Source organism: Vibrio splendidus, from assembly GCF_003345295.1.
Taxonomy (GTDB): domain Bacteria; phylum Pseudomonadota; class Gammaproteobacteria; order Enterobacterales; family Vibrionaceae; genus Vibrio; species Vibrio splendidus_K.
On the sequence record NZ_CP031055.1, the window covers coordinates 1,613,132 to 2,535,877 of the forward strand.

Here is a 922,746-nt window from a genome sequence, read left to right on the forward strand (position 1 = left end):
CGCATAACCGACGATACCGAAGCCTAGTTTTTCCAGTTCAGGCAACAAACCGGCGGACTCAAGATAAAGCTTGGCAACTTTTGAGCCTGGAGCAAATGACGTTTTTACCCATGGCTTACGAACTAATCCAAGCTGATTGGCTTTCTTAGCCAACAATGCTGCGGCGACTACGTTTCTTGGATTACTGGTGTTTGTACAAGAAGTGATTGCAGCAATAATCACAGCACCATCGGGCATCTGATCATCGCTGTACTGCTTAGCATGCTGCTCTCTCCAAGATGCTTGACTGATGCCTTGTTCAGCCAGCTTTCTGGTTGGCAAACGACGATGTGGATTGGATGGCCCTGCTAGATTGCGCTCAACCTTCGATAAATCAAACTCTAATACACGTTCGTATTGAGCAGAGTCTAGATCGTCAGCCCATAGCCCTGTTTGCTTGGCGTAGCGTTCGACTAGTTCAACCTGCTCAGGCTCTCGACCAGTGAGTTTCAGGTATTGTATGGTCTGCTCATCGATATAGAACATACCCGCTGTCGCACCGTACTCTGGCGTCATGTTGGAGATGGTTGCGCGGTCACCAATGGTCAGTGCACGAGCCCCTTCACCGAAGAACTCTAGATAACTGGAAACCACTTTTTCATTTCGAAGAAACTCGGTAATCGCGAGCACGATATCCGTTGCAGTGATCCCTTCTTGTCGTTGGCCAGTTAACTTAACCCCAACAATATCAGGTAGTCGCATCATAGAAGGACGACCGAGCATCACCGTCTCAGCTTCCAATCCACCAACACCAATCGCAATAACGCCCAGAGCATCAACGTGCGGTGTATGGCTATCGGTACCAACACAAGTATCAGGAAATGCGATGCCTTCTTTGGATTGAATCACTGGAGACATTTTCTCTAAGTTAATCTGGTGCATGATCCCGTTACCCGCAGGAATCACACTCACGTTTTTAAACGCGGTTTTACACCATTCAATAAAATGAAAACGGTCTTCGTTTCTGCGCTCTTCAATCGCGCGGTTTTTATCAAAGGCTTCGCTATCAAAGCCTGCGTGTTCCACTGCCAGAGAGTGATCAACAATCAGTTGGGTTTCAACAACGGGGTTCACCTTGGCAGGGTCTCCGCCTTGGTCGGCAATCGCGTCTCTTAATCCAGCCAAATCTACTAGGGCTGTTTGACCAAGAATGTCATGACATACCACGCGCGCAGGATACCAAGGAAAATCTAAGTCGCTCTTGCGTTCAATGATCTGTTTTAAGCTGTCTTCAAGGGTTTCAGGATCACAGCGTCTTACTAATTGCTCCGCCAATACTCTCGACGTATAAGGCAAGGTTTTATAACTGCCCGGAGATATCGCTTCTACCGCTTCGCAAGCATCGAAATACTCTAAATGGGTTCCGGGTAAAAGTTTTCGGTACTGATTTTTATCAAGGTACTGAGCTTGTTCAAGTTTTACATCAGACATACATCCACCATTATCTGTTAAATTCTATTCGTTGGTTCTCGAGGCCTTATCACAAGAAGAGAAAAGTCACCTCGATATATAAGTCGGCTCGATATAGAGGACTAACGTAGATGAATAGGCAGCCAGTCTTGATGCTCTGGGCCGGTGTAGTCTGCACTTGGACGAATGATGCGATTATTTTCTCTCTGTTCGAACACGTGCGCCGTCCAACCCGTAAGGCGGCTCATCACGAAGATCGGAGTAAATAATTTGGTTGGAATATCCATGAAGTGGTAGGCCGATGCGTGGAAAAAGTCCGCATTACAAAACAACCCTTTCTCGCGCTTCATTACCGCTTCAACACGTTCTGAAACGGCGTAAAGCTGTTTATCACCCACCTCTTGAGCTAGCTCTTTTGACCAACGCTTGATTAGAGCATTTCGTGGGTCGCTTTCACGATAAATGGCATGACCGAAGCCCATGATTTTGTCTTTGTTAGCAAGCATCTGCATGATGTTAGTTTCTGCTTCATCGGCGGTTTTCCAATCTTGGATCATTTCCATTGCCGCTTCATTCGCACCGCCATGTAAAGGACCTCTTAGTGTGCCAATTGCTGCTGTAACGCACGAATGAATATCTGACAGTGTTGATGCACAGACACGGGCAGCAAAAGTAGATGCGTTAAACTCATGCTCTGCGTAAAGCGTTAGCGAACAGTGCATTACCTGCTTATGCAGTTCACTCGGCGCTTTATCTGTTAGCATTTTCAAGAAGTAGCCACCCAGACAGGCTTCGCTTTGATCTTCAGTATCAATGCGCACGCCATCGTGGCTAAAGCGATACCAATAACAAATAATCGCAGGGAAAAGCGCAAGCATTCGTTCGGTCGCGAACAGTTGCTCAGAGAAGTCAGACTCTTGCTCTAGATTACCTAACATTGAACAACCCGTTCTCATCACATCCATTGGATGAGCGTCTGCTGGAATAAGCTCTAGTGCTGCTTTCAAAGGTTGAGGTAAGCCGCGCAAACCAACCAACAATGTTTTGTAATCGTCTAGCTCTTTTTCACTGGGTAAGTGACCTCTTAGTAGCAGATGCGCCACTTCTTCGAACTGAGCATGATTAGCAAGGTCGGTAATGTCATAGCCACGGTAAGTTAAACCCGTTCCTGACTGACCTACCGTACATAGCGCCGTGGTTCCCGCACTCTGACCACGTAGACCAGCACCACCGATTGCAGGTGCGCTGGCTGGTGCACTTTCTGTATTTGCGTTTTGTTGTTGATTTTCTGTTGAAGCCTTATCGACAGCTGCTTTATCACTCAAAGATACAGACATGGTGAACTCCTTTTCTGTGTTAGCCGCCTGCACTCTTTGGTGCTGCCTGTTTATATGTCCGATGATCTTTATCATCGGTACTGGATATGGCGACTAACCATTTCACGTTATTGGATTAAGTTGATTTTTGATTAATTGAAACTGGTTTACCCTTCACTTGAAAACAACTGATCAAGCTTATTTTCGTAGTCGTGGTAATTCAGGTGTTCGTAAAGCTCTTTACGGGTTTGCATTGAATCCAACAGAGCTTCTTGATTGCCTTCAACTAACAAGTGCTTGTAAACATTCTCCGCGGCTTTGTTCATCGCACGGAACGCACTCAATGGGTAAAGCACCATGTCGACACTTGATTGTGCTAACTCATTACAGTTGTAGAGTGGCGTTTGGCCGAACTCAGTGATGTTGGCCAAGATAGGCACATGCTTACCCGTTGCTGATTTCAGCGCCGCCGAGAACTTCACGTATTGATCGAGTTGATTCATCGCTTCAGGGAAGATCATGTCCGCACCCGCTTCAACACACGCAATAGCTCGCTCAATCGCACTGTCTATTCCTTCAACCGCCAATGCATCCGTACGAGCCATAATTACAAAGCTTTCGTCGGTTCTGGCATCGGTTGCCGCTTTCACTCTATCGACCATCTCTTGCTGGCTAACAATTGCTTTATTTGGACGGTGACCACAGCGTTTCTGAGCCACCTGATCTTCCATGTGAATTGCCGCTGCTCCCGCCTTTTCCATCGCGCGAATCGTACGTGCGATATTGAACGCGCCACCGAAACCCGTGTCGATATCCACCAGCAAGGGCAAATCACACGCATTGGTAATACGTTCAACATCCACCAACACATCGTTTAGTGTGGTGATGCCTAAATCAGGCAAACCATAAGACGCATTGGCGATACCTCCACCAGACAAATAAATGGCCTGATGACCCAAGTTCTTTGCCATCATCGCGCAATACGGATTCACCGTACCGACGATCTGCAATGGATCGTTGTCTTTCACAGCTTGGCGGAACTTTGCTCCTGCTGATAACTTCATAATGACGCTCCCTGTTAATTGTTTATTTCTAACTTTTATAACTACTGATGTTTAGCTCTCGCCAACGCAGATCCGCTGGCAAATATCAGTAGCCCGTTAATCAAGACCTTTGGATTGAATCTGTTGCTCTATAAGCAGTCGACTGCCCGAAATGTGTCTTCGCATTAGCATTTCCGCTAACTCTTCATCACGGTTACGAATCGCTTGTAGGATGTATTTGTGTTCATCAAGCGCCTCTTTTGGTCGAGACTGTGCTCTAGGCGATTGGTAGCGATACATTCGCAATAAGTGATAAAGCTCATCACACAACAGCGAAATGAGCTTGCTATTGCGGCTGGCTTTAATGATTCGATAATGGAAATCGAAATCCCCATGTTGGTGGAAGTAGGAAGAACCTTCGACTTCATCGATGTGCTTCGAATGTGTCGACAATAAGCCTTCAAGCCCAATCAACTCTTCTTGTGTGATGTGTCTCGCTGCTAATCGAGCCGCCATGCCTTCCAATGCCTCTCGCACTGCGTAAAGCTCTAATAATTTGTCTGCTGAAAAGGTAATAACTCGCGCGCCTACATGAGGAATGCGCTCAATAAGCCCTAGCCCTTCAACCCTCATTATCGCTTCACGTAATGGTCCTCGACTGACTTCGAAGCGTTTAGCCAGTTCAGGTTCCGAGATCTTACTGCCCGGAGGTAATTCACCGTTAACAATCGCCTCGACTAGGTATTCAGTCAGGCTTTCCGACTTGGTGTTTTCTTTGTCGCCAACACGAGTTTTCGTGTTTGCACTTAAGGTGAGATCTTTTATCGCAGTATTCATATTCACGCTGCTCACTTCTGATTGTTGAGCCTTAATTGTCAACAATTCCATAACATGAACATAAAATACACGATCAAATTGTCGACAATCAAGTGAATTGTCGACAATTTAGACTAAGGTAGTATTTTTATTAATCGGTAGAGAAGTAGTAAAACGAAGCCACAAAAGAAAATAAATAGATGTTATTCATTAAGTTAAATCGTGAGCAAGCTTCAAACCCTTACCCACCCCAAATTTGCTCGAAAACAATGTGTCGACAACTGACAGTCAACTTTCAGAGATAGTATTCATTTCTACTCATCAGCTATTTAGACCAAAAAAAAAGAGAAGCAATGATCGCCTCTCTTTATTATCCACAAGATTAACACTCTCAAAATTGGTTAATCACGAGACATCAACATAGTGCTTGCCAATAAAGACATTCCTATTAGCACTACCCCTAAGTTACCAATCTCACCAGCAAGCCCTAATCCCCCACCAATTAAACAGTAATACAACAACCCTAGAACCGCCCCGGCCGTGCCTGCTTGGTGCTTATAATTGACCAACGCCGTACTAAATATATTAGGACTTGCCATACCAAACCCTACAACCACAGCAGCCATTCCTAATAGAAACCAAAGGTTGTCTTGGTAAAAGTACACCTGAATAGCCCCAATAAAGCTGATTAACACCGCGATCTGAATGAGTCGTTGGGAACCCCATTCTTTTACTAGCAATCGTTTATTCATCGAGCTTCCTAAAACAGATGCTGCCGCTAATATCACGCCACTGTAACCAAATTCAATGGAACTTAAGCCAAACTGGCTGAACATAAATGGCGCTAAAGAATAATAGCTAAACATCATGACGTTAAAGCAAGCCACAAGAATCGCACTTTTCCAAATATCCCTATCTTTTAGCATTACCGTGAAAATACCAATAAAACTGACCGTTTTGGTGTCAGCAGGTTTCGTTTCGGGTAAAGAAAAGGCGGATACGATCAGCAATATAAAAGCCATGACAAGCAGTAAACTGAACACCACTAAGTGTCCAAAATATTCAGCAATCAATCCTCCTGACATTAAGCCAACAACAGGGCTGATTGATACTGCAACGATTGCTAACGAAAACACTTTCCCTAGCTCTTTGCCTTCATAGCTATCACGCAATATTGTTTGCCCAATAACTGAGCCTACCGCCGCCCCAAAAGCTGAAACAACCCGCGCAATCATGACCATATCAAATTGAGTTGCCGTTATGGCTAACAGGCAACCAACGCCATAAGTAAACAAACCACACAACATGGCTTTTTTGCGCCCAACAAGATCAGAAACTCGTCCCCAAAAAACAACACCCATAGCAAAAGCAATAAAGTAAATCGACAAGGTTTGACTAGCGCTTGCCATTGATACACCAAAATAATCAACTAAGTGCGGCAATACTGGGCTGTAGATAGTTTCAACAATTTGGGGGAACATCAGCAAAACGATGATCAGTCCCATATGGGGTTTTTTATTCATATTATTCTCTTCTAAAACTGGAATAAGAGAAGTATATGGATTTCATTTATGTTCAAATATCAACAGTAGGACAACAAACATCAAAATAAGGACAAATCATGTTGATCGATGACAACACACCTTTTTATGTTGATGGAATGCCCTATCCCTTTGTCGGCATTGCCGCCCAAGTCGGCAGGCACGATTCTGGTATGCATACACACAACCGTGCACAATTGTTATTTGCACCACATGGTTGCATCAGTATTACCCTCGACGGAATGCATTGTGTGTTGCCGCCCACCAAAGTTGCCTGGATACCCGCAGGAATTGAGCATTGTGCAACCATGACCAATGTCGTGGCCTATCGCTCGCTTTATTTTGATCCTCATCGTATTAAAAACTTGCCTGAAGAGTTAAGTATTCTTAACGTCACACCACTACTAAAGGAGTTGATCGAACGAATGGCTTTTTGGGATTGGGATAAACCTAGTGAAAAGCAACACAACACATTGGCGTTGTGTTGCGAGGAACTTTCTTACGCAGAAAGGAACGAGCTAACGCTGCCTTTACCCAAAGATAAACGATTAGCGTTGTGGTTAGAAAAAGTGAAACTAGGAACACAGTTACCTCAACCACTCAATGAAATGGCCAAGCATATTGGAGCAAGCAGCAAGACCGTTAGCCGATTATTCATCAAAGAAACGGGGATGCCTTACCAAGCTTGGCGTCAACAATGGCGGCTGTTAAGTGCCATTAAGCAATTGTCAGAAAAAAAGAGTGTCTCTGTGGTTGCCCACGAGTTAGAGTTCTCCAGTGACAGTGCGTTTATTCATTTCTTTAAGCAACACACCGGAGAAACCCCAACTCACTACATGAAGTGAGGTCAACAGCCATTCATGCTTTCTGGCAAAGTTAAGCAGCGACGCCTTCAACTACATATTTTGATAGGTCTATATGATCGATCTGTTCCGGTTTTAAATACGTTTCGGCATAACGGATATGTGTCCCGCTAGTTAGGAACAACCTAAACAGTTCTATATCGAGATGCTCGTCCAACGCCATTTTGTACATGATATCGACAGCAACACTAATCGGCTTCGCTTTCTTATACGGCCTATCCGCAGCGGTTAATGCCTCAAAAATATCGGAGATCACCAGAATACGTTCTGGAATTGAAAGATCGTCGCCAGTCAACTTCCTTGGATATCCTGTGCCTTTGAGTGTTTCGTGGTGCGTCGAAGCATAGCGAGGAACACGGCTTAGCTCTTTCGGGAATGGCAGATTCTCAAGCATCTTAATCGTGCCAAGCATATGCTCATTTATCTTGAATCGGTCTTCAGCAGTTAACGTACCACGTGCAATGCTCAGATTGTAGACTTCGCCTAAGTTGTATAGATGCTCCGGCACATCCATTTTGATTTGATGTTTCGGGTCAAACTCTAACGGCCTATCTCTTTTAACTATATGTTCAGGCTTATCACTTAACAGCAGCTCTGTCGCTGGCAAACTTGAACTCGATTCTCGATTCAAGGCTTCTATCGGTGATAGACCAAGTTGATCATCAAAGTTACGCATCCAAGTCGTCTCAGCTATCGAACGAATGCGAGCAACTTTGTCGTCACTCATGAACTCACCACCAACATTTGATATCGCGATAAAGGCAAAGTCATCTTGTAGCTGCTGTTTCGTTGCCGCAAGCTCATCGGCTATCAGTTGCGTTGATAGAGTACCTTCAAGTTGTTTTCTCAAAGCAGTGATTTCCGCATCACGCCAAAGTACTTCAAAACGAGTTCTCACCTCGTGGATTCGGTTGTAGTTCGCTTCTAGCTTCGTACCTTTATCGACGATGTGTTCCGGTGTCGTGATCTTGCCACAATCATGAAGCCAAGCCGCAATTCTAAACTCACGGCGTTCGTCATCATTTTTAAACTCAAAGTCTTTGAAGTGCTCAGATTGTGATTGTTCAGCCGCGTCAGCCAACATCAAGCCGAGTTCTGGTACACGATTACAATGCCCTGCCGTATAAGCGGACTTATCATCGATCGCTTGAGCGATGAGCTTGATAAACGACTCAACAAACGCCTCTTGCATCTGTTCATGTCGTTTAATCTCCATAGCCATATCTTTTACGGCAACAGATAATTCCCACACTTCTTTGATTCGAGTATCAAGAATTGTCACGTTGTCATAATCACGCAGCTTAACCTTATGAGTCTCTTCCTCTAATTGGCGAATTGGATGCACTATCGGCGCACCAAAAGCCCAAGCAATAGGCAACGTCAAACTCATCAGTAACACCGTTACACCAACAGAGGTTGCTAGACGTTTATTGACTGTACTGAAGACTTCAGATTCGGGAATCAATACCGCAAAATACTCAGAGTAGTGTTCGCCCGTGTCTATTTTCTTTAAATAGAGATGTTTGATCTCGCCATTCAACTCTACCCTTACCATACTGCCTTCAACCGTTGCTTCCTTAGTCAAATCATAAAGTTCAGTATAAGGAACCGTCGTATTCGTATTAAAGCCGGTATCATGCAGCCACTTTTTCGCTAAGGCATCAAGTTGTTCACCACTTAACTTGCTGATAGCTTGATCAATGATTGGGAGCAATTGTCTATGCTTGCTCTGCAGCACCAAATGGAATTGGTTTGAGTAGTTCTGTTTTAGATCTTCTAGAGTCCCATTGACAACAAGGCCTGGCTGGAAAAACCTATCTAATGCAAACGAGAGTACGGGTTCTGCTTCTAAGAAAGCAAAGTTCTCTTCGCTTTCAATTGAATTAAATGCAGACTCTAGGTTTTCAAATTCAACTAAATCAATGTTCGGAAAATCCTCTCTCAACTTAGGAATAATTGACCACCCAGATAAAATGGCAACTTTTTTACCTTCAAGCTCGGCATAATTAGTGACAACCTTCGCGCCGACCCTTGTCACGATAGAAAATGGCAATTCATAAATTGGAGTCGTGTATAGGCCATCTATGCCATTATTTTTATAATTTTGAACCGATTGCAAGCCATCAATACTTCCTTCTTGAAACTTACTGACAAGCTCGCCCCAAGAGAAACCGTTAACAAATTCAAACTTGATCCCTGTCATCTCACCAATCATTTTAAGAAGGTCTATCGCATAGCCGTTTGGTTTTCCCGCCACTGAAAAGTCCATCGGCCCCCAATCATTTTGATTAGACACTAACAGCGGAGGGGTATCGTTAACCAAGGCTTGCTGCTCAGACGATAGCATCAATGTTGGTACATCAAACTCCGATTCCTGATTGTTAACCTTGAGGTTAGACGCAATAATATTACCCGATTTCGAATATAAGAAAGACTCCACCTTACTGTCTTCTGCTAAGCCAAGCGCCGCACTTGATAGTTTGCTAGCCAAAGAAGACAACACAATATCAATACCAATCACATGTTGAACTTCAGATTCTATTTTTGAATCAAACGCTAAAGAATAAGTTTGCCCGGTAATTTGTAAATGCTGGAAAAGATATGGCTGAGTTTTTTCGACCGACTGAACATTAGCAGAAACATACCAAGGCCTGGTCGTTGGAAGGTAGTTGCTCTGCTCCGTAGTTGAGTTTCTTAGCGTAAACTCTTGGTCAAAATATTTCGTCGTACGGACGCGCTCCTCCCCTATATTATGAATCTCAACCACAACCCAACGGTCCGTTTGTTGTGCACCGATTTTTTCTCTAACGACAGGGGCAGATTCTAGATTAATAATTTGGAAGAAGTTTTCATTAGACGAGCCAATGTAAATACTATAAAAGAGAGGGTTATCTTTAATTGCTTCTGAAAGAATAGTACGCGACTCTTCTTTAGATATTTTGTTACTTATAGAACGTTTCACTGAAGAAAGTAAACGCGCGGTATTGGCTGCGTCAGAATCAACCGCGCCGATATAGTTACTCAGCTCTTGGGACACCATCGTCAACTTTGATAGGGTATTCTCAGTCGCCATTTTTTTACTGAAGTAATATTGCAGTGAAACCGCAACAACAGCGGTAAGAAATGTCGCGAGTAAAAACATTCCTCCAACAGTAAATCGTAACGAAATTTTTTTGTCTGTCATTATTCGATCCTTGAATAACCACTAGCTCAGAAATGTAACGTGCCAGCTATAATCATATTATTACAGTAGCACTGCACACCTAGCAACATATTATTCTATATATTAAAGAACGCCTCTCCATATCACTCTTTGTGTCGCAATAAGTACCCTCTTTAATGATACACAGCAGTATAAAGCGACCAGCAGTCAAAAAAATTGTTCACATAAACTCAAGAAAAACCTAGTTATTATTGCTGGAAGAGTCCTATAGCCACGCCTCCGTGAACTTTATGAACTTTATTCACCCAATGTTCTTTATCCTCAATATCGCCGCATTACAGACATTTCATTAACACACCGTTAACTTTAGCTTCATCTGCTAAGCAATATCCTACTCATCTGTTTAGTAGCTGGAAATAAAACATAAGTTTCTCTCCATTGAAGAGATCCCCTACATAAGGAACGTGAACCATGTTCAAGGCACTGAAACCTACTCTTGCGGCTTCTATTATCGCAGCAACCTTTTCTTTCAACACTTTTGCTGCTGACGTAGAAAAAATCCACTTCCTAATCCCTGGCGGCGCTGGTGGCGGTTGGGATATGACAGCTCGTGGTACGGGTGATGTATTAGTGAAATCAGACATCGTTGAAAATGTCTCTTTCCAAAACTTGTCTGGTGGCGGCGGCGGTAAAGCCATTGCACACCTAATCGAAACCGCTCAACGCCAAGAAGACACGCTGATGGTGAACTCAACGCCTATCGTTGTTCGTTCACTGACGGGGATCTTTCCTCAATCTTTCCGTGACCTAACTCCTGTCGCTGCAACCATTGCCGATTACGGTGCAATCGTGGCGTCTGCGGATTCGAAGTACGACACTTGGGAAGATGTAGTAAAAGAGTTCGAAACCAACCCACGTAAAGTGAAAATCGCAGGTGGTTCAGCTCGTGGCAGTATGGATCACCTTGTGGTAGCAGCGGCGTTCAAAGGCGAAGGTTTCGACGCTAAGAAAGTACGTTACATAGCCTACGATGCAGGCGGCAAAGCAATGGCAGCGCTACTGTCTGGCGAAACACAGCTTCTTTCTACTGGCCTTGGTGAAGTGCTAGAGATGTCTAAATCTGGCCAAGTGAAAGTGCTTGCTGTAACGGCACCAAAGCGTCTTGACGCTGCACCTAACATCCCAACACTGACTGAGTACGGCAACGAAACCGTATTCGCTAACTGGCGTGGTTTCTTTGCAGCACCGGGCACAAGCCAAGCGAAGATCGACGAATGGAATGTAGCGCTTGGCAAAATGTACAAAACCGATGAGTGGCAAGTGGTTCGTGACCGTAACGGTTGGATCGACAACTACAAAGCTGACAAAGATTTTTACGCCTTCCTAGAAGACCAAGAAAAACAGATGGGCGACCTAATGCGTGAGCTTGGTTTCTTGAAATAACCAACAACCATAGAGGGCCTATGTGCCCTCTTACTCTTTCCTTGTTTCGCCGTACATGAGTTAACTTCAAACTCCTTTGTTTATTCGTAGACGTATTACTAACACTTGTCGATTCGTTGTAAACGCAAGTGGCTGATAAACCAGTACCGTAATTCGCTTACCTTTGGTTAGTGATCCCAGACATTTCATTGACTCGCTCATGTACGGCTTTTTTACTTTTTATACCACCCCAAATGGAGTTGGATATGTCGGACTTACCAACCAAATTTCTGAGTAAGGAATCTTTGCTTTCGAAGGATCGCATCGGAGCCATGCTCTTTATGCTTGCGTGTTTATGCTATGGCTACCAAACCACGCTGATTCCTTTGTTCCCCGGTGACGAGTACGAACCCTTCACAGCAAGAACCTTACCTATCCTGCTAACGTTTATCGGCATTGGCCTTTCGTTGATCCTGCTTATAACCGGACAACCGGATAAAAAAGTTACATGCGACACTACGCCGCTGAACTGGAAACTGCTTATTGGCTTCTTGGTATTAATGGCTCTGTACGGTGTTGGACTGACTTATCTTGGCTTTGTTTTAGCAACCAGCTTCTTCTTACTTGCAGGCTTTTACCTACTGGGTGAGCGCCGCAAAGCTGTCTTATTTGGCGCGTCGTTTCCTTTCGTTATCGCGTTCTTTCTTTTATTAACTCAAGGCTTAGATATCTACCTAGAGCCTGGTTTAATCTTCACTCTTTGGTAGGGATAACATTATGTTAGACGGAATTTTACAAGGACTTTCGACCGCCGTGATGCCAATGAACATCATGATGGTAATTGTTGGCTGTTTTGTTGGTACCTTTATTGGAATGCTACCGGGACTCGGTCCAATTTCAGCAATCGCGTTGATGATCCCGATTACATACGGCCTAGATCCTTCTTCTGGCCTAATCTTGATGGCTGGTGTGTACTACGGCGCTGTATTTGGTGGCTCGACGTCATCAATCTTAATCAACGCTCCGGGTTGTTCTTCAACGGTAGTAACCGCATTCGATGGCTACCCGATGGCACAAAAAGGCCAAGCTGGTAAAGCGTTGGCACTCGCGGCTTACTCTTCTTTCACTGGCGGCACGCTTTCGGCAATAATGCTTTTGATTGCGGCTCCGGCTTTAGCAAGCGTCTCATTGAGCTTCCAGTCTTCAGACTACTTCGCATTGATGCTCTTAGGTTTATCGGCAGTAGCGGCGTTTGCGGGCCCAGGTCAGGTGATCAAGGCATGGATGATGACCATTCTTGGTTTGATGCTATCTACTGTTGGTATCGATAAAGGCGTCGGTGTTGAACGTTTCACTTTCGGCCTAACGGATTTGATGGATGGCTTTAGTTTCCTACTTCTTGCTATGGCAACCTTCGCTTTAGGTGAGACTTTAATGGGTATTTTGAAACCAGAGAAAGACACTAGCGGCGAAGAAAGCCAAAAGATGGCTGATATTGGTAGCATGAAAATTACCAAAGAAGAGTTCAAAGAAGTGGCGCCAGTTTCGATTCGCTCCTCTATTCTAGGTTTCTTTACGGGTGTTTTACCGGGCGCAGGTGCAACTATTGCGGCATTTCTAAGCTACGGTATGGAACGTAGCCTTGCGCCAAAAGACAAACAGAAAGAGTTTGGTAAAGGCAGTATTCGTGGTCTTGTTGCTCCTGAATCTGCAAACAACGCAGCTTCAAGTGGTTCATTCGTTCCGCTACTGACGCTTGGTATTCCCGGCTCTGGTACTACCGCAATCATGCTTGGCGCCCTAATCGCTTACGGTATTCAGCCGGGTCCTCGCTTGTTTGTTGAACACCCAGATGTATTTTGGTCAGTCATCATCTCGATGTACTTTGGTAACATCGTACTGGTTATCTTGAATCTGCCTTTAATCCCTTACATCTCTAAACTGCTCGCGGTACCAAGAACAGTACTACTGCCAATGATTATCTTCTTCTCAATCACAGGCGTGTACTTGGTGTCTTTCAACACGATGGATGTTTTTGTAATGCTCATTGTTGCGATGGTCGCGATTGCGCTGAGGTTAGCTAACTTCCCACTTGCCCCATTACTCCTAGGTTTTATCCTTGGTGGATTAATGGAAGAGAACCTACGACGTGCATTGATGATCAGCGATGGCGAGCTGAGCTTCCTATGGGAACGACCAATCACGATGACGTTCACTATTCTGGCTGTGCTGGTATTATCTAGCCCAATCTTAGTAAAACTATTTAGAAGCTTTAAATCGAAGCCAGTAGAAGTGTAAAACTCTACCAAATCAACTAAACATCAACGAAAGGAGCCATTGGCTCCTTTTTTCGTATCAGCACTTCAAAAAAACCGCAGCTCTAAGATGGTAGCAAACTCACAATCCGACTCCTGAAAAACACATATCCCTGATATTAATAACAAAATCAAGTAAGGTGATTCATCATTTAACGCATTGGATTCAAAACTATGGATTGGTTGATTCTATTCTTATCGGGAGTGATTGGCGGTGTGCTCAACTCAATTGCGGGTGGCGGTAGCTTCATCACCTTCCCTGCTCTTTTGTTCGCTGGAGTTCCACCAATTGCAGCCAACGCAACCAATACCTTTGCTTCATGCGCTGGCTACATTAGCGGAGCCTACGCTCTACGCCACGAAATTCAATCTGGTACTAAGCAGCTAAAACTGACCATTGGTTTGTGTATCATTGGCGGCGGCATTGGTGCATTTTTACTGCTGCACACACCAGAAGCGCTATTTACTCAATCCGTCCCTTGGTTGTTGCTGTTCGCCGCTCTGCTTTTTACCTTTGGTGGCACACTCAATAAATGGCTTAAGCAAGCAACAGCAAAACATAAGCATGCCACCAGCGCAGGGGTATTCTTTTCCGCTTTATTGCTTTTGGTCGTGTGTATCTATGGTGGTTACTTTAACGCAGGTTTGGGGATAGTAACGTTGAGTTACTTAGCTCTGGCTGGTTACACCAACATTAATGTAATGAATGGCATCAAATTGCTCGTGTCTGCGTGTGCATCACTCGCGGCAATCGTGTTCTTTGTTGTGAATGGTTCGATTGATTGGCCGTCAGGCATGGCAGTATTATTTGGTACATTGGTTGGTGGTTACTATTCAGCAAAAATCTCTCGCCGCATCCCACAACAATATGTTCGTACCACAGTGATCATCGCGAGCTTTTTGATCACCGCTTACTTTTTCTATGCTAATTAGACATTCGGTTTAATAAGGCTTGCAACTGGAAAGATAAAGCAAAAAGACTCCACCCTTCTCATACCGATTTCGCTATTTTATTGCTTATAAAATAACCAAGCCAAAATGTGTGAGGCGAGTCCTTCAATTAGCAAATTTGATAACAATTTAGACTGTTTTTTAGCCTTTATTTGACCAAAGGTGGGATAATTTTCCTGTCGAAAGTGAGACTTCATTAGGAGGCGTTATGAACATTAAACTCGGTCATGTCATGTCATCAAGTCGACTCATTTGCTTTGTCGCTTTTCTTGCTGCCACATTCGCATGGATCTTAAAAATGCCCGCTCTGTTTTCTGTGTCAGCGCTATTCTTGCTGATCAGCGCCATTGTTTATGTCGTTGACCTTTGGAAGAATCAAAGAAAGAACCGCGAAGCTTAAGACGAGCGATTAAGCGACACGCATTAAAAAAGGAGCGCTTAGGCTCCTTTTGTATTTTATGCTTATCGCTTTAGCTGATTAGGCTATTTCAACGGCTTTTCTAGCGACGCTTTTCTATTAGCGATAGCCTTACTTAGCGACGAAAATTACGACCGTTACCGCCGCGGCGCTCTTTAAATGCAGACGCTGCTTTAGCTTGTGATGCTAGAATCGATTCAACCGTCAATTCCATTGGCTCACGAGGTTCTAACCCGTGGCGGAACGTACGTGAACGCGGAGGCATTTGGTATTCAATATCAGATGCTTTAGGCATACGCTTGAAACGGTAAAGGTAGAAGTTTTCAACCTTCTCACGAGCCCATTCAGTCTTCTTCAGATATTTAACAGCACTTGCCACCGTTGGCTTAGTGTTAAAGCAGTTCATGCGCATTGCTGCATCCAAAATTTCCCAACCGTAATGATCCACTAATTCAGTGATCATAGTATCTAGCTTTAAGCCGTGCAGTGGGTTGTTTTGTTGCAGTTCGATTCTTTCGTCTTCAGTCATATCTTTACCTTTTCCAAGGCAGCTCACGGCCTTGAATATACTCTAGAACACCGTCATCACTGACCATATCTAGCTCAATCATTTGGGCATTACATCCATTGCCCTTATCTATGCCTTTATGATGGCATAAAGCATGCTCGTTATCCTATTTATCTTTCAATTTAATTTTAAAATGGTCACTTACTATCCTAATGTCGCGTGCAATACCGCCATGTACTCCCGATTATTGCCTCTCTTAGATTTCGACCAAATTCGTTCAAGTTAACAAAAACCATGATAGAAGCATGAAATATCCATAATTTAAGTAATGAATTATAAATTTATTAGAACGCAGTATTGCTAATTAACAGCACGATGCTATGTTAGAAGTGGTATAGAAACCTACAAATAACGATATTAAACAATGATATAATTATAAATAAAGGTTGGCTTTGACCATGTTTGACTACTCAAAAATCAGCAGAGTAGCCGCCCAAGATAAAGACATTATCGCCATCGTTGATGATCTCTTTCGGCTAGCTCGCGAACATTACCCCATTCTGTCTAGGCTCTCGGTTGTGCTATGCAACGAAAATAGAGCGTCGAATTACTTTGTTTCGGACACTCTGTGCCAAGAAGCCGAACATCGCTACGTTGAGCAAGAACTTACGCCAGAATCGGCTTTGTCGCGCATGGCTGAGTCTTTAGATACCCGGATCATCAACGACCTCACCACCATTAGCTCAACCAAACAAATATCTCACCTGCTCGATCTCGGTCATCAAAGCAGTTATACAACACCGATTCATCATCAAGAAAGTAATCTTGGGTTTGTATTTATCAATGCTTCATCAACAGGATTTTTTGCTAACCAAACTATTCAGTGTGATATCGCCTATCTCACTCAAGTCATCTCTAGCCTTTTCGTTCAGTGGTTTGAGCGCCAACGTCACTTTCAATCCTCTTTAGCGATAGCTTTAAACATGGGTCATGCTCGAGATCCAGAAACCAAAGAACACCTAATTCGTATGGGTAAATACAGTGAAAAAATTGCTCGCACTCTGTCGCACACCAAAAGAGAAATCACCCACCAATTCATTCATCGAATACGGTTGTATGCGCCCTTTCACGACATAGGAAAATATCGAATTCCAGATAAGGTGCTATTCAGTAGCGCGCGTTTCAACGAAGAAGAAAGAAACATCATGAACAATCACACCTTGTATGGCGAAGAGATGATTGATGACGTGGTTGCCCTTTCCCACCACAGCTCGATGTGCAGTGAAGAGATTCAATTCATTAAGAATATTGTGCGCCACCATCATGAACGGTTTGATGGCTCTGGATTACCTGATGCTTTGAGTAACACAGCGATACCACTCGAAGCTCGAATAGTGACATTAGCCGATGTATTCGATGCGCTGATGAGCAAAAGAGCTTATAAGCACGCGTGGACACTCGATGAAGTGATGGAATACATTGAAATGCAGAACGGTTCAATGTTCGACCCAGAGTGTGTTGTGGCTCTTAAACAGAACCTAGACGGCTTTATGGCAATTCGGGAGCAATACAATGACGATGCTCAGCCGCACTTAATGACAGCTTAAACTATGGCTTCTTTGTTATTCAAGCCTAAGTAAGAGAACGTAAACCAACAAAAAAGGATGCCACTGAGGCATCCTTTTGTTTTCTAGTTTGCAGCTGAAAGAACAAATTTGTTCTCTACTGATTCTAACTAACGATTATACGTCGTAAGTTGTAGAAGCAGTGTCGCCGCCTGTACCAGTCCAGTTTGTGTGGAAGAATTCACCACGTGGACGGTCAGTACGCTCGTAAGTGTGAGCACCGAAGTAGTCACGTTGAGCTTGTAGAAGGTTCGCTGGAAGACGAGCTGTTGTGTAGCCGTCTAGGAACGTTAGTGCAGAAGTCATACATGGCATTGGGATGCCTGATTCCATAGACTTAGCTGCAACTTTACGCCAAGCGCCCATGCAGTTGTCTAGGATGCCTTTGAAGTATGCATCTGAACCTAGGAATGCGATCTCTGGGTTCGCTTCATAAGCATCACGAATGTTGCCTAGGAATGCAGAACGGATGATACAACCGCCACGCCACATAAGTGCAACGTTACCGTAGTTTAGATCCCAGCCGTTTTCGTTCGACGCTTCACGCATTAGCATGAAACCTTGAGCGTAAGAGATGATCTTAGAAGCAAGTAGAGCCTGACGGATTGCATCAACCCACTCTTGCTTATCGCCTTCAACTGGAGCAACAGTCTTACCGAACAGTTTCTCAGCTTCAACACGTTGATCTTTAAGTGCAGATAGGCAACGAGAGAATACAGACTCAGTGATTAGAGTCAGTGGGATACCCATGTCTAGTGCGTTGATACCAGTCCATTTGCCTGTACCTTTTTGGCCAGCAGTGTCTAGGATTTTCTCAACTAGCGCTTCACCGTCTTCATCTTTGTAGCCAAGGATGTCAGCAGTGATTTCTACTAGGTAGCTGTCTAACTCAGTTTTGTTCCAGTCAGCAAATACAGCCTGCATTTCGTCGTGGTTCATACCTAGGCCATCTTTCATGAACTGGTATGCTTCAGTGATAAGCTGCATGTCACCGTATTCGATGCCATTGTGAACCATCTTAACGAAGTGACCAGCACCGTCGTTACCAACCCAATCACAACAAGGCTCACCTGCGTCAGTTTTCGCAGAGATACCTTGGAAGATAGGCTTAACCGCTTCCCAAGCTTCAGGAGAACCGCCTGGCATGATAGAAGGACCGAAACGAGCGCCTTCTTCACCACCAGAAACACCAGTACCGATGAAGTGGATGCCTTTCTCACGAAGAGCAGCAACACGACGGTTAGTGTCCGGGAAATTAGTGTTACCACCATCAATGATGATGTCGCCTTTGTCTAGAAGTGGTACAAGCTTGTCGATGAACGTATCTACAACGTCACCAGCACGAACCATAAGCATCACTTTACGTGGCGCTTCTAGCTTCTCAACTAGCTGTTCTAGAGAGTAAGCACCAACAATGTTAGTACCTTTAGCTGGGCCTTCTAGGAACTCGTCTACTTTCGCAGCAGTACGGTTGTGAGCCACAACTTTGAAGCCGTGGTCGTTCATGTTTAGGATAAGGTTCTGACCCATTACTGCTAGGCCAATTACACCGATATCACCTTTCATTATTTATATCTCCTTGCGGCTATTCGCACTTATGCGATAGCACTTGCTGCATTTGAATCTAGGAACCACTCTGTTTCGCCAGTTTTAGACTGGATTTTCGCTGCCGGGTAAGGCAGTTCTGAAGCAGGAGTTGTATGAATTTCTTTAACGATCTCGACTTTACCTGCGCCAAGCACTAGGTAGCTGATTCGTTTTGCTGCTTCTAAAACTTTCGCTGTTTTAGAAACACGGATCTGACCCGACTCTGGGTGAGAAGCTAATACAGATAGGTTCTCATCTTGGTAGTCAGTTACACCCGGGAATAGTGAAGCTGTGTGGCCGTCTGCGCCAACACCGAGCAGAATCCAATCGAATACAGGCGTGCCGTTTTCAGTTGGAATCACGTCTGCCATCTCTTTTGCGAAACGCTCTGCTTCTGCTTTAGGCTCATCTTCACCACGGATGCGGTGGATGTTCTCTGCCGGAAGGTTCACGTTCGAGAAAAGTAGCGCGTTCGCTTCGCCGAAGTTGCTTTCTGCATCGTCTGGTGCAACGCAACGTTCGTCGCCCCACCAGAAGTGAAGGTTATTCCATTGAATACCTTCCGCGTATGGAGCTTGGGCTAAAAGCTTGAAAAGCATTTTTGGCGTGCTGCCACCAGACAGTGAAATGTGAACAGGTTTGCCCTGCTCGCTGTATGCTTTCATTTCATTTGCTAGGTTTTCAACGACCAATTCTGGCGTTGCAAAGATCTTGTGGTTGATCATAGTTCGCAGTAATCCGTGTCTGTTAGGTTTTTACATGGGAAACGCCATGCGCGGCCATCACGTTGCAGAAGCTCATCCGCTTCTTGCGGGCCCCAAGTACCACAAGCATAGCCAAACAGTGCTTGAGGGTCTTGTTTAAAGTCTAAGATTGGTTGAACGTACTTCCAACACGCTTCTACTGCATCGGTACGTGCAAACAGAGTCGCATCACCGTTCAGTGCATCAAGAAGAAGACGCTCATAAGCCGTTAGCATTTGAGTTTCAGGCAAGTCAGAGTAAGAGAAGTTCATTTTCACTTCTTTTGCTTTGAAACCTGCACCTGGCTCTTTCAAACCGAAGCTCATCTGAATACCTTCATCCGGTTGGATACGGATAATCAGTTTGTTCTCTGGTGCATCTTGACCAAACACTGGGTGTGGCGTGTTCTTAAAGTGAATCACGATTTCAGTCACACGTGTTGGTAAGCGTTTACCCGTACGTACGTAGAAAGGAACCCCATTCCAACGCCAGTTGTTGATGTGTGCTTTAAGACCAATGTACGTTTCAGTACGAGAGTCATCTGCTACACCCGGCTCTTCACGGTAACCAGGCAAATGCTGACCACGAACGTCTGACGCTGTGTATTGACCTAATACTAAATCTTTACGTAAGTCGTCTTCTTCCAGTGGTTTCAGACACTGAAGCACTTTAACCACTTCGTCACGAATAGAATCTGCATTGATTTGAGCTGGTGGCTCCATGCCAACCATTGCTAATACTTGTAGCAAGTGGTTTTGGAACATGTCACGAACTGCGCCAGAACCGTCGTAGTACCCGCCACGCTCTTCAACGCCAAGGAACTCAGCACCTGTGATTTCAACGTATTCAATAAAGTTACGGTTCCACAGTGGTTCAAACATCGCGTTTGAGAAACGAAGCACTAGAAGGTTTTGTACCGTCTCTTTACCAAGATAATGGTCGATTCGGTAGATCTGGTGTTCTTGGAAGTGATGATGGATCTCTTCATCTAACGCTTGAGCTGATGCTAAGTCGTAACCAAATGGTTTCTCGATGATCAGACGACGCCAGCCGTTCTTTTCATCGTTCAGGCCATGCGCAGCAAGGTTTGCTGGAATCACACCGTATAGGCTTGGCGGGGTTGCCAAGTAGAACAATGTGTTATGGTTTTCGAATTGGTAGTCTTGCTCAAGCTTGTCTAGACGTTGTGCTAAACGAGCGTAGTCGTCTACATCTGAAGTGTTGATCGCTTGATAATGCAAATGTTCAATAAATGCATTCAGCGTCTCTGGCTCAGTTTTTTCCATTTCCTGAAGAGACTTCTTCAGCTTCTCACGGTAAGACTCATCGCTGTACTCAGTACGGCTCACTCCAAGAATCGCAAAGGATTTTGGTAGTTGATTGCTAGCATACAGGTGGTACAAAGCAGGAATTAACTTGCGGTAAGTTAGATCTCCCGATGCACCAAAAATAACGATGCTGCTGTTTTCAGGTATTACCATCATCTTTCCTATAAAAACAAGGTTTTTAGTATTCGCCAAAGGTATCAGCGACATACGAAAATAGATAATAGGTCTTGGCTATTAAATCAATAGCGAGTGCCTATTACACTTGAGAATGCGTTTGGTAAACGAGGGTGAAAGCTATCACCTCTATTCGGGACAGTATTGTCTATGAGTATTTGATTTACATCAACCACTGTGAAAGCAATCGATTAAATATTGACTCATTTCGAACAAATTCTAATCGATAGCTCAGTTAGCCGAGCCCGAGAGTGAAGCAAATCGGTATTCTCAAACATTGTAGTCAAGAAAGAACGGTATCTGGTCGGTGGAGTGAATAATAGGAAATGGAGAGAAAGGCAAAACCAGCCTATTCAACTGGCTTTATATTTATTTGACAGCATCGCGTTTGTCTTTGTGACTTGTTGTCGCTAAATCTATCTTCTAGCTTTGTTGTAGCAGCGTTCTGGGCGGCCTACTGACCCGTAATTTAAGTCAGCCACTAACTCGCCAGTCGTGATTAGAAATTCCAAATAGCGTCGAGCGGTGGTTCGACTCGCTCCAATCCGTTCACCTGCTTCATCTGCTGTAATATCAGCAATGTCGGCTTGTTGAAAAATGGCTCTAATTTTATCAAGCGTTACGCCATCAATTCCTTTGGGTAATGTTGACACTTTTCCTGAGTCCGCTTTCGCGTTGGCTTGCAGCATCTTATCGACCAAACCTTGGTTCAAATCAGACACACTTTCAAACTCTTGCAGCTGCGATTGATATTTTTTCAGCGCCGCTTCTAAGCGAGGAAACATCACAGGTTTCAGCAGATAGTCCACGACTCCACCGCGCATTGCCTGTTGCAAGGTATCGACGTCTCGCGCAGCAGTAATCAAAATCACATCACAACCCTGATTACTACCACGAACGTGGTTCAAAATATCAAGCCCGCATCCATCCGGCAGATACACATCCAACAAAACCAAGTCAGGCTTTAATATGTCTAATTGCATTAACGCTTCAGACTGCGTGGTCGCAATCCCCACCACATCAAAGCCACCCATCTGTTCTAAATAACGATGGTGTAGCTCTGCAATCGCAATATCATCTTCAATGACCATGACTCTCGTGATTGCGCTCATTTATGTTCTTCCTTTAACCATGCTTTTTCCGTCACGATGATCTTCACTCGATCACTTCGCGCTTAATTATTATTGTGCTTCTTTTGGCAGATAAACCGTCATTCGCGTACCAAAATCGTGGTTGTCGACCATTTCAAGCTGTCCTTGATATCGGTCTGCCAGTTGCTTTATTAAATACAAACCGACGCCGCGATTCTGTTTCGCTTTGCTTGATACGCCTTTTTCGGTGAGTGCTTTCGTCGCCAAGTCTTTCGGCAAACCACACCCTTTGTCTTCTACTTCTACGATAATTTCATTACCAAAATCACTGATTGAAACTTCAATAACTCGACGCGCTGGAGTAATTTGACCCTCTTGCTTAATAGCCGTCATAGTGGCATCAAACGCGTTATCTATCAGGTTGCCAAGAATCGTCACGACATCCTCTGCGTTTAACCAAGCGGGTAATGCCTCAAGCCTTGATCCCTCTTCGACTTTAAGCTCTAACCCAATCTCTCGAGCTCGTTCTGTTTTGCCTAAAAGCATGCCTGCAATAAGAGGGTCTTTCACCGTCTCTCTTAAGAATTCAATTAAGCTCTGGTAATGAGCGGTTTCTTGACCAATCAATTGTTGAACAGAGTCCAGCTCGCCCATTTGAATCAAGCCACTGATCGTATTGAGCTTGTTTTGATGTTCATGCGTTTGCGAACGAAGTAAGTCTGCATACTCTTTAGTTTGAGAAAGCTGATCGGTTAAATCGTTAATCTCATCTCGTAATCGGAAACTCGACACCGCACCAACCACTTCACCCGCCACTATAATTGGGCTGCGGTTGGCAATGATTCGCTTATTGTTCAGGTACAATTCAACATCATGATCAGTATCACCCGTTGATAACAGCTGCTCTAAGTCACTGCCCACCAACACATCTGATAGACGTTGCTGATTGAGTGCTTTATCTCGGTCTATAGACAAAATATCGCAAGCGCTTTTGTTTATTGAGCGCAAAATACCGTTCTTATCAATGCTCAAAATACCTTCTTTCACGGTACTCATAGTCACATCTAACTCGACATACAGTCGGCCGATCTCTTCGGGTTCAAAGCCTAAAATAGCGCGTTGAAAGCGACGAGACACATAGCTTGAAATCAAAGCGTTGACCGCAACCACCAACAACGCCATCACAATCAAAAAGGCTAAATAAGGTTCGATTCGGTCTTGTAACGAGTCCAACAAATAGCCAACCGACACCACGCCAATGACAGTGCCTTGTGGGTCTTTAACCGCGGATTTCCCACGGACAGAGAAGCCAAGTGATCCTTTGGCCGTCGACACATAAGATTCACCCAACACCAATGCTTTTTGGTTATCACCACCGCGCATTGGTTTACCAAGCCTGTCATCATAAGGGTGAATCAGGCGGATACCTTTATCATCTCCCACAACGATAAACGCCGCGCCAATGAGCTGGGTAAGGTTTCGAAATTTAACTTGAGTTTCTTCAGACAGAACGTAGGGAACGCCATTAGGGCCCATCGTTCCATTTTCTTGAATAATGCTGGTGACAAGTGGCGATTCAGACAGAAATTCAGCAACACCTAACGCTTTCAAACCCATCTCTTGCTCTTGAGATTGTTTGATATAATAAAAACCAGCCGCTGAAAGTATCAAAAGTTCAACAAGACCAGTGACCGTCATGATAATCAGCAGCCTTTTACGGAAGCTGATACTACTCCATTTCATATTCCACCGTCCCTAGTGTTAGATGAGCAATGTTAACACCAAGTTAATTAGATGACCTTTCGACGTACGTGAATTTGTGACAGTTACTCAACTAAATAATTGAGCAGATTATTAATTGATAATCCTTTACGTTATTCACCTCGATCAATCGTTCGCTTTTAGAACGGATTAACTTGAAAATCAAAATAAACGAATAAATATTGAGCTAGATCACTAAGCTTTTAGGTGTTTTTTAGGTTGTTTAAAATAAATACAATTATAATGGTTGCATATGAAGAAGTTTATTGTTGCCAAGCCATAAGTCATGATTTTCAGACTCAGTTTTAAATCGAAATTTCGGTTAACAAAAAGACAACAACTCTTCGCTCACTGGACGTATCTATAACGAAACGTTGCACGCTCGCCGCTAGGATTGTTGAACAAACAGGTTATCAACCTAACCTCATTCATACATCTCTATTCACACTATAGGCCAGCATGACAACTCAGAGGTGCCTGATAAAGCAGCGCCCAATAATAAAACATTGATGAGCAGGAAGTATCGATCAGTGGCAACCAGTGGCAACGTCCAATAGAAACAGGATTAAAAACATAACGTATAAACATTGTTGAAAAGGAAACCAGGCAATGAAACGCGATAATTTTGGAATTTGTCTTACTAAGACCATGCTGTTCAAACACTTGCAATCAACTTTTACTCACGTAAGAGCCTATGAGAAAGACGGTACCTCCCCTCTCGATCTCAAGGTATTGTTAGCGTTCCCGCAAATGTCGGGCAGAGATTTATTACAAACAATGCAAGGCTCAAGACAATTGGTGTGGCGCGCCGATCACCATTGTCCTAGCTTTAAATAAGCCACTTCATTTTGTAAAACACCTCTATACTGAACGAAAAGAGCACGCTTTGTCGTGCTCTTTTCGTTTCAGTGATCTTTGTTATTCACATCACGTATTTTATTACATTAACTTAACGAGTTATGCGTGTTTCTAATCATATGAGACAATCAACTCAAGACAAATGACTATCACCCTGTTAACATTAGAGTTAATACTCTAATTTGGTATTTAATGCAGATGACCAAACCAAAATTCCGTTACCTTGCGATCGCTAGTATGCTTCTCGGCACCATGACTTCGCCAGGCTATGCTACCCCGCTCACTTTTTCTGAAGCGTGGCAAATATTACAAGAGAACAATAACTCCCTTGCCGCTCAACAAGCGAATGTTGAGCGTTATCAGCACCTTCAGAACTCAACAAGTAGCCTCAACTTGCCTTCAATCACCTTAGGGGCTAACTACACGCACCTTGATAGTGACGTGACGATTAATGGCGAGCAATTCGGCGATAGCTTAAGTGGAGTAAAACCAGGATTTGCTCCCTTCTTAGCTCAATTAGGTGGTGTTACTTCGACTATCACTGAACAAGACATTTTCAGCTCTTCCATCCGTGCTATTTGGCCTATCTTTACCGGCGGACGAATTACCGCTGCGCAAACTGCTGCCGAAGGTAAAAGCGAAGAAGCGCAAAGCCAGTTGTTGATGGAAAGACAAGCTCGCTACGAAGACTTAAGTAAATATTACTTCTCGGTGATCTTAGCGGAAGATGTAGTCAAAACACGTCAAGCCGTTGAAGCAGGATTAACTCAACACCGTGATTTCGCTATCAAGCTTGAACAGCAAGGGCAAATTGCACGAGTAGAACGCCTGCAGGCGGATGCCTCTTTAGATAAAGCCGTTGTCGAGAGAACTAAAGCTCAAAACGATCTTAAGATTGCTCAATTAGCGCTGACTCAAATCCTTGGTCAGAGCCAAAGTGTAGAACCCTCAGAGCAACTGTTTATCAATAAGAGCCTGCCTCACATGGATGTGTTCATTGACCAAACACTCATGACCTACCCCGGCCTTAAGATTCTTGATGCAAAAGAGAAACAAGCAAGCAGCTTAATTAAAGCTGAGAAAGGTAAATACTACCCAGAGGTATACCTTTATGGTGACTACAGCCTGTATGAAGATGACTCTCTCGCCAGCGAAATGAAACCCGATTGGTTAGTTGGCATTGGTGTGAATGTGCCGCTACTTGACACTTCTGGCCGTTCAGACAAAGTAGCCGCCGCTCACAGTGCTGTCTCGCAGGTTCAATTCCTGAAGTCGCAAGCTAAGCAAGACTTAACCGTGTTGGTACAGAAGACTTACCTTGAAGCAAACCAAGCAATTGAAGAGGTTCAAGGCCTAAACTCAAGCTTGGCTTTGGCTCAAGAAAACCTATTGCTCCGTAAAAAAGCCTTCACTCAAGGACTCTCGAACTCGCTAGAAGTGGTTGATGCAGAGCTCTACTTTGCGAGCATCAAAACCCAGCAATCTGCTGCGCGATTCAAATACCTAATCTCTCTGAACAAGCTATTAGCGCTAACCAGCGAAATGAATGCTTACTCGAGTTACTTAACCTCTTCTGTTCCGTCTGATTTCGACTTAAAAGCAGACACCGATAGCCAGTCAAAAGGATAATTCATGAAACCTATTAAGCCCCTTCTTCTGTCTTTAGTTGGTATCGGCGTTATTGGCTGGGTCGGATACAGTTTTTACCAAGCTTATCAACCTCAACCTGTTAAGCTTCAAGGTCAAATCGATGCTCAGCAATACAGTATCTCATCGAAAGTACCTGGCAGAATTGATGAAATATTCGTGCGTAAAGGTGATTTGGTTGAAAAAGGCGAATTGATCTTTTCTCTTCTTAGCCCTGAGATTGACGCAAAGCTAGAACAAGCCAAAGCCGGTCAAAAAGCTGCTGGCGCATTAGCACAAGAAGCAGAGAATGGCGCGCGTACTCAACAGATCCAAGCTGCTAAAGACCAGTGGTTGAAAGCAAAAGCAGCAGCCGATCTCATGGACAAAACTTATCAACGTGTAAACAACCTTTACAACGATGGTGTGGTTGCCGAGCAAAAGCGTGATGAAGCCAAAACTCAATGGCAAGCGGCGAAGTACACCGAAAGCGCTGCGTTCCAAATGTACCAGTTAGCGCGAGAAGGTGCGCGTGACGAAACCAAAGTCGCGGCAGCTCAAAAAGCGTTAATGGCGGCAGGTGCGGTGGCGGAAGTTGAAGCTTACGCAAAAGACACGCAGATCCACAGTTGGTTTAATGGCGAAGTGTCTCAGGTGCTATTGAGCAGCGGTGAGCTCGCACCACAAGGTTTCCCTGTTGTGACTGTTATCGACACCAAGGATGCATGGGCAGTACTTAATGTGCGTGAAGATATGCTTAAGCATTTCGAGAAAGGCAGCCAGTTTGAGGCGTATCTACCGGCTCTGGATAAATCATTAACTTTCCAAGTAACTCACATTGCCGTAATGGGTGATTTCGCGACTTGGCGTTCAACAGACGCAGCACAAGGCTTCGACTTACGTACTTTTGAAGTAGAAGCGCACCCTGTTAATACTAGCGAAACACTGCGTATGGGCATGAGCCTTGTGGTTGAGCTTTAGGTGACGTATGTCTGCTAACTATCGATCTACAGGTTCGCAATCTAAAGGCTCACAATCTAGAGGCTCGCAATCAACTGAGCATCATAGAGCGAAGAATACCTTGCTTAGGCAGTGGGCGATTGTCCGCAAAGACAAATGGTTGTTGTCTTGCCTAACTTGGATCCCTTTGCTGCTTGCTGCTAGTATTTGGCTGATTTTTTCACAAGGGATCGCTCGAGACTTACCGGTTGCGGTTGTTGACTTGGAACACAGCCAAATTTCGCAACAGTTCACACGTCTTGTTGATGCATCACCAACGCTGCAAGTCACTCAGAAATACAGCTCAGCGAGTGAAGCGGCGAAAGCGATGATTGAACGTGATATCTACGGTTATGTTGTGATACCAAGGCATTTTGACCGAGACCTTCTGCTCGGTTTGAATCCGCAAGTGTCTGTGTTCTACAACAGCCAATTTATCTTGATAGGTAAGCTAGTGAATTCGGCGTTGTTGCAGGCTCAGGGGACTTTTAACGCGCAACTTGAGGTCGTTAAGCAGTTATCACACGGTGATACCACGGTGCAATCCGCATTAGGCCAAGCAGTAACAGTGCAAAGCCAGATCACGCCATTGTTCAACAAGAACACCAGTTATGCTCAGTTCTTGGTGTCTGCGGTTATTCCTGCACTATGGCAGATCATGATTGTGGTGGGCACGATATTGGTTTTGACGGCGAACGTTAGAGCACGTGGTCTTCATGCTTGGTTATCCAACGCCCCGATGAAATCACTAACATCAACACTAGCGCCCTACCTTGTCTTGTTTTTGATGTTTGGTATCGCGTTTAGCTTTTGGTTCTATGTCCTCTTAGACTGGCCGTTTAACGGCAGTTTTGTGGCACTGACTGTCGCCCAACTGCTTACCGTCATCAGTTGTATCATCATGGGTTGTTTATTTTTCTTCTTAACGCTTGATCCTGCAAGGGCGATGAGTTTCGCTGGCGCCTTTACAGCACCAAGCTTTGCGTTCATGGGGATTACCTTTCCAGTAACCGACATGAACACAGCAGCGCAAATCTGGAGAAGCTTATTGCCCGTGAGTCACTACATCGAAGTACAAACAGCACAATCAAGTTATGGCGCGAGCGCGGCACAGTCGCTTATCAGCCTCTCCTCAATGTTTTGGTATGCGATTCCTGCTTTCGTGGTGATGTTGTTGATTAAGAAACACTTGGCGCAATCGAATCTGTCTGCACAAACGGATCTAACAGCCCAAGCAGCCCTATCTGCAAAAGCAACACCTTCAACACCTTCAACACAGCAAGAGAAATCTGAACAATCAGCACCACAAGGAGTAAAACGATGAGCTTTACTCAACTGCTCAAGCAAGAACTCTTAGCGGTACTGCGTAACCCTGTTGTACTTCTTACGGTATTTGGTGGTGTGGTCTTCTATTCATTCTTGTATCCATTGCCTTACGCGCACCAAGTTCCTCAGCAGCTTAGAGCCTCGGTAGTAAACTTGGACAAGAGTCAAAGCAGCTACCAATTAGAACGAATGGTGGATGCCACCTCTCAAATCGAATTGGTACGTCGAGACTCCAGCATCGCAGATGCAAAACAAGCCGTACTTAACCAAGAGATCGGTGGGTTCCTCGTCATTCCAGAAGATTTCTATAAAGACCTGCTGCTCGGTAAGAGCCCGACGCTTTCTTACGCCGGCGATGCTTCTTACTTCTTAGTGTATGGAACCATTGTTGAAGGGCTTGCCAAGGCAGGTGGCACGTTAGCTGCACAAGTTAAGGTCAGTCACTTGTTAGTAGAAGGAGTGCCTTTAGAATCCGCAGCCAAAGGCTACAGCGCGTTTAGCTTGAACCTAAAACCAACGTTCAATAGCCGCATGGGATATATCGATTACGTGGTTCCAGCCGTCTTTGTGTTGATCCTGCAACAAACCTTAGCCATGGCTTCTGGTTTAGTTGGGGCAACCCAAAACGCTCAATCTACGTTTGGCTATTGGAGTAAGACCTCTCCGGCAAAACTAATGCTTGCTCGTTGTTGTACCTTAGTCGGCATTTATTACTTGTTGTCGATGTACTATTTCGGCGCGAGCTTTTCGATGTATGGAATAAATTTGCTCGCCTCAACGACACAGATTTTGACTTTACTGCTACCCTTCTTATTGGCCAGTTGTTTGATCGGGATTTTTATTGGTGAGCTAGTGCCAAGAAGAGAATTAGTCACGGTTGTGGTGTTAATCAGTTCAATGCCGCTGATCTTCTCTTCAGGTTTTATCTGGCCTGTTGAAATGATGCCTGAATGGTTAGTACTGCTGTCACAGTTATTCCCAAGCACACCAGCTATCCAAGGTTTCTTAGCGCTTAATCAGATGGGTGCATCTTGGCAAGAAGTGGCGTCTCAATGGACATTGCTATGGGGACAAGTCGCTTTATGGGGTTCGTTATTAGCACTTAAGCTTTACCACAAGTCGAGTAAACGTATCACTGGATCCGTGTAGCGCTAGTCTCTAAACGCTAAGCCTCATGTTCATCGTAAACCATTAAAAAGGCTCTGATAAAGGGCCTTTTTAATACCCTCTGGCCTGATTCCATCTTCAGCCATCAATTGTTTAAACACTTCACAAGCACATATCGAATATTCAAACTCGCCGACTTCCCTGTGATCCCCCCACTATAATTCACCTTAGCCCGTCGCTATAACAGCTACTGCATATGCCTTTTGCAACCTAAAAAGCACCGACTTATTCCAAAACAATGACAAAACCCGAACAATTGTAAATTTATTGTAAAAATTTCTTTGAGGGTATTATTTTTATGTATAGGATTATCAGTAGGGCTTGGTAGGCCGAATACCATAGTCTTATTAGTTCACATACCAAAAGGATATCCATACAAAGCAAGATCAGTACTTATATTTATTTCGTTTTTCGACCTAGCTACAGCCGTTTATGTTGCCGTTGAATGAAGTAGATAAATCACTGAGATGTAAAAAATCAAATAAAAAACAAACACAACAGCAGCAAACATAATTTAATAAAAAGACAGGGAAAACCATGAAAAACTTACGTGAATTATTTTTTGGGTTTATATTATTGTTTAGTTCCAGTGCATTTGCAGAAGAAGGATCATTTAGTCAAAGTATCAGTAACTTGAGCCAAAGTGTTGATGGTTTTTTCAATGACTACACAGGTTGGTTCGTTGGATTAATATTTAAAAGTGTTCCACTTGGTGAAGCAAACTTCCCGATTATTGTTGGCTGGCTATTGCTCGCTGCGATCATCTTTACTGTTTACTTTGGCTTTGTTCAATTTAAACGTGTCGGGATGGCAATAGACATTATTAAAGGTAAGTACACAGACCCTAACTCCAAACACGAAGGGGAAGTTTCTCACTTTCAAGCGTTAACAACCGCGCTTTCAGGAACTGTTGGGCTTGGTAATATTGCCGGTGTGGGTGCTGCACTCGCGATTGGTGGCCCTGGCGCGACATTCTGGATGATCTTGTGTGGTCTTCTGGGTATGGCGTCTAAGTTCTGTGAATGTACCTTAGGTGTGAAATACCGAACTATTCTACCTTCCGGTGTTGTTTCAGGTGGTCCAATGTACTACCTAAGCCAAGGCCTAAGCGAAAGAGGACTCGGTGGACTAGGTAAAGCCCTTGCAATTGGTTTTGCGTTAATGTGTATTTTAGGTGCGTTGGGCGGCGGTAACATGTTCCAAGCTAACCAAGCACATGCCATGTTAACTTACGCATTCGATGTACCGAGTGAATACGGTGTGATCACTGGCCTTGTACTCGCTGCTTTAGTTTTCTCTGTGATTGTTGGTGGTATGCCTTCTATCGCATCGGTAACGGAAAAAGTTGTTCCTTGGATGGCTGCTCTGTATATCGGTATGGCTCTGATTGTTATCGGTTCTAATCTTGATCAAGTTGGCCCTGCGTTCAGCGCAATCTTTACAGGTGCATTTACCGGTGAAGGTGTGGTTGGTGGATTCATTGGTGCCCTAATCCAAGGTCTAAAACGTGCAACATTCTCAAATGAAGCAGGTGTAGGTTCAGCAGCAATTGCTCACTCAGCAGTAAAAACAAAAGAACCAATCACTGAAGGTCTTGTATCACTACTAGAACCATTCGTTGATACGGTAATCATTTGTACAATGACGGCATTGGTAATCACTATCGCTGGCTTAAACGTAGGTCCATATGATGGAACAGGTTTAACGGGCGTAACGCTTACTGCTGCATCGTTTACTGAAACTGCAGAAGTGTTCAAATACACACTTGCTCTCGCGGTAATCATGTTTGCGTTCTCGACGATGATTTCTTGGTCGTACTACGGTCTTAAGGCTTGGACTTACCTATTTGGTGAAGGCAAAACAACGGAACTGATTTTCAAAGTGATGTTCTGTGTGTTTGTTGTTATTGGTGCGACGATTCAGTTTGGCGCGGTAATCGACTTCTCTGATGCAGCCATCTTTGCGATGTCTATCTTCAACATTCTTGGCCTGTACTTCCTAATGCCTGTTGTGAAGAAAGAACTGCAATCATTTGTTGCTCGTGTGAAATCAGGTGAAATCAAAACTTACGATAAATAACGTTTAGTAGAATGATGTTGATCTGATAACTAGTTTAGGTCTCATAACGATACAGTTCTAATAAACGAGACTGTTCTAAAAATTTTTGTAAGACCCTTTGCTTGAGAAAGCGAGAACAGGACTGCAACTTATCCAAATCCCTACTAGCTTTGCTTGTGGGGATTTTTATGCCTGAATGGTTGGGCTATTTACTATCCTCAATGCCCTGCTCACTCTTTTCGCCCTTTTCACTCTTTTCATCATCGTGCTCAACGTCGAAACGACGAACTAATTCTTCTACTTCGATCATCTCTTTTTGCGCTAGTGGCGAACGACAATCATCGAAACAATAAGCTATGGTGCAGTTCTCACAAAGGTACTCTGGCATCACTTCATCCCTTGTCGTCAAAGCAGCCAAATGCGAGCTAGCAATCGACTGCATGTTCATCCTGAACAATACTATTATGCAGCGACTCTGATCTGAAAATATGTATGCAAAGTCATTTAATAGACAACAAGTAACATATCATTGCGGATATACGTAACTATTCACAAATATCTAAGAAAACAATGAAAACACTCAAATAATCAATAATGAGAAAGCACCGGTTCTATGCTCCCGAGAAAACGCAAAACGCCCACATCACGTGTGTGATGTGGGCGTTTCAATATTTACTGTAAACTATCTTTGGGTTGATTAAAGCCTGTGGCTTATAGACCCATCTCTTCAGTGAGCGTTTTGATCTGCTTAAGATCCATGGTGTGGACTTCAATCATTTGTCTGATATCACTCAGACGAGAGTTAGCGTTATCCTGCTTCTCACACGCGTCAGATTTAGCATCCCATGATGTGCCATCTAAGAAAACGTCGCACGCCTCCTTCAGAGAACCAAGGTTCTGCTCAAGTTCATTTTTTTCTTTCTCAAGCTTTTCAAGTTCTTGAGAGATCTGTAATTCTTTTCGGAAAACTTCACGCGAACGCTCAAACAAGGTCGATTGCATATCAGCTTGACGATTAAGTTTCTGGTTGTCTTGCTGAGTTTGCTCTAACGTTTGCTTCTGTTCGTTTAGCTGCTGCTCTAATGAGTAGTTCGCTTTCTCCAAAACCGAAGACTGCTTCGCTAGGTCTTGGAGCTCTTTTTGATGTTCTTCTGTTTGTTTTACTAGAGCGGCTTCTACTTTTTCATCGATTTCGGTATCGACTTTTGCCACTTTAGTTTCAACGGATGTCATCAACTGTGTTTTGCTGTCATTCAGTTCTTGATAACGAGTTTCGAGTACCTGATAAGTGGACTCCCACTTCGAAGCCGTGATTGTAGAACCGATCAAGCCACCTAACGCCAAACCTATAACCGCAGCAATGCCGATATAAAGCTGACTGCGCTTATCGCGTTCTTCAATAACAACCACTTCATCTTGTTCGCTTTGTCCAGATTGCTGGTTCACTAGCGGGTACTCCCAAAAATTTGTTTAACGTTACACGGTCACTGATACTGATACTGATACTGATACTGATACTGATACTGATACTTTAAGCTCAGTTAAACCTATTACCCAAGCCAGAAGCACTTGAGCTTTGCTTACACGTTCGTCTTATCTACTCAAAGACAGGTTTAACGAGTTAACTCCGAAATCATCAAGCTCGCCGTATACAAAAGGAAGCTGCTAACGATAACGATCACTACCCCTTTTTGCAGTTTTTCGTTTGTCCGGTAACGAAACAGCACAAATGCCAAAGCCAATAAAAAAACAATCGCTATTAGTCGAGTCATAACTCCTCCTTGTTTCTCTATTTTATACCATTTAAATAAGCAAGTTACGTCAGAGACTCGTTGTTTGATCATTTAGTTGAACAACATTTAAGCAAACAGATATTTTGTAGCTGACATCACATTTTATATGATCTAGGATACGTCTACAGATTACCTAATTATTTAGGTAATTGTTCCGATGAAGACTGCAGGAGAGTGGTTTTTAACTAAATATTAACATTTAGTTAGATTGACCCGCCGAAGAAGTAAATCTTTCAGGTGCTTTATGCTGGAGAAATCCAGAAAAGTGAGGACTGTCGTTGGAGGAACCTCTGGAGAGAACCGTACTACTTTTTTTGTAGCAAGCGGTCGCCGAAGGAGCAAGCTTAGTGCCCGTTACTTATCTATAAGTGATTCGCTAAGTGAAACTCTCAGGCAAAAGGACAGAGGAGTGGAAAGCAACAGCCTTAATTAACAAAAGAATTCTATCTAGAAATCCGTCTGTATTAAGTAGTGCTATCGATCCCTGAGATCCGCACTGCCTTCCCTCTTCTCCTTAAATTTTATATTTATTAAGGGGAAACTATGAACCATCTACAAGCTACACTACAAACCATCAACCAATTCGTTTGGGGACCACCACTGCTTATTCTGCTAGTGGGAACGGGGATCTACTTTACTTTTCGCTTAGGCTTACTCCAGTTTAGACACCTCCCAACCGCACTAAAAATGGTGTTCACCAAAGACAAATCCGGTACGGGTGACGTATCGAGTTTCGCCGCTTTGTGTACAGCACTTTCAGCAACTATTGGTACAGGTAACATCGTTGGTGTAGCGACCGCAATTAAGATTGGTGGCCCTGGAGCCCTATTCTGGATGTGGCTTGCCGCTGTCTTTGGTATGGCGACCAAATACGCAGAATGTCTACTTGCCGTTAAATACCGCAGAACCGATAGCAATGGCGAAATGGTTGGCGGCCCAATGTACTACCTGCAATACGGTGTCGGCTCACGAATCTTAGCGGTAATGTTCGCTGTCTTCGCGTTAGGTGTTGCCTGCTTCGGTATTGGTACCTTCCCACAAGTCAACGCTATCTTAGACGCAACTCAAATTTCGTTTGGTGCTTCTCGTGAGATGTCTGCTGTCGTTCTTACGATATTGGTGGCAGTGGTAACCCTTGGTGGTATTCAATCTATCGCGAAGGTAGCAGGAAAAGTGGTTCCAACCATGGCAATTATGTACATCGTCGCGTGTTTGAGCGTGCTGGTTTCAAATGCCGACCAACTACTGAATGCCATTACCCTTGTGGTTACCTCTGCGTTTACCAACACCGCTGCAACCGGTGGTTTCTTTGGTGCAAGCATCATGCTTGCTATCCAATCAGGTATCGCTCGTGGTGTATTCTCGAACGAATCTGGTCTTGGTAGTGCGCCTATGGCAGCAGCAGCGGCTAAAACGGACTCGTGCGTGAAGCAAGGCCTTATCTCGATGACAGGTACCTTCTTTGACACCATCATCATCTGTACGATGACAGGCTTGGCGCTTATCTTAACGGGTGCTTGGCAAACCGACCTCTCTGGTGCTGCGATGACCACTCATGCATTCGCTGTGGGTTTAAACGCCGATACTCTAGGTCCAATGTTAGTTTCGATTGGCTTAATCTTCTTTGCGTTTACAACGATTTTAGGCTGGAACTACTATGGTGAGCGCTGTGTTGTTTTCTTACTAGGTACCAAAGCCGTACTACCTTACAAAATCATCTTCATTGCGTTGGTTGCCTCTGGTGCATTCCTAAAACTCGACATGATCTGGCTGATGGCTGATATCGTGAACGGCCTAATGGCTATTCCTAACCTAATCGGTCTTATCTTGTTACGCCACGTTGTCATCGAAGAAACAAAGCTATTCTTCAAACCTTTAACTTCTTCAAATGATTGTGAAGCCGTTAAAGCATAACTTGAATTGATTGAATACCAAGCCCGCAATAAATGCGGGCTTTTTTATTGATTCAACGCTTCAAATGACTACATTATTACTTGTCCTATATACCCAAAAATATAATAATATATTTATTCGGCGACTGTTCTAATTAAAATAATGAAAAGACTAATAAAAAGGTCACTAATAAAACCAACGCTTAATTAGATGTTACTTATATTTAACAGGTTGTGTCTAAATAGCGTCATTTTTATCATAAACGAATAAGAAACATTTTGTTTCAACCACACAAAAAAACACCATAATAAAATATGTGACTTTAATTCACATATGAGTCAGTTTATAGTCATCTACACTCTTGAGAGAATTATAATAAAAATAAAATGTTGGCTATATGATCAAATTTGACCCAATTAAAAACCGTATTTATAACGACGAACGTTCTATTAAAATAGGATATCGTGAGACTCGTGTTTTAGAGTTATTACTTAAAAAATCTCCCGAGATTGTGCGCAAACAAGATATTATTAGTTTCGCATGGGGAAGCGAATTCATTGGTGATACGTCACTAGCGAAATGTATCAGCTTACTTCGCCAAGGATTCGTTAAGCTCGGTATCAAAGAGACGCCAATCGTGACTGTGCCAAAGGTTGGTTACCGCCTTATCGATGGTTGTGTCTTGATCGAATCGCAGCCACAAAGTGGAGCCACTATACTTCTCACTCCAGTGAGCGACCACATATCACTAAGTCATACCAGTTCACTAAGTCATACCAGTTCACTAAGTCATAGCAGTTCATTAGGTAATCGCTGTTCACAAGGTCATGACAGTTCACAAGGTCAAAGCAGTATTGCGCTCTCTCTTGCAAGTAGCCATGAATCTGAATCTAAACAGACGACACCTGCTTATCAGCACGTCGGCTCATACCGAAATAGACTGTGTTACTTCACTACTGGATGTTTGCTGCTGGCATCCGCGTTATTGGCTTTCGCTAAAGTTAATGAGAGAAACCTCAGTGATATCAAGCCAGTTAACCGACTCAACGAGCAGTGGATTGGTCAAGTACAAGTTTTCCAAGATCCTGAAATGGCGATGACTCCTGAGCTAGAAAGCATCCTCTATCAGTATCAATGTGACTGTGTGGCGTACGTTAGCGAAGAGCCCGCCTATTCAGAACTCTCCGTACTCAACAAAGCAACACGCCAGTCTGTCAATATCTTTTACACGTCAACACAATTGGATCGAGCTAGCACCGAGCTGGCGCTATTCCTAGAGAGAGGCCAACTATGATGCCATTCGTTGCACTCATTTCCGCATTCGCTTTATTAGTTGGCATATGGAATATCCCTTCGCCCCAACCAAAAGAAGAGCATCGCTATCAACATAGCGTGGTGGACTTCATAATGGATGACAATGTATTACGTACCGATGGATTAACAAAAATAAGTAACAACGAAGTCCTGCACCTTATGTCAGTCCAGGACGACAACATGCCCAACCCGATTGTCCTGAGATTCAAAGGAAAAGCTAACCCTTCTCAATCATTTTTCTTTTCTATATCTGGTACCATCGACTTAGTCTCTGTACAAAAAATAAATAAAACAATGAATGACAGCCTATTGTCACCTTATCTTTTAATCAACAATGACCCATTAACGATAAAGATTGATATCTTAAGTTCAAATGATTTATTTGCCATAATAAAAACGTGTAATACAGGCCGAACACAACTTCTGGCTAAGCGATAATTAGGAACAGTTTTTCCACCAGCAACCGCAACTTTATTATCAAATGACGATCTTTGCCGATATTACACATAGAAAACGGATGGTTATTTTTATTCTTCTATCAGTAATACAATGGCGACTTGATCCTGACTTAAAGTGTTTCAATGTTAAAAAGGTCGCACATCAAGATATCCAATCTAGATTTAGACTCCTTATGGTTCAATAACCGCCTTAAAGTTACGAACATTGTGAATGGTTATATCTAGCTTTCTACTTAACCATTCACATCAAGCGTAACGAATTAACATCAAAGCGTTTTGACGTTTAAGCCCAAATAATAACACTCTATTTTTCTAAAAACGGTTTGAGCCCCATCAAATAATTTCCTTTAAGTTGCATACACTTTCACCCTAAAAATACATTCAACAATACAACTCAATGAATTTAAAGGGTAAATTAATTCAAGCCTTTTCAGTATCTATCTATTTATCAACATGAAAAAGTGAACTTGTCTTGTTAACTACACGGCACACAAAACATTATCAAAATAGAAAAATTACAAACGAGGGAATTGTTAATGATTAGTATAAACAGAAGTCTCTTAGCAACCGCAGTGTTGTCTGTTCTATCAACCGGTGTAAACGCAAAGGTTTACCCAGACCAAATAGTGTTTGACCAACTTGGTGAAGATGTATGTCGCTCTGGTTATCGTCCTTTAGACCGTTATGAAGCCGAAGAGCAGAAGAGTGCTTTGGTCGCTCGTATGGGCACTTGGCAGATTACCGGGTTAAAAGGAAACTGGGTAATCATGGGACCTGGTTATCATGGCGAAATTAAACAATCAAACAGCGGGTCGACGTTCTGTTATCCGAACAATGACCAATCTGAAATACCAAATTACTCTGCTAAAGCCGTCACAGAAGGCAGCGAGATAGACGTTGAATATGACTTAGTAAACAACCGCAATGATTTTGTACGCCCTCTTAGCTATCTAGCTCACAACCTAGGTTATGCATGGGTTGGCGGTAACAACAGTCAGTATGTTGGTGAGGACATGACCATTAACCGCTCGGGTGACTCTTGGGTGATACAAGGTAACAACAGTGGCTCTTGTGATGGTTATCGTTGTAACGAAAAGACTAAGATCACCGTCGATAACTTCACCTACACCGTTAACGACAATAATTTTTGGCACGGCGATGTCGTCGAGTCCGATCGTGAACTGGTTAAGACCGTTTATGCAACGGCAAGAAACAGAAGCGACATCGCGCAGCAAGTCGTTGTCGACCTAAAAGTCGATGAGTCTACAAATTGGTCGAAAACGAATAGCTATGGGTTCTCTGAAAGTGTTCAAACAGAGAATACATTCAAGTGGCCTTTGGTTGGCGAGACTAAGCTTACAATCAAGTTAGAAGCGAACCAGAGCTTTGCTGAAACCAATGGCAACTCCACTAGCGAGCAAGTAACACTGCAAGCTCGTCCTATGGTTCCAGCGAATTCGGAGCTGCCGATTCGAGTTGAGTTGTATCGTTCAACCATCTCTTATCCTTACCGATTCAACGCTGACATCAGTTACGATGTTGAATTTAACGGCTTCCTTCGTTGGGGTGGTAACGCATGGCACACCCACCCAGACAACCGCCCGTACAAAGCTCACACCTTCACTATGGGTCGCAGCAGCAATGAATCAGCCGATATTCGTTACCAATGGGATCACAGATACATTCCAGGCGAAACGAAATGGTGGGACTGGGGTTGGGCGATCAAAGAAGCCGGTTTATCAAGCATGCAGTACGCGACTGGAGGAAGCTTACGCCCATTCCACTCTTACGTATCTGGCGATTTTAACGCTGAATCTCAATTTGCAGGCACCATTGAAATTGGCCAAGCAACGCCAATTACCAACAGTGTTCGAAGCAAAAGAAGCGTCGATTCAGTCAACGAAACCACTGAGCGCATTGGCGATATCGAAGTTACCACCAACTTCAATGCAGATGAGTTGAGTGACTTAGGTTTCGAAGGCGCTGAGATGAACATTAGCGTTGTCGAATAACGCAGTAGCTCACATCTAACACTCGATTTACCAGTAACAAAAAAGCCCACGGCAGTGTTTAAATACAAACCTAACGTGGGCTTTCTTCGTTTTAATTCAATTGTGTAGAGCCTTTAGGACGACTCGCAATAACCTATACCCAAAACGGTTCAGATTATACTGGCTCTTCCATCAGAAGCTTAACACCCAGCCCCACCAGCACCATGCCCGTCACACCTTCCATCCACTTCATAAAGCTCGCGTTCTTAAGCAAGTTTTTAGCGGAGTTCAATGCCCCAGCCAAACTGCATTGCCACACCATCGCAATCATAAAGTGCACCGAAGCCATCACCATGGATTGCAATAAAGGCGATCCTTCAAGGTTTACGAATTGAGGCAGAAAAGCCAAATAGAAAACCGCCGTTTTCGGGTTCAGCACATTAGATAAGAAGCCTTCGCGTAGAGAGCGCTTGGCACTGTATGCTTGCTTAGCTTGCTCCCCGACCTGCATCCCGCCGCCATTTTTCATCAAAGCGCGTAGACTGCTTAAGCCAAGCCAAATCAGGTAAACCGCACCGACCATTTTAACGGCTTGAAATAGTTCAGCAGATTGAGCAAGAATAGCGGAGATCCCTACAGCTGAGAAAAAAGCATGCACATAAAGACCGCTACAAATACCAAAGCTGGTCATCACACCGTCAGATAAGCCCGAGCGGCTCGTATTGCGAATCACCAATGCCGTATCTAAGCCCGGCGTTAGCGTTAAAATAGTGATGGCAATTAGAAATGCCTCAAAGTTCAAAATATCCATATTATTGTCATTGTTGTTCAGCGATCTATCATCAATACCGTGTATCTGAACAATTCGCAAGCAACAATTGCCATCGGCTATACAAGTCACTGATTTTGTGCACAATGGAACAGTTTGATTTGTTAATAAATAGTAAATTCTAGGCATCGTACTGCCTCATGCTTTTATCGCTATATCTTCGACTACGAAGTACAGCGTCATTAAAAAGCAGAGCCATAATCAAAGTACATGAGAGATGAACCTTAAAGCTGACGCTGTCCTAAGGATCATTTAAAGAAACCAAATTAAGAGTAGTCAAATGAGCGCATTCAAAAAACTAGTCGAGCACTCTCAAAAATGTTCACGCTTTCAACACCTAGCCTCTATTTGTGGTTGGGACCAAGCTTCAATGATGCCTGCCGGTGGTAACCAAGCTCGTAGTGAAGCGATGGCCGAGCTTTCGGTTCATATTCACGGGTTGATGACGCAACCACAGCTTGGCGATTGGATTGCAGACGCTGAAAACGAAGCGCTAAATGGCGAGCAACAATCGTCTCTGCGTGAAATTAAACGCCAATGGCAACAAGCTAACCTACTTCCAGAAAAACTGGTTGAAGCGAAATCTCTAGCAGGTTCAAAATGTGAACATGCATGGCGAAGCCAACGTGGTAACAACGACTGGGTTGGGTTCGAAAAGAACTGGCGTGAAGTGGTTGAGCTATCTCGTGAAGAAGCGCAGATCCGCGCCGACGCAGCGAACCTAACGCCTTATGATGCGATGCTGGATATCTATGAACCGGGCACCAGCTCTGCTTCGCTTGATACCTTGTTTGCAGACGTTAAAACTTGGCTTCCAGGCTTGATTGATGAAGTGATCGAAAAACAGTCGAGCGAGCAATTTAATGCGCCATCTGGCACCTATTCAACCGAGAAACAGAAAGCACTGGGTTTAGAAGTCATGAAGCTGCTTCAGTTCGACTTCGAACACGGCCGATTGGATGAAAGTGTTCACCCATTCTGTGGCGGCGTACCTTCAGACGTGCGCATCACAACCCGATACGACGAAGCGGAATTCGTTCAAAGCTTAATGGGTATTGTGCATGAAACAGGACACGCACGTTACGAACAAGGCTTACCAAAGCACCTAGCAGGACAACCGGCGGGCGAAGCGCGCTCTATGGGTATCCACGAATCTCAATCTTTGTTCTTCGAGATGCAAGTCGGCCGCAGCGACCCGTTCATCGGGCACTTAGCAAACCTCGCTGGTCAGCAGTTCTCAGGCTCAGAGTTTGAGAAAGAGAACTTCCAGAAGATCTACACTCGCGTGAAGAAAGACTTCATCCGTGTCGACGCTGATGAGCTGACCTACCCTGCACACGTTATCTTGCGATACGAAATTGAGCGTGATTTGATCAACGGAAAGATCAAACACACCGATGTTCCTGAGCTTTGGAACACCAAGATGCAGTCATACCTTGGCTTAAGTACTCAAGGTAATTTCACCAACGGCTGTATGCAAGACATCCATTGGACAGACGGCGCATTCGGTTACTTCCCGTCGTACACACTAGGTGCGATGTACGCGGCTCAGTTCATGGCTTCAATGAAGAAAACGGTAGATGTGAACGCTGTAATTGAAAATGGCGACCTATCACCTATCTTCACTTGGTTAGAATCAAATATTTGGAGCAAAGGCAGCCTGCTTAACACCGATGACTTGGTGAAAGGCGCAACAGGCGAAACCTTGAACGCGCAGTACTTCAAAGACCACCTAAGAAGCCGTTACCTTTAGTGTTTTATTAAAGAGTTTTCGAACAAAGAAAACTAGGTAATAGACGAATAAAAAAGGCTGAGCAGATTATCTGGCTCAGCCTTTTTACTCTTCAGACCTAGATCATTTATCTCCCGTGAGCATGCTGAAGAAGGTCTGTCTCGACTCTGGTGTGTTGTCTCTATGAGTTTCGTATTTTACATGCGTGTTTGCATCGACTGCTTTTGATAGCTTGATGCTCCAAAGCGCTTTCATTTGGTTCGGTACAATTGAATATCGGACATCGATAATACGCAGATCGTCTGTTGGGTCCTGAGCAATATAACCATTCGAGAACCAGCGGAAACGTTCAATGTCTTTGGCTTGTTGAGAATCAAGGTCAAGCCAAGGTAAATCCCTGCCAACGCTCAGCTTAGCGATCGACTCTCCGGGATACGTGCTTACCGATGTACCAACCCGCACTGCGTCTACATGATAATGAGCCTCTGTTTCGTACACTACTTTCCAAACTAAGATGTTCGCAAAGCTCGGCTTAGCCTCTAATCGAATCGGCTGATGTTGTCTTTCTTCGGCTAATTGCCATCCAACTGCCTCTGCCCTGTCTCTCTGAATCATCCCTAATGTTGGATAGATTAGAGCCCAAGCAAATGCGACACGCGCTAACCAAGGCGCTCGTTTCAACGTTGCAAACACAAGTAAAATTAAGATGGGAAGCGTATAAACAGGATCGATGATTGATATGGTATTCCAAGCAAAACGCGCGTTGGTGAAAGGCCAAAGTAACTGCGTGCCATAAGTGGTACAAGCGTCTAACAGTGCATGAGTGCCGTAACCTAGAGTACAAAACAGCCAGCTTTGTTTGAAAGAAAGCCCGCGCCTTTTTGCAATGAGATGATGCAAAACCAAGGCACAGATCAAACTGCCAATGGGGATAAAGAAGAGTGAATGGGTAAATTGTCGATGAAACTCCAAAGCCAACAAAGGATCAGTCTGTGACTTAATCAGTGCATCTAAATCTGGAGCCAATCCAGAGAGTAGACCTAATACCCCAGCGACAACCAAGTTCTGTTTTTTGCTTGCCGACTGTGACAAAGAAGCGCCTAATACGCCCTGCGTTAAAGGATCCATAAACCACTCATTGATAGCATTCCGTTGAATCAAACAAGATACATTTAGCTATAGCAGTGAATCCCGTTAAACAACAAGATTTCATCAACATACTCATATACATAATCGTATAAATGTAGACTGGCAAACAAAAAAGAGCAGCCTCGTGACTGCTCTTTTTGTTTGAATTTAACGATAGTTCTTACTTCTATATCGCTTTATTAGCTTACAACTCTTCCCAATTTGTCAGATCGCACTTCCGATATGTCCAAAGATAATACGCACTCATAAAAACAGAATAAAATGCACCAGCGATGAATGATTCGTACAGCAAGTTTGAAAAGGTCACTCCCTCTCTCGATATACTTAACAGCGATATCAAAGGAAGGAAAAAGACAAAGAATTCGACAAAGCGCACCACTACATTTCGTCCAAAAGACACATAATAAGGCGGCCTTAACTTAAGTCCTGCCTTTCTTAACCATTGATGCAATGGCGGGTTGTAGTTCCATTTTAGAATTTTGGCGGCTTGGAGTTGCAAGAATGCCCTTTCAAGCTTTGTTTTATAACTCATGTTGGAGATTTCCCGCGGCATCATAAATTCCTTTGGGTAAGTGTTTGACCAAATTTAAAATATTTATAAAACAGGACAATTCTATTATGAGCCATGATGCATTAAAAGGCGTTAATGCGGCGATTGATGGACTCAGATCGCAATTAGACATTTACATGCGTTTTCTCGCACCTAAATGTCTAATTGATAAAGAAACTGAATCAGTTACAGGACACCGAGCGATCTTTGCTTAACGAGCAACCATGCTTGCTGCGATAACAACCAACAGTACTGAGAAGATTTTCTTAATCGTTGGAACCGGTAAATGGTTGGTTGCTTTTGCACCTAACGGAGCCGTAAACCAAGAAGTGCATACTATACCCAGCAACGCAGGTAGATAAACAAAACCAGCAAAACCGTCAGTTAGAGCAAAGTGGCTGCTGCCCGAACTGATATAGCCGATTGAACCAAATAACGCGATGACAATGCCACAAGCTGACGCACAACCGATGGCCTTTTTCATATCGACAGAGAAAAACGTCAACAGCGGAACCAGTAATGCACCACCACCAATGCCAATCATCGCAGACAAACCGCCCGTGATCGTTGTCAGGACGGTTAAGATGCCCTTATTTGGCAGTTTTCTTTCTTTAGGCGCGTCGTTTTTGCTGCTTAAGAACATCTTTATTGCGATAAGAACCACACTCACTGCAAACACAATACGAACAACTTTTTCTGGCAACAAAGCCGCCATAAAGCCACTAACCAATGCGCCAAGAGCAACCCCTAACATGATCCAAGGCGCCAGATCCCAAGGCACGTTTCCATTCTTGTGGTGAGCAAGTGCAGAAGAAGTTGAGGTGAACAGTATCGATGCCAACGAGGTAGCGATGGCCGCAACAACCACTTGATCCGCAGGTAGAATCTCTAAGTGAAGTAAAATGCTGCTTAGCACCGGAACAATGATCAGCCCTCCGCCAATCCCCAAAAGCCCGGCAAGAAAACCAACACCACTGCCTAATAATGCACAGTATAAAATCAACAACAGCAATTCACTCATTTCATCCATCTCTTAATTAAATTAATTGTCTTAAATAACGCACTATTAATGTGGTTATATTTCCATCAAGCTAATTAATATAACTGACACCGACTTAAACATTCAAACAGAATAGATCATGAATATTCCTCATGTTCAATGTGAAGTAATACCATTGTTAAAGGTGAACCTATCCACGTATAAAAACCTTAAGCGATTAACTTTATACGACAGTAATGCTACTAAGCATTAATTTCAGACAGCATAGCCTTCGATTCTTAATCTGGTCACAAGAAAAAAATAAAAGCCGTTTTAATACTAAAGACCGAGAGAATCAGAAAACAAATTGGGATACCAAATCAGCATGAATAAAGAATTTAATTTTACGATTAAGAGCATTAGCCTCGACGAAAACTACCAGCCTGCAGACAGCACGCGTATCACAACCAACTTTGCTAACCTGGCTAGAGGCGACAGCCGTCAAGCGAACTTACGTAATGCACTACAAATGATCGATAATAGTTTCAATGCGTTAGCACACTGGGACAACCCTAAGGGCGACCGTTACTCTGTTGAGCTTGAAATCATTTCTGTTGATATGGACATTGAAAGCAACGGTGAAGCATTCCCTTCAATTGAAGTGCTGAAAACCAATATTCTGGACCGTAAAACCAACGAACGTATTGAAGGTATTATCGGAAATAACTTTTCTTCCTATGTACGAGATTATGACTTTAGCGTACTTCTGTTGGATCATAATAAAGGCCAAGATAAATTCAGCATTCCAGAAGATTTTGGTGATTTACACGGCAAGCTTTTTAAATATTTCGTTAACTCTGAAGCATACAAAAATAACTTTAATAAACCACCTGTTATTTGCTTAAGTGTGTCAGATAATAAAACCTATTACCGCACTGAAAACCAACACCCAGTATTAGGTTTTGAATACCAACCGAACGAGTCTTCTTTAACTGAGCAATATTTTAAGAAGATGGGCTTACAGGTTCGTTATTTCATGCCGCCAAACAGTGTTGCACCTTTGGCTTTCTATTTCTTTGGTGATCTACTGAACGATTACTCGAACCTAGAGCTTATCAGCACCATCAGTACCATGGGCACGTTCCAGAAAATCTACCGACCTGAGATTTACAACGCGAACGCGGTTGCGGGCAACTGTTACCAACCAAATTTGAAAAACTTGGATCACTCGCTAACTCAAATCGTGTACGACCGCGAAGAACGAAGCCAGCTAGCTGTTGAACAAGGTAAGTTCGCAGAAGAAAACTTCATTAAGCCATATCAGTCGGTACTAGAAAACTGGTCTGCCAACTACGCGCTGTAATCGATCTACTTTACGCGCATTAGGAAACATACGACCCACTTTGGGAATCTAAGGACAGGCAGAATTATTATGAAAACATTATTACCGACTTCAACAGCAGGCAGCTTGCCCAAGCCGTCTTGGCTTGCACAACCAGAGACGCTTTGGTCTCCATGGAAGCTGGAAGGCGACGAGTTAACGGATGGCAAGCAGGACGCATTGCGTGTGTCTCTGCACGAGCAACAACAAGCAGGCATTGATATTGTGAGTGACGGCGAACAAACACGTCAGCACTTTGTAACGACCTTCATTGAACACTTGAATGGCGTTGATTTTGAAAAGCGTGAAACCGTTAAAATCCGTGACCGTTACGATGCAAGTGTACCGACAGTGGTTGGCCCAGTTTCTCGTCAGAAATCCGTTTTTGTCGAAGATGCGAAATTCTTACGTCAGCAAACTGACCAACCGATCAAATGGGCTCTGCCGGGGCCTATGACCATGATAGATACGCTTTACGATGCGCATTACCAAAGCCGTGAAAAGCTCGCGTGGGAATTTGCGAAGATCCTAAACGAAGAAGCGAAAGAACTTGAAGCTGCAGGCGTTGATATTATTCAGTTCGATGAACCTGCGTTTAACGTGTTTTTTGATGAAGTGAATGATTGGGGTATTGCTTGCTTGGAAAGAGCCATTGAAGGGCTTAAGTGCGAAACTGCAGTACATATTTGTTATGGCTACGGCATTAAAGCGAATACCGATTGGAAAAAGACGTTAGGCACAGAGTGGCGCCAATACGAAGAGGTATTTCCTAAGCTGCAGCAATCGAATATCGACATTATCTCTTTAGAGTGCCACAACTCTCATGTACCCCTTGAGCTACTTGAACTTGTTCGTGGTAAGAAAGTGATGGTCGGTGCGATTGATGTGGCTACCGACTCCATTGAAACACCGGAAGAAGTGGCTAGCACTCTTAGAGAAACACTTAAGTATGTTGATGCAGACAAACTCTACCCTTGTACTAACTGCGGCATGGCACCCCTGCCTCGCGAAATTGCCTCAGCGAAGCTTAATGCGCTCAGTGCTGGCGCAGAGATCGTTCGTAAAGAGCTTTCAGCGTAACGCTTTCCTAAAGAACAAAAGCCATCCCCTGAAGCCTAAGTATCATATCGATGCTTAGGCTTCCGTACTCTTCTCAACTTCCACTCTCTATTTATCTATTTATCTATTTATCTATTTATCTAAGAAGGTAGCCATCTTCTTCAAAGTGATTAGCGCCTTATCAAGCTCGTCTCTTTCAATGCTTTCAGCGCCACTTTCAGCCCATACTTCCTGTTTTTTATCTAATAGCGAATACGCTTCCTTGCCCTTTTCAGTCATGTTAACCAGCTTTGCTTTTTTGTGATTCGGGTTATCAAGCCAAGTTAGCAGGCCATCTTTCACCATGATGTCGGTAACACGCTGAGTCGCTTGTCTGCTTTGCCCCATAATACGAGCAATTTGAGAAACCGTGACCAGATCATCGGACTTCTCGATCGCACCCATCACCTTCCATCTGGCACTGCTTAACCCTAACTCTTCGGTTAATTTGTCACCCTCAGCATTCAATAGACCACTGACCTTAAAGATCTCTAGTGCGATCTTTGTGAAAACTTCTCCATTCGTATCCATAACACTCACTTTGACAACATGCTGTCATTAAATTAGACTTAAACCAAATTGACAACATGTTACCAAATTGAAGGCGCAAATGATATGAAACCAATAATCCACAAAACAGCGACATTAACAGCAACACTGTGTGTCGCGACATTCTTTACCAGCACATTGTTTGTAGAACTGTTTGGCACTTTGGAATCAGTGAAGCTAGTCAAGTCGATGATCGTTTTTCCGGGCTTGTTTATTCTTGTCCCAGCCATTGCGATCACTGGTGCGACCGGTGCAGCTATGGCAAAACAACGTAAAGGGAAAATAGTTGAGCGTAAGAGTAAACGCATGCCAATTATCGCGTTCAACGGGATCGTTATTTTGATTCCGGCCGCTTACTTTTTAAATCAGTGGGCAAGTTTAGGAGAGTTCGACTCAGTGTTTTATGGCGTTCAGGTTTTAGAACTGATAGCAGGCGCGACCAACCTAACACTGATGTCTTTGAATATCATGGACGGCAGAAAGTTTCGTCCTAAGAAGGCAACACAAAGCTAAGCTCATCGTATTTAAGCAAACAGATGAGCTTTATACGCGGCTGTTTACCAGGTTTTATCTAAGTCTTGAGCATATAAAGAGATCGCTCGTTGGTACTCTTTGATCGCTTCGCTATTCGTCGTGGAAACTAAAAGCTCAAGTAACAGCGATGTCGCCTCTTTATGGCGACCTAAATTGTACAAGCACATAGCGTAGAAAGGTTTCACTTCTATCGAGTCAGGATACTCAGCCATAGTCTGTTCGAAATAGCTTAAAGCCTCTGCATAGAGACCAAGGCTTCGATAAGTACTCGCCAAGCCGAACAATGCATCAAAACGCTCTACTGAAGAAAGCACGCCAGACAGAGACAGCACATAGTGATCAATCGCCTGTTGCTCTTTGCCTTGGTTGTCGTAAGACCACGCAATCTGTAAATGAGCTTTCGCCGCATAGTTTTCATCAGTGAGTAGCGTTGCCAGTAAGTCACGCGACGCTTGATACTTCTCTTCTTTTCGCAGTTCGATTGCTTGTTTGATAATGGTGTCCATAACTCTCCCTGACGCTTAAGCGCTGTACTATGCGTTCATTTCCTCGAACATCTGTTTATAAGACTGAGTTTGCAGTGCCGATTGAGTCAGCCCGAACTTACTGGCTAACAACTCAAGCTCACTTTTATACACAGACAACTTAGACTCATCATTCGTCATGATTGCAAACTCAGCAAAATCACCGATACCCGCAAGAGAATCGACCGTGATATGGAACTCTCCAACAAAGTAAATACTGCGAGTTTTCTGCGCTTTAAGAATCACTTTGTATCCCAAGTTCTCTAGCATGCTCTTGGCATTCGTCGCATCGGTTATATTTGTCGCTTCGCATCGATCAGGCTCAGGGCCTTTTACAATCCATAACTTGATGCCCGACGGCTCCATAGTACGAATACACAAGCTTTTGTTCTGAGCCTGTAAGCTTCTATCAGGGCTATCGAAATACCAATCGCATTCTAGGTTGTCTTGCAGCATTACTTCATGAGGAATTAGGTTCAAAGTTTCCAAGAACTCAGACTTAGAGCTAAGTCGATACTTCAGCTCAACCTCATATTTACCTTTGAAATGATCGTTAGTCATAGATTAGCTCGATGCAAAAAAGGCGATACTAGCACACGAACCGCATCCGAAATACAAACTGACGCACAACACAAACTAAAGCCGTGGAACTATGTTCGACACGCTAACACACGCTTCCATTCTTCTTGGCTCATTGCGCCTTTAGAAAGGTAAATATTGTGTTTCTGCATTGCACCTTTCGTGTATGAAAGTTTGATGAATGAGCCAATTTCCAACGGAAGAAAGCTGCGCTGTAAAGTCACATCACAAGCAGATCCATTTAAACGTACGTGACCGTTCGTGATTTCAAATGAGCTATCGCGAAGCTTCCACCACAACATTAGAATTTTTATTAGTGGAGGAACACAAATTATCAGCCCTATGGCTAGTAGCAATGAACGATCACCGTCTGATATCCAATAGACAAGACCTAATGCAATAACAATAAACAGCAACTCTGAAAATAAGTATTTAATAAAATTTAATTGGATACGACTGTCCATGATTTCTCTCGGTAATACAGCATGATGAAGATGTGAACAACTTAGTTGTTCAACGAAAAACTAACGTGATAGTAAATCACCAGTTACTTAGCACTATGCTCCTTTATGAAAGGAGTGATTTTTTCAAGTAATTGTTGTTGCTTCTCTTGAGCCTCTGTCATGCCAATCTGCGCTCCAAGCTTTGCTAACTCTGGCGATTTTTGTATCAGCTTTTGCCCAATTGGCGTGTCGTAGAACTCTATTATTTGGTTCATTTCCGTAACGGTAAACTGATTAGAATAGAGCTTTGCAATTTCGATACGCATTTTTACTCTATCAATATCATTTTCAAACCAATCTTTATAAATATCTTTTAGTTGGTCAGTTTCTTGAGAGTTAAGCTCAAGCTTACCCGCAAGCTGATTAACGATTGGCAACATGGCCTCGAAGCCACCTAACATTTGTTTGTCAACATCCATCGCCGTCAACAATTCTTGCGCAGTTTCAAACTCAACGGAAGTATTAGCTTGTGCAAATGTACAAATGAAAACTGACAAGACTAGACTAAACCCTTTAAACATGCTGATTCCTTTTATTTGATAGAATGCTATGGCGTATAGCGGTTATTAAGCAGACAGCGTCTGATTTATAATCCTAAGCTTTCTGTTCCGTTCTTTACGTCACTAATCTTACTTGAATTATTTTATAAATAACAAGAGGTTATATAACACCAATCCAACTTTATTGGAGATATGCAACATCGCACAAGATTTCACAAGTTTATTTACAAACAACTCAGTTCCGTTTTGATTGATACCTGCTCAAAATTCTGAAAACTGATAGAAATAACAATATGAAAACCCAAAGATATAATTATTGATAGATTTTAAATTTAACGAAATTAGCACATTAAATTCAAAAATTATTTACGATAAATAATAAAAATTAATCTCTTAAAATATTGTCATAACACATGATATTAGGTTGCTGAATATAGACTTACTATAAAGATGTGGGAGAAGATATTTAGATTAAAATCAGGAAAAAAGAGCCCACAACGTCAAGTAAGCTAGAAGATATCAACCATTCTAGGTACGTCGTTCAGCTTCACTGCACACGCTGAAAAATAGTCAGAGTTGATAGTGATATTTTTAGAACGTTAGTTATGTGTATCGCTGCCAGTTGTACTCCATTTGCCGAGCGACTACCGTGGCAAATTCTAAACCATAGCGCTCAGATATCAGATGTAAACTCATGTCGATGCCTGAAGAAATGCCTCCTGAAGTTGTGTACTTCTCCGACGTTACCCATCGTTTATCACTAACCACATTTAAATCAGGAAACTGTAATGCCAAATCGGAAATATCTTCCCAATGGGTAGTGACAGTTAACCCCTTAAGTAAGCCAGCTTTAGCCAATAAAAACACGCCAGTACAAACTGACACAATTTGTTCAGCATTTGGCTCAACGGATACCAACCAATCCAGTACATTCGACTTGTTCATCTCGTCAGTATGCACACCGCCAACTACCATTAACAAATCTATCTCTGGATGATTTTGTAACGAGTAGTCAGTCAGAACCTTAAGCCCACCACGGGCGACAACTGGCTCGGCGTGCTCAGAAACCATGAATACATTTAGATCTTCAGCACCTAAGCGCTTTGCCGTACTAAAAACTTCAAATGGGCCAGAGAAATCGAGAACTTCTGCTTGATTATAAATATATATACCGATGTTCATTGTACCTCCATGTACAAAATGATGAATATTTTGGCCTACCTTCGCATCTTATTTAACTAATTAACACACCTGTTTAAAAACTCGAACATGTAGATAATTGACTTGTTTACAGCTGCCTATTTTCAACTGCGATAGAAAGAAGATGTGCCTGTATAACAGAGATCGTGAACACGATTAACGGCACGACTATTGAAAATAACGAGACGAAAATTATAAAGCCAGACATAAACAACTTCTCAATGTAACCAGTGCTATGAGCCCAACCCGCAACGTGACCGTCTGCAAAAAGACCGAATGCACCATAATAATAAAATGCATAAATCACAGCAGACTTATGCCATGAACCTCGTTGAAGGTCATCTATTGTATAAATCGATGCGAAGCCAGCTAAAACAACGCCCAACCATAAGAACACAAAGTCGATCAGGTAAACTGACGCTGTGGCTAGATAGTCTCCTCGAGAAATTAGCCATACAATTCCAAACCCTATAGTAAGCGTAATGAACGCATTTTTAATTATTAACCATCTCATACTTTCCTCCTGGATTCAGTATGGATAGATGCCAATATAGGATTGTATGAAAACCCGATCTTTTCGAGCTGCCTCAATAAATTTGGGGAGAGGAGTCAACGTGCGTTAAAGTTAGTCGCAACTTCTTCATTATCTAACAAGTGCGGAACTGAAAATGCTATTAAGTGAGCTATCTTTAATGCTTACGTGATTGTGTGTGCTCTGCTGGCTATTGAGCCAACTACACTAAAACTTGGCGAGTGTTCCTGATGAAGTAATGCACCTGACGTTCAATTTTTAAATCGACCATCTCCGTTGGGCGACACCCATTTGGACATGCCATACGAGGTGTTGTGCCAAACAATCGGCAGATTAGTGGCCTTTCTTCATACACTTCGCACCCATTAGGCCCTAAATGCACACAGTTATATTCATCTAAGGCCGCTTCATGTTCCGCGTCAGATTTCATTGGTAATCGCGACATTTCTTCCGAGGAGGTCGTCACTGGCCCACAACAATCATGACAACCCTTAACGCATTCAAACGCTGGAATACTTTCGCGGAGGTATGCAATGATTTCTCTATTATTGTTCATCAATATCTTCTTCTCATGTAATGCGCGATCATTATAGAGCAATACATAATTCGCTAGAAGTTGAGAACTAACCTAAATCTAAGGCACCGCGGTCTGGCGAAGTCATCAGGACCACTACGTATGCAAATCGTCGGTACGTATGCAGAACGCAGAACGATAGTTACACCAAACCAATTTGGAACAAAAAACATCATGCATTAACTATCCGTTGGAATTATTCTTAAGCTCGCTTTCCAAACTTTACGGGTTCAATACCTTTATTTGTAGGTCTAACAACGACTGTATTGGCAATTAAATCATGCCAACCTTGTTTCTTTCCGCTAAACGCAATCCAAACAAAGCCAAAACACAGTGGAAGAATACTTACGTAATACGCAAGGTACCTTAAAATTGATTTGCCCGTAGAAAGCGCCTCTCCGGTCTCCGCATTCACAACTTGAAGCTTCAAAGCAATTTTTCCTGGAGTGCCTGATCGATAAACCCAGAATATAACCGTTGCGATAAAAGGGAACACCCAATTTAACAACATATCCCAACCGCCTAAGATGAACTCATCTGAATCAAAATAGTAGTCACCATATACCCAATACAATAAAGGCATAGTCACAAGCAAGAACAGGAAGGTATCAATCAACGCAGCTCCTAATCGCACCCAAAAGCCTGCATACTCTAATTGCTCATTGTCCATAAAATATCCTATTTGTTTTGTTTAAATCACATTGCAGCCGAGCGCTCTGTTGAATTGTGATTACGACTATCAACTAAAACGATTGGCACCCAAAGTAAAAATGCCAAACGTTGTGAATCTTACCAAATCAATGCCTAGCGCACAGATTATCGCTGCTTCATAAACGCCACAGCTAACCCAGAAGATACGAATGTAATACCTGCACCAATATTCAACCCTGATACTAACTTAGGCTTGTTCCTGAACCACTCTGACAATTGAGACGAGAAAACACCCATTAAGCTAAAGCCAACTGCCGTTAATAAAGCAAACCAAACGCCATAACCGATCATTTGAGTTGTCACTGACCCTAAACTTGGGTTTACAAATTGAGGTACAAAAGCAAGAACAAACATACCTGGCTTTGGATTAAGCGCGGCAGATAGAAAACCCGTAGAAAAGATGACTTTTAGAGGCTGTTTTTTCGCTGGTTCTAATGTGAACAAATTTCTCGTACGAAGCACTTTCACACCCAAGCAAATTAGGTAAGCTGCGCCAACGAGTTTGACAACGTAAAACGCTACTTCAGAAGTTTGAATGAGAAGGGTAAGCCCAAAGGTCGCGGCAACGACATGAAATAGAATACCCACCCCAGAAGACATACCTGACATTATTGCTGCCAATCGGCCTTGGCTTAAACCCCGACCTATAGCGAGCAAATTATCCGGCCCCGGAGAGATAACTAGCAGTAAACAAGCCAGCGTGTAAGTAACAAATATATCTAATGGAAACATAAAACCTCATTGTAGTATGGCTCTTAGTGCTAACGTCACGTTAGTTAGTGAGAGACACATCCACATCAACTGTTTCATCGTACACACAAAAATCGACTGAGACGTGAGCCCGTATTACGCAAGCACGACGAGTTAGCCTATTATGAATCAAGCCTCACTTCAAAACATATATATCGGCGTTAATGTGGTAAGTCCCTGTTAGATATTCACATCCGTCCACCAGACTTATTTTTACTCAATAGAGCAAGTACAATCTGCGAATCGCTCGCGTTAGCCGAAGGTCGCTTGTCATGTTTCCTCCGTGAAACTAACGATGAATAAAGATGCTGGTGATGTGACTGGCGTATTTGAGAAGCAAACCGGCTCAAATGGTGCTCTATAAACTCGATATCTGCGCGATAAAAATCATCAAGAGAAATAGCTTAGGGCTCTAGCCAATAGAAAGTTTGCTGTCTTTCTGCTTCGACCATTTTAGGCTCATCATTCTGAACCGTATTCAAAACCACATAATGAATCTCACCACCGACGTTATTCAGAGCTTGATGAGTGCCGAGCAGTTGTAAATCTTCAAGATCCGTTTCTTCCCACAACTCTCTAACTGCGGCTTAGCTACCGGAATCAACTGAACCTCCAGGGAATTCAAAAACCATACCTTGACCATGCCTAAACCTCGTAACAAAACGACCAACTGGAAGCAATACAACCAATCACTCATTAATCGCGGATCTCTGACCGTTTGGATTAGTGAAGAAGCGATAAGCGGGTGGGCGCAAAGCAAACATAATAAGCACGGGAGGCCACGTCGGTTCAGTGAGTTAACTATCACGACTGCGCTCATGGTGAAGCGAGCTTTTTCTATGCCACTGAGAGCGCTGCAAGGATTTATCGACTCGATATTTAGACTTGCCAATGTTCCATTAAGTTGTCCACATTACACCAGCATCAGTCGTAGAACCAAGCAGGTTGAGGTCTCATTTAAGACTAAAATGAGAGGAGCAATATATGCACCGAATGATTACGTCTTTCAAAGACAAACGCCTTCAGAAAGCTTCCTTCGGTGCATATAATTTCAAGCGACTGACATAAATGACTAGCGCAAGAAACTAACGTAAATGGCTAACGCAGACTAACGTAAGAAACTAGCGCAAGCGTCTCAACACAACCTGCTGGTCAAGCTCATTCTGATAGTCCGTGTAATCAAGCCCTTGATCAAATATGTACTCAGTGACAAGAGTGCGAATGCATTCAACTAACGTGCTTGCTTGCCAAGGCTTTTCAAAGTAACGGTCGATACCTGCTGCATTAATCGCATTGATGGTATCGGTGTGAGTGGCCTGCCCCGTAAGAAGAATTTTCTTTGTATTCGGAAAGCGGCTGTCATGGAACACGTCAGTGAGTAACTCCACACCCGTTTTCCCTGGCATCACATGATCAGACACGATGACGGTAATGTGTTCGCCTTCTGCGTCAAGTTCATCAATGAGATCAAGCACTTCTTGTGCTGATTCACAATCTTCAATATTCAGCCAACTCGCCAGCGGCTCTAAATCTTGTACCACTGCGCTCAGTACTTCTCTCTGGTCATCGACACAGATTAAATTAAGCTTCTCCATGTTCACCCTCTACTGGTAACTTGATTCTAAATACAGTTTTAGAAGCATCACTTTTCACAATGATGCTTCCGCCATAACCCGCCACAATCCGCTTAACTATTGATAAACCCAAGCCCAATCCAAACGATAAACCACCTTTTTTAGTGGTGAAGTTGGGCTGAAATACCTTTCTACGAGTCACCTCGTCTATCTCAGGGCCGTTATTTGTGATCGTAACTAATATTCTTTTCTTACTTAATCTGGTTTGAATTTCTATTGCAGCATCGTCTGAATTCGACATTGCATCACAAGCATTCTTTACAATGTTGACCCAAATCTGAACGAGCTCTGTTTTCGAGCCTTTAAAAGTCGGCAAATCTGCAGGGCTCAATCGCACAGATACTCTACGTAACTCACTTTGTAACAACGATAAGGCATGGTTAATAGAGTCATTAATATCAACCGCTTCTTCGGTGTCAATATCAACTCTGCCAAGTTGTTTAACCGATTTTACGATGCCGACGGTGTGTCTAGATGCCAAACGTAAATCATGTAAATCACAGCCCATCTGCCAAAAACGAATCGCTTCTTCTGGGTTTTTCAGCCAATGTTTTGAAATAACGTCTGTTGCAGATAAAGCGTCAATTGGAATCGCCTTTGCAAGAGAGCGAGCAATGTTTTTGTCTAAACCATATTTTCTTTCAAATTGTCGCCCACGTGTTCGTGCTTCTGACGACGACGTTTTCTGACCATGCATTAACCCAAAATCGAAAAATTGACTGGCTTCTGGATGCACTTCTTCAAGTAGATCCATGATGACCGTTTCAAGTCGGCCAGATTTACTATTTACTACACCAATAGCGTTGTTAAGCTCATGAGCAATCCCTGCAGCCAATTGACCCAAGGTTGTCATTTGCTCAGCAGTATGTAACTTCTCTAGCGCTTTTTGTTTCGCAATCGCTTCCTGTGTTGCACGGCGTTGACGACGCGACAACTCATTGACAATCACAGGTGTGAACTGTGCGGTAAGAGGGCCAAAGTTACGTTCATCTTCTGCAGGCGTGTCTTTATCGATCCACGCTAACTCAACATCGGTTTTAGCAACAACCGTTGAAGATGCTGTCCAATTACCTGAAAAGAAGCTATGAACGCCTATAAAAGCCCCACTACCCGCGCTAAAAACGCGTACTCGCGGTGCATTCGCTTCGGTATAAAACCCTTCCAGTTCTCCACTAAACACATAATATAAACGAGTGTTTAACGCTGATTGTTCAATAATGGTGTTACCGGCACGGCACGTCACCCGACGTTCTGTCTGATTAAAATAACGATCGATAAGTGCTTCTAGCTTTTGTTGATACACGTATCGTTATCCTATGTGACCAATTGAATGTAGCACCCACACCATAACAAAACTCAGTAGCACACCAACCACACCTAAAATAATACCGATTCTGGCCATTTGATTACTTTGCACATGACCAGTGGCATGAGCCAACGCATTCGGTGGCGTACTGATTGGCAACGACATACCTAATGAAGCGGCAAAAGTCACAACCAGAATTAACGTTAACTCACCGCCGAGTGGCGTGAGTGAAGCCATAGACGAACCTAATGCAGCCATAATTGGCATTAACAAGTTAGCCGTTGCGGTATGAGACATAAAGTTTGCCATTACCAAACACAAGAACGCTGCTCCGAACAACACCACATATGGTGAGTAAGCATCAAACGGTATGCTGTGTACCACGAGCCTTGCTAAGCCAGTTTTATCGAGAGCTAAACCAAGCGCAATACCACCTGATACAAGCCACAATACGTCCCAAGAAATTTTCTTCAGGTCTTCTTTATTGATGATCCCTGTAAGTGAGAACACAGCGACAGGAATCAGAGCGACGGTATAAGAGTTCATGCCATGGCTTGAGCCCATTAACCAAAGAATGATGGTTAGCGCAAAAGTGGCGTATACCGCAATGGCTTTGGGTGTTTTAAGGAATTTACCTTTGATGCTTAGCTCGATTTTCTTTTGGTCAGCTTTGTACATAAAGCCTATTAAAAACCACGCTAACGCCATCATAATAACGACAAACGGCACACCAAATGCCATCCATTCACCGAACGTAATTAGGTTGTCGCCAACTAAATATTTAAGTGCGATAGCGTTCGGGGGGGTACCGATCGGGGTACCAATTCCACCGATGTTAGCGGCAACAGGAATACAAAGCGCAAACGCTATACGTCCGGGGTCTTTCGGGCCAAACACAGCCAGTACCGGCGTTAAAATAGATAGCATCATTGCCGTTGTTGCCGTGTTAGACATAAACATCGAAAAGATACCAGTGATCAACATTAAACCGAGCATCACAAACTTTGGGTCTTGTCCAAATGGCTTCAATAATACACGGGCTAAGTTTACGTCTAATCGATACTTAGTGGCGGCCATCGCTAAGAAAAAACCGCCCAAAAACAGCATGATGATTGGGCTGGCGAATGTCGCCATTATGTCGCTGTATTTTAACAACTCACCAAAATGTTCCTGCCCATGCTCAAACCTTAAAAAGATCAGCCCTTTATCCGACAACATCAACAACTGCAGAACGATAATAACAACAGACGTCGCGTAAATCGGGATGGGCTCGAACACCCAGCACAATGCCGCTAATAAAAAAATCGCGATAACGCGTTGTTGAATAATCGTAAGACCTTCGAATGGAAACGCTGATAGCGGCATTACGAGGATAATGAAAGGAATTAAAATAGGGATAATGTATTTAATATAGGGGCGCATAGCACAAAAACTCTTCCTGAGATAACAACTACTTAGAAATTAGATTTACAGTTCTAATTTAGATCCGACAACGAATTATCGACCTCTTATCACTATCTCACTATCGGCTAGATCAATGATTACGTAATCACGATATCCCCTTTTTCGATTCTGTGCGCTACCTCTACGTTTGTATGTCATTTATTGTTGCAATTAAATTCCGAGAAACAAAAGGCAAGCGTTCGCCTTTGCGTGGGAGATCCGTGACATTTGACACCTGATTGGTTTTCAGAAGTAAAGAGCATAGCTGCATTATCGAGTAGCTCTTGTTCTCATGCCGCTGCATTAAAGCAGCATACGCAGCTGGGTATACCCCGTTTTCCAATATCCTGTGAATACGAAAATCCGTAAACTCTGGCGCTTGTAGCGTTGCAGACTACTCGCCTAAAACTTCAATCTCAGTTTGGTCTATCAGCTCACTCGTTTTAAGCCACACATTGTCGGTTGTGCCGAAATAATCGTTAAGGTGATTCGCAGCCAAATAAGTTTTTAAAGAATGAGCTTGATGAATGCTGGCACTGCTATAAAGTGCCTTTTCCAGTAATTGGTCACTTGTCATTTTTCCTCCTTGAAACGTGCTCCTTGACTCTATGATGAGAAATGGCGCCATGTGAGATGAAAACACAACCAAAAATGAATCATTGCCGCCATAGTCGTTTGTTATACGATTCTATGCATCCTACTTTTCGATGTGTTCTTCAGTTAGTAGCGGAATAATCTTGGGCTCCAGATCTTTACGTAAAGTTGCTGCATGAGAGAGCAGTTTCAAAGACATATTTTCAAAAATATCCAATTGTTCAAGACTTAAACACCTTGAACTTCTATTCCTTACCGGCTGAAGCATTTGAAAATTCCCGTAAGTATGGACACTAAACTTCATTTCAATAGCCTGAGAATCTGAATGTGCAATAAGCTGATTCCTGAGCTGGATTAAAAACTTATGTAAGGAAAGTTCGTCAGGTGATAGAACTTTTAATGCGGTATTAGGTAGATCAGGCACCCTAATTTGATTTCGAGAGTCATTTCCAGAAAATGGCTTACAATAAGATAAAATCATCGTATTAGTTAATGCAGAAAGAACAAGAGAATTGCCTTCGAAATCAGCGTAAAGTTTATTATTCTTAATATAGCTAACAATATCGTGAGCTTCTTTAAAGTCTGCAAATGAGATAGCAACTCGCTTGAATTGCCTAAACAAACCGTCACTTTTTCTATCCACAACAACCTCTAGTTTATTCGAATCGTATAACGAATGACATGGATTCCCCTACCGATGATCTGCCACACTTATGTGTTAGTAAAATTCATCGAAGGCACCATGTCTGAATATTCTTATTTCTACGGTACCGACCTAGCTAAAAGCCACTTTAGTCTTCAGCTGAAGACCCAAATGGTATGGTAACACTTCATAAGTCAGGAACCCGTTCTAAACTACTGACTGCAATAGTCAAATATGCCACTTCACTCAATTGAAACACCTTAAACACACAACTAAACCGAACAAAAAATGCGAACGTTTGTAAGTCCGTCTTAAGCGTTTATTATAACTAAATTCTGCGGATCACATTTGTTTTCATTATGAATTTAAGAAGTGAATATCGAATGATCCTTTCCATACCAATAAATGTCGGTGACCGCTTGATAGTTTTTTTCATATCTTTATCTTCCAATACTGGTGTTCCATGATGCACTTCTTCATTATTATTTAAATAGTCAACAGACATCCAGCCAGAAGGCGTTTTTCCTGCATGCACATACTTACTTCGTAAAGTATAAGCGGCTTTTAATCGTTGTTTGATATCAGATTTAGTTAACTTTTCAAAATCATGCTTCGACTCAGTTCTATCGAAAAACTCATCATCCAAACAGTCGATTAAAAATTTACAGAATGACTCTGAAATACCCATTAACTTTTTGCTAACTTTCTTATGAAGTTGTTCACCATCTTCACCTAGTTTTTTCAGTTTTTCTAGTAGTTGCTTACTACCCTCATCGAGTAGATCGTCAGTGTCATATTCAAAATATGAAGCCAATATTTCACCAGCAGTAATTAAGCTAAGAAAGGCAAGTTCAGGGTTTTCTTCGACTATACGAAGAGACTGAACATAAAAACGCCCTGCGTACCAAAAGGTCGACTGAGCGTCAACAGTATCCTCATCATGTTGAAATAAAACGTCTTGTATTAGATTTATGTTCTCAAGGTTTAACTCTATTTCATAATCAACTCTAGGCTTAGAACTGTTTATGGTAAGATTTTTGTTATGTATTTTATGATTTGAATTGAGATCCGGAAGGTAAGCCCATCCATGCTGTTGCAAAAGGCCATGAGAATCAAATACTTTCCCAAAAAGAACTGACAATGCAATGCAGAAGTTCTCTCCAATTTGGCTATAGTTAGGAATTACAATAGTGTCCTTTTTGTACTCCGGAGTTTCGACTGTCACCTCGATGTACTGCTTGTAAGTCCTTTCATCTTTTCTCGCCGACTTCACACCCAAATTTTCATTAACAACGACAGCTCTAAAAACATCATTTTCGTAATGACCAATAAAGTGAGACGGAGTTGAGATCAAAAGCTTTGTAATGTCTTTTCGGGGCATCGGAAGTGCCATATTTATTCCTTAGTTATAACGCCCAGCTAAGTAGCTGACAACGCTACCACTACACTTAAATTTACCACTTAAATCACTGAAACCAAACGGAGTTTAAAATGCCAAGCGTTGACAGTCTGCTTAAATGCTTGTAGCTGCCTACCGAAAGCTAAATGGCCCTAATCTCACAATTGACGTCGTCAAAGTCACTGGGTTGTAGTCTATTTCTAACCCCATAAACGAGAACGAGAGTGACTGGATAGTACCTTCATTTATCCCTGCCCCCTCTGAGTGTGTTAGATCTAAATCTTGGATTTGATCTTCAACTGGAGTACCCGCGCACCGAATAAACAACTTTATTTCTTGAGAAGGATTCAATCTTGCCGACTCGATACTCAACTCATTTTCGTTGTGTATCACTGTCATAGAAGTAGGAGATACCTCGAAATTTTCAATTGGTGCAGTTGTTTTCAGTCGCAGGATAATATTGTCCGTACCTTTATTACCACGACTTGTAACCGTAATAGCTACTGGAGAATGAGGCATATCAGAGATGAATGATTCAGGCACACCAAAATCTGAAAGTTGCGATACCTCATAAGTTAATTTTGCGACCTTACGTGTACTGAAGTGTGTATACATAGCCCAAAGTAGTGCTAGCGCAGCCACTACTGCGGAGCCAATTGAGACCATTGTTGCAGTATCCAATTCCAAGAACTATCTCCAAATAAACAGCTAAGTAAAAACAAGGGCATTCTAAAGTATAAGTTGCATATATGTCACTTCATGAATATATGTAAGACTTCCCGTTGGGGCAGCTAACGCCGCGTTAAGGTGTGAGCGGCGCTTGCCTATACTTTGAGCGAAGCGAAAACGGCAAGCGTTGCGAATCACTCTTAAATGCTTGTTAGGGTACTTTGATTGCTGATATATCTTCACTACCCCAGCCTTTTAAAACTTGTTCTTTGTAAATATTATTTTTCCTGCGATATATAATTTCAAAGAGCTCTCTTCCTGCGGCTGTCAGGTTACAATTTGAGAGTGAAAAGTATTTTTTATTTTCTGGCAAAGTCAGTTTGTATTTTTCATCGAAGTACTCTAATGAAAATGAACACAAGGGTATTCGATAACCATCCCATATGTTTATTTCAACTAATCCGCATGTTTGAAGAGTAACAAAATCACGAAACTCCAAAGCATCGATCCCCATAGAACCAATACCATCGTCATCTTTCTCTATTTGGGACAAGATCACCCATGATGACTCATGCTTCCACACATATTGGGCTAGATTTGAAAACAACTCCGCTTCATTTTTTTGCAGTGTTTTTAAAACTGATAATGTGCGAATAGAAAACGAGCCAGGTTCAGAGACTTCGCCAGCAAGAATCTTTGCCCATATCATTTGCATTGAGCTTCTACTAATATTCTGACAACTATCAAAAAAGTTTAGTAACCACTCTTCGTCTATCAGTTCTTCAGAAACTGAGTCTGGCAAGTTATCCAAAGACATTTCGATTATGGATTCAATGTTCTGCTGTCTAACAACTTCTTTATGGTTCAAGCGAGCTAAAGCTCTAGCTTCAATATCTGAAACCTCAACTCTAGCTTTTGCTTCTATAACCGATGCATCAGCATTTGCCTTTGCTATTTTTCGAATTTTCGTCGGTTCATATAATGTACCTATTGCACACTGAACAGATTCAATCAATTTGGTCACTGGCTGAGACAACTCGCCAAGACTAATTGCTGATATTTCATTTTTTGTCATAAATTCTCCTGTGCCCTCACGCCCTGTTAAGGTGTGAGCAACGCAATACCGAAGCTCCCGAATACCACCTTAAACACAAAACGCAACGCATAGCAAAAATGCCAAGCGTTGCGAATCACTCTTAAACAGATTATTAGGGCTCTAACCCGCGCTCAGAATAGGCCAACCATTATTTGCACGCCACATTTCTTCACCTAGTTTAAGCATAATTTTTTCGGATGCTTTTGAAGAGGTCTTTAACTCATTTTGTAGGTAGTAAAAGCTCCAATTATATTTATACAAACAACTATAGTTCGATAGGGCTAATGCTGCGGTACCTTTATGCCCAAACGTATGCTCACGAGCTCGATCTTTGAGCTTCTTGGCCATACCTGAATAGACTGGCGTGATCCCTAATTTTGAAATAATGAGTGGTGAATCAAATAGAGATCGAGCTCTTTGACCTAAATTATAGTTCTTACACTTTTTAGTCTCATCAGCTTCATTTGCATATGTCTTGGGAGGAGCCGGAAGACCTTTAAGGATTTCTAACGGTGTATCAGTAGCTAAGAAATACCAACCAGGCTTATTTGGTATTTCAGCATGCCAATCAGATTTATCTAAATCAATCTTAGCTTCAGTAAAATCTGAACTAATCAGATCCTGTAATTGTTTCATATTTGCCTCTGAGCCCTGACGCCCAATTAAGTAGCTGACAACGCTACCAATACACTTAAATTTGCCACCGAAATCACTTAGGCTCAACCAAGTTGAAAATGCCAAGCGTTGACAGTCTGCTTAAATTACTTGTTATGTGTTGGCTGCGCGCGATGCTAGCTGGTCATTGTATAGATTCACTGCATAGTCTGTAGCTTTCGAGACAAAATGATATCCCGCCATCGCCACCACTTGATATTGTGGACTATCGCTTTCAATACCGAATACTTTTAGTGCCGAGGGGTGAATAAGCTTTGAACTTAATTTATAGAAAAAATCATAGTCCTCTAGATAATCATGCTCATTAGCTAAATTCCGCATATTAAAAGGGCGAGTTATGACGTTTTCAAAAGGAAGAGTAGTCGTCTCTTCCTGAAAAACACTTAAAGCGCCTTCTGGTATGGTATAACCCACCGCTTTACACTTTTTCACAAATGCAGCGTTTAGATCGTCTCTGTCACCTGCTAACTGAGCATAAAACCTTTTTAATGAACCTTCATTTGAGTTGACTTCAAGCAGGATTAAGTACAATTCAAAAATGTTTCTGCTTGCGAGTGTTACTACCGAGTTATTATTTCGATTTCGAAGCCACAGATCGACTTCATTATTAATAGCCTTGAAAAGGTGAATATTTAGCAAAGACTCTTTAGTCAGAGACTCCACTTCCCCCATCGAGCCTTCTATATGCGTAAGATCCCTATGGCACTCTTCAAGCATACCAACAATTTTTTTCTTTCCGTTCAAACTCATACACCACTTTATCAAATATATCGAGATATCCCGAACCAACACATAACGCCTTGCTAAGCGGATAAAAATGGTTGGTTAAAATCGCGAAGCGATAACCGATTTTTTTTATTCCGTTTAAGCAACTTGTTAGTATTAAATGTGCACAGCGACCAAATAATTAAGATGCATTTTTTCCTTGTCGTAAGGAATATCGTATTCAGTAAATATAGTTTTGAATTGACTAATTACTCCGTGTATAAAATAGAACAATTCAACTTCTTCATTGCTAGGTAAAACTATCATGGCACTATTTTTTTTCTGTTCAGTACCTGGTATTTTATTGAAGTCGCCATCTAAGTCTACGTATTCTTCTTGTGCAGAAGCCACATTTGACACACTCCGAACACCATCACTTAAACGAAAGTGTTTAGATGTGTTTGCTATATCTCGACAATACTCTAGATATTCACTCTGATTGCATCTGATATGAAAAGCGTTTTTACCTGCACCATCTAGATTTAGGAAATCAATACACCAATCTCTTATCGAATGGCCTGTTACAACAAAATTAAAAAGGTGATCAAATTTACATTCGACGCTTTCTGCTATATGACACTTTCGCCCATCTCTTAATAATTTATACAACATGTCGCGTGGTTCAGAAAATCCATGCAAGATACTCATATTTATCCTTTAATACTAACAGCTATTAGACAGAGAAATTCTGTATTTAAATGCAGAGTTTTTCTGTCTAGTTTCTTATGTAGCTTATCTTAAGCGACTTACTTTATTCATAACAACAATTTATCGTTCTTAGTTTGTGATTGAACAAGAAAATGTAGATTTTTTCTGTCTAACAAGATCAAATGTAGAAAAGTTGAGTTCTGTACTTAGTGGTATTGTTAAAACAAGTTTACTATTGACAATAAAGACAGTATTTCCACTTCCAAAAATCTGGTTATGTACTAATTTATAATTAAGATTAAATCAGAAAAATATCGAGGTTAACTTAGATAAAGTTATTCTATAAATTCAAACAAACCGGATTTTAATAACCCCCTACCCTTCATATGTTTACGATAAATAATAAAATTGGATTTTATAAAAACAATTTGATCAATAAGAACCTTTGTAAACTTTGAATTACATACTCTAAAAATAAATCTCCCTGATAAACTTGTCATAGTTCCAAATGCTCTTCCAATCTTGATTCGCAACACATGGCATTAGCGTGTTGCATATAGACTTCCTATAAAGCCGTTGGGAAGAAGGAGTTTATATTAAAATCAGGAACGAAAAATGAACCAACAACGTCAACTAAGCTGGAAAATAGCAGCTATTCTAGGTACATCTTTTGGCTTTAATGCACACGCTGCAGAAATGGTCAGAGTCGATAACGATACACTGCTACAACAAAGCCTCGTCGCGCAGTCGAAGAGTGTTGCTCCACTAGAATTAGGTTTTTCTGAAGTTAAACGGGTGGTATTGCCCAATGGAAAAACGAAGGTCCGCTACCAACAAACTCACTTAGGTTTACCCGTCTTTGATACTTCGGTCGTGGCCACTCTCTCCAAGAACCAACCCACTCAGGTGTTCGGCTCCATGGCACAGGGGATCAGTGGAGACCTATCCAGCATCGCGCCAAAACTGAATCGAGAACAAGCGATTGAAGCTGCGATATCCTCTCATCGCACGTTTACCGTCGGCAAAAAGTCGATTGAAAATAAAAACGCGAAACTGATGGTGAGATTGGATGAGAACCAAGTCGCCCAAGTGGTGTATCTGGTCGATTTCTTTATCGCGTCCTCTATGCCAGAGCGCCCTTTCTACTTTATTGATGCCACGACTGGCGATGTGCTCCAAAAATGGAATGGGCTAAACCACGCTAAAGCATTAGGTACAGGCCCAGGTGGCAACCTCAAAACCACTCGATATGAATATGGTAGTGACTTCCCTAGCTTTCCCATCGACAAAACAGGCACAACTTGTACGTTAGAAAATGAATCAGTTAAGACAGTCGATTTGAGGAACGGAACGTCCGGCAGCGCAGCCTACAGCTACAACTGTGCCGACGGAACCAACTACACCGATCATAAATACATTAACGGGGCATACTCGCCTCTTAACGATGCGCACTACTTTGGTAATGTCGTATTCGATATGTACAAAGAGTGGATGAATACGTCGCCGTTAACTTTCCAGCTGACGATGCGAGTTCATTACAGCACGGATTATGAAAATGCCTTCTGGAATGGTACATCAATGACTTTTGGAGATGGCAAAAATACCTTTTACCCATTAGTCGATATCAACGTAAGCGCGCACGAAGTCAGCCACGGGTTCACCGAGCAAAACTCCGGTCTTGTGTACAGAAATATGTCAGGCGGTATGAATGAAGCCTTCTCAGACATTGCGGGCGAAGCGGCTGAATACTACTTGCGTGGCAATGTGGATTGGGTGGTCGGTAGCGATATATTCAAGTCTGAAGGTGGTTTGCGTTACTTTGATCAACCTTCAAAAGATGGTCGCTCGATTGATCATGTCTCTCAATACTACGATGGTTTGAACGTTCACTTATCTAGCGGTGTTTACAACCGCGCCTTTTACCTTTTAGCGAACAAATCGGGTTGGAATGTACGTAAGGGCTTTGAAATATTCACAGTCGCAAACCAACTGTATTGGACGGCAAATAGTACCTTTGATGCCGGTGCTTGTGGCGTAGCGAAAGCCGCAGCAGACATGGGTTATGTGGTTGCTGATGTTGAAGATGCTTTTAATACAGTAGGCGTTAATGCAAGTTGTGGTGTGACGCCTCCAACTGGCAATGTATTAACGAAAGGCACACCGATTGCGAACCTAAGCGGGAATCAATCTTCGGAAAGCTTCTACACGTTCACTGTTGATTCTGCATCAAGCGTGACGGTTTCAATGTCTGGCGGTTCAGGCGATGCAGACCTTTATGTGAAATCAGGAAGCAAGCCAACCACATCAAGTTACGACTGTCGCCCTTATCGTGCTGGAAACAATGAGCAGTGCAGTGTGAGCGCTCAGCCGGGTGTAACCTATCATGTGTTACTGCGCGGATACTCGAACTACTCAGGGCTAACATTACGTTTAGATTGAGTTAGAGCGAGCCTCTTAAACAAGTTATAAAACGAAGAACTAGCGGTTAACCGCGAAATAAAAACCTACTCACTTTGAGTAGGTTTTTTCGTGAAACACCAGTGTAGTTAATAATATTGTAAATTATTTACTGATACGTTTATTAATTTATAAATATCAAGGTTACTTAGGCATTGTTTTATAAAAACAGTTTAAATTGAGATCCTGTGCTGCACAACGAAACAAAAATAACTGACTAACTTTTAAACACATTCACGTTACTGATAGGTTAATTCTTATAGGGCAAATGCTCTATTAATGATAAAAATTAAAATAAGGATTATTTATGAGACCATCTATTTCTATCAGTATGGTGCTTGCAACGACAGTGGTTGGCTTCCAGTCTTTTGCGCAAAATATTGAGACAACTGATTCATTAGGTATTGCAGAAAGTAGCGCAGCGCAAAAGCAATCTTTGGCTTTACAAATCAGCGAGCGTTATTCCGATCTTGAGCTTTCCCTAAAGGCTCAAATCTCAGAAAAGAACTTATCCGCGCCTGTCGATAAATTGAGCTCTACTCAGCCCTACTCTGCATTTTCAAGCAGGATGCAGAAAGCGGACCTTGGTTATCGCAAAATGAAAGGGATCAACGAATTCAGCGACTCTGTGTTAGAAATTCGCATGGCTGATGAAGCGATGATTGAAGCCTGGAAAAACGGCGAAAGCCCATTATTTGCGTTTGAACCATCAGGTGATGATTCGAATTGGCAATACATTGAAGCGTATGACGTGTACGGACAGGTTCATGAACTCGATGTGTACCAAATGCCAGACGTCCCAGTATTTGTCGTCGATAGCAACGGTGCTGAAGAGCTCAAAGCAGGCTTAATGGCAATGCAGGCTGAAATGCAGAAACTGGGTACAACAACGCAAATTAATTCAGGCTCCAAAAACACAAGCAGCAACAGTGAAAGCCGTAGCACTAAGACACAAACATTTATTGGTAAGGCTACGCGCTCCATGGCTATGTCAGAACCTGAGCCGTTGAATACCACTCAGTTAAAAAAGATTCGTTTGGCTGTAGACCAAGAACCGTGGATCTCTGGAAAAGCTGAAATCTATGCCATTGTGACAGGGGTAGATTCAAGCCGCTTAGAGCCTCAAATAGATCTAGTAGAAATGCCTTATCTGGATTATGACAAACAGACGTACTACCCAAATCAAACCGTCATTTTCTGGCCTCGCTACCGTTGGGGCGCTGCAGATATGATCTTAATGGAGCACGATGATGGAACAGACTATAAAGCGCTAGCAAAACTCTTAGTTCAAGCCGCAGAAGAGATACTGAAGATGATTCCTGATCCAGAAGTTCAGGGTTACGCGATCATCCCTCAGATCACAGGCAAGATTATCGATGTGATTCCTGATGGTGTATTAGTGAATGATGATGACTTTGTGGACGTGTACTACACCTTAATGCAAAACACCTCTTATGTTGATCACCCAGGTGCCGGCGGAAATGCAGTAGCTTCGTTCGCCCCGGTGACTATCTCTCCTACAGAGTAGTTGGTACTTTCTTGATTAGGGCTTTCTCGGTTAGGGCTCTGCCACACAAGCCCTAACGCTTCGTTATTCGAGATGACTCAGCGTATATACCTCGTGTAAATAAACTTTAGGTATATACGCTTTTATCGCTTTAGGCTTTAGGGAGCATGCAGAGAGGACCAATTATAGAGAGTAATCAAACACGATGATGTCGTCTAACAGCGGACGAAATACATCTTTCAGCGCATCATGCTCTGGATGTGGAAGATAGTTCTGACGCCCCTTTTCATCCGTAAACGTCATTAAAACTGAATGGGTATAACCTTGGTTCTTATTCTCTGGGCTATCATTTAACCCCCACTCTACTGAAGTTACCCCGTCAACCTTGTTTGGCATCGCTTCAAACAGCATCTTTAGTTTTTGAACCTCTGAAGCCTCTGCGTTTTCTTTAAACTTAATCAGTAGAATATGACGAATCATTCCCGTTTCTTTTTGAGTCATTCCTAGTCCTTTTCGAATCGTTCGCTTACTGGCTTGTAATGCTTAACCAACACCTAATAGCGAACTAGAGTTAGAGTTAGAGTTAGAGTTAGAGTTAGAGTTAGAGAACAAAATGCCACACGTTACACAACATGCCAAGGCTAGATCACTAGGTTTTATAAAACACTCCAAATCCCAAAACAAAAAATGCTGCACCCGAGGGCGCAGCATTTCTTATGACAATGATAGTAAGGTTAATACATTAATCTCGGCGGCCATTCAACTGGATCGCTTGGTCTTGATCAACGTTCTTTTGGAATTTTATTCCACCATTAGCCGCTTCATTTCTTCCTTCAAGAGTAGGGTTAGACTCTACACGCTCTGCGTTTACCTGATTACCCTCGCTTCTTGTCATATCGATGGTTCCTGTATAAGTTCCATCAGCAGCAAAAGCAGTATTCATTGAGATAGCCATCAAGCCTAGTGCGATTAACTTTTTCATACATCACCTCTTATGATTTTTTAATATTATATTTGTTTGGTTGTTGAGTTTCTTTGTTGAAATAACTTTAACAACCGAATATCAGCTTTTCGAGGAAAACCAATATTTACTAAATGGAAACTCGTTGATAAATCAAAGAAATAGTTCACATCTTGACGTTGTGCTGTCTTAAAAGCTGGCAGTGATGATTATGATATTAGAGTCAGATGGTCTTTAGGCTTTCACTGCGCCAAAGATTAGCATCGTTATCATCTAAGCAATTCGGAGTGCTTGTGGACATCAATCTCGATATTCAGAATATCTTGGTCATCAAACGTATGTATGAGCTTCGTAATGTTGGCTTAGTTGCAGAATCGCTAGGAAAAACCCCAGGGGCGATCAGTAAGAACCTTTCGAAATTAAGAGTACAACTGGACGACCCACTGTTCATTCAAACCAAGCATGGGTTCGAACCAACGACATTTATTGAAAACAATATTGATAATTTTGAGCAGATACTAAGCAGTGTCGAGGCGATAAAGCATCAAGAGTTCTGCCCTGTATCTTATCAGGGAGATGTAAAAATCTACGCCAATACACTTTTTTGGGAGCGCTTTGGTTCTAAGCTTTACCTCACTCTGAGTAAAGGAGCCCCGCATGTTCGCTTCTCACTGGAGAGATGGAGCACTAATGTAAAAAACAGAATCATCGAGGGTGAAGACGCAATAGCCGTTCACTACTTTGATGAAAGCCTGCCGCAGTCCATTTCACAGAAAGAGATTGGAAAAGGAAAAGTCGTATTCTTTGTGAGAGAAGATCATAAAGCACAAAGCTTTAAATCGCTCGTCAACTATCCAATCATCTTATTTAAAACCCCGGGCTGGAATGACAATAAATACCCTATTCTCGATCGCCTTCGAAATATCGGATTTCATGTCGATCCAAAAGTGGAAGCCGATCACCCCGCAATGATCCACGATATTGTGCTGAAATCCGATTATTTTGGAATCACCCTAGATGGCAGTGTGCCAGAAGGGTGTCGCAGCATTGATTTACCAGAAAAGCTCACGATTGATGTGAGTTACGTGATGAGTTGCCGTCGTTCTCAGAAAGATGCTCCATTGAATCAGTGGTTATTCCAAATGTTGAAGTCGACCCTGAAAAACAAACAAGCGTAGCCTCAATCAATCCGCTCATGCTCAACCGCCCACGATTTCACTTCCAGACTTCCGCAAAAGAAAAGGCTCCCGGGGGAGCCTTTGATTATGTTTCTAGTGACTATTCGCTTATGTTTTTATTTTAAAATGCTTCTTCGAGCGTTTGTTCATTCTTTTTTTCTGTATGTTTTTCAACGGTTTCTACCTCTTTCAAGCGCGCTGTAAAGTGTCTTAACACAGGCGGTTCATAGGTAAAGTCGAGCCCTTTTACTTTCCCTGCATTCTCTTTTACTTTCTCGAATGCTTCGATGATGAAGTCCATGTGGGTTTGTGTGTACGTCGCTCTTGGAATAGTAAGACGCAATAGCTCCGCAGGGCATGGGTGCTGTTCACCTGTCGCTGGGTCGCGGCCTTGCAGCAATGAACCAATCTCAACCGCTCTAATACCTGCCACTTTGTACAGTTCGCACGCCAAAGCATGTGCGGGGAACTGACTAGCAGGAATGTGTGGAAGCAGTTTACCCGCATCGACAAATGCGGCATGACCGCCTGCTTGCTGACACACGATACCCATTGCTTCTAATCCATCAACGAGATATTGAACCTGGCCAATGCGGTACTCCAACCAATCTTGACGCATACCGTCGTATAGACCCACGGCTAAACGCTCCATCGCGCCACCTTCTAAGCCACCATAGGTTGGGAAGCCCTCTTGAACTACACACAGTGTTCGACACTCTGTGTACACATCCATGAAAGAATCGTCTTTGAAGCACAACAAGCCACCCATTTGCACCATCGCATCTTTCTTAGCAGACATAGCTAAGCCATCCGCGTATTTGTAAGACTTACGCGTGATTTGCTCGATTGTCCAATCTTGATAACCCGCTTCGCGCTGTTGAATGAAGAAGGCATTTTCAGCGTAGCGTGCAGAATCCATAATCACTGGAATATCGTACTTCTGAGCCACGTCATACACAGCTTTCAAGTTCGCGATTGATACTGGCTGTCCACCAGCCGAGTTACAGGTAATGGTACTCACGATGTAAGGAACGTTGGCAGCGCCCGCTTCTAAGATCGCTTCTTCCAGTTTCACAACGTCGAAGTTGCCTTTAAAGTCGGCATTCACTGAAGTATCGAACGCTTCTTTGGTGTAGACGTTTTTCGCTACACAACAGTTCACTTGAGTGTGACCTTGTGTTGTATCGAAGAAATAGTTAGACAGGGCGACCATTTTGCTGCGATCGAGTCCTTTCTCCATTTCACGCTTCTTGATAAGAACAGGAATGTAGATCTGCTCGGCTCCACGCCCTTGGTGTGTTGGAATCGTCAGTTGGTAACCAAAAATATCTTTCACTGCATTCGCCAACGCATAGTAACTTCGGCTACCACTGTAAGCTTCATCACCCATTAGCATCGCAGCTTGCATGCGTTGGGTGATAGAACCTGTACCACTGTCGGTCAGTAAGTCGATAAACACATCATCACTATCCAGTAAGAATGGGTTCATGCCCGCGTCAACAATGGCTTGCTCACGATATGCAGAGGTTGTTCTTTTTACTGGTTCTACAACGCGAATACGAAACGGTTCTGGTAGATGCTTGAAGTTTTCCATAATAGTACCTTTCAACAAATTCAGCCTAAACGGGAAAAGCCAAATTCATTATTTTTAAATGTCACGAGTCATCACCATTAATTTAATTTAACGCACGATCACTCTCGTAATAATTACGATGAAAAATTAACAGCTAGAAATAATTTATTTAATCAATAACGTATTGATTAGGATCCAATTAATAATAACGAATAGATAAGAACTTCATGCACAACAACACAAATAGCGGCCGCATGGGTTACGAAGCTTCTTAAAGACAAAATTAACAGGATTGGCAAAGCTCAAGGGCTCTGCTGGCGCGTGACGCCTAGAGGGTACTACTCTGAAGAAAGGTGAAACGAGAGCTGGTGATCTAAAGTATACCAAGCTAACAAGGTTAGCCATGTGGTTGATTGCCATTTCAGATACATGTTCACAATATATCCCTACGTTGAAATCAAGGTGATCCGAAATTTAAATATAGTGTAATTGTTTTATAAATACAGCGAAAGAAAGTATAAATGTGATCAATATTTAGAATGGCAATTAAATACCATAGCGTGTCATATAAACTGTGAATCCCATCAGTTTATATACTATTAAACTAGTTCGTTGAGTTACTTAATAATATCGAATCTCTTTTAAACTCAATACTTATCTAATAAGGGGCGAAGATGGTTGTTTTCTAAAAAGCTCTCATCTAATAAAGCCAAGCACTAAAACTCGCCGACCTAGAATAGCTAAGTTCTGATGAGCCTCAAGCCCCCCACCAGAACCGTATTCGCAGTGAATGACTTACTTCTTCTTAACCACTTGTTTAATCGCCATTTCAGCCAACTTCGGTGTCGCAGCTTTCAGTGCACTTGGTGCGACCTTCTTACCGGCCTTCACTACTTTGTTCAGTTGACCTTTAACCGACGTTCCCCGTTTCATTGCCTCCAAACGTTGGCGGTTTCTTTGCACATTATTAGCATCAGCTATGCCTTCGATTAGCATCTGCTTGAGTGCTTCTAAGCCAAAAATCGTCTTTTCTGGCGCAATAGCGAGCGGCAACACGATATCAGACTGCAGCAATATATGGTTGTATTCGAGTGCTTGAGCAATGATCTTTGCTTTGGCCGATGTTGGGTTCTCTAAATCATACGGAGGTTGCCACTCATCGACAGGCTTTAACCTATCTACTTGATTGACAACCGAGACAACTATCGGCTTCTTGCGTGAGATGTTTTTAGGATCGTCATAAAAAGCATCAAACTTGCCCTTCAATTGCTTATCCAGTTCACGAGCCGATTGATTGGCTTTAAGAACCCAAAGTACAACATCGGCTTGGGTCATCTCTTTAAGCATCAGAGCTTCGGTTTTGGCATTGCCATCCAGCCCTTGAAGATCAACCACTCGAACATCATTGTCATCGACAAACGCGTTGTATACGGTTGAAGTGTCGGTTGATGGCAATACATCCACCTCGGCAACGAGCTCCTGCTTGAGCGCATTAATCAGTGACGATTTACCTGAGCTTGTTTGCCCCACCAGCACAATTCTTACTGGCTCTAATTCTGGTGCAAAGCGTTGTTCATCTATTTCAGAAACATCAGACGCTCTTAATGCTTCATCTTCAATGCTGAATCGACCGCTATAGAGATCAATCGCTACCGCGGCCACCTCATCGAGTAAGGCTTGTTTCGCGGCGTATTGCATGTCATCCACCACGCCTTTGGTCATAGATGATGTCGCTTGCTCTCGACCTAAATCAGAAACAACTTTTAGCGGGTTCAAATACAGATTCTTAAGGTGATTGCCCCAGATAGCGGCTTTAACGATCTTCTGCCCTAGCTCACCGTACTTGTCATAGGCTTCGTAGCCCGCTTTGATATAGGAAACCTTAAGATACTCAATTCCCGGTATATGTTCCCGTACCACTAACTTGTATCGTCGGCTCACTTCTTCAAACAGCTTCAGCCCTTCAGGGATTGAAAAATCGAGTGATTTCTTATCAAACTTTTTGGCGACGAACTCAAGTACCTCTATACCGGTTTGGTCGAGATTACCCCACTCGATGTCGACCATTAATTGTTGTCGTACATGGTGTTTCGAGTCGTTCCAGATTGATAGCTCTGCTTGAGACCATTCATCGGACGCTTTGACCAACGCATCATTGATGTCTGAATTCTTGGGCGATGCTCCGGCTTCAGGTTGAACATCACTTTCATCATGTGAAGAAGAGTCGCTATAAGTTGATTTACGCGAAGAGCGGCTAGAAATGAATAAAGGAATCGTGAACACCAAGGTACTCACCGCAATGGCAATCGACATTTCCAATAGGTAGCCATATTTGATCGCCAAGAAAAGACCAAAGGCCATCATGATGATGCTAGGGAAGATGGCCGAAATCAGAGCAATGCCCCAACGTCCACTAGACAGAACCGCCAATAATCGAAATAGGTTTCTAATTTTCTTCATAGCCCGACGCCGCCTTACCTTTTTTCAGGGATTCTTTGTAAATCTTTTGCATCTCTTTCTCAGAGACTTCTTCGCCTTTGTTCTTATGATAGAAGTAAAAACAAGCCGCGCGACCTAAACCATAGCTGGTACCGAAACTCATGGCGGCGGCTGCAACCGCTCCGACCGTTTGACCATAAACCGGAATCAACTTTATCAGCTGTCGAGTGCCTAGCTTCATTCCGTATTGCAAAGCAAAGCTGCTTCCCAAAGTGCCTATCAACTCACTGAAGACTCTCTTGTTCCATTCGACCCCATATTGGTTCGCCAAACTGTGGAGCATTTTCGCTTGAATCGCAGGTACAGACACTAAGCCAACACCCGGAATCAGGTCGCTCGCCGCTGCGCTTCCCGCGTACCAAAGCACTTCGTTTTCGACTTGGTCAAAGTTGGCTTCTTCTTGAGTGGAATGCTCTTTGTCTACCACCATCATTCCAATAACAGGAAGGATGTTGGTCAGCTTTTCTAACAAAACGTCATAGTTGTAAACTGAGCCACTGTTATTACTCAAGTCATCCGTTTCGAAATCCACTGCTACTGACTCAAGCCCCTTACCCCAAGCCTTCTCTACTTGATTGATGTTGAACTGAATTTGTCTTGCGCGGTCTGTTTCATTGGAAGACAACACTGCAGTATGAACAAGCAACAAGTGTTTAATTTTCTTTTGCTTCTTAATCTGTTTCAGAGCTGTAAGTACGGCAGACTGTTCAGGCTCATCGGCTTTCATCACCACGACTAACGCATTACCCGCTTGGCCGATCTCTTCTAGATCCTCTTTAGGATCATAATCCGCCTCACCCAACCCTCTGGTATCGAGGAATCGCATTACCGGCTTAATTTGAGGAAACTCATACGACATTGCCGTCATAGTGCATGGAGCAAAGCCATTCCCCACTTCAATAGAGGAATCACCCGTGACCGCTTGAATAAACGATGACTTGCCCGCTCCCGTTTTGCCCAACAGCCACAGCGTCGGCAGATGCTGACGTTGGTATTCCTGAGCCTGTGTGAGGTCTGGATTCTTACTCGGATTGATGAAATCTTTTATTTGATCAAACATGGTTGGCTAACGCTCACTTAATCTTGAAATTCGGGGTGGTGACAACGCAATACTAGCTTATATAATCACAAATCCTATTAGACTTATGTTTGTTCAGTCGCACAGGTTTACAATACCTAAACACTTGTTTTTATGTGCACACTTATTTTGTCTACACGCTTTTTTATACGTGCGTGTATCACTATATTGATTCACGCATCGAATGAACAACAAACACAGAGAAGTAAAAGGTAAGTATGGAACAAATCTATTTGGCGGGCGGTTGCTTATGGGGTGTACAAGAATTTATCAAATACGTTCCGGGTGTCATCAGCACAGAAGCAGGCCGTGCGAATGGAAACTCCGCACAGACAAAAATCGATGCCGTAAAAAGTAATACAACGGAAAACGGTACATCAAATAATAGTGGCTATGATGGCTACGCGGAGTGTGTCCAGATAGAGTTTGACCCAAGCATCACTTCAGTAACCATTCTGATGGGACATCTGTTTGAGATCATCGACCCATACAGCGTCAATAAACAGGGCGTCGATGTGGGTGAGAAATATCGCACTGGTGTTTACAGCACTAATGCCCTGCACTTAACTGAAGCTGAGCGCTATATTACCTCTCGTGATGATGCAGACCGAATCGCTCTCGAGATCCTGCCATTGACCAGTTATGCCGCCAGTGATGATATCCACCAGCATCACCTTAGCCAGTTCCCTGAAGACCACCACTTGTGCAATATTCCTTGGGATCTGCTGCATAAGTATAAATAACAGTAGTCACGACGTAAGATTGAGATGGTCACGACGTAAGATCGATAAAGCCTCAACAGGCATTACCCGTTGAGGCTTTTTAAGTTTTAATGACCCAGACAGCTATCGTAAATTTGTTTGATAGCTCAAACCATTAAGCGTTTAGCATTTAGCAATAAGTTACTTAGTCGTATTCTCAAGCACGTAATCTGGACCCGCCGTTTCAGCCGTCACGACCGCAAGTTTAGACACGTCTGCACCTTCGCCTTGGTAAGCGTTAATGCCATTCTCAACCGTCATTTTTGGCAGCTCAACCGAGTAGCTCGAAATCTGCTCAGATGCTGTCACTTGGCCAACATATGTTTCATTGTCATACGTTGCACCCACTAACGGGTAATCTTCCGTTGCGCGAACACTGACAAACTCTGGAGACTCTGAATTGTCGACAACGTTATGATTAAACGCGATATCAACACCGGCATAAATCTTTTCAACTTCGGCATTATTGAACAGGCTCACACGGTGAGTTTGATTGCCATAGATAATGCCCCACTGTGTATCAACCAATGAGTTGTTCTCAATGGTGATGTTTTTAGGCGTCCACTGTTTGTTAAGCTCTTTGCCTTTAACCGACTGATCTAGCTCTTCGCCGTTTGCCACATCAATGATACCTGTATTAATCACAATACCACCACGTAGGTCAGCATTGCCTTCAATTACACCGTCACGTCCACGTGTATTCGCAATGTAGTTATTACGGATAACATGGTCTTCATCATAGATTCGAATACCACCAGTTAAGTTCTTTTTATTACCTAGAATAATGTTATTTTCAACACTACTTCCTTTACCATGACGCAAAGAAATCAAAGCAGAACTTTCAAAAATTGTATTACCAGAAATTGTGTTGCCACCCGACTTAACTGAGACAAGCTCGCGCTCGCCATCCATGTCGATCATCAAGTTATTCACGAATTTTGAATTGGAATCCCACTGAGAGGATTTTGAATCACCAATACGAAATGCTTCCCAGCTGTTGCCGTTGTAACGAATCGCTTCTTTGATGTCGAATTCATTAAACTGATTCGGTTTCTGATCCATGAAGATGTTATTAGCAATCAAGTGATTGTCTGCAGAATCATCTTTCTGTACACCAATCAACGTACCGCGCTTTTGTTTGCCTTCAAAGCGGTTGTTGATCACTTTGCCGTCTTTACCCCACAGAGAAACCCACAGGTATCTCGGGTATTCAGAACGACGCTCATCGGGTTGATATTCATAAGCGTGGTTAAAGTAGTAAAAGGTTGAATTTTGTAAAGTGTTGTTGTCACCCATCATTCGAACGCCGCCAAATCTTTCGTTTGGACCACCTTCGGTAAAGACCAAGCCATCTAGCGTGATGTCATCACCTTTAAGTTCAAACTGAACTAGGCCAGTTAACCATACAGAACCGGCTTGCTCTGCTTTAACGGTAATGTCATTCGCGGTAATAGTTATTTGACCTAAGTTCGCGTATTTACCGTTAGGAATAACAACTTCGTCGCCATCTTTTAGGTTTTCAAATTGTGCTTTAAGCGCGGCTACTTGCTCTTCTGATGCAACGTTTATTGTATTGCCATCCACCTCAGTTAAGCGGTCACTACTCAATAAGTAACTACGGTCGATTTCGCTGATCGAAGGTACCGCTTGTTCAGCCATGCTGACCACGGGAGCTGCTTTTTCTTGAGTCGTGCAGCCTGTCGCGAAAGCTAACGTAAACGCGCTAATAATGCTTACCGATAATAGTTTTTTGTTCATCGTACATCTCACATTAAAGTTTGGATTATAAAAATGACGACCACCCATTTAGGTGGCCGTGATGTTATTTAGGATGCGTATTAAATTAGCCTTCGGCTGGAGTCACTTCGTCTTGTTGCTCGACTTTGTCATCGACTGCTTTAACAAGTAACAGACCAACAGAGAACACAATCAAGCCACACAGAACGAATACCATGCGTCCCCACATTGGGTTTGGCAGTACAAACATAGTCATTACGCCCACACCCGCTACCGCGATAAGTGAACCCAACATACGACGTTGCTTGTTATCCAGTTTCTTCTGTTCATTACTTTCAGCAACTAATGGTGTCGCTAGGTTGTTGAAGAACTTGTCTACGTCTTTCTCACGGTGCGCCGGTAATGGCTTGTAGAACAGCGTTGAAAGAACAAAGAAGCCAGCAGTAAATATGATGTGACCGATAAGACCGATAGCCACTTTTAGGTCAGACCATTCACGGCCTGTCAGTTCATTCAGACCGAACCAGTTTTGGATCATGTCAGCAGTGATAACGAAACCAACGAAGTAAGAAACCACACCACCGACAACTAGCGTGCCCCAGCCTGCCCAATCCGGTGTTTTACGGATGAAGAAGCCACAAAATGCTGGAATTGTCATTGGGAAGCCGATCAACGCGCCCACGTACATCATGGTGTCGAAAAGGCTCAGACCTTTAAGCGAGTTGATGAACAGTGCAACCAAGATGATAGCGATGCCGAAGAAAGTAGACGTGAGTTTAGAAACGACCATTAGCTCTTTCTCTGTCGCTTTAGGGCGAAGAATCGGCTCGTAGAAGTTCTTAACAAAAATACCTGAGTTACGGTTTAGACCTGAATCCATTGAAGACATGGTTGCAGCGAACATCGCGGCAATCAGAAGGCCAACCATACCTGCTGGCATGTACTCTTGAACGAAGTAAAGGTATGCGAAATCAGCGGCTTTGCTGCCAGCTTCAGGGTAAGCGGCTGCTAAATCAACACCTTGACCAGCCATGAACCAAGAAGGCATGAACCAAATGATTGGACCAAGCGTCATCAGGATACAGGCAAGTAAAGCTGCTTTACGTGCGTTGTTTGAGTCTTTCGCTGCAAGATAGCGGTAAGAGTTCAGCATGTTGTTCGTGATGCTGAACTGCTTCAAGAAGATGAACACTGCCCAGATGCTGAAGATGCTTAGGTAATTAAGGTTATCACCCGTAATGAATGAATCGGTTGGGAAGTCATTGATGATTTGTGTAACGCCGCCACCGTGGTAGACCGCTACTACAGCACACGTTACGGTCACTGCCATAATGATAACCATCTGCATAAAGTCAGATGCGATTACTGCCCATGAGCCACCTGTTACTGACATTACCAATACAACCAAACCCGTTAGGATAATCGTTGTCGTCATGTCAAAGCCGAAGATACCCGATGCGATGATCGCAAGGCCGTTCAGCCAGATACCCGCAGAGATAACACTGTTTGGCATGCCCGACCAAGTAAACACTTGCTCATTAACCTTACCAAAACGCATACGAATCGCTTCAATAACCGTCACAACGCGCAGTTGGCGGAACTTCGGAGCGAAGTATAGGTAGTTCATCAAGTAACCAAATGCGTTAGCGATGAAGATAATCGCTACTGCAAAGCCATCAGTAAAGGCTTTACCTGCTGCACCAGTAAATGTCCACGCACTGAACTGGGTCATAAATGCGGTTGCACCTACCATCCACCACAGCATATTACCTCCCCCACGGAAGTAATCACTCGTCGTACTTGTAAACGTTCTGAACATCCACCCTATTGCAATTAAGAATAGGAAGTAGATGCCAACTATCAGGGTATTGAGTTCCATCTTGAGACCTTTTATTTATGTTTTTTTGTTAGGTTCACTATAGATAGATGACAAGCATATTTGTACTACAATAATCCAAATGCGTGACAGTGATCTTACAGTCCGAGACTCAATTAATCATACAAGTGATCGAGTTCAAAGTTGCACCGCCTGCGATCATAATTCCTCAAGTGAGTGCAGCCATCCGCACTAAATTTCGACAAAAACCCCAAAAAACATGAACTACCTCTCTAATAACCGAATAATTATCGACAAAAACCATCATTCGTCACGATCAAAGCTCGAAGGAAAGCAACAGAAATATCGCTAAATATAATTTATAAAAATGAATAACATCGATACATTTGTATTACAAATATAAATGAAAACTTGCTCTGAAAAGTTCCCTATATGCGTCCGTCATTAATGCAAATTTGAAAACCATTATTAGATACTGACAGTGGTTCTCGGAAGTGAAATGCTTTTAACACACCAGTTACACTTTCCCCTCGTCCATTAAAAAGGTGTCATTATGAAGAAATACGTTCCAATCTTAATTGCTCTTAGTACGGTATCTTCTATGAGCTATGCAGCCACCAGCGATGATGCTGTTGACTACTTACAAATGCGCAAAGGTGTGGCTTATCAAGTAAACCACTCAAAACCCTTTACTGGTCAATTTGAAGAGAAGTTCGATAACGGCCAAGTCGCGACCCAAGCTCAATTTGCCGATGGCCTAGAACTTGGGTTAGAAACCAACTGGTATCCGAATGGCCAAGTCGCTTCTAAAGTGAATTACGTTAAAGGTGAGCTGCAAGGTAAGGCCGAGACCTGGTATCCAAACGGACAGAAAAAAGCGGAGCTCAACTATAAAGACAATGAACTGTCGGGTGTTGCCTCTCGCTGGTATCCGAATGGCGAACAAAGCCTAACAGCCGAATACAGTGACGGGCAAAAAGACGGATTGGTAACGGACTACTACCCTAACGGTAATAAAGCTAGCCAAGCGAAGTTTGATGAAGGTGAAGTCGCGAACGGAAAACTTACTCGTTGGAATACTAACGGAGACAAGGTTGAAGAATTGACCTTTAAAGACCACAAAGTCACATCTAAACAGGTGTGGATGCCCACAGAAAGCTAAACCTCAAGAGCAGCTCTCACTGAGTTTGATATAGCTAAACGACTGCAGCGAATCCGTCTGCAATTAAGCAACAAGAGCAAGATACACGACAAGAGAAACGAACATTCATGTGACTAAGCGTGAATGTTCGTGGCTTTTTCACTTGCTCTTTTCTCTACCACTTCCCCTCATCACTTAGGTCCGACTATACCTCAATCTCTCGTTATTATTTACAGCACTCCATCTAGTGATAAAACAATCACCAATAGTCATTGAAAATAATAAATATTTAACTTGCGCATAACCTTTCCATAAAATACTGTAAGCAAACGTTTCCGTTGCGAGTCAGATCCCAGTTATCCGCTTGTAAGCTACTGATCACGCAAATAAGAGAAACGAGATTCCCAAATACGTTGTTGAGTCATATTGTTTTGCTTTGGTGCCTGCCTATGAAAATTAAAACCTCCCTTTTTAGCCTTGCTTGTTTATCCATTATTTCGTTATTGGTTGTCGTCTCATTCACTGAAATGGCAAACCTAAAGCTGATCAAACTTGAGAAAACCCTGATCGAGGTGAAATCGCTTGAAGTTTCGATGCTTCAACTAAATCGAACGGAACTAGAGTTTCTAATCAGTCACGACAAAGCCCTCAAGCCTGAATTCGCCAAAGAGTATTCACACTTTCAACAGTTGATGAATAGCTTCTCTGTTTTACTCAAAGAGTCAGACATTGCTGTACCAGAGTTAGACAAGCTGACACGAGAAGTAAAACAATACGACAAAGATTTTTCATTGATGGTAGACGCGATTGAACGCAACCCAACAAAGGTAAGTGAACTGAAATCAGAAATGAAAATGCTGTTTGAAGATATCATCTCGATATTTACCGACGTTGAAGGTCGTTTAGAACAACAGGTCGAATCGATTCAACAAACCATTACCACGTTTATTGTGAGTTCCGTAATCGCCATCACGGTATTGCTGATGGCCTTATCCTTTGGGATCTCATCACGTGTCGCTAAGAAGATAGCCTCGTTAAACGCAACCATGTTGCACGTATCCCAACAACGTGACTTTACCGTTAAAGCGGAAGACAGCGGTTCAGATGAAATTGCGGATATTGCCAAGTCATTTAACACCGTATTAGAAGATATTCGTCAACTTATTGGTCAAGTACAAGGGTCGATTCAAGAGCTCGGCAACATTTCGAACCAGTTGCAACACGACGGCATAGAAGTGGAAAGCGCTTTAAACAAGCAGCAACGACAAACAGAAAATATTGCGACCGCGATAAATCAAATGGGCAGCAATATCCAAAGTGTTGCGACCAATAGTGAAAATGCTTCAGCAAATGCACAAACCAGCTTCTCCACGGCAAATGATGGCCTGAACGATGTGGCCTTCACCAGAGACACAATCAATACGCTTTCAACTGACTTAGTGAGTGCGAGTGAAGAAGTGAATCGTCTTTCTGTGCACTCAGAAAAGATCAATACCGTACTAGAAGTGATTAAAGACATTGCTGAACAAACCAACCTACTCGCTTTGAACGCCGCTATTGAAGCAGCGCGCGCTGGAGAGCAAGGTCGTGGTTTTGCGGTCGTCGCCGATGAAGTGAGAACCTTGGCTGGCAGAACACAGCTTTCAACCGAAGAGATCTCAACCATTATTCAAGGGGTTCAAGATCAAACCCAAATGGTGGTTAACACGATTCAAAATTGTTGTGAAAAAGGTAACAGCAGTGTCGACTCTTGTGAGAAGGCACATTCAAGAATCACATCGGTTATCGCAGACATGGAAACCATTCTAAATAACAGTTTAGAAGTCTCCAATGCTATGAAGGAGCAAAGTGAAGTTACGTCAGAGATCATCGAAAACGTAGATGCCATTAAACAGCTGACACTGACAAATGTAACGAGCGCTTCAAAAAACGCCGCTTCTGCAACTTCAGTAGTAGAACAGACAAACTCACTTGAACGCGCTGTCATTAACCTAAAAGCCTAGCTCTTAAGCCGCGGCTTACACGCTTATTGCGCTTCAAACGACTCTCTACTCAAATTTCAGATAAAAAAACGCTCATGTTGCCTGTATCAACATGAGCGCAAGGGTAGATCTTCGACTACCGTCTCCTACCTTTCTAAACGAAAGCAGAAGTTATAATTAGAATAGTTGGGAGCAATAATCAAAATGCTTTCGCAAGCACTTCAACGATTTCTTCTTTGTCGCTAATAAGAACAACGGGTAACCATTCGAACCCTGTTCATTCCTATCAAGTTCATATCTATATAGCAGGCTATGTCACTGCCTTGCCTACTACATTTCAAATCATCTCTGGTCGAGCTCTATAACACCTAAAACAAATGCCTAGCGGTTTAAAGTATTTTGGCTTTTAGCCATTTTCCTTTCTAACCATTGAGCCTTTAAATCATTTTTACTTATCCGCTTCGCAGCGTCAGTTCATGCAATCAACACAGCAAAGTTATGTGTTGCTACAGAAAGTTAGTAAATAATAATGTATTACAAATAAAAATGACATCTAAAGATTCAATTTTTTGCTGTAGCGCACATTAATTGATGAACAAAACCCTTAAAAACCATTATCAACAGACAAATAAAACACTAAAAATCATAAGCTTACCTAGAAAAACCAACTTTGTAACCCTTTGTAAATAGTGGTTTTGTCTCCACAACACGATCCAATTCACAGATCATACACCTTCAAATCGTTAGCATATTTGTATTATTTAAATGCAAAACAAATTTGAAATGGCAAAGAAATCGTTTCAACAAAAAAATGCATTGAAGACAAGAACTACTCTATTTGGCTTGTAATTATGGCCAATACTCAACCTATAAATATGGAATTAATACCATGAATAAAACTAAAATCGTGATTGCGGTGGCATCTGTACTCGCTGCTGGCTCTGTATCTGCGGCGTCTTTCGATATGAGACACGAATACAAGAGTCATACAGATCAACACGCTACTCGTGTAAAACTGGGCGATAGCATTGGCAACTTCCTTGTAGATATCGAAGCGAAATTCAAGGGAGAAGACGGTAAATTCATGGAAGATTTGAAGAATAACGGTTGGGAGCTTGGTCTAAATTACCGTCATGTACTAAACGATAACTGGACAATGACTTACGGTATGCCAATTGAAGGTCGCGAATCTGGTGTTACGTACAAACCTCAAGTTCGTGCAACATATAAATTGGATAGCATTGACGGTTTAAGCCTAAGTGCACGTTACCGTTACGATATGAGACAAAATACTAGCACAACTGAGTACGAGCTCGACGGTAATGGTGACATTGTCGGTGTTGAGAAAAACATTGAAAACCAACGCCGCCATCGTCTAACGGCAAACGTTAACTACTCAATGGAAAACTGGCGCTTTGGTTTAGAAGGTAACTACTACAAAGCGGATGGATATGACATCTACGACAACGACGACACCAACTACGAGTTGAACGCAAGTATTCGCCACATGATGGGCCAATGGGCACCATATGTAGAGTTTGGTGATGTGAGCACTTCATCGACTAAAGCGACTCGTGAACTACGTAGCCGTGTTGGTCTAACTTACAGCTTCTAATCGATAGCTATATAAATAATCTAAGATAATTACTGTCCTAATTTTCTTAGACCTAAACAAAAGCCAGCTTAATCGCTGGCTTTTTTTCCTTTCAAATCGATTCGTTCAAATAAGAGCCGAGTACTTAACGCTCCTCACCCTAGTGGCTGATCCGATAGAGAAATGCAACGGTCACGTCATCGTTAGGCACAACTCTCTTTTGTTGAGCTAAAAACAATTCTGCAGTTGATACTGCATCAGCAAGCGCATTATGATTGTTGTATTCAGGAAGCCCGTATCTTTGGCGAGTGCCTGCTAGAGTCAAATCCACTTCTTGATGGTTGCTGATCGCTTTCTCCATACTCTTTTCGATACACAATGTGTCTAGCCAAAGCAAAGGAATCGCTCGTAAACCATAGCAACGAAGAAGATATTGGCTAATGAACCTCTCTTCTACCATGCACGCGTGCGCGACAATAATCTTGCCTTTCGCTGCTTCGAAGAACGTCAGCATCGCATCATGAATAGAAGCGCCCTCTTCCAACATTTGCGGCGTAATATGGTTGATCACAGCGGTTTCGGCGTTGATCTGCGAATCGTTATCCAGGTAAATATGCTTGGCGGACGCTAAGTCTATTCGCCCCTTGACCACATCGACCCAACCCATGGACAGAATCAGATCTTGTTCGCTGTCTAGACCCGTGGTCTCAAGATCCAACACGATATAGTCACTGTCTTTGGCCAAGTCCGCCATCTCTGGACACGGCTGTTCAACAAGATCGTGTAGTGCTTCAGGCAGTTTAACCGTGTTTAGGTATTGTTTTCGCTTGCGCTTGACTCGCTCAAGCGGATGAAAATAATTTAACAATGCTCTCATTAGCGCGCTCCGAAACGAATCTTCGCCGCCTCTTGGAGATCAGCAATGATCCTAAAGGCATCTTTCAAGTGCTTACGTTCAAAGCTACCAAAACTGTCTGGGTTGATGTTGTTGTCAGGCACATCCCCGTTCTTCAGCGCTTCAAGTTGATGACCAAATCGGAAAGAGAGAATGAACTGGTAAGCACCCAGAATGTTCTTAAATGCGTCATCGCTCAGCATGCCTTTTTCATTGGCAGCAGCGAAACGTTCATCAGTGGCTGACAAGTCGCACTCTACAGCAAGGCCATAAATACGCGCTAAATCAATAATCAAGTTGATGGCGTATTTCTTCACGTTCAAGGTTTTCTTGTTCTCACCCGATTTCTCTAACACCAAGCTGTTGAAGATACCCAAAGGTGGATTGGTATTGACCGCATCTTTCACGAGCGTACTTAGGAACTCACGGTTGCCGCGAATATTCGTATGCAGCTCATCACGAAGAATGCCTTCGAACTCACTGTTGCCATAAATAGTACGGATCTCTAGGAACACACTGATGTTGAGTAGGCGTTCGTACTCAGGGTTTGCGACCCATTTTTTATAGTAGTGCTTCCAAACATTGAGTGGCTGACACCATTTTGGCGTCGCTGCCATGAATTTACCTGGGCATAACGGGTAATCGCAGCTTGCCAACCCGTTGGTCACCATCATCGCTAAGTGTTTGAAGTAAATACGGTCACTGTCTGTCGCATCATCAGCCAGTACAATCGCACTGTCTTGATCCGACAGCATGTGAACTTCGTTACGCGCGTGTGAGCCAGCTACGATCCAAGAGAAATCACACGGTGGTGGGCCTAACTTATCAATCGCGATCTGAATCAATCGGCGGGTGTAGGCATCCATGATCATGGTCATTACCTTACCGACGGTTTCCGGTGCAACCTTGCCTTCCACCAGCGCTTCAAAAATAGCTTGTCGCTCTGGCGTAAACGAAGACATGGTTTTCACACTGCCCGCGTATTTGATTTTCTCGATTAAGAAGATCGCTTGGACACGGTGGTTTTGAACTAAGTGAGACGTGGTGAGGAGACCAACGACCTTATTCTCTTTCACGACGGGCAAGTTACGGATATTGAATTGCATCATTATAGATGCAGCATGCAGCACTAAATCATCCGGCTTCACTGTGAGTGGAGAGTGTGTCATTACCTCTGAGATCAGGCTATCAGTGCTGACACCGTGGGCGATCACTCGCTTAGTCATGTCTCGGTCGGTGATCAAACCAACAATGGTGTCACCTTCATAGATCACCGCACACGGTGAGCGTTGATGAAGCATTTCAACCGCAACCGACTGGATGGTTTGCTCAGACTTAACAATGGCCACCTGCCCGCTTGCTACTTCCTCGACTTTACGAATGAATAGGCCTTTCTCTTTATTTGACCACACCACATCCAATGCCGACTTTAAGCGAACCTGCGCCTGTGAAGCGAAGTGTTCTGCGCAACTTGGAAAGGCTTTGAAAAGCGTTTGAAGTGCCGAGTGTGGAATCACATAAAGTAAGGTGTTCTCAATTGCGATGGCTCTGTAGCCTTTCTCGTCGTTAACTTCAGAATCTAAGAATGTAAAACCGAACAAGTCTTCGCTACCTAGACGTGCGCGAAGCACACCGTCCGATTTTCGTTGCTCCATAGAGCCAGTTCGAATGATATAGAGCGACTTTTCCTTGCCCGATTCACACAGATCAACCACATCCCCTTTGCCGAGGTAAGTTATCTGAACATTAGAGGCAAGTTCACGCAGCGCTTCTTTAGGGATCTTATCGAAAGGGTCTATCTGACCGATAAACTGAAGAATATTTGGTAATAAAGACTGAGGCATAATCACACTCGCAATAATTTGATTAGTATTATTATATAACTAACGAGACTAGTTGCTAGTGGTTTTAACAAAACAGCAAAGAATAGGTTAAATATTGGACACTGGTCAGGTTTTCATCAAATTTAGATATAAAAAAAGCACGTATTAAACGTGCTTTCCTGGTGTACCTTTTAGTTCCAATAAACCAGTTCCAACAAAGATTCAAAGTAAAAATCTTTTTAAAACCATTAACTAGCGATTGGTAACCTGTGGTTCGTTTCTAGCAAGTGACTCGCTGATGCTTGACGCGCTTTATCACTGTTCCCCGCCATGATTGCTTCATAAATTTGGCGGTGTTCTTCAATGCAGGTACTTCCTTCTTCAGAAGAGTGAGAAATAAAGTTAACAAACATAGTCGTCAAGATATTGCCGAATGGTAAGTAAAAGTCGTTCCCTGTCGCGTTGAAGATTAGGCTATGGAACTTCATATCAATATCTAGCCAACGCTCTTTATCAAGAATCTCTTCGCTAGATATCTCCACCATTTTTTGGAAAATTTCTGATAGTTCAATTCGTTGTTCCGCAGTTGCAAATTTTGCGGCCAACGCACAAGCTTCAGGTTCGATGGCACGGCGCAAGCCTAAAAACTGATGGCAGAATTGGTCGGTGTCAGCTAAACCGTCCATCCATTCGATCAATTGTGGATCTAAGAAGTTCCAGAACGCGCGGTCAACAACACGAGTACCAATCTTAGGGCGAGATTCTAATAGGCCTTTTGAAGTAAGAAGCTTAACCGCTTCTCTTAATGCTGTTCTACTGATGCCAAATTGCTCACACAGAGCCATTTCACCAGGGATAATAGAACCTTGAGGCAAATTGCCCGACAAAATACCACGGGCGATTTCACGTGCAACTTGCACATGAAGGCTTCGCTTAGAGCCTGAAATAGAATTGAAATGACCAGCCATGTGTCTACTTACTTATTAGATATGTATTATTTAATTCGTACTATAACACCGATTAATATCTCTACCAACTCAGCATCATAATAACGTGAGGTCACGACCAATATAGGCTTGAGCATTATTTTGATAATCTTGTAAGTGTTAAGATCATCAAACAAAACAAATCCATTTATTCATACAAATAGTTCTTATTTACACATTTTTGTATGCGTGAACTCACAAAACCACTCTTACTCTCACTATTTATGTCGGTAATGATCAGTTTTTAGATGAACACTCTTGAATATAGCAAGTGTTATTGTATGATTTATTAACGCAAATAATCTACAATATAGGCGACTCTGATGTTTAACGATTTAAAAGGCAAACGCATTTTAATTACTGGCTCTACTGCTGGTATGGGCTTAGCTACTGCACGCATTTTTGCAAAGTACGGCGCAAAGATTGGCATCAATAGTCGTGCTTTCAGCCCAAAAGTCGATGACGTTCTTACCGAACTCACCGCATTGGGTGGCGATGTTGCGTTTTTTCCTGCAAACCTAATGGACACATTAGAGTGCGAAAGGTTAGTCAAAGAGTTCACCGACCATTTTGGCGGCATGGATGTGTTGATTAACAACGCAGGTGGCCTTGGTGGGCGTGCAAGTCTAGAAAATATCGATGACGAGTTTTATGAGCGAGTGATGAACCTAAATGTTCGATCCGCGCTGATGACAACTAAGTTCTCTATACCACACTTGCGTGCATCTGCTGCTCTATCGGGGCAAACATCGTGTGTGATTAGCACGGGCTCTATTGCCGCTCGCGAAGGCGGTGGTGTGGGTGCTGGTATCTATGCCGCATCTAAAGCGTGGTTACACGACATTCACCGCAATTGGGTGAAAGAGTTCGCGCAAGACAATATCCGTTTCAACATTGTTTCACCGGGCACGATCGACACCGCATTTCACGATGGCAAGAGCGACGATCTGAAAGCGACCATTGCTAACAATATTCCAATGGGACGCTTTGGCAATATTGATGAAGTTGCCCCTTCATTTGCTTTCTTTGCATCGCACGCTTGCAGCGGGTACATCACAGGGCAAATCCTAGATGTTAACGGCGGACAGATAACGCCCTAGCTAGCTGACTTATATAAACTCATTAAGTTATATAAAGTCGTTAAGATCGTCACACTAAATAAGGTCATCAGACCCAAGTAGATGAGGGAAAACCTCACACTATATTAGACGTATACACTGACACTAAGCGCCAGATTCGTCTGGCTTTTTTTGTTTTCAAAGTTTCAATTTCAGGTGGTTTAAATGTCAATATTTACATTGGTGGAAGATTCAAGCCGCCGAATTCATGTTCAAGTCGCGAGACAAATTGCTCGCAAAATCTTGTCTGGCGAGTTGAAAGAAAATCAGAAGTTACCTAGCGAGATGGAGCTGTGCGAGATCTTTGGAGTCAGCAGAACTGCCCTTCGAGAATCCACTAAGCTGCTTTCAGCAAAAGGGTTGATTGAATCAAAGCCTAAAGTGGGCACTCGTATCAAACCAAGAACGCAATGGCACTTTTTAGATCCGCAATTACTGTATTGGATCCAAGACTTAGAAGACACTAAACCCTTCTTATCTCAATTCTTAGGCTTAAGAAAAGCGATTGACCCAGAAGCATGTGCGCTTGCGGCATCTAACGCTACGGTAGAGCAACGCAAAGAGCTTTCGATTCTTTTCCAAAAGATGACTATCGCGGCAAACGGCTTTGATTATCAAGAGTGGACAACCAACGATCATCTGTTTCACCAAACGATTTTCTTATCGACGGGTAACCAGTTTTACATTCCGTTCGCGAACATTCTGTCGACGATTTTCAAACAATTTATCGACCACTCTGCCGAAGGCGGTCGTTTCTGTTTAGAAGAGCACAAAGCGATATACGACGCGATTATGTCAGGCAATGCGAATCAGGCTCGAATAGCCTCTCAAGCTTTACTTGATGATGAAAATCAAAAGCTGTCTAGGGTTGAATTAGCCATCGCATAACCAAGATTGACCAGACTGACTCGTGTATCCCAATACACGAGTCAGTCATGTTTTAGCACCCATTTTTAACCATCCATTACCGTAGTGTTTCATCTTTAAATGTTGAACTCGGGTCCTCTCAGAGAAAACTTACGGTTACACACATAAGGTGTTGTTTGTGTCTACACAATCGTATGTAAGGAAAAATTTCTCTCTCGCCTGGCCCCTAGCCCTAAACGGTATATTGATGCAGTCGATGTTGATGATCGATACACTGCTGGTTTCTCCTCTTGGTGAAATACCTTTGGCTGCCATGGGAATTGCGACGACTATGGTTGCCTTTGTACTCGGTATTCAAATGGCGCTGGCAAACGGCACTCAGCTAGTATTGAGCCGCGCCGTGGGTTCTGGCATCACCGCTTCATTATCCAAAGCGTTTTGGGCAGGTCTGTTCATCAACTTAGGTATCGCGACAATATTTTGGTTTCTGCTCACCTTTTTAGAACAGCCTCTAATTCAAGCCTTAACCGACGATAAAGCCCTTTACCTAGAAATTAGCCACTACCTTGATATCTCAAAGTATCTCGTCATTTTCACAGCATTAACGCAAGTGATTATCGCCCTATTTAATGCATTAGGAAGAACCAAAATACCGTTTAAAGGGTATTTGATTGAATTGCCGATCAACGCTGTACTTTCTTATGGACTCATTCACGGCTTTTCGAATTTCGAAGGTATTGGTGTTCAAGGCGCCGCGCTAGGCAGTGTTATTGCTATCACCCTTCGCCTTGTGTATCTGGTTCTTTGCGTGTATTTGAGCTCAGCAATTTCACTCAAATTAGACGCCCAGCGATCTGAGTTCATGACAAACGTTCGTCGTCACTTTATCGAGATATTCCCTGTCGCAGCAAATGTAACCATGCTATTGATTGGCGCAACGATTTATCAGTTACTGTATTCGCAACTTAACATCAACGCGTATGTTGCGATTACTTTAGTGATGCCTTGGATCAGGGCTGTCTCTCAATTTATTACTGCTTGGGCTCACTCTTCCGCGATTACTATCAGCCAAGCGATTGGCTCTAAAAAGATGGATGACCTAGTCAAAAATGTCGATACCAGTATTGATATTGCGGTTGTCATTTCTTTTGTGTGTGCAATCTTGTTCGCAGGATTAAGTCTGGTTATTGGTGACATTTACCCGAACTTGGATGAGTCTACCTATCAAGCATTGGCCGTTATCGCCCCACTCTACATCTTCTTACCGATTGTTCGTGGCTACAACACGGTTCATGGGAATGTATTAAGAGCCCTAGGAAAAACGACCGCAGTCTTCAAAATCAACTTTACTGGTCAATGGGTAATTTCAATTCCATTGTGTGCATTGATCATCTTTGGATTAGACGGTTCTATCTTTTGGGCGTTTGCTATCCAACCATTCGAAGAGATAGTTAAAGCTTTCCCATTCCGTCACTTGGCTCGTAAGTCTCTTAAAGAGTTTGATGCCGACAAAGCCAAAGAGTTGATGTATGACTAAACTCCGTATCTAATTGCCACCAGAGCTTTACTCGAACTTTCTAAAACAACCTTGTCTTTTGACAAGGTTGTTTTGTTTTAGCTGTACTTTTCATTGGTAGGCTTCAGGTACACCCTCTTTGATACCAAGGTCAAATTGTCACCAAGGTCACATTAATAGCAAGGCCATCTTAAAACTCATATAAAACAAAAAGACCACTCAACAATCGGTTAAGTGGTCTTCGATAATATTCCTTAAGGACTGCGTCTAGTTAGCTTATTGGTTATGCTATGTACTATTTACCATTCAACTTAAGTGCTGAGAAAGTCACACTGTTGTAATCGCCATTCTTTTTATCAACAGCGAAATCGCCAGTACCGCCACAACCAGGCCCCCATACAGGGTGAGAATCGCTCACGCTACATTGGCCGTATGCGCCCGCTTTGTAATAGAAATCATCTTCAGCATAACCCGTTGGTGAGTCAAGCTCATCAATACCCTTGCTCAGGTCGATTTCATACTTAACCGTATCGTGACGCTCTGTTTCAAACGTTAGGTACATCATGGTGCCTTTCACTTCCACTTTGTAGCTAAACTCTTCACCAAGAGCAATGCCCGCTTCACCCGGTTCTGCTGGGTTTTCCCAAGTGTTACCCCACACTGGATAAGCGATATCGGCACGGTTAGGATCTTTTTTCTCTAGGTTACGTTCATAGTTCCAGAATACTGAACCCATTTCTTGATCAGGAAACTTCTTATAGAAGATCTTTAGTGGTTCATTGCCGTGACCGTAACCGGTTCCTGCTTTGATTAACTCGTTGTGTTTTTTAGCATGAATCTGACCAACCACAACAGAATGCGCTGGGTATTTTTCTGGGTACTTTGCGTTAACTGAAACGTGATTCACTTTTAGTGTCGCTTCTAGTGTACCGCCAACCGCACTGTACTCGTTTGCTGATGGATGGCTCGACAGTGCCCACTGGTTTCCTTTATCAGCCGTATCGATAGAGAAGTCAGCGCCTCGTGGCATTTGTCGTAATTCAGAACGCGCATTCTTCGAATTTTTTGTCGTAATCGCTTGGTTTTGAACTTCAAATACAAGGTTACCGTCTTTATCAAGATGGAAGAAATCACTATGTGAGTAGCTCATCATGGCTACCCCCTCTATTTCATCAACACGACCATCTTCATTAATATCTGAAGGTATGGTTATTTTCCAATTATGCATATCGAATTTATCAGCAGGTACGGGGTAAGAAACACCGTTATTTGCGAAAGTAACCATTGGTACAGTCGCTAATAACGCCACTGCTAATATGTTTTTCTTAAACATGACTCATCCTTTATTGTTAAATAAGTACCAAGTTCTCTCAGCACAGAAAATACTTTGAACACTGATTCGCAATAACTATTTTCTTCAATTTAAATAGTCCAACCACAAAAACTATGGTTAACAGCTTGTTAAACACACTCAAATACAGCTCTTATCTTTTCGAACAAGATCTCTTGGATAAAGCAGCCACTCCTAACAACCAAGGTTGCCATCACCACCAAACCCCAAAGATAAATCGAATATTTGTCTTATTTTAACATTTTTAATTTCGTATATTCTCAAGCATTATAAATATGAGAAGCGAGTCATGCTCAACCTAATAAATAGGCGCAAAACTGGGACATTCATTACATTTAACTATATATTCACTCCATTATTCAGAACTTCTTGATAGATGTCACAGAAATACTAAGCGGTAATAAATACTATATTTGTCATACATTAATTCAATACCATTTATGGTATTAAATTGTGAGCCATGGGTATATTGGATGTATCCAAAATAAAAATAATAGTGAGACAAAGGTATGAACTCTGTTACAAAAATTGCTGCAATTGTTGCTACAACTCTTCTTGCAGGCACAGCGACTGGCGCAACTCTTGATTACCGTGCAGAACATAAGCATGAAGACGATAAATACGCGCATCGTATTAAAATTGGCGGAAGTACGAAAATAGCAGACGAGACAAAGCTATATTTTAGCGTTGAACAAAAGTTCGCTCCAAATGCAGAAGGCGATATATATAACCAATTGGAACGCGGAGATTCTGAGTTTGATTGGGGTGTTCGTTATGCGTTAGATGAAAAGTGGTATTTGCAGCCAGGTATGCCTATTACGTTCGGCGATGAAAAAACAACATTTAAACCACAGTTTCGTGTTGGGTATAAAGCTGACTTCGGCCTAACAACGGCTCTTCGTTACCGTCATGAATTCCAAAACTACACAGACAGTTCAAGCAGTTCTCTCACAAAAGTTAACGGCGACAAAATAGCATTAGCTGGTGAGACTGTTCAGCAAGGTAAATTTACATTGACTGGCGCTTATAAATTCCAAGACGAAGATTTAAAAAACCTTCAATTAAGTTATGAGGCGAACTACGTCAAAAGCTACGAAGATCAAGTCAAAGCGAATGGTGAAGATTGGGAATGGGATTTAGGTGTAAAAATCGGCTATAAATTCGATAACCTAAGACCTTATGTTGAATTTTGGACATCAGATTACGGCTCAGCGGAAGAGAATGAACGTCAGTTAAAAACACGCGTTGGTGTTACATACTCATTTTAAACATGGTGACTATCCATTCTTTAAAAAGGCTTATAAATTTATAAGCCTTTTTTATGGTTCATCGCGGCTTTCCGGGAAAAGTCGCCTTTATATTCAGTAAGTATTTGTTTTATATTCCTTTTTAGGCACTCCGCTATACGAGCTTAAAGCTCCAACCAAGATAGAGATTCTGTTTTTATGCCGCAGTTACGACACTTAATTCTTCGTGTTTAAACAGAAAGTTCAACAAGAACACCGAGCAACATGGTCTCTTTTACATGACGCCATTGATACTCATGAATAGCCTCGGCCTCGAGACCACAAAGGCACTTAGCCTCAGAGTTAGGTTTAAGAATCAGGGTAATAAGTGATGCTGTCTGATGAGACTTTATTATTTGAAAACCTTCCTAGAATGAAGGTAGGAAAATATGATTCGGCATGAAAACGGTCGTTTGTGTATGGTTTTTGTTTGGCGACTAAACCATATCAGTTACTGCCGTTTTTTTTTAGTTCCCGCTAATCCGCGATGAACCTTTTTTATTGACGAAGTATCCTAAAACCCAAAACTTGTAGAACGAAGCCTTAGGATTAAATAAAAGTAGTCCTATCGGTAATGAAAAAATGGCAGCTAATAATAGCTGCCATTTTAGTTGTAAATTCAACTTATTCATTATTCCTGATACTGATCGTGCGATACGTCTAGCTGGTAGAAAGTCGCTTGTGAGTAATCGTCTAGGTCGCCGCTGATGTTTTGGTTGTAAACACCGGCTTTGAAGTACATGTACTTGCCGCCTGCGTCGTAGCCGCTGTTGCTCATATCAACCACTTGTACAACATCGTCTTTGCCTTCACGCATTAAAGTAACTGTCATCGTGTTGCCTTTAACGTCAATGCGGTAGCTGAACACTTCGCCAAGTGCGATACCATCTTCACCTACTTCTGCCGTCATATCGCCCACGAGAGGGTAGAAGTCCTCTTTTGTTGCGTCTTGGCTTTCGTGTGCAAAGTAAACTGCGCCCGTAGCTTGGTTTGGCAATTTACGGTAGTACAAACGAATCGGCTCATCGTTTTGATCGTGAATCTGACCAATGATAAAGCGACCTACTTCATTCGCATTACCTGTCGTTGTTGCGTGGTCGATTTTCAACGTCGCTTCTAGAACGCCGTCGATACCAGCCGCCGACTCTAAGTCAGATTCAGGCGCGCTTGAAAATACCCAGTTGTTCTTGTTAACACCTTTAGTACTAATAGACTGATCACCACGACGCATCATTTCACGAAGCTCTGTACGCGCGTACTTAGTGTTTTTAGAGGTACGTACACCCTTCACATAAGCCTTGAATACTAGGCCGCCATCATCAGCGGTGTAGAAGATTTCAGGGTGTTGGTAACCGTTTGCAAGGTTCCACTCAGAAACGTCATCAGGTTTGCCATTTTTATCATGATCGAAAGGCTGAGATAGATACCAATGAGTCATATCAAAGTTTTCGCTAGGTGCATTACCTGCTAGAGGTGTATCAGGTAAGCTCGTTGGTAGAGGTAGCGCAGTGCGTGTTTCACATTTAACTGTTGTCTCACAAGGGTAAACCGCTGCTACACCGAAGTTACCAGAGCGTAGATCTTTGCGCGCATCTTTACGTGCTTTTTCTGCCGCTTTCATTTCAGCGATAATCACGGCTTCTGCTGCTACCACGTCTGAAGTGATGATATGGCTAGCAGGACATGCGTTAATGCTACAGTTAATCGCCGCTAATCCAGTCACACTGTTCCAACCGTTTTTGGTGTTACCGTGACCAACGTATCTTACGTAGCGTGCTTGCACTGCTGGCTCAAATTGGAAACGCTCTAGGCCGATCGCTTTACCTGAGCTTAGTTGGTTTTCTAGTACCGTTGTCCAGCTTTCGCCATCGACACTCACTTGAATATCAAATTTAGATTGGCGCTGATTACCTTTACTGAAAGATGCCTGAACCGCGTCAAACTCTTGTACTGAACCATAGTCTAGCGTTGCCCACTCGCCGTCACCCGCAGATGACCAACGTGTAGTTAGGTCTTGGTCAACGAGACGATCAGGTCCGTTACCATCATGGCTACTAGCGGTAACAGCAACTGGCGTCAGAAGCGCTTCACCAGTTTCTTTGTTATTTGGAAAATCAGCAGTAGGCGTGCTCGTGCTCGCACAACCAACCGCAAGTAGAATAGAAGAAGCGAGTAAAGTTTTTAGAGTAATTTGTTTCATATTTAATCCATTATTATAATACAAAGACAGCATTCGTAAGTGAAAGCTAAATCAGCAAACACGAGCTATAAGGCGATTCACCTATCAGTATTTGCGATAACATGAAAATATTACGTAATCTTATAATACAAATAAAACACTTCGTTGGATAAATGAGACTAGGAACACTTTCCGATTTTTCCATACTTTAACTGGATCACATTCCCTATTGATAAAAGACAATATATAAGAATTTAGAATGTGAAATGAGCTGGTAAGGGCAGAACAAGCGAGCTGTAATAGTGTATATTTGCATGGTTCGAGCAGAACATCTTATAGTTCGCCATTTTGAAGATTAGGTTTTCCGTCTCTTCATCTCATCCGCATAAAAATAATCACTGACATAACCATCGAAGTTACCACCTTTGACTTCAGAGGTTTTATTGCCCTCCTCTCCATTAGGATCAGACGCCTGAAGATCTGAGCTGGAAAGGATGTTTTGATACTTAGCAATATCATAAGGCGCAACAACACCATAAGAAGTACCTGGACTGGTGTTATCAGAAGAGTCATTGCTATCGCTTGAGCTGCTTCCACCGCAGCCGTATGTGAGCGAAGCGAGCGCAACGATGATGATTGGCTTATTCACATTTATCTCACTTATCCATAAGAGTAGAGTGATAATGCATATTTGTACTATTTTATGTCAATTATCTATTTATCAGAATGTGAGATGCGGAAAATGAAGTGAAATTAACGGATATTGCGTAGAATTAGATTCAAGAACAACGCAGAAAAGCCACTCTAAACTCGACAGTTAATGAGTGGCTCTCAGATCAACAACTAAACTTAGTATGTTGATTTTTAGATATAAATATTAGAAAGATTAAACCTTAAAGCTGCTCATCAACTCACTAACGCTACCGTTAAGTGTTTTGATTTCTGCTGATTCAGTCAACTGATCTTGGCTTAGCTTATTAAGTTCCTCAACAAAGCTTTCAATCTTATGCATGTTCTTAGCAATGCTCTGAATAAGGGCGTTTTGCTCAACAGATGAACCCGAAATGTCATTGTTGAAACGACTTACTGTTTCCATCTGCTCGGTTAGCTTCGCCAACATGTTTACCGCTTGAACCACTTGAGCGCGAGTCAGTTCACAGTTACTTTTGGTCAACTCAATCGATTTAACCAAACCATCTGATTTAGACTGCAAGCCAGATAACGCTTCATCAATTTCAGAGGTACTGATTTGCGTTCGGTTGGCTAACGCACGGACTTCATCAGCAACCACCGCGAAACCTCGACCATGTTCACCCGCTCTCGCCGCTTCAATTGACGCATTCAATGCCAGCAAATTAGTTTGTTCCGCAATCCCGCCAATCACAGACACGATAGACTGGATGCTCTGCGTTTCATTGGCCATTGAGCGAATATCATCAGAAGTGGTGCAGACTTGCTTCTCAAGATCACTGATATAGGTTTCCGTCACGGTGTTAATCTGTTTAGTCTCATCACTGAACACAGCCGCTTCTCTTGCTGCTTCTGCCGCGGACTGAGAACTCTTTTCTACTTCATTCGATGCTTCAGACAAGCCGTTAATCGCAGAGACCACTTGAACCGTTTCATCAGTATGAACTTGCAGTACGTCGCTGGTTTCTTTACAGCCTTCGCGAATACTCAGTACCTTGGTATCGAGATCCGAGTTCTTATATTTCACATCCTTAACCATCTCTTGTAAGCCGATAATGAACAAGTTGATGTCTTTGGCGATATGTCCTAAGTCATCATTCCCCTTCTCAGCAAGCCTTTGAGTCAGGTCTCCGTTACCTTGAGATAGGTCGTGGACGATTTTGCGTAGTGACACGATTGGGCGATAAAAACGATTTAGAAGCAAAATCATCAATATCACCGAGCCAAGCACACAAGCCACGATAAGGATGCGCGCACTCGACATCACGCCATTCAACTGATTGAGCGCGAGCTCAGGGTCAATACTAGAGATCATGAACCACTCTTTCTGGCTGCCAATATCCACTTTCTTGGCCATCAATATTCTCTGGTTACCATCAATCACACCCTCAATGAATTGATCAGGCTGTTCAATGGCACTGTTGAGTTTCATCTGCGTATCTGCGGAAGATATATTGCTTTGCGGAAGTACGTTTTCGATTGTTGAAGCGACCACCATGCCCTTCTCGTCGATGATAATGCCTTTGGCTTCGTAGATGCTGTCCAACTGTTCAAGTTGCGTTTCCAAATCGTCAAAACGTATGTCGGCCATGATGACGCGATCTTGGTATGAGTACGTCACACCAATCATAGGCACTTGAGTACTCTTAGTGAAAAACTGATCACTAAAAGATAAGCCTGATTTCAATTTCGCTTGTTGATACCAAGGTCGAGTGGTTGGATTGTACTTTTCTTTGATTCCAACACCGTTAGGGAAAGACTCTGACGGACGAGAAGTGTAAGAACGGCCGTCGTCAAAACCAACTACGATTTTATCAATGCCACCGAGCTTGGCTGCGTAATGCATAAGCGCTTCATTAGGCACTTGGTATGGGGATTTCATGAACTCTTGTGCGACAGAGTTTACGGTATCGATAGTGCGCTGAACGGTACTTTCTATTTGATTAATTTCTATCGTTAGCGAGTGGTCAATCTCGTTATAAATCGTTTGGTTTACCTGGTCTGCTGCTAAGTCAAGCGTAAACCAGTTCGTAAATGCCAACGCACTAGAACTGACGATCGCCACCATTAAAATCAATTTTCCTTTAAACCCTAGAGACAATTTTGAATTCATAAAACTCATCATCCATATCAACCTATGTCTATTATTTTCATCCGAATGAAATGGTCATTTTTTACATTTTCGAAGATACGGGAAGCGAAACTTGTTCATGCCGATCCATCGTCACAACCACTACTTTAATTAATATTGTATGTTTAATTAATGGAGCTTTCTGTGAGCGATATTGACATATTAAAACTGGCTAAAACCACCCTGTGACATAGGTATCATTTATGAGTCTTGGCTTTTAACGCGATTGGGAAAGAGCAAGTAAATCACGAAAAATGATCGAATTTCAAATAACCATCAAACAAATTCGCCGATAATACTTCTAATCAAATTATTGATGTCAATTTCGATTCGCTGACTAGAAAGTGAGCCTTAAGTCACATTCTCACTAACCAACCATTCACTAAAGGCATTCAACCTTTAGATTTATTTGTAATACAATAACCCCTAATGTATGGTATGCTTGAATCATAACTTAAGTTATTTCTGGATGCTTTTGTGCAATTCAAAGTGGTAATTGAAGCAACGCGCTTTAAGGTCATTGAACACGTTTAATGTAGAGACTGTCGGGGGATCTCGTTAATCGTTATTTTACTTGTCTTGTTCATTGGTTTTTCCAGACGGCTAGTCCGAATACGCCCACACAGTCACCAGCTGTGTGGGCTTTTTTTTGCTTTCTTTTCGGACCAGACATTCGAGCAGTGTTAAACCATCACCAGCAATCAGTTAAGTGCACTGGTTTAAGCTTGCGGGGAAAAGTGAGTGAACGAGTGGGTGCTAGAAGGCTTTGAATTTGCCGTTAGAAATAGGAATAAATATAGATATAGAAAAAATAGGAATTGAGGCAGTAGCAGAGTTAAACAGAGTTTTGATTAGGTGTAGCTGAGGGAATTGAAGTAGAAGTAGAAATAGAAGATTTTAAACAGGGAACAAAGGATTGGATATGGCAGATAAAAACGAACCTCGCTGAGGTATCGCCGCCCAGAAGACAAGCGATACCCTAGCGAGGTCGTACGTCGATTACTTCTCTAGTTTAGCGAAGTAGTCGAAGATTACTGGTACATCGTTGTTACCCATGCCGGCATCAACAGCAGCTTGTAGGCTTGTTGCAGTACCTTGAGCGATTAGAGACTCAGTACCTAGCTCTTCACAAAGTGCAAGGAAGTAACCAAGGTCTTTGTTAGCGTTAGCAACAGAGAAACCTAGCTTCTCTTCGCCGTCTACTGCGTAGAACTTACAGAATTGCATGAACGGAGAGTTAGATGGACCTGCAGACATGATATCAAACAGTTGTTGGCCATCAACACCAGCGCGTTGAGCAACAGCGAAAGCTTGAGACATAGTTGCAACAGTCGTCATGCCCATGAAGTTGTTTACAAGCTTAGTTACGTGACCAGAACCTAGAGCGCCTAGGTGGAATACGTTTTCGCCTTGCTCTTCAAGAACAGGTTTAACTTTGTTGAAAGTTTCCATGTCGCCAGCAGCCATGATGTTCAGAAGACCATCTTTAGCGTGTGCAGGAGTACGACCTAGAGGTGCGTCGATCATGCCCGCGCCTTTTTCAGCAAGAGCTGCGCCGATTTTCTTAGTAGAAGCAGGGATAGAAGTACCGAAGTCTACTAGTACTGCGCCTTCTTTGATGCCCGCAAGAACACCGTCTTCGCCGTATACGATTTTTTCAACAACAGCTGAAGTTGTAAGACAAAACTGAACAATGTCACTTGCCGCAGCGAGTTCTTTAGCAGAAGTGAATGCAGTCGCATTACCGCGGTCTGTAACGCGAGCAACAGCTTCAGCGCTTAGATCCATTACGTTTACGTGGTAGCCGCGCTTTTGCAGGTTTTCAACCATGTTGCCGCCCATAAGACCTAGGCCAATGAAACCGATTACAGGTTTAGTCATGTTCAAACTCCAAATATAGTATTGTATGATTATATGCTCATTATAATAACTACGTCTTTCTCGTTTCGCAATAGTTTTAGGGCATTGATTTGATGGTTAGACGCAAGTTGTGACGGGGGTTCACTTTACGAGAAAATATGGGGCACGCTTTGTACTTACAGGAACTATATGCCACCTAAAAAACCGTCTATTGATGAAATAACATACGTTAAATGTCATACGATTAGTAAGAACAAGCTACGCCTTTACCTATGTATAGTTCACTATTCCCTTACTCAGCCAGTGACGAAGGTAGTTCACGGTAAAACTGACTAAACCGCCGTGACGCTAACTAAACCGTTGTAAGACTGGGCTCAGTGCTTGAGTTACTTAAGACGGTGGTTTCCACCAGGCCAATCAAGTTTTCTTTCAACCTGATCGGTTTGCCACTTATCCAACTTATCCAACTTATCCAACTTATCCAACTTATCCAACTTATCCAACTTATCCAACTTATCCAACTTAACTAGCTAACTAACTAACTAACTAACTAGACAAACAAAAAACTCCGAGCTTTCACTCGGAGTTTTTAGTATCTAGCTTCTGTTACTTCAGCGGATTACAGTTCGATTGAAACCGTTTCACCGTCAACATTGAGTAGTAGCGTGTTGCCTTCAAGCTTATGAGACACTTCAACTTGCTCGCCTTCGTTCTTATTAGGAACGAGAAGCGTCAGGATGTTGTGCTCTTTCGATGGCTTGAATTCCACTTCAACGTGACGGTGGATTTCAAGATCTTTGAACTCGTATGGGTCAACTTCGCCGAAGCCTTCAACGTTCTTAACTGAAGTGATGTTATCAGCAGACTCGTTGATGAAGTTTACGCCTAGGTGTGCAACTTCGCCGCGGATAGTGAAAGACTTGTCTGCCACTTCATTTGCGAAAGTTGTGTGCATTAGCCAAGTCATGTCTTTCTCTTCAGAAAGCGTAGCCTTGTCTTGCATTACGAATACTTTACCTTGAACGAACCAAACTTTACGCTTGTAAGATTCGATTTCAGGAACGAAATACTTGTAAGATGCCGTTGCATCACCTTCAACCATCTTCACATCAGATTCTGTGTCGAAGTCAGAAATAGTGCCGCCCGATTCGATACAGAAACGATCTTGGTGGTTTTCGTAGCCTGTGTTCTTGTTCTCGCCGTACTGACCTTTACCGCCAAACAGTGGAAGGTTTTTAGAGAACGTTTGACGACGCCACTTAGTGTGCATGTCTACACCGAAACCACCGTAGTAACCTGTTACTGACGCTAGCGTTTCACCAAATGCGTGAAGCGTAAATGCGTTTTGGTCACCGTGAGAGTGGCTGATTGAGCCAAACGGAGAACATTTGAATACCATGTGAATATGGTTATCACGCTCAGTCATCTTGTTGTGGAATGCAGCCCAACCCGTGATTGGGAATACTTTCAACAGTGGATCATTCGATGGTGCTTTCTCTTCAGGAGCATCCCAAAGGAAGTTAAAACGAAGATCGTCGTAACCGAAGTCCCACCAACCAAAGTTGTAGAATTTAGTGTGTGCTTCAGTATCACGGCCTTTCAGTTGGTTGTAGTACCAAACGTACTCAGGCTTCTGGTTAACACCTGCGTAGTGCTTGATGTTGTAAGCCAGTTTTAGACCTGGGAAATCGCCGATTGAAGACTGGTCACAGAAGCTCGCGCGCTTAGAGTGAACAGGCATACAATAAAGCGGGAAGTCACCGGTGTTTTCATAGAATGTTTTGTTAAACATGTCTACGCCACAGTATGCTTTCAATAGATCGAATGCTTCGCCTAGGAATGCCGTTTGTGTGTTCCAGTAGTCTGGACCTTCAGCCCAACCGCCGTCTACACCGCCCCATGGTGGGTAGTGTACTGCGTAGTATTCTAGAGCGTAAGCGATGTACTCGCCTGCTTTCGGGTGATCGTGGTAAAGCGCGATACACGTTGGGATGATAGCAGAAGAGATAGAACGAACACCGTGGCTGTTTAGCGGGTTGTTTAATAGGTCAACCGTCACTTTCAGGTGGTGCATGATTTCGTCTAGACGCTCAATCAAAGCATCTTGAACTTGCTGACGTTCTTCATCTGTGAAGTAGCCGTGTAGCCAGTCGTAACCCCAAGCCATTGCAGCGATGACACGGAAAGCCGCTTCGTCGTTGTAGCCACGAGAAGTCACGCCTTCTGGATCGTACGTAGACAGTTTTAGAGTCCAAGCTTTTGCTTTAGCAATGAGCGCTTCGTCTTCTTTTACAACACCAGCAATCGCTAGGTTACGTGTCGCGTTCAGTGCCATTTGGCAATCAACGTACATTTGACGCCAATAAGGACGCCATAGAGAAGCTTTACCTACCGTCTCAGCTGGGTACGCTTGAGGCTCTTCAAAAGGCGCAGTCTCAAGAAACTTAACGGTAGAGTTGTTGTAGAAGTCATCAAACATGCAGTGAGCTTCATCAGCTTTCACTTTTGCTTTGAATTCTTCTAGCTGATCAGCTTGAACAAGAAGACGCGGACGTGCTTCGCTCAAGGTGTCTAGGAATGATAGGTCGAAGTCACGTGTTTGAACTTCGATAGGGAGTAGGTCTACAAGATTACCTGCTGAAGTATCATTCTCCAGCTTCATCTTCCTGATTGCATCAAGAGATTTTTGGTCGCTCATTCTAACTCACTTATTTTTCAAGTTGATTGAAAGGAATTAGCAACAATATACGTATTATTGTAGGACAATTGAATGTATTTCGATTCGATCGTACAATTTTTTACAGTTTTCGTGATTTAGGTCTGATGTTGTAAGCCAGGCGTGTTTACTCACTTCGCAAAACAAAAAATGCGACGCTCTTTCGAGTCGTCGCATTTTGTCTAAACGTTCGCTAGCTATTAGCTTTCAGTTACCGCTTTAGCTTGCTTGCCGCCGTCATCGACCGCTTTCACAAGTAGAACACCGACACCACCAACTATCACACCACATAAGATGAAGACTAGGCGTCCCCACATTGGGTTAGTCAGAAGAGCCATCAACATGATACCAACACCCGCTACCGCAATCAGTTTACCAAGCATTTGACGTTGTTTGTTATCCAACACTTTTTGCTCTGCCGATTCAGCTACTAATGGTGTATCTAAGTTGCCAAAGAACTTATCAACATCCGCTTGACGTTCTTTTGATAGAGGCTTGTAGAACATCGTAGATAGTACGAAGAAGCCACCAGTTAGCGTGATGTGAGCAATCAGACCAATCGCAACTTTAACATCAGACCATTCACGTCCTGTTAGAGTATCAAGACCAAACGCCGCTGCTACCATCTCTGCGTCGATAACAAAACCAACCACATAAGATACTATACCACCAACAACTAACGTACCCCAACCAGCCCAGTCCGGAGTCTTCTTGATGAAGAAACCAAGGAATGCAGGAATCGTCATAGGGAAGCCGATTAACGCACCTACGTACATCATCGTATCAAACAGGCTCAAACCTTTAAGCGAGTTGATGAACTGTGCGATAAGGATAATAGCGAAGCCAAATACCGCTGAAGTAATTTTAGATACGGTTACTAACTCTTTCTCAGATGCTTGACCTTTACGAACGATTGTTTCGTAGAAGTTCTTAACGAAGATACCTGAGTTACGGTTTAGACCAGAATCCATTGAAGACATTGTCGCTGCAAACATCGCGGCAACTAATAGACCAACCATACCTGCTGGCATGTACTCTTGTACAAAGTATAGGTAAGCAAAATCACCCGCTTTTTTACCTGCATTCGGGTAAGCCGCTGATAAATCAACACCTTGGCCTGCAATGAACCAAGAAGGCATGAACCAAATAAACACACCACACAACATCAACACACAAGCAAGCAGTGCGGCTTTCTTTGCATTCTTTGAGTCTTTAGCCGCTAGGTAACGGTAAGAGTTAAGCATGTTGTTAGTAATAGAGAACTGCTTAACGAAGATGAAGAATGCCCAAATCGTAAAGATGCTTAGGTAGTTGATGTTGTTGCCCCAAAGGAACGAACCACCATCTTGTACTGGGAAGTTGTTAACAATCTCACCAACACCACCACCTTGAACAACCGCTACAACCGCGCAAGTTACCGTTACCGCCATGATGATAACCATCTGCATGAAGTCAGATGCGATTACCGCCCATGAACCACCTGTTACCGACATCGCCAAGACCACTAAGCCAGTCACCCAGATAGTCATGTTCATGTCGAAACCGAAGATACCCGAAGCGATGATTGCTAATGCGTTTAACCACACACCCGCAGATACCACTGAGTTCGGCATTGAAGACCAAGTGAATACTTGTTCGTTGGTCGCACCAAAACGCATACGAATCGCTTCAATTACCGTAACAACGCGAAGTTGACGGAATTTCGGCGCGAAGTACGCGTAGTTCATGAAGTAACCAAATGCGTTGGCTACGAAGATGACCGCTACAGCGAAACCATCGTTATACGCTTTACCTGCTGCACCGGTGAATGTCCATGCACTAAACTGGGTCATAAAGGCGGTTGCACCAACCATCCACCACAACATGTTACCGCCCCCGCGGAAGTAGTCACTAGTAGTGCTTGTAAATGTTCTAAACATCCAACCTATCGCAATCAAGAATAGGAAATAAATGCCGACAATAATCGTGTTGAGTTCCATCGTGTATCCTTTGTCCGTTATAATTTGTTACGAGGACTATAGGAAATTCGACTCTTTATTTGTAGTACAATAATCCAAATAAGTGATGGTGATCTTATTTTGATTGATTAAGTTAATTATATATATGACATAGGATGGAATATGACTAATCCATTAAGCAAATTGTTAGGGTTTTAGGTAAAAACCCAAAAGATCAAACACTTAAAATAAATTTTACCTTAAAAACAATAACTTAAAACAAAAGTAAGACTTTGCACACTTATTAACAAATACAACCGAACACATATAAACATAAAGACCTAAAAAATAATAAAAGAGAATTTGAGACCAAATTCACATCATTCATCACACAATAAACCAGTGTTTTTTATCAAAATCGAGCGGGTAATATCATTAGAATTCAATTCAAACTTGTGTAGTGCTCTTATCTTTAGATCTAAATACAAATGGATGTGAAATCATCTCAATCGAATGATTATTTAGACCATTTCCTGATGAGTTAAGAGAGGGAGTTTAAGATGCTGTCTCTGAGAGTGATAAAGAAAGCGTGCAAAGATTAGGGGGTATTGAGCAACCTGAATAGCTTAAGAAATATGGGAAAATGATTGAACCAAAACAGTGCAACACACTTCTTAAAAACAAACAGATTAGTTCGCTTAAATGTTCGTATGTATCCCATGGTTTTATAGGATGCTCTGTTATCACGCCAAAATTTTCGCCCATATGAATTAATAGAATGATGACCATATGATGATGAGTTTATATCTAATGAATAAGCCAAAATAAGCTGGCGCTGAGTGCATTTATTTCCAGCTCAATAAAAGACCAGAATCACACTATTTCCGAAACAATACGGTTAAAACAAGATCGAAGTCTAGTTAGAAGACTTCCGGCTGTGATCGCTCCGCGCTTCCAAGCTTTCGTTAATTGAAGAATTATTGTCATACAATATTCTATATATCTAACCAGACATAAGGACATGTGGCATGCGCTCAATGAAAGATATCACTCAAGACGCTATCGATATCGTTAAACCCTCTATCGACAAGCTGTTTGAAAGAACCAATAGAAAAGAACTGCATATTGTCGTTATGAATCCGCACCTCAAGCCTTGGGAAGCCTCTTTTGAAGATGCCATTCTTTATGAAGAGTCTTTAGGAGCCCCTGATAACTGGACTATCAAGTTTGATCACCTTGCTCGTAAGAAAGCTCAGCAAGCATGGCGAGAATCGACAAGCAACCTAACACTTCATTCTCAACACCCATCTTCATTACGTGACGAAGACTTACTGTTTTATGGTTCGTTTGTTTACGGAAACGTGGTTGTTGCCTGCAGTGGCGTACAACAATGGTATGACATGCTGATCAGTGGCTGGATAGCGGTGGCTATTGAACAGCTAGCAATGCACGAATACCAAACAGAAAAAGCAGAAAACCCTACAAAAACATATCGCTAATAATTAGAAACAGAAGGAACTTACTATGAGTAAATTATTGAAATCCATCATGCTGGCAGCCGGCATACTTGTTTCTGCAACGTCGATTGCAGCAGACTACCCGAGCAAAAACATTCGCTTAGTTGTCCCATTTGGCGCAGGCGGCGGTACAGATGCCGTTGGCCGTACCCTTGCCAATAGTGCGAAAGACATTTTAGGACAAAATATTTCAATCATGAACCGTACGGGTGGTGCGGGCGCCGTTGGTATGAGCTTTGGAGCTCAGCAGCGTGCGGATGGTTACACATTAACAGTAGTAACACGTGAAATCGCTTCGCTTCCTCAAATGGGTTTGATGCGCCATACAGCAGACGATTTTAGACTCATTCGCTTAGTCAACTTAGACCCAGCAGTAGTGTTGGTTGCAGCAGATAGCCCATACAACACCATCAATGACCTAATCAAAGAAGCAAAAGAAAACCCAGGCAGCGTAAAATTTGCTTCAACCGCTGCGCCAAACTTCTACCTCATGTCTTTAGAAAAAGACCAAGGCATTAAATTAAACGCTATCCCTTACAACGGTGCGTCTGAAGCAATTCCTGCCGTATTAGGCCACCACACAGACGTAACCATGGTGACACCGGGTGAAGCTATCGCTCAACTTCGTTCAGGCCAACTAAAAGCATTAGGTGTCATGTCAGAAGAACGTATTCAGTACATTCCTGATGTTCCTACTTTGAAAGAACAAGGTATTGATGTTGTAACAGGTACATGGCGTGGTATTGGCGCTCCAAAAGATACGCCTGATGCGGTAATTGAGAAACTAGGTGCTGCATTTGATGAAGCAATGGCAAGTGAGGAGTTCAAATCTTTCATGGCGAAAGGTGCGATGACTATTCACAATCTTGATGATAAAGCATTCACTGCATTCGTTGCAGAAGATACAAAGTCACTTACTGAATTAATTCAATAATCTCAACTCATAGGCACAACGACAAGTTGTGCCTTTTTATCAGTTTGTATCTTTCCCTTGCTTTACTTTTTAGGGGTAAATTCTATGTCTAACGCCAACTTAAATCGAAATGTCGTCTTCCCTTCCATCATCATTATCCTTAGCGCAATTGCACTCGTGTTGATTACTCAGTTTGATCGTCCTATGTATCAAGATGCCAGTGTCGATGCAAAATTTTTTCCAATGATGATTGTAATTGCTCAAATTGCTATCTGCATTGTTCTCATCGTTCAACACAAACTTAAAGGTGTATCAGAACAACAAGAAGCGATGGTAAGTAAAATGTCCATCTTCGGCGTTGCCTTTCTTATCGGATACGCATTACTCATCAGTGTCGTTGGCTACCTTTACGCGAGTTTGATTGCATTTATGTTCTACCTCGTTTACTTCAAAGTTAAGAAGCCAATCTACTACGTTGTCGCCGTTGTTTTTGTTTTTGCGGTTTACTATTTGTTTGGCGAGGTGTTCTACATCGCGCTTCCTGAAGCAATGTGGTCATAGGAGGTCATAATGTTTGAATATCTAATTGATGGTCTCGCGACAGCTGTGAGCTTTGCTGTACTTCCTGTCCTTGTGTTTGGTGTGCTAGGTGGGGTTATTTTAGGTGCATTACCCGGCCTAACGGCGACAATGGGCGTTGCGATACTCCTTCCGTTTACCTTTGGCATGGAACCAACTTCAGCCCTTGTGATGTTAATCGGTGTGTACATTGGTGGTATTTACGGTGGTTCGATTGCCGCAATACTGCTTAAAACACCAGGGACACCAGCTTCGGCAGCAAGTGTACTCGACGGTCACACCATGGCTGTTAGAGGGCAAGCTGCCAGAGCATTAAGTATTTCTGCTGTGGCTTCATTTATTGGCGGATTATTAAGCACTATCGTTCTTATCGCAATTGCTCCCAAATTGGCGACGTTCGCACTGCGTTTTAATGCACCAGAATATTTTGCACTCGCTCTGTTTGGTTTAACTATTATTGCGAGTGTTTCTTCAAACAACATTTTCAAAGGATTATTAGCTGGCACGATTGGGTTGTTGGTTTCTACCGTTGGACTCGATCCAATCAGCAGCGTACCAAGATTTACTTTCGACATTATGGATCTCTACAGCGGAATCAATGTCATCCCTGTTTTGATCGGTTTGTTCGCTCTTTCTGAAGCGTTAAACCAACTAGAAAAGCTGTTCTCCGAAAAGAAAGTCGTTGCGCCGAAGTTTGACCATAAACTATTGAGCAAAGGCGACCTTAAAGAAATGCTACCAACCGCAATAAAAAGTGGTTTGATGGGAACAACCATCGGTTCTGTACCGGGGGCTGGTGCTGATATTTCGGCATTCGTTTGTTACAACGAAGCAAAACGCTCATCGAAAAATCCCGAAGAGTTTGGTAAAGGATCAGTTCGAGGTCTAGCAGCAGCCGAATCTGGAAACAACGGTGTAACGGGTGGTTCGTTAGTTCCATTGTTAACACTTGGCGTTCCGGGGGATGCTGTGGCAGCGGTTCTTCTTGGTGCACTTATAGTACAAGGACTAACACCAGGGCCTCTGCTGTTTGCCCAAAACCCCGAAGTGGTTTATGGCGTATTCAGCTCGATGTTGGTTGCTAACCTTGTGATGCTGGTAATTGGTTTACTGGGTATTCGTTTCTTCTGCCGCATCATTGAAGTACCCAAGATCATCATGATCCCAATTATTGTCTTCTTGTCGATCGTTGGTGCTTACGCGATTAACAACTCGATGTTTGATGTGGGTATTGCGATCGGTTTCGGTCTATTGGGCTTTATCTTAACTAAACTGGATATTCCGTCTTCGCCAATTCTGCTTGCGATAATTTTAGGTCCAATGGCAGAAACAAATCTGAGAAAATCACTGCTGATGTACGATGGCAGTTGGTCTTTCCTTTACGAGCGCCCTATTGCTCTTGCGTTTATCGTGTTGGCTATATTCTCTGTATACTCAACGTTAAAGATGAAGAAGAAGCAGAAGCAGAAACGAAAGCAAACTGAAGAACATCCATAATGAGCCGCTCGTTTAACCTATAACGTTCAAATAATTCAAAGCCAGAGACACGAGTCTCTGGCTTTTTTCGTACACAAAAAGCAATAATTTTCGTAAACGACAGACAACAAAAAAGGCATGCGCTTGGCATACCTTTTAAAGTCGTTTATCCGAACGTGAGATGGCTCAGGTTCGCTTTAAATCGTTTCTATTACGCAGTAGCCAAACGGTGGTTAGCATCTTGCAAGTGAGCTGCAGACACAACTCTCGCCTTGTCACTGTCACCGGCCATGATAGCTTCATAGATTCTACGGTGTTCATTGATGCATGTGCTTCCCTCTTCAGAAGAGTGCACAATGAAGTTAATGAACATGGTTGTCAGAATGTTGCCAAATGGCAAGTAGAAGTCGTTACCGGTCGCATTGAAGATCAAGCTATGGAAACGAGTATCAATGTCTGTCCAACGTTCTTGGTCAAACACTTCAGCTTCATCCACTTCGACCATCTTTTGGAAGATCTCTGAAAGCTCGATACGTTGTTCAGCCGTCGCAAATTTTGCCGCCAGTGCACACGCTTCAGGTTCAATCGCACGGCGAAGACCTAAGAACTGTGAACAGAATTGGTCTACGTCGGTTAGGCCGTCCATCCATTCAATCAGTTGAGGATCAAGGAAGTTCCAGTATGCGCGGTCAACTACACGAGTACCGATTTTCGGGCGGGACTCTAACAGACCTTTAGAGGTCAATAGTTTAACTGCTTCGCGAAGTGCCGTTCGGCTGATACCAAACTGTTCACACAACGCCATTTCACCAGGAATAATAGAACCTTGTGGCAGTTCGCCAGACAAGATTCCACGAGCGATTTCACGAGCTACTTGCACGTGCAGGCTGCGCTTCGAGCCCGAAATTGAATTAAAAGTGGTAACCATAAGTTCACTTATTTTATATGTTATGTTTATGTATTATTTAAGGATCACTATAACAGTATTTCAACCTACAGCCAATTGAGTAAAATCCAAACGAATCACAGGCTATTAATTTAGCTGCCTAATCAAACACTTAGAAAGTATCTAATTCTACTCTGCTAGAAACATTATGTTACACCATTCATAAATCCGTCATCAAAAAGCATCGGTTCTGTCATCCTCGATTCCTATACTTCCTTCCAACAAATCACTCAATTGGACTGACATAATGAAACCGACAAAAACAAATCTCACGCTTAAAAGCGCTATTACTGCTGCGCTGATTTTTTCTGGTTCTGCATTAGCGATGGATACGCGATACGAAGACCGCTCTGGTAACTTGGTCGCCGATGTACCCCAAGATGAATCACAATGGGTGGATCCAAACACGCTAATTTTTGCTTACACGCCAGTTGAAGATCCAGCAGTATACGCTGATGTGTGGAGCGAGTTTTTGAGCCACCTTGAAAAAACAACGGAAAAAACGGTTCGTTTCTTCCCTGTTCAAAATAACGCAGCTCAAATTGAAGCAATGCGTTCAGGTCGTCTGCATATCGCAGGTTTCAACACTGGTTCAACGCCACTAGCAGTTAACTGTGCTGGCTTTGCTCCATTCACAATGATGGCGGCTGAAGATGGCTCTTTCGGTTACGAAATGGAAATCATCACGCACCCAGGTTCAGGCATCGAAAAGGTTGAAGACCTAAAAGGCAAAAACCTAGCATTCACATCGCAAACGTCAAACTCTGGTTTCAAAGCCCCTTCTGCGATTCTGGATGCTGAATACCAGCTTCAACCTGAGCGTGATTTCAAACCAGCTTTCTCTGGCGCACACGACAACTCTATTTTGGGTGTGGCACACAAAGATTATGACGCAGCAGCCGTCGCTAACTCAGTATTGAACCGTATGCTTTCACGTGAAGTCGTGAAAGAAGGTCAAATCAAGAGCATCTACAAGTCACAAACCTTCCCAACAACGGCTTACGGCACAGCGCACAACCTAACACCAGAGCTTCAAGAGAAGATTCAAAAAGCGTTTTTCACTTTCGACTGGGAAGGCACCAAGCTTCAAGAAGAATTTGAGCGTAACGGTGAAGCGAAATTTGTTCCGATCACTTACCAAGAGCACTGGGAAGTGATCCGCACTATCGATACCGCGAATAAAGTGTCTTACACGTGTAGCTAAGTTCAACCGAACTAAAAGCCAATCACACATTGATAAAACTAACTGCAGGCTTATGCGCCTGCAGTTATTCACCACTCTCAGCGGTTTGCTTCCGATTTCTGCCTCAGGCGAACTGTTAGTATACCGTCCTTATAGGAATTCTATGTCTACTCTTACCCTTAAAGGGCTTACCAAGCACTACTCCAGTTCTGATAAAGCCCTGACCAACGTTAGCTTGTCGGTGAATGCCGGCGAAGTCGTTGGATTGATTGGCCCATCTGGTGCGGGTAAATCAACGCTGATTCGCTGTATTAACCGACTAACCGAGCCCACCAGCGGCGAAGTTATCTTCTCCAACACCAACCTTGAGACATTGTCTAAGCGACAACTGAGACATTCACGACGTGAAATTGGGATGATTTTCCAAGAGTACGCATTGATTGAGCGCTTAACGGTCATGGAAAATGTGCTTTCAGGGCGTTTAGGTTACGTAAACTTCTGGCAAAGCTTTACTCGTCGTTTCCCAGAATCGGATATCCAAGCCGCTTATGCGCTACTCGACCGCGTTGGTTTATTAGAGCACGCCAATAAAAGAGCCGATGCCCTATCAGGTGGACAGCGCCAACGTGTAGGTATTGCTCGCGCACTCGCTCAAAAACCGAAATTACTGTTGATTGATGAACCAACGGCCGCGCTGGACCCACGTACAGCGCGCCAGATCATGCGATTGATTAGCGAGATTTGTTCAGAACAACAACTCCCAGCCATCATCAATATTCACGATGTTCAGTTAGCTAAACAGTTTGTCGACCGTGTTGTCGGGCTAAATGCTGGCTGCGCGGTATTTGATGACAAACCAACTCTGCTTACCGAAGACGTGCTCACACAGATCTACGGTGAAGAGGATTGGAGCCAACAGGTAGAAGAAGAGGAAGATGACCTGATCATCACTCACCCTCATTTGTCTGAGGCAACAATATGACTCAGCCATATCCAAACCAAGCTCAGCATCATTCAAAGCTAGCTCAACAAAACCCCAAGTTAGATCAGAAATACCCGACACAGTGGACAAAGCCGCCACTGATATCTAATTCATGGTTGCGTTGGAGTTTGATCATCATCGTCGCGGTGTATTTATACCTTGCGACTCAATCGGTACACGTAAACTGGGCTCGAATCTACGAAGGCAGCGAACGCGGCTGGCAGTTCATTTTGGCTTTCATGAACCCAGATTTTGGCGGACGTTGGAACAACATCTCACAAGGTTTGATTGAGAGCTTAACCATGACGCTCACGTCAACCGTGGCAGGTGTCATTCTCTCAATCCCATTCGGATTAGGCGCAGCCAAAAATCTTGCCCCTACTCCCGTTTATCTATTCTGCCGTGCATTTATTTCGATCGCTCGTAGCTTACAAGAGATCATCGTTGCGATTCTGTGTGTGGCTCTGTTTGGCTTTGGTACGTTTGCGGGTTTTGTCACGCTGACATTCGCAACCATCGGCTTTCTCGCGAAATTGTTTGCCGATGAAATTGAAGCCATCGACCCAGCACCACTCACCGCAATGCGCGCAACTGGCGCAAGTTGGCTACAACAAGTGAACTATGCGATTCAAGCGCAGGTAATGCCACGCTTTATCGGGCTTTCGATGTACCGACTCGACATCAACTTTCGTGAGTCTGCTGTGATTGGCATTGTTGGCGCAGGGGGTATCGGCGCAACATTGAACACCGCCATGGACCGTTACGAATACAGCGCAGCGGCCGCTATTCTATTGATTATTATCGTGATCGTGATGTTGTGTGAGTACCTATCGACCATCATCCGCAAGCATGTGCAGTAAGGAACGACCAATGAGCACGCTAAATGACACCTCTACAAGCTCCATGAATCGTACCCAATGGCAGCGTTACGACAGTAAACAGAGCCTTATGCTTTGGCTTGGTTGGCTTTGCTTTGTTGCGCTAACGGTTTTTGCATGGCAAGTCATGAACAAAGACACGATTTGGTACTTTGTGACAGACTCACCGAATCAACTTGCTGATATCTCGTCACGTATGTGGCCACCAAGATGGAGCTATTTAGAGTCACTTTGGAGCCCTTTATGGGACACCATTAATATTGCAACACTTGGCACACTGTTAGGGATCGTACTGGCATTTCCAGTCGCGTTCTTAGCCGCACGCAACACAACGCCAAGCACAACGTTTATCAGGCCTATCGCACTGTTCATCATTGCGGCAAGTCGTTCAATCAACTCGCTAATTTGGGCACTCCTGTTAGTGGCTATCATCGGCCCTGGGTTACTGGCCGGTATTATCGCGATTGCGCTACGCTCGATTGGCTTCGTAGCTAAGTTGATGTACGAAGCGATTGAAGAAGTAAACGTAACGCAGATGTCAGCGATTCAATCGACGGGGGCATCCCCACTACAAGTGTTGAATTACGGCATTCTTCCGCAAGTAATGCCAAGTTTCATCGGCACGAGCTTGTTCCGTTGGGACATCAATATTCGAGAGTCTACCGTCTTAGGTTTGGTGGGCGCTGGCGGTATCGGCTTAAAACTGCAAGAGTCGATGGCGATGCTGGCATGGCCTCAAGTAACGGTGATTTTCTTTGCGATTTTAGTGACAGTAGTCTTCTCTGAATGGTTAGCAGCCAAAGCAAGAAAAGCCTTTATCTAATCAATGCATCATGGATGTCTATCAAAGCCTACTTGCAGAGTAGGCTTTTTTGTTCATGGACAAACGATAAGCAGGTTTCAAAATTAGAAACGTATTTCATTAGTGACAGTCCCTACCCCTTTGATCGTGACCGACACTTGATCTTTATCAGACAATGCATGCGTTCTCCCCGGCGTACCCATGAACACTAGGTCACCCGGTTTTAAGGTAAAATAGTGGCTCAAATAACTGACGACTTTGCGCGGCTTGTGGATCATAAACGAGGTGTTCTCTTGCTGAACAATATCACCGTTAACACGCGTTGTAAGTTCGACATTGTTATAATCAATGCCTTTCACAATAGTGTGACCAATCGGTCCAAACCCATCCGATGCCTTGGCTCGCAACCACTGCAAATCACTGTTCTGCCAACTTCTTTCCGTTATATCATTACCCACCGTGACACCGAAAATTGCATCTTCTGCATCTTCTTGACTGACTTTACTAATTTCTTTGCCAATCACGACCACGAGCTCACCTTCAAAATGCACATTCTGAGCATCAAAAGGGGCGTGAATGGTTTCACCCGATAAAATCAAAGAAGACGGCAGTTTCAAGAATAAAGGAGGCGGTAAATCAGGATGAGAAGCAGCATGACTCACGTAGTTCATACCAACGGCAAAGACTTTCTCTGGCTCAGTAGGAAGCAACAGTTCAACTGATTCAAGTGGAATCGAGGTTTTTTCAATTGAATATTTGCTAAAGATGTCACCATTGATTGGAAAAATAGCGTCTTTAACTAACTTTCCGTAGCTGTTTTTGTCTTGATAATGGTAACGCACGAATTGCTCTGTATTTACATTGTTTTGCGTGCTATCCGCAACAGCATAGGCGGAACAAGAAGCAGTAAGTATTATCGCCAACCCTTCAATTAACTTCATGATTTATCCTTAATTATTTCATTTCTAACACATACTGTAGCCTACACATCGACACCACATTGACTGTTATCAATTATTTAATACGTTCTCCTTCTCTGTTCACATTATTCCCTTTTCTACAGACATAAAAAAACCGAGCAACTCGCTATGAGTTACTCGGTTTGACTTATTCCCGATGTTTTCAGTCGTTGTTGGTTTCAACGAATGATTTTTCAATCACGACTGAATTTCAATGTGATGCTTCGTTCCCGCAAAGCACCACATCAATACATGCCATCGTTGAACAGCATGTATGTTAATCATTTACAGTTGAGCAAATGATCCTTCCCACGAGTATGTCTCACCCGCGAACTCAACAGTGTGAGTTGCTTGCTGCGTGTCTTCAGCTTGGTTTGAAATACCATAATGGTAAGTGTTGCCAGAAGTAGTCTGAATGCGAACAACAGTCCCGACACTGTTATGGCCCACAACAGATACTGATTTAACTAGACCACGAGCGCCTACAGAGGCTTCGATAGACTCGTTAAAGTAACCATGCGTTTCTAGTACAGAAGCAAACACGTGGTTTTGACCAGACTGACGTAAGATGAACGCAGGCTCACTCTTAAGGTTGAAGTCTGGATCGTTAGCACCAGTGCGAGCAAAAATCACTTCGCTGCCCGCATTCGCGCTGGTTACTAGGCTGTAGTAGCTGCTGTCATGTAGCCAGCTGACTAGAGAACCTTCTTCGTTCACTTTGCCTGAAGCAACGTTCCATAAGTGTTGGTAACCGTTGTCTTCACCTAATGGCTTAAGCGTTTTTTCCATGTTGTAATCGAAGTCAGTACGGATGATTTGACCAGAGTGGTGAACGGGCAAGTCGTACTGGTGCTCAGCGTCAGCTTCGATGCGGTATACATCGATAACTAGTGGCTTCTCGAACTCAGGAAGTTCAGCAAGAATCACGCTGCGTTGCATGTCGACGCCGGTGTAGTACTCAGAAATTGTGCCGCTCATGCCTTGTAGAGACTGGTCGTCTGCTACGAAGAAGTGCTTCTGACCAAACTTAGACTCAGCCAATGCTGTGTTGAAGTTGTTCTGCGTTTTCTGATCAACCGTTACTGTGTTGTGAGCAACCGTCTGCTTACAGTAAGACTTGTTCTCTGGAATATAACGACCGCCAAACTTAGGCTCAACGTTTACCCAGCGACCGAAGCCGTAATCGTGCAGTACTTCGTGGCCACGGTTGAATACGCTTAGGTGCAAGCCATCATAGTGACCGTGGTCTAGCGCAGAGTGGTACTGGTGATCAGAACCGTGTTGACCAAACCAGATCAACGCCATCGTATCGTCGTCTTTCTCGTCACGGTGACGAAGGATGCTTACGCCGCCTTTCTCGCCTGCAGGGCCGTCGGTTACAAACAGGCTACCCCAGTTGAATGCTTTGATGTCGTCTGCTGAATCAACCGCGTCAGACAATGTTTTACCTGAAGCATGAACCCAAACGTTTTGTTGGTGGTTAGCCATACCAAGCAGAGTTTCAGTCTGTTCGTAACGGTGGTAACACACAGACGTTGCCATGATAACGCCTTCATCGTTGATAGAGATTGTCTTCGATGAATCGTTCAGAGCTGGCAATGTACCGTCTGGGAATGCGGTTTTGAATACAGAGTAAGACGTTGTCTTGATCACTGAATCGTTGAATTCATAGATACCAACTTCAGGCTGACGACGTTCAATCGCTTCTGCGAACAGGTAGATTGGACGTAAAGAGAAACGGTGGTAGTAAGGACCTTCCATGTAGTAGCCGTCAGGCGAGAACAGTTGGTCAAGTTGCGCTAAGAAACCGCCGCTTACTTTGTCTAGTTTCAGGCCATATAGTGCTTTGTCTACAGATTCTTGGTCGTTGATCGCGTAACCACAGATACCTACTGCTGCCACTGCCCATAGGCCGTGGTTGTGTACGATATCGAAGTCGTGTGCGTAAGTCACAACGAACATTTCGATCATTTGCTTAAGAAGATCGTCTTCGATCAGGCGCTTTTGCTCTTCAGAAATAGTGTGGTAGATGCAGCTGTACGCGCAAGAAGCGTAAAGCATCCACATGTTCTCGTTCAACGTTTGGTGGAACAGCTTACCCGGAGGGTTAGAGTCACGGCTTACGTTGCTTTCAAGTGTTGGGTACACCGTCGCGTACGCTGTTAGCATATCAACGATGTAATCACGGTACTTTGTTTCCTCAGTGATAAGGAACAAACGACCTGCTAGATCCATGTGGATGTAGTTTTGCTTGTGGCGGTTGTGCTCGTAACCGCCGCCTTCACCGTGACCTGGTACTTCAATGCCAACTTCCGCCATGTAAGCGTCAGTTTGTTTAATGTCGCGAGTCAGTGCATTACCTAATAGGCTATCCTTGCCAAGTTCTTTACGAAGCTCTGCTGCTTCTTCAAAGTTAAGTAAAAGTGGTTGATAGCTCATTATTATTTCCCCTGCTCTGCTGTGCTTGCTAATTCTGGATTTAAAATTGTTTCTACTGAGTAGAAGCCTGTCCAGCTGTATACTTTGCCGTTCAGTTCTACTTTGTGTTCAGTGCTGTCAGTTGCGCCAAGTTGGTTGCTGATCATCACTGTCACGTTTGATTTCTCTGTGGTGATCTCAACTACCGAACCGACATTGGTGTGAGCCACAACATTGATGTTTTTAACTACACCACGTGCATTAACTGATTGCTCGAATTCTTCGTTGAAGTAACCGTGCGTTTCAACAACAGAAGCAAACAGTGTTGTTTCGCCTTTGCTACGTAGAATGAATGCAGGCTCTGAACGTAGGTTGAAACTTGGATCATTAGCGCCAGTGCGAGTAAAAATCACTTCAGCATTGTCGTTAGACGTTGCACCTAGCCACGTGTAGTAAGTGTTGTTTTGTAGCCAGCTTACAAGTGCTGTGCCCTTCACTTCACCGCTTGCCACGTTCCATAAGTGTTGGTAACCGAAATCGTCACCTAGAGTGTTCAGCTCTTTGTTTGCTTGGTATTCAAAGTTAGTGCGAACAATCTGACCTTGATATTGGTGTGAGTAGTCGTATTGATGTTCGCCTTCGCCGCCTTTCTCAGAATCTAAACGATAAAGGTCTAATAGTAGCGGAGATTCTAATTCTTCAAGGTTTAGCATGAACACGCTGCGTTGCATGTCAAAGCCTTGGTAGTGATCGTTAGCAAATGCACTCATTCCGTTGATTCGCTCGTCTTCTACTTTAAAGAAGTGAGGTAAACCGTGTACAGCGTCTGCACGTTCAACGTCAAAGTTGTTCTGACATTTTTCATCAATCGTGACTGCATTGTGAGCAATCGTTTGGCGAGCGTAAGATTTGTTTTCGTCTAGGTAACGGCCGCCGAATTTAGGCTCAACGTTAACCCAACGACAGAAGCCGTATTCACGTAGCACTTCTTGACCGCGGTTAAAGAAAGAAATGCCCAGCGTATCAAAGTTGCCGTGACCCATACCGTGTTGACCGTAGTTCATCACTAGCTGAGAAACGTCGCCTTTCTTATCCTGCATGCGGATAAAACCTTGTGCGCCGTTGTGACCTTGAGGGCCTTCGTTCAACTCAACACTTGGCCAGAAAGGCATGCCGATTTCTTTCTCAGCAGAAGCGGCTTCGTAGGCTTTAGATAACTCAAGACCACATGGATGCATCCATACTGCGTCTTGAATCTTCGCCATACCGAGAATGTTTTGGTCTACGCCGTTTTCAGAAGAGTAATGCTTGCTGTAAACACTGACGGCAACTTGAACACCCATGTCTGTGATACCCATAGTACGAGAAGCATCATTCAGAGCCGGGAACTCACCGTTCGGGTAAGCCGTCGCAAGCATCGCTTGTACTGTGTTGCCAATCACGCCGCCTTTGTAGTTGTAGATATCAACTTCAGGCATGTGGCGGTGAATCACTTCAGCGAACACACACGTTGGGCGAATCGCATAACGGTGGTAGTAAGGGCCTTCCATGTAGTAACCAGAAGGTGCAAACAGTTGAGAAACTTGCGCTAAGAAACCGCCAGTGTCGTTACGGTCGATGCCGTACACTGACATTTCAAGGTACTCACGCTTGCCTAAAGCAAGACCACAGATACCGACAGCGGCTACTGCCCAAATACCGTGGTTGTGAATGCGGTCGAAGTCGTGTGCGTATTTAACGGTGAACATTTCTAGCATTGGTTCGAAAATGCGAGACTCAATGTTGTCACGTTGTTCTTGTGTCAGTGTTGAAGCAACACAAGAGTAAGCTAAGCTTGAGAACATTAACCAGCAGTGTTCATTCAGAATTTGGTGGAACAAACGGCCGGTAGGGTTGGTGTTTTTCTGTACGTGGTAATCAAACGTTAGGTATTTGTCTGCGTACTCTTCTAGTAATTCTGTAACAAAGTCAGCGTACTTTTGCTCTTTAGTGATCAAGAACATGCGACCAGCTAGATTCATGTACGTGTAATTTTGCTTATGGCGGTTATGTTCGTAACCCCCTGCTTCACCGTGACCTGGAACATCAATAGGTAAACGCATGAATGCTTCTAGGTCTTTCGCGTTCGCTGCAATGGTTTTACCCATTAAGCTAGAACGGCCCACTTCAAGATGAAGCTGTTCGATTTCAGCTTCAGTCAACAATACTGGTTTAGTCGTCATATTCTTTGTCACCCTCAATAAAGAGTTTATCTGCTTAAACTTTGATTAAATTTTCAAACTCCATATAAAGTAATACAATATGAGCTTTAATTATACCTATTCGTCGCCAAATAATGAGTAGAGTCACATAATTAACCGTAAGCCATTGATGCAGTTAACTAATGCCAGATACCAAGCATTTCTTAAGTTGTTGATTCATTTACGCTATATAAAGTATCGCTTGATCAATATCACACAAACTTAGATATATTGTATTACAATTGAGCTCATTCCCTTATGATGGATGCAAGTTAAGTAACACTTAAAAGATTTAAACAGATTAGGAGATACACAATGAACTCTTTCTTTATCCTAGATGAAAACCCATGGGAAGAACTTGGTGGCGGCATTAAGCGTAAAATCGTTGCTTACACTGACGATCTTATGGCTGTACACCTATGTTTTGATAAGGGCGCGATTGGTCACCCTCATACTCACGAAATTCACGACCAAATCGGTTATGTTGTTCGTGGTAGCTTCGAAGCTGAAATCGACGGCGAGAAGAAAGTGCTTAAAGAAGGCGATGCTTACTTCGCTCGTAAACACATGATGCACGGTGCGGTTGCACTAGAACAAGACAGCATCCTTCTTGATATCTTCAACCCTGCGCGTGAAGATTTCCTAAAATAATAACTAGCGCAACCTCAGTTGCTAAGGTAAGCATATGAAATCATTAAACATCGCGGTCATTGGCGAGTGCATGGTTGAGCTACAAAAGAAACAAGACGGGCTTAAACAAAGTTTTGGTGGCGATACGCTGAATACTGCACTTTACTTGTCACGCTTAACAAAAGGGCAAGATATCCAAACAAGCTATGTAACCGCACTAGGCACTGACCCATTCAGCGTCGACATGTTGAAAAATTGGCAAGCTGAAGGTATCGATACAAGCTTAGTGGCTCAGCTCGATCACAAACAACCAGGGCTTTATTACATCGAGACCGATGAAACTGGTGAACGCAGCTTCCATTACTGGCGTAGTGATGCTGCAGCGAAGTTCATGTTTGATCAGGAAGACACGCCTGCTCTTCTTGATAAGCTGTTCTCTTTTGACGCGGTTTACTTAAGTGGTATTACGCTGGCAATCTTGACAGAAAATGGTCGCACGCAGCTATTCAACTTCTTAGACAAATTCAAAGCTCAAGGCGGCCAAGTATTCTTCGACAATAACTACCGTCCTAAACTTTGGGAAAGCCAACAAGAAGCGATTTCTTGGTACTTGAAAATGCTTAAGTACACAGATACGGCTCTGCTGACGTTTGATGATGAGCAAGAGCTATACGGCGACGAAAGCATTGAACAATGTATTACACGTACGTCTGAGTCTGGTGTGAAAGAGATCGTCATTAAACGTGGCGCGAAAGACTGCTTAGTGGTTGAAAGCCAAAGCGCTCAGTACGTTGCACCCAACCCTGTAGACAAAATCGCTGATACTACCGCAGCTGGCGACTCGTTCAGTGCAGGCTTCTTGGCCAAGCGCTTGAGCGGCGGTAGTGCTCGTGATGCTGCATTTGCAGGTCATATTGTGGCAGGAACCGTGATTCAGCATCCAGGTGCTATCATTCCTCTAGAAGCGACGCCTGATCTGTCTCTATAATTACGCACTTTAACTATTAATCAAGGGTTTGCTTAGTTGAAAGCAGGCCCACATTTGACGTGAGAAAGAATTCATGACGACATTAAATGAACAACTAGCAAACCTAAAAGTAATCCCTGTAATCGCTATCAACCGTGCTGAAGACGCTATCCCTCTAGGTAAAGCGTTGGTTGAAAACGGTATGCCATGTGCAGAAATCACACTGCGTACAGAATGTGCAATCGAAGCGATTCGCATCATGCGTAAAGAATTCCCAGACATGCTAATCGGTTCAGGTACGGTACTGACTAACGAGCAAGTTGACGCATCTATCGAAGCGGGCGTTGATTTCATCGTAAGCCCAGGTTTTAACCCACGTACTGTTCAATACTGTATCGACAAAGGTGTTGCAATCGTACCGGGTGTTAACAACCCAAGCTTAGTTGAGCAAGCAATGGAAATGGGCCTTCGCACGTTGAAGTTCTTCCCTGCTGAGCCTTCAGGCGGTACTGGTATGCTTAAAGCACTAACAGCAGTTTACCCTGTTAAATTCATGCCTACTGGTGGCGTAAGCTTGAAGAATGTTGATGAATACCTATCGATCCCTTCTGTTCTTGCGTGTGGCGGTACTTGGATGGTTCCAACTAACCTTATCGACGAAGGTAAGTGGGACGAACTAGGCAAGCTTGTTCGTGACGCAGTTGATCACGTTAACGCTTAATCTATTTTAGATTTGGTGATAAAGCCTCACTTCGGTGGGGCTTTTTGTTATCTGAGGTTTTTCAATAACTGGATTTTGTTATCTAGACCTTTTGGGTAACTGAAGTTTGATAGTTGATAGTTGATAGTTTGAAGCTGCTACCTGAAAAGCACAATGCTCAAACAAGTTAAGACCTCTACAATACATTTCCGTTTATCAGGCCATCCACCAGCTTTGTGACTGGTAATTTGTAATTTTGTGCATATGCTATTTCACTTCGCTAGAACGACTTACACGACCTGACAAACACTCTAAGCACTCACTTATGTAATCTAACTCACTCGACTCATATCGTATCTTGAGCCCTGTATCGACACATCCGCCCTTCTTAGTCAATAAGCATACAAAACTCTTTCATATGCTTAGAAATCGCCATGAAGCAATACAAGGCTTATGGTTGTGTTATCGCTAATCGAATATTAGTTATCGTTTACCGTATATGAGCTATTGGCTATTGAGTATTGAGTATGATTCTCGCTGTTGCCGACTCCAATTTCGAGCGGTTGGACAAACCAAGACCCTAAACAGCAGAACAGCAGAACAGCAGAACAGCAGAAAAATTGAGTGGATAAATCGCGTAGATAAATAGTACGGATAAATAATGAGCAATTCAGGGCGTGAAATAGAAAATAGCGACATAAAAACAATAAGCTACACTTAAATGCTAGAAACAATATTTTGCGATTTAGTACAGAGATTTAACGTGAATCCCGTCGCACAACCACGTTCAGTTGTAGCACATTTGTTACGGTTATAATTAAAATCTTATAAATAAGGTAAACTAAAGCCTCATTACTTATATTGTAATACATATAAACATTTAATCTTCAATTTACCTTGGATCTAGAGCAATTCATAAAAACAATTAAAGGCAATAAAAACAACAGGTTAATCCAACTTGTCGTGTGTACTAAAAAATCAATGCGACCTAGATCATACTAAAGGCATATTGTAGTACAAATAAACCTTTGGACGCGTTAATCTAAGCCCAGTTAATTATGATATTTAAAAGGCTGAAAAGATGACTATTGATACTTTTGTTGTTCTCGCCTACTTCTTCTTTTTAATCGCTATTGGTTGGATGTTCCGTAAGTTCACCACGTCGACTAGTGATTACTTCAGAGGGGGCGGCAAAATGTTGTGGTGGATGGTTGGTGCAACCGCCTTCATGACACAGTTTTCAGCATGGACGTTTACTGGAGCCGCAGGACGCGCATTCTCCGATGGTTTTGTTATTGTAATTCTGTTCTTAGCCAATGCATTTGGTTATTTCATGAACTACATGTACTTTGCCCCAAAGTTCCGTCAACTTCGTGTTGTAACCGCGATTGAAGCAATCAGACAGCGTTTTGGTAAAACTTCAGAGCAGTTCTTTACTTGGTTCGGTATGCCGGACAGCCTAATTTCTGCAGGTATTTGGCTAAATGGTCTAGCAATCTTTGTTGCTGCTGTATTTAATATCCCTATGGAAACCACCATCATCTTCACCGGTGCTGTGTTAGTCATCATGTCGGTAACTGGTGGGTCTTGGGCCGTTGTCGCATCTGACTTCATGCAAATGCTAGTTATCATGGCGGTTACGATCACTTGTGCGGTTGCTGCTTACTTCCACGGTGGTGGCATTACGAACATTGTTGATAATTTCCAAGGTGACTTCATGTTGGGGAATAACCTCAACTATGTAAGTGTATTCGTACTATGGGTTGTTTTCATCTTTGTGAAGCAGTTCGGTGTAATGAATAACAGTATCAATGCTTATCGTTACTTATGTGCTAAAGACAGTGAAAATGCGCGTAAAGCGGCAGGCTTAGCATGTATCCTAATGGTTGTTGGCCCTCTTATCTGGTTCCTACCACCTTGGTACGTAAGTGCATTCATGCCTGATTTCGCATTGGAGTACGCTTCAATGGGTGATAAAGCGGGTGATGCTGCTTACCTAGCATTCGTACAAAACGTAATGCCAGCAGGTATGGTTGGTCTATTAATGTCTGCGATGTTCGCTGCAACAATGTCTTCTATGGATTCAGGTTTGAACCGTAACGCTGGCATCTTTGTAATGAACTTCTATAGCCCTGTTCTTCGCAAGAATGCAGAGCAAAAAGAACTCGTGATTGTAAGTAAGCTAACGACAATTCTGATGGGTATAATCATTATCTCGATTGGCCTATACATTAACTCGTTACGTCACTTAAGCTTATTTGATATCGTAATGAACGTGGGTGCATTAATTGGCTTCCCAATGCTTATTCCAATCTTCCTAGGTATGATTATTCGTAAAACACCAGATTGGTCGGCTTGGACTACATTGATTGTCGGTGGTTTTGTTTCTTACATCTTTGGTATTTCTCTACAAGCAGAAGATATTGAACACCTATTTGGTTTAGAGCAACAATTGACTGGTCGTGAGTGGGCTGATCTTAAAGTTGGCTTAAGCTTAGCTGCACACGTAATCTTTACTGGTGGCTTCTTCTTAGCAACTCAATTCTTCTATAAACCTTTATCAACTGAGCGTGAGAAAGAAGTTGATACATTGTTTACTAACTGGAATACACCACTTGTTGCTGAAGGTGAAGAGCAACAAAACCTAGATACTAAACAGCGTTCAATGCTTGGTAAGCTTATCAGCACAGCAGGTTTCGGTATTCTAGCAATGGCTCTAATTCCAAACGAACCAACAGGACGCTTGTTGTTCTTACTATGTGGTTCGATGGTACTAACCGTTGGTATCCTACTGGTTAATGCATCTAAAGGTCCGGCTAAGATGAACAACGAGTCAGTTGCTAAGTAGCTAAAATAAACAGCTAACAAGTTAAACCAATAATGAAGCCCATGTTACTCATTCGAAAACATGGGCTTTTTGTTGCCTACGATTTATCAAAATAGAACTTAATACGTACATGCCTCTATTTTCAAGACTCTATGCAAATCCCCTAACCTTCCCTCGGTGTTCATCTTCTTGACAACCATTTCCAATGGTTTGATCTCTTTCTGCTTTTCTTTCTGTTACTTTTAACAACTAGACAAACACAACAGATAATTACAATGAAAAAAACATCACTATTACTTGCTTCCATTACTCTGGCACTTTCTGGTGTAGCACAAGCTGACCAGCTAGAAGATATTCAAAAGTCAGGCACACTTCGTGTCGGCACCACCGGCGACTACAAACCTTTTTCTTACTTCGACGGCAAAACCTACTCTGGTTATGATATTGACGTAGCTAAACATGTTGCAGAGCAGCTGGGCGTTGAATTACAGATTGTTCGTACCACATGGAAAGATCTACTGACCGATCTAAACAGCGATAAATACGACATCGCGATGGGCGGTATCACGCGTAAAATGCAGCGTCAGTTAAACGCAGAACAAACTCAAGGCTACATGACTTTTGGCAAGTGTTTCTTAGTTGCGAAAGGCAAAGCAGAACAATACAACAGCATTGAGAAAGTGAACCTTTCTTCTGTGCGTGTTGGCGTCAATATCGGTGGGACTAACGAGATTTTTGCGGATGCTAACTTGCAAGACGCGAGCTTTACACGTTACGAGAACAACCTAGACGTTCCGCAAGCCGTTGCGGAAGGTAAAGTTGATGTGATGGTGACAGAAACCCCTGAAGGTCTGTTCTATCAAGTGACTGATGAACGTCTTGAAGCTGCTCGCTGTGAAACACCGTTCACCAACAGCCAATTCGGTTATCTGATACCAAAAGGTGAACAACGTTTGTTGAACACGGTGAACTTCATTATGGATGAAATGAAATTGAAAGGCGTTGAAGAAGAGTTCCTAATCCACAACTCGCTAAAATAATCTTGTTGTGGTTTATACAGAGCAAAAAAATAGGCCAGCATTGCTGGCCTATTTCGTTTGGTTTTGTGGTTCGCCTTTAGTTTAATCGTTAGATTCTAATACCTAGGGCGCGTTAACCGTGAGTGATGACATTTTGTTGCACTAACGCATCCAAAATATCCGAAGGCATGGTGCCACTTAAGGTTAGCTGAGGAGCAAGGTCTTCAACCACAATCACTTGCTCTGTGGTGCCCAAACCATCAGGGTTGATCGTTAGTTCAATATCATCCCCTTCCACTTTCGCGTCTATCTGTTGTAGTAATGCAGACATGTCTGGAGATGTATTCTTCAACTCAGGTAATACTTCTCGTAGGTCGATTTGGTCTCCTTCAGACAGGCTGAAATCGGTAATGGTGTCTTCAACGCCATCTTCAATATTGAGCCATACAAACGAATCCATTCCATTACCACCGGTTAGGATATCGGAACCACCTCCACCAATGAGTGTATCGTTACCATCACCACCAATAAGGGTGTCATCCCCCGACCCACCTACAAGTCGGTCATTTCCAGTACCGCCAGTGAGGTTGGTATCAAAGTTACTCGCTAAAAGTTGCACATCGTCTGTTTCAGAAGACATATCGAGATCTATTGGATTGGCAACAATATTGAGATTCAGATCGATGTTTTGAGATATCGCAATATCGTTGTTGTCCGCCTCTTCAGATACCGCCTCAACTTTCAAGGTGTAATTACCCGGGGTTAACGGCTTGCCTAATGATGACTGCTCGACGAGTCTGAGACTATCGATCGCATCAGCCGTCGCTATCCAAGTATTACCCACCAGCGAAACCGTACCCACATCACTGGTTACATCAACACCATCCGGAACATCACTGATCTTCAACGTTAACTCTTCAGTAATGTCCGTCAATGCAGCGACAATTCCAACTAAAGCGACTCCACTATTAGCGACCACAGATGAGCTGGTCGTAATGTTTCTCACATAGTTAAATGCCGGATCAATAGACAAGGTTGGCGCATTAGCGACTGGTGTCACTGCGATATTATAAACCACTGGGGCAGTTTCAATCGCGATACCAGAAGGGTTACCGCTGTCTTTGGCGATGACTTCCAATCCAATGCTATTGGTTGGAGACAAGCTCGCATCAAGGTAGACACCATTTGGACTGGTTGGCGTATCAATCAGTGCATTTAGGTCACTCAGAGTACCGACTAAGATAACCGAACCAGTGTTGTTGCCGTTGACCATCACCGTCGTCACTGCCGGAAGTGATACGTTCAATGTACCGTAATCCACTGTCAGCGTGACGGTCATTAAGTCGTTAGAAAATGCATCCACATAATCTGGGTCACTAACATTGATACCACTCAATAGCTGACCAGCATCCTCGTCAACAATCGTAGTGACACTGTCACCATTAACAACAGGCGTATCGTTCACTCCGTCGACAATCGCGGTGATCTCTGCAGTATCCGTTAGGAAGTCATTAGCGCCGTTGGTTGTACCATCATCCTCGACGGTATAGGTGAACTTAACGTTACCGTTGTATTCATCAGCAACCGTAAATATCCAGTACGGGCCAGTAATCATAGCGTCATCAGCGCCGCCGACGTTCTCAAAGCGCTGTAACTGGCCTTGGCCTTCGTCGAGCACCAGATTGGTCACGGTAATCGTGTCGTTTTCCGGATCACTCGTTGCAGCAATTAAGTCTTCCTCTTTGATGATCAACTGACCTTCTTCAAGGATGTTTCCTAAGTCGATATCCGTTGCCACTGGTTGATCATTCACTTCCGTTACCACAACGCTAATTTCACCAGTATCTGTTAAGAAATCATCAGCGCCATTGGTTGTGCCATCGTCCTCAACGGTATAAGTGAACTTAACATCACCGCTGTATTCGTTGGCTGCGGTAAATACCCAGTACGGGCCAGCAATCGTAGCGTCATCAGCACCGCCCACGTTCTCAAAGCGCTGTAATTGGCCCTGACCTTGATCGAGCACCAAGCTGTTCACAGTAATCGTGTCGTTTTCCGGATCAGTGGTTGCTGAAATCAGGTCTTCCTCTTTGATGATCAACTGACCTTCTTCAAGCATGGTGCCCAAATCAATATCCGATGCCACTGGCTGGTCATTGACTTCAGTAACTAAAAGGCTAATTTCAGCATTATCAGTTAAGAAATCATCCACACCGTTGGTGGTACCGTCATCAATGATGTCGTAATTGAACTTCACATCGCCATTGAAATCATTGGCTGCAATGAATATCCAGAATGGCCCCGTAATCGCTGCGTCATCAGCACCGCCAGCATTTTCATAGCGTGTAAGCTGACCTTGCCCTTGAGTAAGAGTCACACCGGTTACTGTGAGATTATGGTTTTCTAGATCAGAACTGGCTGCAATCAAGTCACTTTCAACAATCACGATTTGACCGTCTTCCGCAATCGAGCCTAAATCTACATCAGTCGCCACAGGAGCGTCGTTCACTTCCGTCACCTTAATGGTGAACGTAGTTTGATTGGTTTGAGCGGTATTCGGATCACCCACGTCAATCAGACCGTTGTTGCCACCATCGTCAAGTGTTGCATTGATTGTGACTAAACCAGTCTGGTTGAGGTAATTCTGATCTGGATCGGGTTTGAATGTCACAGCCCCATTGGTCAACGCGGTATTGATGTCGGCCTCTTTACCGGTAATCACAAGCGAACCATCAGGCTGCAATACAAACGTCACGTCAGGAGAGCTGGTAAACTCAAACACACCCTGTGCACCCGGCAGTGTTTGGTCGACTTTAAACGTCAGTTCATACGGAGCATCTGGATTATCAAAGTTTGCGTCGACGTCGTAGATACTAAAGTTGTCGATGGCAACACTGATGTCTTCCGATGTTTCAATGTTGGTCACATTCACAAAGATCGGTTGATCGTTAATAGGATCAATCACCAGATCGACATCGAAGCTGGTTGGCGTACCTAAATATTCGGTGTTGTCAGCGTCAGTATCTACTGAACGTACCGTAATCTGCAGTGGACCATTGATACCCAGTACACTGCCTGTATCACTATTATGTTCTCCAGAATTGAATACGATCTTATCGAGCGACTGTGCAGGAACATCAAGTGTCCAAAGCTGCGTCGCCGGATCGTAGCTAGCCAATGTCGTGCCATCTGGATAGAAAATAGAAGCATCTTGAGGAACACCCGCCACTTCAACTCGAAGCGTTTCGGGCGCATTCTCGGTATACGTCCCGCTTCCTGTTGCAGACAATTCTTTGTCCAAAATAGTCGCATTGATTTCGATATCAATGTTTTGGCCTTCATTGCCTGTCACAGAATCGGTTGGGTTGGTATCAACATCATCACCAACAGGTACCACATGCAGTTTGAAGCTTGGCAAGTTTGCCGCCGCAGTAGGCACACCCAGCAACGATTCTTGAGTGAAGACTTCCACACCAAACTCAGCGGTACCACTGAAGTTTTTAGGCGGCAAGATCGAAATCTCACTTAAATCGAATGACAACCCCGAAGCTTGAGGCAGTTGAACACTCCACTCTCCATTACCATTATTTTTCACGGTATATGTCGAGCCTGCATCTGCACGCATTTGGAAGCCATCAGGGACATCTGTAAACTTAATCGACACAAACTGTTCTGAACCATCAAGGTCAGTCAGTGCAATCGATACAGGCCCTGTACCCGACAGAGAGATGAGCTGGTCTTCGTTGCCAGTAATCTCGATAACATCCGGATCGCTACCCGGTCCAGTGACAGACACGTCATCGACCACAGGAACGACTTCAAAGCTGACACTTGTAGAGAAAGTATCGGAGTCTGTTGCCGTACCCGCAGGAGAAGCAGGATCATTATAGGTTGCGGTATCTGTGACTGTACCGCTGACATTAACCTGCACTTGGTTAATATCATTACCCGTTGGGTAATTTTCGATTGCCCTAAAGAGCACGTTATCGAGTGCACCCGCTGCTATTTCAGCCTGATTAAACGTAACAGATGTGCCTAGTGAAGTACCCGTGTTGTCATAGAATGCACCTATAGAAGGGTCGTCCAACGTTAAAGTAATGGACGTAAACGCTTCTTGGCCGCCTTCGACGCCGGAAACCTGATCCGAAATGGTCGAATTGAAGTCGAGCTGAATATAGGTGTCTTCGTAACCCACCGGATCTTGCCCAGCTTGACCGTCGGTATCAACAGGATTAAAGGCATCATCAAGAGAACCCACGACATTCACCTCAATCGTTGGATCCGTCTCAGCATCTGGTGCGACTTTGATGATAACTTCAGTCACTAAAGTCTTCTCATCGCCAGATTGTAAATCTTTGGTCACTATGGTCAATGGCAACCTAAAGTCACCAGAGTAGTTTGGTGGCAGATTCAATAACAAACCCGATGAATCGACGGTTACGCCCTGTTCGACAGTCGTCTCGTAAACATATTTTCCGTTCACAAAGTCAACATCACTTGTTCCCGACAGGCTAATTGGGAATGATGTTGTAGCATCAATGACCAGAGTACCATCAATGATCACCGTCACTTGGTCAGTAGAATCATCGCGACCCGTCAAGCTCAAAATGCCGTTGAGTGCCGCGCCGAGATCAAGCTGAGTATCCTCAACGGCGTCGATAACACTGTCTGGCACAATCGCAATATCTGCAGCAACTTTGTCAGGTGCCGTCAGCACCTCAGGATAAGAAAGCGTTACCTCTCCGGTGCGTTGCACTTGGGCGGACGTTTCATTGTTAGCGTCACCAGGATCTGATACTAAAGTGAAAATTGTCATCTTGACATCATTGAAATCAGTAACGACATCATCCGCATCATTGGCAGGGGTGAAATCTAATCCATTGGGAGCACTGACGCTAAAGGCATCTTCATTGGTCACAACCCATCTGCCACCACCTTCGTAAGAGGCACCCGTTACTAAAAGTTGCCCTAAAATATCATCCGACAAAGCGCTTCCGTCAGTGTTAGTCAGCTGAACAATCACTTCGTCAACTTGCTCTTCTACTGTGCTTAAATCCGTTTCTTGGTATCGGACGACGTATTCACCGTCCCAGATTTCATCTCCATTAGTATCCGTCGTTTGGTTATCACTGTTGGTTGTAAATTTAATTACGCCATTAGCGTCAGCCGTAATCGTAGTCAGATCTCCAGAGCCATCTTCGTTTGAAACAACAATCTTGTTGTCGGCATCTCCAGGCTCAACGACAGGCCGCACGACAACATTAATCGTACCGGTGATCGTCGCCGTTACAATGCCTTGCCCAGGGTTTGAAGCATCGACATATTCATGATCTCGCTCTTCAATCATTACCACAGTATCGAGTGTAAAATCAGCACTGGAATCTTGAGCTGGCGTTATTTGAATAAAGTTATTATTCAGCGCGATCTGAGTAAACTCTTCAGCAGTTTGACCGCTCTTCGGAGTAATGGTTAAAGTGCCTGCTGCGGCATCGTAAACCCAAGTTACATCGCCATTAACCACAACACTTTCAACATCTGTCGGAATGTCACTGATGACAATAGAAGTGAAATGCTCATCATCATCAATATAGTCAGTACCCTCTGGGTGCCAGTCAATGTTGATCGCGGTATCTTCATCACCATTAGTAACCGTGTTGTACGTCGCAGAGGTATCGATTCTAGGTTCGACTAGCACTCGAATTTCCTGATCAAACGTAAGCGTGTGACCATCATTCTCAGTCACAATCACTTTACCTTGAATGTGAATATTCTCAGTTGAAGAGTCGACAGGTCTGATGCGAATGCCTGAGGTTTTACCTGCCTCAGTAATGTTCGCTTCGTAGATAGGTTTGGATAAGTCAGGGCTGCCACCCGGACCAGGTTCGTAGCCGACGAAGTTAAGGTCAATAATTGTACCGTCCCCATCTTCCAGAACAACGCCGTCAGGAATACCCGAGAGGATAACAGTTATGGACTCGGAACCGTCGTCAGGTAATGGTGTCGTACCTGTATCTGGTCTTCTCTCTCCCGACAACACAGTGAAATCAAGCTCAGCAAAGGTATCACCATTTTGGCTCTCTTGAATCGTGGTTTGAACACCAGATGTAGTGCCATCTGTAATTGCGGTCCAATCGGTACCATTGGTACCACCATAAGGAGTATCAGCAACACCTTTAACTTCTACGTTAACCGTTTTAGTACCTAGAATTTCTTCATCGACTTGCGCACCAGTAGAAAGATTCGCGGTATCTTTAACCACACCCGTGACATCGAAGGTGAAATCCACATTGCTGTGTTTGGTTGGAACAACTTCCACGTTAGCCAAATCGGAATACGCGATTTCTTGATAATCCACACCATTGATCGTGATGGTCGGAACGACTGTCGTGGTGCCTAAGAAGTAAAGCACTGCTCCTTCCGTAACATTACTGATGCGCACAAACAGTTCTTCAGAACTGTCAGAATCGACCGAACCTGTCATGGTGATGACTTCGTCTAACGTGAAAGCATCTTTATTGTCCAAAGGACCAATGTAATCAGGGTTATCGATGTTGTCTTCGTTGATCTGGATACGACTCACACTGAATTTACCCGGGTCGGCGTCAGCAGTGACATCAATAATGATATTTTGCTCTACAGAACGAGCCGTCGTCTTATCGTTTGCTCCACCGTTGGCTGCATCATCGTATGGGTTACGTGTCTCTTCAGTAATAGCTGTCGCTTTAAATTCAATTTGCCCAGAGAAGTTATCAATAGGGTTAACCACGGTGCTATTGATATCAGAAGATGTGATGATATAAACACCATTAACTGGTGTAAGCACTGTGCCATTTTGGTCAAGCAACTCAAACTTACCATCTCCCTGAACAACTTCGAGTTCATAGGTAATGGTTTCAGTGCGGCTGTTATCTTGTGATTCTGCGTTTAATTGCAGGGTAACGTTGTCTTCATCTTCGTTCACTTGATACTGATACGTGCTACTGGTGTCATCCCAAGTCGCAATGTCGGCAACCGCTTCAATTTCAATTCTAAAGTTTGAGTTTACGGTATGGTCTAGCGAACCATTATTATCAATTTCGAGCTCATAATTGATTCGAACCCCATTTTCACCAGAGCCGAAATTCTGGTCTGGGACAAAGTACAGGTTATTGATAGTCGCGATGGCGTCTGATGGTTGGTTCGTACTTGGAGCAAAGCTCTGCTGCATTTGAGGTGGACCAAACAAGATATCACCGTTTGGTTCTGCCACTAGTTTGTGATATTCCAAGCCATCAAAGTAATAGAACGTCCCTCTGTGATTGCCACTTTGGATCGTCAGTTGTCCGATGGACTCGTTGTTATCTTGGTCCTTCAGGTTAACCTGCAACGCAACTTGTGCAGGGGCATCAGGCAATCCACTTTGATTATCTTGGGTATTCTCTAAGTTTGGGACATCGCCCGTTGCGTAAGGGATTGTAGAGTCTCTACCCGCATCCTCAAACGTGGTCACCTTGAGCGAGATTGCTGAAGACTCTTCATCCGTAATCGTGATGTTCAAAGGCGTAGATGACGTATCCAAATCACCGTCTGTCGCAATAACATTTATCGAGAAATCGATGGTATCTCCATCATGATCGAGATAATTGGTAGCTCTAAATTCTATTTCGCCATTTGAGTTGATACGCAAAGTACCCAGCTGCCTTTCCTGAGTACCACCATTGCCATCATCAGTCTGCTCATAAACACGGATAGTTCGACGTCCACTTTGAACATTCAAGCCATCGCTAAAGCCAGTATTGTTACCTCGTTGGAAAACAATATCTGCACCATTATTTGAGATGCCCTCAATTCGACTCAGTACCGCGCCATCAGCCCCCTCATCCGTCGCATTAGCAAACATATCGACTTTAGAACCGCGGTAACCCTGGCCTTCGACACGAGTAATCGATTGTGTGGTTACCAATGGAATATCATCAGTGACCGTAATTTTTAGATCAATCGCATTCGATTGGTCTTGATCAAAATCTTCAGCAATGATTGAAAAATCAAGTTCGATGTTGTTTTCATCGGCACCATCAGGGTGTTTGAGAGGTTTAAACAGTTCAAACTGATAACTGTTGTTTGACGTATCAAAAATAATCTCGAAAACAGGCACTTGACCTGTATCAGTCTGAGCAACATAAGTAAACGTACTGCCAGATACAGAAACAGGCAGCCACTCTAAACTCTCTCCATCAGAGGTTAAGCCTGCAATCACTAAATTTTCATCAACCAGTTCATACTTCACAACGCCATCTGCACCTTCATCGACGGTGAACAGTCCATTGATAATGGTGTCTTCAGATTGATCTGAACCAATGCCAGTAAGATCGTCTTCATCGACAACGGTTTCACCGGTCGGCGCCGTCATCACAGGCACATCATCGAGCACCTCGATTGGCAATACATACTGATTAGAATCATCTCCGTCGCCATCAACCGCAACGACATCGAATGGAATCGTTAAGGTATTGGAATTCGGACTTGTTGGATGATTCAGCGGACCTAACAACGTAAACGTATAAGAGCCATCATTCGCTAACGCGAGCGTGAAGATAGGAGTCCCGCTTGTCGTCGTACCTTGGTAGGTCGTTGTGTTAGCCGCCCCTGTGATTTCTGTAATAGAAATCGCTTCAGTTCCAGAGGTCAATGTCGCTTCAAGCGCTGAGATATTACGCAGTTCGTAAACATCTACTAGGTCAGCACCTTCTGTCGTAACAAATGCACCTGTTGCTTGAGACACCACAGACCCGAGATCATCTTCATCAACAACAAATGTACTCCCAACAGTCGTATCAGTGATAGTTGGCGCATCATCGAGCACCTCGATTGGCAATACATATTGGTTAGAATCATCGCCATCACCATCAACGGCAACCACATCAAACGGTATGGTTAAGGTATCGAGGTTACTTGGTGTCGTAGCGTGATCGAGAGGGCCAAGCAAAGTGAACGTATAAGCACCGTCATCAGTCAGTACTAGTGTAAAAATTGGCGTTCCACTTGGATCAGTTGCCCCTTGGTAGGTCGTCGTGTTAGCAGCTCCAGTTATCTCAGTGATCTTAATACCTTCACCGCCCGACGATAACGTCGCTTCAAGAGCTGAGATATTACGCAGTTCGTAAACCTCTACTTGGTCTGCCCCTTCTGTGGTCACAAATGAGCCTGTCGCCTGAGCGACAACAGAGCCTAAATCGTCTTCATCAACGACAAATGTACTCGCAACCGTCGTATCAGTGATGCTTGGCACATCATCCGTTACTGTGATCTTGAGAGCGATCGTATTCGATTTGTCTTGGTCGGAATCTTCGGCCACGACAGAGAAGTTAAGGTCAATCGCGTTTTCACCCGCGCCATCAGGGTGCTTAAGTGGTTTAAACAATTCGAATTGATAGCTGTTATCCGAGGTATCGAAAATAATCTCGAATACTGCTTCATTACTCGTTGCAGTTTGAGCAACGTAAGTAAATGTTGTGCCGTTTTGTGAAACAGGCAGCCACTCTAAACTCTCTCCATCGGAGGTTAATCCTGCAATCGCTAAATTTTCATCAACCAATTCATACTTAACAACACCATCGGCACCTTCATCAATCGTGAACAATCCATTAATAATGGCATCTTCAGATTGATCTGAACCAACGCCAGTAAGGTCGTCTTCATCGACAACAGTTTCACCAGTCGGCGCCGTCATTACTGGCGCACCATCGAGTACTTCGATTGGCAATACGTATTGGTTAGAATCATCGCCATCACCATCAACGGCAACCACATCAAACGGTATGGTTAAGGTGTCGAGGTTACTTGGTGTCGTAGCGTGATCGAGAGGGCCAAGCAAAGTGAACGTATAAGCACCGTCATCAGTCAACACCAATGTGAAAATTGGCGTTCCGCTTGGGTCGGTTACCCCTTGGTAGGCAGTCGTGTTAGCAGCACCAGTAATTTCGGTGATCTTAATACCTTCACTGCCCGACGATAGCGTCGCTTCCAACGTTGAGATATTGCGCAGTTCGTAAGCCTCAGCTTGGTCTGCACCTTCTGTGGTAACAAACGAGCCTGTCGCCTGAGAGACGACAGAGTCTAAATCGTCTTCATCAACGACAAACGTACTCCCAACAATCGTATCAGTGATGGTTGGCACATCATCCGTCACTGTGATCTTCAGGTCGATCGCATTCGATTCATCTTGGTCGAAATCTTCTGCCACAACAGAGAAGTTAAGGTCAATCGCGTTTTCACCCGCGCCATCAGGGTGCTTAAGTGGTTTAAACAATTCGAATTGATAGCTGTTATTTGAGGTATCAAAAATAATTTCAAACACAGGCTGATTACTGGTTACCGTCTGTGCAACATAAGTGAAGGTCGTGCCACTCTGTGAAACAGGCAGCCACTCTAAGCTTTCTCCGTCGGAGGTTAATCCTGCAATCGCTAAATTTTCATCAACCAGTTCATACTTAACAACACCATCGGCACCTTCATCAATCGTGAATAATCCATTAATAATGGCATCTTCAGATTGATCTGAACCAACGCCAGTAAGATCGTCTTCATCGACAACGGTTTCACCAATCGGCGCCGTCATTACTGGCACATCATCGAGCACCTCGATTGGCAATACAAATTGGTTAGAATCATCACCGTCACCATCAACCGCAACGACATCGAATGGAATCGTTAAAGTATTGGAATTCGGACTTGTTGGATGATTTAGCGGACCTAACAACGTAAACGTATAAGAGCCATCATTCGCTAGCGCGAGCGTGAAGATAGGAGTCCCGCTTGTCGTCGTACCTTGATAGGTCGTTGTGTTAGTCGCCCCTGTGATTTCTGTAATAGAAATCGCTTCAGTTCCAGAGGTCAATGTCGCTTCAAGCGCTGAGATATTACGCAGTTCGTAAACTTCTACTAGGTCAGCACCTTCTGTCGTAACAAATGCACCTGTTGCTTGAGACACCACAGATCCAAGATCATCTTCATCAACAACAAATGTACTCCCAACAGTCGTATCAGTGATAGTTGGCGCATCATCGAGCACCTCGATTGGCAATACAAATTGGTTAGAATCATCACCATCACCATCAACGGCAACCACATCAAACGGTATGGTTAATGTATCAAGGTTACTTGGCGTCGTAGCGTGATTGAGAGGGCCAAGCAAAGTGAACGTATAAGCACCGTCATCAGTCAACACTAATGTGAAAATTGGCGTTCCACTTGGGTCGGTTACCCCTTGGTAGGCAGTCGTGTTAGCAGCACCAGTAATTTCGGTGATCTTAATACCTTCACTGCCCGACGATAGCGTCGCTTCCAGCGTTGAGATATTACGCAGTTCGTAAACCTCTACTTGGTCTGCACCTTCTGTGGTAACAAACGAGCCTATCGCCTGAGCGACAACAGAGTCTAAATCGTCTTCATCAACGACAAACGTACTCCCAACAATCGTATCAGTGATGGTTGGCACATCATCCGTTACTGTGATCTTCAGGTCGATCGTATTCGATTTATCTTGGTCGAAATCTTCTGCCACAACAGAGAAGTTAAGGTCAATCGCGTTTTCACCCGCGCCATCAGGGTGCTTAAGTGGTTTAAACAATTCGAATTGATAGCTGTTATTTGAGGTATCAAAAATAATTTCAAACACAGGCTGATTACTGGTTACCGTCTGTGCAACATAAGTGAAGGTCGTGCCACTCTGTGAAACAGGCAGCCACTCTAAGCTTTCTCCGTCGGAGGTTAATCCTGCAATCGCTAAATTTTCATCAACCAGTTCATACTTAACAACACCATCGGCACCTTCATCAATCGTGAATAATCCATTAATAATGGCATCTTCAGATTGATCTGAACCAACGCCAGTAAGGTCGTCTTCATCGACAACGGTTTCACCAGTCGGCGCCGTCATTACTGGCACATCATCGAGTACTTCGATTGGTAACACATACTGATTAGAATCATCACCGTCACCATCAACCGCAACGACATCGAATGGAATCGTTAAAGTATTGGAATTCGGACTTGTTGGATGATTTAGCGGACCTAACAACGTAAACGTATAAGAGCCATCATTCGCTAGCGCGAGCGTGAAGATAGGAGTCCCGCTTGTCGTCGTACCTTGATAGGTCGTTGTGTTAGTCGCCCCTGTGATTTCTGTAATAGAAATCGCTTCAGTTCCAGAGGTCAATGTCGCTTCAAGCGCTGAGATATTACGCAGTTCGTAAACATCTACTAGGTCAGCACCTTCTGTCGTAACAAATGCACCTGTTGCTTGAGACACCACAGACCCAAGATCATCTTCATCAACAACAAATGTACTCCCAACAGTCGTATCAGTGATAGTTGGCGCATCATCGAGCACCTCGATTGGCAATACATATTGGTTAGAATCATCGCCATCACCATCAACGGCAACCACATCAAACGGTATGGTTAAGGTGTCGAGGTTACTTGGTGTCGTAGCGTGCTCGAGAGGGCCAAGCAAAGTGAACGTATAAGCACCGTCATCAGTCAGTACTAGTGTAAAAATTGGCGTTCCACTTGGATCAGTTGCCCCTTGGTAGGTCGTCGTGTTAGCAGCTCCAGTTATCTCAGTGATCTTAATACCTTCACCGCCCGACGATAACGTCGCTTCAAGAGCTGAGATATTACGCAGTTCGTAAACCTCTACTTGGTCTGCCCCTTCTGTGGTCACAAATGAGCCTGTCGCCTGAGCGACAACAGAGTCTAAATCGTCTTCATCAACGACAAATGTACTCGCAGCCGTCGTATCAGTGATGCTTGGCACATCATCCGTTACTGTGATCTTGAGAGCGATCGTATTCGATTTGTCTTGGTCGAAATCTTCGGCCACGACAGAGAAGTTAAGGTCAATCGCGTTTTCACCCGCGCCATCAGGGTGCTTAAGTGGTTTAAACAATTCGAATTGATAGCTGTTATCCGAGGTATCGAAAATAATCTCGAACACCGCTTCATTACTCGTTGCTGTTTGAGCAACGTAAGTAAATGTTGTGCCGCTTTGTGAAACAGCTTGCCACTCTAAACTTTCTCCATCAGAGGTTAAGCCAGTCAGAACCAAATCTTCATCAACCAGTTCATACTTCACAACACCATCGGCGCCTTCATCAACCGTGAATAACCCATTAATAATGGTATCTTCAGATTGATCTGAACCAATGCCACTAAGATCGTCTTCATCGACAACCATTTCACCAGTCGGCACCGTCATTACTGGCGTACCATCGAGCACTTCGATTGGCAATACATATTGGTTAGAATCATCGCCATCACCATCAACGGCAACCACATCAAACGGTATTGTTAGTGTATCGAGGTTGCTCGGTGTCGTAACGTGATTGAGAGGCCCAAGCAAGGTAAAGGTGTAAGCACCATCATCAGTCAGCACTAATGTGAAGATTGGCGTTCCGCTCGGGTCAGTTGCGCCTTGGTAGGTGGTCGTGTTAGCAACACCTGTGATCTCAGTGATCTTAATACCTTCATTGCCCGACGATAGCGTCGCTTCTAGCGTTGAGATATTGCGTAGTTCGTAAACCTCAGCTTGGTCTGCACCTTCTGTGGTAACAAACGAGCCTGTCGCCTGAGCGACAACAGAGCCTAAATCATCTTCATCAACGACAAACGTACTAGCAACAGTCGTATCAGTGATGGTTGGCACATCATCCGTCACCGTGATCTTCAGATCGACCGCATTCGATTTATCTTGGTCGGAATCTTCAGCCACAACAGAGAAGTTAAGGTCAATCGCGTTTTCACCCGCACTATCAGGGTGCTTAAGTGGTTTAAACAATTCGAATTGATAACTATTATTTGAGGTATCAAAAATGATTTCAAACACAGGCTGATTACTGATTACCGTCTGTGCAACATAAGTGAAGGTCGTGCCACTCTGTGAAACATGCTGCCACTCTAAGCTTTCTCCATCGGAGGTTAAGCCTGCAATCGCTAAATTTTCATCAACCAATTCATACTTAACAACGCCATCGGCACCTTCATCAATCGTGAACAATCCATTAATAATGGCATCTTCAGATTGATCTGAACCAATGCCAGTAAGATCGTCTTCATCGACAACGGTTTCACCAGTAGGAGCTGTCATCACAGGTACATCATCTGTGACATTGACGAGAATCTCAGCGGCTTCTGGTGTACTCGAACCGCCAGATAGTGCAGAACGGTCTCCATCCGCATCAACGGCATAAATAGGCAGAGCAAAGGTCAACAACGCGTCTTCAGCGCCTTGGTGAGAAAGCTCTTCGTACAGAGTGAATTCATAGTTCCCCAATGACGGACTATCAACTTTAACGTCAAAGACCGTAATCCGAGAACCATTGACTTCAACATAGCCTTCGTAAGTTCTTACACCGTTAGTTTCATCAATAAGCTCAAGCAATACGGCTTCGCCATTAGACGTTAAAGAACCGCCAGTATTAAACTCCGTAGGTTCAAGCTCGTAATGATCGATGATGTCGCTTTCAAAAATATCGGCAGTGATACTTCCGCTACCCGCAACGGACGCGGTTCCCTCTTGAGAACCACCAACAATACCAGCTTCATCAACATCAATACTGTCAACATTGGTCACAACCGGGCTATCGCCATCAGTAATCTCAATGTTAATGGTATTAGTTACAACATCTTGGTCAAAGTCCGTCATCGTGATCGGCAGCGAAAAAGAGAGTGAGTCAGTACCGATCTGCTCTATCGGATTAAACTGCTCAAATTTATAGGTGCCATCGGTATCGAGAGAGATAGTGAGAACAACTTCACCTCGGCCTTGGATGGACAGAGTAATCGTTGTTCCATCATCAGAAAGTCTGGCAAGCGTGTTTTGATTATCACTGAGCAACCCATCAAACTGGTCCAGTGCACTTGCATCAAATACGACTGATTGAAGATTATCACTACCAATATTGGAGAACGTTCCTTCGATTGCCGCGCTGCTAGTTTCAACGTTAGTGATATTTACACTTTCAGTCGACGGATCTACCCCGTCAAACACTGAAACTTGTGCGTTAACGGGTGTTGCTAGCGGATTCCCAGCAGTGTCTTCACCTTGAATATCAAAGGTAATATCTATTTGATCGCCAGTATAGGAAACTTGGCCGCCACCGACAGACGGAACATGGTCAATCGGCTGAAAAATCGTTGTGGTTAGCGAAAGCTCAATGTTATTGCCAACACTGACGGCATCAATGTCGATGCGTAATACTTCGTCAGTACCTTGAACACCAACGATAGAATTTGATGCCAAATCATAAGTAAACGTGACAGGTTGACCGCTTGAGGTAATGTCGCTATTTAGCTCACTAAGCAGTGAAGCAAGGGATGAAGCTTCTGGAACAAAAGAGTCAGGTGCGAGCGCTAAGCTGCCAGCAATTATCGTCTCTGTAGATGTAATAGTTTGAGGGTAGGTATTGTCAGAAATGGAACCTTCAGTGAGCACTTCACTGATTGATTGACCGCCAGAAGAACGGGTTATCGATCGGAACTCTTCTCGAGGTTCTTCTATCACTTCGTCGTCTAGCCCGGAGGTTTCAAAGAAAGTTGTCGGTTGAGTTTGCGTATAGTTGTAATCGATGGTTACGAAGCCCGCATTTGCAGAACCCAGACCGCCACCAGCAGCCGTTGCCTCTAAGATTTGAGTTGGATCGGCACCACCTAAAATTGCGTCTTGGATAGCAGCAAGATCATCGTCGGTAAAGGTTCCGGCGTCCGTTTGCTCTGAATCGAAATTAACCTCACCGGCAATTGGCGCTTCTGCCCACACAGAATTTTCGTCAACACAGCCTACACAATTCTCTCCAACCGGAATCGAATCATTCTGAACGCCTAATACAACTTCAGATCCATTCGAGGTAATAACAATCTCGTTTTCACGAATAATATCTCCAGCTGAAATTTTTCGTGCGCTTCCGTCAGACTTAACCGCAATGACTTCTCCACTCACTGCTTCTACAACTGCAGCTTGGCGCGAAACTTCAATACCCATATATCCCCCGAGGTCACAAAATGCTGTATTGCCCAACATCGTGAAAATGATAGTAATAACGGTTTCAGGCTTAAATTATATTCAGAACTTATTCTCTTCATTAATAATCAATTACGTAGACTGATGTATGTGATGAGTCAGTTCCGTTTCGCCTGTTTTTTTTATAGTTTACTTAACCTTAAGCCTAGTCTTTCTTATCCGAAATGTCATGTCTGTGCGAAGTGACTTCTGTTCACAAATCTAAGCATTCACTTTAGTTTGTTCATGGACTAAGCAAAAGTTTATAGGGCGCTGATTTATATGCAACAAAATGCAAAAATTAATTACACCTCAAATTTTTATAAATATATACAGTAATAAAGTTGATAAATCATTAGGATTTATAGGCAATTAATAAGGTCGAGATATACCTAAACCCCAAAGAAGAACCAAATCCCATATTTGAGACAAGGTTCAGCACAAAGCTGATGAGAAACTGTTCAAACACCGTATATGGCGTCAATTACATATGCAACTATTGGAGTATTGAATGGGTATGCAGGGGCAATGAGTAGAAGTTGCAAATGGATATTTCGAGGTATCCCAAAAAAAGCCCACTAAGTTGAACCTTAGTGGGCTTTAAAATCAGTATATAGCGTTATGCTGTTAGCAATGACACACTATTATTTAGCGAGGCGGTTCGCCGTCCAAACGTAAAGCAGCTCGAGAGCAATCGTCGCACCAGCCAATGCTGTAATCTCGCTTTGGTCATACGCTGGAGAAACTTCTACAACGTCCATACCAACCATGTTGATGCCTTGTAGGCCACGGATGATTTTCAGCACTTTATCTGAATTCAAACCGCCGCATACTGGTGTGCCCGTACCCGGAGCAAAAGCAGGATCCAGACAATCGATATCAAACGTTAGGTAAACAGGCTTATCACCAACAATACCTTTCACTTGGGCAATGATATCGTCAACGCTCATGTCATTCGCTTGCATCGCGTTAATAACGTTAAAGCCGTGACCTTCCTGCTTGTACTCTGTGCGAATACCAATTTGCACTGAATGTTCAGGCGAAATTAAACCTTCATTTGGCGCATGGTAGAACATGGTACCGTGATCGTAACGACTGCCCTGACTGTACGTGTCAGTATGTGCATCGAAGTGAATCAGCGCCATCTCACCGTACTTCTTGCCGTATGCTCTTAGCAAAGGCAATGTAATGAAGTGATCGCCACCTAAACCTAACAATGTTTTACCACTGTTTAGAATCGCATCAGCAGCCGCTTCTAAACGTTGAGTTAAGTCTTCAGCATCACCGCAATCAAACACAAGATCGCCCGCATCAATCACCGAGGTATGTTCGAATACATTGAAGTCCCAAGGAAACTTTTTGCCTTCCCACGCCAAGTTTACTGACGCACGACGAATCGCATCTGGTCCCATGCGCGCGCCCGGACGACCCGACGTCGCCATATCTAAAGGCGCGCCCAACACAACCACATCAGCGTCGTTATCAATTGGGTTCTTTACCAATGGACGACGCATAAAAGTCATCGCGTTGGAGTACAGCGAGTAATCTGGTTTGGTAAATAGATCGTTCATTAAAAATCCTCAAGATAGGTGTAACCCATCAAGCCTTGCTCTAACTCTTCAAGTACGCTTTGTTGCTCTTGTGCTGTTACTTTCGCCGTGACCAAATCTTTGTAGTTCTGACGAATCAGATCCGTATCGATGTGAACATAACGCATCATGTCTTCAACCGTATCGCCTTCGTTGATGTAGTCGATATTCGCTTGACCACTTTCATCAACATTCACCACTACACTGTGGGTATCACCAAATAGGTTATGCATATCACCCAAGATCTCTTGGTATGCGCCTACTAAGAAAAAGCCCATCAGGTAGGGTTCATCAAGGTTCCACGCAGGAACTGGCAGCGTTGTTTCAATACCTTGACCATCAACGTACTGGTCAATCGTACCGTCAGAATCACAGGTGATGTCCAATACAACAGCACGACGTTCATCCGCATTGTCTAAACCACTTAGAGGCAATACAGGAAATACCTGATCGATACCCCAAGCATCTGGCAATGACTGGAACAAAGAGAAGTTCACGAAGAACTTATCTGCTAGACGCTCGCTCAACTCATCCAAAATAGGGCGGTGGTAACGGTTCTTAGTGCTCATTCGAGAGCTAAGTTCGTAGTTAATACGCAAAGACATCTGCTCTGCCCAAGCACGATGCTGAAGATTCAGCATACCTGTGGCAAATTGGTTGTGCGCCTCTGCGATATCGCTCTGCGTGTCGTTGTAGATCTCGATCAACGCTCGGTCATCATTACCCGCATCTAGCTCTAAGAAGTTCTTCCACATGTTGTTTAGCAACATTGGTGCGTCAGCTTCTGGAGCCGCCATGTCTTCTGGAGAGTAGCTCTCGGTACCAATAACATTGGTCACAAGCACAGCGTGGTGCGCAGTCAGTGAGCGACCAGATTCCGAAATAATCACAGGTTGTGGCTGATTGTAGAGCTTACAAATGTCCCCTACTGTCATCACAATATTGCGAGCGTACTCAAGCAAACCGTAATTCATTGAGTTTGAAGACTGGCTGCGTGTGCCGTCGTAATCCACCGCCAAGCCGCCACCGACATCGAGGTACTTCAATTGAGCACCGATATCGCGCAGTTCACAGTAGAAACGCGCCGCTTCGCTCACGCCATTTCGTACATCACGAATATTGGCCATTTGTGAGCCAAGATGGAAATGCACTAACTCTAGAACATCAAGTTGCTCTTCTGCTTTCAAGCGTTCAATAACAGTCAGCACTTGTGATGCAGACAAACCGAACTTCGACTTCTCACCACCACTTGCTTGCCATTTACCAGCGCCTTGAGAAGCAAGACGAATACGCAAACCTAAACGAGGTTTCACGCCAAGCGCTTTTGCTTCAGAAAGGACAAGATCAAGCTCTGACAACTTCTCTAAAACGATGAATACTTTGTGGCCTAGTTTTTCGCCAATAAGCGCAAGACGGATGTATTCTCTGTCTTTATACCCATTACATACGATCACTGAGCTCGCTTTTTGAGCCAGCGCCAATACCGCTAATAGTTCAGGCTTGCTACCCGCTTCTAGGCCCAATTGCTTCTGCTCTAATTGAGCTTGGCTCGCTAAGATCTCATCAACCACTTCTTTCTGCTGGTTCACCTTAATCGGATAAACAAGCAGGTAACGGTTGTCGTAATGATATTCGTCGATCGCTTGGTTAAATGCGTTACAGATATTGTGCACACGTTGATGCACGATTTGAGGAAAACGCACAAGAGCAGGCAAACCAATATTTCGCTGCTCTAACTGTTTTACGATCTGACTAAGCGGAACTTGATGACCGGTTTCGCTCGGTGAAACATACACCTCGCCGTTATCATCAATTCCATAAAAACCTTGGCTCCAGTGCTTTACATTATACTCAGCACGGATGCGTTCCAAATTAACCGAATTTTCCAATTCTAGAGACCTCACACTATAGGGCCATCGACAGAAGATACCTCATTGGAATAGCGAGGTATAACCCAACAAAAAACGTTCAAAAACGATTTGTTGGCTGCATTAACCGATATTATTAAGAGTGAGTCCAACCATTGATATTTGTGGTTACGATTACATTTTCTTATCGACGATCCGACTTAAAGTGACAGGTAAGGAATTACAAGGTTTTAGGCCAGAAAACAGGCTGAAGCGCATGAGATTTAAAGTACTTTCTAACAAAAAATCAGGTGAATAAAATGCCAAAGACACATAAAATTCTTGGCTATTCTGGTCAAGTTAAGTCAGGGTTGTGCCAAATATAACCGCTTCTCTACCACAACTCTCGCTATCACCGACATAGCTTGTATCCTGTTATCCATGCCTATTGATGAGTGCTAAATCATGTCTGAAATGTACACCACCTACGCTAAGCAATACGACTCGGCTGCCCGCGATAATATTTACAATGCCTTACTTGAGCGTCCATCAACGATAGCCTTGCTCGATAATGTAAAAGGTATGGATATTGTCGACCTAGGTTGTGGCTCTGGCATTTACGCGCAATGGTTTATTGACCAAGGCGCAAATAAAGTGACGTGTACCGATCTCTCTCAGAATATGGTCGACTTGGTGAACGGAAAACAAATCAAAAATGTTTCCGCTTACGCTCAAGATGCTGCTCTTGGTCTTCCGAATGAAAAAGACAACAGTGCCGATGTCATCGTGTGTCCGCTAGTCTTGCACTACATTGAAGATCTAAAACCCGTCTTTGATGATATTCATCGAGTCCTTAAGCCAGGTGGTTACATCGTCTTTTCAACACACCACCCTTTTGCTGACTTCGAATGCACGATTTCTGGCAATTACTACGAACGTGAATTCATTCAAGAAGAGTGGAACACGGTAGGCACACCCGTTAAAGTGAGCTTCTACCGCCGTTCTTTAACCGAACTTTGCCAAGCGGTTACTCATTCAGGCTTGCTGATTTCAAAAATCACGGAAGGCACTATCGATGAAAAAGCCAAAGAAATTTCTGAAGCGACATACGAGAGACTGTCAAAGAACGTTAACTTTATCTTTCTCCGTTGTGAAAAAGCCCCTGCGTAATCATTAAACGCTTATCTTGGTGCCTTTGATTCCGTCAAAGGCACTCGTTCTCTTCTTATCTTCTTATCTTCTTATCTTCTTACGATATCCATTATCACCCAACGTCTAAGTCACTTTTCTTCAATTTCCCTTCGAACAAACAACGTGCAACTGAACAAAAAATAAACTTTTCTCGCACATATCTTGTATTCGGTTCGATATTCTTGTAATTTTAACTGACCAACCAATCGGTCAGCTTCCGAATTTAGGGGATACTATGAGCCATAATCTAGACCTTGAACCAACCACGTCGAACACCAACGACATGGATCAAATATTCAACCGACAAAAAGATCACTACCGCAGTAATGTTAATCCAACGCTTGAACAGAGAAGAAAAGACCTCTCGGAATTAAAAGCGTTGCTAATGCGTTACCAAGGGCAATTGATTGATGCGGTGTCTGAAGATTATGGTCATCGCGCAAAACACGACAGCTTGATTGCTGATATCACCCCTTCTCTTCACCAAATTAATTACAGTGATAAGAACCTTAAGAAGTGGTTGAAGCCATCACGCCGCAAAGCCGGTTTGATGCTGACGCCAGCAAAGATCACGGTTCATTATCAGCCTGTGGGCGTTGTCGGCATCATTGTTCCTTGGAACTTTCCTATAATGCTCTCTTTAGGCCCTCTCATCACTGCGTTAGCTGCGGGCAACACTGCAATGCTCAAGATGTCCGAGTTTACTCCTGCGACCAACCGAGTTTTAAAAGCCATGCTGGCCGAAGGCTTTAGTGAAGATCAAGTCGCGATAATAGAAGGTGAAGCTGACGTTTCCGCGAAGTTTAGCCAGCTCCCGTTTGATCATATTCTATTCACAGGGTCGACCTCTGTGGGTAAGCACGTCATGAGAGCGGCAGCCGATAACTTAACGCCAGTAACTTTGGAGTTAGGCGGCAAGTCTCCAACGATTATTGCTCCCGACTTTGATGTGGCTGACGCCGTTGAACGCATCCTGTTTGCAAAAAGCTTAAACGCTGGCCAGATTTGTGTGGCGCCCGATTACATCTTATTGCCACGAGAAAAAGTCGATGCGTTCATCACAGCTTATAAGCAATACTGCAAAAAGCTGTATAAAGCAGGTATTGAGAGCAAATACTTAACTTCAGTGATCGATATGCGTCAATATAATCGTTTGAAGGGGATGATTACAGATGCTCAATCTAAAGGCGCAGTTGTTCACACCGTCACCGAACAAGCTCAAGACGATGTAAACCACAGAATGACGCCGCACCTTCTCACCGAAGTGAACGACGACATGGTCGCAATGCAAGAAGAGTTGTTTGGGCCCGTTCTGCCTATCGTGCCTTATGATTCTATTGAAGAAGCGATCAGCTACATCACAGCAAGAGAACGTCCACTTGCTCTGTACCTGATGAGCCATGATAAACAGACCCAAGACCAGTTCTTATCGAATACGCATTCTGGCGGTGTTTGTATTAACGACTCGTTAGTGCATGTGGCAGCAGAAGATGCGCCGTTCGGTGGCATTGGCCCTTCAGGCATGGGACACTACCATGGCATTGAAGGCTTTAAGACCTTTAGCCATGCCAAAACCGTTCTAAGTCGAGGCAAAATTAACTTCACCAAGTTAATGCACCCTCCTTACAACAACCCAATTAAAAAGATTCTGTTCAAAGTACTAAATAGATGATTACGAAAAGGCAAAAAATCCTAGATGCTGCGCTCCTGCTCTTCTCTCAACAAGGGCTAGAGGGCACATCTACCGGACAAATAGCGAAAACAGCAGGTGTAGCAAAAGCGACACTGTTTCACCACTTTGAGAATAAATCTCTATTGATTGACGAACTGTTTCGCGAGCTGAAGTTGGAGCTATTCTCTACCCTTCAACAACATACTGATATTGCTGAGCAGGATCTCTATCAAGCCTTTAAGTTCATGTGGATCACTGGGATTGAATGGGCACTAGAAAATCCGGTTGCGATGAAGTTCTTCACCAATGTTCATTTCGACCCAACAACTCAAACTCGAGAAGTGATCGTCTCGCAGATGTTCGCGTCGCTAGACGAGATCATTTTGAAAGGACAAGAGGACGGTGAATTGATGGCATTAGACATTAACCTTGTAAGGCACTTTATCCATAGCCACTTTCTGATTTGTGCAAACTGGTTGATTGAGCAAAACGAATCTCCACCAGAGCAAACATCGAAGTACATCAATGATAGCTTTGATATGTGTTGGCGAGCCGTCGGTGGGCAAATACAATAGAGCTTCCGCTCTCTAGATACTCTGCTATCAAGTCATTAAAGCATCACCACATTAATGAAAGCGTCACACAGGCGCTTTCATTATTTGAACATAATTTAATCACTTTAGCATATTGACTCAGAGCATGTTCTTTCAGTAACATCTCACCATCATTTCAAAAGAGAATAACGCCATAATGAAGTACTAACATCCTGACATCCGATTTATTTTTATAAAAATCATTTGGACACTCGGGGTTAGTGGGCGTTACTTCGTCATCTATTTCTTGAAAAATCAAGCTATTGAAGAGCAGTCAATTTAAGACCAACCTCTTTAAGATCAGCACCTTGAATAAAGAAAGCATTTCAGCAAGATAATCTCTATCTTTTGCTGTCATCCTACTTAAGTAACGTCTTGGGCGATCTAGACATAGAATCCCACGTAGGAATCTATGCAGAAAAGCGCCTCACCCCTTTTACTCGTTTACACGTAAAAGGAGGTATTTTTATGCCTACTATATTAGTCAATAATCTCTCATTCCAACTCGATACTGGTGAGTGGTTATTCAAAGACATCACCTTTAGTTTGAGCAGTCGCCTGACAGGCTTAGTCGGAAGAAATGGCGCTGGAAAGTCATTACTACTTTCGTTACTGGTCGGGAAAACACAACCCACATCAGGCAGTGTTTCGCGCCAAGGTTCGATCGGCTTTTACTCTCAGTTACCTTCAAAGCTATTAGATAGCACAACCAGCATTGCTGACTTCTTGGGGATCACCGAAAAGTTAGACGCATTACACGCCATAGAACAAGGCAGTTGCGAACTTCAGCACTTCAATATCGTTGGGGAGGATTGGGATTTACAAGCGAACACCAAGCAACTTTTAGCCACATTGAAAATAACCAGTGGGTTGACCACACCGTGCCATGCATTGAGCGGTGGACAACTCGCCCTTTTACAGCTTCATCGGTTATTCGTATCAAACCACGACATACTGATTCTCGACGAACCTTCAAACCATTTGGATAGCGATGGACGCAATTGGTTACTAGAGCAGTGCCAGTTATTTGAAGGTAAAGTGCTTGTCGTCAGTCACGATCGAAGCTTACTGAGACACATGGAAGGGATCTATCACCTCAATAGTTTGGGCATGCGCTTCTACAAAGGGAATTACGATGATTACTTCACGCAAATGTCGAGTCAAAGTGAAGCTCTGGACAAGCAGATAACGCATCATCAATCGGAGAAGAAACGACTCGAGCGCCAAGCTCAGATTAACAAGGAAAAAGCTCAGCAACGTGAGTCTCAAGGTAACCGACTTCGAAAATCGGGTAGCCAACCTAAGATATTATTGGATGCTATGAAAGATAAAGCAGGTCAAAGCCAAGCCGCGTCTGCGACAAGCCAAAGGAACCTCATTGACCAAAACCAACATAAACTTCAGTCGCTTAAAGAACTGAAGGAACGGCTGAAACCACAAGCTTTGTATCTACAGCAAAGTAATAGCAGTAAAAAGAGCTCTTTGTTAACCGTTGAGAACTGCCGCCTTGTTTACGGCTCTGGTGCGCCCATCAGTTTTTCTTTATCACAAGGGGAACGGTGTTATCTAACCGGTGCTAATGGGTGCGGAAAATCGACACTGTTAAAAGCCATTCACGGCCAACACTCGAACTATATCGGATCCATTAAGCGCTTAGGGGCGACCGTATACTTGGATCAACACTTTGGCCTGTTAGACACCAACGACACCATGTTCGATAGTTTGATGACACACAGCTTTGGGTTAACAGAAAGTGACGCACGAACCTTGCTCGCTGGAATTGGGTTAAGGCGAGACTCCGTATACCGAAAAGTGGCACATTTAAGTGGTGGTGAAAAAATGAAACTGGCGATGTTGATCGTTAGCCATAAGCAAGACACACCACTTCTATTACTTGATGAACCGGACAACCACCTAGACATCGACTCAAAGCAAATATTGGCGTCCGCTTTACGTGAATACCAAGGCGCATTTATCTTGGTGAGTCATGATGCTGATTTTGTTGAGGAGGTCGGCGTCAGCCAAAACCATATACGACTTTAACCTTCGTAGATTCGTTCACTTAGATTAGTTAAGCGAGCATCGTTCCGGTGCTCGCCTTTCTTGATTGAGACAAGTAAACTACGCGCCTCGAACATCTATTCATAAGGCTAAGGTTTGCATACTCTAGAACAATTAAAATCAGGGCAACTCAAAGGTATTAAGCGCTTAAAACTGTCAGAAGGTCTCACCGAATTTCCATTAGAGATCTTAGAACTCGCTGATTCTCTTGAGATTCTAGACCTATCAGGTAATCAACTGTCAGATTTACCTGAAGAGTTATCGCAACTGACCAACCTGCGTATTATCTTCGCGTCAAATAACCTGTTTACGCACCTTCCTGATGTTCTCGGTACCCTTCCTAAGCTTGAAATGGTTGGCTTCAAAACCAACCAAATCAAAAGCGTTAGCGAGCAATCTTTGCCAGCTCAGTTACGTTGGTTAATCCTGACAGACAATGCGATCGAGGTTCTCCCTCACTCTTTAGGTGAAAGACCACGCCTGCAAAAACTCGCATTAGCGGGTAACAAGATTCACGTTTTACCAGAAAGCATGGAAAACCTATCAAGCCTTGAGCTAGTTCGCCTATCTGCAAACCAACTGACTGAATTCCCAGAGTTCCTTATCAAGCTACCAAAACTGGCTTGGTTAGCCTTTGCGGGTAACCCGTTTTGTAAACATCCGAGCAGCTTAGATAGCGTGCCTGCCGTAAGCTCGCAATGCTACTCACTCAATCAAGTGCTGGGCCAAGGTGCGTCTGGTGTGATTTCTCATGCTAACTGGTTAAATGGTGACTTTGATTTCCCACAAGAAGTGGCGGTTAAAGTATTCAAAGGCGAAGTAACAAGCGACGGTTACCCACACGATGAACTCGAAGCGTGCCTTCAAGCTGGTCATCATAGCAATCTAGTGAAGTCTATCGCTCAAGTTGATGAAGAGAACTACCTAGCATTGGTGATGGAGCTTATCCCAAGCAGCTATTACAACCTAGGTTTGCCGCCTACTCTTGAAAGCTGTACTCGCGATACGTTCAACGAAGGCTTTGAGCTTTCAATTGCTCAGATCAATAGCATTACCGAGCAGATGATTGATGTGTTTGAACACCTTCATGCCAATAAAGTTTGTCATGGTGATCTATACGCACACAACACTTTAGTTAACGAGCAAGGTCAGATGATCTTTGGTGACTTCGGAGCGGCAACTATCTACGGCTACCTAACTGAAGAGCAGCAACAAGGTATTCGTCGAATTGAAGCACGTGCATTGAAGTACTTTATTGAAGACCTACTGACGGTTTGTGCAAAGCAAGATCAAGACAGCGAGCTTTATACTCGATTGGCGAACTTCAAAGCTTAATGGCTTAATAGCTTAATAGCGCGTTGATTGGAAGTAATCGGTCGAATTGAAAACAACAAAGCCAACATCACTGTTGGCTTTTTTATTCTTGGAACATCACTAATTCTAATGAGCAAGCAAGGTCGACTAAAAAGGATTAACGCTCAGCCTGCACCAATTTCAGATACGAATGCAGCTCACCATTTTTATATTCCACCGCAGAGTGAATATTAAGGTCAGCACGAGCCACAACAGCAAACTGGTATCGGTTTTCACCCTTCAGAATCTCGACATGTAACAAACCGTCTTTTAACTGCCACTGCCCTGTTGTTTCAAATCGATCGAACAAACGGTATTCAGTTAGAGAACCGTCAGCATTAAAGTGCACTTCAGTGATATAGCCGCTGGGGCAACTCTTCACCCACACTCGACTCTCGATATCACTGACAGTAAAGTCACGCTTTGTATCACGCCACGCTAGAAAGCCTTCACTGTCATGAAGATCAATGTCGAGATCAATTCGAGAAATCAACGGCAGCTCAGTTTGCTCACGACAATAAAGTTGAAGCAAAATTTGCTGAACTGTTCCGTTCAGTAATTCACTCATTATGACTTCCCTTTCTTATTGCTCAGCAGTTAAACACTGTAGTGATCAACAAATTTCATTTAAAGCGGGTTACACAAGCTCGTAAGAAACCACATACAGCTGAGAGATACCCGGATAGATATCTTGAATCACGTCTTTGAGTACTTGCAGCGTCATGTTCTCTTGCTGAGCATGGAATTCACCTAAGTCATCAAACAGGATTGGTTCAACACTGATGATCTTAAGGTTACAGAACACACGGCCTTGCTCTAGCGTCGATACTTCCACAACGCTACCTGGCTGGTAGTCGCGTTCAGATTCATCGCGAATAGTAATGGTCTTTTTGCCAGAAAGGATGTCAGTTTCAAAACGTTCGAAGAACGTCATAGTGGTTGGTGCGGTCATTTATCTCGGTCGCTTAACATTAGAGGTTATATAGATGTTTATATACCAGAATGCCTGTTCAAGCGAATAAAAATTAGATGCGAGATGCGAGATGCGAGATGCGAGATGCGAGATGCGAGAGAATATGGCAAAGACAAATTACAGGCAATAAAAAAGGAGAACCGAAGTTCTCCTTTTCTTAAACCTTTAAGCTAACTCTAAATTATAGAGATGCTTTCGCTTTTTCAACTAGAACAGCAAATGCTGCTTTGTCGAATACTGCGATGTCAGCAAGAATCTTACGGTCGATCTCGATAGATGCTTTCTTAAGGCCATTGATGAAACGGCTGTAAGATAGACCATTTTGACGAGATGCCGCATTGATACGTGCAATCCAAAGTTGACGGAATTGACGTTTCTTGTTGCGACGGTCACGGTAAGCGTATTGACCAGCTTTGGTAACTGCTTGGAAAGCTACGCGGTAAACACGTGAACGTGCTCCGTAGTAACCTTTAGCTTGTTTTAGAACTTTCTTATGACGTGCACGAGCTTGTACACCACGTTTTACGCGAGGCATTATGCTTCTCCTAAACTAAACGAATTTATAAACTAAAAAGAATTAAGCGTATGGCATCATACGTAGAACTGCAGCCACTTCACATTTTGGAAGGATTGAGTTCGGACGAAGCTGACGCTTGTTCTTAGTAGTACGCTTAGTCAGGATGTGACGTTTACCAGCGTGCTTAAACTTAATACCACCAGCAGTTTTCTGGAAACGCTTAGCAGCACCTTTGTTGGTTTTCATCTTAGGCATGATGAATAACTCCGCATTGTTGAGTTGTTAATAACATAGTAATTAGGGCGAATAAAACCCTACAGCCTATGGCTGCAAGGTTTAATTACTTGTAAAGCCGTTAATTACTTCTTTTTAGGGGCCAACACCATGATCATCTGGCGACCTTCAATTCTCGTTGGGAAAGATTCGACAACTGCAAATTCTTCAGTATCGATTTTCAAACGATTAAGAACGTCAACACCGATTTCTTGGTGAGCCATTTCGCGGCCACGGAAGCGAATTGTTACCTTCACTTTGTTGCCGTCTTCAAGGAAACCAGTCAGGTTGCGTAGTTTTACCTGATAGTCTCCAATATCAGTTCCAGGTCGGAATTTAATTTCCTTGATCTGAACCTGCTTTTGCTTTTTCTTCTGCTCTTTCGCAGCTTTGCTCTTCTCGAAGAGGAACTTACCGTAGTCCATCACACGACAAACTGGCGGCTCGGCGTTAGGGCTGATCTCTACGAGATCCATACCAGCTTCATTTGCAGCTTCCATCGCTTCAGCGATTGTTACTACACCAACAGCTTCGCCGTCTGCGCCAGTTAGACGCACTTCACGAACGCCACGAATGTCACCGTTTAAACGGTGCTGGTTTTGTTTGGCCGGTTGTTGGCCACGTCTTCCGCCTTTAATAGCTATTCCTCCAGATTGAGCTTACGGTTTGAAACCTCGGCTTGGATGTATGAAATAAAGTCATCCACTTTAAATTTACCAAGGTCCTTACCTTTACGTGTACGTACTGCAATTTCGCCGGCTTCCATTTCTTGGTCACCACACACAAGCATGAACGGTACACGTTTCAAAGTATGTTCGCGGATTTTAAAGCCAATCTTCTCATTTCTCAAGTCTGCTTTGACTCTAAATCCACTTTTTTGCAGTTTTTTCGCAATTTCTTGTACATATTCAGACTGTTTGTCTGTAATGCCCATAACAATTGCTTGTTCTGGCGCCAACCACGTTGGGAAGAAGCCAGCGTATTCTTCAATAAGAATACCGATGAAGCGTTCTAGTGAACCTAAAATCGCGCGGTGAATCATAACTGGCGTGTGACGCTCGTTATCTTCACCTACGTAAGTTGCACCTAAACGTTCTGGTAATGCAAAATCGAGCTGCACTGTACCACATTGCCATGCGCGGTCCAAACAATCATGCAAAGTAAATTCAATCTTAGGTCCGTAGAACGCACCCTCGCCTTCTTGAATCTCGTATGCAATCTCCATAGCCTCAAGCGCTTGCTTAAGATCGGCCTCTGCACGGTCCCACATTTCGTCTGAACCTACACGCTGTTCCGGACGAGTAGATAGCTTAACAACAATGCTATCGAAGCCGAAAGTTGTGTAAGTATCGTAAACCATTTCAATACAAGCTTTCACTTCTTGTTGAACTTGGTCTTCAGTACAGAATACGTGAGCATCATCTTGAGTGAAGCCACGAACACGCATAATGCCGTGAAGTGCGCCAGACGGCTCGTTACGGTGACATGAGCCGAACTCAGCCATACGTAGCGGAAGATCACGGTAAGATTTCAAACCTTGGTTGAAGATTTGAACGTGACCAGGACAGTTCATTGGCTTAATCGCGTATTCACGGTTCTCTGAAGAAGTCGTGAACATCGCTTCAGCGTACTTATCCCAGTGACCAGAACGTTCCCAAAGAACACGGTCCATCATTAATGGGCCTTTAACTTCTTGGTAATCGTACTCAGTCAGCTTCTGACGAATAAATACTTCTAGCTCACGGAAGATAGTCCAACCATTGTGATGCCAGAACACCATGCCTGGTGCTTCTTGCTGCATGTGGAATAGATCTAAGTGCTTACCGATTTTACGGTGATCACGCTTAGCCGCTTCTTCTAGGCGCACTAGGTGAGCCTTAAGCGCTTTCTTGTCGTGGAATGCAGTACCGTAGATACGTTGAAGCATCTTGTTGTCACTGTTACCACGCCAGTAAGCACCCGCTACGTTAAGTAACGTGAAGTGTTGGCAGAAGCCCATATGTGGAACGTGTGGACCACGACACATATCGATGTATTCTTCATGATGGTAAAGGCCTGGACGATCGTCTTTAGAAACGTTCTCATCCAAGATTTCGATTTTGTAAGTTTCGCCGCGAGCTTCGAATGCGTCACGCGCTTCCTGCCAGCTAACTTTCTTCTTAACAACCTGGTACTTGGTCTTCGCTAGCTCTTTCATACGCTTTTCAATCTTTTCTAGATCTTCTTGCGTTAGAGAGTGCTCAAGGTCGATATCGTAGTAGAAACCGTTATCGATGGTAGGACCGATCGCCATTTTCGCTTCTGGAAAAAGCTGCTTAATCGCGTGACCTAAAAGGTGAGCACAAGAGTGACGAACGATCTCAAGGCCATCAACTTCATCTTTAGCTGTGATGATTTCTAGGCTTGCATCGTTTTCGATAAGATCACAAGCATCAACACGCTCGCCGTCTACACGACCAGCAATGGTTGCTTTCGCAAGACCAGGGCCGATTGATAGGGCAACATCTAGAGTTGATACAGGGTTGTCAAATTGACGCTGACTACCGTCAGGAAGAGTAATAATTGGCATTATTTGTCCTTTACAGTGGTGTTGCACACCAAGCAACACATGAAAATTATTTAATATATTTAATTCAACAAGTTAGATAACTTGATGGGGATATATGTAAGAATTGGTACAAATTCAGGTACAAATACAGATGCACCCTCATTTATTCCAAAGGTATTGTAACGAATTAACATGAAATGACAATAATGTACTGGATAAGAGGTCGAGGAAAACCGTCATCTCTAAATGACAGTTTATTTTATGATCATTGGTCAAACGCATATGTACAATTTTTGCAGAAAAGCGCACTTCTAATTTTTCTTGGGGTCTCTCTAACTCCACAGTTAGAGCATAAACACGTATCTCCAAATGACTTACTTACACCTGATGCCGAGGCGAAACTACTGCTAATAGAGGAACTCCTTCTATTAGCACACGAATTTCGAGTTGATTGTTTATCAAAAGCTGAAGTGTTAAATGTTCTGTTTGTTTCGCGAAGACGCGAAAGCCTTAGCTCTTGTTCTTTTCTTTACCTTTCTCTTTCATCTTCAATGATGAGACGGATCTTCTCTTGAACTTCTTCATCTTGGATTTTTTTCAACCTAGCCAGCTCGGCTCTATTCTTTTTTTCGTCAGCTATATTTTGTTTCACATTGGCGAGTATAGCTTCAGTATCCACTGCATATATTTTTTTACTTAAATGGTCAAAATTGAGCTCTGAGAAATCAGCTAAGATGGAGTCCCACTTATACCCTATTGTCAAATCATCATTCTGGTGTGGTACTCGATAATGACAGCTTAAAAAAAGCCTCCCCTCTTGAAGAGACTTCTCTTTAGCTACGTCGTCAAATTCAAATGCATTAGCTCGATTCGCATAGCTAATATCTAAAGAAGTGAATTTTTCAGGGTCAAAATCAAGAAAAACCCACACTATATAAGTGTCATTTTCTCTATAGAAATCTTCACGCTTAATAATTACATCTAAAAACGTGGTCGAGATTTGAAGCTCGAAAACGACATTTTGATTACCAGCTTTATACACGGTGCTAATATCAGGACGACGCCACCGCTTAGCTACTCCAAAGCTATGCTTTTCTCTATATGTGGGCTCAATCGCAACCTCATCTTCAAAAAGAGTGTCTTTTCGTATTATTCCCGCGATAAGGTTTTTATGTTCTCGATGAGCTCGACTCTCTTTTTTTCCATTAAATTGCATTGCCAATAGTTCATCAACAGTAAATTGAGATGTAACTTTTATTGGACAATCTTCAGAGTTTTTGGGGTGAGCAAAATACTTTGTCCGATCAGTCGTTCCCCTCAATACTACAGGCTGGTAGCAGACATCACATAAAGCTATGGGGTTACTCTTCCGAGACTCTTCTATTCGTCGACGGAATTTAAAAAAATCATCGTCGTCACAATGGTCTAAATACTCATTTGCATCTAAATATTTATCATCTTCAGGCATAAAAACTGATTTCATATTGCGAACAGACATCGCAGCTCCTATAACCCCATAAATTTATATGCATTTATACACCCACTTGAGTGCAAGTGATAGTCACAAATCATACGTATGGTAAGTTATTAAGCGCTTTTCTTTATGACAAGATAGGATGTAATATGGTTGCATCTTGAACTGCCATTAATACGTTGATATGTCAGATAAAAATATATGCTCAGAATGTATTGGAAACACATACCTTCAAAATCAAATTGAAGAAAACAGTCACGAGTTATGTAGCTATTGTGAAGAGACACTTCCTTGCATGTATCTCGAAGAACTTGTAAGTGCTGTCAAAACGGTCCTAATACAACACTACGCTATAACGCCTTCCGAGCCTGAACCTTGGTTGTCTGCCTACATGAGAGATAAAGAGTACGATGGAGATGGGTGGTACCGTGATGGCATGAGTTTGTGTGACACAATTGATGAGCTATTATCCTGCCAAGAAGATTTGCTTTCTGATTTATGTGACGAACTAAATATCAACGAAATCTGCGAAATTCCAGGGTTTAACGAATATGATGACGAACCACACTTTGATATGTCGATTAATCGTGATCTTAACTGGGAAAGTCAGTGGCATGCTCTGGAGCAATCAATCAAAAATGAGAGTCGTTTTTTCAATCGTAGAGTTGAACAAACACTCAATGAAGTATTTGCTGGATTAGATAACTTAAAAACTAGGACTGGAAAACCAGTTATTGTACAAGCCGGACCACAAAGTAAATATATTAAAAGCTTATTCAGAGCTCGCGTCCACAGCAGTGTAAACTCATTAAAAAAAACCTTAGTCTCGCCGGAAACAGAACTTGGACCTCCTCCTGGTAGTTTAGCGAGCGCAGGACGAATGAACCCACGAGGTATTGCTGTATTTTATGGAGCTCTAGAGAAACAAACAGCAATTACAGAAGTTCGACCACACGTTGGTAGTTACGTCGTGGTTGGTAAATTTGATCTAATAAAACAACTTAGACTTGTAGATTTAACCGCGTTACGAGAAGTAGCGAGTGACAGTACAGAGCTGTTTGACCCAAAGACCTATCACTTACAACAACAAACGATCTTTTTAGAACTACTAAGTCAGAAAATCTCAAAGCCAATACACCCACATGAAGCCGAAATCGAATACATCACAACGCAAGTGATAGCTGAGTATCTATCAAAGTCATTCGACGGCTTAGTTTTCAGTTCTGCCCAGAAATCTGATCAACAAAACAACGTAGTATTATTCCACGCTTCATCTAGAGTAAAACCAATACCTACACAAGCAAATGACGAGGTTGACGTGCACCTATATGACTCGTTTCCGCCTGATCCGACAACCATGTCTCCTCAAGTCGTAACGTGGACAGATAAACCGCCTAAATCAAAAGATGCTTCGATAGAGAAAAAAGAGACCTTGAGCTTTAATTATAATACGAATCTAGATCATTTTTCAGATCCTCGCACACACACCCTTGAGCTTGATAAAGACAACCTTTTTGTTACTGAAATCCAAGGTATTGAGTATGAGTACCATTCAGCGAAGGTAGAGCATAGCTTCTATGAGAAAAGTCAGTTGGAGTTCTAATTCCAAACTTGATCAAAACTCTGTTAGGACTTTGTATTAAAAAAGGCGCCGTTCGGCGTAATGCCGATCAGTTAAGTAAAAATGATTGATTGAACGATCCTCCAAGAATGCCAAAATCCGAGTGTTTCTTTAACACTCGGATTTTTACGTTTCTTAGAGAAGCCCTTAACCAAGTCCATAACTTCTCTCCAGAACAGCTCTCAGGGTTATCAGTTCTGCTGTCCCCAGAACTCATCGAGCAGTGTCTCCAAGAACCTAGGGTAGCGACTATTCGAAAGCGCAGGTTACCGATGGAAATGATGGTTTGGAGTGTTTTAAGGATGTCCCTTTACCGTCATTTATCGATGGATAAAGTAGTCTCGCAACTTGATATTCTCCTACCGAGTAAGAAGCCAATTGTCGCACCTAGCGCTGTCATACCGGCACGTCAGCGACTTGGCTCCGACGTTATGGAAACCTTGTTCAATCACACTCAACGACTTTGGCACCGCAAAACTCCCCATCCCGACTGGCATGGTTTGACACTTCATGCTGTAGATGGTGTTGTGTGGAGAACACCAGATACTAAAAGTAATGATGAGTATTTTAGTAGAACAGGCAATAAAACAAAGATATCTGACTACCCTCAAGTGAGAATGGTCTGCCATATGGAGCTGACCAGTCATTTACTCAACAGCGCTTCATTCGACTCAGTATCTAAAGGTGAAGTTGACCTTACGATTCCCCTTATCGAACAATCTCCCTCAAACAGTTTAACTATTTTTGACAGCGGATTTTACGCCTTGGGCTTACTGCATAAATGGCAAACCAGTAGCGAGGAGAAACATTGGCTGATCCCATTAATAAAAGGGGCTCAATACACAGTGTTATCGAAGGTAGGCCGAGGACAAGATCTAGTTGAGCTCAAGCGATCACCTTAAGCTCAAAAGAAATGGGTTGATGCCCCCCAAAACTCTCCAAGCTTGTTTAATCACAAAAACGATTAGAGGAAAAGAAGCCCGACTATTAACGTCAATGATAGACACGATGAAATATCCAAGTGCAGACATCGCCGAACTTTATAGCCATCGTTGGAAAATAGAGTTGGGGTCTCGTGAGATGAAACAATACATGCTTCAGAACCAACTTACGTTAATAAGTAAAAAGCCAGAGTTAGTGAATCAAGAGCTTTGGGGAATGCTGGTTTCTTACAACCTACTGCGGTTCATGATGTGTCAAATGGCCTATCACCAGAAGTCAGTAATGTCTTATCAAATCAGTTTTAAACAAACTTCATTGTTCCTTGCTGGACAGCTTCAATTATTATCAGCAGTCGCACCAGGGCGAATCTCAGAAGTATTAAATTACATATTAGAGATGTCTGAAAGCTTTGTTTTAACAGAGAGACGAGAACGAAGTTATCCAAGAGCAGTAAAAAAGAGGCCTTGTCGCTATGCGACAAGGCCTCCAAGAAGACGCTAAATGATGCTTAACTTACAAGCGCTACACCGAGTAGGCGAGGTTTTCTAATATGGCGATAGTGCTTCATTCATAGGAAAATGCCAATGTAAATCAATCAAATGCATAATTTATTAGACGTTCATCACTATAATAATTGGCCATTAAGATAAAATCTGATATATAAAATACGAAAGAGCGAATGATAAAGTAAAAGCTAAACTATTGACCAATACCTAGCCCATCTCTTTTAAAAATCGCATATAATAGATGCCACACCTAAAATAACTCAGACCATTCATTAGTAGACTCATGATAAAATTAGCACACATTCATATTACGCAATATAAAAACCTAGCAAATTTGGACATTCCAATAAACGGAAGTTTTGACTGTAAACTATCAGATGATAATGAACTAACTATCAACATGCGTGAGAACACATCCACATACTATAATGGTACGTATTGTTCCGCTATTATAGGTAAAAACGGGGTAGGAAAAACAACCATACTTGATTTTGTCGAGAACTTCTTAATTAACTCACATGCAATCGGAATCATGATTTTCTTCCAAGAACAATGGGGCAAGTTTCACATTTTGGACCCTTATAATCTGATTAAGAACGTCAAGTCAAAGTATAAACACACAATATCAACAAACGCTAAGAAATTCGCTAGAGATTACTCACTAAACATCTTAAAAGTTAATAATTTATCTAACATAGAGAAAGTATTAACCCATCGAAAAGAAAATCGATCGGTGCTCATATCTAACAAATCGATATCTAGACTTAACAATGCAAGTAAAAAACAAAAATCTGAACATTTTCATAGGATTTCAGATTATTTGTACGGTAGCAACTCAATAGATAAAGTGGGGAAAAGTAAGATCGGGTATATGATCGAAGTGAAACAACCCACCATCTATGGTGTATTAAAGAAGCCACCATTTGAAAAACTATTCGAAACCTATAATGAAAATGAAGAAATAGAAAAATACAAATACCGTTTTAACAAAAGTAAAAAAAACGAAATAGGTCTAATTGAAAAACAGGATTTCCCTAGAGATAATAATGACCTATCAATTATTGATGTATGGAAAGAAAAAAGCACTTATGAATACCAGGGTATTCTAAATAACACCGAGCACCTATTTAATCATTTTTTAATACCTATAACATTGTTTACGATCGGTGAAAGTAATATCGAGAAATCAGCACATATACAACTTTCATCAATGGTTATAGAAGAATACATGACATCATTTGTTAAATTTGATGGACTACCTCATAACCATTACCCTCCTACTGAATTACTGAAAAACTCTTTCCGCTCGGCTATTGACAAAGCTCTTTCTTTTAATTTAATAAAAGAAGACAGAGGTTACGACATTCAACATAGTTTATACGAACTAACTATAAAACTAGACTCAATAATAGATATTACTCGTAACGAAAAATCATCAAACTTTTATATAACCTCTGATAACAAGATAGTTATATCTGATTATGAACATCTGACAAATGCAATAGAAGCCATAGAGTCACTACCTAAACAAATATCTTCTCACATTACATATGGGTGGGAAGGGATAAGTTCCGGAGAAATGGCAAAAATAAACATATTCTCAGAAATACATGCTCACATTAATAATAATTGCATCGATAACAGTATAATTATAATTGATGAAGCTGATTTGTATCTACATCCTGAATGGCAAAGAACTTTTTTATATGAATTGATATCGTTGGTCACTAAAAATTGTAAGCACAAAATGAATCAAATAATAATAACCACACATTCCCCTATTATTATTAGCGACTTCCTACCAAATGACATCGTATCTTTGGACAAAGACAGCAACGATAGTACATATGTGAAAAAATCATTAGGTTTTGGTACAAATATAAGTAATTTATTTATTGATGAGATGCACATCTCTTCAACTTTTGGTGAGCACTCCAGATTAACAATTGAAAAACTTTTGTCTAGGTTCGAATCAGATGAAATGCTAGATGGGGATGACTTTCTGATTAGTCAGATAGGAAACAAACACATGAGGGAGTATCTAAAGAGCAATGATTAAGTTTAATATACCTCATAACCCTAACTTTGTTAGAGCTTATAAAGTTGATGTAATAGAAAAAACTAAAGTTAAAATGTCTAAGTTTCTAACTATAGTCCCATCTGGCTATAAAAGAAAATTCAAAAAAGTATTCACTGAAGCATATATTGAAGAAATAATACTTTCCCCACCAGAAATGTTGATCGATAAGATAAATCACATTTACACAGAATTACCTGTTCTTTCTGACTATTACTACCCTGAGTTCATATTCAAAAATATAAGCATACCTAATGACATTGAAGATATTAAGGTTCAAAAGTCACAAGATCAAGCTAGAGTAATAGGCATCAAGGCTACAGCCCTATCAGAGCTCCGCTCTTTAAGAGGAACTTATAATACACCATTATTAAACCTGGCTATACACAAACTATCTAAATTAGAAGCCCCAAAGGATATTAGAGACTATCTTCAACGCATCTACAAATTCAAAAATGGAAATTATTCCTTAAATGAAAAAGAAAAGAAACAAAGACTAAGCTGGATTGAATGTTTTGGGGGTATATTTGATTATGATTCAATGTCCAGCAATTACGGTTTCACTATAACAGAAAATTTGGACATCCATGTTTGCCTATATTGTAATAATGAAAAGATTCAAATAATAAAGGGGAGAAAAAATGTCAGACCTGATTTAGACCATTTTTATCCTAAATCTAAATTCCCTTTTCTTTCAGTTAGTTTATCCAATCTGGTTCCTAGTGGTAACATTTGTAATCAAGATTTTAAAAAATCTAAAGACATGTTGAATCATGTCCATCCCTTTGTTCACGGAATTGACGATTCACGGCTCTTCAGGATAATTACCCCTGCGGGGCAACCCCTAAAAGAAGATAACGTTAAGATTCAAATCATTAAACAAAATCCCTATTTTGACAATAATATTGAAACGTTTGAATTGGAGAGTGTTTATAACTGCGATGACGAGCTTAAAACTTGGTTAGAGGCAACTTGCTCAAAATCTGAATTTTTGAGAAACATCAAAGGTAACTTTCAAAGAAACTTTAGAGAAGACAAGCAATATAAAATCTATGTTGATTTGACAAAAAAAGCTTACAAAGTAACGGCTCAGAAATTCAAAATCGATGCGATAAATCAATTTACTGGAAAAGACCTAGTTTTGCCCTAATTTTTCCTAGCCGCTTCAGCCCCCAAACGGGGGCATCAACAAACAAGCAAAGGTGTTGATGTAGGCCCCCAACTCCTACATCACACCATATGCCCTCTGGCCTAACTACCTTTCAAAAACAACCTTACAAGCTATGTACGAATTATGCCACCAGCAAAAGGAGTGGCCCAATGATCAGTTTCGCCGTCTATGCCGTTATTTGTGCAGTGTTTTATGTTTGTTATATGAAAAGTTCAATTAAGAAAGGAAATCAAAATGGCTAATTCAACGATAAACCTAGCAACACAACGCTTTTTCATCAGCGATAAAGAGGTTCGTGAAACTCTTGGTATTAGCCAACCTACTCTGTGGCGTTGGACTCTGTAGTGGTCAACAAATTCCGGACACTGACTTAAGCCGATTTTCGGCATTTACTGGCGACAGCCCATCATTTGCTTGGTGAGGCCGTTGCCGATTATAGTAACTCATCAGGTAATGGCTGATGTCTTTCTTAGCTTGAGCTTGTGTCAGGTAACCTGTTGCTGGTATCCACTCGGTTTTCAAGCTTCTAAATAGCCGCTCCATGGGAGCGTTGTCCCAACAATTACCACGACGACTCATGCTTTGAGTTATACGATATCGCCAAAGTCTTTGGCGATATTTACGGCTGCTATATTGGCAGCCTTGATCTGAATGGAACATCACGTTCTTCGGACATCCTCGTTGCTCCCAGGCCATCTCCAAAGCTTTAGATACTAATTCGGTATCGGGCTTATCGGATAAAGACCACCCCACAACGCGTCGGCTAAATAGATCAAGCACTACCGCTAAATAGGTCCACTTCGAACCTGACCAAATATAAGTAATATCGCCACACCAAACACGATTCGGAGTACTGACAGAAAACTCACGCTTCAGTAGATTTGGAATATCTAGCCTTTCTGCTTTTGCATGTCTATATCGATGCGAACCTGGCTGTTTACTCATTAAATCAGCTTCACGCATTATCTGGCGAACCTTGAATCGTCCGGCTTTTATGCCTTTTTCGCTCAGCATTGAGACAAGAGTACGACTGCCAGCAGAGCCTCGACTCATGTTGAAGAGTTCTTTAATTTGGCTAGCTAGACGAATGCGACTGGCATCCGGCTTGCGTTGCTTAAACTCGTAGTAACAAGACGAAGCTACGTTGAACAGTTCGCAAAGCATTTTGACCGATTCGTGCTCCCTCAACTTGTCTATTAACGAGAACGTTCGAGTTCGTCCGACATTAAGAGAGCGGTGGCTTTTTTTAATATGGATTTTTCTCGTTCTAGCCGGTTAATCCGGGCTTCTAACTCTTGGATTTTCTTTTGCTCAGGCGTGAGGGCTTTAGTCGTTGGAGTCATCCCTCCTCGCTCAACTTTGAGTTGGTCGACCCATCGCCGTAAAGCCGTTTCACCTACGCCCATAGAGTTAGCGGCTTCAGGTATGGAGTACCCTTGATCAAGAATCAAACTTGCAGCATCTATTTTGAACTCAGTAGAAAATGTACGTCGTTGTCGTTTTGTCATTGAACACCTCATTTATGGTGGAGACTTTACCACCTAATTTGGTGTCCGGGATCATTAGACCACTACACTCAAGAACTTGGCTTCCCAAAAGCGGTGAAAGGGATGAGAGGAAAACGCCCATACAAAGAGTTCATTGAATGGGCGAAAGAGCGCGGGATGATTTGAGGATTTAAAAAGGGAAGCTACGCTTCCCTTTTTTCTACTTAACTTGTTCGTTATAACCTTCAGGCACCCAACTGTATGGAATTAAAGCTTGCTCGCCTCGCCACTTGGGCGTAACAGTATGGGATTGAAACCACTCCTCATCAATATCAGCATGATCTGTGACGATAATTTGCAATGCAGGAGCGAGTTCCTGAGTGACTTTTGACAACCACCTAAACATATCAACTACCGCTTTTCTATCTTCATCTGCTTCAATTTCCGAAACTCTTCCTGAACTGGTAATGTCTGACGGAAAGAATACTTGCGTCGGTTGATCAAAGAAAATGAAATTGGGAACAGGTCTATCCTGAGTAATAAACCATTTTGCCAATGCTACATAAGTTACTAGATGATAACCGACCCAGTTTGCCCCGCTTCCCATTCTATTTAGCGGAGTTCTTCCATTAGGCGTTTCAGCTGTAACGGTTAATGTGGCAGGATCTAAACGAATAGGATATTGACTATGTTCAAGCCCTAAGTCCCTTGCCCAACGTGTCATATCCTCCGCAACATTACTCAATTGAGATTCTAACTTTAACTTCAGTTCACTAGGGTTCAACTTCGCTTCTAGCTCTTCAATTTTAGGTTCTAAGAGCCTAATCGAACTCTCAAACTGGCTAGTATCACTATCCCAGTTTAAACTTTCCAAATATAAAGACACTCGGCCTATAACTAATGCTTGTTTGTACTCTAAAGAACGCGCTGCTGCCAACTTACCTTTTTGTTTCATCAAGGTTTCAATTGCTTTTCTCACTCTCTTGATTTCTTTGGCTAAATTGACGTCTTCATTTCCAAGTTCGTTCAGAGCAATATTTAATTTGGGTTTTGTCCTATTTAGCCCTTCTAAATCCTTACTCAACTTTCTAGAATTGTCTTCAATTGCATTTTTTACGTGACCCAAACATTCTTGAAAGCTTACATTCCCAGAGTTAACTCTTGAAAATAGGTTGACGCTCTGGAGTCTTAAATATTGCTCGTTAAATTCATTATCAATAGTCTTCAGATTATCGTGATAGCTCGATATAGAATCAATTTTTGCTCTCGTAACTTTCTTTTTATCCCTCAGCTGCTCTAGTTCCAACTCGAGTTGCCTTAGAGGATCTTCGTTAAACTCTAAATGCTTACTGCTAGATGGTGAAATGTCTAAAAGACCTTTGAGTAAACTCACCAACTTTCCATCATCAACCTGAATATTGCTATCAGCTATTCTGCAACCAATCGCTTCAGCCAGAAAATTACGACCTTTACTCAACCCCTCACCTTTAAGTTGCTGAACCTCTTTCATTTTTTTCTTTAACCTAGTTTTCTCTCTTTTTAGTTTTCTTAACTTTTCTAAGTCATGTAGCCGATCTTCTCCAGATGCCCCCATAAAATATGGCAACGTATCCTTTATTGATTGCGGAATGAAAGGTTCAGCTTGTCGATGGAACAAAATCCTTTTCGAAGCTAATTCATCCTGAGCCTGAAATATATATGTTTTCGAATGCTTGAAAGAAATTGAGATACTAGAACGAGTATTACCTTCTGGAACTTCAGTGACATAGTCAGATATACCCATTTTTCTAGTCAAAAACTCTTGAACACCTGCAACATTTGTTGAAGGGTTAATTTCATCGTAGCTTAGAATAGCCAACTGCCTACCAACCCTAAGATCACATTTCGAGCTACTGCGAAACCCTGGCTCTGGAGCTTTTCGAGCGATATATACTTGGCAGTCCTTAAACTGAAATAGCACCGAATACCAAGATACAGTATCAGTAATAAGCCCATCGGCAACATTACATTCTGTTGACCCTAGGCAATAATCTATAATCTCAATTAGCTGAGATTTACCACGTTTAGAAGCACCAGTTAGAATGTTTAATGTCCCTAGGCTAAACGAGACATCATTTCTTTTCCGTTCTTTACTGTATACGCTGATAGTTTTTATTTGCATTTAAGGTCTAACTCCAAATTTTGTATATATCGTTACATCTGAATCAACTTGAGAAAGCCATTTCCCTAAATGCTTGGCTGCTCTAAGAGCCTCTTTCATATCGCTGCTCTTTGTAAATAGTGCAGGGCCCTTAGGGAGGTTATCTACCATCAACACGAAACAATTGTCTTCATCAATACTTATAGTTCCACTTAACACTAAGAACTCTATAGCGTCGATAACACTTGGGACATATCCTTTGACTAATTCGGGGACGAGAAAAAGGTAACCGTCATTTTCACCAACCCACTTATCTAATGATGTCGTCGTTGATTTAGGTAATCTAGTAGATAAGATTTGATTAACAGCCAGTGGGACTAATATAAAAGCCAAATTCGTACTAAAATTTCTTCCTGACGCGAATTTATATTCACGAATAGCTGAATAAAGTAAAAATCCGAGATAGGCTGAGTTGTATAGTGCTGCTTCTTCGTTAGATAAGTTAGATTGATTACTCATCGTCAGTTTTTACCCCTACATTATCTGAATTTTCGAACATCATGCATTCAAACTGAGGGTGCCAACCAATTTTTCTCTCATCTGATAACATATGATAAGAACCTCTAGCCACGAAATCAGCATTTAAATTTGAACGTATTTTGACTAGACCATCGCTCTGGCAGGCTTTATAAACACTTGCACCTTGGAACATTAATGTATCAGAGATATTAAACGACGTTATATTTCCGAAATGATTTTCCCACTCATCTGTAAGTCTAGCCTCATACCGCTTTAACTCACCTGGGAGTAACAAGCCCTGCCGATGCCAACTTGAGCGCTGCTTCCTGGCTTTAACACAGTTTTTAATGGCCGTTTTTATCGCAACATCATTAGCATTTATAAACTTCAATTGAGTTATATAGTCCTTACTTCTCTCACCCTCAAAAAATTCGTCGATATCCAATAATTCATAATCTATAGGGAGACTCGTCGGTGAATATTCTTTTCCAGTGTTTTCAATAAATGAAATCAAATCTGTTAACGCGATTGAATTAGCTCCATGCTGAGTCATTGCGTCTATGGCCCAAGTAAACCATTTACCTTCAACTCTAGATGTAAACTCGGCTATATGTTCTTTTGGAACACATAGTCTAAAATGCCTAGCAACCTTGTCTTTTACCTCTTGAATATCTGGAGCATTTGGTAATACATAGATTAGAGAGATCAACTTCATTTGATCAACGGGTTCCAATTCCAAAAATGCTTTATAAGCAACATCATTAGCTTTGTTACCTCCTAAACTAGCAATCTCATTCATTAGTTCAAATGCTTTGGTCTCATTTCTTAAACTAGGAGTTATTGACAGAACTTCTGCAAGGGAATCACTAGCAACAGTTTCCGTTGTTAATAACGTTAGAATGGGATACTCCACTACACTTGAAGACGTTGACATTACCTTTTCACACCAGACTCTTACAGTACCCCATATATCCGGGCTTTTATTCGTCAAGTTACCCGGGGAAATATGATATTTAGTTTGAATTAAATCAGTCGCATTCCCGTTTATTTCGGTAGAAATATCGTCAATGGTTTCAATAGTGATTGTACAATCATCGATATCAGGTAAATATTGCGCTTTCTGTAATCCGACTAGCAAAGCGTATCTAACTTGATATATGTAGCCTAATAGAGATGGTGTTGCATCAAACACACTCTTAGTCATTATGGTTAGCTCCTGAACTCTTCATTTGAATAATCCTTTGCCATTGATAGTAGGCATCTTTCTGCTCATCTAAGTAGTCGTAATCTAAATAGTGGCTTTCTACGCCACGGTGTACTTTATGGCCTAGCATGGTTTCAGCTACATGAAATGGAACCTCAATCGCTTCCCATATATTGCGAGCCGTTCTACGCATATCGTGATTAGTTGTTCTAAGAAAACCTGCCGCCTCTATCGCATCAGCTAACTTACGGCCAAACTCTACAGGTTGGTTTTCAGACATAGGTCTGTCGTCTTCCACTTTCACCGGTGGGAACATGATTTCAAGATTAGGATAAATGGCGAACTGATTTCGAATCACTTCTTCTGCCAATGGCGGAATTGCGCGTCGAATTGCCCCGCCCTGCTTTTTCCTGATCTTGTTGTTCTCTGCTGGTACTGTCCACACTAGTGCTTCTAAATCAAAGTCTTGCTTCTTCGCTAAGCGCAACTCATTACTACGATTGGCAAATATCATCATTAGGCGCAGGAAGTTTTTGTTGCTCTCATGCACACCTATGTCGTCAATAGCTTTCCATAGTGCTTTAACGCCAGCTTCTGTCTGCTTGCTCTTTTTGGTGTCTGTTGGTGCACCTACATCGGTTTTCTTTACTTCTGCAAGCATGTTGTATTTGAGTAAACCATGGCGAACGGCATAAGACAGCACTTGTTTAAAGCGCGACATGAGGTTTGCTGAATGCTTTGCACTCACGCGAATCTTAGCTTTTTGAAATACTGGCATGTAATCGGTCAGTTCTAGGTGTTTGGCTTGGCGTTGGCCTAAATATGGGCTGATGTCTGTTCTAAACATCTTCTCTAGTGCTTGCCACTGCTTGACGTTGTCTTTGCCGTGGTGTTCAACCCAATAGTCGATTAAGTCGTCTACGGTGCTGGGTAAGGCTTTGTCTGAAGGGTTGATGGCTGTTCTTGGGTCAATGCCTAAGATAACGAGCTCAGCTTTCTTTTCTCGCTCGCGCAATGCATCTCGCATCTTCATCGCTGGGTATTCACCAAGTTTCATTTTGATGGCTTTACCTAGGTAGGTTACGCGGTAAACCCAGGTCACTTTACCTTTCGGGCTCACACGCACGCCTAAGCCATCTCTATGGGTGACCTCGGGTTGCCCTTTGTAAGGCTTACCTTGTGTGGCTCTTAGCCAAGCATCTGTGATTGCCATTCATTTGCACCAAAAATATTTGGTACAAATCTCATATGAATGCAAGTGTATTCTAAGCAATATGAGCTAGTATCCAACAAATAGTTTGAATGACGTTTTTTTTGTTAAGCGTTTGTATTGAAAGGGTTCTATCAAGGGATATGAATGGTAAAGAGGAATTGCAATAAGAAGGGAGATTCACGTCTTGAGACACACCAAGCAGCACATGAAAATGTTTAATATATGTTTTTCAACCAACAAGTATGTTGATCGGAGATATATGCATAATAAAGATACCTACATAGAAGCAAATACAGATGCCCCATTTGTGAGTAGCCGAACATTGTAACGAAATTATATGAAATGACAATGTTAGTCCCACAGCGCCACAAAAACTACATAACTTAAATGTATCTTCTATATAGGACCTTCTAACACCCTAAGCTAACGTTCAATGATTGGTTCTTTGTCTTTATTTACAAACAAAAAAGCCGAACGGTTAAGTTCGGCTATAGAAATCGTACTGTCTTGTCTCTATTAATAGAAAAAGCGACTACTAACAGAAAGGGAACTATGCACTCATGATTCTTGAGACTGCGTTGCGAATATCTGAATCGGCGGCATTAGCAGGTAAGCTGAATGAGATGTATTGGTCGCCGCGGAAGCTCATTGAGCGGTCGATTTCTGCTAGGCAGTGAACCATTGAACCTTCAACAATGAATGACAGTTCTATCTCTTTTTTGTTCATGAAACCACCACTGCGAAATTCAATCTCTTGGTAACAGCCCGAACGAGAAGCAAAGCTGTTGCCTTTTAAGAAGCCCTTCTCTACGTCGGCTTTCACCATTGCCATACCCGATGCTTCGACACCTTGGATGATTTTAGCGACTGTTGGCAATGGGTGTACGGAGATGAAGTCGCGGTCTTTAGGATCAATCGCGAAGCCTATATCTAGGTTGGTTTCAACCCACACATGGCATTGGTTCATTTGTGCGTTCAACGCGGTGACTGGCGTTTCATCATTTAACTTAAGTCGGAATGGAACCAGTTTGGTTTCGCCCGGTTGGATAACGAAAGGCTCTACGGCTTGAATACGACCCAGTGAAAAGGTTTCGTAGCTGGTGCTGTCTTCTGTTTCTACTTTAACTTCTGTGTTGAGAACCAAGTTGATCAGGTCGATTTGTTGCTCAACGTCACCACCAACAATGTGAACATTGCCAGACAACTCTCCACCTTGGAAAACTTCAATATTATCTAAGACAGTATCAACCTTTGCTGCACCGATGCCCAACGAAGCCTTTAATTTCTTAAACATATTACTTCCCTTTCTAATTATCTGATTTACGGCTGGTTATTGCGTGACAATTTGCGACACTTGCCTCACAGAATCAAGCAATTTGCCCCATCTATGTTGAATAAGGTCACATTGCCCGAGGAAATGTTGAAATCGTGAATAAATCCGTTACTCTATTTGTATAGTCAAATAAGGTTTCATTATGTCGAAAGCACCGCTCTACCTTCAGATAAAACAGTTCATAGACGACAATATCACCAGTGGTCACTGGCCAGTGGGTTACCAGATAACCACAGAGCTAGAACTCACTGAACAGTTCAAAGTGAGTCGAATGACAGTGAATAAGGCCATTCGAGATCTGGTGTCTGAAGGTAAGCTAATCAGGAAACCAAGGCTGGGTACTTTTGTTTGTGAACCCGACGAAAAAGCACAATCTCCCCTGCTTGATATCAACAATATCGCGCAAGAGATCAAAGACCGAGGCCAAACGTATGCTAGCCAAGTTATCAAGCACAAGAGCATCAAGGCTGATGAAAGCACCGCCACACGGTTAGGTGTGATGATCAATGCCGAAGTATTCTATAGTGAAATCATCCACTTTGCTGACAAAGCACCGATTCAATTGGAAGCGCGTTGGGTGAACTCTCAAGCTGCTCCCAAATACCTAGAACAAGACTTTTCCACCTCGACACCCAACGAATACCTTTCAAAAAGCTGCCCGTTGAGTGCAATAGAGCACACGGTTGAAGCCATTATTCCTGACTCTCAAATCAGAGCGTCACTAAAGCTATCTGAATCAGAGCCTTGCCTTCTTTTGAATAGAAGAACATGGAGCAAAGAGCGCCTCATCAGCTTTGCATTGCTCTACCATCCTGGCTCTAAGTACAAATTAAGCTCCAAGATACTTCTAGATTAAAGAACATCATCCTGATCGCCGATCACATTTTTGCAACATCAACTTGATTCGGATCAGCGTTTAGCCTATTTATTTGTATATACATTTAATGTTTAGCAAAGATCTAGGTGATTATGAATTTGATCCTCAAAAACGCACGAGTGGTCTCCATGAGTTCGGGAGCCGATGGTTATCAGCCCTCTTCCCCTCAAAATATCGTTATCGAAAACGGTAAGATCGAGTCCATCTCTTGTTCAAACCACGAGGCACTTGCTTCTGAATTAGAACAACTGAGCATAGATAGCTCTGCGGATTACATCACCTACGATTGCAAGAACAAGCTAGTAACACCTGGGTTAATTGATTGCCATACTCATCTCGTATTTGCGGGTAATCGTGCCAACGAGTTTGAGCAACGTTTGAATGGTGTGTCTTACACCGACATCGCCAAGCAAGGCGGTGGCATTCTAGCGACAGTCACTGCAACACGCGCAGCACAAGAGTCTGAACTGGTTGAAATGGCGTTACCGAGACTCGATGGTCTGCTAAGAAGTGGCGTGACCAGTATCGAAGTAAAATCTGGTTATGGTTTAACACTTGAAGATGAGCTCAAGATGTTACGTGCAGCCAAAGCGTTAGAGAATCATCGCCGTATTAAGATCACCACCACTCTCCTTGCTGCCCATGCTATTCCACCAGAATATAAAGAGAAACCGGACAGCTATATCGATCTGGTTTGCCAAGAGATCATTCCTAAAGCTGCAGAACAAGGGCTCGCCGACGCGGTTGACGTGTTCTGCGAATCTATCGGCTTCAACCTAGAACAAACCGAACGTGTCTTTGCAGCAGCCAAAGCACACGGGCTCGCGATTAAAGGCCACACTGAACAACTTTCGAATATGGGTGGCAGTGCGCTTGCAGCAAAATACAGCGCACTCTCTGTTGACCATGTTGAATACCTTGATGAAATCGGAGTCAAAGCACTGGCGAAATCAGGCACAGTTGCCACTTTACTTCCCGGTGCTTTCTACTTCTTGAAAGAGACTCAACAACCGCCAGTAGCCCTACTTCGCGAACACAACATTCCAATGGCGATCGCGACCGACCTAAACCCCGGCACCTCTCCTTTTGCAGACCTAACGCTGATGATGAACATGAGCTGCACCTTATTTGGTACGACGCCTGAAGAAGCGCTACGCGGTGTAACTTGTCATGCCGCAGCTGCCATTGGCGAGTCACAAACCAAAGGCAAAATTGAAATTGGTTATGCCGCTGATTTGGCTATCTGGAATATCGAGCACCCTGCCGACTTAAGCTATCAAGTTGGTGTTCCTCATCTGTATAAACGCATTGTTAACGGCGAGGTGTGTCATGACTCAATCTAAGTCTAACGGCATCCGAGATAATGCAGCAACCACACATAACTTTGTATGGACTGGGCGTAATGATCTTGAAGATGGCGCACTCGGTACTCGCGTTCATCACATTACCAAACAAGTTCACAGTAGTGAGTTAAGTAACGAGCTTACTGATGGCGCTATCGCCTTAGTTGGCTTTGCCAGCGATGCTGGAGTTGCAAGAAACAAAGGACGCGTAGGCGCGAAACAAGCACCTAACCTAATTCGCCAAGCGTTGGCTAATATGGCTTGGCACAGTGACGCGCACATCGCGGATCTTGGTGATATCGAATGTAATGATGGCCAGCTCGAAGTCAGCCAAAAACAGTGTGCTTCAGTAATTACTAATGCTTTATCAACCAACAAAGTGATTACCCTTGGCGGTGGTCACGAGGTTGCTTGGGCGTCTTTCCAAGGACTTGCTGAGCATTTACACCAAACGGAACACCGACATAAAACTAAACACCTTCATAAAGATCAGTCAGAACGCAAACCTAAGATCGGCATCGTTAACTTTGATGCTCACTTTGATCTTCGTGAATTTGAAAGCAACATCGCCGACGTTAAACCCAGTTCAGGCACGCCTTTTAACCAGATCAGAGATTACTGCCACAAGCACCAATGGCCGTTCAAATACGCTTGCCTTGGCGTGAGTGCTGCCAGCAATACCAAAGCGCTGTTTAACAAAGCCGACCAACTGGGCGTTTGGTATGAACACGACCGAAACATGACCCAAGTTAACCAAGTCGCTCAACTGGTTAAGTTGCAAAAATTCATCGCTGAGTGTGATTACCTCTATCTCACTATCGACCTTGACGTATTCCCAGCGGCGACTGCGCCAGGTGTCAGTGCACCAGCAGCAAGAGGCGTGAGCTATGAAGCACTCGCGCCTTTTCTAGAACAGATTTTCAAACACAGTGAAAAACTCATTATCGCGGACATTGCAGAATACAACCCAGACTACGACATCGATGGCCAAACGGCGCGATTGGCGGCACGTTTGTGTTGGGATATAGCCAGTGCAATGGCCAACGACTAATCCAGCTATACCGATAACTACAACTACAACTACAACTACAACGATATAACGTGAAACAGAAGGAATTCCAAAATGACGGAACACCACAACAGTGACCCTCGTCTCGACACGACTCGCGAAATTCGCGCACCTCATGGCACCACTTTGCGCGCTAAATCTTGGTTAACAGAAGCACCACTGCGTATGCTGATGAACAACCTAGACCCTGATGTGGCAGAACACCCACATGCACTGGTTGTGTATGGCGGTATTGGTCGCGCTGCGCGCGATTGGAAATGTTATGACAAGATTGTCGAAGTATTAGAACGTTTAGAAGACGATCAAACGTTACTTGTTCAATCTGGTAAACCTGTAGGTGTGTTCCCAACTCACAAGAATGCACCTCGCGTACTGATTGCGAACTCTAACCTTGTTCCGCACTGGGCAAATTGGGAACACTTCAACGAGCTCGATAAAGAAGGCTTGATGATGTACGGCCAAATGACAGCAGGCAGCTGGATCTACATTGGCTCTCAAGGCATCGTTCAAGGTACTTATGAAACGTTTGTCGCTATCGCGAAGAAGCACTTCCAAGGCGAAGCAAACGGCAAGTGGGTTCTAACGGGTGGTCTTGGCGGTATGGGTGGTGCTCAACCTCTCGCGGCAACAATGGCAGGCTTCTCGATGATCGCTGTTGAATGTGATGAATCACGGATCGACTATCGCTTACGTACTGGTTATGTAGACAAAAAAGCCACCAGCATAGATGAAGCCATGGCAATGATTAAAGAATCAGACACGCCAATCTCTGTTGGCCTATTAGGCAACGCTGCTGATGTATTCCCAGAGTTAGTTGAACGCAATATCACCCCTGACGTAGTGACAGACCAAACCTCTGCCCACGATCCGCTGAACGGCTACTTGCCTCAAGGTTGGACGATGGAGAAAGCAGCACAAGAACGTTTAGTTGATGAAGCGAAAGTAGTGAAAGCCGCTAAACAATCTATGGCTATTCAAGTTCAAGCTATGCTGGATCTTCAGTACCGTGGTGCTGCGACTGTAGATTACGGTAATAACATTCGCCAAATGGCATTGGAAGAAGGTGTGGAGAATGCATTTGATTTCCCAGGTTTCGTTCCCGCATATATACGACCTTTATTTTGTGAAGGCGTCGGTCCGTTCCGTTGGGCTGCCCTTTCTGGCGACCCAGAAGACATCTACAAAACAGACCAAAAAGTAAAAGAACTGATTCCAGACAACCCACATTTGCACAACTGGTTAGATATGGCGCGTGAACGCATTCAGTTCCAAGGCTTACCAGCGCGTATCTGTTGGGTTGGCTTGAAAGATCGTGAACGTTTAGGCCAAGCATTCAATGAAATGGTTAAAAATGGCGAACTAAAAGCACCAGTTGTTATCGGTCGTGACCACCTAGATTCAGGTTCAGTGGCAAGCCCAAACCGTGAAACAGAAGGCATGATGGATGGCTCAGATGCCGTTTCAGATTGGCCTCTATTGAACGCTCTGCTGAATACTGCAGGCGGCGCAACATGGGTTTCTCTGCACCATGGTGGCGGCGTTGGCATGGGCTTCTCACAACACTCAGGTATGGTGATTTGTTGTGACGGCAGTGAAGATGCATCACAGCGTATTGCTCGTGTACTTCACAATGATCCGGCAACTGGCGTTATGCGTCATGCTGATGCGGGTTACGATATTGCCAAGCAGTGTGCTAAAGAGCAGAAGCTTGATTTACCTATGCTAAACGAAGAACTTCGTCGCCTTTAATGTCTGGAGAGAACATGTTGAATTTATTACTTAAACCAGGACTTCTAGGCCTGTCTGAGCTCCGTAAAATTAGTCGTAGCCCTGTTAACTTATCACTCGACCCAGCAGCGATTCCTGATATTGAAGCGAGCATGCACGTAGTCGAACAAGTGATTGCTGAAGATCGCACTGTTTATGGTATCAATACAGGTTTTGGCTTATTAGCGAATACCAAGATTGCGCCTGAAGATTTAGAAGTACTACAGAAAAGTATCGTGCTTTCTCACGCGGCGGGCATCGGCAAGTTCATGTCTGATGAAACTGTGCGTTTGATGATGGTGTTAAAGATTAACAGCTTGTCTCGTGGTTACTCGGGTATTCGCCTGAAAGTGATTAACGCTCTTATCGATCTAGTGAACGCGCAGGTTTACCCATGTGTTCCTCAAAAAGGCTCGGTTGGTGCGTCAGGAGATCTCGCTCCCCTAGCCCACATGAGTACAGTACTGCTAGGTGAAGGCCAAGCACGCCACAACGGTAAAATCATCACAGGCATAGAAGCTATGCAGATCGCAGGCTTAGAGCCTATTACGCTAGCTCCTAAAGAAGGTTTAGCGCTGTTGAACGGCACTCAGGCATCAACCGCCTTCGCATTAGAAGGTCTGTTCGCAGCCGAAGACTTGTTCGCATCTGCAACTGTATGTGGTGCAATGTCTGTTGAAGCCGCGCTGGGTAGCCGTCGTCCGTTTGATCCGCGTATTCATCGCGTTCGTGGTCACCGTGGCCAAATGGATGCAGCCCTTGCTTACCGCCATATACTTGATCAAAAGAGTGAGATTGGTGAATCACACACTTGTTGTGAAAAGGTTCAAGACCCTTATTCACTGCGTTGCCAGCCTCAAGTGATGGGGGCGTGTTTACAGCAGATTCGTAATTCAGCAGAAACCTTAAACATTGAAGCAAATGCCGTATCCGACAACCCGCTTGTTTTCGCTGACGATGGCGACATCATTTCGGGCGGTAACTTCCACGCAGAACCTGTCGCAATGGCAGCCGATAACCTTGCACTAGCGATAGCTGAAATCGGTAGCTTGTCAGAGCGAAGAATGGCTCTACTAATTGATAGCGCGCTAAGCAAACTACCGCCTTTCTTAGTCGACAACGGCGGCGTGAACTCTGGCTTTATGATTGCTCAAGTAACATCAGCAGCATTAGCAAGTGAGAACAAAACCTTAGCTCATCCGGCGTCAATAGACAGCCTACCTACTTCTGCAAACCAAGAAGACCACGTATCAATGGCCACTTTTGCCGCTCGTAGGCTTAGATACATGGCTGAAAACACCCGTGGGATATTGGCAGTAGAATATTTAGCAGCAGCACAAGGACTCGACTTCCGAGCGCCTGATCTATCTTCCCCTCGTGTGGAAGAAGCGAAACAAATTCTGCGTGAAAAAGTGAGCTTCTACGACAAAGACAGATATTTTGCTCCAGATATTGAGCAAGCTAACCTGTTACTCAAATTATCTGTTCATAACCACCTAATGCCAGAAGGCACTTTGTGTAGCTTTTAAAGCAAAAACATTCTGAACAACACCCATTAGAGTGTCATATAAGCAAGGGCTATCGATTAGCCCTTGTTGCATTGAGCCAAAGGCCATATCTCCCTTAAAATCGTCACATACCATCCAACGTATTAATCTAATTGACTGATATATAAGCAAAGTTAACTGGATAGACCATTAGAACGAAGTTAGTTAGCTATAATCCACCCCAGATTTGATGACTAATAGCGATACTATGTTTCTGACACCTTACTTTTCTACTGAAGACAATCAATTTCAATTCACTCGTGAACAGGCTAGCCACTTTGCTAAAAAAGTAGCCGCTGACTTCAACCCAATTCACGATGAAGACAACAAGCGCTTCTGCGTGCCTGGCGATCTTTTGTTTGCAGTACTTCTGCAAAAAGAAGGCATCAGCCAAAAAATGCGTTTTGATTTTTCAGGTATGGTGGGTAATGGTATTGCGCTTAGCGTTGACAACAAGTGTGAGAAAGAAAGCTCACTGGTTGACGAGAAAGGCAAAGAGTACCTACACATGTCTTGTGAAGGTGAAAAGAGCCACGATCAAGCATTCATCGAACACGTAGTAACAAACTACGTTAAGTTCTCTGGTATGAACTTCCCACACATCATGGTTCCTCTTATGGAAGAGCAACAAATGATGATCAACTGCCAACGTCCTCTAGTGATTTACGAGAGCATGGAAGTTGAATTTACTCGCCTAGACCTGTCTCACCCAGAAGTTGAATTCTCTGGTGCGACTTTTGATGTTGAAGGCAAGCGCGGCATCGTGACCCTGAACTTCGATTTCAAAGAAGACGGCGAAGTAGTCGGTAAAGGCGTGAAACGCATGGTAGCAAGTGGCCTTAAGCCATACGACCAAGCTTCTGTAGACGACCTAGTAAACCGCTTCAACGAGCGTAAAGAGATGTTTCTAGCTCAGTTCGCAGCTGCCGCTTAATCAGCATCCTTATTTACACATCTCGATGTAAATAAGCTCTAGAATAAGATCAATAAAGCCCAGCTTGACATCCTCAAGCTGGGCTTTTCTTTTTAGTACGTAACTATCGATTTAGGATATAGCTATCGAGCTATACTTTCACTGGTTATCTTTTAAGCTTTGGTGATGAAAATGATTTGCGTACAATCAAACCACCGAAAAGGACGAGTAACCAATGCCAAGCCAGTGAACCGCCGCTGCCACCAGAGCTTTTTGCGTTCTGCGTGCCCTCAGACTTAGATATCTTTATCTCATCGGTATACGCAAAGTTAGTGATCGTAACTCTGTCGCTCCCTGAAGAACCAGACGAATCTTTCACATATGTAATCATAAAGCTGTTGTCCGCATCTCTAACTAACGGTAAGTTCACCGAACCAGAAAACTCACCAGAGACACTATCAAATTTTTGACCATTACTATAAACCTCAACAAAGTCATAATCAGCTTCAGACGATGCAGTTAGGTCAAACGAAACCGTACCAGCAGGAATCCCCTCAACAATAAGCGCTGCAGATGTACCGTGGCTAATAGACGGTGAGGACAACGAATCACCTTCTGTAATCCAAGCTTGTGTGTTGTAAATGCCACTGTTAGGTACGCTGACATAAGAGTTTACAGTATTCGTTACAGATCTCGCCCCTATAACAGAAACCGTTGAAGTAACCGTGCCTACCAACAAGTCAGTGTCAACATTAATACCAAATTCATGTTCACCGATTGAGTTTAGGTTATAACTAACCACTACTTCACAGCTTTGCCCTGCAGTTAAAGTGCTACATCCATTGTCTGTTATAACAGTATCATTACCTGAAATTGGATAAACACGGTTTACTTGAATGTTTTGATCAGATTTATTTGTGAATTCAAAGGTATGTGAAATAGGTGCCAATAATCTTGCACCTAGCATCTCCACTTGACGGTAACTAAACCCTGCTTTCTGCTCATCAATCCAATCATCAAAGTGGCTAATATTGGTATAGACACCGTAAGCGTTAGCCTCTGCACATCCTTTACCCCAGCTCACAATACCCAGTTGTTCATACGTTCCATTAGTCGAGACAACAATTGGACCGCCACTGTCACCCTGACACGAGTCATAACCACCATCACTGTAACCCGCACAGAACGCGTCACTACCAATAGAAGAGTAGCCACTGTAAGGAACAGTGTTGCATTGGTACTGATTAACTAGGGGAACATTAACTTGATACAATTCACTCTTCGATGAATATCCATCTGACGCGTCCTGATCACCCCAGCCCATGACCGTTAGCATTTGGCCGTCATTCAGGTTACCGCGAACATAACCATCAACGAGATTAACCACAGACTCAGCTGGCTTTTCTGCTAGCTCAATAATGGCGATATCATTGCCTGTTGCTGCAGAGTTGTAATATTCATGTACATAAATATTATCAACAGCATATCTATGTTGTGCAGCTTGAGAGGCAGAAAGGTTTGATACGCCAATCACCACATCTAGATCTTCACGACCATTACCTTCCACACAGTGAGCGGCAGTTAATACATATCGCTCACCAATGAAGCTCGCACCACAAAACTGACCGTCATAAGCGTTCACGTTCCTTGAAACTAGCGCTGCCATAAATGGCCAATTACCTTGTGTTGCTTCTTCACCGTTTATAATTCGAGCTGAAACATCTGCCAACACCGACGTTGAAGACAGACTCACTACACAGACACCTAGCGACAACCATTTCGCCTGAACAATTTTCATTACCTAGCCTTTATTCATTTTAATAATGAAGCGCAGACTATTTTATAAAAAATGAATATGAAACCAAAACCACATTAATTTGTGATATAGATCAACCAAACGATAATAATTCTTATCTAATTACTTAATTGTATTTGAATCCACATCAGATCCAGCGTCTAACCTTTTGTTTGTAATCAACATATTCCGCACCGAACAATTGCTCTAGAGCGCGTTCTTCTGGCTTGATTTGGAACTGATTCATGTAGATTACGAATACAAAACTGAGTAAGACACTGAACAGGTTTTGGAAGAAGTAGCCAAAGCAAAATAGCAGGATAAACAACCCTAGATACATTGGATTTCGCGTATAGCCAAAGATTCCACTGTCCACCACTGCAGAAGCGGTTTCGACTTTGATCGGGTTAACGGTGGTTTTCTGTTTGCGAAACTCCCATATGCCTGAAATTCCAATCACACCACTCAATATAATCCCGACGCCTAGCACAACCATTCCATAAGGTAATGCCAGTGTCCCTTGGCTCAACTGCTGAGCGCAGAAGTATGATGCTGCGAACGCAATAATGAATAGTGCAACGGGTGGTACTTTTAATTCTAGAAATTTCATACTTTTCCTTATTAACATTCCTTTGTTAGTTTAGAAAAAAGCCCAGCAATTGCTGGGCTAAATGTATTAAAGAATTTTTGCTAGCGCCTGTAATGGGTGAGCAAGTTTCTCACCTTCAAAACGCTTCACTTGGCTACGGCAGGAATAACCCGTCACTAAGCAGCGATCTTTTGGTAAGTCCTGCATTTGAGGCTTCCAACTTAAACCGTATATATCCCTCGACATTTGCAACTTATCGACTTCGTGACCAAAGGTACCCGCCATACCACAACAGCCGACAGGAACGCTGGTTAACGCAGCGCCAAAATGTTTAAAGATAGCGCCCCACTCTTTTTCAGCGTTCGGCATTTTGGTTTTCTCAGTACAGTGAGCGAACAAGTACCACATCTCTTCACTTGCAGAGCGCGCTTCGAACTCACCCAACGATGGCATTAACCATTCATGCACGGTGAGCACATCAAAGTCGCCACGCTTGTCACCTAAGATCTCGACGTATTCATCGCGGTAACAAAGTACCAAAGCAGGATCCACACCGACTAAAGGAATACCAATATCAGCCACCAGCGATAAGAAATCAGAAGTCGATTTAGCCTCACGAGCAAAACGACTTAAGAAGCCTTTAATGTGCAGTGCTTTACCATTTGGCTTAAACGGCAGTAACACAGGTGTTTTGCCAAGCTTTTGAGCCAGAGTAACGAAGTCTTCAACTACTTCTGCATCATAAAAGCTAGTAAACGGGTCTTGAACGATAAGTACATGCTGTTTCTTCTGCTCAGAAGACAAGCCTTCTAAGTACTGTAAGTCGAAGAGTTGCAGTTCTTTACTCGCCAAACGATTTTTAAGTGTAGGCACCGACATCAGTGGTGCATCAACATAACCGACCGTTTTAGCCGTTGCGGTTTGTATCCACTTTTGACCCAATGCCGCGTTCACGACTTTCGGCGCTTTCGCCATCAGCGGCAGCATGGTTTCAATGTTGGCAACTAAATAGTCTTTTGCTGGGCGCTGATAACGCGAGTAATAGATGTTCAAGAATCGAGAACGGAAACTCGGCACATCGACTTTTATCGGACATTGGCTCGCACACGCTTTACACGCAAGACAACCGTTCATCGCTTCGTGAACTTCATGCGAGAAATCGTACTCATGGCGTTTGTTCATCGTATTGCGAACACGCTCAACCATGGTTTTAACCGGAGTATTGTCCTTTAGCGCTTCTTGCTCTAAATCGAGAATATCGACGCCTTGCTCAGTTAACTGACGAAGCCACTCTCTTACCAAGCCTGCGCGGCCTTTTGGTGAATGACGACGGTCTGCCGTGACTTTCATCGAAGGACACATTGGCGAGCTCGTATCGTAGTTGAAGCACAAGCCGTTACCATTACATTCCATGGCTTGTTTGAAGCTATCACGAACTTGTACGTCGATCTGACGGTCGTAGAAACCACGCTTGGTATCGGTCACTTTCACCAATTCCGCATCACTTTCTAATGGCGTACAGATCTTGCCTGGGTTCATCTTGTTGTGCGGGTCGAACGCTGCTTTAACGCGTCTTAATTCGGTAAACAGTTCCTCACCAAAGAAGTCAGGGCCATACTCAGAGCGGAAGCCTTTACCGTGCTCACCCCACATCAAGCCGCCGTATTTAGCCACCAACTTAACCACTTCATCAGAGACTTCGTGCATCAGTGCTTCTTGCATCGGGTCACACAGATCAAGTGCCGGACGAACGTGTAATACGCCCGCATCAACGTGACCAAACATGCCGTAGTTCAACTCTTTTGAATCGAGTAAGACTCTAAATTCAGAGATGAAATCGGCCAAGTTTTCCGGTGGTACACAAGTATCTTCAGCAAAAGCGACCGGCTTAGCTCGACCTTTCGCCGCACCTAACAGACCCACCGCTTTCTTACGCATGTTGTAGATTCGGCCAATGCTCGCTAAGTCGCTGCATACTTGGAAACCAATCACACCAGCTTCTTCGGTTTCAAGCATGCTTTCAAGTTGTGCCGTCAGTGCTTGAACTTGTTGTTCAACTTCCGCTTCATCTTGGCCTGCAAACTCAACCATGTTGATGCCAAGCATCTCTTTATTGGGAACATCCATAAGCAGGTCGCTCACGGTGTGCCAAACGATGTCTTGCTTCGCCAGGTTCAATACTCTTGAATCAACCGTTTCTACAGACAGCGCTTTCGCTTCTACCATGAACGGCGCATTGCGCAGCGCAGAATCGAACGTGTTGTATTTCACGTTAACCAGCGTTCGCGCTTTTGGAATCTTGGTTAGGTTTAACTTTGCTTCCGTAATGAAGGCTAATGAGCCCTCTGCACCACATAGGACGCGAGTCAAGTCGAAGCTGTCGTCTTGTTCGTTGATTGCGTTCTTTAGGTCGTAACCTGTTAAGAAGCGATTCAATGGTGGGAATTTATTAAGAATTTGAGCGCGCTTGTCTCGACAAACTGCCTCAGTAACCGCAAGGGCATGGTGAGCAAATTCACCCTCAGCTGGCAAGCCGTGTGATAAATCAGACTCTAGACACGAACCATCCGCGAACACCGCTTGTAGCGACAACACATGGTCGGACGTTTTCCCGTACTTCAACGACCCTTGGCCCGAAGCATCGGTATTGATCATGCCACCTAAGGTTGCTCGGTTACTGGTAGAAAGGTCTGGAGAGAAAAAGTAACCGTAGGGACGTACCGCATCATTCAATTGGTCTTTAACGACGCCAGACTGAACTCTTACCCAGCCCTCTTTCTCGTTAATCTCAAGAACCTTATTCATGTGTCGTGAAAGGTCAACCACGACACCTTTCGTCAACGATTGACCGTTGGTTCCGGTACCGCCACCACGAGGGGAAAAGGTCACACGTTCGTAAGCGGATTTAGCACCCACTTGACCGAGCAACACAACGTCTTGAGTTGTTTTAGGAAGGATGACCGCCTGCGGCAATTGCTGATAGACACTGTTATCAGTCGCCACAGCCAAACGGCTAGAATATTGAGATTCAATGTCGCCAGTAAAGCCCGCTGTTTTTAGTTCATCTAAAAAGCGTACGACTACTGGATCGACATCAGCATTAAGTTGAAGTCTTGGTAACATTTGCTTCCTGCCCCTACTTCGCTGATCCAATCAGCATTGGGTTATCTGAGATTTTTAATAATTTTCTTTGAATTTCGTCACTTTACTACTATTAAGATCATATAAAAAGGTGATCAAATCAGAATCTCAGTGCAAGAATGGAGAAATAGTCACTTTCGTCTTAATTCAGTCCAATATACTGAATAACATTTTGTTTAAGACATCTCCATGAGCACATCACAATGAAAAAAAACAAAACAGTCACAACTGAAGATATTCTTCTTAAGCTATGCCAATCAGTCTCAAGCGTACTCACTTCAGCGACGGCTTCTCAGGTGTCCTATTCAGCTATGGTTCAAAAGATCAACAAGACAAGTCTGAAGCCAGACTTTGGTTGTTTCGTCTTATTTGACGGTGGCTTTTCTGGTCTTGTTGTCATCAATTTTACGTCTAAAGCCGCGCTAGAGATCTATACCAATTACATGCGTAACATGGGCATGCCAGAAGATGAGCTGGCGGTACTGCACACTTCAGACGAAGTGGGCGATGTTTTAGGTGAGCTGATGAACCAGTTAGTTGGTGATTTCACCAATAAGATCCGTAAAGAACTGCAAACCAACATCACACAGAACCAACCGAAAATGCTGGCATTGAACAAGCAAGTAAACCTTTCTGTTGATACTAACCTAGATCGTCCACAAGCTCGCCGAGTGACCTTCTCGACTGCAAACAACAACATCTTCTATCTAGAGCTTGCAATGGATAAGACAGAATTCATCCAATTAGAAGAATTTGAGATCGCTGAAGACGAATGTCCAGACAGTATTCTTGAGGCTACTCAGAAAAAAATGCAGGAAGCGAATAAGCCCGCTCAAAGTTCAGGTAATGATTCGGCAGCCGATCTACTCGATGAACTTGGTATCTAGTTTGCTAATGCTCTAGTTAATCCGGAAAATCGTGTCACTAACGCCATCAATACGCTTGATGGCGTTTTTGTATGACCCAGAAGCCGCCTCTTCCATCCTTCATAATGGCTCACCGCGTAATAACAAATGACTTTTGACTTTGCTGTTACCTGCCAAAACATGTAAAATGTCGGACTTTTCAAAATTTGCGGTAATGATTAAGTAGTCGATGGATAAGAAAAAAGCCCTAAAGAAAATTGCCAAGTGCCTTGAGCTTGGAAATTCTGCGAACGTCAATGAAGCGGCCAATGCGATAAAAATGGCGCATAACTTGATGCTGAAATATGGTCTCGAGAAAGACGATATTGAATTTATCAAGATGGGAAAAACTCAGTCCAGTCATCTGTTACCTGCAAATATCAGCTCTACACTGCTGCGCGTTATTCGCGGTATTAACACCAAGTTTGGCGTAGAAGCGGTATTGCTGAACCACAAAGGCCTTAAGCGTGTGGAGTTCATTGGTGAAGCTGATCGAGCGATCTTTGCTGCCTTTGCTTTCGATATTATTTATCGCGAATTGAACGAGCATACGGGTCAATTCAGAAACAGCTTTGCAGGATCTGGTACCGGAACTCTCGAAGTCACTCGTCGTGTGAATTCTTACGTCTCTGGTTGGGTAGAAGGTGCGCTTGAAAAGTTGCCAATCATTACCCCGGACGACGAGTCAAACAACAAAATCAATAACTACATTGATAAAGAATTTGAAAATATTGACCGTGAAACCTTCAAACAACAACTCAGAGAAGCGATGAAAAACCTCACCGCTGACTATGAAGTTGGCTTGAAGAAAGGCCGTAAGCTTTCGGTAAACCGCCCTGTTGGCGGAACTCAAGCAGCTAAAAAAATCACCAAATCGTAGAGCATGCCATTTAGCTAAATCATAATGCTTGCTCTTTACATTTCCTCAGCACATTGTTAAAACCATCAATAATACTTATAGGACTATATGTTTGTCATTCGCAATCCATGCGTTTGACAGAAGTACATGATGGAGAAATACGTTGAAAAAAATCACACTAGCCCTAGCGCTTACTGTCGCTCTAACGGGTTGTCAGGCAACTCAACGCCAAAATGCTACAACAGGCGAATCTGAGACGAACTCTGCAACTCAAGGCGCTCTAATTGGTGCAATCGCTGGTGCCGTTGCTGGTGCTGCTACTGGTGACGATTCTAAAGATCGCCGTAAACGTGCACTCATCGGTGCTGCTGGTGGCGCCGCCGTTGGTGGTGGTATCGGTTACTATTTCGACCAACAAGAAGCTGCACTTCGTGAAGAACTCATGAACTCTGGTGTTCAAGTTGAACGCGTTGGTGAGAACCAGCTTCTACTTCGCCTAGAAAACGGCATTGGTTTTGGTTCTGGCTCTTACGCTTTAGAGTCTAGTATTCACAACACACTACGTGGTGTTGCTCGTATCTTAGTTGAATACCCAGACACTAGCCTAGTGATCGACGGTCACACTGACAGCACTGGCAGCGAGTCGTCTAACCAAATCCTTTCTGAGCGTCGTGCTGAATCTGTTCGTGCATTCTTGATCTCTCAAGACGTTGCTGCAGGTCGTGCCATTGCTCGTGGTAACGGTGAACGTTACCCTCTATGTGACAACAACACGTCTCAAGGTCGTGCTTGTAACCGTCGCGTAGAAATTCAAATCTTGCCGCTTAAGTAGCACGATTAAAGCCCAGTTACCTTTATCTATTGAATTAACCACTATATAGTTGCTTGTCAGTCGTATGGCTTATTTAAAGCGTTACGACTTAACACTCAGCCACATAACGTATTCATACTGATACATCGGCACTGGGCTTTTTTACGAGACTTATCTTTTGCTTATCCTATCCAACTTTCTGTCATCGTCATTTCTTAGGCCTCTATTTCTAGCCCTCATCTTTTCCACGATACAGTTGTCCATTCCACATTTCGTTCACGCGAAAAGCAGTGATGAATTTTCATTAAAGTCACAACCTCAAGACCCAATATCTCAATATCAACTCGCTCAAGCTTATGAATCGGGTGTCGACGTCCCTTTGAGCACCAGCGATGCATTTTATTGGTACTCGCAATCAGCGGATAACGGCAATACAAATGCGCAATTTAGGCTGGCTGAATTATATTTATCAGGGACAGGTGTAGAGCAAAGCAACAAGCTAGCTTTAGAATGGTTTATCAAATCAGCATTGCAAGGTAACAAACACGCCTCAGTTGAGGTCGCAAAGATCTATGAGTCCTCGCTTGAGAAAGATCTACTTCAACCATTAGATGAAGCGCAGTTATGGTATGAAGCAGCCTTAAAAGACAACCCTGATGCAGAAGGTGGTTACAATCGCGTTCTCGAAGCCCAATTCAACCAACAACGCGCCAAGCAAATCTCTTCGATTGAGAAGCTCAATGATGACGTCAATACTGAAACCAGTACAAGTCAGGCGCTGTCTGGTCAACAACGACCTAATCAAGGGCTATCAAGCTCATTCCCTTACGTTCAGCCCTATAATGGGCAAGCGGCAAGCTCTAACCTAACAAACTCTGACTATATGATCGGCTCAGTACTGGCCGTTTTAATTGCAATAGTGAGTATCAGCGCGACTCTGGTTGTATCGCGAAAGCAACAGATCCTGAAGTCTGGTGAGTTAAATCAGCAACAACAGACACTTGAAGCGCAGCTTAGCGCGAAAGACTTCACCATTAAGCAGCAAAAACGCCAACTTCAGACTATCTATAACGAACTGAAGAAGCAGAAAAACAACAAGAGTTTGAACAATTTTCAGGTAGCCTGTGCGCTATTTGGCTACACGCCTAGCTCAGTTCCGGACCAGAAAAGCATCAAGATACGATACAAACAATTGTCAAAGATCTACCATCCAGATGGTCACGGATGTGACGAAGAAATGAAACGTTTGAACAATGCGCTAAAAACCATTTTACAAAATGTTACAAAAGCGTAAACAACTACACATATTAAATTTTCAAGGTCGCAAAGATATCGATTTTATTAGTGTTGCAATCGATCCCCCTCTCAAAAACGGGTAACAAACTATTAACTAATGGGTCTTACTTGTGTCATAATTTGCGCCGAAAATACACCTGACTTAAACAGGTGAGGAGAGAATATGTTCACAATAGAAGGCGTTTGTGATTGGTGCAAAAAGCCAAGCCTAGTTAAAAAGCACGACTACCTAGATGGTAAGTGTCATCATGCATGTAATGAGTGCAATGATATTGCAACCATTGATGTTCGCCAGTTCAATATTGGTGAAATGGAAATGAGAGCAAAACTCTCCCAAGCGACATTGAGATAAGCAACACCGTTGAAATATAAGAAAGCGCCTAAGGCGCTTTTTTTGTGTCTGTGGTTTTAGATTTTATCTCTTCTCTTTTCTATCTTCTATCTTCTATCTTCTATCTTCTATCTTCTATCTTCTATACAGGTGTATACAGTACTTTTCTGTCAAAACCACGGTATACACCTGTATAAAGCTCACATTTTTTGAACTTATGAGACAAAGTAGCAAATTCATTCTAATTTAATTTGTCAAATAATTTCAATAATTTAACAACATAACACCTATAAGTTCAGACAAAATCGTCCAATAATCCCGCAAAAAACGCTTGATCTTATAAGCAACTAAAACTACTGTATACACATACAGCATGTATATAAGGACAGCAAAATGATTCAAGCACACGTTAAAGCCCAACACTCTAGCCCGCTAGTTCACTGCGCATTTACATCAGTTTCTCGTAAAAGCAAAAATTCAAACGAGGAAGCGTTATTTGCAAGAATGGCGTTGCTGTCCAACCAACATCAGTGGCTACTGTTTACGGCTCAAACACCGAGACCATCCGCTAAGCAGCTCAAGCAACATAATGTTTGCTGCGACCGAGTTATTCATATGAAAGCCTCTCATCAAATGACTGAGGTAGAAACCGTCGAGAAAGCCATTCGCTCTAAGAATGCGAGTGCGATTGTGGCAAGTGCATCGATTGATCAATTCAGTCAGCAATACCTAAGAACATTAGGAACGCGCTTTCAGTGTGAAGTGTTCTTTATGGATGCGAATTCAGAGCGCATTCACTAAGCCACCTTGCTTAATAACATGTTGGCTCAAAAACATGGCCCACAAACATAGTTTAATCGTTTAGCTAACAAACTTAAGTTAACTTAACTTAACTTAACCGCATAGCTCCAAAACACAGTCCAAATATACTGCCTTCCCCTGCCCTACGATTCACCTATTTTTTGGCGAATTGTTAGGCGGGGGTTTTTATTTAAACAATAGATTTAGCAATCGTTTGCTTTTTATCTGGAAGGAAATAGTAGATTGAGTATAATGCCCGTCTAATCATGTGCACACCGCACTTCTCTGTATGACGTTTGATAAAAGATAGGAATGTCTAAATGAGCCTTGCTGATCAAGTTCTTGCCGTAAATGATGACCTACCAATCCGTACTGACAAACCTGTCCACAGTGGCAAAGTTCGCTCAGTCTACTGGTTAACTGAAGAAGATAGTCAACGACTAATCAAAGAGAAAGGCTACGATGTAGCACCAGATGCACCTTTAGCAATCATGGTGATCAGTGACCGTATCTCTGCATTTGATTGTATCTGGCGTGGTGAAGGTAATCTTAAAGGTGTTCCAGGTAAGGGAGCGGCTCTGAATGCTATCTCTAACCACTGGTTCAAATTGTTTAAAGACAACGGACTTGCTGACAGTCATATTCTTGATATCCCTCACCCGTTTGTATGGATTGTACAAAAAGCTCGCCCAGTTATGATCGAAGCAATTTGTCGTCAATACATCACAGGTTCAATGTGGCGTGCATACGCAAACGGCGAACGTGAATTCTGTGGTATCGAAATGCCGGAAGGTCTCGAGAAAGACAAGAAGCTACCTGAGCTACTGATCACGCCTTCAACAAAAGGGATTTTGAAAGGTATCCCTGGTGTTCCAGAAGCTGACGATGTGAATATCTCGCGTAACAACATCGAAGATAACTTCGCAGCGTTCAACTTTACTCAAGCAAGTGACATTGCGCATTACGAAAAGCTGCTAAAAGAAGGCTTCAACGTTATCAGCCAAGCACTCGCGAAAGTCGACCAAACCTTTGTGGATACAAAGTTTGAATTTGGTTACGTCAACGATGCTCAAGGTAAAGAAAAGCTGATCTACATGGACGAAGTGGGTACTCCAGATTCATCTCGCATTTGGGATACTCAGGAATACAACAAAGGCAACATCGTTGAAAACTCTAAAGAGGGGTTCCGTCAGTTCTTGCTTAACTACTTTCCTGATGCAGACATCCTTTTGAACAAAGAACGCATGCCAGAACGTGAAGCATTAGCTCGTGACAATGAGCTGCCTCTTGATTCACTGATGTCTCTGTCTCGCACTTATCTTGATATCGCAGCGAAAATCACAGGTGCAGAGATCGTACTGAGCGAAAATCCTAAGCAAGAAATTATCGATGTACTGCGTGCTGACTATGGTCTAGTTGACTGATTGCATTCTAGAAAGCGAGTAAGCTCGTAAACACAAGTTCCAGATACTAAAAGGGCCTCATCATTATTGAGGCCCTTTTTACATGTGCGGTTTTAATATTATTTGAGCTCGCTTCTAAGCTCTAAGCTCTAAGCTCTAAGCTCTAAGCTCTAAGCAATACTGAGAGATTACAGCTTGATAGTAAACTCTTCTCCAGTATTCTCGGCAATCACTAAATGACTGCGCGTCTCGATGTACTCTATCTGCTCTTCTTCAAGAGAATATGGCATAACAACTTTGAGCTCATTGATCCCTTCCAGCCTAGCCAGCTTAAGTAAGGTAACAATGTTTGACTCATCACTTTTACGCGTCGACATTGATTTTAATGCCATCTGCCATAAACGATCTTCAGGGCTTGCTAGCTCTTTAATGCTATCTCGCCAGACGGTACTGAATACTGGCGCAATTGTGGTTAGTGCTTCCAGAAAAGTCCATTTTTTACTGCATGAGGCGCCAAGAAAGGTTGTGTAATCGAACTCTACACGCGTCTCTATCTGTTTATCCATGATGTCCCCCGACACTTTGACAACACAATATACTCAATATCTATCAACTCTTTCTTTATAGCAATAGGATATAGAAGAATAGTCTTTTATGACCTTTTGATTGGTTAAAAAGGCATATAAAAATCAATTTTGTAACAAAATAAGCACTGAATAATCATATATGCACCTATTTGATTAATATTTTAGAGATAAAACTTATCTATCTATTTTATATCAATTATCCGGCTCGCTTTTTTGTATTGAATACGCCAGCCAGACCATGTTGGCAGCTCCCAGCGTTTTGGTGATAACTTTCGGCTACCCGATTGATAGTGCACGTAAATCAGCTTTCGCGCGGGCAAGTATTCTACATCGAGTTGTAAGTCGGCAAGGCTCAGTGCAAACGGGTATTTTTCAGAGAACTCTGAATAGAGCCATTCTGGGATACCATCAAATGGAATGTCTGAATGTTCAAACATTTCTAGCTCGCTGACATCGGTAACCCCTAACACCTCAAGCTGTTGTATAAACCATAGTTCAAAGCTAAGTTGCTCGATCTCAGGAGTATATTTTGTTTGTTCATCGAGCCCAAGTTTTACATACAACTGCCAGTGTCTGATTTCTTGAGTACGATCCTTTGCAAAACCGGGCAGTTGGACGCCTTTTAACACAAGATCGACAATAGGCTTTAATGATAGTTGCCCTTCAGCCGCGACGAGCTTGGTCGTAATTGTACGGCCTGCGTACACCAAAGCCATTTCGGTAAAGACTCCATCATCATTTACTCTTGTTTCACCTTGCTCCCACTCTCCGAGTTCAGCTTCAATGATAAGATCAAGAGGAATAGGTGCCGTGACCGTCGCTAAGGTCAGTGTTTGCTTAACACCTCTTCCCGGCAAACTATGGGTATCAAGCACCAACATCGCTTGTGCATTGTCCGGGAAACGATTCTGACGGCCGAGTACTACCTCTAACACTCCATTGGCAAAGGCTTCTTTCCTCTTCAGCCGGCGCACAAACACCAGATCAGGATGCAAATTCACAATAGTCTTAAGCAGTTCAATACGTTGGAAACGTGACGCGACTTCTAACTGAGGAAGTTCAAACACCTCACGCATTTGCTTTGCCAGTCCTTGAGCTTCATTCAGTGCCTGTTGGTCGATTTCTAAATGCGGATAATCGCGACCACGAACAATCTGAATCAACAGGCTTAGATCACACCCTTCCTTTTCTTGCTGAGCCAGCGCTTCCAAATGTTCTGCATTGTTTGGTAATTGGTACAAGCGAGCAGGAACGGACAACGCCGCTGTGAGATCGACCATCGCTTCTTTTAATGCTTTGGTTTTGATTCGAGTAACAATATCGGCATACAAAGCATCAATCGGCAGCGGATACAGCTTTTTGCCATGCTCGGTAATTTTATGGTCGCTATTAATCGCCTCCATCGTCAGCAAGGTTTGAGTCGCGCTGTTTAATGACTTCTCAGGAATAGGATCAAGGAAGGACAAGCTCTCAAACGGAGCACCACAACATGCCGCGGCCAACATAGGTTCTGTCAGCTCTTCACGCTGCAATTCAGGTGGTGTGACTAACTCTAACGCCGCATGCTCGCCATATAGACGCACACAAATGCCATCCATCACCCTACCCGCGCGGCCAGCTCGTTGTTTGGCACTCGCTCGTGATATGGCTTTAAGCATCAGTGTGGTTCTTCCGTTTCGTTGAACGGTGCGTCTTTCTAATCCTGAATCTATCACCACGCCAATATCAGGTATGGTGAGGGAGGTTTCTGCAACGTTAGTAGCAAGGATGACCTTTCTCAGACTATTACCGTTAGCATGGATATCGGTATTACGACCAGATAACGCTAGATCTCGCTCTTTATCACTGACTAACGCATGTAATTTCACCACTTGGATATCTGGATTCTTCGCCAAGGCTTGTTCACATTGCACGATCTCTTTTTTACCCGGCAGGAAAACCAAGATATCGCCATGTGAAGCGATCAGTTGATGATTCACTTCTTCAGCAATGCGTTGCTCTAGATATCGAATATCGGGCAATGCTCTTGATTCATTCGCCCTGTGTTCAATAGCAACTTGATAAGTTCGGCCTTCACAGCTAATTCGATTCGCATCCAAGTAATGAGCAAGACGCTCCCCTTCAATGGTTGCTGACGTGATCACCAAGCGATGGCTTTCTTTTTGTTTGAGAATCGCCACCAGCAGATCAATGTCCCAGCGCCTCTCGTGAAACTCATCCACCACAATCACATCAAAACTGGCTAATCCATCTTCTGATAACCAACGCAGCGCGATACCGGGAGTCACAAACACAACGTTAGTTTGCTCGTTGTACTCCGACTCAAGCTTAATCGCATAGCCAACCTTGTCACCAATCTTCTCACCCGATTGCTGTGCCAGATATTTAGCCAATGACGTACACGCGATACGTCTTGGTTCCACCACCAGCACTCGTCCATGCTGAGAAGCCCAAAGTGGCAAACGTGTTGATTTACCCGATCCGGTTTCAGCTTCGACTACAAGGTGAGAATTGGCGATTTGCTCGTGGAATACGTTTTGATAAGAATCGATAGGAAGTAATGACATAAAAAGGAGGAGTCGCGAAAAAGTGTGAGCGAAGTATAACGAATTATGGCGCTAGAATTCGATAAGTGTGGGACATGGGTAAGAATATCATTTTGTTTGCAAAGATCGGAGGGAAACTATTTACAATTGAATAACTAAACCGTTATCATTTTTCGGTTACCCTTTCTCCCATATTAGGCATCCAATGAACAACGATAAACGCCCTCTATATATCCCTTATGCTGGTCCTGCTCTACTAAGTACCCCTCTTCTAAACAAAGGCAGCGCATTCTCTGCTGAAGAGCGCAGTTCTTTCAACCTTGAAGGCTTGTTACCGGAAACGACCGAAACAATCCAAGAGCAAGTAGGACGTGCATACAAGCAATATTGTAACTTCGAAAGTGATATGGATAAGCATATCTACCTTCGTAACATCCAAGACACTAATGAAACGCTTTTTTATCGTTTAGTTCAAAACCACATTTCTGAAATGATGCCTATCATTTACACGCCAACGGTTGGCGCAGCATGTGAGAACTTCTCAAATATTTACCGTCGTGGCCGTGGTCTGTTTATCTCATACCCGAACCGCGATCGTATCGATGACCTACTGAACAATGCGACAAACCACAACGTTAAAGTTATCGTGGTTACGGATGGTGAGCGTATTCTTGGTTTGGGAGACCAAGGTATCGGTGGCATGGGTATTCCAATTGGTAAGCTAGCACTGTACACAGCTTGTGGCGGTATCAGCCCAGCTTACATGCTACCAATCGTGCTCGATGTGGGTACAAACAACCCTCAACGTCTTGCAGACCCAATGTACATGGGCTGGCGTCACCCTCGTATCACAGGTGCGGATTACGATGCATTCGTTGAAGAGTTCATCCAAGCGGTTCAACGCCGTTGGCCTGATGCATTAGTTCAGTTCGAAGATTTCGCACAAAAGAACGCAATGCCACTGCTTGAGCGTTACAAAGATCGCCTCTGTTGTTTCAACGATGACATCCAAGGCACAGCAGCCGTAACGGTTGGTTCTCTACTTGCAGCATGTAAAGCAGCAAACAGCAAACTTTCAGATCAACGCATCACCTTCTTAGGTGCGGGTTCTGCAGGTTGTGGTATTGCCGAAGCTATCATTGCTCAAATGGTGTCTGAAGGTATCAGCGATGCACAAGCACGCTCTCAAGTTTACATGGTTGACCGTTGGGGTCTGCTACAGGAAGGCATGCAAAACCTGCTTGATTTCCAACAGCGTCTCGTTCAAACCAACGAAAACACCAAAGACTGGGAAAGCGACGGCACTGGTTTCTCTCTACTAGACGTCGTTCGCCACGCGAAACCAACAGTATTGGTTGGTGTATCTGGTGCTCCAGGTCTGTTCAGCAAAGAAGTCATCAAAGAGATGAACCTACACTGTGAACGCCCTATCGTGTTCCCACTGTCTAACCCAACAAGCCGTGTTGAAGCAACTCCAAACGACATTATTCGTTGGACTGATGGCCAAGCACTGGTTGCGACAGGTAGCCCATTTGAGCCAGTAACTCATAACGGCACCACTTACCCAATCGCTCAGTGTAACAACAGCTACATCTTCCCAGGTATTGGCCTTGGTGTATTGGCTGTGAATGCTTCACGTATCACTGATGAAATGCTGATGGAATCAAGCCGTGCGCTTGCTACGTGTTCTCCACTTGCTATCAATGGTTCAGGTGCGCTACTTCCACCATTGGAAGAGATTCACACCGTATCTAAGAAGATTGCTCTTGCCGTTGGTAAAAAAGCGATTGAGCAGGGTGTTGCACTAGAGATCACTGAAGAAGCTCTTCAACAAGCGATTGACCAGCACTTCTGGCAGCCGGTTTACCGTCGCTACAAGCGTACTGCATTCTAATAAAGCGTGCTGTACTTTGAATAAAGCGCACTGCGCTTGGAATAAAGAGCGTTAACTATACTCTTACAAGAGCCTCTGCAATTGCAGGGGCTTTTTTCTTTACACTGTCTTGTCTTTTTAACTGATTTTTCTCATTTTTATTTGGTATTATCGAGCACTCAAAAATTAATGCTCAGTCAAAGGACCATACCGAGAGTGAAATTTGATTCTCACATTTTCCGTAGCTACTTATCAAAAGCTTACAAAAAACTGCAAGGTTTTCTGTTTGGCGCTTTCCTCGTGTTCTTAGTTGGCAGCGCTGCGGTTATTGCGATCGATTATTGGGTTTCATGGCAAGCGGAAGATCGCATCATCTACAATATTGATGACGTGCCCGAGCTTGAGGTCGCGGTTGTGCTTGGCACAAGCAAATATCTGGGTAGAACACTCAACGACTATTATAAACACCGAATCGAAGCCGCGATTGAGCTGTTCGATCGTGAAAAAGTGGATCAATTTCTACTGAGTGGCGATAACGCTCATCGCTCTTACAATGAACCGTGGACGATGAAGCGCGACTTGTTGAAAGCGGGTGTCCCCGATGAACGCATCAATCTAGATTACGCGGGGTTCAGAACCTTAGACTCGATTGTTCGCGCCAAAAAGATATTCGATACTGATAATTTTCTGATCATCACTCAGAAATTCCACTGTGAAAGAGCGCTCTTCATCGCCAATTCTTACGATATTCATGCGCAGTGTTTGGCGGTTTCAGGACCAACCCACCATTCGGGAACCTCAATACGTTTACGTGAAGTGTTTGCGCGCACCAAAGCATTCCTTGATCTGTATATTATGGGGACAACGCCAAAGTTCCTTGGACCTAAAGAGCCAATTCAACCCAGTCCAAAACCGGAATTATTTCCGATTCCAAACCCTATTACTGACCCCACTGTAAACCCTGTTGTAGACCCTACAGCAAGCCCTATTTTAGAACCAGCAGAGACCGATGTGTAGAAAACTACACATTTTGAATTTGTTGCCTCACACTTCCCCATTGTTAAGCAAAAACACACCAACACTCCTTTATTAACTTGAGTAACATTCTTCCAACAAAGTCTGACCCTACATCAAGTCTATATACCTCGAAAATAATAAGCACGACTCAATGAAGTCGTGCACCAATAAAACGAGGATAACAAAAGGAGCGTCTTATGACGGCACTTGTTACTACACTGAAACACTGGTTGTTTACCCGCAACAGCATGATATTAATTGGTAATTTCACGTTATTTGCACTTTTGCTCAATACCCTGCCATTCGAAGCGCAAGTGAATACAGGTTTAAGTATTCTCGTGTTCGTTGCCATTCTATGGTTAACAGAAGCGATTCACGTCAGCATCACCGCTTTGCTCGTTCCCCTATTGGCTGTCTTGTTTGGTGTATTCAACACGCCCGCTGCGCTGGCTAACTTTTCGAACCCAATCATCTTCCTATTCATGGGTGGCTTCGCATTGGCAGCCGCTCTGAACAAGCAAGAGTTAGATAAAGCGATTGCTGACAAAGTACTGTTGATTGCAAAAGGCAGAATGTCGGTCGCCGTGTTCATGCTGTTCGGTGTGAGTGCGGGCTTATCAATGTGGATCTCAAACACAGCAACCACAGCAATGATGCTTCCTCTTGTTCTAGGCATCATGAACAAAGTCGACCAAAGTGAAGACCGTAACACCTACGTGTTTGTGCTACTAGGCATCGCTTACTGTGCATCGATTGGTGGCATCGCAACCTTAGTGGGTAGCCCACCAAACGCAATTGCTGCCGCAGAAGTCGGCTTGAGCTTCACAGAGTGGATGGCACTTGGCCTACCTATCTCAATGATCTTATTGCCAATCACGATGATTGTTTTATACGTGATGACTAAGCCCAAGCTCGACCATAAATTCGAGCTAGACCACGCTCCTGTAGAGTGGACGAACAGCAAAAAAATCACACTGTCTATCTTCCTTTTAACCGTAACGCTTTGGATATTCGGAAAACCAATTAACGCAATGATTGGCGGTTTCTCTAAATTTGATAGCTTGGTGGCGATTGGTGCCATTGTACTGCTTGGCGCTTCAAGAGCGGTTGAATGGAAAGATGTCGAGAAGACAACGGATTGGGGTGTACTTATCCTGTTCGGTGGCGGTATCTGTTTAAGTAACATTCTTAAAGCGACTGGAACCAGCGTATTCCTAGCACACTCACTAAGCGGATTTCTAGAAACAGCAGGCGTGCTTCTTACGATTCTAGCCGTGGTAGCGTTCGTGGTATTCCTAACGGAATTTGCGAGTAACACAGCGAGTGCAGCCTTACTTGTCCCTGTATTTGCAACCATTGCTGAAGCGCTGGGGATGTCGCCAGTTATCTTGTCTGCACTAATTGCGATTGCCGCATCTTGTGCCTTCATGCTACCAGTCGCGACACCACCTAATGCGATTGTATTTGGCTCTGGTCATATCAAACAAAAAGAAATGATGCGAGTCGGTATGGTGTTGAACCTAGTTTGTATCCTAGTGCTAACACTGTTCGCGTGGATCTTCTGGTAAGCAGCAAACACTTATAGAGAAAGCTTTATAGGCAAGTGCTTAGAAACACATATTTATAGGTAAATGCTTATAGATAAATGTTTACAGGAATGCCCCCAAAAAAGTCTGGTTGCAGCCTCCCCCGGCTCAACCAGTACAAAAATGCCCGCTCAGCTAACAAGATCCGTTTAACTAACAAGATCCGTTTAACTAACCAGATCAGTTTAACTAAATCAGCTAAACGGGCATCTAAAAACAAGAAACGCTTTTCCCTTTTGGTGGCCCCGCGCCACCTTTTTTGTGTCAGCTTGTCACCTTTTTTGTATCAACTTGCCACCAAGCACTCATTACCGTTCTAAGATCTGGCTCTCACGCCACACTTGGCACCAAACGCGTCCAACCTAACAGCAGCATAGAAGCACACATAACCCAAACGACAGTGGCTAAAGAAAGCGTCGATACCAAATTGTAGCGATAACTGAACACATAAACCGCGCCAAGATAAGCCGCGTACGGCACAAGCGAGAACAAGCCAAAGAGTGCCGTGGTACGTAGCTCCACCATGGTTTGTTCCGTGCCAACAATATAGTGAGCAATCAGAGCAAAGGTTGGAAACAACGGCACTAAGCCTGCGATGTAAAAGCTCTTACTTTTCGACAGCAGCGCAATCAACAAAACAGCCGCTGCACCAAGCAGACATTTAAAGAACAGTGAGATCATTTTTTATACGTTATCCAAGCAAATCAACAAAGGCTCTAGAGGGTAAACTCATATAGCGCCCATAAAAATGCCACACGTCACATATGCACATGTGGCTTATAAACTAACCAAAACAATTTTCAGATTAGTGACTCAAAATCACCTGATTTCGCCCTGAATGCTTCGCTTGATACAAGGCTTCATCAGCGCGAGCAATGGTCTCTGTCACCCGCTCTTGTTTCATCTCGGCAACACCAATACTGCAAGTGAGTGGATCGCCATGAACCCAAAGGTGCTGGCTGACTAAAAGTCGGATTTTCTCGGCCTTTCTTTGAGCTTCACCAGCGTCAGTCTCCGGGCAAAAAACAATAAACTCTTCACCGCCCCAGCGCACCAATTTGTCGGAAGCGCTGATCGAACTGCCGACCACCATGCTGAATTCTCGTAAAATATGATCACCCATTTGGTGTCCGTATTTATCGTTGACGCTCTTGAAGTAGTCGATATCGAGATACAACATACTCAGCTTTCCATGCCCCTGCTTTACCTGCTGAGACTGCATTTTTAGCCAATCACGAATCGCGTGTCGGTTGAGAATCCCAGTCAGTTCATCACGATGAGCCTTTTCTGAAAACTCAAAGTTTTGCTCTCTCAGTGCTCGATTGACGTTCTTTAAGTGATGATGCCTTTTCTCTGCGATGACCATACGCTTACGTGAACGGTGCAACTCTGAAAACAAGAACACGGTACCCGTACCTACCCAGACAAACAGCAGGATCATAAATAGGCTTTCACCCGTGATATACGTACCTTCAAATTCAATACTACGGATAACAATTCGATGTTGACCCAGTTTCGCACCAGACGCGGTAGCAAACTCGACCATATTCACGTTCGAATACTCAGGCGCTGAATGCTCTAGTGCAATCTCGTTATCCGCTAACCACCATGTCATTACTTGCAGGTTTTTGATCGGAATCTCAATCACACCACCATCCACGCCAGGAGAAAACTCCATCCCGTTGTACTTATGCGTGTACTCGTCATCAGGAACCGAATAAGCAGGATTATAATTACGCAGGTAAGTTCGCAAACGACCGCTAGAATCGGCCTCCGCATGGTAATCAATATTGACTCTAAAGGTGTGGTACTGAGAAAGGTCAAGGCCAGTGGTAATGTCTGGGTTGATACGAATCGATAGGCCGCAATAAGGCCACGGATACTCAGACTTTTTAAGCTCGCAATCGAGAATATACTGACCATTTTGATAAGATAACTGGGACGTACTGACACCCCTATCCACTTGATCGCTGGTCGCGATAAACTCATATTTATCCGGCGTAATTGCCGTTATCACACGATTTCCGCTCACACGGTAATACTGGACAATCGCCAGTGTCGTGATAACTAAAAAGATGACTATTTTATGGATCCACTTCACGTCTAAGCTTCCGGCTTAAGGTCCCTATAGTTGGGATTTCACGATAAAAAATAAGTTAGGTAAATTAGTGATCTTAATGCCAATAATTTACTAAAAAACGTTATATCACGCCTGAACAAAATGTCATACCATAATTTTGAGCGAGCGTTTACTCATCAATTATCCATCGCAAAAATCAAGTAATATTGCGTATTAAAACGGACTCTATTTGTTATACTCATCGCATAATCATCGTTAACCGTAACGCCTGCTTACAGAGCGACCGAGTCGACGAAATAATAATCAAAATACAACGAGTAATGTCATGTCTTTATTAGCAAAAGGAACACTCAAGAAAATGAGTGCTTCCCTTGATGGTGCGGTTACCTACCGCTTACCTGTAGGAGAAGAGTTTGTAGAGCTAAACCCTCTAATTGGTAAAACCATCAACCTTACCCACACAGGCAATATTTTTTGTTGTTCGTGTGGCAAGAAAACCAAGAAAAGCTACTCTCAAGGCCACTGCTTTGTGTGCATGAAAAAGCTAGCTAGCTGCGACATGTGCATCATGAGGCCCGAGACTTGCCACTACGATCAAGGCACTTGTCGCGAACCTCAATGGGGTGAAGAAAATTGCTTCGTCGATCACTTCGTTTACCTGTCGAACACATCAAGCCTTAAGGTAGGAATCACTCGCCATACACAGATTCCAACTCGCTGGATAGATCAAGGTGCCACTCAAGGCCTACCGATTTTGAAGGTAAAAACACGTCAGATCTCTGGCCTTATTGAAGTCGAATTAGCGAAGCACATTGCTGACAAAACTAACTGGCGCACACTGCTTAAAGGCGACGGCGACGATATGGAGTTGGTAGAGAAAGCAAAAGAGCTGCTACCACTGGTTGGAGATAAGATCCAAGAGATCAGAGCGAAGTTTGGTGACGATGCTATTGAGATTCTGAGCGAAAACATCACTTCCTTGAGCTACCCAGTTGAACAGCACCCAGTGAAAATTGTATCGCACAACTTTGATAAGAACCCTGAAGTGACGGGCGTACTTCAAGGCATTAAAGGTCAATACCTTATCCTAGATACTGGCGTGATTAACATCCGTAAATTTGGTTCTTACGAAGTGGAAGTGTCTGCCTAATTTATAGAACTTAAGCGTTTCTCATAGTGAGAAGCGTTCAGTTAATAGCCAAAAACTAAAATGCCCTCAAGTGATGACTTGAGGGCATTTTTCGTTGTAGATTCTATTCGTCTTTGGATGACGGTTTTAGACGTTAATGCGCAACCACTTCTCCGCACACGCAGTTCTTTCCATTCGCTTTGGCTCGATACAAAGATTGGTCTGTGAGGTTGACGAGTGCATCGATGGACACTTTTCCTTCGCAAGATCGACTGTCACTCACTCCGATACTCACACTCACATTAAAACGAATCTGTTCGCCCACTTTGAACTCGACCTGATTAAATTGCTGTCGGATCTGATCAGAAACTTCTCGCGAAACGTTAGGTGACGCATTGGGAATAAAGAGAATAAACTCTTCTCCACCCCAGCGGCCTGCCACACCACCCACTCTCTCAACATTACGTTTAGTAATGTTAGCCAATGCGCAAATAACCTCATCGCCCACCATATGCCCGTAAGCATCATTGATCGATTTGAAGTCATCGATATCAAGCAGCATACTGACGACATGAGTATCAGAGGCAATATGTTCCCTTAACCACTCATAAATCGCTCTGCGATTGAGTAAGTCAGTCATTTCATCGTAATTCGCTTGATGAACCAATTGCTTTTCCAACATCACTTTTTGAGTGACATCTTCGAGCACAACCTGAACAGCCGGCTGACCTCGCCAAGTAATCGCATTATCGTAAATATTGAAGAATCGATGAATGCCATCGAAACCAATGTTTTCAACCACAGTGCTGGTTCCCGACAACTCACCCGACACGATCGCTTGATAGTGCTTACTGATACCATCCGTATTCTGTTTTGGCACCAATGTAAGGATAGAGTCCAGCTTTAAAACTTGCTCTATGGAAGAACCACCCTGCATTTTAACCCACGATTGATTGACCATCAGCGGTTTGAACTCTCGGTGAACCAAGATGCCCTGCCCTGATTGCATGATCATATCGTGATACATCTTATCTTGTTCACGCACCGCATTTTGTAGCTGAATCGCAGGGGAAAGATCGATCACCGTGACTTGCAGTGCTGGCCGACCTTGCCACTCTGTCACATGGTCAATAGAGAATACTGTGAACTCTCGACCATTGCGATCAACATTAACATAGGTGTGAACCTGCGGATCGCGTTGACCACTGATCGTTTCAAGGTAATTTTGATAGGCTAAAACATGGTATTCTTCTGAGATTAGATCTAGGAAGCTATCTATATTAGTAAGTAGTTCTTCGGGTGATTGGTATCCATAGATGCGAGCATAATTAGCGTCAACACTAACTACATTCATATCTTGAATAGTTATTACACCGTACGTGGATTCGAAATTTATTGAAGACATTGCCAACTCCGCACTCTCGCTACACCCCACAAACTGGAGCATAACAACACATCCTGCCAACGCTTCCACACAATCTTTCACGCGTTAGGGGCATTAATATGGTATCTAGTATATCGTACTGCTACAGGCTTCTCTACAATTCTATCGCTAACACGAGTCACTAAAAGTAGACAAGTATCTCAATCCTATTACTCGCGTCAAAAAACAAAAAAAGATAACGTATATCTATGTAAGCATTAGCTTTTCTGTTTTCCGCTTTAAAGTCGGTAGCTAGAGCTAATCACGACTCTTTTCAAATCCGTTCGTTATTCACTTCTATCTTGTTGGCTGTTAGCTTGAAACCTTGTCGGTTATTCATTCCAATCCGAAAAGTAAGCGACTAAGAAGTCGATAGCCAACCTTGCTCTCTGTGGAAGAAAGCGACGGTTCTGGTATACGATCCAACTGCTGGTTCCTGCTCCCCAATATTCTTCTAGCACTGGAACGAGCTTTCCATTGTCAAGACCGCCATTGAAGCTGCTTTTGGGAAGATAAACAATGCCAAGCCCTTCTTCACAAGCTTTAAGTACCGCACTCGAGTTATTGCTTTTCCAACGCCCATGCACGCGCACCGCATTTAACGGTTTTCCGTCTTTCTCAAACAACCACTGATCACTGTTAGCAATAATACAGCTGTGTAACTTCAACTGTTCTGGCTGTGTTGGAGAACCGAATTGGTCGATGTAGTTCTGACTCGCGGCCGCTGCCATCGGGCGATCCACCAGCTTCCTTGCCACCAAACCCGAATCATCAAGTCGGCCATAACGAATCGCGAAATCAATACCATCTTCGATGAAGTTAACCATATTGGTATTGAAGTTCATTTCGATAGTCAGATCAGGATGGTCTTTCGCAAATTCCATCAGCGCCGCGGCAACATGATTTTCAGCAAACGCACCCGCAGCACTCACACGCAAAGTACCGCTCAGCTGAGCTTGTTGAGACGTGACTTGTTCATTCGCCTGTTGCAGCCCGATAACCAGATCTTTGCATTGCTGATAATAGGTATGCCCAGACTCGGTCAAGCTCACCATACGAGTTGAACGCGCCAACAACGCCACGCCTACCCTTTCTTCTAGTCTCGAGACTTGGCGGCTGACATGGCTGGTGCTGCAACCCAGCTGTTTTGCTGCCGCAGAAAAGCCGTGACACTCAGCTACCGCTACAAATTCATTAATACCTTCAAAGCTATCCATACTTCACCTGTTTACATCTAACGAGTTCACATCCGACTAATTCACACCCACTATTGCTATATAGCAATAATGTTTTGCCTACTCGGCATATTATCACTCAAATGGTTTACTACTAGTATTACAGGTAACGAAACAGCGGTATCTAAATCAAAACAACGACGCTGAAACCAAACAAACGTGCTCAAAGGAACGAATCATGAAAAAAATACTAATCCCAGTGACTAACCACGCAACATTAGGCGATACAGACCAAGCGAACGGTACTTACGCTCCAGAACTGACTCATGCATTGAAAGAGATCATTGCTGCGGGTTTTGAGTACGACATCGCGTCTATCAAGGGTGGTAAAGGCCCATTGTACGGAACCGATATTGAAGGTGATTCAGTAAACGCAGAGATCTTGGCTGACGATGACTTCCAGAACCGCATTAACAACACGATTCCTGTAAGCCAAGTAAACGTTGAAAGCTACGATGCTATCTTCTACCCAGGTGGATTCGGCCTACTTTCTGACTTAGCAACCGACGAGCAATTCGCAACGATTGCAGCTAAACATTATGAAGATGGTGGTGTGATTGCATCAGTATGTCACGGCCCAGCAGCACTGCTTCCGATTGTTCTAAGCAATGGCGAGAAGCTATTAAGCTCTAAATCGGTGACTGGCTTTACTCGTGAAGAAGAGATCGACTTTGGCACCATCAATGACATTCCATTCTTATTGGAAGAATCTCTTGCTCGTAGCGCAGCGCGTTTCAACAAGGTTCAACCTTGGCATGAGCTTGTAATTGTTGATGAGCGAGTGATTACCGGTCAGAACCCAACCAGTGCGCACGCAGTAGGTGCAGCCCTCGTTAAGCAGTTGTCTTAGTTAAATCAAGGGCTTTTTCGATTAGCGATTAGCGGCTTTAGTCTTAATAGACTTTGCTAAACAGATATAAGTTCATGAAACAAAAAGAGCATACTTCCTACTCAATATTCTTGAGAGAAGCATGCTCTTTTTTAATTTTGTCACCACTAAGGTGCTAGTGACTTCTTGCTAATTACTTCTGCTAGTGGCTTCGCAAGATCCCTTCGAGCACATTGAACAACAAGTCGATCTCTTCAATCGAGTTGTAATGCATACAACCAATACGCACCACGCCCTGCTCTTCAATACCCAACTGTTTCACCAAACCTAATGCGTAGAAATGTCCATTCCACACACAGATATTATGCTCACCCAACTTCTTAGCGATGAGCTCTGGAGAATGGTTTTCAAAGGTAACCGCAAACGTCGGGGTTCTTAGGTTCGAATCAAACTCGGTTTTCCCGTAAAGCTTTGCCCCTTCAAGGTCGGCCAAGCGTTTAAGGAAGTACTCACTGAGTTGGCTCTCGTGCTTGTTATACAGCACGTAGCTTTGCTCTAAACGAGAACGCAATGAATCGGCGGGATCGCCTAACTGCGCCAAGTAATCTACCGCCGCAATCACACCGGCAAGGCCTTCAAAGCTTTGTGTTCCTGTCTCAAATCGACCTGGGCCTATATTGGTTGCAGGCTCAACCTTGTAAGGCTTTAACGTGTGTAGCCATTGAGGCGCAACATAAGCAATGCCAACATGCGGGCCGAAGAACTTATACGCTGAACACGCTAAGAAATCACAATTCAGTTGCTGAACATCAATCAAGTGATGTGGCGCGTAATGCACAGCATCAACATAAACCTGCGCACCATGTTGATGTGCAAGCTCTATAACTTTCGCCATATCGACAATTGAGCCTGTCGTGTTCGAAGCAAACGTCACCGCGACAAGCTTGGTTTTCTCGTTAAGTAGCGATTCAAAATGCGCCATATCCAAACTGCAATCCGACTCGTCTACGCGAACTTGGCGAACAATCGCGCCTTTGTCGTCTGCCGCTTGCTGCCAGCTCGATACATTTGAGTAATGATCTAACGCCGTGACGATAACCTCATCGCCCTCTTTCCAATCGCGGCTGATCGCTCGGCTAAGTTGGAAGGTCAGCGATGTCATGTTCGCACCGAACACAACGTTGCCAGAAGACTCCGCATTAAGCAGTGCTTGCGCCGCTTCTCGCGCTTGCTGCATTAAGCCCGTGGTCTTTTGGCTAGAAAAATAGTGGCCGCCTAGGTTTGAATTGAAATGGCCTAGGTATTCGGTCATCGAAGCTAAAACATTCTCAGGCACCTGAGATCCACCCGGACCATCAAAAAAGGTCACAGGCTTGCCGTTATGATATTGGCCTAAAGCACTAAACTGTTGGCGTACATCATTAAGAGTGAAGGACATTGCGCGCATCCTTAGCTGTTAGAACAAACACATCCATATAGCCCATCTCATCGTGGTCTATGGTGCGAATCGGTTGTGCATTGTGCCAAAGCTTACTGTCTGCCAGCATCGCAACCTCGCCATCACCTAACACCTTTCTAAAAAATGGTGCTTCATGTGAGTCTTGATACAGCATGATTTCACCACCCACAATGTTATGTCGGTTCACACCGATTAAAGCGATGTGGTCAAAACCATCTTGGTGAACACCTTCTGGAGCAACTTGTGTCTCTTCAAAAATAGCGGCAATACGAATCTGATGGATTTCGATTTCTTGCCCGTCTTCAAGTCCGTTGGTTTCAATAAACAGTTCACACATTTCTTGCATGCCTTCACTGCCTAAAATATTCGCTTCAATCGGCTCGAACTGACGAACGACGTCACCTTGAAAGTGATTAATGTTTTCAGACTGAACAAAGTTATGTTTGTCTTGCTCAACGACTTGTCCATTACTGAATTGAACCACCGAGTATCTTCTCAATCGAAACTGGCCATCCGCATGCTCTGTGCTTGGTAGCTTAGAGAATGATGGTGACAACTCCTCAACTGCGTGGTTACTGAGGTGGGTAATATGTAGGGTATTTTCGTGAGCATGTAACATCATCGACTCCTTAATGATTGTTAATTTACTTTCGATATTTAACGTTTTGTTTACATAAAGGATACTTGAAGATCTTGCCAAATCAACATTAAACAATCATTTATCCCGTCAGATTTAATAATTCAGACACTAAATCTAATTTAAATTTAAAAGCAGTGTATAACACCAGAATAAAAGATGACCAACTCTTAAAACTAGCACACTCCACTAGCTAGTTATAAATCCCTACAAATTTAAATTTAACGATATTATAAACTAGCAAGCTATGTTTCATATTGTGTCAGCCCTCGCACTTCAATACGTCAGCCTCCTTGCATGAGTTCAGCCCTCACTCTCGCCATCATTCATTTCTATGCTTTTGCACAGCAAAATACGACCTACCTATCAGTTGCCAAGCTATTGATTATTTACACAACAAACTGAAATTGGTTAATTTATGAGTAAGCCAGAAACCAAACGCCTTTGCTTGCGCGTCTGGAACAGGTCGAGTTCGGGGGGAACTCGGCCGCACCAAATGGCTTAGTTCCTTTCAAGGCTAGTACTTCACTGAACTTTCAGTCACGAAAACGTTTGGCTCTATACGTTTATCAGTTACTTGTCTAATCGTTCAATTAAGTGACTCAATCGCTTTCATCATGTAAATTGCTTTACGGATATTTTGAGGCTCACTGGACAAAATGTAGAGATAATTCCAAAGAGCCGTCACGATCGACTTATTTGAACGACTTGTCATCCCATTTATCACCAAAATGCTCTTGTGCCGGTAGGGCTTCTTTTTCAATCGCAGCTTGATAGATTTACTGCAAGTCTGTACTTGTGGTCTTTCTATGGAAAGTATTCATTAAGTATCGCACTATGTATACGATACAGAGTCAGATTTAAGTTTTGAGATAAGTTGCAGTTATTGAAACCTACTCACCTCCATGATAGAAATAATTAGCCCACGTTTATTCAAAATAAATGTGCTGTGCTTGCCACTCTACTTTTTCAACATTATCAGACAAAAGATGCTTAGCTACAGTAAAAGCAAACTCAAAGCTTACGCCAAGACCTTTACCACTAATGAACTTTCCATCAACAACCACTTTCTTATCTTGGAAACAACCATCAGTAAATTTCTTTTCCAGTCCACCACCGGTCGTGTAGTTTCGTCCATTAAGAAGGTGATTAGCGGCTAGTACCTTAGCTCCAGATGAACATAACGCACATATGTATTTGTCTTTCTCTATATGATGCTTTAGAAAATCAATAACCATCGAATTTGCAGATAAGTTATCCGTTCCTTTAGGCCCTCCAGGCATCATAACTGCATCATAGAGAACATCTTTTTTGTCTTTTAGCGTATAATCCGCAGATATTCGTGTTTCAAAATAGGTTTTTAACGCCGTCGTTTCCATGCAAGAGAGCACATCAACTTTGATATCTAAGCGACGCATTATGTCGATAAAAACAATCGCTTCTCCCTCTTCAAAACCATCTGCAAGCAATACCCCTACGTGCTTTGTCATTTGATTATTTTCCATCTTCATTACCCATCACTAAAGAACAAGTTTCACGTACATTTTTAGCAATAATGTCCCAATCATGATTTCGAACCGCTTCAGTTGGAGCAATCCATGTACCACCACAAGCAATAACTTGAGGAATGGCTAAGTAACTAAGTAGATTATTTGGATTCACTCCACCCGTAGGCATGAGCTGAATATTTCCATAAGGTCCCGTTAATGACTTCAACATATTCAAACCGCCTGAAGCTTCTGCAGGGAAGAACTTTAATGCAGATAACCCCATCTCTAATGCTTGTTCTACTAAGCTTGGACTATTAACCCCTGGAATGATTTTAATATCATTATCTAAACAATATTGAACGGTATTTGGATTAAATCCTGGACTAACCACAAAATCAGCACCGGCTTCTGTTGCCAGCTGCGCTTGTTCTTTGGTTAATACGGTTCCTGCACATAACACTATATCTGGATACGCTTGACGAATACGACGAATTGACTCTTCTGCCGCTTCAGTTCTAAAGGTAATTTCAGCAGCAGGTAATCCATTTTCAACTAACACTTTAGCTAACGGCACTGCATCTTCTGCATTCTCAATTTGAATCACAGGCATAACACGAAGTGCTCTTAACGTTTCTATCCATAAATTATTTTTCATTAATCTGTCCCATATCTGTAATTAGTGTTTGTAAGTAGTCCATAGGAATAATGGCTCCTTTGTGCTGAATGACTTGAGATGCAAGGCGATTACCCCAAACGCAGCTTTCAGCCATGGACGCACCTTGACTGTATGCCGCAATATAAGCCGCATTAAATGAATCCCCAGCAGCTGTCGTATCAACAAGCTTATCGACTGACTCCCCATCAACATAGCCGGATTTTCCCTCAAGAGTTGACCACATCGCACCTTTAGCGCCGAGCTTCACGACCACATGCCCCACCCCTAGTGCATGCAGTCGATCCGCGACTTCTTTTTCTAGCATATTCGGTTTATCAAGGAGTAATTCTTCATCATCTCCTGTCACTAAAGCGATATCACTTAATCGGTATAAGTTATCTAACCAAAACTTTGCATCCAGATTATTTTTCCATAATCTTGGACGATAATTAGAATCCGTAATAATCGTTGCACCATGTTTTTTTAATGTCGCTAATACGTCGAATAAAACTTCACGGTCATGAGTCGGTAAAATAGCCAATGAAATACCAGATAAATAGATAATGTCTGTATCCATAATTTTGGCGATATTAGGCACAAATAAAAGGTGCTGACACATATACTTTGCAGCCGAATTGTCTCGCCAATAATGAAAACCACGTTCACCTTCATCATCAATATTTATGCTATATAGACCGGGGAGGCGCTCTTGATCTCGCAATACCAGCGAACAATCTATATTTTCTTTTTCCCACGCTTTTAGCATCAAGGAACTGTACTGATCTTGACCTAACACCGTTAGATAATAAGGGGAAACATGTGGAAGTAAGCGAGAGAGGTAAACCGCAGTATTAAGCGTATCACCACCAAAAGATTGAGTTTGTGTAGAGAACGCATTCCCACTGAGTTCAATCATGCATTCGCCAATAATGGCAATTTTCGTCTTTTTCATACAATAACCTAAAAAAAAGCCGCATTGATTCAATTAGAGGGTTTGATTAAATCAATGCGGCAAAACCATATAAGGCTAAAATGGAACAAAACTCGTATTACAGCTTCCCTTCACTGCCACACACTCGAATTTTATCTTGAACGACTTTTTTCATCGCTTCTTTACCCGGGATAATGTAATGACGAGGATCATTCGCCCCCGGGTTTTCGATAAAGTAAGATTTCACCGCATCTGAAAAAGCAATTTTTAGCTCTGTCGCCACATTTACTTTAGTAATACCTAATTCAATACAACGACGTACATCTTCATCGGGCACATCTGATGCACCATGTAATACTAAAGGTACGTCAGTTTTACCGCGAATAATTCCTAGTCGGTCAAAATCTAAACACGGTTTTTCTTTATACAATCCATGTGCGGTACCGATAGCAATAGCGAGGGAATCAATACCCGTCGCTTTAATAAATTCAACCGCTGCGTCTGGGTCTGTATACATTGCATCTTTTTCATCAACAATTAAATCGTCTTCCTGTCCACCTAAACGACCTAATTCAGCTTCTACTGAACAGTCCCAACGATGACAAAATTGAACTACTTTACGAACGAGATCGATGTTCTTATCAAAGCTTAAATGAGAACCATCAATCATTGCTGATTTAATCCCTGCTTCTACTTTTTTCTGAATATCAGAATACGATTCATGGTGATCTAAATGCAGTGCAATAGGCATGTGGTAACGTTTTGCGGCTTCTTTACAAATACCGATTAGGTAATCAGTTCCGGCATAAGAAAATGTTCCGGGAGTACCAGCAAGAATAACTGGTGTTTGCATTTCTGCAGCAGTTTCAACAACGACCTGAGCCGTTTCTAAATTATGGATATTAAATGCAGGAACGGCATAACCACCCAACTGCGCTTTGTGGAGCATTTCACGGGATGATACAAGAAACATAATAACCTCAAGTTAAATTCTTCGTTTACTTTCGTTGTAATATTATTCGAAAGAAAACATAAATAAGATGAGCAAGATCACAGAATGAAAAATTAACGAAAGCAAATGAAAGCAATTAGGTAAGATTAAATCCCATAATATGCGCAAAATGAACTTTCGAAACCTTTCATTGCTTGTTATATTAATCTTTATGCATAAAAAGCCCAAACAGCAGCCATGCTATTTGGGCTTAAATAAAACGAGAAATGATTTACATTACTGCGCGTCTTTAGCGTTAGCTTCAAGAAATACCATGACCTCTTCTCGCTCTAATGGATTTAACCCAGCACGAGGAAACATACTTTGGGTGGTCTGTACCATTTCAATTTAATAAAAATTTGAACTCTAAAAGAATGATTCCATTTTTGATGAGTAGCAAGTTACCCCTTTTCTTAATAAATTATTCTTTGGTCTGTTTGCCCGCCCAGTTATTTTCTCTGTTGTTTGTGCCCATCGAGATGGTGCAAGTAAGCGTCTACTAAGCGGAGATTGATCTTGAATATATTCATTTTTAAATATAGCTATCACTTCTTGAGTTTCATATAGACCCAGTATTTTCATATTAATAGCAGAAATATCTAACTCAAAATTTCCTTGCTCAATCGCTAGTGGTGCTTCTTCTGCTTGCCAAAGGTTAATTTTTTCGCCACAAAACAGAGCGATATTCAAGGCTCTTAATGACCATAAACTACTAGCCGGGCCACTGTAGTTATCAACTAAACGAACATCCTCATCAAACAGCCCTTGTGTGGGTAATCCTGCTTTTAACGCACCGTTACTAATAAAATATTTCAAGTTACAATGAAAAGCTCTTTTCGCTTCACCAATCGTTATCTTGTCGCTTTGTAGATCCACAGCCGCTAATAATGGAGCAGCAGCAGCTAAGCGATAACAGGCACTACGCCCAAAAAAAGGGAATCCTTCTTTACCAAAGAAATAACGATAATTGCCAACAAAATCAGATAATGCACTCTTTATAAAAGTAGAATCAAAATCAACATCTATTTGAGTAAACCAATACAAACTGTAATGAAAAGCCCACGCATTATAGTAGTCGTAATTTCCTTTTGCCCCATCACGAAACCACCCATCACCGACATAAAACTCTTTTACCCTTTCGTATTTGTCGTATTGGACTTCATCTTCACCAATTAACGCTTTCACTACGATTTGCACGGTAAGTACAAACAAGTGCCAATTATTATCAACGGTTTCACACTGATTAACCTGTTTAAACCAAGTTACGATTTGACACTTTTCATCGATTGAAAAACAATCCCAAACCCACTCTTTGCTCATCCATAGTGCCAGTGCTAAATCTGCACTTTCACATACTTTTTGATCACAATGGTGCAGCGTTCCCCAGTAGCCTTTATGTTGCGGGTTGGTGCCTGCTAAAAAGGCTTTACGTAAAATCTCAGGTACTAAAATGGGTTGTTGGTTCAATCCAGTAATAATCGTATTAACTTTCCCGTTAGCGTGTAACCATGCAGCTAATGTTGGTAACGTTCGACTTGTTCCTTCTAATGCATCAGTTCTGGCTGTTTGTTGACTTGGTCTTCCCGGATAATAAGCATGACTATGATCCCACACAGAATAATGTATAAAAGCTTCTGCAATATAGCTAACAATAGATTCACAGTGATATTTTAAATTGACTCTTTCATCCATAAATACGTTTTTTACATACTCATCATGTTGAGTATATAGTGATTTTTTATTTACAAGTCTGATGATATTTTCTTTCATCGATTTTAAATAGGTCAGCGCATTTGGATGCTCATAAGCAATTGTTGGGCGCTTCGTTTCTCTTATTTTCTTGGGCTGATACCGCAACGTTTGTGGTTCAATTTCTACCTTCATTATTTATTGTCCTTTCAAAACGAAAAAAGCCACAAAACACGGTGGTCATGTGGCTTAGAAAAAACGTTAACTTAGTCTTTTGCTGATTCAGTTAAGATTTGATAACGATCTTGGCCCCAAGCAACTGGTTTTGGTTTATCTTTAATCCAGTTATAGAAAGCATTTTTCATCTCTTTCACTTTTTCAGGGTATTTTTTGGCTAAATCAATCGACTCTGAAGGATCTTCTTTATCATTAAATAGCTTCACCTTATTTGAACCATCATCATAGAAATACAACGCCCAATCTTGATCACGAATCGCCCATGAGCCTTTAGACAGTTTTTCTAAATTTGGGTTATTCGGAATTGTATTGGTTTCATAGGTGATCCACTTCCAGTAGCCATACCAGAACGCATCATTTTCTTCACTGTAATGTTTCGCGCCAGGGCCTGCCCAATATAAGTATTGGTGAGGTGATGTTTCCGTCTTCCCTTCTAAAACAGGCATAATGTTTTTACCATCCACCTGGATATCTTCAGGAATATCAATGCCTGCCGCAGCTAGAGCCGTTGGTAAAATATCCAATGCTGAGATCAGTGAATCGCTTTCACCACCAGCTGGAATGTGTTTTGGCCAATAAGCGACAAATGGAACTCTGACACCACCGTTATACATTTGCCCTTTAAAGCCTTTATCCATTCCATTCATTGGCATTGGCGACTCATGAACGGCTCCGTTATCAGATAAGAAGAAGATGATGGTATTATCTAACTCTCCTTTCTTCTCTAAGTTATCCATGATAATGCCAAGACTTTCATCTGCTGCATTAATCGCCGCAAAATACTTGTCCGCCTCAACATTACCAGTATTAAATCTATCCATGTATTTTGCAGGAGATGCTTCTTCTAATGGAATATGAGGCACGCTAAATGCGAGGTTAACAAAGAAAGGTTTGTCACCACTTTCATCAATAAACTTCAGTGCTTGATCGGTTAAATTATGCGTTAAATAACCCGGAGCAGAGATATTTTTACCATTTTGCCAAATAGCTGGTGAATCCCATAAAGCGGCACCCGATGCGTAAAAACTGTATGAATAATCGAAACCACGATCTTCTGGTCCATAACCTTTTGGTGTTACTGTTATTTGATTATCATGGTAATCACGGGTGCGTTTATCTTCATCAACTAGATTCTTCCCAGCAATTTTAGCATTATGCCATTTACCAATCGTCGCCGTTCGGTAACCATTTTCTTGGAAAAGCGCTGGCAATAATTTGATATCTAAAGGGATACCCAATTTAGCATCATCATTACTGTATGTACCAAAACTGGTTGGATGACGGCCAGTAAAAATCCCTGCACGAGATGGACCACAAACAGGGTGTGCAACAAATGCGTTAGTCATTTTAACGCCATTCGCCGCCAGTTTTTCAACATTTGGCATTGCTCGTTGTGCGGCATCGATCATCTTATCCAAATCGCCCTGATACCGAACAGGTACAGGGCGTTTAGCTAACTCAGTTTTATCTAAACTGTCTAGGGCAAAATTAAGTTGGCCCGTACCTAAATCATCCATCACGACAAGTAGCACGTTAGGTTGATCAGGATTTTGATTTACAGCATAAGAAAGCGAAGGTGCTGCTACACAGGCAGCAGCGACTAGGCTTGCAATTACTGTCTTCTTCGATGAGGACAGGTTCATTTTTCACTCCTTGTTATTATTTTTAAATTTATATTGTTGCATTAGATCCGTAGGGTATTTTTGATAAGGGATACCGCGTCAATCGCCGTCCCACCTTGTTGTATGGCTTGCGACATTAAATGCATAGCAGGTGCGGTTTGCGTAAAAATTTGCTGATAGGATTCACAAAGGTAATTGTGTTTATGCTTTTCTCCATCAAGAGAAACAAGTCGGTGTTTAGGGCAGCCTCCATGACATAAACGATACACATCGCATGTCTCACATTGACTCGTTAATTTAAGAGATTTTGCGGTGCCAAACCTTTTTTGTTGTTTACTTGTCGCCATTTGAGCCAATGTCGTCTGCTCAATATTTCCTAATTTATTTACGGGATAAACATAGTGATCGCAAGAATAAACATCCCCATTAGCTTCAATTACCATCGCTTGTCCGCACTCTTTTGATTGAACACAGGTCGATGCAGGGTAACCCATCCAACTGCCTAAAATGCTGTCAAACATACGAATAAAAATGTGGCCTACATCTTCTTTAAGCCATTCATTAAATACTGACATCATGAACTGACCATAACCATGAGAAGGCACAGAGAAGTGTGCTAACTCTGCATTTTTCTGTGGAGAATAATGCCCCCTAGTTGGCTCTTGGCAATTCGCATTAACTTCAACAATTGGGATAAATTGCATATGAGTTGAACCGAGATCTTTTAATGCTAGATACGTTTCTTTACCGCGTTGCCAGTTTTGATCGTTAATCACCGTTAATGTATTAAATTCAACTTTGTACTCTTTTAATAATTCAAGTGCTCGCTTCACCCGCTCAAACGTAGGCTTACCATTAACTGAAATACGATATTTATCATGAACCTCAGCAATCCCATCAATAGAAACACCAAGTAAAAAATCATGTTGAGAAAAGAACTCAGCCCATTGACGATTAATGGCTACAGCATTGGTTTGAAAGCTATTAGCAATCGTTTTACCTTCAGCATACTGCTGCTGATATTTCACTGCATTTCGATAAAAATCTAAGCCTGCTAATGTTGGCTCACCACCCTGCCAAGAGAAATCGACCTCTTGCCCCTGATGTGAACGAATATAATCACGTACATAGCGTTTGAGCATTCCATTCGACATATTTTCACTTGGCTCAGATCTCGTCTTGTTCACTACGCCATCTTTTTCTAAATAGAAGCAGTAATCGCATTTCAAGTTGCAATGAAAACTGGTTGGTTTTGCCATCATATGAAAAGCAGCATGTTGTGCATTAGAAGCCATAACGATCCCTATCGAAAGTATTTGAAAGCAAGAGCAACAATACACGAAAGTAATTTAAGATTTAAAGATCGACATCACAAACAAACGAAAGAAAACAAAAATAAATAATTTGCGATATCGATCGATAAATAACCAGTTTATTTTCGTTAACCTACGAACGTAAAATATCGAAAGTTATTTTGCATCTTACAAATTAATCAATATTTAAAGGAAATCAACTATGTATATGATCAAAAAACATCGTTTGAATACGATTGCTCTCTCTATGTTATTTCTATTTACAGGGAGCACTTACGCTGAAAAAAATGCTGAGTCAGCACAATATTTAGCAAGTGATTTTGAACAAGTAAGAAGTAATTGGGCAGAAAACTATTTAGGAGATCCCACAACCACATTTGATCAAGCACTAAAAAATATGGTGACCAGTACCAACACTTCAGCTCAAAAGAACTGGGATAGCATGACAGCGCAACCAAACAGTTTAGGTGTATGGGATGACTTACCATTAATCGATAAAAGCGACACTTTAGGCCCTAATATACGTAGCTCTTACCAACGTTTATTTACCATGGCAAAAGCCTATAGTTTGCGTGATGGCAACTTAGAAAATAATCAATTAATGCTAAATGACATCATGACTGCCATGAACTACATAAATCAAAATTTTTACTTTGTTAATCAATTAGAATATGGAAATTGGTGGCAATGGGAGTTGGCAATTCCAAAAGATATTCATAACATTTTAGTACTACTTTTTGATGATATTAAAGACAATTACCAAACCATTATAACCAATCACCTTAATGCCACTCGCTATTTCACACCAGACCCAACCCACTTAGGAGTCAGTCCTGGTGCAGCTGAATCGACGAATCCTAACTATCGAGAATCAACTGGCGGTAACCGAACCGACAACGCTCAAGTTGTACTTATTCGTGGCATGCTTGAAAACAATAGTGAAGAAATCAGCCAAGCAATTGCGGCTCTGCCAGCGGTTATTGAATATGTTAGCGAAGGGGATGGCTATTACACTGATGGGTCATTCTTGCAGCATTCTGATATTGCTTATAACGGCACATATGGCAATGTATTACTTGGTGGTTTAGGCATTCAAATGAACGCAGTCGCAGGCTCACCTTGGAGTATGGATAGCCAAACCATTAGCGCCGTTTACAATATCATTAACCAATCGTATGAACCTTTACTGTATAAAGGAGCAATGATGGATATGGTTAATGGTCGCTCTATTTCTCGAAGTGCAGAACAAAATCATGATGTTGGATTAAATATTGTCAACTCTATGTTGTTCTATACCAATGGACCAGATAGCGATAAGAATAAACAACTGTCATCACTGATCAAAACCCAAATAACCGATGATACTTATCAAAACTTCTTTGATAAAATTTACTATGTATCCACTTATCAAGCTGCTCAACATATTGTCAATGACCCAGTGATTTCACTTAAAGCTCCTCTGATTGGTAACTTCAACTACCCTTCAATGGACCGTGTTGTGCACCGTCGAAATGATTGGGCTTTCGCTTTAGTGATGCACTCATATCGTATTGGTAACTACGAATGTATGAATGGTGAAAATCTTAAAGGTTGGTTCACTGGCGATGGTATGACTTATTTATATAATGACCAACTTGATCATTACACTGGATATTGGCCAACCGTAGATTCATCTCGCATACCAGGAACTACCGTTGATAATCAAATAATGACCGATTGTACTGGTGAGCGAGGAGGTAAGAATTTAAATACCAACATGCAATGGGTTGGTAGCACGGCACTAAACCAATACGGCATTGCTGGTATGCAATTTTATAATTGGAGTGACACACTAAGTGCCTATAAATCTTGGTTTATGTTTGATAATGAAGTCGTCATGCTTGGTTCTAACATTAAAGACCTAAGTAATGGAAATAACATAACTACGATTGAAAATAGAAAGCGCTTAGCAGATACGCAATTATTTATTGATGGTACAGAGCAAACAGCACTACCATATCAAGGAACACCAACCACTTTTAGTATTCGTAATGACACACTCGCTAGCAGTGATTTAAGCTACGTTATGTTAGCGCCTAAAACTATATCAATAAGCCAAAATGATATAGATGGTAATTGGAGTGATATTGGCAATAGCAAAGGTGATGTTTCAGACTCGTACTTAAAAGCGACACTGACTCAAGCTGATCAAGCAAATTACCAATACGCCCTACTTCCTAACCAAAGCAACGATGCTGTACAAAACTATGCTCAACATCCTGATGTCACTGTTCTACGTCAAGATGAACAAGCACACGCGGTACAAGAAAATACCTTAAATATCATTGCTGCAAATAATTGGAAAAATAGTCCCGTGGATATCACCGATACTATTACACTGAACTCAATGATGGGCTTTATGATTAAAGAAGAAAGTTCAAATACGTTCTCTGTTGCAGTTAGTGAACCAATTCAGACTATCGATAGCGTAAACTTTACCTTTGATAAACAAGATATTGTAATTAAAGAGGATATTGAAAACCGTGTGGTACTAAATGGCGCAACGATTACCATTAATACCTCTGGTTTACAGGGACAGTCTTATTCTTTCCAACTTACGACTCAAGATTAAGGTTTATACAATAAAAAAGCCGATCACATGATCGGCTTTTTTATTCAATATTTTGAGAAGCATTTATTCCGCTAACTTCACAACCTCTGTTGCTGCAAGCATGAAAGCGCCCGCGCCATAATCAATGTTATGCTCAAACTTAACGTCACGTGGATTGAAGGCTGGTAACTGTACCCAACCAATCATACCGTTATCGTGAATGCATTCGAGTAATGCTGTCCACGCTTTTTCGATGATAGGTAAGTAGGTTTCTTTATCTAACACTCCATTATTAACCCCCCATGCTAAACCATAACAAAACAGAGCGGTTGCACTGCTTTCTGGGGCAGGGAAATTTTCTGGCGCTAATAAGCTAGTACGCCAAAAACCATCGTCCTGTTGGTATTTAATGACCTCAGCCGCTAAATGCGTAAATAGAGTAATGTACTCGGAACGATTCATATAATCTTCTGGCATATTCGCTAAAATACGAGGAACAGAAGCTAATACCCACCCTATACCACGACTCCAGAAAACTTTATTACCATTTTCTTCTCGTAATTCTTCGCCATTTCCCGTTGGAATATAGCGATGATCACGATAATACAACCCTGTTTCTGTATCTAATAAATGCTCAGCTGAATCCCAAAAAGCGGTATTCATATAATCCAAGTATTTTGAGTTACCCGTCTGTTTTGATAACGCGGCAAATGCAGGTGGAGCCATAAACAATGAATCACACCACCACCAATCTTTGCGGCCTAGTTCTGGCTCATTAACCATAATATCAAACGCTTTAATGGTTGGTTCTAAAGCTTCAGGTTGATTAAATTCAGGATAGATATCAAGGTATGCTTGGCAACAAACATGGTCATCAGCAAAACGAGCATTAGGCCCTGTTCTAAACCCTGTATGTAAGGCATAATCTTTTACTCCATTTAAATATTCGGTATCACCTGTTGCTTTCCATGCAGCGGCGGTGCACGACCAAAATACTCCACGCTCCCAATCCGTGTCTTTGATAAAACGTGTTTTACCACTCCGTCTTATTACACTTCTTGTTTGGTTTTCAGCTTGGTAACGATAAACCAGTTTCATTGCCTGTAATACGTCTTGCTTTGTTCCTAATGCCATTTTACCGATCCTTCTGTATTACATTAACGAGCCAACCAGCCACCATCAACAGCAATTGTATAACCATTAATGTAATCACTTGCTGATGATGACAAGAAGATTGCTGGTCCTTCAAGATCAGAAGGTAATCCCCAACGATTTGCAGGGATACGCTCTAAAATAGCCGCATTTCGAGCTTCATCGGCGCGGAGGGCTGTTGTGTTATCTGTTGCCATATAACCCGGAGCAATCGCATTAACATTGATATTATACTCTGCAAGCTCAGTCGCCAATGCACGAGTTAACCCCATTACTGCTGATTTACTTGCGGTATAAGAAGGAACGCGGATACCACCTTGATACGACAACATCGAAGCAATATTGATGATCTTACCGCCATTTCCCTGCTTAACAAATTGCTTAGCCACTTTTTGAGAAAGGAAGAATAAAGTCTTTTGGTTAATATTAATCACGTCATCCCAATCTTGTTCTGAGAATTCGAGCAAATCTTCACGACGAATAATACCGGCATTATTAATTAAGATATTAACGTGCCCCATCACCTCGACCGCTTCAGCAACGAGCTCTTCTAATCCTTCTTGCTCCATCAGATTTGCAGTAATGTAATGAAATTTACGACCTAATGCTTTCACTTGCTCTTCTGTCTCTGGTGCTGCTTGGTGGCCAACACCTACAATATCTGCACCGGCTTTTGCTAACCCTAATGCCATACCCTGACCAAGACCTGTATTACACCCCGTTACTATGGCAACTTTGCCAGTTAAATCAAAAAGTTTCATGTTTATCCCTATTCTTTTGAGAATATGTTGCCAATGAACACCAGCAACATAACAATGTAATTAAAACGACTATTTAATATCAGTCATTGCTACGTGGTCCATATCATGGAAAGTTTGGTTTTCACCGACCATTCCCCAAATAAAGGTATATGATGAGGTTCCCACACCCGAGTGAATAGACCAACTAGGGCTAATTACTGCTTGCTCATTACGGATAACCATATGACGAGTCTCTAGTGGCTCTCCCATGTAATGAAAAACAATGTTGTCGTCTTTCATATCAAAATATAAGTACACTTCCATACGACGTTCATGGGTATGGCAAGGCATGGTATTCCATAGACTACCAGGGGCTAATTCTGTCATTCCCATTAATAACTGGCAGGTTGGTAATACCGCAGGATGTAGATATTTATAAATGGTTCGAACGTTACAGTTTTCTTGGTTACCCAATGTTTCAGGAGAGGCTTCTTCACGTGTAATTTTACGAGTTGGGTAAGCGTGATGCGCAGGGGCACAATTTAGATAAAAACGAGCCGGATCTTTCGGATCAATACTTTCAAAACTGATTTTCTTTGATCCCATCCCAACGTACATCGCTTCACGTGCAGCAATCTCAAAGGTTTCACCATCAACGGTAACTCGACCAGCTTTGCCTATATTAATGATGCCTAACTCACGGCGTTGCAAAAAGAAGTCAACACCAATTTCTTTTCCACCTTCAAATGGAACCGTTTCTGATGTTGGTACAACACCACCGACAATAATACGGTCGATATGGCTGTAAGTAAGCGTAATGTGGTTTTCTTGGAACATACCTTCAATAAGGAATTGCTCGCGTAGACCAGTTGTATCTAATTGTTTTGCATGGTCACTATGAATTGGTTGACGAATTTCCATTTTAAACCTCTAAACATTATCTTAATATTTTCATTTATATAAATGGCAAGGGTTAATAAACCCACTTGCCTTTCATCATTGTGTTTTGTACTTCAAAATTTTGATTAACGACGGTAAAACTTGCATCCATTTCGGCAGCGATGCTTCCTAAACGTTGATCTATTCCTAAGTATTTAGCAGGAACTGAAGTTGCCATTTGCACAGCTTCCCATTCAGGAACTCCGCTTAATTGAATCATATTCCTCAAAGCTTGATCCAAACTACACGTACTACCAGCAAGCGAACCACACTTTGTTCTTGCTTCACCATTAGTGACTGTGATGGTTTGAGCGCCAAGTTGATATTCACCGTCATCTAAACCACCAGCCCGCATACAATCCGTAATAAGTGCGATGTTTCGGTAGCCTTTCATTCGATAAGCGAGTTGCATCATGACTGGATGCACATGGATACCATCAGCAATAAGCTCAGCAAGCATGTCATGGTATAAAACCGCACCAGTACAACCAGGCTCTCGGTGGTGTAATCCGCGCATACCATTAAATAAATGTACACCACAATCAGCACCTAATTGATAAGCCTGTGTGACTTGTTCAAAAGTCGCATCTGTGTGCGCAATCGATATTTTTATCTGTCTGTCATGCAACCATTTAATGGCCTCCATCGCTCCATCAGCTTCTGGAGCAACAGCTACGCGTAATAAAGAGTTACCGCCAACAAGATGAAGCTCTTCTAGCTCTTGTTGCATTGGTGATTTTAAATAAGCACTCGGATGAGAGCCTTTATGAGTTTCTGTAAAATAGGGGCCCTCAAGAAAGCTACCTAATAGCTCTGCTCCGCATTCTTGTGGGTTTTGAACCCATGATTTAACGGCCTCAATTGCACTAACAATATTGTCCCAAGGTGCTGTTACAGTTGTGCCAACCCAAGCAACAACACCCGTTTGAAGCAAAGCGTCTGAAATCGTTTGTAATGCCTCTGGTGTTCCATCCATCACATCAGAACCAGCTCGACCGTGTATATGGATATCAATAAAGCCCGGCAGCAATGTTTTCCCTTTTAAAGGCAAGATTTCGCAGCCTTTAGGCTCACACTCTGTTATGGCTTCCACTTTCCCATCATTCACAATAACGTAATGATTTTCTTTAATACCATCAGAGACAAAGACCCTTTGTGGACATAAAGCGTAACGCATATTACAACCCATCTTCACATTCAAGTTCTGGTTCCATAAACAATTCAAGCTGTAATCGCATGTCTTGCATACATGAAGAACCAATCTCTAATAAGGTAACGACCAACTCTTTAACTGTCGTGTCGTCTCGCTCAAAAGCAGCATTAGCAATCATTGGTAAGTTCGCACCACCTATCAACTCAACGTTTTCTGTATCCATTAAAATGGTTAAAGCACGATTCGCAGGAGAACCACCTGGGATATCCGTTAAAAAAAGTACCCCTTCACCAGAATCAACACGTTTTGCCGCAGCTCGCAGTGCTTGTTCTAACTCATCGGTCGACATTGATTCAACAAAATCGACAAACTCCATTTGTTCTTGCTCGCCAGCAATTGCTTTTACTGCCGACTCAACCCCTGTTGCAAAATTAATATGACCTGAAACTACAATACCAATCATGATTTAATCCCTGTTACCAATGCGTTATATAATCTGTTGAAATTAAAGGGGGAAATCACTCCCCCCTTATACCGATTTCACTTATTTTCTTACAAAATACCTAGGTAATGGCCAACAACACCTGCCGCCAACGTTGAGAATATTAATACTGGTGGTTTCGCCCAAAAACCGGTTCCTTTCACCATTTTCAACATGAAGAAAACAAGAGCTAATGGCAAAATATTTGGCATGATTTTGTCAAATAGCGCAGTTTGTAACTCAACAACCTTCCCTCCAAGTTCAAGCGAAAGCGTGGTTTGAACTTTAATAAAGGAAGCGGATAATGCCCCAATAACAAAGATACCCATGATATTAGCGGCTTTGGCCAATTTCTCAGTCGCATCGCTCATGTTAACCATAGCGGCAGTGCCCGCTTTGTATCCCATAAACATCAAACCAAAATACACAAAGAAGTGCACAATTTGATATAGGAAGAAGAATACAAATGGCCCTGCAATTGAACCTTGCATTGCGATTGACGCACCTAATGCAAGCGTCAATGGCATAAGAGTCATGTGGTCTATTGCATCACCGATCCCACCCGTTGGTCCCATACCTGCTACTTTCATTACGTTAACAGTGGATGGCTTTTCTTTGTTCTCTTCCATTGCGATGGCAGTACCAAGCTGGAAAGTAAACAATTTTGGGCTAGCATTAAAAAATTGAAGATGGTTTTTTGTTGCTGTTGCTAAATCGCGCTTATTATTGCCATGTATTTTTTTCAACGCTGGGACAATTGAATAAGCAAAACCACCACCTTGCATTCGTTCAAAGTTAAAGTTGCCTTCCATGAACAAGCCACGAATGGCGCATTTCCATAAATCCTTTTTCGAAATAACTTTTCTAACTTCAGTATCTTGATATTCATCAATACCATCAACTAAGCTATTCGGATTCGCAACTTGCGTGCCTTGGTATTCATCAGCACCATCAATTAAAATTTCTGTTTTAGATACCATCTTCAAAATCCTCTGGCTCTTGATTTGAATTTCCATTTCCACTAAAGAAGTAATATAAGGCAGCAGCTGACGCACCTAAAATTGCCACGGCCATAATTGGTAGTTGTAAGTAAGTCGTCATTACAAATCCAATAAAGAACACACCTGCCACTTCTTTTGACCACATAATTTTCAGTAACATTGCAAAACCAATTGCAGGTACCATTTTCGCGCCAATACCTAAGCCTTCTAATAATGTTTTTGGTGCGTTGGCATCAATCCAAGCGGCACCATGCTCACCAAAGTAAACGGTAAGAAAGGCAACAACAGCGTAGAGCATTGACCGCATCGTAATGGTTGAAAGTAAAAGAAAATCTATGCCATTCGTATTTGCTTCTTCAGCATATTTATCTGCCTTACCCATAGTGAATGAGGTCATAGCAAAGAAACCAATGATCAGCATTTGCATGAGTACAGCGATAGGCATACCAACACCCATTGCCACTTCTGGTGATTGACCAGTCATAACTGCAAACGCGACAGCAGCTATCGTACCCATTGTTACATCTGGCGGCTGAGCTCCAGCATTAGGTACTAGACCTAACCATGCTAATTCCAGTGTTGCACCTGCGATTAAGCCAATTTGCATATCGCCCATAATTAGGCCAACAACTGGCCCTGTAATAAGTGGTCTATGGATATTCAGTGCGACATCGTATTTATCGATACCACAAAAGAATGCCCACACCGCCACTAAACTTGCTTCAAATAACATAAGTACCTACCTAGGCTGCTGTTTTTGCTAGTTCGAGAACGTTAATTGGTGTTTGATCAGGTGTATTTTGAATGGTACATGTCACCCCTTTATCCACCATTCTTTCAAACGCTAATATGTCGGTTTTATCAACTGAAACCGTTTTAGCTATTTGACGTTTTCCATCGTGATAATGCATGTTGCCGACATTACAATGTGTAATCGGAACACCGCCTTCAACTAAACGCGCAACGTCTGTTGGGTTATTACATAAGATGAAAATTTTCTGTTTCGGTGATGCTTTATGAATCACATCAATTGTTTTTTGGATTGAGAAGAAACGCACCGCATATTCTCCACCAGCAGATGCTTTCATTCCTGCTTGCATAAATGCAGCATTCGGTCCTTCAGCTGCGTCATCATTAGCTACAAGAATCAAATTAGCTTCAGAATGTTTTCCCCAAGTAATTCGAATTTGGCCATGAAGTAGACGCTCATCAATACGCGTCCAAACGATTTGTGGTCCTGTCATAAGAGTTCCCTGCTTTAATTTTTATTATTAAAAGTATGAATATTGACACCTTGAACAACCCGATTAACTTCACCTGTAGGGCACGGATTATCAGGGGTATTACCGAGTGCAACTGCACGATGGAATGCGTAAGCTTGAGCAAACAACATATAAGGAAACAGCAGTTCAACATCTGAAGCCTTTTCCATATCAGGTACACGAATGATGTTCTCATCAGCAATCACATCATTAAATTGAACGGTGATTGCAATGACTTTTTTAGCGATATTGTCACGACGTAATTCAGCTAATAAATCTAAATCGTATTGACGGGTATATGGGTCGTTTGAAATGAAAACAATAATCATGGTTTCATTATTAACGATAGATTTAGGGCCATGACGAAAGCCAAGCGGTGAATCGAAATAACCTACGACTTTACCTGCTGTAAGTTCTAATAACTTTAATGCAGACTCTTGAGCTAACCCTTTCAAACCACCGCTACCTAAATAAATAACCCTACTAAAATCATGGGAAGCAGTATCTCTGACATTGGAATTAATTTCTTTGATCAACTCCTCAGAACACTTACAAATGCTTTCGATTCCTTTCGATTTGTTACTTTTGTGCGTTAAAGCAGAAAAACAAGCTAATGTCATTGACGAGAAACTAGAGGTCATCGCGAATGACTTATCGTTTGTTTCTTCAGGCATCAATAAAACAAGTGCATTTTTCTCATGCTGAAACTGAGTAAACAACGCCCCTTCATCATTGCAGGTTAAGATCAGGTGATAACAATTAGATAAGCACTGGTTAGTCAGATTTACAGCAGCTACGCTTTCGGGGCTATTACCTGAACGGGCAAAAGAAACCAATAATGTTGGAATATCCTCTGCTAATACTTCTGCGGGGTTCGACACAATATCAGTTGTTGAAATATCCTCTACACGGCACTTCAATACACGAGATAATGTCGGAGCAATAGCTTGCCCTGCAAATGCAGAAGTACCCGCACCAGTTAATATAATTCTGCGTTCAGTATGAGTATCCCACCCCTCCATAAAAGCTGAGATCTCAACAATATTATCTCGAATTATTGAGTTAGTTTTTCTCCAGCTCATTGGTTGTTGTGTTATTTCTTTTGCTGTCCAAAAGCCGGAAAGCTGTTCTAATTCTGATACTGAGTAGCCAAGGTAATGGTTCATAATGCAATGCCTTCTTCTTTATTTTGTTTGCATGCCTTCGCATAACTACGAAGAGTTTGACGAATTTTGTCGAGTACTAATGCTTTCGGATCTGAACTTAATTGTCCTTCACGAACCGCATGAAATTGCGCAGATAAATGTTGGCTGAGTAAAGGAAGTGGGATACCACTACGGGATAAATTATTAAACAACGTTGTTTGTGCTTGATTAATATTTTCATCTGGCCAGTAATAACGAATTCGATCACTAAAGCTGTAGCTACGAGAAAAACGTTGTTGAGCTTCATTACCTTGATAATACGGTTGCCAATATTCTGGAGAGTCACACATTTCTTTTTCGATATGTTCACGTAGATCTGAACAATGTGCTTTAGGGATAAGTTGTTCTTCGATATCACATAAATTGTATAAGGCTTCGCGTAGAGCAAAAGTCAACGCTGGTCCTACTTTCAAAATAGCGAAATGATCTTTAACAAGGGATTGATAGGCTTTATCGGTTTGATAATCCGTTGAATGAGCTTCAAACACCATGTGATCAAAATCATTCACAACTTTACTCAGTTCGGTTGCGTCTTCAGGGCGGTAATCAATCACGCCAGTGTGGTCAAACTCAACACCAGGCTGCACAACTAACCCAACAACACGTTGCCAACATTCCGCAATGTCTGCTCTTTCAAATGCAAATAGGTGTGCTTGGATCGTTTTTCGAGCAGCTTCCGGAGAAGTAACTTGGAGGGTATCTAACTCTTCTGCAGCGCCTCCAGGAACAGGGACTTCAGTGCCAATAACATAAACAAGATCACTATGGCCAAAACATGTATTTGCAGTTTTTTCTGCAATTTTAGCTAATCTTGCTGCACGTTCGGCAACAATTTCATCAGAAAGAGGGCTTGGATCATCAGAACAAGACATGCTGCAATCAAGATGGATTTTTTTGAATCCAGCAGCAACATAAGCTGCAATGAGATCGTCAGCATTTATCATGGCTTCTTTAGCCGTTAGTTTTTGCCAGCGATTAGGTCCAAGATGATCGCCACCCAAGATAAGTTTATCCACTGGAAAATGAAGTGATTGAGCTAGCTCTAAAACGAAATCTCGAAAATCAGCTGGCTTCATACCTGTATAGCCACCAAATTGATCAACTTGATTAGAAGTTGCCTCAATTAATAGCAAGGAATCATCACTTAACGCTTGAGAAAGCGCCGCTTCAATAACAAGCGGGTGTGCAGAACAAACAGAATAAATACCATTTTGTTCACCCGCTTTATGACGCTGTACAAGGTGTTGAAAGGTGTTCATTTACTAACTCCATACTGTATCTAAATGCAGCTATGGAGTTAGTTAGGTTATTTATCTTTCTCTACAATAATAACTTCAACTTTCATTTCACGAAGACCTTGTAAATATTCTTCGGGAATATCAGAATCCGTTACTAAGATATCAATATTTCCAAACTCTCTAATCATATGGCAGCTGCGCTTACCAAATTTGGTAGAATCCGCAACAGCAATGACTTGTTCTGAAATATCACACATAAGTCGATTTAAACTTGCTTCTTGTTCGTTATGTGTGGTGATACCTGACCTCAAATCAAAACCATCAACCCCAAGAAAAACCTTATCAAAACGGTAATTCTTCAGGCTTGCCTCTGCTTGAGATCCAGAGAAAGAGAGAGCCTTCTTACGAAGAACTCCACCTGACATCAATACTTCTATACCAGAAGCTGATGCTAACTCCATAGCTACATCTAGACCATTAGTCATGACTACAGCTTGCTCTAACAACTTTAAGTTAGATGCAATTTCTCGCGTAGTCGTACCTGAATCCAGAATAACGGTGTCACCATTCTCTATCAGCTGCGCTGCTGCATACCCAATGGAGGATTTCGTTCCAATATTTTGATGGCGTTTTTCATGAACCGTAAGTTCTGCAATTACGCCAGTATTTGGAATCGCCGCCCCATGAGAACGAACAACATACCCATTCTTTTCTAAAAAGCTCAGATCACTGCGAATAGTGACACTAGAGACATCAAATCGTGCAGCAAGGTCCTCTACACGTGCTTTACCATCTTGGTTCACCACGTTTACGATTTCCATGCGCCTTTAGACAGCACTAATCATTTTTTCTCGTCTCCCTAAAACCAACGAAATCTCTTTCGTTTGATTTCGAATTAACCTTACACCTAAAAATTATTCCCACAATATGGAAGTATAAAACTTTTGATCTCTTTCACATTCTTTCGTTAATTTTCGCTTTGTTTTTATCTTACGTTAATTTTCGTATTTCTTCATATATTACTCTTTGAAAGTAAAAATACCAAATAAAACGCATAGTTAATGCGACTTGCCTTTCATTTATCTTTATATCTATGGAAAAAGAAAATCACCTTTGATTAAAACGCCATCATCACTCTTAATATTTGTGATCCCTAACACAGCAAGCCAACTTTCGATCATTTACGATCCGCAAGAATTCGAAAATAAATAACCAATAACGTAACCCTACAAAAATAGAATAAGAAAGGAGACATTATGTCTATTACTCGCCGTGACATTTTAAAAGGTGTCGCAGCAACAGGAGCGCTTGCAGCAACGTCTGCAATAACTGGTTGCCAAAAAAACACAGTGCAAGATCCGATGGGCAAACTAACTAGAAAAGTTAAGCGCCCGAATCTACTGATTATTTTTCCTGATGAAATGAGAGCTCAAGCTCTTGGTTTTATGAATCAAGATCCTTCTCTTACTCCTAATTTAAATAGATTTGCTAAACAAAGTTCAGTATTAAAACAAGCAGTTTCAAACTTTCCTTTATGTACTCCATTTAGAGGAATGTTAATGACAGGGCAATACCCATATCGCAATGGTATTCAAGGAAATAGTCATACAGCAACCCCTGGGATGTTTGGTGGGAAAGACTTTGGAATTGAGTTGAAAAAAAACCAATCAACATGGTCCGATATTCTAAGCAAAGAAGGTTATAGCATGGGCTATATCGGAAAGTGGCATTTAGATACTCCAGAAGCGCCTTTCGTTCCTAGCTACAACAACCCAATGGAAGGCCGTTATTGGAATGATTGGACAGCGCCAGATCGTCGCCATGGCTTTGATTTTTGGTATTCATACGGGACTTACGATAAACATTTAACACCAATGTATTGGACGAACGATACGCCTCGGGATAAACCACTTCGTATTAATCAATGGAGTCCTGAGCATGAAGCTGATATCGCTATTAACTACCTAAGAAATGAAAATGGTGAATATAGAGATAACACGAAACCTTTTACCCTTGTTGTTTCAATGAACCCTCCTCACTCTCCTTATGATCAAGTCCCTCAAAAATATCTTGATCGATTTAACAAGAGTTCAAGAGAGCTAAACTCTCGCCCAAATGTCATATGGGATAAAGAATACCTTGACGGTTATGGGCCTGAATATTTCAAAGAATACATGGCGATGGTCAATGGTGTAGATGAACAATTTGGTCGTATTGTCGACGAACTTGATGCTTTGAATCTTACCGAAGATACCTTGGTCGTTTTCTTCTCTGATCATGGTTGCTGTATGGGCTCTAATGGAAACCCAACTAAAAATGTTCACTATGAAGAAGCGATGCGAATTCCAATGATGTTCCGCTGGCCTGGGAAAATAACACCAAAATCAGACGATCTTCTTTTCTCAGCCCCTGATATCTACCCAACACTCTTCGGGTTAATGGGCATGAACGATCTAATCCCAGATACTGTAGAAGGTAATGATTTTTCAAAAACAATAAAAGGAGAAAGTGGCGACCAAAAACCCACCTCTCAGTTTTATACCTTTATGCCTTATGGCGGACAATCTTACGGTCGACGTGGTATCCGAAACGAAAAATACACGCTTATGATTGACAGAAAAATAGGTAAACCACTGACCTATGTTCTTCATGATAACCAAGCAGATCCGTATCAAATGAAAAACATCGCAGAGCAACAATCAGAGCTAATTACTCAATTAATTCAAGACGAACTTATGCCTTGGCTTGAGCATACAGGTGACCCTTGGCGCCCAACAGAAATACCTAAAAATACCGCTAATGCTTACACCTAATTAAATCAATATAAAAAATACATTCAAGATTTAGCAGTGAAACACTAATAATAAATAGGGAATATTATGAAACAATCTTACAAAATCATTATCGCTTCTGGTTTAGCCGTATTTGCGTCTCAAGCCTTAGCAAATGACTATAAAACAACTGTGGAATACCGTCATGAATATAAAGATGGTAATAACAAACATGCAGATAGAGTAAAAATGTTCTTAGATACAGGGAAGAATATTGGGTTTGAATTAGATGCAAGGTACAACAATAAAGACGAAGATCAGATGTTTGATGAGATGAGTATGAATGGCTCTGAACTCTCTATTTTCTATTACGATAAAATTGCGGAAAATACGACGGGATTAGTTGGTTCATCACTTGACTTTAATCCTGACGGTTTAGTTTATGTTCCTTATGTTCGTGTGAACCACTCTTTTGATAACGGTTTTAGAGTACAAGCACGTTATAAATGGAAACTTTGGGATTATTCACAAACTAATAAAGCAGGCGAAAGCTATACCTCTAAAATTCAAGAAGTAGATACTTGGCTTGGCTACAACACTGGTAAATGGGATTTTCAATATGAGTTCCAAATTTGGAATGAAATGACTGATGATGCAAAACCTCAATTTGATAACGAAAGCTATGACTATTTACACAATTTCCGCATCATGTATAGTTTTGTAAATCCGGATGGCACTAAATGGCGTCCATTTGTTGAGGTTGGTAACGTAAGACAAGACAGTTACAGCGATAATCGTCAAACTCGTTATCGTGTTGGCATAAAATACACATGGTAAACGCTAATTCGAGGTTATAATTAGATTTATAGGAGGAGACTGTATGGCCTCCTCCTCTTTGAGATTTTTGCATTTCCAATGCGTGCACAACTCATTAAATAAATGACATACCTCTTGGTTTAATGCCCATATACCTTCTGGCGACATACAATGATTAGTCGCGAAAATTTCACCGAAATGAACATTTTCAACTATATATGCAGTTCTGCTGACTACCTAAGCTATTAATAATCCAACATCCCTTGATGTACCTAAGTTCCTAAAAATAGCTTATGTTCTAACCTATAACGATTAATTACACTTCAGCCCTTGTTTAACCTTTTATTGCCTCCATATTTTCCATACAATCCTAAGCGATTATAAATAAAAACAATTTCAATTTCGGAGTCCTCATGAGCGACGTAAAGCACTGTAATTTATTGATTCTTGGTTCTGGCCCTGCTGGCTATACAGCTGCAGTTTACGCTGCTCGTGCAAACCTAAACCCAGTACTGGTTACCGGTATGCAGCAAGGTGGTCAGCTTACAACCACTACAGAAGTGGAAAACTGGCCCGGTGATGCTGAAGGTTTAACGGGTCCAGCTTTAATGGATCGCATGAAAGAGCACGCAGAGCGCTTTGAAACAGAGATCCTGTTCGACCACATTAACGAAGTAGACCTTTCAAACCGCCCTTTCCGTCTTAAAGGCGATTCAGGTGAGTACACGTGTGATGCGTTGATCATCTCAACGGGCGCATCAGCTAAGTACTTAGGTTTAGATTCTGAAGAAGCATTTAAAGGCCGTGGCGTTTCTGCTTGTGCAACGTGTGATGGTTTCTTCTACCGCAACCAGAAAGTGGCGGTTGTTGGTGGTGGTAACACCGCTGTTGAAGAAGCACTTTACCTATCTAACATCGCGTCTGAAGTTCACCTAGTTCACCGTCGTGACACGTTCCGCGCTGAAAAGATTCTAGTGAAACGTTTAATGGACAAAGTAGAGAACGGCAACATTGTTCTTCACACTGATCGCACGCTAGACGAAGTTCTAGGCGACGACATGGGCGTAACGGGCGTTCGTATTAAAGATACTCAGTCTGATAAGACAAAAGATATCGAAGTAATGGGCGCGTTCATTGCTATCGGTCACCAACCGAACACTGAAATCTTCAAAGGACAAGTTGATATGAAAGATGACTACATCATCGTTCAGTCCGGTCTTGAAGGTAACGCGACACAAACAAGCATCCCAGGCGTCTTCGCTGCGGGTGATGTAATGGACCACAACTACCGCCAAGCAATCACTTCTGCTGGCACAGGTTGTATGGCTGCACTGGATGCTGAACGCTTCCTAGATGGCCTTAACGATAAGTAAATCTGAGATTGCAGATTTGATTATCGAAGCCCTCGCACCAATAGATGCAGGGCGCCATCACATTTTGTTGTAAATCCCTAGAGCCCAGTGGTATATCCACTGGGCTTTCTTTTGTATACTAGCCGCCCTCAACAAATAATAATTATCATTAAGCCTTCATAATGGATAAGAAAAAACAACGCAGCTTGAACAAGTGGCTTAAGCAACAGAGTAAGTTAGCGAAACGCTGGCTTATGATTGCGATTAGCCTTGGCGTACTTTCAAGCGTGTTCTTAATTGCTCAAGCAGCTCTTCTCGCCTCTATTCTTCACCAGCTGATCATCGAAAATGTCGATAAATCTGAACTGGTTGGTCATTTCGCAGGCTTGGCATTATCGGTCGTTGGCCGTGCTGGCTGTACATGGGGACGTGAAATCGCAGGTTATCGCTGTGGTGAACAGATCCGTGTCTATATAAGGCAACTCATCCTTGATAAGTTACGCGAGTTAGGCCCTGCTTACATTAAAGGCAAACCTGCCGGTACGTGGGCAACGCTGTTGCTAGAACAAGTAGAAGACATGCAAGACTTCTTCTCTCGTTACCTGCCTCAGATGTCTTTGTCGGTAATGATTCCATTCATTATTTTGGTTGTGGTGTTCCCAGTAAACTGGGCAGCAGGACTGATCTTCTTGATTACTGCTCCACTGGTACCGATGTTCATGGCACTTGTGGGTATGAAAGCCGCCGATGCAAACCGTAAAAACTTCAAAGCACTGCAGCGTCTTTCTGGTCACTTTTACGACCGTTTGCAGTCCATGACGACTATCCGTCTATTTGACCGCACCAACGCTGAAACAGAGGTACTTAAAGGTGCATCTGAAGTGTTCAGAACGCGTACCATGGATGTGTTGAAAATCGCTTTCTTGTCTTCTGCGGTACTTGAGTTCTTCACGTCGATCTCTATCGCGATGACCGCGGTTTACTTTGGTTTCACCTACATTGGTGAGCTGAACTTCGGCCACTACGGTGCAGGTATTACGCTATTCGCTGGTTTGTTTATCCTTATCTTAGCGCCAGAGTTTTACCAACCTCTACGTGACTTAGGTACTTTCTACCACGCGAAGCAACAAGCGGTTGGCGCAGCCGAAAGTATTGTCGAGTTCCTAGAAACCGACATCACTAAGGTTAAATCAGGCAACACTCAACTCGATTCAGCTCAAGGCATCAATATTGAAGCTACCGACCTAAAAGTGTTAAGCCCTGAAGGTGTTCAATTAGTTGGTCCTATCTCGTTCGCACTGAACACTCGCCAATCGACTGCGTTAGTTGGCCCAAGTGGTGCGGGTAAAACAAGTTTGATCAATGCCATCCTTGGTTTCATGCCTTATGAAGGAAGCTTGAAAATCAATGGTATTGAATTGCGTGACCTCGACTTAACCTCTTGGCGTAAAACCATTAGCTGGGTTGGTCAAAACCCGTTACTACTGCACGGTAGCATTCGTGACAACGTCACTCTAGGTAAGCATGATATCGCTGACCAAGTTGTCGAGAATGCACTTGAGCAATCATTTGCTAGCGAATTTGTAAACGAGCACGGCTTGGATTACATGATTTCTGATCGCTCTGGCGGCCTGTCTGTTGGTCAATCTCAGCGTTTAGCTTTGGCTCGCGCAATGATTCAAGACGGTCAGTTCTGGTTATTAGATGAACCAACAGCCAGCCTAGATACTCGTAGCGAACAGTTAGTGATGAAAGGCATCAATAGCAACATTGAAAGCCGCACTGCCCTGCTTGTGACGCACCAACTCGCTCCTCTTAAATCAGTCGATAATATTCTGGTTATGCGCGATGGTGGTCTGGTTGAACAAGGTCATTACTCTCAGCTTTCGACTGCGGGTGGTTTGTTTGAAGAGATGCTGAACGCGAACTTAGCTCAACAAGATAATAAGGGTAATTTAGATGCGTGATTTACTGCCTTACCTGAAACTCTATAAAAAGCATTGGTTTGGCCTATCGCTAGGCATGCTATTGGCTTTTGCTACTCTGTCGGCTTCTATTGGCTTGTTAACGCTATCAGGCTGGTTCATTTCAGCTTCTGCGGTTGCTGGCCTTACGATTGCACGAGAAACCTTCAACTACATGCTGCCGGGCGGCGGTGTACGTGGTTTGGCAATGAGCCGTACTGCGGGTCGTTGGGGTGAACGTGTTGTCAGCCACAATGCCACATTCAAATTGTTAACTGATTTACGTATCTTCTTCTTTAAGAAGCTGGCTCCGCTGATCCCAGGTCGTATTTCGAACCTTCGTGATGCTGACCTTCTCAACCGTTTGGTTGCTGATGTAGACGCCATGGATCACGTGTACTTACGTTTAGTAAGCCCAGTGACGGTGGGTGTGTTCGGGATCTTCTTCCTGACTCTGTTCTTGATGTGGTTCGATAGCTCACTAGGTTTAATCTTAGGTTCTATCCTTCTGATCATGCTGTTGGTTTGGCCAATCTTGTTCTACAAATTGGGTAAACGTAACGGTGGTGAACTGACACAGAACAAAGCAGATCTTCGTGTAACGACGCTAGATTGGATTGAAGGCTACAGCGAACTGACCCTGTTTGGTGCTGAAGAGCGTTACCGTAATGCGATTCTAGAGACGCAACAGAAGCTGATGGCGAATCAGTTTGTGAATGCCAACCTAACCGGTATGGCGTCAGCAGCTCTGATGCTGTTCAACGGTTTGACGCTTGTTCTTATGCTTTGGCTTGCGGCTGACGGTGTAGGTGGTAATGCACCAGACCCGTTCATCGCGCTAATGGCATTCGCAACTATGGCAAGTTTTGAACTGCTGATGCCTATTGCAGGTGCGTTCCAGCATTTAGGTCAAACTCTGTCTTCTGCTCGTCGCTTGAACGAAGTGATTCTGTCAGAGCCTGAAGTTCAGTTTGCTGAAGAGAAGCTCGACATCAACAAGCCGCTGGATATTACGTTCTCAAACGTGACGTTCAACTACCCTGATTCTGAGCGCAGCGTTCTGAACGCTGTTGACCTAACGATTCCTGCGACTCACAAGGTTGCGATTGTTGGCCAAACGGGTTCGGGCAAATCGACTCTGATTCAGCTTCTGACTCGCTACTGGGATCCTAAAAAGGGCTACATCTCAATCGCGGGTATTGAACTGACGCAGTGGAACGAATCACAGCTTCGTGAATCAATCAGTGTAGTAAGCCAACGTGTCGACATTCTAAATGGTACCTTGCGTGACAACTTGTTGATTGCAAGACCAGAAGCGACCGATGATCACTTAGCCAATATCCTAAGAGATGTTGGCCTAGAAAAGCTGCTTGAGAATAACGCACTTGATAGCTGGTTAGGTGACGGTGGTCGTCAACTGTCTGGTGGTGAGAAGCGCCGTATTGGCATCGCACGTGCGATTCTTCATGATGCCCCTATCCTGCTTCTAGATGAGCCAACAGAAGGCTTAGATAAGCAAACAGAACACAGCATCATGACGCTGTTCGAGAAGCACTTTGAAGGCAAGACGGTTATCTTCATCACGCACCGTTTGATTGGTCTGGAATCGATGGATTCTATCGTTCTGATTGAACAAGGCGAGATTGTTGAGCACGGTTCTCATGAGAAGCTGTTAAACGAAGCAGGACGTTATTTCCAACTTCGTCAGGCAATCTAGCCTGCTTTCATAAGCACAGATAAATAGTTCAAAGCCCGAGTTTATACTCTAATGCCGATCGTTTAAGAAGACTTGAACGATCCTGCAGTTAGAAGATAATCCTCATCAACAATGTTGATGGGGATTTTTTATGCTTGAACAAGAATTAGCAATGGCACACGAGACCATTGAAGATGCCGATAATTATGAATCTGTCGTCGATGCTATTCAGATTGAGTGGATAGAACAAGCTCTTCTTGAAACAAATAAAGCGAGCATAAGACGACGCCGACTTCCCGCGCAGCAAGCTGTCTGGTTAGTTATTTGGATGGGGTTGCAACGCAACATGTCTATCAAAGAGGTATGTAGTTCATTAGACATTGCGCTTCAGCCTAAACCTGAAGATAGTTGGTCTCGTGTCGCACCTAGTGTCCTAACTGATTCACGTCGACGTCTAGATGAGAGCCCATTAGCAGCTCTATTTAACACAACGGTGAAGGCTTGGCACGGAGATATCCTTCAACAAGACAGAGACTTAGAACTTAATGTACTTGCTGTGGATGGAACAACATTTAGATGTCAAGATTCCCCAGAGAACGCTGAAGAATTTGGGTTCATCTCTAAAAAATTGAAACCTTACCCTCAACTTCGTTTAGTCGCTTTGATGTCAACAGAAACACGAATGATTATGGGGGCGGCTTTTGATGGTTGTCATGTCGGTGAAACGACCTTAGCTAAGCGCCTATTCAATGATATCCCCGCACACTCATTGACCTTACTTGATCGTTGTTATTTCTCGGCAGACCTTTTGTTGTCGTGGCAAGAGAGTGCGGAAAATACTCACTGGTTAATGCCTTCAAAACGTAAACTACGTTATGAAGTGTTGGAGAAATATGCGGAAAACGACATGCTCATTTCAATGCCTATCTCTCCTCAAGCTCAACGGCAGAATCCGAATTTACCCGCACGTTGGGAAGCCAGATTAGTCCTATATCAAGAGCCAAAAGGTGAGATAAAAGGTTTTATTACTTCACTTACAGACCCTAGCAAATACTCGCTAGAAAGCCTGCAGCGTGTTTATTGGCAACGCTGGGAGATTGAAGAGGGTTATGGTGAAATTAAACAGACTCAACTGCAAAGTCACGTCACTTTACGAAGTCGTTTTTCTGCCGGTGTGAAGCAAGAGCTTTGGGGCGTATTACTTGCCTATAACTTAGTGCGATTAGAGATGGTTAAGATAGCTTCAGAAGCCGGGGTTCGAGCGACTAGGGTAAGCTTTACTGCTGCAATTAACCTTATAGATGCTCAGTTACGTTGGTTAGCTTTAAGTCCAGACGGAACCCTACCAGTCAAACTTAAAAGGATGAGAGAAAGTCTGAGTCACTTCATTCTTCCAGATAAAAGAAAGGACCGAACGTTTCCACGTTCAGTCCTCTTTGTTCCAGCCAAATATCCGTTTAGGTTCAAGCAGTAATGCTTATCCGAACGGCATTAGAGTTTATACTCGGGCTTTTTTGTGTCTGTGATTCTCCTGAACTACACCCTTCTCCAATCAAACTTGGCCAGTCACTTACAATAAGTACTGACCTTGATGCAAATACCCAAACAGCTTAGAAACGACAAGCGAACGACCCTGCGATGGTTAAATTTATGGAGCAGTACTTCCCTACTCGTGCAGCGATTAAAGCGAAGTTTCCAGGTTACCCGAACAACTAGTTTGGATTCATAACTCTAACTAGCACGTACAAAAAAGCCGAATGTGATAATCACATTCGGCTTTTTGATAACATTCTCGCGAATTGATCGCTAGTACGCTTTTTTCTGTTCTATCGCTATTTGCTATTCGCTAAGAACTTAAAAATAAGCACTCTAATACTAAGAGCTTACAGCTTGAAGCGGCTAATTTCGCTTTCTAGCTCGTGAGACAGCTCAGAAAGTTGAGCGGCTTGCTCTGCAGCTTGGTGTGCTTCGTCTGCTAGCTCGTTAGATACGTCACGGATTCCCTCAGTGTTACGAGTAATCTCAGACGTTACTGATGCTTGCTCTTCTGCAGCAGAAGCAATCTGTGTCGCCATGTCACTAATGCGTTCAACAGCAGCATGGATTTGCGTTAAGCTTGCAGCCGCTGAGTTCGCGTCATCAACACTGGTTTCAGCAAGACTACGGCTATCGTTCATGATGCTAACCGCTTTGCCTGTTGTACCTTGTAGCAACTCAATAGTTTGTTGAATCTCTTGCGTTGAACCGTGTGTACGTTGGCTCAGAACTCGAACTTCATCCGCTACAACCGCGAAACCACGACCTTGTTCACCGGCACGTGCTGCTTCAATAGCCGCGTTAAGTGCAAGTAGGTTCGTTTGTTCTGCAATACCTTGAATGTTAGACAAGATAGCGTTGATGCTGTTGCCGTGCTCTTCAAGTTCTAGGATAACGTTAGTTGCGATTTGAACTTCTTGAGCAAGGTTTTGGATAGAGCTTTGAGTCTGTGTCACTTGACCAGTACCGTGCTCACAAGCGCCAACCGCTTCAGATGAGTTCTGTGCAGTGTGGTCAGCGTTACCCGCGATCTCTTGTGTTGCTGCAGCCATTTCGTTAACGGCTGTTGCTACCATGTTGATTTCGTCTTGTTGCATTTGGATACGAGCACTACGTTCTTCAGCTTGAGAAGCCGTTTGACGTGCTTGGTTGCCTAGCGCAGCAGATACTTCGCTTAGCTTGATCACCATGGTGTGCATGTTGCCTACAAAACGGTTGAAGTTTTCAGCAAGCTTACCAATTTCGTCATCGCTCTTAGGCTCAAGACGTTGAGTAAGGTCGCCCTCACCTGAAGCAATTTCTTCAAGTGCCGCTGAAACACGGTTCAAATCACGGAATAGGAAGCTCACTAACCAAGACACTAATACGATTACGATTAACGTAATAATGACCGCCGTTGTGATCAACTGAGTAAGTAGTGTTGAGTGGTTCGCTTCTTCTGTTGCTTTGTCCATCTGAACCGCGAAGATCCAGTTAGTGTTAGGCACCTTCGTGAAGTAAAGCAGCTTCTCAGCGCCACGTTCTTTGATGATCTCGATGCTACCCGTACGCACTGCGTTCTCGATAATTGGCATAGAGATGTCGTTTGAAAGCTGGCTTACCGGCTTCAGGCTCAGTGCTGAATCTGGGTGTGCGAGGAATGTGCCGTCAGAGGCATCAATTAGCATTGCGTAAGCATTGTCACCAACATCAAGGCTGATTACATCGTTCACTAGTTGGTCGATAAGTACGTCTGCACCCACTACACCAACAAGTTTGCCGTTATGACGCACAGGCTCGGCAATTGTTACTAGCAATGCTTTAGTGATCGCATCTTGGTAAGCCGTTGTGATGATTTGCTTACCTGCAGCGTTTGCTTCTTGGTACCAAGGACGTTGACGAGGATCGTAACCGGCGCGATTACGTTCAGGATGTGAACGGTACATTCCGCCTTCTGGAGTACCTAAAAAGATATCGTCAAAGCCACCCGCTACACGAGCTTGCTTAAGGAAAGGAACAACATCATCCTCTCGTGAAAAGTCATTAAATGCTGATGCGATATCGGTACGGATATCAATCCAGTTTTTAATACCTTCAGATGCTGCTTCTGATACGCTTTCAGCTCGTAGGTATACGCCATTACGAGTCTGTTCAAATAATTGGTTTGCTGACAACCAAGTCAACGCTGTAGCCATAACGACAACAGCAGATAGGCTAGCACCTATCAACTTCTGCTTTAGTGTTAGTTTCATGTCAAAGTTTCACGAGTGGTGGGAAATCTCGCGCATACTACCCAATATCAGTATTAAATTCGAGCGATTTCACAATTTAATATTGGAATATATTTTTATGTAAACCATGGCCTTAGCTTATGCCAATTCCTTGGCTTTTCGCCAAATTCACGGCGCTATTAAGTGTATGGTTATTAGAAAATATGTCAGCTTCAATACGGTAAAATAGGTATTGGAATAGATAGAAAAATAGATGTAAAAAAGGCAGGAGAGTTTCCTCACCTGCCTTCTTATTATTAAGCATTCGACCGTCTATAAATCGCGGTCAATTTTAGCTTTAAAGGTTAGCGTTTTTCTGTACGCATACCCATTAGCAAGCTCACACACATCAATAATAGAATGATGGTGAATGGCAATGCCGTCGATATTGCGCCCGCTTGTAGAGCCTGTACTGCTTCTGTACCGCCAACCCACAATAGAGCGACTGCAATCGCACCTTCAAGGAACGCCCAGAACACACGTTGAGGTACAGGCGTATCAACTTTACCACCTGCGGTGATGCTGTCGATTACTAGAGAGCCTGAGTCAGACGATGTAATGAAGAATACTAGAACTAAGATAACCGCAATGATTGATAGCAGCGTACCGAACGGTAGAGCATCAAACATTTGGAACATTGCCAGTGATACATCAGTCAAACCATCTTGACCAAGGATACCCACGTTATTCACGATTTGGTCAATCGCCATGCCACCAAATACTGACATCCAAATGATAGTAACAGTCGTTGGAACAATCAGAACAGCTGTGATGAACTCACGAACCGTACGACCTTTAGAAACACGCGCGATAAACATACCTACGAATGGTGACCATGAAATCCACCAAGCCCAGTAGAATACCGTCCAGCCGTGCATCCACGCTTCATCTTCACGACCATGAGGGTTACTCAAAGGAATGATGTTTTCAACGTATGCCATAAAGGTTGTTGGGATAGAACCTAAACTCACCGCATAGCCGATTAGAGCCACTAAGATAAGCAGTAGGAAAGCAACCAACATGTTGATGTTACTGATAACTTTAACGCCGCCATCAATACCGCGAAGCACTGACACGACCGCTAATAACGTTACTACGGTAATAACAACAACTTGTAACCCTAAGCCAGCCTCGATTCCGAAGACATGTTGAATACCACTTGCTGCTTGTTGTGCACCTAAGCCCAGCGACGTCGCCAAACCAAACAGCGTTGCAAGAACCGCCAGAATATCAACAATGTGACCAGCCCACCCCCACGCTCTATCACCCAAGATTGGGTAGAAAATAGAACGAATAGAAAGAGGCAATCCCTTGTTGTAAGAGAAAAACGCAAGTGACAGTGCTACTACGCCATAAATCGCCCAAGGGTGTAGACCCCAGTGATACATGGTTGCACCTAGCGCCAACTTAGCAGCTTCTGGTGTGTTTGGTTCAACACCTAACGGGGTTTCAAACCAACCCGTGAAGTAAGCAGCGGGTTCCGCCACACTCCAGAACATTAGGCCGATACCCATACCTGCGGCAAACAACATCGATAGCCAAGACATGAATGAGTAATCTGCCGTCGCATCAACACCACCAAGGCGGATTTTACCATACGGAGAAACAATTAAGCCTAAGCAGAAAACAACGAAAACATTACCCGACCAGATGAAAAGCCAATCAAACGAATTGATGATCTGGCCTTTAACGCCATCTAGTGCTGCCTTTGCTGAAGCGGTATCTGTAATCAGAATGCCGATCAGGAACAAAGCAATAAGTCCTGCACTGATACCAAATACTGGGTTATGAACATCAAAACCCCATTTTTGGACGTTATCTTGACCGACAGTGTAATCCGTACTGTCGATACTGTATTTATCTATACCTTTAGTCATTATCCCTCTCTACGGAATATTGATAGGGTCTGTTGACCTTACTATCCCTTACTTACTTGTGACTGAATCACAAACTCGAACACACGATCCAAGTAATACAAGCTGTTGTCACAATAATTCAAATACTTGGATGTCTGAAGTTTAGCAGGTTAACTTATTGTTTTCAGTAAACCAGAATCGGTTCGATGGGTTTTCATCCAATATTCACGTAATTACTCAAATTACTGACGAAAAAAAGGCCGAACAAGTCGGCCGTTATTTGAATAATACTTTTAACTCAAAGCATTTTGCTGCTTAACCAATTGATTTTCGGTACGCAAACCTAGCAATAAGCTTAGGCACATAAGCAATAATATGAACGCAAATGGTAGCGCCATTGATACCGTTCCAGCTTGCAGTGCTTGAATGGATTCCGTACCGCCAACCCACAATAGAACAGCTGCAATCGCACCGCCCATCAACGCCCAAAATACACGTTGAGGAACAGGGGCATCAACTTTACCGCCAGAAGTAATGCTGTCGATAACTAATGAGCCTGAATCTGACGAGGTGATGAAGAACACCATAATCAAACCAATCGATACTACAGAAAGCACAGAACTCATTGGCAGCGCATCATAAGTGTGGAATAGAGAAAGCGTAATATCTTGCAAACCATTCACGCCTATCTCACCCACCTTGTTCGCCACTTGATCAATCGCGATACCACCGAAAATAGCCATCCAGATGATGATTACTGTCGTTGGGATGAACAATACAGCGACGATGAATTCACGAATAGTACGACCTTTAGAGATACGCGCGATGAACATGCCTACGAATGGTGACCAAGACATCCACCAAGCCCAATAGAATACCGTCCAACCCTGCATCCAAGTTTCATCATCACGACCATGAGGATTACTTAGAGGAATAAAGTTTTCAATGTAGCCCATTAGCGCGGTTGGGATTGCTTTAATACCCGCCATACCACCAGCGATCGTTACGAAGATAAGCAAGCCCAAAGCAACCAACATGTTGATGTTACTTAAAACCTTCACGCCACCGTTAATACCGCGAACCACTGACATTGTTGCTAAGAAAGTGACCACTGCGATAACAATGAGCTGCATGCCAATACCACCATCGGTACCAAACACATGGTTAATACCACTGGTTGCTTGCTGTGCGCCTAGGCCAAGCGATGTTGCAAGGCCAAATAGCGTAGCCAGTACCGCGACGATATCAACGATATGTCCAAACCAACCCCAAGTTCTGTCACCGAGTAGCGGGTAAAAGATTGATCGAATAGAAAGCGGTAAGCCTTTATTGAAAGTGAAAAAAGCGAGGGCTAGAGCAACAACGGCGTAAATAGACCAACCGTGTAAACCCCAGTTATAAATAGTTGCGCCAAGCGCCAACTTAGCTGCTTCAGGAGAATAAGCTTCAACACCGAGTGGCGTTTCATACCAGCCCGTGAAGTAAGCTACTGGCTCAGCAACACCCCAGAACATCAAACCAATACCCATTCCTGCGGCGAATAACATCGACATCCAAGATAGGTTGGAGTGCTCTGCTTTGGCATCATTGCCACCAATACGTATCTTGCCATACGGAGAGACAATGAGGGCAAAACAGAAAATAACAAAGATGTTGGCTGCCCACATGAAGAAACCATCGAAGTTACCGATGACTTTCCATTTAATTCCATCAAGTGCTGATTTTGCGGTTTCAGGATCAGCGATCAAAAGTGCAACCAGGAAGATGATAATCGCTCCTGCACTGATTCCAAATACTGGGTTATGGACGTCAAAACCCCATTTCTGAACGTTATCTTGTCCTACTGTATAATCGGTATTTTCAATACTATACCTATCTTTTACAGGCTCCATGTTTCCTCTCTAATTTGTAGCGCACAGTTTGCAACATTGCATTCGGCGCTTAAATTTCGAAAAGAAGGATATCAACCTGTCGCAAAAATACTAAAAAAACCGCCAAAAATCAGGCATAAATTACAACTTTAGTAATTAAATTACACATTTAATGTAATTTAGCGTAAGATCACTCCACAAGCCCAGAATTAACAGCATATTTAGCTAGCTCTGCCGTAGAGTGAATATCCAGCTTATGCTTAATGTTTTGTCTATGAGTTTCGACGGTTCGATAACTGATATTCAGCGCCTTTGCGACCTCTTTACTGCTCTCCCCTTTCGCCACCAATTTCAACACTGCTTCTTCACGCCTGCTCAATGGATTCTTTACAGATTGCGTGGGAGTAATAGGCTGTGTGAACAAATTCTGTGTTACTTTTTCACAGAAATAGGTCGAACCTTGGTTCACCGTTTTAATCGCCTGTACCATCTTTTCCGCGGAAATCTCTTTCAACATATAGCCGACGGCACCCGACTGCATCACTTTCATGATGTATTCACGGTTGTTATGCATGGTCAGCATCAACACCTTGGCATCAGGGTCTTCTTCTTTAATCAGGTGGGTGGCGTCAATGCCATTCATTATAGGCATGCTGATATCCATCAACACCACATCAGGACGCAGAGTTTTAACTATTTCTACCGCTTCTAATCCATTACTGGCGGTACCTATCACACAAATATCTGGCTCGAGTTCCAATCTCGCCATAAAGCCATCCAATACCACTTGGTGATCGTCAGCGATCACAACTCGAATAACTTCACTCATTCATTAATCCCTCTAGTGTCAGTAACACTGTAATTTCTGTTCCGAGGCCAATCTCACTCATCAATTCAAAATCACCACCAATGAACTCCACTCGCTCTCTCATATTGCGCAGACCGATCCCTCGTTTTTCCATCGCTTTATAGGTGTTGAAACCGACACCGTTGTCTTGGATTAGAAGCTGTAACACGTTGCCAATTTGCTGCGCGATAACCGTTACTTTGGTCGCTTGTGCGTGTTTCTCTATGTTATTTAAGGACTCTTGCACCACTCGATATAAGGTCGTCGCAGCCTCTGATTTCAATTTTCCGGGCCGAGTACTAAACAAGGTTTCTACTTCTATGCCCGAGTGCGCCTGAAAATCTAACAGCAATGAAGACAGCGCCGCTTCTAAGCCAATATCATCCAGTGAGCTTGGACGAAGTTGATGGGAGATGTGCCTCACCTCTTCGATCGCTCGCATCAATGAATGCTGCGACTTATTCAAATGCGCTTTGAGGTCTTCATTTTGTAACTTATTACCAAGCAGTTCTAAGTGGCAACGACTCGATACTAATAATTGGTTAATACCGTCATGTAACTCACGCGCTAAATGCTTCTTCTCGTCCTCTTGAAACATCACCGTCTTATGCGCCAGTTCCTTCAGGTTATTATCTGCAATCCGATGTTCATGCATATTAATGGCTAAGGTCAGCACGATAATAACCGCCACGGTCACACTGAGAATCACCACAATGGAGAAGAAAGTGGTTTCAATATTCTTGTTGATCGCGGCCTGCATCGAAGCCACTTCTTGATGCACGTCTTCAATATACAAACCCGTGCCAATCATCCAATCCCAACGTTCCAACCAAGCGGCGTAACTCAGCTTAGAGACCACTTCCCCAGTCGAGGGCTTTTGCCACAAATACTGGTGGAATCCTCCTCCGGTTTGAGCCTCTCTTAGCAGTGCTTCTATCAGAAAATCACCATCTTCATCTTGTAATTGAAGCAGATTTTTCCCAATCAATTCCGGCTGTATTGGATGAACCAAATTGGTTCCATGGCGATCATATGCGAAGAAATAACCATCAGAGCCATATCTAAGTTTAGACAATATGGTTCGAACTTCTTTTTTGGCTTGGGCTTCTTGGATATTTGGATCGTTATAGATGTGCTCAATGGCGTCGAATGCGAGGTCGACCGTGTCTTTGAGGGCATTTTCACGCGACTTGATTAAGCTGTCTCTGAAGATCTCGACCTCTTTCGCACCCAACGTCTTGGTTTGGTGTAACGAGATCCAACTTATGCTCGCCGTGACCAGTAGCAACGGGAGTAGCGTCAGCAAAATCAGCTTAGCTTTTAGAGGCATTCCTTTCCCTCACAAAAAACGGCTTACTGAACATCAATAAGCCGTTTTACTTTAGCAATTTATAGATAGCCGTTGAAACATATCATTCACATTCTTGGCTTCACTCACATTCCATAGAAAGATGGGAAAGCGAGAAGTGATCCAAGTACGAGGATTTGAATCAGAATGAACGGCATCACGCCTCGGTAGATGTCCTTTGTGGTGACGCCTTTCGGTGCTACCCCTTTCAAATAGAACAAACTGAAGCCAAATGGCGGCGTTAAGAAGGAGGTTTGTAGGTTCATCGCGATAAGGATAGCGAACCAAGTCATGTTGATACCCATCAGTTCAGCAACAGGCGCAATGATCGGTACGATGATGAAACAGATTTCTACGAAGTCGATGAAGAAACCCAGAATCAAAATAACCAACATGGTAATGATCAAGAAGCCCCATTTTTCACCCGGCAACTGCAGCATCCACTCTTCAACTAGATAATCACCGCCAGTATAAGTGAACGCCATCGAGAATGCCGTCGCACCAAGCAAGATAGCAAAGACCATTGCCGTGACTTTCACCGTTTCTTTGGACGCTTCATACACCATCGACCAACTGAATTGACCGTACAACAAAGCAAGTACCATAGCACCCGCACCACCTAATGCAGCTGACTCTGTCGGCGTGGCAACACCCGCGAAGATAGAGCCCAATACGACAATGATCAGCGCGAGTGGCGGTACGATAGCTTTCAGTGCATTGATGACTTCTTGTTTACGACTAATTGAGTCATCACGTTCAATTGGTTGAGCCGCTTCTGGGTTAAGTTTTGCGTATATCAAGATATAAACGATATACGCGCCCACCAACATTACACCCGGCCAAATTGCCGCTTGGAACAAGTCGCCGACTGGCACACCCAATACATCACCCAATAAAATCAAGACGATGGATGGCGGAATGATTTGCCCTAAGGTACCAGACGCACAGATGGTGCCACAGGCTAAGCCTTTATCGTAGTTGTACTTGAGCATAACAGGCAGAGAGATAAGCCCCATTGCCACCACAGAAGCACCAACTACACCGGTTGATGCGGCAAGTAGCGAGCCCACCAGCACAGTCGAGATAGCAATACCACCACGAACTCCACCAAACAGTCGCCCCATTGACTCAAGTAATTGCTCAGCAAGCTTGGTCTTTTGTAGAACAAGCCCCATGAAAACGAACAATGGAACGGCCATCAGCACCGTATTTTCCATGATCGATTGAATTCGATATGGCATGAAGGCGAACATTTCGATGCCTTCAGCCCAAACACCAAAGATTAACGCGATACCACCAAAGGTGAACGCGACAGGGAAGCCAAGCAAAAGAGCAAACAAGGCTACGAAAAACATTACTATTCCAATCATGTTCAGCCTCTACTTATTCTTTGTATGAGTATTGTTTACATGCGTGTTAGTTGCATGGATAAGGTGCGGATTAAAAATCTTGTTCAGCGAATGCAGAATCAAACCAACACCACTGACTGCCATCAAGAAAAACGACAGTGGGATCATCGCTTTAATGATCCAACGATACGGCAAACCACCGGGATCGCCCGACGTTTCACCCAGGTTATAACTCTCTTTGGCCACATCGATACCAAACCAAGCCACCAGCAAACAGAAAGGAAGCAGGAAGACAACGGTACCTATTAGGTCAATAATGGCTTGTGCTTTAAAGCTCAGTTGCTCGTAAAAAACATCCACTCGTACGTGGCCACCCGCTTTGATGGCATAAGGAACACCTAACAAGAATACGGCTGAGAAAAGGTGCCATTCCATCTCTTGGAAGGCGATTGAGACATCATTGAAGGCATATCTCATGACAACGTCATACACAACGTTAGCGATAAGTAGAATAAACAACATACTGGAAAGCCATCCCAGTGCATCACCGATACGATTAAACAGGCGTTCAATATAAATTAGACTTCGCATTCCCGACTCCATGGAATTTGAAAAGACATCGCGTATTAGAGTTAGGGCAACTAAAACAAGTAGCGCTAACAAGATGCACGACGTAGAAAGGGTTCTTGGGATCTTGTTACAGGATTTATCCTGCTTAATTATTATGGTTAAAATGAACCCGCCGCTTAGTCACTCTTAGTTACCTAACAAGAACAGCTTTGGGTTCATTTAGCTTCAGTTCAACAACTGTCGATTATTTCGCTTGGCTATTTAAATAAGCTCTGTGTGAAATATCCGTCCATGAGCGCACTTGCTCTAGGTAGCTTGCTTGTGAAGCTTGGATCTCTTTTGCCAGTGCATCTTTCTCAGCATGTGCCGCAAGTAGGCGATCGTTCGCTTCTTTCAGTGCCGACATGACTTCTGGTGGGAAATCTTTAACTTGTACGTCTGGGTATTCTGTTTTCATTGAAACCCAGTTCTTGCCACTTTCGTGCGTTGCTTGTGTGTACATGTCGTAAGCCGCTGTACGCATTGCAACACGCAAGATTTCTTGTAGGTCTTCAGGAAGCTTGTTCCATGTACGTTTGTTCACTAGGAATTGAAGCTCTGAACCCGGCTCATGCCAACCTGTGTAGTAGTACGGCGCGATTTTGTGGAAACCCATACGCAAATCAAGTGATGGACCCACCCACTCTAGCGCATCGATTGTGCGACGCTCTAAAGACGTGTAAAGCTCACCAGGGGCAATGTTAGTCGGCTTAGCACCTAGTTCCGCAAGGATCTCACCGGCAAAGCCTGGGATTCGCATTTTCAGACCTTGTAGATCTTCAACGCTGTTGATCTCTTTTTGAAACCAACCACCCATCTGAATATCCGTGTTACCACCTGGGAACGACATTAGGTTGTGTGGAGAGTAAACCTGCTCCATCAATTCCATACCGCCACCGTGATAGAACCACGCGTATTGTTCTGCTGGCGTCATACCGAAAGGCATAGAAGTGAAGTAAAGAGTGTTTGGAACTTTACCTTTCCAGTAGTAAGAGCCTGAGTGACCCATGTCGTATTGACCAGACTTAACCATGTCAAAAACGCCAAGCGGTGCTTTGTGTTTGTTTGCTGAATCGATTCTGATTTGCAGTCGACCATTCGACATTTTCTCAGCCATCGCAGCCATGTTTTTGGTTGCATCACCGAAAACAGGGAAGTTTGGTCCCCATGTTTCAGCGAGCTTCAAGCGATAAACCTTATCAGCAGCTGTGGCGCCAGTTGCGACCAAAGCTAAACAAGCCGCTGCAGTAACCGCAACGTTTTTAAAAACTCGTGTGAGGGAGTTAGATATGAGACTCATGTTCACGTCCTTTTGTTGGATTAACACTCTTTCTGTGAGTATTTTTTATGGTTCAACATAAGAGTGCACCTTGATGAGGCAACTAGATATCAGGGAGAGCACGCACGACAGACCCACAAAAACTGCGTATTAGACCAAAGGATTACGTAGAACTACGTAGGAAATAATTGAGTTATGTCGGTTTTAAAGGACTTACTCTATTCATCAGGGGAATGCTTATTGATAAGTACCTAAGTATTAATAATTAAATACCGTTAACAATTGATTGCCATTTCATGATGAGGCTCTATTCACACCACAGATCAAATACGCACCTGAATGCATTCAATCCATGAAAATCAAGGTTTCACAGAATCAGACGCCCTACTTTGGTGCTTACTGATTCGAAACATCGGACACGCGAAAGACAGAGGAATAACGGAAGGGGTCAGCCGATTGGAAATAAGGCTTCTGGGGCTAGGTTCGAATGCTAGGTTTGAATATGAATATGAGTTTAGGGATTTAGGGGTTTGGGTTTGGGTTTGGGTTTGGGTTTGGGATTAACATGATCCGTCAGATACAAAAAAGCCTCGAAAATCGAGGCTTAAAAACTTAACGAAGCGAATGTAATCCCACAGGATTAGATAGCTTTGTAGATAACCTTGTTACCTGCAAGTTGCTCTTTCGCTACTAGGTTTTCTTCAAGAAGTTTTTTCAATGCGCCTGTTGCCCATGAAGCTGCTTTCGCGTCTTCTTGACCAGCTGCTAGGCCGATACCTTTAGGGTTAATGCCTTCAGCATTGCTAACAACGATGTCTAGAACTTGTTGTTGCTTAGGAGTCAGTGCTACTGCAACTTCTTTAGTTGCTGCTACTGCTTTCTCTACCGCTGGTTTTGCTGCTACAGTTTTTTCTGCTACAACTTTCTCTGCGACAGGCTTCGCTTTTTTCGGCGTTGCCACTGCTTTAACTACAGCCGCTTTAGTGCGTTTCTGCAGTTTAGCCTGCACCTTACGCTTATGAGCAAGTCTCATTGAATATTTCTCCAGTTCACTGCTCTTTTCGCAGTGGTGAAAATTTGAAGCGCGATTTATACCAAAAAACAGGAGCTATTTGTAGAGTGAAGCGCCGAAAGTCGACGAAAAATACCGATATTGTCTACTAACGTCTATTATTTAAACATCGACTTATCAATTCAGGGTCATATACACTGGTTATCCATCCAGACAAAAATATGAAAACTTGGTGTTGCCTATGGACACTCGTCACCTTACAAATTTCTCTTTGCCTTCGTTCACACGTTCGTACCGTATTCTGGCCGTTGTTTTAGGCTTCGTTTGCTTGATCGTTGCTCTGTACAGTGACAATCCAAAGTTACTGATCGTGGGTGCATTTTGCATTATTGCCCTACTCGGGACTGGCTATTATTTAATGTTGCGCAGCAGAGTGATGTTCACTCTCACACCGACTCATTTTCAGCAGCATTTTTATAAAGGTGGGTGGGTTTTAAAGTGGAGCAATATTGAAAAGATTGGCCTATGTACTTACGAACAAGATGGGTGGCATCAACCTCTCCCTTGGGTCGGCATTAAAATGAAAGATTACTCGCCCTACCTTGACTCTATTTGCCCCAAAATAACCTGCGAATTATTGCTGAGCCAGCGAGCACTTTTGTACTTGGGAGCGAAACAAGCGGGTAAAGAATCACACTTTGAAGATATGGTGCTCGACTCATCGCATTACCATGCACGTTGTACCGAAAACGGCTGTGTTGAATTGAGCCAATATAAAGAGTCAGAGACTATAGACGACGATAACATCAGTGATTACCAGCCACAGACTGCCCTTGATTCAACTAATGAATCGAACACTCAAAACGCGTTGATTAAAGACTATTCAGGATTACAGGCGATGCTTGCGAACAGGATGAAATATCAAAGAGGGTTTCACGGCTACGATATTTTCATATCAACCCATGATCTGAATATCAGTGGAGAGGAGTTTATTGGACTAGCTCGACGCTACTTGGCGGCTGCCGAGCGCTTTTCTGATTAAAAACAGACAAGTTTAGAAATAAACTCGCACGTAATAAAAAAGCTTAGCCTTAATACAAAAACTAAGCTTCATTTTCAATCAATCGCAACACGAGTAATCGGTCGGACAATCAAACACTTAATTAGTACAGAGGCATTTCATCCGCTACGAATGGGTTTGATGCGCGCTCACGGCCAAATGTCGATTCAGGGCCATGACCCGGAACGAATGTTACGTCGCTTCCTAGTGGCCAAAGCTTAGTCTTGATTGAAGCAATCAGCGTGTTGAAATCACCTTGAGGGAAATCCGTACGACCAATAGCACCGTTAAATAAAACATCACCAACAAACGCCATGCGCGCTTGCTCGCTGAACAGTACAACGTGACCTGGCGTATGACCCGGAGTATGAATCACATCAATCACTTGGTTACCAAAAGTCACTTTGTCGCCCTCTTCCAACCATGTGTTTGGTTCAAAGGCTTTGCACAGTGGGAAACCAAACATCTGGCTTTGATTCTCTAGACCTTGAAGCCAAAAGTTATCGGCTTTATGCGGGCCAACAATGTTCACGTTCAAGATCTCAGCAAGCGGTACAGTGCCACCCACATGGTCTAAGTGACCGTGCGTCAGGACCAAGTTCACCACTTTAACACCTAGCTCTTCAATGATCGCAGCCAGCTGTTGAACGTCACCGCCCGGATCGACAACGATGCCTTCCATTGTCTCATCACACCACACAATTGAGCAGTTTTGAGAGAAAGAGGTAACAGGAACAACTTGATACTTGAGAGACATATACAAACCTTAAAGGGCAAACTGAAATTTGGGCAAACTATGACATTGGATGTCTACTTTGACAAGTCCCTACCGTTTCGCTCTCAATTTAAGCTTAGCGCTACCAGCTGCGAACTGGGCCAGTATCGATATGGATAAAGTTGCTACGTGCATAATAACCCACACCACCCGCGTTCAGGCTTTTGGCTACGTCTCTTAATTCTTTTAAGTTAACGCCATCAATACGGAAATCGATCGCTTTACCCAGCATGTGGTAGCTCTTCTTGGCTACGCCACTCGACTTAGAACGCAATGCCTCATTGGTCGCTGGAGAGCGGTAGCCAGAGATGATCTGAACTTCTTTATGAATACCTAAGACATTTTGAATCTGAGTAATCTGATCAAACAGGTTCTTATCCATTGGGTGAATTTCATTACGGCGGAAATCGCGACATAGTTTGCTGAGGCGTGCCATCTCATCACCAACATAGTTAGTGCCATCGAAATAACAGGTCTCTAATCGTTCACCAGTGTGAAGATTGTTCATACTAATCGTTCTTGGTTGATCAGGGTATGAAGCAAAAGCGATAGAAGGAGTAATTGAGGCGACAACAGCGGTACCACCAGCGTAAGTCAGAAACTGACGGCGTGAAAATAAACTTTGAGACATACAGCAAAAAAACCAATTAGATCGAACGAAAAATGCACGATACATAATGGTAATTGCTGCGTCAACGTACAAAAACCGCCCAAAAGGTTAGTATTTGTAACCTTTGCACGGTTAGTTATTGATCCACATTATAATTTTATCAATAGAAGCTTGGTTGTCATTTTTTGGTCAAGATCACCCTTATTGGCTTCACTGATAATTAACCACCCTCTTTATCATATTGATAGATGTCACCACGATACTGAATGCCCCCTTCTTCAAACAACACGGTTTGATAGATGATATGCACGGGGATTCGCTTCTTGAGGCGAACCTTAGTATTAGGAGCAAGGTCACCATTCTGGTTCGGTACTTTCCTTACCTTGGTGGCAAACAACAACTCAGCCAATTCCTCTGCATGTTCGACACGTATGCAACCGGAGCTATAAGCGCGGAAGTCGTCATTAAACAGACCTTTACTTGGCGTATCGTGCAGATAGATCGCTCGCTTGTTAGGCGTATTGAACTTATACAAACCTAATGCATTGCGCGAGCCGGCCTGCTGGCGCATTCGATATGGGAAAGAATTGAAATTGATGGTCTGCCAATCGATCTCAGTGGTATCGACCGTCTCCATAGTGCGCCAACCGTCAATCACTTGGAAGTTGTGTGTATCTAGATAGCTTTCGTCCGCTTTCACCTTAGGCAAGATGTCTTTGACCATGATTTTCCATGGCACATTCCAAGTCGGGTTTAGGATGACCGAATCGAGGTTTATCTCTAAAAGTGGTGTTTTTCGCGATTTTCTGCCCACGACGACTTTGGACTCAAAGACCTCTTCGCCATCTTCCCAATACTTCATATCAAAACTAGGGACGTTAACGACGATAAGTGAGTCTCTGTCTCGTGGCCACAAACGAACACGTTCGGCATTCAAAGCCAATGAAGTCAATCGATCATCAAAGCTCATGTTGATCCATTTGATCGTATCTGGCCCGACGATCCCATCGTCTGTAAGGCCGTGCATGCGCTGAAAAGATTTAATCGCCGTTTGCAGATCTCGATCGAACTCGGGAAAATCGACCGCGATCATCGAGGTATCAACACCAACCAAAGCAATGCGCTCAACAAGAACCGTTTTGTCTGAAAGCTCGTCACCCAAGCGCTTCAAACCTTTCTGTCTATATCGTTCAATATTGAGTTCAGAGGCGGTTTCTAACACCGAATAGGTTGCTTTAAATTGGTCAAAATCCCCAACAGGCGGCGCGTAAGACAACACCATCTCCAATAAGTAATCATTGGCAACGCTGCTTTTTAATCTCATCAGAATATGCGGAGAAGGCGCAGGTAATTTGGAATGCAGCTTGCCCGAGAAGTACCACTCTTTACCGGCAAGCGGCGCATTTTCAACGTAGCTCAAGTAGTAGATAAAGGTATCGGTGAGTAATATGTCCAACTCTTGCCATTGAGCATGGGATTGATAGTGACGGATTTGCTTGAGTTGTCGCTCGAAGAGTGGTGCCATTTGAGCTTGTTCGAGAAGCGACAATTGAAATTCAAACGCTTTAACAAGTTCAGGGGAGTCCCATAGAATAGGCAGAGAGGAGTCTTGATAAATACTCTGGGTAAGCTCTGGATAAATCAACATAAAAGAGAGCTCTGAATCAGCCGGAATAAATCGGCTCTCGTCAGAACTCGTATAGCTCCATGCGTTCACAGAAACTAACACCAATAATCCACAGAAGTATTTCGCGAACATGCTTAACTCCATCACCAACCATCTCATAAGTATGGCAAAGAAATAGGAGTAAGCATGTTATTTTTAAGAGGCTTTATAAATCAGATTGAACTCCAATGATTATCCCACTGGACCGATGATTGCTGAGTTGATTTCTCATAAGGCTTGCTCTGGCTTACCACACTTCCCGCCCCAGAGCTTAGTCGAAACTCACCATCAAGCAGCACAGCACCAGAAGCATCAGATAATGCAGACAGTTCTACTAACTCTTTGGTTTCTTTAGACCAAATACCGTAGCAGTTGCCTCTTGGCGAAGTCGCAATAATCCAATCGTCTGACGCCGCAATACTGGCGATATAGTGATTGAACCTTGCCCATTGCTCTGGTTCCGCGTTCAGTGATTCAAACTGTCCACCTTTGGTATGCATCGCCAAAAGCGAAGGATACTCATCTGGTTCACCACGATATTGCTGACCACAAAGTACCGTTTCAGCACCATCATGGGCCAAGTGTCGAATGCTCAGCTTCTTATCCAACAATTCAACCTGATCAAGTAACACACCTTCAGGAGAAACATAACTCAAGCTCGGCTGCATCGAATCGAGGTTTTTCGGTGTTCTACCATCAGTATGAACGCCACCAACGCCGATCGCGAGGTTTCCATCCGGCATGATGATCACTTCATGAGGCCCAATACCAAAACCGCTGAACTCTTCGACCTTACGATAGCCTTGTGCGACATCGTAAACGCCAATCACACCTTGGCTGCTGTCCGTTTTCCCTTCAGTGGCATACAGTAACTTGCCGTCTAATGAGTAAACGCCATGACCGTAGAAGTGACGATTAGTCCCTTTCACGACCATTTTGATCTGCTGACCGTTTTTATAGTCAAACACCATAAAATAGTCACCAGGACGACGAGCAAAAACCACCGCATGTGATGAGGTTGGGCAAATCGCGACGCCATGACCACGATCTGGGATCGGCAGTTGACTCAATGGCATCCCATATTCATCAGCCACAACCGCTGAATATTGACCTCGCCCATTCAGCGCACAACCGATTAATTGAGGCTCACGAGATGAGCTCACAGCATCAGAGCGACTAGCACAGCCAAATGGAAGTACAGGAACAGCTGCACAACCCAGTGCAGCCTTGAGTAGCGTTCTTCGCGTAGTATCAGTCACCATCGGTAGCATTAAATCCTATTACCACGCCAAGCTCTATCGCCACTTCTTCATGAATGAGGTACTTCAAACGTTCTAGTTTGTTGTATTGAGTCAGCACATCTCGATAGCCCTCTTTGCTCTGCAGTAACTCGAACAAGCTTGAGTCTGTAGGCCAAGTATCTAGCGTCAATGTGAACTGGTCAGCAACACGGTCAGCAAGGTCGTTTAAGCCCTTCTCTCTCAACAAGCCGTCTAGGCCATTGCCATCGGCAAGGTACAAATTCTGCAGTGCTGCTACATTGGCTTTTAGTTGAGTCATCGAGGTTTGTGCACGCCATGATTCTGAGAAGTAAGGACGCGGATGACCAATTTTCGCCATCGGGCGACTCAGCTTTTTCATGCTGTAATCAAGTTGGTTGGTCAATAAAGCGATGTATTCAGACTCCCAGCGAGTATCGTCTAGCGCTAACCAAGGGTTAACCTGCCATGCCAGTGCAATCGAAGACGACTTAATCGCTAAGTTTTCAGTAATCGCTTGTGATGATTGGCAACCTAGCGCTTTGTCTTGAAGCAGTGGCGATTGCTCGTCATAAAGCGACCATTCCAACGCACCTAGCCCTTGAACGGTCACACTCTGCTGAGCAATTTCGTGCTGGGACCAAACTTTATCTTGCTGAGTCAGCTGGCGCATTTTTAGGCCTGTGGTGTTCTTTTTGTCTGGCCAGAATTGAACATTCCAGCTCTCTTCTAGTGCCGCTGTTGGGCCTCTTTCTTGGCCTTGTAGCGCCATCCAGCTGTTCATGGTGAGCTGCCACTGATTTTTCAATGCATCTAACTCAACATCATTGGTTTGGCAGTAACCCTGCATCAAGACTTCTAGCTCATTGGCTTGCTTGGCAAATAGGACGGCCGAATCAAACTCTTGTTGATAGACACTGCGACTGATGTGATCGGTCGTGTCTGCTTGATAAGACACACCGTTAACCTCAGATGAAGCGGCTTGCTCACCCGATGATTGGCAGCCTGCCATAATTAATACCGACAAAGGCATTAACAAAAATTTATGTGTCATGCTGTTACCTTACTTCCTAATTTTTCTTTTAATTATATGAGTTCATTAAATACGAAACGACCGCTGGCCTCGTATTCCTACAAGTTCAGCGGTGCTAAGTGGTTTGATAGCGGCTTTCTTAAGTCATTAGCCGTTAACTAAGCTGAATGCAACTCAGCCTATAACGAGTTTAAGAACGCCAATAGCGCTTCACGCTCGCTGCTACTAAGAGCTAAAACGTTTTGTTTCGCCATTTCTGCTTCACCACCATGCCAAAGCACAGCTTCCATAACGTTTCTTGCTCGGCCATCATGAAGCAGGAACGTATGACCATTCACTTCTTTGGTATAGCCTAATCCCCATAAAGGTGTTGTGCGCCATTCTTGGCCATTCGCAAGATACTCAGGACGGTTATCCGCTAAGCCTTCACCCATATCGTGCAGCAACATATCGGTATATGGGCTAATTAACTGCTTAGACAGTGATGGTAAACCTTCACGCTCTGCCGTGCGGAATTCAGCTTGGTGACAACTTTGACAACCAGCGTCTTTAAACAGCTTTTTACCCTGAACAACGACTGGATTGTCGACATTACGACGAATAGGCACGGCTAGATGCTGCGAATAAAACTCAACAAAATCTAGGATGTTATCGCTTACTTCTGGTTTGCCACCATTTGGAAAATCATCACAAGTTGATTGCGCTGATGTGCAGTTTTCATTCGGGAATAAGCGACTCGTTAAGCCCAAATCACCGTTAAACGCCGCCGCATTTTGTTGCATTAAGTTTGGCTGTCCAGCTTTCCAACCAAAACGGCCTAGAGCCATTTCGTTGGTTTGCACATCGAGAACATAGTTAGCTTTACCTGAAATACCTTGTTTGTCGGCCAATTGCTGATCAGCAAATCCAAGAATCGTTTCTTTTGAAATGCTCTCCAGCAGACCAAGACCAATCATTGGCGGCGCAACGCGCGCAGAAAACTCTGTTTTAGGGTGCATCTCGCCAAAAGCAAGATCAGTAATCTTTAGGGTTGGTTTACGCAGAGTCACGACTGTGCCGTCTTTGAATTCAACTGGAACATCTGTGTAGCTGATGTTCACTTTACCCTCTGGTTTCACACCTTGAAGCGCGAAATCTTGTAACTGGCCGCCGTAAGTCGGTTCTGGAATACCACCATCGCGAATGAAAGCTTGTCTCTGCTCTGGCGTTTCAGCTGGGATACTTAAGCGAACCAACATGGATACCGCGTTCTCATCGCCTTTTTCAGGCGCATGACCACGACCATCTTTAATATGGCAGTTTTGACAACCGTTGGTGTTGAATAATGGGCCTAACCCATCACGCGCATCGGTTGATGAGGGTGCAGGTACCCAAGGATTTCTAAAGAAGCTGTTACCGACACTGAAATCCAAGCGTTTGCTCATTGGTAGATTGGCTGCAGGAAGAGAAAAAGCATTCGCTCCCTCTTTCTTCACAGTCGTTTTACCACCAGAGTAAGTTTCATGGGCGTGTAATGGCGATAAGAAAAACAGTGCGGTTAATAGTGAGGCTGATAGATACGACTTCATACATTGCCTTGCTGTGTTTTTGATTTTAGTTTTTATTTGGGAGTAACTTTCATGAGTAACAAACAATTAAGGGCTCAATGAGAGCCCTTTATGATTTTCGTCACGGGTTCTTAGAACTCGTGATCAGCCGTGTCTGGGTTAAGGCTATCAATACCAATAACACCAGCGGCACGCTCGATTGCAGCGGTTTGAGACACTAGAGCAACAATTGTTTTGTTTACTAGTGCATTCCCCGCAGCGTTGTCAGCAGCAATTAGCTGATCGAAATGCTGGTTATTTTTTTCTGCAGAAACAACCAGCTGACCAACTTGTGCACGTGCTAGATCAAACTGCTTTTGAATCTCTTTCGCAGCTTGCTCATCTTTTTGCTCAACTAGGTCAAACAGGCTTGGACCTGAAAGCAGAGTGCCGTCTTCACGCTTATATAGACCCGTGTAAACGTTGTAGATGCCTTGCTCGTTGTAGTAGTGAGAGTTGTGCGTGTTATCAGAGAAACAGTCGTGCTCATCTTCAGTAGAGTTAGCTTCTAAAGCCACTTTCATACGCTCACCCGCCAATTCACCTAGAGACAGTGAACCCATGCCGAACAACATTTTACGTAGGCCGTTGTCGCTAGATTCAGAAAGAAGCTCTTGGCGGTAGTTGCCTTTCTCGCCTTCAGCCCACTGTTTTTCCATCCACTCTAGATCTTGGATAAGTAGTTCAGCTGATGCTTTTAGGTATGCGCCACGACGGTCACAGTTGCCGTTAGTACACTCAGCACCAACAACGAAATCAGTGTAAGCACGCTCACCTGCACCGCTGTTTGTGCCGTTTAAATCTTGACCCCAAAGTAGGAATTCAATCGCGTGGTAGCCAGATGCTACGTTTGCTTCAGAGCCACCGATCTCGTTGAGATCTGCAATTAGTTCTGGAGTAATGTTGGTTGCGTCTACCGTTGTCTGACCAATTTGGAAAGTTTTATTAGCAACGATGTTTGCGCTAGCGCCTTCGTTACCAAGCTCATATTGGTAATCAGTCGAAACGTAATCGATTAGGCCTTCATCAAGTGGCCATGCGTTCAATTGGCCTTCCCAATCGTCAACAACAACGTTACCAAAGCGGAATACTTCTGACTGTTGGTAAGGTACGCGAGACTCAAGCCAAGCTTGTTTTACTTGTTCGAAGTTGCCAGCAGAAGGAGAAGCTAAGAAGGTATCAATAGAAGAGTTCAACGCTTTTGCTGTAATTACTGAATCTGCAAACACGGCATGAGCAATATCTGCGTAATGTTCTACAACTTGATCTTGAGTTACTGCTGCGAAAGAAGAAGCAGAGGCAAAAAGGAGTGACGAAGTTACGGCTTTTGTCACTAAAGATTTAATAGTCATGAAGCGTCCTTGTTGAGCTTTAAATTATTATTCGTAGTAATAGTGCAAACCATTATCATTTGCACTACGGATTGGAATAATACAAACTTACAATTTTATTGCAAGATAAATACAAAAAAACCTCACATATGTGAGGTCTTTAAACATTTTTATGTTAAGCGCAACAAAGAGGCTAATCAGATATCCAGATTATGCTTACCGTGTGAGACTTTTGCCTTCAGGTAGCTTTCATTACCCGACTTAACATGAGCAGAGGTGTTCACCACTTCTTCAATCTCAATACCAAAAGATTTCAGCTCATTAATTTTCTTGGGGTTGTTAGTGACTAGGCGAATTTTTGTGGTTCCTAAAGCACGAAGCATTTCTGCCGCTTCAGTAAAATCACGCAAATCATCACCGAAACCTAGATGGTTATTGGCTTCGTAAGTGTTCATACCTTCACTTTGCAGGCGGTATGCATCGATTTTATTGTATAGACCAATACCACGACCTTCTTGGCGTAAGTAAAGAATCACTCCACCCGTCTCACCCATAATTCTAATGGTTTCGTCTAGCTGCTCACCACAGTCACAGCGAGAGGAATGGAAAACATCACCAGTCAGGCACTCAGAGTGCATACGAACAAGAGGTATGTCTTGTGTCTTGTCTGCTGATTTAAATATCACAGCAACATGCTCTTTATCTGTTTTCAATCCATGAAAAGACAGAAGTTCAGCATCAATACTGCTTGTTACCCCTACTTTGAAATCTATTCTGGCACGCACTTCCGCCATAGCTATACTCACTTGAAAATTCGATGTATTTAACAACACTACATTATATGTCTAGGCAATATTTTGTAGCTAACTATCTAATGATAGACACTATGAGGCTGTTAACAATTTTTTTCAAGGTCGACCATGCACTAATTGTTATATTATAACAATAATTTTTCAGGTAACAAAAAACCCCACATTGCGATGACCAACATGGGGTTATAAATTAATCAGTTGCGGCTAAGACTACAATTTTTTACAGAACGATCAACTTACTTGAGTTTGCTTCCAGATGACAAGCTGAACCCAAGCGTTCTCTAATTCGGTTAACTCTTCTTGAGTAAGTGTAGAAATGCTCGACTTTGCACTGTATTTTTCTGCCCATTTGTCAGATCGGACATGAGTATGGAACTCTTTCTTTAAATTTGAGATTACGTTATCCACAGATACATCCTTATATAACAGTGCTTAGCCTTTATAATCCTTTAATGTTACAAAATACAGGTCAATTGGTAAACAGTAATACATAATTTTTATGAGCTCTTTCTAACACTTTTTACTGATAAATATATAAATAAGAGGAATAATACGCTCGGAAGTAGCCAAAGTAATAAGTTTGAAACACTCATTGCTGGTTTATAGAGCACAAATTCACCGAACCTTTCCGTCATATATTGAGTAATTTCATTATTACTCTTCCCTGCTTTCACCATATTGAATACAACGAGGCGTAAGTCTTTTGCAATTGGAGAGTTCGACTCAATCAGGTTTTGATTCTGACATTGCGGGCAACGTAGGGTTTTTGCCAATGTAATAGCGCGCTGCTGCTGTTCTGGGTTTTCAAACTCAAACAGTTCAACTTGAATACTCGTGTCCTTATTACTGGCTGTAAACAGATCTTCTGCCAAAGTCGGAAAACTAATAACCATAAGCGTAGACAGCATAACGAGTGCTTGTATCAAAGGCTTCATCATCCATTCGCACCATCAAAATACATCGCAAGTTCTTTGCGCCAAACCGATTCATTAATCACGCCCAGTAACTTCTTAATGATTTGGCCGTCAGCATCGACTAAATACGTCTCAGGAGTACCGATTACACCGAGTTCTAACGCCAACTTCCCTTGAGGATCGCTGATCACAGTTGAGTACGGGTTGCCGTCGTTGGACAATACATTAAGCGCAGCACCGGGGTTATCTCGATAATTGAGACCAACAATTGGAATACCTTCCTTTTGTAGTTCGAGTAAAAAAGCGTGCTCGGTTTTACATATTCCGCACCATGAAGCCCATACATTGACCAGTTGGTAAGGATGTTGAGTGACATCAGCCAACGTAATTTCCTGTTTACTACTGATGCCTTCACTATTCGCTAACGCAGTAGATATGAATTCTGGAAATGCCCTTTTTTGCTCCGACACAATCGTCGATTGCTGTTTATTATTGAGCGCAAAGGCAAAGCCCAACACCACCATTAATGCCAAGATAATTAACGTGATGAGCTTGTTACGAACGCTGGTATGCATACTGTGACGCCTTAACGGTTTTCTTTTTACGATGAGTCAATGAGAGTAAAGCGCCAAGAATGGAAAACAACCCACCAAACCAGATCCAGCGTGCATACGCCTTGTACTGCACTCGAAATGCATAAGCGGTGGAATCGACTTTCTCGCCCATGGTGATATAAACATCGCCATGCCAGAACCACTTCATTGCAGGCTCACTCATGTTCATGACTCGAACTTGGTAGTGTCTTCTTTCTGGCGCGATGGTAAAGCTTTTATCGCCTGCATCTAAGTTTAGTATCGCCTTCTCTGCGGTAAAATTTGAGGCGACATAAAGCTCGGTATCACGATGAGAAAGCGTCCAATCCATGAACTCTACTTGTGTGCTAGGGCTTAGTTTATAGCTGCGCTCAAACGAGTGATAGCTATTCATTGCAGCGCCTACGGCGAGCACCGCAACCCCGACATGAGCAAAGGTCATCACCCAGACTTTGCGTTGGAACTTAGCGCCGCGCGTTACCGCCAAGCCATACACATGAGTGAGTAACACCCAAAATGCGAGTGACCATGTCATTAGTACCATCACTTGGGTCTGCTCGACTTGCAAAGCGTAACAGGCGAACCCTAGACCAATAGATACTAGAGCGATCAGCGTAATAACACCTTTAGTCGCTTGAGGTTTAATACTCAGCAAAGGGGCTAAGCCGACGACGGCCAACGCAAGCAAAGCCAAAGGTGCAATCAACAGATTAAAGTAAGGCGCACCTACCGATATGTTCCCCAACCCAAGCAGTTCAAATACCATTGGATAAAACGTACCAAACACCACAACAGCGGTCGCCAGTACAAAAATGAGCACCGCGACTAGGCTTAAAAAGCTCTTACTCGCGAAGCTGGTAATCGGGTTAGATTCAAAAGACTCTCCTCTAATGATAAGCAGAGAAAATGAGCTCACCAGTACCAATACTAATATAAGTAGCAGTGCGATACCTTTGGTTGGGTCAACGGCAAAAGCATGCACCGACGTTAATACGCCAGAACGAACAATAAAGGTGCCTAAGATACTCAAACAAAACGTAATGAAAGCAAGGCTGAGAGACCATTTCAAGAGCTGTTGTTTGCCCTTGGCAACGCCTAAGCTGTGCAGTAAAGCCGTTGAAGTAAGCCACGGTAACAAGCTTGCATTTTCAACAGGATCCCAGAACCACCAGCCGCCCCAGCCTAATTCGTAATACGCCCACCAAGAGCCAAGAATGATCCCTGCAGTTAAAAAGATCCAAGCGACTAGACACCAACTGCGACAATGAGCAACCCAATCAAATTCAATTGGATCAACCAGCAAAGCGGCAACTGCAAATGCCAGCACCACAGAAAAGCCGACATAGCCAAGGTAAAGTAATGGCGGGTGAAAGATCAGACCGACATCTTGCAACATTGGGTTAAGGTCACGCCCTTCTAGCGGCAAGATCGAGTTCATTTCAAACGGATTTGATGCGAATAACGTGAACCAAGCAAATATCGCGAGCAGTAGGTTCATCACCCACAGCACTCGGCTTTGGTATTCATTCGAATAGTGTTTTTGTAAGGCGATCACGCCAGACCAGACGCTGATCGTCAGCACCCAAAATAACAAGGAACCTTCATGGCCTGCCCATACGGCTGCGAGCTTAAAAAATGAGGGTAATTGAGTATTTGAATGCTCAGCGACATAGAGAATAGAGAAGTCATCACTGACAAAAGCATAGCCAAGCAATGCGACAGAAGTGAGAGAAAGCAATGCACTTGAAAGAGAGAAACTGCGGATTAAACCTATATTTTGCGTCCGTTTGTTTAGCATTTGATAAAACGAATGCACACCAATAATGCTACTGAGTACAGCAACCAACACTAAACTAAACAGCCCCAAAGAACCGACCATATCACCTCAATAAGGCTCCGCTTGAGCAGAGCCAATCTGAACACGCATCTCATGTTTATTTAAAGCATGTTCATTAATAAGCAGATATTCAGTATCTAACATCTGCTCACTAATAAACTTGAGCAAAATTAAGCTATCGTTAACTGCCCTGCATAAAGAACAAAAGTTCGTAGCATCAATACGCCCATTAGGCTTAGCGAAGTCACGGAGAAAATATACACCGAGCTATGGCGGATTGAGGTTGGTGTAACGGCATTCAGCAGCAACGGTAAAACCATACCGACACCGATGACACCATACCAGAACCAACTTGCCCAGAAGCCACTGCCAATTGCGTTCCATACTGCTTGTTCACTTTGACCACCAGCGAAGATAAGCCCAGTAAAGAAAGTAATAAGAACAAACAATTCAAACATCACGACTGGACGTTCGAATCCGTGGATCCATGAAATAGTCGGGCTATGAGGTGATTCTTTAAAGACCAGCACACCAAATAAAATACACGCCGCCGCTCCCGAAGATAAGCTCGAGAATAAGAACAAAATCGGCAGCACTGGGTTATTCAATAGTGGGAAGGTATTTAAAGCTGAAAGCAAGAATCCGGTATAAGCGGCAAGCATCAGAGCAAGAACAGCTAAGAATATTTCCAGAGCATTCTCAAACACTTCTAATTTGCCAATCCAATTACCGACAAAATCAAGTCGCCCTTTTAACCATGCTTGATCATTCAAGAACACGACTATTTGATCCCTAAATATAATGCCGATCCAAAGGAATAAGATCACCATATATACTTGGAATAAGATCACCCCCATCGACATCACAGACGTTGGATTATAGAAGATCATGATCTTCCAAAAGGATAACGGTTTTGTCAGGTGGAAAACCAAGATAAGCAGACCTGAAATGATCCCAAATGGCGCAAGAAAAGCCGTGGCCTTTAACACACCATTATGAGCAGGGTCGCCTTCAATGACCTTACGTTTTAGGTAAATGGAGATCATTACGGCACCGGCCGACATCCCCGCGAGAAATAGATAGATTGCTATAATCCAGTCCCATACCACCGTACCAGACTGAAAAGCTGCGTCCCATGCACTCATAATCAAATCTCCCCTTTTTGGTGTGGCACTTTATAGAGCTTTGGTTGAGTACCTAGATAAGCTTTATCTCTGTAAACCACCTCAGATTGAAGCACCTGGTTTATCTCACTCTTAGGGTCATTTAGATCGCCAAAGACCAGCGCATTGGTCGGGCAAGATTCGACACAAGCAGGCAACTTCCCTTGTGCTAGATTGGTATCACGACAGAAGTTACATTTATCTGCGGACTTGTTCTCTGGATGGAAAAAGCGCACTTGATATGGGCAAGCCAATAGACAATAACCACAACCGACACACTTCTCTTGATGAACGTCGACAATGCCGGTTTTTTCATCTTTGTAGGCCGCGCCTGTTGGGCAAACCATCACACAAGGTGCGTTATCACAATGTTGGCAAGAGTTACGAGTAAAACGGTAATCAACATTGGGATATTCGCCTTGGGGCTCACTCTTAATAATTTCTAAGCGCGATACACCTTCAGGTACTTTGTTTACTTCACGACATGCTTCAGTACAGGCGGTACAACCAATACAAGCGGTTTCGTCATGAATCATTCCATAACGTTTAGCGCCATCTTCTTGAACATTGGCTAGCGTCTTGCGACTTGTTACCGCCGCAGTTCCCGCTACACCTGTGGTAAAAATAACGGCACCAGCGCCTGCTAAAAAGTTTCTTCTTGAGCAGCTCATAGATTACTCCTCTTCTTTCTTCTGGTTGAAGTCTGAATGGCAATCCACACACAGCTTAATGGTTTGCTTCTTATCTAAGCCCAACACCTTTGCTTCAGTCGCATGAACATCATGGCAGTTTGAACACGTTAAGTTTTGCGCGTGAACATCGTGAGTCCAACTCGCCTCACGCAGATCATCAGGCTTGTGACAGTCGATACATTGGCTATTGGCATCTAAAATTAAGCTAGGGTCTAAGAAAACCTTCTCGGTTCCCGGTTGTGATTGAGCCTCACGATACTTCACCACTTTAGGTGCACCTTCACGGTGATCGGGGCTAATAGAACTATGACAGTCGGTACAATTTACTTCGCGGCCAAGCAAAGCGTGTGCACTTTCACCATGTGAACCCAATACCGTTTCTTTTGAATCTTTATGGCATTGAACACACTTGTAGTCTTTGTCGCGGATTAATTCGACTTCATGTCTTGTTGATTCTCCTACTGGCGTAACAGCAGGCTCAGCAACAGCATGAATGGAATAACCATAGAGGCAGAATGCTAGAAGGGATTTAAGCATTATGACTATGGCCAATTTAATATTGCCCATTTTATCCTTTCCTTATACCGGCATTATTTAACTCTCAACTAAATAATATTCCGGTTAAACAAAAGTACCCTTAAACGATATTATTACCGCTTAAATGATATCAATTCTTATTTTGGATAAGCCACAACGCTTTCTATAGTTAGAATATACCTCTAATTGGGTAATACGAAATTTGGATGGGTTAATCTGTGAACGCAATCACCCTATTTATACCATGGTCAATTTAGGTAATTGATTGTTATATATGATAATAATTCTCAATTAAATTTTAATAATACTGCACACCAATACCCCTTTAGGGGTATATAAACTTCAACGTGATTGAAGTCACTACCATTAATTGATCTAAGACAAGCTATATCCAACACGTAACAAAATGTGTTTGTTTATGAATTAATATAAACAGGAATTCTCCAGTTCTTAATTTGAATAGCAAACTCACAACGCTTGGTATAAGAATCAGTATATTGGAGATATCACTGTGAAAAAGCATTGGATACGTAATTCGGTCACAGCACTATTAATGGTTAGCGCATCACTAGCAAGCGCGACCAGTTTTGCTGCGTCTGAACAAAAAGAAATTGGCGATCCTCGTAACGACCAGTTCGAGCAAAACCACCCAGATCAATATCATTCATGGAGACAGACTTCAGAAAGCGAAGTTATTGAAGACGCACTAAAAGAAGATCCCAACATGGTTATCATGTGGGCTGGCTACGGCTTCGCAAAAGATTACAACAAGGCACGTGGTCACTTTTATGCGATTGACGATGTACGACAAACGCTTCGTACTGGCGGCCCAACAGACGAAAGCTCTGGTCCAATGCCAATGGCATGTTGGAGCTGTAAGAGCCCAGACGTAGCACGTGTTATTGAAGAACGTGGCGAAGATGGTTACTTCGAAGGTAAGTGGGCGCGTCTTGGCAACGAGATCATTAACCCTATTGGCTGTTCAGACTGTCACGATACCAAAAGCGAAGGCTTTAAAAATGGTGAACCAGCACTTAAGGTGACTCGTCCTTACGTTGAACGTGCATTTGAAACGATTGGTAAAAAGTTTGATGAGCAAAGTCGTTTAGACCAACAAGCTTCTGTTTGTGCTCAGTGCCACGTGGAATACTACTTCACAGGGCCAACCAAAGGCGTGAAATTCCCTTGGGACCAAGGTACAACCGTTGGCGACATGGAACGCTACTATGATGCAATCAACTTTAAAGATTGGACGCATAAAGTATCGAAAGCACCCATGCTGAAAGCACAACACCCAGGTTTCGAAACATGGCGCGAAGGCATCCACGGTAAGAACAAAGTCGTTTGTGCTGACTGTCATATGCCGAAAGTGACCAAAGAAGATGGCACCGTTTATACCGACCATAAAGTGGGTAACCCATTCGACCGCTTCGAAGATACGTGTGCAAACTGTCACACTCAATCGAAAGAAACCATGCGTAACATCGTTTCAAGCCGCAAAGCGCAAGTTCTGAACATGAAGCTGACTGCTGAGAAACAAATCGTAGCTGCTCACTTTGAAGCAGGCGCGGCATGGGAAGCGGGTGCGACAGAGCAAGAGATGGAGCCTATCCTACTGGATATCCGTCACGCTCAATGGCGTTGGGACTACGCTATCGCGTCTCACGGTATTCATATGCACGCACCTGAAATCGCTCTAGAAGTGCTAGGTACTGCCGTTGACCGCGCAGCCGATGCTCGTACTAAGATTGTTCGTCTACTGGCGAAGAAAGGCATCACCGATCCAATCGAGATTCCAGATATCTCGACAAAAGAAGCGGCTCAAAAAGCGCTTGGAATGGACATGGATAAGATGAACGCTGAGAAACAACACTTCTTAGACACGGTTGTTCCTAAATGGGAAGAGCAAGCTGAAAAGCGTGAAGCCAACTACGAATACTAGTTTCTTCAATTAGACCATTAAGTAAAAACCAGTCACACTATTGTTGTGTGGCTGGTTTTTTAGGTTTTGGGGAATACACATCAATATCGCCTCCCCGATCCGCTCGCCAATTCAAGGAATAAACAATGAAAAGCTTACTTTCGCTTTCGGCATTATGTATTGCACTATTCAGTTCAGGCGTTTACGCATCTGAACGTGCTGAGACTGGGTGGGAATTAATAGAGAAAGGCGCATTAGTGGTTGATGTCAGAACACCTGCAGAGTTCGAACAAGGGCATCTAGACAACGCCATCAACTACCCTCTTTCTGAAGTGGCTACTCACTTTGCTAAGATAGATAAAGACCAACCCATCGTATTGTATTGCCGCAGTGGCAATCGTTCAGGGCAAGCTTATCAATTCTTGCGCGCTCAAGGGTTTACTCAAATCCACAATGCAGGTGGGTTAATCGAAATGCAAGAAAGCCAATAGCTTGAGAGATTAATGGCTTTAGAGGCTAATCAGGAAGAACAGCCTATTGACCAAGCCTAGCGGATCATCTGTTTGGCTTGATTGATCGAATGAATAATTGAAACGCGATCAATGCCCTTTTGATTGGAATCGAGAATTTGAGTCCACGCATCGATCGCTTGTTGATAGCGCATACTAATGAAGTGATCGGTCGCAATCAGCATCAATGCCGTACGATCATTGGGATCAAGCTGCATGGAGTGATCCAGTAACGCATTCACGTCATCACTCATCGCTTGAGAACTAAGATAGTAAAGTGCCGTTGCTTTGGCTGCATAGAGGCCAGAAGGTGCTTGAGGATCTAAACGAATCGCATAGTCGTAACAGGTGAACGCTGCATCAAACTCCCCTTTCTGCATGTACACACCACCAAGCTTAAACCACAAATCGGATTGATTCGGGTCTTGCTCAAGGCTTTGCTGAAGTTCATCTTCGAAATCTGTTGCCGTGTAGTTATTATTATCATCCAAAGGCAGTTGAGGTATTTCTTGTTTCAGTTGAGACCAAACAAGCACACTCAAAGCCACAGCAGTAAGTGAAATCATCACATTGCCTTTTAGATGACTGCCATTGTTGTTCGCGGCAATAACGATCACAATCAAAAACAGGCTCATTAGTACCAACGCAACCAACAACCAGATATCCATTTCACACTCCTTTTTTATTCCCCTCTACTCTATCGTTTTCATCTCCTCGCTATATTGATCAAGGTTTAGCTATCGATATTTTGACGATCACAGTTCAACGATAAAGTCAGAGCAAGATCCACACATAGCAGGCAATAAAAAACCGAGCACTTAGGCTCGGTTTTTTCATTGGTAAGCTAAATTACTTAACGTAATCGAGATTACTCAGTGTCTTGCTCGCTATCACTTTCAGAGTCAGAAGCATCTGATGCTTGCTCTCCACTTGATTCAGAAACGACCGTTCCTTCTGCATTAACTGTTTCTGCGTTTACTGCGTCAGCATTTGCTTCTTCAGTTTCTTCGCCTTCAACAATCTCAGCTTCTTCTACTTCGTCGATACGTTGTAGACCTACAACATTCTCGTCTTCAGCAGTACGAATCAGTGTTACACCTTGAGTGTTACGACCAACTTGGCTCACTTCCGCTACGCGAGTACGTACTAATGTACCTGCGTCGGTGATCATCATCATTTCATCGCCTTCTTCAACCTGAACAGCACCAACAACTGGGCCATTACGATCAGAGACTTTGATAGATACTACACCTTGCGTTGCACGGCCTTTCGTTGGGTATTCAGCCAGCTCAGTACGCTTACCGTAACCGTTTTGAGTCACAGTTAGGATATCGCCTTCGTTTGAAGGAACAATCAGTGAAACCACTTGATCGTCTTCTGGAAGCTTCATACCACGAACACCAGAGGCAGTACGACCCATTGGGCGCACTTTGTCCTCGTTGAAGCGAACAACTTTGCCCGACTTCGAGAACAGCATGATGTCGCTATTACCATCAGTAATATCAACGCCAATCAGTGAATCATCGTCACGTAGGTTAACTGCGATTAAGCCGTTAGCACGTACGTTTGCAAATTGATCCAGTGATGTCTTCTTAACTGTACCGTCGCCTGTTGCCATGAAGATGAATTTCTCGTTAGAGAACTCAGAAACAGGCAGGATAGCCGTAATACGCTCACCTTCTTCTAGAGGAAGAATGTTAACGATAGGCTTACCACGAGCGGTGCGGCTTGCTTGAGGCAGTTGGTAAACTTTCAGGCGGTACGTTTTACCACGAGTAGAGAAACATAAGATGTTATCGTGAGTATTAGCAACAAGCAGACGCTCAATGTAATCCTCATCTTTCATCTTAGTTGCACTCTTACCTTTACCACCACGACGCTGAGCTTCGTAGTCGCTTAGGATTTGGTACTTAACGTAACCTGCGTTAGAAAGCGTTACTACAACGTCTTCTTGAGCGATTAGCTCTTCCATGTCGATGTCATGAACCGCTGCTGTGATTTCTGTACGACGCTCGTCGCCATAGATATCACGTACCGCTTCAAGTTCTTCACGGATCACTTCCATCAAACGCTCAGTGCTTGCAAGAATATGCATTAGCTCAGCGATCTCTTCTAGAAGTGCTTTGTACTCGTCTAGAATCTTCTCGTGCTCAAGGCCTGTTAGGCGGTGAAGACGAAGTTCTAGAATAGCTTGTGCTTGAGTTTCCGTTAGGAAGTATTGACCATCACGGATACCGTATTGGTCTTCAAGCCAATCTGGACGAGCTGCATCAGTACCAGCACGTTCAAGCATTGATGCAACGTTACCAAGATCCCAACCACGAGATACTAGACCAACTTTAGCTTCTGCTGGTGTTGGTGCGTTCTTGATCAGTTCAATGATTTCATCAATGTTTGCAAGCGCTAAAGATAGAGCTTCCAAGATATGTGCACGGTCGCGCGCTTTCTTCAATTCGAAGATAGTACGACGTGTCACAACTTCACGACGGTGATCAACAAAACACTTCAACATATCTTTAATGTTGAAAAGTTGTGGTTGGCCGTTGTTTAGGGCAACCATGTTGATGCCGAAAGTAGTTTGCAGTTGAGTTTGTGAGTAAAGGTTGTTTAGTACAACTTCACCGACAGCATCACGCTTACATTCAATAACAATACGCATACCATCTTTATCAGATTCGTCACGTAGTGCACTGATGCCTTCAACTTTCTTGTCTTTTACAAGTTCTGCAATCTTCTCGATCAGACGAGCTTTGTTCACTTGATACGGAATTTCAGTAACGATAATTGTTTCTTTACCGTTCTTTTCCATTTCAATGTTCGCGCGCGAGCGCATGTAAACTTTGCCACGACCAGTCTTATATGCATCAACAATGCCCTTACGGCCACTGATTAATGCTGCTGTCGGGAAGTCTGGACCCGGGATGTAGTCCATTAGCTCATCAATAGTGATGTCTTCATTATTGATAAATGCTAAACAGCCATCAACAACTTCGCCAAGGTTATGTGGCGGGATGTTGGTAGCCATACCTACTGCGATACCAGAAGCACCGTTAACCAATAGGTTTGGTATTTTTGTTGGTAAAACTGCTGGTATTTGCTCGGTTCCATCATAGTTAGGAACGAAGTCAACCGTATCTTTATCAAGATCCGTTAATAGCTCACCAGCTATTTTTGACATACGAACTTCGGTATAACGCATTGCCGCAGCTGAATCGCCGTCAACCGAACCAAAGTTACCTTGGCCATCGACTAACATATAGCGTAGTGAAAACGGCTGAGCCATACGAACAATTGACTCGTATACCGCACTATCACCGTGTGGGTGATATTTACCGATTACATCGCCTACTACACGAGCAGACTTTTTATATGCTTTGTTCCAATCATTACCTAGTACATTCATCGCGAACAAAACGCGGCGGTGTACTGGTTTTAGGCCATCACGCACATCTGGAAGGGCACGACCAACGATGACGGACATCGCGTAGTCTAGGTATGAACCTCTAAGCTCATCTTCAATATTTACGGGCGTGATCTCTTTCGCTAGATCGCTCATAGAGCCATTTTCCCTCTATAGTCAGATCGTATTTTTGAATACGTATAAGACCGAAAAATATAACACAAATTTACCTACGGAGGCATCACTTTCCCTCTCCTTTTACCATCTTGTGACCCTTGTAGCCAATCTATTGATGAGAAATTGCACCTCAGCGTCATATCTTGCTGAAACATGGTCACTTTACACCCAATAAACTAGCAAAATTGTAGATCTTCTGGTCAGCAGGAAAAGGCAAGTTATAATGCCTGCAATTTCATGGATGCATTATTTAACTTGGAAATGCCGATTATGACTAAATCACAGAACGTAGACCCAGCAGAAATCAAAAAATTCGAAGACATGGCGTCGCGCTGGTGGGATCTAGAAGGCGAGTTTAAGCCACTACATCAAATCAATCCGTTGCGCTTAAATTACGTGCTAGAGAAAACCGAAGGCCTTTTTGGTAAGAAAGTTCTCGATGTTGGCTGCGGCGGCGGTATTCTGGCTGAAAGCATGGCTGTAGAGGGTGCGGTAGTCACCGGACTAGATATGGGTAAAGAACCGCTCGAAGTCGCTCGTCTGCACGCATTAGAAACCGGCACCAAGCTCGATTACATCCAAAGCACCATTGAAGACCATGCAGAGCAAAACCCACACACTTACGATGTGGTGACGTGCATGGAAATGCTAGAGCACGTTCCTGACCCACAATCAGTTATCTCGGCTTGTTCAAAGTTGGTTAAACCAGGCGGTCATGTGTTCTTCTCAACATTGAACCGTAACTTTAAGTCGTACCTGTTCGCTATTGTTGGTGCAGAGAAGTTACTTAAGATAGTGCCAGAAGGTACTCACGACCACGAAAAGTTCATTCGCCCTGCTGAGCTTATCAAAATGGTTGATAACACTCCGCTTCAAGAACTAGGGATTACAGGACTGCACTATAACCCGTTAACGAACACCTACCGTTTAGGCCAAAAAGTCGATGTGAACTACATCGTTCACACTCAAAACTTGGGCTAAAAAATATCGGTAGCCCTACCGTAAAATATTTTGTAAAAAAGACGAATGAAAAGAGTTGCAATTACCATAAGTTTGCGACTTTTTTCAGTCTAAATTTCGTGCGCTAGCTTCCATTTTGACCACCTCGATTTAAATTTAATCGTCCAAAATCCATTGCCTATTTTGCCCAAAGATCAAGGGATTTTTTTTTATGGGCGTGCAAAAATAAAGCATCCTTAAAAGGCGACTTTTGTACAATCAAGTCACGTCTAACGTCATCAGTTAGTGGTCACTTACAGTTTTTTTTCAATCCACTACTTATCCACAAGCAACCCAATTTCTTTACCTTGAAAAATATCAGTTGTAGCACTATCTTGTAACCCAACAAACAAATGACCCCTATATGTTGTGTTTGAACTACAATATATGGGTAGACCAAGATCACAAAGCCGAAACGTAATTTACAAAAATTACACAGAAATACACAAAAACACGGCCTTGTTCAGTTTTGTTAGGGAAATTAAGCAGAATGAACCAACAACTTACTGTTACCAAGCGTAACGGGCGCAAAGAAACGATCGATTTAGAGAAAATCCATCGAGTGATCACATGGGCAGCTGAAGGCTTGCACAATGTTTCTGTATCACAAGTAGAATTGAAAGCTCACATTCAGTTTTACGATGGCATTACCACGACTGACATTCATGAGACAATCATCAAGTCAGCAGCGGATTTAATCTCTGAAGAGACTCCTGATTACCAATATCTAGCAGCACGTCTGTCAGTGTTCCATCTACGTAAAAAAGCGTACGGTGAATACGAGCCGCCTGCACTTTATGACCACGTTGCAAAACTGGTTGATATGGGTAAATACGATAGCCACCTAATGGAAGACTACACGAAAGCTGAGTTCGAAGAGCTTGACGCGTACATCGACCACAAGCGTGACTTAAACTTTTCTTACGCGGCGGTTAAGCAGCTTGAAGGTAAATACTTCGTGCAGAACCGTGTAACAAAAGAAATCTACGAGAGTGCTCAGTTCCTTTACATTTTAGTTGCTGCGTGTTTATTCGGTAAATACCCGAAATCGACTCGTCTTGACTACATCAAACGTTTTTACGACGCATCGTCTACGTTTAAGATTTCTCTACCTACACCAATTATGTCTGGTGTACGTACGCCTACTCGTCAATTCAGTTCATGTGTACTGATTGAGTGTGGTGACAGCCTTGATTCTATCAACGCAACAGCAAGCTCTATTGTTCGTTACGTATCTCAACGTGCTGGTATTGGTATCAACGCAGGTCGTATCCGTGCGCTTGGTTCTGAAATCCGTAATGGTGAAGCGTTCCACACTGGCTGTATCCCTTTCTACAAATACTTCCAAACAGCAGTAAAATGTTGTTCTCAAGGTGGTGTTCGTGGCGGCGCAGCAACAGTGTTCTACCCACTATGGCACGGTGAAGTTCAGTCTCTATTAGTACTGAAAAACAACCGCGGCGTTGAAGAGAACCGTGTTCGTCACATGGATTACGGCGTACAGCTGAACAAGCTTATGTACTCTCGCCTAGTTCAAGGTGGCAACATCAGCCTATTCTCTCCTTCAGACGTACCTGGCCTTTACGACGCGTTCTTCGAAAACCAAGAGCGTTTTGAAGCACTTTACGTGAAGTACGAAAACGATCCTTCAGTGAAGCGTGAAACGGTTAAAGCCGTTGAGCTATTCTCTCTGCTAATGCAAGAGCGTGCTTCTACTGGTCGTATCTACATTCAGAACGTTGACCACTGTAATACACACAGCCCGTTTGATTCTGAAGTAGCACCTGTTCGTCAATCGAACCTATGTCTAGAAATCGCGCTACCAACTAAGCCGCTTTCTAACGTAGAAGATGACGAAGGTGAGATTGCACTATGTACGCTTTCAGCGTTTAACCTAGGCGCAATCAACGAGCTAGACGATCTGGCTGAACTTTCTGAACTGGTTGTTCGTGCTCTAGATGCGCTACTTGATTACCAAGACTACCCGCTTCCAGCAGCACGTAAGTCGACAATGAACCGTCGTACTCTAGGTGTGGGTGTAATCAACTACGCATACTACCTTGCGAAGAATGGTGTTAAGTACTCTGATGGCAGCGCAAATGGCCTGACTCACCGTACTTTTGAAGCAATTCAATACCACTTGCTAAAAGCGTCTGTTGAACTAGCGAAAGAGCAAGGCCGTTGCCCATCTTTCCACGAGACCAACTACGCGAAAGGCCTACTGCCAATCGATACTTACAAAAAAGATATCGACTTAGTATGTGAAGAGCCACTGCACTACGATTGGGACACGCTACGTGAAGAGATCATGGAGCACGGCCTACGTAACTCTACACTGACAGCACTTATGCCTTCTGAGACTTCGTCTCAAATCTCGAACGCGACTAACGGTATCGAACCACCACGTGGTTACGTATCAGTTAAAGCATCGAAAGACGGCATCCTGAAGCAAGTAGTTCCTGATTTCCTAAATCTTAAAGAGAACTACGAGCTACTTTGGAACATTGGTACTAACGATGGTTACCTTCACTTAGTGGGTATCATGCAAAAATTCGTTGACCAAGCTATCTCTGCAAACACTAACTATGATCCAAGTGTTTACGACAGCGGTAAGGTACCAATGAAGCAGCTGCTTAAAGACTTGCTAACAGCGTACAAGTACGGTGTTAAGACGCTTTACTACCATAACACTCGTGATGGTGCTAAAGACGACCAAGGCGATGCAGTTCAAGTGCCGGAAGAAGATTGTGAAGGCGGCGGTTGTAAGATCTAAACCGCAATAAACATTAAGACCCCAGAGAAGTTATCTTCTCTGGGTTTAAAGCATTAACAGGGTCCGTTTTATTGCGGGTCTTTAAAGGATTTGAGGCATTTATGGCTTACAGTACTTTTTCTCAACAAAAAAATGACCAACTAAAAGAACCAATGTTCTTGGGTCAGTCGGTAAACGTTGCACGTTACGACCAACAGAAATTCGAAATCTTCGAAAAGTTGATCGAAAAGCAGCTTTCTTTCTTCTGGCGTCCAGAAGAAGTAGACGTGTCTAGCGACCGTATCGACTACAACAAGCTTCCTGAGCATGAAAAGCACATCTTCATCTCTAACCTGAAGTACCAAACACTTCTAGATTCAATCCAAGGCCGCAGCCCTAACGTTGCCCTACTTCCTTTGGTATCACTGCCAGAAGTTGAAACTTGGATTGAGACTTGGTCATTCTCTGAAACGATTCACTCTCGTTCATACACGCACATCATCCGTAACATCGTGAATGATCCAGGCGTAGTATTTGACGACATCGTTGAAAACGAAGAGATCCTAAAACGTGCGAAAGACATCGCGTTTTACTACGATGATTTGATCAAGCTGACGGCTGACTACCATCGCTACGGCGAAGGCAACCACAACATCAACGGCGAAGACGTTAAGATTTCACTTCACGACCTGAAGAAGAAGCTTTACGTATGTCTAATGTCTGTAAATGCACTGGAAGCGATTCGTTTCTACGTAAGTTTCGCATGTTCATTCGCATTCGCTGAGCGTGAGTTAATGGAAGGTAACGCGAAGATCATCAAGCTAATCGCTCGTGATGAAGCTCTTCACCTTACTGGTACACAGCACATGATCAACTTGCTACGTAATGGCCAAGATGACTTCGAATTCATGCAGATCGCTGAAGAGTGTAAGCAAGAGTGTTTCGACCTATTCAAAGAAGCGGCTGAGCAAGAAAAAGAGTGGGCAGAATACCTATTCAAAGATGGTTCTATGATTGGTCTAAACAAAGATATTCTTTGCCAATACGTTGAGTACATCACTAACATCCGTATGCAGGCTGTTGGTCTAGGTACTGCTTACCCAGAAGCAACGTCGAACCCAATTCCATGGATCAACGCTTGGTTGTCTTCAGATAACGTTCAAGTTGCTCCACAAGAAGCTGAAATCAGTTCTTACCTAGTTGGCCAAATCGACAACGAAGTAAAAGCTGACGACTTTGAAGGGTTTGAGCTGTAATGCCAACAATCAAAATCAACAAGCTGACTTCTATTGAATCTAACCCTTCAAATACTCTATTGGAAACAATGGAACAAGCAGGGTTAGAGCCAGAATACAACTGCCGAGATGGCCACTGTGGCGCTTGCCGCTGTACGTTGGATTCTGGTGAAGTCGAGTACGTTGGTTTTGCTATGGCTTACACACAAGCCAATGAAATTTTGCCATGCATCTGCAAAGCAAAAACTGAGTTATCGCTGAGTAACGTTATCCATAGAAGCAAGCAAAAACGCGCATAAGCCAACTGGCTTTAGGTCGCTTTGCTCGAATAACTTCAATAAGAACTAAAAAGGGTCCGCTTCCTCTAGGAATGCGGACCCTTTTCTATTTATGTCTTTAGGAATCTGAGACTACTCGCCTCTCACTCAACCAAAGCCTTTCTGCTAGCTCGCTGCCACAAAGCCAAACCAGACGTTTACTACTGAATAAGGTTCAAAGTCACTGAGCCAATGTAACAAGCGCTTCGGCACTCTCCGCAGCCGTTACACTTATCTTTGTCCACCGTAGGCAACTCCCCTGCTTCGATTTGAATCGCACTTGCTGAACAAGCGGTTTGGCACGCATTACAATCCATTTGCATGTAATTGTTACAGCTATCAGCAAAGCTAGGCTTCAAGTCAATATAAGGCGTGACCGTTGGATGAAGCGCGCCAGTCGGACACACTTCACTGCACTTGTTACACATAGAACAACTGTTGTAATCCAAATTCAGCAGCGCACTGCCCTCTAGCATCTCTATGACACTATTCGGACACGTATGCTCACATAGCCCACAACCGTCGCAAAGACGCTCAAACAGCACCTCATCGACCGCTTTTGGCGGCCTTGCATACGAGCGTTGTGACTTCTCTTCATAATTCGCGGCGGCTTTAACCGGTTTAGAAAGTCGAGTTAAGAAACCACGCCTATCTGAATTTATTTGTTCAGGCATTAATCGATATATAACTTTTTAGTAGCAACGTTTAAATTATATTCAGATGTTAATTGCTCAAGCCAATATATTACATCACTTGATAGCTTCTTATAAAAAGATAACTCTGATGCTGAATTAAATCTCTCTAAATAAACTGATGACCAAGTTAATAAATGAGACTCTAATAATTCACGAGATGAATCAATATTATTATTTTCTAACAAATACGCATGTGCGAGTAGCATTAAACCAAATTGGTCTTCTGGCTCTCTTAAGCCTGTATCTAACTCAATATGATTCAATTCTAAAAACTGTCGATATTCCACAGTCGATGCGCCAAACACAATACGGTCTTTATCGAGATAAACAGAGCCCCAAGGCGGTGCTGGCATGTCGCCAACGCCTTCAAACAGTCGACTAAACTCTGCAGCGAGCGCATCTTCCTGTTCGTTTTGGAGTGCCAGTAAACAATCTTCTGATAAAACTTGGCTCTCTACTAAGGCCTGAACAATATCTATTAACTGTTCTTTATTAGTTGCTTGATAAAATAATGAACCGAGCAATTTATGCGTATCAATAATCATTCTTATTTATACCGTAATTGGTTTAACTATAATTATATAAATAATACGATTGAATTCTTTGATCTATTTTATACATTCGATTCATAATATTTTAATTCCGATCTTATTTGATGCCAATCAATCAATAATTAGAAATAAAAACATAGAGGCTAAACTACCTATAAAGTGCTAGTCATCAATAACAATAGGCATCTTAGAATGACGAATAAGAAAGAATCTGGGGTAATGAATCTTACTCGAAGAGGCTTCATGAAAGCTTCTTCTGCGGTAGGTAGCGCAGCCGCACTCGCGGGCGGTATCGCTTTACCTTTCAAATCCAAACCAGTAGCGGCTGCGGTTGCTGAGAGTGTGGATGAGAAAATCGTATGGAGTGCATGTACTGTAAACTGTGGCTCTCGCTGCCCATTACGTATGCATGTGCAAAACGGTGAAATCAAATACGTAGAAACAGACAACACAGGTACTGACGAATACGGTCATCACCAAGTTCGTGCGTGTCTACGTGGTCGCTCTATGCGTCGCCGTGTTTACAACCCAGATCGCCTGAAATACCCAATGAAACGCGTGGGTAAACGTGGTGAAGGTAAGTTCAAGCGTATTAGCTGGGAAGAGGCTTACGATGAAGTCGCTGGCACCATGCAACGTCTTATCAAAGACTACGGTAACGACACCATCTACCTAAACTACGGTACAGGTACGCTGGGCGGTACGGTAACTAAGTCTTGGCCACCAGCACAAACGCTGATTGCTCGTCTAATGAACTTAAGTGGTGGTTACCTAAACCATTACGGTGACTACTCAACAGCGCAAATCGCGAAAGGCTTGAGCTACACCTACGGTGGTTGGGCAAACAACAACTCTTTCTCTGATCTAGAGAACACCAAGCTTAACATCCAATTTGGTAACAACCCTGCCGAGACACGCATGTCTGGCGGCGGTCTGATCCACCACTATGTAGAAAGCAAAAACAAATCGAACGCAAGAACGATCATCATCGACCCTCGCTACACCGATACTGCCGGTGGCCGTGAAGATCAATGGATCCCAATCCGTCCTTCTACAGATGCTGCATTGGTAGCGGGTCTTGCGCACGTAATGATCACTGAAGACCTTGTCGATCAACCGTTCCTAGACAAATACTGTGTCGGTTATGACGAGAAAACTCTGCCTGCATCGGCGCCTAAAAACAGCGACTACAAATCTTACATCCTAGGTTTAAGCGAAGATGGCGTAGAGAAGACACCAGAATGGGCTTCTAAGATCACCGGTATTCCCGTTGATACTATCGTCAAGCTTGGCCGTGAAATGGGCACAGCAAAACCGTGCGCAATCCACCAAGGCTGGGGCCTGCAACGTACTGCGAACGGTGAGCTAGCGTGTCGTGCAATCGCAATGCTGTCATTACTAACCGGTTCTGTGGGTGTGTCTGGCGGTTCAACAGGCGCTCGTGAAAGTGACATCAACATTCCGTTTGTTCGCTTCCCTACTGTGCCAAACCCAGTTGAAACTTCAATTTCAATGTTCATGTGGACAGACGCAATTTACCGTCACCATGAAATGACCGACATCACTGACGGTGTTCGCGGTGCAGAGCGCCTTAAGAACCCAATCAAGATGATCTGGAACTACGCAGGTAACTGCATCATCAACCAACACTCAGACATCAACAAGACTCACGTGATTCTTCAAGATGAAAGTGCATGTGAAATGATTGTCGTGGTTGATAACCATATGACTTCTTCAGCGAAATACGCCGATATCATCCTGCCAGACTTAACAACGTCTGAGCAAGACGACTGGTGTATGGATGGCAAAGCAGCGAATATGCCTTACTTCATCTACGCGCAGAAAGCGATCGAACCTCAGTTTGAAGCGAAATCTATCTACGAAATGTGCTCTCAGTTGGCTAAACGTATGGGCGTCGAAAAAGAGTTCACAGAAGGCCGAACTCAAGAGCAATGGATTGAGCATCTTTACGCTGAAACTCGTAAGAACGATCCAACACTGCCAACCTTCGAAGAGATGAAAGATCTAGGCATCTACAAACGTAGCTACGACCACCACTACATTGCTTACGAAGACTTCCGTAAAGATCCAGAAGCGAACCCACTGACCACACCAAGTGGCAAGATCGAGATCTACTCGGAGCAACTGGCTGATATCGCGAAGACTTGGAAGCTGAAAGAAGACGAAGTGATTCACCCACTTCCGATTTACGCGGATTCTTTTGAAGGCCATAACGATCCACTAGCAGAAAAATACCCACTTCAGCTAACCGGTTTCCACTACAAGGCTCGTACTCACTCGACTTACGGCAACGTTGCTGAAATCAAAGCAGCAGCACCTCAAGAGTTGTGGATCAACCCGATTGATGCTCAAGAGCGCGGTATTAAAAATGGCGACATGGTCAGTATTTTCAACGACCGTGGCGAAGTACACATTCCAGCGAAAGTGACACCTAGGATTCTTCCTCGAGTTGTCGCACTAGGCGAAGGTGCATGGTACGCACCAGATGGTCAGAAGATCGACCATGCAGGCTCTATTAACGTGCTGACGACTCAGCGCCCGAGCCCACTTGCTAAGGGTAACCCTCAGCATACAAACCTAGTTCAAATCAAAACGCTAAACAAAGCATAAGGTAGGTTGGAATGAAACAATACGGCTTTTACATTGATTCAAGTAAATGCACGGGTTGTAAAACCTGTCAGCTTGCTTGTAAAGATTATAACGATCTAGACATCAAAACGAACTACCGTCGCGTATACGAATACGCAGGTGGTGGCTTCACTCAAGATGGCGATACCTGGGTTCAGAAAGATGTCTTTTCTTACTACCTATCTATCGCTTGTAACCACTGTACTAACCCAGCGTGTGTGAAAGTGTGTCCTTCGGGCGCGATGCACAAACGTGATGAAGACGGTTTGGTTGTGGTTGATGAGAGCGTATGTATTGGTTGTCAGCACTGTAGCAATGCCTGTCCTTACGGCGCACCACAATACAATGCTAAGAAAGGTCACATGACTAAATGCGATGGTTGTTACCAACGTGTTTCTGAAGGCAAACAGCCTATCTGTGTTGAGTCTTGCCCACTTCGTGCATTGGAGTTTGGCGAAATCAATACACTTCGCGAGAAGTACGGCTCTGGTGCGGATGTGGCTCCACTGCCATCTTCAACAGAAACGCTACCGAACATCGTGATTAAGCTGAACAAAAACGCGAAGCCGACTGGCGATACCAGTGGTCACCTAGCAAACCCGAAGGAGGTGTAAGATGATTTTTCATGAGTGGTCTTTAATCTTCTTTACGGTGCTGGCGCAAACTGCGGTTGGTGGTTACTTACTGATTGGCGCACGTGCACTGATACTTGGTCATGACGAAGAGAAACTAAACAGCTACAAGGTTCCAATGTTCATTCTGTGGGCACTAATGGGTCTTGGTTTTATGTTCTCGACAACTCACCTAGGTTCTCCACTGCGCGCGTTTAATGCCTTTAACCAACTAGGTTCGGCTTGGCTGTCTAACGAAGTGTTCTTCGGTGCGGCATTCTTCGCTATCGGTGGCCTGCAATGGCTATTGTCTGTGCTTAAGAAAGGTGGCGTAGCTATCCAGAAAACACTGATGGTTGCCGCGATGGTGTTGGGCGTTATCTTCATGTACGCGATGATCAACGTATACATGATCAACACAGTACCGACGTGGGACAACATCTACACACCATTGAGCTTCATCATGACGATGGTTGTGGGTGGTTTACTGCTGTCTCAGTTCGTGATTGTATTCGCAAATGACAGTCGCTTTACTGTTGACCGTAACATCACCATGCTGGCTGTTATCGCAGTTGCTATCAGCTTGCTTGTGACCGTAGGAAAACTGAACCTAATCGGTGACATTCAAACTTCAGCGGCAAAAGCATCTGAGTTGGTTGACGGTTTAGGCAGCTATGTGATTCTTCAAGTTGCATTGTTGATGGCAAGCTTGTTGATTTGGATTCTACCTATGCTGAACAAAGCAAAAGTGAACCCAGTAAACCTTGGCTTAGCACTAGTATTGTTCTTGGTTTCAGAGTTAATCGGCCGTGGTTTGTTCTATAGTCTACATATGACAAGCGGTTTGTAATCAAGTTCTTAAAGACATGAGTTACGTGTAAACAACGCTGCTTGTTTGGTTATCTAGAAGGCTAGATAAACTAAAGGCCCAACACCTATTTAGATGTTGGGCCTTTTTATTGCGTTTTTAGTACAGACTTGGTTAGCTCGCCTAAATACTTACTTAATAATAGCCGCTGGAATAAACATGTCTTTCAATCGCTTAACCGAAGAGTAAGTACCAAACATCGGTTTGTTGTCTAGGTGTCTTCTCAGCATATCGGCGGCAACGGTCTTGATCACGTTACGTTGGTCTTCGCGTGAGTACTGACGATAAAATTCAAGCACCTGGCCCCATTCTCCCGCTTCGGTCGACAATGCAACGCTGAATGTGTTGCCTTCTAACTTGCCAGTCACCAAAGCTAGCTCAGTACCGCATTTCTCTCTTGTTGCGCCAGCCAGAGCAAAGGTTGCAGCTAATGGATCGCTCTTCTCAAGTTCACTCTCTTTTGGCTCAGCCATCACCCACGAATGCCCGAAGCAATCTTCAACCTGCTCATTCAATTGCAGCCACGCTGACAATGCGCCTTTGGTCGACACTTCAGACACCGATAACGTCTTCTTTTTCTCAGCCATTATGTGGCCAATATGATCAACCATAGGCTCATCAACACTGACGACATTACTTTCTAGCAGCTTGTAAACCATTTGCAGCAACTTAACGCGAGTTTCTAAGTCTGCCTTAGGACCAAACAGTTTGACCTCAATGAACGGCAGATAAGAACGGTAACCAAGCTCATAACCTTCAGGCAGCTTTAATTGGTCCAAAACATCAGAGATACCCGACTCAGACAAACCAAACGTAAACAGTCGACTGCATTCAGAGGCAACCACTTGAGGGTAAGTACGCGACAAATCAGGAATAATATCAAACGTGACCATGCGTTTGAATTCACTCGGGACACCCGGAGTGAAATAGAAAGTCGCATCGTTGATTTTCAGTTTGAAGCCGCAAGCCGTGCCCACAGGGTTATCGACAATCTCTGAACTCGCTGGCAACAAAGCTTGTTTAAGGTTGCTGTCCGGCATCGGCATACCACGTCCAGAAAACATCTCTTCCATACGAGTTAGCCATTCAGGGAACATGACGAGTTTCTGCTCTGAAGCCGTCGCAGCCGCAGCCGCACTCATATCATCAGTTGTCGGTCCTAAACCGCCATTAACGATAACCACATCATAGTTAAAACTCAGCATCAACAGTTCTTCAACTAGAGCATTCATTTGGTCACCCACAGTCGAACGTTTCGCTAGGGCAAAACCGTGCTGATAAAACTCAGCAGACATCCAAGCTGCGTTTGTGTCTACAATGTCCCCATGAAGAACTTCTTCACCAGTGCTTAACATTGCGATTTTCGTCATATTTCTATCCTTTGTAGTCATAAAAAGACACTGCATTATTTACAAACTGGTCTATGGTTGAGTTTGAGACATTTCACCTTTTCACAAATATTAATAATGTTAAATCTAAGGTTTTCTTAGGAAAAGCAATAAATTATTAGTTCCCTAAATCAGGCATTTAATAGATAATTGTGACTCTGATCAATTCTTAACTTCTCATGGAGACCCTTGTGGCCAAATCACCGTTACTAACGAAGGTTACTGCTGCATTTTCAATGCTAATGTCAGTTAACTCGGTTGCAAGCCAATACGACTTCGACCAACCAATCAACCTTTCTTACTCGGATGAATGTGCTCAAGATTACTGTGTTAATGAAAGCTTGTACACCTACAAGCCTAGCAAGAACTATGCACTAAGCGAATCAAGTGATCAGTACGATCTAACGATCGATAAGCAACCAATCTACCTTACTGTCAGCGATGGCAAAGATTGGGATTACTTAATGGGTCAAACCTACACCATTCTTGGCCTAAGTGTCGCAACCGTTGGTCTAATGACTCTTTTACCTGAAAGTATCACTAAGTGGGATGATGACCAACGTGATATCAGCGCACTGGGTAAAAAATGGAAAGATAACGTTTCCGAAGGCCCAGTATGGGATCGTGACGAACACTTCCTAAACTACGTGATGCACCCGTATTTCGGTGGTGTTTACTATACGGCAGCTCGACATGCTGGTTATGACGAGTTTGAGTCTTTCATGTACTCTTGGACAATGTCGACTTTCTTCTGGGAATACGGCGTAGAAGCGTTTGCTGAAGTACCTTCATGGCAAGATCTCTTCATCACACCTTTCTTTGGTGCCGTTGTCGGTGAAATGATGCTAGAAGCAGAACAAGACATCGTTGCTTCAGGTGGCGAAGTGATGGGCTCTCAAACCATGGGTAATGTGTCTCTATTCTTCCTAAACCCTGTTGGCCATATCCACTACTGGGTAAGTGATGCATGGGGTGGTGACGCGGAAGTTAATCTGAATACTAACCCTTGGTGGGATAACCAAGACGCAGCTCGATTCGCCTACGATGCTGGCGCACGATACGATTCTCAATTTGTTGGTATGAACTTTAAAGTAACGTTCTAAATCGTCTTTCAGTCTATGAATTTCAAGTTACTGCATTCCTAATAAAAGCGACAACTCTTCTAAAAAGCGGCTCTCTAGCCGCTTTTTTTGTGCCCTACTCTTCATTCTCTTTTTTTACATCACAGCTTAGTTTCAAAAATTGACATAGGTCAAACATTGTTCGATGTAACCTTCTACACTGAAATTAAAGAACTTTATCGCGTGATATCAAACATTTAATTAGTAACGAATCATTGAAACTTTGGGGGCTGATATGAACAGTACATTTATCGTAAACTTTATCGGAAAAGCATCACCAGCAACAATCAAACAACTTGCTGCTGTTACTCACGAAAACGACGGCAAATGGCTCATCAGTAAAGTTAATTTTATTGAAGACCAGGTCGCAGGCGTACTCAAGGTTCAACTTCCAGCCATCAACGAATCGATTGTGAAAGAGGCTTTCAGCGCCAATGCTGACTTGATCGTGCAGTTTGTTGATTCAGACCACACTCACAACGCACAAGATACAATCCATCACTTAAGGCTCGACTCTAACGACAGAGCAGGTATCGTCAACGAAGTGACACATGTATTAGACAGACAAGGGATCAGCATTCTCGATATGGACTGCCACCGTGTCTTCATCGCTGGCGGCGGTGGCGTTAGCTCAAGCCTATTTACTTCCAAGATTGCCGTTAAGCTGCCAATTGAAGTTCTGATTGATGATGTCGTCAACGAGTTAGAAACGCTCAGTGAAGATACTCGTGTGATGATTGAGAGTTAAGTTACCTACCCTCCCGACAATGGATTCGTTGTTGGGAGGCTAACTAATGAGAAATACACTTCACTTACATAACTTACAAAAATACGAATAAAAAGGATAGAAAAACATAACCTATACATATGAAACCAAGCATTTATATGAATTTATTGTTATCATAGATATCTTATATAATTTAGTAGCTTAGGTTGATACATGGAAAGAAAAAGGTCGAGTTGGCAACTCAATGCCATCTCAGTAATCCTTCTCACAACACTATTTAGCGGCTGTAAAAGCGGCCATGAAAATAATGACAGTGGAACAACAACGACAGGAACCAATACTGGTTCATCCTCTTCCCCGGTTACTGTTAGCCTCCCTAATAGTGTTTCATTTTCTGAACCACAATCAGGGTCAAAAACAGAGTCGATCACCGTTTCTCTTTCCGAAGCCTTAAGCCAAGATCTAACCTTGACGATCTCAACCAGTGACGTAACGACACGTTCCAGTGGTGCGTTCAAGAACTACGATGTTATCTCTAGCCAAAACGTCAAAATTGCGGCAGGAGCAACAAACGCAGATCTGCCATTAAACCTTGTGCACAATAATCTGTATGAAGGAAGCAAAACTCTTCATTATTCTATTAGTTCTGATAACGGTGCAAACTACATTCTTTCAAACGAACGAACTGTAGTCACCATCAATGACAGCGATACCCAACCTACAGTTAGCTTTAGTAATGACTTAAGTACCGTTGTAGAGGGCGATAGTATTATTCAACGAGCTGTTTTGAGTCATTACACCTCTCAAGATGTAACTCTCACTCTCACTCAAACTGGTATTGCCGCTCCTGAGGACTTTACTGTTGATATATCAGAGTTAACTCTCAAGTTACCAGCAGAGAGCGTCTCAACAAATATCACTTTTTCTGCCCGTGATGATAGCTTCGATGAAGGTGGCGAATCGGTAATCTACACAATAGCTTCCGTTGGTAACGCTACAATTGATTCAAGTAAAAGCACTCTCGCGTTCTATATTCCCGGACAGAAGAGTTTCAATGATACTGGTTATGTCACCTATTTTGATGGCACAGCTTACGACAGCGTCACTCCTCCAGCCTCGCACCCTAATCAAGATGCTGATTTTGGTTTAGATAAAACAGATGGAAGTGAACACGCTGATGGAGAGTATGGCTTCCGCTATACCAAAAGAGATGCGAATAGTAACCCGTTAATTTCAACAGCTTCTAGCTGGAGTTGTGTAAAAGACGAACATACAGGGTTGTACATTGAAACAAAGCAAGCCGCTCAATCGCTGCCTTCGACAAACGTCATCGAAGATTGGGTAAAAAAACACAAGCTAGATGCAAACGCAAACCCTTACCCTTGGGGAACTGAATCAAGCTCTTGGCGAAGTGCTTCATACACCTACACTTGGTACGATTCTGATGCGACCACCAATGGCGGTTATGCAGGGGCACCTAACGACCTGCTATATAGCGAAGGGCCTATATCTTCTCAATGCGCTTATCCCAATGACAAGCCTGGTAATCGCTACTGTAATACCAGTAGCTATATTAATGCCCTAAATAGTTATGCTATCTGCGGCATCACGGATTGGCGCCTGCCCTCTCCCATTGAAGCTCGTTCATTTATAAACTTTAATGTGGGTAACAAACCATCAGGACATGTGGATTACTTCCCTAACCTAGGCAGCAAGATCTTTACGAAGACAAGCTCAGTAAAACAAAATGGTAGCGCACGATGCGTTGATACTACTACGGGTGAGCTAGAGCTTTGTAATAAAAACATTTCAAGCTCAACGGGTATTGTCGCTGTGAGCGGAGGCTTAGACTAATGAAACTACATATATGTTTGGGGACACTGACCGCCCTACTGTGCAGCAACGCATTGGCACAAACGTGTGTAACGACACAGCCAGCATCTATTAAAGATGGGCGGTTAATTGACCGTAAAGATGGCACATTACTGGACGTAACCACTAATTTGCTGTGGTCTAAATGCAACTTAGGTGAAAGCTATAATTCTGTAAAAAATACGTGTGATGGAACCGCGTTTAAGTACAAAAGCTGGCAAGATGCACTTAATGCAACTAAAGATACAAAACTGACCACGATTGCTGGTCAAACGGGCTTTCGTTTGCCAAATATCAAAGAGCTCAGTTCAATCGTAGAGTATAGCTGTACTAAACCTGCCATTAACCTTGCACATTTCCCAACGACAACCAATGAGCCTTACTGGACGAATACTCCAGATGCACACAAAATTAACACAGCCTATGATGGTTTGATCATCGATTTCGAAGAGGCACTGGAAATCATAACCGATCCAAGTAACGCCCCTTCCCCTCTAATTCGATTAGTTAAAGAGTTTAAGTAATTGAAATTTAAGAGCAGAAATTAAAAAGAGCAGCTCATCGGCTGCTCTTTTTATTGTTCTGTACCGTCCTAAATATGGTTCTAACGCTATGATTCCGTTACTTAACCGACCATTGTGACAATGAGCGTTTAAAGTCTTCATAGCCAAACTCATTCAACTTTTGAATTTCGCCACTGCTGCGCTCACAATAGATTGATGGCATTTTTAGACCATTGAACCAGTTCAGTTTCACCATGGTGTAACCTGCACTGTCTAACAGGTGCAGCTTTTGACCAATCTTAAGTGGCTCGTCAAAGCTAGCTTCGCAGAACTGATCACCAGCCAAACATGAACACGAACCAATCACGTAGTCATGGCTGCCATTTTCAGACGCTTCCAATACCGATGCTGGCTCATTGTAAATAAGCGTATCAAGTCGGTGTGCTTCTGTAGCTGAATCGACAATCGCTGTTTTCTTCACGTTCTCAACAACATCAACCACTGTCACAACCAAGTCAGTTGTTTTAGTAATGATCGCTTCACCCGGTTCAAGGTACATCTGCACGCCGTGCTTTTCAGAGAAGGCTTTCAGCGCAAGGCCAAGTTTTTCGATGTCATAGCCAGGCCATGTGAAGAACACACCACCGCCCATGCTCACCCAGTCCAACTTATCTAAGTGCTCGCCAAACTGTTCTGAGATTGAATCAAGCAAACCGATAAAGGCATCGACGTCTTTGTTCTCGCAGTTCATGTGGAACATCACGCCATTAATCTCGTCGAAGATCTCAGGCTTAATGTGGTCAGCTTGCACACCCAAACGAGAGAATTGACGCGCAGGGTTTGCTAAGTCTTGTCCTGCGTAGCTCACGCCCGGATTTAGACGTAAACCCAGCGACGCTTTACCTTCAACAATATGACGGTAAGCAGCAAGTTGGCTTTGAGAGTTGAAGATCATCTTGTCGCAGATATCCGCAACTTCTCTCACGTCATCTTCGCTGTAACCCACACTGTAAGCGTGCGTTTCACCACCAAAGGTTTCGTAGCCAAGCTTCACTTCGTATGGGCCAGAGCTTGTCGTGCCATCGAGATAAGGTTTGATAATGTCAAACACCCCCCATGTCGAGAAACACTTGAGTGCCAATACCAACTTCACACCTGAAATCTCTTTCAGCTGTTTAGCTATCTCTAAATTCGCAATCAACTTCTCTTCGTTGATCATGAAATAAGGCGTTTTTAGTTCGTTGTTTTGCATGTTAATACCTTGCGGCCCTCGAGTTCACGAAGGCACATGATAATCGAACAAAGCCGACGCAACAGCATCGGCTTGTAATTATACGTTCTCGTCAATCATATGACTTTGAATGGAATTCGCAGAGCTTTGACCTTGTCGCTAGGACATCGTGCGGAGTTTACGAACGTAAATCAGCACGATGGATAACACGACAAGGGCAAAGAACCAGAAATTACTTCAAAGTATGGATCAGAGGCAGACCTTGCGTCGGCTCTAGCTCTTGAACGTGCCAATCTAGACCGATTTCAGGCATTGTTGCTAGGAACGGGTCTGGGTTTAACTGTTCCATGTTGAACACGCCTTTATCAGCCCATTCGCCACGGAAGAACTGAAGTGCAGCGGTAATTGCTGGAACACCTGTTGTGTAAGAGATCGCTTGGTGCTCTACGTCTTCGTAAGCCACTTCGTGGTCTGCGTTATTGTAGATGAATACGCTACGCTCTTTACCGTCTTTCTTACCTTGAACCCAAGTACCGATACACGTTAAACCTGTGTAACCCGGAGCTAGAGATGTTGGATCTGGTAGCAGCGCTTTAAGAACATGTAAGGGCTGAACCACAGTGCCGTCATGTAGCGTTAGCGGATCAGGGCTAAGAAGACCGATGTCACGCATGCAGTTGAAGTAGTTCAGGTATGCATCACCAAAGCCCATCCAAAATTCGATACGCTTAGCTGGGATGAACTCTTTCATTGAACGCACTTCATCGTGTGCCATTGAGTACACCTTGTGAGAGCCACAGTTAGGGAATTCAAACTCAAGCATACGAGAGTGACAAGGTACTTGTTTCCACTCTTCATTTTCCCAGTAGAAAGAATCGCCTTGGATCTCAAGCATGTTGGTTTCTGGGTCAAAGTTTGTCGCAAACTTCTTGCCGTGATCGCCAGCATTCACGTCCATCACGTCAATTGAGTCAATCTCATCGAACAAGTGCTTAACCGCGTACGCTGCAAAGATTGATACCACACCTGGATCGAAACCCGCGCCAAGAATACCTGTGATGCCCGCTTCAGCGAACTTCTCACGGTAGCCCCACTGCCAATCGTAAGCTTGTGGTACTTGTTGACCTTCAGAACATAGGTCAACCGCTACCGATGTATCTAGGTAAGAGACTTTAGATTGGTAACACGCTTCCATGATCGCCATGTTTACCCAAGGAGGACCAGCGTTGATAACTAGATCTGGCTTAACTTCTTTAATCAAAGCAACAAGCGCATCAACATCGTCAGCGTCTACTGAACGTGCTTCTAGTTTCTTAGTTGAATCTTTAAGGTTGTTTTTACCCTTGATAGATTCGATGATTTTTTCACACTTCGCGATTGTGCGAGAAGCGATCGTGATATCACCCAGTACTTCGTTATTTTGTGCTGCTTTATGTGCAACAACCCAACCGACGCCGCCTGCACCAATTTGTAGAATAGCCATAGTTTTAATTACCCTTGTTGTTCTGCTAGCTCAATAGCTAAAGTTTGAATTTTGTTAATTAGAGATTTGAAATCTGATGTCGTTAAGCACGGATTCAAGATAGTGAATTTCAGCGCACTTTTACCATCAACGACCGTTTCGCCAAGCACGGCAGCGCCACGAGTCAACGCCTCCAGTCTTAACGTCTGATTCAGTTTGTCTAAATCAAGAACACCGTTTGCTGACTGTCCATTACTAGGAACCGAACGGAACAGCACAGTCGAAAGAGACGGCTCAGCAAGCAGTTCAAAATCATCATGCTTCTGAATCAGATCGGCAACCTCAAGCGTCTGCTCTAGAAGGTGATCGTACATATCACCCAGTTGCTTTGGCCCAACGCTTTGCATAGTCATGAAGACTTTCAGTGCATCGAAACGCTTGGTGGTAGCGATAGACTTATCGACTAGATTTGGCAGCTCATCGTGCTCACGATTCAAGTAATCTGCGTGATGCAGCAGGTACTTAAAGTTCGCTTTGTCTTTGAGAAGCACAGCACCACAGCTGATTGTTTGGAAGAACAACTTGTGGAAATCAACGCTCACTGAGTCCGCTTTTTCGATGCCTTTCAGGCGAGCTTTATGACTACTTAAGATAAGCGCACCACCGTAAGCACTGTCGACATGGAACCAAAGATCTTGTTGGTTGGCGATGTCAGCTATCGCTTCCAGGTCATCAATAGCACCGTGATCGGTTGTACCCGCGGTACCGACAACAGCAAAAGGAATCAACCCTTGAGCTTTAAGCGCTTTCACTTCTGCGTCTAGCAAGTCTGGCTTGATAGTGCCGTTTGCATTGGTGTCAACACAACACACTGCCGCTTCGCCTAAACCCATTAAAGAGGCCGATTTTTGAACCGTGAAGTGAGATTTCTTTGAACATAAGATACGCAGTTTGCTCGCGTACTCTGGCAAACCTAACTTTTGGATTGAGTGGCCATCGTGCTTATCGGCAACCCAGTCTCTTGCTAGTAACAAGCCCATTAGGTTACTTTGCGTGCCGCCGCTGGTGAAAACACCGTCAGCTTGTGCGCCAAGTTGGTATTTGTCACACATCCAATCCACCACACGCTGCTCAACATAAGTCGCTGCAGATGCTTGGTCCCATGAATCCATCGATTGATTCAACGCCGCAATAATCGATTCCGCAGCAACAGAAGCCATAAGAGGAGGCGTGTGAAGGTGTGCAATACAGTCTGGGTGCTGTACAAAGATAGAGTTCGCTGCGACTAAGTCAGCCGTGCTGTCCACAACATCAACCAAAGCGTGTTGGTTGTTATCGAGATCGACAGCGTTGATAGCTGCTTCTAGCATTTTTGGATCTAAACCCGAATAAGGGGTTTCAACCTGTTCAAAAACCGCTTTCATCGCTTGAGTAGTTTGGTTCATCACGCTAGCAAATTCGTCGCTACCGCCTAAACCCGTCTGGATAAAATGCTTGTTCCATTCCTGATTTGATTCTTCGCTTTGTGTTTGGTCTTGTCGTAAACCACCACCCGCTGCGATGATCGCTTCTTCCATGACGCGCAATGCAAAGTCGATCTGCTCAAAAGAGATAATCATAGGTGGAAGGAAACGAATTACCGAACCATCACGACCACCCTTTTCGACCATCAAGCCGCGTTCTAACGCCGCTCGTTGAATCGCTAGGGTCAGTTCGCCGTCTGATTGCGGCTCGCCAAACTTGTTAAGCTCACCATTTGGTTGCTTGATCTCAGCGCCAAGCATCAAGCCTTTACCACGAACTTCAGCAATACAACTCACACGAGATTGAATCTTCTCGAGCCCATGACGTAAGTATTGGCCAGCAATGTTTGCGTGCTCAACTAAGCCATCTCGCTCGATGATTTCCAACGCTTTAGCGCCAGATACCATTGCCAACTGATTACCACGGAATGTGCCAGTGTGCTCACCCGCTTTCCAAGTATCGATGCTCTTATCGAATACAAGCAACGACATAGGCAGTCCACCACCAATCGCTTTAGACAAGCACAAGATATCAGGATTAACGCCTGACTCTTCAAACGCAAAGCGATGACCAGTTTTACCTACACCACACTGAATTTCATCAAAGATCAGTAGGATGCCGTGTTCATCACAGATGCGACGCAAGCCTTGTAGCCAAGATGCAGGAGCTGGAATCACACCGCCCTCACCTTGTACAGGCTCAACGATCATCGCAGCTGGTTTCATGATGCCAGATTCGTCATCATTCAACATACGTTCGATGTAACGAATGCTTGCGTTGGCACCTGCTTCACCACCAATGCCAAACGGGCAACGAAGGTTGTATGGGAAAGGCATGAAATGTACGTCAGACATTAAGCCGCTACGACGCTCTTTAGTGCCAAGGTTACCCATCATGCCCATGGTGCCGTTCGTCATGCCATGGTAAGCACCACGGAAAGCGAACATGGTGTTGCGACCTGTTGTTTGCTTGGCTAGCTTGATAGCCGCTTCCACAGCATCAGCGCCAGACGGGCCACAAAATTGAAGAACCGAGTTAGTTGAAAAATCTTGAGGGAGAAAAGCTTTAACTCGCTTGATAAACGTCTCTTTTGCTTGAGTCGTAATATCAAGTGTTTGGTATGGCAAACCTGAATCGAGTTGGTCTTTAAGTGCTTGGTTGATTTCAGGGTGGTTGTAACCCAAAGAAAGTGTACCGGCACCGGCTAAGCAATCGAGAAAGAGTTGGCCACGAGTATCTTCAACTAAAACACCACATGCTCTTTTTATAGCAATAGGTAGGCGTCTTGGGTATGAACGAACATCCGATTCATGCTGTTCTTGCTCAAGCAAAATAGCGTCGGGGGTTAGGTCGTAAGTTCCCTCAACGATAGGAACCATAGTTGAAAATGAATTTGCGATAGTATTAATATCGACTTCAAAGGCGGTAGTCATAAAAATCCCCTTGAATGTGTTCATACTCACCTCCATCAGACGCAATTGCACACCATCCCTCTATTGATTTAGAGAGAATTCATAGTGAAACACGCGTATTGTCTAGAAATGAGATATAGCTGTACGCTCGTATAAGTCAAATGACGAATACGAAATTAGGCCGTCTTAGGACAGCAAAAATTAGTTAGCGCTAGCTCAAGGTTCAGTAATGCTACTGTTTTGAAGAATTGGACATTTTTGCAGTATCGGACAGCTATGAAGAACTGGCCCTTTTGGAAATGCAGAGCTGATTAGCAATGTTGTTATTAGTGTATTCAATGTTGGGTTTCCCATTAGCATGGCGAATTGCGCCATAAGTATCCCGTCTATCAGCTAAAGGATTAGCCGATACCTACCCTACGTAATGTCCCAATCAGCAAGAATGGTCACTACGCGTATCCCCCAGAAGCTATCGCTGTTCTTTTTGAACATTGATCATTCCGAGATTGCGCGGGAAAGTAACATAAAGTGAAATGAACGATCAATAGTTTTCAATAATAGCTTGGTAAATAGCAGCAGTGATTCAAAAATTGCCGAAAATATCGTCAACTTATTTTTTAGTTAAGGAGATCCCCGGTTCGCTTGTTCCTCACGTCCGAGGATGACACACGGGTATACAAACGTTGCTAGTGAGGCTTTGAGATCTCAGCACCCTTTCGTCATACCCTAGTACGAGGAACGAGTTCATAGGGAATCTCGCTTTTAAAACGAAGTTAAAGGTATGAGAATTTGAGTATTTTATCGACCGTCTAGCCACGGGAGTCAAACAGGAAAAATGTGGGGTAATAAAATGTTGCACGGCAGAAACCAAAAAGCCCGAACATTTCTGTTCGGGCTTTTTAATTTGGAGCGATACATCGGGTTCGAACCGATGACCTCAACCTTGGCAAGGTTGCGCTCTACCAACTGAGCTAGTATCGCATTTGCTACATCCGTTAAGACGTAGACTTTAATAGATGGTGCCCCGGGCCGGACTTGAACCGGCACAGCGCGAACGCCGAGGGATTTTAAATCCCTTGTGTCTACCAATTCCACCACCAGGGCACGCAATTCTTTATTGCGATGCCGATTACTGAAAAGTAAAACACCATCTTAATGTCGAAGCCAATCAACATTACAAATTTTGGAGCGATACATCGGGTTCGAACCGATGACCTCAACCTTGGCAAGGTTGCGCTCTACCAACTGAGCTAGTATCGCATTTTCATTATTCTTCTTTCTAAAAAGAAAGAGATAATGGAGGCGCCTCCCGGAGTCGAACCGAGGTCCACGGATTTGCAATCCGCTGCATAGCCACTCTGCCAAGGCGCCTTAGTAACTCCAATCGAATCGCTTATTGCCATCCTCTTGGGTACGGGATGCATTCTACGGATTCGAGCGTTTGAGTCAATATTATTTTTGTATTTTTAATTCGTTTGAATAGATTTCATACGAAACAGGCTAAATAGCTGACTTTGTGTGCAAAGCACTTTGTGGACAGGCTATTCAAAGGAGATCTATATCACATTAGATATCCACTATTGATAACTTAACCTTAGGTTAAAGATCAAAAAAGCGAGCCTCAGCTCGCTTCTTCATCAATGGTGTTTTTCGTCTAACAAATCATCTTTGGCGGCCATCAAGTATTGCGCCATTGACCAGTAAGTAAGAACGGTTGCAACATAGAGTGCAATGTAACCTACCCATACCATCCAATCGTCGTATCTCCAGATAAGTACCCAAAGAGCGAACATCTGAGAAACGGTTTTGACTTTACCGACCCAAGATACCGCAACGCTTGCACGTTTACCGATTTCAGCCATCCATTCTCGAAGCGCTGAAATGATAATCTCACGAGCAATCATGGTCACCGCTGGAATAGTGATCCAAATCGAATGGTAATGCTCAGTCATCAAGATAAGAGCCGTCGCAACCAGCACTTTATCCGCTACAGGGTCAATAAAGGCACCGAAGCGAGACGTTTGCCCGAGCTTACGAGCCAGCATGCCATCTAGCCAGTCAGTAAAACCCGCTACCCAAAACACCATTGCAGCAGCAAAAGGAGCCCATTCATAAGGTAGGTAAAAAACAACAACGAATACTGGGATTAAAAATAGTCTCAGTAAGGACAAAATGTTAGGTATATTCAAACGCATATTATTAGGCTCTTATCAATTGCGCTTTAATGGTGCGGGATTTTTACTATTGTTTCAATGCTTGATAAATGTTTTCTGCCAAAGAATGACTAATGCCCGGCACTTTGGCTATTTCTTCGACAGTTGCACGCTTAAGTTCTTGTAAGCCACCCATATATTTCAACAAAGATTGACGACGTTTCGGTCCTACCCCTTCAATTCCTTCCAAAGCACTGGTTCGGCGAGTTTTACCACGTTTCGCTCTGTGCCCTGCTATCGCGTGATTATGACTTTCATCACGGATATGTTGGATAAGGTGCAACGCTGGTGCATCGCTTGGTAAGTTAAATTCCTCACCTTCAAGAGTCACTAAAGTTTCTAAACCCGGCTTACGGGTCACACCTTTCGCGATACCCATCATTCTTGGTCGGAATGGCCAATCACCCCAATATTGAGAAACAATCTCGTGAGCGCGATTCAGTTGCCCCTTACCACCGTCGATAAAGATGATGTCTGGGATCTTATCGACATCAAGTTGTTTGGAATACCGTTTCTCAAGGGCCTGAGCCATCGCCGCGTAATCATCACCTCCAGTAATACCGGTGATGTTGTAACGACGGTATTCCGGCTTAACAGGGCCTTCCTGATTGAACACCACACAAGACGCTATCGTACTTTCACCCATGGTATGACTGATATCGAAACATTCCATGCGCTTAATTGCATCCATCGACAACACTTCTTGAAGCTCTTTGAAGCGCTGATTGATGGTCATCTTATGATTAATCTTGGTAGTAATGGCCGTCAGTGCGTTGGTATTCGACAACTTAAGGTAACGACCACGAGTACCAGAAGGATTGGTATTGAAGTGAATCTTACGACCGGCAACTTCACACAAAGCTTCTTGAATCGGTGTGACATCTTCCATCAAGTCGGCATTAAGAATTAAACGCGTTGGGATGGTTCTTGCTTCATTATGCGCCAAATAATATTGGCTTAAAAAGCTCGAAAAGACCTCTTCTCGTACCGTATTGTTAGGAATTTTAGGGAAATGACTTCGACTACCCAAAACTTTGCCTTGGCGGATCATCAAGATATGGATACAAGCAACACCATTCTCTTGGGCAAATCCGAGGACGTCCATATCTTCCATAGAATCGTCAGATACGTATTGCTGTTCTTGTACACGTCGAATCGCTTGAATTTGATCGCGGAAAGCAGCGGCTTGCTCAAAACGAAGCTCTCGGCTTGCCTTGTCCATTTTGTCGATGAGTGTCTCAAGAACTAGCTTGTCTTTCCCTTGGAGGAATAAACGAACGTAGTCGATAAGCTCGCTGTACTCTTCATCAGAGATAATTGAGCTAACACAAGGCGCAGCACAACGACCAATCTGATACATCAAACACGGGCGCGTTCTGTTGGCATAAACCGTATCTTCACACTGACGAGCAGGAAAGATTTTCTGTATTAGGTGCAACGTCTCACGCACAGCGCCGGAATCAGGATAAGGACCAAAGTACTCTCCCTTTTTCTTCTTAGCACCACGATGCATCGACAAACGAGGATGTTTGTGACCGCTAATAAAAATATAGGGATACGACTTATCATCACGCAGAAGTACGTTGTATTTCGGTAGGTACTGCTTGATGTAGTTGTGCTCAAGGATAAGAGCTTCTGTTTCTGTATGCGTTACAGTGACATCGATTTTGTCGATATTGCTGACTAAAGCGCGCGTTTTTTCACTGTCGACTTTTTTACGGAAATAACTGGAAAGGCGTTTTTTGAGGTTCTTTGCTTTACCGACGTAGATAACAACAGCCTCGGCGTTATACATACGATAAACGCCGGGCTGTTCTGTTACTGTCTTGAGAAATGACACCGAGTCAAACAAGTTGGTCACTATACGATCTCAGTGTTAAAGGGTCTCAGTGTCTAACATTCCATGTCTAATCGCTAAATGCGTCAGCTCTACATCGCCACTGATATCCAATTTGCTGAACAAACGGTAGCGGTAACTGTTGACTGTTTTAGGACTTAGATTGAGTTGTTCTGAAATATCCGTCACTTTCTGACCTTTGGTAATCATCATCATGATTTGAAGTTCACGCTCAGATAAGTCTGCGAATGGATTTTCAGACGCAGGCGAGAATTGGCTCAAAGCCATCTGCTGCGCAATTTCTGGTGAAATGTATCTTTGGCCACTATTAACCACTCGAATTGCATTTACCATTTCATCCGGACCTGCCCCTTTAGTAAGGTAACCAGCAGCTCCAGCTTGCATCACTTTAGTTGGAAACGGATTTTCCGTATGAACAGTTAAAACGATGATTTTAACATCAGGGTTGAAACGCAAGATTTTCTTGGTTGCTTCTAAGCCACCAATACCAGGCATATTCATATCCATCAAAATAACGTCAGTATTATTAGTACGACACCATTTTGCAGCATCTTCACCGCTTTCAGCTTCCCCTGCTACGTTCATTCCACGGACGTCTTCAATAATACGTCGTATCCCTGTGCGAACCAGCTCGTGATCATCTACAAGGAAAACATTTATCAAACTTGTATCTCCACACTATTAATTGGCTCTGCAACCACTGTGTCATTTCATCTGTTTGAAACAATTGAACAAAGGAACAGTGGATCGCAGCATTGAGTACATCTTAACTTAATTACTAAAAAAAAGCTCTGTTGAATATGTGCTGAAACACGAACTTTAGCAAGTACTTATTAACAAATAAGCTAACTAAAACAACAAGCTTTTTCTAAAAATCAACCAGTTAAAACAACACCCAATAAAATTACACAAGATAAAGATATTTTCAATACCATTGAATAGCCATTCGCGACAATTTCACTTATTTGCTTATTGAGTCCCGTTATTTGCCTCTGTTAACTAGAATTTAGTTAGTATTTTGGTTGCCTATTGTGCGCAGAGAGCCGCTAGATGGTAGTATTCGATTCCCAATTTCAATAGGTTACTACATTGGATATTCAGCAAGGCTTTGTACTCACAAGACAAGCGAGAGACTTTTCAGGGCGTACCCAAATTGATTTGTGGTTAAGCTCTCCTCAAGGCCCAACTCTGCTGACGATTCAAAATGAAAAACCTGTATTTTTCGTCGCTCAATCTGATGTTGAAGAATGTCAGGCTATCGCAGCGAAAGAGTCGATCGATTGCCAATTCAAGTCTCTAGAACTAGCCACATTCGATCAAACTCCTCTCGCCGCATGTTACACCTCACTGTCGAGAAGTAGCTTTGGTTTAGCACAAGCCTTTCACAGCGAAGAGATTCAGACCTTTGAAAGCGATATTCGACTCGCCGATCGATATCTAATGGAACGCTTTATCAAAGGCAGCATTGAGTTCACTGGGACTGCCGTGCAAAAAAGTCAGCATCTTAGAGTCTCCAATGCAAAATGCAGAGCGGGCGATTACTTACCCAGTTTATCTGTGGTTTCACTTGATATTGAATGCTCAGAAAAAGGCGTGCTTTATTCCATTGGCTTAGACAGCCCGATGGACAGCCGAGTCATCATGGTCGGCGAACCACAAGAGGCTGACACAAACGTCCAATGGGTCCCTAATGAGAAAGCTCTACTCGAGGCGATGATTAGATGGTTTTCTGAATTTGACCCCGACATCATCATCGGATGGAATGTCATTGATTTCGATTTTAGGCTGCTGCACAAACGTTCAGAATGGAACGAAGTCAAGCTCAATATTGGTAGAGACAATCAACCAAGCTTTTTCCGTAGTTCTGCACAAAACCAGCAAGGCTTTATCACTATCCCAGGCCGCGTTGTGTTGGATGGCATTGACATGCTCAAGACAGCGACCTACCACTTCCGCTCTTGGTCTCTTGAATCGGTATCTCAAGAGCTACTCGGCGAAGGTAAAGACATCCATAACGTTCACGACCGCATGGATGAGATAAACCGGATGTTTAAGTTCGATAAGCCTTCGCTTGCCAAGTACAACCTTCAAGACTGCGTGCTAGTAAATCGCATCTTCGAACACACTCACCTACTCGATTTCGCGATTGAGCGCTCTCGATTAACCGGTGTCGAGCTGGATCGTGTTGGTGGCTCTGTTGCGGCTTTTACTAATTTATACATGCCTCAAATACACCGAGCAGGTTACGTCGCGCCTAATTTAGAGCCCGAGAACTGGATTGCCAGCCCCGGTGGCTACGTGATGGATTCCATTCCTAACCTATACGACTCGGTTTTGGTACTCGATTTTAAGAGCCTTTACCCATCGATCATTCGCTCTTTCTTAATTGACCCGATGGGGTTAATTGAAGGGTTAAAGTTAGAGTTAGGCTCTGAAGAAGACCAAGCAGTGGCAGGGTTTCGTGGCGGTCAGTTCCACCGCTCTAAGCACTTTCTACCAGAGATGATCGAAAACCTGTGGGCAGCACGTGACGTTGCAAAGAAGAACAACGAAAAAGCGTTCTCTCAAGCGATTAAGATCATCATGAACTCCTTCTATGGTGTGCTTGGCTCTTCTGGCTGTCGCTTCTTCGATACCCGTTTGGCCTCATCGATCACTATGCGTGGGCACGAGATCATGAAGCAAACCAAGGTTCTAATCGAGGATAAAGGTTATCAAGTAATTTACGGAGATACCGATTCAACCTTCGTATCGCTAAACGGCAGTTACGATCAACAAAAAGCAGATGAGATCGGGAACGCACTGGTCGCTTACATCAACGATTGGTGGACAAATCACTTAAAAGAAACCTACAACCTAACCTCAATACTCGAACTGGAATACGAAACTCACTATCGCAAGTTTCTAATGCCGACCATTAGAGGTTCAGAAACCGGCTCGAAGAAACGCTATGCAGGCTTGATCAATCAAGGCGACCAAGAGAAGATCATCTTTAAAGGGCTTGAAAGTGCGCGAACCGATTGGACACCTCTCGCGCAACAATTCCAACAAACCCTGTATGAGATGGTGTTTCACGACCAAGATCCAACGGACTATGTCAGACAGTTTGTCGATGAAACCGCTGCTGGTAAACACGATGATTTACTGGTGTACCAGAAGCGTTTGCGCCGCAAACTACACGAGTATCAAAAAAACATTCCGCCACAGGTTCGCGCAGCTCGTCTGGCCGATGAGATAAATGCCAAACTTGGTCGCCCGCTTCAATACCAAAACAAAGGGCGTATTGAATATTTGATTACACTGAGTGGCCCTGAGCCAAAGGAGTACTTGAAGAGTGGTATCGATTATCAGCATTACATCGACAAACAAATCAAACCGGTTGCAGAAGCTATCTTGCCCTTCATCGGTTTAGATTTTGAACGAGTCAGCGGGCAGCAGCTAGGTCTGTTCTAGATTGAACCCTCTTTTCTAGGCGACATTAGACTCGAGGTATCTATTAAAACTCGAGCCAGGCATCAACACGAAAAAAGCAGAGGAGTTCATAACTCGCTCTGCTTTTTCATATCAATGGATAGCTTACGAACCCCTACCCGATTCGAAACTCAGTTTTCTGATACTGCTTAACCAGCCACTCGCCAAAGCCATCAAGAATCCCTATCACCGAACGTTTAGGAATCGGTCTACCAGAAAGTAAAATGCCTAACCTTTGGATTTCGACGTCTTTATCTGGGTGATACTTCAAGAACTGTTGACCACACTCTATTGGGTCATCGAACCAATATTTGTCACGATACATCACCAAAGAGTAACTCGCTCGCAGTAGCTTTTTAGCAATGATCACCTGTGCTGCAACTTGTTGTTCTGGCGTTGTTGCTCGGGCGATCTTATTGCGATACACCGCTAACCAGTTTTCCGCATCCATATTCCAGTGCTTAGCGATTTCCCAACTTGTTTCAAAATCACCATAACAATCCGATAAATCTTCACCATGCACGCACACAGCTAAATGCTTGAGCATAAAGCCCCACGTGAATATGTTGTCGAAATCAACGATCTCGCTCACCAAGGTAGTTTTAATCGCCACTTGAGTGACCTGCGGGAAGCTCTTTTGAAAACGCCATTTGATGGTATTCAGCAGCGTGGTTCGTTGATCTGGGAAAGGACGATGGGTAACCACAACCACATCTAGATTCGAGCGACCGACGACGGCTTGTTTGCGTGCCACACTGCCATAAACATAGACACTGTGTAGATTGGATCCTAACCCACCTTTTAAAAAGGTAATCAGATCGTTAACCACAGGTTGGAATTCAGGTTGAAATGGCTGTGTTGGGTCAATAACAGGTAGCTGCATAGGTCGTTTCGGTAAATAAAATAATGATTTAACTGTCTCTCTATGATCGCTTAGGTGACTTTATGATTCAAGCTATTCCTATTTATAGCGTCTACGAGATATAATCACCGGATAGACCCAATAAGGACAAACACAAAATGCCTAGAGCAAGTGAGATTAAAAAAGGTTTTGCGATCAACGTTGATGGCAAAACAGTACTAGTAAAAGATATCGAAGTGACAACACCAGGTGGCCGTGGCGGTCAAAAGATTTACCGCTTCCGTGGTCACGATGTAGCAACTGGCGTTAAAACAGAAGTTCGCCACAAGGCTGACGAAATCGTTGAAACTATCGACGTAACTAAGCGTGCAGTGATGTTCTCTTACGTTGACGGCAACGAGTACATCTTCATGGATAACGAAGATTACTCACAGTTCATCTTCAACGGTGAAATGATCGAAGACGAACTGCTGTTCATCAACGAAGATACGCAAGGTATGTACGCGATTCTTATCGACGGTACTGCGGCGACTCTTGAACTACCAACTTCAGTTGAGCTAGTAATCGAAGAAACAGACCCTTCAATCAAAGGTGCATCTGCTTCAGCTCGTACTAAGCCAGCCCGTCTGTCTACAGGCCTTACTGTTCAAGTTCCTGAGTACATTGCAACTGGCGACAAAGTTGTTGTGAACACAGCTGAACGTAAATACATGAACCGCGCAAGCTAAGATATTTATTATGACCGAAGCTAACGACCTAATGTCTTACGACGACGCAATTGACACTGCATACGACATCTTTCTAGAGATGGCTCCTGATAACCTTGAACCAGCAGACGTGATCCTATTCACGGCTCAGTTTGAAGATCGTGGCGCTGCAGAGCTCGTTGAAACTGGTGACGATTGGGTTGAACATGTTGGCTTTGAAGTCGACAAAGAGATCTACGCTGAAGTACGCATTGGTCTTGTAAATGAAGCTGATGATGTCTTAGATGACGTATTCGCTCGTCTGCTGATCAGCCGTGACCCTGAACACAAGTTCTGTCACATCTTGTGGAAACGCGACTAGGCTCTTCTTAAATCAGCTCAGAGTATTGAGCTGATTTTTTTACGACTTCATAGCCTCATCACTTTACCAAACTGCAACTCTACAAAATTATGACCAAAGCAAAAACAGATACCCTATCCAAAGGCTACGCCTGTGTTGGATTAGTAAACCCCAAAACACCTGAAAATGTTGGCTCAGTAATGCGAGCGGCTGGTTGCTACGGAGCAAACTCTGTATTTTATACGGGCACCCGTTATGACCACGCTCGACAGTTTCATACCGACACCAAAGAAAAGCACCTTGAGCTACCATTAATTGGTGTTGAAGACCTGAAAGACATTATTCCAGTTGGCTGCGTACCAATCGCGGTTGATTTGATAGAAGGCGCTAAGCCTCTGCCTGATTATAAGCACCCACCTCGTGCTTTTTATATCTTCGGCCCTGAAGATGGGACTCTGAAAAAAGAGATCACGGATTTCTGTCGTGAAACCATCTACGTTCCGACCAATGGCTGCATGAACCTTGCTGCCGCGGTCAATGTTATTTTGTATGACCGCATGGCGAAGGGTGATAATTTTTCTAATCATTTGAAAGTAACCTAATACTAATCGTAGTCCATAGCTAGTCACCCTAGCTAGTGAAGCACTTCTACCTGGTTAATCGTTTCTACTTGGTAAGCACTTCCACATGATTTGAACTGCACCATGTTCAAGACGAAAAAAAACCTGCTAAGTTAGCAGGTTTTTTAGTATTCGAAACGTTGGATTAAGCTTTAAGCTTAAGAACTGTAGCAACTACTGGTGTAATTACTTACGTGATCTTGGCTTAGCCGGTTTAGCCGGGCGTCCGTTGTTCAATTTAGGCTTTTTGGTAGCCTGAGGTTTGCCATTGGTCGCTGGAGCACTACGACCTGAATCAGGTGTTGTAGTACCGCGAGTAGCAGGCTTCTTACGCTTAGTCTGGTTACTACGGCCTTTAGGAGCATTTGCACGCTCTTCGTGACGCTTAACAGCACGACGAATTTTCTGGCTACGAGAACGCTCACGCTTACGAGAAGTGTTTGCAGGATCAAGATCCAACAGTGTCTCTTTTTCTGGCTGAAGTTCAACAAGCTCACGCAAGTAGTTTACTTCTTGAAGATCTAGCTCTTTCCAACCGCCACGAGGCAGTTTCTTATCAAGGTAGATATCACCGTAACGTACACGCTTCAAGCGGCTTACTGTTGTTTCTTGTGATTCCCAAAGACGACGAACCTCACGGTTACGACCTTCGTTAATCGCTACGTAGAAAGTATGGTTCATACCTTCACCGCCAGCGTAAACCACGTCTTCGAAACGAGCCATACCATCTTCAAGTTGAACGCCACGAGTCACGTTTTTAACTTTTTGCTCAGTCACTTCACCAAACACACGTACTAGGTACTCACGCTCAACCTGACGGCTTGGGTGCATTAGGCGGTTTGCAAGTTCACCATCAGTAGTGAAAAGCAAAAGACCCGATGTGTTTGCATCAAGACGGCCAACTGAAATCCAACGAGAACCACGGATCTTAGGTAGACGATCGAAAACAGTACGGCGACCTTCAGGATCGTGACGAGTACAAAGCTCACCTTCAGGTTTGTAGTAAGCAAGTACACGACAAACCACTTCTTCAGAGGCCTTGCCTGTAATTGTGTGGCCATCGATACGGATCACTGAGTTCTCGTCTTCAAGACGCTCACCCAATTTCGCAACTTGACCGTTAACACTTACACGACCAGATTTGATTAAACCTTCTAGTTCACGACGAGAACCGTGACCAGCTCGCGCTAAAACCTTCTGTAATTTTTCGCTCATTTACTCTTTTCTACCTAATTGTCGTCTTCACAGACGTCGAATGAATTTTTCGCGACCAAATCGCGGTCGCGTATTATCGCAAATAACCTGCCAAAAAGCACTTGTTATTTACTCTGGCAGGTTTGCTGTTTCGTTACAGACTGTTAATCAGTAACGCTATTATTCAAACGGCGCTGGATCGCCGGCACCACGACGTAAAACAACGGCATCATCGTCACTGAAGTCAATAACCGTAGTCGGTTGCTCACCTAGATAGCCGCCATTCAAAATGACATCAACCGCATGCTCTAGGCTGTCGCGAATTTCTTCTGGATCCGATTCAGTTGTCTCGTTACCCGGAAGAATTAGAGACGTCGACATCAATGGCTCGCCCATTGCTTCCAACAGGTCAAGTGCAATCTTGTTGTCTGGTACACGAATACCAATCGTTTTACGTTTCGCGTTCATCAAACGCTTCGGCACTTCTTTGGTTGCTTTGAAGATAAACGTGTAAGCACCGGGCGTGTGCGCCTTAAGTAAACGGAAAGCAACGTTATCAACTCGTGCATACAGTGACAACTCAGAAAGATCACGGCATAACAAGGTGAAATTGTGCTTATCATCGATTCGACGAATTTTACAGATGCGTTCAAGTGCTTGTTTATTTTCAAGCTGACAGCCCAGCGCATAACCGGAATCTGTTGGATAAACCACCACACCACCACTACGAATAATCGCAACAGCTTGAGTAATTAAGCGCGCTTGTGGGTTATCTGGGTGTACATAAAAAAACTGGCTCATTGTTGATCCTCGTTATCGAATCTCTCGACTCTATCATCAGAAGGAGCTGGTTCACCTAAATACTGTCGTCAGTATCAGTTGGTGAAACCGTTTGAAACTCCCAATCTTTCCATACTTCTTCGACCCCAGAAGGTAGCCAGAGATTACGTCCAAGTTCCATCCACGGAGATGGATAATGGAAGTCACTGCCTTGGGAGGCTAATAGTTTGTATTGTATAGCATAATCCGCAAGTGTGCGTCTTTCTTGTTGTGCTTGCTGAGGTTGAGCCACTTCCATAGCGTCACCATTTGCTTCAACAAATGCAGCGAGCAGACGTTTAACCCACTTGGCTGTAAGTCCATATCGCGCAGGGTGAGCCAATACCGCTTGACCGCCAGCCGCATGAATAGCCGTTACAGCATCACTCATTGAGCACCATGTTGGCGGCACATAACCTGGATTGTTGCGCGTAAGAAACTTTTTAAACACTTGCTGCATGGTTTTCGCGTAGCCGTTGTCGACTAACCACTTCGCAAAGTGCGCTCGAGTAATTGGTGCATCACCAGCAATCAACTTAACTTCTTCCAAAACGCCTTCACGGGTCGCTTTCTCGAGTCGTTGAGCAATCATCTCAGCACGCCCAATACGATGAAGCTTTTGTTGTTCTATTAACGCTTTCAATTCTGGTGATTCAGGATCGACGTTTAACCCAACAATATGGATATCTTTGTTTTGCCAAACGGTTGAGATCTCGATGCCGTTAATCAACTGAATAGGAAGATTGTTATCAGCAATATAGCTGCGAGCTTCAGCAAGCCCATCAGTCGTATCATGATCTGTAATCGCTAACGCTTCGATGTTAAAGCCTAACGCTCGGTCAATCAGTTCAGGTGGAGTAAGTCGGCCATCTGAGGCTGTTGTATGACTATGTAGATCAATTCTCATATATTCTTTTTCATTGTTTTCAATTTTTATCGTTATATTTGTGTCAACGCACTTGACCTGCAAGCGCAAAACTAGTTAACTAGTACACAAATACGAAGTATCACATTTGATAGGTTCACTATGTTACAAGAATTTAACCAAAACCATAAAGATAAAGTTTTAGAACTTTCTTCAGTAGAAGCAAGTTCAGAGCTTAATTGGTGGCGCACTTGGACAAGTTCTTGGTGGGCCAACGTGTACTTCTAATTAAACAGTTTGTTTATAAAAAAGTTATCACTAAGCCCGCTTTCATAGCGGGCTTTTTAATTTGTCGAACATCTCACATTCAACTGACTAACAAATCAACGAATTGACCATATTCTAGATTGGGTGAAAGGTATCTTTATGCGACTATGTACGGCAGGAAATTTAAAGAATCATAAAGGAGGTCTTGTGAACAAGGCCATTGAAATCAAAAAGCTGGGAACCATTGAGGTCATCAATTCTTCCGTTCCTTACTCGCAAGATCCAACCAGTGTTTTTCATACTCTGTGTGAAAACAAAACAGACAGTCTGTTGTTGGAATCTGCTGAGATTGAATCTAAACAGAACCTGACAAGCCTACTCCTTATCGACTCTGCTGTTCGCATCGTATGTCGCGGACATGAAGTAACCTTTCAAGCGTTGACTCAAAATGGTCAAGCGCTAATCGAACACCTAGCTCAAAACGTTAAAACAGAGATCAAATCTGACCTTACCGCTAACGTTTTGACGCTGACTTTTGTCGAGCCAAGCAACGAATTAGATGAAGACTCACGTTTAAGAGAAGCTTCTTCATTCGATGCACTGCGTTTGGTTCAACACAGCTTTGAGCAAGACGCTGATAACAAGCACGCGTTATTCATGGCTGGCCTATTCGCTTACGACATCGTGGCGAACTTTGAACCGCTAGGCGATGCGGAAGCGACTAACAACTGCCCTGACTTTGTTTTCTACGTTGCTGAAACACTATTACGTTTCGACCACCAAGAGAACGAAGGCCTGCTTCACGCAAGCTTGTTCACTCAAGACGAAAGCATTAAGGCACAATTAACGGATCGTCTAGCTGATATTCAAACACAATGTCAGTCCTTGAAAGCGATTACCGAAGTAACTCCTTTAGACAACGTTGAAGCCGTACCAAGCGTTTCAGATGAAGATTTCTGCCAAACGGTTCGTGACTTAAAAGAGTACGTAGTTAAAGGCGATGTATTCCAAGTGGTACCTTCACGCCGCTTCACGCTACCTTGCCCTGCTCCGCTGGCGGCTTATAAAGAACTCAAGCAAAGTAACCCAAGCCCTTACATGTTCTACATGCAAGACGAGCTATTTACTCTGTTCGGTGCTTCTCCAGAAAGCGCGCTGAAATACGAAACCGAAACCAACCAAATCGAGATCTACCCAATTGCTGGTACTCGTCGTCGTGGTAAGCGCCCAAATGGCCAAATCGATTTCGACTTAGACAGCCGTATTGAACTTGAGCTGCGTACCGACAAGAAAGAAAACGCCGAGCACATGATGCTTGTCGATCTAGCGCGTAACGACGTGGCACGTATTGCGGAAGCTGGCACTCGCCACGTAGCAGACTTGCTGAAAGTTGATCGCTACAGCCATGTAATGCACTTGGTTTCTCGAGTTGTTGGTCAACTCCGTGAAGACTTAGATGCCCTGCACGCTTACCAAGCTTGTATGAACATGGGTACGCTAACGGGCGCACCAAAAATCCGCGCAATGCAGCTTATTCGTGACGTAGAAAAAACGCGTCGTGGTAGCTACGGTGGTGCAGTCGGTTATCTAACCGGTGAAGGGACTCTAGATACTTGTATCGTAATTCGTTCTGCTTACGTTGAAGATGGCGTTGCACAAGTACAAGCTGGCGCTGGGGTGGTATTCGATTCAGACCCACAAGCAGAAGCCGATGAAACTCGCGGCAAAGCTCAAGCGGTCATCTCAGCGATTCAAGCAGCTCATACTAAAAACCTAACAAATAAGAAGGAGTCGTAATCATGGCTGATATTGTATTCATCGATAACTTCGACTCGTTCACTTACAACCTTGTAGACCAATTTCGTTCATTAGGTCACAGCGTAAAGATTTACCGTAACAACATTCCTGCAAAAGTAGTTGAAGCTGCGATCAACGAACTAGACAACCCTGTTGCACTGCTTTCACCAGGCCCTGGCGCTCCAGCGGATGCGGGGTGCATGCCTGAGCTGATTCAGCTGCTAAAAGGCAAAGTGCCAATGATTGGTATTTGCTTAGGCCACCAAGCGATTGTTGAAGCCTACGGCGGCACCGTTGCAGGCGCTGGCGAAATCATTCATGGTAAGGTGTCGATGATGGAACACCAAAACCATGCGACTTATCAAGGCTTACCTTCGCCACTGGCTATCGCTCGCTACCACTCTTTAGTGGCAACGCATGTATCCGATAGCCTAACGGTGACCGCTGAAGTCGATGATTTGGTGATGTCTGTAGTTCAAGAACAAGACAAGGTTTGTGGATTCCAATTCCACCCTGAATCGATTATGACGACCTACGGTGCAACGCTTCTAGCGAACGCTATCGAATGGGCTCTTGAGAAACCTCTTCATCTAGAGAAAAGCTCTACTCTTGATAAAAAGACTAACTAGGAAACGATCATGGAACAGATTAATAAACTTTACGAACAACAGTCTCTTACTCAAGAAGAAAGCCAACAACTGTTTGATGTCATCATCAAGGGCGAACTAGACCCAATTTTGATGGCTTCTGCGCTTACTGCACTGAAAATCAAAGGCGAAACGCCGGATGAAATCGCTGGCGCAGCGAAAGCACTGCTTGCCAATGCAAACCCGTTCCCACGTCCTGATTACGATTTTGCAGACATCGTAGGTACAGGTGGCGACGGTCATGACACCATCAACATTTCTACAACTTCTGCATTTGTAGCAGCAGCGTGTGGTTTAAAAATAGCTAAGCACGGCAACCGCAGCGTATCGAGCAAATCAGGCTCTTCTGACTTACTGGATTCGTTCGGTATTAACCTAGCGATGACAGCAGAAGACACTCGTACGGCTGTCGACGAGCTTGGCGTTGCATTCCTATTTGCTCCGCAGTATCACGTCGGTGTACGTCACGCGATGCCTGTTCGTCAAACAATGAAAACACGCACTATCTTCAACATCCTTGGCCCACTGATTAACCCTGCTCGCCCTAACATCGAGTTAATGGGTGTTTACAGCAAAGAGCTCGTCCGCCCTATCGCGGAAACCATGCTGCAAATGGGCATGAAGCGTGCTGCCGTTGTGCATGGTAGTGGCCTTGATGAAGTGGCTATTCATGGCGAGACAATCGTTGCTGAAATTAAAGATGGCAAAATTCACGAGTACACAGTGACACCGTCAGACTTTGGCCTGAACACTCACCCTCTTGAAGCAATCAAGGGCGGCGAGCCAGAAGAGAACAAAGCCATCACAACCGATATCCTGACGGGTAAAGGCACAGATGCTCAAGTTGGCGCTGTGGCAGTCAACGTTGCTCTGCTGATGCGTCTATTTGGCCATGAAGATCTAAAAGCTAACGCACAACAAGCTATTGACGCGATGAACTCTGGCAAAGCGTACGAGCTTGTACAAAAACTTGCTGCACACGCCTAACGAACGACGAGTAGAGATAAAGAACATGACACAGACTACCGATAAACTGTCGACCCACGTTTCGATGAAAGAAGCAGAAATGGCAGAAGTATTAGCGAAAATCGTTCGTGACAAATACCAGTGGGTTGAAACGCGTAAGCAGACTCAGCCATTGGACGAGTTTAAAGCGGCCTTAACCGCAACAGACCGTAGCTTCTATGATGCACTAAGCGGCGAGCAAACAGTTTTCATCACGGAATGTAAGAAGGCATCTCCGTCAAAAGGTTTGATTCGCGACGAGTTTGATTTGGACTACATCGCATCGGTGTACAACAACCACGCAAATGCGATTTCAGTACTAACAGACGAGAAGTACTTCCAAGGTGATTTTGAGTTTTTGCCGAAGGTTCGTAGCATTGCTAAGCAACCTATTTTGTGTAAAGACTTCATGGTCGATAGCTACCAAGTTTACTTAGCTCGTCACTATTCAGCTGATGCAATCTTGCTGATGCTGTCGGTATTAGATGATGAAGAATACAAAGCGCTTGCTGAAGTCGCTCACTCACTCAACATGGGTGTACTAACCGAAGTCAGCAACGAAGAAGAACTTCATCGCGCTGTCGCTTTAAAAGCAAAAGTGATCGGTATTAATAACCGTAACCTACGTGACCTTTCGACTGATTTGAACCGTACCAAAGAGTTAGCTCCGCTGGTTCGCGAACTGGCTCCAGAAGCAGTCGTGATTTCAGAGTCTGGTATCTACACTCACCAACAAGTACGCGACCTTTCAACGTTTGCAGATGGCTTCCTAATCGGTAGCTCTCTAATGGCTGAAAAGAACCTAGAATTAGCGGTTCGTAAAGTAACACTGGGTGAAAACAAGGTGTGCGGTCTAACGCATTCAGATGACGCGGCGAAAGCGTATCAAGCGGGTGCAGTATTCGGTGGTTTGATTTTCGTTGAAGCGTCTAAGCGTCATGTGGATATCGAAGCAGCTCGTTTAACCATGAGCGGCGCACCTTTGAACTACGTAGGTGTATTCCAAAACCATAGCGTAGCAGATGTTGCAAAGACGGTTTCTGAACTTGGTTTGTTTGCGGTGCAACTGCACGGAGACGAGTCTCAAGCGTTTGTCGATGAGTTAAAACAATCACTGCCTGAAAACATTGAGATTTGGAAAGCCTATGGTGTTGCTTCTAGTACTGAAAACGGCACTGAAAATGCGCTGCCAGAATTACTGGAAAGCAACGTGACTCGTCATCTACTAGATACGAAGGTGGGTTCTCAAACTGGCGGTACAGGCCAAGCGTTTGATTGGAGCCTAATCAACAACCAAAGCGCAATCATGCTAGCGGGTGGTCTAAACCCAGAAAATGCTAACCAAGCGGCTAAGTTGGGTTGCTTAGGGTTAGACCTAAACTCTGGTGTTGAATCCGCTCCAGGTAAAAAAGACGCAGATAAACTCCAACGCGCCTTTGCTGCGATTCGTAATTACTAGTCTGGCTTCTAGAACTTAAATCTGGAACCCAGAGCTTAGAAACCAGAACTAGAATGCAGAATCTAAAAACTAATTTGTGAGCTTTGCCTTTGCGAAGTTCAAACAAGATTAAATGATTTGGTGTGACTGTACATCAATAGAATTAAAGGAATAACACAATGGCTAAACTCGATGCCTACTTTGGTGAATACGGTGGTCAATACGTACCGCAGATCTTAGTGCCAGCACTAGACCAACTAGAACAAGCATTTATCGATGCACAAGCAGATCCTGAGTTCCGCAGTGAATTCATGACACTTCTACAGGAATACGCAGGTCGCCCAACGGCACTAACGCTAACGCGTAACCTGACCAAAGGCACAAAAACCAAACTGTACCTAAAGCGTGAAGATCTCCTTCACGGCGGTGCTCACAAGACAAACCAAGTTCTTGGCCAAGCTCTGCTTGCAAAACGTATGGGTAAGCACGAGATCATTGCTGAAACGGGTGCGGGTCAACACGGTGTTGCAACGGCTCTCGCGTGTGCACTATTAGGTCTTAAGTGTCGTGTTTACATGGGTGCTAAAGACGTTGAACGCCAAAGCCCGAACGTATTCCGTATGAAACTAATGGGTGCAGAAGTTATCCCTGTACATTCAGGCTCTTCAACACTAAAAGATGCATGTAACGAAGCATTGCGTGATTGGTCTGCAACTTATGAAGACGCGCACTACCTACTGGGTACTGCGGCTGGTCCTCACCCATTCCCAACAATTGTTCGTGATTTCCAACGCATGATTGGTGAAGAAACGAAGAACCAAATCCTAGCTCGTGAAGGTCGCCTTCCTGATGCGGTTATCGCTTGTGTCGGCGGCGGTTCAAACGCTATCGGCATGTTCGCTGATTTCATTGAAGAAGAGTCTGTTCGCCTAATCGGTGTAGAGCCTGCTGGTAAAGGTATTGATACCGACCAACACGGCGCGCCGCTTAAGCACGGTAAAACCGGTATTTTCTTCGGCATGAAAGCGCCACTGATGCAAGATGAGAATGGCCAAGTAGAAGAGTCTTACTCTGTTTCTGCGGGTCTAGATTTCCCATCAGTTGGTCCTCAACACGCGCACCTAAATGCTATTGGCCGTGCTGAATACGACAACGTGACCGATGATGAAGCGCTTGAAGCGTTCCAATTGATTGCACGTAAAGAAGGTATTATCGCAGCACTAGAGTCATCTCATGCTGTGGCTCACGCTGTAAAAATGGCTCACGACGACCCAGAGAAAGAACAGCTATTAGTGGTTAACTTATCTGGTCGTGGTGACAAAGACATTTTCTCTGTACACGACATTCTTAAAGAGAAAGGAGCATTATAATGGATCGCTATCAATCACTCTTCACTCGCTTAGCTGAAAAGAATCAAGGCGCATTTGTACCATTTGTAACGGTTGGCGATCCTAACCCAGAGCAATCATTGAAGATCATGGAAACACTAGTGGAAGCCGGTGCTGACGCACTTGAACTTGGTATTCCATTCTCTGACCCACTGGCTGATGGTCCAACTATCCAAGGCGCAAACATTCGTGCTTTAGATTCTAAAGTAACGCCAGATGTGTGCTTCGATCTTATTGGTCAAATCCGTGCTAAATACCCAGAGCTACCAATCGGCCTACTGATGTACGCAAACCTGGTTTACGCACGTGGTATAGAAAATTTTTACGAACGCTGCGCAAAAGCAGGTATCGATTCAGTATTGATTGCTGATGTACCAACCAATGAAAGCGGTGAATTTGTTGCTGCAGCTGAAAAGTTTGGCGTTCACCCAATCTTTATTGCTCCACCAACTGCAAGCGATGAAACGCTTCAATCAGTTTCTGAGCTAGGTGGTGGCTACACTTACCTACTTTCTCGCTCAGGCGTAACAGGTGCTGAAACAAAAGCAAACATGCCAGTAACGGCACTGCTTGACCGCTTGAACAAGTTCGACGCGCCACCAGCACTGCTTGGTTTCGGCATCTCGGCTCCTGAACAAGTGAAAGAAGCGATTGTAGCTGGCGCTGCCGGTGCGATTTCTGGCTCAGCCGTTGTGAAAATCATTGAAAACAACGTTGAACAACCAGAAGCAATGCTTAAAGCACTTGCGGAGTTTGTTACGCCAATGAAAGCGGCTACGCAGAAATAATCACTGGTCATTAAATAGAAGCCAGTAATCATTGGTCATTAAATAGAACCTATGATTCAAAATATAAAAAGGCTCCACAACTGTGGAGCCTTTTTATTGCTCTTCATTTAAGCGAATTAGTCATCGGCTTTCATCGCTTTCTTAATTGCAGCCTCATTGAGCGTCGCTTTGATCGGATCGGTTATCTTCTCGACCAGATCGATGGGCATTGGGAATATGATTGTAGAAGTTCGCTCATTCGCTACTTCTGTTAGTGTTTGCATGTAACGCAGCTGAATCGCATTTGGCGCTTGATTAAGAACCTCTGCAGCCTCTTTCAGCTTGGTTGATGCTTCTAGTTCCCCTGTTGCATGGATCACCTTAGCTCGACGTGAACGTTCGGCTTCCGCTTGTTTAGCAAGGGCTCGCACCATACTGTCATCCAGATCAACATGCTTGATCTCGACATTGGCAATCTTGATCCCCCAGTTATCCGTGTGTTGATCCAGTATCGCTTGTAAGTCTCTATTTAACTCTTCTCGTTCAGACAGCAATTCATCCAACTCATGCTGTCCTAATACTGAACGCAGCGTTGTTTGTGACAGTTGACTGGTCGCTTCGAGGTAATTCTCTACGTTATTGATCGCCATCTTCGGATCGAGCACTCGAAAATAGACCACGGCATTCACCTTCACCGACACATTGTCCCGAGTGATCAAATCTTGTGTTGGAACATCCAACACGATAGTTCGTAGATCCACTCGCACAATTTGTTGGATGAAAGGAATGATGATAATTAACCCCGGCCCTTTAACACCGTAAAAGCGCCCAAGGAAAAACACGACTGCACGCTCGTACTCGCGCAGCACTTTGAACATGCTGGCTATCAACAAGATAACGAGCACAATGACAATACCTATAGTGTGTATAAACATAACCGCCCCCTAATAGTAACGATGGCTAAGCAATTAATAATTCAATAACGTTTGTTCTAGCATGCCGCGCTAGCTAGATTTCGATGATGTATCATCGGGCAGCGCCTCAACATCCAAAGATAGCCCCGTCAGCTTGGTCACTCTGATGATCTGCCCCACTTGCAATTCACTCGCACATTTGGCTTGCCAGATCTCACCTTCGACTAGCACGCGCCCCGCACCGGGGAAGCCGCTTATAACTTTGCCCGTGTCACCGACTACCGCTTCCATCCCCGTAGTCACTGGTTTGTTTCTCACTCGGACTAGCATTGATATTGTTACGACGATAAAGGCAACAGAGAACAAACTGATCCCGATAATTAGCGGCAATGCGATTTGATAACCTGGCACTTCAGTATCCATCAACATGATAGAACCGAGCGTAAACGCAGCGACGCCGCCCAAACCGAAGATGCCAAAACTGGGGCTAAAGGCCTCTGCGACCATCAAAGCAATTCCCAATAGAATTAAAGCAAGGCCCGCGTAGCTCACAGGCAGCATTTGTAAGGAGTACATCGCTAATAACAGACAGATACCGCCCAAAACACCCGGTAGCCCGACACCGGGGTTATAGAATTCGAGTAACAAACCGTAAATACCAATCAGCATCAAAATATATGCAACGTTCGGGTTCGTGATCACTGACAGCAAACTAAAGCGCCAGTCTTGTTCTCGCTCGACAAAAGCAACATCACTAAGTTGGACTTCCTGACTGACACCGTTGATTATGACGGTGCGTCCGTTACTCAGTTCAACCAATTGCTGAAGGTCGCTGGCAATAAAATCAATCACGTTATGAGTCAGTGCATTCTCAGAATCCAAACTCGCTGCCTCTCGCACCGCTTTTTCTGCCCACTCTTCATTACGATTATGTAACTTGGCCAAACTGACAATGTAAGCCGCTGCATCATTGATAACTTTCTTCTCCATCGCAGTGGTTGCTTTTACTTGATCTGAATTCTCCTGTTTCGTTTCGTCTTGCTCACTCGCTGACGTGTTGTCATCTTTATTAGCATCGTCCTGAGGAGATAACGGACTAGCAGGCGCTTTGCCACCACCGAGCGACACAGGAGTTGCTGCACCTAGATTAGTTCCGGGCGCCATGGAAGCAACGTGGCTGGCAAGTAAAATATAGGTTCCGGCGCTCGCTGCTCGTGAACCCGCAGGCCCAACCCAAGTTGCTATCGGAATCGGTGATGTGGTGATGGATCGAATAATGTCACGCATCGACGAATCTAACCCGCCAGGCGTGTTCATTTTCAAAATGATGAGCTTTGCTTGCTCATCGTAAGCTTGTTCTATTTCTCTAGTGAGGTAATCACTGGTCGCCGGACCTATCCCTCCGTTCACCTCAATCACCCAGACATCATCGGCCTGAGCGAACACAGAGCTGAACAGCAGAAGAAACGCAAACAAGTACTTCAATATAAAAGTCATAGCCCCTCTCCTTACAACTGAGATGCTAGATAGACGTTTTATTTAAAGCGCAGAGGTAACATCTTGGTAATAAATAGATACCTTAAGCATAGTTCAGGCTAAATTTCACACAACACGTACCTGTGGATTCACCCCAACATAAGCGTTCAAAAAACACTCGCAAATGAAATCAAAATGTTAACAAGACGTTTTCAATACCACCGCTTGTAAATCATTCACAAAATCTCCAGCGAAAAGGCTTTTATAAATTCAACAAATAACATCGCAATAAAAAACCAAGGCAAACGATTGCATTGTTGTGCAAAATCAACAAATGACATTAGACCACCAGTTTTTCAGAGACTTTCACCTCTGCTCATATTGATAAATGTAAAGGATACGTGTAAAACTCGTCGCGAAATATTAATCCAATGGTACATCGTACATTGGTGAGTAGTTCTGGGATTTTTATATTTAGTAGCACAGAGGTTATGGAAGTGTTAAAAGAAAAGAGTTTACTAAGCAACATCGGCGTTCAAGTCGTTATTGCAATGATCATAGGTACCGCTGTCGGTGCAATGATGGGTGACAGCGCAACAATGTTCGCTCCACTGGGCGCAATCTTCATCAATTTAATCAAGATGCTGGTTATTCCTCTAGTCGCAGTTGCCCTAATTTCAGGTGCTGCAGGTCTAGGTAATAGCTCATCGGCAGGTAAAGTTGGTGTGGTTACACTGGGTTACTTTGCACTAACGTCTGCACTTGCTGTAGCACTAGCGCTTGTAATGGGTGAAGTATTCGAACCGGGTCGTGGTATCGATGTTTCTGGCGTTGAAGGTATGTTCTCTTCTGAATACGCTGCGAAAGGCGAACTTCCAACGTTCTGGGCAACCATCACGGGCATGATCCCTACCAACGTTTTCCAATCACTGAACGAAGCTAACATTCTGCAAATTCTCGTTTTCTGCTTATTCTTCGGTATTGCGATTTCTAAACAAGCGAAAGAAAAACGTGACCCAATCATCAATGGCGTAAACGCGATTGTTGACTCTATGGTTTGGATGATCAACAAGGTTATGATCATTGCACCACTTGGCGTATTCGGCCTAATGGCAGAAGCAGTCGGTACATTCGGTTTTGGCGCACTTATGGTCGTGTTCAAGCTGTTCATTGTCTACATTGCTGCGATTCTTATCTTCGGCTTTGTGGCTTACCCACTGATGATTCAAATTTTCACTAAGACTTCAGCTAAGAAGTTCCTAGTGGCAATGAAGAAACCTCAAGCGGTTGCACTATCAACAGCCTCTTCAATGGCGACACTGCCAGTAACAATGGAAACGGTAGAGAAAGAACTTGGTGTTCGCAACTCTACGGCTTCATTCGTTCTGCCACTTGGTGCAACGATCAACATGTCTGGTAACGCAATTTACTACGGCCTAGTTGCTATCTTCTTCGCACAGCTGTTCAACATCGACCTGTCTATGGGCGCTTACGTTGCTATCATCGTAACGTCGACTCTAGGCGCAGTTGGTCAAGCAGGTGTTCCAGGTCCTTCTTTCCTAGTGGTTGCGGTTCTTCTAGCAGCTGGTATCCCTATCGAAGGTCTACCTCTGTTGTTCGCTCTAGACCGTATCTTCGACATGATCCGTACTGCTCTGAACATCACTGGTGATGCAGCATGTGCAGTAATCGTTGATTCTCTAATTGAAGACGAAGCGAAAGAAACTGAGCTACAAAAACAGCAAGCGTAATATTAAGCTTCAGTTTGATTGATAAATAAAACCGCCTTCATGAGGCGGTTTTTTATTAGGTAATGATCGATATTGATTCGGTAAATCTTACCCTTGTAAGGCTAATTGATTAGTCCAAACGCACGAGGCAGAGCCAAACTAATTTCAGGAATAAAAGTAATGGCCAACAGTGTTACGATCAATACGGCACAAAACGGCATGATACTTCTTATAACATTCTCAATCTTGGAGCCACTGACACTACAACCGACAAATAGCGCCGTACCAACGGGTGGCGTTGCAATGCCAATACATAAGTTGAAAATAATCATCATCGCAAAGTGAATTGGATGCATGCCCAAATGCTCAGCAATCGGCATAAAGATAGGGGTAAAGATTAATACGGCAGGCGTAAGATCCATAAACATACCCACAATCAGTAGGATCAGATTCATCAGAATAAAGATGATAATCGGATTATCTGAAATAGAGAGCATCCAATCGCTGATCATGGTTGGCAGACCGGTAAACGCCATTGCCCATGACATGATGGTTGAAGCACCAATCAAGAACAGCATAATGCCAGTAACCTGAACCGTTTCTCTACAAATTATCGAAAAGTGTGCCCATTTGAGGGTTCGGTAACAGAGTGACAGTATAAAAGAGTAAAGAACCGCTATACATGCTCCTTCTGTTGCAGTGAATATACCACCAATAATACCGCCAATAACAACAACAATAAGCCCTAAGCTTGGCGTTGCTTGCCAAACAATATTCAGCACATCTTTTGCTGTGAAGCCGTCATTCGCACTTGTTTTGTAGCCCTTCTTTTTAGCGATAAAATAGGCGACGACCATACAACTTAAACCCATTAAAATACCTGGGACATAACCTGCGATAAACAGCGCCGCTACGGATGTTCCACCCGATACCACTGAAAATACGATCAATGAATTACTCGGCGGTATTAGTAAGCCTGCCGGGCAAGATGCAACGTTTACTGCTGTTGCTAAGTTTTTATCATAACCATCTTTTTCTAATTCTGGGCCTAAGGTTTTACCAACCGCAGCTGCTGCTGCAACGGCTGATCCTGAAACGGCGCCAAACATCATATTGGCGAAGATGTTGACGTGAAAAAGTGAGCCAGGGATCCAACCAACCAAGAGCTTTGCAAGGTTGATAAGCCGACTCGCGATGCCACCCACATTCATTATATTCCCAGCAAGGATAAAGAAAGGGATGGCTAATAAACTGAAACTATCAATACCGGTAATAATTTTTTGACCCGCAGTAATACTGGCGACTTCAAACGGTAAGATGAAATACATGATCGTTAAAGATGACATGGCAATTGCAATCGCAATGGGCATGCTAATCGCGATCATAAATAAGAATAGGCCTAGCAGCCAAACACCAATGGACAAATCCATAATATAGAGTCCTTTTAAAACTTACTTTTTGTTGGGTTCACAAAAAAGATCAAACGTATTCATGACCAAATAGATGAGGATAATAACGGCTGAAATCGGCAATATTGAATAAACCGTCGACATCGGTAATTGCAGTGCTGGAGAGAGTTGTTGTGTGGTTCTTCCCATTAGGGCGATGCCACCTTGAAGCATTGCTAGAAATACAAATGCGCCAGAAATGATATTGATGAGTACATGTAATGCGATATGTGCTTTACCCTTAAGATAACCATCCAATAACGTTATTGCTAAGTGTCCTTTGATACCGAATAAGTAGCTTGCTCCTAATAAGCCAAGCCATACCATCGCATAACGAGCAAGTTCATCAGTCCAGTTACTTGGATCATTCAAAACATAACGACTAAAGACCTGCCAAGTGACAGTAACGACAAGTAACATTAGTGCAAAAGAAGAGACAAAAAGAATCAGCCTATCAAGTAGGTTTCTGAAAGTTGCTAACATGGTGTGATACCTCAAAAAATTTTGCCTTAGCAAAGCCAAGGCAAAATTATATTTTCACTAAGACTGATTAAAGAGCTTCAATTTTTTCAATGAATGGAGCTAGTTTTGGATCTTTTTTCGCCTCATCAATCATAGGTTTAACAGCTGCACGGAAAGGGGCTTTATCAACTTCAACAAACGTTACACCTTCTTTCATTCCTTTCTCTTTGTTCATGTCATCTGTTGCATCCCAGATTTTGATCTGCTCTTCAAGAGACTCAGCAGCAGCTTCTTTTAAGATCTTTTGCTCTTCTGCCGTTAATGAACCCCATTTGTATTCTGAAATGATGATCACGTCAGGTGTCATCATGTGCTGATCCATAGAGTAAAATTTGGCAACTTCACTGTGTTTCATTTCAACTAAGCTAGAAATATTATTTTCAGCACCGTCAATTACGCCTTGTTGCAGCGCCGTGTATACCTCATTGAAAGGTACAGGCGTTGCTTTACCACCTAATAGGTTAACCATTTCCATCATGGTTGGAGAACCCGGAACTCGAACTTTCATACCAGCGAGATCAGCCGGTGAGTTAATGGCTTTTTTAGCGTAGAAGCTACGTGTGCCTGAGTCATAGAACGTAAGACCGATGAAGCCTTTACCTTCACTTGAAAGCAACATCTCTTGTGCTGCTTCACTTCGCATGAACGTTCTCATATGTGGAACGTCACGAAATAAGAAAGGCAGTGCATTAACTTTAAACGTGGGTTCAAAAGATTCGGCTAGCCCACCGTTGATTTTAGCCATATCAATCGCGCCGGTAACAACTTGCTCAGCTTGATCACGTTCAGAGCCTAATTGACCGTTTGGAAAGATCTTAATCGTAAGGTCACCATTCGATTTTTCTTTCACTTTATCAGCCATGATCACCATGCCTTGGTGAGCTGCGCTTTCTAATGACATTGCATGCCCTAAGGTCAAAGTTTTTGCTTGAGCGCCAAATGCCATAAGAATTGAAGCCGCTGCAATCGTCAGTAGGTGTTTTTTCATGTTCTTCTCCAGAATCCATTTTGTAAGAGGTACAGTTTTTATATGCAACGCTACAGCTAAGTTTGAAATCTAACGTTCAATTGCATACCGCTCATAGCAGTAACGTTTCATTACAATATTCTTACCCTATGAATTTTGTATTACAATAATATGTGTATATTTTGTGAGCTAAGGTTTATCTATTGGCTTGTGAACCGAATTGATTGTGATACCAATCATATTTGGCATCAATTGGACCATTAAGTAGTCTAACTTCGGGTTTTTGGGAATTCCGATCACTTCCAACTGCTTTTAGAACAATCTGTTGGCAAAAAATATAATTGCATATTTGTGTTATTTTAAAACCTTGGAGCCATTTTTAGAGCACGAGCAAAGAAGGTCTTATCGATTGAAAAGCGAGTCGTCAACTGCGATTTCTGAGGTGGTAGAGGTGAGGTTTTAGGCTGAGCGTATGGAACAAGAGTGGATAAGCAGGGATAAAGACAACGGTGGGAATCTTACTAGGACGAATTGTTTGTAACAAAAATCCGAGAGCCTCACAGCCCTCGGATATTTTTGGTGGTCTAGTTTTTAGGCTTTAGACGAATTACAAATCAGCGCCATAAATATCAAACGTGAAGTACTTAGCGGCGATCTTGTCGTAAGTACCGTTCGCTCTGATCTCTTCAATCGCGGCATTGAATTGTTTCGCCAGTTTTGAATCCTGCTTTCTTAACGCTAGTGCCGTGCCTTCGCCAATGTAGGCTTTGTCGGTCACTGCTTTGCCTTTGAACTCAAAGCCCTCGCCTTCTTTCTTATCTAAGAAAGCTAATGACAGTTGATCTGAGTTGCCGAAGGTTAGATCTAGACGGCCGTTTTGCAGGTCCAGATAAACTTCATCTTGGCCGGTATAACGCTTAATGTTTGCCACATCGCCAAACTTGTCGGTTACGTAGCGATCGTGAATCGTACCTTGCTGAACACCGATGGTTTTACCTGCTAAGCCTGCCTCATCGACGCTGAACTCGGCGCTCTTAGCAGCAACAAACACGGCTGGTGTTTGGTAATACTTATCGGTGAACAAAATCTTGCGCTTACGCTCTTCGGTAATACGCATTGAAGCCATGATCACATCTGACTTTCTTGCCAGCAAACTTGGAATTAGCGAGTCCCAACTTTGTGAAACCCAAGTACAATCGAGTTTGGCTTGCTCACACAAGGCATCAGCTATCTCAATGTCAAACCCGACAGGCACACCATCACTGTTTTTGTAGTTGAATGGCGGATAGGTAAAGTCTGACGCCAAACGGATTTCTTTCGCCTGTACCGTTGTACCAAGTAAAGCGGCCGCACAAGCGAGTCCTAGTATTATCTTTTTCATCATTGCCATCCTAGATATGATTTTTATCGAGTTGAGATTGAGTTTCTTTATGTTGAGATTGTTGAACTTGTTTGCTTTGTTGATTCTTTTCTAATTCGGTTTGGTAACGTGTAAGTGACGTTATCACTTCTAGCATGCTCTCTTGGCTACCAATACTGATTCGTACACAGTTACGCAAAGCAGGTTCGTGGTTTTGATTCCTTGTCACAATGCCATCCTTCGCCAACACACTGAACACTTGATGCCCAGGTTTTTGACGCAGCAAAATAAAGTTCGTCGATGAAGGGTAAACAGACTCGATGAAATCAAACTGCGTTAACTCACAAGCAAACCAATTACGTAGTTCGACCAGCTTTTGTGTGGCGTCTTGCATCACTGAGACTCGTTCATCAGACAAAGCGTCTAACACGATTTGCGATGAGCAATCCGGCATCGGATAAGGTGGAATCAGCTTCGCAACATACTGCATCACATTTTGACTCGCTAAGATAAAGCCACATCGAACCGCAGCCAGTCCAAACGCCTTAGACAAGGTGCGAATCACTACCAAATGCGGATAACGCTCAATAAGGCCCACCGCTGACGTTTGTGGTTCAAACTCGATATACGCTTCATCGACTACCACTAGAGACTTTCCAATCGTGCCTTCCAGTACCTGAATCAAATCCGATTTAGGAATCACATTACCCGTTGGGTTGTTTGGTGAGCAAAGAAACACGATATTAGTCAACTTCGCTTTGTTCACGATATCAGCGACGTTCAGGCTGAAATCTTGCTGCAATGGAGAGTCCAAGGTATTAATCGCCAATGCATCAGCGCAAAACTCATACATCGCATACGTGGGTGAACAGATAAGTATGTTGTCGCTTGCCGGTTTACAGAATGTTCTGATCAGCAAATCAATCGCTTCATCGGCGCCACGAACGGCAACAGTCGCAGCATCAGTGCCACAGTAATCTTGGTAAGCCTTAGCAATATCTTGTGGTAAGAAGTCTGGGTATCGGTTGTGACTTACTTCTCCTTGAAACAGCGAGCTTTCCAATTCATTGGCGTTTAGCCAGACACGTCCATCACCGCCAATTCTTCTTGCTGATTGATAAGGTATTAATTTTTTTACAGCCTGAGGTACTAAACTATCGATAAAAGATGTCAAGAAGCTATCCCTTTCACAAAATCACAATGTCTTCACCACTGCCTTCATATTCAAAAAATGTGACTTATACACATATTGAATCACAAATGATGATTAAGTATTTACATTCAAACAGAACACTATTGATAAATGAATCGAAATAATCACATAATAGCCATGATAAAAAGTCATAGGTAAAGATATGAATCGCACACTTCCTTCAACTAAAACCTTGCTCGCGTTCTTGTCGACGGCAAGGCATCTCAACTTTACGCGAGCGGCACATGAGCTCAATGTTACGCAAGGTGCAGTAAGTCGTCAGATATTGTCGTTTGAAGAAAGCCTTGGCTGTGATCTCTTCTATCGCCATGCTCGAGGATTGTCTTTAACACCGAAAGGAGAAGAGCTGGTTCCTCTGATACAAGGAACGATTCATCAACTGCAATCGGCTCTCAATCAAGTCGCAAGTTCTCCCTCTAAGATCAAACTCAACGCCCCCAGCTGTATTACCTCTTGGCTGCTACCCAAGTTGATGTCTTTTCAGCAAGCCTACCCTGAAATTGATGTCGAGCTCACGTCGACCATCAAGCACGTTTTTGAACCAAGCTTTGACCCGTTTGACGCCGTAATCACCTATGGTAAGAAACCAAACCAACAATCGATTGTGAGCCAGTTATTATTCAACGAACAGCTGGCTCCGGTCTGCCAGGCGCAAAGCATTACTCAGAGCCATCTTGTAAATAGCGCTTCTACTATCATCAAGCCACACAAGCTCGCTCAATACACTTGGCTACACGCAAACAATGAGCAAAGTGATTGGCGACTATGGTTAGAACACATAGGAAGCCACGACCTTTCAAGTAAGAACAACCAACAATTCGCGACACTTGATCAAGCGATGAATGCAGCCATTCAAGGGTTTGGTATTGCCATAGGCGACATCACGCTAGCAAAACAAGATATTGATTTGGGCAGGTTGGTGAAAGTGAGTGAAGGCAGTGTCTTTTCTGGAAATGGTTACTTCTTGCTGCAGCCTAAGAATCGACAAAATACATCTTTATCTACACTTGTTGATTGGCTTGTCGATTAGCGGCAATCACCGTAGATAGAACCACACTATAAACGGCAGTAGAGCGTCATAATGAGAATTTCATCGTTCTCAAAATGAAACTATTTTATGTCTGTTACGTATTGGTTGTCAGAGAATAGAACGTACCTCGCCTTAACTATTTGAAAAGAAGTTCAATTCTATCTGGTAGGGAAAATGTTCCGTTCAACTAGAGAAAATGGCATTCGAATTGCTTTGTCATAGATAACCCAACCAATATACAGCAGGTTGCAACAGTTTCACTGCAGCTTGTCACGGAGGATAGGCTATGACCTTACAAAGACATACGTATTACGGCTTGATTCACCATGGAATTAAAACCTTATTAATGGACAGAATTGGCCACTTCACAGAGCGTGAATATCACGAATATCTCGACCTAACGACAGGCAAATCGACGTGTTTTGCCATGAGTGAGCAAGAGCTCGAAAACACCTTAGACAGCTTAAAGAGTGAAGGTTACCTTGAAGACATCAAGAAGCTGATACCTCGCTACCAAACCACATCAATGCGATAACGTTATCCAACTCGATGATGAAAAGATCCGACTAGATGGAATTAATTAGCACCCAATTGTCTCGGGCTATTTAGCATCGAGACAGTTTTCGTTAGACTGTCTGCAACTCAACTAACTGGACAGTCAGTGCCACATGAAGCAAATCCTTGATTTCATTCCTCTCATTATTTTCTTTGCGCTGTATAAGATGTATGACATCTACACGGCTACAGGTGCATTGATTGTTGCTTCCGCAGTACAAATCGTTTTGACATACGTCATCTACAAGAAAGTAGAGAAAATGCAGATCATCACATTTCTGATGGTTGCCGTATTTGGTGGCATGACCATTTTCTTGCACGATGACAACTTCATAAAATGGAAAGTAACCATCGTTTACGCCCTGTTTGCTATTGGCTTAACGGTAAGTCACATCATGGGTAAGTCTGCAATTAAAGGCATGCTGGGTAAAGAGATCACACTTCCTGAAGCGGTATGGAGCAAGATCAACTGGGCTTGGACTTTATTCTTTACTCTATGTGCCATTCTCAACGTTTACGTTGCTTTCAGCCTACCCTTGGATGTTTGGGTAAACTTCAAAGTGTTTGGCTTACTGATCGCTACTTTTGCATTTACCTTGCTAACGGGTGTCTACATCTACAAGCATCTACCAAAAGATCAGCATTTGCCAAAAGACCAGCAGAAAGAGTTAACGGATAAAAATACCGACGAGAAGTAACCCTAAGGGATGAGTCCTCATCCCCTTTTTGATACAATTATTATCAATATGCTATTTAACAGTGGCCAATGATACTCGTGATCATTGGCCACTGATTGTTTGTGTTCGGTGAATACGTTAAAAATACGAGCCCCGCAAACACATCTATTTAAATTTAAAACAATCAATACCATTAAGAGTACAACAATGACTATTCAATCAACTTTGAACCCGATTGGTTCTTTACTTCTTCGCACTTTGGCGATGCCTTCTGATACCAATGCAGCAGGCCAGATTTTCGGTGGTTGGATAATGTCTCAGCTCGACCTTGCTGGCGGGATACTGGCGAAAGAGATCTCTAACGGCAAGATAGTCACGGTTTCAGTATCGAGTATCGAGTTCAAACAACCAGTTTCAGTGGGTGATGTGGTATGTGTTTATGGTGACTGCACCAAGATTGGTCGTAGCTCGATGAATATCGACCTAGAAGTATGGGTTAAGCCGGTACTTGATCACGGCATCGGCGATCGTTACAAGGTATGTGGCGCGACATTCAACTACGTTGCTGTAGATGAAAGCGGTAAACCTCGCCCAATCAACAAATAGTCCTTCGACGACCCTATCGCACTTTAAGGTCTTTAGTCGTTTCGATTAAAAATGCTAAAGACCTTCTCACTCTGCCGCACCATTTCACAATTTCTTATCATTAGCTCTTCCAATACCCATTAGTTCGCGTAAATTAGCAAGATAGCGAATTTAAACGCCCTCAATTTAGTGAAGTAAAATAAGGATATCTCAATATGTGGTACGTGATTTTTTCTCAAGACGTCGAAAATTCATTAGAAAAACGCCTAAGTGTTCGCCCACAACATCTAGAACGCCTACAAACACTTCACGATGAAGGCCGCCTTTTGACAGCAGGTCCAATGCCAGCGATTGATTCAGATAACCCTGGTGAAGCGGGCTTCACAGGCTCTACTGTGATTGCTGAATTTAATTCTTTAGACGATGCACAGGCATGGGCAGACGCAGACCCGTACATTGCTGCTGGTGTGTACCAAAATGTGATTGTTAAACCATTCAAGAAAGTATTTTAACGTGAAAAAATGGATTATCGGCTCACTGGCTGCTGTTCTGCTTGCAGGCTGTAGCTCATCAAGTGAACAAGACAAACAAAGACAGCTAGAAATGATGGCGCAACATCGCGCTGGCGTTTTATCCGCAGGCTTGCCGATTGAGTATGGTCCGCTATCGGTCATGCGCGTGCTGGCAAAGAACACGGTTATCGAAATCATGATGATCTACAACCAAGATGCAAAAGGTGCTAAACCTTTAAACCAAGTTGTAGACATGAGTGTGAATAGCTACTGCACCAACTCTGAAGTAAGAGCAAACCTCGACATGGGCTTGGCTTACAACATCAAGATTCGCAACACTCGCGGACAACTGATCGTTGAGAAGCTGATCAGTAAAGAGACGTGTCAAAGTAGCAGCTAGTTTCTAGCTCGAAATTCGAACAAGTATAAAACCAGAAGGCCTCGCAAATGCGAGGCCTTTGTTGTGGTTCATCGTGGATTAACGGATCAATCAAAATCTTAGACTGAATTATACCTCAGCTGATTCCCACTCTTTACGCAGTGTCTTAGTCGCCGAAACTAAGTTAGTTAGTGCGGCTTCTGTCTCTGCCCAGTTACGAGTCTTTAATCCACAATCTGGGTTCGCCCACAAACGTTCTGCTGGGATTTTTTCTGCTGCTTTCTTAAGTAAATCAACAATCCACTCTTCAGAAGGAATGTTTGGTGAGTGAATGTCATAAACACCCGGTCCAATCGCATTTGGGTAGTTGAACTCCTCAAACGCTTTCAGTAGTTCCATGTTCGAACGAGAGGTTTCAATAGTGATCACATCGGCGTCCAGCGCCGCCACTGAATCAATGATCTCGTTGAACTCGCTGTAACACATGTGTGTGTGGATCTGAGTCTCAGGCTTGGCACTCGCTGCTGAAATCTTAAAAGCATCCACTGCCCACTCTAAATATTCGGCATGGTCACGCTTTTTCAGTGGTAAACCTTCGCGAATAGCAGGTTCATCGATTTGAATGATGTTGATGCCAGCATCTTGTAAATCCGACACCTCATCACGCAGTGCAAACGCCAGTTGGTTAGTGATCTCTTTGCGTGAGATGTCTTCACGTGGGAATGTCCAACACAAGATAGTAACAGGCCCTGTAAGCATGCCTTTCATCTGCTTTGAAGTCAGAGATTGGGCATAGGTCGACCATTCTACCGTCATTGGTTTTTCACGTTCGATATCCGCAACCACAATCGCAGGTTTTACGCAGCGAGAACCATAGCTTTGTACCCAACCAAATTTGGTGGTTTGGAAGCCGGCTAGGTTTTCTGCAAAGTATTCCACCATGTCATTGCGCTCGGCTTCACCGTGCACAAGTACATCCAAATCGAGTGCTTCTTGACGTTTGACTGCATCCGCAATGTGACCTTTTAGTGCGGTGGTGTATTCCGCTTCACTCAATTGACCGGTTCGGTAGGCGCTACGTTGAACGCGAATTTCACCGGTCTGTGGGAATGAACCAATGGTTGTGGTTGGTAACAGCGGTAAGCCGAGAACTTCAGACTGATGCGCCGCACGTTCTGCGTAAGGCGCACTTCGCTCAACTAACGCTTTAGTGATGGTATTGAGACGAGCTTGAACTTGCGGCTTGTTGACATGAGTCGCGCTCTTACGTGCAACGATAGGTTGGCTGTAAGTCTCACACGCCAAAATGGCATTTTGATCGCCATCTAACGCCGCACCTAATAAGCTCACCTCGGTAACTTTCTGTTTTGCAAAGGCAAACCAACTCTTCACTTCTTCGCTAAGCGTCTCTTCTAACTCAAGGTCAACCGGGCTATGCAGCAGTGAACATGAACTTGCGACCCATAGTTTATCGCCTAGCTTTTCTTTCACAGGTTGCAGTAACTCAAGCTGAGAAGCTAAGTCTGCTCGCCAAACATTGCGTCCATTGATTGCACCCGCAGAAAGTACCCAATCTTCCGGTAACTTATTCACCACTTCATCAAGTTGCTGCGGTGCGGCAGCCAAGTCGATGTGTAAGCCGTTGACGGGCAATTCCACGATCTTGCCTAACGTATCAGTCACAGAATCAAAGTAAGTGGTCAGCAATAGCTTCACATCGCCTTGAATCACTTGATAAGCCAGTTTGAATGAATCAGCCCACTTAGTCTCAAGTTCCAGAGATAGAATGGGCTCATCAATTTGCACCCACTCAACGCCCAACTTGGAGAGTTTTGCCAGAATCGCTTGGTAAGCAGTAAGCAAACGCGGCAACAAGGTTAAACGCTCAAAGCCCTCTTCCACTTCTTTACCTAGATATAAGTAAGACAGCGGGCCGAGAAGTACAGGCTTAACTTTGTGTCCTGCTTTTATCGCTTCACTCACTTCGTCAAACAATTGTGGCCAACTCACCTCAAACGAATCGTCTTTACTGAATTCAGGAACAATGTAGTGGTAATTGGTGTTGAACCACTTAGTCATGTCAGAAGCCGCCGAACTGTCTTTAGTGCCATCATTAGACGTATGCGTACCACCGCAGCAAGTAGACTGAACTTGAGACTGACCGCGACCTACACGGAACAAGCTATCCAGATCTGGGAAGGCTTTTTCATCTTCTGCTCCACCAGCATGACGTTTTGGCACATGACCTAGAAGTAGAGTCGTAGTTAGGACATGGTCGTACCATGCGAAGTCACCCGCAGTTGCAAAGCTTAGATTCGCATCAGCTTGTACATTCCAGTTACGATTTCTTAATTCGCTGCCGAGTTGCTTGAGCTCAGATTGATCGATTTCACCGCGCCAGTATTTCTCGAGCGTGAATTTAAGTTCGCGTTTTTCACCAATGCGTGGGTAGCCAAGAATATGCGTTGTTGTCGTCATGAGTCTGTTCCTTATTCGATAATTTTAATTTCCGGTCAGACTGCCTTTGATGATTTCACCTTCCCACAAAGGCGTCTGGATGGCTAAACTATCGCCCTAATCCGATCTATGGACAACATCCAAATATTCATCTTGTTTATTAATAATATTCATCTTGAATCATCCAAAGATGAACAGCTTAAATCCATCCGGACATCTAGACGTTTACAAAAGACCAAAAACACCGTAGGGTGATTATTAAGAAATATTGAATTGGCTTAGGGAATATGAGGAATACTCATGATAGAGCTTAAACACCTTCGAACATTGACCACCTTGAGAGACAGCGGATCGTTAACAGCCACTGCGACCTCTCTTCACCTGACTCAGTCGGCGCTTTCTCATCAATTAAAAGATCTTGAAGCGCGTATTGGCGGTCAGCTTTTCCTACGAAAAACTAGGCCAGTAAAATTCACCTCTGAGGGTGAGATCTTGCTTAAGCTTGCCGATGAAATACAGCCAAGAATAGCTAAAGCAGAGAACGAACTCGCAAGCCTGAAAGAGGATGTGAATGGCCGATTGCACATGGCGATCGAGTGTCACTCATGCTTCCAATGGCTAATGCCTGCTTTGAAGGAATACCAAGTTGCTTGGCCAAGCGTAACGCTAGATTTCTCGTCAGGGTTCGGGTTTGAGCCTCTACCGGCATTGATGGCTGGAGAACTCGATTTGGTGATCACCTCTGATATTCAACCGCGTTCGGAAGTCCATTACGAACCGCTTTTTGATTTCGAGATGCGCTTGATCACCGCGATCAATTCACCTTTGGCCGAAAAATCGAGCATTGATCCGCAAGATCTTAGCGATATCACTATGCTCACCTACCCGGTTCAAAAACAGCGTTTAGATGTCGTGAAGCACTTTTTGCAGCCAGCGGGTGTTGAACCTAAAAAATGGAAACAGGCAGACAACACACTAATGCTGGTTCAAATGGTGTCGGCAGGGCTCGGAGTTGCAGCTTTGCCTAACTGGGCAATCAGTGAATTTTCAAGACAAGGACTCATTGCCAGCAAACCATTAGGCAAAGGGCTTTCAAGAAGGTTGTTCGCAGCGGTAAGAAACTCAGAAAAAGACAAACGTTACCTGCAAGCTTTCTTTAGCACGGCAAGACAGCAAAGTAAGAGTCACCTAGATGGCATTGAGGTCGTTTAAGAGACTCGTTGTTGGGTTAGTTTATACCTGCATTGAACCTGATAGGCATGCGCCAGAAACAAAAAAGTCACAGATTATCTGTGACTTTTTTCTTTTAGCTTTAGTACCGACGATGGCGGTACTTGTTCATTCACGATACTAGCTCACTCTCGATAACTGGCTCACAATCGATAACTAACTCGCTATCAATAGAACATGCGCCAGTTTGCTGCTTATCTTGGATAAGACTTAAACTGGTTAGTTAATGGATCGTATTGATAGCCAAGCATATCAAGCTTACCTACAACACTTTCTATATCCATTTCATACATACTGATCAGCTCTTCAAAGCTATCGCATTCTAAGCGAAGTTTTTCATTCACGATTCCCAGCAAAATAATGCTATCGAAACCTTTGACGTTGCTTAAATCCATCCCGTACTCCTAACGAACACACCAACTAGATTTAAGTTTAGAACGCTTACCAACACCACGCTAAAAAACAGATCACACTTTTTCGATTCAACACCGAAAGGCTTGTGAGATCAGTAACCTTCTACATAGCCCAAACTGGCGTTAAACCAACAGCCGCCGCCAATAACATCAACAATGAAAGAGTCAGCTGAAGCTTTTCAGGGGTTTTGACAAACAGCAAATGCCAACACCAAACCACGATAGAAGAGATAAGCAAAGCAAAGCTAAACAACAAAGTTGAAATAACAGGTTCTAGTTGCGCTTCAGACAGTGAATAAACGTTAATCACGGTCGCCAACACCACCAACATGCCACTTAATACGCCCACAACAGGCAGAACACGGTGAAATGCTTGTAAGCGCGTTCTTGCGATAGTCAGGAGTAAATGTCCGAAAGAAGCACCCAGTAAAGCCACCAGCAACACAGTCGCAATAATATCGACTGGATTTACCTGTTCGCTTGCTTGGATAGCAACGTATGACAGCGCCAAACCACACGCAAGATACATCACCCAAATCGGGCCAGAATCACGTGTCTTTTTGGTTTGAACTTGAGAATAAAAGTAAAAGATAGCGAATACGATCAGAAACGCTTCAATTCTTAATGAAGCAACAGCAAGCCAAAGCACGCCAATAGCAGGTAACATCTTGTGAATACGGCCACGTTGACCTGGGCAAATATCACCCTTCACTAGGATTAAAGTTAAGATCAGTTGGGCTCCTAATAGCATGGGAGCAAATTGTACTAATAATGATTCGACCATTGTGGATCTACTTATTCAGACTTATTTTCGCGAATAATATCAAAAACTGCCCCGAACACTAATCAAAATCACAAATTAGCGACGTTATTCAAGGCTTCAACTATGCTGTTGTATGGTTATTTTGTCAGCATTATCTGCAAAATGGCGAAAGACATCAGAACTAACAGGGGCATGTTCTACTGGCTAGTCTAGGCTCATGCCGCTATAATTCCCGCCTCAAAAATCAGAGGTTGAAATATGTACAGCGATATCACTCCTATTCACGAACACAAAAAATACTGGGCCGAGTGCTACGGAACAGCACCCTTTTTGCCTACCAGTAGAAAGGAGATGGATGCTCTTGGATGGGATAGCTGTGACATTATTATTGTAACTGGTGACGCTTATGTCGATCACCCGAGCTTTGGTATGGCTATCATTGGCCGTTTGCTTGAAGCTCAAGGTTTCCGCGTGGGCATCATTGCCCAACCAAAGTGGGACAGTAAAGATGCCTTTATGGAACTGGGTAGACCTAACCTATTCTTCGGCATCACAGCGGGTAACATGGATTCCATGATCAACCGCTACACCTCTGATCGCAAATTACGTCACGACGATGCCTACACGCCAAACAATGAAGGTGGTAAGCGTCCTGACCGTGCAACTCTGATTTATTCTCAACGTTGTCGTGAAGCTTACAAAGGCACACCAATCGTTCTTGGTGGTATTGAAGCAAGCTTACGTCGCGTTGCGCACTACGACTACTGGTCTGATAAAGTTCGTCGCTCTGTATTGTTTGATGCAAAAGCAGACATTCTTCTTTTCGGCAACGCTGAGCGTGCACTGGTTGAAGTCGCACACCGCATTGCCGATGGCGAAGACATGTCTACGCTGACCAATATCCGCGGTACTGCTATCAACTTGCCTGCAGCGCCTGAAGGTTACAAAATTATTGATTCTTCTCGTATCGAAAAACCGAACAAAGCCTACGTTCCGGTTAACCCGTACGAAGTAGAAACGCAATGTGATACCAAGAAAGATGAAAAAGAAGAAGTAAAGGCGCAGCCAATTACTATTCGTCCTTCTCGTCACGATGCAAAAACAACCGCGGTTCGTATCCCTGGTTTCGAAAAGCTGAATAACGACCGTATTCTTTACGCTCACGCTAGCCGTATTCTGCACCTAGAGACTAACCCGTATTCAGGTCGTGCTCTTATTCAACGTCACGGTGACCGCGAGCTATGGGTAAACCAAGCACCAATCCCTCTTGCAACTGAAGAGATGGATTACGTGTTTGGCCTTGCGTACAAGCGTGTTCCTCACCCAATGTATGGCAAAGCGAAAATTCCGGCATACGACATGATCAAAACCTCGGTTAACATCATGCGTGGTTGTTTTGGTGGTTGTTCTTTCTGTTCAATCACAGAGCACGAAGGTCGTATCATTCAGAACCGTTCGAAAGAATCGATCTTGGATGAGATCGAAGACATTAAAGATAAAGTACCTGGCTTTACCGGTACCATTTCTGACTTGGGTGGCCCAACCGCGAACATGTATCGCCTAGGTTGTTCTGATCCTAAAGCTGAAATTAACTGTCGTCGTCCATCATGTGTGTTCCCTAAAATCTGTGAAAAACTGAACACAGACCACCAGCACACCATTGATCTTTACCGCTCAGCGAGAAAGGTTCCGGGCATCAAGAAAGTAATGATCGCATCAGGCGTTCGTTATGATCTTGCGATTGAGTCTCCAGAATACGTTCGTGAGCTTGTGACTCACCACGTTGGTGGTTACTTGAAGATTGCTCCAGAGCATACTGAAAAAGGTCCTCTGGATCTGATGATGAAACCGGGCATGGGCACTTACGATCGTTTCAAAGAGATGTTCGAGAAGTACAGTGCTGAAGCTGGTAAGAAACAGTACCTAATTCCTTACTTCATCTCTGCTCACCCGGGCACGGAAGATGAAGACATGCTTAACCTTGCGTTGTGGCTGAAAAAGCACAACTACGAGTGTGACCAAGTACAGAACTTCTACCCATCGCCAATGTGTAATGCGACGTCGATGTACTACTCAGAGACCAACCCTCTGAAGCGCGTGAAATACAAAAAACGTGAAGATGTTCCTGTGCCTAAAGGTGATCGTCAACGTCGTCTGCATAAAGCACTGCTTCGTTACCACGATCCAGAAAACTGGAAGATCATCCGTGAAGCACTGATCAGCATGGGCAAAAAGCATCTAATTGGTGACAAAGCGAACTGCTTAGTACCAGAAGAAGATTTTGAAGCTCAGACACCAGCACAGCGTCGTAAGTCTGGTCGTCACGGCTCGCAACGTTTTGCAACTAAGCACAGTAAAGCTCAACCGGGTCTTGGCGGCGAAAGCCCACGTAACCATTCTAAGCCTAGTGGCAATAAGCCTAAACCGGGTGGTAAGAAGCCAACAGGTAGCCAAAGCAACGGCAATCAGGGCAACGGGAAGCAGAACGGTAATGGTAATAAACCAGCGACTGGCTTCATCAAAAAAGCCCCTGCTAGCCAACAATCGCAAGGCAATGGCGGCGGAAATGGCAAGCCAAACCGCAGCAAAGCGGGCAATGGTCAAGGTGGTAAACCAGCAAGTAACGGAAAGAATCGCCAGCGCGCAACACAGCGTTAATATAGCGACCCCATTTACTTGGTTATCATAAAAATACAAAGCGCAGCTATTTAGCTGCGCTTTTTTGTGTCTGTTACTAATGAACGACCCAAAGGTTTCACTTGGTTATGTGATTACAAGGGATTCTAACGGGTGAAGACCCAATACTGGCTAAACAAATAGTTAGTGACCATGCCCACCAAGATACCAACGGCCATTGCGATAAATACAGCCCCAGTAAATGCAGGAAGTAATTCCGTCATCAGCTTAAAGCACAGCAAATTAGGTATCGCCGATATCGATGCGGAAAACATGAATTTTTGCCACTGAATAAACTTCTCTGACCAACTACCCTGCCCTTTGAAGTCAAAAGTTAGCACTCGATTACCAAACCACGTTATCGTTGCGGCTGCAATGAAAGATCCTATCCGTGCACTCATCAAAGGCAGCCCAACGGCATAATGCAGTAACGCAAAAACTAAGCAATCAACAACAAACCCACCAACCCCAACCACAGCAAATCGAACCACCTTGTGGTGGGACTGTAACCTCTGACTGTGCGTTTGAAGCTTATTGTTGAACATTCGTAACCCCGAGTTAACGCTGAACATCGCTGCCACTTTGAATATGACTCAACGATAGATTTGGCTTGATGCTTGAGCTATGACAGCTGAATAAAGCACGCTTTATCTTCACCGTTGGCTCTAGAATACACGTTAATGCGTTCTCTTTAATCTTGGTTTCCACTTCAGATCTTTTACCAATCAGGTAAAACTTATCAATGCCATCTAGCTGCTCGATATCGAGAAGTTTTTTCGCTTGACCATGACTGTAAAATTGCCCAGAGAATGGTCGTTTACCCACGTAAAAGCTTGGCGCAGAATCCGTAATCTGTTCGAAGATAATACGGTCACTTTTCTCGTTCGCCTTGCCGAGATTCAGGTAGACCATCGCAATCATTAGCAACACAGGTAGAACCAAAGCCACACTCGAGAACCACTTCTTATCTTTTTCCACTACGAGTATAGCAATCAACAAGCCAAGGGCCGGAATACCTGGTAGGACGTAAGCTGGGAGAATATTGCCCGCCATAGTGAAAAGAATCAGAGGTGAAATCAACCAACAGACAAGAAATGAAAACAAGCCGCGATTTTCAGTATTAATTTCTGCAATTTTCTTACGTCGAGCAAATGCCAATATAGGTAATACAATCGACCACGGCGCAGCCGCTTGAAGCCAAAACAGCCAGATCATGCCTCTTGCTTGATCATGGGCAGAACCGTATAAATCACCCTCCCAGCCACTCACAACAAAGCGCTTAAAGTGCTCGCCAACAATAAAGTAATCAATAAAGCCCGGTGTTGCCATTTCAGCCATGATGTACCAAGGCAAAGCAATCGCTAGCATCACACCCAAGCCAGACAACAATGGAAAGCGTTGCCAAAGCACTTTGAAAGCGCCAAAGAAGCCATGTTGTAATACTAACCAAGGGAAAACTGCGATACCCATGATCACAATCGCTACTGGCCCTTTTGCAAGCAAGCCTAGCGCTAAGCCAATGAAACCAACATAACCCCAAGATTGATTAGTCTTAGCACTGCCTTCACCTTTCCAACTCTCTCCTCCTAGCCAACACAAGTAGAAGCCTAACATGGCAATGGTCATCGCTAAGGTTAATGCTATGTCTGTCATCACAGCGCCCGCGGCAATAGAGAAAATACCGCATGTCGCCAACACTACCGCAGCAACCAACGCACTTTGCCCAGTTCGCTTCGCCATGTAAGCGGTTAACAAAATTGTCGCTACTCCCGCTAACCAGTGAGGTGCACGAACAGCAAACTCACTCAAACCAAACAGCTCAATACCAGCAGCACTCATCCATGTGAACAACGGTGGCTTGCCCCAAAAAGGAATGCCGTAATCAAACTGAGGTGTTAACCAATTGCCGGTTTCCACCATCAAGCGAGCCATTTCTCCGTAGCGCGCCTCCGTAGTATCCATTAACGGATAAGTCGCCAAAGATAGGAGTCTTAAAACCAGTGCAAAAGCCAACAAATACCATAGGTGCGTTCTGTTCAGGCTCATGCTGACTCCTCTAATTTGAAATGTGTTTTTAATGCAGGTGTATCGACGACCGACTGAATCAGATACAAAGGACGATTCTTGGTTTCAATGAAAATACGACCTATGTACTCTCCCATTAAACCAATACTCAGGAGTTGAATACCGCCAAGGGCAAGTTGCACGACCATCATTGACGGGTAGCCCGTGATAGGCTCGCCAAACATAATGGTTTTGAATACGATGAAGACGCCATACACAAAAGCAGTAAGCGCCACTAAACCACCAACGGCCGTCGCAATACGCAGAGGTCGGATAGAGAACGAGGTAATCCCATCCATCGCCAAACCGATTAACTTGAGGTAGTTCCACTTGGTCTCACCACAGAAGCGAGCATCACGCTTAAATTGGAGCGTCGCTTGTCGGAAACCCGGCCATGAAAAAATGCCTTTCATGTAGCGGTTACGTTCTGGAAGCTGATTGATATGGTCGACAACTTCTCGGCTTAACAGTCGGAAATCACCCACATTCTCAGGAACATCAATCTTCGCAGCCACATTCATTACTTTGTAAAAGCTCGCTGCTGAAAACTTCTTAAACCACGTTTCACCGTCGCGCTGGCTACGCTGCATATTGACGACGTCATAACCTTCGCGCCACTTGGCAATCATTTGCGGAATCAGCTCAGGTGGATCTTGTAAGTCAGCGTCTAGCAAAATCACCGCTTGTCCACGACAGTGCTCGAGGCCTGCGCTCATCGCTGATTCTTTGCCAAAATTACGGCTTAAACCGATAACAGAAATTGAGCTATTGATTGAAGTGAATGAGCTCACCAACTCCAAGCTGCTGTCTTTGCTACCGTCATCGACATAAACGATTTCACTCTTGATGGGCAAGCTATCAAGTACCTTGGTAAGGCGAGAGTGGAACTCTTCCAATACCTCTTGTTCATCGTAAAAAGGCACAATGATAGACAGAGAAACCGCAGGGTTGATCTGCGATGTAGATATCTTGGGGCGGCTTATATGAAGTTCAGACATAATACGTTCTTCTATTTTTTAATCTGAATCCAATCTACCCTCCCATAAGTGAAAGTTATGTTATTGACATATTTTTCACGCTCACTCAGGATAATGTTACCGTCTATTTCTGTATGAGAATCAAAATGAAACGAGTTCTATTAGTCGAAGATAACCGTGAAATCGCAGGTGTCTTGTTTGATTATTTTGAGTGTATTGGCATGGAACTCGATTATGCGGACAACGGCGAACTCGGCTTGCAACTCGCGTTAGAAAACTCATTTGATATCATCATATTGGATCTGATGTTGCCAAGAATGGACGGCCTCACGGTTTGTAATAAACTGCGAGACCAAGGCAACGCGACACCTATTTTGATGTTGACCGCGCTAGATAGCCGCGATGATATGTTGAAAGGGTTTGAGCATGGTGCCGATGACTATCTAACCAAACCTTTTGATTTGGATATTTTGGAAGCCAGAATGAACGCGCTTGTTCGTCGTTACCGAGGAAAAGTGGTTTCTTCTAAGCTTCAATTTGATGAACTCACCATTGATCAAAAAACCCGTAAAGCCTACCGTAAAGACAAACTGCTCGCACTTAACCCAACCACTTACACCATCCTTGAGATGCTGTGCCAAAAAGCACCTGAAGTAGTGACTCGTGAAGATATTTCCTACAAGCTATGGCAAGAAGACGAACCCAACAACGATGTGTTACGTAGCCATATCTATCAACTGCGTAATCAACTCGACAAGCCTTTTGACACCCCAATGCTGATTACCGTTCCTAAAGTTGGATTCCGTCTGGAGCCATCGAATTGATTTCAAATGTTCTGACAAGCACCAAAACCCTCACAGGCCGCCTAGCGCTTTTCTTTGGGTTGATGGCCGTGATTGTGTCTGCATTCGTCTATGTCGTTTTTGTTGCAGGGTTGTATATGTCGGAAGACCGGGTTGGCGAAAGACGCATCCTGATTGACCGAAACTATGCTGTCGAACTCTTTCAAGCTGGCGAGAGCGGCGCAATACGTATTGACGGTCTCACCATGGCGTACAATGACCTGTCATTTGTACCCAAAGAGTACATACCTTATATAGAAGGTAAGGATAACTTCCTTGGTGAAGTCGGCGACGAGCCGGAATCACGAATGATCTATGTGGGAGAGTACTCTCATGAAGGTAAAACTTACCCGATCATCCTTATGTCTGAGATAGATCGCGTCGAATTTGATACCTATGAATTGGTATACGCCATCTCGTTCGTATTGGTGCTACTATCCATTTTGATATTTAGCTTTGGTACCTTACTCTCTCGTCTTTCCAAACGACTTATTGAGCCTTTCAATTCCCTATCTGAGCAACTCAATTCGAACAAACTCGACCTAGGGGAGGAGTTTGATGTCAGTGAAGGTGCAGCTGTTGAGTTTCGTCAGTTAACAGACCAACTCAATCAATACCGTAGAGAAATCAATTCCTTGATCAAACGTGAACAGGCGTTTGCTCGTTATTCAAGTCATGAGTTAAGAACCCCACTAACGGTCGCTCGTGGTGCGAATAAATTGCTATTAAGAAGCGAAACAACGGAATTTCAATCTCGTCAGGTTGAGCGCATTGATGAAGCCATTATCCAGATGTCAGAAATGGTCGATGCCCTACTCGGTTTAGTTCGTTATGAAAGAAACAGTGACGATGTACCACTGCGTTTGTTTAGTCAGCAAGAGTTAGAAGCTATCGTTTCCAAGAATTCATTACAGGCGGATGAAAAGCAAGTCGAGATATCCTTACACATTCAATCAGAGCCGACCATTCAAGCCACCAGCGCGATCATGAATATGTTGGTCGGCAACTTATTGAGAAATGCCATTGCAGCGACCAATAGTGGTACTGTCACTGTTACCCTGTCCGAGCAGAGTATTGTGATTGAAGACCAAGGTGAAGGCCTTCAGGAACAATACAATCCGAATGGTCATGGATTAGGTTTATTGATTGTCGACGACTTGTGCCAACGCTTCCATTGGGACTTTGATTTGGTCAATCGTAACTCTGGAGGGTGCACTGCCAGAATCGCCTTTCAGACAGATTCACCCTCGCCCATACCAGAGCAAATATACTCGTAGTACTAAGTTCAATATCCAACGAAAACTTGATTTAGTTGGTTTACAGCGCTGACTAGCTACTAGATACTCGTTAGTCCAATTTGATTTTAAAATGCTGGCTTTTTAGTCAGCATTTTTACTAAGTGCGATGAAACTAAATAATAGCCCTGTAACTCAACATCAATTTAACGATCACACCTTTTTCTTAAAGCGTGACGATCAGCTGCACTCCCACTTTTGCGGCAATAAAGCCCGCAAATTCATGAAGCTGCTGGAAGACGATCACCCAGAAACTACAACATTGATCAGCTATGGTTCTGCGCAGGCTAACTCTCTGTTCTCACTCGCGGCACTGGCAAAGATCAAAGGTTGGACGCTTGAGTTCTACGTCGACCACCTTCCCCAGTGGCTACTAGAACGCCCAATAGGTAATTACCGTGGTGCAGTAGACCTTGGTGCGAAGGTAATTTCAGTCAAAGAGACAGGCTCTGAGCTTCATCCACAGGAGTATATTGAGCAAATAAGACAGCCAGATTCTCAGTGCATTGTATTGCCTGAAGGTGGACGCTCTCAGCTTTCTGAATACGGCGTGAAGCAACTGGCGATGGAAATACTTAGCTGGACGCGTTTCGAAAACAAGCACGATTTTGTAGTTGCACTGCCCGCAGGTACAGGTAGCACATCGCTGTATCTGCATAAGCACTTAAAGTTACACAACATCCCAGTACTCACCTGCGCTTGTGTTGGCGGCAGTGACTACCTCACACAACAATTTAATGAGCTTGGTGAGTCCGATCATCCACAAATACTACCGCTCAAAACCAAGCACCACTTTGGTAAGCTGTATCAACAGGACTATCAAACCTGGTTGGATCTACAAGAACAAACGGATATTGAATTCGACCTGCTCTACGACCCATTGATGTGGCAATGTTTAGAACGATGGCAAGATAACAACCCAACCAAAACCATTATCTATATCCATCAAGGTGGCATCTTGGGCAATGAGTCGATGTTGCCGCGCTATCAGCGAAAATATCCGGAGATGAGCATTAGCAAAACCAACGCATCTTGGTAGTTGTTTTCCTTTATTCCCCCAGTTTAGCTATTCAAGTTTTGGTAAGCTGAGAACATCACAAAACAGCCATCGCACTCCCTCTCGATGGCTATTCATCAGCAATAGCCACCTGCTCTCCCTGCCATACATTTCAAGTTAGAAACAGAAATCTGGCGAGAATCATCGCGTTATCTATACTTTCGATAGGAACATCAATTGTCATCGAAAGGAATCACGCATGCGAACAATCACTACGCTCGGCCTGTTTTCAGTTTTACTGCCCTTCTCTGCGATTTCAGGAGAAAACATCACTTACCAAGTCGATGGTATGGATTACGAAGGCTATTGGAGTGAGGCCAGTGACCAAGCGCCTTTGGTGCTGCTAATTCACGATTGGGATGGCTTAACTGATTACGAAAAGAAACGTTCTGAGATGCTCAACGAACTCGGTTACAACGTGTTCGCCATCGACCTATTTGGTAAAGGCATTCGCCCGACCGAAGTAAAAGACAAAAAACAACACACAGGCGAGTTGTATAAAGACAGAGAAAAAATGCGTGCACTACTTAATGCGGGAGCGATGGAAGCGAAAAGGCTTGGTGGTAACTTAGATAACAACGTGATGATGGGTTACTGTTTTGGTGGCGCAGCCGTTTTAGAAGCCGCTCGTGCGGGCATCCCATCGAAAGCTTATGTCACCTTCCATGGTGGTTTATCGACACCAAAAGGACAAGACTACTCTCAGACTAAAGCTCCGGTTGTCGTATTCCATGGCACAGCAGATTCTATGATTACAATGGAAGATTTTGGCAGCCTTGCCGCTCAACTGGAAACAACCAAGGTTCCGCATGAGATGATCACTTATAGTGGAGCGCCACATGCCTTTACCGTGTTCGGCTCAAACAACTACCAACAAGAAGCTGACCAAAAATCATGGGATAGATTTACCCATGTGCTAGAAACCACCACCAGATAATTTTCTCCTTCAGAACCCATAACCCCATTCTACAGCTTAAGAATGGGGTTACTTTCACCATCATTACATCATGTCGTTACAAATAACGATGAATACTCAAGTCATCAGTTTTGATATCACTACTTGAGCCGCTGACCACGCCTGCCAAGATCTTTCCTGATCCACACGCCATAGTCCAACCCAAGGTTCCGTGCCCCGTATTAGTAAACAAATTCTTGATTGGAGTTTTTCCGATAATAGGTGTGCCATCTGGCGTCATTGGTCTTAGTCCTGTCCAATACTCTGCCTTAGAAAAATCCCCGGCTTGAGGAAAGAGGTCTTTGATCACCATATCAATCGTGGCTTTACGTTTTTCAGGAATGAGATAATCAAAACCAGCAAGCTCTGCCGTACCCGCAATGCGAATGCGGTCATCAAAACGAGTCATCGCCACTTTGTAGGTTTCATCCATCACGGTAGAGGTCGGTGATTTATCAGCATTCACGATAGGCAATGTCAGCGAATACCCTTTGACTGGATAGACAGGAATAGACAGGTCTACTTGCTTCAACAGATCACGAGAATAACTGCCAGACGCGACTACGTAAGCGTCCGCTTTGAAGTCACCTTGAGTCGTGGTAATACTTTCAATGGTTTGATTCTGATGATTGAGCTTGACCACTTCAGTATCAAACACGAACCTAACACCGAGTTGCTTGGCTTTCTCAGTTAAGGTTAAACAGAATTGATGGCAATCACCGGTTTCATCATCTGGTAAATACAGGCCACCTACGAGCTTATCTTTCACGTCTGATAAACCAGGTTCGATGGATAGGCACCGCTCAACATCAAACAACGAGTGCTCAATTCCACTTTCTTTAAGCAGCTTCATATCTTGCTGAATGAAATCCAATTGCTTCTCGCTTCGAAACACTTGCAACGTCCCTTTCTGTCTGCCCTCATAAGCCAGTTCTTCACTGGTTCTCAGGTGAGTCAGACAATCACGACTGTAATTTGCGATTCTCAGCATGCGCGATTTATTCTGTCCGTATTTGGCTTCATTGCAGTTGGCGAGCATCTTAGACGCCCAAGAAACCAATTCAGGAGAAAGTGACGGTTTCACTTTTAATGGCGCATGTTCTTGGGTGAGCCACTTCATCGCTTTTAAAGGGATACCGGGGGCGGCCCATGGGGAGGAGTAGCCGTAAGAGATTTGGCCAGCATTAGCAAAACTGGTTTCCTTACCACTGCTATCTTGACGATCGATAACCGTCACCGAGTGACCTTCTTTCGCCAGGTACCAAGCACTGGTCAACCCAATAACACCGCTGCCAATTACAATAACTTCCATTCTCTTCCCCTAATACCTGACAAAGCTAAAACCTGTAGAACACAGCTGTGAGTCTAAAACTCGTTTCGTTAATGCTTTGTAACTTATTCCGCATATGTTGACTTAACAATAGAGATAGCGTTGACAAAAACTCAATTCTACTTAAAAACGAATTCGGCAGTTTGAAACTGTGATATTGGCGGTATTTGGGAACTTGGGAGGCGTCGCTAAATAAATCGATTAAGCCTAGATATTGTAAGCGTCATGACTCAAGAAAGTAGCATTTTCAAGTAAGAAATCTAACAAGGTTTCGGCCTGTAACGTAAGTGCGCGACCTTTCAAAGATTGAACCTTAACCGTCGCCTTCGATAGCATCTCCAACTCGGTCGCAACCACTTCGATCTGCCCTGACTTTATCTCATCGATCACGGTGAGTTTGGGCATAAAGGTTACGCCCAGCCCTGCTGAAACAAAGTTAGTCAGTGCGGTTACCGAATTGGTTTGAAGCTTTGGCTGCAAGGTAAGATGGGAAATTTGTTCGGCCTGCTTTACCAGCCTCCCCATGCCGGTCGAATTATCGATTAAGGCGAGAGAAGCGTCTTGAATATCTTGCATTACCACAGGCGATTTTTTCATCGTAAGGAAATGCCCTTTCGGAGCAATCAATTCGAGCGGATGGCTACGTTCAACGTGTGAGTGTAGTTTGGGGTGCGGTGCAGAAGCATAGGTAATCGCGAAATCGATCTGTTGATCTTCCAACATTTTTACGGCGTCCAATGCACCCGCAATCTCAATAGAAAGATTGATATCAGGATAACGAGTCATGAAGGTTTGCATCGGCTTTGACACCAAGTTGGTAATAAACCCTTCACCGATGGCAATGCTGACATTGCCTCCTTTGAGGTTTTTAAGCTTGGTTAGTCGAGCAAGCACTGCGGCCTCTCCACGAACAATGGAACGGTAGTAATTCAGCAGTTCATTACCCGCTTCAGTTAACAGTGATTGGCGGTTGTTGCGCTCCCATACTTTCATTTCCGCTTGCGCTTCTAACTGTGTCAGCATCCGACTCATTGCCGCAGGGTCAACGTTCATCATCTTAGATGCCTTACGCAATGACCCATACTTGGATAACGCGTTTAAATACTCAAGAGCACGGATATTAAAGTGGTGCATTCAACTTCCTTGTGATTAAACTGACACTGATTCAAGCGTCTCATAAAGTTGCTACGAACATGTATCCCAATTTATCAAGATCGTGTCTGCACTTACTAACTTGTGCACCGAGTCACTTCAAGCCTGCACATCAACCGTTGTACCGTTTGTTCTAGACACAGCACTAATTTTATCAAACTGATTTCAAGATACCCGGTATTGTCAGCAAACCGTTTAAGCACTGAGTACTAGGTTCGGTCGAATCAAGTCATAGACGCAAGCAAGTTCTCTGCTGAATTCAAACTGTTTGTTGATAATGCCGCCAGCCATATGAGAGTGCCCACCGCCAAAACCAATCCCTTTTTCATTAAGAGCTCTTCTAACTATCTTCGCGACATTGTTTTTTGAACACTCTGAACGGAGAGAGATAAAGGTTTTCTCTCTATTTCTAGCCGTGAGGACGACAATATCGAGCTCATCAACGCTCAGCAGGAAATCTCCTAATACGCCAAGCATATTTTTAGGGCACCCCTCAGGAAGTACAGCAAATGCTGCATTTTTTTCACGACGTAAGCTATCGAGCATTGAATAGAAAAGTTTTAATTCGTGAAACTCTACTTGATTACGACAAATTTTGTTAACCATATCATTGTTGGCCTTAGCCTGAAGATACAACAGTGCTTTTAGATCAGCAGTTCCTACCCCTCGGGTAAAATTTGCGGTATCAAAGCTCAAACCAACCAGTAGTGCTGTTGCGATATTCTGTGGCATCGGCAAAGAAAAATAGCGGTAATATTCAACCATAATGGTTGCAGTTGAACCGTAGTTTGAGCGTATATCGGAATACCATACAAAATCAGGCGCTTTCACTTGATGGTGATCTATCACTCCCACTTCTATCCCAGGAAAGTCGATAACATTTTTCTCACCAATACAACCATCAACAACAATAATCTTATCATCCGGTTGCAATTTTAAATCTTTTGGCTCGTAGATTGGGATATCTATCCAATCGATTAAGTTTCTGAGTGACACTCTATCGATGTAACCATGAAACGTAATAAACGGGCACAACCCTTTCTTTTTTAATAAATATGCCAGAGCGTATGCGGAAGAGATCGCATCATGGTCAGGGAAGTCATGAGCTTGGATAATGATTCTCTTATCACCCTTAAGCCGCTCTAGAAAGCTTTCGAACTTTAAATTTGCCATAATCCAACTGCTAATAAGGTTCTAGCTTCGTAAAAAGCTAGAACTGATGTGTTAATGATTAACTCTTATGAATTAAACGATATTCAGTGTTAGACAAAATAGCTTCTTCTAGAGCCCCTACACCTAACGTACTGTAACCATAGAAATTAGGCTTCGCATTCAAGCGTAAAGACTGTACGCTCTTTACGACATGTTCATCCATAGTCAGCGAGTCAACAACTTCAGAAAGCAATTTCCTATTGTTTTTTGTCAAAGGTGTAATGAATTCACTAGCGCCACTGATTGAAGAATATAAGTAGCCAAACTCACCGCCATTATTTTCTTCAATGTAATAATTGCCGGTTCTAGCGAACGACGCTCGAATTTCATTGACACTTTCAATGGCATTAAAAGGTTGGTTGAAAAACTCCGAACCACCTGCATGTTCTAATGTTTCAGGTGTAAAGCCTTCATCTGGAAATACAAGATAAGCAACAATTGCATTATCTCTAGTAATAGATGAAAGAATAAAGTTATCGTCTTTGTAGTACTTTATAACGTCATCGCCAGTTGAACGCTTGATATAAACGGGGGCACCAAATGTCTGATCTAATACTTCAGCTGATGAGCGGATGTACACTTTTTCAAGCTTTTTGTGTGACGGAATATCAGTCATTTGTGAAAGACCAAAATCAACCATCTTTTCGATTGCATCAAAACTATCGTTAAACCCACCCAAAGCAATTGAAACTACAGACAACAAACCAATAGTGCGCGCCAAGTTCCCTTTACTTTGAGCCTCTAACAACGACTCTTGGTTATCTTGGAGCTCTTTGAGCTCATCTTGAATTTCTTTTGGAACGTCTTTTTTTTGTTCTTCAGACATGATCAGCCTTTAATCTCGTCAATTGTATCCATCAATGCATCTTTACCGTCTTCAGCTCGTTCTTGCACTCGCTCAAAAGCCTCTGTATCCATTATATTTTTAATTTCATCGCTGTAATTAAGACCTAGGTAAATACCAATGACGATGAAAAATAAAGCAAAAATCTTAAACATTGTTACTCTCAACAACTCTAAAAAGGGATTAAAGCACACGCCTTACATGTGCTTGCTACAAGTCTTATTTGTATAGCGCGATACGGCTGTTCACTTTCTTCAAATAATTTTTTGTTTCATCGTATGGCAACTTCGCGACCAATTGGTTGTACACTTCTTCAGGAGTCATCTTATTGATCACTTTAGATGCTTTACCAATGCTAGTTGAGCGGTCTTTGTTAAACGCTCGGGCAACATTTCCCGCACCGGTGTTGTAAGCCGCAATCATGCAATACAAACGACTTTGATCATTCTCGATCTTACGTAAATATTTACTATTTAGGATGTCTAAATAAGCAGTACCAGTTTCAACATTGATGACGGGTTGATACAAATCTGAAGCCTTCATTGGCGCATCAATATTTCGAACTTGTTTATTTACATCATGCCCAGCGCTGGTCGGAACAACTTGCATAAGACCAAATGCCGGAACGTGGGATTTAGCATCTGGGCGAAAAGCTGATTCAGAATGCATGATTGCCATAATCAATGCTGCATCTATTTCCCAGTTCTTGCTTTCTTTCTCTGCGAGAGGTGTATATTTGCTCGCACGAGATTTCAAGCTATTCTCAGGAAGCTTCACTTTATAGCTGACCACCTTCTTAGACTGACTAGGAACAGATACTATGTCGGAAGTTGGTTTTGGCTTCACAACTTGAGTTTTAGGTGTAACCTTCACCAGTTTTTCAGCTACTTTCGGAGCTTCTTGTACTGGCGTTGACTCTACCTTTTCAACTTCTTTTGCTTTTTCAGCTACTAACGTCTCTGATTGACCAACCGCGATGCCATGTTTGGCTCGCATTTCGTTGTAGAGCTTAGTCTGAGCAGCAATACGCTCTTGTGCTTTAGTAAGCAGTGCTAGTTTCTTATTGTGAGCTCGCTGGTAGATGAACGCGTCAGGAATTCCGGTATCAGATTGAATCAATCGCTCCGCTTGAACATCAAGTTCATTCATTTGACTCTGCGTTTGTTCAATAACAAAGTTCTTTTCTTGTTGCTCTTTATCTAAAGAATACAAAACCGCATGGTCTTCCGCTTTCAGATTGGCTAGATCAACCGTTTTCCCCTCAACTTCAACAGGGATTTTTCTTACAAGCGCTTCTATCTCTTCAGGGCTACTGTCTTCATCAACTAAAACAGAAACCGTAGCGGTATTACTTTCATAATCCACTGCAGTCTTTACTTGGTCGTTTTGTGAATAATCGACCTGCTTTGTTTGAGAAGATACCTCTCCTTCACCCCAAGTTTTTATAAGGTCTGTACGGCGCTCATCAAGTTTATTGGTATATTCGTCACGCCATTGTTCATACTCATCCAAGTATGCATTTACATACGTATGAAATTCTTTAAGTTTTTCTTCTTGGGATTGGCTCGCTTTTACAACCGCATTATTAAGTTGTTGCTTTTGGCTATCTGACACTGCGTGTGTTGGAAAGCTAACAGCTGCTGATATTGCAATAGCCAGCCCTGTCGTGGTGATCGTTTTATACATAACTAACTCCGAGAGTGTATAGAAACAAAGGCCACTCTATAGGTGGCCTTTTTCACTTTAACTGATCGTCAAACAACGATTATTTTTTCAAAGAATCGAATACGGCAGCAAGATCTGCGGCTGCCTTTTCGTCGTTGAATTGATTCCAAAGAGCAGAATCTTCACCACCTACTTCGTCGATAATTTTATTCATATTTGCATCATAAGCAGCTTGGTCCATACCAACTAATACATAAAGACCGCCTGCAGGACTTGCTTGGCTTACCAATATTCGGCTATTTGTAAGTCTTTTACTCACTACCGATTTAGTAATGTTTTCAAATGCCTCTTGAACATTCTCAGTTACTAGCGTTACGCCTTCCCCAGCAGATGTTGAGACAGCACCGTCGGTAGCAGATTGAAATAGGTTACTCACATCTGTTTCAAATTCCGCGGCAAGGTTTACACGAGCATCATTCACAGCAATTTTGCGCATAACGCTCATACCTGCTGCGCTTTTCTTCGCATAACCTGTTGCACCAATCGCTACGTCTGTAGGAACCACATCACAGATCCAACCAGGGGCTTCGACAGTCGGCGCATCTGGGAACGTGCATGACGCAAAATTTTGAGCTTGCTCTAGTGTATTGTTGTTGCTTTGGCAGCCAACTAGAGCTGTAACTAGTGACGTTGCAATAATTAGTTTTTTCATATATTAAAAGCTATCCATAACGTTTTTTGTGTATCATTTTCAATTAGTAAATCTGCAAATGATCATTTGATATTTGATGCGTCAATCTTACCTGTAATGCATTTCTCTACTCTTTGTGACATTTCTGAATTAATCACAACTCAGTAGAAACTATAAAAATCAGTTAACCTGTTATGTTTAATAAACAATGTTTTTTAAACATAAAAAGTCCTATCAGACTAACGCTCAAAGCACTCTGATTTGGTATTCATTAAGTACATCAACTTTCGAGCGGTAGTTTGGCTGATGGGTACGTAACAAAGGCTCAATGTCTTGAACTAGATCACTTGCGTCACTAAGCGACCTTAACTGAATAACAATATTGCCACCCTGTTGACTTGATTTAATATCAGAAACCCCATTCATATCACCAATCAGACGGTAAAGTTGCCCCTGTTTGCCTGCGGCTTTCTGTGAAAAAATAAGTTCTCGAATAGGCCCACCACGACTTGCCATTATTTGCACCGACGATTGAAGTTCACGCTTTAGGGCAATTTGATTACCTTCAACAGCCAGGTGAACAGCTGCAAGTTCATTGAGCATGCCCGCTTTGTTCGGCAACGTCATGAAAGTCGGGTCGTTGTGCCAACTACCATAACGGTTGCCAGCACGATCGATTACGGTTGCCGATAGATCAAGCTGAAGACCAGAAGACGTCACTTTTTGGGTTTCTTGAACATCAAGAATGACACTAGATTGCGCCGGGTTCGAAGCAAGATCAAAGCCCATCTCTGCGAGTGCATTTGAAAATGTATTTTTTACGACTGGGAGATCTGCATCAACATAGATTGAAGGTTGGCCAAGGCTTTTTATCAATCTTGCTATTTTCGCTTCCATCTTCTGTCGTTCAACAAACACATCAAGCGTAACGGTTACAGAACCGTTAGGTTTTTCCTGATAAGAAATTTCATTCCAACTGGAAATCATGCCTTGAGGTTCCATCGAAAGTGATTGCATTGCGATTTCTTGCAAATCGAAATCATTACTGCTTTCTGTTCCTGACAGGGTATCGTAAGACTTTTGCATGTGACCAGAATGGACCATAGCGCCAAGTACCTGACTAATAGCGCGTTTGAAGGCGTCTTGTTCCGCCGCTTGCCTTGCACTCAATGCCAATTTGTTACTTTCGCGGCCTTCACCAACAACCACGACAGACATAACCGGTGAGTCATCCCATTCAATACCGTCGTCAATATTGGCAAACCCAGTATTAAGTTCTGGTGCTAGACGCACTGTTACACAAGTATCATCCCCTTGAATTTCAGGTGCACTGAAGTCGGCATTGATATCACCAGCAATAATGCTTGTTAGCAGTAAATCTCGGCTCTCTTGATCAAATTGTTCCTCAACTAGCGCACTATCTTCAGCTGAAAAAGAAACTGAGATTTTACCCTGCAAAAACAAGCGAAGATTATTTAAACCGTCAGCTTTTGCTGACTCAATGGCCATTGCCCCTCGACCATATGCACATCCATGCTCAATAAGAGCCAACGTAGGCTGACTCTTATCTAATTCCAGTGCAGGAACGGACATACATACAAATAGGGTACTAATGACAAAGCTTTTACTTAGCCTTTTGCCGCCCATGTACTGCGCTCCTTCATGAATTCCATAGGAACCCCAACACTTACAGCGAAAATGCGACGTTGACGATCAGGGCGATAAATCCCGTCTTCAGCAATGTCTTTCACTTCGTCGGCTATACTGCTGTCTTTCCAGCGAACAATCTTCCCTTGGGCACTTTGTTGACTTGGGTTAACAGTAGCAACACCAATAGGTTCAACAAAACCTGCGCTGTATTCAAATATAACCATGGTCTCATTAGGCAATACACCTGCGTTTTGGCCGCGGTCTAATGAAATTCGGTCGCCTTTAATACCCACAACCTGAGCGGTAGCCGGCATTTCTTTGAGCAAACGCGTTAACATAATATCGAAGCCGCGTGATGACATTTCATTAAGAACGGCATCAACATCTTTACCACTGGTGTAGTTAAAACCTCGATAATAATCGCCATTTGCTATCACTGTGGTGTAACTGTCTTTATCGCGTACATCGAAGTTAGAAACACGTATCTTACCGATATTCGGATAGCTCAATTTTTCACGTGTATATGGATCAATCACACCTGTCGTCATTTCCATTGACGTTTGGAACAAAGACTGGGTTGAACCGAACAACATGTCAGCTGTTTTGAGTACATCGACTTTCATAATGTAATCGGTAGACAACTTGCCGCGACTTCCTGCCTTTTTAGCTACGTTTACCGCGCCTTCGTCTATCAGAATTTCTTCCATCGCAGTGTTAACAGCATCGGTATCACGCGTCAAAATGCGGAAGCGGTTAACGCCTGCAAACTGGTTTTCTAAAGTATTCTCTAACGCTTTGGTTTGGAATTTACTGATGCTTGAGTGCATGGAATTAAAAACATCAGCAGATTTTCCCTGAAGATTTTCATTCACATCCGTTTTCACATCACCAAAATACAAACGAATTGTTTTTTTCGCGAGTGGACAACGAGTGTCTTTTTCTTCTGCTTCATAGGTACAGAATTGAAGACCTTGGGTATTGAAGTACGCTGGTACTTCAATATCCTCACTGCTAAATTCGTGTGCTGATTTGCCGATAACCAGCGATGAATTTCCCGCATTACTTTCGACAGAATACGTTTGGCTACCTTGGTTACTCTGACAACCCGTTAGTGTAATTGCAGCAGTAACTAAACCGGCAATTCGAGAAAATTTCATTATGATTTCACTTTGTCAGCAACAACTTTATCTAGGTTCTCAAGTTGTTCGATAGTGTTTTTATCCATAGAAATAAGTGAGTTGGCATCTAATGCAAGTAGCGAGCGAGCTTCCATCTCATGGTAAGCTTCAACTACGGGTACCGTTTCCTCTTCGCTTGCTTCACCTTCTTTCTCGCTTGAGACTGCTGCAAAAAAGCTATCCATTGCGCCACCCGCAGAATCATGCGCAAGTGCCGATGCATGTTGAGATGCAATGTAAGTTAGTTCAGCCGCTTGAACGGCGATATCTGCCGCCAGTTTTAAGTTTTTCTGGAAGATTTCGTCAGAGGCTTTTTTGTAAGCTTCTACTTGAGGGGTAATCATTTTATTTGTAGGTTTGCCTTCATCGAATTCGCTCATTGCAACACGAAGTTCTTCATCAGACTTATCCGCGTTTACTGCTAGGAAACCAGCAACATCACCATGTTTAGAAGCAAGAGTGCGGTAGTCGTTAAACACTGAACATTGGCGCTCTTGCAGCGACACCATTACTTTTGATGCTTTATCAACGGCGAATGATACAGGTGTGAACTCTGTACCTAGTTCTTTACAGTTCTGAGTAAGTTCCTTGCTTGTAGCTTCGCGGTCTACGGTTGCTGATTCCATACCTGGAATTGATGAACAACCAGCCATCACTGATACGACTAAACCTGCAAGGATTGTTTTCTTAAGCATTTTGAGAACCTTTAATTCAAGAGAGTATAAATAGAGTTTTTATTAAGAATTTTTGTTATTTTCGTATGAGCAGCATCAAGTGCTTTCTCTTTACTAGTCGAAGACTTTCCTATCTCCGATAAAACCTTTTGGCTAACCGCCACATTGGGATTTCTAGCTTCAAAGACTTGTAGTATTAGATCTTGCTTAGCAATGTAAGTGTTGTTTTTTTTGCCTTGTCTTACATTACCTTTGATATAAACAATGATGTCGCCTTGCGAAGTCGCTCCTATGTTTTGAGTGAGCAAAGCTTTCGTTTGTGTGGAATACATATCTGAAGTAGAACGGATAGAAACACTGAAATTTTGAATACGTTTAATTACATTTCTTTCGAGAACAAGTTGTGGTTCATAGAATTTTTTTGCAACATCATGATCTAACGATGACAACACTAATAGTGATTCTCTATTACTCTGCAATAAGGTATGAGCTTTGTTCGTGAATACAGCTCCTTTCCAGTCGCTTTCTTGGGAAGTTAAATATTGTTGAGCGATCTGGTGGTTCTTATCAATATCAATTGACAACTGATCAACCCACACATCCACGTCAACTCTAAATAGGTAGTTACACCCAGAAACATCACATTGTGATGTCATTACTTCCATATTTGAAATGCTGATAGGTACCGAAGTGATTTCAGATTTAGTACTGATTACTTGACCATATTTATCGTGAGTTCCAACCAATTCGCCGTTTTTTATTTCTGTTGTGGTTTCGGATATCATGGAGGTATTCTCAGATGCCTGCACAGTGCTATTTACCCGAAAAGCTAGATTTTCTTTCGCATCGATCGTTGCTTCTGATTTGTTTTTACCAATACCTTCTACTTCCCAATAAGATTGAGCGAAAACTGGGTTCGATAAGCAAAAGAAGCAACAAGTGATTAACAGTTTGAATGTAATATTATTTGTCTTCACGTGACGTCCACCAAAGTTTGTTGTCGCATGGTACAAAATTAGTTTTTTTCAATCAATCAGATATACATATGGTTGAAGTGAAGATATGTGCGTCATACTCATCACTTCAGGCAGAGAAAATGTGACATCAGTTCCAAGTGTCAACATTTCGACTCCTATATACCCCAATGCTTGAAGGGCTATTGCATGGTGATTCTGGATTAGAAGTCAAAATAATGACACCGTCAATTTACTAAATATATATAGGTTATATTGAGTTTTAATATTTATCATAATTGTGAGCTAATACCCGTTTTAAAGCATTTTCATATTGTTTTAATTATATATAGGTAGAGAAAATAATTGGTTTCTAATCTAATTCATTTAACCCTCCCCATATATATTGTGCAATATTTAGACTCCAACACTGATTTCTAACCTTGAAACTTTCTAATCATCAAGAAAAATAAGTTCGATAATCATACAAAAAATAGAGTTCACTTTGATGGGTTAAACTAAAAAGACATTATACTGATAGAGCTATCAATATAATTCGATAGGGCTTCTGAACTAACAGGAAATAGGTTAATATTTAATCTTAGATTAAATAAATATAACTTTAATAAGAAGATAATAAACCGTTAATAATTTAATCCTTGAATGCAATATGATGTCTTTGACATCATTGAACGAGCATTAATTACAAGTCGAATTTTAGACTAATTAACAGGGATTTAAATCAACGTACACTCTGTCAGTGGTTGGGGATATTACTTTAGGGTTGATGAGAAGATCAGTGAAGGAAGAAATATTATAAGGTACTACAAATGACCGGTGAAAAGTTAGTTCTATATAAATCCAACGAGTATTACCATGAGCGTTCACGTCTAAACAGCAATGGCTAGATGCCGTAGAAGAACTTGGCCAACTCGCTTTGAAAATTACAGCACTCAACTAGGTACAGCGCTTATCAAGCGCTACAAAAATAATAGAGTTAGATACACTTAGCAAAAACTAACAACAATAGTGTTTTGGTATGATATCTCTCAATTTAACCTGACCAACAACGTTCCATTGAACCTAGCATTATCAACAAATGCGGCAGGTTACAATATTAAATCACTAGTAGCTTACTCTATTGAGCAAACTACTAATCATCTAGTTTGTGAAGCAACGGCTTCACCTACATCCCAACAAAGAAACTGATCACTAGCGCGTTGATCAAATCAACAAAGAAACCACACACTAATGGCACCACAATGAACGCTTGTGGGCTTGCGCCATAGCGGTGGGTTACAGCTGTCATATTCACAATGGCTGTTGCGGTCGAGCCTAGAGTGATACCACCGAAGCCTGAACATATCACCACAGAATCGTAGTTTCTTCCCATCAAGTAATAAACGACAAAGATGGTAAACAACAGCGAAAGCAGGATCTGGATACTCATGACAACAGAAATATAGCCAAACAGTCCATCGAGATCCCAGATACGCAGCCCCATCAGGGCCATGGTCAAGAACATACCTAAGCAGATGTCAGAGATCATCGCTAAGCCTTTGCGGCCTTGGGCAATTTTCTCTTGTGTACGGCGCTTCTTGAACAATGCTCGACCAATATTTCCAATGAGGATACCGGCAATTAGGCAGCTTACGAATAACGGGAGTTTTAAGCCCATCGAATCGATAACTTCGCTCAGGCTGTAACCGAGCATCAATGTTAAGTTGAGAATCAACCACGCCCACAAGACACCGTAATGGCTCAATTCAGTGCGAGTTTCACTTTTTTGGTACGCACCAACTGTCACTTCTTCTTCATTGGATGGACTCACTTTGTGCTTGTTTAGTAGGTAGTTGGCAATTGGACCACCAATCACACACGCCGCTATCAAACCAACCGTATTTGACGCCACACCTAGCTCTAGCGCGTTAGCAATACCAAACTCTTCCACAAACATTGGCGCCCACGCTAACGTTGTACCTACGCCACCGATTAAGCTAACAGAGCCCGATAACAAACCAGCTTTAGGATCCATTCCAAAGCCAGAAGCTACAGCCATCCCGACCACGTTTTGCAGAACGATAAAGACGGCAGCAAGAAACAATAGAATGAACAACGGTCGCCCACCCTTAATCAGTGTCTTAATATCCGCTTGGAGTCCGATACCAGCAAAAAAGTAGAGAAGCAAAAAGTCTCTGACATCAAGGCTAAAGGTGATTTGGATTTCAAAAATATAGTAAAGCGCCGCTACGGTCGCAGCACAAACAAAGCCACCAATCACAGGCTCTGGTAGTGAATACTTTCTTAATACTTCAGATCGTTCAATCAAACCTTTACCGATAAACAGTAATGAAATCGCGATAGTAAAAGAGAGCATTGGAGAAACTAGGGTTTCTGTCATGGGGGAATGAATTCCTAATAGTTAAATTATTAATAATATTTCGTACTATTAATAATCTAGATTCATGCCAAAAGATCAAGCGTTTATCGATGATAAAAACACCAAATATGGTTCAATCTGCGACGGCATTAATAGAGGAAATAACTATAAAGGAATGATTAAAGGAACTGATACTAGGGATGGATGTAGATGAAGTGAAATATAGGGGCTCTAAAACGAGAAAACCCCAGCATTTCTGCTAGGGTTTTGAATAGTGGTGGAAGGATGGGGATTTGAACCCCAGATACGCTATAAACGTATACTCGCTTTCCAGGCGAGCGCCTTAAGCCACTCAGCCATCCTTCCACAAATTGTGTGTTAAGCTTGTCACTCAACGAGGCGCTACTTTATTGATTCTGCTTGCTTTGGTCAAGGGGCATTGTCAAAAAAAGTGCCTTTTTCAGTTTGTTCGATTACAAATTAACTCATTAGATCAAAAACAAACCAAATTTCATTCTTTCGCTGCACTTACGCTTGTTGCTTTTCTTATGCTTGTTGATAGTAGCCCGGAACTCGAAACCATTTACGGCACATATCTAAGAAGTAACCGTACAGCACGCCCATACCGCATGAGATCACAGCGTTACTGGTTACAGCCGTAACGATCTGGTCGCTTGAAGCACCAACCGCCAATAAAATACCGGCATACACAGGTGACTGGAACAACACGTAAGCTAAAAGGTCAGAAATATTCTTCATCAACGAACTTTGTGAAAGCTTTGCACCATTACGCAAGAACCAATCACGAAAAACACCATAAGGCCAAGCGATAGCAATGTTTACTGGGATAGATAACGTTCGAGAAGCGAGAGACTGCTCAAATGTCATACCAGAAATAAACACTTCTACGATCATGCCTGAAATAAAACAGAAAACGACCATAGCAAATGTATCCGCAGCTGCGTTTCGAATACAAAATGGACCACGAGACTTCATTGACGTTAAACCTAAAATATATCACTGCCTATTGAGTGAATTAGCAACATATAAACAAGGTGTATTTACACCCTACCAGATAATATCGCTATTAAACCATAAGATTAGCAGTCATACATTTCAAATTAGAAATCAAGTTGTAAATTAACAACCAAAAACCACTTAAAAAGCAGTCACTTTCACCAAAAAATCACACCAAGGTCAAATAATAGACAATTCGTTATTTACTTTCTGTAATTAAACAACATCTAGGCCATAGGTAAATTTACAGTAATGATATTGATGACATCTTGTGTAGGTGGTACTCCTAAAGAAACCTGCTCTAGCGCTTTATCGACTTGTTCAGTAAGTTCAGCGTTGTTCATAGGTTCAACGTGGACACGTAGGCTCTCTAGTGCAAATTGAATCAGTTCTAGGTTGTTGTCTTCTAGCGCCACATACAGCGTCACTAACAGCTCTTCGGTGTTATCTTTATTTCGCAGATCAGGTTTAGGCAGTGACTCACTTTTACTTTTCGAGTTGTGTTTTTTTACATCCTGGCTTTCGAGAGCATCCGCTTTTACTTCATGGTATTGGTAAAGCTTATTTGAATAGCGGAACAACGCGTCATCCAGTTCACGCTCATCAATCGGCTTAGCGATAATGTAGTCCACACCCGCCCCGAGCATACGTTCGCGAGTCTCTTTAAAGACATCAGCCGTACAACCAAATACCAGTACCGATGACACATCACCTATCAAAGCACGAATCGCAGTGGTTGATTCAACGCCATCCATCACAGGCATATGGTTATCCATGAGTACCAAATCAAAGCGCTCGGCAACCACTGCTTGTATTGCAAGTTCACCATTTTCGACGCTCTTACAGGTGAAACCTTTGCTGCTCATGAAGGTTTCAATGATCACCGTATTCGTTCGGTTATCCTCGACAATCAATACTTTTAAGCCTGAGTAGTCCAACTTCTTATGTGGCAAACTCTCTATCTCACCAGGCTGACATGGCTGAATCTTCAATCGAACATCAAAGCTCGTGCCTATCCCTTCTTCACTGGTAACGGTAATACTGCCATCCATCAATTGGGCAATTTTCTTCACTATCGCTAAGCCAAGGCCTGTACCGCCAAAACGTCTTGTGGTCGAAGACTCCGCTTGTTCAAATGGTTTAAAAATACGCTTTTGAGCTTCTTTAGAGATACCAATTCCGGTGTCGCGAACTCGAATACTAAGATAGATGTCACTCCCCTCTACGACTTCTTTCAGGTACACCTCGACAAAGCCTCTGGAAGTAAACTTCACCGCGTTGTTCAATAGATTAAACAAGATTTGTCGTAGACGTGCTTTATCTGAGAAGTACCAACGACCAGAAGGCACCTCAGAGTACACTTTGAATTGCAGCCCTTTCTCGGAAGAGAGTGTGTAGTAGACACTGTTGATACTGCCGATGATCGAATCGAGTGGGAAGCGAGTCTCATCAAGATCCAGCCTTCCCTGCTCGATCTTCGAAAAGTCTAAGATCTCGTTGAGTAAGGTCATCATGTGATCACCGGACTCATACAAACTCTTAAGATGCTTCTCTTGTTCAGAATTTAGAGGCGTTTTAAGCAGGATCTGAGCAGTACCTAATACCCCATTCATAGGGGTGCGAATTTCATGTGACAGGGTCGCAAGAAAAGCAGTTTTAGCATTGGTGGATGCCTGAGCTTTAACCTTTTCCGCTTCAAGATAAATGGTCTTTTCGTTGAAGGTTTTAATCAAATGACCGATTTCGTCATCACTTGAGTAGTCAACATCGATGATTTCGCCTGCTTTCGAGCTATCTACCTGTGCGGCAATCGTTGTAATTGGGCTAATCAAATAACGGTTCAATAAGTAGTAACCCGCCATCACACAAAGTAGTAATAGCGGAACAATACCGCCCTCAATACTCATCACCTGACGAAATACTTCGTCTGCTACACGTGACTTAGAATTAACCACATCCACTTGCCAACCGAAATCACCAAATTGATTGCTACTGATGTAGATCCCTTCAACGAGATTGAAGTTATGCGAAACCAACACTTGATTGATTTTATCTCTGAGCATAATGCCAAGATTGTATTCTTCGGCGTGGTTCTTGATAAAGCCTAGCAACTCTTCAAGCGAGAGATCCACCGTCGCAACGCCAGCAAAAATGCCGTCGTAATAATAAGGCGATGAAGCAGTAATCATTCGAACGTGTGTGTATGGGTCGATATACACATCGCTCCAAGAGATGGTTCCTTGGTTTTTGTTGACTACAGAGGTGTACCAATACTCTTCTTGATAAGGAACATTTTTAGGATTGTTGTAAGAAAACAGCTGATCAATTTTTCCATCGTCGGCTTTATTGAAAAAGTGGCTGTTAAGACGCTTTTTAGAGTCAAGCGCATAAGGTTCAGGCCAAATTCCGGCACTGACGATCGTATCGTCGCTCGCCGCCAACATCGACTTAAAGAGAGGAATAACATCATCAGTGTTGTGATGTGCTTGAGCAAAGCCAACTAGACTATCTACAAAGCCTTGAGAGCTGCTGAGTGGCTCTGTAATCAATGCGGATAAAAGTTGTGTACGCAAGTCGAGGTTTTGTTGTAATTTGGCGCGCACAGGGGATTCTACGACGTAATACGTCACACTACCGACAATGGCAATAAACATCGCAAGGTATAACCCAAGCGCTACCATACTTTTTTTCTTTAAAGACGACCGTATCTGCATAATTTTTTTATTGTTTTCTTTTCTGTTAAACCTAGTGTTTATCATCCATGACATCAAGCCTTTTTAGATTGAAGCTTGATTGGCACAAGTTCATTGGTACTATAAGCGCAAATATGTTCCCTTTTACGGTACCTCACTTTGACTTTACAAGATATTCTTGCGCTTCCAGAGTTGGAAGGAAAGCTAATCACAGAACACAAAACAATGGGCTTTGTCACTGCAATGGCAGCGGCACCTAATGTGTTAACCCCTCATGAGTGGCTGCCGTTCTTATGGGGTGGTGAAGAAGTCGCACCTTTTACGGATGGTGAGCAACTAGAGAGCTACATTGAAGTTATCATCACGCTTTGGAATAAAACACGTCCTGAGCTAATTGAAGGAACGTGGAGTTGGCCTGAAGCTTGCCAATTGGATGATGCAGAAGTGGTGAATACCGCTGCTCGCGATTTCTGTGAAGGCTTGCTTCAAGGATGGCAGATCGCCCGTGATGACTGGGAAACATTGATGCCTGAAGAGAGCGAAGACAACGCACTCGTGGGCGGCGTGTTACTTTCACTGAGTATGCTTTACGATCCAGAAACGTCAATTGCGACACTTGCAGAGCAAGGCATCGAAGGCCTAGAGCAATTTGAAGAGATCTTTAACGCTGTTCCTGTAATGCTTTGCGGATTAACGCAGCGTGGTATTGCACTGGCTGAAGCTCAATAAAAGTTAGCTTTATACTGACCCAAAAGGCCTCACAATGAGGCCTTTTTTCGTTTTTGGACGAGATTAAAATAGTAGCTCTAGAAGCCTTTCCAATCGAAGTCATCAATTCGCTCGTCGGCGATATAAAATAGTTTAGTACCGCTGCTGACAACTTGGTCTAGTTCTGGGTTAAGTTCAATACCACTCCCCGTATCAATCGCGATCAGCGTTGCTTTGTACTTCTCTTTAAACACAGAGAAAATAGGCGCGACGGTGACAGGCTCAGCATCTTCAGGGAAATACGTTGAATATTGTGTCATACCTCTTGTGGAGCTCAATAGCTCTTGATGAAGCGCACTTGAACCTGGGTCTACCGCAGCCTTTGCTAGCATCTCTGCACCCACAGCCGGAATACATTCAGAGTTTGGACAATGTTTGTGTAGCAGGTCGCTCAACGCTTCATCTTTAAAATAAACCAGTAAGTGAGCTTTCGGATTTCGGTTAGCACAGTAAAGTGCTGCAGACAGGGTAATGTCGTCTTCCGGGTTATCAATCAGGATGCAACTCGCAGACTCAATACCCGTTTTCTCCATCTCTTTGCCATCTGTGTAGCTGTTTACTTTGACGAAATTGATTTCGCCGGGTAACGGGTTTTCGATATCTGAACGAGTACATAATACGATTGGTCGCTTACCCGTTTCTTCGTGTTGCAGCATGCGGATGAGGTGAATAGTTCTTTGTTCATTCCATCCCAGCATCAAAATGTGGTTGTCCACTCTAACTCTCCTTTTTCCTAGCAAGCCTGCTCGCCAATATTCAACACCTTCGGTTGCAACCTTACCGAGCAAAGCTGCGAAAAGGCTCAGCCCACCGGGAATAACAAATAGGATTACAATCCATCGACCTGCATCCGTTGTCGGTGACAGATCTCCGTAACCAACGGTTGACGCTGTCACGACCAGATAATAGGCAAATGTTGTGATTGAGTTGGTTAAATCCGTTTCACCAGCGACGTACAGCATCGACCACGACAAGAATATGTAGCCTAGAAACGTAAACAGTAAGTTTTTGCCATTCAAAACAAAGATGTTTGCTTTGATCCAGCGTTTGAGTTGTAACCAGATTATCATTCGAGCCCCAATCTTAATCTCTTACTTACATGCTAGAAAAAATACGCGATATCAACAAGATATATCATCAGAAAAAGATACATAAGAACAACATTGATATCGATAGCCAATATTCAGATACAAAAAAACCAGCACTCGGCTGGTTTCTCTCTTGATGGTAAAGCAGAACAGTGATTAAGCTGGACTGCTTATATCATCACGACAACGAAATTAAGCGTTGCCTTTAACCTGTAGGTTAAGCTGTTCAGCGAAATCTAGCATGCGGTTCAGTGGGATAAGAGACTTAACACGTAGTTCGTCAGAAACGAAGATTTCGTGTTGCTCACCACCATGCTCAAGTGCATTTTCAATCGCTTCAAGGCCATTCATAGCCATCCAAGGACAATGTGCGCAGCTGCGACAAGTTGCACCAGCACCCGCAGTCGGCGCTTCAATCAGCTCTTTTTCAGGAACCAATTGCTGCATCTTAAAGAAGATACCTTTGTCTGTCGCGACAATCATCTGTGGATGAGGAAGCTCTTTCGCCTTCTTGATCAGTTGGCTTGTTGAGCCTACAGCATCAGCCAGTTCAACCACGCTTGCTGGTGATTCTGGGTGAACCAAAATAGCCGCTTCTGGGTAGACCGATTTCATTTTCTTCAAAGCATCAGCTGAGAATTCATCATGAACGATACACTCACCTTGCCAAAGCAACATGTCAGCGCCAGTTTGATTTGCAATGTAAGAACCTAGGTGGCGGTCTGGCCCCCAAATAATGGGTTTGCCTTCAGCGTCCAGGCTTTCAACGATTTCTAAAGCGATGCTCGACGTAACCACCCAGTCTGCACGAGCTTTAACCGCTGCAGAGGTGTTCGCGTATACAACCACGGTGTGGTCGGGGTGAGCATCACAAAATTCTGCAAATTTGTCAGCAGGACAACCCAGATCAAGTGAACATTCAGCTTCAAGCGTTGGCATTAAAATGCGTTTTTCAGGGGTAAGGATCTTTGCAGATTCACCCATAAAACGAACACCAGCGATAATCAAAGTGCTTGCTGAATGACGGTTACCAAACTTAGCCATTTCTAATGAATCGCCAACGAAACCACCAGTTTCTTCTGCCAGAGCCTGAATTTCAGGATCGGTGTAGTAGTGTGCAATTAGAACTGCATCTTTTTCTTGAAGTAGTTTTTTGATGTTTGCGATGTGGGCCTGTTTCTGAGCGTCGCTCAATGGAACTGGCTTAGGCGGAAACGGGTAAACTGTATCGATTTTATCTAGTATATGACTCATTGCTCTTGCTCTACGCAACTTCTTCCGAGGATTAGAGTATTCTACACAGGACAGCGATGAGGATCAAAAAGGATTGGTTGCAAGTAGTGACTAGCTAATACTTAAAACGCATAAACAAGGCGATGTGTTGGCAGCATAAAGAAGATAAGTAGACACAAAACGGGAGTGAACAGGTATAAAAAAGAGGTACCTGAGCACCCCTATTTTGTTTTACAAGTGGGTTTTAGCCACTTTAGCCGAAGCACTGTTTGGGTACTCGGTAACGACTTGTTGGTAATATTTCTTAGCTTGCGCCGCGTTGTTGTTGCGTGCAGCTATGTCACCAAGCTTAACCAGCGCATCTGCTCGCTTATTTGAGTCTTTGTATGACACAACAGCGGCAAAGCTCTTCACGGCTTCTTTATCTTGCTTCTTAGCAAAATAAAGCTGACCTAACCAGTAGTGTGAGTTAGGTGTGAAGGTTGAATCTGGGAAGTCTTTTTGAAACTTTTGAAATGCTGCGATAGCACCCGTATAGTCTCGTTGCTTTAGAATCATATCTACAGCATTTTGATAAGCGGTTTGCTCATCCACATCAGTACTGAACGTACCAGAAGCGTCTTTAGAGCCTTCGCTCACCGCTACTGCTACCGTTGCCGTTCCTGCTGCTTTCACCTCGCCTCTCACACGATCCAGTTCAATGAACAGTTCGCGTTGGCGCTCTAGCATTTGCTTCATATCGTAGCTGTTTCGTTCCAGCTCACCACGAAGTTCACTGATCTCCAGTGCCATGTCGTCGATTTGCTGTTGCATTTGAAGCTGAACGAGATTGCGATTTTGAAGCAGGCGCTCTAAACGCTCAATATCTGATTCGTTAGATGCAGACGCTGCTCGAGAGGAAGATGATGAATTGGTTGCGGTGCTATTGAGATCGGATACTGGAGCTGGTGCAGCGAACGTAGTGTTCGCTGCACTTGCCAGTAACGAAAGCAAAATGACTCGCTTTGTGTTACTGAACATGAGGCAATTCCTCAATTATATAGTCTACTAAAATTAGTAAACTAGTACTGCGCGACGGTTTTTAGCGTACACATCTTCAGATTGACCTAGAAGAAGTGGCTTCTCTTCACCGTAGCTTACGATAGAGATTTGGTCTGCTTGAACACCTAGAGCTTGTAGGTATTTCGCTACAGCTTGTGCACGACGCTCGCCAAGTGCGATGTTGTACTCAGGAGTACCGCGTTCGTCAGCGTGACCTTCGATAGTAACGTTCATGTCAACGTTGTTGCTTAGGTAAGCTGCGTGAGCTGCTAGAATTTCTTCATAGTCGCCAGCGATAGTAGAGTTATCGAATGCAAAGTAGATTGTTTGAGTTTCGCGTAGCGCTTGCTCTTTAAGCTCTTGCTCAGACAGTTGAGCGTTAGCATCAATTGGCGTTACAACAGTTGTGTCTACGTTGCCTTCTGAACCTGAAGTTGTTTGGTTGCTTTCAGTACCTGAAGTTGCAGATGTTGCTTCATCAGTTGAGCTACATGCCGTTACTGCCATCACTGGTAGTGCAATCATCAAGCCTTTAAGAACTTTGTTAAGTTGCATCTTTTTTTCCTTACGTTATCAAACTTAGTTTCTACAGCGACTAAGTGCTATAGATAGTTAATTGCCACAATAGTTAACACTATCAATAGCTAAAAGAATTTATCACTTCAACTAGAGGAACGGTGACCATGCAGGCGCTCTTACACGTCCGTTGGTTGCCGGTAATCTAGCTTTAAAACGGCCATCGATAGAAACCATCGATAGTACGTTAGTTTTGTTGTAAATAGAGCTATAGATAACCATACCTCCATTCGGTGCAATACTTGGAGATTCATCTAACAATGTCTTTGTTAGCACCTGAACCGCACCGGTTTCCAAATCTTGCTTAGCCAAGTTAAAACCTGAGTTGCTACGATTGACCATAATCAGGAATCGTCCGTCAGGGGTGATCTGGCCACCTAAGTTTTGGCTACCTTGCCAAGTAATACGAGAAGTCGAATTATTGGACAAATTTACATTATAAATCTGTGGTTTACCACCACGATCCGATGTGAAAATAAGAGACTTGCCATCTGGGTGCCAGAATGGTTCCGTGTTATTAGAACGGCCACGAGTAATTTGAGTCAGCTTACGGCTAGCAAGGTCAAGAGTGTACACCTGAAGGCTGCCTGTTTTCGACAATACCAATGCCAATGTCTTACCATCTGGCGAGAATCTTGGCGCACCATTATGACGAGGGTATGACGTTACTTTCTCACGCTCACCCGTGTAAATATTCATGATGAATATTTCAGCTTGGCCATTTTGGAAACTCACATAAGCAAGCTTTTTGCCGTCTGGTGACCATGCCGGTGACATTAGAGGTTGCTTAGAACGAAGTACCAAGCGCTCGTTAAAACCATCGTAGTCAGCAACACGAAGTTGGTATGGGTATTTATCTTTGTCGTTCACTACCACATAAGAAATACGAGTTAAGAACGCACCTTTCTCGCCAGTCAGTTCTTCATAAACTAAATCAGAAATACGGTGTGCATACTCTCTCAAGCGTTTACCAGGAACTGTCGCTTTCTTATTGAACAACACGTGGTCTTTAGAAAGTACCAGTTGGCCCTCATCACTTAACGCACGGCTTTGTCCTTTGGTCAGTTGACCACGAACAATGTCAATCAACTGGTAGTTGACTACATATTGCCCTTCAGCATTTTTAGTGATGCTACCTGTTAGCAGTGAATCAACGCCTAAGTTAGTCCAAGCATCAAAATCCACCTCACTTTCGCTGTAAGGCGTCTGTGGCATTTTGCTTGTTGCAACTGGGCTAAATTTACCACTGCGTTGTAAGTCAGAAGCAATAACCGCTGATACATCGTGTGGCAATGGCTCTGCGCCTTCCCAACGGAAAGGGACAATAGCGATAGGTCTTGCGGAGTTAATACCGTCTGTAATAACCAGCTCCAGTGCCGCGTGTGCAAACTGGCTGCTTGTAGCTATTAAGAAAACAAAACTCAGTAATAGTTTCTTTAACACAAGTTCGTCCTTTTACTCTGGTGATACAGTTAAGTTAATGTCTTTCAGTGATTTCACAATGTCTGGGTCTTTCGGCAACGGGTAAGATTGCACTTGCGCCACAGCACGCTTGGTTGCTGCACATAAACGGCTATCGCCATCTAAGATACTTAAGCTACCCAATATCGCGTTAGAGCCCGTTGGAATCAGCTTAAGGTTCACTCGACATGAGCGTCCTCTATAGCTGTCTTCTAACAACAGGTTCTGCTGAATCAGTTGGGTATAAATAGCACCGTAACGCTGTGCTTCATCACTAATAAACTGTTGTCTTGCTGAAGAGTTTTGAGTCGATTCAGTCTCCAGTCCAGCAAAGATGTCGTTCAATGCTGCTTCTTGCTGTTTACGCTCTTTTTCAGCTCTTGCTGCAGCTTCTTTTGCTTTGCGCGCTTTCTCCGCTGCGGCTGCCGCTTCTTTCTCTTTCGCTATACGTTGCTTTTCAGCACGTTCAGCGGCTTCTTTTTCTTTACGAGCTTTATCTGCAGCTTCTTTCGCGGCTTTCTCTTTTGCCACGCGTTCTTGTTCAGCTTTAGCAATCGCCACTTCTTTGGCTTTGCGCTCTTTTTCTGCTTTCACAACCGCTGCTTCTTTCAATTTACGATCAGCTTCTGCTTTAGCGGCTTTCTTTTGTTCTTGCTTTAAACGAGCCTCTTCAACTTTACGTTGTTTTTCATTCTCAACTCGACGCTTTTCAGCTTCGCGAGCGGCTTTCGCTTCTTTAGCCTGCTTTTCTTTCAGCTTTCGAATGTTCTCTTCTTCAGCTTTACGATTTTTTTCAAGTCGTTCGCTTTCACGTCTTAGTTTGTCTAGACGCTCTTGCTCTTTCTTACTCGCTGCTTCTCTTTGCTGGCGAATCTGTTGAGCTTGTTGGCGAACCAACTGAGGATCAATCACCACGGCTTGAACCATCTGCCCAGTAGGCTTTGGTTCCGACATCGTGAAATCCGCCCCCCAAATAAGCGCAACGAATAAGATGACGTGCAGCCCAAGAGAGATAAGAAGCGGTGATCTAAAATTATGGGATTTCTTATTATTCGCTTTCATGAATGCTACGGAGCTATTCCCTTATATCCGTTAGTAGGCCAACCTTTGGCACACCTGCACGGCTTAATTCATCAAGTAATAAAACCACTTCAGCGTAAGGCGTTGCGGCATCACCACCAACCGCCACTGGAGAGTTTGGCTTAAGAGACAGCTCGGCTTTCACTCGGACGATAATATCTTCCATCGATAAACCACGCTGTACTTCTTCGTTATTCACACTCAAACCAAGCTCACCGTCTTTGTTCACTTCAACGATAATAAAGCTCGCATTGTCGTCACCCAATAGATCTTGTGCAGACTGAGCCGTTGAAGCCTTAGGCAATTCAACGTCTACGCCTTGAGTAACGAATGGCGAAGTCACCATAAAAATAATCAGCAAAACAAGCATAACGTCGATGTAAGGTACAACGTTAATCTCTGCTGTCATTTTGCGTTTTTTAGGTTGGTATCCGGCCATCTATTATTCCCTGCCAGCCATCGCTTGACGGTGAAGAATACTGTGGAACTCTTCAGAGAAAGTCGCATAGTTGTGCTCTAGCTTACCGACTCGACTGCTAAAGCGGTTGTAAGCCATTACAGCTGGAATCGCCGCGAATAGGCCCATTGCTGTCGCGATCAGCGCCTCTGCAATACCAGGAGCAACCATTGCTAATGTCGCTTGCTTCACTTCACCTAATGCGATGAATGAGTGCATGATGCCCCAAACCGTACCAAATAGGCCGATGTATGGACTGATAGAACCAACGGTTGCTAAGAAAGGTAAGTTGGTTTCTAGCTCGTCTACTTCACGGGCAACCGCTACGCGCATTGCACGGCCAGTGCCTTCCATAATGAAGTCAGGAGATGTTGCATTCGATTTACGAAGGCGAGCAAACTCAGTAAAGCCTGCGTAGAAAATTTCTTCAGTACCAGAAAGCTCGTCTTTGCGCTTATTGCTCTCTTGGTACAGTTTTGCGAGATCAACGCCTGACCAGAACTTATCTTCAAATACGTCAGTTTGTTTAGAAGCTTGAGATAATACTTTACTTCTTTTTATGATCATTGCCCAAGAAACAACAGACATGCCCATAAGAATCAGCATGACCATCTTAACTAGTAAGCTAGCTTCTAAAATTAGGCCTAAGATTGAGATTTCAGCAGTCACTATTCGTTAGCTCCGTGAGAATAAATGTTGGCATTGCTTTGGGTTTCATTTTTTGATTATCGATACATGCTACCTTAACCATTGCTTTACACAATGCCTTGCCATCAGGATTTACGATCTCTTGACAGAAGACCAAGGTAGCTCGCTTCAACTCGTAAATATTTGTAATGACTTGTAAAGAATCATCAAGTCGCGCACCTTGAATAAAATCAATGTCCATATGTCGGACTACAAAACCGATATTTTGTTCTAACAAGACTTGCTGAGAGACGCCAATTGAGCGCAACATCTCAGTTCGAGCGCGTTCGAAAAACTTAAGATAGTTTGAATGGTATACAACACCACCTGCATCGGTGTCTTCGTAATACACTGTCACTGGCCACGTAAATGGCTTAGATATTCCCTGCAATTTGATACCACAGTCCAAAACGATAAAGATCTCACTATAACCTAACTCCTTATCATTAATAGTATATCGCTGTGAATTTTTTGATTTAATAGACGAAAAAAAAGGCCATCTGTATAAGATGACCTCTTTTTGGCTAAAAACCCAACAAGTATAAAGGTTCACGTCGTTATGAACCTAAATCTTCTGCCTTTTATAAAAGGCGCAACACAGTTAGGTAGAGCAAAATTGTGAGTGAAACGTATGGGCTAAACAGTAGCTGCCACATCCAAGCTCTAGGCTTAAACCCGATACCGTAAACCATGCTTGAGCACACTGCCCAAATAAACATTGGCCCGATGATCGCGTTAAAGCCACCGATGCTTGTCGCATACGCTTCAGGATCCCACATCACTAAACCAACATGCATGAAACCCAATACGAGGGATAAAGCTCTTAACAGAGTCTTATCCATTGGTTGATGCAGTTTAGCGATTTGCTCCGCGAGATTACTCACTGTCTTTATCCATCATTTCTGAATGCTCTAACCATAGAGCATTGATGATGCCGAATGCACATGCTAGAAGTACACCCAAAATCCATGCGAAATACCACATAAAATTTCTCCTAAGTTATTTAACTTCTAGCTTAGTAAGCTGAAACGTCGTTATCTTCGATGTGTTTCTTATCTAGACGACCGAACATTTTGTAGTATGTCCAAGTTGTGTAGCCAAGAATCACAGGAACCATTACCGCCGCAACTCCGGTCATAAGACCAAGCGTTAGCTCACTCGCTGTTGAATCCCACATAGTCAAACTATGGCTAGGGTTCAGGCTTGATGGCATTACGAATGGGAACATTGCAAAACCAGCCGTTAAAATAACACCAGCGTTAGATAGGCTTGAGAACAAGAATGCGAAACCACCACGCTCAAAGCGAGATGCAATCACAGCAAGCAGTGGCATTGCGACACCAAGGATCGGCGCAGCCCACATTGCTGGATACGTTTCGAAGTTTGTCATCCAAGCACCAACTTGAAGTGATACTTCTTTGTTTAGTGGGTTTGAATCAGCAAACGTGTCCATCGTGCTAGTGATTACGTAGCCTTCAATAGACTGAACCCAGAAGCCACCAATAATGAACAGAGCAATAGCAATTAGGCCCGTGATCTGAGCAACGTTACGAGCGCGGCTGTGCAGTTCTTCTGTTGTCTTCATTTGAAGCCATGTTGCACCTTGCATCACGAACAACATCAGAGCCAACACACCACAAAGCAATGCAAATGGGTTAAGCAGAGCAAAGAACGTACCATGGTACTTAGACATCATAAATTCGTTCAGATCAAATGGTACACCTTGTAGTAGGTTACCAAATGCCACACCGAAAATGATTGGTGGTACTGTGCCACTAAAGCAAAGTGCGTAGTCCCAAGTTTTACGCCATTTTGGATCTTCAATCTTAGAGCGGTAATCAAGAGCAAGTGGACGTAACCAAAGCGCTGCTAACGTCGCGTACATTGCGAAGTAGAAACCAGAGAAAGACGTCGCGTAAACCAGTGGCCATGCAGCAAACAATGCACCACCAGCAGTGATAAGCCAAACTTGGTTGCCATCCCAGTGAGGGGCAATCGTGTTTAGCATAATACGACGTTCAGTGTCGCTCTTACCGATAACAGGAGAAAGGGCTGCAACACCCATATCGAAGCCATCAGTTACGGCGAAACCAACCAGTAGAACACCGATCAATACCCACCAAATAAGTCGTAAGCTTTCGTAATCAAACATAATATTCCCTCACTTATACTTCGACTGAACGGCTAACTTTGTCTTCAACAGAGTTATCGTTTTGTTCGAAGTGGTAACGGCCTGTCTTTAAGCTACTTGGACCTTTACGTGCGAATTTCAGCATTAGGTAAACTTCAGCAATCAAGAACACTGTGTACAGTGCAAGAATCGCAAATAGAGAAGTCCAAAGCTGTTCAATAGTCAGTGCTGATGCAGCAACGTTAACCGGTAGGATTTCACCAACCGCCCATGGCTGACGACCAAACTCAGCAACGAACCAACCTGCTTCAATCGCAATCCAAGGTAGTGGGATTGAGAATAGCGCCGCTTTGAGTACCCATGGTTTCTGTTCGATCTTCTGACGACACGTTTGAACAAACGCCGCACCGAATACAAACAGCATGATGAAGCCACAAGCAACCATCAGACGGAATGACCAGAATAGAGGCCAAACTGTTGGGATAGAATCATCCGCAGCCATTTGGATTTGATCTTCTGTTGCATCAACAACGTCATCTGTGTAGCGCTTAAGAAGCAGACCGTAACCTAGGTCACCTTTCACTTCGTCGAACGCTGCGATGTTTTCTTCAGACTTGTCGCCTGAACGTAGCTTTTCAAGCAGCTCGTATGCGTACATACCAGTGCGGATACGATCAACGTGATCATCACGTAGGTCACGTAGGCCCGTTACTTCAGTATCAAGCGAACGCGTTGCGATGATGCCCATTACGTATGGGATTTTAATTGCGTAGTCAGTATTCATTGTTTCTTGGTTTGGAATACCAAAAACAGTAAATGCGGCTGGTGCTTCTTCAGTGTGCCACTCGGCTTCTACCGCAGCGAGCTTCACTTTTTGAACTTCGCCAAGCTCGTAGCCAGATTCATCACCTAGTACGATTACTGACAGGATCGCCGCCATACCGAAAGATGCTGCAATCGCAAAAGAGCGACGAGCAAAGGCAAGGTCACGACCTTTAAGAATGTAGTATGAACTGATACCAAGGATGAACATTGCACCCGTTGTGTAACCAGACGCCACTGTGTGTACAAATTTAACTTGTGCTACTGGGTTTAGTACAACTTCAGCGAAGCTCACCATTTCCATACGCATGGTTTCAAAGTTAAATTCTGCACCCACTGGGTTTTGCATCCAGCCGTTTGCTACCAAGATCCATAGCGCTGAGAAGTTAGAGCCAAGTGCTACTAACCACGTTACCGCTAAGTGCTGACGCTTTGACAATCTGTCCCAACCGAAGAAGAAAAGACCAACAAAAGTAGACTCTAGGAAGAATGCAACAAGCGCTTCAATAGCTAGCGGAGCACCGAAGATGTCTCCAACGTAGTGAGAATAGTAAGACCAGTTTGTACCAAACTGAAACTCCATGGTTAAGCCTGTCGCTACACCAAGAGCAAAGTTAATACCAAACAATTTACCCCAGAACTTGGTCATGTCCTTGTAAATTTGTTTGCCCGTCATTACATATACTGACTCCATAATGGCAAGAAGAAATGCCATACCTAAGGTCAGTGGAACAAATAGGAAGTGATACATCGCTGTAAATGCAAACTGCAATCGCGACAGATCAACAACATCAATCATGGTAACTCCTTTGTGTCGGCTGAATGACACTTGTGTGATTATTCACCGCAAAAATCCATGTTAAAACAATTTATGTAATTGTTATTACAAATTGAAATTTGTAGCAAAAACGTACCGTTATAGTTAGATTATTGTTAAGTATGAGCTAATATAGCTGGCGCTAATATTACTGGTAAAATCAGTATGTTTCAAAAGGTTTATAGGAGAAGTCTGCGTTGATTTGTATCAATTTTATTCAAGCAAATTAGAGTTATTTTTAAACAATCATGATTAAAATCACACCAATTTTAGCCTTGTTAATAACCGCGCATGATATCTGTGACAAAAGCTCAGCACCACCTCAACATACCAATTACAACTACCTATAAAGTATTAACAAAAGATATGACAGTTTATTTCATTTTTTGTTAGCCAAATCAAACTTGGAATCAAAGTTTCCATTTTTGAATTTCGATAATTCGCCTTTTTATCGATTTGCTCAAAGAGTTGTTATTCAATAAAAAGCAAAAAATCCCAGCGCTTATGCAACTGGGATCTTTAGAAATGAATACTTTAACGATTAGAAGGCTTATCTATTCCGAAATGTAAATACGCTCTGTCGGTCGCGATTCGACCTCTTGGTGTTCTTTGTAGATAACCTTGTTGTATCAAGTAAGGCTCTAACACATCTTCAATGGTGTCTCTCTCTTCACCAATCGCGGCAGCCATGTTGTCGATACCAACCGGACCACCACCAAACTTCTCCATGATCGCAAGCAGAAGCTTTCTATCCATGTAGTCAAAGCCTTTGGCGTCAACGTCCAGCATGTTAAGCGCTTTATCTGCAACGTCTGGGCAAATATGTCCATCGCCTTTCACTTCCGCATAGTCACGAACACGACGTAGTAAACGGTTAGCAATACGTGGTGTACCACGCGCACGGCGAGCAATTTCTAATGCACCTTCAGACTCCAGAGATAGGCCAAGGCAATCCGCGCTGCGTTGAACGATATTTTGAAGATCTTCTACTTTGTAATACTCAAGACGCTGGGTAATGCCGAAACGGTCACGTAACGGAGACGTCAGTGAGCCAGCGCGAGTGGTTGCGCCAATCAAAGTGAACGGAGGAAGATCAATTTTGATAGAACGTGCCGCAGGGCCTTCACCAATCATGATATCCAATTGGTAATCTTCCATTGCGGGATACAACACCTCTTCAACCACTGGGCTCAGACGGTGGATCTCATCAATGAACAGCACATCATTTTCTTCAAGGTTAGTCAGTAGCGCCGCAAGGTCACCGGCTTTCTCTAGAACAGGGCCTGAAGTGGTACGGATGCTCACATCCATTTCATTGGCAACAATGTTTGCCAACGTGGTTTTACCTAAACCGGGAGGGCCAAAAATCAACAGATGATCCAGAGCTTCATTTCGCATTTGAGCGGCTTGAATGAAAATCTCCATCTGGTTACGAACGTGGTCCTGACCTTGATAGTCGGCTAGCGCCTTTGGACGTATTGCACGGTCGATAACATCTTCATCTTTAAAGACCGGATTATCCGGTGCAATCAGGCGATCGGCTTCAATCATAAATTCTGTTATTCCTAACTCTGCGCACAGGCAAAGTGAATGAGTCTATTTTGTAGAACAAGTATATGAGGTATTAAACCATCGACTTCAGTGCTTCGCGAATCAATTGTTCGCTGGTCATGCCATCTTTAGCCACTTGAGCAACAACTTTAGAGGCTTGAGTCGGTTTATAACCCAACGCAAGTAGTGCGCTTACCGCTTCTTCTTCAGCATCGTGAACCGCTGGCATCGAGTCCATTGGCGCAGCATCCGTTGCAGGCGTAAACAGATCACCTGCGCCCCACCCTTTCAGGCGGTCTTTCATTTCAACGACAAGACGCTCTGCGGTTTTCTTACCCACACCCGGCAGTTTAACCAGCGTAGAGATATCTTCACGTTCAACACTCTGAACAAACTGGCTAGCGGTCATGCCTGAAAGTATGCCAAGACCTAGCTTAGGACCTACACCATTTGCTTTGATGACTTCACGGAACAGAGCACGCTCTTTTACCGTATTGAAACCATAAAGTAGCTGCGCATCTTCACGTACGACAAAGTGAGTGTAGATAATTGCCTCTTCGCCAACGTTTGGTAATTCATAAAAACAGCTCATTGGCATTTGTACTTCATAACCAACACCACTGACTTCGATTAGCAACTCTGGTGGCTGTTTTTCTATTAATGTACCGCGTAGGCGTCCGATCACAATTCACTCTCTTGATGGAATATTATTTGAGGGACAGAATATAAAAGAACTGGATGCTTATCCAGTTCTTTGTGTTTATTAAGGTGATTTATTTAAGCTTGCTTAGCTTGGGAAACCACACTATTCAGGCTTTCAACCAGTTCTTTTACCGAAGCAACATGGCCTGTTAATTCAGAACCATAATTGGCCACTAAACCCGATACAGATTTAGTTTCTGCCACACTCTGCGCCACCTCTGAACTCGCGAGATCGAGTTCTTTCAGAGAGCTCATCTGCATGGCCATGATATTGGTGAGCTGATTAACATCTGTTGAGATGGTTTGCACCTCTGATATGATGCCGTTCATCTCGCTCGCCGTGGTTTCGATGATTGCTCTGCCGTGTTCAACTTCTTCTTTGCTGCGGTCTAACAAAGTTCGAATCTCTATCGCAGAATGACTGCTTTTCGCCGATAGCTCTCTCACTTGATCGGCCACCACAGCAAAACCTCGTCCTTGTTCACCGGCTCGAGCGGCTTCTATTGCTGCGTTGAGTGCTAATAGGTTGGTTTGTTCGGCTACGGAAGTAATCAAATCGGCGACTTTCATGATCTCTTGATTACTTTGAATGATCTGGCTGATTGCACTGGTTGAGGCTTCTAGTGACTCAGAGCTCTTTTGCGCTTTGGTTCCAACCGCTTCACTGCGCTCTTTCAGTTCACCCACAAATGAATTGGATTCTTCGATACCTTGAGTCATTTGATGCAGCTGTTGGCTCATCTGTTCTGCTGCACTCGCCTGAGATTCACAATTGACATTCAACACTTCGACTTGAGCATGCAGGTCTTGCGACTGCTGATCTAAATGAACCGAAACACCTTGTAGACTCTCTGAATTCGAATTGGCTTGGTCGAGCACGATAGAGAGCCGACCTTCACTTTGCGTCGCTTGATTGGCAACGTGTTGGCTTTCTGAAATCGCATCCTCTGCCATTTCGATCGCCACCTCTTTCTGTTTCGCAGTAAATGCTTGGGCAATGCAGATCACCACCAGCGGCATAATCACACCAGACCAAGTTTCTAACACTACCGCATCAGGGGTTAGCTCAAGCTGGGGAAATGCAAATCCATTGAGATGTGCTGAGGTCATCACTAATGAAACACCGATAACCAGTCCACTCCACACCAAAGCCACAATTCGTGTTCCAGATAAGAAGAAAGCGACCACTAACAAAGGCACCCAATAAGCTTGAGTGGAAGCCACAACACCACCGCTTTGGTAAATGATGTTCAACGCGTGGACAGCCATGCCGACAAAACCAAAGTTAAGTGCAAGGCTCGGCTTACTCGTCACACGAAGTAGCAGTGCAGAGATCAGTTCGAATACGATAAGAAATACAGATGTAGCGATCAGAAGTTGCTCTTCGTGCTTAGTCCACTTGATTAAGCTATAGACGCCCACGAAGAATGCGATAAAAGTGAAGAGTAATAAGATATCGGCTTGTCTGACTTCGTTGTTACTCCACCCATTGCTTTTGGGTAGAAACAGCGCGCGCCACAGCTTGATTGGGTTCATCAGTGATCATCCTTGATTAACTTGTAAGACCTCCGACCAATGTTAATAACATGTTAAATGATACGCAATGTTATTATCTGGGTTATGTTCGAAAGATCTCATTTCATCAAGGATTTAGCGGCGTATTGTGTTGATATGAGCCAAACCGGCTGTAAGGCTCATCAATAGAATAAGTTTAAAAGGCAGAATATTAGGAACTAACAATAGAATGAGATTTAACGGTAACGCCCTTTTCTTGCTCCTGTTGCTTTACCTGCGAGTGCGACCAAGGTTTTATTGGTGTTAGCGTGAGTGATAGCTACGCCTAGAGCATCGGCTGCATCGGCTTGTGGCTTAGCGGGTAGTTTGAGCATACTCATCACCATATTCTGAACCATCGACTTATCAGCGCCACCGTTACCTGTCACCGCTTGTTTGATCAAACGAGCCGCATACTCATGTACAGGCAAATCAGCATTCACTGCTGCTACAATCGCACTGCCACGAGCTTGGCCAAGTTTAAGTGCTGAATCGGCATTCTTCGCCATGAACACTTGTTCGATCGCGAATACGTCAGGCTGAAACTGAGTAATGATCTCACTCACGCCTGCATAGATTTGCTTTAAGCGACCTGGCAATTCTTTTTCGGAAGTGCGAATACAACCACTACCTAAGTAATATAGATGACGACCATTTTGACGAATCACGCCATAGCCGGTAATACGAGAACCAGGGTCAATCCCTAAGATAATAGACATAACTTCAATACTGATTATTTATACATGCTTTATGAGCTTAGTATATCGAACGCAAAAAAAAATGCCCGTCAAATTAACGGGCATTTCGTTGTTCTGCGAAAGAAAAAGTTCTATCAAAAACTAAGTTTTGTTGAAAGCTTAAGTGCTATCTAAGACTTAAGCTCTATCGAAAACTCACTGCTTGATTAGAAAGTTGAGCTTAATCGTTTGATTAGTCTTCTTTCTTCGCTAAGTTAACAGCGATTGCTAGCTCTTCCAGTGATGCTGGGTTTGCTAGGCTTGGCGCGTCTGTTAACAGACATGCTGCAGCTGTTGTTTTCGGGAATGCGATAACGTCACGGATGTTCTCTGTACCACAAAGAAGCATTGCTAAACGGTCAAGACCGAATGCTAGACCTGCGTGTGGTGGCGTACCGTACTTAAGTGCTTCAAGTAGGAAACCGAACTTCTCTTGTTGCTCTTTAGCTTCAATACCTAAGATACCGAATACAGCCGTTTGCATTTCTGCGCTGTGAATACGTACAGAACCGCCGCCGACTTCGTAGCCGTTGATTACCATGTCGTAGGCATCAGAGTTAGCTGCTGCTGGGTTCGATTTTAGCTCTTCCGCATTCACACCAAGTGGTGATGTGAATGGGTGGTGCATAGCGTGAAGATTGCCTTCGCCATCTTCTTCGAACATTGGGAAATCAATAACCCAAAGTGGAGCCCACGCTTTCTTATCTGTTAGCTCTAGGTCATCTCCTAGCTTGATACGAAGTGCGCCCATTGCTTCAGCAACGATGTTCGCTTTATCTGCACCAAATAGGATGATATCGCCAGATTCAGCTTGAGTGCGCTCAAGAAGACCGTTGATCACGTCTTCGTTTAGGAACTTAGCAACTGGAGATTGGATACCTTCCATGCCAGCAGCACGGTCGTTAACCTTCATCCAAGCTAGACCTTTCGCGCCGTAGATACCTACATGCTCTGCGTAACCGTCGATTTGCTTACGAGTTAACTTAGCGCCACCTGGTACACGGATAACCGCTACGCGACCTTTTTCGTCGTTCGCAGGGCCAGAGAATACTTTGAACTCAACGTCTTTAACCAAGTCAGCAACGTCTACTAATTCTAGTGGGTTACGTAGGTCTGGCTTATCAGAACCGAAACGACGAATCGCTTCAGAGAAAGGCATTACTGGGAATTGGCCCAGTTCAACATCTAGAAGCTCTTTCCACATATCGTGAACTAGCTTCTCAGTGATGTTACGCACTTCTTGAGAAGACATGAACGATGTTTCGATATCGATTTGAGTAAATTCAGGCTGACGGTCAGCACGTAAATCTTCATCACGGAAACATTTAACGATTTGGTAGTAACGGTCAAAACCAGACATCATCAGCAATTGTTTGAACAGCTGAGGAGATTGAGGAAGTGCGTAGAAGCTACCTTTGTGAACACGGCTTGGTACTAGGTAATCACGAGCGCCTTCAGGTGTCGCTTTCGTTAGTACTGGTGTTTCGATGTCTAGGAATAGGTTCTCATCTAGGAAACGACGAACGAAGCTAGAAGCACGTGCACGAAGCTTGATACGATCGCTCATTTCTGGACGACGAAGATCGATGTAACGGTACTTAAGACGCTGCTCTTCAGAGTTCGTTTGGTTGAAGTCTAGTGGAAGCGCTTCTGAACGGTTGATGATCTCTAGGCCAGTTGCGTAAAGCTCAACTTCACCCGTCGCCATATCTTTATTTACTTGGCTGTCAGGACGAACACGTACTTCACCAGTAAATTTGATACAGAATTCATTACGCAGTTGGTTAGCGATCGGGAAGATATCTTTCATATCTGGATCGACAACAACCTGAACGACGCCTTCACGATCTCGCATATCGATAAAGATAAGACCGCCTAAATCACGGCGACGGTTTACCCAGCCGCACAATTCTACAGTTTGTCCCGCCAGGGACTTGTTCAGGTTACCACAGTAATGGGTACGCATAATGAATTTCCCAATCTCTTAATTATTTACTAGTTTCCAAGCTGTCAGTGGTCATTCCACATAACAGAGCAAAGGAACATTTATACGCGGAAACTCGTTTAAAATCGACCTTCCACATTCGAATTTATTGTGTTTTATCTGGCTTTGCTGCTTTTTAGCCCATCAAGTGCGCAAAGATTCATCAAAACCGAAAAAATTGCGCTAATTATATCTCGAAAGTACCTTAATCAGCAAAACTCTCGTAAAGTAGATTTTCGTTTCAAACCAAAAACTTTTTGTAATGACTGATCGCTTTATGAATAACGGTGTAATAGATGGATGCTAGTGTAATAACAACTGAAACTTTACCTCTAAGACTTGGATTAACAATGTGGTCTCATTCTGAGTGGCAAAGTCAGTTCTATGGTAAGGGAACAAAACCTGCTGAACGCTTAGAGAAGTACACCCAAGTTTTTCATACCGTTGAAGGCAACACGACTTTCTATGCGACACCCAGTATCTCAACGGTCAATAACTGGAAAGCCGCAAGTCACGATGATTTCAAGTTTACTTTTAAGCTGCCTAAGTTCATCACCCACCAGCAGCACTTAAAACATTGCCAAGCCGAACTCAAAGAATTTCTGCTCACCATGTCGCCCCTGCATAGGCGCATTGGTCAGTGGACGATTCAATTGCCCCATAGCTTCGAACCCAGCATGCTCCCTGCCCTGCAAAAATTTTGTACCTTGTTTCCAAAAGACATGCAGCTCGGCGTTGAAGTTCGTCACCTTGGCTTCTTTGATAAAGGCGATGCCGAAAAACGTTTCAATCATTGGCTAATAGAAGAAGGGATCAATCGCATCATCATGGATAGTCGCCCTGTTTTCTCCGCACCACCAACCACAGAAGCGGTGATCGACGCACATCAAAAGAAACCACGTGTTCCGGTTCATGCCATTGCGACGGCAAACAATCCGATGGTTCGCTTTATTGGACATCCAGATCAGGAACCCAATCTCGCTTTCTTTAAACCTTGGTTCGCGAAATTACCGACTTGGTTAAATGAAGGCAAACAACCTTATTTGATGATTCACACCCCAGACAATAATCACGCCCCTGAGTTGGCGATTGCTATCTATAAGCAATTACAGACGCAAGTTGCTGAACACACACAGATAACCTTGCCTAATTTGGCGGAGTTTCCTGCTCAAAAAGGTGACCATCAAATCTCGATGTTTTGATAGTAAACAACCACTAACACGCGTTCACTTTCATCAATCTCAGTTTTCGTGACAGCCGCGCTTTTTTTACGTAAAATACGTCCCCTTTTATTTGGTATGAATTTTGTGCCAATTACGCTGACTGTCGAGAGAAAATGCCATGAGCAACACAGACAATATCTTTTCCGCTCCTATTGATAAAATTGGTGATTTCACCTTTGATGCAAGGGTTGCTGAAGTATTTCCGGATATGATTCAACGCTCGGTGCCTGGCTATAGCAATATCATCTCTGCAATCGGCATGCTGGCTGAGCGCTTTGTAAAGCCACATTCAAATATTTATGACCTAGGCTGCTCTCTTGGCGCGGCGACACTTTCTATGCGTCGCCATATTCAGCAAGAAGGCTGCACCATTTTCGCTGTTGATAATTCACAAGCGATGGTTGAACGCTGTAAGTTGCACGTTAATGCTTACCGCAGTGACACGCCAGTAGAAGTCATTGAAGCCGACATCCGTGAAGTAGAAATTAAAGACGCCTCTGTTGTTGTTCTTAACTTTACGCTGCAATTTCTGTCTCCCGACGACCGATACGCTCTGCTTGAGAGAATTTATGCAGGCTTGCGCCCGGGCGGGATCTTAATTCTGTCAGAAAAATACGTATTCGAAGATGAAAGTTCAAATGAACTGCTTATCGATCTGCACCATGATTTCAAACGTGCCAATGGATACAGTGAGCTTGAAGTAAGCCAAAAACGCAGTGCAATCGAAAACGTGATGCGTCCAGACTCGATCCCTGTCCACAAGGAACGCTTTGATAAGATTGGCTTCTCAAGCAGCGAAGTCTGGTTCCAATGCTTCAACTTTGGTTCAATGTTCGCGATTAAATAGCGCACATACCCAGTCAGCTCGAACTAAAACGTCATCCTCAAGAGCGAGGAACGAGCGAGTTGGGGATCTCTATCAAGTACGATAAACCGAGATTCCCTATCATGTTCGTCCCTCACTGTAGGGAATGACAAATTTAATTTTTATTTTAGGGTTTATTGACCCTATTAACTCAGTGAAAAACTATGTTTAATTTTGCCAATTTTTATCAACTCATTGCCCAAGACACTCGCCTACAGCCGTGGCTCAATGTTCTTCCTCAACAGCTGACGGATTGGCAAAATGCAGAGCACGGTGACTTCGACCGCTGGTTACGTGCACTGAATAAAATCCCTCAAGGCGTGCCTGACCAAGTTGATCTGAAAAACTCAGTAACCATTGGTAGCTCGACACCATTTCACACAGGTGAACTTAAGAAGTTAGAAAGCTTACTAAAGACCTTCCACCCGTGGAGGAAAGGTCCTTACACCGTTCACGATATTCATATCGATACGGAGTGGCGCAGTGACTGGAAATGGGACCGTGTCCTTCCTCATATTTCTCCATTGAAAAACCGCTCGGTGCTCGATGTAGGTTGTGGCAATGGTTACCACATGTGGCGCATGCTAGGTGAAGGCGCACGCCTAACGGTGGGTATCGACCCTTCTCACCTATTCTTGGTTCAGTTTGAAGCGATTCGTAAGTTAATGGGCGATGACCAACGTGCTCACCTATTACCTTTAGGTATTGAGCAACTGCCAAAACTAGAAGCCTACGACACTGTATTTAGCATGGGTGTTCTGTATCACCGTCGTTCACCTCTGGATCACTTGATTCAGCTAAAAGACCAATTGGCATCTGGCGGTGAGCTGGTTCTTGAAACCTTGGTGATTGAAGGTGACGAGAATGCGGTATTGGTCCCTGTTGACCGTTACGCGCAAATGAGAAATGTATACTTCTTCCCTTCTGCTCGCGCACTGAAACGCTGGCTAGAACAGGTTGGCTTTGAAGACGTGCGTATCGTTGACGAAAATGTCACGACGATTGGCGAACAACGCACAACAGAATGGATGACACACAACTCTCTTCCAGATTACCTCGATCCGAACGATCCAAGTAAAACGGTTGAGGGTCACCCTGCACCAAGACGTGCCGTTCTTGTCGCGACGAAACCGTAATTTCTATAGGACCAAAGCCATGAACTCTGTGGTCACTCAGTCTTAGTTATTTATATGTGTAAGTTTTGAATAGCATGAGCATGAATTATATAAAATTCGCGCTCATGCTTAACAAATGAACGAACTCAGATCACAATAATTTTCGTAGCGCTCACATAGCGATTCAATATGACCAGACTCTTACAATAGGATGCTTCACGCGTCCTTTTTTGTGGGATAAACTACTAAATAGTCTGAACTATTCTCTAATTCTCAAAGGTTTTTTATATGTTTAAGCGATTATCGCCTATCGTGGCGGTTGGTTTGCTCTCTGGTTGTACCCTCACGAACGGTGCTACCTACCACCAAGAAACTCTCGACGCTATTGCCCGCTCAGAGACAAACATCGCAAATAAGGTTCAAAATCTTGAACTACAACTAAGTAATCAAAGTGATTATATTGAAAGCTTAGAAGACGAAATCACCACTCTTTCTAGTCAATTAGATGTTCATCTGACCAGCATGGAACATAAGGTTATTGAAGAGCTAGAGGAAGAAGAACCCGTCGTCGTAGCAGCTACTCCTATCACTACTACGTTACAACCGACCATCCTTGGCGGAATCGAGAAAGTGTCTATCGACTCGATCAAACAAAGCTTTGATGCGCGCGTTGATACTGGCGCAACCACTTCTTCTTTAAATGCTGTCGATATCAAAGAATTCGAACGTAACGGTAAAGACTGGGTGAGATTCCATTTGGCTGATAAAGCACAAGCTGTAGAAGACCAAAAATGGATTGAAGCGCCCGTTGTGCGGTATGTAAAAATCCGTCAGTCAACCAATGACCAGACAGAACGTCGAGCTGTGATCGAATTATGGGTAAAAGTTGGAAAAATCCATGAAAAAGCGCAATTTACATTGGCGGATCGCTCTCAAATGAGTCACCCTGTATTACTAGGGCGCGAATTTATCAAAGACATAGCGCTAGTAGATGTAAGTAAAAAGTACGTACAAACGGAAGTTAAATAACAATAGTAGGGTAAGCTATGACGTCAAGAATTCCATTTTATATCTCTATATTCCTGCTTATCGTGGCAGGTATAACACTGAGTATGTTCAGACATACCACCTACGGTGTACCTTGGACTCCAGGGGAAACCAGACAGGTTTGGGACGTTGAAGCTCGTATTGAGTTCAACGCAGTAGGCAAAGAAGCAAAAGTTTCATTAGCAGCTCCTCACACTCAGTCTAATTACACACTTATTGGTGAGTCAGCTTCGTCACCAGGTTACGGCATCTCTTACTTGAACACCGAGTCAGGTCGTCGTGCTGAATGGTCTATTCGCCACGCTGATGGCCCGCAAACTATCTACTACAAAACTCAATTCCTTGTCGATAACCAAGCGAAAGTTGATGCTATCCCACCAGAAGGTGAAATCACGCAACCAAGCTTTGATGGCCCAGAAGAAGCGGCAGCGTTGGCACTGATTGACCGAGCAACTAAGCGCTCAGCAGACAACATCACCTTCACTCGTGAACTTATCAAAACACTTAATGATCCAGACAGCCAAAACTCTGCGCTGATTCTGAATAACATGAGCAAAGTTGAAGCAACACACAAGCTACTTTCAGCAGCAAATATCCACAATAAAGTGGTTGGCGTTATCGAGCTAGAAGATGGCCGTCGTCGTCAATCTATCCAGCAAATGAACCAGATCTGGGATAACGACCAATGGGTTTTATTCTCTCCTGAATCAAGCGAACAGCAAGTTCAGCCAAACCTGCTAATTTGGGATGAATCAAATGTATCTCTATTAGACGTGGTTGGCGGTCAGAACAGTAAAGTACACTTCTCTATGATTGCTCAGGAGGTGACTCCCACTGAAGCAACCAACAGTAAAGTCTCTGCGGATCAACTGTTAAACCTTTCCATTCACAGTCTACCGTTAGAAGAGCAAGCGATGTTTAAAACCATCATGCTGATTCCTATCGGTGCTCTGATTGTTGTGTTCCTACGAGTCATCATCGGTCTGAAGACGTCTGGTACGTTCATGCCTGTACTGATTGCGGTAGCCTTTGTACAAACACAATTGGTAACGGGTATTGTCGGCTTCCTACTGATTGTAGGTACAGGTCTTATTATTCGAAGTTACTTATCCAAGCTCAACTTGCTACTGGTCGCCAGGATATCCGCCGTAATCATTACGGTAATCATGATTATCTCTGTGTTTACTGTAGTGGCGTTTAAAGTCGGTCTGACTGAAGGTCTATCGATTACGTTCTTCCCAATGATTATCCTATCTTGGACTATCGAACGTATGTCTATCCTATGGGAAGAAGAAGGGGCGAAAGAGGTAGTGCTACAAGGTGGTGGCTCTCTATTTACCGCTGTTCTTGTTTACTTAGGCATGACTAACCCGTTCATCCAGCATTTAACATTTAACTTTATTGGTTTACAGCTTGTTATTCTAGCGACCATCTTGCTACTAGGTAACTACACAGGCTACCGTCTAACCGAGCTTCGTCGCTTTAAACCGCTAGCGGAGGACTAAGTTATGTTTGATCAATTTACTTCACCGTTTAAGTTGAAAGACAAAGGCATAATGGGAATGAACAAGCGTAACCATAGCTATATTGGTCGCTACAATGATCGTTCCAAGTATCCACTCGTTGATGACAAGCTTAAGACTAAGATTATTGCTGAACAAGCTGGTGCAACCGTACCAACACTGATTGGCGTTATTGGTCACCAAGCTGAAGTAAAAACAATCCACAAGATGGTTAAAGAGTGGCCGGGGTTTGTAATCAAGCCCGCTCAAGGTAGTGGTGGTAAAGGTATCCTTGTTGTTATTTCTCACAAGGATGGTGTTTATACCAAGCCATCGGGTTCGACTATCAATGAAGAAGACGTAGAGCGTCACATCAGTAAAGCTCTCGCGGGTCTTTTCTCACTGGGTGGTAAGAACGACGTAGCCGTGGTTGAAAACCTCATCAAGTTTGACGAGTGTTTTGATGGCTTCAGTTATGAAGGTGTGCCCGATGTACGAATTATCGTATTCAAAGGCTACCCTGTGATGGCGATGATGCGTCTTTCTACTTCAGCTTCTGACGGCAAGGCAAACTTGCACCAAGGCGCTGTGGGTGTGGGCATCTGTATCGCGACGGGTAAAGCCGTTCGTGCGGTTCAATTTGACCACCCTGTGACTCACCACCCGGACACGGACAAAGAGTTGGCACAACTTCAAGTACCGCATTGGGAAAAACTGCTTACGCTAGCATCAAGCGCGTGGGAAATGACAGGCCTTGGTTACATGGGCACTGACATGGTTTTAGATCAAGAAGAAGGTCCAATGGTACTAGAGCTAAACGCTCGTCCAGGATTAGCAATACAGATTGCAAACGGCGCGGGTTTATTGCCTCGCTTGCATCATATTGAAAACCTAGGCACGCCAGCTGAATATCCAAAACCTGCAGAGCGCGTGGCATACGCCGCAAAGCAATTTGGTGTTCACGGTAACGAACTCGCTTCAAACTAAGCGACTAACTCGGTCATTTGACACCGAATCTAGCTCAATAAATAAAGCCGCATAACTCTGAGAGTTACGCGGCTTTTTAATGCCTATCGTTAATTAGCTTAACGCTCGGAACTAAACTTCTGTTGTTTCTGCTTCAGACTCACGAATGGGGTCAATGCGGACTGCCGCCACCTTAAACTCTGGGATCTTAGCGTGCGGATCGGTTGCAGTCGTAGTTAAGCGGTTAACTGGAGATTCGACAAAATGGAATGGAATAAATACCACCCCCTTTTGCATTCGCTTAGTGACAAATGCCGCGATTTCAATTTCTCCACGACGGGTTGATACTTTGAGCATCTGGCCATTCGAGATCCCTAACGCTTCGGCATCATGAACACTCACCATCGCACGTGGTCCTGCCAAGTTATCAAGCCCTTTGGTTTTACGTGTCATGGTCCCGGTGTGGAACTGTTCTAGGATGCGACCTGTCGTTAATACTAGCGGGTATTCCGCATCAGGAAGTTCTGCTGCGTATCTAAACGGAATCGCTTCCATTTGACCACGCCCGCGAGTGAATTGAGTCTGGTGCATGATGCGTGTACCGTCAGGGTTATTCTTATTACTTGGCCATTGGACGCCGTTCACCGTAATATTCTCCCAACGTAAACCACCATACTGCGGCGTTACACGTGCTATCTCATTGGTGATATCAGCAACGGTTTTATAGTCCCAACCGCCGTCCATTGCATTGGCTAGCATTTGAATAATCACCCAATCTTCTTTCGCGTCACCGGGCGGATTAACAGCAGGATTAATACGTTGGACTCGGCGCTCTGTATTAGTGAAGTGGCCAGACTTTTCAGCAAACGAACAAGACGGCAGAACCACATCGGCATACTGAGCGGTTTCGGTTAAGAAAATATCTTGAACCACTAGGAAATCTAACGCTTCAAGGCCTTCAATCACATGCGCTTGATTTGGGTCACTCAACACTGGGTTCTCACCCATGACATACAGACCGCGAACATCTCGATGGCACGCTCCATCAATAATTTCGGTGAGCGTTAACCCCGCTTCCGCTGGTAAGTCAGAAACTCCCCATTCCATCGCGAATTTTTGACGAACTATCGGGTTATACACTTTCTGATAACCTGGAAGGTTGTTCGGCAATGCCCCCATATCACACGCGCCCTGAACATTGGATTGACCACGTAATGGGTTTATACCACCGCCTTCGATACCAATGTTGCCACACAAGAGTTGTAGATTAGCGATTGAACGTACGTTGTCGTGACCAGTAGTGTGTTGCGTAATACCCATCGAATAATACACTGCGGTGCGTTCTGCAGTACCAATCAAGCGAGCCATCGCGAAAATATCTTCCGCTTTCACGCCAGTCACTAATTCAACTTTATCAAGTGAATAGCTTGGTGACATGACTTCCTGCAATAAGGTATCAAAGCCGTCAACACGATCATCAATATAATCTTGGTCGTACCAACCGTGTTTGATGATCTGCTGCATCACACCATTAATCAGCATCACATCAGTGCCCGGTCGGTGCGCTAAGTAAAGCTCAGCATGGTCAGCAATATCGATTCGTTTTGGATCAGCAACGATCAATCGTGCGCCACCATGCCTCACCGCTTGCTTGATGTGCGAGCCAATAATTGGGTGTGCTGAAGTCGTGTCTGAACCGATAATAAAGATCACATCTGAATGCTTGATACTTGGAATATCATTGGTCATCGCCCCGCTACCCAGCGAAGCCTCTAAACCAGTAACAGTAGAAGCATGACAAAGACGTGCACAGTGATCGACGTTATTAGTGCCTAATTCACGGCGTATGAATTTTTGGAAGGCATAGTTGTCTTCATTGGTGGTTTTCGCCGATGAGAAGCCCGCCAAAGCATTGCTACCAAAGCCCTGTTTAATCGCGGTAAATTTATCAGCAATGAGCTTAATCGCTTCTTCCCAACTTGCAGGTTGCAACCAGCCATCTTTACGAATTAATGGTGTGGTTAAACGCGCATCACTGCCCACAAAATCGAAGCCGAATCGCCCCTTAACACACAACATGCCTTCATTAACCGGAGAGTCACCGCCTTCGATATAACGGATTTTGTTTTTCTGCTCATCGATATGCATGGTTAGCTTACAGCCCACACCACAATAGGTGCAGATGGTATCGACTTTCTTGAGTAGGTCTGTGTCTCCCTGCTTTCTATCACGAGCATCCACCATTGCACCGGTTGGACACGCCTGAATACAAGATCCACATTGAACGCAGTTTGAGTCACCCATTAAGGTCTTGTCTGCCCCAAAATTAGGACGACATTCAGGTCTTGATGCAGGCTTGCCATCAGATTGATTCATGAAGCTTAAAACGCCATGAACATTCTGTTCGCGACACGCTTGGATACACTGGCCGCAACTGATACAGCGGTTGGCATCAAAGATAATAAATTCTGAACTGTCATCAACTGCAAATTTTTGTCTTGTTAAACCGACCTTCGCTTCTTCTGCGCGTATCGCCTGCCAGTTCTCATTCGAAGCCACATCGATTTTGTACTCTGGATGTGTTTGCGTTGCTTTGTATTCGGTCGAGTAGTCTCGTAGGTCGCAATCGGTATTGGCTTGGCAGCCACATTCTAGGCATCTTGCTGCTTCCGCAATTGCATCGGCATTATCAAATCCTGTTTCTACTTCGTCGAAGCTTTGTTCACGCTGCTCGGGTGTTAGCTCTGGCATGATCTTACGCGCCATACGCTGTATGGATTTGTATTGCTCAGGATCCACTGCTTTGAGCTGCTTGTGCTTTCTTGAATTAAACGGTTTGGCCGGAATGTTATCCATGTCGCCATGAAAGAACCGATCAATCGCCTGTGCAGCAATGCGCCCATCCCCCACCGCTTCCACTGCGGTTGCAGGGCCGCGTCGGAAATCACCGATACTAAAGATATTGCCGGTACCTGTATGCATGGTTTGCGGATCGGCATCAGCGGTATTCCAACGCGTAAGCGGGATATCAATAGCTTCGTTATCCATAAAGCTCAGATCCGGCTTTTGCGACACGGCAGCGATGACCGTATCAAACGCTTCAACAAAGAACTCGCCAGTTGGTTTAGGGCTACGACGACCAGAGGCATCTGCTGGTCCCAAAGCCATACGCTCTAATCGTATTTCTGATACATGACCATTTTCATCGGCTATGTTTTCTGCCGGGTTGGTTAAGAAGTGGAATTTCACGCCTTCATGCTCAGCTTCTTCGATTTCGTAATCTTCTGCAGGCATCTCATCTCGAGTACGACGGTAGATCAGCGTGGTATCAGCGCCATCACGAACAGCAGTTCGAGCACAGTCAATCGCGGTATTACCACCACCGATCACTGCAACCTTTTTACCAGTGACATACTGCTGATCGGTCACGTAATCTTTCAGGTAATCGACGCCTAGGTAACAACCGCCAAGCTCGCTGCCCGGATAATTCATTTCAACCGCTTTCGATGCGCCAACGGCTAAACAAACCGCATCAAAATCGTTACTCAAATCAGACAGTGTAAAATCAACACCGAGCTTTTTATCACACTCTACCGACATCCCATTACGACACATCAGTTCGATTTCTTTATCTAGAATCGACTTAGGTAAACGATATTCAGGGATACCGTAACGCAGCCAACCCCCCGCTTTGGGCATCGACTCATAAACACTGACATCATAGCCTTCGTTAGATAGATAATAACCCGCAGTAAGACCACCGGGGCCACTACCGACGATTGCTACGTGCTTGCCTTTGTTTGGCTTCTTAGTTGGTATGTAGCTCTCTTGAGCGGCTAAATCTGCGTCGGCAGCGTGTCGTTTGAGTTGGCGAATCGCGATGGATTCATCGACCAAGTTGCGACGACATTCCGTTTCACAGAAAGCAGGACATACTCGACCAATCGAAAGCGGCATTGGTAGTGTCTTTTTGATCACCTCTATCGCTTTGATGTGATCATTTCTCGCAATATGATGCAGGTAAGATTGGATATCGACCCCAGCAGGACACGCTGTTTGGCATGGCGCTTCACAATCGGCGTAATGATCGGTCATGATGCGGTTCAACGCGTCTTGCCGATGAATCGTTAACTGCTTTGACCGGGTGGTAATATTCAGCCCATTAGACACTTCAAGCTCACAAGAACGAGTGACACCAACGCCATCAACTTCAACAACACACAAGTCACACGGTACTTTATCCGCTGTTTTGTTCAAACCACATAAAGATGGGATCTCTAAACCACATGTTTTTGCCGCTTCAAGAACGGTTTGTCCTTGCTCGACGATTCGATATTTCCCATCAATAACGATTTGAATCATACCTAAGTCCTACCTTTACCTTTCGCACACGCGAGTTATCAACAATTAAAATTTAAGTAATACAATATTATTAATATTATTAAACCTATGTCATTACCATACATTATTTGTGGTTTTGTGCGTGTGACCTCAAACAAGTTCCATTGATAATAACCATAAGGTATGAGTGGTCTTATCAGTGTCGACGAGAGGATTAGACGGAAGGTGTTCAGTTGTAGAAATTAGATTCAAGGTACAAAAAAGCCCCTAATGATTAGGGGCTTTGAACAAATATCATTGAGTCACTTTCGAGCTTATAGGTGCGCTATCAAGGTTATAGCTCAGCTATCAAGGTTATAACTCGGCTATCAAAGTTATTGCTCAGTTTCTTCGATAAGCTCTTGAACTGGAGATGCTGGTTTGTTTTGAGCAAAACCACGCAAGCCAACTACGTGAACGTGTTCGTGGTCTTTGAAGACCTTACGAACCAGTTTGTAGGTTGTACCTTTCTCTGGGCTAATGTTTTCAGGTGCTGCAATCAGAAGTTGCATACCCAAGCGGTCACACAGTTCAAACAGCGTAGAGATCGACTTAGAATCCAGACGTGCTGCTTCATCAAGGAACAACAAACGACATGGAACGATGTCTTTACTGCGAAGTCGACGAGATTCCTCTTCCCAGCTCTGAATAACCATCAATAGGATTGACTGACCCGTACCGATCGCCTCACCCGTAGACAGTGCGCCCGATTCCGCTTGTAACCAACCATCTGAACCACGGTTAACTTCAACACTCAGCTCTAGGTAGTTACGGTAATCAAGTAGCTCTTCACCCAGAACTTGCGGAGAACGTTGACCCATATCGATATGCGGGTTCACTCGTTGGAACAACTTCGCCATCGCTTCTGAGAAGGTAAAGCGCGTTGATTCAAACAAGTCTTTGTGTTGCTCTTGTTGAGTCGCTAGCCCTGATAGCAAGATCTCGTGGCTTTCACGGATCTTAACGTTCAGACGTACGCCTTTAACCTGACCAAAGTAAATGTTAGACAAACCTTGGTTCAGCATTCGAATACGGTTCTGCTCACGCTGAATCGTTTTCTTGATGATACTTGCTACGGACTCAGAGCTGATTGCCAGGCGATTTTCACGCTGCGTCAATTCTTCTGTTAGTCGAGCTAGCTCAACTTCCATCTCTTCGATAGCTTCAACCGGATCATCCGTACGAATAATATCCTGACGAATACGCTCGCGAAGGTGTTGGTAAACCGCAATGTAGAACAAAACCTTACGTTCTGGATGCGCGTTGTCTTCAGAGAGACGCAGCGAATCACGTAGGTCGTCATTGTCAGCGACAGCCAGACGTAGCGCACCCAGTGATTTATCCGACATAGAGCGAAGTTCGCCCGCCGTTAGGTAAGCCAGTTCACGCTTGTGTAAACGACGTTCAACGTCATTCTCACGAGCTAAACGAAGTACTGAACACCAACCCGCTTTTGCTGCAACTACGAAGGTACGAAGCTCTGTATACTCTTTCTGAACTTTCTTAAGACGCTTAGCCAGTGCTTTCATCTCAAGTTCAGTTGATGTAATCGTACGCTCGTATTCGCTCTTACGCCCACGAGAAGTATGCAGACGTTCGTGCAGTTCATCGCGACGACGTACAGCACGTTCTTCAGCGCCTTCATCAGCATTTACGCCAAACTCTTGTAGCTCTTGTTTGAACTCTTGAACCGTTTCTTGTTTCGCTTGATGTGAGCTCTTCAGTGCTGCCAATACTTGGTTGTACTGGTTCATCTGTTCACGAGCTTGTTTCAAGCCATCACGGCCTTTAGTTCGAGCTTGTTCAGCTTGAACCAATTTCGCTTTTAATTGCTCGCTCAGTTCGCTGCTCTTGTTTAGAAGATCAACAGAATCCGCATAGGCAAAGTAGTGACGACGTTCAATCAAGTCAGACAGAGCAAACACTTTACCTTTCAGGCTTTGTAGAGCTTGGTCAGCTTGTTGGTATTGTGCTTCTAGTGTCTCGAACTGTTCAGGGTCTGCGTCTAGTGCAGAAACGATCTGCTCTAAAGACGCCAGTGCCTTGCCATGGTTGTTCAAGTACGACTTAGCTTCGCTCAAGCGCTCTAGTTGCGCTTCTAATTCAGCTAGGCGTTCAGCCAATGTTTCGTCTTCTAAAATACGAACCATTGGTGCTAATTTGTCTAGCGCACCTAATGCCTGCTTGCTTTGTAGTAGCTGACTACGTTGCTGTTGCTCTTTAGAATTTAATTCAGCCAAAGAACGTACAATCTGGTTACGCTTGTCACGAATAGACACTAGTGCCTGTTCAGGGTCAGCGTTAAACGCAACGTGTAGGTGCTTAGCAACAAAGCTATTGAATGCTTGGTATAGGCGATTCAGCTTTTGTGCATCAAACGCCGCTTTCGCGTGGTTTTCCACAACAACATCACGCTCTTCACGCAATTTCTCTAATCGTTGTTCACGAGCCGCACGGCCAAACAGAGGAATCTCAGGGAAACGAGAGTAACGCATTTGGCGATCGTTCAGCTGAACACACACCGCGCCCTCTAACTCATCAGCATTGAATGAGCTGTCATCAAATGCATCGACATCGCCTTCAAGGATGTAAAGGTCATCTGGACAATCATCAAGATCCACCAGCTTCTCTTTAATACCATCAAGATCTGACACAACAATCGCATGACGAGCCGGGCCGTACATCGCACTGAAATACGGTGCATCACCAATGGTAATGTCGTCATATATTTCAGAAAGCAGAACGCCACCCAGTGTATCCGCTAAACCTTTCAAACGAGGATCGTTAGAGCCACCCGGAGAAGCTAAGCGTTCAATCTCTTGCTCAAGTTCAGAACGACGCGTCGCCAATTGATCTTTCGCTACCGCTTGAGACTTTTCGTCTTCAAGCACTTGCTGCATTTGAGTCATTACTGCTTGGCTATCTTCTAGCTCAGCATCTGTTTGATCTCTTAGGGCTTCAAGTGCGTCGTTCGCCGTGATCCACGCTGGAGCAATAGACTCAAGTTTTTGAATCTCTTGGTCGTGGTTTTGTTGCACACGACGTTGCTCACTCTTCGCTTCACGCAGCTCTTCTTGAGCGTACTCAAGAGACTCGATCTGCATTGCATGGCGTTCACGTTCTTCATCGAAAACCGCTTCGTCAGTCAGTGAGATGTTGTGGTGCTTTTGGTATTCAGTCGCAAGCTCTTTTGCTTGACGCTGCTGCGCCACATCACGAGCCATGTCGCGGTGCTGAGCACGCCACTGTTGTTCGTTTTCAACAACGTGTTTTGCGTTACGGCCTTTTTCTAAAGCTTGCTTAGCACTGTTAGATGCTTCTTTACGCTCAACGTCACCAACGATGCTTTTAACAAGAGCGAGCGCTTTGTCGAACTGCGCAGACGCAGCAGAAGACATGTCTAGTTTATGCTTAGTCGACAGTAACGTTTGAGTGCTTGATTCTTCTTGTGCTTTTAGCTCAGAAACCAGAGTTAATGCGCTTTCTGCAGTAATAGACTCATCACCAAGTAGCTGCTTAGTTTTCTCTAATGCTTGAACCGCTTGTTGGTATTGCAATGCTCGAGTTTGCTGAACATCCAACGCTTGTTGGTAGTCAGCAAGCTGAGTTTTCAGGCTATCCACTTCTTCTTCAGTAATGGTTGCCTGCTCTTCAGCAAGAAGTACTCGCTCTTGAGCTTCTTCAACCACCATCATCTGCTCTTCTAGGCGCTCACTAAGCTCTTCTAGATCTTCGCTATAGCGAGCAATTTTCTCTTGCTGGCGAAGTGCAGTTTGAACCAACTGAAGATGATCCGAAGCCGCTTGGTAATCTTGCTCTAATGCCGACTCTTGATCCACCAGCAGCTCGAGTTCTTCTTGAACGCGGTTTAACAGGTTATTTTGGTCAAGCAAAGTTTCGCGAGAGCCAAACAGTTCACCACGGAACTTCATGGTTTGATCAAGCTTATTACGACGATCATTCGCATGGCGCATGTAGTCTGCTGCCACGTAATTGGTCGATTCCGTGATCAAGTGTTTAAACAAGTCACGATCCGACTGAGTCGTTTTGATCGCTTCTAACGTCAGACGGTTTTCGCGCAATGCTGATTCCATATCTTGGAACGCTTTCTTCACACCGCCATTTTGCGGTAGAAGGTAATCACGCAAAGAACGCGTAATTGCACTTGAGATACCACCGTACAATGATGCTTCGATGAGACGGTAAAATTTAGAACGATCGCTGCTGTTACGCAGTTTCTTCGGTAACACACCGTACTCAAACATTTGCGAGTGGTAATCAACGATTGAAGAAAATGCTTTAAAGTGAGCACCCTCGTATTGAGCTACCGCAGCTTTTACATCGTTCAACTGACACACGCGAGCATGGCTGTCTGAAACATTTTGAATCAACACATCCGTTGGTTTCACATGACTTGGGAGGCCTTGGATAACAAACGGTTTGATGTCTACTTTCTTGTCACGACCGGCAACTTGCTGCAGTTTTACCGCAAACAATAGGCGTTGGTTACGAGAGTTCACAACATCTAACGCGGCATAACATGCGCCAGGTTGAAGCTTACCGTAAAGGCCTTTATCGCGTGATGACTGCGAGCTACCCGCTTCCGTTGTATTACGGAAATGCAGAAGGCCTTGGTCAGGGATTAATGCTGTGATGAATGCCGCCATTGTGGTCGACTTACCTGCACCGTTACCGCCAGAAAGCGTTGTAACCAATCCATCAATATCAAAAGTGCGAGCAAAGAAGCCGTTCCAATTGATCATGGTTAATGATTGATACTTGCCTCTTTCAATCATGCTTCACCTTCTACTTTTGTTTGTTCGCCATCGTTCGACTCTAAGTCAAAGTCAGCTTGATCGTTAAAAATGTCTTGTTGACCGTTTTCGTCTACATCTGCTTCTAGTTCTGATACCGCTTCTGCTTGTTCTTCATTCAACAAGCTGCCTTGGTTAGGTTCTTGGGTATGAACCACAGCTTCACCATCACGGATAAGACGTAATTGCGCTTCTTTCATATCGTCGCCAACACGAACGTCAGCGCCAAAGCGGAATACCGCTTCGCTGATACGGAACTTGCCGGTTTCACCAATCGCAATCAGCATGCCGATACGGCGTAAACGACGCAAAGAAGTACGTACTTTTTCAAAGAGCTTTTCTTTGTCTAAGTCAGAACCAGATGCGCGGTTCGTTGCTAGCTTCATGAGCTTTTTCTCATCCGCTAACGACATCAATTCATCAAACAGTTCTTGATTGGTGAAGATACCTTCATGAGCAAGACGTTCTGGGCTTAGGTATAAGAAACACAACACCTTACCAACCAGCATGTCTAGCTCAGACAACACACTACGGCCAATCAGAGATGTAGAACGCGGACGCAGGTAGAAGAAACCTTCAGGCGCTTTCACCAGTTCCGTGTTGTAGCGTTGGTAAAAATGCTGTAGTTCAACTTCAAAATCAGAAAGCAACGCATGGTTGTCTAGGTCTTCTGTTGAAACATGCTTACCTGAACGGAGCATGCTGTCTAGCGCAGGGAACAACGGGTTCGCTATCGCTTTTACCAGTTTCTCTGGCATGTAATCATCAGTACTTGTTAATGACATTTGCTTGTACCTTTGCACCGAAATCGTTGATTGCCTGCCAATCCGGCTGAATAGCCTGATAGTCAGACTCTGAGTAACCTAAGCGCACGGCTTGGTCGACAACAATTCTGGCTAAATCAAAATGGTGTGTGCGAGGGTGTGCTGCGAGGTAATCGCGTAGCACAAGGCCAAGGTCAATTGGCGCGCCTTGCTGTTTGTGAGCTTTTAACATCTCTGCAATTCGTTCTGAAAGCAGATCATTCACTTGCTCAAATTCTTCGTACTCAACGTCGATTGGCGCTTGTCCCATCACTTCATCATCACGAAGCACGAGCGCTTCATCACGAAGATCGGTCAGCTTCTCAGCATCGGCGTAAGTCAATAACCAAGGTGCATCAAAGTAGTCTGTGACTGACTGACGCAAGCGTTGGCTAAAGGCACGGTTTTTATCCATATCGATCGCGGTACGGATAAATTTGTGAACATGGCGGTCGTAGCCGATCCACAAGTCGATTGCTTGCTGACCCCAACTGGTGATTCGGTCAAGCTTCATTTGTAAACCGAACAGGGTTTCGCCAACGAACTCGAGTTCATCGTCACCGTAAACAATTTCTTGAATATCGAGGATCTGGGTTTGCAGTTCATCACCCGCCGCTTGCAAGGTATCTTGCAATTCTTTTAGCGTCGCAGAAGTTTCTGATAGCAAAGCTTCACAGTTATTAATCGCTTCTCGCCAGTCCTTATTTAAAAGGTCGGCAATTTGCTGCTTAACGGTTTGTTGCTGCTCATCCATAACACGTTGGTTAAGATCAATCTGATCGAAAATTTCACCGACTGAATATTTGAGCACGCCGTAAACGTTCTTTTTCCAATGCCCCGGAGTTCCGCCCTTCTGCGCAGCTTCAATGGCTTTTGCCATCTCATCGGCAACCATAGAAAGCTGAATAGACAGTTTTAATTTAGAGAACTGACGGTGACGTAAGTAATAATCAGAGATACCAACGGCCAACGGTGATAAGCGGTAGATGCTCGCACCATCGGTGATTTCACTGGTAAAGCGGCTGATCAACTTCTGTTTAACTAGCTCATTGATGGCATTGTTGGCACGAAACGCAGACGCTTCGCCAGTATCTTCAAACAGTCGAGTGACAATGGTAAATGCATCGTGCAGTTCACCTTCGCCCAACTCTTCATCGAACCTTTCATTGCTTAGTACTGCGATAGCAATTAAAAATGCTAAACGCTCTGGTGGCAAGTTTAATGAAAAATCATGCTGCTTGACCCAGCCCACCAACTCATCAATTGGCTGCTCTTCGGCAGTTTGAGTCATTTCACTCATTGTGGTTCCTGTTACTGTTCTTCGTCATATCGAACGTATTAGATATGACGCCTATTTCTTTATGACGCGGGCTTGTTACGATTGCATAGCGCATGTTGTGGCTTCTTTTACCACATTCACCGCTGTTATTGCGCAGGTTTTTGAGCCCAAACGTGAATATAACGGCCTAGCGACAGATATGGCTCTTGGCGACATAGCTGTTTTTCTAGTTCCAATACATCTTCAAATTGGTAATCACCCATGTACTCCATATTACCTATGTAGTCACTGAAAGAGCGAATGCCTGATTTACCACAGATTTCTAGACCAGCGTCTTCTATCCATTGATAAACCTCTTCCGGCTTCAAGCCTTTTTGTGGTTGCAGCTTAAACCGTTTTCGATGTGGCATCCCATTCAATACATGAGGAATGTTGCCACAAATCACATTTTTCAGGACTAATCCGTGGTGGTTGTAAAACATTATCGAGGCAACGCCACCCGGTTTAACTTGTTCAAGCAATAAATCAAGCGTCTCTTTAGGATCGGCTAACCATTCCATTACGGCATGAAACATCACAAAATCGACTTTTTCATCGAGATGTTCTGCGACTTTTTGTACCGGAGAATGGATGAATCGATATTGATCTAACAAACCCGCTTCACTGATACTTTCTTCTGCTAGCTTCAGCATTTCAGAAGAGAGGTCGCAAAGAGAAACGTTATGCCCAAGCGACGCAATTTTTTGCGACATCTGCGCAAGGCCGCCTCCAGCATCAAGCACATGCAGCGGCGAAGCTGATTGCTCAAATTTGCTCAAAGCTTGTTCTAAATCTTCCCATACGATGAACTGACGGATCTCTCCTTTGTCAGAGCCGTAAATGTTTTTTGCAAATTTGTGGGCAATATCGTCGAAATTACGGTCTTCAGTCACGGCTACTTGAGTTATTATGTCCTATCGTGCCTGCTATTCTGTCACAGGAATTTCAGGAATAAAGAGGCGATGTCTCTTTTTACTACTAAGTGATGTTTTTTCGGACTATTCGGATATGTTTGAGCTGAAAAAAGTAGTGTCTTCGTTACTGATGCCACTGCCAGCAATGTTAATTCTCGCTTTTCTGGGTTTAGCCCTAGTGATGTTTACTACCAAAAGGAAGACGGGTTGCCTAATCACCCTTTCAGCCCTCTGTGGTATTTTCCTCATCGCTTTCCAGCCCGTTTCTAGTCAACTTTTAATGCCAATGGAAAGGCAACACACCGCTTTTTTACCTGTCGATGAAACCGTCGATTACGTGATGGTTCTCGGAAGTGGCCACGTCGTAGACGACCAAATCCCACCAACATCTGAGCTTAGTCGCACCGGTCTTATGCGTTTAAGTGAAGGGATTCGTATTCTACGCCTTTACCCTGGTGCAAAACTCATTTTGTCTGGCTATGGCGCAGGCACTGAAGTGAGCAATGCTAGAATGATGGCCAAAGTTGCGTTGGCACTAGGTGTCTCAAAGCCCGATATCATTCTGCTTGAAACAGCAAAAGACACTTGGGAAGAAGCCCGCCAAGCCGCTGCGTTCGTTAAAAATAAAAGAATGGTACTGGTAACTTCCGCTAGCCATATGACTCGCGCATTGAATGAATTCCATGCTGCCGGCATGAGGCCATTACCAGCACCAACCAACTACCTTGCACAAGAAGGGATTGTTGAACCTTGGAATAAGTACATGCCTAAAGCTCTTTACCTTGAGCAAACTGAGCGTTACTGGCACGAAACAATGGGGTTGATGTGGCAAAGCCTGCGTGATTGGCTTGATACAAGCAATGACACCGTTGAAGAACCCATTGTTATTCCTGAAACATCTCGCTTAGTTGAAGATGACGGTGGTATTTCTGCGGCGCAGCCTCAATAAACTCAGCCGAATCAGTAAACTGAATTTTATCAGTAGACATAATCTTACCTGTAGACATAGCCTTATCTGTAGACATAGCCTTATCTGTAGACTCGGCCAGATAGGCAAGACTGATTAACCAAGTAATTTGCAGGTTTCCAGTTCATAAACAGTAAAAGCTAAGTAATAAAAAAGCCGAGACATCAATGATGTCTCGACTTTTACGTTTAAATATCGTTGTTGATTGGTCACTCCCGAAGGAAATCAATCACCAGCGAACATGTAACCTTCACCGTGAACCGTTACAAAAATTTGTGGATTCTTAGGGTCAAACTCCATCTTCGCACGCATACGACGGATTAACACGTCGATAGTTCGATCGTTTGGAGCATCCACTCGGTGGCTGATCATATTCAGAATGCGTTCACGACTTAATACCTGGTTAGGGTAAGAAGAAAGCGCTACCAACAGTTCATATTCAGCTTTAGTCAGTTTTACCGGCTCGCCGTTTTTGCTTAGCGCACGACGAGGGATATCAAACGTCCACTCACCAAAACGAACCACAGATTCGTCTTCAGTCTCTTCAACCTTACCTGCTGCTGTTTTACGAGCGGCAGAAATGCGCCAAAGTAGGTTTTTAACTCGAACCAATAACTCGCGAAGTTCGAAGGGTTTAGTAACGTAATCGTCAGCGCCCATTTCAAGGCCAACGATTTTGTCGATGCTATCCGTGCGTCCAGTAACTAAAATAATTCCAATGTCTGATTGACTGCGTAATTCGCGAGTTAGCATCAATCCATCTTCGCCTGGTAAGTTGATGTCCAGCATAATGAGGTCAACGTTATTATCTTCTAACACGTTTCTCATTTGAGCGCCGCTTTCTGCTTCGCTTACTGTGTAACCTTCGTTCTGGAAGTATCCGACCAGTTTACTGCGGGTTACCACATCATCTTCTACGACTAATACGTGATAGCTCATCTACACCACTTTTCTTATTTAATAGTTTCAGTGACTATTCTATTCATAACTCGTAACAATTCTAGTGGTACACAAGATAAAAGCCAGAAACATGGATCTTTTTTGATACAAGACAATCTTAAACCTTGCTATTTATCGTCCATCGCAATTCAATATAGGCATTACTACTAACGAGTAACTTTGCGTTTCGCAAATAACCTTGTTATTCAGCCTTGGTGTGCTTTGCACAAGTAACTTCAAGATGCATATAAGTAACACCACAAGACTAAATCAGGATCTAAGAAATGAAAGATACGAAAGCGTTCAACGAGCAAAGAGCAGAAATATACTGGTGGCTATCAAGCTTATTCGCTAAAGAGCTCACTCAAGAAGAACTCGATCACTACCACTCTGTTGAAATTCGTTCTTTCCTAACTGGTTTAGGCGAAAATGAAACACTAAAACCGGCGATCGATAGCCTAGTGGATGCGCTAAACCGCCTACAAACGCGTGAGGATGCTCAACTAGAATTGTCTGCTGACTTCTGTGACTTATTCTTAAAAACAGATAAGCATGGCGCACTTCCTTACGCTTCTATGTATATCGGTGAGACTGGCCTTTTGAATGATAAGCCAGCAAAAGATATGGAAGAGATCATGGCCAAGCACAACTTAGTGGTGAACCAAGACCTAAAAGAACCAGCTGACCACATCGCTATCGAACTCGACTTCCTTGGCAACTTGATCATCCGTTCTAATGAAACGGAGCTTGAAGAAGAGCTAGAAAAATCCTTCGCTGTTCAACAGCAATTTATCGAGCAACAACTTCTTACTTGGGTACCAAAGTTCAACGTTAAATGTCATGACGTTGACGAATTCGGTTTCTACGCATCAGTCTCATCTCTGCTACTTGCATTCTGCAAATTGGACACCCAATACCTTGCTGGTGAATAAGCTGATTGGATGACTCGTTAAATAAATTCAGAAGAATGTGACAATTCACCCGGATTTCCGGGTGAATTTTATTGCGAGTAATTTCTAGTCAGTCTAAAATTGTGACCGCAAACGATAAAATATGAAACATTCACGAAATGCTATGCTTATTATAGTTTTGAGCATTTCGGTGTTAAGACAAGCCGCTCAATAGCGGTTTTTTGTTTTTTAGCACTTTAGTACCCAAAGAGCCCTACAAATTTAAGCTCTTAGTTAGGTAGCTTAACGGCTACTTCATTCCGTACTTTGGGAAAGTAGCTTCTAATAGGATAAAACCATGGCCACTATAAAAGATGTCGCTCGCTTAGCAGGCGTATCAACAACAACCGTTTCTCACGTAATCAACAAAACTCGCTTTGTTGCAGAAGCGACGCAAGAAAAAGTAAATAAAGCCGTAGACGAACTGAACTATGCACCAAGTGCCGTTGCTCGTAGTTTGAAGTGCAATACAACCCGCACTATCGGCATGCTAGTTACTCAATCAACTAACCTATTCTTCTCTGAAGTTATCGATGGTGTTGAAAGCTACTGCTACCGTCAAGGTTACACTTTGATTCTGTGTAATACGGGCGGTATCTATGAGAAGCAACGTGACTACATTCGAATGCTTGCAGAGAAACGTGTAGATGGCATCTTAGTTATGTGTTCTGACCTAACTGAAGAACTGAGAGGCATGTTAGACCGTCACGCTGACATTCCTAAAGTGATTATGGATTGGGGCCCTGAGAGTTCTCAAGCAGATAAGATCATCGACAACTCTGAAGAAGGTGGTTACCTAGCGACCAAATACCTCATTGAGCACGGTCACTCCAAGATTGCTTGTTTAAGTGGCCACTTAGACAAAGCGGCATGTGTTGAACGCATCGCGGGTTACAAACGCGCACTCAACGAAGCTAAGATTGCTACCGATGATAACATGATCATTGAAGGTAACTTCGAGTGTGATACTGCGGTTCTTGCTGCAGAGAAAATCATTAAGATGGTAGATCGCCCAACGGCAGTATTCTGTTTTAACGACACGATGGCACTCGGCCTAATGAGCAGACTGCAAGAGAAAGGAATCCGTATCCCTGAAGATATTTCAGTGATCGGCTATGACAACATCGAGTTGGCTGAATACTTCTCTCCGCCGTTAACAACGGTTCACCAACCCAAACGTCGTGTTGGTAAGAACGCTTTCGAAATTTTGTTAGAACGCATTAAAGATAAAGACCATGAAAAGCGTGTGTTCGAAATGCATCCTGAAATTGTTGAGCGAAGCACAGTTAAAACGTTAAATTAATTGATAAATTCAGTTTAATATAATTAAGCGCACCTTTAGGTGCGCTTTTTTTATCAACAACATGAATGAACCTGGTATCATACTGGAAAGATCATTAATTGAAGCAATGTCACATTTTGAAATAACAAGTGTGAGCCTCATTCAACAAAAACTTTATTCTATTCAATCAGTCACGCACAGGGCAAATCACTTGAAAGAGTGAGACGCAAAGCTTCCGGCCTAAACCACTCGTTGGTATGGTAGCGGGGTTACCGATGGCAAAATGCAGTAACTACTAATAATTTAGTAATTTACGGCTAATTGACAATTTAATTGCAACATTTTGCTAATCTCTCGGACCTGCTTATTTGGTGGCGTAGTTCAAATACACCGAGATAAATAACATGGATAAACCGATACTAAAGGATTCAATGAAATTATTTGAATCCCTAGGAAAAATAAAATCACGCTCGATGTTTGGTGGCTTCGGTCTTTTTGCTGATGACACTATGTTTGCTCTGGTTGTAAATGACCAGCTGCACATACGAGCAGACAAATGCACAACGAAACAGTTCGAACAACAAGGGTTTCAACCGTACGTCTACAAAAAACGTGGTTTCCCTGTCGTTACTAAATATTTCGCTTTACCCGAAGGCCTGTGGCAAGACCAAGAGAAAATCTTGCAGCTTGCAACGACGTCTCTGGGTTTTGCTAAAGAAGAAAAAGCTGAGCAATCTTCAGCTAAGCCTACTCGACTCAAAGATCTGCCCAACCTTCGACTCGCCACTGAGCGTATGTTGAAAAAAGCAGGGATCGATTCCGTAGAACGTTTATATGAATCTGGCTCTGTAAACGCATTTAACGCCATCAAAGAATCACATGCGTCTTCTGTCAGTATTGAACTACTTTGGGCGCTAGAAGGCGCGATCAATGGCACACATTGGTCTGTTATACCGCAGCAGCGTCGTGAAGAGCTTATCAATCGCGTCAATTAACATTGTCAGTACAAAACTGTATACATAACTAAGCCGCATTTACTGCGGTTTTTTTATATAGACAAGTCTAGCTCTCTACAGACCTAGAGAGCTAGCGTAACGAACATTATAAAGACGGACGGTAATTGTATCTGTAATCAACTTTAACCATAGGAACAAAGCTTATAGTACCCGAAGAATCCAAGAACTCTTTTACTTCAACGGAGCCATTCCTTAGTTCAAACGACTTGACGTCTACTTTGTCATTGGATTGGAGAAGAACTTGACTCAATTCGAAAGACTTTTTGTCACTTAAGTCACTCCACATCTTTTTGCCATCTGCATAAGCTTGACTTTGTGTAGATACGATTTCCCCTTTAATCATCTTGGATTCAACAGCTGTGCTGTTGTAAAAGCCGGCTCCTGACGCCTGAAAGGAGATAAGACTTGCAGTAGCAATAGCAGCAATCAACGATAAATTTTTCATAGCTAACTCCTTAGTTTTCTGCTTGAATCATTATCTTAACAATCGATACTCCTAGATTGTTAAGTATACAGAACGTACCAAGACCAAATGTATTTCAAATTTTTATCACTTTTTGTACTCTTTAAATTTCTGCAATAGAATTTGTTCAAACAAAACAATCTCCTACCCTCGAAAGAAAAATACATCTGATTCTGTACGCTTTATGACGAAGTAGTAAATAAGCAAACTGACAGTTTTTCATATCTGCTGAAAGTTAATCTATGCTTTGCCTGTCTATCTATACTAATGGTATACATTGAAAATTTAGAGGAAGTATCAATGAGTAAGAAAATGATATTGGGTATTGTGTTGGTCGTAACCATCGTCTTGTTAGGCGTCAATTTCGGCCAATACTTAACGCTTGAAAATGCTAAGGCCCAACAAGCTGTCTTAAATGACTACATTGACAGCAACTTTATTGCGGCTGCCGCTATCTATTTTGTCGCGTATATAATGATTACTGCTTTCTCCATTCCTGGTGCCGCTGTTGTGACCCTATTAGGAGCCGCGCTATTTGGCTTCTGGAACAGCTTGCTGCTGGTATCTTTCGCGAGTGCGATCGGTGCGACGTTAGCCTTCTTAAGTAGCCGTTATCTGTTACGTGACTGGATTCAAACCAAGTTTGGTGACAAATTAGCAACGATTAACAAGGGCGTTGAAAAAGACGGAGCATTTTACTTATTTTCTCTGCGTCTGATTCCTGTATTCCCATTTTTCCTTATCAACCTGTTGATGGGTCTAACACCTATGTCTGTGAGTCGCTATTACATTACAAGTCAAATAGGGATGTTACCGGGTACTGCTGTTTTCTTGAATGCTGGTACTCAACTCGCGGAAATTGATTCACTTTCGGGTATCGTGTCCCCTTCAGTACTATTGTCATTTGCCTTACTGGGTGTATTCCCAATCATTGCTAAATGGTTGATGAATAAATTTCGCTCAGCACCTGTGGCTGAATAACGTATACTTATAATAGCTAAATAACGCATATAGCCAGATAAGGTTCTATCTCAATGAAAATCTTCAGTGCATCGAATCCGACAGAAGCCCACATTATCTGTGGATTACTAGAAAGTGTGAATATTGCGTGTGAAGTTCGTGGTGAAGGGTTATTCGGTTTGAAAGGGGAAATCCCATTTACCGAAGAAACTGACCCTTACGTATGGTTATATGAGCCAGAATTGGCGAGCAAAGCCCGGGCAGTTGTTAATGACTACCAGAAACAGCAAGATTCGATCATTTATGAAGAGTGGCGTTGCGGAGAATGTCATGAAGTCAACGAAGCACAATTCGGTTCTTGTTGGCAGTGCGGTGCTGCTTCACCTGAATAGCAGGTTTTGAAAGGTAAAGTGGCTCCAACGGCCTTATATAACAACTCGGTCAGATACCTCCTCCAAATAAAAACGGGAAGCTAAAATTAGCTTCCCGTTTTTGTTTCAATTCTATTCGAGCATCTGTTCTGCTAAAGAATCACTGAATTTGCTTTTGAATAAAAGCGATAGATCGTTGATTGAATTCTTCAGGGTTTTCTACGTTGCACACATGCCCACAGTTGGCAATTTCTACCAACTCACTCGACTTATGCGCTTCTACCATTTCTTTTACTGGCTTGATAAACATGTAGTCGCGCTCGCCCATCAAATACAAAGTTGGAATCGGCAACTCTCGGTCTTTGAAGTACTTCATCAATGGGTTCACATCAGCCGTAAGGATAAACCAGCGTTTAAACTCTTTTTGGCACAGCTTTTTGGCTTCGCGGATAAACAGGTGACGTGATTCTTTTTGGCTTTTTTGTGGCATCACAACGTAAGCGAAAAGGCTGTATAACCACATGTAAGGAATGATGTGCTTGCTGAGGTTACCCAGCTTGATTAAGACTTGAGAGCGAGTGTTGAGTTTGGTCACGGCACCACCCAGTACCATTGAACGTACTCGGCCAGCCGCTAGCTCTGCGACATTACGGACAATAATCGTGCCCAAAGACATGCCTACAAAGTGTGCAGAACGGATTTTCAGATGGTCTAACACCTTAAGAATATCGAGCGTTACCGCTTTGAACGTATAACGATTCGAAATCAGCTCTTTGAGGATGTTGTCTGATTTACCATGCCCTCTCAAATCAATGAGAAGCAAGTTGAAGTGCTGTTTATACGCTTTGATCTGCTTAAACCAAATGGAGGAACTGCCTCCTGCGCCATGCACAAATACAACCCACTCATCGCTCGTAGGGTGAGTAAATGTTTTATGAAATAGTAAACTCTCAGACATACCTATCGCTTTAATTATTGGAATGGTGCTCTGCCTCATCACAAGGCGATGGCTAAGGATATCACGCAATCAAGAAATTTAAGTGATAATAGTGTCAAACCTAACATTAGTCATGTGAATACCCACCCCACCTTTTCTACCTGACTAAAATGAGTTTGCAAGTTTTCTCTTCCTAAACGTGATGTGATCTGACCAGAAAACAAAAAGGCACTCTACTATCAGAGCGCCTTCTACTATTAAGTTCAGTTGTTATACATCAGCTTATTTTACAGCTAATTCAGCACGTTAAAATGCAGAATGGTACATCGTAAGATATTCTTTTGCCGCATCTTCCCAGCTAAAATCTTGTTGCATCGCGTAAAGTTGAACACGCTTAATTTCAGCGGGGTTTTGTGCATAAAGTAGTAATGAACGATGCAATACTGCCAGTAACGCTTGCGGTGTTGGCTCTTCAAAAGCAAAGCCGGTCGCTATCTCGGGATCCTGATCGTAATCATTCACACTGTCTTTTAAACCGCCCACAGAGCGAACAATCGGTAACGTACCGTAAGCCATGCTGTAGATTTGGTTTAAGCCACAAGGTTCGAACTCCGAAGGCATCAAGAAGAAATCAGAACCCGCTTCAACTAAGTGCGCAAGCTCATTATTATACGCTTCTACAAACGAGAACTTATCTGAGTGAAGTGCCGACAGCTCTTTCAGCTGACTCGCTAAAACTGGATCACCAGTACCGACAATCACGATCTGAAGATCGTTTTTCAAAAACTGTTCGATGATAGGCAGTAAGTAATGAACACCTTTCTGATTAGTCAAACGACAAACCATGCCATAAACCGCACAATCGGTGACGTGGAGGCCAACATCTTGCTGCAGTTTTTGCTTACAAGCTGACTTCCCACGAACCATGCTGTGCTTTGTCGCTTTAAATTTACGAGGGAGGAAAGCGTCCGTTTCCGGGTTCCAAGCTCCGTAATCACAACCATTCAAAATGCCAAAAAGATCCGCGGATCTGTACTGGAATTCTGCTGCCATACCATGACTGCCTAATTCCGTTTTCAACTCCTCGGCATACGTTGGACTGACTGCGTTCACCTTATCAGCACACATCACGCCGGCTCTCAGCATTGTGACATGCGTGTCACTCACTGAAGCTTCAGGCACATTGTAGCTATGCATTTCTGGTAGAAATTGCAGTTCATCGTATGCGAACACACCTTTGAAAACTGCGTTGTGAATTGAGATAACACTGCGCGTATTTTCAAAGAAATCATGTTGTTGATAACGTGATTTAAGCAAAAAAGGGACAAAGCCTGTATGCCAGTCATTTGCATGAATGATATCAGGTTGGAAGCCAAGCTTAGGAAGCATATCAAGGCAGGCTGCACTGAAGAACGAGAAACGCTCTCCGTTATCTGCGTAAGCTTGATTATTTTCTGCGTACATTTCTGGACGGTCGAAATATTTGGCACATTCGATACCAAAAACTTGAACACCTTCTACACTCAGTTTTTTGACTTGGTAAGCGGTATGAGGCCAATGATCGAGCTCGGTCGATAAAATGACTTCGGCTGCATCAATGTTTGGAATGTTTCTATACGCGGGGATAGTCACTCGAACGTCCTGTTCGAGTGTTTGTAACGCTTTCGGCAGTGCCTTGGCTACATCAGCCAAGCCACCACTTTTAATCAAGCCTTCAACTTCAGACGCTACAAAAAGTACCGAGAGAGTTTTAGTAACCAACTCGCGCTCCTTTAGAAATTACAACTACACCATCGTCAGATACGTGGTAATGCTTTTTGTCTTCTGTCAGGTTTACACCAATTTGAGTGCCCGGTGCGATGTCTGCATCTTTATCAATGATAACGCGACGAAGTATACAACCCTCACCCACCTTCACATCACCTAATAAAATACTCTCACTAATATCACACGCTGATGCGATATTACTGCGGAAGCCTAATACACTCTTTTCAATACGCGAACCACGTACGTAACTACCGCTACACACAAGGCTATCAATGATCTGAATGCGACCATTAGCCGAGTCAGTAAACGTCGCTGGTGGTAGTGGCGGATAGTAAGTGTGTAGAGGCCATTTACGGTTGTATAGCGAGAATGGTGCATCTTTCTTAAGAAGGTCCATATGTGCTTGCCAGTACGCATCAATCGTACCTACATCGCGCCAGTAAACTTCTTCTTTCTCACCAGTAATACGGTTGGTGCTGAAATCATAAACAAACACATCACCGCGTGGGAACATGTTTGGAATAATGTCTTTCCCGAAGTCATGTGAAGATTCAGGTTTATCTGCATCTTCCGTTAGTTCAGCAAAAAGTTCTTTCGCTTCGAATACGTAGTTGCCCATTGAAACGAGCGCTGACTCTGGGTCTCCCGGAATCGACTTAGGATTTGCAGGTTTCTCTTCAAAGCCAATCATACGGCCTTCAGCATCCACCTCGATAACACCGAACTCTGATGCTTCAGCAAGCGGCATACGCAGTGCAGAAACGGTTAACGCTGCTTTCTTTTCTTTATGGAAATCAAGCATTTGTTTGATGTCCATTTTATAGATATGGTCAGAACCAAAAATACAGACTTGATCAGGTTCTTCCAGCTCCATAAAGCCCATATTTTGGTAGATAGCATCGGCTGTGCCTTCATACCAACGCTTTCCTTTACGCATTTGCGCAGGAATTGGGTCGATAAAACGATCTGTGATGCCACTGATATTCCAACCTTTTTTCATGTGGTGGAACAGAGATTGTGACTTAAATTGTGTTAATACGTAGATCTTCATAAGATCAGCATTAACGAAGTTGTTCAAAGCGAAATCAATTAAGCGGTAACTACCACCGAAAGGAACCGAGGGTTTGCTGCGAGATTCAGTCAAAGGTCTTAAGCGAGAGCCTTCACCACCAGCAAGAATCATTCCCAATACACCAGCCATTTTATTCTCCATATATCTATAGCTTGTCGATGTCAGTACTCGTAGAGGTGTCTTCCTCTGGGGGATGAGCACTAACACTTATTTCGGTACTTAACGAATATTCATTCACATACAGTGACAATATCCTAAGCCAAACGTTGTTATGCGTGCACTATTCTTTGCACTTGGTTTTATATACGTTATCGACTTTTCGGTCGATTTCAATTTTTAATACGCCATTCTGTGCTATGTAAGCTGATTGCTTTCCTAAGACTTAAAGCAGCTCACACTACACCGTGCGGGCGAAACATTACATTAACACCCGTCACACATCAGGTATACAACTAAACACTGATCTTTGAGTTACAATATTTGAATTAAGTTACATTCTCGTTAAAGTTGCATAAGAAGATATAATTAATCATCTCCATTTATTTTACCCTGTGAATTTAATAAATTCTCGCAATCAACACACCAAATCAACCAGTTGCATAGTTAGTCGTATTTTGGTCAAAAAAAAACAGCCTAATGGCTGTTTTTTTTTCAAATAACGTTCAGTTACTTCTCTTTAGGCTTTTTACGTTTATCCGTAATTTCCCACTTACCATCGATGTACAACGCAGTCCAACCAGATGGTTTACCATCCGCTTCAGTACGAACGTAGTTCTCTTTTGTCTTACGACTAAAACGAACGACTGTCGGCTTGCCATCAGGATCAGCAACTGGTGCTGATGTCAGGTATTGGAATTTAGGTGAAATACGGTCTTTAAAACGCACCAGCTCTTCCACTAATGGCGCACGTGTTTCACGTGATTTAGGAAAGTTGCTCGCTGCCATAAATAGACCAGAAGCACCGTCACGAAGTACGAAGTACGCATCTGAGTTTTCACATGGAAGTTCAGGGAAATGCACTGGGTCTTCTTTAGGTGGCGCTACTTCGCCATTTCTCAGAATCTTACGAGTGTTCTTGCAATCTTCACTCGTACAGTCCATGTATTTACCGAAACGACCATTCTTCAGAACCATGTCAGAACCACATTTGTCACACTCAACAAGTGGACCATCGTAGCCTTTGACTTTGAATTCACCGTGTTCAACCACATAACCTTCACAGTTAGGGTTGTTACCACACACGTGCATCTTACGCTTATCATCAATCAGATAAGCATCCATTGCCGTTTCACAAATAGGACAACGCTTTTTCGCTCGAAGTGCTGCTGTTTCAACGTCTTCTTCAAGAACGTTGATAATACCTTCTTCATCACCAAGGTTGATTGTTGTCTTACAACGCTCTTTTGGTGGAAGTGCATAACCAGAACAACCTAGGAATACGCCTGTCGAAGCTGTACGAATACCCATTTTACGGCTACAAGTTGGACACTCAATATCGGTTTCTACGATATGATTTGGCTTCATGCCACCAGCGTCTTCGTCTAGATCCGCTTTTTCCAAATCGCCAGTAAAGTCTTCGAAGAAGTTATCTAGCACGCCTTTCCAGCTTGCTTCGCCTTCTGCAATTTGGTCTAACTTCTGCTCCATACGAGCAGTAAAGTCATAGTTCATTAGATCATCGAAACTGCCATCTAGACGGTCAGTAACAATTTCACCCATCTTCTCAGCATAGAAACGGCGCTGTTCAACTTTTACATAACCGCGATCTTGAATCGTCGAGATGATTGATGCGTAAGTTGAAGGACGACCAATACCGCGCTTCTCAAGCTCTTTAACCAGCGCAGCTTCAGTGAAACGTGCTGGTGGCTTAGTGAAGTGCTGTTTAGGGTCGAGTGCGATTAAGTCTAGCTTTTCACCAACCTGTACAGCAGGAAGAATAGTATCTTCATTTTTGCCCATTGGACGTTGAACGCGAGTCCAACCGTCAAACTTAAGAATACGGCCTTTCGCTTTTAGCGTGTACTCATCCGCTTTAACGCTTACTGTCGTTGAATCGTATTGCGCAGGTGTCATTTGACAAGCAACGAATTGATTCCAAATCAGTGAATATAGCTTGTGTGCGTCTGCGTCTACGCCGTTTAAGTCTTCCGACTTAACATCTACACTTGAAGGACGAATCGCTTCGTGGGCCTCTTGAGCGCCCTCCTTGCTGCCGTATACAAGTGCTTTAGGTGGAAGATATTGCTCGCCGTACTCAGAACCAATGTATTCACGAGCGGCTTCAACAGCTTCTGAACTCAAGTTGGTTGAGTCAGTACGCATATAAGTGATGTAACCCGCTTCATACAAACGTTGAGCCAACATCATGGTTTTCTTCACGCCGTAACCAAGACGCGTACTCGCCGCTTGTTGCAGCGTAGACGTGATGTAAGGTGCAGACGGCTTACTCTTAGTTGGGCGGTCTTCACGTTTACATACTTCGTATTGAGCTTTTTCTAAAACGCTAACTGCAGCTTGTGTTTGCGCTTCATTATCAGGTTTAAACGCAACACCGTCTTTCTGAGCAACTTGCAGTCTGAAATCTGTTTTCTCTGCTGTTTTGGTATCAGCATGCACATCCCAGAACTCTTCGGGGATAAAAGCGTTGATCTCGCGCTCGCGCTCAACCAGTAGTTTTACAGCGACTGATTGAACACGGCCAGCGGATAGGCCTCGTGCTACTTTCTTCCAAAGCAGTGGCGACACCATAAAGCCAACAACACGGTCCATAAAACGTCGTGCTTGTTGTGCGTTTACGCCATCAATGTTTAGCTCACCTGGAGTTTCAAAAGCTTGTTGGATAGCATTTTTGGTAATTTCGTTAAAAACCACTCGCTTGTATCGCGTTTCATCACCACCGATGATCTCACGAAGGTGCCATGCGATAGCTTCTCCTTCGCGATCCAAATCGGTTGCGAGATAAACATGGTCTGCGTTCTCAGCCAGTTTTTGCAATTCAGCAACGACTTTTTCTTTACCAGGTAAAATTTGGTAGTTCGCTTCCCACTCTTGATATGGGTTGATACCCATCTTTTTAATGAGAGCTTTGCGATCTTTTTCTTTCTTGATACGAGCTTTATCTTCTGGGCTCATACCCTTGGTTGAAACTGCAGCAGCCTTTTGACCAGTACTTTGACCCGCCGTTGGTAAATCACGTACGTGACCTACACTCGACTTAACGACAAAGTCTTTGCCAAGATATTTATTGATAGTTTTAGCCTTGGCTGGCGACTCCACTATAACGAGCGATTTACCCATATTGACTCTAACGTCCTTAATCACGATGCTTCAGCACCAACAATTTAGCTTGTGGGCTTTTACGCATGATATTCTAAATTCATTGCTTCTTTTTTTACTATTGTGCGAGATTACTAGAAGATCAACCGCTTTTTTCAAAATTGGATCTGATCGCTCGACAATTCGACGACTCATAGAGAAAAGGGGCACAATATAAAGAAGCTATAAAGTACTCACTAAGAATACTTGCAAGAGCCTATTCATCAGGCATTACGTCTAAACGGGCTCATACTAAGCTTGTCCGCGAATCTAACGCGAGCCCCATTCAATTATTTTTGCCGTAAATCACAAAATAAATTGTGGATGTTTAAAAAGACTCTCTTAATCGGTTGTGAAATCATTGAATTTCTAGTTCGACACCATAAACTCAACGTTATATTCAGTTATCAGAGATAAACTCATGACAAAGAAAGTAATAGCAGAATTTGATTTACTGCTTATCGCAAACCAAATTATCCAATCACATGATGACTACATTGAAGGCATGCGCGCAAACAGCGTAGTAGAAAAAGACGATGTCCTCATCTTCAAAGGTGAATACTTCTTAGACAGCAATGGAATGCCGACAGAGAATACAACCGCAGTATTTAACATGTTTAAATACTTAGCGCACCATCTTTCAAAAGAATTTACGCTTCAACAATAACGAAAAAGCTTGCCATTTAGGCAAGCTTTTTTACTTCCTGGACCGTTATATGCTTAGCATTTTTATTGACTCAGCATTTTCAGCTTGTCGAAGTAGTCAGGGAAAGTCTTTGAAGTACAACCTGGATCATTAATTGTCACAGGTGTATCACTCAACGCCACCAACGAGAAACACATCGCCATACGGTGATCATCATAGGTATCGATCGCCGCATGTGTCAGTTGAGCAACAGGGTTAACGATGATGTAATCTTCACCCTCTTCGACCTCTGCGCCAACTTTACGAAGCTCTGTCGCCATCGCCGCTAAGCGATCGGTCTCTTTCACACGCCAGTTGTAAACATTACGGATTGCCGTTGTTCCTTTAGCAAACAAAGCTGTCGTTGCGATAGTCATCGCTGCATCTGGGATATGGTTATAGTCCATATCGATGCCTTTCAGCTCACCACAACGAGAGATCACGTAGTCGTCACCCCATTCGATTTCTGCACCCATTTTCTCAAGCGCATCAGCAAATTGGATATCACCTTGGATACTATTTTTACCAATACCCGTTACTTTAATCTCACCCCCTTTAATCGCTGCGGCAGCAAGGAAGTATGACGCAGATGATGCATCACCCTCAACCAAGAAATCACCCGGTGCTGAGTAAGATTGCCCAGTCGGAATTACGAACTCTTGGTAATCGTTGTTGATCACATCCACACCAAATTGTTTCATAATGTGTAGCGTGATATCGATGTAAGGTTTAGAAACCAATTCACCCTCAATTTTGATTGTTACCTCACCTTCAGCTAAAGGCGCAGCCATCAAAAATGCCGTCAAAAATTGGCTAGAGATAGAACCATCGATTGAAACCGTACCGCTTTTAAGGCCAGTACCCGTGATCTTCAATGGTGGGTAATTTTCGTTTTCTAGGTATTCAACGTCGGCGCCGGCTTCTTGCAGTGCAGTCACTAGGTGACCGATTGGTCGCTCTTTCATGCGAGGCTCGCCAGTCAGAACATATTCACCACGACCCAAACAAAGTGCAGCAGCTAGCGGGCGCATCGCCGTACCCGCATTGCCTAAGAAAAGCTCTAGGGTTTTGTCACTTGAGAATGCACCACCCACGCCCGTCACTTCACAGACGGTTTTATCTGCAGAAAGCTGATAATCAACACCTAATTGCGTCAAGGCATTCAGCATATGGCGAATATCATCACTGTCTAGTAAGTTTGTTAGGCGCGTGGTTCCAGTTGAAAGTGCAGCCAAAAGAAGCGCACGGTTGGAAACACTTTTTGAGCCAGGTAGATTAACTTCCCCGCTCACTTTTTGAATTGGTTGTAACGTAAGGCTTTCCATTAAATCTTATAGTCCTTGTACCACCCGAAGTCACTGGCGCGTATTTATTTTCGGGTGATGAATAATTCTTCGTACTTGCAGACTAACGAACTTTTCCAATGAACTCCAGAGCTAATCCCCTCGATAAAGGCGATTAATTAGCCAACCAAACATATTTATATACTAGTACACGAGATCAACTCGGACGCCGTCTGAAAAATAGAGAATTCGCACATCATCACCTCGGTTAAACAACATCGAGTTATCGACGTCTTGAATGATGTTAACCAACTTGTCATCTTTAGTTTTGACCAATAACTCGACGAGCTTATATTCCACTTTGTATTGTGTGTTACCTCGATTGCGAGCAATCCCGGCGCCCGCCACAGCACCGACGGCCGTTGCGACTTCTTTGCCGGTACCGCCACCAAATTGATTACCTATCAAGCCACCAATAGCCGCACCTAACAAGGTTTCCCAACCATTCGCTTTCGACTCTACGATCTCTTGTTGGGTAATGTATCTGACTGTGTCAATCTCACCATAAACGACCTCATTGACTGGTCGAGCTTGGTTTCTGTTGTAAGCTGCATTTGCCAACATGGGCAAAACAAGTAAAATCCAAAGCAACTTTTTCATGGTAAAACTCCTAAAGACCTCTTGGTCAGTGATTAATCTGTAACGCGGTACTTATGACTATATACCTAACCGAACTTGATACTACTAGTATAGAGTTTCCTTCGCCTTTCGACGCGCTTGATGAACCTAACGGTCTGCTCACCTTCGGTGGTGATTTGTCACCCATGCGAATTTTAAACGCTTATAGCCAAGGTATATTTCCATGGTACGGCCCAGGGGAGCCTATACTTTGGTGGAGCCCTGCACCACGAGCGGTATTTAATCCTAAGACATTCGAACCGTCAAAAAGTCTTAAAAAGTTTCAAAGAAAGCATAATTACCGTGTCAGCATCAACCAAGCGACAGACAAAGTGATTGGCTACTGCTCCTCGCTAAGACCCGAAGAAGAAACTTGGCTAAACGGTGACATGCAGTCAGCGTACCGCGAACTTTCTTCATTAGGTTTCTGCCACTCCGTTGAGGTTTGGCAAGGCGACGAGCTTATCGGCGGACTTTACGGTTTGCAAAGAGGCCAAGTCTTTTGTGGTGAATCGATGTTTAGTCTGAAGACCAATGCCTCTAAAATTGCACTGTGGTACTTTTGTGAACACTTTACACGATTCGGAGGAAAGCTCATCGATTGCCAAGTCATGAACCCTCATTTGGAATCCTTGGGCGCTATCGAAGTAGAAAGAGATGAGTTCCTTAGTGCTTTGAAAATACTTAAAGAAAATCAACTTAGCGATGGATGTTTTAAATCACAATGGCTAGAGGGAACGCCTTCATGAGTTCAGATTTACAACAAATCAGAATTGGATTGACCGATAACCATGCTTGCAGCTACCTGCCACATCTTCAAGAAAGAGTGGCGGTCACGCTTGATGAGCACATGCATACTTCAGATAATTATGAAGTCCTGCTCGCCAACGGATTTCGCCGCAGTGGAGCGACCATTTATAAGCCACATTGCGATAATTGCTCTGCGTGCCAAGCTATTCGCCTCTCGATTCCCGAGGTCAAGCTTTCCAAAAGCCAACGACGAATCCTCAACAAAGCCAAATCACTACGTTGGGAATTGAAAGACGAGATGGATGACAACTGGTTTGACTTATATAGTCGCTATATAACCGCTCGTCACCGTTCCGGAACCATGTATCCCCCAAAAAAAGAAGAGTTTCTACAATTCTCTAAAAATGAATGGCTTGCCACAAAGTTCATGCACATCTATGATGATAGCCAGTTAGTCGGCATCGCCGTCACTGATGTGATGTCTCACTGCACAAGCGCATTTTATACCTTCTTCGATCCTGATATCGACATCTCTATGGGAACACTAGGTGTTCTGTTTCAAATCCAGCACGCCCAGAAAGAACAGAAACAGTGGTTATATTTGGGTTATCAAATCGATGAATGTCCTGCGATGAACTATAAAGTACGATTTCAACGTCATCAAAGGCTAGTAAATCAGCGGTGGCAAGGGTAGAATACGCGACAACTTTACATATTTTGATTTTAACGGCACAATCAAGCCGTTGAAAACCGCCAAATTTCGAAAGAGGATTAGATGGCTAAAGAAGACGTAATCGAGATGCAAGGCACGGTCCTTGATACTCTACCAAACACGATGTTCCGTGTTGAGCTTGAAAACGGTCACGTAGTGACAGCACACATCTCCGGTAAAATGCGTAAAAACTACATCCGTATTCTTACTGGTGATAAAGTAACTGTTGAGATGACTCCATACGACCTTTCTAAAGGCCGCATCGTCTTCCGTGCTCGTTAATTTTTAATTACCGAATACGATAAGAAGCGGAGCTTTATGCTCCGTTTTTTATCGCCTGAATTTTTTACCACTCCAACAACACCAATCTCGCATCTCGCAAGCATAAAAAACGCACAACCGAAGTCATGCGTTTATTATCGTGATTAGCTGTACCGCGCTCTCAATAAGCAATCAGCAACAGCTTAAGCTGTTAAGAAATAGGCTTAATGCATAACCTCTTCTTTAGCACCAACATAGATGAAATCTAGATCGTCTTTTATCAGGGATACTTTAACCGTACCGCCGTCAACCAAACTACCAAACAGTAATTCATTAGCAAGAGGCTTTTTAAGCTTCTCTTGAATCACTCGTCCCATAGGACGCGCACCCATAGTCTTGTCATAACCTCTTTCAGCTAACCAATGACGAGCATCCTCAGAAACTTCTAAAGACACGCCACGAGCGTCCAGTTGAACCTGAAGCTCAACAATGAACTTGTCGACAACTTGGTTAATCACACTTGGATCAAGGCTGTTGAACCAAATGACATTATCAAGACGGTTACGGAACTCAGGTGTAAATACCTTTTTGATTTCACCCATCGCGTCTGGCGCATGATCTTGTTGGATCAGACCGATCGATTTCTTCTCAGTTTCAGCAACACCAGCATTGGTCGTCATCACAAGGATCACGTTACGGAAATCCGCTTTACGACCGTTGTTGTCAGTTAGCGTGCCGTTGTCCATCACCTGTAGTAACAAGTTAAAGATATCTGGGTGAGCCTTCTCTATCTCATCAAGTAACACAACAGAGTGTGGATTCTTGATTACAGCATCAGTGAGTAGACCACCTTGGTCATAACCAACATAACCAGGAGGAGCACCGATCAAACGGCTCACAGAGTGACGCTCACCGTACTCAGACATGTCAAAGCGCAACAGTTCAATACCCATCAACTTAGACAGCTGTACAGTCACCTCTGTTTTACCTACACCAGTTGGACCAGCGAATAGGAATGAACCAACAGGTTTATTGTCTGCACCCAATCCTGCACGAGTCAGCTTAATCGCTTCGCTCAATACATCGATCGCTGGGTCTTGTCCGAATACCAACATTTTCATGCGGTCATCCAGTTTCTGTAACGTATCTTTGTCTGAAGATGATACTGACTTCTCAGGAATACGAGCCATTTTCGCAACCATTGACTCAATATCAGCCACGCTTACCGTTTTCTTACGACGGCTTGCTGGTGCCAAACGACTACGAGCGCCGGCTTCATCAATCACGTCAATTGCCTTATCTGGAAGGTGACGTTCATTAATGTATTTAGCTGACAACTCCACAGCGGCACGCAACGCTTTGTTGGTGTAACGCACTTCGTGGTGAGCTTCGTATTTTGGCTTCAAACCGATCAGAATCTTGGTTGTGTCATCTAGTGATGGTTCAACAATATCAATTTTCTGGAAGCGACGAGCTAAAGCACGCTCCTTCTCAAAAATGCTGCTGTACTCTTGGTATGTCGTTGAGCCGATGCAACGTAATTTACCGCTGCTTAGTAGTGGCTTAATTAAGTTTGCCGCATCAACCTGACCACCCGATGCTGCACCTGCACCAATAATGGTGTGGATCTCATCAATGAATAGGATTGCGTCTTCTTCTTTCTCCAGTTGCTTAAGAATCGCTTTAAAACGTTTCTCAAAGTCACCACGGTATTTGGTCCCAGCTAGAAGTGAACCAATATCTAAAGAATAAATCACACTACTCTGAATGATTTCAGGTACTTGACCTTCAACAATACGCCATGCAAGACCTTCAGCGATTGCGGTCTTACCCACACCCGCTTCACCCACTAACAAAGGGTTGTTTTTACGACGACGACATAGAACTTGAACCGTACGCTCAAGCTCTTTATCACGCCCGATAAGCGGATCGATATTACCTTGTTTCGCCACTTCGTTAAGGTTAGTTGCAAAATTTTCTAGACGATCTTCAGAATTAGCTTCTTCTGCATTCTCTGCGCCACCAAATGAATCAGACGGTGATGAACTATCACCTTCGTTACTGGCTTTGGTAATGCCATGAGAAATAAAGTTAACAATATCTAAGCGACTAATGTCGTTTTTCTTGAGCAAATATGCCGCGTGAGATTCTTGCTCACTGAAAATAGCCACAAGTACATTTGCACCTGTAACTTCGCTACGACCTGAAGACTGAACATGAAAAACAGCGCGTTGAAGTACTCGTTGGAAGCTCAACGTAGGCTGAGTCTCACGAGTCTCGTCACTTTCTGGGATAAGTGGGGTTGTTTGATCGATAAAAATATCGAGCTCATTGCGAAGAGCATCGAGATCAGCCTGACAAGCTTGGAGCGCTTCCTTGGCCGCATCATTTTCTAATAATGCTAGTAGGAGGTGTTCGACAGTCATGAATTCATGTCGCTTGTCTCGCGCACGAGCAAATGCACCATTTAAACTCGTCTCTAATTCTTTATTTAGCATAAGTACCTCCTAAGGGAACAACAGTGTTGTTCGAGCAATTTATACTTGCTCCATTGTACATAGTAGCGGATGCTCATTTTCCTTTGAGTACATCTTTACTTGCGCTACCTTTGTTTCCGCTATTTCAGCACTGTATGTGCCGCATATAGCTTTACCTTCATAATGAACCTTGAGCATCACTTCCGTTGCTTGTTCGATATCTAGTGAGAAGAATCGCTCTAGGATCTCGATTACAAAGTCCATAGGCGTGTAGTCATCGTTATTCAATACAACGTTATACATCGCCGGTGGCTTTACTTTTGTCTCTTCTTTCTCCAGTAAATCTGAGCCTGGAGATGCCCATTCAAAGTTTCTGCTCATATCGCTTTGCTAAGAGTTATTTTTCGGAAGTCGTGAGTGTTACGTCATTCAAATTTACCACATTCACGCATTACGGTGTACTAAGAAACTGCACCGAGAAACAGTACCAAAAAATATTCCTCTATACTGAGCCTAATCCACCATTTCCATCGCTGCAAATAAAAGATCTCTATTAACAGGATTAACATATGTGATTGATTAAAAAGACACCATAACTATTGATGCTAACGATAATATTACCGCTAAGTTACTATTTAGTTAATAGTTTGCAGTTAATCTCGAATGTGATTTGTTATTAAAATTGATCACTTTTATACCAATTTACTATTGACTGCGCTCAATCATTAGCTACATTGGAGCTAAAAGGTTTTTCTGATACAACTTTATAACAAGATTCAAAATCGAGTAATACGCGTTAAGAATGAACAATAAGGAATAATTACGCAGGGTAGCGTTAATTTCCGTAAGCAATGTATGAGATTCAAGCTATCAGCTGAAATTCTTTAGTTGGTAGGAATGATATCAATCGCACTTACAACAATTGATATAACAACGTTAGTAATAAAATGCATGAGGGATGTATAGCATGGCTACAGGTACAGTAAAATGGTTTAACAATGCCAAAGGGTTTGGCTTTATTTGTCCAGAAGGTGAAGACGGCGATATTTTCGCGCATTACTCCACAATACAGATGGAAGGTTATCGAACCTTAAAGGCAGGTCAGCAGGTCGACTATGAAGTAGAAAGTGGACCTAAAGGCTCGCACGCTAGCTCTGTTGTTCCTGTAGAAGGCAGCGCCGCTAAATAGGCGATGGCCAAATCATGTTGACCTCCATCAGTCCTAATTAACGGCTGACAGGTAAGCAGAATATTGAAACCGCTCATTTGATACCCCTAATACAGGATTAAATGAGCGGTTTTTCGATCTAGAAGCTATAACGTTGCTCACAATACGATTCGCTCGAGGATGTTGCCCCCAAAGTAGTTCAAGGTCTAGGTGTAGGTGTAGCAAAGTATTATGAATACAAAAAGACGCTTTAACGTTATCGTTAAAGCGTCTTTCGTTTTGTCCTGGTCTACGATTTAACTGTCAGACCAAACAACTCGTTAGTAAATCATGACCATAATTTGCTAACGGTGAGTCTAATCACTATGCGTCAATGAATGCGTTCAGTGTTGAACTTGGGCGCATTAGTGATGAAACCAATGCATCATCAAGTAGGTAATAACCACCTAAATCACCGGCTGGACCTTGAGCGTTGTTTAGCTCAGCAACAATTGCTTCTTCACTTTCAGCCAATTGACTTGCCACACCTGCAAACTCAGCAGCAAGGTCAGCGTCAACCGTTTGCTCAGCAAGTGCTTTAGCCCAGTATGCTGCTAGGTAGTAATGGCTACCACGGTTATCAAGCTCACCTACTCGACGTGAAGGAGATTTGTTTTTATCTAGGAACTCACCCGTCGCTTTATCAAGCGCGTCAGCTAAAACTTGTGCCTTAGCATTGCCAGTGACTACGCTCAGATGCTCTAGAGATGCCGCTAATGCCAAGAATTCACCTAAAGAATCCCAACGCAGGTGGTTTTCTTTCTCTACTTGTTGCACGTGCTTAGGAGCAGAACCGCCAGCACCTGTTTCAAACAAACCGCCACCGTTCATTAGTGGAACAATCGATAGCATTTTAGCTGACGTACCAAGCTCTAGAATCGGGAACAAGTCTGTTAGGTAATCACGTAATACGTTACCTGTAACCGAAATAGTATCTAGACCTTCTTTGATACGAACCAATGAATATTGAGTTGCTTCAAGTGGAGCAAGGATCTTGATTTCAAGACCATCAGTATCGTATTCAGGAAGATACGCTTCTACTTTCTTAATAAGCTGAGCGTCATGTGCGCGAGACGCGTCTAGCCAAAATACCGCAGGAACACCCGATGCACGAGCACGAGTAACCGCTAGCTTAACCCAATCTTGAATTGGTGCATCTTTAACCTGACACATACGGAAGATATCGCCTTCCTCTACGTCTTGCTCAAGAAGCACTGAACCTGAAGCGTCTACAACTTGAACCTGACCAGCAGCTTCAAGGATGAAAGTCTTATCGTGAGAACCGTACTCTTCCGCTTTTTGAGCCATTAGGCCAACGTTTGGTACACTGCCCATCGTTGTAGGGTCGAAAGCACCGTTCTCTTTACAGAAATCAATAACCGCTTGGTAGATGCTCGCGTAGCTACGATCTGGAATCATTGCTTTCGTGTCTTTTTGCTTACCTTCTGGATCCCACATTTGACCTGAAGAACGTAACATTGCAGGCATAGATGCATCAACAATAATGTCACTTGGAACGTGTAGGTTAGTAATACCGCGGTCTGAGTCAACCATCGCTAGTGGAGGCTGAGTTTCGTATACTGCTTGTAGGTCAGCTTCGATTGCCTGTTTCTGATCTTGAGGAAGTGCAGCGATTTTTGCGTATACATCGCCGATGCCGTTATTTACATCAACACCTAACTCGTTGAACAGTTGACCGTGCTTAGCGAATACATCTTTGTAGTAAACCTTAACCGCATGACCAAAAATCACTGGGTCAGACACTTTCATCATCGTCGCTTTCATGTGAAGAGAAAGCAGTACGCCTTGCTCTTTAGCCGATGCGATTTCTTTCTCAAAGAACGCAACCAAAGCAGCTTTGTTCATCACTGACGCATCAATGATCTCTTTATCTTGTAGTGCAAAAGCTGGCTTCAGTGTTTTCTTCGCGCCATCTTTGCCAACAAATTCGATGCTCACTTCTGTAGCACCTTCAATCGTTACTGACTTTTCACTACCGAAGAAGTCTTTGTCATCCATACTTGAAACGTGCGACTTAGAATCTGCAGACCATGCACCCATTGAGTGTGGGTTCTTCTTCGCATAGTTCTTAACAGAAAGTGGTGCACGGCGATCCGAGTTACCTTCACGTAGCACAGGGTTTACTGCACTACCTTTAATTTTATCGTAAGTCGCTTTAACGGTTTTCTCTTCGTCAGTGTTTGCTTCTTCTGGGTAATTAGGAAGTGCGTAACCTTTTGACTGTAGCTCTTTGATCGTTGCTTGAAGCTGAGGTACAGATGCCGAGATGTTTGGAAGCTTGATAATGTTCGCTTCTGGTGTCTTAGCCAATTCACCTAGTTCTGCTAATGCATCACCAATACGTTGCTCTTCGTTCAAATAGTCAGGGAAGTTGGCAATAATGCGCCCTGCAAGTGAAATGTCGCGAGTATCAACGTTAATACCAGAAGAAGCTGTAAAAGATTGAATGATTGGCAGTAGAGAATAAGTTGCTAGCGCCGGAGCTTCGTCTGTAATGGTATAGATGATCGTTGGTTTTTCAGTAGGCATGAAATTTCCCTATAGTTCTTACAAGCTCATTTAAAGTATTGAGCATGTTATAAATTGACCAGTAAGCCACTCAAAGAGTGAAAACTGCTTACTCGATAGTCGTACTCTATCTTATTTTCATGCAATCTTGATGACAGCATGAACCAAATCCGTGAGTGCGTTGTTATAATAAAACACGAAGGTATAATTAAACAAATCAGGCTTAAGAGTCCATCAACTTGTTCTATTTTGTGTCTTTTAGGCGCGCAAATGATAGCTCAATTCCGTTTCAGTGAAAACTTTTCAGCACACTTCGTTTACATTTTTGCAAGGTAGTTAACATGTCTACTCGCTCACACAGCGTATCTCGTTCAGACAAACCAGCTCGTGCTGGTGCAACATTAAAACAAAGCGGTAATAGACAAAACCGAAGCAGTGATAAAAATAACACGGGTAGTTCGCATAAAAAATCGCACTCGAGTAAGCACCGATATAAAAGCAAACCTACCAACGTGAAACCTAAGGTGGCAATCGAAGATCGCAAAGTCATTTTGTTCAACAAGCCTTTCGATACTCTCAGCCAGTTCACTGATGGCGAAGGCAGGAAAACACTCGCCGACTTTATTCCGGTTAAAGATGTTTACGCGGCGGGTCGACTTGACCGCGACAGTGAAGGATTAATGGTCTTGACCAATGATGGCATCTTCCAAGCTAAGTTAACTCAACCAAACTCAAAATCACCAAAGACTTACTGGGTGCAGGTTGAAGGCGCACCTTCTGAGGAAGATTTAGATAAATTGAGAAAAGGCGTGGAGCTAAAAGACGGCATGACACTGCCTGCTCAAATTGAGGTGATGTCTGAACCTGCTTTGTGGGAAAGAACCCCTCCAGTGCGTTTCAGAGCCGCAATACCGACAACATGGTTAGCGATTACTATCATTGAAGGGCGTAACCGTCAGGTGAGACGAATGACAGCAAATATCGGCTTCCCTACCCTGCGACTTATTCGCTATTCAATGGGCAACATGAATGTCGGTGAGCTTCAACCGGGTGAGTGGAAAGAAATTTAAGTAATAGAAATACAGAAAAGCGAGAAACTTATTAGTCTCGCTTTTTTGTAGATGAAGATTGATTACTCTTGGTCAATCATCCATTTACGGAATTCTTTACGCTCTTTTTTAGAAGCTTTTAGATACCAAGCTTTCAATTGCTCTATATTTTGAGCTTCTGTTGACGCGGTTTTCGTTTGAGTTTTAGCTTCATTTTCTACAATCATTCCTGTCGCTACAGGAACTAAAACCACGGTTTCGACCGGTTTATCAAGCAACACACCATCCTTGAAGTAGATCGCATTGCTTTCATTATACTCAACCAACCGGGAGTCTAACCCGCCAAAAGGTGCAAAACCGGGTTTACGCTCAATGACATCCTGTTGATATTTGATTGCCACTTCATCTTGCACAACATTCCATGAAGGATTTCCACTTTCGAAGACCTTCTCTGCTTCAATATAACTACGCGCTTTTGGGGACTTAATTTTTACTTCATCACCGGTAACATTAAAGCTCAATATATAAGGCGCTGAAGAATAGACTCCACTATTACCAAATTTTTTATCAAACCGAACTAAAACTTGGTTAAAGCCTTCATTAATGTGATTCTCACTAATTTTGTTTTCAGCTTGTTGTCCATTAATGAATAAAATTGACACCCCTTTTTGGGGAGTTAAAGTCGCAGCACTTACACTGCCTACAAGTGTAGTAAATAAGCCCAAAACTAACCATAATTTCATCACCGCATCTCCCTTTAAAATCCAAAAAACTATTATTTATTCTAACAAAAAAGCCACCCTAGGGTGGCTTTTTCTAAGAATCGACTATGAGGTCAATTAGAATGATGCTTCAACACCAATAGCTAGGCCAGAGTCTGTTTTGTAATCAGTGTTGTCTGAATCGATACCACCCACTTCTGCGTATACTTTAGTGTTTGGAGCGATTGCGTAAGTTGAGTTAACAAACCAACGGTCTTCGTCTTTAACGTCTACGTCGTGGTCACCCATTGAGTAACCAGCGTTAAAGCCCCAAAGGCCCATAGTGTAACCAGCAGCAAATGCGATTACTGAGTTGTCATCATTATCAGCGTCAGAAGCTACACCGTAATATGCTGTAGATAGGTATACATTTTCAATGCCAGAGTATACTAGCTCAGCACCGTAACCTTGGTGGTCATCGTTTGCGCCCTCAGCGTTTAGGTTAGCCACAAATGCTGAGATATCGAAATCAGTCAGACGGTAGCCGATACGAGCATCAATATATTCTACGTTAGAACCTTCAGCTTCTTTGTTCTCAGAACCATCAACTTTATCTTGAACGTAACCTAGCGTAGCGTAGAGGTCACCATTATCGAAATCGTAACGAACAGCTTCGTCAGCACATTCTTTAGTTTCATTGTCTAGAAGAGTAGAGATACCAAACGCTTCATCGCCGCCAATACCTAGATCATCAACAGCTGTACATAGACGACCAAATTTGATTGAACCAAAAGTATCGTGGTATGCCGCTACGTATGTATCGCCGTTTTTAGTGTTTTCAGCGTTTGCGTTATCAGAACCGTTAAATTCCCAGTAAGCGCCAACTTTCCAATCAGCGTTCACCATGTATTTTACATCGAAGCCGAAGTCAGCATCTTCGATTTTCTGCTCCATCGAAGAGCCTTTCTTAAATTCGTTGCTGTACACAACTTCGATATCGCCTTTAAGATCAACAGATACGCCATCTTGGTTGTAAATTTCGATAGCTGCGTTTGCTGAACCTGCTGCAGTCATTACTGCTAGCGCTAATAGAGTCTTTTTCATAATAAATCCACTGCCTTTTCTAAGAATGGGAGATCCTTGCCCGGTTCCCTTTTATTTTTATGACTGGTCATTACCACTCTTTGTTGGTTAATCACCGTCACTAAATTTCGAGGTCTAGATTGCAAAAGATTATCCTGCGTGTCAAATAAACTAAAAACACATCTAAAAAAAACACAAATCAATAACAATCAAACACTTACATTTTTTTTCATTGTTTTACGAGTAACTTATCCTTAGTTTTATCAGGAAATATAATAATATAAAAAAAGAACATAACAGAGTTTAAAACTAGTATTCAATGAAAATGGATAACAAATTAGAATTTAACACCTACAAGCCAGTCTTTTTTAAAATTTATATTTCACAACATAAATAAAATCGTTAAGTTCCTGATGGTTCAGTTTTTTTTTGTGAACAAGATCTACCTTTGATTCAAAAGCAAGCTATTTCGCCGCAAATGTACCGACTAGTGATATGTGCTACTATCCTCGCTCCGTTATGTAGGTCACAGTATGCTAACTACTAAAATTCAAAAATCCATTCGCACCAGTTATCAAAACCTCCAAGATCAGTTGGACAACTTTGTACCTCGACGTGCTCAAAATTACCTAGTTGCAGAAATAGCTAAAACACTTTGTGGTCAATACCACAAAAGTAATCGCATGATTGTTGCTGAGGCGGGAACAGGAATCGGGAAATCACTCGCCTATCTCATGGCAACGATTCCTGTCGCTGTGCTAAATAATCGAAAAATCATCATTTCGACAGCTACGGTTGCCCTACAAGAACAACTCGTTAATAAAGATCTCCCTCTATATAGAAGACTTACCGACAGAGAGTTTTCTTTTATATTAGCGAAAGGAAGGCAGCGTTATTGTTGCTCCGAGAAGTTAGCTGCTGCTTGTGGGATTGATGGTGGTCAAATGGCCATGTTCGAATCTAAGCCAAAAAAGAAAGACATCGAACAACTTCAGACCATGTATCGTAGCTTGGCTCAAGGTAAATGGGACGGTGATCGCGACTCCTGGCCAAAACCTGTCGACAATATGATCTGGCAAATGATCGTCAGTGATAAGCATAGCTGTAACAACAGTATGCCTACACATAGAGACTGCCCTTTCCAAAAAGCTCGATCAGAGCTGGATAAAGCAGACGTGATTATCGCCAATCACAGTCTAGTGATGGCTGATGCCGACCTTGGTGGTGGCGTGATACTGCCCGAGCCAGAAAATAGCATCTATATATTCGATGAAGCTCACCACTTACCGCATGTAGCTAGAGATCACTCTTCTGCAGCTGCGAGCTTAAAAGGCGCAGCATCGTGGTTGGAGCGTTTGAATCAATCCATCACTAAGCTTTCAGGCCTCGCCGACGAAAAGCGTGTTCATCGATTTAGAAATGAACTACAAGACTCAGTGCAACAGCTAATCCCTACCCTGACTCAAATGAGCAAACAATTTGATGCTAGCCACTTTGAAGACGGCTTGTATCGCTTCGAGCATGGCGACTTACCTGATTGGCTAGAGAATGAATCTAAAGATCTCAAGCAACTCACACAAAAGGCGAGCCAAGCCGTTGCGAAGATTGCAGACCTGATTGCAGAACGAGTTAAAGACGGAGAGCTTTCAGCAAAACTGGCAGAGCCTGCGCTTGCAGAAATTGGCTTCTATATACAAAGGACAGAAAACCTTGCTCAGGTTTGGCGCTTAATGGCTGAGCCTAAACGCGAAAAAGGAGCGCCTTTAGCGCGTTGGCTTGAACTGAATAAAGAAAGTGAAGGCGATTTCGTTGTGAATGTTTCGCCACTAGAGGTGGGTTGGCAACTGGACCAACAGATCTGGAGTCGTTGTGTTGGTGCAGTACTCGTCTCTGCGACAATGAGAGCACTCAACTCCTTCAACTTTTTCTGCCATCAAGCTGGTATCAGTCAAAAAGCCGAAGACGGTGTACAATTTCTTGCTTTGGCATCGCCGTTTGATTATCAGAACCAAGCTGAGCTGGTTGTTCCTGCAATGAAGTACGAACCACAAGCCCCTCAGTTTACTGAATATCTTATTGAAATATTGCCTAAGGTAATAGAAGACAACAAAGCCAATCTCGTTTTATTCTCTTCTTACTGGCAAATGAATAAAGTTGCAGAAGCTTTGGCAACAGATTTCGTTAAAAAGTCGTGGGCATTGCAGGTTCAAGGTGATACTTCACGAACCGAAATCCTAAAAAAACATAAAAAGCTGATAGACCAAGGTAAAACCAGCGTCCTTTTTGGAACGGGTAGCTTTTCTGAAGGTCTTGATCTACCTGGCGAGCTACTTGAAAACCTCGTTATTACCAAGATTCCTTTTGGTGTTCCTACCTCTCCTGTAGAGCGAGCACATTCAGAATATATTGAATCACGCGGCGGTAATCCTTTTATGCAGATTACTGTTCCAGAAGCGAGTAAAAAGCTTATTCAATCTGTGGGTAGATTGCTGCGTAAAGAACGAGATTCTGGTAGAGTCACGATCCTTGATAGACGCATAGTCACGAAGCGATACGGGAAATCCCTACTCGATTCGCTACCGCCTTTTAAAAGAACAATAAAATACTAATTTTACTGCCCTTAAGGTAGTTATGGGCCTGTCATCGCTAGGTCCTTGCATTCACAACCCAACATGGCTAATCCATTGATTATTCATGTGGCTGCCCTAACAGCCGATAACGAGAACACTAGCTATTTATGGAAATGATTGAACCAACCATGTTGGTCATACTTGCCTTGGTTGCATTTGCAGCAGGCTTTATCGATGCAGTCGCAGGTGGCGGAGGGATGTTAACGGTCCCAGCTTTGCTATCGCTTGGTTTACCGCCACATATTGCACTCGGAACTAATAAGCTGGCCGCAACGTTTGCCTCATCAACTGCCGCTTTTACTTACTATCGTAAGAAACTGTTCAAACCTGAATGTTGGACCAATGCATTCATATCGACATTAATAGGTGCAACAATCGGCACCCTGACTGTTGATGCCATCAGTACAGAATGGTTAGAGAAGGTATTGCCATTAGTTATTCTTGCCGCTGCTGTCTATACCATTTTTCATAAGACTCCGGATGTGAGCCATAATGTGTCTCCTAAACCGTGCCCGGTACTTAAAAGAAAACAAAAGTACCAAGGATTCATTCTTGGTTTTTATGATGGTGTTGCAGGCCCAGGTACTGGCGCGTTTTGGACGGTGAGTTCTATGGCGCTTTATCGCTTAAATATCTTACTGGCTTCTGGTTTGTCTAAAGCGATGAACTTCACTAGCAACTTCACCTCTTTGGTGACCTTTGCGATTCTCGGTCATATTGATTGGGTTCTAGGTTTAACCATGGGGCTTTGTTTGATGGCTGGTGCATTTGTTGGAGCACATTCTGCTATTCGCTTTGGTGCTACATTTATACGACCAGTCTTTGTGACTGTTGTGAGTGTCCTTGCGATTAAACTGGCTTACGAAGCGTGGTTTGTAAACTTATAGCCACCAGCCAATGGGAAGCGAAATGAACCATTTTTCAAATCTTAAAAGTGTACTGGATACCTTAATTGGGCACAGTTCTCAGGTCGACAAAGCCCGTGGTGCTTATCATCAAGCCTTGTTTGACCGAACCTTATTTAAGTGCAGCTCTTCTATTTTAATGCCCTACGCACTTGAAACTCAAGCAACGTACAACACCATTATTCGTGAACAAAATACAAATCAACTGACCGCATCTCGGGCCAACTACCTGACGGAAAAGCTGACTAACCAGATAGCAGCAATCCAAAGGGAGCTCGCTAACCATGATTTACGCTTAGACCGAAAAAGTAAGTCAGGTAAAAATCTCAACGACCTATACAACGAACTCGCTCAGCACCAAGATTGGCAAAAGCGACTGGTCGATTTAGTACGAGTACGAAAGTTAGCGTTTGATTCTGCGCCTCGCCACAGTAAGAAAAAAGCGGACGAGGCTTGGCAATTAGCAAAAGAACGATTAGAACGCTGTGAAGACTCAATGAAAAATATTGAGAGACTGATTAACTTAGAGAACCCTAAGCGAAATGAACACTGATAACACATCATCACCACTGGATAATGCGCCAGAAGAAGTTAAGTTAGCTGTCGACCTGATCTATCTGCTCGAAAGCAACGAAATCGACCCAAAAGTGGCGTTAGAAGCAATTAAGATTGTCCAACAAGATTTACAAGCCAAACTAGCATCTAGCATCTAGCATCTAGCATCTAGCATCTAGCATCTAGCATCTAGCATCTAGCATCTAGCATCTAGCATCTAGCATCTAGCATCTAGCATCTAGCATCTAGCATAAAAACATACAGGATTCACATGTACCAACTTAGCTTTTCTATGCCCGAATTTCTTGAAAACTACTGGCATAAAAAACCAACCATCTTAAAAGGTGGCTTCCAAAACTTCGTCGACCCAATTTCGCCGGAAGAACTTGCTGGTTTATCGATGGAAGAAGAAGTGGATTCTCGCTTTGTCTCTAACCTCGACAACCAATGGACTGCAGAACATGGTCCATTCTCAGAAGAGAAATTTGGCGAGCTAACTGAAACACATTGGCAATTGATCGTTCAAGCAGCGAATCACTGGCACCAAGGTGCAAATCAGCTGACAGAAGCGTTCCAAGCTTTACCAAACTGGTTATTCGACGACCTAATGATCTGCTACTCAGCACCAGAAGGTGGCGTTGGCCCCCATATTGATCAATACGACGTATTCATCATTCAAGGTCAAGGTAAACGCCAGTGGAAAGTCGGCGCAAAAGATGTGGGCCAATACAAAGAGACAGTCCAAGCTTCTGCACTTCGTCAAATCGAAGGTTTTGAACCGATCATTGATGAAACCTTAGAGCCGGGCGATATCCTTTATATCCCACCGGGTTTCCCGCATGAAGGCAACACGTTAGAGCCATCAATGAGCTATTCTATAGGCTACCGCTCTCCTAAAGAGCAAGAGCTAATCAGCAACTTCGCCGATTTTGTGCTTGCTCATGATATGGGTGACGTGCACCTGCACGATCCAGAATTCAAAACGCAAGAAGGCTACGGCAAAATTCGTTCATCGGATTTAAGCAATCTAACTGATATGTTGAAATCTGCATTAGAGCAACCTGAAACCATCAGCGAATTCATGGGATGTTTGCTAAGCCAATCACGCCACCAGCTTGATATCGTCGCTCCTGAGCCATTATGGACAGAAGAAGAGATCGCTCAGCACTTAGAGTCAGAAGGCGAGATCTGTCGAGTATCGGGCTTAAAAGCGCTCTACCATGAGAATGAAAGCAACACGGCTTACATCAATGGTGAAGTGGTCAAGGTTGAAGAAGCGGATTCATCGCTACTAAACGTACTGTGTGATGACTCGGTGATTAACTCAGCAACCACTTTGACTCCTTCAGGTGTCACTGTCGTGACTGAATTGGTAAATAAAGGTTACTGGTTTATCGAAGACTAACTTGGTTAATTGGTTTCGATGAATATCACCGAGCCCTAGAACCTAATAGCCTAATAGCCTAATAGCCTAATAGCCTAATAGCCTTAGAAAAACAGAAAAGGGACAAATGAAATCTTCATTTGTCCCTTTTTCGATTCAACCGTTAGCTAAACTTAAATAGCCAAACCGTGAACTACTAGACCTTCAACTACTAGACCTTGAATTGATTCACCAATTTCTGTTGCTGTTGAGATAGTTGCTCGATTTCGCTGCCCACTTGCTCAGAAGCTGCAGCTTGTTCCAAAATTTTCGCACTTAAGTCGCGAATGTTAACCACACTTTGATTCACTTCACCGGAAACCGATTGCTGCTCTTCTGCTGCTCTCACGATCTGGCTATTCATATCGCTGATCTCTTCAATTGAAGTGAAAATCGAACCAAGATCTTCAACTGCATTTTGAACATGTAACGCAGTATCGTTGGCTAAGATATTACCTTCTTGTATCGCTTCAACAACATCTTGAGTTCCAGCATGAACCTTGTCGATCACCGCTCTGATTTCACCAACCGATGATTGTGTACGACTTGCTAAGTTTCTTACCTCATCAGCTACAACAGCAAAACCTCGCCCTTGCTCACCCGCCCTCGCCGCTTCAATCGCCGCATTCAATGCTAGTAAGTTGGTTTGCTCTGAGATCCCTTCAATAACACTTAAGATTTCGGTGATGTTACCGTTATTTTTAGCTAACTCTTCAACAATAGGAACAGCGCTCGACATACGCTCCACCAGCTTTCTCATTTCTCCAGCTGAGAGCTCGATGACTTGTTGCCCTTGTCGAGCAGAACGGTTCGCTTCACAAGCAGCATCAACTGCAACTTCTGCATTTTGTACCACTAAGCCAGCAGTCTGAGTCATCTCTTCTGCGGCTGTTGCCACTAGATCGACTTCTTTAAATTGAGATTCACTGCTTTCACGTGTACTTGATGCTGATGCCTTAGCTTGGCTTGTCGTGCTCGCCACTTGCTCAGTGGTTTGAATCACTTCTTTAATCGTGTGCTGAAGCTTGTCTAAGAACAGGTTAAACCCTTGTGATAACTGACCAATTTCGTCTTGAGATTTCACTTCCAAACGCTGAGTCAAATCACCTTCACCAGAAGCGATATCATTGAGCCTTTCGACTACCTGTCGGATAGGCTTAACAATAGACAATGAAGAAAACGCGATAATAGCTAAACCAAAAAGAATAAAGATGACGCCTGCAATCACTTCCGTTTGGATGCCTTCGCTTACTTTAGTACTAATGATTGAATCCAATCGGTTAGCATCGGCAACCACGCTCTCACGCGGGATCTCAAACAACACGCCCCAAGTTTGGTTGGCTGCGAAAACAGGCGCGAATGCGAGTAACCACTCACCATTCTCACTCCATTGAGTCGTCACTTCACCACCGAAAATAAAGTCAGTCATTAAATCACTGTTGGTATTGTCACTTTGAAAGACCGAGCCGACTGCAATACTTGAGTCATCTGAAGCAATAACTGAACCGTCTAGGCTGACAACATAAACGGCACCAGCGCCATCAAATAAGCTTTGATCTGATTGCGTGACCACACTGGTCAAGCCATCTAGCCTTAGGTCAATACCCAAGAAGCCAATAGCAACATCATCAACTAAGATAGGTACTGAAATTGAAGAGGTAAGTAATGCAGTACCACCGCTGTTCACGACTCGTGGAGTACTAATACACGTTTGCCCTGAAGACAAAGGACAATAAAAGCGTTCGCTATTACTATCATCGCTCAAGATAGGTTCTGACAGAACGTTCGCTAGAACATTTTCGCCGTTATCCGCCACCTTCCAATAAGGAGCAAAACGACCTTTTTCATTAGATCCAACATAGTCCGCATCGACATAATTCGCATCTTCACCATCAAGTAAATCAGGTTGGAAAACTAAATATGCACCTTGAATAGAATCAAAGTTCAAAACTGAGCGACGAACCATTTCATCTAACGCAGTACGAAGCTCTTCACTTGGGGTAAAGTTTTCATCCGCATTGTTCTTTAGAAACTGAGCACTGGCTGCTAACATTTCTGCGCGGTAAACCGCTTCGTCTACATAACGTTGGGTTTCTTGAGCATTAAGCTGAGAAACAGACGCCAGCAACTGCTGAGTTTTATTGATAACTGATTCTGAGCTTTGAGATTTGATGACTTGTTGGTTACTGGTCGCGTTATAGATTGAAAAACCAATAAGAGACAGTGAAGTAATGATTAGACAGCAGCCTGCAAGCAGGGTGATTTTCCACTGTACCGATAGTGAGCGCATTTAATATCCTTATTTAAGCCAAAAGACTTCCATAACCGTAACTACCACATTGAGATGAATTGAAGAGCACAATGTAAATAAGTTTGACGAATAGCTTAGCGGATAATTACAGCACAAATTGCTTACATATAAAACGAAAGTTTACATAAATGTTAATAGGCCGTGTCTTTTGCCTTTTTTCTGTGATTTCAACTAAATGTATTCACGCCATCATGGGCCATGTAACTATTGAACTAACACTTTAGGCATAACCATAGCATCGAAATTTCTAGGAAAAACATTCCCCCTTTTGATCGTTGAGAATACAACAATTTCAGATTAGTTTTAATAATCCAAACTATAGATTTTTATCTTGATCAACTTCACACTTTTTGATTGCTAACTCGGCACTCAACCTCTAATATCTCGCGCCTAGATTCCCTGAACACTTTATTCATTTGGCTCTCCTCAAAGGAGCGCTAAGGCTTTTTACGTCTTTAATTTTTGGAGAGAAACGCAAATGTCTGCCTCGTTTCCATTAGCGAAACTTACCTTTTTAATCGCTATTCTGACTGCCGTAGGTCAAATGACTCAAACGATGTACGTGCCTTCTATCGGTCATATGTCGGGTGAGTTCTTAGTTTCGGCATCTTCACTGCAAGCAGTGATGGCGTGTTACTTGATCCCTTATGGTCTGTCGCAATTTGTTTACGGCCCACTTTCTGATCGCCTAGGTCGTAAACCGATCATCGTGATTGGTTTGATCATCTACATCATCGGTACTTTGGTCGCATTATTCGCTCATGAATATGAATGGTTCTTAGCGGGTAGCTTTATCCAAGGTTTGGGTATCGGTTGTGGCGGTGCGATGTCTCGTACATTGACTCGCGACTGTTTTGAAGGCGCAGAACTGCACCGTGCAAACAGCTTGATTAGCATGTGTGTGATTTTCTCACCATTGATGGCTCCTGTATTGGGCGGTTACCTGACAGAAGCTTTCGGCTGGCGTTCTAGCTACTTATTCCTTGCACTGTTTGGTATTGCTGTTGTGATCACTATGATGACGAGCATGATGGAAACACTACCGAAAGAACGACGCAAGCATGAATCAGTTGCCAACAGCTACAAATTCGTTCTGTCTGACAAACGTTTCCAAGGTTTCTTATTGGTATTAGTCGCAACCTTTGCTGGCGTAGCCGTATTTGAAGCAGCGGCAGGTGTGTTGCTTGGCGGCGTACTTGGCTTACCTGCAACCACAGTAAGCTTGTTGTTTGTCTTACCCATTCCGGGTTACTTAGTCGGTGCAGGCCTATCTAGTTACATCGCACAACGTCGCAGTGAGCGCCGCGTACTGAATGTTGGTCTAGTTGCTATCTTGGTAGGCTCAACAGTGGTGTTGATACCGGGTCTATTCGGTCAAACAACAGCATTAACTTTGATTGGCGGTGCAACGATTTACTTCTTAGGCGCTGGTATCTTATTTCCAGCAGCAACAACGGGAGCGCTTTCGCCATTCCCATTCCACGCAGGTACAGGGGGCGCGATCCTCGGTGGTATGCAGAACCTAGGTGCTGGCATCGCAACACTATTGGCATCGTTCTTCCCTGCTCAAGACCAACTGCCACTCGGTTGCTTGATGATTGCAATGTCATTCATCGCCATGCTTGGTTTACGTTGGGTTAATCGTAAACCTGACCATTCAAATGAAATGCCATTGGCTATCTAAAGTAAAACTCGAACCCTGCCCAAACAACGAAGAGGGACATACTGAAAAGTGTGTCCCCTTTTTGTTTCGCATTTATTCCTTCCACTCTCACTTATCAGCAATTTCATTTAACATTACTTTGATTTTTTGAAAACAATAACAGACACTTACGCTGAAAGTGCCTATCCAGAATCCAATTATAAATAACATCACTGGAAGAACCCAAGTTCAGATTACAAAGGATGCTGGCATTAAAACGAGTAAGGTGCACACTAAGGATATACAGATGCGTTTCGCTTTAACCACATTAGCCGTATCGGTCGCGCTTGTCGCCGGATGCAGCAATCAAGGAATAACAACCATGGACCACAACTCTCCATCGCAACTCATCGCACATCAAACCCAAGCCCCCGTAGCTAAGAAAGTCCCTCATGCAATGACGATTCATAGTGATACCCGAATCGATGATTATTACTGGATGCGTGATGATGAACGCCAAGACCCAGAGATCTTGCAGCATCTTGAGCAAGAGAACCAGTACGCAGAGGCCGTGCTGAAACACACTGAAGCATCACAAGAACAGTTATTTGAAGAGATCAAAGGGCGAATCGCAAAAGACGACAATTCAGTACCGGTTCGCAAAGGCAGCTACTTCTATTCGAATGAAGTCACAGGTGACAACGAATACCCCGTTCACTTACGTGCAAAAGACTTTGCAGGCGCAGACAAGCAAATCATTTTAGACGTTAACGCACTGGCAAAAGAACATGAATTCTTCAGTGTTGGTGGCTTGACGATCAGTCCAAACGAAAACTTGTTGGCCTATGGCGAAGATACGCTTAGCCGCCGAATCTACACCATCAAGATTAAAGACCTCACGACAGGTGAATATCTGAAAGACGAAATTGAAGGTGCCTCGAGTGCAATTGGATGGCAAAACGACAACCAAGCCTTCTACTACATCAAGAAAGATCCACAAACATTGCTGGGTTACCAAGTTTTACGACATGTATTGGGCACACCTCAGACAAGCGATGAGCTAATCTACGAAGAAACCGACAGCGCTTACTACACCTCTTTGAGTAAAAGCAAAGACGGTGAAAAGGTCTACATCTGGCACTCGAGCACTGAAACCAGTGGTGTTTCGATGATTGATGCCAACAACCCAAACGCGAAAGCAGAAGCTTTCTACCCACGAGAGACTGGCATCGAGTACAGCATCGCTAAGCTAGATGATTGGTATTACATCGACACTAACTACCAAGCCGTCAACTTCCGTTTAATGAAAGTAAACACGGCTGACATGCATGACCGTTCAAAATGGGTCGACGTCATCCCAGCAGACGACGGCACTCAACTTGTAGATTTCGAACTGTTTGATGACCATCTTGTTTACGAACAACGTGCGAATGGCTTGTCTACAGTGAAAGTTCGCCAACTATCAACAGGTAACGAGTTCCCACTTGAATTTAACGACACCGCATTTGCCGCTTACCTAACGAGTAACTATGAATTAGATAACTCAAAAGTTCGTGTCTATTACAGCAGCTTAACCACGCCAGGTACTTACTATGATTTCGATCTAAGTACAGGTGAACCTGAGCTAATGAAGCAGACACCCGTATTAGGTGATTTCGAAGCGGATAACTACCAATCAGAGCGAATCATGGTAACGGCTCGCGATGGTAAGCAAGTACCTGTCTCTTTGGTATATCGCAAAGACTTATTCAAGAAAGACGGCACTAACCCTATCTATCAATACGGCTATGGCTCTTACGGCCACACAATCGAACCAACCTTTGGATCGGCTCGCCTCAGCTTACTTGATCGCGGATTCGTTTATGCTATCGCACATATTCGTGGTTCAGAAATGCTTGGTCGCCCTTGGTATGAAAATGGCAAGAAACTGACCAAACAAAACACGTTCAACGACTTTATTGATGTAACCAAAGGGCTTGTTGAAGAAGGTTACGGCGCTAAGGATAAAGTATTTGCGGTAGGCGGCTCGGCTGGCGGTCTATTGATGGGCGCAATCATCAACCAAGCACCAGAACTGTACCGTGGTATTGGTGCACATGTTCCGTTTGTAGACGTGGTGACGACAATGCTTGATGAATCGATTCCTCTCACCACAAACGAGTATGACGAATGGGGCAACCCCAACGATAAAACCTACTACGATTACATGCTAGGTTACTCGCCATATGACAATGTGAAAGTTCAAAGCTACCCGAACATGTTAGTAACAACAGGCCTGCATGACTCACAAGTACAGTACTTTGAACCAATGAAGTGGGTGGCGAAACTGCGTGAAATGAAAACAGACAATAATGTATTGTTGTTCAAAACCGATATGGAAGCTGGTCACGGCGGGGCTTCTGGTCGATTTAAACGACTCAAAGAAGACGCACTTGAATACGCCTTCTTTTTAGACTTGCTAAAAACTCAGTAGGCTCAACGTAACTGTAGGTATTCACACCATTTAACGTCGCCATTTTGTCTTTATAAAGTGGCGACAGAAATTATTAAGCATGGTTAAATACGATGAACCATGAAATCAACCAAATCAAAAAATCTTTGAAAGCTCGTAGTGACAAAGATTTCTGAGAGGTATAAAAACAAATGAAAGTTATTAGCTTCAACATCAATGGCCTTAGAGCCCGCCTTCACCAACTGCAAGCGATTATCGACAAACACCAACCCGACGTGATTGGTCTTCAAGAAATTAAAGTGCACGATGAAGCCTTCCCGCTCGCTGATGTTGAAGCGATGGGCTACAAGGTTTACTTCCACGGCCAAAAAGCACACTACGGTGTGGCAATGTTGTGTAAGCAAGAACCTATCTCTGTGCAGAAAGGTTTTCCTACAGACAATGAATACCATCAAAAGCGTATGATCATGGCTACGTTTGAAGATGAAAACGGTGAAAAGGTAACGGTACTAAACGGTTACTTCCCTCAAGGAGACAACATTAAGCATGAAACCAAATACCCGTACAAGCGTGAGTTCTACAAAGACTTAATGACGTACCTGAACGATTACCACAACAAAGATGAACAAGTGATCGTAATGGGCGACATTAATATCAGCCCTACCGATATTGATATCGGTATTGGTGAACCTAATGCGAAACGTTGGTTGAAAACAGGTAAGTGTTCTTTCCAACCAGAAGAGCGCGAATGGTTGAAAACACTGATGGATTGGGGTTTTGTGGACAGCTTCCGTTTACTACACCCTGAAGTGAACGATCAATACTCGTGGTTTGATTACCGCTCAAAAGGCTTCGTAGACAACCGTGGTCTGCGTATTGATGTGGTCCTAGCAACTCAAAAGCTTGCTGACAAATGTACTGAAGCGGGCATCGACTACGAGCTACGCGGTATTGAAAAACCATCAGACCACGCTCCGATTTGGTCTACGTTTAAATAGTCATTTTTAGGTAACAAAACTTAGCCAGATCAAGTAGCAAGCAAATAGTACTCACAATGCTGATCAGAAGCTAATAACGAAAGAGAGGAGATAATATCTCCTCTCTTTTTATTCGTGACTCTATCTGTCATATACCTAGTTAAGCGGCCAAATGGTCGTGCCGTCAACGTCTAACGGCGTCTTAGCAAACTCATCTAAACAATATCCTTGATTAGACGATGCAAAATATGTCAAAGGCATGTTACTTAGACTAAGAGCTGTGACTTGTTGCTTCGCTTTGTCACTGAAACTGAATCCCCACATATCTAAGTATTGCGTCATATTCCGTTCTGCAACGTAACTCAATGCGATAAGCAACCAATCATTGTTTGTAATATCTACCGCTTCTTGTCTCGTATAATCTGAAAAACCAATCGAGCCTTTTCGATCGTTCCAAAGTTCATCACCGCCTTTCACGCGATTAAACTCTCTCTCAATCAAGTGCAAGCGCCCTAATAAATGCCACCCCGAATTCAATACACCCTGCTGCTCTGCAAGCATCATCATTTGAATGTAGATACGAGCTCCCCAACTCCAACCAGTTTGATTTTGAGCCGCCATAAAAGCACTTGGATCAGGTTGAGTCCGGCTCTGCTGTAAAAGCTGATACTGCCCTTTAAAATCTAAGCCTTGGCAAGAAGATACCTTTCCGGTGTCTTTATAGTATTTTGATTTACTAAAATACGAATAGTAGTTGGTTGTTGAATGACCATCCCATCCAGAAAATCTGAAACGACCTCTCTCTAAGCCATGCCCTAACTCATGAAGATCACCATGCCCTAACGGGTGAAAAGACCAGTAAGCATCGTAAGGGTTTCCTGAACAGCCGTAACCACAGTTCGCTTGATCGGCATTCATGTGCTTCACGATATCAATATTCGCAATTTCCCAGTCCTTTGCCTCACCGTATTGATGAACTTCAGTAATTTCATCAATCCCAGGACCTCTAAAACCTGCAAGCGCATGAGGAAAGTTATGTACATAACGCTCAGTGGCGAGTGCCATATCATGCGGCTGCGCCCAATCTGAGGCACCGATAGACTCTTTCATCTTGTCTAGTTTAGAATGGACTTCGAACCCAGGTGTAACCAACTCGGCCCAATCAAACTTTCCTTCTTCCAGCTGCGCGACAAAACTGTCGTTGTCGGCTTCACTTCGCCAAACAGGGTGTTGAGCAACATTTTCAAAACGTAGCTCAACATTAATATCATTGGTATCAAAATGAACCTGTAATGTTCCGCCATAGGCAGAAGTCAGAGAAATCGTCTCTCCTGTTTTCACTGGATAGGTTACTGACGTCAAAAACTTCGGCCTAGCATAGCCGTCATCGCCCGAAAATTCGTGAGTCGCGCCACTACGTAGGGTATTAAATGCTATCGATGTCGCGACCTCATTGTTGTCCAAACGAGTCACTTTGATTGTCTTACCCGGCAAAGCATAGACACCAGCCGCACGAAAGTTTCTCTTAGACTCTAAGGAAATAAGCTTGGTGACCAACGGTACATTATCAAAACTCTTAGAACTGAAATTACCTAAGCTTGGTTGCGCTGCATTATACAAACGGCTGTTGTATGTGGCGTAATCACTATAGTAAGAACGAAGAAACTCGATTCTCTCAGTTACGCCTTTACCCATCGGGTATTGAACATCTTGGCGATAACGATCAGCGAGTAACAGCAACAACTTTTCATATTCGTAATCATCGGTTGCAAACAGATCAATTTTTTTACTATCAAGAGTCGTTAGGTGTGAACGAATACTGTTCGCAGCGACATAGAACTCTTCATTCATGTTGGAATCGTCAGGACAAGATTTGTCATCACACGAATTCAGATCGACGGTGAAACTGTTGTCTTTCAGACGCTGTAAAAGCGCTTGTTGTTGAACAATATTATCCGGCATTCGATCTATCAGCTGTGTAGAATCCCAGTTCGATAAACCGAGCTTACGCCAATAGTTGTCGCCAACGTAAGTCATGTGCATTTCTGAAAATAGCGCGTTACCTAAGTCCGTCATACCGCCATCAAGATGTAGGTATAACACTGGTATATTTTTATTGAACGCCAAGCGTAAACCCGTAATCACATCTTCAATGTCATCACCATCATTCAGCTTTTGGGACAAAACCAGTAAATCAGGGTTATTGCTTTCAACGCATTGACTCAACTTATCGCCATCACAAGCATTGTCGGCATTAATAACCATTGAAGGATTGATATTACTAGTCAACCAATCTCGTGTTGCTTGGTCGTCAGGAAAATAATGAGATTGATCGAGCTGAGCTAATACGACATTTTGTGGCGAATCATTATCAGAAGCCCACTTAACCAAGTTTTCTAGCCAAATATCCATCTCTTCGTTAACAGAATCTGGAAAGCGCTGCTTAGTTCGAAACGGGTTACTTGCCAATGCTGCATAGCGACTGTTATCTGACGTATAACCCGCAATACCAATGGCAAGCTCTTGGTCGGAATACCCATCTTGCATCGCTTTATTGGTTTGTAAGATGACATCGTTAAAGCCATAAGTTGGTAAGATAATTGCCGTGTCGTGTGTTGGATCCCAATGAAGATTGCGTAAAGGCTCTCCTTCAGAGTTTTGGGATAATGCTTGCTTAATATGATTGAAGTTCGAGTTGTATTGAGCAACTAATGCTCGGCTGGCATCAATGAACTCTTTGGAATCCTTAACATAAGAAGCATCACCTGTGGCCAACGCCTTTTGAACAGCAGTTTGTGGAACCGGAGTGATACCAGGCTCACCACTTCCGTCGCCTTCGTTTCCTTCTCCTCCGGAACCACCAGAACCACCAGAACCACCAGAACCACCAGAACCACCAGAACCACCAGAACCACCAGAACCACCAGAACCACCAGAACCAGTTTGAGCACTTTCACCGCCGCTGCCACCTCCACATCCAAAAAGTGATAAAGCAATAGCACAAAGAACCCAATTGGATAGTAACTTACTCTTTTTCATCATTATTCCATACAACAACAAAATTTTGCTGAGTCTATCTATCGCCAAACCTAAAGCAATCAATCTCATGAATACGTTAGTTTAATTTGAAGCAAGGTAACTATTTCGTTGGGACGTAACTTCTCGAAAGCTCGTAGAATTCAAAATCACACGACTTGTTTAATGCTATAAAAAACGGCGCTATAGAAGCGCCGTTTTTTTAACTATGATTTGTACAAAGTGCAATTAGCTAAGTGGTCTTAGGTAAGCAAGGAAACGCTTCTCTGCGAATTTGAAAATCGCAATAATGATAAACGTTAGCCCCATGTAGAATAGGCCTGCTGTTAAGAATGATTCAAATGGTGCGTAGTAACGTGAGTTAACCAAACGGGCAGCACCCGTTAGATCCATAATGGTTACGATACCTGCTACCGCTGAGCCATGAAGCATAAAGATAACTTCATTACTGTAAGCCGGTAATGCTCGACGTAAAGCGCTTGGAAGAATAATGCGGCGGTATGTCTTGGGTGTGCTCATGCCGTACGCTTTTGCTGCTTCAACTTCACCTTTAGGTAAGCCGTTAATGGCACCGCGAATGATTTCTGCTGTGTATGCCGATGTATTAAGAATGAATGCCACCAAAGCACAAAACCATGCATTTTCCCATAGTGTATCTTTTACCGGGAAGAACTGATCCATTCCGTAGTAAATGAGGTACAACTGCACCAATAATGGCGTACCACGGAAGAAATAGATGAACGACCAAGCTGGAGCGTTAATCAGCATATTTGGGCTGTTACGAGCAATAGCTAATGGTATTGCTACACATAAGCCAATGATCAAAGCGACGCAAACCATCCAAGCCGTTGTCCATAAACCACTAAGGTAAATCGGCAGGCTTTCAATTATCAATGAAAAGTCCATAACTACCTCGCGTGGATACTGAATTTACGTTCAACCAACTTAAGCAAGCCCGTCGAAACACTGGTGAAGAATAGGAAAATAAGAGCCACTGTCATATAAAAGGTAAATGGCATTTTGGTTGAACCAGCAGCCAATGCACTAACACGTACCATGTCCTCTAGGCCGATAATCGAAACCAACGCGGTGGTCTTAAGTAGAACCAACCAGTTGTTACCAAAACCCGGCAGTGCGTGACGAATCATTTGAGGTAACAGAATACGGCGGAACGCTAAGACGGGTCCCATGCCGTAGGCCTTTGCCGCTTCCATCTCACCGCTGTCGACAGCCATGATTGCACCACGGAAAGTTTCAGCCATGTAAGCACCAAAGATAAAGCCAATGGTTAAGACACCAGCAATGAATGGGCTGACATCGATATAATCAGGTAAATAAGCGGTCCATTCATGGTTAGGATCACTTGATGTGAACCACTCATTGAGCCACTCATTGATGGAATACAAACTGTTGTTTAAAAGGATTTGTCCACCAAAGAAAATCAGCATCATCAAGACGAGATCGGGGATGCCTCGAATGACAGTTGTGTAGAGGGTTGCAATTGCACGAGCCCAGCGATAAGGCGCAAGTTTTGCTAAGGCACCTAGCATACCAAGAACCATAGCTAAAATTAGCGACAGCAAGGCAACTTCGATTGTAAGCACCGCCCCTTTCAGGATCGAAGCTTCATATCCTTGTAAATCAAACATAATGAATTCCAACAGAACTGCGAAAAAGTTGGTAAGACAGGGAGAGGAGAACCTCTCCCTTAAGAATTGACGCTAGATATTACTGACCGTATACGTCGTAGTTGAAGTATTTAGCTGCGATATCTTGGTAGATGCCTTTTTCACGTAGTGAAAGGATTGCCGCATCTAATTGCTTAGTCAGATCTTTGTCTTGCTTACGTAGAGCAATACCAAAACCATCGCCGAACCATTTAGGATCTGTTAGTGATGGGCCAACAAACTCGTAGTCTTCACCACCCGCTTTGTTTAGTACGCCTTCTTCTAGAGCCGATGCATCACCCAGTACAGCAGCAACACGACCGTTAGCTAGATCAAGGTAAGCTTCATCGAATGAACCGTAACGAACGATCTCTACTGTGTCGCCGTAGTTGTCTGTTAGGTACTTATCGTGAGTTGTTGCACGTTGAACGGCAATTTTTTGACCACTTAGATCATCAAAGTTAAGGCCTGCACCTTTTTTAGCGATGAACTTGTTTGGGATAAGTGCGTATTTACCAGTGAAATCGATCTTTTTCTTACGCTCTTCCGTGATAGACATTGCCGCGATGATCGCATCATATTTACGAGCAAGTAGAGAAGGAATAATACCATCCCAATCTTGTGCAACGATCTTACACTGCACCTGCATTTCGGTACAAAGCGCATTAGCCATATCAACATCGAAGCCTTTTAGTGAACCGTCAGCTTCTGTCCAGCTAAATGGTGGGTAAGCACCTTCAATACCGAAACGTACTGTTTTCCATTCTTTTGCTTGAGCTACGCCCGTTGCAGCAGTTGCAGCAAGTGCCGCGACTAATAACCACTTTTTCATATCCCTACTCCTGTGATTTAGGTTTTTATGTTTTGCTAATTTTAATATTGTGTTTGTTGTTGCTTATTAACTTACTTGTTGTGTTTTATTGTTCATACCGTCGCCATTTTCCTTAGCGGCGGTATTTCAATTCTGATTAGTAAATCGATGAGATAAATTGTTGTAAACGCTCAGATTCAGGTTCCGTAAACAGTTTAGCTGGATCGCCCTGTTCTTCCACTAGACCTTGATGCAAGAACATCACATGATTTGATACGTCGCGTGCGAAAGCCATTTCATGTGTTACCACAAGCATGGTTCTGCCCTCTTCTGCTAGATCGCGCATTACACCAAGCACTTCGCCTACTAACTCAGGGTCTAATGCCGATGTTGGTTCATCAAACAGCATAACTTCAGGATCAACCGCTAGCGCTCGCGCAATAGCAGCACGCTGTTGTTGTCCGCCAGACAAGTGACCCGGGTAGTAATCTTTACGCTCGTACAGACCGACTTTCTTCAGTAGTAACTCTGCATTTTCAATCGCTTGTGCTTTAGGTACACCTAAGACGTGAACAGGCGCTTCGATAACATTTTCGAGAACGGTCAGGTGAGACCACAGATTGAAACCCTGAAAAACCATCGCTAGGCGAGAACGGATTCGCTGTACTTGTTTTTCATTGGCAGGAACTGAAACACCTTGGCGGTTGTTTTTCATTTGAATTAATTCGCCATTAACCCAAATTTCGCCGGCGGTAGGTGTCTCTAAAAGGTTGATACATCTAAGGAAAGTACTTTTACCAGACCCAGAAGATCCGATAATCGAGACTACATCGCCTTTATGCGCAGAAAGTGAAATTCCCTTTAAAACTTCATTTTGACCAAACGTTTTGTGTAGATCCTTTATGTCCAGCGCTGGTACATCTTTCATGCGCTTTCTCTCCCAAGTTTGTGAAAATGCAAGGTACTCCGACCTTTTCATGCGATACAAACTAGCACCACACGGAATAACATGCAACAAATTATTAACCTAATAATTTGGAATAAATAGCGATTCACTCTGACTTATTATGCAAAAGGTAGCGTTTTCACCTCAATTTAATGAATGAGTTCTATCAATAAGTCATAATTACCACTCTTACATTGTTTAAATAAAGTTAATCAAAATGAGATTCTCGTAGCCTGATAGCTCACAAGAAAAACACGTTTTGTGAACTTAGATATATCGCTGTCGAAAAATGCAACCAGAGCATTCAGCGCACCCCCCTCTATCAATCACCGTTCTGTTTGAAGTCATTACATTGTAAGTATTTCAAAAGGAATGGATGGCAATCGAATAATAGTGAAATAACTCAGTTGGCGTTGAGCATTCAGTCAATGCCATAACGGGAGAGGCTCAAAGAAGATTGGAAAACGTCAGTTTGTGAAAACAAATTACACTTTTTATCAACGGTACGTTAATGAATCGCTGCGTTTTGTAGCTTTCTTTCACATACACTCATAAAGTGATCAAGATCAATCACCCTAAAGGGTAAGCTTGATAGACTCCTCAATACAAAATAAGGCATTAAAAATGCCAAACATTTCTTTTAACTTAGCTGCATAAAGCACATCAAAACCGTGCAACATAGTGTTAATAAGTTATAACTAAGAAATAACGCAATTACGCGAACTTATTTAATTCAATTTTAGAATTACTAACATAAAAATATGAGGAATCTATGTCAGACGTTGTGAATAATGCGAACTCTGAAGTAGAAGAGAAAAGCTATAAAGAGCTACACCGCCCTTCTTCGGAATTTGAGAGCCGCTCAGATTATCTAGATCACGAACTTCAAATCATGAAGCCTCGCCGCTTCGGTTTAAACCTTCCAGGCCGTGATTTCCGTTTTGAACTTGAAGACCTTGTTCCTGCACTTGCTGGTACCATAGGTATCATCGCGATGTACTCAGCAGTAATGATGTCTTGGGCTGATGGCCTAACCCAAGCTTGGGATCACGTAAACCTAGGTAAAGACTTCGCAATTGAAGTCGCTCGTGTAGAAATGCTTATTCCTGCACTGCTGTTCTGTATTCTTGCTTCTGGTTTCTTCAACCCTAAAGCAAACCTTGCCGGTAACCACGGCCCAATGATCCCTCTTATTGGTACCATCGCTCTCGCTGGTGCTCACCCTCTTGCATTGGCAATCCTTATCGGTGTCTTCGGTCTAATCCTAAGTTTCCTAAAAGGCGGCTCCAAGCTGGTTAACCTGACTTCGGAAGGTACCGCTGGCGGCTTACTCATTTTCTTAGGCCTAACAGGCACCATGAGCCAAATTAACTCGATTCAAGCATGGGCGGTTGGTCTTCAATCTTCTACTGTTGAAGCAGGCAGCATGGGTTACGTTGGTTTAATCGTTCTTGCTATTACGATTGCTATCTACGCTTTCTTAGCAAAAGTGAACAAGCGTTGGTTGGCTATCCCAGTTTGTGCATTCACAGGCCTTGCTATTGCATTAGCACTAGGTGCTGGTTTCGATATCGTATTCGAAACTGAAATGGGTATTCCAAACCTAAACCCAGTTTACTGGTGGGGTTCTACTTCTGAAGGTTGGATGCTTGGCTTGCCAAACGTTGAACACTTCATTGCTTCTTTACCATTCGCAATTCTTGCCGTAGCAATGTGGTCGCCAGATTTCCTAGGTCACCGTATCTTCCAAGAACTGAACTACCCTAAACGTTCTGAAAAAGTTCTGATGGATGTTGATGACACAATGACTATGTGTTCAGTTCGTCAAATGGTGGGTACTGCAGTTGGTGGTGGTAACATCACTTCTTCTTGGGGTACTTACATGATCCCAGCAGCAATCGCAAAACGTCCAATTCCTGGCGGCGCAATCTTGCTTGGTTCTTTATGTATTATTGTTGCGATTCTTGGTTTCCCAATGGACGTAGCTGTATGGCCACCAGTGATGCGTGTTGCGCTGCTTGTAGGTGTATCTCTGCCTCTACTTGAAGCGGGTATGCAAATGGTTAAGGATTCAAAAGATTCTCAAGCAGCTGGTATCTGTATCTTCGGTTCTGCGGTTGTTAACCCAGTATTAGCATGGGCACTGACTATGCTTCTAGATAATAACGGTCTAATTGGTGATAAAGAGCGTGCGAAGCGTCTATCATTTGTAGACAAGATTGTTATCCCAGTTGGCGTTTTGGTTATCTGTTTAGTAGCAATGCTTGCAGTTGGTATGCTAGAAAGTCAATATGGCCTAAAAGCTTGGCTATAATGGTTCTAACTACACAAAAGTAGTATTGGTATTAAAAAAAAGTTTGGGTGGCAACCCCTGCCACCCATTTTTTTTCAACTTTTTTTGGCATTTATTGATTTAGTTTAAGGTTTACAGAAATTTTTTAGCGTAGTCTTGAATACATAGAGTAAAGACAACATATAAAAGGTAGTGACAATATATATAACCATATGATGCGAATATGCTCATATATATTGTTATTAATAAGAGTGTACTACCCTTACGAGGGGCGCTGGCTCAACAGTGTTAATGTACGTATTTTTTCTACTAAAAAGGTAGGTATGTCATGGCAGAGCAATTTGCTAAAGCTTGGGAAGATTTTGCTGCAGGTGAGTGGCAAAGCGAAGTAAACGTTCGTGATTTCATTCAAAAGAACTACACGCCGTATGAAGGCGACGAGTCTTTCCTAGTTTCTGAGGGTACTGAAGCAACTAACAAGCTTTGGTCTTCGGTAATGGAAGGTATCAAACAGGAAAACGCAACTAAAGCACCTGTAGATTTCGATACTTCTGTTATCTCTACCATTACTGCTCACGATGCAGGTTACATTGAGAAAGATCTTGAGACTATCGTTGGTCTACAAACTGAGAAGCCACTAAAACGTGCAATCATCCCTAACGGTGGTGTACGTATGGTTGAAGGTTCTTGTAAAGCATACGGTGAAACTCTTGACCCAATGGTTTCAAAAATCTACTCAGAATACCGCAAAACACACAATGCTGGCGTTTTCGATATCTACACTCCTGATATCCTAAAATGTCGTAAGTCTGGTGTTCTGACTGGTCTTCCTGATGCTTACGGCCGTGGTCGTATCATTGGTGACTACCGTCGTGTTGCACTATACGGTATCAACTTCCTAATGAAAGACAAAGCGGCTCAATTCGCATCTCTACAAGAGCGTTTCGAGAACGGCGAAGATCTTTCTGCAACAATGCAATTGCGTGAAGAGATCTCTGAGCAACATCGTGCTCTAGGTCAAATCAAGCAAATGGCTGAGAAATACGGTTTCGATATCTCTGAGCCAGCTCAAACTGCTCAAGAAGCTATCCAGTGGACTTACTTCGGCTACCTAGCTGCTGTTAAGTCTCAAAACGGTGCTGCAATGTCTCTAGGTCGTACTTCGACTTTCCTAGACATCTACATCGAGCGTGATATCGCTGCTGGCAAAATCACAGAAGACCAAGCACAAGAAATGATCGACCACTTCGTAATGAAGCTGCGTATGGTTCGTTTCCTACGTACTCCTGAGTACGATGAGCTATTCTCTGGCGACCCAATCTGGGCTACAGAGTCTATGGGTGGTATGGGTGTTGATGGTCGTACGCTAGTAACGCGTTCGAACTTCCGTTTCCTTAACTCTCTATACACTATGGGTCCTTCTCCAGAGCCAAACATCACGGTTCTTTGGTCTGAGCAACTGCCTGACGGCTTCAAGCGTTTCTGTGCGAAGGTATCTATCGATACTTCTTCTATCCAGTACGAAAATGATGACCTAATGCGTCCTGACCTTGGTTCTGATGATTACGCAATCGCTTGTTGTGTATCACCAATGATCGTTGGTAAGCAAATGCAGTTCTTCGGCGCTCGTGCTAACCTTGCAAAAACTATGCTTTACGCAATCAACGGCGGCGTTGATGAGAAGCTTAAAATGCAAGTTGGCCCAGTTGGCGACAAGATCACTGACGAAGTACTTAACTACGATGACGTAATGGGTCGCCTAGACACATTCATGGATTGGTTAGCTAAGCAATACGTGACAGCTCTAAACAGCATTCACTTCATGCACGACAAGTACAGCTACGAAGCGTCTCTAATGGCTCTTCATGACCGTGACGTTCGTCGTACTATGGCTTGTGGTATCGCTGGTCTGTCTGTTGCTGCTGACTCACTGTCTGCAATCAAATTCGCGACGGTTAAACCAATCCGCGACGAAGATGGCATTGCAACTGACTTCGAAATCGAAGGCGATTACCCTAAATACGGTAACAACGACTCTCGTGTAGATGACATTGCTTGTGAACTAGTTTCTACGTTCATGAACAAGATCCGTAAGCTTAAGACTTACCGTGATTCAATCCCTACACAGTCAGTTCTTACTATCACGTCTAACGTGGTATACGGTAAGAAGACAGGTAACACTCCAGACGGTCGTCGTGCTGGTGCTCCTTTCGCTCCTGGTGCTAACCCAATGCACGGTCGTGATGAGAAAGGCGCTGTAGCTTCACTAACGTCTGTAGGTAAACTACCGTTTGCTGATGCTCAAGATGGTATCTCTTACACTTTCTCTATCGTGCCAAACGCGCTAGGTAAAGAACAAGACAGCCAACGTGCTAACCTTGCAGGCCTAATGGATGGTTACTTCCACCACGAAGCTGGCATTGAAGGTGGTCAACACCTTAACGTTAACGTTCTTAACCGCGAAACTCTTGAAGACGCAGTTAAGCACCCTGAGAAATACCCTCAGCTAACGATTCGTGTTTCTGGTTACGCTGTACGCTTCAACTCTCTAACTACAGAGCAGCAAGCTGACGTAATCGCACGTACATTTACTGAGTCTCTATAAGCTCACGCTAAATAGATAAGTAAAATGATATTAGCCCCGCCAATGTGCGGGGCTTTTTTATATCATCCAGAAATTTATTATTTCGTCTTCACTATACGAAACGTCAGATTGAGCAAAAAACCCGTCATCTATTCACTTTTTTTTCACACCTAAACTCTAATTACGGTACTATCTTGGTTCATAATTTAAGAGTAACTGCTCCATGAAATACCTGCGTTGTTTACCCCTGCTCCTTCTCTCTTTTTCATCTTTAGCATCTGAGCGTTCTACGCTAACTTTCGCTTTAGATAATGATGGTATTTTTGGTGTCGACCAAGACTATACCAACGGCTTATTTCTGGGTTACACATCGTCAAGTATTACGCCATACAATTGGGTGAAACCATTGAGTCTCTCTTACTGGGGCGCAAGCTCTCTAGATAAATGGGAAATCACCATTGGCCACAAGATGTATACGCCTTCTGATATTGAGTTAGAAACGCCATCGGCTAATAACCGCCCATACGCAGGTTACCTACATACAGAATTCAACTACATCAGTTTGAACCCACAACAAGCCCAACGTTTTAACATTACCTTCGGTACAACAGGCGAACGTGCACTGTCTGAAGATGCTCAAAAGTTGGTTCACTCGATCACAAAATCAGATGAGCCTATGGGTTGGGAATATCAGGTTGACGATGAGTGGGCGGGGAGCGTTGGTTACTTAAGCCATTTCAACCTAATGCGTAATCAAGCACTAGCAAATACAGACTTCGAGATCTCTAACATTTCAGAAATTAATGTGGGTAACTTTAGAAGTGATATCCAAACGGGCTTCATGTTCCGTTGGGGTACCGACTTAGGTGGTAACTTTGGCGCGGCTAACATCAGCACTGAAAACCCATTTAAAGCTGGCATGATTGGCGCATCCAATACGGGTTGGTTTACCTATGCTGGCCTCGAAGGGCGTTACCGATTTAACGACCTCACTATCGAAGGTGATCGCTCTGGTGTTGACGAATACGCAAATAAAAACAACGAAAACCCTGCGATCTACGATGTGACATTAGAGAACATCCAAGCGACAGCCGTACTGGGTTTTGCTTGGTATAACCAATACGTTGGTGCCTCTTTCGCGCTAACGGCCAAAACGCCTGATTACAAAGAAGCGAAAGAATCGATTTATACCACTGGTGGCATAACTATGTTTGCTTTCTTCTAACCACCAGTAAGGGCTTTCGTCCTTTACTTTTCCAGTTTAATACAGGCAATCATCTTCACCGGTGATTGCCTTTATTTTTAAAGGCCTCGTTACCATTTGACCCTATTTTATGTACCGTTTTTGTAATAAAATACACGGTATAAATTCCTCTACGAGAATAGCTCATGTCTACAACTGGTCGCATTCACTCATTCGAATCTTGTGGTACTGTCGATGGCCCTGGTATCCGCTTCATTGTGTTTCTTCAAGGCTGCTTAATGCGTTGTATGTACTGCCATAACCGCGATACATGGGATCTTCATGACGGAAAGGAAGTAACGGTCGAAGAGATCATCAACGAAGCAAAATCATACCGTCATTTCATGAAAGCCTCTGGTGGTGGTATCACCTGTTCTGGTGGTGAAGCGATGCTACAACCTGAGTTTGTTCGTGACTTCTTCCAAGCGGCGCAAGCTGAAGGCATTCACACTTGTCTTGATACTAATGGCTACATTCGTAAGCACACTGAAGTGGTCGATGAAGTACTAGAAGCCTCTGATCTAGTGATGCTGGATCTTAAACATATGCGAGATGAGATACACCACGATTTCATTGGCGTATCAAACAGACGTACTCTGGATTTTGCACGCTACCTACACAAGATTGGCAAGAAAACTTGGATTCGTTACGTGATTGTTCCTGGCTACACGGATACTCCTGAAGATGCTCATCTTCTTGGTGAATTCATTAAAGACATGGATAACATCGAGAAAATAGAACTGCTTCCATACCATAAGCTTGGTGCTCATAAATGGGAAGCGCTTGGTTATGACTACCCTCTTGAAGGTACAAATCCGCCAAGCAAAGAGAAAATGGACGAAATTGTTGCTGTTCTAAGCCAGTACCATTCAAACGTAAAATACTAATCTAGACTTTTACGTTCATAGTGTTTTTAAACGCCTCAATTTCGATTGGGGCGTTTTCTTTTGTGGCTCAAACTATCCTTTCACTTTTCTTTACAACTTTTGTTTATCAATTCAAAAAATCATATTAAATCCGTGTTGAGATCATGTTTCCACGCGTAGGAATGCTGTTACTCTTACTGCAACAAAAGAATATAACATTTAGTTTTTTAGTGAGGCTCCTCCCATGGAAATGACCAATGCTCAGCGTCTAATTCTATCAAATCAATACTACCTAATGTCTCAAATGGATCCTGAGAACTCCGCTAAATACCAACGTCTACAAACGATTGTAGAGCGTGGTTACGAACTTCAAATGCGTGAACTTAATAAAGAATTTGGCTGTTTGACTGAAGCCGAATGTCGCGAAGTTATCGACATCATGGAGATGTACCATGCCATGCAAGAGTCGAACAAAATGCTTGCAGAACAAGAACGTGCTGAAGTTGATCAACGTCGCCTACAGTTCCTAGGTTTTGATATCGCTTCTGAAGCTCAGAGCGTACATTACGTGCGTTTCCTTGTTGATTCTGAAGGTCTTTACCCTCAATTCGACAAAGCAGATCACCACTTCAATAGCCAAATGCCAATGCTAGAGAAATACCGCCGCATGCTAACAACATGGCGTAATTGCCCTCGTCAGTACCACCTATGTGCGACAGAGCTATCTCAAATCTTTAGTGCTTAATACATTGATTGATCAGCTCTAACTTCTAAAAAGTTTCAAAAAAGGGTTACTCATCGTGAGTAACCCTTTTTTAATACACGTATACAAAGAGAAAAACCAAAGCAACGGGAAAACGTAAGCAACACCGATGTTCGCGGCCATGTTGATACCACATTCAAGCATTGGGCTATTCTCAATATCACCTTCAAGGTTGATATATCGAACACCATCGGTTCCTCAAACATTTGGTGTCACATGCAGATAGTCCACTTTCAGGAGTGGGCTTTTTTGTGCCCAAAAGGAAATCATGAGGTTGTGTAAGTGTGGAGCTAGTGAATGCTCACAAACAAAAAGAACGCGATTTATGAAGCTACATGAATATAAAGCATGCTTTAAATACAGGAAATGTAAGTGAAATCATCAAGATAAGATAGCGAACAATGAACGCTTGCTGGTTAATCACACTGTTCTAGGCAATTATCCTTCGAATATAAAACTAAATATCTCTAAAAAGCAGACGCTCTCTCTTTATTAATTACATTCTGAAACATTAATACAAATTAAATACCACCTTCGCCTTTCGAACGGTGTTTTTTATTTTGGAAAAATAGTTAGAATGCCCCCGAAATTTATTAATCAGAGCGATAAAAAAATGAGAAAGTTCATCCTTGCATCACTAGCTATCATGTCTACTTCAGCTTTCGCAGCTAACGAAATGTACGTACTTGGTGGCGTTGGCATTAACGAAGATGACACAGGCGCACAATTCACTGTTGGTTCACAAGTTCTTGATACAAAATTTTATCTAGAATCAACCATGAATTACATCGACTCAGACAACAGCGATGTTACTTCAGACGTAAACGGCGACCTGACTAAGTACAAAGGCAATTTGAAACATTTCAAAATGTCTCTAGCTCCAATGTATAAATATAGTTTCGATGAGTCTTTTGCTATCTACGGAAAAGTTGGTCTTGCTTACTCAAACGTAAATGTTAAATCAACAATTACTAACAAAGATTGGTCAGTGAATAATAAACATTCAAATAGCGAATGGGGCGCAACTTACGGCATCGGTGCTGAATTTAAGTCAACGCAACCAATGTTTGGTAACTCGAAGTTTATGGCGCGTGTTGGTTTCGATTGGTACGACTTCAGCTCAGGTGGTCTAAACCTAGGCAGTGACGGCACTCTAGGCCTACAAGCCGGTTTCACGTTCTAAGGTGTGAAGTAGAAAGGTTTTTCGCCCATCAAGCTCAGTGAGCGTTGACGGTTTGTATGGTATCGATGTTGATTATGGCAATATCGTTATGCAAAAAACAACCTGAAGAAAGCAGTTGAAACCGACTTACTTATTGAAAATCTAACGATTAACGGTAACTAATCCAACAGGTGAAGAGTTTGGTAGTGAATTGATTTATAGGAAAATCATTGATGGGAGCTAAATCTAGCCATGTCATGTCTTTCCTTGATTTGATTTGATTTGATTACTGCAATAATCGGTCGGTACTTCGCATAAATAAAAAGGGTTACTCATCTTGAGTAACCCTTTTTTAATGTCCGCATTTAGAGAGAAAAACCAAAGCAACTAGAAGACGTAAGCAACACCGACGTTTGCGGCCATGTTAATGCCACTTTCAAGTATTGGGCTGTTCTCAATATCACCTTCAAGGTTGGTATAACGAACGCCACCAGTGACCCGGATATTTGGCGTCACATGCAAGTAACCGCCTAAACCAATAAAGTACTGACCGTCCCAGTCTGCATCGAATTCATTTAAATTGGTTCTCGCCGCTTCTGCTGAGCTCACCCCATACAGGTGATTATTCAAACGTTCACTGTTATAGGCATAACCAATAGAGGGTGTAATCGCCCAACCATTGCGACGAATCGGCAAACGCCAAGCTGCTTCCGCATAAATACCATTGTGTCTAAAGCCTAAGTCCGAACCAGCTGTCGCTTCAAACATCCCCACCAAGGTGATCACTTGGTAGCTAATACCACCTAATACTGATGCTTTACGCTCATCTAACTTTTGAATATCAACGTTATCAGAATCACCCGGCTTTAATGTTCTAGAATCATAAACCGCTCGAAACACAATATTCTGTGGTGAGCCAGCAGGAAGTAAGCGATAACCTGCACTGAATCCACGCATGAAAAAGTGCTCACCTTCATAACCAATCATAGGGATCACAGCACGGTTTGACGGTGTATCTTTATAGACAGCAGGAGAATAAGAAGCGGCGACGCCCAGTGACCACTGTGAGATTTTTGCATGTGTTGCTGTCGAAGCCAGTAACGCAGCACTGATAGCCACTATTTTAAACCCATTATTCTTCACTACATCTACCTATTTATTGAGCAATTTTTGATAACGCCGCGCATTATATGGTACTTCATTCCAGAAAATCAATAGAGCTCAGTTATACATCTAATACACATAAATCCAGTGTGAGTATTATTAAGCGACCTAAAATCACAAAACAAACGGCTAGATCCTCTCGAATGTAAAATAATTGGATTCTACACGCCCCAAGTTGCCTATTGCTCTCACTACGTTTTTCACACGCAAAATTGTAAATAAATACATAATTGTTAAGCAAAATTGTGGAAGCGGGTCTAATCTTAAAATGTAGGGAGAGCCTATTTTTCAATCGCTCATCAGTTTTGACTGGTTAACAAGGGGAATGTGACTATGAGTATTTTTGACCACTATCAATCACGTTATGAAGCAGCCAAGGAAGAAGAGCTCACATTGCAAGAGTTCTTAGGGCTGTGTAAAGACGATAAAAGTGCTTACGCTAACGCTGCTGAGCGCTTACTACTGGCCATCGGCGAACCGGAGGTTATAGACACCGCTCAAGACCCCCATCTCAGTCGTATTTTCTCGAACCGTGTCATATCGCGCTACAGCGAATTTAAAGATTTCTATGGCATGGAAGATGCGATTGAACAGATTGTTTCTTACCTAAAACACGCAGCACAAGGTTTAGAAGAACGTAAACAGATCCTTTATCTACTTGGTCCTGTGGGCGGTGGTAAATCTTCTCTTGCTGAAAAGCTAAAAGCACTGATGCAAAAACTACCAATCTATGTGCTGTCTGCTGATGGTGAGCGAAGCCCAGTAAATGATCACCCCTTCTGTCTATTCGACGTAAACGAAGATGGCGACCTTTTGAAACAAGAGTACGGAATAGAGAAACGTTACATACGCTCTATCATGTCACCTTGGGCAGCAAAACGCCTCCATGATTTCGGTGGTGATATCTCTAGATTCAAAGTCATCAAACTACGCCCTTCGATTCTCGACCAAGTTGCGATCGCGAAGACAGAGCCTGGTGATGAAAACAACCAAGATATTTCGTCTCTGGTTGGTAAAGTCGATATTCGTAAACTTGAGCACTTCTCTCAAGATGATCCCGATGCCTACAGCTACTCTGGTGCGCTGTGTAAAGCCAACCAGGGTGTGATGGAATTCGTGGAGATGTTCAAGGCGCCAATCAAAGTCTTGCACCCACTCCTAACGGCAACGCAAGAAGGTAACTTCAACGGTACCGAAGGGCTTTCTGCACTGCCATTTGACGGTATGATTCTAGCTCACTCGAATGAATCTGAGTGGCAGACCTTCCGTAACAACAAAAACAACGAAGCCTTCCTCGACCGTGTGTACATTGTAAAAGTTCCTTACTGTCTACGCGTCTCTGAAGAAGTTAAGATCTACCAGAAACTGCTTGAACATAGTGAGCTGTCCAAAGCCCCTTGTTCACCGAGCACACTCGCTCTGCTATCGCAATTCAGTATCCTTTCGAGACTGAAAGAGCCTGAAAACTCTTCTCTGTTCTCAAAAATGCGTGTTTACGATGGTGAGACTCTAAAAGACACCGATCCAAAAGCGAAGAGTTACCAAGAATACCGAGATTATGCTGGCGTTGACGAAGGCATGTCTGGGCTATCAACGCGTTTCGCCTTTAAGATTCTGTCTCGCGTGTTCAACTTCGACCAAGCCGAAGTGGCGGCAAACCCGGTTCACTTGTTCTACGTTATTGAACAACAGATCGAACGTGAGCAGTTCCCTCAAGAAACCGCTGAGAAGTATCTTGAGTTCTTGAAAGGATACCTAGTACCGCGTTACGTAGAATTCATTGGTAAAGAAATTCAGACCGCTTACCTAGAGTCTTACTCTGAGTACGGACAGAATATCTTCGACCGTTACGTCACCTACGCTGATTTCTGGATTCAAGACCAAGAGTACCGCGATCCAGAAACAGGACAGCTATTTGACCGTGCTTCTCTGAATGGTGAACTAGAGAAAATCGAGAAAACAGCTGGGATCAGTAACCCTAAAGACTTCCGAAATGAGATTGTGAACTTTGTGCTTCGTGCCAAAGCCAACAATAACGGTCAAAACCCGGTTTGGACGAGCTACGAGAAACTGCGCACTGTGATTGAGAAGAAAATGTTCTCCAACACAGAAGAGCTACTTCCTGTTATTTCGTTCAATGCTAAGACCTCAACGGATGATCAGAAAAAACACGACGACTTCGTTGCTCGTATGATGGAAAAAGGCTACACCGAGAAACAAGTGAGACTGCTATCCGAGTGGTACCTAAGAGTTCGTAAATCCTCATAACCAAACTGTACTGAGCTGTTCAAGTGAGCAGCTCGTACAAACCAATAACTCTTACAACCTATAAAAGTAGGATCGCGATATCAGCTGAGAGGGAGTTCTTATGGCACAATTTATCGATCGGAGGCTCAATGGCAAAAATAAGAGTGCTGTAAATAGACAGCGCTTCTTAAGACGCCATAAAGAGCAAATCAAAGAATCTGTGGCCGATGCAGTTAACCGACGCTCAATCACTAATACTGAAACGGGTGAAGACGTTACTATTCCTCATAAAGACATCAAAGAGCCTAGCTTTCATCAAGGCCAAGGCGGCGTAAGAGAACGTGTTCATCCAGGTAATGACCAGTTCATCACGGGTGACAAGATCGAACGCCCTAAAGGTGGTGGTCAAGGCGGCGGTTCAGGTCAAGGTGATGCAAGCCCTGATGGCGAAGGCCAAGACGAATTTACCTTCCAAATATCAAAGGATGAGTACCTAGACATTCTCTTTGAGGATTTGGCACTCCCTAATCTTGAAAAAAATCAGGTCAACAAAATCACTGAGTGGAAGATACACCGCTCCGGTTACCAAAGTGCGGGGATTCCATCCAACATCGCTATTGTCCGCTCTCTACAACAATCTCTTGCTCGAAGAACGGCGATGACGGCGGGTAGAAAGCGGGAATTAAATACTCTAATGGAGCAGCTCGACCAAGTTAAAATGACTGAGCCTGCACAACCCTTTGAAGAAACACGTCTAAAAGAAGAGATCGCCGAACTGCGTAAACGCATTGAGAGCGTGCCATTCATTGACACCTTCGATTTACGTTACAAAAACTACGAGAAGCGCCCTATTCCATCTAGCCAAGCGGTAATGTTCTGTCTAATGGATGTTTCGGGCTCAATGGACCAAGCAACCAAAGACATCGCTAAGCGCTTTTATGTGCTGCTCTACCTGTTCTTGAACCGTACTTATGAAAACGTCGATGTGGTGTTTATTCGTCACCATACTCAGGCTAAAGAAGTCGACGAACATGAGTTCTTCTACTCACAAGAAACCGGTGGCACCATCGTTTCCAGTGCACTGAAACTAATGAAAGAAATTGTCGCAGATCGTTATCCTGATAATGAGTGGAATATCTACGCAGCACAAGCTTCTGATGGAGATAACTGGGCTGATGACTCGCCTCGCTGTAAAGAATTGCTGGTCAATACGCTATTGCCGACTTGCCAATATTACTCTTACATCGAGATTACGCGCCGTTCACACCAAACGCTTTGGCACGAGTACGAGAAGCTAGAAGCAAGCTTCGATAACTTCGCCATGAAGAACATTAAAACGGTGGATGATATTTTTCCTGTGTTTAGAGAACTGTTCCAGAAAGAGACAGCGTAAGGGGGCTTGCCATGACAGCGAAATCAAACGTTGCAGAAAAAGACAAAGCGACACAGAAGAGAAACGACAAGATGCTGCCTGATGGTCCAGATTGGACGTTCAACCTCTTAGAGCAATATCACGTAGAAATTAAGCGTGTAGCGCAGCATTACCGTTTAGACACTTACCCGAACCAGATTGAAGTAATTACCTCTGAGCAGATGATGGATGCTTACTCCAGTATTGGTATGCCGATCAATTACAACCACTGGTCTTTTGGTAAGAAGTTCATCCAGACAGAGCAAAACTACAAACACGGCCAAATGGGCTTAGCGTACGAAATCGTGATCAACTCAGATCCGTGTATCGCTTACTTAATGGAAGAGAACACGGTCACGATGCAAGCGTTGGTAATGGCGCACGCATGTTACGGCCATAACTCGTTCTTTAAGGGTAATTACCTGTTCCAAACCTGGACTGATGCAAGCTCGATTATCGACTATCTATTGTTCGCGAAAAAATACATTACTGATTGCGAAGAAAAATACGGTGTAGCTGAAGTCGAGAAACTTCTCGATTCTTGTCATGCTCTCATGAACTACGGTGTAGACAGATACAAACGCCCTGAAAAGATTTCCATTGCGGAAGAAACCGCAAGACAAGAAGAACGTGAAGCGTATCTGCAATCTCAAGTGAACGAACTTTGGAGAACGGTTCCTCAGAACAAAAGTAAGGAAGAAGAAACCAAGATACGTTTCCCTAGTGAGCCTCAAGAAAACATTCTGTACTTTATTGAGAAGAACGCCCCACTGCTTGAACCTTGGCAACGAGAGTGTGTTCGTATTGTTCGCAAGGTAAGCCAATACTTCTATCCTCAGAAACAAACTCAAGTAATGAATGAGGGCTGGGCAACCTTCTGGCATTACACCATTCTTAACCACCTTTACGACGAAGGCTTGGTGAGTGATAAGTTCATCTTAGAGTTCCTACACAGTCACACCAGTGTGGTTGCTCAACCCGCCTACAACAGCCCTTATTTCAGTGGGATAAATCCTTACGCACTTGGCTTTGCAATGTTTAGAGACATCCGACGCATCTGCGAAGAGCCCACCGATGAAGATAAAGAGTGGTTCCCTGAATTAGCCGGAAGTGATTGGTTAGAAGCGGTGCACTTTGCGATGCACAACTTCAAAGATGAAAGCTTCATCAGCCAGTACCTTTCTCCAAAGATCATTCGTGACTTTAAGCTGTTCTCAGTGCTCGACGACGACCGTAAAAATACCATTGAAGTCAGTGCGATTCACGATGATCCTGGCTATCGCCTGATTAGAGAAAAGCTCGCGGCGCAGTACAACCTAAGCAACCTTGAGCCGAATATTCAGGTGTTTAATGTCGATGTTCGTGGTGATCGCTCAATGACACTGCAATATGTGCCTCATGACCGTATCCCGCTAGATAAAGGCTACGATGAAGTATTAAAGCACCTTTATCGCTTATGGGGCTTTGATGTGATTTTGGAAGAGCTCAAAGACACAGGTCATAGAGAAATATTGACCACCTGTCCGAAACGAAATGATTATGGAGCCAAGATTTAATGCTAATCACAATAAGTAAGTGATTGGTATAAGACTCCGCTCCCCCTACAACATAGTGGTTAAACCCGCTCGGAAGTGGAGCAATAAAAAAGCGCATAAGTCTGATGACTTATGCGCTTTCTTTTTAAGGCTCAAACGTCTTCAATAGACGCAAGGCACTAAACCTAGATACTAGAGCTAAAGCTAAAGCTAAATAAGCTTAAACAATCGGCTTTTGGCCGCGTTCAATCAGCTTCATCAGCACGCTGTCTGCAGATTGACCTGCCACGCCCGCTAGTTTGTCTGACAGCTTTTTCTTCTGTACGTAGTGAATCGCTAGAACCGTTTTGTCCTTACATGCCGCTACGACTAAATCATCGGAAGTGCTGATCTCATCCACCAGCCCAAGCTCATGTGCTTGTGTACCAAACCAGTGTTCACCCGTTGCTACTTTTTCAAGATCGAGTGCTGGACGATGGTCACGGATGAAGTCTTTGAATAGGCCATGTGTCTCTTCGAGCTCTTCTTTAAACTTCTCGCGTGCTTTATCGCTGTTCTCGCCAAACATAGTAAGCGTGCGTTTGTACTCACCCGCCGTTAGCTGTTCGAACTCAATGTCATGCTTTTTAAGCAATTTATTGAAGTTTGGCAGTTGAGCAATAACACCAATAGAGCCAACAATAGCAAAAGGTGCAGATACAATTTTGTCCGCGATACATGCCATCATGTAACCACCACTCGCGGCTACTTTGTCTACAGAGATAATCAGAGGCAGGCCTGCTGCTTTGATACGGTCGAGTTGAGAAGACGCCAAACCATAGCCGTGAACCATGCCACCGCCAGACTCAAGTTTAAGCAATACTTCATCGCCTTCACGAGCCACAGCTAGAACCGCTGTTACCTCTTCACGTAATGAAGCCACTTCTTTCGCATCAATGCTGCCATTAAAGTCGAGAACGAATAGGTGTGGTTCACGCTTGCTATCAAGCTCACCCTCTTTCGCTGCTTTCTTCACTTCTTTGCCACGTGATTTTACTTTTTCTTTTTCCGCTTTCTTTTCTGCTTTATCACGTGCTTTGATGAAAGCATCATCATGCAAATGGTGCTCTAGTTGTTCAATCGTTTGTTTGTGGTGTTCAGATAGGTTCGTGATTTCCAGCTCACCTTTAATCGCGCTTGATTTTCCACCCACCGATTTAGCAATCACTAAAATTGCAATGATGGCGATTACAACGGTCGCAATCTTGGCTAAAAACAAGCCGTAGTCCAACAAAAATTCCAATGTCATATCCCCTATTGTATGAATTAGTGTATTGTAACCATCTTGTCACGATTACCAAGAATTTCTCATCATTCCTGCGGTTATCTGTGTGATTAAACATCAATGGAATGACGAACATAATAAAAGAAAGAAGGATAAGCACAGTGGATTACCCAATCTCTACAGATGCCCTCAAAGATAAAGTAATTTTGGTTACAGGTGCCGGTGCTGGCATTGGTCGCCAAGCCGCACTAAGCTTCGCTCAACATGGTGCAACTGTCATTCTGTTAGGCCGCAATGTTAAAAACCTTGAATTCATTTACGATGAAATCGAAAGTGCTGGTTACCCTCAGGCTGCGATCATTCCGCTAGACCTCAAAGGAGCAACAAAGCAGAACTACATTGATATGGCTGAAACCATTGAATCACAGTTCGGTCGTTTAGACGGCCTACTGCATAACGCAGGTGTGCTTGGCACGTTAAGTCCATTCGATCAAATCGATGAAGAAACGTTTGATGGCGTAATGCAAATCAACGTTAAAGCTGAATTTCTAATGACTCAAGCATTACTGCCTGTAATTAAGAAAGCTGAAGCGGGTCGTATTGTCTTTACCTCTTCAACGGTTGGTCACTCTGGCCGTGCGTTCTGGGGCACTTACGCGATTTCTAAGTTTGCTACCGAAGGCATGATGCAAATCCTAGCGGACGAACTTGAAGACACCAACATCCGTGTAAACGCGATCAATCCAGGCGGCACTCAAACACGCATGCGTGCAAAAGCGTACCCAGGTGAAGATGCGAACAAGCTGAAAACGCCACTCGACATCATCCCGCTGTACCTACACTTAATGAACCCAAGTGTGACAGACATTAATGGCCAATGTATCGATGCTCAACCTAAGTAACTGATATCATTAACCAACAGTAAGAAGCCGCTTCCATAGCGGCTTTTTTTGCATCTAAATCAATCATCTAATATTTAGTTCATCTGATTTTCGTCATTTTTCTTTGCATCTTTTTCATTGTCAAATATACTGTATAAATATACAGGTATTTAATTATGCATGAACTAATAAAAAACTTACAAGACCGCCAGCTAATCTGGACAGGGTTACAATCAACAGCGCAAGGAAGCACTACTTCAACAGGCTATTCTCAATTGGATAAACAGCTTGATGGTGGCTTTCCGACGCATGGTGTTATTGAGGTTGAATCGCAACAAGGGATCGGCGAACTTCGCCTGCTTACACCCTATTTAGCTCAACAAAACTCACAAAAATTGGCCATCTTCATTAACCCACCGGGGAAGATCTGTGCTGAGTTTTTTAGCAGCCAAGGTATTGAACTAGAGAACATCCTCGTTATCCAACCTCAGCGCGATCTCGATGCATTGTGGGCAGCAGAGCAGTGCCTTAAAAGCGGCGCCTGTCACTCGGTATTGCTATGGGGAGCCGATCTAGAAATACACCAAACCAAGCGCCTGCAAGCAGCAAGCGAAACCGGTAAGTGTCTGCAATTTCACTTTAAGGCCAGCAGCCATAATCAGTTATCCCTACCCGTTTCTCTAAGTATGAAGCTATCTTCTCACGCCCAAGGGTTAAAGGTTGAGGTCACAAAAAGGAAAGGCAGTTGGTCATATGGCTTCTTTATTCTAGACATGAGCCAAAATTGGCCGTTACTCACTGAAAAAATCACCCTTCAAGACAGTTCACATAGTGCTTTATCAAATAACACCGTGCTGGCTTTTCCTATTGCGAAACAAGGCTAGCGTATGTTGTGGCTTTATCTGCACTTTCCATCTCTGCAGTTGGATACTTTGTTTAATTCTGAGCTATCTAACTCCGAGAAAGTTCACTCTAATGAAGAGTCACACGAGCAACCTATTATCATCGTGGATGAAAAAGATCACCGTGTGCTGCAAGCTAACCAAGCTGCTCTGCAATCGGGAATTTCACTTGGTATGGGGCTAGGGTCTGCGGCGGCGCTTTGCCATAACTTACACGTCCACCCTTACAGTATTGAGCTAGAAAAAAGCAAGCTCAAAGAGATCGCTCAATGGGCGTATTTGGTCACTTCTGACATGGCTTTACTACCACCGAATGGTTTGTTGATTAAAGCTTCTAATATGCTGTCACTTTACGATGGGTTAGATAACTACTGGCATGAGCTCAAAAGCCACTTAGAAACGCTCAATATCCAGTTCAGCTTCGCGACGGGTTACTCACCACTTTCTGCGATCCTTTTGGGCAAGCAATCCATCAACCAAGTCACTAATAATGTTGAGCAAATGAAAGCATGGGTCAATCAACAAGCATTGAGTTCTAGTGAGTTGCCAACTAAGCAAGTGGAGCGTCTGAACCGCGTCGGCATTAACTTAGTGGATGGCCTATTGAAACTGCCTTTGCAAGATGTCGCACGTCGCTTTGATATCGATTTAGTGAATTATGTTGGTCGCCTTAACGGACAGTTCAAGCACCCGATTGATTTCTATCATCCACCGGAGAATTTTCAGCAATATCTCGAGCTATTGTTTGATATTGAAAACATCCTGTTTATCGAAAAGCCGTTACTGAAATTATTAAATCAACTCGAGTGTTTTTTGAAACTACGCGACCGAGTGGCTTTCGAGTTAACGCTGACTTTGCATCTGAGAGATAAAGACGACCACCCTGTCTCTTTCTATTCAGCACAAGGCGATTACCTTGCTGCAAAGTGGGCGAACCTGACTCATCTAACCTTAGAATCACTGAAGATCACGGCACCGGTTCAGGGGCTGACTCTCTCTTTGATTCGTCATGGAGAACCGCAAATGGCCTACCGTGATCTTTTTGATGGCAATACAGGAACACTTGCCGCGTTAGATTTGCTCTCACTACTGCAAGCAAAGCTTGGGCAACCCTGTATTCAAACACCGAAAATACAGCACGACCCAAGGCCAGAAAAGGCCAATCAGTACTCGCTCCCAACACTGAGTAAGTCTGTGGCAAAGAGGCAAACACCCACAGAGTTCGAACAGAAAATAGCAACTCCCAACATCAGCCAGCAGCGACTCAGGCCGAGTATTCTCCTGCCCGAGCCCGAAGTCTTAACCGAGAGTGTCACCTTATCTCAAGGCCCTGAGCGCATTGTTTCTGGATGGTGGGACGGAGAGAAAATCATTCGTGACTACTTTATTGCTCACAGCGAAAACGGTCGGTGGCTATGGATATTCAGAACGCCAGATAAACAATGGTTTTTGCACGGCTTATTTAGCTAGTCTGTAGGAAAAAAGTCAGTCAGTCAGACAATTTAGTCGCTCACTCAGTATAACTTACTGACGATTTCAACGTCCCTTTTCAATCAAGCCCACTCGCAATGGTTAAGTGAGATTACGTTATGTCTCAGCAATACTCAGAGCTATTTTGCCAAAGTAATTACTCCTTCCTTGAGGGAGCCTCACACGCAGAAGAGCTTGTTTTACAGGCCGACTTCTTGCGTTACAAAGCACTCGCTATCACTGATGAGTGCTCTGTGGCGGGCATCGTTAAGGTTCACTCTGCGATCAAACAACATAAACTGTCGCTCAAGCAAATTGTCGGGAGCCTATTTTGGTTAAATGAAGAGTGCCAAGTTGTCTTGTTATGTCCAAACAGACAAGCCTACGCCGAGCTGTGTCGTATTATTACCAATGCGAGACGTCGTAGCAGCAAAGGACATTATCAACTCTCTGAATGGGATATCATGTCGGCTAAGCACTGCTTCATTCTTTGGCTTCCTCAACAGAAAAATGAAGATGCGCATTGGGGGCAATGGCTTTCTCAACACCACTCCGGTCGATTGTGGATTGGCTTACAACGACACCTAAAGCAAACCGACCAGCAGTACACAGATTACTGTGTTGAGCTGTCACAACACCATCAACTGCCGATTACTGCCTGTGGTGGCGTGCTGATGCACAACGCTAATCGCTTACCCTTGCAGCATTCACTCACTGCGATCAAATACCAACGTCCCATTACTGAAGTGGGCAGTCACTTACTCGCCAATGCCGAGCGTTGTTTACGCAGCATCAATAAGATCTCTCATATATTCAAAGCTGAGTGGCTAGAAGAGAGCAACCGAATCTCTGGGCTATGCGAATTTGATTTAGACAGCTTACGTTACGAATACCCTAGCGAGCTCATTCCTCAAGGCGAAACACCTATGAGTTATTTGCATATGTTAGTCGAGAAAGGGAAACAGGCTCGCTTCCCGCGAGGCGTGCCTAACGACATTCAACAAATCATAGATAAAGAAATGGGGTTGATTGGTGAGCTCAATTACCCTTTCTTTTTTCTCACGATTCACGACATTGTCATGTTTGCCAAAAGCCAAGGTATTCTTTATCAAGGTCGAGGTTCTGCGGCTAATTCCGTGGTCTGTTACTGCCTAGAAATCACCTCTGTCGATCCAAGACAGATCTCAGTGCTATTTGAACGCTTCATCAGTAAAGAGCGCGATGAGCCACCCGATATTGATGTCGACTTTGAACATGAACGCCGTGAAGAAGTCATCCAATACATCTATCAAAAATACGGTAGAGAACGGGCTGCACTTGCTGCAACGGTCATCTCTTATCGCTTTAAAAGTGCGGTTAGAGATGTAGGTAAAGCATTGGGACTACAAGAAACTCAACTTGATTACTTCATTAAAAACACCAATCGCAGGGACAAAAGCCTAGGCTGGCAGGCTCAGTTAACTCAATTGGGGCTACAACCTGACTCTTTAAAAGGTCAGCAGTTTATCCATTTGGTCAATGAAATCATCGGTTTTCCACGTCACTTATCTCAACACGTCGGTGGCTTTGTCATATCCTCAGGGCCTTTGTATGAACTGGTTCCTGTCGAGAATGCCGCGATGCACGAACGAACCATAATTCAATGGGATAAGGATGATCTAGAAACCTTAGGCTTGCTGAAAGTCGATGTGCTTGCACTGGGTATGCTCTCTGCGATTCGTAAATGTTTCGACCTGATCCAGTCTATCCATGGACGATCACTGACCATTGCAGAGATCACTCGCCTTAAAGATGATCCTCAAGTTTACGGCATGATTCAACGGGCAGACACGGTCGGGATATTCCAAATTGAGTCACGCGCTCAAATGAGTATGCTGCCAAGGCTTAAACCGAGGACTTATTACGACTTGGTTATTCAAATCGCTATCGTGCGTCCAGGGCCTATTCAAGGCGATATGGTGCATCCGTTTCTAAAACGCCGAGATGGTATTGAGCCCATCAGCTATCCATCTAAAGATGTGGAATCGGTACTGTCACGCACTTTAGGCGTACCGATATTCCAAGAACAAGTGATTAAGCTCGCGATGGTCGCTGCAGGGTTCACCGGTGGTGAAGCCGATCAGCTCAGACGTGCGATGGCCGCTTGGAAAAAAAATGGCAACGTCTTTAAGTTTAAAAACAAGCTCATCGAGGGGATGCAAAAGCGTGGCTATGAGACAGAGTTTGCCGAACAGATCTTTAAACAGATATGCGGCTTCGGCGAGTACGGTTTTCCTGAAAGTCACTCGGCTTCATTTGCAGTATTAGCGTATTGCTCAGCTTGGTTGAAATGTTACTACCCAGAATGTTTCTACGCTTCTTTGCTCAATAGCCAACCCATGGGCTTTTATAGCCCATCGCAGTTGGTACAAGATGCCCAACGACACAATATGGTAGTTCTTCCGGTATGTGTGAACGCCTCACAAGACAACCACATAGTCGTTGAACATCAGAATAGTTTAGCGATTCGCTTAGGGCTGCGACTAATCAAAGGATTCAGCGAACATGGAATTCAAAGTGTGCTTGCCAATCGCCCGCAATCCGGTTATCGCCACCCTAGCCAGGTGAAACAGTTATCGATGAATAAAAAAGATATCGAGCTACTGGCATCGGCCAATGCGCTGCATAACGTCTCGGGAGGCCGCTTCCAGACGCGTTGGGCAATGATGGACTCAGCCTCTGATCTGCCTTTGTTTAACCAAGTCGATAACTATGCAGAAGATGATAATGGCGAGCTCTCATTGCATCAACCCAGTGAGATGCAAGATCTACTCGAAGATTTCACCAGTGTCGGGATTTCATTAAACAAACACCCAATCACTTTGCTCGAAGAAGCCAATCGATTAGGTCGATTCACACACATGAAGGACTTAATACAACAAAGACACAAATCCATGGTCACCGTTGTCGGATTAGTCACGGGTAAACAGTCACCCGGCACCGCAGCTGGTGTCACCTTTGTCACATTGGAAGATGACACAGGTAATATTAATGTTGTGGTGTGGGGAGCCACCGCCCGCGCGCAACAGCAAGCTTACCTCACAGCTAAGGCTTTAAAGGTACAAGGAGTCTTAGAGAAGGAAGGCGAAGTCGTGCATGTGATTGCGGGGAAACTTATCGATATAACTGATGAAATAGTTGGCTTGAACACCAAATCTCGAGATTTTCATTAGCGATTCAAATAGCCCTTTCATAAATGCCAGAAAAGGAAAAGGGAGGCATCAGCCTCCCTTCAATTTAAATCGTTGAGTTATGACTCAACTTCAGCTTCCGTACGTCTTTTCTTAAATTCCCTATACAGTAATAAGCTCAAAGTCATTACGACTTTAGAAGTCAACCATATCATTAAGAGGAACTACCTTAGATTGTGTGTGAAAAGTTACGCTAGTAGTTGAGCATATTTCGTTAAGAAAAATATGCTGCGTGAATATTAGCAAACGTTTCCCATAAGGTCACTCAAAATAACCGTACAGCAGTCTTAATTATAAAATCTGACGCATTCGCTCTTGAGTCACTTCAACCAGAAGGTCCGGTTGGAACTTAGAAATAAAGCGATTACACCCTACTTTCTCAACCATAGCTTCATTAAAGCTTCCACTTAATGAAGTATTTAGCGTGATGAACAGGTCATGCATTCTTGGATCCGTACGCACTTCATGCGTCAGTTTATAGCCGTCCATTTCAGGCATTTCAGCATCGGTGATCATCAACAATATTTCTTGATTGATGTCTTTACCTTCATCACACCAGCCCTTAAGTAAGGTCAGTGCTTCTAAACCATCACAACATTCAATAATGTTCAAACCCAGTTGCGATAAGGTACCTTTAATCTGGTTACGCGCGGTTGAAGAGTCATCAACGATAAGTACATTACGTCCAACCATTTCATTGGCAAGTTGCTCATCTAAAACACCGTCAGAAATCGAAACATCATAATCAATGATTTCAGCGAGTACCTTTTCAACATCAATAATCTCAACGATTTTGTGCTGCTCTTCTTCTTGAATATGCGTGATAGCAGTCAGGTAATTGGCACGACCCGTTGTCTTTGGCGGCGGCTGAATTTCAGTCCACGTCGTATTCACGATATTACGCACTTGTCCAACCAAGAAACCTTGTACAGTTCGGTTGTATTCCGTGATGATCAAGTTATTTTCTTGAGTCTCATCTCGTGACGGCGGGAAGCCAATCGCGCTGCGCAGATCGATAACAGGCACTGATTCACCACGTAGAGACGCAACACCTGTAATATGATGGTGAGAGCCCGGCAAGCGAGTGAGTACTGGCACCTTTAGGACTTCTTTCACTTTAAATACGTTAATCGCAAATAGTTGACGACTGTTTAAGCTGAATAACAAGAGCTCCAGACGGTTTTCACCGACCAGTTTGGTTCTCTGATCAACCGAATTTAAAACGCCAGACATACAACACCTTAGTGACAAATAATAACTGTGGCTACAATAGCCTACTTCAATAGGTTAAAGCAAAGCGCCAATGCACAGAATGCTTAAACTAAGTACAACAAATGATGTTATACAAAGCTTAAGTACATGGAAAGGTTTCGGGTGAGGCTAAAAGACGAGTATAAGGAGTTAACCTTCAACAACTTTCATTAACAGTTGGCCATCATATAAGGCTTGTTTAACAAGCGCAGCACCAGGCATGGTTGCTTGTTTATAGAATCGAGATTCCACCAGCTCTAAATCTTGATGGTAAACCGATAAACTCTGCTCTTCGATACACTTTTGAATCGCAGGGTACAACACGCTTTTAGCCTGATTGATAACACCACCCACCAAGATTTTCTCAGGGTTGAAAAGGTTAATCACAATCGCTATCGCGGCACCTAAGTAACGACCTAACTGTTCAATAACTTCAACAGCCAATGGATCGCCATCAGCAGCGGCAGCACAGATCTGTTCGATAGTGACGTCTTCAAACACAGTTAATGATGATGCTTCACCATTAGCCAGTCGCTCTTTCACTTGTTCACGGATCGCCTGAGAACTCGCGACTGTTTCTAAGCAACCTCGGTTGCCACAATGACAAAGTTTGCCCTGCTTATCGATCTGGATATGCCCAAGTTCACCGATATTACCGTGGCGACCTTGCAGCACTCGGCCGTCGAGAATGATCCCAGCACCTACACCATGGTGAATCGAGATAAGAACAGAATTATCGTTGTCTTGTGAGTGACCAAACAGCTTCTCTGCTAATGCCCAAGCTCGGGTATCATTGGCAATAAAGACAGGCAGACCTGTTTCTTTGTAAATCTCAGGACCCAACGCTAAATTTTTAACGTTGTAGTGCGGCATCTGCAACACAATACCTTGCTCAGAATTCACAAGGCCCGGTAGCGTAACCGCAATGCTTGTTACCCTATCGAGCTGCTCAGCATAGGTTTGGAAAAATTCATCAATTTCATGTAGAAGACGCGCAAGCACATCATCTTGGTCACGTTCATGAATATCAATCTTGGTATCGATAAGCACGTCGCCGCCCAATTCATGGAGCGCGATAGTCAAGTATCCGCGACCAAGACGCATCGACAGAAACTGCCAACCTTCGTTATTGGTTTGCAGACCGACAGCAGGACGCCCACGAGTTGTGGCTTCTTGAACCGTCGTTTCGTGAATAAGGTGAGCTTCAATGAGTTCACGGGTAATTTTAGTAATACTCGCCGGAGCCAACTCACTTTGCTTGGACAGATCGATACGAGAAATAGGACCTTTAAGGTCAATTAGTTTATATACACGACCAGCATTGACCTGTTTGATATGATCAATATGGCCCGGTTGAGCCATGTACATTTTACGCTCCAGAAATCATCAACGAGTTAATTTTTTTACTTTGCGAAGTAATTGTGAAGTCACTTGGTATATCGCCGTGACCAGTATCACGTATATACATGAATCTTTGTGTATCGAGTCAAATAGTTCGAGGAAAATTAACACCAAAATCGATAAATTGAGACTTAATTTTCAGAATAAAACATCGTTATTGAGCCCTGAATTCAATAATTAGAGACAAATAATGAAATATCTCCCTAGCTCCCAATAAATAATCAATTAATGCATATACTTAATTCAGTCTTTTAAAAGATTACTTGGCCTCACTCTAGGAGTATTCATGACAGCCGAATTAAGAAAAACGAAAATCGTCACAACGCTAGGCCCTTCTACTGATAAAGGCAACGTGCTTGAAGAGATCATCAAAGCCGGTGCCAATGTCGTCCGTATGAACTTCTCTCACGGCACCAGCGACGACCATATACAACGCGCAGAAAACGTCAGAGCAATTGCAAAAAGACTTGGCACTCAAATCGCTATTCTCGGTGACTTACAAGGCCCCAAGATTCGAGTATCGACATTCAAAGATGGCAAAATCCAACTTGCTGTGGGTGACAAATTCACTCTCGACAGTAGCCTAGGTTTAGGTGTAGGCAACCAACAAGCAGTCGGTCTTGATTATAAAGAATTACCTAACGACGTTTCAGCTAACGACATCCTGTTACTCGACGATGGTCGTGTTCAGCTGAAAGTGACCGAAGTGGAAGGCTGTCGCGTTCATACAGAAGTCATCATTGGCGGTCCACTGTCAAATAACAAAGGCATCAATAAAAAAGGCGGTGGTCTTTCCGCAGAAGCGCTGACAGAAAAAGATAAGCGCGACATCGTCACCGCAGCCCAAATCAAAGTGGATTACCTCGCAGTGTCTTTCCCACGCAACGGCGCAGACATGCACTACGCTCGTCAGCTTGCACGAGAAGCGGGATTAGAAGCTCACCTTGTAGCAAAAGTAGAGCGAGCAGAGACGGTAGCCACTGTTGAGAACATGGATGACATCATAATGGCCTCAGATGTGGTCATGGTGGCTCGTGGTGACCTCGGAGTAGAGATTGGCGACCCTGAGTTGGTCGGAGTACAAAAACAGCTTATACGCCGTGCTAGAGCGCTTAACAGAACCGTAATCACCGCAACTCAAATGATGGAATCAATGATCTCAGCACCAATGCCAACCCGTGCCGAAGTGATGGACGTTGCCAACGCCGTACTGGACGGCACCGATGCAGTGATGCTTTCAGGTGAAACCGCCGCCGGTGATTACCCGGTTGAAACAGTGAAATCAATGGCCGAAGTCTGTATTGGCGCAGAGAAAATGGCAGGAATTAATAACCAATCTAATTACCGTATTGACCGTACTTTTGTCACCGCCGAAGAAACCGTGTCGATGGCAACCATCTATTCTGCAAACCATATGGAAGGCATTAAGGGCGTAGTCACTCTCACCGAGTCAGGCCGTACTGCATTGATGATGTCTCGTCTAAGTGCTGATATGCCTATCTATGCACTATCTCGTAACGAAGGAACGCTTAATCGCTGTACCTTGTACCGCGGTGTAACACCTATCTACTTCGAGACAGAAGCCGAAGATAGCTTTGACATTGCCCTATCTACGCTCACTTGCCTAAAAGAGAAAGAGCATCTTAAGTTTGGCGATCTCGTGATCGTCACTCAAGGCGACATTATGGATGTGGCGGGCTCAACCAACTGCATGAGAATCTTGCCTGTTACTTAATCAGTTAGTGTTTGATTAGGTCAGTTCGTTGATGAACGACCCTGCCAAGATCAAAAAAGGGTTATCGAACCAAGTTCAATAACCCTTTTTCATATCAGAACACGACTCACTAACGATCGGGTTAAAACAGCATGATGAGCTAACAGTATGTTAACTTATCAACTTCAAGCATTACTTCTCAGCAGCAATGGTTGCCAACTGTGGCATGTGTGAACTGCGGGCATTTTCCGTAGAGGTATAAGTTTCTACAAATCGGTAACCCGCTTCTAAACCCATGTCGTAATCGTGCAGTAAATCTTCTTTATTACTCATTAATGAACTTGATTTCAGCGGCTTACTTGGGGCAATTTGCACGACAAACGCATCGTCTGGTGGGGAGTTCAAAAAATCCTGAGTCAATGAGTAAGTTTGGTAATGTACCATTAGCATATCAGCCAAACCGGAATCAAACTTATCACCAATTAAATGACTTAATCTATAGATGTCATCCGCCCCAAATAGCCATCGACCACCATTAAGTAAATCCAAATGTGATCTGTCGCGCTTCTGTTCTTTTGAACTGAGGATTTGTTGTTGAAAGAACGAGCTCCAATCGGTTTTCCACTGTTCCACTTTTTGCTGCCAATGACCTTGAACACTGTCAAAAGATTCCCGGAACCATTCCAGCTCTTCAGCTGATATTGGTTTGGGTGTTTTTAATCCCGTACTGTTAACTTGAACTCGAACCTCTTCCTCTAAAGGTGGCTCAGTTCTGATCACTACAATGGAACGGGCTTGTCTACGCCACGCTTCTTGAACCGGGATACAAGCGGATACACCACCATCAACATAAGCGTTATCGCCAATGAATATTTCATCGCTATACAAACGTGGAATGGCGCAAGTGGCAATCATCACCTTGTACCAGTCTTCACCAAGCAAAGGGAAATAATGATCTCGAAGATCTTTCGAAGCGGTGACCGCTGCAAAAAAATGTCTGTCACCCAGCGTTTGCCTACCGAGGTCAAGATCAAGCTTATATGGGTACGCCATGATTTGTTCTAACGCCCATTCTAATCCTAGGTTCTTTCTGTGTCGTATATAAGAAAAGAGATTAAAGAACTCTGGTGAAGTCGTGAGGTCGAGAACGAAAGAGCGGCCAAGGCCTTTATCGCGGCACAGATAAGCGCATAAGTTGAGAGCGCCCGCTGAAGTACCAAAAAATTCATCGAAGGGGTCAAAATTAGAAAGAAGAAAGGCATCCAGCACTCCAGAAGTAAAAATACTTCTCTGTCCGCCACCTTGAGCGACCAGGGCTGTTTTTCCAGCAATAAACTTAGCGTAGTAATCCAAGTCTATTGCTGCATCAATATTGGTTATAATCCCACTATTCATGATTCCCTGAGTATAAAAACTCAGCCTCGCAATAGATGGTATTAGCTACCAATCGCAATAAAACCAAATGAAAGAATGATGGTATAGATGATCGCTGTTATTTGTAGAGCATTTTTCAGATTATGGTCCATAGACACCTCTGGCTTATTATTAATTTGTCTAGTCTCTATATAAGTTCTATCAGGTGTGTGAAGTATCTTCAAGAATCGTCGAAATTAGTCGCACAATATTGATGTAACCATCACAATTAGTAAGTGTATGGATAAGGATATACTCATGAATAACAAAGCAAATATGATGGCACTGATTGCACTTTTCTCCGTTTCGAGCGTGTGTGCTTCGCCGGAGATCATCATTACCCCGATGGTGGGTTATACCGGAGGCGGTAGTGTCGAAGACCAGGATGGTAAAACGTATGATATGAAAGGTTCGGAAAACTATACCTTTGCGATTGAAACGCCACTTGAAAAAGGACGCATCGGATTTTTCTATTCTAATCAAAGCTCTGAATTAGAAACGCTCAACCTAAGCTCTTCCATCCAATACCTTCACTTTCAAAGCAGCATCTACTACCCTGCTTCCTCTGTGTTGTCTGGCTATCTAGGGCTCGGTCTTGGGGCTTCTTACGTTGATGTAGACTGGGCAAAGGATAAGTATGGATTCTCAACTTCTATCTTTGGTGGTTTAGAGTACAAATTTAGTGACCGCTTAGCGTTAAATACACAAGTACGTTGGCTAGGTACTGTGGTCGACAACGACACCTCCGGTGTTTGTAACGTACCGAGCAATGGCCAAGACTGCATCATCCGCTTTGATACTGACTGGATGAACCAATTCCAAGCCAATGTTGGATTGAGTTTTACCTTCTAGGTTGAGTCCCCATATTGGATCAATAAATCTTTAGATTAGAAGTATTCTAACGAAATGAAAAAACCAGCTTGATGCTGGCTTTTTCATTATAAAAACGGTTTTCAGTTCAACTTAGAACTTGTAGGTCACACCTAGTGCGCCGCCTACTTGTAACTCAACACCTTTGTACATGTCGAGCTCAGGGTGAACTTGTGCGTAAGCATTCCAACCTTCGTAGAAATTCACTTTCACGCCTAGCGGCAAACGCAAACCAAAGTCGTCATTCCATTCAGCCCAAGCACCAGCACCTACATACCAGCTCAACGGAGCTTCAGTTTCAAACTGACCACGCTTAAAAATATAATCAAATGCAGCGCCATCATTGCCAATAGTTGCGCGATACTTCTGATCAAACTCCACAACGACACTTAGGTCTTGGTCGATGGCGAGTCCAACTTCCAAAACTGGGGCTTCAGAAGCGTGAGCAAACGAGGCTCCGCTGCAGCACATAAGGCCGATCAAGTAACGATGTTTCATAATATTCTCAGACTGTGTTTAAAAAAGGGAGTTTACTAGAATCTCAGCGAAAGGTGTCATCGCTAGGTAAAAGATAAAAGACACGAAAAATTTGGGAACGACCATCAATTGATCGAGTTGAGCGGTAACTCTCTGAGTTGATGGGGATTAAACGCAGCAAGGTCTTTCATAGAGCAGAAAACAAAAAAGGAGGCCTCTCGGCCTCCTTTCAATTTATTGAATCAGTGAATTAACCGTTGTTACGGATCCACTCATCCATGTCTGTCTTAAGGTTGTCAGACTTAGTACCGAAGATAGCTTGTACGCCACCAGCAACTACAACAACACCTGCAGCACCTAGTTTCTTCAGTTTGTCTTGGTCAACAGCTTCTGTATCAGCTACTGCAACACGTAGACGAGTAATACAAGCGTCAAGACCAGTGATGTTCGCTTTGCCACCGAATGCAGCAACTAACTCACCAGCAAGCTCAGTACCAGTTGCAACGATGTCGTCTTCTGACTCGTCTTCGCGACCTGGAGTTTTAAGGTCAAGTGCTTTAATCACAGTGCGGAATACAATGTAGTAAATTGCAGCGTAACCAATACCACATACAACCATTAGGCCCATCTTAGACGCGTTGCCAGATAGAACTAGGAAGTCGATTAGACCGTGTGAGAAAGATGTACCGTGTACAAAACCTAGAGTGTTCGCAAGAACGTATGCAGAACCAGCTAGTAGAGCGTGGATTGCGTACAGTACTGGAGCAACGAATAGGAATGAGAATTCGATTGGTTCAGTGATACCCGTTAGGAATGAAGTCAACGCAGCAGAAGCCATGATGCCCATTACTTTAGCGCGGTTTTCAGGCTTAGCTGAGTGTGCAATTGCGATTGCAGCAGCAGGTAGACCGAACATCTTGAACATGTAACCACCAGCTAGCTGACCGAAGCCATTGCCCGCTGCACGAGATGCGTCATCAGCAACTAGGTAACAAGTAAGAACACCGTTTTGAGTTTCGCCAGCAGCGTTTACACAAGTACCAGCTTCAAAGAAGAAAGGTACGTTCCAAACGTGGTGAAGACCAAATGGAATTAGAGAACGCTCAACGATACCGTAGATACCAAACGCCACTTGTGGGTTTTGGTGAGCAGCCCAATCAGAGAACGCAGAGATAGCGCCGCCAACTGGTGGCCATACTACAGATAGTAGGATTGCTAGACCAATCGCAGAGAAACCTGTGATGATTGGCACGGCACGCTTACCAGCGAAGAAGCCTAGGTACTCTGGTAGTTGAATACGGAAGAAACGGTTGAATGCCCAAGCAGCAACACCACCGACTAGGATACCACCTAGTACACCAGTATCGATTTTATCAACGCCCATTACACCAGCCATTACGCCAAGTGTAGCAGTCATGATGCCGTAACCAACGATAGCAGCTAGACCAGCTACACCGTCGTTATTAGTAAAGCCAAGTGCTACACCTACTGCGAACAGTAGTGCCATTTGACCGAAGACTGAACCACCCGCTTGTTCCATTAAGTTTGAAACAATTTCTGGAATGAAAGGAAGGTCTGCTGCACCGACACCTAGCAAAATACCCGCAACTGGTAAAACTGATACTGGTAGCATCAGAGACTTACCAACTTTCTGCAGGTTAGCAAAAAGGTTCTTAAACATGTTTATGCTCCTGATAAAGATAAAATAATTATATGGGTTCTAACGGCACACCCCCGTAGCCTATATGTTAGCACCCAGTGAAAATGTAACCATGTATTGCATTATATTTTCTGCCGCTAAATATATATTGATGCGGAACTAACTTTCTAGTCACTTACGAAATTTAGTTTCAAAACACGTCTTGGATCACATGTCAAATCTAGAAATGCAATGCTTTACAAGCAATTAAATCATTGAAATATAAATACATTTTTTGATGGGCGTATTATTTTACTGGGTAAATAAAATAGGAGCTAATGTTATTTTTAGTAACAAAATTACAAATGATGTAAATAGTGCTCTCAAGTTCAACATAATTAGTAAACATTAAAAAAAAACGTACTTTTGGTGATCAAAAACACAAAAAGGGAGCTTTCGCTCCCTTTTATTTGTTTAGTTAGTTTTTTATCGCAAAAAAAGTTTTCGGTAATTTTTGGTTGTTTGTTCAGCAACCTCTTTCATTGACAGCCCTTTCAACTGCGCGATATAAGCCGCCACTTCGACCACATATGCAGGCTGATTCTGTTTACCTCGATATGGAATCGGAGCCAAGTATGGCGAATCCGTCTCGATCAGCAACCTATCTAGCGGTAAGTTTTTCACAACGTCTTTAAGTTCTGTGGCTTGTTTAAAGGTCACAATACCTGAGATCGAGATATAAAAACCTAATTCCATTGCCGCTTCAGCGAATGCTTGATCTTCAGTAAAACAATGAATCACACCACCGCACTTCTCTGCTCCACCATCGCGTAAAATAGCTAACGTATCTTCACGCGCGTTACGCGTGTGGATGATCAAAGGTTTATTAAGCTCAACAGCCAACTCAACGTGCTGCTTGAACCTAAGCTGTTGCAGTTCTGCCGTCTCTGGCTGGTAGTGATAATCTAAGCCTGTCTCACCTATCGCCACAACCTTTGGATTGCTCGCATACTCACACATTCTTTCTAGACAGAAATCGCTCTCTACATCGAGAGGGTGAACGCCACAAGAAGCTTTAACGTTATCGAACGGCGAAATCATCTCAAGCATGTTTTCAAACGAGTCTAATGTCACACCGACAGAAAGCAGTTGGTCTACATTTGCTGCCTTCGCCTTATTAACCACGTCTTCTACACTGGTGTGTAAATCTTGGTAATCCAGTTTGTCTAAATGACAGTGGGAATCTACGAACATGTTTCCTCGCAAGTGGCAATCAGCCAGTTCATTATGAGTAGCTCCGTATTGAGCCCGGGGTGTTGCTTTAACTGCTCAATCAATATCAACAGTTTATTCGATGCTGCGTAAGCACTTTGATAAGACATTACCTCAACCAAAGCTTTCGCACTCGGAGTCATCGCCTGATTCGCCAAACCAAAATTCAGCTTTTGCACGTCAGACAGTAAGTGCCATAGCCAGCCTAGTTGAACTAAAGGGTCTTTACTAAGCTCTTTGGAAAGCTTCAGCATGTCAGGTTGAGTACCTTTGATAACATTGACAAAACCATCGAGCACTTTTGTTGAGGCTTCAACACCGCCTTGCTCAAACATGGCTTTCGCTTTCAAAGGCGCGTTGTCATTGAGCGCTAGAATATACTGCGGAACCGCTTTACCTATTTCCCCATCTAGCCAAGCCGATCCAGTATCCAACTGTGGGCTAACCACATTGAATTGCTGACAGCGGCTAATAATAGTCGGCATTAAGCGATTACTGTTACGAGTAGAAAGAATGAAGATGCACTTACTTGATGGCTCTTCTAGAGTTTTCAGCAATGCGTTCGACGCCGATTCGTTCATCGACTCTGCAGGGTTAAGCAAGATAACGCGCAAACCACCTAACTGGGACGATTGTTGAGCCCAGCGGTTACTCGCACGTACTTGGTCAACGGTAATCGATTTACCTTCTTTCTCAGGTTCAATCACATGGAAATCCGGATGACTCCCCGACTTGATCAATTCACAACTGTGGCAAAATCCACACGACTCGCTTTCGTAATTAGTACACATCAATGCATCGGTAAGTTGGCTAATCAGCGCATCAACGCCGAGCCCTTCCGGTGCATTAACAATCACAGAGTTAGGAAAACGCTCTGCATCGAGACTTTTTTTCCACTCACTCCATACCGGTGTGAGCCAAGAATACACTTCAGCCATGACTACCTACTGTTTATTGAGCCAAGCATTGAGCGCGACTTTAATATCAGCGGCTACTTGCTCAATTTCTTGCTGTGCATTAACCACAAGAACCGTTTCGTCTTGTTCTGCAATCTCAAGGTAACGTTCACGTGTACGATCGAAGAATGAGATATCCATCTTTTCGATTCTATCGAGCTCACCACGGCCTCTAGCGCGTTCAAGCCCTACTCTAGGATCAAGATCCAAGTATAGGGTTAGATCTGGCTTAAAACCGCCTAGCGTGGTTTCTTTCAGTGATTCCATCGTAGTGCGTGCTATCTGGCGACCACCACCTTGATAAGCTTGAGATGACATATCATGGCGATCACCCAACACCCATTTACCGCTGTCTAATGCGGGCTTGATGACGTTCTCGACTAATTGAACACGTGCCGCGTACATCAGCAATAGTTCCGTCATATCTTGAAGCTTCTCACCTTCGTGCTCTTCTTTAACCAATGAACGCATCTTTTCAGCTAAGACAGTGCCACCCGGCTCACGAGTATTGACGATATCTTCAACACCCGATGCTTTTAATGTCTCAACGATGGCATTGATTGCTGTACTTTTGCCAGCACCTTCAAGGCCTTCAACTACGATAAATTTCGACTGATTCATAATTATTTCTTTATTTGTTTTTTCTTAATTGCTTTAAGTAAGCTCGTACTGCACGGTTATGCTCAGTCAAACTCTTTGAAAATACGTGACCGCCTGTTCCACTCGCAACAAAATACAGGTAGTTGCTCTTCTCTGGATTCAGCGCAGCATTGATAGACGCTTTGCCCGCCATTGCAATAGGCGTCGGTGGTAAACCACTCATTGTATAAGTGTTGTATGGCGTTGGAGTACGTAAGTCTTTCTTACGTATATTGCCTTTGTAACTGTCGCCCATGCCGTAGATAACCGTTGGGTCAGTTTGCAGACGCATACGCTTGTTCAAGCGATTAACGAACACAGAAGACACACGTTCACGCTCTGACGCTACTGCAGTTTCTTTCTCAATGATAGACGCAAGAATTAGCGCTTCATATGGCGATTTAAGAGGCAGTTTATCGGCTCTATTTTCCCACTCATCATTGACCACGTTCATCAGATCTCGGTGGGCGCGTTTCAACAAATCTAAATCCGTTGTGCCATAGGTGTAGTGGTATGTTTCCGCTAAGAAAAGGCCTTCTAGCTTTTCATTTTCGATACCAAGCTTTTGTGCGATCTCTTTTTCAGAGACATCATTCAACGTCTGCTGAATGAATTCGTTGTCTTTTAGCTGAACAAGCCACTCGTCAAAACGACTGCCTTCTACGAAGGTAATGGTAAATTGGTGCTCTTTCCCTTCTACAAGCACTTGTAGCGCCTGCTCTAGTGTTAAACCGGGTTCAAGCAGGAATGTACCCGCTTTTACGTCTACAAGCTCAGGATGTAACTTACGGATTAATTTCTCGTAAGGAGAAGCCTCAAAAAGCCCCTCGTTAATCAACTGTGCTAGAACACGGTTAAAGCTGCTACCTGCAGCAACGGTAACCACCTGCGGTTTTTCTAATTGAATAACTTGTTTCAGGTTATCTTGCGCTTGGTTGTAAACATAAAAACCAGCAGCAGCGGCTGCGATTAAGCACAAGGTAATAAAAATAAATAACTTTTTGATCACGAGTTTAGTTGTCCTTGAAGGCTACGAGTAACGGTTCCAATGTTGAATTGGGTATCACTAATACGGGTAACTGGGGCAACCCCTAAGATGGAGTTGGTCATGAAAATCTCATCAGCTTGCATGAGTTGAGATAAGCAGTAGTCACTAATTGTAACGGAAAGTTCAGCTTGATTCAGCGCGGTTAACACTTGCTTACGCATAACCCCCGCCACACCACTTTGCGTGAGTTGAGGTGTATATATCATCTGACCTTTTCGCCAAAACAGATTGGCCATGGTGGTTTCAATCACATTGCCCGAGATATCAAGAACTACACCATCAGCTTCATCGGCCTGATCCATTTCATCTTTCATCAAGATCTGCTCAAGACGATTATTGTGCTTATGGCCTGCGAGCAATGGGCTCAAACCTAGTGCTTGCTGGCAGATACCGAGTTCTACACCAGAGTCTTGCCACGCTGAATAATGACTAGGGAAACCAAATGTACTGATGGTTATCGTTGGCTTGGCGATATTCTTGGTACTGTAGCCACGACCGCCTGCCCCACGGCTAACGTGTAGCTTTATCCCAGCTTTTTGATTATGAGGCTTGTTTGTATCATGGAGGATCTTTGAACCATAAAGGCTCTTTGTTCCATGAAGGTCGTTATCTTGGATATGTTGAAGTGCATTATCGATCCAAAGGCTAACAACATCCCAATCAAGTGTCTGAATACGTAACGCTTTAAGGCATTCGTCGACACGACATTGATGATCATAAAAATGTTGAACCTGACCCTCTTGGACAAGCATGGTGGTAAAACAGCCATCTCCATACTGAAACGAGCGATCCAAGATATCGACAGTTTGCTGGCTTTCTCCATCAACCCAAAACATGTTTTTCCCCATAAAAAGAAACGGCTCAATGCTAAAGCATCAAGCCGTTTAAAAACAAGTCTAATTATGACTATCTACGAATGTTTACATCTTTAATAAGATGATTAAATCTTTTTGAAGATCAAACAGCCGTTTGTACCACCGAAACCGAATGAGTTACATGCAGCATATTCCATACCGCTAACTTTACGCGCAGTGTGGGGTACTAAGTCAATATCTAAGCCTTCTTCAGGATCATCCAAATTGATTGTTGGTGGAACAATTTGATCAATTAGAGACATCGCTGTGATGATCGCTTCAGCAGAACCTGCAGCACCTAGAAGGTGGCCTGTCATTGATTTCGTAGAAGAAACCAAGACTTGCTTGCTGCCTGCTTCGCCAAGAGCACGCTTGATGCCCTTAACTTCCGCTACGTCACCTGCAGGAGTCGAAGTACCGTGTGCATTAACATAACCGATTTGTTCACCAGTAATGCCAGCATCACGCATAGCCGCTTCCATTGCTAGTGCACCACCAGAGCCATCTTCACTTGGAGATGTCATGTGGTAAGCGTCACCCGACATACCGAAGCCAACTAGCTCACAGTAAATCTTAGCGCCACGAGCTTTAGCATGTTCATACTCTTCAAGAACCATCATGCCTGCACCGTCACCAAGAACGAAGCCGTCACGGCCTTTGTCCCATGGACGAGAAGCTTTTTGAGGCTCATCGTTACGAGTAGACAGTGCTTTAGCCGCACCAAAACCGCCCATACCTAGTGGTGTAGATGCTTTTTCAGCACCACCCGCTAGCATTGCGTCAGCATCGCCGTATGCAATCATACGAGCCGCGTGGCCAATGTTATGTAGGCCAGTCGTACATGCTGTAGAGATCGCGATGTTTGGACCGCGTAGGCCACGCATGATAGACATGTGACCCGCAATCATATTCACGATCGTCGACGGTACGAAGAACGGGCTGATTTTACGAGGGCCTTTTTCAGTTAGAGCCTTGTGACCGGCTTCGATCAAACCAAGACCACCAATACCAGAACCGATAGCAACGCCTACACGAGGAGCGTTTTCTTCAGTAATAGTTAGGGCTGAATCATCTAAAGCTTGAATACCTGCTGCGACGCCGTACTGGATGAACAAGTCCATCTTACGAGCATCTTTTTTAGTCATATACTCTTCGCAGTTAAAGTCTTTAACTAGACCTGCAAAACGAGTTGAGAAATTGGTTGCATCAAAATGATCGATATTAACGATACCACTTTGACCAGCTAGCAGGGCTTTCCAAGAAGATTCTACAGTGTTGCCTACCGGCGACAACATACCCATGCCAGTGACAACTACACGACGCTTGGACACGATATTACACTCCGGGGATTGAGGTGATTTAAGATGAGGATAGATGAGTTAGATAAAACACAGGCGGTCAAGGTGACCGCCTGGGAGAGATTATTACTGAGCGCTAGTTACGTAATCGATAGCAGCTTGAACAGTAGTAATTTTCTCAGCTTCGTCATCTGGGATTTCAGTGTCGAATTCTTCTTCTAGAGCCATTACTAGCTCAACTGTGTCTAGAGAATCTGCACCTAGGTCATCAACGAAAGAAGCTTCGTTTTTAACTTCAGCTTCGTCTACACCTAGCTGTTCAACAATGATTTTCTTTACGCGTTCTTCGAGGTTGCTCATTTTTTCTTTTCCTTTACAGAGTTCGCTTTATGCGATGTTTTCCGTAGTTTATTCAATCTATTGAAAGTTGCAAGGTCAACTTTTCTGGTCAAACCACAATTTTCACGATTTTAACCGAAATTACGTATGATCTTGACTTAAATCATGCACAAATGTTGCACATAATTTACACCATGTACATACCGCCATTGACGTGAAGTGTTTCACCTGTGATATAAGCTGCCGCAGGTGACGCCAAAAATACCACAGCTTCAGCGATTTCGCGAGGGTCACCTAGTCGACCTGCTGGTACATTCGCCAAAGTTGCTGCACGTTGGTCATCATTTAGCGCTTTAGTCATGTCTGTTTCGATGAAACCTGGCGCTACAGTGTTCACTGTAATACCACGAGACGCAACTTCGCGAGCCATTGATTTAGTGAAACCAATCACACCAGCTTTTGCTGCTGCGTAGTTAGCTTGACCAGCGTTACCCATAGTACCTACTACAGAACCAACGTTTACGATACGGCCTTGACGCTTCTTCATCATGCCACGCAATACAGCTTTAGACATGCGGAAGATAGGCGTTAGGTTAGTATCAATGATGTCATTCCATTCATCGTCTTTCATACGCATGAGAAGGTTATCACGAGTGATACCTGCGTTGTTCACCAGAATGTCAATCGCACCGAATTCATCGTTGATGGTTTTCAGTGTAGCAGCAATTGAGTCAACATCAGTGACATTAAGAGCAAGACCTTTACCGTTCTCACCAAGGTACTCGCTGATTGCAGCAGCGCCGCCTTCAGACGTAGCAGTACCGATAACTTTAGCACCACGCTCAACTAAAAGCTCAGCGATTGCACGACCGATGCCACGGCTTGCGCCTGTAACTAGTGCAACTTTGCCTTCTAAATTCATCATAACTTCTCTATTAATTGGTTATTTACTTAGCAGCGTCTAGTGATGCAGTGTCATTAACTGCAGCAGCTGTCATAGTTTTAACAATACGTTTTGTTAGACCAGTAAGAACCTTACCTGGGCCTAATTCTAGTAGCTTTTCAACGCCTTGCTCATTCATCGCTTGTACACCTTCAGTCCAACGAACCGGACTGTATAGCTGACGAACAAGTGCGCTTTTGATTTTTGCAGGGTCTGTTTCAGCAATAACATCGACGTTATTGATAACAGGCAGTGCCGGTGCGTTGAACTCTAGAGCTTCTAGAGCAACCGCTAGCTTGTCTGCTGCAGGCTTCATAAGGGCACAGTGAGACGGCACAGATACAGGTAAAGGAAGAGCACGTTTAGCGCCTGCTTCTTTACATAGTGCACCAGCACGCTCTACTGCTGCTTTGTTACCCGCGATAACAACTTGGCCTGGTGAATTGAAGTTAACTGGAGACACAACTTCGTCTTGTGCCGCTTCTTCACACGCTTTAGCAATCGCTTCATCATCTAGACCGATGATTGCGTACATTGCACCAACGCCCGCAGGAACCGCTTCTTGCATCAGTTGACCACGTAGCTCAACCAGCTTGATCGCTTCTTTAAAGTCGATAACACCCGCACACACAAGTGCAGAGTATTCGCCTAGGCTGTGGCCTGCTAGGTTTGCAGGTTGCTCTAGACCAAGCTCTTGCCATACACGCCAGATTGCAACAGACGCAGTGAGTAGAGCTGGTTGAGTACGGAAAGTTTCATTTAGATTTTCTACTGGACCATCTTGAACCAATGCCCATAGATCGTAACCAAGTGCTTCTGAAGCTTCAGCAAATGTCTTTTTAACAACATCATACTGTTCGCCTAGGTCAGCAAGCATACCGATAGCTTGAGAGCCTTGGCCTGGGAATACGATAGCAAATTTGCTCATTGTAATTTTCCTTTAAGCAAAGCAAAAAATTGAATAAGGCACATAAGTTATGTGCCTTGTTTGTTGATTATCGCTTGGGGTTAGAATTTAACTAACGCAGAACCCCAAGTGAAGCCGCCGCCAAATGCTTCAAGTAGAAGCGTTTGACCACGTTTAATTCGCCCGTCGCGAACAGCCTCATCAAGGGCCGTTGGTACGGTAGCTGCCGACGTATTGCCGTGCTTATCAAGAGTAATCACAACTTGATCAAGCGACATCGTCAGCTTCTTAGCGGTTGCCGAGATAATACGGTAGTTCGCTTGGTGTGGAACTAACCAATCAAGCTCTGACTTATCCATATTGTTCGCCGCTAATGTGTCTTTAACTAGCTTAGAAAGCTGAGTTACCGCCACTTTAAATACTTCGTTGCCCGCCATGTGCAGCCATTTGTCCGCATCACCGCCACGCTCTGGAACTTCTAGGCTTAGAAGCTCACCATATTTACCATCAGAGTAAATGTGAGTAGACAAAATACCTGGCTCTTCGCTTGCGCCTACAACCACCGCGCCTGCAGCGTCACCAAATAAGATGATAGTAGAGCGGTCAGTCGGATCACAGGTTTTTGACAGTGCATCCGCACCGATTACCAAAACGTTTTTACACATACCAGTCTTGATATGTTGGTCAGCAACAGACAGTGCATAGACAAAGCCAGAACACGCCGCAGCTAAATCAAACGCAGGGCAGCCTTTGATACCAAGCTTACCTTGTACCTGACATGCCGAAGACGGGAATGTATGGCTACTGCTGGTTGTCGCAACGATGATTAAATCAATATCTTCTTTGTCGATACCTGCCATCTCAATGGCATTCTCAGCAGCGTAAAACGCCATATCCGCAACGGTTTCGTTTTCCGCTGAAATACGACGCTCTTTAATACCTGTTCTAGCAACGATCCACTCATCGCTAGTCGCTACCATTTTCTCTAAGTCTGCGTTAGTACGCACCTGAGATGGCAAGTAGCTGCCAGTACCTAAAATTTTGCTATACATGAAGACTAATAATGCCTCTCGAGTAAAACCGCTTCCAAACGATCGCTAATGCGGCTGGGGACTTGTCGTTTGACCTCGTGTACTGCTTCACCAATCGCGTTGACGACTGCAGACACATCAGCACTTCCATGACTTTTAATGACAATGCCGCGCAATCCTAACAAACTTGCGCCGTTATACTGGTCGGGGTTCAAGGTTTTTAATTCAGTAAATAGCTCAGAAAACAACATTCTGGCGATCCAACCCTTTATTGTTGAAGCCATCATGCGCGTTTTTAGCTTATCAATAAAGAGCTGAGCCGTACCTTCGCACGTTTTTAAGCAGACATTGCCCACAAAACCATCACATACGACGACATCAGCAGCATCTTGAAGTAATTGATTACCTTCAATATAGCCTATGAAGTTCACAGACTGAGTATTAGACAACATTTCCGCGCATCGTTTCACAAGGTCATTGCCTTTGATTTCTTCGGCACCGATATTCAAGATAGCGACACGTGGAGCGCGACCTAAATGTTGTTCCGCTAATGCACTGCCCATTACAGCAAACTGAAACAGTGAATCTGCGTCACTAGAAACGTTCGCTCCTAAATCAAGCATCCATGTACGGTTGCCTGAAGCAGTAGGCAAAGCTGAAACCAACGCAGGCCTATCAATACCGGGAAGGAGTTTGAGTCTGAAACGAGATAACGCCATCAGTGCACCAGTGTTACCACCACTCACACAAGCATCAGCCTGTGATTCGGCAACCAAATCGATAGCAGCACGCATAGAACTACCCTGACTATTACGTAAGGCTAGTGACGGTTTTTCAGAATTGGAAATGACTCGATCACAATGCTGGATACTCAAACGAGAATCAGGCATTCGACCCAATGAAGATAATTGAGATGTGATCGCATTTCGATCACCTATGAGAATGACTTTTAGCTCTGGGAAATACGACAGTGCCTGCACGGCGGCAGGCACTGTTACACGAGGACCGAAGTCCCCGCCCATTGCATCAAGCGCAACGGTTAGATTTTGCAAAGGTCAACCTTACTTGTTGATAACCTTTTTGCCGCGGTAGAAACCTTCGGCAGTCACGTTGTGACGTAGGTGAGTTTCACCTGAAGTTGCGTCTACAGAAAGTGCAGCTGTAGTTAGCGCATCGTGTGAACGACGCATGCCACGCATTGAACGTGATTTCTTGCTCTTTTGTACGGCCATTGACCCTACTCCTATGTAAATTCTTAAAGATACTTATTAATAAGTTACTTCTTTAAGTTTTTTAAAACATCAAATGGATTCGGCTTTTTATCTTCCTCAATTTCTTCAGGAAGTTCACCAAACACCAAGTTATTTGAGTTAACGCTACATTTCGCATCGTCGTGCATTGCTATTTGTGGCAATCCAAGGATGAACTCGTCTTCAACTAATTGAATCAGGTCTAACTCACCGTACTCGTTCAGATCTACCAAATCGTACTCTTCCGGTGCTTCCTCTTCACTTTTCTCGCTGTAAACAGGAGTATAAGTAAATTGGACATCGCACTCATGTGCGAAAACCTCATTACAACGTTGACACTCTAAATCGACTTCGACGTTAGCTTTACCAGAGATAACGACTAATCGTTGTTCATCAAGCCCAAATGACATTGAGACTTGCGCGTCACGTTTTACGCCTTCAGTTGTTTCGGTTAAACGCTTTAAAAGACTGACTTGAATGATACCATCCATATCGAGTCGTTTTTGAGCCGTTCTTGCCGGATCAACTGTACGCGGTATTTTTTCCTTTTGCATAGGGCGCGAATCTTATCTTCCAAATCGTGTTTAGTCAAAGGAAATGGCAAAAAAAATGTACTTTCCTACCTTTCCTGTTCAGAGCATTATGAATAGTAGGATAAGTTACGTTATCCTGAACTAAATGCTTACACGAATTGTAAATTAAAATGAGAAATTACCAACTAGTTTTAGCTTCTACATCTCCATTTAGGCAAGAGATCCTCAAAAAACTACAGTTAGACTTTGTCACAGCGAAGCCTGACTGCTATGAAACGCCACTTCCAGAAGAGACTCCTCAACAATTGGTAATGCGTCTTGCTGAGACGAAAGCCAAGTCTTGTGCGGTTGAAAAACCAAGCTTAGTGATTGGTTCCGATCAAGTGTGTGTGATTGATGGAGAAATCATTGGTAAACCACACACTCGTGAAAAAGCGATTGAGCAACTATCTCGCCAAAGCGGTAAAAGCATCACTTTTTATACTGGGATAACCGTATGGAACAGTGAAACCAATAAAGCCGACACTCGCTTAGATACCTTCATCGTACATTTCCGTGATTTTACACAACAGCAGATCATTTCTTATGTTGAGAAAGAACAGCCTTATTACTGCGCGGGCAGCTTTATGTGTGAAGGGTTAGGTGTCGCACTATTTAAACGGATGGAAGGTAAAGACCCGAATACCTTAATCGGTTTACCTCTGATCGATCTGGTTGATATGTTAGAAGCGCAAGGAATGAGCGTACTATAACGGATACCCTCTCTTTTGTTAGAGATTCCCTACTCCTTCCTTCGTCAGTCTAGGGAAGGACGAAGATAGCTACATTATCCAATCAGCTCATGATGTAGAACCTGACTTTAAAAAGTCGTCATCCTCATGAGCGAGGAACGAGCGAGTTGGGGATCTTCTACAACAGATGAAAACAAAAAAGGTTGACGAATTTCGTCAACCTTTTTTGTTAGTAGATAGGTAAGCTAGAAACAGCTAACACTTTCGTATCTCGTATCTTCTTAAAGCTTACGTAGACCAGTGAGTGCTCTCTCTAGCCTTTTTTCCATTGGAGCCGAGATATCCATCTTCTCTTCGCTACCTGGGTGGGTAAACTTAATGTTGGCGGCATGTAAGAACAAACGATTCAATCCTACTTTACCCGTGTAAGCATCAAAACGACGATCACCGTAACGGTCATCCCAAGCAATTGGGTGCCCAGTATACTGAGCGTGTACTCGAATTTGGTGCGTACGGCCGGTAATTGGGCTTGCCTGAACTAACGTCGCATCTTGGAATTTTTCCAAAATCTTAAAACGAGTTTCAGAAGCCTTACCATTCGGGTTAACGCGAACAATGCTGTTTACTTCATTTTTCAATAAAGGAGCATTAACCACTTTACAGCTGTTCTTCCATTCGCCCATCACTAAAGCGAAGTAGTATTTTTGAACCGTTTTTTCACGGAACTGTGCTTGAAGGTGTCTTAGCGCCGAGCGCTTCTTAGCAACAAGCAAAATGCCAGACGTATCTCTATCAATACGGTGCACTAATTCAAGAAAACGAGCATCAGGGCGAAGTGCACGCAATGCTTCAATCGCGCCAAACTTTAGCCCGCTACCACCATGAACCGCAGTTCCTGATGGTTTATTCAGAATCAGCATGTGCTCATCTTCATAAATGATGCACTGTTCTAATTCAGAAACCTTATTGAGTTTCGTGCTTGGCACGTTCTCTTCTGTTTTCTCTTCAATAGTGACTGGCGGGATACGAACTAAATCACCTGCTTTTAGTTTGTATTCAGCCTTGATGCGTTTTTTGTTTACGCGGACTTCGCCTTTACGCACGATTCGGTAAATCATGCTTTTCGGGATGTTTTTTAATTGGTTGCGTAAGAAGTTATCAATACGCTGACCAGCCATATCTTCGTCAATGTCGACAAATTGGACTTGGGTTCTAATTTCGCTCATTGGGCCATTGTATCACTGTCACTTTTGATAATTGAGATTTTCTTAACCCTATTCTGAACTTATTTATCTATAATCCCTGCCGATCTATCCCTAAAAGGTCATTGAAGTTCTATATTTCTTTGATTCTTCGAACAAAAAAGCACCAAGCTTCCTGCAAATTAAAATATCAATTGATAAATTATTTATAGACAGTGAGTTAGAGCTATCAAAACCCAAACAAAAACTGTTTTTTTTACCGCATTACGACAAAGCAGATTGCTGTGTTTACCGACCACTGCTATAGTTCACAGCTGCTATCAATGGATTGACTAATATTTAAACAGCTAACCATTCATAAGCAAGTAAATGAGTAGATGACTCAGATTAGACAGTGCTGCAATCGGCGTAAGACACGGTCAACTGAGTTCCTTATCGCTCTACTCACGTACACTCATGTTGAGTATTCACCGCCACATCGCGGATCATAGGCTAACTCCCTATGATGACTGACGTGCCCCAGAGCATCCCTACTCCAGCCGGGAGGCTGCACCGATAAAGCCATGGGATCTGGCACCATGAGAAACGAATAAAGCGATAAGACCAATGATGAAAATAAGAAAAGACAATGAGAATTTCTAAATGAAAAGAATGTTAATTAACGCAACTCAAAAAGAAGAGTTGCGTGTCGCTTTGGTTGATGGCCAGCGACTGTTCGATCTAGATATCGAAAGTCCAGGTCACGAGTCAAAGAAAGCGAATATCTACAAAGGACGTATTACCCGTATTGAACCAAGCCTAGAAGCGGCATTTGTTGATTACGGCGCAGAACGTCACGGTTTCCTCCCTCTTAAAGAAATTGCCCGCGAATACTTCCCTGAAGGTTATACATATCAAGGCCGTCCTAGCATTAAAGAAGTGCTAAGAGAAGGACAAGAAGTAATCGTACAAGTTGAGAAAGAAGAACGTGGTAGCAAAGGCGCTGCACTGACAACTTTCATCTCTTTGGCTGGTAGTTACTTAGTTCTTATGCCTAATAACCCTCGTGCTGGCGGTATTTCTCGTCGTATCGAAGGTGATGAACGCACTCAACTGAAAGCAGCATTAAGCACTCTTGAGCTTCCTCAAGGCATGGGCTTAATCGTGCGTACAGCAGGTGTTGGCAAAAGTGCAGAAGAGCTAGAGTGGGACTTGAACGTTCTATTGAATCACTGGGGCGCTATTAAGCAAGCTTCTGATTCAAATGCAGCTCCTTTCCTTATTCACCAAGAAAGTAACGTTATCGTTCGTGCGATTCGTGACTATCTACGTCGTGATATTGGCGAGATTCTAATCGACAGCAATACTATTTTTGAACGTGCACAAGCGCACATTCAATTAATACGCCCAGATTTCATGAATCGCGTTAAGAAATACGATGGTGAAGTGCCACTATTCAGCCATTACCAGATTGAAAGCCAGATCGAATCAGCTTTCCAACGTGAAGTTCGTCTTCCTTCTGGTGGTTCTATCGTGATCGACCCAACAGAAGCTCTAACTTCTATCGATATCAACTCTGCTCGTGCAACAAAGGGCAGCGATATTGAAGAAACAGCGCTAAACACTAACCTAGAAGCAGCCGATGAAATTGCACGTCAATTACGTCTACGTGACCTAGGTGGTCTTGTTGTTATCGACTTCATCGATATGACTCCGGTTCGCCACCAACGCGAAGTTGAAAGCCGCCTACGTGATGCCGTTCGTTTAGATCGTGCACGTGTTCAGATTGGTCGTATTTCTCGCTTTGGTCTTCTAGAGATGTCTCGTCAACGTTTGAGCCCATCACTAGCAGAAGCAAGCCACCACATTTGCCCTCGTTGTACAGGTACTGGTGTTGTTCGTGATAACGAATCTCTAGCACTTTCTGTTCTACGTTTGATTGAAGAAGAAGCTCTGAAAGACAACACAGCACAAGTACTTGCTGTTGTGCCTGTTCCAATCGCCTCTTACCTTCTGAACGAAAAACGTCGCTCAGTAAACCACATCGAGAAGAACCAAGAAGTTAAGATCACTGTTGTTCCTAACTCTGACATGGAAACACCACACTTTGAGGTTATCCGTGTTCGTGAAGGTGAAGAGTTCGATCTACTCTCTTACTTGCTGCCTACCAAGCTAGAAGCTTTAAAAGAAGCAGAAAGCAAAGAACCAGCAGAACAGACTATTCGTCCTAAGAAGATCGAAGAGCCTGCTCTGAAAGGTTTCGCGGCTCCAGCTCAATCAGCACCTACTCCAGCTCCAGCTCCTAAAGCTGTTGAAGAGAAGAAAGTTGAACCAGCTGCAACGCAAGAACCTAGCCTAATTGGTCGTTTCTTCAAAGCTATCGGTAGCTTCTTATTTGGCTCTTCAACTCAAGAAGAGAAGAAAGAAGAAGAGAAGCAAGAAGAAAAACCTAAGAACAATCGCAACAACGGTAACCGTCAACGCCGTGATCGTAACGACAACCGCCGTCGTAACCAACGTGGTGACCGTGGCGAACAACGTAACGAGCGTGGTGACCGTAGCGAACAACGTAACGAACGTGGCGACAATCGCAACGAAAACCGTGACAACAAACGCCGTCGTAAACCTGTACGTGATGAGAAACCTGAAGAGCAAAAAGAAGCAGCTCCTCAGCAAACTCGTCAGCCTCGTAAGCCTAAGCAAGATCGTCGCAATAAGCCACGTGATGAGCAGAAGCAACAAGAAGAGCAAGTACCATCTAAACTAGCAGAAGAAGGTCTACAGCTAGCGGCAGAAGCTCAAGCTGATAAACCAGAAGCGCCAAAGGCGAAGCCTGAAGCAAAAGCTGTGAAAATTAAAGAGCGTCGTCAACGTCGTAAGCTGAACAAACTAGTTCGAGTTAAAGACCAGCAAGCTCAAGCAGAAGCTGACAACAATGCCGACAACGCTTCAAAAGAGCAAAAGGTACAAACAGCAAGTCACGAACAAGCTGTAGCTCAAGAACAAAAAGTTGTGGAACAAGTAGAAGCAACTCAAGTAAATGCTGAGCAAACAGAACAGGAAGAGCCGAAGCAACGTCGTAACCGTCGTTCTCCACGTCACCTACGTGCAAGTGGTCAACGTCGTCGTCGCGGTCGTGATCGTCGCCCTAACCCATTCCGCCTACGTAAAGGTGGTGTAGCTTCTCCTGAAATGGCTATGGGTAAAGTGATGCCTCGCTTCATTCCAAAACCTCACCACAATCAGACAAAACCTGAAGTGGCTGAAACGGACGTTGCTGTTGAAGCTCAAGTTGCTACTGAAACTCAAGTTGCTGTTCAAGCTCAAGAGCAAAATACAGCTCAAGAGAATGCACCTCAAAGCAACGTAGTGATGGCTGGCGGTTTTGCTTGTCCTGAATTAGCTATGGGTAAAGTAATCATCTCTCGTGAAGACGCAGTTGTTGCTGAAGAAACTCGCTCTGAAGCTCAGGTAACTGAAGCTCCTGTAGTCGTTGAAGAAGCACCAGTGGTTGTAGAAGCGACGAAAGTCGAAGCGGCTGTTGCAGTAGAAGAGACAACACCAGTTGTTGAAGCTGAAGCACCTAAAGCTGAAAGTGCAAAAGTTGAAGAAGCGCCTGTTGTAAAAGCAGAAGCTCCTCAAGCTGCACCAAAAGCAACGGTTGCTAAGAAGCAAGCAGGCTCTCCAATGACTAAAGCTCCTGGTCCACAAGAGATCAAAGAGATTGAAGTTGTTGCAGCTCCGTTCCGCACTGAGCGTTTTGTACCGAAAGGTGCAGGTAGTCAGGCAGCGTCGAACCAAGCTGGCGCAGGTATGACTAAGCCAAACTACTAGCGATTACTGATAGATAATCACAAGTAAATAGAATCAAAGGCTGCTTATTAAAGCAGCCTTTTTCATATCTACTAGTCGAATAAAAATTAACAGATATATTACTCAAAGTTAGGTTCAACCTTGAACTTAGTCACATTTTTGGGTAGCATTCGCGCACTTATCTTTTCGACACTTCGCTATTGCCGCTCTTTTCCATCACTGTTTGGCTACGCAATACACTCGTGTCGGTAAATCCATTTTTAGCATAGCTGAGCAAACATGTTCGAATTCCCACAATTTTCAAAGCACTCTGTAAAGAATGACGTGCTTTCAGGTCTTACAGTAGCCCTAGCTCTGGTACCTGAAGCCGTAGCATTCGCCTTTGTTGCTGGCGTTGACCCAATGGTTGGTCTTTACGCAGCACTCATCGTAGGTTTAATCACTTCCGTCTTCGGTGGTCGTCCAGGTATGATTTCTGGTGCAACTGGCGCAATGGCCGTTGTAATGGTGAGCCTAGTGGCAACCCATGGCGTTCAATACCTATTCGCAGCCGTTATGCTGGCTGGCCTTCTGCAAATTGCAGCGGGTGTATTCAAGTTAGGTAAATTTATCCGTATCGTTCCACACCCAGTAATGATTGGTTTCGTGAACGGTTTGGCAATTGTGATCTTCCTAGCTCAGCTTGGTCAATTTAAAGCGCCAGACGTAACGGGTGCATTAACTTGGTTACCAAGCGGTCAAATGACACTGATGTTAGGCCTAGTCGCGCTCACTATGGGTATCATCCACTTCCTACCTAAACTCACTACAGCAGTACCTTCTTCATTGGTAGCTATTGTAACGGTAACGGCTTTGGTTGTAGGCCTTGATCTTGAAACTCGTACTGTTGTTGACTTCCTACGTACTATGTCTGGTGACGAAGCCGCTACGCTAGCGGGCTCTCTACCAACGTTCTCTATTCCTGCAGTTCCGTTTTCTTTCGAGACACTTCAGATCATCCTGCCATACGCAATTATCCTTGCAGCTATCGGCCTGATCGAGTCTCTACTGACACTAACGGTACTAGACGAAATGACAAACACTCGTGGCCAATCTAACCGTGAATGTGTTGGTCAAGGTATGGCTAACGTAACGTGTTCTGTATTCGGTGCGATGGGTGGTTGTGCGATGATCGGTCAATCGATGATCAACGTAAACTCAGGCGGTCGTGGTCGTCTTTCAGGTATCGTAGCGGCAGTCGCACTACTGATGTTCATCCTGTTTGGTTCTGCACTGATTGAAATGATTCCTCTAGCAGCACTTGTGGGCGTAATGTTCATGGTTGTTATCGGTACGTTTGAATGGGCAACCTTCAAGCTTGCACGTCGCGTTCCTAAGCAAGATTTCTTCGTTATCGTTCTGGTTACCGTGGTAACAGTACTAACGGACCTTGCGGTCGCTGTTGGTGTGGGTGTTGTTGCTTCGGCACTAATGTTCGCATGGCAACATGCTAAACACATCTACGCAGACAAATCAGTTAACGCTGAAGGCTCTAAAGAGTACAAAGTTAACGGCCCAATCTTCTTTGGTTCAACCGCTAACTTCCTTGAATTGTTTGACGCATACAACGATCCACAAGATGTTATCGTTGATTTCGCCAACTCACGCGTAACAGACCACTCTGCAATTGAAGCGATCGACACGATTGCTGACCGTTACGCTGCACTAGGTAAAACACTTCACCTTCGCCACCTAAGCCAAGACTGTGTAGCTATGCTGCACAAAGCCGGTAGCTTAGTTGAAGCGAACGTTGCAGAAGACCCAATCTACAAAGTAATGTCTAAGTAAGCTTAGTCATGGCTTAAAGCTAGATTTAGAAAGGCCGACATTCGATGTCGGCCTTTTTTATATCGATGAACCTTGATACTTTATCGCCCAACCAAGAACACAGCCTCTACACTACATTGAACGCAGTATCGCTTCGCTAGACTCTTCGATTAAATCCAACACCAACTCAAAGCCATTTCCCTCACCATAATAAGGATCCGGTATCTCTTGATATTGTGACTCTCCAAAGCTCAAGAATAGCGCAAGTTTGTATTGAAGGTGGGCTGGACACTGATTCGTTAGATCATCTAAATTCGCCTTATCTGCGGCTAGTATTAAATCAAACCCATCAAAATCATTCATCACTACCTTGCGAGACGTAATACCTTTAAAGCTGTAGCCACGCTTTTCACCGGCTGACTTAGAACGTGAATCTGGTGGATTACCTTGATGAAAGCCAATCGTCCCCGCGGAGTCGACCGTTACATCAATATCCATCTGTTGAGCTTTCTTTCTAAGCACCGCTTCACCTGTTGGCGAACGACAAATATTCCCCATGCAAACAACGAGTATCTTTTTCATCCATAATCACCTGTTCTTCCGATGGTTTTTGCTATCGTTAAGTTAGGCTATGATAGGCGCAATCACAACTTAAAAGGATTTGTTATGTCGACCGAAGACAACAAAGAACAACGCCATAAAGCAAGACAACAGAAAGTAAAAGAACAAGTTGATGCACGAGTGGCTGCAGCACAAGAAGTGAAAGGCTTATTGCTGGTTATTACTGGTAACGGTAAAGGAAAATCAACATCCGGTTTTGGTACCATTACACGTGCAATTGGTCACGGTAAGAAATGTGCCGTTGCACAATTTGTCAAAGGGACTTGGGATAACGGCGAAAAGAACGTTCTTCAAAAACTGGATGTGGAATTCCAAGTTATGGGAACCGGCTTCACTTGGGAAACCCAAAACAAGGCTCAAGATATCGAAGCCGCGCAGCGTGTGTGGAAAGAGTGTCAGCGCATGCTAGCCGATGAGTCGATTGATGTGATTCTGTTTGATGAGCTGACTTACATGGTTAGCTATGGCTATATCGAACTGGATGAAGTGGTGGAAGCTCTGAATAACCGTCCTAAAATGCAGTCAGTAATCATTACTGGCCGTGGCGCGCACCGCACTTTAACGGACATGGCCGATACGGTATCAGAAGTACGTAACGTAAAACACGCTTTTGAATCTGGTGTGAAAGCTCTGCAAGGCGTTGACTGGTAATCGCATTCAACTAGAGATCCCCGACTCTTTAGTGTTACTCCCCTAAATAAAGGACGAGCACCTATCGTCATTCCCTAGGACGAGTGTCATAGGGAATCTCTAGAAAGTATTATAAGCATCCAAAAAAAGCGCCACTCCTGCAACAGGAGTGGCGCTTCTTTATATGCGAGTTAGAAAGGTTTAGTTAAAGAAACCTTTCAACAAACCGTCAACCGCTTCTTTGGTCTTCTCGTCTTTGATCTTATCCGTTAGCTTATTCACACCACGGTCAATCTCTTTTTGTGCTTTTTGCTTCAACACATCATCAAAAACAAGCGCAAATTTCGGGTCAGCCCATTGGCCTGTCACCTTAATTGGGATGGTCACATCTTTCAGGTCATCAATGTTCTTACCGCCCTGGCCTTCAAGCGAACCAACAATCGATGTACGTACAAGGAAGTCGACCGTTTCATTAATGAAGTTTGCTTTACCTTGACCTGTCACGCGTAGCAGTGGTGACTGTGCCGATAAGTCGTTCGTTGAAACCCAACCCTTATCAACTTTCAGTGTCGCTTTCATTGCGCTGAAATCCGTCTTTTGAGCCTCATCTTTGCTTTCGACTTTTTCGCCTTTGATCTTAGCGTAATTTTCTCGAATCAATTGAGCAACGTTGATGCCATTCACCGCACCATCTTCAAAGTTAATCACGATCGTGCCGACTAGGTTCTTCTTGATTCCTGTTGGCGTAAGGCTCTTACCTTTAACGTTAACATCGATATTACCCGTCCCTTCCAGCATGTCGTTGTTCGCTACATCAACCAGTAACGGTTGAACCTTCACACCTCTAATTTTCTTCTTAGCAGTGTAAGTCGCTGGTGTTTTACGAGCGTCTAGCTTAGCGGTCGCAGAAATAGAACCTTGGTAAAGATTCGATGTGAATGAGGTTAGCTCTGCGATACCACGGTTAACCGAAAATGCCGTTTTAACATTCTGCATCTTCGCATTGCTCGCCTTGAACTTATCAATTGTGATGTCACCTTTCACGTCGAGCGTTTTCAATGCAGAAAGGTCAGGTTCGACTTCTTTCGCTGGAGCCGAGCTGCCAGCACTTGAAGTTGAGCCACCAGCAGAATCCGAAGGCGCGGTGCTTGCAGTTTCTGTTGAGTTGCCTAAGCCTAAGAACTCATCTAAATCAATATTCGGGCTATGAAGAGAGAAACGAACCTTTGGTATTTCAGATAGGGTTACGTCTGCTTTACCGTCTAAAGCAATAGCGTTAGCTTGTAGCTTCTCTAACACAAAGCTCAGGTGGCTCTTATTAAGATCGAAGCTTAAATCAGACAGCATGTCGACTTTCATTGGAGACTGAGGAAGCGTGTCGCCTTTGAATGTTGAGTCTAACGTTAATTTGTTCAGCGTTACTTTTGAAATCGCGCTATCGACGGTAAGTTTGCCGCCACCTTTAAGATCAAGATCAAGGCCAGCCGCATTACCGATTACAGCGTAAGTCAGTTGGTTTACCTTATCGAACTCAAACGTATTCAATCCAATCTTTGCTGACTCAATCGACGTCGTTGGATCATTGAACTTAGCGTTTAAGTCAATATTACGCAGTGCGTAACTTGCGAAGCCTTCCGCTAATTTGAATTCTGCACTACCGTTTGCAGAGAACTTCTGTTGATTGTTTTCACCAGAAGCGGCAAATGTCGCGGTTGTCCATGTATCAACGGCAAACTCAGAAAGATTCAAAGACACATCGTATAGCTTAGTGAATGAACCTGCTTGCTTGTCGTCCATCTCAAACAACGCATTTGAAACAGTGACGCCGGCAAGGTTGATCGTCCAGCCAGATGCGTCTGTAGCACTTTGCTCTTGGGGCGCAGGTGTTGATTCAGAACTTGCGTCAGCTGCAGGCTCAGACTCTTGAGGAGCTGATGCTTGAGTTAGCGCGTCGATATTCTTACGACCATCTTTAAGCGTTTCTAAATAGAATTCTGCACCATCTAGAGTAATGTTGCCGATCTCTAGTTGGTTGCTAAATAGCGGGGTAACCGAAACATCAACGCCAACGGTATCAACCTTAAACAGGTTTGGTTGGGTGAATCCTTCAGGGTTACGTAATTCAGTTTGACCAAGTTCGAAGCCAATAGATGGGAATAATTGCCAGCTGATATCGCCCTCAATCACGAGCTCTAGGCCTGTGTGTTTTTGGGCTTGTTCGACAATTAATGGCTTAAATTGGTTAGGGTTCACTAACAGCACTAGTGCCAGAATTGCTGCAACGACAACAAATACTGGTACAGCTATGAAAATGAGTAGTTTCTTCATCCGCATATTCCTTGCTTAGATTCCAAAAGAAAGTGGCACTATAAAAGTGCCACTGATTCGGTAAAAAATAAAGCTAAGTGAGTCACTTAGGCAAAATTTTATTCGATTAAGACTTCAACAACTTCGCAATGTGCGCTTTTAGCACGTCAATCGCAATGCGGTTTTTACCACCACGAGGAACGATGATGTCTGCATGTTGTTTTGAAGGCTCGATAAACTGCATGAACATTGGACGTACTGTTTCTTGATATTGCTTAAGTACCGTGTCCATTGTACGACCACGTTCTTCTACATCACGCTTAACACGGCGTAGTAGACAGATGTCTAACGGTGTATCCATAAACACGCTTGCGTGCATTAGTTTACGAAGACGCGGGTCTGTTAGAAGCAGAATACCTTCTAAAATGATCACTTTCTTAGGTGTAAGTGTAGTCGTTTCAGAGGTACGTGTGTGTTCTGTGTAGCTGTATTCAGGAACTTCTACCGCATTGCCACTCATTAGCTGCTGTAGGTGTTCACATAATAGATCATGATCCAGTGCATTTGGGTGATCGTAGTTAGTTTTAACACGCTCTTCCATACTCAAGTGGCTTTGGTCGCTGTAGTAGCAATCTTCCGTGATAACACCAATTTGATGGTCGCCTACTTTCTCGCGCAACTCATTATAAATTGTACTAGCAATCAGACTTTTTCCTGATGCTGAAGCGCCAGCGATACCTACGATGACACATTGATTATTATCAGACATTAATTTTGCACCCGATATGGTTTGGTGGTGGGAAGAGATAAACCGCCTGATTATAGGGGCTAAACAACATAGATTCTAGTCGCCATTCTAGCTAATTGCAGTCAAATTGATGTTATCTATACATTAAATGAATACAATCGTTTGCTTTCGAATAACTGGCGTACAACTATTTGCACAAACCCAACGGCTCTTTAGCCAAATACAAAAGCTATTTATCTCACCCAAACATTATTTATACGGCCTTAAGACTTATCTACTCTAATCAACCATAGAAAAGTTGATCGCTTCCGGTCTCGCTTTTCCCGTCCAGAACATTTTCGCAGCCACATTTTCAGCCAATTCTAGGTAATGACGAGTGTGTTCGCTGTCCGGGCGGCGTATAACCGTTGGGCAGCCCGCGTCGATGTCTTCCCTTACATCAATATGCAGTGGAATTTGCGCCAAAATATCGAGAAAGAACTCTTCCGACATGGCTTCTGCACCACCAGCACCGAAGATATGCTCTTTTTCGCCACAGTGACTACAAATATGGTAACTCATGTTTTCCACTAAGCCTGCAACTGGCACGCTCACTTTATCGAACATCGCTACACCTTTACGTGCATCGGCTAAAGCCAAGTCTTGAGGTGTCGTCACGACTACCGCGCCCGTTACTGGGATTTGCTGTGAAAGTGTGAGCTGAATATCACCTGTGCCCGGTGGCATATCGATAACAAGGTAATCTAAATCAGGCCATACGGTTTCGTTAACAAGCTGACCTAAAGCCTTCGCTGCCATTGGGCCACGCCAGATTGCAGCATCATCTTTCGACACAAGATAGCCAATAGAATGAGTGAAAATGCCATGCGCCTCGATTGGCATCATCCATTTGTTGTTCTGTACTTCTGGTTTTGCGTCTAGTTGACCAAGCATCATAGGCACAGATGGACCATAGATATCCGCATCCAACAAGCCCACTTTTGAACCTGACTTAGATAACGCAAGCGCAAGGTTTACCGAAGTTGTCGATTTACCCACCCCACCCTTTGCCGACGTCACGGCGATAATGTTCTTAACGCCTTTCAATGGTGTTGCGACTGTAGTTTCTAGCGCAGACGGCTTCACTTTTACTTCAAACTGAAAAGTGCTGACAAGCTGTTGTTCAATCTGGGAGTTGATCCACTGTTCCAATTCAACCGCGAGCTGATTAGCTGCAAAAGGCAAGGTAATGACAAATGACCCACGAGGATCAACCGATACAATATTTTGGTGTAGCGCCCACTCTGGGATGAGGATTGGTGACTCGAACTCATTCAACCATGAACAGAAATCTTGCTTAGAAGTAAAGTTACGCATTGGGGCTCCTTTTTTTATTTATGCTATCACCCACGAGATGAAGACTGAACCCCTAAAAAACTAAGGGAATCCTTTGTCTGATACCTTGGCGTATCACACGTTATAAAGTAGTATTACCTCTCAAAATTTATACCTATCAAAAAAGCGAATTATTAAGTATGGCAACTGATCCAAGACAACTTTTGGTAACTTGTGCGCTTCCGTACGCTAACGGCTCTATTCACCTTGGCCATATGCTTGAGCATATCCAAGCTGATATCTGGGTTCGATACCAGCGTCTACGTGGCAACACTGTAAACTTCATCTGTGCTGACGATGCTCACGGCACGCCAATTATGCTTAAAGCTCAACAGATGGGTATCACGCCAGAAGAGATGATCGCTGCTGTTAGTGAAGAGCACCAAAAAGACTTCGCTGGCTTTGATATCAGTTTTGATAACTACCACAGCACACATAGCGAAGAGAACCGTGAACTGGCTTCTCACATCTATCTAGAACTTAAAAAGAACGGCTTCATTTCTAGCCGTACTATTTCTCAGCTTTTCGATCCTGAGAAAGAGATGTTCTTACCAGACCGCTTCGTAAAAGGTACTTGCCCTAAGTGTAAGTCAGAAGACCAGTATGGTGATAACTGTGATAACTGTGGTGAGACATACAGCCCAACTGAGCTAATTAACCCTAAATCAGCGGTTTCTGGCGCAACTCCAGTAATGAAAGATTCTGAGCACTTCTTCTTCGACCTACCTCAGTTCGAAAGCATGCTTAAAGAGTGGACTCGTTCTGGCTCTCTACAGAATGAAACTGCAAACAAAATGCAGGAATGGTTTGAGTCTGGCCTGCAACAGTGGGATATCTCACGTGATGCGCCTTACTTCGGCTTCGAAATCCCAGGCGAAAAAGACAAGTTCTTCTACGTATGGCTAGATGCGCCAGTTGGCTACATGGCTTCTTTCAAGAACCTATGTGACAAGCGTGACGATCTAAACTTCGACGAGTACTGGAAGAAAGATAGCACAACTGAGCTTTACCACTTCATCGGTAAAGACATTGTGTACTTCCACTCCCTATTCTGGCCTGCAATGCTAGAAGGTTCTGGCTTCCGCAAGCCAAACAACGTATTCGTACACGGCTACGTAACCGTGAACGGCGCTAAGATGTCTAAGTCGAAAGGCACATTCATCAAAGCAAGCACGTACCTAAATCACCTAGACCCTGAGTGTCTACGTTACTACTACGCTGCTAAGCTAAACAGCCGTATCGACGATCTTGACCTTAACCTTGAAGACTTCACTCAACGTGTAAACGCTGACGTAGTAAACAAGATTGTTAACTTGGCTTCTCGTAACGCAGGCTTCATCACTAAGCGTTTCGAAGGCAAGCTTTCTGCTGAATTTGCAGAACCAGAACTTTACAACGAATTCGTAGCAGCGGCTGAGCGTATCGGTCAACTTTACGAAACTCGTGAGTTTAGCCGCGCTATTCGTGAAGTAACTGCACTAGCAGACAAAGCTAACCAATACATCGACGAAAAAGCACCTTGGGTTCTTGCAAAAGAAGAAGGTAAAGAGAAAGAACTTCAAGAAGTCTCTTCTGTAGGTATTAACCTATTCCGCGTACTCATGGCTTACCTGAAACCAGTTATGCCAGAACTTGCGGCTCGCACTGAGGCTTTCCTAAACGAAGAGCTAACGTGGGAAGCGATTGCTACACCGCTAACTGATCACGAAATCACTAAGTTCAAAGCGCTGTTTAGCCGTATTGATCCGAAGAAAGTGGAAGCAATGATCGAGTCTTCTAAAGAAGATGCAGCCGCAGAAGCAGCTGCGAAAGAAAAAGCAGAAGCTGAAAAAGAGCAAGCAAGCCAAACTGAGCTAGACAAAGAGCCAATCGCAGACGAGATTGAGTTCGATGCCTTTGCAGCAGTCGATATGCGTATTGCTCGTATTATCTCATGTGAAGAAGTACCAAAAGCGAACAAACTACTGAAGTTCCAACTGGACATCGGTGGTGAAACTCGCCAAGTATTCTCTGGCATCAAGTCAGCATACAAACCTGAAGAGCTAGAAGGTAAGCTAACCGTAATGGTCGCAAACCTAAAACCGCGTAAGATGAAGTTTGGTATGTCTGAAGGCATGATCCTAGCCGCGGGCCCTGGTGGCAGCGACCTGTGGATCCTTGAGCCACACGAAGGTGCTCAACCTGGTATGCGTGTAATGTAATTCTGGCTTCAGTCAGATAACAAGCACTCATAGCGAAATCCCTAATGCACTTTTAACTTGAATGAGTTAATAAGCATTGGGGATTTTTTATATCTACCGAAAATAAGCGTTCTCTGTTAGAGTCGCCGTCAACTATGCTATGTAGAGTAGAAATTGGTTTGTCGACGATAACGGGCTAACCAACACCTCTTTACTCTCCAAACCCTCTTTAGGAATCCCCAGTGACTAACAACGAAATCTTGCGTCGTATTCAACACGCGCTAAACCTTAAAAATGCACAGATCATTAAAGCTATCGAGCAAGCTGATATGACCGTTGCTCATGACCAAGTGATCAACTGGCTAAAAGAAGACAACGACAAGTCATGCTCTACGATGAAAGATAAAGAGTTAGCGGTATTTCTAAATGGTTTTATCAACCTTAAGCGTGGCAAAAAAGAGGGTGTTCAGCCTAAACCTGAAGTTGCTCTGACTAACAACATGATTTTCATGAAGCTACGTATTGCGTTGAACATGAAAGCAGAAGATGTGTTAGATATATTAGAAGTGGTAGGCATCAGCCTAAGTAAGTACGAAATTGGTGCCTACTTCCGTAAGCCAGAGAATAAGAACTACAAAGTATGTGAAGACCAACTACTTTGCGATTTTCTAAATGGCGTGCAATTTACTAACCGTCCAGACTCAGAAGAGTTTGCAGGGTAAGTTACTCATCATAGATAGATAAATGACTACTTATAGATAGTTGCTGGCCACTGGTAAGTTACTGCCTATTGATAAGTTTTCACCAACTATCGATAAATAAAAAGCGGCGAGATAATTTGATTATCTCGCCGCTTTTTCGTTTTCTTTACGTCGTTTACTTAATAAGTAAACCAACCTAACAGGACTTTAATGAAAAGACTTAGCTGTCGTCTTCAGTAAAGTTTGTTGGTAACGTTGTTTTCATCTCGTTCCAAATCTGTGCACTTGCGATACCGTAGTTACGAATCACAAGTGGCAAGTTTTCACGCTCACCACTTTCACAAATAACAAACAAATCTTTGTAGAACTCCATGGCTAAGCGACGAGCTTCTGGGTTAGAAAAGTAGTAGCTGCCAACACGGTCGTACAATTTACGAACACCGTTGAAGATCAGGCCATAAATTTGGTTACCTGAATGGAATGCTAAACGTTGGAAAAGCATGTAATCGTAGAAGTTAAAAGTTTTAGCAACTAAGATCGTTTGACGCTTCGTTTCATCTTTTTCTGCGTCTTCTTTCACTGATTGTTTGATCTTGTCAGCGTACGGGGAAGACTCTAGGAATTCATCCCATGTCGGTGCCGCAAGTAAAGCTTCACAGGATTCGATCACATTAGTAATCGTACGCTCAGAAGCTTCTTTATTTGCTTTAAATGCATAACGCATAAAAATAGGGCTGATATTGGTGCGTGCAGCAAGTAAGTCTTCTACCATTTTGCTTGCGTTATCAACATCCAACGTCATTAATGTATCAAGAATATGAAGACCTGACGTTTCCATAAACTGGTTAACTTTAGTTGGCTTACCGTGTTGGATTGTCAACCAACCATCACGAGCAAGACGCTGAAGTACTTCACGAAGCGTAGTACGTGTAACACCAATCAGCTCAGAAAGCTCACGCTCTGCGGGCAAGATAGAACCTGGAGCGAAACGGCCATTCCAAATACTTTCAATGATATACTTTTCTGCAAATCCTGCCGGGCTTTTAGCCTTAATGACCATCTACACTTCAATCCAATTTAATTATTCTGTTCTAATTTACTCATCATACCACTAGTTCACACCCAGCGGAAACACCCTCAAAAATTTTACTCCCCCAAAACACCAGTAGAGTTAAAACTCTAAAGTTCAGCACACGTTTGCACCCTAGGTTTGAAAAGCAAGCAACGATAAACCACCATTTCAACAAATCATTAACACAACAAATTTTCTTTAAAATCAATGAGATTGGTCATAATTTCAAAGTTATTAATTTGCAATATTAAGTTGTAATAATCATATATAAACCGTCGTTATTCTGTTAATTTCAATCATTTCGCTGAAATATTGATTCTAGTCGGTTTTTATCACATTTTAAGTGGTATGCTTGCGCTACTTTGATCGCGTTTCTCAACAAAAAAGAGGTATTTTTAGGGCTACAGGGGTTTTCCTGTTGACTAAATGTTATCTAAGAGTAGAGTTGCGCTCAAAAATTAGCAGTGCTTGAGTTTCTAAGGGAGTGACTTGGCAAGACCACAGAACATTACATGGAATGTAGTTTTTCTAAGTCACTGTTAGTTATAGTTTTTAACAACCTCTATAGCTCGATTCTCAAATGTTGTATTGCTTATCTATTCATAATCAACATAAAAGAGTATTAACATGCCGATGTCTCTCGGAAACGCTTTTATCAAGAACTTCCTTGGTAAGGCTCCTGATTGGTATAAACTTGCCATCATTTCCTTTTTAATCATCAACCCGTTTGTTTTCTTCCTAGTTGACCCATTTGTTGCGGGCTGGCTATTAGTGGTTGAGTTTATTTTCACTCTAGCTATGGCTCTAAAATGCTACCCTCTTCAACCGGGTGGTTTATTGGCAATTCAAGCGGTCGCCATTGGCATGACCAAACCCGAAATGGTTTATCATGAGCTACAAGCAAACCTTCCAGTTTTACTCTTATTAGTATTCATGGTTGCTGGCATCTATTTCATGAAAGAACTTCTTTTGTTCATTTTCACGAAGATCCTGCTTGGCATTCAATCCAAAATCCTACTCTCTGTCGCTTTCTGTATCGCAGCTGCTTTCTTGTCAGCATTCTTAGATGCTCTAACAGTAATCGCCGTTGTTATTAGCGTTGCGGTTGGCTTCTATTCTATCTACCACAAGGTTGCATCAGGTAAGGGCACAACGTCAGCGCACGATCATACACATGATGAAGAGATCTCTGAGCTTACACGTGATGATTTAGAAAACTACCGTGCTTTCCTACGTTCACTACTTATGCACGCTGGTGTGGGTACTGCACTCGGCGGTGTAATGACCATGGTAGGCGAGCCACAAAACTTAGTGATTGCTAAACAAGCAGGCTGGGAATTCGGGGAATTTATCATCCGTATGCTACCTGTAACACTGCCTGTTTTCTTCTGCGGTATTCTAACTTGTGCACTTGTAGAGAAATTCAAAGTATTTGGCTACGGTGCGGAGTTACCAAATAATGTTCGCCAAATCTTAGTTGAATTTGACAACAAAGAACGCGCAAATCGTACAAAACAAGACGTAGCAAAACTATGGGTTCAAAGTGCAATCGCAGTTTGGCTTATTGTCGGCCTTGCACTTCACGTCGCTGAAGTTGGTTTGATTGGTCTTTCAGTTATCATCCTAGCAACGGCGTTTACTGGCGTTATCGAAGAACACTCAATGGGTAAAGCCTTTGAAGAAGCACTGCCATTTACTGCACTTCTTGCCGTCTTTTTCGCTGTTGTTGCTGTAATCATCGACCAATCACTATTTAAACCAGTGATCGATGCAGTACTTCACGTTGAAGATAAAGGCGCACAGCTTGCACTATTCTATGTGGCCAACGGTATTTTATCGATGGTGTCAGATAACGTGTTCGTAGGTACGGTATACATCAACGAAGTGAAAACAGCACTGGTTGAAGGCATCATTACTCGTGATCAGTTCGACCTACTTGCTGTTGCTATCAACACAGGTACGAACCTACCTTCAGTTGCTACGCCAAACGGCCAAGCTGCATTCCTATTCCTATTAACATCAGCACTTGCTCCGCTAATTCGACTATCTTATGGCCGCATGGTTATCATGGCTTTGCCATATACTATCGTACTGGCTCTTGTTGGCCTTGCTGGTATCGTGTTCTTTGTTGAGCCGATGACTGCTTGGTTCTACGATGCAGGTTGGATCATTCAGCGTACTGGTGAGGTTATCGCTCCAGTTATCTCTGGTGGTCACTAATCCGATTTTGTTTAGCAAGGCACAATAAGTGTGTCTAACTAATCAAAAATATTAGTTGATTAGGAAACTTATCCAAGATAAAAAGCTCTGAGTATTCAGAGCTTTTTTATTTTATAGACGGGATTAAATTCGTGAACTTTTTTGCAATGCTCAAAGACTTCTCTAAGGGACGTTTATCTTGGCTTTTACTGCTGGCTTTTATTGTCTTTTTTGAGGCATGCGCTCTCTTCTTTCAACACGTGATGATGCTTGGCCCTTGTGTGATGTGCATCTATGAGCGCGTTGCTATGCTTGCTATCGGTGTCGCTGCAATGATTGGTGCTATTGCTCCGAATAACCCGATATCACGTTGGTTAGGCCTTGCTGGTTGGGGATTTGGCGCCTACAAAGGTTTGACGTTGGCTTTAGAGCACGTCGATTACCAGTTTAATCCGTCTCCTTTCGCAACCTGTGATTTATTCGTTACTTTCCCTAGCTGGGCACCTTTAAACCAATGGGCTCCGTGGATGTTTGAAGCTTACGGTGACTGTAGCAAGGTGGTATGGCAGTTCTTAGAGCTTTCAATGCCTCAATGGCTAGTGATTATCTTTGCGGGCAACTTGGTTGCTTTCGGTTTTGTGGTTATATCTCAATTTGTAAAATCGAAAAACGATTAACACTAGATCATCTAAATTAGAACAACAAAAAAGTCGACCACAAGGTCGACTTTTTTATCGCTTAAGCTTTTTATCACTTAAAGAATGTCAGTTACTCAACAAGCCGTGATTAGCTGTTTTTGCCACAGCATTGTTTAAACTTTTTGCCGCTTTCACATGGGCAAGGGTCGTTTCGACCGATATCTTTAAATGGGTTCACACTCTGTGACTTATTACCCAGCATCGCCTCATCAGCCGCCATTGCAACCTCTGAAATCATCAGATCTATCTGATCGATTAAATCGGCAAGCGCTGGTGGATTCTCGAGCCCGGCCGCGACCATTTGTTGCTGAGTTTGCTCTTCATCAATCCCAAGCATCAAGGTTGTTAGGAGTGCTTGCAGCATACGCAGAGTACCATCCGCGACAGTCACACTTTGCCACTGCTCTTCCACTGTTGGCCAAACCATCATAAAGCCTTCAGCGAAATCCGCGAATTGCTCGTTAAAGTCACCATCAACAAGTACGTCTGTCAGTAAGTATTCACTACGCTGAATCAGGTTGTGCTGGCGATTAATCTGTTCCGTCACGATTGTTACAAGCTCTTTACCTGTTTCAGGTGCAACGATAGCTAACCATTCTTCTGGATCGAGTGGTTTGGTCGCTAAGTTGGAAGCAAGGATTGAACCTTCAATGAACTGTGGAGTTATGTCAGTGATTGATTCCGGTAGGCTTAATAATTGATATGTCATGAAAGCTCTGAATATTGGGGCATTTTCGATATTATAACGCCATACTCCCCAAGATGTCGCTATTAAGCGATAAACCATCATCAAGCCGGGTAGCATACACTCAAGACAGGTAAACCATACTCATAGTGACAATCCTGTAAGCAAACCGTACAATCACGCCTCAAATTTTTCGGTCCACTCAGTTTCGGTAAAGCAGCATGCGAGTAATACTTGGCCCTATGGAGGGCGTACTAGACCACCTAATGCGTGAGATTCTTACAGAGATCAATGATTACGATCTCTGTGTGACAGAGTTTGTGCGCGTCGTTGATCAACTTCTTCCTCCGCATGTGTTCCACCGTATTTGCCCAGAATTACATCAAGGTTCTCAAACTATGGCAGGTGTGCCAATCCATCTGCAACTTCTAGGGCAACACCCGAATTGGATGGCCGAAAATGCTTTTCAAGCGGCAAGCTTAGGCGCTAAAGGCATTGATCTTAATTTTGGTTGCCCGGCAAAAGCGGTAAACAAAAGTAATGGCGGGGCTTCACTGCTAAAAGAGCCAGAGCTAATCTATCAAGTGGTGAACGCCTGTCGAGAAGCGGTACCAGCACATATTCCCGTATCCGCAAAAATCCGATTGGGTTGGGAGCATCCGGAAGAGTGCTTTGAAATTGTCGACGCTATCGAGCAAGCAAAAGCTGATGAACTCACCGTGCATGCAAGAACCAAAGTTGGCGGCTATAAAGCCAGTGAAATCAAATGGGATTACATCAATCAAATAAGAGAGAAAACCTCTCTGCCGTTGATTGCTAATGGGGAAATCTGGAACTACCAAGATGGTCAAGATTGCATAGAAACCACAGGTGTTGATTCATTGATGGTCTGCCGCGGCGCTTTTAATATTCCCAATCTTGGCAACGTTGTTAAGCACAACCACCAGAAAATGCCATGGGATAAAGTAATCGCACTTTTACTGCGCTATTCCGAGTTTCAAATTAAAGGGGATAAAGGCATGTACTACCCCAATAGAGTGAAACAATGGTTTGTCTATTTAAGTAAAGGCTACCCTGAAGCGAACGAACTATTTAAAGAAATTCGTACTTTCAAAAAAGCGCCACCCATTGTAGAGCGCCTTCAACGTTACCAAGAAGAATACCACCAACCTGTTTGAGTTAGTTCCCCCCTATCGCGATATTGAACCTCATAGCGTGGCTAAAATACGATCCGGTCTTTACCCGTAGTCTTAGCCACGTACAGTTTTTCATCGGCGTATTTAAATATCTCTTCAAAGTTAAGCTTGTTTTGCTCTGTTTCAACAATACAAACACCGCCAGATACCGTAAATCCATTAGGGACAATGTCGGCCGAGTTAGCGCAGACCGCATTTTTTACACGTTCTAGTGTCCTTATCAGCGTCTCACGATCATCGCCTTTCATATAAACGACAAACTCTTCTCCGCCAAACCGTGCTGCCACATCACTACTTCGAACACTGTTACTAATTTGACGTGACATATAACAAATCACATCATCACCTTTATCGTGTCCATGAGTATCATTAATTGACTTAAAATCGTCGATATCAAATACCGTTAAGGCAAACAGTTGATCGTGCTCTACGCTGCGCCAAAACGCTTCTAAGCCTCGTCGATTCAATAACCCTGTCATTGGGTCTTTAGCTGCTAGTTCTTTGAAGTAACCACGTTCAATATTGGAGTTAACATAAAAGAAAATCGTAACCGAGAACAGGTACACGATAATAGCGACGATTAGGCTGTCTTTTTCATAAACGAAAAAGTGCTCCACTTCGCTAGCAAGATCCAACTCGTAGTACATCGCATGATGAGACGCGACCCCTTCTAGCTTAATCTCGTGGTAGAACGTGGCCGTATCAATCGGGTTAGCTAAAGTCGTATCAATAATATCGATCCGACCCGCTAGATGCTCATTAGAGCTCGCGAGTAACCTGTCAGCATCAATATCTACTGAGAGCATCCCTTGGTGCACTCCTTGATGGAACACGGGAATCGTCATACTAATAATTCGGTCAAGGGAATCAAACCGATATGCAGGGCCAGATAAAGTCAGTAGATCTGGGTTGTTAGCAGTTCTTTGCCAATATGGACGGCTTTTGATGGTCGAAAGTAATTCCTTTCCTAACCTTTTAGCAAAATCTTCCGGTGACGAAATAACGTATCCGCGTTTATCAATAAAATGCACACCATTGTGGAATTCATCAAGTTGAGAGAGAAATGAAAGAATAGGTGCTAGAGCTATTTTCTCGGAAGCACTTTTATAAGTACCGCTGGTTTCTGTACACAAAGATTCTTCACCGACCAGCATATAATCAATATCAACTGAAGGAATGTCGGTAGTTTTGCCATCGGCAAGAAGCAGGCTATCGATAGGCCAAATACGGCAAAGACCATCAACCACTTGCTTGTTGTGGTCGAGGAAAAGAGGATTACCGGATTTGTAGTAATTTGAGAAACTGTAGTCTAAGGCGGTGACAACTTTAGTGGTTCCTTTGAACACGTCTTCAATACGGTTGAATTCGCTGCTGATGTCTTTTTCTACCGCGTCAAAGTGGTTCTTTCCTATTAGGCCAAGTAGCATCGCGGCGATCACTGCGGGAAACCCGAAGACAAAGGTAAGGCTAAAGTGCCTGTTTACTTTCATATAATGTGCTCTTAGCGATCAGCTGTTTTCATTTATACCATTAATATTATGACATTAATCAACAGTCCTCTCGATGTAAAACAATGTAAATTGATATTAACGGTATGAGTAATGGTTAGATAACTGCTTAAAAATTAAGAAAGTAGAGAGAAAATAGCATTTAGATTAAATTTTTTTGTTCATTAAATATATTAGAGCACTGTTAACAAAGTAACTTATAGATAGTCCGTCAATTGAAACCTAATGTTGTTCAACGGCTAACTATCGCACGCTCAATCACAGACTGAGGCAATGTGACACCAAGCTCACGAGCAGCATCCAAATTCACAACCAGTTGCGAACTCTGTGCAGTTTTAACACTCAGCTTACCCGGTTTTTGTCCGTTCAGAATAGCAGCCACATAATCGGCGGTTTGCACCCCAACGTCATAGTAATCTAGACCTAAGCCAGCTATCGCCCCCTTACCCACGTAAGACGTCGCTCCGGCAACCACTGGCGTTCCAGTCCTGTTCGCAGCTTCTATAAGCCCTTCTATACCACTTGCAACAGTGTTATCTGTCAGTGCGTAAATAACATCAGACTTCTTGGCAATGGATTCGGTTTTTGATTCTACATCATCGATGGTTAGCGCTTTTTCAGTGTGCAGAGTAAAACCAAAGTCTCGTGCCGACTTCTTTAAGAGCCCAACTAACGCGACGGCATTTGCTTCTGCCGGATTATAAACAACCCCAATTGAGCTTGCCTGAGGAAGGAGCTCTTTAATCAGAGATACGTGCTGGGAAATAGGTGATAAGTCAGAAAGGCCCGTGACATTTCGTCCCGGTTTATCCAATTGCTTAACAAGCCTTGCACCAATAGGGTCCGTAACCGCGGTAAATACAATCGGTATTGAGCGAGTCGCAGAAACCAAAGCTTGCGAAGTCGGTGTCGCGATACCCACTAATACGTGGGGGTTTTCGCTGACTAACTCTCTGGCAATTTTTGCGGCTTGCGCCGGACTGCCATTAGCCATTTCATAAGAGAACTCTAAATTTTTACCCGCTTCATAGCCTTTAACTCTTAACCCTTCGATGAGTCCTAAGCGTGTCGCATTCAAATCTGGATGGTCGACAACTTGTGAAACCGACACTTTGGCGACGTTCGCCACTACATTGCCAGTCCATAGCAACAGCAAACAGCTTAAAACCGCTGCCAATACCTTTCTTACAGAACTCATTATCGCTCCCCAAATCAAGCTCTACTCGTTATTACTCGATCGAAGAGAACAACATCAAAAATCACTATTGACATTATTACCAGTAACTATTGATAACTTGAAGTGATATTTAACAAAAATACAACAAGGTTCGAATTATGTGGGGATAAGCGGGGTTGTTTGATTTAAAAGGTAAGAAACTCAATGAATACAAAATAAGCACGGCAAATAAAGGCAAAGCTAAATGAATAAAGACTAAGTGAATAAAGGGCAAGTGAAGCGATTAGAAGAGAGGAGCAAATCTGAGAACGAGCTATCGATGATGTATGACTGTTCTCAGACTAGAGGGAGATATAGGACGACCTTTTAAAACCAACGTTCCATTGAAGATTTGTCTAGCTGACGAAATGCGCGATTTAAAATGATCGCCAACTCTTTGTAACGAGGGCGTGGTTTCATTGGTTCCAATGCAAAACCTGTTTCGCTGATCTTCTCGTGCAACTCTCGATACCACGAAACCAATGCTGGCGGTAATTGAGTGTTCGAACGGTTACCTAACCACCACATGCCTTGAAGTGGCAAGCTGATCGCAAACAACGCCATAACCACAGCTTGCGGCATCGCATGATAATTGTTGAAGACCATTTGTGTAAGAATACTAATAGCAGCTATCGCTGGCATCACTTTCACACCAAAACGAGTGGCTTTAATGATGCGCTGTTCAGGGAAGATAGCGTTTAACTCTTTTCGAACAGGCCAGAGATCCATGTACTTTTGGCCATCTTTTAAACTGCTCGCTAAACCAACTCTATTACTCATATGAGTCTCCCATTAAAAAAAAGTTGAAATCATCAACTAAAAACACAAAAATTTGACGAAAAATAATATTCTTTCAAATTTTTTTGTTATATTTGCACAATATCGCTATTATTTGCAGACCTCAATCTCATTGTTGCCCTTATTTACAATTTAAGCAACTTTGGGACGACTTCTGCAAGGAATGCAAAAGCCTCTTTTTCTGAAAAAGTGCGCTTTCACTTTAATACGGAAATTAACGTTTTTTTGACCAAGGTTAGTACGCAAGCCTATGTGCTTCGACTATTCTTGAGATTAATTTTCATCCTTAACTGATTTCGATCAGAAAAATAAACAGGTAGTCATTAATGTCTAAGCTAGTTTTAGTTTTAAACTGTGGTAGTTCTTCTCTTAAATTTGCTGTTGTTGATGCAGAAACAGGTGCTGAGCACCTAACTGGTCTTGCTGAGTGTCTTGGTCTTCCAGAAGCTCGTATGAAGTGGAAACTTGATGGCAAGCACGAAGCACAACTAGGCGCGGGCGCAGCTCACGTAGAAGCACTATCTTTCATGGTAGAAACTATTCTTGCTTCTAAGCCTGAGCTTAAAGCTAACCTTGGCGCTATCGGTCACCGTATCGTACACGGTGGCGAGCAGTTCACTTCTTCTGCACTTATCACTGATGAAGTTCTTAAGGGTATTCAAGACGCTGCGACTTTCGCACCTCTTCATAACCCAGCTCACCTTATCGGTATCGAAGCGGCTCAACAGAACTTCCCTGGTCTACAAAACGTTGCTGTATTTGACACTGCGTTCCACCAAACAATGCCTTCTGAGTCTTACCTATACGCTCTACCGTACAACCTGTACAAAGAGCACGGCATCCGTCGTTACGGCATGCACGGTACTTCTCACCTGTTCATTACTCGTGAAGTTGCTGGTTTACTAAACAAGCCAGTTGAAGAAGTTAACATCATCAACTGTCACCTAGGTAACGGCGCATCTGTATGTGCTATCAAGAACGGTCAATCTGTAGATACTTCTATGGGTCTTACTCCTCTTGAAGGTCTAGTAATGGGTACTCGTTGTGGTGACCTAGATCCTGCGATCATCTTCCACCTACACGACGCTCTTGGTTACTCTGTTGAAGAAATCAACAACATGCTAACTAAAGAATCTGGTCTTGCTGGTCTAACTGAAGTGACTTCTGACTGTCGTTTCGTTGAAGACAACTACGGTGAGAAAGAAGAAGCAACTCGTGCAATGGACGTGTTCTGTCACCGTCTAGCTAAGTACGTTGCTGGTTACACTGCAACTCTAGAAGGTCGTCTAGACGCAATCACTTTCACTGGCGGCATCGGCGAGAACTCTGGCCCAATCCGTGAAATGGTTCTTAACCGCCTAGGCATCTTCGGCATCGAAGTTGACAGCGAAGCTAACCTTAAAGCACGTTTCGGCGGCGAAGGTACTATCACTACAGCTAACAGCCGTATCCCTGCAATGGTTATCTCTACTAATGAAGAGCTAGTAATTGCTGAAGACACTGCGAAACTAGCAGGTCTTTAATTGATTTTCCTGACTAGCTTCACTCGAAGCTAGTCAGTTTTTCATATCAAGAAAATGGGGCTCAACTTCTATTCCTACCCCAATTTAAATATCGGTGGGAATAGCAGTTGAGCTTTTTTATTTCCAATAGTCAAAGGTGTTCGTCAATGTCCCGTACTATTATGCTTATCCCTACAAGCGCTGGTGTTGGTCTTACTAGTGTTAGCATGGGTGTTCTTCGCGCTATGGAGCGTAAGGGCGTAAGTGTTTCTTTCTACAAGCCAATCGCTCAACCTCGCAGCGGTGGTAACCAACCTGATTTAACGTCTACTATCATCAGCGCAAACAGCGACATTAAGATTGGTGAGCCAATCGCAATGACTAAAGCTGAAGCTTTGATCGGTAGCGAAAAAATGGACGAGCTTCTAGAGTCTGTTGTTGAGCAATACAACAAGATCAACAAAGATGCAGAAGTAACGCTTATCGAAGGTCTAGTACCTACTCGTAAGCACCCATTTGCTAACCAAGTGAACGCGGAAATCGCTAAAACACTAGGCGCAGAGATCGTATTCGTTGCGACTCCAGGTACGTACAACCCTATTCAGCTTAAAGAGCACATCGAAGTAGCATGTTCTAACTTCGGCGGCACTAAAAACAAGAACATCTCAGGCGTTATTATTAACAAACTGAATGCACCTGTTGATGAAGCTGGCCGTACTCGCCCTGACCTTTCTGAAATCTTCGATGATGCAGATAGCGCTCAACAAGCGAACCTTGAAGTAATGCAAATCTTCAACTCTAGCCCTATCCGTGTTCTTGGCTGTGTGCCATGGAGCATCGACTTAATCGCAACTCGTGCGGTTGATATGGCTAAACACCTTAACGCTGAAATCGTTAATGAAGGTGAAATCTCAACTCGTCGTATTAAGAGCATCACTTTCTGTGCACGCTCTCTACCTCACATGATTGAGCACTTCAAGCCAGGTTCACTGCTAGTAACTTCTGCAGACCGTCCTGACGTTATCGTTGCTGCGGCTCTTGCTGCGAAAAACGGTGTTGAAATTGGCGCAATCCTACTGACTGGCGGTTACGACATTCCAGAAAGCATTGCTAACCTTTGTGCACCAGCATTCGCTTCAGGTCTACCGATCTTCAAGGCTCAAGGTAACACTTGGCAGACGTCTCTTAACCTACAGAGCTTCAACCTAGAAGTACCTGCAGACGATAAAGAGCGTATCGAGTTCGTTAACGATCACGTTGCTAGCCACATCGATGGCCCTTGGATTGATTCTCTATCTGAAGGTACTCAAGGCATCCGTCGTCTAAGCCCACCAGCATTCCGTTACCAGTTAACTGAATTTGCTCGTAAAGCGGCTAAGCGTATCGTTCTTCCTGAAGGTGATGAGCCACGTACTGTTAAAGCAGCTTCTATCTGTGCTGAGCGCGGTATTGCAACTTGTGTGCTTCTTGGTAACCCAGACGAAATCCGTCGCGTTGCTGCACAACAAGGTGTTGAACTAGGCGCTGGCGTTGAGATCATCGATTCTGCATCTGTTCGCGAAAACTACGTAGCTCGTCTAGTAGAACTTCGTGGCGCTAAAGGTATGACTGAAGTTGTAGCTCGTGAGAAGCTAGAAGATTCAGTATTCCTAGGCACTATGATGCTTGAAGCTGGTGAAGTTGACGGCCTAGTTTCTGGTGCTGTTCACACAACGGCGAACACAATCGTTCCTCCGTTCCAGATCATCAAGACAGCACCTGATGCTTCTATCGTATCTTCAATCTTCTTCATGCTTCTGCCTGATCAAGTTCTTGTATACGGTGACTGTGCGATCAACCCAGATCCAACAGCTGAGCAGCTTGCTGAAATCGCTATCCAATCTGCAGATTCTGCTGCGGCATTTGGTATCGACCCACGCGTTGCTATGATCTCTTACTCTACTGGTGAATCTGGTAAAGGTGCAGACGTAGATAAAGTACGTGAAGCAACCAAACTTGCTCAAGCGAAACGTCCTGATCTTGTGATCGACGGTCCTCTTCAGTACGACGCAGCAATCATGGAAAACGTAGCCGCTTCTAAAGCGCCTAACTCTCCAGTTGCAGGTAAAGCGACAGTATTCGTATTCCCAGACCTAAACACGGGTAACACGACTTACAAAGCTGTACAGCGTTCAGCAGACCTAGTGTCTATCGGTCCAATGCTTCAAGGTATGCGCAAGCCAGTTAATGATTTGTCTCGTGGCGCTCTAGTAGACGATATCGTTTACACTGTAGCTCTAACGGCTATCCAAGCAGACCAAGCAGCTCAAGCTGAAGAAAAAGTGATTAACTAATTTTTCTTTTGTAGAAAGCAAAAACCCTAGATTCTTATCTAGGGTTTTTTTATGTCTAATGCTTAAGGTTATTTGATGATCTTAAGATTAATCTAACCTCGCCCGTGGGCTGATTCTAAATCTAGCGTTGGTCCTTTCGGCACAACTTGGGTTGGATTGATACCTGTGTGGCTGTAGTAGTAGTGACGTTTGATGTGATAGAAATCGGTCGTCTCTTTAATGCCTTCGATCTGGTACAGCTCTTTTAAGTAGCCCTGAATATGGACGTAGTCTGAAATTCGCTGCTTGTTACACTTAAAGTGACCAACATACACCGCATCGAATCTAACCAGAGTGGTAAACAATCTCCAATCTGCTTCTGTGATGTCATTACCCGCTAGATAACGATGTTCACTAAGATGTGCATCTACTTTATCTAACGCCTCAAACAACGTGTCATACGCTTCTTCATAAGCTTCTTGTGTGGTTGCAAAGCCAGTACGATAAACGCCGTTATTGATGCTTGGATAGATGTAGTCATTCCACTCATCAATCTTCTGGGACAACTCCCACGGATAGTAATCATCCGTATTGCCTGTTAGCTCATTAAATTCTGAGTTGAACATGCGGATAATTTCAGAGGATTCGTTACTCACGATGGTGTTGGTTTTCTTGTCCCAAAGCACAGGAACCGTTACTCGGCCTGAGTAGTCAGGTTTGGCTTGAGTGTAGATTTGGTGCATACGAGTATGACCAAACAGAGGTTCAGGCAACCCCATTTGCCAGCCTTCGTTCATCATATCTGGGCAAACCACTGTCACGTCAATATGATCGGTTAAGTCTTTCAGCTCTCGGAAGATAAGAGTTCGGTGCGCCCAAGGACAAGCTAACGATACGTATAGATGGTAACGGCCACTTTCTGGTTCAAACTGCGCGCCGGCTTTGTTTTCGATCCAACTACGAAAGCCCGCATCTTCACGAACAAACTTACCACCGCTTTCTTTGGTGTCGTACCACACATCGTGCCAAACACCTTCAACTAACTTGCCCATATCCAAACCTCTGTCATCCAAAATTTTATATACCAATCACAGTAAGTAAATGTTCAGAAATAGCGCAGAGAAAAGGCTTGAGAACAAGGCAGAATTTTTCTGTTAGTAGTTATTCTACAATCAAAAATTCTAACGCCGTTATCAAGCGTTTTAACAAGCTAGGATGAGCAGTTATTTACTACGATTGGTATTAGTATAAGAAAAACCTAATTTTTCAAAACTAGAAGAAGTTGGCTTAGTTGTTCGAATTATTTGAAGAAGGTTATTCATGAGAATTTTGGGCACAAAAAAAGCGCAACTCATAAAAAAGTTGCGCTTAAGCCTGTCACAGGCTGAACCGTTTTAAATGGGTTCTAGACTTGTACGTGCAAGCAAGATACTGCGTGTACGTCATCGCCTTGAATAGTTGGCTTGGTTTGCGCGCAGGCCTCGGTTGCTTCAGGGCAACGAGTACGGAACACACAACCCGATGGTGGATTAATTGGTGATGGGAGATCACCCTCCAGCATCTGAATCGTTTTGCTGCGCTCTAAGCGTGGGTCTGGAATCGGAACTGCAGACATCAATGCTTTGGTATATGGGTGTTTAGGATCTGAGAACAAGGCATCTGACTCACCTAGCTCAACAGCATTACCTAAGTACATCACCAATACACGGTCAGAGATGTGTTTCACAACCGACAAATCGTGCGCGATGAATACCAAAGACAAACCCAACTCTTTCTGTAGTTCCATAAGAAGGTTAACTACTTGAGCTTGGATAGATACATCCAGAGCAGAAACCGGCTCGTCACAGATGATCATCTTAGGTTTCAAGATAAGTGCACGTGCGATACCAATACGTTGACACTGACCACCAGAAAATTCATGTGGGTAACGGTTGATTACGTTGGGTAGTAGACCAACCTTTGCCATCATCTCTTTAACTCTGTCCTTCACTTCCTGTTTAGAAAGCTCTGGATAGAAAGTTTGTAGAGGCTCAGCAATAATGTCTCCAACTGACATACGTGGGTTAAGTGATGCTAGCGGGTCTTGGAAGATCATCTGAATCTCTTTACGAGTCTCACGACGCTTCACTTCCTGCATCTTAGTCAGGTCTTGACCTAACCACATCACTTCGCCTTCAGTTGCCTCAACTAAACCAATAATTGCGCGGGCAAATGTTGATTTACCACAGCCAGACTCACCTACTACACCCAGAGTCTCACCTTCGTAAAGGTGAACATCAACACCATCAACCGCTTTAAGGTTTGATGGTTTCGCCCAAGGCCAAGCAGACTTAGCCGCAATGCTAAAGTGAACCTTAAGGTTTTTAATATCTAATAGTAATTCTTTACTCATTTTGTCCAAGTCTCCCAATCAGAAAAACAAGCACGCTGGCGATCTTTCGCAAATGGTTGCAAAATTGGTGCTTCTTGCTTACAACGGTCCATTACACGGTGACAACGGTCTTGGTAAGGACAACCGGTTGGTAGGCGAAGTAAGTTGGGCGGGTTACCTGGAATCGTTGGCAGAATTTCACCTTCGGTATCCAAACGAGGAATTGCTTTAAGCAGGCCTTCCGCATAAGGGTGGCTTGGCTCATAGAAGATTTCATCTACTGTGCCGTATTCCATGGTACGGCCAGCGTACATCACTAGAACTTTGTCACAAGACCCGGCAACTACACCCAAATCATGGGTGATCATGATGATTGCTGTATTGAACTCATCTTTAAGCTCGTTCAGCAATTCCATGATTTGCGCTTGAATGGTCACATCCAACGCCGTTGTTGGTTCATCAGCAATCAGTAGTTTTGGACGACATAGCAAAGCCATTGCAATCATCACACGTTGACGCATACCGCCAGAAAATTCGTGTGGATACATGGTAATACGTTTACGTGCCTCAGGGATTTTCACCGCTTCCAGCATGCGTACTGATTCTTCGAACGCTTCCGCTTTGCCCATGCCTTTATGCAGCATAAGCACTTCCATCAACTGATCACATACTTTCATGTAAGGATTCAGTGACGTCATTGGATCTTGGAAGATCATCGCGATCTGTTCAGCACGAACTTTGTTCAGTGCTTTCTCAGGTAGATTGAGAATCTCATTACCTTCAAACTTTGCACTGCCTGAGATGATGCCGTTCTTAGCCAGCAGTCCCATCAGTGCAAATACCGTTTGAGATTTACCCGAACCCGACTCACCAACAATACCCAGCGTTTCGCCTTGATTGAGTGAGAAGTTCAGGTCGTTTACTGCGGTTACGATACCATCTTGCGTGGTAAATTCGACGCGCAGATCTTTGACATCTAATAAGCTCATTATTGCTTCCTTAATCTTTTATAGCTTTTAATTGCTATTTCTTTATCTGTCTTTTGGATCAAGCGCGTCGCGCAGACCATCACCTACGTAGTTAAAGCAGAACAGCGTAACTACCATGAATGCCGCTGGGAATGCCAGTTGCCAAATAGCAACTTCCATTGTTTGCGAGCCTTCTTGTAACAGCGCGCCCCAACTTGTCATAGGCTCTTGAACACCAAGACCAAGGAAAGATAAGAATGATTCAGTAAGGATCATGCTTGGAATAAGTAGCGTTGAGTAAACCGCAACAATACCCAATACGTTCGGTACGATATGACGTGTAATGATCTTCCATTTACTGACACCACATACGTGAGCAGCCTCAATGAACTCTTTACTACGTAAACTCAACGTTTGGCCACGTACAATACGCGCCATATCGAGCCAAGCAATCGCACCGATAGCAACGAAGATAAGTACGATATTACGACCAAAGAATGTCACCAGTACGATCACGAGGAACATGAAAGGAACCGCGTATAAGATCTCAAGGATACGCATCATCACTCGGTCAGTACGACCGCCAATGAAACCTGAAGCCGCACCGTAAAGCGTACCTATCAGTACGGCTACGAATGCGCCCATCACACCAACCATAAGAGAAATACGGCCACCAATCATCGTACGAACATATAGGTCACGACCTAAACTGTCGGTACCAAACCAGTGATCAGCACTTGGGCCTACGTGCATTGCGTACCAGTCAGTATCATCGTAAGCATGCTGTGCCAACATAGGTAAGAAGATTACCGATAGCACCATAACAATTAGAATGAACAGACTGATCATTGCGGCTTTGTTGCGCATAAAACGAATACGTGCATCCTGCCACAAGCTACGACCTTCAATTTCCAAACTCTCAGAGAATTTTTCGATCGCTTCTAAGTTTTCTTTTTTCTTCAACATAACCATGCGTCCCTGCTAGTAGCGAATTTTCGGGTCAATAAGCGCTAGTAAAATATCAACGATTGCGTTGAACAAGATGAATAGGAAACCAATCAAAATGGTTACACCCATTACTAACGAATAATCACGGTTAAACGCGGCATTAACAAACAGCTTACCAATACCCGGTAGACCGAAGATGGTTTCAACAACAACTGAACCTGTAATGATACCTACAAACGCAGGCCCCATGTATGAAACAACAGGTAGCATTGCTGGCTTAAGCGCATGTTTAAGAACGATATAACGGTAACTTAGACCTTTAGCACGAGCTGTACGGATAAAGTTACTGTTTAGGGTTTCAATCATGCTACCGCGAGTGATACGAGCAAATGTTGCTACGTATAAAAGAGACATCGCGATAACGGGTAGGACGATGTACATGTACGTACCACCGTGCCAACCACCTGCTGGAAATATATGCCAGTGTAGAGAGAATAGGTAGATAAGCGCTGGAGCCAACACGAAGGATGGCATCACCACCCCGAGCATGGCGGTCGACATTATGGTGTAGTCGATCCAGGTGTTGTGCTTCAAGGCGGCAATGGTTCCGACCGTTACCCCCATCAATAATGTGAAGATAAAGGCAACAAAACCTACCTTCGCAGATACTGGAAGCGCAACAGCAATCAGCTCATTTACTGTATAATCTTGGTATTTAAAAGATGGACCAAAGTCACCCTGAAGGATGTTGGTCAAGTACGTGGTGTACTGTTCAAATACAGGTTTATCTAAGCCGTATTTAGCTTCGATGTTAGCCATAACTTCTGGCGGTAATGGACGTTCGCTTGAAAACGGGTTACCCGGAGCGAAACGCATGAGAAAGAAAGATATAGTGATCAACACCAACATGGTTGGAATCGCTTCAAATATCCTTTTCATAATGAATTTAAGCATAAACTCACTCTTTCAGTCTGTGACAATTAAAATTAGAAAGACGCTACATGCGCGCTCTGCGCATGTAGTGTCTGTATCGTTATAGTTATATTAACTTTTTAGAATCGAAGCTTATTATTGAGCTTTGATGTATAAGTCTTTCGAGAAGATCTTATCTTCCGCGTTGTTGATAGGGAAACCACCAACGTGCGGATTTAGTAGACGTGATTTCACGTATTGGTAGATAGGTGCGATAGGCATGTCTTTAGCCATTAACGCCTCAGCTTCTAGGTAAAGTGCTTCACGCTCTTCTGCTGATGTAGAGTTAAGTGCTTTATCAATGATTTGGTCGTACTCAGCACTATCGTAGTGAACACCACCGGTAGTGTTGTTACTCTTCATTAGCGTTAGGAATGACGACGCTTCATTGTAGTCACCACACCAACCAGCACGTGCTACTTCGAAATCACCAGAATCTTTAGAAGATAGGTAAGTTTTCCACTCTTGGTTTTCAAGCGTTACTTTAAGACCCAGTGTTTTCTTCCACATAGAACCCAGCGCTACAGCAATCTTCTTATGGTTTTCAGACGTGTTGTAAAGTAGGTTGAAGTTTAGTGGGTTGTCTTTGCCGTAACCCGCTTCTTCAAGAAGGCGTGCAGCTTCTTCATTACGTTCTTTTTGAGACATCTTGCCGTAAGCAGGAAGTTCAGGGTTAAAGCCAGCTGTGATTTCAGGCGTTAGGAAGTAAGCTGGTTTTTGTCCTTGTGCTAGGATTGCGTCACTTACGATATTACGGTCAATTGCGTAAGAGATAGCCTTACGTACACGAACATCATCAAATGGTGCTTTCTTAGTGTTAAAGATGTAGTAGTAAGTACATAGGTTACCCGCTACAGATACATCTTCCGCATACTCTTTCTTAAGGCGCTTGAAGTGCTCAGTTGGAAGTTCGTTTGTAAAGTCGATTTCACCAGATAGGAAACGGTTCATTTCCGCAACTTGGTTTTCGATTGGTAGGAACGTTACTTTATTAAGAACCGTCTTATCGTTATTCCAGTATTGGTCGTTACGCTTTAGAACTAAACGCTCGTTCACAACCCATTTATCAACAGAGAATGCACCGTTACCAACGAAGTGGTCAGGCTTAGTCCATTGGTCACCGAATTTTTCAACAGTCGCCTGATGTACTGGCTTCATTGTTGTGTGGCCCATCATCATTACGAAATATGGTACCGCTGTATCTAGTTCAACAACAAGCGTGTTTGCATCTACAGCTTTAACACCTAGCTCACTCTTGTCTTTCTTACCCGCTACGATGTCTTTCGCATTCACCATCTTGGTATATTCCATGTACCAAGCATATGGAGAAGCAGTGGCAGGATCGACTGCACGTTGCCAGCTGTAAACGAAATCTTCAGCTGTTACAGGATCGCCGTTAGACCATTTTGCATCTTTACGTAGGTGGAAAGTGAATGTTTTGTTGTCCGTCGTTTCCCAGCTTTCGGCTACACCTGGGATTGTATTACCTTCGCCATCTTGGTTCACTAGACCTTCTAGAAGATCACGAATTACGTGAGATTCTGGTACACCTTGAGATTTGTGTGGGTCGATAGTCGCAACTTCAGTACCATTACCGCGAACAAGTTCCTGAACTTTTGCTAGTTCTGTGCCTGCTGGAACTTCAGCAGCGATAGAAAGAGTAGAAGTGGCAGCCACTGCCAAACCAGCACCTAGAAGAAGGGCCTGAGTGATTTTATTCTTGTACATTTAATAAACTCCAAGTTTTACGTATTGCATCCATGACTTCTTTGCTAAGTTCACTGAACGGCAGTGATTTAGATTTATTTAGCTCAAAATTCAAGCATAAAAATCTAAAACCTTACAAAGATTGAGGCACACACTATCAACCATTGAAGTAATTTGCCATAAACAAGTCGCAAAAAATCGGATAATTCTCCGAATTACTCAAGGTCACAGTGTAAATCTCTAATAAAAACCTAATGAATAGTTAATTACACATAGGAATTAATTAAAAAACAGCCTTTAGTGTTGATGTATCTGAATTGATACTTTTATTTAGCATCTTATGCTAGAACACTGTCGGCAAATTAACATTAATGCCACATGAAATCTAATTGCACATCACATATCCCCTAAATAGACTGCACTATTTGTGAGGATTATCACTTTATACAAAACAGCATAAAGCACTGCACCAAAACGGATTTGGAAATGCACCAAGACAGACTAAATCACGCGTTGAATTCATATGCAACTTGACTGCTTAGCCATTTATTAAAGACCCTTTTATTTATAAATCATTTTGTAGCACGCACAAAAAAGCCGACGTCAAATGTCGGCTTTCTTACTATCTACGTCCCAACCTGAAATACGCTTTCACGTTAAGATCGAAACACGCTATGGAGTGGATTACTTCTTCCAACGCTCCGCTGCTTTCGCGTCGGAGTCTCGAGAGTCAACCCAACGAGTCGCCTCAGTAGTACGTTCTTTTTTCCAAAACGGCGCTTTGGTTTTCAGAAAGTCCATAACAAACTCACACGCTTCGAAGGCAGCGCCACGATGTGCACTGGATACACCAACGTAAACAATCTGGTCACCGATATCTAGGTCACCAACGCGGTGAATTACTCGCATCTTCTGGATAGGCCAGCGCGCTTCAGCTTGATCACAGATCTCACTCAGAGACTTCTCTGTCATACCCGGATAATGCTCTAGAGACAAACCTATCACATTGTCACCAAGGTTCATGTCGCGAACTTTACCAACAAACGTCACAACCGCTCCCGCAGCCGTACCTTGAGCTAGATAATCGTATTCGCCACCCACAGAAAAGTCTTCAGCAGTCACTAATACTCTTGGATCAATAACTCGAGAGTCATTCATGGTTAACCTCCAGTAACTGGTGGGAAGAAAGCCACTTCGTCGCCGTCTTTCACTTCAGTCGTCAAAGGTACGATTGATTGGTTGAGTGCTGCCAGCAGCTTGCCCTCTTCCAATGCGATATCCCATTTGCCTTCTTTTGTTACAAGGTGGCTGCGAATCGCTTCAATAGTATTGTATTGCGCATCGATCTCTAGGCTATCAACACCGACAAGCTCACGAGTTTGTGCAAAGAAAAGTACCGTAATCATGATTCCACCTTGAAGTGACCTGATTTACCACCCGTCTTCTCTAACAGGCGTACGTTCTCGATAACAATGTCTTTCTGAACAGCTTTACACATATCGTAAATCGTTAGCGCGGCAACAGAAGCGGCCGTTAGCGCTTCCATTTCTACGCCGGTCTTACCAGCAAGCTTACATACCGATTCGATTCGAACCTTGTTTTCAGACTCAATGGCTTCAAGTTGTACTTCTACTTTAGTCAGTAGCAAAGGGTGACACAGTGGAATCAAGTCCCACGTCTTCTTAGCTGCTTGAATACCAGCAATACGTGCCGTTGCGAAAACATCACCTTTATGGTGGCTGCCAGAAACAATCAGTTCTAGCGTTTCTGCTGACATTTGAACAAGAGCTTCTGCTCTCGCTTCACGTACTGTCTCTGCTTTAGCCGATACATCGACCATGTTTGCTTCGCCAGACGCGTTAATGTGTGTAAATTGGCTCATACTCAAACCACCTTATACAGAAAGATGTGGCATGAAGTTACAAGGACGGTGGCTAGCATCCATCTGTTGCTTGATGATCTTAGTCCAACCTGTGCGGCATGCACCTGTAGAACCAGGCATAGCAAAGATAACCGTATGGTTAGCAAAACCAGCAATCGCACGAGATTGAATCGTAGAAGTACCAATTTCTTCGTAAGACACTTGACGGAATAGCTCGCCAAAGCCTTCTACTTCTTTGTCGAAGAGTGGCTTAAGTGCTTCAGGTGTACTGTCACGAGATGTAAAGCCTGTACCGCCAGTGATCATGATAGCTTGTACGCTGTCATCAGCAATCCACTGAGATACGATAGCGCGGATCTTATACATGTCATCGATAACGATTTGCTTATCAACCACATTGTGGCCAGCTTCTTTAGCATGCTCCGCTAGGTAACCACCTGACGTATCGTTTTCTTCTGTACGAGTATCTGAAACGGTTAGTACTGCAATGTTTGCTGCTTGAAATTTGCTTTCTGCGTGACCCATTTGTTCACCTATTTAAAATTTTTCAATGATTAGACTTATTCGCCCAGCTTAAAGAAGCTGAGCGATAAAATGCTTTAGAGTATATAGCGGGTTAACCGCCGATTGACGCCAAGTTTGGAGTCATGCCGCTGTTGCCATCATGCAAGAAGTGGCTAACGGACTTGGTTTGAAGCTGAGCCTGAATTCGATCAATGAGCTCTTGCTCTTGCTGATCTTCTTGAATCAGATCTCTCAGTTCAACACCGTGGTCGCCAAACAGACATAGGTGAAGTTTACCGGTCGCAGAAACACGCAGTCGGTTACAACTTTCACAAAAGTCTTTCTCGTAAGGCATGATCAAACCAATTTCACCCTTGTAGTCTGGGTGGACAAACACTTGCGCGGGGCCATCATTAACGGCTTTGACTTTTAACAGCCAACCATTAGCAATAAGCTGGTTACGGATCGCAACGCCAGACACATGGTGTTTATCGAACAACTCGTCCATCTCGCCGGTTTTCATCAGCTCGATAAAACGTAATTGAATAGGTTTGTCTTTGATCCAATTAAGGAAGGCTGGTAATTCCTGACTATTGAGGTCTTTCATTAATACGACGTTGACTTTGACTTGTTCAAAGCCAACCTCAAACGCTTTATCAATGCCTCGCATAACCTCTGTAAACTTATTCTCACCAGTGATCTGATGGAACATGCGCGAATCTAAGCTATCCACGCTCACGTTTATATGGGTTAAACCAGCATCACGCCATTGCCCTACTTGTTTCTCCATGCGGTAGCCATTCGTTGTCGTGGCTACTTTTTCGATGCCTGGAGTAGAAGCAACAGTATGTATGATTTCAGGAAAGTCTTTACGCAGGCTCGGCTCTCCGCCAGTAATGCGGATCTTAGAGGTACCACAATCTGCAAACGCTTTAACAATACGTTTGATCTCGGGAATACTTAAAAAAGACGAGTTTTTTTGCCCTGACGGTTTATAACCATCTGGCAAGCAGTAAGTACATTTAAAGTTACAGACGTCTGTAACCGACAAGCGCAAGTAATAAAACTTGCGATGGAATCTATCTTCGAATTGTTGCGCCACGGAACACCTTTCCAAACACGGGAGGCATAATCATTTCCAATTAAGCCCTTGTGACAACATGTCACTGGCTCTTGATGCGTATCGGTACAGCAAATACCACTGTGCGACTTAGCATGCGAGAGCTCGGAGTTATGGCAACTGCACGTTATATTCACACGCGCAGTAGCTGAGTAATAAAATACTTAATATTTGTACGTGAATCTAGCTCTGATGACAAAAAACGGGTCACATCGGCAAAAAAAACGTATCAAACCCTCAAAATAACTCTTGTTGAGTATCTGACGAGAAGCATTTAACCTAAATTATAGTTGGTAATAATCTAACAAGAACAAAAAATGAATATTTACTCTTCAAAGAAAGTCGTAGCAATCGGTGGGGGCCATGGCTTAGGTCGCATGCTAGCTGCATTAAAAGACTTTGGTAACAACGCAACTGGCATTGTTGCAACGACAGATAATGGTGGTTCCACCGGAAGAATTCGAGACTGCCAAGGTGGTATTGCTTGGGGAGATACTCGTAACTGTATCAACCAATTAATCACAGAACCTTCGATCAGTTCGATGATGTTTGAATATCGCTTTCGCGGTCAAGGTGAACTCGATGGTCACAACTTAGGTAACCTAATGCTAACGGCGTTAGACAACCTTTCCGTTCGCCCATTGGAAGCAATTAACCTAATTCGAAATATGCTCAAGGTCGATGTCAATATCGTCCCAATGACCGAGCACCCTTCTGATCTAACGGCTCTATCAATGGACGGTCGTTGGGTAACTGGCGAAACTAACGTTGATGACATGACAGAAAAGCTGCGCATGATGGACTTATCTCCAGAAGTACCGGCAACCAAAGAAGCTGTTGCTGCAGTTGAGCAAGCAGACTGCATTGTTCTTGGACCAGGAAGCTTTTTAACCAGTGTGATGCCCCCGCTGCTACTGCCAGAAATTGGCAAAGCAATCGCGGAAAATACCAAGGCAAAAGTTATCTTTGTTGAAAACCTTTCGCCAGAACACGGCCCTGCAGGAAAAATGACGCTTCAAGAACAATTGGAGTGGTGTGAACGTACCTGTAAGGCAAGAAAGATAGACATTGTACTAGGCAATGAACCACACCCTGAATTAGAAGGGCAATGGAATTGTGTGACCACTGATCTTGCCTCTCCTAACCGAGATTGGCGACACGACCGTTTAAAACTCCAACAAGCGATTAGGGATCAACTAGCTTAATGCTTGTAGCTTAGGCTAGACGACATAGACCAGTAAAAACAAGAAAGGAGCATCATGCTCCTTTTTTAGTCTCTTTAATAACTAGCCGCTTTAGAGATCCGTCATCAACTGCTGATATTCAGTGTACGTTGATAACAGTAGCTCTTGCATATCTTGGAAATCAATCTCGGTTACAGGCAATGCTTGCTTCACTTTTGCGTCTAAGCTAATCGCAAAACTACACAAAGAATCTGCGCCAAAACTCGCAGCGCTACTCTTAAGTGCATGGCTTATATCAGCCAAGTACTTAGATGTATCCGATGCTTTATTTATCTCTAGATGTTCGTAATAGCCTTTCAACTCACCTAAGAAGATTTCCAGCAAAACTGGTACATTCTCTTGCCCTATTTCACCGGCAAGTTCATCAACTTTTTGCTGATTTAATACTTTCGTCATTATGATTTTCTTATTGTTTGGTGATTACTGCTTCGCATTCCACGTTTGCAACTTACGGTATATCGTCGATGGACTGACATCTAAGAAACCGGCCGCGCGGGGAATGTTGCCGTCACACGCTTTTATGGCCTGTTCGATAGCCGTCTTCTCAGTGATCCACAATGGGAAAATATCTTTTACCGTGATGTCTTCGTTCTGCTTCTCTTTCAAGCGCAGGCTGTTTTCAATCGGTTGGTTCAATGGTGGTGGAAGCATGTTGAGAGTAATCTCTTTGCCGTTATTCAATACCACCACGTTCCGTAATACGTTTTGTAACTGACGAACGTTACCCGGCCACTCATATTGATTAAAGCGATCAAGCACTTCCTGAGCAAAACGCACAAACGCCTTACCTTCCTCAACCGACATGTAGCCTAGTAACGAGTACGCAATCTCGATGACATCTTCACCGCGCTCGCGCAATGGCGGCAGGTGCAATGGAATCACGTATAAACGATAGTATAAATCTTCTCTAAAGCGACCTTCTTGTACTTCTTTCCAAGGGTCACGGTTGGTTGCACATACGAAACGAACATCGACACTCTTCATCTTCGAAGAGCCAACTTTTTGAAAAGTACCGGTTTGGATAAAGCGCAGCAGCTTAGTTTGCAGCTCTAAGTCCATCTCGCACAATTCATCAAGGAACAGTGTTCCGCCATCAGCGAGTTCAGCGGCACCTTGACGATCAGTTGCAGCACCGGTAAAGGCGCCTTTAACGTGACCAAACAGCTCACTTTCAATCAGATCTTTAGGGATAGCCGCACAGTTAATTGCGATGAAAGGCTTGTCACCACGCTTGCTCGCCGCATGAATAGCTTCTGCACATACCTCTTTACCCGTACCACTCTCACCCGTGATGAAAATACTGGCTTTGCTCGATGCGGCAGAGTCGATAGTTCGGTAAACCTGCTGCATGGTTTGGCTGCTGCCGATAAAGCCTTGGTAATTTTGGTTTCCCGGGTGTTCCGAGCTGTTTTTAAGCTTGGTGGCTTTGCGGATCGCGTTGTTCACCGTAATACGGAGTCGGTCGGCTTCACACGGTTTGATAAGGAAATCTTGAGAACCATGACGCATCGCTTCTACGGCGGTATCGATAGAGCCGTGAGCCGTCATGAAGATAACCGGAACTTCAGGGTACTTTTGTTTTACAGCAAATAGCACGTCCATACCCGTCATATCAGGCAGACGTAGATCTAATAAAATAAGGTCTGGGATTCGATGATTCAAACTCTCGATTGCATCGCGGCCAGTGCCGACAATGTTGATATCAATTTCGAGCGGTGTAAGATACGAGCGATATAAAGCTGCTACCGAAGCGGTATCCTCTACCATCAACAAATACTTCGATTTGTTATCTAGCGTTTTTGATTGCATATCCTAGCCATTTATAATTTGCATTTCTTATTATAGTCGCATTCCGCTTTGCATTATGCAAATTAGCCACAACATTTGTAGTGTGTTTTTTTACTTACTTCAAACAATCAATGTTTTATCTATCTGGCACGAACGATGCAACGGTATGAATGACCTTCGGGTCACCTAGCCAACTGACGTTGTTAGTGGACCGAGTGTTCACAAACGTAAGCCAGTAGAACATTTACTACTGGCTGTTTTTTTGTCTGAAACACTCTCAATTCTTGTGTTGAGGGGAATACTTCTCGAGTGAAAAGTGAGATTAACTGTTGGTAATAAACTGCTTTCTTAACTGCTCAATTTCATCACGCTTCTGTGCGGCCAATTCAAATTCCAGATTCTGAGCATGCTGATACATCGCAGCTTCTAGCTTGCTGATCTCTTTATCAAGCTGTTGCGGCGTAAGTACTGCATAACTTTCAGAAGGCTCTGCCACCTTAGATAGTGGAACTTGTTTCGATTGGCGCTGCTGCTTCGACTTGGTTAGATCACCCAGTTCCATAATGTCTTTGATATTGCGTTTCAACGCTTGCGGCGTGATGCCTTGCTCTTCGTTGTAAGCCTGCTGTTTCTCTCTACGACGATCGGTTTCATCAATCGCTTTTCTCATCGACTTAGTAATCGAATCACCATAAAGGATCGCTCTACCTTCCAAGTTACGCGCAGCACGACCAATGGTTTGGATCAGAGAACGCTCAGAACGCAAGAAGCCCTCTTTGTCTGCATCAAGAATCGCCACCAGCGACACTTCAGGCATATCCAAACCTTCACGAAGTAAGTTAATACCCACTAACACGTCGAACTCGCCCAAACGTAGGTCTCGAATAATCTCTACACGCTCAACGGTATCGATATCCGAGTGCAAATAACGAACCTTAACACCATGCTCACTAAGGTATTCGGTTAAGTCTTCTGCCATTCGTTTAGTCAACGTAGTGACCAATACGCGCTCTTCTTTAACTGAACGGATTCTGATTTCAGATAACAAGTCATCCACCTGAGTCGCGACAGGTCTTACTTCGATGATTGGGTCTAACAGACCAGTAGGACGCACCACTTGATCAGCAATCTCACCATCTGATTTCTCAATCTCATAATTACCCGGCGTCGCCGACACAAAAATGGTCTGAGGAGCGATAGACTCAAACTCTTCAAACTTCATCGGACGGTTATCTAACGCAGAAGGCAACCTAAAGCCAAACTCAACCAAAGTTTCTTTACGAGAGCGGTCACCTTTATACATGGCGCCAATTTGCGGCACAGTTACGTGTGACTCATCGATGATCAGCAAACCATCATCAGGTAGGTAATCAAATAACGTTGGAGGCGCTTCCCCTTCCGCACGGCCGCTCAAGTATCGTGAATAGTTTTCGATACCGGAACAGAAACCCAACTCCGTCATCATCTCGATATCAAACTGAGTTCTTTGAGAAATACGCTGTTCTTCTAACAGTTTGTTGTTGTCTTTTAGGTATTGAGCCCTATCGCGCAACTCATCCTTAATTTTCTCAATCGCCTCAAGGATCTTCTCTCTTGGGGTTACATAGTGAGTTTTTGGATAAACGGTAAAACGCGGTAAGTCTCTTTGTTTCACCGCACCAGTCAGAGGATCAAAAATACTAATGCAGTCCACTTCGTCATCGAACATTTCAATTCGAACCGCATCTTGGTCAGATTCAGCGGGAAAGATATCAATAACTTCACCACGAACACGGAACTGCCCACGTTCAAATGCGACATCGTTTCTTGAATATTGCAGCTCAGCCAAGCGGCGTAGGATGTCTCGCTGATCCATCACCTCACCACGACTCAAATGAAGCATCATCTTCAAATAAGACTTAGGATCACCAAGACCGTAGATAGCCGATACAGACGCAACAATAATGGCATCTTTTCTTTCTAACAAAGCTTTGGTAGCTGAAAGTCTCATTTGCTCAATATGAGCATTTATCGACGCATCTTTCTCAATAAAGGTATCCGTGGTTGGAACGTAGGCTTCCGGTTGGTAATAATCGTAGTAAGAAACAAAGTACTCAACGGAGTTATTCGGAAAGAAAGATTTCATCTCGCCATAAAGTTGAGCTGCCAACGTTTTGTTAGGGGCTAACAAAATTGCAGGTCTTTGAGATTGAGAAATGACGTTGGCTAACGTAAAGGTTTTACCAGAGCCCGTAACCCCTAATAGAGTTTGATGTGCCAAACCGGAATCTAATCCATCTAATAATTTGGTTATCGCAGTCGGCTGATCTCCGGATGGGCTATAGTCCGATACCAAGTCAAAGAGTTTACTCATAGGTCACCATTTCCATACTGTTTTTATAATCAGGTCATTGTCACTCTAGGAGGAGTGTAGTTGCAACTATTATCTAGAGAAATGCATCTTAAGATTAGATATCAGTGATAGCTTTTACTTTTAGAACTTGGTATTATCCGTGCCCTTGCAAGATCTCTTCAGCTAAATCACTCAATTTTTCATCCACTACTTTTCCCCAAAAAATCTAAAAATAGCACTTGTTTTACTGTATGTTTTATAATCGTCAAAAGTTATACAATCGTGATATTTTGATACAAATCTTTTAAATACATTACCTTACCTCAGATTTTTATATTCTCAGATTTATCCCAATTATTGTTGTTAAAGTTTCACACACACACTTATCCACAACTTTGGTGGATAACTAAAGAAAAGCTAAATCCGGTAAGGCGTCCAAGAAAGTAAAGTTTTTTATATTATTTTTTTCTGCTATTTTTTATTGACAGAAATTCGGACTATTATTAAAATCCGCGTCGCTAACAAGCAATTCCCCTTTAGTTCAGTTGGTAGAACGGCGGACTGTTAATCCGTATGTCGCAAGTTCAAGTCTTGCAAGGGGAGCCAAATTTAAAGAAGCCGCATCACTCGATGCGGCTTTTTGCGTTTTAGCGGTTTGGGAACGTATTCGACTCGCTGCTTTCCTTCTCTTTTTGATAGTTCTGAGCACAAAAAGCCACAAATATGACCCTATTCGTAGGAAGTAAATCGAGTTCAATTCAAGAATGATCTTATGAAAGATCCAGTTTGACTACTCCTATAAACTGTCTCACGAAGTAAAAATTGGCCGTCTATACTTACGGTAACTTTAATAATCAATCGATTACCTGATGTTTTTTTCACCAAGTGTCTAAATCCCTAGTGATCCTTGGTTGTTATTAGGTAAGCAAAGCAGGATAATATCGGGATCGGAATCTCAAGAATTAATCCATTATGACCGAATACCTTTTGTTGTTGGTTGGCACAGTGCTGGTCAATAACTTTGTACTAGTGAAATTTTTAGGGCTATGTCCTTTCATGGGAGTCTCCAAGAAACTGGAGACTGCGATTGGCATGGGCCTCGCGACGACTTTCGTTCTGACGCTAGCGTCGGTATCTGCATACCTAGTAGAAACCTACATCCTTACCCCTCTGGGTATTGAATACCTGCGTACCATGAGCTTCATCTTGGTTATCGCGGTGGTTGTTCAATTTACGGAAATGGTCGTTCACAAAACCAGCCCAACTCTATATCGCCTGTTGGGTATCTTCCTGCCTCTTATCACCACCAACTGCGCGGTGTTAGGTGTGGCACTTCTGAACATCAATGAAAACCACAACTTCATTCAGTCAATCATCTATGGTTTCGGCGCTGCGGTTGGTTTCTCGCTTGTATTGATCCTATTTGCTGCAATGCGTGAGCGTATTGCGGTTGCTGATGTTCCAATGCCATTCAAAGGTGCATCGATTGCGATGATCACAGCAGGCCTAATGTCTCTGGCATTTATGGGCTTTACTGGGTTGGTGAAATAAGCATGAGCACCATCTTAATCGCAATCATTGCACTCGCCGTTTTAGCCGCCGTTTTTGGCGCTATCTTAGGCTTTGCTTCTATCCGCTTTAAAGTAGAAGCCGATCCGATCGTTGATCAAATCGACACAATTTTACCGCAAACTCAATGTGGCCAGTGTGGCTACCCCGGTTGCCGCCCATACGCAGAGGCGATCGCTAACGGAGATAAGATCAACAAATGTCCTCCCGGCGGCCAAGCTACGATTGAAAAGCTTGCAGATTTAATGGGCGTAGAAGTTGAAGACTCCGCTCATGACTTAGATAACAAAGTAAAAACCGTTGCCTTCATTCATGAAGATATGTGTATTGGCTGTACCAAATGCATTCAAGCCTGCCCTGTCGACGCCATTGTTGGTGGCACCAAGGCACTTCACACAGTAATCAAAGATGAATGTACAGGTTGTGATCTATGTGTCGCACCGTGCCCTACTGACTGTATCGAAATGATTCCAGTGGCAACAACGACTGAAAATTGGAAATGGCAGATGAACATCATTCCTGTTACTGATATCACTAACCAAGCGACTGATGCGACCGCGTCAGAGCCTAAGGCATAGGGTTAGTATGATCTCTTTAATTGAACAAATTCGCACGGGCTCAATTTGGAACTTCCCGGGCGGTGTGCACCCTGCTGAAAACAAGAAACAGTCGAATACTACTGATATCGTGCATGCAAGGCTCCCAGAAGAAATCGTTCTTCCAGTGAAACAGCACATCGGTAAGCCTGGTAACTTGTTGGTTGCTGTCGGTGATGCCGTACTCAAAGGTCAACAACTGACGGCCTTAGAGACTGGTTTTACTTTGCCAGTACATGCACCAACATCGGGTGTGATTACCGCTATCGAACCACGAACCACCGCTCACCCTTCAGGCTTGAGCGACGTGTGCGTGGTTATTAAACCTGATGGCCTCGACGCTTGGGTTGCAAAACACCCGGTTGAAGATTTTTCTACAAAGACATCCGATGAACTGCTTGATGTAATTCGCCAAGCTGGTATCTCAGGCATGGGTGGCGCAGGCTTCCCCACCGCTAAAAAGCTTCAATCCGGCTTAGGTCGTACCGACATTTTAATCGTCAACGCTGCTGAGTGTGAACCTTACATCACCTCAGATGACAAGTTGCTGCAAGAGCATGCCGAAGAAGTATTAAAAGGCATCGAAGTGGTTGAACACATTCTTCAACCAAAGTTGACGGTTATCGGCATTGAAGACAACAAACCAGATGCGATAAAAGCTCTTGAGATTGCTGCGAAAGACAAAGATATCGTCATTCGTGTTATCCCAACTAAATACCCTTCTGGTGGTGAGAAGCAACTTATCAAGATCCTCACCAACAAAGAGGTTCCAGCTGGCGGCATCCCTGCAGACATTGGTGTTTTGGTTCAGAACGTCGGTTCTCTTTATTCTATTAAGCGAGCGGTAATTGACGGCGAACCTGTGGTTAACCGCGTTGTGACCTTAACCGGTAAAACCTTTAAGCAACCTCGTAACGTTTGGGCGCTATTAGGCACACCTGTACATGAGTTACTTGAAGAGTTTGGCTACAAAGCCGATAAAAAATTGCCGCGTTTGATTTTGGGCGGCCCTATGATGGGCTTCACCTTGCCACATGCCAATGTGCCAATCACCAAAACGTCGAACTGTATTTTAGCGCCAACGCGTCGTGAGATCTCACCAAGCACTTACGAGATGGAATGTATTCGTTGCAGCGCGTGTGCTGAAGCTTGTCCTGCGTCTCTACTTCCTCAACAACTGCAATGGCATGCGAAAGCCAACGAGTTGGATAAGTGTGAAGAGCTGAATATTAAAGACTGTATTGAATGTGGTGCTTGTGCGTTTGTCTGCCCAAGTGAAATCCCTCTTGTTCAGTACTATCGCCAGGCAAAAGCAGAAATCAAAACAAGAAAAGATGAAGCAACGGCCGCAGAACGCGCCAAGATTCGTTTCGAAGAGAAAAACGCTCGTATGGAGCGTGACAAAGCTGAACGTGAAAATCGCTTCAAGAAAGCTGCTGACAACCGTCGTAAAGATATGAAGTCTGCGGATGGTGATGATGCGATTGCAGCTGCGATTGCTCGCGTTAAAGCGCAAAAAGCTGCGGCAGACCAAACAGCTAATGCAGAACCAGCCGTGAAACCTGCGGTAGCCGCTGCGATTGCGAAGGCAAAAGCGAAACAAGCTGCAGCTCAAAAAGCAAACGACGCCGGACCTGATAACTCTGAAATGTCTAAGTTACGAGAAGAGCGTAAGAGACAAGCTAGAGAACGTAAAGCACAACAAGCTGCAACGGATAATCCAGCAGAGAACTCTGGCGATACTAAGAAAGATGCTATCGCTGCGGCTATTGCTCGCGCTAAAGCCAAGAAAGCTCAACAAGCGGAGTCAGCGTCTGAAGCTTCAGCTGAAAGTTCTGGCGACGCTAAGAAAGATGCTGTTGCTGCAGCTATCGCTCGTGCTAAAGCCAAGAAAGCTCAACAAGCAGAATCAGCTGCTCAAACCGAAAGTGAAGCGCCGGTTAAAAGTTCTGGCGACGCTAAGAAAGACGCAGTCGCTGCAGCAATTGCTCGCGCTAAAGCGAAGAAAGCACAACAAGCAGAATCAGCTGCTCAAACCGAAAGTGAAGCTCCAGCTAAAAGCTCTGGCGATGCCAAGAAAGACGCAGTCGCTACGGCCATTGCTCGTGCTAAAGCCAAGAAAGCTCAACAAACGGAATCAGCTGCTCAAACCGAAAGTGAAGCTCCAGCTAAAAGCTCTGGCGATGCTAAGAAAGATGCCGTCGCTGCGGCCATTGCTCGCGCTAAAGCCAAAAAAGCACAACAAGCTGAATCAGCTACTCAAACCGAAAGTGAAGCTCCGGTTAAAAGTTCTGGCGATGCTAAGAAAGATGCTGTCGCTGCGGCCATTGCTCGTGCTAAAGCCAAGAAAGCACAGCAAGCTAAGCAAGACCAAACAGCAGAAACTCCTGAGCCAGTGATTGAAGTTGAAGCTGAAATTCAATCAGAGCCCGTCGATCCTAAAAAAGCTGCCGTTGCCGCTGCAATAGCTCGCGCTAAAGCGAAGAAAGCACAGCAAGCTAAGCAGGTCGAAGCAGAAGCAACCGCTCCTGAAGCTGTAGTTGAAATTGAAGTGGAAGCTGAGATTCAATCAGAACCAGTCGATCCTAAAAAAGCAGCTGTTGCTGCCGCAATTGCTCGTGCTAAAGCAAGAAAGGCGCAGCAAGAGCAAGACAAAAAGAATAATGAGGAGAAAGAGTAGTGGCCTTCTTTATCGCCAGCTCACCGCACGCACACAATCGTAGAAGCACCCCTGATCTCATGAAATGGGTCGCTATTTGTGCATTGCCAGGTCTACTAGCTCAAACCTACTTCTTTGGATGGGGTACGCTCATCCAGTTAGTATTTGCTATTGCACTTGCTGTTACCTTTGAAGCCGCTGTAATGCTGCTAAGAAAACGTCCGCCAGTGATGGCATTACGTGATTACAGCGCTGTTGTGACCGCTTGGCTACTCAGTGTCGCGATTCCCCCACACTCTCCGTGGTGGATTCTAGTCATAGGTATGTTCTTCGCTATTGTCATCGCTAAGCACCTATATGGCGGCCTTGGACAAAATCCATTTAATCCAGCGATGGTTGCTTACGTTGTTTTGCTGATCTCATTTCCAGTTCAAATGACCAGTTGGAATGCACCGGCCAGCTTAACGGCTGAAGCAACAAGCTTTGTTGACTCTTTCTTGATGATCTTTACTGGTTTCAATAATGAAGGGTTGTCTCTGCAGCAAGCTCGTTTAGGTATTGATGGCACCACAATGGCGACGCCACTCGATGCCTTCAAAACCGCATTAACAGCAGGCAACACCGCTTCTGAAGCTCTATCTCAACCTCAATTTAGCTGGTTAGCTGGCGTGGGTTGGGAATGGGTAAACCTTGCTTACCTTGTTGGTGGCCTAGTGTTGATTAAGCAACGTGTGATTCAATGGCATATTCCGGTAGCTTTCATCGGTAGCTTGACCCTATTTAGCCTAGTGTTCTTGGTGTTGACGCCAGGTGAAACCGCTTCGCCAACCATTCACCTATTGTCTGGCGCAACCATGCTTGGTGCATTCTTCATTGCAACCGATCCGGTTTCAGCCTCGACGACAGTTAAAGGTCGCTTGGTATTTGGTGCCCTGATTGGCGGGTTAGTCTTTATTATCCGCAGTTGGGGTGGCTTCCCTGATGGCGTGGCGTTTGCTGTATTGTTAGCCAACATGTGTGTTCCACTGATTGACTACTACACCAAACCTCGTACATACGGCCACTAAGGAAGCAGATACTATGCTAAATGCAATTAAGAAAAACGGTCTTGTACTTGCGATTTTTGCCTGCGCTTCGACAGGTTTGGTGGCCGTTACTCACTACCTGACCAAAGATCAGATCAAACAACAAGAACAGGCTCAGTTACTGTCTGTGCTTAACCAAGTGATCCCGCACGATCTTCATGACAACGAGCTGTTTTCAGCTTGTACTTTGGTGGAAGCTGAGGAGCTTGGAACAGAACAAGCAATGCCGGCTTATATTGCTACACTCAACGGTGAACCTAGCGCGATTGCGATCGAAGCCATTGCTCCTGATGGCTACAATGGTGCAATAAAAGTAATTGTTGGGATGAAAATTGACGGTACCATTTTAGGTACACGTGTGCTTTCCCACAGGGAAACTCCGGGGTTAGGCGATAAGATTGACCTTCGAGTGAGTGATTGGATACTCTCTTTTGCAGGTAAACAAGTAACCGAGTCGAATCTTGACCGTTGGAAGGTTCGTAAAGATGGTGGTGATTTCGACCAGTTTACCGGCGCAACCATCACACCAAGAGCTGTCGTTAAGTCCGTCAAACAGGCGGTTCAATACGTTAACCAAAATAACCAAGCATTGCTTGCTCAACCTCTAAATTGTGGTGGTGAATAATGAGTGACCATAAAACACTAATTAAAAATGGCATGTGGGCCAACAACCCTGCCCTAGTGCAACTCCTTGGCTTATGTCCGCTGTTGGCTGTCTCTTCAACTGTGACTAACGCTCTTGGATTAGGTATCGCTACCTTGCTTGTATTGGTCGGGTCGAACGTGTCTGTTTCTCTGGTTCGAAACCATGTGCCAAAAGAAGTGCGTATTCCAGTATTCGTGATGATCATTGCGTCACTGGTAACCTGTGTTCAACTTCTGATGAACGCATACGCGTATGGCCTTTACCTCTCTTTGGGTATCTTCATCCCACTGATCGTAACCAACTGTATCATCATTGGCCGAGCTGAAGCCTTCGCGTCTAAAAACGAAGTGCTACCTGCTGCTCAAGATGGTTTCTGGATGGGTCTTGGCATGACATCGGTACTGGTTGTATTGGGTGCGATGCGTGAGGTTATTGGTAACGGAACCCTATTTGATGGCGCAGACCTACTCCTTGGTGATTGGGCTTCGGTGTTACGAATCCAGATATTCCAATTTGATAACAGCTTCTTGTTAGCCCTGCTACCACCCGGTGCCTTCATTGGTGTTGGTTTCTTGATTGCTTTGAAAAACATCATCGACAACCAAGCTAAATCTAGACAGCCAAAACAAGAAAAACCAGCTATTGAACGCGCTCGCGTTACCAATGCCTGATAAGTTACAGTAGCTTAAACCCTGCTGAGTAGCTCAACCGCTCAGCAGGTAAATAGATTGACCAAGTACACATAATAATGACGCTCATAAGAGCGCGTAACCGATGATAAAGCCTGAACCATTGCGAAACTTGTTATTTTAAAACGAGTAAGTTTGAAAGAACTTCGCCGGAACTCAAGCCCTAACTATTTGAAAGTAATGTCGCTATGAACAATGTAAAACGAGTAGAAATACTTGAGCGTTTGAGAGAAAACAATCCAAATCCAGAAACCGAGCTTAACTGGAACAGCCCTTTCGAGTTGCTGATCGCCGTGCTCTTATCTGCGCAGGCAACCGATGTCAGCGTCAACAAAGCCACTGATAAGCTTTATCCTGTGGCTAATACTCCACAGGCTATTTTCGACCTAGGTGTCGATGGCCTAAAAGAGTACATCAAGACCATCGGCCTATTTAATTCGAAAGCAGAAAACACCATCAAAACGTGTCGTATGCTGCTTGACCTACACAATGGTGAAGTACCGGAAGATCGCGCTGCATTAGAAGCCCTTCCTGGCGTTGGCCGTAAGACTGCCAACGTAGTATTGAATACCGCTTTCGGTTGGCCAACCATTGCCGTTGACACTCACATCTACCGTGTATCAAACCGCACCAAGTTAGCGATGGGTAAAACGGTCGATGATGTTGAAGCTAAGCTGCTCAAAGTCATTCCAAAAGAATTCAAACTGGATGTCCACCATTGGCTCATTCTTCATGGACGTTACACCTGTGTCGCGCGTAAACCACGCTGTGGCAGCTGTATCATTGAAGACCTATGTGAGTTCAAAGAGAAGACAGACGTCTAGGCTCATAAGCTTTAGCTCTAAGTAAGAAGCTAAGAAGCTAAGAAGCTAAGAAGCTAAACAATGCCGCATTTTTCTAGCGGCATAAACAGAATTACAAAAACGTATACATAATTAAAGCTAGGAGCAAATCATGTCAAACGGTCGTATTTTACACACCATGCTACGCGTGGGTGATCTAGACAAGTCTATCGAGTTCTACACCAATGTAATGGGCATGCAGCTATTACGTAAGAACGAAAACAAAGAGTACGAATACACGCTGGCTTTCGTTGGCTTTGGTGATGAATCTCAAGGAGCTGTGATTGAGCTGACTCACAACTGGGGCACGACTGAATACGACCTTGGCTCAGCTTTTGGTCACGTTGCTATAGGTGTTGATGACATCTACACAACGTGTGATGCAATTAAAGCAGCAGGCGGTAACGTAACGCGTGAAGCTGGTCCGGTTAAAGGCGGCTCCACACACATCGCATTCGTTAAAGATCCTGATGGCTACATGATTGAACTTATTCAGAACAAACAAGCAAGTGCTGGTCTAGAAGGTTAATTCCTAACAAACCGCTATGAAGTTTGGCTTTGAAAATAAAAGCCTAAACCAATACCAAAAGAAGCGAGCCCTATGCTCGCTTCTTTTTTATGTTTCCACGCATGAACAATACCCTTCACTAATTATTATTAACAATCTCACCAATGAAACTTTACATGATAATGATTATCATTTAAATTAACCACCTATTGATTAGTGAGGTAATACAATGATTAGCGAATGGGAAAAACACACGTTACTTGCCGATACTGCATTGCAGCTCGACGATCCTGTACGAAGTATTCTTCACTATCAGCAAGCATTAAACTTAAGCGAAGAAATTACTGAACGCACTGATATTCAGGCTGACGAACGCCTACTGATCTCAGTGATCTCTTGTCACAATCTCGCGCAATTCTGGCGATGGGCTGGTGATACCGAATACGAGCTCAAGTATCTTCAACTGGCTTCAGAAAAAGTGCTGACACTGATCCCGCAGTGCCCTAACACTCAATGTTCCAGCTTTATCGATTCTATTGGTTGCTGTAAGAAAGCGCTGATCGATTTCATGAAACGCCATCCCAATCCTAAAATTGCTTCTATGGTAGAAAAGATCGATACCGCGACCAACTGTGAAATGATCGCTCGTTTCCGCTTGAACTAAACGAGTTACGTTTAGACAATAGCTCCAAATTTTAAAGACAAAAAAGCCCGTCATTACGACGGGCTATCTGATTTCAAAACAAGCAATTATTCTGCTTAAACCTGCGTACGACCTAAAGAGATCACAACGCGTCGGTTCTTGTCTTTACCGATTGGCGAATTGTTGTCTGCAATCGGGCGACGTTTACCATAGCCCTGAACTTGGATACGATCTTCTGGCAAGCCTAAAGATTTGAAGTACTCTCTTAACGATTCCGCTCTGCGCTCTGAAAGGTTTTGGCTAATACCTTTGCTGTCGACAGAATCGGTGTACGTTGCCACCAGCACAAGATCGATGTCTTGGTTGTAGCGAACATAATCAGCAATTTGGCTCAGCCTTTTGCGCGACGACTTGTTCAGCTGATCACTGTTACGGTCATAGTGCAAAATAGTGAAAGAGATATCTTCAAAGCTGTAAGGCAGCAGGTTAGCAACACAGTCACTGAACACATTGTATTTTTCTTGGAATAACACCGACGATAACGATACTTCGATACGCTGATCTCGGCTCTGCCACTCTTGGTAACTGAATGTCGGGTAGCGACCTTTCTCCAACTCACTCAAAATCCCCCAAGCTGTTTGACCACCGACATAGCCATCAAATTGTTGGAAGAATTTAATCGTAGTCATGCGATCAGCACTTTCGCCCGGACGCCAAGGTGGCGGCATAGAGATTAAGCTAACATTACGTGTAGCCCCCATTGGGCGACGCATTTTAAGCTCAAAGTCCAAAATGATTTTTTTACTCGCGCGAGATGAAAACTCAGCATCACCAAAATTTGGGATAGGGTGAACCAAGCGGCATTCGAGTGGCGTGTTGGCCACCATCTCCCACGTTGACTGTTGAGGAGATGCTCCGTAACGCTTTTCTTGTGCCATTACTGGTGACGACATAAGTAGCGAAAATAGTATTGAACCTGTTATGAGTTGTTTCTTCATAAAGTGGAGTATCTCTTAAGCAATTCGTTTAACAATGCAGCCAATTGCCGCATTTTTCTCTCACGTTTAAATATGCAATTATCAAGCCGCAATGGATTAGGTAATTTATGATTTATTGCCCTTACCTAGTTTTTATCACTGCTATTATCTGCAATAATGCAGCCTTAATCACACTTATTTGGGCTAACATGACTGTAGAAAACGAAGCTCTGACCCTAAAAAAACGCTTTCGTGGCTATTTTCCAGTGGTCATCGACGTGGAAACCGCAGGGTTTAACGCTGAAACCGATGCATTATTAGAGATCTGTGCCATTACGTTAAAAATGGATGAGAACGGAGATCTGCACCCTGCATCAACGCTTCATTTTCACATTGAGCCTTTTGAAGGCGCAAATATAGAGCAGGCAGCATTAGACTTTAACGGAATTAAAGACCCATTTAGCCCATTACGTGGTGCAGTGTCGGAACAAGAAGCCCTTAAAGAAATCTACAAGCTAGTGAGAAAAGAACAAAAAGCTTCAGATTGCAGTCGCGCAATCATGGTTGCTCACAACGCTACATTCGATTTGAACTTCGTTAATGCAGCAAGTGAGCGCTGTAAGCTTAAACGCGTCCCTTTCCATCCATTTGCTACTTTTGACACTGCAGCTCTTAGTGGTCTCGCCTACGGTCAAACCGTTTTGGCTAAAGCTTGCCGCACTGCAGGGATGGAATTTGACAACAAAGAAGCACACTCTGCTTTGTATGATACGCAAAAAACCACAGAGTTATTTTGCGGCATTGTAAACAAATGGAAAGCCCTTGGTGGTTGGCCTCTTGTTGACGAAGAATAAAAAATAGAGTCGGTAAACGTTCACTCGTATTGCCTTCATAAAAAACACAACATCCCGAGAATAATATGAATCCTGTTGTAATTTCAGTTTGCATCATGCTGGTTTTAGCTTTGATGCGCGTAAACGTAGTCGTTGCTCTCACGTTCAGCGCAATTATCGGTGGCGTAGCCTCAGGTATGGGCTTGAACGACGCAGTCGCGGCTTTCGAAAGCGGATTAGGTGGCGGTGCAACTATCGCACTTAGCTACGCTATGCTTGGTACATTCGCTGTTGCTATCTCACGTTCTGGTATCACAGATCTGCTTGCTCAAAGCGTCATTAAGCGTATTCACGGTAAAGAGAACAGTGCAGCGTCTAATGGTCTAAAATATGGCATCCTAGCGTCTTTGATCCTAGTGACCATGTCTTCGCAAAACGTAATCCCTGTACATATCGCCTTTATCCCAATCTTAATCCCACCTCTATTAGGCGTATTCGCAAAAATGAACCTAGACCGTCGTCTGGTTGCGTGTGTACTTACTTTTGGTCTGATTACTCCGTATATGGTTCTACCTATCGGTTTTGGTGGCATCTTCCTAAACAACATCCTGCTTAAAAACCTTCACGACAACGGTCTTGAAAACGTAGTAGCTAGCCAAGTACCAATGGCGATGTTGTTACCGGCTGCAGGCATGATCTTTGGCCTTCTTACGGCAGTATTCTTTACTTACCGTAAGCCACGTCAATACAAAGAAACGTCTCATACTGTTGTTTCAACCGAAGTGAAAGAGATCAACAAGAAGCACATCCTTGTGGCTGCTGCTGGTATTGTTGCTGCGCTAACGGTTCAACTATCGACAGGTTCTATGATCATCGGTGCTTTGGCTGGTTTCATGGTATTCACCTTCGGTGGTGTAATCGCTTGGAAAGAGACACACGATGTCTTCACTAAAGGCGTTCACATGATGGCAATGATCGGTTTCATCATGATTGCAGCGGCAGGTTTTGCGGCGGTTATGAAGCAAACGGGTGGCGTTGAGTCTCTGGTTGAAGCACTTTCAACAAGCATTGGTGACAACAAACCTCTAGCGGCACTGCTTATGCTAGTCGTTGGCCTGTTGGTAACAATGGGTATCGGTTCTTCGTTCTCTACGATTCCAATCCTTGCGACTATCTACGTTCCACTAGCGGCTGCATTTGGTTTCTCACCAATGGCAACGATCGCTTTAGTAGGTACAGCTGCAGCGCTAGGTGATGCGGGCTCTCCGGCTTCTGACTCAACATTAGGTCCAACGTCTGGTCTAAATGCTGATGGTCAACACGAGCACGTTTGGGAAACCGTTGTACCGACATTCTTACACTACAACATCCCACTGATCGTATTCGGTTGGGTTGCGGCTATGGTTCTGTAATTAGGTTCTTTAGCTAAGAATCGATACGCAATAAACCGTAAGTAGTAAGCTATAAGCTATAAGCTAAAGAAAGACATTATAAAGACCGCCTCGTGCGGTCTTTTTTGTTCCTGGGATTCATTCCACTCTTCCTTCCTCTCAATGAACCGGCGACACCAAACAAAAAAGGCTTACCCTGATGAGTAAGCCTTGGAAATAATTTGCATTAATACAGACAACTCTCGCAGAATTATGCAGCGGGAGCGTTGTTCACAAGCACTTCACGAATCGACTTAAGCGTCGCTTCAGTCGATTGGTAATCTAACTCAACTTCACTAAAGATACCGTTCACTTCAAGCATTAACGTCGGGTAAGAATGTACGCCCATCGCTTCTTTAAAGCCTAACTGGTCATCTAATTCACTTTCCAATAACTTACTAGAAAGATCATTTTCAAACTGTTGTACATTCATCCCTAGCTCTTCAGCTAACTGCAAATGCGTTTCTTGGCTGTGTGGCAACATCGCACGAAGATAGTAAGCGTGTTGAATTGCTTCAAGCATCGCTTCGTAATGGTCTTGAAAACCAGCAGCGATCACGGCACGACAAGCAGGGTAAGTGCTGCGAACTGGTTGGCATTCAGTCCAAAATTCGTGGTTGAACTCAGTATCCAACTTAGCTTCAATCTGCTTCCAGATAGCTTGCAGCTTACCTTTCATCTCTTCTGACATTGGATCTTCAGAATCAGGGGCCAAACCACCGACTACGTAGTTAAACTCAATACTCGCAGGTAGCTGCTGTTTTAAGAGTTCTAATGTTGGCTTATAACCCCAACACCAACTGCACATTGGGTCATGCACATAATGAAGTTTTACGTCCATTGTTCATTCCTTATCGAGTCTTTCAAACCATTCAAACAAAAAAGGAGCCTCATTAAGGGCCCCTTCCATTCAATATTTAAGCGCAAAGGCTTAAAGCTTACTCAGCGTCGTCGCCAGCTACTTTAGCAGCCGCTTCTTTAACGATTGGCTGAAGTTCGCCTTTTTGGAACATCTCAAGAATGATGTCACAACCACCGATCAGCTCACCGTCAACCCAAAGTTGTGGGAACGTTGGCCATTGTGCGTAAGCTGGAAGCTCTGCACGGATGTCAGGGTTTTGTAGGATATCTACGTAAGCAAATTTTTCACCACATGCCATTAGAGCTTGAGATGCTTGAGAAGAAAAACCACAGCTTGGCAGCTTAGGAGAACCTTTCATGTAAAGTAGAATGGTGTTTTCTTCAATTTGCTGTTTGATTTTATCGATAGTTTCCATTGCTTCCTCGTTAATGGATTACGGCTTTTATTGCCTTTATTCTACCCCAAACCAAAAGAATAAAAACCATATAAAAAAAGCGGTTTAAGAGCTAAGCTAACAATTCACACAAAAGTGATGAATTAAGCTTTTAATAAAGTAAAAACTTGCTAAACTATATCGCAAGTCAGCAAATTGACCATGGTTGGCTGTAAAGCGAACCATGAATAATAATATCACTGGAAGCAATCGAAAGAGTTAACTCTTTCATATCAATGGAGAATTGAGCAATGGCATTTGAACTACCGGCTCTTCCTTACGCGAAAGACGCGCTAGAACCACACATCTCAGCAGAAACGCTAGATTTCCACCACGGTAAGCACCACAACACTTACGTTGTTAAGCTAAACGGTCTTATCCCAGGTACTGAGTTTGAAGGCAAAACACTAGAAGAGATCGTTAAGACTTCTACTGGTGGTGTTTTCAATAACGCTGCTCAAATCTGGAACCACACGTTCTACTGGCACTGTCTTGCTCCTAAAGCAGGCGGCGAACCAACTGGCGCTGTTGCAGAAGCTATCAACGCTGCATTCGGTTCTTTCGAAGAATTCAAAGCGAAATTCACTGATTCAGCAATCAACAACTTCGGTTCTTCTTGGACTTGGTTAGTTAAGAAAGCTGACGGTTCTCTAGACATCGTTAACACTTCTAACGCTGCTACTCCTCTAACAGAAGAAGGTGTTACTCCACTTCTAACTGTTGACCTATGGGAACACGCTTACTACATCGATTTCCGCAATGTTCGCCCTGACTACATGGCTGCATTCTGGAACCTAGTAAACTGGTCTTTCGTAGAAGAGAACCTAGCTAAGTAATTATTACTTACGCTGCGCTATTTATAGCGAGTTATCTATTGAAAGCTCATGCCTCGGCGTGAGCTTTTTTGTATCTATCGTATTCCACAAAATCTAGACCTTTCTTAGCCTATTAACCTATTAGCCAGTTAGCCAGTTAGCCAGTTAGCCAGTTAGCCAAGAGAGCTTACTTCTCGACCAACTCCTAGCACTCTTCCCCGCCCTGCATAAATTCTCTATTTGCCTGTAATTAAACACTAAAGTTTGCCGACTCCATGCCGTTAAAGGTGTATCCAATGAGAGGCAGCATGCAAATACATACTTTAGACAAAGCAGGAATCATCAACGAACTGAAGTTCGGCATCGGGATCAGCCAAGCGGTTGAACAAGGTCGCCGTGCAGATTTCGCGTTGCTGTTATCTATGTTTTCTAATGACGTTCGTGATTGCACGCCGATTGACACCATTGAAGTCACAGAGACAACTGATGATCGCCTGCGTAAACACTTCGGCGTTGCAGAGCCGCAACAGCTGCGTTCGAACCAATCCTCGTATGAGATTTCAGCTCAGCAATCTAATCATTTTCATCAAGCTAGCCTTGCCAGCGCAAAACTCAGCCATTACTTGAAACCGGAAGCCCTTGCCTTCATGCCTGAAGATACGGCCGACTTACCCGAAGAGGTTTACCAAAACCTTTCTGGTCATGACCGACGTAAATTGGCAAACAAACAAGTACCTGATTTGCCACTTGCTACGCTCTACAATGAACTATCAACTGCCCAACGTCAGTACCAAATTCAAGCTCAAGTATAGCTGCCACCTACCTTTCCTCTCTTTCGCTCTCTATCAACTGCTATTCTTGATTAGTTCGCCGCATTTCAAATTATTCACATGAGTGATATGAACCACCAGCCTTGGGTGAGCGTGAAATACGAGTTGTCGATTACTACTTGAAGTTACTGCGAAATGTGAGCTGCCACTAAGTTCATAAAAACTTATCAATTGGCACGCCTTTGTTTGAACCTCTTCACACCCATTGTATGAAATTTAACCCATCCTTATCCGACATGGACGATTTATTTAGGTGCTGGGATGGAAATAAAAAGCTCAATTATATTGGTGACATCTGCAGGCTCGCGACTCGGAGGGACGATTGCGAACCACTTTGTTAACCTTGGAGCCACAGTCATCCTTTGTGATAAAGACACGGAAGCACTTCAAGCGACCTATTTACAATGTGCTCGTTTTTCTGACTCGGTTTACCACTACACGCTCAAAAGTAATGACAACCAAGCAATTCTCAGTGTGTTTGATTTTATTCAAACCACCTTCAACACTACACCCGATGTACTGGTCAATAATTGGATAAGCTCTCCGATGCCAAGCCTAATTGGCGATCAGCCTGTCAGTAGCTTTATCAATGATCTTTCTTCTATGGCTACGACTCTTTTCGCATTTGGGCAAATCAGTGCCGAGAGATTACGAGAGGAGGATAAAGAAGGCGTTATTGTGAATGTGATCTCTCACGATGATTTCCATGACGTGTCCGGCTTAGAGAGTGCGAATTCAATGATCACTGGCTTTACCCATAGCTGGGCCAAAGAACTGACTCCATTTGGTATTCGAGTCGGCGGTGTTGTCCCTGCAGTCCATAACTCCGATGGCAAACTCAACCGATGCCACTGGGCTCAGCTGCAAGATGAACTGACCAGAACAACGGAATACATCGTCTCTAATGATTACTTTAGTGGGCGAGTGGTCGCTGCTGAGGTTTAGTTCTTCCCCGATGCCAAGCACATTTGAGCCATTCATTTCTAATCGAGTGACGTAAGTCTAGCCTTTCAAGCCGCGTAGAGCAGGCAGTAAACATAAAAAAAGCCCCAGTCTCTCGACTAGGGCTTTGATCTTTTCCCGATAGATAAGGTTCGTGCTAGCGAAAACTTATCTCAAAACTAATGCTTACTTATTATGCGTTAGCTTTTTCTTTTTTAGCTTTTGCCGCTTTCGCGTCAGCTGGCTTTTGGTCAGCTTTCTTAAGAATCACTGTAGTGCCTTCGAAAGTTTCACCTTCAACGTAAGGAGTACCGAAGTAAGACGTTGTTAGTACTTCTTTTAGCTCAGTGATTAGTGGGTAACGTGGGTTAGCACCTGTACACTGGTCATCGAACGCTTCAACAGCTAGCTCGTCTAGTTTAGCGATGAAGTCAGACTCGTTAACACCCGCAGCTTGGATTGATAGTGGGATGTCTAGGTCGTTCTTAAGCTCTTCTAACCAAGTTAGTAGACGTTCAATCTTCTGAGCAGTACGGTCACCAGCTTGGCTTAGGCCTAGGTGGTCAGCAACTTCAGCGTAACGACGACGTGCTTGTGGGCGGTCGTACTGAGAGAATGCAGTTTGCTTAGTTGGGTTATCGTTCGCGTTGTAACGTACAACGTTTGAGATAAGTAGTGCGTTAGCAAGACCGTGTGGTAGGTGGAACTCAGCACCAATTTTGTGAGCCATTGAGTGACACACACCTAGGAATGCGTTCGCAAAGGCAATACCAGCAATCGTTGCAGCGTTGTGTACTTTCTCACGAGCGATTGGGTCTGCTGAACCGTTTTTGTAGCTTGATGGTAGGTATTCTTTAAGCATCTTAAGAGCTTGTAGAGCTTGACCATCTGAGTATTCGTTCGCAAGAACTGATACGTAAGCTTCAAGAGCGTGAGTTACGGCATCGTAACCACCGAACGCTGTTAGAGACTTAGGCATATTCATTACTAGGTTAGCATCAACAACAGCCATGTTTGGCGTGATTTCGTAATCCGCTAGTGGGTATTTAGCACCAGTCTTGTCGTCAGTAACAACGGCGAAAGGCGTAACTTCTGAACCCGTACCTGAAGTTGTAGTGATACATACAAGCTCAGCTTTTTTACCCATTTTAGGGAACTTGTAGATACGTTTACGGATATCCATAAAGCGCATTGCAAGTTCTTCGAAGTGAGTTTCTGGGTGCTCGTACATAACCCACATGATCTTAGCAGCATCCATTGGAGAACCGCCACCTAGAGCAAGGATTACGTCAGGTTGGAAGCTCTTCATTGCTTCAGCGCCTTTCTCAACAACAGACAGTGTTGGATCCGCTTCTACATCGAAGAATACTTGAACTTCAATACCCTGTGCTTTCAGGATTTGTACTACGTCGTCTGCGTAACCGTTGTTGAACAAGAAACGGTCAGTTACTAGGAATGCGCGTTTCTTACCTTCTAGGTCGCTCATTGCGATTGGAAGGCTGCCACGACGGAAGTAGATAGACTTAGGTAGTTTGTGCCACAACATATTTTCAGCTCGCTTCGCTACAGTTTTCTTGTTGATAAGGTGCTTAGGACCTACGTTCTCAGAGATAGAGTTACCACCCCATGAACCACAACCAAGAGTTAGAGAAGGTGCAACGTTGAAGTTGTACAGGTCACCGATACCACCGTGAGTAGTAGGGATGTTGATTAGGATACGAGCCGTCTTCATCTTGTCACCGAAGTAACGAATACGATCTGCGTTTACGTCTTGGTTAGTGTAAAGACCAGACGTGTGACCGATACCACCGATTTCAACCATCGTTACCGCTTGAGCAACAGCGTCTTCGAAATCGTCTGCGCGGAATAGACCTAGAGTTGGAGACAGTTTCTCGTGAGCGAATTCGTCATCGTAAGAAACTTTACCAAGACCTTCACCTACAAGAACTTTAGTATCAGCAGGAACTTTAACACCAGCCATTTCAGCGATTGCTGGAGCAGGTTGACCTACGATCTTAGCGTTTAGGTTACCGTCGATAAGAAGAACTTTACGTACTTTATCTGCGTCAGTTTTAGATAGAACGTGAGCTTTGTGAGAAGCAAAACGCTCTTTAACTTCGTCATATACTTCGCTAACTACGATTGCAGCTTGCTCAGAAGCACATACTACGCCGTTATCGAATGTTTTAGACATAAGAATAGATGCTACAGCACGTTTGATGTCAGCTGTTTCATCGATAACAACAGGAACGTTACCAGCACCAACACCGATAGCAGGCTTACCAGAAGAGTATGCTGCTTTAACCATGCCTGGACCACCAGTAGCTAGGATAAGCGCGATACCGTCGTGCTTCATAAGCGCGTTAGAAAGCTCTACAGATGGTTGGTCGATCCAACCGATGATGTCTTTTGGTGCGCCCGCTTTAACAGCCGCATCTAAAACAAGTTTAGCAGCGTCGTTAGTAGAGTTCTTTGCACGTGGGTGTGGCGAGAAGATGATGCCGTTACGTGTCTTAAGAGAGATTAGAGATTTGAAGATTGCTGTAGAAGTTGGGTTCGTTGTTGGAACGATACCACAGATGATACCTACAGGCTCAGCGATAGTCATTGTGCCTAGGCTGTCATCTTCTTCTAAGATGCCACATGTTTTTTCGTCTTTGTATTTGTTGTAGATAAATTCAGATGCAAAGTGGTTTTTGATAACCTTATCTTCAACAATACCCATTCCAGATTCAGCAACTGCTTGTTGTGCAAGTGGGATACGAGCGTGGTTAGCAGCAAGAGAAGCTGCACGGAAGATTGCGTCTACTTTCTCTTGAGAGAATGTTGCAAACTCTTCTTGTGCTGCTTTAACGCGAGCTACTAGAGCATCAAGTTCCGCTAAGTTAGTTACAGGCATGGTGGATCTCCTAAAATAATAAATATTAAAAACTTTTTATTAAATTCGCTGCTTGCCTTTAACCTTAAACATCAGCGTTCTTAGTAAATTGCTTTCAGGACTGAGTATATTATTTCACTGTGTGAAAAAAATTGACCCAGATCAGTTACCCAAAAAGAATTAACCAGAAAGTAGTAAGGCAATCGCAAAAATTAACTTAAGAGCATGATTTACATAGATTAAAATCACACTTTCCGTTAGCGCAAAAAACAAGCAAACAGACAACTTTTTTCTACATAGCGTCATAAACTGTAAAAAAGTTTCATTTTTAGTCCGTTAAATTACATGTATACAGCTATATTCGTGCTACTGAGAGTATATCCATACCGTTGCAGCGGCTAGATTCTGACATAATTTTTATTAAATTCGTGCGATGGTTAACAGTTACTTAATAACAAGTTACAAAATGAAACACTAACAACTAGCTTTCAACAAGGCGAATACAAAAGTGAGATTCAATTAGTTTTTCTAAAAAAAATCCCCTATTTCAGGTTAGTTTTTTTCATTCGTGCAAATTGAGTTTGTCCCTTACATTACGCGCTCTGACTATTCACAGATCAACACTTCAACTTTAAGTACGCTAACTGGAGACCGCTCTCATGCAAGGCTTAGAACTCGCAATTTTTATGCAATTCTTCCTTGGGCTTGTTGCTGCCGTAAACCCTATCGGCATCATGCCTGTTTTTGTTTCTCTTACTGCTCAGATGCCGCCAGAAGAGAGGAACAGGACAGCCTTACAAGCAAACATTGCTGTTGCCGTTATCCTGATTGTGTCGCTTGTTGCGGGGCAAATGCTGCTTGATATGTTTAGCATCTCGCTAGATTCATTTCGTGTTGCAGGTGGTTTGCTATTGCTGAGCATCGCATTTTCGATGATGAGCGGTAAGCTCGGTGAAGATAAACAGAACAAACAAGAGAAATCTGAATACATCAGCAAAGAGCAAATCGGAGTTGTTCCACTGGCTATGCCGCTAATGGCGGGTCCGGGTGCAATCAGCTCGACCATTGTTTATGGGTCTCGCTATCCAGCAGCCATTGATACCGTAGGCATCGGCATTAGTATCATCGCGTTTGCAACATGCTCTTGGCTTTTGTTCCGTTCAGCGCCGGTTATCGTTCGCTTTTTAGGTCAAACGGGTATCAACGTGATCACTCGTATCATGGGCTTGATTCTTGGCGCATTGGGCATCGAGTTCATCGCCAATGGCCTACGTAATCTGTTCCCAGGTTTGGCATAACGTTTAACGGCATTTCGGTTGCTCTATAAAGGGCAACAATATTGAAATATAGATGAGGCGAGTAAAGCAATTGGGCTTTCACTCGCCTCGTTATTATGAAGCTTGTATAATGATTGTTAATGCATTTAACAGAAGATGAATCTTTCCTTATGTCACGCAAGCCACTAAAGCATCATTTGTACGTCATTATCTTTGGTACTCACACGCCAGCCGGACGTGCATTTGATATCTCTCTGATCGTTGCAATCTTGGCTTCGCTGTTGGTTCTGATCTTAGAGTCCATCCCTAATGTGATGACCGAATGGTCACAGCAGCTGCGTTATATCGAATACACCTTTACAGCCCTCTTTACTCTTGAGTATTTATTAAGGCTCTATTGCTCTCCGAAACCAAAATCTTATGCCACCAGCTTTTACGGTGTCGTTGACCTATTGGCGATTCTTCCAACCTACCTAGCAATCATCTTCCCAGGCGCTTCATTTATGGGTGTAGTGAGACTGCTGCGTGTGATGCGTATCTTCCGAATCCTAAAACTGGTTCGCTACCTGCAAGATTCCAATATCTTGTTGCGCTCACTGTTGATGGCACGACGAAAGATACTGATCTTCTTCAGTACAGTGGGTATCTTGGTCGTTATCTTCGGCGCTCTGATCTTTGTTATTGAAGGACCAGAAAATGGCTTCACCAGTATTCCCCACAGTATTTATTGGGCAATTGTAACCATCACCACGGTTGGCTACGGTGACATGATCCCCCAAACCGCGTTAGGTAAAGCGATCGCTTCGCTTACCATGCTATTGGGTTACTCTATCCTAGCCGTCCCAACGGGTATCATTACCGCAGAACTCAGTAATGAAATGAACTCACACAAAGAGTTGGTTAAGTGCCCGAACTGCAACCGCGCTGGCCATGATTCGGATGCCATGTATTGCAAACACTGTGCGAGTGAATTGGCAGATCCAGACAAGCGTGTCGTCACCGACGAGAAATAAAAGCAGGCACGAGATTCGAGTAGCGAGATGCGAAGAGATTTAAGGGCAGTTTCGAGGGCCGAATAACGAGATATCAATAAACTAAAAAGGGTTGACGTTTATCGTCAACCCTTTCGGTTTATCAGCTAATAGAATTTAAGCAATCTTGCCTATTACGCTTTCTCAGCAAGGATAATTCGCAAAGTACGACGTAGTGGTTCTGCAGCACCCCAAAGTAATTGGTCACCGACAGTGAACGCGTTCAGGAAGTCGTTACCCATAGACATCTTACGCAGACGACCTACTGGTACAGACATAGTACCTGTTACTTTCGCTGGTGTTAGCTCCTGTGCCGTGATGTCACGGTCATTAGGAACCACTTTAACCCAATCATTGTGCGTCGCGATGATCTCTTCGATCTCGTCCATTGGCACGTCTTGCTTAAGCTTGATTGTTAGTGCTTGAGCATGACAACGCATTGCACCGATTCGTACACAAGTACCATCAATCGGGATTGGCTGACCATCTAGGCCAAGAATCTTGTTCGCTTCAACGCCTGCTTTCCATTCTTCTTTGCTTTGACCATTTTCACGCTTCACATCGATCCAAGGGATTAGTGAGCCCGCAAGCGGAGCACCAAATTGGTCTGTTGGGAATGAAGATGAACGAATGGTATCAGCGACTTTTTTATCAATATCAAGTATGGAACTTGAAGGGTTTGCTAGCTCTGAACTTACGCTATCGTTGATCACACCCATTTGTGAGATCAGTTCACGCATGTTCTTAGCACCGGCACCAGAAGCCGCTTGGTAAGTCATGGCACTCATCCACTCGACCATGCCTTTCTCGTAAAGGCCACCCAAAGCCATAAGCATTAAGCTCACAGTACAGTTACCACCAACGAAAGTGTTAGTACCGCCGTGAATGCCTTGCTGAATTTGAGCCAAGTTAACAGGATCAAGAGTGATGATTGAATCAGCGTCCATACGTAAGGTAGAAGCCGCATCAATCCAGTAACCTTTCCAACCTGCTTGACGCAATGCTGGGTATACTTTTGATGTGTAATCGCCGCCTTGACAGGTAATCACAGCATCAAGCTGTTTTAGGCTATCAATATCAAAAGCGTCTTGAAGTAGACCCGCATCTTTACCACCTAGAACAGGGGCAGGAATACCAATCTGAGATGTGCTGTAATAAACAGGCTCAATCAAGTCGAAGTCTTTCTCTTCAACCATACGTTGCATTAGTACAGAACCAACCATACCGCGCCAACCAACTAGACCTACTCTCATCGCTCACTCTCCATGTATAAATTAAAAATTGCTCTCCCCCATCTATAAGTTTTTCAGAAACAGAACTCAAGCGCTTTTTGTCAAAAAGTGTAACTTTTTCGTTTCTTTTAAGTGAACGTAATGAATCGTGCAGTTATCTCTGTATCGACATTCAATGTCTACACCATTGTTAAAGCACCCATTATCGTCAAATTCAAACATTTACATCGCCAAAACCGCTTGAATCGACACCCATCACAAACAGTAAATCCCTCTTTTAAACCAAGGTTAATCAGAATTATATTTTACAAAACGAAAACAACGTGCGACAAACTCCAACATGTAACAATCATGAATTTAACAAAATTTCAGATTATGAAACCACAATTGATTGAGTTAACAGTCAAATATCACAACTTGGGCGTATTTTTTCGATATAATAAACTAATTACTGTAGTGTCCGTTTTGCACCACACACTATAACGAAGCACTATAAATGCTCGAATTAACAAGAGGCTTTTATGAAGCAGAGTAAAACTCGCCTACCGAACCTATTACAGGTATTCATCGCGTTAGGACTATTTCTATCCCTTGCTTTTTCCTTTACAGCAAAGCTTGACCTTCCAATTCAACTTGCCTTGTATATTGGTTGGTTCATTATCATGGTTCTTGGTATTCGTCTTGGCCACGAATACAAAGACTTAGAAAAAGCAGCACTCAAAGGAATATCCAATGGCTTAGGCGCGGTTTTAATACTTTTAGCCGTTGGCGCTCTTGTTGGTACTTGGATCTCAGGCGGGATCGTACCTACTATCATTTACTATGGTCTGAAAGCTATCCACCCTTCTATCTTCCTTTTAGCAACCATGATCATCTGTTCTCTAACCGCATTGGCGACCGGTACGTCTTGGGGTGCCGCGGGTACTGCAGGCATCGCGATGATGGGTATTGGCCAAGGCTTAGGTGTTCCAGCACCAATTACAGCGGGTGCGGTGCTATCAGGCTGTTACTTCGGTGACAAGATGTCTCCACTTTCTGATTCAGTGATTCTGGCTTCTTCAATGTCTGGTGTCGAAGTGGTTGAACACATCAAAGGCATGCTGCCTGTTGCGCTAATCAGCTACATTATTACTGGCATCATGTTTACTGCGTTTGGTTTCCACTACGCAGGTAATGTTGACATGAGCCAAGTAGATTCTGTCATCAAAGCAATGGAAGTTCAGTTCTACATCACGCCTTACTCATTCGTTCCAGTACTGATCGTGCTTGGCCTGTTGGCTTTCCGTATGCCTTCATTCCCAGTAATCAGCTTTGGTTCTCTGCTTGGTATTATCTGGGCAGTCATGATCCAAGAGATCGATTTCCTAACGGCATTCAACACTGCTTGGGCACCGTTCTCTATCTCATCTGGCGTAGAATTCATTGATTCAATTCTTAACCGTGGTGGCATGTCTTCAATGCTTGGTTCGGTCGCGGTTATCGTATTTGGTCTAGGTTTTGGTGGCTTACTGGATAAAGTGGGCGTACTAGAGACAATTGCTAAAGTGTTCGAGCGCCGTGTAAACAGCGCAGGTTCTCTAGCTACGAGCACAATTGGTACGGCTTTCATGGGTAACGTGTTCGGTTCTGCGATGTACGTATCGTTAATCCTTACGCCAAAAATCTGTGCGAAGAACTACGACCGCTTGGGCTACAAACGTAAGAACCTATCTCGTAATGCTGAGTTTGGTGGCACGTTAACGTCAGGTATGGTTCCTTGGAGTGATAACGGTATCTACATGGCGAGTATTCTAGGCGTTGCAACGCTATCTTACGCACCGTTCATGTGGCTAAGCTTCATCTGTATCATCGTGACTATCGTTACCTCTTACATGGGTTGGTTCGTTGATAAGTGTGAACCAACAGCACCAGCCGTTGAAACTGAAGAAGCGGCAGAGCTTACTAAGCAGCAAGCATAAGTTAATGCCTCAGAGCTTTAGAAAGTAAGCACAAAAACGTTAATGATATAAATGCAAAAAGAGCGCCCTAGAGCGCTCTTTTTTAATCTACTGGTTCATCTATTTATGGTTCGCTTACCCAGCCAGTAACCGATGCCTAACGGTGCAAAGAACACCACTAAGATAAACAGGATGAAGTAGATAATCACACCTTTGATTAACTCCATCAGTTTATCAATAGCAAGTACCACCACCTCTTGAGATACGCGGTCAAGGTCTTGCGTAAACAACTCCCTCTCTGAAGTCACGATACCTGCAATCTCAATGCGCTCTTTCGCAATCATCTCTACCAGAGCTTCTCTTTCACGTGTCACCATTTTTTCTAACGCCACACGCTCTTCAGTGAGCATCGCTAATTTCTGGTCTGTCTTGTCGCTAAGATCGTTGAGTAGAGGCTGCATTTCTGTCGACATAATAGAAGCCAGTGTTTGCATGTACTCAGGGTTGTTCTCGATGAAGTCTTGCATGCTTGCTGACGTTTGACGAAGACTTTCTAATGTCATAGACAGGTCTTCACCCGTTAGCGAGCTGTTTAACGCAACCAGCTCCGCTTTCCAAGACATTAGTTTAGGCGTCTGGTCAGCCATCAAACTTAAACGATCGGATGCGTCACTCATTGCTTCTGGCATGGTGCCTAAGCTCTGGACAATTTGCGACTCGTCTTTACCTAGATAGTTCAGCCATTCACGGTAAGCGGGGGTGATTCTGAATGTGAGGTCTTTAAATGGGTGGCTAGCAGCAAACTGCGCAACGAACACTTTGCTGTTCTTGAAATCACTCGAGCTCAATACACCCTTTGCCAGTTTTTCTGCTTCTTGATCAAGAAAACGAGCAGTCTCTACCGCATGATCCGTCGCGAACAGATCCGCACCATCGCCTTGGCGATAAAACTGATTCATTTGGGCAGTGAACACCCACGAGTCGATTAAGGCAGACATCGGTGAAGTTTGATAAGCCGCTTGCTGTAAGCCCTGCTCCGCATGGATCTTCCAAAGCAAGACATAAGATTGATGTAAGGTGTCATCAGCAGGGTAAGATTGAGCAATGAGATCGGCAGAGTCTTCTACTCGCATAAAAAACATCTTGCCGTATTCACGCGTCATGATTCGAGCATTCAGCTCTTGTTGAGTGAGAGGCGTCGTCTGAGTATCTAACTTAACTTCTAATAGAGAACAACCACTTAGCGCAATACTAAGCACCAACACCATCCAACGTCGACTCGAAAATCGTAACATGTAAACCTCTGACAAAGACTAAGGGCGCGGATTGTATGAGCACTTCGTCAGAGTATTGTCAAAATTCCTACAAAAGTTAACGCTGCTTATCTAAATATTCAAACGCAGCATCTATAGAGGCTTTTATTGCCGCCTCTAGTTCTTCTAAATCGTGTTCACTGATCGCTCTCGACTGTTTCATTGTCATTTCAATAGTTGCTGCAATGATCGCTAATCGAGACGCTTTGATACTGCCTGCCACACCTTTTAAGCTATGTACAATACGAGCAGCAGAGGTTTCATCTTTAGTGAGAAGAGATTTGAACTTCGTGTAATCATCAGCGTGATCTTGTACAAAGACGCCAAGTAGCAATTCGACAGACTCAGCATCACCATCAAGCGTTTCTAGCATGTCTTCAATATCAATCGCAGGCTTTGAATCAGTGACACTTGCAATGTGTTTCTCTGCCATTGGAGCTTCCTCTGTGTTCTGCTGAACAATTTCCTGGCTTGTTACGTTAATGCCCTCTTGAGGTTGAAGGTCGGAATGTTTGCTCGTCGGCGTAATCTTCAATACGGAAGGGTCATTAGTTGGTTGTCTCACCGCAGAGAGAGCATTTTCCTTACTTGAATCGGCTACTGGTTCAGGACTCAGTTCTTTGTCTGTTTGTTGAATCAATTTTCTCGATCTAACGCCCCACAACACTAGTGTGATCATCGTTACCAAGCTTAAACCTAGCATCACTAGCAATAGGTTAAACTGACGGTCATGGAACTCAGCTTCAAATTTAATGATCTGTTCGTTCACCGAGTTTTTCTTGATTTTATCGACTAAATAATTGAGCTGAGCGTAATCACTCAACAACGCTGAGGCATCAGCCAATAACTGTTGCAGTGCGTCTTGCTCTTCAGTTTTTAATGAATATGATTTTTCTAGAATGGAATCAAACGCACGATAAGTCGCTGACGAGCTTTGATTGTCAGAATACATCGCTTCAAAGACAACAACGCCGAATTCATTGAGTAGCGGTTTTAGTTTAGGGGAAAGCTCTTTATCAGCGCGCAGTATCTTAATATTGTCAACGATGTCTTGAACCTGGCTTTCTATCGGGATGAACTCATCAAACTTTTCTAGGAACTGATCGGCTACGTAAAGCAGTTGATTCGCATCAGGACGAAACAAGGCGTGTTGAAAATCAGATTCAATCTGCAGTCGGATCGAATAAACCAACTGAGCATCAAGTGCTAACTCATTGATACGAGAGACTCGCAGCGGCTCAGAGAAATAAAGCGATTGCCTCAATTCATTGACGCGAATACCGAGCTCTTCAATTTGAGCAAGAGAATTGGTGTAGGAACGGCTTAGATTAAGGAGAGCCAATGAAGGAAGTAGCCACAGAGCCAAGAGCACAACCAAGAAAGTGGCCGGTTTTTTAAAGCGTTTGGGCTTTGCTACTGATTGTTCCATCTATATTCCTTGTGCGTGTTAACTTGAAGCCATGACACTTGCTAAAAGACTAAGCACAAAACAAGCGACAACATCTTGCTGCCGCTTTTACTCATTAACTTCGGACTATGACTTATTGCGAGTCAGTTGGTCACGTAAGTTCGGTGGAGTGCCTTTAATCGTTAGCGTGTCTGTCTCCGGATCGTAAAAGATACGTTCGCCTAGAAGCAGACTATCAAAACTAACATTCAAACCGCCACCAGCACCAACAAATTTTGTTAGTTTACGCATAGTTGCGCGATCAGCGGGGAAACTGTCTTCTAACTCGTAGCCTTGCTCACTAGTATAGTCAAAGAAGCTTGTACCATCAGTGCTTGCTGGCAGTTCTCCAGAAAGTTCACGAACTTGAACTTCATCGCCCGCTTTTAGCTGTTCGTTACAGTAATCCGCAACCTGCTTTTTATAGCTGATCGCTTCTTCTTTTTCTAACTTAGAGTCTGAAACGAAATCTTCTACCGCTTGCATCAGTACTTGGTTTTGCTGTTTCGCATCCAAACCGACTTCAGCTTGTAAGAAATCTAAGAAGAAATCCGCGACTTTACGGCCAACACGTCCTTTAATGTAAGTTAAGTAACGGTTTGACTCTTTGTCTGTGTCGTATGTTGAAAGGTCAAGGCGCGCCACAATATCCATCTTTGAGATATCAAGGTAATCAGTCGCACTGATGTCTAACCCTTCAGTCACTTTCAAACTTTGGTTCGAAGGCAGTAAACCGATGAAAAGGTAGTCTGTCGCCAGTGATTGGTATTCAGCGAGTACCAAAGTGCCTTCGTCAGCAAATGGGTATTTCGATAACTCATCTTTTAGACGTAACGCACTTTTTTGAGAGAAATCATAGAAACTTTGCTCTCCCGCTCGAAATTCATGCAACGACTGCTGGAATTCGCTGTCGGATTTGAAAGAACCAAACCCTTTACCTGCTTTTGAATTAAAAACACGGTGAAGTTCAGCAACTAGGCTTTCAGATGAAGCATCGTTCTCTAGAGATTCAGCACGATAGTTAACAATCAGTTCATCCTGATCGTTCTTGCTCAGCTGGTGTAAAATTACGTTGGAAAGGTGAAGGCTCATAGTGAAAATATTACCGTTCAGGTTTCAGTTGTCGTGCATAGTAGGTTATCATAAGCCGCTTTTACTATCATTATTAGAGTCCTTATGCCGATTATATCTAAATACACAGATGATCAAGTTGAAAAAATCCTAGCTGAAGTAGGTGCTGTACTCACTAAGCACAAAGCTTCACCAGAACTTTCACTGATGATCGCTGGAAATATCGCAACCAATGTCTTAAATCAGAATGTTGCTGCTTCACAACGCAAAGGAATTGCTGAAAAATTTGCCGAAGCTTTAATCTCTTCTCTTGAAGATAAAAAGTCTCACTAAATTTGATTGACGGATAAAAGAATTATAAATGGTAGACAGCGCAAACTCATATAGCGATCGCGTATCTCGACTTGTTGGTTGGGGTCACTGGTTTGCATTTTTCAACATCATTGCTGCGATGTTGATTGGTACTCGTTATATTACTCAATCTGCTTGGCCAGAAACCCTATTGGGTCAATTTTATTTGGCTGCATCTTGGGTTGGTCATTTCGGCTTTTTAGTATTCGCGCTTTATCTATTAGTGCTGTTTCCGCTCACTTTTATTCTTCCGTCGAGGAAGTTATTACGTTTGGTTGCCGTTTGCTTTGCAACCATAGGTTTAACTGTCCTACTGATTGATACTCAAACGTATCAAAATATAAACCTCCACCTGACACCTGTCGTGTGGGAGGTTTTATTTAGTGGAGAGGAGTCTGCATTCACATCTGATTTGCAACACCTCTTCATTGTTATGCCACTTATCTTCTTATTACAGCTAGGTCTGTCTGAGTGGGTTTGGCGTAAGCAACGTAAACTGTCTCATAAACACATTGGCCGTCCGATTACTGCCGTCTTCTTCTTGTGTTTCATCAGCAGCCACTTGACTTACATGTGGGCTGATGCGTATTTCTACAACCCAATTACTAGCCAGAAAGCGAACTTCCCACTGTCATACCCAATGACAGCGAAAAGCTTTATGGAAAAACATGGCCTATTGGACCGTGAAGAATATTTACAGCGTTTAGAAGCCAACAAAGAGAACGTAAACTTAGTTAGCTACCCGCTCGAAAAAATTCAATACAACCGCCGCAGTGATGATCTTAATATCCTGATGGTGAGTGTAAACAACCTTCGCTCTGATGCACTTAATGCCACAGCGATGCCAAACAGCTATGCCTACGCACAACAATCGATCAACTTCACCAATCACTACAGTTCAAGTAACGACATGTTTGGTATCTTCGGTTTGTTCTATGGCCTTCCAAGCAGCTACGCAAGCAGCATCGAGGCTCAGGGTTCAAGTGCAGTACTGTTGGACGTTTTAGATAATCACAATTATAAGTTTGCGGCTTTCAGTGGCGACAACTTTGACGATGCACTTTACTCGGAAATCATCTTCCGAGGCCGTGATGTTATGCCAGAGCAAGCAACTTATGATGACAAAAGCGCGATACAAGCTTGGTCTAACTGGATTCAATCACCACAAGCTAAACGTCCTTGGTTTAACTTCATTGAGCTGACCACGCTGGATAACTTCTCTAGCTACGATTCAAGTTCAGAGTCAGACTCAACGTTAACGACAGCAGAACGTTTTGCTGCAGACTATCAAAAGTCTGCTCAAGCAGCCGATGCTCAGCTAGCAACAATCTACGCTGAACTGGAACGCTTAGAGCTAACCGACAACACGGTGGTTATCATTACCTCTAATCACGGTAGCGAGTTTAACGAAACTAAGACCAACAGCTGGGGCGCAAACTCCAACTACAGTCGTTATCAGTTACAAGTGCCACTATTTATCAGCTGGCCTGGTAAGTCTGCTTCTGAATACACTCACCGTTCTAGTCATTTAGACGTGTCCGTAACGTTGATGCAAGAGCTATTGGGCGTATCTTCAAACCCAACAGATTTCAGTAGCGGTCGCAGCCTGTTTAATGAGCGTAAAAGAAAGTGGATTCTCGCGGGTGACTCACGTGAACTTGCCCTTGTTACCGACCAGCAAACCACTGTGTTAGATAAATTTGGTAACTACAAGTTGTATGACCAAAACTACAAACGCCTAAAAGATGTAAGCCCTCGCTTACCAGTATTAATGCAAGGCCTGACTGAGTTACAGCGTTTCTACACAAAAAATGATTAAATAGTCATCAAACAGAAAAGGGAAGCTAATGGCTTCCCTTTTTTATTGCCGCTAATGACTAGAAAACAAGCAACCAAACAAGATTATGATAATTAAGGGTTTACAAGGCACTCTCCCCCTTATATTATTCACGCCAATGGAGGGATGGCTGAGTGGTCGAAAGCACCGGTCTTGAAAACCGGCAACCGTTAATAGCGGTTCTAGGGTTCAAATCCCTATCCCTCCACCACATTAAAGAAAGCCGCTGAGAAATCAGCGGCTTTTTTGCATCTAGCGTAAAGTGATTCGAATCTAAAGTTTAATATTCAACCATCCCTCAAAGACAGATTGTTTGGTTACTTGATTGAAATCATTCTGAACGTTTAAAGCCCATCTATGACTCTATAGCTGTTTGAATATCACTGGCTAGCTCAATTTATATTCTCTCCGCACTCCAGTCATCGATACATACCTTAGACCAAACTTATCTGCACAGCGCGTTCATTCAATATGACTAAACTGGTGGTGCATGCCAATTGGGTACAGTTACTCGCTAGAGAGTCAGAATTCACTGCAGGCTCGAATAGTGTTTAGGCTTGTTTCAGGCACTCATCATAAATCCATAAAAATAAAAAAATCCAGAGGCTTCATCTAAGTCTCTGGATTTCTAAATTTGGCTTGAGCGCTACTTTAATTAAGCGTTTTCTTGCTTAGTTTCTTGCTGCTCTGCTTGCTTCTTTTGTTCAGCTTCTTTTGCTTTTTCTTCGTGGTTTGAACCACCACATCCGCCACAACAGCTCATAATCATTCTCTCTTTGATTGTATTTAAGTCATTCACTGCAGACATAATATTAAAGATGTATTTTAAATGCAACTTTAAAGTCATCAATATTGAACATTCGCAACTTGTAGTAATTTAAGCTTTTGGTTTTATTAAAATTGGTAAGTACAACACAACGAAACAACTGTACGCGACAACCCACAGAGCACTGGATAAGGTGATGATAGAGACAATATTATGGGTAAAGTATCCGCCAAACACTCGCACAATAAAGGCAAAAACAATGGCGATTAACGCCGCAGTCATTATTTTACCAATCGCAATAGCTCGACCTGTATGTCCTAGAGAGACACGTGAGATCATTGATAAGATCATCACTCCCATTCCACCAACGGTTAAGGCATGAATCGCTTGTGATTGGGTGACCAATGACGAAATGATTGAAACGCCATATAAGATCAATCCTAACGAAATGGCCCAGTAGCTTAAGTGTAGAGACCACACTAGAGGAGTCTTAAAAGCAACCCATATTTTCCACCTTACTGCCCTAATCGCATTTGCCAAGCCACTGGCAATAAACACGACAGCAACGAGACTTTGTGGAACTGGAAGTATCTGAAAGCTCAACACAACGGCGAAAATCGTGCTCACGATGCTCAGCTTTTCAAGCCATGGTAATGCAGGGGTTCGTGGTGTCTGTGTGCCATTAGCGGTAAACATAGGAAAAACTCGTCCACCCATAATGCACATGACTAGAGTCACCAACAGCACCATGCTTGTGCTAGCTTGTGAAATTAAGAGTGGCTGCTGAAATAGAACACCATAGTGCATCGCAGCATTGGCAAAGGTCATAAGCAGCAGAATAGGAATGAACAACAGATTTCGCCAAAGCTTCACACTGACAATATTGTGGGCAAGATAAATTACAGCGATCGGTAAAAACAGTAAATCGAGTACAGCCACCAGCCAAGGGCTTAGAACCTCAGGTAGGAACATGGCTATTCTCGCACACAACCATAGAGCCAGAAGTATCATTAACCCACGTCCGTTAATACTGCGGACACCCGTCCAATTTTGTACGGCCGTCAGCAAAAAACCAACCACAACAGTGGCTGCAAAGCCAAACAACATTTCATGAATATGCCACCACATTGCACCGCCATAAACATTTAAGGTTGCGCTGCCATTCCAAAAAGCAGCCCAACCAACTAATGCTGCAATACTAAAAAGTGATGCAAACAAAAAAAACGGTCGAAACGCGAGTTCGAAAAATGCCGTCATTGAAACGCCATTGTTGGGGTTTTGATTTAAATTTTTCATCATCGTAAACCTAGTGAGTAAACAAAACTTGCTTACTTTAAATAACTTCAACCGCCAAGAGTTGCCCTAGCTTGTAGCTGTGTCCTTCGCCAAGGAGATCTTGTAAGCTATAAGCGTCTAAGCTTTTGTAAAAACACTCTTGAGCTTCAGCAAAGATAGTTTTCAATTGGCAATTTGGTGTAATGACACAGCTATTATCCTCGCCAAAACATTCAACCAAGTTACGTTTGTCTTCTAACTCTCGAACTAACGTACCTATGTTGATCTGACTTGGATGGCAACTGAGTTTCAAACCACCATTTTTTCCTCTTGTGGCGATCAGATGTCCTTTGAGGTTGAGTTGCTGAACGATCTTCATTAAATGGTTTTTAGAAATACCATAACTGTTAGCAATGTCGCCGATGGTGCTAAGAGATTGGTTGTTGATCGCTAAATAGATCAGAACTCGTAGGGAATAATCAGTGTAACGTGTGATATGCATGGTGGGATATTTCACTCTATAAGATGCATTCATTATGAATCTTATAGGCAGCAAAGGCAAGTTCACCCTAATGAGGAATGGTGGCTACACACCAAAAACCAAGGCTTCGGTCCTAATTACGTTCCTCACATCAGTTGTATTCGATCCTTTCTCCATTTTCCTTCCTCAAAGATACCCAATCCCTTAAGTCGAAACGATCAAGAACATTTTTCGATGTATTTTCACTCTAACCATATAAAAATGCACAAACTTGTTCATAAAAAAAGCAGTCAGTTGATAAGGGTATTTACAAGCCAAAGCCACCCTTATATTATACGCGCCATTGGAGGGATGGCTGAGTGGTCGAAAGCACCGGTCTTGAAAACCGGCAACCGTTAATAGCGGTTCTAGGGTTCAAATCCCTATCCCTCCACCACATTAAAGAAAGCCGCTGAGAGATCAGCGGCTTTTTTGTATCTGGAGATCACACAAGCTCACCGCTCAACTGCTAACAGCAAATGCGGCCTTCAATAACTGCATGTGAATTGGAACCAGATCTTGGTGCTGAGTTCGATATCCGCCACCGACTACGCAGGCCATCGGAATAGACTCTGATTTCGCTAATTCAATCATCAAACAGTCGCGTTCAAATATCCCTTTTGTCGAGACATTCAAATAACCCAGTTCATCGTCTTGATGAATATCGATCCCCGCATCATAAATAATCAGATCAGGTTGATGGTGAGCAATCGCTAACTTAGTGACTTGTTCAAAACAACGTAAGAACTCTGCATCTTCTGTTTCACGACTTAACGGCACATCTAAATCGGATAATGGCTTTCGTGCAGGAAAGTTTTTGTCGCAGTGGAATGATAGAGTAATGATGTCGTCATTCTCTTGGCAAAGAGTTGCTGTGCCATCACCATGATGAACATCGCTGTCGACGATAAGCACTTTATCGATATGTTCAAAGGTCAGCGCATGTTTTGCCGCTAACACCAGATCGTTCAACAAACAAAAGCCACTACCAAAATCATGATGCGCGTGATGATAACCACCACTCAAATGAATCGCCAAACCACTCTCTATTGCCATTTCAGCGGCCAAGCAGGTTCCACCACTTGAATAAAGCGTTCTCTCAATAAGTTGTTCGCTCCACGGGAAACCGATACGTCTCATCTTTGCTGCGGGCAAATTACCAGAAACAAGCAAATCCACATACTCACTATCGTGAACCTGTTTTACCTGTTCAACCGAAACCGGCGTTGGTTGGAAGATTTCAAACTGACGCTTCCATAGAGGCTCTCTATCCATTAATGCTTCAACAGCACTGTGTAACAACTGATATTTGTTAATCGGGTAACGGTGACCTTCTGGTAAAGGTAACTGCGAATAGATTGGGTGGTAAATTAAAGGAATCATAATCAGGTTAATTGCGTATCTTTCTCAAAATCATAACAGTCTCAGCCTAGGCGACAACCTTAATTGATGATAGTAGTTATCATTAACTTGATTTTCAAAAAGAGACAGCAATGAAAAACCTAATACTCATCTTTGGGGTGATCTGCGGCTCAGTAGCAGCAGTAATGATTTTTGTAGGAATGCTAATGGCCAGTTGGTGGAGCGTTGATTTTCTCGTGTTAAGCCATCAAACTTAACTAATTGAACTAAAAAGGAATCACCATGAGCGTTATTTTCATTACTGGAGCAAATCGCGGCATTGGCTTAAGCCTGACTCAACAATACTTGGAAGGTAGCCACAAGGTGTACGCGACTTATCGTGATGCCAATTCAGCAAAAGAACTGCTCTCTCTCGCAGACCACAACAGCAACCTGACCTGCATTCAATTAGAGATAACCGATTACCAAGCGGTGAGCCACCTCACTTTGCAAATAGAGTCGATTGATATTTTGATCAACAACGCTGGCTACTATGGTCCTAAAGGTTATGGTCTGGGTAATACCGATGTCGAAGAGTGGCGCCGTGTATTCGAAGTCAACACCATTGCGCCATTGAAGCTTGTCGAGACTCTATTACCTCTTATAGAAATTAGTGACGTCAAAAAGATCGCCTGCCTGTCTTCTAGAGTCGGTAGCATGTCCGAGAACACCTCAGGAGGCGGCTACATCTATCGCTCCTCCAAAGCCGCTCTAAACTCCGTTGTGAAGAGCTTAAGTAACGACTTAACGGATAGCGGCGTTACGGTGTTAGCTCTGCATCCTGGTTGGGTACAGACCGAAATGGGCGGCCCTAATGCTCTGATCGACACTGAAACCTCAGCTTGTGGTCTTATCAAAGTCATCGAGTCCGCGAATACTGAAGTAAGTGGTCACTTCTTCAATTTCGATGGCAGTGAAATAGACTGGTAACCCGCATATGAATGATGGCCCTCTCTCAAACCTAGTTAAGCACTCAACACTGTTTTGTCTGACGGTGATGCTAGCTGGCTGTTTCAGTGATGGCCCCGGAGACTTATTCGACGACTACCAAACCAAGATAGCCAGAGTACAAGATGTTGACGAGATAAAAGAGGAATGGGAATTTGAAAACCTACCGAGAAAAAGAGAACTGTTGATTGACGTGCCATCGCTTTCTATCGGTCTCATCGACAGTTACCAGCTTCGTCAGTGTGGATTGTTCAATCTGATTGCAGAAAGAAATTCGGTTCTTGGGAAAGTCGCGGATGAGTTTCGTAATTACGATTATCAAGTCGCCCTACTTGCGGGTGTTGGGAAATGTTTATCCGGTAGCGAATTAGACTCTGAGGTCGTAGAGCTACTGAAAGAAATCGAGCAGCAGAAACTCACACAGTTTCCGCTGCACCAGTGGAATCTCATCTATGCCAGCGATGCCATGCAGTCGCAAATGCGTGGCAGTCAGTGGTTACGTGCTGATATCGGCGATCAGGTACGACAAACCAGTGGCGCCTTAGAACATCTCAACCAAGCGTTAAACGCGCCGCTCGTTTCCGGCAAGACTATTGAGGTTCAAGAAATATTAGAGAAGAGCTCTACGCTCGGGGATTTATACTACTCGCTGGCTCGTGCTTCGGTTGAGCTTGATACCATCACCCAGCAGCTGACTACTTTTGACGCCAACATCATCTGTGGGAAGCAACGAGACACAACTAAGTTTCGCTATCTCAACAATGTGTTCGAACAACAGTATATTGACAAAGTTCAGCCTTACATGGCGCAATTGGATGGCTACTATCAGCAGCTAGCCCCGCAACTTGCTATGTTTGACGCACAGCCTGAGCTACACAGTTATTACTTTCCCATCAAAGATGCGCATCAAGCCTTTCGATCATCCACTCGCCGCCACGTTGATTATTGGCAGCAGCTGTTTAAGCGCTGCGGGCGCAAAGTCGGTCGTTAATCCCGGCTTCAAATATCAAATAATGGACAGTTGTTGATCTCAGTCCCTAACAATTAATTCTTAGCTTTTAGTACCTTTCTTAGCGTAAGTCTTCTTCCTTGTCCCACCAGCTTTACGGCGCTTGAATGCTGGTCTTTCAACTTTAGGAAGATGACGTAGGGATTCAGGGACTTCTCCCGTTTTCACTTTACCCATCAAACCATCAATCTTACTTTCTAACGCTTGCATGAAAGGTTGATACGCTTGGTTTCGTTCAGCCATGCCTTGCAACTGATGCTCCCAGTGAGCCGTCATGTCGGGAAAGGTCGAGTCCTCAGGTAAAGCATTAATCAAGCCTCTTCCCGCCGGGCTACTATGGATGCTTTTACCTTGTCGCGTTAACAGTTGTCTCTTGAATAAAGTATCTAGAATACCCGCTCGGGTTGCTTCTGTGCCAAGACCATCGGTCTCTTTCAAAATGGCTTTAAGGTCTTTGTTTGCGACAAAGCGCGCGATACCAGTCATCGCTTGTAGCAAGGTCGCTTCCGTGAAGTGTTTTGGTGGCTCAGTCTTTTTGTCTCCAATAATTCCTTCACGGCAATTGAGTACCGTTCCTTTATCTAATGGAGGCACCGTATCCGTACCATCACCTTTCTCTTCAGTATCCGTTTTGCCCATTAACACTTTCCAACCTGGATTGATAAGCTGACGTCCTTTGGCAATGAATACGCCACCAGCGATATCAAAAACTAACTTGGCATCGGCAAAAATGGCAGGCGGGTAGAATTGCATTAGATACTGACGAGCAATTTGCTGATAGATTTTCATCTCATTGGCAGACAGGCCGTTCACCGATGACTTTTTCGGAGTAGGAATTATCGCGTGGTGAGCATCGACCTTACTGTCGTTCCATGCTTTGGATTTAAGAGAAAGATCCGCACCTTGAGCACCACTTTGCAGCTCTTTCGCATTGTTAGCGATAGCATCCACGACCGACTCTCTTTGCGAGTAGTGATCCTTAGGTAGGTAGCGGCTGTCAGAACGTGGATAAGTGATGAGTTTGTGCTTCTCGTACAACGACTGACAAGTGTCGAGTACCTGTTGAGCACTCATACCAAAACGCTTAGACGCATCAATTTGCAAAGCTGACAACGAATAAGGCAATGGCGCAGCTTGTTTACTTTGCTTTTGCTCTGATTCCGTCACCGTCGCGGGTTGGTTCGTAATTCGGTTAGCCACGTTCTCAACCAGCTTTCGATTGAGCACGCGGCCTTCTTCATCTTGCCATGGTTTACATGCTTCGCTTGGTTTCCAACGCGCTCGAATATCAAAGCTCTGGCCGTTATTTTGATAAGGGATCAAAGCGTGCAGAGTGAAATAATCTTTAGGAATGAAGTTTTCTATTTCTTCATCACGCCTTACAACCAAACCAAGTACAGGCGTTTGTACTCGCCCTACCGACAACACGCCTTGGTAGCCCGCCTTTTGACCTAACAAGGTATACGCGCGAGTCATGTTCATGCCATACAGCCAATCGGCTCTAGAGCGCGCCAATGCAGAAATAGAAAGTGGAATAAAATCTCGGTTACTGCGCATTTGAGAGAGCGCACGCTTTACGGCTGGTAAGTTCAAATCGCTGATCAGCAGCCTGTCCATCGACTCTTTCTTAGCCTTAGACACCTTGCAGTAATCGATAACTTCATCAACCAGCAGCTGCCCTTCTCTATCCGGGTCACCCGCATGAACGATTTGAGTCGCGTCCTTCAATAGCTTTCGGATCACCGTGAGCTGTTTGCTTGACGTCTTACGCGGTCTTAGTTGCCATTGCTCTGGCACGATAGGAAGATCGGCTAAGTTCCACTTCTTATAACGGTCATCATAAGCATCCGGCTCAACCTGCTCCAATAAGTGTCCAATACACCAAGTCACCACATCCCCATTGCCACATTTGATAAACCCTTGGTCTTTCTTCTGTGGATTCGGTAGTGCAGCGGCGATCGCGCGGCCTAGGCTTGGTTTTTCAGCAATGATAAGACGAGACATGTTTTTCCAGATGCTACAAACAATTAGGGCCACATTATCTAATGTGGCCCCTAGAAATCAAGGAAAACTGGTTGTTTATACAGTTAGCATTCCACTATTCAAGCTTCGGCTTTCTTTACAAGAACTCGACGAACTTAGAGAAGTCACGCTCTGGTACTTTCATTGGCGTACAGCCCGGAGTGCCCAAATATAGGAAACCAACGATTTCATCGTCGCCTTCTAGGCCGAAAGCTTGGTGAACTTCAGGGTGGAACATCCACTTACCTGAGCGCCAAAAACCTTGGAAACCTTGAGCAACTGCAGCCATTTGCATTGCTTGTGCAGCGCAACCTGCAGAAAGGTGTTGTTCGAATGAAGGCACTTTATCGTGTTCAGTCACTTTTGCGATGACAGTGATAACCATAGGTGCTCGAAACGGCGCTTTCTTTACTTTCTCAATCACCGCTTCTTCGCTTTCGTCCGCTTGTGCTGCTCGAACCAAAATATCGGAAAGCTTATGTAGCCCAGAACCTTGTGCGATAACAAAGCGCCACGGTGTCAATGCGCCGTGGTCTGGAGCGCGCAAGCCCGCTTTAATGATGTTTTCTAATGCTACACCTTCAGGTGCTGGATCAGAGAGTTTTGCGATTGAGCGTCTGTTGAGCAATAGATCCAAAGCATCCATTTGAAGTCCTTACTAATTTTTATTGTTTGTATAGTTGAACTGTAGCACAAAACACAAACGATAATAAATCTCAACAGCTGTCCATTTGAAGCCATATTTGAAACGACACTAGAAACAATAAAGGCTCCTAAATCTATGACTTAGGAGCCTTATTTATTTTTCCACTTCAAGCTAGTTTAGCGAGAAAATTTAACGATGTTCTAAGGCTTGATAACCCGCTCTACAGTTTAATAGCTAGCTCAACACCTTGACGGATAGCTCGTACCGCATCCAACTCACCGGCATAATCAGCACCGCCGATCACGTGAAGCTTGCCACCAAACTCTTGCCACATGTCTTCGAATGGACGAACTGAAACCTGACCCGCACACACGATAACGGAATCGGCATCGAGTACCTGATCTTTCTTACCAACGCTGATGTGCAGACCTTGGTCGTCAATCTTGTTGTAGCTCACGCCACCAAGTAAGTTCACACCACGTTTTTCTAATGTGCGTTTATGAATCCAACCTGTAGTTTTACCTGGGCCTTTACCGACACGCCCGACTTTACGCTGCATCACCCAAACCGTTTTATCACTGAACGAATCAGGATAAGGATAAAGTCCACCAGGGTGTTCCATATTCTTATCAATGCCCCACTCATGCAGCCAGTCATCCAAGCTGTGAGAAGTCGGCTCTGTCAGCATAGTTGCCACATCAATACCAATACCACCGGCACCAACAATCGCGACTTTTTCGCCTACTGGTGTCTTTTCGCGAATCAAGGTTTGATAATCGATTACGTTTTCTTGGTCAATCCCTTCAATATTAAGCTTTCTTGGCTCAACACCGGCAGCCATCACGACTTCATCGTACTTCAACAACATCTCAAACGTCGCTTCAGTATCCAGTTTTAAGTTCACGCCTGATGCATCTATTTGATTAGCAAAGTAACGAATCGTTTCTCTGAACTCTTCTTTACCCGGAATCTGCATTGCCAATCTAAACTGCCCACCGATACGGTCATTTTTCTCAATCAGATCAACATTATGACCACGCTGTGCCAACGTCGTCGCGCAGGCTAAACCAGCAGGCCCAGCGCCAACCACGGCAATAGTTTTGGTCGCTTCGGCAGGCTGAACAACAATTTCAGTCTCGTAACAAGCGCGAGGGTTCACCAAGCAACTCGCTCTTTTGCCCTTAAATACATTATCAAGACAAGCTTGGTTACAACCGATACAGGTGTTAATGAACTGCGCTTGGTCTTGAGCGGCTTTATTAACAAAGTCAGGGTCTGCCAAGAATGGACGAGCCATTGATACCATGTCGGCCTGTCCTGAACTGAGGATACGTTCGGCCTCTTCTGGCGTGTTGATACGGTTACATGTCACCACTGGGATCGACACGTATGGTTTAACTTTTTCCGTCACCCAAGAGAATGCTCCTCTTGGAACTTGTGTCGCAATAGTCGGGACACGAGCTTCATGCCAACCAATACCAGTATTGATAATGGTCACGCCCGCTTCTTCTAGCTTCTGAGCCAAAAGTACAACATCTTCGAACGTGCTGCCTTGCTCAACCAAATCCAGCATCGATAAGCGGAAAATAATGATGAAATCTTTACCCACCGCTTCGCGAATCGATTTAACGATCTCTAATGGGAAACGCATGCGCTTCTCATAAGAACCGCCCCATTCGTCATAACGCATGTTGGTACGTTTACAGATAAATTGGTTAATCAAGTAACCTTCAGAGCCCATGATTTCAATGCCGTCATAGCCAGCAACCTGAGCTAGCTCTGCACTGTTGGCAAAAGCACCTATGGTCTTTTTAATTTGACGAGGGCTCATTTCACTCGGTGCAAACTTGGCGATTGGCGCTTTGATGCCCGAAGCACTTTGCGCGAATGGGTGCATTGCATAGCGGCCAGCATGCAGCAACTGAAGGGCAATTTTACCGCCATGCTTATGCACGGCCTCGGTAACAACTTGGTGAGCTTTTGCGTGCTTAACTTTACTGAACTCAGCACTAAATGGGGTCAATCTGCCACGTAAATTAGGAGAGAAACCACCGGTAACAATAAGGCCAACGCCTCCTTTTGCTCGCTCTTCATAAAACGCGGCAAGCTTGTGGAGGCCTTCTTTATTTTCTTCTAAACCCGTGTGCATTGATCCCATCAATACACGGTTACGTAACTGAGTAAATCCAAGATCGAGTGGTTCGAGTAAATGTGGGTACATGGCAGACATCACTTCTATTATTATATCCTTGTGGTCTGACCACAATATAACTCAATCACCAAAAGTTCAAACAACCGTTTACATTTTTGTAACACCGATCATAATGCTGAAGGTATTAATCGTTCAGAAACCCTTAATTTGTCTACACTTAATGAGAATATATATCGATTAACAATTCTTGGTGTAGTTTGAGCTAGGGAATTATCGTAGGATACTAAGCAGTTCATATTATTGAGATTAATAGTACTGTTGCTTGTTAAAGCCACGTGATCTCACTGCGGAGACATAATGAAAAAGATATTCAAATTTATAGGTATGATCTTTAAAGGGATTTGGAAGCTCATCACGTTTGTGCGTCTTGCGCTCGTTAACCTCTTCTTTTTACTCAGTATCGCCATCATCTACTTTGTATACTTCCACTCAGACACAGCTCAGCCCACCGTTCCACAGGAATCGGCTTTAGTACTTAACCTGTCTGGTCCTATCGTGGAGCAAAGTCGCTATATCAACCCGATGGATTCGGTCACGGGTTCACTGCTTGGCAAAGACCTTCCAAAAGAGAACGTCCTGTTTGATATTGTTGAGACGATTCGCTACGCCAAAGACGATGACAACGTTACGGGTATCGTTTTAGCACTCAAAGAACTGCCAGAAACCAATCTAACCAAGCTTCGCTACATTGCTAAAGCACTCAACGAGTTCAAAGCAACTGGCAAACCAATTTATGCGGTGGGTGACTTTTACAACCAAAGCCAATACTACCTAGCCAGCTACGCAACTAAAGTCTTCCTATCACCAGATGGTGGGGTTCTTCTTAAAGGCTACAGCGCTTATTCGCTTTACTACAAAACGTTATTAGAGAAGCTAGACGTCAACACGCACGTTTTCCGTGTTGGTACCTATAAGTCAGCTATCGAGCCTTTCATTCGTGACGACATGTCAGATGCAGCGAAAGAATCTGCTTCTCGTTGGTTAGGCCAATTATGGGGCGCATACGTTGATGACGTGAGCAACAACCGTCAGATCGACGCGAAAACGCTGAACCCAAGCATGGACTCTTTCTTAAAAGACCTTGAGTCGGTTGATGGCGATATCGCAAAACTGGCAGAGAAGCTTGGTTTAGTTGACGAACTGGCGACTCGCCAGCAAGTACGACTAGAGCTTGCTGACGTTTTCGGCAGTGATGGTCAAGACAGCTATAACGCGTTTGGGTACTACGAGTACCGTACAACCATGCTTCCAGACCTAACAAGTGAATCGCACGATGTTGCTGTGATTGTTGCTAGCGGCGCAATTATGGATGGTAAGCAGCCACGTGGCACCGTTGGTGGTGATACCACAGCAGCACTACTTCGCCAAGCGCGCAACGACGATAAAGTAAAAGCTGTTGTACTTCGTGTAGACAGCCCAGGTGGTAGCGCATTTGCTTCAGAAGTTATTCGCAATGAAATAGAAGCGATCAAGCAAGCGGGCAAGCCGGTTGTTGTCTCTATGTCTAGCCTTGCCGCTTCGGGTGGTTACTGGATCTCGATGGGTGCGGACAAAATCCTGGCTCAACCAACGACCTTAACTGGTTCGATTGGTATCTTTAGTGTTATCACAACCTTCGAAAAAGGGTTGAACGATATTGGTGTTTACACTGATGGCGTTGGTACGTCGCCTTTCTCTGGTCTTGGTCTTACGACTGGGCTTAGCGACGGCGCGAAAGATGCGTTCCAAATGGGCATTGAAAACGGTTACCGCCGATTCATCAGCCTAGTTGGAGAGAATCGCGGCATGGAAGTCGATGCTGTCGACAAGATAGCTCAAGGCCGAGTTTGGACTGGCCAAGATGCAATCCAGAAAGATCTAGTCGATGAAATTGGTGATTTTGATGATGCGATTGCAGCAGCGGCTTCACTTGCAGAGCTTGAAACCTACAACATCTACTGGGTAGAAGAACCACTTTCAACGACTGAACAATTTATTCAAGAATTTATGAATCAAGTTCAGATGTCGATAGGCTTTGATATTCAATCAATGATTCCAAGCAGTTTACAACCTGTTACTCAGCAGTTAGCTCAAGATAGTCAGCTGTTAGGCAACTTTAACGACCCACAAGGCCGATACGCTTTTTGCTTAAATTGCCAAGTTCAATAAGATAAGGCCAACGCTTTGTTATCAAGAGGCGCCTCTGTGTGAGGCGCCTCTTTTTATTGCATGATAATTCGCTATAATCGCCCCCCTGTTCCCTATATCACACTAAGTATTAATCGCCATGGAAAGAAAACACATCTATATCGCGTATACCGGCGGCACAATTGGCATGCAGAAGTCTTTGGACCACGGCTATGTCCCAGTCGCAGGTTTTATGGATAAGCAGCTAGCTGGCATGCCTGAATTCCATCGCCCAGAAATGCCTGAGTACACCATTCATGAATACTCTCCATTAATGGACTCTTCAGATATGACGCCACTTGATTGGCAGACTATCGCTGATGATATTCGCGCGAACTACGATAAGTACGATGGTTTCGTTATCCTACACGGTACAGACACAATGGCTTACACCGCCTCTGCTCTGTCTTTCATGCTGGAAAACCTCGGCAAACCTGTGATTGTTACGGGCTCTCAGATCCCATTGGCAGAGTTACGTTCAGATGGACAAGCAAACCTGCTGAATGCTCTGCACATTGCAGCGAACTACCCGATCAACGAAGTGACACTGTTCTTCAACAACAAGTTGATGCGCGGTAACCGCAGCACAAAATCACACGCAGATGGCTTCAATGCGTTTACCTCTCCAAACCTAACCCCATTGCTAGAAGCGGGTATCAATATCCAGATCAGCAATAACGTTAAGGTAAACGAGCAACCTGAAGGTGCTTTCAAGGTTCATAATATTACTCCGCAACCCATCGGCGTAATCACTATGTACCCAGGCATCTCACATGAGGTGATTCGCAACACGCTACTACAACCTGTTAACGCAATGATTTTGCTTACTTTTGGTGTTGGTAACGCACCACAAAATCAAGAGCTACTTCAGCACTTAAAAGACGCATCAGAACGAGGTGTGATTGTAGTGAATCTCACTCAGTGTTTGGCGGGTAAAGTCAATATGGGTGGTTACGCGACGGGTTGCGCACTAGCAGAATCTGGAGTTGTCAGTGGTTACGATATGACACCAGAAGCGGCACTGGCGAAGTTACATTACCTGTTGAGCCAAAACTTAAGCTACGAACAAGTGAAGGATAAAATGCAACAAGTGTTGCGCGGTGAGATGAGTTTATAAGCTTGTTCAGCTATAGGTTTAGAGGTTTAGAGCTATAGGTTCAGAGGTGTAGCTATAGGTTTAGCTATACGTTTAACCAAAACCTTCGCATTAACCCAGTCGTTTCATGGGTATCGCAGGCGTTTAACGTGAACTAAATCGTTTTATTGCTTATAAATAAACGGCTTAACAGCTAAAGGGGTGGCACAGTGCCACCCCTTTGTTGTAATTTAAGCCTAATGATTCGGGTTAACCCTAACAATATCTTCTTGGTCTGACTTAAATTGCTTCTTAAGCTCAGACTTAGATTTAAAGCTAATATCACCACCAGCTGCAACTGTCATATGTTGAGCTTCGGAGTTATGTTTAGATTGATATAACATAACTGCTTGCATACACGAGTCGCGCTGTTCTTTAGAGAGCGCCGTACCTTCTGGCCATTTACCCGTCTCAACGGCGTAAGTTAAACGTTCGTAGACCTCGGGTGTCATTGCGCTAAGAAGTTGTTCTGCATCCATGATAAAGCCTTAGTTTTAACAATTTTCACCAGAAAATAACCCGTAACAGAATTGAGTCAAGAACCTGACCGATAATAAGTGCATTCGATCACAAGTGAAGGAATATGAAAATGATGAAACGGTTGGCGATTAGCCTATTACCTTTCACTCTGGTTGGGTGTCTTGAAGGAAATAAAAATACCGATCAACTCTGTCAAAGTAATCCGGGGCTGCAGTGTGAGGAGTTGAACATGAACGATGGACAATGCCGCGTCGCACGTACCGACCTCATCTGGCATCGATTTGAAGTTCAGAAGCGACCCTCCGAAGCCAATAAGATTAAAGAGTTCAAGTTAGTCACTGCGTACAAAAAGTGCCTAGAGCTTGCGGCGCAGATCGAGACGATTGACCAATCTAAGCTGCAAGAGCGTCGCTTTACCTCTTTAATGCACAGCATCGAAGAGTCTGAGCGTATTGTAGATGAACTATCACAATCCAATACACCGGAAACGCTTTACTTCTTGTGGTCACAAACCGGGGACACCAACGCCAGACGCAGTTTCCTACAGCTAGAAGGGAAAGAAGCGTTAAATACGGCAGAAATGCAATATGCCTTAGCCACCTTCTATACCACCCGTGATCATGCAAAAACGCTTAAGCTACTCAATAATGCGTTAACGCTTTCAAATGGTTCGGTCGTCAACACTGAAATCTTCAAGTCGATGGCCAGTATCAACCACAGCCTTGGTCATATGGAAAAAGCGTACGTGTGGGCAATGGTTGCCAAAGACTTTGATGTGCCCATTGCTTCTGAAGCTGAGCTCACTGTGCTGTATCGTTTCGACAAACCTCAATACAAACAATTCAATGATGATGCTGAAAAGATTGTCGAAGCCATTGAAGACGGCGTTTACACCGCGTCTATAGTGCCGAACTATTAGTTTTGATTTCTTAATGCATAAAAAAACAGCTACCGTCATGGTAGCTGTTTTTATTTGTACTAGAGTTAATTCTGAAATCTTGGGCTGTTCAATAGTCCTTAATCGACAAGTACGACCTGTAAGGATTAAACAATAGTTACAAGTTATTTCGTACTTTTGTCATTTTTGTTGAAAATTAACGACACAGAATTAACACAGAATCGCTCACCTGTTGTCTGCGGGCCATCAGGAAAAACGTGACCTAAATGGCTATCACATGCAGTACAACGGATCTCCACACGCTTCATTCCGTGACTTAGATCCTCTATATAGCGTACCGCTTCATCACTTACTGGGGCATCAAAGCTTGGCCAACCGCACCCAGAGTCATATTTGTTATCCGACAGAAACAAAGGGCTTTCACAGCATGTGCAGCTATAGACACCAGTGTTATGGTTGTGCAGTAACTTACCGCTATATGGGGCTTCAGTACCACGTTCACGGCACACAGCAAATTCGTCGTCCGTTAGGCGCTCACGCCAGTATTCATCAGGCTTTATCATATTTCCTCCCTTTTGAACCACGTTAATATCTCTCCACATTCTCAGTTATTATATTTACTTTTTTCTATAAAGGCTTGCATATCAGTCGTTTTGTAGCACATACTTTCTCACCAGGAAACATTGTACATATACACTCATAAGTGAATCATCATTTAGGGGTATTTTACCCAACTGGAAGGGTACAGAGCCACTTGCAATGGTCAATTTTCAACCACTTACGCCCAATTGTTAAGAAAAGCGTCGCTTTTTTTTGACATTAAACAAGTTAAGTCGGATTATCTATTGCAGATGTATACTGGATTCTGTAATTTTACTACCAGTTATCTTTAATCAGAAATTAAGTTGTGGAGCAACTACAATGACTATCAAAGTAGGTATTAACGGTTTTGGCCGTATCGGCCGTTTCGTATTCCGCGCAGCTCAAGAGCGTGCAGACATCGAAGTAGTAGGTATTAACGATCTAATCGACGTAGAGTACATGGCATACATGCTTAAGTACGACTCAACTCACGGCCGTTTCAACGGTACTGTTGAAGTTGAAGGCGGTAACCTAATCGTTAACGGTAAAACTGTACGTGTTACAGCTGAGCGTAACCCAGAAGATCTTAAGTGGGATGCTATCGAAGTAGACGTAGTTGCTGAAGCAACTGGTCTTTTCCTAACTGACGAGACTGCACGTAAGCACATCACTGCTGGCGCTAAGAAAGTAGTTCTTACTGGTCCTTCTAAAGATGCAACTCCAATGTTCGTAATGGGCGTTAACCAAGCATCTTACGCTGGTCAAGACATCGTTTCTAACGCTTCTTGTACTACTAACTGTCTTGCACCTATCGCTAAAGTACTTAACGATAAGTGGGGCATTGAGTCTGGTCTTATGACTACAGTTCACGCTACTACAGCAACTCAAAAAACTGTAGATGGCCCTTCTGCTAAAGACTGGCGCGGTGGCCGTGGTGCTTCTCAAAACATCATCCCATCTTCAACTGGTGCTGCTAAAGCTGTAGGCGTTGTTCTTCCAGAACTAAACGGCCTTCTAACTGGTATGGCTTTCCGCGTACCAACTGCTAACGTATCTGTAGTTGACCTAACTGTTAACCTTAAAGCATCTGCATCTTACGAAGAAATTTGTGCTGCAATGAAAGAAGCTTCTGAAGGCGAAATGGCTGGCGTTCTTGGTTACACTGAAGACCAAGTAGTATCACAAGATTTCATCGGTGAAGTTCAAACTTCAGTATTCGATGCTAAAGCTGGTGTTGCTCTAACTGACAAATTCGTTAAAGTTGTATCTTGGTACGACAACGAAATCGGTTACTCAAACAAAGTTCTAGACCTAATCGCTCACATCTCTAAGTAATTTCTTTTTAGAAATAGCTTTAGATAAGCATTAGCGAAGACTGTTTTGAGCAGACTTTGAAAAAGGCGACCTTAGTGTCGCCTTTTTAATACCTGCTATCTTTTAAGCGGCTTCGACCCCGATAGCCAAAATGCCTTGGCTAGTCACACACTAAAACTTAACCTAAACCTAAAACTTAAGTCAAAACGCAAAATTTAATTCCAATACTGGCTCTGCTTGTCACTCATAAAATCACAAGCACTGTTCTAGTCAGCATTTGAATTCAATTTCCTTAGAAGGATCATGTAATGGATTTATCTACTCTACCTGCACTGACTGTACTTTCAGATAACGTGACTATCGTTGAACACGAAGGTGTAAAGCTGGTTCGCGTTATCCATGATAAAGCAAACGCAGCTATTTCATTGTTTGGCGGCCATGTCGTGTCATTCCAACCACAAGGCCAACAAGACCTTATTTGGATGAGCCAACAAGCTAAATTCGATGGAAAAACAGCTTTACGTGGTGGTATTCCAGTATGTTGGCCTTGGTTTGGTCGCATTGCTGCACCTGCTCATGGTTTTGCACGTTCAAGCGAATGGCAATTAATTGAGCACCGTGAAAGCGAAGCAGGCGTTATTGTAAGCCTAGGCCTAAAGCCTAGCGAAGCGACTCTGGCAGTGTGGCCGCATCAGTTCGATGCTCGACTGAATGTTGAAATTGGTGACCAACTAAAAGTAACGTTGGACGTGAAGAATACAGATTCACAACCATGGACTTTCTCTGGCGCACTGCACACTTACCTAAATGTAGGTGATATTCACAACACAACCACAACGGGTATGGGTGCTGAGTACATTGATAGTCTGCAAGGTGGCAAGATCTGCCAAGGTGGTTCTGAACTGGTACTGACCGACACGATTGACCGCGTTTACACGCAACCAGAAGCGCAAATCTTTGTTGCTGACAAAAATCTGGATCGCACACTAACGGTTGAGAACCACGGTCATAACTCTGCAGTATTGTGGAACCCGTGGGCGGAAGGCGCTGCAGGTATGGGCGATATGCAAGACGACGGTTACCTAACCATGATGTGTGTAGAATCAACACTACACGCACCAAGCCTAGAAACTGGTAAAACGCTACAGCCTGGCGAGAGCCACCAGCTTATTACGGTTATCTCTTCGAACTAAGCTTCTAGCTAATCGAATTAAAAAAATGCAGCTCATAACGCTGCATTTTTTATTGCCCCGAACCTCACACGTACCGTCCAGTAATCAATGTCTTAACACAAGCCCGTAGTCCATCACCTCTTCGTTTAACTCCACGCCACATGGCTCTCATCACTCTAGTTTATAAATATAACTATCAATTCATTAATTATTATCAATTCATTAATTATTATCAATTACTGCCGATAAATAAGTACCTATGATAGAAAGATCAATAACAAACTTCCTTAAAACCACTTAACAACACCTCAATGAAGACAGGATAGTGAATTCATGTTCGAGAAATACAAAAATCAAAGTGTTGGTTTCCAACTTAAGTTGGTCATTTTGCTGTGCTTGCTTATTGCCTTTGGCTCCATTGCAACACTCGTGTACCGCAATGCCTCACAGGTATTATTAGACAACACGTTAAAAGAACACCAATCCAAAGTAGAAGCGATGGCCAAAACCATCTCTGGTCAGTTTGATGCTTACCTGCATACCGCTAAAGTTTTAGAATCCACTTTTCGTAACGGTTACCTAGCAGGTGTTTATGTTGAAAGTTATGACGTTGAGTTCAACGGTCATTCAATTCCCAACATGACTCAATATGGTGAGAGCCTAATAAATGACACTAAACTCGTTGATAGCTTTACCCGCGACACCGGCGCCGTAGCAACCCTATTTGCCCCATTTGGCGACGACTTTATTCGTGTCTCTACTTCTCTTAAAAAACCTTCAGGCGAACGAGTCGTTGCGACCACGCTAGGGAAAAATCATCCAGGCTATAGCAAACTCAAAAATGGCCAGCCTTATTACTCTCAAGTTAAGCTCTTCGGTCAACGTTACATCACCTACTATGCGCCTTTGACCAATGCTCAAGGCAAAGTAAACGGTGTCTCTTTCATTGGTCTGCCAGTAGAAGAGGCGACTCAAAGCCTGTTTGAATCTTTACGCTCGGTTTCTTGGGGGGATACGGGATACACCATCATTGTCGATAACGAGCAAGATCATCAAGGCCAGTACTTACTGCACCCTACTAACGTTGGCGGTGGTAAATCGATTGTTGATGTTGCTGACTACGACGGCAACAAACCTTTCTATCAGATCTTTGAACAGCAATCCGGTTTGATTCTCTACCCTTTTGAGTACCAAGGAACTGTAGGCGAAAAGTATCTCGTCTACACTGAAGTTCCTGGTTGGGATTGGAAACTACTTGGCGGTACTTTTATCAAGGAAGTGACCAAGGGCAGTGATGAATTACTCAAGCTCATCGCTATTATTGCTACCTTGATTGCTGCCGCTACCATCGTCGCGTTAACCTTCGTGTTAAACCGTACACTGACGCCACTAACGACGTTAAACGAGTACATGCTGCGTTTAGGAAAAGGCGAAGTAAGCCTACATATCCCAAACAATGGCAAGCAAACGAAAAACGAGATCAGCAACCTAAATACCGGCGTTGCAAACATGGCTGCTCAATTGAATACACTCGTGGGCGAGATACGTACGACCAGTGATCAAGTTCAGAATAGCTCGAGCAGTGTGTCACAAGATGCCAGCCACAACTTGAGTCAATCTGATCGCCAGCAAGCACAGGTTGAGCAAGTCGTTACGGCCATTGAAGAGATGGCCACCTCTGCAGAATCTGTAGCGCAGCAAGTGAACAGCATTGCTGAAAATGTTCGCCTTGCAAATGAAGACAGCCAGAAAGGTTTAGAAGTCGTTGAAGGTGTGTGTATTGATGTTGCCCAGCTGAATGATCAATTAGACAAGTCAGCATCGGCCATCGAGCAAGTGAGTTCTGATAGCGAAAGCATTCAAACCGTCACTAAGATGATTGATGACATCGCAGAACAAACCAACTTACTTGCGTTGAACGCTGCGATAGAAGCAGCTCGTGCGGGTGATCAGGGGCGTGGTTTTGCCGTTGTCGCTGACGAAGTAAGAACATTGGCTCATCGTACACAAACGTCAGTGCAAGACGTAGTGAGCATCATCGAGAAGTTGAAATCTTCCACTAACAATGCCGTGAACCTGATGACACAAAGCCAATCGAATGCCAACCAAGTACTCGATAAAGCGCAAGAAGCAGGCACGGCTCTAGAGTCGATAGCCTCTCAAGTTGAGTCTATTGCTTCTCAAGCTGAAACCATCGCTGCGACATCAGAAGAGCAAGCTCAGGTTTCTCAAGAAATAGCAGCGAACGCGCATGCGATCAGCGATTTGAACCAACAAAGCCGTGAAACTAGCGCCAAGACCTCTCAAAGTGCTGATGAACTTCAAAAACAAGCTGAGTCGTTGAAGAACCAAGTTAACTTCTTTAGCTAGAAGCCGAGTTCACTGTTTCTATCAGTGACTTGCTCATAACCAATAGAGCCAACCATACGTTGGCTCTATCTCTTCACTAACAGGCTCTACCTATTCACAGATTGCCGTTAGCCAAGACAGCTGCGTTTATTCTAGCGCCCCACTATGCTTCCTGTTAAAATTTTGGACTTGAAATTTCTACCTCGAGTTCGCAATGACTTACCAATGCCCTTTGTGTCACCAACCTTTATCTCAAAACGATCGTACGTTTAAGTGTGAAAAGAACCATCAGTTCGACCTAGCGAAAGAAGGCTATGTCAATTTGATGCCAGCACACCACAAACGCTCAAAAGATCCAGGTGACAACAAAGAGATGATGCAGGCTCGTCGCCGCTTCCTTGAAGGCAACCACTACAATCCAATGCGCCAAGCCGTTGTTGGTTTATGCGCTAGCTATCTGCCAGAAACAGCCCCTAGCCTATTAGATATAGGTTGTGGTGAAGGTTATTACACCAATGAAATTGCGGTAAACCTTCAAGAAAAGAATGGCGCTACTTTTGGTCTAGATATCTCTAAGATTGCTATCAAATACGCCGCTAAACGCTACCCAGCGGTCGACTTCTCAGTCGCTTCTAGCCATCGCCTACCCTTTGCTGAAAATAGCTTAGACGGCATTCTACGCATTTACGCACCTTGCAAGGCAGAAGAACTGCAACGCACGATCAAAGACAATGGTGTGGTGATCACCGTGACACCTGCTAGCCGACACCTTTATCAGCTGCGTGATGCGATTTATGATGGCGTTCGTTTGCACGATGAAGATCCAGAGATGATCGAAGGTTTTACTCTTGAGCACCAAGAGCAACTAAACTATATGATGGAACTATCGGGGTCAGACGCATTCGACCTGCTACAGATGACGCCGTTTGCTTGGAAAGCGAGTGAAGAATTTAAACAACAACTCACCGATTCAGAGCAATTCAACTGTGAAGCTGACTTTATGCTACGAGTGTACCGCAAACAACTTAATTGATATTGATTATCGTTTGCATTGAAATCTCATCTTGCCTCCTTTAGTATGCGTGTTCTTCAAGGAGGCATTTCATGCAACGTATTATTCTTATCGGATTAGCTACCCTGCTTACAGCTTGTGCTAATCAACCTTCAAACAACACTTCTCAAAAAGTGGCTAACACGCAAACGCAAGCCGTTTCCACATTCTACGACTACCAATTCGCGTCTCCACAAGGCGAAGCGCTTTCTCTCAATGCATTACCTAAACAGCTGATTGACGCTGATGTGGTTCTTATTGGCGAATGGCACACTCACTCGGCAATCCATCGCTTCCAAACCGATTTTTTAAAAGTGCGCCGCAACGCCACATCAAACATCGCGCTTTCAATGGAACAATTCACTCGAGAGCATCAAGACACATTAAACCAATATCTAAATGATGAGATTGGCGAACAAGTTCTTATGTCTCAAGCCGCTGCTTGGCCAAATTACGAAAGTGATTACCGCGCGTTAGTGGAGTTCGCTAAAACCAACGACGTCAATATCATTGCGGCAAACGCACCAAAACCCTTTGTACAGTGTATCGGCCGTAAAGGATTATCCTATCTAGATCAGCTAACGACGGAACAGCGTCAATGGATTGCTTCAGAAGTGGATACTGGCGATAGCCCTTATAAAGAAAAGTTCATGGCTTCGATGCATCACGGAACACCAGAGCAAACAGAAAAACAGTTTGCGGCTCAAGTAACATGGGACGAAACCATGGCAGAGTCGATTGTTGATTACCACGCATCAAACCCAGACCAACAGGTGATTCATGTGGCCGGTAAGTTCCACACCGAAGGTGGTTTAGGCACTGCAGCATCGATTCTACGTCGTAACCCTGATTTGAAAATTGCCATCATCAGCCCAGTTGAAGAGATCTCATCGGATAGCAGTGACTATCAGCTTGAAGTTCTCGCGCCACCGGCTCGCTTTGTAAAGAAAGAGAACCGAATGAAGGCATATAAGCACCTATCTAAGCGCGGATCCGATCTCAAGTGCGACTAAACTCGCTATCCAGACTTAATCTTATTCAAGTTTAGGTCTGGCATGCTACAAGTCTGGCAAACTAAAAGCTTGTTCAATCGATCCCTAAGATAAATATTGATATCGGCATAGGAATTGCTTAATTACCAAGCAGTTTTGATTAAGCAGACGAAGATATATTGTGCGAATAAAAAAACATCACCACGGTGATTAAATGCACAAGTTTTTCACACATCTGCCGATACTATATTTAAGGATAGGTAAGGAGAGCGATATGACGCCAGTAGGAACGAGTAACACTCAGCTGTATTCACCTTCGCAAATGAACGCACAAGCTAAAAGCATTGAAGCTGAAAAGCCTGCACCTCTTAAGGTTGAGCAAAACACCGTTAAGCTTTCCGATGAGGGCAAAGCCCTATTATCTGCCCTTAAAGAAATCGATAAAGAAGCCAAGAAAGTCGAAGCTGAAAACGCGACCGTTACTGATAAGGTTGAGTCATTTGCTCACGGCGCATTAGGTATGGATCACCCAGATAAAATTGAAGAAGAGGACGATGGTTCTTATTCAGCAGGGCAATACTTATCCGCAGCGGCAACGGTTGGTGGTATTCTTCTCGCTCTTATATAACCTTACTTTCCTTTACGGCATTCCTTTCACTGCACCACGTGCATTGTTTGCACAGCACTGCTTACATAGACCCTATTGCTCTGAGCCTCTTTCATTGCAAAAAATCGATTTGTCGTCACGACAACAGACCTGATTTGTCCTAAAAAACGAGTTCACGACATAATTCCGCTCTCATTTTAATGGAATAATACTCGTGAAAAACTCTTTTGCGCTTATTGATAAGCCAACCTTTTTTGGTGCGATAGCACTCCTACTCACGATCATCTTCCCGCTGATTATGTTCCCGACGCAAGGAGCAGACTGGATCGCGGTCGCTAAAACCTTTATGACAGACCAACTTGGTTTCTTGTACCTAGCGCTTGGACTCGCAGCTTGTGCCTTCATGGTTTACGTTGTGTTCAGTGATATGGGACAAATTAAACTGGGTGAAGCCGATGAAGAACCTGAATTTAAAACCGCTTCATGGGCAGCAATGCTTTTCTGTGGTGGTATCGGGGCAAGTATCTTGTACTGGGGCTGTATCGAGTGGGCTTACTACTACCAATCACCTCCTTTTCAACTAGAACCCGGCAGTGAAGAAGCCGTTCGTTGGGCTGCGACCTATGGTTTATTCCACTGGGGTCCAATTGCTTGGTCTATTTACCTAATCCCTGCGATTCCAATTGCCTACTTTTTCTATGTACGTAAACAACCTGTACTAAAAATTTCTAGTGCATTGATGCCAGTATTGGGTGAACACCATAGCCGCGGCGTTGCAGGTAAAGTTGTAGATATCCTATTCATATTTGGTCTATTAGGTGGCGCAGCAACAACGTTAGGTTTAGCAGCACCTCTTATTACTGAAGGTCTTAACCACTTATTCGGCCTACCAAAAAATAACGTCACTCAAGTTATGGTGCTTTTGGTTTGTACTGCGATATTCGCATACTCATCGTATGCGGGTTTGGAAAAAGGCATCAAGATCCTCAGTAACATCAACTTCTGGGGCGCAATGGGACTATTGATATTCGTCCTAATCGCTGGCCCAACGATTTTCATGCTTGAGACGGGTCTAGATTCGATTGGTCGCCTATTGTCTAACTTCTTTGTGATGGCAACGTGGGCAGAACCATTCGGCGGCTACGGTACGTTCGAAAATACGCATTTCCCACAAGATTGGACCATTTTCTACTGGGCATGGTGGCTAGTTTTTGCACCAAGCATGGGCCTGTTTGTTGCGCGCATCTCTCGCGGCAGAACCATTAAACAAATGGTGTCAGGCTCTATCTTCTTTGGTTCATTAGGCTGCTTCTTATTCTTCATGATTTTAGGTAACTACGGTTTATCCCTACAGTTATCTGGTGAGCTAGATGTCGTTGCAATCCTAAACGAAGAAGGCGCAACCAAAGCTATCTTCTCGATGCTGGCACAACTGCCAATGAGCACGTTAGTGATCGCCGTATTTACACTGTTGTGTATTATTTTTACTGCGACAACCTTTGACTCTATATCTTACATTTTAGCTTCTGTGGTTCAAAACAACGTGACCGAAGAGCCAATGCGTTGGAACCGTATGTTCTGGGCATTCACACTGTCGTTCTTACCAACGATTCTGATGTTCTTGGGCGGCCTAAGCACGCTTCAAACCGCTGCGATTGTTGGTGGCTTACCGCTACTGGCTATCTCTGTGATGTTGATGATCTCAGCCGTTCGTGCGACGAGCCTCGATTTGCGTCACCAAGAGAATTACATCGAGCCAACGATTAACATCGAAGAGCTGCCAGACATGGACCCATGGTCGGCAGAAGGTATGGCATTGGCACAGTTCGAGAAAGAGAAAGACGCAGCACAAGATGCAGCAGAACTTGAACGTGAGGCTTATAAAGCCCTTGCCGATGTGAAGAAAGAAATCCGCGCTTATGTTCTTGAACAGGGTGCACAAATGGAAACACATGAGCTTCCTGAAAACCTACAACAAGCACTTGAGCAGGCTGAAAACAACCTAAGCACAGCTCAAGCGAAAAAAGTTGAGTTATCAGAGCAAGCTCAGAAAGCTCGAGTCGCGTTCAATCAGGTGGTTGCAGAACTGCCACTTGCTTGACATTAGCCATGACACAGTCCATTTATTTGGACTCTCCTAAATACGACAAAGGCTCACAGAAATGTGAGCCTTTTTTTATGCCTTTCTAAAAACTTGAGTTATTGCTCAATTTCACATTGATGAAACAAATATGAAACGACTTTGACACAAATCGGTGTTCTAATCATCCCGCTTATATAAAAAGGGATAACTAATGAAGCACTTTATGAAACCAATTGTTACCGCAGTGGTAACCTCTACACTCTCATTCAACGTACTTTCAGCAGAAATCAAAAATGTCATTCTGATGATCGGCGACGGCATGGGACCTCAGCAAGTTGGCTTATTGGAAACCTACGCAAACCAAGCGCCAAATTCCATCTATAAAGGGAACAAAACGGCCATTTATCAACTTGCTCAAGAAGGGGTTATTGGTTCATCCCTAACGCATCCGGAAGACGCAATCGTAGTGGATTCAGCTTGCTCTGCGACCATGCTTGCAACGGGTATCTACAGCGGTTCAGAAGTGATCGGTATCGATTCACAGGGTAACCATGTTGAGACCGTACTTGAGAAAGCGAAAAAAGCAGGCAAAGCGACCGGCTTAGTGTCCGACACGCGCTTAACTCACGCGACCCCGGCTTCTTTCGCCGCTCACCAACCTCACCGATCTTTAGAGAATCAAATCGCATCCGATATGCTTGCAACTGGCGCTGATGTGATGCTATCTGGAGGGCTACGTCATTGGATTCCTAAATCGACCAACGACAAAGGTGAAACCTATAAGCAGCTTGAGCAACTGACTCAAGGTGATGTTTATCTCAAATCGAAGCGTAAAGACGACCGTAACCTGCTGACTGAAGCAGAGAAAGACGGCTACCAACTGGCGTTTAATCGCAACATGCTAGACGACGCTAAGGGCGATAAACTACTTGGCCTATTCGCCTACTCAGGCATGGATGATGGCATCGCTTACAGCAACAAGAAAAAGAGTGGCGAACGAACTCAGCCAAGCCTGAAAGAGATGACACAAAAAGCGCTCAACATCCTATCCAAAAATGAAGATGGCTTTTTCCTAATGGTCGAAGGTGGCCAAATCGACTGGGCGGGACACAGTAACGATGCAGGCACTATGCTGCATGAACTGCTCAAGTTTGATGAAGCGATCCAGACTGTGTATGAATGGGCAAAAAATCGTGAAGACACGATCGTGATTGTGACCGCAGACCACGAAACAGGCTCTTTCGGTTTCAGCTACTCTTCTAACGACCTACCAAAACCACAGAAACGTTCTGGCGAAGCCTTTGCTGATCGCGACTATGCACCCAACTTTAACTTTGGCGCATTCGACATTCTTGATGGTTTATACAATCAGAAGCAAAGCTACTACGGCATGATCAGCGAATTTCAGAAGCTAGATAAATCGCTGCAAACACCTGAAAAACTGGCTGAGATCGTCAACAAAAACAGTGAGTTCCCTATCACTGCTGAACAAGCGAAAAACGTATTAGCCAGTAAGCCGAATCCATACCGATTGGCTCAGCACAAATACTTGTCGGCAGAAGAAGTGCCTGCTATCAACGATTTCGATGCTTTCTTCCCATATAACGACCGTGGCAACCTACTTGCTCGTGAACAAGCAACAGGCCAAAACATCGTTTGGGGTACAGGCACACACACTCATACACCAGTGAACGTGTTTGCTTGGGGCCCTGCCGAGAAGATATTGCCAGTTTCAAAAATCATGCACCACTCAGAACTGGGTGAGTACATTAAACAACAAGTAAACTAGCCTGAATCTTTTTTGCTCGTTTCACTTAGCGCCCTTCGGGGCGTTTTTTGTTTTAATTTTTTAAATCTTTTAGTCTTTAAGTTAAGCAAGTAAGCAAGTAAGCAAGTAAGTTTTAAATTTAGGCAACGCCAAATAGCAAAACATCCGCTAAAGAGCGGCTGTTTTTATAATACTTAGCGATTCGGATGATTCAGAATGTGGTCTTCCCAATCGACAACATCGATTTCGTATACCACTTTGTTACGAACACTTTCACCTGCAGCATGCATCTCAGATTTAGAACCCGTAATCAATGGGTGCCACTCTGGAATCGGCTTAGATTCTGATAGAAGACGGTAAGCACAAGTGTCTGGTAACCAATGGAATTCATGAATCTTGTCACGAGTCAGCTTCAAACACTCTTCACCTGAAGTGAAGCGGTTCGGGTAGTCTTTACAAGAACATGTTTTGTCGTTTAACCAGCTGCACGCCACGTTGGTGTAGTAAACTTCATCGCTATCTTCATCCATTAGTTTATGCAGGCAACACTTACCACAACCGTCACACAGTGATTCCCACTCGTTCTCGGTCATTTGCTCTAGTGTCTTTTCTTGCCAAAATGGATTCGTCATAGGATTACTTCTTACTCTTTTACTGGGGTGCGTGTTATACCGCTAGCCCATAAAAAGTTCAAGGATAATAATTGTTCATTCTTTGATTCAATCAACAGCTGTCACTCTCATCATTTTTTGCTACTATCGCGCACCCTGTTATTTAGTGAGTTTAATTTGATGGAATGTCGCCTAGGTTGTGGAGCATGCTGTGTCGCTCCAAGTATTACATCTGCTATTCCTGGAATGCCAAATGGCAAGCCTGCTGGCGTGCGTTGCATTCAATTAAATGAGCAAAACCTCTGTAAGCTATTTGGTCAGTCTTCACGCCCCAAGGTGTGTCACCAATTTAAAGCTTGTCCTGTCATCTGTGGAAAAACAGATCAAGAAGCACTTGATAACCTTATTGAGCTCGAAGCAATAACCTAAGAATACTTTTCTTTTTATATATGCCCAAGATTTCACAACTTTGATAAATTTAAACTATCTTATTGATACTGGTAAAGATTAATAAGGATAGTTATGAATAAGTATATCGCAGAAATGTTCGGTACATTTTGGTTGGTGTTAGGTGGTTGTGGTAGTGCAGTCTTAGCCGCCGCTTTCCCCGATGTGGGAATTGGTCTACTCGGAGTTTCCCTCGCCTTTGGTTTAACCGTACTCACCATGGCCTTTGCTATTGGGCATATATCAGGTTGTCACCTCAACCCAGCTGTCACCATCGGTCTATGGAGTGGTGGTCGCTTTGATGGCAAAGATGTTGCGCCTTACATTATTGCCCAAGTGATTGGCGGTATTATCGCGGGTGGTGTGTTATTTGTCATAGCTTCCGGCCAAGCAGGTTTTGACGTTGTCTCATCAGGCTTTGCTTCAAATGGTTATGGTGAACACTCTCCAGGCGGCTATTCACTTACCGCTGCACTCGTGTGTGAGGTCGTCATGACCATGGTGTTCCTGTTCGTGATCATGGGCGCAACCGATTCAAAAGCACCGGCTGGATTTGCACCTATCGCGATTGGTCTTTGTTTAACCTTGATCCACCTTATCAGTATCCCCGTCACTAATACCTCTGTGAATCCTGCTCGAAGTACTGGCGTAGCTGTGTTTGTCGGCGATTGGGCTGTTTCGCAATTATGGCTATTCTGGATTGCACCGATTATTGGTGCCGTGATTGGCGCTGCGATTTACAAAGCCGTGCGTGGCTCTGATTAATCGTTTGAAAAGGTTTTAGAGTAAACGCGTTTCAGAATAGAGCTTTATAACAAAAAAAGAAAAAGCCGCTTAGTGATTATTCACCAAGCGGCTTTTTTAGATCTTATGACGACCGAGTAAGGAGTGCGAAAGCGTGGTGCCATCCACCAGCTCTAGCTCACCACCGACGGGAACACCATGGGCGATACGGCTAGCGTTCACTTCATGGGCATTACATAGCTCAGCAATGTAATGCGCTGTTGCTTCCCCTTCTACTGTCGGGTTAGTCGCTAGAATTACTTCAGTGATATCACCACGACGTAAACGGTAATCCAAAACATCGAGACCGATATCACTTGGACCGATACCATCAAGTGGTGAAAGATGCCCCATAAGCACAAAGTAACGACCTGAATATTGGCCAGTTGCTTCAATGGCTGCAATATCTGCAGGGCTCTCTACTACACAAATTTGACCATTTTCCTGACGTTTAGGATTGGTACAAATGTGGCAAGTATCTTCTTCAGTAAAAGTACGGCACTCATTACAATGACCAATTTCGGTCATTGCTTGGCTAAGAGCTTCAGCCAACTGTAGGCCGCCTTTTCTATCGCGCTGTAACAAATGAAAGGCCATACGCTGCGCCGACTTGGGGCCAACCCCAGGTAGACAACGTAAGGCCTCCATCAAATGCTCCAGCATATGACTGGTACGCATATTTAACCGTTCTAACTTTAAATAACGGCTTATTCAAGAACAAGCCGTTGGAAGAGACAAGTCTCTTATAAATAAGTCGCTTAGAAAGGCATTTTCATACCTGGTGGAAGTTGCATCCCACCAGTTACGCCAGCCATTTTCTCTTTTTGAGTCTCTTCAACACGACGAGCTGCATCGTTGAAAGCGGCTGCGATAAGATCTTCAAGCATCTCTTTATCGTCTTCCATTAGGCTTTCATCGATATCAACGCGACGAACACTGTGACTACCAGTAATCGTAATTTTTACAAGGCCAGCACCTGACTCACCTGTAACTTCCATATTTGCGATTTCTTCTTGAAGCTTTTGCATGCGTTCTTGCATTTGCTGGGCTTGCTTCATCATGTTGCCCATACCGCCTTTACCAAACATGTTATTACTCTCTGGTCTAATTGGTTTATTAAAATCATTTAAGCTACTAAGGGCTTAAATGGGGGTTAAAACACTGTGATTCAACCCCACGAGTTCAGTTCTCTGATTTGCTTTCCAAGGATGATATACCCATCACTAAATGAAAGGCATATCGATATTGGAGGAACACTATATTGGACGAACGCTGTCTCTATCCAACTCGGCAGCAAAACGTCTTTCGATAAACTGTACGTTGGCATCGTTTTCCAAACTGGTAAACGCGTCTTTCAACTTGCTTTGATACAATCTTTCTCGCAGTTCTAGCGGTGTTTCTCCACCATCACCAATTTCAACACTCAAATGACACTCTTCTCCAAGCACAGTATTGAGAGACTGTAATAGCTCACTCTGTGCGCGATCCGTATTCAAGTGAGCCTGGCTCGCTCTTAACGTTAAGGTGATTGATGTGTCAATCTTAGTAAATACTGAGTTCAATGCTAACTGTTCAACAAGCTTAGCCGTCTCTAGCTTTTGAATCGTGGCGGACCATTCATCTTGAACAATCGACTCTTGAAGCAATTTATCGACCATTTCTGGTGTCTTAATATGCTCTAACGCACGCTTGATCTGAGTAGGTGTAAGCTCTTTGCTCACCTCTTTCACTACAGGTTTAGACGGTTTCCAGCGATAAGGTTCATTATCGTTGGTCACATTTTCTGTCGAAGAGGCTGATAAAGAAGCTGGCGACACCCGCTCAGAACCACCGTGTTGCAGAGCAACTCGGTCAAGAACTGAAGTTTTAGCTGGTGTCGCTTTAGCCTTTTTTGGCGCTGAACCTTTGTTATCTGTTGCTGCACCACCTCTACGTTGAGAACGCAATTGGTGACGTAAACCACTCACAGGCGAAGTTGCACGCGCTGGTTGCTCCTGCGAAGCTGGTGAAACAGAAGGTGCAACGGGAGCAACATTTGGCTGCTCTTGATTCTGGTAATTCGTTTGCTGAGTCATGGGACTCACCGGCTGCTCCGCACCGTAGCTAGGACGTTCATCATAAGCAGGTGGAGCGTCATACTGACTGTGCGGGTAATCCTGTTCTGGATAACCTTGGTTGCCTGAATGACCAGCGTAACCTTGTGAATCTGAATATTGGTTCTGATTCTGCGGCGGTTGCTGTTGCACAGGCTGCTGAATAGGAGCTTGCTGAGGCAATTGAGGCTGTGAAACCGCTGGAGCCTGAGCTGACTGTCTCGGAGTTGCCATTGGCGCAGCTTGACTCACTGGCTGAGCAACACTCTGAACCGGATTCTGAGCTGCAGGAGCAGGCGCTGGGCTAGTCGACTCAGTCGAGATAGCCGTAGCAACAGTTTGTTCAGCAGGTCTGAATGCCAACATACGCAGAACCACCATCTCAATACCAACACGAGCGGTTGGCGATAATGGCAAGTCTTGACGCCCTTTCAGCACTATCTGGTAGTAGAGTTGGATATCTTGTGGGCTTAACGCTTTGCTCAACAGTTCTAGCCTTTCAGCGTCAGGCTGAGCCTTGTCTAAAGTAGACGGCAGAGCTTGATACATCGCCAATCGGTGTAATTGAGTCGCAAGTTGACTCAGCAATCCATCCCACTCAACGCCATTTTCAGCAAGAGCTTGAATGCAAGCCATCGCTAATTGTGGTTGTTTACTGCTAATCGCTTCAAGTAGATGAATCGCTTGGTCTGTATCCAGCGTTCCAAGCATGTGAGCAACAGTGTCTGTCACTACATTGCCATTACCTAATGCGATAGCTTGGTCTGTTAGGCTAAGAGCGTCACGCATACTGCCATCAGCGGCATGAGCAATCATTCCAAGCGCACGAGATTCAGACGTCACATTTTCTTGTTCAAGAATATGATCGAGTTGCTCGTGGATATTATCAACGCTAATCGGCTTAAGATGGAATTGCAGACAACGCGACAATATAGTCACAGGAAGCTTTTGCGGATCCGTCGTTGCGAGCAAGAACTTCACATACTCAGGCGGCTCTTCTAAGGTCTTTAGAAGCGCGTTAAAACTGTGCCTAGACAGCATGTGTACTTCATCGATTAGGTAAACCTTGAAGCGACCACGTGCAGGCTTGTACTGAACATTGTCCAGAAGCTCGCGGGTATCTTCTACCTTAGTACGTGAGGCAGCATCGATCTCGAGCAGGTCAACAAAACGACCTTCATCGATCTCTTTACAGGTTGCACACTCACCACAAGGAGTTGAAGTAATGCCTGTTTCACAGTTGAGTCCCTTCGCAAACAAACGGCCGATGGTCGTTTTACCGACACCTCGTGTACCGCTGAATAGGTAAGCGTGATGCAACCTATTTTGGCTAAGGGCATTCTCTAATGCTGTTAAAACATGGGCTTGACCAACCACTTCTTTGAATTTGGTTGGTCGCCATTTTCGCGCTAACGCAAGATAGCTCATGAATAATTCCGAAAAGGATTAGTGACCGTCGAATTCGCAGATGCTAAACACTTCTAGACCTAAGCCTTGTAAGCGCTTGTCACCACCGATTTCTGGAAGGTTAATAACAAATGCAGCGTGTTCTACCACACCACCAAGCTGACGAATCAGCTTTGTTGTCGCTTCAATCGTACCGCCTGTTGCTAGCAAGTCATCAACCATCAGCACTTTATCGCCTTCAACGATCGCATCGGTATGGATTTCTAGCGTATCAGTGCCGTACTCAAGCTCATAAGATTGTGCCACAGTTTGACGAGGCAACTTACCCGGTTTACGAACAGGGATAAAGCCGACACCTAGCTCAAGAGCAAGAGGCGCACCAAATAGGAAACCACGAGCTTCAGTACCAACGATCTTAGTAAAGCCCATACCCTTGTATGTGTCCACCAACAGGTCAATTGTCGCTTTGTAAGCGGCAGGATCTTCCATCAAGCTTGTTACGTCACGGAACAAAATACCCGCTTTAGGGTAATCAGGAATGCTTTTGATGCTTGCTTTGATCAGAGAGATTTTTTCTGTGTTCATAATCTTATGCACTTCATTAGGCCGCTTTCCAAACTCTCGTAACGAATCAAACATCAACGCTCGGAATTAAGGAAAGGTACGATTGGTATTCATTGCAACAAGAGTCATAACTCTGATTGCTGAAATAATAAACGCCCGCTATACAAGCAGGCACACTGGCTTAATGGTAGTGATTTTCTTTGCTGTCAGCAACCAACTCATGGGTTGGAAGTCGCATAAACCATGTGAGAAGAATAACAAGTACACAAATTAGGAAAACCTTGACCCAAATGAGCGGGGCAAAGTAGATCGATAACGCAAAACTCAACAAGATAAAGAACACGCCACGCGTTTTAACTTGCTTGGTAACGGCACCGTGTTGATACCAATTGTTCAACAAGGGACCCAGCGTTTTATGCTCATGCATCCATTTGTGAACTTTGGGGTTGCTTCGCATGAAACATGCACTGGCAAGAAGGAGAAAAGGCGTGGTTGGCAGAACGGGTAAAACGATCCCTAGAACTGCAAGAATGATACAAAGGCCACCAGCAATATTGAGGCTTAAAACTCGAACGCTAATTGTGGCCTCCTTGAGTTAGCTATCACCAATCGGCGATGATAGCTTCACTAGAATGTTGCGTAACCATTAAATACTCGGATCAACGTAAGGGTTGCTGGTAGTAATGGAATCGCTAAAAATGCGGCTAAAAATCCTAAAAAATAGAATACATTAAACGGGTCTTGAAAGTCTTTGTTATCTGCCATGATTGCTTCTTGTTTTTGTTAGTAAAGGTAAGTATCTGGCGAACCAAACCCGCTTTGCTAAATCGACATTTAACAAAAAAGGCATAGCCACACCATTTGCGCAACTATACCTTAATCAATTATTCACAAAAACCGAGGAAATATAGGGTTAATCAGTGGACCCTTGGCGTATGTCTAAACTAAAACTGGCCGATCCAAGCAGGCTCAATGATAGCTGGCAGCCTTGTTCAATCGGAAGATCCCGTGTAATGAAGTTCTTCTTACAGTTCTCACCCAAGCGCTCGCCCGCCGCAATATGTTGATTCAATTCGCCATTCGACCATTGTCCATCTAAACCCGCAGGTAGAATAGAGATAGTTCCCACAGCAAGATCAGCAACACCAAACAAAGCATTCACAGGGGTCGAACATTTAGAGCAACGAATCCCCTTCTCCAAAATTTCCGCAATATCTTTGAGATCAACGTTAAAATCTTTTCTATTTCTGATGTAATCGTGGAATAACGCTCTCACCAACAATGTGGCCGCTGAGCCGCCGTTATCAGAAGACGACGAATCGACGAGGTAGAAAGCAAACTGCCCGTTCATCATCCACGCATAATCAAACACAAGCGGCATCATTTCTGTTGATTGCAGTAAACGGTAGCTGCAACGCCATGAGCCTTGTCGAGTGTCTTTCTCTGGAAGCAGCGCATGCAATAAGTCTCTTGCAGCACTCGGGTTATCTTGCAGGTAGTTTAGATGCCAATGCAGCTCTTGGTCTTCTGGGATCTCGCCACCGTCATCAACGCAGAACCATTGGCTTGAAAAATCTCGTTGGTCTGAAATGTTATCGAACGAATCTGTCAATGTATTCGCAATCGCACTGCCTAAGTGACCGTGATCCTCTAGAGGTTTCGCTAAAAAGTCTTTGATACCAAATCGTAATGCTTTCGCCACATCAGACATATCATCAGTGCCAGACACAACGATCATAGGCAGTGACGGATACTCTAAACTGAGCTCTTCTACAAGCTCAATGCCATCCAGTATCGGCATTGATAAGTCACACACAATTAAATCTGGCGCTGAGTCTCTAAGCTTTTGCAGAGCGTCCAGCCCATTTTCAGCCTCAACCACTTTATAACCAATCTTGTCTAAGTACGCGCTGGTTATCCGGCGAAAAATAGGATCATCATCAACCAACATAACGCATTTTTGATTGAGAACTTCCTGAGCCGAGGTCATAACTGGCTGACTGTGAGTTTTGTACATAATCTCTAACCTCACAAAACTAAGTCGAATTATTATTGTTATCTGATCTAAGAACTAATATAAAACTTAGTAATAAATTACTAAATACACAAATGTTCACTCTTTACTGGTAATTCGTGACAAGGGTTGGAATACTGGTAAATAGTGCAACGAGTTGACGTAACGCAAACATTGATCTCAATATTACGTATAAATTAGATGAGATTGTAAACAAATGTGTCTGGATTTATGAAATTAGATGATTTAAACCTCTTTCGACTTGTCGTTGAAAATGGGAGCTACACCGCAACATCGCGCAAGACTATGATTCCGGTTGCGACCATTACACGACGCATCCAAGCCCTAGAAGACTCTTTGAACCTAAGGCTTCTCAATAGACACGCGCGTAAACTCTCTTTAACAGAGGCTGGCGAACGTTTTTTCAATGAATGCTCACCGTTACTACAACGTCTATCTTCTACTGCAGAAGAACTCACTGACGTGTGTAAGGGTGCTTCCGGTAAGATTCGTATTACAGCGCCCTCAAACCTGACCAAGCGCATGATGATGCCGATGTTCAGTGAATTCATGACTCAATACCCTGATATCAATATTGAGCTGATGATGAACAACCAAGCTGATCAGCTTGATCCAACCGAGTGGGATGTCATTTTCAGAGTCGGCCCGCAGCGTGATTCAAGCTTAATCGCAAGAAAGATCAGTGAAGTGAAGGATATTCTTATCGCGAGTCCTGACTACTTAGCGAAGAACCCGGCACCAAGTCATGCAGAAGAGCTCGCGAATCATTCGCTACTTAAAGGCTATCCGCTGATTAAGTGGCAGCTGAGTAATTCGAATGAAGAGACGGTGGTGAATAGCGAGAAAGGTCGTTTCAATGCGAATGCGCTTAATGTCGTAAGACAAGCCTGTTCAGAAGGCCTAGGTATCACCCTAATGCCTGACGTGATGATCCGTGAATACATTGAAGATGGCAGCTTAGTGCAAGTCTTAGAAGACTGGAGTGCTAACCCTCGTGATATTTACATGCTTTATAACCACAAAGACCACCTGCCAGAGAAAGTTAGACTGTTTATTGATTTTGTGATCGCATACCACATTCATTAGAGTCACCCCTTCTCCACAAAAAAAAAACCAGAGCCGATGCTCTGGTTTTTTATTACTCATTTTTTATGAGTACACTAAGCGCCTTCGTTATGTAACTCTAGGTTCGCGAGATCTTGTTGGATCTCACGCTCAACCTTTGAATCGTCATTACGTAAAGAGTCTAGGAAATCTAGGTACGCTTGGTCGATATCGCCCGTTACATACTCGCCGTTGAATACAGATGTATCAAAACGAGAGATGTCTTGATTACCCATACCTACCGCCGAGATTAAATCTGGTAGCGTTTGGAAAATCAAAGCATCGGCACCAATCTGCTTGCAAATCGTTTCGTTGTCACGGCCATGAGCAATAAGCTCCGTAGCGCTCGGCATATCGATGCCGTAAACATTCGGGAAACGAACCTCAGGAGCAGCAGAAACCATGAAGACTTTGCTTGCGCCAGAATCACGAGCCATCTCAATGATCTGCTCTGATGTTGTGCCACGAACAATAGAATCATCAACCAATAGAACGTTCTTACCTTTAAACTCAGAACGAATTGCGTTGAGCTTACGGCGAACCGACTTCTTACGCTGTTGCTGACCCGGCATGATAAACGTGCGGCCAACATAGCGGTTTTTCACGAAACCTTGACGATATGGCTTATTGATCGCTTGAGCAATTCGTAGCGCAATATCATTCGATGTTTCAGGGATTGGAATTACCACGTCAATGTCTAGGTCTGCGTACTCTTCTTTAATACGCTTGCCTAACATCTCACCCATCTCAACGCGTGCGCTGTAAACCGAAATTTTATCGATGAATGAATCAGGACGAGCAAAATAAACAAACTCGAAAATACATGGGTTTAATTGTGGGTTATCTGCGCATTGTTTAGTGAAAAGCTCACCATTGAATGTTGCGTAGATAGCTTCACCAGGGGCAACATCACGCATAAAATCAAAACCAACAGCGTCTAACGCTACCGATTCAGACGCAACCATGTACTCTGTTTTACCGTTAATTTCACGCTTACCAAGACACAGTGGACGAATACCATGTGGGTCACGGAATGCGATCATACCGTGGCCGATGATCATCGCTGTCACTGCGTAAGCACCACGAATAGTACGGTGCACGTTTGCAACGGCGCGGAACACATCTTCTGAAGTCACATTACCTTTAACAGTATCGATTTCATGAGCCAATACGTTCAGTAGAACTTCAGAATCAGAGGTTGTGTTGACATGACGACGGTCTTTTTCGAACAACTTCTCACGAACTTCACTTGCATTCGTTAGGTTGCCGTTGTGCGCCAACGTGATACCAAAAGGAGAGTTTACGTAGAAAGGCTGCGCTTCAGAAGCACTCGAGCTTCCCGCTGTAGGATAACGAACATGACCAATACCCACGTTACCTTGGAGGCGTTGCATGTGTTTTGCTTCAAAAACATCTTTAACTAAACCGTTCGCCTTACGCAGACGGAAACGATTGCTTTCTATGGTACAAATACCAGCGGCATCTTGGCCACGATGCTGCAATACCGTTAAAGCGTCATAAATAGACTGGTTTACAGGTGTTGAACCCACGATTCCAACAATACCACACATGTCCTAATCCTCGATTTTCGACATTAACTGGCGCTAAAGCGCGCCAGATAAGAAACTAGATGTTGCTTGTAAATGCTCAAAGAACGGCGCAATGATTCGGCTAAACTCCGGAACCAACTGCGAATTCTCCCACCACTCAGAACTTGGGAATGCAGTAAACGCATCCATGAAAAACAACACTGCAGAGACAATCAGAACACCACGTAAGCCGCCAAAGACGACACCGAGGATTCTGTCTGTACCCGACAGGCCTGTTTTCTGAACTAGCTGACCGATGACATAGTTAACTAAGGCACCGACAACTAACGTTGCAACAAATAATGCTGCTATCGCAGTTCCGTTTCGAAACATCTCATCTTCGATATTGGTGAAGTACATGGCTAATTTAGCGTAGTACTGGCTAGCAATAAAAAATGCTCCAAACCAAATAACAAGTGATAACGCTTCTTTAGCGAAACCGCGAACTAAACTGATCACGGCAGAGAAGCCGATCACGCCTAAAATGACAAAATCTAACCAATTCATGAATTCTTCATCTTAAGTTGGCGCGCATTTTAACAGAAAAAATGCTGACGCAAACGTTTTCTTATGGATTTAACGGTTTAAATTTGAGCAATTGGCCTTTTGAACCCGTAATTTTTTCTAATTCCTTAATTTGTCGCTCAAGTTTGGATTTAGAGACATCCGGGCCAATAATTACTCGCGTAAACGTTTTTTCTTGCTTGGTGTGAGCTTGGTAACCACGCTTTTGTAAATCCTTAACAACGTTTTTTGCGTTGTCAGCATTCTTCAAAGCCATCAATTGAATAATCCAAGCACTGTCTTGGTATTCATTTTTTTCCGGTACGGGCTTAACCACCACTGCCACTTTATCCGCATCTTTGTTACTGGAAGCCGACGCAGTTTGCTTATCTGAATTATCAACACCACTTTCAACCACTCGCTCAACCGGAGAGTCCGGCAGTGCAATCTGATCTTCAACAGGGTCGAGTACTTCAAAAACTTCTACATTACTATCAAGCTCTGGCTTAATCGGAATGCTTGCAAACTCTTCTTTATAGTGGAGCTTCTTACCATCCAGCACATCGGGCAATACAATCACACCAATGGCCACTAAAATGATGGTACCGACTAATCGGCTTTGGAATTTACTTGCCATTTAGTTTCCTTTTTTCTGCCAATGCTCCAATACTTCACCCACAGTATGGAAAGAACCGACCACCAGTACAACATCGTCACCTTTAACAGAAGCTAAAGCCGCTTCAAACGCTGCTACAGGGTTTGAATGCTGCTCTACGCCTTGAGGTAGGCTTTGACACAATTCAGCAGCTGTTGCGGCTCGTGGGCCGTTCAGCGAAGCTGGGTACCAATGTGTTGTGATTGGTGCTAATACTTCCAATGTCGCAGGGATATCTTTGTCATGAAGCATGGCGACTACAACGTGTAAATTTTTGCCTGCATATTTCTTCGTTACTTGCTGCGCAAAGTATTCAGCCGAATGCGGGTTGTGCGCAACATCAAGCACAATCACGGGTTGTTCGCTAATTTGCTGCATACGCCCAGGAAGCTGTGCGTTCTTCATGCCATTAACGACGTTCACATCGCTAATGCTAAGTTCTGAAGTACCTAATGCCATCAATGCTGTTGCTGCGTTAGGTAGCGGCAGGCTTGGAATAGGCAATGATTCTAGTTGGAATGCACCACTGCGCCAATTCCACGTATCGCCGTCTACATCATAGGTGTATTGGATACCCACCTGATAGAACTCAGCCTTAATGTCATCAGCGTGAGCAGCAACCGTAGCTGGTGGTTTAGGTTGACCACAGATAGCTGGCTTACCGCTACGATAAATACCGGCTTTCTCAAAACCAATCACATTGATGTCATCACCTAGCCAATCAACATGGTCGACAGCCAAACTGGTAATCACAGAAACATCATGCTCAACGATATTCGTCGCATCTAGGCGTCCACCTAGACCCACTTCTAATAACACAACATCAACCGCTTCAGTTTGAAACGCACGTAACGCAGCTAAAGTCCCATATTCGAAAAAACTAAGGCTGATCTCGCCGCGCTCTTTCTCAATGAAATTGAAAGACTGAACCATCTTTTCATCGGATAGATCTTGGCCGTTAATACGAACACGTTCGTTATAGCGAATTAAGTGAGGAGAACTGTAGACACCAACTGAGTAACCAGCATCCAACAGAATAGCTTCCATTAGTGCACACGTTGAGCCTTTGCCATTGGTTCCGGCAACAGTAATAACGTGTTGAGCAGGTTTGGTGAGGTTTGCCTTAGAGGCGACGGCCTGAACTCGGTCTAATCCAAGATCAATAGCGCTTGTGTGGATGTTTGATAAATAATCAAGCCACATCTCCAAAGAGGATGTGGCTTGAGGAATAGGTTGTTGACTCATCTAACTCATAACCATGATTAAGTAGGTTTGTTAGAAGGTACTTTACCCTTTTTCTGGCGCTTCTGGTACTTCATAAGTAGCTTCATTCGGTGAATCGTTCACAGAAACTACTAATGGTGAAGGCTGGTTGGTCATTTTAGCAACAAGGCTTGCAACGCGCTGACGCATCTCACGACGGTCAACGATCATGTCGATAGCGCCGTGGTCGAGTAGGAACTCACTGCGTTGGAAACCTTCAGGAAGGTCTTCACGTACAGTTTGTTCGATTACACGACGTCCAGCAAAACCGATAAGCGCTTTTGGCTCACCGATGTTGATATCGCCAAGCATTGCCAAACTCGCAGAAACACCACCCATTGTTGGATCAGTCATGACTGAAACAAACGGTAGGCCTTTCGCAGATAAACGCTCTAGAGCAGCACTGGTTTTTGCCATTTGCATTAGAGACATCAATGCCTCTTGCATACGAGCACCACCACTTGCAGAGAAACAAACTAAACCACAGTTGTTCTCAATAGCCGCATCTACCGCTTTCACAAAACGAGCACCAACAACGGAGCCCATTGAACCACCCATAAATGAGAATTCAAAAGCACACGCTACGATTGGTAAACCTAGTAGTTCACCTTTCATTGCGATCAACGCGTCAGTTTCACCACTGTTCTTTTGAGCAGTAGAGATACGTTCTTTGTAACGCTTAGAATCTTTAAACTTCAGTTTGTCTTGTGGCTCAAGATCAGCACCTAGTTCAACGCGCTCACCTTTGTCTAGGAATGTATCCAGACGGCGACGTGCCTTCATGCGCATGTGATGGTCACATTTTGGACACACTTCTAGGTTACGCTCTAGTTCAGCATGGTAAAGAACCTGCTCACAAGAAGTACATTTAGTCCAAACACCCTCAGGGATAGACGCCTTACGAGATGTTACGATGTTGCTTTTTTCTAAAATCTTTTCAAGCCAACTCATGGAAGACCTTTTTGTTTCGATTCTTACGCTTGATTGCGAAAGAAATAAATTTGGGAATTATGCGTGGGAATTAAAGCACATAAAACAGCGACTGTAGATAAAAAACTGGTTGTACCTATTTTCTGGCACTATTTTACGCACGAAAGCGTAATGTTTTTTGAACCTAAGTCTCACATTTAGTTCAAATTATCCGGTAAAAACAGAGGTCCAATTGGCTCTCGTGGTAACTCAAAATGTTCAGGATAATCAACATCTACCAGATACAAGCCTTCCGCTTTGGCGGTTGCGCCAGCCACTTTTCGATCTTTAGCCTCTAAAAGCCACTGGATCCACTCTGGTTTTTGCTCACCTTTACCTACTGCAATTAGGCTACCCGTAATATTCCTCACCATGTGGTGAACAAACGCATTCGCTTTAATATCGATCACTATGTAGTGTCCATGACGAGTCACGTTTAAGTGAATCATGTTTCTCCATGGACTACGAGATTGACAATGTGTCGCTCTGAATGAAGTGAAGTCGTTCTCGCCTAACAAGTACTGACCCGCTTCATGCATCTTTTTCTCATCAAGGTGACCATGGTAATGGCTCACGCCTGAATTCAGAATGCCAGGACGTAGTGCATGATTAAAGATAATGTAGCGATAACGGCGTGCAGTTGCAGAAAAACGAGCGTGGAAATCCTCATTCACTTCTGTCGCCCAACGAACCGCAATATCTTTTGGCATGTTGGCATTCGCGCCCATTGTCCAAGCAACCATTTTACGATCAACATTAGTTTCAAAGTGAACGACTTGTCCCGTACCGTGAACACCGGCATCTGTACGACCTGCGCACATAACCTCTACAGGGTGATTCGCGACAACTGAAAGAGCCTTTTCCAATTCTTCTTGGACACTTTTCACGTCTCGTTGGCGCTGCCAACCAAAGTAGTGGGTACCGTTATATTCAATACCTAAAGCAATTTTCATGTTTTTGTTCTCTTTGAAAATGGGCAAGAAGTATATACGGAAATGAGTGCTAGCCCAAATAGGATGGGGCTAAAACTGCAATAAACAATCACTACCGCCCTAGACGATGATTTTAAGAAGCCAAATAAAACAAAGGCGCTTGGGCTCACCCAAACATAAAGGGTAGCCAACTCTACCCTTTATGATTTTTTTAAATTTATCGACCGTTTAAGGTATCGATAAGATTCTTTGCCTCTCGACGAATATCATCGCTCCCGTCAACTATCGCCTCTTCTAGAAGCTTAATTGCACCTTGCGAATCACTCATCTCGATATAGATTTTAGCCAAATCGAGCTTGCCAGCAGCTTCTGCATTGTTGTCGACATCATAGTTGCCGATATCACCGATAACATCAGGGAATTCATTGAGACCAACATCCAGCTTCAACTCTTCATCATCTGGATTAATGGCTTCTTCGCCTTCTTGCTCTACTTGAGCCATCAGTTCGTCAATCGTCATGTATTGCTTATCACGACTGTTACCTGACTCTGTAAGGTTATCTTGTTGACCCCAATTCTCTTCTTTAATTTTAGGTTCAGCTTGTTTTTCAGCCGATGCCCAAATCTCTTGTTGATCGTCAGGAACACCATTGTGCATGCTTGATTGCTGCTCTGGAGCTAAGTTAAAGCCTTTCCAATCTTCACCGCCAACTTCGAGCATCGCATCGATATCGAGCCCCGCACTGTCAATCGAAGTTGCATCTAATGGCTTCTCAAACATATTGTCGACTGAGTCTTGTACATCTTCTGAAAGCAACTCAGCCAATGCTGTTTCATCAAAATCGTCAAAGCCTTCTAGTGGTTCGTCTAGAACCGCTGTAGGTGCTGAGTTTGATTCTAAAGGCGTTGAATTTAATCCTGAAGATGAACTCGGTGAATCATCTGGTTGTGCGAACGCTGCCAGTTCAGGTTCTTCTGCATCTGAGAACCCTGCTTCGCCCGAGAAACCCTCTGTATCGGAGAAGTCGTCAGCGTGACTAAAGCTTTGCGGGTTTGAGAACAAATCATGCAGCGCATCTTGCTCTTCACCTTGCGGACTAAAAGAAGTCAGTGGTGTCGGCTTCTCTGCAAACGCATCTGAGATGGCTTCGTCTTCACCGTATTCAGGCAAATCAAGCTCATCGAACTCGACGCCTTCTTCTTCCGCTACTGGCTCTGCGCTGCTTTGCTCAATATCATCTAAAACAGAGTCTGCTTTTGCGCTTTCTTCGTCATATTCAGGAAGGTCAAGATCATCGAACTCAAACTTTTCTGCCTCAGGAGCGAGATCTTGCTCTAATTGAGCTTCATCAGGCTCACTAACGACTTCCGCCAATGCATCTTCTTCACCAAACTCTGGCAGTTCGAAGTCATCAAACGAGAACTCGTCTTCTTGTCCTAGAACTTCAGCTTGCGGTGCCGTTTCTGCTTGAGGCGCAACGTCTGCTTGTGGCTCAGATGTTAATTGTGGTTCTAATACTGATTGAGGTTCAGCGTCTAGTTGAGAATCAACAGCAGGAACAACTGGTTCTGGTATTACTTCAACATCAGCTTCAGCATCGGCTTCTGCCAACGCGTCTTCTTCATTAAACTCAGGAAGTTCGAAGTCATCAAACGAGAACTCTTCTTCGCTGTCTTGTCCTAGAACTTCAGCTTGTTCCGTAGCGTCAACTTGCGGTGCCGTTTCTGCTTGAGGTTCAGCGTCTAGTTGAGGTTCAACAGCAGGAGTAACTGGGTCTGGTATTACTTCAACATCAGCTTCAGCGTCCGCTTCCGCCAACGCATCTTCTTTAGCTGTATCGTCTCCAATCAGCCAATCATTGTCTTCTGGTACACCGAACTCATTTGGAATGATTTCTGGCATATGTGCAGCACGGACTGGCTCTGGCTCTGGCTCTGGCTCTGGCTCTGGCTCTGGCTCTGGCTCTGGCTCTGGCTCTGGCTCTGGCTCTGGCTCTGGCAAGGATTCAACGATATTTTCAAGTTCATCGCTACCTTGAATTTTCGGTTCAAAGTCAAAATCAGAGTCTATATTCGCAGGAGATTCAACATCATCAATGGCTTCGGCTAACCAATCTTCTACCGTTTCTTCATCGTCTTCAGAGATATCATTTAAAGACGCTGGCGAAGCTTGATCTTCAGTACTCGCAGCGATGTCTTCACGCTGATGTTGTACGTCGGCTTCTTTCGGTTCTAATTCTTGTTGCTCAGTGTCTTCTTGAGTCGGCTCTTCAAAAACTGGTTTGTCAAAGTCAGAATTCTCAGAGAGCAACGAGTCAATATCCAGTTCATCATCTTTAACAGACGACACCGCTTCTTCTGGTGATAATTCATGACTATCAGAAAGGTCCGTTTGTTCTGGCTCCAAAGCACTTTCGATTGATACTTCAGCTGGCTCTTCAGTAGCTTGCAACGAATCGCTGTCATCAGAAGTCATCAACTCATCAATCAATGCTTCATCTGTTGTTTCTAGTGCGTCATCAAGCAACGCATCCGTTGCAGGCGCTACACCAAACAAGTCATCGATAAAGTCATCACGATTAAAGGCTTCATCATTTTCTGGCTTAACATCAGCACCGTCTTGAATCAGTTCTGAATCTAATGAAGCATCACCAACAAGTTCAGGTTGTGGTGTTTCAGTAATGTCCGCTATTTGCTCAGGCTCGACTTCAGAAGGCTCTGACGTTAATTGAGTATGTTCAACCTCTGAATCCTTGATAAGGTCGTCGCTGGCTTTATCAGAACCAAAGGCAGCATCTAGCTCTTTATCAAACGTCTGCTCTTCTGATTCAAGCTCGTCTTCAATGCCACTTGTCAGTAAATCATCAAACGGGTCTAAAGATTCCGATTTTGGCGAATCGGCTTGGTCCGCTGAAAGCGCATCATCCGATAGTTCACTATCAAGGAAATCATCAAGTAAGTCGGTGCTCTCTGCGTCGAGTTCGAAATCATCATCAGAATCTCCGATTAATTCATCCAGAGTTTCCGTGCTGTCTTCTGCAATGTTTAGCTCATCATCAGTCGATAAACCAGAAAGCTCTTCAAGTTCAGATAAGGCATCAAAACCTAAAGGCTCACTTTCAGGATCATCATCCGATTCATCGCCCAGCATTTCATCAAGGAGTTCGGTCGAGTTGCTTAGGTCAACGTCATCCCCTTCCAACCGCTCATCAAGTAGATCAACGCTGTCTTGAGTCTCTTCATCAACGATTGGCTTATCAAACTGAGACAGGATGTTTTCGATATCATCATCAGACGCCAAACCATTGTTTAGGTTCGTCGCTATCTCATCGTCGCTATCGAGGTTGAAAGGATCATTCGCTTGCTCGTTCTGAGCGGCAACCTGAGCAAAGATGTCATCAATATCATCCTCTACACTAGGAGCTGCAGATTGAGTGGTCTGTTGTTCAGAGATCAGAGCATCAATATCAAAGTCGTCATTGCTTATGTCCGAAGGCGTAGAATCGCTTTGTTGTTCTGAGATAAGCGCATCGATATCAAAATCATCGGTTATTGATGTGTCGGCACTAGAAGTAGAATCATTTTGCTCTTCCGAAATCAAAGCATCGATGTCGAAGCTATCATCATCTTCGTCATCAAGAGAAAACAGGTCATCTAATAGTGACTGGTCTAATTCGTTAGAGCCTAGATCTTCAGTCTCGGATTCTTTAGATAGCAGTGCTTCAATGTCATCAGCAGACATTGCGTTATCATCTGAGAGATCAAAATCGACTTCATCGGTATCAAGTGCGCTTTCTGCGCTTTTATCGAGCGCGCGCTCCATCTCTTCAAGACCAAGCGCTTTCTCTTCACCATTAACACTGATGCCGTTGCTGCTGTCCAACTCCAGATCATCAAAGTTAGTGTCTAAATCACCATTTTCGCCAATGCTCGCAAATGGGTCATCATCTTCACCGTCGAGATTGAAATCGAGATCAGATTCATCCAATCCTGCAAATACATCATCTTCTTCAGCAAGAGCTTGGTCGTCAAACAACTTATTGGCATCGTCTTCAGTGCCAAACAAGTCATCGTCTAAAGACAGCTCGTTAAGGTCGTCCATCTCGTCGCCCAATGTAATAGGCGCGATGCTGCTTGGTTCAGGCTGAATCGTTTGTTCTTGAGTGGTTTGCTGTTGTTCTTCATTTTTAGAACGACGGCCTATCAGCATCACTATGATCAAGCCAAGTAGAAGACCCGGAATAATCGCAAGAGCCGCAACTAACCAACCATTAGATAACAGTTCATCCATGGCACTTGGGGCCATTTTTTCAATTTCGGCGTTCTTTCTACGCTCTTCATCAAGCAGCTTTTCCACTTCGCTACGAATGCGGTCTTCATCACTGAGTTCTGTTTTTAGCTCATCCACTTCCAATTGAACATTCGACAGCATCAAACGAAGTTGATGGTTTTTTTCTTCAAGTGACAGTAACTCAGTTTCTGAAAGCTCTAACTGCTTCTCAAGGTGGTTCATTTCCTTGGCACCGGTTAGCGGCTTGCTACTCACTATCTCTTGATTACCAATTATCGATTTATCGACAACTTTAGGTTCGCTAACCTTGTCTTTGGATTGTGTAGTTTTAGGCGCCACATCTGGTCGACTTGGCGCTTGCGCTACTTTAAGTTTTGAATCGGTAGGCTTTGCCGCAGGAGCATCAAGCTTAGCAAGGTGCGAGTTCATGATGTTGATAGCTTGCTGCGTCGAACTGGCTCGCGCTTGCTCTAAAGAAGGCACGCGTAAATTACTGGCAGGCAGCAGGCTATGGATATTCTGATTTTCAAACGCTTGTGGGTTTAAGCGATAAATCGCCAACAACGTTTGTTGGACTGAAACGGAGTTATCAGGGCGTAACCTTGAAGCAATAGACCATAGCGTTTCTGAGCTACGAGTTGGACCATAGAAACGTGAAGGCTCAGAGCTATTCAATTGCGCTCTTTGAAGAGGTTCTGAAAACGTAGGCGCTGATTGTATCTGGCCATTAGGCCCTACAACTCGAATGGAATCTGCACGAACAACGGAAATCTGAGTCGCAATGATAAAGGCAAAAGGCATTAACCACGGCTTGAAAATTTGAAACATAAAAGGCTCAGCTAGGTGCTTAAATTCGGAAAAGTGATGATCTATTAAATATATCGGATAAATGACGTAAAACTATAGAGATGAAAACAAAAAATGTGTTGCAGCAACAATATTCGCAGCAATTTCACACAATTTGACTAACAATATTTTCAATCGATTAAAAAAGCCCCACTAAAGAGTGAGGCTTGATAGTCAAAGCAATGAAGCTTAGAAGTAATCGCGAATCAGAACTTCAGCGATTTGAACTGCGTTTGTCGCTGCGCCTTTACGAACGTTATCAGCGACTACCCACATGTTCACGCCGCTGTGATGGCTGATGTCGCTACGAATACGACCAACCATTACGTGGTCCTTACCACCCGCATCACGAACTTGAGTTGGGAAGTCTAGAGCTTGGAATACTTCAACGCCTTCCGTGTTCTCTAGAAGCTGAATAACTTGCTCTGCACCGATTGGCGCGCGAGTTTCAATGTGTAGAGATTCAGCGTGACCGTAGAACACAGGAACACGAACACAAGTCGGGTTCACCGTGATTGACGAATCAGCAAAGATTTTCTGAGTTTCCCAAACCATCTTCATTTCTTCACGTGTGTAGCCGTTCTCTGTAAATTCATCAATCTGAGGAATACAGTTGAACGCGATCTGCTGTGAGAATGCTGACTTGTCAGCTGGCATGCCGTTAAGAAGCTTAGCCGTTTGACCCGCTAGCTCATCGATACCCGGCTTACCTGCACCAGACACAGATTGGTAAGTTGAAACGTTAATACGCTCAAGACCCACTTCATCGTGAATTGGTTTAAGTGCTACTACCATCTGAATAGTAGAACAGTTAGGGTTCGCGATGATGTTGCGGTTACGGAACTCAGCAATCGCTTCAGGGTTCACTTCTGGCACAACCAGAGGAACATCGTATTCGTAACGGAAACGTGATGTGTTATCGATAACAACCACACCTTCGTCAGCGGCGATTGGAGCCCAACGCTCTGAAAGCTCGCTACCTGCAGAGAAAAACGCAATATGTACTTGAGACCAATCGAAGTCTTCTACATTTTGTACTTGTATTGTTTTGCCGTTAAAACGGGAAGTTTTGCCTTCACTACGTTCACTTGCTAGTAAGTGCATTTCACCGACAGGGAATTTACGCTCTTTAAGTACTTCAAGAATGGCTTCACCAACCGCACCAGTCGCACCTAAAATAGCAATATTAAATTCTTGGCTCATTGTTTCTCTCTTTTATAAAGTTGGCTTTACCATAAAACCGAGTTTAGATAACGGCGTTAAATTACAAGATTCGTCGCCCGTTAACTCGACTGCACTGTACTCTCTACGGTCCCAATATTCTTTACGCATCTTGTCAAAAGAACCCGGCGTAGAGATATTGCGACGGAATAAGGCGTCGTCTTTGCGCACATCATAGATCAACTGAGTCAAATTGTGCAGTGTTGCTTCATCCCAAGTTCTATCTAATTTCATTTGAGGCACTGGGGCTGTCGGCAGAAGATCGCTTGCATAAGCTCGCAGCTCTGTCCCCAAGAACTCACAATAACTGTTGAAGATCATCGTAGTACCACGTGCTTTACCCTCTAAACCGTAGCCCGCTACGTGAGGAGTTGCAAAAGCAAGCAGTGGAAGCAGCTCAAAATCGACTTCAGGTTCAAACTCAAACACATCAAGAACGGCAGTAAAACCATCGGCTTTTTGCAGGCGAGCTTTTAACGCTTGGTTATCAACAACTGGGCCACGAGCTGCATTAATCAAAATTTGATCAGCACGTAAGTTGTTCAGCACTTGATCATTGATCAAGTGATGTGTTGGGAACTCACCCGTCTTAGTAATTGGCGTATGCAGAGTGATCACGTCTGACTGCTCAAGCAGTGTCTCTAATTCCGTAAACTCGCGAGTATCACCCTCTTGTTGTTTTAGAGGATCGTTCAGCAATACTTTAACGCCAATGCCTTCAAGGCACTTCGCTAAATAACTGCCCACTTGACCACAGCCAATAATACCGACCGTTTTATCGAAAACAGAGAAGCCTTGCTGCTGTGCAAGAACCATCATCGCGCTGAACGCATACTCAGCCACACCCACCTTGTTACAGCCTGGGGCTGCGGTGAAGAAAATGCCACGCTCTTTCATCAATTCTTGGTCAACGTGATCCATACCAGCCGTTGCGGTTCCAACAAACTTGAGCATGTTCGCTTTGCTGATCAGCGCTTCATTGACCTTAGTAACGGAGCGAATCATCAGAGCATCTACGTCAACAAGATCGTCAGCGGTTAGCGTTCGACCGGACTTCATTGTCACTTCACCTAGCTGGCTAAAAAGCGCTTCAGCATAAGGCATATTTTCATCGATTAAGATTTTCATTGGGAAGGTACTTTCGTTGGGGTCTGTCGACCTTAAATGTGAATTGAAATGATTGTGCAAAATTCCACACACGGTGTCGAGTCGCAATTGGAATACATTATAAATAAAGGGCTGAATCGCCTAGTCTGCACAAACAAGAACAGAAATAAGAACCAATACCTAAAATCAAAAAGCAAAAGTCAGAAGACTAAAACGAAAAATGCCCGATTGAATAAACAATCGGGCAAACATCCAGAACAAAAGGATCCTATCTCGCTCTCCAGGAGACAGAGTCTTGCGTCTGTTCAACCAGTACTAACCAAAGTCACTACTGGTCAAGCTCTGGAAACCTTTTAATTTCTAAACCCAGATTTAAAAAGTCATGTTCAAAAAAACACGTATAAAACCTACATTTAAAAAGCTTTGTTCTGTTGGTCATGGTTAGTGGGCAACCTATGCGTGTTGAGTCTGCACTCACGTCACCCATTAACGATTAACCTTTATTAATTTAACCTTAGCTTCAATTAGCCTTGGTATTTTTTGATTACTAGCGTTGCGTTCGTACCGCCGAAACCAAAGCTGTTAGACATAACTGTCGTTAGCTCTTGCTCACGGGTTTCAGTTACGATGTCTAGGCCTGCGCCTGCTTCGTCTAGGTTTGCTACGTTAATGCTAGGTGCAATAAAGCCGTTATCTAGCATTAGCGTTGAGTAAATTGCTTCGTGTACACCAGCCGCACCTAGAGCGTGACCAGTCATCGCTTTCGTTGCTGAGATTGCTGGGCTGTTGCCGCCAAAGACTTCTTGGATTGCGCCAAGTTCTTTAACGTCACCCACAGGAGTTGAAGTACCGTGAGTGTTCACGTAGTCAACGCCATCAACGTTTTGCATTGCCATCTTCATACAACGAACCGCGCCTTCACCAGAAGGAGCAACCATGTCGTAGCCATCTGAAGTCGCGCCGTAACCTACGATTTCACCGTAAATTTTTGCGCCACGAGCAACTGCGTGCTCAAGCTCTTCGATAACTAGCATGCCGCCGCCACCAGAGATAACGAAACCATCACGGTCAGCATCGTAGGTACGAGAAGCCAATTCTGGAGTGTCGTTGTACTTAGTAGAAAGTGCGCCCATTGCGTCGAACATCATAGTCAGAGACCAATCAAGCTCTTCACCGCCACCAGCGAATACTACGTCTTGCTTACCAAGTTGGATAAGCTCCATTGCGTGACCAATACAGTGTGCAGAAGTCGCACATGCAGAACTCATAGAGTAGTTCACACCACGGATTTTGAAAGGAGTTGCTAGACAAGCAGAAACCGTAGAAGCCATTGTACGTGGAACCATGTATGGACCAACGCGCTTCACGCCTTTTTCACGGATGATGTCTACTGCGTTTACTTGGTTTAGAGATGAAGCACCACCTGAACCCGCAACGATACCCGTGCGGTCATTAGATACTTGATCTTCTGTTAAACCAGAATCAGCAATTGCTTGCTCCATTGAAAGATAAGCGAATGCCGCTGCATCACCCATAAAGCGCATTTTTTTGCGATCAATATGGTCAGCAGGGTTCATTTTTAGGTTACCCCAAACTTGAGAGCGCAAGCCATTTTCCTTGAACTGCTCTGAAGCGGTAATACCTGATTTACCCTCTTTCAGTGATGCTAAAACTTCTTCGACGTTGTTACCGATACTTGAAACAATACCCATACCGGTGATTACGACTCGTTTCATGTGACATTCCTATAATTCTAAATTCAGCTAGATGATAACTAAGAAGCCTAACAAAAGTGGTCAGCTTTCCTAGAAATTCGTACAATCCCTACCAACATATCGCTTCAAATCACAAAATGATAGATTTTATGACTTCAATTACTAATGCAGAACTGGAATGGAATGAGTCTGGCACGCCAGTTTCAGACCAATTTGACGACGTTTACTTCTCCAATGTTAACGGTTTAGAAGAAACTCGCTACGTCTTTTTAAAACAAAACCACCTTCCAAAGCGTTGGGTTGAACATCAACAACGCCGTTTTGTGATTGCTGAAACCGGTTTTGGTACAGGTTTGAACTTTCTCGCGGTCTGGCAATGGTTCGATACTTTTATTAAAGATAACCCACAAGCGATGACCAAAGAGTTACATTTCATCAGTTTTGAAAAATATCCTTTAAATAAAGAGGATCTCATCAAAGCACATCAATCGTGGCCTGAATTAGCCGAGTATGCGACGCAACTCCAAGAGCACTACCCTATCGCTCTGCCTGAATGTCACCGCATTGTGCTAGGCGACGGTACAATCACGCTTGATTTGTGGTTTGGCGATATTAAAGATTGTATGCCTAACGTACCAACCCCACGTGAAGGTTTGGTTGACGCTTGGTTCTTAGATGGCTTTGCGCCAAGTAAGAACCCAGAAATGTGGAATCAAAACCTATTCAACGGCATGGCCAAACTGGCAAAACAAGATTGCAGCTGTGCAACGTTTACCGCCGCTGGTTTTGTTCGCCGCGGTTTAATCGAAGCTGGCTTTGCGATGAAAAAAGTCAAAGGCTTTGGTACTAAGCGTGAAATGATTGCTGGCCGCCTTGACAAGAAGCACGCTCATACCAACATCAAACCTTGGTATGGCCTAGCTCAACACAGTGATTCACAAGATATCGCCATTATTGGCGGTGGCGTTGCCAGTGCTGCATTAGCCAAAACGCTAAGCCGCCGTGGTAAAAACATCACCCTTTACTGTGAACACCCACAAGCAGCGGGCAATGCCTCTGGCAACAATCAAGGTGCGATTTATCCGCTACTCAGTGAAGCGACATCCAATGTTTCAAGAATATTTGGCCCAGGCTTGTTGTTTGCCCGCCAATTTATCAATCAAGCAGCACAATCGGTGAACTTTGATCACAGATGGTGTGGCGTGAATATTTTGATGTGGGATGAGGGCTCAACTAAAAAGCTCAACCGCATGTTGGAAGGCAATTTCCACACAGACTTGATTCAGCGCTTGACGCCCGAACAAGCGAACGAAAAGATTGGCTTACCGGTTGATAAAGAGAGTGTTTACTTCCCACTGGGTGGTTGGTTAAGCCCTCTTCAGCTTACTCAAGGTTTGATTGGTAAGTTAGAAGAGGCCAACCAAGTAAGCGCGCACTATCAACACCAAGTGACACAACTTGAGTGGTTAGAAGCAGAGCAACAATGGCTACTAACGATTGATACACCTCAAGGTGAAATTCAAACTAAGCACGACCAAGTGGTTGTCGCGAATGGACACAAGTTCACCCAATTTGAACAAACTCGTCCCGTACCTCTGACGCCAGTTAAAGGGCAAGTGAGTCATATCCCGACTACAGAAAATCTCAGCCAGCTAAAAACAGTGTTGTGTTTTGATGGCTACTTAACGCCACAGAATCCAAATAACGGCCACCATTGTATTGGCGCGAATTACGATAAAACCAATATCGATAAAGAGTTTGATATTGAGGTTCAGCAACATAATGGCGAGCGTTTACACGGGTCGCTACCAGAACAAGCGTGGACCAAAGATGTCGATACCAGTGGTAACTTAGCACGCCAAGGTATCCGTAGCGTGAGTCGAGATCACCTACCATTCGTCGGTAATGTTGGCGATTTTGAATCCATCAAAGAGCAATATCAGAATCTGCACAACTTTAATCCGCAGCGTGATGCTATCGACGGTATCGAACCTGTTACCAGCTATCCGAACTTGTTCTGTTTTATTGGTTTAGGCTCACGTGGTTTGAGCTCGACCCCTCTTTTAGCAGAAGTCTTAGCCTCACAAATTTGTGGCGATCCTCTACCTCTTCCGGTTGGTGTGCTCGAAGCCATTCATCCAAGTCGAATGTGGATTAGAAGATTACGCAAAGGCAAAGCGTTAACAGAAGGCTGGGTTTCAACGAAACAAGCCAGTGCGGACTAGTCGATTCTAGACTAGGTCTAAATATTCAAATAAGTATTAGGCCGTGTTGATCTTACGAGCTGATTTTTGCAGCGAAAGGTCAACACACCCTAATTCGACCCAAACAAAAAGCCCGAGCATATCTCAATGCTCGGGCTTTGTTTTTTCAATCTTGTTTACGTCGCTGCTTCTTATTCTAGAGCAGCACGTTATTTTGCAGCTATTCGCTTTACTTTCCGCTTTTACAGCTTAGCAATCGCGTCTTTAATTTGAGCGGCAATCTCTTCATTGCTGATTGAACCTGACTCAAAATCAAAGTTATCGTAGAAGCTAGGCACTGAAAGTGATGCTTTAACGTTACCGCCAAAGTATGGCGCTGAGCCTGTAGCTGCGCCAAGTACCGTCTGCGCACCACCTGGGCCCGGAGATGTCGCTAAGTAAACCGCCGGCTTCTCACCAAATACTGAACGCTCAATGCGTGTCGCCCAGTCAAATAGGTTTTTGTACGCTGCTGGATAATGACCGTTGTGCTCAGCAAAAGAGATAACAAATGCGTCCGCTTCTGCTAAGTCACGCAAGAATGCTTGAGCGCCTTCCGCTTGGCCAATCTCTTTTTCAGTGTCTTCACTGAACATAGGCACGTTGTAGTCGTTGATGTTTAGGACTTTTACTTCAGCACCTTCAATCAAGTTTGCTGCGTAAGTTGCTAGAGTTTTGTTGATAGAGGTAGAGCTGGTGCTTGCGCCGAATGCGATAACTTTCATGATGTGACCTTTTCTGTGATTCTGTTAAGTGGGATTAGAATAACGTAGTCAGAAAATGGAACCATCACAAGAAATGAACGGACTCATTCAAAAAATTCGAATGAGTCTCAAATTATTGGTTCGCTCAAAAATGAGGAGGAAGAGTAATGAACGAATTACGGTAGACGAATAATGCTAAACGACTAAGGTTATGCTTGGTTTTGCAGCTCAACCCAAAGGTCATTAACGATCGTGCGATCAGCTGGCGTCAATTCAGAACGCGCGTCTTCTAGGCTCTTCTCAATACGCAATTTTACTTCTGCTACGTCTTCAATGCCGTCTTCTTCACATGAAGCCACTGAAAGAGAAATATGACCACGTAAGTAACCACCAGCAAACAGTTCATCATCTGATGCGTTTTCAATGCGAGCATCAATTACTTCAAGTAGTTTTTCTTCAAATTCGATAATCATAATATTCTCTTATTTCACAATAAATTGGCTAGCACATAAAGGTTCTACATCGTAGAAGCTGCGCAATGCTTCAGAGAGCATTTTTACGCGAGGCGGAAGGCCAGCTTCAAAGATACCCATGACTTCGCTATGTACTTTATTCATAAAGGCCAAACGATCTGGCTCAAAATCGCCGTGTAGATTGTCACAGCTGACATTAAAAGGAAAGCCTGCACTGGTCGCAATGATCCATTCATACGCTTGCGGGCGAATTTCTACTTTTTCAAACTCAGCTTGAACCGACTCAGTTCGGCCATCAGGCTCATACCAGTAACCAAAATCTTCCAATAAACGACGCTCAGGACCAGCCACACACCAGTGTGCTATCTCGTGAAGTGCTGACGCGTAAAAGCCGCGAGCAAATACGATACGGTGATGAGAAACCTCCCCATCGGCTGGCAGGTAAATAGGCTCGTCCGCTCCCAGTTCTAGCTTGGTATTAAAGCTCTCGAAAAAGGTTTGATTGAAAATGTCGATGATATCTGGGTATTGGTGCGTCATAAGATCAAATTTAAATAAAAAGAACTGGGGCATTTTGCGTTTTTTTAAGCGCTCGGTAAAGCCCTATCACTGGCAATGACATTAGGTTCATCATAATACTTTACGATGACAATCGATTGCTGATCCCAGATTACACCATTTTGAGGTGAATGATTAGTTTAGCTAATCTGAAATGCCTATTCACGGTACAAATATTCATTCGTCAATCAGCGTTTTTACTACTACACTCGCGCTTCATTTTTATATCCCTATGGCCTATAAGACTCCAATTTATAGACCTAAATTATAGAGCTACAGCAATGCTACTAAGTGTTTTGTATATCATTGGCATCACGGCAGAAGCCATGACCGGCGCTCTCAGCGCTGGCAAACAAAAAATGGACTGGTTTGGTGTAATGTTGGTTGCAAGTGCAACGGCAATTGGCGGCGGTACAGTACGAGATATCTTACTCGGTCATTACCCTTTAGGTTGGGTTGAAAACCCACAATATCTGGCGATCACCTGTATCGCGGGTGTTATCACAACAGGACTGGCTAAATGGGTAATCAAGCTAAAAGGCTTGTTCATTCGTTTAGATGCTCTAGGTCTTATCGTGTTCAGTATCATTGGCACTAAAGTCGCGATGACCATGGGCCTGCACCCAATGATCTGTATGGTATCTGCCTTGGTAACTGGCGTGTTCGGTGGCCTGTTGCGCGATCTTATCTGCCGTCAAACACCATTGGTTCTGCATGAAGAGCTGTATGCATCTGTCGCCCTTGTCGCTTCAGGTTTATACCTAGGTTTGCTTGAGCTTGGCGTTAACGACGTAACCGCAACGATTGTTACGCTTGTGGTTGGTTACTTGCTGCGTATGGCGGCCGTAAGATTCAAATGGCGCTTGCCTTCGTTCCAGCTTGATCCAGAAAACTCTGTACATTAGATATTCTCAATGACGCAGAATATAAAAAGGGTTGCTTCATTACGAAGCAACCCTTTTTGGTTTCTATCAAATCAGTTTCAAATCTGTTCTGAATAAAACGAAGCAGAACTAGATTTTTGGCGTTTCTGTTGTCACACCAAAGTTTTGACCACGGTGACGTAGCAAGTGATCAAGCAGCACGATAGCCAGCATCGCTTCAGCAATAGGCACCGCACGGATACCCACACATGGATCGTGACGACCTTTAGTGATTAACTGCGTTGCTTCACCGTCTTTAGTGATCGTGTCACCAGGAACAGTAATGCTTGATGTTGGTTTAAGCGCAATGCTCGCCACAATATCTTGGCCAGTAGAAATACCGCCCAAGATACCGCCAGCATGGTTGCTGCTGAAGCCTTCTGGAGTTAATGGATCACGGTGTTCACTACCGCGTTGATTAACGACATCAAAGCCATCACCAATCTCAACACCTTTCACCGCATTAATGCTCATTAGAGCGTGAGCAATGTCAGCATCTAAACGATCAAATATTGGCTCACCAAGGCCTACAGGCACTTTAGTCGCAACCACTTGAATCTTCGCACCGATCGAGTTGCCTTCTTTTAGCAGGTCACGAATCAGTTGGTCAAACTCAGGCACTTTGTCGGCATCTGGACAAAAGAACGCGTTGTTTTCGATCTCATTCCAATCCACTTTATCAATTGAGATATCGCCCATTTGAGAAAGGTAAGCTTGGATTTCAACACCAAATTCTTGTTTCAGGTATTTCTTCGCAATTGCACCTGCCGCTACACGCATTGCAGTTTCACGAGCAGAAGAGCGACCGCCGCCACGGTAATCACGTACACCGTACTTTTGATGGTAGGTATAGTCAGCATGACCAGGGCGGAATTTGTCTTTAATTTCGGAATAGTCTTTAGAGCGTTGGTCTGTATTTTCAATCAATAGACCAATAGAAGTGCCCGTAGTTTGGCCTTCAAATACACCTGATAAAATCTTTACTTCATCCGCTTCACGGCGAGCCGTTGTATAACGAGAAGTACCAGGGCGACGACGGTCCAAATCTCTTTGAAGGTCTGCTTCGGTAATTTCTAATCCTGGTGGGCATCCATCTACGATACATCCTAGTGCGATACCGTGACTTTCTCCGAACGTAGTCACGCGGAAATGTTGTCCGATACTGTTTCCTGCCATTACTTCCTCTAAATCAGCCATCACTCAGAAGGTTTGATTCCTAAACCAACCAGCTAATAGCTTTACTTGTCTATTCTTCGTGAATTCATAGTGGCTTTATTACTAAATGATGTAAACCCCAAAAAACGAACAATTTTAACTTTCTATTACATAAGCCGAATGAAATGAATAACGAGGGAAAATGAGTGGCGCTTTAAAGTGGTGATTTTGAATAGTTTCATGGCCAGTTAACAAAGGTTAATGAACTCGGTTTGAATACTCTCTATGTTGTAGCCCAAAATAATTAGGAGAAAAGTGATGATCGAGTGGAAAGTTAAAAAATTTGCGGACCTGTCTGTTCAAGAGCTCTATGATTTCTTACAGCAAAGAGTCGATATTTTTATCGTGGATATGAACACACCCTATAGTGACCTAGACGGCAAAGATAACCATCCAGAGACCTATCACATCATGGGTTATGAGAACGGACACCTAGTGGCTTACAGCCGAATTATGGCTCAGAAGCTTGGATACCCCGTAGATGTTCTCCCTTTGCTCGATTCTGATGCAGATGATGTTTGTATCGGGCGAGTGATCGTAGCGAAAGAATACCGAGGTAAACAGATAGGTAACCAGCTCATGCAAGTGAGTTTTGATGCCACTCGGAAGATTTACCCTGATTGCTCAATTTTTATTTCGGCACAAGCTCATCTTAAAGACTATTATGGTAAGTTCGGTTTCGACGTAGTGACCGATCATTACTTGGAAGATGGATGCAGTATGCTAGGCCTTAGATATACCCCACAGCTCGTTGCCGTTTAGCAAAAACTGAAAGACAAAGACACCTAAAGACACAACACGGTATTGAAAGATTAAGTCGTTCTGAAATGCAAAAAACCCGACAGCTCAGGGAGTTATCGGGTTTCTTTAAATAGTGGTACGCCCTGAAGGATTCGAACCTTCGACCACCTCCTTAGAAGGGAGGTGCTCTATCCAGCTGAGCTAAGGGCGCGCTACAGGAAAGGATTATACGAATTCGAATCAGTAAAGCAACGGCTTTATCTAACATTCTGATCCAAGTGAGTAAAAAAAGGGCAATAAGATTATAAGTGTTGGAAAATAGAACAAAGCAAACGTTTGCTTGATGGTAATCAAAAAGATTTTCTGGAATAATGCGCCAAAACATCAGCCACTAACTTGAATATCAATACTAAGGAAATTCATGACTGCTCAAAATATTGATGGAAAGCTAATTTCTCAAACGGTTCGCTCTGAAGTAGCGGCACGTGTAAAAGCTCGTACTCAAGCTGGATTGCGTGCTCCGGGCCTAGCGGTTGTTTTAGTGGGTGAAGACCCGGCATCTCAGGTTTACGTTGGCAGTAAACGCAAAGCGTGTGAAGAAGTTGGTTTCGTCTCGAAATCTTTTGATTTACCAGCAACTGCCACCGAACATGAATTGCTAACGCTAGTCGATCAACTCAACGAAGACCCAGAGATTGATGGCATTCTAGTTCAACTGCCTTTGCCTGCTGGTATCGATACTACTCACGTTCTTGAGCGTATCACACCTGAAAAAGACGTTGATGGCTTCCACCCATACAACGTAGGCCGTTTGGCTCAGCGTATGCCTAAGCTACGCTCTTGTACGCCTAAAGGCATCATCACGCTGCTTGACCGTTACAACATCGATTTACGCGGCAAGCACGCGGTTGTTGTAGGCGCATCAAACATTGTTGGTCGCCCAATGACTCTAGAACTGCTTCTAGCAGGTTGTACGACAACAACATGCCACCGCTTCACCAAAGACCTTGAAGGTCACGTACGTCAAGCAGACGTTGTTGTGGTTGCCGTTGGTAAGCCTAACTTCATTCCTGGTGCTTGGATTAAGAAAGGTGCTGTTGTGGTCGATGTTGGTATCAACCGTTTGGAATCTGGCAAGCTCGTTGGCGACGTTGAATACGATGTGGCTAAAGAAAGCGCAAGCTTCATCACACCAGTTCCAGGTGGTGTTGGTCCAATGACAGTGGCAAGCCTAATCGAGAATACTATGATCGCTTGTGAGCAATTCCACTCGAAATAGTCCGCAATGACAGCTTAGGTAGTAATACCAGCGGCATGAATTGCCTCGCCCTAGAGTAAAATAAGCTAGAGCAAAATTAGAAAGCCGCAGCGTGAAAACGTTGCGGCTTTTTTGATACTGAGCTATTCGTTTTTGATACAAAGCGACTCGCTTTAAATACAGAGCACTCACTACTTATCTGGAGTATCGATACCTTCAATCTCTCCCAAAGGTGGCAATAAACTAATGACCTGACACTCCGTTGATATGAGTTTTTCCAATTCAGAGCCTTGTGTCACTAAGCGAAAATCACCATCATTAATCACGCCAAGTGGAATCGCTTTAGGGTACAGGGCATTAAACTCATTAAGGTCAAACGCCTCGGTTAAACCCGTGCTCTTAATTTGGCTGCCTTGAGCCATCAAGGAGTTAAGTTTGGAATAGGTAACCCCTTCGGAAAACAGGCTTCTATTGCCATCACGGCTCACCTGATGCCTTTCATGTTTATTTTCTGAGGATTCAAGTTCAAACACCTTATTCTCACCAAACTCATCTTGATAGTGCATACTGACTAGTGGGTTGGTTTGACGATAAGGCGATACAATCATGGCACGCCCTATCCCATCCAATTCCAGATTATTTTCAGCATGGCTCGAAGCTGGATTACCGAAATAGACATTCAAGTTGTCCATGCGCGCTAAGCGAATGCTCTCCCAGTTGGTATCAGCAAGCACACTGTTGATGTTGTGTGTCGCCAGCACTTTGGCAAACTGACGTGAAAAATGAGTCGCACCAAAGAAAATAACCCCTTGTGCCTTCTCTTGAGTCACACCCAGCCTTCTCGCCCACCAACTCGCGGTTAGGCTCTGAATCACTACTGTACCAATAATGACCAAGAACACCATTGGCACCAGTAAATCTGCCCCTTCGATTAATTGCTTCTCTTGAAGCTTGATTGCAAACAGAGAAGAAACCGCGGCAGCAACGATCCCGCGAGGCGCCATCCAGCTCAAAAACCATTTATCTGCTGAAGTAAGATCCGTGCCGATCCCGCTGATCCACACACTCAGAGGACGAGCCACCAGCATGACGACCGCTAATAAGCCAATTCCACCCCAACCTATTGAGAGGAAAGTCCCCGAATCAAGCCTGCTCGCTAACAGAATAAACAACGCAGAGATGAGTAACACAGTCAGGGTTTCTTTGAATTCAATAATGTCTTCGAGATCCAAGCCTTTCACATTGGCGAGCCAGATACCCATGATGGTCACGGTTAATAAACCGGACTCTTCACTCAGATCATTTGAGAAAGAGAACGCCGTCAGCATTAATGTCAGGACCGCCACGTTACGCAAATAATGTGGAACCCAATGCCCTTGCAGCATCTTGGCAATCAAATAGCCACCGATGATCCCTAAGCCCAAACCAATGGCTAAAGTCAGCCCCAACGCCGACAGAACATGGCTTGTAGGATCGGCTGAAGAGACAATGTATTCGTAAACGAGAACGGCAAACAGAGCGCCAATCGGGTCAATCACTATCCCTTCCCAGCGCAAGATACTGCCTAGCGAAGATTTGGGTTGAATGCTGCGCAGCATGGGAACAATCACCGTTGGGCCGGTCACCACGACTAATGCAGCAAACAACGCCGCCAATGGCCAACTGAAATCGACAAAATAATAAGCCCCCACCACGATGCACGCCCATGTAATCAACATGCCGAAACTCACTAAGTGAGTCACCATGCGGCCATGGCCTCTGATTTCTTTGAAATTAAGAGTCAATGCACCTTCAAACAAAATGATGGCGACCCCTAATGAAATCAACGGGAACAGTACATCACCAAAAATGGCATCAGGATTAAGGATGTTGAGACCGGGACCTAATAGCAGGCCAACGATAAGCAAAGGAAGAATAGCGGGAAGACGCAAACGCCAACCAAGTAGCTGACAAGCCAAGGACAAGAGTCCAATTAACGCCAAAGAAGAAGTGATCGACAAATCCATTTGTGCCCCTAAACATTTGTACCACACCCTGTGGTACAAACTTATTCACTAAAATAAGAAAGCCTACGTTCTTACACTATAGGCTCTCTTTATCATACTAAGCGAATATTATTGTGGTTAATCAGTCACTTTACTATAGGGAGAGCAAAGCCACGATTAGCTAACTGGGTGGTTATGGCCCAGTTAGAAAGTGCTTATAAGTCACCAATGATTACTTATAGAGAAAGCACCACGCCGGCAATCGCTGCGCTCATTAGGTTGGCAAGCACACCCGCACAAATTGCTTTAAAGCCGTATTGTGAGATGAAAGAACGACGCTCTGGAACTAAGCTGCCCAAACCGCCAATCAAAATGGCCATCGTAGAGATGTTGGCAAAACCACATAGCGCGAAAGTAACGATCGCTTTTGAGTGCTCACTCAGTGCGTCTTTTACGTCCATTAACTGGATGAAAGCCACAAACTCGTTCACAACGATCTTGTTACCGATCAGCGAGCCTGCAACCACAGCCTCAGACCACGGCACACCGATCAGCCATGCAACGGGTGCGAACACATAACCTAGGATAAGTTCGAAGCTTAGGTTTACGCCGAACCAGCCACCAACAATACCTAACAAGCCATTCAGCATTGCTATCACACTGATAAAGGCCAGAAGTGTCGCACCCACTGCAACGGCAATACGAAGTCCAGACATAGCCCCATCTGCCATTGCCTCAACTACGTTTGTTGCTCGTGGAATTTCAACGTCAGACTCAATATTTTCTTGAGCCTCATCTGCATTACCTGGTACCAAAATCTTGGCCATCAATAGACCAGCAGGAGCAGACATGAATGCCGCAGCGATCAGGTAGTTCAAATCAACACCAAGCGATGCATAACCGACTAGCGTGCCACCAGCTACAGAAGCCAAACCACACACCATGACGGCAAACAGTTGTGAATCCGTCATGTGCTTCAAGTAAGGTTTAACCACCAATGGCGCTTCGATCATGCCAACAAAAATATTCGCAGTAGCAGACAGTGACTCCGCACGGCCTGTACCTAAGAACTTTTGCAAAGCACCGCCGATTAGGTTGATCACCTTTGGCATAAAGCCGATGTGATACAAACCTGAAATCAATGCAGAGAAAAAGATAATGATGCCGAGAACGTTAATAGCGAATACAAATCCGTTATTCGTTAGGCCACCAAATAGGAAGTTAATCCCCTCTTGACCGTAGTTGATCAAGCTAGACACTGCACCAGTGGCTGCATTCAGCACTTCTTTACCCATTGGCACATACAGAACCAGTAGGGCGAATGAGATTTGCAGTAAGAAAGCCAAAGAGACTGTTCTTAGCGGGATATTTTTTCTGTCCGTAGATAGTAACCAAGCGGTTACTAAAATAGTGATAATTCCAAGTAGGGAAGCCATGTGCGTCAACCTAAAGTTGTAGGTAGGAAAGGCGACGCATTCTATAGAGGAAATCGTTTGCGGCAAGTTGAGGTTGTTAATGTGATGTTGGTTGAATCACTCTTTAATAGTGAATTTCACTAAGTAATTGAATTTTAATAATTAACTTTGATTAAAAAACAAACTTTTTCCATATGGAAATTATATTTATAGATTGGGAAACAGTTAGCGGTGCAGTTCAACGCAAGTTTTGAGGTTTTTGTCCCAATAAGTCGGCGATCCGATATGATCTTTGATGAACTCAATCACTGCTGAAAGCTTCTTCGGCATGTTCTTTCTACTCGGATACACGGCATAGAATGGCATCAGCTGACTCGCTCGCCATTCCGGTAAAACTTGGATGAGCTTGCCCGTTCTAAACTCTTCTTTGACTAAGTAAGTCGCTAGGTAAGCAACGCCCCAACCTGATACTGCCGCGTCTCGTACCGCTTCAGCCAAATCCACCGAGTAATCGCCCGCCACTTTAACACTGAGATTTTCTTGGCCGTTATCAAATGCCCATGACGTGTAATCACGTTCACGGCTGCGGTAGATAAGGCAGTTATGGTCAATCAGATCAGATGGCACGTGTGGAGTCCCTGCCTTAATCAGATAATCCGGTGATGCGGCTACCACAAACTGGCTATCTGCTAAACGCTGCGCAATGTAACCTTCAGGCAAGTCTTCATTGTTAGTGATCCAGAGATCCAAGCGCTCCTCAATCATGTCCACTTTGTAATCGAACAAATGCACTTCAATTCTCAGCTGAGGGTAAAGCTGTCTAAGCTGGTCAATCGCTGGAATGATATGCAGTGTGCCAAATGACTGAGACAAGCCTATACGGAATATTCCAGAAATGTCGTCACGCTGGCTATCCATGTCCATTTGAGCCGCTTTCACCGTATTGAACAGCTGCTCACAATGCTGATAGAACACTTCTCCAGCTTCGGTTAACGTAAGGCTGCGTGTGGTTCTTTGCACTAACTTGATACCTATCGAATCCTCGAGCAAAGCAATTTGTTTACTGATGTGAGATACCGACACATTCAAGCTTTTTGCTGCACTGGTAAAGCCTTCATGCTTGATTAACGCATGGAATATCACCATCTGTGCGGCTCTATCTGTTAGCACAAAACCACCTTCTTAAATATATGAAATATAAAATAAAAAGGACTCCGAAGAGTCCTTTAATCTGTTCTGCCTATAGTAGGCTAAATGCTATTCAAAGCGACCTAGTTCTATTAATCAGATTGAGTCTATTAATCAAATTAGGTCGATTAATCAAACTTAATTCTATCGGCTAGGTGGCTGACCGCCAACGCAAAGTAATAAGAACGATTCCACTTCATTAACACATTGTAGTTGTTGTAAATGAGGTACGAACGACCCGTTTCATCGTCCGGCATTATCAACCAAGCTTTGATATCTTCATCAAGTGTAGGCAGTGGGCGATCGTCATAACGCTTAATACCAAGTTCAGACCACTCTTTTAGGTATTTCGCTTTGTCTTCGTCTCGACCTTGCATCTCAATAGACACGGTTGATGGAACGTGAACCTGACGCCCCCAAGTATATTTGTCATCCCAACCCGATTGGCTGAGATAATTCGCCGCCGAAGCAAACACGTCTTCTTCAGTACCCCAAATATCTTTCTTGCCATCACCACTGCCATCAGCGGCGTAAGCTAAAAATGAGCTAGGCATAAACTGAGGTTGCCCCATCGCGCCAGCCCAAGAGCCTTTCATCTCTTTTGGTGCAATATGGCCTTGATCAAGTATCTTCAATGCCGCCATCGCTTCGCTACGGAAGAAGGCTTCTCTGCGACCTTCATAAGCCATGGTTGTTAGAGCATCAATAACACTGTAATTCCCCGTGAACTTACCAAAATTACTCTCTACACCCCATAGAGCGACAATGAATCTTGGTTGAACACCATATTCATCACCAATACGCTTTAACGCTGTGTAGTGTTTCTTATAGAGTGATCTCGCCTGCTTCACTTTCCAGTCAGGAACCGCACGTGGAATGTATTCATCCAGAGTCAGTTTCTTTTCAGGTTGGTTTTTGTCGGCTTTTACCGCTCTTGGCTTAAACGTCACACCATCAAAAGCTTCATCAATGATCGCTTCAGAAATACCTTCTTCACGACCTTGTTGCTTTAGTTTTTCTACATATTGCTCAAAGCTAAGCTCTTCAGCTTGAACCGAGCCAATGGTCAGGCTATTACCCAATAGTAATGCCGACACAGCCAATATGGTTTTCGAAAATTTACTCAACGATCACTCCTCCTTGAATTGAGGTGGCTATCACTCTTCGTCTTGACCTTTATTTTGAGCTTTACGCTCTTTATGAAGCTCAAGTTCGTTAACTGGTGGTGGCGGAACCTGCAAAAAGAAACCATCGGTGTTCAGTGATTCTCTCACTTTATCGATGTTCACTTGAGCCAGTTTACGGCCGTCCATTTTAATTACCATTACAAAACTAGGTTTACCAAACATTTGCATCAATGCGTCAGGAACTTGTGAAAAATCATCCTTCTTAGGGATATAAAGGTATGTTCCTTCTTTCTTTGAACTTTTATATATAGAACACAGCATGACAAACCTTTTTTAAATGTTTATGACTACAAAACTCTCACTTGCGAGATCAATAGTTTATGTTAGGGAAATATTGGGAACAAAACGTTCATTTGACAACAAGATTACTTGCTGTGCTTGGTTTGGGAATATAACATGATAAACCTAGTTTCAGGCAATGCCCTTTATTTTATTGATAAAGAAATTGTACCAATCCGCTATTGAGGTCCTGTAGTTTTTCGATGTCTAGTAACCCAGATCTAAAAGGTAGCAGTTTCACGCTATCTGTTTTGCACTTATCCGATGATCAAGTCGAAAATGCAGTGTCTTTTCTTCAAGAGAAGGTAGACCAGGCACCCACTTTTTTCGCAGCTGCGCCGGTTGTTATCAACATTAGCAAAGTCGCGGGCGATATAGATTTCGTGCAACTGAAAAATGGTATATCTCAAGCGGGCATGATCCCGGTTGGTGTGGCTGGCTGTTCAGATAAACGCATGCAAAACCTAGCCAGAGATGCAGGTTTTGCTGTGATGACAGCAAGTAAATCTCCTTCTCAAGCTCCGGCGAAGATGGCCCCGATAAAGGTGGTGAGAACCCCTATACGTTCTGGTCAGCAGGTGTATGCGAAAGATGGTGATTTGCTGATTCTTAGCCACGTAAGTGCAGGTGCAGAAGTGATTGCCGATGGCAGCATCCACATTCATGGCACGCTACGCGGTCGTGCAATTGCAGGTGCAAGTGGTCAAACTGAAGCAAAAATAATTTGTAATGATTTACAAGCCGAGCTGGTTTCCATTGCAGGAAATTACTGGCTCAGCGATCAAATTGAAAGCGAGTACTGGCAGAAGAAAACCATGTTCAGTATGGCAAACGATGTATTACACGTTGATGTCCTCGCAATATAAGAGAAATAAAAGGAAAACAGAATGGCACGCATTATCGTTGTAACGTCGGGTAAAGGCGGGGTAGGCAAAACGACCTCCAGTGCAGCTATTGCCTCAGGTCTGGCTTTAAAAGGGAAGAAAACCGCAGTCATCGACTTTGATATCGGTCTGCGTAACCTAGATTTAATCATGGGTTGTGAGCGTCGTGTTGTGTACGACTTCGTTAATGTTATCAATGGTGAAGCGACGCTGAACCAAGCGATGATCAAAGACAAGCGTACAGAGAACCTGTTCATTCTTCCTGCTTCTCAAACTCGTGACAAAGACGCACTAACAAAAGATGGCGTTCGTCGTGTGTTTGATGAATTGGATGAAATGGGCTTTGATTTCATCATCTGTGATTCTCCGGCGGGTATCGAGCAAGGCGCTCTGATGGCGTTGTATTTCGCTGATGAAGCGATTGTAACGACTAACCCTGAAGTCTCTTCTGTACGCGATTCAGACCGAATTCTAGGTATTCTTGATTCTAAATCTCGTCGTTCAGAAGACGGATTAGAGCCAGTGAAAACGCACCTTCTATTGACTCGCTACAACCCAGCGCGTGTAACTCAAGGTGAGATGCTAAGTGTTGAAGACGTTGAAGAAATTCTGCACATCTCTCTACTGGGTGTGATTCCAGAGAGCCAAGCAGTACTGAACGCGTCAAACAAGGGTGTTCCGGTTATCTTTGACGAAGCAACCGACGCAGGTATGGCTTACAATGATACTGTAGAGCGACTACTGGGTAGCCAAGTGGACTTCCGTTTCTTAACGGAACAGAAGAAAGGCATCTTCAAAAGACTGTTCGGGGGCTAATACGCAATGTCATTATTAGAGTTTTTTAGACCACAGAAAAAGACAACCGCAAACCTAGCCAAAGAGCGTTTGCAGATCATTGTTGCCGAGCGACGCAGCCATGACGACCCTGCACCGTCATACTTGCCGCAACTGAAAGAAGACATCTTGAAGTGTATTGCGAAGTACGTTGAAGTCGATCCATCAATGGTTGATCTGACATTCGAACATAAAGATGACGACATCTCAGTATTAGAGCTGAACGTTAAGCTTCCAGAAGAAGATCGATAAGTAGAGCCTGAGCTGTGCTTATCAATACTCAATAAAAAAGAGAGCCTAGGCTCTCTTTTTTGTGTCTGAAACTTTTATCTCTAAAGCATTCGTTGCTTACTACAAAACTAAAGTTACTTGATTGCTTTATTTAGCTTCTCGCCAACGACATCTAGACGCCAACCTTGCATTACATCAGGCAGCTTCTCTGGATTACGATCGTACTTCCAAATCCAGCTTAACACTTGATTAAGTTGCTTCTTCGATGCCAAAAACTCAGTCGCTAAACCACTGTGTTGTGATGCGGTTTTCACTTCATCTTTCAGCACTTTGAAGAGTTGCTTGTAACCTGGGTAGTCCATTAGACGTTCTACTGGCGCTGGGTACTCTTCTTCTGGCGTATGCTCAGCCAATTTCACGATTGAGCTGATCTTCGCGCCATGGCGACGTACAGAGCGGTAATCAAACCCTTCCTGCTCCATATGCTTAGGATCTTTCATTGCGAATCGAGCTACGGCCCATAGGTCTTGTTCTTTAAAGACAAAGTTCAACGCTAAATCACGCTTAATCGCTTCTTTTAAACGCCAAGTTGCTAGAGGTCTTAAAATCGCTAACTGCTGAGGTTTTAGCTGCCACGCGCCTTTAATATCAAGGTAAGCATTGTCTGGGTTGGCTTTACGAATGCGCTTAGCCACTTGTAAATCAGACTCTTGTTGCGCCGCTTCCCACCAGCCTGCTTCCATCACTTTTTCGAGAAGCTTGTTGTACATTGGCATCAAGTAGTGAACGTCTGCCGCTGCGTAGTCGAGTTGCTTTTGAGAAAGCGGACGCGCTAGCCAGTCAGTACGAGATTCACTCTTATCTAGGTCAACACCTACAAACTCAGAAACTAGAGCCGCAAAGCCAGTTGAAAGACCATGACCTAAGAAGGCTGCCATGATCTGCGTATCAACCATTGGTGTTGGCGTACAGCCAAATGCGTTCTGGAATACTTCTAGATCTTCGCCACACGCATGTAACACTTTCAGTACTGAAGTGTCTTTCAACAGCCCAACAAACGGGGTCATTTCATCAAGAGCAATAGGATCAATCAGTGACAGCGTTTCACCATCAAATAACTGAATTAAGCCTAATTGAGGGTAATAGGTTCTTGTACGAACGAACTCTGTATCAAGCATAACAACATCGGCTTCACGTGCTTGTTGGCAAACTCGCTCAAGGTCTTTAACTTGGGTAATGATTTGATAATCCACAAAAACTCTCACTGATTTTACTTTGATCGCCGGATACAAAAATGCCGACATTAACTGTCGGCATTCTAACACCATTTTTCAGCGCTCGCTTAGATTAAGCGCTGCTATGGCTTGTGGTGCATCATCTTCTCGTAAATGAGCTCGTTACTCGCTTGCGCGTTTGGCAAGCTCTGCGTCGTTTTCTTCACGAAGCACTCGGCGCAAGATTTTGCCTACATTGGTTTTTGGTAGTTCTTCACGGAACTCAATCAATTTAGGGATCTTGTAGCCAGTTAGGTGTTCACGACAGTGCGCGATAATGTCTTCTTTGGTTAGGCTAGGGTCACGTTTTACCACGTAAATCTTAACCAGCTCACCAGACACTTCATGAGGTTGGCCGATAGCCGCAACTTCTAACACTTTGCCATGCAGAGCCACTACGTCTTCAATCTCGTTCGGGTAAACGTTGAAGCCCGACACTAGAATCATGTCTTTCTTACGGTCTACGATGTACAACAAGCCTTCGTCATCAAACTTAACGATATCACCAGTCGATAACCAACCGTCTTGGTCGATCACTTCTTTGGTCGCTTCTGGACGTTGCCAGTAGCCTTGCATCACTTGAGGACCACGAACCTGCAATTCACCCACTTGGTCATTACCAACCACTTTACCTTCATCATCAACAATACGAACTTCTGTTGAAGGTACTGGTAGGCCGATTGCACCTGTGTAGTCTTTCAGATCATATGGGTTACCCGTAACCAAAGGAGCACATTCGGTTAAACCATAGCCTTCAAGTAGGTGGACACCTGTCGCTTTCTTCCATTGCTCAGCAACAGCGCGTTGAACCGCCATACCACCGCCAACAGATAAACGCATATTACTGAAATCCAACTCGTGGAAATCTTCGTTATTGACTAGCGCATTGAACAAGGTGTTTACGCCAGTAATCGCGGTAAATGGAACCTTTTGCAGCTCTTTAATAAAGCCAGGAATGTCACGAGGGTTAGTAATCAGAAGGTTACGACCACCCATCTCAACAAACAGTAAGCAGTTCACAGTCAGTGCGAACACGTGGTAAAGCGGCAGTGCCGTTACGACTAATTCACGGCCTTCTTGCAGAACAGGGCTATATGCCCCTTTCGCTTGAAGTACGTTCGCAATCATATTGCGGTGCGTTAGGATTGCGCCTTTCGCTACGCCCGTTGTACCACCCGTGTACTGTAGGAATGCGATGTCATCGCCAGCCATAAATGGCTTAACGTACTGTAGGCGACGGCCTTTATGCAGTGCTTTTCGAAATGAGATAGCACCCGGCAGATCGTACTTAGGCACCATGCCTTTTACGTATTTCACTACGAAGTCGACAATCGTACCTTTCGCTCGTGGCAACATTTGCCCCAAGCTGGTTAGTACAACGTGTTTAACCGGAGTTTTATCAACAACTTTCTCTAGTGTGCTCGCAAAGTTAGAAACGATAACAATCGCCTTTGCGCCAGAGTCATTCAGTTGGTGTTCAAGTTCACGAGGCGTGTACAGTGGGTTGACGTTCACTGCAATCATACCTGCACGCAGTACACCAAAGAGTGCAATTGGGTATTGCAGCAAGTTTGGCATCATAAGCGCGACACGATCGCCTTTCTTCAGTTTTAGATCATTCTGCAAGTAAGCAGCAAAAGCACGACTGCGCTCTTCAAGCTTACGGAATGTCATGATAGACCCCATGTTCTCGAATGCTGGTTGGTCTGCGTACTTCTGTACCGACTGTTCGAACATTTCAATAAGAGATGGGTACTGATCTGGGTTGATCGTCTCTGGTACGTCACTTGGATAACGTGAAAGCCAAGGTTTGTCCACTATGTTACTCCTCGTTTATCAGCTGACGACTGCTTCGCCGCTTTTTATCATTGCGGTATTACAGCACAGCTTTAGTGCATGAGCACTAAAAGGCTCAAACACTTGTTTAAATTTTGTTAACTACACCAAGAATTAGCTCTGAAACTAGCTCTGGGCTCTCTAAATGGCAATGATGTCCGCCAGGAACAGTCTCTATATTCAGAGAACTATGGGCTGATTTGTAGCGATTATGCTGCAAATGTCGGAATCCATCATTCCCTAAAACTATTAATTGAGGGCATTCAATAGCCGCCATGATCGCTTCAGCATGCGCTTGTGACATTCGATATAACGAGTCACATTTTAGGTTAGGGTCGCATCGCCATTGCCAAGAGTTATCAAACTCGGCACTACCTTGAGCTACAGTCGTTTGATCAAAAGCAGCTTGATCTACTGTCGCTTCCTCAAAAGCAACTTTAGCAACAACAGCTCGATCAACAGTACTTAGCTCAACGATTCCTCGTTCAACAATAGGAGCAATGAGTTCTGCTTTGATTTGATTGGCGTGAGCTCTCAGCTTAATAGCATCCTCAAGACTTGCCAGAGGACGTGAAGGCTTTCTTCGCTGTCGAAGACGACTGAGTACCCCATCTCTCAAACGAGAGACTGTTTCGTGGGGAGCTTCTGAAAGAGGTCCATGACCTTCAATTTGAATTAATCCTGACACCTTTTCAGGAAAGGCGGCACTATAGCAACTTGCGATCAATGCACCAAGTGAATGTCCTACCAGTACCAGTCTGTTTGGCGATAATTTAGTCACCAACTGATGCAAATCATCAATATAGTCGTGAAATGGGTAATAACTCCCCGGCTTATGCGACGAGAAACCGTGTCCGAAGAGATCGATAGCAACGAGGTGAGTATCTGGAGAAAGCTTGGCTATTTGCGGCATAACCTGAGTGAAACTTGCAGAATTATCTAGCCAACCATGAACAAAAACGACCGTCGTTGCGGTCGTTTTCGGGTTGCCAATCTGTTGTGTTGCAAGCGTCCCGCTCGCAAGGGAATATGACTTTTCAATCATTGATTGTATGGTGTCCCTATCGTTTAGTGTGTCGATCTCAGGTTCGACTATTCCACATCTTGAATCACACGACCTGACTTAGGCATGGTTTGAAAGCTGCGACAATGCAAACTGCGGCAAGAGTAATAGGTTGGCGCAAAGTCGTTGATGACCACTCGCTCGGTGATCTGCCATAAGCGTTGGTTGTAGACATTCATGACTGGGAAGGTATAAGGATATTCACCAACGGTGCCATCTTCAGTGCCATTTGATGTTCCAACCAAGGTGATTAAACGGCCTTCAGCAAAGCTCAAAGGTTCTACGTAACCATCAATGTAACCAACAAAGCGCCCTTTTGGCTCGGCATCAATATCTGGCTTACCGCTGCTTGAGATCGGCATGTTAACCACTTCAACACGAGTCTTATCTTGTAAGTTTGTCACCTTGGCAATCACACCACCTAAGCGAACATCACCAGCGTCTGGCACTGTGTTTACCCACTCTTGGTAGTCCGTCACGACTTGTTCAGAATTTGCATTAAGCTCTTCAGGCAAAGAGGAGCAGCCCATCACCATAGAAGAGAAAGCGACAAGGAAAAATAAGCGAGATTTAGAAATGAGAGAAAACATAATGCTGGTCCTTAGAACAGGATAAATAAAAGCACAAAGCTAGATATAAATATCGACCCCAATAAGCTTCGCAAGTTCCTCTTTTTTAGCTTGATTCATCACATCCATATACTCTTCCATCGCACGTCGTCCACGCCCTTCTGGAAGATCATATTGAACCTGAGCTTTGTGAATCTCAGATTCTTTGACTTGGCGAATGGAATGCGAGACAGCATTCGCGACCTTAGTTGGCTGACCAACTGAGGTTTTTGCATCGCCTTTTTTTACCTCGTTCTTTTTATTGGTTCGATTGGTTTTGGATGTGTTGCCTATCGAAGAAGGAGGTAAGCCGTTTATTGAAACCATGCTTAAGGAATTTTGTACCTAATTTTAATGATTTTGTATCTGTTTTAATTTTGGCTCTGCAAAGTGAATGCAGAACCAAAATAATACGTATTTACTCGCGACCTGGCAGTTTCTTCCACGTCACTTTGTCACGCAGGTAAACTGGCTCAGACTCTTCAGCTGCAACCGCTTTGCCTTCTGCATAAGCAAATTGAGCAAGGAACGCCATATCTTGAGCTTCTGGGAACAGCACTTCACACGCTTTGGTGTTGATCGCTAGTGTGTCCATATGCTCTGCATACGCTTCCCACCCTGTGCCGACTTTTGCCCATGTCTCAGAATCCGCTTCAAGCTGCGCAGCCAATTCGCTTGGTGGTGTAACACACTCAGCATCAACTGCAGTCCAACGACCATCTTGTTCACGGCTGTAACGAGCCCAGTATACTTCACTCATGCGAGCATCAATCGCTGTTGCTACGTGAGTTTCACCAAATTTACGGTAGCTGCCTTGCGCCATCGCTGCCAGTGTAGACACACCGATCATCGGTAAATCAGCACCAAAAGCTAAGCCTTGAGCAATACCGATACCAATACGCACACCCGTGAAACTGCCTGGGCCTTGGCCAAACGCGATTGCGTCAATATCGGTTAAAGCGACATTCGCTTCTTTCAGTACTTCATCAACCATAGGTAGAATTTTTTTCGTATGGTCTCGAGGAGCCTCTTCGCTACGTGCGAACACCTGGTCACCCATTACTAGTGCAACTGAACAGTTTTCAGTTGCGGTATCTACTGCAAGAATTTTCGCGCTCATTCGTGTCTCAAATATTCGTTATCTAATCTAAAAATAATGGCTAAACTCAACAATGCCAATTACTCAGCAGCGGTTGAATGGTCTTTAGCTAAGAATTCTTTAATAATCCCTAAGTCACGGGTACGTGGGATAGGCGGTAAACTCGCCAAAAACACACCACCGTAATCGCGGGTTACCAAGCGGTTATCGCAAATAATCAAAGCGCCATTATCACGCTTATCACGTATTAATCGGCCAACACCTTGTTTCAAGGTAATCACTGCGTCTGGTAACTGCACTTGTGCAAAAGGATCACCCCCTTTTAGCTTACAGTCCTCGATTCGAGCCTTAAGTAACGGGTCGTCTGGGGCGGTAAAGGGTAATTTATCGATGATAACACAGCTTAATGCGTCGCCCCTAACATCTATACCTTCCCAGAAGGCGCCAGTGGCTACCAGCAATGCGTTACCTAATTCCATGAATTCGGCTAAGGTTTTTTGCTTACTTGTCTCACCTTGTAACAGAACTGGAACCGAGAGCGTTTCACGGAATCGCTCCCCCAACTCTTTCATCATGCTGTGTGAGGTGCACAAGAAGAAACAGCGACCTTGGTTTTGCTCAATTACAGGGGTCAACATTCTTACTAGCTTATCCGCTAAGCCCGGGCTATTTGGTTCGGGAAGATAGCGAGGCACACACAAACGCGCCTGATTTGGATAATCAAAGGGGCTTGGCAGTGAAAACTGTGCTGACGGTTTTAACCCTAATCGAGAAGTAAAATGGTCAAAATCATCCGACACAGCCAAAGTTGCAGAGGTAAACACCCAGGCACCCGGTTTCAGCTCAATCTGCTCATGGAATTTATCGGCAACCGAAAGAGGCGTGATGTGCAAAGCAAAGTGTCGAGGCGTGGTGTCATACCAATAGGAATAACCGGTAATCGACACATCACACACACGTTCAATGCGCGATTTGATCATAGTGGCACGTTCAAAAGCCGTGTCTAATAACTGGCTTCGACCCAATGCTAATTTCAATACATCGACTGCAAGCTGCAACGCATCTTGTAAACGTACTAGCTCTCTTGCAATCGACTCTGACTTCAACGCCTCACGCCAGTTACCGCGAAATCCTGTGTCGCCGAGCACAATACGTAGGTCAGCAGCTGATTGAATTAGCCTCTCGCCAACCTTTTGCAACTGACGCATGTCTTTGGCTTCAGTGCGGTAAGCAATTTCAATGTCTTTAGCTAGTTCTTGGATTTGTCGGCTTGATACTGATTGTCCAAAGTACTGACTGGCGATATCTGGAAGTTGATGCGCTTCATCGAAGATAAACACATCAGCCTCTGGAATAAGCTCACCAAACCCGGTTTCTTTAATCGCTAAATCCGCAAGAAACAGATGGTGGTTTACTACGACCACATCCGAATCCATCGCTTTTTTGCGCGCTTTCAGCACAAAGCAATCGGTGTAGCTTGGGCATTCTTTACCTAAGCAGTTGTCGTTGGTTGAGGTAATAGTTGGAATAACTGGGCTATCTTCAGCAATGTCATCACAATCGCCTAAGTCACCAGTTTGAGTCGCCGAAGACCAACTGCGCACTTTCACCAACTGCGCTAACAATGTTGGATCGGTATGAGTGCCATGACTTTCGATCATCTGGCGGCTCAAGCGGTCTAAACACAAATAGTTTGAACGACCTTTCAGCAGGGCAACCTGACCATAAAAGCCAAGCGCATCAACCATTAATGGTAAGTCACGATGAAACAACTGCTCTTGAAGGTTTTTAGACCCCGTACTGATGATAGTTTTCTTGCCACTTAGCAGCGCTGGCACGAGGTAAGCAAACGTCTTGCCGGTACCTGTCCCCGCCTCAACAACCAGTTGGCTTTGTTGCTCAATGGCTTGTGAGACCGCTTCAGCCATATCCAGCTGAGCTTGTCGTGGTTGAAACCCAGGGATCGCTTTACCCAGAGCACCATCAGCAGAAAACGTTTTAGATATCATAGAGTACGTGGTTTAGAAAAATAGAAGGCGAATTATGGCAGGTTTAGTGAGCCGGCGCGAATCAGAAATGACTGCGCACCGGAGGTGTCTATCGAATAGAACATGGCAGGCTAAGTCCTTCTTACCAACCTAGCCCAAAACAAATGAAAGGGTTGTTTAACTACTTGCGATTCAAATAACGAGATAACCAAGGCGCACCAGAAAAACCGGAATCACTTGGTTGCATAGCTTTAGCAGCATCAGTCGGAGAGGCCTTGTTTTCCCACATTTCATCAAGAACGTTGCCGTCCACCTGAACATCACCCACTAATGAATTTACACGCTTACAATACAACTTTTTCGCTAGTAACTCTTTATCCATAAATGATCACCTATGCATGGCTGAAATGTTGGCTCGCTCTAGTGAAACTTGACCGAGAATATCGGTTAAAACCGTCAGAAATCTAACCTCTACCTGAATTTATTAAGCTTCTCAATTTATTAATCCCCTAAATGAACGGTAGATTTTGTTGAAACCAAATTGATAATAGATTAATTATAACGGTGATATTGCGGCTCAGTTCACCGTTCGACGGCCTGCATTAAATTTGAAGAATCCCGATTTCATATAATAAGTGCAACATTTCATGGAAGTAAGATGCAGATGGAAAGAAAAACTTTATTAACACATTGTACTGACGCCCCAGGCCTCATCTCAAAGATCACCAACATTTGTTACAAGCACCAACTCAATATTATTCACAACAATGAGTTCGTTGATAACACTAGCGGCCACTTCTTTATGCGTACCGAGCTAGAGGGTTACTTCAATGACGAAACCTTGCTTGCCGATTTAGACCAAGCGCTGCCAGAGAATGCGAAACGTAAGCTGATGGGCTCTTCTCGTAAGCGTGTCGTGATACTCGTGACTAAAGAAGCTCACTGCCTTGGCGATATTCTAATGAAAACCTTTGATGGCAGCTTAGATGTCGAAATCGCAGCGGTGGTTGGCAACTACGATACTCTGCAAAGCTTAACCGAGCGTTTTGATATTCCTTATCATCATGTTTCTCACGAAGGATTAAACCGTGAAGAACATGAGAAGAAGATGCTTGAAGTGATTGACCAGTACGAGGCGGACTATCTGGTGCTTGCTAAATACATGCGAGTGCTGACTCCGGGGTTTGTTGAGAAGTACAACCACAAAATCATCAACATTCACCACAGCTTCTTACCAGCATTCATTGGTGCTAAACCATACCAACAAGCTTATGAGCGCGGCGTAAAAATCATTGGCGCAACAGCGCACTTCGTGACAAACGATCTCGATGAAGGGCCAATCATCAAGCAAGACGTGATTCCAGTGGATCACAACTTCAGTGCGAAAGACATGGCTCAAGCCGGTCGTGACGTAGAGAAGAACGTGTTGAGTAAGGCTTTAAACAAAGTGATCAATGATCACGTGTTTGTTTACGGTAACAAGACTGTGATTCTGTAAGTCGCTTATTTAAGTAATACTTCCAGTTAGAACCCAATAAAAAACGCGCAACAGGGTTAACCCATTGCGCGTTTTTTGTATCTGGTGATTAGACTAGCTTTTAGAGATTCCCAACTATTCTCGGCTCAAATTAAACCTGTTCTGACTCAACAATCTTCTTCAAAGAGTGTGGATGCAGCTTAATACAAATGCCTTGATGTTTAAAAGCCACCGTTGGGTTATTCAAACGTTCACCCTCGCCTTTCGGGCTAGAGAGTTTTACCTTAATGCCTTGCTCTGCCAAAGTTTCAAACTTAGCAGCGAACTGCGGGTAAGTCTCTTTAAGATCCGCCAGATACTCATCAGCCGTTTGCGCGTGAGAAGGAATCACAAACTCGACATGTTCCCAATCTTGGCATGGATAAATTTTACCTTCTGCTGGATATGGCAACTCTAAGCACTCAATCTTCCAACCAAGGCTTTGCAATGGCTCATCGAAAGCCAACACCACAATTGGACGGCCATTGATCATCGCTTCTGAAATCGTAGAGCCATATTCAGACCAAGCCAGATGAGCTGATTTCGCAAGCTCAGTTTCATTGATTCTTAATGCAATATGATCCGCTTGAGCAAAGCTTAAATCTAAACCCAATGCATTTTCTAGGTTCTCAATTTTCGCCATAAACGTATCAAGGCGCGCAATCATTTGTTGTGGTTCTAGTTCGGCTTGCTTCAGGCTCATCGTCATTGTCTTTGTTCTCCAAATAATGGCTGCATGGTATCAGTTTTACTTTCAGCAACAAGCGTTGCTTTTACAAAAAAACGTTCAAAAAGTACGGTGTCTTACTTTCCTAAATAGACAAACTTGGCTTGGTCAAAGTCGATTGTCAAAAACCCCTCAGGAAATGTTAATTTTCTATCAATTCGACCTATAAGAAACCCCACAAAATTGGTATGATTAACGCCATTTTTGTGAACTTAAACAGAGTCTGTTGTTCATTTCGGCATTAAATCGTTAACTCGAAGCATAATTAACCAAATTTAATACCCACGAAATAACGGCCACTCTTATTCATCCTTGAATTGAAGGAAACGCGTGTGAATATCCAAGCACTGATTAATGACAAAGTATCTCAGGCTCTAGAAGCCGCTGGCGCACCTGCAGGCTCTCCTGCGGCTGTTCGCCAATCTGCAAAACCACAATTTGGTGACTACCAAGCAAACGGCGTTATGGGCGTTGCTAAACGACTAGGCACTAACCCTCGAGAATTTGCTCAAAAAGTATTGGACGTTCTAAACCTAGACGGTATCGCTTCTAAAGTTGAAATCGCAGGTCCAGGTTTCCTAAACATCTTCCTAGATGAAGCATTCCTAGCACAACAAGCAGACGCAGCACTGGCTGACTCTCGCCTTGGTGTTACAGCGGCTGAAGCACAAACCATTGTTGCTGACTACTCAGCACCAAACGTTGCAAAAGAAATGCACGTTGGCCACCTACGTTCAACGATCATCGGTGATGCTGTTGTTCGTACACTAGAGTTCTTAGGCCACAAAGTTATCCGTGCTAACCACATTGGTGACTGGGGCACTCAATTCGGTATGCTTATCGCAAACCTTGAGCGCATCCAAGCTGAAACTGGCGAAGTTTCAATGGAACTTTCAGATCTTGAGCAGTTCTACCGTGAATCTAAAAAGCTTTACGACGAAGACGAAGAATTCGCAGTGAAAGCACGTGGCTACGTAGTGAAACTGCAAAGCGGCGACGAATACTGCGCTGAAATGTGGAAAAAGCTGGTTGACGTAACCATGGTTCAAAACCAACGTAACTACGATCGCCTGAACGTATCACTGACACGTGATGATGTAATGGGTGAAAGTATGTACAACCATATGCTTTCAAACATCGTTTCTGACCTACAAACACAAGGTCTAGCAAAAGAGTCTGACGGCGCACAAGTTGTATTCCTAGACGAATACAAAAACAAAGATGGCGACCCGATGGGCGTTATCGTGCAAAAACGTGACGGTGGCTTCCTATACACCACCACCGATATTGCCTGTGCTAAATACCGTTTTGAAGAACTGGGCGCAGACCGCGTACTTTACTTCATTGACTCTCGTCAGCACCAACACCTAATGCAAGCTTGGACTATCGTTCGTAAAGCGGGTTATGTTCCTGAATCTGTATCTCTTGAGCACCACGCGTTTGGCATGATGCTAGGTAAAGATGGTAAGCCATTTAAAACTCGTGCGGGCGGTACAGTGCGTCTTGCTGATCTTCTGGACGAAGCAGAAGTGCGTGCAACTCAACTGATTGAATCTAAAAACCCTGAGCTAGCAGAAGACGAGAAGAAAACCATCGCAAACACAGTTGCAATGGCGGCAGTTAAATACGCAGACCTTTCTAAGCACCGTACCACTGATTACGTGTTCGACTGGGAAAACATGCTTGCATTTGAAGGTAACACGGCACCGTACATGCAATACGCGTACACTCGTGTAGCTTCAATCTTTGCTAAAGCAGGCATTTCTATGGACTCTCTTGAAGGTGAAATCAAAATCACTGAAGAGAAAGAGAAAGCACTTATCGCGAAACTTCTACAATTTGAAGAAGCGGTACAGTCTGTTGCTCGTGAAGGTCAACCGCACATCATGTGTAGCTACCTGTTCGAACTTGCTGGTCAATTCTCTAGCTTCTACGAAGCGTGCCCTATCCTTGTGGCTGAAGATGAAACAGTTAAACAGAGCCGCCTGAAGCTTGCTGCACTGACAGCTAAGACTATCAAGCAAGGTCTGTCTCTTCTAGGTATCGAAACTCTAGAACGCATGTAATTCCCTTCGGGTTACAATGAATAAATACAAAGGTTGATGTGAGAGCATCAACCTTTTGTTTTATCTAACGTATACTGATACCAATCGTAGTAAATAACTAATCATCCTAGCTGGTTAAAACGCTCGATAACTGCGTTAGAATTTTTGATTGTAGAATAACTACTTATCAAAAAAATCTGCCTTGTTCTCAAACCTTTTTCCTGCGCTATTTCTGATCATTTACTTACTGTGATCGGTATGACCTCAAGAAATCGAAATGGACAATAATAATGAGCTTTGAACTTCACCCACAGTTAGCAAAAGACACCACGCTTATCGGCGAATTTCCACTAAGCTTGGCACTGCTAAGCAAAGACAGTGCTGTGCCTTGGGTTATCTTGGTACCAAAACGTGCCAACCTAAAAGAGTTGCACCATCTGCCAATGAAAGAACAACAGCAGTTCTTGCTTGAGTCTCAAGCGGTAAGCCAAGCATTAGAAGCTACGTTCCAACCAGACAAGTTAAACCTAGGCGCGCTGGGTAACATGGTGCCACAACTGCACATTCACCATATTGCACGTTTCAAAGACGATATCGCGTGGCCAGGTCCAGTATGGGGCAATACCAAAGGCGAGCAGCGCAGTGAAGAACAACAAGCCGCAATCCATACTCGCATTCAAAACGTTTTATCGCTGAGCTCTATCTTCAAGAAAGCGTAATTCGAGTTCATCTCATTACGCTTTAAAGCAAGGCTGTTCAGAATAGACACATGACAAAAAGCCGCTCATCTAAAATAGGTGAGCGGCTTTTTTATTGTCTAATCTCGCCGTTTTCAACGAGAGTATTGAGCTCTGAACTACATCATCACATTCAGTGACAAACCATCTTGTTTGCTGATGGTGTAACGAATACGTGTTGTATGTCCATGCTTGTTGGTGTCAACCAAGCGAGATATCTTACCTTTCTTGACCCACACACTCAGCATCGCATCGACACCGTCTTCACTCATTCCAAACTTAGACGCCAGTTCACTACGAGCAGCGACACCTTCGTTATCAATGTATTGATGAAGTTCAGTTAAAATCATACTACTTGCACCTCTAACGCTTTTTGCTTACTGCCGATTTTCTTGAAGACGCGATACGTCACCACAAAGCCACCAGCAATTGCCACCATCCACACAGCACTACTCACTGGGTGTACCGCGAAGTTTGCTGCTTGGTAGTAGAAGGTTGCACCGAAGTAACCAAGAGCCATTGTCCATACCGCAATGAAGCGGGCAAACGTCTGACCAAACTCACGAACATAAGCGCCCATCGCAGCAACACAAGGTGTGTAAAGCAGGATAAGAATCAAGTAAGCAAACGCAGCGTGGCCTGATACAAACTTGTCTTTCAAATTACCAAAGATCGAAGTATCAACCTCTTGATCCGCAGCCACAGAGCTTGAGTCAGACAAGTCGCCCACTTCAATGCCTAATGGATCTGAATAGCTCAAACCAGCTAGGTTTTCAGGGATGGTCATGACGGCTTCTTGCAAGCTTGCTGCTAAATCGAATTCAGCCGCTTCTTCGTCTGATGGCGTCGTGTACAAGCTGTTTAATGTACCAACAACGGCTTCTTTCGCAAAAATACCCGTAATAATACCAACCGTTGCAGGCCAGTTCTCTTCAGTAATACCAATAGGTTGGAACACTGGAGTCACAACTTGAGCCGCTTTAGATAGCACTGAGCTTTCGCTGTCTTCGTTACCAAAACTGCCGTCCATACCTAATGAGTTCAGGAAGCTAAGAATAGCCACAACCATTACGATGGTTTTACCTGCGCCAAGCACGAAACGTTTCAGCTTCTGCCAAGTTTTCAGCATCACGTTTTGCACGGTCGGCAACTCGTAATCCGGCATCTCCATAACCAAGCTATCACTGCTACCAGGATAGATAGTATTTTTAAGGAATAAGCCCGTAAATACAGAAGCAACAATACCCATGATGTACAGAGCGAATACTACATTTTGTCCCGCACCAGGGAAAAACGCAGCTGCGAATAGTGCGTATACTGGCAAACGAGCACCACATGACATAAACGGAGCCATTGATGCTGCCAGTTTACGTTCACGCTCTTGGTCAAGAGTACGAGTTGCCATGATTGAAGGTACGTTACAACCAAAACCAAGTACTAACGGAACAAACGCTTTGCCCGGTAAACCAATCTTTTGCATCACTTTATCAAGTACAAATGCTGCACGAGCCATGTAACCCGAGCTTTCTAATACCGCTAAGAACAAGTAAAGCGCGGCAATAACCGGAATAAAGGTCGCAACCGTTTGAATACCACCGCCGATGCCATCGGCAAGAATGGTGACTAACCAAACCGGTAAATGGCCATCTAATAAGTGGTGCCCACCATCAACTAATATTGCGCCAACACCAATATCAAAGAAGTCGATAAACGCACTACCGATATTGATAGAGAACATGAACATTAGGTACATGATGACGAAGAAGAAAGGAATACCGACCCATTTATTCAAAATGAATTGGTCTGCTTTCTCAGTAAAGTTACGGCTTAGTTTCCCTTCACTGCGACGAACACGTTTACAAAGGTCATGTAAGAAAGTGTATTTAGCGTCAGCAACAGCAAGGTCAATATCGAAATCGGCGCCTAGGCGCACACTGTCGATTTGAGTACGAGTTTGAGGAGCCAATCCGTTCAATACTAAGTAATCATTTTCTAAAGCACGAATAGCCAGAGCTCGGTGAGATACGTCAGCATCATCAAATTGTGACTCAACAGAAGGGATAAGAGCTTCTAACGCGGCATCGTAATCAATAGAGATAGGATCAAGACTTACACCTTGAACAAGCAGTTTATGCAGACGCTCTTTAAAACGTGCAACTTGCCCTTTGTCGTTTGCAGACAAGCTTAAAACTGGACAGCCAAGCTCTTTCTCTAGCGCTTTAAGGTTAATCACCTGACGCTCACGCTTTAATACATCCATCTTGTTCAATACAACGATCATTGGGCGACCCAACTCTCGTAATTGTAATGTCATGTATAAGCTTCGTTCTAAGCAGCTTGCATCTACAACATTGATGATCACATCTGCAGGGTGAGTTAGCACAGCACGAGACGCGATAGATTCATCGATACTGTTCGCATCATTACCACTGTCTAGTGCGTAGATACCCGGTAAATCCGTTAGCTGAAACTGATCACCAGCGTGCGAATACAAACCCGTCTTCTTTTCTACGGTTACACCAACCCAGTTACCGACGTGCTGCTTAGCACCAGTTAAGGCGTTAAATAATGTTGTTTTACCACTATTTGGGTTACCAACGGTAAGAACTTGATAATCCATTTAGATAACCTCGATTTGTTCTGCAATGCTTTCACGAATGGCGATAGAAACACCTCTCACCTCCACTTGAAGTGGATCACCCATCGGCGCACGACGGATTAGCGTCACCTCAGTTTTTGGCAACATGCCCATAACCATAAGTTTTTTTCTAACGTCCGGTGTTAAGCCTGTTAGTGCAACAATAGAAGCCGCTTTTCCTTGCTCGAGTTGTGAGAGTTTCATAAATGCCCAATTCGTGACTGATAATGAGAAAGATTGTTATTACCGCCATGATACACATACATGACCACAATTCCATTGTGTGAAATCAATGTTTTCGAAAATACATACTCGTAAATTTCGTTAAAAACGTTTACGTCAAAAACGTTACTTTCAACAAACAACGAGAACTACCTCACTAGTACCAATCAAGAAAAACCGACACAAATCATTAATTATCAACAACTTAAAATAATGTCGGTTTTCTCATGGCCATCTGTCGTTAATTTTATAAGTAAAATAAGTGGGCAGACGTATAGTTACTCCAACGAAGAGAAACTACTTCTCTTTAATTTTATTCCAGAGGTGATGTGGCTTGCCATATCACTCCGGCAGCAAGCGAAGGTGTCCTTGGCACCCGTGGTATAGTCCCCCCGGCTATACCACGATATTTTTTTTCTTCCTTTTGTTCATCCCCAAATATTTTCAAACTCTCAAAGCTGTCATATCAATCTCGTATCTCGTATCTCGTATCTCGTATCTCGTATCTCGTATCTCGTATCTCGTATCTCGTAGAAGCATAAAAAAGCCCCAACACGAATGTCGAGGCTTAGAGTATCTTTATCTATGTGGAAGTAGAGTAAATCCGCAGCTCACTACTCTTCGCTGTTTTCAGCAAACTTAGATGGCGACATACCAAAATGGTGCTTAAACCTCTGACTGAAATAGGAAGGGTCATTAAAACCAGAATCAAACGCGACGTCTGAGATCTTCTCTCCCGCAAGTAACCGCTCGCACGCATGCTCTAAACGCACTTCATTCAAGTGCTCTTTAAAGGTCTTGTTATAAGCCGATTTAAAGCGTCTCTGTAAGCTTCTCTCTGACATGAACAAGTACTTAGCAGCAGTTGCAGTACTGAACTCTGCATCGGCGTAGTTTTCGCTCACAAGCTGCGACACTCTGTTTTTCCACTCTTGTTCAGCACTCAACCTTTGTTGCTCTGGCGTTGAAGCGGCAAGTTTAATGGTTTCTATCTGCTCAATTGTGCTGGCTTCCAGATTATCCAGCACTTGATATTCAATCGGCCACGAAAGCTGAACCTTATTTTGATAGTCAGAAACAAACGCGTTCAGTTCACCACCACTCTGATTCATCAATAGAGGTAATTTTTCGATATTTAGATCAGTCGATTTTCCGGTGTTGTCACTCATGCTTGATGCCAATTTAGGAAAAGGCATCCCATGATCTCGAATCGTAACGACAAGATGCTCCTTCACTTCTTCAACCAGAACCACCATGCTTTGTGACTTAAAGTTTCTCTTGATGATGCTCGCAACCAAGTTGTTGAAAATAATATCGAGATTAAAATACAGTAAGGATACGTATCGTTGTTTGGTATCAACTCTGATATCCAGTTCAATACCCGCTTTGGCTAAATCATCTTGCCAAGCTTTGAGTACCGCTTCTAAGATCAAAATTATATCGTAACTGACCTTCCCTTCTCCTTGAGGTGTATTGCTCAATTGAGCCAAGCCATTTTTCAGCGTTAAGATTGGCGACTTGCCTTTCTCATTCCAATTCGGGAGCATCGCTGCAATATGATTAACTTCAGATGAGAGTTCATTTGCTGTGTGCGATACAAGCGCACTCTTAACTGATAGCTGCTTTTTAAGCTGTTGATTGGTCGTCAACAGAATGCGGCTTTGGTGCCTCAGTTGATCGGTTTTTAATGCAACTTGCGCTTTTAGGTGTCTATTGGCAAAAGTGACATAACGCGAACGCCAAAAGACCAAGATAGTCACAATACCAATCAACAGCACCAGAGAGCTTGCGGCAGCCCAATTAGTAAGATACCAAGGCTCAGCGATTGAGAAGCTTTGATTCGTTGACACAAAGCGATAATGCGAGTCCTTAACGGGTTTAACTTCCAGTGTATAGTCCCCCGGAAGAAGATGGTCGAGCGTTAACAAGCCTCCTTCAAATTCACTCCAAGGTTCATCGTCGCTCAGGCGATACTCCATCGCAGGGGCAAACGTCGCAGGTAGAATACCCAACTTAAAACTCATAGATGAACCATAAGGGATCTCATCCAAATCAGCTGTCTTACCACCTAGTGATACGGTTTGCTGATCAACACTGATCTTACTCAGTAATGCTCGACTATGGGGTGTTGTTGATACCAATAACTCATCAGATAACGCACTGACTACGCCATACTTTGATCCAAAAGTAAGCCTCGTAGATTGGCTGCCTTCGCTGTCAAACAAGTCGCATGCCCCTGCTGCCAGTTCATTGGTGATCAAGCCAAATGGTGAACCGATATGTTTATGCAGTTGCCCATCCAGTCCGTAATAGCTGATACCTTTCGAAGAACCTAACCACACACCATTGTCATCGCTTATTAAGCAATTTGGGCTAATATTGTCTTCAACAAGCATGACCTCTTGAATAATAGAGCTGTCATAAGGGATTCGATACACGCCATAACTGCTCGCAAACCATTGAGCCCCATCCTTCGCTTTTTCAATATCGACCACTTTGCCAAATCGTTCGCTTGAGCGACTAAAGCTAATCCGTTTATCAATAAAAGAGTAGAAGCCGTGGTCAGTGCCTATATATATACGACCTTGTAACCCTATATTGAGAGCCGTGATTTTTGCTGGCAAAAACTTATCAACTAACCAGTCAGTACCGTACCCCGTCAGCTTCATGGTTTCGATAGATAACGAATAGAGGTTTTGCCCCGATGTTATCCAAAGTACGTTATCAGCTTGAAGCGCAAAGTTCTCAACGTGTACCCCCTTGATAGACCTTGGTAAACCGAGTTCTTCAGGCTCTAACGTATTGGTATTAAAACTAATAATACCTTCTTCAGTAGCCAACCAAATGGAAGAACCAAAGATCTCAAAGTCCTGTACCGAGTTGGAATAAACACGAATTGGATTCTCTTTGCTTTGAGCATCGACCAAATAGAGGCCCAATGAGGAAGCAACCCAAGATAATTGTTCACTAACCGGCTGTACTTTGTTTATCACGACACTACTTGAGTGCATCCCCATACCCGTTAATGGCGTTCTTGAGAATGTCTTACTGAACAGTGAGAAATATCGGATGCCGTTATTTGTCGCAACCCACATCCCACCAGCATGGTCGTTGATTAACGAATATATTTTCTCTCCCGGTAACGAGAAATCTTGGTTAGCGGCTTGTTCGAATCGTGTAATTTGACCCGTAATGAAGTTGTAACTAATGAGTCCATGCTCTGTGCCAATCCAATATTGGTCTGAAGTTTCAGCAAGCGAGAGAACGTGCGACCCTTTTATTTTGTTCTCTTTATCTGGATTCGCGAGATCAACAATCACCGCCCCATTTAAAGTGCCGATCACTAACTCTCGTCTAGCATTAGAAAAATAAACCGTCTCAATATGGTGCTTATCTGATGCAGTGATGTGAGTAAACTCTTGCGCCTCGGAAAGGTAAGCACCAGAACTGGTCGCGAGTACCCATTTTGACAACACCCACTCCGCATCGTTAATCGCAATATCACTGCTATTGTTGTATCGATACAGTTTGAGTAGTGAGTAGGTGGTAAATTCTAAAGATTGAGTGTTGTATGTATAAAAATTACTGCCATCTGTGACCCAAATATAATCACCTGATGAGCCTATATTCGTGATCTCAGCACCCGGGCTTAAACTAAACGCAAGTTCATTGCCAATCCCCGGATTATGTCGGTACACCTCATTATCAAAAAATGTCCAAAACTCATCGTTAAGAAACGCGACTCTTTCTGAAGAAAATTGCAGAAGGCTACCCTTTCTAGGGAATAGGGTTCGGCCATCATAAAAGAGTACTTTTCCATGGACATCATGAACCCATAGCCCGCCACCGGCACCTAAGTACAAGTTTTTAGCCGCAAGAAAATTCCCTTGCGCTTGAACGGGCAAAGGGTAGAAAACGGAGGGTGATGTATTTACCGCGAGAACGCTAAATGAAATGCTCATTAACATGAACATTCTGAAGATAATTCGATACAACTTTTCATCCTGAACAGCAATAACACATGAAATTATGGTGTCCACAACGTCTTATTCGCTGCTTAACCAAAAATCCAGTTTTTTTGTGATTATTATTATCTTTCTATTTTAGCGGAAATTAACAAAGGAGAAAGGAGGTTTGCTATTTGTTGAGAGGTTTTATCTTAGCGGTCACGAAAATGCCGCAAAAAGCGGCATGATTCATAAATTAACGAGAGCAAAGTGTCGTTAGGAATATTGGTTATTGATTACTTAGCACTCAAGCAGCTGGTGTAGCTGTCTGTAAGTTGCTGAAGAAAATCGAAATAACTTCCACTCTTCACTTCAACCTGTGAACCAACAGGATCAAGTTGCCCTTGCTTAGCATTGCTTCCACGAGTCACCGATTCGATCACAGCCGGTGTAAATTGAGGCTCTGCAAATACACATTGAACATTTTCACGCACCAAGGTTTTCTTGATAGCTATCAAGCTTTTTGCACCCGGCTTGCGCTCTGGGCTCACGGTAAAGTGACCTAAGTTATTTAACTCAAACTCCTGTTCGAAGTAGCCGTACGCATCATGGAATACGTAGTAACCTTTGTCTTTCACTGGCGCAAGTTGTTCATTAATTGACTGCTTCTTCTCTTTCAAAGCAATCAAGAATGAGTCTAGGTTCTCTTGATACGCCATTGCGTTATCAGGGTCAGCTTCAATCAACTTAGCTGAGATATATTTTGCCGCGACTTCAACTTGGTCGATGCCCAACCAAAAATGCGGGTCATGGCTACCATGATGATGTCCTTCATGAGCATCGTGGTCTTCATGCCCAAACTCTCTCAAGTTGATTCCAGGAATCTCACTGATCTTGATAACATTTTCTTTTGAACCAATCACCTTAGTCAAAAAGGCTTCTAGGTCAGGGCCGAACCAGATAACCATATCGGCACTATGAACTTTTTTGACATCCGATGGCTTAAGCGCATAATCATGCGGCGAAGCATTGCTGTTCATCAACACATCCGGCTCACTAACGCCTTGCGTTAATTCTGTCACAATCATTTGAATCGGTTTAAAGCTTGTTAGAATAGTATTGGCACTTGCGACACTTGGCGCTAAAAGCAAAGTAGCAAGTATAAAAGATGAACGTGACATAATCCCTCGATAATAGAAAAGTAGCTTAGGCTTGAGGTAAATGTTACATTATAACATTAGCGAATTGCAAATGAGTTCTATTCATGGATAACTTAATCCAACTAGATTCTGTGAGCGTCGAGTTTGACGGTCGAAAAGTTCTAGACAACATCTCTCTAAATATAGAGCGCGGCAGAATCACCACCCTCATTGGGCCAAACGGTGCAGGAAAGTCGACATTAGTAAAAGTGGTACTGGGTTTACAAACCAAATTTTCAGGCACAATAACAAAAGCTAAAAAACTGAAAATTGGCTATGTACCACAAAAATTAAAGCTTAATGATTCACTACCGCTTAATGTAGAACGTTTTCTAAAGCTCACTGGCAAGTTCAGTCAGCAAGAGATCCTTGAAGCATTGAAGCTAGTTGGTGCTGAACATCTGCAAAAGAGTAACATGCACCAGCTATCTGGCGGTGAAAACCAACGTGTGCTGATTGCTCGTTCATTGCTAAGAAGACCAGACCTACTGGTTCTTGATGAACCTGCTCAAGGCGTTGATGTACAAGGGCAAATTGACTTGTATGACCTAATTGACACCATTCGTCACCGTTTTGGTTGTGCCGTATTTATGGTTTCACATGACCTGCATTTAGTGATGGCCAAAACAGACGATGTTATCTGCTTGCACCACCATATCTGTTGCTCAGGCGCACCTGCAGACATCAAACACCACCCTTCGTATATTGCGCTCTTTGGCACCGCGACCCAAGAAACACTAGCGTTTTATCATCACCAACACGAACATCACCATCATGATCTTGCAGGCCAGCCTGTTGAAGGCGACGTGCATGAATGTTCAAACCATAAACACGGACATCACTAATGCTTGAGTTTCTTCTTCCCTCTATTTTGGCGGGTTTGGGTATTGCGCTAATTGCAGGCCCATTAGGGTCGTTCGTAGTATGGCGCAAGATGGCTTACTTTGGTGACACGCTTGCTCACGCTTCTTTGATGGGCTTAGCTCTTGGCTTTCTGTTCAACATTAACTTGTATTTCGCGCTGCTGATTTGTTGTTTGATGCTGGCCGTGTTGCTAGTGACTTTACAAAAACAAAAGCTAGTCGCGACCGATACCCTACTCGGTATATTGGCGCACAGTGCACTCTCTTTAGGCCTTGTTGCTGTCAGCTTCTTAGACAATGTTCGTGTCGATCTAATGAGTTACCTATTTGGTGACTTGCTTGCGGTGTCTCCAACAGATTTGGTGTTCATCTACGCGGGTGCTGCAGTGATTGGTTTAGTGCTTGCGATATTTTGGCGACCACTGCTTTCAACGACAGTAAATGAAGATCTTGCAGCAGTAGATGGCATCAACATTGACTTAATGCGCCTAATCCTGATGTTGCTGGTTGGTATCGTGATTGCGGTCGGTATGAAATTTGTTGGTGCATTGATCATGACGTCATTGCTGATAATCCCAGCAGCAACGGCAAGGAAATTCGCCAATACACCCGAACAAATGGCATTCCTCGCCTCTGTAATTGGTTCTATCGCTGTGTTCGGAGGGTTGAGCTTGTCTTGGTTCTATGACACGCCAGCCGGCCCTTCTGTTGTTATCAGTGCTGCGGCAATGTTTATGCTATCTCAAATGTACAGAACCCGCGCCTAAAGTGAAAAGTCGGGATTCATTCTGGCTTTTAACAACACAACAGTTGACGCGGCAGTCGTTTATAAAAGAACCGTTTACAAAAAAATCGGTCACAAAAGAAAAAGGCTTGGTCAATGACCAAGCCTTTCTTATATCATTCAGTTAGTTTCTATCTCGTTAGATAAAAGCCAGCTGATTACCAACCCGTGATTTCACGTAGGCCTTTACCGATGTCAGCAAGAGACTTAACAGTCTTAACGCCTGCTGCTTCTAGTGCTGCGAATTTATCTTCAGCAGTACCTTTACCGCCAGAGATGATTGCGCCAGCGTGGCCCATACGTTTACCCGGAGGAGCAGTAACACCAGCGATGTAAGATACAACTGGCTTAGTTACGTTTGCTTTGATGAACTCAGCAGCTTCTTCTTCCGCAGTACCACCGATCTCACCAATCATTACGATTGCTTCAGTCTCTGGGTCTTCTTGGAAAAGTTTTAGGATATCAATGAAGTTTGAACCTGGGATAGGGTCACCACCGATACCAACACATGTAGACTGACCAAAGCCTTCATCTGTTGTTTGCTTAACTGCTTCGTACGTCAGAGTACCTGAACGAGATACGATACCTACTTTACCCTTCTTATGGATATGACCAGGCATGATACCAATCTTACACTCGTCTGGAGTGATAAGACCTGGACAGTTAGGACCGATCATGCGAACGCCAGTTTCTTCTAGCTTCACTTTAACGTCGATCATATCTGTAGTAGGGATACCTTCAGTGATCGTTACGATCAGTTCGATACCTGCATCAATTGCTTCTAGGATTGCATCTTTACAGAAAGGTGCTGGTACGTAGATAACTGTTGCTGTTGCGCCAGTTACTTCTACTGCTTCACGTACTGTGTTGAATACTGGAAGGCCTAGGTGAGTTTGACCACCTTTACCAGGTGAAACACCACCAACCATTTGCGTACCGTATGCGATAGCTTGGTCTGAGTGGAATGTACCTTGACCGCCAGTGAAACCCTGACAGATTACTTTAGTGTCTTTGTTAATTAATACAGACATTATTTAGCCTCCGCAGCAGCAACAACTTTCTGAGCAGCATCTGTTAGAGATACAGCAGCAATGATATCAACATCAGAATTAGCAAGTACTTCACGACCTAGGTCTGCGTTTGTACCTTCTAGACGAACAACGACAGGAACTGTTACGCCAACTTCTTTAACTGCACCAATAATACCTTCAGCGATCATGTCACAACGAACGATGCCACCGAAGATGTTTACTAGTACTGCTTTAACATTGTCATCAGAAAGGATGATCTTGAATGCTTCAGCTACACGCTCTTTTGTTGCGCCGCCGCCTACATCAAGGAAGTTTGCTGGCTTGCCGCCGTGTAGGTTTACGATATCCATCGTACCCATAGCAAGGCCTGCACCGTTAACCATACAGCCAACGTTGCCATCAAGTGCTACGTAGTTCAGTTCCCACTGAGCTGCGTGCGCTTCGCGCTCGTCTTCTTGTGAAGGATCGTGCATTTCACGAAGCTTTGGCTGACGGTACATTGCGTTTGAGTCAATGTTGATCTTGCCGTCTAGACAAAGAAGGTTACCTTCATTTGTAATAACAAGCGGGTTAATTTCTAGTAGAGCTAGGTCGTACTGAGCGAACATTTCACCAAGACCCATGAAGATCTTAACGAACTGTTTAATTTGATCGCCAGCTAGGCCAAGTTTGAATGCCAATTCACGGCCTTGGTAAGCTTGAGGGCCAACTAGAGGATCGATCGCAGATTGGTGAATCAACTCTGGAGTTTCTTCAGCGATTTTCTCAATGTCCACACCGCCTTCAGTTGACGCCATGAATACAATTTTGCGCGTTGCACGGTCAACAACAGCACCTAGGTAAAGCTCGTTAGCAATGTTCGATGCTTCTTCAACTAGGATCTTTGTTACAGGCTGACCATTAGCGTCTGTTTGGTAAGTCACTAGGTTTTTACCTAGCCACTTTTGTGCAAACTCTTTAACGCCTTCTTTAGTGTCATGTAGCTCTACGCCGCCCGCTTTACCGCGACCACCAGCGTGTACTTGACACTTAACAACTTTCTTGGCTGTACTAATACGGCCTGCAGCTTCGAAAGCTTCTTGTGCTGTGTCACACGCGAAACCTTCAGGTACAGGCAAACCGAATTCTGCAAACAGCTGTTTGGCTTGGTATTCATGCAAATTCATTTTGATATTCCGTTTATTTTCCCTTAAGGGATTATTATTTCCATAACGACACAGTTTCCTGTGGTACGTCTGTAGGGTCTTCTCAAATCAACTGCTGTCCATTTTCTAATGGCTTTACAGTTCAAGTGAAGGCCAGACGTTGAGCAGCCTAGCCTTTGAAACTTTTTACGTCTAGCTAACGGGGTTAACTAGACGTTTTAGAGATACTAAACGTCTAATAGCAGACGTGCAGGATCTTCTAGAAGCTCTTTGATTGTCACTAGGAAGCCAACTGATTCACGGCCATCGATTAGACGGTGATCGTAAGAAAGCGCTAGGTACATCATTGGTAGAATTTCTACCTTGCCATCAACAGCCATTGGACGATCTTGGATTTTATGCATACCCAAAATTGCCGCTTGAGGCGGGTTGATGATTGGCGTAGACATTAGAGAACCAAATACACCACCGTTTGTGATAGTGAAGTTACCGCCCATCAGCTCATCAACTGTTAGCTTGCCGTCACGGCCTTTGATTGCTAGCTCTTTGATGCCTTTTTCGATGTCAGCAAAACCTAGTGTGTCACAGTCTTTCAGTACTGGAGTCACTAGACCACGTGGCGTAGATACCGCCATGCTAATATCGAAGTAGTTGTGGTAAATGATATCTGTACCATCAATCGAAGCGTTAACTTCAGGGAAACGCTTCAGCGCTTCTGTTACTGCTTTCACATAGAAAGACATGAAACCAAGACGCGTATCGTGACGCTTCTCGAATTGGTCTTTGTACTGCTTACGAAGATCCATGATTGGCTTCATGTTCACTTCATTGAAAGTAGTCAGCATCGCTGTGCTGTTCTTCGCTTCTAGAAGACGGTTTGCAACTGTCTTACGTAGGCGAGTCATTGGCACGCGTTTTTGGCTACGAGCCGCTGCTGGCGCTTCAACTGCAGGTGCAGATGCTGCTGCCGGAGCCGCTTTCGCTGCTGCTAGATGTGCGTCGATGTCTTCACGAGTAATACGACCACCAACACCAGTGCCTTTGACGTCAGCTGGTTGTAGGCTGTGTTCTGCAAGAAGACGACGAACAGCAGGGCTTAGTGCGTCGTTGCTTTCTTCTGTCAGTGCCGCTTTGTGGCGCTTATCAGGAGAAGCTTCTGTATCTTCAGTGGTATCTTTCGTTGGTTCACCAGCGACAGCACCAGGTTTGATCTTTGCAAGAAGCTGCTTAGAAAGTACCGTAGCACCCTCTTCTTCTAGGATAGCTTCCAGAACACCCGCTTCAGGAGCCGGTACTTCTAGAACTACTTTATCTGTTTCGATGTCTACAATGACTTCATCACGTGCAACGGCTTCGCCTGGTTTTTTGTGCCAAGTCGCCACTGTTGCATCAGCCACAGATTCAGGTAAATCTGGAACCAGAATTTCAATTGTCATGTGCGTATTTTCCTTTTACTTCTAGTTCTTAAGTAGGGTCAAAGCGTCGTCAACTAACGCTTTTTGTTGTTTCAAGTGTACCGACATATAGCCAACAGCTGGTGATGCTGATGCAGGACGACCTGCATATTGAATATCAGCACCCACTGGGATAGCAGCTCGGAAATTATGTTGGCTACTGTACCAAGCACCTTGGTTTTGTGGCTCTTCTTGACACCAAACGTAATCGACTACATTTGTGTACTGTGCGATTGCAGCTCTCACGTCCTCGTAAGGGAACGGGTAAAGTTGCTCAATACGTACAATAGCGACATCGTCTTGCTCGTTCTTACGTCTTTGATCAAGCAGGTCAAAGTAAACCTTACCTGAACAGAACACGACGCGTTTTACGTTCTCAGGAGCCAGATCATCAATTTCTGCGATAGCTGGTTGGAACGTACCTTCTGCTAAATCTTCCATAGAAGACGTACATAGAGGGTGACGAAGCAATGACTTAGGTGACATTACGATCAGTGGACGACGCATTGGTCGAACAACCTGACGGCGAATCATGTGATAAACCTGTGCCGGTGTTGAAGGAACAACAACCTGCATGTTTTGTTCAGCACATAATTGAAGGTAACGTTCAAGACGTGCAGATGAGTGCTCTGGGCCTTGGCCTTCATAGCCGTGAGGAAGCAGCATAGTTAGACCACATAAACGTGCCCACTTTTGCTCACCTGACGAAATGAATTGATCGATTACAACTTGTGCACCGTTTGCGAAGTCACCAAATTGCGCTTCCCAAAGGGTTAGACCGCTTGGTTCTGCCGTTGCATAACCATACTCAAATGCGAGTACCGCTTCTTCAGATAACACAGAGTCAAATACTTGGAATGGCCCTTGTTTATCATGAATGTTCGCAAGAGGAACATACGTGCTTGCATCTGATTGATTATGCAGTACTGAGTGACGGTGGAAGAACGTACCACGACCTGAATCTTGGCCTGAGATACGAATACGCTTACCGTCATCAACAAGTGTTGCGTAAGCCAGAGTCTCGGCCATACCCCAATCGACTTGTTTCTCACCATTCACCATGGCAGTACGATCGTTGTACAGTTTGTTTACTCGGCTTTGCAGCTTGTGGCTGTCTGGGTATTGGCAAAGTTTGCTACCAAGCTCTTTCAGGCGCTCGATATCAATCTTGTTGTCCCATTCGATGTTCCAGTCGTGACCTAGGTAAGGTGACCAGTCCACTGAGTGAAGTGCCATTGGGCGCCACTCTTTAACCACAACTTCACCGTGATCAAGTGCATCACGATATTCGTTAACGAGTTGAGTTGCCGTATCAATACCAAACTCACCGCGTTCCATTAGCACGTCAGCATAAAGCTTACGTGGCGTTGGATGCTTCTTGATTTTTTGGTACATCAAAGGCTGCGTTGCATTCGGCTCATCGGCTTCATTGTGACCGTGGCGACGGTAACAAACCAAATCAATAACAACATCACGCTTAAACGTATTACGGTAATCTAATGCAAGACGCGCTACGAAAGCGACAGCTTCTGGATCATCAGAGTTAACGTGGAAAATCGGAGCCTGAACCATCTTCGCGATATCGGTACAGTACATCGTAGAACGAGTATCGCGAGGGTTAGACGTTGTAAAACCAACTTGGTTATTTACAACAATACGAACCGTACCACCAACACAGAAACCACGAGCTTGAGACATGTTGAACGTCTCTTGTACTACACCCTGGCCAGCGATAGCTGAATCACCATGGATAGTAATTGGAAGTACGCGGCTGCCATCTTTATCGTCTAGACGATCTTGGCGAGCACGTACAGAACCGATAACTACCGGGTTTACGATTTCTAAGTGAGATGGGTTAAATGCAAGTGCTAAGTGAACGTTGCCGCCTGGTGTTGCGAAATCCGCAGAGAAACCTTGGTGGTATTTCACATCACCAGTGCCCCACGAGTCATCGCTGTGCTTGCCCGCAAACTCGTCAAACAGGTCTTGTGGCTTTTTACCAAGCACATTGACCAGCATGTTTAGACGACCACGGTGAGCCATACCAACAACAACTTCACGCATGCCTTGTCCACCTGCATGACGAATAATTTCCTTCGTCATTGGGATCAACGCATCACCACCTTCCAACGAGAAGCGTTTTGCGCCTGGGAATTTAGCACCAAGATAGCGCTCAAGACCTTCAGCAGCAGTTAGCTCTTCTAGGAAAGCTTGCTTTTCTTCTTTATCGAAAGAGGGTTGACCAGAAACAGACTCTAAACGTTGTTGGATCCAACGCTTTTGCTCTGTGTTAGTCATGTGCATGTATTCAGCACCAATCGAACCACAATAAGTTTGCTTTAAAGATTTGTACAAATCTCGAAGCACCATCGTCTCTTGGCCAATGGCGTAAGAGCCGACGTTAAACGTCTCATTGAGGTCATCTTCGGTAAGAGTGTGGAAAGAAGGATCCAGTTCAGCGACTGTATCTCTTTCCCATAAACCTAGGGGGTCTAGATTTGCTGATTGATGCCCTCGGAATCGATAGGCATTAATAAGTTGCAGAACCTTTACTTGTTTCGCATCGACATCTGGATCACTAACTTGGACACTGTAATGCTTTGTTTCTTGAGCGAGTCGACGGAAGTATTCACGAACACGAGAGTGTGGTTGTTCCACTGCTTCTGAAGCTTGCACAGGCAATTCTTCAAAAACACTTCTCCATTCGTCACTTACCGAATCGGGGTCACTTAGATACAGTTCATAGAGTTCTTCTACGTACGTTGCATTGGCGCCAGCCAAGTGTGAAGACTCGAGCCATGCCTTCATCACGCCGTTGTGCATATTTTCCCTTAACCAGTAGTTTTCACGTTTGCTGCGGTCTATGCCGAGCTATTAAAAGGCCGCCCCAAAACTTCTAGGGCGGCAATTTTTATATAACTTAAACCGAACGATTCACAAGCATGGTCTTGATGTGACCAATCGCTTTCGTCGGATTTAATCCCTTAGGACAAACACTTACACAATTCATGATGCCATGGCAACGAAAAACGCTAAATGCATCATCAAGATCGGACAGACGTTCGTCTGTCGCCGTATCTCGGCTATCTATTAGCCAACGGTATGCTGCAAGCAGGCCAGCTGGTCCGATGAACTTATCTGGATTCCACCAGAATGATGGGCACGAAGTCGTACAACATGCACACATGATACATTCATACAAACCATCTAAATGAGCACGCTCATCAGGGCTTTGTAGGTTTTCACGAGCCGGTGGCACATTGCCATCAGACACTAAGAACGGCTTAACTTTTTCGTAGTTATCGTAGAACTGAGTCATGTCTACGATTAAATCACGCACCACAGGCAAACCTGGAAGTGGGCGAATTACGATTTTATCTTGGCCAGTAAGAGCAGACAGAGGTGTAATACACGCCAATCCATTTTTACCATTCATGTTCAAGCCATCAGAACCACATACACCTTCACGGCATGAACGACGGAATGAAATCGTTGGATCTTGCTCTTTCAAAAGAATAAGCGCATCCAAAAGCATCATGTCAGAGCCTTCTTCCACCTCTAGGGTGTACTCTTTCATGTAAGGCTTCTGGTCCACATCTGGGTTGTAACGGTATAAAGAGAAATTCAGTTTCATGGTCATATCTCCTTAGTACGTACGTGCTTTCGGCGGGAATGCTTCACGATGGATAGGCTCCATGTTCACGCCACGCTTAGTCATACTTTCTGATTCTGGGTTGTAAAGTGAGTGGCATAGCCATTGCTCATCATCACGGTCTGGGAAGTCAAAACGAGCATGCGCTCCACGACTCTCTGTACGGAAGTTTGCTGCAACCGCAGTTGCGAATGCCGTTTCCATCAAGTTTTCAAGCTCTAAACACTCAATACGTTGCGTGTTGAACTCTGTCGACTTATCTGAAAGGTGTGCATTCTTAAGACGCTCACGAATCACTTTAAGCTCTTCTAAGCCATCAGCCATCGCTTTACCTTCACGGAATACAGAGAAGTTGTTCTGCATACATTGCTGAAGATCTTTACGAATTACCGCAGGGTCTTCACCGTCAGTACTGTTTTCCCAACGATTGTAGCGCTCTAGTGAACGTTCAATGTCGGCCTCAGTTGCAGGTTTTGCTTCAGCTTGCTTATTCAGAGTCTCACCAAGGTGAAGACCTGTCGCACGACCGAACACAACCAAATCAAGTAGCGAGTTGCCACCTAGACGGTTTGCACCGTGCACTGATACTGAAGCGATTTCGCCACAAGCGAATAGACCTTGAATTTCAACGTCTGTACCGTCTTCAGTTTGTTTGATTGCTTGACCAGAAACCTGTGTAGGAACACCGCCCATCATGTAGTGACACGTTGGGATTACAGGAATTGGTTCTTTAACAGGATCAACGTGAGCAAACGTACGAGAAAGCTCACATACACCCGGTAGACGAGACTCAAGCGTCTCTTTACCTAGGTGATCAAGTTTTAGCTTAATGTGAGGACCCCATGGGCCATCGCAACCACGACCTTCACGAATCTCAACCATCATTGAACGAGCTACCACATCACGACCTGCTAAATCTTTAGCATTCGGAGCATAACGTTCCATGAAGCGCTCGCCGTCCTTATTGAGAAGGTAACCACCTTCACCACGACAACCTTCTGTTACCAAAACACCTGCGCCAGCGATCCCCGTTGGGTGGAACTGCCACATTTCGATGTCTTGCATTGGAACGCCAGCACGAATTGCCATGCCAACACCGTCACCAGTGTTAATGTGTGCATTCGTTGTTGATGCGTAGATACGACCAGCACCACCAGTAGCAAGGATTGTTGCCTTCGCTTTGAAGTAGCAAACCTCGCCCGTTTCCATACAAAGCGCGGTAGTACCTAAGATTGCACCATCTTCGTTTTTAACAAGATCCAGTGCATACCACTCAGAGAAAACCGTCGTTTTGTGTTTAATGTTTTGTTGGTAAAGCGTATGAAGCAGTGCGTGACCAGTACGGTCAGCTGCCGCTGCAGTACGAGCCGCTTGCTCACCACCAAAATTCTTAGATTGGCCACCAAACGGACGTTGGTAAATACTGCCGTTATCAAAGCGAGAAAATGGAAGACCCATTTTTTCTAATTCGATAACTGACTCAGGGCCATTTTTACACATGTACTCGATAGCATCTTGGTCACCGATGTAATCGGAACCTTTAACCGTATCGTACATGTGTTGTTCCCAGTGATCTTCATGCGCATTACCAAGAGCAACGGTGATACCACCTTGCGCAGATACAGTATGAGAACGAGTTGGGAAAACTTTAGAAAGCAATGCACAAGATAGGCCTTGCTCAGAAATTTGTAGCGCGGCGCGCATACCAGCACCACCAGCGCCAATTACTACAGCATCAAACTCACGAACAGGAATAGTCACTTACGCACCCCACAAAATAAACAGACCAGAGAAGAAATATCCTAGAAGAACCGCAACAACACCGACTTGAAGACCAACGCGCAATTTTGCACATTTGATGTAGTCAGTTAGTACTTGCCACAAGCCGATCCACGCGTGAACCAAAATTGAAGTAAGTGCTAACATGGTGAAGACTTTAGTGAAGGTACCACCAAAGAATTGCGTCCAAGATGCGTAAGAAATATCACCTGAGAAAGCACAGAAGCTCACTAGGTAGATAGTGTAAAGCGTCATAATGATGGCTGTTGCACGAATCAATAGATAATCATGCACACCATTACGACCAAAAGTAGAAACGTTGTTTACCATACTAAGATCCCCGCTAGTAGAGACAATACCGCTGTTGCTGCGAATGCAACCTTCGCGCTCTTAGCGCCAGATTCCAGCTCTTCAAAGTGACCAAGGTCCATAAGAAGGTGACGAATACCACCAGCAATGTGGTAAGCCAAAGCGGTTAAAATGCCCCACAGAATAAACTTCACGAAGAAACCGTCGACAATGTCGCTAGCTTCCATAAAGCCTACAGGGGAAGAGAGGGAAATGGATAGTAACCAAAGCAGAATTCCGATCGCAACAAAAGTAATCACCCCAGACACACGGTGTAGGATGGAAGCTATTGCTGTGATAGGAAAGTGGATGGTCTGTAAATCTAAATTAACAGGTCTTGTCTTTCTTTCTTTCACGGGCTCGCTCACTCAGCTCCATTGAGCATGATGGTCATTAAATAACCTTATGTATTGTTATGGACAAAATTTGATTGCAAACCTTCAAAATTTAACATTAACTTAACAAATAACGTAGGTTGAGCCTTAGATAATTGTAAAATAATTGTTAACAGCTAGGTTTCTGAAGACACCTCACATTTCTTCTTAGCCTTGCATTTATAAGGTTTTAACCAAACTTTTCAGCGCCACTATACGGCTGGCAACATTCTAATACAATTGATGCAACAAATAATGCTACACAGAACAGATTTTTAACGAATTTAATGTAAAAAACACTAACAAGTGCACACAAAGCTGCAGAAAAATTGACTTTCTCACGTAAGACCAGTAAAAAAATGGCACATAAACATCCTGGACGGATTAATAATAACAAAGGAGATTGTTATGGCGGATAAGAAAGCTACCCTTCATATTGAAGGTCAAGCACCGATCGAATTGCCGATTACAGAAGGTGTACTTGGTACTCCAGTCATCGACGTTCGTACACTGGGTTCTAATGGTTTTTTCACTTTTGATCCTGGTTTTCTTGCCACTGCATCTTGTGAATCGCAAATAACTTATATTGACGGTGGAAAAGGTATCCTTCTACACCGTGGTTATCCAATTGATCAACTGGCCAATAACGCTGATTACTTAGAAGTTTGTTACATTCTTTTATACGGCGAAGCTCCTTCTCGAGCTCAATACGAAGAGTTCAAGACGACAGTCACACGTCACACCATGGTTCACGAGCAAATTGCTAGTTTCTTCCACGGCTTCCGTCGTGACGCTCACCCAATGGCTGTTATGTGTGGTGTGGTAGGTGCGCTTGCTGCGTTCTATCATGATTCATTAGATGTTAATAACGACACACACCGTGAAATTGCGGCATACCGCCTAATTTCTAAGATGCCGACACTGGCTGCAATGTGTTACAAATATTCTATCGGTCAACCGTTTATCTACCCGCGCAATGACCTAGGCTACGCAGAAAACTTCCTACATATGATGTATGCAAACCCATGTGAAGAATATGAAGTAAACCCTGTTGTCGCTCGCGCAATGGACAAAATCTTTACGTTACATGCTGATCACGAACAGAATGCTTCAACGTCAACGGTTCGTTTAGCAGGTTCTTCGGGTGCAAACCCATTTGCTTGTATTGCTGCTGGTATCGCTTCTTTGTGGGGTCCTGCTCACGGTGGTGCTAACGAAGCTTGTCTAATGATGCTTGAAGAGATCGGTAGCGTAGACAACATTGAAGAATATGTAGCAAAAGCAAAAGACAAAGATGACCCATTCCGCCTAATGGGCTTCGGTCACCGTGTTTACAAAAACTACGATCCACGTGCAACAGTAATGCGTGAAGCGTGTCACGAAGTACTTAAAGAGCTAAACATTCAAGATCCACTACTAGACGTAGCAATGGAACTTGAGCGCATCGCTCTTTCTGACGAGTACTTTGTTTCTAAGAAGCTATACCCGAACGTAGATTTCTACTCAGGTATCATTCTGAAAGCGATCGGTATTCCTGTATCAATGTTCACAGTAATCTTCGCGATGTCTCGTACTATCGGTTGGATTGCACACTGGAACGAAATGCACAGCGATCCGACGAACCGTATCGGTCGTCCTCGTCAGTTGTATACTGGTGAAGAACAGCGTGATTTCCAAGCTCTACACGAGCGCGAATAGTAAAGTTTAAACTTTTCTAATCGATTGAAATCAAAAAGGGTTGATGTATTAACATCAACCCTTTTTTGTCTTCCAGTATTTCGTATCACTTCAATGAAGGTACAAATATCCAGAAAGTCATAACCTCTAAACGTGGTTACACTGGATTATCAATATCGATAAATTCTACATCTAAGTCATGCTCTTTCGCTAACCACTCACCTAATGCCTTGACACCATAACGTTCTGTTGCGTGGTGGCCTGCTGCAAAGTAATGAATATCTTGCTCACGTGCAGAGTACGTTGTGCGCTCTGAAATTTCACCAGAGATAAATGCATCAATACCTTGAGACGCAGCTAACTCAATGTAGTCTTGACCACCACCAGTACACCAACCAACAGTCGTAATCATTTTATCTTGGTTTTCTGGAGTGATATGTAATGGCTTGCGGTTCAAAGCTTGGCCAATCTTTTCTGCGAACTCTGCACCAGTCATTGGTGAACTCAACTTACCAAACATCGCAACAGATTGTGGATGCCCTTCCAAGCCACCTTCAACTTCAATGTCGAGCAACTCTGCAAGCTTGGCGTTGTTACCAAGTTCAGGGTGGATATCAAGTGGTAAGTGGTAACCCAAAAGGTTGATGTCGTTTTTAATCAGAGTTCGAATGCGCTTACCCTTCATACCACGAATGGCTTCTGACTCACCTTTCCAAAAGAAACCGTGATGGACTAATAAAGCATCTGCGTTCAGTTCTACCGCTTTATCAATTAATGCTTGAGAAGCTGTCACACCAGTAACAATGCGCTTTACTTGAGAAGTACCTTCCACTTGAAGACCATTAGGACAGTAATCTTTAATCTGCTGTGGCTGAAGTTTTTCGTTAAGTAGCTTTTCTAATTGTAAGTTATTCATTTTTCTTTCCAGCTTAACTTTATAATAACGTCGTTATATCAATTTACGGGTAGAATGTCGAAAGCCCCACGATGAGTTTATGAGGAACCGATGACAGCACTGCAACGTTTTTACCAATGGGTCATCGACTCACCGCCGTTACTGAAAATTAAGCCACCGATTTCCGATCTTGGTGCATTCTTAAGCACCCATGCCATCGACTCATCACACACTTATAACGGAAACCCAAGGTTAGGTTTCCTCTACCAGCATCTATGTGAACAAGTCATTGAAGCCTCACCTGATTATTCGGTCAAGTACGATGAGATTCAAATTAATGTTGAGGGAAGAACACTCGGTGCTATCGACTTTATTTTAGAAGAAGAAAATAGCCAGAAACTGCAACACTGGGAAGTCGCGATCAAGTTTTACCTGCTCCATGAACAGACATGGTTTGGTCCTAACTCTCATGACCAATTGGATAAGAAGTTAGACAGGATGCTCACCCATCAACTTGGCATGTCCTCTTCAGCGGCGTTTGTGGAGCAATATCCAGAGATCGATGTCGACTCAAAACATCTCCTCATGCAGGGTCGTCTATATACCAACCCATTCTTAGATCAAAAAGTACCTACTGAATGTTTGGGCTATGACATTAATTCAAGCCAAGTAAACGGTTTTTGGTGTTATCAAAACCAAGCCCATTTAATTACTGATGTACTCTACCCTCTCACCAAAGAGCAATGGGCAGCTGGCACTGATGACTTCACCTGTGAACCTATCACCGAGTTTGGTGATCGCTTCGTTCATGGGCAAACTAAATCAGGGCAGTTTTGGTTTGTGATGCCACAAAGTTGGCCACACGGTTAAGACAATCTACTCATTTGCAAATTAATTCAAACACTTAGCCTTAACCGCTATACCCACAAGCTGATAAAAAAGGGCTGATGCTTTCACATCAACCCTTTCACTATTTACTTGATGACTCTACTAATCGGTATTCGATTATAGGCCAGCGGCTGCAAATACTTGATTAACAATCTCTTGAGCTTCTGCTTCGATTGCTTTCAGGTGCTCTTCACCTTTAAAGCTTTCACAGTAGATCTTGTAGATGTCTTCTGTACCTGATGGACGAGCAGCAAACCAACCGTTTTCAGTCGTCACTTTTAGGCCACCAATCGCAGCGCCATTACCCGGAGCGTGCGTTAGGCGTGCGGTAATTGGGTCACCAGCCAGCGTCTCAGCAGAAACCATCTCTGGAGACAGCTTCTTAAGTACGTCTTTTTGTGCACCGTTTGCTACCGCTTGAATACGGTTATACTTAGATTCACCGTGTTTAGCAGCAAGCTCTTCGTAATATTCTTGTGGGTTCTTACCCGTTACTGCTGTGATCTCAGCCGCAAGCAAACAAAGAATTAGGCCATCTTTATCTGTTGACCAAGGCGTACCGTCTTTACGTAAGAAAGATGCGCCAGCACTCTCTTCACCACCGAAACCAAACTGACCGTTGTATAAGCCATCAACGAACCATTTGAAACCAACCGGCACTTCACAAAGTTCACGACCTAAGTCGGCAACAACACGGTCGATTAGTGCACTTGATACTAGTGTTTTACCCACTGCAACGTCTTTGCCCCAACCTTCACGGTTACGGTATAGGTAGTCAATACAAACCGCTAGGAAGTGGTTTGGATTCATCAGGCCTTTTGGCGTAACAATGCCGTGGCGATCGTAATCAGGGTCGTTACCAAACGCTAGTTGATAGTCATCTTTAAGCGCCAGTAAGCCTGCCATTGCGTACGGAGAAGAACAATCCATACGAACCACACCATCTTTGTCTAGAGACATAAATTGGAACGAAGGATCAACCGCTTCACTGACCAGAGTAAGATCTAGGTTGTACGCTTTGCCAATTTGACGCCAGTAATCAATACCGCTGCCACCCAGTGGATCAACACCAATCTTGATGTTTGCTTTCTGGATCGCTTCCATATCAACCACGTTAACCAAGTCAGCAATGTAAGGAGCAACGAGATCAACTTCTTTCACTAGCTCAGACTGTTTAGCCTGTGCGATAGGAGTACGCTTTACACCTTGCATTTGCTCAGCAATGATGACGTTCGCACGATCTTCAATCGCTTGAGTTAGCTCAGCCTCAGCAGGGCCACCGTGTGTCGGATTGTATTTAATACCACCGTCTTGTGGTGGGTTATGCGAAGGCGTGATAACAATGCCGTCCGCTTTTTTGTCATTCACTAGGTTATGCGTAAGAATCGCGTGCGAGATACCTGGTGTTGGAGTAAAGCCATTGTTTTCTTGAATAATAACTTCAACATCGTTGGCTACAAGCACTTCGATTACAGTAGAAAACGCAGGCTCAGAGAGAGCGTGAGTATCTTTACCTAGGAAAAGAGGCCCTGTTGTACCTTGCTCGGCACGAACTTCAGCCACCGCTTGTGCGATCGCTAGGATGTGGTTTTCATTAAATGTTGATTTGTCTGCTGTACCACGGTGACCTGAAGTACCGAACAGTACTTTGTGGTCTGGGTTAGTCGCATCCGGTTGCTGTAAGAAATAGTTAGCCACTAAAGCCGGAATATTATGAAGATCTTCCTGCTGAGCTTTCTGCCCAGCACGAGGGTGCATAGCCATTTTTCGACATCCTTATATATAAAATTTAAAAACAAAAAAAACCTCATAATATCTTCTTATCCATGGATATTATGAGGTTTAAATCAGATTTCGTTAAATTGAACCTGTTACTTTTTCTATCAATTCTGCTTGGAAACTCATGCGGCTCATAAGCTGTTCAACCATTTGTCTTTTACGGCTAGTGTTATTATTAGTTATAACCCAAAAAGGACTTTGTGGAATGGCTTTAGGCTTCGTTGTGTTGCCGTTTGCTAGCAAGGTCTCTTCGTTGTCTGCAAAGTAAACACGCTTGCGGCCTTTTACTTGAGTTGCTTCTGAAAAGCTTAAAGGGTCGATTTTATGCAGTGTCGATAACACAAGCATGAAACGATCAATGGCTTTCTTCAGTGATGCAAACTCATCTGATATTAGTAGTGAGCGCATTTCTTTAACACCATCGAACTTCTCTGGAGTAAAGCCTACCTCTTTGCTAACAACGATACCTTTTGGCTCAACGATCTCTTCGATCGGAACCATGCCTTGGCTATCAACCTGTAATAAGCGGCGCAGAATATCTGAAGCGCTTTCGCCAATACGTTCTGTCTGACCCGCAATAAAACGGTATAGGTCCTCATCAACCTCAATTGTTTTCATTCGCTTTTCACAATCTCAATGTTTAAACTCAGGGGGATTATAGCGAGATCCGCGCGGATACTCTACGTCAAACCCACCATGAATAAGATAAAAATGTCAGTACAGCTCAACTATAAATTAGAAGGTGCGGGTCACACCATTGTTTTGATCCATGGATTATTCGGTAATCTGGACAACCTTGGCTTGCTAGCTAGGGATCTAAAAGCCGATCACCAGGTACTTAGTATCGATCTACGCAACCACGGCCAATCCTTCCATAGTGACACTCACAGCTATAAAGCAATGGCACAAGATGTGGCTCAACTACTGAATGATCTTGAGTTAAATGATATCACTGTGATTGGTCATTCCATGGGTGGCAAGGTAGCGATGGCGCTGACACAACATCTTACGCTGCATAAATTGATTGTCTTGGATATGGCACCAGTCGCGTACACCCAAAGTCGTCACGACAACGTATTCGCCGGCCTACAAGCTGTGATAGAAGAAAAACCGACATCACGCTCAGACGCGCTTAAGATCCTCGCAAAACATATCGAAATTGATGGGGTTCGCCAGTTCTTGACCAAATCTTTGTTCAAAACGGAACAAGGCATCATGGAATGGCGCTTCAACGTTGCTTCGTTATTGAGCAACTATCCACAAATTATTGGTTGGGAACCGATCGAGAAAACCTCGGTCAAAACCTTGCTAATAAAAGGTGGGGATTCTGATTACCTCACAGCTGAGCATCAAACCGCCGTTCAACAGCAGTTTGCCAACGCAAAGGCTCATGTTATCGCTAACACGGGACACTGGTTACACGCGGAAAAGCCAGCCGAAGTACTCCGTGCAATAAGAAAATTCATCGCTTAGATAGGTTGATTAGTCGATATAAATGAGAGCTGTGTAATCACAGCAGATTAACTTTATCTCACAACAGTGATATAGTGCGCCCAAGCAAATTTGGTATATAAGGTTCCCATGCTTTACGACTACATGAACATCATTGAATCTATTGGTTTAGATCTTCTGTTTGCCGCGATTTTCTTTCTAATCGGAATGGCAATTAAAGACGTTCTAAAGGAAGGAAATGTTCCTGCATTTGGTCGTCGCATCGTATGGTTAGTACTTTTCCTTGGCTGCGCAGGTTTTATCGCAAAAGGGATAATCCAACTAAGCTGGGAAGGAACTGGAATCTAACGATTTCCTCCGAACTTTATTACACCGACAACAGACAAAATGAAAGGTAATGATTCTATGGCAAGTGTAGGTCTCTTCTTTGGTAGCGATACAGGTAACACTGAAGCTGTTGCTAAGATGATTCAAAAGCAATTGGGCAAGCAGCTCGTTCAAGTTCAAGACATTGCAAAAAGCAGCAAAGAAGACATCGATAACTTCGATCTACTGCTGCTTGGTATCCCTACGTGGTACTACGGCGAAGCACAATGTGATTGGGACGACTTTTTCCCTGAGCTAGAAGCTATTGATTTTTCAACTAAGCTTGTTGCTATCTTTGGTTGTGGCGACCAAGAAGATTACGCAGAATACTTCTGTGATGCTATGGGTACTATCCGTGACATCGTTGAAGCGAAAGGCGGTACTATCCTAGGTCACACATCAACTGAAAGCTACGAATTCGAAGCATCGAAAGGCTTAGTTGAAGGCGATGACAGCCAATTCGTTGGTCTATGTATCGATGAAGACCGTCAACCTGAGCTAACTGATGAGCGTGTATCTAACTGGGTTAAACAAATCCACGAAGAAATGTGCCTAGCAGAGTTAGAAGACTAATTCTCTAGCGATTGTTAATTGTTACAATTAATGACCGATATGTAGATATGAAAAAACCTCCTTATAGGAGGTTTTTTGCTATTTAATGTTCATCAATCAACACTCAGCTTCTAATGCTTCGTCATCCTCTCTGAACTGCGGCTTCTTTCTCACATACAGGGTTCGCTGAATTTCTGACACCACATTCCCCTGCTTATCTTTAACGTGGATAATAAATTCGGGGAAGCACTTCTCACCAAGCTGTGTCTGACGATAGATATCATCCAGTTGCCCTTGGCTTATCTCAAAATCTGCATACAAGTCGGATTGACCCGGCTTGATAAAGTTAATACTCGCCTCTTTATCCCAAACATAATATCGCTCACCTAAAATACCCATTAACATCAAAGAGTAAACTGGATCGGTAAGAGAAAAGATACTGCCGCCATATTGAGTACGATTGGCGTTCTTATTCCACCAGCGCAGCTTTAGTATCGTCTTAACAACCCTAAAGTCATGGCTAATGTGAGCTATTCGAATTCCCGATCCCCAAAAAGGAGGCCAAATATTGAGAGCAAATTTTACAATGTTGGGTTTATATATTTTTGCGAGTTGCTTATTCATAACAACATTCCATGTTCATATCAGAAACACCGTCAGCTTGACTGGTCGTACCTCCACTATAAGTGAGATACTTCCAATTTACAAAACAGATTGTGATGTCAGTAAGTAACCCTTTGAAGTTCGTGGTTTATTGTTATGCCTGACTAAACTATAATGGTATTAATATTGAATTCTGTTAATTGCTGCAGATCATCAACAGGAAAGTATATGTCAGACAATAATCAAGCGCTAAAAGATGCTGGTCTTAAAGTGACCCTCCCACGGCTCAAAATTTTAGAAGTATTACAACAACCAGACTGCCAACATATTAGTGCTGAAGATTTATATAAAAAGCTGATCGACTTAGGTGAAGAGATAGGTCTTGCGACCGTTTATCGCGTACTGAACCAATTCGATGATGCTGGCATTGTAACTCGTCACCACTTCGAAGGCGGCAAGTCTGTATTTGAACTTTCAACACAGCATCACCACGATCACCTAGTATGTTTAGACTGCGGTGAAGTTATCGAATTCTCTGATGATCTTATCGAAGAAAGACAAAAAGAAATCGCTCAACGCTACAACGTACAGTTAACTAACCACAGTTTATATCTGTATGGTAAAAGCATCACTGGGGATTGCAAAGGCAACCCAGACGCACATAAAGCGAAGAAGTAACACAGAACGCTGGCTTAGGCCGGCGTTTTTTATTTGGGCTGATACCGTATTAAGAATCACAGTAACTTGGCCCACAATTTGGTTATTTCCCAGACACAAAAAAACCGGCTCTAAGCCGGTTTTTTATTAAGCGTATCTTGAGAAACTAAGCTTTAAGACACTAAGCTTGGAAAAACAGAGCTGAGAAAAACAAAGCCATTAAGCTTCAGTTTTACCCCAAGTGTCACGTAGACCAACCGTGCGGTTGAATACTAGTGCGTCTGCTTTAGAGTCTTTCGAATCCACACAGAAGTAGCCTGTACGTTCAAACTGGTACGCTTGCTCTGCTACACCTTCCGCTAGGCTAGGTTCAACAAAACCGTTTAGCGTAACAAGTGATTCAGGGTTAAGCGTCGCTGCAAAATCATCAGCAGCGGCTGGGTTTGCCACTGTGAATAGACGATCGTACAAACGAATCTCAGCAGGTAGCGCTTTATCAGCTGATACCCAGTGGATAACACCTTTCACTTTACGGCCATCTGCTGGGTTCTTACCGAGTGTTTCGTTATCGTAAGAACAGAAGATAGTCGTAATGTTGCCTTCTGCATCTTTTTCGATACGTTCAGCTTTGATCACGTAAGCACCACGTAGACGAACTTCTTTGCCAAGAACCAAACGTTTGTATTTCTTGTTTGCTTCTTCACGGAAGTCGTCACGCTCAATCCAAACTTCGCGTGTAAATGGAACTTCACGAGTACCCATTTCTGGCTTGTTCGGGTGGTTTGCCACTGTCAGTGTTTCTACTGTATCAGCGTCGTAGTTTTCAATCACGACCTTGATAGGGTCAAGAACAGCCATTGCACGAGGTGCATTTTCGTTCAGATCATCACGGATACAAGATTCAAGTGAGCCGAACTCAATCATGTTCTCTTGTTTAGTCACACCAATACGTTTACAGAATTCGCGAATCGAGCTTGAAGTGAAGCCACGACGACGCAAACCAGAGATTGTTGGCATACGTGGGTCGTCCCAACCTTCAACTAGGTTTTCAACCACAAGTTGGTTCAGCTTACGCTTCGACATTACCGTGTATTCAAGATTCAGACGGCTAAACTCGTACTGACGAGGTTGGCAATCAATCGTGATGTTGTCTAGAACCCAGTCATACAAACGACGGTTATCTTGGAATTCAAGCGTACAGATAGAGTGCGTAATGCCCTCTAGCGCATCAGAGATACAGTGAGTGAAGTCGTACATTGGGTAAATGCACCACTTGTCAGCAGTCTGATGGTGGTGAGCAAAACGAACACGGTAGATAACTGGATCGCGCATAACCATGAATGAAGAGCTCATGTCGATCTTAGCACGTAAACATGCTTTGCCTTCTTCGAAGCCACCGTCACGCATTTTTTCAAACAACGCTAGGTTTTCTTCAGGGCTGCGATCACGATATGGGCTCGCGTTACCAGGCTCTTTTAACGTGCCACGGTATTCACGGATCTGCTCAGGACTTAGCTCGTCAACATACGCTAAGCCTTTATTAATTAATTCCACAGCATAAGCGTAAAGCGTATCGAAGTAGTTTGATGAGTAACAAATATCACCCGACCATTCGAAGCCTAACCAGCTTACATCATTCTTAATTGACTCAACGTATTCAACGTCTTCTTTTTCAGGGTTTGTATCATCGAAACGAAGATTACATTGTCCCTGGTAGTCCTGAGCAATACCAAAGTTCAAGCAAATAGATTTAGCGTGACCAATGTGCAGGTAGCCATTTGGCTCCGGCGGGAAACGAGTATGCACGCTACTGTGTGTACCATCCGCTAAATCTTTATCGATAATTTGGCGAATGAAATTCGATGGACGAGCCTCAGCTTCACTCATCTATAGCACCTCTATGTATTTAGTATTGTCAGAGAAAGTTATCTTTCATATCCGAGACAAAGGCGGCTTTTGCTGCCTATCAAAGATAGAAAGATCATTGTTGCTAATCATCCACAATTCTTCGCCTTTGCACAATAAGAACCATCAGTTAATTGTGATTATTTCTGCTATTCGATGAAGAATAGAACGAACCTTGTTCACTGGCCTTAAATGACAGGCACAAAAAAGCCTCCCGTGTGGGAGGCTTTCAATTTGAAACTTAGTTAAGAGCCGTTGTTACGTCTTAACAAGTACTTCCTTTACTATGGAAGTTTTACATCAGATAGGTCTTCACCTGCACCGATAGCTTTCATTTCGCCAGCGACGATTTCAGCTAGTGGGCCTAGGATAACCTGTAGGTTGTTCTCACCTAGTTTAACCACACCTTTAGCGCCAAGTTTCTTAAGAACAACTTCATCAGCGATAGAGCGGTCTTTAAGAGTTAGACGTAGACGAGTGATACAAGCATCGATTGAAGTCAGGTTTTCGTGACCACCTAGAGCTTTCAGGTATTGACGAGCAACGTCACCTTTTGGCGCGTCACCAGCAGGAGCTGCTGCAGCTTCGTCATCATCTTCACGACCTGGCGATTTCAAGTTGAAAGCGCGGATTGCGAAAGAGAAAGTGAAGAAGTATAGAGCACCGAATGCTAAGCCAATCAATAGTAGAGTGAATGGTTTAGTTGCTAGACCCCAGTTCAGTACGAAGTCGATTAGACCAGCAGAGAAACCGAAACCGTGCAGAGTACCAAACATGTTTGCCACTACTAGAGACAGACCTGTAAATACCGCGTGCATTGCGTATAGAGCAGGAGCTAGGAATACGAACATGAATTCTAGCGGCTCTGTGATACCTGTTAGGAATGAACAGAATGCAACTGAGAACAATGCGCCACCAACTTGGCTACGTTTTTCAGCAGGAGCAGCTAGGTACATTGCAAGTGCAGCACCTGGTAGACCGAACATCATTACTGGGAAGAAACCGTTCATGAATACGCCAGCGCCTTTATCGCCACCGAAGAAACGGTGTAGGTCGCCAGATTTAACTGTTTCAGTCACTTCTTTAACAACAGTAGTAATCTCTGGAGTTACTGAGTTAGCGAATGTGAATGTATGCTCTTGACCAACAACTAGAGTTTTAGCCAGTGCAGGGTCAACACAAAGTTGAGTGATGTTAGCGAATGCGCCTTGACCAGCAACGATGATTTCTTGACACGTACCCATACCGAACCAGAAGTATGAGTTCAATACGTGGTGTAGACCTACAGGGATTAGTGCACGGTTAAGAGTACCGTAAACGAATTGGCCAACAGCACCAGACGTTGATACCGCATGAGCTAGTGCATCTAGACCAGATTGAATACCAGGCCAAACCACACCAGACACAGCACCTGCAACAAGTGCAAATAGACCGGCCATGATAGGTACTAAACGTTTACCCGCGAAGAAAGCCAGCCACTCAGGAAGGCGTGTTGCATGGAAAGCGTTGTAAGAGTGACCTGCGATGATACCTGCGAAGATACCGCCGAAGAATGACATGTTAACGTCTGCGTTAATTGTGGTTGCTGTTGCTGTTAGTACGAAGTAAGCAACTGCACCAGCAAGACCCGCTGCGCCGTTACCGTCTTTAGAAAGACCAATCGCGATACCTAGACCAAATAGCAATGGTAGGTTACCGAAGATAGCACCACCAGCTTCTGCCATGAATGGAATATCAAGTAGATCGCCTTGACCTAAACGTAAAAGAAGCGCCGCAATCGGAAGCGTTGCGATTGGTAGCATTAACGCCTTACCAAGCTTCTGTGCATATCCTAGAATATTCACCAGTTGTTTCCCCCTATAGGATTTTTTAGAATTCGTTTGAGAAACTTATTTTAGTCGCTCAATTTAGTCCTATTCAGTGTATTCAATTAATTTTGCTCCGCAAATTAAAACCTTACCATTTGTGATCGTAATCACCAGTTTTTACCAAATCCAAAGGTTTTTGCTAGCGAGATCATAAAACTTATTTTATCATTCAAAAAAATGAACGTTTATAGATAAAATCTAAACCTAACCATTAGGTAAAATGATGGTATCCCTGGGTTTACGCTGTCCAATAAACAATCATTAAAAGTGAACCTAGATGTATATTAATAATCAATTGTTCATATATTTTTCAACAACTTAAATCGCTTCCCATTTTGAAGCCGTTTGCCCATAAAAGATAAATCGTTACGTAAATGATGCTCGCAAACTAAGTCCACATTTAGGTAACGAACAAATTTTAAAGATCTCACGAAATAAGGATTAGCTGACTATGTACGCGCTAAGTAACTGTAAAATTTACACTGGTAGTGATGTTCTAACCGATCATGCTGTTGTAATCGAAAACGAACTGATCAAAAAAGTCTGTCCTATCTCTGAATTACCAGAAGGAATCGAAGTTCGCGACCTAAGCGGAGCAAACCTAAGCCCAGGCTTCATTGACCTACAATTGAATGGTTGTGGCGGTGTAATGCTTAACGATGAGATCACTGCAGACACAATGCAGATCATGCACAAAGCAAACCTTAAATCTGGCTGTACTAGCTTCCTGCCAACGCTAATCACTTCTTCTGACGAAGACATGCGCGCGGTTATTACCGCAGCTCGTGAGTATCACAACCAATACCAAAACCAATCTCTTGGCCTACACCTTGAAGGTCCGTATTTAAACGTCGCGAAAAAAGGCATTCACAGCGTCGATCACATTCGTAAATCAGACAGCGAAATGATTGAGCTTATCTGTGAGAACAATGACCTTGTTGCAAAAGTAACATTGGCTCCAGAACTCAACGACCCAGAACACATTGAGCGTCTGCGCAAAGCTGGTGTGGTTGTTTCGATTGGTCACACGAATGCAACGTACGCAGAAGCTCGTCAAGGTTTCGAATCAGGTATCACTTTCGCCACTCATCTATTCAATGCAATGACTCCTATGGTTGGTCGTGAGCCTGGCGTTGTTGGCGCGATTTACGATACGCCTGAGGTTTATGCTGGCATTATTGCCGATGGCTTCCATGTTGATTACGCAAACATCAGAATTGCGCATAAAATCAAGGGAGAAAAGTTGGTATTAGTGACGGATGCCACAGCTCCTGCAGGTGCTGACATGGAATACTTTATTTTTGTCGGTAAGAAAGTATATTACCGTGATGGTAAGTGTGTTGATGAAAACGGCACACTGGGCGGCTCAGCTCTGACTATGATTGAAGCAGTTCAGAATACAGTTGAGCACGCCGGTATCGCTTTAGACGAAGCTCTTCGCATGGCTACGCTATACCCAGCTACGGCTATCGGTGTAGAAAGCAAGCTAGGTCGAATCAAAAAAGGCATGGTTGCAAACCTAGCTGTATTTGACCGAGACTTTAACGTTAAAGCGACTGTTGTTAACGGACAATACGAGCACAATTAAGTATGAATGGCGGACAAATAGGTAACGTAGACTTAGTTAAACAACTAAACAGTGCGGCGGTATACCGACTAATAGACCAACAAGGGCCTATCAGTCGTATACAAGTGGCTGATGTAAGCCAACTCGCACCGGCAAGTGTTACAAAAATTACCCGCCAACTTTTAGAGCGCGGCCTAATTAAAGAGGTTGCGCAGCAAGCGTCTACTGGCGGTAGACGCGCTATCTCCCTAACCACAGAAGTAGAGCCTTTTCACTCTGTCGCTGTGCGCTTGGGTCGAGATTACATTCAAATAAGCCTGCATGACCTTGGCGGTCGTGAGCTGGCTTTCCAACAGCAAGACCTGAATTACTCAGACCAATCAGACCTCACCCAAGGCTTGGTCAATAACTTGAAGGCTTTCATTGCTGAACACCAACCAAAGATCGACCAACTGATTGCCATTGGTGTCACTCTTCCAGGCTTGGTTAACCCAACGACAGGTGTCGTTGAGTACATGCCAAATACAGACATCGATAACCTTGCGTTAAGCGACATTATTCGCGACACATTCCATGTTGCTTGTTTTGTTGGTAATGACGTTCGAGGAATGGCGCTTGCTGAGCACTACTTCGGTGCAAGCAAAGACAGCCAAGATTCTATTTTGGTTAGCGTTCACCGTGGGACTGGTGCTGGTATTATTGTTAATGGTCAGGTTTTCCTTGGCCATAACCGCAACGTGGGTGAAATTGGCCATATCCAAATTGATCCACTTGGCGAGCAATGCCAATGCGGTAATTTCGGTTGTCTTGAAACCGTAGCGGCAAACCCTGCCATTGTTGAACGTGTCCAAAAGCTAATTAAGCAAGGTTATGAGTCCTCGCTAACAGAGATTGAACACATTACCATTCAAGATGTATGTGACCATGCTATCAATGGCGACGAACTGGCTAAGCAAAGTTTGGTTCGAGTAGGTAATCAACTGGGTAAAGCTATCGCAATGACGATTAACTTGTTTAATCCTCAGAAAGTTATCATTGCTGGTGATATTACAAAGGCACAAGAGATTGTTTTCCCTGCAATTAAGCGCAATGTAGAGAATCAGTCGTTAACGGCTTTCCATAGCGGCCTGCCTATTGTAGCATCACAGATCGATAAACATCCTACGATGGGAGCTTTTGCCATGATTAAGCGCGCCATGCTCAACGGTGTGTTACTTCAAAAGCTTCTTGAAGACTAAAGAAAAACAACTCTGATTTTCCGCGGGCCGTGTTTGTATAAACACGGCCCGTTTTTTTAAGCTAGGGAACTACTACTACAAGTTATGGAACTTATATTAATATCCACTGCGTTTATTGCAGGATTTATTGCTTTAAAGTGTCACCTTCCCCCATTGGTCGGCTTTTTGGTCGCTGGTTTTGGGCTCTTTGCTCTGGGTTTTGAAACCAATGACACCATCATTACCTTGGCTGACCTTGGTGTCACCCTGCTTCTATTTACGATTGGCTTAAAGCTCGATATCAAAACCCTGCTCTCTAAAGAGATCTGGGCTGGCGCAACAATCCACAACCTTTTATCCACTCTGTTTTTTGCGGTCGCCCTGTTTGGTTTTAAATTCCTAGGTATTTCCTCGTTGGCAGCCATGTCAATAGAACAGATTGTTCTACTCGGCTTTGCCCTTTCATTCTCTAGTACCGTATTCGCAGTTAAGTCTCTGCAAGAGAAAGGGGAAATGAATGCGACCTATGGAACATTAGCGATCGGTATTCTGGTCATGCAGGATATCTTTGCCGTGGTCTTCTTAACGGCATCGACAGGCAAAATTCCAGAGTGGTATGCCATCGCACTGTTCGCTTTGCCATTCTGTCGTCCGTTGTTCTACAAAGTCCTCGACTGGGTTGGTCACGGCGAAATGTTGGTGCTGTTCGGCATTTTCTTCGCATTGGTCGTCGGTGCAGGTTTGTTCCAGTTTGTAGGGGTTAAACCAGATCTAGGTGCTCTTATCTTAGGTATGTTGCTAGCCGGTCACCCAAAAGCTTCAGAGCTGTCGAAATCGCTGTTTAACCTCAAAGAGCTTTTCCTTGTTTGCTTCTTCTTGAATATTGGATTATCCGAGCAACCTACCATTCAAGGCTTTATGCTCGCCATCTTATTTTTGCTGTTGCTGCCAGTGAAAGGCGTGCTTTACTTCTTGGTACTCAACCGCTTCAAATTCCGTGTTCGCACTTCTCTACTCGCTTCTCTATCATTGTTTAACTACAGTGAATTTGGTCTTATCGTCGGTGGTCTTGCCTTTAAGATGGGGTGGATGTCTGGCGATATATTAGTGGCGGTGGCGATTGCGGTTTCGTTATCGTTCTTAATCGCTGCTCCTTTAAACAAAGCGGGTCATAAGCTTTATCAACAGTCAGGTAAGTGGCTCAAAGAGCACGCTGCTGAAAAGCTTCATCAACGTGATAAACGAATTGATCCTGGTCGCGCACAAGTGCTTATTCTTGGTATGGGACGTATTGGTACCGGCGCCTACGATGAATTGCGTTCTCGCTATGGCAAGGTTAGCTTAGGTGTCGAAGTTCGTGAAGAAGCCGCACACAATCATAGAAGCCTTGGAAGAAACGTTATTTCTGGCGATGCAACTGACCCAGATTTCTGGGAGCGTATCTTAGATACAGCAAACGTGAAGTTAGTGATCTTGGCGATGCCTCATCACCAAGGTAATCAAACAGCCTTAGAACAGCTAAAATCACGTGATTTTAAAGGTCAAATCGCAGCCATTGCTGAATACTCCGACCAGCTAGAAACATTGAAAGAGAATGGTGTCGATGCGGCATTCAACATTTACAGTGAAGCTGGTAGTGGTTTTGCTCGACACGTATGTGAGCAATTAAACCCAAACATCAATAAGATCTAGTCCTAAACATTGTCTAGTTAACCTCTCAAAATTGCTGTTCTTTTGCACTTTTGAGAGGTTTTTGTTTAAAAAACCAACCGCAATTAGACGCCACTCACCAAAACCACCTTAAAATTAGATAATTTCTAACAGAAACCCCTTTATATTATTTTTTTGCTCACATTCGGTTGCTTTTTTTAGCCAGAATGGCAAATTGAATACAGTTGATTTAGAAATTATTTAAAAGGAAGTTCTATGTGTTCAGTATTTGGCATTCTCGACATTAAAAGTGATGCCGCAGCACTTCGCCCTATTGCTTTAGAAATGTCTAAAAAGCTTCGTCACCGTGGCCCAGACTGGTCTGGTATCTATGCTGGTGAAAAAGCAATTCTTGCTCACGAGCGTTTGGCTATCGTTGGTCTGAACAGTGGTGCACAACCACTATACAGCCAAGATAAAAAGCACATTCTTGCAGTGAATGGCGAAATTTATAACCACAAAGAACTTCGTGCACGCTATGAAGATAAGTACCAGTTCCAGACTGACTCTGACTGTGAAGTTATCCTAGCGTTATACCAAGAAATGGGCGCCGACCTTTTAGAAGAACTTAACGGTATTTTCGCATTCGTTTTATACGACGAAGAGAAAGACGAATACCTAGTCGGCCGTGACCATATTGGTATCATCCCGCTTTACCAAGGCTACGACGAGCACGGCAACTACTACGTTGCTTCAGAGATGAAAGCACTCGTTGAAGTATGCAAGACGATCAGTGAGTTCCCTCCTGGTAGCTTCTATTCTTCGAAAGATGCAGAGCCTCATCGCTACTACATCCGCGATTGGAATGAATACGCTGCGGTACAAGGTAACAGCACAAGTAAAGAAGAACTGACTGAAGCGCTAGAAGCTGCAGTTAAACGTCAACTAATGACAGATGTACCTTATGGTGTACTTCTATCTGGTGGTCTTGATTCTTCAATCACTTCAGCAGTCGCTAAACGTTTTGCTGCAATGCGTATCGAAGACGATGAGCAATCAGAAGCTTGGTGGCCACAACTTCACTCATTCGCAGTAGGTCTAGAAAACGCGCCTGATCTGATTGCTGCTCGTGAAGTCGCTGATAAAATCGGTACAGTACACCACGAGATGACTTACACCATTCAGGAAGGCTTAGACGCAATCCGTGATGTTATCTACCACATTGAAACTTACGATGTAACGACGATTCGTGCTTCAACGCCGATGTACTTGCTTGCTCGTAAGATCAAGGCAATGGGTATCAAAATGGTACTGTCTGGTGAAGGTGCTGATGAGATCTTTGGTGGCTACCTGTACTTCCATAAAGCGCCAAACGCAAAAGAGTTCCACGAAGAAACCGTGCGTAAGCTTCTTGCTCTAAGCATGTTTGACTGTGCTCGCGCCAACAAATCTCTTGCGGCATGGGGTGTTGAAGGTCGTGTTCCATTCTTGGACAAAGAGTTCATCGATGTAGCAATGCGTTTGAACCCTGAAGATAAGATGTGTGGTAACGGTAAAATGGAGAAACACATTCTACGTGAGTGTTTTGAAGACTACCTACCAGATTCAATTGCATGGCGTCAAAAAGAGCAGTTCTCTGATGGTGTTGGCTACGATTGGATTGACACATTAAAAGCAACGGCTGAAGAAAAAGTAACGGATCAACAAATGGAAGCTGCGAAGTTCCGTTTCCCTTACAACACGCCAACAACCAAAGAAGGTTATGCTTACCGTGAAATTTTTGAGGAGCTATTCCCTCTAGAATCAGCGGCAGAATGTGTACCTGGTGGTCCTTCAGTTGCTTGTTCATCAGCGAAAGCGATTGAGTGGGATGAGTCATTCAAAAACTGTGTCGACCCATCAGGCCGTGCAGTACAAGCCGTTCACAACGATGCTTACAACGCTTAGCGCGTTTTGAACAAACCCTAAAGACTAAAAAAGGCGCATTATGCGCCTTTTTGTTTTAAGCCTATTTTTTGCTTTGTATTACTGCACTTATGCGTGAGCTTGTAGTGCTTCGTTCTCAATACTGATCGGAACCACTTTGCTGATCATTTTTACCAGCATAATAGATCGAGCTTCACCATCTTTCTGATGGAAAATAGCTTCAACCCCAGCAAACTGACCACTATTGATCTTGACCACTTGCCCTGATTCAAACTCAAAACAGCACTCTTCAGGTTCATCTTCGCAACACTTCTCAAACTCTTTCAGTTCATACACTAAGTCGCCTTGGACTTCATGTGGCCTTGCTCCAAACTTAATAAAGTCGACAACGCCACGAGTCGAACGAACTGTCGTAAAACTAGGGCCTTGCTCATAATCAAAGCGAACAAAGATATAAGACGGGAACAGCGGTTCTTTGACCTGCTTCTCTTTCCCTCTCACGACCTTCTTGACATCGATTTGAGGATAAAAGCACTCTACCCCCTGATTTTCTAGGTGCTGTTGAGCGCGTTTTTGATCACCACGCTTACAGTAAAGTAAATACCAACGTTTCATTTAACTAGCCATTTTATATTTTTAGATATTTTACCACATGCCTAAAACGGTTGAATCGCCATTAATAAAATGAATCATTGTGAGCAAGAAATATTGCGTAGCAGACCAATTTATCAACAAAAAGTTATAGGAGCTAAAAGTGGTTAAGCATTGTACAGAGATCATTTAGAGATCAAAAGGCTCATTGTTGTAAGCATATGTATCCCACCTTCAATGGGGATTTCATTCTATTTAATCTCAAACCAATACGCCAGACCAATATATCTAAACACTTTTATTCGATGTTGCTTTAAAAAAGCTCACTTATCAACCAGCTCAAATCTGGAAAGTTAGTTTGCAGCACACTCGAAATAATCAACATCAAAAGCAAAGAGCATTAATATCAATGACTTAACAAAATTCAGTTATCATAACCATAAAATACACCTATTGCAGACTTTTATCCCACTGTGTATACATGAGTGACTATAAAATCTTTTAATACCTAAAATTAGTAAAACTTATGCCAAGCAATCACAACATCTTTGGCCACCCTAGAGGCCTATTTCTACTTTTTAGCACAGAGCTATGGGAACGCTTCTCCTACTATGCAATGCGTGCCATCCTTGTTTTATTTCTTACCGATACCACTATCAATGGTGGCCTTGGTTGGTCAACAAAAGATGCCCTCGATCTTTATGGCATCTATACTGGTTTAGTCTATATCACGCCATTAATCGGCGGCTGGCTGGCCGATAACTACTTAGGACAACGTAAATCGATCCTAGTGGGCGGTGTATTAATGGCCTTAGGCCAATTTACGCTCGCTCTTCCTAACGGCGCTATTGGCTTAGACCAAGTAAATGCTCTTTATCTGGGTTTAGCACTGCTTATCAGTGGTAACGGTATGTTTAAACCAAACATCTCAACCATGGTTGGCGACCTATACCAAGAAGGCGATAACCGACGTGACGGCGCTTTCACCATTTTCTACATGGGCATCAACTTAGGCGCGCTACTGGGTGGCTTAATTTCAGGTGCTGCAGTCGATTCATTCGGCTGGAAAGCTGGCTTCCTAGCCGCTGGTATCGGTATGGTTATTAGCTTAGTTATGCAATTGACGATGGCTCAGTCATGGTTAGGCAACATTGGCTCAGTACCTGCAGCTGCACGAGCGAAAGCGCTGAACAAATCGAAAGAGAAAACACCACTGACCAAAGAAGAGTTCGACAGACTAAAAGTTATTCTAGTTATGGGTCTGTTCGTAATCGTTTTCTGGGCTGGCTTTGAACAAGCTGGCGGTTTGATGAACATCTACACTCAACAATATACTGACCGTATGATTGGTGGCTTTGAAGTTCCTGCAGCTTGGTTCCAATCTCTGAACCCATTCTTCATCATTACACTTGCACCAATCATTGCTGCATTTTGGGTCAAGCTTGGTCAGCGTGAACCAAACTCGCCAGTGAAATTTGCGATGGCGTTGTTTTTCTTAGCACTAGGCTTTGTGTGCATGATGGGCGCAGTAATGGAGCAAGGTGGCGACCTAACAGTCAAAACATCAATGCTATGGCTAGTCGGTGCTTTCTTCTTCCATACCCTTGGCGAGCTTTGTCTATCTCCTATTGGCCTGTCGTTGGTCACTAAGTTAGCTCCGCTTCGTCTGGCATCGTTAATGATGGGCGCATGGTTTGGTTTTAATGCTGTCGCAAACTACGTCGCTGGCCTTGTGGGTTCTCACGTTGGTGAGCTTGGCGCAATGTCTATCTTCGGTGGTATCGCAATTACAGCGACAATAAGTGGCGTCTTACTGCTTCTTTGTGCAGGTAAACTTGTATCATGGATGCATGGTGTAGAAACTAACATGACGCTTGAAGCAAAGCCAAAAGCAGAAACTTCTGTTGCTTAATATCTAGATCTATTTCAAAAAGAAACATCAAGATCAAAAAGGGCTGCTCAATGAGCAGCCCTTTTGTTATTTATTCTATTGGTATATTAGTTAGCGATGAAGCGCCACTAGCTCAGCCATCATACCGATGTGTGAGTCTCTGTCGTTAAGACACATAATGTAGCTAAAGTCTGAGCCACCAGCATCAATGAACGTCTCTTTACACTGGTCAGAAATCTCTTCCAACGTTTCCAAACAGTCAACCGAGAACGCAGGAGCCATGATATCAATCTTCTTGATGCCCTTACTCGGCAGTGATTCAAGTGTCTCGTCAGTGTAAGGCTTCAACCACTCTTCTCGACCAAATCGAGACTGGTATGTCATGGTGATATCGTCCGCTGATAAGCCTAACTCAGCAGCAAGTAATTTGGTCGTCGCTTCACAATGCTGAGGGTAGATGTCACCTTCATCAGCGAGTCGCTTCGGAATACCGTGGAAAGAACACACTAAATGATCGGCTCTACCATTTTCTTCCCAATGGCTACGAACACTTTCAGCCAGTGCTTTCGCATAGCTAGGGTGAGAATAATAATCTCGAATAAAGCGATAGCTCGGGATGACAGGCATTTGTTTGAAGGCTTTAGTTAAACCATCAGAAACGGCCGCTGTCGTTGTGCCTGAGTATTGAGGGTATAAAGGCAATACAATAATGTCTTCAACGCCCTGATCCATTAATTGCTCAACGCCGGTTTTAAGGCTTGGATTACCATAGGTCATCCCCAAAGCGACAGGCATCTGTAATTTTGTTTGTAGCTTTTCAGCTTGTCTCTGCGAATAAACAAGCAATGGTGAACCTTCGTCCATCCAAACAGACTGATAAAGCTTAGCCACTTTAGGTGCTCGAATCGGTAGAATCACCCCATGTAAAATAGGACACCAAAGCCAGCGAGTTAGGTTTACCACTCGTTTGTCGTGTAAGAATTCACTTAAAAATCGGCGAACGCCAGCTGGAGTCGCGGTATCTGGTGTTCCTAGGTTAACCAGTAAAACGCCCTGCTTTTTATTATTTTCCATAGCTACCTGAGACCAATGTGTGATTTTCTGGAACGTAATATACTAATCTGCATAAGTTTAAGATCATTGTTACGCAACTAAATTTAAGAATAGTCGTTCTTAACCTGAGTTATCGCAACATCACCTTGATCGTTAGCCGCGCAAATCTAAGCCATAACGCGGAAATTGTGCACAATCGATTTTATCTAGATTGGTATATGACTAAAAATTGAAACAAAAAAAGCGACCTTAAAGGTCGCTTCCAATATATCAAATTCTAAAACTGGCTGTTAGCCAATTATGCTAGTGCTTTCTCAAGTTCTGCACTAACTTCAGCAACTTGCTTAGTACCGTCGAACTTAAGGTACTTAGTGTTGCCTGCTTCTGCTTCTTTACCGTAGTAAGAGATAAGCGGAGCTGTTTGATCGTGGTATACACCTAGACGTGCACGAACTGTTTCTTCTTTGTCGTCATCACGAACCACTAGCTCTTCGCCAGTGATGTCATCTTTACCTTCTTCTTTAGGCGGGTTGTACACATTGTGGTATGTACGGCCAGAAGGAAGGTGAGCACGACGACCAGCCATACGCTCAACAATCACATCGTCAGCTACGTCGAATTCAACAACGTAGTCTACTGCGATACCCATTTCTTTTAGGCCATCAGCTTGAGGGATTGTGCGTGGGAAACCGTCTAGTAGGAAACCTTTCTCACAGTCATCTTGAGCGATACGCTCTTTGATAAGACCAAGGATAATTTCATCAGAAACTAGCTGACCCGCGTCGATTACTGATTTAGCTTGCTTACCAAGCTCAGTACCCGCTTTGATAGCAGCACGTAGCATGTCACCAGTTGAAATTTGAGGGATACCAAATTTGTTCATGATGAAGTTAGCTTGAGTACCTTTACCCGCGCCAGGAGCACCTAGAAGAATGATGCGCATGTTTAATCCTCTTATAAAAATTATGATTTATACCGAAGCTCACTATCCCGCCTTTCTGGTTCAATTTAAGTCGAACAAGAGAGGTTAGGTAACAACTGAGGCTAAGCACAACTGTAAACAGAAGCAAAACGGTAAGTTTCGGTATAACGTTTAAAAATCATACAACTGGAGATGGAAGGTTCATAGCCCCAGCTGATTAGGTCGAGCATTCTATCACATTAATATTCAATTTGGCTGAAATTAAGACTAAAGAATGTATCGACAGCGTTTGCGTTCGTCTTGTTAGCAACTTTAGCGACATTTCGATGAAGTTAAGCGACGTTCATAAAAAAAGCCCGCATTCGCGAGCTTTTATTCATAATTATGGGCTTAGCCCAAAGTCGAAAGACTAACGTTTTGTCAGTAGTTCGTTGATTGCACCTAAGAATTGTGACGGATCTTCCATTGAACCCTTTTCAGCCAACATAGCCTGGCCAAGTAATAGCTCAACCCAGCGACCAAACGCTTGTTCGTCCGCTTCATCAGCCATCTGCTTAACGAGCGCATGCTCAGGGTTAATCTCAAAGATGTACTTCACCTCAGGAGCAGCTTGACCCGCAGCTTCTAGAAGTTTAGCCATTTGAGTGCCCATCTCGAAATCATCGGTAACAACAACAGCAGGTGTAGTTGCTAACTTGAATGTCGTGCGAACCTCTTTAACACGATCACCAAGATAAGCTTGAGTGCGATCAACAACAGACTTGAACTCTTCTTCCGTCTCTTTTTGCTTCTCTTTTTCTTCTTCACCTTCAAACTTGCTTAGATCTAAGCCCGCTTTTGTGATCGACTGGAACTGCTTACCGTCGAAGTCAGTTAGGTAATTCATCACATACTCATCGATACGATCGTACATGAGAACAACTTCGATGCCTTTCGCTTTGAACTGCTCTAGGTGAGGGCTGTTCTTAGCCGCGGCATAGCTGTCTGCCGTTAGGTAATAAATCTTGTCTTGACCTTCCTTCATACGTTCTACATAAGAAGCTAGGCTGATGGTTTGCTCAACAGAATCCACTTCCGTTGATGAGAAACGAAGTAGACCAGCGATTTTTTCTTTGTTCGCCATGTCTTCTGCTGGGCCTTCTTTCAATACTAGGCCGAACTCTTTCCAAAACTCCAAGTACTTGTCGTTGTCATTCTTCGCCATGCGCTCAAGCATAGTAAGCACACGCTTAGTACATGCGCCACGAAGAGACTGAGTCACTTTGTTATCTTGAAGAATTTCACGAGACACGTTCAGTGGCAGATCATTTGAGTCAATTAAGCCACGAACGAAACGCATGTAAGATGGCATAAACTGCTCTGCATCATCCATGATGAATACGCGCTGTACATAAAGCTTTAAGCCGCTCTTGTGGTCACGGTTCATCATATCCCAAGGTGCTTTCGCAGGGATGTAAAGCAGACTGGTGTAGTCGTTCTTACCTTCAACTTTGTTGTGGCTCCACGTTAATGGATCAGCAAAGTCGTGAGAAACGTGCTTGTAAAACTCTTGGTATTCTTCTTTCTCGATATCAGATTTATTACGAGTCCAAAGCGCTTGTGCTTTGTTGATCTGCTCCCAATGCTTCTCTTCGGTGTCTTTACCTTCGTCATCTTTAACCGCAGTTAAGATGGAAACCGGGATACCGATATGATCAGAGTATTTACCAATCACTTCACGCAAGCGCCACTCATTCAAGAACTCTTTACCGTCTTCACGCATATGAAGAACGATGTCAGTACCACGAGATTCTTTAGTGATGTCTTCAATGGTATAGTCGCCCTCACCCGCTGAGTGCCATTGCACAGCTTCATCGCTTGCCAATCCAGCAGCGCGAGTTCGAACCGTTACCGCGTCTGCAACGATAAATGCAGAATAGAAACCAACACCAAACTGGCCAATAAGCTGAGAGTCTTTGCTTTGGTCATCAGACAGCTTTGAGAAAAAGTCAGCCGTACCTGATTTAGCAATCGTACCCAAATGTTCGATAACGTTGTCACGGCTCATGCCGATACCGTTATCAGAAATGGTCAGAGTGTTAGACTCTGCGTTGAATGACAACTTCACGCCTAAATCCGCATCGCCTTGGTAAAGGTCGCCATTCGATAGCGCTTGAAAACGAAGTTTGTCAGCCGCATCAGATGCGTTAGAGATCAACTCACGTAGGAAAATTTCTTTGTTTGAATACAGTGAGTGGATCATTAGATGAAGTAGCTGTTTTACTTCAGATTGAAAGCCACGAGTCTCTTTATTTTGCGTTGCTGTTTCGCTCATTTTTACTCCAAAACATCTATACTTTATGTTGAATACCGGAAGAGGCGTTACACAGGATACTACTCTTATGTTCATTAACATGAGGATGACAAATGTAAATTCAAGGTCAAAAATCATAAAAACACTGTTTTTTTGATCTGTTTTTATTATCCTTGAGGGTGATAAATATAAAAGAACATAAAAGAAGCCATGATTTGGTGAAGAATGAACGGAACTTCACCTCAGATTTGTCTATTTCGCACCCAAAATCATCCAAAATAGAAGAATTCAATGAGCAATATCGGCACAAAGTTTATTCTCGCACAGCGGTTCGTATTCGATCCAAATAGCAATTCACTTGTTGATCAAATGAGCGACGGCGAAGTCGTGCGCCTTGGCAGCAATGAAAGCCGCATTCTCCTGATGCTGTCAGAAAGACCCAATGAAGTTATCACTCGTAATGAATTGCACGAGTATGTTTGGCGAGATCAAGGCTTTGAGGTTGATGACTCAAGCTTAACGCAAGCAGTTTCGACCCTGAGAAAGATGCTCAAGGACTCTACCAAATCTCCAGAATTCGTAAAAACGGTACCTAAACGCGGTTACCAATTTATTGCAACCGTTGAACGCTCTGCACCACTTTCATCAAATGATCAGCCAGCAGCGGCTGAAATTGCAGAAAATGACGTAGAACCTATCTTAACGTTTGCAACGCCTACAATGACCGAAGAAGCAATGACTGAAGCTGTTGAGCCCGAGTCAATTACAAAGTTTCAAGAAACCAAAGTTGAAGTGGAACCAGCAACAACACCAACTGCGACCCCGGTTAAAAGCACCAATAAGTGGTTAGCGTTTTCGTTATTGCTTGCGGCTTTCATCATGCCAATTCTGGTTTTAACGTTTACTAACCCCGCAGAATCCGAGTTCAGAACATTGACTGAAGTGGATGGTGTAAAGATTCAAACCCCAATCAATCATCCTGATCTCAGCAGTTGGCTACCTGCGATAGAGAAGTGTGTATTGCGCTACAACACCAATCACACTGGCATGCTGAAACCGACTGAGGTGATTGCGACTGGTGGACAAACCAACAACCTTGCCCTCAACTACATTCACCCGCAAGATTACTCTAGCGAAAATGTAACCCTAAGAATTTACGCAAACCAGTCGGATGTAAACGACATTTGTAACGGTGGTCAGTAACATGAAATTAAAAGTATCGATTATTTTACTGGTTCTATCTGCATTTTTAAGTGGTTGGTTATATTGGGGCAGCGATGCAAAAGTAGAGCGCTTGCTCACTCAGCATGAATGGCAATCGAAAATGGTGACTCTGATTAGCGATAACAAGCAAGCTGATTCAATCGGGCCGCTTCGTAAAGTTGAATTGTCATCGAATGCGAAATACCTACCAAATGGTACGTACCTGAGAATGTCAGTGGTTAGGCTGTACAGCACTCAAACTGCACCTGCGAATGTGATCAACATATCTGAAACAGGTCAGTGGGATATTAACGATAACTATTTACTGATTTCGCCAACGGAGTTTAAAGATGTAACTTCTGCTGAGCGCCAAGACTTTTCGGAAGAGCAACTCGAACTTATCACTCAAGTGATTAAGATGGATGCAGAGCAAAGCCGACGCATAGATATCGTTAACCCGAAAGCACTGTTACTAACTAGCTTGAACCATGGTTCTACCGTGTTGTTTTCAAACTAAAACTGGTTCAAACTAAAACTCTGCAGTTATTTATGTATATCAATAGCTGAATACCATTAAACGGTATACCAATAGAAAGGGGCATGATGCCCCTTTTTTGTTAGCCGTTGGTATCAAATTACGGATGTAGCATTTTAAGGATTAACTATGAATATGGAACAACCAAATCTGACGCCAGCAAAAGAGACAGCAACAAAAGCGACAATCGCAATACACTATTGCCGTCAGTGTAATTGGATGCTTCGTTCAAGTTGGTTATGCCAAGAGCTGCTCCATACCTTTAGCGAAGAAATTGAACAAGTGAGCTTGCATCCAGACACCGGAGGCAGATTCGAAATCTTTTATAATGGTGTGCAGATTTGGGAAAGAAAGGCAGACGGAGGCTTTCCTGAAGCGAAAGTTCTGAAACAAAGAGTGCGAAACATCATTGCTCCAGACAGAGACCTCGGCCACGTAGACTCAAAGTGAGCCTTTTCTAGCGCCGCCGATTGAGTTTATTTAAAGCTCGCCACTCACAATTACGTCACCTTCAAGGCTAATGACTTTAAAGGTATTATTTTCATAGATGCCATGGCTCGCAGCGTGACCATCTCGTGGGAATGTCACCGAACTAGGGTTAAAGATAAAGATATCATCTTGGTATTCGGCAACTGGAATATGGGTATGTCCATGGGCAATAATATCACCCGCTTTTAGTGCTGGTCGTTTAGTGGTGTTATACAAATGACCATGGGTTAGAAAAATACGCTGACCTGATTCCAATAACACCCATGAGTAATCCATCATCATTGGAAAAGACAACAACATCTGATCCACTTCACTGTCACAGTTGCCACGAACGGCAATGATCTCTTGAGAAAACGCATTCAACCTCTCTGCAACCGCCGGCGGATTGTATCCTTCGGGAATCGGGTTTCTTGGACCATGATTCAGAATGTCACCCAATAGCACTAAATATTGCGCACCAGACGCTTGGTAGAGTTCTAATACCTTTTCTGTTGCTGGCAGCGAACCGTGTAGGTCTGAAGCAAAAAATAATTTCACACGTACTTCTCCATAAAATTTATGAGCCTATTGTACGTATCTAAATGCTACACGTCATCTCTCACCATACCGTTGATCACGATATTATTGTAACTAACCATACCGACTATTTTGTTATCACGAACTACTGGCGCGCGACTGATACCAAAGCGTTCAAACAGGCGAGCGCAATACTTTACGTTCATCTCAGCAGACACGCTTAGCGCTGGCTTGGTCATGATTTCATAAACATTGGTTCGCTTGGGAGATCGATTCTTAGCCAACACTTTCTTTGCTATATCATTCATCAACACGATACCGTACTCATCATCCTCGTGGCGTTTATCGACAATGATTGCCTTCACTTTGTGCTTCTTCGCCATCTCTATCGCTTCTAACACCGTAGTTAGCCCATCGATAATCACATACGTATTGGCCATGACATCGCCTACTCGGATCTTTTCACTGGTACTCATAGCTCATCCTCCACAACCTTTGTTAACGTCTCAACTTGGTGCGCAACGCCTACTGCATCTTCCACATCTATCTGTACTGCAATACCCTGTCCCGATTCTTGGTCAAACTCCCCCACTTCACTAATTCTTTCGAGAATATGCCTTGCTAGATGCTCCTCAACGACAAACAGCAACACATCTTTTTGCACCTCTAATGTTAATCCGAAGAAGGTGCGCTTTTGGTTTAAGCCCTGCCCTCTGGCATTATTAATCACGGTTGCTCCGGTTGCGCCCGCATCACGCGCGGCATCGAGCACAGTGTCGGTTTTGCTCTCTTCTACAAACGCTAGGATAAGTTTAAAGCGCATCTTTGCTCTCCTTAGAGGTGTGTAAACGGTTTAACCATTGGGTTATTTGGGCGTAGCTCATCACCGAAATGATGGGGAACAAACTCGCAAAGGCGATTAAGCCGAAACCGTCTATTACTGGATTTCGCCCCGGTACAGTTGAAGCAAGCCCTAATCCAAGAGCCGTCACTAAAGGCACAGTCACGGTAGATGTCGTAACCCCGCCTGAATCGTAGGCCAATGGAATGATCAATTTGGGGGCGTAAAAGGTTTGAATCACCACAATGACATAGCCACAAATAATGTAGTAATGGATAGGATCGCCCGCAACAATACGGTAGCTACCCAATGAGATACCGATGGCAACGCCTAATGCCACGGCGATTCTCAGTCCGTTAACACTGATACTGCCACCGGATACTTGCTTTGCCTTAATCGCTACAGCAATCAAAGAAGGCTCGGCTATCGTGGTACTAAAACCAATACAAAACGCAAACAGGTAAACCCAGTAATAATCAAACCAAGCCAATGAAAGACCAGAGCTGATCTTAAACTCAGTCAAAAAGCTTGGTTCGGTGAGTTGCATTGCCATCGTCTCCCCTAGAGGGAATAACGCGAGCTCCAACCCCATCAAAAAGAGTGATAAGCCAAGAATGACATAAAAGAAACCGATGAGCACTTTGGCAAGGTTATTGACAGGCTTACGCAGTACCGCTAACTGAAAACCAAAGATGATCACCGCAATCGGAATCACATCCATCACAGTGCCTAGAAAGGTGTCGATAAATTGCTGCACACTGATCATGTCACCACCATCCCGTACACCATGACAAACATCATCGGCAGAAGTGAAGCAAACGCGATCAATCCAAAGCCATCAATCATCGGATTTCGTCCTTTAATCGCCGAGGCTAAACCTACGCCTAATGCGGTCACTAACGGAACGGTGATCGTCGATGTTGTGACGCCGCCAGAGTCGTACGCAATCCCAATAATGTTTTCCGGGGCAAATGCAGTGAGCACCACAACTCCAATATAACCACCGATGATCATGTACTGAATTGGCCAACCTTTTAAGATCCGAAGTACTCCTAATAGAATGGCAATACCGACCGATAACGCCACGGTGAAGCGCAGGCCATCGGCATATTGTTCCCTTTCATCTAAAGAGTTGGGAATAACACCACCTTCAGCTGCAACTTCTGCTGCTTCAGCAGCCACTGCGGTTAACGCGGGTTCGGCAATGGTGGTACCAAAGCCTAAACAAAAAGCGAAGGTCAATAACCAAAACACGCTCCCCTTGCGAGCAAAAGCTTGAGCCATCGACTCGCCAATTGGGAACAGACCCATTTCAAGGCCAAAGATAAAAAAAGTCAGTCCAAAAACCACCAGCACTAAACCAGTTAGAATAGACAAAAGATGAGGGAGTGGCTCTTGCAAAACAGCAAGCTGGAAGAAAGCAATCACCGCCACGATCGGCAAGAGATCCCTTAGACTACCTAACATGGCTCGAAACAAAGCAAGCACTGCCGTCATCGCAACTCCTAGTCATTGAAATTGTATCTGGTTATTAATTACTAATAATCATGGCAAATCCTTATCATTCCTTATGTGACAAATATTACGCAGTTGGTAACATATCCGAGTAAAGTCCATAAGTGTGATAGCGGTATACATCCTAACTTGATGAATTTAATTTCATTCTTTCGTAAATTGATACGGCGTAATTTGGGTATCACACGATTGAAACCAACTGATCGTTATAGTGATTTTTTCGTATTGATTGGCGTTCAAAAACAAGCCATGTCTATAATTATGTTTAATAGGGAGATTGGTATGAAGATATTGTTAACTGGTGGTACGGGATTTATTGGTTCTGAATTGGTCAAAAGCTGGAACACTGACGACGTGACATTATTGACGCGGAGCCCCGAAAAAGCGAAGCAAAACCTAAATCATCTGAACCAGAATAACCTTCATTACATTCAATCTCTTGATGAACTCAGCGACCTCAATGACTTCGATGTTGTGGTTAACCTTGCAGGCGAGCCGATTGCCGACAAGCGCTGGAGCGCAGAGCAAAAGGAAAGGATATGTAATAGCCGTTGGCACATCACCGAAAAACTGGTCGAGTTAGTTCATGCCAGTAGCAACCCGCCAAAAGCTTTTATTAGTGGTTCAGCCGTGGGTTACTATGGCGATCAACAGCAACACCCGTTTGACGAATCACTACAAGTAGAAGATGAAAGCTTTCCTCACAAAGTTTGCGCTCATTGGGAAGAGATAGCCAAGAGAGCACAATCAGAAAGAACACGCGTGATACTACTGCGAACAGGTATTGTACTTGGTGAAAATGGCGGTGCGCTCAAAAAGATGCTTATGCCGTACAAACTAGGCGTTGGTGGACCGCTAGGTTCAGGCGAGCAATACATGCCTTGGATTCACATGCTAGATATGGTGAGAGCCATCAACCACTTGTTGTCTATTCCTCACGCTCAAGGGGAATTCAACATGTGTGCCCCACACCCTGTCACCAACAAGCTGTTCAGCAGCACACTCGCCAAGCAACTACGTCGACCTCATTTCTTATTCACGCCTAAATGGGCAATGTCGCTTCTGATGGGTGAATCTTCTTGTCTGCTCTTTGACAGCATTCGTTCCAAACCAAAAAAGCTCACTGAAATGGGATTTATCTTTAGTTACTCAAGAATCGAACCGGCACTAAAAAACTTGTTACAACATCAAGACTAATTCTTTACTCTAAAGCGATAGAGACTCTAATAAAGGATCAAGTGTGAACAAGTCGATTCTTATCACTGGTTGCTCAACAGGCATTGGCTATACATGTGCTCATGCACTTCAAAAACGTGGCTTTCATGTCATTGCATCTTGCCGTGACCCACAGGATGTTCAACGCCTTCAAGATGAAGGCCTCACTTGTATTCAATTAGATCTTTCCAACCAAGAGAGTATCGAGAATGGCGCCAAGCTTGCGATTGCACTCGCACCTAACGGGTTGTATGGGTTATTCAATAACGGCGCTTACGGTCAAGCAGGCGCGCTAGAAGACTTACCGACCCAGGGGCTCAGGGAGCAATTCGAAACCAACTTCTTTGGTTGGCATCATCTTGTTTGTCAGATCCTCCCGCACATGCGCGAACGTGGTGAAGGCCGAATCGTGCAAAACAGTTCCGTATTAGGTTTTGCCGCCATGAAATATCGTGGCGCTTATAATGCGTCAAAGTTCGCGATTGAAGGCTGGACGGATACCTTGCGTTTAGAGCTGCATGGCAGCGGTATACACATCTCGTTACTGCAACCTGGGCCAATTGAGACTCAATTTAGAACCAATGCCCTGAAAGCATTCAATAAATGGATCAACATTTCTGGCAGTGCTCACCAAGACGCTTACCAACAACAAAAAGACCGACTCGAAAAGGAGTCATCGAACAACGCTTTTGTTCTGCCACCTGAGAGTTGTATCGAACCTGTATTTCACGCACTTTCGGCCAATAAACCCAAGCTAAGATACCGAGTTACGACCCCGACTAAAGTGTTCGCGGTATTGAAAAGGATTCTACCGAGTCGCTGGCTAGACCCTATTTTGAGAAAAGCTGCATAGTTTTCTAACTTTGAATGCACAGTCGCAAACTTTAATGTAACGATGTAATTTTTCCGTAACAATAAGATGTCATGATTTATCCTATCTCATCAATTACTCCCAATTGGTGAATCTAATCTGGATATTTCATGACTTTAAACCGCCTTAATTGGGTAGGTGTGAGTGTGGCGATTACGTTGTTTATTCTGTTTTGAGTATCTCACGCAATACCTCACTGACCACCTCAATGATTACGCTATGCCTTCTATGTAGAGATAAACATCCTATCAACATCGAAGCATAGCGTTTTTTATTTTTGTCTCTTTTTATCTGAGATACCCCAGTTAGATCTTGAAGTTACCGACTTATCCCCCCATATTTGCAACGTATCCATAAATAAACCTCAAGGAACGTAAATGCAATCTCCGCATATTGTTGAACTTAATGAGCAGAACTTTCGTCAAGTATTAGAAGGTTCGATGCAGACCCCTGTACTCATCCAATTTTGGGCACCAATGAGCCAGGAGAGCGCCCAAGTCATTCCTGAACTGCAAACATTAACTCAGCAGTACAATGGCGCTTTTACTTTAGCTCTGTTGAATTGTGAACAAGAGCAAGCCATTGCTAGCCAATTTGGGGTTCAAGCACTACCTACTATTGCACTGTTTGTTAACGGTCAGCCTGTCGATGGGCTTGGTGGCCCTCAGAGCTTAGAAGCTATTGTTGAAATGCTAAACAAGCACCTTCCTAGCCAAGATGAACTTGCATTACGTCAAGCTCTAGAGCAAATGCAAGCAGGTGAGCACACACAAGCACTGGCAGCTATGCAGCAACTTCCAGCTCTGTTAACAGGCAAAGGTGAAGTAAAACTGGCGATCGCTGAGTGTTTATTAGAAACGCAACAGTTTGATCTGGCTGAAACTCAGCTAGCCACCATTCCTCTAGAGTACCAAGACAACTACTACAAAGGCCTAGTCGCGAAACTTGAACTTCACAAGCAAGCAGCAGACAGCCCTGAAATACAGGCATTAGAAACCGCTCTGCAGCAAGACCCGAATGACGCTAAGACTGCCTCTGAGTTAGCATTGCAATATCACCAAGTGAACCGCAACGAAGAAGCGATGGAGCTGTTGTGGTCTTTCCTAGCAAAAGATCTAAATACTTGCGATGGCGATATGAAAAAAGAGTTCATGGACATCTTAAGTGCGCTTGGGCAAGGAAACCCAGTTGCCAGTAAGTACCGTCGACAACTGTACTCTCTGCTTTACTAACAAAACCCTAAAATCGTTAGATTAAACATCGAAAACTGACAATTTAATCAATTAGTTTATCGAATGAAACAATATAAAATGGGCCATAAAATCAATGTTTTATGGCCCATTTCTCGTTTATAAATTTGCTCAGAATTTAAATATGAGCCAGTATCAATAGTGAACTATCAAAAACTTAAACTTACAAAGGATTTTGTATGGCTATTGATACATTGATTACTATTGGCGTCTTTACTGTCGTCGCACTACTGTTCATTTTCGCTGGTGTCAAAACCGTTCCACAGGGCAATAACTGGACCGTAGAACGCTTTGGCCGCTATACACAGACACTAAAACCAGGCCTAAACCTGATCATTCCATTTATCGATAAAGTCGGACAACGTATCAGTATGATGGAACGAGTTCTCGATATCCCAGCTCAAGAAGTCATCTCCAAAGATAATGCTAATGTCATGATTGATGCAGTTTGCTTCGTACAAGTTATCGATGCACCGAAAGCGGCTTATGAAGTAAATGACCTTGAGCATGCGATCCGTAATTTAACCCTCACCAATATCCGTACTGTGCTTGGCTCTATGGAACTGGATGAAATGCTTAGCCAGCGTGACATGATCAATACCAAGCTGCTAAATATCGTGGATGAAGCAACTAACCCATGGGGCGTAAAAGTTACTCGTATCGAAATCAAAGATGTACAGCCACCAGCTGATCTAACCGCCGCGATGAATGCCCAGATGAAAGCTGAGAGAAACAAACGTGCCGACATTTTATCGGCTGAAGGTGTAAGACAAGCTGAGATCCTAAAAGCGGAAGGTCACAAGCAATCAGAAATCTTAAAAGCGGAAGGTCAAAAGCAAGCAGCAATCCTGCAAGCAGAAGCTCGTGAGCGTGCAGCAGAAGCAGAAGCTAAAGCGACAGAAATGGTCTCGACAGCCATCGCTCAAGGTGACATGCAAGCGGTCAATTACTTTATTGCACAAGGTTACACCGACGCACTGAAGTCTATTGGCCAAGCTGAAAACGGCAAGATCATCATGCTACCACTCGAAGCGACTGGCCTAATGGGTTCTGTTGCAGGTATCGCAGAGATGTTTGCACAAAGCAACGACAAGGGTAGTAAGGACTAACTTATGTTCGAGTTACTAGAGCAAGTAAACCACTGGCATTGGTTAGCATTTGGTCTAGCGCTGCTAGCCCTAGAGCTGGTTGGTACTGCTGGTTACTTTTTGTGGATAGGCATATCTGCCATGTTGGTCGGAGCGCTATTAGGCGCGCTACCAATCGGTTGGCAGATGCAATGGTTGTCCTTTGCGAGCTTTTCACTTATCACCACTTGGTTGTGGTGGAGAAGACAACTATCTAATGACAAGCAGTCAGATGCTGGACGAGAGCTAAATCAAAGAGAAAAACAACTTGTAGGGCAAACTGTTTTTCTTACCGAAGAGGTCAAAAGAGGCAACTGCCGAATTAAGGTAGGAGACTCTTCTTGGTCAGCAAGAGCTAGCCAAGATATTCCATCAGGCACAGAAATTAAGATTGTGGCTTTAGACGGAATAATTCTAATAATCCAGCCTTTATAGCTAATTGGCATATTAGGCCTACATTATCGATAAATGTAGGCTTTAATAACTTTAGAGAGCAAAGAACATTCTAATTATCATTGTGATAGATTGAATTGAAAAAAAAATAAGTTCTTATTTCGTAAAGCTAAAAAGTTTGATTGAGCTAAAAAGATATAAGAAAGTCAGTTTTCTTATCCAAAATATATATGAATAATTAACCTTACTCTCCCTTAATTATAATTATTAAAAATGTTAAGTCCGTCAAATTTTTGAAATTTTCTTTTCCTTGTCCATACTTTCAATTATCTCAACTAGAGATAAACCTAATGGAGTTTGTATGAGACATTTTCTAATAATTCTAACGGCTATTTTCAGCTTAACATTCGGAAGCGCTCTGGCGAGCAGTCAGTCTCCAGGTAACGGAAACATGGGGCCTATTGTTAAGTGTTCAGATGGAAACGCGGTCACTCATGTGCCACTTTTAATCTGCAAACACTATGGCGGAAAGGTACTTTGATAGGTAACTAATGTCAGGCAAGTAATATTCTTTGTTGCCTGACACACTATTTGATTGCTAGGCGAGCTTTAAAGAAAAGTATGTTATTTTCGGCCTGACAAATTGTTCAAAATTGGGCACTCGTTTGAAGTATCTCCCGGGCAATCATGTACCCAAGACTGTAACTGAGCCTTCATTTTATTTAACTCAGCAAGTTTCAATTCAATTTCATCTAACTTCTGAGTGGCCTTCTTCTTTACTTCGTAGCTTTGTCTGTTCGGATTCATTGCCAACTCGACAAGCGACTTACACTCACCGAGAGTGAATCCAACCATTTTAGCTCTCAGTACGAACTCTAACTGTTCGATATGAATATCGCCGTATTGCCTGTAACCATTTTCTGATCGGTGTGGTGGGCTCATCATGCCTTTACTTTCGTAAAAACGAATGGATTTAGCTGTTGTACCAACACGTTTCGCTACTTCACCAATATTCACTCTATTACCTACAATTCAAATTGTTACCTAAAACAAAGAGCGCGACCTAAAACAAAAAAACGCAGTACTGCTGTTATACAATACTGCGGTTGAAAAGCATAGCTAGAGACTTACGTTAGAGGATTACTCTTGCTCTAACAGCCAAATCATAGTTTGAGACTTTTCTTCGCTGTCTAGCTTATTGAACCAATATGAAACCATCTCGATTTCTTTTGAGCCTTCAATTGATGCTGGAGAAGCGTTCTTACGATTTTTGAATGCCCAATCTGTCACTGCAGACTGCTCTTCTTTTGTCGCTTGTCCATACCAGTAGTTAACCATCTCTTGAGCTTGTGAAGCTTTGGGGTCTTCAGCAACAACCGCTGCTACAGGTACTGCGACTGGAGCAACCGCGATCGCAGTATGATTATTAGCACCATTGTAGATCGTGTCGATATACGCTTTCGGCACAATAAAGTTTGTACTCATTGTTGAGTTTTGTCCATCAAGCGTAAACTCTAAATTTTTTTCTCTTGCTTGCTGAATATCAGCGTCGCTTAATGGAAATTTAATATATTGAGTCTTTGTACAGTGCTCGCTGCAACTTTCTCTTGGAACCTGTCTCTCTTCTAGCTCTATCGTCTTGCCGAAAAAGCTTACAGTTTCATATTCTTTATAGCTCTGGAAGTAGCTCACATCCATTATAATTGAAGACTCTGGAGCCGAATTCTGTGTTACTTCTTTGTTGTACGTAAAGTAGAGTGACGATTTCAGGATGTCTGCTCCAACATTCGCTTTACTTTCCGCAACGTAAGATTGCCCAGTTACCTGAATATAACCACCTTTAGGCTGTACATCCGCAACTGAATCTGAAAAATTACTTTTTGAATCGAGTGAACTACAAGCTCCCAAAAATAATGATAATACAACTACACTAACTTTATTCATTATGACTAATTCCTTATGTTCACTATGGAAAAACGCTGGCAAAATAATTTACCAGCGTTTTGATTCTCTTTAACTATTTTAAGCTGATAACTTTAGCTTAGAAACCGTACTCAAGACCAACGCGAGTTACGATATCTGTATCAGCGTCGCCAACAGTACGACCCGCTACACGTAGGTAAGGTACGAAACCGTTGTGAACTGCCATTAGCTGACCAGAGATAGTGTTGCTATCTGAGTTAGCATCTTTCTTACCATTTGTTTCAGATTCAAGGTTAGCTGCGTAACCCAGTTTGAAACCAATAGGGCCATTCCAGTATTGACCAATGATTGAGTAAGAATCTTGCGTTACTTTACGACTGTTGTTGTCTAGCTCTTCGCCTTTGTAAGCTGCTGCAATACCGAAACCTGCTGGTAAGCTAGCTTCAAAACCGACAATGTATGCGAATGTATCATCTTTGATTTCTGCAGTTGCAGCTACAGGGTCTGAAGCACCTGTCTCGGGATTAAATTCAAATCCAGCTTCCGCACCAGGAGTTACACGAGTACCAGATTCAACAGCACCCATCAAAGTCACTTTTTCGAAGCTGTACTTAGCGCTTGCGCCAGCGAAGCTCGCATCACGTGTCGCATTACCACCGCCATTGTTATCGTCGTCACGACCTACAGAAGCAGCAAAAGAGAAACCACCAAATTTAGCTGAATCGTAACGTACTTGGTTAGATTGACGATCGTAGTGACCGTTGATGCCGCCCCAATCGAATACAGAACCTAGACCAGGGTTAGAGAATGGCCAATCGACGATTTCGTATAGTGGCGTAAGAACACGACCCACACGTAAGTTACCCCAAGAGCCCGAAGCGCCAACAAACGTATCACGGAAACCAAGCACACCGCCTGAAACACCGCCGTGAGACCAGTCTGTGCTATCTACGTAGCCAGATTCGATCTGCATTGTGATTGTAACGTCTTCAAACATATCTTTATGAGCACGGAAGCCGATACGAGATTCATTCTCGACAACGAACCCCTTGCTATTGTTGTTGTTGTCAGTTGTGTTGTAGTTAACCATTGAGATAGCTGCAACACCGTATACGTCAACGTTGAAATCAGAGTTGATACCAACTTCTTTCGCCATTACGCCTGTCGATAAAAGCGCAACCGTTGCACCTAGTAGAGTACGTTTGAAAATTTTGTTTTCCATGGAATAAAACTCCTAAAAATGGATATAGCTGTTTGAATATTTCCCGCCTAAAGTTGGCCGCCGTAGAGAGAAATACCTTTTCTTGTTTGAGAACCCTAAAATCTGAATTCTCTATTTCCTTTCTGGTTATGCACATCATGTGCATCCATGGCATTAAGACTAACTTCGCCCTCAAAAAGATCAATGAGAACTTAATTTTCATCTAAAAAAATATGAGTTGGTGCAAATTTAGTAGGTACTTAGTGATCCAGATCGACAAATTGTAAAGATCATAACCGAAAGCAATAAAATAAATTAATATCAATAACTTACACCGAATGCACTCTTAAAAAAATAGAAGTGACTCGCATTTTCAATACAACTATAACGGCATTTCATTAATATTGAGCAGCGTCACTGTCCTGATTTTAGAGTTCGTATAGGAACAAAATTCTCAACAATTAAAAAGACATCATTTTTATATCAGAAACAAAAAAGGCACTCCCTTGAAAGGAGTGCCTTTGAGCTTTTTTTATCTGTATTTACTTACGAAATAAGGGCAATTAGATCTTCTTCCGTTCTTATTTCGATACCTAAATCTTGTGCTTTAGTCAGTTTAGAACCAGCGGCTTCACCAGCAAATAAGATATCCGTTTTCTTAGACACGCTACCGGTTACTTTTGCACCTAAAGCCTGCAAAGCGGCTTTCGCTTCACTGCGTCCTAATTTAGACAGTGAGCCCGTCAACACAACCACTTTACCTTCTAACGGCAGCTCTTGGTCATCCGCAACAGCTTCGATTGCAGGCCAGTTAACACCAAGCTCTAGCAACTGCTCGACTACGGCTCTGTTTTTCTCCTGCGAGAAGAAGCTCGTGAGGTGACTTGCGACGATGTCACCAATATCTGACACTTCAACCAGCTGTTCATGGGTTGCTGCTTGAACCAACTCCAGCGTCTTAAAGTGTTGAGCTAAGTTCATAGCCGTCGCTTCGCCCACTTCTCGAATCCCTAGAGAATAAAGAAAACGCGCTAATGTCGTGTCTTTGGCTTTATTAAGCGCACTCACTACATTCTGTGCCGATTTAGGCCCCATACGGTCAAGAACCGTAATAACGCCCGCACTTAACTTAAATAGATCGGCTGGAGTTTCTACCATTTCACGGTCTACAAGCTGCTCGATCACTTTTACGCCAAGACCATCAACATCCAGCGCCTTTCTAGACACAAAGTGCTTAAGCGCTTCTTTACGCTGTGCCTGACAGACTAAGCCACCAGTACAACGCGCTACAGCCTCTCCCTCAACGCGCTCTACTGCAGAGTTACATACTGGGCAAGCATCAGGGAATACAATGTCTCTAGCGCTATCAGGGCGGCGATCTTGCACAACAGCTACAATCTGTGGAATAACATCACCAGCACGACGAATGATTACGCTATCTCCGACCTTCACACCTAAACGAGCAATCTCATCAGCGTTGTGCAACGTGGCATTACTTACCGTCACACCACCAACAAAGATAGGTTCTAGTTTAGCCACCGGCGTAATTGCGCCTGTACGACCCACCTGAAACTCAACATCGTTAAGTAATGTAATCTCTTCTTGAGCGGGAAATTTGTATGCAATCGCCCAACGAGGTGCTCGTGCGACAAAGCCGAGAGTTTCTTGTGCGGCAATGTCATCAACCTTAATCACCACCCCATCAATTTCGTAAGCGAGAGCATCACGACGAGTCATGATATCTTGGTAATAGGCTTTCACGTCTTCAAGAGAGCTCAGTTGCTTAGTCTCGGGACACATAGGTAAGCCCCAGCCTTTCAACTGCAAGAAACGTTGATAGTGGCTATTTGAAAGCTCAGCGCCCTCTACAACACCGACACTGTATGCGTAGAAAGCCAAGGGACGTTTAGCTGTAATACGAGAATCTAGCTGACGTAAACTGCCTGCGGCGGCATTACGTGGGTTCACAAAGACCTTCTCGCCTTTCTTCAATGCCAGCTCATTCAATTTGTCGAAGCCCGCTTTTGGCATAAACACTTCGCCACGTACTTCGATACGTTCTGGCCAGCCTTCACCTTGTAATTTAAGCGGAATCGAGCTGATCGTACGCACGTTTTCAGTAATATTTTCGCCAGTAGCGCCATCACCACGCGTCGCTGCCTGTACTAAGGTGCCGTTTACATAGAGTAGGCTTACCGCTAAGCCATCAAGCTTAGGCTCACAACAGAAGGTCTTTAGGTTCGCAGTTGGCGCTCGATCAGACATGCGCTTATTAAACGCATCTAAATCGTCATCAGAGAATGCATTGTCCAGAGAAAGCATTGGGATTTCATGAGCCACTTGCGTAAACCCATCTAAAGGCTGCCCACCGACACGTTGGCTTGGCGAATCCACCGTCACAAGCTCAGGGTTCTCTTCTTCGATTTTTAGCAACTGTTGCATTAATCGATCGTACTCAACATCAGGAACCTCGGGGCTATCTTCTACGTAATAACGAACGGCATGATAGTGCAGAGTTTCTCTTAACTGCTCTAAGGTAACTTGAATCGATTCTTTCATATCATTCTCTGTCGTGATTGAAATATCAAAAAGGGCTCCCTTAGGAGCCCTTTTCTGTAAATATAGATTATTTACAAGGCTAAACAATACGGCTAGGCATTCGTAGCGGTCATAAAATCTCTGATTTGTTTACGGTAGTCAGACAAGCGATTAGGTGTCATTAAGTTACGTGACTCGTCCAAAACGTTTCCGCCCATATCATCAGCAATTTTCTGTGCTGCACTTAGCATTACATTGAAGTTCTGATCAGCTTGACCATAACAAGGCAGCGTCATGAAGAACGAAATACCTTTCGTTGTAAAATCAGCAGGATCATCATGTTCTAGAGTTCCCGGCTGCATCATGTTCGCAATACTAAAAATAACTTTTGGCTCATCGCTAGATTGTGCAAAGCAGTGGTAGATAGACATCTCACCATAAGTTAAGCCGTTGTTCTCCATGCTACGGAAAAGTTCAGTACCCACAAACGGGATCTCTCCAGCACAGTGAACATTGAGAACAATAACTTCTAGGCCAAGCTCTTCATCTAGCTCAGTTTCTTCTTTAGGCGCGGTGCTTTGTGAAGCAACGACTTCTTTCTCAACGTCTACTTGAGCAACAAGCGGTTCACTTGGCGTCAGTGCTTTGTTAGGAGCTAGCGGCTCAGTAACGGTATCAGTAGTTTCTTCAAACGAACCATACTGCTCTTTAAAGCCAGCATGGTTTTCTTTTTGTTCGTCAGTCAATTCAAAGTTTGGAACCTCAGGCTCGACAACTTCTTCGATCTCTTCTGGCTCACTTTCGATCTGAACTGGCTCTTCTTTTACACTGAAAGAAGGAAGATCATTCAATTCGATGTCGTCTTCGATAACTTCTTTCGTTTGTGGCGCAGTAAGTGGATCTGAGTCAATCAGCGGATCAGTCTCAGATGGTGAGACTGCAAAATCCGGCTCTTTACGCTCTTTTCGGATTATCTCAAAATCATCTTCTGGGGCGAATGAACGGTTTGGGATCGTTTCTGCTTCATCTAAGCTGTCGTTATCAAGCTTACCAAGCGGCTTATCTCCAAACTTTGCTTTCCCTTCTTTTTTACTCGTCCATAGACCATGGAACAATAATGCGGCGATAGCTAATGCGCCAACAATAATGAGTACAAATCGCAATTCCTGCATTTTTCGCTCTCAGCTTTCTTAGTCGACTAGCTATAAACACGCTGTCACTAAGTTGGGTTAATTTGGCTAATCTCACTACTCTATCAAAAGTAGCCACTGTTTTAGAACAACTTAATACAATTAGTTCCTTACATGGTGTGATTTTCACCACGCTTTTTTTCTTAATTTCGGTCTAGTACACTAGGGATGTTTGCTATTTAACCAAATTCACATGTGACCTAATTTTAATATGACTATTGAATCTGTTCCCCGCTCAGGCTTTGGCTATTTTATTTTCGGAATAAAAATCGCTTTGTCGCCGAGCATTCGTAAGTTTGTTTTACTTCCACTAATCGCTAACGTGTTACTCGTTGGTGGTGCTTTGTTTTATATCTTTTCCAACCTCAACACTTGGATTGAAGGATGGATTGGTGCATTGCCAAGCTTCTTGTCGTGGTTGTCATACATTTTATGGCCGCTACTTGTCATAACCGTCTTGGCCACGTTTTCGTATTTCTTTAGCACGCTCGCTAACTTCATTGCTGCGCCGTTCAATGGATTACTCGCAGAAAAGGTAGAAGAGCTGCTTAGTGGCAAAAAAGTCAATGACGATGGTTTACTTGATGTCCTCAAAGATACGCCACGTATATTAGCGAGAGAATGGCGCAAACTTGTCTACGTTCTGCCAAAAGCGATCGGTTTATTCCTACTTTTGTTAATTCCAGCACTCGGACAAACCGTTGCACCGTTTTTATGGTTCATCTTCACCGCATGGATGCTCGCTATCCAGTACGCTGATTACCCATTTGATAACCATAAAATCAAATTCGATGATATGAGAAACATTTTGAAACAAAAACAAGGTAAGACCTACAGCTTCGGCGCGCTTGTTTCTGTGTTTACGACAATTCCAATTTTAAACCTGATCGTAGTGCCTGTTGCGGTTTGTGGTGCCACAGCCATGTGGGTTGTTGAATTCAAAGAACAAGCATTACACTCTCGTCGATAAACGCCCCCACTTACCTGTCCGCGCCTATCTTTTGAAAATTCAATGACCAGTAAAGATAGGCGTGAACTCTGCTACATATCTATATGATATAACTTTTTAATCCTTTTACCTTTTTTTCAAGTTGTTTAATCTAAATTCAAGCTGAACAAACATCGAAAGACACTAGACGGTAAAGTGATTGATATACTACGTTTAGTTCTGTCATTAAATGAAGGAATATCGCATGAGCAAGATCTACGAAGACAACACCCTAACGATTGGTAACACACCGCTAGTCCGCCTTAACAAAGTAAGCAAGGGTAACGTCCTAGCTAAGATCGAAGCTCGTAACCCAAGCTTCAGTGTTAAGTGTCGTATCGGTTCAAACATGATCTGGGAAGCAGAAAAAGCAGGTACTCTTAAACCAGGTATCGAGCTTGTTGAACCTACCAGTGGTAATACAGGTGTTGCTCTTGCATTCGTAGCAGCCGCTCGCGGTTACAAGCTAACGCTAACGATGCCTGAGTCAATGAGCCTAGAGCGTCGTAAGTTGCTTAAAGCACTAGGTGCAAACTTAGTACTGACTGAAGCACCAAAAGGCATGAACGGCGCGATAGCTAAAGCAGAAGAAATTGTCGCTTCAGATCCAGAAAAGTATCTGCTGCTTCAGCAATTCAACAACCCAGCTAACCCACAAATTCACGAGAAGACAACTGGCCCCGAAATTTGGGAAGCAACAGATGGCGAAATCGATGTGTTTGTCGCTGGCGTAGGTACCGGTGGTACGCTTACTGGTACAAGCCGTTACATTAAGGGCGAGAAAGGTAAAGCGATCACTTCTGTAGCGGTTGAACCAGCAGAGTCTCCAGTGATTGCACAAGCGCTTGCTGGCGAAGAAATCAAACCAGCTCCGCACAAAATCCAAGGTATTGGTGCAGGCTTTATCCCTGGAAACCTAGATTTAGACCTTATCGACCGTGTAGAGCCAGTAACTTCTGAAGAAGCGATTGAGATGGCTCAACGCCTGATGAAAGAGGAAGGCATTCTAGCGGGCATCTCATCTGGCGCAGCAGTAGTAGCGGCGAACAGAATCGCGGAACTGCCTGAATTTGAAGGAAAAACCATTGTCACTGTGCTACCAAGCTCTGGCGAACGTTACCTAAGTACAGCCCTATTTGCAGGCATCTTTACGGAGAAAGAGAACCAACAATAATATGTGGTCAAATCAATTTTTCGTCCAAAAAAGCCCCGTTTAGGGGCTTTTTTGTTGATCCCTGCCCCACCTTTGGTAATATCGGGTCTGTTTTATTTTTAGCTTCAAAATAAAAGAAGCAATAAACAAATTCTGAAAGTCATGAGTACTCAACAAAAGACGACCATGGCTGGATAAAAATTTATAACCAGTCTAAGTTCTAACACGAACATAGCGTACTAGCCTCTAGCGAACTTACGTTAAAGCAGTTAAGCTGAACTGGTTACAAACTTACAAAAAATAAATTAATTGGGGTATATCAAATGTACGAGAAGCAAGTAGAAATCACAGCAGAAAACGGCCTTCACACACGTCCAGCTGCACAGTTCGTTAAAGAAGCAAAATCTTTCGATGCTGACATCACAGTGACTTCTAACGGCAAAAGCGCTAGCGCGAAAAGCCTGTTCAAGCTACAAACTTTAGGCCTAGTAAAAGGTACTAACGTTACTATTTCAGCTGAAGGCCCTCAAGCTCAGCAAGCAGTAGACCACCTAGTTGCTCTTATGGATCAACTACACTAATACGGTCTCCTTCTTTCAAAGCCATTTTGCACAGCAAAGTGGCTTTGTTCGAAATAGATAGCAATAAGCGCGACATTTAGTCGACGACTTAAAGTCACACATTCTCCCGTTTACAGTTGAACAACTAAGGTAAGGCTATGATTTCAGGCATCCTAGCATCTCCTGGTATTGCTTTCGGTAAAGCACTACTACTTCAAGAAGATGAAATTGTCCTAAACACTCAATCTATCTCAGACGATCAAGTTGAAACAGAAGTTCAGCGTTTTTTTGACGCTCGTAACAAATCTTCTCAACAACTTGAAGTTGTAAAGCAAAAAGCACTTGAAACTTTTGGCGAAGAAAAAGAAGCAATCTTTGAAGGCCATATCATGCTGCTTGAAGATGAAGAGCTAGAAGAAGAGATTTTAGCACTCATCAAGAAAGACAAAATGCACGCAGACAACGCGATCTACACAGTGATCGAAGAGCAAGCTGTTGCACTTGAGTCACTTGATGATGAGTACCTAAAAGAACGTGCGACTGATATCCGTGATATCGGCACTCGCTTCGTTAAAAATGCACTAGGCATTAACATTGTGTCTCTAGCAGATATCAATGAACAAGTTATCCTAGTTGCTTACGACCTAACGCCATCTGAAACTGCACAAATCAACCTAGACTACGTTCTTGGTTTCGCTTGTGACATCGGCGGTCGTACATCTCATACTTCAATCATGGCACGTTCACTTGAGCTTCCAGCTATCGTTGGTACTAACGATATCACTAAGCAAGTTAAGAACGGCGACATGCTTGTGCTAGACGCGATGAACAACAAGATCATCATCAACCCTTCTGACGCTGAATTAGCAGAAGCTAAGAAAATCAAATCTGATTTTGAAGCAGAAGCGGCTGAACTAGCAAAACTTAAAGACCTACCAGCTATCACGCTTGATAACCATCAAGTAGAAGTTTGCGGCAACATCGGTACAGTTAAAGACTGTGACGGTATCCTGCGCAACGGTGGCGAAGGTGTTGGTCTGTACCGTACTGAATTCCTATTCATGGACCGTACAGCACTTCCTACTGAAGAAGAGCAATACGTTGCTTACAAAGAAGTAGCTGAAGCAATGCACGGTGAGTCAGTGATTATCCGTACAATGGATATCGGTGGCGATAAAGATCTTCCATACATGGATCTTCCACAAGAAATGAACCCGTTCCTAGGCTGGCGTGCAGTACGTATCAGCTTGGATCGCCGTGAAATCTTACGTGACCAACTACGCGGCATTCTTCGTGCATCTGCACACGGTAAGCTACGTATCATGTTCCCAATGATCATTTCTATTGAAGAGATCCGTGAACTGAAAAAAGCAATCGAAGAGTACAAAGTTGAACTTCGCGCTGAAGGTCATGCTTTCGATGAAGACATCGAAATTGGCGTAATGGTTGAGACTCCAGCAGCTGCTGCAATCGCACACCACCTTGCTAAAGAAGTGGCTTTCTTCTCTATCGGTACTAACGATCTAACGCAATACACTCTTGCAGTTGACCGTGGTAACGAGATGATTTCTCACCTTTACAACCCACTATCTCCAGCGGTTCTTCTTGTAATCAAGCAAGTAATCGATGCTTCTCATAAAGAAGGCAAGTGGACAGGTATGTGTGGCGAGCTAGCAGGCGATGAGCGTGCAACTCTACTTCTTCTTGGTATGGGTCTAGATGAGTTCTCTATGAGCGGTATCTCTATCCCTAAAGTTAAGAAAGTAATCCGTAACTCTAACTTCGCAGAAGTTAAAGCTATGGCTGACGAAGCGCTATCTCTACCTACAGCTGCAGAAATTGAAGCTTGCGTAGAAAAATTCATCGCTGAGAAAACTCAGTAATCACCAAGAGCTTAATAAAGTTAGACGGCTAAAAATAGTCGTCTAATTTGTTAGATTGGTATAGTATATTCTACAGAATAAAACTAAACGTTAGGAGCATGACACAATGGGTCTGTTTGACAAACTGAAAAAGCTTGTATCTGATGACAGCGCTGATGCTGGTGCAATCGAAATCATCGCACCTCTTTCTGGTGAAATCGTAAACATCGAAGACGTGCCAGATGTAGTTTTCGCTGAAAAAATCGTTGGTGACGGCATCGCTATCAAACCAGCTGGCGATAAAATGGTAGCTCCAGTTAACGGTACTATCGGTAAGATCTTCGAAACTAACCACGCATTCTCTATTGAGTCTGACGACGGTGTTGAGCTTTTCGTTCACTTCGGTATCGATACTGTTGAACTTAAAGGCGAAGGCTTCACTCGTGTAGCTGAAGAAGGTCAATCTGTTAAAGCTGGTGACACTATCATCACTTTCGACCTAGCGCTTCTAGAAGAGAAAGCGAAATCTACGCTTACTCCAGTTGTTATCTCTAACATGGACGAAATCAAGGAGCTGAACAAGCTTTCTGGTTCTGTAACTGTTGGCGAAACTCCAGTTCTTAAAGTAACTAAGTAATTTCGATTACTTATCTGCTTTAATTAAAACGCTACCTAAGGGTGGCGTTTTTTGTGCCTGCTATATTTGTTCAATACCTCAGATAGGCATTACTGACTATCACACCGAAACCCTTCTCCTAGCTCCCTCAACCAATGAAAACTACACTGACCGTTTATCTCCTGCTATCCGACCTAGTTTTTTACTAAACGTTGTTAAGCGCTATTCAAGGCATTTCGCCTATACATCAAATTACACTTGTGAATTTTAACAAACAGAGATCTCTGATATCTCGTTCTACTCGATTCTGAGATACGACTAAAGACTTCGATTCAGGTAAACAATGGATCAATACCGCCCTATAGTCGTCACTCCCTACAGTGAGGAACGAGCGTGATAGGGAATCTCACTTTTGCTTCTGTTTACCCGCACAGCACTTTTCCAAATATATCTTAGCTAAATAACAGGCAATAAAAAACCCAGCCGAAGCTGGGTCTGTTTAGCGCTCATCTCTCACCACGAGCTAATTTGTGGAAGCCTAACGTTAACGTTTATGATCAACAGCGCTTATACCCAACTTGGCAACGTGGCCTTTCAATCGATTAACCTAGTAGGCTAAGTGCCGAGTTCGGAGCTTGCTTCGCTTGAGCAAGGATCGAGCTTGAAGCTTGAGAAAGGATCTGAGACTTAGTCATCTGAGTCGTTTCTTTCGCGAAATCGGTATCTTTAATACGGCTCTTAGATGCGTTAACGTTCTCGTTAATGTTGTCTAAGTTGCTGATAGCGTGGTCGAAACGGTTTTGGAAAGCACCCAGTTCAGCACGGTGGCTGTCTACGTACTTAAGTGCCGCATCGATAACTGCTACAGATTCTTGTGCGCCGCCAACTGATGTTACGTCGATAGTATCAACCGTTACGTCTTTGCCAGGTTGCATACCTAGTTCGCCAGCAAGGCTGCCAGAGAATGCCACTTCGCCTTCAACTTTGTTGTTACCAGTAAACATTTGTAGCTTACCGTCTTCAGTTACAGACGCTTTAACAGAGTCTTGTTGACCGTTGATGTACGTTGCTAGCTCTTCAATGTCGTCGCCCGCTTTCGCAGACACATCGATTTCTTGTGCTTGACCGAAGTTATCAGTGAACGACATTTTTAGGTCGTTTGCGCCAGCTTGAACATTCCAGTCTTTATCTTTCGCGTTCTCAGTTTGGTAGCTTTTACCACCCATCTGAGCGTTATCAGAGCGCATGTCTTTCAGTTGAAGCATTACCGCTTCACCGTTGTCCGCACCGATTTGGAATGATTTAGTACCGTGAGTACCGTTAAGCAGCTTGTTGCCACCAAAAGACGTGGTTTCCGCGATACGGTTCAGTTCGTCGTTCAGAGCTGTTACTTCTTCTTGAATCGCTACACGCTCAGATTTTGAGTTTGAGCCGTTTGAAGATTGTAGAGACAAATCACGCATACGTTGCAGGATGTTTGTTGTCTCGTTCATTGCACCTTCAGCAGTTTGTGCAATAGAGATACCGTCGTTCGCGTTACGTACAGCAACATCAAGACCACGACTCTGAACGTTCAAACGGTTCGAGATTTGTAGGCCCGCAGCGTCATCTTTCGCGCTGTTGATTTTAGAGCCTGAAGCTAGACGCTCCATTGATGTTTGTTGTGCGCTGTTTGCGTTGTTTAGGTAACGTTGTGCTGTCATCGCTGAAACGTTGGTATTTACATTCACTGCCATGGTGACTTCTCCAATTGATTTTCCGGTATAGCGGTTTCCGACGTCTCGGAAAACCAAGTAGTTATCTCTAAGTTACTATTAATAACGGCGTGAATGCTGAAACCTTTAGGAAAAAAACAACAAAATTAAAGAAATAGCGATAAAGAAGAAGAAAGCGTGACTGGCCGTAAAATTATCAAAAAAAGATGAGAAAAGCGCTAAAGTTGTCGAGATGTCAGTCGAGCGAGAAGTTGTATTTTTATTAACCAAAGGGCTTTAGTTAAGCTGAACTACCTTTATAAGATTTGAGATAATTTATTAACCGAGCAAGGTTAAAGCAAGATTCGGCGCTTGCTTTGCTTGAGCCAGTATTGTGGTGCTCACTTGCTGCAATATTTGCTGCTTGAGCATTTGAGTGGTCTCTTTGGCGTAATCGGTATCTTTGATTCGGCTGTTGGATGTCGCCAAGTTCTCATGAACATTTTCGAGATTATTAATCGCATGATCAAAGCGGTTTTGCATTGCGCCGAGTTCGGAGCGATGACTATCCACGTACTTCATCGCCGTATCTAAAATAGAAACTGCACGCTGCGCGCCACCCACATCGGTCACATTGATGTCATCGACTGATTCGTAATAACCCGCCGACATCGAAAGCTCACTGGCTAACGAACCTGAGAAAGAGATCGTGCCTGCCGTGTCTTCACCAGACATATAGATCTGAAGCTGTCCTTCATCATTAACTGAAGCCGAGACCAGATCCGTTTGGCCATTAATATAGGTCGCCAACTCTTCAATATCATCGCCCGCTTTCGCGTTAATGGTGATCTCTTGTGGCTGACCAAAACGGTCGGTAAACGACATCGTCATATCATTCTGGTTGGATTCGACTTCCCACGAGTCACTTGCCATGCCATTGGCGACATAGCTAAAACCACCCATATTGATGTCATCGGTTCGCATGTTTTTCAAACCTATCTGCACAGCTTCACCAGAACTGCCACCGATTTGAAATGACGTGCTACCAAAACTACCGTTAAGAAGTTTTTTACCGCCAAATGAGGTGGTTTCAGCAATTCGATTCAACTCATCATTTAGAGCTGTCACTTCTTCTTGAATAGCCGTCCTTTCCGACTGGCTATTCGAACCATTACTCGCTTGTAGTGACAAATCTCGCATGCGTTGCATGATATTGGTGGTTTCATTCATCGCCCCTTCTGCTGTCTGCATAATGGAGATTCCATCGTTAGCGTTTCGAACCGCGACATCAATGCCGCTCATCTGCGCTTCTAATCGATTCGAAATTTGTAAGCCAGCCGCATCGTCTTTTGCACTATTAATACGACTCCCTGAAGCCAAGCGCTCCAAAGATTGGTTCAGCATGTTATTGGCATTAGAGAGGTTTCTCTGGGCCACCAGCGCTGAGACATTTGTATTAACAGTTATAGCCATAGACCTTCACTTACAAAAAGATGAATAAAACTCACGATTGCTCTTATATCGACCAATTCATATAAAGCTTTAATAAAAAAGGAGCCCTGAGGGCTCCCTTTGTTTATTCTTTTTTAGACGATTTACTTAACCGTTAATGCACTCAACATGTCAGTCGACGGGGCAAAGTAATAAGCGCCTGTCACCGCTTTAGTAAAACGAAGCAGTTGGTCTGTTTTACCATCTGTCACGCCGTACATACTCTCTAGCATCGCATCAAAATTATGACGAACGTTACAGTAAGCAATGAACAATAGGCCGTGGTCGCCCGTTGCTGTGCCGTAAGGTAGGCTGTGACGAACAATTTTAAGGCCCTTGCCTTCTTCTTTAATATCCACACGACCAACGTGAGAAGCCGCGGGAACATCGTCTAGCTCAATTGAATCGGGCTTAGTACGACCAACGACTTTCTCTTGTGCCGATACATTCAATCGATTCCAAGCAGGTAGGTTGTGTACAAAACGTTGCACCATCACATAGCTACCACCCGAAAATTCACCTTCAGGCACAATCGCTACTTCAGCGCGCTGTTCGTCTTTCGGGTTTTCAGTGCCATCAACGAAGTCGGTCATGTCACGTGAATCTAGGAAGCGGTAACCGTAGGTTTCGTCAACTACTTCAACGTCCGCAGCTACTTCAGATAGCAATTTACGTAGGATGAAAAAGTGCAGATCGTGTCGATTTGAATGACAGTGAATCAGAACATCAGACAATGTGCTCGGTGCAGTGACATCACCTTTCCCAAGCGCAGGGAAATCAATGAGGTCAGACGGAGCAGCTTGCTCGAACTTATCCCAAAAAGCCTTTGAGAACGCAACTGACGCCGTTAAGTTCGCATCTGGTTGAGTTTGGTTGAGCTCTTCGATTAGCGCAGGAATCTTTTGAATTTCCGCTAATACGTTAGCAGCGTTAGCATTCACTTTTAGTTGAACGTAAAGAGCGAAAGGCCCTGCTTCTGGCAAGATAGCACTTTGAACGTTAGGCTGCTCATTTGAGACATTAAGCATAGATTATTCCTTCCAGTTTTAGCTTCTAAGTATAATTGTGAATGGGACAAATGTTTTGATGAGAATCAGTCTTCGAGCTCAACCACTTTAAAGCAATCCCTAGCGGCATGACTATTGGTTAGAAAAAGCGCTAACCATAGGAGCAATAACAGGGTGATGCCATTTGACCAACGGAACCATCCATTATCCAGATAGATTAAATAAATGGTATGAGACCCCTGTGCCAAGATAGCCACCATGGTGACCCAACGCCCACAAGATACGACTTTATTGAGGCGCTTTCTCTCTGGTGTTCTGAGTCCAAACAACCACATGAGTAACAAGATCGGAATACTCAATGCAATCCCAACATAAAACATTTGATGATCTGGATAGATGATTTCGAGGATATCAGTGCCCGACTCTCGGCTTGCACCTGCAACAATGAAAACGACCAGAGCTTTCGCCAGAAATAGCCAACCTAACCATAATAGGATTGGGGCTTTTAAAAAGCCGTGCTTGTCGTATTGTTCTATGGAGTACCGCACAAATCTCACTTTCACTTATTTTCAAACCAACACTTTAACGCAAATCATTCATACTTAACTAGGTTTGCGTTATCTTATTGGTTAATCCGTTTTAATTATCGAACTCAGTATGAAAAAGAAAACTAATACACCATCTGTTGAATCACAACAAGAAGCACTGAAGATAGCCAAAGCGACACAAAAGCCAGCTCAAACCAAAGAACAAACCAAGTTGATTGCTCAAGGTATCGAGAAAGGCATCGCACTCTATAAAAAGCAGCAGAAAGAACGTGGCCGCCAAGCCGATAAAGCTAAAAAACGCGTACAGAAAGAGAAGCAGACTCTGCAAGCGAACCAAGACCAAGACCAAGAACAGAATGTCGAATCGAACAAAGAAACAACATCAAATCACGCCAGTAAATTGCCGTGGTTGTTATTGTTCGCAAGCTGGATAGGCTTCGCGATTTATTTGATGAAATAACAGGATAAGCGTATGAAAAAGGAATTAATCGCTTTGGCTATGAGTAGCGTGCTACTTGGTTGCACGACACCGACATCAATGCCTCATAGCGAAGCTGACAACGTGCAAATGGATTTCCACGGCCTTATCAATATTGCGCAGTGCGAGTATAAAGGGGAAGTCACTGGCAGCGAGGGCCATTGGTATAGTTACCTGTTTTACCCAAACGACACCTTGATTCAGGGCGCCATGAATGAGCTCAAGTCAAATACGATTGAGCTAGGTGCAGATACCGTGATATTTACACTCCCCCAAGACTTTTCCACTTCCGTGACTATGTTGGGCACTGCCTATCTGTGTAATTAGGGAGGGACATAATTAGGTAGCTCGGTGCTCAAATGAGCAAGATGCTACCACTTCGATTTCTACTTCTACTTCTACTTCTACTTCGACTGCAAAAAAAGAAAGCCAGCTTTCGCTGGCTTATGCACTAAATCCAAGGCTTGTTGCTATATCGCCTTTACGTTGGATAACCCATTGACTGTCAAATGGACCCCAGTCGGATAACTGGTAATAGCCATCATTATGACGTCGCCCATCTTGAACAAACATAAGTTCGATACCGATCCCCGGTAACGCCTTGAGTACATCTTGAATAGTACGACGAGGCCAACCCGTTTTTTCGATGAGTTTAGGCACATTTGGCCTATCAAGGCTTTCCACTAACAATGCTAAATATAGCCGCCTTGCAAAAACAGGACTCAACTCCATTGACACCTCCTATATATGTGCAACTCAATTATTTCTTTTTTCGCTGACAACATGTTGAGGTTGATCAATAAGTCTCCAATAGTGACATTTTCTTACTGTTTTTTTTCACTCTATGAAATATTCCTCACTCTATTTTGTCTGAATTGCAGCTTCCTGATAGGATTCAACTCATAACAACGAAATAAAATCACCCAAAGGAAGAACAATGACTATCACTATGTTTGGCATTCCGAACTGCGACACCATTAAAAAAGCAAAGAAATGGCTCGAAGCTGAAGGGATCAAGTTCGAATTTCACGATTATCGCAAACAAGGCATCACTGAAGAGTTGGTTACGACCTTCTGTTCAGAACTTGGCTGGGAACTTGTATTGAACAAACGTGGTACGACTTATCGCCAACTTTCACAAGAACAGAAAGATACATTAACGGAAGACAAAGCCGTGACTCTGCTTGTTGAGCAACCAGCAATGATTAAGCGACCAATACTAAAAGTAGACGGTAAGCTTCATATCGGATTTAAAGCCGACCAATACGCAGCTATTTTTGCTTAGAGCACTGTATTTAGATAGACAACTGGACGTTGTTCTCGGAATCAGCGTCCTAAAAATTAATGACTAGACGTTTTATTTAAACAAGGAATTCAAGGATGACAGATAGCCCAACTTTGGCTCTGGCAAAAGACCTCATTAGCCGTCAATCGGTAACACCAGAAGATGCAGGTTGCCAAGACCTGATGATTGAACGCTTAAAAGCACTCGGTTTTGAAATCGAAGTGATGGTATTTGAAGATACGACGAACTTTTGGGCTCGCCGTGGTACAGAGGCGCCTCTGTTTGCCTTTGCTGGCCACACTGATGTTGTACCTGCAGGCCCAATTGAGCAATGGAACACTAAACCATTCGAACCGACTATCGTAGATGGTTTCCTGCACGGTCGCGGCGCGGCAGATATGAAAGGTTCTCTGGCTTCAATGATTGTTGCTGTCGAGCAGTTCATTGCTAAACACCCGGACCACAGCGGCTCAATCGGTTTCCTTATCACGTCAGATGAAGAAGGTCCTTTCATCAACGGTACGGTACGTGTTGTTGAAGCACTGATGGCTCGTGGCGAGAACATCGACATGTGTATTGTGGGTGAACCATCAAGTACTGAGTACGTCGGTGATGTCGTGAAAAACGGCCGTCGTGGTTCTATCACTGGTGACCTAACAGTTAAAGGCACACAAGGTCATGTTGCTTACCCTCACCTAGCGAACAACCCGGTACACAGCTCTCTGCTTGCGATCAATGAACTGGCTACTACCGAGTGGGATAAAGGTAATGACTACTTCCCACCAACAAGCTTCCAGATCCCAAATGTAAGTGCGGGCACAGGCGCATCAAACGTGATTCCTGGTGAGTTTAATGTTCAGTTTAACCTTCGTTTTAGCACAGAGTTAAACAACGACATCATCGTTGAGAGAGTCACAAATACACTCGACAAATACGATTTCGAATACGATTTGAAATGGACATTCAATGGCGACCCGTTCTTAACAGACGCAGGCTCACTGCTTGATGCTATTGTTGATGCCGTTGGCCACGTTAATGACGTAAAACCAGCACTACTGACTACAGGTGGTACATCTGACGGGCGCTTTATTGCGCGCATGAAAGGGCAAGTCGTAGAGCTAGGTCCGGTTAATGCCACCATTCACAAGGTTAACGAATGCGTGAAAGTGGCTGACTTAGAGAAGCTAACCGACATGTATGAGAGAACATTAGTGAACCTGTTCGCTAAATAGTTCTTTCATCAGCGATTGATAGCTTCTAATTATTGAGAGACGCGTTATGACACCAGAGCAGCTTACCGGGCAATCAGATTCTCATCTGGAACCTAACCTGATTGGCACCAAGACATTCTTGGTTCACAGTAATGTCAAAGATGACCTAAACAGTTTGATTGAAGCTGCTCAACTCGCTGGCTTTAAAATGGAGATTGCCAGTGGCTTTCGCGACTATGAAAGGCAATCTCTGATTTGGAACCGTAAGTTTTCTGGTGAAGCACCAATATTAGACTCAGAAAGCCAACCACTTGATGCTTCAAGACTCAGTGAACAGCAAAAGTTGTCAGCGATACTGAGGTGGTCTGCACTGCCTGGGGCGAGTCGTCACCATTGGGGTTGTGACTTTGATGTCTTTGCTCGTAATCACTTGCCTGAAGGCACACAGCTGCAACTGGAACCATGGGAATACCTTACTGGCCACCAGCAAGCGTTTTACCAATGGCTTGTTGCCAATGCATCTCAATTTGGGTTCTTCTTTCCGTACAGTCAAGACCTCGGCGGTGTGGCGATAGAACCTTGGCATATCAGCCATCGAAAAGTATCGGAGTTGTGTTTATCACAGTTATCTCCCTCTTTACTTGGCAAGCAACTCCAATCTAAGCCAATATTAGGGTATGAGATTATTATGGAGCAGCTAGACGAGATCTATGCGCGCTTCGTGGCGAATATCAGTCATTAGGAGCGCTTATGTTGGAGTGGCTTACAAACCCTTGGGTTATCATCATCATCGTGGTTAGCGTTGTGGTGGGTAATATTGCTGCGCTCAAACAGACCGCCAATATGGATCTGACTGGTCGTAACAAAACAGAGAAAGACTTAGACAAGCTCAATCAATTGGATAAACAGAACCAAGATAAAGCTCAAAAAGATGAGTCTACGGACAACAAAGACGCTTAATTTTGTAGCTCTAAGGAGCCAATCTAATTTGCTAATAATCCGCTGACGACTAATCAACGAATACAAAAAAGAGGACACAATGTGTCCTCTTTTTTATTGGCTTTAGCTAACCACAAGGCTGATATGACTAACTCTGTGGTTTTTCAGCTATGCTCACTCAGTTTACTTACTCTGCATCAGCTTCTTTGTCATCTTTGGTTTGGTCAGCAACATGTGCTAATACCGGTACCATAGACTTAAGTAACGCTTCTTCTACTGGTTTACCTGATGCATCCGTTACGTTAATTGACGTACGGTTACCAAGATCACCAAACAAGAAGGTGTAAGTGCCTGGAGCCAAATCAATGGGTTGTAGGCCAATTGTTTCCCAGAATTCATCATCTGGTGCAGCATACTTAGCTTTTACAGTACCTTGAGACTGGTTACGCTCTTCAAGCTCAAAGCCCATCGTCGGTAGCAAGGTAGGCAAACGCTGCCACAATACATTGTATGGAGTACGAGCAATGATCACAGGGAAGCCACTGCGGTCAGCACCCATTGAGATTGGAATGCGTTTAACCAACTCTTGTGCTTTCAACGCCGCTTCAGCACGAAGGTTTTCATCGTACTTAGCCATCACTAGGTTCGTTAAGAACGCGTTGTAACGCTCCTTATTGGTTGCCGATACCGGCTTCTCTTCAGAGCCTTCACGCCAATCGATAAGGTTGATTTTGAAGCCATGGCGGTTGTTCGCTTGGAAACGAGAGATAGAGTAGCGACTGCCGATCTCTACTTCTTCATCTTCAGAAACCCAAGTAACCCAATCGGTCTCAATATCGTTTTCTGACTGTTCACGAATACCAATGCCACGTTGTGCCAGCATATCTACAGCCGTTTGCCACACGCGGTCTGCTTCTTCAGCACGAAGAAGCCATAGTGTCACTTCACCATTCTGACGCTCAGATCGAGCTCCTGGGATCAGCTCAAGAACCTGTTGCGGCGGACGAATATCCACTTCACGGCCTGTACCACCACTGAACTCACCGTTTGGGATGTCAAAATTGGGATAGAACTGAGGTTGAGCATCTTCAGGCAGCTGCCATTGTGAAAACTCAGGTGTTTCTAAGTATTCGAAATCATCTTTGGCTTGGCGACGTTGAGTCGGGCTGCCAGAACATGCTGTAAGAACGAAAACAGCCAGTGATCCAATCACTAGCTGGTGAGAATACTTCATTTATACTCCTAAATGCCGAAGGTTCACTTCGGCATCACTTCATACATTTTTAGTAAATACACGCTTCAGTCATTGCTTGAGCAACAACGGGTTGAGCTGGCTTTGACAATTCAGTCAACGGTAGACGTAAGCCACCTTCAGCAATCAGACCCATTTTATGAACCGCCCATTTTACGGGAATAGGGTTGGACTCAACGAACAAATTCTTATGTAGAGGCATCAAACGCTCATTGATCGCTTCTGCTTCTTCAAACTTGCCTTCTTTCGCTAACTTGAACATGGTTGCCATATCAGCGGCTGCAACATTGTTTGTTACAGAGATCACGCCATCGCCACCACGCTTAACAAATTCTAGACCTGTTAAGTCATCACCACTTAGTAAGATAAAATCTTCGCCACAAAGTTCACGGTGAATTGCAATTCTGTCGAGATCACCCGTCGCATCTTTAAGTGCAACGATGTTTTCGATCTCAGCAAGGCGAGCAACCGTTTCAGGTAACAAGTCTACAGCAGTACGACCCGGTACATTGTATAGGATTTGTGGAACGTCACTGACTTCAGCAATCGCTTTGTAGTGTTGGTACAAACCTTCTTGAGTCGGTTTGTTGTAGTAAGGCGTTACGCTCAGGCAACCAGCAATACCAGAACCATTCAGCAAACGGCTGAATAGAACAGATTCGTGAGTTGCATTTGCACCTGTACCAGCGATAACGGGAATACGACCATCAGCAAATTCAACGATCTTATTGACGACTTTGACATGCTCTTCAATAGTGAGTGTTGAAGACTCACCTGTTGTGCCAACCGCAACCAGACCATCACTACCTGCAGCAACATGGTGCTCAACTAACTTTTTAAGGCTGTCGAAATCCACTTCACCATCTGTATTAAATGGCGTAACTAGCGCAACGATACTTCCTGAAAACATGTCTATCTCCCTTAATTTATTCTTTTTGCATGTTACTGTAAGCCAATCAATAAACACAAGACATTAAAGTGGCTTACCGGCAACATCTGCATTAAATATTGTCGTATGTTTGAGGTAAAACGACTTCTAAAGGCGTTCTACCGAGAATTTGGATAACCTGCGCTCAATCTAGCGGATAGCACAGCACTGGATGTCAGTAACAAGTAAGCTGTGCTCTCACCGCTCAATCTCATTTTTTAACGCTCTCAATATTCTTATCATTGGTTGTATGTTAGAAGCAAGGTACCTCATAAAAAGCCCCGTACGCACGCTTATTCCACAAGCTAACTGTGCTAACATGCATGAATCAATGGAATATAAAGAGACGTGATTTTATGACTCAACATCTAGTAATCACAGCTGTGGGCACAGATCGCCCAGGTGTATGCAACCAAGTGGTTCATTTAGTCACCCAATCAGGCTGTAACATTATTGATAGCCGTATCGCTCTATTTGGCGAAGAATTTACGCTTATCATGCTGCTGTCTGGAAAGGCAAACAACATCACCCGCGTTGAAACCACCCTGCCCTTGCTTGGACAAGAGCACGACTTGATTACGATTATGAAGCGAACCTCAACTCATGATGTTATTGAGAACTCTTACACCGTAGAGGTGTTCGTTGAGTCAGACGATAAAATCGGCCTTACCGAGCAGTTTACCCAGTTCTTCGCAGACCGAAACATCGGCCTCGATTCGTTAAGTGCGCGAACCATCAATAAATCTAAAGTTCAGCTCGATAACGACCAATTCCATATCTCTATTACCGCTTCTGTGCAATCAGAATGTAATTTGATGCAGCTACAAGAAGAATTTGACGCGCTGTGTCAGAGCCTATCCGTACAAGGCTCGCTCAACTTTATCAAAAACAGTTTTTAAAAAGGAAATATCATGAATACGCTAACGGCTGGTGTTCCAGCACCTGCTTTTTCTCTTCCTGATCAAGATGGTAATATCGTATCTCTTGGTGACTTCAAAGGTAAAAAAGTCCTGTTCTATTTTTACCCAAAAGCAATGACTCCAGGTTGTATTGTGCAAGCTGAAGGCCTGCGTGATATCAAAGCACAACTTGATGACCTAAATGTGGTTGTTCTAGGTGTGAGTGTTGATCCAGTAAAACGCCTACCAAATTTCGTCGAGAAGAAATCTCTAAACTTCACACTGCTATCTGATGAAGACCACAGCGTTGCTGAACAGTTTGGCGTTTGGGGCGAGAAGAAATTCATGGGTAAAGTGTACGACGGTCTGCACCGTATTAGCTTCCTAATTGATGAAGAAGGCCAGATTGAACACGTCTTCAACAAGTTCAAGACTAAAACTCACCACGAAGTGGTTCTAGACTACTTCAATCCAGAAGCTTAATGTTGTTTCTAGTGAATTAATGACCTAATTTCATACCTAGATGATCTAAGTTAACAATTGACTAAGCCAAATACAAAAAGGCCGAATATCATGGATATTCGGCCTTTTTAATACTTACTCAACTGTATTGTTCTTCAATTACGATTGATGCTCAGGCTCATCGTCGAGAGCATGACTCGGTAAAGCATTCCAAACCGCTTTTACCAGCGTAGCAAGCGGGATAGCGAAGAACACGCCCCAGAATCCCCACAATCCGCCAAACACCAATACCGCTACAATAATCGCTACTGGGTGTAGGTTCACGGCTTCAGAGAACAGAACAGGAACGAGCACGTTGCCATCTAGTGCTTGGATAATACCGTAAGCAAGAAGCAGCCAGTAAAATTGAGGCTCTAATCCCCACTGGAACAGGCCAACAATCGCAACTGGAACGGTCACAGCTGCCGCACCGATATAAGGAATCAGTACCGAGAAGCCGACCGCGACAGCCAACAGAGCTGAATAACGCAAATCTAGAATCGCAAAGGTCACATAGCTGACACCACCGACGATCAAGATCTCAAGCACCTTGCCGCGAATATAGTTCGAGATTTGTTGGTTCATCTCAACCCAAACCTTGGTCGCTAGACGACGATTTTTCGGTAGCACGCCACTCGCCATGCTGATCATCTCTTCTTTATCTTTTAGTAAGAAGAAGATAAGCAGCGGCACAAGAATCAAGTAAACCGCAAGCGTAGCCAAGCTCACAAGAGAAGCTAAAGAACCTTTAACAACACTTTCACCAAAGCCCAATGCTTTATTTTTCGCGTTAGACACAATCGATTCAACGATCTGCAAGTTTGCTAATTCAGGATAGCGCTCAGGAATCGTCGCGATGAACTTCTGTAAGCCGCCATACATGCTTGGAATATCATTGATGAGATTACCCACTTGCTCCCAAATGGTCGGTACCAAACCAAATATCGCCAATAGCATCACGCTAAAGAACATTAAGATCACCAACATCACTGAAGGGGTTCTTGGAACACCGAGTCTTTGAAGTTGGGTAACCGGCCACTCAAGTAAGTAAGCCAACACAATAGCCACCAACAATGGCGCGATGAGATGACCAAAGAAGTAGATCGTAATAAAGCCGAATAGAATGATGGCAACCAAACTGACAGCATGGGGATCAGAGAAACGTCGTTTATACCAACGATTGACCATTTCAAGCATCTGACTGCAATTCCTTTTTAGTGACGAGGATATGATGGTAATTAGAGCAAACCTCAGCGATGACGTCATAGGCTTGCTTAGACAAAAAAGTAACAATATCTTTCATCGAGCTGTTATCAGAGACATAAATTGACAATGACTGTCCTACTTCTAACTTTACACTGTGACGCTTGGCTAATAATAAAGCCATTGGACATCGCTCTTGGCGTAAATCTAGAATATTAGGTGTCATTCTTGGGCTCGATGCTTATTATAAGGGTCGTATTGTAATCTGTTTTTCAAAACGCGCCATCATTCATTCATCTTCCTTAATGATAGCGCACTCACTTAGTAAAGGTTAAATCAGATAAAGAACCAATTTGCATTGCTCTTGTCTTACTGTCAGAAGAAACGGAGTATTACTGACTAATATGTTTAAACGCGCTCGTTCAATTGCTTGCTTATGCATCGCAGCCACATTAAGCACCCCAACTTTGGCAAATACCAATGGTTTGGAGCTACCGGATATCGGCACCGCTGCTGGCGGCACCCTCACTATCGACCAAGAACTTATCTATGGTGATGCCTACATGCGCATCATCAGAAGCAGCCAGCCCATCGTCAACGACCCTGTTCTAAACCAATATATCGATACGCTCGGCCATCGCCTTGTCGCGAACGCGAATGATGTAAAGACCCCTTTTCAGTTCTTTATGATCCGTGACCGCAACATCAACGCCTTTGCATTCTTTGGTGGTTATGTTGCTTTGCACTCAGGTCTGTTCCTGCATGCACAATCTGAAAGTGAGTTGGCTTCAGTATTGGCGCACGAAATCGCGCACGTTACCCAACGTCACTTAGCGCGTAGTATGGAAGATCAAGCGCGTCGTTCTCCAGCAACCATCGCAGCGCTAGCAGCCTCTGTATTATTGGCCATTGCAGCACCTGAAGCAGGTATCGCAGCTCTAACTGCCACAACCGCTGGTAACATGCAGAGCCAGATCAACTACACCCGTAGTAATGAAAAAGAAGCTGACCGCTTTGGTATCAATACACTGGCGAAAGCAGGGTTCGATGTGAATGCGATGCCGCGTTTCTTCGGTCGTTTGGCTGATGAATACCGCTATGCAAGCACACCACCCCCAATGCTGCTGACTCACCCATTACCAGAAGATCGAATCACCGATTCACGCGCTCGCGCTCGCAGCTATCCGCCACTAAAACTGGCCCCATCACTGGACTACCATCTAGCAAGAGCCCGCATTGTCGCGCGCTATGCGGGCATTAATAATGATGCCGCTCTAGATTGGTTTGAACGTAAGCTGAAGAAAGCACCTAAAGCCTTGGTTCCATCATTAGAGTATGGCCAAGCACTGGTTTACTTAGATTCTAAAAAATTAGATAAAGCTGAGCCGATTCTGACCAAGCTCATCAACAGCGATCCAACCAACCTGTTTTATCTAGATGCCATTGCGGATCTGCACATTGAACAGAAAAAGCCTGAGATTGCGATTAAAGAACTCGAATCAGCGCTGGTTCGCCAACCAAACAACCCGGTTCTAACCATTAACTACGCCAATGCGCTGATTGAAAATGAAGACCTACAGGAAGCCGTTCGCGTGTTGCAACGTTACACGCACGACAACCCGAACGACACCAACGGCTGGCACCTACTTTCAAAAGTAAATACAAGCCTGGGTAATAGCGACGAAGAACTGGCTGCTCGTGCAGAGATCTTGGCACTGCAAGCCAACTGGAACAAAGCGATTCAGTACTATACGCAGGCTAGCCAAATCGCAGAGCTCGGCAGCCTAAAACAAGCACGTTACGACGCCCGAATTGATCAACTAATGATTCAGCGTGAACGCTTCTTGTCGTTACAGTAAGTGTATTTATTGGCAGCGGTTCGTTGTCAAAAGAAAAAGAAAGCTCAACGTTACATAGTTAAAGAAGCCACTTAAGTGGCTTCAACTGAACAATTAAATCAAAAATAATAATGAGGAAGAACCATGTCCGTCGTGATTTATCATAACCCACGCTGCTCAAAGAGCCGTCAAACTCTCGAACTGCTTGAAGCAAACGGCGTACAGCCAGAAGTTATCAAATACCTAGATACGCCTTTAACCATCGAGCAACTTAAAGTGCTTTTCACGCAGCTTGGTTTTGACAGTGTTCGCGAAATGATGCGCACCAAAGAAGCGGATTACAAAGAGGCTAATCTTGACGATGCATCGGTTACCGATGAAGATCTATTCTCAGCAATGGCGACAAATCCAAAACTGTTTGAACGCCCTGTTGTTGTTGCGAACAACAAAGCAAAGATTGGTCGTCCACCAGAGCAAGTGCTAGAGATTCTGTAAGCCAATATGAGCATCAATATTCTTGTTCTCTACTACAGCCGCCACGGCAACACACGAGGGCTAGCAAGGCAAATTGCACGAGGGGTTGAATCTATCCCTAACTGCGAAGCCATGTTAAGAACCGTGAACGACGTATACACAGCAGAAGAGCAGCCTGATTCGCGTTATCAGCCAACCGATCCTATCGCGACATTGCAAGAGCTCCGTTCTTGCGATGGTTTAGCACTAGGCAGTCCGGTTTGGTTTGGCAACATGGCTGGACCTATGAAGCACTTTTGGGACAGCACAACATCACTGTGGATAAATGGCGATCTGATCGATAAACCAGCTTGCGTGTTTACCTCTTCTTCATCATTGCATGGCGGGCAAGAGACCACACAACAAAGTATGATGTTGCCACTGCTTCACCATGGCATGTTAGTGGTGGGCATCCCCTACTCAGAACCTGCGCTGCATACCACTCAAACTGGTGGCACACCCTATGGTGCGAGTAGTACCGGAGAGAGCGCTTCATTAAGCAAAGATGAAATTGAGTTGGCGCAAAACCTAGGCAAACGCCTAGCGCGCATCGCAATAAACCAGAAGGGAATTTCTCTATGATGTATATGCCAGAGAAGGCGATGTCTCCCACAACCAAGCTATTCCGCTACCTTGCTCTAGCGGGCAACTTGTCGCTTTTATTCTGGGTGATTGCTTGGCAGATGACACTTTCGCCGCATCCTCATCTAAGTAATGTAACGCTTGCTATCGCTTGGGCTATACCGCTGTTACTCCCATTACCGGGCATTCTAGCAGGTAAACCTTATACGCATGCTTGGGCGAACTTTGTCTTAATGCTCTACTTCCTACACGCATTAACTATTTTGTATGTAGACGGTGGCGAGCGCTTATTAGCGGCTGTAGAACTGCTTCTGACGACTCTAGGCTTCGCGGGCAATATCTTATTTACTCGCTTTAGAGCCAAAGAATTAGGCATCAAACTTAAGCGCCTTTCTGAAGTAGAAAAGACCGAGAAAGCTAAGTTCGAGCAGTAACCTGAATTAGGTTGTCCTGACCTAGTATCAATAGAAAAAAGTGACAACAAACAAAAAGCCCTGCGAGATTTCTCTTGCAGGGCTTTTTTCATGAATTCATTTCAATCGGTCATGTCAGAAGACAATCACTAGCGAACCCATTCGTATACTAGGCTTGGCTTAGCATGTACTGGCGCAACAACTGTTAGCTCTTCCGAGCCAGACGTATTTGTTAGCTCAGCATCCGCTTCAGTTGATAACTCACTAACTTTGATGACTTGAACACTTGGGTCTGCTTCGTTAACCGTCGCTTCTGCGCCATCGTTCAGGGTCGTATCAGTAACAGCTGCTGAATCATCGCCTACAGACATGGCGTTGTCTTGCGTTTCAAATTCAGGGCTCACTTCAGGTTCAATGTAAGATTCTTCAACCTTTGCGACTTGACGAATACTTTCAACTTCTTGCTCAAACTCTTGTTGAGTCGACAACAAATGAATTCGGAAGGTCACTTCATTGTTCTGAATCTTAAGGATATCTAGGCTTGCCACTGAGTTTAAACGCTTAAGAGCGCTCTCTAACTGGAAGAAGTCTTGCGCGTTATTTAGGCTAATAAACTGCGTTAAGATTGACTCCGAAGATTCACTCGCAACCGTTACGGCACTCTTACCCGCGTAGTAGTTACTGATTTGGTCGACAAGCTTCTTGGAAGTCGTCGCGCTGTTACCCGATACTGAACCGCTGACTGGCGATTTTGGTGCGCTCGTCAGTTGGTTTGGTTTTTGGTCATACAGAGTCCAGCGTAATCCAGAAGATTGAGCCTTAATCACCAATACAGCATCAACCGGGTAACGTTGACTCGCTTTGCTGATTGGCGAGACAAAGCTGCCCCATAAATCAGAGGTCGCAATACCCGTAATATCGTCAAAATCACCAACAGGTAGCGTCAGGGGTAGGCCGCGCTCTTTTGCGTTAGCTTGTAAGCCTGCAGCCAACTGTGAGTTCGAATGTTCCCACACAATGTTCTTGTCGTAGTTCTGCTCTTCTACTAGCCAAACAAGGATGTTTGAACGAGTGTCAGGCCAGTACGGCAACTGTGCTTGCGTCAATAGAGAACGGATTTGAGCACCGTTAAAACGCATACGCAATGTTGATTGGTCATTGCTTTCGCCAAAACTCATTTGAGACATGTACTGCGAACTTTTACGCATCGCCTTTTGAATCGTCTCATTCGAAGCGACATCGGTTTGGCCAGTCGCACGTATCAATACCTGCTCCATACCTGTATTTCTTGCCACCTGTTCTGGCTGTTTGTTTTCAGCGTTAATCGCAACTTCAGCACTAAAAATATCTACTTGAGTTAAGGCATAACTCGGAGAGGCTAATAGTCCCATCAACAACAATGCTATGTAGCGCATACTGATCCTAATATTCAAATCTTGTGCCTAGATGATAAGCAACTATGGATTGAGGGGCAAGGTCGATAGCGCCCACTGTGTTTAATAACCTTAAAATATCACCTGGCCATGATAAATCGCTCACTTATAAACTGAGTTTTTCGGGCGAGGATGGATATAAAATATCACTAAGATAAATAAATTTGATCTATTTGGTGTGGCAATCGATTGCTAAGTGATAGAATCCCGCGAATTTTATTTTTCGCTTTTCATATAACGACCATTTTTAAGGACATAACATGAAAAATGCTCTGCAAGGTGCGCAAATGCTGTTTGTAGCGTTTGGTGCGCTTGTACTGGTGCCGCTACTAACAGGACTTGATCCCAACGTTGCACTCTTTGGCGCAGGTATCGGTACCCTTTTATTCCAACTTATTACACGCCGTTCAGTGCCAATCTTCTTAGCATCTTCTTTTGCATTCATCGCCCCTATCATGTTTGGTATTCAAACTTGGGGTGTTGGCGCAACCATGGGCGGCCTAATGGCAGCCGGTGTTGTGTATGTATTAATGGGTGCGTTGATTAAAGTGCGTGGTGTAGCCTTCATCCATAAGCTGCTTCCACCCGTCGTGGTTGGCCCTGTGATCATGGTGATCGGTTTAGGTCTTGCGCCTGTTGCGGTAAACATGGCGCTAGGTAAAACAGGCGATGGTGCGGTTCAGCTTATCGATGCAGACGCAGCATTGTGGATTTCATCTATTTCATTGCTCGTGACGATTGTCATCAGTGTGTTCTCGAAAGGCTTCCTTAAACTGCTGCCTATCTTTGGTGGCATTGTCGCGGGTTACATCACAAGCTTGGTTTACGGTGTCGTTGATTTCACTCCAGTTGCTCAAGCTGCTTGGTTAGCTCTACCTAACTTCACCGCGCCAGAGTTCAACATCAACGCGATCTTCTTTATGGTGTTTGTTGCGATTGCACCTGCTGTTGAGCACGTGGGCGACATGCTTGCTATCTCGAACGTTACCGGCAAAGACTACCTTAAGAAGCCAGGTTTACACCGCACTATTACTGGTGACGGTGTGGCAACAATTGCCGCTTCAATGCTGGGCGCTCCACCAAACACTACGTACAGTGAAGTAACAGGTGCAGTAATGCTGACCAAAGCATTCAACCCAGTGATCATGACTTGGGCTGCGGTAACAGCGATTGTTCTTGCATTGGTCGGTAAGCTAGGCGCGCTACTTCAAACGATTCCTGTTCCTGTGATGGGCGGCATCATGATTCTACTGTTTGGTTCAATCGCGACGGTAGGCTTGAATACTCTAATTCAGAATAAAGTAGACCTACATAAATCACGCAACCTTGTGATTGTGGGTATTACGTTAGTCTTCGGTATTGGCGGCATGGCATTTGGCATCGGTGACTTTAGCCTACAGGGCGTAAGCTTATGTGGCATCGTGGCAATCCTACTTAACCTAGTCCTTCCAGAAGAATTAGGCGACAACACCGTAGTAGACAAAGCTCAAATCGATTAATTTATCGGTAAGGCTGGATTCAAAAAAATCACAACCTAACAAGATCAAAAAAGGGAGAGCATCGAATGCTCTCCCTTTTATTTATACGGCTAATTAAGCAGGTTCAGTTAAATTTAAAACTCTTTGAATTAATTTAAACCGAAACTGAATTACTTAGTACCGAAGATCTTATCACCAGCATCGCCAAGACCAGGAACAATGTAGCCCTTGTCGTTTAGCTTCTCATCGATTGCAGCCGTGTACAGCTCAACATCTGGGTGCGCTTTTTCTAGAGCAGCGATACCTTCAGGAGCAGCAACAAGCACAAGAATCTTAAAGTGCTTACAACCTTTCTCTTTCATAAGGTCGATAGTCGCGATCATAGAACCACCTGTCGCAAGCATTGGATCTACCACTAGAGCAATACGCTCATCGATGTTAGATGCAAGCTTGTTAAAGTATGGTACTGGCTCAAGCGTTTCTTCGTCACGGTAGATACCAACAACGCTGATACGTGCACTTGGGATGTGCTCAAGAACGCCGTCCATCATGCCTAGACCAGCACGTAGAATTGGCACTACCGTTACTTTTTTACCTTTAATTTGGTCAACTTCTACTGGACCGTTCCAACCGTTAATCGTCACACGCTCAGTTTCAAAATCTGATGTCGCTTCGTATGTTAGAAGGCTACCCACTTCTGTCGCTAGCTCACGAAAACGCTTAGTGCTAATGTCACCTTCACGCATCAGGCCAATTTTATGTTTTACTAGCGGGTGTTTCACTTCAACAACTTTCATTTCCAACTCCGGCAATATTTAAACAAACCTGTAGATTATACACGAACTGTGGGGTTATTTCAGAATCTTTATTCTAATAAAAAAAACCGCGCAAACGTTTGCTCTTGGTAATCAAGCCCTGTTAGAATAGCGCCGTTTTCACATCCAACTTAAGTTCGAGGACTATCCCGTGAGTGGTAATACTTCTTCTCTAAGCTACAAAGACGCTGGTGTTGATATCGACGCAGGTAATGCACTAGTAGACCGTATCAAAGGTGCTGTTAAACGCACTCGTCGCCCTGAAGTAATGGGCGGTATTGGTGGCTTTGGCGCCCTATGTGAACTTCCAACGAAATACAAAGAGCCGGTACTTGTTTCAGGTACTGATGGTGTTGGTACTAAACTTCGCCTTGCTTTGGATCTGAAAAAACACGACACCATTGGTATCGATCTAGTGGCAATGTGTGTGAACGACTTAATCGTTCAAGGTGGTGAGCCGTTATTCTTCCTAGACTACTACGCAACAGGTAAGCTAGATGTAGATACAGCTGCAGACGTTGTTTCTGGTATCGCTGAAGGTTGTGTTCAAGCTGGCTGTGCACTAATCGGTGGTGAAACGGCTGAAATGCCTGGCATGTACGAAGGCGATGACTACGATGTTGCTGGCTTCTGTGTTGGTGTCGTAGAAAAAGCTGACATCATCGATGGCACTAAAGTAGCTGCAGGCGACGCACTTATCGCTGTTGGTTCAAGTGGTCCACACTCAAACGGTTACTCTTTAATTCGTAAAGTTCTAGAAGTTTCTGGTGCTGATAAGAGTGAAGAACTAGAAGGTCGCACTATTGGTGAGCACCTACTAGAACCGACTAAGATTTACATCAAATCGGCACTTAAGATGATTGCTGAGCATGACATTCATGCTATCTCGCACATCACAGGTGGTGGTTTCTGGGAAAACATCCCACGCGTACTTCCTGAAGGCACTAAAGCAGTGATTGATGGCAAGAGCTGGGAATGGCCTGCTATCTTCAGCTGGCTACAAGAGAAAGGCAACGTGGAAACATTTGAAATGTACCGCACTTTCAACTGTGGTGTTGGCCTTGTTGTTGCTCTACCTAAAGGTCAAGCAGACGCTGCTGTTGAACTGCTGAAAGCTGAAGGCGAAAACGCTTGGGTTATCGGTGAAATTGCTAACGCTGAAACTGGCGAAGAGCAAGTTGAAATCAAATAAGTGATGCGTTCGCTTACTTAGTTAATCAATGAGGACCTTATGGTCCTCATTTTGCTATTTAGCCCGCAGAAAACCTTAGTTTATGTAAGTACATTGTAAATACTTCAGTTAACCAATCGCATGACCCACTCTATGAAGAACAGCCATTCTATGAATAACAGTCACTCGAAGAAAAACATCGTCGTTTTAATCTCAGGAAGCGGAAGTAACTTGCAGGCAATTTTGGATGCCTGTGACAGCCACACGATTGACGCCTCTGTTAAGGCCGTCTTCTCAAATAAAGCGGATGCTTTTGGTCTAGAGCGTGCAAAATCAGCAGGTGTTGACGCTCACTCGGTGAATCCAAAAGAATTTAACTCGCGTGAAGAGTTTGATCATGAATTGATGGTTCAGATCGATGCTTACCAACCCGACCTGATTGTACTCGCTGGCTACATGCGCATTCTGAGTTCAGAGTTTGTTCGTCATTACGCGGGGAAAATGATCAATATCCACCCTTCTCTATTACCTAAGTATCCTGGGCTCCACACCCACCAGCGTGCTATTGATGCAAAGGACAAAGAGCATGGCACCAGCGTCCACTTTGTTACCGAAGAGCTCGATGGTGGCCCAGTGATCTTACAGGCTAAGGTGCCAGTATTTAAAGATGATGATGCTGACATATTAGCAAGCCGAGTGCTCACCCAAGAACACTGCATTTACCCTATGGTCTGTAAATGGTTTGCCGAAGATCGTTTATCGATGGTAAACGGGCAAGCTGTCTTAGACGGTAAAATATTAGGCAAACACGGTTACGCAGAAGAGTAATTCGTATAGCTATTCTCGCAAAGTAAATCACTAAAGAGCAAGCCCTTAAAAATCAGAAAATAAAAAGGCCGCTTATTGACTTATTGGTTCAGTAAGCGGCCTTTCTTATGTTCGGATCAAAAATGATACTATTCGGAACGTTTAGCTCAATGGCTCAGTTGGTGCTTGGCTTGCAACCTTTTTAGGTGCATAAGCAACATCTTCCAAGGCTTTATGGTTATTGCCGATCAGCTCACCAAAATGAAACAACGCATATTCGCCCGGCTTCATTCTAAACCACTCTTCATTGCATGTTAGAGGCTGAGTTGCTACCACCGTGACCACATCATTCGGCGTGGTCTCTTCTTGGAAGTTTATCTCAACATCTTCATCAATCAGGCTCGCATTGCCAAAAGGCGCGCGTCTTGTTATCCAGTACAAATGATTCGTACAGTAGGTCATCACGTACTCACCATCACTGAGTAACATGTTGAAGACGCCTTTCTCTCTTAGCTGATCACAACACTCAGCGACAAAGCGAAACATACCTTCCATGTCTTGTGGTGGTTCAGGAAAACGATCTTCTAATTGTTTCACTAACCAACAGAAAGAAAGTTCACTGTCCGTCTCACCGACCGGTCTGAAACGACCACTAACCAGATCATCGTAATCCGTTAATTGGCCATTATGGGCGAAGGTCCAGTATCGTCCCCAAAGCTCACGGGTAAATGGGTGAGTATTTTCTAGATTAACGCCACCACGATTAGCTTGACGGATATGACTGACAACAGCTTGACTTTTAATTGGGTAGTTTTGAACCAACTCAGCGATCTTGGATTCACAACTAGGGTTAGGATCTTTAAACGTACGGAAACCCTTTCCTTCATAGAAAGTAATACCCCAGCCATCGCGGTGCGGGCCGGTATTGCCTCCACGCTGCATAAGACCAGTAAAGCTAAAACAAATATCAGTTGGCACATTCGCGCTCATACCGAGCAATTCACACATGGTTTAATCTACTCCCTATCAAAACCAATGGAGCCTAAGTTGGGCCCCAAATGTCTTTAAAACTATTATTCCATTTCTTTTTCAACAAGCTGAATCACAATGTGGATGATCTTAATGTGAATCTCTTGGATGCGGTCAGCGTAACCAAAATGTGGAACTCGAATTTCGATATCGGCACAACCTGCCATTTTACCGCCATCTTTACCGGTTAGCGCAATGGTTTTCATGCCTTTAGCTTGAGCAGCTTCAATCGCTTTTAAAATGTTGGCAGAGTTACCAGAAGTCGATAAACCAAACAACACGTCACCCTTACGGCCTACCGCTTCTACATAACGAGAAAATACGTGGTCGTAGCCAAAGTCGTTACTTACACAAGATAAATGGCTAGGATCTGAAATCGCAATACCAGCGTAACCTGGACGATTTTCACGGTATCGGCCAGTAAGCTCCTCCGCGAAGTGCATCGCATCACAGTGTGAGCCACCGTTACCACAAGAAAGTACTTTACCCTCTTGCTTAAATGAATCTGCAATCAGTTTTGCGGCAGCTTCAATTTGGGCAATGTTATGGTCATCACTCAAGAACTTGTTAAGAACGTCAGCAGCTTCGTTCAATTCACTTTTGATTAGGTCATGGTACATAAGGCTTATCTCTTATTTTTTTGACGCAACTTAAAGTGCGCGAAATGAGAACTGGGGGTTTCCCCCTCTTTATCACTGAGTTTACCCACAAACATGAAATAGTGTCGACACTTAAGCCCAAAGATTGCCACCTTTATTAGCCTGTCGCTGCCGATCCGCCCAAATATTCGCCACCAACCTCTCACAATTAGAACTTTAACTCTATTGAGATCACTTTTTATCCACTTTAGAGTTTTACAAATATTTAATATTTTGTTTACACTTGACTGGTTAGACCTCTTACCTAAACTTAATAACAATAAGTGATCTCTGAAAAGGAAATCGATCATGAACATATTGCTCTCCCTACTCGGCATGACAGCAGTCTTAAGCGTCTGTCTTTACCATAGAGTTAGCCTAGTACGCGCATTAATCGTATTAACCGGCACAATGGTAGCATTAACACTGTTTGGCGGCGTAGCTGTCACTGGCTGGCTTTGTTATCTCTTAGCCATTGCGATTTTTGCTGTACCGGCAATTCGTCAGACCATCATCAGTCAAAAAGCGCTTTCTTTGTTTAAAAAAGTACTGCCTGCAATGTCTCAGACAGAAAAGGAAGCATTAGAAGCGGGTACTGTGTGGTGGGAAGCAGAGCTGTTCAAAGGCAAGCCTGAATGGAAGAAACTTCAAAACATCGCTGACCCGAAGCTGTCTGAAGCTGAGCAAGCATTTTTAGATGGTCCAGTAAATACAGTGTGTGAAATGGTCAATGATTACCAAGTAACGCATGAGCTGGCTGATTTGCCACCAGAAGTATGGCAATACCTGAAAGACCATAAATTCTTCGCAATGATCATCAAGAAAAAGTATGGCGGTTTAGAATTCTCAGCTTACGCTCAATCTTTAGTGCTACAAAAGCTAACGGGCGTTTCTAGCGTATTGTCATCAACCGTTGGCGTACCTAACTCGTTAGGCCCCGGTGAGCTATTGCAGCACTACGGTACAGAAGAACAAAGAAACCACTACCTACCCCGCTTAGCGGAAGGTAAAGAGATCCCTTGTTTTGCCCTAACTAGCCCAGAAGCAGGCTCAGATGCAGGTTCAATCCCCGATTATGGCATCGTATGCAAAGGTCAATGGCAAGGCGAAGAAGTCTTAGGTATGCGCCTCACTTGGAACAAGCGCTACATTACCCTTGCACCTGTCGCAACAGTATTGGGGCTTGCGTTTAAATTACGAGATCCAGACGGCCTACTCGGTGACAAGCAAGAGCTCGGTATCACTTGCGCGCTTATCCCTACAGATTTAAAAGGCGTGAAGATTGGTAATCGTCACTCCCCACTTAACGTACCGTTCCAAAATGGCCCAACCCAAGGTGATGATCTCTTCGTTCCTATCGATTTCATCATTGGTGGCCAGAAAATGGCCGGCCAAGGCTGGCGTATGCTGGTTGAGTGTCTATCTGTTGGTCGTGGTATCACACTGCCTTCAAACTCAACGGGTGGCATTAAATCGGCCGCGCTTGCAACCGGTGCTTACGCTCGTATTCGTCGCCAGTTCAAACAACCTATTGGTCGTATGGAAGGGGTTGAAGAGCCGCTTGCACGCCTAGCAGGTAATGCCTACGTAATGGATGCGGCGAGTAACCTAACGGTTGCAGGTATCGATCTTGGCGAAAAGCCTTCGGTTATCTCAGCAATTGTGAAGTACCACTGTACTCACCGTGGCCAACGCAGCATCATCGATGCGATGGACATCGTCGGTGGTAAAGGTATTTGCTTAGGCCCATCAAACTTCTTAGCTCGTAGCTACCAAGGCGCGCCAATCGCGATTACCGTGGAAGGTGCCAACATCCTAACTCGTTCGATGATCATCTATGGTCAAGGTGCAATTCGTTGTCATCCTTACGTACTAAACGAAATGGAAGCCGCTTATTCTGAAAGCAGCGATGCGCTTGATAAGTTTGATTCAGCGTTAGCAGGACACGTTAGCTTTACGATGAGTAACCTAGTCCGCAGCTTGTGGTTTGGTTTAACCGATGGTCGTGGTTCAGATGCGCCAGCACCTTCAAATAAAACAGATAAACAGACACAGCGTTATTACCAACAACTAAACCGCTACAGTGCCAACTTAGCGCTACTGTCTGATATTTCAATGGCAGTTCTAGGCGGCTCACTGAAACGCAGAGAGCGCCTATCAGCAAGATTAGGCGATATCCTAAGCCAACTGTACCTAGGTTCAGCAACACTTAAGCGCTTCGAAAGTGAAGGCAGCCACGCTGAAGATTTACCGTTAGTACATTGGGGGATGCAAGATAGTTTACGTCAGACTGAAGTTGCTATTGATGAGTTCCTAGCGAACTTCCCTAATCCTGTGATTGGTCGTTTACTTCGTGTTGTGTTGATGCCATTCGGTCGCATTCGTCGTGCACCAAACGACAAACTGGACAGCCAAGTCGCGCACATTCTACAAACGCCAAGCGAAACACGTTCTCGTATCGGCCGTGGCCAATACTTGGAAGCGACTGAATACAACCCAGTGGGTAAGATTGAAAAAGCGTTAGAAGTGATTCTTCAAGCAGAACCTCTATTCGACAAAGTCTGCAAAGAGACGCACCAAAAGCGCGCTTTCTTACGACTAGATCTTGTTGCTCAATTAGGGCTAGAGAAAGGCATCTTGACGCAAGAAGAGGCAGACCTGCTGGTTAGCGCCGAGGAACACAGGCTGTACACGATCAACGTTGACGACTTCTCTCCAGAGGAGCTAGCAGCAAAGTCTGAGTATCCAGACCAATCGATTGAGAACGTCGCTTAAGGTCAGAAAAGAAACAAAAACGGGACTCCTATGAGTCCCGTTTTTTTTGTTCATGACATCGTTATCACAAATTTTAATGCTGACATTCTCGAAGCTTACTTTCTCGAGATTTGTTCTCTCAAAGTTTGCTATCTCAAGACAACTCCAATGATATAGACAAGTTACTTTGGTGCCTTAAGCTGCATCTCTGGTTGAGCTTTTTTCTTCGCCTTTACCCGACGAACCACAAACCAAATCAATAAACCTAATAGAATCGCGACCACATTACCCACCGCAATAATGATCATACTGCGCAGCCTGTCACCTTCACGCTTCTGAAGTATCATCAACTCTGCTGCGATACGCTTTTGCTCAGCAAGCGCTTCTTCTTGCAGGCGTCGTGACTCCGCTAAGTCGATATCTTCAACAACGCTGTACGAGTGCTCGGTAATGGGAAAGATCAGTGGACGTTGGCTTGAGGCATCAGTGGCGTAAACCATCCCCGACCAGTTATAAATCCCCAAATCGCCATTATAAGGCAGCTCTAAAGCGACTTTCATTGCATCGACCTCAGCTTGGCCCTGCCTATACATTTCGTATTCATCCGGAGCTTTGTGTTCAACATGAACCGCTAACGAACTAGGCGCAATCATACCCGGCTCCCCTGAAACGACAATCGTATGAAGCTGCCCCTCTTTTCGAGACTGAATGAAGGTTGTAGTGATCGGTGTTGGGTACACCAAAACTTCTTGCTCTTGCGCTCGCAGGAACACACCATTGCCAGAAGTAATACGCGCGCGGTATTTACCTGGCTCAATATCAATCGGCAACGACACAGTGAAAACGCCATCTCCGGCTTTTTCATCAAGACCACTGCCATCGTCGGCAAACTCGCCCATCACAACCGGAATTGGGCGCGCCTCTCTCACTAAAGACTCTTCATTTTCAACGAACTTAGTAAAAGTGACCTTAAGTTTCACGCGATCTAAAAAATCACGCAGCACAAGAGGCTTGCCGTCAGAGGTCAAACGAGCCGTAAATTTAATGTGTTCGGTTTGATACAGTTTGTCTGGGAAGTCATTGGCATCTAAAACAAGGTGAGACAATAGCTTGATGTTGTTCTTAGGTGAGACTTTACCAACCGCTTGCCAAGGTCCTGGCATCGGTTTGTCGATAGATATGATGTCCATGGATGATTCTTCGTACCAACGGACATTATCAGCATTGCGCCAAGAGTAATATTTCTTGCCATCCGGACGAACCAAAACGACAGGTTTAGAGTTATCGGCTCGATAAATCACAAAGGTGACTTGTTCAATACTGGGATCAACTCGAAAACGGTTGTCCAATAAACTCATTACGGATTCTGTTGCCGCATGTAAGCTAAAGCTTAACAGCAATAAGTAACCGGTAGCCAATACCCTTAACATAATTTCTCCCTACTGACGCCAGAGGCAGCTTCCGCTTTTCTCGACGAGATCTAAACGACTTTGATGCGCTTCTACTTCATCGGCCGTAGCTCGTAAAACCTTTAGGGATTTTCGACCACTTTCTGCTCTTCGTATACTTTCACCTTCACCTTCCTTTTGGCCGGCGTTAAATTGCAGCGAAGTTTGCCCACCCGTCATCAATAAATAGACGTCGGCTAGGATCTCCGCATCGAGCAATGCGCCGTGGAGGGTACGGTGCGAGTTATCAATACCGTAACGATCACATAAGATATCTAGGTTGTTTCTTTTGCCTGGAAATATCTTCTTCGCCATGGCCAAGGTATCGGTAACTTTACAGTAGTCATCCGTTTTACCTATCGCTGGGTTGAGCTTCTCAAACTCATAGTCCATAAAGCCCGTATCGAAGGGCGCGTTATGAGCTACCAGCTCAGCACCTTTGATAAAGTCGAGAAACTCTTTATGTATGTCTTGGTATTCTGGCTTATCAATCAAGAATTCATCGGTAATACCGTGAACGCCAATCGCCTCTTCTTGAATCGCACGATCGGGCTTTATATAGACGTGGAAGTGACGCCCGGTCAGCCTACGGTTGATGATCTCTACCGCACCAATTTCAACGATGCGATGCCCCATATAGTGAGGGCCACCTTCTGTATTCATACCGGTGGTTTCGGTATCGAGTACAATGATGCGCTTATTTTCGTCCGAACTGTTTTTTTCGTTCGTGTTTTGTTCTGGAGTGCTACTGGTATTCATAAGGATAACTGTGTCAGACTATGCCGATAATGTGCTTGAGGTAATAGTATCAAATCATGACGAAACAAGTTGAAATTTTCACTGACGGTTCTTGTTTAGGCAACCCAGGTCCTGGTGGCTATGGCATCGTACTTCGCTATAAAAAAGTAGAAAAGACACTAGCCGAAGGCTTTACACTAACGACCAACAACCGTATGGAAATGCTCGCAGCTGTCATCGCTCTCCAAGCACTCAAGGAACCTTGCTCTGTGATTCTGACCACGGATAGCCAATACGTTCGCCAAGGCATCACACAGTGGATCCACAACTGGAAAAAGCGTGACTGGAAAACCGCCGACAAGAAACCGGTTAAAAACGCAGACCTGTGGCAAAGGCTCGATAAAGAAACGGCTCGTCATAGTGTTGATTGGCGCTGGGTTAAAGGACACGCCGGGCACCGAGAAAATGAAATGTGTGATGATTTAGCAAGAAACGCAGCGGAAAATCCGACTCAAGAAGATACGGGCTATCAGCCAAGCTAACCGCTTTTTAAATTAGACGCACATTTCAGAAAGCGATCTGCTAATTTCTAAACCGAATTAGCAGATCAAAAGCCGACAACTAATCGGCTTTTTCTGTTTTCAACGGATATGAAGCTTTAGTTGAATCCATGGTACGACGCGTATTGGTTCTAAAGCTTGCTCCAACCGGAGAGAAACGTCGCTTAAGGTGCCAATGTGGCTTGATAGGCTTAAGTGGGTAAGTTCGTTTACGAGCAACAATAAAGTATTGGCTACCAGCAAAGGAAGCACAGCCGCCCAAGCTGTTCTCTAACCACGTCCACATCGCCTGATACTTACTCATCGGAAACAGTGCATAGGTATCGCAGTGAATCACTTCATAGTTCAATACACCTAACCAGTCTTTAATTCGGTTTGGCGTGTACATACGTCCACTCCAAGGCAAGCTGTTCTTTCGCCAAGGCAGTAAACTTGCTAGTCCGGTAATACTAAACGGATTGAAGCCAGTAATAATGATATAACCATCGTCCATCATCACTCGGTCGACTTCTCTCAATAATCGATGTGGGTCATTGCTATAATCTAACTGATGACTCAGCACCACAACATCAAAGCTTTTCTCCAAAAAGGGTAAATTATAGCCATCCGCTATCACATTATGTAATGGGTTCTGGATATCTAGGTTTACTTGATGTTGAATGTTGCATGTGCAGCTAGAAATCTCACTACTGAGACCGCCAAGCTTGAGCATATGGTAACCAAATAGCTTTGGGCACCACTCATCGAGTCGAGTTTGAATAGATTCTCTCAACCAGTCCCCATTGTGCAATTGTGCCCAAGTGTAAGGACGCTCAAACTTCTTTCTGCTACGTGCTGGCTTCATCAATAACCTGTCTCACTTATTCTGTCTCACTAAAAGTGACTGGAGAATCAATAATGTTACATATCAAAAGCATACCTGCATTTAACGACAATTACATCTGGCTGATTCAAAATAGCGATCGCCGTTGTGCTGTCGTCGACCCTGGTGATGCGGCTCCAGTATTAGAGTACTTAGCACATCATGAGCTAACTTTAGATGCAATCTTGATTACACACCACCACCATGATCACATTGGTGGCGTTCCAGAACTAGTCAGACAGTTTCCAAGCATCGATGTTGTGGGTCCAAGGAATGAACCAATCCCGACCTTAACTCACCCCGTTGATGATGGTGATCAATTAGAATTGTTTGGTGAAGTCTTTTTAGTACTCGGGCTCAGTGGCCACACAGCTGGTCACATTGGTTATGTAGGCGATGCCAAACTATTTTGTGGCGATGTGCTGTTTTCAGCAGGTTGCGGTCGAATCATGGAAGGCACGCCACAGCAAATGTTTGATGCACTGAACAAGATCACAGCACTTCCTCAAGAAACCGAGGTTTACTGTGCTCATGAATACACCGCCGCGAACATCGCTTTCGCATTAGCGGTTGAGCCTGACAACCAACATTTGCAGCAATATCGCGACCAAGTAAACCGACTGCGAGCTCAAAATAAGTCGACCATCCCCACAAATTTGAGACAAGAGAAGTTTGTGAACCCTTTCTTGCGCTATACCGAGCCAAGTGTAGTGAAATCAGTATCTAATCGTACTGAGCAGACCGATCCTTTATCGGTATTTACCGCTTTACGTGCGTGGAAGAACGAATTTTAACAAATACAGACTTGTCACTCATAGGGGGTGGCAAGTATTATCACCAGCCGTTAATTAAAAAGGCTGTAACATGCGAGTTAAGTACAGCTGGGCTTTGGTATTACTACTTTCTGGTTGCCAATTAACTCAGTCAGAGAATCCAGACCAAGCTTCCGAGCAAACCAACACATCTCCTACTAAAGAAGCTTCTCAAACGAACGTTTCATCAGAAGCGACCAAAGAAGATCAAAAAGTTGAAGCACCTGTCGTTACTCCACAAACACAAGAAGATGTTTGGAAACGTATTGCGATGCAACTAGAAATGGAAGTACCCGACCAAAAGAAGGTTGATTACTACCGAACTTGGTATTTAAAACACCCTAGTCATCTAAAAACCGTCTCACAACGTGCTGAACCTTTCCTTTATCTGATCACCACTAAGATTGAAGAAAAAGGCTTACCACTAGAATTGGCACTATTACCCGTTGTAGAAAGTTCTTTCGATGCATTTGCCTACTCTCATGGCAGCGCAGCAGGTCTATGGCAATTCATTTCTGGCACAGGCAAAGACTACGGACTTGAACAGAACTTCTGGTACGACGGTCGTCGTGATGTCGCTGCCTCTACTGACGCCGCATTGGATTTCCTCTCAGACCTTAACCGACGTTTCGATGGCGATTGGAACCATGCCATTGCTGCCTATAATAGTGGCGGCGGTCGTGTAAACAGTGCTATCCGCAAGAACAAGAAGCTGGGTAAGCCAATCGACTTCTTCTCTTTGGACTTGCCAAAAGAGACCAGCAGCTACGTACCTAAACTCCTTGCGCTAGCTGATGTGATTGCCAACCAAGAAAAGTATGGCATCGATATCCCTGCGATTCCAAATAAGCCAGTACTGACCCTGGTTAACCCAAACGAACAGCTTGATTTAGCGATTGCTGCAAGCTACGCAGGTATTCCAGTCAAAGAACTGCAAGGCTACAACCCCGCTTATAACCAATGGGCGACCGCACCTGAAAAACATCAGCAATTATTGCTTCCCCTAAGCTCTGTTGAAAAGTTCAACAAAGAAGTGGCGGCCAATAAAGGCAAAGGCATGAAGTTGGTGCGTTACAAGGTTCAGTCTGGTGACAGCATTAGCGTACTAGCAAGTAAATATAACACCACCAGCAAAGTGATCCGCTCTGCAAACGGTTTGAGCAACAACAATATTCGTATTGGACAGCACTTACTTATCCCAACATCCACCAAAGACGACAAGACATACGCACTAAGCGCTTCAAATCGCCTAGCAAGCACACAGTCGAAGAGTCGTGGTCAATATAAGCTTAGTCATACCGTAAAAAGTGGTGACAGCCTATGGACGATTGCACGCGCAAATAAGGTATCTCACCAATCACTGGCTAAGTGGAATGGTATGGGGCCACGCGACACGCTTCGAATTGGTCAAGAACTGGTCATTTGGAAGAATAGTTCCGACGGTGCCATCATCCGAACTGTCTTTTATAACGTAAGATCAGGTGACACAGTCAGCGGTATTGCATCAAAGTTCAAAGTAAAAAGCGCAGATGTTGTAAAATGGAACGCTTTGCAGAACAAGAAATACCTACAGCCAGGACAAAAACTGAAGCTGTATGTTGATGTAACTAAGGTAAGTGTATGAACCCGTCAAGTAACCCACTCGTCATGCTGTTGGATATATTCCGTTCACCAACAGCTTGTTTCTTAGCGCTTTATCAGCGAAGTGCTTGGGGATGGCAACCCTACGTCGTATTAATGCTCAGCCCGTTTTTATTCTGGGGTGCTTATTTTTCGAATGTAGATTTTGCATGGTTAAGTGCAGAATTGTCACAACAACTGGCTCAAACGAACCCTGACCAATTGGCGTTACTTGACAGTAATACCTTACTCGCGAGTGAAATCATCAGCGATGTGTTTGGCCGTACGTTAACCATCATTCTGTTGGCATTCTGGTTTAACCTAGCAACCAAACCAAGCCAGCATCAACATAGCTTTTGGCGATGGTTTGCAGCGGCATCGGTTGTGATATTCCCGGCTGTTTTAGGTGATGTAGCAAGCTACGCAAGCCTGATACTCAAGCATGGACAAGTGATGAGCTACGCTGCTGACTTGAACAGCTTAAACGGCTTAATCAAGTTACCACTAACCAATGATTGGTCGCAGTTTGCCAGCTCTTTACCACTGTTATTACCATGGTATATCGTGTTGGGTTATGCCGCGGTATTAACGTGGACTGAGTTTGAGCGTGGTCAAGCATTGGTCATCTCTGGCTTGCCATGGGTTGGCTACTACCTAATCTGGGCGCTCTACATTTTAATCTTTTAAGTTGAAGAGGTAAGGCTAGCGAAAACTCTCTAGCTTATTACCCAAAGTAACCACAGTGTGAATGGCAAATAGCTAAGATCCAATGACTAATAAGCTATTAACTTCTTACTATTTAGCCTTAAAGGTTACTCGCATAGGGTTATGATCAGAAGCGTCCGTAATGGGCGCTTTTGCATTTTCTACCTCTAACCCTCGATAGAACACATGGTCGAGCACCAATCCTGTCATAAACTGAGTTCGGTTATCCGGTTCAAAGGCAACCTCCGTCAAACCGACCTGTTCCAACGCGCCTTTCAATACCGCAAAGCGAGCCTCACTCCAGCTATTAAAATCTCCAGCAAAAATAACAGGCCCACGATACTGTTGCAGATTGTCAGTTAAGCTCTTGAGCTGAGCCTCGTAATCTTCCGTACCAAAGGTAAAGTTCACAGCATGGATATTAATCACAGCCAACTCTTCGCCATTGCTTAGTTGGTAACGCGACCAAAGCGCCGATTTAGGCAATTGAAGCCAAGGTTCTTCATGAGTATAAGCACAAGCTTCGATCGGTAAATGCGTCGCTAAGTTAAGTACGCCAGCACTTTGTTCAAAGGCTTCAAACGCATTCACACGAGTGCTTCCCCACTGGCCGCTTGTCACCCATTGGCGAAGCTCTACTGTCATACTCGCTTCTTGCAGCAATACAAGATCGCTTCCTGCCGTCAATTTGTTCAGTTCACTCTGCCAATTACTGCGATTTTGCTTGTAGATATTCCATACGGTAATGCTTAGTCCATCAGACACATCAATCGCTTTCGGTGCGGAGTTTTGGTAGCAACTGTAGATGTCGTTACTGGTACTTTGAGAGGAAGTGATCAGGTTGGGTTTATTCGGGATCACGAAGATAAAATGAAAACTAACGACAGCAAGCGTTATCAATACGGCGATAACAATGATGGTTTTCTTAAACATACAGCACCCTACCAGAAATGAAAAAGGAGCGATAAACGCTCCTTTTAGGGTAATAGTTTTTTTATACGGCGTCTTCGTCTTCTTCGCCAGTACGAATACGTACCACACGTTCAACGTCAGTAATGAAGATCTTACCGTCGCCGATTTTACCAGTTTGAGCCGTTTCGATAATGGTATCAACACACTGGTCAGCCACTTCGTCGGTCACAACGATTTCCAATTTCACTTTAGGTAAAAAGTCGACCATGTACTCTGCGCCGCGATATAGCTCAGTATGACCTTTCTGGCGTCCAAAGCCTTTAACTTCAGATACTGTCATACCCGTAATACCCACTTCTGCAAGTGCTTCACGTACATCATCAAGTTTGAATGGCTTGATAATGGCTTCAATCTTTTTCATGTTCATCCCTTAAACTGTGCGAATAGCTCATTATCGGTTAGCTATAGTAAACATTCAATGAAAAAAGCCAGAGCTTTAAAGCTCTGGCTCGAAATTTATCATCTTGTTTAATCAGCGCTTTGAGAAGGTTTTACTTAAGGCTTGCGTAGTAAGCGGCTAGATTCGCGATATCTTCATCACTCAGCATAGAAGCTTGAGCCTGCATCACAGCGGCTAAGCCACCATTACGCTGTTTTGTTTTGTAAGCGTTGATCGATGAAACGATGTACTGCTCGTTTTGTCCTTTCAGGTTTGGGTAACCTGGAATCATAGCGATACCATCGGCGCCATGACAAGCCGCACAGATTGCTGCTTTAGCTTGGCCCGCAGCAACATCACCCGCCAGAGCGTTACCACTCAATAGTCCAAGTCCGAGAACTAATCCTAGTGTAATTTTCTTCATTGCATATTCCATTAATTATTTTTATTAAAGTGACGGTGAATTGTGACACAAACTTTTTCTACTTGCTCCAAAGCGCTTCACAATCTTGACCTTCGTAGTTTTTATCTACGAATAAGCCTAAAACAGCGATCACTCGATCGCCATCCATTAATATCGGCGTTCTGCGTCTTAACCAACTGGGTACTTGGTATTCCTGAAACAGCTTCTTGAGTTTTCTACTATGCCCGCGCCCAACAGGGTGAGCCGAAAGTCCTTCAGGGTTAAAGATCACTCTTAGTGTTGCGCTTGTATCCGGCAAACTAAAGCTTTGCACATCACGGTTGTTCGATGCGCCATCACTCAGTGCTGAATTTAAGCGTAGCTCCCCTAAGCCATCGGGTAGCGTCACACTCTCTCCCATTAAAAGATGGCTTTGCCAGTCGGATAGGTCTTTAGTCTCTCTCACTAAATAGAGCTGATGATTAAAACGTCGAACTTCGGCATCATTCAACACCAGCTTAGGGTTGGCGTCCGCCTGAGCGCATGCGACTTCATCCCAAATAAGCTTGAGCTGCTTTTGACTCGGCATCGGTTGATTACAATGACTCAACCACATTCTTAGCAAGCGTGCTCGTAACAAGTCTGAATGTTGAGATAACGCCTCAATGCTTAAGTTTTGGCTATCCCCTAAAGCTTGCTGAAAGTGTGATTCAAGCAACTCATCCAACAGTAACTCTTGCTCTGCACATAGCTGAGCACTACGACTGACCGCCTCTCGGAAACTAGGCCAGCGCTCAGTCAGTGCCGGAGTGACTTGATGACGAATAAAATTGCGGTCAAAGCGAACGTCTTGATTACTCTCATCTTCGACCCAAGTTAAACCCATGTAGTGCGCCGACGCTTCAATGTCTGATCGAGTCACTGAAAGTAGCGGTCGAACGATAAACGCTTCGCCAAACGGCATCACCTTCGCCATTGAAGAGAGCCCTTTCGGACCACTTCCCCGCTTCAACGCTAACAAGAATGTCTCAAGTTGATCGTCAATGTGTTGACCTGTAACAAGCACATCGCCCTGTCTGGTGTGCTGCTGAAAAGCTTGGTATCGAGCATCTCTAGCCAGCTTTTCAACGCTTTCACCACTGTTGATATCCAAAGAGACTCGCTCTACAGCTAACGAAACTGACAAAGCATCACACCATGTCTGGCACTGCTCTGCCCAGTGATCAGCATTCTGGCTTAAACCGTGGTGAACGTGCACCGCGCAGCAATCAATGTCATAAGTTTGTGCGTACTGTGCTGCTAACTCCAATAAGACTCGAGAATCAACACCGCCACTGAAAGCCACGATCAATCGACTAGGCTTGAGTGCGCTTTGATGAAGTACAGATGTGAAGGTTTCGATTAAGTGAGTCATGAGCGAGTGAACCATGAGAGTAGGTTTGAAGGGAGAATATTTTAATAATAAAAAAGGGTTGGCACTGAGTCCAACCCTTTCATCATCTTGCTTACTTGAAGCTGCCTCATTTCAAGGCACGCTTATCAGCAGTAACCGTAGCTCATTAGGCGTTGGTAACGACGCTCAAGTAGTGCTTCGTTATCAAACTGCTCTAGCTCTTCTAGCTGTTTAACTAGCATGTCTTTCATGTTCTGAGCCGTTTGTACTGGATCGCGGTGCGCGCCACCTAGAGGCTCAGGAATGATTTCATCGATAAGCTCAAGATCTTTCAGACGAGGAGCAACTAGGCCCATCGCTTCAGCAGCTTGTGGTGCTTTATCTGAATCACGCCACAAGATTGAAGCACAACCTTCTGGAGAGATTACTGAGTACGTAGAGTACTGAAGCATGTTCACGTAGTCGCCAACACCAATCGCTAGTGCACCACCTGAACCGCCTTCACCAACAACGTTACAGATAACTGGCACAGATAGGCCAGCCATAACTTTAAGGTTCTTTGCGATAGCTTCAGATTGACCACGTTCTTCAGCACCAACACCTGGGTATGCACCCGCTGTGTCGATGAAAGTAATGATTGGCATGTTGAAACGCTCAGCTGTTTCCATTAGGCGAAGTGCCTTACGGTAACCTTCTGGCTTTGGCATACCAAAGTTACGAATCACTTTTTCTTTAGTCTCACGACCTTTCTGGTGACCAATAACCATAACAGGACGACCATTTAGACGAGCCATACCACCCACAATTGCTTTGTCGTCAGCGAAAGCGCGATCGCCCGCCATCTCTTCAAATTCTGTGAAGGCATGCTCCAGGTAATCTTTGGTGTACGGACGTTGCGGGTGGCGAGCAAGTTGAGCTACTTGCCATGCACCTAGGTCACTAAAGATTTTCTGTTTAAGCTCTAAGCTTTTTTTCTCTAGTTGTTCAATTTCTTTGTCTAGATCTACCGCTGTGTCACCACCGTGACGTGAAACGTCACGTAGCGCTTCGATTTTTGCTTCAAGTTCAGCGATAGGCTTTTCAAATTCTAGAAAGTTCAGGCTCATCTATGAATCCTTGTTGATTCAGCTCCACAATCATGGAGCTAAATTTTAGTTAAATTCGAGTTCTACTTGGCTATTTCCAAGCAGCTGTTTTAATTCGTCTAGTAATGTATCACTTGGCGTCACACGCCATTCTGTGCCCAATGTTAACCGCGCTCTAGCGTCGGCACGCTGGTAGTATACATTGACTGGGACCGTTCCGGCTCTATAAGGTTCTAAGATTTGACTAAAGCGTTCAAAAAATTGACCATTAATTTGGGATTGGTCGATAGATATCGACACCCCACGAGCATATTTCTCACGGGCGCTTCCTAAGTCCATGACCTCGCGCGCGGACATTTTAAGCCCACCATTGAAATCATCAAAGCTGACCTGTCCAGAAACGACCACTATTTTATCTTTTTCGAGCAATTCAGCGTAGCGATCGAGCGCATCCGAGAACAACATCACTTCCATTCGCCCCGATCGGTCGTCGAGGGTCATCAAACCAATTCGAGTTCCGCGCTTCGTGGTCATTACCCTAGCAGCAATGACCAAACCTGCAATCGTTAAAGACTGATCACGACGCGTCGGCGTCGCATCTTTCAAGCGACAGCTGGTGTATTTCGCGAGCTCTTTAATGTACGCATTAACCGGGTGACCCGTTAAATACAAACCTAACGTCTCACGCTCACCTTCAAGCCAAACCTTTTCAGGCCACTTCGGTACTTGGGTATACTTGTGTTCCACCTCTTCCGGAGCGTCAGTCAACACGCCAAACATATCCGATTGACCAAACGACTCAGCGTGGTGATGTTGGCTTGCCGCCTTAACCGCATCTTTCAATGAGGCCATCATCGCTGCTCGGTGAGGACCTAATCTATCTAAGGCGCCTGACAGAATCAACTTTTCGATAACACGCTTGTTCACTTTTTTCAGATCGAGTCGTGCACAGAAGTCGAACAAGTCTTTAAAGTAACCGCCCTTATTACGCGCTTCAATAATGGCTTCAATTGGGCCTTCACCCACCCCTTTAATCGCACCGATGCCATAAACAATCGCGCCATCTTCATCGACATTAAAGCGGTATAAACCAGAGTTAATATCGGGTGGAAGAAGCTTGAGCTTCATACGGAAACACTCATCGACAAGGCCAATAACCTTTTCGGTGTTATCCATATCTGCGGTCATTACCGCTGCCATAAACTCCGCTGGGTAGTGGGTTTTCAGCCACAGCGTTTGATAAGAAACCAGTGCGTATGCAGCCGAGTGAGATTTGTTGAAGCCGTAGCCCGCAAACTTCTCTACCAAGTCAAAGATCTTCATGGACAGTTCGCCATCAACACCATTGGCTTCGGCACCTTCTTTAAAGGTACCGCGCTGTTTTGCCATCTCTTCAGGCTTTTTCTTACCCATCGCACGACGCAACATATCGGCTCCACCAAGCGTATAACCCGCAAGGATCTGAGCGATTTGCATTACCTGCTCTTGATAAAGGATGATGCCGTAAGTCGGTTCTAGTGTTTCTTTTAACGATTCGTGTTGCCACGTTTCATCAGGGTAAGATACAGCCTCTCGGCCGTGTTTACGGTCGATAAAGTTATCTACCATGCCTGATTGCAGAGGGCCCGGGCGGAACAAAGCTACCAATGCGATGATATCTTCAAAAGAGTCGGGTTGTAGACGCTTGATCAGATCTTTCATACCGCGTGATTCCAGTTGGAATACCGCCGTCGTTTCAGAATTTTGTAATAGGTTAAATGACGCTTGGTCATCTAGAGGGATCGATTCAATACGAACCGGCTCTTTACCCTCTTTCTTCAAGCGTGGGTTTACGAGGCCTAACGCCCAATCGATGATAGTCAGGGTACGTAGACCCAAGAAGTCGAATTTAACCAAACCGGCGGTTTCAACGTCATTCTTATCGAATTGCGTTACCGGGAAGTTGCCTTCCGCATCGGCATAAATAGGTGCAAAGTCGGTAATCGTGGTGGGTGAGATAACAACACCACCCGCGTGCTTACCGGCATTTCGCGTACACCCCTCAAGAATACGACACTTATCAATCAGTTCGCGTACTTCTTCATCACCGTCGTAGAGTTCTGGCAATGCTGGCTCAGCAAGGAAGGCCTTCTCTAGCGTCATGCCCGGATCAGGTGGAACCAGCTTAGAAATACGGTCAACGAAACCAAACGGGTGGCCCAATACTCGGCCAACGTCACGAATTACCGCTTTTGCCGCCATAGTACCAAAGGTGATGATCTGAGAAACGGCATCACGACCGTACATCTCGGCTACGTGATCAATAACTTGGTCGCGTTTATCCATGCAGAAGTCGATATCGAAATCGGGCATAGATACACGTTCTGGGTTCAAGAAACGTTCGAACAGCAAGTCATATTCAAGTGGATCAAGATCGGTGATATCCAATGCGTAAGCCACCAAAGAACCGGCACCAGAACCACGACCCGGGCCTACTGGTACGTCGTTATCTTTTGACCACTGGATGAACTCCATTACGATCAAGAAGTAACCCGGGAACCCCATGTTGTTGACAACTTCAAGTTCAATCTTAAGTCGCTCATCGTATTCAGGTCTGCGTTCAGCTCGAACTTTCTCATCAGGGAATAGAAACGCTAAACGACGCTCAAGGCCTTCTTCTGATTTTTTAATCAAGAAGTCTTCAATCGCCAAACCTTCCGTTGGGAAGTTAGGTAAGAAGTATTCGCCCAGTCGAACAGTTACGTTACAACGCTTAGCAATCTCGACACTGTTTTCCAGTGCTTCAGGGATGTCTGAGAACAACTCACACATCTCTTCTTCACTACGCAAGTATTGTTGTGAGCTGTAGTTTTTCGGTCGACGTGGATCAACCATTGTAAAACCGTCGTGAATCGCCACACGAATTTCATGGGCGTCAAACAAGTCTTCAGAGATGAAAACCACTTCGTTGGTCGCGACAACAGGCAGGTCTTCTTGTTCAGCAAGCTCTAGTGCAAAATGCAGATAAGACTCTTCGTCCGGGCGCCCAGTACGAATTAGCTCCAGATAAAAACGGTCTGCGAAATGTGTTTTGTAAAACTCAACGCTGCTTGCAACCAACTCTCGATTTCCTTTCAGCAGCGCCTTACCAATCTCACCCTCTTTTGCTCCCGATAGAAGAATCAGGCCTTCGGCATGTTCAATCAGCCACTCTTTATCAATAACAGGCTGATGTTGTACATGGCCACGAAGGTAAGCTTTTGAAATCAATAATGTTAGGTTGTTGTAACCTTTATTATTCGTTGCAATAACAGTGAGTTTGGTCAATTCATCGCCAAAATCCGGAGACTGCATCAAGAAGTCAGCACCAATAATAGGTTTAACCCCACACCCATGGGCAGTACCGTAAAATTTCACCAAGCCACATAGGTTAGTAAAGTCGGTCAATGCTAGAGCGGGCATACCCATTTCAGCGACTTTTTTAACTAACGGTGGCACTTTAGAGAGGCCATCCACCATCGAAAAATCACTGTGTACGCGTAGGTGAACAAATTTTGGATCTGACATTATTTTTCCTGAGTTCTAGGCTTAAGCCTAGGATTACAACTGTGTGTATTCTATTTTTTTCTACCGCAAATAAGCAACTTTATTCGATGCCTTGCTCCGGTCAACATGAGTCTAAGCAATATAAAGCTCTAATCAATATAAAGCTCTAACCAATACTAAGCCCTAATCAATATACAGCCTTAGCCGACGAGTTTTAGTCGAGACCTAAAATGCGCTTTACTGGCTTAAAGCTTTTGCGGTAATGCTCGGTTACACCGTGTTTTTCAATCGCTTCGAAATGCGCTTTGGTCGGATAACCTTTATGTTTAGCAAAACCAAACTCTGGATGAAGTTTATCAAGTTCTTCCATCTCTTGGTCACGAACGACTTTAGCGATGATAGATGCCGCACTGATTTCAGCAACTCGCAAGTCCCCTTTTACAATCGCAAGACCATCCATCGGCAGTTCAGGAACGCGGTTTCCATCGATTAGTGCCATATCAGGTTGAACGCTTAGCCCTGCGATCGCTCGCTGCATAGCAACCATGGTCGCTTGCAGAATATTCCACTCATCAATTTCTTGCGGGGAACAACGGCCAACAGACCAAGCCAAGGCTTTCTCTTTGATTTCAGGAAATAGAGCCAGACGCTTCTTCTCAGACAGTTTCTTTGAGTCGTTCAAACCTTCGATTGGATTATTAGGATCGAGGATAACCGCAGCAGTAACAACATCGCCAACTAACGGCCCGCGCCCTACTTCATCAACACCAGCAAATAACTGGTAGCCTTGAGGATACTCAAAAGGAGGAAGCTCTTTTTTCTCTTTTACTGCCATAATTCTTCTCTTAATGTTCTGTAAACAAGCACTTTATGACTCAACACATGGTCGATCTATCAATTTCAATACCGCATTAGCGGCTTGTTTATCCGCGTCTTTACGAATCCAATGATGCATCTCGGTAAAGCGTTCGATTAATGCGCTGTTATCAGCGGATAGCATCTTATCGACAGACGGAAACAAGAAGTCTGGGTGACACTCTTCAAGAATATGCTCTTTCACAATCTCTTCGCCAGCCAAAATGTTCGGCAACGATACGAATTCAGTAATCGATAATTTCTTAACAATATAACCCGTCAGTTTATTTACTTTGTAGCCAACGACCATCGGGCGTTTCAGCAACATGCATTCGAGAGCAACAGTACCCGAAGCTAACAGAACAGAATCAGCAGCGGTAATCACGTTGGTGGCGGTATCTTCTACCAACGTAAATTCAAGTTCAGGTGCCGTCGATTGCCAAATTTCAGTGAACTGCTTTTTACGCTGCTCATTAACGAGCGCAACAACAAAATTGATATCAGGGTATTTTTGCTTAATACGCTGGCAAGTTTCAATAAAGGGTTGAGCAATCAAACTCATCTCACCACCGCGACTGCCCGGTAATACGGCTAACCAAGGCTTATCTTGATCTAAACCTAAAAGCTCGCGAGCTTCTTTTTTATTCGGTTCTAGTGGAATGGTGTCTGCCAATGTATGGCCAACAAATTCACAAGCAACATTATATTTATCGTAGAATGCCTTTTCGAACGGCAAGAAAGCCAGTACCAAGTCGGTTGCTTTGTCGATTTTAAAGATACGCTTTGGACGCCATGCCCATACTGAAGGGCTGACATAATGAACGGTCTTAATACCCGCGTTCTTAAGATCCAATTCAAGTCTTAGGTTGAAGTCTGGCGCATCGATACCAACGAAGACATCTGGCGGGTTTTGAGTGAAATACTTAACCAGTTCCGCTTTCACTTTTAACAAACGAGGTAAACGACCAAGCACTTCTACAAGCCCCATCACGGCAAGCTCTTCCATTTCGAAAAGAGACTCACAACCAAGCGCTTTCATTTTTGGTCCGCCAATACCCACGAATTCAGCATTCGGATATTGTAATTTGACCGCTTTAATAAAACCCTCGCCAAGCGTGTCACCCGAGAGTTCTCCGACGACGATACCTACGCGTAGAGGTTCATTCGAAACAAAGTCCGAGCTATTGGTTGCTGCTTCTTGCTGTGCCATAGTTTTCCAATTCCCTTGTTGCCTAAAACAAAAAAGACCGCCCAATGAGTAGCGATCTTTTTGTTACACCAATCTGATTTAAGTCATTATTGTCGTACTTGCGCTGATTGGTAAACAATCATATCAAGTATTAACGAATAATACCGCGCTCAGAGTTCTCTAGCATTTCTAGCATAGGAGTAACCGAAGTAAACTCTTTTGCCATTTCAACTAAAGCCGCTTTCGCTTCTTCAAGTGTTTTACCTGAACGGTATAACTCTTTGTACGCTTTCTGTAGTGCACGAATTTCTGGTTTCTCAAATCCGTTACGCTTCAGGCCCACTAGGTTAAGGCCAAATGGAGCCGCATGGTTACCCTGTGCAAGCACGTACGGCAGTACATCTTGAACAACAGCAGAACAGCCGCCAATGTAGGCGTAAGCACCTATTGAACAGAACGGGTGAATCGCAGATAGCGCCATTACACCAGCGTAGTCACCCACTGTTACGTGACCGCCAAGAATAGCGTTGTTACCAATGTGAGTATGGTTACCAACAATAACATCGTGTGCTACGTGAGCATTAACACAAAGTAAGTTGTCATCACCGATCACTGTGGTTGCTTTGTCTTGAGTTGTACCACGGTGGATTTGAACCGCCTCACGAATCACGTTGCGATCACCGATCACAACTGTTGTCTCTTCGCCACCGTATTTCTTATCTTGGTTCTCTTCACCGATAACAGCGTGTGGGAAGATGCGGTTTTCTTTACCAATGGTTGTGTGACCTTTGATCACCACATGCGACATCACTTCAGTGTCGTCACCAATTGTCACGTTACCAGCAATGTAAGTGAAAGGCCCAACCGTCACGTTAGCACCGATAGTTACATCACCTTCGATTACTGCTGCCGGGTGAATTTTCGCTGTTTCATGAATCATATTAAAACTCTCTACGAGCACATTTAAGTTCAGCTGAACATACAACTACGCCGTCAACTTTAGCAACGCCGTTAAACGATGCAATACCACGACGCTCTTTTAAGAATTCAACTTCGATAATCAGTTGGTCACCTGGCACTACAGGCTTGCGGAATTTAGCTTTATCTACACTTGCAAAGTAGTAAAGCTCGTTACCAGAAGGGGCACCAAATGATTTAAATGCTAGAAGACCAGTTGCTTGCGCCATTGCTTCTAAGATCAACACGCCTGGGAATACAGGAAGTTGAGGGAAGTGGCCTGTGAACTGAGGTTCGTTAACAGAGACATTCTTAATCGCAGTCAGTGTTTTTTCTTTTTCAAAGCTAGTCACACGATCAACCATTAAGAATGGGTAGCGATGAGGTAATAGTTCCTGAATTTCAGTAATGTTCATCGTTGTCTGTTCAGTAGTCAAAGTCGTATTCCTATGTATATTCTTTATTTAATTAGAAGGATTATAAACGAAAAAGACTCGCTGTACGCGAGCCTTTTATTAGAAATGCTGGAATTATGCTTCCGCGCTCTTCTCGATAAGTTTTTCAACGGTTTTCAAACGCTTGTTCATTTCATCAATACGATGTACACGCGTTGCTGTTTTACGCCAATCTTTGTTTGGCTGTAAAGGAATACCCGAAGAGTACATGCCTTTCTCAGTGATACTGCGCATTACCATCCCCATACCAGTGATTGTAACGCCGCCAACGATTTCAATATGACCATTAATCACACAACCGCCACCAATAATACAGTACTTACCTATCGTCGTGCTGCCTGCGATAATAGTACCACCTGCAATAGCAGAACCATATCCGATGTGAACATTGTGAGCAATTTGAAGCTGGTTATCTAAGATAACGTTATCTTCAATGATTGTGTCATCTAATGCGCCACGGTCGATGGTTGTACACGCGCCAATTTCTACACGGTTACCAATGCGAACTGAACCGACTTGTGGAATCTTAACCCACTCACCTTTCTCGTTCGCATAACCAAAGCCATCAGAGCCAATGACAGTGCTTGATTGAATCAAACACGCGTCACCAATCACGACTTCATGGTAAACACTTACATTAGCCCATAGCTTAGTGCCTGTGCCAATATTTGCATTTTTACCAATAAAACAACCAGCTCCGATGATCACATCATCACCAAGTACCACACCAGACTCAATCACAGCGTTCGCACCGATAGACACATTTTGTCCAATGGTTGCATCGCTTGAAATTGAAGCAGAATCAGCGATAGCCGCTGCGGGTGCAGGAGTAGTATCAAGCGCTTGAGCAACTTTAGCAAAAGCAACGTAAGGGTCGCTGACCACAATCACGTTGGTCTTACACAGTTCGCGCTCACTCTCTTTAACCATAATAGCGGATGCTTTACAGTCACCAAGGTGCTTGCTGTACTTCACGTTCGAAAGGAACGTAATGTTTCCTTCTTGCGCTTTATCCATAGGAGCAACTGCTGAAACGGTAACCGTACCGTCTCCGTGTAGCTCTCCCCCGGTAATCGTTGCCAATTCGGCTAAAGTCAGGTTCTTCATAAACTTATTTCAGTGATTTAATTACTTGCTCAGAGATGTTGTATTCCGGCTTGCCGTACTGCAGAGCTTGAATATCAACAATCATGTCGTAGCCTTCTTTCTCTGCAACTTTAGTTACAGCATCTTGAATCACTTTGAATAGCTTCTGCTTCTCTTGCGCTTCACGACGTTGGCTTGCTTTTTCTAGTGCTTGAGCTTTGATTTTGTACTTACTGTCTAGTTGACCGACTTCGATACGAAGCTTCTCAACTTCGTCAGGACCTAGTAGTTCACCATCACGCTTAAGCTTTTCAATCTTAGTTTTTGCTTCTGCTTGAATGCTCTGCAGCTCAGCTGCTTTATCTTTGAACTCTTCCTGCATTTTTTGAAGAACAACTTCGCGTTGAGGTAGAGCCTGGAATACTTGTGCAGTGTTTACATAACCCACTTTTTGCGCAGCTTCAGCAGCTGTTGCAAAGAAAGAAGAGCTAAGAACTACAAGGCCTAAACCTGCTGCTTTAATCATATTTTTCAAAATATTGTCCTTTAAATATTAGAAAGTTCTACCAATGGTAAATGTGAAGAATTCCTCATCATCACCTTCGTAAATTTTAACGGGTTTCGCTAGAGAGAAAACCAATGGGCCCATCGGCGACATCCATTGAAGGGCTGCACCATAAGATGAACGGTAATTTGTTGGATCAGAGTAATCGTAGTAATACTGGCTGCCACTGTTAGGTGCACCACGGTCTACGAACTCGGTATCCCATACACTTGCCATGTCGAAGAAGACACTGGTTCGAATCTGGCTACGTGCTTCGTCAGAAGCAAACGGCGTAGGTACAATTAACTCTAAACTTGCCAAGGCAACCGCATTACCACCAACCGAATCATCGGTTGCAGAGCTGTACGTAGGGTTGTTACCCGTACTGCTCCCGTAAACGGCTTTTGGACCCGCTGAGTTAGAGCCAAAGCCACGCAACGTTGTAAAGCCACCTGCGTAGTAGTTCTCGTAGAATGGGAACAAGTTATCATTACCATCCGTTTGACCGTAACCATTACCATAGCCTAATCGGCCACGCATCAAAAGTGTGAACTCATGCTTTTTGGTCAGCGGGATGTAATGTTTTACATCGTACTGAGCTTTGAAGTACTTAGCGTCAGAGCCTGGTACAGTCATTTTGGCGAAAGCACGTTGGTGGTTACCCTCGGTTGGGAAGAAACCACGGTTAAGGTTGTTACGAGTCCAAGAGATATTGATATCGAAGTCATCGGTTAAGATGTTTTCGTCACCATACTGGTCAATACTTCTCGCGAACTGTTCCACTTGGATATAAGTCGGAACGTTACCGATCTTGTTGTGCGTATAGCCAACACCAAATTCGATACGGTTCAGTTCATCCATAGGGAAGCCCCATGTCAGGCTGGTGCCGTAACTTTGGTTGGTATAGTCGACAATACCCGCTTCAGAGGCTTCGAATTCGTTATAGAAGATCTTACCGCCTAAGCTCACACCATCAAGGTTCCAGTATGGGTCTCGGTAGTCTAAGCTCACGTTCTTTTGGTAATCGTTCATCATGGCACTTACGCCAACACGGTTACCTGAACCCGCAAAGTTATCTTGTTGCAAACCAACTTGGAAGCTGACACCTGATTCGGTACCGTAACCAACACCAAAGTTGATGCTGCCTGAGTTCGCTTCCTTAACGTTGTAAACCAAGTCAACTTGGTCTTCACTGCCAGGAACACGCACTGTTTGTACATCAACCGTTTCAAAGAAACCTAAACGGTTAAGGCGGCTCTTACCGGTGTCAATTGACTTAGAGTTAAGCCAGCTGCCTTCCATTTGACGCATTTCACGACGTAGTACTTCATCTTTGGTCGAGTTATTACCCGTAAATCGAATATCACGAACGTAGATACGGCTGCCCGCTTCTACATTAATAACCAATGACACTTCTTTGGTCTCATCGTCAAATTCAGGAATAGTACGTACTTGTGGGTACGCATAACCAGACTCACCAAGAATACGCTTTACGCCCTCTTCTAGTGATGTCACAGAAGAGCCGTTGTACGTATCGCCGTCTTCAAATGGTACTAATGCTTCAAAATCAGCCTCACGACCAATCAGCTCACCGCGAAACGCGACATCTTTAACGGTGTAGGCTTCGCCTTCATCAATACCAAGCGTGATGTAAACGCCTTTCTTATCTGGAGAGATCGCTACTTGTGTAGAATCCACCTTAAACTTAAGGTAACCACGGTCAAGGTAGTACGATTTCAACGCTTCGATATCACCCGCTAATACTTGCTTCTGGTATTTTTCATCCGCAAGGAAATTCCACCATGCAACATCAACATTCAGGTTGAAACGGCTCAGTAGCTCAGCATCAGAGAAGACTTCATTACCAATAAAGTTGATTTGCTGAATCTTAGCGGATACGCCTTCAGTAAATACAAACTTAAGGTCAGAACGGTTACGTGGCAAAGGTGTCACAACCGCTTTTACTGTCGCGTTGTATTTACCAACACTGTAGTAAAAATCTTCAAGGCCTTTCTCGATGTTACTCAGCGTTGTGCGGTCAAGCGCTTCACCTTCACGAACACCAGATGCATCTAGGTTCTGTTGAAGTTGCTCTTCTTTGATCGCTTTGTTCCCTGAAAATGAAATGCTTGCGATGGTCGGTCGTTCTTTTACTTGAACAACTAAAACACCTTCATCGCGAAGGACCTTAACATCCTCAAAGTTACCTGAGGCATACAGTGCACGAATGATCTCAGATACATCGCCTTCATCCACTTCATCGCCAATACGCACTGGCATTTTCAGTAGAGCTGCACCAAGTGCAACACGCTGTAAACCTTCGATCTTGATATCTTGAACTACAAAGTTTTGTGCTCCGTTCGCAGCCACACTAGTGGCCAATAGACTTGCGAACAGAATTTGCTTAATCGCCATATTTATTCTAATTATTCCTTGCTACTACCAATGCCTGTGAGAAACCATTCACAGACGAGTAAAATCATTAAATATTGCCAGAGCCATCAAAGAGAAGAGGATTGCACCTCCCACTCTGTATCCCATTTCCTGAATTTTTTCAGGGACAGGTTTACGAGTAATGGCCTCAATAGCGAAAAAGAGCAAATGTCCGCCATCAAGCATAGGCAGCGGAACCAAATTAATAATACCCAAATTGACACTAATCAGAGCCAAAAAGCCTAAGAAGTAAACCAAACCGTAATCGGCGGTTGTACCTGCGCCTTTAGCAATTGAAATCGGGCCACTCAAGTTGTTTAAGCCAACATCGCCAACGATGAGCTTCTTGAGCATTGTCAGCGTCAAACCAATGATTTGACCTGTTTTATCAAATGCTTTTCCTACAGACTCAATTACACCAAATTGTAACTCAAAGCGATAATCTTCTGGCCATTCTGCGACTTCTGGAGCAATACCCGCATAGCCGATTATTGAACCATCAGAAAGCTCTCGACTTTTTGGCGTCATAGACAACGACTGTTCAAAACCATTACGCAGTACAACAAGGTTCATTGATTTTATCGGGTTCGAGCGAATCAACTCAACAACCGACTGCCACTGTTCAATTGGCTGCCCATTAATTTCAACAATTTTGTCACCAGCTTCTAGCCCCGCAGAGTATGCAGCGCCATCATCAATAACTTGAGCAAGCACTGTTGATATCTCTGGAGAGTACGGTCTAAAACCAAGCGTTGTCATTGCAGACTCAGTTTCTGGGTCGAAAGACCAGTCTGAAATATCCAATGTCATCTGTTGCTCAAAGCCAATATCGTCTTGAGAAGAAACCGTTACTGTCATGGATTGGTCACCAATATGTGATATCAAACCCATATTGACTGATTCCCAATCTGCGGTTTTGATTCCTGAAATAGATTTAAGTTCCATTCCAGTTTCAATTCCGGCTTGTGCAACAATAGATTGCGGGGTGACCTCACCGATCACCGGTTTAACCGCAGGCACGCCAATCAAAAATACCAGCCAATACGCAAACACCGCAAAGATAAAGTTAAATGCTGGGCCTGCACCGACTATCGCCGTGCGTTTCCACAATGGCTTCTTGTCAAAAGCGTATTGCTGCTCTTCTTCAGAAAGATCGTCAACACGCCCATCGAGCATCTTAACGTAGCCGCCCAGCGGAATCACTGACAAGCTGTATTCAGTACCATCACGGCCGATCTTGCTCCAGATTGATTTACCAAAACCAATCGAGAATTTTTCTACTTTCACACCACAACGACGAGCAACCCAGAAGTGTCCAAACTCATGAACAGCAACCAGAATACCAAGCGCTACAATAAAAGATGCGAAGTTCCACAGAATTCCACTCATGCTAGCTGCTCTTTAATAAATTGAATGGCTATTTGACGAGACATATTATCTAGCTCAAGAAGGCTTTCCAAGCTATCTAAGCCCTCAGAGCTATATTGTTCACATACTTTGCTCATAACATGCTCATTAATGACAGCAATATCGGTAAACTTAACCCGATTGTTCAAAAAGGCATCGACTGCAATCTCATTGGCAGCATTAATTGCTGTTGTTGCATGCTGCCCTAGGTAACACGCTTCAATTGCTAATCTTAAACATGGGTAACGGCTAAAATCGGGTTCTAGAAAAGTAAGCTCGCCCACTTTGGTGAAATCCAGAGGCTTAACGCCAGCTTCTGTACGCTTAGGATAAGACATCGTCAAAGCGATTGGCGTCGACATATCGGGTTCACCCATTTGAGCAAGTACCGAGCCATCCTTGTACTGGACCATTGAATGAATCACAGACTGAGGATGAATAATGACTTTTAACTGTTCTTGAGAAGCATTAAATAGCCACTTAGCTTCAATGTACTCAAGACCTTTATTCATCATGGTCGCAGAGTCAACAGAGATCTTAGGACCCATAGACCAGTTAGGGTGTGCAATAGCGCGAGCCGGTGTTACCGATTCTAACTCAGCAACATCCGTATAGCGGAAAGGACCACCAGAACCCGTCAAGAGAATATGGTTGATACCGTTCTCTTCCAGATTACAACGACCTAGATGGGTTTGTACATTTTGCGGTAGGCATTGGAAGATAGCATTATGCTCACTGTCTACAGGAAGTAGTTCAGCACCGTACTTTTCCACGGCGTCTATAAACAACTGCCCTGACATCACTAAAGCTTCTTTATTAGCAAGCAAAATACGCTTACCAGCCTTAACCGCAGCCATCGTAGGAAGCAAGCCTGCTGCTCCCACAATCGCAGCCATTACCGTGTCCACTTCCTCTAGAGAAGCAACCTGACACATGCCTTCTGGGCCTGAAAGTACTGTAACGTTAGGGTAATTAGCGGACAGCATTTCAGTCAGCTGAGATGCTGCATCAGGGCAAGCCATAGCAATATAGCTTGGTTGCCACTTTTCAACTAACGCCAACATCTTTTCGACATTCGACCCGGCAGCCAGTGCCACGACCGAATAGAGATCTGGGTTTTGTTCAACGACTTTTAGTGTACTTGCACCAATTGAGCCGGTAGCGCCAAGGATAGTTAGATTTCGCATCACATATGACCGTAGAAATGAAATAAAGGGCAGAATCACTGCCCTTTATTATTAGAATGCTAAATAAAGCAGAGCAAAGACAGGGAATGCAGCCGTTAAGCTATCTATTCTATCAAGTATACCACCATGACCAGGAATCAGATTACTGCTGTCTTTCACCCCGGAAACACGCTTAAACATGCTTTCAACAAGGTCACCAAGAACAGAGATGACGACAGTCACAAGGGTAATTACAATCATGTGAAGAGGACTTGTGAATTGGATATCAAACAAGTCAGCAAAAATCCAAGCTATGATCACCGCTGTAATAATGCCACCAATAAGACCTTCAATCGTCTTATTAGGGCTTACCGCCGGTGCCATTTTACGCTTACCAAAACTCTTTCCTGAAAAATAAGCACCGCTGTCAGCAGCCCAAACGAGCAAACAAACAAACATCACCAATTTTGCGCCGTGGTAAGGATCAACATCGATACCGTTAGCGCGCAGAATAACCACACTCCAGAAAAATGGCAGCAGAGTCAGCACGCCAAATGCGTGACGAAGGAGAGAAGAATCTTTCCATGCGGGCATAGACTTAGGATAAGTCACTGCCATACCACTCGCTATTACCCACCAAATAGAGCCAATCGTTAGAATGGTGTAGTGAGCGCTAGATAAATGATTAAGGCTAAATGCATCAAAAGGGATAAAAGCAAAACTTGCAACACTGACTACAACCGTTGGAATCAGCGCTAAATAACGCGATTTGCTTTCGACAAACTGAGTCCACTCCCAAAAGCCCAATAGCGAGATTACTGCTAGTGAAAGAATAAACGTGGGAAGTGATAACTCGAAAATACCTAGAATAACTAGGGGAGCTAAAATCAACGCCGTAATAATTCGTTGTTTCAAACCAAAAAATCCTTATTAACTGTCCATCAGAGCTTTAATTTGCTCACCAGTGCATCCAAAACGACGCTCGCGGTTTACAAACCAAGTCACAGCTTCTACTAAGCTGTCTTCATTAAAGTCTGGCCAGAATTGTTCAGTGAAATACATTTCGGCGTAAGCCAATTGCCAAAGCATAAAGTTACTAATGCGGCACTCGCCACTGGTGCGGATAAGTAGGTCAACTTCAGGAATATCTGCCATAGTCAGGTGCTGTGTAATCATAGCTTCATCAATGTCATCTACATTAATATCGCCAGACTTTACCTGTTGAGCAATTGAGGTCATTGCCTGCTGGATATCCCACTTGCCGCCATAGTTAGCAGCAATATTAATAACCATACCCGTATTGGTGCTAGTCAAAGCTTCTGCTTCTTCTATCTTCTTTTGTAGTCGATCATTGAAACGACTTTTATCACCAATAACACGCAATTGTAGATTATTTTTATGAAGTTTTTTGACTTCACTCGACAGCACTGAAATAAACAGTTCCATCAAGATACCGACTTCTTCTTCAGGACGACGCCAGTTCTCGCTACTAAACGCAAAAAGTGTAACGGCCTTAATGCCAAGTCTGGCAGATGAAGAGATGGTTTTACGAACGGCTTGAACACCGTTTTTATGACCAAAGACGCGAGGCTTGCCCTGAGCTTTTGCCCAGCGGCCATTACCATCCATAATGATAGCAATGTGTTTAGGAAGAGAGTCTGTGAACGCTTGAGAATTATGCATAAAAGAGTGAATCAAATTCTAATAGTCGAACAGAGTAGCATAAAAAAACGCTGAACCGTGAGTACAGCGTTTTTCCGGAAAGAAAAGAATATGGAAAATTAAACTTCCATCAACTCTTTTTCTTTAGTTGCTAGAACTTCATCTACGTTCTTAACCGCAATGTCAGTTAGCTTTTGAATTTCGTCTTGTGCTCTACGATCTTCATCTTCAGAGATTTCTTTGTCTTTCAGAAGTGCTTTTAGATCGCCATTCGCGTCACGACGGATATTACGGATAGCAACACGGCCACCTTCAGCTTCACCACGAACGATTTTAACGAGGTCTTTACGACGCTCTTCCGTTAACGCTGGAAGTGGTACACGAATAACCGTGCCAGCAGACATAGGATTTAGGCCTAGGTCAGATGTCAGGATTGCTTTTTCAACTAAAGGAGTCAGTGTTTTATCAAACACTGTAATTGCTAGTGTACGTGCATCTTCTGCAATAACGTTAGCAACTTGAGCCAAAGGCGTTGGTGCACCGTAATACTCTACAGTAAGACCAGACAGTAGGCTTGGGTGAGCACGGCCTGTACGAATCTTTTGCAGGCTATTTTTAAGTGCATCTACACTTTTATCCATACGCTCTTGAGCGTCTTTTTTGATTTCGTTAATCACAATTTCACCTTGATTATGTTCTTTCTTCAAGAAAGCTTTTTATTTGGAGTGATAAGGATAAGCTTACCAAAGCATAACACCTCAGTAAGCCCGAAAAATTAGTCAGCGTCGCTGATTAATGTACCTTCAGTTTCACCCATAACCACGCGACGTAATGCGCCTGGTTTATTCATGTTAAATACACGGATTGGCATTTTGTGATCACGTGCTAGCGTAAATGCAGCCAAATCCATCACTTTAAGTTCTTTTTCAAGAATAGTGTTGTAAGACAACGTATCATACAGCTCTGCGTCTGGGTTTGCTACTGGGTCAGCAGTAAATACGCCATCTACCTTTGTCGCTTTTAGAACTACGTCAGCTTCAATTTCGATACCACGTAGACACGCAGCAGAATCTGTAGTGAAGAATGGGTTACCAGTACCAGCGGAGAAGATCACAACACGACCTTGACGTAGTTGGCTGATTGCATCTGCCCAGTTGTAGTCGTCACACACACCTTTAAGAGGGATAGCTGACATTACACGTGCATTTACGTAAGCACGGTGCAGAGCGTCACGCATTGCAAGGCCGTTCATTACCGTTGCTAGCATACCCATGTGGTCACCAACAACGCGGTTCATACCTGCTTCAGCAAGGCCTGCACCACGGAAAAGGTTACCGCCACCGATAACAACGCCTACTTGAACACCTAGTTCAACCAATTCTTTTACTTCTTGAGCCATACGATCAAGGACCGTCGCGTCAATACCAAAACCTTCTTCGCCTTGTAGTGCTTCGCCGCTAAGTTTTAACAGAATACGTTGATACGCCGGTTTAGGGTTCGTAGTCATGGAGTTTACCTTCCAAAGAGTTGATGATTAACAGTCATGGATAAAAACTGAAGAGCTCAGTTTGCATTCATAACAGCTAACAGCCAAAAAATAATTCATTATTCATAAAAAGACCGCAGCATTTGCCACGGTCTTTTTCAATCAATACACTAAGGATTAACCTTGTTGTACCGCTGCAACTTCGTCTGCGAAGCTCATTTCAGCCGCTTTCTCGATACCTTCACCAACTTCTAAACGAACGAAGGTAGTAACTGATGCGCCTTTCTCTTTAAGAATGTCAGCAACAGTTTTCTTAGGTTCCATGATGAAAGCTTGACCAGTAAGAGATACTTCGCCCGTGAATTTCTTCATACGGCCGATAACCATTTTCTCAGCGATCTCTTGTGGTTTGCCTTCGTTCATAGCGATTTCAACTTGAACAGCTTTTTCTTTTTCTACTACGTCTGCAGGTACGTCAGATGGGTTAACGTACTCAGGCTTAGAAGCAGCAACGTGCATAGCGATGTGCTTAAGCGTTTCAGCTTCGCCTTCACCAGCAACAACAACACCGATTTTCTCGCCGTGACGGTAAGAAGCTAGTGCAACACCTTCAACAAGCTCAACGCGACGGATGCTGATGTTCTCACCGATCTTAGTTACTAGAGCGATACGTGCGTCTTCAAATTTAGCTTGAAGTGCAACGATGTCTAGACGTTCAGCTAGAGCAGCTTCAGCAACTTCGTTAGCGAATGCAAGGAAACCTGCATCTTTAGCTACGAAATCAGTTTGGCAGTTCACTTCAAGAAGAGCAGCAACGCCAGCGTCTTCTTTAATGATGATTGTGCCTTCAGCAGCAACGTTACCAGCTTTTTTAGCTGCTTTCGCTGCGCCAGACTTACGCATGTTTTCAATTGCTAGCTCGATGTCGCCTTCAGCAGCAACAAGCGCTTTTTTACATTCCATCATGCCCGCAGCTGTGCGTTCACGAAGTTCTTTAACTAGAGCTGCAGTTACAGTTGCCATTCTCTATTCCTCAGTAAATTCTAAAAAAGATAAAAAACAGGGGCCTAATTAATTGGCCCCTGATATTGACTGTATTCAGTTCTTAAGCCATCGATTATGACCGCTTAATGTGAACTAAATATGGCTCAGAGCCGCTATTATTCAGCTTCTACAAAACCGTCTTTTTCAGCAGCTACAGCAGCAACATCTTTGTTACGACCTTCTTTAACCGCGTCTGCAGCAGCGTTTAGGTAAAGCTGTACTGCACGGATTGCATCATCGTTACCAGGGATAACGAAGTCAACACCGTCTGGGTTAGAGTTAGTATCAACTACAGCGTAAACTGGGATACCTAGGTTGTTTGCTTCTTTAACTGCGATGTGTTCGTGATCAGCATCGATAACGAATAGAGCGTCTGGAAGGCCGCCCATGTTCTTGATACCACCAAGAGATTTCTCTAGCTTCTCCATTTCACGAGTACGCATTAGAGCTTCTTTCTTAGTAAGCTTGTCGAAAGTACCGTCTTGAGCTTGCGCTTCAAGTTCTTTCAGACGCTTGATAGACTGACGAACAGTTTTGTAGTTCGTTAGCATACCGCCTAACCAGCGGTTGTTAACGTAGAACTGGTTGCTGTTGATAGCAGCTTCTTTAACAGCTTCAGATGCAGCACGCTTAGTACCAACAAAAAGAACTTTACCTTTCTTCTCGCCAACTTTAGCAATTTCAGCTAGAGCTTCGTTGAACATTGGTACAGTTTTTTCTAAGTTGATGATATGAACTTTGCTACGAGCACCAAAGATGAATGGCTTCATTTTTGGGTTCCAGTAACGAGTTTGGTGACCGAAGTGAACACCAGCTTTAAGCATATCGCGCATTGATACAGTTGCCATTTTAAAATCCTCTATGGGGTTAGGCCTCCACACTCCCCATGAATCCGACCCCTAACAACTAACCACTTTTCAGCCGTTATCTGTGTTGTTGAGGCACCCCGGAACATGTGTCGGAATGTGTGTGATTTAAAGAAATAAGTTAGTGGACACAAAGCTTGTTTCGCCAAATGGAGAAAACAGTCCTGATGTCCGGCGCGCTTTATACCATATTTTGTCTATCTATGGCTAGAAAAAAATCTAAAAATGGCGACTGCTATACTGATCCCTAGCGGTGAATTTTCTCTATAAAATAGTGTCCTATTCAAATCGCGTCTGCGTCATTAAACCGAACATTATCTACTCAGACTGAGCAGTATCCACCAACATTGTGCGGACATGGGAATGTTGCGCTAAAATGCTGCACTGATAGAATAGCCCCAATATGCACACTTAGGTGCTACCAAATTAAGAGATATGCAATGGCTGTAAAAATTAAAACTGCTGAAGAAATTGAAAAAATGCGCGTCGCCGGCAAGCTGGCTTCAGAAATTCTAGAGATGATTGAACCTCACATCCAAGTGGGTACAACGACAGAAGAGCTAAACCAAATCTGTCATGAGTACGCTCTAGAAAGAGGCGCATACTCAGCACCACTTGATTACCACGGTTTCCCTAAGTCAATCTGTACGTCTATCAACCACATCGTGTGTCACGGTATTCCAGCATCACAAGATGAGACGGGTAGCACAGGTCAATTCAAACCTGCAGTATTAAAAGATGGCGACATTCTCAACGTTGATATCACTGTGATTGTCCCTGATGACGAAAATGCTGATCTAAGTGTTCGTCCACAAGGCTACCACGGTGACACATCTAAGATGTTCCTTGTGGGTGAAGTTTCTCCAGCAAACAAACGTCTGTGTATGGTTGCTCAAGAAGCACTTTACGAAGGCATGCGTCAGGTTAAACCAGGTGTTCAACTTGGCCAAATCGGTACTGCTATTGAGAAGTACATCAAAACAAACAACAAGAACAACCCACGCGCTAAATTCTCTATTGTAAAAGATTACTGTGGCCACGGTATTGGTTCTGAGTTCCACGAAGATCCACAAGTCGTTCACTACAAAAACAGTGACCGTACCGTACTGAAAGCAGGCATGTGTTTCACAATCGAGCCAATGATCAATGCGGGTAAGTTTGGCTGTCGTCTAGATGACGAAGATAGCTGGACAGTGTACACAGCAGACAGCAAGAACTCAGCTCAGTGGGAACACACTCTGGTTGTAACGGATACTGGTTGTGAGGTACTAACACTACGCAGCGACGATACGATCCCACGTATCATGAAGAACGCTTAGTTCAACAAGCTGAATACCTCAGACTTTTAGAAATATCCTCGCCTGTCGAGGATATTTTTTTATCCGCTCAATTTCGATTTTCCATCAGCTTCTGTTAAATTGTTTACTATTCTCATTTGCTTGCACGGATAGCAGACTATGCCTTATCAATGTCCCCTTACGTTCAATGACGAACAAATTGAAATCTGCGAAATAAAAAATCAGCTCGAAATCTTCACGCAGTATCAAAAAAATGAATTTCTCAATCATCATCCAGTCACCGATTTGGTGCTGCTTCGTTCCGAATACATGGATTTGCTTCTCAATCGTTTATGGGAGCATTTTGGGTTCAACAAACTGCCTCATATTTCACTTGTTGCGGTGGGAGGCTATGGCCGTGGTGAACTACACCCTTTGTCTGATATTGATATCCTCATTGTCTCGCAAAAAACACTGCCACCCGCACTGGGTGAAAAAGTCAGTCAATTCATTACCCTACTCTGGGACTTGAAACTCGAAGTCGGCCACGCGGTGCGTACCATTGCAGAGTGTCTTGATATCGGCACCGATGATTTAACCGTTGCCACTAACCTGCAAGAGTCACGCTTACTGTGTGGCAGCGAAGACACCTTTCAAGAACTTAAGCTAAAGATTCATTCTGATTCATTTTGGCCAAGTGAGACCTTCTACAAAGCCAAGATTCAAGAACAGAGAGAGCGTCATGCTCGCTACCACGACACCACCTATAATCTAGAACCGGACATCAAATCGACTCCGGGAGGGCTCAGAGACATCCACACCCTGAGCTGGGTTGCGCGTCGACATTTTGGTGCAACGTCTTTATTGGAGATGAGCAAATACGGCTTTCTAACCGATGCTGAATATCGTGAGTTGGTCGAGTGCCAAGATTTCTTATGGCGTGTTCGCTTTGCACTGCACATTGAACTACGCCGTTACGACAACCGTCTCACGTTTGCCCATCAAGCTCAGGTAGCGGAACACCTGGGTTACAGTGGTGAAGGCAACCGTGGCGTCGAGATGATGATGAAAGAGTTCTATCGAACACTTCGTCGCGTAGCCGAGCTCAATAAGATGCTGCTTAAGCTGTTCGATCAAGCGATCATCAATGGCGGTCAAACACAAGAAGCCGAGATTCTCGACAACGACTTCCAACGTCGAGGTTCATTAATCGAAGCGCGTAAGCCGGCTCTATTCCAAGCAAGACCAGAAACGATTCTCGATATGTTTATCCATATCGCGAATGACTCTTCTATCGAAGGGGTAAGCCCACCAACATTGCGCCAACTGCGAACCGCACGTCGCCGATTGAATCGCTTCTTACATACCATTCCTGAAGCTCGTGACAAGTTCATGGATTTGGTTCGCCACCCAAATGCACTGCACAAAGCCTTTAGTTTGATGCACAAATTGGGCGTGCTATCGGCCTATTTGCCACAGTGGAGCCAAATTGTTGGTCAAATGCAGTTTGATCTGTTTCACGTTTACACCGTGGATGAACACAGTATTCGCCTACTCAAACACATCAACCGCTTTGGCCAAATCGAGAACCACGATAAGCACCCTATCTGTTGTGAAGTGTATCCACGAGTTCAAAAGAAAGAGCTGTTGATTCTGGCGGCTATCTTCCACGACATAGGTAAAGGCCGCGGCGGAGACCACTCAGAAATTGGCGCTGTTGAAGCTTACTCTTTCTGTATTGAGCACGGGCTATCAAAGCCAGAAGCCAAACAAGTCGCGTGGCTAGTACAAAACCACCTGTTAATGTCAGTGACCGCTCAACGCCGTGATATCTACGATCCGGACGTAATCACAGAGTTCGCCAAGAAAGTTCGCGACGAAGAGTCGTTAGAACTGCTGGTGTGCCTAACGGTAGCCGATATCTGTGCGACCAACCCAGAACTATGGAACAGCTGGAAACGTACCCTACTCGCAGAACTGTTCCATTCTACGCAGCGCGCACTGCGTCGCGGCTTGGAAAACCCAGTCGATGTCAGAGACCGTATTCGTCATAACCAGCAAATGGCATCTGCACTGCTGCGTAAAGAAGGCTTCACGGCTCGTGAGATTGAGGTGTTGTGGCAGCGTTTCAAAGCTGACTATTTCTTGCGTCATACACACACTCAAATCGCATGGCACTGTGAACACTTACTTCGCTTAGAAGATCCGAGTCAACCTTTAGTGCTTATCAGCCAAAAAGCGACACGTGGCGGCACTGAGGTATTCGTTTACTGTAAAGACCAAGCTGCACTTTTTGCGACCGTGGTTGCCGAGCTCGACAGACGCAACTTTAACGTTCACGACGCACAAGTCATGGTCAGTAAAGATGGCCACGTTTTGGATACCTTTATCGTACTGGATCAGCACGGTGAAGCGATTGATGAAGCAAGACACAAAGCCGTCGCTAAGCATCTAACTCATGTTCTGGCTGATGGCCGCCCAACTAAGATTAAGACTCGTCGTACGCCACGTAACTTACAGCATTTCAAGGTAAAAACCTTAGTTGAGTTCCTACCAACCAAGAGTAAGAAACGCACCTTGATGGAGTTAAGAGCTCTTGATACGCCGGGGTTGTTGGCTCAAGTCGGTGCAACCTTTGCAGAATTAGACATCAACTTACACGGTGCGAAAATCACCACCATAGGTGAGAGAGCTGAAGATTTGTTTATTCTGACCAGTGACGCGGGAGGCAGACTGTCTGAAGAACAGGAACAAGCGCTAAGAGAAAGATTAACTGAGCATGTTTCAGAGCTCGCACCTTAGAAAGCTAATTTAGTGCTAGAAGTAAGTTAGGACTAGGAAACAAGTTTAGCTCTAGGAACAGCTTTAATAGCCAAATAAGTGTGGGCAAAGATAGAGAGCGATCTTGCCCACAACTTACAATCAATTCACAGATATCAACTATCTAGCTCGTCGTTAGGCTGCTACATTGATCAAGTCAATTACATAAAAGTATTACATTCATAACCTAGAGGTCGCTTATGTATCCAAACCTCACTGGCTTAGGTATCCACGAACCTAAACAGATTGAACGTTACTCCCTTCGCCAAGAAGCTCATAAAGATATCCTGAAGATTTACTTTCGTAAGCAAAAAGGTGAACTGTTCGCGAAAAGCGTTAAGTTTAAGTACCCACGACAAGTAAAAAGTGTGCTTGTTAGCGGCGGCAATAATCAATACAAAGAAGTGACAGAGATTAACCGCAACCTCACTCTTGTGATTGATGAACTCAACAAGATCACCAAACCTACGCCAACCCCTGAGGTCGATGTGAAGCAGAAGATCCTTACCGACTTACGCCACTTAGAGAAGGTTGTATCAAGTAAGATCGCAGAGATCGAAGCCGATCTAGAAAAGCTAAAATGATCCTGCGATGAGCGACTAACTAACATTAGTTTTACCGCAAAGATTGCATAGACACAAAAAGGGCTGATATCACTATCAGCCCTTTATTTTTATTCTATTTTCTATGTTTACTAGACGCCTGGTCTTTACTTAGACGACCGTGCTTCAACATTCACCAAGCTGGTATCCCACTCAAAGGTTTCAAACAACCTTAACCACGTTTCATCTAGGCTGGCCTTCATTACTAATTCTTTCTTTGTAAAAGGATGAATGAAACGCAACTCAGAAGCGTGCAACAACAAACGGTGCGAATCTAAATCATCGCGGAACAGTCGGTTGTGCTTACCATCACCATGTGAAGTATCACCAACGATTGGATGTCTTAGATGAGCCATGTGACGACGCAGCTGATGTTTACGTCCTGTCTTTGGCATCATCTCAACCAAGCAGTAACGGCTCGTTGGGAAACGGCCTGTTGAATATGGCACTTCAACTTTCGCTAACGGTTCGTAAACGGTGACAGCTTCTTGTGGTTCTTTATCTTCTTTTGCAAACTTGTCTGCGATCTTATCCAATTCGACCTTGAGTGCGTAGTCGAGCGTATCACCTTCTTCTATCCAACCACGAACAATCGCATGATAGGTTTTTTGCATCTCATGGTTAGCGAACATCGGCATCACCTGTGAAGCAACCTCGCTCGACAACGCAAACACCAACACACCCGATGTCGGTCTGTCTAAGCGATGCAATGGAAATACATGCTGACCAATTTGATCACGCAGTGTCTGCATAACAAATTGAGTCTCGTGTTTATCGAGCCATGAGCGGTGCACCAGCATGCCGGCGGGCTTATTCACCGCGACAAAATACTCATCTTGATAAATGATCTCTAACATTACGCACATACCTCATCAATGCTCTGAATCGTCACTAGCAGCTCGGTTTTATCTGCCTCATTTTTCCATACTTCACCAAAATAAGGATGAATCGCAAAGCCTCTCGGTAGGCTCATTTGGGCATCCATCATTGCGTTGATCTTTACGATAAAGATCCACTGTAACCACTCTTCTGGCTGTAGCGAGTCAATCGCAAAAGGCTCAACGCTCGCCAGAGCTTCATCCAAAGGCGAAACATCGCTCCATAGGGAACATTGGCGCATTTGTTGTTCTAATTGTTGAAGTAAAAGAGGTAACTTTGTGGCAGCTGTCATTTTTCACCAAGTTATTTATCTAGTGACCTTGAAATTGGGGCATAGAGTACCATCTATTTAGGAAAGAAAGTTAGGAGCTTTATTACTATGGAAACCATTCACACGCTCACTCAGTTGCTAAAGAATAGCGGTTGCCAATACGATATCTACGACCTCGGTCGTCGTATCCAGAAGATCGACAACACCCTATTCTCTGATGTTGAGCAGGGGAAACAGCCATACCCGTTTCCACTTCAAAAACAAGCTCACTTAGCGATTAGCTACTGGAACGAACACAAGCAACCTTGGATCTGGTTTCTAAAATTCAAACTAGACGAAAGAGGCCTATTACATCAAGGCGATGTGGGTAATTTTCTTAAGTTTGTTATCGAAGCAATGGGTACGCGTTTGAACGGCGATATCAGCGAAGAGCAACAACAAAAGCTGTCAAACAACCCTTATACTTTCAAACCTTCTGAAGACAAAATGGCCGTATTCCATAGTCAAGTAAGAGCAGGTTTAGACCTTGCGACGAGCCAATATTACGAGCACGCTCAGCATTACTTCACTGGCGAGCTAGGCTGGGATAACTGGAAAACGGTTGGACTACAAGGCATCACTGATATGTGTGCGCGTTTAGGCAGCCAACAAAACGGTGTCTCTATTCGCAAAGCCATCAATAAGCTGCCATCAGAACCGCTATACGCGACGTTAGGTGCGCTTGAGCACACACAAATCAATGACAAACTCGCGCAACGCTTACAAGAGCTTGCAGAGAATGAGATCGCTAGTAAAGAGCCTGATTTATTCTTACTTTCAGCTTTGGTTCGTGCCCTTTCCGGTGCAGAACAAGGGATCGCGAATAACATCATTAACCAAGTTCTCGCTAGTCCACGCTTGAGCCACCAAGAAGTGTTGATTGGTTTAGCAGGTCGCAGTTGGCACGCACTACAAGACCCTGCTATTGCTGAGCAATTCTTGCTGCGTCTCGCACAAACGGGCAATCAAAACCTGTTCAATCAGTTATTTGCAGATTTAGTGATGATTCCGACACTAAGAATGGTATTTTTACCCTTGTTGAATTCGAACCCATCACCTGAGCTCGCCAACGCATTGATTGAGTTACAACAAGCGGCTAAGTCTCAATAACGGACTGACGACTAATTCAAGAGCGGGCTTGCTCTATAGCTCGTTGAAATACGCTGTAATGACAATTGGAATAGAGATAAAAGGAAGTATGGATTAAATGATAGATAACTTATTGGCTATTTTGATGCTGTGCTTCTTTTGCTTTTTCTTTTGGCAGCAGCGCAGGCAATCAGAGCTTGCGAAAACTGCCATTGCGAGAAAATGTAAAGAGCTCGACTTGCAGCTATTAAGCGTTGCCTTCAGTGGTCATAAATTTAAGATGCGCCATGAACTAACCACCATTTGGCGCTGGCACACTGTGTACCAATTTGAGTTTTCAGCATTGGGTGATGACCTGTACCAAGGAAAACTGACCATGGTGGGTTTCCGCTCTATGCGGTTTGAGCTACAGCCTCATAGAATGTAACGTCGCAAAACTCGGTATAACGATATTCATGATAAGGGCCAAACTGATCTTGTTTGGTCTCTTTAAATGCAAAGCCTAACTTTTCGAGTAACTTAATCGATGGGTTATGACCGACATTAACGGTCGCAACCACATTCGTTAAGTGCTCTTCAAAGCACACTAAACTGAAGAAAGGTTTTAGTACTTCGCTAGCAAGACCTTGATTCCAAAATTCTTTATCCAAAATAAAACCAAGCTCATGCTGACCCTCTTCTGATGAAACAAAGACATGTCCAAGATATTCACGGGTTTGGTTATGGATAATCGCGCGGCAGAAGCCGGCGTTGTCTTGCAGTATCTCTTGAAATAAGAGCTTCGCAGAGGCAATAGAGTGCGGCCCATTCATTTCAGCACGATTAATGGGGCAGCAATTTAACTTGATAAAGTCGTGTTGTAGCTGTTCAGTATAAGGTACCAACAGCGTTCTTGAGGTTGCTATCGTCATAAAACACTCCTTGTGTTGACTATTAGCAGAAAAGCAGATGTCGCGCTCTTAGATAAAAGCTCCTGAATTAAAAAGAGCCCTAGATAGAGAAAAGCCTCAGATAAAGAAAAGCCCCGACACCGAAGTGTCAGGGCTAGGGTCTTACTCGCAGCAGTCCGGCTACTAATAAATGCTCCATGCATCATCCATAATAGTGGCTGTAATCCTTCAGCTCTTTCCTTTACTTCGCCGTCCTAGCGGTGTCCAATCATCCTGAAAGCTAACAATCCTAGTTAGCGCACATCACTTGTTCCGTGAGCGGTGTCCTTTACATCGTCCTGATGCTAATCCAACCCTTTAAATCCTAAAGGTGTCCATTGTCATTCCGTTGCAGCTAACTTCCTGTTAACTGGCTGTATCCCTACAATGTCCTTACGCTCCATGCTTGACTACTCAATCCTAAGTAACCAAATCTTCATCCTGAAGATAACCAAATCCTTGGTGCTTTCCTGTTCCGTGTCAGAATCCTTCCGACAAGGTTTAATTTACGCGATTTAGGATTTTGGACAATAGATTTGCATCACACTTTCAATTCAATAAAGTTGTTAATTATATAAAACAATTAAAATTCAGCAACTTAACCATATGCACTTAAATCTCTCTAGTGATGTATTCGTGTTATCTCACAGCCTTTGTAAGAGATCTCTCACAAGCTATGGGCGGTTTTATGATTCGCTATCATTCACCGGAGCGAGTAAAATGACCAAAGACTAAAAATGGAGGTCAACATGCTGACAAAAGATGTGTCTGAAGAGTTGAAATCAGTGCTTGAAGGACTGCAAGCACAAGGGAAAGAGCCGACAGTTGCTTTAGTTAAAGCTCGTATGAGCACATCCGTTCCGATGCCAGCTTTAATCATGACTATCAAAAGCTGGAAAAGCGCCAATCGCGTCCCTAAAGTGGAAGTCGCGACACAAGAAGAGCCGACACTTGATCGTGTTAGCCAACTTGAAAAGCAAATCCTTGAACTTACCGCTCGCGTTGCCACGCTTGAAGCTAAGTTAACGAAACAATAAGTTAACTGAACAATAAGCTAACTGGTCAATAAGGCAACTGAGCAATAAGTTGACCGATAAATAAGCTAACAGAGAAATAGAACACTATGAAGATATGGGTTGATGCGGACGCTTGTCCTAAGGTTATCCGAGAAACAATCGTACGCGCAGCTGAACGCACAGGGGTGGAATGTACCTTTGTCGCAAACCATTTGGTTCCCGTTCCCAAGCGTAATAACATTCACTCAATTCAAGTTCCAAGCGGATTTGATATTGCAGATGATGAAATAGTAAAACGCACTGAACCCGGCGATCTCGTGATTACCTCCGATATCCCTCTCGCTGATGAAGTGATCACCAAAGGTGCGCTTGCTTTAAGCTCTCGCGGCGAGCTTTACACCAAAGAGACCATTAAAGCGCGTCTCAACATTCGTGACTTTATGGATACTATGCGTTCAAGCGGTATCCAAACTGGCGGACCAAGCACCCTTTCACAAACCGATCGTCGTGAGTTCGCAAACCACCTCGATCGCCTGTTAGCTAAACGCTAACCGCAGTATTTGAATGACGACAACTTTAGAAGTCGTCTCTTAACCGCTGTAGCCCAGATGAAATTTTAATCGACATACTCCGTTCTTAATATTTATTACAATAACGGAGTATTGCTTATGATTCGTCGAATCGCCCTCTCACTATCCATTCTTTTTGGTAACACCCAACTTTCTTTCGCTGATGAAGGCTTTGCCGATGAACACTTTGCTGATCAAGAGTACGGAATCATCGGAGGCAGTATCACCTATGGTGAAAGTGTTTTCTCCACTAAAAGTGCCCCTCAATTTGGCGCGACACCCAACCTATTCTACTCAGGTCCAAAAGGTTTCATCGATGGCAGCCTAGCCAATTGGCAACTGCTGCCTTACGTAGGGTTATCTGGAAATTGGCGCTTTGCAGAAGTGTCAGACACTTTTGTGGACCTACCTAACGGCATTCAAGACAGAGATGGTAATGGAGAACTGGGGATAACCTTAGGAACGGTAGGCGCACGCCTCACCTACTTACACGATGTGACTTCAGAACATAGCGGCTACGAAGTTCAACTTCACTTAGGCAGAACGTTAGAAACCTGGACGCAGCCATTCACCATTACGCCCTACCTAGAAGTCGATTATCGAGACAAGAAACTGTCCAATCACCTGTATGGTATTTCTAACACCGAATCATCAGCTTCGGGACTAAACCAGTTTGATGCGGGCTCAACCTTTGTCTATCAAGCAGGGTTAATCGGGCTTTATGAGTTCACGCCAACTTGGATTGGTATCGCTCGAGCAGACCTAATTCATCACGACAGCGACAGCGCATTAATACAGCGAGATTTAGGCTGGTCATTCGAACTAGGCGTCACCTATCGGTTTGCGGGATTGTAAGTTTACTGACTCAAACAAAAAGAGCCTGCATTGATGCAGGCTCTTTGGTATCTCGTCTTTTATTCAGTTAATAAGCGAATTAAAATGTTCGCCCATCACTGTTAACTAAGGCGTGTAGAAAGTTGCAGCACCTGGACCTACTGGTAGACCGAATACGAATACCCATAAGTAGAACAAGATACTCCAACCGAACATGAATACCATTGAGTAAGGTAGCATTGTCGCAATCAGTGTACCAATACCTAGGTTCTTCATGTAACGAGTCGCTACTGCAAGGATAAGACCGAAATAGCTCATCATTGGTGTAATGATGTTGGTTGTTGAATCACCGATACGGTAAGCCGCTTGAATCGTTTCTGGTGCATAGCCTACTAGCATCAACATTGGAACGAAGATTGGTGCTGTTACTGCCCACTGTGCAGACGCTGAACCGATCATCAGGTTAATGAAGCCACACATTAAGATAAACGCGAAGAACAACATTGGACCCGTTAAGCCAATATCTTGTAAGAAGCTAGCGCCACCTACAGCAACGACTTGACCAAAGTTCGTCCACTTAAAGAAAGCAACAAACTGTGCAGCAAAGAAGACAAGAACAATGTACATACCCATTGAAGACATAGACGTCGCCATTGCATTAATCACATCACGGTCATTCTTCATTGAACCGGTAACTTTACCGTAAACAAAACCAGGAATAGCAAAGAATACAAAGATAAACGCGACGATACTTTTCAGGAATGGAGAGCCTGAAATCGTGCCCGCCTCTGAACGTAGAACACCATCAGCAGGAACAACAGTCCAAGCTAAAAGCGCACTGACGATTAATACTGCAACACCCGCAAACTTAAGGCCTTTCTTCTCAGTATCATTGAGCTTACCCATTGAGTCATTTGAAAGGTCTTCAGACGCGTCTTCGTCGTTGTATTTACCCAGCTTAGGTTCAACAATCTTCTCTGTTACAAATGCACCGGCAATCGAGATAAAGAAGGTCGAAACAAACATGAAGTACCAGTTTGATTCAGGGCCAACAGAGTAAGAAGGATCAAGCATTTGTGCCGCTGTTTCTGTAATACCAGAAAGCAGTGGATCAACCGTACCGATAAGTAGGTTTGCAGAATAACCACCAGATACACCAGCAAATGCTGCCGCTAGACCAGCTAATGGGTGACGACCCAATGAGTGGAAAAGCATTGCTGCAAGAGGGATAAGAACTACGTAACCCAGCTCAGATGCCGTGTTAGAGATAATACCGGCAAATACCACGGTTACAGTAACCATGCGCTGAGATGCGCCCATTACCATGCCGCGCATTGCCGCAGATAATAGACCTGAGTGTTCAGCAATCGCAACACCTAGCATTGCAACAAGCACAGTACCAAGTGGCGCAAAGCCAACAAAGTTCGAAACTAGATTCGTTACGATGAGTTGTAAGCCTTCAGCATTAAGTAAGCTTACAACGTGGATCATGCCATCAGCAGCACGACCGCTAGCACCTTCTGGGCGAGGATCCATTACAGATACTTCGAAGTAACCAGCAATTCCTGAAGAGACTAGGATTGCGACACAGAAGATTGCGAAAAGAGTGATTGGGTGGGGTAAAAGGTTCCCCAAATATTCAACGCCATCGAGAAAGCGGGTAAAAATTGGTTTCTTTGGCGAGTTGTTTTTTATTGAAGCTGATGAACTCATCAGTTCCCTCCTTGTAGTGATTCCTGTGCAATTGTGACAAAAATGTTCAAATTGCCAGCGCAGAGTACGCGACAAAATTATCAATTAGAAATTCAAAATGTTACAAAATGTGTAATAAATGACTACTTTTAACTCTATAAGAACAATTAATTAGCAAATAAATCTACATTAAATACAAAAACTAGATTTATAATTCACAAAAATACATTCACCACAAAAATAACTGGCGATATAACTCATTGATTCATTTAAAAATAAAACACAGCATACGCTAATTTAACACGCAATATTCTGCAAGGTTCCTCTCGAAGGAAAAGAAAAACAGACAAATGAATGAAGTTTGACTTTCCCCTCGTTTTTACACTCGTGTCACATCAATTTGACTGACTATTTCTGAACCGCTTTGAATCTCGGATTGGTTTTACAGATGACATAGTGACGGCCTCTACGCTTTACTATTTGGCAATCTGGGTGACGGCTTTTCGCACTTTTAAGTGATTTTACAACTTTCATTTATTTAGCTCCCTTGCCTAATTGACCAAAGCGACGAGTGAAGTTCGCAACACGTCCCTCTTTATGTAGAACTCGCTGTTTACCCGTATAGAAAGGGTGCGACTTTGCAGACACTTCAATCGTGAAATAAGGGTAAGTATTGCCATCTTCCCATTCGATAGTACGTTCTGTTTTCAACGTTGAGCCAATCAAGAAGTACTCATCAACACTGGTGTCATGGAACACCACTGTGCGGTAGTCAGGGTGGATATTCGGTTTCATTGTATTTCCCTAAATAATTAAATTGATATGTTATAACATATCAAATGATAATTATTATCAAAAGAAAAACAAGTGATTTTATGATATTTTTCCGTCTTAACTGAAACCAGAGAACACCTTGCTATGTACACCATTGAACCTGTTGGCTTTATTGAGTCTCCTTATAAAGAGAAGTTCGCTGTGCCAAGACAGCCTAGGTTAGTACCCACTTCTACCTCAAGAGTCAGGCTGGTTGACGCAGCAAACTGTCTTGAGTCTGTTCGTGCTATTGAGCAATTTAGTCACGTATGGTTGTTGTTTTTGTTCGATAAGAACCTTGAAGCGGGCTGGAAACCAACAGTGAGACCACCTCGACTTGGCGGTAATGAACGCATTGGTGTCTTCGCATCGCGTGCCACCTTTAGGCCGAATGGAATTGGAATGTCTGCGGTTGAACTCAAAGGTGTATCTCAAGAAAAGGGACAAACTTGGTTGGACTTGGGCAGTGTTGATCTCGTTGACGGCACTCCTATCATTGACATCAAACCTTATATTCCCTACTCGGATTCAATTCCCGATGCACGAGGAGGGTTTGCCGCCGATGAACCTGAAGTGTTAGATGTGAACTTCTCGCAGCAAGCCCAAAGTAAGCTGTCTGGTCACCCACAGGCGCGCCATATCATTCAGGTGATCAAAGAAGTGTTAGGCCAAGATCCACGACCCGCCTATAAGAAAGGCAAGCCAGACAGTAAAGAATATGCGGTAAATTTGTTCGATCTTAACGTGAAATTCGTTGTTGAAACGGTTTTCATCAATGTTACCGACATTGAACGCTTTTGAGATCCCAAATAGGCTGATATTATATACGGCTATATCAGATTTGCTGTCGTCACTCACTGCAGCAAGTTTTCTTTTATCAATGATGAAACGGATACCATAGAATGCGTACCAGTAACTACCTTCTTTCTACTCTGAAAGAGACTCCAAACGACGCAGAAGTTATCAGCCACCAGCTGATGCTACGTGCAGGTATGATCCGTAAGCTAGCTTCAGGTTTATATACTTGGCTACCTACTGGTCTACGTGTACTGCGTAAAGTCGAAAATATCGTTCGCCAAGAGATCGATAATGCAGGTGCCGTTGAAATCTTGATGCCCGTAGTTCAACCGTTTGAGCTTTGGGAAGAGACTGGCCGTTCTGAAAAGATGGGTCCTGAGCTACTTCGTTTCACAGACCGTCATTCTCGTCCGTTTGTTCTTAGCCCAACAGCAGAAGAAGTGGTAACGAGCCTAGTACGTAACGAGATCAGCTCTTATAAACAGCTTCCTCTAAATCTGTACCAAATCCAGACTAAATTCCGCGATGAACGCCGCCCTCGTTTTGGCGTAATGCGTGCACGTGAATTCTCTATGATGGATGCGTACAGCTTTGATATCGACAAAGAAGGCTTAGAAAAGTCTTACCAAGCGATGCACGATGCTTACTGTAAAGCATTCGACCGCATGGGCCTTGAGTACCGTCCAGTATTGGCAGACTCTGGCGCAATCGGCGGCAGCGGCTCTCAAGAGTTCCACGTTCTTGCTGAAAGCGGCGAAGACCTAATCGCATTCTCTTCTGAGTCTGATTACGCAGCGAACATCGAGAAAGCAGAAGCACTAGCTCCAACGACTGAAACGGCAGCGCCAACTCAAGAGATGGAACTTGTTGATACGCCAAACGCAAAAACAATCGCAGAGCTTGTAGAACAACACGGTCTAGCAATCAAGAAGACAGTTAAGACTCTATTCGTTAAAGCTTCTGATGCAGTAGATGCAGACATCATCGCACTGATCATCCGTGGCGACCACGAACTGAACGAAGTGAAAGCAGAGAACCTTCCACAAGTTGCTTCTCCACTAGAGATGGCTTCTGAAGAAGAAATCCGTGCACTCGTTGGTGCAGGCCCTGGTTCACTTGGCCCTGTTGGCCTAAAGCTGCCATTCATCGTTGACCGCTCTGTAGCAGTAATGAGTGACTTCGGCGCTGGCGCTAACGTAGACGGTAAGCACTACTTCGGCATCAACTGGGGTCGTGACGTTGAACTTGCTCAAGTTGAAGACCTACGTAACGTTGTTGAAGGCGACCTTAGCCCATGTGGTCAAGGTACTATCCAGCTTAAGCGCGGTATCGAAGTTGGTCACATCTTCCAACTAGGTAACACTTACTCTAAAGCAATGAACTGTAACGTGCTTGGTCCTGATGGTAAGAGCGTAATCCTAGAAATGGGTTGTTACGGTATCGGTGTTTCACGTGTTGTTGCATCTGCTATCGAGCAAAACCACGATAAATTCGGTATCACTTGGCCAGACGCACTAGCGCCGTTCCAAGTTGCTATCGTACCAATGAACATGCACAAATCTGAGCGCGTTAAAGAAGCAGCTGAGAAGCTATACGCTGAATTAACAGCTATGGGTATCGAAGTACTATTCGATGACCGTAAAGAGCGCCCAGGTGTAATGTTTAAAGATATCGAGCTAGTGGGTATCCCTCACACTATCGTTATCGGCGATCGAAGCATGGACGAAGGTAACTTCGAATACAAAAACCGTCGTACTGGTGATAAAGAAGCTATCGCTATGGACACGGTTATCGAGCACCTTAAGGCTCAACTAGCTAAGTAATCCTATTTGCTAGCTAATAAATATTTAGTTAGATATTGAAAGGCTGCCACTAGGTGGCCTTTTTTGTACCTGTCGTTTCTCTTTAAACTCCCTTCTATTTATCACTAGAGTAAATAACGTAAGTTAATCCCCTGTTCATCTTCAAATCCGTATATTGGTGTCATCAACTTTTTGGACATGCTCACCATTGGAGGTATCGATGGATATCAAAAGCTTACTGAACCAAGCACTTAAATCAGATCTCGTTAAACAAGGCACTCAGAAACTGTCACAAGGATCTTCAAGTTTAAGTGGCCTTACTCAAGGCAGCAATGGCAAGAGTAGCAGTAAAAGTACACTAGGCGCCTTCGGTGCAGGCGCAGTTGGCGGAGGACTCTTAGGTGCGTTAATGGGCTCTAAGAAAACCAAGAAAATGGGTAAGAAAGCCGCTGGTATTGGTGGTGCAGCGGCACTTGGCGCACTCGCTTACAAGGTCTATAACGACTATCAATCTAAACAAGGCCAAACACCGAATGTCGAACAAACTCAATTTGATGAGAACGACTCAAACCATAGTGTGCTGATTCTAAGATCTATGATTGCTGCGTCCAAAGCCGATGGTCATGTCGATGAGGAGGAAATGGCCAAGATCGAGCAAGCGGTCGAAAATATGGGTGCGGACTATCAACTGACTAAATTGGTCTCTGAAGAACTTCACAAGCCACTCGACCCAAGCGAAATCGCTCAACTGGCAACGTCGCCTCAACAAGCGAGTGAAATTTATTTAGCCTCTTTGATTGTAGCGGATGAGCAAAACTTCATGGAGAAGGCTTACCTCAAAGAACTAGCTAAGCAACTCAACCTTGCTGATGAAGTTACTTATCAACTTGAACAACAAATATCCGGCTAATCATTAGATACTAAGCGACTCAATAAATACCAGCGAATCGTAAAGAACGACTCAAATGGCAAGCTAGCAAAGTAATACATTGAGCATTAACAGAATGAGATATTGAGCAAGAACAAACTAACTCTGAACTTAATCAGATCCACTTTGTTTTTGCTTATCTCTATGTGTATATTGAGATCAGTTATCATTTGGTTAGGTATAAAAATGAAAGTATACGATTGTTGTGATTTGGTGCGTGAACTGTATTCTCAAATTGGCAGTGGCGACCAAGGCTATATCCCTAAAGCGATCACCTGCGCAGTAAAAACATTAAATGACCTTGCTGCAGATGAATCTCTTCCCAAAGAAGCAAGAGATCGCGCTGCATTTGCCGCAGCCAATCTGCTGATCTCAGATTTCGAGGACTAATATGAACCTCGCTAACTTTGAAAAGATGGACTCTGTGATGTTGATGAGCATCATCAACATGAAGCTCCGTGACGACTTCGGCGGTGATTTGGATCGAGTAGTCAACTTCTACGAAATCGACAAAGCAGCCTTAATCGCAAAACTTGCGTCTGCTGGTTTTGAGTTTCTTCCAGAAGCCAAACAGTTTCGATAGTCATTTAAAATAAGCTTGATTTTGAAAGGCCAGCCTCAGTGTTGGTCTTTTTTATTGGTAATACGTATTGGATAAACATGTAGTTAGCCAGTTATAAATTATCTGTCTACATCTATACTTTTATATCTTAGAGTGAACCAACGCTCCTTGAATCAAAGCGTGTTGTTGTATAGGCTACCCAGAACAGCATATAAAATTCATCACTAAGTTTGATGATATCGAAGGACTAACAATGAAAAGACTCGGACTATTAGCCGTTATCACAGCCGCACTCACCGCAGGTTGCGCTTCAAATACACAGCAAGACAACTTTCGTGAAGCCTCTTTTGAGCTGTGTAATACCGAAGTCGATATCTACTCAGTAAGCCATGATGAGCGAATTCGTATCGTCTGTTCTGATGGTTCTAAATTCGCTTTGAACAGCGAAGATACACTAGAAGTAATGCGTGATATCAACATCGACTACTGCGATGGCGAAGGCTTAGGCAAATTCAACGAGAGCCGCAGCTACTACTCGTTTAGATGTAAGTCAGGTACTTTACTGAGCATCAAAAAGTAAAACCGATACCAACAAACAGCAAAGGGTTGATGTGCAAACATCAGCCCTTTTTAGTACCTGCCTTTCTGTATTCTCAGATAACCCAACGCTCATACCGACAAATACAAAAAAGGCCCCTATACAGGAGCCCTTCAAATCGTATGTTTCAATCAAATAGATTTAGTTCAAGGAAAAGGCGCGGAGTTTTCAGCACCTTTCCCTAAAACAAAAAAGGACTCAATGAGCCCCTTTAAAAGTACTTTTCAAAGTAGTCGTTTGAAATTCTAGGAGAGCACGCGGAGCTTACGGATGTAAGTGAGCATGCTCGACAACGAAGTTCAAATTACTACGAAGAAAAATTAAGCGTAAACAGGTAGACGCTTACAGATCTCTAGTACTTTCGCTTTAGTTGCTTCGATAACAGACTCATCGCCCATGTTATCAAGGATGTCACACATCCAGCCAGCAAGAGCTTTCGCGTCTGCTTCTGAGAAACCACGACGAGTAATAGAAGGAGAACCGATACGGATACCAGACGTAACAAACGGGCTACGTGGATCGTTTGGTACTGAGTTCTTGTTAACTGTGATGTTAGCTGAACCTAGTGCTGCATCTGCCTCTTTACCTGTGATGTCTTTGTCGATTAGGTCAACTAGGAACAGGTGGTTCTCTGTAGAACCTGAAACGATGTTGTAACCGCGTGCTAGGAATTCAGCAACCATTGCTTTTGCGTTAGCAACTACGCGAGCTTGGTATTCTTTGAACTCTGGCTCTAGAGCTTCTTTGAACGCTACTGCTTTACCAGCGATAACGTGCATTAGAGGGCCACCTTGGCCGCCTGGGAATACTGCTGAGTTTAGCTTCTTGTAAAGATCTTCACCTTCGTTAGAAAGGATAAGACCACCACGAGGACCAGCAAGCGTTTTGTGCGTTGTAGTCGTTACAACGTGAGCATGTGGAACTGGGTTCGGGTAAACACCTGCAGCGATAAGGCCAGCAACGTGCGCCATATCTACGAAGAAGTAAGCGCCTACTTTGTCAGCGATTTCACGCATGCGCTTCCAATCACAAACTTGAGAGTAAGCTGAGAAACCACCGATGATCATCTTAGGTTTGTGCTCAATAGCTAACGCTTCCATCTCTTCGTAATCGATTTGGCCAGCTTCATCGATACCGTAAGGAATGATGTTGTAAAGCTTACCAGAGAAGTTTACTGGAGAACCGTGCGTTAGGTGACCACCGTGCGCTAGGCTCATACCTAGAACGGTATCGCCAGCATTCAATAGCGCCATGTATACAGCGTTGTTAGCTTGAGAACCTGAGTGAGGTTGTACGTTCGCGTATTGAGCGCCAAAAAGTTCACATGCACGTTCGATTGCTAGAGTTTCAACTTTATCTACGAACTCACAACCGCCGTAGTAACGCTTACCAGGGTAGCCTTCAGCGTATTTGTTTGTAAGTTGAGAACCTTGAGCTTCCATTACACGTGGGCTTGTGTAGTTTTCTGAAGCGATAAGTTCGATGTGCTCTTCCTGACGAAGAGTTTCTTCTTGGATAGCTGCGAATAGGTCCGCATCGTAATCAGCAATGTTCATGTCACGCTTAAGCATCTGTATCTCCTGACTCAGATTGTACTGAAAGTTTCAAAAAAACCACACAACGACCGAAAGCAAACGTTTCCGTCACCGTTTTGATGTGACGCATTCTACATAATTTGATCTAGGTCATAAAGAGCTAATTGCAATTTTATCATGCAGTTTTTTCATAATCACATATAAGATTCATCATGGTTATTAAGCTTATCCAACCAAAGATGACGCTTACTGTCAATTTTACGCTTTACACCCTGTAAAACGCAGATTACATAGGTTTACCTTAATTTTACCCCTCAAGCTACCGAAAGCTAAGGTTTTTCTCTACTATGCACGCCTTTATTGGTTAGGTAATTATTAAAACGATGGAAAAACACTCACGTAAAGAAGATTGGGTAGCAATTCTCACTGGCACGTTTTTAGTGGCGTTAGGCGTCTTCTTTTTACAGTCAGCGAACCTGCTTACCGGTGGTACTACTGGCTTGGCTCTGCTTTTGAGTCAATTCTTACCTGTAACCTTCGGTATTTTGTACTTTTTGGCCAACTGTCCATTCTATTTATTAGCGTGGAAACGATTTGGCCGTAGCTTTGCCATTAGCAGTGCAATTGCTGGTGCGTTAGTTTCTGTGTTTGCCGATCATTTATACCTAGTTATCTCACTAGAAGTTCATAACGAGATCTACTGTGCTGTTGCCGGTGGCTTATTAATGGGCTTAGGTATGTTAATCCTATTCCGTCATCGCTCCAGCTTGGGTGGCTTCAACGTATTATGTTTATTTATCCAAGACCGCTACGGCATCTCTGTAGGTAAGACTCAAATGGGCATTGATGCTTGTATTCTGTTTGCGTCTTGCTTCTTCGTATCGCCTTGGGTAATTGCCGTTTCGGTATTGGGCACCGCAGTATTGAACATCGTATTGGCAATGAATCACAAGCCTACTCGTTACTCGGTGAATTACGCGTCTTAATACCCATCCCCCTATGAATTACTAGCTGTTTTTAGTAACAAAAACAGCTAGAATTTAGGTTTTATAAACCGTCGCCTTTTCTATGCAAGATTACCTCTCCAGCGCCAAAGACCAACAAGCTTCTATTTATATTGAAGGCTTGGAGTTCAACCCCAACACACGAGTCTTAAGCTGCGACGAGCAGGTCATTGATTTAGAGCCTCGTTCTATCGAGCTCTTAGAGTTATTTCTTACCAGCGTTGGTCAACCGCTCGCCGCCGAGCACATCATTGAATCAGTATGGCAAAGTAACTTCATTTCCAAAAATGTTCTGACCAACCGAATCAGTACGTTACGTTCAGTACTTCAAAAACACCTGCCTGATAGCGACGCAACCAAAATACTAGTGACTTACCCACGTAAAGGCTATTTTCTAAACCCAAACTCGGTTAGTTTTGCCGCGACCTCCCCTGAAACTGCACCGAATGATGCAGAACTGGAATCTCCAGTCAGTCAAGAAGGGAATAGATCTAATCCAGTTAACCCTTGGTTAGTCGTGGTGTCTTTGGCTTTGCTGATCAGCACTGCGGTAATGGGTTACATGCTTTGGCAATCTCCCACTCGCGCTTCAGAAATTGAACGTGACCAACGATTGATTCCTAAGGTCGAGCTTCTCCTGAACCGATTGGATGCCATTGGTGAGAATTCCAGAAAATACCGAAAAGTCGTAAAAGCATTATTACTTCAACAGCAGATTGAATACGCCTACACCGATATTGCTAACCAAGATGCGCCAAGCTACTTCCTTGACCCTATTGATAGCTCTCCCTTCTTTCCGGGCGCAAAGAACATGCGTACCAGTGATTACCTGCTTAACATTCAGCTCAAAGGTCAAGAAGTGGACAAACGCCTTATCGCAAAGATAAGCCTGATTTACCCAAACTCAGGGAAGCTCGCATTTGGTGGTGTTTACTCTATTGATGTCAATAATATCAGCAGCAGCCTTATGGAGATCAACCGAGAGCTAGCTAACTACTTTGCACTGCCAGCACCATTACCGCCAGAATGGTCAGTCGACAATGCCGAAGTCAGCGAATTGCTAAGTGGAAAAGCCATAGCGCTGGATGGCATCAAGCTCAATACCATGACGTCGACTCTGATTGCGCGTCAACTTGCGCTATTTGAAACAGATCAAAAGAAGCTCGTCGCGTTCACTAACCTTGTTCAAACTCGTTTTAACCGACTACCAGACGAACTGAAGCTGTGGCTTGGTATCATTCATTTCAAACTAAGAGACCTGCAAACCGCAAAAGAGCTTCTGACCAATACCTCAGGCAACTCTACGATCGAAAATGCGTTGGTTTATATGATGGTTTCTCATATCGCTTATAAGCAAGACAACATGGAGAAGTTTCGCCTCAACTACATGGAGTCTCTAGTTGCCTTATTGAGAGTGGTTCCATCCGAAGATCTATTCGCCCGGCTATCCAAACCAGAATCAAAATCGACCTGCCTGCAACCTTGGAAGAGCTTGAAGCTAAGCGTTAAAGACCCAATTATCATAAAACAGTGGGAAAGCTTAATGCTAAATTACTGCACAGCTGTTGGGCAACAGATCTCAAGTCAAAACAAAAAACCATTTGAAATAAACAACTTAAACATAAATTAAGATCTTATGTGACTTCGTTTTTTGCCCTATTTACTCTTCAAACAATAACATTCATAAAAACATCGGGCCCACCAAGGGCTTCCAACTTTAGGAATGTTCAACATGAAAAAAACAATGACGCTGCTTGCGACTTCTCTCTTTGCTCTTTATGGCTGTGGCGGCGGAGGCGGCTCTTCTTCTGGTTCAACAGATGGTAATAAAGGTCCAAACAATCAGGTTGATTACCCGATTGCGAGCTCTGCATTTTCCCCTAAACCAGAAACAACATTGGGCTACTCATTTACCACAGATGGTCAGGCTGAAGGCGTGATGACAATGAACTTCACTCCTGTAAGCAGTGAACTCATTATTGCAGGGTTAGAAGAAGAGACCGGCAATGAAGCAGTAGTTCAAGTTATCAATGACCTGATCAACTACGGCATCACCGAATTTTATGTTTCTGAAGACATCATGACGAATACTGAAGGTACAGAAGAAGACGGCAGCATTTATTTTGCAGGCCCTGACCGCGGTCTACACGAAATCACCAAAGCTTACTTGATTGGCGACCAATACATCACAAGAATGATGTACAGCAGTCCACTGTTCCGATTGAAAGGGACAGACGTAAAAGAGAGCGACCCTATTATTGATATCAGTGAAGAAACCGTTTCGTTGCAAGTCACGTTAGATGGCGAAGCAGTCGCTAACATGCTGAATGACTTTGAAGACCACTCGTGGGTAGCAAGCCTTCCAACTGACGCCTCGTGCCGAGTCACATGGAAACAACAGATTGAAGAAACGGGCGTACGTAAGAGTTTCAAAATCTCTGATAAATCGATCGAAGCTGCGAACCTAACAGAGAAAAACACCTACAACATCAACTGTGAAGGCATGGATTCCGCAGAATTTGGCTCATCATCAGAGCGCTGGTTCAACCCTAGCATCGGCTTGATTGAGCAGATTGAATTGATGTCTGTAGAGCAATCTACGCTCGAAGAATCAGCAGCGATACTGACCTCAATTAGCTAGCCTTGACTTAGATTCACTAAACCTAAACTTAACCGCGAGCTAACCGCAAACAATAAAAAAGGCTTTGGGGAGCACTCCAAAGCCTTTTAACAGCCGAATCCTTTAAGGGGAATAGAATCAAGCCGATTGAAATAGATACAAGGCTAACCTTCGATCAAGAGAATCCGAGTCTCGTAAGGTCGCAAAACTTGATGATGAGACGCTACTAAACTCTCGCTCACTTGATAATTAGACAACAAGCTCTTAGCCTTCGCCACCTCAAAACGTTCAGGTAAAACGCATTCAGCCTCTTCACCATAATAGTTGTTAATGCACAGCAGAGTTTGTCCTTCACTCTCACGAGAGTACGCAAATACCGACGGGTGCTCAGGCAATAAATCTTGATAGCTGCCATAAGTAATCACGGGCACTTCTTTACGTAACTCAATCAAACTCTTATAGAAATAGAATACCGAGTCTTTATCTTCAAGCGCTTGCTCAGCGTTGATCTCAGTGTAGTTATTCGCAACATCTAACCATGGCTGTGATAGCGAAAAGCCAGCGTACGTCTCACTGTTCCATTGCATTGGTGTACGAGAATTATCACGTGATTTCTGCGCTAAAATAGCCATCATATCTTCATGAGCCACACCATCACGGTTCACCATGATGTCGTACATATTGGTACTCTCTACATCACGATACTGGCTGATCTCTGTGTAACCCGGGTTGGTCATACCAATCTCTTCACCTTGATAGATATAAGGTGTGCCTTGCATCATGTGGACTGACGCAGCAAGCATCTTGGCTGATTCAACGCGATATTGCTGGTCGTTACCCAAGCGGCTCACGACTCTTGGTTGGTCGTGGTTACACCAGAATAGTGCGCCCCAACCTTTGCCGTTCAAACCGGTTTGCCAGTGATTGAAGATCGACTTGAGCTGTAAGAAATCAAACGGTGCATTAGTCCACTTCTCACCATTGGTGTAATCGACCTTAAGGTGGTGGAAGTTAAACACCATTGATAGCTCGCTGTTATCAACATTTGAATATTGCTGACAATGTTCCAACGTGGTTGAAGACATCTCGCCGACGGTCACGCTGCCGTATTTCTGGAATACCGCTTCGCTGATCTCTTTCAGGTATTCGTGCACACGTGGACCATCGGTATAGAAACGACGACCATCACCGATATCATCGTTAGGGAAATCTTGTTGCTTCGAAATTAGGTTGATCACATCCAAGCGGAAACCGTCAACGCCCTTCTCAGCCCAGAAGCTGATAACGTCTTTCACTTCTTCGCGTACAACCGGGTTCTCCCAGTTGAGGTCAGCCTGTTCTTTGGCGAATAAGTGTAGGAAGTATTGCCCTGTCGCCTCATCGAGTTCCCATGCATTACCACCGAACTTAGACTGCCAGTTGGTTGGTGCTTGACCGTTTACTGGGTCTTTCCAGATGTAATAATCACGGTATGGGCTGTTTTTGTCACCCAGTGCAGACTGAAACCATGCATGCTCTGTCGAAGTATGGTTTACCACGATATCCATCACGATACGGATGCCACGTTGATGCGCTTCAGACAGTAACAAGTCGAAGTCTTCCATGGTGCCGAATTGAGGGTTAATCGCGTAGTAGTCTGAAATATCGTAGCCATTATCGATCATAGGAGATGCGTAAACAGGGGTTAGCCAAATCGCATCCACGCTCAAGTTTTTGAGGTAATCCAGTTTCGAAATGATCCCTTTGATATCGCCAGTACCTTTATTGCCGCTGTCACAAAAGCTCTTTGGGTAGATTTGATAGATGGTTGCGGTTTTCCACCAACTTTCATCATGCTCAGTCATCGCCATCTCTAACACTCACTTACCAGAAAATATAAATAAAAAATCACCATGCTTACATGGTCAAATAGGAATCATTCCTAAGAGAAAAAGCGATGACTCACTTGAAGTCATCGCTTGCTAAATCCATTACGCGTTGGCGGTTTCTAGTTCGCCTTTCATCTGTGCTCGTTTATAGAAGAACAATGTCAGCGTTATCGGCAGTACAACCGCCACCAGCATCGCGACTAAGTAAATCGACCAATATTGAGGTTGAATCGATAAGATACCCGGCAAGCCACCAACACCGATACCATTCGCCATCACACCTGCACTACCACAGATTGCAGCCGCTGCGGCACTGCCGATCATTGCGCTCAACATAGGGAATTTGTATTTAAGGTTGATGCCGTACATCGCAGGTTCCGTTACACCTAGGTAAGCAGAGATTGCTGCTGGTACCGAGATGTCTCGTTCACCTTCACGTTTACTCAAAATAATGATGCCGACAACCGCTGAAGCTTGTGCAATGTTTGATAGTGCAATCAAAGGCCAGATTGGTGTGCCACCTAAGTCTTGCATTAGTTGTAAGTCCACAGCGTTGGTTGTGTGGTGAATACCCGTAATAACCAAAGGTGCGTATAGGAAGCCAAATACCACTGAACCAAGAATCGCGAAGTCACCAGTCATTGCCACTTTGGCAGCGAAAGCCACACCATCACCCAACATACGACCAAATGGGCCAATAAAGGCGTGAGCTAGAATCACAGATAAGATGATCGAGACAAATGGCACAACAACTAGGTACAGATAAGAAGGTACAATGCGCTTAAGGTTTGTCTCAATGAAGGCCAGAGCCACACCCGCTAACATTGCAGGGATCACCTGAGCTTGATAACCGACCTTCTCAATCACGAACAAGCCAAAGTCCCACACCTCAGGTACCGATTTACCTATCATGTAAGCGTTCATCAACTGTGGAGAAACCAAGGTCACACCGAGTGTGATCCCCAGAATTGGCGTTCCGCCGAGTTTCTTAACCGTTGCCCAACACACACCAACCGGTAGGAAGAAGAAAATCGCTTCGCCAATCAACCATAAGAAAGAATGAACGGTTGCCCAGAACTGGCTGATTTCAACCAAGGTTTTGCCGTCGAACATGCGAATGTCGCCAATCACATTACGGAAACCAAGAATCAAACCACCAGTAATAATGGCAGGCAGCAGTGGTACGAAAATTTCGGCTAAATGGGAGATACCACGCTCAAGGAAGTTCATGTTCTGGCGAGCAGCCAACTTCGCCTCATCTTTTGATGATGCATCTTTGCCAGTTTGCTCAATCAAAAGTGCGTACACCTCATCAACCTCGGTGCCAATAACCACTTGGAATTGACCTGCGTTAGTAAAGCAGCCTTTTACCAGCTTAAGCTTCTCTAGTTCTGCTTTGTTCGCTTGTTCCGTATCGTTCAATACAAAACGCAGTCGGGTCAGACAATGGCTGACACTTGCAATATTCTCTTTGCCACCGACTAACTCGATAAGACGCGCAACGTCTTGCTTCGCTATCTTACTCATACTACCCCACCCTGGTTTCATTCAATTACTCTTCTAAACCATGCAGCTATAACCACTTCGATTCAGATTAATGGGAACATTCCCAATTACGGTTATTATAATGCCCACATGAATGATAAATTAAAATGGGAACAGTCCCATTAATTGAAAGAGATCACACTCTAATTTTAATCTAAGCGGTTCAATTTCGCTTGATTGAGTGGATTATAGAATCGGAGATTGAGTGTGATGAGAGATCTCTGAATTGCCTAAAAGCTGAGAGATCAATAGATTAGCGGCCAATTTACCTGCAGATTGATACCCAGGATCAATGCTAAATACTCGAGGGAACAAGAAAGAGAGAAGATCATTGCCACCGACACCAGTCACCACCACATCTTCACGTTGTAACTCTTGCAAACGCTTGATTACGCCAAGAGCCAATGTATCACTCGCACAGACAATGGCTTGAGTCGTAGGAACAAGCACCTCATCCACCAACTGATAAGCGCTTTCATGATGAAGTTGACCAGTACGATAGTTCGCAATTGAACCTGTATTTTCACACCACTCGAGATAAGCCTTAAGACGCAGTTCTCCGGTTGATTTGTCACTAGGATCAACGCCAATGAAACCAACCTCAGAGATCCCCTGATCTGCTAAATGCGTTAACGCACTATTGATCACCTGTTGGTTATCATAGTTAATCGACGTCACGTTCTCGGTATCCAGAGCAATCACCACCGCTTTGTGTTCCCAAGCTTCAATCGCAGGAATATCACAGTCAGTAAAGCCGAATACAATAATGCCGTCTACATTGCGACGCTTGAGAACCTGCAGATGCTCATTGGCTTTTTCTCTATCAAGCTGACTTTCCATGATCACGACGTCGTAATCCGCTCGATACAATTCGGCCAGCATCGTACTTACCGCTTTGTTTTCAGAAGGAGAGTCCAGACGAGAAATGATTACGCCGATGACTTTTTGACTGCCACCACGCATAGACTGTGCAGACTTTGAAGGCGAGTACCCAGATTCTTGAATTACTCTTTCCACCCTTTCACGGGTTTCAGGTTTCACTTTTGGATCATTGGTCAGAACGCGAGATACAGTTGACTTACCAACACCGGACAGCTTAGCAATATCGAGAATAGTGAGTTTTTTGCTCATAAAAAGTCTAACGTTAAAGGGAAGAGAGGAAAAAGCGAGGGCATAACCCCTCACTTAACTGTTTGTAAATCCTAGAAGTTAACTATGACTTACTTTCGGCAATTTTTATAGACGACACGACCAAGTTCTAGACGTGCGTTGTCACCTTTAGTGCGTAAAGTGACGCTATTGATCAGTTCAGAGGTTCCATCATCTAAGATGTACTTCGTTCCTGAACCTGCCGCTATTTGAGTTAGGCGATATTCATTCTCTGGCAAACGTAATACCGCTTTTTCATTACCAAGGTAAGCGACCTTAAATGAAGCGTCAGACTCACATTGATAAGTCACGAATTGGTCATCCGAGACTGCACCATCAGGCGCCGCGGATTGAGAACACCCGACTAACGCTACCGTACATAGAGATGCTGCCAACAATGCTTTCATACTGCGTTCCTCATCTTTATATAGTTAACGGCGCTGATATCTTATTTATGGGTTAGCACCCCAGTTGACTGGTTAGAACCGACGTAATAAGTAAGCCTGTTAACGATAGGAAAATGTATCAGCCTTTCAGGAAAGCTGGTACATCTTTAATGCTATCTAGCACTACACTGGCAAGTGCCTCACCCTTTTCAGTCACGGGTTTACCGGTTCTCACCAATACTCTGGTACCAACACCAGCGGCTTCTGCGGCCATCATGTCTTCAGCTTTATCGCCAATCATGACCGAGTTAGCCATATCAATTTTGAGAAAGTCACGCGCTGAAATGAACATACCAGGTTTAGGCTTGCGACATTCACAATCTTGCTTGTAGTCGCCAATGCCGTGTTCAGGGTGATGAGGACAGTAATAGATACCATCTAACTCAACGCCATTATCGACAAAGTTCCAATCCATCCACTGTGTCAAAGAAAGAAAACGATCTTCGCTAAACTTGCCACGAGCAATACCAGATTGGTTGGTCACAAGTACCAATAAATAGCCCATATCTTTAAACGCTTTTGCCGCTTCAAACACACCATCGATGTATTCAAAGTCATGCTCATCATGTACGTAGCCATGATCAACGTTAATCACACCATCACGATCTAAAAAAACAGCAGGTTTAGACAAAATTCAGTTCTCTATCAACTCTCTATTAATCATTAATTATTACACGCTTTATTTGCTTCATCACTATCTATTTAGTTTTGCGTTCGTTAACGATTTGTTTCTACCTTAGCAACACAATCGACGTTTAGCCGTCTAGACGTAAAAATATCTATTGACTTAGATCATAGAACACCATAGCATCATCTGTAAATCGAGCGAGCTATCGATATATTATTCTGTTTTACCTGCACGAGTTTCCCTATGATTAAAGTGAATCAAGTCAACAAGGTTTTTTATCAAGGCACCAAAGAAATCAATGCCTTAATTGATATCAACCTCCACATTCCTCAAGGTCAAATCTTTGGAGTCATCGGCTCTTCAGGTGCAGGCAAAAGTACCCTGATCCGTTGTGTAAATATGTTGGAAGCCCCGACCTCAGGTGAAGTGATTGTTGACGGTATTGACCTGACAAAACTCAGCAAATCAGAACTCAGCGAAGCTCGCCGTAACATCGGCATGATCTTCCAACACTTCAATCTGCTGTCTTCTCGTACTGTATTTAACAACGTAGCACTGCCTTTAGAGCTTGCTGGTAGAGATAAAGCTGCGATTGAAGCGAAAGTGAGTGAACTACTTGAGCTTGTTGGTCTATCGGATAAGCGTGATACCTACCCTGCGAACTTAAGTGGTGGTCAAAAGCAGCGTGTCGCGATTGCTCGTGCACTAGCGTCAGACCCAAAAGTATTACTATGTGATGAAGCGACCAGTGCGCTGGATCCAGCAACGACTCAATCTATTCTTGAGCTGCTACGTGAAATCAACCGTAAGTTGAGTATCACTATCCTATTGATTACTCATGAAATGGATGTGGTTAAAAGCATCTGTCACGAAGTAGCGATCATTGGTGATGGTGAGTTAGTGGAGAAAGGCACCGTGGGTGAAATATTCGCACACCCTAAAACAGAGCTGGCACATCAGTTCATTCGTTCAACGCTCGATCTAACGATTCCTGAAGATTACCAAGCACGTTTGCAAGAGACTCGTGTAAACAGCAGCTATCCACTGGTACGCCTTGAGTTTACAGGCGCAACGGTCGATGCTCCGTTGATGACGCAAATCGCACGCAAATTCAACATCGACGTCAGCATCTTAAGCTCTGACCTTGATTACGCCGGCGGCGTGAAGTTCGGCATGATGGTTGCTGAATTGTTCGGCAATGAAGCAGATGATAATGCTGCTATCCAATTCCTACGCGACAACAATGTAAAAGTAGAGGTGCTTGGTTATGTCCTTTAATTTCAACGAGATTGCTGACTGGATCAGCCTTAACGGTAACCTTCTATTAGGCGCAACAGGCGAAACTCTTTACATGGTTGCTGTTGCTGGCATCGTTGGTTTCGCTGTCGGAATCCCATTAGGCGTGATTCTACACACGACTAAAAAAGGTGGTCTGTTAGAGAACACCAAGCTAAACAAAATTCTTGGTGCGGTTGTCAACGTAGGCCGTTCAGTGCCCTTCTTAGTACTGATGGTTGCGATCATCCCACTGACTAAGATGTTGATTGGTACCTTCATCGGTACAACCGCAGCGATTGTTCCACTAACAATTGGCGCTATCCCATTCGTGGCTCGACTTATCGAGAGTGCGCTACTTGAAGTACCAACAGGTCTAGTAGAAGCCGCTCAATCAATGGGCGCAACACCAACACAAATCATCAATAAGGTTCTGCTTCCTGAAGCACTTCCGACTATCATCAACTCAGTAACGATTACGTTAGTGACTCTGGTGAGCTACTCAGCAATGGCCGGAACTGTAGGTGGTGGCGGCCTAGGTGATGTCGCGATTCGTTACGGATTCCACCGCTACGATGTGACCATCATGGCTGTGACAGTAGTAATGTTGATTGTGCTTGTACAAATTATTCAATCAATCGGTGATTCATTGGTTCGCCGCGTTGACCACAGATAAAGACTCAGCGTTAAAACGCAAACTATCTAAGACAAGAGTCGTCTGAACCAAATTAAATAGATTTATTAAAAGGAGATTATTATGAAATTTAGCCTTAAAGGTTTACTGACTATCGCAGCGGCAGCTTCAGCGCTAGTACTAGCAGGTTGTGGTGAGAAAGAAGTGGATACTTCTAAAATCAAGGTTGGCGTAATGGCAGGTGCTGAAGCACAAGTTGCAGAAGTAGCGGCTAAAGTCGCAAAAGAGCAGTACGGCCTAGATGTTGAGTTAGTGACTTTCACAGATTACGTAACACCAAACGCAGCACTGGATGACGGCTCTATCGACATCAATGCATTCCAACACGCACCGTACCTAGATCAGCAAGTAGCTGACCGTGGCTACAAGCTAACAATCGCTGGTAACACGTTTGTTTACCCAATCGCGGGTTACTCTAAAGAAGTGAAATCTGTAGACGAAATCCAAGACGGCGCTCGTATTGCAGTACCAAACGATCCAACTAACCTAGGTCGCTCTCTGCTTCTTCTTGAGCAACAAGGTCTGCTTGAGCTTCGTGAAGGCGCTGGTCTTCTAGCAACCGTTCGTGACATCGTTGGTAACCCTAAGAATCTAACGATTGTTGAGCTAGACGCAGCTCAACTGCCGCGTTCTCTTGATGATGTTGCACTGTCTATCATCAACACAACTTACGCTAGCTCTATCAACCTGACTCCGCAAAAAGACGGCATCTTCGTTGAAGACAAAGACTCTCCATATGTAAACCTAATCGTTTCTCGTGAAGAAAATCTAAACGCTGAAAATGTACAGAACTTCGTAAAAGCTTACCAAACTGAAGAAGTGTACAACGCAGCTTCTGATATCTTCCAAGGTGGCGTAGTAAAAGGTTGGTAATCACCTAAACTACAGCAATCTATAGATATCCGAAGGGGCTGACATAACGTCAGCCCCTTTTTTACTGGTTATGATTTACAAGAAAGTTCTACTTACCACCAAGCTTCCACTTGCATACCAACGCTCATTTCACTGTTTTTACCTTCACCGAAAGCATTGTCATTTTCAGCATCGTTTAGATAAGTAGCAAAGATACGGAATTCAGGACGAGACCAGAAACCCACTTGTGGAACCCAAGCCTGAGCGATTGTGAATTTACCACCCGCCCCATCTTTGTTATCGATAGTTTCAACAAAGCCACCAATTTCAAGAATGGTACGCATACGCTTGTCCCACTTGTAAAGCGGGCGAATTACCGCACTAAAAGAATCATCATCGCTATTATTGGCACCAACACCGGTTGATGCTGCATAACGAACAGTGTGGCCAAACTCGATGTTCTCGCCAATCGCAAGCACGCCCCAGTTAATCAATCGGAAGCCCTCGGCGTCATTATTGCTTGCATCACGTACGATACCCTTACCGGTACCAAAGGTTGTCATCTGCTCTGCATAACCAGAGTTAGCAACCTGTAGAATCGTTTTATTGAAGCCATCTGAAAGGTTTTGATTCAAGCTTGCCGTTAGCATTACGCTGTCATCCGCATCGACCGTTTGACCTTGCTTTTCATTGGCGAAGTTCATATCAATACCGACCTCAAGATCCGCATTTTTCCACAGTGGAATCCCGGCATAGCGCACGTCTGCAATCATGGCTGTGGTTTCTTTACCATCAAATACATCACCCGTAACGGTGTCTTGAATCAAAGCTACCGATAATTTACCTGGACCCATATTGATGTGTTCAACACCAGCACCAATACCACTTACGTCCCAGTAGTAGTTGTCAACGATGTGCACATCATGACGCTGGTAGTAACGTTCACCTGCCCAAATTCCAATGTCCTTATCTTCAAAAAGCCCTACCGCTTGAACATTTAATTGCACCACATCCACGCTTTTATCCGCGGCATTCTCATCTTGGCCTTGCCAGTACGACAACATGGAATCAACTAAAAATGAAACGTCGTCCTCTGCATACACCTCTTTCTTAAAACCAAACTCACCATACAGGTCATTTTCGTTGCCAAGTCGGCCAACTTTACTCACCTCCCACTTGCTGTTTGAGCCGCCTTCATTACTCAGGCCAACGCCGCCGCGCATGTAACCATTGAACTCCAATGGCGTGGTTTCATCAGCGTATAAATTAGGGGCAAGTAAAGCAGTAGAGAGTGCAGCAGCAATAGGTAACAGTTTCATCGTCCATTCCTTTCAGATCTAGAATCAGGTTATCTTTATAATGGGAACATTCCCATGGGATCGATCCCATTTATATTGAGAAGAATATAAATTGAAAGAGAACTGATTGATTATTGTGATCAGGCTAACTATTGAGGTAACTAAAAGTTGATGGGTGTTGGATTATTTCTATGAATACGTTGGAGCTACAGAAAGAGGGGAATATCACGTTCTGTACCTACTTGGGGGGAACAGTAGTTAACAATTAGGGGGAATAAAGATTGGGAAAAGATAGCTTGTGAGTCGCGAAATCGAGTAAGAAAACAAGATGGTAAACGATTAATATAAAAGGGAAAATCGATATCGGAGCACTTAAGCAATACTCCGACACCTAAAATATGACGTTTAAATAACCGCCAAAGGGTTACTTCAGGTGATCCCAAGAGATGTTTGACACCAATCGGCAGTCATCACACTTGAAATAGAAAATATCGTGAATAGGCGCATCAAGCAGCCATTCACCACCGCACTGAGGGCATTTACGCTCTTTTTCAGCTTTCAGGCTGATCCCACCGACACGATACAAGTAGTAATAAGTTGGAACCTTAGTCAGAAACTCAATGCGCCCTCTCAAGCCCCAGCCGCGTTTAAACAATACGCTTTTGGTATCGCTAATCTCGGTCAGCGTTGCATGTTCAGCACGGCAACCCCCGCCCATTTGTACTTCATCACAGGCTTGCCATTCTGTCTGCCATTTCAACACGGATTTATGGTCACCATTGAAGGTTGGCGGGTTGCGGTACAAAGGGATCGGCAACAAGCTATCGCCACTACGCAGCGGCGAACAGGTATGCACGAATGTCGTGTATAACACCTGCCAACTTGGCGTTTCATCTTCTGCCACTTCTTCTGAGTTCAGATCTCGACCAAGCAGACGCATCTTAGGCGCTAATAAACTCGCAGCTGATAAGCGTTCAAAACAGACCTTTACGAAATCTGAATGATTACGTGGGTGTAAGCTGTCTTGCTCGGGGCACACAACGCGAACATAAAATTCGCCGTCACCCATCACGATTGGAAACTCACGACCTAACACTTGTCCGTTGTAACGAAGTGCATCCATTAAGCCATTAACTGCCTTATCGACAGCGCTGACCGTTGTGTTATCAAAACACTCAAATTGAAGCTCTAGTACGTACATCTATTTACTATATGTGGTTCTATTAATAGCATCATTATAACGACTATTTATACTATTGTACTTAGCTTAATAATACGGATGACCCCGAATTAAATAAATATTCGCTTATAGCTTATATCCTACTGCCTGGAGCTCTAAAGCAGCCAGTTAAAAACGCTATCATCTTCAGGCAAGTAGAAAACCAATTGACTGGCTTTCTACTCTGTTCAACAAAAATTAAACCACGCTTTTACGTAAAAGTTTGTTGTTGGAACAACTGTTCTACAATTTCATTGGATGTTGTCATAGCGCTCATATCGAAGCCTGATAAATCCAAGTTGGTCATCTCAACTGCAACAGATTGGCCAGATTCCGATTCGATCGCTAACTCAATACTACTATCCGCAGTTAATGAAGCTGTAACATGCTCTAGTAGCACTTCCATATTAGCAACATCATCTCCAGTCAGGTCAAGAAGGTCTGTGAGGTCAATATTGTCATCACCAAAAGTGAAATCAGTAATAGTATCGCGTGACAAACCATCCACTGAGTCTTGTTCAAAAACAAAAGTGTCTTTGCCCTCTCCCCCCGTCAAAATGTCATTACCTAAGCCACCAATGAGTACATCATCACCTTCACCGCCAAGTAAAAAGTCATCCCCTTGATTACCATGTAAGGTATCACTGCCTTGCTGGCCGAGTAGTATATCAATACTTTCAGAACCAAGAATCGTATTACCCAACTCATCGCCAGAAAGTGTCACACTCTCTTGAATGACAGGGACTGCTCCTTTTTCGGTTAGAATTAAACTAAATACATTGTCACTGTTTTGCCCTTTACCGTCCGTAACCTCAAAAGCAAAATTCATATTTATTTGCTGACCATTCGACAAGTTAAAGTTCTCGTCTTGGGTAAAGTTATAACTTCCATTTGAGTATACTTCCAAGACACCAAACTCTGTTGTCACACTCAGAAGACCATTTTCACTAACAATAGAAGAAGTCACATTGGGCGGTGTATCAAAGCCCATAAACTCGGTATTCATCAATCTAAAGTCATTAGTTTGAGTAGACACCTGTAGCGTATCACCATCAGGATCGAAGCTACCCGACAATAACTCACCGGCAATAGGCTCCGGCGTATAATGTTTAAGCAGTTGTCCTAAACTTTCTCCAGAGTCTACATATACGACAGTATCAGTAATGCCATTCATTGCATCCGCAACATTTTCGTCACCACGCGTCGCAATACCAATACCATAAACAGAAGCTTGGTTATCTTGAACATATTGCTCCCAGCGGTCACTTAGATCATCAGCAACCACAGCCCCGTCTCTAGGGTTCGGAGCGCCATCTGACATGAAGAAGATAGAATCATGACTCTCGATTGGCTGCTCTTTAAGTAAAAGATCCCAATCCAGTTCACCTTGAGCGTTTAGGCCATCCTGCCACGGGAAACGATTAGAACTATCACTTGGTGCCATGACAGCTTCCAAGGCATCATTGTAATCGGTGTTCATTCCTCTATTGTCGATCCAGCACCACTCATTCACATACTTATTGACATCCGTCAGGTAAGCCATGTCCGTGAGCTCACGTCCATTCAGTTCTGGCGGACGTGTCATCTCAAGAATGTCACCAAGTTCAAACCAACTTTGCTCTTCAGTTTCACCTGCAAATTTAACCAAGCGAATGTAGCTATTTGAAGATCCACCTTGTTGTATTAGATCTTCAACCATTTCATGTAGAGCTTCTGCTGCCTTATACGCTCTTGACTCTGTACGTGAAGCAAGAACTTCATCCGGTAAGTCATTATCTCTATACGTATTCGTCCCATCAAAAGTCCGAGTCATACTGCTAGAAACATCGAACACAACTGTGATCTTATTGATAGGTTGCTCTTCTACTTCAGCAAAACCAACTACTGCTGTGTTCTCCGGCGCCCTATTTTCAACGACATTCAGAGTAACTGTAGTTTGATCTAAGTCGCTGCCATCACTTGCTTCTACGATCAATTCATGAGCTGAAGAAAGATCAAAATCTAAAGCGTCTGAATCTTTTAACCAAATCTCTCCCGTATTACTGTCTATGCGGAATTTGTCACTATCATCCCCTTTAAGGGTATAAGTGATCGTATCGTTGTCAGGGTCAAATGCTGCAACTTTACCAACCAAAATTCCGCTCTCATGCTCAGCAACGTCAAAACTAATGGTGTCGGTGGTTGCTAAACCGTGTCCATCAGAGCCTCGAATTTGATCTTCATCGTTTGGAGAAATAAATTCTGGGGCACCGTCTTTGATATTTATTGTAATATCGTTAGTTGCAATATCACCATCAGCATCAATGACTTTGAATGCAAAGCTTTCACTTTGATCACCATCGACATTATTCGCTTTATAGTCATACCAACCATTTTCAAAATTAATCGTTAACTGGCCAAAGTTCGTTTCTACTTCAAGCAGAGAATGTTCTGAAACTTGAGAAGATATCCCATTAACATCCGTTTTCGATACTGTGCCTGTTTGTTTATCAAACTGGTAGTTTTCACCTTTGATTTCAAGAGAATTAACCCATTGAATTTCACCGCCAACTTGAGAAAAAACATCACTTTGAACTTCACCAGGGACGGTAGTCACTAAAACATTCTCTACATTTGACTCATCAACAACCAATGCCGAACCAGAACTAGTCGCCACTGGTTTGAGATAATTCAAAGAAGCACTATCGCCAATACCAAGCGCCCAAATATTATTAAAGGTATGGCCATTGGCAGACACTCCATTTTCCATCGCTAATTCGAGAATCAACTTTTCTTCGGCATCTGTCGGAGCCACTCGGCCTGATAACAAGTCATCATAATGTGATTGGTTGCTAAAATGCGCCGGGTCTAAGTCATCCATTAAGCTTGTTCGAGCTTGAGAGGAATAGAAATCTTGACGAGTCCAGCCACTGAAATCTGAAGGCTGTCCATCAGAGATAAAGTACAACTGGGTATTGGAGCCCGCGACTTGGCTAGAGAAACCATCAGCTGAAACAATGTCTTCAACCTGCTCAATCGCTTCATAATAGGGTGTCCAACCAGCTGGAGATACAGTAGCAAAAAAGTCTGTAATATCTTGCTCTGACTCGATCCAGTTAGAGGTTTTACCGCTTGGTGAACCAGAGTGAGTAGCAATTTGGAACTTCACATCTCCCAGTTCATCATATTTCTCAAACATACTTTTTATTGAAGTTTGTGCTAAATCCCATCTTGTCGTTTGCAGACCATTTGAATCGAGAACAGTATCATTCATAGAGCTAGATGCATCTAGTGCAATCACGACTGAGTTAGACTGAGGTTGAACATCTTTTATCGTATGTTGATGAGTTCCAGCTTCGGGAATAACATCGACCACTTCAATATTTAGCTGCGCTTGCTCCACTTGATGACCGACATCTAGCGTGATATTTAAATCAAGCATCAATGAATCATTACCCTGTTCTAGATGATCAAGTGCCGCATGTTGCGATACTTGATACTCACCAGTAGCTTGATCTATCTTTGCCGAAAGCACATCAACTCGATGACCATTAACCTCAGTAAACGCACTAAATTCTGTTTGGTCTTGAGAAAGTTCAAACTGGACTACCAGACCGTTGCTCGTTAAACCAGAAAGATCTTGTGTACTATCGAATCGATACTCGGCTTCTTCCGCTGAACCAAGGTCTGCATCCAGTTCACCTTCGACAAATACGGTCTGATTTGCACCTAAGTCAGATTCTTCTAGAGTAACTGATTCATTATCAAGTGAAATAGATTCTCCGATTATGGTAACGGTGACGCTGGCTGTATCCTGCAACCCATCCTCATCTTGAATAGTGTACTCAAACTCTACAGTTTTAACTTCACCTACACTTAATGTTTGCTCAGCTAAAGGTAGGCTATCTAGATACTTTTCAGCATCAAAAACAAATTGACCGTTTTGAAGTGTTATGTAGTTCGCCTGTGGGTAATCAACAATAGTTAGCTCATCGTTCTCTGGGTCACTATCATTGGCGAGCACATCTAAAGTTAATAGACCGGTTCCGTGTGTGTGATAATTACTATCGAAAGACGTTAAATCAGCAGATACTTCAGTAACGAAATATTCAGAACCTTTAGGGTCAACAACCCCATCTTTGTAGCCAATTGCAGACAATTCAATCGTATCAAAGTATCGTCCGGAGGCATCAATAGAAACTAATTGGCTGCCACCACGATTCCCTTCAAATATACCTGTCGCAATTAATTCACCATCAAAATAGGCTTTCCATACGCCTTGCTCAATGCCTGGTTCCCAGCTTCCGTTGTTTGTATCTGTCCATAAGTTTTTAACTTCAACTTGTGCATGATTAGCAAGTTGATTATTAGCAAAAGTGAAACTCATCGCTTCACTCTTCTGAGTTGCATCATCGTAACCAATTTGGCCAGATTGAACACGATCAGAAGGGTTATCAAGATCAGAATGCACACCGTATTTATTGTCACCATCCCCGGTGTAATCTGCCAGAGTTGCATCTGCAACTTTTTCTCCAGTCACACTGTCAATTACATAGACATCGACTTTGATATCGTCGCTGGCTATCCAATTCGATGAATCTAATGTTTTGGTTTCAGTCGTAATACCCTTGTCATCTAAAGCAGTCGGACCTTCATTAACGTCACCGACTGCTATTTGAACCTGAGCGGTATCCGTCTCTCCGGATTCATCAGTAACGAGCACGCCTACACTGTAGCTTTCGATGTCTTCGTGATTGAGAGATACGCCTGGTTTCAACGAAATTTCACCTGATACAGCATCAATCTGAAAGAGGTCGGTATGATTGCTAAGAGAATAGGTCAATTGACTTGCGCTATCGACGTCAAATGCACCGACCTGACCAACAGTTTGACCTGGGCTATTTTCAAGCACAGAGAATGAATAAACATCATCATCAACGAGTCCCAAACTGTTTAGGCCATGCGAGTCGTTATTGCCACTGACAAATTCAGGTTTATCATCTGAGCCAGTGATGGTCACTGCAATCTCATGCGTGCTGCCATCCGCAGTCGCGACCGTGAAGGTGCGAACAATTGGAGTAGAGTCGGCATCCAGTGCTTGGACATCGGCGTGGTCATTGTTGAGCACATAGGTCCACTCACCGTCCGCATCGATACTGAAGGTGCCGTAATTGCCATCTTGAATATCGGTCTGCGCGGTAAACACCGCTTCGTCTAAATCCGGATCGTCGACATTTAAATTACCGCCCGTGGTCAGCGTCACGTCTTCTTGCACCGCGCCAGTATCATCACCCGGTTTGCTTGGCGTGATGACCGCGGCGTCGTCTGAGCCAGTGATGGTCACTGCAATCTCATGCGTGCTGCCATCCGCAGTTTCTACCGTGAAGGTACGAACGATGGGAGTAGAGTCGGCATCTAACGCTTGAATATCCGCGTGGGTATTGTTGAGTTGATACGTCCATTCACCTTTGTCATCGATACTAAACGTGCCGTAATTGCCATCTTGAATATCGGTCTGCGCGGTAAACACCGCTTCGTCTAAATCCGGGTCGTCGACATTTAAATTACCGCCCGTGGTCAGCGTCACGTCTTCTTGCACCGCGCCTTTATCATCACCCGGTTTGCTTGGCGTGATGACCGCCGCGTCGTCTGAGCCGGTGATGGTCACTGCAATCTCATGCGTGCTGCCATCCGCAGTTTCTACCGTGAAGGTACGAACGATGGGAGTAGAGTCGGCATCTAACGCTTGAATATCCGCGTGGGTATTGTTGAGTTGATACGTCCATTCACCTTTGTCATCAATACTGAACGTGCCGTAATTGCCATCTTGAATATCGGTCTGCGCGGTAAACACCGCTTCGTCTAAATCCGGGTCGTCGACATTTAAATTACCGCCCGTGGTCAGCGTCACGTCTTCTTGCACCGCGCCTTTATCATCACCCGGTTTGCTTGGCGTGATGACCGCCGCGTCGTCTGAGCCGGTGATGGTCACTGCAATCTCATGCGTGCTGCCATCCGCAGTTTCTACCGTGAAGGTACGAACGATGGGAGTAGAGTCGGCATCTAACGCTTGAATATCCGCGTGGGTATTGTTGAGTTGATACGTCCATTCACCTTTGTCATCGATACTAAACGTGCCGTAATTGCCATCTTGAATATCGGTCTGCGCGGTAAACACCGCTTCGTCTAAATCCGGGTCGTCGACATTGAGGTTGCCGCCGGTGGTCAGCGTCACGTCTTCTTGCACCGCGCCTTTATCATCACCCGGTTTGCTTGGCGTGATAACCGCCGCGTCGTCTGAGCCGGTGATGGTCACTGCAATCTCATGCGTGCTGCCGTCGGCAGTTTCTACCGTGAAGGTGCGAACAATTGGAGTAGAGTCGGCGTCTAGAGCTTGAACATCCGCGTGGTCATTGTTGAGCACATAGGTCCACTCACCGCTGTCATCAATACTGAACGTGCCGTAATTGCCATCTTGAATATCGGTCTGCGCGGTAAACACCGCTTCGCCTAAATCTGGATCGTCAACATTGAGGTTACCGCCGGTGGTCAGCGTCACGTCTTCTTGCACGGCACCTTTATCATCACCCGGTTTGCTTGGCGTGATGACCGCGGCGTCGTCTGAGCCGGTGATGGTCACTGCAATCTCATGCGTGCTGCCATCCGCAGTTTCTACCGTGAAAGTGCGAACGATTGGAGTAGAGTCTGCGTCCAACTCTTGAATATCGGCGTGGTCATTATTGAGGACATACGTCCACTCACCGTCAGCATCGATACTGAACGTGCCGTAGTTGCCATCTTGAATATCGGTCTGCGCGGTAAACACCGCTTCGTCCAAATCTGGATCGTCAACATGGAGGTTGCCACCCGTGGTTAGGGTCACGTCTTCTTGCACGGCGCCAGTATCATCACCCGGTTTGCTTGGCGTGATGACCGCCGCGTCGTCTGAGCCGGTGATGGTCACTGCAATCTCATGCGTGCTGCCATCCGCAGTTTCTACCGTGAAGGTACGAACGATGGGAGTAGAGTCGGCATCTAACGCTTGAATATCCGCGTGGGTATTGTTGAGTTGATACGTCCATTCACCTTTGTCATCGATACTAAACGTGCCGTAATTGCCATCTTGAACATCGGTCTGCGCGGTAAACACCGCTTCGCCTAAATCTGGATCGTCAACATTGAGGTTGCCGCCTGTAGTTAAAGTTACGTCTTCTTGCACGGCGCCTTTATCATCGCCAGCTTTGCTTGGCGTGATGATTGCCGCGTCGTCTGAGCCGGTGATGGTCACTGCAATCTCATGCGTGCTGCCATCCGCAGTTTCTACCGTGAAAGTGCGAACAATGGGAGTCGAGTCGGCATCCAACTCTTGAATATCGGCGTGGTCATTATTGAGCACATAGGTCCACTCACCGTCCGCGTCGATACTGAACGTGCCGTAGTGACCATCTTGAATATCGGTCTGCGCGGTAAACACCGCTTCGTCTAAATCCGGGTCGTCGACATTTAAATTACCGCCCGTGGTCAGCGTCACGTCTTCTTGCACCGCGCCTTTATCATCACCCGGTTTGCTTGGCGTGATGACCGCCGCGTCGTCTGAGCCGGTGATGGTCACTGCAATCTCATGCGTGCTGCCATCCGCAGTTTCTACCGTGAAGGTACGAACGATGGGAGTAGAGTCGGCATCTAACGCTTGAATATCCGCGTGGGTATTGTTGAGTTGATACGTCCATTCACCTTTGTCATCAATACTGAACGTGCCGTAATTGCCATCTTGAATATCGGTCTGCGCGGTAAACACCGCTTCGTCTAAATCCGGGTCGTCGACATTTAAATTACCGCCCGTGGTCAGCGTCACGTCTTCTTGCACCGCGCCTTTATCATCACCCGGTTTGCTTGGCGTGATGACCGCCGCGTCGTCTGAGCCGGTGATGGTCACTGCAATCTCATGCGTGCTGCCATCCGCAGTTTCTACCGTGAAGGTACGAACGATGGGAGTAGAGTCGGCATCTAACGCTTGAATATCCGCGTGGGTATTGTTGAGTTGATACGTCCATTCACCTTTGTCATCAATACTGAACGTGCCGTAATTGCCATCTTGAATATCGGTCTGCGCGGTAAACACCGCTTCGTCTAAATCCGGGTCGTCGACATTTAAATTACCGCCCGTGGTCAGCGTCACGTCTTCTTGCACCGCGCCTTTATCATCACCCGGTTTGCTTGGCGTGATGACCGCCGCGTCGTCTGAGCCGGTGATGGTCACTGCAATCTCATGCGTGCTGCCATCCGCAGTTTCTACCGTGAAGGTACGAACGATGGGAGTAGAGTCGGCATCTAACGCTTGAATATCCGCGTGGGTATTGTTGAGTTGATACGTCCATTCACCTTTGTCATCGATACTGAACGTGCCGTAATTGCCATCTTGAATATCGGTCTGCGCGGTAAACACCGCTTCGTCTAAATCCGGGTCGTCGACATTGAGGTTGCCGCCGGTGGTCAGCGTCACGTCTTCTTGCACCGCGCCTTTATCATCACCCGGTTTGCTTGGCGTGATAACCGCCGCGTCGTCTGAGCCGGTGATGGTCACTGCAATCTCATGCGTGCTGCCGTCGGCAGTTTCTACCGTGAAGGTGCGAACAATTGGAGTAGAGTCGGCGTCTAGAGCTTGAACATCCGCGTGGTCATTGTTGAGCACATAGGTCCACTCACCGCTGTCATCAATACTGAACGTGCCGTAATTGCCATCTTGAATATCGGTCTGCGCGGTAAACACCGCTTCGCCTAAATCTGGATCGTCAACATTGAGGTTACCGCCGGTGGTCAGCGTCACGTCTTCTTGCACGGCACCTTTATCATCACCCGGTTTGCTTGGCGTGATGACCGCGGCGTCGTCTGAGCCGGTGATGGTCACTGCAATCTCATGCGTGCTGCCATCCGCAGTTTCTACCGTGAAAGTGCGAACGATTGGAGTAGAGTCTGCGTCCAACTCTTGAATATCGGCGTGGTCATTATTGAGGACATACGTCCACTCACCGTCAGCATCGATACTGAACGTGCCGTAGTTGCCATCTTGAATATCGGTCTGCGCGGTAAACACCGCTTCGTCCAAATCTGGATCGTCAACATGGAGGTTGCCACCCGTGGTTAGGGTCACGTCTTCTTGCACGGCGCCAGTATCATCACCCGGTTTGCTTGGCGTGATGACCGCCGCGTCGTCTGAGCCGGTGATGGTCACTGCAATCTCATGCGTGCTGCCATCCGCAGTTTCTACCGTGAAGGTACGAACGATGGGAGTAGAGTCGGCATCTAACGCTTGAATATCCGCGTGGGTATTGTTGAGTTGATACGTCCATTCACCTTTGTCATCGATACTAAACGTGCCGTAATTGCCATCTTGAATATCGGTCTGCGCGGTAAACACCGCTTCGTCTAAATCCGGGTCGTCGACATTGAGGTTGCCGCCGGTGGTCAGCGTCACGTCTTCTTGCACCGCGCCTTTATCATCGCCAGCTTTGCTTGGCGTGATGATTGCCGCGTCGTCTGAGCCGGTGATGGTCACTGCAATCTCATGCGTGCTGCCATCCGCAGTTTCTACCGTGAAAGTGCGAACAATGGGAGTCGAGTCGGCATCCAACTCTTGAATATCGGCGTGGTCATTATTGAGCACATAGGTCCACTCACCGTCCGCGTCGATACTGAACGTGCCGTAGTGACCATCTTGAATATCGGTCTGCGCGGTAAACACCGCTTCGTCTAAATCCGGGTCGTCGACATTTAAATTACCGCCCGTGGTCAGCGTCACGTCTTCTTGCACCGCGCCTTTATCATCACCCGGTTTGCTTGGGGTGATAACCGCCGCATCGTCTGAGCCCGTGATGGTCACGGCAATCTCATGCGTGCTGCCATCCGCAGTCGCGACCGTGAAGGTCCGAACAATTGGAGTCGAGTCTGAATCTAGTGCTTGGACATCGGCGTGGTCATTGTTGAGCGTGTACGTCCATTCACCGCTGTCATCAATACTGAAGGTGCCGTAATTGCCATCTTGAATATCGGTCTGCGCGGTAAACACCGCTTCGTCTAAATCCGGATCGTCAACATTGAGGTTGCCGCCCGTGGTCAGCGTCACGTCTTCTTGCACCGCGCCTTTATCATCACCCGGTTTGCTTGGCGTGATAACCGCCGCGTCGTCTGAGCCGGTGATGGTCACTGCAATCTCATGCGTGCTGCCGTCGGCAGTTTCTACCGTGAAGGTGCGAACAATTGGAGTAGAGTCGGCGTCTAGAGCTTGAACATCCGCGTGGTCATTGTTGAGCACATAGGTCCACTCACCGCTGTCATCAATACTGAACGTGCCGTAGTTGCCATCTTGAATATCGGTCTGCGCGGTAAACACCGCTTCGCCTAAATCTGGATCGTCAACATTGAGGTTACCGCCGGTGGTCAGCGTCACGTCTTCTTGCACGGCACCTTTATCATCACCCGGTTTGCTTGGCGTGATGACCGCGGCGTCGTCTGAGCCGGTGATGGTCACTGCAATCTCATGCGTGCTGCCATCCGCAGTTTCTACCGTGAAAGTGCGAACGATTGGAGTAGAGTCTGCGTCCAACTCTTGAATATCGGCGTGGTCATTATTGAGGACATACGTCCACTCACCGTCAGCATCGATACTGAACGTGCCGTAGTTGCCATCTTGAATATCGGTCTGCGCGGTAAACACCGCTTCGTCCAAATCTGGATCGTCAACATGGAGGTTGCCACCCGTGGTTAGGGTCACGTCTTCTTGCACGGCGCCAGTATCATCACCCGGTTTGCTTGGCGTGATGACCGCCGCGTCGTCTGAGCCGGTGATGGTCACTGCAATCTCATGCGTGCTGCCATCCGCAGTTTCTACCGTGAAGGTACGAACGATGGGAGTAGAGTCGGCATCTAACGCTTGAATATCCGCGTGGGTATTGTTGAGTTGATACGTCCATTCACCTTTGTCATCGATACTAAACGTGCCGTAATTGCCATCTTGAACATCGGTCTGCGCGGTAAACACCGCTTCGCCTAAATCTGGATCGTCAACATTGAGGTTGCCGCCTGTAGTTAAAGTTACGTCTTCTTGCACGGCGCCTTTATCATCGCCAGCTTTGCTTGGCGTGATGATTGCCGCGTCGTCTGAGCCGGTGATGGTCACTGCAATCTCATGCGTGCTGCCATCCGCAGTTTCTACCGTGAAAGTGCGAACAATGGGAGTCGAGTCGGCATCCAACTCTTGAATATCGGCGTGGTCATTATTGAGGACATACGTCCACTCACCGTCAGCATCGATACTGAACGTGCCGTAGTTGCCATCTTGAATATCGGTCTGCGCGGTAAACACCGCTTCGTCCAAATCTGGATCGTCAACATGGAGGTTGCCACCCGTGGTTAGGGTCACGTCTTCTTGCACGGCGCCAGTATCATCACCCGGTTTGCTTGGGGTGATAACCGCCGCGTCGTCTGAGCCGGTGATGGTCACTGCAATCTCATGCGTGCTGCCGTCGGCAGTCGCAACCGTGAAGGTGCGAACAATGGGAGTAGAGTCGGCGTCCAGCGCTTGAACATCGGCGTGGTCATTATTGAGAACATACGTCCACTCACCGTCTGCATCGATACTGAACGTGCCGTAGTTGCCATCTTGAACATTGGTCTGCGCGGTAAACACCGCTTCGTCTAAATCCGGGTCGTCAACATTGAGGTTGCCACCCGTGGTTAGGGTCACGTCTTCTTGCACCGCGCCTTTATCATCACCCGGTTTGCTTGGGGTGATAACCGCCGCGTCGTCTGAGCCGGTGATGGTCACTGCAATCTCATGCGTGCTGCCGTCGGCAGTCGCAACCGTGAAGGTGCGAACAATGGGAGTAGAGTCGGCATCTAGCGCTTGGACATCGGCGTGGTCATTATTGAGCGTGTACGTCCACTCACCGCTGTCATCAATACTGAACGTGCCGTAATTGCCATCTTGAACATCGGTCTGCGCGGTAAACACCGCTTCGCCTAAATCTGGATCGTCAACATTGAGGTTACCGCCCGTGGTTAGCGTCACGTCTTCTTGCAAGTCACCGTTATCGCTTCCACTAATAATAGCGGATACTGATTCAGAAATAACATCAATAGTAGAATTAAAAACAGTGTTCAAAGTGACTTGTTGAGCTTCATTTATCCCCTTGGTCTCAAAGAACGTTTTCGCTAAAACTTCCACGCCATCTCTTTCAATACTTCCAGAAGTTATCAAACTAGAGCCACTGACATTTCCAGCCGCGGTAGCAAATTCACTCCCTAATAAAGTAGGGTCTAAGCCGTCTTCGAGAGCATTGAATAACGCAATAACATCTGGTGATATGTCAATATTTTCGTGTTGATCAACAAACGTAACTTCAGGTTCTTTATTGCCTTCAAACGTTTCGACAATAATTTCACCAGGAAACAACTGCTGCCCAGGTTCGACTACTTTAATTTTACCATCCAAACCTATAACAACATGCGTTTCTACTGCTAACTTCATTCTGTCGACCACTGCTCATATCCCCTAGAAATCATCGATTAGATTCATCAATCAAACCCAACACAACAAGTTCATTTATTGGCAAGAAAAATAATTGGGTAATTTATCATCAAAAGGCCCTTATAAAACACGCACTTTTATGGGCTTAAATTTTCATGTTTTAAATTGGTTTTATTTTTATTCAAACAATAATATTTTATTAACACATTAAAAATTGAAGAAGTGTCATATATTTTTCGATTAAAAATAAGTTTATGACCAGTAATAATCTCAGAATATTGAATGACATTCTTTAAGCATTTTCATTCATTCTAAATCAATAAAAACAAATAATGACCTAAATATTATTAACAAATTGGAGAATTTCCTTGAAGCTAATTTACTGTAGCTTACTGTGCAGTGGACTTTTATTACCACTACCGTCTTGGGCACAGTCTTTAGAGCAAGCGGTATCACAAACCTTTGCCACAAATCCAGAAATTAAAAGTGCGTTTAATGAATATATAAGCAAACGCTATTTAATCGATGCATCTACAGGAGCCTATAAACCGAGTTTGGATTTAGATGCAGGAATAGGATATGAAGCAATTAATCCGGCTTCTGAAATCGTTCGCGGATCAACTGAAATGACACGTAGAGAAGCATCACTTACGCTAAATCAGTTGATATGGGATGGTTCAAAAACTCTGAATGATATTGATCGCGTCTCTGCAGATGCTGAGTCAGTTCGACTACAGCTATTATCGAATGCACAAAATACAGCACTCGACGTAGTCAGAGTTTATATTGAGACTATTGAAGGCTTTGAGATTCTCGCTCTATCAGAAAGTAATCTCGCAACACACGAAAAAATATACGTGGACATAAAAAAGCGCACTGACTCGGGTATCAGTTCAACTGCAGATCTCACGCAAATTGAAGCACGCCTAGCAAAAGCACACAGTAATTTAATCGCAGCTGAAAACAACTTGATCGACTCACAGACCACTTTCATTCGCCTTGTTGGAGAAGCCCCTCAGTCCCTTGTTTTTCCTCGAGCCGATAAAAACTTTATCCCATTAACGTTAGAGCTAGCTCAAGAGCAAGCTTATGAAGCTCATCCTGTTATTAAAATATCACAAGTGGATGTTGAGTCTGCAAAATTCCAATATAAACAAAGCCAATCGAACTACTTCCCAACACTTTCATTCGAAGCTAAGCAGAGCTGGAAAGAGGATGCTGGAGGAATAAAAGGTAGTAGCGATGAAACAACAGCGATGATACGACTTAATTATAATCTTTATAATGGAGGTCGAGATTCAGCAAAGAGCTCAGAAATGGCTTACCAATTAAACAAAGCCAAAGATTTACGAGAGAGAGCATATCGCTCAGTTAAAGAAGAGCTACAACTTTCTTGGAGCGCTTTAGAAATGACATCTCAACAAAAAGTGTTCCTTGCAGATCATGTGGACTCGGCTTCTGAAACAGTCATTGCTTACGAAAAACAATACTTAATAGGCAAACGTACTTTGCTCGATCTTTTGAATACTGAAAATGAACTTTTCGAGTCACGAAAAGGTTACGTTGAAGCAAAATACTCCGAGCAATACGCTAAATATAGAGTCCTTACTTCCACAGGCAACCTATTGAATGCACTGAGAGTTAACTTACCAAAAGAGTGGACAGATAAGGTGGATTACTAATGTACAAACAAACCATTTTTTGGTCTTTTCTATTTTTCACTTTCAACATTCAAGCAAGTGATGAAATTAGTTACATCCCAACCCCGACTATAAGTCAAGTTGCAGACCAATTTGACCAAGATAGTGATGGGGTCATCAATGAAAGAGACCTTTGCCCAGACACCCCTCAATTTGCCGAGATAGACAATGATGGATGTGGAAGCCTTGTTGATACAGAGGATTCATATGTTATTCGAATCTTATTCAATAATGACTCCGATACAATAAATTCTATTTATGATCAGCAAATCAAAGGTATGGTTAACTTCTTAAAGCAGTATTCGAATACCGCAATTGAAATTCAAGGTTACGCCAGTAACGTCGGAAATCACCAATACAACATGACTCTTTCGACACGTAGAGCTAAACAAGTTCGTAACAAAATAATAAATTTGGGTATAACAGAAAGTCGAATAAGGATTGTAGGCTTTGGTGATACTCAACTGAGTTCAATAGGTATTGATGAAATAAGCCATGCTCTAAATCGAAAGGTTACAGCTACGGTCGTAGGACATAAAGGTGAAGTAAAAGAAGAGTGGAATATATTTACAACTCTTCCAAAAGCACATTAACACGATAAGATGGGATGCAGTGCATCCCATCTTTGTCTCAATATTGAGACTTTATAATAACAACCAAAAAACAACCACCCATTATTTATAAATAGTTATATTATTATCCCGAAAATAAAAAGGAAATAAATGGTGTGTTAAAATTAACAATCATTAGCAATCACTTCACGCCAATATAATACTAATAAAGTTTCATACATTACCAGAATCATCAAATAATGCTTATAACAACATCGTTAATAGCGTATGTACACCATATTCCCAACTCTATATTTAGATTAGCTCAACTATATCCACAGAACTCGATTTACTTAAAAGCCCAAACACATTATATAGCGATAGAAATATGACTGAAACATGCCTTCGCAGGCTAAACCAATTGTTGGGCCACTACGATCATTCAGTCCTTTATGAGGTTAACTTAGATGAACTGGAGAACGTGTTTGCCACCTCCCGACGTAACACATCTAACATTCTAAAAATTTTAGGGGATTACAATTGGATTTTCTGGCAACCAGGAATAGGGAGAGGAAAAAGTAGCACCATCCAAATAACAGTCTCAATGTATCAAGCAATCTATCAGACCCTTAGCAGTGAAATCGAATCAAGTAACTTTGACGTTATTGCGAAGATTCTACATACCTATCAAGAGGTTGCGGCCAACGCTTTAAATCAAGCAATGCTTGAATCCAATAGGAATAAAGAAGAATCAAATTCTCTAGTGATCACTCAATATCCCTGGGTTAATGAACTAAATCCAACTTTGACTTACCGGTTTTCAGAGCTACAAATAGCTCGAAGTCTTTATGACACCTTACTGATAGTTAATGTACACGGGAAATTGGAGACTCAACTAGCCTATGATTACAGGGTAGATGGCAAACGTATCTACCTCTGGATCAGACCAGAAGTAATTTGCCATGATGGATTGCCTTTGACTATAGATGATGTGGTTTTTAGCCTTAGAGAACTAAAAAATACACAAGGTCCAGTTAGTCTATTATTCAAGCAAGTTGAAGATATCTATTTTTCAGAGTCTGAAAGAGCCGTTTGCATTCAACTAGAAAGTGAAAATCCACTTTTCCTATATTGTCTTGCTACAGCGAATGCTTCAGTTTTTACTAGTCGCAACCTTTCCTTCTCTAAGAAGAGAAATATACCCATCGGTACCGGTCCATTCTCACTATCTTGTTGGGATAAAGATAAGGTCGTACTAAGAAAGAACCCACATTATTTTGCTAAAAACGCATTGCTTCAAGAAATAACGCTTTCACACCAAGGCAGCCAACTTGAGCACTTTGTAAGTTTCAATCATCCAGCCCTCGAAACAGAAAAGCATCTAATCCAAGCCTTTTCATACTTAGCTTATAATATGCGTGAAAGTAGTGATATTTCACCCCACACGATCGATAACCTTTTTAAGTACCTAAAATCAATTCGAAACCAATTTAGCGCCAGTGAAAACTTACACCCGATGACACTAAATGAGTCTTCTTCATGCTCTATAAACCCGATTTCGACACCGATATTAAGTGGAAAGTTGGTCTTAACGCACCCGAAATGGACAATTAAGTATCTTGAGCACCTTTCTAACTGGTTAATTAAAAAAATTTCCGAGACAGGTATAATCGTGGATGTCGTTATCTTACCCAATGCGAGCACACCAGAAATGCTTAGAGATCAAGCCGATCTCTTATTTGTAGAAGAGGTTATAGAACAACCCTTAGAGTTCGGTCTTTATGAATGGCTGTTAGCCAGCACTGCCATTCGATTTATTTACCCTTATAAACAACTTTTAGAACACACATCTGACCTTCATAAGCGATTAGCAAATGAAGACCAACTACCGCAATTAGTCACGCGGTTTAATCAACTATGTTCTGAAAGCTCTTTACTCCCACTTTTTTGGGGACAAGAAGAAGTAGTTCAAGCGAAACAAGTTAATGGGCTTTACATAAACAAGTCGGGATACAGTGATTTTTATAAGCTTTGGATCAATAACTAACCAATAGTGTAAATATCATCGTCAACCTAGGCTTAGGTTGACGTTCCTAGTCTTTTGGTATCATCGAAAGTCTTCATTAGAAGAGCTCACTTTATACCGCTGGTTGTAGCTTTTCTAAAAATTCTGCCAATGTCTCGGCTAGTACATCACGATTTTTGGTGCCTAAGCGCTCTAGGATCACGTTACCCGTCAGATTACAGATAGAGATAACATCAAGCTCTGCATCGGTCGCGGCAATGAAAACCGTTGGTTTTAGCTTTAAACGACGCTGAGTGACTAAGTGACCTAAAATGTTTTCTTGCAGACATTCGAAGTCTTCATCACTCCAAATCTGTAACAGAGTCAACTCGTTACCATCGAAGGTCGCGTTCATATCTGCGCTGAATTGTGCACCGTAGAAAGTCTTAATGTCTTCATGTAGAGTCAACTCAATACCGGTTTCAACGTTGGTGAAATCCGCAAATTGCTCACGTGGATAGTGCTTCCACAACACAGCGTCGCCACTCTTTTCTTCTACGCATGGCGATACGATGTCCACCAACTCCTCATTACGAGGTAAGCTTTGGTGTTGCTGCTGCCACGCGTCAACGTATCGCTGACTAAAAGAAAGTAGTGCGTCTTGAGCACGTTGAGTCATGAAAATCTCCTAAACACAAAATAATAAATAGAATCCGAGCCCTTTCAGCACCGATTAAGCGATGACTTAATGACAGGGTAATGGGGATTCAGTAAAATCGACCCCATTCTAATCGAATTTGAAACGAAAGTATGAGCAAATATTCTGACGCAAAAGAGCTAGCGGGTTTAACCCTTGGCCAAAAAACTGAGTACTCTAACCAATACGATGCAAGTTTATTGCAGCCAGTACCTCGTAGCCTTAATCGCGATGATCTTGCGCTAAACGGCGAGCTGCCTTTTGTTGGTCATGATATTTGGACGATGTACGAGCTTTCGTGGCTAAACACCAACGGCCTACCACAAGTAGCGGTGGGCGAAGTTTTCATCCCAGCCACCAGCCAAAATTTAATTGAATCAAAATCTTTCAAGCTGTACCTAAACAGCTATAACCAGACTCAATTTGAAAACTGGGCTCAAGTCACTGAGCGCCTGACCCAAGATTTGTCTGCATGTGCAGGCGAACCTGTGATTGTGAATATAAACTCAGTAACCGACTACACTAACCAACCAATCGTGACGATGGAAGGTGACTGTATCGACAATCAAGACATCCAAATCACCAGCTACGATTTTGAAGCGTCACTGCTTGAAGGTGCTGCTGGCGAGCAAGAAGTAGAAGAAACTCTGCATAGCCACCTGTTGAAGTCGAACTGCTTGATCACCAACCAACCGGATTGGGGCAGCGTTGAGATCGCATATTCTGGTAAGCAAATTGACCGTGAAGCTCTGCTACGCTATTTAGTTTCTTTCCGTGAGCACAATGAATTCCACGAACAATGTGTTGAGCGTATCTTCACTGACATCATGAAATACTGTGCGCCATCGAAGCTAACCGTGTTTGCACGTTACACGCGTCGTGGTGGTCTGGATATCAATCCATACCGTTCAACAGAGCAAGATAGACCAAGCCACAATAAGCGTATGGCTCGCCAATAATCAGGCGTGAACCCACCCACACTTATTTGAACCTACCAAATCTTTAAAGGGACATTGAAATGCGTTGGTTATACGTTGTTAGTCTATTTATTTTAAGCTTAAGCACATCGGTCAATGCGTCGGTTTATTCGTCGGCGTTACTCAACGAGGCTAACAACCTTGTAGAGATTGAGCCGAGCCAAGCAAAACAAATGGCCAACAGTTACCTAACGCTGCGTGTCCTTTCTGATCAACGCGAGAAAAGCCCATCGGCGATTTCTCGCGAAGAGACGGACTCTTCTATTCGAACCCCAAACAGCAGCATCGATGCCTACAAAATCTTAGCGAAGGCGGAATACAACCTAGACAACATTCGTATTGCGATTAAAAACATCGACAAAGCCTCTGAGCTCGCAAAAACCTATAAGCTTAATTACTTAAAACTGGACCTTCAGATCCTAAAAGTTCGCTTACTTTGGCTGAGTGACAGAAAGTCAGCCACAGCAACAGCAGAGCTGACAAGTATTGAAGCAAACCTAGAATCGGTGAATAAAACCTTACGTTTAACAGAAGGTATTACCTATCGTTTGATCATGCTGAAAGCTGATATCGCCTCTTATGACAATAAGGTCGACGAAGCCGAGAAGTTCTACCAAGAAGCGAAAACCTACCTCGATCAGCGTTACTCAGAAAAAGTTACCATCGACTACCACATCACGGTCGGTGAATTTTATCTGACTCACAAAGAGTACAATCACGCGTTATCTGAGTTACTGTATGGCTATTGGAAATCAGTAGAAGGCAATCTGAGTTCACGCTTGGCTAAGGTAAACCGCCTACTTGCGCAACTTTTCTTTGAGCGCCAGGTGTTAGATAAAGCATTAGAGCACCTCTCTCAAGCCGCTGATTTTTATGATAATTTCGAAAACTCCCCCATATTAGCTCAAGTACTTAAAAAGATGGGTGATGTGTACTTCTATCAAGGAAAATATAACCTTGCCCTAGTGCACTTTTTCAACGTTCTTGATCACGAAAGTACCGACAGGGATATACACCAAGTCATCGATATTCGTCTAAGTCTATCGGCAACTTACTTACGCCTCTATAATTACCCTCTAGCTGAGCAGTACTTAACCCGGGCCCTTGAACTACTAGAGTACACCGACATTCCAAAACTGGAAGGTCGTGCCGCGCTATTATCAGCAGGATTGGCTTACCACCTGCAAGAGAGCGAAGATGTGATCAAGCATGCAACACGTGCACTTGAGATATCGCGTCAAGTAGAAAATATGCGCCTGTCGCAACGCTCATACTATTTACTTTCTTTGGGTTATGAACAGGCAGGTCGTCCACAGCAAGCATTGGCAAATCTCAAGCAATACAACAGCCTTGTCTCTTTAGAGCAGCAAAAACTCAACCGTGTTGGGGAAGACGCATTCCGCCAACAAAAAGAGTTTGCCGAACAAACCCTGCACTATGCAGGCCAAGAACAAGAGCTAGAGAAATACAAACTAGAACATCGTAAGTTCCAAAAGATTTCGTTTGCCCTATTCTTGTTCAGCATTGTCTTATTCTTCTTTGTGCTGCGCCGAGGCTACCTCATTCAAACCTTAGCCAAAGAGGTCGATTCACTGCGTACCGACCTCTTTACGCATTCGCGTTCTAAGCTTCCTAATCTAAGAATGCTGAATGCGAAACTCTCAAATTCATTGGAACAAACCAGCCAAACCTTTGAGCAGTGGCAGCTTGGTGAACTGATTCATGAACCGCTCAACGACCGTTTACGCTTCGTGATGATTGACTTACCTTTCCTACGTAATATGTACACACAGAACGGTTACAAAGCGGGCCTAGAACTCGAAGATGCTTTTGGCGAATTCCTCAAATCTAAGCTTGAAGGTCCAGCTCGTGTTTACCATTTCTCGGACGCGAACCTGCTTTATATCGAGCCCAACGCTGACCGTGATTTATCACCTGAGGCCCTGTTCAGAAAGATTCAATCTTGGGTTAATAACTTCGAACCCGAGCGAAACATCAACCGAACAGTCCGTATGGGCATCGCTGACTACCCGTTCCTGCCGCGTGCTTACACTGCAATTAACGACCAAGAACTGCTCGATGTGTTATTGATGTCGACCAATCTAGCGCGTGAAATCAGTCTCAAAGAGCGCAGCAGTCAATGGGTATACTTAAAAGCTATCGATAATGCGCCCGCAGCGAGCCTTGCAACTGGTAACATAAGAGAAGCGTGTAAACATGCGATTAATCAAGGGTTAATAAAGATACAATCGTCATACCAGAATGAGGACAACATCAAAAAAATGCTAAAAGATGACTGATTTGCGAGCGGTTAAGAGCGGCAAGCCGTGACCTTATTTTTAGTTTTGTTATTATCGATGTAACGGAATTTCATCAAAATGATCGAGCTCGGTCTACGCGGCGCTAATTAATACATCTATGGGCATTCTTGAAAAAGACATTCAGGCGCAACTCCACCAGCTGAAACTTCAGTTGGAGCAGGTCCGTTTGACGCAAAGAGACACCTCGTTCAAATTTATTAGAGAACAAAAAGTTCTAAAGCGTATTGTCACATCTTTAAGTGACGCATGTGTTGGCAGTAACAGCCATTTAGATGAAAACCTCATTGCCCTTCGGGAAGAGCTAGAAAAGCAAAAAGACATTAGCTCGATGATCCCAAAGCTGGCAGTATTAGAAAGGATGCTTAAGCAGAAAACGTTGGCTATGGATAAACAGAACGGATATCTGGACGATAGCATTAAGCACAGTGGGGAAACGCTGCAACGCATAACAGGCCTTCCAGCGCAGCTTAAACGCGACCTACGAAACTTACTTAGCTTCTCCGAATGCAATGGCAGTCAGAAAGTCGACCATGCCATGAAACTTCTCGGTATTTATGAGCGTGCCATTAAGATTATGGCGAATAACTCACGCACTCATTTTGCCGACGTTACGCATTCTCCGGAACAAGAACTCCTTTCCGACCTATCAAACGAATTACAACATCTGATCACTGAACTCGATTTCGAGGGGGAGTCGGGTGATTTGCTTACCGATATTCGAGCGAAACTGTTACTGGGTGTTTCCACACAAAATCTGCTTGAGCTGACACTTCAGATCCTCAAACTGGTAATTGAAGGCACCAACCTAGAGCGTAAGAAGTCTGAACAATTTATCGATCAGCTAAACTCCTCGCTGGCCTCCAGTATCAAAACGGCAGACCAAAATGCCGATCAGAGCCAAAGTTACTTTGAGCACCGCCAAGGCCTTAACTCTGAGTTAAGTGAACTTGTCATTAAGAGCCAGAACTCTGTAGAGAAAGCGAAAGAAATTGATAGTTTAAAGCGAACGATTAATCCGCTACTCACTGAAATCGCCTCTCTTTCAGAAAGACTGAATCACGCAGAACAGAAAGAACAAGCTCTAATAGAGAGAATGAGTTATGGAAAGACTCAGTTAGATTCACTCTATGAAGTCACCCAAGATTACCGCAAGCGCTTAGAAGATCAGGCTCAGCGTATGCTACTTGATCCGCTCACTAAAGTTTACAATCGCACCGCCTTTACTGATCGCTTAGAGCTTGAGTATCGCCGTTGGATTCGTGCACAACACTCACTGCGCGTAGTGCTGCTCGACATCGACAACTTCAAAGCCATCAACGACAGCTTTGGTTATACCGCGGGTGATAAGGCACTTAAAATCATCGCGAGAACTATTACTAAAGAAGCAGGCACAACCGATACCGTGGCTCGCTTTTCTGGTGAAGAGTTTGTCTTGCTGTTGCCAGAACAAACCGATGAATATTGCCACCAGGTGATTCAAAACATCCAAGCTCAAGTAAGCCGCCTACCCTTTAAGTTCCGTGACCAACAAATCACGATTACCTTGTGTGCGGCAAGTACTCAGTTTAAAGAGTCTGATACGCCTGAAGAAGTATTAGAGAGACTTAATAAGACGCTAAACAAAGCAAAGCAACGCGGTACCAACCAACTTGTTTGGAACTAAGTCAGCCTTAGATTTAATTTATTTCATTTTTTCAAATACTTATCACATACCATTTCCCTCAATGTTTGCTAAGCTAATGATTAACATTCGCTTAACAAGCATTCTTGGCAAGCAATGCTGTATATACGCTCTTAATTTATTTTATATTAGCTCTTAAGCATCTATACATCTGCTATTAAGCACCCATGTATATACTGTTAAGCACCTGCATATAGACTGTTAAGCAAGATTATATAATCCATTAAGCAACGCTGTCGTAACCGTTTCGTCTGGTTAACTCTCTCCCCTTTAACCAAACACTTTCAACGTTTGCTTCTCACTCTCGAGTCAGAGGGTCACTTCAACGTCCCCCTGCTCTTTTCAACAAGGAGGCACTATGATCACTCATATCAGCCCTGCCGGTAGCATGGATTTACTCTCTCAACTTGAAGTTGAGCGTCTTAAGAAAACCGCATCTAGTGATCTGTACCAACTGTATCGTAACTGTACGTTAGCGGTACTTAACTCGGGAAGCCACACCGACAATTCCAAAGAGTTGCTCGACAAGTATCAATCGTTTGATGTTGAAGTCGTGCGACGTGAGCGTGGTATCAAGCTCGAACTAAGCAACCCACCAGAGCATGCCTTTGTCGATGGTGAAATCATCAAGGGTATCCAAGAGCACCTATTCTCAGTGCTGCGTGACATTGTCTACGTCAACATGCATCTTGCAGACAACCAAAGACTCAACCTGACTAATGCCACTCATATTACCAACCTCGTATTTGGTATTTTGAGAAATGCAGGTGCACTTACGCCGGGCATCGAACCTAACCTGATCGTGTGTTGGGGTGGCCACTCAATTAATGCCACTGAATACCAATATACTCGTGAAGTAGGTAATGAACTTGGCCTACGTGAACTCAACATCTGTACGGGTTGTGGACCAGGTGCAATGGAAGGACCAATGAAAGGCGCGGCTATTGGTCACGCTAAGCAGCGCTATACTGATCATCGTTACTTAGGGTTGACTGAACCATCAATCATTGCAGCTGAGCCACCAAACCCGATAGTGAACGAACTGGTGATCATGCCAGATATCGAGAAGCGTCTTGAGGCATTCGTTCGTATGGCGCATGGCATCATTATTTTCCCTGGTGGCCCCGGTACGGCTGAAGAGTTGCTGTATATCTTAGGGATCATGATGCACCCAAATAACGTCGACCAACCCATGCCGATTGTATTAACGGGTTCAAAAGAGAGTGAAGCTTACTTCCGCTCTATCGATAAGTTCATCGGTGAAACCCTCGGGGAAGAGGCTCAGAAACACTACGAAATCGTGATTGATGATCCAGCACGCGCAGCGAAAATCATGAAACAAGCGATGCCAGATGTACGCTCTCACCGTAAAGAGACCGGCGATGCTTATAGCTATAACTGGTCACTGCATATTGAGCCTGAGTTCCAACTGCCCTTCGATCCGACACATGAATCTATGGCGGCACTTGATCTTCATATGGACCAGAAAACAGAAAGCCTTGCGGCTAATCTACGTAAAGCGTTTTCTGGCATTGTGGCCGGTAACGTCAAAGCCGAAGGTATTCTAGAGATAGAGAAACACGGCCCATTCCTGATTGATGGCGACAAAGAGCTGATGACCAAAATGGATCAACTGCTGAATGACTTTGTTGAACAACATCGCATGAAACTGCCGGGTGGCACTGACTATGTTCCTTGCTATAAAATTATGCCTAGCAGCGAATAACGACAAGTGACTGATAACAGGCCACAAGCATAAAGCTAAACAAGTCATGACGTTTACGTCGCCAACGTTTCAACTCACCAAGTGATACGTTACTATAAGGGGCTAGCAGCCCCTTATTTATTGCCTATTTAGTGGAAACTTATGTCTATCCATCTTGTTATTATCGATGCTTTGAATCTCATCCGACGCGTTCACTCTGTTCAGCCGGACCCAACCGATATTGCAAGAACCATCACCACTACTGCTCGTACTCTTAATCGCATCCTAAAAGAATCAAAGCCAACCCATATCATTGCGGTATTTGATCATCACCTACAAGATCGAGGCTGGCGCGCTGAAGTCCTTCCTGCCTACAAGCAAAACCGCAAGCCGATGCCTGAACCATTAATGAAAGGCCTTGATGCTATCCAACAAGCTTGGTGGGAATTAGGGATTGATTCACTGCTATCTGATGGTGATGAAGCGGATGACTTAGTAGCAACACTCGCTAAGAAAGTGGCAGACCACGGCGAAAAGGTCACAATAATCTCTACCGATAAGGGCTATTGCCAACTGTTATCACCAACGCTACAAATCCGTGATTACTTCCAACACCGCTGGTTAGACAAGCCCTTTATTGAAGCTGAGTTCGGTGTAAAGCCGGAACAACTCGCTGACTACTGGGGATTAACTGGCGTTAGCTCAAGCCAAGTACCGGGGATTCCTGGAGTTGGACCAAAAGCTGCCAAAGAGATATTAACAACGTATCCAGATATAGAAACGGCATTCCTAGCTGAAGATTTACCGAAAAAGTATCGTAAGAAATTCGATGAGCATATTGAATCGGCTCGTGTATGTAAGCTCGTTTCAGCACTCAAAACCGACATCGATTTGGGCTTCAATCTGCAAGATATTCGCTACGAAGCGGTGTCTTAATTCGACGTTACAAGCTCAATCACTAAAAAGCTAACCGATAAAATATATTAATTATAAATCAATAACTTAGAAACACAGTCATTAGAAAGTAGAAAAGCCTTAGTCTGAACTAAGGCTTTTTTGGTTTCAGTTAAGGCGAAACATGCCGCTTATACTGGTTAACTTCTATTTCTAGAATGACTTGCAGTAAAGAGTGGATTAGAAGCTATAAGCGATTGAGGCTTTGAAGTTACGGCCTGCTTCGTAGCTGGTGTACTTATCTGAACCCCAAGAGATACCAAAGCCAGTATGCTCTGCGTACTTCTTATCAAGTAGATTATCGACACCAAGATTCACTTCTAGATCTTTAGCAAACGTAGGTGTGTAAGCCGCCCAGATGTTATGCGTTGCGAAACCTGCGCGTTTAATTTCATCACCATCTTCATCCGTGTAATCATTACCCGGTACAAAACGTGAATCCCAACCAAACACAAACTCACTGTTTATGCTGTAGTTAAAACCAGCCTTAAAGTTATGAATACCGGTTTTATTCATGTGGCTTGTCTTGCCATTTTTCAGGCTCTTTTGCTCGCCATCTGAGTACGAATGGTTAGCGTAAACACTTAACGCATCTAACTCATAGCTTAATACCGTTTCAACACCCCACACTTCAACATCATACTGGTTAGCTAATGTTGAGTTGTTCTTGGTTGGGTGCATTTGATTATCAAGGTTGTAGGTGTAAGCCGTAAAACCTAAGATAGCGTAATCAGCCGCAAGCAAACGTGTTAGCTCGTAATCAAAGCCAGCTTCATAGTTGTTACCCGTCATCGCCTTAGTATCAGACTGGTCAACATCAGGTGCTGCTTTCATCGTTAGCGTTTCTGGTAGTGATGCACCTTTAAACAGACGACCGTAACCAACACGAAGCTTTAGGTTATCCGTAGTTTGGTATTCACCCTTGAACTTTGGAGACAGCTGATCAAAATCACCCGTGTAAACACCGCCCAACTTGTGAACGTCATAACGCAGACCCGTGGTTAAACGGAAATCGCTGAACTCATACATATCTTGCACATAAAGGCCGTAAGCGGTAACCGTGCCGCCATCCATGCCGTACTTCTTAGTTTCGCCTTGCTTTGAACCGCTTTGGTAAACTCCATCGCCAGCATCAATCCATTGTTCAGCTTTGTAACCATCAAGACCGTAAGTAAGCTCATGCTCACCAACCCAAGCAATGTTACGAATGTCACCACCGATGGTTGTCACGTTGTATTCACGATCTGGAATAGCAATTTTACCATCTTTAATCCAGTCGCCGTTCGCGTCTTTGTCCCAAGCAGTATCAACAAGCGCATCACGCTCCATGTACTGACGATTGTAGTAAACATTGGTTTTCAGATGCACCAGATCACTACCCGCATCGTATTCATGTTGCAGAGTCACTGTATCGCGATTTAGTGAGTGGTAGTTGTGTTCATCATCAGCATACAGTGCACCTGCCTTCTCACCAGAAAGTTGACGCTTACCGCCATCGTTGTAGCGGTTGAAGGTCAGTTTAAATTCGTTGGCATCGTTCGGGATGAAAACAACCTTAGCCATACCAGATTTAAGCTCGCCCTGCTTGGACGTTACAGCTTCCTGATCAGGAATGTGCAGATCACCATCTTCTGAGTAGTTTGCAATACCCATGAACTGTAGCTTGTCGTTCACTTTTGCATACACAGCGACATTGGTTGCGAAACGCTCATAAGCCGTTTGATAGCTCGTTTTTATTCGTGCACCGACACTTTCGCCCGGCTTAAGAAGATCGCTAGGATCTTTGGTTTCGTAGCTAAATGAACCGTTAATCGCACCAGAACCCGAAAGTGCTGAGTTACCACCAAGTTCAATTTCAGCACGCTTGAGCATCGCAGGGTCAATCGCCTGATCGCCCGAGTGGTGAAATAGCTGACCTTCTTGACGAGCACCATCAATGGTCACAACAGCAAATTTGTCTTCCATACCACGTACATAAACTTTACGTGAGTAGCGAGCGTTTCCGTCTACCGTTACGCTAGGCATGGTGTTGAGAACATCTTTGATGTCCGCTGCTTGTTTCTTTTCAAGGATATCTGAATTTATTTCTGTCTGAACAAGTTGATCAAGAGCGGAACCGATAACGACAACGGTTTCTGTTTCGTTTGCAGCAAGGGCAGTAAATGAAGTCAAGGCAACCGTAACGGCTACTGATAATGCTTTAAGTTTCATATTGTTTTTTATAGTTTATAGAATCAAGTAAGGAGACGTGAATATTACACACTTTGAATGATAATTCTTATCATTTACATTCTTTACTTACATTCACTTACTTTTAATAAAATCACTTTTAGCTAAGATGTTCTTGTTGTAAAACTGACTAGTTTTGCCGCTGAATTATTAAATAAACCCTTCTTCGTATCATCCCTGAATTAGGTAGCCGTAAGTCTCGATCTCTTACGGCTTTTTTAGGCTTCAATCGCAGAAGTTAATTACAAATCGGCGACGATAACCAAACCGTTCACATAACCAAACTGCAGATACAAAAAATGCCCCTTAAAGGAGCATTTTATTGGTCACTGACAGTACTAAATTTTCACTTAAGTGAATAATTAGTACGGTGAGATATTCGAAAGCGACTGAATATGAACCGTGATCTCTTCGCGATCGTGGTAAAGGTGCTTCGCCTGCATCTTGAATTTAACTTTGTTATCAATCAGGAACTGTTTCAGGTTCTCGATATCCTGCAGTACTTCATCGTAACGGCCTTTCATTGGCAGTTTAAGGTTGAACAATGCTTCTTTCGCCCAGCCTTTGATGATCCACTCACCCATTAAGTGAGCAACACGAGCTGGCTTCTCAACCATGTCACAAATAATCCAAGTCACGTTCTTACGATCAGGTTCAAATTTAAAGCCATCTACCATATGGTGTTTGATTTGACCCGTTTCCATTAGGCTGTCCGCCATCATACCGTTGTCAACACAGTGAACGAACATAGAACGCTTAACCAGTTGGTAAGTCCAACCACCAGGACACGCGCCTAAATCTACGCCCCACATACCTGGAGCAAGACGCTCATCCCACTCATCACGAGGGATGAATACGTGGAACGCTTCTTCTAGCTTCAATGTAGAGCGGCTTGGCGCATCTGATGGGAACTTCAAACGAGGAATGCCCATAAAGAACTGTGAGTTGTTGGTTGGGTAAGAGTAACCCACCAAGCAATGACCCGGAGCGATAAAACATAAGTGAAGCACAGGCTTCTTAACATTGTCTTTCGCAGTCATCAGGCCTTTACCACGCATAGCTTGACGCATTGGCACGGTAAACTTACGGCAGAACTTCAAAAGCTCTTTCGCTTCATTGGTGTCTGGCGTTTCAATACGGATATCGCCACAACGTGGGAAACCTTCTTTCTCAGAAAGCGCCTCAAGAATTGGAGAAATACGATCATCAGTCGGCAGATCTTTGATTTCAGCTGCTACCGCGATCATTTGACGAGCAAAGATCAGCGATTGGAAGTCGATCTCTTTAACCAATTTATCAGCTTCGCCTGCTTGATAACATTCAAACAATACAAAGCCTGTATTGTTCTTTAAGCGAGGAAAACCAAACACTTCCAGTTGTGTTGCCTTGTCTTGAATTTCGCCAGCACATTCTTTTTCAAAACCAGAGCGACAATAAAGTAGTACGTGTTTCACTGAGTTACCTCTTTTATATTCAAAGCAGCGAAGGAGAAGACTCCCCAACCAATGATAAATAGTAGACCACCAAACGGAGTGATAGGGCCAAACCATTTTATTCCTGTCAGTGCCAAGCCATAAAGGCTGCCACTAAAACAAAGGATGCCGATGATAAAGCAAATTGCCGCAATGAAAAAATATTTTTGTGATTTAGCGCCAAGTTTCATCTGCAGCAGAGCGCCACACGCCAATATCGCCAAAGTATGGATAAACTGATACTGAACACCCGTCTCAAACACGCCTAGCAGATATTCAGGTAAAATAGCTTTCAACCCATGAGCCGCGAAGGCACCAAGCATCACAGCAATCGCACCAGAGATACCTGCAAACGTGAGTAAATACTTACTTCTCATTGAGTACCTCTTTGATAAACGCTGACAGCTTCTCAACGGTTAAGGCAATATTCTGCTGCTCTGTGTAACCAGAGCTCTTACGAGGCTTAAAGCTGTGATCACCGTCTGGGATAAATTCAACACGAATAGAATCCGACAGGTCGAAATCAGTAAACTCTTCACGCTTACCAAAGGTATCGCGTTCACCCTGCAGAATAAGACATGGCTTTTGTAACTCAGCTAAGTGCTCACCTTTGTACTTCTCTGGCTTACCAGGAGGGTGGAAAGGAAAGCCTAAACACGCCATCGCTGCCACCTTATCAACTTCAGACAAATGGCTCGCCATACGCCCTCCCATCGATTTACCGCCAATCACAAGCTTATCGGCATCGCACTGCTCAATGATGTCTTGGTAAGCTTCAAGCAGCTTAGGGGCTCTGTCAGGTGGACGACGCTTGCCATCTTCAGCACGTTTAATCATGTAAGGGAAATTAAAACGAATCACTCGTATCCCTTTAAAGGCTAACCCTTTTGCCACCGACTGCATGAATTCATGATCCATACCTGCGCCAGCACCATGTGCAAAGATAAAGGTGATTGGATTGTCTTCACCGTCAATGATGACGTTATTCATCGAGTAAATCCTCTTGTTCACTTTGCGCTTTCGCCAGCATCCAATCGCGGAAGGTGGCGATACGGCCCATATCGGCTTGTTTCTCATGACAAACCACATAGAAGGCATTCTTGCTCACCAACACTTCGTCAAAAGGCGCAATCAAACGACCCGCTTCGATTTCAGGTTGCGCCAACACGTTGTTACCCAGTGCAATACCTTGGCCGTGAGCTGCTGCCTGCAACACCATGGTTGAGTGACTAAAGATAGGACCGTGATTGACGTTTACCCCATCGATGCCATTTTGCTTAGCGAACTGCTTCCAATCCTTTCGAGAAGTATCATGTAATAGCGTATGACATGCTAAATCGCTTAGAGATTCTAATGGTTTGGTACCAAGCAACACTGAAGGTGAGCAAAGAGGGATCAAGTATTCTTGATAAAGCTTATCGGCTCTAAGCCCCGACCAATTGCCTCGACCATAATAAATAGCTACGTCTACGTCATCGGTCAGCGAGCCTTCATCCATATCAACGGCTTTAATTCGTACGTCGATATCAGGTTCTTGCTGATTAAAGTCTGCAAGCCTTGGCACTAACCATTGAATGGCAAAGCTTGGCGGTAAGCTGATGGTCAATGCGCCCTTCTCACTTCGCTCAAGCACTTTATCCGTCGCTTCTGCCAGTGAGGTAAAAATATCTTTGATGTCTAAGAAGTAGCTCTGACCTTCTTCAGTCAGCAGCAAAGAGCGATTTCTTCGACGAAATAACTTCAAAGACAAGAATTCTTCAAGCGCTTTAATCTGATGACTGACTGCAGCTTGAGTAACAAACAACTCTTCTGCAGCGCGCGTAAAACTCAAGTGTCGAGCAGCGGCTTCAAACACTCTTAGCGAGTTTAATGGGGGTAATCGACGAGACATAGGTACTCTCTAAATAAGCATTAGTTTTTTTTATCTGAAACATTATAATTTGTCCATTGCCTAGCGGCCAGAGAAATTCTATATTTCATCCCGCAGCAGCTAGCCTGAACGGCTTGATTCTCTCTAGAATCAATTGGTTTAGCTCCTGCGATGTTGTGTTTGCAAACTCGTTCTTTTCGAGTTGGGTAGAGTTCTACCAAATGTTTTGTTGCAGTTCTATACTGAAACGAGACATGTACTTCCTGTATTTATTTTGACCTGTCTGTCAAATTTGTTTACACCGCCTTATGGGCGGTGTTTTTTTATGTGCAAAGAAAAATAACAATAAGTTTATCAATAGCTGTACTAATTAATCTTTGTTATTTTTCATCGTTAATCACAGAATCAGACACCCACTCAAATAATCAACTGAACACATACAAATACAACCATTGAATAGCACTAAAAAGTAACAGAGTTCCTCAGATACTCACACTTCTTCGGTCACCTACAAGCCAACTCAAACCCCCATCATTTCAATCTCAGAATCTCAAGACAGAGCATGATGATAACTCGACAAACTCGCGCCTCTTACTGCCTACTGTAAAACATTCACAATAGAAAATAAAAAAGCCGCTTACTTTTCAGTAAACGGCTTTGCAAAATATTCGGCTACTCTATACCACTATGGGCGGTAAACCTTCACGTTATGGAAGCCTTGCTCTTTTAGATAAAGTGCCTGTAGACGGCTCATTACACCACGATCACAGTACAGCAAGTACTCTTTTGCTTGGTCCAAGTCGCCAAACTGAGTCGAAAGCTTGAAGAACGGGATATGTTTAATTTCAACACCATCGATCTCTAGTGGGCTTTCGTCTTCTTCGTCTGGGCTACGGATATCAAGAACGATCGAGTGCTCAGCAACAGCTTGAACTTGTTCAACTTCAGGCGCTTGCTCTTGGCTCTCTTTCTCGATGTCACGGATATCCATAACTCGAGCGTTCTCGATCACTTGCTCTAGCACTTCGAAGTTAAACTTAGCTTCTTCTGCTTCTAATTTGCCTTTCTTCGCTTTCACTGTTGGCTTCTTAGAAATAACACCACAGTACTCAGGCATTACTTTCGCAAAGTCTTCAGTGCCAATCTTACGAGACAGGTCGATGATGTCTTCTTTGTCCCAGTTGATAAGTGGACGAAGGATCAAAGTATCGGTCACGTTGTCAATGTGGCGAAGGTTAGTTAGCGTTTGGCTAGAAACCTGACCTAATGCTTCACCGGTTACTAGGGCTTCGATACCGAAGCGTTCTGCAACCATACCACCAGCACGCATGAACATACGCTTAAGAACCACGCCCATTTGGCCATCTTCAACATTCTCAAGAATCTCTGCGACTACCGGTTCAAAATCGATAGAGATGAACTTCACCTTTGCCGATGAGCCGTATTTATCCCATAGATAGTGAGAAACTTGCTTAACACCAATCTCGTGAGCAGGGCCACCAAGATTGAAGAAGCAGTAATGCACTTTAGAACCACGTTTGATGTGTAAGTAGCTTGAAACACCAGAATCAAAGCCACCAGAGATCAAGCTAAGCAGATCTTCTTGAGTACCAAGAGGGAAACCACCTAGGCCTTTATGACGTTCAATAACTTGGTTTAGCTTCTCGTTCTCGACTTCAACTTTAACGGTAATATCTGGATTTTTCAGTTTTACTTTTGCTGATTCAACCGCTTGGTTTAAACCACCACCTACGTAGCGTTCTAGCTCAATAGATGTAAAGTCATGTTTACCACGACGCTTAGCACGTACAGAGAAAGTCTTACCTTCAATAAGAGCACCGCTTCGCTCAAGAACTTGCTCGTAAATATGATGCAGGTCTTTAAACTCTGATTGCTGAACTTCAAGGGAGTGATGAATACCCGGAGTTTGCGTCAATACTTCGAGTGTTTCTTTAAAGTATTTGTCGCTCTCAGACGTCACTTCGATGTAGTCACGACGGTTGAAGACAGCCACAGACTCAGTACGACGCTGAAGAATAGTACGAATATTACGTTCTAGAATCTTTGTGAAGCGCTTACGCACCGATTCACTTTTAATAAAAATTTCCGGATGAGGCTTAACAATAAATTTCATAGTACTTTCACGCCAATAAGGTTCACAAATTTTAGTAGGTTCATCACCACGTAAAAGGTCATTTCACATAGTTATTGAAGCAATAATAGATCAATATTAAATCTAAGGGCGCGAATTATACATGAGAAAGTGAAGCAAGGAAAAGAGTGCTTGCTTGAACCCGATAATTAAACTGCCTGTTACTAAAAGTAGCAGGTTTCAAAACGACATAAATACCGCTGAGAGCATCATTGAAGACCACAAAACAAAAAGCCCAACCTCATCATAAGGTTGGGCTTTCGATGCTATCTGCTGATTAACGTATGTATAATCTAACGTATATGTACCTGAAGACTAATCGCTGTCTCTCTGCCTACTACTGACCAATAACAGGCACTTCATCACTATAAAGCGGCTCACCCTGCATTATGCTGATTTCAACACGGCGGTTGAGGCTACGCTGCCATTCAGTATCATTGGGTTCAACAGGCTCTGTATCGGCCATACCGCGCACTCTCAAGCGTTGATGAGAGAAGCCACGTACCTTTTCCATCTCTTGAGCCACAGACACCGCACGCTGCGATGACAGGTCCCAATTAGAACGATAAAGCTCTGAATCCAGTCTCTGGTTATCGGTGTGACCAGAAATACGAACAATGCCCGGTACATCTTTTACCAATTCAGCCACCTGTCTAACCAGTGGTCGAAACTTAGGTTGTAGGAAAGCAGAACCCGATGGGAACGCGCCTTTCTCACGAATTCGAATGACGATCTGCTGGCCAAGGTTTTCAACCTCAATCGCGCCTTGGTCGATCTCTCGCTCCAACGCTTTCTTGATACTTTCCATCAAGGTTTCCATCTCTTGCGATTGAGCTTCGGCTTGCTGTTGCTGTTGGTCTGACTCAGAGTTTTGATTGTCATGAGTAGAGACCTCTGGCGACTTGCCTCCCGTCATCTTGCCTTGGTCACGCATTGTTCCGCCAGCACGCTCAGATTCACCTTCATGAAACTCAAGCGTTTGCTGCGTAATATCAATGGTCTGCTGCATGATCACATCGATAGGAGTCGGCTCTGGGCGACCAGGGCGAAACTCTTGCGCAATGATGCTAGTCCCTTTAGGAATATCTTTCACTTCCAAGCGGTTTTGTACACCAAACGCAAATTTCATCGATCCAGCGATCTGTTTGAACTTCAGTACGTCCATCTCAGAGAATGAGAGCAGCAGTACGAAGAAACACATCAGCAGTGACATCAAGTCAGCAAATGTCCCCATCCATTGAGGTAACCCCGGAGGAGGACATTTACATGGATTTTCTTCATCCATCTTCAACTCCTCTTACGCGGGTTCACCATCAATCGTGCGCTTACCTTCATTGAGGTAGCTCTTGAGGTAACCATCGATAACTCGTGGGTTCTGACCATCTTGAATCGCTAATACACCATCCATCACCAGACGACGGTTTAGTGTCTCTTGGTCACGACGCAGCGCAAGCTTGTCGGCAATTGGGAAGAACACCATGTTCGAGAGGATTGCACCGTAAAGCGTAGTCAAGAGTGCAACCGCCATCGCAGGGCCGATCGCTTTTGGGTCATCCATGTTAGAAAGCATGGCAACCAAGCCAACCAAGGTACCAATCATACCCATCGCAGGTGCAACATCACCAAATGCAGAGAACACTTTCGCGCCCTGCTCGTGACGTTCTGTTGTTAATGCGATGTCTTTTTGCAGTGCTGCACGCACTACATCACCATCATGGCCATCCACCAATAAGTCGATACCCTTTTGCATGAAACTGTTGCTGATTTCCATCTCTTCAAGTGCCAAGAAGCCACCTTTACGTGCTGCATCCGCCATCTCTACCACTTTAGCGATAAGATCTTCAGGCTCATCGGCCTTAAACATAAATGCTTTGCCAGCGATTTTGGTTGCTCCAAAGAATTGTCCCATGGTGAACTTCATTAGAACAACAAACGTTGAACCACCCACCACGATCAAAATGGATGTCGTGTCATAGAACATCCCGAGGCTTCCACCTAGGATCATTGCCATGATTACAAAGGCAAATCCACCAATCAAACCTATTAGGGTTGCTAAATCCACTGAGCACTCCTCATGCTTTTTTGTAGCTCTACGTCGACGATAATCTTTTTATCGGCCAGACTATAAGATCTTTTAGTAAATTCTTGGCCTAAATATCACACTTTTCGTTTTTGAATCACAATTATTGGCTTACTTTGCTCTTATCCTTAGCGCATAAACTCGATAAAGCTAAGGTTATTCAACCAAAGTGAGTTCAAGCCCCTTAAAAACGAACTTTCTAGCAAAATTTCTTGGTTACATTTGACCATCTCAGCGGCCTAGGGTAACGTTCGTTCATATTTCCAAACGCAGATTTATTATGGCTACTAAGAAACCTGAAAATATGAGCTTTGAAGCGGCTATCGAAGAGCTTGATGGCTTGGTTGATCAACTAGAAAATGGTGATCTAGCTTTAGATGATGCGCTGAAAAAGTTCGAACGAGGCATCTCCCTCGCTCGTGCTGGTCAAAGTAAACTAAATGATGCTGAACAGCGTGTTAGCATCTTACTGCAAAATGATGAAAATGCAGAACTTAGTGACTTTAACCCACAACCAGAATAACGAATTGTATGAGATCCCCTATGATCGAGACTTTATTGTCTTATCAAGCACGTAATAACGAGCAGCTGAACCTTTGGCTTGATCGCCTGCCACACCAAAATCAGAACCTTATCAACGCGATGCGTTATGGGTTACTTTTAGGCGGCAAACGCGCACGTCCATTTCTTGTCTACATTACAGGGGAAATGCTCGGCTGTACCGCTGAAGAACTCGATACTCCAGCTTCTGCAATCGAATGTATTCATGCCTATTCTCTGATTCACGACGACCTTCCGGCAATGGATGACGATGAACTTCGCCGTGGCCATCAGACTTGTCACATCAAATACGATGAAGCAACGGCAATTTTAACTGGCGATGCCCTACAAACTCTCGCGTTTACTATACTTGCGGAAGGCACATTAAGTGCTGACGGGGAAAGCAATCGCGTTCGAATGATTCAACGCCTAGCTGAAGCGTCTGGCGCACAAGGTATGTGCATTGGACAAGCTCTTGATATTGAAGCTGAAAACCGCTCTGTCACGCTAGAAGAGTTAGAAGAAGTTCACCGTAACAAGACTGGCGCTCTAATGAAGAGTGCGATTCGTTTAGGTGCTCTGGCTGCTGGCGAAAAAGCGTTTGAAGTGATGCCTCAATTAGATAAGTACGCCGATGCAATCGGGTTAGCCTTCCAAGTTCAGGATGATATTTTAGATATCATTAGCGATACCGAAACTTTGGGTAAACCACAGGGCTCTGACCAAGATTTGAACAAAAGCACCTACCCTTCTTTGTTAGGTTTAGAGGGCGCTCAAGAAAAAGCGCAAACTCTGCTACAGGAAGCGCTTCAAGCTTTGGCTGCAATCCCATACAATACCCAGTCACTCGAAGAGTTCGCCCGATACGTCATCGAGCGCAAGAACTAAGACAATAAGCGCGCATTACCTATGACTCTTGATATATCAAAGTACCCAACTCTTGCTTTGGCTGATAAGCCAGAGGATTTGCGTCTACTTCCAAAAGAGACGCTTACACAGCTTTGTGATGAATTACGTACCTATCTTCTTAACTCAGTGAGCCAGTCAAGTGGTCACTTAGCGTCAGGCTTAGGTACAGTAGAGCTGACAGTTGCTCTGCACTATGTGTACAACACGCCTTTTGACCAGTTGGTTTGGGATGTTGGCCACCAAGCCTACCCACACAAGATTCTTACAGGTCGTCGCGACCGCTTGTCGACTATCCGTCAAAAAGATGGACTGCACCCATTCCCATGGCGTCAAGAGAGCGAATACGACACCCTATCTGTTGGTCACTCTTCAACATCGATCAGCGCCGGACTTGGTATGGCGATCAGTGCGAAGAAAGAAGGTAAGAACCGTAAAGTCGTCAGTGTCATTGGTGATGGCGCGATTACCGCAGGTATGGCCTTCGAAGCCATGAACCACGCGGGCGATATTCACAATGACATGCTGGTTATCCTTAACGATAACGAGATGTCGATCTCTGAAAACGTCGGTGCTCTAAACAACCACCTCGCTCAAGTTCTTTCTGGCAGTCTTTACACGTCAATTCGTGAGGGTGGCAAGAAAGTGCTATCAGGTGTTCCGCCGATTAAAGAGCTCGTTCGTCGTACAGAAGAACATTTAAAAGGCATGGTTGTCCCCGGCACCATGTTTGAAGAGTTAGGCTTTAACTACATTGGTCCAATTGATGGTCACGATGTCAATGAGCTGATTAAAACGCTGAAGAACATGAGAGATCTTAAAGGCCCTCAGTTCCTGCATATCATGACGAAGAAAGGCAAAGGCTACGAGCCAGCTGAGAAAGATCCAATTGGCTACCATGGCGTACCTAAGTTCGATCCTGCACATTCAAGTCTGCCTAAGAGCACCAGCTCTAAACCAACTTTCTCTAAGATTTTTGGCGACTTCCTGTGTGATATGGCCGCTCAAGATCCTAAGCTAATGGCGATAACGCCAGCAATGCGTGAAGGTTCTGGTATGGTGCGTTTCTCGAAAGAGTATCCAGACCAATACTTCGACGTAGCAATTGCTGAGCAACACGCTGTGACGCTAGCAACGGGTATGGCGATTGCCGGTGATAAGCCAATTGTGGCTATCTACTCGACTTTTCTACAACGTGGCTACGATCAACTGATCCACGATGTGGCAATCATGGATCTACCGGTTATGTTCGCTATTGACCGTGCAGGTCTTGTCGGTGCCGATGGCCAAACACACCAAGGTGCGTTCGACTTAAGTTTCATGCGCTGCATTCCAAACATGGTGATCATGGCACCAAGCGACGAGAACGAATGTCGCCAAATGCTTTACACCGGCCACCAGCACACAGGGCCAAGTGCCGTTCGTTACCCTCGTGGTAATGGCATGGGTACTGAGATTCAAAGTGAGTTTACCGCTCTTGAGATTGGTAAAGGTCGTATCGTTCGCGAAAGCGAAAAAGCAAAAGATGGCTCGAAGGTCGCGATCCTAAGCTTCGGTACTTTCCTTGAGAGTGCACTTCAAACCGCAGACGCTATCGATGCGACAGTTGCAGACATGCGTTTTGTGAAACCGCTAGATGAAGCTCTGATCAAACAACTTGCTGCTGACCACGATGTACTAGTGACTATCGAAGAGAACGCAATTGCAGGTGGTGCAGGCTCTGGGGTGGTTGAATTCTTGATGAAAGAGAAACTACTGATGCCCGTATTAAACCTTGGCTTACCAGACAAATTTATTGCTCAAGGTACTCAAGGTGAGCTGCATGAAGAGCTTGGCTTAGATGCGAAAGGTATTGAGAAGTCTATCTCCGACTACCTTGCCAAATAGCTTTCACAAGCAAACAGCATAAGCGACAAAACCAAAAAGGTTGGCCCTAGGGTCAACCTTTTTAGTATCTGCTAACTGATAAACTATTCGTTGTTTAGCTGTTAGTTATTAGCAATTAAGCCTGCTTAGCAACAAGGCTTAAGTACTGGTGCGTCATAGTTCTCTGGTTCGTCAGAGTAGATAGCAACGTTGAAGTTCTCAACCAAGCCTGTCTCTTCAACACACTGCTCTTGGAAGAACTGTTGAATCTCACGACGTTGGCAGTGTGCTTCGAATGCTTCGTTGTCCGCCCAGATCTCATTGAATGCAATAGGGAAACTCTCACCCTCTGCAAATGGGCTCTGAATGTGACGAGTCACTGTATATTGGATACAACCGTCTTCACGCATTGTGTTTGGCTCTAGTGATTTCAGAACTTCAAACAACTCGTTCAATTTGCCTTCTTTTGGCTGAAATTGAGCAACACAGTAAACCTTCTTAGACATTGTAATTCCTTGTTTTTATCTATTATTGTTCGTTCTTTGGATATTGATTCTTAAACGAGCCAACCTGAAAAATGAGCCACTGCATACAGCGAAATCGCCGCCATAATACCCGCCACGATATCATCAATCATGATACCTAAGCCGCCGTGAACTCGCTTGTCTAACCAACCAATTGGCCAAGGCTTTACCATATCGAAAAAACGAAACAGCACGAAGCCAGCAAATAGCCATTTCCAATCATTAACAGGAATACCCACCAACGGCACTAGGCCCATGGTGATCCAAAAGCCCGCAAACTCATCCCATACAATAGAGCCGTGATCGTGCACGCCCATGTCATCAGACGTCACTTGGCATATTTTGATACCAATAATGCAGCTCACAACCACAAGAATGACATAAATAGGGAAAGGTAACTGAACCAGCAATAGATAAAATGGGATCGACGCAAGCGTGCCCATGGTGCCGGGAATAATCGGCGATAAGCCACTACCAAAACCCGTTGCCAATAAGTGCCAAGGATTTTTAAGAGAGATTGCAGAAAGTGGGTTTGTCATCAATTAACCTTAAAGTGATCGTAACCAGTTAAGTTCCAACTCAGTGGTTCACCATTATTGTGTAATTCAAAATATTCTACAGGTCTTATCTGGCCAATGCAGGTGACTTTTGTTCCAGTGTGTGACAAAGCACTTTCCAATGAGCCTTTATTCTCTTCCGGCACAGTAAAGCACAGTTCGTACTCTTCACCACTGGTCAACGCATACTGTTGAGCCGAAGCAATATCAGATGCGAACTGACGTAGTTCTGGAGAAATTGGCAGCGTACTCACATCAATGCTCGCACCAACCTGAGAACGCTTAAGGATATGTTTTAAATCAGCAATAACACCGTCAGAGATATCAATAGCAGACGAAGCAAGGTTCACGAGCGCTTGACCAGCCAATACTCGAGGAACGCTCATATAGTGTCTTTCTTCAAGCTCGAGAGCATAAGATTTGACTTTGTTCTGTTCAGGATCAAGCAATACTTCTAAGCCGGCTTTGCTATCACCTAGGTTACCCGTTACGTAAATCCAGTCGCCCACTTTAGCGCCATCTCTACGCAGTGCTCGACCTTCTGGCACAAAACCTTGTACAGTCAATGTCAGACTTAGGGGCCCTTTGGTTGTATCACCGCCAATTAACTGAATACCAAAGTAGTCAGCGAGCTTGAAGAAGGAGTCACAGAAGGGAGCAAGCCATTCTTCATCAACTTCTGGCATAGTTAACGCAAATGAAACCCAAGCAGGTGTCGCACCCATCGCAGCAAGGTCGCTAATATTCGAAGCCAAAGCCTTGTGTGCCACCCAAGCAGGGTTAGCCTCTGCTAAGAAATGTGTGCCTGCAACTAAGGTGTCGGTACTGATCGCGATCTCAACATTGCTTGGCGCTTTGACCAAAGCACAGTCATCGCCCGCAGCCAGGTGTACGTCTTTACGTTGTGGTTGTCGATTTACAAAATATTTTTCAATCAGGTTAAATTCGCCAGACATCACATGCCCTATCTTTAGTCTTCATACAAATCACCGTAATTATTGATATTACAGAAATTTAGTTACAAAAAAGGCCAGCATAAAAGCTGACCTTTAGATTCAATATACGAACGTCTTATTTCTTACGAACGTGTGGTGCAGCTTTATCAAGCACACCGTTAACAAACTTATGGCTGTCTTCTGCTGCAAATACTTTTGCAAGCTCGATAGCTTCGTTGATAACCACTTTGTATGGTACATCTTCGCGACGAGTCATCTCGTACATAGCTAAACGTAGAAGCGCTAGTTCCATCAAATCGAGATCTTGCATTGGGCGAGATACGAATGGACGAAGCTTGCTATCAAGTTCCATGTGGTTAAGAGCAACACCAGTTAGCAGGTCGCGGAAGTATGCAACGTCTGTTTCTGGCATAGCTAGCGCAGGTTCTGCGGCATGATGCTCTTCTTCATCATACTTACCACCAGATAAAAACTGTTCTTCAACGGTAGCAATATTTTCTTTAGTAATTTGCCAAGAGTAAATTGCTTGTAGAGCAAATTGACGTGCGTTACGACGTGCGGCTGGTTTCACACTGGCCCCCATTAGGAATCGATTTCAGAAAGAACGTTGATCATCTCAAGTGCGCTAAGTGCTGCTTCTGCACCCTTATTACCAGCCTTGGTTCCTGCGCGTTCAATAGCTTGATCGATCGTATCAACAGTAAGAACACCAAACGCTACTGGAAGAGAAAATTCCAGAGACACTTGTGCCAAACCTTTATTACATTCACTACAAACATAGTCAAAGTGAGGTGTACCGCCACGAATTACTGTACCAAGAGATACAATCGCATCGAACTTACCCGTTTTTGCAACGCGCTGCGCTACAAGTGGAAGTTCTACTGCACCAGGGCATCGAACAACAGTGATGTTGTCTTCGCTTACTTGTCCGTGACGCTTTAAAGTATCGATTGCACCAGAAAGTAAACTTTCGTTAATAAAACTGTTGAAACGAGCAATAACGATAGCAATTTTTGCATTTGGCGCTGGGAAGCCACCCTCGATCACTTTCATAAGCCTTCCTTTAACTATTTTCATCAAGTGAGAATCGCCGGATTCTAGCACAAAACTGTGAGCAATATCTAATGCTAATTTAGCAGAGCAGACGCCGGGGATGTAAAGATGATAGTGCAGCGTTGCTCCCAAACATATAGGAGCAGCAAGCAGAAAAGCTCGTTCATTTGTCACAGAGCAAATCAAGCTTCCCTACTTTGCTCTTTTGGCATTATTTACAACCAAAAGAGCAACTAAAATCATCCGTGAATTATGTTGCTACGACCTATGTCGCAGCGATCTATATTGAAACGAGAACAGGCGTGCTTGCTCATACAAAGCTTATGCACCCAAGTCTTATTCACAAACGTACTCAACAACGTTAAGACCAAAGCCACCCAATGCGTGGTAACGCTTAGAGCTTGAAGACAACAAACGCATATCGTGAACGCCTAGGTCTTGTAGAATCTGAGAACCTACGCCAACACGACGAGAGGTACCCTGCTTCTTAGCCATGGTTGGTTGCTCATTCTTATCTTGAGCTTCGAATGTCTTCACTTTGTGGATCAAAGAATCAGACGACTCTTCGTTACCCAGAATAACCAACACGCCGCCTTCGTCACCAATACGCTTCATCGCTTTATCTAGCGACCAGCTACGCTCGGTACCACGATCTGAATGAAGCAGATCGGTGAACGTATCGTGCAGGTGAACACGCACTAAAGGAGCACCCTCAGACAGGTCGCCTTTTTGCATCGCGTAGTGGATCTGGTTATCAATTGTGTCGCGGTAAGTCACTAGCTCGAAATCACCAAACTCTGTTGGCAGGTGGCACTGTGCTACACGCTCAATTGTCGTTTCAGTGTTATTGCGGTATTCAATCAAGTCAGCAATCGTGCCTAGTTTGATATCGTGTTTTTCAGCGAACACTTCAAGATCAGGGCGACGAGCCATGGTGCCATCGTCGTTTAGGATCTCAACGATAACTGAAGCAGGCTCACAACCGGCAAGACGAGCTAAATCACAACCCGCTTCTGTGTGGCCAGCACGCGTTAGAACGCCGCCTTCTTGAGCTGTCAGCGGGAAGATATGACCAGGTTGAACTAAGTCAGCCGCTTTTGCATCTTTTGCCACTGCTGCTTGAACGGTAACTGCACGGTCTGATGCAGAGATACCTGTAGTTACGCCTTCAGCTGCTTCAATTGAAACCGTAAAGTTTGTGGTGTACTGCGCGTTGTTGTCTTGAACCATAGGCGCTAGACCCATACGGTTTGAACGCTCTTTGGTAAGAGTTAGACAGATTAAGCCGCGGCCATACATCGCCATGAAGTTAATGGCTTCTGGCGTTACATGTTCTGCTGCCATGATAAGATCGCCTTCATTTTCGCGATCTTCATCATCCATCAGGATAACCATTTTTCCTAGGCGAATGTCTTCAATAATTTCTTGAGGAGTACTAATTGGCATTGTTTTATATCCTTTGAAATGGTTCTGCTTCCTAGAACCGACATATTTAAACCTGATGATATTGCTTAGCTTTTACAAAGTGCTATTTGGAGACTGAGTAAAAGTTATTAGGCAAAACCATTCTGCTGTAAGAATTCCATCGTCAATCGAGATTCAGGCTCAGACTCTTGCTGCTGACCTTGTAATAGACGCTCCATATAACGCGCCAATACATCGACTTCTAGATTCACTTTACGACCGACATTGAATTGGTCGATGGTTGTTTCTGACGAGGTGTGAGGAACGATGGTTAACTTAAATGCATTTTTACGTAAATCGTTCACCGTAAGGCTTATACCATCAACTGTGATTGAACCTTTCTGAGCCACGTACTTTGAGATTTCAGCGGGCATTTCTACCCAGAACTCAATCGCACGTCCAACTTGGTTACGCTCAACAATCTCGCCCACACCATCAACGTGACCAGACACGATATGACCACCGAAACGTGTCGTCGGCAGCATCGCTTTTTCTAGGTTAACCTTATCGCCTGCTTGGTAATCCACAAAACCCGTTTTTTTCAGGGTCTCAAGCGATAGATCTGCACTGTAGCTGTGGTCATTGAATTCAACAACCGTCAAACAAACTCCGTTGGTGGCAATACTGTCACCAAGTTTAACGTCGGCCATATCAAGCTTACCAACGTTAACCGTTACGGTAATGTCTTCTCCGCGGGGAGTAATAGCACTCAATGTACCTACGGTTTCTACAATTCCTGTGAACATTTTAAAACTCTTCTTGTTGTCAACGATACTCATATTGCTCGCTACTTTTAGAGCTCAACACTTACCGTTGAACATGTATTTCTGATGCGAGGGTTTATGGTCGTGTCAGTTATTTTTTACGATTGGTATTACGGCTTCTATTGTAGTTTCGCCAATATTGGCTTCGCCACAATGCGAATATCTACGCCAACCTGTCTAACATCTTTAATTTCTAGGTCAATAACGTCAGACATTGAAGTGAGCCCTAATGCTCCCATCAAGCCTCGTCCGTCACTGCCCATTAGTTTAGGGGCTAAATAGAGGATTAGCTCATCCACCAACTGCGCTTCAATTAAGCTTTTTGCTAAGGTAGCGCCCGCTTCGACCCAAATATGGTCAATATGATTCGCTGGCAATTGACGCATTAAATCGTGTAAGTCCAGCTGACCTGCATCCGTTGTTCCGACTGTAATATCAGCAGAGGTTTCAGCGACTCTCAATACCGAAGTTGGTGACTGGAATAACTTGAGCTCAGGATACAGTTGATTTTGGCGATCAAGAATCACGCGAATCGGCTGACGCAGCTCGTCTTCAGCGTAATGATCTTTGATACTGCTTGGCAACTCTGCCCAACGAACATTCAACGACGCGTTGTCTTCAATCACCGTTTGGCTGGTTGATAACACAGCACCTGATTTAGCTCGGTAGTTCTGAACGTCACGGCGCGCTTCTGGCGACGTGATCCACTGGCTTTGACCATTTTCCAATGCCGTTTGGCCATCAAGGCTCGCCGCCATCTTTAACTGAACGAATGGCATGCCAGTTTGCATACGCTTGATAAATGCAGGGTTCAAGTCGAGAGCATCTTGCTCTAATAAACCGATTTCAACCTCAATGCCGGCGTCGCGTAGCATTTTGATACCACGGCCTGCGACCTTCGGGTTTGGGTCTTGCATGGCACAAATTACTTTTGAAACTTGAGCCTTAATCAAGCCTTCAGCACAAGGCGGTGTTCGACCATAGTGCGAACAAGGCTCTAACGTGACATAAGCAGTCGCACCTTTTGCCTGGTCACCTGCCATGCGCATAGCGTGAACTTCAGCATGAGGTTCACCGGCTTTGGCGTGAAAACCTTCACCAACGATCTGACCGTCGGTTTGCACGATGACACAACCCACATTCGGGTTGGGGGCAGTGGTGTAAATGCCGCGTTTGGCTAACTGAATAGCACGCGACATCATTTGAAAATCTAGGGGAGTAAAGTTTGACATGATTGAGGCATTAATCCTCTAATTTAGCGATTTCTTCGCCAAACTCTCGGATGTCTTCAAAGCTGCGGTAAACAGAGGCAAAACGAATGTACGCCACTTTATCCAATTCTTTCAACTGGCCCATCACAAGATTACCAATCATCTCGCTTGGTACTTCACGCTCACCAGTTGCACGGAGTTGTGACTTAATCGTACTGATCGCAAGTTCGATCGCATCAGCACTCACTGGGCGTTTTTCTAGGGCGCGCTGAACACCACCTACCATTTTATCTTCATTAAATGGTTCGCGGTTTCCATTCGACTTTATGACTTTCGGCATCACAAGTTCTGCCGATTCGAAAGTCGTAAAACGTTCGCTACATGCAAGGCATTGACGGCGACGACGAACCTGATGGCCATCGGCTACCAGTCTTGAATCGATTACTTTAGTGTCGTTCTCTGAACAAAAAGGACAATGCATATCACCTCCAAATAATTGAATATCAGTGTAACGGAATTGCCAAACGTTAGGAAAGAAAAAGGGCCAATTAAGGCCCTTTTGTGTGGTGATTCATTGATTATTGCTACTCGATCGCCATTTCAAAAATGAGCTGAGGAGTAAAATTAACGACCAGCGTTATCCGCGAATCAAATAGTTCGCTTTACCTACCCATTTGTAGCTTGTCAGTTCTTCTAAGCCCATTGGGCCGCGAGCGTGCAGCTTCTGGGTTGAGACTGCGACTTCAGCGCCTAAACCAAACTGTGCGCCATCAGTAAAACGTGTTGATGCATTTACATAAACCGCCGCAGAACCGACAGAGTTAATAAAGCGCTCTGAGCTCTCTAGGCTGTTGGTCATGATCGCATCTGAGTGACTCGCGTTGTGTACACGCATGTGGTCAATCGCTTCTGCCACATCCGCTACCACTTTTACGCCTAGCGTGTAGCTTAGCCATTCAGTGTCAAAGTCGCCTTCAATCGCATCACGTTGGTCTTCAAAACCCGCTAGCAGCGATTTTGCGCTAGCATCAGCAACCAAGGTAACCTTGCCCGCTAAACGCTGTGTTAGCTGCGATAAGAAAGCCTCAGCAACCGCTTCGTGCACTAATAATGTATCGAGTGAATTACACGCAGACGGGCGTTGAACTTTAGAGTTTTCAACCACATCAACAGACTTTTCAAGGTCAGCGCTTTCATCAACAAAGATATGACTGATACCAAAACCGCCAATGATCACTGGAATGGTGCTGTTCTCTTTACACATCTTGTGCAAGCCAGCGCCACCACGAGGAATGATCATATCCACGTAGTCATCCAACTTAAGCAGTTGAGATACTAATTCACGATCAGGTTTTTCAATGTACTGAACTGAAGCGGCAGGAAGCTCAGCTTTCTCTAATGCAGACTGGATGACTTTAACCAGTTCCATGTTCGAGAAGAACGTCTCTTTACCACCACGTAGAATGCTTGCGTTACCTGTCTTCAAACACAGAGCTGCAATATCAATGGTTACGTTTGGACGCGCTTCATAGATAACACCAACCACACCAAGCGGCACACGGCGGCGAGACAGTGACATACCGTTTTCCAGTACCTTACTGTCCATTTCGCTGCCTACTGGGTCGTTCAGGCTAATCACGTTACGCACATCGTTAGCGATACCTGTTAAGCGCTCTTCGTTCAGCAATAGACGATCTAAAAGTGCATCAGTCAGGCCCGCTTCACGGCCAAGTTCGATATCTTTCGCGTTCGCTTCTAGAATCGTTGCCGCGTTTGCTTCTAGCTCATCAGCGATGATCGCCAATGCTTTGTTCTTTTGCGCCGTTGATGCGGTCGCTAGGTGGAAAGCAGCGTCTTTTGCTGCAATACCCATGTTAGTTAAATCCACGTTTAACTCTCCCTAAATTCTGTCTGTCTTTGGATGTAAAAAGGCGATTTACGATTATGTATATTCGCAGCGCATCGCCTTATCATCACGAACTACTCTTGAATCACAACTAGGTCGTCACGATGAATGACTTCTGACCCATAATCGTATCCAAGAATGCCGCCAATATCTTTACTGTGCTTGCCTGCAATTTTTGCTAGGTCTTGGCTTGAATAGCTAGCGATACCACGCGCAATGACTTTGCCTTTGCTGTCTGTGACTTGAGTGACTTCACCACGAGAGAATTCGCCTTTAACTCGAATAACCCCTTTCGCCAACAAGCTACTGCCCTTGGTGTTAACTGCGTTCACCGCTCCATCGTCGACTACGATGTCACCAGCAGAAGCTGGGCCCGCTAGAATCCAACGTTTACGGTTTTCAAGCGCTTCAGCTAAAGGCAAGAAACGTGTGCCTTGTGGGTTGTCACTCAATGAATCAAACACCACATTTTCAGCACTGCCTGCTGCAATAATCACTTCGATACCCGCACGACGAGCAATATCAGCCGCCTGCAGTTTTGTCGCCATGCCGCCGGTACCTAACGTAGTACCACTGCCACCTGCGATCTTACGCAGTGTGTCATCAATGGTTTTTACTTCTTTGATAAGTTCAGCATTCGGATCTTTACGTGGGTCTGCCGTAAACAGGCCTTTTTGGTCAGTGAGTAACAAAAGCTTATCAGCGCCACATAAAATACCAACCAGTGCCGATAAGTTATCGTTGTCGCCCACTTTAATTTCATTGGTGGCTACTGCGTCGTTTTCGTTTACTACCGGAATAATATCGTGCTCAACGAGCGCGTTGATCGTGTCACGTGCATTCAGAAAACGCTCGCGATCATCGAGATCAGCACGAGTCAGTAGCATCTGGCCAATCTTAAGGCCATAGATAGCAAACAAAGACTCCCAAACTTGAATCAACTGACTTTGCCCAACTGCTGCAAGCAATTGTTTGCTTGCCATCGAGTTGGGAAGTGCGGGGTAACCAAGGTGCTCACGTCCGGCTGCAATTGCACCAGACGAAACCATAACCACAGAGTGGCCTTGTTTTTTTAATTCAGCACATTGACGAACCAGCTCAACCATGTGAGCGCGGTCTAATGCCAATGTTCCACCAGTTAAGACACTGGTACCCAGTTTAACAACGACAGTTTTACTCTGTGTTGTTGTCCCGCTTTGATGATTTGTTGTCATGAAGTCTTTTATGAATAAAACAAATAAGAGGTGATGTTTTAGCAATCAACAGGGGAATTCACAAGCAGAAAAGGTGCGAAATCGCACCTTTTTGCTTTATAGAGAAGAGTAACCTTCAAAATCAGACGAATTCGACAGACTCTTCGTCTAACTGAACGCCGATTTCAAATTTCTTTTGAAGTTCGTCAACCAGCTTTTGGTGAAAGGCTTCTTGAGTTCGAGACACCTCAGCGACCGCCTTTTTAGGTAATGGCAAAGGATCCCAGTTACCATCAATGTTGTATTTACCCGTGTTGTACTTCGCCGAGAATCCTTCTTCCGACTTATCCAACTCTAACCACCAGCCCCAGAACTCACGCTCTTCTGGTGACTTTTTATCGTTCACACACACAGACAAGCAATCAAAAATGTAATGACCATCTTCTGATTGCGGCTCCCTCAAGTAAGGCCCAATAGCCTTTAAAACGTTTAACAAGCGATAATGCGTAGGTTGTTGTGTCACTTCTGACATATTGAATCTCCATTTCAATGTTAAGAATGACGTTACTCAGACTGCAATACGTAAAAAACACGCAGTTGGATTTTATAAATTCTCTCTGAGTATCAGGTACTTACTTTGTACACTTTTCATGCTTAACTAATTTCGGAGAAATGTCATCTAAATAATTCATCCTCAAGCCACTTTATCGCTAATTCGAGGGATTGCTCATACCCCTGTGTAATTGATTTGGTTTTGATTTTCTTCGCTTTGCCGTAATCACTGTAAATAGCAACCAGTTGATTATCCAGATGCGGTGAAACAGGGTCACCTTCCAAAGCCAATGCCAAAATAGGAACACTTGTCTTACTGTTAGCCAGCAAGCCTTGCACCTTCAATGACCAAGCCATCAGTTGCCCAGAAAGGCTATTGATATCCACTGCTCCTTTACCAAGACGCGAAGCCAATACGTCCAAGTGCATCTTAGGCATCTGCTTAAGTTTGTCCGCATGAACAAAGATATCGTGGATCGGTGCGCCAAGAGAGATACAGGCTTTGAGTTTGTGCTGCTCAAGGAAGGATAACCTCACCATCGCGTTACCACCGAATCGGAACCCAAACAGACCGACTTTATGATGGTCCACCCATGGAATGTTAGGCAGTTCATTCAGCACGGCTTGATGCAGGCAAGAAGAATCTTCCGTCAAAGGCCAATGCGAACTGTGCCCTATCGACGGCATATCAATCGTTAGCATCGCAATGTTTTTCGGTGCTAGGTAATCTCTAAACAAACGCCACATGTCAGTTTGCAGACTATCTAAACCTGCACTCACGATCACGACAGGTTGTGGTTTATCTGTTTTGGTTAGATGTAAGTTCGCCTTAATCTTTTTATTTTGATACGGCACTTCGATTTGTTTGACGATCAATTTGGTGTGTTTGATCGCTTCAGAATACGCCGCATTCGCTAATACCTGTGCCTGAGCAGCAAGGTTATCGTTCTTTAGATGTGGGTAGCCCGCAATGCTGAAACACAGCGATGCTGAAAATAACTCTTCAGCCATTTCTTCGCCGTTCTTTTCATTAGAGCGATTCTGATGCTGCATACCCAGCTTGGTCCACTCGTATGCCCAGTTACCGCTGCGATAGCCCATCACGGTGTCTAGCCACTCGTCCGTCGTGCGTGAATTGTCTGATGACGCAATGCGAGCCAATACCGCTTCTTGCTCAATTGGGTTAACGCCTTGCCATACCCACTGAAGACGTCTTAGGTTTCGATACCAAGATGAGTTCTGCTCTTCACGCTTTTTATCCAACAGTTCTTCTGAACTTGGCATGTAGCGAGTAAGCATTGAGGTCTCTTTGGCCTGCTTGTGCTTTACAAACAAGGTTTCCGAAAGGTTCGAGCTCGTTTCTTCTGATTCAGACATTGGGATACTTAATAAGAAATGGTTGTTACTAATCATATAAAAAAAAATGACCCTATAAAGGGTCATTTCTCAAAAAACTAAGTTTACGCTTATTTTGACTTGCGATTTACTGGCTCAATGAAGCTTAAGCTAGTATCCCAAGGTTGCTCAATCCATGTATCTTGAGCGATATCCACGATGTACTCGTCTAATAAATGTGCACCAGATGGTTTTGCACAAACAGCAATCAGTTTCGCTTTAGGGTACATTTCGCGAAGCTTGCGTGCAGTGTCACCACTATCAACAAGATCTTCAACGATTAAGAAGCCTTCACCATCACCTTCAGGTGCTTTAACTACAGTCATATCACGTTGGTGATCGTGGTCGTAGCTAGAAATACAAATCGTATCTACGTGACGAATACCTAGCTCACGAGCCAAGATTGCACCGGGAACCAAACCACCACGGCTTACCGCCCAGATGCCTTTCCACTGCTCTGCTGGCATTTGCTTTTCAGCAAGTTGACGGCAGTAAGTCTGCATGTTGTCCCAAGTGATAATGAATTTGTTGCTCATAGTATAAAACCTAATAATTTTGTCATGTTATTAGAGGCTATTTCAAACATAGCCTCTTCAGCGATTAAGCAGAAATCTAGACGATTAAGCGAAAATATATTTAAGAATAAAGATAACGGACATTACCCATACCGCAGGTGAAACGTCGCGACCTTTACCACTTAGCAGCTTAATTGCAGCGTAAGCGATGAAACCTAGTGAGATACCCTCAGCGATAGAGTACGTCAGCGGCATAAGCAGACATGTTACCACGACTGGTGCGGCTTCCGTAAGATCACGCCAATCAATGCCAACTAGGCCAGACATCATCAGAATTGCTACATAGAAAAGTGCACCTGATGTTGCGTAAGCCGGAATCATACCTGCAAGTGGCGAGAAGAAAAGAGCCAGTAGGAATAAGATACCAACAACAACCGCAGTTAGACCGGTACGACCGCCTTCAGCAACACCCGCAACACTCTCAACATAAGAAGTTGTGTTTGATGTACCTAGCAATGCACCAATAGATGTTGCTGTAGAGTCAGCAAGCAGTGCTTTGTTCAAGCGCGGTAGTTTACCGTCTTCTTTGATTAGGTTTGCTTTCGTTGCAACACCAACCAGAGTACCCGCTGTATCGAACAAATCGACGAACAAGAATGCGAATACCACTGAAATCATACCGATTTCAAATACAGCAGAGAAATCAAGCTGCATGAATGTAGGTGCAAGGCTTGGTGGTGTCGACATGATGCCGCCGTATTGAACGTCACCGATCGCAATACCAATCGCTGTGATAGCGAGAATCGCGATCATTACTGCGCCTTTCACACCACGGTGAACAAGAGCAATAGTAATGAAGAAACCAAGCGCGCCTAAGATAGGAGCAATCGCGGTAATGTCGCCCAGTGAAACTTTAGTCGCTGGGTTAGAAACCACGATGCCTGCATTGCTAAGCGCGATAAACGCAAGGAAAAGGCCGATACCCGCAGAGATACCAACACGCAGAGACATAGGAATCGAGTTGATAATCCATTCACGAATCTTAAAGATACTTAAGAAGATGAAGATCACGCCTGATACGAAAACCGCTGCCAGAGCAACTTGCCATGTATAACCCATACCCATTACAACAGCGTAGGTAAAGAATGCGTTCAAACCCATGCCTGGAGCTTGAGCAATTGGATAGTTAGCAACAAAGCCCATGATGAAACAGCCAATAGCAGCCGCTAAACAGGTTGCTACAAATACAGCGCCATGGTCCATACCAGCATCAGCTAGAATCATTGGGTTTACAAAAATGATGTAAGCCATTGTTAGGAAGGTTGTTAGACCTGCGATGATTTCAGTGCGCACATTGGTGCCATTTTCACTGAGTTTGAATAGCTTTTCGAACATTATCGAATCCTATAAGGGTAAAAAGTAAACGGTTGCGTAAACGATTGGCTGTGGATTATAAAGTTATCAAATAACAAATTCCAGATAGAATTAAGGCTCTAATCGATATTTATCAGAATGCCGTATGAAACAAAGCGATTAAAAACGAGAAGTAACAAGAATAATAATAATTAAAAACAATAGTTTAAGTAAAATAAAGGCGATGAGATTACTTGGTTATTTTTTCAACCATCGGTTATTTCCATTGAGAATGTAGCCATCATATTCTCAATTTAAACCCACAAGAGTTGTGTATTTTTCAACAGAATCAGTAATAAGACGCGAATTGATATTTTGGCGTTTAAAAAACAACCACTCAGAACAGCAAAGAAAGTGACAAGCGAAAGCGGTTTGGGAAAGTAGCAGGCAAAAAAAACGCCACTCAAAACTGAGTGGCGGTAGAATCTGTCAACCAAAAGGGCTGTAAAAGAATTCCAATATATAGGGGTGAACAAAACTGTTCGAGTTACATGCTTACGGTATTAGTAACCAAAGCTTGTAGGGTATGCAAAGTTGCTAGTGTAAACAGAGCTGTTAATCCAGAACATTGCAGATGGTAAACCTTTCATAACTATCACCTTAATAAATCAATAAAAAACGAATTTGATTTCTCGGTTCCTTGGAGGCGATAAAACGGACTCATCCTTTGAGCATTTACTCTTCATCTCAGAAGTTGGTTATTAATATACCTCAAAGAAAAAAGATTACAAGTATTTTTTGCTATACGTCACACTTTTGGCCATTTATGGTTATTCTGAAAACTTATTTCTGTAATTAAATTACAAAACGGGATTAAACAAACGTTTGCTCGCGCCATTTATAAGCATCGAGTCTCTTAATTATGATCAGGTGGACAAGATCGCTTTCAAAATTTGAGGTATTTGAGGTTTATAACCGCTACTCGTCAAAACGCTCAAGTGGTATGCTGTTGCCATCAAAACAGACCCATATTTTAGATTTTTATTCTAAGTTTTTACCTATAGAAATCCTAAATATATGGTTATCAAATAAAAAAGGAGTCATCCGTGTCTGAATTCCATTCTGAGATCAGTAAATTGTCCCCTGCCCCTATTTGGCAGTTTTTCGATAAAATTTGTTCAATCCCGCACCCTTCGAAACATGAAGAGGAGCTTGCTCAATACATTATTGCTTGGGCAACAGAGCAAGGCCTAGATGTACGTCGCGACCCAACGGGCAACGTATTCATCAAAAAGCCAGCAACGCCGGGTATGGAAAACAAAAAAGGTGTCGTGCTACAAGCTCACATCGATATGGTTCCACAAAAGAACGAAGACACTGATCACGACTTTACAAAAGATCCAATCCAGCCATACATCGATGGCGAATGGGTTACAGCAAAAGGCACAACGCTTGGTGCTGATAACGGCATGGGCATGGCTTCTTGCTTAGCCGTTCTTGCTTCGAACGAAATCCAACACGGCCCTATCGAAGTTCTACTCACTGTAGATGAAGAAGCAGGCATGACTGGCGCGTTCGGTCTTGAAGCCGGTTGGTTAGAAGGCGATATCCTTCTTAATACTGACTCAGAGCAAGAAGGCGAAGTGTACATGGGTTGTGCGGGCGGTATCGACGGTGCAATGACATTTGAAATTGCACGTAATGCGATTCCAGCTGACTTCGTAACACGCAAGCTAACGCTAAAAGGCCTAAAAGGCGGTCACTCTGGTTGTGACATCCACACCGGTCGTGCAAACGCAAACAAACTGATTGCTCGCTTCCTAGCGGGTCACGCAAAAGAGCTAGACCTTCGCATCGTCGAATTCAAAGGTGGTAGCCTTCGTAACGCAATTCCTCGTGAAGGTTTCGTAACGGTTGCGGTTCCTGCGGCAAACCAAGAAAAACTGGCTTCACTATACAACTACTACACTGAGCTACTTTCAACAGAGCTAGGTAAAGTAGAAGACAGCATCGTGACTTTCAATGAAGAAGCTTCTGTAGAAATGGGCGCACTAGCGTCAGCAGACCAAGCTCGCTTTATCGCGGCACTTAACGCATGTCCAAACGGCGTGATTCGTATGAGTGACGAGATTGAAGGTGTTGTTGAAACGTCTCTAAACGTAGGTGTTATCACAACGGAAGAAGATTCAATCACAGTACTTTGCTTGATCCGCTCTCTAATCGACTCTGGCCGTAGCCAAGTAGAAAGCATGCTTCATTCTGTTGCTGAACTAGCAGGTGCTAACATCGCGTTCTCTGGTGCTTACCCAGGTTGGAAACCAGACGCTGATTCAGAAATTATGCATATCTTCCGAGACATGTACGAAGGTATCTACGGTCACAAGCCAAACATCATGGTTATCCATGCTGGTCTTGAATGTGGTCTGTTCAAAGAACCTTACCCGAACATGGATATGGTTTCTTTCGGCCCCACGATCAAGTTCCCACACTCTCCTGATGAGAAAGTGAAGATCGATACTGTTGAATTGTTCTGGAACCAAATGGTTGCATTACTTGCTGCGATCCCAGAAAAAGCATAAATCGATTCGCTAGTGTTTTTCAGTAAATGGTGTTTTCCAATAAATGAGCTCTTCAATAAATAGCACTTTTCAGTAAACACCGTTTATTAAGAACAAAATAAAACAGGTACTCAATGAGTACCTGTTTTTGTATCTAATCTTTGTCACTGCTACTTGTGACTAAATAATTAAGCGCGTGAAGCCGCGTAGCTTTCTAGCTCATCAATTGAAGTTTGTGCCACGACTTCGCCGTCGATGAAGTACGTCACCATCTCGCCATCACGAACACCGATTAACGTCGCACGCTCACCAGACTGGTAAGTGATGTCCATTTGGATAGTGTTTTCGTCGATCTGCTGCATTTGACCTTTCTCAATCATATCGGCACTCGTGATCGGGCCTACTGGCGCTTCAGTCAGTGACTTATCAAGCTGATCGTTGATATCAAGGTAAGTATCAGTCTTAGTATCAAAGATGTGCGGAGCACCTGTTAGTGGGTTGCTACCCGTCCAGAACTCTAGTGAGTTGAATACTAGGTAATCGGCAGCAACCGTTAGACCATACGCAGGTGCAAGTAGTATGTTCAAACCACCACGAGCGTAACGGTTATCAACAGCCTTCACGTTAAACTTCATTAGATAACCGGTTACTGCGTTACTACCCACACAGCCAGATAGAGCGACAGAAACCACCGCCAGTGCAACGATCTTAGTAATTGTTTTTTTCATTTTTATCTCAATATATGAATTTGGCCGCCAAAAAATGGCGATGGATGATACCAACCAACCGAACAATAAATATCAGCGTTAAATCAATGTATTGTCAGGAAATTCACAATTCTAGCCCCCTTCTAACTAGCTAAATCAAAAACAGAAACCAATTAAGAAACCCCTCCATAAAAAAGTTTTGTCGTCACCGTAAAGCGATTGATTCGTACTAAAAATCAACGATTGATACATTCCGTGTTAACGAATTATCACCATGTTGAGAACAACCTAAATGGCAAGACTAAAACCTAATCAACCCTTCGAATTACTTGGTTATACTGTTCAGCCAGGACAGAGAATGGAGATTGAACTGCAAGCGGCTCAGCTTTACACGCATTCTCCACTTTCAATCCCGATTGAAATTATTCATGGTCGCCAAGCGGGCCCAACACTGATGGTAAACGCGGCGATCCACGGAGATGAACTAAACGGTGTTGAGATTGCACGACAGCTGACCAATGCGATTGATCCAAAGAAACTGAAAGGAACACTACTGGTTGTGCCTATCGTTAACGTATTTGGTTTTATCCATAAGTCTCGTTACCTACCAGACCGTCGTGACCTGAACCGTTGCTTCCCAGGAAGTGAAAAAGGATCACTGACATCACGCATCGCTCACACCTTCTTTGAGAACGTAGCGAAGCACTGTGATTACATTCTGGATCTTCACACAGGTGCGATTCACCGTACTAACTTGCCACAGATCCGTGCAAACCTGTCGAACCCTGAAACACTGCGCATCGCAAAAGCGTTCGCAACACCCGTGATCATAGATTCTCCACTGCGTGATGGTTCATTGCGCAGCGAAGCGGAAAAACTGGGTATTCCTGTATTAACTTACGAAGGTGGTGAAGCGCTGCGTTTTGATCACCTAGCGATTCGTGCGGGTTACCTTGGCGTGCATCAAGTGATGAAAGAAATCGGCATGCTGCGCCCTAACCGTAAGAAGTTACCAGAGCCAGTATTGAGTAAATCGACCAGTTGGATCCGCGCTGAATCAGACGGCATTTTGCGTAATATGGTAAGGCTTGGCGAACAAGTTGAAGCAGGACAAACCCTGGCTTACATCAGTTCTCCATTGGGTCACCAAGAAGGCCAAGTAATCACCACTAAAGGCGGTATCGTGATTGGTCAGCAAACTCTACCGTTGGTAAACGAAGGTGACGCAGTATTCCACATTGCTTACTTCAAACAAGATGATGATGAAGTGGGACAGTCTGTTGAAAGTTACATTGAAGAAGTCGCGGAAGACGATTGGCTGACAGCGCTAAACAACTAAGGACCGAATTCGGATAATTAATGAATCAGATACGTAGCCACCAGCCATTAAGTGGTTACGTGATCCAGACCAATACGCCACAAATGAAAAAGCCCCGATAAACTTTTAACTAGAAAGAGAAAAGCTATATCGGGGCTTTTTTTACTTGTCCCTTATCTTAAAATTAAGGGACCTGTAAATTAATTGTGCACTGGATTACTCAGCGTCTTCTTGCTCTTCTTCACGAGCTTTTGCGCGTGCTTCACGTGCTTGCTCAGCTTTAAGCTCTTTAGTGTGACGTAGTTCGTCACGCTCTTTACGCTGCTCTGATTTACGTTCGTTACGTTCAGCTTGGTTTGAGATGAAAGATGCTAGCTCTTTCTCTGCCCACTCTTGTGCTAGAGCTTCAGTTTCGAAACCAGACTCACGCTTAGATACTGTTGTGCTGCGAGATGTTACTTGACGAGTAATCTCTGCACACCAACCGTTGCGTTTTTCTGTAAGGCGGATATCAAATTTTTTGTTCTTAGACATGTTCTATTTCTTCCTAAGGGAGATCATTAAGGGATCGGTCACTTTGATAACTCCATCTAAGTGAGCATCTTTTAACACCATCCCTTGGTAAGCGCGGTATTAGAGCACAAATCAATGAATATTGCTGCAAATATTTGCAGCGGATCACACTCCCATGCTGCAAATCGTTTGCGCCGGATTTCAATGGGTTCGTAACTCTCGATTCACCATCAACTTCTGTGCAGTTTTATCGACAACAATGAAATGAACTATGCTCAAACAGAGATAAATGAAAGAGATAACCTGCAGGCTCAGGTTTACAGACTCTACTGTCTCGCCTACTCCGCCCATAATTAAAATAGCTAAGGAGTTGCTATGGATAGCTTCATCAAACATTTACCCAAGGTTGAGCTGCATTTACATATTGAAGGCACGCTAGAACCTGAGCTGATGTTCCAACTGGCCAAGCGCAATAACGTGTCGATTCCCTTTGATAACCCAAACCAAGTAAGAGACGCGTACCAATTCCACAATCTTCAGTCTTTTCTCGATATCTATTATCAAGGCGCTAACGTACTGATTCATGAACAGGATTTCTATGACCTGACTTGGGCTTACCTACTCAAGTGCCAACAAGATAACGTGGTTCATACTGAGATCTTTTTTGACCCTCAAACCCACACCGAACGTGGCATTGCCTTTGAAGTCATCATAAGTGGGATTACTCAAGCTTTGAATCAAGCCGAGCAAGAACTAGGGATCAGCAGCCAGCTGATCATGTGCTTTCTGCGCCATCTTGATGAAGACAGCGCTTTTGAAACACTCCAACAAGCCCTTCCCTACAAAGATAAGATCATTGCCGTCGGGCTGGATTCGTCGGAAAAAGGAAACCCGCCGGAGAAGTTTAAGCATGTATTCCAAGAGGCGATCAACCAAGGGTTCCTGACCGTCGCGCACGCCGGAGAGGAAGGCCCTGCGCAAAATATTAGTGACGCGCTGAGCTTGTTGGGCATCACCCGTATTGATCATGGCGTTCGCTGTGTAGAAGATGAAGACTTGATGGAACAGCTAATCGCTAAACGCACACCGCTAACCGTGTGCCCGCTATCGAATACCAAACTAAAGGTCTTCAACACCATGCAAGAACACAATATCGTCGAGTTGCTGAGAAAAGGGTTGCGCGTCACCATCAATTCCGATGATCCGGCTTACTTCGGCGGCTATATGAATGATAACTTCCTCGCCGTCGCCAATGCTCATCCACTGACTAAAAACGAATTAGCGCAATTCAGTATTAATGCTGTCGAAGCGAGTTTCATCTCGCCTCACGCCAAAGAAGATCTCATTGCACAAGTGCGCCAATATCTTGCCGAGAATACTCACTAAGAGAATAGACCTTTGAGAATGGAGCTTTGCTGCGATCAAAAAAGGGAAGCTCAGTGCTTCCCTTTCAAAATGGGCTCGAAAATCAATACGCTTACCCTGGATGACCATCCACTCTTGGCGTTAAAAGCATCATGCCGAACTTCCAGATAAATAACCCGAATGCTAACGTCCATAAACCCGCGCTGATGTTCACCATCTCAAATAAATACGCTGGGAAGAATGTCACACCTACGCTGCGAACCAAAGCCGCGATAAAAATAGCCGAGAACGCTAAAGCCATACTTGGCCCTTTATAGATAGCACGCCCCGTGTGCCCCATTGTCACGCGCGTAATCATCGCAAGAATTAATCCACTCAAACCGCCAATCGCAAACAAGTGCAGCATATTGTGGCTCGCGAACGGGTTGTCTAATAAACCTCGTAGCAGCAAACTTAAAGGAATACATAGGTAAGCTGCATGCAGCGACCACACCAAAGGTTCAGATAACGTAGTCCAAGGCTTCCAGCGGATAAAGCGCACCAACTGAGTCACACCTGCAAATACCATCAACTCATTGCCAACTTGAGCAAAGGTCAATGGGAAGAAGCTCAATACAAATAAGCCAACCAAAGGTAGATTCGCTAACCATTCCAACCAAACCAGTGGTTGTGCTTTTTCAAAATCGAAGCGACGTGCCGTGAAGAACGGAATAACTCGCCCACCCATCACTGATAGCAGCAAGGTAAACCACCACAACATCGCTTGCCAAACTGCAGACGATGGAAATGGAGGCATACCCTTAATAGTTGCGTAACTAGCAAAGTTCGCCACGATAGCCAATATAAACAGCGGTACAAAGAATAGATTCTTCCAGCCTTTCGATTTAACGACTCGGAAACCAATTTCGTAAGCGGCGAAGATTAAGAACAACGCCTCAACCGATGAGATCAGCCATAACGGTACGGGGGTCCAAAACAGAATACGAGGTGCTAACCACAAACCAACCAGTCCGACTAATCGATAGTGTTTGGTTCCATTGACACCCGTCCATGTTTGCACCGCAGTTAACACAAAACCGACCACAATCGCCATGGCAAAGCCAAACAGCATTTCATGTACGTGCCACCAAAGCGCCGGTACTTTTAGCATTTCTGGCTGACCGTTTTGGAACATGATGACCCAAGCCACAATCGCGATCACAGCATAGAGACTGCCTAAAAAGAAGAAAGGTCTAAAACCTAATCGAAGATATGCAGGAATCGCATCTTCTACACTTTTATCTGTGATATTTAACAAACTCGTTCCTCATTTCAGATAACAAGCCAAGAGTGGCTTCTGGAAATTGCTATTTCATAGTCAAATTCATGATGCAGTAATCATCACTGCAATATTACCTAACGTAATGCATGAAACACGCCAAAGGTATAAAACCAATAAAAACAAGCAACAAGGAGTCTTTATGCATCAATAAAGTGTCAATTAGACACACTCTATAAAAGTCATTTAGACTCATAGGTGTGCAAAATAAAAAACTACTGACATTTGATGAAGCCAAACATATAGTAAGACTAGTCTCAAATACAAAAGAACAGACAGGGAACGCGATGTATATTTTTGGTTATGGTAGCTTGATCAACTCCTCTTCTCGTCAACTCACAGGTCAAACAGGACAAGCGATTCCTGCGATTGTGCATGGCCTAGTTCGTCACTGGAGTAAGATCGATGACAGCTATGTTTTGTCACCTTTGATCGTGAATCTCGGTGAGGGACAAGTGAATGGAGTTTTGCTTGAGGTGGATGATATTGCGCTGACTGAGTTTGATCGCCGTGAGCGTGGTTATCACCGAATCGAATTAAAGGCCTCTCAGATAGAAAGCCAAAATGAGTTTAAACAGGATCAATCGATCTGGGTTTACATCAAAGACGAGATTGAAGCACCTTGCGAAAACAGCCCTATCGTTCAAACCTATGTCGATACGGTATTAGCAGGATGTTTAGAAGTGTCTGAAAGCTTTGCGGCGCACTTTGTTCAACACACACAAGGTTGGCATCACCCATTAGAAAATGATCGCCACCAGCCTAAATACGGCAATCTTGCTGGGGTTTCAGATCACCACCACAGTGTGATTGATGGCTTGATACTGACTGTTCGAAGCTAGTTGATGTACGTTATTAATGGATATACGTTGTTAATGGATGTAGATAGTTAATTGATCTACACAGTTAATTAATCTACATCGCCAGTTAATCTAGGTTGGTGAGCTGGATCGCTCTCCAACCTAAAACGATCTTAAACGACACGAATACCTGCAGGCATCGCACGTTCCGGGGTCAGCAATACACTTTCAGATTCATCTTCAGTTTCGGCACATAACAACATGCACTCAGAAGTGTGGCCTCTCATCTTCGCCTTCGCTAGATTGCACAAAACAGCAACCTGCTTACCCATCAACTCTTCTTCGGTGTAGTAAGGTACTAGGCTAGTCACCGTTTGTAGCGTTTTCTCACCGATATCCACTTGCACGATGTAAAGCTTGTCTGCGTTTTCATGACGCACAACTTCAATGATCTTACCCACACGCATTTCTAACTTAGCAAAGTCACCATAAGAGACAGTATCCATTTCTCACTTCCTATATTGATTTATTTTCACTCATTAAATCATTTACTAAAATTAAGTAAAATGTAAATGTTTACACTAGCATTAAGCCTAATAATTACAAGCGGTAAAGATCTCATTACTGGAAGTAAAATGAGAGTTTCGTTGCCTTGCACTCATTGTCGGTGTTAAATAGATGCAGCAATGTATAGAGGTTAAAAATGGCAACAATTAAAGATGTCGCAAGGGAAGCTGGTGTTTCTGTTGCAACCGTATCTCGAGTCGTAAATAAGTCTCCGAAGGCAAGTGCGAACTCAATTGAATCCGTCACCAAAGCGATGTCAAAACTCGGCTATCGCCCGAATGCCAATGCTCGCGCGCTGGTAAGCCAGAGCACCAATACCGTCGGTGTGTTGGTTGGTGATATCTCCGATCCTTTTTTTGGCACGCTGGTTAAGGCTGTCGATAATGTCGCTCGTGAGAACGGAAAGCATATCCTCGTCGGTAATGGCTCACACGATCGTGAAGAAGAAAGACAAGCGATTGAGTTACTGATCAATAGCCGTTGTGACGCCTTAGTGATCCACTCAAAAGGCCTGACAGACGAAGAACTGATTGCCTATGCAAAAGAAGTCAAAGGCTTAGTGCTGATCAATCGCTATATTGCTGAGATTGCCAACCGTTGTATTTTCTTGGACAACAAGAAAGGCGCGTATCTTGCGACTGAATATCTGATCCGTCATGGTCATAAAAATATTGCCTGTATCGCTTCATCGCACAGCATTGAAGATGCCGATGAGCGTGTACAAGGTTACTTGTCAGCACTCTCGGATTACAAAATAGCGTTATCTGACAGCTATATTGAGTACTCAGCTCCCACCAGTGAAGGGGGTGAATACGCCATGACCAACCTTTTGACTAAATCACTGCCAATCACAGGCATTGTTGCGTACAACGATTACATGGCGGCAGGTGCTTTGTCTGTCTTAGATGAGAACGGTATTCAAGCGCCGGACAAAATGTCGATCATCGGCTTCGATGATGGCTTGATTGCACGCTATATTCATCCAAAGCTAACCACCATTCGCTACCCGATTCAGATGATGGCAGAGAAAGCGACACGACTCGCGTTGCACTTAGCCAAAGGTGAAAACACCTCAACGGAGCCAATGATGTTCTCTCCGACTTTGGTGCGCCGTAATTCGGTAGAGAAAATCTAAGCTCTGGTCAACTCACCAAACAACAAACAAAAAAAAGCCCTAACAGAATCGCTTCTGTTAGGGCTTTCCTACCTTACTCTGATACCCAACAATCGCGCTTAATAAATCACACACTCGTTGAGCGCCACTTTTGCTCATCCCCCAAGAACAACGCGATAACTCACATCGTTCTATTCACAAACAAAAGCAATTGGCGTAACCGTTTTGAGCTAGAGCGTACTAGTTTGAAGAATCCCCCGAAAATTCAAACTGGTAACAGGTACGGTAGTTATATTCTTGTTCAGGCTTGAGAATACAACTGTCCTGCTTCCACTCTGGGTGGTTAGGAGAGTCAGGTAAGAACTGGGTTTCTAACGCCAAACCAGCGTAGTCTTCATAGCTGCCACCACTTCGGTTTGGTGTACTACCAAGACAGTTTCCGGTGTATAGCTGCATTGCAGGTTTGGTTGAAAATACTTTTAGTGAGACTAGCGCGTCCGGTGACGTTACGGTCGCAGCGCATTGAGTGCGCTTGCAGCCGTCAGCTAATAAGAAAGAGTGGTCGTAACCCTTTGCTGCTTTCTGCTGTTCATCACCCAACAAACGCTCTGAGATCATCATAGGCTGATTGAAGTCGAAGCTGGTCGATTTCACCGATTTAAGATTGCCTAATGGAATACCTACCGAGTTGGTCGGTAAGAACTGATTGGCGTTGATGCTCACAATGTGTGACAAACAATCGTGGCCGGCTTCTGCACCAAGTAAATTGAAGTACGCATGATTCGTTAGGTTGACTACGGTCGGCTTGTCTGTGGTTGCAGAGTAATTAATGGAAACTCGATTGTCTTCGGTGATGTCATAACGCACCGACACATTCAAATTCCCCGGGAATCCTTGGTCGCCATCAGCAGACTCAAGAGTAAACATCACTGACGTTTCGGTTTGCTCGGCAATATTCCAACGACGTTTATCAAAACCGTTCGGACCACCATGTAAAGTATTGCCCGCTTGGTTGGTTTCCAGCTTGTAGTTTTGACCATCAATTTTGAAACGACCATTGGCTATGCGGTTAGCATAACGACCAACAGTTGTACCCATATAGCTGGCTTGTTTATCGAAGTTCTCCATTGAGTTAACACCCAACAAAACCTCTCTTTTATTTCCCTTTACTGGCAGGATACAGCTCAACCATGTTGCACCAATGTCCATGAATGTCACTTCCATGCCACGCGTATTTGATAGCGTCACTAACTGAGCGGGTTGGCCATCATAGGCTGGAGTTTGTGTCATGGATTGATGCAGGTTTTGCTCTTGTGTCATTCTAAATTCCTTCTAGTGCCAGTAAAAAGCCTCTACCTGAAATAAAGGCTTTAGCATTTGGCCTACCATGATCTTTTCACTTGGTAAGCTCTATATTAAGTCTCGAAGCCGTTAGATTACTTCAACTAAGCCTGCTCCGTCTTTCGCTTGGCACACATAAATAGATTCTTTTAGACCCGTCGCCGCTTGATATTTCTGTTCAACGGTTGTTTTAATTTCATCAACCAATGCAGGTGGAACCAATGCCACAATACAACCACCGAAACCACCGCCAGTCATACGCACGCCACCTTGGTCACCGATCACGTGTTTTACCAGCTCAACTAAGGTGTCGACTTCTTTGACTGTAATTTCAAAATCATCACGCATTGACGCATGTGATTCAGCCATCAATTCGCCCATGCGTTTCATGTCATGAGTACGCAGAGCTTGAGCCGCTTCAACGGTACGGTCATTTTCAGTGATCACGTGACGGGCACGTTTCGCGACCATTTCATCCAACTCAGACTCTTTCGCTTTGAACTGTTCAATAGTCACATCACGAAGTGCAGGAACACCAAAGATGCGCGCCGCTTCTTCACACTGTTCACGACGCGTATTGTATTCGCTGTCGACCAAGCCGCGTTTCTTGTTCGAGTTGATGATAACCACAGCCATATCTTCTGGCATAGAAACCGCTTGAGTCTCTAGGCTACGACAATCCAAAAGCATCGCATGATTTGCACGACCTTCAGCTGAGATCATTTGGTCCATGATGCCGCAGTTACAGCCTACAAATTCGTTTTCGGCTTGCTGACCATTCAATGCAACTTCAGCTTGGCTGATCTCTAGGTAGTAAAGCACCTTGAATGTCTGACCGATGACCACTTCCAGTGCCGCAGAAGAACTTAAACCTGCACCTTGAGGCACGTTGCCCGTTACAGAGATGTCTGCACCTGTAAATTCAAAACCACGACCTTTTAAGCACTTCACCACACCACGAATGTAGTTAGCCCACATCTTATCTTGTTGGAATGTGATCTCTTGAGTTAAGTCGAACTCATCCACTGCATTTCCGTAGTCCACTGATACTACGCGCACGATGTTGTCGTCACGCTTAGCCGCTGCCACTACCGTTTGGTAGTTAATGGCACACGGTAGAACAAAACCATCGTTGTAGTCAGTGTGCTCGCCGATCAGGTTCACACGGCCTGGCGCTTGGATAATATGAGTCGCTTGGTAACCAAGGACTTGCTCAAAAGATGCTTTCACGTTTTGGATTAGATCAGACATAAGTAAACTCTCTGCTTAAACTCTTTAATCAATTGGTTATGGCCCCTTTACGGCACCACTTTAATTCTTTTAGATCCCCTATCTCGTTCGTCTCTCACGGTAGGGAATGACAACATCGGCTTCTCACCTGCCGTCATTCCAGAATCGAGGGACGAGATATCAGGAATCTCGCTTTTTTATTTAGTAACCGAGTTATCGATTAGTTTTACTATCAACGAAACAGGCTATTTCTGCTCTTTGTAATGAACGTCACTCAAATCACGCAAACGCTGCGCCGCTTGTTCTGCGGTTAAATCACGCTGAGACTCAGCCAACATTTCGTAGCCGACCATGAATTTACGAACCGAAGCACTGCGCAACAGTGGCGGGTAGAACAACGCATGTAGCTGCCAATGGTCGATGTCAGTACCTTCTTCGAAGAACGGCGCATAGTGCCAGCCCATTGAGTAAGGGAATGAGCATTGGAACAAGTTGTCGTAACGGCTCGTCAGCTTCTTAATCGCAAGCGCTAAATCATCACGCTGCTCGTCAGTCAGTTCACTCATACGGCGGATGTGTGTTTTTGGCAGCAACATGGTTTCAAATGGCCACGCTGCCCAGTAAGGCACCACAGCAATCCAATGTTCGGTTTCAACCACAGTACGAGAGCCGTCTTTCATTTCAGCTTCAACGTAATCCACTAAAAGATTAGAACCTTGTTGTTCGAAGTACTCTTTTAACAGTTTCTCTTTGCGTTCAATTTCGTTGGGTAAAAAGCTGTTTGCCCAGATTTGACCGTGTGGGTGTGGCTGAGAGCAGCCCATGGTCTCACCTTTGTTTTCAAACGCTTGAACCCACAGGTAGTCTTTACCTAGCTCTTCAATCTGTTCATTCCAGGTATCGATAACACCACGGATCTTGTTTACCGGAAGCTCCGGCAGCGTTTTGCTGTGGTCCGGAGAAAAACAGATCACACGACTCAACCCACGTACACCTTGAGTCTTGAATAGAGGGTTATCAGACTCTGGAGCATCAGGTGAGTCAGGCATCAACGCCGCGAAATCATTACTGAATACATAAGTGCCGTCGTAATCTGGGTTTTCATCGCCCGAAATACGCGTATTGGTTGGGCACAAGAAACACTCTTTCTCATACGCAGGAAGCTGCGCAGTCGATGGTTTTTCATCTTGGCCACTCCAAGGACGCTTTGCTCGGTGCGGTGATACCAAGATCCACTGACCCGTTAATGGGTTATAACGACGGTGCGGATGGTCTACTGGGTTAAATTCAACTTTTGACATGTTTAGATTGCTCTCAAATTTTGTGTCTTGGTCAATTAACCAAGATGAATAATTCTTCTACAAGGAGATTCCCTATCACGCTCGTTCCTCGCTGTAGGGAATGACGTTCAGAAATCGTAGTTTTAAAATTCGTCATTCCAGAATCGAGGGACGAGATATCTGGAATCTCTCTTCATCTGTATTCTCCAAAGAAATTGGAGTTGCAGCTAACAACGCTGCGGCTTCAATTACGAAGGGGAATAGCCGTTCGGGTTATTCGACTGCCAATTCCACGTATCCGCTGTCATCTCCATCACGCTACGCGTCGCCTTCCAGCCAAGTTCGCGCTCTGCTTTTTCAGTGCTTGCCCAACATTCAGCAATATCACCAGCGCGGCGTGGGCAAAGTTCATAAGGAACTGGCTTACCCGATGCTTGTGCGAAGGCTTCAACCATCTCGAGTACGCTTGAGCCTTTGCCCGTGCCTAGGTTGTAAATGTGTAAACCCGCCTTCTCGCCAACCGCTTTCAATGCGGCTACGTGTCCGTCCGCTAAATCCATAACATGAATATAGTCGCGAACGCCTGTGCCATCGACTGTTGGGTAATCGTTTCCAAAAACAGCCAATTTGTCGCGACGACCTACCGCTACTTGAGCAATAAACGGCATTAAATTATTTGGAATACCTTGTGGGTCTTCACCCATGGTGCCTGATGAATGGGCGCCAACTGGGTTGAAGTAACGCAGTAATGTCACACTCCAATCGTTCTCAGCGTTGAACAAATCACTCAAACATTCTTCGACCATGTACTTACTGCGACCATAAGGATTAGTTGTTGCACCCGTTGGAGAGCTTTCAGTAATTGGCACCACTTCTGGATCACCGTAAACGGTAGCCGAAGAGCTAAATACAATGCTCTTCACACCCGCTTTCTTCATGCTGCGAGCTAACACCAATGATCCATTGACGTTGTTATCGTAGTACTCCAAAGGTTTAGACACCGACTCCCCAACCGCTTTCAGGCCAGCAAAGTGAATCACGGCTTGGATATCGTTTTCTGAAAACACGCTATCTAGAAAAGATTGATCACGAATGTCGCCAAGATAAAAAGTTGGTCGCTTACCGGTCAATGATTCGATTCGCTCCAGTACTAGCTCTTTGCTGTTGCAAAGGTTATCAACAATGATTGGCTCCATACCCGCCTGTATCATTTGAATACATGTATGACTTCCGATGTAACCCATGCCGCCCGTAACCAGTACTTTCACAATCAACCTCTCTTTGTCGTCATTCTTGGACTAACTCGAACTAACATTCAGCTCAGTAGCACCGTATGCCAGAAATAGTAGCAGCCATTTTGACTATAATTCTGTGATCAAAACCACGAAGTGTAAACGTTTACACTGACTCATATCATTGTTACTGAACGTGACATAGGGAGAGCCTATAAACAAACACATCTAATTCATTGAATTTTAATAAGATAATTATAGATAGTTAGATTTGAGACATCATAGAGGAGTTGAGCATTTATTTTACTAAAAGTTAATGCAATGACTTCCAGTTTGATTACAATAGGTCTGTAGAATAAAGAGGTGCATTGCTTTTTTACTAAATACCAATTTCAAAGCAGCGCAATGTTCCAATAACAGGAAGTGAGTATGGCAACGTTAAAAGATATCGCGACTGAAGCACATGTTTCATTGGCTACAGTTTCAAGGGTTCTCAATGAAGATCCAACATTAAGCGTCAAGGAAGAGACCAAAAGGCGTATCTTTGAAATTGCAGAGAAGTTGGAATACAAAACCAGCAGCTCACGAAAAGCCGTTAGCAGTAAAAAACAAAATCATCACTTCCTTGCGCTGTATAACTACAAGCAAGAAGCTGAAGTGAATGACCCTTATTATCTATCGATTCGCCACGGGATTGAAACCCAATGTGACAAGATGGAAGTTAAACTAACCAACTGTTATGAAAGTAAAATACACGTAAATTCAGCACCTATCACTGGTGTATTGTTGGTGGGAAGAATGACACCGGAGGTTATCGAACAAGCCAAAAAGCTAAGCGATAATATCTGTTATGTCGATTTCACTGATCACTCTGAACCTTATGACTCTGTCGATATCGACCTAGCTTTGATCAGCAAAGAGATCACCAACTTCTTTATCAGCCAAGGCTATCAACGCATTGGTTTTATTGGCGGACAAGATAACGTCAACACTCCTGATATTCGCGAAGTTGCCTTTGCTGAATACGGTAGCCTTAAGAACGTTGTCAGCGAGCAAGACATCTATCGTGGAGACTTCTCTAGCTCTTCAGGTTATAAGCTTGCAAAACAGATGCTAGCGACGGGCGACTACCCTAAAGCCATGTTTATTGCGTCAGATTCCATCGCAATTGGTGTTTTACGAGCCGTTCATGAGCACGGATTAAACATTCCTGAAGATATTGCGCTGATTAGTGTAAATGACATCCCAACAGCTAAATTTACCTTCCCATCTTTATCGACTGTTCGTATTCACTCTGAACTAATGGGAATTCAAGGCGTTAACCTGTTGATTGAGAAAGTACGCGACGGCCGTACTATCCCACTACGTGTCTATGTACCAAGCAAATTAAAGCTGCGTGACACGACAAAATAGTTAAAAATATCAAATAGATAAACTAAGGCTACCTTTGTTGAAGGTGGCCTTTTTTGTGCCCATCACATACGCCTATATACACATACCTGCCTCTTTAGCCTGCTTCATAAAACAGCCAATAGCATTCTTTTAAGTGGATCACACAGCACTGTAAAAAGACCATAAAAAACGTGATGGAGTTAAAGTAAAACGTTTTCACCAATTTCATTTAGTAAAAGTTTTACTAATAATTACCTCAGTCCAAAAATACTCGTATTCACTACGACCCAATTACGCATAAGAACGTCGGTCAGCAAATTGCATTTAGGCCGAGAGAGAGGCAACGTGAACAACTGGGAAAACTTCCTGAACTTACATGAGAACCGTATGGCACCGCGTGCATACTTCTTCTCATACGCATCAGAAAAGAATGCAAAAACGTTTCAGCGTGAACTTAGCAGCCACTTCCAACTATTGAGTGGCCAATGGAATTTCAGCTATTTCACCAATCCACTATTGGTTCCTGAAGAGTTCTACTCTCAAGAAATGAGCGACTGGGGCCACATTACGGTTCCAAACATGTGGCAAATGGAAGGCCACGGCGATCTTCAATACACAGATGAAGGTTTCCCATTCCCAATTGATGTGCCTTTCGTACCATCAGACAACCCAACCGGTGCATACCAACGCTCTTTCTTCCTTGGCGAAAGCTGGGACGATAAGCAAACCATCATCAAATTTGATGGCGTAGAGACTTACTTCGAAGTTTACGTAAACGGCGAGTACGTGGGTTTCAGCAAAGGCAGCCGCCTCACCGCTGAGTTCGATCTCTCTAGCCACGTAAAAGCAGGCAACAACCTACTTTCTATTCGCGTGATGCAATGGGCCGACTCAACCTACATTGAAGACCAAGACATGTGGTGGACGGGCGGTATCTTCCGTGACGTTTACCTAGTGGGCAAAGAACAGCTGCACGTTCAAGACGTTACCGTTCGTACTGACTTCGACGACGCTTACCAAAGCGCTACTCTGTCGTGCAAAGTGGAACTAGAAAACCTAGCAGCAGCGGTAAACGCAACCCTTGAGTACGCATTGCTTGATGGCAGCCAAGTTATCTCGCAAGGCTCTGTAGATAGCTTAGCCGTCCCTAATCATAAGACTGGTGGCAATGTAGAGACTCAATTCTCTATTGATGTGGTTAACCCTGTTCAATGGAACGCTGAAAACCCTTACCTATACCAACTGTTGCTTACGCTGAAAGACGCTGACGGCAAGGTGTTGGAAGTGATTCCACAGCGCGTTGGTTTCCGTGACATTAAAGTTCGCGATGGTCTGTTCTACATCAACAACAAGTACGTGATGTTGCACGGTGTGAACCGTCACGACAACGACCACCTGAAAGGTCGTGCTGTTGGCATGGATCGCGTCGAGAAAGACTTAGTACTGATGAAGCAACACAACATCAACTCAGTACGTACAGCGCACTACCCGAACGACCCACGCTTCTACGAATTGTGTGACATCTACGGCCTATTCGTGATGGGCGAAACCGATGTTGAAACACACGGCTTTGCCAACGTTGGCGACCTAAGCCGCATCACTAACGATGCAGCATGGGAAGCGGTGTTTGTTGAACGTATCGAACGTCATATCCTCGCTCAAAAGAACCACCCTTCTATCATCATGTGGTCGCTAGGCAACGAGTCAGGCTACGGCTGCAACATCCGTTCTATGTACGATGCAGCAAAAGCGATTGATGACACCCGTCTAGTTCACTACGAAGAAGACCGTGATGCTGAAGTGGTCGACATCATTTCAACCATGTACTCACGTGCTCAACTGATGAATGCCTTCGGTGAATTCCCACACGAAAAGCCACGCATCATCTGTGAATACGCACACGCAATGGGTAACGGCCCAGGCGGTTTAACTGAATACCAAAACGTGTTCTACAAGCATGACGCGATTCAAGGTCACTATGTTTGGGAATGGTGTGATCACGGCATTCTAGCGCGTGATGAAGCAGGCACAGAGTTCTACAAGTACGGCGGTGACTATGGTGACTACCCGAACAACTACAACTTCTGCATGGACGGCTTGATCTACCCAGACCAAACACCAGGCCCTGGCTTGAAAGAGTACAAACAAGTGATTGCCCCAGTGAAGCTTCGCGATTTCGATGCACAAACTGGCACCTTCACAGTAGACAACAAGCTTTGGTTCTCAAACATCGATGACTACACCATCACTGCGGAAATCCGCGCTGAGGGTAAAACCATTGCGGTACAGCATATCAAGGTTGAAGAGCTGGCTGAGAACTCTAGCCGTGAACTGACGCTTAATTTGCCAGAGCTTGATGAGCGTGAAGTGTTTGTGAACTTTACAGTTCGTAAGGATTATCGTACTTCATACAGCGAAGCGAACCACGACATTGCGGTTTATCAGTTCCAAGTGAAAGAGAACACTGCACAACTTGACGCCTTCACTAACAATAATGCGACAGCACTGAATGTTGAAGAATCTCGCTTAGCCTACCTAATCAAAGGACACAACTTTGCTCTGAACTTCTCGAAAGTGAACGGCAAACTGACGTCATGGTTAGTGAATGGCGAGGAACTGATTAAGTCTGAGCCTAAGCTGAACTTCTTCAAGCCAATGATTGATAACCATAAGCAAGAGCACGATGGTTACTGGGAGCCTGCACACCTACAGATCATGCAAGAGCACTTCCGCACGCTAAACGTTGAGCAAGTTAACGGCAAGGTAGAGATCACCACCACCAGCATCGTTGCTCCACCAGTATTTGATTTCGGCATGCGTTGTGAGTATCGCTACCAAATCAGTGCTGAAGGTCAACTGAACGTTGAGCTAAGTGGCGAACGTTACGGTGATTACCCTCACGTGATTCCAGTGATTGGTTTCGACATGGGTATCAACGGTGACTTCGACCAAGTTCAATACTACGGCCGCGGTCCTGAAGAGAACTACCAAGACAGCAAGCAAGCCAACATGATTGATGTTTACCAATCAACTGTGGCTGACATGTTCGAGAACTACCCGTTCCCACAAAACAACGGCAACCGCCAACACGTTCGTTGGGCTGCGCTTTCAAGCCGCGCGGGTAATGGTATTGCAGTAAAACCACAGCAAGAAATCAACTTCAGCGCATGGTTCTACACCAACCAGAACCTACATCAAGCACAACACACCATTGAGCTAGAGAAGAGCGGTTACATCACGCTAAACCTAGATCACCAAGTGATGGGCTTAGGCTCGAACTCTTGGGGCAGCGAAGTGCTCGACTCTTACCGAGTTTACATGGACGAGTTCAGTTACGGCTTAACTCTGATTCCATTCCAAGCAGGCGATTGCGACGCGCAGCACCTAATCAATCACAACTTTGGCGATGAGTTTTTTACGGCGAATACACCGAAAGCTCAACCACAAAAGAACGAGGCATAAGCGATGATCGTTTTAGAAAACTTAGAACAATTTAAAGTCGTTTACCGCGACGGTCGTAAATGGCAACGCTGTGTAGAAGCGATTGAAAACATCGGCAACATCAAAGATGGCGTGATGTATTCAATTGGTGACTCACTGGCTTACATGATTGAAGACTGCGTGGCTCGTAACACCGAAAACTTTACTGGCAACCGTCGTTACTTCGACGTGCATTACTACCTAGAAGGTCGTGAAACCGTCGAGTTCACAGCCAAGTCAGAGCTAGAGCAAATCCAAGCTTACAGCGATGAGACTGACCGTGAACACCTAATGGGTAACGGTGAAACTCGTGAACTCATTGAAGGTCAAGTAGCGATATTTGATAACAGCAAAGCCTACCGATTCCACGGTGATAACCGTGTACGCAAAGTGGTGCTGAAAGTAACTATCGAAGACGGTTACTTCCTTAATAAGTAAGTAACCGAAACTAAGTAAGTAACTGAACTAAATAAGTAACCGAAACCAAGCTGCTGAAGCTAAACAGCCGAAAGCAGCAACAACAAGATCTATTCACAGTGTGTACTGAGGCTTGCCGTTCAAGGCTCAGTCACACTGCATAACGCCTTTACGCTTCTTCCCTACAAGGAAGCCTAAAGAAATAACGACTATAATTACGTGACCCTTGGAGGACACTATGTCTGAATCTGTACGCGGTAAGTTAGGTAAATTTGCCTTGCTCTCCATGACATTTGCAGCGGTATTTAACGTTCGCAACATTGTAAATAACAACATCGAATTGGGATTGAGTTCAGCCCCTATCTTTTTGCTTGCGACTCTTATTTACTTCATTCCATTCGTATTCATTATTGCTGAATTCGTATCAGCAAATAAAAATTCTGAGTCAGGCATGTATGACTGGCTTAAACAACCTTTAGGCTCAAAAGCCGCCTACTTAGGTTCATTCCTCTATTGGTTCGTGAACCTATTCTGGTTTGTATCATTGCTGCCCAACGTTATCGCATACGCGTCTTACGCGATGCTTGGCTACGAGTACGCCTTCTCTCCGATAGTGACTTCGGCAATATCAATAGGTCTGTTTGCAGCAGCGACACACATCTCGACCAAAGGTGCGAGCTGGTTAGGTAAAATTGCAGAGATCGTTGCATACGGTGTATTTGCACTGTTCGCGGTTTACGTTATCGGTGCAATGATGGCACTCGGTGGTAACCATGAACCGGTAGAGCCAATCACGCTTGAAGCCATGACACCAACCATCAACTGGGCAACGTTAGGCATTATGTGTTGGATCTTCCAAGCAGCCGGTGGTGCAGAAACTGCAGCCGCTTACCTAAACGATGTTAAAGGTGGTCATAAGTCTTTCATCAAGGTGATCATCAGCGCGGGTATCGCTATCGGTATCATGTACGCAGTCGGTTCTCTATTAGTGAACGTATTCGTTGCACGTGATGAACTCACTTATGCTGGCGGCATGGTTGAAATCTTCACTGGTATGGCGAACTACTTCGATATTTCACAATCTCTAACGGGTCGCTTCGTCGGTATTATCCTATTCGTTGCGATGTTCGGTTCAATGATGATGTGGACAGCAGCTCCAGTAAAAATTCACTTCTCTGAAATCCCTAAAGGTGTTTACGGTGAGAAGACGACTGAGCTTAACGAACACGGTGTGCCAGTACGCGCAGCATGGTGGCAGTTTGCGTTCGTATTCCTAATGCTAGTGGTTAACGGCTTCGGTTCTGAGTCTGTGCAAGACATGATGAACACAGCAATCAACCTAACAGCAGGTACCGCAATGTTACCGCCTATCTTCATCATGGTGGCGTACTTTGTATTCCGCTTGAAGCATGACGATACACCACGTGACTTCCGCATGGGTACTCGAGTTCAAGGTATGTCTGTTGTGTCAGTACTTATCGGTATCTTTGTTGTCAGCATGACGGCGTCAGCATTCCCAACAGGTGTAGACCTAATGCAAGCGTTCTTCGTCAATGTATTTATGACGGCTGTATTCTCAGCTATCGCTTGGTGGTGGATCTCTCGCTTTGAAAAGAAGCAAGCAGGTAAAGATGCAAAGCTAGAAGCGGCTAAGCAATCGTAATACTTAGCAGCATTAGAACCAATTTCAAAAGCGCCTACCATGGCGCTTTTTTTTGTTTTAAATCAGACAATTAAAAACCAACACCCGAAAATAAAAACGCCATTCCGTCAAGGGTTCACTTCACGAAAAACGTTAATTAAATCGTAATAAAACCCGAACAAAAACAAAGGTAAAATATTAACTAAATTTATTTACTCAAGGTCACATATTTGATCAATTTTGATTAACTTCCCGCCGCTTAATCTTTAATCTTCTTGCTGAAGAGACGAACGAGTTCATATTTAAAAACGACAAAAAGCCCCTACAAGCCTTACAAATCGTCGTTCATGAAACAAACAATCTCTTTGATGAACCTCTTAACCTTTAACTCTTTTTTTTGGTAATAACTTTACTGAAAATCAAGAAAGAAAAGCGCTAAGAAGTCCGATCGTAAATCTATAAAAACAACAATGAGCCAACCCTGACAAAACAAAGCGGGTGTTTGCCAAACCAACATAACAATAAAAGTGCGGCCTAGAGCCTCCCTCTCTAGGACCAAGTTATAACGATCATCAACGTGATTCACCGGAGAACATCATGTCCGAAAATAAACGCAGTACGATAGGCAAGTTTGCCCTACTGTCTATGACCTTCGCGGCGGTATACAGCTTCAACAACATCATTAACAACAACATCGAGATAGGCCTTTCCTCGGCACCGATGTTCTTTCTAGCCACCATCTTTTACTTTGTGCCTTTTTGTTTGATCGTCGCAGAGTTTGTGTCACTGAATAAAAACTCTGAAGCGGGCGTTTATTCTTGGGTTAAAAGCTCTCTAGGCGGCCGCTGGGCGTTTATTTCGGCTTATACCTACTGGTTTGTTAATCTGTTCTTCTTCACCTCTCTGCTGCCTAGAATTATCGCTTATGCGTCGTATGCGTTCTTAGGGTTTGAGTACATATTCACGCCAATCACCACGGCGATCCTCAGTACCATTTTGTTTGCGATTGCTACGCACATTTCAAACAATGGCGCGAAACTACTAGGCCCCATCACCTCACTAACATCGTCGCTTATGTTGTTGCTAACAATGTCTTACATCTTGTTGTCTGGCGGTGCTTTGATCGGTGGTATCGAGCCAGCAGACCCAATCACCATTGAAGCGATGACACCAAGCTTTAACTGGGCATTCCTTGGGGTAATCACTTGGATCTTCATGGCGGCTGGCGGTGCAGAATCGGTAGCGGTTTACGTCAACGACATCAAAGGTGGTCACAAGTCTTTCGTTAAAGTGATCATCATTGCCGGTATCTTCATTGGTGCGCTTTACTCGGTGGGTTCAGTACTAGCAAACGTGTTTGTGTCGCGAGAAGAGCTTAAATTTACTGGCGGCTCAGTGCAGGTATTCGAAGGGCTAGCACGACACTTTGGGTTGTCTGAAATCCTAATGAATCGCTTTGTGGGCGTGGTTTCATTCACGGCGATGCTGGGCTCTCTACTGATGTGGACAGCGACTCCGGTTAAGATTTTCTTCTCAGAGATCCCTAAAGGTATCTTCGGTGAGAAAACGGTCGCTCTAAACAAACAAGGCGTTCCAGAGCGTGCGGCTTGGATTCAATTCTTGATTGTGATTCCACTGATGTTCATTCCGACACTGGCGTCCGATACGGTTCAAGATCTGATGAGTACCATTATCAACATGACAGCTGCAGCATCGATGTTGCCACCGCTATTCATCATGATCGCGTACCTTAATTTACGTTTGAAGTTGGATCACTTACCTCGTGATTTCAGAATGGGCTCACGTATGACAGGCATTACCGTGGTCTCGATTCTGATCGGCATTTTCACTGTTGGCTTCTTTGCGTCAACCTTCCCAACAGGTGCTGACATCATGACCATCATCTTCTACAACGTGGGCGGGATTGTTATCTTCCTTGGCTACGCGTGGTGGAAGTACGGCAAATATGAAAAAAGCTTATCTCCAGAAGAGAAAAAACTAGAGGCAAAACCGGAACCGGCGAACGCTTAGTTTTCCCTGCACTCTGATTTAAACTTCGGGCACTCTGACTTAAACTTCAGGCACTCACATTTGGTGAGTGCCTTTTTATTTGTCGGTACATTTCCACTAACCATCTCGATTAAATCAAAGCCATTCAAGAATCAAAACATTCGAACCAACAATCTAACCACCCATCAAACAATTCACCTCCCGAATACTTACAACCCTAGCCATACCTCTGCAAATTCAACTGAAAGTCAAAATAAAAACAAAGTAAATATTTACTAAAAATAGATCACACTTTTAAACTTAATTAATTTTAAACATCAAAATTATCATTAATATTGGTTTTGCGATCGTAAGTAACCTGACCAATACGCCTTGAAGAGCACCCCATATTAGAAGTCAGAACTGCTTGCGAACCTTCATTTACAACCCCGACACAGAAGTGATTAAAATGAAAAGTAGTTTTACTAAAAACACTCTTATTACAAGCTGTATTCTTGCTGCCTTAAGTACCACTGCCCACGCGGAAGAGTCCGCAGCAAACCACAGTGATACTCAGCCCCCTCAGACAGAAACTGAAACCCTATTTAACTTTTATGGTGAGCTTGGTCTTGGTGGTCACGTGGCACTCGAAGGTGATGATAAAGGCCGCTACGCAGACGGTACTTACATTGAAGCTGGCTTGGCTATCGAGCACGGTAATTGGTTTGGTCTTGCTTATATGGAAGGCTGGACAGTACAAGCCGACGACGAAGGCAATGCTTGGGCAACGGGCCACGGCTGGGGTGGCTTTGAAGGTGGTTTCAACCGCTTTTACGCTGGCTACCGCACAGATAGCAAAACAGAATTCATGATTGGTCGTATGGACTCTTCATTAGATGACGTTCAATGGTGGGGTGACCCTACGGTTGAATACGGCTACGCGATCTCAAACACGCGAGACGTGCACCTTGGTGTGAAGATTCAAAACCTAGAAGGCAAGCTTCGCTACAGCGTTTCTTTCGCGCCAGAGTCTGACTTCTCTGAAGACGATGCTCTCGTTCACTTCGGTAAATACGACAGCTTCGCAGATCAATGGAAAGATAAGAACGCCATGGTCAATGGTTACCTCCAATACGATCTGACCGACGACTTAACCTTAATGGGTGGCGGTGAAGTTCGTAACAACGATGGTGGCGAACTATTGCTATTGGGTGCTGAGTACAAAAACTTCGCCACTCGTGTTTGGCACGATACCGATAAAGGCAACCAAGAGTCTTTCGGTAGCGAGTCTGGTATTCAAACCAGTGCATGGTACGAAGCGGCACAAGGCGTTTACCTATCTGCAGCCTACAACTACGCAAACTTTGACGGTGACAATGGCGACAAAGAAATCACGTCTTACATCAATGCTGGCGTTTGGTACGAATACGGAAACGGTGCATTTGCGACTGCTTTCGACAGCCGCTTTGGCGTAGGCAGCGACACTGAAATCGGCGACGCGCAAGTGTTCGCAATGCAATACTTCTACTGGTAATAACAGGAACTCATCATGAAACTGAATAAATCATTCGCAGCTCTCGCTATCGGTGCAGCCCTTGTCGTTACTGGCTGTACTTCAAACTCAATCTCCGGATCAAACTCAATCTCTGGCTCAGGATCTGACACAGAACAACTGCAAGCCAACGAATTTAAGAACGTTATCGACCGTACTGGCTCACCTGAATACATGCGTGACTACGACTTCGATGACCACCAACGCTTTAACCCATTCTTCGACCTAGGTGCATGGCACGGTCACCTGCTACCAGACAGTGCAGAAGGCATGGGCGGATTCCCAGGTACAGCACTGCTTACCGAAGAATACATCAACTTCATGGCTGATAACTTCGACCGCCTAAGCGTGTTCAAAGACAGCAAAAAAGTGGCTTTCACTATGGAAGCTTACAGCCTACCGGGCGCATTGGTTCAAACGCTAAAATCTGACGATGTGACAGTAGAAATGACGATGCGTTTTGCTTCAAACCGTACCTCTCTGCTAGAAACTAAAATCACCACTGACTCCCCAGCCGAATTAGTGTGGGATGGTGAACTACTAGAAAAAACGCACGCTAAAGAAGGCGTGGCACAAACCGACAAAACCATCGCTGAAACTTACCCTGAGTATGACCGTCAAATCGTCGCGACCGACGATGGCCTAAAGGTGACCTTCGGTAAGGTTCGTTCGACATGGGATCTACTGACTTCTGGTGAGTCTGAGTACCAAGTTCACAAGTCGATTCCAACACAAACCACAGTGGATGGTTTAGCGTTTACTTCAACCGCAAACATTGAAGCATCGACGACTATCTACACCACATACTCGCATGTTCTAACGGCAGAAGAAGCGCAAGCGGAACAGCCTGAAATCAAAAAGATCATGGCAAACCCTACCGACTTCTTAGCGGCATCAGCAGAACGTTGGGAAGGCTATCTTGAGATGGGTTTAACCAACCCGAACGCGACACCAGAGCAAGAGCGTGTTGCGGTTAAAGCGATGGAAACCCTAAACGGTAACTGGCGTGGCGCTGCAGGTGCGATGGAGTTTGACTCTGTGACACCATCCGTGACCGCACGTTGGTTCTCGGGCAACCAAACTTGGCCTTGGGACACATGGAAGCAAGCCTACGCAATGGCTCACTTCAACCCAGATGTAGCGAAAGATAACATCCGCGCGATGTTCGCTTACCAAATTCAGGCTGACGATGCCGTTCGTCCTTGGGATGAAGGTTACGTGCCCGATCTACTCGCTTACAACCTAAGTCCAGAACGTGGCGGCGATGGCGGTAACTGGAATGAACGTAATACCAAACCAAGCCTAGCAGCATGGGCAGTAATGGAAGTCTATAAGACCACCAGCGATGAAGCTTGGCTCGAAGAGATGTATCCAAAGCTAGTGGCATACCACGATTGGTGGCTGCGCAACCGTGACAACAACGGCAACGGCGTACCTGAATACGGCGCAGCACGCGATAAAGCACACAACACGCCTGAAGGTGAAATGTACTTCACCGTGGTTCGTGGCGATAAGCACGAGACAGTTATAGGCCAAGCTGCACTGGATAAAGTGATTGCTGAAGGTAACTACGATTACATCGAAAGCCCAGCACAAACTGCCGCGTCTTGGGAGTCGGGTCGTGATGATGCAGCCGCATTTGGTTTCATCGATAAAGACCAGCTAGACGCGTATGTAGCGAATGGCGGCAAGCGCAGTGATTGGGATGTTGAGTTCGCTCAAAACCGCGCTGAAGATGGCACGCTACTTGGCTACTCACTACTGCAAGAATCTGTCGATCAAGCAAGCTATATGTACAGCGATAACAAGTACCTAGCAGAAATGGCTGACATTCTTGGTAAAGACGCAGAAGCGAAAGAGTTCCGTGAAAAAGCTGAGCATCTATCGAACTACATCAACACCTGTATGTTCGATGAAGGCACTAACTTCTTCTACGACATTCGCATTGAGGACAAACCACTCGCGAATGGCTGTGCAGGTAAACCGATTGTAGAGCGTGGTAAAGGCCCTGAAGGTTGGTCACCATTGTTCAATGCTGCTGCCACTCAAGCTAACGCTGATGCAGTTGTCTCTGTAATGAAAGATACAGAAGAGTTCAATACCTACGTTCCACTAGGCACAGCAGCGCTTTCTAGCCCTGCATTTGGCCCAGACATTTACTGGCGTGGACGTGTATGGGTAGATCAATTCTACTTCGGCCTAAAAGGCATGGACAGCTACGGCTACCGTGACGATGCGATTGAAATGGCAGGTGCGTTCTTTGACCACGCCGATGGATTAGTTCAAGACGGTCCAATCCGTGAAAACTACAACCCACTAACCGGCGAACAACAAGGCGCACCAAACTTCTCTTGGAGTGCGGCTCACTTGTACATGCTTTACAACGATTTCTTTACTGACGCAGAGTAAATCGAACCTTTTTACCTGTCCTCTGAGATTCATTAATACACCGGTTCAATAAGATACTGCGAATTAACAAATTTCAGGCTTTGGCACTCAGCGTTATGTTGAGTGCCTTTTTTATATCTGAAGCAAAATAATCGAATAAACAACCATTTAGACTATTTGGCCTACTATGATCCTTTTACTCTATTCACTGTACTTTGACCGTTCTCACCACAATAGAAGCGCACCTGATAATGGTAATGCTCTTTCAATAATTTGTATTCGTCATGGACACTTGGCGTCCATGAGTCATCGCCACCGACGCCCATATGGAAGCCATCCACATAAACAAACAGCTGTTCTTGTTCGGTTAAGTCACAAGTATGTTTTGCCTTCTGTAACTGCTGTAACCCAAAACGACTGACTGAGAAATGGAAGTCTCCTTGCAATTCAAATGCTCCCATTTTTGCGTCACGAACATCACAACGCAAGCCGCTGTCTGACGGGAAAATATAAGGGGTATGCATTTGTTCAATACTCTGCTGATGTAAGCCAACGTGTGCTGACATCTTTCTATCGGGATAATTTTCATGAGGTCCGCGACCGAACCAACTCACGCCATCAGGGATGTTTTTCAATGCGAATGTTAATCCCACTCGTGGTAAAGACGGCAAGCCTTTCGCCGCTTGCACATCCACATCTAACTTGACCTCACCATCAGCAAATAATTGGTATTGCCAAGTCGACAACAAACGAACTTGCCCTTCAACTAAGTGAGCAATTCTTGCCGTCACTGAGACTGAGTTTTTCTGAATGAAGTGGGAAAATTCAATACACTCAGGAGTTAGTGAATCAAGCCCCATTGCCTGCCAACGTGCTATCCATGAATTGGGATCGACTCGGTTTGCTTCACTGACACCTATATCATTATCGAGTGGTGCTCGATAGAAGTTATCTTTGAGACCACTGACTAACTGTTCAACACCCTTCACTTGCCAACGGTCTAAAGTCCCTGTTAACACATCAAACTCAACTTGGTAATCGTCGCTAAACACAAACAATCGCTTCTCCGTTTCACTGACTTTCGGAGGATATGTCGAGACATTCGCATCAAGCACAAGTTGCGATAAGGTGGGTAAGCTCAGTTGTTCAATCGCTGTCACGTGTCCTTTATCAGCCCACCGCGTCGCGGTATTCAGCACCACTTCTAAGTTTAAATAGTTAAGGCTATTTGGTTGGCAAACGACGTTGGTTCCATCAAGCTCAAGCAGTACGCTCGATTGCGACTTCACAAGTAATTCGACGCTTCCATTACTCTGAATAACGCCATTTTGCGTGATGTTCCAATTCAGCGTTTCGATAAGCTCGGCATCAAACAAATACTCACTGGTTATTTCGATCACCAATGGTGATGCAGAGACCATCTTGAACTGATAAAACTGCTGCGCTTTTTTTACTTCATGCAAGGTTGGATGTACCGTTCGGTCAGGAAAAACCAATCCATTAATACAGAATTGGCGGTCGTTAATCTCATCGCCGAAATCACCGCCATATCCCCAATATTTCTGTCCGTTCGTATCGGTTTTGGTTATCCCCTGATCGACCCAATCCCAAATAAATCCGCCTTGCAGCCTAGGATTGTCTCTGAACGCTTGCCAATATTTATCGAAGCTACCAAGGCTATTGCCCATCGCATGTGCATATTCACACAAGATCAACGGGCGCTGTTCGTTAGGCAGAGCAATGGCTTTACGAATACCCACTCTAGGAGTGACTTTAGGTTGGCTATCAACCACAGGCAGATCCCAATCAACACGTGCGTACATTGGGCACAAGATATCAGTCGCTGCAGTATCAGCCCCACCACCTTCATACTGAACGGGACGGGTAGGATCAGCATGTTTCACCCATTGATACATCGCATGATGATTACGACCAATACCCGACTCATTACCCAGCGACCAAATGATCACGCTGGCGTGATTTTTATCGCGCTCCACTAGCCTTGTCATTCGTCTCATGTACGCATTCAACCACGACGAATCATTAGACAGTCGACACATCGGAAACTGACCATGGGTTTCCACATTCGCTTCATCTACCAGATACAGGCCATACTCATCACACAGTTCATACCATAATGGGTGATTCGGATAATGAGCGGTTCTAACGGCATTGAAGTTATTTTGTTTGAGCAGTTTGATGTCTTGAATCATCCCTTCACGCGTCATGGTGTGACCCAATTCAGGGTGATGTTCATGGCGATTCACACCACGAATCAGCAACGACTTACCGTTAACTTTGAGCAAACTATCGGTAATTTCAACACATCGAAATCCGACATCGTAAGCCTCACAATCGACAAGCTCATCATGTTTATTGAGCAATGACACCACACAACGATATAAGTAGGGTGACTCGGCACTCCACTTGTTCGGATTCACGACCGAAAGGCGGTGCTCTGCGACTTCAGACCAAGGCCCTTTCTCATCCACAACTCGCTCGCCAAAGCCCACGATTTGAGGTTCACAAACCAACTGTCCTTGAGCATCATAAAGTTCAGCTTTCAGCTTATCGAAGCCTTCTACATCATTGCTGTGCTTGGTTATTTTCGTAGAAATATTTAAAACCGCATCGCGATAGCAAGCATCTAGCTGAGTCTCAATACCAACATCCTCAATGGCGACCTTGGGCTTTCTCAATAAAGTCACATCACGGAATATGCCGCTGAGCCACCACATATCTTGGTCTTCAAGATAGGAACCATCAGACCAACGCAGCACCATGACTGCTAGCGTGTTCTCGCCTGCTTGTAAGTATTCAGATACGTCAAATTCAGCCGGTAATCGACTGTCTTGCGAATAGCCAACCCACTTGCCGTTGCACCACAAATGAAATGCGGAATTCACGCCACCGAAGGTCAGCCTATGGGTATCTAATAGCTCCGGTTCCATGCAGTTAAAATGCGTTCGGTAGAGCCCTGTCGGATTATCGCTAGGGACGAAGGGAGGGTTATCAGCGAAAGGATATTTCACATTGGTATAGATCGGTTTATCAAAGCCTTGCATCTGCCAGTTGCTTGGCACTGCGATCGACTTCCATGAGGAATCATCAAAATGCTCAGAGACAAACTCTTCGCTGACCAACTCAGGCGAATCGAACAGCTGAAACTTCCAAACCCCATTGAGAGACAAGGTGCGTGACGAGTTCTTCCCCACAGCCTCAGCCAACGAGGTGTAACCATTCAAAGGAGCATGAGCCTCAACAACGTTATGATGAGTGATGTGTTGGTTTTCCCATTCACGGGCAGAGATGATTTGAGAGAAAGTTCTCATGGAGTGTTCCTTACGATAAACCGTTCAAAGTGAATCATTGCAAGTAATACTTAGTACTTAAACCGCGCTTTGGACGCGACAAATGCCGACGAAATAACACCAGCAATGACAAACTTAGAAAAAGTAGAAGCCGCAGCGAGAACCGCTGCGGCGAATAACACATTATTTAAAGGCGCGCTTACTCACCTTATCGAGTTTCTTCAATATTTTTTCGATGCGATCAGGGTGAACCATAAACTCTTGGAAGCCCTTCATGCCTTCTTTGGCCATCGCAGGATCGGTATCGCGGTCATAGAACTGAGCCGTACCATCGGTAGAAGCCAGCATTGCTACACCTTTATCTAAGAACGGATCAGACTTTGCTTTGGCTTTATTGTTGGTCGGGATTTGTAGCAGCATCTCATTGATGAGTTGCTGATTTTCCGCACGCGCAACAAACTCTAGGAACTTACGCGCATCTTCCTTATTTTTCGCTTTAGAAGGAATGTGCAACGTATCCATTGGCGCATCTTCTGACATCGGAACACTTGGATCGATCACTGGGAATTGGAAGAAATCCATCTTGCCATCTAATTCAGCCGGGAAGTTTGGCGTAATGAAGTTACCCATTAGATACATCGCTGCCTTGCCGTTGTACAAGAATGGTTGAGCTTCTTGCCAAGAATAAGAAGCGTGATTTTCTAAGTAGTAACCAGGCTCAACAAGCTCTGCCCAGTTAGCGAACGTTTTCTTCACTCGCTCGTCAGAATAAGGCACCTTGCCTTCCATCAACTGAATGTGAAAATCCAAGCCGTTGGTACGCATGTTGATGTAATCAAACCAACCTGCTGCAGTCCACAGGTACTTAGTACCAATCGCAAACGGTGCAACCCCATTTTCTTTAAGCGTTGCCGATGCCGATTTCAAATCATCCCATGTTTTAGGTTCAGCAATTCCATACTGCTCAAAGATGTCTTTGCGGTAGTAGATACCCCATTGATAATACGTATATGGCACACCAAATTGCTTACCGTTGACCGTCATTGCAGGTGCGGCTGAAGCAAAATCTTGCTGCATGTTGTTGTCAGCCCAAATGTCACTCACATCTTCGAACAAGCCACGGTCAACGAATGCTTTCATTCGGTTACCCGCATACCAAAAAACCACATCCGGCGGCGAAGTGACCAACCAATTACGAATCGTTGTTTTATACGACTCGTGATCGTACAAGTTGTACTTAACCGTAATATCGGGGTTTTCTTTTTCAAAGCGGTTGATGATCTCACCCCACGCTTCTTTCGGCGCGGGATCAGATGCATCTGAGTTGATGACTAAGGTTCCTGCAAACGCTGTTGTAGAAACGGAGGCAGCAAGCACTGCCGTAGCAGCGATATGTTTCACGTATTTCATATTGAGGTCCTTGTTATAGAGCTAAGCTCACTAAGTCCAATTTTTATTGTTTTGTCTCGTAGGGTTATGCGTGTTTTAGTTTCTCTTCAATGATTCATCCATTCGGGATGTCGGTAGCAATAACGACTAAAGCCGTCGCTATTGCTAGATTCGTGTATCGATTCTTATCTCGTTATTTACCCTTTGGTCGCACCTAATGTCAGACCTGCGATAAAGTGCTTTTGCATGGTGAAAAACAGCACAACCGGTGGGATAGCCGCGACTACAGCACCCGCCGACATAAACTGCCAAGACGCCAGCCATTGGCCTTGTAGTGAGCTCAAACCCGCAGTTACAGGACGAACGTCATCACTCTGAACCAGTACTAGTGCCCAGAAGAAATCGTTCCAAATAAAGGTAAACACCAATACAGCTAACGCCGCTAAAGCTGGGCGAACCAAAGGCAGCACCACATGCCAGAATATTTTCCATTCACTCACCCCTTCGACACGTGCCGCTTCAATTAACGCATCGGGAATGCCAACAATAAAGTTACGCATGAACAGGGTACAAAAGCCGGCTTGAAAAGCGATATGAAAGAAAATCAGCGCCCAATGGGTATCGTAAAGGCCAAGTCCAATGGTTAAATCACGCACTGGAATCATCAAAATTTGGAACGGAACAAAGTTGCCCGCGATAAACATCGCAAAGATCCAAACGTTGGCTTTGAAGTTGTATTTCGCCAAGGCATACCCAGCCAAAGTCGAAAGAGCGACAGCCCCTGCGACCGCTGGCAGTGTGATGATCAAGCTATTGATTAAGTACTGCCCCATTGAGGTCGAGGTAAAAACTTGGGTGTAGTTCTCAATGAACTGAATCTCGCTCGGCCAGCCCCAATAATTACCTTTGTTGATGTCATCCATCGAACGAATCGACGTCATCATCACGGCGATAAGCGGTAACAACCACATCACGATCGAGATAGGTAACGCGACTCGGTAGCTGATATTAGTAAATCGACCGGCTTTTTGAATTGGTTGCGGAAACATTATTTTTCGCTCCTTAACATGCGCCACAAGAAGTAAGCGATATAGATATCCATAATCAGAAACAGCACCACTGAAACCGCCGCACCGTAACCCATTCGATAGTTAAAAATAGACTCTTCATACATTTGATACGCCAGTACCGTCGAGCTGCCCCAAGGTCCACCAGCCGTCATGGTTGCCACTAAATCGAAAGAACGAAGAGCACCAATTACAGTCACGACCACAGCAATAAACGTCGCGGGTCTTAATTGAGGAAGCACCACATACCAGAGCATGCGCCATTTCTTCGCGCCATCCAGTCGCGCCGCTTCTAATTGCTCTGGGTCGAGGTTATTCAACCCCGTTAGATACAAGATCATGCAGTAAGAGATTTGTGGCCATAGACCAGCGGCAATGATTCCGTAGGTCACATAATCTTCGTCAGCGAGTATTGATATGGGCTCAAAACCGAACGCACCCAATACCATATTGAAAAGGCCAAATGAGGGGTCGTAGAACCAAGAAAATACGAGGCCGACCACCACTTGAGAGATAACAAAGGGGAAGAAAAATAAGGATTTAACGACACGAATGCCTTTCACTTGTTGGTTTAAGAAAAGAGCAATCGCCAAGCCACAAGGTGGCGCGAGCATAAAGAAGATCAACCAAAGGAAGTTATTCGTTAACGATGTGTAGAATGCATCGGAATCAAACAGTTCGCGATAGTTCTCAAGCCCCACCCACTCTTTTTCGCCTAACCCATCCCACTCAAAGAAGCTCAGCCAGATACTGTCCAAGATGGGGTAGATAACATAGAGAGAGAAGATAGCGATGGCTGGCGCCAAAAACAGCCAAGGCGACACCTTAGAACTAATGCGCCTTTTCTTTTTCGCCGATGGGATGCGATTTTCTGGGTATATCGTTTTCACAGATTGCTCCATTTCCCGAAATTCCTTGTATTAAAAGCTTCATTTACTATTTGATTAATTTCCACCTAGGTTTCTAAATTTAATCGAGCAACGCAGCATTTATAGTAATTACGTTCAAATATTAGGCTTATTGATAACATCGCGCACAGTTATGTTTTATTTTTGTAAACGTTTCCACAAAAATCAGTATAGATCGCCAAATTTATATGACCACGATCAATAAATCATACGAGGCACCTAACAAATTTCTGATGAAAGCGTATGTTTTAAAGGCAAAGAGATGCAGTCCAACGAAGCAAGGAGAGAGCATGGCTGATATCAGCTTAAAAAAGGTCATCAAACGATATGGTGATGTTCAAACGATCCATGGTGTTGATCTAGAAATAAGTAACGGCGAATTCGTAGTATTCGTTGGGCCGTCTGGTTGCGGTAAATCAACTCTCTTACGCTTAGTTGCTGGCTTAGAAGAGATTACTGAAGGTGAGATCCATATTGGCGATGATCTGGTTAACGATGTCGATCCTGCCGAGCGTGGTGTCGCGATGGTATTCCAGTCCTACGCCCTTTATCCGCATATGACGGTTGAAGAAAACATGGGCTTTGGCCTGAAAATGAACGGTGTTGCTAAAGAAGTCGTCGAGAAACAAGTCACCAGTGCAGCGAAAACGCTTCAACTAGACCCTTTGTTGAAACGTAAACCTAAAGAACTTTCGGGTGGACAACGTCAGCGTGTTGCTATCGGTCGAGCAATTGTTCGTAACCCAAGAGTGTTCTTATTCGACGAACCTTTATCAAACTTAGATGCTGAACTTCGTGTCGATATGCGCTTACAAATCGCCAAATTGCACCAAGATCTGCAAAATACCATGATTTATGTCACGCACGATCAGGTCGAAGCAATGACGCTTGCTGACAAGATCGTAGTACTGAGAGATGGTCGAGTAGAACAAGTCGGTTCACCTCTCGAACTGTATCATTCTCCACAAAATGAGTTTGTGGCCGGCTTTATTGGCTCTCCGAAAATGAACTTCTTACCGTGTGTCGTGAACAGCACCTCAGAAACTCATGCCCAACTGACCGTCAATGGACTTAATAAAATGACTCTGCCATTGCCAAGTGATGGCCTTGCCGAAGGACAAAAATTGACTCTTGGTATTCGACCAGAACATTTGGAGATCAATGGCGAGTCAGATATCACGATTGAGTTCCAGAGCGAAGTGGTAGAACGATTGGGCAACAGTACCTATATGTTTGGCCAATCATGTGGTGTTGATAGCTTCAAGGTTCATCTACCCGGGGATCAAGAAGTCGCACGCTATCAGTCTCTCAATTTAAATTTCGCATCAAAAGATTGCCATCTATTTGATGCTGAAGGTCAGCGTATTAACTAGGCTTTAAAAACGGTAGAGCTAGCTTGATGTCGCTAGCTTTACCGCTTCATTTCAAACTCATTTCTTGTGCCACTTTGAAGTAGTTAAACGCTTCCACTTTCTTCCTCTTTACGTTATGAAACATCTCTCAAAAGTTTCATAACTCACACCTAAATGTTGGCCTCTGAAGGCTTATTCGAACTTTATTTACCCTTAATAGCTATCCGGACATTAATTTGATAGTCGTTTACTCAATAATGGCTAAACTATAGTGCCGCCTCCCCCTTTTTTTGAGAAAACCTAAATGCCTAATGCTGATTCCACCCTAAATAAACGCATGGGAATCGTTGCGCTCACCTGGCCAATTTTTATCGAAGTTCTTCTAAGAACCGCACTTAACACCAGTGATGTATTCATGTTATCGGGGTACTCAGACAAAGCCGTGTCTGCCGTTGGTGTTATCTCTCAGATATCCTTTTTTCTGATCATCGTCTCAACCATGGTCAGCAGTGGTACAGGCATCCTAATCGCACAATACAACGGTGCTTCTCGCACTCAAGAGAGCGCTCACGTGGGCGTGGCGAGCATTATCTTGGCCATTATTACCGGTGTGTTACTCAGTATTATTGCGATTCTTGGTGCTGAATATTTTATTCCGCTCTACCAACTGGAAGCTCAAGTCGAACAGTACGCTCAAGAGTATCTGTTTATCAGTGGTGCTCTCACCTTTAATGTCACGATAGGTGTCGTTCTCACCACGATTCTACGCAGCCATGGCTATTCAAAATCACCGATGGTCATCAACATGATTGCAGGTGTGATCAACATCTTCGGCAACTACTGCGCACTTTATCAACCTTTCGGGTTGCCAGTGTACGGCGTACAAGGGGTTGCAACGGCGACAGTTATTAGCCAAGTGATCGGCTTATTGATCTTAATCGGTGTCGTAAGAAACAAAGGCATTGACCTACCGATGAAACAGTTCAAATCGGTGCCTAAAGCTATCTATCAAAAAATTATGAAGATCGGCTCTATGAATGCTGGAGAAGTACTCTCTTACAACATGGCGCAAATCAGTATTACCTTCTTTGTGGTTCAGATGGGAACGTCTTCGCTGGCCGCGTTTACTTACGCACAAAACATCGCACGTCTCTCTTTTGCCTTTGCCTTAGCCATCGGCCAAGGTAGCCAAATCCAAACGGGTTATTACATAGGTAAAGGTTGGATAGATGAGATAGCCAACCGTGTACAACGATACTTTGTAGTAGGCTTTATCGCCTCTATCACCATTACCTGCGTGGTCTATATTTTCCGATTCGAGATTTTGGATTTATTCACTCAAGACCCAGAGATCATCGCACTGACTGCCGCACTCATCGCAGGCTCGATACTATTAGAAGCTGGTCGCGTGTTTAACCTAATTTTCATTTCTTGCTTAAAAGCCGCAGGCGATATTAAGTTCCCTATCAAAATGGGCATTCTTAGCATGTGGGGCATTGGCGTTGCGATGAGTTATTTACTTGGTGTGCATTGGGGTTATGGCGTATTTGGTGCTTGGATGGCAATCGCGATGGACGAATGGTTCCGCGGATTGATCATGGTTCGTCGCTGGCGAGCGAAGAAATGGACTCGTTTTTCTTTGTGAATTTGTAAGTAGTCAGTAGTCAGTAGTCAGTAGTCAGACAGTAACCAATCATAAAAACAATATGTTAGGCATCTCATTCATTACAATTGAGATGCCTTTAAAGTTATTAGCCTACTATGATCCTTTTACTTATCAAGCTCATTTTAAAAGAACGAATAGCAGGCTCAGTGGAGGTTATGCGGCAGCTTCAAGAGCTTTCTTACGCTTTGCTAATCGGCCAAAAATACCGACTAACATTACAATGCCGCACACACCGTACACCTGCATGATGGTTGGATCATCCGAGACAAAACCAACATCAGAGAACATCACGTAAGCACCCAATACCATGTAGAGAATGATAGCCGAAGCTTCGAAACGGAATGCCCAAGGCGTGACATCAATGTTTTCATTCACAGGCATCACGTAATCATCTTCACGTGGCATAAAGTAGCCAATGATGAACATCAGCGCTGTACATACAACAAACAGAATCGCCAATTGGTGTAAGAAGTGAATAGGTGTTTTGAACACTAACTGCATCGCAGCGTATGAACTTACAAATACCACCAATGCCACTTTAGCCGCTAGAGCTGGCACACGTTTAGAGATGTACCCCACAAACACGATAGTAAAGATTGGCACACTGAAGAATCCCGCTACCATTTGTAGGTATTGGAACAAACCTTCTGGTGCGTACATGATGAATGGTGCGATACATACCGAGATAATCGCGATCACAACGCCAAAGATACGGCCTTTACCCACCAGCTCTTCATCCGTTTTACCTTGGCCAAACAAAGGTTTGTAGACATTCAATGCGAATAGAGTGGTCGAACTGTTAAGCACACCATTAAATGTACTTAGGATGGCACCAAACATAACCGCGACAAAGAAGCCAACCAACGGCTTAGGCAAAACTTCGTTTACCAAGCGCGTGTACATGGTGTCAGGGTTACCGGCATCAGCGCCAAACATGTGGAATGCAATGATGCCTGGAATGATTAGGAACAGCGGAGAGATAACCTTAATCGCACCAGCAAGAATCACCCCTTTCTGACCTTCTTTTAAGTTCTTAGCACCCAACGCTCGCTGGATGATTGATTGATCCGTACCCCAGTAGTAAAGGTTCACAAGTAGAAGACCGGTAAACAAGGTTGAGAACGGTAGTGGATCAGTCTCTGTACCAACCGATTGCAGTTTCTCTGGCGCTGCATAAAGCAGAATATCCAAGCCAGCACCAAAGCTGCCCTCGCCCAACACCATCAAACCAAACACGGGGATCATCATGCCGCCAACAATCAGGCCTACGCCATTAATCGTATCCGCAATCACAACCGCTTTTAGGCCGCCATAAATCGCGTAAAAGAAGCCAAGTAGACCAATCGTCGCCGAAATAAGGGCTATTGAACTAAACTCTGAAATATTTAGCAGAGCTTGAACATCAAAGATCTCTCCCAGAACAACGGCACCGGCATAAAGTGTGGTTGGCAAGATATTGATGACGTACTGGCACAAGAAAAGTAACGTCACAAACTTCTTCACCGACATGTCGTAACGGCTCTCTAAGAAGTCTGGAATCGTCGTTATCCCTTGCTTCAGGTAACGCGGTACCAGCATCAGAGCGATGATGACTAAAGTGACACCTGAGGCCACTTCCCACCCCATGACACTCATATTGTGGGTATAAGCTTGTGCGCTCATGCCAACAAAGCTAGTCGCGCTTAAGTTGGTTAAAATTAGGGAGCTGGCAATCAAACCACCGGTTAAGCTTCTTCCGCCGAGAAAGAAACCGTCTTGTGAGGTGTTCTTGTCATTTTTAACTTTGTTGTAGGTAAACGCGACAACAAAACCAGTAAATAACAAGAATGACAGCAGAACTGTAATAGACATTTTGTTTTCCTTAAGTTTAGTTATTGCGGCAGCAATTCCTCGCTGCCGATTATATTTTTATATTTAGAATTTTATTTGTAGGGGTACTCAGAGTTAGCGCTTCATATCTTTTTCAGATGAACAATCAAGGCTGACTCTGGGTCTAGAATCGGTAAGGTCAATCCAATTTCCTTGAGGTTATCGCCACTCAGGGTCAACGTTTTGTCGAGCCATTGGGGGCGCTGTTTCATCAACTGGAAACTGGTTTTTGGCATGTCCACTAACTTCACTTGATACATCGCGTTGTCTTTCACGCAGCTAATACGAAGTGGCGAAGGCAGAGCATATTCAGGCATCGCTAATTGGCACACGGTGATCAGCATTTCATCGTCATTTTCAACGCCATAAATGTTCTGATTTTTGTCCGAAGGATCCATTCGGAAACTACGGCCAGAATGTAAAACATGACGAAATTGCTTATGCAGTGAAATGTAATGTGAGAATGCTTGTTTCTCTTCCGGTGACTCTTTAACGGGGTCAAGCTCAACACCCATGTGCCCCATAAGTGCGGTTACACCACGCATATTGATGCTGTGACGACGATTTGTTGAGTGGCATTCTGCAGGGCCGATATGCGCGCCCATCACCTCTGGTGGGAAGAAGTAACTCATGCCTTTTTGAATGGCTTGGCGTTCTAAGGCATCATTACAATCCGATGCCCAGAAGCGATGGGTTCGTTTTAGAATTTCAAAATCGATACGGCCGCCGCCCGAAGAACAAGATTCAATTTCGACTTCTGGGTGCGCTCGATTCAACTCATCAACAAGGCGATATAGCGCTTTAGTTTGACCATGCACCGCGGCCTTACCTTGATGACCCGGTTGAACCAACTCTCGGTTCATGTCCCACTTAAGGTAAGTGATGTTGTATCGAGTCAGCAGCGCATTGAGGCGTTCATACAAGTAGTTAAAACACGCTTCATTTTGTAGGTCTAACACGTACTGCCAACGACCAGATGGTTGATGATACCCTTGTAAACCAAGTACCCAATCCGGATGGTTTCGATAAAGATTAGAATCTTGGCTTACCATCTCAGGTTCAACCCAAAGGCCAAACTCCATACCCTGTTGGTTTACATGTTCAATCACAGGTTCTAGGCCATTTGGATATTTCACCTCATCCAAATACCAGTCGCCCAGTGCGGTACGTTCACCATCACGGCCCACAAACCAACCATCATCAATAATGAAACGTTCAACGCCCATCACGCCCGCTTCCGTTGCCATCTTCATGATGTAGTCAGGTTTATGGTCGAAGTAGATCCCCTCCCAAGTATTTAAATGCACAGGGCGAGGCTTATCGGTAGGGAATTGAATAATATTGTCACGAACAAACTGCTGAAAACGCTGAGCAATACCGTTCAAACCAGAATTGCTGTAACAGCCATAGAGCCAAGGTGTTTGGTAAGTACTCTCAGGTTCTAGAATCGATTCACCCGCTAGCAATAACTCTCCTGCTTGTACAAAACGGCGACCATCACTACGAACATCCGCGCGCATTTGGTGGTTACCGCTCCAACCCAAATGAAATCCCCAAACCAAACCATGTTGCTCTGAGAAACCTTGCGTACCGGCAAACATGCCTGGGAAGTTTTCATGTGAAGTACGACCGCGACGGTTTTCTTGCATAAAGCCACCGTGTTCAAAACGCTGACGCTGAGTTTGGAATTCATGACACCAACGACCATGAAACGTCATCAATTCATTGGCGTGGTTTGGCAGTGGCAACGTTGATGACAGCTTATTTAAATAGTATTTACTGTCCCCTTTGTTAGTTACTGTGACGCGCTTTTGAACCACATCAGATTCATAATCCAGTTTGATTTCGACAGTCAATTCAAGCTTAGACACGGTGTCTTCTAGAACAAAAGTGGCGTGCTGATTCTGACCTTCTATATGTTCAGTCTTTACACCTACATGCTCAGCCTTCGTACCTACGTAAGTTGTATTCGCTTCTACGCGGACGGTATTAAAAACGGGTGCCCAATCAAAACCATCACGATGCCCTTCTATTCCCGGCGCATTAAAATGACCGCTACCCAATTCAGGACAAAGAGAAAGCGGCACATCGACATCAAGCCGTGCTTGGGAGATCGGTCTCTCGGTTGATAACAAAAGATCTTCATCAATACTGGCGATCTTTGCCCCCCAGTGAAGAACCTCTGGAGCACGGCCCGATTTGATGATCAAACTGTGGTTTTTACTTGTTAGATGAATAAATTCGCTCATAGCCAATCTCATATTGTTTTCGTAAACATAAACTAAGATTAATAGTGAACTTGAAGATTGAAATTAGTACTAAAATGGCTAAATAACGTGATCTAAAAACACTTATTCGTTGCTGAAACTTGCACAAGATCGACTGTTTCCGGAAACATTTTCAATGTTTTAAAAGACATTTATTTGAGAGTGAGCAGAGTTTAGTTGGGTAAATTTCGGTAGTCTTATTTCACTCTAAAATATTAGATGAGCAGAGCGATGAGTATTACCTTTAAAGACGTAGCAAAACTGGCAGGGGTATCTACCCAGACGGTATCTCGAGTAACCAATGGCTCACAAGATGTCGCGGAAGCCACCCGCAACAAGGTTAACGCCGCTATAAAGCAACTTGGTTATGTACCCAATAAAGGTGCTCAAATGCTCAGTCGAGCCAAGTCCACCAGCGTTGGCTTAGTCACTCTCGATATGGCACTGCATGGCGCAGCAATGATCGCAAATGGCGTGCGAATGCAGGCTCATGATATGAGTTATGGCGTCGCTTTCTCTGTTGTTTCCGAGCCTAATCTCGCGAACACCCGTGAGGCTATTCGTGAACTGATGGCTCAACAGGTCGACAGCATTATTCTGAATGTGCCTTTAGAGAGTGCCGATGCGGAATGGTTAGTGGAACAATATCAGCACCTCAACCTTATCTTCATTGATGTTCCCTCTAACAGCCAAGTGAACTATGTTTGCGGTGATCATGCGGAAGGAGCAAAACTGGCGGCTCAACATCTACTTGAGAGCGGACGAACGGACTTCCTGTTAATCACTGGTCCGAACGAATCCAGCGCCTCAAAGATTCGTCACCAAAGTTGGTTAGCCGCGTTATCAGATGCAGAGAGTAAGGTGCAGTATCAATATCAAGGAAACTGGCAAGCAGAAAGTGGTTATCTTGGCGTTCGAGAAGCTGTCGCTAAACAAGCCGTATTTGATGCCGTGTTGGTGGCGAGTGATCAGATGGCATTAGGGGCTTTACGAGCTCTGCAAGAACTGCAAATTCCAGTCCCTGACAAAGTTGCGGTCGTCGGCTTTGATGGCATCGACGACAGTGCGTTTTTTAATCCACCACTGACCACCATCAAACAGGACTTCACTACGATTGGCCGACAAGCTGTGGTACTTGCAGAGAAGCTCAATGCCAACTCACAAGATGCCTTACTGCAGCACCATATCGAAACGGCATTACTCCCAAGAGAAAGCAGCCAACCGAAGGTAACGGCTCACTATGAAAAACAAGAGATCGAGCAACTGCTAAAAAGGATTCAGACTCTTTTGCCAGAATCGACATAAAAGAAAAAGCGCTAGGGGGAGCTAGCGCTTTAAGACCAACTAAGTCCGTTTAGCCTGGTAGTTTTTTAAGCTATATCATGAGGATATAACCAATTTTTTTACTTAGGTAAATCAAAAAGCCTATTCTTTACGACTGCTTTGAGTCGTAAATTAAGTATAGTCACGTTCTGGTAATTAACCGGATTTTTTTAGGGATAATTTGGACAAACTTAACGACAAATCGCAGCTAATAAATTTACTCACTAATCACAGATGAAATAGCTTTAGCAATCAACTTTCTAAGTAATTTATTTTTATCATCTAGATGCTTTGCCTTGCGGTAGACAAGCTGTATATCAAAATCTGGAACATCAATAGGTGGTTTCACCGCCAGTAAAGTATCTTCGGTATCAATATCATTACGCGCCACGAGCCGAGGAACAATACACAACAACTCTCGACCACGAATTAATCGTTTTACTGTCAAGAAGTTACTTGAAGATATAGCGACTTTTCGACTAAAACCTAGCTCAGCCAATCGAATATCAACACCCGTTTTTAGAGCCCCCGCAGGAGAAACCAATGCATGTTCTACAGACACAAACTGCTCTAAAGACATTGGCTGTTCAATAGATAAAACCGACTGATCGAACAAACAGACATGTTGCTCTGTATACAAATGCTTTGTTCGATAAGGCTTTGCTACCTCGCCAAAACTACCGATCGCGATATCGAGCTTGGCATCTTCAAACACTTGTTGATAGTTGCTTCGATTGACATTGAATAACGTCACTTGAGAATAAGGCGAAGATTGCTTAATCAGATCAAACAACATTGGAGCGAACATCTGCTCTGCATAATCAGTAAGTCCGATCTTCCAAGTGCCTTTATAAGTTGCTACATCAAACGATTTAGACAACAGTACTTCTGACTGAATGGTATTGAGTAAGGCATCGACGGTGCTTGATAATTCAATCGCTCGGTCGGTCGCTTCCATCTTACTACCGACACGCTCAAACAAAGGGTCATCAAACAGCTTTCTCAGTCTTTGTAAGCTATGACTCATCGCTGATTGGCTGACATAACAACGTTCTGCCGCCTTACTAACACTGTTTGTTTTATACAGAGCTTGCAGTGCAATCAATAAGTTAAGGTCAATTCCTTTCCAGTTAAAATCAGCCACAAATCAATCCCATATTATTCATAGTTATAATTAAAACAATTAATTTGAATCATAGTTCAACTCCACCTAAATTACGCTAAACATTTATCTGGAATCGATCATGCTTTCAATTTTTAAAACCTTTTTCTGGCTTGGCTGGATTAGCTTTGGTGGACCAGCGGCACATATTGGCTACTTCCGTAAAACCTTTGTTGAGAAACTGAATTGGTTATCCGACGAAGAGTACGGGCAAATTGTCGCCCTCAGTCAATTTTTACCGGGCCCAGGCTCAAGTCAGGTTGGCTTCGCGGTTGGTTATAAAAAAGGTGGCTTAACCGGTGCGATTGCCGCATTTGTAGGCTTCACCTCCCCTTCTGTCATCCTAATGTTGATATTGGCCTTAGTGAGCAACCAGTTGTTGGAAGCACCGCTTTTCATTTCAATCATCCACGGACTTAAGCTACTCGCGGTCGTGGTTGTGGCTGACGCCACTTTCGGCATGTACAAAAACTTTTGCCAATCAAAGATAGCAACAGCACTGTGTGTGATAACCGCAATTGTTCTACTTTTGATTCCGGGGATCTGGCCTCAGGTATTAGTTCTATTGTTTGCTGCTATGGTTGGCAGTAAGTTCTTAACCTCACACGAATTAAAAACAACACCTTCGACGCACAAGATATCGTTAACACCACTCGTGATTTTCGTTGCTTTACTGGTTGGTCTGCCTCTATTCAGTGCTTACTCTCAAGGCATTGAAGTATTTGGCTTGTTCTACCAAGCAGGCAGCTTGGTATTCGGTGGCGGCCACGTGGTACTTCCGCTGCTACAAAATGGTATTGGCGATCAACTGTCTCAAGATGCCTTCCTAACAGGCTATGCTGCTGCGCAAGCGGTTCCTGGCCCGATGTTTACGTTAGCTACTTACCTCGGTTATGTGTTAATGCCATCGGCACCGATTACAGGGGCACTGCTCGCAACAATTGCAGTGTTCTTACCGGGCTTCTTATTGCTACTGGGCGTACTGAAGAACTGGCAGGCAATTGCGAGTAAGCCTCTAGTAGCTGGGGCGCTTACAGGTGTGAATGCGGCTGTAGTCGGCTTATTACTTGCGGCTCTATACCAACCCATCTTCACAAGTGCAGTGAGTAGCGGCTTAGACTTCGCTCTGATCATTGTTGGTGTTTGGCTCTTGAAGACCGTGAAGATGCCGATTCTAGGTTTAGTTGGGGTATTCATGTTATTTGGTGCCGCTACCGGCCTGTAACATTAAACATTAAGCATTAGAGTAGGAAGCTAACTGCTGCTTCCTACTCTAATGCTTAGAAACAATTTTAATTCCATGAAAATTGAAGAATAAATTACAGTCGATAAGGGGGGCAAAGCTCAACGGCCAAAACGAGTTTTGATTGTCAGGAAGGTAATAGTTTAAAAAGGCAATTAGGTTATTACATGGATTAACATGTTCCCTCGCCATTATGTAATCGTAATTCCACCCCTTTTTTAAACCGTGTTTTCTTGTCGTCATATAACGACCGACCTTCCAAGCAATTCCGGGATCGGTAGGAATCAAAATAGACAGAGTGCCTCCTGGTTTTAACACTCGTAACCACTCTTTGATCACCAAATGAGGCTCGTATAGGTGCTCCAATATATGAGTTGCGATCACGCGATCGAAACTGTTGCTTTCAAAATCTAACTCACAAGCATTAGTTACGTTAAAAATGAGTTTGTCATAAGAATTGATACGACTGAGTTGCTTATCTGCTACTTCGAGTGCTGATGCATCACCATCACTAACAATGTATTCATCGAAGGTGTGTTTAACATGCAATAAGTGTTCACCAGTTCCAGAACCTACCTCTAATACTTTGGGGAAATGCTTATCTTCTCCGAATGGTCTTTCACACGCAATATGACCAGCCCTCATCACATACCCCGTGGTATTGCTCTCATAAACTCGTTCATCGTATTCATCACTGAAACGAGACAAATAATCTAGCCATTCCTTATCTTCATCCTTGCTTATTCTCATACCAGAATCCTATTCCAATGGTTTGTTATTACTGCATCTTAATATAGAAAGAATTCGCATCTCTCGCCGACCTCGTGACACGTTGTCGAGTATCAATCCACAGAAAAAAGACATCACCGCAATTAATGCAATCGAGCTAGACAAAATCGCAGTTGGCACCCTTTCTACCAGCCCGGTATCAACAAAATCTAAAATAACGGGAATCCCCAAGCTCAATGAGATGACACAAAACAACACAGACAATACGCCAAAGAAAAACATCGGCTTCACATCTCTCAATAAGAACAAGATAAAGTTGAGGATCTTCAGACCATCACTCAATGTATTCAATTTGCTAGCTGTTCCTTCCGGCCTAGATTGGTACTGAGTTGAGACTTCTTTAATGGACATATTATGATGTAATGCATGCACGGTGAGTTCGGTTTCAATTTGAAAACCATCACTAAAAATCGGGACTGATTTCACAAACCGGCGACTCATAATCCGATAACCCGAAAAAACATCACTTAATTGGGCGTTAAATCCCCGATTGATAAGTGAGGAGAACATTTTATTGCCGAAGATATGCCCTTTAGGATACGCACCTGAAGAGCGCTCTCGGCTTCCAATAATCATATCGAGCTTTTCATTATTTAATTGCTCGATCAAAGCCGGACATATAGACGCATCGTAAGTGTCATCACCATCTGCCATCACGTAAATATCAGCCTCAACATCAGAGAACATGCGCCTAACGACTTCTCCCTTCCCTTGACGAGACTCATGTCGAACAATAGCACCTGCTTGCATCGCCTCTTCTATCGTGTTGTCAGTTGAATTGTTGTCATACACATAAATAGTAGAATTAGGTAAAGCTTGTTGAAAAGAAATGACCGTTTTTCCGACCGCACCTGCTTCGTTATAGCACGGGAGTAACACGGCAATGGTTTGGTTTTTCATGAACTCCCCCTAACTCTAAAGACTCGGTAACCGCTTTCAATGTTGTCGTGCACAACCTCCAACCAAGTTGGAGTATCTGAGCTGTATAATTTATTGATAAACGCCTCATCTCCCGCCGAACCCTTTAGAATCAATAAATGAGGATCATTGCCAACAACAATAATATCTACGCTTTTATCTATAATCTTCCTTTCAACTAACCCGAGATCTTCCTCTAGCATCACCTCAATAAGAAACCTATTCCCGACAATATTTCGATGATAAGGAGCGGCAATAATGCTGTTATTTGTCTTTGCTAATACAGGAGCACCAGTTTCTATTCCAGAGAGAATGGTTTGTGAGTTGATATCGTTATCTTTTAGTACTTTATAGATATTCAGCGATTCTTTCTCTTCATCAAGAGTAGTTGTAATTTCCTCTGTTGGCGACAAAGCGAGAATGACAAATGCTACAGCTAACGGTGCGCCAGAAAAAATGACTGTAGCTTTTAAGATTGAAGAGCGAATGTAATCTGACAACTGCAGAACAACATATGCTTGAAGAGGAGCAGCTAACACAAAGCACAATCTCATGACCCTAATCTGCCAAAAAATCGCAAGGGCTAGATTAAACAGAAAAATGAGATACAAAATTGTGCAATGGTCGTTTTTATTCTTAAAAAGTGGGTACAACGTGGCTGGAACAACGAGTAAAGCATAATTCTCTATAGAGAAAAAACCGTGACTCGTGATGTATCTAGCGATCGATTTTGCTTCTGTAACTTGGTCAAGCCAATAAAATTTTAGAATCGGAGGGTAATCAATCAACAAAGCACTGCTGAGTGACGGATAAAGCACTCCAACCGGGATTAAAAATAAAATGCCCAGAAAAACGAACAACAAGGCTTTTTGCAACAGCTTCTTACCTTCATTAATGAATCTATGGTAAGTATTAACAAAGAGCCAACCACAAAAGAAAAGAATAATGAGAACAAATGATATTTCGTCGTACTTAAAAGCAAGAAACTCATCGTAAGGCCGGTTTAATAAAACCGCACAAGCGCTAAATAAAGCAGAACTCGCATACAACTTAGAAACATAACTAAACCACTCGTGGCGAACAAGACCGCAATACACGGTGTAAATAGCGAAGAAAAACATAAATAACAATACATTATCTAAACCAGTCCACAACGATAAAGACAGGATAATTGATTGAGCATAAACACGCCATGAGTGATTCATCTGGCGATGATTCACAGGTGTTAAAGCTAAAAATAGGGCTGCAAAGATAAGCTGAATATTATGATGGTCAATAGAACCCGGTAAGAAGTGAATAATTGAAGGGGAGGAGATAGCAAACATCATGCTAATAAAACGATATTTGTCGCCGAATAAATGTTCACTTAAATAAAAGCATGACAATGCAAAAATCAGTAAATAAAGTAATGGAACAATCGATATTGAAATCGTATACGCAACACTATCATCGGCGACTAGTAATAGTGGAAAAGCGACTAGCGATAACATTAGGTCAGGGAAGCGAGACCAATGGATTATAATACCATCAGCGGGATTAAAGTTACTCATCGGTTCAAGATACCAATGACCATTCTTCATCCACTCTTGAAACTGAACAAAACGCATATAATCGTCATTATCATTCAGGTTGAGTATTGAAACGCTTTCCCACTTGTAAATAAATATCGCGATGGCACAAACTAGCCAAATTGCAGAAATAACAACGATATCTTTGTTAAAACTCTCATTTTTAGGCAATATGAATATCCTTTTCATTGAGCCAAAGTCAAATTATTACTATTCCATCTCTCTCACTTCTGCTAACGCTCTGTTTAAGTTTTCATTTGCTACTTTGTAATAAGATGATTTTTTATCGATAGCTTGTTGTAAATATGGAACCGCCTGATCAGGTTTTCCTTGTAAGATCAGGAAATATCCAACATTATTCAACGCTTCCGGTGCATCCATATGCCTCATGAACACGTTGGTTGCCTTCTTAATATCCCCAGAAGCTAAATAAATAAGCGCCAGATTATTCTGAGCTTTTTCATTATTCGGCTCTAACTCTAAAGCTGAACGCGTGTACTGATACGCTTCCTTGTAGTTACCGTACATATAATGAGAGTAGCCCATATTCAACAAAGCTTTGACTGAGCTTTTATCTATCGTCAGTGATTTTTTAAAGTACTCTTGTGCGATCTGATGCTTTCCGTCAACATCTTCCAATACACCAATTCCCATATAAGCTAGCGCTGGAGACATACTATCGACCTTCAAACTGGCCACTTCACTTTGGTTCAATGCTTGGTAGTTTTGGATAGTTTCACTGCTTTTTAAACGAACTTGGTCTGAATTAATCGCTTTAAAGAAATAACTACGTCCTTCATCTGTGCGACGTTGTTTGGTGTATAGAACGCCTAACTGCTCCAACACTTCTGTGTGGGCAGGGTTAAAATCTAGCGCAGCAAGGTAAGCTCTCTCGGCCAACGCATAATTACCGCGAGATGAATGTATTTGGCCAATAGTGAACAGGGTTTTATCGTGAAACTCTTTTTCAGGGAAAGACAAAGAGCGTATGTATTCATACAACGCCAAGTCTATGTTGTTGTCTCGCAGAGCAATGTCACCGCGCATAATTGCTTCTTTCTCATTAAGAGGTGGCTCATCGCTAGTTAAAGTATCGATTGGCTTACCGGAATACAATTCTGCATCAAATTGATTAGTTGGTTCATCAGAAGAAGCACAACCGAATAGCAAAACTGGCAATAAAAGAAGAAGAAACTTATTGTAGAAAATCATAAACTTGCTCCCGGCGCACTTAATGCGTCCATTACAATCAAGAGTCCAGGGCCAAGTGCAACAATGAAAAAGCAAGGCCAAATAAATATCAACATGGGAAATAACATTTTAGTCGGTATTTTCGCCGCGATTTCTTCAGCGGCTTGCTGACGCTTATCTCTAAAGTCTTCGGTATAGTCACGGAGCGTTTGCGCTAAACTTCCGCCCATTCTCGATGCATGAGAAAGCAAAGAAACCAAACCTTCCAATTCGACTAAACCGGTTCGTTCAATAAGCTGCCTAAGCGCATCAGGCATAGTGACGCCAGCTTGGATTTTGGCAAACACAGTCTCTAGTTCATCCGCAAGCTCCGGCTGAGAAATATAGAGTTCTGATGCAACACGTCCAAGAGCTGCATTAAAGCCAAGTCCTGATTCAGTACATACAACAAGAAGATCAAGCGCATCAGGGACGCCGTTTCTGATTTTTTTCTGACGCTCTTTTTGTAGCTTACTTAGAATAATATTAGGTGTGAATGTGCCAAGAAAAACACAGGTCATGATGAGTAAATTATTATAATCTCCGCCCAACGCTATGTAATAAACCATAAAGCCCGCGACGATACCTATCAAGCTAGATAAAACCTTCAACGCATAGAAAACCGATAACGAACTCTTCTCATGGAACCCGGCATGCATCAACTTTTCCGAGTAAGTTTCATTATCTTTTTTATTACCTTTACTTATAAAAGGGCTTAATGATTCTAACGTATTGGAAAAGTCGTATGGTTTTCTGCCAGTCGGTGCCCCGTCTTCTGATATCTGTCTCAGTTTCTTGTCCAAAGGAGAACGAGCTCCTAAAAATAGAAATCCAAGCGTTAGTGTTAACAAGACTGTTGTAAGCAAAATCATCGAATAGATAACCATCTGAGAGCTAACTCCAAAGTCTGCTAACATCTGCTTCCAAACTTCAATATTTAATAATTCCATAGGTTAAATCTCTATGCTGATGATCTTTTTAATCCACAAGGCTCCGATAGCCAAAAGAACAATACCGACACTGACCATCGAGAGACCGCGAGGATCTTTATAGAGTGGCTCTATATACTCGGGGCTAGCGACCCTTAAGGCGAAGAACAAACCAAATGGGGATAACGTTAAGATCCATGCTGATAAACGACTTTCAGCAGAGAGCGTTTTGATTTTTCTTTCCAGTTTAAAACGCGCTCTCAGTACTTCAGATACCTTTTGCAGGTTTTCAGATAAGTTACCCCCAGTCTCTTTTTGCAACATTACGGCACTAGAAAATGCCAACATTGAGACGGTTGGTACTCGTTCTGTCATCTGTAGAATCGCTAAGCGTAAGTCATAACCATAGTTAAGTAGGTTATAGGTATTTTTAAATTCAATACCGATTGGATCTGGAAGTTCTTCGCCAACTTCATTGAATGATTGGACGAGCGGTTGTCCTGCTTGCAATGCGCGTCGAATAATATCTAAAGCCTCAGGAAGTTGTTCCTCAAATCGAGCCATTCGGTAAGTCACTCGATTTTGCACAAATAGATAAGCGATAACCCAAACAAAAATGAACGCCGCGACACTAATGAACCATACTTGGTTCGTCATTATCGATATCAACGTGAGTGACACACCACAAAGAGAAACAATAAGTAAGAACCTGCTTAACGTCACTTTCATACCGGCTAGTTCCAACATTTTTTTCAAGCCAGCGAAGAAAGAAATAACGATGAGCTTACGATCTAGCGGGGACAGCTCTTTGTTATAGTGTTCTTTGAGTAATGACAAACTCTCTGCATCGATATTACGTTGCGTCTCTTTCAAACGTCGAGACAACTCTTTGTGCTTCGCTTTTTTCCCTGCAGCAGGGAGCAACAAAGCTTGAGAGATAAAAAGCACCGCAATGAATAATAGACCTAATGAAACGCTTACATTGTCCATAATCTCTCCTTAACCTTTGGTCTCACTAAAGAGCTCGAAAGGCAGGTCGAGTCCACGTTTGACTAACTGGTCATGGTATTGAGGAACGACCCCCGTTGCCGTGAAATAACCGATAATATTGCCGTCTTCATCAATACCTTTACGCTGAAAACGGAATATTTCCGACATAGTGATCACCTCACCTTCCATGCCGTTGATCTCTTGGATACTCACCATACGACGCTTACCATCTTCTTGGCGTTCCATTTGAACAACAAGGTGGATAGCCGAAGCAATTTGAGCTCGTAAGTTTTTGGTTGATATGTTCCACCCTGCCATCGAGAACATGTTTTCGACACGACTTAAGGCATCACGAGGGGTATTCGCGTGAATGGTCGCAAGAGATCCATCATGACCGGTATTCATCGCTGCTAGCATGTCAACAGCTTCGCTACCACGCACCTCCCCAACCACAATTCGATCAGGTCGCATACGTAAGGTATTTTTAACCAATTCACGCTGGCTGATTTCTCCCTTCCCTTCAAGGTTGGCAGGACGGGTTTCTAGGCGAATGACGTGAGGTTGTTGAAGTTGTAACTCCGCCGAGTCTTCTATGGTAATAATTCGTTGATCTCGCGGAATGAAACCAGAAAAGATATTCAGTGTGGTTGTTTTCCCAGACCCCGTCCCTCCTGAAATCAAAATATTCAGCTCACCTTTCACGGCTGCCTCCACAAACTTAGCCATCTGAGGCGAGACTGAGTCGTAACCAATTAAGTTATCCATAGTCAAACGGTCAACAGCAAAACGACGAATTGAAACAGAAGGGCCATCGAGTGCGAGAGGAGGGATAATCGCATTAACACGGGAACCATCAACTAAGCGGGCATCTACCATAGGTGATGCTTCATCTATACGACGACCAACCTGACTGACGATACGGTCAATAATGTTTCTTAAATGGCGATCATCAAGAAAAGTATAGGGCGTTTTTTCGAGTTTACCCCTTCGCTCAACGTATACACTTTTAGGGCCGTTGACCAATATATCCGACACAGTTTCATCAGCTAATAAGGGCTCCAACGGACCAAGGCCAAAAACTTCATCTTCTATCTGTTTGATGACCCGTTTTCGTCCTTCAGCACTCAATGCATGGCTGCCATCTTCGGCCATTAACTGTACAATTGCTTCGTGTAAATCTAACTTGGCACGCTCTTTCTCCAAGCTCGAAAGCAACCCTAAATCTAGGGTTTCAAGCAGCTGCTTATGAAAGAAGTGTTTGATTGATAATTCTTGCTCCAGTACTTTTCGAGCCTCGTCAATCGCCTTCTCCTTTTCAACGCTCGCTTCAGCATTCCGAGAATGACTAGACATCTCAACATTGGATAAACGTTCAACAGGATTGGCATCTTCTGAATCATGCGAAATCTGTTCTACTTTTTTTTCAAACTCTGGATTTACATTTTTTCGTTTAAAGAACATCACAATCCCTCGTGTTTACTTTTCATCAACGCATTATGAAAACAACTTTTTCAGCCACCCTTTCTCTTCCTGCTCCGGTGGTGAAAGAACATGAGATAAGTCGATGATAGAGCGAGTAATAGAGCTTTTTTTTCTCGACTGAACTAACGGCTGCCCCAAGTTGGCACTCTCTAGCGCGACTTTAAAATCATTTGGCATAAGATGTATGTCGTGGTTGCCCACTGCTTGCTCAATGTCTTTCAACTTAATTGAATGTCGCTTTTCATAACGGTTGAGAATGACCTCTATTGAGTCACTTTGTAAGCCGTACTCAAATTTCAGAGATTTAATTAGTCGGCTTGTGTTTTTTACTGACACTAAGCTCTGTTGCAAAACCAAAAGAACCTTAGTTGCCGGTGAAATGGCAGATGCAAACACATGGTCAAGTCCCCTCGAAAGGTCAATGATCACATAAGGGTAGAAACGACGCAGAATTGGAAGCAATCTGCCAATTTTCTGAGCCTGTTCGAAATCATCAGCGTTATTTTCATGTTTAAAGCTTAGAACATGGAGACCTGATTCGTGTTTATTTACTAACGATCCCAAGGACATTTCATCCAAATCATTAGAACTGTTGATCGCATCAGAAACACTGTAAGTCGGTGCTATGTTCAAGTAGTCGGGAATCACGCCAAATTGAAGATCAATATCGAGTAAAAGAACTTCGTTGGGGTGTTGAGTGGCCATCTCAATGGCAGTATTTAACGCCAAGGTGGTTGCCCCCATCCCTCCTTTGGTATTCAAAAATAAGATAAACTCTCCGTAACTGGAGTTCTCAAGCTTTTCGGAAGCCGTTTTCTTCAATAATGGAAGTAAGTCCGATAGAGTCACATTATGAGACAAAAAATCTGAAGCCCCTAAGCGAAGTGCGATTTTTAATGATCCATTATCGCTTTCATCACCGAGCACAACTAAAGACAAATCCTTGTCCTCTAAAGACAAATCATACCCTTGCAACTCAACCATTTTTTGAGCCCAATTCCCATTAGCTTCAACGAAAATAAGCTCTGGGACATCTGCACTTTTTAGGTATTCTTCACTCATTGCCGCAAGAGAAAACGACGTCACATGAACATTTCGGCATTTTTTTAGTTCTTGACTCATGTGCGAATGAAAGCCGTCAGTACTGTAGACTAACCAAACCTTCAGATTCGTTCTTAAACGCGTCATATCCTTATCGTTTTCATTCGGCGTTATTTTGATCGCTTCCCCCATACATTTATCTCCTTTTAAATAACCGCTTATGGGCATCTATTCCATATGTTAGTGCTAGTTTCAGTTTCAGGCCTCACCACTCCCAGACTTTCTGCTGGTAGTATTGTTTCAAACGCAGGAGCAGCAAGAAATCCATTCTCTCCTAGAAAGCTTAGGTTACTGATTAATTGAATGCCATACCCCGTAGCCCTAGCACGCACAAACTTGATGCTGCCAAAGTTCGCTTCAAAATCAGAAGCAACCTCTCCCCCGCTCGCGTCTAAGTAAGCCACTTCTAAGTTGGCATCAGTAAATCCAACAAGAGGAATATCATCCACTACCATTCCCGCAATATTGTCTCTATCTAGGACGTAACATACCGTCGCTAACCTAGCAGCCTTCCTAGTCGCTTCACTGACCATTTGCAGCGAAAATATATAGGCACCTAACGCTAAAATGAGGAAGAGCAGCAGAAAAATTAATGATGAGACCAGAGTGAACTCAATAATGGCAAGCCCTTTGGTTCGTCTTTTAAGTCTTATCATCACAGCACCCTCATCACTGAAGTCACACTTAATGGAACAGTAAAACTCTCATTAGAAAAAGGGATAGACAAAAAGAGTGGAACATAATCATACGTCACACTAACTCGTACATAACTGTCGCCTGAAGGCGAGGTTACGGTCACATCCGATGTCGTCAATGAAGATAATACAGCTGTTCCTGCGCTGTTCTGACCATAGACCACGACATTCTGAATTTCAGACGTCGGTGCGATGGTTCCACCAATGGTTCCATACACTTCACTAACCGCATAACGAGCGCCATTCTGCACTGACTTCGATATCACATTGTAATGAACAAGAATATTGCCAAGCTCTAGAACTAAGACTAGAAAAAACAATAAGACGGGAGTCGCAATAACCATCTCTACGGCAGCAAACCCCTGTTGAAATTGATTAGATTGCTTCATGATCAAGATTCCCCACTATTGGGGTCCTTATACAGAACAATCTTATAAGTCCCTTCCGTTGTCGACGTTGTACTACCAGATCCACCAGCAACACTGCAAGAGTGGATAAACTCACCAAAAACGGCGGGTGTACCTGAGTTGTTAGTTGGTGCTTTTTGCAACAAGAAAAAGCAGCCAATTTTGTTTACGGTAAAGTCAGTTGCACCACCACTTTTACCTGAGCAATCAACCATAGGAATGGGTAAAATACGACGCCAAGCAACACCATTAGATGCACACCCGGAACCGCCGTTTGCTATACAAGCGTTGGTATCTGACTCATATTGAGCATAAGTATAACTTCCGTCAGAATCGATCTCTCCCGTACCGGCATCAATTGTAATTTCATTGGTAGGTTCTGTGGTTACATAATCTGAAGGGTAATCGGATGCCGATAAACCACCGCCATAATCGCCAAAACGAGTATTCAAACCATCACCTGTGGGGCCAACCGTGCCACCAGGTTTCGTCGTGATATCTTCACCAATTTTGACTGGCTGGTCATAGCTGCCACCTAAACCTTCTTTGACGGTTTTACCACCGGAACCGAAATCCAACAGATGATAATTACCGTTGCCCATTTCTGACAAGCTACTGTCACCCACCTTCAATGCGTGGACCGTTCCGACTTCATATCCAAATACATTAACTATCTCTTCGCCTGTCACATCATGGTAGCCATCTTCAGGATCAATATCGTTATCCGAAGTGCCATCACCAATACAGACGCCGATGGGTACAACATTATTAACTACTTCTTGCCCAGAGCTTGGCCCAGCAACGGCACTTGCCGATACTGCCTTATCAAGGCCAAACATATGAATGAAAAATTCATCCATCTCTAGTGCATCCACGCGAACTCGCACATAAACATCATCACTTGCACCGAACGTCGCCGTGCCAGTAAAATCCTGTGGGTCATTCGAATAATCAATGCTTATAGAAGCGGTCGAGAAATCAATTTCGTGGTTCCCTGTTGAAGCCGCCATGGCATTGAGCGCCGTACCGACCTCCGCGTCTACCGAGTCTTTATCTTTGCTGTTGTCTAATATGGTTGCGGCAGCCAGCGCCGCAGAATCAACTGCATTTTGTAAGCGCGTTTTATTTACAACCATATGGTTTATGTCTACAGCTAGCGCTGAGACCGCTAGAAAAACCAACAAGGCAGCAGTAATCATCACCACAACTAAGCCTTGTTGTTTTTTAGGGCTTTGTGATACTCGATACAACATATGAGTACCTCCAGATTTAGTTAAAATCTTCTAAGATCTGGCTACTACTTCCGGACAGATCGTTTTCACCTTTGCCAACATATCTGTCGTAACCAGTCTGCATCCGCTCCCCTGTACCATCAGGTACTTCGAGTAAATTCTCTTGGGTAGCATTAGGGTTATACGTTTGCTCTGTTTTCACTAGTGCCACCGAATGCCCTAAACGAGCATCGTTCGCACAGCCAACTAATAACATTGCGAGAAAGATCATCATTATTTTAGTCATATCATCCCCTTATAAATCATGCCCAAATGAGCCTTCGCTACCACCATCAGTCGGTGATATATCCTGTGAAGCTTGAGATTGCTCTGAATCAGATTCAGACGGTTCAGCTATGTAAGCGCCTCGGCCTAATAAGTAATATTCCAAATCATTAGGGTCAACAAAAGCATCTGTGGGTAAGGTCACTTTGCTTCTATCAATAGGCTTTGCCAACCTCGGAGTTACTAAGATTACTAATTCAGTTTCTCCAGATATGTACTCTTGGCTGTTAAAAAGTTGGCCTAAAATCGGCACATCTCCAAAACCTGGCATCTTGTTACTGATGTCCCTAACATTCTCACTCAACAACCCCGCAATACCGATAGTTTGTCCGTCGGCTAGCTCCAGTGTTGATGACGCGCTACGTCGAGTAATAGGTGGGATAAAATAAGTCGCATTTGTGGTACCCGGATCAATGGTCAATGAGCTGGTATTGGCTATCTCACTAACATCAACGGCTAGATTTAAATTGATTTTTTTGTCACTGAGTACCGTCGGTATAAACTTAAGCCCTACACCGTATTCTTTGTATTCAATGGTAATGCCATCTTCGTCTGGCACAGGGATAGGAAATTCACCACCCGCTAAAAACTCAGCCTTAGAACCACTTAATGCGGTTAAGTTAGGTTCAGCCAATACCTTAGCGACCCCGTTTTGTTTTGCTACGTCCAGTGCGAAAGTAAACAGAGTATTACTATCAATGAAAGACCCTAAAATGCCGTAGTCCGTCGACGTGGGAATATTGAAGATAGGCGTAGCTCCTAATACTCCGGCAGGTACAGAAGACGCCCCCCAAGAAAAGTCAGAACCACTGGTTTGGAAAAAATGGAAGTTCGCATCAAACTTTCTCACTAAGCTTCTTTGAACCTCGGCAACCGTCACCTCTAACATAACCTGTTGCGCGCCACCTATAGACATCAGGTTAATAACACCTGTCGCTGCAGCTTGTTCACTGCCGCTTTCTTTGGATTCGTCAGCAGCCTGCCCTGATGAATAAGTTTCCGCGATTCGCATCGCCACATTCATTTGTTGCTGGTTACTGACCTGACCACTCAGCAACAAACGGTTCTGCGCGCTGTGCACTTCAATAGTTTCATCAGGAAGAAACTCATACAATTTAGCTTTGAGGCTATTAAGATCATGAGTAACCTCAATATTAATAGACTCGATCAACTGACCTCGTGAATCCCAAGCCATTAGGTTTGTCGCACCTAATTTTTTGCCGATTAAGAACAATTCATTTGATTTTAAAATTACAATATCTAAGACTTCAGGATCACCAAGAGAAACCTTCGCCGCTTTTCCCGACAGCACCACATGCGTAGATTTATGATGTGGAACCGTGACTGTTTTTCCCGTCTGTAACGCCGCAACACTGGCCGTCGAAAAACAAATCAGGCTCAAAACACACGCAATTAATATTTTCATATTTCACCTCAATCCTTGACGCGCACATTAGATGTTTCTGTACCTTTGATAATGGTGACACTTGGTCTAGGCACATATCGACGAACCACTTTTTTCTCAACTTCATGTGGGTTTCTCAAAGTCAGCTGAATGCTGCCTTTGCTTTTAGCCGTGAGAAGTTTCTCGGCCTCTTTCGGCGTCATCTCAAGAGTTACCGCTCGTACAATAATCGGACTGTTTTCTTTCGTTTTAGCTGTTTGGTCTACAGCCAAAACCTTAATATCTTTAAGAACGGTTTGAGTCGCTGCAGAGTTTTTTCCGTAAGAAACGGTATTGAGAATATCAACCTTATTCCCAGGTAATAAGAAACCGGCCACACCAATAACATCATCAACACGTATCGTTACCGCACGTTTATTTTCAGGGATAAGAGCGGCAAGTGTTGACCCTTCTCCTGGTACAGTAAATCGTAACTTGTGAAGCACCTCTCCGGCATAGATAGTATTCGCAACAACCTTGCCAATCAGATCCGCTTTATCCGAATAGTTATTTTCATTAATCCAATCAACTTCCATCAACCGAGTAGTTAAGAACTGATCTTCGATAATGGTTCCGGCTTCAATTTCTTGTGATGCGACAACAACGGGGTGACGCTCAACCGTTTCAACTTCAACGGTTGGCTGAACTTGATCATCCATCCACTGCTTAGCAAAAAATACAGCCGCCAAGCCGAATACTACGGACAGTAAAAACAGTAGGAAAACTTGACTCTTATTCATTATTCTCTTCCTCGTGTCCATCAGAGGTAAAATAGACTTCCCATGCCATGGAAAGAATATCGAATGTAATAACAGGTGGGAGTTGCTCAAACGAAAGAATGTCTTTGCTTATACCAACGAGATCTTTCGGCAAACAAGGGAAAAGTGGTACCTTAAGAAGCGTGTGCATTTGAGACAAACGCTCAAAGAAACCATCTTGAAGCTCTACCTCTTTATCAGCGACGACGCTCATCCATAAAGCTTCATAATCTCGCTGATTCAACGGCTTGAATTCAATTTTATAACCTAAACGACGTAAAAATGCAGGGTCGCTTATTTTCTTGGGATTTAGATTGGTAGAAAAGGCAAGCGTTAGAACAAACGGCATCGTGATTTGCTGGCCATTAGGTAGCGATAAATAATCAAAGGAATATTCCATTGGTACAATCCAACGATTAAGCAAAGCATCGACAGGCATGGGCTGACGACCAAGGTCATCAATGATAAAAATCCCATTATTTGCCATCATTTGTACAGGCGCTAACCAAACACGACTGTTCTCAGAATGATTAACTTCAAGCATATCCATAGTCAGTTCTCCACCCACCTGAATATTCGGCCTTTCACAATTAAGCCAACGCTTGTCGTATTGATCTTTGAGGGAAATACTCTGATCGCTGCCATTACTATCCAACGGTTTATGATGTTGTGCGGAAAATACCTTAATGATATTACCTAATGCATAAACGGCATAAGGAATGAAAACAGACGTATGCAGCGCATTGACAATACGTGAAGCTACAAATGTTTTACCCGTCCCCGCATGCCCATACAGCAACAAGGCACGCCCGGAATTGATTGCTGGCCCCAATACCGAAATCATTTTGTCGACACCATATACATCATTCAGTGCTGCTTCGACATGTGGCCGAGTCACTAGCTCTGCTCTTAGATCCTGCTGCTTGACCACATCACTATATTGAGTAAGTGAAACGGGGGCAGGACCTAAATAAGCATCACGTTTAAAGGCAAGATCAGCTTCTTCAAGTCCTTTCTCAGAAAGGGAATAGCGAACGTGACTATGAGATGCAGATGAGAGAGAAAGGTTAGAGGTTGGTTGAAAAACTTCAATCAATGACTTTGTTCTCAACACAGCCAACGCACTTTCAACAATATGTGTCACAACACACAAATAGTTAGAAAGCTCTAAAACATCCGACTTGGGGTAGGCTGACAGGTGCTTCAACACAAGGTTTTCTATAACAACTTCAGGAACACCCAGCATATCAATAGATGTAGGAACGGCTGGGGCTGAAATTTGAGGCTTCAAAGTTGTTGGAGCAGTACGCCCTATAATATCCATATATTATTCCTCTCCATGAAGCTAACCAACAACAGATTTAAGTAAAGTAGCTATACATCGCCAATCCCATGACAACAGAGGGTGCAAAAGGCATCGTCACCTTATTTGAATACCTAGCGTGCAAACTCGCACTTTCATCTAATACTGGTGCCACTCCACCAAGCACAATCAGCTTATTTTCAAAATAGCCTTTGATGCTAAGACTGTTCGAGTTGGAAAAGTTATATAGCAGGTAGAAAGTCCCGATCACTCCAGAAGAGAGTAAGATAAAATACGACGCATCAAGTAATTGTCCCCACCCGAGATACATCCCCACAATACCTAATAATTTCACATCTCCTGCAGACATAGCTCTTAAAAAATATAAGAGTAATCCAAAACAAAAAAACACCACGAATCCAATGAAGGACATTAAAAAAACATCAAAGGTGTAACTGCGGTTAAACATTGATAAAAAGTACGCAAACAAAAACAGTATCAACATTTTGTTTGGTATACGATGTTTCTCAACATCGTATACCGAAACTGCAATTAGCAATGCCCAAAAAACTGAAGGCTCATTAATCATATATTCTATTTATACACTCGATATAATGCTTTGAAATTTAATCAGTAAGGCTGTTGCCATCCCAGAAAAAACCAATCCAACAGCAAGAACAAGCGAGGCTGCACCAATCACATACTCAACGGTAGTTAACCCCGATTGTCGTTTCCGTCTATTGTCATTCATAACGTCAACCACTAACCAACGTTGGCAACAATAGCGTTCAGTTTAGTTGACAACGTATTTCCCAAACCTGAAAATACAGTTGTTAAACCTAATACTAACAACGCCGCACCGATTACGTACTCGATAACAGTCAACCCTTCTTCATCTTTCATGAATTCTTTACAATTATTCAAAAACTTATCCATGAGAACCTCTCCTTGATTTACGTATCAGGCTTTGTTTACCTGTAAACTAAATCTAGAGGTGAGAGATATATTCGGTTAGGATTTTTTTGCCATTCACTTGCACTTTTTTGTGGTACTTCTAATCTAATTGTTACGTATAGTAATTTAGCTAAATTTAAACCCACATTTAAATATGAAATAGAGTTGGTATTTATATGAAAGTAGTAACACCTTTATTATCAGATAAGGATAGTGACTTTAACGCTGTTATTATCAATAAAATAAGCCACTACTTTCCTATTGAAAACTTTGGACAAGATATATCTATAATCAGTAACTTAGATGTAAGGTTAGTGTTTTTTATATTGAATAAGCCAGATAAACTTCAACTACTTACAATGGCTTTAGCTATTTGCGAGAACCTAAATAAAAGAATAGTTCTTATTTGCTCAGACCCGTTACCTAATATCGTTCGAAATCATAAGAATATATTCTTTATTATCGAAACAAACAGTAAACATCTGACCAGTACATTCGAAGAACTTAAGAGTAAAACACAGCATATCTTCGAGCCTCATTTTGATCTCGACCGAGATACAAACAACAACAATCAATTACCTGCAAAGTTGTTTACCTCTGAAGTCGTTAACTTCGTTATGGACAACATCAACAAAGAAATCAGAGAAACAGAAATCGCAGAAAAGTGTCATTGTTCAACAACCTACTTTTCTAAGAAGTTTCATCTACACTTTGGGGTAAGCTTTAGAGACTTTGTGTGCGATAAACGAATCCTGTTAGCCAAAAAGTTAATCGAAGCCGATACCGAATCAAAAATAGCTGTTATTTCTTACCAATGTGGATACAAGGATGTGTCGTATTTTTCAAGAATCTTTAAGAAAAGGACCGGAGTAACACCCGCAAGTTACAGACGTGCCTGCACGGATAACAGAAAACGCTAATTTTACTCCCTAAAAGAAAAAATCATGGTACATTTAACATGATTTTAACAAAAATAACTTAGCGAAAAACATGGAGTTAGACAATGATTCAGCCTAACGAGTTTAGCCAAGAAAAAGCAACAGCTCTCCCTACACCCAATGACATGATTTTAAAATGGGCAGAAGAACGCCCAGATGAAGTCTATTTAAAACAAATCATCAACCGCCAATTTGTTGAATTTACTTATAAAGAAGTGGCCGACAAAGCACTAAAACTGGCGTCAGCATTAGAAGGATTCGGGGCCCAACCCGGCGATCGAGTCGCTCTCGTTTCAAAAAACTGTGCAGAGTGGTTTATCTGTGATCTTGCCATGATGTTAGGAGATTTTGTCAGCGTCCCAATCTTTCCAACAGCGGGTGCAGACACCATTCAATACTGTATTGAACACAGTGAAAGTAAGATCGTAATTGCAGGTAAGCTTGATGATCCTAAAGCTACTCAAAAAGCACTCGATGATAATCCGAGTCTAATTAGTATCTCGTTACCCTACGATACTGCCGCTAAGTGCCAGCACACTTTTGAGCAACTTATCGAGACACATGAACCCTCAACCAAACGACCTCAGCATCACGATGATAAGCTGATGTCGCTTGTGTATACTTCGGGTACGTCTGGGTTACCGAAAGGCGCAATGCTCACGTATGGTGCCTTTACATGGTCAGTTCAGAGGTTAATCGATCACATTGGTATCCAACCCGGCGATCGCCTGTTTTCTTACCTGCCGCTTGCCCATATAACCGAACGAGTGTACATCTTTGGTTCTTCAGTGATGGGTGGGGTGGTTACTGCTTTCCCTGAATCTTTAGACACATTTATTGATGATGTAAAAATGCATCGTCCAACTTTGTTTATTTCAGTTCCTCGTTTATGGACTCTATTCCAACAACGAATCCAAGATAAGCTTCCACAGAAAAAACTGAACTTCTTACTTAAAATTCCGTTCGTGAATAACCTCATTAAGAAGAAACTGGCTGATGGTCTGGGGTTAGACCAAGCTCGCGTTCTTGGCTGTGGCTCAGCTCCGGTATCACCAGCTCTACTTGCATGGTATGAGAGTGTTGGCCTACACATTACCGAAGCTTGGGGAATGACTGAGTCTTTCGCCTACAGCACGATTAACCACCCGTTTAGAGCAGACAAAATTGGCACTGTAGGTAATGCTGGTCCGGGCATTGAACTCAAAATTGCAGAAGACGAAGAGATTTTAGTTCGAAGCAAAGGCATGTTCTCTGGTTATTACAAAAATGACATTGCAACTCAAGAATCTTTTAACTCAGAAGGTTGGCTTCATACGGGTGATATTGGTGATATTGACAGCGAAGGCTATTTAACGATTCGTGGGCGTAAGAAAGATACCTTTAAAACCGCGAAAGGCAAGTTTGTCGCTCCTGTACCAATCGAAAATAAACTCTTTGAGTACAGTCGTGTCGAAATGATGTGTTTGATAGGCTTAGGCTTACCTGGCCCTATCCTGCTCGTAGTACCGCATGACTTCCCTAATTTTGATCGGGCTCGTTACGAAAGAACAAGCAAACGCGTCATTGAAAAAATGAACGAACAGTTAGCTTCGCATGAGAAGATCAAAGGCGTACTGATGATTAAGGAACCATGGAGCATCGATAATGGTGTTCTTACTCCAACTCTCAAGATAAAGCGACACATCCTTGAGCAGAAATACCATGAAGTCGGTCATAACTGGCCGAAAGATAAATTGGTAGTTTGGGAAGAGTAATCAAAATCGAGAAGGAGCCTGTACGGCTCCTTTTTTGTAAGCTCAACTTATAGGTATTTAGTGTAATCAGCCGCATCATTGCTCCCATAGTCCAGACCGATGTCCTCCCTCATTCGACTGCTCAGCGTTTCCGAACTAATAACTTGTCTCGATTTAGCCGTCTTACTCATCTTGGTTATATCATTAACTTTAAGCATCTGATTAACAAATCTGCCGACCCAACAGGTTATTGTTTTCATTTTCTCTCTCTTGTATTCCTTGTTTATTTGTCGCTATTATGGAAATAACCTGTTCGATAAGCGAACAACCATTGTTAACAAGGACTATAAGCTGAGATTATGGACAATAGACTGCGCCACCTTTCTGGTCTCCGTTATTTTGAAGTTGCAGCACGCTTAAATAGCTACAGTAAAGCTGCTGAAGAACTGTTTGTTAGCCAAGCAGCCGTCAGCCAAAAGATCCGCCAGCTAGAAGAACAGCTTGGATGTAAGCTTTTTATTCGTAAAGGACGCGTAATGGCCTTAACACAAGAAGGACGTACCCTTTTTAAGCATGTCTCGGACGGGTTCGAAGAGGTAATCGTAGGATTAAATAAGATCCAATCAGAGCCCCTTCAAGGCGTTCTTGTTGTTAGCAGCCCTCCTTCATTTGCTTCCCGCTGGCTGCTGCCGAGGCTTTGGAAATTCTCAGTCAAACACCCTGAGATTCCAATTAAGGTGTTAACAGCGTCTGATACCCCAAATTTAAAACATGGTGAGATTGATGTGGCTATTCTACAAGGCGAGGACCTATGTGTTGAGGAAGGCTTGAGTCTTGAGATGCTAATCAACGAACCCATCTATCCTTTTTGTTCACCTGAACTGGCCAACTCTTTAAAGTTCACGTCACCTGAACAATTACTCAAATGTTGGTTAATTCAATTTAATAGCGGATGCTTCCCTTGGGAAGAGTGGTTCAAACAAGCCAACATATCCACTCAAGGCAAAACAATGCAGTGGATGGAAGTGGGTACCTTCGATATGGGGTTAACGACTGTCATGGCTGGACATGGGGTCTGCCTTGCTACAGATAGCTTGGCTGGTGATTTTATCGAACGTAGCCTACTCGTTAAGCCTTTCAATATTGGGATGACACCCGGTGTTCAGGTCAATCTCTGCTTTGATCCTAGCTCTCCAAGAAAAGAGCGAGTGACTGCGTTTACTCATTGGTTACATGAAGAAGTAAACGAGGTATTGGAGAACTAGCTCTGCCTATCAGCTTCTGAAATAAACAGTTCCCCAATAATTAAATACAGAATAGCAACGTAGCTCTTCCACGCCGACAAAGCTATGTTGAGTAAAAGCTACGTTGCCCTGACTCACTCCCAAAACGATTTCTTCAGTTCTTGATCGACTTGATCCTGCGTAATCCCGACATCTATCAATAAATACTCTGGTAACTCAGACAGCTGCTTTCTGGTTCTACGATTCTGAAGATAACGCTCAAAGTTAGAATAGAATTTCTTAACTGATAACGATGACAAAAATGAATGGTTGGTATTTTCGGTTGCTGTGATCGTATTCATAGCCTTTCTCCTGTTGATCTTTCGCTTTGTTATGGTCAATAATCGACCAACAGAGCAACATCGACAAACGATAGATACTGACATTCAGTTAAGGAAAACTAATGTGAGAGAACGAACCCCACCATTTCAAGGGATCTATTACTTTTACACTGCAGCTGAAACTGGCAGTTTTAAACTCGCGGCTGAAAAGCTGTTTGTCACGGCAGCCGCCGTCAGCCAACAAGTTCGCCAACTTGAAGAGTGGTTAGGTGCAGACTTGTTTATTCGCCAGCACCGAAAAATAGTACTCACTCACGAAGGTGAAGTACTTTACTTGCAAGCTAAGAAAGGCTTTGCCCACATTCAAGATGGTGTGAGGCGAATTAACCAAGACCCAAACCCTACTCAACTTTCTATTTCAACCGTGCCATCATTTGCCCAACATTGGTTGGTTCCTAGAATTGGTGACTTTCGCGATCGCCACCCTGACCTATCCATGCTGATTGAACCGACCAATAAGCTAGTCACGTTTGAAGATTCTAATGTCGATGTCTGCGTTCGGTATGGTCACGGTAACTACCCAAATATCGAGTCTCGTTGGTTAATGGACGAGGTGGTTTACCCAGTTTGTCACCCGATTTATCAAGAGAAGCATGGGATCCATGACATTGACGATCTGCATAAAGCTGAATTGATTGAAGATCGATGGCCAGATATGGATTGGAATCTATGGCTAGACATTGTTGGAGCGAAGGCTGGACGCTCATCATTGCAATTTGATGGCTCGCATTTTGTTTTAGAAGGCGCGTTATCCGTTCAAGGTGTAGCACTGGTTAAGCACAGTTTGGTGTATCGGTATTTGCAGGAAAAGAAACTCGTTCGAATCGGTAACATCGCACTTAAGCCCAAATACAATTACTTCCTATGTGCGCCAGCTGGATACTTTCATCGCGAGAAAATCAAACGCTTTGAAGCTTGGATGCAAAGTCAGGTTCAGTTATTTGGAAATAAAGGTCGAGAAGAACTAACTATTATCGAGACAGATTA

The 922,746-nt window shown here is 43.8% G+C and carries 766 protein-coding genes, 9 tRNA genes, 12 pseudogenes, 3 riboswitches and 1 other annotated feature (2 of these 791 only partly in view); of the genes and pseudogenes, 322 read left to right on the forward strand and 465 right to left on the reverse strand.

What is annotated here, in order from left to right:
• The 5 genes from acnD to DUN60_RS07165 all read right to left on the reverse strand — a co-directional run.
• Positions 1-1,470: the 5' portion of a Fe/S-dependent 2-methylisocitrate dehydratase AcnD gene (acnD, locus tag DUN60_RS07145; protein ID WP_114633602.1), read on the reverse strand. Its footprint begins 1,167 nt before the window's first position; the window shows 1,470 of its 2,637 coding nt (coding positions 1-1,470); its start codon is at positions 1,468-1,470; its stop codon lies off the left edge, out of view.
• A gap of 101 nt (positions 1,471-1,571) precedes the next feature.
• Entirely contained in the window at positions 1,572-2,786 is a 1,215-nt protein-coding gene (gene prpC, locus DUN60_RS07150) for a bifunctional 2-methylcitrate synthase/citrate synthase (protein ID WP_114633603.1), read from the reverse strand.
• A 146-nt stretch (positions 2,787-2,932) separates the two neighbouring features.
• A complete protein-coding gene (gene prpB, locus DUN60_RS07155) occupies positions 2,933-3,829 on the reverse strand; it encodes a methylisocitrate lyase (RefSeq protein WP_017080803.1) in 897 nt (298 codons plus the stop codon).
• A 96-nt stretch (positions 3,830-3,925) separates the two neighbouring features.
• Positions 3,926-4,645, reverse strand: a complete 720-nt coding sequence (locus DUN60_RS07160) for a GntR family transcriptional regulator (RefSeq protein ID WP_114634307.1) — start codon at positions 4,643-4,645, stop codon at positions 3,926-3,928.
• A 380-nt stretch (positions 4,646-5,025) separates the two neighbouring features.
• Positions 5,026-6,147 (reverse strand): multidrug effflux MFS transporter, encoded by a 1,122-nt coding sequence (locus tag DUN60_RS07165; protein WP_162808214.1) that lies wholly within the window; start codon positions 6,145-6,147, stop codon positions 5,026-5,028.
• 98 nt (positions 6,148-6,245) lie between these two features.
• On the opposite strand from DUN60_RS07165, the gene DUN60_RS07170 reads away from it, so the two are divergent.
• The gene (locus tag DUN60_RS07170) at positions 6,246-7,010 is read left to right on the forward strand and encodes an AraC family transcriptional regulator (protein ID WP_114633605.1); all 765 of its coding nucleotides are present in this window, start codon (positions 6,246-6,248) and stop codon (positions 7,008-7,010) included.
• A gap of 31 nt (positions 7,011-7,041) precedes the next feature.
• Here the strand turns inward: DUN60_RS07170 and DUN60_RS07175 are convergent, their stop codons facing one another.
• Complete coding sequence (locus DUN60_RS07175; protein WP_114633606.1) at positions 7,042-10,212, reverse strand: HD domain-containing phosphohydrolase; 3,171 nt, start codon at positions 10,210-10,212, stop codon at positions 7,042-7,044.
• 450 nt (positions 10,213-10,662) lie between these two features.
• Here DUN60_RS07175 and DUN60_RS07185 point away from each other — a divergent pair, with 450 nt between their 5' ends.
• From DUN60_RS07185 to DUN60_RS07205, 5 genes are all read left to right on the forward strand, one after another.
• Entirely contained in the window at positions 10,663-11,634 is a 972-nt protein-coding gene (locus DUN60_RS07185; protein ID WP_017069360.1) for a tripartite tricarboxylate transporter substrate binding protein, read from the forward strand.
• A gap of 245 nt (positions 11,635-11,879) precedes the next feature.
• Positions 11,880-12,380 carry a tripartite tricarboxylate transporter TctB family protein gene (locus DUN60_RS07190; RefSeq protein WP_004733594.1) on the forward strand — a complete coding sequence of 167 codons (501 nt, stop codon included), beginning with the start codon at positions 11,880-11,882 and terminating at the stop codon, positions 12,378-12,380.
• Between the two features lie 10 nt (positions 12,381-12,390).
• Complete coding sequence (locus DUN60_RS07195) at positions 12,391-13,911, forward strand: tripartite tricarboxylate transporter permease (protein ID WP_004733593.1); 1,521 nt, start codon at positions 12,391-12,393, stop codon at positions 13,909-13,911.
• 191 nt (positions 13,912-14,102) lie between these two features.
• A complete protein-coding gene (locus tag DUN60_RS07200; protein WP_114633607.1) occupies positions 14,103-14,861 on the forward strand; it encodes a sulfite exporter TauE/SafE family protein in 759 nt (252 codons plus the stop codon).
• A gap of 226 nt (positions 14,862-15,087) precedes the next feature.
• Entirely contained in the window at positions 15,088-15,279 is a 192-nt protein-coding gene (locus DUN60_RS07205) for a hypothetical protein (protein ID WP_004733590.1), read from the forward strand.
• A 133-nt stretch (positions 15,280-15,412) separates the two neighbouring features.
• Here DUN60_RS07205 and DUN60_RS07210 read toward each other — a convergent pair whose 3' ends face one another.
• Positions 15,413-15,826 (reverse strand): VF530 family protein, encoded by a 414-nt coding sequence (locus DUN60_RS07210; RefSeq protein ID WP_054547682.1) that lies wholly within the window; start codon positions 15,824-15,826, stop codon positions 15,413-15,415.
• A 425-nt stretch (positions 15,827-16,251) separates the two neighbouring features.
• Here DUN60_RS07210 and DUN60_RS07215 point away from each other — a divergent pair, with 425 nt between their 5' ends.
• Positions 16,252-17,412 (forward strand): HD-GYP domain-containing protein, encoded by a 1,161-nt coding sequence (locus DUN60_RS07215; protein WP_114633608.1) that lies wholly within the window; start codon positions 16,252-16,254, stop codon positions 17,410-17,412.
• A gap of 135 nt (positions 17,413-17,547) precedes the next feature.
• Here the strand turns inward: DUN60_RS07215 and gnd are convergent, their stop codons facing one another.
• The 5 genes from gnd to DUN60_RS07240 all read right to left on the reverse strand — a co-directional run bounded on the left by gnd (position 17,548) and on the right by DUN60_RS07240 (position 24,096).
• A complete protein-coding gene (gene gnd / locus DUN60_RS07220) occupies positions 17,548-18,996 on the reverse strand; it encodes a decarboxylating NADP(+)-dependent phosphogluconate dehydrogenase (protein WP_114633609.1) in 1,449 nt (482 codons plus the stop codon).
• Between the two features lie 29 nt (positions 18,997-19,025).
• Positions 19,026-19,742 (reverse strand): 6-phosphogluconolactonase, encoded by a 717-nt coding sequence (pgl, locus tag DUN60_RS07225; protein WP_012603788.1) that lies wholly within the window; start codon positions 19,740-19,742, stop codon positions 19,026-19,028.
• Positions 19,739-21,241: a glucose-6-phosphate dehydrogenase gene (gene zwf, locus DUN60_RS07230; protein WP_054542147.1), complete on the reverse strand. Its 1,503-nt coding sequence runs from the start codon at positions 21,239-21,241 to the stop codon at positions 19,739-19,741. Before zwf ends, pgl begins: the two co-directional genes overlap by 4 nt.
• Positions 21,242-21,678: 437 nt before the next feature.
• A complete protein-coding gene (locus DUN60_RS07235) occupies positions 21,679-22,374 on the reverse strand; it encodes a response regulator (protein ID WP_004733584.1) in 696 nt (231 codons plus the stop codon).
• A 69-nt stretch (positions 22,375-22,443) separates the two neighbouring features.
• Positions 22,444-24,096, reverse strand: a complete 1,653-nt coding sequence (locus tag DUN60_RS07240) for an ATP-binding protein (RefSeq protein WP_114633611.1) — start codon at positions 24,094-24,096, stop codon at positions 22,444-22,446.
• Between the two features lie 627 nt (positions 24,097-24,723).
• Between DUN60_RS07240 and DUN60_RS07245 the strand changes: the two genes are divergently transcribed.
• The 6 genes from DUN60_RS07245 to DUN60_RS07270 all read left to right on the forward strand — a co-directional run bounded on the left by DUN60_RS07245 (position 24,724) and on the right by DUN60_RS07270 (position 32,169).
• Positions 24,724-24,951 (forward strand): hypothetical protein, encoded by a 228-nt coding sequence (locus DUN60_RS07245; RefSeq protein ID WP_009846577.1) that lies wholly within the window; start codon positions 24,724-24,726, stop codon positions 24,949-24,951.
• A gap of 213 nt (positions 24,952-25,164) precedes the next feature.
• The gene (locus tag DUN60_RS07250) at positions 25,165-26,601 is read left to right on the forward strand and encodes a TolC family protein (protein ID WP_114633612.1); all 1,437 of its coding nucleotides are present in this window, start codon (positions 25,165-25,167) and stop codon (positions 26,599-26,601) included.
• 3 nt (positions 26,602-26,604) lie between these two features.
• On the forward strand, positions 26,605-27,579 hold the full coding sequence (locus DUN60_RS07255) for an HlyD family secretion protein (RefSeq protein WP_114633613.1): 975 nt from the start codon (positions 26,605-26,607) through the stop codon (positions 27,577-27,579).
• A 7-nt stretch (positions 27,580-27,586) separates the two neighbouring features.
• Positions 27,587-28,921 (forward strand): ABC transporter permease, encoded by a 1,335-nt coding sequence (locus DUN60_RS07260; protein ID WP_114633614.1) that lies wholly within the window; start codon positions 27,587-27,589, stop codon positions 28,919-28,921.
• A complete protein-coding gene (locus DUN60_RS07265) occupies positions 28,918-30,072 on the forward strand; it encodes an ABC transporter permease (protein WP_114633615.1) in 1,155 nt (384 codons plus the stop codon). The genes DUN60_RS07260 and DUN60_RS07265 overlap by 4 nt, the downstream gene beginning before the upstream one ends.
• 555 nt (positions 30,073-30,627) lie before the next feature.
• Positions 30,628-32,169 carry an alanine/glycine:cation symporter family protein gene (locus tag DUN60_RS07270; RefSeq protein WP_054547673.1) on the forward strand — a complete coding sequence of 514 codons (1,542 nt, stop codon included), beginning with the start codon at positions 30,628-30,630 and terminating at the stop codon, positions 32,167-32,169.
• A 184-nt stretch (positions 32,170-32,353) separates the two neighbouring features.
• On the opposite strand, the gene DUN60_RS07275 is transcribed toward DUN60_RS07270, so the two are convergent.
• From DUN60_RS07275 to DUN60_RS24545, 3 genes are all read right to left on the reverse strand, one after another.
• Positions 32,354-32,536: a hypothetical protein gene (locus tag DUN60_RS07275; protein WP_114634308.1), complete on the reverse strand. Its 183-nt coding sequence runs from the start codon at positions 32,534-32,536 to the stop codon at positions 32,354-32,356.
• Between the two features lie 323 nt (positions 32,537-32,859).
• Positions 32,860-33,594, reverse strand: coding sequence for a chromosome partitioning protein ParA (locus tag DUN60_RS07280; protein WP_114633616.1), 735 nt, complete (start codon positions 33,592-33,594; stop codon positions 32,860-32,862).
• A 167-nt stretch (positions 33,595-33,761) separates the two neighbouring features.
• Positions 33,762-33,920 (reverse strand): hypothetical protein, encoded by a 159-nt coding sequence (locus DUN60_RS24545; protein ID WP_048659466.1) that lies wholly within the window; start codon positions 33,918-33,920, stop codon positions 33,762-33,764.
• A 301-nt stretch (positions 33,921-34,221) separates the two neighbouring features.
• A riboswitch (glycine riboswitch) is annotated at positions 34,222-34,356 on the forward strand.
• Between the two features lie 128 nt (positions 34,357-34,484).
• Here DUN60_RS24545 and DUN60_RS07290 point away from each other — a divergent pair.
• The 4 genes from DUN60_RS07290 (at position 34,485) to DUN60_RS07305 (ending at position 39,618) form a co-directional block, all read left to right on the forward strand.
• Complete coding sequence (locus tag DUN60_RS07290; protein ID WP_061025471.1) at positions 34,485-35,855, forward strand: alanine/glycine:cation symporter family protein; 1,371 nt, start codon at positions 34,485-34,487, stop codon at positions 35,853-35,855.
• Between the two features lie 376 nt (positions 35,856-36,231).
• Positions 36,232-37,128, forward strand: a complete 897-nt coding sequence (locus DUN60_RS07295) for a winged helix-turn-helix domain-containing protein (protein ID WP_114633617.1) — start codon at positions 36,232-36,234, stop codon at positions 37,126-37,128.
• Positions 37,125-37,586: a hypothetical protein gene (locus DUN60_RS07300; protein ID WP_114633618.1), complete on the forward strand. Its 462-nt coding sequence runs from the start codon at positions 37,125-37,127 to the stop codon at positions 37,584-37,586. The genes DUN60_RS07295 and DUN60_RS07300 overlap by 4 nt, the downstream gene beginning before the upstream one ends.
• Positions 37,587-38,142: 556 nt before the next feature.
• Complete coding sequence (locus DUN60_RS07305) at positions 38,143-39,618, forward strand: aerolysin family beta-barrel pore-forming toxin (protein WP_102492242.1); 1,476 nt, start codon at positions 38,143-38,145, stop codon at positions 39,616-39,618.
• 154 nt (positions 39,619-39,772) lie between these two features.
• On the opposite strand, the gene DUN60_RS07310 is transcribed toward DUN60_RS07305, so the two are convergent.
• Positions 39,773-40,408, reverse strand: coding sequence for a LysE family translocator (locus DUN60_RS07310; RefSeq protein WP_114633619.1), 636 nt, complete (start codon positions 40,406-40,408; stop codon positions 39,773-39,775).
• Positions 40,409-40,706: 298 nt separating this feature from the next.
• Here DUN60_RS07310 and DUN60_RS07315 point away from each other — a divergent pair, with 298 nt between their 5' ends.
• A complete protein-coding gene (locus tag DUN60_RS07315; protein WP_114633620.1) occupies positions 40,707-42,179 on the forward strand; it encodes a carboxypeptidase M32 in 1,473 nt (490 codons plus the stop codon).
• 102 nt (positions 42,180-42,281) lie between these two features.
• Here the strand turns inward: DUN60_RS07315 and DUN60_RS07320 are convergent, their stop codons facing one another.
• Together DUN60_RS07320 and DUN60_RS07325 are read right to left on the reverse strand one after the other, a co-directional pair.
• Complete coding sequence (locus DUN60_RS07320; RefSeq protein ID WP_114633621.1) at positions 42,282-43,286, reverse strand: metal-dependent hydrolase; 1,005 nt, start codon at positions 43,284-43,286, stop codon at positions 42,282-42,284.
• A 205-nt stretch (positions 43,287-43,491) separates the two neighbouring features.
• The gene (locus DUN60_RS07325) at positions 43,492-43,839 is read right to left on the reverse strand and encodes a DUF6404 family protein (RefSeq protein WP_065205151.1); all 348 of its coding nucleotides are present in this window, start codon (positions 43,837-43,839) and stop codon (positions 43,492-43,494) included.
• An 86-nt stretch (positions 43,840-43,925) separates the two neighbouring features.
• Between DUN60_RS07325 and DUN60_RS24435 the strand changes: the two genes are divergently transcribed.
• The gene (locus DUN60_RS24435) at positions 43,926-44,072 is read left to right on the forward strand and encodes a hypothetical protein (protein WP_162808215.1); all 147 of its coding nucleotides are present in this window, start codon (positions 43,926-43,928) and stop codon (positions 44,070-44,072) included.
• Here DUN60_RS24435 and DUN60_RS07330 read toward each other — a convergent pair.
• On the reverse strand, positions 44,069-44,878 hold the full coding sequence (locus DUN60_RS07330; protein ID WP_065204733.1) for a sulfite exporter TauE/SafE family protein: 810 nt from the start codon (positions 44,876-44,878) through the stop codon (positions 44,069-44,071). The two genes, DUN60_RS24435 and DUN60_RS07330, sit on opposite strands and share 4 nt — an antisense overlap.
• A 343-nt stretch (positions 44,879-45,221) precedes the next feature.
• Here DUN60_RS07330 and DUN60_RS07335 point away from each other — a divergent pair, with 343 nt between their 5' ends.
• Positions 45,222-46,199, forward strand: coding sequence for a DUF1852 domain-containing protein (locus DUN60_RS07335; protein WP_114633622.1), 978 nt, complete (start codon positions 45,222-45,224; stop codon positions 46,197-46,199).
• A gap of 69 nt (positions 46,200-46,268) precedes the next feature.
• Positions 46,269-47,297, forward strand: a complete 1,029-nt coding sequence (locus DUN60_RS07340; RefSeq protein ID WP_114633623.1) for a methionine synthase — start codon at positions 46,269-46,271, stop codon at positions 47,295-47,297.
• A 111-nt stretch (positions 47,298-47,408) separates the two neighbouring features.
• Here DUN60_RS07340 and DUN60_RS07345 read toward each other — a convergent pair whose 3' ends face one another.
• Complete coding sequence (locus tag DUN60_RS07345) at positions 47,409-47,846, reverse strand: MarR family winged helix-turn-helix transcriptional regulator (RefSeq protein ID WP_017077136.1); 438 nt, start codon at positions 47,844-47,846, stop codon at positions 47,409-47,411.
• Positions 47,847-47,930: 84 nt separating this feature from the next.
• Here DUN60_RS07345 and DUN60_RS07350 point away from each other — a divergent pair, with 84 nt between their 5' ends.
• Positions 47,931-48,377, forward strand: a complete 447-nt coding sequence (locus tag DUN60_RS07350; protein ID WP_114633624.1) for a hypothetical protein — start codon at positions 47,931-47,933, stop codon at positions 48,375-48,377.
• 44 nt (positions 48,378-48,421) lie between these two features.
• Here the strand turns inward: DUN60_RS07350 and DUN60_RS07355 are convergent, their stop codons facing one another.
• From DUN60_RS07355 to DUN60_RS24745, 10 genes and pseudogenes are all read right to left on the reverse strand, one after another.
• Positions 48,422-48,904, reverse strand: coding sequence for a tetratricopeptide repeat protein (locus DUN60_RS07355; protein ID WP_054542164.1), 483 nt, complete (start codon positions 48,902-48,904; stop codon positions 48,422-48,424).
• Positions 48,905-48,931: 27 nt separating this feature from the next.
• Positions 48,932-49,483, reverse strand: a complete 552-nt coding sequence (cyaB, locus tag DUN60_RS07360; protein ID WP_114633625.1) for a class IV adenylate cyclase — start codon at positions 49,481-49,483, stop codon at positions 48,932-48,934.
• An 89-nt stretch (positions 49,484-49,572) separates the two neighbouring features.
• The gene (locus tag DUN60_RS07365; RefSeq protein WP_114633626.1) at positions 49,573-49,965 is read right to left on the reverse strand and encodes a hypothetical protein; all 393 of its coding nucleotides are present in this window, start codon (positions 49,963-49,965) and stop codon (positions 49,573-49,575) included.
• An 83-nt stretch (positions 49,966-50,048) separates the two neighbouring features.
• Positions 50,049-50,525, reverse strand: coding sequence for a DUF2059 domain-containing protein (locus DUN60_RS07370; protein WP_054547659.1), 477 nt, complete (start codon positions 50,523-50,525; stop codon positions 50,049-50,051).
• A gap of 582 nt (positions 50,526-51,107) precedes the next feature.
• Positions 51,108-51,686 (reverse strand): DJ-1/PfpI family protein, encoded by a 579-nt coding sequence (locus DUN60_RS07375; RefSeq protein ID WP_114633627.1) that lies wholly within the window; start codon positions 51,684-51,686, stop codon positions 51,108-51,110.
• A 106-nt stretch (positions 51,687-51,792) separates the two neighbouring features.
• Complete coding sequence (locus DUN60_RS07380; RefSeq protein WP_114633628.1) at positions 51,793-52,218, reverse strand: hypothetical protein; 426 nt, start codon at positions 52,216-52,218, stop codon at positions 51,793-51,795.
• Positions 52,219-52,438: 220 nt separating this feature from the next.
• Positions 52,439-52,792: a YkgJ family cysteine cluster protein gene (locus tag DUN60_RS07385; RefSeq protein WP_081009006.1), complete on the reverse strand. Its 354-nt coding sequence runs from the start codon at positions 52,790-52,792 to the stop codon at positions 52,439-52,441.
• 220 nt (positions 52,793-53,012) lie between these two features.
• The gene (locus DUN60_RS07390; RefSeq protein WP_017072730.1) at positions 53,013-53,480 is read right to left on the reverse strand and encodes an RDD family protein; all 468 of its coding nucleotides are present in this window, start codon (positions 53,478-53,480) and stop codon (positions 53,013-53,015) included.
• Positions 53,481-53,626: 146 nt separating this feature from the next.
• On the reverse strand, positions 53,627-54,253 hold the full coding sequence (locus DUN60_RS07395; RefSeq protein WP_114633629.1) for a LysE family translocator: 627 nt from the start codon (positions 54,251-54,253) through the stop codon (positions 53,627-53,629).
• A gap of 356 nt (positions 54,254-54,609) precedes the next feature.
• Positions 54,610-54,843 (reverse strand): annotated as a pseudogene (locus DUN60_RS24745) (NUDIX hydrolase); the annotation flags it as partial.
• A gap of 69 nt (positions 54,844-54,912) precedes the next feature.
• On the opposite strand from DUN60_RS24745, the pseudogene DUN60_RS07405 reads away from it, so the two are divergent.
• Positions 54,913-55,254, forward strand: a pseudogene (locus DUN60_RS07405) (transposase); the annotation flags it as partial.
• A gap of 138 nt (positions 55,255-55,392) precedes the next feature.
• Here the strand turns inward: DUN60_RS07405 and DUN60_RS07410 are convergent.
• From DUN60_RS07410 to DUN60_RS07430, 5 genes and pseudogenes are all read right to left on the reverse strand, one after another.
• Positions 55,393-55,866 carry a response regulator gene (locus tag DUN60_RS07410; protein WP_010438444.1) on the reverse strand — a complete coding sequence of 158 codons (474 nt, stop codon included), beginning with the start codon at positions 55,864-55,866 and terminating at the stop codon, positions 55,393-55,395.
• Positions 55,853-57,208 carry an ATP-binding protein gene (locus DUN60_RS07415; RefSeq protein ID WP_114633630.1) on the reverse strand — a complete coding sequence of 452 codons (1,356 nt, stop codon included), beginning with the start codon at positions 57,206-57,208 and terminating at the stop codon, positions 55,853-55,855. Before DUN60_RS07415 ends, DUN60_RS07410 begins: the two co-directional genes overlap by 14 nt.
• Before the next feature lie 6 nt (positions 57,209-57,214).
• Positions 57,215-58,633, reverse strand: coding sequence for an SLC13 family permease (locus DUN60_RS07420; protein ID WP_114633631.1), 1,419 nt, complete (start codon positions 58,631-58,633; stop codon positions 57,215-57,217).
• A 298-nt stretch (positions 58,634-58,931) separates the two neighbouring features.
• A pseudogene (locus DUN60_RS24965) lies at positions 58,932-59,231 on the reverse strand (hypothetical protein); the annotation flags it as partial.
• Between the two features lie 120 nt (positions 59,232-59,351).
• On the reverse strand, positions 59,352-59,891 hold the full coding sequence (locus DUN60_RS07430; RefSeq protein ID WP_114633632.1) for a hypothetical protein: 540 nt from the start codon (positions 59,889-59,891) through the stop codon (positions 59,352-59,354).
• A 33-nt stretch (positions 59,892-59,924) separates the two neighbouring features.
• On the opposite strand from DUN60_RS07430, the gene DUN60_RS24665 reads away from it, so the two are divergent.
• Positions 59,925-60,074 (forward strand): hypothetical protein, encoded by a 150-nt coding sequence (locus tag DUN60_RS24665; RefSeq protein WP_244212212.1) that lies wholly within the window; start codon positions 59,925-59,927, stop codon positions 60,072-60,074.
• Between the two features lie 145 nt (positions 60,075-60,219).
• Here the strand turns inward: DUN60_RS24665 and DUN60_RS07440 are convergent, their stop codons facing one another.
• From DUN60_RS07440 to DUN60_RS07465, 6 genes are all read right to left on the reverse strand, one after another.
• A complete protein-coding gene (locus tag DUN60_RS07440; protein WP_114633633.1) occupies positions 60,220-61,284 on the reverse strand; it encodes a HEPN domain-containing protein in 1,065 nt (354 codons plus the stop codon).
• A gap of 138 nt (positions 61,285-61,422) precedes the next feature.
• Positions 61,423-61,956: a hypothetical protein gene (locus tag DUN60_RS07445; RefSeq protein WP_162808216.1), complete on the reverse strand. Its 534-nt coding sequence runs from the start codon at positions 61,954-61,956 to the stop codon at positions 61,423-61,425.
• Positions 61,957-62,170: 214 nt separating this feature from the next.
• Complete coding sequence (locus DUN60_RS07450; RefSeq protein WP_114633635.1) at positions 62,171-63,034, reverse strand: DUF2806 domain-containing protein; 864 nt, start codon at positions 63,032-63,034, stop codon at positions 62,171-62,173.
• A gap of 141 nt (positions 63,035-63,175) precedes the next feature.
• Positions 63,176-63,691, reverse strand: a complete 516-nt coding sequence (locus DUN60_RS24440; RefSeq protein ID WP_162808201.1) for a hypothetical protein — start codon at positions 63,689-63,691, stop codon at positions 63,176-63,178.
• 132 nt (positions 63,692-63,823) lie between these two features.
• A complete protein-coding gene (locus tag DUN60_RS07460; protein ID WP_114633637.1) occupies positions 63,824-64,480 on the reverse strand; it encodes a hypothetical protein in 657 nt (218 codons plus the stop codon).
• 132 nt (positions 64,481-64,612) lie between these two features.
• Positions 64,613-65,143, reverse strand: a complete 531-nt coding sequence (locus DUN60_RS07465) for a hypothetical protein (protein WP_114633638.1) — start codon at positions 65,141-65,143, stop codon at positions 64,613-64,615.
• Positions 65,144-65,758: 615 nt separating this feature from the next.
• Between DUN60_RS07465 and DUN60_RS07470 the strand changes: the two genes are divergently transcribed.
• Both DUN60_RS07470 and DUN60_RS07475 read left to right on the forward strand, forming a co-directional pair.
• Entirely contained in the window at positions 65,759-67,582 is a 1,824-nt protein-coding gene (locus DUN60_RS07470; RefSeq protein ID WP_114633639.1) for a M4 family metallopeptidase, read from the forward strand.
• A gap of 325 nt (positions 67,583-67,907) precedes the next feature.
• The gene (locus DUN60_RS07475) at positions 67,908-69,128 is read left to right on the forward strand and encodes a DUF3103 domain-containing protein (RefSeq protein WP_114633640.1); all 1,221 of its coding nucleotides are present in this window, start codon (positions 67,908-67,910) and stop codon (positions 69,126-69,128) included.
• A 162-nt stretch (positions 69,129-69,290) separates the two neighbouring features.
• On the opposite strand, the gene DUN60_RS07480 is transcribed toward DUN60_RS07475, so the two are convergent.
• Both DUN60_RS07480 and DUN60_RS07485 read right to left on the reverse strand, forming a co-directional pair.
• Entirely contained in the window at positions 69,291-69,608 is a 318-nt protein-coding gene (locus DUN60_RS07480; RefSeq protein WP_016767095.1) for a Dabb family protein, read from the reverse strand.
• Positions 69,609-69,849: 241 nt separating this feature from the next.
• Positions 69,850-70,089, reverse strand: coding sequence for a VPA0252 family protein (locus tag DUN60_RS07485; protein WP_114633641.1), 240 nt, complete (start codon positions 70,087-70,089; stop codon positions 69,850-69,852).
• Between the two features lie 272 nt (positions 70,090-70,361).
• Here DUN60_RS07485 and DUN60_RS07490 point away from each other — a divergent pair, with 272 nt between their 5' ends.
• Complete coding sequence (locus DUN60_RS07490; protein ID WP_054547442.1) at positions 70,362-71,246, forward strand: LysR family transcriptional regulator; 885 nt, start codon at positions 70,362-70,364, stop codon at positions 71,244-71,246.
• 121 nt (positions 71,247-71,367) lie between these two features.
• On the opposite strand, the gene tnaA is transcribed toward DUN60_RS07490, so the two are convergent.
• From tnaA to DUN60_RS07505, 3 genes are all read right to left on the reverse strand, one after another.
• Positions 71,368-72,840 (reverse strand): tryptophanase, encoded by a 1,473-nt coding sequence (gene tnaA, locus DUN60_RS07495; RefSeq protein WP_114633642.1) that lies wholly within the window; start codon positions 72,838-72,840, stop codon positions 71,368-71,370.
• 774 nt (positions 72,841-73,614) lie between these two features.
• A complete protein-coding gene (locus DUN60_RS07500; protein WP_114633643.1) occupies positions 73,615-75,279 on the reverse strand; it encodes a GTPase family protein in 1,665 nt (554 codons plus the stop codon).
• Positions 75,266-76,378: a YcjF family protein gene (locus DUN60_RS07505; protein WP_244212213.1), complete on the reverse strand. Its 1,113-nt coding sequence runs from the start codon at positions 76,376-76,378 to the stop codon at positions 75,266-75,268. Before DUN60_RS07505 ends, DUN60_RS07500 begins: the two co-directional genes overlap by 14 nt.
• 236 nt (positions 76,379-76,614) lie before the next feature.
• Between DUN60_RS07505 and DUN60_RS07510 the strand changes: the two genes are divergently transcribed.
• A complete protein-coding gene (locus DUN60_RS07510) occupies positions 76,615-77,139 on the forward strand; it encodes a peptide-methionine (S)-S-oxide reductase (RefSeq protein ID WP_114633644.1) in 525 nt (174 codons plus the stop codon).
• Positions 77,140-77,298: 159 nt separating this feature from the next.
• Here DUN60_RS07510 and DUN60_RS07515 read toward each other — a convergent pair whose 3' ends face one another.
• Positions 77,299-78,915, reverse strand: a complete 1,617-nt coding sequence (locus tag DUN60_RS07515) for a polysaccharide lyase 6 family protein (protein WP_114633645.1) — start codon at positions 78,913-78,915, stop codon at positions 77,299-77,301.
• 85 nt (positions 78,916-79,000) lie between these two features.
• A complete protein-coding gene (locus DUN60_RS07520; protein ID WP_065204759.1) occupies positions 79,001-80,773 on the reverse strand; it encodes a sodium:solute symporter family transporter in 1,773 nt (590 codons plus the stop codon).
• Positions 80,774-81,284: 511 nt separating this feature from the next.
• On the opposite strand from DUN60_RS07520, the gene DUN60_RS07525 reads away from it, so the two are divergent.
• The 3 genes from DUN60_RS07525 to DUN60_RS07535 all read left to right on the forward strand — a co-directional run bounded on the left by DUN60_RS07525 (position 81,285) and on the right by DUN60_RS07535 (position 85,469).
• Positions 81,285-81,893: a toxin-antitoxin system YwqK family antitoxin gene (locus tag DUN60_RS07525; RefSeq protein WP_114633646.1), complete on the forward strand. Its 609-nt coding sequence runs from the start codon at positions 81,285-81,287 to the stop codon at positions 81,891-81,893.
• A 428-nt stretch (positions 81,894-82,321) separates the two neighbouring features.
• Positions 82,322-83,875: a methyl-accepting chemotaxis protein gene (locus DUN60_RS07530; protein ID WP_114633647.1), complete on the forward strand. Its 1,554-nt coding sequence runs from the start codon at positions 82,322-82,324 to the stop codon at positions 83,873-83,875.
• Between the two features lie 868 nt (positions 83,876-84,743).
• The gene (locus DUN60_RS07535; protein WP_054547419.1) at positions 84,744-85,469 is read left to right on the forward strand and encodes an oligogalacturonate-specific porin KdgM family protein; all 726 of its coding nucleotides are present in this window, start codon (positions 84,744-84,746) and stop codon (positions 85,467-85,469) included.
• Positions 85,470-85,608: 139 nt separating this feature from the next.
• On the opposite strand, the gene DUN60_RS07540 is transcribed toward DUN60_RS07535, so the two are convergent.
• The 3 genes from DUN60_RS07540 to DUN60_RS07550 form a co-directional block, all read right to left on the reverse strand.
• Entirely contained in the window at positions 85,609-86,325 is a 717-nt protein-coding gene (locus tag DUN60_RS07540) for a 3'-5' exonuclease (RefSeq protein ID WP_054547418.1), read from the reverse strand.
• Positions 86,325-88,187 carry a DUF294 nucleotidyltransferase-like domain-containing protein gene (locus DUN60_RS07545; protein ID WP_065204762.1) on the reverse strand — a complete coding sequence of 621 codons (1,863 nt, stop codon included), beginning with the start codon at positions 88,185-88,187 and terminating at the stop codon, positions 86,325-86,327. The genes DUN60_RS07540 and DUN60_RS07545 overlap by 1 nt, the downstream gene beginning before the upstream one ends.
• A 227-nt stretch (positions 88,188-88,414) precedes the next feature.
• The gene (locus DUN60_RS07550; protein ID WP_054547416.1) at positions 88,415-89,134 is read right to left on the reverse strand and encodes a FadR/GntR family transcriptional regulator; all 720 of its coding nucleotides are present in this window, start codon (positions 89,132-89,134) and stop codon (positions 88,415-88,417) included.
• A gap of 341 nt (positions 89,135-89,475) precedes the next feature.
• Between DUN60_RS07550 and DUN60_RS07555 the strand changes: the two genes are divergently transcribed.
• The 3 genes from DUN60_RS07555 to DUN60_RS07565 all read left to right on the forward strand — a co-directional run bounded on the left by DUN60_RS07555 (position 89,476) and on the right by DUN60_RS07565 (position 92,674).
• Positions 89,476-90,252, forward strand: coding sequence for an SDR family NAD(P)-dependent oxidoreductase (locus DUN60_RS07555; protein WP_017092960.1), 777 nt, complete (start codon positions 89,476-89,478; stop codon positions 90,250-90,252).
• A gap of 183 nt (positions 90,253-90,435) precedes the next feature.
• Positions 90,436-91,158 (forward strand): FadR/GntR family transcriptional regulator, encoded by a 723-nt coding sequence (locus DUN60_RS07560; RefSeq protein WP_004733529.1) that lies wholly within the window; start codon positions 90,436-90,438, stop codon positions 91,156-91,158.
• 148 nt (positions 91,159-91,306) lie between these two features.
• Entirely contained in the window at positions 91,307-92,674 is a 1,368-nt protein-coding gene (locus DUN60_RS07565) for an MATE family efflux transporter (RefSeq protein WP_114633648.1), read from the forward strand.
• A 274-nt stretch (positions 92,675-92,948) separates the two neighbouring features.
• Here the strand turns inward: DUN60_RS07565 and DUN60_RS07570 are convergent, their stop codons facing one another.
• The gene (locus DUN60_RS07570) at positions 92,949-93,986 is read right to left on the reverse strand and encodes a polysaccharide lyase family 7 protein (RefSeq protein ID WP_054547414.1); all 1,038 of its coding nucleotides are present in this window, start codon (positions 93,984-93,986) and stop codon (positions 92,949-92,951) included.
• Positions 93,987-94,513: 527 nt separating this feature from the next.
• Between DUN60_RS07570 and DUN60_RS07575 the strand changes: the two genes are divergently transcribed.
• The gene (locus DUN60_RS07575; protein WP_114633649.1) at positions 94,514-95,272 is read left to right on the forward strand and encodes an oligogalacturonate-specific porin KdgM family protein; all 759 of its coding nucleotides are present in this window, start codon (positions 94,514-94,516) and stop codon (positions 95,270-95,272) included.
• Between the two features lie 146 nt (positions 95,273-95,418).
• Here the strand turns inward: DUN60_RS07575 and DUN60_RS25015 are convergent.
• The 8 genes and pseudogenes from DUN60_RS25015 to DUN60_RS07610 form a co-directional block, all read right to left on the reverse strand.
• A pseudogene (locus DUN60_RS25015) lies at positions 95,419-95,646 on the reverse strand (ISL3 family transposase); the annotation flags it as partial.
• A 275-nt stretch (positions 95,647-95,921) separates the two neighbouring features.
• Positions 95,922-97,490 carry a polysaccharide lyase family 7 protein gene (locus DUN60_RS07585; protein ID WP_114633650.1) on the reverse strand — a complete coding sequence of 523 codons (1,569 nt, stop codon included), beginning with the start codon at positions 97,488-97,490 and terminating at the stop codon, positions 95,922-95,924.
• Positions 97,491-97,798: 308 nt separating this feature from the next.
• Positions 97,799-98,118: pseudogene (locus DUN60_RS07590) on the reverse strand (polysaccharide lyase family 7 protein); the annotation flags it as partial.
• A 237-nt stretch (positions 98,119-98,355) separates the two neighbouring features.
• Positions 98,356-100,227 carry a methyl-accepting chemotaxis protein gene (locus DUN60_RS07595; protein ID WP_114633651.1) on the reverse strand — a complete coding sequence of 624 codons (1,872 nt, stop codon included), beginning with the start codon at positions 100,225-100,227 and terminating at the stop codon, positions 98,356-98,358.
• Positions 100,228-101,289: 1,062 nt separating this feature from the next.
• Entirely contained in the window at positions 101,290-102,171 is an 882-nt protein-coding gene (locus DUN60_RS07600) for an NAD(P)-dependent oxidoreductase (RefSeq protein WP_004733521.1), read from the reverse strand.
• 365 nt (positions 102,172-102,536) lie between these two features.
• Positions 102,537-102,671, reverse strand: a complete 135-nt coding sequence (locus DUN60_RS24890) for a hypothetical protein (RefSeq protein ID WP_279627916.1) — start codon at positions 102,669-102,671, stop codon at positions 102,537-102,539.
• 98 nt (positions 102,672-102,769) lie between these two features.
• A complete protein-coding gene (locus DUN60_RS07605) occupies positions 102,770-104,848 on the reverse strand; it encodes a DUF4962 domain-containing protein (RefSeq protein WP_114633652.1) in 2,079 nt (692 codons plus the stop codon).
• A 218-nt stretch (positions 104,849-105,066) separates the two neighbouring features.
• Positions 105,067-106,845: a sodium:solute symporter family transporter gene (locus DUN60_RS07610; protein WP_017076740.1), complete on the reverse strand. Its 1,779-nt coding sequence runs from the start codon at positions 106,843-106,845 to the stop codon at positions 105,067-105,069.
• Between the two features lie 986 nt (positions 106,846-107,831).
• Here DUN60_RS07610 and DUN60_RS07615 point away from each other — a divergent pair.
• The 4 genes from DUN60_RS07615 (at position 107,832) to DUN60_RS07630 (ending at position 111,309) form a co-directional block, all read left to right on the forward strand.
• A complete protein-coding gene (locus tag DUN60_RS07615; RefSeq protein ID WP_016785024.1) occupies positions 107,832-108,302 on the forward strand; it encodes a hypothetical protein in 471 nt (156 codons plus the stop codon).
• A gap of 25 nt (positions 108,303-108,327) precedes the next feature.
• Positions 108,328-109,254 carry a tripartite tricarboxylate transporter substrate binding protein gene (locus tag DUN60_RS07620; RefSeq protein ID WP_017076742.1) on the forward strand — a complete coding sequence of 309 codons (927 nt, stop codon included), beginning with the start codon at positions 108,328-108,330 and terminating at the stop codon, positions 109,252-109,254.
• Positions 109,255-109,338: 84 nt separating this feature from the next.
• On the forward strand, positions 109,339-109,794 hold the full coding sequence (locus tag DUN60_RS07625; protein ID WP_114633653.1) for a tripartite tricarboxylate transporter TctB family protein: 456 nt from the start codon (positions 109,339-109,341) through the stop codon (positions 109,792-109,794).
• A 9-nt stretch (positions 109,795-109,803) separates the two neighbouring features.
• Entirely contained in the window at positions 109,804-111,309 is a 1,506-nt protein-coding gene (locus tag DUN60_RS07630; protein WP_114633654.1) for a tripartite tricarboxylate transporter permease, read from the forward strand.
• A 190-nt stretch (positions 111,310-111,499) separates the two neighbouring features.
• Here DUN60_RS07630 and DUN60_RS07635 read toward each other — a convergent pair whose 3' ends face one another.
• On the reverse strand, positions 111,500-112,216 hold the full coding sequence (locus DUN60_RS07635; protein ID WP_017090781.1) for a FadR/GntR family transcriptional regulator: 717 nt from the start codon (positions 112,214-112,216) through the stop codon (positions 111,500-111,502).
• A gap of 265 nt (positions 112,217-112,481) precedes the next feature.
• Here DUN60_RS07635 and phnD point away from each other — a divergent pair, with 265 nt between their 5' ends.
• The 4 genes from phnD to phnE (DUN60_RS07655) all read left to right on the forward strand — a co-directional run bounded on the left by phnD (position 112,482) and on the right by phnE (DUN60_RS07655) (position 116,100).
• Positions 112,482-113,438 (forward strand): phosphate/phosphite/phosphonate ABC transporter substrate-binding protein, encoded by a 957-nt coding sequence (gene phnD, locus DUN60_RS07640; RefSeq protein ID WP_061021537.1) that lies wholly within the window; start codon positions 112,482-112,484, stop codon positions 113,436-113,438.
• 142 nt (positions 113,439-113,580) lie between these two features.
• Positions 113,581-114,399, forward strand: coding sequence for a phosphonate ABC transporter ATP-binding protein (phnC, locus tag DUN60_RS07645; protein WP_114633655.1), 819 nt, complete (start codon positions 113,581-113,583; stop codon positions 114,397-114,399).
• A complete protein-coding gene (gene phnE, locus DUN60_RS07650) occupies positions 114,396-115,259 on the forward strand; it encodes a phosphonate ABC transporter, permease protein PhnE (RefSeq protein WP_237290991.1) in 864 nt (287 codons plus the stop codon). The genes phnC and phnE (DUN60_RS07650) overlap by 4 nt, the downstream gene beginning before the upstream one ends.
• Positions 115,260-115,269: 10 nt before the next feature.
• Positions 115,270-116,100: a phosphonate ABC transporter, permease protein PhnE gene (gene phnE / locus DUN60_RS07655; RefSeq protein WP_171316130.1), complete on the forward strand. Its 831-nt coding sequence runs from the start codon at positions 115,270-115,272 to the stop codon at positions 116,098-116,100.
• Positions 116,101-116,183: 83 nt separating this feature from the next.
• Here the strand turns inward: phnE (DUN60_RS07655) and DUN60_RS07660 are convergent, their stop codons facing one another.
• From DUN60_RS07660 to DUN60_RS07670, 3 genes are all read right to left on the reverse strand, one after another.
• Positions 116,184-117,020 carry a fumarylacetoacetate hydrolase family protein gene (locus tag DUN60_RS07660; protein ID WP_114633656.1) on the reverse strand — a complete coding sequence of 279 codons (837 nt, stop codon included), beginning with the start codon at positions 117,018-117,020 and terminating at the stop codon, positions 116,184-116,186.
• 303 nt (positions 117,021-117,323) lie between these two features.
• Positions 117,324-119,477: a heparinase II/III domain-containing protein gene (locus DUN60_RS07665; protein WP_114633657.1), complete on the reverse strand. Its 2,154-nt coding sequence runs from the start codon at positions 119,475-119,477 to the stop codon at positions 117,324-117,326.
• 2 nt (positions 119,478-119,479) lie between these two features.
• Positions 119,480-121,678 carry a heparinase II/III domain-containing protein gene (locus DUN60_RS07670; protein ID WP_114633658.1) on the reverse strand — a complete coding sequence of 733 codons (2,199 nt, stop codon included), beginning with the start codon at positions 121,676-121,678 and terminating at the stop codon, positions 119,480-119,482.
• Between the two features lie 333 nt (positions 121,679-122,011).
• Here DUN60_RS07670 and DUN60_RS07675 point away from each other — a divergent pair, with 333 nt between their 5' ends.
• The 5 genes from DUN60_RS07675 (at position 122,012) to DUN60_RS07695 (ending at position 127,860) form a co-directional block, all read left to right on the forward strand.
• Positions 122,012-122,347: a cupin domain-containing protein gene (locus DUN60_RS07675; protein ID WP_004733502.1), complete on the forward strand. Its 336-nt coding sequence runs from the start codon at positions 122,012-122,014 to the stop codon at positions 122,345-122,347.
• Positions 122,348-122,381: 34 nt separating this feature from the next.
• A complete protein-coding gene (gene kdgK / locus DUN60_RS07680; protein ID WP_114633659.1) occupies positions 122,382-123,314 on the forward strand; it encodes a 2-dehydro-3-deoxygluconokinase in 933 nt (310 codons plus the stop codon).
• A gap of 73 nt (positions 123,315-123,387) precedes the next feature.
• Positions 123,388-124,014 (forward strand): bifunctional 4-hydroxy-2-oxoglutarate aldolase/2-dehydro-3-deoxy-phosphogluconate aldolase, encoded by a 627-nt coding sequence (locus DUN60_RS07685; protein WP_017069898.1) that lies wholly within the window; start codon positions 123,388-123,390, stop codon positions 124,012-124,014.
• A gap of 1,060 nt (positions 124,015-125,074) precedes the next feature.
• Positions 125,075-126,841: a sodium:solute symporter family transporter gene (locus DUN60_RS07690; RefSeq protein WP_065204781.1), complete on the forward strand. Its 1,767-nt coding sequence runs from the start codon at positions 125,075-125,077 to the stop codon at positions 126,839-126,841.
• Positions 126,842-127,095: 254 nt separating this feature from the next.
• Positions 127,096-127,860 carry a transporter substrate-binding domain-containing protein gene (locus tag DUN60_RS07695; RefSeq protein WP_114633660.1) on the forward strand — a complete coding sequence of 255 codons (765 nt, stop codon included), beginning with the start codon at positions 127,096-127,098 and terminating at the stop codon, positions 127,858-127,860.
• 112 nt (positions 127,861-127,972) lie between these two features.
• Here the strand turns inward: DUN60_RS07695 and DUN60_RS07700 are convergent.
• The 4 genes and pseudogenes from DUN60_RS07700 to speA form a co-directional block, all read right to left on the reverse strand.
• A pseudogene (locus DUN60_RS07700) lies at positions 127,973-141,541 on the reverse strand (T1SS-143 repeat domain-containing protein); the annotation flags it as partial.
• Positions 141,515-143,896 (reverse strand): annotated as a pseudogene (locus DUN60_RS25050) (retention module-containing protein); the annotation flags it as partial. The pseudogenes DUN60_RS25050 and DUN60_RS07700, both read right to left, overlap by 27 nt.
• A gap of 623 nt (positions 143,897-144,519) precedes the next feature.
• Positions 144,520-145,446 (reverse strand): agmatinase, encoded by a 927-nt coding sequence (gene speB, locus DUN60_RS07705; protein ID WP_114633661.1) that lies wholly within the window; start codon positions 145,444-145,446, stop codon positions 144,520-144,522.
• Entirely contained in the window at positions 145,446-147,335 is a 1,890-nt protein-coding gene (gene speA / locus DUN60_RS07710) for an arginine decarboxylase (protein ID WP_208638357.1), read from the reverse strand. Before speA ends, speB begins: the two co-directional genes overlap by 1 nt.
• 441 nt (positions 147,336-147,776) lie before the next feature.
• Here speA and DUN60_RS07715 point away from each other — a divergent pair, with 441 nt between their 5' ends.
• The 5 genes from DUN60_RS07715 (at position 147,777) to DUN60_RS07740 (ending at position 154,163) form a co-directional block, all read left to right on the forward strand.
• On the forward strand, positions 147,777-148,481 hold the full coding sequence (locus tag DUN60_RS07715; RefSeq protein WP_114633663.1) for a class I SAM-dependent methyltransferase: 705 nt from the start codon (positions 147,777-147,779) through the stop codon (positions 148,479-148,481).
• 256 nt (positions 148,482-148,737) lie between these two features.
• On the forward strand, positions 148,738-150,174 hold the full coding sequence (locus tag DUN60_RS07720; protein ID WP_114633664.1) for a coniferyl aldehyde dehydrogenase: 1,437 nt from the start codon (positions 148,738-148,740) through the stop codon (positions 150,172-150,174).
• Positions 150,171-150,749, forward strand: a complete 579-nt coding sequence (locus tag DUN60_RS07725; RefSeq protein WP_114633665.1) for a TetR/AcrR family transcriptional regulator — start codon at positions 150,171-150,173, stop codon at positions 150,747-150,749. The genes DUN60_RS07720 and DUN60_RS07725 overlap by 4 nt, the downstream gene beginning before the upstream one ends.
• A gap of 486 nt (positions 150,750-151,235) precedes the next feature.
• Positions 151,236-152,810, forward strand: a complete 1,575-nt coding sequence (locus DUN60_RS07735) for an ATP-binding cassette domain-containing protein (RefSeq protein ID WP_114633666.1) — start codon at positions 151,236-151,238, stop codon at positions 152,808-152,810.
• Positions 152,811-152,924: 114 nt separating this feature from the next.
• Positions 152,925-154,163 carry a leucine-rich repeat-containing protein kinase family protein gene (locus DUN60_RS07740; protein ID WP_114633667.1) on the forward strand — a complete coding sequence of 413 codons (1,239 nt, stop codon included), beginning with the start codon at positions 152,925-152,927 and terminating at the stop codon, positions 154,161-154,163.
• A 136-nt stretch (positions 154,164-154,299) separates the two neighbouring features.
• Here the strand turns inward: DUN60_RS07740 and DUN60_RS07745 are convergent, their stop codons facing one another.
• The 7 genes from DUN60_RS07745 to DUN60_RS07775 form a co-directional block, all read right to left on the reverse strand.
• Positions 154,300-154,749, reverse strand: a complete 450-nt coding sequence (locus DUN60_RS07745; protein WP_114633668.1) for a hypothetical protein — start codon at positions 154,747-154,749, stop codon at positions 154,300-154,302.
• Positions 154,750-154,818: 69 nt separating this feature from the next.
• Positions 154,819-155,133 (reverse strand): N(4)-acetylcytidine aminohydrolase, encoded by a 315-nt coding sequence (yqfB, locus tag DUN60_RS07750; RefSeq protein ID WP_004733516.1) that lies wholly within the window; start codon positions 155,131-155,133, stop codon positions 154,819-154,821.
• A gap of 202 nt (positions 155,134-155,335) precedes the next feature.
• Positions 155,336-155,689 carry a 50S ribosomal protein L20 gene (gene rplT / locus DUN60_RS07755; RefSeq protein WP_004733517.1) on the reverse strand — a complete coding sequence of 118 codons (354 nt, stop codon included), beginning with the start codon at positions 155,687-155,689 and terminating at the stop codon, positions 155,336-155,338.
• A gap of 42 nt (positions 155,690-155,731) precedes the next feature.
• A complete protein-coding gene (gene rpmI / locus DUN60_RS07760; RefSeq protein WP_004733518.1) occupies positions 155,732-155,926 on the reverse strand; it encodes a 50S ribosomal protein L35 in 195 nt (64 codons plus the stop codon).
• 104 nt (positions 155,927-156,030) lie between these two features.
• A complete protein-coding gene (gene infC, locus DUN60_RS07765) occupies positions 156,031-156,501 on the reverse strand; it encodes a translation initiation factor IF-3 (RefSeq protein WP_004733519.1) in 471 nt (156 codons plus the stop codon).
• Positions 156,502-156,584: 83 nt separating this feature from the next.
• Positions 156,585-158,513 carry a threonine--tRNA ligase gene (thrS, locus tag DUN60_RS07770; RefSeq protein ID WP_054547396.1) on the reverse strand — a complete coding sequence of 643 codons (1,929 nt, stop codon included), beginning with the start codon at positions 158,511-158,513 and terminating at the stop codon, positions 156,585-156,587.
• Between the two features lie 508 nt (positions 158,514-159,021).
• Complete coding sequence (locus DUN60_RS07775) at positions 159,022-159,990, reverse strand: DUF6035 family protein (protein WP_244212195.1); 969 nt, start codon at positions 159,988-159,990, stop codon at positions 159,022-159,024.
• 271 nt (positions 159,991-160,261) lie between these two features.
• Between DUN60_RS07775 and DUN60_RS07780 the strand changes: the two genes are divergently transcribed.
• The 5 genes and pseudogenes from DUN60_RS07780 to DUN60_RS25020 all read left to right on the forward strand — a co-directional run.
• Positions 160,262-161,569 carry an RES family NAD+ phosphorylase gene (locus DUN60_RS07780; RefSeq protein WP_162808218.1) on the forward strand — a complete coding sequence of 436 codons (1,308 nt, stop codon included), beginning with the start codon at positions 160,262-160,264 and terminating at the stop codon, positions 161,567-161,569.
• A gap of 107 nt (positions 161,570-161,676) precedes the next feature.
• A pseudogene (locus tag DUN60_RS07785) lies at positions 161,677-163,030 on the forward strand (IS4 family transposase).
• Between the two features lie 288 nt (positions 163,031-163,318).
• Positions 163,319-165,094: an AAA family ATPase gene (locus DUN60_RS07790; RefSeq protein WP_114633670.1), complete on the forward strand. Its 1,776-nt coding sequence runs from the start codon at positions 163,319-163,321 to the stop codon at positions 165,092-165,094.
• On the forward strand, positions 165,087-166,262 hold the full coding sequence (locus DUN60_RS07795) for a hypothetical protein (RefSeq protein WP_114633671.1): 1,176 nt from the start codon (positions 165,087-165,089) through the stop codon (positions 166,260-166,262). The genes DUN60_RS07790 and DUN60_RS07795 overlap by 8 nt, the downstream gene beginning before the upstream one ends.
• Before the next feature lie 255 nt (positions 166,263-166,517).
• Positions 166,518-166,622 (forward strand): annotated as a pseudogene (locus DUN60_RS25020) (helix-turn-helix transcriptional regulator); the annotation flags it as partial.
• 9 nt (positions 166,623-166,631) lie between these two features.
• Here DUN60_RS25020 and DUN60_RS07800 read toward each other — a convergent pair.
• Positions 166,632-167,791, reverse strand: a protein-coding gene (locus tag DUN60_RS07800) for an IS3 family transposase (RefSeq protein ID WP_114633672.1) whose coding sequence is annotated in 2 segments (ribosomal slippage) — positions 166,632-167,524 and positions 167,524-167,791 — 1,161 coding nt in all. Because the reading frame shifts where the segments join, the coding sequence is not laid out codon by codon here.
• A 51-nt stretch (positions 167,792-167,842) separates the two neighbouring features.
• Between DUN60_RS07800 and DUN60_RS25025 the strand changes: the two are divergent.
• Positions 167,843-167,956, forward strand: a pseudogene (locus tag DUN60_RS25025) (helix-turn-helix transcriptional regulator); the annotation flags it as partial.
• A gap of 34 nt (positions 167,957-167,990) precedes the next feature.
• On the opposite strand, the gene DUN60_RS07805 reads toward DUN60_RS25025, so the two are convergent.
• The 5 genes from DUN60_RS07805 to DUN60_RS07825 all read right to left on the reverse strand — a co-directional run bounded on the left by DUN60_RS07805 (position 167,991) and on the right by DUN60_RS07825 (position 174,140).
• A complete protein-coding gene (locus tag DUN60_RS07805) occupies positions 167,991-169,931 on the reverse strand; it encodes a DUF3732 domain-containing protein (RefSeq protein ID WP_114633673.1) in 1,941 nt (646 codons plus the stop codon).
• On the reverse strand, positions 169,932-170,429 hold the full coding sequence (locus DUN60_RS07810; RefSeq protein WP_054542293.1) for a three component ABC system middle component: 498 nt from the start codon (positions 170,427-170,429) through the stop codon (positions 169,932-169,934). It lies immediately after the preceding gene.
• Positions 170,422-171,633: an ABC-three component system protein gene (locus DUN60_RS07815; protein ID WP_114633674.1), complete on the reverse strand. Its 1,212-nt coding sequence runs from the start codon at positions 171,631-171,633 to the stop codon at positions 170,422-170,424. The genes DUN60_RS07810 and DUN60_RS07815 overlap by 8 nt, the downstream gene beginning before the upstream one ends.
• Positions 171,626-172,846 (reverse strand): tyrosine-type recombinase/integrase, encoded by a 1,221-nt coding sequence (locus tag DUN60_RS07820; RefSeq protein ID WP_114633675.1) that lies wholly within the window; start codon positions 172,844-172,846, stop codon positions 171,626-171,628. Before DUN60_RS07820 ends, DUN60_RS07815 begins: the two co-directional genes overlap by 8 nt.
• A gap of 550 nt (positions 172,847-173,396) precedes the next feature.
• Positions 173,397-174,140 carry a sporulation protein gene (locus DUN60_RS07825; RefSeq protein ID WP_010438271.1) on the reverse strand — a complete coding sequence of 248 codons (744 nt, stop codon included), beginning with the start codon at positions 174,138-174,140 and terminating at the stop codon, positions 173,397-173,399.
• Between the two features lie 181 nt (positions 174,141-174,321).
• Here DUN60_RS07825 and hutC point away from each other — a divergent pair, with 181 nt between their 5' ends.
• From hutC to DUN60_RS07855, 6 genes are all read left to right on the forward strand, one after another.
• Positions 174,322-175,035, forward strand: a complete 714-nt coding sequence (gene hutC / locus DUN60_RS07830; protein ID WP_114633676.1) for a histidine utilization repressor — start codon at positions 174,322-174,324, stop codon at positions 175,033-175,035.
• A 113-nt stretch (positions 175,036-175,148) separates the two neighbouring features.
• Complete coding sequence (gene hutI, locus DUN60_RS07835) at positions 175,149-176,399, forward strand: imidazolonepropionase (protein ID WP_114633677.1); 1,251 nt, start codon at positions 175,149-175,151, stop codon at positions 176,397-176,399.
• On the forward strand, positions 176,386-177,450 hold the full coding sequence (hutG, locus tag DUN60_RS07840; protein ID WP_114633678.1) for a formimidoylglutamase: 1,065 nt from the start codon (positions 176,386-176,388) through the stop codon (positions 177,448-177,450). Before hutI ends, hutG begins: the two co-directional genes overlap by 14 nt.
• A 72-nt stretch (positions 177,451-177,522) precedes the next feature.
• On the forward strand, positions 177,523-179,217 hold the full coding sequence (hutU, locus tag DUN60_RS07845; RefSeq protein WP_054547392.1) for a urocanate hydratase: 1,695 nt from the start codon (positions 177,523-177,525) through the stop codon (positions 179,215-179,217).
• A 14-nt stretch (positions 179,218-179,231) separates the two neighbouring features.
• Complete coding sequence (gene hutH / locus DUN60_RS07850; protein ID WP_114633679.1) at positions 179,232-180,764, forward strand: histidine ammonia-lyase; 1,533 nt, start codon at positions 179,232-179,234, stop codon at positions 180,762-180,764.
• 226 nt (positions 180,765-180,990) lie between these two features.
• The gene (locus tag DUN60_RS07855; RefSeq protein WP_010438254.1) at positions 180,991-181,716 is read left to right on the forward strand and encodes a DUF3581 domain-containing protein; all 726 of its coding nucleotides are present in this window, start codon (positions 180,991-180,993) and stop codon (positions 181,714-181,716) included.
• A gap of 145 nt (positions 181,717-181,861) precedes the next feature.
• Here DUN60_RS07855 and DUN60_RS07860 read toward each other — a convergent pair whose 3' ends face one another.
• The 3 genes from DUN60_RS07860 to ydiJ form a co-directional block, all read right to left on the reverse strand.
• On the reverse strand, positions 181,862-183,487 hold the full coding sequence (locus tag DUN60_RS07860) for a trypsin-like serine protease (protein ID WP_114634311.1): 1,626 nt from the start codon (positions 183,485-183,487) through the stop codon (positions 181,862-181,864).
• A 151-nt stretch (positions 183,488-183,638) separates the two neighbouring features.
• A complete protein-coding gene (locus DUN60_RS07865; RefSeq protein WP_114633680.1) occupies positions 183,639-184,100 on the reverse strand; it encodes a methyltransferase family protein in 462 nt (153 codons plus the stop codon).
• A gap of 66 nt (positions 184,101-184,166) precedes the next feature.
• Positions 184,167-187,202, reverse strand: coding sequence for a D-2-hydroxyglutarate dehydrogenase YdiJ (gene ydiJ / locus DUN60_RS07870; RefSeq protein WP_114633681.1), 3,036 nt, complete (start codon positions 187,200-187,202; stop codon positions 184,167-184,169).
• A 221-nt stretch (positions 187,203-187,423) separates the two neighbouring features.
• Here ydiJ and DUN60_RS07875 point away from each other — a divergent pair, with 221 nt between their 5' ends.
• The 7 genes from DUN60_RS07875 (at position 187,424) to DUN60_RS07905 (ending at position 193,647) form a co-directional block, all read left to right on the forward strand.
• On the forward strand, positions 187,424-188,107 hold the full coding sequence (locus tag DUN60_RS07875) for a DUF3334 family protein (protein WP_004733423.1): 684 nt from the start codon (positions 187,424-187,426) through the stop codon (positions 188,105-188,107).
• Between the two features lie 208 nt (positions 188,108-188,315).
• A complete protein-coding gene (locus DUN60_RS07880; protein ID WP_004733422.1) occupies positions 188,316-189,005 on the forward strand; it encodes a DUF2786 domain-containing protein in 690 nt (229 codons plus the stop codon).
• 142 nt (positions 189,006-189,147) lie between these two features.
• On the forward strand, positions 189,148-189,816 hold the full coding sequence (locus DUN60_RS07885) for a YiaD family glycine zipper/OmpA-like lipoprotein (protein WP_004733421.1): 669 nt from the start codon (positions 189,148-189,150) through the stop codon (positions 189,814-189,816).
• Positions 189,817-189,973: 157 nt separating this feature from the next.
• Positions 189,974-191,089 (forward strand): J domain-containing protein, encoded by a 1,116-nt coding sequence (locus tag DUN60_RS07890; RefSeq protein WP_114633682.1) that lies wholly within the window; start codon positions 189,974-189,976, stop codon positions 191,087-191,089.
• A 165-nt stretch (positions 191,090-191,254) separates the two neighbouring features.
• Entirely contained in the window at positions 191,255-191,443 is a 189-nt protein-coding gene (locus DUN60_RS07895; protein WP_017059767.1) for a hypothetical protein, read from the forward strand.
• A 372-nt stretch (positions 191,444-191,815) separates the two neighbouring features.
• Positions 191,816-192,223 carry a SulA-like leucine-rich domain-containing protein gene (locus DUN60_RS07900; RefSeq protein WP_114633683.1) on the forward strand — a complete coding sequence of 136 codons (408 nt, stop codon included), beginning with the start codon at positions 191,816-191,818 and terminating at the stop codon, positions 192,221-192,223.
• A gap of 320 nt (positions 192,224-192,543) precedes the next feature.
• Positions 192,544-193,647 carry a phosphoribosylaminoimidazolesuccinocarboxamide synthase gene (locus DUN60_RS07905; protein ID WP_004733417.1) on the forward strand — a complete coding sequence of 368 codons (1,104 nt, stop codon included), beginning with the start codon at positions 192,544-192,546 and terminating at the stop codon, positions 193,645-193,647.
• 167 nt (positions 193,648-193,814) lie between these two features.
• Here DUN60_RS07905 and DUN60_RS24445 read toward each other — a convergent pair whose 3' ends face one another.
• Positions 193,815-194,192, reverse strand: a complete 378-nt coding sequence (locus DUN60_RS24445) for a hypothetical protein (RefSeq protein WP_054547386.1) — start codon at positions 194,190-194,192, stop codon at positions 193,815-193,817.
• A gap of 203 nt (positions 194,193-194,395) precedes the next feature.
• Positions 194,396-196,780, reverse strand: coding sequence for a helicase-related protein (locus DUN60_RS07915; protein WP_114633684.1), 2,385 nt, complete (start codon positions 196,778-196,780; stop codon positions 194,396-194,398).
• A gap of 184 nt (positions 196,781-196,964) precedes the next feature.
• Between DUN60_RS07915 and DUN60_RS07920 the strand changes: the two genes are divergently transcribed.
• The 3 genes from DUN60_RS07920 to DUN60_RS07930 all read left to right on the forward strand — a co-directional run bounded on the left by DUN60_RS07920 (position 196,965) and on the right by DUN60_RS07930 (position 201,217).
• On the forward strand, positions 196,965-198,653 hold the full coding sequence (locus DUN60_RS07920) for an NAD-dependent malic enzyme (protein ID WP_004733414.1): 1,689 nt from the start codon (positions 196,965-196,967) through the stop codon (positions 198,651-198,653).
• Positions 198,654-198,848: 195 nt separating this feature from the next.
• On the forward strand, positions 198,849-199,649 hold the full coding sequence (locus DUN60_RS07925) for a SanA/YdcF family protein (RefSeq protein ID WP_114633685.1): 801 nt from the start codon (positions 198,849-198,851) through the stop codon (positions 199,647-199,649).
• Positions 199,650-199,846: 197 nt separating this feature from the next.
• Positions 199,847-201,217, forward strand: coding sequence for an SLC13 family permease (locus DUN60_RS07930; RefSeq protein WP_054547383.1), 1,371 nt, complete (start codon positions 199,847-199,849; stop codon positions 201,215-201,217).
• Positions 201,218-201,565: 348 nt separating this feature from the next.
• Here the strand turns inward: DUN60_RS07930 and DUN60_RS07935 are convergent, their stop codons facing one another.
• Together DUN60_RS07935 and DUN60_RS07940 are read right to left on the reverse strand one after the other, a co-directional pair.
• Positions 201,566-201,916, reverse strand: coding sequence for a GlpM family protein (locus DUN60_RS07935; RefSeq protein ID WP_004733411.1), 351 nt, complete (start codon positions 201,914-201,916; stop codon positions 201,566-201,568).
• A 124-nt stretch (positions 201,917-202,040) separates the two neighbouring features.
• Entirely contained in the window at positions 202,041-203,336 is a 1,296-nt protein-coding gene (locus DUN60_RS07940; protein WP_114633686.1) for a GGDEF domain-containing protein, read from the reverse strand.
• 304 nt (positions 203,337-203,640) lie between these two features.
• Here DUN60_RS07940 and DUN60_RS07945 point away from each other — a divergent pair, with 304 nt between their 5' ends.
• Positions 203,641-204,465 carry a DUF2797 domain-containing protein gene (locus DUN60_RS07945; RefSeq protein ID WP_114633687.1) on the forward strand — a complete coding sequence of 275 codons (825 nt, stop codon included), beginning with the start codon at positions 203,641-203,643 and terminating at the stop codon, positions 204,463-204,465.
• 133 nt (positions 204,466-204,598) lie between these two features.
• Here the strand turns inward: DUN60_RS07945 and DUN60_RS07950 are convergent, their stop codons facing one another.
• Together DUN60_RS07950 and DUN60_RS07955 are read right to left on the reverse strand one after the other, a co-directional pair.
• Complete coding sequence (locus DUN60_RS07950) at positions 204,599-205,798, reverse strand: sensor domain-containing diguanylate cyclase (protein ID WP_114634312.1); 1,200 nt, start codon at positions 205,796-205,798, stop codon at positions 204,599-204,601.
• Between the two features lie 401 nt (positions 205,799-206,199).
• Positions 206,200-207,084, reverse strand: a complete 885-nt coding sequence (locus DUN60_RS07955; protein ID WP_114633688.1) for a LysR family transcriptional regulator — start codon at positions 207,082-207,084, stop codon at positions 206,200-206,202.
• Between the two features lie 196 nt (positions 207,085-207,280).
• On the opposite strand from DUN60_RS07955, the gene DUN60_RS07960 reads away from it, so the two are divergent.
• Complete coding sequence (locus DUN60_RS07960) at positions 207,281-207,952, forward strand: type 1 glutamine amidotransferase domain-containing protein (RefSeq protein ID WP_012603695.1); 672 nt, start codon at positions 207,281-207,283, stop codon at positions 207,950-207,952.
• A gap of 181 nt (positions 207,953-208,133) precedes the next feature.
• Here DUN60_RS07960 and DUN60_RS07965 read toward each other — a convergent pair whose 3' ends face one another.
• The 9 genes from DUN60_RS07965 to DUN60_RS08005 form a co-directional block, all read right to left on the reverse strand.
• Positions 208,134-209,369 (reverse strand): cysteine desulfurase-like protein, encoded by a 1,236-nt coding sequence (locus DUN60_RS07965; protein ID WP_114633689.1) that lies wholly within the window; start codon positions 209,367-209,369, stop codon positions 208,134-208,136.
• Positions 209,353-210,009 carry a 2OG-Fe dioxygenase family protein gene (locus DUN60_RS07970; protein WP_029223539.1) on the reverse strand — a complete coding sequence of 219 codons (657 nt, stop codon included), beginning with the start codon at positions 210,007-210,009 and terminating at the stop codon, positions 209,353-209,355. Before DUN60_RS07970 ends, DUN60_RS07965 begins: the two co-directional genes overlap by 17 nt.
• A gap of 947 nt (positions 210,010-210,956) precedes the next feature.
• Positions 210,957-211,532 carry a DJ-1/PfpI family protein gene (locus DUN60_RS07975; protein ID WP_114633690.1) on the reverse strand — a complete coding sequence of 192 codons (576 nt, stop codon included), beginning with the start codon at positions 211,530-211,532 and terminating at the stop codon, positions 210,957-210,959.
• Positions 211,522-212,172: a bifunctional 4-hydroxy-2-oxoglutarate aldolase/2-dehydro-3-deoxy-phosphogluconate aldolase gene (locus DUN60_RS07980; protein ID WP_114633691.1), complete on the reverse strand. Its 651-nt coding sequence runs from the start codon at positions 212,170-212,172 to the stop codon at positions 211,522-211,524. The genes DUN60_RS07975 and DUN60_RS07980 overlap by 11 nt, the downstream gene beginning before the upstream one ends.
• Positions 212,162-213,124 carry a sugar kinase gene (locus DUN60_RS07985; protein WP_114633692.1) on the reverse strand — a complete coding sequence of 321 codons (963 nt, stop codon included), beginning with the start codon at positions 213,122-213,124 and terminating at the stop codon, positions 212,162-212,164. The genes DUN60_RS07980 and DUN60_RS07985 overlap by 11 nt, the downstream gene beginning before the upstream one ends.
• A 97-nt stretch (positions 213,125-213,221) precedes the next feature.
• Positions 213,222-214,076, reverse strand: coding sequence for a tagatose bisphosphate family class II aldolase (locus tag DUN60_RS07990; protein ID WP_005423588.1), 855 nt, complete (start codon positions 214,074-214,076; stop codon positions 213,222-213,224).
• Between the two features lie 384 nt (positions 214,077-214,460).
• On the reverse strand, positions 214,461-215,978 hold the full coding sequence (locus DUN60_RS07995; protein ID WP_114633693.1) for a DUF2264 domain-containing protein: 1,518 nt from the start codon (positions 215,976-215,978) through the stop codon (positions 214,461-214,463).
• 71 nt (positions 215,979-216,049) lie between these two features.
• Entirely contained in the window at positions 216,050-217,663 is a 1,614-nt protein-coding gene (locus DUN60_RS08000; protein ID WP_114633694.1) for a sulfatase family protein, read from the reverse strand.
• Between the two features lie 41 nt (positions 217,664-217,704).
• Positions 217,705-218,937, reverse strand: a complete 1,233-nt coding sequence (locus DUN60_RS08005) for an anaerobic sulfatase maturase (protein WP_114633695.1) — start codon at positions 218,935-218,937, stop codon at positions 217,705-217,707.
• Positions 218,938-219,157: 220 nt separating this feature from the next.
• Between DUN60_RS08005 and DUN60_RS08010 the strand changes: the two genes are divergently transcribed.
• Positions 219,158-221,566, forward strand: coding sequence for a polysaccharide lyase 8 family protein (locus DUN60_RS08010; protein ID WP_114633696.1), 2,409 nt, complete (start codon positions 219,158-219,160; stop codon positions 221,564-221,566).
• Between the two features lie 63 nt (positions 221,567-221,629).
• Here DUN60_RS08010 and DUN60_RS08015 read toward each other — a convergent pair whose 3' ends face one another.
• The 11 genes from DUN60_RS08015 to agaR all read right to left on the reverse strand — a co-directional run bounded on the left by DUN60_RS08015 (position 221,630) and on the right by agaR (position 231,537).
• A complete protein-coding gene (locus DUN60_RS08015) occupies positions 221,630-222,679 on the reverse strand; it encodes a glycoside hydrolase family 88/105 protein (protein ID WP_114633697.1) in 1,050 nt (349 codons plus the stop codon).
• 23 nt (positions 222,680-222,702) lie between these two features.
• Positions 222,703-223,458, reverse strand: a complete 756-nt coding sequence (gene kduD, locus DUN60_RS08020; protein WP_114633698.1) for a 2-dehydro-3-deoxy-D-gluconate 5-dehydrogenase KduD — start codon at positions 223,456-223,458, stop codon at positions 222,703-222,705.
• A 69-nt stretch (positions 223,459-223,527) separates the two neighbouring features.
• Positions 223,528-224,358 carry a 5-dehydro-4-deoxy-D-glucuronate isomerase gene (gene kduI / locus DUN60_RS08025; RefSeq protein WP_114633699.1) on the reverse strand — a complete coding sequence of 277 codons (831 nt, stop codon included), beginning with the start codon at positions 224,356-224,358 and terminating at the stop codon, positions 223,528-223,530.
• Between the two features lie 52 nt (positions 224,359-224,410).
• On the reverse strand, positions 224,411-225,553 hold the full coding sequence (nagA, locus tag DUN60_RS08030; protein ID WP_114633700.1) for an N-acetylglucosamine-6-phosphate deacetylase: 1,143 nt from the start codon (positions 225,551-225,553) through the stop codon (positions 224,411-224,413).
• Between the two features lies 1 nt (position 225,554).
• Positions 225,555-225,992 carry a PTS galactosamine/N-acetylgalactosamine transporter subunit IIA gene (agaF, locus tag DUN60_RS08035; protein WP_114633701.1) on the reverse strand — a complete coding sequence of 146 codons (438 nt, stop codon included), beginning with the start codon at positions 225,990-225,992 and terminating at the stop codon, positions 225,555-225,557.
• An 89-nt stretch (positions 225,993-226,081) separates the two neighbouring features.
• A complete protein-coding gene (locus tag DUN60_RS08040) occupies positions 226,082-226,990 on the reverse strand; it encodes a PTS system mannose/fructose/sorbose family transporter subunit IID (RefSeq protein WP_114633702.1) in 909 nt (302 codons plus the stop codon).
• A complete protein-coding gene (gene agaW / locus DUN60_RS08045) occupies positions 226,980-227,744 on the reverse strand; it encodes a PTS N-acetylgalactosamine transporter subunit IIC (RefSeq protein WP_060993203.1) in 765 nt (254 codons plus the stop codon). Before agaW ends, DUN60_RS08040 begins: the two co-directional genes overlap by 11 nt.
• A gap of 10 nt (positions 227,745-227,754) precedes the next feature.
• Positions 227,755-228,255, reverse strand: a complete 501-nt coding sequence (agaV, locus tag DUN60_RS08050; protein ID WP_061012464.1) for a PTS N-acetylgalactosamine transporter subunit IIB — start codon at positions 228,253-228,255, stop codon at positions 227,755-227,757.
• A 14-nt stretch (positions 228,256-228,269) separates the two neighbouring features.
• A complete protein-coding gene (locus tag DUN60_RS08055; protein ID WP_114633703.1) occupies positions 228,270-229,439 on the reverse strand; it encodes an SIS domain-containing protein in 1,170 nt (389 codons plus the stop codon).
• On the reverse strand, positions 229,436-230,737 hold the full coding sequence (gene kbaZ, locus DUN60_RS08060) for a tagatose-bisphosphate aldolase subunit KbaZ (protein WP_114633704.1): 1,302 nt from the start codon (positions 230,735-230,737) through the stop codon (positions 229,436-229,438). Before kbaZ ends, DUN60_RS08055 begins: the two co-directional genes overlap by 4 nt.
• Before the next feature lie 47 nt (positions 230,738-230,784).
• The gene (agaR, locus tag DUN60_RS08065) at positions 230,785-231,537 is read right to left on the reverse strand and encodes a transcriptional repressor AgaR (RefSeq protein WP_114633705.1); all 753 of its coding nucleotides are present in this window, start codon (positions 231,535-231,537) and stop codon (positions 230,785-230,787) included.
• Between the two features lie 435 nt (positions 231,538-231,972).
• Between agaR and DUN60_RS08070 the strand changes: the two genes are divergently transcribed.
• The 6 genes from DUN60_RS08070 to DUN60_RS08095 all read left to right on the forward strand — a co-directional run bounded on the left by DUN60_RS08070 (position 231,973) and on the right by DUN60_RS08095 (position 240,789).
• Positions 231,973-233,529 (forward strand): sulfatase-like hydrolase/transferase, encoded by a 1,557-nt coding sequence (locus tag DUN60_RS08070; protein WP_114633706.1) that lies wholly within the window; start codon positions 231,973-231,975, stop codon positions 233,527-233,529.
• A 66-nt stretch (positions 233,530-233,595) separates the two neighbouring features.
• Positions 233,596-234,324 carry an oligogalacturonate-specific porin KdgM family protein gene (locus DUN60_RS08075; protein ID WP_060993197.1) on the forward strand — a complete coding sequence of 243 codons (729 nt, stop codon included), beginning with the start codon at positions 233,596-233,598 and terminating at the stop codon, positions 234,322-234,324.
• Between the two features lie 392 nt (positions 234,325-234,716).
• On the forward strand, positions 234,717-235,676 hold the full coding sequence (gene trxB, locus DUN60_RS08080) for a thioredoxin-disulfide reductase (protein WP_114633707.1): 960 nt from the start codon (positions 234,717-234,719) through the stop codon (positions 235,674-235,676).
• 161 nt (positions 235,677-235,837) lie between these two features.
• Complete coding sequence (gene cydD / locus DUN60_RS08085) at positions 235,838-237,622, forward strand: heme ABC transporter permease/ATP-binding protein CydD (RefSeq protein WP_114633708.1); 1,785 nt, start codon at positions 235,838-235,840, stop codon at positions 237,620-237,622.
• Positions 237,615-239,336, forward strand: a complete 1,722-nt coding sequence (gene cydC, locus DUN60_RS08090; protein WP_114633709.1) for a heme ABC transporter ATP-binding protein/permease CydC — start codon at positions 237,615-237,617, stop codon at positions 239,334-239,336. Before cydD ends, cydC begins: the two co-directional genes overlap by 8 nt.
• Positions 239,337-239,466: 130 nt before the next feature.
• Positions 239,467-240,789 (forward strand): IS4 family transposase, encoded by a 1,323-nt coding sequence (locus DUN60_RS08095; protein ID WP_114633710.1) that lies wholly within the window; start codon positions 239,467-239,469, stop codon positions 240,787-240,789.
• 409 nt (positions 240,790-241,198) lie between these two features.
• Here DUN60_RS08095 and DUN60_RS08100 read toward each other — a convergent pair whose 3' ends face one another.
• The 9 genes from DUN60_RS08100 to DUN60_RS08145 all read right to left on the reverse strand — a co-directional run bounded on the left by DUN60_RS08100 (position 241,199) and on the right by DUN60_RS08145 (position 253,292).
• Positions 241,199-243,082: a methyl-accepting chemotaxis protein gene (locus tag DUN60_RS08100; protein ID WP_004733396.1), complete on the reverse strand. Its 1,884-nt coding sequence runs from the start codon at positions 243,080-243,082 to the stop codon at positions 241,199-241,201.
• Positions 243,083-243,405: 323 nt separating this feature from the next.
• A complete protein-coding gene (locus tag DUN60_RS08105; RefSeq protein WP_017093820.1) occupies positions 243,406-244,977 on the reverse strand; it encodes a BCCT family transporter in 1,572 nt (523 codons plus the stop codon).
• Positions 244,978-245,249: 272 nt separating this feature from the next.
• Complete coding sequence (locus tag DUN60_RS08110) at positions 245,250-246,848, reverse strand: BCCT family transporter (protein ID WP_054547371.1); 1,599 nt, start codon at positions 246,846-246,848, stop codon at positions 245,250-245,252.
• A gap of 169 nt (positions 246,849-247,017) precedes the next feature.
• Positions 247,018-247,656, reverse strand: coding sequence for a response regulator transcription factor (locus DUN60_RS08115; protein ID WP_114633711.1), 639 nt, complete (start codon positions 247,654-247,656; stop codon positions 247,018-247,020).
• Positions 247,649-249,004: a cache domain-containing protein gene (locus DUN60_RS08120; RefSeq protein WP_114633712.1), complete on the reverse strand. Its 1,356-nt coding sequence runs from the start codon at positions 249,002-249,004 to the stop codon at positions 247,649-247,651. Before DUN60_RS08120 ends, DUN60_RS08115 begins: the two co-directional genes overlap by 8 nt.
• A 104-nt stretch (positions 249,005-249,108) precedes the next feature.
• On the reverse strand, positions 249,109-250,392 hold the full coding sequence (locus DUN60_RS08125; protein WP_054547368.1) for a TRAP transporter large permease: 1,284 nt from the start codon (positions 250,390-250,392) through the stop codon (positions 249,109-249,111).
• 9 nt (positions 250,393-250,401) lie between these two features.
• Positions 250,402-250,974 (reverse strand): TRAP transporter small permease subunit, encoded by a 573-nt coding sequence (locus DUN60_RS08130; protein WP_054547367.1) that lies wholly within the window; start codon positions 250,972-250,974, stop codon positions 250,402-250,404.
• A 211-nt stretch (positions 250,975-251,185) separates the two neighbouring features.
• Positions 251,186-252,280 carry a TRAP transporter substrate-binding protein gene (locus DUN60_RS08135; protein WP_029223544.1) on the reverse strand — a complete coding sequence of 365 codons (1,095 nt, stop codon included), beginning with the start codon at positions 252,278-252,280 and terminating at the stop codon, positions 251,186-251,188.
• A gap of 619 nt (positions 252,281-252,899) precedes the next feature.
• Entirely contained in the window at positions 252,900-253,292 is a 393-nt protein-coding gene (locus DUN60_RS08145) for a hypothetical protein (RefSeq protein ID WP_004733388.1), read from the reverse strand.
• 220 nt (positions 253,293-253,512) lie between these two features.
• Between DUN60_RS08145 and DUN60_RS08150 the strand changes: the two genes are divergently transcribed.
• Positions 253,513-254,313: a DUF2982 domain-containing protein gene (locus tag DUN60_RS08150; protein ID WP_114633714.1), complete on the forward strand. Its 801-nt coding sequence runs from the start codon at positions 253,513-253,515 to the stop codon at positions 254,311-254,313.
• A gap of 121 nt (positions 254,314-254,434) precedes the next feature.
• Here the strand turns inward: DUN60_RS08150 and DUN60_RS08155 are convergent, their stop codons facing one another.
• The 15 genes from DUN60_RS08155 to nrfB all read right to left on the reverse strand — a co-directional run bounded on the left by DUN60_RS08155 (position 254,435) and on the right by nrfB (position 269,169).
• On the reverse strand, positions 254,435-255,088 hold the full coding sequence (locus tag DUN60_RS08155) for an MBL fold metallo-hydrolase (protein ID WP_004733386.1): 654 nt from the start codon (positions 255,086-255,088) through the stop codon (positions 254,435-254,437).
• 100 nt (positions 255,089-255,188) lie between these two features.
• Entirely contained in the window at positions 255,189-255,737 is a 549-nt protein-coding gene (gene mepK / locus DUN60_RS08160) for a peptidoglycan L,D-endopeptidase MepK (RefSeq protein ID WP_065204824.1), read from the reverse strand.
• A 199-nt stretch (positions 255,738-255,936) separates the two neighbouring features.
• On the reverse strand, positions 255,937-257,475 hold the full coding sequence (locus DUN60_RS08165; RefSeq protein ID WP_114633715.1) for a L,D-transpeptidase family protein: 1,539 nt from the start codon (positions 257,473-257,475) through the stop codon (positions 255,937-255,939).
• A gap of 80 nt (positions 257,476-257,555) precedes the next feature.
• Entirely contained in the window at positions 257,556-258,644 is a 1,089-nt protein-coding gene (locus DUN60_RS08170; RefSeq protein WP_114633716.1) for a DUF1513 domain-containing protein, read from the reverse strand.
• On the reverse strand, positions 258,634-259,695 hold the full coding sequence (locus DUN60_RS08175) for an imelysin family protein (protein WP_114633717.1): 1,062 nt from the start codon (positions 259,693-259,695) through the stop codon (positions 258,634-258,636). Before DUN60_RS08175 ends, DUN60_RS08170 begins: the two co-directional genes overlap by 11 nt.
• 158 nt (positions 259,696-259,853) lie before the next feature.
• A complete protein-coding gene (locus tag DUN60_RS08180; RefSeq protein WP_114633718.1) occupies positions 259,854-261,242 on the reverse strand; it encodes a di-heme oxidoreductase family protein in 1,389 nt (462 codons plus the stop codon).
• Positions 261,243-261,352: 110 nt separating this feature from the next.
• The gene (locus DUN60_RS08185) at positions 261,353-262,612 is read right to left on the reverse strand and encodes an imelysin family protein (RefSeq protein ID WP_017078703.1); all 1,260 of its coding nucleotides are present in this window, start codon (positions 262,610-262,612) and stop codon (positions 261,353-261,355) included.
• A 176-nt stretch (positions 262,613-262,788) separates the two neighbouring features.
• Complete coding sequence (locus DUN60_RS08190; RefSeq protein ID WP_004733379.1) at positions 262,789-263,385, reverse strand: GTP cyclohydrolase II; 597 nt, start codon at positions 263,383-263,385, stop codon at positions 262,789-262,791.
• 249 nt (positions 263,386-263,634) lie between these two features.
• Positions 263,635-263,811 carry a hypothetical protein gene (locus DUN60_RS24550; RefSeq protein ID WP_017063565.1) on the reverse strand — a complete coding sequence of 59 codons (177 nt, stop codon included), beginning with the start codon at positions 263,809-263,811 and terminating at the stop codon, positions 263,635-263,637.
• Positions 263,812-263,900: 89 nt separating this feature from the next.
• A complete protein-coding gene (gene nrfF, locus DUN60_RS08195; RefSeq protein WP_054547360.1) occupies positions 263,901-264,341 on the reverse strand; it encodes a heme lyase NrfEFG subunit NrfF in 441 nt (146 codons plus the stop codon).
• Positions 264,338-264,892, reverse strand: a complete 555-nt coding sequence (locus tag DUN60_RS08200) for a DsbE family thiol:disulfide interchange protein (protein ID WP_114633719.1) — start codon at positions 264,890-264,892, stop codon at positions 264,338-264,340. Before DUN60_RS08200 ends, nrfF begins: the two co-directional genes overlap by 4 nt.
• Complete coding sequence (locus DUN60_RS08205) at positions 264,873-266,789, reverse strand: heme lyase CcmF/NrfE family subunit (RefSeq protein WP_114633720.1); 1,917 nt, start codon at positions 266,787-266,789, stop codon at positions 264,873-264,875. The genes DUN60_RS08200 and DUN60_RS08205 overlap by 20 nt, the downstream gene beginning before the upstream one ends.
• A 128-nt stretch (positions 266,790-266,917) precedes the next feature.
• Entirely contained in the window at positions 266,918-267,892 is a 975-nt protein-coding gene (gene nrfD, locus DUN60_RS08210) for a cytochrome c nitrite reductase subunit NrfD (RefSeq protein ID WP_029222016.1), read from the reverse strand.
• Between the two features lie 2 nt (positions 267,893-267,894).
• Positions 267,895-268,581, reverse strand: coding sequence for a cytochrome c nitrite reductase Fe-S protein (nrfC, locus tag DUN60_RS08215; RefSeq protein ID WP_114633721.1), 687 nt, complete (start codon positions 268,579-268,581; stop codon positions 267,895-267,897).
• A gap of 3 nt (positions 268,582-268,584) precedes the next feature.
• Positions 268,585-269,169 carry a cytochrome c nitrite reductase pentaheme subunit gene (nrfB, locus tag DUN60_RS08220; protein WP_114633722.1) on the reverse strand — a complete coding sequence of 195 codons (585 nt, stop codon included), beginning with the start codon at positions 269,167-269,169 and terminating at the stop codon, positions 268,585-268,587.
• 481 nt (positions 269,170-269,650) lie between these two features.
• Between nrfB and nrfA the strand changes: the two genes are divergently transcribed.
• Both nrfA and DUN60_RS08230 read left to right on the forward strand, forming a co-directional pair.
• Positions 269,651-271,081 (forward strand): ammonia-forming nitrite reductase cytochrome c552 subunit, encoded by a 1,431-nt coding sequence (gene nrfA, locus DUN60_RS08225; protein WP_017091593.1) that lies wholly within the window; start codon positions 269,651-269,653, stop codon positions 271,079-271,081.
• Positions 271,082-271,206: 125 nt separating this feature from the next.
• Positions 271,207-271,551 carry a rhodanese-like domain-containing protein gene (locus DUN60_RS08230; RefSeq protein ID WP_108149748.1) on the forward strand — a complete coding sequence of 115 codons (345 nt, stop codon included), beginning with the start codon at positions 271,207-271,209 and terminating at the stop codon, positions 271,549-271,551.
• A gap of 56 nt (positions 271,552-271,607) precedes the next feature.
• Here DUN60_RS08230 and DUN60_RS08235 read toward each other — a convergent pair whose 3' ends face one another.
• Positions 271,608-272,237: a TPR domain-containing protein gene (locus tag DUN60_RS08235; protein ID WP_114633723.1), complete on the reverse strand. Its 630-nt coding sequence runs from the start codon at positions 272,235-272,237 to the stop codon at positions 271,608-271,610.
• A 200-nt stretch (positions 272,238-272,437) separates the two neighbouring features.
• Positions 272,438-275,125 carry a DNA topoisomerase (ATP-hydrolyzing) subunit A gene (gyrA, locus tag DUN60_RS08240; protein WP_114633724.1) on the reverse strand — a complete coding sequence of 896 codons (2,688 nt, stop codon included), beginning with the start codon at positions 275,123-275,125 and terminating at the stop codon, positions 272,438-272,440.
• Between the two features lie 258 nt (positions 275,126-275,383).
• On the opposite strand from gyrA, the gene ubiG reads away from it, so the two are divergent.
• The 4 genes from ubiG (at position 275,384) to yfaE (ending at position 280,431) form a co-directional block, all read left to right on the forward strand.
• Positions 275,384-276,127 (forward strand): bifunctional 2-polyprenyl-6-hydroxyphenol methylase/3-demethylubiquinol 3-O-methyltransferase UbiG, encoded by a 744-nt coding sequence (gene ubiG, locus DUN60_RS08245; RefSeq protein WP_017078713.1) that lies wholly within the window; start codon positions 275,384-275,386, stop codon positions 276,125-276,127.
• A 508-nt stretch (positions 276,128-276,635) separates the two neighbouring features.
• The gene (nrdA, locus tag DUN60_RS08250) at positions 276,636-278,918 is read left to right on the forward strand and encodes a class 1a ribonucleoside-diphosphate reductase subunit alpha (protein ID WP_108176287.1); all 2,283 of its coding nucleotides are present in this window, start codon (positions 276,636-276,638) and stop codon (positions 278,916-278,918) included.
• A gap of 101 nt (positions 278,919-279,019) precedes the next feature.
• A complete protein-coding gene (gene nrdB / locus DUN60_RS08255; protein ID WP_004733365.1) occupies positions 279,020-280,153 on the forward strand; it encodes a class Ia ribonucleoside-diphosphate reductase subunit beta in 1,134 nt (377 codons plus the stop codon).
• Positions 280,153-280,431 carry a class I ribonucleotide reductase maintenance protein YfaE gene (yfaE, locus tag DUN60_RS08260; protein WP_004733364.1) on the forward strand — a complete coding sequence of 93 codons (279 nt, stop codon included), beginning with the start codon at positions 280,153-280,155 and terminating at the stop codon, positions 280,429-280,431. The genes nrdB and yfaE overlap by 1 nt, the downstream gene beginning before the upstream one ends.
• Before the next feature lie 179 nt (positions 280,432-280,610).
• On the opposite strand, the gene napF is transcribed toward yfaE, so the two are convergent.
• Together napF and DUN60_RS08270 are read right to left on the reverse strand one after the other, a co-directional pair.
• Entirely contained in the window at positions 280,611-281,123 is a 513-nt protein-coding gene (gene napF, locus DUN60_RS08265) for a ferredoxin-type protein NapF (RefSeq protein WP_114633725.1), read from the reverse strand.
• On the reverse strand, positions 281,123-281,689 hold the full coding sequence (locus tag DUN60_RS08270; RefSeq protein ID WP_054547352.1) for a molecular chaperone TorD family protein: 567 nt from the start codon (positions 281,687-281,689) through the stop codon (positions 281,123-281,125). Before DUN60_RS08270 ends, napF begins: the two co-directional genes overlap by 1 nt.
• Positions 281,690-281,887: 198 nt before the next feature.
• Between DUN60_RS08270 and DUN60_RS08275 the strand changes: the two genes are divergently transcribed.
• From DUN60_RS08275 to DUN60_RS08285, 3 genes are read left to right on the forward strand one after another with little or no spacing between them, the layout of a single operon-like run.
• Positions 281,888-284,326, forward strand: coding sequence for a DmsA/YnfE/YnfF family dimethyl sulfoxide reductase (locus tag DUN60_RS08275; protein ID WP_114633726.1), 2,439 nt, complete (start codon positions 281,888-281,890; stop codon positions 284,324-284,326).
• An 11-nt stretch (positions 284,327-284,337) separates the two neighbouring features.
• Positions 284,338-284,958, forward strand: a complete 621-nt coding sequence (locus DUN60_RS08280; RefSeq protein WP_004733360.1) for a DMSO/selenate family reductase complex B subunit — start codon at positions 284,338-284,340, stop codon at positions 284,956-284,958.
• A gap of 1 nt (position 284,959) precedes the next feature.
• On the forward strand, positions 284,960-285,805 hold the full coding sequence (locus DUN60_RS08285; protein WP_114633727.1) for a dimethyl sulfoxide reductase anchor subunit family protein: 846 nt from the start codon (positions 284,960-284,962) through the stop codon (positions 285,803-285,805).
• A 149-nt stretch (positions 285,806-285,954) separates the two neighbouring features.
• Here DUN60_RS08285 and DUN60_RS08290 read toward each other — a convergent pair whose 3' ends face one another.
• Complete coding sequence (locus tag DUN60_RS08290; protein ID WP_114633728.1) at positions 285,955-287,193, reverse strand: CinA family nicotinamide mononucleotide deamidase-related protein; 1,239 nt, start codon at positions 287,191-287,193, stop codon at positions 285,955-285,957.
• 209 nt (positions 287,194-287,402) lie between these two features.
• Between DUN60_RS08290 and DUN60_RS08295 the strand changes: the two genes are divergently transcribed.
• The 4 genes from DUN60_RS08295 to DUN60_RS08310 all read left to right on the forward strand — a co-directional run bounded on the left by DUN60_RS08295 (position 287,403) and on the right by DUN60_RS08310 (position 291,455).
• On the forward strand, positions 287,403-288,314 hold the full coding sequence (locus DUN60_RS08295; RefSeq protein ID WP_054547348.1) for a DUF3943 domain-containing protein: 912 nt from the start codon (positions 287,403-287,405) through the stop codon (positions 288,312-288,314).
• Between the two features lie 253 nt (positions 288,315-288,567).
• Positions 288,568-289,080 (forward strand): glycine cleavage system transcriptional repressor, encoded by a 513-nt coding sequence (locus tag DUN60_RS08300; protein ID WP_065204842.1) that lies wholly within the window; start codon positions 288,568-288,570, stop codon positions 289,078-289,080.
• A gap of 192 nt (positions 289,081-289,272) precedes the next feature.
• On the forward strand, positions 289,273-290,913 hold the full coding sequence (locus DUN60_RS08305; RefSeq protein WP_114633729.1) for an Lcl domain-containing protein: 1,641 nt from the start codon (positions 289,273-289,275) through the stop codon (positions 290,911-290,913).
• Positions 290,913-291,455: an Lcl C-terminal domain-containing protein gene (locus DUN60_RS08310; RefSeq protein WP_114633730.1), complete on the forward strand. Its 543-nt coding sequence runs from the start codon at positions 290,913-290,915 to the stop codon at positions 291,453-291,455. Before DUN60_RS08305 ends, DUN60_RS08310 begins: the two co-directional genes overlap by 1 nt.
• Positions 291,456-291,552: 97 nt before the next feature.
• Here DUN60_RS08310 and nspC read toward each other — a convergent pair whose 3' ends face one another.
• The 10 genes from nspC to uvrY form a co-directional block, all read right to left on the reverse strand.
• On the reverse strand, positions 291,553-292,686 hold the full coding sequence (gene nspC, locus DUN60_RS08315) for a carboxynorspermidine decarboxylase (protein ID WP_114633731.1): 1,134 nt from the start codon (positions 292,684-292,686) through the stop codon (positions 291,553-291,555).
• Positions 292,687-292,897: 211 nt separating this feature from the next.
• On the reverse strand, positions 292,898-294,148 hold the full coding sequence (locus tag DUN60_RS08320) for a carboxynorspermidine synthase (protein WP_102445385.1): 1,251 nt from the start codon (positions 294,146-294,148) through the stop codon (positions 292,898-292,900).
• 8 nt (positions 294,149-294,156) lie between these two features.
• Positions 294,157-297,108: a pyridoxal phosphate-dependent class III aminotransferase gene (locus tag DUN60_RS08325; protein ID WP_208638338.1), complete on the reverse strand. Its 2,952-nt coding sequence runs from the start codon at positions 297,106-297,108 to the stop codon at positions 294,157-294,159.
• A gap of 860 nt (positions 297,109-297,968) precedes the next feature.
• Positions 297,969-298,044, reverse strand: a tRNA-Gly gene (locus tag DUN60_RS08330).
• 36 nt (positions 298,045-298,080) lie between these two features.
• A tRNA-Leu gene (locus DUN60_RS08335) sits at positions 298,081-298,167 on the reverse strand.
• A gap of 80 nt (positions 298,168-298,247) precedes the next feature.
• Positions 298,248-298,323: transfer RNA gene (locus tag DUN60_RS08340), tRNA-Gly, on the reverse strand.
• A 37-nt stretch (positions 298,324-298,360) separates the two neighbouring features.
• Positions 298,361-298,434: transfer RNA gene (locus tag DUN60_RS08345), tRNA-Cys, on the reverse strand.
• A 266-nt stretch (positions 298,435-298,700) separates the two neighbouring features.
• Complete coding sequence (gene pgsA, locus DUN60_RS08350; protein ID WP_102434829.1) at positions 298,701-299,258, reverse strand: CDP-diacylglycerol--glycerol-3-phosphate 3-phosphatidyltransferase; 558 nt, start codon at positions 299,256-299,258, stop codon at positions 298,701-298,703.
• Positions 299,259-299,304: 46 nt separating this feature from the next.
• Positions 299,305-301,137 (reverse strand): excinuclease ABC subunit UvrC, encoded by a 1,833-nt coding sequence (uvrC, locus tag DUN60_RS08355; RefSeq protein ID WP_102343902.1) that lies wholly within the window; start codon positions 301,135-301,137, stop codon positions 299,305-299,307.
• A gap of 15 nt (positions 301,138-301,152) precedes the next feature.
• On the reverse strand, positions 301,153-301,797 hold the full coding sequence (gene uvrY / locus DUN60_RS08360; protein ID WP_004729778.1) for a UvrY/SirA/GacA family response regulator transcription factor: 645 nt from the start codon (positions 301,795-301,797) through the stop codon (positions 301,153-301,155).
• A gap of 426 nt (positions 301,798-302,223) precedes the next feature.
• Here uvrY and DUN60_RS08365 point away from each other — a divergent pair, with 426 nt between their 5' ends.
• Positions 302,224-304,587, forward strand: coding sequence for a DNA polymerase II (locus tag DUN60_RS08365; RefSeq protein ID WP_017080969.1), 2,364 nt, complete (start codon positions 302,224-302,226; stop codon positions 304,585-304,587).
• A gap of 133 nt (positions 304,588-304,720) precedes the next feature.
• Here the strand turns inward: DUN60_RS08365 and DUN60_RS08370 are convergent, their stop codons facing one another.
• Entirely contained in the window at positions 304,721-305,488 is a 768-nt protein-coding gene (locus tag DUN60_RS08370) for a nucleotidyltransferase family protein (protein ID WP_004729780.1), read from the reverse strand.
• A 137-nt stretch (positions 305,489-305,625) separates the two neighbouring features.
• On the opposite strand from DUN60_RS08370, the gene efpL reads away from it, so the two are divergent.
• The 3 genes from efpL to DUN60_RS08385 all read left to right on the forward strand — a co-directional run bounded on the left by efpL (position 305,626) and on the right by DUN60_RS08385 (position 307,116).
• Entirely contained in the window at positions 305,626-306,195 is a 570-nt protein-coding gene (efpL, locus tag DUN60_RS08375; RefSeq protein ID WP_114633732.1) for an elongation factor P-like protein EfpL, read from the forward strand.
• Between the two features lie 10 nt (positions 306,196-306,205).
• Positions 306,206-306,535 (forward strand): HI1450 family dsDNA-mimic protein, encoded by a 330-nt coding sequence (locus DUN60_RS08380; protein ID WP_004729782.1) that lies wholly within the window; start codon positions 306,206-306,208, stop codon positions 306,533-306,535.
• A gap of 89 nt (positions 306,536-306,624) precedes the next feature.
• Positions 306,625-307,116 carry an RNA methyltransferase gene (locus tag DUN60_RS08385; RefSeq protein WP_004729783.1) on the forward strand — a complete coding sequence of 164 codons (492 nt, stop codon included), beginning with the start codon at positions 306,625-306,627 and terminating at the stop codon, positions 307,114-307,116.
• Between the two features lie 204 nt (positions 307,117-307,320).
• Here the strand turns inward: DUN60_RS08385 and rluB are convergent, their stop codons facing one another.
• The 3 genes from rluB to rnm form a co-directional block, all read right to left on the reverse strand.
• Positions 307,321-308,349, reverse strand: coding sequence for a 23S rRNA pseudouridine(2605) synthase RluB (gene rluB / locus DUN60_RS08390; RefSeq protein WP_004729784.1), 1,029 nt, complete (start codon positions 308,347-308,349; stop codon positions 307,321-307,323).
• Between the two features lie 159 nt (positions 308,350-308,508).
• Complete coding sequence (locus DUN60_RS08395; protein ID WP_017076369.1) at positions 308,509-309,129, reverse strand: L-threonylcarbamoyladenylate synthase; 621 nt, start codon at positions 309,127-309,129, stop codon at positions 308,509-308,511.
• Positions 309,130-309,184: 55 nt separating this feature from the next.
• Positions 309,185-310,054 (reverse strand): RNase RNM, encoded by an 870-nt coding sequence (gene rnm, locus DUN60_RS08400; protein ID WP_054547341.1) that lies wholly within the window; start codon positions 310,052-310,054, stop codon positions 309,185-309,187.
• 120 nt (positions 310,055-310,174) lie between these two features.
• Between rnm and trpL2 the strand changes: the two genes are divergently transcribed.
• The 7 genes from trpL2 (at position 310,175) to trpA (ending at position 317,342) form a co-directional block, all read left to right on the forward strand.
• A complete protein-coding gene (gene trpL2, locus DUN60_RS08405; protein ID WP_009848753.1) occupies positions 310,175-310,300 on the forward strand; it encodes a tryptophan operon leader peptide in 126 nt (41 codons plus the stop codon).
• Positions 310,247-310,361 (forward strand) — a sequence feature (Trp leader region). Its footprint overlaps the gene before it by 54 nt.
• Positions 310,362-310,486: 125 nt before the next feature.
• Positions 310,487-312,076: an anthranilate synthase component 1 gene (locus DUN60_RS08410; protein WP_114633733.1), complete on the forward strand. Its 1,590-nt coding sequence runs from the start codon at positions 310,487-310,489 to the stop codon at positions 312,074-312,076.
• A gap of 2 nt (positions 312,077-312,078) precedes the next feature.
• Positions 312,079-312,705 (forward strand): aminodeoxychorismate/anthranilate synthase component II, encoded by a 627-nt coding sequence (locus DUN60_RS08415; RefSeq protein ID WP_004729794.1) that lies wholly within the window; start codon positions 312,079-312,081, stop codon positions 312,703-312,705.
• A 9-nt stretch (positions 312,706-312,714) separates the two neighbouring features.
• The gene (gene trpD, locus DUN60_RS08420; RefSeq protein ID WP_114633734.1) at positions 312,715-313,710 is read left to right on the forward strand and encodes an anthranilate phosphoribosyltransferase; all 996 of its coding nucleotides are present in this window, start codon (positions 312,715-312,717) and stop codon (positions 313,708-313,710) included.
• A gap of 25 nt (positions 313,711-313,735) precedes the next feature.
• Complete coding sequence (trpCF, locus tag DUN60_RS08425; RefSeq protein WP_114633735.1) at positions 313,736-315,187, forward strand: bifunctional indole-3-glycerol-phosphate synthase TrpC/phosphoribosylanthranilate isomerase TrpF; 1,452 nt, start codon at positions 313,736-313,738, stop codon at positions 315,185-315,187.
• 158 nt (positions 315,188-315,345) lie between these two features.
• Positions 315,346-316,536, forward strand: coding sequence for a tryptophan synthase subunit beta (trpB, locus tag DUN60_RS08430; RefSeq protein ID WP_114633736.1), 1,191 nt, complete (start codon positions 315,346-315,348; stop codon positions 316,534-316,536).
• Complete coding sequence (gene trpA, locus DUN60_RS08435) at positions 316,536-317,342, forward strand: tryptophan synthase subunit alpha (protein ID WP_004729802.1); 807 nt, start codon at positions 316,536-316,538, stop codon at positions 317,340-317,342. The genes trpB and trpA overlap by 1 nt, the downstream gene beginning before the upstream one ends.
• A gap of 116 nt (positions 317,343-317,458) precedes the next feature.
• Here trpA and DUN60_RS08440 read toward each other — a convergent pair whose 3' ends face one another.
• Together DUN60_RS08440 and DUN60_RS08445 are read right to left on the reverse strand one after the other, a co-directional pair.
• Positions 317,459-318,256 carry a slipin family protein gene (locus tag DUN60_RS08440; RefSeq protein ID WP_114633737.1) on the reverse strand — a complete coding sequence of 266 codons (798 nt, stop codon included), beginning with the start codon at positions 318,254-318,256 and terminating at the stop codon, positions 317,459-317,461.
• A gap of 69 nt (positions 318,257-318,325) precedes the next feature.
• Positions 318,326-319,732, reverse strand: a complete 1,407-nt coding sequence (locus DUN60_RS08445) for an NfeD family protein (protein ID WP_114633738.1) — start codon at positions 319,730-319,732, stop codon at positions 318,326-318,328.
• Between the two features lie 410 nt (positions 319,733-320,142).
• Between DUN60_RS08445 and DUN60_RS08450 the strand changes: the two genes are divergently transcribed.
• On the forward strand, positions 320,143-321,462 hold the full coding sequence (locus DUN60_RS08450) for a dicarboxylate/amino acid:cation symporter (protein ID WP_422641388.1): 1,320 nt from the start codon (positions 320,143-320,145) through the stop codon (positions 321,460-321,462).
• Positions 321,463-321,563: 101 nt separating this feature from the next.
• Here the strand turns inward: DUN60_RS08450 and DUN60_RS08455 are convergent, their stop codons facing one another.
• The 5 genes from DUN60_RS08455 to hisC all read right to left on the reverse strand — a co-directional run bounded on the left by DUN60_RS08455 (position 321,564) and on the right by hisC (position 326,912).
• Entirely contained in the window at positions 321,564-322,871 is a 1,308-nt protein-coding gene (locus DUN60_RS08455) for a TRAP transporter large permease (protein WP_114633739.1), read from the reverse strand.
• Between the two features lie 21 nt (positions 322,872-322,892).
• The gene (locus DUN60_RS08460) at positions 322,893-323,372 is read right to left on the reverse strand and encodes a TRAP transporter small permease (RefSeq protein WP_004736522.1); all 480 of its coding nucleotides are present in this window, start codon (positions 323,370-323,372) and stop codon (positions 322,893-322,895) included.
• A gap of 67 nt (positions 323,373-323,439) precedes the next feature.
• A complete protein-coding gene (locus tag DUN60_RS08465; protein ID WP_017076380.1) occupies positions 323,440-324,399 on the reverse strand; it encodes a TRAP transporter substrate-binding protein in 960 nt (319 codons plus the stop codon).
• 586 nt (positions 324,400-324,985) lie between these two features.
• Positions 324,986-325,759, reverse strand: coding sequence for an ABC transporter substrate-binding protein (locus DUN60_RS08470; protein WP_017085617.1), 774 nt, complete (start codon positions 325,757-325,759; stop codon positions 324,986-324,988).
• A gap of 10 nt (positions 325,760-325,769) precedes the next feature.
• Entirely contained in the window at positions 325,770-326,912 is a 1,143-nt protein-coding gene (hisC, locus tag DUN60_RS08475; protein WP_114633740.1) for a histidinol-phosphate transaminase, read from the reverse strand.
• A gap of 181 nt (positions 326,913-327,093) precedes the next feature.
• Between hisC and DUN60_RS08480 the strand changes: the two genes are divergently transcribed.
• From DUN60_RS08480 to DUN60_RS08505, 6 genes are all read left to right on the forward strand, one after another.
• Positions 327,094-327,981, forward strand: coding sequence for a LysR substrate-binding domain-containing protein (locus DUN60_RS08480; protein ID WP_114633741.1), 888 nt, complete (start codon positions 327,094-327,096; stop codon positions 327,979-327,981).
• A 286-nt stretch (positions 327,982-328,267) separates the two neighbouring features.
• Positions 328,268-328,516, forward strand: a complete 249-nt coding sequence (locus DUN60_RS08485) for a hypothetical protein (RefSeq protein WP_004736516.1) — start codon at positions 328,268-328,270, stop codon at positions 328,514-328,516.
• A 133-nt stretch (positions 328,517-328,649) separates the two neighbouring features.
• Complete coding sequence (locus tag DUN60_RS08490; RefSeq protein WP_114633742.1) at positions 328,650-329,234, forward strand: septation protein A; 585 nt, start codon at positions 328,650-328,652, stop codon at positions 329,232-329,234.
• Between the two features lie 186 nt (positions 329,235-329,420).
• Entirely contained in the window at positions 329,421-329,819 is a 399-nt protein-coding gene (gene yciA, locus DUN60_RS08495; protein ID WP_017061510.1) for an acyl-CoA thioester hydrolase YciA, read from the forward strand.
• Positions 329,820-330,013: 194 nt separating this feature from the next.
• Entirely contained in the window at positions 330,014-330,310 is a 297-nt protein-coding gene (locus tag DUN60_RS08500; protein WP_004736512.1) for a YciI family protein, read from the forward strand.
• A 1-nt stretch (position 330,311) separates the two neighbouring features.
• A complete protein-coding gene (locus DUN60_RS08505) occupies positions 330,312-330,710 on the forward strand; it encodes a GspS/AspS pilotin family protein (RefSeq protein ID WP_029225239.1) in 399 nt (132 codons plus the stop codon).
• Between the two features lie 108 nt (positions 330,711-330,818).
• On the opposite strand, the gene metE is transcribed toward DUN60_RS08505, so the two are convergent.
• A complete protein-coding gene (gene metE, locus DUN60_RS08510) occupies positions 330,819-333,167 on the reverse strand; it encodes a 5-methyltetrahydropteroyltriglutamate--homocysteine S-methyltransferase (RefSeq protein ID WP_114633743.1) in 2,349 nt (782 codons plus the stop codon).
• Between the two features lie 279 nt (positions 333,168-333,446).
• Between metE and DUN60_RS08515 the strand changes: the two genes are divergently transcribed.
• Positions 333,447-334,358 (forward strand): LysR substrate-binding domain-containing protein, encoded by a 912-nt coding sequence (locus DUN60_RS08515; protein WP_017076389.1) that lies wholly within the window; start codon positions 333,447-333,449, stop codon positions 334,356-334,358.
• A 212-nt stretch (positions 334,359-334,570) separates the two neighbouring features.
• Here DUN60_RS08515 and DUN60_RS08520 read toward each other — a convergent pair whose 3' ends face one another.
• Positions 334,571-334,771: a DUF4250 domain-containing protein gene (locus DUN60_RS08520; protein ID WP_004736508.1), complete on the reverse strand. Its 201-nt coding sequence runs from the start codon at positions 334,769-334,771 to the stop codon at positions 334,571-334,573.
• A gap of 121 nt (positions 334,772-334,892) precedes the next feature.
• Positions 334,893-335,573 carry a hypothetical protein gene (locus DUN60_RS08525; protein WP_114633744.1) on the reverse strand — a complete coding sequence of 227 codons (681 nt, stop codon included), beginning with the start codon at positions 335,571-335,573 and terminating at the stop codon, positions 334,893-334,895.
• 237 nt (positions 335,574-335,810) lie between these two features.
• Between DUN60_RS08525 and DUN60_RS08530 the strand changes: the two genes are divergently transcribed.
• Complete coding sequence (locus tag DUN60_RS08530) at positions 335,811-338,210, forward strand: YgiQ family radical SAM protein (RefSeq protein ID WP_114633745.1); 2,400 nt, start codon at positions 335,811-335,813, stop codon at positions 338,208-338,210.
• A 125-nt stretch (positions 338,211-338,335) separates the two neighbouring features.
• Here DUN60_RS08530 and DUN60_RS08535 read toward each other — a convergent pair whose 3' ends face one another.
• The 3 genes from DUN60_RS08535 to DUN60_RS08545 are packed head-to-tail and all read right to left on the reverse strand — an operon-like array spanning position 338,336 to position 341,290.
• Positions 338,336-338,800: a GtrA family protein gene (locus DUN60_RS08535; RefSeq protein WP_114633746.1), complete on the reverse strand. Its 465-nt coding sequence runs from the start codon at positions 338,798-338,800 to the stop codon at positions 338,336-338,338.
• Positions 338,787-340,274 (reverse strand): ArnT family glycosyltransferase, encoded by a 1,488-nt coding sequence (locus DUN60_RS08540; RefSeq protein ID WP_114633747.1) that lies wholly within the window; start codon positions 340,272-340,274, stop codon positions 338,787-338,789. Before DUN60_RS08540 ends, DUN60_RS08535 begins: the two co-directional genes overlap by 14 nt.
• Entirely contained in the window at positions 340,271-341,290 is a 1,020-nt protein-coding gene (locus tag DUN60_RS08545) for a glycosyltransferase family 2 protein (RefSeq protein WP_004736502.1), read from the reverse strand. Before DUN60_RS08545 ends, DUN60_RS08540 begins: the two co-directional genes overlap by 4 nt.
• 125 nt (positions 341,291-341,415) lie before the next feature.
• On the opposite strand from DUN60_RS08545, the gene DUN60_RS08550 reads away from it, so the two are divergent.
• From DUN60_RS08550 to DUN60_RS08565, 4 genes are all read left to right on the forward strand, one after another.
• Complete coding sequence (locus DUN60_RS08550; protein ID WP_114633748.1) at positions 341,416-342,093, forward strand: response regulator transcription factor; 678 nt, start codon at positions 341,416-341,418, stop codon at positions 342,091-342,093.
• Positions 342,090-343,388: a sensor histidine kinase gene (locus DUN60_RS08555; protein ID WP_114633749.1), complete on the forward strand. Its 1,299-nt coding sequence runs from the start codon at positions 342,090-342,092 to the stop codon at positions 343,386-343,388. Before DUN60_RS08550 ends, DUN60_RS08555 begins: the two co-directional genes overlap by 4 nt.
• Before the next feature lie 127 nt (positions 343,389-343,515).
• Entirely contained in the window at positions 343,516-344,445 is a 930-nt protein-coding gene (locus DUN60_RS08560; protein WP_114633750.1) for a pyridoxal-phosphate dependent enzyme, read from the forward strand.
• Positions 344,446-344,662: 217 nt separating this feature from the next.
• Positions 344,663-345,400 (forward strand): dienelactone hydrolase family protein, encoded by a 738-nt coding sequence (locus DUN60_RS08565; protein WP_017078193.1) that lies wholly within the window; start codon positions 344,663-344,665, stop codon positions 345,398-345,400.
• Between the two features lie 76 nt (positions 345,401-345,476).
• Here DUN60_RS08565 and DUN60_RS08570 read toward each other — a convergent pair whose 3' ends face one another.
• From DUN60_RS08570 to DUN60_RS08635, 15 genes are all read right to left on the reverse strand, one after another.
• Positions 345,477-346,730, reverse strand: a complete 1,254-nt coding sequence (locus tag DUN60_RS08570; protein ID WP_114633751.1) for a D-amino acid dehydrogenase — start codon at positions 346,728-346,730, stop codon at positions 345,477-345,479.
• Between the two features lie 225 nt (positions 346,731-346,955).
• Entirely contained in the window at positions 346,956-347,882 is a 927-nt protein-coding gene (locus DUN60_RS08575; protein ID WP_114633752.1) for a LysR family transcriptional regulator, read from the reverse strand.
• 213 nt (positions 347,883-348,095) lie between these two features.
• Positions 348,096-349,073 carry a DHH family phosphoesterase gene (locus DUN60_RS08580; RefSeq protein WP_114633753.1) on the reverse strand — a complete coding sequence of 326 codons (978 nt, stop codon included), beginning with the start codon at positions 349,071-349,073 and terminating at the stop codon, positions 348,096-348,098.
• 58 nt (positions 349,074-349,131) lie between these two features.
• On the reverse strand, positions 349,132-349,938 hold the full coding sequence (locus DUN60_RS08585) for an ETEC_3214 domain-containing protein (RefSeq protein ID WP_114633754.1): 807 nt from the start codon (positions 349,936-349,938) through the stop codon (positions 349,132-349,134).
• A 2-nt stretch (positions 349,939-349,940) separates the two neighbouring features.
• Positions 349,941-350,111, reverse strand: coding sequence for a hypothetical protein (locus tag DUN60_RS24555; RefSeq protein WP_017076175.1), 171 nt, complete (start codon positions 350,109-350,111; stop codon positions 349,941-349,943).
• A 64-nt stretch (positions 350,112-350,175) separates the two neighbouring features.
• Positions 350,176-351,642 carry a transglycosylase SLT domain-containing protein gene (locus tag DUN60_RS08590; RefSeq protein WP_114633755.1) on the reverse strand — a complete coding sequence of 489 codons (1,467 nt, stop codon included), beginning with the start codon at positions 351,640-351,642 and terminating at the stop codon, positions 350,176-350,178.
• A gap of 79 nt (positions 351,643-351,721) precedes the next feature.
• Positions 351,722-352,333 carry an LPP20 family lipoprotein gene (locus tag DUN60_RS08595; protein WP_114633756.1) on the reverse strand — a complete coding sequence of 204 codons (612 nt, stop codon included), beginning with the start codon at positions 352,331-352,333 and terminating at the stop codon, positions 351,722-351,724.
• Between the two features lie 225 nt (positions 352,334-352,558).
• Positions 352,559-353,959, reverse strand: a complete 1,401-nt coding sequence (locus DUN60_RS08600; RefSeq protein WP_114633757.1) for a hypothetical protein — start codon at positions 353,957-353,959, stop codon at positions 352,559-352,561.
• Positions 353,941-355,119, reverse strand: coding sequence for an aldehyde dehydrogenase family protein (locus tag DUN60_RS08605; protein WP_114633758.1), 1,179 nt, complete (start codon positions 355,117-355,119; stop codon positions 353,941-353,943). The genes DUN60_RS08600 and DUN60_RS08605 overlap by 19 nt, the downstream gene beginning before the upstream one ends.
• Complete coding sequence (locus DUN60_RS08610) at positions 355,119-355,835, reverse strand: hypothetical protein (protein WP_114633759.1); 717 nt, start codon at positions 355,833-355,835, stop codon at positions 355,119-355,121. Before DUN60_RS08610 ends, DUN60_RS08605 begins: the two co-directional genes overlap by 1 nt.
• A gap of 11 nt (positions 355,836-355,846) precedes the next feature.
• Positions 355,847-356,791 carry a hypothetical protein gene (locus tag DUN60_RS08615; RefSeq protein WP_114633760.1) on the reverse strand — a complete coding sequence of 315 codons (945 nt, stop codon included), beginning with the start codon at positions 356,789-356,791 and terminating at the stop codon, positions 355,847-355,849.
• A 1,162-nt stretch (positions 356,792-357,953) separates the two neighbouring features.
• Positions 357,954-359,168 (reverse strand): sodium/glutamate symporter, encoded by a 1,215-nt coding sequence (gene gltS, locus DUN60_RS08620; protein ID WP_114633761.1) that lies wholly within the window; start codon positions 359,166-359,168, stop codon positions 357,954-357,956.
• 254 nt (positions 359,169-359,422) lie between these two features.
• Positions 359,423-359,513: transfer RNA gene (locus tag DUN60_RS08625), tRNA-Ser, on the reverse strand.
• A gap of 180 nt (positions 359,514-359,693) precedes the next feature.
• Positions 359,694-360,143: an L-alanine exporter AlaE gene (locus DUN60_RS08630; RefSeq protein WP_017105736.1), complete on the reverse strand. Its 450-nt coding sequence runs from the start codon at positions 360,141-360,143 to the stop codon at positions 359,694-359,696.
• A 248-nt stretch (positions 360,144-360,391) separates the two neighbouring features.
• Positions 360,392-362,878 carry an ATP-binding protein gene (locus DUN60_RS08635; protein ID WP_479688297.1) on the reverse strand — a complete coding sequence of 829 codons (2,487 nt, stop codon included), beginning with the start codon at positions 362,876-362,878 and terminating at the stop codon, positions 360,392-360,394.
• A 138-nt stretch (positions 362,879-363,016) separates the two neighbouring features.
• Here DUN60_RS08635 and DUN60_RS08640 point away from each other — a divergent pair, with 138 nt between their 5' ends.
• Positions 363,017-363,586 carry a UPF0149 family protein gene (locus DUN60_RS08640; protein WP_114633763.1) on the forward strand — a complete coding sequence of 190 codons (570 nt, stop codon included), beginning with the start codon at positions 363,017-363,019 and terminating at the stop codon, positions 363,584-363,586.
• Positions 363,587-363,663: 77 nt separating this feature from the next.
• Here DUN60_RS08640 and DUN60_RS08645 read toward each other — a convergent pair whose 3' ends face one another.
• From DUN60_RS08645 to aspS, 18 genes are all read right to left on the reverse strand, one after another.
• Complete coding sequence (locus DUN60_RS08645; RefSeq protein WP_114633764.1) at positions 363,664-364,695, reverse strand: potassium channel family protein; 1,032 nt, start codon at positions 364,693-364,695, stop codon at positions 363,664-363,666.
• A 210-nt stretch (positions 364,696-364,905) separates the two neighbouring features.
• The gene (nadA, locus tag DUN60_RS08650) at positions 364,906-365,967 is read right to left on the reverse strand and encodes a quinolinate synthase NadA (protein WP_114633765.1); all 1,062 of its coding nucleotides are present in this window, start codon (positions 365,965-365,967) and stop codon (positions 364,906-364,908) included.
• 210 nt (positions 365,968-366,177) lie between these two features.
• Entirely contained in the window at positions 366,178-366,966 is a 789-nt protein-coding gene (gene ybgF, locus DUN60_RS08655; RefSeq protein ID WP_114633766.1) for a tol-pal system protein YbgF, read from the reverse strand.
• 33 nt (positions 366,967-366,999) lie between these two features.
• Positions 367,000-367,542 carry a peptidoglycan-associated lipoprotein Pal gene (pal, locus tag DUN60_RS08660; protein WP_004736484.1) on the reverse strand — a complete coding sequence of 181 codons (543 nt, stop codon included), beginning with the start codon at positions 367,540-367,542 and terminating at the stop codon, positions 367,000-367,002.
• A 111-nt stretch (positions 367,543-367,653) separates the two neighbouring features.
• Positions 367,654-369,006 carry a Tol-Pal system beta propeller repeat protein TolB gene (gene tolB, locus DUN60_RS08665; RefSeq protein ID WP_017083928.1) on the reverse strand — a complete coding sequence of 451 codons (1,353 nt, stop codon included), beginning with the start codon at positions 369,004-369,006 and terminating at the stop codon, positions 367,654-367,656.
• Positions 369,007-369,018: 12 nt separating this feature from the next.
• A complete protein-coding gene (gene tolA, locus DUN60_RS08670; protein ID WP_114633767.1) occupies positions 369,019-370,086 on the reverse strand; it encodes a cell envelope integrity protein TolA in 1,068 nt (355 codons plus the stop codon).
• 13 nt (positions 370,087-370,099) lie between these two features.
• A complete protein-coding gene (tolR, locus tag DUN60_RS08675) occupies positions 370,100-370,543 on the reverse strand; it encodes a protein TolR (protein WP_004736481.1) in 444 nt (147 codons plus the stop codon).
• A 3-nt stretch (positions 370,544-370,546) separates the two neighbouring features.
• Complete coding sequence (tolQ, locus tag DUN60_RS08680) at positions 370,547-371,230, reverse strand: protein TolQ (RefSeq protein WP_004736480.1); 684 nt, start codon at positions 371,228-371,230, stop codon at positions 370,547-370,549.
• Complete coding sequence (ybgC, locus tag DUN60_RS08685) at positions 371,220-371,657, reverse strand: tol-pal system-associated acyl-CoA thioesterase (protein ID WP_017078182.1); 438 nt, start codon at positions 371,655-371,657, stop codon at positions 371,220-371,222. The genes tolQ and ybgC overlap by 11 nt, the downstream gene beginning before the upstream one ends.
• A 172-nt stretch (positions 371,658-371,829) precedes the next feature.
• Positions 371,830-372,132 carry a cyd operon protein YbgE gene (gene ybgE, locus DUN60_RS08690; protein WP_017055065.1) on the reverse strand — a complete coding sequence of 101 codons (303 nt, stop codon included), beginning with the start codon at positions 372,130-372,132 and terminating at the stop codon, positions 371,830-371,832.
• A complete protein-coding gene (gene cydX, locus DUN60_RS08695; protein WP_000270284.1) occupies positions 372,125-372,232 on the reverse strand; it encodes a cytochrome bd-I oxidase subunit CydX in 108 nt (35 codons plus the stop codon). The genes ybgE and cydX overlap by 8 nt, the downstream gene beginning before the upstream one ends.
• 31 nt (positions 372,233-372,263) lie before the next feature.
• Complete coding sequence (gene cydB / locus DUN60_RS08700) at positions 372,264-373,400, reverse strand: cytochrome d ubiquinol oxidase subunit II (protein WP_114633768.1); 1,137 nt, start codon at positions 373,398-373,400, stop codon at positions 372,264-372,266.
• 13 nt (positions 373,401-373,413) lie between these two features.
• Positions 373,414-375,000: a cytochrome ubiquinol oxidase subunit I gene (gene cydA, locus DUN60_RS08705; protein WP_004736475.1), complete on the reverse strand. Its 1,587-nt coding sequence runs from the start codon at positions 374,998-375,000 to the stop codon at positions 373,414-373,416.
• Between the two features lie 552 nt (positions 375,001-375,552).
• Positions 375,553-376,569 carry a Holliday junction branch migration DNA helicase RuvB gene (gene ruvB / locus DUN60_RS08710; protein WP_017083931.1) on the reverse strand — a complete coding sequence of 339 codons (1,017 nt, stop codon included), beginning with the start codon at positions 376,567-376,569 and terminating at the stop codon, positions 375,553-375,555.
• A gap of 73 nt (positions 376,570-376,642) precedes the next feature.
• Positions 376,643-377,254, reverse strand: coding sequence for a Holliday junction branch migration protein RuvA (gene ruvA / locus DUN60_RS08715; protein ID WP_017111036.1), 612 nt, complete (start codon positions 377,252-377,254; stop codon positions 376,643-376,645).
• Between the two features lie 92 nt (positions 377,255-377,346).
• Entirely contained in the window at positions 377,347-378,807 is a 1,461-nt protein-coding gene (locus DUN60_RS08720; RefSeq protein ID WP_114633769.1) for a methyl-accepting chemotaxis protein, read from the reverse strand.
• 215 nt (positions 378,808-379,022) lie between these two features.
• The gene (gene ruvC / locus DUN60_RS08725) at positions 379,023-379,544 is read right to left on the reverse strand and encodes a crossover junction endodeoxyribonuclease RuvC (RefSeq protein ID WP_004736470.1); all 522 of its coding nucleotides are present in this window, start codon (positions 379,542-379,544) and stop codon (positions 379,023-379,025) included.
• Between the two features lie 211 nt (positions 379,545-379,755).
• Positions 379,756-381,528: an aspartate--tRNA ligase gene (gene aspS, locus DUN60_RS08730; RefSeq protein ID WP_004736469.1), complete on the reverse strand. Its 1,773-nt coding sequence runs from the start codon at positions 381,526-381,528 to the stop codon at positions 379,756-379,758.
• Positions 381,529-381,842: 314 nt separating this feature from the next.
• Here aspS and DUN60_RS08735 point away from each other — a divergent pair, with 314 nt between their 5' ends.
• The 6 genes from DUN60_RS08735 to DUN60_RS08760 all read left to right on the forward strand — a co-directional run bounded on the left by DUN60_RS08735 (position 381,843) and on the right by DUN60_RS08760 (position 388,285).
• Complete coding sequence (locus DUN60_RS08735) at positions 381,843-382,748, forward strand: DUF72 domain-containing protein (RefSeq protein ID WP_065103270.1); 906 nt, start codon at positions 381,843-381,845, stop codon at positions 382,746-382,748.
• Between the two features lie 139 nt (positions 382,749-382,887).
• Positions 382,888-383,616 carry a carboxy-S-adenosyl-L-methionine synthase CmoA gene (cmoA, locus tag DUN60_RS08740; protein WP_017078176.1) on the forward strand — a complete coding sequence of 243 codons (729 nt, stop codon included), beginning with the start codon at positions 382,888-382,890 and terminating at the stop codon, positions 383,614-383,616.
• A 182-nt stretch (positions 383,617-383,798) separates the two neighbouring features.
• Positions 383,799-384,770, forward strand: coding sequence for a tRNA 5-methoxyuridine(34)/uridine 5-oxyacetic acid(34) synthase CmoB (gene cmoB / locus DUN60_RS08745; protein WP_004736466.1), 972 nt, complete (start codon positions 383,799-383,801; stop codon positions 384,768-384,770).
• 267 nt (positions 384,771-385,037) lie between these two features.
• Positions 385,038-385,778, forward strand: a complete 741-nt coding sequence (locus tag DUN60_RS08750; protein ID WP_054547296.1) for an ATP-dependent zinc protease family protein — start codon at positions 385,038-385,040, stop codon at positions 385,776-385,778.
• Between the two features lie 17 nt (positions 385,779-385,795).
• A complete protein-coding gene (locus DUN60_RS08755; RefSeq protein WP_054547295.1) occupies positions 385,796-387,301 on the forward strand; it encodes an inactive transglutaminase family protein in 1,506 nt (501 codons plus the stop codon).
• A 3-nt stretch (positions 387,302-387,304) separates the two neighbouring features.
• Positions 387,305-388,285, forward strand: coding sequence for an alpha-L-glutamate ligase-like protein (locus DUN60_RS08760; protein ID WP_114633770.1), 981 nt, complete (start codon positions 387,305-387,307; stop codon positions 388,283-388,285).
• Positions 388,286-388,396: 111 nt separating this feature from the next.
• On the opposite strand, the gene fdhF is transcribed toward DUN60_RS08760, so the two are convergent.
• The 5 genes from fdhF to cmoM all read right to left on the reverse strand — a co-directional run bounded on the left by fdhF (position 388,397) and on the right by cmoM (position 400,472).
• On the reverse strand, positions 388,397-392,626 hold the full coding sequence (gene fdhF / locus DUN60_RS08765) for a formate dehydrogenase subunit alpha (RefSeq protein ID WP_114633771.1): 4,230 nt from the start codon (positions 392,624-392,626) through the stop codon (positions 388,397-388,399).
• Between the two features lie 353 nt (positions 392,627-392,979).
• The gene (gene mukB / locus DUN60_RS08770; RefSeq protein ID WP_114633772.1) at positions 392,980-397,440 is read right to left on the reverse strand and encodes a chromosome partition protein MukB; all 4,461 of its coding nucleotides are present in this window, start codon (positions 397,438-397,440) and stop codon (positions 392,980-392,982) included.
• On the reverse strand, positions 397,437-398,243 hold the full coding sequence (mukE, locus tag DUN60_RS08775) for a chromosome partition protein MukE (protein WP_114633773.1): 807 nt from the start codon (positions 398,241-398,243) through the stop codon (positions 397,437-397,439). Before mukE ends, mukB begins: the two co-directional genes overlap by 4 nt.
• On the reverse strand, positions 398,224-399,561 hold the full coding sequence (gene mukF, locus DUN60_RS08780; RefSeq protein WP_017078171.1) for a chromosome partition protein MukF: 1,338 nt from the start codon (positions 399,559-399,561) through the stop codon (positions 398,224-398,226). The genes mukE and mukF overlap by 20 nt, the downstream gene beginning before the upstream one ends.
• 125 nt (positions 399,562-399,686) lie before the next feature.
• Complete coding sequence (gene cmoM / locus DUN60_RS08785; protein ID WP_114633774.1) at positions 399,687-400,472, reverse strand: tRNA uridine 5-oxyacetic acid(34) methyltransferase CmoM; 786 nt, start codon at positions 400,470-400,472, stop codon at positions 399,687-399,689.
• A 115-nt stretch (positions 400,473-400,587) separates the two neighbouring features.
• On the opposite strand from cmoM, the gene elyC reads away from it, so the two are divergent.
• Positions 400,588-401,442 (forward strand): envelope biogenesis factor ElyC, encoded by an 855-nt coding sequence (gene elyC, locus DUN60_RS08790; protein WP_054547290.1) that lies wholly within the window; start codon positions 400,588-400,590, stop codon positions 401,440-401,442.
• A gap of 243 nt (positions 401,443-401,685) precedes the next feature.
• Here the strand turns inward: elyC and torR are convergent, their stop codons facing one another.
• Positions 401,686-402,399: a two-component system response regulator TorR gene (gene torR / locus DUN60_RS08795; protein WP_054547289.1), complete on the reverse strand. Its 714-nt coding sequence runs from the start codon at positions 402,397-402,399 to the stop codon at positions 401,686-401,688.
• 284 nt (positions 402,400-402,683) lie between these two features.
• On the opposite strand from torR, the gene torD reads away from it, so the two are divergent.
• From torD to DUN60_RS08810, 3 genes are all read left to right on the forward strand, one after another.
• Complete coding sequence (torD, locus tag DUN60_RS08800; protein ID WP_114633775.1) at positions 402,684-403,331, forward strand: molecular chaperone TorD; 648 nt, start codon at positions 402,684-402,686, stop codon at positions 403,329-403,331.
• A gap of 316 nt (positions 403,332-403,647) precedes the next feature.
• Entirely contained in the window at positions 403,648-404,652 is a 1,005-nt protein-coding gene (gene purR / locus DUN60_RS08805) for an HTH-type transcriptional repressor PurR (protein ID WP_065204902.1), read from the forward strand.
• A 170-nt stretch (positions 404,653-404,822) separates the two neighbouring features.
• Positions 404,823-404,908: riboswitch (cyclic di-GMP riboswitch) on the forward strand.
• A gap of 127 nt (positions 404,909-405,035) precedes the next feature.
• On the forward strand, positions 405,036-405,626 hold the full coding sequence (locus tag DUN60_RS08810) for a TfoX/Sxy family DNA transformation protein (RefSeq protein WP_004736448.1): 591 nt from the start codon (positions 405,036-405,038) through the stop codon (positions 405,624-405,626).
• 106 nt (positions 405,627-405,732) lie between these two features.
• Here DUN60_RS08810 and DUN60_RS08815 read toward each other — a convergent pair whose 3' ends face one another.
• The gene (locus tag DUN60_RS08815; protein ID WP_017089562.1) at positions 405,733-406,092 is read right to left on the reverse strand and encodes a DUF3316 domain-containing protein; all 360 of its coding nucleotides are present in this window, start codon (positions 406,090-406,092) and stop codon (positions 405,733-405,735) included.
• Positions 406,093-406,410: 318 nt separating this feature from the next.
• Between DUN60_RS08815 and DUN60_RS08820 the strand changes: the two genes are divergently transcribed.
• Positions 406,411-407,091, forward strand: coding sequence for a TVP38/TMEM64 family protein (locus DUN60_RS08820; RefSeq protein WP_061021815.1), 681 nt, complete (start codon positions 406,411-406,413; stop codon positions 407,089-407,091).
• Positions 407,092-407,144: 53 nt separating this feature from the next.
• The gene (locus DUN60_RS08825) at positions 407,145-407,462 is read left to right on the forward strand and encodes a putative signal transducing protein (RefSeq protein WP_017078165.1); all 318 of its coding nucleotides are present in this window, start codon (positions 407,145-407,147) and stop codon (positions 407,460-407,462) included.
• Between the two features lie 139 nt (positions 407,463-407,601).
• Here DUN60_RS08825 and DUN60_RS08830 read toward each other — a convergent pair whose 3' ends face one another.
• From DUN60_RS08830 to topA, 4 genes are all read right to left on the reverse strand, one after another.
• Positions 407,602-408,399 carry an alpha/beta fold hydrolase gene (locus DUN60_RS08830; RefSeq protein ID WP_004736445.1) on the reverse strand — a complete coding sequence of 266 codons (798 nt, stop codon included), beginning with the start codon at positions 408,397-408,399 and terminating at the stop codon, positions 407,602-407,604.
• 285 nt (positions 408,400-408,684) lie between these two features.
• Positions 408,685-410,139 carry a glycogen synthase GlgA gene (glgA, locus tag DUN60_RS08835; RefSeq protein WP_114633776.1) on the reverse strand — a complete coding sequence of 485 codons (1,455 nt, stop codon included), beginning with the start codon at positions 410,137-410,139 and terminating at the stop codon, positions 408,685-408,687.
• Positions 410,129-411,346 carry a glucose-1-phosphate adenylyltransferase gene (gene glgC, locus DUN60_RS08840; RefSeq protein WP_017078163.1) on the reverse strand — a complete coding sequence of 406 codons (1,218 nt, stop codon included), beginning with the start codon at positions 411,344-411,346 and terminating at the stop codon, positions 410,129-410,131. Before glgC ends, glgA begins: the two co-directional genes overlap by 11 nt.
• A gap of 537 nt (positions 411,347-411,883) precedes the next feature.
• Positions 411,884-414,514: a type I DNA topoisomerase gene (topA, locus tag DUN60_RS08845; protein WP_114633777.1), complete on the reverse strand. Its 2,631-nt coding sequence runs from the start codon at positions 414,512-414,514 to the stop codon at positions 411,884-411,886.
• 439 nt (positions 414,515-414,953) lie between these two features.
• Between topA and DUN60_RS08850 the strand changes: the two genes are divergently transcribed.
• Positions 414,954-415,199, forward strand: coding sequence for a YciN family protein (locus tag DUN60_RS08850; protein WP_004736440.1), 246 nt, complete (start codon positions 414,954-414,956; stop codon positions 415,197-415,199).
• Positions 415,200-415,261: 62 nt separating this feature from the next.
• On the opposite strand, the gene aroA is transcribed toward DUN60_RS08850, so the two are convergent.
• Together aroA and DUN60_RS08860 are read right to left on the reverse strand one after the other, a co-directional pair.
• Positions 415,262-416,542, reverse strand: a complete 1,281-nt coding sequence (gene aroA, locus DUN60_RS08855; protein ID WP_114633778.1) for a 3-phosphoshikimate 1-carboxyvinyltransferase — start codon at positions 416,540-416,542, stop codon at positions 415,262-415,264.
• A gap of 162 nt (positions 416,543-416,704) precedes the next feature.
• The gene (locus DUN60_RS08860) at positions 416,705-417,160 is read right to left on the reverse strand and encodes an outer membrane lipoprotein (RefSeq protein WP_004736438.1); all 456 of its coding nucleotides are present in this window, start codon (positions 417,158-417,160) and stop codon (positions 416,705-416,707) included.
• A 53-nt stretch (positions 417,161-417,213) separates the two neighbouring features.
• On the opposite strand from DUN60_RS08860, the gene aat reads away from it, so the two are divergent.
• The 3 genes from aat to infA all read left to right on the forward strand — a co-directional run bounded on the left by aat (position 417,214) and on the right by infA (position 418,922).
• Positions 417,214-417,927, forward strand: a complete 714-nt coding sequence (gene aat, locus DUN60_RS08865) for a leucyl/phenylalanyl-tRNA--protein transferase (RefSeq protein ID WP_114633779.1) — start codon at positions 417,214-417,216, stop codon at positions 417,925-417,927.
• Positions 417,924-418,622 (forward strand): arginyltransferase, encoded by a 699-nt coding sequence (locus DUN60_RS08870; protein WP_114633780.1) that lies wholly within the window; start codon positions 417,924-417,926, stop codon positions 418,620-418,622. Before aat ends, DUN60_RS08870 begins: the two co-directional genes overlap by 4 nt.
• Before the next feature lie 81 nt (positions 418,623-418,703).
• Positions 418,704-418,922, forward strand: a complete 219-nt coding sequence (gene infA / locus DUN60_RS08875; RefSeq protein WP_001040192.1) for a translation initiation factor IF-1 — start codon at positions 418,704-418,706, stop codon at positions 418,920-418,922.
• 203 nt (positions 418,923-419,125) lie between these two features.
• Here the strand turns inward: infA and clpA are convergent, their stop codons facing one another.
• A complete protein-coding gene (gene clpA, locus DUN60_RS08880) occupies positions 419,126-421,399 on the reverse strand; it encodes an ATP-dependent Clp protease ATP-binding subunit ClpA (protein WP_114633781.1) in 2,274 nt (757 codons plus the stop codon).
• Between the two features lie 39 nt (positions 421,400-421,438).
• Positions 421,439-421,759 (reverse strand): ATP-dependent Clp protease adapter ClpS, encoded by a 321-nt coding sequence (gene clpS / locus DUN60_RS08885; RefSeq protein ID WP_004736549.1) that lies wholly within the window; start codon positions 421,757-421,759, stop codon positions 421,439-421,441.
• 586 nt (positions 421,760-422,345) lie between these two features.
• Here clpS and cspD point away from each other — a divergent pair.
• The gene (gene cspD / locus DUN60_RS08890; RefSeq protein WP_004736548.1) at positions 422,346-422,567 is read left to right on the forward strand and encodes a cold shock domain-containing protein CspD; all 222 of its coding nucleotides are present in this window, start codon (positions 422,346-422,348) and stop codon (positions 422,565-422,567) included.
• Between the two features lie 342 nt (positions 422,568-422,909).
• Here cspD and DUN60_RS08895 read toward each other — a convergent pair whose 3' ends face one another.
• Complete coding sequence (locus tag DUN60_RS08895; RefSeq protein ID WP_114633782.1) at positions 422,910-425,135, reverse strand: NADP-dependent isocitrate dehydrogenase; 2,226 nt, start codon at positions 425,133-425,135, stop codon at positions 422,910-422,912.
• A gap of 320 nt (positions 425,136-425,455) precedes the next feature.
• On the opposite strand from DUN60_RS08895, the gene DUN60_RS08900 reads away from it, so the two are divergent.
• Positions 425,456-426,184: a pseudouridine synthase gene (locus DUN60_RS08900; protein WP_114633783.1), complete on the forward strand. Its 729-nt coding sequence runs from the start codon at positions 425,456-425,458 to the stop codon at positions 426,182-426,184.
• 62 nt (positions 426,185-426,246) lie between these two features.
• Here DUN60_RS08900 and DUN60_RS08905 read toward each other — a convergent pair whose 3' ends face one another.
• Together DUN60_RS08905 and DUN60_RS08910 are read right to left on the reverse strand one after the other, a co-directional pair.
• Positions 426,247-426,906, reverse strand: a complete 660-nt coding sequence (locus DUN60_RS08905) for a DUF2057 family protein (protein WP_114633784.1) — start codon at positions 426,904-426,906, stop codon at positions 426,247-426,249.
• 96 nt (positions 426,907-427,002) lie between these two features.
• Positions 427,003-427,968, reverse strand: a complete 966-nt coding sequence (locus tag DUN60_RS08910) for a porin (RefSeq protein WP_114633785.1) — start codon at positions 427,966-427,968, stop codon at positions 427,003-427,005.
• A 512-nt stretch (positions 427,969-428,480) separates the two neighbouring features.
• On the opposite strand from DUN60_RS08910, the gene dinG reads away from it, so the two are divergent.
• From dinG to DUN60_RS08935, 5 genes are all read left to right on the forward strand, one after another.
• Entirely contained in the window at positions 428,481-430,556 is a 2,076-nt protein-coding gene (gene dinG / locus DUN60_RS08915) for an ATP-dependent DNA helicase DinG (RefSeq protein ID WP_114633786.1), read from the forward strand.
• 128 nt (positions 430,557-430,684) lie between these two features.
• Positions 430,685-431,464, forward strand: coding sequence for a sulfite exporter TauE/SafE family protein (locus tag DUN60_RS08920; protein WP_004736543.1), 780 nt, complete (start codon positions 430,685-430,687; stop codon positions 431,462-431,464).
• Positions 431,465-431,486: 22 nt separating this feature from the next.
• Positions 431,487-432,035: a primosomal replication protein gene (locus DUN60_RS08925; protein WP_029222036.1), complete on the forward strand. Its 549-nt coding sequence runs from the start codon at positions 431,487-431,489 to the stop codon at positions 432,033-432,035.
• Positions 432,025-432,195, forward strand: a complete 171-nt coding sequence (rsmS, locus tag DUN60_RS08930) for a pleiotropic regulatory protein RsmS (RefSeq protein ID WP_004736541.1) — start codon at positions 432,025-432,027, stop codon at positions 432,193-432,195. The genes DUN60_RS08925 and rsmS overlap by 11 nt, the downstream gene beginning before the upstream one ends.
• A gap of 113 nt (positions 432,196-432,308) precedes the next feature.
• Entirely contained in the window at positions 432,309-433,442 is a 1,134-nt protein-coding gene (locus DUN60_RS08935) for a ribosomal protein uL16 3-hydroxylase (protein WP_076648125.1), read from the forward strand.
• A gap of 190 nt (positions 433,443-433,632) precedes the next feature.
• On the opposite strand, the gene DUN60_RS08940 is transcribed toward DUN60_RS08935, so the two are convergent.
• Positions 433,633-435,750 carry a methyl-accepting chemotaxis protein gene (locus DUN60_RS08940; protein WP_114633787.1) on the reverse strand — a complete coding sequence of 706 codons (2,118 nt, stop codon included), beginning with the start codon at positions 435,748-435,750 and terminating at the stop codon, positions 433,633-433,635.
• Between the two features lie 499 nt (positions 435,751-436,249).
• On the opposite strand from DUN60_RS08940, the gene emrD reads away from it, so the two are divergent.
• The 3 genes from emrD to xthA all read left to right on the forward strand — a co-directional run bounded on the left by emrD (position 436,250) and on the right by xthA (position 440,863).
• On the forward strand, positions 436,250-437,455 hold the full coding sequence (gene emrD / locus DUN60_RS08945) for a multidrug efflux MFS transporter EmrD (RefSeq protein WP_029405212.1): 1,206 nt from the start codon (positions 436,250-436,252) through the stop codon (positions 437,453-437,455).
• A 340-nt stretch (positions 437,456-437,795) separates the two neighbouring features.
• The gene (locus DUN60_RS08950; RefSeq protein WP_162808229.1) at positions 437,796-439,886 is read left to right on the forward strand and encodes a S9 family peptidase; all 2,091 of its coding nucleotides are present in this window, start codon (positions 437,796-437,798) and stop codon (positions 439,884-439,886) included.
• 170 nt (positions 439,887-440,056) lie between these two features.
• Entirely contained in the window at positions 440,057-440,863 is an 807-nt protein-coding gene (xthA, locus tag DUN60_RS08955) for an exodeoxyribonuclease III (protein WP_114633789.1), read from the forward strand.
• A 135-nt stretch (positions 440,864-440,998) separates the two neighbouring features.
• Here xthA and DUN60_RS08960 read toward each other — a convergent pair whose 3' ends face one another.
• From DUN60_RS08960 to DUN60_RS08980, 5 genes are all read right to left on the reverse strand, one after another.
• Positions 440,999-443,881 (reverse strand): ImpA family metalloprotease, encoded by a 2,883-nt coding sequence (locus DUN60_RS08960; RefSeq protein ID WP_114633790.1) that lies wholly within the window; start codon positions 443,879-443,881, stop codon positions 440,999-441,001.
• A gap of 225 nt (positions 443,882-444,106) precedes the next feature.
• A complete protein-coding gene (locus tag DUN60_RS08965; protein ID WP_004736535.1) occupies positions 444,107-444,784 on the reverse strand; it encodes an ABC transporter permease in 678 nt (225 codons plus the stop codon).
• Positions 444,785-444,786: 2 nt separating this feature from the next.
• Complete coding sequence (locus DUN60_RS08970; protein ID WP_004736534.1) at positions 444,787-445,527, reverse strand: ABC transporter permease; 741 nt, start codon at positions 445,525-445,527, stop codon at positions 444,787-444,789.
• A 79-nt stretch (positions 445,528-445,606) separates the two neighbouring features.
• A complete protein-coding gene (locus DUN60_RS08975) occupies positions 445,607-446,377 on the reverse strand; it encodes an ABC transporter substrate-binding protein (RefSeq protein ID WP_017078148.1) in 771 nt (256 codons plus the stop codon).
• Positions 446,378-446,513: 136 nt separating this feature from the next.
• Positions 446,514-447,284: an ABC transporter ATP-binding protein gene (locus DUN60_RS08980; RefSeq protein ID WP_004736532.1), complete on the reverse strand. Its 771-nt coding sequence runs from the start codon at positions 447,282-447,284 to the stop codon at positions 446,514-446,516.
• Positions 447,285-448,074: 790 nt separating this feature from the next.
• Between DUN60_RS08980 and DUN60_RS08985 the strand changes: the two genes are divergently transcribed.
• The 5 genes from DUN60_RS08985 (at position 448,075) to DUN60_RS09005 (ending at position 455,033) form a co-directional block, all read left to right on the forward strand.
• Positions 448,075-449,616, forward strand: coding sequence for a DUF3360 family protein (locus DUN60_RS08985; RefSeq protein ID WP_017083998.1), 1,542 nt, complete (start codon positions 448,075-448,077; stop codon positions 449,614-449,616).
• A 307-nt stretch (positions 449,617-449,923) separates the two neighbouring features.
• Positions 449,924-452,200, forward strand: coding sequence for a formate C-acetyltransferase (gene pflB / locus DUN60_RS08990; protein ID WP_004736530.1), 2,277 nt, complete (start codon positions 449,924-449,926; stop codon positions 452,198-452,200).
• Positions 452,201-452,402: 202 nt separating this feature from the next.
• Positions 452,403-453,404, forward strand: coding sequence for a lipid A deacylase LpxR family protein (locus tag DUN60_RS08995; protein WP_114633791.1), 1,002 nt, complete (start codon positions 452,403-452,405; stop codon positions 453,402-453,404).
• 164 nt (positions 453,405-453,568) lie between these two features.
• Positions 453,569-454,309, forward strand: a complete 741-nt coding sequence (gene pflA / locus DUN60_RS09000) for a pyruvate formate lyase 1-activating protein (protein ID WP_004736528.1) — start codon at positions 453,569-453,571, stop codon at positions 454,307-454,309.
• Between the two features lie 223 nt (positions 454,310-454,532).
• Positions 454,533-455,033: a YfbU family protein gene (locus DUN60_RS09005; protein ID WP_054547269.1), complete on the forward strand. Its 501-nt coding sequence runs from the start codon at positions 454,533-454,535 to the stop codon at positions 455,031-455,033.
• A 108-nt stretch (positions 455,034-455,141) separates the two neighbouring features.
• On the opposite strand, the pseudogene DUN60_RS24970 reads toward DUN60_RS09005, so the two are convergent.
• A pseudogene (locus DUN60_RS24970) lies at positions 455,142-455,276 on the reverse strand (MipA/OmpV family protein); the annotation flags it as partial.
• A 388-nt stretch (positions 455,277-455,664) separates the two neighbouring features.
• Here DUN60_RS24970 and DUN60_RS09015 point away from each other — a divergent pair.
• The gene (locus DUN60_RS09015; protein ID WP_114634314.1) at positions 455,665-456,234 is read left to right on the forward strand and encodes an outer membrane protein; all 570 of its coding nucleotides are present in this window, start codon (positions 455,665-455,667) and stop codon (positions 456,232-456,234) included.
• Between the two features lie 366 nt (positions 456,235-456,600).
• Here the strand turns inward: DUN60_RS09015 and DUN60_RS09020 are convergent, their stop codons facing one another.
• Positions 456,601-457,356 carry a MipA/OmpV family protein gene (locus DUN60_RS09020; RefSeq protein WP_017111073.1) on the reverse strand — a complete coding sequence of 252 codons (756 nt, stop codon included), beginning with the start codon at positions 457,354-457,356 and terminating at the stop codon, positions 456,601-456,603.
• A 354-nt stretch (positions 457,357-457,710) separates the two neighbouring features.
• Between DUN60_RS09020 and DUN60_RS09025 the strand changes: the two genes are divergently transcribed.
• From DUN60_RS09025 to DUN60_RS09035, 3 genes are all read left to right on the forward strand, one after another.
• Complete coding sequence (locus DUN60_RS09025) at positions 457,711-459,645, forward strand: PrkA family serine protein kinase (RefSeq protein ID WP_114633792.1); 1,935 nt, start codon at positions 457,711-457,713, stop codon at positions 459,643-459,645.
• A 100-nt stretch (positions 459,646-459,745) separates the two neighbouring features.
• A complete protein-coding gene (locus DUN60_RS09030) occupies positions 459,746-461,017 on the forward strand; it encodes a YeaH/YhbH family protein (RefSeq protein WP_114633793.1) in 1,272 nt (423 codons plus the stop codon).
• An 11-nt stretch (positions 461,018-461,028) separates the two neighbouring features.
• Positions 461,029-462,591, forward strand: coding sequence for a SpoVR family protein (locus DUN60_RS09035; protein ID WP_065103239.1), 1,563 nt, complete (start codon positions 461,029-461,031; stop codon positions 462,589-462,591).
• 199 nt (positions 462,592-462,790) lie between these two features.
• Here the strand turns inward: DUN60_RS09035 and sohB are convergent, their stop codons facing one another.
• Positions 462,791-463,858, reverse strand: a complete 1,068-nt coding sequence (sohB, locus tag DUN60_RS09040; protein WP_162808219.1) for a protease SohB — start codon at positions 463,856-463,858, stop codon at positions 462,791-462,793.
• 137 nt (positions 463,859-463,995) lie between these two features.
• Between sohB and DUN60_RS09045 the strand changes: the two genes are divergently transcribed.
• The 4 genes from DUN60_RS09045 to DUN60_RS09060 all read left to right on the forward strand — a co-directional run bounded on the left by DUN60_RS09045 (position 463,996) and on the right by DUN60_RS09060 (position 470,299).
• Positions 463,996-464,736 carry a YciK family oxidoreductase gene (locus DUN60_RS09045; RefSeq protein WP_004736577.1) on the forward strand — a complete coding sequence of 247 codons (741 nt, stop codon included), beginning with the start codon at positions 463,996-463,998 and terminating at the stop codon, positions 464,734-464,736.
• Positions 464,737-464,891: 155 nt separating this feature from the next.
• The gene (gene imuA / locus DUN60_RS09050; RefSeq protein ID WP_114633794.1) at positions 464,892-465,599 is read left to right on the forward strand and encodes a translesion DNA synthesis-associated protein ImuA; all 708 of its coding nucleotides are present in this window, start codon (positions 464,892-464,894) and stop codon (positions 465,597-465,599) included.
• A 3-nt stretch (positions 465,600-465,602) separates the two neighbouring features.
• Positions 465,603-467,087 carry a Y-family DNA polymerase gene (locus DUN60_RS09055; protein ID WP_114633795.1) on the forward strand — a complete coding sequence of 495 codons (1,485 nt, stop codon included), beginning with the start codon at positions 465,603-465,605 and terminating at the stop codon, positions 467,085-467,087.
• 119 nt (positions 467,088-467,206) lie between these two features.
• Positions 467,207-470,299: an error-prone DNA polymerase gene (locus DUN60_RS09060; RefSeq protein ID WP_114633796.1), complete on the forward strand. Its 3,093-nt coding sequence runs from the start codon at positions 467,207-467,209 to the stop codon at positions 470,297-470,299.
• A 309-nt stretch (positions 470,300-470,608) separates the two neighbouring features.
• Here DUN60_RS09060 and DUN60_RS09065 read toward each other — a convergent pair whose 3' ends face one another.
• Together DUN60_RS09065 and mlc are read right to left on the reverse strand one after the other, a co-directional pair.
• Positions 470,609-471,550 (reverse strand): chemotaxis protein CheV, encoded by a 942-nt coding sequence (locus DUN60_RS09065; protein WP_004736572.1) that lies wholly within the window; start codon positions 471,548-471,550, stop codon positions 470,609-470,611.
• Positions 471,551-471,718: 168 nt separating this feature from the next.
• Complete coding sequence (mlc, locus tag DUN60_RS09070) at positions 471,719-472,936, reverse strand: sugar metabolism global transcriptional regulator Mlc (protein WP_114633797.1); 1,218 nt, start codon at positions 472,934-472,936, stop codon at positions 471,719-471,721.
• A gap of 319 nt (positions 472,937-473,255) precedes the next feature.
• Here mlc and pyk point away from each other — a divergent pair, with 319 nt between their 5' ends.
• The gene (gene pyk, locus DUN60_RS09075) at positions 473,256-474,704 is read left to right on the forward strand and encodes a pyruvate kinase (RefSeq protein ID WP_017085832.1); all 1,449 of its coding nucleotides are present in this window, start codon (positions 473,256-473,258) and stop codon (positions 474,702-474,704) included.
• A 171-nt stretch (positions 474,705-474,875) separates the two neighbouring features.
• On the opposite strand, the gene DUN60_RS09080 is transcribed toward pyk, so the two are convergent.
• Positions 474,876-476,078 (reverse strand): patatin-like phospholipase family protein, encoded by a 1,203-nt coding sequence (locus DUN60_RS09080; RefSeq protein WP_114633798.1) that lies wholly within the window; start codon positions 476,076-476,078, stop codon positions 474,876-474,878.
• 41 nt (positions 476,079-476,119) lie between these two features.
• On the reverse strand, positions 476,120-476,209 hold the full coding sequence (gene cydH / locus DUN60_RS09085) for a cytochrome bd-I oxidase subunit CydH (RefSeq protein WP_114633799.1): 90 nt from the start codon (positions 476,207-476,209) through the stop codon (positions 476,120-476,122).
• Positions 476,210-476,354: 145 nt separating this feature from the next.
• Here cydH and DUN60_RS09090 point away from each other — a divergent pair, with 145 nt between their 5' ends.
• Entirely contained in the window at positions 476,355-476,948 is a 594-nt protein-coding gene (locus DUN60_RS09090) for a porin family protein (RefSeq protein ID WP_114633800.1), read from the forward strand.
• A gap of 111 nt (positions 476,949-477,059) precedes the next feature.
• On the opposite strand, the gene DUN60_RS09095 is transcribed toward DUN60_RS09090, so the two are convergent.
• The 15 genes from DUN60_RS09095 to yceD all read right to left on the reverse strand — a co-directional run bounded on the left by DUN60_RS09095 (position 477,060) and on the right by yceD (position 490,173).
• A complete protein-coding gene (locus DUN60_RS09095; protein ID WP_114633801.1) occupies positions 477,060-477,464 on the reverse strand; it encodes a hypothetical protein in 405 nt (134 codons plus the stop codon).
• 229 nt (positions 477,465-477,693) lie between these two features.
• Complete coding sequence (gene ptsG, locus DUN60_RS09100) at positions 477,694-479,124, reverse strand: PTS glucose transporter subunit IIBC (protein WP_004736562.1); 1,431 nt, start codon at positions 479,122-479,124, stop codon at positions 477,694-477,696.
• A 444-nt stretch (positions 479,125-479,568) separates the two neighbouring features.
• Positions 479,569-480,336: a TatD family hydrolase gene (locus DUN60_RS09105; protein ID WP_114633802.1), complete on the reverse strand. Its 768-nt coding sequence runs from the start codon at positions 480,334-480,336 to the stop codon at positions 479,569-479,571.
• Complete coding sequence (locus tag DUN60_RS09110) at positions 480,327-481,292, reverse strand: DNA polymerase III subunit delta' (RefSeq protein WP_114633803.1); 966 nt, start codon at positions 481,290-481,292, stop codon at positions 480,327-480,329. The genes DUN60_RS09105 and DUN60_RS09110 overlap by 10 nt, the downstream gene beginning before the upstream one ends.
• Positions 481,293-481,298: 6 nt before the next feature.
• Positions 481,299-481,931 (reverse strand): dTMP kinase, encoded by a 633-nt coding sequence (tmk, locus tag DUN60_RS09115; RefSeq protein ID WP_114633804.1) that lies wholly within the window; start codon positions 481,929-481,931, stop codon positions 481,299-481,301.
• A 10-nt stretch (positions 481,932-481,941) separates the two neighbouring features.
• Complete coding sequence (gene mltG / locus DUN60_RS09120; RefSeq protein WP_114633805.1) at positions 481,942-482,958, reverse strand: endolytic transglycosylase MltG; 1,017 nt, start codon at positions 482,956-482,958, stop codon at positions 481,942-481,944.
• Positions 482,955-483,833: an aminodeoxychorismate lyase gene (pabC, locus tag DUN60_RS09125; RefSeq protein WP_114633806.1), complete on the reverse strand. Its 879-nt coding sequence runs from the start codon at positions 483,831-483,833 to the stop codon at positions 482,955-482,957. Before pabC ends, mltG begins: the two co-directional genes overlap by 4 nt.
• A 104-nt stretch (positions 483,834-483,937) precedes the next feature.
• Positions 483,938-485,182, reverse strand: a complete 1,245-nt coding sequence (fabF, locus tag DUN60_RS09130; RefSeq protein ID WP_004736554.1) for a beta-ketoacyl-ACP synthase II — start codon at positions 485,180-485,182, stop codon at positions 483,938-483,940.
• Between the two features lie 93 nt (positions 485,183-485,275).
• A complete protein-coding gene (gene acpP, locus DUN60_RS09135; RefSeq protein ID WP_012603569.1) occupies positions 485,276-485,509 on the reverse strand; it encodes an acyl carrier protein in 234 nt (77 codons plus the stop codon).
• 166 nt (positions 485,510-485,675) lie between these two features.
• Positions 485,676-486,410, reverse strand: a complete 735-nt coding sequence (fabG, locus tag DUN60_RS09140) for a 3-oxoacyl-ACP reductase FabG (RefSeq protein ID WP_010437280.1) — start codon at positions 486,408-486,410, stop codon at positions 485,676-485,678.
• A 25-nt stretch (positions 486,411-486,435) separates the two neighbouring features.
• A complete protein-coding gene (gene fabD, locus DUN60_RS09145) occupies positions 486,436-487,359 on the reverse strand; it encodes an ACP S-malonyltransferase (RefSeq protein WP_017107284.1) in 924 nt (307 codons plus the stop codon).
• A gap of 80 nt (positions 487,360-487,439) precedes the next feature.
• A complete protein-coding gene (locus DUN60_RS09150; protein WP_114633807.1) occupies positions 487,440-488,390 on the reverse strand; it encodes a beta-ketoacyl-ACP synthase III in 951 nt (316 codons plus the stop codon).
• Between the two features lie 5 nt (positions 488,391-488,395).
• Positions 488,396-489,421: a phosphate acyltransferase PlsX gene (gene plsX / locus DUN60_RS09155; RefSeq protein ID WP_017062152.1), complete on the reverse strand. Its 1,026-nt coding sequence runs from the start codon at positions 489,419-489,421 to the stop codon at positions 488,396-488,398.
• Between the two features lie 9 nt (positions 489,422-489,430).
• Positions 489,431-489,601 (reverse strand): 50S ribosomal protein L32, encoded by a 171-nt coding sequence (gene rpmF / locus DUN60_RS09160; RefSeq protein WP_004737376.1) that lies wholly within the window; start codon positions 489,599-489,601, stop codon positions 489,431-489,433.
• A 44-nt stretch (positions 489,602-489,645) separates the two neighbouring features.
• The gene (gene yceD, locus DUN60_RS09165) at positions 489,646-490,173 is read right to left on the reverse strand and encodes a 23S rRNA accumulation protein YceD (RefSeq protein WP_004733994.1); all 528 of its coding nucleotides are present in this window, start codon (positions 490,171-490,173) and stop codon (positions 489,646-489,648) included.
• 149 nt (positions 490,174-490,322) lie between these two features.
• On the opposite strand from yceD, the gene DUN60_RS09170 reads away from it, so the two are divergent.
• Positions 490,323-490,904, forward strand: a complete 582-nt coding sequence (locus DUN60_RS09170) for a Maf family protein (RefSeq protein ID WP_114633808.1) — start codon at positions 490,323-490,325, stop codon at positions 490,902-490,904.
• Positions 490,905-491,164: 260 nt separating this feature from the next.
• On the opposite strand, the gene rluC is transcribed toward DUN60_RS09170, so the two are convergent.
• Positions 491,165-492,109 (reverse strand): 23S rRNA pseudouridine(955/2504/2580) synthase RluC, encoded by a 945-nt coding sequence (gene rluC / locus DUN60_RS09175; protein WP_114633809.1) that lies wholly within the window; start codon positions 492,107-492,109, stop codon positions 491,165-491,167.
• 618 nt (positions 492,110-492,727) lie between these two features.
• Here rluC and rne point away from each other — a divergent pair.
• Both rne and DUN60_RS09185 read left to right on the forward strand, forming a co-directional pair.
• Positions 492,728-495,898, forward strand: coding sequence for a ribonuclease E (rne, locus tag DUN60_RS09180; protein ID WP_114633810.1), 3,171 nt, complete (start codon positions 492,728-492,730; stop codon positions 495,896-495,898).
• Between the two features lie 258 nt (positions 495,899-496,156).
• On the forward strand, positions 496,157-497,704 hold the full coding sequence (locus tag DUN60_RS09185) for a SulP family inorganic anion transporter (protein ID WP_114633811.1): 1,548 nt from the start codon (positions 496,157-496,159) through the stop codon (positions 497,702-497,704).
• Positions 497,705-497,815: 111 nt separating this feature from the next.
• Here the strand turns inward: DUN60_RS09185 and DUN60_RS09190 are convergent, their stop codons facing one another.
• Positions 497,816-498,265: a low molecular weight protein-tyrosine-phosphatase gene (locus DUN60_RS09190; protein WP_114633812.1), complete on the reverse strand. Its 450-nt coding sequence runs from the start codon at positions 498,263-498,265 to the stop codon at positions 497,816-497,818.
• A gap of 84 nt (positions 498,266-498,349) precedes the next feature.
• Here DUN60_RS09190 and cobO point away from each other — a divergent pair, with 84 nt between their 5' ends.
• Complete coding sequence (gene cobO / locus DUN60_RS09195) at positions 498,350-498,955, forward strand: cob(I)yrinic acid a,c-diamide adenosyltransferase (RefSeq protein ID WP_114633813.1); 606 nt, start codon at positions 498,350-498,352, stop codon at positions 498,953-498,955.
• Positions 498,956-499,135: 180 nt separating this feature from the next.
• Here cobO and DUN60_RS09200 read toward each other — a convergent pair whose 3' ends face one another.
• The 3 genes from DUN60_RS09200 to apbC form a co-directional block, all read right to left on the reverse strand.
• A complete protein-coding gene (locus tag DUN60_RS09200; protein ID WP_114633814.1) occupies positions 499,136-501,262 on the reverse strand; it encodes an AsmA family protein in 2,127 nt (708 codons plus the stop codon).
• 106 nt (positions 501,263-501,368) lie between these two features.
• Positions 501,369-502,010 (reverse strand): uridine kinase, encoded by a 642-nt coding sequence (udk, locus tag DUN60_RS09205; protein WP_004734002.1) that lies wholly within the window; start codon positions 502,008-502,010, stop codon positions 501,369-501,371.
• 258 nt (positions 502,011-502,268) lie between these two features.
• On the reverse strand, positions 502,269-503,345 hold the full coding sequence (apbC, locus tag DUN60_RS09210; protein ID WP_054547250.1) for an iron-sulfur cluster carrier protein ApbC: 1,077 nt from the start codon (positions 503,343-503,345) through the stop codon (positions 502,269-502,271).
• Positions 503,346-503,503: 158 nt separating this feature from the next.
• Here apbC and metG point away from each other — a divergent pair, with 158 nt between their 5' ends.
• Together metG and DUN60_RS09220 are read left to right on the forward strand one after the other, a co-directional pair.
• The gene (metG, locus tag DUN60_RS09215; protein WP_017111097.1) at positions 503,504-505,564 is read left to right on the forward strand and encodes a methionine--tRNA ligase; all 2,061 of its coding nucleotides are present in this window, start codon (positions 503,504-503,506) and stop codon (positions 505,562-505,564) included.
• 221 nt (positions 505,565-505,785) lie between these two features.
• On the forward strand, positions 505,786-506,265 hold the full coding sequence (locus DUN60_RS09220; RefSeq protein ID WP_114633815.1) for a YehS family protein: 480 nt from the start codon (positions 505,786-505,788) through the stop codon (positions 506,263-506,265).
• 199 nt (positions 506,266-506,464) lie between these two features.
• On the opposite strand, the gene fadR is transcribed toward DUN60_RS09220, so the two are convergent.
• On the reverse strand, positions 506,465-507,304 hold the full coding sequence (gene fadR / locus DUN60_RS09225) for a fatty acid metabolism transcriptional regulator FadR (protein ID WP_017084025.1): 840 nt from the start codon (positions 507,302-507,304) through the stop codon (positions 506,465-506,467).
• 639 nt (positions 507,305-507,943) lie between these two features.
• Between fadR and nhaB the strand changes: the two genes are divergently transcribed.
• A complete protein-coding gene (gene nhaB, locus DUN60_RS09230) occupies positions 507,944-509,536 on the forward strand; it encodes a Na(+)/H(+) antiporter NhaB (protein ID WP_114633816.1) in 1,593 nt (530 codons plus the stop codon).
• Between the two features lie 146 nt (positions 509,537-509,682).
• Positions 509,683-510,192: a disulfide bond formation protein DsbB gene (dsbB, locus tag DUN60_RS09235; protein WP_032545975.1), complete on the forward strand. Its 510-nt coding sequence runs from the start codon at positions 509,683-509,685 to the stop codon at positions 510,190-510,192.
• A 109-nt stretch (positions 510,193-510,301) separates the two neighbouring features.
• On the opposite strand, the gene DUN60_RS09240 is transcribed toward dsbB, so the two are convergent.
• Positions 510,302-510,922, reverse strand: coding sequence for a YecA family protein (locus DUN60_RS09240; protein ID WP_017091557.1), 621 nt, complete (start codon positions 510,920-510,922; stop codon positions 510,302-510,304).
• Between the two features lie 197 nt (positions 510,923-511,119).
• Between DUN60_RS09240 and dusC the strand changes: the two genes are divergently transcribed.
• On the forward strand, positions 511,120-512,076 hold the full coding sequence (gene dusC / locus DUN60_RS09245; protein ID WP_114633817.1) for a tRNA dihydrouridine(16) synthase DusC: 957 nt from the start codon (positions 511,120-511,122) through the stop codon (positions 512,074-512,076).
• A 41-nt stretch (positions 512,077-512,117) separates the two neighbouring features.
• Here dusC and DUN60_RS09250 read toward each other — a convergent pair whose 3' ends face one another.
• From DUN60_RS09250 to yfbV, 3 genes are all read right to left on the reverse strand, one after another.
• Entirely contained in the window at positions 512,118-513,584 is a 1,467-nt protein-coding gene (locus tag DUN60_RS09250) for a GGDEF domain-containing protein (protein ID WP_114633818.1), read from the reverse strand.
• Between the two features lie 250 nt (positions 513,585-513,834).
• A complete protein-coding gene (locus tag DUN60_RS09255) occupies positions 513,835-514,800 on the reverse strand; it encodes an ABC transporter substrate-binding protein (RefSeq protein WP_054547245.1) in 966 nt (321 codons plus the stop codon).
• A gap of 345 nt (positions 514,801-515,145) precedes the next feature.
• Positions 515,146-515,598, reverse strand: coding sequence for a terminus macrodomain insulation protein YfbV (gene yfbV, locus DUN60_RS09260; protein ID WP_017084030.1), 453 nt, complete (start codon positions 515,596-515,598; stop codon positions 515,146-515,148).
• Between the two features lie 344 nt (positions 515,599-515,942).
• Between yfbV and DUN60_RS09265 the strand changes: the two genes are divergently transcribed.
• Together DUN60_RS09265 and pta are read left to right on the forward strand one after the other, a co-directional pair.
• Complete coding sequence (locus tag DUN60_RS09265; RefSeq protein ID WP_004734016.1) at positions 515,943-517,139, forward strand: acetate kinase; 1,197 nt, start codon at positions 515,943-515,945, stop codon at positions 517,137-517,139.
• A 146-nt stretch (positions 517,140-517,285) separates the two neighbouring features.
• Positions 517,286-519,451 carry a phosphate acetyltransferase gene (gene pta, locus DUN60_RS09270; protein WP_017088569.1) on the forward strand — a complete coding sequence of 722 codons (2,166 nt, stop codon included), beginning with the start codon at positions 517,286-517,288 and terminating at the stop codon, positions 519,449-519,451.
• A 92-nt stretch (positions 519,452-519,543) separates the two neighbouring features.
• Here pta and DUN60_RS09275 read toward each other — a convergent pair whose 3' ends face one another.
• From DUN60_RS09275 to moaA, 11 genes are all read right to left on the reverse strand, one after another.
• Positions 519,544-520,482, reverse strand: coding sequence for a glutathione S-transferase family protein (locus DUN60_RS09275; protein WP_114633819.1), 939 nt, complete (start codon positions 520,480-520,482; stop codon positions 519,544-519,546).
• Between the two features lie 353 nt (positions 520,483-520,835).
• Positions 520,836-521,822, reverse strand: coding sequence for a murein tripeptide/oligopeptide ABC transporter ATP binding protein OppF (gene oppF / locus DUN60_RS09280; RefSeq protein ID WP_004734019.1), 987 nt, complete (start codon positions 521,820-521,822; stop codon positions 520,836-520,838).
• Entirely contained in the window at positions 521,819-522,790 is a 972-nt protein-coding gene (gene oppD, locus DUN60_RS09285; RefSeq protein WP_017078105.1) for an ABC transporter ATP-binding protein, read from the reverse strand. The genes oppF and oppD overlap by 4 nt, the downstream gene beginning before the upstream one ends.
• Before the next feature lie 42 nt (positions 522,791-522,832).
• Positions 522,833-523,735, reverse strand: a complete 903-nt coding sequence (gene oppC / locus DUN60_RS09290) for an oligopeptide ABC transporter permease OppC (RefSeq protein WP_054547243.1) — start codon at positions 523,733-523,735, stop codon at positions 522,833-522,835.
• Positions 523,736-523,750: 15 nt separating this feature from the next.
• The gene (gene oppB / locus DUN60_RS09295; protein WP_004734022.1) at positions 523,751-524,671 is read right to left on the reverse strand and encodes an oligopeptide ABC transporter permease OppB; all 921 of its coding nucleotides are present in this window, start codon (positions 524,669-524,671) and stop codon (positions 523,751-523,753) included.
• Positions 524,672-524,785: 114 nt separating this feature from the next.
• On the reverse strand, positions 524,786-526,417 hold the full coding sequence (locus tag DUN60_RS09300) for an ABC transporter substrate-binding protein (protein WP_065204943.1): 1,632 nt from the start codon (positions 526,415-526,417) through the stop codon (positions 524,786-524,788).
• Positions 526,418-527,080: 663 nt separating this feature from the next.
• Positions 527,081-527,554 carry a molybdopterin synthase catalytic subunit MoaE gene (gene moaE / locus DUN60_RS09305; protein ID WP_004734024.1) on the reverse strand — a complete coding sequence of 158 codons (474 nt, stop codon included), beginning with the start codon at positions 527,552-527,554 and terminating at the stop codon, positions 527,081-527,083.
• A gap of 2 nt (positions 527,555-527,556) precedes the next feature.
• Positions 527,557-527,802 (reverse strand): molybdopterin synthase sulfur carrier subunit, encoded by a 246-nt coding sequence (gene moaD / locus DUN60_RS09310; protein WP_017107315.1) that lies wholly within the window; start codon positions 527,800-527,802, stop codon positions 527,557-527,559.
• Positions 527,799-528,278, reverse strand: a complete 480-nt coding sequence (gene moaC, locus DUN60_RS09315; RefSeq protein WP_114633820.1) for a cyclic pyranopterin monophosphate synthase MoaC — start codon at positions 528,276-528,278, stop codon at positions 527,799-527,801. The genes moaD and moaC overlap by 4 nt, the downstream gene beginning before the upstream one ends.
• Positions 528,279-528,290: 12 nt before the next feature.
• Positions 528,291-528,803 carry a molybdenum cofactor biosynthesis protein B gene (gene moaB, locus DUN60_RS09320; RefSeq protein ID WP_010437177.1) on the reverse strand — a complete coding sequence of 171 codons (513 nt, stop codon included), beginning with the start codon at positions 528,801-528,803 and terminating at the stop codon, positions 528,291-528,293.
• 91 nt (positions 528,804-528,894) lie between these two features.
• Positions 528,895-529,884 (reverse strand): GTP 3',8-cyclase MoaA, encoded by a 990-nt coding sequence (gene moaA, locus DUN60_RS09325; protein ID WP_114633821.1) that lies wholly within the window; start codon positions 529,882-529,884, stop codon positions 528,895-528,897.
• Positions 529,873-530,025: riboswitch (molybdenum cofactor riboswitch) on the reverse strand. It overlaps the preceding gene by 12 nt.
• 194 nt (positions 530,026-530,219) lie before the next feature.
• On the opposite strand from moaA, the gene DUN60_RS09330 reads away from it, so the two are divergent.
• On the forward strand, positions 530,220-531,107 hold the full coding sequence (locus DUN60_RS09330) for a YvcK family protein (protein WP_017063463.1): 888 nt from the start codon (positions 530,220-530,222) through the stop codon (positions 531,105-531,107).
• Positions 531,108-531,197: 90 nt separating this feature from the next.
• Here DUN60_RS09330 and luxU read toward each other — a convergent pair whose 3' ends face one another.
• From luxU to uvrB, 3 genes are all read right to left on the reverse strand, one after another.
• Complete coding sequence (gene luxU / locus DUN60_RS09335) at positions 531,198-531,542, reverse strand: quorum-sensing phosphorelay protein LuxU (protein ID WP_017063462.1); 345 nt, start codon at positions 531,540-531,542, stop codon at positions 531,198-531,200.
• A gap of 24 nt (positions 531,543-531,566) precedes the next feature.
• Entirely contained in the window at positions 531,567-532,955 is a 1,389-nt protein-coding gene (gene luxO / locus DUN60_RS09340; protein ID WP_004734031.1) for a quorum-sensing sigma-54 dependent transcriptional regulator LuxO, read from the reverse strand.
• A gap of 301 nt (positions 532,956-533,256) precedes the next feature.
• Entirely contained in the window at positions 533,257-535,287 is a 2,031-nt protein-coding gene (uvrB, locus tag DUN60_RS09345) for an excinuclease ABC subunit UvrB (RefSeq protein WP_102445087.1), read from the reverse strand.
• Positions 535,288-535,796: 509 nt separating this feature from the next.
• Between uvrB and DUN60_RS09350 the strand changes: the two genes are divergently transcribed.
• The 10 genes from DUN60_RS09350 (at position 535,797) to DUN60_RS09395 (ending at position 544,524) form a co-directional block, all read left to right on the forward strand.
• Positions 535,797-535,872 (forward strand) — tRNA-Asn (locus DUN60_RS09350).
• 366 nt (positions 535,873-536,238) lie between these two features.
• Positions 536,239-536,817, forward strand: coding sequence for an electron transport complex subunit RsxA (gene rsxA / locus DUN60_RS09355; RefSeq protein ID WP_004734039.1), 579 nt, complete (start codon positions 536,239-536,241; stop codon positions 536,815-536,817).
• A gap of 2 nt (positions 536,818-536,819) precedes the next feature.
• Positions 536,820-537,413 carry an electron transport complex subunit RsxB gene (gene rsxB, locus DUN60_RS09360; protein ID WP_004734040.1) on the forward strand — a complete coding sequence of 198 codons (594 nt, stop codon included), beginning with the start codon at positions 536,820-536,822 and terminating at the stop codon, positions 537,411-537,413.
• Between the two features lie 7 nt (positions 537,414-537,420).
• Entirely contained in the window at positions 537,421-540,111 is a 2,691-nt protein-coding gene (gene rsxC, locus DUN60_RS09365) for an electron transport complex subunit RsxC (protein WP_114633822.1), read from the forward strand.
• On the forward strand, positions 540,111-541,157 hold the full coding sequence (gene rsxD / locus DUN60_RS09370) for an electron transport complex subunit RsxD (RefSeq protein ID WP_019822352.1): 1,047 nt from the start codon (positions 540,111-540,113) through the stop codon (positions 541,155-541,157). Before rsxC ends, rsxD begins: the two co-directional genes overlap by 1 nt.
• A 13-nt stretch (positions 541,158-541,170) precedes the next feature.
• Entirely contained in the window at positions 541,171-541,800 is a 630-nt protein-coding gene (gene rsxG / locus DUN60_RS09375; RefSeq protein WP_004734043.1) for an electron transport complex subunit RsxG, read from the forward strand.
• A complete protein-coding gene (locus tag DUN60_RS09380; protein ID WP_017088559.1) occupies positions 541,800-542,492 on the forward strand; it encodes an electron transport complex subunit E in 693 nt (230 codons plus the stop codon). The genes rsxG and DUN60_RS09380 overlap by 1 nt, the downstream gene beginning before the upstream one ends.
• Before the next feature lie 206 nt (positions 542,493-542,698).
• Positions 542,699-543,334, forward strand: coding sequence for an endonuclease III (gene nth, locus DUN60_RS09385; RefSeq protein ID WP_102281089.1), 636 nt, complete (start codon positions 542,699-542,701; stop codon positions 543,332-543,334).
• Positions 543,335-543,464: 130 nt separating this feature from the next.
• Positions 543,465-543,881: a lactoylglutathione lyase gene (gene gloA, locus DUN60_RS09390; protein WP_054547234.1), complete on the forward strand. Its 417-nt coding sequence runs from the start codon at positions 543,465-543,467 to the stop codon at positions 543,879-543,881.
• Positions 543,882-544,089: 208 nt separating this feature from the next.
• Positions 544,090-544,524, forward strand: a complete 435-nt coding sequence (locus tag DUN60_RS09395; protein WP_004734047.1) for a DUF2753 domain-containing protein — start codon at positions 544,090-544,092, stop codon at positions 544,522-544,524.
• A 95-nt stretch (positions 544,525-544,619) separates the two neighbouring features.
• Here DUN60_RS09395 and motY read toward each other — a convergent pair whose 3' ends face one another.
• The gene (gene motY, locus DUN60_RS09400; protein WP_114633823.1) at positions 544,620-545,501 is read right to left on the reverse strand and encodes a flagellar protein MotY; all 882 of its coding nucleotides are present in this window, start codon (positions 545,499-545,501) and stop codon (positions 544,620-544,622) included.
• A gap of 188 nt (positions 545,502-545,689) precedes the next feature.
• Between motY and rnt the strand changes: the two genes are divergently transcribed.
• Together rnt and DUN60_RS09410 are read left to right on the forward strand one after the other, a co-directional pair.
• Positions 545,690-546,334: a ribonuclease T gene (gene rnt, locus DUN60_RS09405; protein ID WP_017061178.1), complete on the forward strand. Its 645-nt coding sequence runs from the start codon at positions 545,690-545,692 to the stop codon at positions 546,332-546,334.
• Positions 546,335-546,399: 65 nt separating this feature from the next.
• On the forward strand, positions 546,400-547,725 hold the full coding sequence (locus DUN60_RS09410; RefSeq protein WP_054547232.1) for a Na+/H+ antiporter family protein: 1,326 nt from the start codon (positions 546,400-546,402) through the stop codon (positions 547,723-547,725).
• Positions 547,726-547,954: 229 nt separating this feature from the next.
• Here DUN60_RS09410 and DUN60_RS09415 read toward each other — a convergent pair whose 3' ends face one another.
• Together DUN60_RS09415 and DUN60_RS09420 are read right to left on the reverse strand one after the other, a co-directional pair.
• A complete protein-coding gene (locus DUN60_RS09415) occupies positions 547,955-548,584 on the reverse strand; it encodes a DsbA family protein (RefSeq protein WP_114633824.1) in 630 nt (209 codons plus the stop codon).
• 97 nt (positions 548,585-548,681) lie between these two features.
• On the reverse strand, positions 548,682-549,020 hold the full coding sequence (locus DUN60_RS09420; protein WP_017076187.1) for a Grx4 family monothiol glutaredoxin: 339 nt from the start codon (positions 549,018-549,020) through the stop codon (positions 548,682-548,684).
• A gap of 269 nt (positions 549,021-549,289) precedes the next feature.
• Here DUN60_RS09420 and sodB point away from each other — a divergent pair, with 269 nt between their 5' ends.
• From sodB to DUN60_RS09435, 3 genes are all read left to right on the forward strand, one after another.
• The gene (sodB, locus tag DUN60_RS09425; protein ID WP_004734050.1) at positions 549,290-549,874 is read left to right on the forward strand and encodes a superoxide dismutase [Fe]; all 585 of its coding nucleotides are present in this window, start codon (positions 549,290-549,292) and stop codon (positions 549,872-549,874) included.
• 287 nt (positions 549,875-550,161) lie between these two features.
• Positions 550,162-550,665 (forward strand): VC2046/SO_2500 family protein, encoded by a 504-nt coding sequence (locus tag DUN60_RS09430; RefSeq protein WP_268808335.1) that lies wholly within the window; start codon positions 550,162-550,164, stop codon positions 550,663-550,665.
• Positions 550,666-550,944: 279 nt separating this feature from the next.
• Positions 550,945-551,628 (forward strand): SDR family oxidoreductase, encoded by a 684-nt coding sequence (locus DUN60_RS09435; RefSeq protein ID WP_054547229.1) that lies wholly within the window; start codon positions 550,945-550,947, stop codon positions 551,626-551,628.
• A 190-nt stretch (positions 551,629-551,818) separates the two neighbouring features.
• On the opposite strand, the gene adhE is transcribed toward DUN60_RS09435, so the two are convergent.
• Positions 551,819-554,524, reverse strand: a complete 2,706-nt coding sequence (gene adhE, locus DUN60_RS09440; RefSeq protein ID WP_054547228.1) for a bifunctional acetaldehyde-CoA/alcohol dehydrogenase — start codon at positions 554,522-554,524, stop codon at positions 551,819-551,821.
• Between the two features lie 638 nt (positions 554,525-555,162).
• Between adhE and DUN60_RS09445 the strand changes: the two genes are divergently transcribed.
• Positions 555,163-555,801, forward strand: coding sequence for a YchE family NAAT transporter (locus DUN60_RS09445; protein WP_114633825.1), 639 nt, complete (start codon positions 555,163-555,165; stop codon positions 555,799-555,801).
• Between the two features lie 149 nt (positions 555,802-555,950).
• Complete coding sequence (locus tag DUN60_RS09450) at positions 555,951-556,793, forward strand: ion transporter (protein ID WP_026012221.1); 843 nt, start codon at positions 555,951-555,953, stop codon at positions 556,791-556,793.
• Positions 556,794-556,945: 152 nt separating this feature from the next.
• On the opposite strand, the gene asd is transcribed toward DUN60_RS09450, so the two are convergent.
• Positions 556,946-558,064, reverse strand: coding sequence for an aspartate-semialdehyde dehydrogenase (gene asd / locus DUN60_RS09455; protein ID WP_017079532.1), 1,119 nt, complete (start codon positions 558,062-558,064; stop codon positions 556,946-556,948).
• A 500-nt stretch (positions 558,065-558,564) separates the two neighbouring features.
• On the opposite strand from asd, the gene nhaC reads away from it, so the two are divergent.
• Positions 558,565-560,001: a Na+/H+ antiporter NhaC gene (gene nhaC, locus DUN60_RS09460; protein ID WP_017079531.1), complete on the forward strand. Its 1,437-nt coding sequence runs from the start codon at positions 558,565-558,567 to the stop codon at positions 559,999-560,001.
• 95 nt (positions 560,002-560,096) lie between these two features.
• Here the strand turns inward: nhaC and DUN60_RS09465 are convergent, their stop codons facing one another.
• From DUN60_RS09465 to yejK, 3 genes are all read right to left on the reverse strand, one after another.
• The gene (locus DUN60_RS09465) at positions 560,097-561,275 is read right to left on the reverse strand and encodes a chemotaxis protein (RefSeq protein ID WP_114633826.1); all 1,179 of its coding nucleotides are present in this window, start codon (positions 561,273-561,275) and stop codon (positions 560,097-560,099) included.
• A 76-nt stretch (positions 561,276-561,351) separates the two neighbouring features.
• Complete coding sequence (locus tag DUN60_RS09470) at positions 561,352-562,722, reverse strand: Hpt domain-containing protein (RefSeq protein ID WP_114633827.1); 1,371 nt, start codon at positions 562,720-562,722, stop codon at positions 561,352-561,354.
• Between the two features lie 105 nt (positions 562,723-562,827).
• Positions 562,828-563,832 (reverse strand): nucleoid-associated protein YejK, encoded by a 1,005-nt coding sequence (gene yejK / locus DUN60_RS09475; RefSeq protein WP_017079528.1) that lies wholly within the window; start codon positions 563,830-563,832, stop codon positions 562,828-562,830.
• 84 nt (positions 563,833-563,916) lie between these two features.
• Here yejK and DUN60_RS09480 point away from each other — a divergent pair, with 84 nt between their 5' ends.
• The 3 genes from DUN60_RS09480 (at position 563,917) to DUN60_RS09490 (ending at position 566,210) form a co-directional block, all read left to right on the forward strand.
• Positions 563,917-564,144, forward strand: a complete 228-nt coding sequence (locus DUN60_RS09480) for a YejL family protein (RefSeq protein WP_004734063.1) — start codon at positions 563,917-563,919, stop codon at positions 564,142-564,144.
• 28 nt (positions 564,145-564,172) lie between these two features.
• Complete coding sequence (locus tag DUN60_RS09485; protein WP_114633828.1) at positions 564,173-565,981, forward strand: DUF3413 domain-containing protein; 1,809 nt, start codon at positions 564,173-564,175, stop codon at positions 565,979-565,981.
• A gap of 138 nt (positions 565,982-566,119) precedes the next feature.
• A tRNA-Ser gene (locus DUN60_RS09490) sits at positions 566,120-566,210 on the forward strand.
• 444 nt (positions 566,211-566,654) lie between these two features.
• Here DUN60_RS09490 and DUN60_RS09495 read toward each other — a convergent pair.
• The 3 genes from DUN60_RS09495 to DUN60_RS09505 are packed head-to-tail and all read right to left on the reverse strand — an operon-like array spanning position 566,655 to position 568,542.
• On the reverse strand, positions 566,655-566,846 hold the full coding sequence (locus tag DUN60_RS09495; protein WP_114633829.1) for a hypothetical protein: 192 nt from the start codon (positions 566,844-566,846) through the stop codon (positions 566,655-566,657).
• A 30-nt stretch (positions 566,847-566,876) separates the two neighbouring features.
• Positions 566,877-568,061 carry an NnrS family protein gene (locus DUN60_RS09500; RefSeq protein WP_114633830.1) on the reverse strand — a complete coding sequence of 395 codons (1,185 nt, stop codon included), beginning with the start codon at positions 568,059-568,061 and terminating at the stop codon, positions 566,877-566,879.
• A 37-nt stretch (positions 568,062-568,098) separates the two neighbouring features.
• Positions 568,099-568,542: an RrF2 family transcriptional regulator gene (locus DUN60_RS09505; protein ID WP_004734067.1), complete on the reverse strand. Its 444-nt coding sequence runs from the start codon at positions 568,540-568,542 to the stop codon at positions 568,099-568,101.
• Positions 568,543-568,866: 324 nt separating this feature from the next.
• On the opposite strand from DUN60_RS09505, the gene DUN60_RS09510 reads away from it, so the two are divergent.
• Positions 568,867-568,957: transfer RNA gene (locus DUN60_RS09510), tRNA-Ser, on the forward strand.
• A gap of 65 nt (positions 568,958-569,022) precedes the next feature.
• Here DUN60_RS09510 and DUN60_RS09515 read toward each other — a convergent pair.
• Entirely contained in the window at positions 569,023-569,943 is a 921-nt protein-coding gene (locus DUN60_RS09515) for a histone deacetylase family protein (protein ID WP_114633831.1), read from the reverse strand.
• A gap of 261 nt (positions 569,944-570,204) precedes the next feature.
• Here DUN60_RS09515 and DUN60_RS09520 point away from each other — a divergent pair, with 261 nt between their 5' ends.
• Positions 570,205-570,891, forward strand: a complete 687-nt coding sequence (locus DUN60_RS09520; protein WP_114633832.1) for an SDR family oxidoreductase — start codon at positions 570,205-570,207, stop codon at positions 570,889-570,891.
• Between the two features lie 7 nt (positions 570,892-570,898).
• Positions 570,899-571,900: a DUF3080 domain-containing protein gene (locus DUN60_RS09525; protein ID WP_114633833.1), complete on the forward strand. Its 1,002-nt coding sequence runs from the start codon at positions 570,899-570,901 to the stop codon at positions 571,898-571,900.
• 60 nt (positions 571,901-571,960) lie between these two features.
• Here DUN60_RS09525 and DUN60_RS09530 read toward each other — a convergent pair whose 3' ends face one another.
• From DUN60_RS09530 to DUN60_RS09545, 3 genes are all read right to left on the reverse strand, one after another.
• Complete coding sequence (locus DUN60_RS09530; protein ID WP_114633834.1) at positions 571,961-573,922, reverse strand: DNA topoisomerase III; 1,962 nt, start codon at positions 573,920-573,922, stop codon at positions 571,961-571,963.
• A gap of 115 nt (positions 573,923-574,037) precedes the next feature.
• Entirely contained in the window at positions 574,038-574,586 is a 549-nt protein-coding gene (locus tag DUN60_RS09540; RefSeq protein WP_114633836.1) for an NAD(P)H nitroreductase, read from the reverse strand.
• Positions 574,587-574,806: 220 nt separating this feature from the next.
• Positions 574,807-576,816 carry an NADPH-dependent 2,4-dienoyl-CoA reductase gene (locus tag DUN60_RS09545; protein WP_162808230.1) on the reverse strand — a complete coding sequence of 670 codons (2,010 nt, stop codon included), beginning with the start codon at positions 576,814-576,816 and terminating at the stop codon, positions 574,807-574,809.
• A 279-nt stretch (positions 576,817-577,095) separates the two neighbouring features.
• Between DUN60_RS09545 and sppA the strand changes: the two genes are divergently transcribed.
• Both sppA and ansA read left to right on the forward strand, forming a co-directional pair.
• Positions 577,096-578,946 (forward strand): signal peptide peptidase SppA, encoded by a 1,851-nt coding sequence (sppA, locus tag DUN60_RS09550; RefSeq protein ID WP_114633837.1) that lies wholly within the window; start codon positions 577,096-577,098, stop codon positions 578,944-578,946.
• Between the two features lie 118 nt (positions 578,947-579,064).
• On the forward strand, positions 579,065-580,081 hold the full coding sequence (ansA, locus tag DUN60_RS09555; protein ID WP_114633838.1) for an asparaginase: 1,017 nt from the start codon (positions 579,065-579,067) through the stop codon (positions 580,079-580,081).
• A 215-nt stretch (positions 580,082-580,296) separates the two neighbouring features.
• On the opposite strand, the gene DUN60_RS09560 is transcribed toward ansA, so the two are convergent.
• A complete protein-coding gene (locus DUN60_RS09560; protein ID WP_017092496.1) occupies positions 580,297-580,578 on the reverse strand; it encodes a YeaC family protein in 282 nt (93 codons plus the stop codon).
• Positions 580,579-580,691: 113 nt separating this feature from the next.
• Here DUN60_RS09560 and DUN60_RS09565 point away from each other — a divergent pair, with 113 nt between their 5' ends.
• Complete coding sequence (locus DUN60_RS09565; RefSeq protein WP_114634317.1) at positions 580,692-581,498, forward strand: DUF2989 domain-containing protein; 807 nt, start codon at positions 580,692-580,694, stop codon at positions 581,496-581,498.
• 143 nt (positions 581,499-581,641) lie between these two features.
• Here DUN60_RS09565 and msrB read toward each other — a convergent pair whose 3' ends face one another.
• The gene (gene msrB / locus DUN60_RS09570; protein ID WP_017072517.1) at positions 581,642-582,079 is read right to left on the reverse strand and encodes a peptide-methionine (R)-S-oxide reductase MsrB; all 438 of its coding nucleotides are present in this window, start codon (positions 582,077-582,079) and stop codon (positions 581,642-581,644) included.
• A gap of 319 nt (positions 582,080-582,398) precedes the next feature.
• Between msrB and gap the strand changes: the two genes are divergently transcribed.
• From gap to DUN60_RS09610, 8 genes are all read left to right on the forward strand, one after another.
• Positions 582,399-583,394: a type I glyceraldehyde-3-phosphate dehydrogenase gene (gene gap, locus DUN60_RS09575; RefSeq protein WP_026012234.1), complete on the forward strand. Its 996-nt coding sequence runs from the start codon at positions 582,399-582,401 to the stop codon at positions 583,392-583,394.
• 287 nt (positions 583,395-583,681) lie between these two features.
• Positions 583,682-584,566, forward strand: a complete 885-nt coding sequence (locus DUN60_RS09580; protein WP_114633839.1) for a D-hexose-6-phosphate mutarotase — start codon at positions 583,682-583,684, stop codon at positions 584,564-584,566.
• Between the two features lie 312 nt (positions 584,567-584,878).
• Positions 584,879-586,915 carry a methyl-accepting chemotaxis protein gene (locus DUN60_RS09585; RefSeq protein WP_114633840.1) on the forward strand — a complete coding sequence of 679 codons (2,037 nt, stop codon included), beginning with the start codon at positions 584,879-584,881 and terminating at the stop codon, positions 586,913-586,915.
• A gap of 193 nt (positions 586,916-587,108) precedes the next feature.
• Positions 587,109-587,927, forward strand: coding sequence for a 23S rRNA (guanine(745)-N(1))-methyltransferase (gene rlmA / locus DUN60_RS09590; RefSeq protein ID WP_114633841.1), 819 nt, complete (start codon positions 587,109-587,111; stop codon positions 587,925-587,927).
• Positions 587,928-587,998: 71 nt separating this feature from the next.
• Positions 587,999-588,958, forward strand: a complete 960-nt coding sequence (locus tag DUN60_RS09595; protein WP_114633842.1) for a ChaN family lipoprotein — start codon at positions 587,999-588,001, stop codon at positions 588,956-588,958.
• Between the two features lie 253 nt (positions 588,959-589,211).
• Entirely contained in the window at positions 589,212-589,565 is a 354-nt protein-coding gene (locus tag DUN60_RS09600) for a hypothetical protein (RefSeq protein WP_102449379.1), read from the forward strand.
• 193 nt (positions 589,566-589,758) lie between these two features.
• Positions 589,759-591,645, forward strand: coding sequence for a BCCT family transporter (locus DUN60_RS09605; protein ID WP_114633843.1), 1,887 nt, complete (start codon positions 589,759-589,761; stop codon positions 591,643-591,645).
• A gap of 193 nt (positions 591,646-591,838) precedes the next feature.
• Entirely contained in the window at positions 591,839-593,416 is a 1,578-nt protein-coding gene (locus DUN60_RS09610; protein ID WP_114633844.1) for an alkaline phosphatase, read from the forward strand.
• A 173-nt stretch (positions 593,417-593,589) separates the two neighbouring features.
• Here DUN60_RS09610 and DUN60_RS09615 read toward each other — a convergent pair whose 3' ends face one another.
• Complete coding sequence (locus DUN60_RS09615; RefSeq protein WP_017067609.1) at positions 593,590-594,027, reverse strand: YcgN family cysteine cluster protein; 438 nt, start codon at positions 594,025-594,027, stop codon at positions 593,590-593,592.
• A 159-nt stretch (positions 594,028-594,186) separates the two neighbouring features.
• Here DUN60_RS09615 and DUN60_RS09620 point away from each other — a divergent pair, with 159 nt between their 5' ends.
• Both DUN60_RS09620 and aqpZ read left to right on the forward strand, forming a co-directional pair.
• Positions 594,187-594,435: a YkgJ family cysteine cluster protein gene (locus tag DUN60_RS09620; RefSeq protein ID WP_017106172.1), complete on the forward strand. Its 249-nt coding sequence runs from the start codon at positions 594,187-594,189 to the stop codon at positions 594,433-594,435.
• Positions 594,436-594,528: 93 nt separating this feature from the next.
• Positions 594,529-595,218 (forward strand): aquaporin Z, encoded by a 690-nt coding sequence (aqpZ, locus tag DUN60_RS09625; RefSeq protein ID WP_004734154.1) that lies wholly within the window; start codon positions 594,529-594,531, stop codon positions 595,216-595,218.
• Positions 595,219-595,314: 96 nt separating this feature from the next.
• On the opposite strand, the gene recR is transcribed toward aqpZ, so the two are convergent.
• From recR to DUN60_RS09655, 6 genes are all read right to left on the reverse strand, one after another.
• Entirely contained in the window at positions 595,315-595,914 is a 600-nt protein-coding gene (recR, locus tag DUN60_RS09630; RefSeq protein WP_017079504.1) for a recombination mediator RecR, read from the reverse strand.
• Positions 595,915-595,994: 80 nt separating this feature from the next.
• The gene (locus DUN60_RS09635) at positions 595,995-596,324 is read right to left on the reverse strand and encodes a YbaB/EbfC family nucleoid-associated protein (RefSeq protein WP_004734156.1); all 330 of its coding nucleotides are present in this window, start codon (positions 596,322-596,324) and stop codon (positions 595,995-595,997) included.
• 168 nt (positions 596,325-596,492) lie between these two features.
• Entirely contained in the window at positions 596,493-598,757 is a 2,265-nt protein-coding gene (gene dnaX, locus DUN60_RS09640; RefSeq protein ID WP_114633845.1) for a DNA polymerase III subunit gamma/tau, read from the reverse strand.
• An 18-nt stretch (positions 598,758-598,775) separates the two neighbouring features.
• Positions 598,776-599,321, reverse strand: coding sequence for an adenine phosphoribosyltransferase (gene apt, locus DUN60_RS09645; RefSeq protein WP_004734171.1), 546 nt, complete (start codon positions 599,319-599,321; stop codon positions 598,776-598,778).
• 160 nt (positions 599,322-599,481) lie between these two features.
• Positions 599,482-599,853 (reverse strand): YbaN family protein, encoded by a 372-nt coding sequence (locus tag DUN60_RS09650; protein WP_065204975.1) that lies wholly within the window; start codon positions 599,851-599,853, stop codon positions 599,482-599,484.
• A gap of 360 nt (positions 599,854-600,213) precedes the next feature.
• Positions 600,214-601,317 carry a response regulator gene (locus DUN60_RS09655; RefSeq protein ID WP_114633846.1) on the reverse strand — a complete coding sequence of 368 codons (1,104 nt, stop codon included), beginning with the start codon at positions 601,315-601,317 and terminating at the stop codon, positions 600,214-600,216.
• Positions 601,318-601,545: 228 nt separating this feature from the next.
• On the opposite strand from DUN60_RS09655, the gene DUN60_RS09660 reads away from it, so the two are divergent.
• Complete coding sequence (locus DUN60_RS09660; RefSeq protein ID WP_004734167.1) at positions 601,546-602,421, forward strand: LysR family transcriptional regulator; 876 nt, start codon at positions 601,546-601,548, stop codon at positions 602,419-602,421.
• A gap of 74 nt (positions 602,422-602,495) precedes the next feature.
• Here the strand turns inward: DUN60_RS09660 and purF are convergent, their stop codons facing one another.
• From purF to DUN60_RS09710, 9 genes are all read right to left on the reverse strand, one after another.
• Positions 602,496-604,010 carry an amidophosphoribosyltransferase gene (purF, locus tag DUN60_RS09665; protein WP_004734166.1) on the reverse strand — a complete coding sequence of 505 codons (1,515 nt, stop codon included), beginning with the start codon at positions 604,008-604,010 and terminating at the stop codon, positions 602,496-602,498.
• 33 nt (positions 604,011-604,043) lie between these two features.
• Complete coding sequence (locus DUN60_RS09670; protein WP_004734165.1) at positions 604,044-604,535, reverse strand: CvpA family protein; 492 nt, start codon at positions 604,533-604,535, stop codon at positions 604,044-604,046.
• A 61-nt stretch (positions 604,536-604,596) separates the two neighbouring features.
• Positions 604,597-605,169 carry an SPOR domain-containing protein gene (locus DUN60_RS09675; RefSeq protein ID WP_114633847.1) on the reverse strand — a complete coding sequence of 191 codons (573 nt, stop codon included), beginning with the start codon at positions 605,167-605,169 and terminating at the stop codon, positions 604,597-604,599.
• Positions 605,170-606,432: a bifunctional tetrahydrofolate synthase/dihydrofolate synthase gene (folC, locus tag DUN60_RS09680; protein ID WP_102512599.1), complete on the reverse strand. Its 1,263-nt coding sequence runs from the start codon at positions 606,430-606,432 to the stop codon at positions 605,170-605,172.
• Between the two features lie 42 nt (positions 606,433-606,474).
• Entirely contained in the window at positions 606,475-607,401 is a 927-nt protein-coding gene (gene accD, locus DUN60_RS09685; protein ID WP_004734162.1) for an acetyl-CoA carboxylase, carboxyltransferase subunit beta, read from the reverse strand.
• 176 nt (positions 607,402-607,577) lie between these two features.
• Entirely contained in the window at positions 607,578-608,372 is a 795-nt protein-coding gene (truA, locus tag DUN60_RS09695) for a tRNA pseudouridine(38-40) synthase TruA (RefSeq protein WP_004734161.1), read from the reverse strand.
• A gap of 196 nt (positions 608,373-608,568) precedes the next feature.
• The gene (locus tag DUN60_RS09700) at positions 608,569-613,470 is read right to left on the reverse strand and encodes a FimV/HubP family polar landmark protein (RefSeq protein WP_114633848.1); all 4,902 of its coding nucleotides are present in this window, start codon (positions 613,468-613,470) and stop codon (positions 608,569-608,571) included.
• A 207-nt stretch (positions 613,471-613,677) separates the two neighbouring features.
• On the reverse strand, positions 613,678-614,691 hold the full coding sequence (locus DUN60_RS09705; protein ID WP_114633849.1) for an aspartate-semialdehyde dehydrogenase: 1,014 nt from the start codon (positions 614,689-614,691) through the stop codon (positions 613,678-613,680).
• Positions 614,692-614,703: 12 nt separating this feature from the next.
• Positions 614,704-615,837: a 4-phosphoerythronate dehydrogenase gene (locus DUN60_RS09710; protein WP_114633850.1), complete on the reverse strand. Its 1,134-nt coding sequence runs from the start codon at positions 615,835-615,837 to the stop codon at positions 614,704-614,706.
• Positions 615,838-615,885: 48 nt separating this feature from the next.
• Here DUN60_RS09710 and DUN60_RS09715 point away from each other — a divergent pair, with 48 nt between their 5' ends.
• Positions 615,886-616,173, forward strand: coding sequence for a hypothetical protein (locus tag DUN60_RS09715; protein ID WP_114633851.1), 288 nt, complete (start codon positions 615,886-615,888; stop codon positions 616,171-616,173).
• A gap of 167 nt (positions 616,174-616,340) precedes the next feature.
• Here DUN60_RS09715 and fabB read toward each other — a convergent pair whose 3' ends face one another.
• The gene (gene fabB / locus DUN60_RS09720; protein ID WP_017074539.1) at positions 616,341-617,552 is read right to left on the reverse strand and encodes a beta-ketoacyl-ACP synthase I; all 1,212 of its coding nucleotides are present in this window, start codon (positions 617,550-617,552) and stop codon (positions 616,341-616,343) included.
• A gap of 128 nt (positions 617,553-617,680) precedes the next feature.
• On the opposite strand from fabB, the gene mnmC reads away from it, so the two are divergent.
• Complete coding sequence (mnmC, locus tag DUN60_RS09725; protein ID WP_208638340.1) at positions 617,681-619,756, forward strand: bifunctional tRNA (5-methylaminomethyl-2-thiouridine)(34)-methyltransferase MnmC2/FAD-dependent 5-carboxymethylaminomethyl-2-thiouridine(34) oxidoreductase MnmC1; 2,076 nt, start codon at positions 617,681-617,683, stop codon at positions 619,754-619,756.
• Positions 619,757-619,977: 221 nt separating this feature from the next.
• Here mnmC and DUN60_RS09730 read toward each other — a convergent pair whose 3' ends face one another.
• From DUN60_RS09730 to DUN60_RS09740, 3 genes are all read right to left on the reverse strand, one after another.
• Positions 619,978-620,499 (reverse strand): NADPH-dependent FMN reductase, encoded by a 522-nt coding sequence (locus DUN60_RS09730; RefSeq protein WP_017111158.1) that lies wholly within the window; start codon positions 620,497-620,499, stop codon positions 619,978-619,980.
• 188 nt (positions 620,500-620,687) lie between these two features.
• On the reverse strand, positions 620,688-620,951 hold the full coding sequence (locus tag DUN60_RS09735; protein WP_004734185.1) for a YfcL family protein: 264 nt from the start codon (positions 620,949-620,951) through the stop codon (positions 620,688-620,690).
• A 9-nt stretch (positions 620,952-620,960) separates the two neighbouring features.
• Complete coding sequence (locus tag DUN60_RS09740) at positions 620,961-621,491, reverse strand: elongation factor P hydroxylase (protein WP_102413737.1); 531 nt, start codon at positions 621,489-621,491, stop codon at positions 620,961-620,963.
• A gap of 299 nt (positions 621,492-621,790) precedes the next feature.
• On the opposite strand from DUN60_RS09740, the gene DUN60_RS09745 reads away from it, so the two are divergent.
• Complete coding sequence (locus DUN60_RS09745; protein ID WP_114633853.1) at positions 621,791-622,414, forward strand: trimeric intracellular cation channel family protein; 624 nt, start codon at positions 621,791-621,793, stop codon at positions 622,412-622,414.
• A 108-nt stretch (positions 622,415-622,522) separates the two neighbouring features.
• Here the strand turns inward: DUN60_RS09745 and aroC are convergent, their stop codons facing one another.
• Positions 622,523-623,608, reverse strand: coding sequence for a chorismate synthase (aroC, locus tag DUN60_RS09750; RefSeq protein WP_004734182.1), 1,086 nt, complete (start codon positions 623,606-623,608; stop codon positions 622,523-622,525).
• A 297-nt stretch (positions 623,609-623,905) separates the two neighbouring features.
• Here aroC and DUN60_RS09755 point away from each other — a divergent pair, with 297 nt between their 5' ends.
• A complete protein-coding gene (locus DUN60_RS09755) occupies positions 623,906-624,409 on the forward strand; it encodes a GNAT family N-acetyltransferase (protein WP_114633854.1) in 504 nt (167 codons plus the stop codon).
• Between the two features lie 113 nt (positions 624,410-624,522).
• Here the strand turns inward: DUN60_RS09755 and DUN60_RS09760 are convergent.
• A tRNA-Arg gene (locus tag DUN60_RS09760) sits at positions 624,523-624,599 on the reverse strand.
• Between the two features lie 210 nt (positions 624,600-624,809).
• Here DUN60_RS09760 and folD point away from each other — a divergent pair.
• A complete protein-coding gene (folD, locus tag DUN60_RS09765; RefSeq protein WP_004734180.1) occupies positions 624,810-625,667 on the forward strand; it encodes a bifunctional methylenetetrahydrofolate dehydrogenase/methenyltetrahydrofolate cyclohydrolase FolD in 858 nt (285 codons plus the stop codon).
• 170 nt (positions 625,668-625,837) lie between these two features.
• Here folD and DUN60_RS09770 read toward each other — a convergent pair whose 3' ends face one another.
• The 5 genes from DUN60_RS09770 to DUN60_RS09790 all read right to left on the reverse strand — a co-directional run bounded on the left by DUN60_RS09770 (position 625,838) and on the right by DUN60_RS09790 (position 631,682).
• Positions 625,838-627,652 carry a cation:proton antiporter gene (locus tag DUN60_RS09770; protein ID WP_114633855.1) on the reverse strand — a complete coding sequence of 605 codons (1,815 nt, stop codon included), beginning with the start codon at positions 627,650-627,652 and terminating at the stop codon, positions 625,838-625,840.
• 215 nt (positions 627,653-627,867) lie between these two features.
• Positions 627,868-629,067 carry a NupC/NupG family nucleoside CNT transporter gene (locus DUN60_RS09775; RefSeq protein ID WP_102445067.1) on the reverse strand — a complete coding sequence of 400 codons (1,200 nt, stop codon included), beginning with the start codon at positions 629,065-629,067 and terminating at the stop codon, positions 627,868-627,870.
• 204 nt (positions 629,068-629,271) lie between these two features.
• Positions 629,272-630,192 (reverse strand): LysR family transcriptional regulator, encoded by a 921-nt coding sequence (locus DUN60_RS09780; RefSeq protein WP_004734177.1) that lies wholly within the window; start codon positions 630,190-630,192, stop codon positions 629,272-629,274.
• A gap of 170 nt (positions 630,193-630,362) precedes the next feature.
• The gene (locus DUN60_RS09785) at positions 630,363-631,361 is read right to left on the reverse strand and encodes a lytic murein transglycosylase (RefSeq protein ID WP_017079489.1); all 999 of its coding nucleotides are present in this window, start codon (positions 631,359-631,361) and stop codon (positions 630,363-630,365) included.
• Positions 631,362-631,391: 30 nt separating this feature from the next.
• Positions 631,392-631,682 carry a YcgL domain-containing protein gene (locus DUN60_RS09790; protein WP_017079488.1) on the reverse strand — a complete coding sequence of 97 codons (291 nt, stop codon included), beginning with the start codon at positions 631,680-631,682 and terminating at the stop codon, positions 631,392-631,394.
• A gap of 221 nt (positions 631,683-631,903) precedes the next feature.
• Here DUN60_RS09790 and minC point away from each other — a divergent pair, with 221 nt between their 5' ends.
• The 3 genes from minC to minE are packed head-to-tail and all read left to right on the forward strand — an operon-like array spanning position 631,904 to position 633,670.
• Entirely contained in the window at positions 631,904-632,566 is a 663-nt protein-coding gene (gene minC / locus DUN60_RS09795) for a septum site-determining protein MinC (RefSeq protein ID WP_017084080.1), read from the forward strand.
• A 21-nt stretch (positions 632,567-632,587) separates the two neighbouring features.
• Positions 632,588-633,400 (forward strand): septum site-determining protein MinD, encoded by an 813-nt coding sequence (minD, locus tag DUN60_RS09800; protein WP_009848498.1) that lies wholly within the window; start codon positions 632,588-632,590, stop codon positions 633,398-633,400.
• Between the two features lie 6 nt (positions 633,401-633,406).
• On the forward strand, positions 633,407-633,670 hold the full coding sequence (minE, locus tag DUN60_RS09805) for a cell division topological specificity factor MinE (protein ID WP_010436847.1): 264 nt from the start codon (positions 633,407-633,409) through the stop codon (positions 633,668-633,670).
• 113 nt (positions 633,671-633,783) lie between these two features.
• Here the strand turns inward: minE and rnd are convergent, their stop codons facing one another.
• The 8 genes from rnd to DUN60_RS09845 form a co-directional block, all read right to left on the reverse strand.
• Positions 633,784-634,902, reverse strand: a complete 1,119-nt coding sequence (gene rnd / locus DUN60_RS09810; protein WP_032500282.1) for a ribonuclease D — start codon at positions 634,900-634,902, stop codon at positions 633,784-633,786.
• A 144-nt stretch (positions 634,903-635,046) separates the two neighbouring features.
• Complete coding sequence (gene fadD / locus DUN60_RS09815) at positions 635,047-636,741, reverse strand: long-chain-fatty-acid--CoA ligase FadD (RefSeq protein ID WP_004734190.1); 1,695 nt, start codon at positions 636,739-636,741, stop codon at positions 635,047-635,049.
• A 106-nt stretch (positions 636,742-636,847) separates the two neighbouring features.
• Positions 636,848-637,804: an alpha/beta hydrolase gene (locus DUN60_RS09820; RefSeq protein ID WP_054547194.1), complete on the reverse strand. Its 957-nt coding sequence runs from the start codon at positions 637,802-637,804 to the stop codon at positions 636,848-636,850.
• A gap of 47 nt (positions 637,805-637,851) precedes the next feature.
• Positions 637,852-638,412, reverse strand: coding sequence for a Slp family lipoprotein (locus DUN60_RS09825; RefSeq protein WP_114633856.1), 561 nt, complete (start codon positions 638,410-638,412; stop codon positions 637,852-637,854).
• Positions 638,413-638,451: 39 nt separating this feature from the next.
• The gene (locus DUN60_RS09830; RefSeq protein WP_017074520.1) at positions 638,452-638,757 is read right to left on the reverse strand and encodes a hypothetical protein; all 306 of its coding nucleotides are present in this window, start codon (positions 638,755-638,757) and stop codon (positions 638,452-638,454) included.
• A gap of 91 nt (positions 638,758-638,848) precedes the next feature.
• Positions 638,849-639,550, reverse strand: a complete 702-nt coding sequence (gene tsaB / locus DUN60_RS09835; RefSeq protein ID WP_048615073.1) for a tRNA (adenosine(37)-N6)-threonylcarbamoyltransferase complex dimerization subunit type 1 TsaB — start codon at positions 639,548-639,550, stop codon at positions 638,849-638,851.
• A 59-nt stretch (positions 639,551-639,609) separates the two neighbouring features.
• A complete protein-coding gene (gene yoaA, locus DUN60_RS09840; protein WP_017079482.1) occupies positions 639,610-641,538 on the reverse strand; it encodes a DNA repair helicase YoaA in 1,929 nt (642 codons plus the stop codon).
• Positions 641,539-641,698: 160 nt separating this feature from the next.
• Positions 641,699-641,899, reverse strand: coding sequence for a hypothetical protein (locus tag DUN60_RS09845; protein ID WP_054547191.1), 201 nt, complete (start codon positions 641,897-641,899; stop codon positions 641,699-641,701).
• A 282-nt stretch (positions 641,900-642,181) separates the two neighbouring features.
• On the opposite strand from DUN60_RS09845, the gene purU reads away from it, so the two are divergent.
• Positions 642,182-643,015 (forward strand): formyltetrahydrofolate deformylase, encoded by an 834-nt coding sequence (purU, locus tag DUN60_RS09850; RefSeq protein WP_054547433.1) that lies wholly within the window; start codon positions 642,182-642,184, stop codon positions 643,013-643,015.
• 130 nt (positions 643,016-643,145) lie between these two features.
• Here the strand turns inward: purU and DUN60_RS09855 are convergent, their stop codons facing one another.
• Complete coding sequence (locus DUN60_RS09855; protein ID WP_065204984.1) at positions 643,146-643,742, reverse strand: VOC family protein; 597 nt, start codon at positions 643,740-643,742, stop codon at positions 643,146-643,148.
• A gap of 350 nt (positions 643,743-644,092) precedes the next feature.
• On the opposite strand from DUN60_RS09855, the gene argS reads away from it, so the two are divergent.
• Positions 644,093-645,826, forward strand: a complete 1,734-nt coding sequence (gene argS, locus DUN60_RS09860) for an arginine--tRNA ligase (RefSeq protein ID WP_017088029.1) — start codon at positions 644,093-644,095, stop codon at positions 645,824-645,826.
• A 269-nt stretch (positions 645,827-646,095) separates the two neighbouring features.
• Complete coding sequence (locus tag DUN60_RS09865) at positions 646,096-646,524, forward strand: HIT family protein (RefSeq protein WP_017088030.1); 429 nt, start codon at positions 646,096-646,098, stop codon at positions 646,522-646,524.
• A 137-nt stretch (positions 646,525-646,661) separates the two neighbouring features.
• On the opposite strand, the gene DUN60_RS09870 is transcribed toward DUN60_RS09865, so the two are convergent.
• From DUN60_RS09870 to znuA, 5 genes are all read right to left on the reverse strand, one after another.
• A complete protein-coding gene (locus tag DUN60_RS09870) occupies positions 646,662-646,892 on the reverse strand; it encodes a FeoC-like transcriptional regulator (protein WP_086049824.1) in 231 nt (76 codons plus the stop codon).
• Entirely contained in the window at positions 646,889-649,162 is a 2,274-nt protein-coding gene (feoB, locus tag DUN60_RS09875) for a Fe(2+) transporter permease subunit FeoB (protein ID WP_004734202.1), read from the reverse strand. The genes DUN60_RS09870 and feoB overlap by 4 nt, the downstream gene beginning before the upstream one ends.
• On the reverse strand, positions 649,163-649,384 hold the full coding sequence (locus DUN60_RS24670) for a FeoA family protein (protein ID WP_004734203.1): 222 nt from the start codon (positions 649,382-649,384) through the stop codon (positions 649,163-649,165).
• A 632-nt stretch (positions 649,385-650,016) separates the two neighbouring features.
• Positions 650,017-653,376 (reverse strand): helix-turn-helix domain-containing protein, encoded by a 3,360-nt coding sequence (locus DUN60_RS09885; RefSeq protein ID WP_244212197.1) that lies wholly within the window; start codon positions 653,374-653,376, stop codon positions 650,017-650,019.
• A gap of 269 nt (positions 653,377-653,645) precedes the next feature.
• A complete protein-coding gene (gene znuA / locus DUN60_RS09890; protein ID WP_065204987.1) occupies positions 653,646-654,530 on the reverse strand; it encodes a zinc ABC transporter substrate-binding protein ZnuA in 885 nt (294 codons plus the stop codon).
• Between the two features lie 83 nt (positions 654,531-654,613).
• Between znuA and znuC the strand changes: the two genes are divergently transcribed.
• Together znuC and znuB are read left to right on the forward strand one after the other, a co-directional pair.
• Positions 654,614-655,393 carry a zinc ABC transporter ATP-binding protein ZnuC gene (znuC, locus tag DUN60_RS09895; protein ID WP_004734207.1) on the forward strand — a complete coding sequence of 260 codons (780 nt, stop codon included), beginning with the start codon at positions 654,614-654,616 and terminating at the stop codon, positions 655,391-655,393.
• Positions 655,393-656,178 carry a zinc ABC transporter permease subunit ZnuB gene (gene znuB / locus DUN60_RS09900; RefSeq protein WP_004734208.1) on the forward strand — a complete coding sequence of 262 codons (786 nt, stop codon included), beginning with the start codon at positions 655,393-655,395 and terminating at the stop codon, positions 656,176-656,178. The genes znuC and znuB overlap by 1 nt, the downstream gene beginning before the upstream one ends.
• Positions 656,179-656,353: 175 nt before the next feature.
• On the opposite strand, the gene sucD is transcribed toward znuB, so the two are convergent.
• The 8 genes from sucD to sdhC form a co-directional block, all read right to left on the reverse strand.
• Positions 656,354-657,226 carry a succinate--CoA ligase subunit alpha gene (gene sucD / locus DUN60_RS09905; RefSeq protein ID WP_004734209.1) on the reverse strand — a complete coding sequence of 291 codons (873 nt, stop codon included), beginning with the start codon at positions 657,224-657,226 and terminating at the stop codon, positions 656,354-656,356.
• The gene (gene sucC, locus DUN60_RS09910; protein WP_004734210.1) at positions 657,226-658,392 is read right to left on the reverse strand and encodes an ADP-forming succinate--CoA ligase subunit beta; all 1,167 of its coding nucleotides are present in this window, start codon (positions 658,390-658,392) and stop codon (positions 657,226-657,228) included. The genes sucD and sucC overlap by 1 nt, the downstream gene beginning before the upstream one ends.
• Before the next feature lie 206 nt (positions 658,393-658,598).
• Positions 658,599-659,807: a 2-oxoglutarate dehydrogenase complex dihydrolipoyllysine-residue succinyltransferase gene (gene odhB / locus DUN60_RS09915; protein WP_114633858.1), complete on the reverse strand. Its 1,209-nt coding sequence runs from the start codon at positions 659,805-659,807 to the stop codon at positions 658,599-658,601.
• A gap of 21 nt (positions 659,808-659,828) precedes the next feature.
• The gene (sucA, locus tag DUN60_RS09920; RefSeq protein WP_017079473.1) at positions 659,829-662,648 is read right to left on the reverse strand and encodes a 2-oxoglutarate dehydrogenase E1 component; all 2,820 of its coding nucleotides are present in this window, start codon (positions 662,646-662,648) and stop codon (positions 659,829-659,831) included.
• A gap of 97 nt (positions 662,649-662,745) precedes the next feature.
• A complete protein-coding gene (locus DUN60_RS09925; RefSeq protein WP_004734213.1) occupies positions 662,746-663,459 on the reverse strand; it encodes a succinate dehydrogenase iron-sulfur subunit in 714 nt (237 codons plus the stop codon).
• Positions 663,460-663,471: 12 nt separating this feature from the next.
• Positions 663,472-665,238, reverse strand: a complete 1,767-nt coding sequence (gene sdhA / locus DUN60_RS09930; protein ID WP_009847321.1) for a succinate dehydrogenase flavoprotein subunit — start codon at positions 665,236-665,238, stop codon at positions 663,472-663,474.
• Positions 665,239-665,586 (reverse strand): succinate dehydrogenase, hydrophobic membrane anchor protein, encoded by a 348-nt coding sequence (gene sdhD, locus DUN60_RS09935; protein WP_004734215.1) that lies wholly within the window; start codon positions 665,584-665,586, stop codon positions 665,239-665,241. It abuts the gene before it with no gap.
• Positions 665,580-665,972 (reverse strand): succinate dehydrogenase cytochrome b556 subunit, encoded by a 393-nt coding sequence (gene sdhC / locus DUN60_RS09940; RefSeq protein ID WP_012604532.1) that lies wholly within the window; start codon positions 665,970-665,972, stop codon positions 665,580-665,582. Before sdhC ends, sdhD begins: the two co-directional genes overlap by 7 nt.
• A gap of 414 nt (positions 665,973-666,386) precedes the next feature.
• Between sdhC and DUN60_RS09945 the strand changes: the two genes are divergently transcribed.
• On the forward strand, positions 666,387-667,676 hold the full coding sequence (locus DUN60_RS09945) for a citrate synthase (protein ID WP_004734217.1): 1,290 nt from the start codon (positions 666,387-666,389) through the stop codon (positions 667,674-667,676).
• Positions 667,677-667,812: 136 nt separating this feature from the next.
• Here the strand turns inward: DUN60_RS09945 and DUN60_RS09950 are convergent, their stop codons facing one another.
• Complete coding sequence (locus DUN60_RS09950; protein WP_054547183.1) at positions 667,813-668,571, reverse strand: Nif3-like dinuclear metal center hexameric protein; 759 nt, start codon at positions 668,569-668,571, stop codon at positions 667,813-667,815.
• 90 nt (positions 668,572-668,661) lie between these two features.
• Here DUN60_RS09950 and DUN60_RS09955 point away from each other — a divergent pair, with 90 nt between their 5' ends.
• Positions 668,662-669,420, forward strand: a complete 759-nt coding sequence (locus tag DUN60_RS09955; protein WP_054547182.1) for a DUF1853 family protein — start codon at positions 668,662-668,664, stop codon at positions 669,418-669,420.
• A 135-nt stretch (positions 669,421-669,555) separates the two neighbouring features.
• Here the strand turns inward: DUN60_RS09955 and pgm are convergent, their stop codons facing one another.
• Together pgm and seqA are read right to left on the reverse strand one after the other, a co-directional pair.
• Positions 669,556-671,202 (reverse strand): phosphoglucomutase (alpha-D-glucose-1,6-bisphosphate-dependent), encoded by a 1,647-nt coding sequence (gene pgm / locus DUN60_RS09960; RefSeq protein WP_054547181.1) that lies wholly within the window; start codon positions 671,200-671,202, stop codon positions 669,556-669,558.
• Positions 671,203-671,295: 93 nt separating this feature from the next.
• Entirely contained in the window at positions 671,296-671,835 is a 540-nt protein-coding gene (seqA, locus tag DUN60_RS09965) for a replication initiation negative regulator SeqA (protein ID WP_004734221.1), read from the reverse strand.
• Positions 671,836-671,928: 93 nt separating this feature from the next.
• Here seqA and DUN60_RS09970 point away from each other — a divergent pair, with 93 nt between their 5' ends.
• From DUN60_RS09970 to fldA, 3 genes are all read left to right on the forward strand, one after another.
• Positions 671,929-672,690, forward strand: coding sequence for an alpha/beta fold hydrolase (locus DUN60_RS09970; protein ID WP_114633859.1), 762 nt, complete (start codon positions 671,929-671,931; stop codon positions 672,688-672,690).
• Positions 672,691-672,798: 108 nt separating this feature from the next.
• A complete protein-coding gene (locus DUN60_RS09975) occupies positions 672,799-673,017 on the forward strand; it encodes a DUF2788 domain-containing protein (protein ID WP_004734223.1) in 219 nt (72 codons plus the stop codon).
• A 57-nt stretch (positions 673,018-673,074) separates the two neighbouring features.
• Positions 673,075-673,608 (forward strand): flavodoxin FldA, encoded by a 534-nt coding sequence (gene fldA, locus DUN60_RS09980; protein WP_004734224.1) that lies wholly within the window; start codon positions 673,075-673,077, stop codon positions 673,606-673,608.
• A gap of 96 nt (positions 673,609-673,704) precedes the next feature.
• Here the strand turns inward: fldA and DUN60_RS09985 are convergent, their stop codons facing one another.
• Entirely contained in the window at positions 673,705-674,211 is a 507-nt protein-coding gene (locus DUN60_RS09985) for a DUF4442 domain-containing protein (protein ID WP_114633860.1), read from the reverse strand.
• A gap of 207 nt (positions 674,212-674,418) precedes the next feature.
• On the opposite strand from DUN60_RS09985, the gene fcrX reads away from it, so the two are divergent.
• The gene (gene fcrX, locus DUN60_RS09990) at positions 674,419-674,868 is read left to right on the forward strand and encodes a ferric iron uptake transcriptional regulator FcrX (protein WP_004734226.1); all 450 of its coding nucleotides are present in this window, start codon (positions 674,419-674,421) and stop codon (positions 674,866-674,868) included.
• A gap of 198 nt (positions 674,869-675,066) precedes the next feature.
• On the opposite strand, the gene glnS is transcribed toward fcrX, so the two are convergent.
• Together glnS and nagE are read right to left on the reverse strand one after the other, a co-directional pair.
• The gene (gene glnS, locus DUN60_RS09995) at positions 675,067-676,734 is read right to left on the reverse strand and encodes a glutamine--tRNA ligase (RefSeq protein WP_114633861.1); all 1,668 of its coding nucleotides are present in this window, start codon (positions 676,732-676,734) and stop codon (positions 675,067-675,069) included.
• 302 nt (positions 676,735-677,036) lie between these two features.
• Positions 677,037-678,554, reverse strand: coding sequence for an N-acetylglucosamine-specific PTS transporter subunit IIBC (nagE, locus tag DUN60_RS10000; RefSeq protein WP_029222048.1), 1,518 nt, complete (start codon positions 678,552-678,554; stop codon positions 677,037-677,039).
• Positions 678,555-679,071: 517 nt separating this feature from the next.
• Between nagE and nagA (DUN60_RS10005) the strand changes: the two genes are divergently transcribed.
• The 4 genes from nagA (DUN60_RS10005) (at position 679,072) to asnB (ending at position 685,001) form a co-directional block, all read left to right on the forward strand.
• A complete protein-coding gene (nagA, locus tag DUN60_RS10005; protein ID WP_114633862.1) occupies positions 679,072-680,208 on the forward strand; it encodes an N-acetylglucosamine-6-phosphate deacetylase in 1,137 nt (378 codons plus the stop codon).
• A gap of 2 nt (positions 680,209-680,210) precedes the next feature.
• Complete coding sequence (gene nagC / locus DUN60_RS10010) at positions 680,211-681,425, forward strand: DNA-binding transcriptional regulator NagC (RefSeq protein WP_004734232.1); 1,215 nt, start codon at positions 680,211-680,213, stop codon at positions 681,423-681,425.
• A gap of 84 nt (positions 681,426-681,509) precedes the next feature.
• A complete protein-coding gene (locus tag DUN60_RS10015; RefSeq protein ID WP_017093863.1) occupies positions 681,510-683,096 on the forward strand; it encodes a cation:proton antiporter family protein in 1,587 nt (528 codons plus the stop codon).
• A 234-nt stretch (positions 683,097-683,330) separates the two neighbouring features.
• Positions 683,331-685,001: an asparagine synthase B gene (asnB, locus tag DUN60_RS10020; RefSeq protein ID WP_004734234.1), complete on the forward strand. Its 1,671-nt coding sequence runs from the start codon at positions 683,331-683,333 to the stop codon at positions 684,999-685,001.
• An 87-nt stretch (positions 685,002-685,088) separates the two neighbouring features.
• Here the strand turns inward: asnB and rfaH are convergent, their stop codons facing one another.
• On the reverse strand, positions 685,089-685,595 hold the full coding sequence (rfaH, locus tag DUN60_RS10025; protein WP_114633863.1) for a transcription/translation regulatory transformer protein RfaH: 507 nt from the start codon (positions 685,593-685,595) through the stop codon (positions 685,089-685,091).
• 502 nt (positions 685,596-686,097) lie between these two features.
• Between rfaH and DUN60_RS10030 the strand changes: the two genes are divergently transcribed.
• Positions 686,098-687,483, forward strand: coding sequence for a peptide MFS transporter (locus DUN60_RS10030; RefSeq protein ID WP_114633864.1), 1,386 nt, complete (start codon positions 686,098-686,100; stop codon positions 687,481-687,483).
• Positions 687,484-687,573: 90 nt separating this feature from the next.
• Here the strand turns inward: DUN60_RS10030 and hemH are convergent, their stop codons facing one another.
• The 3 genes from hemH to htpG form a co-directional block, all read right to left on the reverse strand.
• Positions 687,574-688,536, reverse strand: a complete 963-nt coding sequence (gene hemH / locus DUN60_RS10035; RefSeq protein ID WP_114633865.1) for a ferrochelatase — start codon at positions 688,534-688,536, stop codon at positions 687,574-687,576.
• A gap of 277 nt (positions 688,537-688,813) precedes the next feature.
• Entirely contained in the window at positions 688,814-689,458 is a 645-nt protein-coding gene (adk, locus tag DUN60_RS10040; RefSeq protein ID WP_009847341.1) for an adenylate kinase, read from the reverse strand.
• A 388-nt stretch (positions 689,459-689,846) separates the two neighbouring features.
• On the reverse strand, positions 689,847-691,751 hold the full coding sequence (htpG, locus tag DUN60_RS10045) for a molecular chaperone HtpG (protein WP_065103134.1): 1,905 nt from the start codon (positions 691,749-691,751) through the stop codon (positions 689,847-689,849).
• A gap of 270 nt (positions 691,752-692,021) precedes the next feature.
• Between htpG and DUN60_RS10050 the strand changes: the two genes are divergently transcribed.
• From DUN60_RS10050 to DUN60_RS10060, 3 genes are all read left to right on the forward strand, one after another.
• Entirely contained in the window at positions 692,022-692,933 is a 912-nt protein-coding gene (locus tag DUN60_RS10050) for a transcriptional regulator (RefSeq protein ID WP_054547641.1), read from the forward strand.
• Between the two features lies 1 nt (position 692,934).
• Positions 692,935-693,450, forward strand: a complete 516-nt coding sequence (locus DUN60_RS10055) for a regulatory protein ToxS (RefSeq protein ID WP_065204996.1) — start codon at positions 692,935-692,937, stop codon at positions 693,448-693,450.
• A 147-nt stretch (positions 693,451-693,597) separates the two neighbouring features.
• Positions 693,598-693,918: an Rdx family protein gene (locus DUN60_RS10060; RefSeq protein WP_114633866.1), complete on the forward strand. Its 321-nt coding sequence runs from the start codon at positions 693,598-693,600 to the stop codon at positions 693,916-693,918.
• 30 nt (positions 693,919-693,948) lie between these two features.
• On the opposite strand, the gene yfcE is transcribed toward DUN60_RS10060, so the two are convergent.
• The 5 genes from yfcE to DUN60_RS10085 are packed head-to-tail and all read right to left on the reverse strand — an operon-like array spanning position 693,949 to position 696,811.
• On the reverse strand, positions 693,949-694,494 hold the full coding sequence (gene yfcE, locus DUN60_RS10065) for a phosphodiesterase (protein ID WP_114633867.1): 546 nt from the start codon (positions 694,492-694,494) through the stop codon (positions 693,949-693,951).
• A 47-nt stretch (positions 694,495-694,541) separates the two neighbouring features.
• A complete protein-coding gene (locus tag DUN60_RS10070; protein ID WP_050651629.1) occupies positions 694,542-694,949 on the reverse strand; it encodes a CBS domain-containing protein in 408 nt (135 codons plus the stop codon).
• Positions 694,946-695,296 (reverse strand): P-II family nitrogen regulator, encoded by a 351-nt coding sequence (locus tag DUN60_RS10075; RefSeq protein WP_054547637.1) that lies wholly within the window; start codon positions 695,294-695,296, stop codon positions 694,946-694,948. The genes DUN60_RS10070 and DUN60_RS10075 overlap by 4 nt, the downstream gene beginning before the upstream one ends.
• The gene (locus tag DUN60_RS10080) at positions 695,286-696,080 is read right to left on the reverse strand and encodes a DUF1538 domain-containing protein (protein WP_114633868.1); all 795 of its coding nucleotides are present in this window, start codon (positions 696,078-696,080) and stop codon (positions 695,286-695,288) included. The genes DUN60_RS10075 and DUN60_RS10080 overlap by 11 nt, the downstream gene beginning before the upstream one ends.
• On the reverse strand, positions 696,077-696,811 hold the full coding sequence (locus tag DUN60_RS10085; RefSeq protein WP_017079455.1) for a DUF1538 domain-containing protein: 735 nt from the start codon (positions 696,809-696,811) through the stop codon (positions 696,077-696,079). The genes DUN60_RS10080 and DUN60_RS10085 overlap by 4 nt, the downstream gene beginning before the upstream one ends.
• A gap of 300 nt (positions 696,812-697,111) precedes the next feature.
• Between DUN60_RS10085 and DUN60_RS10090 the strand changes: the two genes are divergently transcribed.
• The 5 genes from DUN60_RS10090 to DUN60_RS10110 all read left to right on the forward strand — a co-directional run bounded on the left by DUN60_RS10090 (position 697,112) and on the right by DUN60_RS10110 (position 701,727).
• The gene (locus DUN60_RS10090; protein WP_114633869.1) at positions 697,112-698,026 is read left to right on the forward strand and encodes a TIGR01777 family oxidoreductase; all 915 of its coding nucleotides are present in this window, start codon (positions 697,112-697,114) and stop codon (positions 698,024-698,026) included.
• Positions 698,027-698,069: 43 nt separating this feature from the next.
• Positions 698,070-698,897: an SDR family oxidoreductase gene (locus tag DUN60_RS10095; RefSeq protein ID WP_114633870.1), complete on the forward strand. Its 828-nt coding sequence runs from the start codon at positions 698,070-698,072 to the stop codon at positions 698,895-698,897.
• 395 nt (positions 698,898-699,292) lie between these two features.
• Complete coding sequence (locus tag DUN60_RS10100) at positions 699,293-700,147, forward strand: co-chaperone YbbN (protein ID WP_114633871.1); 855 nt, start codon at positions 699,293-699,295, stop codon at positions 700,145-700,147.
• A 197-nt stretch (positions 700,148-700,344) separates the two neighbouring features.
• A complete protein-coding gene (locus DUN60_RS10105; protein ID WP_004734251.1) occupies positions 700,345-701,274 on the forward strand; it encodes an SPFH domain-containing protein in 930 nt (309 codons plus the stop codon).
• A gap of 3 nt (positions 701,275-701,277) precedes the next feature.
• Complete coding sequence (locus DUN60_RS10110; RefSeq protein WP_017079451.1) at positions 701,278-701,727, forward strand: NfeD family protein; 450 nt, start codon at positions 701,278-701,280, stop codon at positions 701,725-701,727.
• Between the two features lie 582 nt (positions 701,728-702,309).
• On the opposite strand, the gene cueR is transcribed toward DUN60_RS10110, so the two are convergent.
• The 5 genes from cueR to zipA form a co-directional block, all read right to left on the reverse strand.
• Positions 702,310-702,702 carry a Cu(I)-responsive transcriptional regulator gene (gene cueR, locus DUN60_RS10120; RefSeq protein ID WP_114633872.1) on the reverse strand — a complete coding sequence of 131 codons (393 nt, stop codon included), beginning with the start codon at positions 702,700-702,702 and terminating at the stop codon, positions 702,310-702,312.
• 123 nt (positions 702,703-702,825) lie between these two features.
• A complete protein-coding gene (locus DUN60_RS10125) occupies positions 702,826-703,629 on the reverse strand; it encodes a DUF2057 family protein (RefSeq protein WP_114633873.1) in 804 nt (267 codons plus the stop codon).
• A gap of 97 nt (positions 703,630-703,726) precedes the next feature.
• The gene (locus DUN60_RS10130) at positions 703,727-704,830 is read right to left on the reverse strand and encodes a porin (RefSeq protein WP_114633874.1); all 1,104 of its coding nucleotides are present in this window, start codon (positions 704,828-704,830) and stop codon (positions 703,727-703,729) included.
• A gap of 525 nt (positions 704,831-705,355) precedes the next feature.
• On the reverse strand, positions 705,356-707,368 hold the full coding sequence (gene ligA, locus DUN60_RS10140; RefSeq protein WP_114633875.1) for an NAD-dependent DNA ligase LigA: 2,013 nt from the start codon (positions 707,366-707,368) through the stop codon (positions 705,356-705,358).
• Positions 707,369-707,460: 92 nt separating this feature from the next.
• The gene (zipA, locus tag DUN60_RS10145) at positions 707,461-708,519 is read right to left on the reverse strand and encodes a cell division protein ZipA (RefSeq protein ID WP_114633876.1); all 1,059 of its coding nucleotides are present in this window, start codon (positions 708,517-708,519) and stop codon (positions 707,461-707,463) included.
• A gap of 229 nt (positions 708,520-708,748) precedes the next feature.
• Here zipA and cysZ point away from each other — a divergent pair, with 229 nt between their 5' ends.
• The 5 genes from cysZ (at position 708,749) to crr (ending at position 713,737) form a co-directional block, all read left to right on the forward strand.
• Complete coding sequence (gene cysZ / locus DUN60_RS10150) at positions 708,749-709,507, forward strand: sulfate transporter CysZ (protein ID WP_054547627.1); 759 nt, start codon at positions 708,749-708,751, stop codon at positions 709,505-709,507.
• A 223-nt stretch (positions 709,508-709,730) separates the two neighbouring features.
• Positions 709,731-710,699: a cysteine synthase A gene (gene cysK, locus DUN60_RS10155; protein ID WP_010436636.1), complete on the forward strand. Its 969-nt coding sequence runs from the start codon at positions 709,731-709,733 to the stop codon at positions 710,697-710,699.
• 302 nt (positions 710,700-711,001) lie between these two features.
• On the forward strand, positions 711,002-711,259 hold the full coding sequence (locus DUN60_RS10160) for an HPr family phosphocarrier protein (protein ID WP_004734263.1): 258 nt from the start codon (positions 711,002-711,004) through the stop codon (positions 711,257-711,259).
• Between the two features lie 137 nt (positions 711,260-711,396).
• Entirely contained in the window at positions 711,397-713,121 is a 1,725-nt protein-coding gene (gene ptsI, locus DUN60_RS10165) for a phosphoenolpyruvate-protein phosphotransferase PtsI (RefSeq protein WP_114633877.1), read from the forward strand.
• Positions 713,122-713,227: 106 nt separating this feature from the next.
• Positions 713,228-713,737, forward strand: a complete 510-nt coding sequence (gene crr / locus DUN60_RS10170; RefSeq protein ID WP_004737851.1) for a PTS glucose transporter subunit IIA — start codon at positions 713,228-713,230, stop codon at positions 713,735-713,737.
• A 581-nt stretch (positions 713,738-714,318) separates the two neighbouring features.
• Here crr and DUN60_RS10175 read toward each other — a convergent pair.
• From DUN60_RS10175 to DUN60_RS10190, 4 genes are all read right to left on the reverse strand, one after another.
• The gene (locus tag DUN60_RS10175; protein ID WP_004736189.1) at positions 714,319-715,452 is read right to left on the reverse strand and encodes a flagellin; all 1,134 of its coding nucleotides are present in this window, start codon (positions 715,450-715,452) and stop codon (positions 714,319-714,321) included.
• Between the two features lie 297 nt (positions 715,453-715,749).
• Positions 715,750-716,883: a flagellin gene (locus DUN60_RS10180; RefSeq protein ID WP_114633878.1), complete on the reverse strand. Its 1,134-nt coding sequence runs from the start codon at positions 716,881-716,883 to the stop codon at positions 715,750-715,752.
• 122 nt (positions 716,884-717,005) lie between these two features.
• A complete protein-coding gene (locus DUN60_RS10185) occupies positions 717,006-717,929 on the reverse strand; it encodes a Dyp-type peroxidase (protein ID WP_114633879.1) in 924 nt (307 codons plus the stop codon).
• Between the two features lie 65 nt (positions 717,930-717,994).
• The gene (locus tag DUN60_RS10190; RefSeq protein ID WP_114633880.1) at positions 717,995-718,456 is read right to left on the reverse strand and encodes a DUF2919 domain-containing protein; all 462 of its coding nucleotides are present in this window, start codon (positions 718,454-718,456) and stop codon (positions 717,995-717,997) included.
• A gap of 109 nt (positions 718,457-718,565) precedes the next feature.
• Here DUN60_RS10190 and DUN60_RS10195 point away from each other — a divergent pair, with 109 nt between their 5' ends.
• A complete protein-coding gene (locus DUN60_RS10195) occupies positions 718,566-718,916 on the forward strand; it encodes a DUF2956 domain-containing protein (protein WP_114633881.1) in 351 nt (116 codons plus the stop codon).
• Positions 718,917-718,928: 12 nt separating this feature from the next.
• Complete coding sequence (locus tag DUN60_RS10200) at positions 718,929-719,261, forward strand: DUF4156 domain-containing protein (protein ID WP_054547623.1); 333 nt, start codon at positions 718,929-718,931, stop codon at positions 719,259-719,261.
• A 117-nt stretch (positions 719,262-719,378) separates the two neighbouring features.
• On the opposite strand, the gene DUN60_RS10205 is transcribed toward DUN60_RS10200, so the two are convergent.
• Positions 719,379-719,666, reverse strand: coding sequence for a winged helix-turn-helix domain-containing protein (locus tag DUN60_RS10205; protein ID WP_004734273.1), 288 nt, complete (start codon positions 719,664-719,666; stop codon positions 719,379-719,381).
• A gap of 205 nt (positions 719,667-719,871) precedes the next feature.
• On the opposite strand from DUN60_RS10205, the gene DUN60_RS10210 reads away from it, so the two are divergent.
• The 4 genes from DUN60_RS10210 (at position 719,872) to DUN60_RS10225 (ending at position 722,390) form a co-directional block, all read left to right on the forward strand.
• On the forward strand, positions 719,872-720,219 hold the full coding sequence (locus tag DUN60_RS10210) for an ArsC family reductase (protein WP_017079437.1): 348 nt from the start codon (positions 719,872-719,874) through the stop codon (positions 720,217-720,219).
• 95 nt (positions 720,220-720,314) lie between these two features.
• On the forward strand, positions 720,315-721,451 hold the full coding sequence (gene dapE, locus DUN60_RS10215) for a succinyl-diaminopimelate desuccinylase (protein ID WP_114633882.1): 1,137 nt from the start codon (positions 720,315-720,317) through the stop codon (positions 721,449-721,451).
• Positions 721,452-721,497: 46 nt separating this feature from the next.
• Entirely contained in the window at positions 721,498-722,172 is a 675-nt protein-coding gene (locus DUN60_RS10220) for a M15 family metallopeptidase (protein ID WP_114633883.1), read from the forward strand.
• An 8-nt stretch (positions 722,173-722,180) separates the two neighbouring features.
• Positions 722,181-722,390, forward strand: coding sequence for a DUF2897 family protein (locus tag DUN60_RS10225; RefSeq protein ID WP_114633884.1), 210 nt, complete (start codon positions 722,181-722,183; stop codon positions 722,388-722,390).
• Positions 722,391-722,556: 166 nt separating this feature from the next.
• On the opposite strand, the gene bamC is transcribed toward DUN60_RS10225, so the two are convergent.
• Together bamC and dapA are read right to left on the reverse strand one after the other, a co-directional pair.
• A complete protein-coding gene (gene bamC, locus DUN60_RS10230; protein WP_065205018.1) occupies positions 722,557-723,603 on the reverse strand; it encodes an outer membrane protein assembly factor BamC in 1,047 nt (348 codons plus the stop codon).
• A gap of 49 nt (positions 723,604-723,652) precedes the next feature.
• The gene (gene dapA / locus DUN60_RS10235; protein ID WP_004734279.1) at positions 723,653-724,531 is read right to left on the reverse strand and encodes a 4-hydroxy-tetrahydrodipicolinate synthase; all 879 of its coding nucleotides are present in this window, start codon (positions 724,529-724,531) and stop codon (positions 723,653-723,655) included.
• Between the two features lie 374 nt (positions 724,532-724,905).
• Here dapA and DUN60_RS10240 point away from each other — a divergent pair, with 374 nt between their 5' ends.
• Positions 724,906-725,448 carry a glycine cleavage system transcriptional repressor gene (locus tag DUN60_RS10240; RefSeq protein WP_017079431.1) on the forward strand — a complete coding sequence of 181 codons (543 nt, stop codon included), beginning with the start codon at positions 724,906-724,908 and terminating at the stop codon, positions 725,446-725,448.
• 12 nt (positions 725,449-725,460) lie between these two features.
• Complete coding sequence (bcp, locus tag DUN60_RS10245; RefSeq protein WP_017079430.1) at positions 725,461-725,931, forward strand: thioredoxin-dependent thiol peroxidase; 471 nt, start codon at positions 725,461-725,463, stop codon at positions 725,929-725,931.
• Between the two features lie 138 nt (positions 725,932-726,069).
• On the opposite strand, the gene DUN60_RS10250 is transcribed toward bcp, so the two are convergent.
• A complete protein-coding gene (locus DUN60_RS10250; protein WP_114633885.1) occupies positions 726,070-727,146 on the reverse strand; it encodes an AI-2E family transporter in 1,077 nt (358 codons plus the stop codon).
• The gene (locus DUN60_RS10255; RefSeq protein WP_017107216.1) at positions 727,139-727,378 is read right to left on the reverse strand and encodes a sulfurtransferase TusA family protein; all 240 of its coding nucleotides are present in this window, start codon (positions 727,376-727,378) and stop codon (positions 727,139-727,141) included. Before DUN60_RS10255 ends, DUN60_RS10250 begins: the two co-directional genes overlap by 8 nt.
• A 178-nt stretch (positions 727,379-727,556) precedes the next feature.
• On the opposite strand from DUN60_RS10255, the gene bepA reads away from it, so the two are divergent.
• The 4 genes from bepA (at position 727,557) to DUN60_RS10275 (ending at position 730,519) form a co-directional block, all read left to right on the forward strand.
• The gene (gene bepA / locus DUN60_RS10260; RefSeq protein WP_114633886.1) at positions 727,557-729,011 is read left to right on the forward strand and encodes a beta-barrel assembly-enhancing protease; all 1,455 of its coding nucleotides are present in this window, start codon (positions 727,557-727,559) and stop codon (positions 729,009-729,011) included.
• Between the two features lie 123 nt (positions 729,012-729,134).
• Positions 729,135-729,485: an arsenate reductase (glutaredoxin) gene (gene arsC, locus DUN60_RS10265; RefSeq protein WP_114633887.1), complete on the forward strand. Its 351-nt coding sequence runs from the start codon at positions 729,135-729,137 to the stop codon at positions 729,483-729,485.
• A 6-nt stretch (positions 729,486-729,491) separates the two neighbouring features.
• On the forward strand, positions 729,492-730,085 hold the full coding sequence (gene wrbA / locus DUN60_RS10270) for an NAD(P)H:quinone oxidoreductase (RefSeq protein ID WP_114633888.1): 594 nt from the start codon (positions 729,492-729,494) through the stop codon (positions 730,083-730,085).
• Positions 730,082-730,519 (forward strand): DUF2069 domain-containing protein, encoded by a 438-nt coding sequence (locus DUN60_RS10275; protein ID WP_004734315.1) that lies wholly within the window; start codon positions 730,082-730,084, stop codon positions 730,517-730,519. Before wrbA ends, DUN60_RS10275 begins: the two co-directional genes overlap by 4 nt.
• A gap of 128 nt (positions 730,520-730,647) precedes the next feature.
• Here the strand turns inward: DUN60_RS10275 and DUN60_RS10280 are convergent, their stop codons facing one another.
• Entirely contained in the window at positions 730,648-731,913 is a 1,266-nt protein-coding gene (locus DUN60_RS10280; protein ID WP_114633889.1) for a DUF2066 domain-containing protein, read from the reverse strand.
• A 278-nt stretch (positions 731,914-732,191) separates the two neighbouring features.
• On the opposite strand from DUN60_RS10280, the gene DUN60_RS10285 reads away from it, so the two are divergent.
• The gene (locus DUN60_RS10285; RefSeq protein ID WP_017100802.1) at positions 732,192-733,430 is read left to right on the forward strand and encodes a uracil-xanthine permease family protein; all 1,239 of its coding nucleotides are present in this window, start codon (positions 732,192-732,194) and stop codon (positions 733,428-733,430) included.
• 149 nt (positions 733,431-733,579) lie between these two features.
• Here DUN60_RS10285 and upp read toward each other — a convergent pair whose 3' ends face one another.
• The gene (upp, locus tag DUN60_RS10290; protein WP_004734318.1) at positions 733,580-734,206 is read right to left on the reverse strand and encodes a uracil phosphoribosyltransferase; all 627 of its coding nucleotides are present in this window, start codon (positions 734,204-734,206) and stop codon (positions 733,580-733,582) included.
• 169 nt (positions 734,207-734,375) lie between these two features.
• Between upp and purM the strand changes: the two genes are divergently transcribed.
• Together purM and purN are read left to right on the forward strand one after the other, a co-directional pair.
• On the forward strand, positions 734,376-735,416 hold the full coding sequence (gene purM, locus DUN60_RS10295; RefSeq protein WP_114633890.1) for a phosphoribosylformylglycinamidine cyclo-ligase: 1,041 nt from the start codon (positions 734,376-734,378) through the stop codon (positions 735,414-735,416).
• Between the two features lie 120 nt (positions 735,417-735,536).
• Positions 735,537-736,223: a phosphoribosylglycinamide formyltransferase gene (gene purN, locus DUN60_RS10300; protein ID WP_114633891.1), complete on the forward strand. Its 687-nt coding sequence runs from the start codon at positions 735,537-735,539 to the stop codon at positions 736,221-736,223.
• A gap of 141 nt (positions 736,224-736,364) precedes the next feature.
• On the opposite strand, the gene DUN60_RS10305 is transcribed toward purN, so the two are convergent.
• Positions 736,365-737,210, reverse strand: a complete 846-nt coding sequence (locus tag DUN60_RS10305; RefSeq protein WP_017079424.1) for a class II glutamine amidotransferase — start codon at positions 737,208-737,210, stop codon at positions 736,365-736,367.
• Between the two features lie 65 nt (positions 737,211-737,275).
• Positions 737,276-737,851, reverse strand: coding sequence for a D-sedoheptulose 7-phosphate isomerase (lpcA, locus tag DUN60_RS10310; protein WP_004734322.1), 576 nt, complete (start codon positions 737,849-737,851; stop codon positions 737,276-737,278).
• A 327-nt stretch (positions 737,852-738,178) separates the two neighbouring features.
• Between lpcA and fadE the strand changes: the two genes are divergently transcribed.
• Positions 738,179-740,644, forward strand: a complete 2,466-nt coding sequence (gene fadE, locus DUN60_RS10320) for an acyl-CoA dehydrogenase FadE (RefSeq protein WP_114633892.1) — start codon at positions 738,179-738,181, stop codon at positions 740,642-740,644.
• 161 nt (positions 740,645-740,805) lie between these two features.
• Here the strand turns inward: fadE and DUN60_RS10325 are convergent, their stop codons facing one another.
• Positions 740,806-742,053, reverse strand: a complete 1,248-nt coding sequence (locus DUN60_RS10325; protein ID WP_114633893.1) for a TIGR03503 family protein — start codon at positions 742,051-742,053, stop codon at positions 740,806-740,808.
• 9 nt (positions 742,054-742,062) lie between these two features.
• Positions 742,063-742,830 carry a DNA polymerase III subunit epsilon gene (gene dnaQ, locus DUN60_RS10330; protein WP_017084141.1) on the reverse strand — a complete coding sequence of 256 codons (768 nt, stop codon included), beginning with the start codon at positions 742,828-742,830 and terminating at the stop codon, positions 742,063-742,065.
• Positions 742,831-742,886: 56 nt separating this feature from the next.
• Here dnaQ and rnhA point away from each other — a divergent pair, with 56 nt between their 5' ends.
• Positions 742,887-743,351 (forward strand): ribonuclease HI, encoded by a 465-nt coding sequence (gene rnhA, locus DUN60_RS10335; protein ID WP_004734327.1) that lies wholly within the window; start codon positions 742,887-742,889, stop codon positions 743,349-743,351.
• A gap of 79 nt (positions 743,352-743,430) precedes the next feature.
• On the opposite strand, the gene DUN60_RS10340 is transcribed toward rnhA, so the two are convergent.
• Positions 743,431-744,213, reverse strand: a complete 783-nt coding sequence (locus DUN60_RS10340; RefSeq protein ID WP_054547607.1) for a class I SAM-dependent methyltransferase — start codon at positions 744,211-744,213, stop codon at positions 743,431-743,433.
• A 53-nt stretch (positions 744,214-744,266) separates the two neighbouring features.
• Here DUN60_RS10340 and gloB point away from each other — a divergent pair, with 53 nt between their 5' ends.
• The 3 genes from gloB (at position 744,267) to DUN60_RS10355 (ending at position 747,350) form a co-directional block, all read left to right on the forward strand.
• Positions 744,267-745,025, forward strand: coding sequence for a hydroxyacylglutathione hydrolase (gene gloB, locus DUN60_RS10345; protein WP_004734329.1), 759 nt, complete (start codon positions 744,267-744,269; stop codon positions 745,023-745,025).
• A gap of 70 nt (positions 745,026-745,095) precedes the next feature.
• The gene (locus tag DUN60_RS10350; protein WP_114633894.1) at positions 745,096-746,667 is read left to right on the forward strand and encodes a LysM peptidoglycan-binding domain-containing protein; all 1,572 of its coding nucleotides are present in this window, start codon (positions 745,096-745,098) and stop codon (positions 746,665-746,667) included.
• Complete coding sequence (locus tag DUN60_RS10355; protein WP_004734331.1) at positions 746,664-747,350, forward strand: YIP1 family protein; 687 nt, start codon at positions 746,664-746,666, stop codon at positions 747,348-747,350. The genes DUN60_RS10350 and DUN60_RS10355 overlap by 4 nt, the downstream gene beginning before the upstream one ends.
• A 108-nt stretch (positions 747,351-747,458) precedes the next feature.
• On the opposite strand, the gene DUN60_RS10360 is transcribed toward DUN60_RS10355, so the two are convergent.
• The 21 genes from DUN60_RS10360 to rpsB all read right to left on the reverse strand — a co-directional run bounded on the left by DUN60_RS10360 (position 747,459) and on the right by rpsB (position 770,257).
• The gene (locus tag DUN60_RS10360; RefSeq protein ID WP_114633895.1) at positions 747,459-748,301 is read right to left on the reverse strand and encodes an endonuclease/exonuclease/phosphatase family protein; all 843 of its coding nucleotides are present in this window, start codon (positions 748,299-748,301) and stop codon (positions 747,459-747,461) included.
• Positions 748,302-748,362: 61 nt separating this feature from the next.
• Entirely contained in the window at positions 748,363-748,701 is a 339-nt protein-coding gene (gene glnB, locus DUN60_RS10365; RefSeq protein WP_004738609.1) for a nitrogen regulatory protein P-II, read from the reverse strand.
• Between the two features lie 130 nt (positions 748,702-748,831).
• Positions 748,832-749,143, reverse strand: a complete 312-nt coding sequence (locus DUN60_RS10370; protein ID WP_029222103.1) for a c-type cytochrome — start codon at positions 749,141-749,143, stop codon at positions 748,832-748,834.
• A gap of 58 nt (positions 749,144-749,201) precedes the next feature.
• Positions 749,202-750,536 carry a tRNA lysidine(34) synthetase TilS gene (gene tilS / locus DUN60_RS10375; RefSeq protein ID WP_114633896.1) on the reverse strand — a complete coding sequence of 445 codons (1,335 nt, stop codon included), beginning with the start codon at positions 750,534-750,536 and terminating at the stop codon, positions 749,202-749,204.
• Positions 750,537-750,661: 125 nt separating this feature from the next.
• Complete coding sequence (gene accA / locus DUN60_RS10380; RefSeq protein ID WP_004734336.1) at positions 750,662-751,621, reverse strand: acetyl-CoA carboxylase carboxyl transferase subunit alpha; 960 nt, start codon at positions 751,619-751,621, stop codon at positions 750,662-750,664.
• A gap of 45 nt (positions 751,622-751,666) precedes the next feature.
• Positions 751,667-755,146: a DNA polymerase III subunit alpha gene (dnaE, locus tag DUN60_RS10385; protein ID WP_004734337.1), complete on the reverse strand. Its 3,480-nt coding sequence runs from the start codon at positions 755,144-755,146 to the stop codon at positions 751,667-751,669.
• 193 nt (positions 755,147-755,339) lie between these two features.
• A complete protein-coding gene (gene rnhB / locus DUN60_RS10390; protein WP_017084147.1) occupies positions 755,340-755,960 on the reverse strand; it encodes a ribonuclease HII in 621 nt (206 codons plus the stop codon).
• A 33-nt stretch (positions 755,961-755,993) separates the two neighbouring features.
• Entirely contained in the window at positions 755,994-757,190 is a 1,197-nt protein-coding gene (gene lpxB / locus DUN60_RS10395) for a lipid-A-disaccharide synthase (RefSeq protein ID WP_114633897.1), read from the reverse strand.
• A 130-nt stretch (positions 757,191-757,320) separates the two neighbouring features.
• On the reverse strand, positions 757,321-758,109 hold the full coding sequence (lpxA, locus tag DUN60_RS10400; RefSeq protein ID WP_004734340.1) for an acyl-ACP--UDP-N-acetylglucosamine O-acyltransferase: 789 nt from the start codon (positions 758,107-758,109) through the stop codon (positions 757,321-757,323).
• Between the two features lies 1 nt (position 758,110).
• Positions 758,111-758,563 (reverse strand): 3-hydroxyacyl-ACP dehydratase FabZ, encoded by a 453-nt coding sequence (gene fabZ, locus DUN60_RS10405; protein WP_004734341.1) that lies wholly within the window; start codon positions 758,561-758,563, stop codon positions 758,111-758,113.
• 93 nt (positions 758,564-758,656) lie between these two features.
• Positions 758,657-759,688, reverse strand: a complete 1,032-nt coding sequence (lpxD, locus tag DUN60_RS10410) for a UDP-3-O-(3-hydroxymyristoyl)glucosamine N-acyltransferase (RefSeq protein WP_114633898.1) — start codon at positions 759,686-759,688, stop codon at positions 758,657-758,659.
• 4 nt (positions 759,689-759,692) lie between these two features.
• Entirely contained in the window at positions 759,693-760,193 is a 501-nt protein-coding gene (locus tag DUN60_RS10415; protein ID WP_004734343.1) for an OmpH family outer membrane protein, read from the reverse strand.
• Between the two features lie 27 nt (positions 760,194-760,220).
• Positions 760,221-762,626 (reverse strand): outer membrane protein assembly factor BamA, encoded by a 2,406-nt coding sequence (gene bamA, locus DUN60_RS10420; protein ID WP_004734344.1) that lies wholly within the window; start codon positions 762,624-762,626, stop codon positions 760,221-760,223.
• Positions 762,627-762,674: 48 nt separating this feature from the next.
• Entirely contained in the window at positions 762,675-764,033 is a 1,359-nt protein-coding gene (gene rseP, locus DUN60_RS10425; protein ID WP_114633899.1) for a sigma E protease regulator RseP, read from the reverse strand.
• Entirely contained in the window at positions 764,030-765,238 is a 1,209-nt protein-coding gene (gene ispC / locus DUN60_RS10430; protein ID WP_114633900.1) for a 1-deoxy-D-xylulose-5-phosphate reductoisomerase, read from the reverse strand. Before ispC ends, rseP begins: the two co-directional genes overlap by 4 nt.
• Before the next feature lie 51 nt (positions 765,239-765,289).
• The gene (locus tag DUN60_RS10435; protein WP_054547599.1) at positions 765,290-766,132 is read right to left on the reverse strand and encodes a phosphatidate cytidylyltransferase; all 843 of its coding nucleotides are present in this window, start codon (positions 766,130-766,132) and stop codon (positions 765,290-765,292) included.
• Positions 766,133-766,147: 15 nt separating this feature from the next.
• Positions 766,148-766,900 carry an isoprenyl transferase gene (locus DUN60_RS10440; RefSeq protein WP_029222668.1) on the reverse strand — a complete coding sequence of 251 codons (753 nt, stop codon included), beginning with the start codon at positions 766,898-766,900 and terminating at the stop codon, positions 766,148-766,150.
• Positions 766,901-766,998: 98 nt separating this feature from the next.
• Positions 766,999-767,556, reverse strand: coding sequence for a ribosome recycling factor (frr, locus tag DUN60_RS10445; RefSeq protein WP_004734349.1), 558 nt, complete (start codon positions 767,554-767,556; stop codon positions 766,999-767,001).
• Between the two features lie 98 nt (positions 767,557-767,654).
• Positions 767,655-768,386 (reverse strand): UMP kinase, encoded by a 732-nt coding sequence (gene pyrH, locus DUN60_RS10450; protein WP_017072669.1) that lies wholly within the window; start codon positions 768,384-768,386, stop codon positions 767,655-767,657.
• Between the two features lie 156 nt (positions 768,387-768,542).
• Positions 768,543-769,388, reverse strand: a complete 846-nt coding sequence (tsf, locus tag DUN60_RS10455) for a translation elongation factor Ts (RefSeq protein WP_017084154.1) — start codon at positions 769,386-769,388, stop codon at positions 768,543-768,545.
• A 137-nt stretch (positions 769,389-769,525) separates the two neighbouring features.
• Positions 769,526-770,257: a 30S ribosomal protein S2 gene (gene rpsB / locus DUN60_RS10460; protein ID WP_032500394.1), complete on the reverse strand. Its 732-nt coding sequence runs from the start codon at positions 770,255-770,257 to the stop codon at positions 769,526-769,528.
• A 458-nt stretch (positions 770,258-770,715) separates the two neighbouring features.
• Between rpsB and map the strand changes: the two genes are divergently transcribed.
• From map to DUN60_RS10475, 3 genes are all read left to right on the forward strand, one after another.
• Positions 770,716-771,594: a type I methionyl aminopeptidase gene (map, locus tag DUN60_RS10465; RefSeq protein WP_004734352.1), complete on the forward strand. Its 879-nt coding sequence runs from the start codon at positions 770,716-770,718 to the stop codon at positions 771,592-771,594.
• A gap of 138 nt (positions 771,595-771,732) precedes the next feature.
• Positions 771,733-774,354, forward strand: coding sequence for a bifunctional uridylyltransferase/uridylyl-removing protein GlnD (glnD, locus tag DUN60_RS10470; RefSeq protein WP_065205032.1), 2,622 nt, complete (start codon positions 771,733-771,735; stop codon positions 774,352-774,354).
• Positions 774,355-774,572: 218 nt separating this feature from the next.
• On the forward strand, positions 774,573-774,956 hold the full coding sequence (locus DUN60_RS10475; protein ID WP_114633901.1) for a DUF3461 family protein: 384 nt from the start codon (positions 774,573-774,575) through the stop codon (positions 774,954-774,956).
• Positions 774,957-775,081: 125 nt separating this feature from the next.
• Here DUN60_RS10475 and truC read toward each other — a convergent pair whose 3' ends face one another.
• Positions 775,082-775,831: a tRNA pseudouridine(65) synthase TruC gene (truC, locus tag DUN60_RS10480; protein WP_114633902.1), complete on the reverse strand. Its 750-nt coding sequence runs from the start codon at positions 775,829-775,831 to the stop codon at positions 775,082-775,084.
• The gene (locus DUN60_RS10485; protein WP_065205034.1) at positions 775,831-776,145 is read right to left on the reverse strand and encodes a YqcC family protein; all 315 of its coding nucleotides are present in this window, start codon (positions 776,143-776,145) and stop codon (positions 775,831-775,833) included. Before DUN60_RS10485 ends, truC begins: the two co-directional genes overlap by 1 nt.
• 87 nt (positions 776,146-776,232) lie before the next feature.
• Between DUN60_RS10485 and DUN60_RS10490 the strand changes: the two genes are divergently transcribed.
• Both DUN60_RS10490 and DUN60_RS10495 read left to right on the forward strand, forming a co-directional pair.
• Positions 776,233-777,273: a DUF3549 family protein gene (locus DUN60_RS10490; RefSeq protein WP_017079398.1), complete on the forward strand. Its 1,041-nt coding sequence runs from the start codon at positions 776,233-776,235 to the stop codon at positions 777,271-777,273.
• Positions 777,274-777,370: 97 nt separating this feature from the next.
• A complete protein-coding gene (locus DUN60_RS10495) occupies positions 777,371-777,679 on the forward strand; it encodes a DUF3301 domain-containing protein (RefSeq protein WP_004734358.1) in 309 nt (102 codons plus the stop codon).
• Here the strand turns inward: DUN60_RS10495 and DUN60_RS10500 are convergent.
• Positions 777,645-778,163 carry a GNAT family N-acetyltransferase gene (locus DUN60_RS10500; RefSeq protein ID WP_054547594.1) on the reverse strand — a complete coding sequence of 173 codons (519 nt, stop codon included), beginning with the start codon at positions 778,161-778,163 and terminating at the stop codon, positions 777,645-777,647. The two genes, DUN60_RS10495 and DUN60_RS10500, sit on opposite strands and share 35 nt — an antisense overlap.
• 767 nt (positions 778,164-778,930) lie before the next feature.
• Here DUN60_RS10500 and DUN60_RS10505 point away from each other — a divergent pair.
• The 3 genes from DUN60_RS10505 to DUN60_RS10515 all read left to right on the forward strand — a co-directional run bounded on the left by DUN60_RS10505 (position 778,931) and on the right by DUN60_RS10515 (position 780,621).
• Positions 778,931-779,218 (forward strand): hypothetical protein, encoded by a 288-nt coding sequence (locus tag DUN60_RS10505; RefSeq protein WP_114633903.1) that lies wholly within the window; start codon positions 778,931-778,933, stop codon positions 779,216-779,218.
• Between the two features lie 86 nt (positions 779,219-779,304).
• Positions 779,305-779,748 (forward strand): YaiI/YqxD family protein, encoded by a 444-nt coding sequence (locus DUN60_RS10510; RefSeq protein ID WP_004734361.1) that lies wholly within the window; start codon positions 779,305-779,307, stop codon positions 779,746-779,748.
• 117 nt (positions 779,749-779,865) lie between these two features.
• Positions 779,866-780,621 (forward strand): MipA/OmpV family protein, encoded by a 756-nt coding sequence (locus tag DUN60_RS10515; RefSeq protein ID WP_114633904.1) that lies wholly within the window; start codon positions 779,866-779,868, stop codon positions 780,619-780,621.
• 105 nt (positions 780,622-780,726) lie between these two features.
• Here DUN60_RS10515 and DUN60_RS10520 read toward each other — a convergent pair whose 3' ends face one another.
• The 3 genes from DUN60_RS10520 to DUN60_RS10530 form a co-directional block, all read right to left on the reverse strand.
• Positions 780,727-782,313, reverse strand: a complete 1,587-nt coding sequence (locus DUN60_RS10520; protein ID WP_114633905.1) for an AbgT family transporter — start codon at positions 782,311-782,313, stop codon at positions 780,727-780,729.
• 387 nt (positions 782,314-782,700) lie between these two features.
• Positions 782,701-782,826, reverse strand: coding sequence for a type B 50S ribosomal protein L36 (ykgO, locus tag DUN60_RS10525; RefSeq protein WP_004734365.1), 126 nt, complete (start codon positions 782,824-782,826; stop codon positions 782,701-782,703).
• Positions 782,827-783,087, reverse strand: a complete 261-nt coding sequence (locus DUN60_RS10530) for a type B 50S ribosomal protein L31 (protein ID WP_004734366.1) — start codon at positions 783,085-783,087, stop codon at positions 782,827-782,829.
• 123 nt (positions 783,088-783,210) lie between these two features.
• Here DUN60_RS10530 and tsaA point away from each other — a divergent pair, with 123 nt between their 5' ends.
• The 6 genes from tsaA (at position 783,211) to DUN60_RS10560 (ending at position 787,775) form a co-directional block, all read left to right on the forward strand.
• On the forward strand, positions 783,211-783,906 hold the full coding sequence (gene tsaA, locus DUN60_RS10535; protein ID WP_114633906.1) for a tRNA (N6-threonylcarbamoyladenosine(37)-N6)-methyltransferase TrmO: 696 nt from the start codon (positions 783,211-783,213) through the stop codon (positions 783,904-783,906).
• 101 nt (positions 783,907-784,007) lie between these two features.
• Entirely contained in the window at positions 784,008-785,726 is a 1,719-nt protein-coding gene (locus DUN60_RS10540) for a proline--tRNA ligase (protein ID WP_114633907.1), read from the forward strand.
• Between the two features lie 199 nt (positions 785,727-785,925).
• On the forward strand, positions 785,926-786,615 hold the full coding sequence (locus DUN60_RS10545) for a tellurite resistance TerB family protein (RefSeq protein ID WP_114633908.1): 690 nt from the start codon (positions 785,926-785,928) through the stop codon (positions 786,613-786,615).
• Between the two features lie 204 nt (positions 786,616-786,819).
• Positions 786,820-787,023: a YaeP family protein gene (locus DUN60_RS10550; protein WP_009847436.1), complete on the forward strand. Its 204-nt coding sequence runs from the start codon at positions 786,820-786,822 to the stop codon at positions 787,021-787,023.
• Between the two features lies 1 nt (position 787,024).
• Complete coding sequence (locus tag DUN60_RS10555) at positions 787,025-787,216, forward strand: DUF4250 domain-containing protein (RefSeq protein ID WP_114633909.1); 192 nt, start codon at positions 787,025-787,027, stop codon at positions 787,214-787,216.
• A 232-nt stretch (positions 787,217-787,448) separates the two neighbouring features.
• Positions 787,449-787,775 (forward strand): hypothetical protein, encoded by a 327-nt coding sequence (locus tag DUN60_RS10560; protein WP_114633910.1) that lies wholly within the window; start codon positions 787,449-787,451, stop codon positions 787,773-787,775.
• A 338-nt stretch (positions 787,776-788,113) separates the two neighbouring features.
• Here DUN60_RS10560 and glyA read toward each other — a convergent pair whose 3' ends face one another.
• Positions 788,114-789,364, reverse strand: a complete 1,251-nt coding sequence (gene glyA, locus DUN60_RS10565; protein ID WP_017106297.1) for a serine hydroxymethyltransferase — start codon at positions 789,362-789,364, stop codon at positions 788,114-788,116.
• A gap of 347 nt (positions 789,365-789,711) precedes the next feature.
• On the opposite strand from glyA, the gene DUN60_RS10570 reads away from it, so the two are divergent.
• The 3 genes from DUN60_RS10570 (at position 789,712) to DUN60_RS10580 (ending at position 792,973) form a co-directional block, all read left to right on the forward strand.
• The gene (locus DUN60_RS10570) at positions 789,712-790,314 is read left to right on the forward strand and encodes a YitT family protein (RefSeq protein WP_114633911.1); all 603 of its coding nucleotides are present in this window, start codon (positions 789,712-789,714) and stop codon (positions 790,312-790,314) included.
• 82 nt (positions 790,315-790,396) lie between these two features.
• On the forward strand, positions 790,397-791,962 hold the full coding sequence (locus DUN60_RS10575) for a winged helix-turn-helix domain-containing protein (protein ID WP_114633912.1): 1,566 nt from the start codon (positions 790,397-790,399) through the stop codon (positions 791,960-791,962).
• A 102-nt stretch (positions 791,963-792,064) separates the two neighbouring features.
• Positions 792,065-792,973 carry a hypothetical protein gene (locus tag DUN60_RS10580; protein WP_114633913.1) on the forward strand — a complete coding sequence of 303 codons (909 nt, stop codon included), beginning with the start codon at positions 792,065-792,067 and terminating at the stop codon, positions 792,971-792,973.
• A 143-nt stretch (positions 792,974-793,116) separates the two neighbouring features.
• On the opposite strand, the gene treC is transcribed toward DUN60_RS10580, so the two are convergent.
• The 5 genes from treC to gmhB all read right to left on the reverse strand — a co-directional run bounded on the left by treC (position 793,117) and on the right by gmhB (position 798,591).
• Positions 793,117-794,802: an alpha,alpha-phosphotrehalase gene (gene treC, locus DUN60_RS10585; protein WP_114633914.1), complete on the reverse strand. Its 1,686-nt coding sequence runs from the start codon at positions 794,800-794,802 to the stop codon at positions 793,117-793,119.
• 120 nt (positions 794,803-794,922) lie between these two features.
• On the reverse strand, positions 794,923-796,347 hold the full coding sequence (gene treB, locus DUN60_RS10590) for a PTS trehalose transporter subunit IIBC (protein ID WP_016791314.1): 1,425 nt from the start codon (positions 796,345-796,347) through the stop codon (positions 794,923-794,925).
• 204 nt (positions 796,348-796,551) lie between these two features.
• Entirely contained in the window at positions 796,552-797,496 is a 945-nt protein-coding gene (treR, locus tag DUN60_RS10595; RefSeq protein WP_114633915.1) for a trehalose operon repressor TreR, read from the reverse strand.
• Positions 797,497-797,585: 89 nt separating this feature from the next.
• The gene (locus tag DUN60_RS10600) at positions 797,586-797,921 is read right to left on the reverse strand and encodes an MliC family protein (RefSeq protein WP_019824951.1); all 336 of its coding nucleotides are present in this window, start codon (positions 797,919-797,921) and stop codon (positions 797,586-797,588) included.
• Positions 797,922-798,039: 118 nt separating this feature from the next.
• Complete coding sequence (gene gmhB / locus DUN60_RS10605; protein ID WP_004734374.1) at positions 798,040-798,591, reverse strand: D-glycero-beta-D-manno-heptose 1,7-bisphosphate 7-phosphatase; 552 nt, start codon at positions 798,589-798,591, stop codon at positions 798,040-798,042.
• Between the two features lie 240 nt (positions 798,592-798,831).
• Here gmhB and metN point away from each other — a divergent pair, with 240 nt between their 5' ends.
• The 3 genes from metN to DUN60_RS10620 all read left to right on the forward strand — a co-directional run bounded on the left by metN (position 798,832) and on the right by DUN60_RS10620 (position 801,430).
• On the forward strand, positions 798,832-799,866 hold the full coding sequence (gene metN / locus DUN60_RS10610; protein WP_114633916.1) for a methionine ABC transporter ATP-binding protein MetN: 1,035 nt from the start codon (positions 798,832-798,834) through the stop codon (positions 799,864-799,866).
• Positions 799,856-800,539 carry a methionine ABC transporter permease gene (locus DUN60_RS10615; RefSeq protein WP_114633917.1) on the forward strand — a complete coding sequence of 228 codons (684 nt, stop codon included), beginning with the start codon at positions 799,856-799,858 and terminating at the stop codon, positions 800,537-800,539. The genes metN and DUN60_RS10615 overlap by 11 nt, the downstream gene beginning before the upstream one ends.
• An 81-nt stretch (positions 800,540-800,620) precedes the next feature.
• A complete protein-coding gene (locus DUN60_RS10620; protein WP_004734371.1) occupies positions 800,621-801,430 on the forward strand; it encodes a MetQ/NlpA family lipoprotein in 810 nt (269 codons plus the stop codon).
• 92 nt (positions 801,431-801,522) lie between these two features.
• Here DUN60_RS10620 and DUN60_RS10625 read toward each other — a convergent pair whose 3' ends face one another.
• The 3 genes from DUN60_RS10625 to DUN60_RS24450 form a co-directional block, all read right to left on the reverse strand.
• Complete coding sequence (locus DUN60_RS10625; RefSeq protein WP_114633918.1) at positions 801,523-802,728, reverse strand: carbohydrate porin; 1,206 nt, start codon at positions 802,726-802,728, stop codon at positions 801,523-801,525.
• 403 nt (positions 802,729-803,131) lie between these two features.
• The gene (locus DUN60_RS10630; RefSeq protein WP_114633919.1) at positions 803,132-803,908 is read right to left on the reverse strand and encodes a Zn-ribbon-containing protein; all 777 of its coding nucleotides are present in this window, start codon (positions 803,906-803,908) and stop codon (positions 803,132-803,134) included.
• Positions 803,909-804,137: 229 nt separating this feature from the next.
• Positions 804,138-816,431, reverse strand: coding sequence for a VCBS domain-containing protein (locus DUN60_RS24450; protein WP_162808220.1), 12,294 nt, complete (start codon positions 816,429-816,431; stop codon positions 804,138-804,140).
• Between the two features lie 368 nt (positions 816,432-816,799).
• Here DUN60_RS24450 and DUN60_RS10655 point away from each other — a divergent pair, with 368 nt between their 5' ends.
• The 3 genes from DUN60_RS10655 (at position 816,800) to DUN60_RS10665 (ending at position 820,729) form a co-directional block, all read left to right on the forward strand.
• Complete coding sequence (locus DUN60_RS10655) at positions 816,800-818,113, forward strand: TolC family outer membrane protein (RefSeq protein ID WP_114633920.1); 1,314 nt, start codon at positions 816,800-816,802, stop codon at positions 818,111-818,113.
• Positions 818,113-818,724 carry an OmpA family protein gene (locus DUN60_RS10660; protein ID WP_114633921.1) on the forward strand — a complete coding sequence of 204 codons (612 nt, stop codon included), beginning with the start codon at positions 818,113-818,115 and terminating at the stop codon, positions 818,722-818,724. The genes DUN60_RS10655 and DUN60_RS10660 overlap by 1 nt, the downstream gene beginning before the upstream one ends.
• A 346-nt stretch (positions 818,725-819,070) precedes the next feature.
• The gene (locus DUN60_RS10665) at positions 819,071-820,729 is read left to right on the forward strand and encodes an ABC transporter substrate-binding protein (RefSeq protein ID WP_114633922.1); all 1,659 of its coding nucleotides are present in this window, start codon (positions 819,071-819,073) and stop codon (positions 820,727-820,729) included.
• Positions 820,730-820,820: 91 nt separating this feature from the next.
• Here the strand turns inward: DUN60_RS10665 and syd are convergent, their stop codons facing one another.
• Positions 820,821-821,366 (reverse strand): SecY-interacting protein, encoded by a 546-nt coding sequence (gene syd, locus DUN60_RS10670; protein ID WP_017089736.1) that lies wholly within the window; start codon positions 821,364-821,366, stop codon positions 820,821-820,823.
• A 131-nt stretch (positions 821,367-821,497) separates the two neighbouring features.
• On the opposite strand from syd, the gene queF reads away from it, so the two are divergent.
• The 5 genes from queF to xni all read left to right on the forward strand — a co-directional run bounded on the left by queF (position 821,498) and on the right by xni (position 829,004).
• Entirely contained in the window at positions 821,498-822,343 is an 846-nt protein-coding gene (queF, locus tag DUN60_RS10675; RefSeq protein ID WP_114633923.1) for an NADPH-dependent 7-cyano-7-deazaguanine reductase QueF, read from the forward strand.
• 59 nt (positions 822,344-822,402) lie between these two features.
• Entirely contained in the window at positions 822,403-824,661 is a 2,259-nt protein-coding gene (locus tag DUN60_RS10680; protein ID WP_114633924.1) for a tetratricopeptide repeat protein, read from the forward strand.
• A gap of 118 nt (positions 824,662-824,779) precedes the next feature.
• Positions 824,780-826,345 carry a GGDEF domain-containing protein gene (locus tag DUN60_RS10685; RefSeq protein ID WP_004734387.1) on the forward strand — a complete coding sequence of 522 codons (1,566 nt, stop codon included), beginning with the start codon at positions 824,780-824,782 and terminating at the stop codon, positions 826,343-826,345.
• 376 nt (positions 826,346-826,721) lie between these two features.
• Positions 826,722-828,089 (forward strand): nucleotide 5'-monophosphate nucleosidase PpnN, encoded by a 1,368-nt coding sequence (gene ppnN / locus DUN60_RS10690; RefSeq protein ID WP_004734386.1) that lies wholly within the window; start codon positions 826,722-826,724, stop codon positions 828,087-828,089.
• Between the two features lie 141 nt (positions 828,090-828,230).
• The gene (gene xni, locus DUN60_RS10695; RefSeq protein ID WP_114633925.1) at positions 828,231-829,004 is read left to right on the forward strand and encodes a flap endonuclease Xni; all 774 of its coding nucleotides are present in this window, start codon (positions 828,231-828,233) and stop codon (positions 829,002-829,004) included.
• Positions 829,005-829,202: 198 nt separating this feature from the next.
• Here xni and DUN60_RS10700 read toward each other — a convergent pair whose 3' ends face one another.
• The 8 genes from DUN60_RS10700 to pomA form a co-directional block, all read right to left on the reverse strand.
• Positions 829,203-831,233 (reverse strand): TonB-dependent receptor plug domain-containing protein, encoded by a 2,031-nt coding sequence (locus tag DUN60_RS10700; RefSeq protein WP_114633926.1) that lies wholly within the window; start codon positions 831,231-831,233, stop codon positions 829,203-829,205.
• 380 nt (positions 831,234-831,613) lie between these two features.
• A complete protein-coding gene (gene rlmM, locus DUN60_RS10705; protein WP_004734383.1) occupies positions 831,614-832,705 on the reverse strand; it encodes a 23S rRNA (cytidine(2498)-2'-O)-methyltransferase RlmM in 1,092 nt (363 codons plus the stop codon).
• Positions 832,702-833,100, reverse strand: a complete 399-nt coding sequence (locus DUN60_RS10710; protein WP_004734382.1) for a DUF423 domain-containing protein — start codon at positions 833,098-833,100, stop codon at positions 832,702-832,704. Before DUN60_RS10710 ends, rlmM begins: the two co-directional genes overlap by 4 nt.
• On the reverse strand, positions 833,090-833,713 hold the full coding sequence (locus DUN60_RS10715; RefSeq protein ID WP_114633927.1) for an alpha/beta fold hydrolase: 624 nt from the start codon (positions 833,711-833,713) through the stop codon (positions 833,090-833,092). Before DUN60_RS10715 ends, DUN60_RS10710 begins: the two co-directional genes overlap by 11 nt.
• Positions 833,706-834,614 (reverse strand): transcriptional regulator GcvA, encoded by a 909-nt coding sequence (locus tag DUN60_RS10720; RefSeq protein ID WP_017080068.1) that lies wholly within the window; start codon positions 834,612-834,614, stop codon positions 833,706-833,708. The genes DUN60_RS10715 and DUN60_RS10720 overlap by 8 nt, the downstream gene beginning before the upstream one ends.
• A gap of 664 nt (positions 834,615-835,278) precedes the next feature.
• Positions 835,279-836,727, reverse strand: coding sequence for a tRNA uracil 4-sulfurtransferase ThiI (gene thiI, locus DUN60_RS10725; protein ID WP_065205057.1), 1,449 nt, complete (start codon positions 836,725-836,727; stop codon positions 835,279-835,281).
• 355 nt (positions 836,728-837,082) lie between these two features.
• Entirely contained in the window at positions 837,083-838,030 is a 948-nt protein-coding gene (locus DUN60_RS10730) for a flagellar motor protein MotB (protein ID WP_004734407.1), read from the reverse strand.
• 12 nt (positions 838,031-838,042) lie between these two features.
• Positions 838,043-838,807, reverse strand: a complete 765-nt coding sequence (gene pomA, locus DUN60_RS10735) for a flagellar motor protein PomA (RefSeq protein ID WP_004734406.1) — start codon at positions 838,805-838,807, stop codon at positions 838,043-838,045.
• A 298-nt stretch (positions 838,808-839,105) separates the two neighbouring features.
• Between pomA and xseB the strand changes: the two genes are divergently transcribed.
• From xseB to dxs, 3 genes are read left to right on the forward strand one after another with little or no spacing between them, the layout of a single operon-like run.
• Positions 839,106-839,348, forward strand: coding sequence for an exodeoxyribonuclease VII small subunit (gene xseB / locus DUN60_RS10740; RefSeq protein WP_004734405.1), 243 nt, complete (start codon positions 839,106-839,108; stop codon positions 839,346-839,348).
• Between the two features lie 20 nt (positions 839,349-839,368).
• On the forward strand, positions 839,369-840,253 hold the full coding sequence (gene ispA, locus DUN60_RS10745) for a (2E,6E)-farnesyl diphosphate synthase (RefSeq protein WP_004734404.1): 885 nt from the start codon (positions 839,369-839,371) through the stop codon (positions 840,251-840,253).
• Positions 840,254-840,274: 21 nt separating this feature from the next.
• The gene (gene dxs, locus DUN60_RS10750; protein WP_114633928.1) at positions 840,275-842,158 is read left to right on the forward strand and encodes a 1-deoxy-D-xylulose-5-phosphate synthase; all 1,884 of its coding nucleotides are present in this window, start codon (positions 840,275-840,277) and stop codon (positions 842,156-842,158) included.
• 125 nt (positions 842,159-842,283) lie between these two features.
• On the opposite strand, the gene DUN60_RS10755 is transcribed toward dxs, so the two are convergent.
• The 16 genes from DUN60_RS10755 to vcdP form a co-directional block, all read right to left on the reverse strand.
• On the reverse strand, positions 842,284-842,643 hold the full coding sequence (locus tag DUN60_RS10755) for a putative quinol monooxygenase (protein WP_004734402.1): 360 nt from the start codon (positions 842,641-842,643) through the stop codon (positions 842,284-842,286).
• A gap of 50 nt (positions 842,644-842,693) precedes the next feature.
• The gene (pgpA, locus tag DUN60_RS10760; protein WP_114633929.1) at positions 842,694-843,200 is read right to left on the reverse strand and encodes a phosphatidylglycerophosphatase A; all 507 of its coding nucleotides are present in this window, start codon (positions 843,198-843,200) and stop codon (positions 842,694-842,696) included.
• Positions 843,200-844,174, reverse strand: coding sequence for a thiamine-phosphate kinase (gene thiL, locus DUN60_RS10765; protein WP_114633930.1), 975 nt, complete (start codon positions 844,172-844,174; stop codon positions 843,200-843,202). Before thiL ends, pgpA begins: the two co-directional genes overlap by 1 nt.
• 115 nt (positions 844,175-844,289) lie before the next feature.
• A complete protein-coding gene (nusB, locus tag DUN60_RS10770; protein ID WP_102553670.1) occupies positions 844,290-844,757 on the reverse strand; it encodes a transcription antitermination factor NusB in 468 nt (155 codons plus the stop codon).
• Positions 844,757-845,227, reverse strand: coding sequence for a 6,7-dimethyl-8-ribityllumazine synthase (gene ribH / locus DUN60_RS10775; protein WP_004734398.1), 471 nt, complete (start codon positions 845,225-845,227; stop codon positions 844,757-844,759). The genes nusB and ribH overlap by 1 nt, the downstream gene beginning before the upstream one ends.
• A gap of 336 nt (positions 845,228-845,563) precedes the next feature.
• Positions 845,564-846,673, reverse strand: a complete 1,110-nt coding sequence (ribBA, locus tag DUN60_RS10780) for a bifunctional 3,4-dihydroxy-2-butanone-4-phosphate synthase/GTP cyclohydrolase II (RefSeq protein ID WP_017076226.1) — start codon at positions 846,671-846,673, stop codon at positions 845,564-845,566.
• A gap of 107 nt (positions 846,674-846,780) precedes the next feature.
• On the reverse strand, positions 846,781-847,437 hold the full coding sequence (locus DUN60_RS10785; RefSeq protein ID WP_029225212.1) for a riboflavin synthase: 657 nt from the start codon (positions 847,435-847,437) through the stop codon (positions 846,781-846,783).
• A 137-nt stretch (positions 847,438-847,574) separates the two neighbouring features.
• Positions 847,575-848,657, reverse strand: a complete 1,083-nt coding sequence (ribD, locus tag DUN60_RS10790) for a bifunctional diaminohydroxyphosphoribosylaminopyrimidine deaminase/5-amino-6-(5-phosphoribosylamino)uracil reductase RibD (RefSeq protein ID WP_114633931.1) — start codon at positions 848,655-848,657, stop codon at positions 847,575-847,577.
• A 40-nt stretch (positions 848,658-848,697) separates the two neighbouring features.
• A complete protein-coding gene (gene nrdR / locus DUN60_RS10795) occupies positions 848,698-849,147 on the reverse strand; it encodes a transcriptional regulator NrdR (RefSeq protein WP_004734394.1) in 450 nt (149 codons plus the stop codon).
• Between the two features lie 156 nt (positions 849,148-849,303).
• Positions 849,304-850,554: a glutamate-5-semialdehyde dehydrogenase gene (locus tag DUN60_RS10800; RefSeq protein WP_114633932.1), complete on the reverse strand. Its 1,251-nt coding sequence runs from the start codon at positions 850,552-850,554 to the stop codon at positions 849,304-849,306.
• A 92-nt stretch (positions 850,555-850,646) separates the two neighbouring features.
• Positions 850,647-851,831, reverse strand: coding sequence for a glutamate 5-kinase (gene proB, locus DUN60_RS10805; RefSeq protein WP_208638341.1), 1,185 nt, complete (start codon positions 851,829-851,831; stop codon positions 850,647-850,649).
• 76 nt (positions 851,832-851,907) lie between these two features.
• Positions 851,908-852,297 (reverse strand): sigma factor-binding protein Crl, encoded by a 390-nt coding sequence (crl, locus tag DUN60_RS10810; protein ID WP_004734391.1) that lies wholly within the window; start codon positions 852,295-852,297, stop codon positions 851,908-851,910.
• A 143-nt stretch (positions 852,298-852,440) separates the two neighbouring features.
• A complete protein-coding gene (gene frsA, locus DUN60_RS10815) occupies positions 852,441-853,694 on the reverse strand; it encodes an esterase FrsA (protein WP_026012376.1) in 1,254 nt (417 codons plus the stop codon).
• Between the two features lie 89 nt (positions 853,695-853,783).
• Positions 853,784-854,248 carry a xanthine phosphoribosyltransferase gene (gene gpt, locus DUN60_RS10820; RefSeq protein ID WP_017076234.1) on the reverse strand — a complete coding sequence of 155 codons (465 nt, stop codon included), beginning with the start codon at positions 854,246-854,248 and terminating at the stop codon, positions 853,784-853,786.
• Positions 854,249-854,332: 84 nt separating this feature from the next.
• Positions 854,333-855,622, reverse strand: coding sequence for an NCS2 family permease (locus DUN60_RS10825; RefSeq protein WP_004734411.1), 1,290 nt, complete (start codon positions 855,620-855,622; stop codon positions 854,333-854,335).
• A 521-nt stretch (positions 855,623-856,143) separates the two neighbouring features.
• Positions 856,144-856,230 (reverse strand): small protein VcdP, encoded by an 87-nt coding sequence (gene vcdP / locus DUN60_RS25055; protein WP_004734412.1) that lies wholly within the window; start codon positions 856,228-856,230, stop codon positions 856,144-856,146.
• 456 nt (positions 856,231-856,686) lie between these two features.
• On the opposite strand from vcdP, the gene DUN60_RS10830 reads away from it, so the two are divergent.
• Positions 856,687-858,159: an aminoacyl-histidine dipeptidase gene (locus tag DUN60_RS10830; protein WP_017087469.1), complete on the forward strand. Its 1,473-nt coding sequence runs from the start codon at positions 856,687-856,689 to the stop codon at positions 858,157-858,159.
• A gap of 167 nt (positions 858,160-858,326) precedes the next feature.
• Here DUN60_RS10830 and DUN60_RS10835 read toward each other — a convergent pair whose 3' ends face one another.
• Entirely contained in the window at positions 858,327-858,866 is a 540-nt protein-coding gene (locus DUN60_RS10835; RefSeq protein ID WP_114633934.1) for a DUF3332 domain-containing protein, read from the reverse strand.
• Between the two features lie 271 nt (positions 858,867-859,137).
• Here DUN60_RS10835 and DUN60_RS10840 point away from each other — a divergent pair, with 271 nt between their 5' ends.
• On the forward strand, positions 859,138-860,184 hold the full coding sequence (locus tag DUN60_RS10840) for a succinylglutamate desuccinylase/aspartoacylase family protein (RefSeq protein ID WP_004734415.1): 1,047 nt from the start codon (positions 859,138-859,140) through the stop codon (positions 860,182-860,184).
• A gap of 195 nt (positions 860,185-860,379) precedes the next feature.
• Here the strand turns inward: DUN60_RS10840 and DUN60_RS10845 are convergent, their stop codons facing one another.
• Positions 860,380-860,697 (reverse strand): DUF3622 domain-containing protein, encoded by a 318-nt coding sequence (locus DUN60_RS10845; protein WP_004734416.1) that lies wholly within the window; start codon positions 860,695-860,697, stop codon positions 860,380-860,382.
• A 354-nt stretch (positions 860,698-861,051) separates the two neighbouring features.
• Between DUN60_RS10845 and DUN60_RS10850 the strand changes: the two genes are divergently transcribed.
• Positions 861,052-862,062 (forward strand): adenosine deaminase, encoded by a 1,011-nt coding sequence (locus tag DUN60_RS10850; protein WP_114633935.1) that lies wholly within the window; start codon positions 861,052-861,054, stop codon positions 862,060-862,062.
• Between the two features lie 91 nt (positions 862,063-862,153).
• Here DUN60_RS10850 and DUN60_RS10855 read toward each other — a convergent pair whose 3' ends face one another.
• Positions 862,154-863,338: an NnrS family protein gene (locus DUN60_RS10855; RefSeq protein ID WP_065205068.1), complete on the reverse strand. Its 1,185-nt coding sequence runs from the start codon at positions 863,336-863,338 to the stop codon at positions 862,154-862,156.
• 308 nt (positions 863,339-863,646) lie between these two features.
• Here DUN60_RS10855 and DUN60_RS10860 point away from each other — a divergent pair, with 308 nt between their 5' ends.
• A complete protein-coding gene (locus DUN60_RS10860; RefSeq protein ID WP_017080053.1) occupies positions 863,647-864,201 on the forward strand; it encodes a gamma-glutamylcyclotransferase family protein in 555 nt (184 codons plus the stop codon).
• Between the two features lie 131 nt (positions 864,202-864,332).
• Here DUN60_RS10860 and DUN60_RS10865 read toward each other — a convergent pair whose 3' ends face one another.
• Positions 864,333-864,665: a tRNA-binding protein gene (locus DUN60_RS10865; RefSeq protein ID WP_114633936.1), complete on the reverse strand. Its 333-nt coding sequence runs from the start codon at positions 864,663-864,665 to the stop codon at positions 864,333-864,335.
• 197 nt (positions 864,666-864,862) lie between these two features.
• Between DUN60_RS10865 and DUN60_RS10870 the strand changes: the two genes are divergently transcribed.
• Positions 864,863-865,861 carry a substrate-binding domain-containing protein gene (locus tag DUN60_RS10870; RefSeq protein ID WP_114633937.1) on the forward strand — a complete coding sequence of 333 codons (999 nt, stop codon included), beginning with the start codon at positions 864,863-864,865 and terminating at the stop codon, positions 865,859-865,861.
• 219 nt (positions 865,862-866,080) lie between these two features.
• Here the strand turns inward: DUN60_RS10870 and galM are convergent, their stop codons facing one another.
• The 4 genes from galM to galE form a co-directional block, all read right to left on the reverse strand.
• Positions 866,081-867,160 (reverse strand): galactose-1-epimerase, encoded by a 1,080-nt coding sequence (gene galM, locus DUN60_RS10875; RefSeq protein ID WP_114633938.1) that lies wholly within the window; start codon positions 867,158-867,160, stop codon positions 866,081-866,083.
• A 111-nt stretch (positions 867,161-867,271) separates the two neighbouring features.
• Positions 867,272-868,432 (reverse strand): galactokinase, encoded by a 1,161-nt coding sequence (gene galK / locus DUN60_RS10880; protein WP_114633939.1) that lies wholly within the window; start codon positions 868,430-868,432, stop codon positions 867,272-867,274.
• Between the two features lie 224 nt (positions 868,433-868,656).
• Positions 868,657-869,712, reverse strand: coding sequence for a UDP-glucose--hexose-1-phosphate uridylyltransferase (locus tag DUN60_RS10885; RefSeq protein WP_102458704.1), 1,056 nt, complete (start codon positions 869,710-869,712; stop codon positions 868,657-868,659).
• A gap of 227 nt (positions 869,713-869,939) precedes the next feature.
• Positions 869,940-870,959, reverse strand: coding sequence for a UDP-glucose 4-epimerase GalE (galE, locus tag DUN60_RS10890; RefSeq protein WP_054547556.1), 1,020 nt, complete (start codon positions 870,957-870,959; stop codon positions 869,940-869,942).
• 393 nt (positions 870,960-871,352) lie between these two features.
• Between galE and ebgR the strand changes: the two genes are divergently transcribed.
• The 7 genes from ebgR to ygjK all read left to right on the forward strand — a co-directional run bounded on the left by ebgR (position 871,353) and on the right by ygjK (position 883,804).
• A complete protein-coding gene (ebgR, locus tag DUN60_RS10895) occupies positions 871,353-872,336 on the forward strand; it encodes a transcriptional regulator EbgR (RefSeq protein WP_061022405.1) in 984 nt (327 codons plus the stop codon).
• A gap of 324 nt (positions 872,337-872,660) precedes the next feature.
• Positions 872,661-875,777, forward strand: coding sequence for a beta-galactosidase subunit alpha (gene ebgA, locus DUN60_RS10900; protein WP_114633940.1), 3,117 nt, complete (start codon positions 872,661-872,663; stop codon positions 875,775-875,777).
• A 3-nt stretch (positions 875,778-875,780) separates the two neighbouring features.
• On the forward strand, positions 875,781-876,233 hold the full coding sequence (locus tag DUN60_RS10905; protein ID WP_114633941.1) for a beta-galactosidase subunit beta: 453 nt from the start codon (positions 875,781-875,783) through the stop codon (positions 876,231-876,233).
• A 217-nt stretch (positions 876,234-876,450) separates the two neighbouring features.
• Complete coding sequence (locus DUN60_RS10910) at positions 876,451-877,875, forward strand: amino acid permease (RefSeq protein ID WP_004734429.1); 1,425 nt, start codon at positions 876,451-876,453, stop codon at positions 877,873-877,875.
• A 576-nt stretch (positions 877,876-878,451) separates the two neighbouring features.
• A complete protein-coding gene (locus tag DUN60_RS10915) occupies positions 878,452-879,885 on the forward strand; it encodes an amino acid permease (RefSeq protein ID WP_017080740.1) in 1,434 nt (477 codons plus the stop codon).
• A gap of 427 nt (positions 879,886-880,312) precedes the next feature.
• Positions 880,313-881,377: a protein YgjJ gene (ygjJ, locus tag DUN60_RS10920; protein WP_114633942.1), complete on the forward strand. Its 1,065-nt coding sequence runs from the start codon at positions 880,313-880,315 to the stop codon at positions 881,375-881,377.
• 15 nt (positions 881,378-881,392) lie between these two features.
• A complete protein-coding gene (ygjK, locus tag DUN60_RS10925) occupies positions 881,393-883,804 on the forward strand; it encodes an alpha-glucosidase (RefSeq protein ID WP_114633943.1) in 2,412 nt (803 codons plus the stop codon).
• A 164-nt stretch (positions 883,805-883,968) separates the two neighbouring features.
• Here ygjK and DUN60_RS10930 read toward each other — a convergent pair whose 3' ends face one another.
• The 4 genes from DUN60_RS10930 to DUN60_RS10945 form a co-directional block, all read right to left on the reverse strand.
• Entirely contained in the window at positions 883,969-887,115 is a 3,147-nt protein-coding gene (locus tag DUN60_RS10930; RefSeq protein WP_114633944.1) for a beta-galactosidase, read from the reverse strand.
• A 162-nt stretch (positions 887,116-887,277) separates the two neighbouring features.
• The gene (locus tag DUN60_RS10935) at positions 887,278-888,504 is read right to left on the reverse strand and encodes an ABC transporter substrate-binding protein (protein ID WP_114633945.1); all 1,227 of its coding nucleotides are present in this window, start codon (positions 888,502-888,504) and stop codon (positions 887,278-887,280) included.
• A gap of 176 nt (positions 888,505-888,680) precedes the next feature.
• A complete protein-coding gene (locus tag DUN60_RS10940; RefSeq protein ID WP_004734435.1) occupies positions 888,681-889,532 on the reverse strand; it encodes a carbohydrate ABC transporter permease in 852 nt (283 codons plus the stop codon).
• On the reverse strand, positions 889,532-890,452 hold the full coding sequence (locus DUN60_RS10945; protein ID WP_004734436.1) for a carbohydrate ABC transporter permease: 921 nt from the start codon (positions 890,450-890,452) through the stop codon (positions 889,532-889,534). The genes DUN60_RS10940 and DUN60_RS10945 overlap by 1 nt, the downstream gene beginning before the upstream one ends.
• Positions 890,453-890,748: 296 nt before the next feature.
• Between DUN60_RS10945 and DUN60_RS10950 the strand changes: the two genes are divergently transcribed.
• Positions 890,749-891,831, forward strand: coding sequence for an ABC transporter ATP-binding protein (locus tag DUN60_RS10950; RefSeq protein ID WP_114633946.1), 1,083 nt, complete (start codon positions 890,749-890,751; stop codon positions 891,829-891,831).
• A gap of 283 nt (positions 891,832-892,114) precedes the next feature.
• The gene (locus tag DUN60_RS10955; protein ID WP_017080040.1) at positions 892,115-893,455 is read left to right on the forward strand and encodes an MATE family efflux transporter; all 1,341 of its coding nucleotides are present in this window, start codon (positions 892,115-892,117) and stop codon (positions 893,453-893,455) included.
• A gap of 174 nt (positions 893,456-893,629) precedes the next feature.
• Here the strand turns inward: DUN60_RS10955 and DUN60_RS10960 are convergent, their stop codons facing one another.
• The gene (locus DUN60_RS10960; RefSeq protein WP_017080747.1) at positions 893,630-895,327 is read right to left on the reverse strand and encodes a solute:sodium symporter family transporter; all 1,698 of its coding nucleotides are present in this window, start codon (positions 895,325-895,327) and stop codon (positions 893,630-893,632) included.
• 101 nt (positions 895,328-895,428) lie between these two features.
• Entirely contained in the window at positions 895,429-897,594 is a 2,166-nt protein-coding gene (locus DUN60_RS10965) for an alpha-galactosidase (RefSeq protein WP_114633947.1), read from the reverse strand.
• Between the two features lie 249 nt (positions 897,595-897,843).
• Here DUN60_RS10965 and DUN60_RS10970 point away from each other — a divergent pair, with 249 nt between their 5' ends.
• Positions 897,844-898,917, forward strand: coding sequence for a LacI family DNA-binding transcriptional regulator (locus tag DUN60_RS10970; RefSeq protein WP_114633948.1), 1,074 nt, complete (start codon positions 897,844-897,846; stop codon positions 898,915-898,917).
• A 235-nt stretch (positions 898,918-899,152) separates the two neighbouring features.
• On the opposite strand, the gene DUN60_RS10975 is transcribed toward DUN60_RS10970, so the two are convergent.
• Positions 899,153-900,079 carry a LysR family transcriptional regulator gene (locus DUN60_RS10975; protein WP_004734443.1) on the reverse strand — a complete coding sequence of 309 codons (927 nt, stop codon included), beginning with the start codon at positions 900,077-900,079 and terminating at the stop codon, positions 899,153-899,155.
• Positions 900,080-900,179: 100 nt separating this feature from the next.
• On the opposite strand from DUN60_RS10975, the gene chrA reads away from it, so the two are divergent.
• Positions 900,180-901,322 carry a chromate efflux transporter gene (gene chrA, locus DUN60_RS10980; RefSeq protein ID WP_114633949.1) on the forward strand — a complete coding sequence of 381 codons (1,143 nt, stop codon included), beginning with the start codon at positions 900,180-900,182 and terminating at the stop codon, positions 901,320-901,322.
• 48 nt (positions 901,323-901,370) lie between these two features.
• Here the strand turns inward: chrA and DUN60_RS10985 are convergent, their stop codons facing one another.
• From DUN60_RS10985 to DUN60_RS11065, 17 genes and pseudogenes are all read right to left on the reverse strand, one after another.
• Positions 901,371-902,090, reverse strand: a complete 720-nt coding sequence (locus DUN60_RS10985) for a class I SAM-dependent methyltransferase (protein ID WP_114633950.1) — start codon at positions 902,088-902,090, stop codon at positions 901,371-901,373.
• Between the two features lie 9 nt (positions 902,091-902,099).
• Positions 902,100-903,029, reverse strand: a complete 930-nt coding sequence (locus DUN60_RS10990) for a glycosyltransferase family 2 protein (RefSeq protein ID WP_114633951.1) — start codon at positions 903,027-903,029, stop codon at positions 902,100-902,102.
• The gene (locus DUN60_RS10995; RefSeq protein ID WP_208638342.1) at positions 903,026-904,804 is read right to left on the reverse strand and encodes a hypothetical protein; all 1,779 of its coding nucleotides are present in this window, start codon (positions 904,802-904,804) and stop codon (positions 903,026-903,028) included. Before DUN60_RS10995 ends, DUN60_RS10990 begins: the two co-directional genes overlap by 4 nt.
• 21 nt (positions 904,805-904,825) lie before the next feature.
• Positions 904,826-905,827: a tetratricopeptide repeat protein gene (locus tag DUN60_RS11000; protein WP_114633952.1), complete on the reverse strand. Its 1,002-nt coding sequence runs from the start codon at positions 905,825-905,827 to the stop codon at positions 904,826-904,828.
• A complete protein-coding gene (locus DUN60_RS11005) occupies positions 905,824-906,795 on the reverse strand; it encodes a type II secretion system F family protein (RefSeq protein ID WP_017080031.1) in 972 nt (323 codons plus the stop codon). The genes DUN60_RS11000 and DUN60_RS11005 overlap by 4 nt, the downstream gene beginning before the upstream one ends.
• A 3-nt stretch (positions 906,796-906,798) precedes the next feature.
• Complete coding sequence (locus tag DUN60_RS11010) at positions 906,799-907,764, reverse strand: type II secretion system F family protein (RefSeq protein ID WP_114633953.1); 966 nt, start codon at positions 907,762-907,764, stop codon at positions 906,799-906,801.
• A gap of 9 nt (positions 907,765-907,773) precedes the next feature.
• A complete protein-coding gene (locus DUN60_RS11015; RefSeq protein WP_114633954.1) occupies positions 907,774-909,225 on the reverse strand; it encodes a TadA family conjugal transfer-associated ATPase in 1,452 nt (483 codons plus the stop codon).
• A gap of 33 nt (positions 909,226-909,258) precedes the next feature.
• Entirely contained in the window at positions 909,259-910,479 is a 1,221-nt protein-coding gene (locus DUN60_RS11020; RefSeq protein WP_108117511.1) for an AAA family ATPase, read from the reverse strand.
• Between the two features lie 26 nt (positions 910,480-910,505).
• The gene (locus tag DUN60_RS11025; protein WP_114633955.1) at positions 910,506-911,003 is read right to left on the reverse strand and encodes a TadE/TadG family type IV pilus assembly protein; all 498 of its coding nucleotides are present in this window, start codon (positions 911,001-911,003) and stop codon (positions 910,506-910,508) included.
• Complete coding sequence (locus tag DUN60_RS11030) at positions 911,003-911,431, reverse strand: TadE/TadG family type IV pilus assembly protein (RefSeq protein ID WP_114633956.1); 429 nt, start codon at positions 911,429-911,431, stop codon at positions 911,003-911,005. Before DUN60_RS11030 ends, DUN60_RS11025 begins: the two co-directional genes overlap by 1 nt.
• Positions 911,432-911,433: 2 nt before the next feature.
• Positions 911,434-912,702 carry a Tad domain-containing protein gene (locus tag DUN60_RS11035; RefSeq protein WP_114633957.1) on the reverse strand — a complete coding sequence of 423 codons (1,269 nt, stop codon included), beginning with the start codon at positions 912,700-912,702 and terminating at the stop codon, positions 911,434-911,436.
• Between the two features lie 16 nt (positions 912,703-912,718).
• Positions 912,719-913,014 (reverse strand): annotated as a pseudogene (locus tag DUN60_RS11040) (hypothetical protein).
• Positions 912,977-914,431, reverse strand: coding sequence for a type II and III secretion system protein family protein (locus DUN60_RS11045; protein WP_114633959.1), 1,455 nt, complete (start codon positions 914,429-914,431; stop codon positions 912,977-912,979). Before DUN60_RS11045 ends, DUN60_RS11040 begins: the two are co-directional and overlap by 38 nt.
• Before the next feature lie 8 nt (positions 914,432-914,439).
• Entirely contained in the window at positions 914,440-915,189 is a 750-nt protein-coding gene (gene cpaB / locus DUN60_RS11050) for a Flp pilus assembly protein CpaB (protein WP_017080023.1), read from the reverse strand.
• Positions 915,182-916,531, reverse strand: coding sequence for a P-loop NTPase family protein (locus DUN60_RS11055; protein ID WP_081229529.1), 1,350 nt, complete (start codon positions 916,529-916,531; stop codon positions 915,182-915,184). Before DUN60_RS11055 ends, cpaB begins: the two co-directional genes overlap by 8 nt.
• A 37-nt stretch (positions 916,532-916,568) precedes the next feature.
• Positions 916,569-917,099 carry an A24 family peptidase gene (locus tag DUN60_RS11060; RefSeq protein WP_114633960.1) on the reverse strand — a complete coding sequence of 177 codons (531 nt, stop codon included), beginning with the start codon at positions 917,097-917,099 and terminating at the stop codon, positions 916,569-916,571.
• A 173-nt stretch (positions 917,100-917,272) separates the two neighbouring features.
• Positions 917,273-917,446: a Flp family type IVb pilin gene (locus DUN60_RS11065; RefSeq protein WP_114633961.1), complete on the reverse strand. Its 174-nt coding sequence runs from the start codon at positions 917,444-917,446 to the stop codon at positions 917,273-917,275.
• Between the two features lie 194 nt (positions 917,447-917,640).
• On the opposite strand from DUN60_RS11065, the gene DUN60_RS11070 reads away from it, so the two are divergent.
• From DUN60_RS11070 to DUN60_RS11085, 3 genes are all read left to right on the forward strand, one after another.
• Entirely contained in the window at positions 917,641-918,384 is a 744-nt protein-coding gene (locus tag DUN60_RS11070; RefSeq protein ID WP_114633962.1) for an AraC family transcriptional regulator, read from the forward strand.
• Positions 918,385-918,467: 83 nt separating this feature from the next.
• Positions 918,468-920,156: an AMP-binding protein gene (locus DUN60_RS11075; protein ID WP_114633963.1), complete on the forward strand. Its 1,689-nt coding sequence runs from the start codon at positions 918,468-918,470 to the stop codon at positions 920,154-920,156.
• A gap of 338 nt (positions 920,157-920,494) precedes the next feature.
• Positions 920,495-921,400, forward strand: coding sequence for a LysR substrate-binding domain-containing protein (locus tag DUN60_RS11085; RefSeq protein ID WP_114633964.1), 906 nt, complete (start codon positions 920,495-920,497; stop codon positions 921,398-921,400).
• A gap of 113 nt (positions 921,401-921,513) precedes the next feature.
• On the opposite strand, the gene DUN60_RS11090 is transcribed toward DUN60_RS11085, so the two are convergent.
• On the reverse strand, positions 921,514-921,720 hold the full coding sequence (locus tag DUN60_RS11090; protein WP_054547531.1) for a DUF1127 domain-containing protein: 207 nt from the start codon (positions 921,718-921,720) through the stop codon (positions 921,514-921,516).
• A gap of 103 nt (positions 921,721-921,823) precedes the next feature.
• On the opposite strand from DUN60_RS11090, the gene DUN60_RS11095 reads away from it, so the two are divergent.
• On the forward strand, positions 921,824-922,746 hold the 5' portion of the coding sequence (locus DUN60_RS11095) for a LysR substrate-binding domain-containing protein (RefSeq protein WP_054547530.1). It continues 28 nt past the right edge of the window; only the first 923 of its 951 coding nucleotides appear in the window; its start codon is at positions 921,824-921,826; the stop codon falls past the right edge of the window.

Excerpts from the sequence above, each read along its gene's own strand:
- DUN60_RS10600 (WP_019824951.1), bottom strand. The coding sequence starts at position 797,921 with ATGAAAGCATTGTTGGCAGCATCTCTATGTACGGTAGCGTTAGTCGGG.
- DUN60_RS07165 (WP_162808214.1), bottom strand. The coding sequence starts at position 6,147 with ATGAATAAAAAACCCCATATGGGACTGATCATCGTTTTGCTGATGTTC.
- pflA (WP_004736528.1), top strand. The coding sequence starts at position 453,569 with ATGTCTACAACTGGTCGCATTCACTCATTCGAATCTTGTGGTACTGTC.
- rnm (WP_054547341.1), bottom strand. The coding sequence starts at position 310,054 with ATGAGAATTGATCTACATAGTCATACAACAGCCTCAGATGGCCGACTT.
- DUN60_RS07990 (WP_005423588.1), bottom strand. The coding sequence starts at position 214,076 with ATGTTTCTTGTATCATCCCGTGAAATGCTCCACAAAGCGCAGTTGGGT.
- DUN60_RS10955 (WP_017080040.1), top strand. The coding sequence starts at position 892,115 with ATGCCTAATGCTGATTCCACCCTAAATAAACGCATGGGAATCGTTGCG.
- DUN60_RS07200 (WP_114633607.1), top strand. The coding sequence starts at position 14,103 with ATGGATTGGTTGATTCTATTCTTATCGGGAGTGATTGGCGGTGTGCTC.
- DUN60_RS09715 (WP_114633851.1), top strand. The coding sequence starts at position 615,886 with ATGATTGTGCAAAATTCCACACACGGTGTCGAGTCGCAATTGGAATAC.
- DUN60_RS10845 (WP_004734416.1), bottom strand. The coding sequence starts at position 860,697 with ATGTCTAAGAACAAAAAATTTGATATCCGCCTTACAGAAAAACGCAAC.
- DUN60_RS10370 (WP_029222103.1), bottom strand. The coding sequence starts at position 749,143 with ATGAAGAAAATTACACTAGGATTAGTTCTCGGACTTGGACTATTGAGT.
- DUN60_RS08975 (WP_017078148.1), bottom strand. The coding sequence starts at position 446,377 with ATGAAAAAGTGGTTATTAGTCGCGGCACTTGCTGCAACTGCTGCAACG.
- cydB (WP_114633768.1), bottom strand. The coding sequence starts at position 373,400 with ATGTTTGATTACGAAAGCTTACGACTTATTTGGTGGGTATTGATCGGT.
- thiI (WP_065205057.1), bottom strand. The coding sequence starts at position 836,727 with ATGAAATTTATTGTTAAGCCTCATCCGGAAATTTTTATTAAAAGTGAA.
- DUN60_RS10070 (WP_050651629.1), bottom strand. The coding sequence starts at position 694,949 with ATGAGTACCAGTGAAAAGATCCGAGTAGGCGATGTCATGGCCAATACG.
- purN (WP_114633891.1), top strand. The coding sequence starts at position 735,537 with ATGACCCACTCTATGAAGAACAGCCATTCTATGAATAACAGTCACTCG.
- DUN60_RS07620 (WP_017076742.1), top strand. The coding sequence starts at position 108,328 with ATGAGTAAATTATTGAAATCCATCATGCTGGCAGCCGGCATACTTGTT.
- yciA (WP_017061510.1), top strand. The coding sequence starts at position 329,421 with ATGACTATTCAATCAACTTTGAACCCGATTGGTTCTTTACTTCTTCGC.
- DUN60_RS07975 (WP_114633690.1), bottom strand. The coding sequence starts at position 211,532 with ATGGAAAATAATCAAATGACAAAGCACGTAGGGGTATTGCTTGCAGAT.
- DUN60_RS10755 (WP_004734402.1), bottom strand. The coding sequence starts at position 842,643 with ATGTCTAAGAAGGTTTACTGTGTTGCTCAATTTCAGCCAAAAGAAGGC.
- DUN60_RS10050 (WP_054547641.1), top strand. The coding sequence starts at position 692,022 with ATGAGCAATATCGGCACAAAGTTTATTCTCGCACAGCGGTTCGTATTC.
- znuB (WP_004734208.1), top strand. The coding sequence starts at position 655,393 with ATGCTTGAGTTTCTTCTTCCCTCTATTTTGGCGGGTTTGGGTATTGCG.
- DUN60_RS07720 (WP_114633664.1), top strand. The coding sequence starts at position 148,738 with ATGAGCCATAATCTAGACCTTGAACCAACCACGTCGAACACCAACGAC.
- nth (WP_102281089.1), top strand. The coding sequence starts at position 542,699 with ATGAACAATGTAAAACGAGTAGAAATACTTGAGCGTTTGAGAGAAAAC.
- DUN60_RS10105 (WP_004734251.1), top strand. The coding sequence starts at position 700,345 with ATGGCTATTGATACATTGATTACTATTGGCGTCTTTACTGTCGTCGCA.
- znuA (WP_065204987.1), bottom strand. The coding sequence starts at position 654,530 with ATGTCACGTTCATCTTTTATACTTGCTACTTTGCTTTTAGCGCCAAGT.
- DUN60_RS10360 (WP_114633895.1), bottom strand. The coding sequence starts at position 748,301 with ATGTTTAAGAAAACCATCATTGTTATCGCCGTATTGATAACGCTTGCT.
- rpmF (WP_004737376.1), bottom strand. The coding sequence starts at position 489,601 with ATGGCCGTACAAAAGAGCAAGAAATCACGTTCAATGCGTGGCATGCGT.
- DUN60_RS07175 (WP_114633606.1), bottom strand. The coding sequence starts at position 10,212 with ATGACAGACAAAAAAATTTCGTTACGATTTACTGTTGGAGGAATGTTT.
- msrB (WP_017072517.1), bottom strand. The coding sequence starts at position 582,079 with ATGTGGAGAGATATTAACGTGGTTCAAAAGGGAGGAAATATGATAAAG.
- DUN60_RS08305 (WP_114633729.1), top strand. The coding sequence starts at position 289,273 with ATGGAAAGAAAAAGGTCGAGTTGGCAACTCAATGCCATCTCAGTAATC.
- DUN60_RS08755 (WP_054547295.1), top strand. The coding sequence starts at position 385,796 with ATGACGTCAAGAATTCCATTTTATATCTCTATATTCCTGCTTATCGTG.
- nrfD (WP_029222016.1), bottom strand. The coding sequence starts at position 267,892 with ATGAGTGCATGGGACGCAGCTTTTCAGTCTGGTACGGTGGTATGGGAC.
- DUN60_RS10930 (WP_114633944.1), bottom strand. The coding sequence starts at position 887,115 with ATGAGAACTTTCTCTCAAATCATCTCTGCCCGTGAATGGGAAAACCAA.
- aroC (WP_004734182.1), bottom strand. The coding sequence starts at position 623,608 with ATGGCAGGAAACAGTATCGGACAACATTTCCGCGTGACTACGTTCGGA.
- DUN60_RS09560 (WP_017092496.1), bottom strand. The coding sequence starts at position 580,578 with ATGGATGCAGAACAACTTCTTAGCGCAATGACACCCGAGGTCTACGAA.
- DUN60_RS08105 (WP_017093820.1), bottom strand. The coding sequence starts at position 244,977 with ATGACTAAAGGTATAGATAAATACAGTATCGACAGTACGGATTACACT.
- DUN60_RS10620 (WP_004734371.1), top strand. The coding sequence starts at position 800,621 with ATGAAATTTAGCCTTAAAGGTTTACTGACTATCGCAGCGGCAGCTTCA.
- DUN60_RS08120 (WP_114633712.1), bottom strand. The coding sequence starts at position 249,004 with ATGCCTCTAAAAGCTAAGCTGATTTTGCTGACGCTACTCCCGTTGCTA.
- DUN60_RS07375 (WP_114633627.1), bottom strand. The coding sequence starts at position 51,686 with ATGAACATCGGTATATATATTTATAATCAAGCAGAAGTTCTCGATTTC.
- DUN60_RS08485 (WP_004736516.1), top strand. The coding sequence starts at position 328,268 with ATGACCTTACAAAGACATACGTATTACGGCTTGATTCACCATGGAATT.
- fldA (WP_004734224.1), top strand. The coding sequence starts at position 673,075 with ATGGCAAGTGTAGGTCTCTTCTTTGGTAGCGATACAGGTAACACTGAA.
- rluB (WP_004729784.1), bottom strand. The coding sequence starts at position 308,349 with ATGAGCGAAAAATTACAGAAGGTTTTAGCGCGAGCTGGTCACGGTTCT.
- ribBA (WP_017076226.1), bottom strand. The coding sequence starts at position 846,673 with ATGCCAATTAGTACTCCTCAAGAAATTATTGAAGACATTCGCCTAGGA.
- DUN60_RS09240 (WP_017091557.1), bottom strand. The coding sequence starts at position 510,922 with ATGACATATCAATTATTAAGCCTACCGGAATCAATCACTGACATAACT.
- DUN60_RS08515 (WP_017076389.1), top strand. The coding sequence starts at position 333,447 with ATGATAGAGCTTAAACACCTTCGAACATTGACCACCTTGAGAGACAGC.
- moaB (WP_010437177.1), bottom strand. The coding sequence starts at position 528,803 with ATGGGTCACGCAGAAAGCAAATTTCAAGCAGCAAACATTGCAGTACTA.
- DUN60_RS08760 (WP_114633770.1), top strand. The coding sequence starts at position 387,305 with ATGTTTGATCAATTTACTTCACCGTTTAAGTTGAAAGACAAAGGCATA.
- DUN60_RS10835 (WP_114633934.1), bottom strand. The coding sequence starts at position 858,866 with ATGAAAAAAACAATTACTAAGATCGTTGCACTGGCGGTGGTTTCTGTC.
- DUN60_RS08450 (WP_422641388.1), top strand. The coding sequence starts at position 320,143 with ATGGTACATCGTACATTGGTGAGTAGTTCTGGGATTTTTATATTTAGT.
- cydH (WP_114633799.1), bottom strand. The coding sequence starts at position 476,209 with ATGGACCATAATCTGAAAAATGCTCTACAAATAACAGCGATCATCTAT.
- DUN60_RS08170 (WP_114633716.1), bottom strand. The coding sequence starts at position 258,644 with ATGGTGACTGATACTACGCGAAGAACGCTACTCAAGGCTGCACTGGGT.
- queF (WP_114633923.1), top strand. The coding sequence starts at position 821,498 with ATGAGCAAATATTCTGACGCAAAAGAGCTAGCGGGTTTAACCCTTGGC.
- rnhA (WP_004734327.1), top strand. The coding sequence starts at position 742,887 with ATGACGAAACAAGTTGAAATTTTCACTGACGGTTCTTGTTTAGGCAAC.
- DUN60_RS10180 (WP_114633878.1), bottom strand. The coding sequence starts at position 716,883 with ATGGCTATAACTGTTAATACAAATGTCTCAGCGCTGGTGGCCCAGAGA.
- tmk (WP_114633804.1), bottom strand. The coding sequence starts at position 481,931 with ATGAATCAGTCGAAATTTATCGTAGTTGAAGGCCTTGAAGGTGCTGGC.
- cydD (WP_114633708.1), top strand. The coding sequence starts at position 235,838 with ATGGATAAGAAAAAACAACGCAGCTTGAACAAGTGGCTTAAGCAACAG.
- DUN60_RS07290 (WP_061025471.1), top strand. The coding sequence starts at position 34,485 with ATGAACCATCTACAAGCTACACTACAAACCATCAACCAATTCGTTTGG.
- DUN60_RS07340 (WP_114633623.1), top strand. The coding sequence starts at position 46,269 with ATGAAAACATTATTACCGACTTCAACAGCAGGCAGCTTGCCCAAGCCG.
- DUN60_RS09005 (WP_054547269.1), top strand. The coding sequence starts at position 454,533 with ATGGAAATGACCAATGCTCAGCGTCTAATTCTATCAAATCAATACTAC.
- DUN60_RS09015 (WP_114634314.1), top strand. The coding sequence starts at position 455,665 with ATGAGAAAGTTCATCCTTGCATCACTAGCTATCATGTCTACTTCAGCT.
- pyk (WP_017085832.1), top strand. The coding sequence starts at position 473,256 with ATGACAGCCGAATTAAGAAAAACGAAAATCGTCACAACGCTAGGCCCT.
- DUN60_RS07815 (WP_114633674.1), bottom strand. The coding sequence starts at position 171,633 with ATGACTAAGAGTGTGTTTGATGCAACACCATCTCTATTAGGCTACATA.
- DUN60_RS10715 (WP_114633927.1), bottom strand. The coding sequence starts at position 833,713 with ATGAATAACGTCATCATTGACGGTGAAGACAATCCAATCACCTTTATC.
- bamA (WP_004734344.1), bottom strand. The coding sequence starts at position 762,626 with ATGGCGATTAAGCAAATTCTGTTCGCAAGTCTATTGGCCACTAGTGTG.
- DUN60_RS08235 (WP_114633723.1), bottom strand. The coding sequence starts at position 272,237 with ATGGATATCTGGTTGTTGGTTGCGTTGGTACTAATGAGCCTGTTTTTG.
- speB (WP_114633661.1), bottom strand. The coding sequence starts at position 145,446 with ATGAACGATCTATTTACCAAACCAGATTACTCGCTGTACTCCAACGCG.
- DUN60_RS09190 (WP_114633812.1), bottom strand. The coding sequence starts at position 498,265 with ATGAAAAAGATACTCGTTGTTTGCATGGGGAATATTTGTCGTTCGCCA.
- zipA (WP_114633876.1), bottom strand. The coding sequence starts at position 708,519 with ATGCAGGAATTGCGATTTGTACTCATTATTGTTGGCGCATTAGCTATC.
- DUN60_RS10965 (WP_114633947.1), bottom strand. The coding sequence starts at position 897,594 with ATGAGCGAATTTATTCATCTAACAAGTAAAAACCACAGTTTGATCATC.
- DUN60_RS07960 (WP_012603695.1), top strand. The coding sequence starts at position 207,281 with ATGAAAAAAATACTAATCCCAGTGACTAACCACGCAACATTAGGCGAT.
- DUN60_RS09410 (WP_054547232.1), top strand. The coding sequence starts at position 546,400 with ATGAATCCTGTTGTAATTTCAGTTTGCATCATGCTGGTTTTAGCTTTG.
- rnhB (WP_017084147.1), bottom strand. The coding sequence starts at position 755,960 with ATGGCAGTAAAAGAGAAAAAAGAGCTTCCTCCTTTTGAGTATCCTCAA.
- rpmI (WP_004733518.1), bottom strand. The coding sequence starts at position 155,926 with ATGCCTAAGATGAAAACCAACAAAGGTGCTGCTAAGCGTTTCCAGAAA.
- DUN60_RS09660 (WP_004734167.1), top strand. The coding sequence starts at position 601,546 with ATGAAATTAGATGATTTAAACCTCTTTCGACTTGTCGTTGAAAATGGG.
- kbaZ (WP_114633704.1), bottom strand. The coding sequence starts at position 230,737 with ATGAACACCTTTCAACACCTTGTACAGCGTCATAAAGCGGGTGAACAA.
- bcp (WP_017079430.1), top strand. The coding sequence starts at position 725,461 with ATGAATACGCTAACGGCTGGTGTTCCAGCACCTGCTTTTTCTCTTCCT.
- DUN60_RS10200 (WP_054547623.1), top strand. The coding sequence starts at position 718,929 with ATGAAAAAGGAATTAATCGCTTTGGCTATGAGTAGCGTGCTACTTGGT.
- DUN60_RS10505 (WP_114633903.1), top strand. The coding sequence starts at position 778,931 with ATGCTGACAAAAGATGTGTCTGAAGAGTTGAAATCAGTGCTTGAAGGA.
- cpaB (WP_017080023.1), bottom strand. The coding sequence starts at position 915,189 with ATGAATAAGAGTCAAGTTTTCCTACTGTTTTTACTGTCCGTAGTATTC.
- DUN60_RS07970 (WP_029223539.1), bottom strand. The coding sequence starts at position 210,009 with ATGTTACATGCTCACGAAAATACCCTACATATTACCCACCTCAGTAAC.
- DUN60_RS10785 (WP_029225212.1), bottom strand. The coding sequence starts at position 847,437 with ATGTTCACAGGAATTGTAGAAACCGTAGGTACATTGAGTGCTATTACT.
- DUN60_RS08585 (WP_114633754.1), bottom strand. The coding sequence starts at position 349,938 with ATGTCTGAAGAACAAAAAAAAGACGTTCCAAAAGAAATTCAAGATGAG.
- DUN60_RS08040 (WP_114633702.1), bottom strand. The coding sequence starts at position 226,990 with ATGGTATCTAAAACAGAAATTTTAATTGATGGTGCTGATGAATACCAA.
- gloA (WP_054547234.1), top strand. The coding sequence starts at position 543,465 with ATGTCAAACGGTCGTATTTTACACACCATGCTACGCGTGGGTGATCTA.
- DUN60_RS07320 (WP_114633621.1), bottom strand. The coding sequence starts at position 43,286 with ATGGATCCTTTAACGCAGGGCGTATTAGGCGCTTCTTTGTCACAGTCG.
- DUN60_RS10985 (WP_114633950.1), bottom strand. The coding sequence starts at position 902,090 with ATGAGAATAAGCAAGGATGAAGATAAGGAATGGCTAGATTATTTGTCT.
- upp (WP_004734318.1), bottom strand. The coding sequence starts at position 734,206 with ATGAAAGTTGTTGAAGTGAAACACCCGCTAGTAAAACATAAAATTGGC.
- DUN60_RS07185 (WP_017069360.1), top strand. The coding sequence starts at position 10,663 with ATGTTCAAGGCACTGAAACCTACTCTTGCGGCTTCTATTATCGCAGCA.
- DUN60_RS07950 (WP_114634312.1), bottom strand. The coding sequence starts at position 205,798 with ATGAATGTAGTTAGTGTTGACGCTAATTATGCTCGCATCTATGGATAC.
- dinG (WP_114633786.1), top strand. The coding sequence starts at position 428,481 with ATGCTAACTACTAAAATTCAAAAATCCATTCGCACCAGTTATCAAAAC.
- cobO (WP_114633813.1), top strand. The coding sequence starts at position 498,350 with ATGTCGACCGAAGACAACAAAGAACAACGCCATAAAGCAAGACAACAG.
- DUN60_RS09700 (WP_114633848.1), bottom strand. The coding sequence starts at position 613,470 with ATGTTTCAAATTTTCAAGCCGTGGTTAATGCCTTTTGCCTTTATCATT.
- DUN60_RS07410 (WP_010438444.1), bottom strand. The coding sequence starts at position 55,866 with ATGGAGAAGCTTAATTTAATCTGTGTCGATGACCAGAGAGAAGTACTG.
- DUN60_RS07955 (WP_114633688.1), bottom strand. The coding sequence starts at position 207,084 with ATGGATAGCTTTGAAGGTATTAATGAATTTGTAGCGGTAGCTGAGTGT.
- DUN60_RS07190 (WP_004733594.1), top strand. The coding sequence starts at position 11,880 with ATGTCGGACTTACCAACCAAATTTCTGAGTAAGGAATCTTTGCTTTCG.
- agaF (WP_114633701.1), bottom strand. The coding sequence starts at position 225,992 with ATGATTGGTATTGTAGTTTCAGGTCATATTAATTTTGCAACAGGGGTT.
- DUN60_RS24435 (WP_162808215.1), top strand. The coding sequence starts at position 43,926 with ATGAGCCATGATGCATTAAAAGGCGTTAATGCGGCGATTGATGGACTC.
- DUN60_RS10665 (WP_114633922.1), top strand. The coding sequence starts at position 819,071 with ATGACTGAAACATGCCTTCGCAGGCTAAACCAATTGTTGGGCCACTAC.
- DUN60_RS07305 (WP_102492242.1), top strand. The coding sequence starts at position 38,143 with ATGATTAGTATAAACAGAAGTCTCTTAGCAACCGCAGTGTTGTCTGTT.
- DUN60_RS10860 (WP_017080053.1), top strand. The coding sequence starts at position 863,647 with ATGTATATTTTTGGTTATGGTAGCTTGATCAACTCCTCTTCTCGTCAA.
- DUN60_RS07855 (WP_010438254.1), top strand. The coding sequence starts at position 180,991 with ATGTTTCTGACACCTTACTTTTCTACTGAAGACAATCAATTTCAATTC.
- odhB (WP_114633858.1), bottom strand. The coding sequence starts at position 659,807 with ATGACAATTGAAATTCTGGTTCCAGATTTACCTGAATCTGTGGCTGAT.
- DUN60_RS08580 (WP_114633753.1), bottom strand. The coding sequence starts at position 349,073 with ATGGCAAATTTAAAGTTCGAAAGCTTTCTAGAGCGGCTTAAGGGTGAT.
- seqA (WP_004734221.1), bottom strand. The coding sequence starts at position 671,835 with ATGAAAACAATTGAGGTTGATGAGGACCTATACCGTTTTATTGCGGGT.
- accD (WP_004734162.1), bottom strand. The coding sequence starts at position 607,401 with ATGAGTTGGCTTGAAAAGATTTTAGAAAAAAGCAACATCGTAACATCT.
- DUN60_RS10490 (WP_017079398.1), top strand. The coding sequence starts at position 776,233 with ATGGAAACCATTCACACGCTCACTCAGTTGCTAAAGAATAGCGGTTGC.
- phnE (WP_237290991.1), top strand. The coding sequence starts at position 114,396 with ATGACTCAGCCATATCCAAACCAAGCTCAGCATCATTCAAAGCTAGCT.
- DUN60_RS11000 (WP_114633952.1), bottom strand. The coding sequence starts at position 905,827 with ATGATTTTCTACAATAAGTTTCTTCTTCTTTTATTGCCAGTTTTGCTA.
- DUN60_RS10210 (WP_017079437.1), top strand. The coding sequence starts at position 719,872 with ATGACTATCACTATGTTTGGCATTCCGAACTGCGACACCATTAAAAAA.
- DUN60_RS08190 (WP_004733379.1), bottom strand. The coding sequence starts at position 263,385 with ATGGCGGAAGTGCGTGCCAGAATAGATTTCAAAGTAGGGGTAACAAGC.
- ygjK (WP_114633943.1), top strand. The coding sequence starts at position 881,393 with ATGAAACTGAATAAATCATTCGCAGCTCTCGCTATCGGTGCAGCCCTT.
- DUN60_RS10700 (WP_114633926.1), bottom strand. The coding sequence starts at position 831,233 with ATGAAACTTAAAGCATTATCAGTAGCCGTTACGGTTGCCTTGACTTCA.
- DUN60_RS08540 (WP_114633747.1), bottom strand. The coding sequence starts at position 340,274 with ATGAGCCTGAACAGAACGCACCTATGGTATTTGTTGGCTTTTGCACTG.
- DUN60_RS08985 (WP_017083998.1), top strand. The coding sequence starts at position 448,075 with ATGTCAGACGTTGTGAATAATGCGAACTCTGAAGTAGAAGAGAAAAGC.
- DUN60_RS10225 (WP_114633884.1), top strand. The coding sequence starts at position 722,181 with ATGTTGGAGTGGCTTACAAACCCTTGGGTTATCATCATCATCGTGGTT.
- DUN60_RS09540 (WP_114633836.1), bottom strand. The coding sequence starts at position 574,586 with ATGGATGCTTTGGATCTATTGCTCAACAGACGCTCAATCGCAAAACTC.
- DUN60_RS07265 (WP_114633615.1), top strand. The coding sequence starts at position 28,918 with ATGAGCTTTACTCAACTGCTCAAGCAAGAACTCTTAGCGGTACTGCGT.
- DUN60_RS07385 (WP_081009006.1), bottom strand. The coding sequence starts at position 52,792 with ATGAACAATAATAGAGAAATCATTGCATACCTCCGCGAAAGTATTCCA.
- ispA (WP_004734404.1), top strand. The coding sequence starts at position 839,369 with ATGATCGAGACTTTATTGTCTTATCAAGCACGTAATAACGAGCAGCTG.
- pgpA (WP_114633929.1), bottom strand. The coding sequence starts at position 843,200 with ATGACAAACCCACTTTCTGCAATCTCTCTTAAAAATCCTTGGCACTTA.
- DUN60_RS10580 (WP_114633913.1), top strand. The coding sequence starts at position 792,065 with ATGAAAAAAACAATGACGCTGCTTGCGACTTCTCTCTTTGCTCTTTAT.
- DUN60_RS07330 (WP_065204733.1), bottom strand. The coding sequence starts at position 44,878 with ATGAGTGAATTGCTGTTGTTGATTTTATACTGTGCATTATTAGGCAGT.
- DUN60_RS09620 (WP_017106172.1), top strand. The coding sequence starts at position 594,187 with ATGGAATGTCGCCTAGGTTGTGGAGCATGCTGTGTCGCTCCAAGTATT.
- cysK (WP_010436636.1), top strand. The coding sequence starts at position 709,731 with ATGAGCAAGATCTACGAAGACAACACCCTAACGATTGGTAACACACCG.
- cyaB (WP_114633625.1), bottom strand. The coding sequence starts at position 49,483 with ATGACTAACGATCATTTCAAAGGTAAATATGAGGTTGAGCTGAAGTAT.
- DUN60_RS08850 (WP_004736440.1), top strand. The coding sequence starts at position 414,954 with ATGACAAAGAAAGTAATAGCAGAATTTGATTTACTGCTTATCGCAAAC.
- DUN60_RS10415 (WP_004734343.1), bottom strand. The coding sequence starts at position 760,193 with ATGATTAAAGCAGCAGGTTTAGGCCTTGTAGTTCTTAGCTCTTCTTTC.
- DUN60_RS08015 (WP_114633697.1), bottom strand. The coding sequence starts at position 222,679 with ATGGCATTAGGAACAAAGCAAGACGTATTACAGGCAATGAAACTGGTT.
- DUN60_RS08370 (WP_004729780.1), bottom strand. The coding sequence starts at position 305,488 with ATGCAGCTACCTGTTATTGACCCAACACAGCCATTTCAACCTGAATTC.
- DUN60_RS09525 (WP_114633833.1), top strand. The coding sequence starts at position 570,899 with ATGAATGATGGCCCTCTCTCAAACCTAGTTAAGCACTCAACACTGTTT.
- sucD (WP_004734209.1), bottom strand. The coding sequence starts at position 657,226 with ATGTCTGTATTAATTAACAAAGACACTAAAGTAATCTGTCAGGGTTTC.
- DUN60_RS08135 (WP_029223544.1), bottom strand. The coding sequence starts at position 252,280 with ATGAGTCTCATATCTAACTCCCTCACACGAGTTTTTAAAAACGTTGCG.
- DUN60_RS08905 (WP_114633784.1), bottom strand. The coding sequence starts at position 426,906 with ATGAAATTATGGTTAGTTTTGGGCTTATTTACTACACTTGTAGGCAGT.
- DUN60_RS10195 (WP_114633881.1), top strand. The coding sequence starts at position 718,566 with ATGAAAAAGAAAACTAATACACCATCTGTTGAATCACAACAAGAAGCA.
- DUN60_RS07235 (WP_004733584.1), bottom strand. The coding sequence starts at position 22,374 with ATGAGCGCAATCACGAGAGTCATGGTCATTGAAGATGATATTGCGATT.
- DUN60_RS08185 (WP_017078703.1), bottom strand. The coding sequence starts at position 262,612 with ATGACTATTAAATCTTTAGTGACAAAAGCCGTAACTTCGTCACTCCTT.
- glnS (WP_114633861.1), bottom strand. The coding sequence starts at position 676,734 with ATGAGTGAAGCTGAGGCTCGTCCATCGAATTTCATTCGCCAAATTATC.
- DUN60_RS07540 (WP_054547418.1), bottom strand. The coding sequence starts at position 86,325 with ATGAGAGCATTGTTAAATTATTTTCATCCGCTTGAGCGAGTCAAGCGC.
- DUN60_RS09060 (WP_114633796.1), top strand. The coding sequence starts at position 467,207 with ATGTCTCAGCAATACTCAGAGCTATTTTGCCAAAGTAATTACTCCTTC.
- DUN60_RS08165 (WP_114633715.1), bottom strand. The coding sequence starts at position 257,475 with ATGTTCGCGAAATACTTCTGTGGATTATTGGTGTTAGTTTCTGTGAAC.
- DUN60_RS07775 (WP_244212195.1), bottom strand. The coding sequence starts at position 159,990 with ATGTCTGTTCGCAATATGAAATCAGTTTTTATGCCTGAAGATGATAAA.
- DUN60_RS09495 (WP_114633829.1), bottom strand. The coding sequence starts at position 566,846 with ATGACTTTAAAGTTGCATTTAAAATACATCTTTAATATTATGTCTGCA.
- DUN60_RS10075 (WP_054547637.1), bottom strand. The coding sequence starts at position 695,296 with ATGCGCTTTAAACTTATCCTAGCGTTTGTAGAAGAGAGCAAAACCGAC.
- lpxA (WP_004734340.1), bottom strand. The coding sequence starts at position 758,109 with ATGATTCATGAAACAGCGAAAATTCACCCGGCAGCAGTAATCGAAGGT.
- DUN60_RS07880 (WP_004733422.1), top strand. The coding sequence starts at position 188,316 with ATGGATAAGAAAAAAGCCCTAAAGAAAATTGCCAAGTGCCTTGAGCTT.
- DUN60_RS07270 (WP_054547673.1), top strand. The coding sequence starts at position 30,628 with ATGAAAAACTTACGTGAATTATTTTTTGGGTTTATATTATTGTTTAGT.
- nspC (WP_114633731.1), bottom strand. The coding sequence starts at position 292,686 with ATGCAAAACAACGAACTAAAAACGCCTTATTTCATGATCAACGAAGAG.
- DUN60_RS09485 (WP_114633828.1), top strand. The coding sequence starts at position 564,173 with ATGGTAGACAGCGCAAACTCATATAGCGATCGCGTATCTCGACTTGTT.
- galM (WP_114633938.1), bottom strand. The coding sequence starts at position 867,160 with ATGACACAAGAGCAAAACCTGCATCAATCCATGACACAAACTCCAGCC.
- DUN60_RS08440 (WP_114633737.1), bottom strand. The coding sequence starts at position 318,256 with ATGTTTATACACACTATAGGTATTGTCATTGTGCTCGTTATCTTGTTG.
- DUN60_RS08005 (WP_114633695.1), bottom strand. The coding sequence starts at position 218,937 with ATGGCTTCTAATGCACAACATGCTGCTTTTCATATGATGGCAAAACCA.
- glgC (WP_017078163.1), bottom strand. The coding sequence starts at position 411,346 with ATGGCTGGTGTATTGGGAATGATTCTTGCTGGTGGTGAAGGCTCTCGC.
- DUN60_RS10510 (WP_004734361.1), top strand. The coding sequence starts at position 779,305 with ATGAAGATATGGGTTGATGCGGACGCTTGTCCTAAGGTTATCCGAGAA.
- ispC (WP_114633900.1), bottom strand. The coding sequence starts at position 765,238 with ATGCGAAATCTAACTATCCTTGGCGCTACCGGCTCAATTGGTGCAAGT.
- cydX (WP_000270284.1), bottom strand. The coding sequence starts at position 372,232 with ATGTGGTATTTCGCATGGATTTTGGGTGTACTTCTAGCATGTGCATTC.
- dnaX (WP_114633845.1), bottom strand. The coding sequence starts at position 598,757 with ATGAGCTATCTTGCGTTAGCGCGAAAATGGCGACCAACCAAATTCAAA.
- tolR (WP_004736481.1), bottom strand. The coding sequence starts at position 370,543 with ATGGCCGGATACCAACCTAAAAAACGCAAAATGACAGCAGAGATTAAC.
- DUN60_RS08925 (WP_029222036.1), top strand. The coding sequence starts at position 431,487 with ATGAACCATTTTTCAAATCTTAAAAGTGTACTGGATACCTTAATTGGG.
- DUN60_RS24445 (WP_054547386.1), bottom strand. The coding sequence starts at position 194,192 with ATGGATAAACAGATAGAGACGCGTGTAGAGTTCGATTACACAACCTTT.
- DUN60_RS09420 (WP_017076187.1), bottom strand. The coding sequence starts at position 549,020 with ATGGAAACTATCGATAAAATCAAACAGCAAATTGAAGAAAACACCATT.
- DUN60_RS08290 (WP_114633728.1), bottom strand. The coding sequence starts at position 287,193 with ATGACGAAAATCGCAATGTTAAGCACTGGTGAAGAAGTTCTTCATGGG.
- hutI (WP_114633677.1), top strand. The coding sequence starts at position 175,149 with ATGAATTTGATCCTCAAAAACGCACGAGTGGTCTCCATGAGTTCGGGA.
- ribD (WP_114633931.1), bottom strand. The coding sequence starts at position 848,657 with ATGATGTCGCGTGCTATTCAGTTAGCCAAACGCGGCATTTACACCACT.
- agaW (WP_060993203.1), bottom strand. The coding sequence starts at position 227,744 with ATGTTATTTGAAGCAAGTTTAGTGGCGGTGTGGGCATTCTTTTGTGGT.
- DUN60_RS10825 (WP_004734411.1), bottom strand. The coding sequence starts at position 855,622 with ATGTTCGAAAAGCTATTCAAACTCAGTGAAAATGGCACCAATGTGCGC.
- tolA (WP_114633767.1), bottom strand. The coding sequence starts at position 370,086 with ATGAAAGCGAATAATAAGAAATCCCATAATTTTAGATCACCGCTTCTT.
- DUN60_RS07920 (WP_004733414.1), top strand. The coding sequence starts at position 196,965 with ATGAACAACGATAAACGCCCTCTATATATCCCTTATGCTGGTCCTGCT.
- DUN60_RS09415 (WP_114633824.1), bottom strand. The coding sequence starts at position 548,584 with ATGGACGTAAAACTTCATTATGTGCATGACCCAATGTGCAGTTGGTGT.
- DUN60_RS07660 (WP_114633656.1), bottom strand. The coding sequence starts at position 117,020 with ATGAAGTTAATTGAAGGGTTGGCGATAATACTTACTGCTTCTTGTTCC.
- DUN60_RS07460 (WP_114633637.1), bottom strand. The coding sequence starts at position 64,480 with ATGAGTTTGAACGGAAAGAAAAAAATTGTTGGTATGCTTGAAGAGTGC.
- znuC (WP_004734207.1), top strand. The coding sequence starts at position 654,614 with ATGGATAACTTAATCCAACTAGATTCTGTGAGCGTCGAGTTTGACGGT.
- ubiG (WP_017078713.1), top strand. The coding sequence starts at position 275,384 with ATGGATGCATTATTTAACTTGGAAATGCCGATTATGACTAAATCACAG.
- udk (WP_004734002.1), bottom strand. The coding sequence starts at position 502,010 with ATGTCTGATAATAATCAATGTGTCATCGTAGGTATCGCTGGCGCTTCA.
- DUN60_RS11020 (WP_108117511.1), bottom strand. The coding sequence starts at position 910,479 with ATGGGGGAAGCGATCAAAATAACGCCGAATGAAAACGATAAGGATATG.
- DUN60_RS09730 (WP_017111158.1), bottom strand. The coding sequence starts at position 620,499 with ATGAAAGTTATCGCATTCGGCGCAAGCACCAGCTCTACCTCTATCAAC.
- DUN60_RS07670 (WP_114633658.1), bottom strand. The coding sequence starts at position 121,678 with ATGACGACTAAACCAGTATTGTTGACTGAAGCTGAAATCGAACAGCTT.
- DUN60_RS09770 (WP_114633855.1), bottom strand. The coding sequence starts at position 627,652 with ATGGATTTGTCGATCACTTCTTCTTTGGCGTTAATTGGACTCTTGTCC.
- DUN60_RS10615 (WP_114633917.1), top strand. The coding sequence starts at position 799,856 with ATGTCCTTTAATTTCAACGAGATTGCTGACTGGATCAGCCTTAACGGT.
- DUN60_RS09395 (WP_004734047.1), top strand. The coding sequence starts at position 544,090 with ATGATTAGCGAATGGGAAAAACACACGTTACTTGCCGATACTGCATTG.
- DUN60_RS08545 (WP_004736502.1), bottom strand. The coding sequence starts at position 341,290 with ATGTCTGAACTTCATATAAGCCGCCCCAAGATATCTACATCGCAGATC.
- DUN60_RS07520 (WP_065204759.1), bottom strand. The coding sequence starts at position 80,773 with ATGGAACTCAATACCCTGATAGTTGGCATCTACTTCCTATTCTTAATT.
- fadR (WP_017084025.1), bottom strand. The coding sequence starts at position 507,304 with ATGGTCATTAAGGCTAAAAGCCCGGCAGGATTTGCAGAAAAGTATATC.
- uvrB (WP_102445087.1), bottom strand. The coding sequence starts at position 535,287 with ATGAGTAAACTCTTTGACTTGGTATCGGACTATAGCCCATCCGGAGAT.
- pgl (WP_012603788.1), bottom strand. The coding sequence starts at position 19,742 with ATGATCAACCACAAGATCTTTGCAACGCCAGAATTGGTCGTTGAAAAC.
- rsxG (WP_004734043.1), top strand. The coding sequence starts at position 541,171 with ATGCTAAATGCAATTAAGAAAAACGGTCTTGTACTTGCGATTTTTGCC.
- DUN60_RS07810 (WP_054542293.1), bottom strand. The coding sequence starts at position 170,429 with ATGAGTAATCAATCTAACTTATCTAACGAAGAAGCAGCACTATACAAC.
- adk (WP_009847341.1), bottom strand. The coding sequence starts at position 689,458 with ATGCGCATCATTCTTCTAGGTGCTCCTGGCGCGGGTAAAGGTACTCAA.
- DUN60_RS10575 (WP_114633912.1), top strand. The coding sequence starts at position 790,397 with ATGCAAGATTACCTCTCCAGCGCCAAAGACCAACAAGCTTCTATTTAT.
- DUN60_RS07875 (WP_004733423.1), top strand. The coding sequence starts at position 187,424 with ATGAAAAAAAACAAAACAGTCACAACTGAAGATATTCTTCTTAAGCTA.
- ebgR (WP_061022405.1), top strand. The coding sequence starts at position 871,353 with ATGGCAACGTTAAAAGATATCGCGACTGAAGCACATGTTTCATTGGCT.
- hutU (WP_054547392.1), top strand. The coding sequence starts at position 177,523 with ATGACGGAACACCACAACAGTGACCCTCGTCTCGACACGACTCGCGAA.
- cysZ (WP_054547627.1), top strand. The coding sequence starts at position 708,749 with ATGACTATTGAATCTGTTCCCCGCTCAGGCTTTGGCTATTTTATTTTC.
- DUN60_RS10285 (WP_017100802.1), top strand. The coding sequence starts at position 732,192 with ATGAAAAATGCTCTGCAAGGTGCGCAAATGCTGTTTGTAGCGTTTGGT.
- DUN60_RS09330 (WP_017063463.1), top strand. The coding sequence starts at position 530,220 with ATGAATATTTACTCTTCAAAGAAAGTCGTAGCAATCGGTGGGGGCCAT.
- DUN60_RS08445 (WP_114633738.1), bottom strand. The coding sequence starts at position 319,732 with ATGACTTTTATATTGAAGTACTTGTTTGCGTTTCTTCTGCTGTTCAGC.
- oppD (WP_017078105.1), bottom strand. The coding sequence starts at position 522,790 with ATGAGCTTATTAGATGTCAAAGATCTGCGCGTCGAATTTACCACGCAA.
- DUN60_RS09090 (WP_114633800.1), top strand. The coding sequence starts at position 476,355 with ATGAATAACAAAGCAAATATGATGGCACTGATTGCACTTTTCTCCGTT.
- DUN60_RS08965 (WP_004736535.1), bottom strand. The coding sequence starts at position 444,784 with ATGGACTTTTCATTGATAATTGAAAGCCTGCCGATTTACCTTAGTGGT.
- DUN60_RS09255 (WP_054547245.1), bottom strand. The coding sequence starts at position 514,800 with ATGAGTTCTGTAAGAAAGGTATTGGCAGCGGTTTTAAGCTGTTTGCTG.
- DUN60_RS08100 (WP_004733396.1), bottom strand. The coding sequence starts at position 243,082 with ATGAAACTAACACTAAAGCAGAAGTTGATAGGTGCTAGCCTATCTGCT.
- DUN60_RS07930 (WP_054547383.1), top strand. The coding sequence starts at position 199,847 with ATGACGGCACTTGTTACTACACTGAAACACTGGTTGTTTACCCGCAAC.
- phnD (WP_061021537.1), top strand. The coding sequence starts at position 112,482 with ATGAAACCGACAAAAACAAATCTCACGCTTAAAAGCGCTATTACTGCT.
- xseB (WP_004734405.1), top strand. The coding sequence starts at position 839,106 with ATGGCTACTAAGAAACCTGAAAATATGAGCTTTGAAGCGGCTATCGAA.
- napF (WP_114633725.1), bottom strand. The coding sequence starts at position 281,123 with ATGCCTGAACAAATAAATTCAGATAGGCGTGGTTTCTTAACTCGACTT.
- DUN60_RS10275 (WP_004734315.1), top strand. The coding sequence starts at position 730,082 with ATGATGTATATGCCAGAGAAGGCGATGTCTCCCACAACCAAGCTATTC.
- DUN60_RS09185 (WP_114633811.1), top strand. The coding sequence starts at position 496,157 with ATGTTCGAATTCCCACAATTTTCAAAGCACTCTGTAAAGAATGACGTG.
- pyrH (WP_017072669.1), bottom strand. The coding sequence starts at position 768,386 with ATGACTACGAACCCTAAACCGGCGTATCAACGTATTCTGTTAAAACTT.
- DUN60_RS08590 (WP_114633755.1), bottom strand. The coding sequence starts at position 351,642 with ATGTATAAAACGATCACCACGACAGGGCTGGCTATTGCAATATCAGCA.
- metG (WP_017111097.1), top strand. The coding sequence starts at position 503,504 with ATGGCAACTGATCCAAGACAACTTTTGGTAACTTGTGCGCTTCCGTAC.
- aqpZ (WP_004734154.1), top strand. The coding sequence starts at position 594,529 with ATGAATAAGTATATCGCAGAAATGTTCGGTACATTTTGGTTGGTGTTA.
- DUN60_RS07300 (WP_114633618.1), top strand. The coding sequence starts at position 37,125 with ATGATGCCATTCGTTGCACTCATTTCCGCATTCGCTTTATTAGTTGGC.
- DUN60_RS10950 (WP_114633946.1), top strand. The coding sequence starts at position 890,749 with ATGGCTGATATCAGCTTAAAAAAGGTCATCAAACGATATGGTGATGTT.
- DUN60_RS09055 (WP_114633795.1), top strand. The coding sequence starts at position 465,603 with ATGTTGTGGCTTTATCTGCACTTTCCATCTCTGCAGTTGGATACTTTG.
- ansA (WP_114633838.1), top strand. The coding sequence starts at position 579,065 with ATGGAAAGAAAACACATCTATATCGCGTATACCGGCGGCACAATTGGC.
- DUN60_RS07205 (WP_004733590.1), top strand. The coding sequence starts at position 15,088 with ATGAACATTAAACTCGGTCATGTCATGTCATCAAGTCGACTCATTTGC.
- acpP (WP_012603569.1), bottom strand. The coding sequence starts at position 485,509 with ATGAGCAACCTCGAAGAACGCGTAAAGAAAATCATTGTTGAACAGCTA.
- DUN60_RS07630 (WP_114633654.1), top strand. The coding sequence starts at position 109,804 with ATGTTTGAATATCTAATTGATGGTCTCGCGACAGCTGTGAGCTTTGCT.
- DUN60_RS09300 (WP_065204943.1), bottom strand. The coding sequence starts at position 526,417 with ATGTACAAGAATAAAATCACTCAGGCCCTTCTTCTAGGTGCTGGTTTG.
- DUN60_RS09735 (WP_004734185.1), bottom strand. The coding sequence starts at position 620,951 with ATGATTATCGAATTTGAAGAAAAACTACTTGAAGTAATTGATGCTCGC.
- glyA (WP_017106297.1), bottom strand. The coding sequence starts at position 789,364 with ATGCTTAAGCGTGACATGAACATTGCTGATTACGATGCGGACCTATTC.
- DUN60_RS08460 (WP_004736522.1), bottom strand. The coding sequence starts at position 323,372 with ATGTTAGCAACTTTCAGAAACCTACTTGATAGGCTGATTCTTTTTGTC.
- ruvB (WP_017083931.1), bottom strand. The coding sequence starts at position 376,569 with ATGATTGAAGCCGATCGCCTGATTGCACCGGATAATCCGGTCTTTAAA.
- DUN60_RS07915 (WP_114633684.1), bottom strand. The coding sequence starts at position 196,780 with ATGTCATTACTTCCTATCGATTCTTATCAAAACGTATTCCACGAGCAA.
- sdhD (WP_004734215.1), bottom strand. The coding sequence starts at position 665,586 with ATGGTAAACAACGTTTCTACTTTTGGTCGTAATGGTGTGCATGATTAT.
- DUN60_RS10840 (WP_004734415.1), top strand. The coding sequence starts at position 859,138 with ATGGCAAGACTAAAACCTAATCAACCCTTCGAATTACTTGGTTATACT.
- aat (WP_114633779.1), top strand. The coding sequence starts at position 417,214 with ATGACTATATACCTAACCGAACTTGATACTACTAGTATAGAGTTTCCT.
- DUN60_RS08275 (WP_114633726.1), top strand. The coding sequence starts at position 281,888 with ATGACGAATAAGAAAGAATCTGGGGTAATGAATCTTACTCGAAGAGGC.
- DUN60_RS08980 (WP_004736532.1), bottom strand. The coding sequence starts at position 447,284 with ATGAAAGATGTACCAGCGCTGGACATAAAGGATCTACACAAAACGTTT.
- DUN60_RS07665 (WP_114633657.1), bottom strand. The coding sequence starts at position 119,477 with ATGAGCTATCAACCACTTTTACTTAACTTTGAAGAAGCAGCAGAGCTT.
- DUN60_RS10125 (WP_114633873.1), bottom strand. The coding sequence starts at position 703,629 with ATGAATAAAGTTAGTGTAGTTGTATTATCATTATTTTTGGGAGCTTGT.
- DUN60_RS07675 (WP_004733502.1), top strand. The coding sequence starts at position 122,012 with ATGAACTCTTTCTTTATCCTAGATGAAAACCCATGGGAAGAACTTGGT.
- DUN60_RS07820 (WP_114633675.1), bottom strand. The coding sequence starts at position 172,846 with ATGGCAATCACAGATGCTTGGCTAAGAGCCACACAAGGTAAGCCTTAC.
- DUN60_RS07315 (WP_114633620.1), top strand. The coding sequence starts at position 40,707 with ATGAGCGCATTCAAAAAACTAGTCGAGCACTCTCAAAAATGTTCACGC.
- DUN60_RS09520 (WP_114633832.1), top strand. The coding sequence starts at position 570,205 with ATGAGCGTTATTTTCATTACTGGAGCAAATCGCGGCATTGGCTTAAGC.
- DUN60_RS09820 (WP_054547194.1), bottom strand. The coding sequence starts at position 637,804 with ATGATTGAAAAGTCATATTCCCTTGCGAGCGGGACGCTTGCAACACAA.
- DUN60_RS08285 (WP_114633727.1), top strand. The coding sequence starts at position 284,960 with ATGATTTTTCATGAGTGGTCTTTAATCTTCTTTACGGTGCTGGCGCAA.
- DUN60_RS10685 (WP_004734387.1), top strand. The coding sequence starts at position 824,780 with ATGGGCATTCTTGAAAAAGACATTCAGGCGCAACTCCACCAGCTGAAA.
- DUN60_RS07350 (WP_114633624.1), top strand. The coding sequence starts at position 47,931 with ATGAAACCAATAATCCACAAAACAGCGACATTAACAGCAACACTGTGT.
- vcdP (WP_004734412.1), bottom strand. The coding sequence starts at position 856,230 with ATGAAAGGTTTACCATCTGCAATGTTCTGGATTAACAGCTCTGTTTAC.
- dusC (WP_114633817.1), top strand. The coding sequence starts at position 511,120 with ATGCGAGTAATACTTGGCCCTATGGAGGGCGTACTAGACCACCTAATG.
- DUN60_RS09580 (WP_114633839.1), top strand. The coding sequence starts at position 583,682 with ATGGATTTATCTACTCTACCTGCACTGACTGTACTTTCAGATAACGTG.
- DUN60_RS09275 (WP_114633819.1), bottom strand. The coding sequence starts at position 520,482 with ATGGGCAAGTTAGTTGAAGGTGTTTGGCACGATGTGTGGTACGACACC.
- tnaA (WP_114633642.1), bottom strand. The coding sequence starts at position 72,840 with ATGGAAAACTTCAAGCATCTACCAGAACCGTTTCGTATTCGCGTTGTA.
- DUN60_RS07695 (WP_114633660.1), top strand. The coding sequence starts at position 127,096 with ATGAAAAAAACATCACTATTACTTGCTTCCATTACTCTGGCACTTTCT.
- metN (WP_114633916.1), top strand. The coding sequence starts at position 798,832 with ATGATTAAAGTGAATCAAGTCAACAAGGTTTTTTATCAAGGCACCAAA.
- gloB (WP_004734329.1), top strand. The coding sequence starts at position 744,267 with ATGTTACATATCAAAAGCATACCTGCATTTAACGACAATTACATCTGG.
- phnE (WP_171316130.1), top strand. The coding sequence starts at position 115,270 with ATGAGCACGCTAAATGACACCTCTACAAGCTCCATGAATCGTACCCAA.
- crr (WP_004737851.1), top strand. The coding sequence starts at position 713,228 with ATGGGTCTGTTTGACAAACTGAAAAAGCTTGTATCTGATGACAGCGCT.
- DUN60_RS08535 (WP_114633746.1), bottom strand. The coding sequence starts at position 338,800 with ATGTTCAGCGTTAACTCGGGGTTACGAATGTTCAACAATAAGCTTCAA.
- DUN60_RS08280 (WP_004733360.1), top strand. The coding sequence starts at position 284,338 with ATGAAACAATACGGCTTTTACATTGATTCAAGTAAATGCACGGGTTGT.
- DUN60_RS08960 (WP_114633790.1), bottom strand. The coding sequence starts at position 443,881 with ATGAAAAAGAGTAAGTTACTATCCAATTGGGTTCTTTGTGCTATTGCT.
- DUN60_RS09830 (WP_017074520.1), bottom strand. The coding sequence starts at position 638,757 with ATGGTTTCAATAAACGGCTTACCTCCTTCTTCGATAGGCAACACATCC.
- DUN60_RS07935 (WP_004733411.1), bottom strand. The coding sequence starts at position 201,916 with ATGATCTCACTGTTCTTTAAATGTCTGCTTGGTGCAGCGGCTGTTTTG.
- tilS (WP_114633896.1), bottom strand. The coding sequence starts at position 750,536 with ATGACTCACTTAATCGAAACCTTCACATCTGTACTTCATCAAAGCGCA.
- DUN60_RS07440 (WP_114633633.1), bottom strand. The coding sequence starts at position 61,284 with ATGGCACTTCCGATGCCCCGAAAAGACATTACAAAGCTTTTGATCTCA.
- DUN60_RS07365 (WP_114633626.1), bottom strand. The coding sequence starts at position 49,965 with ATGGACAGTCGTATCCAATTAAATTTTATTAAATACTTATTTTCAGAG.
- trpB (WP_114633736.1), top strand. The coding sequence starts at position 315,346 with ATGGCTAAACTCGATGCCTACTTTGGTGAATACGGTGGTCAATACGTA.
- DUN60_RS24440 (WP_162808201.1), bottom strand. The coding sequence starts at position 63,691 with ATGAAACAATTACAGGATCTGATTAGTTCAGATTTTACTGAAGCTAAG.
- DUN60_RS24670 (WP_004734203.1), bottom strand. The coding sequence starts at position 649,384 with ATGAAACTCTCACAACTCGAGCAAGGAAAAGCGGCTTCTATTGTTGCA.
- lpcA (WP_004734322.1), bottom strand. The coding sequence starts at position 737,851 with ATGTACCATGACCTAATCAAAAGTGAATTGAACGAAGCTGCTGACGTT.
- DUN60_RS07420 (WP_114633631.1), bottom strand. The coding sequence starts at position 58,633 with ATGCGCCCCTATATTAAATACATTATCCCTATTTTAATTCCTTTCATT.
- DUN60_RS10280 (WP_114633889.1), bottom strand. The coding sequence starts at position 731,913 with ATGCGCTACATAGCATTGTTGTTGATGGGACTATTAGCCTCTCCGAGT.
- DUN60_RS08575 (WP_114633752.1), bottom strand. The coding sequence starts at position 347,882 with ATGCACCACTTTAATATCCGTGCTCTTGAGTATTTAAACGCGTTATCC.
- DUN60_RS10220 (WP_114633883.1), top strand. The coding sequence starts at position 721,498 with ATGACACCAGAGCAGCTTACCGGGCAATCAGATTCTCATCTGGAACCT.
- kduD (WP_114633698.1), bottom strand. The coding sequence starts at position 223,458 with ATGAAACTTTTTGATTTAACTGGCAAAGTTGCCATAGTAACGGGGTGT.
- DUN60_RS09635 (WP_004734156.1), bottom strand. The coding sequence starts at position 596,324 with ATGTTTGGTAAAGGCGGTATGGGCAACATGATGAAGCAAGCCCAGCAA.
- DUN60_RS07905 (WP_004733417.1), top strand. The coding sequence starts at position 192,544 with ATGAGCCTTGCTGATCAAGTTCTTGCCGTAAATGATGACCTACCAATC.
- DUN60_RS08130 (WP_054547367.1), bottom strand. The coding sequence starts at position 250,974 with ATGGAGTCGGGAATGCGAAGTCTAATTTATATTGAACGCCTGTTTAAT.
- DUN60_RS09855 (WP_065204984.1), bottom strand. The coding sequence starts at position 643,742 with ATGACGATGAGCCTGAAGCAAGCCGAACTAGAACCACAACAAATGATT.
- fabD (WP_017107284.1), bottom strand. The coding sequence starts at position 487,359 with ATGAGCAAATTTGCTATCGTATTCCCAGGCCAAGGCTCTCAAGCTATC.
- glnB (WP_004738609.1), bottom strand. The coding sequence starts at position 748,701 with ATGAAAAAGATTGAAGCCATTATCAAGCCATTCAAACTTGATGATGTA.
- DUN60_RS09105 (WP_114633802.1), bottom strand. The coding sequence starts at position 480,336 with ATGTTCGTAGATTCCCACTGTCATTTAGACAAACTGGATTACCAAGAT.
- DUN60_RS10100 (WP_114633871.1), top strand. The coding sequence starts at position 699,293 with ATGCAATCTCCGCATATTGTTGAACTTAATGAGCAGAACTTTCGTCAA.
- DUN60_RS11075 (WP_114633963.1), top strand. The coding sequence starts at position 918,468 with ATGATTCAGCCTAACGAGTTTAGCCAAGAAAAAGCAACAGCTCTCCCT.
- rluC (WP_114633809.1), bottom strand. The coding sequence starts at position 492,109 with ATGAGCGAAATTAGAACCCAAGTCCAATTTGTCGACATTGACGAAGAT.
- DUN60_RS10865 (WP_114633936.1), bottom strand. The coding sequence starts at position 864,665 with ATGGATACTGTCTCTTATGGTGACTTTGCTAAGTTAGAAATGCGTGTG.
- DUN60_RS11015 (WP_114633954.1), bottom strand. The coding sequence starts at position 909,225 with ATGTTCTTTAAACGAAAAAATGTAAATCCAGAGTTTGAAAAAAAAGTA.
- DUN60_RS09775 (WP_102445067.1), bottom strand. The coding sequence starts at position 629,067 with ATGGCTTCCCTACTTGGAATTATCACTATTTTAGTAACCGCTTGGTTA.
- dapA (WP_004734279.1), bottom strand. The coding sequence starts at position 724,531 with ATGTTTTCAGGAAGTATCGTTGCGCTAGTTACGCCATTTAATACAGAT.
- treR (WP_114633915.1), bottom strand. The coding sequence starts at position 797,496 with ATGAGCAAAAAACTCACTATTCTCGATATTGCTAAGCTGTCCGGTGTT.
- dnaE (WP_004734337.1), bottom strand. The coding sequence starts at position 755,146 with ATGTCAGATCCAAAATTTGTTCACCTACGCGTACACAGTGATTTTTCG.
- DUN60_RS08200 (WP_114633719.1), bottom strand. The coding sequence starts at position 264,892 with ATGCATACCAGCGTTCGTAACAAGCTCATCACGTTAATTATCTTGGCA.
- efpL (WP_114633732.1), top strand. The coding sequence starts at position 305,626 with ATGCCTAGAGCAAGTGAGATTAAAAAAGGTTTTGCGATCAACGTTGAT.
- DUN60_RS09825 (WP_114633856.1), bottom strand. The coding sequence starts at position 638,412 with ATGTTTTCTCTCATTTCTAAATCTCGCTTATTTTTCCTTGTCGCTTTC.
- DUN60_RS07690 (WP_065204781.1), top strand. The coding sequence starts at position 125,075 with ATGACTATTGATACTTTTGTTGTTCTCGCCTACTTCTTCTTTTTAATC.
- imuA (WP_114633794.1), top strand. The coding sequence starts at position 464,892 with ATGCATGAACTAATAAAAAACTTACAAGACCGCCAGCTAATCTGGACA.
- DUN60_RS07795 (WP_114633671.1), top strand. The coding sequence starts at position 165,087 with ATGATTAAGTTTAATATACCTCATAACCCTAACTTTGTTAGAGCTTAT.
- gap (WP_026012234.1), top strand. The coding sequence starts at position 582,399 with ATGACTATCAAAGTAGGTATTAACGGTTTTGGCCGTATCGGCCGTTTC.
- folD (WP_004734180.1), top strand. The coding sequence starts at position 624,810 with ATGACTGCTCAAAATATTGATGGAAAGCTAATTTCTCAAACGGTTCGC.
- DUN60_RS09755 (WP_114633854.1), top strand. The coding sequence starts at position 623,906 with ATGATCGAGTGGAAAGTTAAAAAATTTGCGGACCTGTCTGTTCAAGAG.
- nrfC (WP_114633721.1), bottom strand. The coding sequence starts at position 268,581 with ATGAGCTGCTCAAGAAGAAACTTTTTAGCAGGCGCTGGTGCCGTTATT.
- moaE (WP_004734024.1), bottom strand. The coding sequence starts at position 527,554 with ATGAATGACTCTCGAGTTATTGATCCAAGAGTATTAGTGACTGCTGAA.
- DUN60_RS08180 (WP_114633718.1), bottom strand. The coding sequence starts at position 261,242 with ATGAAGTCGTATCTATCAGCCTCACTATTAACCGCACTGTTTTTCTTA.
- moaC (WP_114633820.1), bottom strand. The coding sequence starts at position 528,278 with ATGAGCCAATTTACACACATTAACGCGTCTGGCGAAGCAAACATGGTC.
- DUN60_RS07895 (WP_017059767.1), top strand. The coding sequence starts at position 191,255 with ATGTTCACAATAGAAGGCGTTTGTGATTGGTGCAAAAAGCCAAGCCTA.
- DUN60_RS08055 (WP_114633703.1), bottom strand. The coding sequence starts at position 229,439 with ATGAACCATTACCTTGGCTACTCAGTATCAGAATTAGAACAGCTTTCC.
- DUN60_RS09480 (WP_004734063.1), top strand. The coding sequence starts at position 563,917 with ATGCCGATTATATCTAAATACACAGATGATCAAGTTGAAAAAATCCTA.
- DUN60_RS10130 (WP_114633874.1), bottom strand. The coding sequence starts at position 704,830 with ATGGAAAACAAAATTTTCAAACGTACTCTACTAGGTGCAACGGTTGCG.
- DUN60_RS08605 (WP_114633758.1), bottom strand. The coding sequence starts at position 355,119 with ATGAAATTTTCTCGAATTGCCGGTTTAGTTACTGCTGCAATTACACTA.
- arsC (WP_114633887.1), top strand. The coding sequence starts at position 729,135 with ATGTCCGTCGTGATTTATCATAACCCACGCTGCTCAAAGAGCCGTCAA.
- syd (WP_017089736.1), bottom strand. The coding sequence starts at position 821,366 with ATGACTCAACGTGCTCAAGACGCACTACTTTCTTTTAGTCAGCGATAC.
- DUN60_RS10090 (WP_114633869.1), top strand. The coding sequence starts at position 697,112 with ATGAAGATATTGTTAACTGGTGGTACGGGATTTATTGGTTCTGAATTG.
- DUN60_RS11045 (WP_114633959.1), bottom strand. The coding sequence starts at position 914,431 with ATGAAAATATTAATTGCGTGTGTTTTGAGCCTGATTTGTTTTTCGACG.
- DUN60_RS07275 (WP_114634308.1), bottom strand. The coding sequence starts at position 32,536 with ATGCCAGAGTACCTTTGTGAGAACTGCACCATAGCTTATTGTTTCGAT.
- DUN60_RS09975 (WP_004734223.1), top strand. The coding sequence starts at position 672,799 with ATGCTTTACGACTACATGAACATCATTGAATCTATTGGTTTAGATCTT.
- rne (WP_114633810.1), top strand. The coding sequence starts at position 492,728 with ATGAAAAGAATGTTAATTAACGCAACTCAAAAAGAAGAGTTGCGTGTC.
- DUN60_RS07635 (WP_017090781.1), bottom strand. The coding sequence starts at position 112,216 with ATGGTTACCACTTTTAATTCAATTTCGGGCTCGAAGCGCAGCCTGCAC.
- DUN60_RS07380 (WP_114633628.1), bottom strand. The coding sequence starts at position 52,218 with ATGAGATGGTTAATAATTAAAAATGCGTTCATTACGCTTACTATAGGG.
- DUN60_RS08735 (WP_065103270.1), top strand. The coding sequence starts at position 381,843 with ATGGATGCTAGTGTAATAACAACTGAAACTTTACCTCTAAGACTTGGA.
- DUN60_RS09065 (WP_004736572.1), bottom strand. The coding sequence starts at position 471,550 with ATGTCTGGCGTTTTAAATTCGGTTGATCAGAGAACCAAACTGGTCGGT.
- DUN60_RS08385 (WP_004729783.1), top strand. The coding sequence starts at position 306,625 with ATGACCAAAGCAAAAACAGATACCCTATCCAAAGGCTACGCCTGTGTT.
- bamC (WP_065205018.1), bottom strand. The coding sequence starts at position 723,603 with ATGAAGTATTCTCACCAGCTAGTGATTGGATCACTGGCTGTTTTCGTT.
- DUN60_RS09110 (WP_114633803.1), bottom strand. The coding sequence starts at position 481,292 with ATGGCTGAAGTGTATTCTTGGCTCACACCGGTATGGAGTGAGTGGAAA.
- nhaC (WP_017079531.1), top strand. The coding sequence starts at position 558,565 with ATGAAGCAGAGTAAAACTCGCCTACCGAACCTATTACAGGTATTCATC.
- DUN60_RS10935 (WP_114633945.1), bottom strand. The coding sequence starts at position 888,504 with ATGAAATACGTGAAACATATCGCTGCTACGGCAGTGCTTGCTGCCTCC.
- DUN60_RS08490 (WP_114633742.1), top strand. The coding sequence starts at position 328,650 with ATGAAGCAAATCCTTGATTTCATTCCTCTCATTATTTTCTTTGCGCTG.
- DUN60_RS07450 (WP_114633635.1), bottom strand. The coding sequence starts at position 63,034 with ATGACAAAAAATGAAATATCAGCAATTAGTCTTGGCGAGTTGTCTCAG.
- DUN60_RS08070 (WP_114633706.1), top strand. The coding sequence starts at position 231,973 with ATGTCTATTACTCGCCGTGACATTTTAAAAGGTGTCGCAGCAACAGGA.
- DUN60_RS10350 (WP_114633894.1), top strand. The coding sequence starts at position 745,096 with ATGCGAGTTAAGTACAGCTGGGCTTTGGTATTACTACTTTCTGGTTGC.
- DUN60_RS08455 (WP_114633739.1), bottom strand. The coding sequence starts at position 322,871 with ATGGATTTGTCCATTGGTGTTTGGCTGCTAGGCCTATTCTTATTTATG.
- DUN60_RS10680 (WP_114633924.1), top strand. The coding sequence starts at position 822,403 with ATGCGTTGGTTATACGTTGTTAGTCTATTTATTTTAAGCTTAAGCACA.
- agaR (WP_114633705.1), bottom strand. The coding sequence starts at position 231,537 with ATGGAAATCGTAAACGTGGTGAACCAAGATGGTAAAGCACGTGTAGAG.
- aroA (WP_114633778.1), bottom strand. The coding sequence starts at position 416,542 with ATGGAAAGCCTTACGTTACAACCAATTCAAAAAGTGAGCGGGGAAGTT.
- DUN60_RS09150 (WP_114633807.1), bottom strand. The coding sequence starts at position 488,390 with ATGTATAGCAAAATTTTAGGTACTGGCAGCTACTTGCCATCTCAGGTG.
- DUN60_RS08815 (WP_017089562.1), bottom strand. The coding sequence starts at position 406,092 with ATGAAAAATTTATCGTTGATTGCTGCTATTGCTACTGCAAGTCTTATC.
- DUN60_RS09200 (WP_114633814.1), bottom strand. The coding sequence starts at position 501,262 with ATGAAGAAACTACTCATTTTCATAGCTGTACCAGTATTTGTTGTCGTT.
- DUN60_RS09170 (WP_114633808.1), top strand. The coding sequence starts at position 490,323 with ATGAGAAATTACCAACTAGTTTTAGCTTCTACATCTCCATTTAGGCAA.
- DUN60_RS10060 (WP_114633866.1), top strand. The coding sequence starts at position 693,598 with ATGAATATGGAACAACCAAATCTGACGCCAGCAAAAGAGACAGCAACA.
- nusB (WP_102553670.1), bottom strand. The coding sequence starts at position 844,757 with ATGGGGGCCAGTGTGAAACCAGCCGCACGTCGTAACGCACGTCAATTT.
- DUN60_RS08270 (WP_054547352.1), bottom strand. The coding sequence starts at position 281,689 with ATGATTATTGATACGCATAAATTGCTCGGTTCATTATTTTATCAAGCA.
- sodB (WP_004734050.1), top strand. The coding sequence starts at position 549,290 with ATGGCATTTGAACTACCGGCTCTTCCTTACGCGAAAGACGCGCTAGAA.
- dxs (WP_114633928.1), top strand. The coding sequence starts at position 840,275 with ATGACTCTTGATATATCAAAGTACCCAACTCTTGCTTTGGCTGATAAG.
- DUN60_RS11005 (WP_017080031.1), bottom strand. The coding sequence starts at position 906,795 with ATGGAATTATTAAATATTGAAGTTTGGAAGCAGATGTTAGCAGACTTT.
- thrS (WP_054547396.1), bottom strand. The coding sequence starts at position 158,513 with ATGCCAATTATTACTCTTCCTGACGGTAGTCAGCGTCAATTTGACAAC.
- sucC (WP_004734210.1), bottom strand. The coding sequence starts at position 658,392 with ATGAATTTGCATGAATACCAAGCCAAACAGCTGTTTGCAGAATTCGGT.
- luxU (WP_017063462.1), bottom strand. The coding sequence starts at position 531,542 with ATGACGAAAGTATTAAATCAGCAAAAAGTTGATGAACTTGCCGGTGAA.
- DUN60_RS07485 (WP_114633641.1), bottom strand. The coding sequence starts at position 70,089 with ATGAAAAAGTTAATCGCACTAGGCTTGATGGCTATCTCAATGAATACT.
- cmoB (WP_004736466.1), top strand. The coding sequence starts at position 383,799 with ATGTTTAATTTTGCCAATTTTTATCAACTCATTGCCCAAGACACTCGC.
- DUN60_RS08500 (WP_004736512.1), top strand. The coding sequence starts at position 330,014 with ATGTGGTACGTGATTTTTTCTCAAGACGTCGAAAATTCATTAGAAAAA.
- DUN60_RS10625 (WP_114633918.1), bottom strand. The coding sequence starts at position 802,728 with ATGAAACTGTTACCTATTGCTGCTGCACTCTCTACTGCTTTACTTGCC.
- oppF (WP_004734019.1), bottom strand. The coding sequence starts at position 521,822 with ATGAGTAAAGAATTACTATTAGATATTAAAAACCTTAAGGTTCACTTT.
- DUN60_RS08565 (WP_017078193.1), top strand. The coding sequence starts at position 344,663 with ATGCGAACAATCACTACGCTCGGCCTGTTTTCAGTTTTACTGCCCTTC.
- DUN60_RS08600 (WP_114633757.1), bottom strand. The coding sequence starts at position 353,959 with ATGGGCGGCAAAAGGCTAAGTAAAAGCTTTGTCATTAGTACCCTATTT.
- DUN60_RS08115 (WP_114633711.1), bottom strand. The coding sequence starts at position 247,656 with ATGAGTGAAGTTATTCGAGTTGTGATCGCTGACGATCACCAAGTGGTA.
- DUN60_RS09025 (WP_114633792.1), top strand. The coding sequence starts at position 457,711 with ATGAGTATTTTTGACCACTATCAATCACGTTATGAAGCAGCCAAGGAA.
- DUN60_RS07965 (WP_114633689.1), bottom strand. The coding sequence starts at position 209,369 with ATGTCCTTCACTCTTAATGATGTACGCCAACAGTTTAGTGCTTTAGGC.
- DUN60_RS11065 (WP_114633961.1), bottom strand. The coding sequence starts at position 917,446 with ATGGATAAGTTTTTGAATAATTGTAAAGAATTCATGAAAGATGAAGAA.
- purR (WP_065204902.1), top strand. The coding sequence starts at position 403,648 with ATGGCCACTATAAAAGATGTCGCTCGCTTAGCAGGCGTATCAACAACA.
- DUN60_RS07900 (WP_114633683.1), top strand. The coding sequence starts at position 191,816 with ATGATTCAAGCACACGTTAAAGCCCAACACTCTAGCCCGCTAGTTCAC.
- DUN60_RS08155 (WP_004733386.1), bottom strand. The coding sequence starts at position 255,088 with ATGTCTCTCAAGTATCAAGTTGTTCCTGTTACCTCTTTCTCTCAAAAC.
- DUN60_RS08470 (WP_017085617.1), bottom strand. The coding sequence starts at position 325,759 with ATGAAAAAGATAATACTAGGACTCGCTTGTGCGGCCGCTTTACTTGGT.
- DUN60_RS09080 (WP_114633798.1), bottom strand. The coding sequence starts at position 476,078 with ATGAATAGTGGGATTATAACCAATATTGATGCAGCAATAGACTTGGAT.
- fadE (WP_114633892.1), top strand. The coding sequence starts at position 738,179 with ATGAACATATTGCTCTCCCTACTCGGCATGACAGCAGTCTTAAGCGTC.
- DUN60_RS07625 (WP_114633653.1), top strand. The coding sequence starts at position 109,339 with ATGTCTAACGCCAACTTAAATCGAAATGTCGTCTTCCCTTCCATCATC.
- DUN60_RS09445 (WP_114633825.1), top strand. The coding sequence starts at position 555,163 with ATGCAAGGCTTAGAACTCGCAATTTTTATGCAATTCTTCCTTGGGCTT.
- DUN60_RS10055 (WP_065204996.1), top strand. The coding sequence starts at position 692,935 with ATGAAATTAAAAGTATCGATTATTTTACTGGTTCTATCTGCATTTTTA.
- recR (WP_017079504.1), bottom strand. The coding sequence starts at position 595,914 with ATGCGTACCAGTCATATGCTGGAGCATTTGATGGAGGCCTTACGTTGT.
- DUN60_RS07570 (WP_054547414.1), bottom strand. The coding sequence starts at position 93,986 with ATGTTTAAGAAAAACATATTAGCAGTGGCGTTATTAGCGACTGTACCA.
- pflB (WP_004736530.1), top strand. The coding sequence starts at position 449,924 with ATGGCAGAGCAATTTGCTAAAGCTTGGGAAGATTTTGCTGCAGGTGAG.
- DUN60_RS08560 (WP_114633750.1), top strand. The coding sequence starts at position 343,516 with ATGAAACTAAATAATAGCCCTGTAACTCAACATCAATTTAACGATCAC.
- DUN60_RS07475 (WP_114633640.1), top strand. The coding sequence starts at position 67,908 with ATGAGACCATCTATTTCTATCAGTATGGTGCTTGCAACGACAGTGGTT.
- kdgK (WP_114633659.1), top strand. The coding sequence starts at position 122,382 with ATGAAATCATTAAACATCGCGGTCATTGGCGAGTGCATGGTTGAGCTA.
- DUN60_RS08395 (WP_017076369.1), bottom strand. The coding sequence starts at position 309,129 with ATGAGCCAGTTTTTTTATGTACACCCAGATAACCCACAAGCGCGCTTA.
- DUN60_RS07470 (WP_114633639.1), top strand. The coding sequence starts at position 65,759 with ATGAACCAACAACGTCAACTAAGCTGGAAAATAGCAGCTATTCTAGGT.
- cydA (WP_004736475.1), bottom strand. The coding sequence starts at position 375,000 with ATGATTGATGTTGTTGATCTGTCGCGATTGCAGTTTGCATTTACAGCG.
- gnd (WP_114633609.1), bottom strand. The coding sequence starts at position 18,996 with ATGAAAGGTGATATCGGTGTAATTGGCCTAGCAGTAATGGGTCAGAAC.
- DUN60_RS07325 (WP_065205151.1), bottom strand. The coding sequence starts at position 43,839 with ATGAGTTATAAAACAAAGCTTGAAAGGGCATTCTTGCAACTCCAAGCC.
- hutH (WP_114633679.1), top strand. The coding sequence starts at position 179,232 with ATGTTGAATTTATTACTTAAACCAGGACTTCTAGGCCTGTCTGAGCTC.
- mukE (WP_114633773.1), bottom strand. The coding sequence starts at position 398,243 with ATGTCATTAACAAGTACTGATGATTACATGCCAGAGAAACTGGTAAAA.
- DUN60_RS07715 (WP_114633663.1), top strand. The coding sequence starts at position 147,777 with ATGTCTGAAATGTACACCACCTACGCTAAGCAATACGACTCGGCTGCC.
- DUN60_RS07735 (WP_114633666.1), top strand. The coding sequence starts at position 151,236 with ATGCCTACTATATTAGTCAATAATCTCTCATTCCAACTCGATACTGGT.
- emrD (WP_029405212.1), top strand. The coding sequence starts at position 436,250 with ATGTCTGCCTCGTTTCCATTAGCGAAACTTACCTTTTTAATCGCTATT.
- DUN60_RS09740 (WP_102413737.1), bottom strand. The coding sequence starts at position 621,491 with ATGACGCACCAATACCCAGATATCATCGACATTTTCAATCAAACCTTT.
- DUN60_RS08910 (WP_114633785.1), bottom strand. The coding sequence starts at position 427,968 with ATGAAAAAGACTCTATTAGCGCTAGCAGTAATGACTGCAGCAGGTTCA.
- dapE (WP_114633882.1), top strand. The coding sequence starts at position 720,315 with ATGACAGATAGCCCAACTTTGGCTCTGGCAAAAGACCTCATTAGCCGT.
- DUN60_RS07310 (WP_114633619.1), bottom strand. The coding sequence starts at position 40,408 with ATGGATATTTTGAACTTTGAGGCATTTCTAATTGCCATCACTATTTTA.
- aspS (WP_004736469.1), bottom strand. The coding sequence starts at position 381,528 with ATGCGTACCCATTACTGTGGTAACCTGAACAAGTCCCTGGCGGGACAA.
- DUN60_RS07195 (WP_004733593.1), top strand. The coding sequence starts at position 12,391 with ATGTTAGACGGAATTTTACAAGGACTTTCGACCGCCGTGATGCCAATG.
- DUN60_RS07515 (WP_114633645.1), bottom strand. The coding sequence starts at position 78,915 with ATGAACAAAAAACTATTATCGGTAAGCATTATTAGCGCGTTTACGTTA.
- gpt (WP_017076234.1), bottom strand. The coding sequence starts at position 854,248 with ATGAGCAACAAATTCATTATCACTTGGGACAACATGCAGACTTACTGC.
- ruvC (WP_004736470.1), bottom strand. The coding sequence starts at position 379,544 with ATGTCTATTATCTTAGGGATTGACCCTGGTTCTCGTATTACCGGCTAT.
- DUN60_RS08320 (WP_102445385.1), bottom strand. The coding sequence starts at position 294,148 with ATGGCTATTCTACAAATTGGTGCAGGCGGCGTCGGTTGGGTTGTTGCA.
- DUN60_RS07260 (WP_114633614.1), top strand. The coding sequence starts at position 27,587 with ATGTCTGCTAACTATCGATCTACAGGTTCGCAATCTAAAGGCTCACAA.
- DUN60_RS08860 (WP_004736438.1), bottom strand. The coding sequence starts at position 417,160 with ATGAAAAAGTTGCTTTGGATTTTACTTGTTTTGCCCATGTTGGCAAAT.
- ligA (WP_114633875.1), bottom strand. The coding sequence starts at position 707,368 with ATGAAAGAATCGATTCAAGTTACCTTAGAGCAGTTAAGAGAAACTCTG.
- clpS (WP_004736549.1), bottom strand. The coding sequence starts at position 421,759 with ATGAGCAGAAACTTTGAATGGGCATCTCCAGGCTCAGATTTACTGGAG.
- DUN60_RS08010 (WP_114633696.1), top strand. The coding sequence starts at position 219,158 with ATGTATATGATCAAAAAACATCGTTTGAATACGATTGCTCTCTCTATG.
- fabB (WP_017074539.1), bottom strand. The coding sequence starts at position 617,552 with ATGAAACGAGTCGTAATCACCGGTATGGGTATTGTTTCAAGTATCGGT.
- DUN60_RS08900 (WP_114633783.1), top strand. The coding sequence starts at position 425,456 with ATGTCTACTCGCTCACACAGCGTATCTCGTTCAGACAAACCAGCTCGT.
- trxB (WP_114633707.1), top strand. The coding sequence starts at position 234,717 with ATGAGCGACGTAAAGCACTGTAATTTATTGATTCTTGGTTCTGGCCCT.
- fcrX (WP_004734226.1), top strand. The coding sequence starts at position 674,419 with ATGTCAGACAATAATCAAGCGCTAAAAGATGCTGGTCTTAAAGTGACC.
- dnaQ (WP_017084141.1), bottom strand. The coding sequence starts at position 742,830 with ATGAATACCAGTAGCACTCCAGAACAAAACACGAACGAAAAAAACAGT.
- DUN60_RS08750 (WP_054547296.1), top strand. The coding sequence starts at position 385,038 with ATGTTTAAGCGATTATCGCCTATCGTGGCGGTTGGTTTGCTCTCTGGT.
- DUN60_RS07395 (WP_114633629.1), bottom strand. The coding sequence starts at position 54,253 with ATGTTTCCATTAGATATATTTGTTACTTACACGCTGGCTTGTTTACTG.
- DUN60_RS07505 (WP_244212213.1), bottom strand. The coding sequence starts at position 76,378 with ATGTTTGATCAAATAAAAGATTTCATCAATCCGAGTAAGAATCCAGAC.
- DUN60_RS08480 (WP_114633741.1), top strand. The coding sequence starts at position 327,094 with ATGAATCGCACACTTCCTTCAACTAAAACCTTGCTCGCGTTCTTGTCG.
- DUN60_RS10440 (WP_029222668.1), bottom strand. The coding sequence starts at position 766,900 with ATGCATAATTCTCAAGCGTTCACAGACTCTCTTCCTAAACACATTGCT.
- DUN60_RS07615 (WP_016785024.1), top strand. The coding sequence starts at position 107,832 with ATGCGCTCAATGAAAGATATCACTCAAGACGCTATCGATATCGTTAAA.
- DUN60_RS24665 (WP_244212212.1), top strand. The coding sequence starts at position 59,925 with ATGACATGGATTCCCCTACCGATGATCTGCCACACTTATGTGTTAGTA.
- DUN60_RS08830 (WP_004736445.1), bottom strand. The coding sequence starts at position 408,399 with ATGTCTGAGAGTTTACTATTTCATAAAACATTTACTCACCCTACGAGC.
- DUN60_RS07790 (WP_114633670.1), top strand. The coding sequence starts at position 163,319 with ATGATAAAATTAGCACACATTCATATTACGCAATATAAAAACCTAGCA.
- DUN60_RS10485 (WP_065205034.1), bottom strand. The coding sequence starts at position 776,145 with ATGACAGCTGCCACAAAGTTACCTCTTTTACTTCAACAATTAGAACAA.
- DUN60_RS10080 (WP_114633868.1), bottom strand. The coding sequence starts at position 696,080 with ATGATCAGTGTGCAGCAATTTATCGACACCTTTCTAGGCACTGTGATG.
- DUN60_RS08935 (WP_076648125.1), top strand. The coding sequence starts at position 432,309 with ATGTACCAACTTAGCTTTTCTATGCCCGAATTTCTTGAAAACTACTGG.
- DUN60_RS07525 (WP_114633646.1), top strand. The coding sequence starts at position 81,285 with ATGAAGAAATACGTTCCAATCTTAATTGCTCTTAGTACGGTATCTTCT.
- adhE (WP_054547228.1), bottom strand. The coding sequence starts at position 554,524 with ATGCCTGTAACTAACTTAGCGGAACTTGATGCTCTAGTAGCTCGCGTT.
- DUN60_RS08415 (WP_004729794.1), top strand. The coding sequence starts at position 312,079 with ATGGCTGATATTGTATTCATCGATAACTTCGACTCGTTCACTTACAAC.
- DUN60_RS10910 (WP_004734429.1), top strand. The coding sequence starts at position 876,451 with ATGTCTGAATCTGTACGCGGTAAGTTAGGTAAATTTGCCTTGCTCTCC.
- DUN60_RS09885 (WP_244212197.1), bottom strand. The coding sequence starts at position 653,376 with ATGTTCATGTTAATGAGCATTTCATTTAGCGTTCTCGCGGTAAATACA.
- yfbV (WP_017084030.1), bottom strand. The coding sequence starts at position 515,598 with ATGAGTAATAGAGTTGGTTTAGCGAGCAGTTTAAAAGATGGCCAAAAG.
- DUN60_RS10850 (WP_114633935.1), top strand. The coding sequence starts at position 861,052 with ATGGATAGCTTCATCAAACATTTACCCAAGGTTGAGCTGCATTTACAT.
- DUN60_RS09710 (WP_114633850.1), bottom strand. The coding sequence starts at position 615,837 with ATGAAAATCTTAATCGATGAAAATATGCCTTATGCTGAAGCGCTTTTT.
- crl (WP_004734391.1), bottom strand. The coding sequence starts at position 852,297 with ATGTCAGAAGTGACACAACAACCTACGCATTATCGCTTGTTAAACGTT.
- oppB (WP_004734022.1), bottom strand. The coding sequence starts at position 524,671 with ATGCTTAAATTCATTATGAAAAGGATATTTGAAGCGATTCCAACCATG.
- DUN60_RS09545 (WP_162808230.1), bottom strand. The coding sequence starts at position 576,816 with ATGTCTGCCATGTACCCACATTTACTCGAACCACTCGATCTTGGATTT.
- DUN60_RS07530 (WP_114633647.1), top strand. The coding sequence starts at position 82,322 with ATGAAAATTAAAACCTCCCTTTTTAGCCTTGCTTGTTTATCCATTATT.
- hutC (WP_114633676.1), top strand. The coding sequence starts at position 174,322 with ATGTCGAAAGCACCGCTCTACCTTCAGATAAAACAGTTCATAGACGAC.
- DUN60_RS10240 (WP_017079431.1), top strand. The coding sequence starts at position 724,906 with ATGACTCAACATCTAGTAATCACAGCTGTGGGCACAGATCGCCCAGGT.
- DUN60_RS07985 (WP_114633692.1), bottom strand. The coding sequence starts at position 213,124 with ATGAAAAAGACGAAAATTGCCATTATTGGCGAATGCATGATTGAACTC.
- DUN60_RS08125 (WP_054547368.1), bottom strand. The coding sequence starts at position 250,392 with ATGATTGGAATAGTAATGTTTTTCGTAGCCTTGTTTGCTCTTTTGCTT.
- DUN60_RS09845 (WP_054547191.1), bottom strand. The coding sequence starts at position 641,899 with ATGGATAAAGAGTTACTAGCGAAAAAGTTGTATTGTAAGCGTGTAAAT.
- DUN60_RS10550 (WP_009847436.1), top strand. The coding sequence starts at position 786,820 with ATGAAAGTATACGATTGTTGTGATTTGGTGCGTGAACTGTATTCTCAA.
- DUN60_RS07240 (WP_114633611.1), bottom strand. The coding sequence starts at position 24,096 with ATGAAATGGAGTAGTATCAGCTTCCGTAAAAGGCTGCTGATTATCATG.
- DUN60_RS09945 (WP_004734217.1), top strand. The coding sequence starts at position 666,387 with ATGGCGGATAAGAAAGCTACCCTTCATATTGAAGGTCAAGCACCGATC.
- DUN60_RS11090 (WP_054547531.1), bottom strand. The coding sequence starts at position 921,720 with ATGAATACGATCACAGCAACCGAAAATACCAACCATTCATTTTTGTCA.
- DUN60_RS08095 (WP_114633710.1), top strand. The coding sequence starts at position 239,467 with ATGCTTGAACAAGAATTAGCAATGGCACACGAGACCATTGAAGATGCC.
- DUN60_RS08310 (WP_114633730.1), top strand. The coding sequence starts at position 290,913 with ATGAAACTACATATATGTTTGGGGACACTGACCGCCCTACTGTGCAGC.
- DUN60_RS10340 (WP_054547607.1), bottom strand. The coding sequence starts at position 744,213 with ATGAAGCCAGCACGTAGCAGAAAGAAGTTTGAGCGTCCTTACACTTGG.
- DUN60_RS10545 (WP_114633908.1), top strand. The coding sequence starts at position 785,926 with ATGGATATCAAAAGCTTACTGAACCAAGCACTTAAATCAGATCTCGTT.
- DUN60_RS10355 (WP_004734331.1), top strand. The coding sequence starts at position 746,664 with ATGAACCCGTCAAGTAACCCACTCGTCATGCTGTTGGATATATTCCGT.
- feoB (WP_004734202.1), bottom strand. The coding sequence starts at position 649,162 with ATGGATTATCAAGTTCTTACCGTTGGTAACCCAAATAGTGGTAAAACA.
- hemH (WP_114633865.1), bottom strand. The coding sequence starts at position 688,536 with ATGGAAAATAATAAAAAGCAGGGCGTTTTACTGGTTAACCTAGGAACA.
- ptsG (WP_004736562.1), bottom strand. The coding sequence starts at position 479,124 with ATGTTTAAGAACCTTTTTGCTAACCTGCAGAAAGTTGGTAAGTCTCTG.
- DUN60_RS09655 (WP_114633846.1), bottom strand. The coding sequence starts at position 601,317 with ATGTACAAAACTCACAGTCAGCCAGTTATGACCTCGGCTCAGGAAGTT.
- DUN60_RS09035 (WP_065103239.1), top strand. The coding sequence starts at position 461,029 with ATGACAGCGAAATCAAACGTTGCAGAAAAAGACAAAGCGACACAGAAG.
- DUN60_RS10960 (WP_017080747.1), bottom strand. The coding sequence starts at position 895,327 with ATGTCTATTACAGTTCTGCTGTCATTCTTGTTATTTACTGGTTTTGTT.
- DUN60_RS10495 (WP_004734358.1), top strand. The coding sequence starts at position 777,371 with ATGATAGATAACTTATTGGCTATTTTGATGCTGTGCTTCTTTTGCTTT.
- DUN60_RS08550 (WP_114633748.1), top strand. The coding sequence starts at position 341,416 with ATGAAACGAGTTCTATTAGTCGAAGATAACCGTGAAATCGCAGGTGTC.
- galK (WP_114633939.1), bottom strand. The coding sequence starts at position 868,432 with ATGTCTGATCTAATCCAAAACGTGAAAGCATCTTTTGAGCAAGTCCTT.
- DUN60_RS08325 (WP_208638338.1), bottom strand. The coding sequence starts at position 297,108 with ATGAACACATTCAAGGGGATTTTTATGACTACCGCCTTTGAAGTCGAT.
- DUN60_RS07535 (WP_054547419.1), top strand. The coding sequence starts at position 84,744 with ATGAATAAAACTAAAATCGTGATTGCGGTGGCATCTGTACTCGCTGCT.
- ybgF (WP_114633766.1), bottom strand. The coding sequence starts at position 366,966 with ATGTTCAGTAACACAAAGCGAGTCATTTTGCTTTCGTTACTGGCAAGT.
- DUN60_RS07780 (WP_162808218.1), top strand. The coding sequence starts at position 160,262 with ATGTATCTCGAAGAACTTGTAAGTGCTGTCAAAACGGTCCTAATACAA.
- pgm (WP_054547181.1), bottom strand. The coding sequence starts at position 671,202 with ATGGCTATGCACCCTCGTGCTGGGCAGAAAGCTCAGCAGGAAGATCTT.
- DUN60_RS07575 (WP_114633649.1), top strand. The coding sequence starts at position 94,514 with ATGAACTCTGTTACAAAAATTGCTGCAATTGTTGCTACAACTCTTCTT.
- glnD (WP_065205032.1), top strand. The coding sequence starts at position 771,733 with ATGCCTTATCAATGTCCCCTTACGTTCAATGACGAACAAATTGAAATC.
- ygjJ (WP_114633942.1), top strand. The coding sequence starts at position 880,313 with ATGAAAAGTAGTTTTACTAAAAACACTCTTATTACAAGCTGTATTCTT.
- luxO (WP_004734031.1), bottom strand. The coding sequence starts at position 532,955 with ATGCAATCAAAAACGCTAGATAACAAATCGAAGTATTTGTTGATGGTA.
- DUN60_RS11010 (WP_114633953.1), bottom strand. The coding sequence starts at position 907,764 with ATGGACAATGTAAGCGTTTCATTAGGTCTATTATTCATTGCGGTGCTT.
- phnC (WP_114633655.1), top strand. The coding sequence starts at position 113,581 with ATGTCTACTCTTACCCTTAAAGGGCTTACCAAGCACTACTCCAGTTCT.
- mukF (WP_017078171.1), bottom strand. The coding sequence starts at position 399,561 with ATGAGTGAAATGACTCAAACTGCCGAAGAGCAGCCAATTGATGAGTTG.
- DUN60_RS09950 (WP_054547183.1), bottom strand. The coding sequence starts at position 668,571 with ATGAATAACTTACAATTAGAAAAGCTACTTAACGAAAAACTTCAGCCA.
- DUN60_RS08950 (WP_162808229.1), top strand. The coding sequence starts at position 437,796 with ATGGACCACAACTCTCCATCGCAACTCATCGCACATCAAACCCAAGCC.
- DUN60_RS07585 (WP_114633650.1), bottom strand. The coding sequence starts at position 97,490 with ATGAAACAAATTACTCTAAAAACTTTACTCGCTTCTTCTATTCTACTT.
- DUN60_RS07370 (WP_054547659.1), bottom strand. The coding sequence starts at position 50,525 with ATGTTTAAAGGGTTTAGTCTAGTCTTGTCAGTTTTCATTTGTACATTT.
- DUN60_RS07945 (WP_114633687.1), top strand. The coding sequence starts at position 203,641 with ATGTCTTTATTAGCAAAAGGAACACTCAAGAAAATGAGTGCTTCCCTT.
- nadA (WP_114633765.1), bottom strand. The coding sequence starts at position 365,967 with ATGAGTCATATACTAGATAAAATCGATACAGTTTACCCGTTTCCGCCT.
- wrbA (WP_114633888.1), top strand. The coding sequence starts at position 729,492 with ATGAGCATCAATATTCTTGTTCTCTACTACAGCCGCCACGGCAACACA.
- nrfF (WP_054547360.1), bottom strand. The coding sequence starts at position 264,341 with ATGATGAAGCCTTTGATACAAGCACTCGTTATGCTGTCTACGCTTATG.
- DUN60_RS07465 (WP_114633638.1), bottom strand. The coding sequence starts at position 65,143 with ATGAGTATCTTGCATGGATTTTCTGAACCACGCGACATGTTGTATAAA.
- rfaH (WP_114633863.1), bottom strand. The coding sequence starts at position 685,595 with ATGAAACGTTGGTATTTACTTTACTGTAAGCGTGGTGATCAAAAACGC.
- DUN60_RS10530 (WP_004734366.1), bottom strand. The coding sequence starts at position 783,087 with ATGAAACCGAATATCCACCCTGACTACCGCACAGTGGTGTTCCATGAC.
- DUN60_RS08150 (WP_114633714.1), top strand. The coding sequence starts at position 253,513 with ATGGACACTCGTCACCTTACAAATTTCTCTTTGCCTTCGTTCACACGT.
- DUN60_RS08610 (WP_114633759.1), bottom strand. The coding sequence starts at position 355,835 with ATGCTTAAGAAAACAATCCTTGCAGGTTTAGTCGTATCAGTGATGGCT.
- DUN60_RS07685 (WP_017069898.1), top strand. The coding sequence starts at position 123,388 with ATGACGACATTAAATGAACAACTAGCAAACCTAAAAGTAATCCCTGTA.
- zwf (WP_054542147.1), bottom strand. The coding sequence starts at position 21,241 with ATGGTAATACCTGAAAACAGCAGCATCGTTATTTTTGGTGCATCGGGA.
- DUN60_RS07160 (WP_114634307.1), bottom strand. The coding sequence starts at position 4,645 with ATGAATACTGCGATAAAAGATCTCACCTTAAGTGCAAACACGAAAACT.
- rplT (WP_004733517.1), bottom strand. The coding sequence starts at position 155,689 with ATGCCTCGCGTAAAACGTGGTGTACAAGCTCGTGCACGTCATAAGAAA.
- DUN60_RS08075 (WP_060993197.1), top strand. The coding sequence starts at position 233,596 with ATGAAACAATCTTACAAAATCATTATCGCTTCTGGTTTAGCCGTATTT.
- kduI (WP_114633699.1), bottom strand. The coding sequence starts at position 224,358 with ATGGAAATTCGTCAACCAATTCATAGTGACCATGCAAAACAATTAGAT.
- accA (WP_004734336.1), bottom strand. The coding sequence starts at position 751,621 with ATGAGCCTGAACTTTCTAGAATTTGAAAAGCCTATCGCTGAACTTGAA.
- DUN60_RS10710 (WP_004734382.1), bottom strand. The coding sequence starts at position 833,100 with ATGAGAAGTAAGTATTTACTCACGTTTGCAGGTATCTCTGGTGCGATT.
- nagE (WP_029222048.1), bottom strand. The coding sequence starts at position 678,554 with ATGCTACCAATCGCAACGCTTCCGATTGCGGCGCTTCTTTTACGTTTA.
- DUN60_RS10325 (WP_114633893.1), bottom strand. The coding sequence starts at position 742,053 with ATGTTAAGGGTATTGGCTACCGGTTACTTATTGCTGTTAAGCTTTAGC.
- DUN60_RS07335 (WP_114633622.1), top strand. The coding sequence starts at position 45,222 with ATGAATAAAGAATTTAATTTTACGATTAAGAGCATTAGCCTCGACGAA.
- DUN60_RS08825 (WP_017078165.1), top strand. The coding sequence starts at position 407,145 with ATGAAAATCTTCAGTGCATCGAATCCGACAGAAGCCCACATTATCTGT.
- DUN60_RS07610 (WP_017076740.1), bottom strand. The coding sequence starts at position 106,845 with ATGGAACTCAACACGATTATTGTCGGCATTTATTTCCTATTCTTGATT.
- nagA (WP_114633700.1), bottom strand. The coding sequence starts at position 225,553 with ATGCGTTACGCTTTATGTCCACAAAGGGTCTTTGTCTCTGATGGTATT.
- minD (WP_009848498.1), top strand. The coding sequence starts at position 632,588 with ATGGCACGCATTATCGTTGTAACGTCGGGTAAAGGCGGGGTAGGCAAA.
- DUN60_RS10250 (WP_114633885.1), bottom strand. The coding sequence starts at position 727,146 with ATGCTTGAAATGGTCAATCGTTGGTATAAACGACGTTTCTCTGATCCC.
- DUN60_RS10540 (WP_114633907.1), top strand. The coding sequence starts at position 784,008 with ATGCGTACCAGTAACTACCTTCTTTCTACTCTGAAAGAGACTCCAAAC.
- topA (WP_114633777.1), bottom strand. The coding sequence starts at position 414,514 with ATGGGTAAATCGCTCGTTATAGTGGAGTCGCCAGCCAAGGCTAAAACT.
- DUN60_RS09745 (WP_114633853.1), top strand. The coding sequence starts at position 621,791 with ATGCTACTAAGTGTTTTGTATATCATTGGCATCACGGCAGAAGCCATG.
- DUN60_RS10555 (WP_114633909.1), top strand. The coding sequence starts at position 787,025 with ATGAACCTCGCTAACTTTGAAAAGATGGACTCTGTGATGTTGATGAGC.
- nrdA (WP_108176287.1), top strand. The coding sequence starts at position 276,636 with ATGAACCAACAACTTACTGTTACCAAGCGTAACGGGCGCAAAGAAACG.
- DUN60_RS10160 (WP_004734263.1), top strand. The coding sequence starts at position 711,002 with ATGTACGAGAAGCAAGTAGAAATCACAGCAGAAAACGGCCTTCACACA.
- DUN60_RS11035 (WP_114633957.1), bottom strand. The coding sequence starts at position 912,702 with ATGTTGTATCGAGTATCACAAAGCCCTAAAAAACAACAAGGCTTAGTT.
- DUN60_RS10915 (WP_017080740.1), top strand. The coding sequence starts at position 878,452 with ATGTCCGAAAATAAACGCAGTACGATAGGCAAGTTTGCCCTACTGTCT.
- DUN60_RS07170 (WP_114633605.1), top strand. The coding sequence starts at position 6,246 with ATGTTGATCGATGACAACACACCTTTTTATGTTGATGGAATGCCCTAT.
- nagA (WP_114633862.1), top strand. The coding sequence starts at position 679,072 with ATGTACGCGCTAAGTAACTGTAAAATTTACACTGGTAGTGATGTTCTA.
- torD (WP_114633775.1), top strand. The coding sequence starts at position 402,684 with ATGAAAGATACGAAAGCGTTCAACGAGCAAAGAGCAGAAATATACTGG.
- rlmA (WP_114633841.1), top strand. The coding sequence starts at position 587,109 with ATGACTTACCAATGCCCTTTGTGTCACCAACCTTTATCTCAAAACGAT.
- DUN60_RS08380 (WP_004729782.1), top strand. The coding sequence starts at position 306,206 with ATGACCGAAGCTAACGACCTAATGTCTTACGACGACGCAATTGACACT.
- DUN60_RS09790 (WP_017079488.1), bottom strand. The coding sequence starts at position 631,682 with ATGCTGTGTTCTATATATAAAAGTTCAAAGAAAGAAGGAACATACCTT.
- pabC (WP_114633806.1), bottom strand. The coding sequence starts at position 483,833 with ATGTTTTGGGTTGATGGAGAAAGCCAGCAAACTGTCGATATCTTGGAT.
- DUN60_RS10660 (WP_114633921.1), top strand. The coding sequence starts at position 818,113 with ATGTACAAACAAACCATTTTTTGGTCTTTTCTATTTTTCACTTTCAAC.
- DUN60_RS07980 (WP_114633691.1), bottom strand. The coding sequence starts at position 212,172 with ATGAAAAATAATTTATGGATAGAAACGTTAAGAGCACTTCGTGTTATG.
- gltS (WP_114633761.1), bottom strand. The coding sequence starts at position 359,168 with ATGACAGAAACCCTAGTTTCTCCAATGCTCTCTTTTACTATCGCGATT.
- DUN60_RS11030 (WP_114633956.1), bottom strand. The coding sequence starts at position 911,431 with ATGAAGCAATCTAATCAATTTCAACAGGGGTTTGCTGCCGTAGAGATG.
- DUN60_RS09515 (WP_114633831.1), bottom strand. The coding sequence starts at position 569,943 with ATGATTCCTTTAATTTACCACCCAATCTATTCGCAGTTACCTTTACCA.
- folC (WP_102512599.1), bottom strand. The coding sequence starts at position 606,432 with ATGAGTCAACAACCTATTCCTCAAGCCACATCCTCTTTGGAGATGTGG.
- thiL (WP_114633930.1), bottom strand. The coding sequence starts at position 844,174 with ATGTCTGGCGAATTTAACCTGATTGAAAAATATTTTGTAAATCGACAA.
- DUN60_RS10500 (WP_054547594.1), bottom strand. The coding sequence starts at position 778,163 with ATGACGATAGCAACCTCAAGAACGCTGTTGGTACCTTATACTGAACAG.
- DUN60_RS09670 (WP_004734165.1), bottom strand. The coding sequence starts at position 604,535 with ATGAATTGGTTAGATTTTGTCATTTTAGGCGTGATCGGCTTCTCTGCC.
- DUN60_RS07605 (WP_114633652.1), bottom strand. The coding sequence starts at position 104,848 with ATGAGCGACCAAAAATCTCTTGATGCAATCAGGAAGATGAAGCTGGAG.
- ptsI (WP_114633877.1), top strand. The coding sequence starts at position 711,397 with ATGATTTCAGGCATCCTAGCATCTCCTGGTATTGCTTTCGGTAAAGCA.
- rsxA (WP_004734039.1), top strand. The coding sequence starts at position 536,239 with ATGACCGAATACCTTTTGTTGTTGGTTGGCACAGTGCTGGTCAATAAC.
- fdhF (WP_114633771.1), bottom strand. The coding sequence starts at position 392,626 with ATGATTCAAATCGTTATTGATGGGAAATATCGAATCGTCGAGCAAGGA.
- hutG (WP_114633678.1), top strand. The coding sequence starts at position 176,386 with ATGACTCAATCTAAGTCTAACGGCATCCGAGATAATGCAGCAACCACA.
- DUN60_RS07995 (WP_114633693.1), bottom strand. The coding sequence starts at position 215,978 with ATGAAGGTAGAAATTGAACCACAAACGTTGCGGTATCAGCCCAAGAAA.
- sohB (WP_162808219.1), bottom strand. The coding sequence starts at position 463,858 with ATGACATTGGAATTTTTGTTGGACTACGGCTTGTTTTTAGCCAAGATT.
- minC (WP_017084080.1), top strand. The coding sequence starts at position 631,904 with ATGTCTAGTAACCCAGATCTAAAAGGTAGCAGTTTCACGCTATCTGTT.
- DUN60_RS10630 (WP_114633919.1), bottom strand. The coding sequence starts at position 803,908 with ATGTACGTACTAGAGCTTCAATTTGAGTGTTTTGATAACACAACGGTC.
- DUN60_RS08895 (WP_114633782.1), bottom strand. The coding sequence starts at position 425,135 with ATGCCTACTGAAAAACCAACGATCATCTATACCATTACAGACGAAGCT.
- DUN60_RS07595 (WP_114633651.1), bottom strand. The coding sequence starts at position 100,227 with ATGGTGGCGATCGTCAGTTCTAGTGCGTTGGCATTTACGAACTGGTTT.
- DUN60_RS09435 (WP_054547229.1), top strand. The coding sequence starts at position 550,945 with ATGGAAATAAAAAGCTCAATTATATTGGTGACATCTGCAGGCTCGCGA.
- DUN60_RS08820 (WP_061021815.1), top strand. The coding sequence starts at position 406,411 with ATGAGTAAGAAAATGATATTGGGTATTGTGTTGGTCGTAACCATCGTC.
- bepA (WP_114633886.1), top strand. The coding sequence starts at position 727,557 with ATGTTTAAACGCGCTCGTTCAATTGCTTGCTTATGCATCGCAGCCACA.
- rnt (WP_017061178.1), top strand. The coding sequence starts at position 545,690 with ATGACTGTAGAAAACGAAGCTCTGACCCTAAAAAAACGCTTTCGTGGC.
- DUN60_RS10945 (WP_004734436.1), bottom strand. The coding sequence starts at position 890,452 with ATGGAGCAATCTGTGAAAACGATATACCCAGAAAATCGCATCCCATCG.
- DUN60_RS09595 (WP_114633842.1), top strand. The coding sequence starts at position 587,999 with ATGCAACGTATTATTCTTATCGGATTAGCTACCCTGCTTACAGCTTGT.
- nhaB (WP_114633816.1), top strand. The coding sequence starts at position 507,944 with ATGCCGATGTCTCTCGGAAACGCTTTTATCAAGAACTTCCTTGGTAAG.
- pta (WP_017088569.1), top strand. The coding sequence starts at position 517,286 with ATGTCCCGTACTATTATGCTTATCCCTACAAGCGCTGGTGTTGGTCTT.
- DUN60_RS09450 (WP_026012221.1), top strand. The coding sequence starts at position 555,951 with ATGTCACGCAAGCCACTAAAGCATCATTTGTACGTCATTATCTTTGGT.
- DUN60_RS07560 (WP_004733529.1), top strand. The coding sequence starts at position 90,436 with ATGTCAATATTTACATTGGTGGAAGATTCAAGCCGCCGAATTCATGTT.
- DUN60_RS10515 (WP_114633904.1), top strand. The coding sequence starts at position 779,866 with ATGATTCGTCGAATCGCCCTCTCACTATCCATTCTTTTTGGTAACACC.
- DUN60_RS08205 (WP_114633720.1), bottom strand. The coding sequence starts at position 266,789 with ATGGTCGGTTCTTTGGGGCTGTTTAGTTTAGTGTTGGTTGCTGTACTC.
- sucA (WP_017079473.1), bottom strand. The coding sequence starts at position 662,648 with ATGCACAACGGCGTGATGAAGGCATGGCTCGAGTCTTCACACTTGGCT.
- DUN60_RS08970 (WP_004736534.1), bottom strand. The coding sequence starts at position 445,527 with ATGTTTGATTTACAAGGATATGAAGCTTCGATCCTGAAAGGGGCGGTG.
- nagC (WP_004734232.1), top strand. The coding sequence starts at position 680,211 with ATGAATGGCGGACAAATAGGTAACGTAGACTTAGTTAAACAACTAAAC.
- purU (WP_054547433.1), top strand. The coding sequence starts at position 642,182 with ATGGAAAGAAAAACTTTATTAACACATTGTACTGACGCCCCAGGCCTC.
- ydiJ (WP_114633681.1), bottom strand. The coding sequence starts at position 187,202 with ATGTTACCAAGACTTCAACTTAATGCTGATGTCGATCCAGTAGTCGTA.
- DUN60_RS07295 (WP_114633617.1), top strand. The coding sequence starts at position 36,232 with ATGATCAAATTTGACCCAATTAAAAACCGTATTTATAACGACGAACGT.
- lpxD (WP_114633898.1), bottom strand. The coding sequence starts at position 759,688 with ATGAAGAACCTGACTTTAGCCGAATTGGCAACGATTACCGGGGGAGAG.
- DUN60_RS09380 (WP_017088559.1), top strand. The coding sequence starts at position 541,800 with ATGAGTGACCATAAAACACTAATTAAAAATGGCATGTGGGCCAACAAC.
- DUN60_RS08630 (WP_017105736.1), bottom strand. The coding sequence starts at position 360,143 with ATGAAGTCTCGTGGTCCATTTTGTATTCGAAACGCAGCTGCGGATACA.
- DUN60_RS10030 (WP_114633864.1), top strand. The coding sequence starts at position 686,098 with ATGCCAAGCAATCACAACATCTTTGGCCACCCTAGAGGCCTATTTCTA.
- DUN60_RS07545 (WP_065204762.1), bottom strand. The coding sequence starts at position 88,187 with ATGCCTCAGTCTTTATTACCAAATATTCTTCAGTTTATCGGTCAGATA.
- DUN60_RS09870 (WP_086049824.1), bottom strand. The coding sequence starts at position 646,892 with ATGATTTTAACTGAACTTCATCAATACATTGATAACGAAGGTGTCGCT.
- pal (WP_004736484.1), bottom strand. The coding sequence starts at position 367,542 with ATGCAACTTAACAAAGTTCTTAAAGGCTTGATGATTGCACTACCAGTG.
- DUN60_RS08465 (WP_017076380.1), bottom strand. The coding sequence starts at position 324,399 with ATGAAAAAACACCTACTGACGATTGCAGCGGCTTCAATTCTTATGGCA.
- DUN60_RS10560 (WP_114633910.1), top strand. The coding sequence starts at position 787,449 with ATGAAAAGACTCGGACTATTAGCCGTTATCACAGCCGCACTCACCGCA.
- asnB (WP_004734234.1), top strand. The coding sequence starts at position 683,331 with ATGTGTTCAGTATTTGGCATTCTCGACATTAAAAGTGATGCCGCAGCA.
- DUN60_RS10520 (WP_114633905.1), bottom strand. The coding sequence starts at position 782,313 with ATGAGTTCATCAGCTTCAATAAAAAACAACTCGCCAAAGAAACCAATT.
- DUN60_RS10995 (WP_208638342.1), bottom strand. The coding sequence starts at position 904,804 with ATGAAAAGGATATTCATATTGCCTAAAAATGAGAGTTTTAACAAAGAT.
- DUN60_RS11025 (WP_114633955.1), bottom strand. The coding sequence starts at position 911,003 with ATGATAAGACTTAAAAGACGAACCAAAGGGCTTGCCATTATTGAGTTC.
- rsmS (WP_004736541.1), top strand. The coding sequence starts at position 432,025 with ATGAACACTGATAACACATCATCACCACTGGATAATGCGCCAGAAGAA.
- DUN60_RS09865 (WP_017088030.1), top strand. The coding sequence starts at position 646,096 with ATGAGCTTTGAACTTCACCCACAGTTAGCAAAAGACACCACGCTTATC.
- DUN60_RS09600 (WP_102449379.1), top strand. The coding sequence starts at position 589,212 with ATGACGCCAGTAGGAACGAGTAACACTCAGCTGTATTCACCTTCGCAA.
- DUN60_RS08230 (WP_108149748.1), top strand. The coding sequence starts at position 271,207 with ATGAAAAGCTTACTTTCGCTTTCGGCATTATGTATTGCACTATTCAGT.
- DUN60_RS10175 (WP_004736189.1), bottom strand. The coding sequence starts at position 715,452 with ATGGCAGTGAATGTAAATACCAACGTTTCAGCGATGACAGCACAACGT.
- DUN60_RS07390 (WP_017072730.1), bottom strand. The coding sequence starts at position 53,480 with ATGGACAATGAGCAATTAGAGTATGCAGGCTTTTGGGTGCGATTAGGA.
- mlc (WP_114633797.1), bottom strand. The coding sequence starts at position 472,936 with ATGTACATGGCTCAACCGGGCCATATTGATCATATCAAACAGGTCAAT.
- sppA (WP_114633837.1), top strand. The coding sequence starts at position 577,096 with ATGAAAAAGATATTCAAATTTATAGGTATGATCTTTAAAGGGATTTGG.
- rpsB (WP_032500394.1), bottom strand. The coding sequence starts at position 770,257 with ATGGCAACTGTATCAATGCGCGATATGCTTAAAGCTGGTGTTCACTTC.
- DUN60_RS10570 (WP_114633911.1), top strand. The coding sequence starts at position 789,712 with ATGGAAAAACACTCACGTAAAGAAGATTGGGTAGCAATTCTCACTGGC.
- DUN60_RS09985 (WP_114633860.1), bottom strand. The coding sequence starts at position 674,211 with ATGAATAAGCAACTCGCAAAAATATATAAACCCAACATTGTAAAATTT.
- DUN60_RS24545 (WP_048659466.1), bottom strand. The coding sequence starts at position 33,920 with ATGACTCGACTAATAGCGATTGTTTTTTTATTGGCTTTGGCATTTGTG.
- nrdR (WP_004734394.1), bottom strand. The coding sequence starts at position 849,147 with ATGCATTGTCCTTTTTGTTCAGAGAACGACACTAAAGTAATCGATTCA.
- DUN60_RS08530 (WP_114633745.1), top strand. The coding sequence starts at position 335,811 with ATGTACAGCGATATCACTCCTATTCACGAACACAAAAAATACTGGGCC.
- truC (WP_114633902.1), bottom strand. The coding sequence starts at position 775,831 with ATGTTAGAGATCATTTATCAAGATGAGTATTTTGTCGCGGTGAATAAG.
- trpD (WP_114633734.1), top strand. The coding sequence starts at position 312,715 with ATGGAACAGATTAATAAACTTTACGAACAACAGTCTCTTACTCAAGAA.
- DUN60_RS10205 (WP_004734273.1), bottom strand. The coding sequence starts at position 719,666 with ATGGAGTTGAGTCCTGTTTTTGCAAGGCGGCTATATTTAGCATTGTTA.
- DUN60_RS10870 (WP_114633937.1), top strand. The coding sequence starts at position 864,863 with ATGGCAACAATTAAAGATGTCGCAAGGGAAGCTGGTGTTTCTGTTGCA.
- oppC (WP_054547243.1), bottom strand. The coding sequence starts at position 523,735 with ATGTTGAAGAAAAAAGAAAACTTAGAAGCGATCGAAAAATTCTCTGAG.
- DUN60_RS07825 (WP_010438271.1), bottom strand. The coding sequence starts at position 174,140 with ATGTTTAAGAAATTAAAGGCTTCGTTGGGCATCGGTGCAGCAAAGGTT.
- DUN60_RS09675 (WP_114633847.1), bottom strand. The coding sequence starts at position 605,169 with ATGGCAAGTAAATTCCAAAGCCGATTAGTCGGTACCATCATTTTAGTG.
- DUN60_RS08635 (WP_479688297.1), bottom strand. The coding sequence starts at position 362,878 with ATGCAGATACGGTCGTCTTTAAAGAAAAAAAGTATGGTAGCGCTTGGG.
- trpL2 (WP_009848753.1), top strand. The coding sequence starts at position 310,175 with ATGTTACAAGAATTTAACCAAAACCATAAAGATAAAGTTTTAGAACTT.
- DUN60_RS08920 (WP_004736543.1), top strand. The coding sequence starts at position 430,685 with ATGGAAATGATTGAACCAACCATGTTGGTCATACTTGCCTTGGTTGCA.
- DUN60_RS10015 (WP_017093863.1), top strand. The coding sequence starts at position 681,510 with ATGGAACTTATATTAATATCCACTGCGTTTATTGCAGGATTTATTGCT.
- gyrA (WP_114633724.1), bottom strand. The coding sequence starts at position 275,125 with ATGAGCGATCTAGCGAAAGAGATCACGCCCGTAAATATTGAAGATGAG.
- DUN60_RS09970 (WP_114633859.1), top strand. The coding sequence starts at position 671,929 with ATGTCAGTACAGCTCAACTATAAATTAGAAGGTGCGGGTCACACCATT.
- ppnN (WP_004734386.1), top strand. The coding sequence starts at position 826,722 with ATGATCACTCATATCAGCCCTGCCGGTAGCATGGATTTACTCTCTCAA.
- DUN60_RS10255 (WP_017107216.1), bottom strand. The coding sequence starts at position 727,378 with ATGACACCTAATATTCTAGATTTACGCCAAGAGCGATGTCCAATGGCT.
- treC (WP_114633914.1), bottom strand. The coding sequence starts at position 794,802 with ATGGCGATGACTGAGCATGATGAAAGTTGGTGGAAAACCGCAACCATC.
- DUN60_RS09925 (WP_004734213.1), bottom strand. The coding sequence starts at position 663,459 with ATGAAACTGAATTTCTCTTTATACCGTTACAACCCAGATGTGGACCAG.
- DUN60_RS08645 (WP_114633764.1), bottom strand. The coding sequence starts at position 364,695 with ATGATAATCTGGTTACAACTCAAACGCTGGATCAAAGCAAACATCTTT.
- torR (WP_054547289.1), bottom strand. The coding sequence starts at position 402,399 with ATGAGCTATCACGTATTAGTCGTAGAAGATGATGTGGTAACCCGCAGT.
- DUN60_RS09430 (WP_268808335.1), top strand. The coding sequence starts at position 550,162 with ATGCAAATACATACTTTAGACAAAGCAGGAATCATCAACGAACTGAAG.
- mnmC (WP_208638340.1), top strand. The coding sequence starts at position 617,681 with ATGACTTCAATTACTAATGCAGAACTGGAATGGAATGAGTCTGGCACG.
- DUN60_RS11070 (WP_114633962.1), top strand. The coding sequence starts at position 917,641 with ATGAAAGTAGTAACACCTTTATTATCAGATAAGGATAGTGACTTTAAC.
- yqfB (WP_004733516.1), bottom strand. The coding sequence starts at position 155,133 with ATGACCGCACCAACCACTATGACGTTCTTCGAACGTTTTGAAACTGAC.
- apbC (WP_054547250.1), bottom strand. The coding sequence starts at position 503,345 with ATGCGTAACTTTACTTCTAAGCAAGATTTCTGTTCATGGTTGAATGAG.
- DUN60_RS09465 (WP_114633826.1), bottom strand. The coding sequence starts at position 561,275 with ATGTTACGATTTTCGAGTCGACGTTGGATGGTGTTGGTGCTTAGTATT.
- mepK (WP_065204824.1), bottom strand. The coding sequence starts at position 255,737 with ATGTCTCAAAGTTTATTTTCACGCCGTCAGTTTCTGACTTACGCTGGT.
- DUN60_RS09780 (WP_004734177.1), bottom strand. The coding sequence starts at position 630,192 with ATGGTGATATTCCATGCGTTAATCAAGCATGAAGGCTTTACCAGTGCA.
- cspD (WP_004736548.1), top strand. The coding sequence starts at position 422,346 with ATGGCTACAGGTACAGTAAAATGGTTTAACAATGCCAAAGGGTTTGGC.
- DUN60_RS07345 (WP_017077136.1), bottom strand. The coding sequence starts at position 47,846 with ATGGATACGAATGGAGAAGTTTTCACAAAGATCGCACTAGAGATCTTT.
- prpB (WP_017080803.1), bottom strand. The coding sequence starts at position 3,829 with ATGAAGTTATCAGCAGGAGCAAAGTTCCGCCAAGCTGTGAAAGACAAC.
- DUN60_RS10885 (WP_102458704.1), bottom strand. The coding sequence starts at position 869,712 with ATGTCAAAAGTTGAATTTAACCCAGTAGACCATCCGCACCGTCGTTAT.
- DUN60_RS10940 (WP_004734435.1), bottom strand. The coding sequence starts at position 889,532 with ATGTTTCCGCAACCAATTCAAAAAGCCGGTCGATTTACTAATATCAGC.
- yceD (WP_004733994.1), bottom strand. The coding sequence starts at position 490,173 with ATGCAAAAGGAAAAAATACCGCGTACAGTTGATCCGGCAAGAACGGCT.
- DUN60_RS09565 (WP_114634317.1), top strand. The coding sequence starts at position 580,692 with ATGAAACGGTTGGCGATTAGCCTATTACCTTTCACTCTGGTTGGGTGT.
- DUN60_RS08145 (WP_004733388.1), bottom strand. The coding sequence starts at position 253,292 with ATGAGACTTGCTCATAAGCGTAAGGTGCAGGCTAAACTGCAGAAACGC.
- motY (WP_114633823.1), bottom strand. The coding sequence starts at position 545,501 with ATGAAGAAACAACTCATAACAGGTTCAATACTATTTTCGCTACTTATG.
- DUN60_RS07745 (WP_114633668.1), bottom strand. The coding sequence starts at position 154,749 with ATGAGTGAATTACTGAACGGAACAGTTCAGCAAATTTTGCTTCAACTT.
- DUN60_RS09615 (WP_017067609.1), bottom strand. The coding sequence starts at position 594,027 with ATGACGAATCCATTTTGGCAAGAAAAGACACTAGAGCAAATGACCGAG.
- DUN60_RS10305 (WP_017079424.1), bottom strand. The coding sequence starts at position 737,210 with ATGTGTGAATTGCTCGGTATGAGCGCGAATGTGCCAACTGATATTTGT.
- DUN60_RS07250 (WP_114633612.1), top strand. The coding sequence starts at position 25,165 with ATGCAGATGACCAAACCAAAATTCCGTTACCTTGCGATCGCTAGTATG.
- elyC (WP_054547290.1), top strand. The coding sequence starts at position 400,588 with ATGTTTGAGCTGAAAAAAGTAGTGTCTTCGTTACTGATGCCACTGCCA.
- purF (WP_004734166.1), bottom strand. The coding sequence starts at position 604,010 with ATGTGTGGTATTGTTGGAATCGTGGGTTCAACACCTGTAAACCAGTCT.
- DUN60_RS10990 (WP_114633951.1), bottom strand. The coding sequence starts at position 903,029 with ATGAAAAACCAAACCATTGCCGTGTTACTCCCGTGCTATAACGAAGCA.
- DUN60_RS07210 (WP_054547682.1), bottom strand. The coding sequence starts at position 15,826 with ATGACTGAAGACGAAAGAATCGAACTGCAACAAAACAACCCACTGCAC.
- xni (WP_114633925.1), top strand. The coding sequence starts at position 828,231 with ATGTCTATCCATCTTGTTATTATCGATGCTTTGAATCTCATCCGACGC.
- trpCF (WP_114633735.1), top strand. The coding sequence starts at position 313,736 with ATGACACAGACTACCGATAAACTGTCGACCCACGTTTCGATGAAAGAA.
- rseP (WP_114633899.1), bottom strand. The coding sequence starts at position 764,033 with ATGAGTGGAATTCTGTGGAACTTCGCATCTTTTATTGTAGCGCTTGGT.
- DUN60_RS24555 (WP_017076175.1), bottom strand. The coding sequence starts at position 350,111 with ATGTTTAAGATTTTTGCTTTATTTTTCATCGTCATTGGTATTTACCTA.
- DUN60_RS09095 (WP_114633801.1), bottom strand. The coding sequence starts at position 477,464 with ATGAAACATCGTTACTTGATCGGCCTTATGTGCTGCAGCGGAGCCTCG.
- DUN60_RS09030 (WP_114633793.1), top strand. The coding sequence starts at position 459,746 with ATGGCACAATTTATCGATCGGAGGCTCAATGGCAAAAATAAGAGTGCT.
- DUN60_RS07600 (WP_004733521.1), bottom strand. The coding sequence starts at position 102,171 with ATGACTAAACCTGTAATCGGTTTCATTGGCCTAGGTCTTATGGGCGGC.
- DUN60_RS08000 (WP_114633694.1), bottom strand. The coding sequence starts at position 217,663 with ATGAACCTGTCCTCATCGAAGAAGACAGTAATTGCAAGCCTAGTCGCT.
- DUN60_RS08870 (WP_114633780.1), top strand. The coding sequence starts at position 417,924 with ATGAGTTCAGATTTACAACAAATCAGAATTGGATTGACCGATAACCAT.
- dsbB (WP_032545975.1), top strand. The coding sequence starts at position 509,683 with ATGCTCAAAGACTTCTCTAAGGGACGTTTATCTTGGCTTTTACTGCTG.
- xthA (WP_114633789.1), top strand. The coding sequence starts at position 440,057 with ATGAAAGTTATTAGCTTCAACATCAATGGCCTTAGAGCCCGCCTTCAC.
- DUN60_RS07245 (WP_009846577.1), top strand. The coding sequence starts at position 24,724 with ATGAAACGCGATAATTTTGGAATTTGTCTTACTAAGACCATGCTGTTC.
- DUN60_RS08720 (WP_114633769.1), bottom strand. The coding sequence starts at position 378,807 with ATGAACCCAATCAAGCTGTGGCGCGCGCTGTTTCTACCCAAAAGCAAT.
- DUN60_RS10110 (WP_017079451.1), top strand. The coding sequence starts at position 701,278 with ATGTTCGAGTTACTAGAGCAAGTAAACCACTGGCATTGGTTAGCATTT.
- DUN60_RS07555 (WP_017092960.1), top strand. The coding sequence starts at position 89,476 with ATGTTTAACGATTTAAAAGGCAAACGCATTTTAATTACTGGCTCTACT.
- htpG (WP_065103134.1), bottom strand. The coding sequence starts at position 691,751 with ATGAGCGAAACAGCAACGCAAAATAAAGAGACTCGTGGCTTTCAATCT.
- DUN60_RS07355 (WP_054542164.1), bottom strand. The coding sequence starts at position 48,904 with ATGGACACCATTATCAAACAAGCAATCGAACTGCGAAAAGAAGAGAAG.
- DUN60_RS07445 (WP_162808216.1), bottom strand. The coding sequence starts at position 61,956 with ATGGTCTCAATTGGCTCCGCAGTAGTGGCTGCGCTAGCACTACTTTGG.
- tsaA (WP_114633906.1), top strand. The coding sequence starts at position 783,211 with ATGTACACCATTGAACCTGTTGGCTTTATTGAGTCTCCTTATAAAGAG.
- DUN60_RS08595 (WP_114633756.1), bottom strand. The coding sequence starts at position 352,333 with ATGAAAAAACTAATTATTGCAACGTCACTAGTTACAGCTCTAGTTGGC.
- cmoA (WP_017078176.1), top strand. The coding sequence starts at position 382,888 with ATGAGCAACACAGACAATATCTTTTCCGCTCCTATTGATAAAATTGGT.
- yoaA (WP_017079482.1), bottom strand. The coding sequence starts at position 641,538 with ATGATATCTAAAACGTTTTCTGCTGATGGTGCTCTGGGTAAAGCGATC.
- nrfB (WP_114633722.1), bottom strand. The coding sequence starts at position 269,169 with ATGGGCAATATTAAATTGGCCATAGTCATAATGCTTAAATCCCTTCTA.
- pgsA (WP_102434829.1), bottom strand. The coding sequence starts at position 299,258 with ATGCGTTTGAATATACCTAACATTTTGTCCTTACTGAGACTATTTTTA.
- DUN60_RS08175 (WP_114633717.1), bottom strand. The coding sequence starts at position 259,695 with ATGACACATAAATTTTTGTTAATGCCTTTGTCGGTATTAATTATGGCA.
- clpA (WP_114633781.1), bottom strand. The coding sequence starts at position 421,399 with ATGCTAAATAAAGAATTAGAGACGAGTTTAAATGGTGCATTTGCTCGT.
- DUN60_RS08995 (WP_114633791.1), top strand. The coding sequence starts at position 452,403 with ATGAAATACCTGCGTTGTTTACCCCTGCTCCTTCTCTCTTTTTCATCT.
- DUN60_RS09505 (WP_004734067.1), bottom strand. The coding sequence starts at position 568,542 with ATGCATATCACACGTTACACTGATTATTCCCTACGAGTTCTGATCTAT.
- map (WP_004734352.1), top strand. The coding sequence starts at position 770,716 with ATGGCTGTAAAAATTAAAACTGCTGAAGAAATTGAAAAAATGCGCGTC.
- DUN60_RS09610 (WP_114633844.1), top strand. The coding sequence starts at position 591,839 with ATGAAGCACTTTATGAAACCAATTGTTACCGCAGTGGTAACCTCTACA.
- DUN60_RS09955 (WP_054547182.1), top strand. The coding sequence starts at position 668,662 with ATGACAGCACTGCAACGTTTTTACCAATGGGTCATCGACTCACCGCCG.
- DUN60_RS09530 (WP_114633834.1), bottom strand. The coding sequence starts at position 573,922 with ATGTCTCGTCTTATCATTGCTGAAAAACCAAGCCTAGGCCGCGCGATC.
- DUN60_RS08520 (WP_004736508.1), bottom strand. The coding sequence starts at position 334,771 with ATGGATTTAAGCAACGTCAAAGGTTTCGATAGCATTATTTTGCTGGGA.
- DUN60_RS09585 (WP_114633840.1), top strand. The coding sequence starts at position 584,879 with ATGTTCGAGAAATACAAAAATCAAAGTGTTGGTTTCCAACTTAAGTTG.
- DUN60_RS07480 (WP_016767095.1), bottom strand. The coding sequence starts at position 69,608 with ATGACTCAAAAAGAAACGGGAATGATTCGTCATATTCTACTGATTAAG.
- DUN60_RS09470 (WP_114633827.1), bottom strand. The coding sequence starts at position 562,722 with ATGGAACAATCAGTAGCAAAGCCCAAACGCTTTAAAAAACCGGCCACT.
- DUN60_RS10085 (WP_017079455.1), bottom strand. The coding sequence starts at position 696,811 with ATGACGGCAGTGCTTGCTTTGTTTCGAGCCATGTTAGGTAGTCTAAGG.
- DUN60_RS08940 (WP_114633787.1), bottom strand. The coding sequence starts at position 435,750 with ATGCGCTCACTATCGGTACAGTGGAAAATCACCCTGCTTGCAGGCTGC.
- frsA (WP_026012376.1), bottom strand. The coding sequence starts at position 853,694 with ATGTCTGAATCAGAAGAAACGAGCTCGAACCTTTCGGAAACCTTGTTT.
- lpxB (WP_114633897.1), bottom strand. The coding sequence starts at position 757,190 with ATGGCACAGCAAGAAGCAGCAACCAATAGCTCGGACTTTGTTTCGAAT.
- DUN60_RS07255 (WP_114633613.1), top strand. The coding sequence starts at position 26,605 with ATGAAACCTATTAAGCCCCTTCTTCTGTCTTTAGTTGGTATCGGCGTT.
- DUN60_RS11055 (WP_081229529.1), bottom strand. The coding sequence starts at position 916,531 with ATGGATATTATAGGGCGTACTGCTCCAACAACTTTGAAGCCTCAAATT.
- ribH (WP_004734398.1), bottom strand. The coding sequence starts at position 845,227 with ATGAAAGTGATCGAGGGTGGCTTCCCAGCGCCAAATGCAAAAATTGCT.
- DUN60_RS09265 (WP_004734016.1), top strand. The coding sequence starts at position 515,943 with ATGTCTAAGCTAGTTTTAGTTTTAAACTGTGGTAGTTCTTCTCTTAAA.
- rsxB (WP_004734040.1), top strand. The coding sequence starts at position 536,820 with ATGAGCACCATCTTAATCGCAATCATTGCACTCGCCGTTTTAGCCGCC.
- DUN60_RS08300 (WP_065204842.1), top strand. The coding sequence starts at position 288,568 with ATGAACAGTACATTTATCGTAAACTTTATCGGAAAAGCATCACCAGCA.
- DUN60_RS08810 (WP_004736448.1), top strand. The coding sequence starts at position 405,036 with ATGGATAAACCGATACTAAAGGATTCAATGAAATTATTTGAATCCCTA.
- DUN60_RS09705 (WP_114633849.1), bottom strand. The coding sequence starts at position 614,691 with ATGAGCCAAGAATTTAATATTGCTATTTTAGGTGCGACTGGTGCGGTT.
- tsf (WP_017084154.1), bottom strand. The coding sequence starts at position 769,388 with ATGGCAACTGTAACTGCAGCTCTAGTTAAAGAACTTCGTGAACGCACA.
- yfaE (WP_004733364.1), top strand. The coding sequence starts at position 280,153 with ATGCCAACAATCAAAATCAACAAGCTGACTTCTATTGAATCTAACCCT.
- DUN60_RS07500 (WP_114633643.1), bottom strand. The coding sequence starts at position 75,279 with ATGAAGAAAATTAGAAACCTATTTCGATTATTGGCGGTTCTGTCTAGT.
- DUN60_RS10720 (WP_017080068.1), bottom strand. The coding sequence starts at position 834,614 with ATGTCTCGTCGATTACCCCCATTAAACTCGCTAAGAGTGTTTGAAGCC.
- minE (WP_010436847.1), top strand. The coding sequence starts at position 633,407 with ATGTCATTATTAGAGTTTTTTAGACCACAGAAAAAGACAACCGCAAAC.
- treB (WP_016791314.1), bottom strand. The coding sequence starts at position 796,347 with ATGAGTAAGATAGCGAAGCAAGACGTTGCGCGTCTTATCGAGTTAGTC.
- DUN60_RS09250 (WP_114633818.1), bottom strand. The coding sequence starts at position 513,584 with ATGAAAGTAAACAGGCACTTTAGCCTTACCTTTGTCTTCGGGTTTCCC.
- DUN60_RS10970 (WP_114633948.1), top strand. The coding sequence starts at position 897,844 with ATGAGTATTACCTTTAAAGACGTAGCAAAACTGGCAGGGGTATCTACC.
- DUN60_RS10730 (WP_004734407.1), bottom strand. The coding sequence starts at position 838,030 with ATGGATGAAGAAAATCCATGTAAATGTCCTCCTCCGGGGTTACCTCAA.
- DUN60_RS08110 (WP_054547371.1), bottom strand. The coding sequence starts at position 246,848 with ATGGAGCCTGTAAAAGATAGGTATAGTATTGAAAATACCGATTATACA.
- DUN60_RS07725 (WP_114633665.1), top strand. The coding sequence starts at position 150,171 with ATGATTACGAAAAGGCAAAAAATCCTAGATGCTGCGCTCCTGCTCTTC.
- DUN60_RS11060 (WP_114633960.1), bottom strand. The coding sequence starts at position 917,099 with ATGATTAATGAGCCTTCAGTTTTTTGGGCATTGCTAATTGCAGTTTCG.
- trpA (WP_004729802.1), top strand. The coding sequence starts at position 316,536 with ATGGATCGCTATCAATCACTCTTCACTCGCTTAGCTGAAAAGAATCAA.
- truA (WP_004734161.1), bottom strand. The coding sequence starts at position 608,372 with ATGAAAATTGCTTTAGGTATTGAATATAACGGTACCCACTACTTTGGT.
- DUN60_RS11085 (WP_114633964.1), top strand. The coding sequence starts at position 920,495 with ATGGACAATAGACTGCGCCACCTTTCTGGTCTCCGTTATTTTGAAGTT.
- mukB (WP_114633772.1), bottom strand. The coding sequence starts at position 397,440 with ATGATTGAAAGAGGCAAGTATCAATCATTAACCATGATCAATTGGAAC.
- ykgO (WP_004734365.1), bottom strand. The coding sequence starts at position 782,826 with ATGAAAGTTGTAAAATCACTTAAAAGTGCGAAAAGCCGTCACCCAGAT.
- DUN60_RS24450 (WP_162808220.1), bottom strand. The coding sequence starts at position 816,431 with ATGAAGTTAGCAGTAGAAACGCATGTTGTTATAGGTTTGGATGGTAAA.
- DUN60_RS07865 (WP_114633680.1), bottom strand. The coding sequence starts at position 184,100 with ATGAAATTTCTAGAATTAAAAGTACCACCCGTTGCACTATTCATTATT.
- DUN60_RS07510 (WP_114633644.1), top strand. The coding sequence starts at position 76,615 with ATGGAACAAATCTATTTGGCGGGCGGTTGCTTATGGGGTGTACAAGAA.
- nrdB (WP_004733365.1), top strand. The coding sequence starts at position 279,020 with ATGGCTTACAGTACTTTTTCTCAACAAAAAAATGACCAACTAAAAGAA.
- asd (WP_017079532.1), bottom strand. The coding sequence starts at position 558,064 with ATGAGAGTAGGTCTAGTTGGTTGGCGCGGTATGGTTGGTTCTGTACTA.
- DUN60_RS08570 (WP_114633751.1), bottom strand. The coding sequence starts at position 346,730 with ATGGAAGTTATTGTAATTGGCAGCGGTGTTATTGGGTTGACCAGTGCT.
- DUN60_RS10185 (WP_114633879.1), bottom strand. The coding sequence starts at position 717,929 with ATGCTTAATGTCTCAAATGAGCAGCCTAACGTTCAAAGTGCTATCTTG.
- DUN60_RS09500 (WP_114633830.1), bottom strand. The coding sequence starts at position 568,061 with ATGAAAAATTTAAATCAAAACCCCAACAATGGCGTTTCAATGACGGCA.
- chrA (WP_114633949.1), top strand. The coding sequence starts at position 900,180 with ATGCTTTCAATTTTTAAAACCTTTTTCTGGCTTGGCTGGATTAGCTTT.
- cydC (WP_114633709.1), top strand. The coding sequence starts at position 237,615 with ATGCGTGATTTACTGCCTTACCTGAAACTCTATAAAAAGCATTGGTTT.
- metE (WP_114633743.1), bottom strand. The coding sequence starts at position 333,167 with ATGACGACAACAACGCATATTCTTGGCTACCCACGCATTGGTGAAAAA.
- rsxC (WP_114633822.1), top strand. The coding sequence starts at position 537,421 with ATGATCTCTTTAATTGAACAAATTCGCACGGGCTCAATTTGGAACTTC.
- DUN60_RS07805 (WP_114633673.1), bottom strand. The coding sequence starts at position 169,931 with ATGCAAATAAAAACTATCAGCGTATACAGTAAAGAACGGAAAAGAAAT.
- apt (WP_004734171.1), bottom strand. The coding sequence starts at position 599,321 with ATGAACACAGAAAAAATCTCTCTGATCAAAGCAAGCATCAAAAGCATT.
- agaV (WP_061012464.1), bottom strand. The coding sequence starts at position 228,255 with ATGACAGGACCACAAATCGTTTGGACGCGTATTGATGAGCGTCTACTT.
- DUN60_RS08525 (WP_114633744.1), bottom strand. The coding sequence starts at position 335,573 with ATGGTCGAATCATTATTAGTACAATTTGCTCCCATGCTATTAGGAGCC.
- DUN60_RS10905 (WP_114633941.1), top strand. The coding sequence starts at position 875,781 with ATGATCGTTTTAGAAAACTTAGAACAATTTAAAGTCGTTTACCGCGAC.
- yejK (WP_017079528.1), bottom strand. The coding sequence starts at position 563,832 with ATGAGCCTTCACCTTTCCAACGTAATTTTACACCAGCTGAGCAAGAAC.
- tsaB (WP_048615073.1), bottom strand. The coding sequence starts at position 639,550 with ATGAGCGCGAAAATTCTTGCAGTAGATACCGCAACTGAAAACTGTTCA.
- moaD (WP_017107315.1), bottom strand. The coding sequence starts at position 527,802 with ATGATTACGGTACTTTTCTTTGCACAAACTCGTGAGCTTGTCGGTGTT.
- DUN60_RS10475 (WP_114633901.1), top strand. The coding sequence starts at position 774,573 with ATGTATCCAAACCTCACTGGCTTAGGTATCCACGAACCTAAACAGATT.
- infA (WP_001040192.1), top strand. The coding sequence starts at position 418,704 with ATGGCTAAAGAAGACGTAATCGAGATGCAAGGCACGGTCCTTGATACT.
- fabG (WP_010437280.1), bottom strand. The coding sequence starts at position 486,410 with ATGAATTTAGAAGGCAAAGTTGCACTAGTTACAGGCGCAAGCCGTGGC.
- prpC (WP_114633603.1), bottom strand. The coding sequence starts at position 2,786 with ATGTCTGTATCTTTGAGTGATAAAGCAGCTGTCGATAAGGCTTCAACA.
- DUN60_RS07550 (WP_054547416.1), bottom strand. The coding sequence starts at position 89,134 with ATGGCTGGTCATTTCAATTCTATTTCAGGCTCTAAGCGAAGCCTTCAT.